We start from the raw sequence: 922746 nt of genomic DNA, 5'->3' as shown, positions 1-922746 counted from the left end.
AATGAAATCGTCATCCAAATCGCCATTGCACTGTTCTCTTACGTGGTATTGGTTCACGGCGGTACGCAACTGGCACTGAAAACTTTGGCAACTGGTCAGCTAACGCCAGCACTGGGCTTGGAAATGGGCTACATCTACTTCTGCCTTCCAATCAGCGGTGCACTGATGATTTTCTACTCAGCGGTATTTGCTTTTGACCGCATCAAACAATTGACGTCTGGTGAAGCCCTACTCACCGACACCCAGCTTGATCAATAGAGGGTTCCACAATGGAATGGCAATTAATTCTCACCCTATTCGGTAGCTTTGCAGTCTTATTGACTATTGGCGTACCGGTTTCTTTCGCTATCGGTTTGTCATCGCTAGCCACTATTTTAATGAGCTTACCGTTAGAACCAGCTATCGCCGTTGTGGCGCAGCGTATGGCGGCAGGCCTTGATAACTTTGCTCTGCTGGCAATCCCGTTCTTTATCTTGGCGGGTAACATCATGAACCAAGGCGGGATCGCACTACGTCTTATCAACTTCGCAAAAGTGTTAGGCGGTCGTCTGCCTGGTTCGCTAGCGCACGTAAACGTGATGGCGAACATGATGTTTGGTTCAATTTCTGGCTCAGCAGTTGCGTCTGCGGCTGCGGTTGGCGGCACCATGTCTCCTCTGCAAAAGAAAGACGGCTACGATGAGAACTTCTCTGCGGCAGTGAACATCACTTCTTGCCCATCTGGTTTGCTGATTCCACCAAGTAACACTTTGATCGTGTTCTCATTGGTGTCTGGCGGTACGTCTATCGCTGCATTGTTCCTAGCGGGTTACATTCCTGGCATTTTGATGGGTCTCAGCATCATGGTGGTGGCGGGCATCATTGCAAAACGCCGTGGCTACCCAGTGGCAGCACGTCCTTCTCTGGCAATAGTTTGGAATACCTTCTTAAAAGCGGCCCCTTCTCTAGCACTGATTGTGATTATCATGGGTGGCATCATTGGCGGTATCTTTACAGCAACAGAAGCATCAGCTATCGCCGTGGTTTATACCTTTGTGCTTGCGGTGCTGATTTACCGCGAAGTGAAATGGCGTGACATTCCAAAGATCATCCTAGAGTCTGCGGTCACCACTTCTATCGTATTGCTACTGGTTGGCGCATCAATGGGCATGTCTTGGGCGATGGCGAACGCCGACATCCCTTACATGATTGCAGATGCCCTACTTGCTATCTCTGACAACCCAATGATGATTCTCTTGATCATCAACGTCATTCTGTTGATTGTCGGTATCTTCATGGATATGACACCAGCGGTACTTATCTTTACGCCTATCTTCCTGCCAATCGCACTAGATATGGGTATCGACCCTGTACACTTCGGCATCATGATGACTTTCAACTTGGCTATCGGTATCTGTACCCCACCAGTAGGTAGCGCGTTGTTCATCGGTTGTTCTGTGGCAAACGTTGCCATCGATAAAGTAATTAAGCCTCTACTTCCATTCTACGTAGCACTGGTTGCAGCTCTGATGGCCGTAACCTTTATTCCTGACTTGAGCCTATTCCTACCTAGGCTTGTTCTTGGTTACTAAATAGGTGCTTATTTACTAAATAAGCTCTTAGCTACTCATTATTAAGATAAACCATCCCGCAGGACCGCCTGCGGGAAAAGGGATACAACAATGAAGACTATTTCTAATTCCACTCTGAATCATAACGTTCTGCTTCCGGACTACGACCGCTCAACACTTACAAGCCGTATTGTTCACCTCGGTTTCGGTGCTTTCCACCGTGCGCACCAAGCCTTATTCACCAATGAGATGCTGAGCAAAACGGGTTCTGATTGGGGCATTTGCGAAATCAACCTATTTGGTGGTGAAGATTTAATTCAATCGCTGCGCGCACAAGACCACCTCTACACAGTGGCAGAGAAAGGCGCAAAATCGACTGAGGTAAAAGTGATTGGTTCAGTCACCGAGTCACTCCACCCAAGCCTCGACAGCATTCAAGCTGTGTTAGAAAAAATGGCAGAGCCACAAGTGGCGATCGTTTCAATGACGATTACCGAGAAAGGTTACTGCGCTGACCCTGCAACGGGCACGCTTGATAAAAACAACCCACTTGTGATTGCTGATCTTGCTAACCCAACTGAGCCAAAATCGGCACTGGGTTACATTGTGCAAGCGCTTAAGGTGCGTCGTGAACGCGGTCTGAAACCATTTACCGTGATGTCTTGTGATAACGTGCAAGAAAACGGTCACGTAGCAAAAGCAGCCGTACTTGAGTTCGCTCAACTGCTCGACCCTGAATTACGTGACTGGATTGAAACCAACGTTACCTTCCCTTGCACTATGGTTGACCGCATTGTGCCAGCAGCCACAGAAGAGACACTGACCGAAATCGCAGATCTGCTTGGCTGTGAAGATCCATGTGGCATCGCTTGTGAACCATTCCGCCAATGGGTTATCGAGGACAACTTCGTGGCTGGTCGTCCAGATTGGAACGTGGCTGGCGCAGAATTTGTTGCCGACGTTGTGCCTTACGAAGAAATGAAGCTGCGCATGCTAAATGGTAGCCACTCGTTCCTAGCCTACCTAGGCTACCTTGGTGGTTACGCGCATATCTCTGACACCATGACAGATGAAGGCTACCGCAAAGCGGCATTTGACATGATGATGCAAGCACAAGCCCCTTCGCTGACCATGCCAGAAGGCACCGATTTAGAAAGCTACGCTAAACTGCTTATCGAGCGCTTCACCAACCCAAGTTTGAAACACAAAACATGGCAAATCGCGATGGATGGCAGCCAGAAGATCCCACAACGCATGGGTGGCAGCTTACGATTCCACCTTGCTCAAGGCTCTAACTTCTCATGGTTGGCAACAGCGATTGCAGGTTGGATGCGCTATGTATCCGGCGTGGATGAGCAAGGCGACGATATTGATGTTCGCGATCCAATGGCAGAGACACTACGTCAGATCTGCAACCAACACGGCTTGAACGTTTCTGTTGTTCCTGCGTTGCTCGCGGTTGAAGCCATCTTCCCTGCAGAGCTTGGTCAAAACCCACAAGTGATTGATGCGGTGAGCAGTGCTTACCAATCGCTAATCGATAACGGTGCTCGTGCCACCGTCGCTGCGCTGTAATAGGAGTTAACGATGAAGAATTTCTTGTGTGAAGACTTTTTACTCTCAAACGAAACTGCACGTCGCTTGTACCATGAGCATGCGTTCCACCAGCCAATTTATGATTACCACTGCCACTTAAACCCAGCAGAAGTGGCGCAAAATCGTCAGTTCGATAACTTAGGTCAAATCTGGCTTGAAGGCGATCACTACAAATGGCGTGGCATGCGCTCGGCAGGCATTGAAGAGCGTTTGATTACGGGTAGTGCGAGCGATTACGACAAATACATGGCGTGGGCGAAGACGGTTCCTCAAACCTTGGGCAATCCGCTTTACCACTGGACACACCTAGAACTGCGTCGCCCATTCGGCATTACCAATACGCTGTTTAGCCCAGATACTGCAGACCAAATTTGGCATCAATGTAATGAGCTACTGGCGACACCTGAATTTACAGCTCGCGGCATCATGCAGCAAATGAACGTTGTAATGGCGGGCACAACTGATGATCCTATCGATTCACTAGAACACCACAAAGCGATCGCAGAAGACGATACCTTTAACGTCAAAGTGCTACCAAGCTGGCGTCCGGATAAGGCGTTCAAGATTGAATTGGACGTGTTTGCGGATTACATGCACAAACTGGGCGAAGTAGCAGACATTGAAATCCGCCGCTTTGATGATTTATTGAGTGCGCTTGATAAACGTTTGGCGCACTTCAATGCACATGGTTGTCGTGCGGCAGACCACGGCATTGAGATCGTCCGTTACGCGCCAATTCCAAGCGAAGCTGATTTAGATGCGTTGCTGACCCGTCGTTTGAATGGCGAAGTGTTGTCTGAGCTTGAATGTGCGCAGTTCTCTACCGCAGTTCAAGTTTGGCTCGGCAAACGCTACGCGCAATTGGGCTGGGTCATGCAGCTTCATATTGGCGCGCAGCGCAACAACAGCACACGCATGTTCCAACTGTTAGGTGCCGACGCTGGCTTTGACTCGATTGGCGATCGACCATTTGCCTTTGAACTGGCACATCTATTGGATGAGATGGACCAAACCAACGAGCTGCCTCGCACCATTCTTTACTGTTTGAACCCTCGTGATAATGAAATGATGGCGACCATGATTGGTAACTTCCAAGGTGGTGGCATCGCGGGCAAAGTGCAGTTTGGGTCAGGTTGGTGGTTCAACGATCAGAAAGATGGCATGCAACGCCAAATGGAACAGCTTTCTCAACTTGGTTTGCTCAGCCAATTCGTCGGCATGTTAACGGACTCGCGCAGCTTCTTGTCTTACACCCGCCACGAATACTTCCGCCGCATCCTGTGTGACATGGTCGGTCGTTGGGCAGAGAACGGCGAAGTTCCAAATGACCTATCGTTGCTTGGTCCTATGGTCGAAGACATCTGTTTTGGTAACGCAAAACGCTACTTTGAAGAGAGGGCGTAACCAATGAAGCACATCGCCATTATTGGTGAATGCATGATTGAGCTGAATGGCAAACCATTCGGCTCAATGCATCAAACGTTTGGTGGGGATACGCTCAACGCTGCGGTTTATTTGAGCCGCGGCTGCGAAGCCAATACCAAATCCGATGACGTTAAAGTTTCTTATGTTACCGCACTTGGCAATGACCCGATCAGTACAGGCATGCTCACTCGCTGGCAAGAAGAAGGCATTTCGACAGACTTAGTGCTGCGCGATGAAACTCGTACACCGGGTTTGTATTTGATTCAGCTTGATGACCAAGGTGAGCGTACGTTCTTATATTGGCGCAACCAATCAGCTGCGCGTTACTTGCTTCAACATCCAAATTTTGGAATGGTTAAACAAGCGTTAACTCAGGTTGATGCGGTATTTCTCAGCGGTATTTCTTTAGCTATCTTACCGGAAGAAGACCGAATTTTGCTGCTCAACTTATTGGTCGAGCTTAAAGCTCAAGGTGTTGAGATTGCTTTTGATAGCAACTTCCGCCCAGCATTGTGGCCTAACGACGATAATCAAACCGTCAAAAACGTTTACCAAGCTATGTACCAACTGACTGACATTGCATTGGTAACTTTCGATGACGAGCAATTGATCTGGGGTGACGAAACACCAGAGCAAACCATTGAACGCCTAACTTCTCTTGGCGTGGGCAAATGCAACGTCAAGCTCGGCGCGGATGGCTGTTTGGTTCAAGACTCAACAAATCAGGGTTCGAGCGCGGCTCTGGCTCCACAAGCCGTGCCAACCCAACCTGTCGCTCAAGTGGTGGACACCACATCGGCGGGCGACTCATTCAATGGTGGCTTTTTATCGGCATACCTTGCTGGCGCCGATCTAGCGACCTCATGCCAAAGAGGCAACGCACTGGCAGGTGCTGTGATTCAACATCGCGGTGCCATCATTCCCAAAGCATTCACACAACCGGCGCTTGGCGTCGTTTAAGGAACACTCATGTCTAGCATTAAAGAACAATTGAAAGCTCTGAAAGTCATCCCTGTAATCGCCATTGATAAAGCAGAAGACATTATCCCACTGGGTAAAGTACTGGCAGAAAACGGACTACCAGCGGCTGAAATCACTTTCCGTTCAGCAGCGGCTGCAGAAGCGATTCGCCTACTGCGTGAAACCCAGCCAGACATGCTGATAGGCGCAGGTACGGTGCTGAACCGCGAGCAAGCAATTGCTGCGAAAGAAGCAGGCGCAACGTTCATCGTATCGCCTGGCTTTAACCCAAATACTGTTAAAGCGTGCCAAGAAATCGGGATTGATATCGTACCGGGTGTGAATAACCCAAGCACAGTTGAAGCCGCACTGGAAATGGGATTAACCACCTTGAAGTTCTTCCCTGCAGAAGCTTCTGGCGGCATCAACATGGTGAAATCACTGCTCGCGCCATACACCGACATCGAACTGATGCCTACTGGTGGCATTAACCCTGCGAACATCAAAGATTACTTAGCTATCCCGCGCGTATTGGCATGTGGTGGTACATGGATGGTAGACAAGAAACTGATTGAAGAAGGTAACTGGGAAGAGCTTGCACGCCTAACTCGCGAAGCAGTAGCGCTTGTGAATGAGTAATGATTCGTAAGTAGCCTCAAAGCTCTTGGGTAACCCCTTAGCAATTGAGATAAAGTGCTCAGCCCTCCCCTTGTGGAGGGCTGATTCGTTCAAAGCATAGCTCAATTGATTGGGTTATCCCTGTAAGTAGATTCCTGATCTCGCCTAGGCTCGTCGGAATGACGGTATGACATATCCTCCCTTATCCGTCATCCTGAAAAGCGAGGCACGAGCGTGATTCAGGATCTACTCACAAAGTGAATCAAACTCTATAAGGGCGGCAACTTTGAAGGATGCTCATTAGCTTACTCACTTAACGAGCTGGCTTTGCAACACTCTAGGAAAATAAATGGAAAACTGGTTAGCACAAGGCATTGGTGGCATCGCGTTTATGGTTGGCGTGATGGCATTCTGGCAAAAAGACGACATGCGCTTTCGCTATCAGATGATGGCGTTTTGTTTCATCATGGGTATTCACTTTTCCCTGATGGGCGCAACCGTCGCTGCCATTGGCGTGATCATTAATGGCATTCGCAGTTTCGCCTCAATCAAAACTCAATCACGTAAAGTGATGTGGTTCTTCATTGCTCTTATGTGGCTGATGACCCTGCCAAACATCACCCACTTTTTTGAGCTACTCACGGTAATCGGATCGTCCGTCGCCACTTGGGCGCTCTTTTCCAAACAAGGCATCACTCTACGCAGCTTAATTTTGTTTAATTCGTTCTGCTGGGTCAGCCACAATATTTGGCTTGGCTCTATCGGTGGTTCATTAGTCGAGAGTACATTTATCATCACCAATTTACTGACTATATATCGCTTGTATCAATCAAATAAAATTAATAATCAGATGAAAACTGTGAATGATAACTGATGTATTTGTCCCTTTTTATAATCAAGTAATCGTTCCGAAGTAAATAATAGCAGACATGATATTACATAGAATTTGGAAGCAACCTAACACTTACGTAACCACATGATTTAAATAAAATTAATCAAAAGAATCTCAATTCAAAATTACGATAACATTTAATGTGGTCAACCTGTTTTTAATAATAGATTGAGTTAAATCACCTAAATAAAAAATATGGTGATCCAAATCTGTAGTTTAATTAAATTTGGTTAACCAAAATGCGGGTAATTATTAATATTGGTCTAGAAAAAACAACTATACCAACATTAGGACAGCGACATGAAACGTCTTACCCAACTCACTCCTATCGCAGTGGCGCTTGTTCTCGCAGGGTGTAACTCATCCAACGATGACAACAGCTATGTTCAACCAGAAGTCTTCTCTCGAGTACATGACGTACTGAGTGTTGATGGTTATCAATTCAGAGACTCCAATGGCAACGGAACGTTAGAACCATTCGAAGATTGGCGCCTAACACCAGAAGAGCGTGCCGCCGATCTTGTTAGCCGAATGACGCTGGAAGAAAAAGCCGGCATGATGCTGATTGACACTCTCAATTCTGGTGAAGGTGGTGTCGTGACAAGCAAAGGTCAAGACATGATCGCCGACGCTCAGATGACCCGTTTTATTTTCCGTAATAGTGTGGTTGAAACGCCAGAAAACGCCCCGAACTGCGACAGCGGACGCTCTGGTTGCCAAATCTCGCCGAAAGAAGCTGCCACCTTCATGAACAGCGTTCAAGAGTTACGAGAGAAAACCCGCATGGGCATTCCTGCGTTATTCAAATCAAACGCGCGTAACCACATCGATCCATCAGCGAAAGCAGGCATTAACGTCTCTTCCGGTTCATTCTCTGCATGGCCAAAAGAAGCTGGACTTGCCGCCACTCGAGATATGGCACTGCTCGAAGAGTTCGCTGGCATCATGAATGAAGAATGGTCATCGATTGGCTTGCGCAGTATGTACGGTTACATGATGGATCTCGCGACAGAGCCTCGCTGGTATCGCGTGCATGAAACCTTTACAGAAGATGCGGATCTTGCTGCAGATATCATGCGTTCTTTGAGCAACGGCCTACAAGGTGGTGGCGCAATTGATCAAGATAGTATTGCCCTTACAATCAAACACTTCCCTGGTGGTGGCCCTCAAGAAAATGGTGGCGATCCGCACTACGACTTTGGCCAAAACCAAGTTTATCCAAAAGACAACTTTGACTACCATTTGATTCCGTTTATCGCAGCAATCGATGCTGGGGCTTCTTCCATCATGCCTTACTACGGTATCCCTGTAGATCAGAAGTGGATGCCAAACGATGTGGGCATGTCCTTCTCTAAAGGCATTGTCACCGACCTACTGCGCGGTGAGCTAGGCTACACCGGTAATGTCAACTCCGATACAGGTATCATCGGCGACAGAGCATGGGGTGTAGAAGACAAAACCATTGATGAGCAAGTTGCGATGGTGATTGAGGCTGGTGTTGATGTGTTATCAGGCTTTAATGACAAAGACGTCATCGTGAATTTGGTCAACAAAGGGCTGATTGACGAAGAACGTGTCGACCTCTCAGTAACCCGCCTAGTCAAAGAGCAATTCCAACTTGGCTTGTTTGAAAACACTTACGTGGACGTAAACAAAGCACAAGAAATCTTAGGCAATGCCGAACATCAAGAGCGCGCAGATTACGCTCAGAAGAAATCCGTGGTTCTGTTGCAAAATACAGACAAGACACTGCCGCTTGCTAAACCAAGTACGGACAAAGCAGTTTCACTCTACGTGATGGGTATGGATGAAACCATCGCAGGTGATGAACGTTATGGCTTTGACGTGACGTCTGGTGATTACGAAGAGGGAGAAGTTCGCCCAACAGTACCTGCAGGAACCGATTACGCCGTTATTCGCGTGCGTGTTTCCAATGAAGGTGCGGATCCTGAGCTTATCTTTGGCGGTGCAAACCCAGATGAACTCGACCTGTTGGCATTCAGCCAAATGGCAACTGCAGCATCTTGGAAAATTGAGCCAAGTCTGACCGATATACAAGCCGTCATGAATGAAATTGGCGCAGAGAATACCGTGCTTTCAATTAACTTCCGTCAACCGTTTGTACTGGATGATGCAAGTAACATGAAAAAATCGGGCGCAATCTTAGCCACCTTCGGTGTATCAGACCGCAACTTAATGGAAGTCCTTTCAGGTAATTTCGCTCCTCAAGGCAAGCTTCCATTTGCACTGGCAAACAGCGCGCAAGCGATTTTGAACCAGCACTCTGACTACCCAGGTTATGACGAAGCAGACACCTTGTACGAACTCGGTCACGGGCTAAGTTACGAATAACCTTTTACCCACCTAACAAGGCAGTGTTTCGGCGCTGCCTTTGTTGGATCTACCTGAGGAATAAACCATGGAACACATACTGCAGTTAGACTGGGTTGACCAAAGCATTCCCCATAAAGTTTGGGTTGAACAATACTACGATGGCTGCCGCATTTGCCTCAAAGTCGTCAAGGATGTTGAGCCAGAAATGCTCTCATTGATTGTGCCTAACATTGATGTGAAAAGCGTTCGTCAGGCATGGCAAGGTAAAGCTATCAACGTTACACCTGCTTATGATGACGGCGTACTTTTCACTCAAACCCGTTCACTGTTCAACCTCCCTCATGGTTGCGTGATTTGTGCCGTCACTCATATCAAGATGCAAAATGGTTTGAAGATGTCCGCGGACAAACTCTGTTTTGTACCCAAACATTCAAAGCAAGAACCTTGCTTTCAGCAAGCGCATCACTCAGAAGCATGTTAAACCGACAAGATCAGCCTCATCGCTGATCTTGTGTTTATATATCTCGCGTCTTTGTATTGAACCAAACTCGGCGTAACCAAAGTAATAGGGCTAATGCTTCGTTTACAGCAACGATTTACGACTAGGTAGGAACACTTCACCTAACATACAGCGTACCGAACCACCACCAATAGATTCGATGGTCGAAACATCAAATGGCAGTAATTTACCGTGTGTCGCTAGCTGATTTCTTTGTGCTGGAGAGAATGCATCGTAAGCCGATTGAGACATGGCAATCACCTTGTCGCCTCTGACCGTTTCCAGTTGTAAAATGTTGCCGCAAAACTGGTTCATCTGATCAATGGAAATCGAGATGACTTGCTTGTCTTTAGCTAACGACTTCAAAACAAAACGACGCTCAAACTCTGGGATCACCTCATCGCATATCACACAGAACTGCTCGCCGACTGCCATCATGACGTTGGTATGATACACCGGTGCCCCCGACGGCAAACGGGTTTGAAAAGAAATCACACGCTCATACCCTATACGTTTTGCGTAATCTTCTAGCACTAAACGATCACATCGCTGAGACAACGCGGCATAAACGGTTTGGTTTAAATGATCAAACACCATCACGCCGGTGCTTTCTAGATACGCTTGCTCGTCAAGATACTCGGTCAATGAATCTTGCTGGTACACTTCACGACCAGACTGCATCAAACTTGCCGCTAATGCTTTCGGACGTACTTCATGTTGGCGGTTTTCACACGCCATCGGAAAAGTATACAGCGTACCGTCAGGGGTGGTGCTAAACCAATTGTTGGGAAATACGGCATCAGGTGTCGCGACCTCAGTATATGGATAGTCAAATTCGACAACTTGCAAACCCTCTTTACGTAAAGACTGAACCATTGCGGCAAACTCAGCCATGGTGCGGTGAGTGATTTCATCCTGACTTAACGACACATGGTGTTGAAACTCATTGTCTTGCGCGGTTTCCTCATTAAATCGGAATTCTTTTGGCGGAACCATTACCACACAGTTAGCGGTATGGCGTAGAGTACTTTGCGTACTTTCTTCTTTTCCTTGTGCATTCTGAGGCACTGATTCGTTTAATAGCATCCGATACATTCCTTCTCACTAGAATGAAACGATTGTAAAATTAATGTTAAGAAAAGTTTTGCTGTTTTTATGAGTAAATTGCGCACCAAGAAGCAATAATTCCTGATTAGCATCCGGATGTCGCGACTTTTTATTGCAACTAAGAGAGGCCTCAGTAAATAAGGCATGCCTGAGGCTTTAACACCCCATACAACCACTCAATCATTTGAGTCATATTTGATAAACCATTAAAGATATGAATTACTTAGTGGTTACATTTAAAATGCAATCCGTTAGACTATTTTTTCGCCTCACGCATGAACTCGTCTGCTTTTCTGGCTAGCAGACCACTTTATTTCTTTTTTCCATGATCTGTATATAAACCGGCAAATCGGATGTCAGAATTGACGAATTCCTATACAGAAATGGACGTGTTTTAATTTTAGGATGAGTTATGTTTAAACGATTTGAAGGTTTTACTGAACCGTTCCCCAAATCACAACCCGATCAACCCCCTACTGGGATTTTTGCTTTCCTTCGCCACTATACAAAAGGCTTCGAAAAGCCGTTGATCATCATGTCAATCATGTCGACTATTGTTGCCATTGTAGAGGTTTCTCTATTTGGTGCGATGGGCCAACTCGTTGACTGGCTTTCCACCAGCAACCCTGAAACGTTTTTGCAAGACAACAAAACCGAATTGATTTTCTATGGATCATTGCTGCTTGTTGTCATGCCAATTCTTGTCGTGGTTTATTCTCTATTGATTCATCAAACCTTGCTTGGTAACTACCCAATGTCAATCCGTTGGTTAGCCCATCGCTACTTGCTCAATCAAAGCCTCAATTTCTACCAAGACGATTTCGCAGGCCGTGTCGCGACCAAGGTTATGCAAACCTCATTGGCTGTTCGTGAAACCGTCATGAAAACCATGGATGTGTTTGTTTACGTGTCGGTTTACTTTACCAGTATGATCGTCATGTTAGCCGCTGCCGATTGGCGTTTGATGATCCCAATGATTGTCTGGCTATTGGCTTACATCGCCATCCAAATTCACTTTGTCCCGAAACTCAAAGATGTCGCCTCCGAACAAGCCGATGCCCGCTCAACCATGACAGGTCGTATCGTAGACAGTTATACCAATATCCAAACCGTGAAACTCTTCTCTCACAGTAAACGGGAAACGGAATACGCAGAACAAGGCATGAAAGGGTTTCTTGATACTGTGTATCGCCAAATGCGCCTAGTGACTGGCTTTGACATCGCTGTTGAGATTTCAAACTACCTTTTGGTGTTCTCCGTCGCGGCACTGTCTATTTTCCTATGGCTAGACAGCGCTATCAGTGTCGGTGCGATTGCTATCGCGATCAGTTTGGCTTTGCGCGTGAATGGTATGTCGATGTGGATAATGTGGGAAGTCGGCGCATTGTTCGAAAACATGGGCACGGTAGTCGATGGAATGAAAACCCTTTCTAAACCGATCGATATTAAAGATGAGCCAAATGCAAAAGAGCTTGTCGTGACAGATGGTGGTATCCACTTCGACAATGTCAGCTTCCACTATGGTGAGAAAAAAGGCGTACTCAACAATCTAAACCTAAACATAAAACCAGGGGAAAAAGTGGGGTTGGTCGGACGCTCTGGCGCGGGTAAATCAACGCTGGTCAACTTGTTACTTAGATTTCATGATGTCGAAGAGGGTTGCATCAAAATTGATGGTCAGGAGATCTCTCGTGTTACCCAAGACTCTCTGCGCGCCCAAATAGGCATGGTCACTCAAGATACGTCATTACTCCACCGTTCGATTCGTGACAATATCTTGTACGGAAATCCAGATGCCTCGGAGGATGAGCTGATCAAAGCGACTCAGCAGGCACACGCGCATGAGTTTATTGAAAACCTTACCGACCCATTTGGAAACATCGGTTATGATGCACAAGTTGGCGAACGTGGCGTGAAGCTCTCCGGTGGTCAACGTCAACGCATCGCAATTTCAAGAGTATTGTTAAAAGATGCCCCTCTTTTGGTACTTGACGAAGCAACATCAGCTTTAGACTCGGAAGTCGAAGCGGCAATTCAAGAGAGTCTAAATGAGCTAATGCAAGGCAAAACAGTCATTGCCATCGCACACCGCTTATCGACGATTGCTCAGATGGATCGCCTAATTGTTCTCGATAAAGGCAGTATCGTTGAGCAAGGTACACACAAAGAACTCATCGCAAGTAATGGCATTTACGCTCAACTATGGGCACACCAAACCGGTGGTTTCATTGCTGAAGAGATCGATGACAAAAGCACGTAAGCAGCACTCCAACTCAAACAATAACGGCGCGTGATGCGCCGTTTTTTTATATCATTTGGCTATAACCACTTCCGCTATTCCACGTCTCACGGGCCGTCTTATTTGAACCACTCTCACAAAAAATCTCAACAATGAAACAAATAAAGTGATGAAAGTCACACTTATTTTGGTAATATAGCACCCCGTTGCGTATCTAAAAGCAGTGGACACAACGCCAAAAACTCTAGCTGAATTCATTTGTTACTTCACTTTTTGAGAAACAGCTATACTCAATAAATGGCTGAGTAATTAAACTAATAATAAGGTAATTAGCTTATGTGTAAATGTGGTTCAATGCAGATCGTACAAGTTAAACCGAGCTGGGCTGACAAACTATTCGGCTACTCAGAACGTTGGAAATGCCAACTTTGCTGTAAGATCTTTCGCTTCTAGCTGTCACGTCTAGAAAAGCAAAATCTAACCATAAAAATTACAGTACCTTAGAATTTCTAAGAAAAAGCAGTGACCCGGCAGTCTATGTCGGGTTTTCATTTTTATAGACTTTCAGCATTTCCCTTAATTACCCCTAACTTTTCTCCTCCTAGCATCAAGATGTCGGTTAGGTATAAAATCATGCCCACTTATTTCAATTCTTTCACATTACAAAATCGGTCACTATGAACAAAAGTTTGCTGACGAATATTCTTGCCATCGTATTAATGGCAGCGGGATATTATATCCACAATGATTATATGTGGTACGCGGGTCTGTTCGCCTTTTCAGGTGCAATCACTAACTGGCTAGCTATCCACATGTTGTTTGAGAAAGTACCAGGCTTATATGGCTCTGGCGTTATTCCTGCACGTTTTGAAGAATTTAAACTTGCGATCAAAAACTTGATGATGGAGCAATTCTTCACCGAGGCAAACATCGACCGTTTCCTAAATAAAGAAATGGCAGGCGGGGTGAACATCAACCTCCAACCTGTCATTGAGAACGTTGATTTAAATCCAGCATTTGATTCTTTGGTCGAAGTGATCGAAGCGTCGCAGTTTGGTGCAATGCTCGCAATGTTTGGCGGTGCTGAAGCACTACAACCAATGCGACAACCTTTTGTTGAAAAAATGCAAGAATCTATTGTTGAACTGAGCAAGAGTGACAGCATAAAAGAGGCGCTCAAAGAACAACTAGAATCTCCGGCAATGATGGATGAAATTAAACAAAATATTGAGAGCATCATTGATCAGCGTCTTAGCGAGCTAACGCCTGCGCTTGTAAAAGAAATCGTGCAGAAAATGATTAAAGAACACCTAGGCTGGCTCGTCGTTTGGGGCGGTGTGTTTGGCGGTTTAATCGGTATATTGACGACTTTCGTCAGCGCATAGTAAGCGCTCAAGTCATTTGCAAAGTCAATTTAGAGGAGCCTATATGGCTCCTTTTTTTTGTGGGCCAATCCAAATTCTAAGTCATTGTCATGACGGGACTCAGGTCCTAGAACGTCACCACCCTAACTTATTAATTCTGGGTTCACCCCGTATCCCGTTTTGTGCTCTTCAATAACGACTTCACTACGAGTTTGAATCACTCCTGGTAGTGTCCCCATCTTACTCGACATAAATTCTTGATACGCTTTCATGCTCTTAACACGAACTTTAATCATGGTGTCGAAATCACCGGATAGCGAGTAACATTCCTCAACTTCTGGCAATAGTTCGACCGCTTGAGCAAATTTTTCGAAAATAGAGAAACTGGTTTGATCAAGGCGAATATGGATAAACACTTGAACGTCTAAACCCAGTTTTTCTGCATTTATCTCAGCATGATAACCATTGATGTACCCCTCACGCTCCAACCTCTTTACACGTTCAGAGCAAGGGGATGTGGTCAAATTAACTTGCTTCGCCAATTCGACAATTGGGAGTCTTCCTTTAGAATGCAAAATCCGCAATATTTGTAAATCGATCCGATCCAATTGTTCACTCATTCACTACATCCCTGAAACAACGAAAAAATCATTACATTAATCTTTAATGAGTCGTTTGCAAATCCACAATTAGACAAGCTGTGAATTGCGCATGAATTTAGCCAATTCGCCAAACAAAACAGCGATGCCAAGTAAAACGACTAACCAAGAAACATGCTTTTATAAATCAAACACTGAAAACAAGTAATTTATAACTCGCTTTTTTAGACCATAAAAAAATGAAGCGATGACCTTTGCAGAGAAAAAACTGAGCTTTATAGGAAAGTACTGAGACAAACAGTAAGGCAATAATACGGAAAAATAATTATTAGGAGAAAGCAATGATAACGTTTCAACTGGCGTACAAACCATTTGGTGTTGGAGAATGGACCTATACGACTGTATCTCATGAGGTCGCAAAATCACTGGCATCAGAGTACGCCTCTTATGGATGGCCAGTTATGCTCAATGGCTCCCCTTTTTCAATTGAAGAAGAGCAATTAGCTTAATTTAAACTACAGTACTGCTGATGTTTGTCGCGCTGGATGTGGAATAACTTCACCGATGGCGCGATGATTACAACAACGACAAAAGTAATGTGGTTCCATTTCATAGTAATGTTCACCCGTTACAAATTTCGCCATTAGTTGGGTAAAACTCACTACCTTGCCAGTTAGTGTTTCCAGTTGCTCAGGTTCACTACGCTTCATAATAACTTTGTGCTGCGTTGGTTTTCTGCACGTTGAGCAATAAATATCCGGCATTACATCTCTCCCTAATTTCTTACAGTACTACTGACAATTGACATATTCTGTTCAAAATAATTCCGTAATTAAAAAGTGTGCTTGCTTTTTTGTGTCCTAGGTTCAAAAAACTAAATAAAACAACATAAAAATGAGAGGTTGGTCGGACCAGGGGTCAATGCGAGCATCACTCTTTCAATTCATGCAGGAAACACATTATTCTCAATCAGTATTTGAATGAATAGATCAGGGAAGTGACATGAATGTTCAACCAAAATTAACCACTGAGCGACTCTTACTTAGACCATTTCATTATGATGATTGCCAACAAATCACATTGCTCGCGGGCGATAAACAAAGAAGCCAGCAATCTATGCTGGCTTCTCTCAACGTTAGTCTTGTGCGGCAATTAGTCTTGCGCGACTTTCACTCGGATTTTGCTTTTTGCTACATTGGATAAATTTAACGCATCCAACGCACAAATGGCTTCCGCTTCATCCGGCATAATGACAAAGCCAAAGCCTTTTGACAGACCCGTTTCATGATCAAGAACCAAGGTACAAAGCTCTACTTTGCCGTAATTTGAGAATAGTGCGCGGAGATCTTGCTCAGTGGTTTCACGAGCCAAGTTTCTTACTAAAAGTTTCATAATAAACCTAGTTGGTTGGATAACGGCTCGATTCTCTCAGGTTATCTCTAGCAAACCAAGTGAATAATCTTTCGCAATCACTAACCGCTTCTGTTTAAATAAGTTTTTATTACCTCCAAGGAGCAACAGTATGGAAACAACACGTCTAAAACTGATACCTGCATGCTTGGAGCGGGCAGAAGAGGCCCACCACGCTGTGATGCATAGCCGGAAGACTCTCGAAGTCTTTCTTCCTTGGATCCCATATGCACTGACACTTGAAGCCATGATTGATGGAACACAAAAAGCCATCACTAACTTTAGAAATTTCGAGGAAGAACTTCGTTACTTCATTATTGAGAAGCAAAGTGATCGCATGATTGGTGCTATCGGCCTCATGATCCGAGATAAGAAAGTCCCCTCATTTGAGATTGGCTATTGGCTTGACGATACCTCTGTAGGAAAAGGCTATGCATCTGAAGCCCTGCTCGAACTAGAACGTCATGCGTTTGAGGATTTAGGTGCAAGGCGAATTGCCATCACGGCGGACTCTACCAACCACAAAAGTCGAGCAGTCGCCGAACGTTGTGGATATGAGTTTGAAGGTGAGTTGAGAAATGAACGTCTCAATACTTCAGGAAACTTAAGCAATACTGTGGTTTATGCCAAAATCAGAAACTAAAAAACCCGCGATGGTCGCGGGCTTTTGTTTAGCGTAAGTAGAATTAATCAAGTTCTACCAATTTCTTCTCATACGCTTTGTATTGATCAATAACATCTTGCGTCGCACCACCTGTCATTTTGCTCACCGAAACGATAGCGATGGTCGAGAAGATGATTCCCGGTACGATTTCGTAAACATCAAACCAACCGCCTGTGAGTTGTTTCCATACCACGATAGTGATACCGCCGACTAAAATACCCGCTAGTGCACCATTACGGTTCATTCCGTTCCAGTATAGGCTCAGTACAACTGCAGGACCAAACGCAGCACCGAAGCCTGCCCACGCGTAAGACACAAGTCCTAACACTGAACTATCCGGTGTCATTGCAAGGAATAGAGCAATCAGAGAAATCACGATAACGCCGACACGACCAATCATCACCACTTCTTCAGAAGAAGCATTAGGTTTAATTACTTGCTTGTAGAAATCTTCTGCAAGTGCAGATGACGAAACAAGAAGCTGAGAGTCCGCGGTACTCATTACCGCTGCTAGAATAGCCGCAAGTAAGATACCTGCAATCACTGGGTGGAATACGGTGTTCACCAATAGCATAAAGATTTTTTCACCGTCATCGAGCTGCGTACCTGGGTGGTTTGTTACCCATACCAAACCCACTAAGCCGATCAACAACGCACCAGTCATAGAAAGTGCAGTCCAACCCACAGCGATACGGCGTGCAGTCGTAAGGTCTTTATTTGAACGTGATGCTTTAAAACGGGCTAAAATATGTGGCTGACCAAAGTAACCTAGACCCCAAGCAACGAGTGAGATAATCGCGATTGCCGATAATGGCTCACCATTCACGTCGTTCCAAAGCGTTAGCAACTCTGGGTTAATCTCGCGCATGTCAGTTGCAAGTTGACCTAATCCACCGTCCATCACGGCTACAGGTACAATCATCAATGCCGCTGCCATGAGCAAGCCTTGCACTAAGTCCGTCCAAGATACCGCTAAGAAGCCACCAAATAGTGTGTACGACACCACACATACTGTGCCGATCACAACCGCGATGCTGTAATCCAAGCCGAATACGGTTTCAAACAATTTACCCCCTGCTACCAAGCCTGAGCTGGTGTAGAAAAGGAAAAACAAAAGAATGAAAAACGCAGAGATTGTCTGGATCAGTTTCGACTTATCGTTAAAACGACGCGATAAAAATTCTGGCAGTGTTAGCGAATCCGTTTGAATGCTGAACGTACGAAGACGCTTGGCGTTAATTAGCCAGTTTGCCCATGTACCCAGCAATAGACCACCCGCTAGCCAAAACGCTTCAATACCTGCCGCATACGCATACCCCGGCAGACCAAGTAGCAACCAACCACTCATATCTGATGCGCCTGCAGAAAGTGCCGCTGGCCAAGGGCCAAGGCTACGACCACCTAGAAAGTAGTCCGATGAATTGGAAGTCCTCTTATACGCATAAACGCCAATGGCAACCATAATTAACAAATACGCCACGAATGTGGTCGTGATAGCAAAACCATTTTCTATCATTAGATAGTCCTCGTTATAATTATTTCCTTCCTTGTTTCTTCTGGTATTTTGCCGTCTCAGCAATACACCAGAACAAGAGATACCAACCCAAGTTAGCTCTTCGGCTCTCTGTTGTTAGGTTGGCATCACAAGTCAGGTTAGTGGGCGTCGCTTCCCAACTCGAGTAGAGTCGCGTTACCACCCACCGCTGTAATATTTATCGTTCGAGTACGCTCGGTAATAAACCGTAACGACAAATGAGGATCGTGAGCCACCGTCGGTGACTCCAAATCCGTTTCAGACACTAAACCGACGATGGCACCGTCACGCTTAGCCAGTTGTAAGTTAAGCGCATGCTCAACCTGTGAATACCCAACATAACCAACACTGCGCACGTCACTGTCTAACAGCGGGGAAGACGCATCGTACGCAACCACTTGGACTAGGTTAGATGGGAAAGTTGCTGACGCCACAGCGTGATTAACCAATTGATTAAACTCTGTATTGTCACTGCAAATCACCACACTGTTACCCGCAATTAAGGCACAAGTGATCATTGCAAAAGTGCTGTACAACGCGTTCTCAGTGTTCGTTTGATCATTTTCACAAATGATCAAAGCCACACCGCGCCCCGCCGCGTACAACTCGTTAGTTTCGCCTGTCGGCCCCACTAACTGATGTGTCTCTGCTAATAAGCTTGACGCTTGTTGCAAGTGGTAAGCGATAACTTTACCCACCACAGCGTGTTGCTCTTCAGCAGCAGATTTAAATGCAAGTAAGTGCTCACATTTATGATCAAAATCGGTCAGATTCCACTGCTCCCATGCAGAGAATGCATCTTTAAAATAGGTGATCTGATGAACCATAATGCGACTCCTTATGCATTCTCAACATGAGCGAAAAGATGTTTCGTAAAGCGGTATAGGTAGTGAGGACCACCAGCCTTTGGACCAGTGCCAGATAAGCCTTGACCACCGAATGGTTGAACCCCAACCACGGCCCCCACTTGATCGCGGTTGATGTAGCAGTTACCCACTCGAGCGTGTTTTTCAATCCAACGATAAGTGGTCTCATTACGGCTATGGATACCCATTGTCAGACCAAACCCCGTTTGGTTGATTTGCTCAACTACGTTTGGTAGTTCTGACGCTTTAAAGCGAACAATGTGCAAGATAGGACCGAATTGTTCTTCTTTCAGTACATCAATACCTGAAATTTCGAATGCACTCGGTGACACAAAATCACCGTGCTCACACGTTTCATTCAGTTGCAGCTGCGCGACTTTGGTTTGCGTACTCGTCATGTGCTCAAGGTGAGCAAGGAGTTTGTTTTTTGCATTGCTGTCGATAACAGGACCAACATCGGTTTTGTGTAGATAAGGAATTCCAACATGCAGTTCATTCATCGCCCCTTGGATAAGGTTGATGATGCGATCGGCCACATCTTCTTGAACAAACAGAACGCGCAAGGCAGAACAGCGTTGACCAGCCGAAGCGAAAGCAGAACGAATAACGTCACGCACAACCTGCTCTGGCAGTGCGGTACTATCCACAATCATGGCGTTTTGACCGCCAGTTTCAGCGATAAACGGTACTGGCTTCGCGCTGCGCTCGGCAAGCGTCACGTTGATGCGCTGTGCCGTAGCGGTTGAACCGGTGAACGCCACACCTGCAATCGCATTATGCGATGTTAACGCATGGCCGATTTCAGCTCCGCGACCAGTCAAGAATTGAATCGCACCCGCTGGGAATCCGGCTTCTAACATCAATTCAACCGCACGTGCTGCAATCAAGCTGGTTTGCTCTGCTGGCTTGGCCACAACCGTATTACCCGCCACCAACGCCGCCGTTACCTGACCGAGGAAGATCGCCAACGGGAAGTTCCAAGGGCTGATACAAACGAATACGCCTAAACCCTCACGGCTAGAGATACGCTTCACGCCATCAAAACCTTCCAACTCAAACGGCTGAAGATTTTGCGCTTGTTTCGCGTAGTAACGACAGAAGTCGACCGCTTCACGCACTTCATCGATGCTGTCATGAATCGTCTTACCCGCCTCTTGGTGACAAATCGCCACCAGCTCCGCCAAGTTTTCTTCCATTAGATCCGCAAGCCTGTCTAAGCATGCGGCTTTTTTCTCAATGTCGGTGCCTTTCCACGCAGGGAATGCAGCATCAGCGGCTTCGATCGCAGCGGAAACATGATCAAGGCTAGCAAAAGCCACCTGACCGACTTCGATACGACGATCATAAGGTGCGGTAATGATCTCTGCAGCATTTACCTTGATCATGCTTTCGGCATGTTTCACACCATTGATGATCGGACCTGCTGTCCATTTCTGTGTTAGAAAGCTTTCAACCAGCGCTTCAAATGGTTTCACTTCACTGTCGATATCAACGTTGACACCGTATGAGTTTTTGCGCTCAGGGAAGATGTTCGTTGGCATTGGGATTTGGTGATTATTCAGCGTATCAAACGACGTCAGCACATCCACTGGGTGATGTGTCAATTCTGAAATAGGGCAACGGGCATCCACTAAACGGTGGACAAACGAGCTGTTCGCGCCGTTTTCTAGTAAGCGGCGAACCAAGTAAGGAAGCAGATCCGCATGGCTACCTACTGGTGCATAAATACGAACGGTTTGACCATAAGTCTCCATCACATGGTTATAAAGTGAATCGCCCATACCATGCAGACGTTGGAATTCGTAATCTCTATGCGCTGCCATCACCGCAATCGCTGTCACGGTGTGTGCATTGTGACTAGCAAATTGAGGGAAGATATTGCCACGGACACTTTCGCTCAATAGGAAACGCGCGCACGCGAGATAAGCAACATCGGTCGCTTCTTTGCGCGTATAAACTGGGTAGTTATCGTAACCTGCTTGTTGTGACCACTTAATTTCGCTGTCCCAGTACGCACCTTTCACTAGTCGAAGCGGGATAAGGTCGCCCTGCTCTTTCGCCAGACCGTTTAGCCATACCAATACTGGCAGTGCACGTTTCGAGTACGCCTGAACGACCAAACCAAACTTACCCCAGCCTTTGACTAGATCACTTCGGTACAGTTTTTCAAACAGTTTTAATGACAGCTCTAAGCGGTCCGCTTCTTCTGCGTCAATCGTGATGGCAACATCCACTTCGATAGCACGTTTAAGCAGTTGCGTTAACGTGTCGTAAAGCTCTGTCATCACGCGCTCTTCATTCGCCACTTCGTAACGTGGGTGAAGCGCAGAAAGCTTAATAGAAACAGATGGTGCAGGGCTTGTGTCACTACCCCCATCCTTGCTGAGAGTAATTTCACGACCAACAGCTTCAATCGCCATTAAGTAGTCTTTGAAATACTTGCTTGCGTCTGCCGTGGTCAGCGCCGCCTCACCCAACATATCAAATGAGTAAGTGAAACCTTTATCGCGCATTGGACGACCGTTCTTCTGTGCTTCTTCAATCGTACGGCCACGAACAAACTGATGACCCATGACTTTCATGGCCTGATACATGGCTTTACGGATCACAGGTTCTGAGAATTTATTTACCAGACGGTTTACAGCCTGACCTGGGCTCTGGGTTTCTTGCTCACCAAGACCAATCACTTTACCCGTTAACATTAATCCCCAAGTTGATGCGTTAACGAATACTGAATCGGAACTCTTAAGGTGAGATTTCCAGTCAGCCACACTTAACTTGTCTTTTATTAAGGCATCGGCCGTTGCTGAATCGGGAATACGCATCAAGGCTTCTGCTAGACACATAAGCAAAATACCCTCTTGGGTATCTAAGCTGTATTCCAACAGCAGTGCATCAATCATTTGAATTGATTTTTTATCAGCACGAATGGCTTCGATAAGCTGGGTTGTTTGGGTCGTGATTGCCGATTTTTCTTCCGTTGTCGGCGTTGCTAGCGGCAATAATTGCTCTAACCATTGAGACTCGTCCACCATGTACAATGGCGAGATCAGTGACCACAACTTATCAAGCGGCTGCTCGATAAATTCCGGTGTTAACACGTTTGTTGCAGTAAACATGCGTTTTCCTCAATCTCTCTCCTCGAAAACCGCTTCGAGGATCATCAATGGCTAGCAGTGTATTTTGAGGCCGAGAAGAATACTTGTCAAAAACTACGAGTTTTTTGTCAAAAAGTCGCTTTTATAACAATACAACTACATAGTCACACGCAAATGCTCAATATTTTGTATGTCAAATATTAATCTTCCACCTTTATTTACAACAAAACAAAGCAAATATGGGGCATATTTTGCTTAAATAAGAGTGATTTAGATTACTTTTTGAATAAGAGAAAGCCCAAATGCATTAAATATTAATCATTTCCATCAAAAAAATTACGTGAATCACGTTTGATTGCTCAAATTTCAAGCGCAAAAAAGCCGCGAGTGATTCGCGGCTTAACTCATGATCTCGAAAAGCTGAAAACGTTATTGAGCAAATAAAACCGGACTATCCAACCTGTTTCTTATATTGAGATGGCGATAAGCCCTGTAAGCGAGTAAACGTATGGGTGAACGTACTTTGACTGGAGAATCCCGTAAACTCGGCAATTTGGCCCAGTGTTAAATGACCTTTCTCTATCAAGTCACGTGCCATATCGATCCGTTTACCAAGTACATACTGATGTGGAGTGATGCCCATTTGATCTTTAAACAAGCTGTGAAATTGGCTCTCACCCAAGAATACGCTACCTGCCAACTGTGCCACGCTGATTTTATGGCTAAGATGCTGCTCAATATAACGATCAATCGCCTCAAGATCGAAGCGTGATTCTTTCTTACTGGTTTCAAATGCAGAAATATGGCGCTGCATAAGCGCGATCACGGTATCGTTGCACGCTCGACTGAGTAGCAAGTCATCAGGAGAACTACGCATTTCTTGAACCAACATTTGAATCAATTTTTGGATTTGACCATCGAGTTGAAAATACAGATGAGACTGCTCCAAACTGTTGATTTTTTGCAACATATTTGGGTCATCATTACTGGGCTTAGGTAAGTTTAACACCAAAATATCGGACTGATGAATCACACCACCGAAAGCATGATCAGAGCATGCTGTCACAACACAACCTTGTCCTGGCCCAACCAAATTACCCTGCCCACGAACTTCAAATTCGGCCTGTCCCTTTAGACCAATCACAATTTGTGTGTATGCATGATCATGACAAGCCATATAAGATGGAAGCGTGATCAACTCTGCTGGCTTTGGCAACATGATCTCTTTATATGGTGGGGCTTTCGGGTTCTCTGCAGTACTCATTTCGAACAGTTGTCTTTACACGGTAGGCTTACACCTTGGCATCATATACTTTCTCTATTGGCTTGCAAATCATCACCGTTCCAATTGCGCAAGATCCTATCAAGATGATCATGAACCTTTACATGATCATAGTTCCGGAACGATGATCATGCGCGTATAACCTACGGTCAATGTACACCCAATTTTATTAACAAAAACCGTAAGATAGAGAAAACCAACCCATTTCACCTTTCGTCTTAGAACGATCTTTGATATTGAAACACACCGCCATGTAAGGCACAGCGCTTGTCGGCCTTGAAATTTAGCCCAATCCAGACTTAGAAAGGTAAAAGCCGCTAACATTCGATAGGAAAAGGCCAAGAATCTAGCAAGATAGAGGGATTTCCCCCCTTACTTTTATACCTTAAATTCAATACATTAAGCCCAGAGCGCTAGGATGCATACGATCCTAGTACTCACGGTATCTACTTGATACCTCTAACTTACTTAGCAGACCCTCGCTATGTAATTTAGAACCTCTTCTACACGTCGACAAGATTATATCTTGTGTTGCCAGCCCGTCTTCAGGCTGGCCTTTTTTTTTATCTAATTCCAATGAAAACAATGGTATAAACTGGTATCATAGCGCTGTCTCAACGTATCCTAACGTTAATCATTACGCTGAGTTACCTTGATCATTCTTCCAATCTTCCAGTTCAACCTGACACGATTATCGAAAGCATGATCAAGGTGCCCTCTTATGATGACCAACCATGGATCCAGAGAGCGATATCAGTTTGAATCATTGTTGAATAATTGCGCGCTTTGCTCCGAAAAGGTCGCCTTAAACCAATCTCGGAACGTATTGATTAGGATGACATTGATCCGCAATCACGCAGACCATAAATAGCAGTAGTGAGCCCCCTTTTGAATATTCCAGTCAATACCATAGAACAGTCGCTCCTTCGACAGCTACCGGGTTGTTGGGGGTGCAAAGATAAAGAGTCTGTATTCCGCTATGTCAATCAGGAATACGCCGAACTCATGGGGCACTCTTCTCCTAAGGAGTGCATTGGGAAGACGGATTTTGAAATGATCAGTCCGACCATTGAGTGTGCTCAAGAATTTCAACGCCAAGACCAATATGTGATTGAAACCGGCGAGTCACTTAAGATCCTCGATATTCATCCATACCCAGACGGTCACTGGCGAGCACATATTTTTACCAAAACGCCTTGGCGTGATGACACTGGCAACGTTCTCGGCACCATATTCTATGGTAGAGAACTCACCGACACTGCCGTGATCGAAGTTGGGTACTGGGTCTGTCGCGCGATAGGCGTCAATTCGAATAAACAATCAATTTTTCGCTTCTCAAACGTCAAACCAGAACCAGACAAACTCACCTGCCGGGAGCAAGAAACGTTATTTTTATTACTTTATGGGAAAAAGCCGCAGTTCATTGCGCAGGCGATGGGAATTTCCACAAAAACCGTGGAAGGACATGTCGCTCGCTTGCGAGCAAAGTTTGAAGCAAACAGTAAAAACGAGTTAATAGATAAAGCGATGGAAGCCGGTTACGGTTCTATCGTGCCAAGAAGTTTGTTGAAACATCAACTTTCTGTCGTTCTTAATGGAGAACGTTAAAGGCATTACCCACAAAACAAAAACACCGCCAGACTCTAACTTAAAAGAGCTCGGCGGTGCTTTATCAGTTAAGCATGCAACGTTTTCTCTACGGCGCTAGACGATCAATATCCCATGTGCCGTCTTGATTCGAAAATAAGAAACGATCGTGAAGGCGGTGTTCGCCACCTTGCCAAAATTCAATACTCTGCACTTTAACTCGAAAGCCACCCCAAAACGTGGGTACAGGGATCTCACCTTTGGCAAACTTCTGCTTCAACTCCAGAAATTTACCCTCTAAGACGCCCCGTGCTGAAATACGACTGCTTTGTTTACTCGCAATCGCAGCAAGTTGGCTTTCTTTAGGACGAGAAGTGAAATATTTCATGTTTTCCATCGCGGTAAGCTTTTCGGCCACGCCCGTGATGTGAACCTGACGCTCAAGCGGGTGCCAAGGGAAATGTAGGCTGATATTGCTATTGTGTTCAAGTTGCTGTGCTTTTCGACTGCCCAAGTTGGTGTAAAACACAAAGCCATCTTTATCCACGTTTTTGAGCAAGACAATACGTTGAAACGGCATGCCGTTTTCATCCACCGTTGCGACTGTCATTGCCGTAGGATCGGTCAACCCCGCCGCCACCGCTTGCTCCAACCAAAGATTAAATTGATCAATCGGATCTGCTTTCAAATCTTTACGACGCAGGCCACCTTTTGTGTACTCACGACGAATATCAGCAAGTTCCATCTTCACTCCTTCACTCGTTTTTATTCGATTGTGCGCCCGATAAATAGTAAATACAAGGCCAGAACGCGACAGCACAACTGACAAAGCCGTGTTTTGTCACGTTATCGCTTCACCTCACAACAAGGTGAAATGCCTTTTGATAACATAGCGTTAAAAACAAGTGAGTGAATCGTGAACCTACTTAACATTAACGCTTTACGCCATTTTTTGTCGGTCTTATTCGCCATCGGTGTGTTTGGGCTTGTTTTAACTCATCACTACGCAACGCAATACCAACAAGATCAATGGCAAGATAAACTCAAAAGCCAAGCCATTCAAACAGGCCAAGAAATTGAGTATGAGCTTGCCAAGTTTGAACAAGTACCAAACCTACTGAGTCACGACCCAAGATTGCTTGCAGCCGTCAAAGTAGGCTCTCCTTCTCATTCGCTCAATCTTTTGTTGTCTGATTGGCTTGATCAAAGCCTTGCCGATACCATTTACGTTCATGATAAAACCGGGGTCGTCATTGCCTCAAGCAACTATCAACAAGATGACAGTTTCATTGGTGCTAACTTTGCTTTTCGCCCCTATTTTCAAAATGCACTCAAAGGACACACGGCGCAATACGTCGCACTTGGTGTTCGTTCTAACAAACGTGGCTACTTCTTTTCTTCGCCACTTTGGGTCGATGGTGAAGTGAAAGGTGTGGTTACGGTAAAAGTTAACTTGGAGCAGTTAGAACAACGCCTCGCGCAAAACGATGGGGATTTATTAGTAACTGGTGTTCACAATGTGGTTTTCATGAGTAACTTGCCCAATTGGCGTTATCGTGCTCTGTTCCCGCTTTCCAAACAAGCACAGCAAGAGCTTAATCAAACTCAACAATATGGTGAAACACTACCCTTATACTATGGCGAACTCACCAAGCAGAGTGGCGTTAGTCAATTTGAAAACCATCAGCTATTGGTATCACCCAAATACCTCGCCTACACAACAAATATGTTTGATAAAGGCTTTCGCGTCATTGCATTTATTCATCAACAAGAAGTCTCCACAGCCGTATTGCAAGCCGATATGGTGTATCTGCTGCTGTATGTGTTAGTGAGTTTGATTGCATTGGCATGGTTTCAAATGCTGGTCAACAAGGCACGCCTTGCAAATGTGAATGCCAACTTAGAACTAAAGGTACAGGAAAGAACCTTAATTCTCAGCCAAGCCAATGACAAGTTACAACAAACGGTACGCCAATATGAGCAAAGCCAGCAAGAGCTCAAGCAAACACAACAAGAACTCACTCAAGCAACGAAGCTTGCGCTATTAGGAGAGCTCTCTGCCAGTATCAATCACGAAATAAATCAACCCCTGGCTGCTCTCAAAACCTATACAGAAAATTCACAGCGTTTAATGGCAAAGGAACGCTATCCAATGGTTCAAGACAACCTCAACAAAATGCTTGCTCTCAATGACACGATTGCAGAAGTCATTGCACGTTTGAAAGTCTTTACCAGAAAGAACGGACAGCACCAGCACAATGAAGTCTCGCACCTTCACTATGCCGTGCACAATGCCACCAGCATTCTAAGCAATAAGCTGATCAAGCAAGGTGTGACATTAAAAGTGCCATCGATTGGACGTGACGTCATTCTTGCGATTCACAATGTTGAGCTCGAACAAGTGCTGATCAACCTACTCCATAATGCTGCGCAAGCCATGGAGGGGCATGGTATTGATCCACAGATATCCATCACCGTTCAATATCATGGTTCACAATGCGATATTCTGATTTCAGACAATGGTCCAGGGATGTCACATGACGCCCTTGCGAAAGTATTTGACCCATTTTTTACCACTAAACCCGAGGGATTAGGTTTAGGGTTGACCATTTCCAAACGCATCTTAGAAAGTTACCAAGGCACACTGGCGGCTTATCAAAACAAAGAGATAGATAGCATTGCTCAATCAAAGGGCATGACTTTCATTGTGACGGTGCCTTGTGCGATTAACATCAACAAAGAGGAAAACCGACATGCATAGCCCAATTTACTTTGTTGATGATGACCCCCACATCCGTGATGCGGTAAGCCAAGCATTGATCATTGAAGAAATAGATGTCATTTGTTTCCCAAATGCAATCGAAGCATTACGAATGATTGATCCGGGTACCCCCGCAATCATCATCACTGATATCCATATGCCAGTCATGAATGGCTTAGAATTCATGCAAACACTGCTCAATAGCAATCAACACTTTCAATTTATCGTGTTAACGGGACATGGTGATGTGAAGACGGCCGTAGAAGCGATGAAAAGTGGTGCTTACGACTTTCTAGAAAAGCCCTTTTCGACCGAGCGTTTACTAAAGTCTCTCAATAAAGCCAAAGAACGACTTTCCTTACTTCAAGAAAATGTCTGGCTGAAAAAAGAACTCGCCATGCAAACGCATGTTGGCCCCAAGATGATCGGGCATAGCCAAGCCATTGTTAAACTGCGCCGAATGCTGATCAGCACAGCACCCACTCAGCCACTTATTTTTGTTGGTCAGGATGGCACAGGAAGAAGAATCGCCGCGCAATTTGCTCATGATCTTCATGCGGCTCCAGACAGTGAATTACTCGCTGTATCTGGTGAGGATTTATGCCAACTTTCACAAGGCCCTTTAGACACCGCTATTCATCATCTAACCGAGGGGAAAACACAATGCAGCTTATATATTTTCAGCGCTGAAAATCTATCAGAAAAACAGTGGATGCAGCTGTTTTCACACCCCAGATTGCAGCGCGTATTTGGATCGTTAACTCAATCGCCGACAGAGTTTGATCTCAGTGCTAACGTGATTACATTGCCTAACTTAGATCAGCGGAAAGAAGATATTGCGCCACTTTACAAACACTTTGTTCGTCACGCGGCCAGTCGACATCAAATTCAGCCTCCTCATATTACTCAGGATGAAATCCAACATTTAACTCAAATGAGCTGGCCAGAAAACATCAAACAATTGCGCCAATTCGCTGAGTGGCGAGCACTAAAACCAGATGGATTCCATATTCAGGAGTGGGACAGCCAGAAAGGCTTAGAAATACAGAGCATGCAGCAACGCTTAGAATATTTTGAGTATTGTTTATTATTTGATGCACTCCAGCGTCATCAGGGTAGACTAAAAGAGATTCAGCTAGAATTACAAATATCGAGAAAAACTCTTTATGACAAACTAAAAAAGCATCAATTGGATAAATCACAGTTCAAAATGTTCTGACTCATCATGTTGCGATTGTTTACCTATTTTGTTCAAAAAGCATGCTGACAGACTAAGTTAATAATAATAAAATCAAGAAGATAATTAAAACCAACAGGCAAGGAACGTAATGAGCCGCAACAATTACAACAAGTTAAGTAGTGAGGAGTTGGATTTTGTCGATGATAAAACAGCGGCCTTACTCCTCAATACCCCGACAAATGCCCGTATTATGCTCTGGGTTATGGTTCTGTTCTTTATTGCCGCGATCGGTTGGGCATCGTGGGCACAAATTGACAAAGTCACCGTAGGGCAAGGTAAAGTGATTCCCTCTTCACAAATCCAAGTGGTCCAAAACCTTGAGGGGGGATTGGTGAAAGAAATCTTGGTAAAAGAAGGGCAACAAGTAAAAAAAGATCAACAACTTTTATTGATAGATGACACAAGATTTCGCTCTGATTATCGCGAACGCGAACAGCAAGTCGCCAACTTAACCGCCTCTGTTCTGCAACTTTCAGCTTCAATCAACAGCGTCGAAGTAAATCGAGATTTTGATGACAAAAACTGGGAAAAGAGCGTGGTTCTTGACTATGGGAAACTGACTTTCCCACCAAGCTTAGAAGAAAACCAACCTAGGCTGACACTGCGCCAAAAAGCCGAATACCGCGAAGATCTCGACAATCTAAGAAACCAACTTTCCGTACTGGATCAGCAAGTAAAACAGAAACAACAAGATTTAATCGAAATCCAAGCCCGTGTAAACAACTTGCGTCAAAGCTATCAATTTGCACAAAAAGAGCTCGATATAACAAAACCGTTAGCGGATGAGGGTGTGGTTCCACGAATCGAATTGCTCAAATTACAACGCCAAGTAAACGATACTCGACGAGAGCTCACCTCAAGCGAATTGAAAATCCCAATGATTCGCTCGTCTATCCGAGAATCAATGCTTAATCGTATCAATGCCGCATTGAATTTCCGCTCAGAGCAACAAGAAAAGCTTAATAATACCCAAGACCAACTATCTGCTTTAGTTGAATCTGCGGTTGGCTTAGAGGACCGCGTAAACCGGACTGTCGTGGTCTCGCCAGTAACTGGTACAATTAAGACATTGAATGTAAACACCGTTGGCGGCGTAATCCAACCTGGTATGGATATCGTCGAGATTGTCCCAACCGAAGACACGCTGTTAGTGGAAGCGAAAATCGCGCCTCAAGACATCGCGTTTTTACGCCCTCACTTGCATGCCATTGTGAAATTTACCGCTTATGACTTCACCAAATATGGTGGCCTCGAGGGTGAATTAGAGCACATCAGTGCCGATACTACTCAAGATGAAGAGGGTAACAGTTTTTACATTGTACGAGTACGAACCGATAAAACCAATTTCGGTCAAAATGCGGATTTACCCATCATTCCGGGTATGACTGCATCTGTCGATATTATTACCGGTAAACGAACCGTTCTAGAATATCTATTGAAGCCCATTTTGAGTGCAAAAACCAACGCTCTCAAAGAGTAATGAACATTGTCATAAGTTGATTGAGCCAATCATTCAACACACATTTCTCAAGGTGAATTCTTATGGAAGAGAACAGTTGTGATATGAGTCGAATATGCCCTCAGATTTGAAGCGTAAAGTAACGTTAATTGCATGTTTGAGTTGCTTTTCGTTTCAAATTGGCGCGTTAAACAGCGAGGAACAAAGATGGGTAGATGCCGTTACATCCGTGTACGGTGAGCGAGCCGGCAAGCGAGTCATGACTTGGCGCTCAAACCTTGACACCTATCAATCGTTTGGATCTCAAGAAAAACTGAAAGCCGTCAACGACTTTTTCAATCAGCTGTATTTCGTTGACGACATTAAATTGTGGGGAAAAAAGGACTATTGGGCGACACCATTGGAGTTTTTAGGCAGTAACGGAGGCGACTGCGAAGACTTCACCATTGCCAAGTATTTTTCATTATTAGAGCTTGGCGTGCCTGACTCAAAAATGCGCTTAGTTTACGTTAAAGCCATTGAGCTTAATCAGTTTCACATGGTTTTAGCCTACTACCCAACCCCTAGCTCAGAACCTCTGATCCTCGACAACTTAAATCCGAGGATTGTTTTAGCCTCCAAGCGTAGCGATTTGCTACCGATATACAGTTTTAATGGTTCAAACCTCTGGTTAATGAAATCCGCGGCTAGTAGCGGAGAATTAGCCGGAAAATCATCACGTTTGAGCCTTTGGAATGACTTACGCTCGCGTGAACGTAAGTTGCAGTTAAATAAACCTAAAATTAACTATGACGAGTGAAAAACATGACCCTATATAAAAAGCTTGTAGTGGGAATGGTTACGGTCTTTATACTCTTGATGACATCAGTATTCGTAATCGAATTCAATACTACTCGGAACAGCTTGGAACAACAGCAACGTTCAGAGGTCAACAACACCATTAATACCGTCGGTTTAGCGCTTGCGCCTTACTTGAAAGACAAAGATAAGGTAGCGGTTGAATCAGTGATTAATGCCTTATTTGACGGCAGTACCTACTCTGTCGTTCGATTGACCGCTCTCGATTCTGACTATCAAGTGGTACGCTCTTATCCAGTAAAGCCAAGCGATGTACCACAATGGTTTATTGACCTGAATCTTTTCAGGCCTATTCATGATACCCGCATCGTGACCAGTGGTTGGATGCAATTAGCAGAAGTAGAAATCATTAGCCATCCAGGTGCCGCCTATGAGCAACTTTGGAAAGGCTTCATCCGCTTACTAACCGCATTTGGGGTCATCTTTATTGCAGGTTTAGTATCAATCTCCTACATTCTGCGTCGTTCGCTCAAGCCATTGGCCGCCATCGTGAAGAAAATGCACGACATTGCGAACAACCAATTTGGTGATCCGCTAACTCGTCCAAAAACCAAAGATCTTATCGCCGTAGTCGATGGTATTAATATGATGTCGGCACAAATTGAGCTTTCTTTTAAAGAACAAGCGAAAGAAGCACAGCGTCTGCGAGCACAAGCTTACTTAGACCCGATTTCTGGGCTTGGTAACCGCTCTTTCTATATTACTCAAGTCGATCAATGGTTAGCAGAACAAACCCAAGGTGGTATTGCCCTACTCCATGCAGAATACATTGGTGATATCTACGAAACGAAAGACTACCAACGCGCAGATGCGCATGTAAAAGAGCTTTCTCAGCGCCTTAAAAATACCGTCGATGTTCCAGGAGTGACCATAGCGCGTTTATCTAGTGATGAGTTTGGTCTGCTATTCCCGCATATGGATGAAAGCGAATTACGCATCATTGCCGAAAGTATTGTGAGCTGTGTGAATGGTCTAAATACGGACCCAACAGGGTTGGCAAAACCAAAAGCGGCATTGGGTGTGGCACACAGTAAAGACGTAAAAATGCGTTCAGAAGTGCTGTCATTGGTAGACAACGCCTTGTCGAAAGCGAAAGCACAACCAGAAAAATCTTACGGATTTATTGGCAGTGACAGCCCATCGAGCTTAATGGGTAAACAGCAATGGAAAGCGCTCGTTGAAGAAGCCATTCATAGCGGTTGGGTAAAATTCCGTTTTCAGTCTGCGAAGAATACCTGGGGCAAAGTGTTCCACAACGAGGTGTTCTCAAGCATTGAAAAAGATGGTGAGACGTATCGCGCGAACCAATACCTCTTCGCTCTTGAACAGCTTGAAGCGACCAATATTTTCGACCAATTTGTCATTGAGTCGATGATCAAAATGCTAGAAAGTGGGGAGCTCAATGAGCCAGTTGCGATCAATATTGCCCAAAGCAGTTTAGCTCAACCCTCATTCATTCGCTGGACGACACACATGTTGGAAAAACACGTGAAAGTCGCACCAATGCTGCACTTTGAGATCCCAGAAGAATGCTTTATCGAGCACCCACACCATACCGCACTGCTATGTAATGCTCTGCGTCAGTCAGGTGCTGAGTTTGGTGTAGACAACTACGGACGTAACTTCCAATCCCTTGAGTATATTCAGGAATTCCGCCCGAATTACGTCAAACTGGACTACTTATTCACCCACAATTTACACGACGAAAAACAGAAGTTCACCTTAACCTCGATCTCTCGTACCGCCCATAACCTTGGTGTTACAACGATTGCATCGCGTGTTGAGACGCAAATTCAGTTGGACTTCCTCACAGAACACTTTGTTGAGGTTTTCCAAGGTTTCATCGTTGACAAGAATTAAAAGGTTTACCACGGATGAAAGACCCTTTACTGAATTCGCTTATTTACGTTAGCCGTTATTTCGGGTTAGCGAACTCACCGGAAGCCCTGATTAACGGGCTTCCTCTCTCGGAGGGTAGGCTTACGCCATTTCTGCTACCAAGAGCCGCAGAAAGAGCGGGCTTGGTAGCAAAAGAAAACCGTGCAGATCTAGAGAATATCTCGAGCTTAATTCTGCCGGCAATCTTACTCCTCAAAGGGGGAGATTCTTGTGTTCTCAATAGCATTGATACAGAGAATCAAGAAGCAGAAGTCACCACACTTGAGAGCGGGATGGTACCAATATCCATTCCTCTTGAAGATCTACTTGAGCAATACACCGGTCGTTACTTTTTAGTCAAAAAGCAATTTCGATATGACGAACGTTCTCCAGAAGTGCTCAAGACAAATGAAGGCCATTGGTTCTGGTCAACCTTGTGGCAGTCGAAACGCATTTATCGTGACGTTCTTATTGCCTCTATCTTAATCAATATCTTTGCCATCGCCGCCCCGATGTTCACTCGCTTGGTTTACGACAAGGTCGTACCGAATCTCGCGTTTGAAACCTTGTGGGTACTCGCCAGCGGTATTTTTGTCGTGTTTCTTTTTGATTTTTTATTAAAGTCTCTGCGCAACTACTTTATTGATGTGGCAGGTAAAAAGTCCGACATTTTAATCTCATCGAAGCTCTTCAGTAAGGTGATGGGGATTCGGATGGAGTCTAAACCACCCTCTGTCGGAGCCTTTGCTCGTCACTTGCAAGAATTCGAATCTATACGCGAATTTTTCACCTCTGCAACCGTCAGTGCACTGATCGATTTACCATTCGCTATTTTATTCTTAATCATCATCTGGCTGATGGCTGGCGATCTTGTTTTCGTTCCAATGGTTGGCGTGCTGATATTAGTGATTCACTCCTATTTGATACAAGGCCCCCTACGTCGCTCTATCGAAGAGGGTTCTCGCTTAGCCTCCCAAAAATACGCCAACTTAATCGAAAGCTTGGCTGGACTTGAAACCGTAAAAATGCTCAGTGCGCAAAGCCAATTCCAATACCGCTGGGAAGAGGCGGTGGCGCATATGGCAAACTGGAACATCAAGAGCCGACGCATCACGGACAGCATTCAAAACGCAGCAGGCTTCGTGCAACAAAGTAGCAACGTTGGCATGATCATTCTTGGTGTGTACTTAATTGCCAATGGGGATCTAACCATGGGTGGCTTGATCGCGGCAACCATGTTAAGTGGACGTGCTATCGGGCCATTAGTTCAACTCTCTTTGCTCTCAACCCGTTACAACCAAGCAAAATCTTCCATGACCATCATTAACCAAGTGATGGAGATGCCTGATGAACAAGAAGAAGGTAAGCGCTATATCCACCGACCAATCGTTCAAGGCAAAGTGGAAATTGATCGCGTAACGTTCCACTACCCAGACGCACCAGTCGCTTCTATTAGGAATCTAAGTTTAACCATCAACCCTGGTGAAAAAGTGGCGATTATTGGCCGTATTGGCTCAGGTAAAACAACGTTAGAACGTCTCATTATGGGTCTATACCAGCCGACAGAGGGACATGTTCGTATTGATGATACCGACATAGACCAGCTTCATCATGTCGACGTACGGCGCAATATAGGCTGTGTACCGCAAGACTCCAGCCTATTCTTTGGTTCTATCCGAGACAACATTACCTTAGGTCGTCCTCTGACGGACGATCGAGATGTTATGGATGCGGCCAACCGTGCTGGGGTGACCGCTTTTACACAATCGGATCCCGCAGGTCTAGAACGTCAAGTTGGTGAGGGGGGGGCAATGCTATCTGGCGGTCAACGCCAAGCGGTATCGATTGCGCGAGCGTTTCTAGGTCGTCCACCCGTTCTCCTGATGGATGAACCAACAAGTGCTATGGACAATCGCTCAGAAATGCAAATCAAGCATCAATTAGCGCAATTAAAACCAAGTGAGACGCTGATACTTATCACGCATAAAACATCCATGCTCGATGTGGTTGATCGTGTAATTGTAATGGAAAAAGGCAGCATCATCGCAGATGGCCCTAAAGTGGAAGTGCTAAAAGACTTGAAGCAAGGGAAAGTGAGAGCGGCAAGCTAAGTCGGTCAAAGCTAAGTTGGTCAAAACCAAGTCTTTGAAAACTAAGTCGGCCAAAACTGGCTCCATCTTGTAACACAAACTAACTAGTTAATACTACAGCAAATAAGCCCCGCTAAACGACCTGTTTACGGGGCTTATTTATTGAGTTCGAGCAATCCCAAATAGCTGAATTCCTCGAGTAATATCCATAACAATACAAAGCCCACGATCGCAACAAGCCCCATAATGGCTCTTTCATCTTCTTCCATTTCTTCTCTCTCATTTGGTGTCCATATCAATCATAGATTAGCAGGAGACAGTCACAAGGAGAGCTAACTTCGTCTGGCGCAAGTTCGTAGTTGAGAAGTGAGTCAAAGATCTTATTGCATTATATTCAAAATCCGCTATAAATCGCGCCCTGTTCGTTTTCTTGAGTAGAATACATGAATCACTGGATCCACTTAGATCAAATTAGTCCATATTTCACTGCAGGGTCATTCGGTTACAAGGTGCTGATGGGCGTCGTCATTTTTATCGCTTATCGTATACTGAAGAAGATCGCTGATCGCGCCATTCTCAATTTGGCGGAGTCAAAAGGTGTGAATAAAGCACGTTTAAGCTTTATCCAACGCTGCTTTAACGTTGCATTTTTATTTTTATTCATCTCTCTTTTCGCGATTACAACCGGTATTGGCTATGGCGATGTCTCACTATTCTTATCGTCAATCTTTGCCGTATTAGGCGTTGCCTTTATTGCTCAGTGGTCGATTTTAAGCAACATTACCGCCAGCTTCTTAATTTTCTTCGTTTTTCCATATCGTGTTGGTGACCGCATTAAAGTCGTAGATAAAGACGAAGACATCAGCGGTGAAATCCAAGAGATCCGAATGTTCCACGTAATGATCAAACACGGCAATGGCAACTTGATCACTTACCCAAACAACTTGATGCTGCAAAAAGCGGTGTTAAAACTAGCAAAACAAGAAGCCAAACCTGAACAACCCAAAACGACAGCGCGACTTTATACGCGCAGAAAAAAATAATACTTGCAGTAAAACTAGTCATTACCAAAGCCGATGCCTAACATCGGCTTTTTATTTGCCAGTTTTATTTCTTCATATAAAGATCTTTCGAATAAATTCGACCTTCCACATTATTTTTGGCAAAACCGCCAACATTCGGCCGAACTAAACGTGCTTGCATGAAGTAGTAGATTGGAGCAATGGGCATGTCTACCGCTAACAATTGTTCAGCTTCATTATACAGACGTTGACGATCTTCTTGGTTTATCGCAGCCAATGCACGATTCATTACGTCATCGTAAGCGTCACTTTGATAACGCGCAAAGTTACCGGACGATTCTGTACGAAGTAAACTCAAAAACGTTGATGCTTCATTGTAATCACCGCACCAAGATGCGCGCATCATGTCAAAGTCGCCTTGTTTACGTGCAACCAAATACGACTTCCACTCTTGATTTTCAAGCGCCACTTTTGCGCCCAGATTGTTTTTCAACATGGATGCAATCGCAACGGCAATCGATTTGTTTGCTTCACTCGTATTGTAAAGCAAGGTGAAACTCAACGGATTACTCTGATCGTAACCTGCTTGCTGTAAAAGCTGACGGGCTTTTTCATCACGCTGTTTCTGCGTCCATTCGCTATACTCGGGGCGCTCTGCATCAAATCCTGCAGTATATTGATGCGCAAACGTATAGGCAGGTATGTGTCCAACGTTAGTAACACCGTTAGTAATCACATCACGCATCATTGAATACGACACCGCTTGACGAACTCGAACATCATTAAAAGGCGCACGTGTCGTGTTAAAAGCATAGTAGTACGTACATAGTAAAGGCACCGATGTATAAGCCTGTGGATGGGCTGCCTTAAGTTTTTTCGCCTGGTGAGTGGGAACATCGGAGGTCATGTCCACTTCGCCCGCTTCATACCGATGAATGGCCGCATTTTGATTCTCAAACGGTATGTAAGTCACGTGATCAAGGTAAGTGTTGGTATTATTCCAGTAGTTCGAGTTTTTCACCAGTTCTATACGCTCGTTGACCACCCATCGTTCAAGTACAAAGGCACCGTTACCGACAAATTGTTTGGGATCACTCCACGGTTTAACTTGATTATCTATAGTTGCTTTGTGAACGGGCATCATCGACGTATGTCCCGTCATTGCAACAAAGTAAGGTACTTTGCTATCAAGCTCAAAACGAAGAGTATGCGCATCTATTGCCGTTACACCTAATTCTTCAACCGGCAACTTTCCTTTAGCAACGTCAGATAAGTTTTTAATCTTTGTCAGTTTTAAATACCAAACATTGGGTGATCCCAGTTTAGGATCAATAGCTCTGCGGAGCGAGTAAACAAAATCATCAGCGGTAACGGCATCGCCATTTGACCATTTGGCATCTTTACGTAGATGAAAAATAAACGTTTGATTGTCTTTTGTTTCCCACGAGTGAGCAACACCCGGTACGATATTGCCCTCTCGGTCTTGAATCACTAGCCCCTCATAAAGATCGCGGATCACATGCATTTCAGGAAGCCCCTCTGCTTTTGCAGGATCGAGCGTTGCAGCCTCAGCATCATTAGCCCGAACTAAATGCTGCTCTTTTGCAAGCTCAACACCAACAGGTAGAATATCTGCATTCACTACAGGAGAGAACAAAGAGGGTGTAATGGATGATGCCAAGACTATCACTGAGTATGTTTTCAAATTCATTGTACGTTTCGATCTCCTTCGTGAACAAAGGCATCAATGCCAAGTAATCTTATCTACAAATCGTTTTTTATCAGACGATTATAGCAGTTGGTTTTCATAATGAATGGCTCCCACGTCTGCTTATCATCGGTTTACACTGTAAATAGCTCAGCAAAATGCATGAAGTTAAGCTATATTTGACAGAAGCTGAGCGACCCATTCCAAACTCACCAACACAAAAAATAGAAACACGTTACAATTGCAAAAACAGTAAATGTAAGGCAAATACCAATGAATCCTTTTCATACTTGGCTTGAAGGACAAACCATTAAGGACAACGTGACTAACCCAAATATTGTTGTGGGTGAATACAGCTATTATTCTGGCTTTTACCACGGTAAGTCCTTTGAAGATCAAGCGGTTCGTTACTTACTCGGTGATAACGTGACGCAAGATGCTTGGCAAAGTGGCGTATTTGGTGAAGTCGATAAACTTATCATAGGAAAATTTTGTTCTATCGCATCTGGCGCCACTTTTATGATGGCAGGCAATCAGGGCCATCGAGTCGATTGGATCTCGACGTTTCCTTTCTCTCCAGAACAGTTTGGTGAAGGCGTACAAAGCGGCTTTGAACGCTCAGGTGATACCGTCATTGGTAACGATGTGTGGATTGGTACAGAAGCGATGATAATGCCAGGCGTGAACATCGCTGATGGGGCGGTAATTGGCGCACGAGCGGTCATAACCAAAGATGTTCCTCCGTACAGTATCGTTGTCGGACATAACCATATCGTCCGTCGCCGGTTTGATGAAGAATCTATCGACATACTATTAAGAATAAAATGGTGGGATTGGCCACTTGAAGACATCAAACAAGCGGTTTCCATCATGTGCAGTGGTGATGTTGCTTCACTTAGCAATTACTACCAGAACCACATTTTAAAAAACTAAAGCCGCCAAACACCTCGACCGCCAGCAACCACGTGCGTACTGGTGGTCAATCTGTCACATGCCTATGCTTTGCTTTGATTTACGAATTCTTCTAAACAGCAATGTCTTCCTCTTCCAGTCCAGCAGAAAACTTAATCTCATACTGATTAAAGCGAAATGTGCAGCTACCATGAGAGCGTTTTGTCGTAATAAAATCGTCAGCAAATTGGACGGTAACACGAGAATAGATACGATCTTTCACATCAACGATGTTTTCCTCTAGCGCTATCTGAAACTCATTCTCAGTCAGTTCGAGCTTGTGCTTACCATCTTCTAGCTGCTTGTTATTTTGAAGCTTGAGCGAATCAATTTGGGCTTGTTCTTCATTCGTTCGCTCTTCTTTTGGTCGCTTTTTAAATTCTAGCTCTTTACGGATGACACTCATCGTCTCTTCTTGCGCTAATTTATACGCATTTTTAAGCTCTGCAATGCGATGTCGGTAGGCAGCATAGCGACTAAACGCTTCAATTTTTGTCGCCGTGTCGCCCTCTACGCCAAGTTGCGAACAAATCACTTTGCCACCAACCTTTGCCTCACCACCACTGAGTGTCCCATTTCTTCCGCTGGCATCAAGTACTATTAAATTTCGACCACATTTAATATCGTTGTTCATACTATGTACCGAAAGCAAAACGTCTTGGCAAGATACTAACTCACTGTATTGAGCGTAACTCGCACGAATGACTCCTTTAGTACGAACATGGCAACTCTTTGGTTGACCATCACTCACCGTATGGCCGATGATGCCTTTACCAACCTGAATGTCACCCTCCGCCTGTACATCGGCTGATTCAATGAAACCGCCAACCGTAATTGAACCCGTAGCCTTAACAACCATACCCGACTCAATGTTCCCACCAATAATCACATTACCTTTAAATTTGATATGGCCGGTATTTACGCCCACGTTGTTCAGACACAGCGCATTGTCTACTTCAATGGTTTTATCTTTAATGAGCGGAGTGCCTGATTGTGCTGCAACAAGCAGGTTTGGATCTGATGGACTAATTTGCGTCCCTTTCCCAACCTTGAGCGCACTATCTTTACCTGCCTGAGGAGGGATAACTCGTCCCTGGACGGTATAACCCGAAATTCCTTTTGTAGCAGGAGTGCGACGCATGAGCTCGTCCCCCACATTGACCGCAATGGTTTCGCCTAAATTACGGAGATCAATTTTGTCGCTTGGTGACTGCCCACCTTGAGGTCTTAAGATACGTTTGGTGATGTCTTTAACTAAAGGCGTGAATATCGCATCACAACCTTTAATAGGCGCCTTGCCAATCGCAACGGGTTGAGAAAAAACTTCACCAGGTTTGAGTTGGCAACTGACAACGAGCACTTTTTTTAACGCCAATTTATTGATGCCTTTCGACACTCGAGCTTGTGTAAGGGCTTGAATAATTTCAGGACCACGAACGCCTCTTCCGCCATAGGCTCCCGTTACGTGCATAGTGGCAAGCATATCATTGTCTGAGAGTTCAACGTCAACGTACGCATTTTTTATTCGCGCTATTGCTATTCCCTCGTATGCTTCAGATTTTCGGTCTCGAGCACAATTGATGAATCTTAGGACTTCGCTTTGTTCAACAAATGCGTCCTCGGCATTCATTCGGCAAGTTGCTCAGAGAGCTCTTTTGCCTCAAGCTCAACACCCAGCTCAATATCTCCTGGAATTCGAGCATAGATCGTTTTTTTGTCTTCGGACCACTCAAGACACAACTTCCACATATATAGACCATCTCAATAATCGCCATTTGATTCAGTCTATCTAAAGATGTCGATTGAACAAACCTGACCAATCTAAGAATCCGGTCCTCATCACTAAACAACGCTTCACAACCGAACACATCTCACTCTTCACTTGCGTTCTCGATTATCGTTATCGTTCGTGTCCTATTGTCTCGTGCTACAACCATCGTGCACCGCCAGTGCCCCATTCTAACCAGACGCGTTCACCATTTATCATTCAATTGTTATTTGCCTTTACAGTGTAAATTGCGTCATTAAAAGCTTGTCTGGTTAGGGCAATTCATTTCTACACACTTGATAAACGTTGAACCAAAAAAAGGGAGAATTTACAGTGTAAACTCTCCCTTTCTAATACTGTCACTTTACAGTGTAAATCGTGTATTGATTCTTTGTTTACACTGTAAATTGGCCGATTAACGTTTGAAGTTCTTTTCTAAGTTGAGCTTCGATTTGTTTTCGGCCAGTGAAACCATATTGCATAGCACATTCGTTCCAACTCAAGTTAAGGAACACTTTACTGACCACGAAGTCAGATACACCAATCATGCCATTGTTTAGTAACCATTGTTGAATCCACAGACTAACGGACTCGTAACTAGAACCGCCTTGCGAATAACACTTTATTAATTCGAGCTTCGCAAGATTGAACGGTCGCGGAACACTGACTTGTTGTAATAATGTGCGTAAGAGTGATGGTTCAAGTTTAGGATAGACGTGACTGACGCTAAGGGAGAGCATCTCTTCAAATAAAGACTGCAGTTCACCAATCCAAGGTTGGGCGTTTATCCCACACGGCCGAACCATCAATAAGGAATAACTCCCACTCGCCGCATCACGCATAGTGCCTAAACGAATAGATTGGAATCCTGCCTCCCCCCAAAACTGAACCAGCTCAGTTGTCGCACCAAAGCTAGTAGACAAATAAGAAATATGTGAAGCAACAGACTGATGCAGTTGCTCCAAGATTTTCTGGCCAATCCCCTGCCCCTGTACTGATGGGTGAACCGCAATTCGCATAATTCGTAGCGATGACAATTTAGCGATGTGTGGAAAGCCCAATTGACTCGCGATCGTTACCGGCGTCAGGTGTCCCCGAGGACGACGCTTCCCAAGTTGTACGTCCTGGATTACACCATCGTCTAACGCGCCCTCTTCAACAGTCAGTAGGACGCCGACAATGTCATTGTTATGTTGTGCAATATAAACATCACTACTTGTGTCCTGAAGGAGATGTAATAAATCATTAGGCGAAGTTTGATAATGGGCATTGACCAGCAACGAGAAACACGATTTCAAAACAGACGGCTTAGAAATAAGCTCTGACTTATCAAGTTTAATCAAGGTAACGTTACCGAGTTCGATAGAATCAATGCCGACAAGGTCAGTGTTTAATACAAATGCGTCATACAACCACGCTTCTAAGTTATCCTGGTTTCCCCAGCGGATTGGTTGTTTCAGATGACATATTTTCATCCCTGGTCTTTGCTTGTTCAGCCATTCAACAAACTTCAACGTAAAGCCCCGACCACAGCCCTCATAACCGTGAACTGTGCTGGCAAATACCAAACGGTGATAATGCTCTGTGATCTGCTTGAGCATAGGAACCGGGATTGCCGCCGCTTCATCAACCAACAGCAAGTCGCAGGTTGGTAGAGAGGAAAGCAATTCGTCGGGCGCGATAAATTGAATATAGCCTAGGCCGAAATCTAACCTATCTTTTCTAAGCCGCTGCGCTTCGCTTAACAAACGCAACGCGTGTTGAAAAACAGGCTCTACTGCGTTTATAGATGGTGCAGTTAACAAAATACGCAACGGTTTATCTAACATCAACTGTGCGCTCGCGATACCCAAAGCGCTGCTCTTTCCCCGGCCACGATCTGCGGTGAGTACAAGCGGGCGCTTGCGATGGCCAGTTACGACTTTTTCAATGAGTTCAATCGCATCACTCTGCTCAGAAAATCGTGCGTTTTTGTCGGCAATTGATAATTCGGGAAGTTCAGGCAAAGGTTTATTTTGCTCAATAACGACCAACTTTTGCCACTGGGTCTGCATCCATTGTTCTGCTGCGTTATTGCGTTTGGCCTTGTCAGCAACTACGATAAGGATCCCGCCGCCAACTAATGCCCCAAGTGCGGCGGTGAAGCTATTGGCATCGAAGTCTTTCCTTGCATCAAACAGCAACACATCACACTCAAGACCTAATAAACGATGTCCTTGTTTAGCCAACACACAATGCGCATTATCGAGTGACCATTCGCCAACACAAAACCAAGTTTGTTTAGTTTGACTATGATAAAAGTCAGCAATCAATGTGTTTTGCCAAGACGTATCTCCGTACACAACGACCCCTGTTCGTTGAAACGCTAATTGAGATTGAGTTTGGATTTGAGAAAGAAACTGAGAATGTATGTGCATCGTGTCTATCCAATGTTGAACTGACACTATATTACCATATCTCAAAAGTAGGTTATCTGAAGTGGTTGATGATCGTTGAATAAGGCTAGCGCTCAATAGCCTGATATCACAAATAAAAAAACCGCCCGAAGGCGGTTTATAGAAAATGCGATAATTAGTGCATTTTACTTTCAACGAAAGCGAGGATTTCTTCCATCAATGCATCGTCGACTTTCTTAAGGTTCAACGCTAGATTACTCCCTTTACGGCTGTAACTTGCTCGGCCTTTTACCAAATCCACTTTTTCTACTTTATTCGCGGGTTTTGCCGGTGCCAGTTCTTCAATCCAACTTTCAAGGCTTTCCGTTACTTCTTTTGTTAAACGAGCGACCCCTTGCGCGTTACTGCGTTGCCACAAATAGCCCTCAGAAGTACGGCATTTATCCAGTAGATTTTGTTTGTGATCCGCGCTCAGAGATGAAAATTGTTTGTGCAGTTTTACGATGGTTGGACGTCCTAGATCGCCAACATTCGGGTATGCTTGTAACAATTCAAGAGGCAAAGCCGCCGCTTTTAGTGCGCCACTGACTAGCGCCTCACTGCACTGAAACATTTTTGCTAGTGCTTTTTGATCTTCCGCTTCACCACTTTCCAGCTTTGCTTGCATCTCTTTACCTTTCTCATATAGAGATAAAGGTTTATGCGCATTTGCTACGTCAGACAAGAACTTTGCATGGTTCGTGTTGATGCCATCACCAACATAAACCAAGAAATCCTGTCCCGCTAAGATACAAGACATGCGACGGCGACTGCCATCTAACACTTCAATCTTGCCATCTTCAGTGCGGCGACCCACTGCTGGATATTGCTGACCGCGTTCTTTCAACGTCACCAACACATCCGATAAGGCGTGCTCATTTAGGAAAGACTGTTCGCGAGCATTTTCTGCAAATACCGTGGTGTCCGTTACAACTTTAGCCGCTGGGATACGAACCAATTCAAATTGCACCGTGTTCTCGCCCGCGACGGCAAGTTCGATGGTTTGTGCTTTATCTTTTACTGCCGTTTGCGCTTCTTGAGGTGTCGCAACACGACGCTTATTAGTTTTACCAAATAATTTCGCGTTTAATTCAGACGTTTTCAATGCCATTTATTCATTACCCCTGATTCAATGACGGCCAGTTTGAGTGCAATACGCGCTCTAATTCTAGTGCGCTCTTGTGTACCGCATCTTGTGCAGTTGCGAGTGTTTTCTTACCACCTTCAAAGTCGCCAACCGTCAAGTCAAACACCGTGCTGTAGGTGTCAGCACAGGTTTCGAATGCGCGACTACGAGGAATGGTTGCCATCATAACTTGGTCACCTAGAAGATAGTTCATTTCAGTCAGAACAGAAACTTGCTTCTTGTTATCGTCTTCAAACATGGTTGGCATCAGACGAACAAATTCAAGACCATTCCAATCTTCAGGGAACATCTCGTAAACTGTAGGCAGATGCTGGAAGAAGTTGACTGTTGACGCCCAGTCTAGACGCTTCGCTGCACAAGGAATAAGTAACGCATTAGATGCATACATTGCATTCCATACTAGCGGGTCTACGTGTGGACCGGTATCTATCATGATAACGTCGAAGTCATTCGCAATCTTGTCAATCAACTGCTCTTTAAGCAGACGAACGATGTCAAGCGATGGGTCTTCAGACAATGTTTGCCACGCTTCCGCGTTGAACATTGCGTCTTCTGGGAATGCAGAAATCGACTTCAAGTTCGGATATTGTGTTGGGAGCAATACATTTTTATGTAGGAATTCGCGATCAATCTCTACACCATCAGGTACGTTGCCCAGCATGATATCAACCGCTGAATAGATGTTGTCATGTTCGGCTACACTGATTTGTGGGTTTAGGAATAAACGTAAAGAACCTTGAGGGTCAAGGTCAATCAAACAAATGCGGTAACGTTTATCCAAATTTAGCGCCAAGCAAGCAGCCAAATGTACTGCAGTCATCGATTTTCCCGTACCGCCTTTTTGGTTTTGTACGTTGATGATCCACGGTTTGTTTTCAGAGTTTTTCTTACGTTCATGGAACTTAGGCACTTCTGCTGCATCCATTAGCATGTGTGCTTCTTCAAGCGTAATCGAATAATGGTTGGCGTTATTCTTTGTAAATTGATGGCCTTGTGCTTCCATCTTGCCAATAGCGTCGTCGAGTTTACGGCGCGTTAATCCAGAGCGGGTTTCCATCATTGCTTTAGACATTGGTGGGAAGTAGTTATCACTGCGCTCTTCCAAAACAATCTCGATACGGTCAGCTTGAACCTGCTGTGTCAGTTCTGCTAACTCTTGGAGATTTTCAATCGTTTTTTCTCTTTTCATGCCACATTCCGTTGGAAGGATATCTACTTTCAATTGTACAGCACTGCAATTCTAAAACAACAAAAAGGTGAACATACATTTTGAATAGCTATCACATAAAAAACAGCGACAAACTCCAGTTTTGTGAATAATTGGTCAAAACATATCAAAATCAGTTCATTTTTCTTTGAACAACACTCCAAAAACTTGAACACATTTCAAGGGTTACAGTGTCACTCATTTACAATGTAAATTAGCAATATTTGCGGAACGATTATAAAACATCACTAAATTACGGAAAGTGTGAGTTCAACCTAGAATAAAATTTCTTGCGTAAATGACAAGAGAATGTAAGTTGCGAATCAGTAACCATGATCATGCATCCGGTAAGATATTCTCAAAAAAGACATAATACTCTCGGAAGAATGATCAAGAGCGTTCCCTGATCATTCTTCCGCTTAAAACTAAAATAGGAAAGCATGATCAAGGGAGAACAATGAAAAAGCACTCGACAAACCGTTGATTTCCACTCGATCCATTTCACGGAAAAATGATCAAGTGGAAATATCTCTCGGAAGCATGCTTTTTGATGGGAAAGTTACGGTAGAATGCAGATAGACTGGGCATTGAGCGAAAAAAACAGCGGTTGCCATCGGAACGATGAAACCATCAAAAATTAAAATGACATCTGTACATTGATGATCATGCTTCCGCCAATTTACATATCATCGCGTGACGTGAGTGAAAACAACATATTATGGATAAACTTTCACCACCCGATGGATTTCCGAACAGATTTAATGAATATGGCCCAAAATTCTTCTCACTTGATCATCGATCCGGGTGTAAAATAATTGGCAATCACGATCATGACGAAACGTTTTATCACTTAACTCATCCATATCTGTGGATAAGTTGTATAAATATGATGATCATCGTTTCAATACTGTTTTGATCATCTTTTCATGTGCTTAATGATCATGCTTACGGCATTTTATGATCATGCTTTCTCGAATCATTTGATCATTGTTTCAGTCTTTACATGATCATACTTCCGAGAGTAACTAAAAATATATCAATTAAAAACAAATAGTTACACTCAAAAAACTAACCAGATCATTAGATCATATAATCAATTAAGATCAGATTAATCAAAAAGATCAGTTATTAAAAAACAAAGATTTTTTCTTTATTTATGATCTGTTTTTCTTTATTCTTCGGAACTATAGCAAAACTACGGTTAGTGTGATCTGGATCTAAAATGACGGGCAATGAAAAAATTCTTATTAAAGCGCCAAGAAGCCATAAGGATGGGCACCTTTTTGAAGTAAGTGAATCTTCTGCCGATTGGGTAGAACAATACCAGCACTTCAAAGGGGTAACTAAAAGCATCTTGGAATTGCTGAATTTAATTTCACTCCGCGGATTCAGTAGCAAAGATGGTTTCGTTTCAACAACCGAAATTGTGGGAGCGACAGATGGCCAATTAACTCGAGCAGCATTGCAACAAAGGCTTCGAGCGGCAGTTAATATCGGATTATTTACGCAAACGCCTGTTCGTTTTGAAGAGGGCTTGGCGGGAAAAACCATGCTACACAAGTTTGTTAATCCAAACCAACTCATCTCCGTCCTTGGTGCCACAAGTCTAGTAACCGAAAAAGTGCGTCAAAGTGAAAAACAAAAACGCTCTAAAGCACTCGCTCAAACGCAAGTGAATAAACGCTTGCTCAATGAGCACGGTCTTAATACGCCGCCGATGATGAAAGATGAAGCGGATCAATTTATTGTCTCACCAACCAATTGGGCCGGGATCATTGATCAAGCACTTGCGCCCCCACGAACGCGTAAAAGTTATCAAAAGTCTATGGTCTCGATCTCCGGCACCAAAGCGGTGATAGAAACACGATCGTCAAAAAATATCATGACGGTTGATGATCTCATGACGTTATTTGCCTTGTTTACCTTGACGGTTCAATACCACGATCATCACAAAGATCAGTATCAAATGGATTCTGTTCACGTACCAAATAAAACGCCACTGTACATCACGGATATTTTGTCGTTACGTGGTAAGAAAGACAGTGGCCCAGCACGTGACTCCATTCGAGATAGCATTGATCGTATCGAATTTACGGATTTTCAATTGCACGAACTGACAGGTCGTTGGTTAAGTGAAAATATGCCTGAGGGTTTTAAGAGTGATCGGTTCCGATTTATTGCGCGCACCATCACGGCTTCAGAAGAAGCTCCAGTAGAGGGGGCGGATGGTGAAATTCGCATTAAGCCAAATCTGTATATTTTGGTTTGGGAGCCATCATTCTACGAAGAACTGCTTACTCGTGATTATTTCTTCTTGTTTCCTCCAGAAATTTTGAAACAACACACGCTTGTCTTCCAGCTATATTCGTATTTCCGAAGTCGCATGGTTCGTAGACATACAGATTGCATGTTATTAAGCGAGTTGAACCAAAAATTAGCCCGAAACATTGAATGGCGTCGTTTTTCTATGGATTTGATCCGTGAACTCAAACGGTTATCGGATGGTAAAGGGACAGAGGATCTCTTCGTCGTCAATTTGTGGGGTTATCACCTGACGATCGAAACGGTAATCGAAAATGGCAAAGTGATGGATTACCAAGTGGATATCAAATGTGATGTTGAAGAGGTTCTTCGTTATTCACGTGCGCGTACAACCAATGCGGGTAAGCGCAATATGGCGCCTACGCTGCCAAACCCTCTGCGTAATGAGTTGGTCACCAGACAACAGTTAGACGAGCTGTCAGGCATCATAGACGGCGAATTTGAGCCGATTCAACGCAAAGCACCGTCTCCGCGTGGCAATTTGGGTCGCAGAGTCAAACAGAAAAAACACCTAGTTGAGATCAACGCAGACGAGATAACCATAACCTTGTCTAAATATACCTCTCCAGAGGCTCTAGAACGCAGTATAACGGCTTTATCTGCGATGACAGGGCATTCCTATGCCTCAATCAAAGAGGAGTGTTCAGAGTTCATTGACAAGCTTGATTGGTTAAGAGTTGAAGATGATCCTATCCCGTATGAAACCCTAAGTAAGACAGTTGAGTTGTTTAATGGTCAAAATAATGTGAAACATTTGACGATCGAACGATTGATTGCGGGTTTGGCGGTTCGCCGAAAAGTGTGTCGACAAATTTTTGAAGGGCATATGGATGAAATGGTATTTCGTGCACTTGATGAAATGGCAATTTAATATTTATTGTTTCAATGATTTTTGAAAGAAAAATGTGGTGAATTAATTCAGAATGTAACAAGGGTTTGCACTGATGGAAATCAGACTTAACTCTTACAAATCACTGACATTTATTCGATGGGGGCTCGGTAGTATTTATCTCGAATAGACAACCTTTTTGTCCTTTCTGATGACTAAATAGATTGGCTCATATTGTTACATTCATTCTGAATAGATTTTGCGAGTTTCTCCTTAAGGAACTCGCTTTTTTTTGTCTAAAATTCCAGTCATTTAAATCAGTCTTCTCAGGATGATGGCACCTTACCTTGATCATTCTTTCGGATTAATGACATAAACCATGATCATGCTTCCCAGATTCATTCCAGTTTAACGATCGCATGAGCACGATATGGGATTGGATCACCTTTGTTGCCTGTTGCTTCCAAACGGTTTGATCATCTTGTTGACTGCAGAACTCCAAGGCTAAAACCGTTAAGTGTTGTAAACGCCTTAAACACCAATCTCGAATATGCAAATCGGCCGCAGCCTGAATGGCGGCTTGTTCGAGTTTGGCGCAGGTGTATTGCAGTGTTTGAAATGCCTTGTGATGGTGTTGGTACCTTGTGTGTTGAAAGAGGCGCAGACAGCCATCAAGCCAACACGCTAGGGCTTTACTTTGTGCATCAGTAAGATCCGGACCAAACGCCGATGACGGAACCTGATACAAGATCATTTCTAACTCTTCTACTTGATCATACTTCCGATTGTTATGCCAACCAGAAAGACGATCTTGCCATGTCATCAAATCCATGAGGCAGCCTTACTCCGTTTGTTATGACATCGTTTAAATAGTCTGGCTCACTTTTTATCAAGTTTCCAAATTACAGCTTGTTATTATCTAAACGCAATTAAGGTAGAGCTTTATCTTCAACAGCGAATTGGCTTAGCGAGTGGATGAATTATGGTCAAAGTGATGGGGACATCAGTCGCTGTAAAAGAATGGATTACAAAAATAAAAGGTTGAGACGAGTAAGTTTTTGTTTGAGAAAAGTAAATTGTGAAAGTAAAAATGAGAGCTGGATCAGCTTACTTTTCTTAGGGGGAATCCCTCAAATTTAATCGCTCATCACGGGGTTTGCAAAATTTAAATGATGAATCTATTAACGAGTTGATGAAAGGTCGGGAGTGGTCACATTTCGCTACAGTTTTGCTTACTTCCGCAATTAGGGTTTGCTATAGATTACTCATCGAAAACATGGTGTGTTCGGAGGAAATATGTCCATTAATTCTATCAACCATGAAGAGATGACTAACATTGCTCACAAGTGGGAACTTCCTGAAGAAGAAATCGTTGTGAAGCCTGAAAAGACAGTGAAATCAGCAGAAGCAAGAAGACGCATAGAAGCGCTACGTGAGATCCGTGAAAGCGGTTTGAGTATGGAAGAAGCAAGGGAGCTTGGCTTGATTCACTAATTTCACTAAAGAGAAAAACATTGGGTAGTCTGTTGGCTACCCTTTTTATTTTTTAGTTGGTTGTCATCACTATTTTTGAGATAGCGTGCACTTCCAAAGGAGGAAATTACAGCTTGCTCGCCTGAAACGGCTCGATTTTGATCAAGATCAGTGCGTTTCACTTCTGTTAACTCGACTCCATGTGTTATAGTGCGCGGCTAGTAATTTTAGGTACCTTGAGGCTGTGAATGTCGTTTAATCTTTCCCTGTTACCGCCTAACGAGAAAAACAAGATCGAGCTTGATAAACAAGCGTCGTTTTTGGTTTGGAAACTCAAAGAGGCTAAATGTGGCCCTGAGGCGATCCAAGAACAGTTGTCTATGATTAACGATGCTGACGAAAAAGTTGTTTTTCAACAGTCAGTCGAAAAGTACAAACGAGTAATGGGTGTCGCGTAAAGCGAACCATCGCAATAGCGAACACTATTGCGATGATTGAGGTTTCCTCCTCATTCCTTTGCGGAAGTGAAAATTGAAAAGGTTTCGCTTTTTGCTAAAATCCTTCGCATTAAAATTAAATTTAGAGAGACATCCCGATGGGAAGAAGTTTTGAAGTGCGCAAAGCCTCTATGGCGAAAACAGCAGGCGCGAAAATTAAAGTTTATTCCAAATACGGTAAAGAAATTTACGTGTGTGCGAAAAACGGTGGCGGCGATCCAGACATGAACTTGTCTCTGAAGCACCTGATCGCAAAAGCGAAAAAAGACCAAGTACCAGCACACGTTATCGAAAAAGCGATCGACAAAGCGAACGGCGGCGGTGGTGAAGACTACACTCCAGCACGTTACGAAGGCTTTGGCCCTGGCGGCACAAGCGTGATCGTAGACTGTCTAACAGACAACGGTAACCGCACATTCCAAGACGTTCGCCAATGCTTTGTTAAAGTGGGTGCGAAAATTGGTGTTGAAGGTTCTGTTTCTCACATGTTCGATCACCAAGCGGTATTCCAATTCAAAGGCGAAGATGATGAAATCATCCTAGAAACGCTAATGATGGAAGACGTGGACGTTACTGACGTTGAGCTAGAAGACGGTGTTATCACTGTATTCGCACCTCACACTGAGTTCTTCAAAACAAAAACGGCGCTTAACGCTGCATTCCCAGATCTAACGATCGACGTTGAAGAAATCACATTCGTACCGCAAACGAACACGCCAGTAACAGGCGAAGACGCAGAAAAATTCCAGAAGTTCCTAGACCTTCTAGATGACTGTGACGACGTTCAACAGGTATACCACAACGGCGAACTATAATTCGGTTCTCCAGTTGTAAAAAAGGCTTCCCGAGGGAAGCCTTTTTTGATCGTGTTGTTTGTCTTTTTTATTGTGACTAGCGTTTAGGTGTTTCGGTACTTGGAATAACACAGAGACATGATCACACCAAAACAGATGCCTTGGGTTAGCATCGCAGTACCACCGTAGCTAAAGAACGGTAGTGGACTGCCCATTACTGGCAACAAGCCGCTGACCATGCCTGTATTGATAAAGGCATACAAAAAGAAGCTCATTGCGAGTGCGCCGCTAACTAGACGGCCAAAGAAGTGCTCAGATTGGCATGCTAACAGCATCACACGCGCTGTAATGAACAAATACAGGGCCAATAGCACCACACAACCAATAAAGCCCCACTCTTCTGCATACGTCGAAAAAATGAAGTCAGTATGACTTTCTGGAATAAAGCCTAATGTGCCTTGGGTGGCGTTCATCCAGCCTTTGCCTTTCATACCGCCGGAGCCAATCGCAATCAGTGATTGAATGATTTGGTAACCTGAACCAAGTGGATCTGATTCTGGGTCTAAAAATTGAGTCACTCGTGTTTTTTTGATACGCTTCCATTACGAAGAACCACAAAATCGGCACAAGCGTTAAAATACTCACCACAAATCCACCGATGATTTTCCAGCTCATGCCTGCAAAGAACAACACAAATAAAGCATAAATGACGGTAAATATCGCGCCATCTAAATCGGGTTGCAGAGCGATTAAGCCGGCAGGAATACAGGTGATCGCTAAACACAATGCAATTTTTCGAATGTCAGGTCTGCCGCCTTCGATGTGCAGTATCCAAGCAATCATTATTGGAATCGATAGTTTAATCAGCTCCGATGGCTGAAAGCGGAAAAACCCGATATCTAACCAGCGTTGAGAACCATTGGTGCTGTCTCCAAACAATGCGACGGCAGCCAACAAAGCCACGGCAACGAAATAAAGATACGGGGCTGAGCGCTGGTAACTGCTTGCCGGTATTGAGGACATGACCAAAATACACACCAGAGTTAACGCACAACGCGCCAAATGTTTAAACAGCATAGCTTCACTAAATCCGCTGGCACTCCAAAGAGTCAGTGAACTGAGAAGCATGATTGGAATGATCGCCATAAGTAGTGGCAAATCAACCCTAGGATAGAAACGCTTATTCATCTTCTACAACCTAATAACGCCCTGATATTAGGGCGAAAACAACCAGAACTTGATAAGTTCAATCTATTCCAATGCTAAGGATCCAATTGGGAAATAACAGACGCGACGCAAAGGTGAGGTAGAAAAGAAAGAGCGATGCTATCTGTTATGAGCAAGCAAGTCGGAAAATAGTGGGATGGATATACACTAGGCTGAAGATTTGCGCCACACTTTTTATAGGATCGTCTCGGATTTTGTAATAAACCGCGCAGCCAAGATGGGAAAGGCATACAGGAAAAATGCCTCAAATAAGCGGGTATTTGAGGCGAGATATTAAGCGATTTTATGGTGTGTAATCCGATGCAAGGCATAGAGGATAAATAGGGTCATCGTTAACTCCCAAGCACGCAGAAAAGTGCTTTCTAGACCAAGTTCATTGCTCGTCATATAAAGCTGAATCGGCAGCATGGTTGCAAGCAGAGCATCAGCATGAATATCTTGGCTGGCCCCTTCGCTTTTGCCATTGATGCGGTAATCATAAAGGCAAGCAGACCTAATACGATGGTGTAGTAACCGAACGTGGACTGATGCCCAGCCATCAACAAGGTGAACACTACAGCTAATGCACAGCCGCCCACCTGAGTTTGAAAACGGCGGTCAACCACGTCGATAAAGCTTTTGTGTGTGGTTTGTGTTGCGGCGGCAATCACTGGTACCAAACAAAACGTTGCTGAGATGATGTCGATAATCATCAAGAACGCCACACCAAGACCAATCAACGCGAGTGAAATCGCTCGGTTCTCAAACGTAGCAGGCTCTTCTTCAAATGCTGGTGGCTTGCCGCCACGTTCAACAGGGAACAGAGTCACCATGGTTTTTGCGACGACCATGGTAATCAGCATCGATAGCAGTATTTCATGAATGCGCATTGGCATGTCCATGGTGGTATGCTGAGCAAACACCACAATCAGAATCCAGTTGAAGGTTGGCATTAGCATCTGACCTTTCTTCAGCGGCGTGGTGGCTCTGCGGCGCATGAAATCGAAGAAGAACAAGCTAATGGTCCACACCACAAACGGATGCTGCGAAAACACTTCAGTTACCACTAATGCTGCACTTGCTGCTAATAACGTAGGTAGCAAAGTGCGAAGCAGACCAAGCCAAGAGTAGTCTTTGTTCTTGGTCATGATGATGGTTGGATACAGCGCCAGATAAACTGGAGAATCAAGGTTCAACAGTTTGCCCAGCACCATACAAATCGTCACAGTAAGGGCTACACGCAGCGCTTCATTGCGCTCAGAACGGTTTTGAAACAGGCTTTCGAAGGTCCACATGGTTCACCCCTAGTAGATGTAGCGGAACATCGCCACCAAGTGGATCCAAGCCGAGCTAATCGCGTCCATGAGTGGGTTGCCGTTTTCCACGATTACACTGGCGCGAGATCCAGAAATCATTGATGGATCGAGATCGTTCACCGAAATGCGGGTACGCACTTTCTGTTGCTCACGGATCCAGCGAGTATCATTGGTCACGCTAGAAAGCTGGCCGTTGGCATTGTTGGTATCGTAAATCGCACGCTCTTGGCTGCTGACTTCACCAGTAAACACTTTGCCTGGTAGTGCATCGAAGGACACCAACACTTCGCGACCATTAGTTAGCTTATCAATGCCTTTTTCGTTGAAGTCTGCACTGATCCACGCATGAGCTTCGTCCACCAGCAGCAACGAAGCTGTGCCTTGTGTGATGTAGCTGCCTGATTGCAGTTGCAAGTTAGTTACCACGCCTTCGGTTTGCGCCACGATTTGGGTGTGGCTTAAGTCGAGCTCTGCACTGGCAAGTTTTGCTTCTGCCAATTCAATAGCTGCCGTACGGTCTTGAGTAGAAAGCTCTGCCTCAATACGTTTCACTTCCGCGTTCGCCGCTTCAACCGCGCTGCTGGCGACTTGTGTATTGGTGATCGCGTCATCCAGCTCCTGCTCAGTTGCTAACCCTTTGTTGCGCAGTTTTTGGTTACGCGCCAGTTTTTGCTTGGCGTTGTGGTATTCGAACTCGCGTTGGCTTTGGGTTTGTTTCGCTGCTGCCAATTGTTGCCATTTCGCGGAATCTGATTCACGTGCTTGGCGCAGTTCGGCTTTCGCTTGTGCCACTTTCAATTGGTAACTGCTGGCATCGATAGCAAACAGTGGCTGACCTTTTTCAACCAATTCACCGTTGTTCACCATCACATCGGTGATCACGCCAGATACCTCCGGCGCAATGGTTGCGACATTACGATGCAGTGTCGCTTGGGTGGTGAAAGGGGAAACATTGTCTGAGGTGACTAAAAAAGCGGAGAACAAAGCTGCCGCTGAAAAAACAGTGTATATCGCGTATTTATAAAAACTTTCTTTCACGTCTGTACCTAGTATTCATTCGTTATTAAGCGCCGCGTTCACGGCATATTCGGGTCTCTTTTCTAAGTGGGCTAAGTTATACTAATCTAAAATTGGAAAAAATAACCAATGGGAGAAGTATGAATTCCATATTTGGAAATATTGATGATTTTTACCTGTTTTGCTCAGTGGTTGAGCAAGGCTCTCTGCTCGCAGCGGCGAAAAAGCTCGAACTGCCAGTCTCTACTATGTCTCGTCGTTTATCGGCGCTGGAAGCGCGTCTAGGGCTGAGATTACTCGAGAAGAAAGGTCGTGAATTGGTGGCAACCGAGACAGGCTTACAGGCGTTTGATCAGCTCAGCAGTGCGATGTCTCAGATTGAATCCGGCATCTTGCAGCTCAACCAACAAAGCCAAGAAGTGGAGGGGCGAATCCGGTTGGTGATGCCAAGCCGCTTTTACAATGACTTAGTAGACAAGGTGGTTGAGGATTACATCAAAACCTATCCAAAAGTGACCATTGACCTTCTGCTTAGCCAAGTGAATTCGATTCCAGAAACCGATCGCGATCTGGTGGTGACATTCGAGTTGGACGGGTTAGATGACATGATCGCGCGTCCGTTGTTTAAAGCGGAGCACGCCTTTTTTGTTAGCCCAGAGTACTTAGCGCAAGCGGGCGGCAGCATTGAAAGCTTAGAGGACTTAGCCAAGCAAGATTGGGTTGCCAGCACGCACACCACACAAGTGCCTATTTACCAACAAGACAAGCTGGTGGACATGCTCAACTGCAAGCCGCGTTTGGTGGTCAATGACATAACCGCAGTGATCAAAGCGGTGGAAAACGGCTTGGGGATCGCTTCGATTCCCATTCGTCATGTGAAACCTGAGCTGAATCTGGTGCAAGTCGCGCAATCCTACAGCCGTGGAGATCGCCAAGCCTATTTGGTTTATCGTCAGCGTAACTATCAGCCTAAAGCGCTGACCTTAATGGTCGAAGCGATTTTGCTGGCTTCAGAGGAGCGAAACCATTCATCCTCTCTCAATACCATTCACTCCACATAACTGCCATTGGTCGCATGCAAAAGCAGCGTGCGATTTTCTCCCTTAATCTGAAACCATCAAATCACGTTCAACTAAGGACAGTACATGATGGTTTCTCAATCTCGCTCAATTAAAGCTCTTAAACTGGCAAGTACGTTTATCGCCGCATTTGCACTTAGCAGCAATCTGGCTCTGGCTAATCCAAGCGAGCGCACACTCAGTCAATTCAACCAAGCTGCGCAGGGTGACTCTGGCTTAGTTGATACCGTTTACGGCGAATTATCCAAACAACTCGAAGAGCAGGGCGCAACGCCGGTGACCTTGGTTTACTTGGGCAGTGCGGAGACGTTGCAAGGTCGTGAGGCGTTTATGCCTTGGAACAAGATGAAGTTCACCGAGCGTGGTCTTGCCACAATCCAAAAAGGTTTGGACCTAATGGCGAATCAGCCAGTACCACTGTAAGAGCAACAACGCTTACAAGGCTTACCTGAATACCAGCTAGCTACCGCCATGGCAGCCACTACGTTTACCTCTCTGCCAGACATGTTCAATCATTTTGAGCGTGGCTACGAGCTGTACCTTTCTCTGCTCGATGAACCGAGTTTTAGTCAGCAACCTTTTGCGGCTACTTCGTGGATTTATCGCTACGCCATTGAAGCAGCGCTGCGCGCTGAAGACGTTCAACAAGCCAAAATATGGTTAGCGCAAATGGAGCAGTTGGGTGACAGCAATTTAGAAACGCAAACCGCAAAAGCGCTGCTAGCGAAATATTAGGGAGGAGTCATGATCGTTTTTAATCAACTTAGCCGCGATTACGCCCTTGGCAACCAAACGGTGCGTGCATTGCGAGACGTGTCTGGTGAAGTGTTTGCTGGCGAAATGGTGGCTCTGTGTGGACCGTCTGGCTCAGGCAAAAGCACCCTACTTAACGTGCTTGGTATGCTGGATACTCAATACCAAGGTCAGGTGACGTTTGCAGGCAGCCCATACCCAACCGGGCAAATGAAGGCGGCGAAAATGCGTCGTGAAAAGCTTGGTTTTGTGTTCCAAAAATTCAATCTTGTCCCCGTGATGACGGCGTTAGAGAACGTGGCTTATCCGCTACACCTCAACGGTTTTTCAAAAGCAGAACAAACCGAGCTCGCCACACAAATGCTAGAACACGTTGGCTTGGGTGAGTTTATTCATCACATGCCCGATAACCTATCTGGCGGTCAGCAGCAACGCGTGGCAATTGCTCGTGCGTTAGTGCACAAACCAGCGTTGGTGATTGCTGATGAGCCAACCGCAAGTCTTGATAGCCAAACTGCCAACAAGGTCATCGACATTATGAAAGGACTTGGACACGAGCTTGGTACCACTTTTATTGTCGCTACACACGACCCTCGTATGGCATCCCGTTGTGATCGCACCATTGAATTGGTGGATGGAAAAATTACCCAAACGCACGCAAGTGGGGAGGAGGTTTCATGGGCAAGCTAATTCCAGTTTCCGTTCGCCTTGCTTGGTTGAACCTGCAACGCAATCGCCGCCGCAGTTTGTTGTCGATGCTGATCATCGCCATTGCCGTGTTTGCGTTAACCAGTGCGGGCGGTTTTGGTCTGTACACCTATGACAGTTTGAAAGAATCGACAGCGCGTGACACGGGGCATCTGACGTTAACCACGCCAGGTTACTTCGCTAAAGAAGAAGAGATGCCGCTGAGTAACGGGTTAACTCATGCAGACGACATCACCAAGCAATTGATTGGGTTGAATGAAGTGCGAGGCGTGCAGCCACGAGTTGAGTTCAGCGGTTTGATTTCCAACGGCAACAAGTCCTCGATCTTTATCGGTATTGGCGTGAACGAACGCGAATTCGATATGAAAGGACCGTTTTTGGATGTGGGCGAAGGGCAGACGCTGTCCAACATTCATGCATCGCGTTATGACCCAGCAGAGCCAGAAGTGATGCTCGGCGTTGATTTGGCGAACAACTTAAGCGTGCACGTTGGCGATTGGATTACCTTGCTGGCGACCACAACCGACGGCGCATTGAACGCGTATGATTTCAAAGTACGTGGCATCTATTCAACTGGCGTGCCTGAGCTTGATAAACGCCAGCTGTACGTGCACATCAACAGTGCGCAATCGCTGCTCGGTTCAGACAAAGTCAGTGCGTTATCTGTCTTCCTGTTTGATACCAGTTTAACTAGCCAAGTCGAGCAACAAGTGGCTTCGGTTCTGAGTAAGCAAAAGCAGAACTTTGGCGATCAAGATATTGAGATTACGCCTTGGCAGGAACGCGCGTTCTTCTATCTCAAAGTGAAAGATTTGTACGACCGCATCTTCGGCATCATGGGTGCAGTGATGGCGCTGGTGGTCTTTGTTGCGCTGTTCAACACCATGACCATGTCGGTGACCGAGCGTACACGTGAAATAGGCACTTTGTCGGCTCTTGGTAGCTACCCTCGCGAAATCATTGCTGGGTTCTTGCGCGAAGCAGGGTTACTTGCGGTGATTGGCAGCTTAATCGGCGCTTTGTTTACTGCGTTAGTGACCGTCTTACTGATGGTCGTGGATGTGCAAATGCCGCCACCGCCAGGACGCACGGAAGGGTATCCATTGACGATTTACTTCTCTTGGGAGCTGGTGGCAGTCGCAGGATTTGCAGTATTGATGATTTGTTTGGTTGCGGCGTTTTTCTCAGCGCGCAAAGGGGTGAACAAGCCAATTACGGAGGCACTGATTTATGTTTAATTTCAAATCACTATTACCAATTGCATTGCTGACGGTAAGCGGCGTTGTAAGCATCAATGCCAGTGCGAATGAATCAGCGTTAGATGCACAGCAAGTCGCGCAATTGATTGAAAAAGCGGACAGCTATCGCTTGCAAGATGATTCCTCCAAAGTGGTGTCTCTGGTGCGCTTATATCAAGACCAAGAGTTAGATAAAACCCGCCTTTACCACGTGTACACGCGTCCAAATCGTGAATCGCTGGTGGTGTTCAAATCGGCAGTCGAAGCTGGGCAAAAGATGTTGATGATGGGCGACAACTATTGGCTACAAATGCCGAAGAGCCGCCGTCCGATTCGCATTACGCCAATGCAGAAGCTGCTCGGTGAAGCGTCTATCGGCGACATCTCAACCCTGACGTGGAGCCAAGATTATCAAGGTGAATGGAAAGCGACAGAAGCTGTTTCGGTGAACGGAGAAAGTGTCGCGGCTTATCACCTTGCTTTAACCGCGAAAACTAGAGGGGCGAGCTATCAGAAGATCGATTTGTGGTTGTCTGAGCAAGATGCGTTTCCAATCAAAGCCGATCTTTACTTACGCTCTGGTAAACTCGCCAAGCAAGCGCTATACGGGCGTGCAACCGACAACGGTGAAGACTACGTCAGTGAGATGACCTTGCTTGATAGCATTCAGCCGAGCAAAACGACCGTTATCGAGTACCAAGAAATCGTGCCTTGGCAACTGGATAATAAGTTCTACAACCCAAGCTATTTGCCTAAAGCCAATACGACTCAGCTTTAGCCTCAACTCTGTAAGTAGATCCATGAAAACGAGCAAGGAAGTGACATGAAATCGCGTCAGCCTAACCTTAACAAAAACACCAGTCTGTTGATTGCTGCGTCATTGTGTGTGGGCAATGCAGCCCCAGCTTTTGCCAATGATGAATTGAGCTTTGAGTGGGATTGGGCTGTCAGTTACGAAACGGCTAAGCAGCGTGATAGCGCATTTATGCAGGCGCAGAGCAGTTCTCGTGATTCACTCAATGCGTTGTTGGATGTGCAGGTCAACTATCAAAACTTCAGTGGCTTGTTTGCTCTGTACAGCCAAGGTTTGTACCTCAATCAACAAGGAAAGAGTGATTGGTGGAGTGAAGCTGATAACCGACTGCTGATTCGAGAGCTTGCTTGGCTAGGGGAGTGGCAAGTCGGTGATACCACCCTTGATGTGAGTTTGGGTAAGTTGCGCGTGGATTGGGGCGTGGGTTATGGCTACCGACCTTTGGATCTGTTTAAGCCTTATCGACAAAACCCTGTTGGCTTAGTCGCAGAAGAGGGGGCGGGTGTGTTTTCACTTTCACACTACGATATGGCAGGCGAGTGGACGGTGATTGCAACGGATTCAAGCTGGGGGCAACAAGACCAAAGTGCACTGGATCAAGCCGTAGAGCAACAAGGTGTTGGTATTCGTCGTTATGCGCTAGTGGGTGACACAGAATATCAGCTGATTGGTTATTACGATGATGTGCGCCGAGGTTTACTCGGAGCCAGTGCCATTGCCGTGTGGGATGAATCCATCGCCATGCACGGTTCCATGCTGTGGCAAAAGCAAAGTGTTGGCTATCAGTTTCAGCAGGATGATCTTTACCGACCCGTTTCGGTTGAGGAGCAGGGCAGTGCATTCCAAGCCTTAATTGGATTGAACTGGGCAAACCAAGCCGGACACAACGTGATTGCTGAATATTGGTACGACAGCCGAGCATGGTCGAAAAGCGAATGGCAACAAGCAATAGAGCGTGGCGAACTACTCTCTCAAACCATTAACCCCCAAACATCTCTACTTGCAACAAGCTACGCTCAAGGGTTTCAGAACGCCAATATCGTTCAGCATAACGTAATGCTGCACTGGAGTTGGGATGTGGAAGCGTGGGCAGCATGGAACGGCAAAGCGGATATGGGCTGGTTAAGCGATATAACACCCACGTTAGATGTGATGCTGTCGCCGCAAGATGGCGGTGTGATTGTCACGCAGTGGCTTAACTACCAATGGATTGATACCGGCGATCAAAGTGTAGAAGTGGAAGTTGCCGCACGCTTTTTAGCTGGAGACGACCAATCTGCTTACGCACAAATCAATGATAAGCATATGATTGTATTTAATATCAAAGGGAAGTTTTAAATGTGTTCAGCAAAATCAGTAGTTGAGAATGTGTGGTTACGTAGTTTATTAGTGACCACGGCATTTTGTCTCTTTATCTCAGCAATGACGTTCTCGGTTTGGGGCGGTCCATTCTACATCCATGTGTTGGTTAGCTTTGGATTTGGCTATTCGGCTATCTTCTTCTCATGGTTTGTCGATCGTTTGTTTCCTACCATTCCTCGTTTGGCGGAAGTGGCTATCTCGCTGACGGCTTGCTTATTGTTCGGTGTGGTAAACGCCCAGTTCTGGCTCGGGGAATATTTCGGCATTTCAGGTATGCTGTCAGTTGGACTCATGGGGTTATTGTTCAGTGCCATGTGCTTTTTCTATTTCTACTCACGAGAGCAACATGCGATCGCTCAACGAGAGTTGGAAGCCATCAAGCGCGAGAAAGCAGAGCAAGACCGTGCGCTGTTACTGAGTCAGCTTAAGCAGATGCAAAGCCAGATTGAGCCCCATTTCCTATTTAATACCTTGGCAAATATCAGCGCGCTCATGTCGCAAGATGTCGATAAAGCCAAGCTGATGCTAGAACAGTTAACCGCGCTGCTGCGTGCAACGCTTAAAAGCTCACGCGAAGAGCACACCACCATAGACAATGAAACGGCGTTACTTGAGGCTTACTTAGGCATCCAACAAACCCGTTTAGGTGACCGACTCAGTTACAAGATTGAGGTGGAAGAGGGATTAGGCAGAACCGAGCTACCGCCGATGATGCTTCAACCCTTAATCGAAAACGCCATCATCCATGGTATTGAGCCAAAGCGAGAAGGTGGTGAAGTCAGCTTGCTCATTAAGCGCGAACAGCAGAACTTGAAGATTGAAGTCAGAGACACAGGTGTTGGCTTGAATCACGTGAGTGGTCACATGGGCTCTGGCGTGGGTCTAAGTAATCTCAAGCAGCGAGTTGAAGCTTTGTTCGCAGGGCAAGGAGAGGTTTCTATCAGTGAGTCTGCTCAGGGTGGCGTATGTGTTCGCATGAGCTGGCCAATGGAATCGTAATCAAGGAAGAAAGGAATGAATACAGGGTTTACTGCCATTATTGCTGATGATGAACCGCTATTGAGGCGCCATCTTGATAAAAGCCTAGCTGAAGTGTGGCCAGAGCTAGAGGTGATAGCCAAAGTCGCGGATGGTGAACAAGCGTTGCAAGCCATTGAGCAAAACCAACCTGACATTGCGTTTCTTGATATTCGTATGCCAGTTCTGGATGGCATGACACTAGCGCAAAAACTCAATCAACTCGCCAATCCACCTTTGATTGTGTTTGTCACTGCGTACGATGATTACGCCATCAAAGCCTTTGAACAAAATGCCGCCGATTATTTGCTCAAGCCTATCTCGGATGAGCGCCTGCTGACGACGTGTGAAAGAGTGAAAGCACGCCTTGCTAAGCGAGAGCAAGAAAGCAGTAATGTGCAGATGAGCAGCCTGTTAGAACAGTTACAACAATTATCCGCGCCACAAACGCCGCAATATCTTCAGTGGATCAAAGCGACGCAAGGGGAAGATATTCATCTGATTGCTACGTCTGATGTGTTGTATTTCAAAGCGGAAGAAAAATACGTTTCTGTATATGCCCAACAAGGACAAGGCAAAGTGCAGGAGTATTTGATTCGCACCTCGTTGAAAGAGTTGATAGGGCAGCTTAACCCAGAACAGTTCTGGCAAGTGCACCGTTCAAGCGTGGTGCAAGTGTGCAAAATTAGCAAAGTAAACAAAGACTTTGCAGGCAGAATGTTTGTTCACGTCGGAGAAAACAAGCTCGCTGTGAGCCGTGCATCTCAAAGTTTGTTCAAAGGGATGTAATCGCTAGAACTGCTCACTCTTTACACTGTAAACTCGCTGCTCTTTTTTTCAGCAACAAAAACAAAAAGCGCCTAATTCATAAGACATTAGGCGCTTTTTTCGTTTTATTGCGACGATTTCTACCAAGAGGCGAATGGGCTTATTCGCTGACTGTCACTTTCTCAATAATGATGGGATCGCATGGCACATCATCGTGACCAAGCTTAGAGGTCGTTTTCACTTTCGCGATGCGGTTTACGACATCCATACCCGCGGTCACTTTACCAAACACCGCGTAACCCCAGCCTAGGTTAGTGGTTGCGGTGTGGTCTAGAAAATCATTGTCTTCCAAGTTAATGAAGAACTGAGCCGTTGCAGAGTGCGGTGCATCGGTACGCGCCATTGCGATAGTGCCAACAAGGTTCTTTAAACCACGGTTTGCTTCGTTCGCGATAGGGGCGCGTGTTGGCTTTTCTGCCATGTCTTCGGTGTGACCGCCACCTTGGATCATAAAACCATCGATAACGCGGTGGAAAATGGTGCCGTTGTAGAAGCCATCTTCACAGTATTTTTTGAAGTTCTTTGAGCTAACTGGTGCTCGTTCTAGGTTCAGTTCAATCTCGATGTCACCGAAATTGGTGGTCATAATAATCATCTTGTTTGCCCTTGTGGGTGCTACGTTGGCGGCATTATACGCGGCCGCATCAGTCAAGAATAGCTATAACCAATGTTATGCATGTGAATTGTCGATGCTTAAATGTAAAAAGAGCCACCGATGGTGACTCTTTTTGTCTTGGGAGTAGGCTGCCTACGGTTCGTGGTTAAAACACCCGTTGTTTTGTTAGATACACTGCCATGGCGCGAATTTCTTCATCGCTGAATGGCTGCATCGCCACCTCCATAGGAATATACAAGCCGTTTTTGCGTCGCTTCTCTCGATAGTCGATCATTTGATTGTAGAGGTATTGTTCTGATTGACCGCCAATTTTTGGATACAGTGGCATGACTGGTTCATTACCCGATACGCCATGACACTGTCCACAACCTCCCCTCCCAGGATTGATATAGAGCGCTTCCCCTTGATCGTAGACTGGATCACTTTGAGCATGAGCCACAGACAGCGGAAGCAAGCTGACGGCGATGAACGCCATTATATGATTAACTTTCACCGATATTTTCCTCTAAGCACAGCAGCCATTGCTGATAATTCTCCATCGACTCAGCAAGGTATCCATTGCCAATGTATCGCACCTCACCTTGGAGCATGATTAAGGTGGCAGGTAATCCGTGAATCCCGATCTGGTTTAACTGGGAAAAGTCATCCATATGGCCTTGATTGAGTTTGGTTGCGCCAAGTGTCTCTATGGTGTTGGTCACTTGCTCGTTCATCGCTCCAACGTGGATAGCACTCAATGAGACATTATCTTCTAGAGCGCGATGCAGTTCCACCAGCATTGGCAGCTCTTTTCTGCATGGTGCGCACCATATTGCCCAGAGATTAACGACACTCACTGGCGAATGGATTGGCTTTTGTATTGCGTTAGGTAAGTTTTCCGATGCAATGGTCACTGGCGTAAAAGGTGCTGGTGTTGGGCACTGGCTGGCCAAGCTGTCAGTATTAACGCCAAAAACCGAAAGCATGATCAAGGTGAACATCGCATAAGATCGTTTGAGGTTTTTAGACATACAAGTTACTTCGCTGGCAGTTCTTTGAGCATGGCTTTGGCGATTTTCTCGGAGCCATCACCATAACCATAAACATCGATCAACTCACGATCTGGTCCATATAAGTACAGATAAGTTGAGTGAAAAACTTCGTATAGCTCCGGTAAAGGGGCATAGACGGGCTTTCCATCACGAGAGTAGCCGTAAGTTGCACGCAAAGATTTTGCGACGGCTTTGGTTTGTTCCTCGTTGCCCACTAAACCAACTAATTTAGGGTGAAAATACTGTACGTATTGTGCCAAGTTATCGGCCGTATCGCGGTTAGGATCGATGGAGATAAACAGAGGAGTGACCAACTCTGCTTTGTTACCGAGCCGATGCATCACGCCTGCCATATCGAGCGCGGTGGTGGGGCAGATTTCTGGACATGAGGTATAACCGATTGCCACAAAAAGGTATTGATCTTTATAGCTTTCTTCCGTTACTTGTGTCGTAGTGCCTTGTTTTGATTCACTAAGGGTGAATGTGAGTGGCGCGGCATAGGCGTTGATGGCACTGAATGCTAGCGATGTGGTGAGAATGAAAGACGAGATGAGTTTCATGGTCGCTCCTAGTGACAAATGGTGTTAGTTAACCCCATCGCGATGAGGTGTGGTTTTTTCAGACCAGTTTCTAGCGGTGCAAGCAGTGTTTCTTTGCGTAGATCAAGAACCAATAGCGCGCTGCTGTTACCTTGGGTGGCAAATAAGGTTTTGGAGTCCGCAACTACTACGACGTCTCCTAACGGTGCATTAAGCGCAAAGTGTTTGGTCGGTTTGTCATTGGTCAGGTTAAACACGTTAACGCCACTTTTTGTTGCAACTACGCCGATGGACTCAAGCCAGCCAGTACGGATCTCGGTGGTTTGATCTTTAAAGTCGATCTTTTTCACCGTTTGGCCACTCCAACTGTTCACTACTAAACCTTGACCGTTCTCAGCGGCTAAGATCATGTGCTCGCTGTCTGAACTCACATACGGACGCCAAGGCGTATCTTCGAGCGTGATCTTAGCGAATTCTTGCTCCATAAAGAGATCCCAAACCGTCACGGTGTTTTTGTTGAGATCTCCGACCATCACAAGGCGAGCGTCAGGAGAAAGGGTCACTTCGGATACTTTGCCACCACTGCCCAGTTGAATTTCTCGCGTTGCGGCATCGTGCACGCGCCAAATGAGTGTGCGTCCACTGTTTTGTTCAGTGATGTAAAGGTTATAGCCACCGGTGTCGAAGTTGACGCTGTAAGGCTGAGCAAGGTTGGGAATGGTCTCTAAGTAACGGCCAGTCAGTGGCTCGATCATGATGATTTTATCTTTTAACGCGACGGCTAAACGTGCGCCATCTGGAGCAACAATTATTGCCTCAGGTACGGACTCGACATCCATGCTCCAGTGTTTTTTTGCCACCAAATCATAGACGTAAACCTTAGCCGTTTTGCCGTCGATATACAGCAACATGTCTTGTACATCAGAGACTTCCATCATGGTTGGAATCACTTGCATGGATAGGGTGTCGACATGAGCGTGTTCGAATGTATCGACGACCGCCACTTGGTTTGATGTTTGGTCAGTAATGAACGCCCAACGAGCACCGTCATCGTAGCGACCTGGTTCGTCAGCCAAGCTGGTGGTACTCACAGTGCTAGCGAGTAGCAGGGTGCTAAATAGGGAAAGTTTGAGAGCCATATAGGTGCCTTAATTAGAAACTATCTTCATGAGAAACTATTGCGAAAAAGCAAATGCCCCCAGAGCGGGGGCATTGTGTGGTTATGGATTGCGAATACAGCGAGCGTAGAACTCAACATCTTTGCTCATGCCAAGACCTGAGCCGATTTGGTAGCCTTGCGCCCAGCCTTTGTTACCTTTATCGTTTCGATGATCAAGCATTTCTGGGGTTTGATCTTTCTTACGTGGCGGTAGAGGACGCACAAACAGCGTTGGCCCCGGTAAGTCGGTTGAGCTACTCCAGAAGAAGTACTTAATCGGCGTATTCGGGAAAAACTCTTCATCAATGGCTGGTGAGGTTTTGTTGTAGTTTACAATCGACACCAACTCCTTAATGTTTGGCAAGCGCCAGTCGTTATAGCCTGCGTAGTCTAAGTTTTCACAGTATTCGATCGAGTCTAACCAGTTACGGCGCTTGTAGTCGATCTTTTGTTGCCACATACGGTCGGTCACTTTTTCTGTTACCGTACCGTCACCATTATCGACATAACTCATGTTGTGGTATGCTGCCCCGTTGTCAGCACGTACACAACGAACCAGTTTTGTAGATGCCGTGTGTTGGCCCATGATGTGACCCTCAGGGAAGCCAATGTGCCAAGCGTGATCTGGATGGTCACTTACTGGGAAGCCCCATACACCCGAGCTTAAGCGTGGCATGTTTAGAAATGCCTCAGTGTTGATCGCAGGGCGGAATTCGCCTAAGTCTGCGATACTTTGCAGTTCTTTCATTAGTGGGTAGCGCCAATCGTCGTAGCCATCTAGCTCAAGATCCGCACAGTATTGTTCACCTTCTTTTGCCGTCATCCAAAGGCGAGAGGAATCGCGCTCCCAGACCAACTTGGTGTTGTTGTCGACCACGGTTTTGCCTGACTCACTGATGGTGTAGCTCATCGGGTTTTGTGGGTAGTCGTTGTCTTCACCGTGCATGTCGATGAAGTTTTGGATTTGGCCTGTGTCTGGCAGTACGAAGCCCTCAACGGGTGGCATGCCTTTACCTGTGATGAACTCTTGGCGTTCAATCGGGGTGTATTCCATTCCCGTTACGTACGCCACGATATCTGCGTAATCGTCTTCGCTGAGCATTTTGGCAAACGGTACCATGATAGCCGCTTGACGGTTGGTGCGCTTGCCATCGCGGTATGCGGTCATTTGCTCAAACACGTAAGCGGGCATCTGACCTTTTAGTGGTGGGTAAGCCGGATTAGTTGAAGCGCCTTGCTCACCGTGACACATTTTACAACTGGCATCGTATTTTTGCTTACCACGAGCATAGGCCTCACTTTTCACCACATCAGAACGAGGATTCCACTTCATTTTACGTTCGCTAAGTACCAGAGATAAGTCTGCGATCTCTTTTGGTGGGATCGTGTAAACGTACTCTTTCATCTGAGATGAGACCCCAGCTTGGCGCTCCATGTCCATATCGACAAATTGGTTGTAGAAGTACTGTGGGTCAAAACCTTCTAATTTCGGGCTTAAGGTTTCTGGCACTTCTTCAACGGCTGGGCGGTGACAGCCTAAGTAACAAGCATAGATGTTACGGTTAGCCACTTGGCGTTCTTGCGCGGTAAGGTCTGCAGGCGTTCGACGAATGGTGTAATCTTCATAGCCGTTGTCGATATCCGTTACTTTTGTGCTTTCTGCGACGGCACCGAATGCCACGGCCCCCAATGCCAGTAAGCTGATGGCAAGTTTGTTTGGTTTGAAGCACTTATCCATTGTTTTCTACTCCAAGAAGTGTCGCGATATCACGCATACGTTCTTCTTCTCGTAAGCGCATTTCGCGTTTTAGGCCAGGATGGGCAATGTCGTAGTGGCAGCTAGAGCATTGCCAGTTCGGATCACTGTCTTTACGTGCAAATGCCATTGGTGGGTTTGATCGGAAATTGGTGATTTGCTGGTGGCAATTTCTGCACGATCTTCCAGTGTCTTATGGCAGCTTTCACAACCGGAGTCGAAGACATATTCGGTGCGTTTTGGATGCAGTTCATCGTAGTCTAACGCTTCCATCTGCAGGACGTATTCGCCGAATAGGTGACGCATGCCAGACGTGCCTTTTACCCACAGTTCATCGACCACATTGGAATCTGGTAGGTGACACGAGACACAGTCAGCCACAAAACCTTGGCTGTTATTACCGCCATGGATACTACGCGCGAATGTTTCAGCCGCTGGTTCCATGGTATGACAAGTGCCACAGTACTCATTGGTGCTAAAAGCGTGCAGCACTTCGCTGGCAGGCAGAGAGGCCAATAAGCCGATGCCTGCGCCAGCGGTGACTAAGGTCGCAATGACTGCGCCACGTACCGTGCGGATTTGTTTCAAAAGTGATTTCATTTTTGCGCTCCTTGCGCTAACTGCGCGGACGTTTTGACCACCGCTTTACACGTCGCTTCCGGAGCGAATGCTAACCACAGCTCAACATCGTACTCTTCACCTGCAACTGGGCGCTGTTTTAGATCGAACAGCATGACATGATGGCCGCCTGGCTTGAGCGTGACCGTGCTGCCTGGTTTAACAGGAAGTTGAGGAATGCGCGTCATAGTCATGACACCATCAACATGCTTCATATCGTGCAATTCGGTATGGCTCGTCAGTTGTGGCACGACGGCACCATACAGGGCTTCAGGGGCTGGCAAGCGAAGAGATTGGGTTTCTTCATCTGGCTGGTAGGTCAGTGTGAAGTAAAGCCCAGTTTTGTCTGCTCCTGGAGCGGGCTCGCGGATCACACAGTCACTGACGGTGACCGATGCGCTTGCCATGGTGCTACTCAAACCCAGCATGAGGGCGAGAAGAGTACGTTTCATTGTTGAGGTCCTTACAAGGGATTAGAAAGAAACAATCAAACCTAAGTTGACGTTGTCGCCTTTAGCGCTCGTTTCAGGGGCCGTGTTCTCTTCCCCGTAGAAAGCCGTTTCCGCAAAAACAGAGAAGTGAGCGTTGAATTTATGATTCACGTTGGCGATCACCAAAGACTCATCATCGCGATTAGCGTCTTTCCAATCGGCGAATTGGTAGCCCAAACTCATTGAGGTATCACCATAGGTGTATTTACCGGAAATGCCGTATACGTTGCGTTTACCAAACGGTGCGTCATAGTCAAACTCTGCAACTGCTCCTAGGTAGAGCTGGTCCCAGTTGTAGCTCGTCGCCACGATCGTGCGTTGGCTGTCTTCTTCTGCACCACCAAGCATCTCTTTAGAAGTCAGCGATTGGTTTACAACAAGACTAAAGTTGCCTTGGTTGTATAACGCGCGAAGGCCAAGAATGTCAGCATCTTCATCGTTGTGTTCGTCAGGAGAAACGATCGCCGCTTTAAAATGGAAAGGACCAAAATGAGGAGTGATTAATGCAAACTGATTGGTCGAGTAGCGTTTACCGCCAAATAGGAGGTTATCGCTATGGCGTTCCATGTTGTTGCTTTCAAAAATGTCGATTTTGCTGTAAAGGTCAGCCCAAGTACCGGTTGTACCTGAACCAATAAACGTTCCACCCCATTTTTTGCTCATCATGATGATGTTTGCTTCACGAACAATCAGATCGTTGTCGTCAGCTTTTTCGCCTTTTGCATTAAGTTTTGGCATTGATTCTGAATATTCCGCTTCCAGTTGGTAGCGCAAATTAAAATCATAAACGGGTACAAAACCGACAAGACCCGCTTCCGCTTGGTAGATATCGGTGGTGTAGTCATTGCCTTCTTGAAATGCCGCTTGAGCACGTACAGAACCGTAAAATTCAGGTGTTGAAATTTCCACTGCTTGAGCTGTTGCGCTCAGTGATAGACAACCAATGATGGCTGCACTGCACATATTTATTTTCATATTTTTGTCATAAGTTGTAATAGTTTTTCACGGGCGAGTATATGAATGACAAATCGTAAGGAAATGACGCTTTGTGCATCGCTCTTATTTAGAATCTGCATAAGGTGATGTTGGTTGAAGTATTTTCTTAAATTTAGAAAGTGGATTAGCGTTAACTTATTGAATAAATTGGTTTTAACTTAAATTTAAATAAATGGTAGCAAGCTGTTATCTTTAATGTCTTTTTGTAGTTTGACGTTTATCTGATAGAGTTTTGCTTTCTTTTCTTACTCATTTCTCCCATGTCGTTACAGCTCGATACTTTACGAATGTTTTGCTTATTGGCAGACAAATTAAGCTTTACCGAAGCGGCCGATGCGCTCAACATCAGCCAGCCAACGCTAAGCCGGAAAATTAGTCAATTAGAACAGTCGGTTAAGCTACGATTGTTCCATCGAGGAGGGAGCCAGATTCACCTGACGCCTCAAGGCGGGGTCTTCCTGGAAACGTGTCAGCGTATTTTGCAGGATCTCGATAACACCGTAGACGGTCTTCACGATACGTCAGATTCGATTCGCGGGGACATTTCGATTGGTTTGCTTCATCCTATGGCTCGCTGGTTAAGCCAAGGCTTTTTTAGAGAATTTTCCCAGCGTCATCCTAATATTCGTTTGCATTTGACTACACTTCATCCGACGTTATTACGCGATATGAGCAAATGCGACATCATGATCTCACCACTGCTTCCTGATGATTTGTCATTGATCGCGAAGCCTTTGATCAAGTATCGCCGCATCTTTGTCGCTTCGCCGGAATACATTGAGCGATTTGGTCGTCCTCGTCATCCCCAAGAGCTGTCGAAACATCAATGCATTACTAATACTAATTCGCCAAAGCCTGAATCCAGCTGGTACTGGGAAGGAGAGGCGAAAGAGTGTGGGTTGGTTGAAGTCAATGGTGTTATTTCCACCGATTCTGTCGATGTTGCCAGTAATCTTGCGATGTCTGGGATGGGGATTGCGTTGGTGCCTGAAGATCAAGTAAGGGCTTATATCTCGGAGAATTACCTTGTAGATTTGTTTGATGGGCATTACGGACAGTGGGGACAAATGTATGCGGTATACCGTTCACGTCAGTACCTCCCGTCCAGGTTTAGCGTATTTATGGAAGAATTAAGACAGTTCTTAGAGCGTGCAGATGCCAGTTATTTGGTGATTTGGAAAAGCCAGTTTTCGCTCTTGAGTACAAAAGGGACCGAATAAGTCTGCCTATCTGAAACTCGTGTTCGGAATGGTTACTCTTGAATGTGCACTCTTGAGACGTCGTTTTTATCCCTATTTTCGCGAGAACTATCACTTCAACATCCTGCTAATAAGCGTTTGCTATGGTTACGATAAACCATTGAGTTTGTTTGCCTTTAAATGACCTGTGTACAGTTCGCCCTTTTGTTCTCTTTGAACGTTCAGAATGCGCATTGACCGTGGGGTAAATGACCCTGCCTTTATTCATGATTTCACTGATTCGTGATGTCAACGCTGCTTAAGTTCTGCTGTCTGTCCGGTGTTAATAAAGGTTATTCATGAAAATTAGATTCTCTCTTTTACCGCTTGCGATGGTTTCATTACCATCGATGGCTAATTTGGCAAGTGCTCCTGGCCTTAGTGGTGAAGTATCTGCAAGCATCGGTTTTAGTCAAATTAGCTCCAATTTATACACTGGTGGCGATAAATCGATTTCTAGTCCATATCAGCGTGCGGGTGATAAAAATAATGCGTTTCTATTTCCGCTAGGTAATGCGGCGTACACTTTTTCGGGGCTTGATAAGCAAGTTTACTTTGGTGTATCCCGTGATGACTTAGCCGTAGGTGATTTGGCGATTGAGCTGGGTTACCGTCAAGCATTGTCTGATGGTATGGTTCTGGATCTTTCTATCTTACCGACCCTTGTTAATAAAGACGTTTGGGCAGATCCTTACGCGACTAAAGTAAATCGTTCAAAAACGGAAGAGTCTGGCAACGCTTTCCGCTTAAAGTTAACCAATGTCAACGGTACAAATTTTAGTCTTGATACTGCTTTTGCAGTGAAAGATGTAGAAAATGAGAAATCGGGACAAGGGCTAGGTCTGAGTGAGTCACAACGAGATCTTCTCTCTCGTGACAGTTCTTCATTCTATCTAAAAGGCTCTTACCAGCTTCAGTTAGACAAAACGTCATCTTTACGTCCATCGGTAACGTTAACCAAAATTAATGCTGACGGTGATGCATTCTCTTCGAGTGGTCTAGGGGCGGAAATTTCTTATTTTAAAGTGCTTAACGAGCATCGATTTGCATTGACGGCAAAATACACCAATCGTGATTACGATGAAACCAACCCGCTCTATGGCGTTAAACGTGAAAATAGTGAAGCGGGCGTGTTCTTTGCGTATGAGAAAATTGATTTTATGGATTGGAATGATTGGTCACTTGTTGTGCTAGCGGGTTTTAACAACAATGATTCCAATATTGATTTCTATGACGTTCAAGAGTCTTTGATGTCTGTGGGTATGAACTACCGTTTTTAATTATGTAGGTAGGCGACATTAAGTCACTGACAATTTTGGGGAAAGTTAAAGTGAGCGGCTCAATTGAGGCGCTCTTTTTTTGGCTTGAATATGGCGTTGTTCTCACTAGAGAGAGCCATTAAATCAAAGTCTCTTGGGTAGCTAATAATATCGAGATTTATTTATATATGTGGTGAATGTCACTGAAATGAGGAAAATTATCAGAGATATGATATAATTCGGTTCCGTTGTAACGAGATGACTTGTTACAAGCTTGAGTATTTCCCGGGATTCGGCTCGTTTTAATCACCATGAGTCAGAGTATGTAAACTACGATGGGATACAAGCAAATCGAGCTGTTAGAGCGCCATTTTGGCGCTCTAGTCGTTATAACGGGAAAGGAACTTTGTCGATAGTAATGACGTTTTCTGTTTAAGTAAGGGAGCCCGATAGTGGCTCAGAAAGCGTCACGCGAACAATACTCACAACATTATGTCTATCCACAACAAGCCGTCATTTTGCTTTGGATGTGAAGACGACAAGAAGGAGCTGGACAGGCTCCTTTTACATTTTAGGGCTTGCGAATAGCGCTTAAATAAGAACACCGCTTAACGACCGTCCCTTAAACTAGCCTAAGGCGCATTTACACAACCTTTTGAGTATTTTCGTAGAAATATAGCGCTAAAATTTGCTATTGAACGAAGGTTAAACTAACACTCAATCATTACGGAGGATGAAGAGAACAATAATAAGAGGCGATATGAATCATTTAATATCTGTAGGTGCACTGGAGTCCTTTTTGGTTGCGATCAGTGTGCTTTTCCTGGGGCATTTCATTAATGCTAAGCTACCGATCTTAAAGAAATTCAACATACCTGAGCCGATTGTCGGGGGCTTGATTGTTGCCTGCATCATTACTGCTCTTCATTTTAACGGGGTCGATCTGGAGTTCGATTTACCGTTACAAAATACATTTATGCTGATGTTCTTTGCGACTGTTGGTTTGGCCGCAAACTACACTCAGTTGATGAAAGGGGGCGCGAAGGTCTTTATCTTCTTAGCGGTGGCGTCGTTTTACATCATTATTCAAAATGGCGTTGGTGTATCACTTGCGGCGGCATTAGGATTGGATCCACTGATGGGGCTTATCGCTGGGTCGATTACGCTATCTGGTGGGCACGGCACTGGCGCGGCATGGTCACAAACTTTCCAAGACGTTTATGGACTACATAACGTATTGGAAATTGCGATGGCGTCAGCGACATTTGGCCTGATCATCGGTGGTATCATCGGTAGTCCGGTTGCGCAGCGTCTGGTCGAAAAGAACAACATTGAATCTGAGTATGGTCGTGGTGGTCGAGATGCTAAAACTCACGAGAAATTCCCAGAATTGGTCACATACAACGAGTACGAAGAAGACAAAGTAACCGCGAAAAAAGTGGTTGAGAAATTGTTCTTCCTATTGATCTGTGTAACAGGTGCTAAGTACGTAGAGCAATGGGTGAGCACTTACGATATTCAATGGCTGATGATCCCTGACTTCGTGTACGCGTTGTTTATCGGCGTGATCATTACCAACTTCTTGGAAGTGACCAAGATTCGTAAGTTGGACGCGGAAACCGTCGACATGTTAGGTACGGTGTCGTTATCTCTGTTCTTAGCGATGGCTCTGATGAGTTTGAAATTGTGGAACATCTTCGACTTAGCAATCCCATTCTTGGTGATTCTAGGCGTGCAGTCAGTGATTCTGGCTATCTTCACCTACTACGTAACGTTCAAGGTGATGGGTAGCAACTACGACGCTGCAGTTATCGCAGGTGGTCACTGTGGTTTTGGTTTGGGTGCGACCCCAACGGCAGTAATGAACATGGGTTCTATTGTTAATCGCTTTGGTCCGTCGCCACAGGCATTCATGGTGGTGCCGATTGTGGGTGCATTTTTCATCGACATCGTTAATTTGATCATTTTGCAAGGCTACATTTCGTTCCTTGGTTAAAATGATATTGCTTTAAAAGTAAAACGGTCACAACTTGGTTGTGACCGTTTTTTTATATCTTGATTGTCAACTTAAGTGACATTGCCTCACGAAATAGTGCGACTGAACTTGATGCTGGCTGTCCACGCCATCACCCCAATGAACATGTAAATGCCTACATTTGTCCAACCTGCCTCAGGAATGGCACTAAACGGATTCGATGCTAGTATCGCATGCAGCGGTAGGGAGAAAATCGCCGAAAAGAATTGGTCTAACCCGTAGAAGTTGAACATCGCAATCGGCATCCAACGCAGTGCGTAGATTCCAATCAGGATAACCAATAATGGTGAGTTTACTTTTTGTGATATTGCCATTGCCGTTAACGCTAGTGGTAACAACAGCACCCCTGCTACCATCATTCTCAGCAAAAACTCTATCCAGTGTATCAGTACATAACTTAGTGAGGCTTGGCGAGACAGCACTTCAAATTGATGGTCTGTGACGGTATTGAGTACCCACAACATGGTATCGGTTGCCAATACAAGGGGCGAACATACGAGAGGAATTACCAGCAGACCAAATGTCAGCTTCACTAAGTGGGTTCTTACATCACTAATAGGCATACTACGCCAAAACATGATACTACCCTCTGAGCGCTCTTTACGGAGCGTTCTTGGGAAGTATTGTGTACCAAGCAAGATGGATAATAATCCTATCCCGCCAAACACCAATGTATTGATGCCATTTCCTAGATCAGTATGAATGTCACTCACATCACCACTGATGCTCATTTGGAACAACACATTATGCTGTAGGGATGCACTGCTGATTAAACTGACGAACAGCAGCACGCCACAGCCAAACATGAACAGAGGTATACGGATAACGAGCGGGTTTTCTATCCACTCTCTACGTAGCATCGTAATAATAGAACGCATCACACGGTCTCCTTTTGAAGTGCTAAAAAGAGATCCGCTAGCGTCGCGCGTTGCACGTTACCTAGCCCAGCGATGTACTCTGCGTATTGCGATGATAGCAACCACTTGGTGGTTCCTAACCCTTTTTGTGATGAAAGGGGAGATATAGCCTCTATTTGTTGAGCTTGCTGCTCATTGGCTGTCTCTAAGATGAAGTAATCGTTATTCACGTCTTTCATTGAGGTTTGCAGGACAGAACGCCCCTGTTTGAGTATCAACACATCTGTGAGCAATGGCTCAATTTCTGCCACTTCATGACTGGTGATGATCATCGCTCGCTTGCCATCTTGAAACCATTCCAAGAGTTGACGATAGAATGTGTCACGATAAATCAGATCTAAGCCCAATGTTGGTTCATCCAAAATGAGAATCTGAGTATCGGTGGCGATCACGATAGCTAAGTGCAACTGCACTTTCATTCCTTTGGAAAGGGACCGGATGCGAGCGCGAGGCTTGATGTCGGTTTGAAGCAACATCGTGTCCGCTTTTCGGCGGTTGAAACGTGGATGGACGCATTCGGTGTAGCTAAGCAGTTGAGCTACCGTCATCCAATCAGGTAGCACGTTAACATCGGAAATGTAAGATAAGCTCTGCATGATTTTGTCGCGCTGTGTCATTGGCTCAAAACCATTGATACGAATGGTGCCTTGGTAATTATGCGCACCAAGCAGGGCATTGATTAGGGTCGATTTACCTGCGCCATTGTGACCCAGCAAGCCAAGTACTTGACCTGAATGTAGTTCAAAACTGATGTCGTGCAGAGCTTCTCCCTGCTGACGATACCGCTTTGATACGTGTTGTACGCGGACTAATGCGCTCATTGCTCACCTTAATATGTAGCCAGAATAGTTAAAATATGAGCCAATCTCACTCTCTCTTTTTGGCAGAGTGTATTGGCTTAGCATCTTTGTCAAACTGGACGTGAGTTAGGAGGGGGAGCGCACCATGAGTTCTTATCAAACGAGCTATTACAAACAGGGCTATTACAAAATGGCGTCAACGGATTATTTGCCACTTTTGCTTACCTCGGTAGTTTGTCACGTGACCATCTACATCGATGGTCATCTAGCATGGTTTTTGCCAAGTCTTTGCAGCGCAATTTCACGTAAATTTAGAGCGCAATCGCATGCGCATTGACCAAACGATTTTGACTTAAAAATGTCCACTTCTCACGAGTTAAGAATGCTCTAAAAATCAGCAAAAACGTTTGTTAAAGAAGTGAATAAAAGTATTTTTATCACAGAGTGAGAATTCAATGAATGAAAATATCACTCATTTCCCGTTAATTGAGAATGAAAGGGTTTTGTAGCCTAGAAAAGTACACGCACAGTAGGCACTCTGACCTGCCTAAATACCGCTCAAATGTTGAGTTGCTACTCATCGGATGAGAAAAAGGAAGCAAAGAGGTTTTATGAATCAGGTTATTTCTGTTGGCCCACAAGAGTCGTTTCTTGTCGCAATCTGTGTGTTGTTCTTGGGGCAATTCATCAACGCTAAACTGCCAATTTTAAAGAAATTCAATATTCCAGAGCCGATCGTAGGTGGTTTGCTTGTGGCTTGTGCGATCACGGCAATGCACTTTAATGGTGTAGATTTGGTCTTCGACTTGCCATTGCAAAATACATTTATGCTGATGTTCTTTGCAACGGTTGGTTTAGCCGCAAATTACACGCAGTTGATTAAAGGAGGCGCTAAGGTCTTTATCTTCTTAGCCGTCGCTTCGGTTTACATTCTTATCCAAAATGCTGTGGGTGTTTCTTTGGCAACAGCATTAGGCTTAGATCCGTTAATGGGACTGATCGCTGGTTCGATTACCTTGTCGGGTGGTCATGGCACGGGAGCTGCGTGGTCACAAACGTTCCAAGACATGTACGGTCTGCACAACGTGCTTGAAGTTGCAATGGCTTCTGCAACCTTTGGTTTGGTTGTCGGTGGCATTATAGGCAGCCCTGTTGCACAACGTTTGATTGAAAAGCGTAATTTGGAGTCGGACTATGGGCGTACCAACCAAACACATGAACGATTCCCGGAATTAGTCACGTACAACGAGCACGAAGAAGATCGCGTAACGGCGAAGAAAGTTGTCGAAGGTCTTTCTATCATTTTGTTGTGTGTGACTGGTGCTGGCTACGTTGGTGATTGGGTTAGTTCGCTAGGCATTAAATGGTTAACCGTTCCGGATTTTGTGTATGCCCTGTTTATTGGTGTGGTGATCACCAACATCATGGAAGTGACCAAAGTTCGTAAAGTGGATGTTGAAACGGTCGACATCCTAGGCACAGTATCACTTTCGCTGTTCTTAGCGATGGCACTGATGAGTTTGAAACTATGGAACATCTTCGACTTAGCAGTGCCGTTCCTTATCATCCTCGCGGTGCAATCAGTGATTTTAGCGGTATTCGCTTACTACGTGACATTCCGTGTGATGGGCAGCAACTACGATGCAGCGGTGATTGCGAGCGGTCACTGTGGCTTTGGTCTGGGTGCGACACCAACCGCGGTAATGAACATGGGATCAATCGTGAACCGTTTTGGCCCGTCTCCACAGGCGTTCATGGTGGTGCCAATCGTAGGCGCGTTCTTTATCGACATCGTGAACTTAGTGATTTTGCAAGGTTGTATTTCGTTTATTAAATAACTTTAGCTCAAGTTTATTGATACCTCTCTGAGGGTTAACTCCATCACTCGTTTCTAGCTAAGCCAGTCCAATGTGACTGGCTTTTTTCTTTTGCAGGCGAGATTTCAACACTTTTCTACTTCCATTACTTGAGTTGTATCGAGTACTTCAAGCCCTGAAATCTATGCGATAATATCATTCCATCTTTGGTTGTAGCGGGAGACATGGAACGTGTCTGAAAAAATCTCAACATCAGCATTAGCAAAGCGGCGCCAAGTTGAAGCAAAGCAGCTGTTTGCTGATCTCAAACGAGCGGGTTACATCACTCGCCAAGAGGATAACTGGATTCTCACGGAAGAGGGCATCAAGTTTGGTGGTGAGTATGTTGAGCACTCTAAATTTGGCCCGTTCATCGTCTGGCCGACCACGTTACACATCGAATTGTCTCTTTCTTCTGGGCAAACATTCAGTGCTACGCAATTAGGCGACAAGCTTAATCTCAATGCGAAGCGGATGAATCAATTACTCAGTGAGCTAGGTTGGATCAGTAAATCTGAAGAGGGGTGGACACTAACAGAGGCCGGAATACGTGCAGGAGGCCAACAGAGAGCAGATAAAGCCTCTCAGAATACCTTTGTCGTTTGGCATGAGATTGTGCTGCGTAATAAGCGTCTGAAGCAGTCTGTGGTGGAATTCTTAGGGCAAGACGCTGAATCCCATTCAACTGATAAATCGTATTCCAGTTTTCGCCAGAAGTTTGAGGCTAAGCATCGAACGTTGGATGGACATTACGTTCGTTCTAAAGGGGAACTGTTGATCGACAATTGGCTCTATCTTGCGGGTGTCGTGCACGCGTATGAGCGTCAGTTGCCAATTGAACAAGATGTCATGAGCGATTTCTACCTGCCAGGTGGCAAAGTCTATTTACAATTTTGGGGTAGCGACACCGGCGAGATGTTAGAAGCGGAGCGAGAGAAGATTCGTGCGGTGTATGAGCAGCACAACTTTAATCTCATTGAGGTCAAACCCAGCGAGTTAGATAAGCTCGATGAGGTATTACCAAAACGTCTACGCCTGTTTGGTATACAAGCCTATTAAACGCTGAGTTAACGATTTTTAAATCCCTAAATCTTCAATAACGAAAAAACCCGTGATGACTCACGGGTTTTGTGTATTCAGCGTTTATCTTTGGTTGCCTCCCGAGGGATTAGAAACCTTTGATGTTTTCCGCTTCTAGCTCAGAGAAGTATTTAACAGTCTTCACTTTAAGTTCTTGTTGTGAAGGCTCGTCACAAACAATTACCGCTTTAGGGTGAAGTTGAAGAGCAGAAACCGTCCATAGGTGGTTTACGCTGCCTTCTACTGCTGCTTCTAGAGCAAGTGCCTTGTTGTGACCTGTTACTAGGATCATCACTTCTTCTGCGTCTAGCAGCGTGCCAACACCGATCGTTAGTGCGTATTTAGGAACTTGGTTGATGTCGCCATCGAAGAAACGAGAGTTCGCGATACGAGTGTCTTCAGTCAGTGTCTTGATGCGAGTGCGAGAAGACAGAGAAGATGCTGGTTCGTTGAATGCGATGTGACCGTCGTTGCCTACGCCGCCCATGAATAGGTTGATCTTGCCGTAAGACTTGATTTTGTCTTCGTAGCGTTGACATTCTGCTTCGTGATCTTCCGCGTTACCGTTAAGAAGGTTGATGTTCTCTTCTTTGATGTTCACGTGGTTGAAGAAGTTGCTGTACATGAATGAGCGGTATGATTCAGGGTGATCCGCAGGAATGCCGATGTACTCATCCATGTTGAATGTCACAACGTGTTCGAAACTCACTTCACCCGCTTGGTAAAGTTCGATTAATGCTTTGTAAGTTGCTAGAGGAGTGCCACCAGTTGGTAGACCCAGAACGAAAGGACGCTCAGCTGTTGGTTGGAAGTCGTTGATGCGCTTAGCGATATGTGCTGCTGCCCACTTGCCTACTTGTGCTGCCTGAGCTAACGGGATAAGTCTCATTTTGTGCCCCTAGTTATTGGAATTTAGAATGTGTTGAAACATTAATTCGCATTATAAAATAAGTATTGTTGAACCGCCATTGTTTTAGGTCAAAAAATTGTGTTTTCTTTAACCAATGTCGTTTTTGTGACCATTTGTGACGTTTGCTTCAAACTTTTGTCGTCTCGTTCATTCAAAGCGTCTTCTTATATTGACAATAAAATTTATCACTGAAATTAAGTTTCAAAATGAGATTTGATACCTCGGTTAAGAGGGGGCTGTACCTTCGAGATGTCGCACTTCGAGATGTCTCATTCCTGAACAAATCCGAGTGTGAATGTGGCATGGATGGGGTCTATTAACCATACTTACTGTATGTGTACTATGGAGGGACTTGCGATGAAAAATGAATTGGATCCAAGCAAAGTACTGCAAGCGTACGAATGCGTTATGAACAATGGCACACCAACCGAATTTGGCAAAATCTTTGAGGGGGTAGAAGCGTTTTCTGATTATGATGGATATAACGTATTTCTACGAGGAAATGGTGTCGAATTGAAAGTAGGTTTCCACAATACCTATCACTTGGAATACGATCAAGAGCACTTAAAAGAGAGCTTTTTGAAGAAAGTTGCGATGCTGGCTAAATAGAGCGTGTTAAACGTAGGGCATATTAAAACTTGCTTTTCTCACTCGTGCTCTGAGTGAAGAGAGAGCCTGAGTCCACAAGTGCTTTTGGCGAGTTTGAGTATCAACTAAAAAGCCCTTAGGGTAGGTCCTGAGGGCTTTTGGAAAAGAAAGGTTGTTCGCGTCACTCTTCAAGAGCGAATCTTTGTTTGTACAAGCGTAAACGCTCAGACATTATTTATTAATCGTCTTCAACCAAGGTCTCTTCTGCATAGTCATCCGACGCTTCAGGTTTGTTGCGGCCGTTTAGCGTATGGAAGCGTTTGCGACCTCGAGCCAGTTGAGTGTATTTCAACCATGTGCGCTCAATTTTTGTTTTTGCTTTGCCTGGGTTTTCTAGAACTTTTACGAAGTGTTTTTCTTCGCTGTTCTCAGGAGTCAGCTCGCCTGTTTCTAGGCCGAGCATAGTATCCCCATAAATTGTTAGGATTTCCTCTTCTGAAAGAGTAAAATCGCCAGACTTTGCAAAGCCGCGTGGGAATTTTACGTTGTCGTAAAAACGTTTTTTGCCATGACGAAATTCAGTGTCAGACATATCAACAGCCTCTGTAACCGTTATTGATGAATGTGGTGAATTACGGCAGAAATTAGGCTCAAAGTTATCAAAAGAAAAACAAAACTTTTTTGTCGTCAAGATTTTAATTAGTTGTTAATCTGGTTTTATATTAACCAGGAGATGGTTTATGGATGTAAAGGTCTTTCGAACATTTTTAGAGCTGGCAAAGGTTCGGCACTTCGGACGAGCTGCAGAGAACTTGTATATTACGCAAGCTGCGGTGAGTGCTCGTATCAAACAGTTAGAAAGTTATTTCGATACGCAATTGTTTATTCGTGATCGGAATAACATAAAATTGACTTCTGCTGGTGAGCGTCTCATCGGTTATGCAGAGGTAATGGTAACAACTTTGCAACAAGCAAAGCTCGAATTGTCACTTGAAGATGGTAAGGCTTTGCAGCTTACTATGGGGGGTACACCAAATATTTGGGATGCGTATTTGCAAAATTGCCTGAGCGTGGTCACGGATTCATTTGGTGGTTATGGCTTCATGGCGGAAGTCATGGGGCGTGAAATGCTCAGCCGCAGCCTTTTAGAGCGCACATTAGATATGGCGTTTGCTTTCGATCAGATTAAAGCGGATGAGCTAAATTGTAAGAAAGTTGCTGATGTGGTCTTGGTATTAGTATCTACCGAGCCTGATTCTCTAGATACGGTGTTTGATAAAAAATACGTATACGTGGATTGGGGGACGCGCTTTGCATCAGAGCACGCAGAACGTCATCCAAAAATTCCAGCGCCATACCTAAGAACATCGACTGCACGTATCGCGTTAGATTTCGTTTTGGAAAAGGTGGCAGTGCTTACTTACCAGCGTCTTTGGTTGAGCCATTTATCGCAAGTGGGCAGCTCTACAAGGTGTCAGGCATCGAAGATTGGTATCGTCCTATCTATTTGAGCTATCGCAAAGCTAGCACGTCTGTAGAAGCAATTAAGCAGGTAGAAGAAATTGTAAAAGATATCGACCCACTTACCGCTTACAGCTTGCAGCAAATTGCCGATATCCCTGCAGATGAGTAGAAACTGAATGCAAAGAGTAAAAAAGAACCCCTTGGTTTAGTGCCAAGGGGTTTTCTTTTATGGGGTACAGCTAAAGTATGAGAGAAACCAAGACCGTTTATAAATTCATTAGGCTTTCTAGTGATTCTTCTACGCAGTTGTAGTGGTAGGTTCGAATGTTTTTGCCATCGGTAGTGTTGATCTGAATTTCAGAAACTTCCTTATCAGAATCGCGCTCGAGAATTTCTATTGAGTGCTCCACCGATTTGCTGGTAATGACTTTCTGATTTTTTAGAACGATCACGCAAGTATGTAAGTCCATGCCAATTCCTTTTAGCCAACGTTGTTGTGTTTTTTCCAATATAAAATTGTTTTTTTCTAAATTTAAACTTAGCGTACTGAGTGATGAAAGCCAAAATTTCGCAATATTGATTTCCGAAAATGGCCAGCGCACGCAAAGCGGTCATTTTATACTCAAATGACATTCTCATCGTAAGCTGCCATGTCGAATACTTCAACCGTCAATTGTGATAGTTAAGTCAGTCTTTATAACTAGGAAGTTGCGATAGTTAGTTAAGTTGCAATGGTTGGTTAGGTTGCAATAGTTAGGTAAGTTACTACTGTTAGGAATATTCGATGCTCATTCATCCTCACACCATGCTGACCTTTGAACAGTGTCAAAAAGCACGAATAGCGCGTGATAGCCGTTTTGATGGCCGTTTTTATGTTGCGGTAAAAACAACCGGGATCTTTTGTAGACCGATATGCCCGGCGAATATACCCAAGGAAGAAAATGTCGAGTACTTCACTGATAAAACTCAAGCGCTGAAAGCTGGGTATCGTCCGTGTTTGCGTTGTCGTCCTGACAGTGCACCAGGCTCTTGGGCGTGGAAAGGGGTGGAGACGACATTTCTGCGGGCGATAAAGTTGATCGATCAAGGGGCGCTACATCAGCAGTCTTTGGTGGCATTATCAGAACGATTAGGGATAACCGACCGCTATCTACGTATGCTGTTTGAAAAATATTTGGGGATGGCGCCTAAACAATACGCACAGTACCAACAATTAATGTTTGCTAAGCAATTGTTGCATTCGAGCACAATGACAGTGACGGAAGTGGGTTTTGCTGCGGGATTCAATAGTACGCGTCGTTTTAATGATGCATTTCAGAAAATCCTTAAGTTGACGCCATCACAAGTGCGCAGAAAAGAGTTTGATGGCCTAGGAACGAATCGTATTGCGTTGCCATATCGAGGCGAATTGAACTGGCAGCATATGCTTAGCTTTTATCAACAGAGAGCCATCGAAGGAATGGAGAGGATTACCGAAAGTTCCTATCAACGTTATGTTTTGATTGACGATTGTAGAGCGTATTTCGAGGTCACTCAGAAAGATGGTTATTTGGAGATGGGATTTGAGATTGATGATGTAGCCAAGCTACAGACTTTGGTTTCGGGCGTACGCCGAATGTTTGATCTTGATGCGGACATTTCCAATATCGAACAGCACCTTGAGTATATTGCACCAGGCTTGGTAACAACGCGAGGAATACGCATTCCCGGAGTGTGGAACCCGTGGGAAGCCGGAGTTAGGGCGATACTCGGCCAGCAAGTTTCTGTTAAAGCTGCAATTGGGCAACTTAACTTATTGGCAGAAACGCTGAGTCACGATCAACCAGTGCGTCATTTCCCTACATCGGAGGCGATTGCTAATGCGGATGTTTGTTTTTTGCGTATGCCGCAAAGTCGCAAAGAGACCCTTGTTCGTTTTGCGCAATTTATGTTGCAAGAACCAGAAAGCGATCCGCAAAAATGGCTTGCTCTAAAAGGAATTGGCCCATGGACTGTGAGCTACGCACAGCTGCGAGGCGAATCTCAACCAGACTGTTTTTTAGATAAAGATCTCGTCGTTAAGAAAGCGATGCAAAACTACCCGTCATTGAATGCGCATACTGCGGCGCCTTGGGGCAGTTACGCGACTTTTCACCTATGGAATCAATCATGAAATCACGTTATACGTTAATGCAAAGTCCGTTAGGCGCAGTGACCATTCAAGCTAATGAGCAAGGGTTGCTAGGAATTTGGTTTGAAACTTGTACCACCAAACCAGAGGATTTGGGAGAGCGCGATGATCAGCATGTCGTGCTTCGCCAAACGGTGACCCAATTGAAAGAGTATTTTGCTGGGCTGCGTAACAAGTTTGATTTACCGCTAGCGGCGACGGGCACTGCTTTTCAAACCCAAGTTTGGCATGCGCTGACCACTATTCCTTATGGCGAAACATGGAGCTATCAAGAGCTTGCTAATGCCATCGGGAATCCTAAAGCAGTACGGGCCGTCGGCCTAGCGAATGGTAAGAATCCAATATCAATTGTGGTGCCTTGTCATCGTGTGATTGGCAAAAGTGGAAAATTGACCGGATATGCGGGTGGCGTGGAGCGCAAGCAGCGTCTGCTCGCTTTGGAGCAAGGCAAGCCCTTGTAAGTTGAGGCCACTCCCAGAATCCGGCAAGAGTGGCCTTATTTTCTTAGATTTTATGTAGGGTATAACAGCGATTCAGAGTAATGAAAAAGGATAATAAGGATATGTCTTTCAATACGGATTTTGATGCATTCATTAATCAGAGTTGGCAGCAGCACGAAGCGCAGCCACAACAAACATACAATCAGTTAGAACAAGCGCTTAGCGAGGTGAAAGATACTAGCCATGCTGAGCGCATCTTGCCTTTAATGCTTCACACCGCCATAAGTCATTTACACGATTCAAATCTATTTCTTTTGAGTTTAGATAAGCTCGAAAATGGTGTTGCAACGCAATGTCTTGCGCGTAAACGAGCTAAATCGGTAGCACAGTACTTTGTTGATCAAAATATGGAGCATATTGCTGATCTAGGCGATGTCGATCAGCGTAGGGTATTTGCCCAAATTGCTAACGAGCTGTCGGCGATGAACGAGCTAGAGCAAGCTAGTTCATGGTTAGCGAATGCAGCGGATAGTATCGACTCAAGCACGGTTGCTGAGCCGTTAGCGCGTTCAATTGCGATTACGGGTAACAACCTTGCTTGTCAATATGAAGAGCTTGAAACGCGCTCCGAGGCGCAAGTAGAACATATGCTAGAGGCCGCGACATTGGCACTTGAATATTGGAAAGTCGCTGGGGGGTGGATGCAAGAAGAGCGCGCAGAATATCGACTAGCCATGAGCCTACTTAAAGCGGGTAACCCACAGCAGGCCAAAGTGCATGCTGATTGCTGTGAGGCAATTTGTCGACAAAATGGTGAAGACGCCTTTGAACTCTTCTACGCTCATGATTTATTAATGCTGGTGCACTATCACTTAAGCCAAGTGAGTAAGCAAAGACTGACGGCGAATGACCAGAAATATTGTGAGAACTCGCCATTGGCGTAATCTTCTCGCTAGCGAACTAGAACGAACACAGAGCCCCGAGTTAATCGATCGGGGCTCTTTGTTTTTAGATTTAATTCAACGAGATTAAACAGCCTGTGGCTTCGGCTGATAGCGCCCAGGTTTGTGGTTCATCGCTAATATTAAGTTGGTCGCGATCGCACCAAGTACGGACAGTGCAATTAAGTAAACATCGACGATAAACAGCGACATGACCACGATAGTGCAATCAAGACCCATTTGTACTTTTCCTGCTCGAATGCCAAAGCGTTCTTGGAGGTAGAGTGCCAAGATATTGAATCCACCCAAGCTCATTTTATGGCGGAATATGACGAGCATCCCCATGCCAATCAGTCCGCCACCAAGTAGGGCGGCATACACTGGTTCAATACGAGAAATTTCAATCACATGGTGTAGGTGATCTACCGCAAAAGAAACGATTGAAACGGCGATAAAAGTATTGATGGTGAAGCGCCAACCCATGCGCATTACAGACAGAATATAGAAAGGTAGGTTCAGTGCGAAGAACACCTGACCAAAACTGAAGTCGCTGATTTTGGTGAGGAAGATTGCCAACCCCGCCGTACCGCCAGTAAGTAGTCCCACCTTGTTGAAGAAGATAACCCCAAGTGACACCAACGCGCTACCGAGCGTTAGCGCTAAGAGGTTCTCTCTAAGGCTATGATCTTTATCCATAAAGTATTTTCCTTGGTTTTAAAAACGTGTTAGCTGCGAGCACGCAACCAAAACGGATGCGGTTAGCAAAACGCCAACCAAAGAGGTGCCCAGTCGCCAGAGGCTAAATGGGTTTAATCGCTGAATAAAATGTCGTGAAAATTGACTAATGTCGAGTTTTCAATTGAGATTGCGCAGATGTTAACTGTTTAACACACTTTACACATTACGTTTTAAAAATAGATAAAAGGAGAAAAGGGGGGATATGGATGATGTCACCACCATCCATTCGGAGCTAAAAGGTTTCGACTTAGAAGTTATTACGCTATCTAAGTGAATAGGCTACCATTCATCCATAGATGCGCAGCAATGCTGGCGATATACCCAAGTGCAATCACAGGTGCCCACTTTAGATGGCCAAAGAACGTGTATTGTCCTCTTGCCGCCCCCATTAACGCAACACCTGCTGCCGAGCCAATAGACAGTAAGCTACCGCCAACCCCTGCGGTTAAAGTAACGAGTAACCAGTTGCCCATTGACATGCTCGGCTCCATGGTTAACACGGCAAACATGACGGGAATATTATCGACGATGGCTGAGAGAATACCGACCATCACGTTGGCCCAAATAGGGTTCCACTCGGTATACATCACGTTAGAAACCAATCCGAGGTAGCCAAGTAGACTAAGCCCACCGACACACATTACCACGCCATAGAAGAACAGCAGAGTGTCCCACTCGGCACGAGATATACGATTGAAGACGTCAAATGGCACTACCGAGCCTAGTCGTTTCAACGCGTAATCATCCCCATTAGCAATCGCCATGGCCGCTTTTTTCGCCAGTGAGTGTTTGAGGGTTTTCCGCAGGAAGTAACCAAAGAATTGTAAGTACGCCAACCCCATCATCATGCCAATCACAGGAGGGAAGTGAAGCACAGCATGAAAAGAAACCGCCGTTGCTATAGTGAGGATGAACAGACCGACGATGCGTCGTGCCCCTCGTTTTAGCTCGATGTGTTCGTGAACTGTGTTGGGTTTAGCATTGGGGACAAACATCGCCATAATGAATGCAGGAATGAGGTAGTTGATCAGTGATGGCACAAAAAGAGGGAGAAACTCAATAAAGTTGACGTGCCCGGCTTGCCAAACCATCAGAGTAGTAATATCACCAAATGGACTGAACGCACCGCCGGCGTTGGCTGCAATCACGATGTTGATGCAAGCAAGGTTGACGAAACGAGGGTTGTCGCCAGAGACTTTCATCACCACCGCACACATTAACAGTGCTGTTGTTAGGTTATCTGCGATTGGGGAGATAACAAACGCCAGTCCTCCTGTTATCCAAAATAGTTTTTTGAAATTGAAGCCTTTTCCCACCATCCAAGCCTGTAAGGCATCAAACAGTCGACGCTCTTCCATCGCATTGATGTACGTCATCGCGACGAGTAGGAACAACAGCAGCTCCGCATATTCGAGTAAGTTATGTTCTAGTGCCGCCTTGGCTATTTCAGCTTGGTTGTGTTGAGCGAACGTATAGCCAATCAGAATCCATATTAACCCCGCAGCAAGCAATACCGGTTTTGACTTACGCATTTGTAAGTACTCTTCAAGCATTACCAAGATATAGGCAATCGTAAAGAGTATGAGTGCGGCATAGCCGACGGTTGAATTGATAAGGTTGAGGTCACTTGAGGTCGCTGCAAAGCTCGAACTTGAAACGAACAAACAGCAAAAAGCGACAATAGGATAGATTGACATAGACATTTCTCCTTGTCTGGCTGGAGAAATAGTAGTCACAAATTAGAGGGTTAAGTGTGAGAGAGTTCGAATTAACGTGAGGTGTTAGCGATAGATTTGAGTGTTTGCGATAAAGGTAGCTTGCGCCACTACTTTCTGAGTGACGCAATGCTCGCTGCGCCAAATAAAATCGCTGCAGCGTATAAACCGTAAGTTAGCCAGTGGCTAATTTCTAAAAAAGGAACGAGTCCTTGACCTGCCCACATACTGCCTCCGTTTAATGAGCGGTTATTCATTAAGATTGAATCTAAAGGAAATGAACATTGTTTTTTGTGAGTGAAAGCAAATTACAAAGTATTAGAGATAGGAATATTTGTGACTGAGATAGATGTCTCATTTTTAGGAGGCTTGCTCTAACTCGAAAGAGTTAGAGCAAGTGGAAATAGAAACTGAATCGATTTAGCGAAGCCATCTTGCTTTGTAAAGTAACAGCTAGCAAAGCAAGAGTCAGTAAACTGATAGCTAGTAAACTAATAGCGATTAAATCAATAGTTAGAAAAGTAATAACTAGCGAAGTAGAAGCTTTTTCAACGGCGTTGCTTCAATACCTTTTACAAGCAGTAGGGTGACGATGATGGTGGCTGGGTAGATGAATGCATCTTTTGCGAGCTGGCTTAGTCCAAGTATTCCAGCGACGTTCATCATCATGATAATGACTAATAAGTGACTCACGTAAATCCCCAAGATGCTTGGTGACCATTTGAATACCCATGGCATATTGCCAAAATTTGGATGAGCCAATAGCCACATAAATACGCCAAGCGCCCAAATTACAGTACCAAACAAAAAGTCATGCGAGTTAAAGGCAATGTCGTAATTCATCAGGTAATACGCTTCACCAAAATGCAGTGCCATGCCAGCAAGAATGACGCGAATGGTATTATTACGTGACCACTGCCATTGATGTGCTCTCGCTAGATAGCCTAATACCACTAACAAGGTACTGAAGAATGGGCCATTACGGGTAAAGAATGGCGTTGGAAGTTCCGTTATCGTGATGTAACTGCCTGCGAACACACCGTAGAGGTAAAGTAGTACTGCGGTTGGTAGCAGCAGCTGCGCCATACCCATACGCACTAGAAATGCGATTATCGCGACCGCAATGATCAACGCAGGTATAAACCATAAATGCACCAACCCACCTTCTAAGAGTGAGTTAAATGGGCTTAACATCAAGTAGTCCCAGTACGCTTGTCGCTCGACAAGGTAACCAGACTCTGCCACGGCTTGCCAACGAAACGGCACGAGCAAACAAATTGCGCTCCAGACTAGCCAGATTTTAAGTAGAGGCTTAGCATAGTTTTTGAGTGTTTCTATTGGATTGGCACTAAGTTTTGGCTGGATTAAAAAACCAGAGATAAGAAAAAACAAAGGAACAGCAAAACGAGCCAACTGGTTTAGCATATACCCGACCCAAGGAACGCCATCCCATTGCCAATAGGTGAGTGCCATTTGGCAGTGAAGACCGACGATCGCGAACATTGCGATGATGCGGGAAAATTCTAAACTGGCAATTTTATTTGTCGTTGCCATAAGTGCTTACCTAAATAAAATGAAAAATCGCAACGAACCTAACAGTTAGCGGCTTGGTTCGCGCAGGAAAAAATCAATTCATGAGTGATTGAGAGTGTGCAATTTCTCAAATTCAGACATAGGTCAAATTTCGAAAACGTCAGTGTATTTTCGATTTCAATGTATTGAGGCCTAAAGGAGTCATTAAGAATTATTTTCGTTAGCGGATAGAGATAAAAATGGTCTAGTTACGGAATTAATTCTTGAATAAAAGCACGATCGTGCTAAAAATAATGTTATGAACAAAGGAAAAGTAACCAAAGAGCTAATACTGCAACGCGCATTTCAGCTTGCAAGTGAAAACGGCTTAGAAAGCCTTACCATTGGTGAGCTAGCCAAGCAGTGTGGTATGTCGAAAAGCGGTTTATTTGCACACTTCAATTCCAAACTGAATCTTCAGCTTTCGGTGCTGGAGTTTGCCAATCAAGTCTTCGCAGAGCGTGTTATTGCGCCTGCGCGTGAGCTCGGTGACAGCAACATTGAACGTAAACTACGTGGTTTGTTGGACACTTGGATGACGTGGAATCACTCATTTCAAGGCAGTTGTATGTTCCTCGATGCGTGGAATGATACGGCGGACGAAGATTGTGTGTTGCAAGCTGCATTACGTAAATCGATTGATACTTGGTTGAATTACCTAGAAATTCAGTTCAAGAAAGGCAAAGAAAACCAAGAGTTTGTCGCGGGTTTAGATACGAGACAAGCAACTTTTGATTTGTATGGGCAGTATTTAAGTGCGCACGTGTTCTATTCAATCAAAGGTAAAGAGGAAAGCCAGAGGTTGTTCTGGCAAGGCATTGATAACTTGTTTCGTCGATGCAAGCGCTAGCCCCACTGTAACGGGTATAGTAAAGAATTCATAACAAAGAGCGACAAAGAACGCTCTTTCTTATCCGCTAAAAAAGCACGACCGTTCTATTTTTGTATAAAGCGATTTTGTGTCAGCGGATAGATAAGGAAATGATCATGAGTGAGAAAATCTATTTTAATACTTCACAGCGATTCAGCGTCAAGCGCAGCTTGGTTAACATCAGTACCCGTTTGCACCACACGCTCGCACCATCACACGCGAAAAATACCGCACGTAAGTTGCTACTCACTCCTGTACGTACCCAGCCGAAAAACACAGAACCACAAGGGCTTATAAAAAGTGAAGTACAAGGCCATGCAGGAGCAATTAAAACTTACCAGCTTGGCAGCGGCCCTGTATGGGTTTTGACCCATGGTTGGTCAGGGACAGCGAGTCAATTCTATCCCTTAATGGAACACATTGCAGCCAGTGGCTACACGGCATTGGCTTATGATCATCCAGCGCATGGTGAAAGTGATGGGCAACATGGGCATATTCCAGCATTTGTGTGCGGTCTTGAAGATGTATTGGATTCTGTCGATGAGGTTGCAGGTTTGGTGGGGCACAGCATGGGCACCGCTTCAGCGCTAGAGTGCCGCCACAGTAAATTAGAGAACAAGCCGTTGCTGCTGATCGCGCCAGTGCTTAACTACGTTGAAAACTTATTTGGCAGCATTGCGCGTTCAGGCTATTCAATGAAGTTATTCAAAGCCGTGGTTTCAGAAGTAGAAGACCAATTTAATTACCCGCTTCAGTCGATTGACCCAGAGAAACGTCTAGCGGAACGAGATGCCAAAACCATTATTGTTCATGATGAACAAGATAAATTCACAAAATATAGCGTGTCTGCAAAAGCGGCGGATGAGATTGAACGAGTGGAACTGGTGACCACGCAAGGTCAAGGTCATGGCCGAGTGATGAAATGCGATGAAGTATTTCAAAGCTTTGATCGCTTAATTGAAGCAAGTTGATTGTTGCAGTGAAGCTTTTCAGTAGAAATCATTAGAACTAGAAAGGACAGCCGAGGTTGTCCTTTCTTTTTTTACTATCGAACAATAGGCTCGTAGTGCTTAGTTACAGTTTGCTGGGCCAACTTCTTTCCAAACGCCCCACTCACCAGATTTACTAGGATCTTGACCTTGAGTCCACCACTTAGCTTCCCAAGTTTTACCTGCGAACGTTACTTGGTCACCACCGGTGTAAACAGCCGTTGCATCCCATGCGTTAGTACAAGTGTCGCCGCCCGTGCTGTGCTTAGCTACAACAACCGTTGCACTTGCTGAAGACGTAGCCTGACCATCATTTACACTTACTGTGAAGCTTAGGCTTGTGTCTTGTGGGTATTCTGCTGCGGTGAAGGTCACTTTCGCGCCGCTAACCGTAGCGTTTAGACCTTGAGGTAGCGTCCAATCAAACGTGAGCGTGTCGTTGTCAGCATCGCTAGAGGCTGAAGCATCAATCACAACTACGTCGCTAGCTTTCGCTGTTGCAGGTGCAGAAACCTGTGCAATTGGCGCTGTGTTTGGTGGGTCAATCACGCCTGCTGGCTTAACTGTAACTACAACGAGATCAGAAGCGGTTGCGCCTACGTTATCGGTTACCGTTAGTTTGAACGTTAACTGCTCTTCTGCAGTCACTTCTGCTACATCAAAGCTTGCTGTCGCAGTGTTTGTGCTAGACAGAGCAACTGCAGCACCGGATACTTGCTCCCAAGCGTAGTTTGCGATTGTGCCATCAGAGTCAGTTGAGTTGCTGCCATCAAGAACAACACTTGCAGGCCCAGTTACTGCTTGATCTGCACCAGCTGCAGCCGTTGGCTTGCGGTTTGGTGGAACAACCACACCACCAGCCATGCCTTCGTGCATCGCGTTAAGGATGTCGCCGTTATCTGCATCAATTTCCCAAGAGAATAGACCCGCTAAACCCAGAGATTTCGCGTAGTTGCCTTTTGCCAATACAGAGCGGTGATCGTCAAATGTAATCAGTTCACCCGTTGAACGGTTCCACACCCAAGGTGCTTCTGCTAGTTCGTCGTAACCATATTCAAAGCCGTTGATGCCAGCGTTGTTCGCACCTAGCATGAATGACTTAATACCTTTGTAGTCAATCACGCCATCTTCCCAAACGCCTTGGGTCGTGCTGCCTTTCAGTTTACCTGTCGCAGTACCTGTCATTGGGTCGTTTGGATCCGTTAGCGTATCTGGTGTTACACCTTCCCAGCCACGACCGTACATCGCTGTACCGAGAACAAGTTTGTTCGCAGGAACGCCTTGCGCGAGTAGAAGTTGGATGCCGTTGTCAGCCGTGTAAGCTGGGCCTTTGTACGGTTCGCCGTTTTCATCAATGCCGCTACCATCACACTGACCAGGACGCATGAATGAGCCACAGTAAAGTGCTGTTTGGTGACCAGGAACGTTGTTCCAACCGCCGTAGAAGTCGTAAGTCATCGCGAAGATGTAGTCCATGTACTGCACAGCATCTGCGTAATCAACGTCTTCAATTTTGTCGTAACCAACGCCAATTGCTGAAGTTAGCTCGTAGGTGCGGCCTGTTTCAGCTTCTAGGTCATCCAGCATTGCACGCAGTTCACGCATCAACGCGATGTAAGCTGGGCCATCGTTCACTGGGTCGCCTTTATCTGCTGCAGCACCACCGCCACCAGGGAATTCCCAGTCAATATCCACACCGTCATAGAACTTCCAAGTTTTCAGGAATTTCTTCACTGACGCGACAAATGTGTCACGATTAGCCTTATCTACGAAATCAAAGAATGGATCAGATAGTGTCCAACCGCCGATAGATGGGATGATTTTTAGATCTGGGTTACGTTGCTTCAATGCCATTAGCATAGCGTAGTTACCCTTGATTGGTGTGCTGTATTCATGACCAGCTTGTGCGAAGCTCTTTTGGTACGCCGCCCATGGATCGTGGATAACCACTTCGTAGTCATTCACGCCACGACAAGCGGTTTGCAGTGCGTTGAAGCTGTTACCGCCAACCGATTTCACTGACTCATTTGGACCACAAATTGGGATAAAGCCATAAAGGATGTGAGTCAAGTTATCAACAGGCATGTTATCAACCGTGTAATTACGGCCGTAAATACCCCATTCAACAAAGTAAGTACCCATCACAACGCTTGGGTCTGTGTTGTAGGTTTTGTTGTTCGGGTCAACATTCATGGTTAGAGGCGGCAAGTGAGAACCGTCGGTATCCGCGATAGTGATCTCTGCTGGTGCGCTCTTAGCACAACCCGTTGCGTCACACGCTTCGATTTCCATTTGGTACAAACCACCCTGGCCGTATTCAAACGACGCCGTGGTTTGGCTACCAGTGATAGGGCCTGTTGCTACCTTTACACCATCAAAGTAGATGTTGTAAGTGTCGCCAGACGTGCCACTCCACTGATTAAATTTTACGTTGATCTTAGCTAGCTCATGGTACTTAACCATGTCGTTGTAGCCGGATGTGGTTTCCATTGCCAATTCAATTTTAGAAAACTGCAGGTTGTTGGAACCGTACATATCGATACTTGGTGCGGTAGGCGCTGCATTTGCCGCGCCAGTTAGTGCTAGGGCAACCCCAGCTGCACATAGGTTAAATCGAATCATAACTTATCTCTCAATCCTTGAATTCGTACTCCACGGTGAGCACAAACTGCTTTTGCAATAGAAAAAAAGGTTGCGCAAAAGCATCGCAATTAGCATTTCAGAGACTTATTTATTTTCAAAAAAAAATGAACCAAGTTTCGATCTTGTTGCGCAAATGTAACGCAAGGTAACATTTGGTTTCATTAGAAATGCAATACCGAGTCAATAATTTATAAATTTTCGGTGCTACCCTAATTGTTCGTCTATTTAATAGCGTATGAGAATAGTGTGAAGTCGGTTGCATTTATAACTCCAATCGTCAGTTATTGCTAAAGTGTTCACTTAGTGCCGCACGTCTTTTTGAAGCAGAACCGACGTCAGAACCTTGTACCGTGTGCTCGAATCCTTTTAGGACGAAGCGTTGATCTGGGAGGGCTGGTTTAATTCGTCGAATTTGTGGCGAGAGGTGTGAGCCAGAGATCTGATATTGTGTGAGACCTGCACCTGTCGCAATAGAGATATGCTTACCATCGAATTCAAACTGAGTTGAAATTAGTCGGTGATTACGAAATACGCCATCTGGCGTAAAAGAAAGTTGTTCAGTTTTATAAGGTGGTGCACCAATTTCGAACCAATCACCATAAACGTTGTTCGGATCGATATAGTTGAGGTAAGAGGCATGGAGTTGATAAGCAGTAACAGTGATGAGCGTGCAGCCAAATAACACAAAGCTGCTTTTGATTATTTTTAGTTGATGGCGACGCCAAAATGATGGTTCTTGTATTGGTTTGCGTGGTTTGCGCCTTTTTGTGGTCATAATCTTTGTTTCACTTCCTTTTTGCTTATGGTGAAAAGCTTCTGCTGTAAAAACAAACAATCTCGACATTGACGCTGTCAAACTATGATCTGATGTCCACTTTTTACAATCCGGAGCAAGGCGGTAAAAAAGATGAGTACACGATTGGAATGGTATAGATACTTGAGTCGTAGAAAGAAACAAGGTAAAAAAGACCGGAATTTTGATAAGGAAACCATGAATGAGTATTAAGGAAAACAGTTATTTTGCTGGTGGCGTAAAGTCATTGGGTTTTAACCAACAAGGACAGGAAGTGAGTGTTGGCGTCATGTTGCCTGGTGAGTATACCTTTGGCACTCAAGCTCCGGAGCGTATGACTGTGGTAAAAGGCGCACTCATCGTTAAAAAAGCAGGTGAGACCGATTGGGCGACATACAACAGCGGAACGAGTTTCGATGTTGATGGGAATTCATCGTTTGAATTGCAAGTGAAAGACGCCACGGCGTATCTTTGTGAATACTTGTAATTTGCGAAAGTGTGACCATTACCAAGACGTGTAAATCGCAGCGAATGTTCCACTTTCAAGCCATATTCTATTAAAGCCACTTTCGAGTGGTTTTTTTATTCATATCATTTAAAAACAAGGACTTTTCTCCATTTACATAAAATCGAGTCTATACTTATCGTAGGCATTACAATCGATTAAGGAGGAAAAGGTGGCCGTTCAACCTAAGCATACTGACCTCCCCCCACGTTATGAGGCACCGGACTTTACGACCGATCAACGACAACGTTTTACCACGGTTGCAAATGCCGCGGAAAAGCGTCGTGATGTTTATCGACGCGCACTCGAAAAAAAAGGGCTCGTTGAGAAGATGACACAGCGCGCATTGACGCCGGTTGTTCGTTCGAGAGCAGAAAAGCCTCGAAAAACACGTCAAGTGATTTGGCTAATCACGTTCCTTATTGCTGGCTTGTGGGCCATGTACATGTTTGCATAAGCAGTTATATTTTTTGACACACCCTAAGCTCACTCCACCTCTCTACTCCTTTTTTCGTTCTGAAGAAAGTTATTTCTATCGCTATGAAGTTGTAAATAACTTACAACTTATGAAATATTTCAGGATCGTGAAATATTTCATGGTGTGATGGTTAAAATGCCCAGATTGATTCATTTTTAACGTGACAAAAATTAAACAATTTCGTGAAATGAAAGCGATTTCAAAATCGTTAGTCAAATCTGATGGTATATATGTAGATGATTAATATCAATTTTGTTGAATTTCACTTTCATGCGTTGTTTCATGACATTGTTGTGTCCGGTGGTGTGTGAACTAGCGTCCGATTTTCAAGCCTTTCATTCCTTAATATCCCTACAGCAATAACAAAACATACAAAAATTTAGGGATATGAAATGAAAAACTTGAAAGTTTTACCTCTCTCTCTTGCAGTGGCCGCTTCGCTTGCTTCCATTCCATCTTTTGCTGCAGATACAGATGTTGCAGCGCTAGAAAAACGCATCCAAGAGTTAGAAACCAGAATTGAAACGGGTTATGTCTATGACCAACAGCCAGCGGTTCTAACTTCTGAAACAGAAGTACCACTTGGTATTGTTTTCTCTGGTTACGCTCGTTACGGCGCACACTTTCAAGGCAGTGATGCGCAAACCGTTGGCAGTGCAGGCGCACTAAACGCGAATGCAACCGGTCGTTTGGGTAACGAGGGCAACGGTGGTGAATTCCAGTTAGCGAAAGCATTCAAGAGCGATGGCGGCGCGATTTGGGATTTAGTCTTGATGCTTGACCACTGGTCAGATGCTTCTTGGGCAGATGACGGCGGCGTCAACGTGAAGAAAATGTACGCAGGTGCAGCAAACTTATTTGAATCTCAACCAGACCTCTACGTATGGGCAGGCCGTGACTTCCATCAACGTCCGCAAACCGATTTGAACGACTACTTCTGGATGATGCACGATGGTCAAGGTGCGGGTTTCTATAACCTAGACTTAGGCGGTGTGAAGTTTGACTTTGGTGCCGTTGCACAAGTTGAGGGTGACATGGTGGGGGACAACGGTCGCTATGCAATCACCAGTAAACTGCATGGTATTCAGCTGGGTGAATCCGCTAACCTAAGTCTTTACGCGAACTACGGTTTCACATCAGATAAAGTGAAAGATGAAGACATCAGCAGCGTAAATTCATACCAATTGGCGGGTGAAGCGTCGATGGCAGGTCAGCGCTTGATAGTTCGTTACTCTGATAACGCGAAAGACAGTGTGTTTGATTTAGCGAAAGACCAAACTGCGCTATTAGTGAGCTTTGACGGCAGCACAACGCTGACAGACAAAGCGGGCATTCAGTACCTAGCGGCTTACCAATCATTAGAAGTGGATGGTACGGACAGCCGTGCGAACTACAACGTGATTGTACGTCCGACTTACCAATGGAATGACATTCACTCAACTTGGATTGAGGGTGGTTACAGCGTGGTGGATTACGATGACTTCGATGCAACGAACAGCTCTTGGAAAATGACGTTGTCTCAAAACATGGCGATTGGTCCAGAGACGTGGTCACGTCCGATGCTGCGTTTCTACGCGACAGTGGGTAATGCAGACAACGAATACACAGGTTTTGACTCTGTGACGGGCGAGAAGATTTCATCAGACGTCGATACTGTAACGGTCGGTGCAATGTTCGAAGCTTGGTGGTAACGCCCCCTAGTTAATTACTGTCCATGTTATTGTGATAGGTACTTAAGGCAGAACCATCAAGTACTTATCACTGTTAAATCTTGACTCTATAGTAGTGTTTTGGCCTCCATCTTGGAGGCTTTTTTTATTTGTTTGGAACGTAACTCCGTGCTTCATGAAACTGTTTCATGAAAAAAGTCTTTTCTGCCACTAGCCTCATTGTTTACCTAATTACTCAATAGAGCCCGCAGTCTGTTGTGATGCTACTCACGCTAACACTCACATGAATAGGGAATAATCACTTTCATGAAAGCGGTTTCGTGAAAGTGCGAAACAGACGTTTGTAGTCAGTGAAGAGGTTTCTTGTGGCGACAATTAAAGATGTATCTGAATACGCAGGCGTTTCTCAGGCGACCGTTTCTAGGGTCATCAATGGCACTTGTCGAGTAAGCCATGATAAGAAACTTAAAGTTGAGAAAGCCATTAAAGAGCTCGGTTATCGCCCAAACTCGATCGCACAAGCACTGGCATCGAGCCGCACTGGTAGCATTGGAATCATTGTTCCTGAGTTAGGTGGTCCATTTTACTCTGGCATTTTACACAGCATTGAAGAGCGCTTACGCCGTATGGGGTATCACGTCGTAGTGACAGCTGGTTCAAATAGTGAGCAAAGCCAGCGTGAATCGGTCGAGTTTCTGTTAGGCCGCCGCGTTGATGCGATGATTCTTCACACACAAAGTCTTTCTGATGATTACTTAATCGATCTCAATGATAAGGGTGTTCCAGTGGTTCTAGTGAACCGTTATATCCCAGAAATGGCACACAGCTGCATAGAGATCGATAACGAATTTGGTGGCCGTATGGCGACTGAATATTTGTTGCGAATGGGGCATCGCAACATTGCATGTATTACCGGTCCTCTGGACAGATCTGATGCACGGGGGCGTCTACAAGGTTACCGCAAGGCTCTTGAAGAAGCGGAAATCGAGTATGACGAAGCATTAGTGTCCGAGGCCGGTTTTACTGAAGAGTCAGGCACCAGAGCCATGCGCAAGTTACTTAAACGTGAATGCGCTTTCACTGCGGTATTTGCTTGTAATGACCATATGGCCTTTGGTGCTTATGAAGTATTAAAAGTAGAGGGAATGCAAGTGCCTGAACAAGTGTCATTAATTGGCTTCGATGACATTTTGTTTGCGCGCTATCTCACGCCAGCCCTTACCACCGTTAACTTTCCTATAGAACAAATGAGCGCAGAAGCCGTTCAACTTGTTATTCAGGCGCTTAACAAAAATAAACGTGATGTGAACTTCAAGCTTACACCAACCTTGGTGCCAAGAAGTTCGGTCAAGGAACTCCATACTCTCTAGAACAATAATTAAGGATACAACATGAAACTGAAAACTTTGACGCTTGCCATGACCGCTGCACTCGGAGTTGCAGCAACGGTAAACGCTGCGGATGAGAATAAAATTCGCTTCGATGGCTTCCCTGATTTTGACAGTAGCTTGAAAGTCTTGCTACCAGATTTTGAGAAAGAAACGGGCATTAAGGTTGATTACTTAATGAATAACCACGGGGATCATCATACAAAGTTGACCACCAACTTGGCGACAGGCTCAGGTGCTGGTGATGTGATTGTTGTTGACGTAGAGAAGATTGGCCCATTTGTCGCATCAGGCGGCCTAGTTAACTTATCTGAAAAATACGGCGCCGATAAATACGCGGAGAGCTTTGCACCTTACGCTTGGGCGCAAGGTAAAGGTGCAGATGGTGATGTGTACGGTATGCCGGTCGATCTTGGCCCTGGTGTAATGTACTACCGCACTGACATTTTTGAAAAAGCGGGCATTGATATCAATGAAGCGATCAAGGATTGGGATTCTTACATCGCAGCTGGTGAAACACTGAAAAAACAAAACGTGCAGCTTATTGCTTCGGCAGCAGACGTTGCACAGGCAATCATCTTTACAACGGTTCCCGAGGGTGAGGGGTTGTACTTTGACAAAGATGGTAACCCAGTGGTGACGTCAGAGCGTTTTGTTCATGCGTTTGAAGTGGCAAAAGAGATCCGAGATAAAGGTTTGGATGGCCGCATCTTGGCATGGTCTAACGAATGGTATGAGGGTTTCCGTAACGGGACGTTCGCGACTCAGTTATCGGGTGCCTGGCTGCTTGGTCACTTAAATAACTGGATTGCACCGGAAACGGCGGGTAGCTGGGGCGTATCTCACCTGCCAGATGGTATTTATGGAAGCTGGGGTGGTTCATTCCTGTCTATCCCAACACAATCTCAGCACCAAGACGAAGCGTGGAAGTTGATCGAATACATGACAACGAAGCGTGATATTCAGCTTAAGCACTTTGAAACCATTGCGGCATTCCCTGCGAACACCACCACTTATGACGACGCAATGTTTGAAGAAAAAGTGGAATTCTTAGGTGGCCAGCAAGCGCGTTTGTTGTTTGCTGACGTAGCGAAAAATATCAAACCGGTAGCACCAGCGAAAGGTGACCATGTTGCACGCTCAATCATTCTTGAAAATGCACTGATGGAAGTACTGGATGAGGGTAAAGACATTGAGACTGCGCTGAAAGAAGCAGAGCGCATGATCAAACGTCGTACACGCAATTTGTAATTTTTGCCAATACTTAAGGCATGAGGGGAGCATCGTCTCCCCTTTAGGTAAGAGGTCGTGACTATGAATCATGCAGCGAGCAAGGTTATGGATACTCCAGAGCGTAAGAGCATTTTTTCTCGTCTAAATTTGAAAGCGCTTACACCATATGGGTTCCTACTGCCGTTTTTGATTATCTTTTCAGTATTCGGAATATTTCCGTTACTGTTTTCTATTTTTCTTTCTTTCCATGAGTGGAACCCGGTTGAGGGGTTAGGCGCAATGGATTATGTCGGTTTTGAGAATTACCATATTGCTCTGACCGACCCGTGGCTATGGCGTTCATTGAAAAATACGTTATGGCTAGCCATTACATCAGGTGTAGCACAACACTTAGTGGCATTGCCTGTTGCCTATATTTTGGTGTCTCTTGGTGATCGTTTCCGTCACTGGCTCACATCAGCTTACTTCCTGCCGTTCATCACATCTACGGTGGCAGCATCACTGATCTTCTTTAATATGTACTCGCCAAACTCGGGCATCATTAACCAAAGCTTGATGGCACTGGCAGACAGCACCTTGTTTGGTTGGGCATTCTCTTGGGTGAATGACTTCCAACCGATCCGTTGGTTGGACGATGCGACCATGGTGAAACCATCCATTGCGATCATGGTGTTCTGGAAATACACCGGTTTTAACATCGTGCTTTACACGACAGGTCTAATGACGATTCCAAAAGACATTCTAGAAGCGGCACGGATGGATGGCGCTAACGCATGGCGTCGATTCTGGAGCATTTCTTTGCCAATGATTCGTCCATTTATTTTCTTTGCGGTCACCATGACCATCATCGGTAACTTGCAGCTGTTCGAAGAACCATTCGTTCTAACCCGCGGTACAGGTGGCACAGGTCAGTCTGGTTTAACCATCTCGATGTACCTCTACAAAGTGGGTTGGGAATGGCTAGAAATGGGTACTGCGTCAGCGATTTCATGGCTGCTATTTACCTTGATTGCAGGCTGTACAGCGGTTCAATTCTTCTTCTTCGGTAAGAAAGGTCTAGGGGAGCAATAAGATGAGTACTAACACTTTACCTGCGGCGCAGCGTTGGCGTCCAAGTGATCGCAGCATTGAGATCTTTACCAAAATTTTAATGGTGATGCTCGGCTCCATCTTGGTTGTTTCCGCCATCATGACGGTATTCCCGTTCATTTGGTCGGCGTTACTTTCAACTCGTGACCGTACGGAAATTTTTGGTACAGGTATCAGCTTTGCGATTGGTGACAGCCTTGCTGTGAACTACGCCAAGCTACTAGAAATCATGCCTTTCTGGCAGGCGATGTTTAACTCAATCTACATCGCGTTTTTAGGTACCACGATTTCATTGCTGTTTTGTAGCATGGGCGGCTATGCGTTCGCGGTCTACAAGTTCAAAGGCAAAAATGTACTGTTTGGTATGCTGGTTGGTTCGATGATGATTCCACCCGTGCTGAGCTTGATCCCTTACTTTATGATCGTGAAGTTCTTAGGTTTGCTCGATAACCATTTAGCGGTTTGGCTACCGTTTACCACCACGCCATTTGGTATTTTCTTGATGCGTCAGCACGTGGTGGCTTCCATCCCTAAGGAGTTGTTAGAAGCGGCGAAACTCGATGGTGCGGGTGAGTTCCGTACTTACTGGAGCGTGGTGCTTCCGCTGATGAAACCGGCACTTGCGACACTGGCTATCGTGCAGTTCGTCTTCTTCTGGAACATGTTCATGCAGCCACTTGTGGTGCTAACCACACCAGAAAATTACGTGATTACCCAAGCTTTACGAAGTGTTCAAGGCATTCCAAATACGCCTTGGGGGGCAGTGATGCTCGGTACGACAATCTCCATCTTACCATTAGTAATTACTTACTTATTTGCTTCAAAACAGATGATTAGCGGTCTGACGTCAGGCGCTGTGAAAGGTTAAAAGAAATTTAAGGCATACAAATATAATGAATAAATTCCAATTACCCCAAGATTCTAAAATGCGCCGTCCAGAGTTTGTTTTCGGTGTGGCAACGTCGTCTTACCAAATCGAGGGAGGCGCACAACTTGGCGGACGTACACCATCGATCTGGGATACGTTCTGTAATAAACCGGGTGCAGTTGATAACGGCGATAATGGCGATGTTGCTTGTGATCACTTCCATCTTTGGCAGCAAGACATCGAGATGATCCAAGGCCTTGGTGTCGACGCGTACCGTTTATCGATGGCATGGCCGCGCATCTTGCCTGAAGATGGCAAAGTCAATGAAGAGGGGCTGAAATTCTACGAGCAAATTATTGATGAATGCCATGCTCGTGGGTTGAAAGTATTCGTGACGCTTTACCACTGGGACTTACCTCAATATCTAGAAGGCAGAGGCGGTTGGCTTAACCGTGAAACGGCTTACAAGTTTGCAGAATACGCGGATATAGTTAGTGCTTACTTCGGTGATAAGATCGACTCTTATGCAACGCTGAATGAACCGTTTTGTTCCGCTTACCTAGGCTACCGTTGGGGTGAACATGCGCCGGGCATCAAAGGTGAGCGTGAGGGCTTCTTGTCTGCACACCATCTCATGTTGGCTCATGGTTTAGCGATTCCACACATGCGTAGAAACGCACCTAACGCGATGCATGGCTGCGTGTTCAATGCGACACCTGCCTACCCTTACACAGAAGCAGACGCTGAAGCGGCAGAATACAGCGATGCAGAGGGTTACCACTGGTTTATGGATCCGGTCTTGAAAGGTACATATCCAGAAACCGTACTCCAGCGTCAAGCGCATAATATGCCGATGATTTTGGCAGGGGATCTCGACATCATTCGTACCGATCTCGATTTCATTGGCATTAACTTTTACACCCGTTGTGTCGTGCGATTTGATGCTAATGGCATGCTAGAAAGTATTCCACAGCCAGAAGAAGAACATACCTTTATTGGTTGGGAAATCTATCCACAAGCGTTGACAGACTTGCTACTGCGTTTGAAAGCGCGTTACTCAAATCTACCACCGCTTTACATTACTGAAAATGGTGCCGCGGGCGATGACCATCATGTTGCGGGACAAGTGAATGACGAGCAGCGTGTGCGTTACTTCCAATCCCATTTAGAAGCATTAAACAATGCCATCGAATCCGGCGTTGAAGTAAATGGTTACTTCGCCTGGAGCCTAATGGATAACTTTGAATGGGCATACGGTTACAAACAACGTTTCGGCATCGTACATGTTGACTACCAAACCCAAGAACGCACCTTGAAGCAGAGTGCGATTGCGTACCGAAATATGCTGCTAGAGCGAGCGGAGGAGAACAAATAATGGCTAAAGTAGAATTCAAAAACATCAAGAAATCTTACGATGATGTCGAAGTTGTGAAACATTTTGATTTTACGGTTGAAGATGGCGAATTTGTGGTTTTCCTTGGCCCATCAGGCTGTGGTAAATCGACGACGTTACGCATGTTGGCGGGTTTGGAAAGCATTACCGCCGGTGAGATTTTTGTTGGCGATAAATTGATGAACAAAATCGACGCGAAAGATCGTGACCTAGCTATGGTGTTCCAAAGCTACGCGCTTTACCCACATATGACGGTATATGAGAACATCGCTTTTGCGCTTAAATTGAAGGGTATGCCGAAAGATCAAATCGACGTTGAAGTACGTAAAGCGGCGAAAATGTTGGAGTTAGACGCACTATTGAATCGTAAACCTAAAGAACTGTCTGGTGGTCAACGTCAACGTGTGGCTATGGGCCGTGCGATGGTACGTACTCCTAAGGTGTTCTTGTTTGATGAGCCACTATCTAACCTTGATGCTAAGTTACGAGGCGTGATGCGTGAAGAGATCAAACAACTGCACCGCGAACTAAAAACCACGACGATTTATGTTACCCATGACCAGATTGAAGCGATGACCTTGGCAGACCGCATCGTGATTCTAAAAGACGGTTATGTCGCTCAGGTCGGAACACCAACAGAAGTGTTCCAGCGCCCTGCAAACAAGTTTGTTGCTCAGTTCATCGGCAACCCGTCTATGAATATGCTCGATGCAAAATTGGTTGGTGAAGAGGGCAACTGGGAAGTAGAACTAGGCGATGTCCGCATTCCTCTGCCAGAGCGTTTTAAAGCGCATGCGTCTAAGAACCTAGCTTTGCATTTTGGCGTGCGTCCGACCGACGTTCATCTCCGTGCTGAGCAAGTGGATCATGATCGCGTGTTGCCATTCCCGGTAAAAATTAAAGACAAAGAGCTGTTAGGGGCAAGTATTTTGCTTAAAACTGAAATTGCAGGTCAACCTTTGATGGTCGAAACACAAGCAGCAGAAGTGGATGTGAATTCATTGACACTGTACTTAGATTTAGATGCTATCCACCTATTTGACGCGTTAAGTGAAAAGTCACTCGCGACGTTTTAATAGTCTCAATGAGGGCCAGTACTGGATGAGTGCTGGCTCTTAGGCTTATTTAACCAGCCTAACTTCAAAAAGAGCCGCGTTGTGTTTGCTTATTCTGCTATCAAATCAGGGATGGTGCTCTGATTCCAACCATTTAACGTTATTTGAGAATATCAGGTATAAAGAAACGTTATTGTATGGCCCAATTTAGTCATTTATATTCTTGTCATTAGCTTGCCTGCTGGAACCGTGAACAACGATGAAAAAGAAAAAGCGCTCTTCTTCTATTTATGATGTGGCTAAACTAGCCGGTGTGTCACCTAGTACAGTGTCGCGCTTCCTTAATCGAACGACCTTTATTTCTCAAGATAAGACATTGGCGATTGAGAGTGCGATAAAAACGTTAGATTACAAGCCAAACTACCACATGAATCAGGGAACCAATAAACGCTCCATGACCATTGGTGTGTTGGTACAAAATCCTGATAGCCCTTTTACTAGCCGCATTTTTAACGATATGGAACGTTGCCTGGGGCCCAAAGGTTATTCACTGATTATTGCCGCAGGCTATTGGCAGCACAGCATGCAACTTCATGCCCTTGAGTATTTAGCAAAGAGTAATGTTGATGGTGTGATCGTTGTGGCGGGCAGCCTTACTGAAAAAGAATTGTCTGACTACTCGAACAAAATACCAGTGGTTGCGGTAGGGTATAACTACATTAGTGACAAACTTAAATCGGTGAATATTGACAATACACTTGGTGGCCATATGGCGACTTTGCACTTATTGCAACAAGGGCATGTCAATATTGCACATATTAAAGGTTCACCTAACCAGCCGGATTCTGTTTCTCGTTATGACGGTTATAAAAAAGCGCTGGCAGAGGCGGGAATCAAAGTACGTAGCAATCTAGTTAAGCAGGGGGATTTTAGCAGTGAACTTGGTTACCAAAGAACCATTGAATTAATTGAGTCTAAGGTACATTTTTCAGCGTTGTTTGCTGCCAATGATCAAACGGCGTATGGCGCAATCAAAGCGTTGCATGACAAGGGATTGAAAGTGCCAGAAGATGTTTCAGTGGTGGGCTTTGATGATTTACCAACCTCAAAGTTTTTTACCCCCGCTTTAACGACAATGCGCCAGCCTGTGGAAGAGATTGGTGCGGTATGCGCGCAGACAATTTTTAGTCTGCTGACCAATGAAGAATGCTCTCCTCGACTCCCGCCTATCGATTTAATTGTGCGAGAGTCGACTATTTCAAAGTTTCGCCCTAATTAACGTGATTCTGTCGAACACTCGCCTAGTTCTTGTTTGTTAGGTAAAAGAGGTGATTGATAGCCAGTCAACTCAATCGGCAAGATTGGATTGGTTAATTGAAAAACTCGGCGCTGATTGAGCTTCGCTGCTTGTACATCAGGGCCGTATACTTTTTCAAATAGCTGATTTAATTGACCGTTTTTAATACTTTCCTCTAAGCCTTGAGAAAGGCATTGTACGAGTTCGTGCTGCTTTGGATGGCAGTAAAAAACCAGCGGAAAAGGGTAGTAGAGCAAAATCGTGGGCTCCACAGCCAAGTCAGGAGTGAGGTGGGCATATTGTTTAACAACAGCAGATGCCTCATTTGCTCCCAATGCCATGTAATCACATTCCCCATTTTGTACGGCAAGCAAGCGTTCTTCTAAATTGCCTTGCTCTATCACTGTATACTGATTCGCACGAAACAGATCGGCATCAGCCCAAGTGGCAGGAATACCAATGCGTAATTGCTTAAGCTGTACTTCATCGAGTTGGTAAAATTCCTTTTGTCGTTCTTTATGCGTAATCAATATTCGGCAACCTAAGAGACCATGACACAGTGGCTGTGGGATCATTGTGTAGCTGCCAGCTGTAAACTTTTTATTTCCTGCCACTGTTACCAAAACATCGGCACCTTTTGAAAACACCAATCCCTCATCTTTTGCGCTTGGGTAATCAGTTAAATCATTGTTTAATTGGCCTTTTGTTGTGTGATCTTGTAGCGCGATTTGCAACGCTTGCCATTCAAATTTTTGTCGAATAGTGGATTTATTACCATTCCAGAATTGGATCATGTTGCCTCCTATCATTCGTTTCTCTGTGTCATAATTTCACTTGTAATTCTCAAAAGAAAGCGCTTTCTTTTGTTTGATTGCGATTTTGTGTCAGCGCGCACGAGATAGTTGATAAATAAAAAAGAACTGGCATTCTGTTTTAAGATGAATCATCAGACGGTCAAACTTGTTCCAGTTCACAAAATACACAGTGCTTCTAGATTGTATAAGTTATTGATTCATAGTGGTTTAAAAATATCTTGCGAAGTTGATCGTTTTTAAGCGTATGAATTTATTAGTATTGTTTTGTTGTGATCGGCGCTTTGTTTTAACGCCAATTAATTGAATCCCCTTTCTATTTCTATGATTATCTCACCATAAAGAAAGCGCTTTCTTGTTTGTGGTATTGAGCCCATTAGTAGTGAATATTCAGTTTGCTTTAATGAAACCACGCAATGTCATCGCTTTATTTTTTGACTTATCAAGAAAGCGCTTTCTTTAGGTATCCAACTTAAGTATCCAACTTAAGTATCCAACATTATATAAGGACAATGTGATGCATAAGAAAACTCTGCTCGCTACATTTGCTGCCACTCTGATGCTTGCTACTACTGCACAAGCTGACACCATTAAACAAGGTGGCACGCTTACGGTGCCAATCATCAACACCGGTTTTGTCGAAAACTTTAACCCGTACACGACCAAAGATACGTTGCATGGCATCATGTTTGAGCCATTGTTTGTACTCAACAATATGACGGGCGAAACGCATTACCGTTTGGCGGAGTCGGTGACTTACTCTGACGATCTAAAAACCATCACGTTAAAATTGCGCGATGGTTTGCAGTGGTCTGATGGTGCACCGCTAACGGCTGAAGACGTAGTATTCAGTTTTGAGCTAACAAAAAAAGCACCGGCATTCGACGTGAAAGCAATTTGGCCAACAGGCAATTTACAAAGCATTAAAGCGGCGAATAAGCAGACTGTTGTGTTCGATTTAGCTGAGGCTGATTCAACATTCTTATGGAGCATTGGCGCTTACCACATTGTCCCTAAACACACTTGGTCACAAGTAAAAGACTTCACGACATTCACCAACCCTAATCCAGTCGGCAGTGGCCCAATGACAACGGTAAAGTACGTCAAGCCACAGCAAATGGAATTGTGCCGTAACGACAATTACTACCTTGAAAACCGTCCTTACCTAGACTGTGTGAACTTCCGTTCTTACAACGATAACTCGCAAATCCAGCCGGCATTGATTAAAGGCGAGATCGATTGGGGTTCAAACTTTATTGCAGACGTTGAGTCCACATTCGTTGGTCAAGACAAAGAGAATAACCACTATTGGTACCCAGCGAATGACGCTATCCACCTTTATGTAAATACCAAGAAAGCACCGTTTGATGACCTTCGTGTACGTCAGGCACTTTCAATGGCACTAGACCGTGAAGCGATTGTTGATATAGCCGCGTACGGTTACCCAACAGTGAACTACAACGTGGGTGGTATCGCAGAACTGTACAAGAGCCATATCGATCAAGACGTGAACAAAAAATACGGTCATTTGACTCAATATGATGCAAGTAAAGCGAAAAACTTGCTCGATGAAGCTGGCATCGTTGACCGCAATGGCGATGGCTTCCGTGACAATGCGGATGGCTCAACAGTTGAGTTCGATATCGAAGTCGTAAACGGTTGGACTGACTGGATCCAAGTCGTGCAGATGGTGACAGAATACTTTGCTGATGTCGGCATTAAAGCGAACGTGAAGACGGTTGACTGGGCGGTTTACGATAAAAACTTGAAAGACAGTGCGTTCACGATGTCTATCAACTGGTCAATGGTATCAAGTAACCCAATTTTGGCTTTCCAAGAGTACTACCACACGTCTCGTATTGGTAAAGGCTTCCATGCTGGTCACGGTGTTCACTCACCAGAAATCGACAAGCTCATTGAAAGCTTTGGCAAAATTGGTGATGCAGATAAACAAGAAGCGATCATCTCTGAACTGCAAGAGTTTACTGCGCAAAATATGCCATTTATCCCACTGTTCTCAAATGCGACTTGGTTCCAATACAGCACGAAAAACATCGTCGGTTGGCCAAGTGAAAAAGACCCTTACATTCAACCGGTTTGGTATGACGGCGGTAAGCGCGTCATCATCCTAAACAATCTACACCTTAAATAACCGTTACCTTAAATCATAGGTACGTCTTTTCGTTAACATCGGAGCCACAACCGTAATCGCAAAAATAACCGCGTGTTGTGGCTCGTAAGTTAAAGGTTTGATATGTCGTTCTTAGCTCGCCGATTTGGTTTTTATTTTACTGCCTTTCTGATTGCGATCTCGTTCAACTTCATGTTGCCCCGTTTAATGCCGGGTGACCCAGTTGATGCTCTGTTTGCGGCTGCCCAAGGTCGAATGGACCCAGCACAAATGGATGCGGTACGTGAAATGTACGGTTTTGTAGATGGTAATATTTTTGTTCAATACATTGCATACATGAAAAGTGTCTTCACTCTGGATTTAGGACCATCGGTTTTGATGTTTCCAGTGAGTGTGTCTGAAGTGATTGCAATGGCACTACCATGGACTATGTTCCTCGCGCTTGGTTCATTGATTGTGGCACTGATCATTGGTGTCAGTATTGGTACTTATGCATCGTACCGTCGTGAGGGCCTATTTGGTCAAATAGTACCGCCTGTTCTCGCTTTCATCAGTAACTTCCCTTACATCGTTACCGCTTTGTTGCTGTTCTACTTCTTTGGTTTGAAGTTGGAATTGTTGCCATTGGCTTACACTTATGACCCATCTCTAGAGCCTGGTTTGAATTGGGAATTTATTAGCAGCGTAGCGAAACATGCCATCTTGCCGATGGGCTCAATGGTGGTTGTCGGTATTTCGACTTGGGTCTTTAACATGCGTAACGCCATGATCAACGTATTGGGTGAAGACTACGTGACAATGGCAGAGGCGAAAGGTTTAAGCAGTCTTAAAGTGATGAATCGTTACGCGGGTCGAAATGCAATCTTACCGGTTGCGACTGCGATTGCGATGGCGATTGGTTTCTCATTTGCAGGTTCAATCATGACAGAGGTGGTGTTCAACTACCAAGGTCTGGGCAACATCTTGTTGAAAGGCATTGTGGCGCGTGATTACCCATTGATTCAAGCGATCTTGCTTATTTTGGTGACGGCAGTGTTAACGGCGAACTTTATTGCCGACCTGCTCTACGTATGGCTTGACCCACGAATTTCGAACTAAGGTGCATCATGGAAAAACTAATCAACAACCCAACGCCTTCCCAACACGATGAACTGATGACTCGTGAGTCGAAATTCTCTTGGAAGCGCATTAAAAAGAGCTTTGGCAAAGTTTACGCTTTTTTTTACGGTAACCCACCAGCCATTATCGGTGGATTGCTACTTTCGATTGTTCTCGCGGGTGCTATTTTTGCCCTGTTCTATCAACGCACGATCCGGACCGTCGTGTTGCACGACCTCACGTGGCACCCAATTCGGAGCACGTATTAGGAACAACGCGCAGTGGTCGTGATGTGTATAGCCAAGTCTTACATGGCGCAAGAAAATCGCTAACCGTGGCGATCTCAGCGGGCATCATTGCGATGAGTTTAGCCGTGATTATTGGTGTGTCGTCAGGCTACTTTGGTGGAAAAATCGATGAGCGTCTTAACTTCTTAACTAACGTATTCTTAGTCTTTCCTCAGCTGCCTTTGTTGATTGTACTTGCAGCGTTTCTTGGGCAAGTGGGGTCCCTCGTCATCACCATATTGCTCGGGATAACCTCCTGGCCCTGGGGCGCGCGGGTTATCCGTTCTCAAACGATGGCAATAAGAAACAAAGAATTCATTATCTCGGCAGAAGTGATGGGAGAGTCAAAAATCCGCATCATATTGGTCGAAATCTTACCAAACCTAGTGTCGATTGTATTTGGTGGTTTCTTAGGTACGGTTATCTACGCAATGGGCTCTGAAGCGGGCCTCGGAATTCTTGGCTTAGGCGATGCAACAGAAGTGAGTTGGGGTTCGATGCTGTACTGGGCTCAAACGTCTTCTTCTCTTTACACCGGTGCTTGGTGGGAAATGTTAGTACCCGCAATGGCATTGGCGATTACTGGTGGTGCGTTGGCATTGATCAACATGTCTATTGACCAAGTGAGTAACCCGAAACTTCGTACTGGTCCCCATATTAAACTGTGGCACAAACTGAAAAAAGAAGCAGATAAGCGCCGAGGTCTAAGATGAGCAACTTATTAGAAATTAACAACCTTTGCGTAGACTACGTGTCACCAAATGGTGTGGCCCGAGCAGTGAATAACGTCAGCATTAGTATTGCTCCGGGTGAAACTCTGGGGATTGCCGGAGAATCCGGTTGCGGTAAGAGTACATTGGCTTTTGCTATCTCTCGTTTGCACAAAGCGCCAGCGTTGATCTCTGAGGGGGAAATCCTCTACAAAGGCCAAGATGTGCTGAAAATGAATGACCGACAGTTACGAAAATTCCGTTGGAATGATGTTTCTGTGGTGTTCCAAAGTGCAATGAACTCTCTCAACCCAGTGATCACCATTGGCGAACAGCTAACGGATGTGATTCTGGCTCACAGAAACATTCCTTACAAAGAAGCGTACGACAGAGGTGTCGAACTACTCGGTGTGGTCGGGATTCACGGTGATCGCATGGCCAGTTTTCCTCACCAACTCAGTGGTGGTATGCGTCAGCGCGTCGTGATTGCCATTGCACTCGCGTTAGAGCCAAAACTGATCATCATGGATGAGCCGACAACGGCGTTGGATGTAGTGGTTGAGCGTGAAATCCTTAACGAATTGTACGAGCTCAAGAGTAAGTTTGGTTTCTCAATTTTGTTCATCAGTCATGACTTGAGTCTGATGGGGGAAATTGCTGACCGAATCGGCGTGATGTATGCCGGTAATTTGATTGAGTTGGGTGACGCGAAAAATGTATTTGGCGATCCTCAGCATCCATACACCAAAGGGTTAATCTCATCATTCCCAACCATTCATGGTCCAAAAGAGCGCTTGTATGGTATCCCGGGTAACCCAGTTAACTTACTTAAGATCCCGCAAGGGTGTAATTTCCAAGCTCGCTGTAACGAGTGCATTGCTGCGTGTCAGAAGAGCGATCCAACCTTGGTGCCAGTGAGCAACGGCAACCTTGTGTCTTGCCATTTAATGTAATTGGGAGAGAAGAATGGACAATGTAACAACCCCTGAAGTGATTCTCTCTGTAAAGAATCTGGTGAAAGACTTTCCTCTTGGACAGTCATCTAAGAGCAACCTAATGCGTGCCGTGAATGACGTTTCATTCGACTTGCGAAAAGGTGAAGCACTCGCGATTGTGGGTGAGTCTGGATCCGGTAAAAGTACGGGTGCACGCATTTTGACCCGCATTTACGATAAAACCGATGGAAACGTGACTTTCAAAGGTCAAGATTTGGCGGAATACATCAAAGAGCATGGTGAGTTGGAATACGCTCGTCAGGTGCAGATGATTTTCCAGGACCCGTTTGGCTCATTGAATCCGGTTCACACCATCTATCATCATATTGCGCGTCCACTGATGATCCACAATCGCGCAGAAAAACACGCCATCCCTAAACTTGTTTATGAATTGCTTGAGCTCGTAGGGTTGTCTCCAGTGAAAGAGACGGCAGAAAAATACCCGCATGAGCTGAGTGGCGGACAACGTCAACGTGTGGCAATTGCCCGCGCAATTGCCGTTGATCCTGAAGTGATTTTGGCAGATGAACCGATCTCAATGCTTGATGTATCGGTTCGCTTAGGCATTTTGAACTTGATGTCGGATCTCAAAGACAAACACGGCATTTCTTTTATGTACATCACACACGACATCGCGACGGCCCGCTACTTTGCGGAAAAAACGGCGGTGATGTACGTGGGCCACATGGTTGAGTGGGGTAATAGCGATAATGTGACGCAAAACCCACAACATCCTTATTCTCAGTTGCTGCTTTCTGCGGTGCCAGAAGTTGGGAACTCTGGTAAGCGTGAGCTTATGGCGAAGAAAGGCGACATTCCGTTGTGGAAACCAAGTAGCGTTGGCTGCCCATTTGCAACCCGCTGCCTAAAAGCGACAGAGGTGTGCACTCGATCTGTTCCTGAAGCGACAAAAATTGCCGACGAACATTACGCACGTTGCCATCACCTAGGATAACGAACACAAATCAGTTTTAAAAAAGCGCTTCAAGAAAGCGCTTTCAAAAAGTATTGGAAGAACATTATGACTTTTGAACATTATTCTTGCCCTGAAGTAGAGGGAAGCTTCGTCGATTTGGATGGTGAGCGTTACTACAAAATTTCACATGTCGACCAAATGACCCCGTTTTTCATCAGCGTGGTATCTGCCAGCGATCATTGGTTATTTATCTCTTCAACAGGCAGTTTGTCGGCTGGACGCATCCGCCCAGAGAATGCGTTATTTCCGTATAAGTCCGTTGACCACATTCATGAAAGTGCAGAAAACACTGGCTCAAAGACGATTATCAAAGTCGCGGGTGAGCAAGGCATCGCAATGTGGGAACCGTTCAACCGCCACCACGATGGTCTGTACCAAGTTGAACGCCATTTATATAAAAACACCATTGGTGATAAAATTGTTTTCGAGGAGCTTAACCACACGTTAAGCCTTAAGTTTCAATACAGTTGGAACACCAGTGAAGCGTTTGGCTTTGTTCGTCGTTCACAAATTACAGACCTATCAGGTATGACTCGAGAGATTGAGTTGATTGATGGTCTGCAAAACCTATTGCCATCAGGTGCACCGTTGTCTGCACTGCAAACCCGCAGTGCATTGGTGGATGCGTATAAATGGAACGAGCTGCTTGATGGCAGTTCACTCGCCCTGTTTACCATGTATGCCAAACTGAGTGACCGTGCTGAACCTGCAGAATCTTTGCTCGCCACTACGGTGTTTAGTGTCGACAATGACTACGGCCAGCGTTTATTGAGCAGCGGACAAGTCAGTGCATTCCGTCAAGGTCGAGACATTACCAGCGAGACATTGACGAAAGGTGTTCGCGGTAGCTATTTAATTCATAAATCTATTAAGCTTGATGCAAACCAAAGTAAATCATGGTTGATCGTGGCGGATATTGATAAGGACCATCGTGAGATAACGGCATTGCGCAATCAATTGGCGTTGTCGGTTAATATGCAGCAGCAAGTTGAGCAAAGCATCGCGGCAAACCAACAAGAGTTGATTGGTTTGATGTCTGGTGCCGATGCATGGCAAGTGACTGCGGAAGAAGCGACGAGCGTTCACCATTACGCAAACGTGTTGTTCAATAATATGCGTGGTGGCGTGTTTGAGAATAACTACACCTTAGACAAAAAAGACGTACTCGCCACTATTCGTAAAGCAAACCGTCGTGTATTTGACCGACATACGGGGTTATTTGCTGATTTACCAGAGCAGTTTACCCATGCCGAACTTGTCAGCCTTGTCAAGCAGAGTGATGATGCGCAGTTGATCCGTTTGAGCTACGAGTATTTGCCGCTAACATTTGGTCGTCGTCATGGCGATCCAAGCCGTCCGTGGAACCATTACGAAATCAAATTGAAAGACGAAAATGGTGAGCGCTTACTTTCCTATCAAGGAAACTGGCGTGATATTTTCCAAAACTGGGAAGCCATTGCATTGAGCTACCCTGGCTTTATCCAATCTTTCTTAGCTAAATTTGTAAACGCATCAACAATGGATGGCTATAACCCATACCGCATTACAAAAGACGGCATTGATTGGGAAATGCTTGAGCCAGAAGACCCATGGAGCAATATCGGTTATTGGGGTGATCATCAGATCATCTATTTGCTCAAATTTCTTGAATTGGCGGACAAATATCAACGTGAAGACTTATTAGCATTGATGCAGTCAGACGTCTTCAGTTACGCCAATGTGCCTTACGAGTTGTGCAACGTAGAAACGTTGTTTGCGAATCCAAAAGATACGGTGACGTTCAATGAAGCGTTGCAACATCGAATTGAAAAACGAGTGGATGAGTTGGGTAGCGATGGTCGTTTAGTGCTTGGCAGCAACGATGATGTTTATATGGTAAACCTGACGGAAAAAGTGTTGGTTCCGTTATTGGCGAAATTGAGCAATTTAGTGCTCGATGGCGGGATTTGGTTGAATACTCAACGTCCAGAGTGGAATGATGCGAACAATGCTATTGTGGGCAATGGCTTGTCTATGGTTACGCTTTACTACATGCGTCGGTATGTTGCGTTTCTTCAGAAGTTACTGGCTGATACGCCACACTCAGTGAGCATGTCTAAAGAGGTGTTTGAATGGCTACTTTCGACAACCCGTATTCTTTCGGAAGCCGCTAAAGAGATCCGCCAAGACACGGTGACTCGACAAACTCGTAAAGCGATTTTGACTCAATTAGAGAAAAGCGCTGAAGATTTCCGTCAACGTGTATATCGTGTCAATGGCTTCTCGGGCAAAACCACAGTTGAAGCCTCGGCAATCCAACAGTTGCTTGAAGTTAGCCTAACGGTATTGGATGCCAGCATTGCGAGCAATTTACGGGAAGATGGCTTGTTCAATGCGTATAACATCTTGACGTATTCTGCAGAAAACCTACAAGTGGAAGAACTGTATCCAATGCTAGAGGGGCAAGTCGCGGTGTTAAGTGCTGGGGTATTGACGCCTGCGCAAGCGGTGACGTTATTGGATAATCTTTTTGCAAGCGAGATGTACAGAGCAGATCAGCACAGCTTCATGCTTTACCCAGACCGTGATTTGAACACGTTCATGAATAAGAACGGCATGAGTGAAGAACAAGTGGCTGAAGTCTCGGTATTAAGCCGAATGGTTCATAACGGCGATCAGCGCCTGATTAATGTTGATGAACAAGGCCTTTATCATTTCCATGCTAGCTTAGAAAACAACGGCTATTTAAAGGCTCAAATTCAGAAACTGCGCAGTGATTATACTGATGTGGCAGAAGAAGAGTGGCAAGCGGTTGCTGATCTTTATGAGCAAATCTTTAACCATAAAGCGTTTACTGGACGTTCAGGTACCATGTTCGGTTATGAAGGCTTAGGTTGTATCTACTGGCACATGGTGTCTAAGTTGTTGCTTGCTGTCCAAGAAAACTATTTGGCTTCCCGAGCGTTGGATGCAAATAGCGAAGAGACGCAAAAGTTAGCGGAATACTACTACCGAGTGCGCGCTGGTATCGGGTTTAATAAAACACCAGACAACTATGGCGCATTCCCAACAGATCCATATTCACACACACCAAAACATGCCGGCGCGCAGCAGCCAGGTATGACAGGACAGGTGAAAGAAGAGGTGATCACGCGCTTTGTCGAGCTTGGTGTCATGGTTGAAGAGGGCAGTATTCATATTGATCCTCGATTACTCAATCGCACAGAGTTTCTGACTGAATCCGCACCATTCACCTGTTTGAATGTGGCAGGTAATACGCAAAGTTATGTGATTGAAAAAGATCAACTCGCATTTACATTGTGCCAAGTCCCGTTTGTGTATCAACTCGTCGATTCTGATCTTCAAGCGGGAATGGTAGTGACACAAGCCAATGGTGAACAAACGGCGGTAGAAGGGCTGAATATCCCTAAAACACTGAGTTCTTTATTGTTCTCTCGTTCCGGTGAGATAGAAAAAGTGATGGTATCGATTCCTGAATCGTTACTAAGAGCTTGAGTTGGTCACGAGTTTAGACGATAACACAAACTAGCACAGCAATATTCAAAGGCCCCGAGTGATATCGGGGCCTTTGTGTATGGTTTGATTGTGAAAATATACTGAATAACGAACGTGTGTGCGTTAGGGGGCTAGTGTTTACCGACTGATTCGCGAACGAGCAACTCTGGAGTGAGCTTATGTTTTAACGGGTATTCATGTTTTTGCACCAAAGCCATGACTCCTCGCGCTGCTTCACAACCCATTTCACGTACCGGGAAGTTAACCGTGGTGAGTTTTGGCCTAATGTGCTGGCTATGGCTGTCGTTATCGAAACCTACGACGGCAATGTCTTTGCCAATTTCGAGGCCGCGCTCGTAAGCGATGTCATAAACGGCCAGTGCGATGTTGTCGTTATGACAGAAAATAGCCGTGATTTCTGGATCCCTATCTAACAAACGACGTGCACAGGTATGGTTGAGCCCTCTGTCTTCATGGTCAAAGCGTCCTTCAACAATCAGGTTAGTGTCATACTCGATACCAAATTCTGACAAGGCATTGCGATATCCTTGCAGACGGTCACGACTGTCAATTTTGCTTAACTGGCCAGTAATACAAGCCACTTTAGTGTGTCCGTGCTCAAGCATGTGCTTTGTTGCGAGGTAACCACCCAGTTCGTTATCAATGTAGATACATTTCTCGGCCACTTCCGGTATGTAGCGGTTAAGCACAATAGTCGCGGGGGTTTTCTCGATGACCTCAATCAGTTCGTCATCAGACAACATATCTGAATGGATGATCAGTCCGTCGACTTGTTTTGAACGTAAGAAGTTGATCGAATCAATTTCTCTAGCGTGTGACTCTAAACCGCTGGTAACAATAAGGTGATTGTTATTGTCACGTACCGTATTTTCGGCATTGTGCATTAGGGGGCCATAAAACGGACCATCTAAAGAACCAACTAGCATACCAATGCTGTTTGAACGACTTGATGCTAATGCTTGAGCAAATGCGTTAGGTTTGTAGCCAAGCTTCTCTATCGCATCAAATACTTTCTTTCGGTTGGCTTCTTTAACCGTAGGGTGGCCATTTAATGCGCGAGAGACGGTCGATTGAGACACGTTAGCCAACTCAGAGACTTCTTTAATCGTGATCAATGTGAAGTACCTTATCCATTCGAAATATTCAACTATGTTACTCGTGGTTCCGTGTTCCTCATAGGGGAAGCGTCACATTTGTCGACCCGGTCGTTGTATGTGCCGCTATCGCTTAATAAGGTTTTAGAAAAAGAGCTAAAACCAGCACAAAATATAGATGCCGATTTTCATTACAATTGATTATCCTCTTTTTTCTCTGACTCATCAAGAAAGCGCTTTCTTTAGGTGGTGGCTATGTTGTTTTTAGGAAGAAATATCCATTGAAATTGGTCTGCTTAGACGGGGTATGTGCCCAAAATGGTCACTTAATATGCAATGTATCTGACATTTTCGCACAAAATGAGCCATCATCGACGATGAGAGAGGTTATCTGCTTGTGTGATCCATTGCTCAACCTAATAATTTCTTGTCTCAATGATGTGATCTGTACACTAAGAAAGCGCTTTCTTGGTGAGAGTGATCACTTTTTAGCTCGGTTTTTATCCATATAATGCCGTCAAAAGCGCAAGAGAATAGTGGTTCGGTTCTTGTTTTGGTGATTTCTGTCTTTATTCCAATGCATTTCCGAAATTTTACTGTTTTAGCAAAAAAAAATTTGCCCTACAAAGAAAGCGCTTTCTTTTGAAGCAATATAATAATGATGGAGTTATCATGAACAACTTTAAAGTCTTACCTCTTACACTTGCAGTGGCCGCTTCGCTTGCTTCCATTCCATCTTTTGCTGCAGACACAGATGTTGCAGCGCTAGAAAAACGCATCCAAGAGTTAGAAACCAGAATTGAAACGGGTTATGTCTATGACCAACAGCCAGCGGTTCTAACTTCTGAAACAGAAGTACCACTTGGTATTGTTTTCTCTGGTTACGCTCGTTACGGCGCACACTTTCAAGGCAGCGATGCGCAAACCGTTGGCAGTGCAGGCGCACTAAACGCGAATGCAACCGGTCGTTTGGGTAACGAGGGCAACGGTGGTGAATTCCAGTTAGCGAAAGCATTCAAGAGCGATGGCGGCGCGATTTGGGATTTAGTCTTGATGCTTGACCATTGGTCAGATGCTTCTTGGGCAGATGACGGCGGCGTCAACGTGAAGAAGATGTACGCAGGTGCGGCAAACTTATTTGAATCTCAACCAGACCTCTACGTATGGGCAGGCCGTGACTTCCATCAACGTCCACAAACCGATTTGAACGACTACTTCTGGATGATGCACGATGGTCAAGGTGCGGGTTTCTATAACCTAGACCTAGGCGGTGTGAAGTTTGACTTTGGTGCCGTTGCACAAGTTGAGGGTGACATGGTGGGTGACAATGGTCGCTACGCAATCACCAGTAAACTGCATGGTATTCAGCTGGGTGAATCCGCTAACCTAAGTCTTTACGCGAACTACGGTTTCACATCAGATAAAGTGAAAGATGAAGACATCAGCAGCGTAAATTCATACCAATTGGCGGGTGAAGCGTCGATGGCAGGTCAGCGCTTGATAGTTCGTTACTCTGATAACGCGAAAGACAGTGTGTTTGATTTAGCGAAAGACCAAACTGCGCTATTAGTGAGCTTTGACGGCAGCACAACGCTGACAGACAAAGCGGGCATTCAGTACCTAGCGGCTTACCAATCATTAGAAGTGGATGGTACGGACAGCCGTGCGAACTACAACGTGATTGTACGTCCGACTTACCAATGGAATGACATTCACTCAACTTGGATTGAGGGTGGTTACAGCGTGGTGGATTACGATGACTTCGATGCAACGAACAGCTCTTGGAAAATGACGTTGTCTCAAAACATGGCGATTGGTCCAGAGACGTGGTCACGTCCGATGCTGCGTTTCTACGCAACAGTGGGTAATGCAGATAATGAATACACAGGTTTTGACTCTGTGACGGGCGAGAAGATTTCATCAGACGTCGATACTGTAACGGTAGGTGCAATGTTCGAAGCTTGGTGGTAAGCCAAATCCTTTATTCTTAACTCCGGTGCGGTTCTTGGGGGCTGCACCGAATTGAATTAGCAATAGGCGAGAAGATAGGGCCAATTAGCGGATGAATTATCTGAGTTTTTGCGCACTAACGGGGGAGCTCGATTATATTGCAGTGAATGTTTTCTCATTCATAACCGCTCATTGAGCGGTTTTTTTCGTTTTATTGAGACAAAACTTGGCATTCGAAGATAGCGCGAATGAAAGAAAAGGAGTTTGATAAATGAAAGCGAAAATTAAACCAATCACTTGGCTTGTCGCTAGCATCATTCTTATTGGCTGTCACACGACGACGACCTCAATCACTTATGCTGTCAATCAAGATACATTAGCACGTACTGGTAAAGTGAATACCACTGATGTGCCGCTTTATGGCGCTGAAGTATATAGCCACGATAAAGTCACTTTTGGCAAATTTGTAATGCGTATGAAGATGGTTTCAACCCCTGGGGTCGTCTCTTCGTTTTTCACTTACGATAATCGCTCGTGGCAAGGGGGAATTCCTTGGCGGGAAATTGATATTGAAGTGATTGGTAAGTCGCCTGATCAACTGCAAACAAATTTGATTACAGGGGAGCTAAATCGACGCATTCACTCTGAAAACATGCACACCGTAGCTAATATTGAACAATTTCATGAGTACACGTTAATCTGGACACCGGATCATATTACTTGGCAAGTGGATGGAGAGGTACTTCATTCAATATCCGCTTCAGAATCTCAGCAAGTGATTGATATGCGAGATTCACCACAGAGTTATCGAATGAATTTGTGGATTTCAGAGGCGGCTGAATGGGTAGGCAGATTCGACCAAAAGGATTTACCCCTGCATCAGTATGTTGATTGGATGGAATATCATCGCTATGAAGATGGTCAGTTTAAGTTGGAGTGGCGAGACGATTTTACGACGTTTGATAGCCAGCGTTGGGGTAAAGGTGATTGGGGATTCGACAGTAACTTGGTGACGTTTACTCCAAAAAATGTGGCCATAAAAAACGACATGTTGGTTTTGAGTTTAACGGCTAACTGATGGCGATGATTCTTTGCTTGTCGTTCCTTTGCCAAACAGTTGAGTTTTACGATAGCTTCGTGGACTTTGTTGGAACTTCTGCTTAAAGCATTTTGAAAAATAATTGCTATCGGCGAAGCCACATTGTTCAGCAATGTACTGGACTGAGCGTTCGTTTTCTTCACTTAATAATTTTGTTGCGTAATTGAGCTGAACATCTCGCAAATATTGATTAGGAGAAGTATTTAAAAACTGTCGAAATAACCTTTCTAACTGTCGCTTACTGATGAATGCGGCTTTGGCTATCGTATCGCTGCTCACTTCAACATCGCTAAAGTGCTGTTCAATAAAGACAAGTGCGCGGCTGAGTGCCAATGTGGTCTGGGGCAAATCTTCACTTTGATCTTGGTACATTCGTGCCAAGGCAATCACTAATTGCTGCATTAGGCTTGTCAGCATGACTTCAAAGCCCGGTTGCGCCTTTTGATATTCACTTTTCAGAGCTGCGAGCAGGTGCTCGATTTCCGGTTGTTGTTTTCGATCTAGCGTAAGTTTTGCTTTGTACTCAGTGGTCTGGCGTGCAATCGGCTCAACTTTAAACATGGCTTGATAGCCGGAAAGTTGGCGCATTGATGGGATTTCAAAAAAAGGCGTTTGGGAATCAAACATTAAGTTGATGATTTTGAGTTTATTCACATCCCGAAAACCATGTTCAATGTCTCCGTTTATGATGAATACATCGCCTTTCCTTAACGGGTATTCATAGCCAGAAACCGTGTGTTTACCGCTGCCACTGACGACTAAAAATAGCTCAGAAAAATCGTGTTTATGAGCGGCAAAGTCACAATGATGGTGGCCATCTACGTAAGCAAACTTGAGATGAGTATGCTTTTGATGTGCTTTGAGTTGGTAGGTGATACTCATGTCGCGATATTCCTTTTTATTGTCGCCATTTTGGTAGAATGGCGCACTGGGTCAGCATACTATTTCCACATAGAAAAACGAATAATCATCGGTGATTCTTAGCTGTTTTTGTCGCGCCTGTAGCATTTTCAACGTGCGCAATCTCGACAGAAATGGATGAGAAACGTCAATGCCAATTATGGTGACTTTCTGACAGTGTCGTCATGGAAGCTCACGTTCCAATCTGAAACAAAAGTGAATCGTTGTGTGGTTGTATATGAACAATAATCAAATTAGCCAAGCGCAAAAAAATCTTGCCCCTGTGAGCAGACAAGCGGCAGCAGAAGGGATTGTCCTACTTAAGAATTCCGACGCAGTGCTACCGTTTCGCCCTCAAGATACGGTTTCCCTGTTTGGTCGTTGCCAAATCAATACTTATCGAAGCGGCACAGGATCGGGTGGTGCGGTAAACGTACCTTACGCGATCAGTGCGTTAGAAGGATTACGTGCCAACGGAAAGATTCGTCTGAATGAAGACCTTGTTACAACCTATCAAGATTGGATTGCAGACCACCCGTTTGATGATGGCGGCGGTGGTTGGGCGGCTGAACCTTGGTTCCAAGAAGAAATGCCATTGAGTGATGAGCAAGTGGCGAAAGCGGCGGCTCAATCGAACAAAGCCGTGGTTTTTATCGGTCGTACTGCTGGAGAAGATCAAGACAACGCGGATGAAGCGGGCAGTTACCGTCTGACTGAGAAAGAGTTGGACATGATCGCGAAAGTGAACCGCCATTTCTCAGACGTGATCGTCGTTATGAACGTGACCAACATCATGGACATGGCTTGGTTAAATACGGTGGAAAACAATGGCTCAATTAAAGCCGTACTCTACAGCTGGGCTGCGGGTATGGAAGGTGGCCATGGTCTTGCGGATGTGCTTTCTGGCGATCAGTCACCAAGTGGTCGATTGACGGATTCAATTGCGTATCATCTTGCGGATTACCCATCGTCTGCAAACTTTGGTCGAACTGATCGCAACATCTACGCAGAAGACATTTATGTTGGCTATCGCTACTTTGAAACGTTCAACCCAGAAGTAGTGCAATTTGAGTTTGGTGCTGGCTTGTCTTACACCGAATTTCAACGCGAATTAGTGACGTATAAGATCGAAGGTGCGGGAGCTGATGCGGTTATTCATTTTGATATCAAGGTGACCAACCTTGGCAAAGAGTTTGCGGGTAAAGAGGTTGTTCAACTCTATGTTGAAGCACCGCAAGGGGAGCTCGGTAAGCCATCACGAGTACTTGCAGGCTTTACCAAAACACAAATTATTCGACCAGGTGCGAATGAGCAAGTCCGAGTTTCTGTGCCGGTTGCGTCCTTGGCCTCTTATGATGATAGCGGCGTGACGGGGCATCGCAGTTGCTACGTTTTAGAAGCGGGGACTTATCAGTTCTGCTTGGGTGACAGTGTGCGTCATGCTCAAACTATTGCAGCAACATTGGATCTAGAAGCGCTGTTGGTAATTGAAGCGCTAAGTGAAGCTTGTGCACCTATCCATGAGTTTGAACGCATCAAGCCAGCACAAAAAAAATGACAATGGTGTGTTCCAAGTGAGCTATGAAGCTGCACCACAACGTACGGTGAATTTGGCAGAACGTATTCAAGCTAATATGCCTCGCAGCCTAGAAATGACAGGCAATCAAGGCATTAAGCTGATGGATGTAAAAGAGGGCAAGGCCAACTTAGAAGCATTCATTGCTCAAATGACACCGGAGCAGCTTGCCACGATCGTACGTGGTGAGGGGATGTGCAGCCCGAAAGTAACTCCGGGAACGGCGGCTGCATTTGGTGGTGTGTCCGATAGCCTATTTGAAATGGGAATTCCGGTCGCGGCGGCGGCTGATGGCCCGTCAGGTATTCGTATGGACAGCGGTCACAAGGCTACGCAAGTACCGATTGGCACCTTGTTAGGCTGTACTTGGAATGAATCGTTAAACGAAGAGTTGTTCTACCTTATCGGCGAAGAATTACGCGCTAACCAAATTGATACGTTACTTGGCCCTGGGATCAATATTCATCGTCATCCGTTAAACGGTCGTAACTTTGAGTATTTCTCTGAAGACCCATTTATGACGGGGGTGATGGCCGCTGCGCAAACGCGTGGGTTAAGTAATGCCGGCGTGTCTGGGACGATTAAGCACTATGCGGCGAACGATCAGGAAACGGCTCGCGTAGATGTGGACAGTATCATGTCTGAACGTGCGCTGCGTGAAGTGCATATTAAACCGTTCGAAATGGCAGTGAAACAAGGTCAAGCCACAACCATCATGACGTCATATAACCCTGTTAACGGTCATTGGGCAGCGTCGAACTATGACTTAAATACCACGATTTTGCGTGGAGAGTGGGGGTACACTGGGATCGTGATGACGGACTGGTGGGCGAAAATGAACGATCCGGTGCAAGCTGGCGAAGAAAGCAAAACGTTCACCTCATTTATGGTGCGAGCGCAAAATGATCTTTATATGGTGGTGGGAAATGACGGCGCAGAAAGCAATGCGATGGGTGACGATACACTTGCTGCTCTGGAAAATGGCACGTTGACCATTGGTGAACTGCAACGCAGTGCGATGAATATCTGCCGCTTTATTATGGCTGCACCAGTGATAGATCGCCCTCTGAAAGCTTATGAGCCGATTAAGACGTTTGTTGCATTAGACGAAGCTCCGAAAGAGCATGTGCGACTTATCGATCAGCACATTGTCTTGAATACCAAAACTAATGCATCGGTCGTGGTTGAGGTGAGTGAGTCTGGTGTGTATCAATTTGATGGTGTAATGAAGTATGAGCGAGATTCGTTGGCTCAATCTTCGTGCAGTTTGTTCCTAAATAGTGAATTTAGTATGACGCTAGCACTGCACGGAACGGATGGTGAATTGATTACGGTAGAGGGCCTACAAGTGAAGCTCAATCCAGGGTTTTATACATTGGATATTGACTTTGTGAAGCCAGGCCTTGAGCTAGAAAAAATTATTATGACGAAGCAGTAAGCAGCAAAGAATAACTTAAGCTTATGGATTGTTTCTTGATGGGATAATACGAGCAAATTTTTATCGGAATACCCATAAAAGTAGCGTGACTTTGCGAACAAAAGTTATACAATCCGCGCAGAAAATCAGTCAATAATGCAAACTGCTTCACAGTTCTCTGTGGAGCAGTTTTTAGTTTTAATAAAGGTCAGAAAATGCCGAAGAGCCAACACATCAACCAACGCATGTCCATTGTGGCGTTGGCTTGGCCGATACTTGTAGAAATATTGCTAAGGACAGCGTTAGGAACCAGTGATGTTTTCATGCTGAGTGGTTATTCCGATAAGGCCGTATCGGCGGTCGGCGTTATCACTCAGCTTACGTTTTTCCTGATCATCGTTTCGACGTTCGTCAGTAGCGGAACGGGGATATTGATCGCTCAGTACAATGGTGCGGGGCGGGAGAAAGACTCGGTCGACGTTGGTGTTGCCAGTATTGCTTTGTCTGTGATCATTGGTGTCTTGCTTAGTGTGCTTGCGGTAATTGGTGCGTTATTCTTCTTGCCTTACTACGGTTTGGAAACGCAAGTTGAGCACTACGCTCGAGAATACTTGCTGATCAGCGGAGCGATGACGTTTAACGTCACCATGGGCATTGTGTTTACCACAATATTGCGTAGTCATGGTTATTCTCGTTCTCCGATGGTCGTGAACCTGATCAGTGGTGTGTTTAATATTATGGGTAACTACATTGCTCTGTATCAGCCATTTGGTTTACCTGTATATGGCGTGCAAGGTGTGGCGGTGGCAACGGTGGTGAGCCAAGTGATTGGTACGATTATGCTTGGTGTGATTTTGTCACGTAGTAGCATTGAAGTGCCGATGTCTAAGCTCAAGCAAGTTCCGGGCGATGTGTATAAGAAAATACTCAAAATCGGCGGTATGAATGCGGGTGAAGTGCTGTCATACAACATGGCGCAAATTTGTATTGTTTATTTTGTTGTGCAGATGGGCACCTCTTCATTGGCGGCGCTGACGTATGCGCAAAATATCGCACGCTTTTCGTTCGCATTTTCTTTAGCGATTGGTCAGGCAGCACAAATCCAGACCGGCTATTACATTGGTAAAGGGTGGGTGACAAGCATTCTCAAGCGCGTACAAATTTATTTTGTGGTGGGCTTTATTGCTTCAACCACGGCAACCACGTTGATTTATCTCTTTAGAGACGACATATTGCGTGTGTTTACCGACCAACCAGAAATTTTGGCTTTGACTGGTTCCTTGATCATGGGCTCGATTTTGCTGGAAGCGGGTCGAGTATTTAACCTGATATTTATCTCTGCGCTGAAAGGGGCAGGAGACATTAAATTTCCGGTACAGATGGGCATCTTAAGCATGTGGGGATTCGGCGTATTGTTCTCCTACATCTTTGGTATTCATATGGGGTATGGCGTGCTAGGTGCATGGATGGCAATGGCCTTGGATGAATGGGTACGTGGCATCATCATGGCAAGACGCTGGCGCTCGCAAGTCTGGACCAAGTTTAAGGTTAGCTAAGGCGGATCTGACATATAAAACGTTAAAGGCACTGAAGTTCAGTGCCTTTTTTGTCCCTGTATTTATGTCTCTATACACCGGTGTGACTATATGTCTGTGTATCTATGGATACAGAATTTATTGAACGGAGTTCACGTCTAAATAGGCTTTGGATGAAATGTCCGTCCAAGCACGAATTTTGGTTAAATACTGTTGTTGCGATTCAATGATTTCTTTGGCTAAAGGATCATTGCTCGCTTGTTCTTTCAGCAAGGCTTGAGTTGCATTTTGCATTGCGTTGAGCACTTCTGGCGGAAAGTCACGAACTTTAATATCTGGGTATTCTGCGTTCATGGTTGCCCAGCTGTTTGCATTTGCGTCCAACGCTTGGGTGTACATATCAAAAGCCGCAACACGAAACGCCGTTTCGAGGATAGTTTGAAGATCGGCAGGCAGCTTTTCCCATACTTTTTTTATTCACGAGAAACTGAGTTTCAGATCCTGGTTCATGCCATGCGGTGTAATAGTAAGGGGCAATTTTTTGAAAGCCCATTCTTAAATCGAACGCAGGGCCAACCCACTCCAACGCATCAATCGTTCCGCGCTCTAGAGAGGTATACAATTCACCTGGTGCGATGTTTACTGGCTTCGCGCCGACTTTTGCCATCACTTCTCCGGCAAAGCCAGGAATGCGGATCTTGAGACCTTGTAAGTTATCAAGTGAGTTGATTTCTTTCTTAAACCATCCACCCATTTGGATATCTGAGTTACCGCCCGGAAACGACAACAGATTGTGGGGAGCGTATACTTTTTCCATCAGCGCCATACCACCGCCACGATAAAACCATGCGTATTGTTCAGTTGAGATCATACCAAATGGCATCGATGAAAAGTAAAGCGTGTTAGGCACCTTACCTTTCCAGTAGTACGAACTCGAATGGCCTAGGTCATATTGACCTGATTTAACCATATCAAAAATACCAAGTGGGGCTTTATGCTTATTGGCCGAATCAATACGAATAATGAGTCGACCATTGGACATTTCATTTGCGAGCTTGGCCATATTTTTACTGGCATCACCTAAAATGGGCGTATTGGGACCCCATGTTTCGGCCAGTTTAAGGCGGTAGACTTTTTCTGAAGCGGCGGTAGAAAAAGTGCTTAAAAGAAATGCGAAACTGAGGGCGGCAGAAAAGAGTAAGCGTAAGGTGGGCATGGCGGGTTACGTCCTTATAATTAGTGTATTTTCCCGACCAGATTTCAATGTGTTGCTTTTTTAGTCAAATTTTGGGTTGGGTTTTCTGTACTAGAAAATAAGACAGAAAACCCAACCCAGAGGTGGATGTTAGCCAATTTGGCTAGTAAGCAATGATGTTTACATGGTAATGAAACGTTTTAATGCCTTTGTTTAGTCAATAGTCATCATGCTAAAAGTGCCATCTCGGTCACGATCCCCAACGTTTAAACAGACACATAATGCGTACTTTGCTGTTACGGTTTCGTTAGAACTCACACTCAGCTAAGAAGCGCATGCGCTCTTTGCTGTAAGGGTGGTCTAACTCTAACATCTCCGCGTGCAGGTGTAGGCGGTTTGCTTTTTCACCATACAACCCATCACCAACCATTGGCATGTTTAGGCCCATATGGTGCGCGCTGTGGACACGAAGTTGATGGGTGCGGCCTGTTTTTGGGTACATGTAGACTTTGCTACGCCCGTCTTTTACTTCAATAAGCTGCCAGTAAGTTTCCGCGTGCTTTCCGTGCTCGAAGCAGACCAGTTGACGGGGGCGGTCTTCTGGATCGCCACGCATTGGCAGTGTGATTTCACCCTCAGGTTCTGTTAACTCGCCCTCTAGCATTGCCATATAGCGTTTTTGCACACCACGCGAGATGAACTGTTTTTGTAAGCTTTTATTTGCACGTTTGGTTAAAGCGAACACTAAGATGCCAGACGTCGCCATATCAAGACGATGGATCACAAAGGGGCCCTCAACGTTAGGGAACATTGTTTGTAAACGCGTGTATGCGGAATCTTTGATGGTTTTCCCCGGCACAGAAAGTAGACCTGATGGCTTGTTTACTATCACCATTGCGTCATCTTGATAAAGAATGTCGAGTTCTTTATCTTCTGCCCAGTTTTCTTCTAGTGGATTTGGCTCCACATTCAAGCCTTGCATCATGTGGCCTAATATCGGTTGGCATTTACTATTGCAAGATGGGTAAAACTTTTTGTGTTGGCGGACTTCCGATTTTGGTGATGCTCCCCACCAAAACTCGGCCAGAGCCAAAGGGATGAAGCCATGTTTGTATGCGTAATGCAGCAATTTAGGTGCCGCGCACTCGCCAGAGCCTGCTGGTGGTACGGGATTGGTCGTATGAGCAAAAATATCCACTAAATCACGTTCTGCACCAAGTGCATCGAAAAATCGATATTGCTTGTGCAATTTGTGTTGTAGCGCGTTGGACAGATCTTTACGTTGCTCTTTCAGCGTAGCCAGCTTTTGTTCTAGTGTGGCTAGACGCACTTCTTTGATCGCGAGTTTCTCATCCCAAGCTTGTTTAAGGTACTTAAGGACGTTTTTTTCTGCCACACTCTGTTTGGCCAAATCATCTAATAGCGTTTTTAACTCTTCTGTACTAAGGTTTTGCTCGCCTTGCTTACGCTGTTGTTTGCGCTCGGCTCGGTTTTCAATCATCACTTGTCGGTGTACTTGCTCCGCCTGCAGATACGCCGCGCGGTCGGCTTTAATGTCTGCTTTAAGCTGTGCAATTTCTGGATTGGCGGCAAACGCTTTGTATTGTGCATTTACTGCATTGATCGCATCCGTTTCGCGACGGAAAAAACTCTCTTCTGTTAGCATATCGAAGACGGGCGGAACAAAGCCCGGCAGTAAGTTTTGATCGGCAATTTTGCCAGAGAATGCACTAAAAAATCCAAGCTGACCTAGCGGGCTTTGTACCAGTAATACACCGAACATTTTGCCGCGACCGTTCTGTTCATCACTCAAACCAAATTCGTGCTCGAAATCAGTTTGTGTCATCAGGTGCTGTTGTAATTGCTCAGCAGCTAAGACACAAAGAGGGTGAGGTGTATAGTAGAACGGAAACGTAAACTGCGTTGGCAAGTCGTAACCAGAAATGTCCGCAGTAAACTGAGTAAAGCAATGTTCAGGCGAGTGCATGAGTGTGTGTCCGCGCGAAATAAAATTGAGGGGCGATTGTACCTATTTTGCTTTGGATTGCTATCTTGAGGCTTGATGTTGAGTGGGATTTCGATTTGAGATTCATTCAAGATCTTGTACCTTAATGAAATTGCACGTATTTTTTATCGTTGTTATTTGTTTATAATTGTTATTTGCAGCCGATTTTCATTCAATGAGTGACTTGCGCTGCATCCTTTTGAGCAAGAGTCATGTCACAAGCTAGCATTAAATTCATCGCCGCCGATATGGATGGCACTTTACTCGATCAATATGGTCGTTTGGATCCTGAATTCTTTGATCTGTTTTTGCAGTTAGAAGAAAAGGGCATCATGTTCTCGGCAGCATCTGGCCGTCAGTATTACAGTTTGCGCGATACGTTTGCACCAATTCAGGACCGAATGATCTACGTTGCCGACAATGGCACAATGGTGATGTATCAAGACAAAGAGCTGTACAGTTGTACGATCCCAAACGTTGAGATTGACGCACTGGTCAAAGCGGTGCGTGAAATTGATGGTGCATACTTTGTTTTGTGTGGTAAGCGATCGGCATATATTGAAACTCAGGAGCCAAAAGCGCTCGAAGAGTTTCAAAAATACTACCATCGTTGTGAATACGTGCCTGATGTCCTTGCTGTGGAAGATGAGTTCATTAAAGTGGCGATTTGTCATTTTGGTGGAACGGAAGAATTGGTTTTTCCATCAATGCATGCGCAGTTTGGTTGCACTCATCAAGTGGTCGTGAGTGCTAAGATTTGGCTTGATATTATGAACGCTGAAGCATCAAAAGGCGCGGCGATAAAGCACTTACAAAAGACGATGAACTTTGGACCAGAAGAAACCATGGCTTTTGGCGATTACTTTAATGATATCGAGATGCTCAAAGTCAGTGCTCACTCTTATGCAATGGAAAATGCCCACGAAGCCGTGAAGAAAATCGCGCGTTTTTCTGCACCAAGCAATCGCGATTCTGGCGTGATGAAAGTGATACGAGAGAAAGTACTTAAGGCTGATTGATTTTCATCGCAAATATTTTTAAACGAGAATATGCTTTAAACATCAATATGCGCTAAACAAAGCCCCGCACTCATTGCGGGGCTTTGTTTTTTGGACGAGATAGGATGGAAGTATTAGCGCACGTAACTGGCGTTGGCACTGATTAACCAGTGTTGCAATGTACCGTCCGGTTTCTGCACCCATAAGTCGTTGTGGTAGCGGTAGATACGGCCATTAACGGTTAGTGCCAGTGTGTTTTCTCCCGTTTTCTCCATACGAATAAACTGATCAGAGGTGACTAAGAACGGTTCGAGATCTTCCGTATTTTGTCCTTTACTTACCACAAAGTAGCCAAACATATTACCAGCATCTGGATCTGTCGAATGTATGCGGTGACCGATTAATGTGTAGTTATCGTTGAGTGCTTCTTCTAGGGTTTTGCTTCCCATAGTTTCATGAGATGGGATGAACACCCAAGCCAATACGCCAATGGCAATGATAAGCAGTAATAGAATCGCACGAATGAAGTTTTTCATCATGGTTATCCGTTTAACGTTGGAATTTCATTTTGTACATGCGCTTATCCGCTATATTGATCAGGAAGTCAATATTGTCGGCATCATGTGGGTATCTTGCGACGCCGAAGCTGGTAGATAGGTGGCGAACGTATTGAGAATGCTGAATGGGTTTTTCAAACACCGCATTGATATGGTGAGCCACCTCATCAATTTCCTCTTGTTCACTTACATTGATGACAATTGCAAACTCATCACCGCCCATACGATAGACACGAAAATCGTCCAGCGCCATGTGTCTTAAACGATCTGAAACTTCAATTAATACTTGGTCCCCAATCTGATGCCCCATGGTGTCATTGATGTCTTTAAAGCCGTTTAAATCGAGTAACAGCAGTGAAAATGGTGTGCTGCTTTTCTCGCGCTGATGCAAATCGATAAACAGTGCGCTGCGATTGGCGAGGTTAGTAAGAGGATCACTTAGAGCCTGCTTGCGATGGAATTTGGATTCACGTTGATAAAAGTAGGTGAGCATCGCGACACTCAGCACGAAAATGCCTAACAATATGTATTGTGCTTGAAGTAACTGGTAGGCCTTTTGCTGCTGTTGCTCGTACAGTGGGCTGGCAACTCGAAAGTTTAGGGTGACGTAATCAATCATTTCAAGATAGAGATTTTGAGTAGCGCGATAGAACTGGTTTGCCGCGACACTACTGCCAGTTTTGGCTTCCACTAGAATGGGCTCCAATTGATTAAACTTATCAAACAGTGAAATGAAGTACTGACGCACCTCTTCGCGAGACAAGAAAGAATCTGCTTCTTTGTTGTTGATAAGCAAATCAAACCGACTCCAAGCCAGTTCATATTGCAGCACTGTATCATCAATGTTGATCACACTTTCGTTTAAGCGTCGAGCTTCTCCGACGAGTTCGGAAAGTTCTTTTGAAAGGTGGAATAAAAACCATGTGGCTTGGTTTTGTTGATCAGAATAAGTTTGTGTAAGCGCTCGAGTCTCTTTTAGTAAAGCGATGTTGGCGAGCAGTAATGCTAAAGCGAAAGCGACTAATAATGCTTTGCTTCGCGTTGAAATTGGTCCTGGGTTGAGCGTGTTGAGATTGGCCATCTATGGGTCTTCTTCTATTTTTATACGAGTTATTTTTATACGACTGAGTTGCCACACCATTTGAGAATGGTAGTGGCTGATATTTATTTCTGGGTATTCAGCTAACGGGTAGATCAGCCAGTAAGGCCCTTTGTGTCTTATTTTGATGTAATGATCGTTTTGCTTGTATGCCACTATCGGTTGATATTTAAGAATGTCTTGTTTGGATAGATAGGCGTGGTAATCGTTTAACGCTCTGAGTTCTACTGTATTTGGCACTTCACCATAGGCATTAACGAGTAATGTACTGAGCTTAACCCCCATAAATTTTTCAGGGCGTTCTAGCCAAGGAAGTGATGTGTGGTATGTCGTTGCAGGAAAAGCTTCTAAATCGCTTAAAGATAAGATGACATCGGAACTTTCAGGTTGACTAAACTGTAATGTGTTCGCATAAACCATAGGGGTGCACAAAGTCAAAGTGAGTATCGTTTTTTTCATTTATTGCGCTCTGGCTACTCCTCTTTGATTTGGTACAGGGATGAAAATGCATTTTAGAAAATGCTTGAGCTAATCTATAGATTTATAGAATTCAATTGGAGTGGAAAATAACTGCTGAAAGATTGTTCGTCAAGGCTAAAAATATATACAAGGAGAGACTTGTGTTTGATTGGTATTATAAGGTTATCCTCAATTACACCATGTTTAGTGGCCGAGCTAGACGCTTGGAATATTGGTATTTTACCTTAGTGAACGTATTGGTTAATTTAGTTATGGCGATCATTGACCGACTGATTGGCCTCGTTGTTCATATAGATAATTTTGGCTTTTTTGGCATGATCTACGCACTGTTTATCATGATTCCATCCATCGCAGTGACCGTTCGACGCCTTCATGATTCTGGTCGAACAGGGTGGTGGGCACTGATCGCGTTGGTGCCAATTATCGGCATTGTTGTGCTGTTGTACTTTCTTGTTCAAGATAGTGAGGAGGGCTCGAACCAGTACGGAGCGAACCCTAAAGCGTGATGACGAAGTGTTAACTGCTAAATAAACATCAATTTCTGTAACTATTCATGGCCTAAAGTAAACCATGGCTTAAAGTAAATTACGATTAAAAGCAGATCACGACTTCAAGCAAATGAGCCTTTACCTCAAACAAATAAGTGCTTTGCGTGGAAGCTGAGATGATCGGCAATGAAAGTCGAGATAAAGAAGTAGCTGTGGTCATAGCCTGATTGCATGCGAACTTCTACTGCTGAATCGTGTGTTTTAGCTGCGGCGATTAACGCCTCTGGCTTCAATTGCTCAGCAAGGAAGTTATCCGCATCACCTTGGTCTACCAAGATTGGCAACGGTGATTTCGCTTGCTTTAGCAACTCGCTTGCGTCGTATTGCTTCCAGCTTTCAATATCCGTGCCTAGGTAAGCGGTAAACGCTTTTTGGCCCCAAGGACATTGTATTGGGTTACTGATTGGGCTGAACGCTGAAATTGAACGGTACTGATCTGAATTTTTCAGACCAATGGTGATTGCACCGTGACCACCCATACTGTGACCCGAAATCGACTTCACATCTGAAACAGGGAAGTTGTTTTCAATGATCGCAGGCAATTCTTTGGTGATGTAATCGTACATATGGTAGTGACGTGACCATGGCTCTTGAGTGGCGTTTAGGTAGAAACCTGCACCTTTACCCAGATCGTAGCTTTCGTCGTCTGCAACGTCGTCACCACGTGGGCTGGTATCCGGTGCCACAATGGCGATACCTAACTCAGCCGCCATGCGAAACGCACCGGCTTTCTGCATGAAGTTCTCATCGGTACACGTCAAGCCAGACAACCAGTAAACCACAGGCACTGGGTTTGATTTGGTTGCATTTGGTGGCAAGAAGATCGCGAAGCGCATGTTGCAGTTCAAAGCGCGAGATTCGTGAGTGTACTGTTTATGCCAACCACCGAATACTTTGGCTTGGCTTAGGCTTTCAATGGTCATGGATAATCTCTCGATAAAACAATGTTTAGTTAAAGTAATCTTTAATTAAAACAGTGAATATTTAAAACAATGATTTTTAACGGCGGACAAGACCGTTAAAGACAGCGGATGGCTCTCTTCCCAAAAGAAAACGTGTTCAAGAAAGAAGAGAGCCTATTTCAAATTTTCAAATATCAGTCACATTACGTGAGCAGTTATCTTGGACTATTTATCCATGTGAAGAACAGTACGGATAGATTCACCTTTGTGCATCAATTCGAATGCTTCGTTCACGTCTTGCAGACCCATAGTGTGCGTGATGAATTCTTGTAGACCAAACTCACCAGCCATGTAGCGGTTTACGATTTCTGGAAGCTCCGAGCGGCCTTTAACGCCACCGAAAGCAGAACCACGCCATACGCGACCAGTGACTAGTTGGAATGGACGAGTTGAGATCTCTTGACCTGCACCAGCAACACCAATGATGACTGACTCACCCCAACCTTTGTGACAACACTCAAGTGCTTGACGCATCACGTTTACGTTACCGATACATTCGAATGAGTAGTCAACACCACCGTCTGTCATCTCAACGATAACGTCTTGGATTGGTTTGTCGAATTTCATTGGGTTGATGCAATCAGTCGCGCCAAGTTGTTTTGCTAGTTCGAACTTGCTCTCATTGATGTCTACACCGATGATCTTGCTTGCACCAGCCATACGCGCACCGATGATTGCAGAAAGACCGATACCGCCTAGACCGAATACAGCAACAGTGTCGCCTTTTTCAACTTTAGCTGTGTTTAGTACCGCACCCATACCAGTGGTTACGCCACAACCTAGAAGACAAACTTCTTCAAGTGGTGCTTCTTTGTTTACTTTTGCTAGTGAGATTTCTGGAAGAACCGTGTACTCAGAGAAAGTAGAACAACCCATATAGTGGAAGATTGTCTCACCATTTACAGAGAAGCGGCTTGTGCCGTCTGGCATTAGGCCTTTACCTTGAGTCTCACGAACTGCCTGACATAGGTTAGTTTTGCCAGATTTACAGAATTTACACTCACCACATTCAGCTGTGTAAAGAGGAATTACGTGGTCGCCAACTTCAACGCTTGTTACGCCTTCGCCAACCATTTCAACGATACCACCGCCTTCGTGACCAAGGATTGAAGGGAAGATACCTTCTGGATCGTCACCTGAAAGTGTGAATGCGTCTGTGTGACAAACACCCGTTGCTACGATGCGAACAAGAACTTCGCCCGCTTTAGGAAGTTGTACGTCAACTTCTTCCATTTTTAGTGGTTCGCCAGCTGCCCATGCAACCATGGCTTTAGATTTGATGTGAGTTTGACCTGGTTTGATTTCAAGTGCCATTGGATGTTTCCTTTATATTCTTAATATAGGGAGTGACGTCATAAGCGTAGTTGAGGTTTTCTTACTGCGCTGCGTCGTTTTGTTGGTGCCCATTTTAGGTATTTATAGAAAAATGATAATCCGGCTAAATTGAAAATGATTTTTACGCATATGTAATAATTAGTGTAATGCGCCATTAATTTGTGCGACTAAGATTAAGAAGTAAAAGAAAAGTCACTTTAGGATTTGACCTTAAGTATGGTTGAGGTTTTATTGTGTTGGCCACTGCGAAGAAACATCGACTTAGGAACAGCATGAACAACACGGACTTACAGACTTATTTAAAGAAACTTGGCGTTACACAGTCATTGGATGTCAGCGTTGATACGCTTTTTTGTTTGCACAATGCTCAGCATCGTCGTCTGCCATTTGAGAACTTTGATATCTCATTAGGTAGAGGCATTTCGATTGCTGAACAAGACATCATCGACAAGCTGGTTTACCACGAGCGCGGTGGTTACTGTTTCGAACTGAATGGTCTGCTGTTAAGAGTGCTACAAAACGTTGGCTTTGACGCAAGGCCCCTCTTAGGACGTGTGCATTTATCGGGCACACCATCGGGCAGAACTCATCAGTTTACTTTGGTGACGCTAGGGGAAGAAAAGTGGATCGTCGATGTGGGCTTTGGTTCAAATACACCACGTGCACCATTGCCATTTGTGCTTAACCAAGTCATTCATACCGATTTACAAACGTTCCGTATAATTGAAGATGAACGATTGGGTTACATGTTACAAGGTCAATCGCATGAAGACGCGAGTCAATGGTTAAACCTTTATAGTTTCGATTTTGATTATGTCTTTGATGGTGACATCGCGTGTGGCAACTATTTTGCGTCGACGTCACCGGATTCGCGATTTACCACTAATCGCGTTGCGGCGCTGGCGACGGATTCCGGACTTATCACCTTAGCAAATTTCATCTTGAAGCAACGCGTGAACGGAGACGTTGTGGAAACATTATTGGCTGACGATGCATCTTATTTACGTGTAATTAAACAGTACTTCGGTATTGAACTTGATTCCGCCTATCAAGATTTAAAACTCTGAGACTAACGAATAACTTCTGCTGTTCAGGCAGAGATATTCAACGAACAAGTGCTTCCTAATGAACAAGCGCGACCTAATCGTTCTTAAATGAGTTTTCTCGGCTTAAGTGTTTATGTGAGAATACACTCAGAATAACCGTCCAAAGGAATTTAAACATGGCGAATTGGGAAGGCGTTAGTGAATTTGTCGCCGTGGCAGAAACCAACAGTTTCACCGGTGCAGCAAATAAGTTGAAAACATCCGTTGCACAGATCAGTCGTCGCGTTTCAGCACTAGAAGAACGACTCGCTGTTAAATTGTTGCACCGTACCACTCGTCGAGTCTCGCTTTCAGAAGCCGGTCAGCTTTATTACCAACAGTGTAAGCACCTGGTGGAGGGGTTAGAGCTTGCAGAATTAGCGGTGACACAGATGCAGGCCGAACCAAAAGGTCTACTGAAAGTAACTGCGCCTGTGACCTATGGTGAGATGAACCTAGCGCCATTATTGCATCAGTTCATCGAGAAATACCCGCAGGTGAATCTTGATTTGATTTTGACCAACCAAAAACTGGATTTGATCGAACAAGGCGTGGATGTGGCGGTCCGTTTAGGGCGCTTGCAAGACTCTAGCTTGATCGCTAAGCGCCTGTCATCTCGTCAATTGTACGTGTGTGCGAGCCCGGCTTACTTAGAGCGATTTGGTGAGCCGCATACTCTGTCTGAACTTAGTCATCACCAATGTTTAGTGGGTACTGCCGATTATTGGCATTTTAAAGAGAAGATGCGCGAGAAGTCTTTGCGTGTCTCTGGCCGTATTAAGTGTAACAGCGGTTTTGCTTTGGTGGATGCAGCGAAACGGAGCTTAGGCTTGGTGCAATTGCCGGATTATTATGTACAAGAAGCGCTGGATAATGGTGAATTGGTCGAAGTGCTTACCGATTACCGAGACGATCGTGAAGGTATTTGGGCACTGTACCCTCAAAACCGTAACCTCTCTCCAAAAGTTCGATTACTGATTGATTTTTTGGCTGAGCACCTTAGCTGAGTTGCGGATTGTAAGTGTAGGATAAGCCAAGTTAGCTATGTGCGACTTGGCTTATTTATAGTAAGTTAGAATGACGAGCAAGTTGGAATTACTGCTCGTTTAACTCCGCATCTTTTTGCTTAATCGCTTTGTGCCCATCTTCTGCCACGCCTTGTTTCCAATAGCTGCTGATGTAGATGTTTTCGCGATTAACTTCTTTCTCGTTACGGAAGTACTGACGCAGCGCGCGCATTGAATCGAATTCACACGCACACCATACGCCCACTTCGCCCTCTTGCCACTCAAGTTCGCGAACTTTATCGACGAGAGATTGTTCTGTTACCCAGTGGATTTTCATTCCTGCTGGTGCATCTAAAGGTTGAATATCGGCTTCCGTAATAACACTGATCACAGCGTAGCCTTTCGAGTCTTCTGGTAGATTACGGATCTTTGCTGATAACGCTGGTAATGCGGTCATATCTGCTGCCATGAAGAACCAATCTGCCTCATGATTGAGGTTAGAGATACTACCAGGACCTGCGATGTTAATCGTGTCCCCCTCTTTTGCTGACATCGCCCAGCGCGCAGCGAACCCGCACTGCAGGTCTTCTGTTATGTGACGTACAAAGTCGACTTCGATGGTGCAGGCTTGTAAGTCGATACGGCGAATGGTGTAGGTACGCATGACAGGACGGTTGTCTTCAGAGAAACCTTGAATTTCAGTGCCGCCTTTCTCGTTGAATAATAGTTTGATGTAACTGCCCTCGCAATCCAGAGGGAATTGACCTAATGCCTCACCTTGCAAAGTGAGACGCTGCATATTTGGCGTGATAGCTTCTGAGCGAATTACGGTAAGTGCTTTTGGCTGTGGTTTTTTTTTCGTTTTATTTTGCATTTTCATATCAACCTGATAATTATTCTCTTTCTCATTTAATGGTATCAACATACTAGGTGAGAGGGTAGCGTCTTTATCTAAATTTACACTGTGAATTGAGATTGAGCGAAGAATCCAACGTATTTTTAAATATACTAAGTCGCTAAGGTCGTGCAGAAGTTCTGTGTGAACCAGAGAGGCAATTGGGCAAATAGATACAAATTAGGGCACATAAGTGCCCTAGATTGAAAAGAGATTCAAGTTAGGGCTACTGCTTTTGCTCAAGTAAATGCATTTTGAGGAAACGATCCATCGCTTGGTACCCTTCAAGGCGATTCTCTAGCGAACGGAATCCATGTCCTTCATTTTCTTTGACGATGTATTCCACTTCGACACCACGCTCACGTAGGGCATTCACAATTTGATCTGATTCGCTTTTAACGACGCGAGGATCTTTTGCCCCTTGCAAAACCAACAATGGTGCTTTGATTTGATCGACGTGGAACACTGGCGAATAAGCTTTCATCATCTTCGCGTCTTCGGGGTCATTTGGGTTGCCCACTTGCTCATGTAACATAGCTAGGAATGGTGCCCAGTAAGGGGGAATGGCATCCATAAAGGTGAACAAGTTCGATACGCCCACGTAGTCGATACCACACTTGTATAGGTCTGGTGTGAACGTCACTCCAGCTAGTGTCGCATAACCACCATAAGAGGCTCCGTAGATACACACTTCCCCCTCTTGTGCGTAGCCTTGGTCAATTGCCCATTTCACGCCGTCAGTGATGTCATCTTGCATCGACTGACCCCATTGCTTAAATGACTTCTCCCAGAACTCACGACCATAGCCAGTTGAACCGCGGAAGTTCATTTGCAGTACAGCAATACCGCGGTTTGCAAACAATTGAACCTCAGGTTGGAAGCCCCAATGATCTCGTGCCCAAGGCCCACCATGAGGAAGCACGAGCAGTGGCAAATCGTTCGCTTCGCGACCTTTTGGTAAGGTTAAGTAACCATGAATGGTCTCGCCATCACGCGCAGTGTACGTAATCGGCTTCATCTGCGCCATGTCTTCTGGCTTATGCATGGTGCGTTTTCCGCTAGTTTCTCCAGCTTGTCTGTATCACGATCGTAGTAATAGTAATTCGGACGGTCGATATCACTGTAGGTCACAACAATCATTTTGCTTTCGTCGCGAGTGGTATTGTTTACTGAGATTTCTACGCCCGGTAGTTTTTCTTTCAGGCGTTCGAATGTCGCTTGGTAGGCGTCATCAAGAAAATAGTATTGACGCTTAGCCGTTACATAAGAGATAGACGCTAACTTATTTTGTGCGTTTGAATAGTGCGCATTGGTCACGTCCACTTCTGGGTGCGAGAAGATCTCACGCACTTCTTTATTGGCTTTAACATCGTACTCAATAATGGCAGATTTATCACGAGTAATGCGTGAAGCAACGTACAGGTTTTTATTGTCTGGAGTGAAGGAGATCGGGGTAAAGCTTTCTTTAAAAGTCATGCTCTTTAATGGCTTAAAATCCTCATCAACCGTATCACGGTACAGCACCGCCGTATTCACACCATCAGACGTGGTGATCACTCGAATATTCCCATCGTGGTCGGTCCCCCAATCTCTGACATTCCCTGGGTTCTGCGCCACCAACGTGTTTTCACCCGTTTTTAAATTATGACGGTAGACATCAAAAACTTGCGGATTTCTCTCGTTCGTCGAGATGAGAATGTCATCAGGCTGGCTTTCTAATGTGTCAATCACGAAAGCAACGACATCCGATGTTGGCGTGATGGTTTTCTCTTCACCGGTTTTTACGTTAACAGTAACAAGGTAGAAGTTTTCGTCACCGCCTGTATCGCGCGAATAGATCAGCGTATCATCACCAACCCAATAGTAGTATGCGATGTCCCGTTCGGTAATCGACGTAATGCGTTTAACGTCCTGCGGTTTTCCAACGGGATGCACAAACACATTTTTACGATCTTGCCACGGTTTTAACATTGAAATGTAGTCGCCAACAGGGGATATCTGGTAGCTAGACACTTCCGCATTTCTGAAAAAGTAGTCGACGGGATACTCTGGTGGGATGGCTTCGATATTTGCTGTGTTCGTCTGACTACACCCTGTGAGTAGTAGACCAAAAGCAGTAGCCCAAATAAGCTTGCGAGTACGCATGTATAACGCTCCTTGTGTGACGGACCTGTTAGCATCGTGCTTGTCGGTCAGAGTGAATGGTCTTATCGCAACTGAGAAAGAAAAGCGACAAAGCAGTGAAAGAGCAACCAACATCGAATGTATCGACAAGGTTTATGTTTGAGTTTTTAATATTCTTGTCACTGCTATTTCTACTATGACCTAATCCTCCATTGAGATGGTGATTAATTGCACTTACCGAACGAAGGACTAACCAAAATTTGGTGTAAATCACAATTGGTCATGGCTGTTTTGCCATTTATATCATTGGGATAGTCGACAAAAGCAAGAGTGTAGCCATGCCATAGTTGAAGCTTTTTACTCGTTTTGTTGTGGTTAGCCAACGCTGAAGTTGCATGCCCGCTGCTGTCCAAAAAGTGACCGATGGTAGGTTTGCCACACAGAAGATGCCCGCGATGAAAGCCAGCTCCAACCCAGTCCCTCCATTGCTAAAAACCGTGATAGCCGTTAGTGCCATTGACCAACCTTTTGGGTTCACCCACTGAAAAGCCACCGCGCCAAAAAAGCTCATTGGGCGGTACTCACCTTTAACTTCTGTTTTGCTGCTGGTAGCAATTTTGTACGTGAGATACAACAAATACGTCAAACTTATGATTTTGAGAATGTTGTGTGTGATGGGATAAGCATGAAACAAGCCCATTAAGCCGACACCAACCAACATCAGCATTGCCGCAAAGCCAAGTATGATGCCTAACATGTGTGGGATAGTACGTTTAAAGCCGACATTCGCACCAGAAGTCATGAGCATAATGTTATTTGGGCCAGGGGTGAACGTCGAGACAACCGCAAACAGTGCCAAAGCACCAAGTTGGTGGTATTCCATAATGGGTTCCTAGATTTCGGTTTTGCCTGTTCATTGGTAGGCAAAGGGTTACGTTTCTGACCGGTCGAGAACAATGATAGGTAGAAGTGTCATCAATTTTGTGTTTTTATTTGATGAAAAATCACACACTAAACAACAAAAGGCTATTATGGATAGGTTTGATGAAAGGATATTGCAATCGCTTAAATCGGACGGAAGAATCTCCAATGTAGAGCTGTCTGAGCGAGTAGGATTATCTCCATCTGCGACTTTGCGTCGAGTGCAAGATTTAGAGCGTAAAGGGATTATCAAGGGCTATCGAGCGTTACTTGATAATCAAAAAATGGGGATTGGGTTCATTGCTTATGTATCGATTGGATTGGCTTCTCACTCTAAAAAAGCGCAATTGGGTTTTGAAGAGCATGTGCGTTTTGTCAATGAAGTGGTGGAGTGTCATAACATCACTGGAGCCAACGAGTATTTGCTTCGAGTAGAAACGCACGATCTTGCATCCTACAAAGCATTTCATGCGGATGTTTTAGGAGAATGCGAACACGTCAAAGCGATCACGACCATGGTGGTCATGGACACACCAAAAGATGGACGTTAATTGTCCAAGTCTACGATTTTGTAGCTCATCAATTTGAACTGACTCGAAAGACTCAGTTGAGTATGAGGTCAGTGTACACGAAATGCTGGAAAGCACTCATCACTCTGACAATGTCAGGATTAATTGTGACCATCTAAATTAATTCATCCTGCTAGCTTTTCTTCACTGCTATGCAGTTATTAAGCAGTAACTCAATGAATTTAAGGATGAATAATGAAATCTTCTATAACCTTTCCCCTAGTGGGCCTAGGCGCAATTGCAGTCCTGAGCTCGTTTAATGCCCATGCCCATGGATGGGTGGAGTTTCCAAGTGCGCGTCAAAATACTTGTTATCTAGATGGTGGTTTCTGGACGAATGAAATTCCTAATCAAGCTTGTCAGGCCGCTTATGACGAATCGGGCGCTTATCCATTTGTACAGCGTAGTGAAGTCGCAGCGAATGTACCTAATTATCGAGATATGGCGCATGTCCAAGCGATTGTACGTGACGGTGAACTCTGCTCCGCAGGAGATGCAGCAAAGCAAGGGTTAAATATCCCATCCCAGCATTGGCAACGTACTAATGTGACGCTAAATGAAAATAACCAACTTGAAATGGTATTTTTTGGTAAAGCACCACATAACCCCTCTTATTGGGAGTTCTATCTTTCCAAACCCACTTATGATGAGTTACAACCTCTAACTTGGAATGATTTAGAGCTGATTGATACGGCAGGTAATGTACTTGTGGATAGCGAAAAACGTTATCGAATTCAGGTTACGTTCCCAGCCGAGCGCTCAGGTAACGCCATATTATATACTCGCTGGCAACGTATCGATGTCGCTGGTGAAGGTTTTTATAACTGTAGTGATATTACGCTCGTTGGTGATGGTATTACCCCGCCAACAGAACCGGTTGATCCAACCGAGCCTGGTAACAATCTTACTGCATTGGGCTATTTTGTACCTCAAGGGTTTGGCCCAATAGAAGTGGGGGATACGGTTCGTTTTCGTACGTTCGATGTAACAGGCGCAGAGATTGTCGATGTTTCACTGCCTATTAGTACCAATAATACCACCACATGGGCAGCGGAGATTGCCGATCACTTTAACTCACAGCAAACTGGTGATTGGTATGTTGGCTTTTGGCACCAAGAAATGAGTCATTACATGTTTGATACTAATAATGTTTACTCGAATCAAGTGCTTGCGCCAAGTGGAGATTATAGCTACGCATTGTCGTTGATTAAGGCTGAGACACCGCCACTCATTGATCCCTCGAATCTATGGAGTAAAGGGGCCGTTTATACTAAAGGCGATGTTGTAATACACGATGGTCAAGAGTGGACAGCACAGTGGTGGACCAGTGGTGAAGAGCCCGGAACCACAGGGCAATGGGGAGTTTGGCGTTAAGCTTTGCTGTTTCTAAACTAAACTCTATTTTCTGAAAGAGACAAAGCCTTTCTTGGTACTAAGAAAGGCTTTGTCATTTTCAAAGTGTGGATTTTTAATGCAAATGTTTTCGGTGCAACGCTAGCCATTATTGATGTCGCACAAATTACTGTTGCTTGACCAAGGTTGCCAATTCATCATCGCAATATCAGCAAGTTTGAGCATAGGGATGTCTTCGTGGGTATCACCATACGCATAAACAGTGCAGTAATGGCTTAGATCAAATGTGGCGGTGACTCGCTCGGCTTTTCTTTCTGAGCTGCAATCGCCATATCGATAAAGGCCACTCATTCGTTTGCTGTCATTAAGCACTTCACTACACAGCAAGTGGTAACCCTGAGCATTACACCAAGGTTTTAAGTAAGCGTTAAGCGAGGCTGAGACAATCACAATGGTATCCCCTCGACGTTGATGCCAATCGAGCTTTTCTTTTGCTTTTGGGCGAAGATGGCGAATGATCACGTCACGAGCGAATCTCTCACCTAATACTTTGACTTGTTCGGTGTCTCGACCTGAGAACGCAATAACGCTCGCAATGGGGCGCATGCGACGTGCTGGAATAATGCCGGCTTTGTATAACATATAGAATGGCGTGATCACGATCTTACCAAGCCATTTTCGTAAGCCCGTCGCCGAATAGTTGAGGAATAGACTGAACATATCCTCATCAGTGATCGTGCCATCAAAATCAAAGAGTGCGAGAGCTGGTCTCGTTATTTCAGACAATCTATAGCCTTGGTATTAATGTACGTGTCCATGTGAGAAGTTTATCACCATCACACCTGCAGCGATAAGTGCCATTCCAACCCAAAGGCTAGTATCCATGTGTTGGCGATATACTAATTGAGATATTAAAGTTACCGATACAATCGCCAAACCAGCCCACAACGCATGAACAATCCCGACAGGCATTCCCCCTTTCATGGCTTGCGCTAAGCAGACAAATGCGGCTAGGTGACCGAGTAAGACAAGTGTTGCCGGGATAGGTTTACTAAAACCATCCGTTGCTTTAAGTGCTACATGTGAAAGGGCTTCCGCGCCCACGCCTAAAAGTAAGAAAAACCAGCTCATTTTATTGTTCGCCATCGTTTGTTGAGGGAGGCGTACATTATAATTTTGTTTTTATAATTGATAATCTAGGCAAAAAGAAAATAACCATTACATATATGTAATAGTGAGGGCGTCTCTTTATCTGAATTAGCTGAAATAGGATTTCGCTAATTCACTGCACCATGCAACCAGAGCTTTTGTCGTCGCTTGTTGTTCATCACCAATGGGGTGAAATAAACTAAAAGGCATTTTGACGTCATTGGCCAGAAGAGGCGTAGGTAATTTTTTAAGGAGCTGTTTCTTGGCGTAGTATTCCCCCAGTGGAACTGGGAGCAGCGCCCATCCTTCATTTTTGAGCATTTTTACCAATAAGGTATGGCTGCTTACTGCTCGGGTGTGAGAGGAAAATGCTTGTATCATGCCATCGCTGTTCATGTTGTTGAACGAAAGGTATTGCACTTCTAATTGTGCATCTTCGATTGTAAACGCAGCTCTTTGAGCTAACGGACTTTTCGCTCCGACATAAAGCCCGTAACTGATATAACCTAAGTGTTTAAATATAAGGGGATACCTAGGTGAGATCCCTCCGATTGCCGGTAAAATGGCAAGATCGAGTTCACGCTCGGACACTTGCTTTAATGCGTTGTCTCGATGCGTTTCAATCCATTGCACTCGTACTTGAGGAAAGAAAGATAAGCAACGACGTTCAAGTTCAGTGATAAAATCGACTGGGAAATCAATGTCATAACCAAGCTTTAATTGTGTTTTTGGCTCTTGAAACATGGCATTGCCAAATTCGAGTAATTTTCGGTTTTGTCTCAATACGAGTTTGGCTTGAGGGTACAGTTGTGTGGCTCGTTCTGTTGGAACGGCTTTGCGCCCGATGATAGTGAAGAGCTCAAATCCGAGAATATCTTCATAAGCTTTAACAAGCTCGCGTACAGTTGTTCTATCCTTATTTAATTCACGACCTGCAGCACTATACGAATGGCGTTCGTACACCGACACAAAAGCATAAAGTTGATCAAGAGAATGCAAAATACCTCCTTTAGTTTACGAACGTAAAACCCCTGCAAAAGTGGTTTTTAAGATAGTAAATTCCCATTCATAATGGGTGCAAATATCATCATCAATTTTGCGAGTGAGATGACACTAAGTTCGGTGCCCAACCTTAAAAAGCAATCCGCCATATTTAGTCCAGAGTTATTTAAAGTGATTTTGACAGTGGCTATTCCGGTCACACTGCAAACCATTTTATTTTCCAGTAAAGGCTTAATTGACCTCGTTATGATTGGTCAATTAACGGAGCAAAACATCGCTGCAATCGGCGTTGCGAGCCGAGCTTTGTTTGTCGCGACGATCTTTTTAGCGGGTGTGACAGCTGGTGGAGCAATGCTCACCGCTCAATATTTTGGTGCGAAAGACCAGGTAGGTGTGACGCGAAGCACGGCGCTGACGTGGGTGATGGCGACTGGCGCGGCGTTGATTCCGTTATGTGCATTTCATTTCTATGGTGATGGTATCATGGGACTGTCAACGAGCTCGCCTGAGATCATTGCCCTAGGTCATCAGTATCTACAGATTTCTGGCTGGAGCTTATTTGCGGTCGCCTATGTTGGCAGTATCGCTGCAGGTCTGCGTGCTATGCACCAAGCCGCCGTGAGCACTTGGTTCAGTGGGTTTGGTATTGCGCTGAATGTCATGTTTAACTGGGTGTTGATTTTTGGGCAGTTTGGGTTTCCTGAACTGGGTTTAAAAGGGGCTGCGATTGCGACCTTACTCAGCTCACTGCTGGAAGTGCTTGCGATATATTTGTACCTTAAAACGAAAATGCATCCTCTACGATTTGGGGTTCAAGCATTGAAACAAGGATTGCAATGGCAGCATGTCCGCCCGTTCTTTTCCCTTTCAATGCCAACAACACTGAACTTTCTTGCTTGGTCTGGAGGTTTATTTGCTTATACCGCGATCATGGGGCAAACCGGAGAGGCGGGCTTAGTTGTCCTTTCAGTTATCACGCCGATAGAGGCATTTTCACTCAGTTTTTTAACGGGTATTGCTAACGCTTCTGCCGTGATTGTCGGCAACCAATTAGGGGCGAATAAGCCTGAACTGGCCTATGCACAAGCGAAAGGGTTTACCGTAATTGCTGTTGGCGTGACGTTGCTAGTTTCTGTATCACTATGGTTGCTTCAATCGACAGTGTTGGATTTATTTACGGCCCTTTCTTTAGAAACCAGACACTTGGCAGAGCAGTTTTATTTGATTTTGTGTTTTGGCATTTTACTGCGCTCTTTACCGACCTTGATGGTGGTCGGTGTATTACGTGCAGGTGGTGATGTGAAATTTTGTCTGTACCAAGACCTGTGTACTCAGTGGTTGTTTGGTATTCCTTTAGCTGCGCTTGGTGCCTTTGTGTTCGGGTTTTCTGCGCCAGTGATATTTGCGATGTTCTTTTTAGAGACTCTATTTAAGTGGGGCGCATGCTTGTATCGGTTCCGCAGTCGAAAATGGATGAATTATTTGATTACAGAGGGGTAATAACAATGAACTTACTCAGTGTTTATGAAGCTTATGGAGTGACGATTGCGGTGATCGCTTTTGCTATGGTGTATTTGTTTATTCATGTGAAATACATTCGCCATCATGCCATGCATAAGCGATTTTTAGCTGCATTGTGGGAGTTAATGAAAAACACCATTCATGGAGAGCATATTCGTACCATGGGCTACAAACATGAAAAGGAAACAACAACGTCAAAAAATAAAAACAGCGTCAAAACATAATAATGGCTTAGGAACTCAATACCTAAATGCGTTCGACAAACTTGGTGCAATGGTAAAACAGAGAAGCCAGTTTATTGATGTCATTTGGGTGCTTGAGCTGCTTCGATACAAGTCTAGAGCGATTCCGCTTGTATCGCTTAGGGAAAGGGTCAAACACGCTTTCCCATTTTTTTTGGGGCTTTAGGTATTGGGGCAATCTCTCTATTTTGTTCTCGCATTTAAGTTATCACACAAGAGCCAAAGAGCAGGGGCATTACTGCTATTGATAAAATACGGCCAACCAAATGGTTTCTTGATCGGGGGCGGTCCAACTCACTCGATGTTTAGTGTGAGCAGGAATGTTAGTGTGATCGCCGACTTCCAAATGTATCACGCTACCATCTTCATAAGTCAGTTCACCAGCACCTTGTAATATCAATACCCATTCGTGATCTTCCTGATCATACCAATCCCCCTCTGGTGTTGTTTGCCCTTTAGATACAATACGTTCAATACGCAGCTGTTTGTGACTCAGAATATCGTCAAATACTTCTTTGCTTAAATCATCAGGTAAGTCTTTCAGTAGATTCATGTGTCTTCCTAGATAATGATCAACCCAAAAGGAGAGAGGAGTGCTACCAGTTGTAGATCTTAATGCGGTAGTGCTGAAACGATTGGTAAACAATAACCTCTCACACGCACATTTCGCATTACAGGATTGTATTCGATTTGCATGATTTGTTGATCGGTTTGGTGTTTATGTATACAAAAAATCGATAATTTTCACAAATTGATTTCCATCAAAATAGTAGGGTTTCTGTGTGATAGATTGCGCGCAGCTCAAGAAAATATCGATACTCACGTGCTACAACGTTCTTGATTTTACAGAGTAAGTTCTGTGGTTTAGTCAAATGCATAGCTGAGTACGCCTTAAAAACAAAGCCCTACAAAAGGAAATAACAATGAAAAATACAATCTGCAGTTTAGCAGTGGTTGCTGCGTTAGTGTCTCCAAGTGTTTTTGCTCATAGCGAAGGAGACTTCATTTTACGTGTTGGTGCAGCATCCGTGGTACCAAACGACAGCAGTGACAAAATTTTAGGCACACAAGAAGAATTAGAAGTGGATTCTAATACTCAACTTGGTTTGACGTTTGGCTACATGTTTACCGATAACATCAGTTTAGAGTTATTAGCCGCAACGCCATTTAGTCACAATATATCAACCCAACTCGGCGGCTTGGGTGATATTGCGGACACAAAACACTTGCCACCGACAGTGATGGTTCAATATTACTTTGGGGATTCACAAAGTAAGCTTCGCCCTTATGTCGGCGCGGGTTTGAACTACACCATCTTTTTCGATGAAAGTTTTAATAGCAAAGTGGATGGTGTGTTATCTGACTTAAAACTGGATGATTCATTTGGCTTGGCTGCCAATGTGGGTGTGGACTACATGATTAATGACAACTGGTTCCTAAATGCATCGGCATGGTATGCCAACATTGAAACAAAAGCGACGTATTACGCGGGCACCGACAAACAAAAAACGGACGTTAAGATCAATCCTTGGGTATTCATGATCAGCGGTGGTTACAAGTTCTAAATTCTAAAACGACAAATTTTATTGGCATGATATTTAGGGGCAATATTCGGGTATTGCCCCTCTTTTTTTGTGTCATTTTCGTCTGTCCTAAGTTAAAGAAAATGTCTTATTTTCTTGGTTCTATTTTTGGTCTGCTGGTGTTTTTTTAGACACCTACAAGCGTCATGATGAAAAGTTGGATTATCTATTAATTCTCGGTTGGTGAGAAAACTGGAAAATTATCATAGTTAGGTTTTGAAGTTGTTCTGATAGATTCAATTTTAATCATTCGGTTATTTATTGAACGGGTGATCAAATATAGATACAGAATCAAGCTAAGGATTGGCTGACGAAAAGAACAAAGTGAGAGAATTTTTGATTAACTCTTACTGAAACTTTCCTGTTTTGCAGTCTTTAGCTGAGAAAAATATCTTTATATTTCAATCGGTAGACAGGAAGAACTAAAAATGAAAGGAACCACACTCATTGCAGTATTTGCTTCGGCAATCTCGTTATTCTCATACAGTGAGAAAATAAGTGCGGCAGAGAAATTTATTACTATCGGTACGGGTGGCCAAACGGGTGTGTATTACGTTGCAGGCCAATCTATTTGTCGTTTTGTAAACCGAGGGGCCGTTGATCACAGTATCAAATGTAATGCCCCTGCCAGTGGTGGTGGTGTCGCTAACGTTAATGGTTTGCGTAGCGGCGAATATAACTTTGGTATCATGCAATCTGACCATCAATACAAAGCCCTTGACGGTGTGGCACCTTTCCAAAACAATCAACCAATGTCTGATATTCGTGCGGTATTTTCCTTACAAAGTGAGGTGTTTACGATTCTTGCGCGCAAAGATGCAGGCATCACACATTTTGAAGACCTGAAAGGGAAACGCGTAAATATCGGTAATCCAGGCTCAGGTCAGCGCGATACGTTTGAACAGGTAATGCAAGCGAAAGGTTGGTCTTCAGACGTATTTAGTTTGGTTTCGGATTTGAAACCAGCAGAACAAGCGTCAGCAATGAGTGATAACAACATTGATGCGATGAGCTATTTTGTAGGGCACCCAAACGGCGCAATTCAGGAAGCGTCAACAACAACCGATGCGGTACTTGTACCAGTGACAGGACCAGAAATCGATAAACTGCTTGCTGAACGTGCATACTTCACTAAAGCAACCATCCCAGGTGGCATGTATCGCGGCAACCCAAATGATACCGCGTCTATTGGTGGCAAAGCGGTACTATCAACCACAGCAGAGGCCGATCCTGAGTTAGTGTATCAACTGACTAAGTCTGTTTTCGACAATCTCGACCGCTTCAAGCGTTTGCACCCTGCGTTTAAAGACCTAAAAGAGTCAGAGATGATTGAAGTAGGACTGTCTGCTCCGCTGCATGACGGCGCGGTACGTTACTACAAAGAACGCGGTTGGTTATAACCAGTTAAATTCACCTGTCATTTGCGACAGGTGAAGTTCCCCCTCCTATTTTATTTGCAAGCTCTAGGCCGTTTAGAGCTTGCTTCTCTGCTGTTTGTGAGAAAATTATGGATAAGACGATCTCCCAGTCCAATGCAGGCTTACACTCTGATGAGTTGTCTGCAGAGGAGTTGATTGCCCAAGATGTGGGTGCTCGCCTACCGACAGGTATTATGGAAAAGCTGATTGCGGGCTTGGCACTGCTTTGGTCTTTGTTTCAACTTTGGATTGCTTCTCCGCTGCCGTTTATTGTCGGCTTCGGTGTAATGAATGACACTGAAACGCGTGCGATTCATTTAGGCTTTGCCTTGTTACTGGCTTTTTTAGTCTTCCCTGCTTTTAAGCGCTCTCCACGCGATCGTGTTCCGGCGTTCGATATCATGCTGGGGTTGGTTGCTTGTGCGTCTTCGCTTTACCTTTTTGTTATGTATGAAGCGCTAGCACAGCGTCCGGGAAGTTTAACGACAGAAGATTTCGTTACGGCGTTGATTGGTCTGCCTCTATTGCTGGAAGCCGCTCGCCGAGTACTTGGCCCTGCTTTACCTCTGATTGCATTGGTGTTTGTTGGATATAGTCTCGCTGGCCCATGGATGCCGGGGCTGCTGTCACACCGTGGTGTGCAATTAGATGCGCTCGCTAACCATCAATGGATTACCACTGAGGGGGTATTTGGTATTGCGTTAGGCGTTTCAACGAGCTTTGTTTTTTTGTTTGTGTTGTTCGGAGCGTTACTTGAGCGTGCAGGCGCGGGGCATTACTTTATCCAACTCGCGTTTAGCATGCTGGGGCATTTGCGTGGTGGTCCGGCAAAAGCGGCAGTGGTTGCCTCCGGTTTAACTGGTTTGATCTCGGGGTCCTCGATTGCCAACGTCGTGACAACAGGAACGTTTACCATCCCGATGATGCGTAAAGTCGGCTTTTCTCCTGAAAAAGCCGGCGCAGTGGAAGTGGCTTCTTCAGTCAATGGGCAAATTATGCCTCCGGTCATGGGGGCTGCGGCATTTTTGATGGTGGAGTACGTGGGTATTCCTTATGTTGAAATTATCAAGCATGCGTTTTTGCCTGCCGCGATCTCTTATATCGCCTTACTTTATATTGTTCACCTAGAAGCGCTTAAACTCGGTATGCAGCCGATTGATGCGGCACGTTCTAAACCATGGCTTGCTCGACTGACTGGGTTTGCTTTTGGTGCGGTGTTGATTTGTGGCTTATCCATTGCGGTATATTACGGCTTAGGTTGGCTCAAACCTGTATTAGGTGATTTCGTTCTGCCGGGAATGGCATTGATTCTCTCTGTGGTTTACTTGGGATTGTTGAAAGTGGCAGCAAGCAATGAACCGTTACCAGAAGAAGATCCTGATGCACCGTTAGAGCAATTGCCAAATACACGAGCAGTCTTGTTGTCTGGTCTCCACTACCTATTACCTGTTGTGGTGCTTGTGTGGTGTTTGATGGTTGAGCGTTTATCTCCGGGATTATCGGCTTTTTGGGGGAGTGTGATTCTTGTTGTCATCGTCTTGACTCAACGTCCGTTATTGAGTTGGATGCGAAAAGACGGTAAGCACGATTACGGTAACTTCAAAGATGGCTGTGTTGATCTAAGGGAGGGGTTAATCGCCGGTGCTCGTAACATGATAGGCATTGGCATAGCGACGGCAACCGCAGGGATCATCGTCGGTGCGGTTTCACAAACCGGAGTTGGCTTAGTGTTGGCAGACTTGGTAGAGATGCTCTCAATGGGTAACTTGTTACTCATGTTGATGCTAACCGCCGTTCTGAGTTTGATTTTAGGCATGGGATTACCAACAACGGCAAACTACATCGTTGTGTCGAGTCTCCTTGCGCCGGTGATTGTCACTCTTGGTCAGCAACATGGATTGATCGTACCGTTAATTGCCGTGCATTTGTTCGTGTTCTATTTTGGCATTATGGCGGATGTGTCACCTCCGGTCGGTTTGGCGTCGTTTGCTGCCGCTGCGGTATCGAAAGGCGACCCAATCAAGACGGGTTTAACGGCGTTTTACTACAGCTTGAGAACCGCCGCGTTGCCGTTCTTATTTATCTTCAATACTGATTTACTGTTGATTGACGTAGATTGGGCGCACGGCATCGCCATCTTTATTATCTCAACCATTGCTATGCTTATTTTCGCCGCAGCAACACAAGGTTGGTTCCTGACCCGTAACCGTTGGTATGAGGGCGCATTACTACTGCTCGTGGCATTTACACTTTTCCGCCCAGGCTTTTGGGTCGATATCGTGGTGGATCCTTATCAGTCGAGTAATCCTGCTGAACTTGCCCAAACGCTAGAACCATTAGAAGCGGGGAGTGTCCTCAGAATGCGAATTAGCGGGGAGGATGCGGTCGGAAAAATGCGAGAGTTCTCTGTGCTGCTTTCTGTGCCAGAGGGGGAAACTGGGCAAGATAAGTTAGATGCGCTAGGCATTGCCACTTATCAGCAAAGCGAACAGACATTGATAGATATTGTGTCGTTTGCGAGCCCTGCAGAAGCCGCAGGTTTGCAGTTTGATCAGCAAATTGTGGATGTTCGTGTTCCGGTTGAACGTTTTCCCAAAGAGTGGATGTGGTTGCCTGCTATGTTGCTGTTTGGCTTTGTGGTTTGGTTACAACGCCGAAGAGTGACTGTGCAGCCTGCTCTGGTTCATCAGTAACAATTTTTTTCAACAGCGATAAAAACGGTGATTAGCCCCGGGAGTACGTGTATTCGCGGGGCTTTTATCATCGACATCAATACGCTTTTTTATCTCATCTAACGTATCGAATGAAATCATTGTATTAATCCGGGCCATTACTTGAGGAGCGCTTGTATGTAAGTCACCTCGAAATGCTAGGTTCAGCGAGAATGATTTGGGCATATTCTCTGAATTTGGCGTTAACGTCTCCTATAATTTACGCAACATAAGAGAGTGAATGTTTTTGCGCATCCTTTGGGTGATTTATCAATGCTCAAAATTGGATCTTAACCTTTCAGATCAATTGATTGTTCGGCTGCGGAAAAATCCTACACTGATCACAAAATTGAACATTTGGACAATATAAATGAGTGATGAAACCGCGAAGACCTCTTCTTTGAAATCAAAACTGACCAAAATCCTTTTTCTTCTCGTTTGTGCTATCGCATTTGGTGCGATGTATTGGTCTTGGCAATATTCCGATGGACATCCCAGCACGGAAGATGCGTATGTAAGAGCAAAAATCCTTTCGGTTGCTCCTCAAGTTAAAGGCCAAGTCGTTTCTGTTGAAGCCAAAGATTTTCAAGTCGTGAATAAAGGCGATTTGTTACTAAAAATCGATTCTCGCCCTTACTTACTTGCGGTTAAGCAGGCGAAAGCGGCTTATCAACTAGCGGTTCAGCAGCATGATGTCGCTGATAAACAAGTCACTGAAGCGGTTGCAGGATTGGATGCTGCGCGTTCAAACCTTACAGAAGCTCAGTTGGAGTACAAACGCACCAACTCGTTAGTTAAGCGTAAGTTAGCTTCAGCGCAAGATTTAGACACAGCTAAGAATAAGCTAGCAAACGCTCAAGCAAGCCTCGAACAAGCGCGTGCAACGGTTGAAAAAGCCATCGCTAACCGTGGTGAAGAGGGGGCTGAAGCGGCGGTGGTTCAACAAGCTTCGGCACAACTTGCACAAGCAGAATTGAATTTGAGCTATACCGACATCACGTCACCAGTCGATGGTATTGCGGGTGAAATCAATACCCATGCAGGTTCTGTTGTTGGCATTGGTCAAACCTTGTTTCCGGTGATAATCAAAGACAGCTACTGGGTTCGCGCAAACTTTAAAGAGACGGACTTAACTCACATTAAAGCAGGTATGCATGCAGAAGTTGTGATTGATATGTACCCTGATGTGGTTTGGAAAGCGACAGTTGATGAGCTGTCACCTGCGAGTGGCACATCTTTCTCATTGATGCCTCCAGAAAATGCAACAGGTAACTGGGTTAAAATTAAGCAGCGTTTTCCAGTACGATTAACATTAGAAGTTCCAGAGAGTGCACCACAACTACGTGTGGGCGCGAGTTCCGAAGTGACGGTTGATTTGCAAAGTAGCGCGAAATGAGTAACGAAATTACGGCTGACAAACGGGGAATTGCCACCGTCGCCGTGATGCTTTCTGCCATCATGGTGTTGATAGACATGACCGTTGCTAACGTGTCGCTCTCACACATGATGGGAGCACTAGGTGCAACGGCAGACCAGATCACTTGGGTGTTGACTGGCTACAGCATGGCAGAAGCGATCTTCATCCCAATGACCAGTTTTTGGGTTTCACGTTTTGGCGAACGTAAAGTCATGCTGGTGGCAGTGATTGGCTTTGTGATTGCCAGTGCGCTGTGTGGTCAAGCTAACTCGCTAGAAGAGATGGTGGTATTTCGTATCATTCAAGGTGCGTTTGGGGCCTCGGTTATCCCACTTGCACAGTCGACTTTGGTGCAGATTTATCCATCGGAGCAAAAAGGTAAAGCGATGGCGATCTTCTCCATCGGCATCTTATTGGGCCCCATTCTTGGCCCTGTCGTCGGCGGTGTCATTACCGACAACATTAATTGGCGCTGGATTTTCTACGTTAATTTACCGTTTGGGCTAGTCTGCACGACATTGATCTATCGCTATATCCACATTAGCAACAAATCTAAGCCAGATTTTGATTGGTGGATCATTGGTTATATGGCACTTGGTGTTGGTGCTTTGCAGTTTGTTCTTGATAAAGGCAACGATGAAGACTGGTTTAACTCTCGTCTGATTCAAACCGCCATTTTGCTCGCCGTGATGGGGCTGATCATGTGGATCTATCGCAGCTGGAAGACCAAGAGCCCAATCGCGCCTCTATGGCTGTTGAAAGACAAAAACCTGATGGTGTCATCCTTGATGATGGCGGTGGTCTCGATGGCGATGTTTGGCCTGACTACTCAACAGCCGATGCTTTTAGAGGGGCTACTTAATTACCCAGTTTCCACAACGGGTATGTTAATGGCACCACGGGGCCTTGCCTCCGCCGCAATGCTGATATTAGTGATTGTGATAAACCCACAATTTGACCCTAGGTTGAAGATCGTATTCGGTTTATCGTGCATTGGTCTCGGTAGCTATTTGATGACCTTGTATTCCATGGAGATTGATACATTTTGGATTATCATGCCGAGTATGATTCAAGGTATGGGTTTAGGGTTAACGTTCTCAACGCTGTCAACATTGGCTTATATGACATTACCCAAAGAGCAGTCTGTTGCGGGGGCCAGTATTTTTAATTTGTTCCGCACAATCGGTAGTTCTTTTGGTATTTCGATTGCGACAACGTACCAATACCGAGATGGTCAGCAGCAGTGGCACGCACTCAGTGAGGGATTCAATATTTACAATCCTGCACTTCAAGACTGGGCGGCAAAACAAGGCTTATCGGTAACGGATCCGGCAGCGTTAGAGCAATATCAAACGATGCTTCATCAGCAGTCGCAAATGGTCGCGTTTGTTCATACGTTCCAGCTAGTGGGAATCATGTTTGTTATCATGATGCCGATGCTGATTTTTATTCGGTCGAGATAGTGCTCTAAAGCGCCTTAAGCTGTGTAGGTTAGCAGAACTGAACAGGTTAACGGCGCTTTTTATATGGGCGCTTTCAATGTTGGTATTTGCTATATAAGTACTTTTTTTAGATAGATACTTTCTGCCGTTAGGTATATTTTTATAACGTTAATTTAAGTTCTAAGCCGTGCGCTAGCCAAAAGTCACGTCGCTAAAATGCGGGTTTTCTTGAAGTGCTTTCATTGAAATAAGTTGTTCAGTAGGAAACGCAATGTGCTCCCCCTCAACGTCTAAGAACAAACATTCTTGTCTTTCCATATCATAGCCAGTATCAAGCGCCTTACCTTGATGCTGCTCGCCGTTTTTCAGCGTGATCTCGATGAGAATATTGAACATGCAAGCGAGCTCAATAAAGTCGTATTGGTTGCAAGTCACCATGATCCATCTCCTTTCATGATCTTAATTTAGCTAGATTTTTGTTGTTTTAGCTCTACTACATTTCCCTCAGGGTCGGTGAGGTATACGGAGCGGCCAAAACCTTGTGCACCATATCGCTCAGTAAACTCAGCTACAGGGACATGATGTTTTGCAAATAACGAAGTAGGTCAGCTTCGTTAAAAGGGGCGATTTGGAGACAGAAATGGTCAAGATTTCGTCCGTCTTGTTTTGGATTCCCACCGCCAAGTTGACCGAGTTCACTTTCAACGGTCACGATATCTATCAGAGCGTTACCGGCTCGCAACTGCGTTAATCCCAGTTCTGACAATTGTCTTTCAATTGGACAACCTAAAATTTGCTGGTAAAAGCGAAGCATGCGCGATAAATCGCGAGTCCTGAGTACTATATGATCGAGAGCTTTAATTTCTATCGGGTTATTGTGAATGGTCATTCCCAGAAATCCTTGCGAAGTTTCACTACAGTATATACCCAAGTGACAGATTCTGAGCATAGTTACAAATTCAAGTGTCAGGAAAGACACAGCGCGGAGTTGTACGTTATTTCGTTGATTAAACTACAAGACTGATGGCCAAAAATAACATAACCCAGCCAATAATGAATTCCAGTATTTGCCAGGAACGAGCATGACGAAATATTGGTGTGAGGTATTTTGCCCCATAACCTAAGCTGAAAAAAAATACGAATGAGGCAGTGAGAGCTCCGGCATAGAAATACCATTGGTGGGGATCATACTGTGTTGAAATAGAGCCAAGAAGAACGACAGTATCAAGATAAACATGTGGATTGAGCCAAGTGAACGCAAGGCAGAATAACGCCGTTTGCCATACTCCTTTACTTGTATTTCCCTCGGGATTCATAACATGACGTTGTGTTAGTGAAGAATGTAAGCTGCTTAGTCCATACCAAACTAAAAATAGCATGCCGGCATATCGCGCTATCGTTTCGATTAACGGGAACTGTTTTACTAAATAGCCAAAACCTAGGACACCAAAAGAAATCAAAATAGCATCGGAGAATGCGCAAATGGCACAAACTAGAAATACATGCTGTTGCTTAATGCCTTGCTTGAGAACAAAGGTGTTTTGGGCGCCGATAGCAAGTATGAGCGTGATACCTAGCGTAAAACCGGCGAAATAAGTCGGCATTGTTCGTCTTCCTTGAATGGCTGCGTCATTGAGTTTCAAACTCTAGACGTCGGAGTATTAGCTCGCAAGAAAATGGGGGACTAATCACATTTTGTGCAGATGAGTTCATGAATCAACGCTCTTTAACCAAAAAATTGCCTGTTACGGACAATTTATTGCTGTGTTGTATTTGTTGTGCTTATGTTTGTTGTTTTTATTATTGGTTGTGATGGTTCGTTGTTTTAATTCTCAACTCACTAAGTTGTTGTTTATAAAAAATTAAATTAAATATATTTGTTATCAGGAGCATATTTTATTTATAGATTAATCAATGGAATCAAATAAAATGTTTGCGGATTTATAACTATACAAATGTGGAAACGACTGTGTTTTGGCAAAAATTAAAACGTGAAAATGAAGAGCTAAAGAGTGAAATCGCCACCTTGAGGGCTAAGTATGATGCGGATATGCAATCTATGCGTCAGCAGCTTGACTCTGCCTTACAAGAAGTACAAATTTCGCGAGAAAATGAAGAACTGAACAAACAGGTTACGCTTTCAAGCCTTGAGGGGAGCTTGATGCTTGAAACCATTCGTACGCAAATGGCAACAAGTGCGGAATCTTTGCAAGCGGAGAATGAAGAGTTAAAACTCTTGGATGAAATGTTTGCTCAAACTCATCAAGCGCTTGCTCGTTTGGAAAGTCGAGCAGATAAAATTAGTCATCATGCCGGCAGCAGTATGGCGGCGGTACAAAGTTTGGATAGCACTGCGAACTCAATCACCCAGTTTGTATCAACCATTAAAGAGATCTCAGACCAAACAAATTTACTTGCTTTGAACGCAGCGATAGAGGCTGCAAGGGCTGGGGAAGCTGGTAGAGGCTTTGCTGTCGTGGCCGATGAAGTCCGAGGCCTCGCGGCGAAAGCACATGAAACAAGTGGAAAAATAGACCAGCTTGTTAACCAAATCGTATCTCAAGTTTCTGAAATAAAAGAGGCGATCTCAGAGAACCAAAGTTGTGCGGAAGAAGTGTCGGCTTCATCATCGCAAATTGGTTGTATCGTAAATGAGGTCGTAGTGAAATCTGGGCACATGCAACGAGTTATTTTCTTAGCATCAACTCGCTCATTCCTTGATACAGTGAAACTCGATCACGCGGTATGGAAGCAGAACTTATATAAACTTGTTGAAGCAGAAGCGTTTGATGAACATGTTTCGGAACATACCGAATGCCGACTTGGTGAATGGTATTATCGAGGTTCTGGCAAGCAATATGGGCAATTACGTAGCTTTGCGTTGCTTGAAGAACCGCATAAAGAAGTTCATGAATACGGTAAAAATGCTCTTAAATTTGGTAAGAACTCCGATATTCACTCGATGATTCAAGCGATTAAGGCGATGGAGAAAGCGAGTTGTGAGGTGGTGTATCAGATTGACTGCTTGATGGACGAGATCACGAAAGCGAAATTCGGATAACTTATTGTCGCTATGCAAATAAACATGCGAGTAAAAAATAAGTAAAAGGGTTGGCTTTCAGCCAACCCTTCTTGTTTCTATTGAGTCGGATTATTCATAATCAGACGCGTAAGTTTCTTCGTAAGTGTGCGAATAAAGCTCAAATAGCGTGCCAAACGGGTCTTCTAGGTAAACCATTTTTGCTGGTTTGCTGTCGTCTTCTGGGTGGTAGCGCATGATGTCCATACGTACTTTACCGCCTAATTCTTCAGTACGTTTTATCACGCCTTCAAAGTCGTCGGTTTGTAGAGAGAAGTGGAATAAACCAATGCGAGAGAAATCAACGATATGACGCTCTTCGTGATCAACCATCTCAAACAGCTCAAAGCCAATACCATCTGAGGTGACAAGGTGTGCGATGTTGAACCCTTTAAAGCCTTCACCGAATACGGCAATACACATTCTTCCGATTGCGGTTTCACGTTCTTCCACGACTTTGGTGTTGCCCATTACAACTTTTAGACCGAGTGCTTGAGTGTAAAATTCAACCGCTTTGTCCATGTCACTTACCATAATGCCGATATGACTCATTTTCATAATTCTACTCCAAATCTTGATGATTGATTGGTTGTTCGTTTCGATGAGGAGAGTATAGAAATAAAGGGTGATTACATGAAATTATCAATAATTTTCAAAATAATAATTTTTTGTTATTGAAAGTGTGGCGTTAGTGAATTAGTGAATTAGTGAATTAGTGAATTAGTGAGATAGCGCTTCTATGGCTTGCTGAACCGACGAAAAGTGAATTTTAATGAGGCAAGTTTGTGCCTGACTAAACTCGTGCTTTTGAATGAGCGTCGTCACTTCTTGTAAGTTTAATCTTTGAGGTAATGGTCTTAAACTCAAGGACAGGTCAGCACTTACTTGTAAGGCATAGCACTGACCTTTTGCATCAATCACCACGTCATCTTCGCTCCAAATCAATGCTTGGCATTCAATATTCAATGTTTCTGGTGAATCTAAATAAACCAGTTCATCGTCGCCATCGAGCTTGAGTACGCAAGGCCATGTGATCATTGTGAAACCTTATAAAATTTGAGAAACATACATTACATAACGCCTAAAAACTAGAATCGGGTAGCTGTAAAAACGCTTTCTCTTCTTCTGTGCTGTCACGGCCTAATATTGCATTTCGGTGTGGGTAGCGACCAAAACGATCAATGATCACTTTATGCTTCAGTTCGAACTCATAGTTAGACTCTCGACCCAGTGTTTTAAACAGTTTCTCGGCCTCTTTATGAATCAGTTGAGATTCACTGTGCATAAATGGCATGTATAAGAAGCTGCGCTCAACGTCATTCAAATCTTGGTCTAAACCCAAACGAATCGCTTCTTGGGCAAGTGCGAGCGCGAGTGCATCTTGAGCAAAGGCGTTTGGTGTATCGCGGTAGACATTGCGAGAAAACTGGTCGAGTACGATGATTTCTGCAAGGCGACCTTGTGCGGTATCGCGCCAACTAAATAGCTCTGATCGTGTAGCCCGCTCCAAAGTCGTCAGAAAGCGATTTTCGATTTGTTTGTCGACATCGGCATTGCTAATAAACCAATCTTTTGGCTCCAGTTCTTCAAACCAGAATGTGAGTATATCTTGGTACATGTGGCTTTCCTGAAAGAAAAAGTCTTGATAGAAAAAGATCCGGGATAGGCATGCCGGATCTTAGTTTCACTTATCGGCCGTATGTTTGTTCAATATAACGCTCAAATTGATGACACATTTGGTCGTCCGAAATTGTGTTGTTGGCGAGTTCATGTGTGCCATCCACGACTTTTATGCTGGCATTCAAAGAGGCGACTGGCGCACGTTTACGAGTAGTTAATGAGTCGATTTTTTTCTGTTGTACTTCCCAGGCTTGCTTTGGTGATAAGTTGCACACGTCAGCTAGGTACTTCGCGTTGAATCCCTCACCCGTTAGACTAACGATTGTTTCGTTGTGTGACACCTGATTACCGGCATGCCAGTAGTGTTTTGCGAGTAGCGGACCAATTTCGGGGTTGTCAGTAAGGTAGCCAAACTTATCAAGGAAGTAGGCTCGTGTTTGGTAAACCGCCATGTGCGCGAGTAAGTAGCCATGGTAGGCACAAGCTGCTTCATCCGAAATAAGATGCGGGATGGCCATGAGCGGACGCGGACTGCATTCCAAGCCGAGAATTTGCTTTTCACAATCACGCGCCAGTTTCGTGATACGCTCTGGTGTCAGTTCATCATCGCTCAGTTGGTACAATGCTTGCTCAAAGTACGGCACAACTAAAATGCTTCTTTCTTCATAGGCTTTAAACGGTTGACGGCTATTGATCATTGCTCGAATGATGTCATCTGGCACTGGATTACCCTCGGCATCCAGAGCGTACTGTTTGAGCCAATCAGCATCAGTCAGTAAGCTATCACAAAACATTGATTGTGTTTCAGCATACGCCATTGAAGTTGGTGCAAATTCTTGTGAAAAACATGGCGCATTCATTTTAACGTTGGCAAAGTGTGCGGCATGACCTCCCTCATGGAAAAGCGTATTGATGCCATCGTAGCCGCTACCGACTTGGTCTGGTTTGGCGTTACTCGTGAAGTTTACTTGCGCGGCAACCCAATCACCTTGGTTGTAGAATGATGGAACGGGTCCATGACAGAAACCATTCGGGTATTTGCCCTTGCGATCGAGAAGATCCAGCTTCAACTCTGCTTTAGAGTAGTCAATATTAAGACGTCCAAACGACTCTACCCAACGGCGCAGCGATTTTGAAAATGGGACATATGGGTCGAGGTCACGCATCACATCTCCCGCAAAGGAGTATATGAAGTTGTAACCCGTTAGTGAGTTTTGCCCTTTGTCCTGAGCGAGTGCTCGTAAGCTGTTTAAGTGGGCGTTACGTGTGCGTTGTTCAAAATCATTTAGGATGTTAAACAGTTCGTCGGAGGTCATTTTTTCTGTTTTTTTGACTGAGTAATCAAAAAACGTTTTGTAGCCCAAAGTGCGTGCAAATTGGTTGCGCATTTTGATGAGTTCAATGAAACCATTTTTTAATAACCACTGTTCTAGATCGAGCAGAGTTTGATGGGCTGACTGACGAACTGTCTCATGATTATTGGTTCGGATCGTAGAAGCTAATACGGGTAGGGACCCCTCGACTTGCTCACCATGCTCATTGATGAATGTGAGTACGTGTTTTTGTTTTTTCTCGAACAATTCAGCTTCGAAAGCGATAAGTGAATTTTTTAGTGCTTGTGCTTCTTGTCCTTCAATTGCGTGCGCTTCAAATGTGGCTAACCAACCTTGTAGGCCAGTTTGTGTTTGCTGTTTTTCTTGCGGATCTGTAATGGCTTCAGCAGAGACAAGTTGTTGCTTAATGGCTGTAATTTGCTCTGAATTGCTTAAAAAATTGGTCCAAGCGGTTTGTGCTTTGGTTGAGCCATCGTGGTCGTCGCTGTTACCCATATAGGTATCCCAAAAGAAATCTTCTTTAGTTCGATGGATATCGAGGTAACGTTGGTTAAGGGTATTGAGGTATTCCGTCGCCGTCATTTTGTTCCTTCAAATGGTTGCTTTATTGATAGTTTTAGTGATGTTTGATTATGGCATGTTTAAAGAGTGCTTAGGAAAGTGAAACCTAATTATTCGAAGTGATGCTCTTTTTAAAGGACTCAAAGCATAAATTGACGAGAAGCAGTAGCCGAGTAATGAGCTTACTCGGCTAGATTAAATAGTGGTTACTCTTCAGGGTATTCGCCTCGACCTTGATCTTTACCTTCCGCTTTCCAATGCTCGTTTGGATCAAAGGCTTCGTCACAAAGATCAACGGTATACCCCATTTCAGTGACTTCTTTTAGGGTGAGATTATCTGCAATTTTTGCCGTGTCACCGCTTTGTTACGCAGTTCCATATTCATTCCCTTTGGTCATAATTTCAGATTGTTACCCACACAACCTCAAGAAGATGTTCGGTACTGACTATGCGTTTCGCGTAACGATCACCGATAAACCAAGCTTCTAGAGATTACCTGTTGTAAGTATAGAGTCCTTTGCCTTAGACCGTAAAAATATGACCTTATTTTTTGTATGTGATTCCTGGGTGCGAATATGTGGAGAAATGCTGTCTGAAAATATAAAAAAAGAGGATTTTTGTGTGCTAGAGAGTACAATCGCGCCCCTCATCTTTTTTTGGAGCCGCATGATGACCATCAAACCAGACCGAATGACCGCAATGCGCGATATCATTGCGCAAGTGAAAGCTGAATTACCGATTTATGAGCCGGAGACGTTCGTTTGTGGGCCAGAGGGTAAGTGTATTGGTTGCCCTAAAAAATTGTTGGAAATGGTGGACTCAGAATTGACTTACTGGGAATCGGCTCTGGATCGTGGCATTACTCCTCAGTTTGATGAAATTCGTCGATTTGGAAAAATGTGTACGAATGTACGTCGCGGTTTGATCCGCAATAATGTCCCGTTATTGAACGCGTAACCGATAATTGTTGAGGCATTCGGTGTTTTTTAAACCGTAGGTCCACGGATAGTAATTCGCCTCAACGTTATACATCTTAACATATTGAGATAATTCCAGTTTTTGATACACGTTGTAGTTCATTTCATTGTAATTGCATTGTGACTCTCAATGTCTAATGTCGCCAGTACTTTTCCTATCTTTCCCTATTTATCTTCACAAAATCAAAGATATATTGGTTTCGCGCTCCAAAAAAAGTGAGCGTTTTTCATCCCTATTAATCTCAAGGTTCTCTGCATAGCAGAATCGCTTGGCTTATCGATGCCGCGATGATTTGAAGATCTTATCGCTGTGAATCTTGCACCTTGAAACCCATTGGGTATGTACATTTGATTGCCTGAGTTGAGATAAAAAAGTGAAGCAAAAAGGATTCACCTTATTGGAAATTTCCATTGTCATTGCAACGCTCGGTTCGATTGCATTGGCGGCTATGCCGGTTTTACTTGATATTCATCGTCAAGCTTACGCGGCAATGTTGCAAAGCTCCCATTCTTCCTTGAATACCGCACTCAAATTTTTTCAGGCCAGAGTGGTTATTGATGATGCCGAAAACGAACGTCAGATCATTTATATCGATAGAAATGTAAAAATGCGCAATGGGATGCCTGAGGCCAGTGCGGATAGTATCAGAGCCTTGTTAGAGATTGATCTTCCAGTCGTAGGAGGCTCTCAGATAGATAAGCCCTGTAAAGGCAGTGATTTTTGCATTGTTGGGCAACAATATCCAAATAGTGCCAATTTTGTTGATATTCCTGACTATCAGTTTTCCGACTATTCTGGTTTAGACCGCGTCGTTTATGTCTGGCCTCAGGGGTATACCCTCGCTAAGGAAGAGTGTTACTTTTATTATGTTAATCAATCATCTACAGAATCGGTGGTAAAAGGGAGTGTGACAAGCGGTTGTTAATGATTCGATTGGACTTGTTTCATTGTTTGTTATTTTAACCCGTATAAAACATGCCCAAATGTTGGTTCGGGGCATGTTTTGTCAGGTATTTAAAGTTACATCGAACATTTCCAGATTTATCGTATATTCGAATTTTTTCAGATACTCAAAGCGAAAGCTTTGGGCTAAATTAAATGTATGATCGGTGGACTTTTTTTTCAGAATTTTCTTGTCAGTAAGCAGCGCTTTAGTTCCATCTTTTGGCTCATGACACGCTTGCCATTTGCTAAAGTGACGACGCCTAATTCTCCACAATGTTCAAAGTTAAAACGTTCATATAGCGCGATAGCGGGAAGGTTGTGCTTGTAAACATTGAGCATAATAGTGTCAAAACCATAATCCCATCCATGTTGAATAGCGATGGCGAGAAGCTGTTTACCAAGCCCTTTATTTCGATACTGATGATCGATATGAATACCAAGAATACCTGTGTGGATAAATTCCTCACCCTCATAACCACACATGCTGGCCGGAAATATTTCGACGCTACCAACCAAATGTTGTTCATCAAACGCGACGAACTGGGGAATGGATTCCTTTTCTACACGCGTTAACACCTCGGTCACCTTGCTTTGTTCTGGTGCGGGTGAGCGTAGATATTCACCTTCCTCATACACGCGATTCCAAAGTACGATAAATTGGTCAATATCTTCTATTTTGATCGGCCTGATTTGCATCTGTCTTTCCTGCACTATAGATGAATTTTATACATAAACACCAACTCCTTTTCATTTTGAAAGGTTTGGAAATTCATGGTTTAAATAAGCTCGGATAAGCAGTGGATTTGGTGAGGTATAGACTGCTCAGGTGCAGTTAACTGTTTAGGGTTGAACCAAATCGTGTTTAACCCAGCCTTCATTGCTGGATAGATATCTTTCTGGGGAAGATCGCCAACCATCGTAAGTTGCGTTGGTTTGACTTTAAGTTGCGCTGCAATCGCTTGATAGAAAGCGGGGTGGTTTTTCTTAACGCCAAGGTTCGCATAACAAAAATAGCCAGAGATGAATGGATCGAGTTCGACACGCTGGAACGCTTTTTGTACATCTTCTAGTTGTGAATCGGATGCACTGGTTGCGATATAAATAGAGTGGTTCTGTGATAGCTCCGAGAGCATTTCTCTTGCTCTAGGGATGGTTTCTACGTGCTCCCAATTGCACATTTTTCCTTGTGCGTGGGGAAAATCGACCATTAAGGTGTTGCCCCAATCGAAAAGATAAATCATGTTCGAATCTCCTATATGAGAACATCCTATCGCTTTTTATCACTGAGAGCGCATGCTATTGGGATAAATGCGATTCACGTAGCTTTTCGTTATTTCCATTAAATTCTTAGTAGCTTGATGTGGAGTAAAGTTGCAGATTTTCATACTTAAGAAATCTCTAAAAATAGTCATAGCTATTGATCCAATGCGTTCCTTAACGTTTCTCGAGATCGATATAACTTTCAGGTTGAGATCAACGTCTCGTATTGAGAACAGCTCATTTCAGAATCCAACCCTAAACGCCAAAGAAGCCAGAAAATTGCTGGCTTCTTTTTATCTATTTTTAAATACTTTTACTTGGTTGCTAAGGCAACGAAAGGTGCTCTTTTAGTAATTTGAAATGTAGGCAGTAAGGTAAATACCACCGCGACAAACACCACTGAACCAATCAAATCCTCAATTCTGTGCATGCCGAGCCACAAACGACTGTACGCGACGCCTATTGCCCACCCCCATAAGGTAGCAGCAGAGAAATAGCACTTGTTCTGTAAAAACAATCCACCAAAGAAAGCTAAACAAATAGAAACGAAAATCGTATGACCAGATGGGAAAGAGTAGTCTTTTTCACCTTGCCAGTGGCGAGTGCGCCATTCGCTGACTTTCTCTGAAATCTGTCCAATCACATTCGCTTGCTCAGCGGTTTCTAGTTGATAAAACGTTTCTGGATGTTCAATCAATTGTTCTGCTGCGAGTAACTCCGTGTAGGGACGTGGACTTTCTGTCATGAGCTTTAAGCCGGTTTTACTTACAAAGCCTATCACCAATAACAACCCAAGCATGGAGAGTTTTTGTATCCATTCTGCCTTTGTTGGCTTGAAACGATACAGTGACAGAATTAATAGTGTCAGGGTAATCAAAAAGCCTTTACTACCCGCAGAGTCCGTCAACAATGTAATTAAGATGCCGGTGCCATCAGAAACGTGAGAAGTAAGATCGTGATAAGAGGCAAGTAGCGAGAGAGGAAATATGCCTGCGACGAAAAAGGTCAGCATCATCAATCCGTATTTTTTGGTTTTCATTACGTATTTTGGGGTTTTCATTAAGAGTTACGCAGCAGTAAAAATCAGGTCGCTATCTTACGATAGCCGATGTGAAAAACTCATCAACGCTTTGTCAATTCAACCGAGAAAATTGCCGGAGAGGAAAGAGGCTATATGATGTTGGAATATCAAGGCGTTAATCCATAAACGCCTTGAAATAAACATGATGGAATCTTAGCTCATCAGGCTTAGTAGATATTCCGACGCGGCTTTTGGATCTTCCGCGTGGCAAATTGCTGAAACCAAAGCCAAGCCATGAACACCAGTGGCGCTAAGCTGCGGAATGTTACTTTCGTTAATGCCGCCAATGGCAACAATCGGTAGTGAAGTCGTCTCTAACGCCATCTTTAAACCATCAATACCCCAGTGCTTTTTTGTGTTGGTTTTGGTTGGTGTTGCGAAGATGGCACTAAGACCAATGTAATCAATCGGCAAAGAATCTGCTTGTGCAAGCTGCTCTTTATTTTCGATGGATAGGCCGAGAATTTTGTTTGGTCCAATTAACTCACGAGCAACGGTTGCTGGCATATCTGATTGTCCGAGGTGGACACCATCAGCATCGACAGCCAGCGCGACATCAACGCGGTCATTGATGATCAAAGGTACATCGGTATCTTTGAGGATTGCTTTAACGGCTTGAGCGCGTTCGATAAATTCTCGTACATCACCGTGTTTTTCGCGGACTTGTACCATGGTCACGCCACCTTCCACGGCTTTTCTCACAACGCGCTTTAGCGTGGCTAAATCTTGTTGGTCATCGGTGACCAAATATAAACGATAGGCGTTCATTTTGTTTCCTTTGGGCCTCTCATCTAGATGGGATGAGAGGCCGGTATTTGTTAGAGAAAAGCTTAGCTAACTTGCAGTTTTAGGCGTTTGGCCAGCGTTTCTTCATCCAACTGGTAAAGCTCATCCAACAGGTTCATTTGCAGGCTACCTGGACCACGAGCTTGTTCCGCTGCAATCTCGCCAACAACGCCCAGTACCGCCGCTGCGGCAAGCCCGGTGTTATCACCAACAGCAGCAAAAGCGCCTGTTAGAGCCGTTAGTGTACAGCCCATTCCGGTTACGTATGGCATCATCTCGTGACCGTTGTTTAGCTGCACAGTTTGCTCTTTCGTGACGATGTAATCAGTCTCGCCAGAAATCACCACACTTGCACCATACTCTGCGACTAAGAAGCTCGCTGCGCCAAGTGCTGCGTCGCTGCTGTCTAACGCATCGACGCCTTTGCTTTGTGCTTGCTCGCCAGCGAGTGCAATGATTTCTGAAGCGTTACCTCGGATGATGAGTTTGTCTGCAAGGCGCGCGATTTCACGTGATGTCTCGGTACGTAGTGAGCTTGCTCCGCAACCGACAGGGTCGAGTACAACGATTTTGCCATTGGCATTGGCTTGCTCTACGGCATAGCTCATGCGCGGTGTCCAAACGCTGTCTAGGGTTCCAATGTTGATAACCAGTGCGCCAGCGAATGACATCATTTCTGCCATTTCCTGCTTGGAGTGTGCCATGATTGGAGAAGCACCGATAGCCAATAGGGCGTTTGCTGTGTTGTTCATCACCACGTAGTTAGTGATGTTGACGACTAACGGCTTTTGCTGGCGTACTGCGGTTAATGCTTGGGTGATTTGTTCAATTAACATGAGATTCTCCGATTAATCTTGCTGAGCGTTCAGACCTTGTTGCCAGAATGCCACTTCCATGCGCGTTGCAGTTTTGAATACCTGAATCAGGTTTTGACCGCGTTGGCTGTTGATATCGATTTCCGCCAATAACTGGTTAAAGTGTTCTGTACCTTTTGCGACACCAGATTGGAACTCTTCACCTCCGTAGAGGTTGAGCCAACTTGCGTATGGGTTACCCTCGATTACGGTCTTTTCATCTTCAATCAGCATCTTACCGATTACGGCATAACCGATAGAGCAAGGAGCAAGTGCGGCGTAAAGATCAACAAGATCGCCCGTCATGCCAGCATCTAATACGTAACGGGTGTAAGCCACAGTGCCGAAATCTTCTGGCTCGTTTTCTAAGTCGGATTCTGTCAGTCCCCATTGCTCGCAGTAAGTCACGTGGTGGGCGATTTCAGAATCGAGCAATGCATGTACGCTTGGGAGAGCGCGGCGCATGTCATCCAAAGTACGCGCTTTGTAGATCGCTAATGCGTAAGCTCGTGCGTACTGTTTTAGGAACAGAAAATCCTGTTTTAGATAGTGCAGAAAACAAGGTTGAGCCAAAGTGCCTTTCGCCAGTTGCTGCACAAACGCATGCTCGGTGTACTCTTGCCAATCTTGGTGGCAAGCGTCGATCAAATCTTGGTATTTCATTATGGGTATCTCGTAATCGTTAGACCTTAGGCTTTGAGCCTAAGGTCTTTAGCATTAGTCAAAGCTCGGCACGTAATCTTTCGCTTTTGGCAGTGTTTCGATGATTTTTTGTGAATACATGAATTCGGCATAATCATCGTAGCGTTTCAGATCTACAGCGGACGGGCGAAGAGCGAAACGAGTTAGTGTGTCGTTCCAAGCACGTTGGTTAAGCTCGTTGTTGAGGGTGTCTGGTGAATAAGCCACGAATTCTTTCCAAGACGCTTTTGGATGATTAACGATGTAAGTAGTCGCTTGCTCTAGCGCTTTGTTGAATGCCTTGATGGCTTCTTTGTCGTAGGTTTTTGCATTGGCTACGAAGACCAACTCGTCATACGCGGGCACACCGTGCTCCTCTGGGAAGAAAGCTTTGGCTTTGTAACCCTCTAGTGCAAGCTGGTTAGTTTCGAAGTTACGTAGACCGCCCCAAATCGCATCCACTTTGCCAGATGCGAGAGATGAAGACAGCGCCCAACCTACGTTGATGATTTGTACGTCAGAAAGCTTCACGTTCTCTTGAGCTAGCATGGTACCGATTGTCGCTTCTTCGTTACCGGCGATAGCAATACCGATCTTTTTGTCTTTCAAGTCACCAAGGTTTTCGTTCTTACCGTTATCCAGCACCATAAGTGTGTTGAGTGGTGTTGCAATCAGAGTTGCAGAGCGGATTAACGGTAAACCAGCTGCGACATCAATAGTCAGGCTTGGTTGGTAAGAAATCGCCATGTCAACTTTACCCGCCGCAACCAACTTAGGTGGTGTGCTTGGGTCTGCGGGCTCTTGAATGTTGACTTTCAAACCTTGCTCTTTGAAGTAACCACGCTCTTTGGCGATCACGATAGGACCATGGTTTGGGTTGACGAACCAATCCAGCATTAGCGTCATCTCTTTTTCGGCACCAAGAACGTTGGTTGATACCACTGAAGCGAGTAGAGCAGCAGCGCTCATAAGTTTGTTTTTATTCACGAGGCTTTTCCTTTATTTCCCAATTTCCTTTGGTTATTTTCTGCAATTACTTGCTTTCCCAAGGGATGGCTTTTTTCAATAATTTATCGGTGATGAAGTAGAGTGCGATCGATAAAACAGCGAGGATAAACAGCGCCGCAAACATTTCATCAATGATCATGCGAGCGTTGGCTTGTAACATCAGATAGCCCAAGCCCTCACTTGAACCAACCCATTCACCCACAACGGCACCAATTGGTGCAATAACCACGGCGACACGAATGCCGGATGCCAGTGTTGGTAGAGCAGCCGGCAACTGGATATGACGCAGCAATTGCCATTTCGATGCACCCATAGTTTTAGCAAGGTCGAGATAACCGGTTGGTGTATTTCGAAGACCGTCATAACAACATGTAGTGACTGGGAAAAAGATGATGATCGCCGCCATCACCACTTTTGAGGCAATGCCATAACCTAGCCAAAGCATGAGCACAGGCGCGATCGCAAATACCGGAATTGCTTGGCTGGCAATCAGAATGGGTAGGAGCCAACGTTTGAGTGGTTCGAACATCAGCATTTGTAATGCGAAAAACAAGCCCATTGATAGCCCAAGCACCAGACCAAACAAGATCTCTTGAGCGGTTACCCAAGTATGTTTGAGCAATACGTCATAACGAGTCACTAATTTGTCCAGAACTTCAATGGGCGAGGGTAAGATGAAACTTGGCATATCGAACACGACAATAGTCAGTTGCCATAAACCCAAGATGACCGCCGTGCTGATCACCAAACGAAGTGCTGGATGAGTCACTCGCTCCTTTTTACCTATTTTCGTTGAAATGGAGTTGTACTGAGTCATGTCACTCATAGTCTTTCTCCAATTGATCCAAGATGGCTTGTTGTAAAGCAGCACATTCACCGTCGAGCACGCGCGGTGGCTCAGTGTTTGGAACAACAAGATGCCGGGCTTGCGCAGGCGTACCTTGCAATACATAGAGTTGGTGAGCTAGTCGCACCGCTTCTTGGGGATCATGAGTGATCAATACGACGGTCTTATCTTTTAGTAATTCGGCAGATAAGGTTTGCAGTTTATGACGAGTCACTGCATCAAGTGCCGAGAAAGGTTCATCCATTAGAACCAAGGGCTTGTCTTGCATTAGAGTGCGGGCAAGAGCGACACGCTGTCTCATGCCGCCAGACAGTTGATCGGGTTTAGTGTTTGCGTATTCTGCCAATCCAACTTGTTTTAATAAGGTCAGCGCACGTTGCTTGTTTTGTTCGGCCCCATGAGGCCTTGTTGAATGAGAAAATCGTGAACTTAGGCAGACGTTGTCTAACACGTTCAACCATGGCAGTAATAGGTCTTGTTGCGCCATGTAGGCAATGCGATCACGCAAGGCGATACCATCCGTGGTGGTTAGGTCACCATACCAATCAACCTTGTCATCCAGCAGACCCGCGAGATAGCGCAGGATCGTCGTTTTACCACAACCACTGCGACCAAGTAAGACGGTCCATTTGTCCGCAGGGATGGTCATGCTCAACCTTGCTAACGTGGGGGTCTGGCTGTCTTTGTATTGTAGGCCGGCGTGCGAAAGTTGAAGACCTAGAGCTTTAACGTGCATTATTGTTGTTGCCAAAGTTTGGACCAGCAAAGAAATGATGCACAGGGCCGTGACCTTGACCGACATTTAACTCATCGGCATGAGCAATAGCTTGGGTGATGTATTCTTTACCCAAATGTACGGCTCTATTTAGACTATTCTCTTGGGCAAGGTAAGAGGCGATAGCGGATGAAAGCGTGCAGCCAGTACCGTGTGTGTTTTTGGTTGGGAATCGTTTCGCACTGATGAGTTCAGCACTGTCTTGCAGGATCAAGAGATCGTTACTGTTTTCATCTTTTTCTAAATGCCCGCCTTTTAACAGTACCGCTTTTGCACCGAGAGCGCGTAAGTCGGTAATCATGTCATTCATCGCAGACTCTGATTGAGGAACCGCCTTACCCGTAAGCGCTGCACCCTCTGGTAAATTTGGAGTAATGATGTCAGCGAGCGGAATCAATGCTTCTTTCAATGTGCTGATTGCCGACTGTTCCAATAATAGATCGCCGCTGGTGGCGACCATTACAGGGTCAATTACGAGATGCTTTGGCTGGTATTGTTTAATTTTGCTGGCAACGACTTTGATGATGTTGGAATCGGCTAACATACCTACTTTGACTGCAACGATGTTGAGGTCGGTAAAAACGGAATCGAGCTGGCTTTCAACATGATCTAAAGGTATCGGGAAAATAGCGGAAACACCCTGTGTATTTTGCGAGGTAATAGCAGTAATCACCGAACAGGCAAAGCTTCCGGTTGCGGATATGGCTTTGATGTCTGCTTGAATGCCTGCGCCGCCGCCACTGTCCGACCCTGCGATCGTCAATACAATCGGGGTGGTTGACGGTACTGTCGTTTGTGTTTTCGACTCTGCGGATGGTTGTTCTTGGTTTGATTGCTGCGCCATGGTCGCTCCTATTAAAAGACGTATAGGAACTGACTTTGGTTCTCGCAAGGGAAGATCGGTGATCGGATCCGTTGAGGCTAGCTAAACTGATGGATATTCAAGATCGGCTAGTGGCAAAGTAATGATAGTTCCCTACGTCAGTACTAACTGAATCAGGTTCAACGGGTCTCTATTTTGATCTCAGCCGATACAATTACTGCATTGGCTCCCCGACTATTTCGCTAGGATAATAGCAGTTCACGAATAGTAGATGTATGGATTTTTTCGTTTGAATCAAACAATCGATAAATTTTGAGAAGTCCAACTCTGTTTGATATCGGTATTGAGTATTTTTATCTCTGTTAATTGAAAATTGACTGGAAAGTTCTTGGAACAAATGATGTTTTGCATTGAAAGTGGTAGAGAAAGACTCCATTTATTATTGATTGTTCGACATATTACATAACGAATCGTTGTTTGATTTAGCAAGGATTAGCACAAAACAAGGTTAAAAAAGTGTTAAAGTTTAATGCGTTGCCAATATATCTTTGAGTTCGTTTGGTATCACCTACCAGGTTTGCTCAAAGGTCAGGACGGCGAGAACGATCAACGAGCAAGGAGATTTCATGCTTAATTCTGTAACAGCGAAAGCGGTGATCGATCATGCCCTCTTTTTAGGGGCTGATTTCGCAGAGCTATTCGTTGAACACCACCAAACCAACACTGTCCAGATTGCATCCGGTGAAGTGGATAAGGTTAATTCAGGTATCGATTTTGGTATCGGTATTCGCCTCTTTTTCGGTCATAAGGTGCTTTACGGTTACACCAACAGCACAGATGAAAAAGAGCTAAAACGCGTCACCTCATTGCTTGCAGCAAAAGACAAGCGTGAGCAAATTGCCTCAGTAGGTTCTCTCAATCTGAACCGCTACCCAATTCAACATGGTTGTCGTATGCCACTTGGCAAAGACGCCAACCTAGATTCTAAAATCGCTTTTTTATTGAAAGTCGATCAAGCAGCACGCGCAGAGAGTGAATACATTAGTCAGTTTATTGGCAGCGTACTTCAGCGTGAGCAGCGAGTGTCCATCTTTAATTCACAAGGGCTACACGTTGACGATACTCGTCATTACATTCGTGTTGCTGGTAATACAGTCGCTCAAAAAGGTACTGAGCAGTCTTCAGGTATGGAAGGTCCTGGCGCTCTTGCTGGTTGGGAGTTAGGTGAACAACTTGATGCGAAAGAGCTAGGTCAAACTATCGCTCAACAAGCGTTAGTAAAACTTGGCGCGGATGCGTGTCCATCGGGTGAAATGCCAGTGGTAATTGGTAACGGCTTTGGTGGCGTTATCTTCCATGAAGCTTGTGGCCACTTGCTCGAAACCACTTCAGTTGCGAAGAAAGCGTCCGTATTCCACGACAAGATGGGCGAAATGATTGCTCACACCGCAGTGAATGCTGTCGATGATGGCACCATGACCAACGAATGGGGCTCGATTCATGTTGATGATGAAGGCATGAAGACTCAGCGCACTCAATTGATCAAAGACGGTAAGCTAACCAGCTTTATGGTCGATAAAATGGGTGGCATGAAGACAGGTTATGAACCTACGGGTTCTGGTCGTCGTCAAAACTACAAGTTCGCACCAACCTCGCGTATGCGTAACACCTTTATCGAAGAAGGCGAGCATTCACTTGATGACATGTTGGCTGGCATCGAACGCGGTATCTATGCGAAGAAGCTGGGCGGCGGATCGGTTCAACCGGGTACGGGTGAGTTCAACTTTGCCGTTCGTGAAGCTTACCTCATTGAAAATGGCAAAATCACCAAGCCTCTGAAAACAGCAACGCTGATCAGCACGGGTCCAAAAGTGTTGAAAGAAATCAGTATGGTCGGCAAAGACATGGCGCTTGCCCCGGGCATGTGTGGTTCCGTGAGTGGTTCAGTGCCAACAACAGTCGGTCAGCCAACGCTGAAAGTAGATAACATTCTGGTAGGAGGCGGTAACTAATGAGCCAAGAACAACAACTTCTTAATGCGGTTGATTACGTCCTATCAGAAGCAAAACGCCAAGGTGCAGAAGCGGACGTCATTGTAAACCGCAACAGCAGCTTTTCTTTGAAAGCGAACCAAGGAAAGCTGGATGAGTACAAAGTAAGCTCAAGCCAAGTTCTGGGTGTTCGTGTTGTGAAAGATGCGCGTGTTGCAACAAGCTATTCTGAGTCGTTAGAGCAACCAAGCTTAGATTTGATGCTGACCAACGCACTGCAAAGCGCTCGCTTTTCCAAGCAAGATGAACATCAGACGATTAGTTGCGTGAACAGCCAAATTGCGACTGATGTTGCTGAGATTTCACAAGAAGATACGACTTCTGTTGATGAAAAAATTGAACTGTCTCTCGCACTTGAGCAAGGCGTAGTCGCTCTACCTCACGCTTCTAGCGCACCTTACAATGGTTACAGCGATGGCGAAACACAACTAATCATTGCCAATACTCAAGGCACATTGTGTCAACACTTCGAGCGCTCGTTCACTTGTTACGCGTATACCTTGTTTGAAAAAGACGGCAAACAGTCAATGGCGGGGAGAATGTCACTTGGTCGCCGTTTTGATGAGTTGAATCCAGCTTACTGTATAGAAGGCGGTTACAACCTTGCTCGAGATCTTCTTGAAGGTGCACCGGTTGCGACGGGTAACTACCCTGCTATCTTCCATATCAATGCGCTAGCAAGTTTATTCGGTGCTTTCGGCAGTGCTTTCTCTGGCGTAAGCGCGATGAAAGGCATTACGCCACTGGGTGATAAGCTTGGTCAACGTGTTGCGAGTGATTTGATTACCTTTACTGATACGGCTTACATGCCAAATGGTATGGCAATCGCAAGTTTTGATAGTGAAGGCTTTGCTACTCAAGACAATGTGATGATTGCTAATGGTGAGTTGAAAACCTTGCTACACAACAGCCAGACCGCAAGTTACTTGGGTGCAGTCTCGACAGCAAGTGCCGCTCGCGGTGCAAAATCGAGCCTAGAAGTATCAGCGAATCACAAAGTGATTGCGACAGGCAACAGTAGTGCGTCAGAAGTGAAAGCGGGTGAGTACCTAGAGTTAGTCGAACTGCAGGGTGTTCACTCTGGCGCGGATGCGGTGAGTGGTGATTTCTCGTTTGGTGCGAGTGGCTTCTTGTGCCGTGATGGTGAGCGCATTCAACCAGTGCGTGGTATCACTGTAGCGGGTAACTTCTACAAGATGCTGCAAGAAGTTGAGGCTGTGGGTGATGCTCAGTTAATTAACGATAGCCGCACTTTCTTCTCGCCAGACGTTCGCTTTGCTCGTTTGAGCATTGGTGGTAAGTAAACCTAGAACTCCTATAGAAACAAAAAGAGGACTCAATGGAGTCCTCTTTCTTATATCGAATGATTAACTCGCGAGAATTAAAATTCGCGAATGTCCAACTCATTGTGGATCAATACCACACACTGGGAAGCGAAAAGCATCTTAGGACCTAAGCTGATCTTCTCTGTGCCAAGGCGCTTTAAGCTATTGAAAGACTTTTTCGGCATCGGGATGTGGTCAGTTAGCAAGAAACATGGGTTTCCACCGATTTCTGCATCACGAACAAATTCGCCTTTTTTATCCAACATATATAGTTGGTGATCTTCTGCCAGTTCTTGCACTAGGCGTTCAAAGCTGACGGTACGAACGGTGATCCCAGGTTCGACTTCACGAAGCTGCTCTTTACCCATGCCCACTGATGCGTCCAAAGCACGAGCCACTGCTGCAATTAGTGTTGACTCATGGAAGCCGCCAATGTTGGTGATGTCGTTGGAGCGAATAGTAATGGTACGTGAGAAATCTTTTGTGCTTTCCAAAACCAAGTGTACAACCACATCTTCACGGTGCGATTGAGCAACGAACATAGTGTTCATCATGGTATGAGCAAGAATCTCTGTATGCGCTTCATTACCAACACCTTCTAACAGTGCCTTGCTGGTGGTGGGCGCAGCGCGAGCTCGTAAAACAAAAGAGCGCATAAATGTAGCCTCTATATAGAAAGAGTGAATGCGCGGAGTATATACCTAAGTAAGCGCAATATGCTAGGTCCAGAGGTAGCGTTGATTTTGTGGTTAGGTAATCATTGGAATCCAATACACCGAAGCCTATCGCAATAGAGAAAGGGCAGGCTGTGAGCTTAATAATAAATGTGAACTTATTTACAAAGCTTCGATTGTTGTGTTGAGTGTGCTCGTTAGAATAGAAGTAATTTATTTAGGAGCGGTATATGGAAATTAGAAAAATAAACAAACAAGTTTATAGAAAGAAAGTGAATCTCGTCATTGGCGGCTTTATAGCACTGCTTGCGATATCAACTCTTGCATTTAGTACAGTGTTGATCGTTTTATTTGGAAATACAGACATCGTTCCTAATCAATCAACGGGAAACTTTCACTGGAACTTGATTGGTGTGGTTCTCGCGTTCGCAACGTCACTCTCTTTACTGAATAAATTTAAAACTCGGCCATACATGGAGGAAGTGTTGTATGTATGGCAACTCAAGCAGCTGCACAACAAGATCTTCCGCAAACTGAAAAGCATTAAAGCCGCTTCTTCTGAGTATGATGTAAAAGCGCTGACGATCCTTAAGTTCTACTATACGACTCAAAGTCAGGTGTTTGAGTTAGACAACAACACATTGACGATGAGCAGTGTAAATAAAGAATTAGAGGCTATTGAGAAAATCGAAGCGGAGAAGTCACTGAATCTTGATATCACAAGCTTTGAAGAGTCTTGGGTAGATACATATTGATTGCCTATTTGCTACTTGAAGTTAACAACTGAGTGCTAAAAACAAGCATTTGAGTGAGATTTCATCACTCGACGCTTTTTTTTAAGTTTTTTCTAAAAAAGGGTTGCCAAGAAAAATCATCTCCCTATAATGCGCATCCGTTGTCAGGGCAAAGCGGAAACGCAAAAGCGGTTGGCAACGAGGCGAAAGAAAAGCTTCTAAAAATTAATTTTAAAAAGTGTTTGACACTAAGAATTAATTCCTTAGAATACGCCTCCGCTTCGATAGTAAAGCTTACGAAGCAATGCTCTTTAACAATATAGACCTATCAATCTGTGTGGGCACTCGTTGATGATAATCCAAATTAGAAGCTTCGGCTTCAAATTAGATTTCAATGAAACGAAGTGACCATTGAATCGAAAGATTCAGCACAGTCAATTCAAACATTACTTCTGCTATTTATTAGCGAAAGGAATGTTCAGTATTCATTGAGTCGAACAAAATCTTAAATTGAAGAGTTTGATCATGGCTCAGATTGAACGCTGGCGGCAGGCCTAACACATGCAAGTCGAGCGGCAGCGACAACATTGAATCTTCGGAGGATTTGTTGGGCGGCGAGCGGCGGACGGGTGAGTAATGCCTAGGAAATTGCCCTGATGTGGGGGATAACCATTGGAAACGATGGCTAATACCGCATGATGCCTACGGGCCAAAGAGGGGGACCTTCGGGCCTCTCGCGTCAGGATATGCCTAGGTGGGATTAGCTAGTTGGTGAGGTAAGGGCTCACCAAGGCGACGATCCCTAGCTGGTCTGAGAGGATGATCAGCCACACTGGAACTGAGACACGGTCCAGACTCCTACGGGAGGCAGCAGTGGGGAATATTGCACAATGGGCGCAAGCCTGATGCAGCCATGCCGCGTGTGTGAAGAAGGCCTTCGGGTTGTAAAGCACTTTCAGTAGGGAGGAAGGTTCATGCGTTAATAGCGTATGGATTTGACGTTACCTACAGAAGAAGCACCGGCTAACTCCGTGCCAGCAGCCGCGGTAATACGGAGGGTGCGAGCGTTAATCGGAATTACTGGGCGTAAAGCGCATGCAGGTGGTTTGTTAAGTCAGATGTGAAAGCCCGGGGCTCAACCTCGGAATTGCATTTGAAACTGGCAGACTAGAGTACTGTAGAGGGGGGTAGAATTTCAGGTGTAGCGGTGAAATGCGTAGAGATCTGAAGGAATACCGGTGGCGAAGGCGGCCCCCTGGACAGATACTGACACTCAGATGCGAAAGCGTGGGGAGCAAACAGGATTAGATACCCTGGTAGTCCACGCCGTAAACGATGTCTACTTGGAGGTTGTGGCCTTGAGCCGTGGCTTTCGGAGCTAACGCGTTAAGTAGACCGCCTGGGGAGTACGGTCGCAAGATTAAAACTCAAATGAATTGACGGGGGCCCGCACAAGCGGTGGAGCATGTGGTTTAATTCGATGCAACGCGAAGAACCTTACCTACTCTTGACATCCAGAGAAGCCAGTAGAGATACAGGTGTGCCTTCGGGAACTCTGAGACAGGTGCTGCATGGCTGTCGTCAGCTCGTGTTGTGAAATGTTGGGTTAAGTCCCGCAACGAGCGCAACCCTTATCCTTGTTTGCCAGCGAGTAATGTCGGGAACTCCAGGGAGACTGCCGGTGATAAACCGGAGGAAGGTGGGGACGACGTCAAGTCATCATGGCCCTTACGAGTAGGGCTACACACGTGCTACAATGGCGCATACAGAGGGCAGCCAACTTGCGAAAGTGAGCGAATCCCAAAAAGTGCGTCGTAGTCCGGATTGGAGTCTGCAACTCGACTCCATGAAGTCGGAATCGCTAGTAATCGTGGATCAGAATGCCACGGTGAATACGTTCCCGGGCCTTGTACACACCGCCCGTCACACCATGGGAGTGGGCTGCAAAAGAAGTAGGTAGTTTAACCTTTCGGGGAGGACGCTTACCACTTTGTGGTTCATGACTGGGGTGAAGTCGTAACAAGGTAGCGCTAGGGGAACCTGGCGCTGGATCACCTCCTTATACGATGATTACTCACGATGAGTGTCCACACAGATTGATACGGTTTATAAAGTAAAAGAGACGAAGATATCCCAATATCTTCAATCCAGTGTCCCGTTCGTCTAGAGGCCTAGGACACCGCCCTTTCACGGCGGTAACAGGGGTTCGACTCCCCTACGGGATACCATTGGGTCGTTAGCTCAGTTGGTAGAGCAGTTGACTTTTAATCAATTGGTCGCAGGTTCGAATCCTGCACGACCCACCATTTCTTTTTTAGAAATGACTCTCAAGATGGGGCTATAGCTCAGCTGGGAGAGCGCCTGCCTTGCACGCAGGAGGTCTGCGGTTCGATCCCGCATAGCTCCACCATTCTTGACGTCTACCACGAGACGTAAAACTCATGTGGGCGATTAGCTCAGTTGGGAGAGCACCTGCCTTACAAGCAGGGGGTCACTGGTTCGAGCCCGGTATCGCCCACCATCTTTAAGCACACTTTCTTTGAAATAGAAAGCAGAGTGTTTTTAAAAATGGTTACTTCATGAGAAGTGATTAGCTCTTTAACAATTTGGAAAGCTGACAAAACAAATCTTGTCTTAAATAGATAAGCATTTGTTTGTAAAGTTCTCAAAGTATTCATTTCGATGAATACACAAAAACACATTCAAGTGTTCTTGGGTTTTGCGAAAGCAAAACATATTTGAGTCCGGCAAAATCGATAGCTATCTCGCTCATTCAAATAATGAGATAGCAACTTTGGTTGTTTAAACAACAAACTCAAGATTTCTTCTGAAACTCTTTGGGGTTGTATGGTTAAGTGACTAAGCGTACACGGTGGATGCCTTGGCAGTCAGAGGCGATGAAAGACGTAGTAACTTGCGATAAGCCCAGATTAGGTAGTAACAACCATTTGAGTCTGGGATTTCTGAATGGGGAAACCCACTAGCATAAGCTAGTATCATTAACTGAATTCATAGGTTAATGAGGCGAACCGGGGGAACTGAAACATCTAAGTACCCCGAGGAAAAGAAATCAACCGAGATTCCGAAAGTAGCGGCGAGCGAAATTGGACTAGCCCTTAAGCTTTATATGCGTTAGACGAACGGTCTGGAAAGTCCGGCGATACAGGGTGATAGCCCCGTAGTCGACAACGCACATTCAGTGAAATCGAGTAGGGCGGGACACGTGATATCCTGTCTGAATATGGGGGGACCATCCTCCAAGGCTAAATACTACTGACTGACCGATAGTGAACCAGTACCGTGAGGGAAAGGCGAAAAGAACCCCTGTGAGGGGAGTGAAATAGAACCTGAAACCGTGTACGTACAAGCAGTAGGAGCAGGCATTGCGTCCTGTGACTGCGTACCTTTTGTATAATGGGTCAGCGACTTATATTCAGTGGCAAGGTTAACCATCTAGGGGAGCCGTAGGGAAACCGAGTCTTAACTGGGCGTTCAGTCTCTGGATATAGACCCGAAACCAGGTGATCTAGCCATGGGCAGGTTGAAGATTGAGTAACATCAATTGGAGGACCGAACCGACTAATGTTGAAAAATTAGCGGATGACTTGTGGCTAGGGGTGAAAGGCCAATCAAACCTGGAGATAGCTGGTTCTCCCCGAAAGCTATTTAGGTAGCGCCTCGGACGAATACTACTGGGGGTAGAGCACTGTTAAGGCTAGGGGGTCATCCCGACTTACCAACCCTTTGCAAACTCCGAATACCAGTAAGTACTATCCGGGAGACACACGGCGGGTGCTAACGTCCGTCGTGGAGAGGGAAACAACCCAGACCGCCAGCTAAGGTCCCAAATTATTACTAAGTGGGAAACGATGTGGGAAGGCTCAGACAGCCAGGATGTTGGCTTAGAAGCAGCCATCATTAAAGAAAGCGTAATAGCTCACTGGTCGAGTCGGCCTGCGCGGAAGATGTAACGGGGCTAAGTAATAAACCGAAGCTGCGGCAATGAAGTTTACTTCATTGGGTAGGGGAGCGTTCTGTAAGCCGTTGAAGGTGTGTTGTAAAGCATGCTGGAGGTATCAGAAGTGCGAATGCTGACATGAGTAACGATAAAGGGGGTGAAAAACCTCCTCGCCGGAAGACCAAGGGTTCCTGTCCAACGTTAATCGGGGCAGGGTAAGTCGACCCCTAAGGCGAGGCCGAAAGGCGTAGTCGATGGGAAACGGGTTAATATTCCCGTACTTCTTACAATTGCGATGGGGGGACGGAGAAGGCTAGGTGGGCCTGGCGACGGTTGTCCAGGTTCAAGTGCGTAGGCTTAAGAGTTAGGTAAATCCGGCTCTTTCTAAGGCTGAGACACGACGTCGAGCTACTACGGTAGTGAAGTCATTGATGCCATGCTTCCAGGAAAAGCCTCTAAGCTTCAGATTGTAAGGAATCGTACCCCAAACCGACACAGGTGGTCGGGTAGAGAATACCAAGGCGCTTGAGAGAACTCGGGTGAAGGAACTAGGCAAAATGGTACCGTAACTTCGGGAGAAGGTACGCTCTTGATGGTGAAGTCCCTTGCGGATGGAGCTGACGAGAGTCGCAGATACCAGGTGGCTGCAACTGTTTATTAAAAACACAGCACTGTGCAAAATCGTAAGATGACGTATACGGTGTGACGCCTGCCCGGTGCCGGAAGGTTAATTGATGGGGTTAGACTTCGGTCGAAGCTCTTGATCGAAGCCCCGGTAAACGGCGGCCGTAACTATAACGGTCCTAAGGTAGCGAAATTCCTTGTCGGGTAAGTTCCGACCTGCACGAATGGCGTAATGATGGCCACGCTGTCTCCACCCGAGACTCAGTGAAATTGAAATCGCTGTGAAGATGCAGTGTACCCGCGGCTAGACGGAAAGACCCCGTGAACCTTTACTACAGCTTGGCACTGAACATTGACCCTACATGTGTAGGATAGGTGGGAGGCTTTGAAGCAGGTACGCTAGTATCTGTGGAGCCGTCCTTGAAATACCACCCTTGTAGTGTTGATGTTCTAACGTTGACCCCTTATCGGGGTTGCGGACAGTGCCTGGTGGGTAGTTTGACTGGGGCGGTCTCCTCCCAAAGAGTAACGGAGGAGCACGAAGGTGGGCTAATCACGGTTGGACATCGTGAGGTTAGTGCAATGGCATAAGCCCGCTTGACTGCGAGAATGACAATTCGAGCAGGTGCGAAAGCAGGTCATAGTGATCCGGTGGTTCTGAATGGAAGGGCCATCGCTCAACGGATAAAAGGTACTCCGGGGATAACAGGCTGATACCGCCCAAGAGTTCATATCGACGGCGGTGTTTGGCACCTCGATGTCGGCTCATCACATCCTGGGGCTGAAGTCGGTCCCAAGGGTATGGCTGTTCGCCATTTAAAGTGGTACGCGAGCTGGGTTTAGAACGTCGTGAGACAGTTCGGTCCCTATCTGCCGTGGGCGTTGGAGAATTGAAAGGGGCTGCTCCTAGTACGAGAGGACCGGAGTGGACGAACCTCTGGTGTTCGGGTTGTGTCGCCAGACGCATTGCCCGGTAGCTAAGTTCGGAATCGATAACCGCTGAAAGCATCTAAGCGGGAAGCGAGCCTTGAGATGAGTTCTCCCTGATACTTTAAGTATCCTAAAGGGTTGTCGGAGACTACGACGTTGATAGGTCAGGTGTGTAAGTGCTGTGAGGCATTGAGCTAACTGATACTAATTGCCCGTGAGGCTTAACCATACAACACCCAAAGGGTTTTGATGGACTCAAAGCAAGAACAAGACTTGATTGTGTAGAGAACACAGAAACAGCTTTCCAAACTTTTTGTTTTCACTTTTTAAAAAAAGTGGAAGTAAAAAGACAGAATTTGCTTGGCGACCATAGCATTTTGGACCCACCTGATTTCCATTCCGAACTCAGAAGTGAAACGAAATAGCGCCGATGGTAGTGTGGGGTTTCCCCATGTGAGAGTAGGACATCGCCAGGCTTGCTTACTGTTTTTAGATTTTAAAAAATCTAAAGGCAAAACTGAGATTTAGCATCATTAGTATAAGACTAAATTTTAGTAAAAATTTGCGGAGAGATGGCTGAGTGGTTGAAAGCACCGGTCTTGAAAACCGGCGTACGTTAATAGCGTACCTAGGGTTCAAATCCCTATCTCTCCGCCACTATTAAGAAGCCTCGCTAGAAATAGCGAGGCTTTTTCGTTTTAGTCTTTTAGGTCAAGGCACATTACGTGACGTGCAAGAATTGACTAAATCCCTAGTTGTGTCTAACCCCATATAGGTCTCCTCGAACTCCAAAACTACGCAGAAATATGGCTTAAAATTTCTTCAGTTTTCGCATACCAGTTGATATTGATGTAACGCCACCTGACACACCACATATTTTAGCGAATAAGGTTGCGACTCTAGATGTAGATGGCGTGCATGCCGATGATTTTCTCATGAGCTCAAATCGTACTTTGTATAAGATTACTCTGAATGAAAGTGAGTTTTTACCTGGGTGTTCAGATCCGATTGCTCACAGTATTATCCGAACAAGTAATATTGATGGATTGGTACGAATCTGGAAGAAAACACACAATACTGTTGAATTTATCGTGGAAGGTGGTTATCACGCACCTATCGTTGGTCACTGGAACTTTGAACTTGACCCAAGTACCACAACGCTGAATAAAACACTGTATATCAGTACGCCTGTTCAACATTAAGCGCATTTCTTTGAAGTATAAGCACTCGTTCTCGAGTGCTTTTTTGTATCTATCATTTTGATTAAAAATAGGATGTTAGTTATTCAAGTATAGAAAATAATTCGATCTCTTTTGAACAGTATTGACGTCAATGGACTTGTTAAAGCCTGTGATGGTGTCATGATGATGCTTCTTGTGTATAAGGAAAAGTACATATTTATCAGGCTAAGGAGAAACTGATGAAGTGCGAGTTTGAATTCATTTGTGATAGAGCATGGTCAGATTTGGAGGATATAGGTAATGATAAGATGAAGTATTGTTCCTATTGTCACCAACACGTTTATCTTGCTGAAAATAGTGTAGAGTTGGAACGGCTAGCAAATAAGAAACGTTGTGCTTATTTTCGGCCGGATCATCAAGATGGTAATGATCAAACAGTCTTGAGATTTCTTGGTCGTGTAGTAAGTAAATAATCGACGTACTGGCTAAATACTGTTTGCAAGGAGGTTACTAGTGCTATGGATTGCGATTAAGTACCTGACAACTGCTGCGATTGTTGTGCTTATTTCTGAAGTCGCAAAGCGAAGCGATAAGTTAGGGGCGTTAGTTGCCGCTTTACCGACTGTCACAATACTGGCTTTGATTTGGATGCATATCGAGGGGCAAGGGACAGAAAAACTCTCCAACCATGCGTTTTACACATTTTGGTATGTGTTGCCTACTTTACCAATGTTCCTGATTTTTCCTTATTTGCTGACTAAGTACCCTTTTGGGATCACTTTGCTAATCATTTGCGTAGTGTCGATGGTTTGTTTTGCTGTCACCAATTTTGTGTTGAAACAGTTTGGTGTCAATCTATTGTAGACAAGGAATTTTCTTATCAAAGAAATTGAAGCGGTTTGTAGGGTTATAGTTTTGGGGGGTTATAAAAGTAAAAAAGCCCAAGCGATTTACTTGGGCGATTAAAATACGCAGTGTTACTGAGCAATTAGAATTCTTTTGGTGCAAAGCCCGTCATTGCGTCTAGGCGCAGTTCTTTACCCATTTTCGTTAGAGGGTGAACAATCACTAGGCCACGAACACGTTTTTTAAGCTTGCCGATATCTGCTTGTTCTTCTTTAGTGATTTCACGAGAGAATGGCATATCAAGTAGACTCTTACGTTCTTTGTTTACTTCGTAAGCTTGCTTGTGTTTTAGTTGGTTTAGCTTTTTAGATAGCTCATCAACCTCGTTCGTGAATTTAGTAATCATTTCTTGATCACCACGAGAACGTGCCGCGTCAAGTTTACGCTGGCATGTATCTAAACGGTTGTGCAGCTTTTGAATATCAGTTTTTATGCTCATGGTAATAGGACTCAATATTTTTAAAGGTCGGGAGTATAGCATAGCTGAAATTCTACGCTCTACTATACTGCGAGATTGCTTGATTTAGTTAATGAGTTCGTTCCCTGATGGAACTCCTGATAAGAATGCGTCGACATTATTTAGCGTAACGGATGCGATGTTGTTGAGAGCTTCATGAGTTAAGAATGCTTGATGCCCTGTGAATAGTACGTTGTGACATGCCGATAAGCGGCGGAATACGTCATCGACGATCACATCGTTTGATTTATCTTGAAAGAACAAGTCTTTTTCATTGTCGTATACATCCAAGCCTAGTGCCCCGATTTTACCTTGTTTAAGCGCTTCTATAGCAGCAACAGAATCGAGAAGTTCCCCACGGCTTGTGTTGATTATCATGACACCATCTTTCATTTGTGAGAAAGCGTGCTCATTAAGTAAATGGTAATTTTCTTCGCTCATTGGACAGTGAAGAGATATGACATCTGATTTCGCGTAGATCTCTTCAAGTGAACAGTAGCGAGCGCCCATTTCTAATGCTAAAGGATTTTCGTACGGGTCATAGCAAAGCAGATCCATTCCTAGTCCTTTGAAGATGCGCATAGTGGCGATTCCAATTTTTCCAGTGCCAATGACACCAACCGTTTTTCCAAAGAAGTTAAAGCCAACTAAACCCTCAAGAGAGAAGTTCGCATCGCGAGTTCGCTGATAAGCTTTATGAAGACGGCGGTTAAGGCACATCATCATCCCGACAGTATGCTCAGCGACGGCTTCAGGAGAATAAGCAGGGACGCGCACCACTTGTAATCCTAACACTTTGGCGGCATTTAAATCGACCTTATCAAAGCCTGCACAACGCATGGCAATTAGACGTGTGCCGCCGATAGAAAGCTGTTTTAAGACGGGTTCTGATAGATCATCGTTAACAAAAGCGCAGACTACCTCACAGTTTTGTGCCATTTTGGCTGTCTTAGCGGTTAACCTAAAGTCGTGGTAATGGAATGTGAAATCTCTATTATCTTTTACTTTGTTGAAAGACGCTTCGTCATAGGACTTGGCACTGAAAAAAGCAATGTTTAACATAATTTCCTCTCCACATTTATGCCCCGTTATTTCAAATAAGCATTGCGTCTGAAAGCCACGTTGTTTTCGTAGGGCTAGGCTTTTCAAAGTAACTTGTGTCTATAAAATCATCTGCTTATAAAACGATTTCTTTATGACACTTTCTATTGCTACAGTAATTCACTCAGGACGCAATGGGTAGTTCAATTTTGTCACATTAAGTTTGCTTTACTATTACCATCTGACTAGCATAGCTCCTTTTGAATATTTCTTGTTTCGGGTAAGTTGGGTACTGTGTTGATGTCAATAAAATGGTTATCTTTAGTCTTGTTTTGTACGTTGACATTTGGTGCGCATGCTGCGGTCGATTTAGTCAAAGTGGACAAATCCAAACGTAGAATGTATTTGATTGAGAATGGTGAAGTGGTTAAGGAGTACCGTATCGCGTTGGGGGCAAACCCAAAAGGTCACAAGCAAGAAGAGGGAGATAATAGAACGCCTGAGGGCGACTACACTTTAGATTACATCATTGAAGATTCTGCATTCTATCGCTCGGTTCATATTAGTTATCCAGATGCCATTGATCGGCTTGAAGCCCATCGACGTGGAGTCTCTCCGGGTGGTGATATCAAAATCCACGGATTGAAAAATGGCGAAACGCGATCCGCTCAGTTTATTCAAAGCTTTGATTGGACGAATGGTTGTATTGCAATCAGTAACGAAGAAATGGATGAATTTATTGAGCTAGTCAAGATGGGAACCCCAATTACGATTGAGTGGTGATGATTGCTCTCATTGATTCCCATCTTTGGTTATAGAGTAACTATTCCATGAATCGACTCGGGTAGTCGCTAAAAATACCATCGAGCACTGGCAAGTGCTTTAGCTTGTTTGGGTTGTTCACGGTATAGCACATCACTTTAAATCCCGCCTGTTGAAGCTTAAGGATCTGGCGCGAACGCACCCAGTTAATGTTTAGATTACAACTGTAAGCGTTGACCTCTTCCAATAGCGCACGATCTTTACGTGTAAAAAATTCACTTAATACACCAAGACGATACCCTTTGCAGTTTTGATGCAGCGCCCGTATGACGTCATGGCTAAAGCTAGACAGTAAGATACGATCGTGACTTAGAGAGCCTTGTGTTAGGGTTTGCGCAAGTATCTGAGCAACTTGTTCAGCGGAATGGTGGTCAACCTTGACTTCGATGTTCAGATTGAGCTGATGACTGTTAGCGAGTTCAAGTAGCTCAGCTAATGTCATGATTGGCTGGTGTGCGAACTCAGGACTAAACCAACTACCGAAATCGAGCTCTTTCAATTCACTTAATGTCATCTGATCGATTCGGCCTTTGCCATTGCTACAACGGTCAACAGTATGATCATGACAAACGACAAGAATGTTATCTTTTGTTGGCTGCACATCGACTTCCACCCAATTTAAGCCCATATCAATGGCAGCTTGAACACTGATTCTTGTGTTTTCTGGGTATTTTCCGGCCACGCCACGGTGACCAATCAACAGCGTTTTCATTTCGTTTTATTACTCCAGTAACAAGTTGATGAGATTGTACTCTAATTAAAACGCGATGACAGAAAGTCATTGGAATATGAGAATAAAAGCAGTGGAATCAAGGCAAATAACGGTCACCAAATGATATGAGTACAATTAAGCAGAAAAACCACAAAAACTATGGTTGTTTAATTTGTAAATGAGTAATAGAATGCGAATTATTTACATTTGAAATGGTAATTGGAAATGTCACGAGTATTGATCGTGGACGATGACGTTCCTTTATGCGAATTACTTGAAGCGGTGTTGCAAGATGAGGGTTATACCGTCTCATCGGTTCATTGCGGTGAAAGTGCCTTGCAATACATGGAAAAAACGTCGGTTGATCTCGTTCTGCTTGATGTGATGTTACCGAACCTAAATGGAATGCAGGTTGCACGTCGGATTTGTCAAAGATTCGCTACGCCGATCCTGATGCTTACCGCATTGAGTGATGAAAACTCTATGCTTGATGGCTATCAAGCAGGGGCAGATCAATACATCGCAAAACCTTTTAACGTCGCAGAACTACTCATGCGAATAAAAGCGGTTCTTCGTCGTGTTGGTTTAGAGCGTCATAGGCAAGCAATGTGTGCCACTGTGCAAAATATCAGCGACCGCCTGAATAGTTTGCCATTAACAGAGACCGAAGCGGATTTATTGGGGTATCTGGTAAAAAAAACCGGGGCTAGTGATCTCGAAAGCCGAATTGCAAATTGAAGTGCTGAAGAAAGAACTGAGTCCATTTGACCGAAATCTCGATATGCACATAAGTAACATTCGTCGTAAGTTGGTTGAGGGTGGACTATCGAAGCAACATATAAAGACGCTTAGAGGTAAAGGCTATAGTTATATCGAGGCCGCTGCGGGGGCATGAAGTTTCGTTGTCCGTCGTATATATCACAACGAAAAGACAGCCTCGCATTCCAGCTTTTTAGCTACATGACGGCGATAGTCTTTAGTATTTTAGCCGTGCAAGCGCTCGCTGAGCAGGCGTTGGTGAAAGCCGTATTAAAAGTTCCGAATCACGTAAAAACAGAAATGTTGGATTTAGCCCATCAAGCTAATGTGATGATTGAATATGGTGATATGGATGAACTGGCCGATTGGGCCAATAGCCAGAAATACTATCTATTTGTGTTAGACGAAAATCTTCACCCTTTAACTCATCGGTTGATGCATCCGCATTTTGAATTCAAATTGCAATTCAAAAGGAGCCTTGATGAGCAGTTAAAAGGGAGAGTGAGCCAACCAATTTTTAGTATTCCCTTGGTTGGTAACAACAGCTTAGTGATTCAGTTGCCTCATCGTTTGCATCCGGCACGTGAGTTTATTCTCTATTTCAATGTGTTAAAAGTTGCTATAGCGGTTGTCATCTTGGCTTTGTTTTCATTGCTGATGGCAAGGAGTTTACAACAGCCTTTAGACAGATTGAGAGAAGCGAGTAAAAAGCTATCAAACGGTGATTTTAATGTCAGCGTTGTGGATGAATTGAAGTCCAATACTCGAGAGTTTAATGAGTTGGCTCAAGATTTTGATGACATGACGAAAGAGATCCACACTCTAGCTGAAAAACAGCGCTATCTGATCCGAAACGTATCTCATGAGTTGCGCACACCGCTTGCTCGTCAAAATTTGGTACTGCATTTACTGCGTAAGCGAGTGAGCGAGAGTGAACAAGGTCTCGTGACTCGGATGGAAGAAGAGGCGAATGAACTGAACCACCTCGTTGGCGAGATTTTAGAATTCAGCCGACTGGAGAATGCTCGCTACGATACCGAATTGAAACGTATTGATTTAGAAGTACTGTTGGAACCACAAGTTGAGCGCTGCAAGATTGATCTTAAAGTGGATCAGGAACTGATTTTTGAATCAAAGGCGCTGTTGAGTAAAGTGCAGTGTGACGATACTTTGGTGATCCGTTGTTTGAATAATGTTATTGGGAATGCACTCAAATACGCGGGTCCATCTGCAAAAATTGAGGTCTCTTTGGTTAATGAGCGACATGAACAGCAGAATTATTTAGCGCTTATCATTGGAGATAATGGGCCAGGCATTCCTGACAGTAAGTTGTCTGATATCTTCAACCCGTTTACGCGACTAGACCCATCACGTGACAAAAAGCTAGGTGGTTATGGCCTAGGGCTTGCGATTGTTAAGGAGTCGATGCGAATGATGGGTGGCAAAGCAAAAGCGACGAATCGCTCTAGTGGTGGGTTGGCAGTCACATTATTGTTCAAGCAGTGATGGTGCAAGTCTAAATCCGCAGCAGTCATTTCGAAATTTACAAAACTTTACGAATGCAAAGAATGTAAATCTGATGCAAATAGTAATAATTATCACTTATATTCACAGCCGAAATAATTAAGAGGGAATTACACAACATGTTGTGTGCCCCGAGAAATAGTCGGAGTGAAAGGATATGTTTACTAAGAGCCAACTGGCATTAGTGATCGGTGCGGTGCTAGCAGCACCTGCAGTGGCAGACGTTCAAAAAACAGATGAACACCTGGTTGTCGAAGGCCGAGAGTTTGGCTACAAAGCGGATACAAACAGTACAGCAATGCGCATGGAAATGACGCAGTTGGAAACGCCGGGACAAGTCGCAGTTATTGATGAAGCGGTGATCGATGAACAACGTGCTAGCACTCTAGGTGAGGTTCTACAAAATGACGCAAGTGTGAGCGCTGGCGGTACAAGCCGTAACCGAGAGCGCTTTTCATTACGTGGTTTTGAGCTGAGTAGCTCTGACGGTTTCCTAAAAGATGGTCGTCAACACTGGTCACATTACCGTCAACCAATTGAGCTTTTAGAGCGAGTGGAAGTGCTTAAAGGCCCATCCGGTTTGCTTTACGGCAAATCAGAGCCAGGTGGTCTTGTGAATATGGTTTCTAAGAAACCAACACATGAAACGCAAGTAAACCTTAGCCAAGATATTGGTTCAAATGATCACTCGCGCACCGTTCTTGATGTTAGTGGTGCGTTGAATGCAGAAGAGACATTGCGAGCTCGAGCTATTTTTGCAAAAGAAAGCTACAGTTCATGGCGTCGTTATGGAGATGGCACCAAGCCCCAGACGGATCGAATGGTAGGTGGATTGGTTGTCGAATATGACATCACGGAAAACATCATGGTGACTGCGCACTATGATCGGACCAAAGATGAAGGCAGCGTTGATTCGGGTGCTTATGTTGTCGATGGACATGTTGTCCGTGGTGATAAGTACATTTGGGATGCACAGTGGTCGAACATTGATAACGACGTAGAAAACTATGGTATCGATATCAACGCGCAAGTCACCGACAATGTGAACGTAAAAGCGGGTTACAACCGCCAAGACTTCAACCGTTTTGACGTTGAGTCTTACCCTAAATTCGACCAGTACGAAACGGATGGTACTATCCGACACAAAGGTAATGAGCGAACAGATAACTGGGTATTTGATACGGCTTATGCCGATGTAACGTCAGAGTTTTCGTTGTTTGGTACAGAAAACATCCTGTTAGTTGGTGCGAACTATCTGGATTACAGCTACGACCGCTTTATGGCATTTCATAAGGGTGAGTACGTACCTGCGGGTGAAACGGTCGTTAAGCCTGCTCCTGTTAGTTCAAAGAAATGGCCGACCAGTGAATATGATACTTGGGGTATCTACGTACAGAACATGATGACGATTAACGATTACTGGCAGGTATTGGCCGGTGTTCGTTACGATGAAAAGCGCAGTGATCAACTCACAGAAAGTCAGGTATCACCGAAGTTGGGTGTCATTTTCCACCCGGCTAGCAACGGTTCTATCTACGTTCAGTACTCTGAGAGTTTCATGCCTCAAGGTATGGTCAGTGATGACAAGTACACCAATGATGGTGAAGAGTTGGATGCTGAACGCGGCATTTCTTACGAAATTGGTACTAAGTGGGAGTTGTTCGACGAACGTCTATACCTCACTGGCGCGTTGTTTGATATTACGTTAGAAAATGTGCCCCTTGATGTAGAAGACGGCAAGAATGCGGATGATGAGTTGATGTACAAGCGAACCCAAGATGGTGAACAAGTGCACCGCGGTGCAGAGATTCTTGCGCAAGGTTTTGTTACGGATGCACTATCGTTGACGGCTTCTGCTATGTACCTAGACGCAGAGATCACGGAAAGTTCGACGAAGTACAAAGGAAATCGTCCGGCTGATGTGCCTGAGTTTTCGGCAAGTGTTTGGTCTAGTTATCACGTTCAGGCTAATACAGACCTGAACTTAGGCCTAATTTATGAAGGTGAACGCTACGGTGACGCAGCGAACACGTTTAAGAAAGATGGGTATGCACGTATTGATATGGGCGTCGCGTACACACACAAGTATGATGAGAACTTGGATATTGTTGCTCGCTTTAATGTTGAAAACTTGTTTGATACTGATTACCTAGGTGGTGGCGGTAGCACAAACAGCCAACAAGCTGGTGCAAATGGTGTAGTGGTCGGTGAGGGCCGAAACTACATGGCGACTATTCAGTTCAAGTATTGATAACAATATGATTTTAAAAGGGGAAGAGTAGTCTTCCCCTTTAGTCGTTTCAAGAATAAAGATATTTAAACTCGTATGAATCTAATGAAATCAAGTATCGCTCTGTTGATCTCATCGGTTTTGATTCCCGCATATGCGGATAATCTAAGCGATGCCCAGGCAGTGCAGAGTAAAACGAACCAAGCGTCGGCAGTCAGTCAAAAGCGAATCGACGCCAGTGCAGAGACTGCATTGACTTTGGAAGCTGAAATTGAACAGTTGCAGGAAGAAGTAAGCAACTTGAAGATTTACCGCGATCACTTGTCCAACCTTGTTGAAAGTCAAAACCAAGAAGTGAGCAATTTAAATGAACAGATCGTTCAGATTGCGCAAACTCGTCAAGGGGTCGTGCCTTTGATGTATCACATGCTTGATGGTTTAAAAACGATTGTTGCAAATGATAAACCTATTCGTAAAGCGCAACGAGAAGAGCGTATTGCTAAGCTAGATACCATGATGACTCGTGCGGATGTCGCGGATGCTGAGAAGTTTCGTCGAATTTTAGAAGCGTATCAAATTGAAATGGATTACGGCACGAAACTGGGCGTTTACCAAGGTAAAATTGCTCTGAGTGAGAGCGAACAAATTGAAGCTGACGTCCTTTATCTCGGTCGCGTTTCATTGGTTGCTCGCAGCTTATCGGGTGAACATTTCTGGAGTTGGTCTCAAGCACAGAGCGCATGGCTACCTGTCGGCAAAGAACAAAAATCAGAATTGGATAAAGCTTTTGCAATGGCAAACAAACAAATTGCACCGAGTATGCTTACTTTGCCTGTGTCTCTAAATATTGCGGAGGGCAAATAAATGATGAAAAAATGGCTATCGGTTGCATTGCTCTCTTCTGCTGCGCTTCTACCACACACCACACTTGCAAGTGACAACCAAGTTGCTTTAGATAAATCCTTAGTACAAAAAGCGCAGCAAGAGAACCGTCAACAACAGTCTCATAATACCGTTCGTGAATCTGGTTTTAAGCAAACACAGCAAGAACTGCAAGTGATGAAAAATAAGCTTGTTGCAGAACGTGCCGCGCTACAAGCAGAAGCTGACACACTGAGTGTGACATTCAGTGAAAATGAAGCTGAGCTAGCACAGCTAGAAGAAAAATTACGTTTAGAAACGGGCAGCTTGGGTGAATTGTTTGGTGTTGTTCGCCAAAACGCCAAAGAGCTAGAAGCGGAGCTAAAACATTCTGTCACGGGTGTTGATGCGAATACTTACCTGCAAAACATAGATGATATCGTCGCGGCAAAATCACTACCAACACTCACACAGCTAGAAGCCATGTGGCGTAGTATGGCAGAGCAAGTAAAAGCAAGTGGCGAGATAGCGAATGTGTCATTCAATTTACTGGATGGTGAAGGTCGAGAACAAACCGTTAATGGTATTCGTCTTGGCTCAATGGCGCTGCTTGATGATGCGGGTTACGTCAAATGGAATGGTCAACGCGGTGATGCGGTGAACTATTTACGCCAACCGGAACATGGCCCAACGGCGAGCACGTTGACCAGTGCACTTAATAGTGGCGACATGACATCGCTGGTGATTGACCCATCTCGCGGCATTCTACTTGAACAATTAGCCAACTCACCAACATTGTCTGATCGTCTAAATGCTGGTGGTGTGGTGGGCAATATCATTCTTGGCCTGCTGGCGATTGGTCTCATTATCGCCTTGGTTCGTGGCGTGTCACTGCTGATTGCTCGTCAAAAAATCGCGAAACAGCTAAAAGCACCGACTCAGCCAGGTGATAACCCATTAGGTCGAATTTTGGCGGTTTATCAAAAAGATAAGCACCGCAGTGTAGAAGCATTAGAGTTGCGTCTGTTAGAAGCAGTTGTTGATGAGCAAACCCATCTAGAGAAAGGCTTATCGATGTTGAAACTGCTTGCTGCACTTGCGCCAATGCTTGGTCTGTTAGGTACGGTAACAGGCATGATCGAAACGTTCCAAGTGATCACTCAGTTTGGTAATGGCGATCCAAAAGTCATGGCTGGTGGTATCTCTATGGCGCTAGTTACAACTGTTCTTGGTCTTGTTGCGGCAATGCCATTACTTCTTGCGCATAACGTATTGAGTTCACAAGCAGAAAATATTCGCAATATCCTTGAAAAACAAGGCATTGGTCTTGTGGCAGAGCAAGCTGAACGTGATATGGCGAAAAGAAATCAAACCTCTAATAAGATAGCGGAGCACGCAGCGTAATGGAGCAGATCCTACTCAACACTTTGGGTTTGATCAGTGAGGATTGGGCAACAACCTTGATTAGCTTTATGCAGCAAGGTGGCCAGATCCTGTGGTGGTTGGCAGCCGTTGTTGCGGTATGTTGGTTACTGGTTATGGAGCGTGTTATTTACCTAACAGCGGTATTTCCAAAGGTGAAAAAGCAGCTTTGTGATCAGTGGTCCGCAAGACCCGATCACCATTCTTGGTATGCACATCAAATCCGTGATGGCTGGATTGCGAAAGCACAAATTGAACTCCGCCAGCATCTTTCAACCATTAAACTGCTTGTAGCGATTTGTCCGATGCTTGGCCTACTTGGCACCGTAACCGGCATGATCACGGTCTTTGATGTGATGGCGACTCAGGGCAGCAGCAATCCCAAATTGATGGCTTCAGGTATTTCACTTGCGACATTGCCGACGATGGCCGGCATGGTAGCAGCTTTAGCCGGTATGTTTGTGCATGCTCGCCTAAGTAAAGTGTGTGAGCGTAAAGCTATCCAGTTAGAACAATCTTTAAGGAGTCAGAAGTGAGACTCGGACGTAGATCTAATCAGCAAGATGAAGCGCAAATTGATTTAACCTCAATGCTGGACATTGTATTCATCATGTTGATTTTCTTTATTGTAACCAGTTCGTTTGTACGCGAGTCCGGTGTGGAAGTTAATCGCCCACAGGCGTCGAATGTGGTTAGCCAAAAAGATGCCGGTATTTTTATTGCCGTCACTGCAGCAAACGATGTGTATATCGACAAACGTTTGGTCGATATCGAGCGTGTTGAAGCCACTATTGAGCATTTACTTTTAGAACAACCGGAAGCATCTTTGGTTATTCAGGCTGATGAGCATGCGTACAACGGTACAGTAGTGAAAGTGATGGATGCCGCAAAAGGTGCAGGCGTTAAGAGCATTGCATTGGCGGCGGAGAAACCTTAATGGGGAGGCTATTACTCGCACTACCCGTATCGTTGATGATCGCGGTGAGCCTGTTTAGCTTTATGGCGTGGATGGTCGACAAAGGCAATCAACGTGCACCAGAGTCATCAGAATCGGTACGCTTTGATATAGTGATGGTAGAAAATGATGCTGATGTGCAACGTCGTCAACGTTCTGTGCCAGAGCAACCTGATCCGCCAAAAGCTCCGCAGCCGATGGATTTGTCTCAAGCTGAAATGCAAATGGAAGCAATCAGTCCAGTCACGCCAATCAGTGCGTTAGGTTTAAACACGGCACTTGATGGTATCACGATCAGCGCCCCGAATCTAAAAGGCACCATTGGCAATCAGCAAGCACTTCCGCTATATCGAGTGGATCCTCGTTACCCAAGTCAAGCGCTTAAACGTAAAGTAGAAGGTTATGTGATCATGCGCTTTACCATTGATGCGACAGGTCGTCCTAAAGATGTCGAAGTGATTGAAGCAAAGCCAAAACGCATGTTTGAAAAAGAAGCCGTACGAGCACTGAAAAAGTGGAAATATCAGCCAAAAGTTGAGAATGGTGTGTCGATTGAGCAGTTCGGACAAACCGCTAGAGTGGAGTTCAAGTTAGCCAAATGATGAAGAAATTCTTACTCGGTGCGCTCTTGAGTTTGAGTGCTTTCGCATCGGTTGCCAATGAGCTAAGCCAATATGCAGCGACTCGCGTGCAGCGGGCGCATAACCTAGTACAAGAAGAAAAGCTCAAAGAGGCTATTTCGACCTTAGAGGCTTTAGAGCTTTCTCGTGGTTATGATCAAGCGTTTGTCGCTCGCATGCTCGGTATTTTTTATTGGCAGAACGAGCAGGTGACTTTGGCAATTAAACAGCTTGAAGTTGCCGTGAATAGTGGCTTATTAGACGATGAGCAAGCTTGGCAAACCCGGAAGATGTTGGCTGATATGTTGATCAATGAGCAACAATTCTCTAAAGCGTTGCCACATTACTATGATCTAAGTAAGTCGGTTCCTGAAAAACAAACCGCGCATGACATTTGGTTGCGTATTGCCCAGTCTCATTATCAGTTGAGTCAGTGGAGTAAAGTCCTGTCTGCGATGGGGCGTTATGAGCAATTTGGACAACCTGATGAACTGGCACCACTGTCCATTAAATTATCAGCAGAGCTAGAACTTAAAAGGTGGCAGCCTGCCATTGGGACGATCAAACGTTTGATTGTGATAGAGTCTGAACGTGTTGAGTGGTGGCGTCAACTAACGGCATTGTATCTTCGTGTAAATGATGACAAACGTGCGCTAGATTCAATGGCATTAGCGAAGTTAAAAGGGGTGGCATTGAGCCAAGAGGACCTTAAGCTGCTTGCTCAAATGTATGGTCGACGTGGTATTCCTGAGCGTGCAGCTATGGTGCTGGGGGAGCTGAAAGATATTGACTCTGACAGCAAACTTAAAGCTCAACAAGCGACGTATTGGCAGATGGCGAAAGAGTGGGATGAGTCCATCGAAAGTTGGCGTCTTGCTGCAAAGCTGGATCGTCAATATTACTGGAACCTTTCTCAACTATTAGTACAAGAAAGTCATTATCAAGAGGCACTTGTTGCCTTAGATAAAGTTTCTGGACGCAAAGCGGACGTGGCATTGGTTAAGACACGTGCTTACTATAAGTTGAAGCGCATTGAAGACGCCCTAGCGAATGCAAAAAGAGCGAATGAGATTGAACCATCTACGCAAGCCCAAAGTTGGGTGAAGTATTTAACGCAATTGCGCAAGGCGAAAGCGACGCAAAGTAGCTGAGTAGCTGAAAGTTGCTCTCGTTGAGCATTACATGAATAACTTAAATAACGAATGGAAAGGCTCGAGTGAATACTCGGGCTTTTTTTACTTTCTGAAAAGTTGTCTAATGTTCGGTTTCTCATAGATAAATACGCTTTGAAAAGCTTGTTTGAGCAAAATAAAACACTTTAGTTTGTTACCGATAAGCGCGCGTCAAAAACGTTAGACACCATTATTTAACCAGATAATGGATGGCTGCGGAAAAAGGTATCAAAAATGAGAAGCCACTCGCACGCTGGTACCTGTAACACGCAAAATGCTACACAAAAAATGAATGAAAATGAAAAGTTCACTTTTTTTATGTGATCAACGTTAAAAAAAAGTCACTAAAAGCAGCCGTTTGTCAGAAAGTATTTGTTTCATTTGTATTTCATTATTACTTTGTTATCTGTTCGTTGCGATCTATATCTAAAACTTTTGCTGTCGGAGCGAACCGGTACAAACAACTATATGGATGTTAACAATGAAAATGAAAACTCTAGCCGTTGCAGTGGCGGCACTAGCATGTGGTACACAGACTTTCGCAGCAGAAATCTACAACAATGATGGCACTTCTATGGCTATCGGTGGTCACGTTTCTGTTAACTTGAATGGTTCTGATGAAGGTAACACTGAAGTTGGTACTAACTCACCACGTATTAACATCTCAGGTAAGAAAGACATTGGACACGGTGTAACCGTAGACGTGAAAGGTGAATGGCAATTGAACTACCTAAACGGTGGCGAGAACTCATTTGCTACACGTTTAGGCTACCTAGGTGCGACGCATGAACAGTTCGGTCGTGTTGTGGGTGGTACGCAATGGTCTCCATACTACGACGTAGCAGGTGTTGCCGATTTACCAATCGCTTACGCGAATGACTTCCTTTACGACGATCACTATAACCTTGGTTCTGGTCGTGCGGAAAAAATGCTAAGTTACCGTAAAGGTTTTGAGTTTGGCGAAGGTTTTGGTTTCAATCTAGGTGTAGGTTGGCAAGGTGAACACGACATGTATGATGCACGTGGTCAAATTGCACTAAGCACTAAGCTTGCTGGTTTTGGCCTAGGTTACGTGTACAGCGGTGGTGATGTTACTATCGGCACTATGAAAAAAGATGCGACATCGCACATTTTCGCTGCTAACTACGGCGAATACGGCTCTGGTCTTTATGCCGCTATCGTGTACGGTATGAATGAATACTTCTATGACGATTTAGAAGAGACAGTCCAGCTTGAAGGTCTATTGGCATACGGATTTAACAATTTAACGCTGAGCGTGAACTACGAATCGGTAGAAAATGACAAAACAAGTAAAACACTATACAGCCAGTCTGCACTACAAGCGGAGTATGCAGTAACGCCATCATTCTACACTTATGCAGGTTACCAGTTCGACCTTGGTAATGATATTGGTGTAGCAGAAGATGATTCTTGGACACTAGGTGCTCGTTACTACTTCTAATAAATAGGACAGTTTCTACTGCCTAAACACGAATATTGTGTTAACGCCTACTTGTTATGAGTAGGCGTTTTTCTTTTTGTTGAGATCCTAAATGAGGTGGAAAACGTCTCATTAAAAATGCCCGCAAATGGCAGGCATTATGTTTTCGACTGAGTAAGAGACGCTTACTTGGTTTCAAGCAAATCTAAGAAAAACGCGTACTCTAGTGCATCTTCTTTTAATCGTTTAAATCGACCTGAAGCGCCACCGTGACCGGCTTCCATATCAGTTTTGAACAGCAGTACGTTGGAATCGGTTTTCAATTCACGAAGTTTGGCTATCCACTTCATCGGTTCAAAGTATTGCACCTGTGAGTCATGCAAACCTGTTGTCACCAACATGTTCGGGTAGTTCTGAGCTTTCACATTATCGTATGGAGAGTAGCTCAGCATGTAATCGTAGTAGGTTTCATCGTTCGGGTTACCCCATTCGTCGTACTCGTTGGTAGTAAGAGGAATCGACTCATCTAGCATGGTGGTGACGACATCCACAAACGGTACGTGAGCACCAATACCACGATACAGTTCAGGTGCTTGGTTAATGATTGCACCCATTAACAATCCTCCAGCTGACCCCCCAACGGCAAACACTTTTTCTTTTGCTCCGTACCCCTCCTCAACAAGGCCCTTTGTTACATCAATAAAGTCATTGAATGTGTTTTGTTTTGTCAGCTTTTTGCCGTCTTCATACCAAGGACGGCCAAGCATTTCAGATCCACGGATATGAGCAATCGCGTAAACGAAACCGCGATCAAGTAGGCTTAATCGGGTTGAACGGAATGTTGGTTCGATAGTGGCACCGTAAGAGCCGTAACCGTATTGGTAAATTGGATTGGTACCATCTTTTTTAAACAGGTCTTTGCGGTAAACCAGTGATACTGGCACTTGTTTGCCATCACGAGCGGTCACCATGATGCGTTCGGATTGATAGTTATCTGCATCAAAATCACCGAGTACAGGTGTTTGTTTCATGATTTCGGATTTGCCCGTATTGAGATCGAAATCAAAGTAAGTTCCTGGTGTGGTTAGGCTGCTGTAGTAGATGCGGACTTTTGAGTTATCTAATTCGTAGTTACCTGTCAGATAAGCAGCAAAAGCGGTATCGTTAAACTCAAGTGGGAACTCTTTGCCTGTTGATAACTGGCGAACCTTAACGGTTGATAAGCCGTTAGTACGTTGCTCATAAACGAGGTGATCATCGAATAAATCGAAATCGACAAGTTGAGTGTTGTTGTCTGCCGGGATGACATCGACCCACTTTGAACGGTCGTGCATGTCTTTGGTTTTAACTTTCATCAAACGGAAGTTCACCGCTTGATAGTTGGTGTAGATGTAGTACCAATCGCCCAGTTTAGCGATGCTGTACTCAATGCCCGTTTCTCGCGGATAGAATAGTTCTGCTTTAGCATTAGGGTTGTTGGCATCAATGACTGAAACGCCGCTCGTTTCTGTGCTTGAGTGCCAGATATAGACTTGTTCGCCATCTTTGCTTTTACTTAAGAAAGTATAGTAAGCGCTGTCAGTTTCTTCGTAGATCAGTTCATCGTTTGCTTGAGGTGTACCCAAAACGTGGCGATAAACTTGGTAACCAAGTAGTGTTTGTGGATCTTTCTTAATGTAGTAGAAAGCTTGGTTGTCGTTCTGCCATGCTATTGCACTTGAGGCGCCTTCGATTTCATCTTTTAGATATTCACCTGTTGTGAGATCTTTTATTTTGATGGTGTAAATGCGACGGCTCAGGGTATCTTCGCCGTAAGCCAAAAGGTTTTCATTTGGGCTGATATTTAACCCGCCAATGCTGAAAAATTCATGTTCTTTCGCAAGTTCGTTTACATCTAAGATGACGTGTTTATCTGTGCCAGCAAAGTCTTTAGCACGTAGGTGTACTTCATATTCATTGTCGCCTGTGACTTCATTTGAGTAATAGTATTTTCCCTTGCGCACTGGCACTGAGCTATCATCTTTTGCTATGCGACCTTTGATCTCCTCAAATAACTGTTCTTGCAATCTTTCAGTGTGCTTTAAAACGGTTTCTGCATACTGATTTTCTTGTTCAAGGTGCTGCAAGATTTCTGGATCTTGTCTTTCATCATCACGCATCCAGTAGTAGTTATCGATTCGTGTATCACCATGAATCGTCATTGCATGAGGGACTTTCTTGGCAACAGGAGCTTGAGTTTGTTGAGCAACGAGTTGCGATTGGGAGTATTCATTCATGGTTGGTATTCCTTGGTTGCTGCATCCGGTGATGAGCGCAGCCGAAACGGCCAGAGTAGTCAAAGTGAAGCGCATCTGTATGTCCTTATTTTGTACCTTACTCGTTTTAATGCCAGTATCCTTTTAATTGAGAGTTCAGGTACATTGGTTTTCTTCCAGTGATGTGTTTTATATCGGATACTGGCTCGATATGTATTTAAGCAATGGTTCTTTTATCAAATATTGGTAGGGATGTTAAATGCAAATACTGGCAGATGGGAGCTATTCGTGTCACAAAAAAGGGACATACTGAAAAGCATGTCCCTTTTGGGTAAAGTCGATACTTGTTTTAGATAGCCAATGGCATTTCGTTTGAGTGATCGTGCTTGCGATTAACCCAACGTAAGCCAAGCATTGCGATGATCGACATTGCCATCATCAAACAACCCAATGGCATTTGATCTTGTGCCGGGAAGAATGACGCTAATAATGTCGCGATACCCGCCCCAAGGTTTTGCATACCGCCCAAAATCGCTCCACCAGTACCAGCATGGTATGGGAATGGAGATAGAGCGCCAGTTGTTGCTGCTGGGAACAAAATGCCTGCACCCAAAAAGTAGATGGTTGCGCCGCCAACAAGTGTCAAAGCTGTTGTCATACCAAATAAACCAGGAATTAGGACAACGGCAGAACCAATAAAAATTGCGACCAACCCTACGTTCAATGCACGACGCTCAGAACGACGCTGCGCAATGTAACTTGATAAGCCAGCACCAACCAAATAACCAGGGATTGGCAATACGAAAAGCAAGCTGACTGTGGTTGCCGGCAAACCTAATACGCCGCCCAGTAGTACGCCTGCTGCCGCTTCAAATACTGCTACGCCCGCGAATGTTGCGACCAGCACCAACAAGAAACCTTGGAAGCGTTTGTCAGACAGTACGAATTTGTAGCTTTTTACGACCGATTCATGTTTGCGACGTTCCTTTGGTAGTGTTTCCATCATACTTGTCATCATGGTGATTACAACAGCGATACCAAATAGCGCTAAGAATAAGTAACTTGAACGCCAGCCAAACGCTTCAGTGAGGTAACCGCCAAGCACAGGTGCAATCAGTGGTGAGAAAATCACACACATGCTGATCAAGCTGTTTGCGCGGTGTAGTTCAGGACCTTCAAAGCAGTCACGAGTTAGAGTACGAGACATCGCTCCCCCACAGCCAATACCCAAACCTTGAATGAAGCTACCAGCTAAGAACCATTCGTATTCATGGGCAAACAACGCGACTAAAGTACCGAGAATGTAGATGATCAGACCAGCGATAATGATCGGTTTACGACCAAGGCGATCAGAAAGCGTACCGTATACAAATTGCGATAGACCGTAAGGGATCAGGTAACAAGCCATCACCGCCTGTAGTGAAGACGCTGATACCAAGAACTCCCCCGCCATATGACCGATAGAAGGCACGTACATCGTTTGAGTCATTTGACCTACGGCAGTCAGAATTGCGATTAAAAAGGTAAGTTTCGCTAATGGAAACGTGGCGGACATTTGCGCATCTCTCCAGAAATTTAAGACGTAAAAAGCCTTAGCGCTCCATATAGGAGAGCTAAATAAAGAAAGTGATTAGGGAATCTAGGCGCGAGATATTAGAGCTTGGCTGCTGACTTAGCAACCAAAAAGTGTGAACTTGAGCAAGATAAAAATCTATGATTTGGATTAGAAAAACTAATCTATTTTTTTGAATGTTGAATGTTGAATGTTGAATGTTGAATGTTGAAAACTAAAAAGGGAGCCGAAGCTCCCTTTGAAATTCTGTGCTCATTGAGAACAACTTTCGTTATTCACGACCTGAAGCGTATGCGTAAAGCAGTTCAAGAGCGATAGTTGCACCAGCTAGCGCTGTGACATCACTGTGGTCGTATGGAGGAGAGACTTCCACAACGTCCATACCCACGATGTTCATGCCTGCGAAACCACGAATGATTTTCAGAATTTTATCTGAGTTCAGACCGCCACAAACAGGTGTACCTGTACCTGGAGCAAACGCAGGATCCAGACAGTCGATGTCAAAAGTGACATACACTGGCTTATCCGCAACCGTGCGACGAACTTCTGCCAGAATTTCTTCGACAGACATGTCGTTCGCTTGCATCGCGTTGATCACATTGAAGCCGTGATCTTGTTGGTCATATTCAGTACGAATACCAATCTGAACTGAGTTCTTCGCAGAGATCAGTCCTTCTTTTGGCGCATGGTAGAACATAGTACCGTGGTCGTAAGAACTGCCGTTTGCGTATGTGTCAGTATGGGCATCGAAGTGAATCAGTGCCATTTGACCATGGTGTTTTGCGTACGCACGTAGAATTGGTAGCGTGATGAAATGGTCACCACCCAAACCTAGCATTGTCTTACCGCTTTTTAGAATTTCGCTTGTTGCCGCTTCTAGGCGGTAAGTGAAATCTTCCGCATCACCACAATCGAACACAAGGTCACCTGCATCGATCACTTTCAATTTATCAAATACGTTGAAGTCCCAAGGGAACTTCTTGCCTTCCCAAGCAAGGTTTACTGACGCACGACGGATCGCATCTGGACCCATACGCGCACCAGGACGACCAGAAGTCGCCATGTCCAGAGGAACGCCAAGCACTACAACGTCTGCGTCTGCCGATACAGGGTTTTTGATGTACGGTCGACGAAGAAACGACATAGAGTTGGAGTAAAGCGAATAATCGGTTTTAGTAAACAAATCATTCATATCAGAAGTCCTCTAAATAGGTGTAGCCTGCTAAACCTTGTTCTAGTTCAGCCAGGATTTGTTCTTGTTCATTGGCTTCAACACGCGCGGAAACCAATTGCTTGTAATTGTCACGAATCGCATCTACGTCGATATGAACGTAGCGCATCATGTCTTCTACGCTATCACCTTCGTTGATGTAACTGATCTCGAATTGACCATGTTCATCAACATTGACTACTGCACTATGGGTATCGCCAAATAGATTGTGCATATCGCCAAGAATTTCTTGGTATGCGCCTACAAGGAAGAAGCCCATTAGATACGGCTTGTCGTTGCTCCATGCTGGTACGGGTAGCGTGCTCTCGATACCTTGGCCATCAACATAGTTGTCGATAGCACCGTCGGAGTCACAAGTGATGTCCAACATCACCGCACGACGCTCTTCTACATCACCTAGTCCTGAAAGTGGAAGAACAGGGAACACCTGATCAATACCCCATGCATCTGGTAGCGATTGGAAAAGAGAGAAGTTTACGAAGAACTTATCCGCAAGACGTTCGCTCAACTCATCCAAAATTGGACGATGGAAACGGTTCTTTGTACTCATCTGGCGGCTTAGCTCGAAGTAGATGCGTAGTGACAATTGCTCTGCCCACGCACGTTGTTCAAGGTTCAACACGCCAGTTGCGAACTGCGAGTGTACCTCTGCTAAATCACTTTGGGTATCATTATAAATTTCGATCAATGCGCGAGCATCGGTGCCATCTTGCAAGTTCTCCCAATTTCGCCACATATTCTGTAACAAGATAGGGGCATCTTCAGCAGGTTCGAAGACTTCTTCTGGTTGGTAAGTTTCTGTACCAATCACGTTTGAAATCAAAACAGCATGGTGGGCGGTCAAAGAACGGCCTGATTCAGATATGATCACTGGCATCGGTTGTTCATACTGTTGACACACGTCGCCAACGGTATTCACGATATTACGTGCGTATTCAGCAAGTCCGTAGTTCATTGAGTTTGAAGATTGGCTACGAGTACCGTCGTAGTCGACAGCCAAGCCACCCCCAACATCGAAGTAATCAATGTTGGCACCCATTGCACGAAGTTCACAGTAGAAACGAGCGGATTCATTTACACCATTGCGCACGTCGCGGATGTTTGCCATCTGTGAGCCTAGATGGAAATGAACCAATTGCATGGTATCCAGTTTGTCTTCGCGTTTTAGGCGTTCGATCACACTCAATACTTGTGACGCTGATAGGCCGAACTTCGACTTCTCGCCGCCGCTTGCTTGCCATTTACCCGCACCTTGAGATGCAAGGCGGATGCGCAAACCAAGTCGAGGCGTTACGCCTAGGCTTTTTGCTTCTTCGAGTACTAGATCAAGCTCGGTTAGCTTTTCTAGTACGATAAATACTTTGTGGCCCAATTTCTCGCCGATCAGCGCAAGACGCACGTACTCACGGTCTTTATAACCATTACATACAATAACGGAGCTACCTTGTTGAGCCAGTGCCAATACCGCTAACAATTCTGGTTTACTGCCCGCTTCAAGACCGAGTTGTTTGGTCTCCAATTGAGCTTGGCTCGCAAGGATCTCGTCAACGACTTCGCGCTGCTGGTTTACCTTGATTGGATAGACAAGTAGGTAATTGTTTGGGTACTGGTATTCTTCAATGGCTTGGTTGAATGCTTGGCAAATACCATGCACACGCTGATGCACGATTTGCGGGAAGCGAACTAACACTGGTAGGTTAAGTTCTCTTGCTTCTAGCTCATTGACAATGGCACTGAAAGGGATTTGGTGGGCGCGGTCACTACGAGGTGATACATATACCTCGCCTTGGTCATCAATTCCGTAGAAGCCTTGGCTCCAGTAGTGAACGTTGTAGTCCGCACGAATGCGATCTAATTTGGATGCTTTTTCCACATCGAATCTCACAAAAATGTACTTAAGTCTTTAATTTAATAGAAGACAAAGTACAAAAAAGCAAATCATGAGGCATTAGCCTCATACCCCGACACGAACTCCGTGTGCGCGCATTAACGGTCAAAAGCAAGCGGGAGTCTAGTGATTATAATCTATCCTATCGACAATGGTTTGTTATGGATGTGTTCTGTAAACATTAATTTAACACAGTGTCCATTCTACTGTTATAGTTGGTCTGACCAGTTTTTGGTGTCTGTGGTAAATTGACGTTCACTACTTGGGAATATTTTCGCCATTTAAACATCTCCTATGACTAAGAAAACAAGGATACGTTTTGCAGTTACATAGAATCCAAGGTTACATTCAAACCATGTATCTTGCTGAGTATTCAGATAAATTGATGCTGCTTGATGGTGCTAGTCGAGCAGATATCCCGAATCTGAAAGACTTTATTGAACACCAGCTTCATCGCCCTTTCAGCGAACTCAAGTTGGTGGTGGTGACACATATGCATCCTGATCATGCTGGTGCCGCGCACAAACTGCGTGATTTAACGGGATGTAAAGTGTTGGCAGCAAAGCGAGAGCATCATTGGTATGGTGGTTTAGACGGTTGGCTTATGCACTTGACCGATTTGGTTTTGGCTCGGTGGATGGCGAATAGAATGCGAAAGATCAAGCGCAACTTGTGGTATTCACGAAAGCTTCGTCCTGATATCGAGCTGGTGGATGGCGACGTGATCCCCGGGTTTGAAGATTGGCAAGTGCTGGAAACGCCAGGGCATACTGATCGAGACTTATCCGTATATCACGCTGAACAAAACGTATTGTATGTGGCAGACTTAATGGTGAAAGTAAAAAGCCATTTGATTGCGCCTTTTCCTATATTCCATCCAAATCAGTATCGTCAATCGTTGTTGCGAGTCTTTGAAATGAATCCAGCGTGTTTGTTGGTTGCGCACGGAGGGGAGGTCGATTTCGACTACAATGCTTACCAACACATTATGAATACTGCGCCGACAAGGCCGATCACACATTGGCGTGTGACAAAGATAAAGATAAAAGGGTTGGTTCGCTCTCTATTAAGACGTAAGAAAGCCATTTGAATAAAAAGAAAGGAAATAAGAAGAAAGTAAGAAGAAAGAAAGTAAGAAGAAAGTAATTTCAAGAAAGGCGTAAAGAGCCAGATGAGCGACCGTGAAGTTCACTCATCTGTAGCTACGGGGATTATGGCGCCAGTAGGTGCGATTGGCTAGGGTCTACCAGAACTTTGTCTGCCATACCCTGACGGCCTAGTAACATCATGTATGTCATTTTGCCACGGTTTGTTAGCGTAATATCGATTGGCCATTCTTGACCGCCCATACGCAACATTGTCGTGATAACATAACGGTGCTCAAATGTGCCGTTTGATGATTTAACTTTACGATTTGCTTTAACTAGCGCTTTACAGCGAACCACTTGCTCTAAGTGGTAAACGTCTGGGTGCAAATCGAATTCAACGTAAGATTCACCGTCTTTTTCAAAACATTCAAGGTTATCTACGTGGATAGAAGAAGTCTGTGCACCGGTGTCGATGCGCGCTTCTAGGTGAGTAATCCCTAACTCAGGTAAGCAAATTGCTTCGGCGTTCCCAATGATCATTTTCTGATTCATAGTCTCATCCTAGCGATGGTTTTCAGAAAGAACCTCAAATTAGGCTCTTTCTGAAAGAATTATCAACCTTTACCGCGAGTACGGTTAGCGTTTGGTTTAGCGTTTTTCTCAATGAAATCGAAGATCATACCAGCAACGTCTTTCTCTGTTGCGGTTTCGATTCCCTCAAGGCCTGGAGAAGAGTTGACTTCCATTACAACAGGGCCATTTTTCGATTGAAGAATATCAACGCCACATAGATTTAGACCCATCACTTTCGCGGCGTTCAGTGCAGTTGCACGCTCTTCTTTGCTTAACTTAACCAGTTGAGCAGAACCACCACGGTGTAGGTTAGAGCGGAACTCGCCTTCTTTTGCTTGGCGTTTCATCGCTGCAATCACTTTGTTGCCTACAACAAAGCAGCGAATATCCGCACCGTTAGCTTCTTCAATGAACTCTTGCACCATGATGTTTGCCTTTAGGCCCATGAATGCTTCGATCACGCTTTCCGCTGCTTTGGTTGTTTCAGCAAGTACAACGCCGATACCTTGAGTACCTTCAAGTAGCTTGATAACCAATGGTGCGCCACCAACGTTTTTGATCACGTCTTGAATATTGTCAGGGTGGTGGGCAAAACCAGTACGTGGTAGACCGATACCTTGGCGTGAAAGCAACTGCATTGAGCGCAGTTTGTCACGTGAGCGACTAATTGCTACTGATTCATTCACACAGAATGTACCCATCATTTCGAACTGACGTACAACAGCTGTACCGTAGAAAGTGATAGATGCACCAATGCGTGGAATGACCGCATCGTATTTTGGCAATTCTTCACCCTTGTAACGAATCTTAGGGTTGTTACTCGTAATATCCATATAACAGTGCAGAGTATCGATAACATCAACTTGATGTCCGCGCTCTTCACCCGCCTGCTTTAGGCGCATGGTTGAATATAGATTCTCATTACGAGAAAGAATAGCAATACGCATGGCAATTCCTTAGTAAGTCAGTACCAAATTAAAAAAGTAAGTATAGAGTATAGTGAGTAGGTGTGAATGATGTGACAGAACCCACTCTCTTCAACGATTTAGAATTGTGGTTGGACAACCACGTCGTCAGAGGGCGAACCTTAGGGTGTTTTCTTTGATGATAAAAACTAAAAAAAATGCTCGACACGACAAAAATAATTTATCGAGCTCTCAGCCCTTGCAGCGAGCGTCTGTCAAGGGCTTGGAAAAGAAAAATAATGTGTATGAGCAAATTTTTTTGGGATGCATGTAACAAAATTAAAGCGCAATTTGACCTCAATTATTAAGTGTTTAGATGGTGACTCAAACAAACTTAGCCGTTTGGATGGCTGCTTAGAGCTTAGAGCTTAGAGCTTAGAGCTTAGAGCTTAGAGCTTAGAGCTCAGATAAGAGGTATTCGTTTCCCATAACCCCCAATAATACTTCTTTGATGGTCTGGTATCGCAGTGGCAGTGTGCGACTGCGTTTTCTCACCAAAAACAAATCTTCGTATACGGGTTGTTTTAATTCCGCCACATACAACTCTTCTCGTAAAGAAAAGCTCTCAACCGCACTATATGGTAGAACAGTAAAACCAAGTCCTTTACTGACAGGCAATAGGATTTGGCTTAATTGATTTACGTAGCCAGAGAGTGGCATATCGCTAACCTTAATCTCTTTAAGTAAAGGTTCTGCACATTGGTCGAAAAATAGCGTCATGTAGTGTTCAGCATCAGGGTGACCAACCACACCACAACGTATTAGGGCCTCAGGCGTTAGTGTTTTTCCTTGATAAGATTTCGGCAAGATCAAACACAAGGTTTCTCGGCCAATTTGCTCGCTCTGGAACACGCTTTTATTCGGTGAATAAGTCACGATACCCATATCAATGCGGCCATCGGCAACACCATTTAGAATAGATTGGTTGGGCGCGGCTTCTAAATGAATGGACAGGCTACGGTGTTGTTTTTGTTTCTCAAGTAGAGGGTCAAATAGCATTAACGCAAGTGCCCCAGAACAAGCCAGTTTACAATGGCCAGCAAAGGGGTCATCGAAGCTCAAATCTTCCAGTAGGTTTTTCTCTTTCTCTTCCAGATCTAGCGCGTAGGCATACACCATGCGACCTTGCTCAGTCAGCTCGAAGCTTTTGTTTTCACGTTTTATAAGGGGGTGCTGACACGCTTGCTCTAGCTTTTTAATGTGCTGGCTGACGCCGGGTTGGGTCATGTAGAGCTTTTCTGCGGTCTGAGTAAAGTGGCCGACTTCGACAAGGGTTTTAAATGTGTGTAACCAAACTGGATTGAGCATAGGGAATGTTTTGCCGTAAGCGTGCTAAAGAAGTTGTGGAAATAATAGCATGATGGAGAGTGGAACAAAGAGAAATGGCAGGCAAAATAAAACCCCGCCTGGTTTCCCAGACGGGGCTTATTCTTCTTCGCAGCAATCCGGCTACTAATAGGTGCTCCCTGCATCTATCCTTGATTGTGGCTAAATCCTTTAACCGAGTTCCTTGTTCATCGCCTTCCTAGCGGTGTCCATTCTTGCCCGTCATCCTGACTGGCGAACTCTATCCTAGAGTTTAACTACATCCTTGCTGATAACTCATCCTAAGCTACCAAATCTTCTTCCTGAAGATACCCAATCCTTTAGGCTTTTTCCTGTTCCCGCCAACATCCTGTCGACACATTTAGTATTGACGTTTTACTGATGGCTCTCAATTAGCTAGGCAAAGAAAAATAGAGATATCAATATGTGGATTTGCAATTTTTTCAAAAATATCAGTTAGTTATTATTGACTGTAATTCAATCTTAGATATTTTTAGTCGTTTGGCTTACATGTTTTGTAAGAGATCTCTTACAAATGAACTGGCTAATATCTTGTTTAGAGAGATTTCTAAATTCGCTAAAAGGTGTTTGAGATCACAGATTAAATGGATTCACGCTAGCAGTAAGTAAATTAAAATTTTATTAAAGGTGTTGCAGGGAACTTGATTGAAATTTTTCTGTCATAAGCGGAGAGTAATTTTACCGTAGCAACAAGATAAAACAGCTCAACTGGTCAAAAAATGACTGCAACGACTCGATTTTTATCATTATGTTGTGAAATTTGTCACGGTTAATTGACTCAATCCCCGATAGATTGGAGGGGAATAAAGCCTTAGACAATAAGCTCATGATGAGCGTTACCTATATAGATGAGGGAGATTACTATGAAAAAGATGAGAAAAGCTCAGTTGCATCGTGTTCGCATTCAATACTGGAAAGACACGAAAACTGAAATGTCTAGAAAAGCATAGTTAACCACACTTGAAGAAAGCGAGCTGGCAATGGAATTCATACCTTTCCCATTAATTGCCAGCTCTAAGAACCTAACACGACCTATTTACCCCCATGAAGCATAACAACTGCTAACCACTTTCTTTTCCAATATTTTTTCGCCTGAAATGCAAAAAAGCCAGTCCGAAGACCAGCTTTTCAATCATTGTTCTGACTTGCTAATTACAAGTAATTTGCGTCAACTAATGCGCCTGCTTGTGCGTTGCGAACTTCTGGGCGAGCTTGTAGCCAAGCGAGAACTTGCGCTTTCTGTTCTTCTGTCGCACTTGCGTAGCGATCTGTTGAACATAGGAAACCTTCGAATAGCTCAAGGCCGCCACCGCCGAAGCATAGGTTTAAAGTATCAATGTAGTCGATAAACTCATCAACGAATGCATCGTAACGGTCAAAGTCGTTGATGTCTGTTTCACAGCTGATCTCGAAACCCAGGATCGCAAATTCACCTAGGAACAGCTTCTTGCGAAGACGACGATTTTTGTTATCGATTTTATCTAGTTTCATGATTATTTCTCGTAGATGATTGAATATATCCGAGTAACTTTATACACCCTATTTAAGGTGAAACCCAGCGAAAATCGGCACTATCGTTACCGAATTTTGTTTTATAACATTCTGTAAACATAACTTTCATACACATCGAGTATTTCTGTCATTTTTCTCACTCACACTTCATCACGTCCAATTAATGGAAATACCATCTTCTAATAACGAACATGAATACTGGGAAAGCGACACCATGAGTAAGGAAACTTTTGACGCAACACGTTTTAACCAAAGTAAGAACAAGCCTTTTGAAGAGGTACTGGAAGCCAATCTTTCTCGACGCAGCATAATAAAAGGTGGCGTTGGGATCAGTGCAATGACGGCTTTTGGAGCATTTGGTCTTGCAGGATGTAACTCTTCAAGCTCGGATAATTCTGTCAAAGCGGCTTCTGGTGCAGCGGGTGCCGTATTGAATTTTGAATCCATTCCAGGCTCATTAACCGATGCGGTTGCGATTCCGCCGGGTTACACGGCCCAAGTGCTTGTTCCTTGGGGAACGCCTTTGAATGCGCAAGGCAATGACTGGAAAGACGATGGTAGTAATACTGGGACAGATCAGCTCAATGCGCTTGGAATGCATCATGATGGATTGCATTTCTTTCCATTGAATGACAGCAGTACCGATGGTCTATTATGTATCAACCATGAGTACATTGATTTGTCTGCTTTACATCCAAATGGTCCGACGGTTGAAAATGGTGTGCGTACGATTGTAGACGAGGTACGTAAAGAAATAAACGCACACGGTGTGTCAGTCGTTCGTATTCAATTAAGCGATAATCAATGGCAGTTAGTGGATAATGACCCGCTAAATCGTCGCTATACTGGCGCGACGGTTATGGATCTTTCTGGTCCTATCGCGCACACGAGCCTTGCCGTAACACGTTTTTCCCCTGATGGGAGTCAAGCGCGCGGTACTTTGAACAATTGTGGTAATGGTTATACCCCTTGGGGAACCTACTTGACGTGTGAAGAGAACTGGCCTGGTTATTTTGTTAATACTGGCGTTCGTACACAAGAGCAAGACCGTATTGGTGTCGATGATGAAAATACGCGATATTTGTGGGAAACGTTAGCAGGGGATGCAGAAGAGCGATTGGATGAGTTTGCACGCTTTAACGTCAAGCCAACGGGCAGCAGTGCGATGGATGACTATCGCAATGAAGCAAACGGACATGGTTATATTGTTGAAATTGATCCTTATACGCAAAATTCACGAGCGAAAAAACGCACCGCATTAGGTCGCTTCCGTCACGAGGGGTGCACGTTCGGTAAGCTTGAAGCAGGCAAACCCGTCGTATTTTATTCTGGTCACGACTCTCGATTTGAGTACCTATACAAATTTGAGTCTGCTGTGGTTTGGGATCCTGCAGATGCAAATCCATCAAATCGTTTGGCAATGGGCGATAAATATATGGATGACGGCATATTGTATGTTGCTCGCTTTAACGAAGACAGTTCGGGTACATGGCTTCCATTGACATTGGACAGTACAACGGTTTCTGGCGGGACACTAGCAGACAGCTTTACTTCATTAGCTGATATTATTTTGAACACAGCAGGTGCGGCTGATTTAGTCGGCGCGACACCAATGGACCGTCCGGAATGGTGTACAGTCGATCCATATACTGGCTCGGTGTATCTGACGTTGACTAATAACACCAGACGTAAAGATGAAACTAACCCTGCTAATCCACGTTTGAATAATAAATTTGGTCACGTTATCCGTTGGGATGAGGGAGAGGCTGCAACTGAGTTTACATGGGATATCTTTGTATTTGGTTCGCCGGCAAATGGTGATGCAGATACCAACCGTTCAAGCCTAACGGAGCTTAATCAATTTGCTAGCCCTGATGGTTTGGCTTTTGACCCTCGTGGTATTTTATGGATTCAAACCGACAACGGTGCAGACGAAGTAGAGGAATACACGAACGATCAAATGTTGGCCGTCGTGCCATCTAAGCTCACTGATGAAAATGGTAACCAAGCCACGATAGGGGCAGACAACCAAGCGGAGTTAAAACGTTTCTTTGTCGGTCCAAATGGATGTGAAGTCACAGGCTTTACCATCAGCCCTGATTACAAATCGCTATTCGTCAACATTCAACACCCTGGTAACTGGCCTTATAGTCATAACGCTGCGGAAGAGACGCCAGCAGGTATGACAGTCCGTCCAAGAGCGGCAACGGTGGTTATTCGCAGAAAAGATGGTGGCGAAATTGGCGTATAGCCTAGCAAAACTCACTTTCTCATGAGGTTATATTTGGTGAAATTAAGCCCTGCACAGACAGGGCTTTGTTGTTTTCTATCTAAATAAACATGCACTTTATATCTAGGCTTGTATCTAGATAATCAGCTTAGCTTTTTAATGAACCACCGGCAGTACGAATCACATCTTGGTACCAGAAGAAGCTCTTTTTGCGTTTGCGCTCTAACGTACCTTGACCATCGTTATGGCGATCAACATAAATAAAGCCATAACGCTTGCTCATTTCTGCCGTTGAATTCGCAACGAGATCGATAGGCCCCCAACTTGTGAACCCCATGAGTTCCACGCCGTCTAGCATTGCTTCATGAGCTTGCACGAGGTGGTCATTCAAGTAAGCGATGCGGTAATCATCTTGAATTTCACCGTTTTCATCGATTTCATCACGCGCACCTAGTCCATTTTCTACCACAAATAGTGGCTTTTGGTAGCGATCGTGTAGGAAGTTCAATAGAACGCGCAAACCTTTCGGGTCAATCAACCAACCCCATTGGCTCTTTTCGAGATATGGGTTTGGCACGCTATCGACGATATTACCGACTTCTTTTTGTTTTGGATCTGCACTCGCACAGCCACTGGCGTAATAGCTAAATGAGATAAAATCGACACTTGCCGACGCAATTTCTTCCAAGTCGCCAGCTTCCATCTGGATTTCAATGCCATTTTCTCGGAAGTAGCGCTTCATGTAACCCGGGTATTGCCCGCGTGTTTGCACATCACCGAAGAACAGCCATTTATTGTTTTCGTGCATTGCGGCAAGAACGTCATCAGGGTTACAGGTGTATGGGTAGTTGATAGCGCCCAGTAACATGTTACCAATTTTGCCGTTTGGTACGATTTGCTGACACAGTTTTACTGCTTTCGCGTTTGCAACCAGTTGGTGGTGAATCGCTTGGTAGATCTCTTGTTCATTGGCATCTTCTTGCAAGCCAACACCAGTAAATGGTGCGTGCAAAGACATGTTGATTTCATTGAACGTGAGCCACAGTTTCACTTTGTCTTTGTAGCGTTCTAGAACCGTGCGTGCGTAACGCTCAAAGAAATCGATAACGCGACGATCGCCCCAACCGCCATAGTTTTCAACCAGTGCGTAAGGCATTTCGTAGTGAGATAGTGTCACGAAAGGTTGAATATTGTGCTTAGCAAGCTCTTCAAAAATCTTATCGTAGAATGCCAAACCCTCTTCGTTTGGTTCTGACTCATCACCATTTGGGAAAATGCGACTCCATGCTAAAGAGAGACGCAAACAGTTGAAGCCCATCTCTTTAAATAGAGCGATGTCTTCTGGGTAGCGGTTGTAGAAATCGATCGCTACGTCTTTGATACCTGGAGTGCGTTCTTCACGGGTTTGATGTGGGCTCAGAATACCGTTTGGCAGCATGTCTGATGTCGATAACCCTTTCCCCCCAAGGTTGTATGACCCTTCTACCTGGTTGGCTGCAATGGCACCGCCCCAAAGAAAATGTTCTGGAAACTTAATCATGTTTCTCGCTCTTTATGGTTTTGAAATTATGTGTTTGAGAATAGTGTAGGTGAGAGTGCGATTCTTGTATTGAGATCGTATTTTTCCCAAAGCGTGAGGAATAATGGTTTTATTGATGGGATTGTAATCAATAATCTGAACGTAATTTGAGGGGGAAATCAGGATGATGCGGTTTGAAACAGCAAGTGAAACGTGAGACCTTGTTGTGGATTCGTTTTTACTGAAACACTTCCACCCATATCTCGCATGTTGTTTGCAGTGATGGCTAATCCAAGGCCTAGCCCTTTCCCAATTTTTTTTGATGTTTGGAATGGTTCAAATATTGACCCTAACTGTTCCTCTGGCACGCCACAGCCATTATCACTGATGGTTAATTCGATCTGTTTTCCCATTGGGTTAACAATAAGATTTAGCTGTGGCTGGTTGGTTTCTATCATGGCATCTAGAGCGTTAGATATAAGGTTTCCGATAACTTGGAGTAACCTTTGCTCTTCTCCTTTAATTGGTGGTAATTCATAAGGGATTCGTACTCGCACATCGATAGGGGCAAGTTGAGACTGGTAGAGACGTAATGTTTCTTCCAATGCGGCTGTAAGCGATATTGCCTGAAGGTTTTCTGGTTTGCTGTAAGCAAAGGTTTTGAGTTGGCGAGTCATACTTGCCATGCGATCAATAAGTTTTTGGATTAAAACATTATTGGCTTTTACCATATCCACCTCACCACGCTCGATGAGCAGTTCATTTGTGGTGAGCAAGGTGCGCAAACCTGTTAGAGGTTGGTTTAACTCGTGAGTAATGGCGCTCGACATTCTGCCCAAGGCTGCCATTTTACTCGATTCAATTAATTGGCTTTGCGCTTCTTTCAGGGCTTGCGTGCGCTCTTCTACTCGTTGTGCCAGTTCTTGGTTGATTTGCTGGAGTGATTGTTCTGCTTTTTTACGTTTGCTGATGTCGATAAGGGTCGCTAAAAAGTATTGTTCGCCATGCAAAGGGAAGCGGGTTAAAGAGAACAAGATCGGGAACACACTGCCATCACTTCGTCTGGCGAGGGTTTCTGCATTACTAATTTCAGCTAACTCTCGGTGTTTAGGTAAGTCCTTGAGTAGCGTTAACGTCGTTGAATTTTGGTTGCCTGCATTAAAAAGCTCCCAAGCAGATGTCTCACGATTGACGCTTTCAGGTAGAGAGAATAATCGTTTTGCCATCGGGTTAAGATCGAATAACTTGCCTTGTTCATCAATCAACAACAACCCAACATGAGTCTTGTTGATCATTTGCTTTAAACGGCGCTGAGATTCTTCCAGTAGTGCTTGAATTCGTCGTTGGTTGAGATTTTTTTGATGACGCTGTACACCGATAATTGACAGTAAAAGGATTAACAATAATAGGGCGACGACACCCCAGCCAACCATGTTGATCGTTTGCTGAACGGGTTTAATCGGAGAAAGGTAACTGACGTACCAATTTAAATCATCGAGTTTGACGGTGTGCGCAAAATATCGCTGTTTTTTTAGCGTCCAAACTCGAATAATCGTGTCATCGTAAAGACGTTGGGTTTCAACGTTAACGGTATTGTTTTGTTCGTTAAACCAGTCCGCGTTGTATGCGGCACTGCTTGATAAGATGAAGCGTTGCTGACGATTTTGCAAAGTGATGATGTCTTGACTGGTAAGAGTCTGATCGGTGAGCAAGCTTAAGTTTATTTGTACTACAACAACCCCCGCAATGTCGAGGCCATCATAAATGGGGGCCGCTAAATAATAGAGTGGACTAGACCCCTTGGTTTTATTGACCAAAGAAACACCGCCGCCTTGGTTATGTATTTGCTCAACGATAGCTTGGCGGTCCGGCAGACTAAAGCGCTCATCAACTAAGCTAGATACCAAGACTTCTCCCCTAGCGGATAGAATTAGCCAACCCTCTGTATTTGCCGCTTTATCGAGTTGTATCAGTTGGGCCTCAATCGGCTCGTAGTAAGTGAGGTTGCCTTTCACAAAAGCGATGGTTTCTGGATTGTTGGTGACCAGATAAGGCAGGTGATAGAAACGTTTAAGGGCACGTCGAACTTCACCAATATAATCAAGCAGTTTTTGCTGAGCATCGGTTTGTGACTGTACATTTAGCCATTGACGGGCAACTTCTCGACTGGTGGTGTAGCAGAATAAAATCAATACACTAGCAATCGCGATGATTAGCCATGTTTTCCTATTCTTACTGCGCAACATAAGATGGCTCCTTAACGAAACTGATACAAGATTGCGCTTAACCTTTTGGATGTTAAAGACTTGTAAGTGAGAAGTGAGATCCAGCTCCTTTTCTCTGTATGGTTTTTTGTTAACGTAAGCCAAGAACGATTGGCTCGCTAGCTCAGCGACAAAGCTATCCCTTACTACTCACGGTAGGCACTTACTTATGGCGTTTGATGATATCCCCAAGATTGCACTTATCGAAGACGATGACATCGTGCGGCAGGCAACAAGCCAATGGCTGCAATTAGCAGGGTTCGACGTTGCTTCATTTTGCTCAGGTTTGGAGGGGCAAGCGGCCATTTTGTCTCAAGATTTTGATGCAATTGTGAGTGATGTGCGCTTACCTGATACCGATGGCTTGCTTATTTTAGATACGCTAAGTCGTAATAAAATAAAAACCCCCATCATATTGATCACTGGCCATGGTGATGTCGATATGGCGGTAAGTGCACTGCAAAAAGGGGCCTTTGATTTTATCGAAAAGCCATTTTTGCCTGAACGTTTATCCGAGCGAGTTAAAGAAGCTGTGGAAACGTATCGTGCGCAAGCCTCAACTCAAGTTCGGCATGAGTACTTAGCCAGTGTCAGCGGACTTGAGGAAGTGTTGATTGGGCGAAGTCGAGCCATGCAACAACTGCGAGAGCAAATTGCAAAGTTGGCAAGAATGGATACCAACGTGATCATTTATGGTGAAACGGGCACTGGTAAAGAGCTCGTTGCGACTAGTCTCCATAATGAAAGTCGGCGTCATACTCACCATTTTGTTCCGATTAACTGCGGGGCAATTCCTGAAAGTTTGTTTGAAAGTGAACTGTTTGGCCATGAAGCGGGAGCATTTACTGGAGCGAGCAAAAAGCGCATTGGTAAGTTGGAGTATGCGGATAAAGGCACATTGTTTTTGGATGAAATTGAGAGTATGCCATTACCGATGCAGGTCAAAGTGTTGCGCTCACTGCAAGAGCATATTGTCGAGCGAGTTGGTGGAAATAAACAGATCGGGATAGATTTACGGGTGATCGCCGCAGCAAAAGAAGATCTTAATGATCATGAAGAGTTTCGTCAGGATCTCTATTACCGACTCAATGTTGGCCAGATTTATTTGCCGCCATTGCGAGAACGAGAAGACGATGCCTTGATACTGTTTGAACACTTTGCCGTTCAAAGTAATCCAGATTATCGTCCTTTAAGTAGCGCGGATAGAAAAGCTATTCAGACTTATGCTTGGCCCGGTAATGTACGTGAACTGCGTAACGTGGCGATTCGTTTTGCTTTGGATGATGCGATTTCAGTGATGGAAATTGTATCAATGCGTCCATCCTCTACGACAGAAGAAACCCAAACTGGTGTACCATTGGTTATACAACTGCATAACTTTGAACGTAAAGTGCTGCATGATTCATTGGTAAGACACCAAGGGCATATTAGTGAGGTCATGCTAGAGCTGGATTTACCACGTCGAACGCTGAACCAAAAAATGCAAAAATTTGGATTGAATCGGGGCGACTATACTTATACTAATCGTAGTAAATAACGGGTCATTCTAGCTTGTTATAATACTCGATAACCTCGTTGAAAATTTAGGCGGTAGAATAACTACTTATCGAAAATTTTAGCCTGGTTTTCAAGCGTTTTTCCTGCGCTAACTCTGATCACCGCAATAAAGCTCAACTCTAAAATAGCGATAAGTCGTTATGCACGTTGTTCGTAGAACGGTTGTTTAAAACTTGCTGTTTTAGCTGATAGCATGGTTACTCTGTCTCTACCTTGTTCTTTTGAATGGTAAAGTGCATGGTCGGAGCGAGAAATAACGTCGTGTAACCGCTCTCCCGATTTTATCTCAGCAACACCAAAACTCATGGTTATCCTTTTCTCTTTGCTGCCTTGACAGGATGCATTCTTGATCGAGTGTCGTAGCGTTTCAGCATGTTCTGCCGCCTGATGAGCGGTGTACTTTGGTAGAACGACCATAAACTCATCCCCTCCAAAACGTATCACTTGAGCCTCTTTGGGCAGGTTTCGACTCATGATATTGGCGACACTGACAATCGTATTGTCACCAGCTAAGTGACCAAACTCGTCGTTAATATACTTAAAGTTGTCGATATCCGTCATGATGATGCTTAGTGGTTCTTGCTTGGCAACGGTTTTGGCAACGAGATTTGGAATCACATCTTCCATTGCTCTTCGATTGAGTAATCCTGTTAGGGCATCTTGAAACGATAAGCTTCTGATGGATTGCAGCAGCCTTGCATTGATTAACCACAACATACAAAAGCTCATGGAGACAACCAAACAAATGCTAAATAAAAAGGTTAATTGATGAACTAATCCTGCCGTCATAAAGTTATAGAGCTCTGAGTCGAAGTAAGTCCACATGGTTCTTCCAATCATAAAAGTACTGAAGCCAAACAAGGAGGCGGCCATTCCAATCGTTGGTAATTGGAGATCACGATTTTTCCCTTTGAGCATGGCGTAAGCACTGGCAAAAGTAACGGCAGATAAATAGAGGCTCACAATAATGATACGACTACGAATAGAGGGAGAATGAAAAGTAAAGTAATAAATCCCCACGCTTGTAAATGGGAGAACCGCAGTGAGATAGCGTGCGATGTTGAGGGGAAAAGCACGAAATATACTCAACCCATATAATGTCAGCAGAAAGCCAATCAGAATGATCGTATTTGAAGCTGTGACGGTGAGCCAGTCTGACGTACTGTCTCTAAAACTCAACAGAAAAGGTCCGCCACCAATAAACAATAGCGAAATTGCAAAGCACGATAGTCCTGGAATTTTACGTTGATTGAATTGGTAGAAGATAAGTCCGATTGAGTAGATACAAGAGAAAAGAATAATTATGAAGTTGAGCGTTCTTATATCTAAAGAAAAGTTATCCATGTTGCCATCCTAGCATCCGAACTACTGGTGTATCGAGCCTTTACCTATCAATAGTAAATATGATTCATGGTAGATTAATTAATCTTGAATGTCTTGAATAGCTGATACTTTTCACAGTTACTAGACGTAGCCCACATTTGTGGGCTAATGCAATGAAACAGTCTCAAGTCGTAGAATGTTCGAAAACAAAGTGTCGCTTAGCTCTATAAATGAGTATCCCTAATATGACTATTATGATCGTTGGAACTATCCAGCTAGCAAAGTACTCGTATAGTGGCATGCTATTGTTTAGCCATTGGTTTGCCACTTCTGGCATGTAGCCGAGAATATGCAAGGCATCGATGCATCCAAAGGTAAGTGCGGTAAATGTGGTAATAACCACCATCATCTGAGACATCTTGTTGCGTACGGGCGCCATTATCATCAGTGCAATTGCGACGGGATGAAGGGCGACAACGGCTGGTAAAGTGATAGCAAGTAGCTGCTCTAGACCTACGTTTGCGATCAAACCCGCCAGTACCATCGTTGTGATCACACAACCTTTGTAGTTCACTCTGCTAAAGGTGCTGTCGTAGAACTCGCTGCCCGCAGTGGTTACACCGATAGCAGTGGTCAAGCATGCTAAAACCATGACCGCGCCTAATAGTAAAGCTCCAAAGGCACCAAAGTGGTTGAAAGTAAACGCTGTTAAGATGTCTCCACCATTACTGAATTCTGAGCCTAGATAAGAACTCGTTGACCCAATGTAAGACAATGATACATAAACAAATGTCATTGCAATTGCGTACATTAAAGCCGCGATAAGTGTGTACTTCGCCGTGGCTTTAGGACAATCCACCCCCATGCTGCGAATTGCGCGAAAGATAATCCAACCAAAGCCAATCGAGCCCAACGCATCCATTGTCATATAGCCTTGCGTTAACCCCTCAGCAAATGCCCCTTTCACGTATGGCCCCGTTGCTGATGTCAGTTCACCAGTAGGGTAAACCAATGCTGTGACTGACATGACCACCAAGATAGCCATCAATGCAGGCGTTAAGATTTTGCCTAGGTTATCAATGAGCTTACCCGGGTATAGGGCAAATAGAATGGTGATAACACAGAAAGCAATAGTAAAAGGCATGAGTGCCATATCACCAAAGGTTGGCGCAAAGCTGAATTGGTAAGCGACAGTAATCGCACGCGGAATCACGAATGCTGGACCAATCACGATAAATACCATCACCCAAAAACTGGTTGCCAAAGGTTTAGGTAGAGCAGCAGTTAGCTTGTCAGAACCATTAACAATGGCAACGATCACAAGTGCCATTGCAGGTAGCCCAACTCCCGTTAAGAGAAAGCCGGACATTCCACTAAGGAAGTTTTCTCCTGCTTGGTAGCCCAAAAAAGGCGGGAAGATCAGGTTACCTGCACCTAAGTACATGGCAAAAGTCATAAAGCCCAAAGCGGCTATATTGCGTGCGCTTAACATTGTTATTCCTCTTACATTTCGCTTGAAAGAAACAGAAGGAATAGGGGGAGGGTGGCATCATTCCGTCAGCTTCTAATCAAGCTGACAGAAATTTTAGATATAGCCTGTCAGCTCTGAATCAGTTTCAGAGAGAGCAGGAGGATCGCAGCAGCAACGCCAGATGGGCGTTTAAAAGCAAGTAGTAATTGCATTGTTGCTGACATAATTGATCCTTAATGATGAAAATACACCAAGGAATACGTTTGCCTTGGTGTGTATCTACACTAACGAACATGAGGCGATGGGGACAACCCCGAAGTGGAAAATAAGATGATAAGGTTGATGTTTGTTTTTGCAGTAGTGGATTGAACTTCTTTGTAAATTATAAATCAGAATAAATGACTTTTCATTTTATTAACACTTCTTGTTTTGATGTGTTTTTGTTCAATTTGTAGAGGTTTCGACCTTAATGTGCTGTCGGAAAAGTGAACGTTTTAGGGGGAATATTATTTTAATCTTACTTTTAAGATCGTTATGACGGTATTTGCATTCTTTGGTGATATAGGCAAAAACTTGCTCATTAGGCAATCAAGCGATTATTTTGTATTGATCACACTTTATTAACTTTTTGTGAGTCCATCGCATAAAAACCGTCTTTCAGATAAGCAAAAACTTGCTCATTACTTTGCTATTCAATCAGCATAATTTTGCTCAGATTCATCTTTTAAAAAATTAATGGCAATAAATACAATGACTTAATGTTTGGCATTTAAATTGCTCTAGCGTGTTTGCTGTTAAGAATAATTTAACACAATGTAAATCTTCGTCCGTGAGACGACTACATGGAGAGTAATAATGAAAATGAATAAGCTAGTTAAAGCTTTGGCTGTCGCTGTGACTTCTTTTGGCATTGCAGCAAATGCGGTCGCTGAAGATCGTAGCTATATTTTGGCGACAGCATCCACCGGGGGAACTTATTACCCAGTAGGTGTCGCGCTTGCTACCTTGAGTAAAGTGAAACTGGCACCCAAACATCACTTTTCTCTTTCAGCGATCAGTTCGGCAGGATCGGGTGAAAACGTCAAATTGCTTAATGAAAACGAAGCTCAATTTGCTATTTTGCAAGGTCTCTATGGCGCGTGGGCATGGTCTGGTGAAGGGCCATATGCTAAGAGTGGTCGTCAAGAGCAACTACGCTCTGTTTCGATGCTTTGGCAAAACGTTGAGCACTTTATTGTTCGTACGGAGTTAGCGAAAACGGGCACTGTCAGTGATTTGAATAACTTAGATGGGAAAAAATTCTCCATCGGTAAAAAGAACTCAGGCACAGAAAATTCGGGTCGTCAGATCATGAAAGGCCTCAATGTGAACCCAGACAAATTTAATTTGGCATTCATGGGCTACGGAGGCAGTGCAAGTGCACTTCAAAACGGAACGATTGATGGGATGAACACTCCAGCAGGTGTGCCTGTTGGTGCGGTAACACAAGCGTTTGCCGCTCTAGGAAAAGACATTTCGATTCTTTCGTTTACTGATGAGCAAATCAAAGAAGCGAATGGCGACTATAACCTATGGACGAAATATGAGATCCCAGCAAATACCTACCCAGGCTTAGATAAGCCAGTGACAACAATCGCACAGCCAAACTTTCTCGCCGTGCGTGAAGACATCTCAGAAGATGATGTTTACCAATTAACTAAAGCAATCTACGAAAACTTACCGTTCTTACAAGGTATCCATAAAGCAACCAAAGCAATGGCAATAGAAAAAGCGATTGCAGGACTACCTGTGCCGCTGCACCCGGGAGCGGTTCGTTACTACAAAGAGATGGGCATAGAGATTCCTGCTGATCTGATCATTCAATAGTTTGATCGTTGCCCTGAGTCATGGCTTGGGGCTTTTATTTTCTGATGGAACGAACAACGGCCGCGAGAGCTTGGAGTATAAGATGAGCGAGTCAATGGAAAAGGAATTGCAGAAATTTGAACTGCCTACACGCAGTGACTTTCCGTGGGTAACGACGACAATCACAGTGTTTGGAGTTGTACTGTCGGCTTTGCATATTTGGTTTAACACCTTGTCGACATTACCAGAACTTTGGATCTCGGCGACCCACTTTGCTGGATTTGCTGTGATTTGTGCACTTTGGTATCCCGCACATATCTCCTTGAAACAGAGTAAGTTTGCTCTCGCCGTCGATGTGTTAATCGCTTGTGGTGCCATTGCTTGTTTAGTCTATATTCCGTATGCCGAAGATGCGCTATACGAACGCGGAGTGAAGTTCGTCACCAGTGATTGGGTATTCGCCATTATGGCGATATTGATAGTGATAGAGCTCATCAGACGCACAATGGGATGGTTTATTCCAGTGCTTATCGTGGTGTGTTTGAGTTATGTCGTCTTGTGGGGGAAATGGGCAACCGGTATTTTTCACTTTCCTGGTTTGAGCATGGAAACCTTACTTTACCGAAGCTTCTATTCTTCAGAGGGCATGTTCGGTTCTATTTCTCGCATCAGTTGGACCTTTGTCTTTATGTTCATCTTGTTTGGTGCGTTCCTTGTGCGCTCTGGGGTGGGAGATTACATCATTAATGTCGCTCGTGCTGCGGCCGGGAAAATCATTGGTGGCCCGGGATTTATAGCTGTTATTGGCTCTGGTTTGATGGGGTCGGTATCGGGGTCTAGTGTTGCAAATACAGTATCGACAGGTGTGATTAGTATTCCGTTGATGCAAAAAGCAGGTTTCCCATCGCGCTTTGCGGCCGGAGTAGAGGCGGCGGCATCAACGGGTGGACAATTGATGCCACCAGTTATGGGCGCAGGTGCGTTCATTATGGCGTCTTATACTCAGATTCCTTATGTGGACATCATTGCAGTATCGTTTATCCCCGCGTTGATTTACTTTTTGTCTGTGGCTTTCTTCGTTCGTATTGAAGCAAAACGCAGCGGGGTCCAAAAGATCACAACGAGCGACGAGTCACTGTTCAAAGTACTGATCAGTGGTTGGCACAACTTAATTCCGCTGGTGGTATTAGTCACCTTGTTGGTTCAAGGCTTTACACCAACGTATGCGGCGGGCTTGTCGATCATTTCTGTCGTGGTGGCATCTTGGTTTTCGAAAGAGCACAAAATGGGACCAAAAGCGATCATTGAAGCGCTCTCTCAAGGTGCGAAAAACATGGCGACCACCGCAGTATTGTTGGTGGGCATCGGCTTGGTGATCAACGTGATTAGCACGACAGGGGTCGGGAATACTTTTTCGCTCATGATCGATGGCTGGGCAAACGGTGACTTATTTATCATGATTGTCCTTATTGCCCTCGCATCTCTCGTTCTCGGCATGGGGTTGCCCGTCACGGCGGCCTACATCGTGTTGGGTACACTGTCTGCTCCTGCCCTTTATAAATTGATAGCTGAAAACCAATTGCTTGAGCTTATGATGTCAGGTCAACTGCCTGAACAAGCGAAAGCCATTTTCATGCTCGCGGCACCAGATAAGTTAGATTTACTCAATGCGCCAATGGCATTAGAAACGGCAAAAGAGATGGTCGCGCTCGTGCCCGCTGATTTTATGGAAACACTTTTGGAGCAAAGCCTCGGAATTGAAGCTGTTGGCTTAGCTTTACTGGCTGCGCACCTGATTATTTTCTGGTTGTCGCAAGACAGCAATGTCACACCACCAGTGTGTTTGACTGCTTTTGCGGCGGCAACGATAGCGAAAACACCACCAATGCGTACAGGTCTTATGGCTTGGAAAATTGCCAAGGGTTTGTATCTGGTTCCGTTGTTGATTGCTTATACAGGATTGGTTAGTTGGGATGCCACATCTGTTATTACTGTTGGCTTTTTTGCCATCATTGGCACCTATTCATTGATTGGTGCGATTGAGGGCTATCTTGAGGGGCCGTTGAACATTTTATTGCGTCTAGTACTAGTGATTACCGGTACGCTGTTAGTTTGGCACGATATTCCAGTGCTAGTTCGCGTGGCATGCTGTGGCATTTTTGTCGCTATCTTTATTTACAGCAGTCGCAAGTTCAAATTGCAACAGTCTCCGCTATCGGTTTTATAAGGGGTGGTATGAAATCAGTCTATGACTACATCATTGTTGGTGGCGGTATCGTCGGTGTCTCAACCGCTTGGCAATTGCAGCAACGTCACCCAGACCGTCGCATTTTATTGGTGGAGAAGGAATCTGGTTATGCTCAGCACCAAACGGGGCATAACAGTGGTGTTATTCATGCGGGAGTGTATTACGCGCCAGGAAGTCTTAAAGCAGACTTTTGTAAACGTGGTGTCGAGCGGACGCTGTCGTTTTGTGCTAAGCACGATATTCCAGTGGAGAATTGTGGCAAGTTACTGGTTGCAACGAACGAGCAAGAAGTTGAACGCATGAATGCCCTCTATGAGCGCTGCCATGTCAACGGTATCGATGTCCAGTTATTAGATGAAATTCAGTTGAAACTTGCGGAACCGAATATTACTGGACTTGGTGCAATCTATGTAAAAGCGACCAGTATTGTTGACTATCGTTTGGTTACCGAGCAGATGGCGAACGAGTTTAAAAAAATTGGTGGTCAAGTTAGTTTAAAAACCAAGGTGATCGCCATTGAAGAGAATGATGATGGAGTTCAACTCACCTGCGTTTCAGATGGCCAGATAATGCAATTGAATACAAGATTTTTGGTCACTTGCAGTGGTTTAATGGCTGATCGAATGACGAAAATGATGGGTATTCCTACCGATTTTCAAATAATTCCATATCGTGGAGAATACTACCGCTTAGATAGCAAACATGATCAAGTGGTCAATCATTTGATTTATCCAATTCCTGATCCTGACTTGCCTTTTTTAGGTGTTCACCTTACTCGTATGATTGATGGTTCAGTAACGGTTGGCCCAAACGCGGTGCAAGGTTGGAAGCGTGAGGGGTATGGCAAGTTCAATATTAATTTACAAGATACCCTGCAGATGATCAGCTTCTCGGGTTTTTGGAAAGTGACGCAAAAACATCTAAAAACAGGCCTAGATGAGTTCAAAAACTCATGGTGGAAGCCAGGTTATCTCAAGCTCGTCAATAAATACTGCCCAAGTATCCAAGTGGAAGACCTTAAACCCTATCCTGCGGGGATTCGTGCACAAGCTGTACTCTCTGACGGTACCCTTGTGCATGATTTTCTCTTCGCTGAAAGTGCGAGAAGTCTCCATGTGTGTAACGCACCGTCCCCAGCTGCAACGTCTGCGATGCCCATCGGTGAATATATTTGCGATAAGGTCATCGACAAGTTACAAGAGAAGAAAGATAAGAATGAAGTCAGCGAGAAATAAAGATGGAGTTGCGTGCTCTAGTCCAAATTAATACTTCGCCACACATTTCAGGACGAGACACACCAAATCAGCGTAAAGGCAACTAAGTCAGTCGCCTTTACGCTTCTTGTTCATTAAGCTTCCTGTTAATTAAGCTTTCTGCCAATTCTTGAGAATGCCGTTATATTGTGGCTAGCATTTTGTGACTTGTATTGAATAGTTAAGTCTCTTTTGGACAAAGTGGGCCTTTCTTGGCATGGCGTTCGATCATGTAATCGCCGCGAGCACTATGAAATATCATCGCGTTCCAGATTTCGCCATCTTTAAATTCGAATTCAATGGCATACCTTGTTCCTGCAACGACTTGTGTTCTCACCTCATTAATTTGCTTAAGCTTGTCTAAGGCGTTCATTTGATGCAAAACCATACTGAGTGAGCGTTCTGCATCTGGTGTGACTTTAGAAACTTGCCATCCTCCAGCTAGGCCTTTTTCTGGCGCGCAAATGGCTTGCATTTTCTTCTTCATCTCTTTTGACATTTGCTTGTCCACGGCTAAGGCATGGGTTGCCATAGGTAGGGCAGATACAGACAGTATTAATGTCCAGAACATCCTCACATTCATAAAAGCACTCCGTTGTTAGTTTGCTGTCTTGAGTATTAGTTTAGTGGCTTAAGTATTGGTTAACTCGCTTCGTTTCTTTTCGCTTACTAGCTGAGCGTCTTCTCGCTTACTAGCTTAGATTATGGTTTGAGTATAAGCGTGGCTTGATTGCTTTACCTAATCAGCATACACACCATGTATCAATTTGTTTACGTAACTCAACATTATAAATGTTAAAAATGACCGCAACGTTCCCAATGGTTACAACATTCACTTGCGGTAGTAAAGGTTATCAACGGTCATAAAAGTAAAAACGATCGCTTTAGTGAGTCATTCGTAACACTCTTAAAGGAGGAGACGTTATGAGTCTGAAGCACTACTTTGAAAAGGTCTCACCAAAGTTTGAGCCTGGAGGCCAGTATCACAAGTTCTATCCACTGTTCGAAGCCGTTGAAACCCTTTTCTATACGCCCGGTAAGGTGAATCAGGGCATTACCCATGTTCGAGATAGTATCGATTTGAAACGCATCATGATCATGGTGTGGCTAGCCGTGTTCCCTGCAATGTTTTGGGGAATGTACAACATTGGTCAGCAATCCAGTGACGCGTTGTTCTATGGTCTTGAAAAAGCAGCAGCACAGCAAGCCATTGATGCCTCTTGGGGTCTGAGTTGGGTTTGGGGCTCAGTCGAAGCTGCTAGTCAAGCGGGTTGGGGAAGTAAGATGCTCGTCGGCGCAACTTATTTTCTGCCTGTTTATGCAACGGTGTTTGTCGTCGGTGGTTTCTGGGAAGTACTTTTTGCTATCGTCCGCAAGCATGAGGTGAACGAAGGCTTCTTTGTCAGCTCCATTCTGTTTGCTTTGATTCTGCCGCCAACCATTCCGCTTTGGCAAGCGGCACTGGGTATCACGTTTGGTATCGTGGTCGCGAAAGAGGTCTTCGGCGGTACTGGGCGTAACTTCCTAAACCCTGCGTTGGCGGGACGCGCGTTCTTATACTTTGCTTATCCTGCCAATATGTCTGGTGGTGCCGTATGGATTGCAGCGGACGGCTACTCTGGTGCAACGCCGCTTAGCCAATGGTATGAGGGTGGTCAAAGCGCTTTGATGAATAACATGACCAGTCAGCCGATTTCTTGGCTGGATGCGTTTGTTGGGAACCTACCTGGATCGATGGGTGAGGTATCGACTTTACTGATCGTGTTAACAGGATTGGTGCTGATCTTTATGAAGATTGCCTCATGGCGAATTGTCGCAGGTGTGTTGGTCGGTTTAGCAGTAACATCACTCATGCTTAATGCCATTGGCTCTAACACCAACCCGATGTTCTCCATGCCTTTCTATTGGCACTTTGTGATTGGCGGTATCGCGTTTGGTACTTTCTTTATGGCGACAGATCCAGTTTCTGCTGCCTTTACCAACAATGGTAAGTGGGCTTATGGCATTTTGATTGGTGTGATGACCATCTTTATCCGAGTACTTAACCCTGCCTATCCCGAGGGCATTATGCTTGCGATATTGTTTGCAAATTTGTTTGCTCCTTTGTTCGATTACATGGTGAAAGAGAACAACATCAAACGAAGAATGAAAAGAACGAGATCTTCATAAAATGAGGGGAGTCTCACTGAAATGTGACTGAAAATTGCACTATATTGAAAAGGTCAGAGACATGGGGTTTCTGGCTTTTCTTTTTATCAGGAGGGCAAAGACGATGAGAATTAAGGATATTCTCGATAGCCGTTTAGTGCTGTCATTCTGGTACAACCTAGATTACGGCTTATCGCTTCTTAACAAAATCTCTCCTCGTTAATTTCCTCAATGCACTCGCATTGAAAGCAATCTATCTATTTGATTTTTAGCCTTGCGCTTACGTGCGTATGGCCATGCGTATAAGGAAATTAATAATGAAACGTATCCCTGAACCGTTCCGCATTAAAATGGTTGAGCCAATCAAAATGACAACCTTGGCTGACCGAGAAATTGCCCTTAAACAAGCAGGTTTTAACCCATTTCTTCTTCGTAGTGATGATGTGTACATCGACCTATTGACCGACTCTGGTACGGGGGCCATGAGTGACAATCAGTGGGCTGGCATCATGATGGGTGATGAGTCCTATGCGGGGAGTCGTAACTATTACCACTTATGTGATGCGGTCGAACATTTCTTTGGCTACAAATTGACTGTACCTGCTCACCAAGGGCGAGGCGCGGAGCAAATCTTGTTTCCTGCTTTGATTGAACGAATGCGTCAGGTTCGCGGTGGTGAAACGCCAGTATTTATCTCCAATTACCACTTTGATACCACGGCGGGTCATATTGAGTTGAATGGTGGTAAGGCGATCAACGTGGTAACGGAAGAGGCGTTCGATACCACCACGCCATATGACTGGAAAGGTAATTTTGATCTCAACAAGCTGGTGGCCACGATTGAAGAGCACGGTGCTCATAATATCTGTGCGATCATCACGACGGTGACGTGCAATAGCTCTGGTGGCCAGCCCGTGTCGATGCAAAACATGCGAAGTGTGTATGAAATTGCGACTAAGTATGACATTCCAGTGGTGATTGACTCGGCTCGTTACTGTGAAAATGCGTATTTCATTAAGCAGCGTGAATCAGGTTACGAAAATACGTCGATTCTGGAGATCATCCGCGAAATGTACCAATACGGAGACATGCTAACCATGTCCGCGAAAAAAGATCCCATGGTGAACATTGGTGGTATGTGCTGTATTCGCGATCATCAAGAGCTGTTCCAAGCGGTACAAACACGATGCGTACCGATGGAGGGCTTTGTGACTTATGGTGGTATGGCTGGACGTGACATGGAGGCGCTTGCTCGTGGTTTATACGAGGGGGCTGATGAAGACTACCTCCATTATCGCATTAGCCAAGTTCAATATTTGGGTGAACGTCTACGGGAAGCGGGTATACCGATTCAATACCCAACGGGCGGGCATGCCGTGTTTGTTGATGCAGCAAAAATTTTACCTCATATTCCAGCGGATCAATTTCCAGCGCAGGTGCTCTGTAATGCGTTGTATTTGGAGGCGGGAATTCGCGCGGTGGAAATTGGTTCATTGTTGCTAGGACGCGATCCAGAAACCGGTGAGCAGAAAGCCTCAGAGCTTGAATTGATGCGTTTAACCATTCCGCGCCGTGTTTACACCAATGATCATATGGATTATATCGCTGATGCGATTATCGAGTTAAGAGACAGTGCCAATAAGCTAAAAGGCCTGACTTTTGAATATGAGCCACCGGTGCTTCGTCACTTCACCGCTCGCTTTCGTGAGATAGAGTAGCGCAAAATCCAATAGATATTACTGACAGAGGCAAGAAGTAAAACTGACAAAAGCAAAAGGCCGCGAACATTGCGGCCTTTTTGAATCAGACAAATAATCTAAGCCAAATCCAGCGTGATCCGCACGAATTGGTCATCTTGATACTGCACGTCATAATGGAATGTGTTGCTCGCGTAAATACTACCGAGGAACAAAGAACGTTGACTGAGTGGACCACGGAATAACATCGAAATCGGAGCGATGAGGGCATTATTATCATCGAAGTGTTGATTTAGATTCTCAGATAGCACGCACAGTAGGCAGCCATGTTGATCGTGTGACAGATCAACTTTTTCCGGACGAGAGAGTAAGACCGTCGTACCTAGCTTCTTCTCAATTTCGTTAATAAGCAGCAGGTAACTGTCGAGGTGAGGTTGAGGGTTGCTCGGCTTATCGGCACCTACACAGCGTTCAAGAAGTTTTTCTAGATTGCCGTTTTCCCCTTTTGCCTGTTGAGTCAGAGACTTTAATGGCTTTTTAATCAGTTTATAGCGATTACTTTTCAGCTTAGGTTTAAGCCATTTTTGCAGTAAATCGTTACGTTCTTTAGTCGGGAGATTACGCGGTGATGCGTGAATTTTGAAGTGCAGGTGTAATAGGGCGTGCACCGCAAGCTCGCTAAGCAATTGGTTAGCATCTGCGGATAGTTTAGCCTGCTTAGAACTTTGCATTACACTCTAGATTTCTTTAAGAAAGATAATGGTGCCGAGAGAGGGACTCGAACCCTCACACCTAAGGCACTAGCACCTCATGCTAGCGTGTCTACCAATTTCACCATCTCGGCATCATGATGCTCTGAATACTCAGAGGCTTCCTAAGAAGCGTGTTGGATTGTATATCCAAAATCCATGCCTTGGCGAGAGCAAAATGACAAAATTCTCTGTTTTAAAGGTTGATTGCACATTTATTGCTCAACTTGATGCTATTCATAGCGATGCCCCCCTCATAAACGCCCTTAGTAACCTCAATAATTATATGCGAATTGGTGAAAAACGATGTATTGATTGTTTTTTGAACGCTTGAACGTTTGCGTTAAAAAATGTGATGAAACTCTCGCTTTCTTGACTATACTTGCGTCCCGTTTAAGCGGGAGATAGGGTTCAGTTGTTCAGGGCCCTTACCCATACAAGCCGTCACATGGAGTGAGCTGAGTTTATAACTTGCTTTTATAAACTTGCTTACAGTGAATGACCCCACGGACCGGACCAGCTAAGTTCAATTGCTTGTATAAGGTAAAAATATAATGTCGAACTATCGATTCTGTCACCAATTTGGATCTCTGAGTGTTTCATCACTCAATACGTTGTTCCTTTCCTTTGCCAATCCCACTGGCGTTTCTTTTCTTTTCAACGTTCAGTAGGTCCAATTCATGAGTGTTCTATTTAGTTTATTTGGTATTGTTGCTCTGTTGGGCTGTGCGTTTTTGCTTTCCGAGAGTCGTTCTTCAATCAATTGGAAAACGGTTTCTCGAGCGTTATTGTTACAGATGGGCTTTGCTGCACTGGTTCTTTATTTCCCTTGGGGGCAAGCGGCATTGGCCAGTTTAAGTAGCGGTGTTGCGGGACTATTGAGTTTCGCCGATGAGGGGATAAAGTTTCTCTTTGGTGATCTTGCTTCTACTGGTTTTATCTTCGCTGTTCGTGTTCTTCCTATCATCATCTTCTTCAGTGCGCTTATCTCTGCCCTTTATTACTTGGGTATAATGCAAAAAGTCATTCAATTGATTGGTGGCGCTATCCAAAAGTTCTTGGGTACCAGCAAAGCAGAATCTCTTGTCGCAACGGGCAATATCTTCTTATCTCAAGGTGAGTCTCCACTGCTTATTCGCCCATTTTTGAAAAACATGACACGCTCAGAACTGTTCGCTGTCATGGCAGGTGGTATGGCATCCGTCGCGGGCAGTGTACTCGGTGGCTATGCTGGACTTGGGGTTGAGCTTAAATACCTGATTGCTGCAAGCTTCATGGCTGCACCTGGTAGTTTATTGATGGCTAAAATCATCATTCCTGAGCGTCAAACGCCAAGTGATTACAACGATATTGAGTTGGATAAGTCTGAAGAGAGCAACGTGATTGATGCTCTGGCAAGTGGTGCCATGGGCGGTATGAAAGTTGCCGTCGCAGTCGGTACCATGCTGATTGCTTTTGTGAGTGTGATTGCGATGGTGAATACAGGCCTAGAAAATCTAGGTGAGATGTTCGGCTTTGCAGGAATTACGCTGCAAGCTATTTTTGGTTACTTATTTGCACCTCTAGCGTGGCTTATTGGTGTACCAAGCCATGAAGTACTTGCCGCCGGCTCTTACATTGGTCAGAAGATTGTCATGAACGAATTCGTTGCGTTTATCGACTTTGTTCAACACAAAGCGGCGTTAACAGAGCACACACAAGTAATTATTACTTTTGCACTGTGTGGCTTTGCAAACATTGGTTCGATTGCGATTCAGCTTGGCTCTATCGGTGTGATGGCGCCTGAACGTCGTAAAGATGTGGCAAATATGGGCCTTAAAGCGGTAGCAGCAGGCACACTAGCAAACTTAATGAGTGCATGTTTGGCGGGTATTTTTATCTCCCTGTAGGATTTGATATTCATCATGACATGTAAGCCCGCCTAATTGGCGGGTTTTTTTATAAGGAAAATTTGTCGATGTTTGCTTTTAAGAGGGCGCTGATAAGTCTTTAATGTATCGAAACGTCAGGTTGATTCTTTCATTTTTGATTTTGGTTGTTTTGGGAACGGAATGCTTCCAATGATGCTGCAATTCTCCAGCCATAATGAGCAGTGACCCGTGTGATAGTTCAAACTCGATCTTAGTTTTACAATGTAAATTTTCTAATAAAAAACGACGAGTTTCGCCTAAATTGAGCGAGGCGATGATTGGGTTTTTACCAAGCTCCGGTTCGTTATCTTGATGCCACCCCATAGAATCTCGACCATCACGATACAAATTTGCCAAAACCGAATTAAATGGTGATTTGGCCACGTGTTCACATCGTTCTTTGAGAGATTTTAGCTCTGGAGTCCAAGGGTTTGGGGGCATCGTTAGTCCAGAATACGTGTATGCGGCATCACCGTGCCATGCTTGGAGACGGGGTTGAAGTACGGAGCGACCAAACATCATAATTCGCTCCTGTCGCCATGGTAGAGTGGATTTTAGGCGAGAAAAATAATCGTCCGCTTCTGTTGGAGTTAAAAAATTTGGTTGGAAGTAGAGCTTTCCATGAACTACATTTTCCCAATATGAATGTTCAAATAATTCGCCTTGGTTGTTCATATAGTCGCCTTATAAAAATATGAATGATAAGAATAATAAATAGAACTCCCGACGTCATTGGTTAGTTGTTGAACTAACACAAGAGTGTGAACCGATGGGAGACTTATGTCTTATACGCCTAAAAAGCAGCAATACTTTGTGCTGTTCTTTTTTATTTTTCTTGTTGCCTGTGTGGCCATTACGGAACTTTTACATCAAAATTTAAACTTGCTTCGCCAACAACATGCTCAGGTTCAAGCAAAAAATCAGCTCGCGATTCTGGCCTCTAACCTAGAAGCGTCGGTCATGGCTGATATTTATAAAGTCAGCACCTTGGCCACTATCATTCCTTTATTGTCAGCCCGCGACCAAAGTAAGTTGGATATGGTCGTCAATCAAACTTTAGAAAAAGGCCGACACATTACAAGTATCGGGATCGCTCCAAACGATGTCATCACACACGTATATCCATTGCAGGGGAATGAACGAGCTATCGGTTTAAATTATCGCTCATCACCTCAACAATGGGCTCAGGTACAAAAAGCAAAAGAGATTGAAGGCATTTTCATTGCAGGTCCAGTGACGCTGACACAGGGTGGATTTGGATTGATCGTTCGCGTGCCAATATTTACTGATTCCCCCAAAAACGCGCATTATTGGGGAATGGTCAGTGCAACCATTGATTTTTATGCATTACTTGAAGATACCGGTATTCGTGAGTTCTCTCAGGCCTATCATGTGGTGTTACGGGGATATGATAGTAGTGGCCTGCTTGGAGAAGTGTTTTTTGGTCAACTGCAACCGAATGAAACCGTCAGAATCAAAGAGCGCGTTAACTTTCCGTATGGTGGGTGGAGTATGGAAGTTCATAGCAGCAGTGAATTTGAGCGAGGGGTTCCTTGGTATATTGTGAATGTCAGTCGCTTAGTTGGTTATTCAATTTTGCTTGTGATAAGCATCGCGATGTTGGTTATCTACCGATTGTATCGAATTGCGAATGATCGTGCGCTTCATGATGAACTCACTCATTTACCTAATCGCCGCTATTTTATGCAAACGCTTAATCAACAGTTTGAAATCGCTAAGCGTTACAAAAAGCGTTATAGCTTTGCGTTGATAAATGTTGATCTTAATAAGTTCAAAGCAGTAAATGACAATTTTGGACACAGTGCGGGAGATGGCGTTTTGATCGCATGTGCTCAACGAATAAAAAAGAGTCTTCGACGCTCAGATACGGTCGCGAGAGTAGGAGGCGATGAATTTTTGATCCTTATTCATAACCCGGTGACAGAGTCGAATGTAAAGTTATTAATGGACAAGTTAAAGGTGGAAGTATTCTCAGACCCTGTGATTTATGGAACTGAGCATATTCGTTTTAATGCCAGTCTCGGTTATGCGATGTTTCATCCGAGTATTGCATCTCCGGAAGCGATGTTAAAAGTGGCTGATGATTGGATGTATGCAGATAAGCGGCGCTCGTGATAACAGGGGGCGATAGACAAGGCCTGTCTACAAAATCCATTCATGTGCTATGCATTGGCTTTTGGTTAGCGGTTGTTGAGAAAACAATAAGTAGCATTGCACCAAATGGCATATTTAAAAGAATTTGCATTTTGCAATTTCAAAATGCGAATGTGGTGTTTATTAAAGCAGCAATATGCATAAAAAATCGATTGTTTTTGGTGTTTTAAAGTTGGCACGCATTGTGCTTTATTAGTAGTGACCCTTCTTAAGCCGAGGGTCACCTAGCCAACTGACGTTGTTAGTGAACGTATTTTGTTCACACATATATACCGCCAATCACCTTTATTGTGGTTGGCGTTTTTTCTTTTTGGCCCCTGAGGTCGATTAGAGATTGATCGTCTGCAGTTCATCGTTCGCTTCTCCTGAATCCCCACACTTGCTATAACAACTTGGTTGCCTTGGGCATACCGCTCCTCTAGAACAAATTAATCTGGCTTGGGTCTGAATACCTCGTTCAATCCAGTTGATGTTTAGGATCTTAGCGACGGTTGTTAGGTCTTTTTTGATGCTTTGCGGAATCATTGCACTGCCCCCCGATTCAACACACAACGATTTGAGCTCTTGCGCAATAGCGATAGCATCACCACCTTGAGCTGAAATAGCAGGGTTAAGATCGATGCCCGCACACAGCACGCGATTGTTGCCTGCAGGGTCGAATACGTTGACCGACTCACAGCAGTAAATACGAGGTTCATCACCGACATTTAGAATCGATATTTGTGCTGAACTCGTATCAAGTGGTTCTGATAATCGACGGAAAACGGCCCAATGCTGACAAGGATCGTTAACCGTTCGCATGTTGCCCCAAGGGAGTGGAATGCCATTTCCTCGATAAACGGCTTTCAGTTTCCCGGGACCGTAAGCATCAAAGTAATGCCAATGAGGGTAGGGAGAGACAACGGTCATCCGACGCATCGCGACAGAGGGTGAGACTCCAGCTTTCTTATGAACAGAGATTTCGTACCCGGATCTATCCAGTAATTGTCTAAATGGCACTTTCGGGCACAACAAAGCTCCGGCGAAAAAGCTCGACTCAAAATCTCGCCATGCTTGAAGAATGTCTTGAGAGTTTAGCCCTGAGCTTGATGTTGGGCCATCGGTTTGTTCCCAGTTATTTTGTTGACCAATAGACAGCACATTGTTCATACCATCATTGCTATGCAGCACACGATGGCCTATGTAGACCGCGAGATCGTATTTTAAACGCGTTGGATAGTCTCGCATGCGTTTATTGAGATAGATGGTTCCCGGCGCTTCCATAAAAGAGGTGATGAGCTGTTTCGCGCTCACCCCCAGTTCATCGATCACATCTTGTGGAGCACGGTCAACCCAACGAATACTTAGCCCCATGCTTTTGGCGATGTCGATCAAATCCTCGACGGACAGGTTTAAGCGTTTTAAGCCCACTTCTTCAGCGGCGCGCTCTAAATCTGGAAAATGGTTTTGATGATTTTCTTGGTGAGCACGGATAAGCAAATGTGCGAACTGACGGCCAGTAATGCCGGTTTGCGAGAGCATCTCTGGAATCGCGATTTGGAGAATGTCATTCGAAAACAGAAAGCTAGGTTCTAGTGCCATACCACTAATGCCACCACGATTCCCTTTGTTGGGCGTGATCGCTTCAAGCTCTGGTTCATCGTCCAAAAACCAAGTGGGATCTTTTTGAAAAACTTCGGCGATGACCTCTAACATATCGATGCTAGGGACCCGCTTTCCACGTTCGATCATTGATAAGTAGGAAACCGATGGAGCGTACTCCGGATTTATCCTTACACAACGCGCAGATAAATCCTCCATGGTTAAATGGTTGTTTTTTCTTAGATTGCGAATTTTCGTCCCTAAGAAATGAGATTGACGAATAAGACTTTTTGACACAGGCATTTTGTAAAATTCACATTGTAAAATTTTTGTTGTGAAATTGTAGTCAATTATTCGCTAGTCTACATAATAAGCAGGCAAGAAAATTAACCATCAACTTCACAGATTTGCCTGAAACTTAAACAGAGGTTTTAAGTTTTTACTCTAAGTAGTAGGAAGCTACGCCAAATAGACTGTTTAAGGGCACAAGTAGAGTGTTTAGGTGCAGTATTTAGTTTAAGTACAGTAGGTAGTTTGAGTGCAGTAGAGTATTTAAGTGCGAGGAAACGACGATGAATATGCTGAATTTCGATAAAAAAGACATCCAACAACAAGAACGCCCATTTATCGCTGAAGCTGTATTTGCCGTCGAGGCGGTAAGTGCAGAACAGCAGAGCGAGAAGCAAATTAAGGCAAAACAGCTTCTAGACCGCATGTTCCCACTAGAGAACGGGTCGCACCAAGATGTATCAAGTTACGTGATTGATTACCGACATGTAATGGTTTACTTCAAAGACGGGACGCATAGTGGCCTTAAATGCCCTAAACACTTTGTTGCCTACACTGGTGAAAAGGAAGACCCAAAGTCGATTCTTTTTAAAGATGCATCGGGTAGCCATGTGGAAGTGATGTTTGGTTGTCATAAAGGCACAGGTTGCGTAGAACTTATGGATATTGATGATATTCAACTAGAAACTCGTACGACATTTAGCCCAGAGTTAACGGGCTACGCACCAACGGCAATGCGCCATTGGATTAGCCTAATTAAAGGTGACAAAAAAGGGAAACCGATGGCTTGCAGTGAGGACAAAGAGTACACCGCTAAGAATGGTGAAGACTACTTCTTAAGCTATTGTTACAGCGTTGATTAGCTACAGTGTTTACTAGTGATAGTGTTGACTAGCTTTTCATGAATTTAGAAATAACAAACCCCAAGCAGACGCTTGGGGTTTGTTCTTAGTCAAGAATTTAAACAAAGTTGTCATCCGTTATAACAGCTTGGGATGAGCTGTTTTATTACGGGTGGTATCAGACAGGCATAACCCGATTTCGACCGAGTTGTTTTGCCTCATAGAGTTGCTTGTCTGCTTTGTTGATCAGCGTTTCTAACGTATCGCCGACCTCGTATTCAGCAACGCCAAAAGAGGCGGTCACACTTTGCACTTGGGTGCCCGAACGTTTGTCTGTAACGTGCAGTTTTTCAATCATACGACGTAATGTGTCCGCATATTGACGAGCGATCCGAAGAGACTTGTTTGGGACGATTAACGCAAACTCCTCGCCGCCGAAACGATAGGCACAAATGCCATCACGACAACTCTGCTGCAATCGGCGTGCTATCCCTTTGATGACAGTATCGCCAAATAAGTGACCATAGTTATCATTGAATGCTTTGAAATGATCAATATCGAGCATAACCAGTGACATGCTCTGATTACTTTCAATTAGGACGTTTAAATCACTGTCGAAAGCGCGGCGGTTATACAATTTAGACAGTCCATCAAACAAGGCGTCTTTTTGAACTTCGGCGAGTTGGCTTTTTAGGCGGGAGATTTCTTCACTCGCGTTGGTCAGTTGATGATTGAGAAATTTAGTTGAGTGGCGAATTTCTCGGGATTCAGCAATAAGTTGACGAATCACGCTCATCACTTCTTCAATGCTTAAACTATTGTCTTCCACTTTTTCCAATTTGGAAAAGCTCTTATCGACCATGTCAGAGAATGAGGATGTATCGCTGATCGTGTCGTTCATAGAGCTTGTCAGCTCACACAATAGTACTTCGACATTTGTTTTTAATTCTTCTAAATTCGTTTCTGCTTTGCTTGCAACGTAGTTGTTATAGAGCTGTTTGTGTACGGCTGGTGGGCAAGTCTCGTAGTTTTCGAGGACTCGATCTAGCTCCATATTCAGCTCAGGCATAGTTTTATCGACGTAGGTATACCAAAGCGCGTAGTTCGCTGGTGTTGCGGCTACGTGGTTTTTGATCATGAGTGGAACGGCTTTTCTGAGGTTAGCGGCTGATTTTTTAAACTCGTCGGTCATCTATGCGGTATAACGTGCAAATAAGAGTATCTTTAGGTTAACGGATATAACGAGACATCGCTTTAAAATTTTGCCATTTTGAGTCAATAAACTTGAAAAATGGGTAAATAATCAAACAAATACTTCAAAAGTCTTAGTTAACTATGTTGAATTTATAAATTTTAGGTAATCGTTTGTTTGCTCATTTGGCTTCCATAAAATCGTCAGTTTTGATCTCATTTATCGACTAAGCGTAAGAATGGTTTAGATGACAACGAGTGTCTAAGAGGCTAATTTGAGCAGAAGAGTCGGATTATATTGGTTTACCAACGATCTACGAGTGCATGACAATTTGCTTTTGAGTCATGCAACGCAAGAGGTAGATGAACTTCTATGTTTGTATTGTTATCCATACATCACCCCTTTTTTATCCCATTACGCTCAAGTCTCCCAACTTGGACAAGGTAGGCAGCGCTTTATCAAAGATGCGCTTTTGTGTCTCGATACCTCTCTTCATTCTCTTGGGCAACGACTCACCGTTGTCAACCTCAGCCCCTTACCAGCTTTGCAACATGCGATTGAGCAAATAGGAGTAACGCATTTATTTGTCAATGCGAATGCGGGGGTGGATGAGCAAAGAGCGGTAGAAATAATTAAGAGACAGAATCCACACCTTATTGTTACCAAAAGTGAAATTTGTACATTGTTTGCCGAGGACCAATTACCGTTCACTTTGCGAGAGTTGCCGAAAACAATTACTCAATTTCGAAAGAGAGCTGAATGTCTGACAGTCTGCTCTCCAGTTGATAAAGTCCAAGTGTTACCTAGGATGGTGACCTACGAGCCAGAGGCTTTGTTGTGCCTGTCCGCATCAAACAAACATCGTTCTTTTTTTGGTGGAGAGAGAGCAGGACTGGAACATTGTCGTCAATATTTTGCATCAACACTAGCCAGTGAATATAAACAAACGCGTAATGGTTTAGATGGCATGGATTACTCGACTAAGTTTTCTCCTTGGTTAGCTAATGGGTGCCTTTCTCCGAAAACCATTTATGCCATGTTGAAACATTATGAAGCCGCGAATGGCGCAAATGATTCAACCTATTGGATTTATTTCGAATTGCTTTGGCGTGAATACTTTTATTGGTATGCCCGTCGATACAAACGACAGCTCTTTCGATTCGGTGGTATCCAAAATAAAGCCCCACTCACTAGCTTTTATGCCCACCGTTTCCAGCAATGGAAGAAAGGAGAAACCCCTTTCCCTATTGTTAATGCTTGCATGCACCAGCTAAACGAAACGGGCTATATGTCGAACCGTGGCAGGCAATTGGTTGCAAGTTGTTTGGTGCACGAGCTTGGCCTTGATTGGCGCTATGGTGCGGCATATTTTGAAGCACAACTGATCGATTATGATGTAGCATCGAACTGGGGAAATTGGCAATACTTGGCTGGGGTCGGAGCCGATCCTCGAGGGACACGACAATTCAACCTCGAAAAACAGACGCAGATGTATGACCCATATATGGAATTTATTGACCGATGGAAAGGACGTTGCGCAGGCGCACATTTGGATAGTGTAGATATGGTTGACTGGCCAATCATGAATGAACACGACTGAAAAGTCGTCATCGCAGGAGAAGTCATAATGCAATTTGGAACCCTACGATTGGTCTTGGGTGATCAACTCAACAGTGAGCATTCTTGGTTTAAAGAACCAGACGACCGTGTTCTTTACCTGATTGCGGAGCTCAAACATGAGAGTACCTACGTAACGCACCATATCCAGAAAGTGTGTGCGTTTTTCTCTGCGATGGATCAGTTTGCAAAAGAGCGTCAGTGTGAAGGTCATCAGGTTTTGCATCTAACATTAGATGACACTCAGTCGTTCGATGACCTTGAGCAAGTTTTGCAACATTATGTGAGCGAAGTGGGTGCCAGTAAGTTTGAATATCAACGCCCCGATGAATATCGTCTGCTAGAGCAGTTAGCCAAGATAAAGCTTGATGGTGTGGTGATGCGCTGCGTCGACTCTGAGCACTTTTTGTTGCCGTTTGAGGAAATAGAATCGCAATTTCCCCAAGGCAAACACATCATGATGGAGCACTTTTATCGCCGCATGCGTAAGCGTTTCGACATCTTGATACAAGACGGCAAACCCGTCGGCGGGAAATGGAATTATGACGCTAACAACCGTAATAGGCTCAAGGCCCAAGACATTGAACAACTGCCACAGCCTCTGATGTTCAGCACCGATGTACGTGGTATCACTGAGCGGTTGGCACGACACAACATCAAAACCATCGGAAACCTTGGGGGGGATTTGTTGTGGCCGATCAATCGCGCACAGAGCCTGTCTTTACTCGCGCATTTCTGCCAAGTTTGTCTGCCGCTGTTCGGCCGTTTTCAAGATGCCATGACAGGGCAGCACGATGCTCAGTGGAGCTTATACCACAGCCGAATTTCATTCTCGCTTAACAGCAAGATGCTGCATCCGCAAGAGGTGATTGATGCTTCACTTAAGGCGTTTCACTCCAACGCGGACATCGACATTTCTCAAGTCGAAGGGTTTATTCGTCAAGTCTTAGGTTGGCGAGAGTACATCCGTGGCGTCTATTGGGCGAACATGCCTCATTACCCGAAAAAGAACGAGTTGGGCGCAGAAAGAAAGCTGCCAGACTTCTTTTGGAGTGGCGAAACCAAAATGGCCTGTATGCGCAATGCGATTGGTCAGTCTCTCGATTACGCCTACGCACACCACATCCAACGTTTGATGGTGACTGGTAATTTTTGCTTGTTAACCGAGATAGATCCTGATCAAGTAGATGAGTGGTATCTCGGTATCTATGTTGATGCTATTGAATGGGTAGAAATGCCGAACACTCGTGGCATGGCATTGTTTGCTGACGGCGGCATTGTTGGTACCAAACCTTACGCGGCGAGTGGTTCTTACATCAATAAAATGAGCGACTACTGCAAAGGCTGCCATTACGACAATAAAGCGCGCAGTGGAGAAGGCTCGTGTCCGTTCAACAGCTTGTATTGGCGTTTTATGAACAAGCACGACAGGCGTCTCGCAACCAATCCGCGTATAGGGATGATTTTCCGCTCTTGGGACAACATGGAAGAACAACAACGGCAAGCGATACTCGATACCGCAGAACATTACATAGAAAACGTGGAGAAGTTGTGATGGAAATACTCATCGTCGGTGGCAATGGTGGAATTGGTTTAGCGATGGTGCAAGAAGTCGCCGCTCGCTTCCCTCAAGCCCGAGTGCATGCTACCTATCGTAACCAGAGACCTGATTGGCAACACTCTCATGTGACTTGGTATCATGCAGATGTGTCTCGTGATGGGCAGGTGAAAGCGCTTAGCGAGCAAATTGAACATGTTGACTGGTTGGTGAACTGCGTTGGTATGTTGCACACTCAAGGTAAAGGCCCAGAGAAAAATCTGAGCTCGCTTGATGCCGACTTTTTTCAGCAAGCCATCATGGTTAATACTTTGCCAAGCTTGCTGTTGGCGAAATACTTTACGCCCAAGCTCAAGCGCAGTGCAGCACCTAAGTTTGCGACCATATCGGCCAAAGTTGGCAGCATCAGTGACAATCAGCTAGGTGGTTGGTACAGCTACCGCGCATCAAAAGCGGCGTTAAACATGTTCCTTAAAACCATGTCGATAGAATGGCATCGAATGGTTAAACATGGCACGGTGCTTTCACTTCATCCTGGTACGACGGATACTGCCTTATCGGCCCCATTTCAGGCGAATGTGCCTGAGGGTAAGTTGTTTACACCAGAACGTGTGGCAAAGGATTTATTGCGCTTGATAGCAAACGCAACCCCTCAAGATAGCGGGGCATTTTGGGCTTATGATGGCACGTTATTAGCTTGGTAAAAGCTCAAGTCCTTTAAACGTTATAATCAGAAAGAGACGATGGGCTATTGCCCTACATTTTCTTTGTTTTTACTTCTTTCTTTTTACTTCCTAGCTTTACTTCTTCGACAACGCTCAGAACAATAAATGACTTCCTCCCAATTTCGCGCCCACTTCTTTCGCCAAGAAAATGGGCGCTGACAAACTGGACAAACTTTTATGGGCAGATCGGATTTAAAACCTTTCATCACTCAGATTGCTCATTCCTCTTGGCTTCACCGTGCTTGATATTGTTTGAATATTCGTTGAGTGTCGCTATTTGTTAGGTGTGAATATTATGTCGCATGGTGCTATTTATCGAATAAGTACAGGTAATCACCATAACCGAGGCTCGCCATCTTGTTGACAGGGATAAACTCCATCGCGGCTGAGTTCATGCAGTAACGTAATCCGGTCGGCTTTGGACCGTCTTTGAATACGTGACCAATATGAGAATCGCCAAACTTACTGCGGATCTCGGTACGCGGGTAAAGCAGTTTGAAGTCGGTTTTCTCGACGATGTAAGCAGAGTTAATTGGTCGAGTAAAGCTTGGCCAGCCGGTGCCTGATTTGTACTTGTCAGTGGATGAGAACAGTGGCTCTCCAGACACAACATCAACGTATATTCCTGCTGCTTTGTTATCCCAATACTTGTTATCAAAAGGGCGCTCTGTTCCCTCTTCTTGGGTGACGTAGTACTGTAGCTCGGTCAGCTTTGCCTTAATCTCTTTGTCGGAGGGCTTAGCGTAAACCTTTACTTTGGCTTGTAATTCCTTTTCATCAATAAGTTGGCGCAGTGTTTTGGGATTCTCTTGGCGATCGTCACCAAACACTTCGTCTAGGTATTTATCGCGGCCAGATGCGTAGCGATAGTACTTGTATTTCAAGCTACTCTTCTTGTAGTAATCCTGATGGTACGACTCTGCAGGGTAGAACTTCTCAAACTCGATCAACTCTGTTTTTAGTGGTTTTGGGTAAATCATCGCCTTGTCGATTTCCATCATAAATTGCTTAGCAATCTGCTTTTGCTCTGCACTATGGTAGAAAATTGCAGGACGGTATTGAGGACCACGGTCGACGAATGAGCCTTTGTCGTCAGTCGGATCAATATGGCGGAAGAAATAGTCCAGTACTTGCTCGTAGCTCACCACAGAAGGATCGTATTTCACCTCAATGACTTCTATATGACCAGATTTTCCCGAAGAGACTTGGCGATAGGTCGGATTGGCCAAATCACCACCTGAATAGCCAGACACAACGTCCAATACCCCCGGTAATTGCTCTAAGTCCGATTCAGTACACCAGAAGCAACCGCCCGCTAATGTCGCAATATCGATTTTGTTCGATGCGTCCATCTTATCCATGGTATCAGCGGTGCCTGTTTTACTTAGCAATATAAATAGAACAGGGAGTGTGAAAGATAACCCCACCAACAACTTAGATACATTCTTCATAACTTCCTCAAACGTCATTGTTCCAATGATTGTTACGTAAGAAGAAAGAGCAAAGAGCGAAAAAATTACAATAATCGTTAATTTTCATTTTCTCTTTATCTTCAAGAGGGCTACATTAACGGCAAGATATATGCGCTCATCAATGTCTTTTACTCGATGAGTCACAAGTAATCATGAGGAATATCATGCAAGCAGAAGTAAAATGGGTTGAAGGGTTTAAGTTCCTTGGTCAATCTCAATCTGGTCACTCAGTGGTGATGGATGGCAACGGCGGTGCAACAGCACCAAGCCCAATGGAAATGGTATTAATGGCCGCTGGTGGTTGCAGTTCTGTAGACGTTGTCGATGGTTTGAAAACGGCGGGCCAGAAAGTTACTTCTGTTAACGCGAAGCTTACAACGGAACGTCGTGACACAGCACCGCGAATTTTCACACAAGTGAATATCCACTTTGAAGTATCAGGGGAAGATCTAGACTCCGAAATCGTGGCTAAAGTAGCGGCAGATTCACTAGAGAAATACTGCTCAGTGTGCTTGATGCTCGGTAAAGGTGTAGAGATGACTCATAGTTGGGAAATCGTATAACCCTCTTTGCAAAATCACAAAATAGGAAAGAGAAAAGCGCGAGTTTTTCTCTTTTTTTTTAATAAACAAAAAGAACCAATGATGTTTCTTCACGCTTGCTTCACTTGTGTTTTATTATAATTAGCATTAATTATTAAGCGCAAAGTAATAGACATGAAGAATTTTTCAACTAAATCACTATTGGGACCAATGCGACCAGTTGTGTTGTTCTCACTTTTTTCTCTAGTATTTTTATCCGCTTCTCGCTTTCTACTGATGGTTTGGCAGTGGGACCGAGTTGAGTCATGGAATGATTTTTTTTATATTCTTAGTCAAGGTGTTCGAATTGATATAGCTACCTTGTGTTGGCTCTATATTTTACCGGGTTTAGTTTCAGCTTTATTACCCCTGAGCGGTAAACTTGGGGAGTGTTGGAAATGGCTCCTTCGTGTATGGATGGTGGCGGGGTTATGGATTATTGTCTACATGGAGTTGGCAACTACCCCATTTATTCAAGAATATGATTTACGACCAAATCGATTATTTGTTGAGTATCTGATTTATCCCAAAGAGGTTTTAAGCATGCTTTGGACGGGCTATAAATTAGAACTGTTTATTGGCACACTTGGAACGTTATTGACTTTAGTTTTGGGATGGAAGTGGAGTAAAGCCCTAGTTGATTCTTCACAACAGATAAAATGGCAATGGCGCCCGTTGTTGGCCATTATCGTCGTTGTGATTGGTGTTGCTGGTGCACGTTCTTCATTTGGTCATCGCCCGCTTAATCCTGCAATGGTTGCATATTCTACAGATCCTTTAATGAATGATCTTGTTCTTAACTCTTCTTATTCTTTGTTCTTTGCAGTGAACAATATGAAATCAGAGAAAAATGCAGAGCAGTTTTACGGAAAAATGGATGACAACACCCTCTTAGATTTGGTTCGTTCGTCTTCAAAAAAATCAGAATTTGATTCTTCATCAATGCCTACAATGAACTTCAATGTCGCGACTTATAAAGGAAAGCCTAAGAACTTAGTTATTCTATTGCAAGAAAGTTTAGGGGCGCAATTTGTTGGTTCATTGGGTGGGTTACCATTGACTCCTAACCTTGATCAGCTAATGTCTGAGGGCTGGGCATTTACACAAATGTATGCAACAGGGACGCGTTCGGTTCGTGGTATTGAAGCTGTCACCACTGGGTTTCCTCCATCACCATCTCGAGCAGTGGTAAAGTTAAGTAAAAGTCAAACGGGTTTCTTTACAATTGCGGATCTGCTGAAGCAAAACGGATATTTCACGCAGTTTATTTATGGCGGTGAAGCGAACTTTGACAACATGAAGTCTTTTTTCTTCGGCAATGGTTTTGAGCAAATCGTAGAAGAAAAAGACTATATAAAACCTGAGTTTGTTGGGTCTTGGGGAGTTAGTGATGAAGATCTTTACAACAAAGCAAATGAAGAGTTTGAGCGCTTATCAAAACGTGAACAGCCATTTTTTAGCTTGGTATTTACGTCCAGTAATCATAGTCCTTATGAATATCCAAACGGAAAAATTGAGCAATTTGATGAAGAGCATATGACACGTAATAATGCTGTAAAATACTCAGATTATGCGTTAGGTCGTTTCTTTGAAAAAGCCAGAAAATCGTCATATTGGGATGAGACCATTTTTATTGTCATTGCCGATCACGATGCTCGAGTTTTTGGTGCTGAGCTTGTTCCTGTGAAGCATTTTCATATTCCGGCAGTGATTTTGGGTAAAGATGTTTTGCCGAGAGTCGATGATCGCATTGCCAATAATATTGATATGCCGCCGACATTACTTTCTCTAATTGGTATTGATGCAAAGACGCCAATGATTGGCCGAGACATGACGAAGCCGTTATCACGCCAAGATGAACGAGCGATGATGCAATATGACAAAAATTTTGGTTACTTAACTCGAGACAATTTGGTTGTCTTCTCCCCTGGAGAAAAAGTGTCTACGTTAAAATATGATTTTACTACTAAGGAAATGACACCAAAAGAAGTTGATGACCATGTTGTCCAAAGGGCAAAGGCGCATGCTTTATTTGCGTCCAAAGCTTATCAAAGCAATTGGTACTCCAGTAGCGTGAGTCATTAGGGGGCGGAGCATGCTTCGCTCCCATACTTGTTGACTTAATACAGGAAAGAGAAAAGCGCGAGCTTTTCTCTTTTTTTATCGCTATTTTGCATTACTCTATTGATGTCAAAAGTTGTAGGAATAATCCAGTGACCGAGTTAGAAAAAATGATGTCCGGCCAAATCTTTGATGGTGGAGACGAAGAGATTGATGCGATTCGTACGAATGCAACCAAAACGTTACTCAAGTTGAATAGCAGCACTGATGCCGAAGAGCGTATTACCTTACAAGTAGAGCTACTAGGCAAGGTGGGAAATAGCTATATTCAACCACCATTTCATTGTGAATTTGGTAAAACCATTGAGATCGGCGAGCAGACGTTTATCAACATGAACGTGGTGATGCTTGATGGAGCTAAAATCACCATTGGTAGCCACGTCCTTATCGGCCCTAGTGTTCAGTTTTATACCGCTTCGCACTCTCTGGATTACCGCAGTCGACTCAAGTGGGAAACGTTTTGTAAGCCGATCACAATTGAAGATAGTGTCTGGATTGGTGGCAACTCGGTGATCAACCAAGGGGTGACCATTGGTGCTCGCTCAGTAATTGCAGCTAACTCAGTGGTAAACAGTGATGTCCCACCAGACTGCCTTTACGGCGGCACGCCTGCCAAGTTGATTCGTCGTTTGGATGAAGAGGATTAACTAAATAAAGGTTTTCTTCTACTTGTTTTTGATTTACAGAGGCCGCTTTTAAAAGCGGTTTCAAAATTATGTAGAACATGCGTTTTAGAAATATAATGCTTTGTAAATTTCTAATGAGTGATGACAAAAATGAGAAAGTTCTACGTAGTTGAGGGTGATATCAACGCCAAGAAAGCAAAGTTAGCTTATCCAACATTGGCTTTGTGTGAGAAGTGTGTCAGTCACTATGTCGTCATTAGTGAAGGCGAGAGAACATATCAAGAATGTGCTAAATGTGGTGCAGATAAGTCTTAAAGTCCCCCTGAATGGTTAAATACAAAAGCCACGATTTTATTCTAGAAACTCGTGGCTTAGAGATAGTATTGTGCAATTAATATGGAAATCAGTTAACTTTTACTGTTGCCCATACAAAGCGGTGGTCAGAAGAAATTTCTTTATCGGTGCCGCGAACCCCAACTCGAGGGTCATTAAATAACAAACGACCCTCTTCGCCCTCTGCTTGCCAATATACACCTGTATCTACCACATCAAGATCAGCAGATGGCACCGCGTAATCCACTCGAGAGCCAAACGTTGCAGTGCGTGTCTCTGGGTAAGGGTGGCCTTTACTGTTGTTTTCTTGCGTAGCCCCTGTTGATTCTGGTGTTTTCGGTTGGCCGACATGAGCAACGTCTTGATTGACTAAAGAATCGTTCATTAGCTCAAATACACCGTCGAATCGAGCATCCTTAGCATTGCCAAATTCAGCATCTGCGTTTAAGTCGCCCATCACGACGAAACTTTCACCTGTAAAGCCGCCGAATTTACCCGCATCATCATAAATCGCATCGTTGTTTTTAATGTAGTGATGCCAGAATACATTTTCATCGCTATTACGATATTTGTTGTTGTCACTGACCGAATCGAAGCCTGATGGAGTCGGGTGTGACATCAAAGCATGAATGATTTTATGGCCATTTTCAGTTGGGATGAGTATAGGTGCATCAACATGGTTTTTAGAAGAGAGGCGAACTTCGGCCCATTCTTCACTGCTATACCATGTGTCACCACATGCCATATTTGAAGGCATCGGCTTTGAACCATCACAAACATTGATTTCTGGGTTGACGGCGTTTGGTAAATCTTTGCGCTTGAACGTTTGGAATGTACGTGTATTCGCAGTATCAATCTCATATTTTGACATGAGTGCAAAGGCATAATGACCATGGTAATAACCAAAACCAAAGGCATCGTCAGGATCTTTCGGATCGATGTCGCCCGTATTGTCTAAATCCATATTAGAATGCAAGCCAGTATTAGTCGCATAGTTTTGCACGAATGGGTATTGAATAGGTTCTAACAAATCACCACCATCCACACTGTTCATACTCTGTGCTATGGATAGGTAGTTCTTCTGAAAGCCGTTTAGCGCTTCGTAGTTTTGGCCTTCACCATCGTTGTTGAATTCTGTAAGTAGTAATACATCGGGACGATTTTTTTGGATGATTGCAGCGATATTACGAATCTGAATAACGCGCTCTGCTAGTTTTTCATTTGCTCCGTCAGTTATCCCTTGCTCAAGGTTATCTTTCCACTCTTGAATTAAAGCATTTTGCTCTGAGAGTGAAAGGTTCATGTAACCAATCCATTGCTCAAAGTTTTCCGTTGAATCATTGTCATGGGCAAATGAAACGTTGAATGATGCAAACTTTACGTTTTCCGGAATTAGAACGGTGTCGTCAGAGTTGGAACCACAGCCACTTAGTAGTGCAGAGGCAACAAGCATTGCTAAAAATTTCGTTTTCATAGATATCTCATACATTCCGCCCATCAATTAAGGGCGGCGCATTCTAGATTAACAATTCTATCAATGTAAACGTTTGCGGTAATCGTTTAACTCATTTTTGGACAGCAGTTAACGAACTAAGAATGTGATTGCTTTTGACTCTTCCAATTTTCTTATTTTTAGCGTGGGTGATGAAAAGAGTCATGAATAAGAGATTTTCATTGAGAATAAGACCATCTAAACTACTCGCCAGAAAAGACCTTGATATTGGAAAGAAGAAAATGAAATACGATTGGATCTTGTTTGATGCTGATGAAACCTTGTTTCACTTTGATGCCTTCAAAGGTTTACAGCTGATGTTTTCTCGCAAAGGTGTGGATTTCACGGAGCAAGACTTCGTGCATTACCAAACGGTCAACAAGCCACTTTGGGTCGATTATCAAGATGGTAAAGTGACGGCAGAAGAGTTGAAGCATAAGCGTTTCACCGAGTGGGCTGAAAAGCTGAGTACGACGACGGCAGAATTGAACAGTGCCTTCCTAGAGGCGATGGCAGACATCTGTACTTTACTCCCGGGAGCAAAAGAGTTGATGGAAGCGCTGTATGGTAAAGCGAAGATGGGGATCATCACTAATGGGTTTACCGAACTGCAAGCGATTCGACTAGAGCGTACAGGAATGGCGAACTATTTTGATCATGTGGTGATCTCTGAGCAGGTAGGGATTGCGAAACCGGATTTAGGTATCTTTGAATACGCGATGGGTCAAATGGGCTATCCGTGTAAAACTCGCGTACTGATGGTGGGGGACAACCTGCATTCCGATATTCTTGGTGGCAACAATTTTGGCATTGAAACGTGTTGGTTGAATACGACCGGAGCAAGTGTTGATGACCAGATAGCACCAAGCTATACGGTTGCTTCATTAGATGAGCTAAAAAGTATCCTTGCTGCGTAAGTTTCGTAGATTACGTAGGTGACCTTGGCTATTTAGCATGCAAAGATTGTAATAGCATCCCAAATAAGTCTGGGTGACTGATTGAAAACACCATCGAATGCACGATGGTGTTTTTGTATTGTTCATTAACGATCTACTTTATTCATTAACAACCAGTTTATCCATCACTAAGCACTTTACTCATCAACAATCACAGCTTCGAGGTTGCCCCACGGCTCAAGCGCGATATCTTGCCCACCGTTCCAAATAATAATCGGTAACGGCTTTGGTTTTACATATTCAGCGAAAGTGGAGTCTGAAATCAGGTCTGTCGATTTTACAGGGAACACCAGTAAGTCAGCAAACATAACCTGTTGATCGTATTTCAGGATATCTGCCACTTTCCCCCAATAAACAAAATCATTGGCTTCCATCCATTCTATCGTGGGATTGGTCTTGAGCATTTGAGAGGCTGGTGGATACTGTATATCAACATCTAGCACTATTCCCTCTGTGTTGTCTCTCAACATGACTTGAATCCCATCGTTCATGTTCTCTGTATAGGTGAACTGATCGGATGGTGGCTCGATTAATTGCGCTAAAGTGGCCGGGTTAGAAAAGTCCATACCGGGTAGGTAACGTTCCAGAGCGATAATTGGATCAAACCCTCCGATGCTAGTTTGTGCCTCTAAAACACTGAATCTAGGTTTAGGATCGGATTCTTCTGGGTTGATGACATAGGTTGACCATTCGGCTCGATAACCATTGAGGTTTTGCCCCACCGATCGATAAATATTCAACGATACGGCGTAAACGGCTTTACGTTGCTCTGGATAAAAACGCATTTTGGCGAGTTTAAACGAGGGAGGCAAAAAGGCTTTTTCAAATGCGCGGATACGATTAGCGGGGATTTCAAAGTTAATAAACACCGTCTTTGGTGCGGTCAGTAGTGAGAAGAACATCTTCGGTTTTTCTATGCCATAAAGAATCCCCAGACCTTGGTAAATATCTAGTAGCGCATAATATAAGGTCGGTAGGGTTTGGGCCGGAAGCACAGTCGGTTGAGATTGAGCAATGCCAAACAGCGTTGCAAACACATCTTGTGGACTTTGTCCCTCTAGTACACAACCGATGAGGTGGCTGAAAAGCTCTGAGCTATTGCTCGATTGAGTCGTTAGTGCACAGGCTCTAACACCACCAGCAAGCACCTGTACGGGGGAAGTGACGGGTTGAACTAAGAACTCGCTTGTTTCTGCCAGTACAAATGCTTCTGGTGACCCTATAACGAATTGCCCCCATGGAAAGTCATGATGGATGTCGGCAGACTTTGGCTTGGTTTCGATGAACTTTGCACTGACTGAACTGCCATCGTAATAGTAGCGAGAGAGGCTACCCATTGGCCCTAAGACTTTTTCACTAGCATCAAGATACCACTGTGAAAAGTGCATGCGTTTGTTGATTTTTGGAATGTCAGCTTTTTTTGTTTTGAGCGGAACCGTCCAATGCAGACTGCCTTCATTCGTGAGCAGTGTGCCGGACCATTGTTGCGGCAATGAGATGAGTTGTATTTGCGCTGGTGTTAGATTGGATAATTGCAACAAGTCAGTTCCAGTCGTCGCTTTATAGCTGGCAAATCGATATAGATATGTGGTGTCACTTCCAGGGAGTTGAACAAACGTTTTTAAGTCGACTTTATAACCTTGCTCTGCACGGGTAGTGAGCCCGATATCCGCGACAACATAGAACCTTTTCGGGAATAACATCTCTCTTAACCGTTGCCATCCCTTTTCTTCAAGAAACTCCTCAAAGCGCGTTGCATCCATTGGAGAGCGATGAATGACGATCGGGTTAACGCTCGTAATCTGGTAGGGTGGAAAGACACCAACATTGCTTGAAAATGCGTGTATTTTGGCTGGGTCGAGCTCCCATATTATCAGCCCGCGATCATCTATCTCATAAGGGAATATGGGCGGCTCCTGCCCTGAGATCGTTGCTTGTCGAAATGCCGCATCTAGCCTTGCACCACCAAAGACGTTATTTCTAATTTCCATCAGTATCTGCTTTTCGTCTAATGAGATACGAAGTGCGGGGTTAGTGTTGGCATATGTTGTTGAGCCTATCAAAGTGCAGAACATCAGGCTCATTGCCATTGTTAGTCGAACGATAGCTTGAGCAATCATGGGGCAATCTCCCTGCCTACATTGGATGTATCACCAACAAAGTATAGTTAATCCATGGGAAGTTCATTTTCAGTTAGGGATATTCGCTACAATCTATTCGTTTGAGCATTCTGAGGTAAGCAAGGCATACAAGAAAAAGCGCCGAACCATCAGCGCTTTTAGTGGGGAAATTCATGTGTTTATGATTGTGGATCTTTTTCACCAAGTTTGAAGTAGAGTTTACCTACAATCACTTCGGAAATAAGAATAGTGAATACCACAGCAAAGAACGCAACGACACCATTCCAAGGACCACTAAAGTCAACTTTGTCACCAAAAAGAATATTAATTGCTTCTAGCATGACAAACTTGGATCCGACTAAGATAACGTAAGTTGAAATACCGCGATAAATTTTAGGTGCGGTGCCGGGTTTCGATTTAAAGTATTCGGCAATTTTGTGTTCAGCTTTGATCGAGAGTTTGAGTAGTAACTGAAGCAGCAATGCCGCCGCAAAAGAGATGGTAAATGAGTCAATGGTGACGAAATCCCAATATTCGTCGTAAAAGTTCAGTACCGTAAGGTCTACCAATACCGCCAAGGTATAACCAACAAACAGACGTTGTGGTGTGTTGAAACCGTAGACTTTATCTGCTGCGCTCATAAGAACCCTCAATCAATCGTGAACAAGTTTGCAAAGTCATGCTTTGCGTCGATGGGGTTACTATATGAGTTCTTAGAGTTGAAAAATTGCCATTTTACGCCATGTAAATCATTTCAATGAATGATTGTTTTGATGCGATATATTGAATTCAAATAAACGCGTTGAATTTGAAAACCGTCTACAAACGCGAGTAAAAATCGCGTTATCCTACAAACAATTTCCAAAAATCAAGCAGTAAGGACACATATGACAGACATCAAGCAGCTCGATAGCAAAGTGGTGTATCAAAACAAATGGATGACAGTGCGTGAAGATAGAATTTTACGACCGAGTGGAACAGAGGGGATCTATGGGGTGGTGGATAAACCCGATTGCGCTGCGATTATTGCGATTGATAATGACGTGATTCATTTGGTGCAACAGTACCGTTATACGATTGGTCAACGGTGCTGGGAAATCCCGCAGGGGGCGTGGGAATCAATACAGATGCCGATCATCTTGAGCTCGCAAAAGGTGAATTAAAAGAAGAGACAGGTATGCACGCCAATAAGATGGTGTATGTGGGGGCACAATTCATTGCGTATGGTTTTTTGAATCAAACGTGTCATGTTTATTTGGCCACCGAGTTATCTCAGGTTGGCAATCAACTTGATCGTGAAGAAGAAGACTTAATTACGCGTTCATTCACGGTCGATGAATTTGAACGAATGATGATTGATGGTGACATTAAAGATTGCGTTACCATCGCAGCATACGGGTTAGCTAAACTAAAAGGGCTCATTTAACCGCAATTCAGGTTAATCTAAGTCCGTACTTAGAGTTTGTTTCTCTTTCGAGGTTAAATTTTAAATCAGCTCGACGATCCACAGTCCCTAGATTTGCTAACGCCTCATTATTCCGTTGCGTTATTTTGTTGCGGCCAATCACGAACATGTACATCCATCTGCGGGAATGCAATTTCAATGTCATTCTCTTTGAACAATTTGTCGATATTTTTATTGATCAGGTGAATGGTCGATAGGCGATGATCGATAGAGTTAATGTGTACTCTAAGCTCAAAATCCAGACTGCTCGCACCAAAGGCAAGAAAGAACACTGAGGGTGATGGATCGTTTAGCACCAATGGATGTTCTTCAGCAACTCTGTAAAGCAATGCTTCTACTTTACTGACATCAGAACCGTATGCGACACCAATCGGGATCACGATGCGAGTAATGGAATCGGTTAAGGACCAGTTGATCAATTTTTCCGTGATGAATGTTTTATTGGGGACGACAATTTCTTTGTTGTCCCAATCGATGATAGTGGTCGCTCGGGTTTGGATTTTGCTGACGGTTCCCGATAGCTCGTTAATGGTAACAATATCACCGATACGAATTGGACGCTCAAACAGTAAGATCAAGCCGGAAATGAAGTTGGCAAATATCTCTTGTAAACCAAAGCCTAACCCCACACCAAATGCGGCTACTAACCACTGTAAGCGAGACCACTGAAAGCCGAGAATGGCAAATGCAGACAGCACGCCCGTCATTAAAATCAGATAACGCAATAAGGTAGTAATCGCGTACCCTGTGCCAGGTGAAAGCTCAAGCCTCCTTAAAACCAACAACTCCAATATTCCGGGAAGGTTGCGCACCCCGACAAAAGTGACAAGAAGAATGGTTAATGCATAGATAAGTGATTGCAAAGTCACATCAACGAGTGTGGAACTGCCACTGACTGCTTCGCTGACTTGCCATATAACGACGTTATCTAACCATCGAGTCATTTCTAATGCGCTAGACCACAGTGTGAGCACGGCTGCAATCAATGCGATCAAAGACAATCCACGCAGTAAAGTCATGGACTGCTCGCTGATTTGTTCACTACCGAGGCTTTTTTCTTCGACCTCAGGAAAATTCTCTCTGAGCTCGGCGAGTTCTGGTGGTTCTTCAGCTTGTTCTTGTTGCTGTGCTATCAGTTCTTCGCGGCGGGCCAGTAACCTTTGATAATTTAACTGACGGTGTTCGAGTTTGAGCCAGCGTTCGCCAAGTTGATAAATAAATAAAACACCCAGAATCACAAATAACGTTAACTGTTGGTAGAGCAACAGTAGCCAAGAAGCAATAAAGAGGCCGAGTATCGCCATGACGACAATGGCAAAGAAAGAGCCAAAAAGCAGTACTTTTAAGCTAAGTAACCCTAACCCTTTATTTATAGGGGAGGGGAGTGCTGCAGGGATGCGTTCTGGTTTGAGTAATGCAGCATAGATAAGCGCCATGGCAAGGGTTAGGACAAGGAAGAACATTCGCGAAATTTCGGCTTCTTGTTCTCCTGCAACCAAATCCGCAAAAAATATACACAATAAGAAAATTGTCAATGGAAAACGAAGTTTTCGGCTCTCTTTGTGCAGGTAGAGACAAACATGATCAGGCCAATTTAGATGCAAATTGAGCAGACCTTTTGTGGGGCTCAACGCATAGATTAACTCGAGAAAAAACAGTGCACCAGCACTGGCAAGTATCAACATTTTTGATTCGGTTGCGTTGGGTATCGGCCACACCCAAAAAAGAGACGAGGCCATCAGAATGAGCCCTAAAGGCAACACTAATGCTTGAATGGCGGCAATACTGAGCAGAGACATGGTGTTTTGAAAACGATCACGTAACGGGTGACCGAATGCTTTTTGATAGTCATGACGTAATTGAGTCGCCCGTTTTCTTAGTCGACCATGACCGTAAATCAGAACTACAGAGTAGATAACAAAAGCAATACCGATCAGCTTTAGGCGTTCTATATCGGTGCGTTCAATCATGGATTGCAAAGGTGTTGCGTCCCCAAACCAAGTAATTTTACTAAAGTCAGTCATGTGCTGCCAAAATGGCACATTGCTACGAGTCCAAAATTGTTGTTCCTTTAAAAATGAACGTGCACTGTCGACCTCTAGTGAATATTGATTGATCGTCAGTTGTAACTTTCCCAGAGCAATGATCAGCTTTTCGTAGTCGGTCGTTAACTGTTTTAATAATTCTAGAGATAAGGTGTTTATTCTGGTTTGAGTTTGAGTTTGAGTTTGAGTTTGAGTTGACGCTGCCAATTGACCTTTATTGTGAGTCGATTGAACGGCATTATTTAAAGCATGATCCGCTAACGTTTGACTTATTTCGTATTTGCGAATGTGTGCGGCGGCAATTTCATCTGGGATTGATTTGTCTCCAACTTGATTAGGAAGTCGCTGCAGCTGTGCACGAATTGACGCACCAAAAGCAGTGCTGTTTTTTAACCAAGAGAGATTGTCTTTAATGAGACGTTGTTCTTCGGCAAGGCTTCTTCTTTCTACTTCCAATTGCTGCTTTTCAATACGTGATTGTTCAATGGTTGCCAATATTTGCTCTAACTCATCCGCATATTGAGTGACGGTACCAAAGCTCTGTACCGCTATAAGGTCTGATGGTTCAATGTCTTTCTCTAATGAGCGAACGTCAGCGATCAGGTTTTTGACCGATGCTTGCTCGACGCGAGTCAACTTGTCTTGAAGTGTAATCAGCAAAGGGGAAGCGAGTTGGATTTTTCTGTCGAGCAGCTTTTGCTCAAGTCTTAATAGTTCGGTTCGCTCATCGAGACTTTGAAGTTCGGCAGCGGTGGCTTCTTGCTGTAGTTTTAGATAGGTTAAATTGGATAACTGCAGCCATTGTTCAATGTCGGAGCCGTTGTCGTTTTTGATGATCGATGCTTGCTCCAACTGTTGGCTGAGTTGCGCTAAAGATACGGGTAAGGTTTTACGATCTGCCGTGAGTTGAATGCTTATCTCTGCATTTGCTTTTGAGGTGTTGCTCCATTCGTTTATGGCCGCTTGCAGGGACGCGATAGATTGAGATAAATCGCTATAGCTGTCGAGTTGTTTTGTTTGTAATAAATCCAATTGCTCAGCTTGTTCAATTTGCTTTAGCAAGCGTTCTTTCTGCAAAGGATATTGGCTAACGATAGAGCGATAATCTTTGATCAAAGATCGTTGTGCATCAAAACCATCGATTTGGTTGAGCAGGGTTTGATATTGAGTCAGGAGAAGCTCATTTTTTGGCTCCTCGCTATTGAGGCGGGTTATTTCACTTTGGATAAACTGAGCGTTGGGCAATTCTTGTGCAAGGGTTTTTTCTGCGAGTATCAAGCAGGAAAAAATGATTAAATAACTTACTATCTTGCTAAAACTGATTTTGCAAAAACTACCATTCACAAGCTTGCTCACATCGGTCTCCAAATCATGCTTATTCAATAAAATTAAGTGTATACGTTAGATTGAAAGGGTGCTTTTTTTCTTGATTTGGATGAAAAGTGTGACTAGAGGGGCGTATATATCCTGGTTGACTTTTAAGATTGGAAGAGAGGCTTAAGTTTTATCTACACTCTACGTGGTTTAGGTTTAGGTTTAGGTTTAGGTGAAATGACGATCACAAACTCGTAGGGGGCAGAACTGCCTTTGTGTTAGCCTCTTTCTCTTAAACTCAGATGCAAAAGGTGAGTCATACAATGAAAGTATTCAGCAATTTTGACAGTGGCAGTATTCACGTAGTGAAAGCCGAGGATAAAAATGATATTCAGCTTAAAATCCCAAAAGACAATATGTCGGAATTCTACCAGTGGTTCCACTTCCGTTTAGAAACCGAAACGGAGCAGTCTCATACGATTAAGTTATTGGATTTGGCGAAGTCTGCATATCCAGAGGGATGGCAAGGATACGATGTTGTCGCATCGTATGACCGTGAAGAATGGTTTCGAATCCCAACAGAATTTGATGGTGACACCCTGACTTTTACGGTGATTCCTGAGCGCAGTTCAGTCTACTTTGCGTATTTTGCACCTTATACATATGATCGCCATCTAGACTTGTTACACATGGCACAAAGCGCTCATCATTGCCAACTTGAAACATTGGGTCATACTCTCGATGGTAATGACATGACCTTACTGACCTTTGGTGAGCCGGAAGAAAGCAAAAAGAAAATTTGGATGATTGCTCGCCAGCACCCTGGTGAGACAATGGCGGAATGGTTCATGGAGGGCATGATTCAGCGCCTTTTAGATGAAAACGATACGGTAGCGCGCGCATTATTAGAAAAAGCCGTACTTTATATCGTACCAAACATGAACCCAGATGGTGGCATTCGTGGTCATTTGCGTACAAACGCAGTGGGTGTAAATTTAAACCGTGAATGGCAGACGCCATCAATGGAGAAGAGTCCAGAAGTTTTCCTCGTTCGTGAGCGTATGCTAGAAACAGGTGTTGATATGTTTTTAGACGTTCATGGTGACGAGGCGATTCCTTATAACTTTGTTGCGGGTTCAGAGGGCATTCCATCCTACGATGAGAGTCTCGCAGAACTTGAAAATATGTTTAAAAGCGCGTTGTTGACGATCACGCCAGAATTTCAAGATGACGTAGGTTACGATAAAGATGAGCCGGGTAAGGCAAATTTGACCGTCGGTTCAAACTGGGTAGCTGAACAATTTAAATGCTTGTCATATACAATAGAAATGCCGTTTAAGGATAACAACAACCATCCAGACCCGTTATATGGTTGGTCTCCGGAGCGGAGTGTATTATTTGGGCAAGATGTGTTGGCTGCAACTTTGGCAGTATCGCATAAAATCTAGTTTTCCAAACAGCCTGTGATTTACAGGCTGTTTTTTCATGTAATTATTCCTTTTTAAATATGATGTAAAGTTTGCAAACGTTAACTTTTCTAATCTGAAAAACTCGTCCAACTAAAATGTCAATAAATTATTTTTATCAACTCGATAAGTAATTCAATTTAACTTTAATTTGATGATTCTGTTAGAGTTGTTTTGAGATTTTTGTCACAGAAATCATTGTGTTCCAATTTATCACAGTTTATACGTTCTAACTCGTGCTTATATTTAGCAGATCGAAGCCTAGTTATCTATTCGATAACCAGGAAACTTCGTTTTTGCTTGTGCCTAGTAGAACCAAACTTGTTAGTGGAATACTCATGCTCGTTATATGACTGAGGCCAGACGGTCTTACCATATGCAAGCATATCGCTTTGAACCTTTTAACGCATTATTAAGCTTAATTTCTTAATTGAGTTCAAGACGACAGCATAAATGCTGTTTATGACTTGATATTGTTGATGTGGTTCTAATCAAATAATAAAAACAGCGTAGGTTCTGGCTTTGTATTTTCCGCTTAGAGAGGTGGGTTAGAAAGTTGGGTCACTTTCGCGAAAAGGATAAATAATGAAAAAAATCGCTCTAGCAGTGGCAGCAGTAGTGGCTGGTCTATCAAACGTAGCAGTTGCAGATACTTACATGGGTGGCAAACTAGGTTACAACGCTCTAAATGATGCATGTCACCTAAATGCTCCTTGTGATGATGATAGCTTTGCAGCATCTATGCATCTAGGTTACAACTTCAACGAATACGTTGCAGCTGAGTACGGCGTTGATTACCTAGGCTCATTCAAAGCTAACTTTGATAAAGCTGGCATGAACACAGTAGACGGTGACCTATGGGCAATCACTCTTGCACCTAAGTTCAACCTACCAGTTACTGATTCATTCAACCTATTCGCTAAAGCGGGTGCAGCATACATGATGGCTGGTGACGAGAAAGATCTTGTACCAACTGGCTCTCTAGGTGCAGAGTACAAAGTAAACTACAACCTAAGCCTACGTGCTGAATACCAACGTTTCGAAAACATGTCTGATAACGTAATTTCTGACATGGATGCAAACTACTTTGGTCTTGGTTTCAACTACAAGTTCGGTTCAGAGCCAGTTGTTGTTGAAGAAGTCGTAGAAGAAGTAGTAGAAGTTCGTCCTGCGGCACGTATCGTTGAGCACGTGTACCCAGCTCAAGTGGAAACTGTTCAATTTGGTCTAGAAAGCGCAGAAGTTCAAGATGCATCTCGTCTATCTACAACTATCGAACTAATGAACACTTACCCACAAGCTCAAGTTGAAATCACTGGTTACAGCGATACAACAGGTTCTGAAGCGTACAACCAAGCGCTAACTGAGAAGCGTGCAGAAGCCGTAGCTGAACAGTTCAAAGCGGAAGGTATTGCAGCAGAGCGTATGACTGTAAAAGGTATGGGTGAAGCAAACCCAGTAGCAAGCAACGAAACTCGCGAAGGTCGTGAAGAGAACCGTCGTGTAGAAGTGGTTGTTCCTGCATTCCAATACAAAGAAACGGTACAAGCTCAATAATCTATTGTTGAAACCGTAACGTTAAGAAGCCAGTACTTTTGTGCTGGCTTTTTTGATCCCCTATATTCTCGTTTTCAAAATATGAGGATGCGATTGGTATAACATTCTTGCTCTTCCTTTAAATCTTGTTTGTAAACTCAGTGATAAACTGAGGCCTTGTTGAGTTTTTCATGCTTATTGCCTGCTCTAACCACTGAGCACGATGCTTAAGGAGTCGTATGGAAACGTTACAAGGTGGCCGAGAATGGGCGATCTATCGTAAAGATGATGTTGTACTTCGTCCGGCAAACCATTGGACGATGACGGTTCATCTGTTTCTAAAACATTTGCATTCAAATGGCTTTCACGCTTGCCCAAAACCGATTTCTATAGAAAAAGGTAAAGAAATACTGACGTATGTGGATGGGCAGTCATATAACTATCCTTTGAATGGTCCCATTAGTTCAATAATAGCGTTGAAATCGGCCGCAAAAATGTTGAGAAATTTGCATGATGCATCTGCCAACTTTCTGAACGACCATCAAGATACTGTGCTTCACTGGATGTTGCCCGAACGGCTTCCAAAAGAAGTGATTTGCCATGGTGATTTTATGCCATACAACGTTGCCTTGGATGGGGAGTGTGTTGTTGGCGTGTTTGATTTTGATACCATTCATCCAGCCCCGAGAGTCTGGGATATAGCGATGTCAGTTTATGGTTGGGCACCGTTTAAAACCAACGAATATGACAAATTGGGGACGTTAGAAGAGCAAATACGCCGAGCAAAACTATTCTGCGACAGTTATGGTTGTTCTCGCTTAGATCGAGAAGAGTTGGTTGAAGTAATGACGCTTCGATTGACCGCTCTGGTTAATTATATGCGAACTATGGCGACAAAAGGTGATGCGAGTTTCCAGGCAAATATGCAAGACTGCCACCACGATGCTTATTTACAGGATATTGAGTATCTGCGTAAACATCGACGGGTCATAACGCAAGGTTTATTAGATTAGGCATACAAGGCATCTCTGCGAATGAACGTTGATAGCTTTTGTTTGCAGATAGGTTTTGTTGATAGTTTTTGTTATTGATGGGTAAGAATCTTGCTGATCATTTGCGAGACTATTTGCCCAATAAGTAGGCAGTGGGTTTTTATTGGGTTTAAGCAGAGGTGTTTGATATTGCGCTGGCGATTATTCCATTGCTTATCTTTACAAACAGTGAGCGCTTGATGGGAGAGTTCAAAAACAGCAAGTGGGTTTCTTACTCTGGTATGGTTATCGTAACGTTGGTTTTGGCATTAAATGCTTATTTAATGGTTACCTTGATGGGCTAAGGTATTCTGAGTTGAGGAGAATGAATCCTCTTGTCGATAAAAAAGCGGAAGCCAATTGGCTTCCGCTTTTGTCTCAGAATAAGAGAGGAAATAGAGACATTAACTTTCTGCGTTTGCTTCAACCAATTCCATTTCTGCTTCGCTACGTTTTGCTGCTTCAAGCATTTTACGGATGATGAAAGAGGCTGCCAGTGCAATGCCAACCATCACAACCGCAAGAATAGTAAGTAGTTGGAAGTAATCACCATAGACGTGCTGAACGATTTCTTGTGTGATTTCTTGGCCTTTTTCTAGCGCAATGGTGGTTGAGAATGCAGCACCAACAATACCACTTAGAGCAATAGCAACAGAGAATAAGCTCACAGAGAAGTTCTCAATGTGTTTAGGCGCGACGGATAAGATGAATGCGACAACCATTGAGCCCACAATCACTTCTGCAATTGCTTGGAAGAAATGAATCACTAAGAAGACTTCTGGCATGATCACAATGTCGTCACCAACGGTAGTCACAGCAAAAGTCAGGATGCCAAATGCAATTGCAGTGAGTACGAATGCCAAAGCAATCTTAGTTGCAGTCGATAGGTGAATATCACGTTTCTCTAGCATACCAAAGAAACCAGCCACAATAGGCCCACCAACCATACACCATAGAGGGTTCATTGCCATTGCTGCTTCTGGTTCGAGCGGAATAAAACCGAATAGCGATCCTTTTAATGTATTGATTGCTACCATGTTCATTGAAGTCATCATCTGACCATAGTAAACGAAGAAACATGTGGTCAGGAATGTCACGATTAAGATCGTTCCCATCTTTAGTGATTCAGCTTTGCTTGCTTTTAGCATGAGAGAGACAAAGTAAAGAATCGCTGCACCACCGATTGCGTAAACAATGTTTTGGCCAATATCCATGTTAGAGAACATGAAGAACACTAGGGCAATCATTGCGACAGATATTAATGCAAAGAAAATCCAGTTTTGGATACTAACGGATTTTTTGTCAAGCTCAGAAGCAACACCGACAAGTCCTTTACGGAATGCAATGAGCATAATCAAAGCGGCAGTGGCCATGACGGTTGAAATGACAAAGCCACCATTAAAGCCGATAACAAGCACAAGCATTGGGAACAAGTACTGACCTAGAAAAGCCCCTACGTTGTTGACGGAATAGTTGATAGGGTAGCCTTTCTCAAAGTCTTCTTGAGAACGGAATGTGCGCTTATATAGGCTAGGGTAAGATGGCGACATCAAGCCGCGACCGTAACTAGCAAGGGCGATACCACACATAGATAGAGGGACGTTGGTTGCAGATGCCCCCAAAACGAGCAATACATAACCTGATGCGAATGCTACGAAGCTGATCGTCAAAGAACGGTAAGCACCTAAAAATTTGTCGGCAATGAAGCCACCAGCAATCGCAAACAAAGGACCGATAGCAGAAAAGGCACCCACGATCATCATGGTATCGGCTTCGTTGTAATTTAGATCTTCTAAAAAGAAACGCGTTAGGCTGACTAACACGCCATAAAATGATAAGCCAAACATCATTTGGCAGAACATCATAGATTTATTTAGTTTATTCCACATATTCTCATGCTCACTATTGCGAGGTGGGGATATTCAAATATCTAAATCACGCCCAGCAGAGTAGGTTCTGTTGGCGTGATTTGGATATCTGTCGTCATTATTGCTGCTAAAGGTTACTTAAACGCGATGTTACAGATTGAAACAATTGTCGCATAAATAGAAGGGAATGCACTATATTTTCTAATGCAAAACGTTTGCTTGGGTAATGCGTTGAGCTAGATCAATCAGATAATGTGAGTCTAAATGACTTTAAAATATAAAAAAAGTAGCTAATTATACTAAGATGAGAACTAAGTTTTTGAAGCGCCGATAAAACAATAGCAAACGAGAAATAGCATTGAGGTCATGCCTACACTCTACACTTCGGCGTATTGTTATAAATCTAAGTATTGCCGTAAATCGTAATGTTGGCGGAATACCTTCCGCCAACAATGAAAAATATTAATAAGCATGAGAATGGAAAGCGTATGCTATTCGCAAGGAGGGGCCATATGAATGATCGCTAACCCACCCAGTGAAGTTTCACGATATTTTTTGTTCATATCTTTTCCTGTTTGATACATAGTTTCGATAACTTTATCTAATGAAATTAGGCATTTACTTGTACGTTTTAGCGCCATGCGAGAGGCGTTGATGGCTTTCATTGCACCCATCGCATTGCGCTCAATGCACGGCACTTGTACAAGCCCGCCAATTGGGTCGCATGTCATGCCTAATGAGTGTTCCATAGCAATTTCAGCGGCAATACAGATTTGTTCGTTGCTGCCCCCTCGGAGTGCGGTTAAGCCTGCCGCCGCCATGGAAGAAGATACGCCAACTTCTCCTTGGCAACCGACTTCCGCTCCTGAGATGGAAGCATTGGTTTTGTACAATATGCCAATCGCACCGGCAACGGCGAGGAAATCTTGCAACTGTTTATTGTCGAGATCTTTAATAAAACGGTGGTAGTACATTAGAACCGCAGGGATAACGCCAGCTGCGCCGTTGGTTGGAGAGGTAACCACTTGTCCTCCGGCGGCGTTCTCTTCACTAACGGCAAAGGCGAATAAGTTAATCCAATCCATGATTTCCATCGGATCGTTTTCAATGGCTGCGTTTGCTTCCAATTTTTTTAGTAGGTTAGGGGCTCTGCGAGTGACATTCAATCCACCCTCAAGAATGCCCTCCGTATCGAACCCTCGTTGCATGCAAAGTGTCATGACTTTCCAGATTTGGTCGGCTTTATCGACGATCTCATCCTGCTCACGCAAAGCGCATTCATTTTGTAAGATCATGCCGCCGATGCTTAACCCATATCGCTCTGCTTTTTCCAACATCTCATCAGCGGAAGAGAAAGGGAAAGGCACTGAGACTTCAGTTTGGCTGCTGCCATTTTCTAGCTCTGCAGCGGTAGCAATAAAGCCGCCACCAATCGAATAGTAAGTTTCAAACTCGATTTGTCCTCCTGCCGCATCGAAAGCAGTAATCATCATGCCATTTTCATGCAAAGGGAGATTGTCGCTATGAAACACGATATCGTGATCGTAACTGAATTCGATTTCATGAATGCCCCCAACAGATAACGTGCCATGTTCCATTGTGCGTTGTAGGGCGTGTTTTGCACTGGTCATTTTAATGGTGTCTGGCTTGTTGCCCATCAGCCCGAGAACCACTGCTCGGTTGGTGTGGTGTCCTTTTCCGGTCAATGACAAAGACCCATACAGGTCAACTTGCACCTTATGGACTTTCGCCATAGAGTCGTTCAATAATTGAGTAAAGTGATAACCAGCAAGCATAGGACCATTTGTGTGGGAACTGGATGGGCCAACGCCAACTTTAAAAATATCGAAAATCGACAGCATGATTGACTTCCTGTATCTGTAGACTGAAATGCCCAAGTCCCGGAGCCGAATCTGGCGTCAGTGGTCATGGGTATACGTCGAATGTTTAAATGATGTTGTTAATTTATTGTTAATCAATAAATGGTATGGGTAAAGACAGTTTTTGTATACCAAATGTTCAGTAAAGTATGAGTAAATGAGAGCTATATAATGAAGTTGAGCAAGGTCGTTATTGTTCTTGGTAAAAGGTTGGTGGGAAATCAACTGACGGCGGAAGGGCGATCAAGAGTCGAGGCGTTGGTCGATGCTTTAGACAGTTTGTGTTTTTCCTCCACTGCGATTGTATTTTGTGGTGGCGTAACACAAGGAAACGTACTTTCTGAAGCTGACGCGATGCACGCCTATTTTTTACAGCTGATTTCTGCTAGAGGTATGACTTTTCCCCCGCAGCAGATCATCGTTGAAAACCGTTCGTTGAATACGGTTGAAAATATGCAAAATGCTGCTTTTGAGTTACACAAAAGTGGTTGGTGTAAAATGGGGCAATCAATCAAAGTGGTTCTGCTTTCTAGCCAATATCATCTAGAACGGATCATCGAAATTCAAACGTTGATGGATGAACAAGGGTTGTTACGTGTGCTCAAAATACACTGCGCGCAGAAGAACATTGAATTGGATATACCTTTAGTGATGCATGAGCATATCAGTGTGCCATACCCTCATACAGGGAAGCTGGCGGAGGCGTTCTTACTGTGTGATGAACTCACGACTTATCGGGTGTTCTTAGAGGGCGTAAGGCGCGGCGTTTTTAAGCGTGAGCTTTCAGATGTCAAGTCCAAACCACTCGCCATCGCTCTGAGGGCCATAGAAAAGCTTGAAACCTTAAGGTTGGATGAAAGCATTCAAAGACAAATTTCAGAAATGAAAAAGGCCGTTGAAGTCACGGCCTTTGATGATTCAGTGTTACTCGCGGAAGAAGCGCTATCTGTCTTTCATCCGATATTGACCGCATTAAATCAACAGCTTGATCCAGAGACCACCACGGAATGTCAGACGGAGTAAATACGGGTTTATTTTAGCGCTTGTCTAATTGTCTAACGAGATATCAGATCACTTACCGGTAAGTTCACGGCGAGTACGTACAGCACTCAACGCAATTAGGCTGTAACAAAGAAGCTCCATGCCCTCTTCGGAGATGTTTTTCACGTCACGTACATAGTGCTCGTTCATTACGTGTTGCCAGAAGCTGCCCATGCCGTAAAGGCGTGAAAATACTAGTAGCAAAACAACCGAACCAATAAGCAGTTTCATGTATGGTGATTGAAGAATCGTTGCCATTTCATTTACGGTTGCTTTACCACCTTGGTATGCTTTTGCACAAGCTAGAGCGGTAACTGCTAAGGCTGGGAATACCCAAGAACCGTGATGGATCATATCCATCCAGTAGTCCATTTCACGGATCATCAGTGCGGCGAAGAAACCAGAAATTAGGATTGCCGCATGCGAGACTTGAGGCTCTTGTTTTGATATACGATAGAATGACCAAGAAGCAACGGCTAGCATAATCAGTTGTAGAGTCTCAGTAATGGATGTTTCGCCAAGGCTCGACCCTAACAAAACATAATCAACACGAATACTTAGATTGACTAATATGCTAATAGCCACAATCGTCAGAGCACTTAACATTGATTTGTAAATTGTGCGCTTTGTCTCTTCGGTAATGACATTTAATTGTACCGAATCAGTTTGTTGGACCGTGTCTGTTTTCATCCTGACCATCCGCTGCAGTAAAAATGTGGAAAAAAAGTGAAAATTCGTGATGTGCAAAGAATTTTATTAACCACTTGGAAAGTAATGTCAGAGGAATGTCAGAAATAAAACGCCGTTCAATATCGTGCTTGAGTACGGTTAATGAAAAAAAAGAGGGGCTAAGTACAAGAAAGTTATTGGTTAATTGAGAAATAAAAAGGAGCATAGCGCTCCTTTTTTTGGGATTGTGAAATCTAAGATTGCGTGTTTGTTACGAGTTATCATCTTGCTTGTGATTTCTACGGTAGTATTCCCATTGTTCTACACGTTCATTCTCAGATAGCAGACAGTATGTTACGCGTTCACCATTTTCAGTGACCGTTTCTAACTCTCCACCCTGTTGAACACAATAAACGGCGGCTGGGTTGGCGGCTGATGTGTATTCATTAGAGCGAGTCGCCCCCTCATAAGTAGAACAACCTGCCAGTATGATCGCCGCTGCCATTGCTGTTCCTAACGCTGTCTTATTCATTCTTAATCTCCACATGGGATTGACGAGTAGTGTGTTGATTATAGGAGACTTTCAGCAAAATAATGTCCTATGTTTGTTAAAAGCTCGACCCGACGATGAATTTGTTACCAAATTTAGAATCTGCTCACTATTCATGCGTTTATGTTTCATTGGGCCTGAATCAGTGACAAGGCTCTGAATCCCGCACCTTGAAGTCACTTGGGTATACTCATAAATTTCGGTAGTATGCGAGCAAAATAATTACGGCGGAATCTGTGATGAGACATTTAAAAACCACGACGCACCCAGACATCGAACATTTGGATGACAAAATTATCGCAAAGCGGAATGCAGCACGTGCCATCGTATTAGATGGTGAAGATGTACTGCTTCTTTATACTGAGCGTTATCACGATTACACGCTTCCTGGAGGCGGTATTGATGATGGTGAAGATGTTATTGCGGGTTTGGTTCGTGAACTAGAAGAAGAAACGGGTGCGCAGAATATTCACAGCATTAAGCCATTTGGTATTTTTGAAGAATTTAGACCGTGGTACAAAGACGATGCAGATGTGATGCACATGACCTCATATTGCTACACCTGTAAAATTGCTCGTGAATTAGGTGAGACGTCTTATGAAGATTATGAAATAAAAAATGGCATGCGCCCAGTTTGGATGAATGTACACGAGGCGATTGCTCATAATGAAAAAACGATGGCGGAAAGTCCTAAAAAAGGCATGAGCATTGAGCGAGAAACGTTTTTGCTGCAACTTATTGTGAAAGAGTTGCTGTAGTTTTAGTTCGCGAATTTTTACCATTAAAAAAGTCCGAGCTCCCCCCCGGAACCCGGACTTATTCCAGACGCGCAAGCGAAGCGTCATCTTTATCATTTGGTATTTGTATCAATATGTAAATACAATAGCTGTTTTATATTTGCTGTGTAAATGCTTAATAGCATTTCAATGACTATTTCATACTAAATTACATCGACTACGCGATCTGCCTCTAAGCTATTTGCAAGTAATGATGATCAAATAATAAGCAAGTAGCACTACGTTTCTTATATTTGAGATAGGTTAACGTAAACTAAATGTACATGTTTCGAGCGATATCACGGTGTTGATAATTTTGAGATCAATTTGTGTGAATTCTAGTTGCACTGCATTTTATAAGTTTACGTGCACTTTGTAAGTATGAGTGTATTTTATAACTATGAATGGCTTGTAAGTGTTTGTGCGTTATCAGAACAATTTGTTATCAAAGCAATACGTGTTACCAAAGCAATCCGTTTTATAGCTCAATTAGAGGCGGTAATCGATCCTGTGCGATCAGTGGTTGCACATTGAAGTTTGAAGTTGATGAAAATAGCAATAGTGGTTGAAATGAGGTTGTCTTGATTTGCTTGAGGTCTATCAACTGCTCTAATGCGTAGAAACGACTAACGTACTGACGCGTTTCTTTAGGTAATACCAACTGAGAAAACTGTGAACTATCTGCCTTGTTTATCGCTTTCATCACACGTCCTTCCCCCGCGTTGTAGGCGGCGAGAGTTAATGCCATATCTTGACCAAATTTATTATAAAGGAATGTCAGGTAATCGATGGCTGCCAACGTACTGGCTCTTTCATCAAAACGTTCATCATATTCGGAAGTGACTTCTAAACCGAAGCGTATTGCTGTCGCTGGAATGAGCTGCCAAAGCCCGGCTGCATTTGCATGAGATAAGGCTTGAGAATTGTAAGAGGACTCTAGCATTGGCACTAACACGAACTGTTCTGGCAGTGAACGCTGCTTGAGATTCTTCAGAATATAGTTCACAACCTGTCGGGATGATTCGATACGCTTGGTAATTTGTTCAGAGTAAGGAGCGAGTACTTGATACTCCCTCTGAATATCCTTGGAATAAGGCGCAGCATAGAGAAAAGATGGGAATATCAGGCAGAAAAGCAAAAGCCAATTTACCGTACCACTTTTCAGTGGTGTTGCAATTTTCGGATGGGTCAGGTGCTGTAGGTGGCACTGATACTGGTGGCGGTACTGATGATGTCTAGAGTGTTCTCTCTTCATAGGTGTGCTGAACAGGTTGCTTAATGTGACTTATTAGCTCATGGAACGCCGCGGAGCTTTGACCATTACTTTGATTGTATTGGTGGCATTGCTTAACTAAGGATTCTAACTGCGTCCACTGCACTTTTACCTGAGTGCGAATGTGACTTGGTAAAGCATTTATAATTTTCTCAGCACCTGCGCTATTGCAAGGCAAACCCAGTGCTCGCATGGATTGGGTTCTTTCACTCGAAGAGCGATTGAGTTGATCGAGTATTGGCGCTTGTTGCTTAATATTATTACTCAGTTCTGAACCGTCAAAGCTCAGATAGAGTGCTTTTTGTCGCTGTACTAGAATCAACAATTGTTGGTATCGCTTTATATCTGCTGCAATTAAGCGAACAAAGTGTTGGATGTGCTGAGATGCTGCTGATGTCATGCTGCGTCCTAAATTGCGTTGTTACTCATGCCCAGTATGGAATTGCATGAGAGCTTTAGACAGTGCTTTCGTATCAAGGTTTAATTCACCACGAGCGAGTGCATTTCGGACCTGTTCGACTTTCGCCATATCCACATCAGGCAGTGATTGCATTTCGGCTTGAGCACGTTCCACGGCTGCGGTGTTTGCTTGCAGTGCTGGTTCACGGATTTGGCTTTGTGGCGCTGTCTCTGCTGGTTTGCGGCTAGATTGCTGCAACGTTGTGTATGAGACATGGCCGCTCGTCACTTTATCGATTTTCATGCTGTGTTCCTCAATCATCATGTTCTAAATCGAATAGGCGACTAGGTTGTGATGAACATTAAATTTTAATTTTTAGTCGATTTTGGTTCTGTTTGACGAGAAGAATAGTCAAAAAGTGATACGCTGAGTCCAAAATTAGAACTGAGTGTGAACTTGGTTCACCCCCGTAACGACAGCGCGAACTATTTTTCCAGAGCTTTGATTTTCGATTTCAATTTGATCTCCTTTTTTCCCATCTTCTAATGCGATGCCTTTGGTGCTTGCACGAAACCCGTTTTTGCTTGCGATAATAATGACTTCGTTGCCTTTCACTATCATTGGGCGAGCATTAAGAATACTAGGATCTACGATTTGACCGGCCTTTAGTCGACGTGACGTTTCTAAGCCAATCGCTTGATGCGCTCGTGTATAAAAATCGTCTTGTCGAGTGATAGTGCGGGTTTCCAGTTTGATATGTGAAGCTGCAATCGTCTCATTGCGATCAAGTGTCGTGGTAGCGACGAGCACGGGTAAGGTGAGCGTTGCTCTTATCGTGACATTAATTCGCCAAGGTGAGTCGAGACTTTCGCAACTCACGGCCCGTTTTAGGTTCCCGACTGGAATCAGTCTATTGTCTCTACTGCTTACCACTAAAGGTGTGTGACATGTCGGCAGATAATTGGCTGCACTTGGAGCCCAGATATTATATTCAAGATGGTGATTCTCCCATCCTCTTGCTTGCGCCGTTTTAGCGACTTCCTGTTCAAAAACTTGAGCGACAAACGTTTTCAAGTCATCGACAGTTAGTGTGCTTTTACTCGCGTTTGCAGGGTGGCTTATCACAAGGCATGCGATGCCAACCAGTGCCTTTATCGAGGAATATCGACGTTTCCTCTTATTTTTTTTCTTTCCGGAGAGCGGAAGTGAGCTTTCCCTGCTTGATAGTAATTCATTGATTTATATTGCTATTTTTTATGGCATGCATCTTGTTTGATCTTGGCGTATTCGAGCCGACTGTAAGGAAGATACATGGCGATCTCATTTGAAAATGCGTTAGGAGTACATCCTGAGGCCCTTAATTTTCGCGTTCAGCGTACCAAAGTCCTAGCGAGTAACCTAGCAAATGTTGACACGCCGGGGTACCTAGCAAAAGACCTTAGTTTTAGCACTGTGATGAGTCAGATGTCATCCACTGGCGTAAGTAAATCGGTACCTAAGTTTCAAATTGAAACACTGTATTCGGTTCCTTATCAAAATAGTAAAGATGGCAATACGGTGGAGCTTGGTGTTGAACAAGCCAAATTTACACAGAACAACATGGACTTTCAGACCAGTCTGACATTTCTCAACATGAAATTCAGTGGATTAGCAAAAGTAATCGAGGGACGGTAATCATGTCTTTTACTGATATTTATTCAATCACTGGCTCGGCGATGACGGCACAAACTGTACGTTTAAACACGGTAGCCAGTAACCTTGCGAATGCGGATGCGGTTTCGGCTAATCCAGAAGATGCCTATCAAGCATTAAAACCCGTATTTGCAACGGTTTATCAAAAGAGCCAAATGTCCACGGAAAATGGCGTCTATCCAAACGCAGAAGTACGAATTGTGGATGTCGTACAAAATGCAGGTCAAGCAGAGAAGCGCTTTGAGCCAAATAACCCGTTGGCGAACGATGATGGCTATGTTTACTACCCAGATATTGATGTGGTGTCTGAAATGGCCGATATGATGTCGGCAACGCGAAGCTTTGAGACTAATGTGGAAGTGCTAGCTAATGTGAAAAGCATGCAACAAGGTCTACTACGTTTAGGGCAGGGTAGCTAATGAGCTTGGCACAATACACCGCTCTATCGGCTGATACCCCTGTATCATCTGCGACAAAAGACACGGCAAATGTGGCTTCAAACCCTCTAGATTCTAACAGCGCGTCGTCACTGCAAAATGAATTTATCACCTTGATGGTGGCACAAATTCAAAACCAAGATCCATTAAACCCTCTTGATGGTACGGAATATGTCAGCCAATTGGCTCAGTTCTCACAAGTACAAAGTATGGAGAACATGTCTGGGTTGATGCAAAACAGTATGGTGCTACTTGATAACATGCAAGTACTGTCGACGGCAGGCTTAGTTGGACAAACGGTTTATGTTTCTTCTGATGAGTTTGAACTAGGCGAAAGCGTTCAAAGCGGCAAGATTGAGCTTGAACACAACTCTAACCAAGTGACCCTCGTGGTGAAAGATGAGTTTGGTCAGTCTACAAAAGTGCCACTCGGTGCACACGGTGCTGGTGACGTCGAATTCTCGATTAACCCAGAAGAGCTTGGCTTGAAGCCTGGCAAATACACGGTATCAGTCGAAGTTCAAGAAGGGCAAGCTAGCCCGAATATTTTGTTAGCTGGCAAGGTCGAACAAGTTCGCATTCCAAGTTCAGGTGGTGCAGCGCTGGTTAAAGTTGAGGGCGTTGGCAGCATTCCTTTCTATCAAATTTCACAGTTTGGTGCCTAACCGAGCTAAAAATTAGAGGTTTTTCATGAGTTTTAATATTGCACTAAGTGGCCTTGATGCTACCAACCAAGAGCTAAACACTATTAGCCATAACATCGCTAACGCGTCGACGTACGGTTTTAAGGGCGGTCGAACGGAATTTGCTGCGGTATACAACGGCATGCAACCAGGTGGCGTTGAAGTGGCATCGATTTCTCAGAACTTCGATAAAAACGGCTCTATCACAGGTACAGGCCGTTCAATGGACTTGGCAATTAATGGTTCTGGATTTTTTGTGACTCGTGATAGTGCAGGTCAAATGCTGTACACACGTTCGGGTGTTTTCGGTACAGATAAAAACAACTTTGTTACGTCGAACAATGGCGCAAAACTGCAAGGTTACAGTGTCGATAGCAATAACAACCTACAGACAGGTTCTGTCGGTGATATTCAGATTTCAACGTCTTCGCTAAAAGCGCAAGCGACAGATAAATTGGACTTTGTGGCGAACTTTGATGCGAGTGCATCTGTGATCGATACAGCGGTCACGCCATTTGATCCTGACGATCCAAGTTCATTCAGTTCTTCTTACACCACGAAAGTGCACGATTCGTTGGGCAACGCACACACGGTAACACAGTACTTCACGAAAACTGCTGATAACCAGTGGGAAGTGAATGTCAATGTAGATGGTGCGGCGACAACTCCGGCAACTAAGCAGACAGTGACTTTCAACCCTGACGGTACGCTAGCATCACCAACTGGCTCGTTTAATGTTGCATTCCCCGCTGCAGGTGCAGAGGCGATGAGCATTGACATTAGCCTTGCAGGCAGTACGCAATTTGGTGCGGCGTTTGGTGTGAGCTCTAACAACCCGAATGGCTACACATCAGGTGAGCTTGCAGGCATACGCGTAGAAGACAACGGTATGGTTTATGCGACTTACACTAATGGTCAATCTCAATTGCAAGGTCAGGTTGTGATCGCTGATTTTGCTAACGAGCAAGGGCTTGCGAATGCTGGCGGTACCTCTTGGACACAAAGCTTTAGCTCTGGCGCACCGATTCTTGGCGTTCCGGGTTCAGGCACACTTGGCAGCCTAACGCCGGGTGCACTTGAAGGCTCGAACGTCGACCTGACGAGTGAATTGGTTGCATTAATGACGGCCCAACGAAATTACCAAGCGAATGCGAAAACCATTTCTACCAGCGATAAGCTGACCCAAGCTTTGTTCAACGCGGTGTAATGGGAGTTCGGCATGGATAGCTTGTTATTTACAGCTACGTCGGGTGCAAGCCGTGTTCTTAAGGCTCAGCACGTACGTTCGAACAACTTGTCGAATGCGGATACTGCAGGTTTCCGTGCAGATATGGAGCGCGTTAGCAGTATCGAATTGCAAGGGGCGGGGTTTGATGGACGAACCATGGTCGTGACGAACTCCGCAGCAACGCGCTTTGACTCTGGTGACATTATGAAAACTGGTCGTCCACTTGATGTCGCTATCATGGGCGATGGTTATTTTGCCGTGGAGACGCCTGCTGGTGGGGAAGCTTATACCCGAGCAGGTAACATCCAAGTGGATACATTCGGTGCGATGTCGATCAATGGTTTTCCTGTGTTAGGCGAAAATGGTCCTCTTGTTGCGCCTGATTTTCAAAAAATCGAAATCAGTGAACGTGGGCGTGTCTCTGTCATCCCTCCTGGTGGGGGGGCCGAAGTGGAAGTCGGAACGTTAAAGCTCGTTAAGCCGCCAATGGATCAATTACAGAAAGAGAGCGACAGCTTGTTGCACAGTGCAGATGGCGCGCCTTTTCCAATCGATGAAACCGTACAAATTTCGCCAGAACATCTAGAGGGCAGCAACGTGTCCGCGATTGATGAACTGTTAAGTGTGATGTCTCTAACTCGCAACTTTGAAATGCAAGTTCGCATGATGAAAACCGCAGAAACACTGGCTCAAGCTGGCAATAAATTGATGGCGGCGAAGTAACTCTTTTTAAAGAGAGTTTCCGCCCAAAGGAGATAAGCAATGCATTCAGCATTATGGGTAAGTAAAACAGGTATGGCAGCGCAGGATACAAAAATGACTGCCATTTCCAATAACCTTGCAAACGTTAATACGATTGGCTTTAAGCGTGATCGAGTTGTTTTTGAAGATCTTTTTTACAGCATTCAGCGTCAGCCAGGTGCGCAGGTTGACCAAGTAAACGAGCTGCCAAGTGGTGTTCAACTTGGTTCTGGTGTGCGTGTAGTAGGAACGCAAAAAGTCTTTACTCAAGGCAACACTCAAAATACCACCCAAGAGTTGGATTTAGCCGTGATGGGACAAGGTTTCTTTCAAATTGAAAACTCTGACGGCCAGATCATGTACACACGTAATGGTCAGTTCCACATTAACTCAGAGGGCTTAATGGTGAATAGCCAAGGTCTTCCATTGGAGCCACAAATCCAAATCCCAGATAACGCGATTTCATTTTCGGTTGGTGTGGATGGCACGGTAACAACAACCTCTGCTGACGATTCAACACCACAGCAACTGGGTCAAATCACGTTGGCGAAGTTTATCAACCCTGCGGGCTTAGAAGCCGTTGGCGGTAACTTATTCCGCGAGACGGAAGCAAGCGGCCCTGCGGATGAGTTGATCGCTGGTGAAGATGGCGCAGGCAGTATCAAGCAAGGAGCTTTGGAAGGTTCGAACGTACAAGTCGTTGAAGAGATGGTTGAAATGATCACGACTCAACGTGCGTATGAGATGAATGCCAAAGTGGTCTCAGCAGCGGATGACATGCTGAAATTTGTCTCGCAATCAATGTAATAAAGAAGTGGTGATGATGAAGGATTACACAAACAAATGGCTAGCGAAGAATTGGGTCATTGCTGTGGTTTTATTGGCAGGTTGTGCTGGGCGTCAGGAATTTATTCCGCCAGAGCCAAACGCAGAAGAGTATGCGCCACCAGTGCTTGACTACACGCTACCGGATACGAAATCGGGCAGCCTTTATCGTCACCAATACACCATGACTTTATTCCAAGACCGCCGCGCATATCGCGTTGGTGACGTGCTTACGGTGCAGCTTTCAGAAGAAACGTCTTCCAGTAAGAAAGCGGGCACTCAATTTGGTAAGAACTCGACCGTCGATTTTGCCGCTCCGACGATTGGTAATAAAACTTACAATGAATTTGGCGTCAGTCTTGATGGAAGTCGCAATTTTGATGGCAGCGCATCCAGTTCACAAGGTAATAAGTTACAAGGTGCGATAACGGTCACCGTGCATGAAGTGTTGCCTAATGGTGTCCTCCGAATCAGCGGTGAAAAGTGGCTGCGTCTGAATCAAGGGGATGAGTTTATTCGCCTTACTGGGATTGTTCGTGTCGATGACATCAGTCGCAGTAACCAAGTTTCTTCTCAGCGTATCGCAGACGCTCGAATTACTTATGCAGGCCGCGGGGCATTGGCAGATAGCAATGCGGCAGGTTGGTTAACGCAATTTTTTAATAGCCCATGGGTACCATTCTAATGAAGCCAATAAATGCTTTTCTTTCTTCTTTCTTATTGGCATTAACGTTGGGATTGCCAATGACCGCTCATGCCGAAGTGGAAATTCCTATTATGGACTTGGTTGATGTGCAGGGTATTCGTGAGAACCAACTTGTCGGCTACGGTTTAGTGGTTGGCTTGGCTGGGCAAGGTGACCGAAACCAAGTCAAATTTACCTCACAATCTATAACGAATATGCTGCGCCAATTTGGTGTGCAGATTGATGACAGTATGAATCCTAAGTTGCGTAATGTGGCTTCAGTGAGTGTCACCGCTTCGGTGGACCCAATGGCGGGGCCGGGGCAGGCGTTGGATGTTGTGGTCTCATCTATTGGTGATGCGAAGAGTTTACGTGGCGGTACGTTGCTACTGACGCCACTTCGAGGTATCGACGGTGAAGTGTATGCCATTGCCCAAGGAAGTGTTGTGGTTGGTGGCCTTTCAGCAGAGGGTAAAAGCGGCTCAAAAGTAGAAGTAAACACACCAACCGCGGGTCGTATCCCTAATGGTGCAATCCTCGAACGTGAAATTGAGACCGATTTTAATGAACGAGATGAAATTACTCTGAATTTACGCAAGCCAAGCTTTACGACTGCGAAGAATATAGTACGAGAAATCAACAGTACATTTGGACCAAATGTCGCGGTCGCGATTAACAAAGCGCGTGTGGACATGCGTGCGCCTATGGATACGCAACAGCGCGTGATTATGATGTCGATGTTAGAAGAAATGAGTGTGGTTGAGGGTCGTAAGCCTGCTCGCATCGTCTTCAATTCGCGCACTGGTACCGTCGTTATTGGGAAAAATGTGAAAGTTGGTGAGGCGGCGGTGAGTCATGGCAATTTGACAGTCCGTATCTCCGAATCAGAACAAGTGAGCCAGCCGAATGCATTCTCTGATGGTGAAACCAAAGTGGTCAATCAATCCAAAATTGATGTGAACGAAGAGCAAGCTCAAATGGTGATTTGGCCTCCGGGGACTGAGCTCAACACGATCGTCAGTGCGGTAAACAGTTTAGGTGCAACGCCAACAGACTTGATGTCCATTCTACAAGCATTGAACGAAGCTGGCGCATTAAACGCTGAACTGATTGTGATTTAAGGATTGAGAGATGAAGTTAGACAATAGTGGTGACCAAACTCCACTCAACGCCATGCTTTATCATGACAATAATGCCCTAGCGAGCATCAAGCAGAGTCGTGATAAAGAGGGAGCGCTCGAAGTGGTTGCCGGCCAGTTTGAAGCCATGTTTCTGCAAATGGTACTGCGTCAAATGCGCAGTAGCAGTGATGTGTTAGCTCACAAAGACAGTCCATTTTCGAGCCAACAGCAAGGTGTGTTTCGAGATATGTACGATGGGCAACTCGCGATCGAATTAGCAAAGAAACAAAACTCAGGTATTGCTGATATGTTGGTTCAGCAGTTGAGTCCATCGATGCGAGAAGTCGCGTTTGATTCTACTCGTAACATATCGCCGGCGAATGACCACGATGACGTAGACTTTGAACGCATATCACAAGTTGAAAGCGAAGCGGCAATCACGCATCCCAATACGATTAATTCTGTTCAGCAAGCGGTCGCCTCTGTGCAACAGGTGCTTGGTGAAGCCGGTATGACAACCGCGTTTTCTCAGCCGCTGAACAGAAAAATGGAGCTGTAAATGAATCTTGTTAATATCGCCCTATCAGGCTTAAACGCTAATCGTGTTGCTCTAAACGTTACCGCACAAAACGTGGCAAACGTCAACACGCCGGGATACAGTCGTCAGCAAGCGCTGATGGCGTCGGTTGGCGGTAGTGTATCTAACTCATTAAGTGCCGGAAATGGTGTCGAAGTGACGAGCATACGTCGAGTTACAGACCAATATTTGGTTAAGCAAACATGGTCAACGAACAGTGCTGCATCTTATGCTTCGAGTTATACCGTGGCGATGAGCCAACTAGAAAATACGCTAGGTGCTGATGGCTTTAGTATTTCTGCGGGCTTAGATTCATTTCATGCTGCTCTTAACGACGCAACCGTTAAACCAGATTCAGTTCCATTTCGTCAGCAGATCATCGCAGAGGCTGAAGCATTATCTCGTCGCTTCAACACGCTGAATGAGTCATTACATAACCAACACAAAGACATGAGTGACCAGCGCACAGCGGCATTGGCGAGTGCGAACAGCCTGATGGCGAACATTGCTCAGGTGAATAAGCAGATCGTTGAAATGCAAGGCAGTGGCGGAAACCCTGCTCAGCTGATGGACTCACGTGATGCGTTGGTCGGTGAACTATCAAAAATTGTTGAAATTAAAACCACAGATCAGCCAGATGGAAGCCTGCAAGTGACACTTGCTTCCGGTCAGCCGCTGGTTATGGGGGCTGATTACGGAAAGCTGACGGCCACTCCAGATGTCAATGATCCTTACTTGGCAGAACTGAATGTCGAGTTTGCTAATCAAGAATTTGCGGTTGAACAATCTGTTGGTGGTCAATTAGGTGCAATTAATGATTATCAAACGGACGTTTTGAAGAAAAACCAATTCGCATTGGATGACATGGCAAAAGCACTTGCTGATGAATATAACGACGTATTGTCTACAGGCAAGGATCTCAATGGTAACCCGGGAAAACCACTATTTAGTTATGATCCTGCGAACCCGGCGTCTAGCCTCACTATCACTGATATCGATGCTGAGGAGTTGGCATTTTCAAGTGATGGTACACCGGGTAATGCGGATGTACTTAATGATTTGATCGCATTGAGCAACAAGTCCGTTGTCATTACAGGCTATGGCTCCTTAAGCCTTAATGATGCCTTTACCGCCATGGTCGGTGATGCCGCCGTTAAGTCTCGCCAAGCCGCTTCTGATTACGAAGCCAAAGCGGCCATGAACCATCAAGCTCATGCTGCTCGCGACAATGTGAGTTCAGTGAATAGTGATGAAGAGGCGGCGAACTTAATGACGTTTGCGAACGCTCACAATGCGAACATGAAAGTGATTAGTACGGCTAATCAACTGTTTGACTCCGTTTTACAATTGTTCTAATAGGAACTACAGATGCGTATCAGTGATAACCAATTTAGCCATATGATGCTTCAAAGCCTGCAAAGCAACAACGCAGGTCTTGGTTTAGTCATGCACCAAATGTCCACAGGTGAGCGACTAACAAAACTGTCTGACGATCCAATGGCGTCAATTAAATTACTTAACCTAGAGCGCGAAACTAGTGCGTTAGGTCAATACCAAAACAATATTGCCAATTTAAAAACCACACTATCTCAGCAAGAAGTTCACTTAGATGCGGTCAATGAAAGTTTAAAAAGCATGCGAGACTTGGTGCTCTGGGGGGCAAATGAGACCCTAACGGATGAAGACCGTACAGGGATGATTACTGAGCTAAAAAGTTACCGCGATTCGATTGAGTCGTCTTTTAATACGCAAGATCAGGAAGGGCACTACATCTTCTCTGGAACGCTTACTACTACGCCAGCCATTAATAGCTCAACAGGGAATTACGTCATTGATGGTAACAGTGATAAGAGAGTGGTGACGGTAGCAAAAGGCGTGACGATGGAAGCGAACATGACCGCGCAAGATATCTTGGAGCTGGGCGGCGGTGATAATGTACTTAATCAAATTGATGCTCTAATTGCAGAATTTGAGAATCCGAGTCCAAATTTTCAAGCTGAAGTAGGGGCTAGCCTAGAAGCTATCGATGCTACAATGGCAAACGTGCTAGGGGCGATGACCGAAATCGGTGGACGCCACAATAACTTAGATTTGATGGATAGTTCGCACAGCGAAAACCAACTGTTTGTTGATAAAGTGACAGGCGATCTATCAGCGCTGGATTATGGTGAAGCTTCTGTACGTTTGAGCGACTACATGGCGGCATTACAAGCCACCCAAGCGAGTTACGTAAAGATCAACGATCTTAATTTATTTGATCGTATTTAAGGAACACCCCACATGGTAATGAGTGCAGTAGAGGTTAGACCCCATAGCATACGACTTGGGGGGCAAGAACAAGCCTCTATCATGCCCACCCGATCAGCAGATTCAAGTGCTGCGATCAAGCCACGTCCGGTTACTGTTTTGGCTGATGCAGCGACATCAGCCTATTCAGTTTCTGGCATTCAACTCATGCAAGGGCAGCAGCAAGCAACGGCAGTTCAAATTGCTTCTAAATCCTTACAAGTCATAGGAAAAGAGCTGACTCTCATAAAGCGCGGCTTGTCTCAGGCTCTTCACCAAGGTGTGCAAAACGTTCCTGGCTTACAAGATTCACTCGTACGCTCGAAGAGTGGTATTCAGCAAGTTGTTGAGCAAGCGAGTTTTGATGGTAACAAAGTCATCGATAATGAACTGCACCTTAAACTCGATAAAGCAAACATACGTCGATTTTCTATTCCGGGATTGAATGTCCATCGTTTGAGCGAGAGAGCTGAGCAGATTCGTTTGGACTTTCCTCAAGGACAGTCGGTGATGATTCAGTTTGATGGCTTAGCGGATGGTGAGCGCACCGTTAAAATGCTTGACCGAAGTGTGATCGGATTGGGAATGCGAGCGTCACTCGGTGAAGATGGGTCTATTTTGTTTGAAGCATCGGAGACGGCTTACCGTCAAATGCAACAAAAAGTACTGGTCACGGGGGAGGGACATCGATTCCCAGCAGGCCAGCCGAATGTGCTTAGTTTGAAAGCAGAACCCGATGGTATTGCCGAGTTAAGTTTTGATCTCGGTTCGCGTGACGGCATTAAGCAATCTATTGCGAAAGTGAATCAACACTTAGGGCAAGTTCAAACGAGTTTAGAGCAGGCGAAAGACTTTCACAGTGAGTTGGGTGTCCAGATGCAATCTGTTCATAACAGCTCTCGTCAGCTTTCTGTTAGTGCTGTTAACGCAAAATTAAACAGCTTTATAGAGAGCTCTTCTCAATTTACGTCAACGTTTCAAGCCTTAAATGCGCAGGCGAATGTTCGTCGACATACCGTGGTGGCTTTGCTTAAGTGAACGATTGTTTTCATGTGTCTGTTTGTGCCCAAGTTCATAAAAGCAACTTGGGTATCGTATGTCGCTGAGATTGACAAACCATTTTTTAAAGCCCGAACTAATTGTTCGGGTGAGCCACAGAACGATGCAACTTCTGGAATAGCCACCCAAGCGCGATCAATGAAGCACCTAAACCCAAGAAGCTCATCGCTCGCCAGAACCCATCTAGTGAGCGGACATCCCACAAGAATACTTTGAGAGCGACACAAGCTAGCACAATCAGCCCAGTTCGTTGTATGACAGGTATCTTGCCTGTGACCCCTTTCCATGTCAGTACGCCGCCTATTAGTAATCCGGTCACCGAGTAGGTAAACATTTCCGCCATGCTAGTGGATTGGGCAAGTGTCATTGATGTCGTTTGCCAGAACTGGCGGATAGACATGCCTAACCAAATGGCACCTAAGGTGAAGCCGATACTCGTAATGGCTTTGGGTGGAATACGCAGAGTGTTCCAACGCTTATAGGCGGTCACGATAAGTATCGCAGCAGGCAATAGCCACCCCACTGACAGCATGTTAAATACAGGCATAGTCTGTGCAGATACGTTGTTCACTAATAGTGGTGATTCAAGGCTGTTAAGTAGTGCAATAAGCACAAGAAAAATGCACCAAAGCAGATAGCTGTATGCCTGATACATTCGCTCTAGTTGCTGGGCTAATTGACTGCGATAACTGTAGATCAAGCCCATCACGAGCGCTTGATTGGCAAAAACAATCGCGGAAGTGAAATCGACATGGCCAATATAGCCATATTGTCCAGTTAACCAGTAATTAGTTTGGGTGAAAAGGGCCATCAAGAAAACATGCAAAAACGCACCTTCAAACCAATTCGCGAGTTCGTTTTCAGAACGCTGCAATACACTACGAGCGTACGCGAGAATGGCCAGTGATGGTAGGTAGCTGATGATAACCCAAGCCCAATGCTCCGTATTGACGGGTTGCCAATCAGGAATGAATGGCAAAAGGGTCAATCGTACAACAAGAATGCTCATTGCCAGCTTGACAGCCCAACTCGCAGGTCGGAATAGGCTTGATTTAACCTGTAGTGCCATTACCGCAACTTGCAACGAAATCGCTGTTGTTAGCCAAGTGTCACTTAACCAGATGAAAGCGGTACCTGCAATCATGGTATGCATGATCGCAGAACACTCAAAAGCGAGATCTTTGTATCGCAAGCCAATCAGCAGGTAGTAAGCGGTAACTAACGCTGTAAATACCGTCCAACTGAGAACATGGCTTTCTACAAACTCATTGGTATAAAGCAATACCAGTAGCGTCATTGATGGCGCAAGTACAAGAAAAAATCCAGTTGCCATTTGTGAACGGTCATTGGCTAAGGTTTGGCAAAGCGTTCTTAGGGCAATCAAAGTAATGCAGATGCCCAGTGCGATGAGAATGAGAGTTTCGCTATTGGTCATGTAGAGCAAGTGAAGAGCGATGGATAACATCAGGGATGCAGCAAACACCACCAAGATAGAGGGCATATATATTCTGAGTGACCAACCTGTTCGAATTGCAGGGAGCCAAAGCAATATCACTAAGATCGCATATAAGTAGCTCATTTGTATTGGATTGATGCTTGGCAGACGCGCCAATGCGGATAAAGCCAATAACACAGTAGCTAATGCGAGGACTGTTGGTATGTGCGTCCACTTTCCTTGATTATGGCGAAAACGCGGGTTTAACATCCAGCCAAGCCTAGGCACCGCGAACAGTAAATATGCAGTCAGTGAAAGGAAAATTGCCAACCATGAGAACAACGTTTCTGTCGGGATGTTTTCGATTAATAATAGCATCCAGATTAAATGAGGGCCGGCAATACAGAGAGAAATCCATGCGTGTCGGGTCCTTTGCATCAGCAGCGTTGCTGCGATAGAAATGGCACTTATGTAACTGGCAAGTAAATAGTAATCAGGTTCTGTTCCACCAATCCATAGTGGTGCGGAGTAGCCGCCAATTAAGCCTAATAATGCCATCAATGGTCCTTGGCGTAGTGACAATGCCAAGCTAAAGAAAGCGGCGCTCGCTAACATAAGTAAAGAAGCGCCTGGCGTTAACATTTGATAGAACACAAATGCGAAGATCACCGTGCAGTAAATGCCAGTTAAACCTGTTCCAGAAATAGCGGCAGGCACATAGGTGAAACCTTGCGCGCGTTTGGCTCGATCTAGACTTTTTTGCTCACGACGATGAAACCACTCACCTAGCAACACCGTCACAAGGGAAACGGACAATGCAATGGATACTCGCATGATGGGTGAAAATTCGATATGGCTGCCAATGACTTGAACCAAATAGCCGCCACCCATCAGCATAGCTAATGCCCCAACCCAAACGAGCCAGTTTTCTTGAATATTGCTTAGGAGCTTACTGGCTTGTTTTTCAAACAATGTTTCACTACTTTGTGCCAATCCGGCGATATGAACGTCGTCTGTCGATAGAATATTGGGTTCTTCAAGTGGCGTTGTGTCGTTGGGTACTAATGGTTCATGAGGCTCATATGGGCCCGTGTTATCTGGTTTTATACTATTTGGTTCTGTGCTTATCGGTGTTCTTGCTGAGATGGATCCGACGGGGGCACTTGTTTGCGCGTTTAGGTTTAGAGAGTGCAATTCGGATTTTTGGTTTTTAACGGACGTGTTCTCAAACGGACGCGCTCGCAATTCCGACAACTCTTTTTTAAGGCTAGATAGGTCGTCTTCTAGCTTTGATATTCGATTCACCGCTTTTAACGTGATGAGCATGGCGAAAGTCGCCAAAATAACCGCCAGTGAAATAAACAACCGTTGCACTCCTTGTTGCTGTTTTGAATCCTTGACTTTGAGCAGCTTAGTCAAGTTTAGTTCACAGTATCACAAGTTTATGGGAACTATCTCCAAGTCATTTTCATTGAACTCCGTCTCTTGAGCTTACTTGGGTATAAACTATATTCATAATACTTTTCAAAATCTTAATTGGCGTAGAGTGAGAGCTTGGCCAAATAATAACAAACTAGGTGACGATACATGCAAGTTGGCAATGAAGCGCTGGTGCTGTCAGCGGTTGGGGTGATTGGCTTAGGGTGCCAATGGTTAGCATGGCGAATGCGTTTGCCAGCCATTTTATTTTTGCTTTTAGCTGGCTTAATTGTAGGACCGTTTCTGCAATGGCTTCATCCGGACGATATTCTCGGTAATCTACTGTTCCCTTTGGTTTCCCTTGCCGTAGCCGTGATCTTGTTTGAGGGCAGTTTAACGCTGAACTTTAAAGAAATTCGTGGGGTCAGTGGTTCGGTTTGGAGCATTGTTTCTGTTGGTGCCATTATCTCTTGGATCGCAACAAGTGTGGCGACTCATTACTTCCTTAATTTTACTTGGGAGCTAGCGATTCTGTTCGGTAGCTTAACCGTCGTTACTGGCCCAACTGTGATTGTTCCACTGCTTAGAACGGTGAGACCGACCTCAAAGCTTGCGAATATTCTGCGCTGGGAAGGCATTTTGATTGATCCGTTAGGCGCGTTGTTTGTGGTGATGGTCTACGAGTTCATTGTCTCGCATAATGCGGTGAACAGTGTTGAAGTGTTCGGCACTATTATTGCGGTCGGTTTAATGTTAGGCGTTGCGTCTGGGATTGCTGTGGCAACCGTTTTACGACGAGCATGGCTGCCAGAGTACCTTCAGCCGTTTGCAGTGTTAATGGTGGTACTTGGCGTTTTTTCTGTGTCGAATCAATTAGAATCAGAGGCAGGATTACTTACCGTGACGGTCATGGGGATGTGGTTGGCTAATGCGAAAGGGATCAATATTCAACAGATCTTGCACTTTAAAGAACACCTCACAATATTGCTGATCACAGGGTTATTTATCTTCTTAGCAGCCCGAATCAGCTTGGATGATTTTGCCTCACTAGGGATCGGAGCACTCATTTTATTTGTCTTCATGCAACTTGTCTCTCGTCCACTCTCGATTTTCATTTCGACTTTTAGAAGCAACTTATCATTCAAAGACAAAGTCTTTCTTTCTTGGGTAGCGCCACGGGGTATTGTCGCAGCGTCTATCTCGTCACTATTTGCCATCAAGTTGATGGAGTTTGGAATCAGCGAGGCAACCTTACTTGTCCCGATGACTTTTATGGTGATCATCGGTACTGTCGTATTGCAAAGTGCGACTGCTCGTCCAATGGCGTTAGCTCTTGGTGTGGCAGAACCAGCGCTAAGAGGGTTTTTACTGATAGGAGCGAATCGTGTGGCAAGGGAAATTGGTCAAGCATTGGCAAGATATGATAGACGAGTGCTATTAACTGATTCCAATTGGGACTACATCAGCCAAGTTCGTATGTCGGGAATGGACCATTATTATGGTAATCCAATTTCAAGCCATGCGGATGATAACCTTAATCTAATAGGCATTGGAGAAGTCGTCGCGCTGACGCCAGATCAACATTTCAATATTATGGCTTGTATGCAGTTTGTTAGCGAGTTCGGTGAAGATAAGGTCCATTGTCTGCAAAAAAGTAAATCGAACGGCAGTGAAAAGCATTCGGTAGCCCAAGAATATCATGGAAAATTACTCATGGGAGGCAATGTCAGTTACACACAATTGGCGAGTTTGCTGAGTCAAGGCGCAGAAATTAAGCACACAAAATTGAGTGATAGCTTTACCTATCAGCATTATTGGGAACACCACAAAAGTAATTTAGTAATACCTCTTTTTCATGTTGAAGAAAAAGGCAAAATTGAATTTTGTGATGATCCTGAACAGTTCGCGCCATCAACAAACAGTACAGTTGTCGCGTTAATTCAAACAGATGCCTCGGATTAGTTACAAATAAATGTGATGGGTGCCAACTCCCCCATACCCAATCACCTCTTACGAAACGGTCATTCTGACACATCAGAGTGGCCGTTTTTCTGTTTATTCCCCAAGCTTATATAGAGCTTTCATCGTGGTGTTTAAAACGTACTTAGGTTTGATTCCTATCGGGACGATTGTGTTTTTCCATCAACGTAGAGTTCGGGAAAAAATTGATACATTTCTGAATTTTCGCATTGACGTTAATGGCAAGGATCGCAATACTGCGCCACTGTTTGACTTTAGGGTGACAATATGGCTTCGCAATTCAATCGAAAAGACCTGCATCTTGACGCTGTTTTACATCATGATATGAGCATGAAAAATAAAACGGCGGGCTTTGAGACCGTCGAATTTGAGCATTGTGCGTTGCCAGAATGTGACTTTAATAGCATTGACCTTTCTAGCAAGTTTCTCGGTCATCAATTGAAATTACCATTTTTGATCAGCTCGATGACAGGCGGAGCAAAAGATGCAGAAATCATCAATTGTCGTTTGGCAGAAGCGGCAAGTGAGATGGGCATTGCGATGGGGGTGGGCTCACAGCGCGTTAGCCTAGAAGATAGCCTGCATTCGGGTTTGGGTAAAACCATCCGTGATCTTGCGAAAGGTGTGCCGTTGTATTCCAATTTAGGTGCAGCACAACTTCGAGACAAACAGCGCCTTGATAATGCACAGCGCGCCGTTGATTTTATTCAAGCAGATGCGTTATTTGTGCATCTTAATCCAATGCAAGAAGCCTTTCAGCAGAACGGCGATCACGACTGGGTTGGTGTGCTTAAGTCGATTGAGCAACTCAAGCAGCGCGTGAATGTTCCTATGATCATCAAAGAAGTGGGCTTTGGCATTAGCGGTTCGGTTGCCAAACTGCTTGTCGAAGCAGGCGTAGATGCGATTGATGTTGCAGGAGCTGGTGGCACAAGTTGGTCTGCTGTAGAAGGTTATTGCCAGGCTGATAGCAAAATGCAGCGCGCAGCAGAACTGTTCCGTGATTGGGGCATTCCGACCTCTATGTGTTTAGAGCAAATTCGAGGGTGTTATCCAAATCTGCCTTTAATTGCTTCTGGTGGCGTTCATAATGGTTTGGAAGCGGCAAAAGCGATACACCTTGGAGCGAATCTCGTAGGGCAAGCTGGCGCGGTCCTAAAAGCAGCGACCATCAATACCGAATCAGTAATCGAACATTTTGATCAAATGGCGTTGGAATTACGTTTAGCTTGTTTTGGCACAGGTTCTGCGCATCTTCAAGCATTGACTCAAGCTCGTCGTCTCTAATCTAGTCTCTAGCGCTATTCGTCTTGGTAGCGGTAATGTTCCGTGCAGTTTTATTTGAAATATTAGCGTTCAGTTCATCTATTGTTGGACTGGTCCTGTTCACTGAACATGAACTCAGTGCAGTTAGGTTGATTTTAAGACAATTCGTCGCTTTTATAGAGTATGAGTCTATAAATTGTCGGAGAATTAACACTCGGACCAATATTTTGGGTATATTCTCTTCACTGTTTGTAACTAGGCTCTGGAACTTATGAAAAAAATCGCAATGCTACTATTGGCGGCAACTGCATTAACCGCTTGCTCTGATGAAGTAGGCACTGAAAGCTGGTGTACCAAAATGCGTGACAAGCCAAAGACTGAATGGACAACGGATAACGCTTTAGATTTTGCTCAGCACTGTGTACTGCAAGACGGTGTTGGCAGCGAGCAATGGTGTAACGGCCTGAAAGAAAAACCAAAAGGCGAATGGACGGCGAATGAAGCGACAAGCTATACCAAGCATTGTATCTTCTAAACACACAGTTTTTACTGATGGTTGTATATTCTACAAACCGAGCTTTTGCTCGGTTTTTTGTATTTGAATGATTCATTACTTGTATGCGTTTTCTAACTCAATATACTGGCAATGAATTTAACCAAATTGGCATAAGTGCTTTGAGAATGAAAATGAAAAAAACGATATTAACACTTGGTTTGGTGACAGCTTTGTTTGGCTGTGAAGATGCAACAAAGGCCATTGATGAGGCGCAAGCCGCCGCAAACAAAGCGATTGATTCGGTTCAAGAGCAGATTGAATCGGTTGAATCTGCTTTTAATATTGATCAATTTCAAGGTGCGGCTGACGCTGCGCAAGAGCTCGCTGAATCAGTAGAAGAAGCAATGAATGTGGACTTTAGTGATCCTGAAGCGCTGGTAGAAGCAAAAGAACACATTGCCAATGCTTATGCCTGTTTAGTTGATGCCTCAACGGAGTCAACGGTTGAAAAAGTCATGGATAAGGTGATGGCATCAATTGGTGACGAAGAGACGAAATCCTTAATTGAAGAAGGGATTGAGAAAGCACAAGCAGCAAAAGAATGCGTCATGTAAGTTCACGCTTTCTTGAAAGCAGGGGGATCTTCGGGTCCTCCTTTTTTATGTCCGTCATTTGTCGCTACAAGTGGATGGATAATGGCTTACTTTTACCAAATACTTCAAATTAAAACTTATCTCAGTCTTTGTTTTTAGCCCCTTTTGATTTGATGAACTAAAATTTCATAGTGTTCACGAATAGGGATATAGGTTCAAAATGAAAAAAACATTTTTTGCAGTGATAATGGCCTTGGCGTTGTTTGGTTGCGAAGACGCGAATAAAACCGTCGATGATGCTCAAGAGGCCGCAACAAAAGCGATGGAGAAAGTTCAGCAAACGGCCGACGATGCGACAGAAGTCGTGCAAGAGCAGATGGACAATATGCAAGAACAAGTTGATTCAGTCGCATTTGATTTTGACCAGTTTTCTACCACATCTGAGATGGCAAAATCGTTTTCTGATGCAGTAAAAGAAGCGATGAATGTAGATTTTAGTGATCCTCAAGCTGTTGAGGATGTAAAAATAAAATAGCGAACAGCTACCAATGTTATGTCGAGGCAACATCTGAATCAGAGGCCGACAGTACGGTAAATGGGATGATGGCGTCAGTAAGCAATGATGAAGTGAAATCGTTGATAGAAACAGCTATTGAGAAAGCAAAAGCAGTAAAAGCGTGCGTGATGTAAACGTTTATGGTCAATTGGGAGAGGGGCGTGTTTTTACACTCCCCTTTTTTGTTTCAAGCAAATGTTCTAAAGCAAAATGTTTCAAGCAAGATGTTAGACCAAAAAGAAGAAATACAGAAAACAGACAAATGCTAATAATGTCGCAGATAAAACAGGATAAATGATATAAGCATCCTGGTGGTTGGTGCGTTGGTAGCACAGAGAGACGAGCAAAATGTTGTACACCACAAGCAACAGGCTGATCATGGTTCCACTGTTTAGGTTTAGCGTCGATAACTGCGAGAGAAAAAACGCCAACAATAGGTAGTCGAAAATGATTAGCCAGAGAAAGGCTTTTTTTATTGGATCATTTTTGGCTTTATTGGATGCGGGTATGGGCATAGTGAACTCAACTGAACAGGCTCTGCAACATCAATAGCTTATGGATAGATTAGGGTCACCGAGGTAGGAATGGTGACCCCTCAAATTAGAGGTTTTGAATTTTGGCCTCTTGTGAATCTGAGTCCACAGAATAGCGGATCACTTCTTGCCTGATAACAGGTTGGTTGAACTGCGCTTTTTGTTTTGCTTTTTGCAGTTCGCTATCCGCTTGGTTACCAAAAAATGTTTGAAGCACTTGTGCTGCTGGTGTGGTCAGAACAAATAGCTCGATACGACGATTTTCGCTTGAGTCTGGATCCTCGAAGTTAAGTAATGCTCGGTCAGACATGCCCGTGACTTGCATTACTCGATCGTCGGGCATTCCTCCCTCTACAAGGGTATTTCGAGCCACGTCAGCACGGCTTGCCGAGAGTGCCCAGTTTGATTGCCGACCGTAGCCTTGTTTAAAGGGCGTAGAGTCAGTGTGACCGCTGATAATCAAAGGGTTACCTATTCGCTGAAATACAGGAGCGAGTGCTACTAATAAATCCTCGAAAAATGGTGTTAGCTTCACCCCGCCACGAGTGAACATATGCTGTTTATAGTCATCTTGAAGAACAATGCGCAGACCTTGAGGGGTAACAGTAACGTTGACATTCCCTTGTGCACTGATTTGCCCAACCACCTCGTCAATGACTTTTGCAAGTAAAGCCAATTGCTCTTGCGTATCGAAGTTGCCCGGAATTAGGGAGTCGATTTTTGGACCATCACCATCACCTTGGAAAAACGAGCTGACGATGTGATTGGAATTGTGCTTACTTGGCACAGAAGAGTCCTGTGCCAAGTCGATAGGAGAGATACTTTGCGACGAATCAAATGGGTTACCAAAACTTTTGTCGAACACGCTCGCACTATGCAAATGTGCCATGATGGCTTTGCGTTCTTCTTTGTCGACCACTTGCATGACCCAAAGGACGAGGAACAACGCCATTAGAGCGATCATAAAATCGGCAAATGCGACTTTCCACGCACCACCATGAAATTCGTCATGATCATGTGCTCTTGCACGTTTGAATACCACATGCTCTTGTTTTTGCATTATCCCTCCTGTTCAGTTAGCCACTTCTCCATTTGGTTAAAAGTAGGTTTGATGTCTAGCTGAATGTGTTTACGGCCAGCATCAATTGCAAGCAATGTCGGTTTTTTCGCCACGTAAGCGACCAAGGTCGCGCGTACGCATTCGAATGCCGTCATATTTCGTTTGACTCGCTGGGCCATGGCGTTACTCAGTGGATCTAAACAACAGTAACAGCCAAAAATACCAATAAATGTTCCTACTAGGGCTGCAGCAACGTGGTAGCCGATCAAAGCAATTGAACCGTCAATGGCTTGCATGGTGATAATAATGCCGCCGACGGCTGCCAAAATACCAAAGCCAGGAAGTGCTTCTGCCGTTCGTTGCATTGAGCGCGATGGCAATAGCATTTCAGTTTGGATCGCTTCGATTTCCTGTTCTAACAGTCCCTCTAATTCATGAGGCGACATTTGTCCCATTGCCATTAAACGTAAATTATCGGTAATGAAAGAAATTAATCGATGGTCTGTGCTGACTTTAGGGTACGCTTGGAAAATTGCGCTTTCTTCTGGGGATTCGATATGTGAATCTAAGAACTTGAAGCCTCGGCTTCGTGCTGTTTCGAGTAAATGATTGAGTAATGCCATAAGTTGCATGTAGTACTCATATTCTTGCTTTGGTCCAGAGATGGTAGCGCGCACCTGTTGGCGCATTTCTTTAAGGACTTGAGGCGGGTTGCCGATAATTAGCGACCCGACGGCTGCTCCTATGATGATCAGAAATTCCGCAGGTTGCCAAATGGCTCCGAGTTTGCCGCCCGCCCACATGTATCCACCAAAGACACATAACAGAACGGTAATGGCTCCAAAAAACTTTTGCATTGTGTGATTCCTAAGAGGACAGTAATTGATTGAGTTGCTTAAGCGCTTGTTTGTGCAGTTGACAGATCCGTGGAGGTGTCAGATCGAGCACAAGGGCGATTTCATGTAAATTGAGTTCGTGTTGATAAAACAGAGTCAGCAGCAGTTGATCTCGTTTGGACAACTTGTTTAATGCAGTTTCCAAGCTTCGACGGATATGTTCATGTTCCATACCGTCATATTGACCGCCAAACTGGTTGTCGTTACCACTTTCCATCAGTTGATCAAGACTTTGCATTTCGCCCGCTAATGCTGCATTTTGCCTATTGTAATAATCTTGTTCATCGGTCCCCAAAGCGTTGATGATTTCGGTATCGGTAGGTAACCGTCCCAAAGCACGTGTAAGATCGCGGGTCACATCATTGAGCTCGTGAGCTTGTTGACGAGTTTTACGAGAGCGCCAGTCGAGACGTCGTAGTTCATCCAAAATCGCCCCTCGCACTCGGCAAACGGCAAATGCAGGAAAATGAGGGTCGTCTACGTCACCATAGCGGCGTCCCGCTTCGATAAGCGCAATTAATCCGATTTGCTGCATGTCTTCAACGCTGCAATGAGAAGTCGCGTGTATTCGCAATTGATTTACCACTCGTTTAACCATCACTTGGTGGCGTCGTAGCAGCGCATTTTCATCGATAGCACGAGAGGCCGTGTGAGCTTCGTCTGCTGAGGTATAACTTTCCTGTAAATTCATCTCCAACATAGCTGTACTCCGCTACTGCACAACATATTTGGTGAGCAACACATCATCAATATCATCAACGATATCCGTCTCGGAAAATGCCACAAGCAGCGTGTCTTTCACTTCGTTTTGAAGCGCATCAATAGCTCCGGTTTGCTGTAACTCATCAAATGTTTTATTGCTGAATAGCTTGAGTAGTGAGTTCTGGACAACAGGCATATAGTTGTCTAATTGTTGAATGCGCTCAGGTCGGCGAGTTTCAATGGCAAGTTCTAGCATCACGAAGTGTGTTTGCCTTTTTCCTTTGACAGTCAAAACAATCTTATCTAGAGGATGAAAGCTAGGGTGCTCGTTCTTTTTGTCTTCTTTACTTAGAAAATTGAAAGAGAGGTTGTCGAGTAGAGAGGCTGAGTTACTCGGTGATGTTTGTGTACTTTTATTCAGATACCAAATACCGCCTGTGACGGTGGCGGCCGAAACGAGGGCACTGGTGATGATCATAGTGGTAAATAGCGCGATCATGTTTTTCTTGGTCATAACCTTTTTTTCCTCGATGTGCATTAGGCTTGAGTATTTAGCCAATGCTCTGAATAGCTTGGTGTATTAGATTGAAGTGAAAGGACTTCTTTGGCAGAAAAGATATTTGTATCTTCTTCGTATTGCTCTTGTTGTTGAGACCGTTGACCTTGTTCCGAGCCGACATTCACATCAACGTGAACAAAGTTCTGTTCTTGTAGTTCGGCGCGAAGACGTTCAGAGACTTGCATGAGTGCTTCACGAGTTGCTGCAGTGTTGGCATTGATTTGCACACTCAGACGATCGCCCTCAACACGGACTAAAACGTCTAACTTCCCGAGATCGGGTGGGTCTAGACGAATTTTGGCTTCCTGCACATTTTGTTGAGCTTGAAGTGTCACGCGGTCATGAAGCACTTGCATCATTTGCTCACCCCATTTAGCCGCTGAGGTGTCTACTCGAATAGGGGCCCACTCAGGCTTGGTGGCTGTCGAAGATTCAGTAGTGGAAGATAAGCTTTGAGCTACCTCACTCACCATCGCTTGCATGGTTGGAGTTTGCGTCACGATAGATTGAGTAATGGCAGGCGTCTGGTGTGGCTGAGTGTGAACCGATGTCGCTTCTATTCCGATCATAGCGCCTGAAGACATTGAACTCGAAGCTGAAGTGCTGCTAATTACTGCCGATTCGCGTGAGGTCGCCTCATGGATTTTCGCGGCCATAGAGGATGGCAAATCTCGACCAATACGATGTTCATTGTGCAGCGCTGTTGAACCGCCGAACGACGCTACGTGTTGGGAGGGTAACATGCCAAGCATTGTCTCTATGGACATATCCATGCTGACGTGCGTGAGCGTTGATGCCATTGGCGAAGATGGATCTGCCGCTTTTCCGTCTTGAGCGCTTTGCTGTTCAGTGCCGGCAGGCTCAGTGTGATCAAATGATGGCGTAAGGGGATCAAAGACATTCTGCAAATTAAACGATTCTGTCGTGTTCTGATGATTAAATCCATTGGCGACAACCACGGAACTCTTCTGTGCCAATGCTTCGCCACTCGCTAAGCCGGATGGCTGTTTCATTGCATTTACTAGCATCTGTTAGTACTCCATCGTCATGGCAAGTTGGTAAGCTTGAGCTCGTTCTTGTTCTGATTGCATGTTTTCTAACTTCTTTTCTAGCTCACAGGCCGCTTTTTTTAAGGCACAAAAAGCCTTACGGTGAACAAGTTTGAGCTGTTCAATATCGGGACGAAGTGCTCGTTCAGTGAGACAGTTAGGATGGCTCCTCAAGATATTTCCCATGGTCATATCAAGTTGTTTAAGCGCATCCCAATTTTGCTGCTCGGTCGCTTGTTCGATGCAAGTTGTCAATCGCTTAAGGAGAGCGGATGTGACTTTAGGCGAGCTTTCCAAAACCTACCCATCCTTCTCGAATGTTGCCCATAACGCGTTCAACGTTAGTGAGTTTGTCTAAATCGTTGTGTACGCTAGCGTTAAACAGCTCTAGTTGGCAAAAGTCATAGAGTTGATGCAAGTTTCGGCAATCTCACCGCCGTTTTCCATATCTAGCGCACTGTCTAAGCCCACTAAGATATTCATGCATTTATTGATGCTTGCCCCTTTTTGCGCCAGTCGTCCTGCACTCATGTGGCCGCGGGCACGTTCCACTTCATTAAGCAGTCCGTCTATCAGCATCACTACAAGTTGGTGTGGTGATGCAGCCGCAGCCTGAGCATTCAAATCGACTTGTTGGTACGAATCGTACCCAGAATCTAAAAACATATAAGTTTATCTCCTAGCCAAATAACGACATGTTTGAGTTCATTTGAGTAATAACGGCGTTCATTTGCGTAAACTGTGCAAGATATCGGTTGTAAGACATGCTGTATTTACGATCGAGTTGATCCATTTTGTCGTCAATTCGGCTGACATTGTTCTCTAATGTCTCTTTCTTAGTCGATAACATGCCGCTGCCCGTTTGGATGTAAGGTTCCATGACCTTTTCCATCGAGTCGAGTAAGCCTCCGTCACCGTTAAATAATTGCTCTAATGCGGCGCCACCATTTTTTTGTGCTTCAGCGAACTTTTTGTCATCCAATGCTAACTTTCCGTCGCTGTTCATACTCAGTCCAACAGTGTATAAACTGGTGCCACTAAACTCGGTTCGAATCATGTTCGAAAGTTGGCTTTTAATTGAACGCATGGTTGAATCACTTGCAAGAGCACCTCGTTTTTGGTCTTCCCCCCCAATAGCCATATGTTCGTTAATGGTCGACATGACATTGTTAAAGGCATCGACAAATTTCGTAATTTGTTCTTTGGTTGCTTCGCTGTCTGGACCTACAGCCATACTAATTGGTGCGTCGTCGACGGTTTGCGCTTTGGTTACTGTGATATCAACACCCTCAATCACACCTTCAAACGTGTTGCTTGCGTTAGTCAGTTTTAAGCCCGTATCTTTTGCACCTAGCCAGATAATCGCGTCTTTAGGTTCTGAGATGGTGTTTAGATTTGCGCCAAATGCGTTAGAGAACCAATCGTCTGTGCCTGCAGTGGTGCCAGTTACTTCAACCGCAACCTTGTTCGCTTCGCCGGTCTCTGCAGAGGCAAACATCAGGTGTGTTTCACCGTTAGAGCGAACCAGTGTTGCATTCACGCCGGGGTTGTTCTTGTCATTGTTAATGGTATTAACCAGTTCGGACATGGTTGCTTTACCATACCGTCGATATCGACGGTGGAAAGATCGACAATTAACTCTTCACCGTTCACGGTGAATTTCATTTCGCCAGTGGTTGGAATTTCCGTATCAGCAGCGATTGAAGTACCAGAAAAGTTAGCCGATGCTTGGTGGTTAGTTGCCACTTGTTCAACAAAAATTTGGTAGTTCCCACCAATAGCGTTAGCGTCAACACTGGCACTAAAGAACCCATCTTCTGAAGTACTTGCTGAGTTGCTGATAACACTGTTACCAAATCCACTCATGCTCGTGATAACACTTCTAAATTCACGCATTGCCGATTCAACTTTGCCGATCGCGCCAATTTGCGCTTGATATTTATCCGCCTGCAATTGGTAGCGATCTTGAAAAGGCTGCACTTCATAAGTGGCTAGCGATGTAGCCATAGTGATTGGATCGATCGAACTCATTTCTCGTTTCCTAAAATTGATGAACCCGTGCAATGATTACAAAAAGCAAAAAACGATCCATTATTTTTGTGTAATTAAAACAATGGTTTGACTGTTGTTTTGCTTTTTATAAGGAAGAAAATGTTCCATGTGGCGCTTCCTTCTTTCCTTAGGAAATCTTTGCTTATACACAGTGTTAAAGGCGACCAAATAGTGGAAATAATTAACTGGGAAAGTGATGAATATGAAATGCGCCCCATGCTTGGCATGAGGCATGAGTCGATGTGATTAATGTGCCGTATTAAGGATAGGCACAATTTCGTAGCGTAAAATGTCAGCAATGTGAGTGAAATCGTCATTTTTGCGTGCTTCACCGACACGACTGAGCACTTCGAGAACAAAGTGTTTCTGTTCATCGACCTCAAAGAGTTTAGCGATTAACAAAGAGCATTGACTCAGCAAAATATCGCCAGTGATGTGGTCACCATAGGAATAAACGAGCGATGCTTTTAAAAAAAGCGCCTCCAATGGACTAGTTTGCATGTTGATCTCCATCTAATTCATCAAGGTATGACGCGCCAATCACTTTGGCTCCCATTCGACTCATGTTGTAAAAACGAGTGTCTGGGGCGGCGCTGATGAGGTTTTCTACACCAGTGGCAAACATTCGATACGTTGGTGAAGTTTTGATCATTTGACCGTAACCATTTTCGGTGACGGCTGTCATGGTTGAATTATGGTCGTTTGCATCGTTATCCATTGAGGCGTGGATAATTTCACCAGGGAAGCCAAAGTCACAACCAATTAGACGAATGTTTTTTGCCCCTTGAATCAATGTAGTATGGATTAATGGGTGAATGACAGAGCCGTACACATAAGGACGGAATGCCGTTGGTAATACATTGTTGATTCGGTCATAAGTATGATCGGCAGTATGCAAGTAGTATTTTTCACCATGCCACTGGGTCAAATGTCCTAAAGGTAAACGACTTCCCGCGATGAGTATGGTGTTTTGCGCGATATGAAAGGGGATGTAACTTTCAGGGATATTAATATCGATGGCATACACTACATCTGGTTTAATTCCGTTTTCTAATAGGCACTTACATGCGGTAGCCGCAGCGATAAATCGAGGTCGTGATTTTTGATGGTAAATGGTTTTGAGCTCTTCAATGTGATGGGTAAGAGAAGGGCCCGCACCGATACATATCGCGTCGTTGATTTTGTATTGAATAAACGTATCAATCGATGGCATGCGCTTTAATTGCGACAGGTTTTCAGCTTCGCGTTGCAAAAATGCGTCATCATTGTCGAGTTGGTTGCGATGCACGTGTTGCATGGTCAGAGTATTTTCCATACGGAAAAATAGCCATTGGTGCGTGCGTTTAGATATAAACTTATCACCAGTTAAAATGATACAACCACAGTCAGTCAAGCCACGTAATTGTTGTGTAATATTGTCTGAATGCTCATTCACATAGTGAAGAGTTACGCGCGTATCACTAAGCCAAGGATGAGGTACTAGGGAAAGGACTAATTTGGCCAGTTCAAGATTGTACAGATAGACATGGATGGATTGGCACTCTTTATCCTGTATCAGTAATGATTGCACATTACCCATCCCAATACCCCAAACATGGTAATTATTTCCGGATGTGAGACTACGATACTGAAACGCTTCTTCTAGAGGAGCGTAAGCACTAGAAAGTTGCACACCGTTCACTTTGAGCGTTATGTTAGTTTTTTCAACGACTTCGAATTCGAGTTCGTCAAAGCTGGCTTGTTCTAATGCACTGGCAACGATAGGCCAACGTTTACTTATAATATCAAGGTGTTGTTGGTAGATAGGAGTCATCATGTACTGCTCATAAAATGAAAAACCCCACCGCAATGATGGGGTTGTTGAACTCTCTAGATTAACCTAGTAGAGACATTGCCATGCCAGACATCTGCTTGGTTTGGTTTAGCATTGATGTGCCTGCTTGCATCAGCATTTGGTTCTTAGTCATGGTCGCAGACTCTACCGCAAAGTCTGCATCCATGATGCGACCTTTCGCTGCAGAGGTGTTCTCAGACATGTTACCTAGGTTGGTAATAGTGTGCTCTAGACGGTTAATGTTCGCACCCAATTCAGAACGAGCAGTACCGATATTGCCTAAAAGGCCACCGTTACCATCTGTACCAGTTAGCTTATCAAGAGCTGCTTGAGCAGCAGTTGCGGTAGCAAGGCTGCCAATTGCTCCTGCGCTTGCACCAAGAGCTGTATTGATTGCGCCAACAGCCGTTGCTACCGACATGTTAAGTTGATCGCCTTTATTCGTACCGATCTGAATGTTTACGCCAGCAGTCGCCATGAATGCGCCACCCGTTGCTAGCAATGTTTTACCACCGAAGCTGGTTGAGTCCATGATGTTGTGTAGCTCAGCACCCAGTGCTTGGAACTCTTCGTTCATTGCTTTTTTATCTGTCGCAGACGCCGTGTCATTCGATGCTTGTAGTGCAAGGTCTTTCATGCGGTAAACGATGTTGGTCATTTCATCCATCGCGCCTTCAGCGGTTTGCGCCATTGAGATACCGTCTTGTGCGTTACGCATTGCGACAGACATGCCGCGTGTTTGCGCTTCTAGACGGCTTGCGATCTGTAGGCCAGCTGCGTCATCTGCTGCAGAGTTGATGCGGAAACCTGTACTAAGACGCTCCATCGCAGTGTTCATCAGGTTGCTTGTTTTGTTTAGCGTGTTTTGAGTAACAAGCTGTGTGTAGTTAGTGTGCATTGATAAAGCCATCTTAGGACTCCTTGGTAATTTAAGTAACTAGGCTATGGGTTTCCCCTTCACACTAACTAGAGGCGGTCATTCAAGTTTGATGATTAATCTAAAATTTAAAAAATTACCCCAAATAGTCAGAATTGCTTCAATTTAGTGAGATTCATTCCAAAAGTTTAGGTTTTAGCTCTTAACTCTTAATTCTTAACTCATAACTCTTCTCAGGGATAAATCGGCGTGAATTGACAACAAGGCAAGCCAAGATTCGCGTCAATTGGATGGGCTATTCTTCTTCGAATGACTTAAAAGAGAGTGACGTGGGGATATCACTGAAATATCCAAAGTAATGACTTGCACCTAATAATCGATAGCGATTTAACTCGGTTTGACTTGCAACCCGCCCTGCAACCCAAGCATAACGATGATTGCGTAAAAATCGAGCAAGAGGTAATAGGTTTTGCTGTTGCTGCTTATCTTCTAAGGTTGCAGAGAGCTTGAGCATATCTGGCTCAAATTTGGTGATGTGCTCAAAGTGTACCTGAATGGTGGAGAGCTCAAACCACAAAGCATACGCATTCTCTTTTAATTGTTCGGCTAAGGGAAGAACGCGCTCATGTAAGCACAGTATGTCATCCCCTTGGAGGGAAGGGATGACATGCTGGAAGCTTTCTGAATGAAATTGCATCATCTGTTTTAGAAGATGGGCACCTGCTGGCCAAAGGAGAGCGTCGATATGAATAGGAACCACAACATTACTGATCAAATCCGGATGAAATGTTTCCAGTTGAAATTGTGTTTGACGCAGAGCTAAATACAAACTGAATAGATCTAAGCAGTATTGCATGTGTGTCGATAGAGTAAATTGATACACGCTTTGCTCGCCACGAGCACCAAATCGCAAGGTGAGATGCTGAAATTCCACCTCTCCTGTTTTGACTTCGCGAATGGCTTGGCAAGCGTGTTTGATATCGTTGTACTTGAGTGCATTAAAGACAAGTTCATCATCATCTGTTTCGATGTGGGCTTGCGCTAGATCGCAAATATATTTGTACATTGCTTGCTTAGAGATCAAGTTAGCCAAGGTTGCCTACCACGTTGATTTGTTTGTTTTCTGGGATTTCGTTGTATGACAGCACGGCCAACCCTTGTGTAAAGGTGCGTGCGTATCGAGCCAATAGCGGGCGCAGTTGCGGCATCACCAACAAGATGGGAGGTAACCCTTGCTGCTTTAACTGTTGGCGAATGAGTGGCAAGTTTTGCTGGAATTGCCCAAGGATATTCGGTTCGATAGGAAAGCTGTCTAACATGACCGCGCCAGATGCTTGTGCTTGTTGGAGAGAGGTCATCAACATTTGTTCAAGCTCATCTGATAGCGCGTAAACGTTTAGTTCGCTCTTTTGCCCTGCAATCAGATTGACTAAGGTGCGCTTTAAAGCACAGCGAATGTCTGCAGCTAATAAGATCGGGTCCTTGGTGTTCTCCGAAGATTCCAGCATGGTATTCGCGATGGTACGAATGTCTTTTAATGGAACTTGGTCTAACAATAATTGACGGTATACCTTGAGCTGTTGTGCTGGCGTTAATGCCGATGTTAATGCCTCTGACAATTTGGGCGCTTGTTGCGTCAGACGTTGATTCATCGCTTCTACATCGTCATGAGTAAACAGTTCTGCGAGATTCGTTTTCATGATTTTACTGATGTGCGTAGCGATCACGGTACCGTCGTCTACCACTTGGTAGCCCATATTGAGTGCTTTGGCTTTTTCAGTGTGCTCGATCCATACTGCAGGAAGTTGGTAGGCAGGATCACTTCCTAGAATGCCATCAATTTCGCCATAAGTTTCACCGACCGCAATGGCCATGAGACGATCGGGCTCAATAAAGCCTTGCTCAATGATCTCTCCGTTTAGGGAGATAGTGTATTGATTGGGTTTGAGGCTTAGATTGTCACGAATGCGTACTTCAGGCAGTAAAAAACCGACTTGTTCAGATAGGTTGCGTCGAACCCCCCGAATACGTTGCGCTAATGGTGCGCCTTGGTCTTTATTGACAAGATGTACTAAGCGGTAACCGAGCGCGAGCGATAAGGTATGCACATGCGGAATGTCATCCCAAGTCAGTGGAGCTTCTTCTTCCTGCATAGCGTGAGACAAGGTTTCAACTTGCTCGATTTGCGTATCTTGTGTTGGTGTTTTATGTTGGCGCCAACCTGCAAACCCTAATGCTGCTGCGAATGTAAAAAAGGCGAGGTGTGGCATGCCTGGAACCATGCCAATCACCGCCATAATCACGGCGACAGTAAACAGAGTGGCAGGTGTAGCCAATAACTGTTTGCGCATCGTCTCTGACATGCCGTTATCGCTGTCATTAATACGAGTCACAATAATCGCGGCAGCGGTTGCCAATAGTAATGATGGGATTTGTGCGACAAGGCCATCACCAATGGTCAAAAGAGCATAAGTTTTGAAAGCTTCTGAAGCTGGCAATCCGTGCTCAAATACACCAATGCTGACACCACCGATGATGTTGATAAAAAGGATCAACAATCCGGCAATAGCATCGCCCCTTACAAACTTTGAAGCACCGTCCATTGAACCGTGAAAATCCGCTTCATTGGCGACTTCTTTACGGCGAATACGTGCTGTTTCTTGGTCGATGAGACCCGCGTTAAGATCGGCGTCTATCGCCATTTGCTTACCAGGGAGTGCATCTAAGGTGAAACGTGCAGAAACCTCGGAAATACGCTCGCCACCTTTTGTGATCACCACGAAGTTAATGATCATCAAGATGACAAAGACCACCATACCAACGACGTAGTTTCCCCCGATCACTACCTCACCGAATGCTTGAATCACTTTACCTGCGGCATCTCCGCCATTATGTCCCTCAAGTAAAACAATTCGGGTTGATGCAACGTTCAGTGTTAAACGAAGCAGCGTGGCAATCAGCAGAATCGTTGGGAAAATTGAAAAGTCTAATGGGCGTTTAGCCGTCGTGCTCACTAGCAGCACTAAAATGGCAAGTACAATGTTGAATGTAAACAAAGCATCCAGCAGTAATGGTGGCAATGGTAGGATGACCATGGCCAACACCATTAGCAATACGATCGGAATGCCAAGATAGCCTTTTGTGGAGGTTTGAAGTTGCTTTAACCGGGTAAACATACTCTCGAATCCTTGGATAAACGCGGGTTAATCAGTGCTGCAAATGCTTTGGAATAGAAAAATGAGCAAAGGCGTAGGCTTATTCCCACTGCCTTTGCGGAATGCTTTCAATTGCAAAACGTAAGTAAGAATGTGTGCGACCGCGATGTATAGCTGGCTAGGAATAGCTTGCTCTATCGCTGTGGTGTAATAAATGGAGCGAGTCAACGGTGGCAGGTTAATGATCTCGACCTTGTTCTCACGCGCAATACGCTGGATATGCATTGCTGTTTCATCAACGCCTTTTGCGACCACAAAGGGGGCATCAGAAAGCGATGGGTCATACTTAAGTGCAACTGCATAGTGAGTAGGGTTAGTGATCACAACGTCCGCAGATGGCACCATCTTGTCAATTTTTCGACGGGCGAATTGTTGCTGGATTTGGCGAATTCTTTGCTTCACCTCTGGACGACCTTCGTTGTTTTTGAACTCTTCTTTCAGTTCTTGCTTGGTCATTCTTAGCTCTTTTAAGTGCTCCCAATTTTGGTAAGGGATATCGATCGCACCAAACACCAGTAAGGCAACGCCCATGAGAAGAATGCCTTCGAAAAGAGTGGACATAACCATGACAAAGCCTTGGCTCAAAGAGAGTTGCTGCATGCCTAAAAGCGACTGTAAGTTATTGTCTAGATAAGCATACAAAATGGCGAAGATGACGGTCACTTTCACTGTTGATTTGACCAACTCCGCAACAGAGCGTGTCGAGAAAATACGTTTAATGCCGCTAAGCGGATTTAACTTGTTCAACTTTGGTAGAACATTGGCGGGACGGAACATCCACCCTCCGAGTATCATGCTGCTCGCCGATGCACCAATAATGATGACGGCAAACAGTGGCAAAAGCATTTCTATGATGATGCCCAGGCTGTTACCGACCTGTTCTATCGTTTGCAGTGGGTTTTCTAGGTCAGCTTTGGTGAGGGCCATGTTATAGCGAAAAATGCCGGAGATTTGCTCCCACATCGTGTCGAATTGGGCTTGAAAATAAAGCACTACGGCGAGAAAGATAACCGCTGCAGTAAACTCTTTCGCACGCGGTATTTGCCCCTCTTGACGTGCTTTTCTGACTTTCTGAGGAGAGGCTTTTTCGGTTTTGTCCTGTGACGATTGATCGCTCATGCGCCCCCCAGCATAAAGTTGTTCAGGTGGCGAATGGTGTCATGGACTAGGTTTGTATAGCCACTTGGGACACCAGAAATAGAGATAAGCACACTAAAGAGACCAAGCAACATGGTCATAGGAAAACCCAAAGCATATACGTTCAATGAAGGTGCTGCTCGGTTCATAACACCAAAGCTGATATTCGCCAGTAGCATTGAGACAATGGCTGGCAGTGCTAAAGCCAGCGATGAAGCAAACATCCAACCGAAGATATTGATCACCCCTTGCAAAGACATCGATGTGATTCCTGACCCAACAGGCCATACGACAAAGCTTTGAATGACAATATCGATAACAAGCAAATGCCCTTCTAGTGCGAGGAAAAGCAGCGTAGAAAAAATTAGGAACATACGCCCCAAAATGGCAACCGAAAGACCATTAACAGGATCATTCATCATGGCCATACCTAAGCCCATTTGCAGTGATACCGTTTGACCTAACATACTAAAAACATGGAATAGCATGTGAAGAATCAAACCAAACATGAGTCCCCAAATGGCTTGTTCAAAAGCAAGAAACAGTGACGTTAAAGAGAACAACTCGACCGCTGGCATCGTCGGCATGAGTGGGGCAGTAATCACGACAATAGCCAGTGCAAGTAGGCTACGAACCCAAACAGGAATCAGTGCATCGCCAAAAAATGGCATGGAAATAAAAACAGCGCCCACTCGAAAAAATGGCCACCATAGTTGGCCAAGAATAGCGGAGAGCTCTGCAAATGTGATGGCCATTAACCGATCATCCCTGGAATGGCGTGGAATAGGTAATCAAATAGTTCCATGATCTTGCGTAGCATCCAGTGCCCAGCAAAAATGACCATGAGTAGAGTCACCAGCAAGCGAGGAAGAAAACTCAGGGTCTGCTCGTTAATTTGTGTCGCGGCCTGAAAAACCGCAATTGCTAAACCAACAACCAGGCCGGGTAAGACCAACACGGCGACCATGAGGATGATCATCCATACCGCATCAGAAAAAAGCGTAACGGTGAGTTCGGGTGTCATGATGAACTCCTGTTAACCAAAGCTGGCAGAAAGAGTGCCAACTGTCATTGTCCAGCCGTCGACCAAAACAAATATAACGAGCTTAAACGGTAGGGAGATAATCAGAGGCGAGAGCATCATCATACCCATTGCCATCAAGACACTCGCGACGACTAAATCGATGATCAGAAAAGGAATAAATAACATGAACCCGATTTGAAACGCGGTTTTTAATTCACTGATGACAAATGCAGGAAGGACTATCGCAAAAGAAATATCTTCTACATTTTGGTCAAGTGGTTCATTAGCAATCCTAAGCATTTGTTCTAATGAACTTTGATGAGTTTGCGCCAACATGAAGTTTCGAACAGGCTTTTCTGCTACAGAAAATGCCTGCATCAATGTGATTTCACCGTTGTCATAGGGCTGGAAAGCGTTCTCATAGATATCGGTCCAAACCGGGCGCATGATGAGTAGCGTTAACGCCAGTGCAATACCGACTAAAACACGGTTTGGCGGGCTTTGCTGTAAACCAAGTGCCTGACGCAATATGGCTAATACTACGATGATACGAGTGAAGCTGGTGGCCATCAAAATGAACGCGGGAAGAAAGCCAAGCGCCGTCATAAGAAGTAAGATTTGCAGTTTGACACTGTATTCTTGCTGACTGCTGCCATCAGTCACAGACAAAATAGTTAAACCGTTTTCTGATGCTACGCTAGGAAACGCAAATAGAAATAACGCTAGGCTAAACAGCATTAATGGTCTGCTGATAAAGCGTGGCGTTACAGGTGCGAAAAATTTCATTGTGATGCCCATCAAGGTCTATCTACCTACACCACTTAATGCAGAATCAAGAACATCAATCAAACGAAGACCGTATTTGTCGTTGATGACGACCACTTCAGCATGACCCATTAGTGACCCGTTGACTTTCACATCGAGAGGCTCACCGTTGAGTTTATCAAGTTCAATCACCGAACCTTCGCCAGCTTTCATTAAGTCTCCGAGAGCGATCTCTTTACTTGCTACTTCCAACGTCACCGTGACCGGAATGCTTTTAAAAAAGCTTAGATCTCGTTCAACAGATGTCTGTGTCTGGAATGACGATTCGGTTGAGAAGTCTTCTAATTGAAAATCATCAAAGTTCAAATCATCGGCATCGAATGCCGTTGGTTGTTGGGCTTCACTCATCGTTGCGATTCCTTATCTGAATTAATAATCAAAACTAATTGGCCGTCTTGGTCTGCAACCCGACCGGTAAACAAAGATTGGTTTCCAATACTGATAGGAACGGTATTGAGAAGATCAATGGGTAAAATGTCGTTGGCTTTTAGGTTAATAACCTCACTTAGAGCCATTTGCTTTTTACTGAGAACAGCATTGACTCGAACAGGGGTTGATTCCAACGAACGACAAAAAGGTTGGTAAAGATCCACATCAGTTTGAAGCTCAAGCTGCTCAATCAGTGTTTGAATGAAGAAACTATCGAGTTTGATGTGAAAAGTACCTTGGAATTCATCAAATGAGATCGAAAGTTCTGCGTGCAGTCCAATACCTTGAGGAGCCTCATACTCACATGTACACCACATGTTCTTTGGAGCAAGCCAGTTGGTAATAATTTGCCCAACTCTTTCTTGTAAGCGAAGATCGCTCGCACTCAATTTGGTCGACGAGCGCTCCATACTGGCACCATAGAAGCGATCTGCAAGTTTGATAAGTACACGAGCATCACCATGGAGAAACACTTTGCCTTGTTCTAAATGTTGATATGTGGAAGTGAATTCTTTGTCCATCAAATTTGGTTCGAACCGATGCAGGTCAACAGAATGTAATTTTGCTTCAATCTTGTTGGTGCTTAACCAATTTTGCAGCTCGTTGCTAAGGTAAATACAAGATTCTGAAATCAAACTTTCGAGTCTTTCACGAATGATATGAATAGGTTTGCCTAATAATTCAACATCAAGTGTTTTGATGCCGTAAATAGGCTCTTTGACTCTGCTTTCCATTTATATTTTACCGTGCTCTAACAATCGAAGTTGTTTTAACTTAATGGCTCGTAGTCTACACAGAGTTCTTTAATAACCTTTAGTTTCAACTTTAAATAATGTGACTTTAGTTCATATGTTGATTTATCAAGAGGTCGATGCTCTTTTCATGAAAAATAAAAAGAGTTAGCTTTGCGGCATAAATTAGAAAATAAAAATTAGCTCAAAATTTAAACCGGACCATAAAAGTGATTGAATTGTGGTCAATTTTTAATGTGATGCGATGCAATCCTTATTTGGTCATGCATTTTATTCAGAAATTGTCGAAAGTAGACAGATAACAATTTTTGTATGTTTATTGGCCTGAATCGTTTTTTGAACAGGGAATCGATATGATTAACTATGCCTTTTACCGTATGACAATGGCATATTTGATTAAGCACTCTAAGTCAGAGCTGTGTAAAAAATACTTAATTGATTGTTGCGTTAGATTAACGAGTGTATTTATTTGTTTTATTTTTTTTACAAGTTCTAAATTATCTCTGGCAAATGAGTTTGTCACCATTCCTATGGATCTTTCTACTTGGGAATATAAGTCCAATCATCTCGAATGTAATTTATTTCACATGGAAACTTCCTATGGGAAGTTTTATTTCCGCGCTGAGCCAAATGAAAAAATTTCTTTTGTTGCGGATGTTCAATATGACGATAACAAATGGAATAGAGCTTCACTTCAAAGCCAAAGTGCACCATGGAACAACGTAGTCGCGACCAAGCACTACGATTCACAACAGCTTTCTGGTTTGGAACAGCGATTCGAATTCCAATCAGGCATAGATGCCCTTTTAGATGATGTGTCATCGGGCAGTTGGGTTACAGTGTCACTAGGTGGAAGCGTCCCTTCCTCTCTTGCCGGTATCACATTGCCCACCATAAAAACGCAATCAGCGCTATCTGAGTTCAACGCTTGTCGAGAGCGTTTACCTAAGCTGTCTTTTTCTCAAGCTCGTGACGTGGTCATTCCATTTCAGTTTGGGCAAAAAAGGCTAGATGCTTCTCATATGGCAACGTTAGGAGCGTTATACAGTTATGTTTCTGTGGATCCTCGGGTAACAAAAATTCTGATTGATGGCCATACAGATAATGTGGGCTCGGATGTCTCCAACTTGGTTGTTTCTCGTCAGCGAGCAGAACAAGTTAAACAGGTCCTTATTCGTAAAGGTGTCGATGAGCAAATGATCGAAGTGAGGGGGCATGGTGCCCGTTACCCGATTGCCAGTAATGATACCAACGAGGGACAGGCTCGAAATCGTCGCGTGACGATTAGGCTTGTGAGAGATGACGAACGCATCGTCGCTAAATTGAATAACGAAATGAAACAAGACATACAGCAAAACAAGGTTAAGGTTCAATGATGACAAAAACGGATATTTTGCTGGTAGAGCCAAATGAAAATCTTGCTCGACCAGTTCTGGATGTGTTGGAAAGTGCAGGCTATTGCGCTCGACACTCTCGCACTGGGAGAACGGCTTTGCTCGGAGAAAGTGCAAGCATTACGTTAGTCAGTTCGACCTTACCCGACATGGGTGTCCGTGAATTTGTTGCTTGCCATCAAAAGAGAACAAATTCGGGGATCGTCATTGCTATTGTGGATCAAGATCAGGGCATTCTTGCCGCTGAGACCATGAAATCAGGCGCGACGGATTATCTGTTACGCCCATTTGAGTCAAACCAATTATTGAATTTACTTAAGCGTGTTGAAGCATTAGGTAAGCCTCTCGCCAATATTGTGGCGGAATCCTGGCGTAGCAAACAAGTGCTTCAGCTTGCTCATCGTGCAGCATGCACGAGTGCGAGTGTGTTGATTACAGGGGAATCAGGAACAGGTAAAGAAGTATTAGCTCGCTATGTACACGAGCACTCCTCTCGCCTCAATGGTCCTTTTATTGCTGTGAACTGCGCGGCAATCCCTGAATCCATGCTCGAAGCGGTATTATTCGGTCATGTTAAAGGCGCGTTTACCGGTGCTACGGGCTCACAAAGCGGTAAATTTGAAGAGGCAAATGGTGGCACGATTTTACTTGATGAAATTGGTGAAATGTCTCCAGCGGTGCAAGCTAAGTTGCTGCGAGTATTGCAAGAGCGCGAAGTCGAGCGTGTTGGTAGCCACAAAGCCATTCAATTAGATATTCGAGTGATTGCAGCAACAAACAAAGACTTACGAGAAGAAGTCCAGAAAGGTCTGTTCCGTGAAGACCTTTATTACCGTCTTGATGTTCTGCCGCTGCATTGGCCTCCGTTACGTGAACGTAGAGAAGACATTCTACCTATCAGTCATTTCTTTATTGAAAAATATCAAGAAAGCAGTCGATGCCGACTGTCTCAAGATGCGATTTCCGCTCTTAGCCAATACCACTGGCCAGGGAATATTCGAGAGTTAGAGAATGTGATTCAACGTGCTCTCGTCATGCGACATGGTGATTACATCACTGCACAAGACTTGATGCTTCCTGTTGAGATGTCATCTCCGGTTACCGAACCTGAATTTTCCTCAAGCTTTAATCATGTAGAAGCGAAGAAACAAGCGGAATTTCAATTTGTGTTAGATAAGTTACGTCAGTTTGGTGGCAATCGGACTAAAACGGCAAACGCTTTAGGGGTCTCGACCCGAGCATTACGCTATAAACTTGCAGCCATGCGTGAGCACGGTATCGACTTACAGTTGGCACTAGGCTCAGCTGCCTAAAAGGAGAATATGAATGAACAATCAACCTATAAATGCAGCTTCAGCAGAGCAACTCATGCTATCGAAAATGGAGGCAATGCGAACGCAAACTCAGTTGCCAGACTTTGTCGTGAGTCCAAATCCTATTGACAACCAAGCTTTGAATGCACCGTTGTCTTTTTCTCAAGCGATGACCAGTGTTTTGGATACGGTTAACCAGCACCAATCTATTGCAAGCCAAAAAATGACGGCGGTAGAGACAGGAAAAAGTGATGATTTGGTTGGCGCAATGGTGGCTAGCCAAAAGGCCAGTCTCTCTTTTAATGCTTTGATGCAGGTGCGCAATAAAGTCGTTAGTTCTTTTGAAGATATTATGAAGATGCCGGTGTAACCCATGTCAGATCTTACTCCTCAAGTTGCCGGAGCAGCGACCATGTCTGCCGGAACGACACACAAAGTAGCTTCATCTAAAGGGATGGAGGAGCTCAATCACAAGATAAAACAGCTTTGGTCGAGCAGCCAGCGCAACTTAGTATTGTCAGCGGTATTAGCCGCCATTGTGGCAGCCATTATTGTGGTGGCACTCTGGAGTTCCTCTCAAAGCTATCGCCCTCTCTATAGCCAGCAAGAGCGCTTTGACATTGGTGAGATTATCTCCGTGCTTGAAAGTGAGGGTATTGGCTATCGAATGCAGGAACAAAATGGCCAAGTGCTGGTTCCTGAGGGTGAGGTTGCGCGTATTCGTATGCTTTTGGCAGCCAAAGGCGTGAAAGCCAAATTGCCAACGGGGTTAGATTCTCTTAAAGAAGACAGTTCATTGGGTACGAGTCAGTTTATGGAAACCGCTCGTTACCGGCATGGCTTAGAGGGAGAGTTAGTACGCACTATCATGTCATTGAACGCTGTGGCAAATGCGCGCGTCCACCTTGCCATTCCACGTCAAACACTATTTGTTCGTCAAAATAGTGAAAATCCATCGGCTTCAGTGATGTTAGAACTTAAACCCGGTGAAGATTTAAAGCCAGAACAAGTGGAAGCGATCATTAACTTGGTGGTAGGTAGTGTTACCGCAATGAAGCCGGAATTTGTATCTGTTATTGATCAATATGGTCGATTATTGAGTGCTGATGTGGCGTCATTAGAAGCGGGTAAGGTGAACGCAAAGTATCTCGAATATCAAAAGAACGTAGAGAAGCAGATCATTCAGCGCGCAGCAGACATGCTGACTCCAATTGTCGGTCCGAGTAACTTCAGAGTGCAAGTCGCTGCAGACATGAACTTTAGCCAGGTAGAAGAGACTCAAGAAATTCTAGATAGCACACCTGTCGTTCGAAATGAACATACCATCCAAAATAGTTCGATTGACCAAATAGCACTAGGTATTCCAGGTTCTCTCAGTAATCAGCCTCCTGTTACTGGTGAAGAGGCAGATAACGACTCGCAAAATACCAATGCTCGATCAGAGGTGAATCGTCAATATGCGGTGGGCAGTAGTGTCCGTCGGACTCAATACCAGCAAGGACAAATTGAAAAGTTAAGCGTATCTGTATTGCTTAACTCGCAAGCATCTCCTGATGGTGTTGCGTGGAGCGAAGCTGATAAAGCACAGATTTCGACCATGATCATGGATGCCGTGGGCCTCACAGCAGCAAGAGGTGATAGCTTGAGTTTGATGAGCTTTAACTTTACACCTATCGAAATTGATGCACCACCTGCTTTGCCTTGGTGGCAAGACCCGACGGTTCAGCAACCTTTGCGTTATGTTATCGGTGGCTTGTTGGGACTGGCAATGATCATGTTTGTGCTTCGTCCTCTTATTATGCACTTAACTGGGGCGGATAAGCGTCCATCTGAGCTTGAGTTGCTGAGCCATCAGATGAACCAATCTACGATAATTTACAAACACGAGAAGAGCGGGAACATGAAGAATCGCTCAACCGTCGCTTGTCCGAAAAAGGCATTGTCTGGTCATCAGGTTTGGATGTGAACAGCGACATGTTGCCACCTCCGGGCTCTCCTCTAGAAATTCAACTTAAACACCTACAGCTTATCGCCAATGAAGAGCCAGAGCGTGTAGCCGAGATATTGAAACAATGGGTAAACATCAATGAACACAGCACAGTCGACATCAAAACAGGCGCTTAGTCATGTAGAACAAACTGCGCTAGTGTTGCTCGGAATGGGTGAGGATGCTGCGGCAAAAGTGTTGCAGCATTTCAGCCGAGATGAAACACAGCGCGTTACGCGTGCAATGGCTAAATTGAATGGCATTAAGAGTGACTCTGCACGTAATGTCATTCAGCACTTCTTTGAAGATTTTAGTGAACACAGTGGCATTCGCGGTGCGTCGAAAGAATACCTTGCCAACACGTTGCGTAAAGCACTAGGTAATGATTTGGCGAAAGGTCTGCTCAACAACTTATACGGCGATGAAATTCGCAATAATATGCAGCGCTTACAGTGGGTGGATGCGGAAATACTTGCTCGTTTTATTGTGAATGAGCACCCGCAGATGCAAGCGATATTCTTAGCTTATCTTCCTGCGGATAGTTCTTCTTCGGTTCTAAAGCACCTTCCACAGGATTACCACGATGAGATTCTGTTTCGCATTGCGAGGCTGCAAGATATTGATCAACAAGTCGCGAACGATTTGCATGACTTGGTAGAACGCTGCATTGAGAAAGTGTCTGTGAGTCAAAGTGTTCCACTATCAGGAGTTAAGCAAGCGGCAGACATCATCAACCGTTTTGAGGGTGACCGCGCTTCGTTAATGGAAATGTTGAAACTTCATGATGCTGACGTAGTGAGCGAAATTGAACAAAATATGTTTGATTTCATGGTGCTCGGTCGCCAACGCGAAGAAACGATGGATATTCTGGTTCAGCAAATTCCTCTAGAGCTTTGGTCGGTGGCTTTAAAAGGCGCGGAAATCACGCTTCAGCAAGCCATTAAGCGTTCAATGCCTCAACGTATGTCTAAAGCATTAGAAGACGACATGGAGTTGCGCGGCGCAGTTCCGCTGAGTCGTGTTCATCGTGCACGCAATGAGGTCATGCAGATGGCGCGTGAACTCGATGAAGCAGGTGAGATCCAACTTGTTCTTTATGAAGAGAAAACGGTGGAATAACCTATGACTGAGAGAAATAATACCATCATGCGCTTACCACCTAGTGGTTATCGCTTGCATCGCTTTCCACCTTTAGCGAAACCAGTCAGCTATGAGAGTGATGTTTCCATAGAGCATTCAAGTTGGCAGGAGTCACAAGTTGACATTCAGCAACAACTTGAAGCTGGTTTTCAGCAAGGGCTTCAGCAAGGTCATGAAGAAGGTTTGCGTCAAGGCGTCGAGCAAGGTAAGCAGCAAGGTCTCTTAGATGGGCAAAAAGAGGGGTTCCAAAAAGGATTTATCTCTGGCGAACAATCAGGTAAACAAAGTTTTTTGGAGGCAGTGAAACCGGTCAATGAGCTGTTTCATGCGCTTTCTCAATGGCAGAGTGAGAAAGAACAACAACAACGCCATATGATTTGTGAGTTAGTTCAGAAAGTTGCTCAGCAAGTGATTCGTGCAGAACTGACACTGATGCCTCAACAGATACTGGCTCTCGTTGATGAAACATTATCGGCGATGCCAGGGAAATCAGAAACCGTCACAGTACATTTGAATCCACAAGACTTAGAACGAATCATGCAAATCAATGCCGATTTACCGTTGTCTTGGAAACTGGTTGCTAACAACGAACTGCCTGTGGGTGGGTGCCAACTCGTCACGGATGATGCAGAAGCTGACGCAAGCTGTGATTCTCGTCTTCAAGCCTGCATGGATAATGTGAAACAACATTTGCTTGATGAAGTGGCACAGCCACCAGTAGAGCTAGAAAATGAGTAGTGCCTTTAGCCACGATCTGCTCAATGAGCGTTTGAGTGATGCAATCGCGTCTCTGGATTCTATCCCTGTCGCACGAGTGACAGGGCGGCTAATTAAGGTCAATGGTTTGATGCTTCAAGCCGTTGGGTGTCGATTTAAATTGGAGCAGCGCTGTTTGGTTGAAACGGCGGAGGGCGACATGATTGAAGCCCAAGTTGTCGGTTTTGAGCACACTGTCGCTTACTTAATGCCAATTCGTCGTCTCGGGGGACTATTTGCAGGCGCAAAAGTGATTCCCTTAGAGGGAGACAGCACCGTTCAACTCAGCTCACAATGGCTAGGCCGTGTGGTTAATGGATTAGGTGAGCCTTTTGATGATGGCGCACCGTTGAAAGGGGGAGATCGCGTATCTCTTGAACCAAAGCCGATTAATCCACTCAAACGTAGACCCGTCGACACACCACTGAATGTGGGTGTTCGTGCGATAAATGGCCTACTTACAGTAGGTAAAGGTCAACGCATTGGTCTTATGGCTGGCAGTGGTGTAGGTAAGAGTGTGTTAATGGGGATGATCACTCAGAATACAGAAGCTGACGTTATTGTGGTTGGTCTCATAGGAGAGCGAGGACGAGAAGTTCGTGAGTTTATTGAGCGCAACCTCACACCAGAATCACGCCAGAAAGCGGTAATTATTGCAGCACCTGCGGATGAATCACCTTTAATGCGTTTGCGCGCCACTTTGTTGTGTCATCGAGTGGCGGAGTATTTTCGCGATCAAGGCAAAGATGTCTTGCTGTTAATGGACTCGCTGACTCGATATGCCATGGCGCAACGAGAAATCGCGCTGTCACTGGGTGAGCCCCCGGCATCTCGCGGCTATCCGCCATCGGTATTCAGCATTCTTCCTCAGTTACTAGAGCGGGCCGGAAATAGTGAAAATCCATTTGGTAGTTTAACGGCAATTTATACCGTGCTAGCTGAGGGGGATGATCAACAAGATCCGGTAGTGGATTCCGCTCGAGCGATTCTTGATGGTCACGTGGTGCTCTCGCGTCAATTGGCCGAGCAGGGACATTACCCTGCAATTGATATCAACGCGTCTATTAGTCGTTGTATGAGTGCCTGCACAAATGAGGCTCACAGCACAATCGCCAATCAATTCCGTCAACTGTATTCCAATTATCTTCAAGTAAAAGAACTACTGCCTTTAGGTGGGTATCAACCAGGGCAAGATCCAGAGTTGGATCGCGCGGTATCCATGTACCCTCAGTTACGCGGTTATCTACAGCAATCAGTTAATGAATCGGTAGATTACTCGGCGAGTTTAACGTCGCTCGCACAGATGTTTCAAAACGGATAGGCAAGACAAAACAGATAGGTAAGACAAAACAGATAGTAGTTAACGTTGATAAAACGTTGGGAAAGATTAAATAGAGGAGTGCGACAAATGGATGGAAAGCTAAAAGCGGTCGGCAAGTTGCAGCAATTGGAAGAAAAGCGCCGTGACCGAATCGGTCAGCAGCTTGATGTGATGCGACAGAGGCACGCCCATTTGTCTGACCAGTTGAGTCAGTTATCTGCTCTTAAAGCTCATACAGAACAATCTGTGCTATTAAGGCCTAGCCTCAATAGCGCAACGTTAATGAACCTCAACAGTGTCGATCAAATGTTACAAAAAATGCTGCACCATCAAGAGCAAGAGCAGGCAGTGATGCACGCTGAGTGTGTATCTATGCAAAAAGTACTCGCCAGCAAACATGCTCGAGTGCAGGGGTTAGAAAACGTATTGGAACGTTGGCGAAAAAAACAGAGTTATGAGAAAGCCAAAAAAGAACAAAGGCTCATTGAAGACATCATTAACTCACGTTTTAAGCGAAAAGCTATATAAGCGAACCCCGTTATAAACAAAACCCCATGTAAATTAAAAGGCTCATAAGCTTGATAAATCTTATAAGCTTTATCAGCGCCATTTTCTTCTTAAACCCACCAGGGCACCAAGAGCGAGCGTTAACCAACCGAGGCTGCCGCCACCGCTACTACCACTGTTGCTCGATCCGGAGTTTGGGGGATTACCACTTCCAGTATTTAATTCTGGTTCGTAAAGTGTTGTTTTTACGGGGCTAGCACCAGAATCACCTACGCTGTGATAATCTTCTGTAGCCGCAAGAGAGGCATCATAGCTGGTTTTTATGCCGTTGCTCGTGACTGCTTCAATCCACGATGTATAGTTTAAGATTTCAGTAAACACGCTTGGTATCGAGGGTGAATCACATACCGAAGAGCCATAGCTGGTTAGGCCAATTTGCTGGTACTCACCATTGTCATCTTGATAAGTGAGTGGGCCTCCAGAATCCCCTTGGCAAATCCCAGTATACGCACGGCCCTCAAATCCATTCGCACACAAGGTTTCTTGTGAGTGGTAGCCATTAACAAGAGATGAACATTGCGCATCAGACAGAGGCTGAATTTCAGCCCAACGTAGAAAGTCTGGCCCTGATTGGTTATTGCTTGAAGTCAACCCAAGGCCGAATATCTGATACGTAGTCTGATCACTGTAATCGCCAAAATCTTGCGGAAGAGTAATGGATTGAACGTTATCGGTGATTGGGTAGGAGAGCTCAATCAGTGCGATATCATTAATCCAAAGATCATTTTGGACATATTGAGGATGAATGGTAATAGTTCGAACATCTTTGAACTCATCAATAAAGACATCAGCGGTTGATGGATTTTTTACAAGGACGCGAAGATTATCAATTGTCCAACCGTCGGTGTATACCTCAGACTCGACACAATGGGCTGCGGTCATAATATAGCGGTCGTTGACGATGGAACCACCACAAAGATTCACATATTGACTTGTTCCTGGGCGGTACAAGATCACACGTGCATAGAACGGTATCTGATTGGTTGTCGTTGGTTGTCCTCCCACAATAAATGCTGAAATATCAGGCGCATTTGTGGAGGTTGGGCTTGCCCATCCTATCATTGGCGCAAGCAGGCAAGCGCTACTTAATAGAGTTCGATACGAATTCATATAAACGTCCTTGTTAATCCATTTGCAACTTTACACTCGTTACATTAATAACCCATACCAATCTTTTTAACAAAAACAATCTTCTAGCGTGTATGTTTATTGCGACGTGTTCACTCAAGTGCTTATTTAAGTTTACACAACTGGTACAATTTAGTGAGAAAATTTCGAGTTCGTGTCCGTCTTGTAAACTAAGGTTTAGGCCAGGGTTCGGCCTTTAACGTATGTAAAATCACAAAATACCGGGACTTGCGTATACAATAATCAAAGATGCGCACCAAGAGAGTTAACGATGAAATTTAAGGTAGACACCCACACTCATACGTATGCCAGTGGTCATGCATACAGTACGTTGATTGAAAATGCCAAGTTGGCCAAAGAAAACGGCTTAGATATGTTCTGTACCACCGACCACGCGGAATCTATGCCAGGTGCCCCTCATTACTGGTTTTTCTCAAATCAGAAAATTCTGCCTCGCTTTTTAGATGGGGTAGCGATTATTCGCGGCGTGGAATCAAACATTCTCAATACAGAGGGAGATATTGATATACCGCCTAGTGTTGATCTCAACCTTGATTGGGTAATTGCCAGTTTCCACGAACCTGTATTTCGTCCTGCTAATAGTCCTGCCCATACAGAAGCGCTAATCAATGTGATCAAAAGTGGCCGTGTTGATGCGCTTGGACATCTAGGAAACCCAAATTTTGACTTTGATTTTGAAGCCGTATTAATGTGCGCCAAGCAGCACAATGTCGCGATTGAAATCAATAACACGACATTAAAAGGGAACAGTCGTGTTGGTAGTGTGGATCGTTGCTATGAAATCGCGAGAATTGGTAAGCAACTTGGGGTTTACTTCACGACAGGCAGTGACGCGCACTTTTGTCATGATGTTGGTAATCTGAGTTTAGTCAGTGAGTTAATGGATAAAGTAGGCGTTGATAGCAATAAAGTAATCACTCACTCTACGAACCAATTTTTGTCATTTCTTGAACTAAGAGGTCGTGAACCCATTGTAGAATATGACGAGATTCGCAACGCATAAACTTAATTACATTTTTGGTTATGGACTTGTTAAAGGTTTGTTTTACACTGCGTGTCAATACTGATTGATTTGGATATTGGTATTTACCTAAGTATTTTAAGATAGCTTAGGTATAAGAAGCCGACTCAGAATTCGGCATAACATGGAGAAGTAAAGATGTTACGTCCTCTAGTGCTTGGGTGCATAATCGCGTTAGGCTCTACACACGCAATGGCAGAAGCCGTCGATTTAAAACAGAACATGAAGCAAATGAAGATGGATTTCAAACAGGCGGCGGAAGCGTCTGATGTGGAAACCATGAAATCCGCCATTGATAGTTTGCAAGCGATTGTCGAGCAATCGAAACGTGGAAATTACCCACCAGAAAAGTTCGACTTATATCTAGAGGGCTTTAATAAGTTAACGGCGACTCTCGATGAAATTGAAGCCGACCTTGACGCGGGGAACTTGCAAGAAGCACAGCAACAACTGCGTGAAATTGATAGTCTGCGCGAAGAGTATCACGATAAACGTAATCCAAGCATTTGGAGCAAGCTGTTTGGCTAAAGATGAATACTAAAACCCGCAAACCTGCGGGTTTATTTTTATTAGACTATATACCTTTTGACACTAAGTGCTCATTAACGAAGTCGATAAATACCCGCAAGCGAGCAGGCATGTATTTGGTTTGGGCGTATTGCATTGCAATCGCGCCATGGTAGTTACTTTTGATCATCCAGTCAGCCAGCACTTCGACCACTTCTCCACGTTTTAACGCATCTTTAATCACAAAGTTATGGAAGATGCCAATCCCCAACCCAGCTTTCACCCCATTCAGACGCATTTGCGAGTGGTTGACGGCATAGCGACCACGAACAGCGATAGAATAAAATGCTTCGTCTTTAAAAAAAGACCAAATGTTATCCCTGTCGTTTTCAGCAAGGTAAATGCAGTCGTGTTGCTCTAGCTGTGTTGGATGTTCGGGTATGCCATTTTTGACAAGATAGTCAGGCGATGCGCACAGTACAAGGTTCGTCTTACTGATTTCTTTAACGACCAGGTTTTCATCGGGTTTGTCGGTAAGTTTGAATGCGACATCGATACCCTCGCGAAACAGGTCAATCTCGCCATCAGCAGCGCGCAACTTGAGCTGAATGTTAGGATAGCGCTGTAGAAAAGGCAGCACAAAGGGTTGTAATACCGAGTTAAGAAAGGCCTCTGGAGCGGCAACCGTGAGAGCACCAGTAGGTTCTGTATGATCTTCAGCCGACAGCTCGACGGCTTGTTGAGCCGAATTCACCATCGCGACGCTTTGATCATAGACTTTTTGTCCTGCTTGAGTGATGAGCAGTTTGCGCGTAGTGCGTTCAAACAACTTAACAGAGAGCGCTTTTTCTAGCCGTGTGATCAGCTTACTTAAAGCCGATGGAGTCACGCCCAGCTTTTTAGCTGCCGCAGTAAAGCTGCCTTCATTCACCACTAAGATAAATGAAGCGAGATCAGGAAGTAGGGCGATGAGTTTTGGGCTAACCATAAAATGTTCAGTCTTTTTAGCGTAATCAATGTATTGTCTGGCACGAGGTAGATTGGCGCAAGTGTGCTTCTCTCGCTTTAGCGATATTTTGTAAGAAACGCCTCTAAAATGGGCAAACCAGACTTGCCAGAGTGGTATTGTTTTAAGCACTGATAGATGGCAGTTTCGTGTTCTGCAATGATCTGAAATGCAGTGTTTTCTGAATTTGAGTTCGGATCGAGATCGGCGAACTCTTGCGCATTCTTATTCCACTCACGATATTTGATTTCATATGGTTCAACCCAAGACTGCAGTGTGCTGATGAGATCATCCCACGGCAACTCAATCCACTTCTCTGCATCAAGACGTCCTTTTTCTTGCATCTCCTTATTCCGGCTTTCAACATCTATGTCATGCATGATTAAGACTGGTTTTAGCTTTTCTGCCGTCAGTATTTCTACATCTATTAGAGTTTGCCATAACTCGGTTTGCTGGGTGTGTGAGTGGCGTTTTAAGTACTGATTGAAGAAAGCGATGCCATAGATTTCGCCATAATAGGCAGACAATATGTGATGAATCATGGTGAGCGTCGTCATGGAAACAGGATGTGATGCATTTTAGGAAAGATGGAAACTCAGCGCAAATCGTAGAGGTGAAGTAAATTGCTTGGAAATTGTGAGAATTTTATGAGAATTCGATGAAGTCGCTGATAGATTTGCTCGCCATTCTTAGAGACACGAACACGAAATGAGTCCAAGTCATGAGGTAACGGCTTATGTGCTTTGGCTCAATTGACACTCTCATTAAAGGATGGAATCACAATGAAAAAACGCACTCAACTCGGATTTGTCATGTCGGCAGCGGCTTTGGCTTTTGGTTCTGCATCAGTGAATGCTGCGGAGCTAGAAATTACGGTTACTAACGCAACCAAAGGCATTTATTTTACCCCTCTCATTGTCGCCACTCATGACTCTGACTTACACATGTTCAGAACGGGAGAGTCCGCCACGCCAGAACTTGAAGCTATGGCTGAGGGCGGCGATATTTCAGGCCTTGCAAGTTTGATTGGTAATGCTGGAGGTGTCGTTGTTGAAAACCCAGCTGGTGGCATTTTAGCCCCTGGCTCAGCAACTACGTTTATGATGAACAGTGGTGATCATGGCTATCTGTCCCTTAGTGCGATGCTGCTTCCGACTAACGATGGCTTTGTTGGTCTTGATAGCTGGAAAATTCCAACTGAAGCGGGGACTTATAAAGCTACTTTAAGAAGTTATGATGCAGGGACTGAAGCGAATGATGAGTTGGCATCAAGCATGCCAAACCCTCCGTTTATAACCTTTGGCAGTGGTGGCTCCGGAGTTGAAACTTCCGTAACGAATGACAAAGTGCACGTGCATCCAGGCAATTTAGGCGATAGTGACTTGGCTGGTGGCATAAGCGATCTCGACAACAGAAGTCATCGTTGGCTAAACCCTGTGGCAACGATCACCATTGTTGTGAAATAAGGAGAGCGCTATGAAAGTCAGAATCTTACTTGTTGCCGCCTCTGTGGGTATTCTTGCTGGGTGTCCTAGCGATGACGATGATAGTACCGTGATGAAATCGTACCGATATACGGTGAATGTGTCTAACTTAACAGCGAATCAACCTTTGTCTCCGCTTGCAGTGCTGGCTCACAACGAGGACTACTATTTGTTTCGCGTTGGCCAGGCTGCATCGGTTGAGTTAGAACACTTAGCTGAGGGCGGAAGCAATACGGAATTAATTGCATTGATGGACAGTTATAACAGCGTTCACCAAGGGGTATCAGGGAATGGATTGGTGCTGCCCGGCGAATCTGACCAAGTGACGATTACGGTTGATTCAAGCCGCTACGGTTACCTCTCTGTTGCTTCTATGTTCGTTAACACCAATGACGCTTTTGTGGGCAAGACCGGTTTACCACTTAAATCTCTTGCCGTTGGCGAAAGTTATGAGATGAACATGAATGTGTGGGATTCCGGAACCGAACGCAATGATGAAATGGCGAGTACGATACCGGGGCCTGCTGGTGGTGGCGAGGGCTTCAATGCTACTCGAGATGATGACAGTAACAGGGTTGCATTTCATGCTGGTGTGATTAGCCAAGACGATGGATTAGCGAACTCAGCGTTATCTGCAAACCATCGTTTTTTGAACCCGGGTGCGAAAGTGGTTATTACGCGAGTCGAATAGCGATTTGAATTGAACATACTGAAAGAAATCATGGACTGTTCCGGTCATGTGCAGAGAGATGAGACTCCGACGCAGGGACAGTACCATGGAACAGCAAGTAATCCATTTAGTTGCGACAATTTTGCTCGTAGAAGACGATGACGATTTGGCCGAACTGGTTCAAATGCACCTTAAATTTCAAGGGCACGAAGTGTATCGGGTAAACAGCGTCTCGGATGCAAAAGTACAATATTCGCAACAACATTTTGATTTGTTGATTCTTGATCGAGGTTTGCCTGATGGGGACGGGCTCGATATTTGTCATGAATTACGTCGTCGGCAAGATTGGATACCAGTGCTGGTTTTGACAGCGAGGGATGGTGAACTGGATAAAGTGGATGGATTGGAAGCGGGGGTCGATGATTACATTACTAAGCCGTTCAGCGTATTAGAGTTTCAAGCAAGAGTAAGAAACGTACTTCGACGAGTGAGCCAAACACTCGACGTTAAACATGATGTTAGCCCTGTGCATGATTCTATGAACTTTGGCGTGTTGACCATCATTCCTGCACTGCATCAAGTGTCAATCAATGACAAGGATGTCAGTCTTACCGCTACGGAATTTTCTCTGTTGCAGTTTCTCGCGACATGCCCCGGTAGAGTCTACAGTAAAGACGAATTGCTCGATCATGTATGGGAGACCTCTCATTCTGGTTATCACCATACGGTATGTAGTACCATTAATCGCTTACGCAGCAAATTATCTTTGTCTGACTCAGGGCATCATTTTATACAAACGGTGTGGGGAGTAGGGTATAAGTTTCAACCGCAGCATTAGTTTTTGTTCTTCATTTTTTGCTGTTTAAGGAGGCGATAGGATGAGCTTCAAATCACGTTTGGTGGTGTTTACGTGCTTATGGTTTAGCTTAGCAACAGTGGTCATTGCCCTTACTTATAATTGGCAGAAAGAAACCATTGAGCAGCGTACAAAGCAAAGCTTGCACAAGGATTTGGCAAGTCATATGCGCGATGACAATCCCTTGATGATTGGTACGGATTACAACCCGAAAGCACTTAAATCCATCTTTCATACGTTGATGCTTATTGGCCCTGATTTTGAAATCTATTTTCTTGATAGCCAAGGAAACATTACAACCCACGCAGCCCCGGACGGAACGGAGATCATGGGAGCTGTCGATCTCAAGCCAATTCAGCAATTTTTAAGCAATGATCCATTCCCAATTTTGGGTGAAGATCCACGCAATCGAGGCGAGCACAAAGTGTTCTCCGTTGCAGCGATTAAGGAGTTCGGTTCGACGGTGGGTTATTTGTATGTCGTTATTGGTAGCGCGCGTCATACTGCGATTGCCAATGCTCAAGTGGATACCCCTTATCTTGCCCTTGCCGGCTTGGTATTAATCTCGATACTTGGCTTTGCCTTAGGGGCCTATATGTTAGTCAAACGCAGTTTACTCGATCCGATTGAACGGGTGACAAATCAACTCCAGCAACAGGCAGAGCAAGATTTTAGACTGCGTCCGGATTTTACTCGCCAAGTGCCAGAATTAGTGCCCATTGCGCATTCTTATCAGTTAATGGCAAAGTACATTCAGCAGCAGTTTTTACAGCTGGAGTATCACTCTTCTCATCGTCGACAAAGCTTATTGCAACTGAGCCATGATCTAAAAACACCGCTATCTAGTGTGCTTGGCTATTTAGAAACGTGGCGTTTACAGCACCCGAAATCAGATCCATTGATTGATGTAGCTTTCCGCAACTGTGAGAAGCTTTCAATTCAATTACACTCATTGCTAGATATGGCGCGCAAAGAAGCACCTACGCCAAATTATCAATATTGTCCGGTCGATCTTAGCCGCCTTATTTCTGAGTGCGCAGAGACAATGCACAGCCAGTTTGTACGCAAAGGGGTAGCACTGAGAATCGATGTCGATCCATATGTTCAAACGGTAGGGGATAAAAGTTTACTTGAGAGGTTGATACTGAATTTGTTGGAAAATGCACTGCGTCATAGCCCCACAAGATCTGAAGTGTATGGCCAAGTTCAATTGAATGAAGACAAATCTCGCATTCATTTTGTTTTCATCAATAACATAGAAAAAGATGCGCCGAGCGGAGCGTTAGGCATTGGAACGAAAATTGTTCAATCAATCTTAATGCTGCACCATAGTTATTTAGAAACTCATGCAACTGCAAGCCAGTATCAGCAGAAGTTTAGCTTGCGGGCTGTCTAGGTAGGCCAGTTACACTATTTGAAGAATGACTCTTGTATGTTATTTGACCGTGTTTATTGTCTAATCTAAAATCGAAGCTAGTGCCTGTATGTGCCAGAGCAATATTAGTATTTACAAAATAAATACTAATGTTGCTTAATTATATTATGAACGACATGGTGTCATTTTATTTTATGAATTTGGTTGTTTATGTGTGCACTTTTAAGTTGTCGTTTATATCACCAAGTATTATAAAAATTTGGAACTAAAGTCACTTTATTGCGGTAGAAAAATCTACCCTATTGTTCGAGTCGGTAATATTGCTTAAGTAACATCATGTTATTTATTTTACATAATGTTATGCGGGTGATTTTTATTCAGCTAAAATTCCGACAAGGATCGAAAATATGAGTGACAAGGAATTAATTCAAGCCAATCTAGGCCGCCGCAACTTCCTTAAAGGTGCAACGGGTGCCGTTGTTGCTGGTGTTAGTGCTTCCGTTTTTTCAGGAACCGTACAAGCATCAGAACAGAATATTGATTGGAGCTCTGTCTCTCGAAGTGGGAAACACGATAAGCACTTCTGGCGTAAAGTTAAAAAGCAGTTTGTTTTGGATAAACGAACGACCTATATGAACATTGGCACGACAGGTTCGATGCCAAAACAGGTTCTGGATGGTTATGAGCACAATAATAAGTTGGTTGCGAAGTATCCTTGGGACATGAAAGGCAAGTTTGGTAGCTTTCCATATGTATCTGATATGATTGCAGATATTGCTCCAGGTTTTGGTGCAAATGCGGATGAACTCGTTCTAAGCCGTAACACGACCGACGGATTGTGTTCTATCATCAATGGGCTTCATTTTGAACCAGGTGATGTCATCTTAACCACACACCATGAGCATGTGGCAGCCACCTCGCCATTGAACGTTGTTAAACATCGTTTTGGTGTCGAAGTGGTAGAGATTCAACTTCCAGTATTCACAGGCACAGAAAACGTCACTGAGCAAGATTATGTTCAAGCTTTCCGCGATGCGATTGAAACCCACCAAAATGTTCGTCTTATTGTCTTCTCCCATATCACCTATAAAACGGGCACTACACTTCCTGCAAAGGACATCTGCTCTCTAGCTAAACACTATCATATTCCGACACTAGTTGATGGTGCGCACACTGTTGGCATGTTTGCATTAGATTTGCATGATATGGATTGTGATTTCTATACAGGTTCTGGTCATAAGTGGCAGTGCGGACCGGGTGCTACAGGTATCTTGTATGTACGTGATAATGGTAAGCGCCTGAACGAGTATTGGAGCGATCGTCAGAACCCATTATGGATGATCAATTCGTCGTTATCTCATGCTGATTACTTAGGAAAGCAACTGCAAATGCAATATGTTGGTAACGATAACTATCCAGCAAAACAAGCATTGGCTGACAGTTGTAAAATGTGGGATGAAATTGGCCGTGAGCGTATTCAAGAACGTGTTTTAGCATTAAGTCACCAATGTAAGACGTTGCTTACGGATGCCTTACCACATTCAAAAATGTACTCACCAAACGTAGAGGGGTTAGCAAGTGGCTTAACGACGTTCAACCCATTTAATGATGTCACTGATGAAGAACGCTTAACATTGTTCCGTGATCGTCTTCGCGAAGAGTACGGTTACATTATTCGTACAACGAGCTTTAAATTGTACAAAGATGATGCTTATGAAACGCATGCGCTTCGTATTTCAACTCACTTGTTCCACGATGAGCAAGATGTTGAAGGGTTAGTAGAGGCAATTGAAGACCTTTACTACTCATTCTAACACTGATAGCGATCACCAAAGCGCCCACCTATTGGGCGCTCTTTGAAACAGAAGGAATTTGACTATGCTATGTATGTCCTTTAAGCAACGTCTTGCGACGATGGTGATGTGTGCAACGTCACTGTTCTCTTTGAGTACTTTCGCCAATGACCTTCAAGAAATCAAAGATGCTGGTGTGTTGCGTCATCTTGGCGTGCCTTACGCAAATTTTGTTTCGTATATTGAGCAAGGAGAAGTGGCGACGCTATCCGGTTTAGATGTTGAAATCATAAAGGGCTTTGCGCAATCTCTTGGCGTTCGATACGAATATGTGCCAGCACAGTGGAACAATGTGGTTGGTAAATTGACGGGGCAGCAGGTCGCCTACAAAGATAACCAAATGATACAAGGTGAGAAGATGCCCATCGAGGGTGATTTGATTGCCAATGGTGTCACGATTCTTGATTGGCGAAAGGAAGTAATCGATTTTTCAGAAGACTATTTTCCTTCAGCGGTATGGCTTGTGGCTCGTACAGACTCTTCTTTGATACCAATTGAGCCTACAGGATCAATAGAACAAGATATCGTGAAAGTAAAATCGCTTATTAAGGGGCGTGAAGTACTTGCTATGGAACACTCTTGTCTTGACCCTAACCTCTACGATCTTTACGACACAGGAGCAACGGTAATTTTGCCTGATGGTCAGCGTCGATTAAATGAAATGGTTCCCGCAATCATGAAAAATGATGCTGAGAGTACGTTGCTCGATGTTGCTGATACACTCATCGCGCTAGAAAAATGGCCGGGTGAAATTAAAGTGATTGGCCCAATATCTGAAAATCAAAAAATGGCCGTTGCATTTAGAAAAAACTCACCTGAACTAAAAAACGCATTCAACCAATACTTGCGTTCAATTAAACAAGATGGCACCTACCAATCCTTGGTAGAAAAATACTACCCATCGATTTATTATTTTTATAATGACTATTTCTTAGCAGATAGTAAGAAACATTTATGATTAAATCTGCAAAAAAAATCTCAAGTAAGAAAATTATTACCGTATGTGCCATATTGGTTTCGCTTTATTTGGCGATGATTATTACGGTAACAAGTTTAGGTCAACATAAGTTAAAAGACTCTCAATACAGGGAGCTTGATTTAAAAGTTAAGAGTTATGCCGGTACGTTAAATAATCTATTTACTATTGCCAGTGAAGATATAGACCATTTATCAACGGATAAAACCGTACAAACGTTTTATGCCAATCTTGCCTCGGGCATGTCGATGGAGTATGGGTTAGGGGCAAGTCTGATTAATCTAAAAAGGAAATTAAGCGAAAAAGCAGAGACAAGGTTTGCGAATGACCTCGATATTTACAAGAGATTGAGCCTAATCGGCTTGGATGGGAAGCTGATTGTGACAACCGGAGCCCCTACCCATGCACGTATTGATGTCGCAGGACTCATGAATGATCATAACCATGATGAAGAAGTCAGGGCGATACGTGAAAATGGCAATGTTATTATTCAAGTCATTAAACCGGTGCGATTTTCAGGAAAATCGGTTGGTTATTTAATTGCGGATATAAACAAAGATGTCGTGATATCACAGCTAACGAATCAAGAACACGAGGGCAGTTACAGCCGTATGGTACTTGAGATCAACGATATAGAAATGGTCGTTTGGGATTCCATCAGCGGTAAATTAGAGCAGGAAAACAATTTCACGCCAGAAGCACTTGAAAATGAGCTTCAGCAAAAAATCTATTTTGAAGTTCCGATTGATAATCATCATTTTAAATTGATGGCTTGGTTTGAGTCACTCAGTGAACGCGACCTTTATACATCAAGAATCTTTATCTCTGGGTTGAGTGTGCTCGCCATCATGATCGTTCTGGGGTTGCTATACGCGTTTAATCTTAATAACACTCGAGTTGGACTAAAAATAAAGTTAGAGGAAGAGCAGAAACGCAAAGAGTTTTTATCCCAGCAAAACCAGCGATTGACGAATGAAATAGAGCGACGTCGTTCGTCAGAAATGGAGCTAGAGTATCAAGCAAAACATGATGCGCTGACAGGGTTGCCAAATCGTTCTAACGGATCTGAGCGCTTGGAAGTCGAATTATCAAGAGCGAAGCGAGCAGGAACGAATGTGCTAGCCATGTTTATCGATTTGGATCATTTTAAGCAAATCAATGATTCCATGGGGCACATGGTTGGTGATGAGATTTTAAAACTCGCCGCTGATCGCTTGCATCAAACCGTGCGTAAATCGGATCTTCTAGCTCGAATTGGTGGTGATGAATTTTTGCTTGTGATCCCTGACTTACGTGATAAGGAAAGTGCTAAGCGTGTTGCATCAACCGTTTTATCCGTGTTTAACGAGCCGTTTAGTTGGCAAAATCAAGAATTCTTCCTATCGGTCAGTGTAGGTATGTCGATTTACCCTGATGATGGTCATAACGCTCAGCAATTGTTAGCGTCTGCTGATATGGCGATGTATCGCGTTAAGCAAGATGGTCGCAATGCTTTTTGTTTTTATGATCAGAATATGAACCAAGACTTACAGAGATTTTTAGATTTAGAAAGCCGCTTGCGTCATGCCATTTCACATGATTTGTTGGAACTCTACTATCAGCCAATCATTGCATTAGAAACTGGACGTATCGTGGGAGCAGAAGCCTTAATGCGTTGGAATGATGAAAAGTTTGGTTTTGTTAGTCCGGATGAGTTTATCGCGATTGCAGAGAAAAATGGTCTGATCCATCAACTCGGTGATTTTGCGATTCGTCAGGCTTGTTATCACGCTGCGCAGTGGCAAAGCATCGCACCACTCGTTGTATCAGTTAACTTCTCTAGTGTGCAGTTCCGTTATTGTGACCGATTGTTTGATCAAATTAAGCGCTATTTAGACGCATCAGGTTTACCGGCAGATAAGTTTGATATCGAAGTGACAGAAAGCTTGTTGTTTAATCATAGCGACGAACTGATGGACTTGTTAGAACGCTTGAGAGCTCTTGGTGCGAAGTTGACCATTGATGATTTTGGCACAGGGTATTCTGCATTGAGTTACCTACAGAAATTCCCTTTTGACCGCCTTAAGATTGACCGAAGCTTTATGCAAACCATGTTTGAGAATGATTCCGATCGAGAGTTGGTTAACGTTATCATTGCAATGGCGAAAGCGCTTAACTTGCAAATTGTCGCTGAAGGTATTGAAGAGCAGCGACATGTGGATTATTTAACAAACTTAAACTGTGAATTTGGGCAGGGCTTCCACTATAGCCGTCCTTTGCCAGCGATAGAATTTGAGTCACTTCTTAAACAATCATTATTGTTATAACTTTCTTTTTCAATCTCTTAGTAAAGCATTAGTGTATTTATTCCTCAGGTTCACTAATGCTTTTCCACCTTGAGGGATAATCGTTTTTCTTTCCTTGAATTACACTACACTTAAATGATGTGTAATAGTCTGTGACTCCCGTCACATAAAGGCTTACCCTAATTCAAAACGAGTAAAAACTCGACACTATAAACAGGAAGGAATTACGAATGTCTTCTGCATTTTACCAACAGATCCAAGAGCAAATCGAAGAAGTAAAGGCTGAAGGTCTTTACAAAGCAGAACGTATTATTACGTCGCAACAGCAAGCTGCGGTAAAAATCTCTACGGGTGAAGAAGTTCTTAACTTCTGTGCGAACAACTACCTTGGTCTTGCAAATCATCCTGCGCTGATTGACGCTGCAAAAGCGGGCATGGATGAACACGGTTTTGGTATGGCATCAGTACGTTTCATTTGTGGTACTCAAGATAGCCATAAAGAGCTTGAGCAGAAGCTTTCTAAATTCCTGGGTAAAGAAGATACCATTCTTTACACGTCTTGTTTCGATGCAAATACAGGCCTGTTTGAAACTATTTTAGGTGCAGAAGACGCGATTATTTCAGATGCGTTAAACCACGCATCAATCATTGATGGTGTTCGTCTGTGTAAAGCGATGCGTTTTCGCTACTCAAACAACAACATGGAAGAGCTAGAGCAACAACTGATCGCCGCAAAAGAAGCGGGCGCACGCCACATTCTTATCGTGACAGACGGTGTGTTCTCTATGGATGGTGTGGTTGCGAACCTTCCTGCTATCTGTGATCTTGCAGATAAGTACGGCGCACTAACCATGGTTGATGATTCTCACGCAGTGGGTTTCATGGGCAAAAATGGCGCGGGTACTCATGAATACCACAATGTGGTTGATCGCATCGACATCATCACAGGTACGTTAGGTAAAGCAATGGGTGGCGCGTCAGGTGGCTACACATCGGGCAAAAAAGAAGTGATCGACTGGTTGCGTCAGCGTTCTCGCCCGTACCTATTTTCTAACTCTGTTGCACCAGCAATCGTAAGCGCATCTATCCGCGTTCTTGACCTACTAGAGCAAAGCGGTGACCTACGTGATCACCTATGGGAAAACGCAGCACACTTCCGTGCACGTATGGAAGGCGCGGGTTTCACAATGGGTGGTGCGGATCACGCGATCATTCCTATCATGCTTGGTGATGCAAAAGTAGCGGCAGAATTTGCTGAACGCGCGCTAGAGAAAGGCATCTACGTAATTGGTTTCTCGTTCCCAGTGGTACCAAAAGGTCAAGCACGTATCCGTACTCAAATGTCTGCGGCGCACTCACGTGAGCAACTAGACCGTGCAATCGACGCGTTTATCCAAGTTGGTAAGGACATGGGCATCATCTAAGCCCTGTTGATACCAAGAACGAATTTCTTGCCTCGCCGTTGCGGGGCAATATTAGGTAACGATTATGAAAATTAAAGCACTATCAAAGCTAAAGCCTGAAGAAGGCATCTGGATGACTGAGGTTGATAAACCTGAAATGGGTCATAATGACATCCTGATCAAAATCAAGAAGACTGCGATCTGTGGTACAGACGTACACATCTACAACTGGGACGAATGGTCACAAAAAACCATTCCTACGCCAATGGTTGTTGGTCATGAATATGTGGGCGAAGTCGTTGCGATTGGTCAGGAAGTTCGTGGCTTTGAAATCGGTGACCGCGTATCTGGCGAAGGTCACATCACGTGTGGTCACTGTCGTAACTGTCGTGGTGGCCGTACTCACCTATGCCGCAACACAATTGGTGTGGGTGTAAACCGTGAAGGTGCGTTCGCAGAATACCTAGTAATCCCAGCATTTAACGCGTTCAAGATCCCTGAGGGCATCTCTGACGATCTAGCGTCTATCTTTGACCCGTTTGGTAACGCAGTACACACAGCGCTTTCTTTCGACCTCGTAGGTGAAGACGTGCTGATCACAGGTGCTGGCCCAATCGGTATCATGGCAGCAGCCGTAGCGAAACACGTTGGTGCTCGTCACGTTGTGATCACAGACGTAAACGAATACCGCCTAGACCTTGCTCGTAAGATGGGCGTAACACGCACAGTAAACGTAGCTGAAGAGAAACTAGAAGACGTCATGTCTGAGCTAGGCATGACAGAGGGCTTCGACGTAGGTTTAGAAATGTCTGGTAACCCATCAGCATTCAACTCAATGCTTAAAACCATGAACCACGGTGGTCGTATTGCGCTACTAGGCATTCCACCATCAGACATGGGTATCGACTGGAACCAAGTTATCTTCAAAGGCTTGGTGATCAAAGGTATCTACGGCCGCGAAATGTTTGAAACGTGGTACAAGATGGCAAGTCTTATCCAATCAGGCCTAGATCTAACGCCAATCATCACACACCACTACAAGATTGACGACTTCCAAGAAGGCTTCGACGTCATGCGTAGCGGGGCTTCTGGCAAAGTTATTCTTGATTGGGAGTAATAGATAGCTCACATCTATGTGACTTTTTAAATGCCTCAAGAGTTTCTTGAGGCATTTTCCTATTCAACATCGTCAAATGTAAGCAATGCTATTCACTGGTGATAGTTACGTGAGGAAACGCAACCATACAGTCTCTATTCTGAATGCAAGTTTTCGATTTTTGTTGTTCTTTCCTCGTCATTCAGGCTCTTTTTCTTTGCTACAGTTCCTGTTTCAATCCGCTAACTAAAGTTAACGATACCATCTAACTGTGAATAGGAATTTGATTTGCATTCAAGGAACTCAAGACCCCATGGTTCAAAATAACGATTCGATCTACTTGGTTTATCGTTTCAGGCCTGTGTGCAACAATAATTCTAGTCATCGTCAGTGACTTAATGTTTTTACCTATATTCAGCTCGTTTTGAACATCAAGATGACTTGTTGCTTCATCCAGGAATAAGATTTTTGGCTCTTTGTAAAACGCTCTAGCAAGCAGAAGTCGTTGTATCTGTCCTCCAGAAAATTGACTTCCCATATCGCCAACCAACGAGTTATATGCCATTGGCATAGATGTAATATCGACATCTATTGCAGCTTGATTGGCTGCCTTTTGGACCTTTAAGAGGTTTGGTTCAGGATCGAAGAATGTAATATTATCCAATACGGACCCGGTTAAAAGAGTGTCATCCTGCATCACGGCGGCGATTTGTTTTCTATACTCGACTAATCCAATGTGCCGTACATCTTTCCCATCGATTAAAATGCGCCCTTCATTAGGCTCTAGGAGTCCAAGCATCAGTTTCATTAAGGTGCTTTTTCCACAGCCAGAGTTGCCAATAATTGCTAATGACTCACCAGACTTAATCGTTAGATTACAATTTTTCACAATCCAAGGTTGGCTATTTCCGTATTTAAAACTCACATTCTCTAAGCGAAGTTCTCCTTTTATCTTACCAAGAGGAAGTTGGCCTTTACGGTTTTTTTCTATTTCAGATAGTGCGATATCGGAAATTCGCTCTAAATGAAGCTTCATCATACGAAAGGATATAATTTGCTCTACTAGTGTTACGATATGACTTGTAAATTGGCCTTTATATGCCATAAAAGCAAGTAACATTCCAACTGTTAAAAGGCCATCCATAACTAGGAATGCTGAAAAGTAAACAATAGCGATGTTTTCCAAGCCAAACAAAAAATTATTTGCTGCTTTAAAACTAATATCAAGTTTGCCTAACCTTATTTCGGCGTTTATCAATTCGGCATAGCGGTTTTGCCAAAGACTCTGTCGCATATGTTCATTGCCATGAAGTTTAATCGTTTGAATTCCGCGTATTGTCTCCAAAAAGTTACTTTGCTCTTTAGCGCCTGATTGGATCATTTCTTCTGTATTCCGTTTGAAACTTGGATACAATAAAATTCGAAGTAGTATGTAAATAATCACTGTGAAAATTACCACAAGGGTAAGTTTTGTTGAGTATACAAACATCATTGTCAAAACGGTTATAGACATAAAACCGTCCATAATAGTTTCCGTCACTCCGGTGGTTAACCGCTCTCTAATTTGATTTAGCGAACTAAATCTTGATACTAAATCTCCAATATGCCGCTTTTCAAAGTAGCTCATTGGTAATTTTAATAAGTGTCTCAAAAGATTAACACCCATTTGCATATTCAGCATGCTAGAAAGTCTCAATATTAGATAGCTTCTGACCGCCGTTGAAAATGTATTAATAATGGTAAGAAGGGCGAATCCTATTGCCAGCACCATTAGTAAAGGTTTATCTTGGCTTAATAGAACTTCATCTATCACCCATTGCATATAGTATGGATTCGTTAATGCTATAAACTGTAAAACTAAAGAAAGTGCGAGTAATGAAATTAGTCCAGACTTCAATCCTACGATTTTTGTCCATAACTGAGAGAGACGCATGCTCTCTCTACTATCACCTTTTTTGAAGTTGCTTGTTGGAATTAATTCTAATGCAACACCTGTATAATGGTCACTAAATTCTCTTAACGTAAGCTTACGTTTTCCTGCAGCGGGGTCGTTTATATAAATGCCTTGTCTTGATACACCAGTAAGTACAACAAAGTGGTTAAGATCCCAGTGCAGTATACATGGGACAGTTAACTTACCTATATCTTCTAGTTGGCATTTTAAAGCACGACAGGATAGATTTAAATTACTTGCTACCGAGATCATTTGACGGAAGTTCATACCTCCAAAGCTAGCTGTATAGGAGCTCCTCAACGAAGCAATATCAAGCTTGTGGCCATAATAACTTGATACCATAGCTAAGCATGCTAAACCACATTCTGCAATTTCTGTCTGCATGATAATGGGTAGCCGACGCTTCCCCGAATACTCAAGTAGATCCAATGGTTTTTGCATTAACCGACTCTCCCTCGTAAACTATAAATAGGATCAAGCAGCCATTGGAAAAGTGATCGTTTTTCAAGAATAATATCAGCTTCCAACAACATTCCAGTTTTCAATGGGAACTTTTCTCCATACGCTTTGATTGATTGCCTTTCTAATTTAACTTGCACACGATAAACAGGTTCATCTAGTATAACTGGAACATCAAGTTCGTTATTTACGACAGTTGATTTGTCAATCCTCGTTACCGTGCCAGTAATAAAACCAAATCGCTGGTAAGGAAATGCTTCAAATCTCAATCTAGCTTCGTCATTCTTTTGTACAAAGCCAGCAGATCGAGTTGGGAAAAATAATTCTGCCACTAACTCTTCGTCAATTGGAATTATACTTAATAATGGCCGGTTGATTGATAAATGCTCACCTTCTTTTGCTGAAATAGCGGTGACTACACCAGAATCTTTAGCGATAATACTAAAAGTATAATTATTTTTTGCCTCATTTATTTTCCTGTCCAAAACCGAGGTTTCTTTTAATATATTTGTAATTCGTAGTTTCAATTCATGAGGTATTTTATCAATATTATAATTAATGTCATTTATCTGAGTTAACATAGATAATTTGCTAGTGACGGCATTTAATAATGCCTCTTTTGAGTGTAATAATTCTTGTTCCTTTTTTTGAACATCAATTTTTGATATGAAGTTTTTTTTTGAAAGGTGTTGATAATGCTGATACTCGTTACGATGAATTTGATGCTTTCTTTCTAATAGTTGTATTTTTTTGTCCAAGTTTTCAACTGATGATTGAAGATATTTATGCTTTGTTTTTAGTGCCTTAACCTCTCTTTTCATTAGTGATTCGGTCTCTTTCAAATCACGATTTAATAGTTTTACTTGTTGTTCAAGTGTAGATATTACGTTCTTGCTCAAATCAATTCCGTTAACTTGAGGGCGACTTAAAACCACTTTTGCTAATATATCACCTTTTTTAACAATTTTACCATCACTAATAAATAGAGTGTCTAAAGTCCCTGAACGGTTTGGATATATCTTTATCAGCCCTGAGTTTGGGACTAAGTAGCCTTTAACAGTTTCTTTTCTTGAATAATTAGAGTTAAAAAGGAATATTAATAGTAATATAATGAAAGTAAGAATAACTAAAACAGGAGTGTAGATTGAAAATGGCTGAGTTAGTGATACTTCACCTAGCAACTTTTTTCCATGATAGTCGATTGCTTGTTTTCTAAACATTATTATTTTCTTGTTAAAAGCACATAAAAACTTATGTGCTTTTCAGTAAATTAAATTTTTAGCGGTTTTCTATGTGCAATATAAATGTAATTCCAATATTGCTTTACGGTTGTTTGGATTTTTTCTTTAGTGTGCGAAAGATAGAAAGTGTTGCAGTTGAACTAAATCCAGCTACAAACAAACTATGGTGAAGAAGTATTTCTGTTGGGAATATATATATATATATATATGTAGAAAAACTCCGACAATTGCTCCCAAAAAAAACTGAAAAAAGACTAATCCATTTATTCATAGAAAAATTATTTCTTGGCAGCATTTGGCATGACGTCATGGCATACTTTTGTTATAGCTCCGCCAGCAACAGCTCCACCATAGGCTCCACCATAAGCTCCAAATGTCGCACCAGTAATGGCTCCGCCGACTGCCGCTCCTGCAAAGCCACACCCACTCATTCCTCCAGGAGAAAATATATTACTTATACCATACACTGCCATTCCACCAATTGCCCCAACAATAGCGCCACCAACGTGATGTAAACCACCTCCATTGATTTGTTCCATTTCTTCTATAGTTAGCTCTTGTAATGTATAACTCATTAAAATATTCCTTATCTTGTTTAATTGGTATGTTTAAATAGATGGAATAAAGTTTTTAGCTATTGTTTTACGTTATGTAAAATGATTTTTTTACCTTGAAGTCGGTGTGCGACCGCCTTAACATATTGACTAAATGTAAATGTTGATTGGGTATGTGTTGCTAGGATTTACAACATCTCACAAAATAGTTATTTGATATTTATGTTATTTGGTAAGTAATGGGTAAGAATCCTTGAGTACTAAGAGGCTATATAAATAAGCACTTGATTTCAGTTATGCGAACTAATTTCAGGTGGTAAAACAGGCTTGGAATCCTACGGCATCAAGAGTGGAGTAGGCTTAGAAATGGTCGTATTTGATCTTTCACACCTTTAAATAGCGGTTTTGCGTGCATAACACGATATCAAACAGAGAAACAGGTATGATTGAATCTACTCAACTTGACTCTATTGCTTAATTTATGTAGGGAAAAACACCGGACAGTCTAAGGTGATATATATCAGAAATTCACAAATTCATCCAAGAGCTGTTTCTGATTTCGAGGAGCCGACCTGTGTGTCGTCTAATGAATTAATTAAGTGGCCCCAAGAAGTTCTCGGGGCCACTTTGACGGGTGGATAGGATTATCAAATCTGGCTTATATCGAGCTCTATGTTTAGCGGAGTACTTGGCAGCTATTCCTTATCCCACATTACATCGCACTTATCTCGTGAAGCAGCGCTGAGAAGTTCTATCAATGGAAGCGCTCGGTTTTTTAAGCTAACGGCATTTCCCATTACATCTTCATCATCTTCAAAGCTTTCAATTTCAGGCAGATCGCTTTCATGTTTCAAACTTTGCTGCAAATGTTCGAGTGCGCTCGGTACATCTTCGGCCTCTATAACGCCAGGAATGTTCGTACTTTGCCCCATCATCTTCAACATATGCGATGCAATATCGTGAAACATGATGATGTTTGAATATGATTTACAGCTGAATTTAACAAGCATGGCAGGCTACCTTATTGATTGACTGAACAAATTTATACTTAATCTTAGACCATAGGTTGCATTTAGAGTATGACGATAAAGCCAAACTCACATTTCATCTTCGTACATAACTGTAGGCACGGGCTGTTAAGCAAGGAATAAATCTAAACAGGTTATAATGCTCCCTCGTTATCTTGCATCACTTGTGTTGAGCCTTGCAGATCTTGCACTAACTGCACAGGATCCAATTTGAGTGTTTGAGTCGGGAACGCGATATCAGCGTCATGCTTTTTAATGATGGCCATGACTTGCAGTAGCACATCTTGTTTAACTTCATGATAGCGGATCCAGTTGACGGTCTTAGTAAAGGTGTAAATGAAGAAGTTTAATGATGATGCACCAAAGGAATCAAAATTCACGATTAAGGTTTGGCGGGCATCAATGTCTTTGTGGTTTTTGAGCATTTCTCGTACTTCATCAATAATAGCTGGTACTTTATCTGCATCATCGTAACGTAAGCCTATCGTCTCAAAAATACGGCGGTTGAGCATGCGTGACGGGTTTTCTACCACGATATTACTAAAAACAGAATTTGGAACATACAACGGGCGTTTATCAAATGTACGGATGCTGGTCATACGCCAACCAATGCGCTCTACCGTTCCTTCAATTTGACGATCTGGCGACCGAATCCAGTCTCCAACTTTGAAAGGTCGGTCGAAGTAAATCATCAATCCCCCAAAGAAGTTCGATAGCAGATCTTTCGCTGCTAAACCGACAATTAAGCCACCGACACCACCAAAGGTGAGCAAGCCAGATAGGCTGAGACCAAATGCTTGCATCACGGTGAGTACGCCAATCACAATGAAAAACAGGCGAGCAACTTTGGCTATGGCTTGAACAGTCGTCTCATCACGAGTTTTTTGCTCTAAAACGTAGTCTTCTACATTTGTGATGAGGCGCATGACTATCCAGACAAGTACGCTGATCACAAGGATCAGTTTTAGTGTGCTTAGCCAGTTAAACTTATTACCCAATTCACTTTGTAAGACGATTCCGAGTGATACGGTTGCTGGCCAACACCAAATTAACGTACTCACAGGGGTCTTGAGCGCTTCAAGTAACAGATCGTCCCAATGGAAAGGGGTCTTCTCTACCAGAATGGATAAGCGGGAGTGCAGCACTCGCCATGCAATCCAAGCAAAAAAGCTGGCAATGGTGATAAATAAAACGCTGCTGCTCCACTGTTGATGGTGAGCCAAGACGTAATTTTGAAGCTCAGTAAGCCACGGTGACATAAATAAGGTTTCTTACAAAAGGACAATAGGTAAAAGGTAACAAAAATTCGGCCTTTGCCCTAGTGGAATCATTGACATAGCAGAAACGAGAAGTTTGTTAACCATAGTGTTTATCTATCCGTTATTGATGTTTGGAGTGCTGAGAGCGTAAGAGATTCAATGAATGAATTGTTTGTACTCTGACTCATCCCTAACATTTATCAGACTCTAGTGTGAGAATGTATGTGCAGAAAAAATAACGGAGGAAAATATGGAACTGACAGAGCTGGATCGAAATGCGCTCTACGACATTTGGATGTCGCAAAAAGCAAAAATGCACATGACACAAATGGAGATGGCAAAGCGACTTGGCTTAGGGTTGCATGAGTTTACTGCGTTATTGCGTGGCAATGCGCCTTTGACTTTAACGTTCGTTAACCAATTATGCGAACAGCTACACGTTCGCCCAAGTCAGGTTATTCCCTCTTTTTTTGAACGCGAACTGGTGGCGCCGGGAGCGGTATATTTGCAAAATCGTGTGATGGTGGATGGTGAAATTCGAAATGTATTCATTGAAGGCAACCAAGTCATTATTGAGTATGAGCACCAAATCAGTTAACCCATGACTGGGTAGTAGACTGCGAGTGTTTTAATGCTCGCAATCTTAGGCTTCTCTGAGAGATTCGTTTATTAAGCATTGGTTTGCTTGATAGGCTGTTTACTAAAAGTGGCGAACTAAAGAGTCACTCGAGAGGTCGGAAATGGTTTTTGCTCCCGTCAGCGTCATGGCAACACGCATTTCCTTATCGTAAAGATCGAGCAAGTTTTCGACACCATCCCCACCTTGTGCTGCGAGAGCATAAACAAACGATCGGCCAAGTAATGTACAATCTGCGCCTAATGCGAGCATGCGTACGACATCCAAACCAGTGCGTATTCCGGAGTCGACGAGGATTTTGATGTCTCCTTTTACAGAATCGGCAATGTTAGGTAAGGCTCGCGCAGTAGACAGTACACCATCTAATTGACGACCGCCGTGATTAGATACCACAATACCATCGGCTCCGAAACGTACCGCATCTTTAGCGTCTGCTTCATCTAATATGCCTTTGATGACCATTGGTCCATCCCAAAAATCACGAATCCACTCGAGATCTTTCCAAGAGATGGATGGGTCAAAGTTTGCGCCTAACCAACCGATGTAATCTTCCAATTTAGTCGGCTCACCACGGTAGGCAGAGATATTGCCTAAATCATGGGGTTTACCTAACAAACCCACATCCAATGCCCAGGCTGGGTGACGCATGGCTTGAAATACACGACGCAACGCGGCATTTGGCCCACTCATTCCAGACCGCATATCACGATAACGAGCCCCTGGCACCGGCATATCAACTGTGAAAACGAGGGTAGACACCCCAGCAGCTTTTGCTCGTTCTAAAACGTTTTTCATGAATCCGCGATCTTTGAGCACATAAAGTTGAAACCACATTGGGCGTGTGATCGCTGGTGCCACTTCTTCTATCGGGCAAACGGATACGGTCGACATTGTAAAAGGTATGCCTTTTTTCTCCGCCGCTTTTGCGGTTTGAACTTCTCCGCGTCGAGCGTACATACCCGTTAAACCGACCGGCGCCAGCGCAATAGGCATCGCGAGTTTCTCTCCGAAGATTTCAGTTTCTAGGCTGAGATCGCTCATGTCTCGCAGAACGCGTTGACGCAATGCCACATGGCTCAAATCTTCGGTATTGCGTTGAAGCGTATGTTCGTTGTAAGAGCCGCCATCAATATAATGAAAAAGGAACGGAGGCAGCTTGGCTTTCGCGGCGGCTCGATAATCAGTAGAAGCAGAGATAATCATGATGGTGTCCTGATTCGTATTCAAAGGTTGCGTTTCAATTCATCCCCGACAGATAAGAGGGTTGTAATTAATTTGTTTTCATTTTGTTAACTTATCTCTTTATTTTTTATTAATATAGAGAAATAATGAAATTGATTTTTTCCAAAAGTGACCTAATCAATGCGTGCAGATGACCTAATACTCTTTTCTCAAGTCGTAGAAATGGGCAGCTTCAGTAAGGTGGCAGAAGAAAATAGCCTGACAAATTCAGTAGTTAGCAAAAGAATCGCGCGGCTCGAAGAAGAGATTGGCGTTCAACTATTATATCGAACAACGCGCAAATTAACGCTGACTGAAGCAGGGCAAGCACTATTGCACAGCGCTAAAAATGTGAAGCAAGCAACTCAAGAAGCGAGGGATGCGGTTTCGGGTTTTGGTGAGAACATCAGTGGTCATATCAAAATGTCGGTGCCCACCATCTCTGGGGATCTCATTTTAGCGGATGCTGTGGCTGAGTTTTGTAATATGCATCCAGGCTTAACGGTCGATATGTCACTGGATAATCGATTTGTGGATTTAGTTTCTGGTGGCTATGATTTGGTCATTCGCACTGGTTATTTGGAAGATTCTAGCCTTATTGCTCGACATATTTTGGACTCTCAATGGGTTGTTTGTGCTTCCCCCTCTTATATCGCCAAAAATGGCAAGCCGATACAGCCGCTCGATCTGATTGCTCATAATTGCCTGCAGTACGCGTACCAAACGACAGGGGCGACAGACTGGCAATTTAAAGGAAAAGAGGGGAACTATATCGTCAAAATTTCAGGCTCATTTTCTACTGACAATGCAACAGCACTGAGAAAGGCCGCACTAGGTGGTCATGGTATCGCTTATGTTCCTCGTTGCTTGGTGTATCATGACATTCGCAACGGTCAACTTGTGGACATTTTTCCTGAACTCGTCGGCAAAAAATTGGGTGTTTATGCGGTTTACCCATTTACTCGCCAGCCGCCAAATAAAGTCAAATTACTCATTGAGCACATTCGTGAACGGTATTTGACGATTTCACATTACTTTTGAGTCGTACTAGGTTTGAGTTGAATTGAATTGTTTTTTAGTTGAATGAGTTTTGACTTGTATCTATCTCGTCTAGATGAATCATATATTCACTAAATGTTTCAATCTTTAGGTTGAAATTCCGTACCTACGCCCTAAGGTAGGTATTGAGAATAAATCTCAACAAAATAATAAAAGAAAGTACTAGCAATTAATGACTTCAAATGGAGCAACACGGACGTTATGCATTATCCAAAAACTCGTAAAGATTCTGTCGTGGACACCTATTTTGGACACGACATCGCAGACCCATATCGCTGGCTAGAAGATGATCTTAGCCAAGATACCGCAGAGTGGGTTACTGGGCAAAATTCAGTAACTTTTGACTATCTCGGTCAAATCCCTTTTCGTCAACAAATTCGCGACTTGGTGGCAAACAGTCAAAACTATGAGAAGTACTCGCAACCTTTTGTTCACGGTGACTACACCTATTTCTATAAAAACGATGGGCTGCAAAATCAGAGCGTGCTTTATCGTAAAAAAGGGGATGAAGAAGCGGAAGTTTTCTTAGATCCCAATACCTTTTCTCAAGAGGGGACGACTTCGCTTGGAGAGGTGAAATTCTCTAAAGACAATCGCTTAGTGGCCTACTCAATCTCTGAGGGTGGCAGTGATTGGCGTAAGATTTTTGTTATTGATACTGAAACCAAGCAGCAAATAGAACCTGAAATTGTCGATGCAAAATTTACTGCGATTTCTTGGATTGGTAGCAAAGGCTTTTACTACTCTAGCTATGACAAGCCAAAAGGCAGTGAACTGTCTGCCCGTACAGATCAACATAAGCTTTATTATCATGAGCTTGGTACACCGCAATCTGAAGATAAAGTGGTGTTTGGCGCGTTGGAATCTCAAAAGCACCGTTACGTTTCAGGTATCACGACGCATGATGACCGATTTTTGGTGATTACTGGAGCAGAATCGACTTCAGGAAATCGACTTTTTTATGTTGATTTAGAATCCCAAAACCAAGCCGTTATCTGTTTGCACGATACGACCGATGGTGATACTTACCTGGTTGATAGCCAAGACAATACGATCCTGTTTTACACCAATCTAGATGCACCCAACGGCAAAGTAGTGAGTTATCATACTCAAGCGCAGCAATGGGATGTTGTTATTGCGGAGCAAGATCAGCCATTGGAAATCAGTAAAGGTGGTGGTTCTCTCTTTGCGACTTATATGGTCGATGTGCTCTCGAAGATACAGCAATACACATATCAAGGTGAGTTAGTGCGTGAAGTTGCGCTTCCAGGTCAGGGCACTGTTTATGGTTTGCAGGGCCGAATAGAGGACAAGACGCTTTATTACACCTTTACTAATTATGTTACCCCTCCAACCATTTTTTCTTTTGATGTTGATACTGGAGATTCTAAACTGTATCAAGAATCGAAAGCCCCATTTGAGCGTATGAACTACCAATCTAAGCAAGTGTTCTATACCTCGAAAGATGGTACCAAAGTGCCGATGATCATCTCGTACAAAAAAGGCACCAAGCTAGATGGCAGCGCACCGACAATGCTCTACGGATATGGTGGTTTTAACATCAGCCTGACGCCTATGTTTTCCGGTAACGTTGCGAACTGGTTGGAACTTGGCGGTATTTATGCGGTAGCGAACATGCGTGGAGGTGGCGAGTACGGTAAAGCATGGCACAACGCAGGCACTCAGCAACAAAAGCAGAATGTGTTTGATGACTTTATCGCAGCTGCAGAGTACTTAATTGAGCATGATTACACGAGTTCGGAACGTTTAGCGATTCGTGGAGGGTCAAACGGTGGTTTGCTTGTTGGGGCTTGTATGACTCAACGTCCAGAGTTGTTCAAAGTGGCGCTGCCTGCGGTGGGTGTTTTAGATATGCTTCGATACCACACGTTTACCTCCGGTGAGGGATGGAAGTATGATTTTGGCACATCAGAGCAAAGCGAAGCAATGTTCCAGTATATTCTGGGTTATTCACCAGTGCACAATGTCAAAGAAGGAGTGGCTTATCCTGCGACGCTAGTCACTACTGCCGATCATGATGATCGTGTAGTACCTGCCCACTCATACAAGTTTATTGCTGAGTTGCAAGACAAGCATCGCGGAGACAATCCGGTGTTGATTCGTATCGATGTCAATGCAGGCCACGGTGCTGGCATGCCGCTAAGTAAACAGATTGACCTGACAACAGACTTGTATGCTTTTACATTGTTTAATATGGGGATTGAATCTCTGTAGTTTGCATTGCTGAGTTTCAACCATAAAAAATGCCGCGACTAAAATCGCGGCATTTTTTTATGGCTGGTGGGAACTCAAGGCATACGTCAGGTTGACTAAGCCTGACTCTTGAACCAACCAGTTTCGGCGGCCAAACCGAATGGCAGCTATACCATTTTCTTGGATGTGGTAATGAATTAAACCACATCACTATTCTAGTTTACTCATATGAAATTGTGATGAATTAACGTGAATTTATATAAATGTAGGCTCACTATGTGAGATAGCGCATTTAGCGCTGCTTAACATTCATTATCCATCTTCCTAAAACTTGATTGCGACAAATATTAAATGATATTGATTATCAATTGCAAGTTTATTTTTCCTATTTATTCGCCAAATGGCTGCTCGTAAAATGTTCGAACGGACTGGTGTGGAAGATAAATCACTTAAATTTAAACAAATAATCTCTACACTGAGATAAAGACAATAAGAAAAAGGAAATGAATATGGCAGTACAAAGATTGGAAGCAACACAGCTGTATTCTGTCGCTGGGCTAGAAAATATGCCATGTAAGTCGACCAAGGAATTAGCCCCAATTGATGAAATCGTTGGTCAAGAACGCGCACAAAAAGCGGTAGAGTTTGCGATGTCGATCAAGGAGAAGGGCTACAATATCTATGCCATTGGTCAAAATGGTTTAGGTAAGCGTACGATGATTTTACGCTACTTAAATCGTCATCAACACGATGATGCTGCCCAGTTTGATTGGTGTTACGTTGCAAATTTTGAAGATACGCGAACACCAAAAGTGCTCAAATTGCCTTGTGGTATCGGCAGTAAATTAAAAGTCGATATTGAGAAGTTGATGGGCAAGTTGCTCAATGCGCTGCCACTCGCCTTTGACAATGAGATGTACTATAGCCGAGCTGACCGTCTTAAAAATCAGTTGGCAAATAAACAGCAACTTGAGCTGGATAGCATCAGCAAAGAGGCGAAAGAAAAAGGCATCAGTTTAACTATTACAACTCAAGGCGATTACCAATTCGTCGCGATGAATGGGGAAGAACTTCATACTGAAGAGTCATTTGATGAGTTAAGTAAGAAAGAACAAGAGTATTTCAGTAGCAGCATTGATGAATTAGAAGTGAGCCTAAGGAATATGATTCGTGAGCTTACTGAATGGGAAGATTCATTCAGTGAGAAAATCAAAAAGCTCAATGATGATGTTACCCTCGATGTGATCACTCACTTCATTAAACAGTTGAAAGTGGATTACGCTGAGTATCCAGAAATCAAAACCTACTTGACTGAATTGCAGAGAGATATCGTTGAGAATGCGGATATTTTTCTTGAGCAAAGTGGTGAGCAAGGCGAGATTGCGACAGCGTCACTAGATAAAAAATTACCACGCCGATACAAAGTGAATGTCTTAGTGAATCGCAGTCATTGTGACTTTCCAATTGTGGTGGAAGAAAACCCCAACTACCACTCGTTATTCGGTTCGATTGAGACAGCAACGTTTAAAGGAACGGTGTTTACTGATTTCTCTTTAATTCGTGCGGGCAGTTTACACAAAGCTAATGGTGGCGTGTTACTAATGGATGCTCAGAAAGTTCTTGAGCAGCCTTATGTATGGGATGGTTTAAAGCGTGCTTTGCGTTCTCGTCAGCTGAGCTTCACCTCGCTTGAGAAAGAAGTGACTCTGACTGGTGCGGTATCATTAGATCCTGAACCGATCCCATTGGACATCAAGATTATCTTGTTTGGTGATTACCGAACTTATCAATTGCTGCAACATTACGATCCAGAATTTGGAGAACTATTCCGAGTAACGGCTGATTTTGAAGATGAAATGAAACGTACGCCGGATTCAGAGCTGCAATATGCACGCTTTATTTCAAGCGTTGTACACGATAACAATTTACTCCATTGCGATAGAAAAGCCATTGCTCGCATTATTGAGTACAGTTCTCGTTTGTCAGGCGATCAAACAAAATTGTCTTTGCATTCTGCCAATATTGCTAATTTACTTCGTGAATCCAACTACGTTGCACGTCAGGCAAATTCCAACATGATTCGTATTGGGCATGTAGAGGAAGCATTAAAGAACCAAGAGATGCGCGTCAGTCGCTTACAAGACAGTGTGATGGAAACATTCGTGAATGGCACAACGTTAATTCATACAGAGGGTTCTGCAGTTGGTCAAGTCAATGCCTTATCGGTACTGAGCACCAGCGATCATATGTTTGGTGCACCAAACCGAATCACGGCCACAACCTGCTATGGTGATGGGGAAGTGATTGATATTGAACGTAGTGTCGATCTTGGTGGCAGTATTCACTCAAAAGGTGTGATGATCCTGTCGGCCTATTTGTCTTCGGTATTTGGTAAAACGGCACGTGTCCCACTGACCACTACGATTACGTTTGAGCAATCTTATGGAGGTGTAGATGGTGATAGTGCAAGTATGGCGGAGTTTTGTGCCGTGGTTTCTGCATTTTCTCGTCAACCAAACCGTCAGGATATTGCGATTACCGGTTCAATGAACCAATTTGGTGAAGCGCAACCTATTGGTGGTGTTAACGAAAAAATTGAGGGTTTCTACGACGTTTGTGTGATCAAAGGTCGTCATATTGGACAGGGGGTCATCATTCCTCGTTCAAATGTCCATAATCTTATGCTTCGTCAAGATGTGGTTAAAGCGGTAGAAAGAGGTGACTTCCATATTTGGGCGATCGATCATGTCAGCGAGGCCATTGAACTCTTTACTGGTAAACCAGCGGGAGAAGCAACGGATGAGGGCACGTATCCGATTGATACTATCTTTGGGTTGGCTCAAGCAAAACTGAATGCTCTTCGGAAATAGCGCGTTTATACCCTCCTGATTCGTCATAAATTAGTATGGCGGCAATATTCTGTCCAATGACAAAATATTGTCGCCTAAATACATGAATTTATGGCTGTTCTATACTAGACAAAAGTGTGATCAACCTCTAATATTTGCGCCCCTTGTTGCCTGCATCATTGTGTGAGCTAGCAACTAGGCCGATACGCAAAAATTAGAGGTTTACCATGCAGCTTTCACTTAAAAACTTGTCTGTTCGTACACAGGTTTTGATTCCCGTTTTATTTACAGCACTGACGGTGTTTATTGGTTTGTGGTTCGCGAAGAGCAATCTTGATACCGAACAAGCATTGGTGACTGATAATTCCAATTCATTGGTGTTCTACCAAGACACGATTTCTCGAATTGACGACAACATTTACCCATTACGAATCAGTGCGGTTTACGCAATCTATGATGCATCACGTCGTGAGAGCTTTTTAAATGAATTGAAAGCGGGTATGCGAGTGATTGATCTTGATCTAAATAAGATCGAAGCGCGTGGTACATTCCGTACCGAGGCGACGGAAATTCGTAAAAGCATTGAAGCGTACGTGGACTACTCAATGCGTTCAGTGCAAGTTTTTGACCGTCATGACAAAGGATTAGTATCGGATCAAGAATACCATTCTTTCGTTTCCCAATACCGTATTGTTGGTAACGAAATGATTGAACAAATTAACGGACTTTCTCAACGTTTAAACCAAGTTGCAGCGCAAGCAAATGAGACAAGTACCCGTCAAATGAATCGTGTTGAAACGAATGCTATGTTGATTATTGCCGCTGTATTCGTGGTTTCTCTTGTGGTGGCTTGGATCCTATCTGGCATGATCGTCAGCCCAATTAAAACGTTACAATCGACTATGCGCCAGCTAGCGGCGGGTGATCTATCTGTGCGTGCGACGGTGGATGGCGAGAATGAAATTGCTCAACTGAGTAAAGACGTTAACCAAACGGCGGTTCAACTACACGGTACGGTTGAGCAGCTAATGCGAATCAGTGAAGAAGTTGCTTCTGCGTCGACAGAGCTAGCAGCGGTAATGACTCAAGCAGAGGCTAACGCACAACAAGAGTTGGCGGAAATTGAGCAAGTTGCGTCAGCGGTGAACGAGCTAGCATGTACGGCGGATAATGTCAGCGATAATGCGCTTGCAGCGGACTCAACGGCTCGCGAAGCTGATGGTCTAGCGCAATCTGGCCTAACGATTTTCCAAGAAAGTGCTCAAGCGAGTGAACAGATGTCGGGCGCTCTTAATGATGCAGCACAAGTGGTACTTCGACTAAAAGAGCAATCTGAGCAAATCAGCAACGTGATTGAAGTGATTCGTGGCGTTTCTGAGCAGACTAACTTGTTAGCGCTTAACGCAGCGATTGAAGCGGCTCGTGCCGGAGAATCTGGCCGTGGTTTTGCAGTCGTTGCAGATGAAGTACGTATGCTTGCGGCAAGAACGCAAGATTCGACTCAAGAAATTCAAACCATTATTGAAGAGCTTCAAGCTCAATCTGGGTTAGCAAACGACAGCATGCAAGTGAGTATTGAAATGCTGGGCCGAAACAATGAGTTGACTCAGCAAGCAAATGACGCGCTTGTCGGTATTACTGAATCAGTTGTTAATATCAATAATTCAAATACCCAAGTTGCGACTGCCGCAGAACAGCAATCTCAGGTAACACAAGACATCAACCGCAATGTGGTGAATATGTCTGAACTTGTAAACCAAAATGTTGCAGGCATTAGCCAGAGTGCAAGCGCGAGTGCCGAGCTCTCTCTGCTTGCAGAAAAACAGAAAGAGCAGTTGAGCTTCTTTAAACTGTAGTTTTTACGCTAACCGCATAGTCGGCTACGGCTTACTTTCATGCGTTGAAATAAAATTAGCAGAGACAAAAAACAGAAAGGCACCATCGGGTGCCTTTTTGCTTTTTCATATTTATCACCCTATTTATCGCGTCCATTGTACTGTCAGCGACTTTTGGGCTAGTTCTTAAGTTTGAGTTTTACACCATCAAACTTAAGCTGGCTCAGTAGATTTTTTGCGTTGGCTTTTCCTACATCGTCAAACTCAACACCGTAACGAGCATAGTGAATAGACTTTTGTAAGTTACAAATACGTCCTTTTAGTGGTGCTAATATTTGGCCATGAGCCGGCAAAAGTAAGTCTAAAGTGATCTGATCACCAACCTGAAGCGGGCGACTCATTGGGGAAATAACAAAACGACAGCCACTGCGGGACAAATCTCGAATTTCGCACTGTGCTCGGTAATCATTTATTTGAAGTCGTGAGTTAAGGTTCACATCGTAACGCACTTCTTTTCGCAGCTGATAAACTTGCATTGTGTTCGGTAAGCTCAATACCAACAAAGGGTATGGCTCAGATAAGCGATATTTCAATTGTGCTCGAAACGGAATAACAGCACCTTCTCCCCGATGTGAAAATGCCTTTACGTTTATCCAAAACCCTTCCTGAAAATAGAACTTTAAGTCTTCATCAGAAATATTCGGCACTTCGACCAATGCTGTCTTGTTAGAATGACAGCCGACAAAGGTGCTTGTTGTAATACACTTAGTACCGACAGGCGTTGTAACATGCATCGTTACTTCACTGCCGTGCTCTATCATCGACATCGCATCTGTACTGTTTAACGTTGTAGCCTGACGTTCCTGTGCATTGTTTTTTGATTGAGGCGTGTTTTCGTTCCGCGCACTCGGTATTGAATTTCTCATTATAATTTTTATGCCTTTTGAGAATGTTGGATGCACATCAATATCTAGCACTAAAGTTCTAAGTATTAGATATGAGAATAATTCTAAGCAGACAAGGGACGTGTTTCAATAAATTCGCGGTTTTTTCAACATTATACTGATAAAAATGGGATATTGCTCAGAGTGACTTATATCTTAAAGTAGAGCAAATAGGTGCATTTATTTGCGAGTGAGACTTAAAAAAGAGTCGCGGTTTTGTGGCCGGTCGGAACCGTGAGCACAGGAAGATAAATGCTTACACTAAAGCGCTAACAACACGTGCTCTGGATTAATTTGATTCTAAAGCGAGGCGCGTGAAGCATTTAGAAAGGGTTCTTGCTCTAATTCTTTGGTTTTCGAATACGAGCCATATAGTAAGTATTGATAAATTCACCATCTCTGAACGATCCATCGACAGCTTCGCCTTCAATTGTAAATCCATGCTTTTTGTATAGGCCTATCGCGGCTTCATTGTCTGCATTTACTTCTATTTGAATACGTCTGATATTTAACCATTTATCAGCTAACTCTGTCACCGTACGAATCAGGGCACTTCCCACACCGAGCCCATGAAATTGATCGTGAACACCAATCCCAAATGACGCCGTGTGTGCGGTTCTTGGGTTCTGTGAATGATGAAAGCCAATATTTCCAACAACCTTGCCATCAATCTCAGCGACATAACGATAAACCCCAGTAGGTGTGCTCGACAATCGTTCAACCCATTTTGCGAGAGGTGGGTTAGGGAGTTGCAGGGTTTCTCTTTGTGCTTTGCTTTGTGAATAAACTTCGACAAGGGCTGCTGCGTCTTCAACCGTGGCTGGTCGGACGATGATCTCCATGCTTCTCTCCTTTGGTTTATTGGAATTTACTTTAATTTAACGAGAGAAAGGACGCTTGAATAGTTTTTTTACTTTTTTTGCATTTAAACTACTTAAAAATTAGTCTCTTACAGGAGTGCTAATGATGATTTCTTTAGTTGATTATCGGTAAAATCGGGCAGAAGAACGGTGGGTTGGCGAAATAATGCACTAAAGACAATTCATGTTCGAGATGAAAATGGTGAACTTTATTTTCGATAAGTGAACGATAAAGAAAAAGTGTGAACTGTGTATCTGCAACGAGTTGATTTTAGTCAAGGTAGACTCTACTTACCCCTTATTGGGTATGTGGCTGACATTTTTTTCGCGCTATCTATGCTTAACTTGATATAGGTGCAGTTGAGGGAATACCTATGAAATTCTCGTCGTCAAAAATCTCACAAAGTCGTCGTCGATTCTTGCGCGATACCGCCCGCACCGCCGCAGGTGTTGGAGCGGCTGCGTGTGTACTGGGACTACAGTCTTTGCAAAGCCAAGCAAGAGAGACCAAAGGCGTTCCAATTCGTCCACCAGGTGCATTGCCAGAGGGGGATTTTGAGTCGGCTTGTATTCGATGCGGCTTATGTGTTCAGGCTTGCCCTTACGATACGCTAAAACTCGCCACGTTACTTTCTCCCGTTGCGACAGGCTCTCCTTATTTTACTGCACGTGATATTCCTTGTGAGATGTGTGAGGATATTCCTTGCGTGGTCGTCTGTCCAAGTGGCGCATTAGATCATGATTTAACAGACATTGATGATGCCAGGATGGGAACGGCGGTTCTGATTGACCACGAAACTTGTTTGAATTGGCAAGGGTTGCGCTGTGATGTTTGCTATCGCGTCTGTCCTTTGATTGATGAAGCCATCACCTTAGAGAACATTCGTAATGACCGCACTGGGTATCACGCAAAGTTGATCCCAACGGTTCATTCTGATGTATGTACCGGCTGTGGTAAGTGTGAACAAGCTTGTGTGCTCGATGTTGCTGCTATCAAAGTCATCCCGACGGATCTAGCAAAAGGTAAGGTGGGCAGCCACTATAACTTTGGATGGCAGGAAATCGACAAGCCGCTAGAAAACGTTCTACCAGAAGAAAATCCAGTGCCTAGTGGTGCACTTGAATCGCTGAAAGGAGGTCGCTAATGGCCAAAAACTTAGCGCAAGATGCGGGCAAAGAAGCGACAGAAAAGTTGGGCTGGTGGCAAGCACATCGTTTTTTGATTTTGCGTCGATTGTGTCAATTGACCATTGTTGCACTGTTCATGGCAGGGCCTACCTGGGGGATTTTACAGGGGAATTTATCTTCCAGCATGTTATTTAATACCATTCCTTTGAGCGATCCTTTGATTGTGTTGCAATCGCTCGCGACAGGACACATTCCAGAATTCAACGCTCTGCTCGGTGTCACTCTGGTTGCGTTGTTTTATGCCATTTTGGCCCCAAGAGCATTTTGTGCTTGGGTGTGTCCGCTCAATATCGTAACGGATGTTGCTGCGTGGTTGCGTAGAAAACTGAACCTTAAAGCGAGTTATAGATGGTCTCCGAATATTCGCTACTGGCTAATTCCCGCGTTAATGCTGGGTAGTGCAATTTCTGGCTCGGTATTGTGGACGTGGCTTGATCCGGTTGCGGCTTTGCATAGAGGGTTAGTGTTTGGCATGGGGGCAGGTTGGGTGCTTATCTTGCTCGTGTTTATACTTGATCTGCTTTTAGTGGAACATGGATGGTGTGGCCATTTGTGTCCTCTTGGTGCAACTTACGGTGTGATTGGTAGTAAGAGTTTACTGCGTATTACGGCGGTACAGCGAGAAAATTGCACCAAGTGCATGGATTGTTTTTATGTTTGTCCCGAACCGGAGATTTTGCGTCAGCCTTTAAAAGAGGGAGACCGACGCGTAATGGATCAAACGTGTATCAGTTGTGGGCGCTGCATTGATGTGTGCCCTGAACATGTCTTCAAATTTGAAAATCGACTCAAGGTGAAAAATATCGACTGATATCATTTGAGCGACGTAGCGCACGTACTCTCATAGAGAGTGATTCTAGCGGAGAGTTATCCTTGCTGATAACTCTCCTTTCAAATAGCTACTCAATTAGGAAGTGATTTACGTAGAAAGCTAAAAGCTATTCGTGCCAATGGCTATTCATGCAAATAGCTATTCATTTAAATAGCTATGGCTTAGTGTTCAAATGCGATGCTTTTAAGCGGGATTTTTCAGCGTTAATAATTCCTGGATTACCTAATCTTACCGTCTGTAATAAATGCAGTATCCAAGTTGGTAACGATGGAGACAAGCGGTAGTGGATCCATAAGCCGTCTCGTGAGTCTTTTAAGAAAGTGGTATCACGCAACAACGCAAGATGACGAGAAACCTTAGGCTGGCTCTCGTTGAGAGCATTCTTTAGATCGGTCACCGTTAGGTCATGCTCGTCACCCAATAGCATCAAAATCTTTAAGCGAAGCGGGTCACTGAGCAGTTTAAAGAAACTACTTGGGTCAACGTTTGTTGTGTTTTCGTCTTCATTCAACAGCAAGAACAAGTTAATGCGATCGATGAGATCTTTTGCCGTCTTTTCAAATGGTTCTATGCCATCCAGAGGTTTAGGATCAAACAAGTTCCAGTGGATTTGATTAACTTCATCGGCAAATATCACGCACTCATCTTTGGCGTTATCACATAAGGTAATAACAAAATCGTAGTGCTTGTCTTGGACGTCGGAGTAATCTTTGGAGTAAAGATCATTACTGTTGATTGAACGTGCGTTGAGAACATCAAATACGCGTAGATCAATGTCACTTGGATTAACACCAGCACTGTCGGCATGAAAGCGTTCATTCGCCAAATGATTGAACAGCGCTTGAGCAAGCTGGGAGCGAGCAGAATTGCCAGTGCATAGGAAGAGGACTTGTTTTTTCATCATGTCTGATATGTAGGATTATGGCAGCACTAAACAAACAGTATAACCTCGCAAAAGAAGATTAAGAAGCCAGTGCCGGGTTGATCTCCTACAATTCGTTATATTCCCTTTAGTATGAACAGGATAAAGCAGAGTTATTCGTTGGGATGGTAATGTGAATTTATCGTATTTAGGTTATTATTGCGCTCTAATACCTTAAGGAAACGTTATGAATACGGCATCTAAAAGTTGGAAGACGCCACAAAACTTCCTCTTACTTATCTCCATTATTGTTCCAATTGCATTCTCTACATGGATGGCATTGCTTAATAACTTTGTTATTGAAAAAGCCAACTTTGATGGGGCAGACATCGGCTTATTACAGAGTGTCCGTGAAATCCCTGGCTTTCTAGCGTTCACGGTGGTATTCGTTCTGCTGTTTATTCGAGAGCAACGTTTTATGTTGGTTTCTCTTGCGATGCTTACTCTAGGCACGGCATTAACCGGTTATTTCCCCACTTTGTTTGGTTTACTTCTGACCACGTTGTTAATGTCGACAGGCTTTCATTATTTTGAAACGCTCAAGCAATCGCTCTCTTTACAGTGGCTTTCTAAAGAAGAAGCACCAGAGATGTTAGGGAAGTTTATTTCTGTTGGCGCGCTCGCATCGTTAATCACTTATGGCGCCATTTGGGTATTGCTAGAGCAGTTTAAGTTAGAATTTAAAACGGTGTACTTACTCGCAGGTGGTATAGGTTTTGTTTTAATTATGGTGATGGCCTTTACGTTCCCGGAGTTTGAAACCAAAGTTCCTCAAAACAAGAAGCTTGTGCTGCGTAAGCGATACTGGTTGTACTATGCATTAACTTTTATGAGTGGTGCGCGCCGTCAAATATTCACAGTATTTGCGGGCTTTCTAATGGTAGAGAAGTTTGGTTATTCTGCTGCCGATATCACCTTGTTGTTTTTAGTGAATTACCTGTTTAACTTCTTATTTGCAAAACGAATTGGTCGTTTTATTGGTGCGGTCGGGGAGCGAAAAGCACTGGTATTTGAGTATGTTGGCTTAATCTTTGTTTTTGTGGGCTATGGCCTTGTGCAAACGGCGGAGTGGGCGGCGGCGCTGTACATCATTGACCACCTGTTCTTTGCGTTGGCTTTAGCCATTAAAACGTACTTCCAGAAAATTGCCGATCCTGCCGATATGGCATCGACTGCTGGTGTGGCATTTACCATTAATCACATTGCAGCGGTGGTCATTCCGGTGACCTTTGGTGTGATTTGGTTAGTGTCGCCGTCGAGTGTGTTTTACATCGGTGCTGGCATGGCTGCGATAAGTTTACTGCTTTCATTGAATATTCCGGCGAAGCCAGATGAGGGCAACGAAACACGTATATTGCGTTGGAGCTAAGTCATTTTATCAATCACATAACTGAATGCTAGATATAAAAAATGGGACGCAGAGGCATCCCATTTTTGTTTTTGATAATGTATTTTTTGACACTTAGCTTGCTGATATCTAGCTCGTTGATATTTATCTAATTGGGGCTTAGAACGGATACCAGAACAGCTGAGAATCCAACACGCGCTTGCTGATCGCCGCGACAACGATCACAGCAATGCCTATCATGCACATCATATCTGCTTTAGTTAGTGGCTTTAAACTGTACCAAGTGCGTGATGAATGACGGCCAAAACCGCGTAACGTCATCGCATTTGAGATTTGATCCGCGCGGTCTAGGCTTGAGAAGATCAAAGGCCCAAGAATTTTCGCGACGTTCTTAATGCGAGTGAACAATGGTGCTTTCTTGCTGAGTTCAACGCCACGCGCTTGTTGAGCATGCATAATGTTAACAAAGTCCTTTTTCACTTCTGGCAAATAGCGCAGTGTCAAACTGACCGCATAAGCGATTTTGTAAGGCACGCCTAAACGGTTTAAGCTTGCTGCAAACTCCGTCGGATGCGTCGTAAAGACGAATACAAGTGCAATCGGGAACATGCTGAAGTATTTCAAGGTGACCGTAACAAGATAAAACAAGGTTTCTTGAGTGAGTGAGTAGTTACCCGGCAACGACAGCAGTACCGTAGTGGAGCCCATGTATTCAGAGCCTTGCTGTGGTGCCAATGCAAACATAAATAAGGCATTCATCATCAAGACGCTAGCTGTACCAATTAATAGCGGCTTGTATACGTGAAATGGCACCTTGGTCATTTTTAATAACCAAAGGCCAGTAACGATCAACACCGCAATGATGCGTAAATCAAAAGTGGTGAGTACAACCGTCACCCAAGCAATGAACATCAAAAACTTAGTAATGCCATTCAGTTGATGCAGTGGCGATTGGGTATCAATGTAGTTGATACCAAACTTCATCTTGTTGTCTTTCATGCCACTACGTTCTCAATGTTCTCATTCTCAACGCTTTTGCTAGGGAGCGTTGTTTTTGCTCGGTTGGCTTTCTCGGCATCAATAAAATGCTGCATAAAGCCGTTTGTGTCTTCGATACCTAATTCAATGGCTAGGTCGTACAAGCTGGTTGTAGTTAGGTTCGCTTGGTCTAATAATGTTGGGTTACTGAATACCTGAGTCATGGGCGCATCGGCAATCAGTTTGCTGTCAGCTATCACAATAGAGCGTTTGGTGTATTCCAACACCAAATGCATATCGTGAGAGATGATCATCACAGTAATACCCAATTCTCGATTCAGTCGTTCGATAAAGCTCAGCATCGAGGTATAGTTACGATAGTCTTGACCGGCTGTTGGTTCATCAAGAATGAGTAGCTCCGGCTCTAAAGCAAGAATCGAGGCAATTGTAACCCGCTTTTTCTGACCATAACTTAATGCTTCAATCGGCCAGTGGCGATATTTGCTCAAACCACACAGCTCTAGTACTTCGAGAACTTTGCGTTGTACTTGTTGCTCATCAACGTCACGATTGCGTAGGCCAAATGCGATCTCATCAAAAATCATGTGATGGGAAATCATATGATTGGGGTTTTGCATGACCACGCCAACCTTTTGGCTGCGTTCGAAAATGGTGAGTTCACTGAGATCTTGCCCGTTCAGCATCATGGTGCCGTTGTCAGGCTCTACAACGCCCATAACCAATTTTGTGATGGTCGATTTCCCAGAACCATTTTTGCCAAGGATAGAAACAAACTCACCGCGTTTTACGTCAAAACTCACATCTTCTAACGCGTTTTTTTCACCGTCGTATGAGTAGGTGAGATTGCGTACTGCAAGCAATATATCTGCTTGAGCATTTGATGGGACAGTTTGTGACGCTTCAAACCAAGCATTAACGGCAGGCTTGTATTGGTTCAATGGTAGTGTCGTCAGTTTAGATGGCTTTGCATCACATGCTATTGAGCAACCGGCTGTTTTTAGGGCCGATAGATAAAGCGGTTCACGAATACCATACTCTGCAAGTAACGGTGACGCTAAAAGTTCATCTGGCGTTGTATCTGCAATGATTTCGCCACTTTCCATCAAGATGACACGGTCTACTGAGCGATGCAGCACATCCTCAAGACGATGCTCGATGATGACGATGGTTTTGCCCGTTTCACGATGCAGGTCATCAATGATCTCGATGGTTTTTTTGCCGGTTTTCGGGTCAAGCGCGGCAAGTGGCTCATCGAACAGCAAAATATCGACGTCATCGACGAGAATACCCGCCAAAGAAACGCGCTGTTTTTGCCCACCAGAAAGATCGTGTGGGGAACGTTTTAGCATCTGGTCTAAGTCGACCATTTTCGCCGTGGCTTTGACCAACGGGTACATGTCGATGTTAGACATCAGCTGGTTTTCCAATGCGAATGCGATGTCTTCACCAATGCTTAACCCAACAAATTGGCTGTCAGTATCTTGAAGTACAGTGCCAACTTGCTCGGTATATTGGTGCATATCAAAAGGCGCAGTATCAAGACCGTTGATGGTCAACGAGCCTGTGACTTCCCCTTTGATTGCATGTGGAATCAGTCCGTTAAGACATTGGCCAAGGGTAGATTTCCCACTACCACTTGGACCGATGATGACGATTTTCTCTCCTTTCTCTATCCTTAGATTGATATTTTTTAGCGTCGGTTTGTCCAGCGACTCATATCTAAAAGAGAAGTTAGAAAATTCGATTGTCATTCGACATTAAGCCTCTGTTAAGTTGCGGCTTTGCTTGTTACGTTTGGCGACAGACTTAAGAATGAAGAAGCCAACAATTGCAATAAGAATGCTGTTACCCACGGCAATGATAGACAGTTGGGTAAATACTTTAGTAAACGGTTCTGCGTACAAAATGGTATCTAGGAAAGCAGAGCAGCCATAACCAAACACATTGCCTAATAGAGCAAGTATTACGAATAGCGCGAAATCTTTCATATTGAAATCACCTTTCTCTAGACGGTTGCGTGTGAGAGAAGGGAAAAGACCAATGATCAAACCGACAATGCCTGAGCCAAGTACCCATGTGAGCCAAACACCCCAACCTGCGAATAAGTCCGTTACCCAGTGGCCGATGAAGCCGACTAAGAAACCCACTAGTGGGCCAAAGAGTACTGAGAACAGTGCCAAGACCGCCATTGCTGGTTTTAGCGTTGTGTTTGCAAACACTGGAATACCAAACATTGGTAGACCACCGATACCATAAAGGGCAGCACCGATTGCAATAACCACCACGGTTTTAGCAGAAAGATTCATAGATAACCTCAGTTCATTGTCGATTTTAAAGAACGTTAACTTGCGTTTTTATTGCGCTGATTGAGTGACATGGTGCTTAAACAATCAAGTCGCTTGTCGTTTGCTCTGTTTTTTCTTAAGGGAATGCGAGAAATGATCTGCGCATTCTATTTACTGGCTTAATTTGTTAGCAAGCATCAAAAATAAGGCGCGCATTATACAGAATATAAATGAAAGTGGGAATGCTATCTGTCTGGATGGCTAAAATGAAATCAGGGGCTGACTGTCAGCCCCTAGTTACACCTTTAAGTGCGGTTTTTTCCATCAAATTAATGGTCTAGGTAAAGGTAGTTTTGCCAACTTTTCATGCGAATGAGGACTTTCCGCATGACTGAAACATGAGAGAAACTGTCTGAGTAGACGGCGACTTCAACGGCGGTCCCCATAGGTAGATGGTATTTGGTTAGGTCATCGGTAATTTTCAATGTCACAAAGACGCGACCACTTGTGCGCAGAGCTTCTGTGCCTAGTAGAGAACCACGAGCTTGGAATTGACTTTCACCAATCGCAGGTAGCACTTCAACCACTTCTCCTTTAAACACGTTACCAGGTAGAGCTCGGAACATAAACTCGGCTTCGAATCCAGGTTCAAGACGTTGTAATGAGTTCTGACGGAAAGCCGCGGTGTAGAGTTTCTCTTCGGTATGAACGAACGTCATTACTGGCGCGAGAGGCAAAGGCACTGCCATAACACCTGGGCGTAATGCCAATTGAGTCACATAACCGTCAGTTGGCGCTGTCACGACGGTTTGCTCAAGGTTGAACTCGGCTTTTCTTAGTTCTGCTAGTAATGATGCAACTTGGGTATTCTCACCACCGACCTCAGAATCTAAGGCGATTTTCGCTTGATCTTGTTTTGACTCAGCCACTTCCAGTGCTGCTTGAGCCGCTTTAAAGGCTTGTCGACGCGTGTCGAGTTGTTGTTCAGTAAACGCGCCTCCGTCAAAACCACGCTTGTAGCGATCGAACTCACGTTGTGCTTTGTCTCTTTCCGCCAGTGCTTTTAGTACCGCAGCATCTGCTTCTTGTAAGCTTGACTCAAGCCCAAGTGCACCTTGACTTGCTTCTTTCACTTTTGCTCGAAGTTTATCCACTTCCGCTTGAAATGGGATAGGATCGATTCGGAATAATATATCCCCTTTAGCTAGGGGCTGGTTTGGTTGAACAGGCACGTCGATAACACGACCTCGCACGCCCGACACGACAGGTGTTGTTGAGAACACTTGGTTACCAATTTGAGTGAACGGATGGTTATAGTTCATTAACAGGATAAGTGTACCAACTAACACGACACCACCAAGAACAGCAGTAGGCACCGTCCATTTATTGAGTGGGATGTTGAAAACTTTAAAAATAGCGATACAAATCGCAGCGTAAGTAAGAACCAGTAGTAAATCCATTATTGATCCTCCTTACCTTGTTCTTGTTGTGTTGTTTTTTGGCTTTTTAGTGTCGAGACTTCTTTTTTTAGCTCATTAACTTCATCAATAAGCTCTTCAAGGCGATGGTGAATATCATGAGTTTCTTGTTCAAGTTGTTTGAAACCCCAACCACGTTCTTTACGCCATAAGGTTGCCCATATCCATAGAAATGGCCATAGTGCGTGTAAAGTGAAAAGGCTGACCCAGCCAGCATAGTGAATTGCGTCTTGGTGAGGATGCTCGCGCTCTTTTGCTATTTCGTAAGGAATGTCGTGGATCACGATAATTCCGTAGAAGATAACCAAAGCAACGAATATAAGTAACCCAAGTGCAAAATAGTCTAGAAACATCTTACTTCCCTGTGTTTGTTGCCAAATCGAAAAACTTACGTAAATTAACTGTTTAAGTATTTAGTAGAACCATAGTCTAATCAAGTTATTTGTATCTTAAGCCATGGTAATTGAGATATACGGCATGGAATACGAGGGAGTAGAGAGTGCTATATTCTGGTGAAATCGCTGCAATTTGTGCAGCGTTTGTTTGGGCTATTGCGACGTGGATATACAGCCAATTTAGTCATCGCTTTTCGGCAATGCAATTGAATATAGTGAAAGGCATTGTAGCTTGCGCCATGATGCTTGTTGTGATGCCTTTTTTACCCCAAGAGTTTCCGTCGAAAATAGCGCCGCTTCACCTCGCGGTGTTAGCGGTTTCTGGTGTGATAGGCATTGCGATTGGTGATTCTGCCTATTTCGCAGCGTTAAAACGTATTGGGCCGAATAAAACGCTTTTACTGGAATCCCTTGCGCCCCCGTTATCTGGCGTTCTCGCTCTCATTTTTTTAGGTTCAGAATTAACACTACAAAGCTGGCTTGGTGTCATCGTCACGACAGCAGCGGTGACTTTTGTTGTGTTTCAACCCTCTTCCTCGGGTGAGGCTACTTGTTGGAGTGGTATTGGATTCGGCCTTTTAGCCAGCGTATGTCAAGCGTCTGGTGTGGTCATTTCCCACTATGCATTAGTGGCCGGTGATTTACCGCCTTTGCTCGGCGCATTAATTCGGTTGAGTATTGGTGTATTGGCTGTCGCTCTGGTGATTAAATTTGTCGAACCCGAGCCATTTAATGGAATAAAACGACATGTTTCAGAGATGGGGGAAAAGGCGTTAAGGTGGCTATTGATGGCGATTTTTGTTGGAACATTTCTTGCGCTGTGGTTACAACAAGTCGCGCTTAAATACGCTAACCCTGCGATTGCACAAACGTTGATCGCCACCAGTCCGCTTTTTATTTTGGTCATTTACATGCTCAAAGGTGAAAAGGTAGGGGGGAAGAGTATCGTTGGTACTTTAGTTGCTTTAGGCGGGATTTCGTTATTTTTCCTTTGAGGTGTTCGCTCACAGGATAAATGCCCCATAGACCATAGACCATAGACCATAGACCATAGACCATAGACCATAGACCTTGGGGCATTTTTAATCAGATGCTATTTATAGTTCACTGCATACTTGGTTACGGCCATTTGCTTTGGCTCGATATAAGGCCTTGTCAGCACGATAAAAAGTACGCTGAGTATTCTCTCCGTCGCGATGTAATGTAACACCAACAGAAACCGTCAATCCGCGCTCTCCGAGAATATCATGCCACGAAAATTGATGGATTTGTTTTCGATAGTTTTCCGCATGGACTTGTGCTTGAGCAAGCTCTGTGTTTTCGAGGATCACCAAAAACTCTTCCCCTCCAAAACGAATGCACGATGCGCCATGAAACTTGAAGTACTTCGAAAGTTCTTGCGATACCGTTTGTATCGCTTTATCTCCGACTAAATGGCTGAGTTCATCATTAATGGACTTAAAATGGTCGATATCAATGACCAACAGGGCAAAAGGTTTATCATTCAGTAGTAGTTCTTTGAGTTTTACCTCTAGCCATCGACGGTTGTGGAGTGAGGTAAGCGGATCAGTCAACACATCTTGTTGTAATTGTGCTACTGCGTTTTTATGCAGTTTTGTTGTTTCTTTGAGCTCTTTGTTTTCAATTTCGGAAATAATGAGTTTTAGCTGAAGTTCAAAGCGCGAAAGGCGGCGTAATTGAGCAGAACCTAGATCACTGATAGGGATATGTTTGATAAGATCTGACTCAATTTGAAATGCCCTTTTTTCATAATCGAGTGCAAGTTGAAACTTGTTCTGTGATGCCGCTATTTGGCTCATTGCATTGTAAAAGCGTATTGCGATCAACGGTGATGTTGCTGGGTTGATTCGTTTACCAATTGAGTCAAGTAGCAAGTTTGCTAGCGGATGGTGCCCAAATTCGTGTAAGCAATAGGCCGTTTCAATTTTTACCATCACAGATAACCATTGTGCATGCGCTTTGCCTGTGGCATATTGAATCCGAGAAAGCGCGACGATAGCCTGCTGGTGTTCTTTTTGTAGACGATGTAACTTTGATCGATAGAGGTGGATCTGACTTGTGAGATTTTTATCACTCACCAAGATACTCAGCTCTTCACATTCATTGAGTTGTTCGGTGGCGGCGCCAATACGTTGTAGGCTAATGTAACAAGACAGCATGTAGAGCTTATAGCGTAATCTGAGAGAGCGACTAGTGATCGCATGATCGATACTATCAATCTTCTGATAAAAGCGAAGCGCGCGGTTGTGATCGCCGTATGCATCACACAAGTTACCCATTCCGATGATGGCTATCACGTAATGATCGATTCGCCCATATTCCACCGCGATGTTGGCCGTTAAGACATATTCATTCAGCGCTTCACCATAAGCCCCTTTTTCTAATAAGCGCTCACTCAAACTGGCTTTCACTAACAATATGTCATCGATGTCTTGTGGTAACGATAGTAATTTAAGCGCAGCTCTGAGCTCTTCAATGCTTTCTGTGTGTTGAAGTAGCTTGGAGCGGTATTCTGCGCTAATGATATGGCAATGGGCTTTGTCAACGTTCGTTGAGGCAATGTATTGACGTATGTGCTCCCAGAGAGCGAGTGCTTCTTCGCCAGTAACCGCAGAGGGGTCCATACCTGCATTTGTTACTTTATTAAGCAATTGTTCCATGCTGCGCTGCCTTTGTATAATTTTCTTCCAATTGCTCAAGAGTGAACGGAAATGTGAGAACGTCTTCTAAATAAAGTGATGGTAATGTGTCATCTAGCCCGCGACGCTTCCAAGGGTAAAGTTCAATTATTGAACAAATGGTTTTATAGAGTACTTCTGCTGCTTGTCCTTTTTCGGCAATCAATATAGCAAGATAGTCACGGCTAAGTCGGGAGAGAAGATCATTAGATGTCGTGAGTGAGTGCAATAGTTCTGTGCATATATCAAGAATCGCGGCGTTGTCGTGCTGAATGATGATTACCGCATGATTTGATGTTTTTAGCTCTGTTTTGAACAACACGAGTTGTTCCCACCAGTAGGTTTCAGATACGACTTTAGAAAGCTGCTTCTCTGGCCGGTACTCATGCTGAGCTCGAATACGATTAATGAGTTTTCGAGATCGTAAGTCTAAGTTTTGCTTTGAGCTTTGAGCTTTGTCTAAGTGCTCTCTCTGGGTTTGCTCCTTTAAGATTTTAAGGGCGTACTTGCGATATTTTTGGAAAGCGTGCAATGCTGCTTGGTAATCTCCTTGCTCTTCTGAGACTCGAGATTGTTGAAAGCAAATTTGGCTTAGTAGTTCGCCGTTATCGAAGCTTTTTGCAGACTTCTCTGCGGCGAGAAGTAATGTTGTGGCTTCTTGGGTATTTTTGCGTAGTAATTCCAATCTTGCTCGACTGATGAATGAGTGCGCTTTCATCCATGTTAGGTCGTGTTCAACAGCAATGTTATAGGCTTTTTGAGCCGCGTTTTCAGCTGCGTCAAGTCGTCCTAAACCGAGGAAAGCCAAACCTCTAAAATCCCAAACTTCCGCACGCCACGTATTGTCATCGTGGGATTCCAGTATTTCCGTTACACCATCTAATACGGTTAACATCTCTGCATAATTTTGTAGCAGATAGAAATCCCACGCGAGCAATATTCTTGCTTTTCCCTCTAAATAGCTAATGCGCGCATTGTTTGCGACTTTGACGGCTAACTCATGGGTAGATGCTGCGAGCTTATATTCATTGGTGATACGCCAAACATTTCCTATGCCAACGAGTGCTTCAATTTGCATTTCGATGTTGTCGACGAGAGCAGACTGTTCTAACGCATTAATCCAGTACTGTTGAGCGGAGTAATACTTAGCCTGCCCCCAATATTGCAGAGCAAACAAGTGTAGGATATCAGGGAGGTGTTCATCGGTATCAAGTTGAGCTTGCTTGCTATACGCGTCTTTTACAAACTTTAGCCCTTGTCGATAGTCCATTTTGCACCAGCAGCTATGGGCCATAACGAGAAGCGCTTTAATTTCACCGTCAACAAATAGTATTTGTTCGGCGCGTATTAAGCACTGTTCCGCGATACGAAAAGTACGCTCTGGGTTAACTTTAATTAAGCCTTTAATGGCATCGAGTTCAGATTCAAGCTGAAATTGTTTTTTTTCCAACGTTTCCATCCATGACTAACGAACTGGAATTTACATGTAAAATAAGTGGTTAGATGTATTAATCTTCTAGGGGGGATGATATTACACCTAAACCAATATGTTTACCGTAAACATATTGGTTACTGTCAACATGTAAGCTACTGTAAACATATAACTTACAGTAAAAAAATAGGTTACTGAATGTATACCGCGCCCGGCCTCGATTTACCACTATTTATTGATTAGATTGTTAGCTAGTCATAGTTATTCATGACAACACAGTTATTCATGACAATACATAGCGACTTATGACAATAATTGCTTGATAGTGAGCGGAACATCGGTGACTTTCAATCGCTGCGCAGCAGTAAGCCCCTCTTTATCTTGGTAACATAAATTATGCCAAGCTCTGAATATATCTAAAAGCGGTAAAATCCCTGCAGGACGTAATTTGCGACGAGGCTCGTTAATGAATGCCTCAAATAATAACTGGAAACGGTTTTGATAGAACTGTATGTGACGAGTTGTTGCCACGTTGAGCCACGACTCAGGTTCATTCTTATCGCCAGCTAAGTAGCAAATGCCTTTTGTACTTGCCCCTTGATTGGAAATACCCCAGCGATCTCGCCACCAGCTCATATAGGCAATATCCACTTTGCCAAACGGCGCAGCCATATCCCAATTGGTATCTTCTTCGACATACATCAGGTCAACGCTTTTTTCTTGAATACGAGATAAGCAAACGCTCAATGCAGCAGATCGAAGCAGGGGGTCTTGAGGCATGTAGATAGATACTCGCTTTTCAGAGTTACACATATCCAACACATGCAAATAATGCGCGTAAGAGGTGTAAGGAGGGCGAATTAATGCGCCTTTTGATGGATAGTGGAAAACAGAAAAATTCCCTAACGGATCCTCTACGTTGCCACGAGCCAAAATCGTTTGGTATTTTTGGTCAATGCGTTCTCGTAACTTGTTGGATGGTTCTGGAGGCGCTTCACTGGCTTCTGCTGTGTATTCTTGGGATACGAAGCGTGATACTTCATCGTAAGGATTGTGATCGATATTTGCGACAGGCTCATCAACAACAGAATAATTAACATGTTGGCATAGGATATAGCCGGAATGCGCTTCTCCAGACACTATCCAATAAACACCATTATTACTTTTGGGTTGGAGAGCAACATAGTTCGATGCCAACTCGTAATGATTTGCATGGTTGACCCAGCGTGCATCAATCGTCGCGAGTTTACGGCGGCATCGGCTTGCAATATGGTCAACATGGTCATAAAACGTTTTTGGATTGATATTGAGCTTACGGCAGATCTCGCGAACAGAATAACCAGTAAACAGCAGCCCCATTAAATTTTCTTGGAACTGGAGCTTTTTATTGATTCCGGACCATTTGTCGACAAAAGTGCTTTGACACGCTTTACACCGGTAACGTTGGCGATCGCCACTGTAACCAAAAGCATGGTAGAGGTGTTTATGGGTATGAACAGAAAGCCCAAAGTTGTCACATTCATCATTGCGACAAGCCGGTAACCCGTCACTGTGGACGTGCCTCAAACGATGAAGTTCATTAACCACATCGCGGTTATTAAGTAAGGGGGGGAAAGCTCCACACTCACGGCATACCATCGCCGGACGTTTAGGGTTAGCATGTTGCAAAACGTATCGCTTTGCATCACTCAATCCAAAGTTGTCACACGCCAATGTTTTACAAAAGTTGAGTTGTAACCCATCTGCGTCCTTTGGCAGTTCGCCGTTAGACACAATCGCCCCCTCGGGATAATTCGAGCAGCCGGTCAGGCTCCGGCTGCAATTTACTACTTTACCCAAGAATCTCGGGGTTGCTTGGGTATATTTGTTTCTTAGATGTTGATTGCGGTTTCTAGAGCCACTTTCATCATGTCGTTGAACGACTTTTGGCGCTCTTCAGAGCTTAGTTTTTCACCACGGATGATGTGGTCAGAAACCGTTAGGATAGTTAACGCTTTCGCGCCTAGGTCTGCAGCTACGCCGTAGATACCTGCCGCTTCCATATCTACACCTAGGATGCCTAGTTTTTCCATCTTCTCGAAGATGTCTGCTTCTGGTGTGTAGAAAAGATCAGCAGAGAACACGTTACCCACTTTTACAGGTACGTTTTGAGAGCGAGCTTGGTTAACTGCTTCTTCTAGAAGACCGTAGTCAGCGATTGCCGCGAAGTCGTGGTTGTTGAAACGGATACGGTTAACTTTTGAGTCTGTAGAGGCCCCCATACCGATAACAACGTCCATCAGTTTAACGTCGTCACGTACCGCACCACAGCTACCTACACGGATTACGTTTTTCACGCCGTATTCAGCGATCAGCTCGTGTACGTAGATACAGCAAGATGGGATACCCATACCGTGGCCCATTACAGACACTTTCTTACCTTTGTATGTACCAGTAAAACCGAACATGTTGCGAACATCACAAACTTGTTTCACATCTTCTAGGAACGTTTCTGCAATGTATTTTGCGCGCAACGGGTCGCCTGGCATTAGAACGGTTTCAGCGAAATCACCTGGTTGTGCGTTAATGTGTGGGGTTGCCATAAGTGCTCTCCAAAGTTTTGTTCAGATAAAACGCCTCTAGTATAGGACGCTATTACCAATTCTGTTGAACTTGTTCGTTTTCGTTGAGGCAATAATATCGGGACTGCTAAAGGGTACTTGAGAGTTAAGTCACAAAATGGTTCGTTTTCTCGGTGGAATTCCTTGTTGATAACTAAATCTGTTGAAAGCGATGGGGCAATCGATTTGCTCGTGAGTCATTCAGTGGCTTTGTCGGCTTTTCTAGGCATGCCCATATTTTTAAAAATTTTCTGATCGAATCTAAGATGTGCTAGTAAAAGCTAGTGTTGTACAAATTAATATCTTGTACAAACTTATATCACTTGCTATAAGTTATACAACAAAACATTTTGTATAGGGATGCGTCATCATGGAATCATCAATCAAAGTAGGTATTAGTTCTTGTGTAATGGGTCAACGTGTACGTTTCGACTCAGGACACAAAATCAGCAACTTCGTTACTAAAGAATTAGATGGCTATTTTAGTTTTGTGCCAGTGTGTCCAGAAGTCGGCGTGGGTATGTCTGTCCCCCGACCAACCATTCGTTTAGTGAGTAACGAAGAGCGTATTGCATTGGTGGAAACCAAAAACCCTGAAAAAGACCATACCGATAAAATGCTGACGTATTCAGAAAACAAAGTGAACGAGCTTCAAGGTGAGCAGCTGTGTGGCTATATCGTATGCGCGAAGTCTCCGACTTGCGGTATGGAGCGTGTGAAAGTTTACAGTAAGAACAGTGCCGCCAAAGAAGGCATCGGCCTGTACACCAAGACTCTAATGGAAAAAATGCCGTGGTTACCCGTTGAAGAAGATGGACGCTTAAATGATCCAGTACTGAAAGAAAACTTCATTACCCGTGTTTACTGCTTAAATGACTTTTATGAGTCGATGGGTGGAGAGCCAACTCGAGGCAAGATCATCGAATTCCACTCTCGCTACAAGTTAACACTAATGGCACATCACCCAGAGTCATATAAATCGCTCGGTCGCTTGGTAGCAGATATCGCAAATTATGATATGGATACCTTTCACGGTCTGTATCGCCTAGGTTTAATGAAAGCGTTACAGAATCGAGCAAGCCGTAAAAATAACACAAACGTTTTGATGCACTTGCAAGGGTATTTTAAGCGCTCGCTGAATGCAGAAGAAAAAGCCGAATTGGCTACTGTGATCAGTGATTACCGTACAGGATTATTGCCGTTGCTTGCGCCTCTTACGTTGATTAAGCACTACCTTAATGCTTACCCAGATGAGTATCTACAAAAGCAAAAGTACATAGACCCACATCCACAGGAGATGAGATTACGCTATGGTTTGTAGCAAAGAAGAGAAATTATATGCTATTCGAGATGTTTCAGAGTTAACCGGTGTAAAGCCGGTTACGCTTAGAGCTTGGCAAAGACGTTACAACTTAATACAGCCACAGAGAACAGACAAAGGGCATCGCGTATTTCGACAGCAAGATGTCGATGTTATTCGTGAAGTACAAAGTTGGCTAGCGAAAGGGGTTGCGATAGGTAAGGTAAAAGACCTACTTGGGCAACCGATTAACACATCGTTACCTCTCCACAAGCAACGTTTAGAAGAAGCGGAATCGGTGCTAGAGGCATTGTCAGAGCTCAACAAAGGCAAAATGGAAACGTTGTTGTCACGAGTGCTCAAAGAATACCCCCTAGATATCGTTGTCGAACAGTTTATCAATCCAATATTGGACGCTCTTGAGCTCGTTAAAATTTCCTTACGATCGTTGCAAATGGGCTTGTTTCAGACTTGCTTGATTACACGGCTCGCGTATGTAGTGGAATCAGAGAACAAAGCGTCAACAAAAGGGAAGTGTTTACTTGTTAGTTTCGATCAAGTTCGCTCCACAGATAGCTGGATACAAGCAGCGAAGCTTTGCGAACAGGGTTATCACATCACTCTGATTGATAGAGTAGAAGATATATCAGGTTTGATTGATCACAAGGTAGTGTCTCGTTATCAGGTTGTGCATTTCTTCTCTAACAAAGCATTGCCTAGTAAGCAGGTGGAAGCGTTAACCACGCTACAAACACAGCTACCGGAAAAAGTTCAGTTCTCTGAAGTGATAGAAAAGCTGCATTTTACCGCCTAATCCTATTTTCGTAAGTAACCACTTTCTCGAAAATAACAGTATTGTCGTGAGTAACAGTATTTTTATGAACGAGCACTTTCTCTTAAGGAGTCGATATGATTCTGGTTTGGTTTCGACGTGATTTAAGAACCGTCGATCACACCGCATTGAGCGCAGCCCTTCGTTCAGGCGAGCCTGTTGTCGCTTGTTTTGTTGCTACGCCAGATCAGTGGAACCAACATCACATGGCACCAATGCAAGCTGACCTGATTGCTCGTCGCTTGCATTGCCTTAATGAGGAGCTGACTGAACTTAACATTCCATTTCTATATCAAGAAGTGTCGAGCTTTTGTGATGTGACTGAGACTATTGTGGGGTGGGGAACGTCGTTAGGGGTTAGCAAAGTGATGGTGAATATACACTATGAAGTGAATGAGCAATCGCTAGATAGAGAAGTTTCAAGCGCGTTGAATGCACAAGGTGTGGTGTTCGAAGCCTTTCACGATAAATGTGTGCATGCACCAACAACGGTCCTCAATAAGCAAGGGGAGTACTTTAAAGTATTTACGCCGTTCAAACGAGCTTGGTTGCAGAAGTTTAAAATGCCGATTGTGTTGAAGCCGCAACCTCAAGCGGCACTTAAAGAGCGTATATTTGGTCCTCTCTCAACAGACCGTTATCATGACAATGTTTCATTCAGTTATCCGCGCGAATCAAGTCAACAATGGTATGCATCAACCCGCGAGATTCTTCACCAGCTGCGAGCGTTTGTGCAAGAAAGAAGTGATGCGTATCGAGAGGAGCGGGACTTCCCAGCGATAGATGGAACGAGTCAGCTATCACCTTACTTGGCTATCGGTGCGCTTTCACCAAGGCAATGCATTGCAAGACTTTATGCTGAGAGGTCGATTCCAGACTTGTCCGATGGTAAAGCAACGTGGCTAAGTGAAATTATTTGGCGTGAGTTCTATCAGCACTTGCTTGTGTTTGAACCGAAGCTTGTCAAAGGTAAGGGATTCATTCCATGGGAAGAAAAGATCCAATGGTCTTACGACGAACAAGCATTCGAACGCTGGAAAACAGGATCAACCGGGTACCCCATCATCGATGCGGCAATGCGTCAGCTTAACTCGACTGGCTGGATGCACAATCGACTGCGCATGGTTGTGGCAAGCTTCTTAACCAAAGATCTTCACATTGATTGGCGTTGGGGGGAAGCGTATTTTATGAGCAAACTGGTTGATGGCGATTTTGCGGCAAATAATGGTGGTTGGCAGTGGTCGGCATCAACTGGGTGTGATGGTCAGCCTTACTTTCGTATTTTTAATCCCATTAGTCAGGGGCAAAGGTTTGATGCGGGTGGAGCATTTATAAGACATTGGATCCCCGAGCTTAGGGCTGTACCAAACAAGTTCATTCACAATCCTTGGCTTTGGCAGGATTTTTCTTTACTGGATTATCACAAGCCGATGGTTGATCATAAGGTAGAAAGAGAGATAACCTTACAACTGTTCAAAAATGCCAAGGAATAGAGAGAGATGCCTAGCAAAAAGCGATCAATGCATATCGCTAAACGTACCCTGTTATCCATTTCATTGTCTTTAGTGAGTGGTTTGTCATTTGCAAAAATGTATGAATTACCCGATGACGGTGCTCGTGTCATTGGTCGTATGGAAAACCATGTGGTGCAACATGGTGAGACGATGGCGAATATTGCGAAACAGTATGATGTGGGTATGTTAGCTTTGATGGCGGCAAACAAAGGCGTGGATCCTTTTCTTCCTAGAGAGGGGCATGTTCTTACTATTCCTACCCAATTAATCATGCCGGATGTACCTCATAAAGGTATCGTGATTAACCTAGCAGAGCTCAGACTTTATTACTTCCCTCCCAAAGAAAACATTGTGCATGTCTTCCCGGTTGGAATCGGACGTATTGGTAGAGATACACCGGTGATGACGACGAGCATCAGTCAGAAGCGACCAAATCCAACGTGGACTCCGCCTGCATCTATCCGTGCGGAGTACAAGGCGAAAGGCGTCGATTTACCTGCGGTAGTTCCTGCAGGCCCGGATAACCCCCTCGGTTTGTTTGCTTTACGCTTAGCATATGGTAACGGTGAATATTTGATCCATGGTACGAATAAAGACTTTGGCATTGGTATGCGCGTGAGTGCGGGCTGTATACGTATGGACCCAAATGATATCGAATGGTTGTTTGAGAAAGTACGTCGCGGAGAAAAAGTACGTATTATCAATGAGCCAGTAAAAGTGACGCTAGAACCTGACCGTAGTGTGTTTGTCGAGGCGCATGAACCGCTAACGCGTAGCAATGGTGAAAAAGATGATTTGTCTTTGCCAAAAGAGTTGGGCTGGTGGCTAGATGAATTTGGCTTGACGGATGTAAAAGCGAAAGCAACGATTGCTGCTCAAAATGGTGTACCAGTAGAAATTACCGCGCCTTAACAGCGGTTAAAGCGCGGTAGTAAGGCTATAACTTACTTAGTGTAAGATTGAGCGATGTTGTCGATACGCTCATTTGCACGTGCTGCTTCTTCTTGTGCTGACATTGCCGCGTTACCAGCAGCTTGAACGTTAGACTGTAGAGACTGAACGTCTTGGCTTAGTTGGCTAACTTGGTTGCTTAGCTCGTCTAGTTTTGCTGCGTTTGCCATTGCTGCATCATCAGATGAAGCACAACCAGCTAGTAGAAGTACTGAAGTTGCTGCAGCTGCGATCAACGTTTTGTTCATGTAAGAACTCCTTGCTTATAGTGAAAGTTCTACGCTATTAACAACATGTCATATAGCCGTAGAGTTAAGTGTGGATAAATTCTATCAGTACATGATGTAGCAAAAGTCAAAAAAATCCAAGAATTTCATAGGCTACTCGCATTTAATGTTTACTTGGACTTTACAAAAGTAAGCTCCGCGTCAAAAAAAACATTAAAAGCTAGCCTTACAACAGGTCAATTTGCCACTTGCCTGATATCAATAATTTAGACGATATTCCAATAAAATAAAGTTTCTGATGGAAAGTTCGTTGCGCGTGAACAATAAGTTTGTGTGATCTCTATCTATACTCATAGGATTTGCGGTACTATACCGAGCTTTTATTTTTTGCTGCATTTAAAGCGGAAATGACACTGAGAAAGCGCTGAGACGCTTATTGATTTATTGGAGAATACTTTGCAATTTAAAGATCTGGGCCTAGACAACCGATTGTTGAAGAACCTAAAACACTACGATTTTAAAAAACCGACTGACATTCAGAAGCAGGCAATACCTGTAGCGATTGCCGGTAAGGATCTACTGGCATCTTCGAAAACGGGTTCGGGCAAGACTTTGGCGTTTGTATTGCCAATGCTTCACAAGTCTCTTAAGACGAAATCTTTTTCTACGAAAGATCCTCGTGCGGTGATTCTTGCTCCGACGCGTGAACTTGCAAAACAGGTGTATGGTGAACTTCGTTCAATGCTTGCGGGCCTAACCTATGATGCGACTTTGATTCTTGGTGGTGAGAACTTTAACGATCAGGTGAAAGCGCTTCGTCGTTACCCTAAGTTTATCGTGGCAACGCCAGGACGTTTAGCGGACCATTTGGAACACCGTTCTCTTTACCTTGATGGATTAGAAACACTGATCTTAGATGAAGCAGACCGCATGTTAGATCTTGGTTTTGCTCCAGAGTTGCGCCGTATTCATAAAGCGGCTAAACACCGTCGTCGTCAAACGTTGATGTTTTCAGCAACACTAGACCACGCTGAAGTGAACGATATTGCAGCAGAGATGTTGAATGCACCAAAGCGCATCGCTATTGGCGTATCTAATGAACAGCACAAAGACATTGAGCAAAAATTCTACTTATGTGATCACCTAGATCATAAAGAAGCGATTCTTGAGCGCGTCTTAGAAGAAGCGGAATACCGTCAGGTTATTATCTTTACTGCAACGCGTGACGATACTGAGCGTTTAACCAATAAGCTGAATGAGAAAAAGCTTAAAGCGGTGGCATTAAGTGGCAACTTAAACCAAACGCAACGTAATACCATCATGAGCCAGTTTGAACGTGCAGTGTTCAAGATTTTGGTTACCACGGACGTAGCATCTCGTGGCTTGGATATTTCAACCGTTACTCACGTAATCAACTTTGATATGCCAAAGCATACAGAAGAGTACGTACACCGTGTTGGTCGTACTGGTCGTGCAGGTAACAAGGGCGATGCAGTTTCGCTTGTTGGTCCAAAAGACTGGGATAGCTTTAAGCGCGTGGAAGCGTACCTACAGCAAGATCTAAATTTCTCTGTACTTGAGGGCTTGAAAGGTAAGTTTACTGGCCTGAAACCTAAGAAACAGGATTTTCGTAACAAGAAAGCAGCAACGCCAAAAGCTCGTCCTCAAGCGAAGAAAGTTGCAAAAGCACCTGCTAAACGTGATAAGAGTTACTACCAAAACGTGGCTGTGGGTGACAACGTGTTTATTCCTAAGAAAAAGCCTGCAGAGCCAAGCGCTGAAGATTAAATTTCAGAACATTGCTCATCTATCTCAGAGGTCCGAACATATTGTTCGGACTTTTTTTTTTGCCATCAAATCTTAAACTTCTTTCTCGATTATCCTATCGACAAGCCCTAATCATGGCAGTTTTCTTGAGAGCGGCTACGCCTCTAAATCTCGACTTTGCACACATAAGCCGCAATGAGTTGAAAAAATAGGCGTTAAATAATAGCGCTCTTTAATATGTCACATAGGCTTCAACGAAGTGAAACACAACTGTCACAATAGGATTCTAAAGTGAGCACCGTTCAAGTGAAAAACAACGGCAATGAAGCCACTTAAAGGAAATTGTGATGAAAAAGACAGTAATCGGTGCAATCGCACTTCTAGGCGCAATGGCAGTGACTCCTGTTTCTGCTAAAGAAACTATCTCTGCAGTGGGTTCTAGCAGCGTAACGCCACTGATGGAAGTTTTCTCTGAAACATACATGAAGACAAACCCAAACGTATTTATTGAAGTTCAAGGCCCGGGTTCATCTGCTGGCGTTAAAGCAGCAAAAAACGGTTCAGCGGACCTAGGTATGTCTTCTCGTAACCTAAAAGACGATGAGAAAGAATCTGCTCTTAAAGAAGAGACAGTTGCTCTTGACGGTATTGCAGTAGTTGTAAACCCACAAAATAAACTAGCAGGCCTAACAGCAGACCAAGTTACGGCAATCTACAAAGGTGAAGTAACAAACTGGAAAGATGTTGGCGGTTCAGATAAACCAATCGTCGCAATCACTCGTGATACCGCTTCTGGTACTCGCGGCGCATTCGAAGACATCATGTCTCTAAAAATGAAAGTTTCTGGTATGAAAGTTTCTGCAATCTCTCAACGCGCTCAAGTTGCAAATGGTAACGGTGCATTGAAAACAATGGTTGCTTCTAACCCATACGCAATTGGCTACATCTCGCTGGGTACAGTAGATAGCTCTGTAAATGCGTTGCCAATCGACGGTGTGGAAGCATCAGTAGACAACGTGAAGAACGGTTCATACAAAGTGGCTCGTCCATTCCTAGTGCTTTACAAAGATGGTAAGCCATCAGCGGAAGCTCAGAAATTCCTAGACTGGATGCTAACTGATGAAGCGCAAGCTCTAGTAGACCAAAAAGGCTACATCTCAGTTAACTAATTCAATCGGACTCTATGTTTGCTCAGCCCACCATTTGGGGCTGAGCCTTTTCAATTCATCGAGCTCTATGGCAATGCCAAGAGCCGAGAGATTTATAAATGACCATCGCAACCAATAGTGAAAAGCTTATGACTACTGACGCAAAAGCGATCAGCAAGCCAGGCCTACGTGAAAAACGCCGCGTTGATTGGAAAGAACGTATCTTCCATGGCTTGTTCCTGACCAGTGCCGTTATCGGTATCGTATCACTAGCAGTTATCGCATATTTCATCGTTCGAGAAAGTATCCCTGCCTTTCAAGCAGCTGGTGTCTCGGGTATCGTTTTAGGCCAAAACTGGTTACCGCCAGCACTTTATGGTGTTGCAACCATGATTGTGGCATCCATCGTTTCTACGGCGGGCGCGGTGATTGTGGGTGTACCAATTGGTGTTTTGACCGCAATTTTTATCGCAGAAATTGCACCAAAACGTTTGGCTGATGTTATTCGTCCAGCAGTGGAACTACTTGCCGGGATTCCATCGGTTGTATACGGCTTCTTTGGCCTCGTTATCATCGTTCCCTTGATTCAAAATGTATTCAATGTGCCAGCAGGTAACACCATCTTGGCGGGTATTATTGTTTTAGGTGTGATGATTCTTCCTACCGTTATTACCGTATCTGAAACGTCTATCCGTGCAGTTCCTCGTACTTACAAAGAAGGTTCTTTGGCACTGGGTGCATCTAAAATCTACACCATCTTTAAGCTACTCGTTCCTGCTGCTCGTTCTGGCATTATGACGGGTGTGATCTTGGGTATTGGTCGTGCATTAGGTGAAACCATGGCGATCATCATGGTGATGGGTAACGCACCAGCAATGCCAGAGGGCATACTAGATTCAGCGCGTACGCTTACGGCTAATATCGCGATTGAAATGTCTTACGCAAGTGGTATTCATGCGAATGCGCTCTACGCGACAGGTGTTGTACTTCTGGTCTTCATCATGTCATTGAATGCAGTACTGCTGTACCTAAACCGAGAAAAAGCGAAATAATCGCTCGTTAAAGGTGACTAATATGGATCGCGTAAAACTTAAACAAGCACGTCAGTTCAAAGACAATATTTTTAATGCATTAGTTTGGACTTCGGCAGCACTTACGGTAGGTTTTTTGTTCTGGATTATCTGGTACATCCTATCGAATGGTCTACAGCACGTAGATTGGAATTTTATTACTGATGACTATACGCGCACAGGTGAAGAGCACGGCATCTTCCCAATGATTGTGTCGACGATTTACATGGTTATCGCGTCAATCGCAGTGGCAGCGCCACTCGGCATCATGACGGCAATCTACTTGACCGAATATGCGAAAGTGGGCAGTCGTTTGGTGAAAATCATCCGTTTCTGTACAGAATCATTGGCGGGTATCCCGTCGATCATCTTCGGTCTGTTCGGTATGACTTTCTTCGTGGCGATTCTTGGCCTTGGATTCTCGATTCTATCGGGCGCCTTGACGCTAAGTATTCTAATCCTGCCAGTTATCATCCGTACCACGGAAGAAGCGTTGATGGCAGTACCACAGACGTACCGTGAAGGCTCTTACGGCCTAGGTGCATCTAAGATTTACACTATCTGGCGTTTGATTCTTCCGAGCGCAATGCCAGGTATCTTAACTTCGGTCATTCTAAGTATTGGTCGTGTCATTGGTGAGTCTGCACCAGTATTCCTGACAGCAGGTATGGTTGCTCGTATTCCGGATTCTTTATTGGATTCAGGTCGTACGCTGACTGTTCACCTATACAAACTGACTACCGAACTGTTTACCATTGAGGAATGGAATCAGGCTTACGGTACCGCAACAGTGCTGATTGTCGTTGTCCTTTTGATCAACATGTTCACAAAACTGATTGCACGACGTTTTAACACAGCAACTTACTAACAAAATCAATTTAGAACGTAAGTAAAAAGACACGAATTCAAGATTTAAGAGATTAAGATAATGAACAAGTTTGATATTGAAAACCTAGACCTGTTTTACGGCGACAACCAAGCACTGAAATCAATCAACCTACCAATTCCTGTTCGCCAAGTAACTGCGCTAATTGGCCCATCTGGTTGTGGTAAATCAACGCTTTTACGCTGTTTGAACCGCATGAATGATCTCATCGAGGGGGTGAAGATCACTGGTAAACTGGCCATGGACGGTGAAGATATCTATGGCAACATCGACGTTGCGGATCTTCGTATCAAAGTGGGTATGGTGTTCCAAAAGCCAAATCCATTCCCGATGAGTATTTACGAGAACGTAGCGTACGGTCTTCGCGCACAAGGCATCAAAGATAAGAAGCACATTGATGAAGTCGTTGAACGCTCTTTACGCAGTGCTGCGCTTTGGGATGAGGTGAAAGATCGTCTTAAGTCTCATGCATTTGGTCTGTCTGGCGGTCAGCAGCAGCGTTTGTGTATTGCGCGCACGATTGCCATGGAACCGGATGTGATTCTAATGGATGAGCCGACATCGGCGCTTGACCCAATTGCGACGCACAAAATTGAAGAATTGATGGAAGAGTTGAAGAAGAACTACACCATCGTCATCGTGACGCACTCAATGCAGCAAGCGCGTCGTATCTCAGATCGTACAGCGTTCTTTTTGATGGGTGAGTTGGTTGAGCACGATGACACACAAGTTATCTTTAGCGAACCGAAAGATGACCGTACTCAAGGCTATGTCAATGGTGACTTCGGTTGATTTCAGTATTTACTGGTACAAAAAATAACTATAAGCGATGGAAATCTTGCCCCTCTTAATGAGGGGCCTTTTTTATTTGCAGTATGTAATTCTAATGAAACATCGGTCTAAAAATGTTGAAAGGCTCTCGATTGTGACATTAAGAGGACATTTTTTGCGAAAGACTTAACAGCTCAATTCAATTGCCATTGATTGCATATGTGTGCGTGAGTAGCTTTCATTCAAAGATAATGCGCTGATGGGGTTGGTTGGGTGAGTTTAAAACGTTTTACAAGAACCGTCTCTTCTACAAGAGATCATCGGTTGTTAGCTGAAGCGATATTCCAGTATTTAGAACAGCACTTTGGCCCTAGCGCAATCGCGATATTTGATGACCCATTAACCAGCCCATTAGATTCACTTCGATTTGTCCAAGGGGAATTTTATTCTATCCGTAAGTATCCAGAGTCCTTTTGGGAGTGGGCCAGTCAGTTTGATACTTCAGAGAGCATTATCCCTTTAGCTATTAATACTTGTAGTTGGAACCACACCGATGATCTGGGTGGGGAAAGCTACATTATGATGCTCGACAATACGCCGATTAAACGCACCTATTTACTCATTCAAAACGTTCATGAGCATACTGCCCATAATATTTATGAGCAAAGTTATGATGCGATGCAACTTGCGGCTTCTCGTTGGCAATGTATTCGTGCAGAAAAAAACGCATCACAAGAAATAAAACAGCGGGATGCTCGAGAAGCAAAATACGTTGATGAGATCAGTCAACGCGAGCGTTTTATTGATAATATGAAACTTGTTCAGCAAGTGGCATTAGACATTTCTAACCCAGACTCTCTCAAAGAACTTTATCTTAAAGCGGTTGATGCGCTACGTGAACGTTTGGGCTTCGACCGCTCAACGTTGATGTTGCTTGATATGAAAAAACGTAGCTTCAGCGGAACCTATGGTACAAATGAAGCCGGAGACACCATTGATGAATTTCATACACAGTATGATCTTCACCAGTTGAGTGAAGAATATATCGAAGCGTTATCAAACGTGGAATGCAACTTAGTCGTTATTGAACATACCCCGATTTATACGGCTGGAAAAGTGGTTGGCCTTGGCTGGAATGCCATGCTTATTTTGAGGGACAATGAGAAACCATTTGGTTGGTTTGCTCTGGATAATTTCATTCACCGTAAACCCATCACTGATTATCAAAAGCAAATGTTGGAATCGTTCGGTTCACTTTTTTCTCAAATATTCATTCGCAAGAGACAAGAGCAGAATGTACGAATGCTGCATTCTAGCATGGTAGAGCTTTCTCGCTGTACAACGGTTAGCGACGTATGTAAGTCAGCGGTCACTTTCGCGATCAACAATTTGGGCATTGACCGTATGGCGGTGTTTTTGACCGATGAAGACTGCTCATACATGAAAGGAACATGGGGAACCAATATTCAGGGTAAGGTTGTTGATGAATCGTATTTTTATGAGCAGACTCAAGATTTTTCGTTAATTAATTTAGCACGCTCGATGCCCAATGATGTCGCGTTCGAAGAGTCGGTGCCGATTTATCACAATTGCAATATTGTTGGCTTTGGCTGGGCAGCGATGACGGTGTTAACGTCTAATCGAGGTGTTCCGATTGCGTTTATTGCGGTTGATAACCTTTTGACACGAGCCCCATTGACGTCTCAATTACGTGAGGTAATTCGTATGTTTGCTTCGAGTTTGGTTGAGGTTCTTCAACGCACTCAAGCACAAGAAGCCATTCGAGCGTTGAACGAAAACCTAGAGCAAGAAGTCAATAAACGTACGAAAGAGCTGGAAGAGGCCAACCAGCAACTCGAGGTATTGTCGAAATTAGATCCCCTAACTCGCTTGGGAAATCGCCGTATGTTGGAACATGTCATGCAAAAGTATTGCACGTTCGACCACAATGAGGTGATTTCATTTGGGTTAATTTTGATTGATATTGACCATTTTGGTTTATTCAATAACCACTATGGCCATTTGGAAGGGGATATTGCCCTGATGCGGATTGGCAATATTCTTGAGCATCACACCAAAGATGAAGATGAGGTCTTTTGTCGAATTGGTGGTGAGGAGTTTGCGCTGCTGATGATTGGTGCAAGCTGTAGTGACGTAAAACAGCGAGCTGAGTGTATTCGCGGCAGTATTGCAAATGAAGCAATCAAACACTGCCAAAATCCAGAGGGAAAACTACTGACGGTCTCGGTTGGGTGTGCTTGTTATCAAACGTTAGGAAATGAGTTTAACTTTGACTACTTGTATCAACTCTCTGATAAAGCATTGTATTTGGCTAAACATAATGGCCGAAATTGTGTTTTCATGTGTAATTACGATGATCGAGAGCTTACCGAATAGCCGAATATTGGATTACCTTGATCTGTACTAATTTAGACTTGATAGCCATTGTACGCCCCTAATAATGAACAAGTGGTCGAGCAATTGGCGTTGAAGATATAAACTAAAATGGCAGCTCAGGGTGAGCTGCCATTTGTATTTTTCGCTTTTTCTTTTGTTTTTTCTTTGTGTTCGCCTTGTTATCGCGACTGTTTTGTCGCTACTTTAAAGTTTCTCTAACGGGTGGCTAGGTCGACTTTTCTTCCCCTTGGCCAGTTGCTTAATTTTACTCAGCAGATTGTCCGGTTTCCAGGGGTGTTGATTTGTACCAAAACGGGCCTGATTCATTATGCTTAATTCTTCTTTAACCGCTAGCACTGTTTTTGAAGATTGGTCAAAATCGTGTGTTTGAAGGTAATCATTAACCGCACGTTCAATTTTGGCACAATCACCTTGCCTAATGGTCTCTTCTAATTGTTGGAAAGAAAGTTGAGAAGTTGGGTTCTCGGCTCTTGTGTCACGTTTAGTGCCACGCTTTTTCCATAGAATGACCGCAATGGTGGAAGAGATAATCCATAACGAGCCAAATACAAAGGTGAGTGTCTGCCATAGAGAATCGACACCCGTGTGTGCGACCGTTGAAGATGGTTGTGTTGTTGGCTTAGCAGGTTGTACGTTATCTGCCAATGAGATCAACCCACTGTCACTTTTCTCTACGACAAGCTTAAGCTCGCCAATACTTGCCTGTTTCGCTTGGTCGAGATTACTGTCCCACCAATTTACGCTATAGCTTGGCAATGAGACTTCGCCAACTTCTGTAGGAATAATGACTTGTTTGACCGTCATGGTCACAATGCCATCTGTGCCAGTATTAAATTGCGGCTGTTCAGGATATACGCGCAACGAGTTAGGGTAGGCAATGTTAACGCGTGGCAAATATTCCTCTTGTGTACCTCGTGCTTTAATGCGTATGGTGCGAGTGATGGATGAGCCCTGTTTTACGGTGTTTACGGTATTCGCAGACAGAGAGTTACCTTGATCATCTTGCCAGCTTTGAGTGATTTCTAACGCCGAGGCTGGTAACCAGTTTCCTTTGATATCACTAGGAATTGGTTTTACGGTAATTGGCATCTGTTGCGCCGTCGTGTTAATTGGCATGACCTTAGTTGAGCCGGTTAAACTATCACCGTAGACGTATGAGCCAGTCAGTTTTGGACCATGAAGTATGTAAGTTCCTGGTTGCTCAGCGGTTATGCGGAATGCTTGTTCAACAATGGTAACTTCAAGGCCATCAATGACACGTTGACCTTGCTTCATTTCGCCGGTTGCTTCTAGCTTCATTCCGTCAATGCTAGGCGGTATGATTTGAGGGTTATCCAAACGACGAGGATCAACTTTGATCATCAATTGCATTCGGAGGGTTGCCGATTGCTGTGGATATAAAGTGTGGTTGTCGACACTCATATCGAAGTGGAATAAATCATCCAAATTTGGTTCGGCTTGATCTTTCGTCACTCGCAGTTGAATCGGCTCGGTTTTCATTCCATCAGCGGTAAAGCTCGGAATCGTCACGATGCCATTTTTCATTGGTGCAATTGAGATGCTCCATTCAGTTCGAACGGATTTGTGACCATTAATGTTGTTGCTTGAACGGCCATAACGAGGCTGCCCGAGAAAAAAGTCTTTTTTCAATACATTGAAATTAATCGCATCGGATCCTAGCTCAGTATCCGCTACTACCCTTAAGTTGATCACTTCGTTTTGAGCTACTTGTGTTTTATTCACACTAGCTTGAAGGCTTTGAGCAAAAGCCGAAATGCTAGTTAGTAGGCCGGCCATCAGAACAAAGACCAGTTTTGCGCCTTTTTTCATCATGACTTACCACTCCTTATTTGATTGTTGTGGACGTTGTTTTTGCTGAGCTTGTAACTGCATTTGTGCACGAAGTAAAAAACTTGGATCTCGTGCACTTTCTACGGCTTCAAGTCGGCGAAACTCAGGATCATCCTGATGGGTTTTGTCTGGTTGAGCCTGTGCTTGTATTGATTCACCTTTTTGCTCGCCTTGTGTCTCTTCTTGTTTCACTTTTTGTTGCTCAGTTTTTTGCTTTTCTTTTTTATTTTCAGATTTTTGTGGGTTTTGTGACTGCTGTCCTTGCTCTTGTTCAGTGTCATTTTGAGACTTTTGTTGCTGCTGTTGCTGCTGTTGCTGCTGTTGCTGCTGTTGCTGCTGTTGCTGCAGTATTTGATTTTCTTTAAGGAAGTTTTCTTCCTTTTCTGCTGTTGCTGCTTCAGTTTCTCCTCCACAACCGACAGATTCTTTTTAGCCGCCTCAAAATCAGGTTTTTCATCTATCAACTGCTTGTACAAATCGGCGGCGTCTTCGAGCTGGCCATTTTGAGCCAGTGCGTTTGCCAAGTTGTAACGTCCATCAAGCGTCTTATTGTTTGAAAAGGCTTGAATTGCACTTTCATAATCTCCCGCTTGATAGCTTGCGGCACCTTTCCAATTTAGATCGGTAAAGGCACTTTGCGCTTTTTCGTATTCACCTTGTTGGTAGAGTTGCTCGCCTTGTTGGTTTTGGTTTAAGAACGCATTTGCTTCCGCTTTTGGCGTCCAAGTCATTGGCAACACGGAGGCCAGCAGTACCCAAATCATGCCTCGACGAAAGAGCAGGGCTGCCGGAATAAGCAGTAAAGGCAGTAGCCAAAAACCGCCATTTAAGCGGGAATCCATTTTTACGTCTTCACTTTGCTTCGCTGCAAGATGACTACCGGCGTTATCTGTAAATGTCGCAATACTATCAACATCTCGGTTATTGTGTTGGACTGGCACAAATAGGCCACCCGTTTTTTTCGCGAGGGTTTGTAAATTCTTCAGATTGGTTTTAGCGACAATCGTATTGCCTCGCTGGTTTTTCATTTGCGCCCCATCAGGAAGGGCAATTGGCGCGCCGTCTGCTGTACCGATCGCGATAACAGACACACGTATGTCTTTGCCATTTAACAGGCTCAGTGAACGCGTAAGCTCACTGTCATCCAAATCATCCGCTAAAACCACGATGTCGCCTTGATTTACACCTGCCTGGGAGAACTGATCAAGAGCCGTTTCAATTGCTGCGGGCAAATTTGAACCTTGGTAAGGCATGAGCTCCGGAGAGAGATGCTCTATGATGCCTGCAAGCGTACTGGAATCCGTTGTAAGAGGGCTTAAAGTATACGCATCACCAGCATAGGCAACTAAACCTGTTGAGCCTTCTTTCCACTTAGGCAGTAGGTCTAGTGCTTTGTAACGAGTTTGCGTAAGTCGATTTGGTTTTACATCGGTAGCGTACATAGAACGTGACATATCCAACACCAACACTCGGTTCTGACTCAACTCAAAACTTGGACGGGTATTAGATTGCCAACTTGGGCCTGCTAAAGCGATGCAAGCCATTGCCCAAGCAAGTCCCCAGACGAAATAGAAATGCTTCACTTTTACTGAGTGTCCGAGCATTTTTGCTAAGTGTGGGGCAATTAATGATGATTTTTTACCTTTGTACTGGCTGTTGAGAGCAAGCACGACAGGGATAACGAGCAAGCCTAGCAACCAATATGGGGTTAGGAAAGTAAACTCAGCCATGTCTTCTCCTTAATACAAACAGAAACGCGGAAAGAACTAATGCTGCGCTCAGTGGGTAAGGGAACCACTCCGACTGAGGTCGCCAAGTTTGAGTGTCACTAGATACGGGTTCTAATTGATTGATGGTGTCATAGATCTTTTCTAATTCTTGGGCATTACGAGCTCGGAAGTATTGGCCTCCGGTTAGCTGTGCAATCTGGGTGAGTGTTTTCTCATCAAGATCAGATGCGGTGTTTACCTTGCGAGTCATAAAGAAGTCTTTCACCATCATCTCACCAGCGCCTACACCAACGGTATAAATTGTCGCGTTATACTTTTTCGCGATTTTTGCCGCTTCGATAGGATCTAACACACCCGCAGTATTGCTACCGTCACTGAGGAGAATCATTACGCGTTGAGGGGCGTCGCTATCGACAAAGGTTTTTGTACCTAAGCCAATACCATCACCTATCGCAGTGCGTTGGCCGACTAAACCTATAACCGTTTGGTTGATTTGTTGCATGACGGTCTTACGATCGGCAGTGAGTGGTGTTTGTAAGTAAGCATGATCGCCAAACAGCACAACGCCAAGACGATCACCATCGCGCTTCTTAACAAAGTCAGATAGAACTCTTTTTACCGCGGTGAGACGGTCGATATATTCGCCATTATCGTTCATGTCTTCTTTTTGCATTGAGCCAGATAGGTCAACGACTAACATCATGTCACGATATTTAGGTTGAAATTCAACCGGGTCGCCATACCAAACGGGGCGAGCGCAGGCGATAACTAACAATATCCATACACCAATAGATAGGGCTTTTTGTACCCACTGTTTTGGTTTATTGCTGTGTTTGTTATCTGGAAGATATGCCAGTTTGATTTCAGCTTGCTGAGTCTCTTCAGGGAAGAACTTATAAACCAGCCAAGGTAGAGGCAGTAAAAGTAGTGCCCACCACCAGACAAATTCAATGTTCGACCACTGAGAAAGGCTCGAAACGAGAGTTGTCTCAGTCACGAGTTTTTGCCTTTTTCTTTGGTGGCAATGCGGTTGCTATCCAGAAAGCACAATCATCGATGAGGTCTTGGTGGTGCTCTTGGCTAGACTTTTGATAAAGCGCGGCTTGCCATTGTTGTTGTTTGTCTACGAATCGAGTTTCTTTGGTATAACTGTCCAGAAACTCGTACCAAGCAGAGCCCGTCAATGGGGCAATCTCTGCACGAGGAAAATAACTCAAAGCCGCTTGGCGTAATACTTCTAATGCGGACGATGGTGTATGTGGTGTGATTGGATTGATCAATAGTTTCAAAGCGGTCTTTTTAGCTAAAAGGCGCTTGGAACGCCATCTCGCATAGATACAAAGTATGCTTATGATGAGTACGAGAGCACCAAGCACTGCCCACCATCCCCACGCTAGTGGGAACCAATCGGGTGCATTAGGTAGAATTAACGGTTCAAGGTTTAGGCTTTGGTTAGTTGTTGTCATTATTGTTACTACTGCTTGAATTATATGATTTATTTTATCTAGCTTAACTGCGGGATCAGCGGTGAGCCACTCGACAGACTGTTAAATGGAATGGCCATCGAATGACATTGCTGTTTGACGCTCTGTTGGCGTTTCAAAAAATAGGATTCCAGTTCTTTACGTTGCCCTTTCGAACCAAAGTTGAACCATTGGCTACGTTGACCGTCTGAGGCTTTAGCTTGACCTCGGTAATCCGTTTCACCTCGCTCAAGTGGATCGTAAAATTGTACTGCACGAACACTGTTGTGTTGCTTTAATCGACGCAGTTGCAAGAACTCTTTTTCTTCCATCTGTACAAAATCACTCAATAGAATCAACTCGCTACCTTTAGGTGCTAGATTGTGCAGAGCTTCAATTGCGCTCTCGTATGGAAGGTGACGTACACTTTCAACTTGTTGATTGGTAATCAATTGATTGTGAGTATTCACTATTGCATCAAGGATTCTTAGCGCTTGCTTTTGTAGTGATGATGGACGGAACTCAATGCATTTTTGACCATCATCAATCACTGCCCCAATACGATCCTTCTTGGCTAACGTCAGCCAAATCAGCACGCTTGCAAAGTGTGCCAGTTGAACCGACTTCAACACGTATTGCGATCCAAAATGCATGCTAGGGCTCAAATCGATGTACAAGATCACCGCTTGTTCTTTGTCTTCAGCAAACAATTTGGTATGCGCTTTACCCGTTCGTGCGGTGACTCGCCAGTCTATGCTGCGAATATCATCACCAGCTTGATACTGTCTTACTTCCATGAAGTCCATCCCGCGCCCTTTTTGTCTGCTCGTATGGTTGCCACTCATTTGTGACCAAATACTTTGGGCAGGAGGCAACCAACGAACAGATTGAGTACGGTATTGAAGCAATTCTTCGAGGTTTAATGTCACCCCATTTGCATGGGGTGGCAATAGTTTGAGTGCAGACATATTGCCACCTTTTACTTATGCGCTACCGACTAAGCTAAGTAGCTTATCGATCACTTGATTTGTTGTGATGCCCTCTGCTCGGGCGTGGTAACTCAACAATAAGCGGTGACGCAATACCGGGTAAGCCATCGCCTGTACGTCTTCGGGAGACACGAAGTCACGGCCTGCTAACCAAGCGTGAGCACGAGCACAGCGGTCTAATGCAATAGTGGCACGTGGACTCACACCCATCGATAGCCATTTTGCAAGCTCTTGATCGTATTCACTTGGCTGGCGAGTCGCCATAACAAGACGCACAATGTACTGCTCAATGGCATCTGCCATATGAATATTAAGGACTTCTTTACGTGCAGTAAAAATATCTTGCTGACTTAAACTTGGTCGCTCAGTCACCGCTTCGCCTTTTGCTTCTCCGCGGTTAATTCGTAGAATCGCAAGTTCGTGCTCCGCATCTGGGTAATCGACATCCAGATGTAATAGGAAGCGGTCTAATTGCGCTTCTGGCAGTGGGTAAGTTCCCTCTTGTTCAATCGGGTTTTGAGTGGCCATAACCAAGAATAATTCTGGTAAGGCGTAAGTGTGACGACCAGCAGTTACTTGTTTTTCTGCCATAGCTTCTAGCATTGCAGCTTGAACTTTTGCAGGGGCACGGTTGATCTCATCGGCAAGAATTAATGAGTTAAAAATCGGACCAGATTGGAAAGTGAACTCGCCGGTTTCTGGTCGGAAGATATCAGTACCCGTTAAATCAGCAGGCAGAAGATCTGGCGTAAACTGAACGCGATGGAAATCACCCTCAATGCAATCGGCAAGCGATTTTACGGCACGAGTTTTTGCGAGTCCTGGAGGACCCTCAACCAAAATATGCCCATCGGCAAGTAGAGCGATAAGCAGTTGTTTGACGAGATCATGTTGACCAATGATCTGAGACTCTAAATAGCTTTGCAGCGCTTCGAAGTTCGTTTTGTGCATTGTTGAACTCTCTGGGTATCCATTTGATTTTGGTTTTGAGTATTGGTCACTTTCTAGGAGTGAAAAGTTCCACTACGTCTGCGTAATTTATCTTTGCAATATTGGGGCTAAGAAATTGATTGCAAGGCGTGGAAAAGTTTGAATTTACTTGCCAAACAGCTTGTTACATCACGATTGCAAAATTATGTGAGAAATTTCTCTAGTTTTACCTGTTCTAGTCGATATAGATTCCATGCCGCGCATAAGAAAAATGTATGCGCAAATTTTCACGCCTTTGCGCAGAAGTTATCGTCATACAGAAAATAACGAGTGATTCTTTTAAGGTCCAGATATGTTCAAACCTAATTCTCTGAGTATTAAACAGAAAGTGGTACTCGGTATTACTTTTGCTGTTCTTGCATCCACCATCATTGTTGGCGTTATGGCGCAGCATCATGCCCGTCAGGTGCTTAGTCACCGTCTTATTGATATTGAATTGCCCGCCATGTTGCAACAAATCAATACAGAAATTGACCGTGAAGTTGTTCAGATGCAGCAAGCGGCTAAGCAACTGGCAACCAATGAATTTGTGGTTGAAGCGTTATCGAAAACCGATCGCAACCCAGTAGAAGAAGCACTGCTTGTAAATCAACTGAATAATGTAAAATCACAGTACCAGTTGAATGATGCTTCTGTTGCAAACCGTCAGACGGCGTATTACTGGAACCAAAACGGGTTCTTACGTCAGTTAAATCGCTCTCAAGACGGTTGGTTTTTTGGTTTTACGTCATCAGGACAAGGCATGTCTGTTAGTGTATTCCAAGAGACCACTGGTGAAGTTAAGATGTTTGCGAACTACCAAGACCTTGCAGGTATTTCGATGGCGGGCCTGTCTAAGTCAATGGATGACATGGTGAAGCTGCTGAATGGATTCAAAATTCAAGATACGGGTTATGTATTCTTAACCAATAGTAAAGGTGATATTCAAATTCACCGTCAGCCCGGCAAAAATAAAGCCTCTATTCATCAGCTATTTGGTAATCAAGCGTCTAAGTTGTTGAACAAAGACCGCTTTAATTTGGTAACGATGGAGTTTGAGGGACAAGAGATGTTTGTCTCTAGCCAATACGTACCATCAATGGATTGGTTTGTGATTGGCGTAGTGCCAGTCAATGAAGTTTTTGCTGATCTCAACGCTACCGGTGAAAAAATGCTAATGACAACCGTAATTGTTGCGTTGGTGTTCATTGCAATGGGCGTCTTGCTTGCGAATAGCATCACAAACCCGATTAAACAGATTGCGAACCGCTTCACGGATCTTGGCGAGGGTGAAGGCGATCTGTCTCAGCGTATCGAAATTAAAGGCAATGATGAAATCGCACAGCTTTCGAAAGGCTTTAATGGTTTTATTGAAAAAATCCATGCCACGATGAAAGAAGTGTCGCTAACCAGTGGTGCGTTAAGCCAAGCTGCGGAGAGTGTTTCGAGTAAAGCGACATCGACACACGATAATAGTCAAGAGCAACGCGATCAAACGATTCAGGTTGTGACAGCGATTAACCAAATGGGTGCAACGATAAGCGAGATCGCGTCCAATGCAGCAACCGCTGCGGATACGGCGAGTCAAGCTTCAAATAATACGGAAACAGGTCGCCAAGTGGTTACCCAAGCAAAAGAGGTGATCAGTCGTCTTGCGAATGATGTTGAATCGACAAGTATGGTAGTGGTTCAGCTTGCCACAACGACCAAAGACATCGGCTCGATCTTGGACGTTATCCGTGACATTTCTGATCAGACGAACTTGCTTGCACTTAATGCAGCTATCGAAGCTGCTCGCGCAGGGGAGCAAGGACGAGGCTTTGCTGTGGTTGCTGATGAAGTCAGAAACCTTGCCTCTCGTACCGCATCTTCTACAGAAGAAATTCAGAAGATGATTAATCAGCTGCAAAGCGATGCTCAAGATGCGGTTACCGCGATGGAAGCGGGTAAAGCGATTACCTTTGAGGGTGTGACATCAACAGATGAAGCGGTTGAAGTGCTAAAAAGTATTTCGGAACGAATCATGGATATTTCTGATCGCAATACTCAAGTCGCGACGGCCACAGAAGAACAGTCGACGGTGGTTTATACGATAAACCAAAATATTGAAGAGATTAATGCTATCAACGAGATGACCACGGCAACCGCAGAGGAGTTAGCAGATGCCAGTCGCGACCTTCAGGCATTATCCTCCCGCTTAGATAAGATGGTTGGTAGCTTCAAGTTGTAGAGTTGGATAGAATAGTGCTAATTGACAAGTTTCATGACTATAGATTAGGTAAATACTATGAATGACTTCGAAAAAGAACTTGAGCAAATTTCTCAAGAAGCCGCTCAAGAGCCAGAAGTAAAACTGCCATCACTAGAAGAGCAGAAAGAGATTGTAGAACAACTGAAGAAGCTTGAAGCGGAAGGAAATTTGACTCCGGAAGTTCTTGAACAGTACTTTGGTAAGTTCAATCAAAAAAATTCAGTGCCAGTGCACTAATTCACTTCCAGTGCATCAATATGTACTGATGTAAGTAATGAAAAGGGAGTATTCATACTCCCTTTTTTATTGTCGTTTTTATACTACTATCAATACTTGATGGCGGAGCCAGTTATACATAAGTACTACTATTTTCATACTTGACTTTAATGCCTATGTCATCGACCCTAATTATTCATGTCAGATATAGCTAGGGATGGGAGAAATATGGAAAATGATAATAAAAGGAATGTTGTTTTAATCACGGAAGACAGTTTGCAGTCATCCCTATTAAAGGACGTTTTGGAAAGTAAACTCACGATTAACGTTACTTTGATTGCTCCAGATAAACTCTCACCCTCTTCACACTCTTCACACTCTTCACACTCCCTCCCAGATTCAACCTCCGCGATATTGCTTGATAAAAGCGCGCTCAATGAAGAAGCATTCGATAACTACATGCTTGTAAAAGAGGAAAATAATAAAGATACGATCGAAGTCTTATTTAATTGCGATAAGTCTATTTCAACCCAAGAAACATTAGTATGGCCAACATTAGCCGGGATTTTTTACACGTCGGATGACATTGATACCCTGCATACCGGTATTGGGAAAATTCTACAGGGTGATATGTGGTTCAGCCGTAAGTTTTCTCAAGAATATATTATGCATCTACGTAGGCACGGCCGCCCAGTTAACAAGTCGACATCGGCAGTGCTAACGAAAAGAGAACAGCAAATTATGACTTTTCTTTCTATGGGGGCGTCCAATCAGCAAATTGCAAAGCAACTTTTTGTGAGTGAAAACACGGTAAAAACGCATTTGCATAATATTTTTAAGAAAATAGAGGTTAAGAATCGAGTGCAAGCTTTGATTTGGGTGAAAGATAACCTTTCTGACTTACCCGCAGCGGTATAAGATTTTGAACGATAAGAATGTTTTCATTTGCATGTAATATTGCGTTTTCTCACATTTTGCGAGCGTAGATTGTGTTTTCATTCGGGTTTCTTTTAGAAGTAATCATTGTGAATCATGAAAACAGAAAAGCAAAAAATGCTATCGGGTGAACCATACAACGCTTGGGATGATGAACTCTACCAAGCTCGAATTGTATGCCGAAAAACGCTACAAGCCCTAAACAACAGTATTCCAGACACGCAAGAGTGGCGACATGCTATCGACACCTTGATTCCTGATGCTCAAGGGGCCTATTTAGAACCACCGTTTCGTTGCGACTATGGATCGAACATTAAACTAGGTAAAAATTTTTACGCCAATTTTAACTGTGTCATATTAGATGTGGCAGAAGTTCATATCGGAGACAATGTTCTATTTGCGCCAAACGTTCAAATTTACACCGCAGGTCACCCATTGGATGTAAAAGGACGAGTAACGGAAGGCGTGGAATTTGGAACGCCAATTTATATTGGTGACAATGTGTGGTTAGGCGGCGGTGTGATTGTTTGTCCAGGGGTAACGATTGGAGAGAATTCAGTGATTGGTGCAGGTAGTGTCGTGACTAAAGATATACCACCTAATGTGGTTGCAGCCGGAAACCCATGTCGAGTGATTCGAGAAATTGAACAGTGATATATCTGATATGACTGATATGCCCATCACCCACTAGAGCCGATATCAATTCGGCTTTATTTTTATTTGTAGATTAATAAGTTTTGGTATTTACCTGAGTGATTCGCTCTAGATTGAGGATATCTTTCTTCTCATTACCGCCCTAAAATAGACGCCAGTTCAGTAAAATTGAGGCGTGGTTATGTACGACAATAAAGTGGTGTTAGTGACTGGTGGAAGCCAAGGGATCGGTAAGCATCTTGTACAGGCGTACCTCGATCTTGGTGCGACAGTCGTTGTATTTGATGTTGTTTCATCGACGAATTCAGACGTTGATTTTTACCAAGTGGATCTCGGGTGTATAGAACAAATTGATGCCGCTTTTGATCAACTTGAAAGCCGATATGGTCAGGTCGATGTTCTTATCAACAATGGTGCGATCGCTAACTTTACTAAGCCGCTAAGTACTCTAACATTTGATGAATTTTCGAGAGTGATAGATGTTAACCTTAAGGGCGCATTTGCATGTACTCGTCGTTTTATCGCGCTGAACAAGGGATGCTCTTATGGACGAGTCATCAATATAGGTTCGACACGTTGGCATCAAAACGAAGCGGGTTGGGATGCTTATGGCGCATCTAAAGGTGGGGTAGTCTCAATGACACACTCAATGGCTATTTCTCTTTCGGATACACCTATTACGGTGAATGCAGTGAGTCCAGGTTGGATCCAAGTCGAGAATTATGATGATCTAGAGATGTTGGATCATCAACAACATCCCTCTGGCCGAGTCGGAAAAGCAAGGGACATTGTTAATGCTTGCTTGTTTCTTACTCATCCCGACAACGATTTTGTGAATGGCCACAATTTGGTTGTTGATGGAGGGATGAGCAAAAAAATGATTTATCAGGATAGCTAAAGCTCTTGTTCGACCAAACGAAAGTGATTGCGCCCCTGCTCTTTGACTTTGTATAGTTCCTCATCTGCTATATTGAATAGGCTTTCAAAACTCGTTCTTACTGATGGTAATTGAGTAAAGCTAGTTGCACCTATTGAGAGCGTTAAGAGATCTGAGCAAAGAGACGAGGGGTTTTCCATCTTAAGTGATGCGATTCGCTCTTCAAGGTGTGTGAGTCGAGCCCTAATTTGATCACATGACTGGTTGATCGTAATGAGGAGGAATTCATCGCCACCATAGCGAAATAGATATTCCCCTTTATTGTTGAAGACGTCTGTGAGCACTTTTGCTACCGCTTTAAGCGCGAGATCGCCTTGCTGATGACCAAAGCAATCATTAAAGCCTTTGTAATAATCGATGTCGATGATCGCAATGGCGAAGTTCTGCTGCTTTGACTTGGCTCGTTTGATGAGTATTGGTGCGATTTTATCTAACTGATATCGGTTATATAACCCCGTCAGTGGATCCGTTTTTGATAACTTATCAAGTTGCGCATTTGCATGCTGTAAGTGCTGTCGTTGAACAAGGTTCTCTAATGAGATCGCAATGAATCCCGCCAGTTGTTCAAATAAGTAAACATGATGGCGTTGATACTGCTCCGGCAAATGATGTTGGAGTGACAATACACCTAGTGTTCGTTGACCAAGTCGAATCGGCGTTAATATTACAGAGCGTGCAACTTTACTGTTGTCGAAAATAACAAGATCGTGATCCCTACGTTCAGATAAAGGAACATAAGCGCTAATGGACTCTTCGGTGACATTGTTTATGTGGACAGTTTTGCCCGTAGTCACCACATAACTGCCTATATTACGGTCGGTTTTGCAATTGATGGTCAACGGAGACACATGTCCATCGCAATCGTAAAAGTAACGGTAATCTAGTAACTGACTCTCTTCTTCAAAAAGGGCGATACCGAATTCATCGGTTGGAAAAATCGAAGACACTTTTTCATAGATAAAGGGTAAGCTTTGTTCAAGGCTTTGTACGGTCGCAATGCTTTGTCCTACGTGTGTGATCGCCCCAACTTGTTCTTGGACTTGTTTTAGTAACTGGTGTTCTTGTTGCTCAGTAAGCTGGGCGATCTCCTGTTGAAGGTGCTCTGCTTCTTCATTTTGTGCTCTTTGTAAGCGGTGTTGAGTTTGTGCTAAGTAGCCTTTTTGAAAGCGTGTTAGGGTTTCCCACTGCTTTTGTTGTTCGTAAATGACGATTTGTGCTTCACAGTAGCGAGCATAAAATCCGAAATTGTTCTCTGCGTCTACCAATTTAGCCAAGCGATCACATATGTGTTGAGCATCATTGAATTGATGTTCTCTTGTTAAAAATTCGGCAAAGAACGTGAGATTTTCTTGGCTGTTATGCTGATCTTTGACTTGTTTGTATAGTTGGTCGGCCGCTTCAAAATGAAATCGAACTTGTTGAGTATTTGTTTCCCTTTGCTGCATCAAAATTTGAGCGATATAGCCATGAGCGATCGCTTCAATACGTTGATCGGGTATGGCTTTTGCGATGGAGAGTGATTGGTGGAAGTGCTCAAGCGCAGAAAGTGGATCACCAAGTTGACCTAAGCCCATCCCGACATTGAGAAGACAAATTGCTTCATTCACGGGGTTGCACACTTCTAGAGACGCTTTTGCTCCGAGTTGTGCTAGTTCAACAGCTTGAGAATACTTCTCTAATGAAAGGTACAAGTCACTGATGTTTGTATATGCCAAGGAAACGAAGTTGGTATCGAGTAGATGAGAATGGCTCAATACTTCTTGGTATAAATCGTACGCTTGTTGGTAATGCTCTCTATCGGCATAAATCGATGCTAGCAAAACATGGGTTTGAAAACGTAGGGCGATATCGATGGATGAGCAGGCCGCTAAACAAGCTTGATACTGCATGATCGCGGGATCAAGTTCATCATTGCGGTCATGCCTTAATCCGTTAACAAAGCATGTAAATGCTTCTGGCATGGTAAAATCAGTGTGCTGACAAATCTGTTGTATTCGACGTTCAATAAAACTTAACCCATCTAACCCTGGGTAATTTTGCACTCGGGTCAACAAAGCGATGATCTGCATATATGCAGGCGAGTCCATTCCTAGCTCCTTAATTGTCGAGCGCATTCATGCACCAATCTAAATTATTCTCTGAACACCCTGCATCGATTCATTGTTGGCAGCGCATATCGGGTTGTGAAAGAGCACTTCGAGTTGCTCTAGGTAGAGCTTTGCTAACAAGATGTACTTTGCTCAGAATAAACGCTTTGCAAACAATAAACTGAGCGTAAGACGCAGTTGATTTGCTGATTGGGTCTGGTATGAAGCGCGACTTATAATCTTTTCCTCAATATTAATACAGCGTTCGGTTAATGGCGACTGTTATCTTGTCATTTTTGCTAAACAAGTGCTGAGTTGCTAGATCGCTCACGGTGCAGCACTTAGAGTGAGTTTTGTTTTTGTTTCTAATTAATATAAATATTGTGATATTAGTTGTGCATTTTGCCTTTTGTGTATATTTTTCATTAAAACTCCTTTCATTTCAGCTACATTGAAATGTAAGGCACTCAAAGTATACCGTCTGGTTGAATATTCCTATTTCTCTGGCATCGAACGTGGAGAATTAGACGATGATGCTTACGATTTTGCTGCTCTTAGTGAAAAATTCAGAATGTTTGTGAGGATGTAGCATTCAATGCTTTGTGTGAATCTGAATGGAAACTGACAGAAACGTGACATATCGGTTACTTATATTGTCAAAAATATGGCGCTTGATTTTTGACGTCATTATTAGCTTCGAATTAAATCAATGAATAATAGTATTCCCAAGTCATTCTCGGTATGTATGTCGGTCGAGATTAGTTGGGTATGATCATAAAAAGTGGGAAAGTTCTGTGACCATCGTTCAACGTTATTTAGCCATATTCATGCTGACTTTTTTCGCCTCAGCCCATGCGATAGCAGCTAATGAAATAGACATTTCTTTTAGCCCTACGTCAGGAACCTATTATGAAAATGGGCAAGTCATTTCGTATTCCATTGAAGTAAGCAATACAACCGCGAGTATCCTTAGAGGCGTTTCGGTCACGAACGCTATTTGGGATGTTATGTCGGGCTCTAGCGCCGCATTTAGCAACATTTCGATAAGTGATTCACATACTCTTGGCTCTAATGCGGGGACTTATAAAGACAAGGATACGAACTTAGATGTCGTTGGAGCAAGCCTTCTCCCATTTGGTCGAATTACCTACCAGATCGAAGCAACGGTGGCCGATGATGCCGCTGGTGATATCATCTTAGGTGGAACGGTTGTAAAAGCACAGATTGCAGGTGTTGAACAAATCTATGAAAATAAAAAAGAAATCACATTTACACCTGCCGAGTATAAATACACACTCGATGCCATTGTAACGCCGTCCGAGTACGAGGTAGGGAAGGCATTGCGCTATACCTTAACGGCGACCAATACGGGGATATTTGCCGTTCGAGGATTAGATATCGAACAAGCGTTTATGGCTTTGACGGGCGAAACACAATCAGGCAGTTCCGCCTCGCCATTTAGTGATGTTTCTATTACTGCGGTTGCGTCTTCTGGTAGTGATCCGGGGTCTTATTCGGCGTCTGATAACTTATCTGTTAAAGATGCGACGATTTCAGTCGGTGGATACATTACTTATACCATTACCGCAACGGTCGCTAATGATCTCGTGTCGAATATTGTTACCAGTGCCACCTCGAAAACTCGCTCTGGAACGTTAGATAGTAACGAACTCAATACGCCCCCTGCGAGACCAGATATTGAACTGTCACATCGTTTACTATCAACTACGCCATACTTGATCAATGGTGTGGTCAATATCGAAGTAAAAGCAACAAACATCAGTGGCGGTATCGCGCATGAATACCACATAAAACAGAATATTCAGGACATTGTGTCAAGTAATGGCTTAGCGAATGATCTGTCTAACAATTTTGATCATACTGATGTTGATGGTAACCCATTTTCAACATGGAACGTGAGCGTCACCAATATCGGTGGGAAATCCCAATCTTCTTATCAAAGCGGTCCTCAAACAGATGTAGATTTTGATGATACGGTCTCCATTTATCCTGGAGAAGCGATTACTTACAATATTAAAGCGACCTTAACCCCAATTACCATCGGGACGCTGCAAGGTTTTACGGCGTCTGTTGTTGATGACGCAGGTACGATTGTTCAAACCACGACTGTCTCCGACACAGTGGAGGCAGAAAAAGTGCTCAGTGTCTCTGATTCTGATATCTCGATATCTAAAACGACGAGCGCAAGTGAATACGTGCCTGGTGGCGAGATTGAATATGAAATTACTGTGACCAACGGCTCATCAAAGTATTTTGCTAACAACCTTTTGGTACAAGACAACTTGACTTGTGTGATTACCGAGCAAGCGGGCGGTTCGGGTGATGGACAGGCCTTTGAAAAGTGGAAAGTTGATGTTATCTCCGGCCAAGATTCAAATGGCTCTGATCCAGGTAGTTTCAATTACGGAGCGTGGAGCTCTAGCCCTATCTCTCTTACTCCGGATATTGCGCCGGGGCAAACCATAAAGTACAAACTGACCGCAAAAACAAATGACAGCAGCATGGGCCTGATTTTGGACAATGACCCAAGCTGTTCAAGTGACAATGTCACGGAGGAGGGGTCTGGTGTTCAAACTCCAGATGATAACTTGCGTGCGGGTAAAGATGTCGATAGTCGTTTCTATTCCTCTGGGCAAGCGCTGACTTACACTATTACGATAACGAACGATGGCGATGGTTTTGCCGATCAAGTTCAAGTATTGGATGATTTATCTGCGGTTGAAACTCAAGATATTAGAGGCAATACGATTCCTGCATATTCTGATTGGACGATCACAGCCCATGCATATAAAGAGGATGGCAGTGATGCGACTGCCTCAGATACGGGGATCACGGGTGAAATCAAATACCCAAATAATCTCAATGTTATCGCAACACTTCAGCCTCACTCTTATATTGAGTACACCATCGTCGCTCAGACCGATCCTGTGGCGAATGGGCATATTCAAAACCAAGTGACCGTCGATGGGTCTGTTTATGCAGACCGAGGGTCAGATCCTAGAGATTTCGCGATCGAATTAGACAAGCGAGTAAAAACGAACACAGATACGGGTTTTCATGCAGAACAAACGGCGTATTCAAAATTAGATACGGAAGTGACGTATGAAATTCGGTTAAAAAACGCGAAAGAAAATGGTTACGCAACTAATGTCAAAGTGAAAGACACGCTATCTACGATTACGGCAGGTATATTGGAACCGGATGGTGTGACTAAACCTGTGTTTAAATCATGGCAAATTAGTGCAGAGATTAAGTCCGACGATCCAAGATTGGATGGTAATGGGACATACACCGATGTTGGTTCATTTTCAGACAACAATGATCTGGATACCACCGCGCAGATCCCACCTAATGTCGAGGTGGTCTATACGATTGTAGCGCAGATCGATCGTACTAATGAAGATGAAATCATATTCACACGGTTTAACAATACAGCAGAGATCAAAACTCCAGACTCGATCGTTCAATCCTCTGCGACCGATACTGCGGTTGTTTACCCGCATGATCCAAAAGTAATTGTGGCAAAAACCACATCGAATGATGAGTTTATTCCTGGGCAGTGGGTTAACTTTAAGGTGACCATTGTAAACACGGGACCTGGGTATGCGAATGAAGTGCGTGTTACCGATGATATTATTGGGCTTGGGGCTTTCTCTGAATGGACCATCACCTCTTATACAGACTCAAACAATTCACCATTTAAAACGGGCAGTAACGCGGGCTCGAAGCGCGATTATCCAGACAATGGCAACATCAATACACGCATCGACATTGACCCTAGAATAAATGGCACCGAGGGGTATGTCGTCTATGACATCAGAGGCAAAGTCAAAGCAGATTATTCACAAGATGAAATCTCGAATACCGCTGAAATTTATGACCCTGCTACAAACCTAAACCAATCCTCTTCTGCAGAAATTGGGGGGACATCAGGCGAAAAGCTGAATGTGTCCATTCTTAAAACGGCAGACAAAGTGCGTTTCTCCCCTGGTGATGACGTGACCTATGAAATTCGCGTTCTGAATAATGGCTCTAACCCAGAGACAGGCTTGAAAGTGGTCGATCTTTTAAATGAGATCCGTGCGGTGCTTGCTAATGACAAAGATGATCATTATGCCGATCTCTATGATCAAAAACCATTTGAGTATTGGCAGTTTGATTTTGGGTCAGGCTTCCAAGCTAAGACTAACGAAGATTTTGTTTATCCGCCGGGCAACGCCTCAAATACGATGACTCTCGATGCAGGGGAGTTGCGTACGTTTAGAATTAAAGCGCGTGTTAAGGATAACGTGATTGGCTCTCAAGATGCTGGAGGTAGCTTAAATAATAAGATTGAAAACGATGCGTACATCTATCGTGATATTGGTCAGGTAACAGAAGAGTCGCACGTTTCTCATCATGAAATGGAGCGTGCTGATAATGGCGGAGATGTGGTCCGTAAACTGCTTGTTAACGGCGTCGAAACTCAATTTTATTCTCCGGGCGATACGTTAACGTATCAAGTGACCGTATCTTCCCAAACCGGTTACGTAAACAATTATGGCGTCTCAGAGGATATTGAAAGTGTTAAGACGCAGCTTCTTGATGGAACACTAGCAACCCCATTCGAGACGGGCTTTACCGTTGATGTTTCTAAAAAAGATTCGAATGGTGGTCAAGGAACAACCGATGGCACATTAGATGGCACAGTTGCAGATAATCAGAATATTGATACAACAATCGATGTGGCTGGTGGCGATTCCGTAACATTCGAAGTTGAGGGCGTAGTACGAGAAGACGCGGTTGGAACCATAACGATTGGCGGTATTACCGTCGTTCCTAATAGCTATCATCTGTCATTTACCAAAACAGTTGACCAAGTAAGCTACGAGCCGAATCAGCCACTGGTATACCGCCTGACGATAGAAAATGACGGTAAAGGCAATGCCTACAATATCCCTGTGGTTGATAGTTTGTCGTCTATTGAAACCGATTTGATCGACGGTACACCGGGTAAGGCATTCGATTCAGGTTGGACGATTGATCAACGCATAGTCAGTGGCAGTAGTAAAGCAATCATGGATTTAGATGGTTCGATTGCAAATAACAAAGACATTCGTACGCACGCGTCGATCCCCATGGGGACCAAAGTTGAATACAAAGTCACTGCAAAGGTCAATGAGAAAGCGATTGGCGAGATATTGAACTTGTTAACCGTTGATGGTGATACCGTCAGTGCAAAAACAAAAGCTTCGGCAGAAAAGTTTAATTTTGCGAAACACGTAACGCGTATTTTTGATAGTAATGGTACGACCGAGTTGAATGGTGGGTATACACCTGGTGGCTACATTGAGTATGAAATTACGTTAAAGAATCTTAATAACGTCCACATCAATGATATGCCGATTAAAGATGAGATCAGTAAAATTCAAACACAGTATCTTGATGGTACGGTTGGAAGAGCATTTGATTCTTGGACGATTACAACTGCAGTCGATGCAAGTGGCATCAGTGATGCTGGGAGTGTAACAAACAGTAGTGATATTGATACCCAGTTTAACTTGGCGGCGAACAGTTTTGCTTCGGGTGACACTTTTGTTGTGTATACCATCAAGGCAAAAATCAGTGAAAAAGCAGTAGGCCAAATACTGAATATTGCGGTGGTAGATAACAAGCAAAATTTAGTTTCAGAACCCGTCAATATGCTTCCAGCTAAAATTACGAAGTTGCATAAAGCATTTACTGACAACTCGCTGTCTACTCATAAAACAACGTATAACCACACCAGTGATGGTAAAAAAGTGGTTTATCACTTGAGAATAGAAAATAACGGTAAAGGCTTGGAATACAACAAGTCTTTGCAAGAACTGTTTTCTAAAGTCAAAGTTCGTGTCGCCCAAAATGCAGCAGGTGAGGCAGATAACCAAACCCTACCAGCTTTTGAACAATATGGTTGGGATGTCACCGTTACAACGTCAGGTGAAGCAACGACAGACATTGGTGGTTATACCGGTGGAACAAACTCTGACATTGATATCCCGATATTGTCTATTGCCCCAGGGGGATGGATTGATTTTGTGATGGAGTCACAGGTCCGTTTTGACGCCCTTGATCAGATAGTCGCGAAACCGAAGTACAACGGTTCGAACTTTAGTGCGGCGAAAATTATTCCAGATAGTGCCAATTTGACGGTAGAGAAAGCGATCGTCTCGATAGCGGGTAAGCCATATGCTACGAATGATACTTACAAACCAGAAGATGAGGTGATCTACAAGTTTACTGTTGCCAATACGGAACCTGTTTGGCGCGATCAAACGGTGATTCAGGACATCATATCGAATGTGCGAGTTGAGGTAATTGGTGGCATGACGAAGTCGGCATTTTCCGATACCGATATCACTCATACGTTTACTTCATCAGGCACAAGTGGCAACCAAGATACTTACATTGGAGCTTATGACCGTTCTGATGATTTAGATCTGCTGGTGGATATTGCCCCTGAAGAAGTGATGGAATTCACCGTTAAAGGGAAAATTCGCCCGGATGCGCTTGGTGACATTGATGGCAATACCGGTAAAGCAGGGAATCATACGGATACCACGGAAATCATTCCACCAGTCGCTCCTGTTCTGGTTGTGACTAAAACCGTTATTGGTACTACCGCGGATGAAATTGGTCCAAGCTGTACGTTCCCGTCTGATACAGGTACAGACTGTCACTATAACCCTGGTGGGCAGGTTCAATATCAGGTTACCGTTCAAAATACAGGTGAAGGTATTGCTAACGATGTGAGCATCGTAGATAAGTTGAACGAAATAGATACATCCCTCGGAGGATCTGCGTTTACAGACTACAGTGTTGCGGTTGTTAGCGCTCCTGACCCAGATCGTTTCTCTATAAGTGGCCAATATCAAGGTAACGTGCCTCTTGATGCTACGTTTGACTTGATGCCAACTGATATTGTCGTATTTGAGATCGATGGTGTTGTAGCAACCGACGCGACAGGAACCATCACAAACGTTGCGACTGTCGATGGAGTGGATAGTAATGATGTTACTTTGAATCAAGGCACATCAAGCTTAACAGCTGAGAAGTCGACTACGACACCGACCTATACCCCCGGTTCTGAAATTGTCTATCAAATCCGAGTTCGAAATGAGACGACGAATAACGAGTTGATTGATATTCAAGATACGATTACGGCTTACAAGGTTCAAACAGCAAGTGGTAAAGAAGAGGTTGCGCTGAAAGATTGGACAGTTTCTGCGCAAATTGTAGATCCTGGTCTTGACGCTACTTTTACTAAAGTTGATTTAATTAATGCAGCACCCGCGGATAAGGACATCAATGTAGAGGATGTTCCCATGAGTGGTAAGGCAGAGATACTTATCGAAGTTGTCGGCCACGTCCGCGATGATGCTGTTGGTGAGTTCACTAACCAAATTAAAGGAAGACTAGCCTCTAGTACCGATTTCTATACATACAACTTACGTGAAAAGTTCATCTATCCAGAACCGGGAACACTTACAGTTTCGAAAGTCACCTCAACGACTTCTGCGATTTACCATCCGGGAGATACGATTGGTTACGACATTGAGGTGAAAAACACCGGTACAGGTTATGCGACCGATGTTCTGATCTCAGACCTTTGGAAGACGATTCGTGCTGAAAAAGCAGGTGTGACATTGCCTGTGCGCGCTTTTGATTCTTGGTCAGCTACGTCAGTGAGTGTTGATGGTAAAGATCCAACCCTGACTCAACCAATTTCGGGCTCTGAGGTGACTGGTGACAATGGTTATCAGATTCGTTACAACATTCACCCAAATCACACCGTCAAGCTTCATATTGAGGGGGTTGTTAAGGACGATCTTGTTGGCGACATCACTAACGTCGTTGAGGTCACGGATTCCAGTGGAACTCAAACTGCGGATGCCACCTATGTTGCGGCAACTGCGGAGTTAACCGTCTCAAAAGAGGTGGACAAAGCTCAATATGAATCAGGAGATTCACTCAATTACACCATTAAGATTGAAAATACCACGAACAACTGGGCAAATGATGTTGAAGTGAAAGACCTCGTTAATGACATTACTTCGACCAATGTGACAGGGGCGACGGTCATCGCGTTTGAATCGGGTTCAATTTTCTTTAATGCGTCATCAAAAACAGGCGAAACTAAATTCCCAGCAGCCACAGGTGAATTCTTAGATGGTAGCTTGGACATAGGCCCTGCAGATGTAGTCACGATTACCGTTGAAGGGCAACTTGATCCTGAAGTTGTCGGTGATGTGACGAACATTGTTGATGTGACTTATAACGGTATAAAGAAAACTGCGGAAGCGACCAGTACCGCAAAGATCCCAGATCTGACGTTTACTAAAGAACCGATGGTAGAGTTTTATAGCCCGAATCAATCTGCTGGGTACATTTTAAAAATTGTTAATGAGGGGAACAGCTACGCAAATGACATCAACCTCAAAGACGAGATTGGTGCATTATCGGTTGTGACGATTGACGGTTCAACGAATCAAGCATTCTTACAATGGGCGGTTCAGTATGTCACAGGCAGTTCATTAACCACGGTTGATAAGAACGAGTTAGTGGTGAATCAAAATATTGATTACAACATCGACCTTGCGCCTAGAGACACCATAACTTTGTATATTATTGGACTTGTTAATGGTGAAGCGACTGGCGATATCGTTAACCAAGCAACGCTTAATCATAATGGTAAAGACACAACGGCAACGGCGACGTTACAACCTTATCCTGGCGATATTGTCATCGAAAAAACAACGGATGAACGTTACTACCAACCAGGAGAGCTCTCAACATTCCGAGTTAAAGTGACGAACAATGGTTCGGGTTTTGCCGCAAATGTGCAGTTAGAAGATCTTATTTCCGAACTAAAAGTGGAGACCTCCGGCGGGGCAATAGAATCCGCGTTACGTGATTGGACAATTGTCACGAGAAAAGGCGATCCTCGTACAAATATCGAAAAAGTACCGGGTCCGAATGACAATATTGATACCCGTTTAGATATTGCGCCTAGCGATACTGTTGAATTTGCTATCACAGGTACGGTGAATAATAGTGCGGTGGCAAATATCGTGAATACGGCAAGTGCTGAATTCGGCGGTGCAATATTGGATGCGACAGCAACGCTAGAAACTCTCCCTGAAGAGGTGTGGATAGAGAAAACTGTCGAATCACCGACATATATTCCGGGTGAGAATGCTGTATTCCACGTTCGTGTTTATAACGGAACGGACGGCTTCGATAATGACATTAAGCTTGAAGATATTTTGTCCGGCATAAAAGCCATCAATATTCACGGTGTCAATGAGCGTGCATTTGAGAGTTGGACGATTGAAACCACTACGAATGACAATCGTACAACGGTTACACCGATGCCAATGGACGATCAAGATATTCGTTCAGTGATTGATATTGCGCCGCATGACATTGTTGAATTTACGATTACTGCAAAAACCAACCCATTAGCCGCGAGTGAAATTACCAATATCGCGACGGCAGATCTGAATGGTACAACACAACAATCTAGCGCAACCATTCAGCCTCAGTCACAAGGAATCTCAATCGAGAAAACGGCAGATACGGAATACTACGTGCCGGGAACTGAAGCGACATTCCGCGTTAAGGTCAAGAATGAGGGGACGGTGCCAGCAACCGATGTCGATGTTCAAGATGCGATCAGCAGCCTAGAGGTCTTTCGACTTGATGGTACTAGAGTCAAAGCGTTTGATTCTTGGCGAATTGACGTAAATAAAAACGATCCTGAAACAGAAATTACAAACATACCAAGTGTGAATTCGGATATTGAGTCTACGTTGATCATCGCAGCAAACGATGAAGTTGAGTTCGTTATCACCGGTCTTGTTAATCAATACGCGACAGGTGAGATTGAGAATACAGCGAGCGCGACATTCAGAGGCGAAACTCAGGACGCAACTGCAACGCTGTTCGCCATGCCGGAGTCTATCAAGCTTGAGAAGACCGTTGACGATGAGTATTACCGTCCAGGTGAAAGCGTGACTTATCACGTGGTGTTAAGTAATGAATCCGGCTCGTTTACCGAGGAGATAGTGCTCAAGGATCTTCTCTCTGAGTTGAAAGTGAATACGATTCATGACACCGAAGCCGAAGCATTTACCAGTTGGCGTATAACAAGCTCATACACTGACGATCGCACCATCGTGCTACCACAGATTCAAGGTGACAATCTGGATGTGAATAGTCGTGTAATCCTCGCGCCAAACGACAAGTTAGACATCGAAATTACAGGTGTTGTCAATGTGGATGCAATGGGGGAAATCACCAACCATGCCTATGCTTATGACAAGTCAGAAAGCGATGTATTGGCAGACGATTTCGTAACTATCAAACCACAACCTATCATCCTGTCGGTAACGAAAGTCGCGGATAAAGCAGAATACACCAACGACGATGATGAAATTACCTTCACAATGACTGCGACCAACCGAGGTTCTTCGGATGCAGAAAGCGTCAACCTGTTGGATGAAATCGACAAGCTGATTGGTAAAAATGGCAATCCATTGTTCACCACATGGAAAGCGATCATCACCGAGCTTAAGTCTGGTGTTGTGGTTTCTGTCGATTCAGATAGTAACGTCGATTCAAACCACACCATGAAAGCGTATCAAGGTAATGAATATGAAATTGTAGTGACGGGTGAAATCAACCAAGGCATTGATGACAACTTTACTAACGTCTTTACCGCAACAGCGTCGACAGGTGAAGTCGCATCCGCCTACGTCACGATCAAGGTTAAGAAGCAAGCCTACAACGAAGGCATGCTGAAAGTGACCAAGGTAGCGAGCAAATCAGAAGCAAGTGTTGGTGAAGTCGTTGAGTACGAAGTCGTTATCACCAACGAAAACGACAATCCATTCACGGGTGTGCGTTTGGTTGACCGCTACCCAGGTGGTTTCGTTTACCTCCCGGACTCGACGGAGATGGTCAATAGCGGCCCTGATGGTGTATTTGATACCTCGGATGACATCCAAATAACAGTTGAGCCAACGAAGACCAATCAACTGTTCTTCGAAGTGGGCGACATGAATATCTACGGTAAGGGCGATTCGAAAACCGCTGATGCTGTGCGTATTCGTTATCTGATGCGTGTGAGTGTCGGGGCAACGTTCGGTGTTTATACCAATACAGCTTGGGCTGAAGCGCCACCTGCAGAGATCTTTTCAGCACAACGTGCTACGACCAGTTATGTGGTGAAATCGAACCTTGCTAGTGCGACGGTAGAAGTGATGCCAGACAAGGTATTCGATACCGCTTCAATCATCGGCAAGGTGTTTGAAGATCACAATGGGGATGGTTTCCAAGCCGATGCGACCGCGGATGATATCTACATCGATATTGATCTTGCCGCAGGTGACTACATTCCGGGCTCAACTTTCATCACTCAAGATGGTGTTGAAACACAACTTAAAGACGTGAAAGCGAAACTGAAAGGCCAAGACGTCGTGATGTCGAGTGTGGACAAAGGTTATGAAGTCGATGAGCTGTACGGCCTGTCTCGTAACCGTACCCTCGAACACAGCAACAAAGTGGTGTTCCAGTTTAATACACGAACTCGCCAAGGTTTCTCGTTCAAGGTGACGACGGATAATGGCACGCATATTGAGTTTGATAAGCAAGGTCAGGCGATTACCAAGCATAAAGGAGATAAGAAAAAAGGCTTGTCGGCAGAGAACATCGACGTGGTGAGAAACCTCTACCGAGATGGTGACCATTACCTTTGGGAGATCATAGTGGAGAACAAGGGGATTTACGAGGATGGTATTCCGGGGGTTCGCTTGCTTACCGTCGAAGGCATCATCATCGAGACAGACCAATATGGTCGATACCATGTACCAGATCAGTGGGTGTTGAATAAAAAAGGCAAGCAGTTCCTCGTTAAGGTGGACACAGACTCCTTACCAACAGGCATGAAAGTGATCAGTGAGAACCCGAAAGTACGCCGAATCACACCAAATAAACTGACGAAATTCAACTTCAGCATCAAAAGTAGTGGGGATGATTAACCGTTCGTAGTACAGACGTAGGCTGTGTATCACGCAGCTAAGCACTCAAGCGGTTAAGCAGGATTATTATGATTAGATTTAAACAATCAAAACTGACAATGTGTATCGTGGCTGCGTTGCCAATACTTTCGTACGCGAAAGACACCAGCCAATTGGAGAAAATTGACAGTGACTCACTGGGTATTGAAGTAAAAGCACACGAACAAACGGATAACACGCGGATCTACCTCGATCAAGGGGCGATTTGGGTAAGCCGTGACATTATGCGATTTGATCCGGTGCTTGATTTGAGCATCAGTAGCGATGTTGAAGTCAAAGACGGCAAGCCGCTGCAAGAAATGAGCTTCGCGATTACCACCAACTTCAGTTACTACGTGGATCACTATCAGTTAGAAGTCTTTCACGGTGGTGACCGCGGTTTGGTTAATCCTCTAGCAGTGGTAGAAGGTCAGCAATTTGCTAACGATTTCAACATTGTTTGGGATGGCACGACCGACCAAGAGTATCAATTTGAATCCAACACGCAGCTGTTGTTCCGTTTAAAAGCCTTTGATAAAGACGGCAACATGGACGTGACCACGGTGGGTGTGATTGACCTTGTCGAGCCAGATTCTGAAGTTGATATCGACAAGAACGACGGTGAAGAAGAGCAAAGCCGCAAGTTAGGTAAAGCCCAGTTGATGCGTCACAACATTCCTACTTCTGCGGGTCTAGCAAGATTCATGGGAACGGGCTTAAAAGGCGTCGATAAAGTCGTGATTGGTGAAGATGAATTCGATGTCGAAGAGGGCGAATTGTACGCAGAGCAGTATTTGCCAGCCGATTCGTATTTGTTCCCAACTCGCGTGGTATTTGATAACGGTGAAGAGCGTCGTTATCAACTCTATGTCCGTATTCCAGACGAATACTGGGTGCAAGCCGGTCTTGCTGATTTCTACATTGGTAAGAACAAAGTCACCGGCAATTCAGCCGCCTTAGCAGTTGATGAACAATACCAAGATGATATCTACAATCAGGGCCGCTTAGCGTATTTTGGCCAAGGTAAGTTTGGTGATAAGTTAAGAGTCACTACTCATTTTGATACCAAAGAAAGCGATGTGCGAGATATGTTTAAGCACCCGTTTGCCTCAGATTCCTCCAGCGTATTCGATATTCTAGAAGATGACGACGAGATGTACTACGGCAACTATGGTGACAGCTCGAACATCTACAAAGTGGTGAACACCAAAGGTAAGGTTTACCTCAATGTCGAATATGATAAATCCAATATATTGTGGGGTAATTACAACACAGGTATTACCGGTACGGACAACAATGACTACAACCGAAGCTTGTACGGTTTCAAAGGGGATTTCCGTACACGTTCAACTACAAAGTTCGGCGAAGATCGTCTAAATATCGTTGGGTTTGTGGCTGAATCAGACTCTCTGTTTGCTCATGATGAGTTCTTAGGCACAGGTGGTTCGCTCTACTTCTTGCGTCATGGTGAAGTGGTGCCGGGCAGTGACAAAGTAATGGTGAGAGTTGTCGACCCAGACAGTAGCATCACTATTCAAGAAATGCCGCTTCAATCGGGGCGAGACTATGAAATCGATCCATACCAAGGCCGCATTATTCTGACTAGGCCACTGAATAATATCATCTCGGATAACTTTGGCTCGGTAATCAACGATCAACCCGCTTCGGGTTATGATAACTACCTCGCCGTGGACTATGAATATGTTCCTCAAGGTAGTGATGCGCTGGATGCAATGACCGCTGGTGGCCGTGTGAAAGGTTGGGTGAACGACTACATCGGTGTGGGCGCAAACTACCAAACTGAAGAAAAAGATAACCAAGACTACGAAGCCTACGGCACGGACTTAACGTTGCGTGCATCCGAGGGTACGTATTTGAAAGCCGAATTCGGACACAGTAAAGGTCGTCAAACCGATTCCAACTACGTTTCGTTCGATGGCGGTTTAACCTTCACTCCAATTGGCAGCAACGCGGAAGATCGTGAAGGTGATATCTACCAAGTCAAAGGGGTAATGAACCTTTATGATTTAGCACCAAACGTCTTCTCTGCGGTGGGTAACGATGTAAAAGCTTGGTACAAATCTAAAGACGCAGGTTACAGCTTTGCTAGCCAAGATGACGACCTAGAACAGGAATCATACGGTACCGAAATTCGTTTTCAAGCCACTGACCGAGTTGCTGTGAAGACGCGTTTCACCTCTATTGAAGAGCGCGAGTTAGATGGCGACTTGAGAACCGATACCCAGCAAGCGGAATTGGAAACCCAAGTTAAAGTCACCAAACACATTAAGATCTCGGCAGCAGGTAAACAAGTTGAAGAGCTAAACAACCAAGATGAAAAAGGCAAAGGTACATTAGCGGGTTTGCGTGCTGACTATATCTGGGACAGCGACAACAATGTGTACATCAAAGGTCAGAAAACCGTAGGCCAAACCGACGAATACGATGAAAACGATAGTGTCACTCTAGGTGGTGAAACGCGTATTCTCGAAGACTTTGTCGTTGGTGCGGAATACACCACAGGCGACCGTGGTGACGCCGCAGAAGCGAGTGTGACGTATGACGTAACCGAAGATTATAGCACTTACTTAACCTACGTAGACGACACATACGAAGGCAAAAATAATGTGATTGTTGGCCAACGTGCAGACCTGACTTCAACGGTCGATTTCTACCAAGAAAACCAATTTGTAGATGAGAACAACGGCAAAGGTCGTATTGACTCGTTTGGCTTCGGCTATGACATGAATGACGATATCGACATGGGGATTGGTTATCAAAAAGGTGAAATCGAAGATGACCAGAAAATCACCACTGAACGCCAATCGGTAAGTGTCAGTACGTCGATAGATGTGGATGATGTACTCTTTAAAAATAAAGTGGAATACCGAGTCGACAAAACGGATGATTCTACTGATCCCGATAGAAAACGAGTGGAACAATGGGTCACTACCAACCGTTATACGCACCATTTAACAGAAGAATATACCTTATTCGGCAAGTTCAACTACTCACGCTCTGAGAGTAAATCGAGTGATAAAGTATTGGCACGCTTTATTGAGTCGACCGCAGGTTTAGCATATCGACCAATCTATAACGACCGATTGAATTTACTATCGCGTTATACCTACTTGGTGGATTTCGACCAACTAAATCGAGATGTGGACTATAAAGATGAAGAAAGCCACATCATCGAGGTAGAAGGTATTTACTCGCTTGATGCGAACTGGGATCTAGGTGCGAAATACGCGTTTAAGAACAAGCATGAAATATTTACTCGTCAGTCAGGCGAAGATATTCCTGTCGATAGCAAAATTTCACTGTACGGCTTGAGTGCCTCTTATCGAGTAATGAAAGATTGGGATGTTACCGGCGAGTATCATTGGAAGACGGACAGCACCTACGATGAGCTAGAGCAGGGCGCTTTAGTCTCGGTCAACAAACATTTAAGCGACAACTTCAAAGTCGGTGTGGGTTATAATTTCTCAGGCTTTGATGGCAACCTAGCGAATGATGACGATTACGACGCATCAGGCGTGTTCATTAACCTAGTTGGTAAGTTATAAGAGGGCGATATGAAAACGACGATTCGTTTGTTAAGCAGCATGATTGCAGGGGTAATATTGGCAGGTTGTTCGGCGGATGCGTATGTAAGCCAAGAGAACCGAGAAAAGTTTGCCGATGTAAATGTCTCCAAGTTTTTGATCAGTGAATGTTTAGCACCGCAACGCGAAATCCATATTGCGGTTGCCGAGCATTTCGATTTCGATAAATCCATCATTCGTGAAGCTGATGCGGCAAGCCTAGATGCGTTTATCCGTGATATTCAAGGCTTGAGCGGACGCATCACGATTGTTGGTCACACCGATTTTAAAGGCTCTGACGAATATAACGAGAAGCTGTCTATGCGCCGTGCTGAATCGGTAGAAGCATATCTACAGCAACAACTCGACCCAGAGCAATACGATTGGGAAGTGAAACATTTTGGTGAGTCGCAACCATTGGCGCTGGGGACATCGGATCAAGCTCGCGCAGAAAACCGTCGTGCTTACGTGATGTTTGAAGAAGCGAAGAAGTACGAAGAAATGCCTTTCTGTGAGCCGCCAAAATCAGAGCGTAAGATCTACATGGCGATGACACCACACTTTGACTTTGATAAGTCGGAACTAAAACCGGAAGACCTTTCACAATTAGATGATTTCATCGCAAAACTGCAAGGTTTAGAGGGTAGCATTATGGTGGCTGGTCATACCGACCAAGTGGGCTCGCTCTCTTATAATGAACAATTAGCGGAGCGAAGAGCGCAAACCGTGGTGGCGTATCTCAAGACGAAACTCGATCCATCGCAGTTTGTGTGGGAAGTAAAAGCCTTTGGTGAGCTTCAACCTGTGATCAACGAAGAATCTCCAGAAGCGAATGCTTTAAACCGCCGTGCGTTTATCGTATTTAAAGAAAGCGAATTGGGACAACCCACGGAATAATTTGGTAAGGTTGTCGTCTCATGAGCGAGTCTCAAGTGTTAAGCCGCTAAATATCCAAACTAAACAGGGAGTCGGGTAATGGAGAAAGTGCAGTTAGTCGTCGATTTTCTTCTCACTCACAAAGTCGTTTTTTCCGCACTGATTTTAGTGTTTGTTATGCTTCTTCGCCGCTTTATTCTGTCAAGAATCCGTGGCGACGATGCCTTTATCACCGAAGAACAGCGCAACTGGATGTCGAGAACCAAAAATGGCACGTTTGCGATCACATTGATTGTTCTCTTTATATTATGGCAGTCTGAAATCAGTGAGTTTGCCCTGAGCCTTACTGCGATTGCAGTAGCCGTGGTGGTGGCTTCAAAAGAAATTATTCTTTGCTTTACCGGGTCCATTCAGCGGGCGAGCTCACGCTCATTCCGCATAGGTGACTGGATTGAAGTTGGAAAGTTATGTGGGGAAGTGATTGAGCACAATATGATGGCGACGGTGATTCAAGAAATCGACTTGCACCATGGGCAATACCACTTCACCGGTAAAACCGCGACGTTGCCTAACAGTATGTTTTTCACTTACCCAGTGAAGAACCTCAACTTTATGAAGCGTTACGTTTACCATGACTTTTCTGTTGTGGTGAAAGACTTCGTCAACCTATACCCACTTTTGCCGTTACTGACCGATAAGATTGACGAACATTGCAGTTATTTTGCCGATGTTGCGCACCGTTACAACGCGATGATCGAGAAGCATGCTGGTGTCGATCTTCCGGGGGCTGAGCCGCATATCCATATATCGAGCAATATCAATGGTGAGCAGATCGTGCATGTCATGATTTTTTGCCCAACAGATAAAGCCAATCATCTTGAACATTTGATTCGTAAAGATTTCATGGAGTTATATGAGCAAAGATTTCCCATCAATATAGAGCACTGATTTATATAGACAAATGCCCCCTCAATCCAGCGCAACATCCTTAATTTTAAATTGACGTGTGTTGTTATTGATATTTATTGTAACGACAACGAATTCAAATGGAACGGGGCGCATATAAGCGTTAAATTACTCTTACAACCCTCCAGTAAAAAATGAGCAATACCGTTTGCTTGTTATCCAAAGCTTTCAACTATAAATTCACACAAAGTGTTGGCTAATGAAGTGAAACACTGGGACTTTTTTTGAACTGATATAGTGAGGAAACTGGCTTCCATAGATGTGAACATATCGTTATTGCAGTGGTTGTATAAACAGCGGTTTTAACCGCAGACGAATTTAACACTTAGCAATAAGATGGCTCATGCAAACGCAATCAGGCTCAACATTTAACCGTTTACCTTTAAAACATTTTTCTGAGATTGCAAGTTCTTGGCGTGAGAGATCTAAATCTTACCTAACAGACCTAGCTTCGATTGCTCTGTTGCTACTTCCGCTCACTTTATCTAATGCATTGGCAATTTTTCTCGGCCACGTTTGTCGAGTTTCGGGGTTAACAGAGCTATCTCAATTGCTGTTCCATGTTTCGGATATTTTAATAAATCTTTATCCGAGTGCATTTTGTGTCGTTGCAGGCTACTACCTGTCGCATAAAACCAATGTATCTAGTGCCGTATTTATCATCTATTCGTTGGTATTGTTCTATTTAGTGTCGATCGAAAACGGTAGCTTATCAGCAACGTATATGCTACCGAACAATCCATTGATTGCGTTGTTAAGTGCCATGCTGACGTACGTCTATTGCACGACCCTTGAGATTCGCTTGTTAGAGCCTCAAGCGTTGGATTTTTCTTCGCGATTATTAAAACACGTTGCACACTTTTTCTTATTTGTGTTAGCGGCCCTTGCTCTATCTCAATTTATCTCTGTGGCTATGACAGGATTCGGTGGACTCATTGATGGATTAACTGTCGATCCTCTAACACTGCAAGGTGGGCTTATCTATCAAACCGTGTTGGGGTTACTTGGCTCTATTGGTATTAATGGCCACAACTTGCTGTTTAGCATTAAGCAACAAATCTATGCCGCGACTCAAGCGAATATGACCGCTTGGCAAGCAGGGGACGCTTCACTTAATGTTATTAGCCAAGGTTTTTATGATGCCTTTATGTCGATGGGAGGTTCGGGCAATAGCATTAGCCTATTACTGTGTGTTTTGCTGTTCGCAAGAGAACGTAATCATTTGATGTTAGCACTTGCCGCTACGCCTTTGGTTATTTTTAATATTAATGAAGTACTGTTATTTGGTTTGCCAATTATCTTCAATCCTCTATTGATAGTGCCATTCGTGTTGGTGCCTCTTGTCAGTTTTATTGTTACTTATGGCTGTATCTCGTCGGGTTTAGTCCCTCCGGTGGAAAACATTGTGAATTGGATGACGCCCCCTTTATTCAGTGGCTATGTTGCGATGGGAAACCAGCTTGAGGGTTCTTTGCTTCAATTGGTTATCATCATCTTGGGTGTGATGATTTATCGACCATTTTACTTAGCGTATGCAGGAAAGTTTTCAGCGCAGTTCCGAGCCAATAGTGCCTACACAGGTATAGAAACATCGCTTTTTAAAACGTTACTGAATAACGTTCGAGACTCGAACAATACAAGTATCAGCAAAGCATCGGCACAGAAACGCTTAACCAGCATTCTACGTGAGGGGGAGCTGGTTATGTTCTATCAAAAGCTGCAATCGACAAAAGATGTGAATATATTCTCTTACGAGGCTTTACTTCGCTATATCGATAAGGATGGGAAGTTATGCCCCCCAACTTTTATTGCAGACTTTCAGATGCTTAATTCAATGCCTTTGCTCGATAAATTGGTTATTGAAAAAGTGTTTGCTGACATGCAACAAATGACGTTGTCAAAAGATAGACGAGTAGCCATCAATATTTCAGTAGCGACGATAGAGCAAGAAGAATTTGTACCTCACTTATTTGCGAGGTTGGCACACTACGGTATTTCTCCTGAATGGCTCGAAATTGAGATAACAGAAGAAGCCATTTTGAGCAATAAGGTTTTTCTCATCAATACTATGGAAGCACTGCAAGCCAAGGGCATCCGTATCGCGATGGATGATTTTGGTGCGGGGTACGCCTCGTTTCCACATTTACTTAAATACCCATTTGATAAGGTCAAACTTGATCGCTCTTTGTTATTAGACGCGACAGATCAAAAAGGTAAAGATTTGTATGGTCTAGTTGCACAACTTGGCCATGTAACGCACTGTGAAGTTGTGGCAGAGGGGGTTGAAACCCTAGACGAATATCAGTTTGTAGAAGCATGCGGTGTGGATAAGGTTCAAGGGTACTATCTTGCGAAACCATGTCCGCTAATACAAGTCTTGTTAGAACAGTAACAGATCGTACCTCCTATATTTCCACAAAAAATGATTGGAAATAAAAACTTAGTCGCTATAATGTGCGCCCTTTTGCTTAGCACGTCATAATACTCTTTGGCATGAAGCATCAGTATTTCCAAAGTCTAAAAGAGGTGTACAGGTAACTGACACCCTTTGAATTAGGGAACAAACAACAAACTGAGCTCACTTAGTTTGTTGAGTGACTATTCGCAACGTTGAACGAACAACGCTTTGTTACTTGAATGATACCGTCTTTGACGTTAACGCCAATTTCTTTATATATTTGAGATTGTATAGGTGCTCACTGCCGATTGTGTCGCAATATTCCATCGTAAAACAACGAACGGAAACGACGCAAGCTTGTTCTCAGTGATATTACTCTGCAATAACCGACTCATTTATCAATATAGGCTTATGTCAGACACTCCCTCATTGTGTAACAAAATAAACGGATCTTAATTGCGGCGAACTTCCTGTGCGACTCTAATGATCGTACATCGACGGATAAAATGTGCCCAATGAACAATCGATATTTTAATCGACTTTTTACTGCAATTTCTTCCAATTTATATGTCAACGGACTGTGCAATGTCCTTGTAATGTTGCTGCCAGTTTCTTTGATCTCTGCTTTTAGTGCATTAATCGGTAACCTTTTGATGATGGCCGGTTACGCAAAGATGGGGGGAACGATTGCTACAGGCAGTGTGATTGTTTGGAAGCTATTTCCTATATTGCTGCTGGTCTATTTCTCTCAGTTTTTATCTTCTTTACACAAGGTATCACGCGTAAATGTTATTACACCGTCCTTGATGATCTATTTCATTGTGTGCAATGAGTGGGGATTACTGCAAGAGGGGACGGTGGTACCCAGTAATTATCCGCTAGGAATCCTTATTCCTATCGCAGTAGCGTGGTCTGTACGCTTTATGCAAGATCGTAAATGCTTCTTCGTATCTGACCTCCCTAATGTTGTTGATCAATCGTACAATTTGCTGATGGCAACAACGGTACTGGTGGTGTTTTATGCCGCTCTTGGTTATTTATTAGGGTGGGTATTTGATATTGCAGATGTCAGTGAACTTTTGTTGCCAGACCTAGAGCTTAATTCTTTGCTTGATGGCATCATCTATGAATTAGTGCGCAACTTGTTTTGGTCTATTGGTATTAATGGGCATATCATTTTTGCTTCATATAAAGCTGAACTATTTGAGATGACCCAAATAGCGCTGGAGAATCACGAACTGTTTAGTACGCCAATTCCAGTTTTAACCACTAATTTTTACGACTTTTACGCAGGGTTAGGGGGAGCGGGTAATACCATTTCTTTGGTTCTTTGTATGTTGTTTTTAACCAAGAACCGTAGCTATAAAATGTTGGGGGCCGCGGTGTTGGTATTGAGTATGTTTAACATCAATGAGCCGGTTCTCTACGGTTTACCCGTTATTTTTAACCCGGTGTTAATCGTGCCGTTTCTGCTTGCACCGGTTATCGGACTTATTATCGCCTATATTGCGACGTCAACAGGTATGGTTGCCCCGATATCAGAGATTACTGAGCTGGATGACCCCTCCTTTGGTTAGCGGGTATATTGCAACAGGCAATATGTGGACAGGCGCAGCGCTGCAATTGGTTATTATTTTAGTTGGTGTGCTTATCTACTACCCATTTTTTAAACAGATGGACAAAATTAACAATACCAATGTGTTGTTTGCTAAATCAATATCAGATGATTTTTTCAATTATGAAAACGTTGAGAGTGGCAGAGAAATTGGGGATTTTTTCCCTGAGATCACCTGTAAGTTTGCCGCTCAGAAACGCATCAGTGATTTGAGAAAAACAGGGGAGTTCGTACTCTATTATCAACCTCAGGTTGATACGCGAAGTGGTGTCATTCGTTCAGTAGAAGTGCTGATCCGCCACCGCTCAGTATCGGGAGAAATCACACCACCGACGTTTTTGACCGATTTTGCCAAACTTGGTTTGATGAGCGAGTTGGATTTATGGGTGGTTGAAACAGCATTGAAAGAGGTGGCTCCAATGGCTCAACATTCTCAATTTAAAGTTTCCATAAATCTCTCTCCAGAAACGTGTCTGGTGCCCAATTTTACTAAGAGTGTACTGAGTATGATTAACAAAAGTGCGTTGTCATATTCTCAAGTTGAGTTTGAAATAACAGAAGACATGTTGATTCAAGATGAGCACCGTACTTACCAAGTGTTGTGTTCCTTGAGAGAAGCTGGTATCAAAATTGCGTTGGATGACTTTGGATCTGGTTACTCATCCATTGGCTATTTATCCAAGTTTGACTTTGATAAAGTGAAAATTGATCGTTCGTTGGTGCTCAACCTCAACAATAAAAATGGTCGAGAGTTGTTTCGGTTGACTACTGAACTCATAAAAATCACCGGAGCAGAAACAGTGGCAGAGGGCATTGAAACTGACATTGAGCTTGCATTTATGGTAGATCAAGACATTAACTTGATCCAAGGTTACTATTTCTATAAACCAATGCCATTTTATGATGTCGTAAAATTGTATTCGAATAACGCGCAAAAAAAGTTATTAATGGATGACCATTATCTTAAGTGATAAGTGATAAGTGATAAGTGATAAGTGTCTGTTGTCATTGGTATAAATACCGAACGAAAGACATACAATAAAGGGAAGCCAATAGGCTTCCCTTTTTAGTTTAAACGGTTATGCGTTTATGACGTTGATTTTATATTACTTAAATTCGAACTTGCCTTGCATGATTGCCCAGTGGCCCGGAAACGAACAGAAGAATGAGTAATCGCCGCCGGGTGCCATATTTTCAGTACTGAAAGTAATTGAGGTACTTTCTCCACCACCAATGACTTTGGTAAATGCATATACGCGATCATCGTTTGGTTTTACGTAGTTGTTCTCAAGCCCTGCCGACATCCCCTCAGTTCCTACCGCTTGTAAGTTTGCCGTGTCTGCGATAACGACATTATGGCCCATAGATTGAGCTGGCATTTTCCCCGTATGGTTAAGAGTTAATTTCACTTCTTTACATGTCGCAGGGACACTCAGTGTTTTGGTCGAAAATTGCATCATGTCGTTAGCATCGACAGAAACCTCACATTCGGCACTTGCCTGAGCGCCAAAGCTCAACCCTACCATGGCGAACGTAGCGGCTAATAAACGTAATGACATATAAAACTCTCCTTGATTTCTTTAAGCTGACTTGGATTTAAAGGATCCATTACCCTCATTATCTTCAAAACAGTGTAAATAAAATGTGCTTCAATGCGTAAAATGACGTTTTGTTTCAAATTTGTAGTAAAGCATTCTTTAGAACTGTTATTCCGTCAGCTGTCTAATAGAGTTCAGTTTGATAAGTGATAACTGTGATCTTCTTCAAAATTTATTGGATAATCTGTTTGTTATATAAACGTGCTAAATTTCTTGTAAGGTTATTCCTACGTCAATATGTAAGTAAATATTTCTACTATTTTCATGTTGTAACTTTTTTGGTTTTATATGCACTTAAGATGTTGATTTGCAAATCTAATGTTTATTTATAATGATAATATGTTTTTGTTTAACCTAGAGCACATTTCCATAAATTTGAATTAGAGTCCCGTTTTTCAGTTTACTTATTGTTCATGTTCAATTTGTCATCATTTTGGCGCGAAAATGCGTTCTAATTTTGGCGTTTTTACACATGTAAGTTCGGTTACATTTTGTTACATCCAGTCGCTGCGATGCGAAAAAAGTTCCTGCCTATAATGCGTATTCATTCTATTGTTGTTTATATAAGTTCCTAATTATGAGAAAGAATACGCTCGCATTCATACCAAGTGTTTTGGCACTTGCGATCGGCATGGCATTGCCAGCAGCTCAGGCCGCAGTTAATACAGACGCATCCATCGTTGGTTCTGAGAGCCAATGGTGGAACACGTACAAAGTTACGCTAACTAACGACGGTTCTAAGCCAGTTGAACTGCGTGATGCAAAGATTGTGTTTGATACAAACATGTCAATGTCAACGCCGTCTTGGTCTGCACAAGGTATCAGTTACCCTGGTATGAAGTTCAGCAGCAATGCGCAAGGGAATGTGTTTAGCAATACGCTTGCTTTGTCTTTTGACAACGGCAGCTGGGTTAAGTCTCAACTTCAAGCTGGTGACAAAATTGAGCTAACACTTGGTGTGAGCGGTGTATTAGATCTTGCTCTTCTTCAAGATACCATTCGTCTGATTGCAGATGATGAAGGTGAGGTTGGTGAGCCAGAAATATCAATTCAACTGGCATCACCAGTGAATGGGGCTGAGTTTGTAGAAGGCCAGAGCGTTTCAATGCTAGCGAACGTAAAAGCAAGCAATACAAGCGTGAAAGCGGTGACGTTCTTTGTTGACGGTACACAAGTTTCTAGTGTGTCTAAAGCCCCTTATCAAGCAAGTTGGACAGCGGTAGGTGAGGGTACTCACACTATCAAAGCGCTTGTTGAAGACGCTTCAGGTCTGATGCAAGAACAATCAGTAAGTATTACCGTTAAAGCGAAAGAGATTGATCCACCAGTAGAACCTGAAGTTCATGAGTTAACGTTTGTTGCTCCAACTCAAGGTCAAGTTTTCACTGTTGGTGAAGAGACGGTTATTAAAGCTCGCGTCGATGGTGAGTTGATCACAAAACTTGAGTTTTGGGCTAATGATCGCAAGCTAGGTCAGCGTGTTATCAATGCTGACCAAACACTTTACTCGCAAAAGTGGACACCAAGCGAAATCGGTAATGCAAACCTTAAAATTGTGGTTCTTGACCAAGCGAACCAGATTGTTAAGCAAAACATTCTAACGGTTGCTGTAGAGTCAGAAGAGATATTCGTTGCGCCAGAAGTGAAATTCGTAACGCCAACTAACGGTTCAACAATCGATAAAGATGCAACGGTATCAATCTCTGTTCGTGCAACCGATGCTGACCAAGATCTATCTCAAGTTGTGGTTAAAGCGAATAACCAAGAAATCTGTTCATTTGATGCTAAAACAACAAATGCATTTGAATGTAACTGGAAAGCTAAGCAAGCGGGCAATGTAACGCTTAAAGCGATTGCGACAGACGCACAAAACCTATCTTCAACGGCGCAAGTGCGTATTACAGTTGAAGAAGAAACGGTTACACCACCACCAGTAACACCGCCAGGCGGTCTATGTGCGGATTTCAATGTTTATCCAGATTGGACTCGTGGTGATCACGCAACTGGCGGTGACGTCATGGTTCACAAAAACATCGCTTACTCTGCGATTTACTGGACTCAATCGGTACCAGGCAGCGATGCTTCGTGGTCATTGCACCTAAACTGTGACGGTACTGAGCCAGGCACAGCACCATTGCTATCGCTACAAAACCCAATGGACCCAGTTCGTCTAGAGGTTGCTGGTTGGCCAAATACATTTGTTGTTGCTAGCCCATCCACAGACGCGCCAGCAACAGTAACGATTGAAGCTGCGAACAGCGACGTATTAGCAAATGTGGATCAACTTACTCGTGCATTTGTTTCTATCATCGAACAAGCAGAGCTAGCTGGTACTTCATCGATCATCATCAGTAGTGATGTACTTGATCTAGCGACTCAAGATAAAGGTGCATCGATTGGTACGGTTGCGGTTAAACAAGCTTTGACGAACGCGATGGATATCACAGGTAGCCAAATTGACATCGAGGCGATTAATGCGCTGACGGATGATGTGAAAGGCTGGGCGCAAGCGCATAACCTAATCATCACGACGCTTGCTCCTGAAGCAACATTTGGTTGGTCACTAAGCATTGGTGATTTCGCATACGATACTCACTCTGGTCGTCAGTCTGTATGGGATGAAGCATCTGTATTTAGTGCTGATCTACTTGCAACGCTAGAGCTATACAAAGTGGATGCGGTAAACAAAGCAGACTTCGTTGTATTTACTAAATCAAGTGCAACAGATGCACTAACAAGCGAACAATGGCACAACGCGCTAGAGTACGTGAAGCAAGTATCTGACTATGTGAAGACACCAGCGATGCTGGCTAATATGCCAACAAATCAAACTGCAGGTTACTTCATGGGTGACACTGCGGGTAAACCACAATTACGTAAAGCGGCATTTAGCAACGTATTTGCGCTAACATTTGATCAAGATAGCCAAGAGCTAACAGCTAAGATTGAGCGTTACCAAGATGCGAAAGTACCACTGTACTACGTAGGTGAAGAGCTAGAAAAAGGTTCACTAACTAGCATTGAAGCGTTGAACCAACAGCTAGCGGCTGCTGAAAATGCGATGGATAACGAAGCGTTCCTATACGAAACACCAAGTAATGGCTGGGTGCCATCAACGGTGTACAAATGGAACGACTTCCTAGATGGTTTGAATGCGATGCACAACATCGGTGTTGCAGGTAACAAGTTCTGGTTGATGGATGAGAACGTTGACGATGCGACCAACATCAAATACGCAAAAGTCGCGATTGCAGCATTCCTAGCGCAAAGTATGCAGGAAACGATTCGTTACAACGCGTGTGATGAGAACAACTGGTCTGAAACCAAATACGGTGCGCCGGCAGATTACCCAATGACAGCAAGCTGTGGGCAGTTAGGTCAGAAGTACGCTGATTACGGTGTAAATCCAGTGTCTGGTCTGGATCACGCTTACTCTTGTCCACGTGATAACAAGATGGAAGTGAGCGCACTGACGCACGCGAAATGGTACGGTGCGCCAGCGCCAGTATTTGCAGCGCCTGATGCAGTGCTTGAAGAGCGTGGTCTGCTTGTAAATGGTGCGGCTGGTCGTTGGACAAACAACGGTCACTGTAACGACGTGCCAGAAAGCGTAGATACATCTAAGCAAGTTTGGGAACGTGATGAGTGTAAGACTTACGTTGGTCAAAAAGCGGGTAAGTTCATTTGGGACGGCAGCAGCCAAGAAAGCGTTGAAGGCTGTGGTTGGTGGGGCCGTGGTGTAATTCAAACCACTGGTCGTCAAAACTTTGGTACGCTTAACCACTACCTAGGTCGTTCACACGTTGATCCAGAGACAATTGGCAAAACAATTGATGGTGTAACGGTTGAAGCGCCACCGGCGAACCCGCTATACGCTGAGCTTGATTTCTGTTCAAACCCTGGTTTGATCTGTAGTTCTGAAGAGAACAAAGAGATTAAGTGGATTGCAGGTCTATTCTACTGGGTAACATCGGTACAGGCTTACAACGATGAAGGTGGTCAATACGCAGACTGGAACTACTACAACGAGATCAAGAAGTACGTTGATAACGGTATGAGTGGTTCTCAATTCATTGATGACGTTTCTGGTATCGTTAACCGTGGCTGTCCAGATCTAACTTGTTCGACAGGTGATGTTCACAACGTGAAAGAACGTCGTGAGAACTTTAAACTTGTTCTACAAAAACTGGGCCTTGATCCAAAATAAGTCGGTAAAGACTAAATAACCTATAAACAAAGCCATCACCGAAAGGTGATGGCTTTTCTATTTCGAGCGTTGAACTCGGTGTGGTGCTAAGAGGGGTAAATTGAAAGAAGTAAAAAGCAGAACTTGGTTGATGTGAGTATGGGTCTCTTTCACATTTTTCCGCTGTTCAATGAAATCATGTGAGTTTTTCATGTATTTTGTTTTTGATCTGATCGTTCCTACCAGGAAAGTCACATTTATAATTAAAGCCATCTACTTTTCAAAGGTCGAATTCGAACCTGTCCTTACTTAACGACATTTATTGGTTGAGAATGTTTGTCATGTGCACTTAACGTTCTATCCTTAACATTAATTGAACTTGTAGTTATTTAACTGCATTCAGGCTTTGTTATAGAGAATTAGGTGAATTTACTGTGAAAGAAGGCCAGCCGAAAGTTCTTCGAAATATCTTGTTGGTTTGTACGCTTGTCGCTGTGCTTGCTGCGAGCGGTTACTGGTATATTCTGCATCAAGATCAATACCCATCAACCAATGATGCCTATGTTCATGCCAATATCGTTTATATCTCGCCGCAAATATCAGGGAAAGTGCTCAGAACGAACGTAGAGGATTACCAGTTTATCACCAAAGGTATGCTGCTTGTGCAAGTCGATCCAACGCTCTTTCAAGCGAGGTTGGATGAAGCTCAGGCCACGTATCAAATGGCGATTCAAAGTAATGAAGCAAAAAACGATGCCATATTGGCAGCGAGTGCAAATGTACGTAGTGCTGTGGCTCAGCTCGCTGATGCTCAGTCAAGCTACCATCGGGTGAAAGATTTGGTCGGAAAACAACTGCTGCCAGCACAGCAGCTAGATGATGAAAGAGCGAAACTATCCTCGGCAGAGCAAAACGTGGCAGCGGCTCGAGCTAATATGGCTGAGCTAGTAAAATCTCAAGGAGCAAAAGGAACTGCCGCTCCTGAGGTGAAAAAAGCGGCGGCGGCGTTAAGTCAGGCAACACTCTCTCTTTCTTATACCAATATCTTTGCCCCTTTCGATGGTCACGTCGGAAAGGTCAGTGTCCATCCTGGAAGTATTATTGCAGCAGGGCAAGCCTTGATGCCACTGGTCGTGAATAATACATTTTGGGTAGAAGCAAACTATAAGGAAACGCACTTAAATCGAATACAGGTTGGTATGCCAGCACAGATTGTTTTGGATCTCTACCCTGATGTTGAATTCTCTGGGACAGTAAAAGCGATATCTCCAGCGAGTGGTTCTTCTTTCTCTCTTCTTCCTCCGGAAAACGCAACGGGTAATTGGGTAAAAGTGCCACAGAGGTTTCCCCTTTTAATTCACTTAGAAAAGCAAGATCCACATCCTCATAAGCCTTTGCGAGTTGGGGCTAGTGCCGAAGTGACGATTAATACCGTATCCAAGCCCCCTAAACCGTAGTGCTAAGGATGCGTAATGGAAGCGACGAAAAACACCACGCCTTCGATTGAGCTCTCTGATCAACAGCGGACCATTGTTACGATAGCCGTCATGTTATCCGCGATCATGGTTCTGCTTGATATGACGATTGCGAATGTTGCATTACCCAATATGATGGGGGCATTGAGTGCGACATCAGATGAAGTCACCTGGGTACTCACCTCCTACTCAATGGCTGAAGCCATCTTTATTCCGCTAGCGAGTTTTCTGTCATTAAAGTTTGGCGTTCGCAAGCTCCTTCTTATTTCTGTGATCGGTTTTATCGTGACATCTGCGCTCTGTGGTCAATCGGATTCTATGGCGGAAATGGTGACATTCAGAATTATGCAAGGCGCATTTGGCGCTTCTGTTATTCCACTTTCCCAATCGACAATGATTCAAATTTATCCAGAAAACCAACGCGGTAAAGCCATGGCGTTATTTAGCGTGGGCATTTTACTTGGACCAATTTTAGGTCCTGCACTGGGCGGTGTGATCACTCAGCACATGGATTGGCGTTGGATATTTTATGTCAATGTGCCCATCGGAATGATTTGTGTCACTTTGCTATTCTTTTTTGTAAAATTGGATGGGCGTGGGCAGACCAGTATCGATTGGCCAATGGTGTTTTCAATGGCACTTGGCATTGGGCTGCTTCAAATGGTGTTAGACCGGGGCAATCAAGAGAATTGGTTTGCCTCAAATATGATTCTTTTTGCTTCGATAATCAGCGCTATCGCCATCATTTATTTCGTTACGCGATCTTTTATTACCAAGGGGGAAATTGCCCCAATGTGGTTGCTAAAAGACCGTAACTTAGCGCTGTCTTGCCTCATCATGGCAGCGTTCTCTATGGGGATGTTTGGTATTACGCAGTTAAAGCCGATGATGTTGCAAGAGTTACTCAACTATCCAACAGAGATGACTGGATTTGTGATGGCTCCGAGTGGCATCACATCAGCGATAGTTTTGATCTCCATAGCTCGATTTATGGATAAATTGGACGCACGTATACTGATATTCATAGGGCTCGTTTTAAACATTATTAGTGTCTATTTGCTTACTCAGTATTCTATGGGGATTGACCTTTACTGGATATTATTACCAAGTATCATTCAAGGTGCAGGGATGGGTTTAGTGTTCGCTCCATTAAGTCAGCTTGCTTATGCTACCTTGTTGCCTAAGGACAGTGTGGGCGGGGCAGTGGTGTTCAACCTCTGCCGAACGATAGGGAGCTCGTTTGGTATCTCCATCGTTAATACTTACTTTAGCCAAACACAGCAACGAGAGTGGCACGCTCTTGGTGAAGGGATTACAAGGACAAATCCTGTCGTTCAGCAATTGGCAGAAGCACAAGGGGAGGCGGTAACTGATCCCAACTTCTTAATCAATATACAATCACTATTGCACCAACAATCAACATTACTGGCGTTTATTTATACCTTTGGTTTTATTTTGGTCGTGTATATTGTGATCATTCCACTTTTAACCTTGTTCAAGATAAGAAAAATGGCGTCTTGACCAGTTAAGTTAACAATGATGTACCGAGCGTGAAGATGTTTTTTGGTATTAGTTATTTTCGTTATAGTGCATCGCTTGTTCGGTCTTCCTTTGCTCTTTGTCACCCTGGTGTGTGGTTAAGTGGTCATTAGAATGCGGCTTTCGCTAGAACGATCAGCTTCATAAACTTTTGTATCATTAGAGGGTAATATCGTCACTAAAAATGGCTGCAAATATATATGGGGCAGGAAGACTAGTTTACCTAGCAGAAGTACTCACCTAACCAGTCGATATTTCCTTCTCTCAAAATTCTTGATTCAGTTTACTTATTGTCCCTCCAAATCATGGTAGCGACGACCATAAGGCCTACCTCCATAACTGGTTTAATTTGATTGATGTACGAACCGTAATCTTTCACTTTATTGCGCTTTTCAATGAAATGCATGTGAGTTTTCGTGTTTCAAGACTGCCAGAAAAAGTGGTAGTTAAAACTCAAGTCATTTTTTCAAGAACTAGAGTTCGATACCGCCTTTCCCGCTGAACTGTCTTAGAAGCGAATAAAAGATGACAGACGACAAAATTGGTTAAAGTTTAATTAATTGCGGAATATTTTATCAAAGTGTTAATTCACTGTCTAAAATTGTTAGGGAAAACCAATGACAGGGATATGAAATGGCAAACATAGACAAGACAACCAATAAAGGCATCAGCATCTTTGCTTTAGCGATGCTCAATATCGTGGCAGTGGTGAGCTTAAGGGGACTACCTGCAGAAGCAGAATACGGGCTGAGCTCAATTTTTTACTACATTTTTGCAGCCATCGTATTCTTAGTACCTGTTTCACTCGTCGCAGCAGAACTAGCGACAGGTTGGTCAGAAAAGGGGGGCGTTTTCCGTTGGGTTGGTGAGGCCTTTGGTCCTAAGTTAGCCTTCTTAGCGGTTTTTTTGCTTTGGATAGAAGTGACCGTATGGTTCCCTACTGTTCTGACCTTTGGGGCGGTGTCACTTGCTTATATAGGGCCTGATCAAAGTTGGGATCAGTCTCTCTCGGAGAATAAGTTTTTCGTACTTGCTATCGTGTTGGCGATCTATTGGTTTGCAACGTTTGTTGGCTTGAAAGGAACGGAAGCTTTCGCGAAAGTCGCTAAATGGGGTGGCTTGATAGGGACAATTATTCCAGGGGTAGTATTGATCGTATTGGGTTTTGCTTATTTAGGTGCAGGTAATGCGTCACAAGTCGAACTTGGTTGGAGTGAGTTAGTACCTGATTTCTCCAACTTTAATAATGTCGTACTCGCGGCAAGCATTTTCTTGTTTTATGCCGGTATGGAAATGAATGCCATCCATGTAAAAGAAGTAAAAGACCCTGGGCGAAATTACCCAATAGCAATAGGCATTTCTTCTATTGGTACCGTGGCTATTTTTGTGCTGGGAACATTGGCTATCGCATTTGTAGTGCCGCAAAAAGACATTAGTCTTACTCAGGGCTTGTTGGTCGCTTATAAACAGATGTTTGTCTGGGCAGGTATCGGTTGGGCATCACCCATTGTTGCGCTTTGCTTAGCATTTGGCGTGTTAGCTGGGGTTGTCAGTTGGGTTGCCGGTCCATCCAGCGCTTTGCTGGTAGTAGCAAAAGGAGGGTATTTACCGCGTTTTTGGCAACACACCAACGATAAAGGCATGGCCACTAATATCATGATAGCGCAGGCTGTGATTGTCACTTTCCTTTCCGTTACATTCGTTGTGTTGCCTTCGGTACAGGCCGCCTATCAAATTCTTAGTCAGTTAACCGTTATTTTATACTTAATCATGTACTTGCTGATGTTTTCTGCTGCTATTTATCTTCGTTATAGCCAGCCAAACCGCCCAAGAACTTACAAAATTCCGGGTGGGAATATCGGTATGTGGATCATCGGTGGGTTAGGTTTCATCGGCTCTCTAATTGCTTTTTTATTCTCTTTTATCCCACCCGCACAAGTTGCGGTAGGTAGTCCGACCATGTTTGTGTCAATTCTTGTGGTATTAGCGGCAATCTTTGTTGCTATTCCGTTCTTAATTTTTCGAGCTCGTAAGCCTCACTGGAAAGATCCAGAAACAACCGATTTTGCTCCGTTTACGTGGGAGCTGGAAGATATACACCCAGGCGTTGTGAATCACTCAGATGTCCATGTTCATAAACTGACCAAAAAAGAAGATTGATGGGAGCATTATCGTGGATAAGAAATTGAGTAAAGCCATTGAAGATGCGTATGAACGCTACAGAGAGGTTGATGATGGTGCAAATGCATCTTATATCCCTTTTCTAGCGAAAGTCCCATCAGAATTGACAGGGCTGTGCTTTGTGTCGGTATCCGGGCATATGCATGCCATTGGCGATACAGAATATAAATTTGCCATAGAGTCGATTTCCAAAGTGATGACGTTGGCATTAGCGCTTAATCAACATGGTAGTAAAGTGTTGCATGAAAAAATTGGCGCTGATGCAACGGGTTTACCATTCAATTCAGTGATGGCTTTAGAGCTTCATAACGGAAAACCGTTAAGCCCTTTGGTTAACGCAGGGGCAATGGCCACAGTAAGTTTGGTGAAAGCAACGGATGCAGAAGATCGCTGGAGCAAGATACTCGAGATGCAATCGGCAATGGCGGCGAGCAAGATCAAATTATCTCCACAAGTTAATAAATCAGAGCAGAATACGAATACGCACAACAAAGCGATTGCTCTGCTGCTTGAATCCTCAAAGTGCATGTACTCAGATCCTTTTGAGGCGTGTGATGTGTATACCAGACAATGTTCTACGCTTTTTAATTGTGTTGATCTTGCGACAATGGGAGCGTGTCTTGCCAACGGCGGCGTTAATCCTATTACGTCTGAAATCGTTTTAAAAAACTCATTGGTTCCTCCCTTATTGGCAGAAATGACAACAGAGGGGTTGTACGAACGCAGTGGGGACTGGGCATTTGAGGTGGGATTACCCAGTAAAAGTGGTGTAGGGGGCGGCTTGGTTGCCGTCATTCCTAATGTTGGGGCGCTCGCAGCGTTTTCTCCGCCTCTGGATGAAGCGGGAAACAGTGTACGAGGTCAGTTGATGATCAAGTTTGTTGCAAACAAAATGGGATGGAATATTTTTAATGCAGCTATAAATGAATAACGTCAAATATTATGTGTGAGTAACATTATCGATGGATAAATAATATGTGGAAAAAGTATGGATATATTATAGCTTCATTGATGGTGTTACTTAATAGTATATTAATCTTTGAAGTGGCTTTTGGTGCACGCCAATCTTTTGATATAGTTATTTTAATGGATGATATTTCAAAGTTTAACCTTGATAAGGTAAAGAACTTGCCTTGGTTATTGCTTGGCATCTTTCAATTGCTAAATTGCATTGGACTGTTTTTTAAAGCCAGAGTTGCATGGGCGATGAGCTGTATTTTACTGATCGTTTATATCATATTTACTGCCCAATACTTTCCTAATCTGACTATTAATTTTTCATTAGGTGTATTGACGTTGTTTGTGATGGTGTTTTTAAGAAAGCAATTTCATCATAGCAGTACAGCAGCAGGTAGTATCGTTGCTTTTATCAGTATTGTCATTCTTATTATCTATTCCACGTATGGCAGCTTGTACTTTGGCGACGGGTTTAAGCCCAAAATAGACTCGTTGACAACGGCGTTTTATTTCTCTCTGGTTACGATGACAACAGTGGGGTATGGTGACATTTTACCAGTAAGTGATTCAGCGAGGCTTTTTTCTGTCTCCATGATTACTGCTGGGATTGCCGTTTTTGCAACTTCATTGACCACCGTATTTGGCCCATTACTCAATAAAAGTTTTGGTAAGTTAATTCAGGGAGATAAAAAATTGATGGAAAGGAAAGATCATTTTATTATTTGTGGTACTTCAACAATGGCCATGAATACAGTGCTTCGATTAAGAGAGCGCGGTTTGGCAATTACAATTATTACGATTCGACCAACCGATGAATTTCAGCAAATTGAACAAAGCTTGGAAGGAAAGTACGACATTATTTCCGGAGACAGCTGCGATACGTCAGTGTTAAAGAGTGCGGGGTTAGAAAACTGCAAAGCGATTCTTGCACTTACTGATACCGATGCAGACAATGCATTTATTGTGTTGTCTGCAAAAGACCTTAATCCAAAGGCAAAAACGGTAGTAATTGTCAATGATAGCAAAAACATGAATAAAATAAAAAGAGTTCAGCCTGATGTTTTATTATCGCCACAATTACTTGGTAGTGAAGTACTCGCTCGGTTATTAAATGGAGAGAGTATGGATAGCAGCGATTTAATTTCTATGTTTCTTGACTCTGGAAAATAATAAACAGTGTTCATTGAAAGTTTTTGATTTTTGATGAAATCAGGATCATGCTAGTTCATATGAAAGTTACACTGTCCCTCGAAAAATTAGTAACTTGAGAACATTACAGCTCAACTCGTGATGGAAGAGTACTTGACCGTATTTAAGAGGTCCTACTTGCTTGTGAACGTTGGAGTCAGACCATGATTTTTCAAGCTCTTAGCATTTATTAATCTACAGTTGCTCGCTATCTAATAGATTATCACATTGATTTAGTCGAATATTCAGCATTTATCCTTAATATCGAGTTGTACTACCTCCTACTTTGCAGCCTAAATCTCAATCCGGTAGAGCGATTTTGGAACGTAATGAACGGGAAGTCGAGAAACAACGTTTACTTCAAGAATAAACGAGAGTTCCGGGAATCAATTGCTCCGTTTGTTACTGTAACTATTTCCAGAGATTTCAGGTTCACTGAAAATGAGAATTAATGATAACTTTGAGGTGTTCGAACTAGTATCCTCAAGTTGAGCGGGGTTTAGCGATGTCAGATAAGTTATGGGGACTTAACATTAACACCGCAAGTGAATTATGCCATACCGACTAATGGTTTGATGCGTTTGGGTTTAACACATTGTGAAGTGGATACGAGTTACTGAAGGTGTATTCAAAACGCGGTTTGCAATTCACACTTATGAGTTGGTGTGGGGTTAGTGTCTTATGCCTAGATTTTATTATTGTTACTCAGCCGTAATAGTTATTTTCGTTTTTAGCTGATTATCATTTATTTTATACCCAATATAATGCCTGCCATTCCAACGCATCGAATGCGTTTCGATTTCATATATAGATTGATGGTGACTGGAGAGCAGTATGTCGAATTTTGTTGTTGTAGGTGGTGGTGCTGCAGGCCTAGAGATGGTGACTCGTTTAGCGAGCAAATTCGCTGGCAAAGCAAACCATAATGTCACCTTAGTTGAACCCTCGTCTCATCATCTTTGGAAACCTCGCTTACACGAAATTGCAGCAGGAACTTTTGACACTGAACTTGATGCGGTTGCTTTTCGTCTTCACTCAGCGTGTCACGGCTATCAATATGTGCAAGGCAAAATGTCAGGCTTAAATCGAGCACAAAAATCGATAACAGTGACTTCGGAATCTGCGGCAGAACAAACGCTGCATTACGACTATCTCGTGATGGCAGTTGGCGCGATCAGCAACGATTTTAAGATCCCAGGCGTTAGTGAACATTGCTTGTTTCTAGATTCAGCTTCTCAGGCAGAGAAAGCGTGGGAACAAATGAAGCAACTTCTTGCGAATGGTGGTTCACATCGTGTGTCTATCGTTGGCGCAGGTGCTACAGGCGTTGAATTGGCGGCAGAATGGGCGAAAGTCAGTCAGCAATTAAACCGTTACCAAAATGGTACTGCGCTTTCTATTACATTGATAGAAGCTGCTGATCGAGTGCTACCTGCAAGTGCACAGTGCATGTCTGAAAAGGTAATGAAAAAACTCCAAAAACAAGGTGTTAACGTTCGTTTAAACACGCGAGTTCAGCGTGCAGATGCGGATCGAATTGTCACCGAAAATGAAGTAATCCCGGCTGATTTACAAATTTGGGCGGCGGGAATCCGGTGTCCAGATTGGCTGGCGAATCTTGATGGTTTAGAAACCAATCGAATTAACCAACTTAAAGTGCTGCCCACATTGCAAACCACGTTGGATGAAAATGTGTTTGTCATTGGTGATAGCGCCGAGTGTCCGCAAGATGATGGAACATTTGTACCGCCTCGAGCTCAAGCTGCGAATCAAGCGGCTGGTCACTTAGCGAAGCAGTTCGGTCGCTTGGTTAAAGGCAAAGCGCTAAAACCGTTTGTATTCAAAGATGGTGGTATGGTTGTCGCACTAGGGCATGATTACGCGGTCGGTGCACTAATGAATGACAAAGTCGTATTGAGAGGACGATATGTTCGTCGACTGTATGACACTATTTTTAGATTACACCAGCAGGTAATATTTGGTTGGTTTCGTGTATCGGCATTAGTGGTTCTAAAACGTGTAAAAAGTCTGTTGAACCCATACTACAAAGGATCTTGGTCCTAATTCGTTTCATCACTTGCTTTGGCATTTGACCTAACCCTCCATATTCTAATAAGCGCCCAAGCCCTTTTGGTTTGAGGCGCTAGGCTCTTTTTATGCGCAAATTGCAATTATCTCTTCCTGTTCAATTACTTATTTCAGCGCTTCTTGCGTGGAGTGGTGCTCAGTTAACTCTGTTCCTTATTGGTGACAATGTCGCGAATAAGGTGGATCTACTCTCGAGTGGTTATTACCAAACCCTTATGCTAGGTAAAACGATCTACTTAGGATTACTTAAGATGGTCGTAGGCTTAATGGTTCTGTTTTCCCTCGTTGAGGGTATCACCAATATTGGTTCAACGTTACGCTTGAAAGCACTGGGTGGCCGTACGTTGCTTTTTTATAGCTTTACGACGTTGATTGCAATCAGCTTAGGGTTGGGCGTGTCATTAGCACTGCCGGCATGGGAGCCATTGAGTCAGAATATTCCAATTGGTCATGATGTAAAGTTGATTGATGAACAGGCGTCAGGTGGGCCTGCTATCCTAGCAAACCTTGTCAAAATGGCTTTGGTGAATCCATTTGCTGCTATCGCGGATGGAAATTTGCTCGCGATTGTTGTTTTCTCATTTATGGTTGGAATAGCCTTACTGCTTTCTGTGCCATCGGATCATCCTTTGTTAGCGGTAATTTCAGGATTGAATAAAAGCATCAATACCATGATTCGAGGTATTGTTAAGCTATCGCCGATTGCGATTTTTGCTATCGTGTTTGATATCTCGTTTACTTCAAATGGGAGCTTGATCCAGCAACTCGCCTTGTTCGCGCTGTTAGTCTTCGCTTTGGCGATGGTACATGGTCTGATTGTGTTACCCGCTATTGCAAAAGTGATGACGGGCATTTCGCCTAAGACACTGTTTAAAGCCATATCAGCACCGCTAGCGATGGCTTTTGCGACATCTTCAAGTGCCGCAGCGCTTCCGATCGCCAAACAGAGTGCGGAAGAAAATCTCGATGTTTCACCAGAAGTCAGTAGCATGGTTTTGCCTCTTGGTTCGGTGATGAATATGGACGGAACCGCGCTTTTCGAGGGCGTCGCTGCCATCTTTCTCGCCCAGTTGTTTGGGGTGGATTTGACAACGACAGGACTTGTGATGATTTTCATCATGGCGATGGTTTCATCTGTTGGTGCACCAGGCATGCCATCTGGGTCGATGTCTGGAATGCAATTGGTGCTGCTCGCCGCAGGCATACCGCTCGAAGCGATTGCGATTTTGTTAGTGATCGAGCGACCGCTAGATACATTCCGCACTGCGGTTAACGTTGAGGGAGACTTAATTGCTACTTTAGTGATTGATCGTTGGCAGAAAAAGCAATTGGCATTACCTGGAACTGAACAAAGCGCAGAACTGTTAGTGAGCTAAAAGGGTCTTGATAGCTTGAATAGAAGTAGGCATCAATTGTAACGATAAAACGCGCTAAATTTTGGCGCGTTTATTTGGGTGGAGAGTGCAAAGTCAAATTTTCTTTAGATGAAGCAATACGTCGTGTAGTGACGGTAGGATGGTATGTCCAAATTGACGTACTTCATCGCAAGGCTCAACAAGGTCGGGCACTTGGTAAGTGATCATGTTTGCTGCGACGGAAGAACGAACGCCATTGTTTGAATCTTCAAATGCTAGACACTTGATAGGATTTACATTAAGTCGATTGGCGGCCAGCAAATAGATTTCTGGATCGGGTTTGCCGTGTGTAACCTCACACCCCGTGGTTAGGTTGTCGATATATTGGCTTAAATTGGCTAGTTCGAGTTTTTTATGGCCACTTCTTTTGCTGTAGAGGTAGCAACAGCGATAGGTACGCCTTTCTCTTTTAGCCATTCAAGCAGTTCAATTACCCCCTTTTTTACTGGAATCGCTTGATTTTTAACGACGGCATTGTAACGAGTTCGCCATTCATTATGCAGACGATCTAAGTCATTGCCATAAGCTTTTCGAAAAATAGCTTCAATGCCTGCCGCGTTGCGACCAATGATGGTTAGATAAACATCTTCGTAAAATGGTAGGTTTTGTACGGTACACGCTTCTTTAAAAATGCGCATGCATACTCGTTCAGTATCGAGTAGCAATCCATCCATATCAAAAATTGCAGCTTGAAAATTCATAGGTTTAATACTTATCGATTGAGATGCTGCATTTTGGCACAACGCCAGTTGCATTTCTCGATAAATCGAATGTGATCTGTGTATGGCTTTATTTTCTCTCTCAACCAAACCATTTCTTTTGTGTCAATTAACTGTCTTGAGGTGATCTGGTGAAACCCTATGAAACATTGGTGGCGTAAAGTAATACGAAAAGTGATATCAATATCAAAGGTTCGATATTGGTTTTAAAAAAGGTTGCTGTTTATACGCCTAGACTGCAAGGTAAACCAACACTTGAGATGCAGTAAGGATATACGCTAGTGACGGATTTTGTTCAGTTTATTGTGGGTACTTATACGGACTCGCCGAGTATAAGTGAGGGAGTTGAGTGTATAATGCTGGATCCCGTAACAGGGGAGCTTCATCGAGATCAGCGCTTCGTTCCTCAAAGTGTATTAGCACATTGTAACCCCTCATATATCACATCAACAAAGCACGGTTTGTATACAATCAACGAAGTCGAAAGAAGCAATAAGCCTGAACTTACATTTGTTAATACCAACGGCAGTAATGCGTTACCTATTAACGGTGATTATCCTTGTCATCTTGATGTGCACAATCGATTACTCGCCGTCGCCAATTATGGTTCCGGAAACGTGAGTATTTACCAATTGGATGAAATGGGAACCCCACTCGACTTGATGACGGAATTGTATGTTGAGGGGCAGGGGCCAAATCTGGGTCGTCAAACATCACCGCATGCTCATCAAGTGACCTTTCTTAAACATACCAATCAACTTGCTGTTGTAGATTTAGGTAGCGATCGGGTTTATCTGTATGATTACAATAAAGATCTCTCTACGTTTAGTTTAACGCAGAATATTGAGATGCCAGCAGGTTCGGGCCCTCGACATTTGATGTTTAATCACGATGAAACGCTTGCTTACGTCGTTTGTGAACTGTCTGAAACGCTAGTGGTTTTGACCAAGAGTGGTAGAGAGTGGAGACCAAGTCAAGAGCTCAAACTACTGGAGAATGAAACCACTCAGGAGGCGGCGGCAGCGATCAGACTCAGCCTTGATCAACGGTTTGTGTATGTTTCTTGTCGAGCTCAGAACAAAATTAGTGTCTTTAAAAGGCAAGGGGAGGAGTTAGTCAGGGCTGGCACATATTACAGTGGCGGTGCATTCCCCCGCGATTTTGTTCTTTCACAAGATGGTCAATGGCTTTTGGCTGCAAACCAACATTCTAATTCTATTGTGAGTTTTCGATGTGATAGAGAGACAGGAGCGTTATCTCCAAGTGGATACAGTTGTGAGGTCGGCTCCCCTGTTTGCTTGATAGAAAAACGAACATCATAAGATTAAGAAATCATGCCCTAGACTAGGCGAATGTTGATTAAGATAACTTTCAATCAACATAAAGTATCATAAGGGTGGCTATATTAATAAATGTTGATACTTAGTGGTGTTATTGTATTTTCTTGGGGGCGTATACTTACTCCAAATTCAAGAACACGAATAGGAACAGCATTATGAAAGCAATTTCTAAAACAGTATTGGCATTAAGTTTGTTGGCGGTAGGCTCTGCACAAGCATTCGAATTGACAAGCACCGATATTCAAGAAGGTCATCCAATGGCAAAAACATTTGAATACAATGCTTGGGGATGTGATGGAGGAAACCAATCACCACAATTGATGTGGAAAGATGCCCCAGCAGGTACTAAGAGCTTTGCAATCACGGCATATGATCCAGATGCGCCTACGGGAAGCGGATTTTGGCACTGGACTGCGTTCAACATTCCAGCGTCAGTAAATGAGTTACCACGTAATGTGGACATTCAAAAGTTAGGTGGTAAAGAGTCTCGTATTGATTATGGTACGGTTGGTTTTGGTGGTGTTTGTCCACCAAAAGGTGATGGTATGCATCGCTATCAATTTACAGTTTGGGCATTGCCGACGGATAAGTTGAACCTTGATGAGAATACAACAGCAGCTGTGGTTGGTTTTACGTTAAACAGTATGGCGCTAGGCAAAGCAAAACTAACCGCAACTTATACACGCTAACTGATTGACACCATAAAGGGGGAATGATGAGTTACCCATATCAAGTCACGATATTTCGTGCAGAGCAGTTACAAAAACTGCGTAATGTGAAGATTCATTCCCCAAGTATTATTCAGATTATTACGGGAAGTAAGCGACTGTATTGGAAAGAATCGACATTGGATCTTTCTCATTCCAAGTGGTTACTTTGTGAAGCTTCTGAATCACTGAGTTTCGAGAACTTACCGCAAAAAGGTAAGTTTCTCTCCAGAATGTTCAGTTTTCATTGTTTGCCAACAGAAGCAATGTTTGAGCTCAGTGAAAGCGTTGATGGCGGTGAAGAGAGGCCAATATTAGATGCCGATAAAGCCTTACAAGACACGCTCAACGCTCTGTTCTCGTTTGACCAACAAACCATGAGCCAAGAAACCCAAACATTTTGGCTCATGGGGCTGTATCAACAACTTGCTGAACGTGGCGTATTGCATCTTTTGTTTGCGAGTGCGAACACCTCATTCAGTCAGAAGTTGAGCCGTTATTTGTCGCATTCACCAGGAGATGATCACACATTAGAGCTAGTGGCAGAGCATTTTGCTATGAGTCGAGCGACGATGATTCGTAAGCTTAAACAGGAAAGAACACAATATAGAGAAGTGTTAGCGGAAGTACGGTTAAACCATGCCCTGTACTTAATGCAAAACGGTCATTACAACGTCACTATGCTAGCGCAGTTGTGCGGTTACCAGTCGGAGGGGCGTTTTAGTCAGCGTTTTAAAGGTAAGTTTGGTCTTACGCCGAGTGACTATATGAAAACCGTGTCTATAAATTAGGAATGCAAATGGCACGCCCATCGCATCAACGAAAGGCGTGTTTGAGTCGGTTTCTCTTGGTTACTTGTAGTATTTCTGCCTCATTTTGAGTGCGACGTTCACCAAAGCGATCAATACAGGCACTTCGATCAGTGGGCCAATGACACCAGCAAAAGCTTGGTCTGAATTTAAGCCAAACACCGCGATAGAAACCGCAATTGCCAATTCAAAGTTGTTGCCTGTTGCAGTGAAAGCAATCGACGCATTTTTGTCGTAGTCGATGCCCATTCTCTTACCCATGAAGAAGCTAACAAAGAACATCAACACAAAGTAAATTGCCAGTGGAATGGCTACACGGAATACATCCATTGGCAGTTCAAGAATCATTTCACCTTTCAAGCTAAACATCAGCACGATGGTCGCAAGTAGGGCGATTAGCGTAATTGGTGAAATGCGTGGGATGAACACTTCGTTGTACCATTGTTCACCTTTCGTAGCGACTAGCCATTTACGGCTTAGGAAGCCCGCTAGGAATGGGATGCCAAGGTAAATCAGAACGCTTTCTGCGATGTCTATCATCGAGATATCCACCACGAAACCTTCGTAACCAAAGACAGGTGGTAACACAGTGATGAACAACCATGCCATCACGCTGTAAGTCACGATTTGGAAAGCACTATTTAGTGCAACTAGGGCTGCGCCGTATTCTTTGTTACCGCCACCGATATCATTCCATACCAACACCATTGCGATACAACGAGCAAGGCCTATCATGATAATACCAACCATGTAGCCCGGGTGATCACCTAGGAAAGTCAATGCAAGGATGAACATCAAAATGGGGCCGACAATCCAGTTCATGACCAAAGACAGCGTGATTGCTTTTTTATCTTTAGTTACCGTGCCTAGTAGGTTGTAGTTCACTTTTGCTAGCGGTGGGTACATCATCAAAATTAAACCAATCGCTAGCGGTACGTTTGTGCTGCCAACTGACATTGACTCGTTCCACTCAGCAACTTGAGGGAATGCTGCGCCAATACCTACACCGATTGCCATTGCCACAAAAATCCAAACCGTTAGGTAACGATCCAAAAAGCGCATTTTGTCGCTGGCACTATTTAAAACTTGAGTAGTCATAGTGTTCTCTTATTCGTTTATCGTCGAAAGGCGATGCTTGAAAATATAGTTTATCTCTGCACGCCTGACCAGCGTGCAAAGGGAATTAATCAAATAACTTGGAAAAGCCTAGATTGAACTGATCAAACGCGTCGCGTTGAATGCGGTAACACACTTTGGGTGGGTTTGGCTCGGCGCTGATAAAGCCAGCTTGCTTAAGAATACGTAAGTGCTCGGAAACAGTAGATTGCGCAAGACCCAGTTCAGAAACCAAATCACTGTTCAAACAACCGCCCATAGTATCGAGAGTGTGCAGGATATGCAGAATGCGCAAACGTGCTGGATGGGATAAAGCTTTTGCTTGCGCTGCTAGAGTTTGTTCTTTCTCTAGTTGTTGTTGCGTTGTCTGAAAAGCAACTTCGCACTTGTCGTTGCATTTATCACTCATTCGCTGGTCTTAATAGTTAATCGTCGAATTGCGATTGATATTACTCCAACAATTTGGGTTAAGCAAGAAATAAAGCAGAACTTAAAACTTGATGGATATGAATTTAACCGAGCTTACAAAGCAATGAGTGAAACAGAAAAACAAATTGCAGATATGGGCATGGCTGAATTGACGTACATTATCGACCAGTTAGATAGAGAGATCTCAGGTGTTAATTGCGTTAGATAGATAATGAAATATCAGATTCAATATGACAAAGATAGAGCTTGAGGAATTACACGTAGAATGCAAATGCTGGGGAACCAATCCCAGCATCTGGAACACTCATTTACCTATGTTTTCGAACCGTAAATCAGTGTGTAGAGGTATTGAACCGAAACTTGTCGATTACGGATGGAATAATAACGATATTGAGTCAGCTAGGCCATGATGAGGGTTTTTAATGCTTTACGATAGACTGTAAATTATATTGTACACCTTCGGTGTTTCCTTGCCTTGCATCGATATACCATAGGAAATACAACGACCATTCTAGAATGAAATGAGCTTCACGCTGTTTGGTTAACTTTCAAAACTGTGCGGTCCCATCTAACTTTTGCAGTCATTAGTAGGCATGTCCGAATATTGATAACGCTTTTGCTTTTCAATTGTCCTGCTTATGCCTTACAATCATCCACGAACCAAATCCATACGGCAGATTGCAGGTAGACCACTTGCGAATACACTGATTTTGCTTCGAACCCAAAATAAAGAATTCAGTTTACCGACACTCTACTCGGAAATGATTCCCTATAATGTTTTTTCGCCGAAATTGATTAACCATCAATATTAGGCTTGACTTTTTGCACCCTAAATTTTGGTGTGCATGAGGGGGTGATTGCTATGGAACGTACTGAGAACCAAAGTGCGTGGTTCGTCTTAACCAAACGGATTAAATTTAGAGGTATTAACCGTGAATACAAAACTTATTGGCAGTTCTCTCATTGTTGCGGGGACGGCACTTGGCGCAGGTATGCTTGCAATACCGATGGTGCTTGCACAATTTGGCCTCCTTTGGGGCACGCTTCTTATGCTTTTCATTTGGGCTGGTACCACCTATGCCGCGCTCATTTTATTGGAAGCAAGTTGTAAAGTTGGTGGTGGAGTGAGCATGAATGCTATTGCTCGTGAAACACTGGGTAAAGGTGGTCAACTTATCACCAACGGCTTGCTTTATGCGCTACTCGTCTGCCTACTTATGGCGTATATCATTGGTGCGGGTGATCTTGTTCAAAAAGTCACGGCTTCGATGGGCATCCCTCTATCAACGATTTCTAGCCAAGTTGGCTTTACTGTGCTTGTTGGTCTGATTGTTTCCGCCGGTACGGGTGTTGTAGATAAACTTAATCGCGTTTTGTTTATTGGTATGATCCTAGCGCTTGTATTGACGTTGATCTCGCTTGCCCCTAATGTTTCATTTTCAGGGTTAAGTGAAGTGGTGAACTCCGATAAAATGGCGTTGATCAGCACGAGTTCAGTATTGTTTACTAGTTTCGGTTTTATGGTTGTTATCCCATCTTTGGTAACGTACAACAAAGACGCGAGCAAAACGCAACTACGTAATATGATCATTGTAGGCTCAACTATTCCACTGATCTGCTACTTGCTATGGTTGTTTGCGGTTGTGGGTAACTTGCCTCCTCATGAGCTTGTTCAATACTCAAACGTATCTGAGCTTATTTCTGTTCTTGGTCAGCAGTACAGAGGCTTAGAATTTATTCTTTCTATGTTTACTGGTTTAGCCCTGCTAACTTCTTTCTTAGGGGTGGCAATGGCACTTTACGACCAAAATGCCGATTTGCTAAGAGCCGGTAAACCGGTTGTGTTCGTGACGACTTTTATTCTGCCATTGCTTGGTGCTGTTGTTGCACCGGAGCATTTCCTTGCGATTTTAAGTTATGCAGGCATTATTTTGGTTTTCCTCGCGGTGTTCGTTCCGCTATCGATGACAATGAAAGTACGTCGCGCTCCTGCTGAAAATGATGAAGTATATGAAGCAGGTGGCGGTATGATAGGAATGAGTGTGATTTTCCTTTTTGGATGTTTCTTATTGTTTGCTCAAGCCGTGTAACTATCTAATGAAACAAATACAGCGAGCCTATGCTCGCTGTATTTTTATCTAGTTGATTTGAAAGGTTACACTTTAAATCGGTTCAGAATCTCTTCTTGTTCACTCACATTGTTGTATTGAGATTGCATCGCTTCGTTAGTGAGATTTGCAGAGTCTGCAACGCGAGTTGATAGGTCTTTGATGTTAACTGTATTGTTGTTGATCTCTTCTGCAACCAAGCTCTGCTCTTCCGCCGCAGAAGCAATCTGCAAGTTCATATCTGAAATGTGCTGAATAGCATCACGAATACGTAATAGAGCGTTATTTGCAAGTTCAGCTTTCTCCACAGCGTGCACAGCATTCCCTTTGCTTTGTACCATTGCATTTGCCACAGACGACGCGCCAGATTGAAGTTGCTCAATCATACTGCGGATCTCTGTGGTCGATTGTTGAGTTCTCTGAGCAAGCGTGCGTACTTCATCTGCTACCACGGCAAAGCCACGGCCGGATTCACCTGCACGAGCCGCTTCGATAGCCGCATTCAGGGCAAGTAAGTTGGTCTGGTCTGCAATATCATTAATGACTTTTAATATGCTTTCAATGTTCGCTGTTGCGGATTCTAATCCTTGTACTTCTTCTACCGCTTGGTCGATGCTGTTAGCCAGTAAGTTAATCGTGTCAGTCGATTCGCCCACGATAGAAGAGCCTTGAATCGTTGCATCATCGGCTTCTTTTGCTGCACTTGCTGCTCCTTGAGCATTGTTTGCTACATCCGTCGCGGTTACGGACATCTCATGCATCGCGGTCGCAAGTTGTTCAAGCTCTTGAAGCTGGTTTTGAATAGCAATCGCCGAGTCTTTTGCGCCCTCTGCGGTGACTTGTGTACCAGCCAGAATTTGATGTGAGATTCGTTTCGATTCAATCATCTGGTTTTGTAGGTTTTCCATAAAGGTATTAAAACCTTTCGCCAGATCTGAAAACTCTTGATCGGTATTGGTGTTCAAACGCTGTGTAAGATCGCCACTCCCTGTAGCAACGCCTTGAATAGCACTATTGAGTTCATCGAGTGGGCGAAGCAGGCGGCGAATAAGGAGAGTTAAAGCAACCAGTGACGCAAATACAGCGATGAGCGAATAGATAATTGCGTTATTGCGAAGTGTCGTTACCGCAGAGTATGCAGTAGTTTCATCAACAACAGCACCCAAATACCAATTCTCGCTTGGAATATGGGTTAGGCTAACCATGTAGCTGTCACCGCTCATTTCGATGTTCTGCATACCTTCTTTAAGATTCACGTTAGGTAGGTAACGAGAGAACTTTTCACCATTAAATTTACTATTCGGGTGAGCGATGGTCGTGCCGTCTGCTGTGACTAAGAATAGATAGCCAGCATCAAAAAGGTTGACTTGGTTAACTGATTTTGAAAGCTCGGTGAGATCCATGTCGTAGGACATCGCACCAATGAACTCTCCGTTCTCTTTTATCGGTACGCCAATGGAAATAATGACTTTCTTTGTAGAAATATCAACGTAGGGTTTGGTGATCACTAAGTCATTTTGTTTTTTCGCGTTAATGTACCAAGGGCGTTGGCGAGGGTCGAAGCTAGAATCCGCGACCCAAGCGTCGTCATTTTCTATGATCTCACCGCTGCTTTCGTAACCAAGCGCAATCGTGATAAAGCTTGATTTTAATGTTGGCTTTTCAATGATGTCTTGTACGAAATTTCTATTGTTCGAATCAATCTCAATGACTTCTGTTATAGATTGAGCTAAGTCTCTTTTTGCGTCCATCTCAGAATCAACTGTATTGCCAACGCTGAACAACATTTCGTTCACACTTGTGTCAATGTGATCTTGAATCTGAGTTCGGATTGTCATGACTTGCTGCGCAGAGAGCAGTGATACTGTAGCAAGCAGCAATGTTGAGGAAGCCCCAACAACCTTATGTCTAAATTTCATATGTATCTCTTATCTTCCTGATTTTTATCACTACGATTACATTTTTTGATCAGTGTTGGAGTAGCAATATCTTGTATGTATATATCGGCTTTTTTTCGTAAAACTTTAAGCGCTGTTTTTTGATTTTTATATAATAATCATACAAATTGACAGTGAATTGCTTAAATTGTGATTATTGTCTTACTCATTGAATTGGCTTGATAAGTAACAAAAAGAGGAGGGGGGATGTGTTGGAAGCTTATTTAGTTAGGGTTTATGAGTTGAATTTACAAAATTATTTTATGAAATTATAAGTTTTTTTATAAACTTAACATTCAGTTTTGGTGATTAGAGTGGAAATAAAATGGAAAATGTATAAAAAAGGCTCCGATGATTCGGAGCCAATTTAATATGATGTCACTTAGAAGATGAGATGGGCAACACCGGCAATGACAGGAAGCGTAATCAGCGTTCGCAAAATGAAAATCACAAACAGCTCTACGATGTTGACTGGGATCTTGCTGCCTAGTAACAGAGCGCCAACTTCAGACATGTAAATTAGCTGAGTTACAGACATCGCTGCAATCACAAAGCGCGTCATTTCATTATCGATAGACGCTGCCAAAATCGCAGGAATGAACATATCTGCAAAACCGACAACGATCGTTTGAGAAGCCGCTGCAGCTTCTGGAATATTAAGAAGCTCTAGGTAAGGGATAAATGGTTTACCTAGGATTTCAAATACTGACGTGTACTCCGCAATCATTAATGCCATCGTACCGAGGCCCATCACAACCGGTAATACACCGAATACCATATCAATCGCGTTGTGAACGCCTTCTTTAAATACAGACTGAACAGACTTAACTTGACCAGCACGCTTTAACGCAAGATCCATACCCCATGAGAATGTGGTGTGGCCCACAGGAACCGCATCCGCATCTTTCTTAGGCTTGCTGCCATCCATGTATTGATCTTTCTTAAGACTCAATGGTGGTAGGCGAGGAATAATGATTGCAGCAACAAGACCTGCTAAACAAATCGCGCCGTAGAAAGGCAAAAATAAGTGTTCGAGTTGAACTTGAGCAATAATAACAAGGCTAAACGTAATAGATACCGCAGAGAATGTCGTACCGACAACGGCTGCTTCACGCTGGGTGTAAAAATTGTTTTCGTATTGCTTGCTGGTTAGCAAGATACCAACACTGCCATCACCTAACCAAGATGCCATACAATCAATAGCACTACGGCCAGGTAGATTAAACACAGGGCGCATTATTTTACTTAGTAGAGCACCAAATAGCTCTAGCAAACCGAAGTTAAGTAGCAGCGGCAGTAACAAACCTGCAAAAATGAATACTGCAAATAGAGTTGGCAGTAGGCCTGTTAAAACAAGACCTCCGGTGTTCTCTTCCCAAATCGCCTGTGGGCCTACTTGGAAGAACGTCATCAAAACGGCCGCGCCACCAAAAAGACGCACAACCAACCACAGAGGTGATGGGTTAAAAAGACTGTTTAAGAATCCATTACGTAAAATCGCTGCTGGCTTGAAAATTTTACAAAGAAGAGAGCGCCGGCCATGAAAGCGACAATAGCGGTAACGACAGTTATCAACGTGTCGCCAAGAAGCGCAGGAATAACTTTTGCCATTACAGCAACTGGAATCGTTAAGTCACCATCATAAGAGATAGGTGCCATGAATAGTAGAAGACCAATAAGGGATGGGATGAAGAACATCCAAAAATTGCCCTTAGGTGCTTCAGCAGTATTGGTGTTGTTTTGCATAATTGTCTCGTGTTACTACTAGTCAATATTTGCCGTATCCCACGACATAAATATTCACTAAACATCCGTATTTAATCACAGTGAGCGGAGGTTACTCGCAAACTGCATCTATTGCAATACTATTCATTAAATACATTTAGTTATTCAGCCGAATTTTTGGATAAATAAATCAAATGCAGAGTCTTGTATATGAACATGTTGCTTGTGTTAGGAAATTGTAGCACTTTAAGGGCGTTATGCAGACTGCGGTAAGGAACCTTGTGATTAGGGTAATAAAAAGCCAAATAAATGTGATATTAGTCTCAATAAGTCGATGATGTGATTCATATAATCTGAACTAAAAAATGGCTTAGGCAAGCGGACCTAAGCCATAAATTGTGGTCAAGCAGAATGGATTCGGCTCAGTAAGAAGAGGTAGCCCCAGTAGGCAAAGGCAATAATGAATGCCAAAATCGCTGGAAAAGCTAAAGCATAGAGTTCGTAAACGTTAAAGAGTGCCGCTCCAGCGGTGCCGCCAAGTAAGAATCCTAGGAAAATAAATACAAAGAGTTTGGCTTTACGACGGTCGAACTGTCGGCCACGTAAACTTTCACCAATCATGATTCCTAAGTCAGTGATAATACCAGTCATATGAGTGGTACGAACAACTGCACCACTAAATGTAGTGATCATGGCATTTTGCAGTCCACAAGCCGCGGACGCGAGGTATTGTCCGTAAACATTACCTTGCACTAAAAAGCCAAGGCTTAATAGTAATAAGCTGCCCTCAATACAGAGCGCAACACCGTATCGACGTCCAAGTTTTAAAGCACTACTTTCAATAAAGAAACCACTGAATGCGGAGCCTATCAAAAAGCTGAATACAATAAAGAGCAGGTGGATGGTTGAATCCACACCGCTTAGTAAGCTGTTCCCTAGCTGAGTCACGGTTCCGGAAAGATGCGTTATCGCTTGATGTTGAAAGCCGAGGAGCCCCACGGCATTGACGCAACCCGCCAAGAGAGCAAGCAGAAATGCGCCATATTCCACCCAACGAGGAAGTCTGGAAATCACAATAAAACCTCACCAAATGTTAGGAGCAGATTATAGCGCTTACTACGCATAACGAAAGGGTTTCGCATGATACTCGGTTGATCATTCTCAATAAAAACTCAACTATTGTTGAGTGTACTCAAATAAATTAAGTTAGGCACAATCTTATCAAAACACGTTAGTCATTGTTGTGGTGATTTGTTGCTGTTTTATCTGATGTGTTTCTTTGTGCAGTCGAAACGCATCCAACCATGTTTTTTGAATTCATAGATTGAGATAGTAGGTTCAGGGAATTCCTGACCATGAAACAAACCCATTGGAATCACAACGTCTTCAGGGAAATCAGAAAGCACTAGTCGCATGGTCGTGCCGCATGCAGGACAAAACTCGTATTGAACTTGATTACCAGTATTACTGATACGGGAATAGCGAATGACGTCGCCATCTAAGATAACCCGGTCTTTGTGAAACCGTGCTTGAACACCAAATACGCTTCCGGTACGTTTTTGGCAATCAAAACAATGGCAGATCGAAGTGTTAATGGGTTCTGCTGTACAACGTATTTGAACCAAGCCACAGACACAATCGCATGTGTGGGTGATTTTTGTCATTGCTATTACCTATTTTGGTTACTCACGTTCTGGCATATCGCATATAAATACAGTTTAGTTTAATTTTGAAACACTTGAATTAACGTGCCGCTCATCGGGTTGCGGTCTTTGTGCGTAAGTTAGTATATACTCGGCCCTAATTAAGAGAACAGGAACGCAAGGAAGTCTTCATGGCTCGTAAGAAAATTCTACCCATTCCACTTATTCTTCTTATTCCAATCGTATTGTTAGCGGTGGTGATTATCGCGGGAATCTACCGCTTTAGCCTATCTGATGATGAAATCATGGCTAAGTTTCCGCAACCTCAAGCTCAATCCAATGCAATCGTATCCCAAGTCTTGGGGATTCAGTCGCGAAATCCATGGACAGTTCAAGTTCCTGAACAAAGCGCGGTGACTTTTCTTGATGAGTGGGATAAGGAACATGGTTTCCTTAAAGGGCAATACGATTCAGGGGCGACAAGAGGAGAGGTTCTCGTTCCTACAGCATTTATTGCGCAGCGAAAAATAGGTGATACGCCTTGGGTTGTTGCACCTTTGATTGTTACCACGCAAGGGTCGGGTGCCTTTTATTACTTAGGTTTGTTTAAATTTGACTCAGTGCCAAGTCGCGTTGTTCTTCTTAATAGTGTTTTCCTTGGAGATCGAATTAAGATGGCTTCATTAGAGTGGGAGACTGATACGCAAATTTCACTTTCATATCTTCAACATGGTGAAAATCAAGCGATGGCAGAACAACCAAATCAATTGATGACAGTAGAGATAAAGCGCATAGATAACGATCTTCTTATGCAACAGTAATTGAGTTTTTTCGGCTTATGTAAAAAATCGGTATTTTCTGCGCTAGATCGCACAATTTTCTAGTGATTTCTTATTTTGGAATGAATAAGCTATCAACCTTACAAAAAAGGAGATAGTAATTCCCGTGTCTACAAATGAAATTACAGCAAAACGGTTGCCGAACCTGACGAGTCGTAAAGCGCTGCTGTTGTACTCCTTGCCCGTTTTAGTAGCGATTGGTATTTCTCACTCTCTTCAAGAGTCTTCACTAACGAAAACGATCGCTCTTAACCTGCCTGAGTCGCAGGTTGTTGAAAAAATTCTTGATGCGAAAATGACCGACGTCGTTTCGCCCCCAAATTTCGAATATCAAATCCAAGCTGGTGATAACTTGAGCACCATTTTCAGTCAATTGGGCTTTGGTTACAGTTCACTGATGAAAGTGATGGAAACGGATTTGAACTTCCTCGCTTTAGATACATTAAAACCTGGCAACACCTTGCGTTTTTGGCGTGATGAATCAACTGGTGAGCTGGATAAAATGGAACTGCAGTTTTCCATTGCGGATAAAGCAGTCTACCAGCGTAATAGTGATGGTAGTTATGATTACTCTGATATATCAATCCCTGGTGTTTGGCATCAAGAGCCTTTGGTCGGCGTTGTGCATGGCAGCTTTTCATCGTCAGCCTATCGGTTAGGCCTGACGAATGCAGAAATCAGCCAAGTGGTCAATTTATTGAAAGAACAGGTTAACTTCGCCAAAGACCTACGTGCGGGTGACCGTTTTGAAGTTGTTCGCCGCGCTCAATCCATTGATGGGGTAGATACAGGTAAGAACGAAATTGAAGCGATTAAGATTTATAATCGAGGTCGTGAAATTACCGCTTATCTTCATAGCAATGGGCAGTTTTACAACGCTAAAGGGGAAAGTCTTCAACGGGCGTTCCAGCGTTACCCTGTTAGTAAAGGTTGGCGCTTGAGTTCTGGTTTCAATCCAAAACGCCTTCATCCTGTTACCGGCCGAGTAGCACCGCATAACGGCACTGACTGGGCTGTTCCGGTTGGTACACCAGTTGAGGCAACAGGGGACGGTACGGTGATCATGACTCGTAAACACCCATATGCGGGGAACTACGTTGTTATCGAGCACGGCAATAAATACAAAACACGTTACCTCCACCTGAGCAAGATTTTAGTCAAGAAAGGCCAGAAAGTGTCCCGTGGGCAGCGCATCGGTTTGTCAGGGAAAACCGGTCGAGTGACGGGCCCTCACCTTCATTATGAGTTGATCGAATATGGTCGTCCGGTGAATGCTATGCGTGCGAATATTCCAATGGCTAGCTCAGTTCCTAAGAAAGAAATGTCCAGCTTTATTGCTAAGCGTGATGAAATGGATCGTTTACTTAAAGAACAAGAAAAAGCAGTGCTATAAAAACGAGGTTAAATACCTCCAGCAATAAAAGTATTAAGACCAAACTATGTTTGGTCTTTTTTTTTATTCTTAACGTGCCGTGAGCTACCATTCTGTTATGAGGGCAGCGCAAGCAGAATAAATATATGGTAGAGGTTGAATCTGCTTGCAAAGGAGGGGCTCTCCTTTCTAAAATGCGCACCCAATTACGCTATCTCTTATACTGACATGCACACTTATTTACGTACATGTGAAGTATGAAATAGGTAACATCCGTTAATCGTTAGGTGAAATCATGCAACAAAACGAATTTGAAGCACTACTTAAAGAAATTGGCCAGCAAGAAAATCTACCAAAGGCTCTTGAGCTTTTAAAAGCATCAGAAGAGGAAGAGATAGCACAAGCTGCGGAATCGCTTACAGGTCAATTTGGTCTTGCTGAAGTTGATGGTGAAAAGCGTATTTACCACATCACAGTGCATCAAGATGAATCAGGTGAAGAGCAAGAGTTCGTTGAGCATGTGATGAACGAAGGCGATCATTTGATCAAATTTGCGGCTTGGTTCTTCGAGACATTCTTTGAAATCAAACAGAAAGACACCTACCAAGCTGCTGGTAAGACATACCAACAGCCTAAACGTTAATCATCAACATTATTCGCCAAGATAAAATATTTTTGTAACTAAATTACATTAAATTTGTGACCTATGTCTTGTTATTGGCGTTTTGTGGTGTAAGATTACTACATTGCCAGTTAACGACTTCTTAGGAGAAGATCATGGGTTACGAACTAGGTGGTATTTACATCGGTCAAATGATCGGTAAAGAAGCCATGCACAAAGCGCTTTACGGTAAAACTAAGAAAAAGAAACCTTCTTTGTTTGCGCGAATTGTGAAAAAATTAGCGAATTAATACGAAAAGCCCTGACATTAAAAATCAGGGCTTTTTGCTATTTAATCTCAATTCGGGTACTTAAATCAGTTGTCTATCAACTACGCCGATTGGTTTGGGATCGTTAGGACATTATCAGGAACTTTGTCGAGCCCTTGTTCTTCTAACCACTTTTCTAAGTTGTCAGCTCCGCCAATGTATTTACCATTCAACCAAATCTGAGGCACGGTTACTGGCGTCTTTTCTCCAATCATCGCTTTTACTTCTGGTATCATTCGATAAAGCGCGGCACTCTCTTTAACGACATCATGATATTGGTACTCTATTCCGGTTTTATCCAACAAGCTTTTCGCTTTCACACAATAGGGGCAGGTGGCTTTGCCATACACGATATTGCCCTTGAGTTGATCTCTATTCGCCCATTGAGCAATTACAGATTGTACCAATAAACCTCGGTTTAGCGCTTCCCCTTGGCTGATGACTTTCCCCTCGACCACAAGAATAGGAGCGTGCCAAGCACCAAGCTTAAGAGGTTCCCACCAATGTGAGAGCCAATCTTTTACTTCCAATTCGACAGGCACATCGGCCAATTCATTCTTAAAGGTATCCGTTAAAATATCTTTCGTGAGCGTACATTCGCCACACGGGATGTTGACTTTGAATGGTCCCCAACTGCCTGCCCAGCGATATAATGTAATTTTGATTGGCTGCGCCATAAGGTTATCCTCATCTTCTTCCTTGAAAATATAGAACTTAAAACGAATAGATTTCTTTCAAGTTATTTTTTCTTTTTTGCTTCCCAGTGCGTAATAAATGCAATCGAAGCAATAATGATTGCCGCACCCAACCAGAGTCGGCCTGGTGGAACCCACCCAAAGACTAACCAACCAGCAAAGACATTTAATGGTAATTTGGCATGATCAAATGGTTGGACAAATGACGCATCAGCCACCGCATAGGCTTTTACGATCGCCCATTGTGCGAGCGCTGTGAGTGCGCCTGCGACAAGGAGAATCGCCCACACGTTCCAATCGCTTGGCATAGAGAAGGTTGGCAGTGCCAGTACAATGTTAAACGGGGTGATAAGCAGCAGCAGATAAACGACCATCGTTGAGGGAGGATCGTTCACCGACATTTTTTTTACCATCAGCGAATATGCGGCCCAGAAAAAAGCAGCACCAACCGGTAATAATGTCGCCCAAGTAAAAGTGTCTGACCATGGCTCTAAGATGATCATGGCACCAATAAAGCCAGTTAGAGTCGCAACCCAGCGCGCTTTGCCCACGTTTTCTTTTAATAGTAAGCCTGATCCGATGGTTGCAAAAAGTGGGGAGGTCATGAGCAAAGCAATGCCTTGCCAAATTGGCACTGGGTACGCCAAAGCCCATAGCCAAAGTTGAATACCGATAACCGACAGGAAAATCCGGAATAGATGCCAACCAAAGTGCTGTGTTTTTAATGACTTTCGAATCCCCAACGTTCTGAGATACGGTAAGATGGCAAATAACGCGATCGCATATTGGAATAGTGCAAAAGTTGTTGATGGGACGCCAAAGTGGATGCTTGCGATTTGGGCAAAGTTATTCACTATGGCGAATGCAACACCTGCAGCGAGCATCCAAGATGCGCCTTGAATAGGATGATGATTCAATTGGACATGTCCGTAATTTTACATTGGCCGGAATCATACGTTCTTCTGTATAGGTAGCCAATAAAAAAATGCCTCCCAGAAAGGAGGCGACAATACCAATTAAAAAGGATGTGTCTACCAGGAGGGACACTGAACGAGAAGCACAAACGCTGCCATGCATTTGCTACTAACATATAGCAGTTTACATGCCAAATTATAACTTGTTGATTTTTAGATGATTGCTAAGTAATAAGTTAAGCGGTGACTACTAAATTGCACTATTGTTGGGAGCGATGGGTTAATTTTGTGCGTGACGAATCCCCTTGGTGAAATCGGGATGTTACGCTAAACAAAAAGGCCAATACGCTATGTATTGGCGTATTGGCCATGGATTGATTGTCGATGGATTTAGAAATCGTAGCGGACACCAAGACGAAGAGTATCTTCCCCTTCTATAATCATGCCCTCGTCGTTTTTCTCTTCGTCAAGTTGGTTCATGTAGTAAGACAAATAGGTTCGGAAGTTACTGTTTAGTTTGTAGTAAGCCACGAGTTCAAAACCACCTACAGCGTCAAATTTGGCAGCGCCATTAGGATCGTTTTCCTGATAAGTGTAGAGGCCTGCGATAGTAAATTTATTTACTTTGTAGCTGGCAACGAGTTCGTATGCAGTGAAATCGACGGAATCATTGATTGCACCTTGCGAATACGTACCAGCTAAGTAAAGGTTATCAAATGAGTACGCAACGCCACCTAGGATTTGATCTTCAGAATTGTTCTTATCAACATCGCCACCAGAATAAGCTAGGCCCAGATCCAATCCCATCGGCAGGGAATAAAGACCAGAGATGCCATATTTGTCTTGGCTATCGCCTGAATTTGCTTGGTAAGTGGCTTGAACTTGCAATGCATCGAATTCGCCGCGGTAAGCAAAAACACTGTCTTGTTTGTCTGATGATGCATCAATGACTTGTTGAACTCCAGAAAACTCAGTGATATCGGTCATGTCTGAAATGATCACAGCAGCCATATCTTGACGACCAACAGAGAAGTCACCAACCTCAGAGCCAACACCCGCATACATATAACGGTTTTTAAATTCGCTCTTACCCGTGCTTTGTTCTGCTTCGTAAACACCGAATGCAGATAGGCCGTTGCCGATGTCTGTTTTACCTTTAAGGTTTAAACGTGCACGTGACTTATCTTTCATCGAGCCGTCAATTTCTGCGCCACCTGAGCCAATGAAGTCACCACGAAACTCTACGCGACCACCTAGTTTTAATTCTGTTTCGCCATCTTTGTAAACGGTTGCTGCATAAGATGACGTTGATACCAATGCTGTAAATATTGCAGTAGAAAGTGCTGCTTTTTTCATTTTTTATATACCCTATTTGTTATCGATGGGCTTTCTTGCCCGCTGTATTGACGAGCCCTAAGGTAAACGGGAAAAATGAAGGATAAATTTCTATTAAGTTATGATTCTATTGCACTTTTATTTCGTATTTTTGTTGGTCTGGTGGCGGGAGGATAGTTGGTTGGGGGTAACTGTGTTGGTTTTAGGTTTTTTTATATCTAAATTTTTTCGATTTATATGAAAAAGTTTGTGAACATATTTTTATGTACGAATTGTAATTAGTGAACAATGTTGATGTGATTAACATTTGATTTTTAAATGAAATTTGAGCAATTTTAGAGCATGTTGTAAGGAGGTGTTTCTATTTTTATGTTTTTGTTGGAGTTTGTGGCACGTAATTGAGGTGAAAACGTTTGCGTGGTCGGTCTCATTTAGATTTTTTCACTCTGCTATAGGGAACTATTGAAATAAAGTATCACGCAGTTGTTAAGCAGAAGTGACTCGAAATTGGTGCGAAATATGTGCCACGGCGCTTTTGTATAAGACTGACTTATACACGAATAAATACATGGACTTTATAATGAATAAGAAATTCCTAGCAGCGGCTATCGCAGCGGCTACTTTTGGTACTCAAGCAGTAGCAGTAGAACTATATAATAACGAAGGCACAACATTCTCAGTTGGTGGCCACGTATCTATCAACCTTAACGGCTCTGAGCAAGGCGATACAGATGTGGGCACAAACTCACCACGTATCAACATCAACGCAACTCAAGACCTAGGCAATGGCTTCACTGCTGACGCTCGTGGTGAATGGCAATTAAATTACCTAGACGGTGGTGACAACACATTTAAAACTCGTCTTGGTTACCTAGGCCTAACTCACGATGTATACGGCCGCGCAGTCGGTGGTACTCAGTGGGCACCTTACTACGATGTAGCTGGTGTTGCAGATATGCCAATCGCGTTTGCGAACGATTTTATCTACGATGACCACGGTAACCTTGGTACTGGCCGTGCAGACAAAATGCTTTCTTACCGTAACGCGATCGAACTTGGTGAAGCTGGTAAGCTTGGGTTTGGTTTAGGTTGGCAAGGTTCTAAAGACAAGTTTTCTCGCAACGACAGCGACGCAATTGTTGGCGGTGCAGAGTACGATGACCGTATGCAACTTGCGCTATCATACTCAATTATGGGCGCGAAGCTTGGTTACACGTACAATACGGGTGACTTCACTGCATTTGGTTCTAAGAAAGAAACGGCTGAGTCTCACCTAGTATCTGCAGCTTACGGTTCTTACGGTAAAGGCCTGTACCTAGCGGCAGTTTACGGTTCAAACGAAAACATGAACTTTGATGGCAAAACTCGTCTAGCTGATAGTGATGTGTACGAAGCGTTAGTAGCTTACGCTCTTCCAAGCAGCCTTAACCTAAGTGTTAACTACGAAAAAGTAGAAGGCAAAGCGACTAAAGCAAGCTCGACTGGAACTGCACGTGACCAGATGGCGCTTCAAGCAGAGTACAACTTCACATCTAAATTTGTTGGTTTTGCAGGCTACCAGTTCGACCTAAACGATGCTAACAATCGTAAAACAGACGACAAATGGGCGTTCGGTGCTCGTTACTACCTATAATAGTAATTTGTCCTAGTTACTATGAAAGCCAGCCTCGTGCTGGCTTTTTTCATATTTACACTCAGAGATTTTTCAATTATTAACACTCATTCAAAACGGGGTGGATATCTAATTTTTGCTTGCTGATAGGATGATCTAGTGTCGTGTCGTCAATGGTTTAGATTAAAATGACGTCTTTTGTTTGCAGGGAAGAGCAATGAGTGTCATTCAGGTTGAAGATAAGAAAGTCAAAGTTGGCAAAATTCTTTGTGTCGGGCGTAACTACGTTGAGCACATCCAAGAGCTTAATAATGCAATACCAGAGCAGATGGTGGTGTTCAACAAACCGGCGACCTCTGTTTCAACCAAGCTAACCTCATTTCATCAAGAGCCTTTGCATTACGAAGCGGAAATTTGTTTCCTTATCAAAAATGGTCAGTACAGTGCGGTTGGACTCGGTCTCGATCTGACCAAGCGTGGTTTGCAATTCTCTCTCAAAGATAAAGGGTTACCATGGGAACGTGCCAAAGCGTTTGATGGCTCTGCGGTTTTCAGTCGTTTTTATTCCCTGCAAGGCATCGATATTGATGATCTCAATTTAGAGCTTTTGATTAACTGTGTTCATGTTCAAAAGGGGCATGTGAAACAGATGCTTTACCCGCCAATGAAAATTCTCGATGAGCTGAAGAGTTACACAACACTAGAAGATGGTGATGTGGTGATGACAGGAACACCAAAAGGCGTAGGCGAAGTGCACCAAGGTGATGTCTTTCTGGGGCGTTTGAAGTGTGGAGACATCACTTTATTAGAGATTGAATGGCTGGCCGCTTAGGGCATTGCTTCACCAATATCTTAGTTACGGTGTTGCAATCAAACTTGAATCGTTGGGCATATGAGCATACTCATAGTCGTGACTAGAAATATTCTTGATGAGTGGACATTATTCGTTCTCCAAACCATCAAAAATTCCTTGCCAAATGTGAAGCATCTCTTCATCGAACAGATAGAAGCTCATCTCTAGTTCACTATATTCAGGTTGAGAACACACCGATAATGCAACTGTTGCTGCTTCTCTTGCTGGATAACCATAAACGCCGCAGGAAATGGCAGGCAGGGCGATGGTTTTGCATTGATACTCAATAGCGAGATCTAAAGTGCGCTTATACGCAGACGCTAACACTTTTTCGGGTTCTGAAAATTTCGAATAGATTGGTCCTACAGCATGAATCACGAATCGAGCTTCGAGATTTCCTGCACAGGTGATTTTTGCGTCACCATATCCACAGCGCCTGCCATTTATTGGTTCAATTGTAAAACAGGCTGTAAGTAATTCAGAGCCAGCAGCACGATGGATTGCGCCGTCAACGCCGCCCCCACCGAGTAGCTTAGGGTTTGCTGCATTGACGATAGCGTCGACTTTGGCTTTGGTAATGTCACCTTTAATGAGGTGAATGTTGTTCATGGATGACGTTCCTATTGTGTTTATTATTGAAATTGAATGGACTAAGTCTCGTTAACAGTCTATCAGCTTTTGGTGTAAGCGATTGATTCTTTGTTTTTATCAAAGCAGTATTGCATGGGAAATAACGCGCTTAGAATGTAGCGCTTGCTATTTCTGATATAAAGTGGGGTGAATTAAGACGATTGGTCTGGTTGCTATGTCCTTATTGGTATAAAATCCGCCGCCTGTTTTAGAAACTACATACCATTTTATGATCGATTTTGCTGTACTTCCTGTTTATTTGACCGCTGTTATAGCCCTTCTTTTATTACCTGGACCAGACATGTTACTGATTGCCAGTTCGAGTATGAGCTATGGTAAAAAAGTCGGTTTGTTTGCGAGTTTGGGCAACGCGACATCTGGCGTGATCTTAACGTTATTGGCAGCAATGGGTGTATCAACCTTGATTGCGATGAGTCCAATCGCGTTAAAAGTGCTTCATCTACTGGGGGGCGCGTACTTGCTAAAAATGGGCTGGGACTGTCTACGAGCGGATGTTTCTGATGCACCAGAGCTTGATCAGAAAAACAAAATGGCATCGACTTACTATCAACGCGCTTTGATGAGTAACCTGCTGAACCCGAAAGCCTTGGTGTTCTTTGTGATGTTTTTGCCGCAGTTTGTCTCTAGCAACATCACAGCATCGTCAGGAGAGCAAATGCTTGCGCTTGGTTTGTTGTTAAATGTACTCGGTTTGCTATTCAATATTTTGTTAGTTGCACTGGCGGGCACATTGGGTAAAGGGTTGTTGGAAAACGATAAATTCCGTATGTACCAAGGCAAACTTATGGGCTTGGTATTCGTTATCCTTGCAGTATGGATGCTCAGTAGTTTTGTGATGTAACAACCTTAGACTCTTTAACTAAAGCCAGCACTTGCTGGCTTTAGTTGTTTTAAAGTCGCGAATTTTAATCCAATCCGGATTACAAGCTTTGCTGATGGGCTTCAATTAGGGCATTCATCTTCGCTTCCGCTGCTTGGTTTGCTTGCGCGTAATCCATATCATCAGGGAAATCGCTGATCACTTCGTAATAACATTTAAGCTTAGGCTCTGTACCTGATGGACGAACAATTACGCGAGATCGGTCTTCGAGGTGATAGATTAACACGTCACTTGCAGGCAAGTTAATGACTTCCGTTGAGCCATCGGACATCAAACGCTGTGAGCTCTTTAGATCCTCAATTACTTCAATATGTTTACCGGCGATCGTTTTCGGTGGATTTGCGCGAAGCTTATCACCAATAGGTGGCGATTTAGGATCAAGCGCAATGCTACATTGTGCATTGAAGTAAAAACCATGCTGACGGTATAACTCTTCTAGTTTATCCCAGATTGTTTTACCTTGGGCTTTCAGCTTACCTGTCAATTGGGAAAAAGCGACCAGTGCTGACAAGCCATCTTTATCCCACACCTTGTTGCCCACGGTGTAGCCTAATGCTTCTTCGTAAGCGAATAGGAATGGATGAGATTCGGTCTCTAAGTCCATCGCTACGTTAGTAAGCCACTTAAAGCCAGTCAGCGTTTGGTAGTATTCTGCGCCATGTGCTTTAGCAATGCTGCTCAATAGGCGAGAAGACACAATGGTGTTTCCAACGAGCGCGTTAGGTTGACTTTGTAGTAAGTAATCACCAAACAATGAACCCACTTGGTCGCCCGTCAGCATTTGGTATTCGCCATCAGGGCGTTTGACTGCTACAGCAAAGCGATCGGCATCTGGATCGTTCGCGCATGCAATGTCGGCATCTGCTGATTTACCTAGCGCCATCACCATGTCCATTGCACCTGCTTCTTCAGGGTTCGGGAAGTTTACGGTAGGGAACGTGCCGTCCGGTTCGCGCTGCTCTGGAACGCTTGCGACTTTTTTAAAGCCAGCGTCTGCGAGCAACGTCTCTGCCATGTCCGCACCGACACCGTGCATTGCCGTGTAAACAATGGAGATGTCTGTGTTGCTGTCCGGTGTTAGTAGGGCATTTTCATTCATTGTCTTGCGGTACGTTTGGTAGTACTCGTCTTCGAGCCAAACCAGCAAGCCTTTTTGCTTCGCATCGTCCAGAGAGATCAGAGGGAGCGGTTTTGTTGTTGCTTCATCGATTTTTGCTGCAATACCAGAATCGTGCGGTGGAATAATCTGTGCGCCATTCTCCCAGTACACTTTAAAGCCGTTGTACTCAGGCGGGTTATGGCTTGCAGTAACAACCACAGCCGCTGCTGCATTTAACTCACGAACACCAAAAGCAACAATGGGTGTTGCCGCTACTTTATAGGTTAGGTAAACCTTGATACCTAAAGCAGTCAGTACAGAAGCTGTATCGTGTGCGAACTGTTTAGAATCTGGGCGACCATCGTAACCAATAACAACACCGCGAGACGATGCGTCTTTCACTTGTTCAATGAGGTAGTGACCGAGACCCGTTGCCGTTTCTTGAATCACCAAACGGTTCATACGATTTGGACCTGTGCCGACTTTGCCACGTAGACCTGCTGTACCAAAAGCTAGGCGGGCACTAAATCGATCAGAAAGTTCTTGTTTGTTATTTGTATCGATTAGGTGCTGAAGCTCTTCACGGGTTTTAGGATCAGGGTCTCGTGCTAGCCATTGAGTAATTTGTACTGTCATATCCATTTTCCTTAGTAGGTTTAACCCATTTGTTTAGACACTTCTTCGCCAAAAGTATCTCAATATTTTATGCCAACAATCTAAATGGTTCTCAATTACATTTCAAAGAGGGCAATCGATAAACCGAATTTATTTTTACCGTTGTACAAAATTTAATCGCATTTTATTTCTTGAAGAACGATTGAACTATAACTAGCCTTTTAACATAAATATAACAAAGTGTATTGAAATAGTAGTTTTTGTGATTTTTCGTAAATTTGTTCGATATTTGCAATTTAAAGCAAGGAAGCTGGCATAGGTCCAGCGGCTGAGCAGAGGAGAGATCTTTTGAAAAGATTAGCAACTACTCTGGCTACTATCGCGAATGTGATATTTATCACGTTTTCATCGCGAGCTTGGGCTGAGCAGAATGACTATAACATGACCAAAGGTGTGACTGGGATCAGTGAGCAAGTGTATGAACTTCATATGTTGATCTTCTATATTTGCTGTGCGATTGCCTTTATCGTGTTTGGTGTCATGTTTTACTCCATCTTTCGTCATCGTAAATCAAAAGGCGCAGTTGCCGCCAATTTTCATGAAAGTACCAAAGTAGAGATTATCTGGACCATCATTCCCGTCATCATTCTTATCGCAATGGCGATTCCAGCAACCAAAACTTTGGTGGCGATGGAAGACTCCAGCCAATCTGACCTCACTGTGAAGATCACGGGTTCTCAATGGAAGTGGCATTACAGCTATTTTGGTGAGGACGTTGAGTTCTTTAGCCTACTTGCGACCAGCCAGAATGAAATTGATGGTATTGAGACAAAAGGGGCGCATTACTTACTTGAAGTGGATAACCCGCTCGTTTTGCCAATTAATCGTAAAGTTCGTTTTCTCATGACCTCTGATGATGTGATTCATTCTTGGTGGGTACCTGATTTCGCTGTTAAGAAAGATACGATTCCGGGCTTTATTAACGAAGCTTGGACAAAGATTGATGAACCAGGTGTTTATCGTGGCCAGTGTGCCGAGCTTTGTGGTCGAGCGCATGGGTTTATGCCAGTTGTCGTTCATGCGATGGCGGAAGACGATTTCGGCCAGTGGATGGCAGACAAGAAACAAGAAATCGCATTACAAAAAGCGGCTGCGAAAGAAGCATTGACGCTAGACCTGTCGATGGAAGATTTGATGGGACAAGGCGAGTCGATTTACACCGCGCGTTGTGCCGTATGTCATCAAGCGAATGGTGAAGGCATTCCGGGCGCATTCCCGGCGATCAAAGGCAGCGAGATCGCCAAAGGTCCAGTTGTTGCACACATTGACGTATTGGTGAATGGTCGCGCAGGTACCGCAATGCAAGCTTTTGCTAACCAACTTAGCGACCAAGAGATTGCTGCTGTCATTACCTATCAACGTAATGCTTGGGGAAATGACACTGGCGATACCGTTCAAGCATCCGATGTTAACGCCTTTAAGGCACAAGAAAGTGCCAAGGAGGAAATATGAGTAAGCCAATTGAAAAAGCGGTGAAGTCTGCTCCTGCAGAAGCGCAAACGACCGCAAATACTACTATTGCGATTGAAGATGATCACGATCATCACCACGCACCGAAAGGGCTAGCACGTTGGCTTTATTCCACTAACCATAAAGACATTGGTACGCTTTATTTGTGGTTTAGCTTTGCCATGTTCCTTACTGGAGGAGCAATGGCGATGATCATCCGTGCTGAATTATTCCAACCGGGTTTGCAATTGGTTGATCCTCAGTTCTTTAACCAAATGACGACAGTGCATGGGCTAGTGATGGTGTTTGGTGCGGTCATGCCTGCTTTTACTGGCTTAGCCAACTGGATGATCCCAATGATGATTGGGGCACCGGACATGGCGTTGCCACGAATGAACAACTTGAGCTTCTGGATCTTACCTTTTGCTTTCCTCATTTTGATCGGCTCGTTGTTTTTACCGGGTGGTGGTCCTGATTTTGGTTGGACTTTTTACGCGCCGCTTTCTACAACCTACGGCCCTGACAGTACGGCGTTGTTTGTTTTCTCAGTTCATATCATGGGTATCAGTTCCATCATGGGTGCCATCAACGTGATCGTGACTATTGTAAACATGCGTGCACCGGGCATGACGTGGTTCAAGCTACCTATGTTTGTTTGGACTTGGCTGATTACTGCGTTCTTATTGATTGCGGTGATGCCGGTATTAGCCGGTGCGGTGACCATGGTTTTAACCGACAAGTACTTTGGCACTAGCTTCTTTGATGCTGCTGGTGGCGGTGACCCAGTGATGTTCCAGCATATTTTCTGGTTTTTTGGTCACCCAGAGGTGTACATCATGATCTTACCGTCGTTTGGTATTGTCTCGGCAATCATTCCAGCATTTAGCGGTAAAAAACTGTTTGGCTATCATTCAATGGTTTATGCGACATGCAGTATCGCATTGTTGTCGTTCCTTGTATGGGCGCACCATATGTTCACCACAGGAATGCCGGTATTCGCTGAACTCTTCTTTATGTATTGCACCATGTTGATTGCGGTTCCAACAGGGGTGAAAGTCTTTAACTGGGTGGCGACCATGTGGCGTGGAGCCATGACGTTTGAGACGCCAATGTTGTTTGCGATTGCTTTTATTGTCTTGTTTACGATAGGCGGTTTCTCAGGTTTGATGTTGGCGATTGTGCCAGCGGATTTCCAATACCACGATACGTACTTTGTCGTCGCGCACTTCCACTATGTATTGGTGTCTGGTGCAGTATTCTCAATTATGGCGGCAGCTTATTATTGGTTACCAAAATGGACTGGGCATATGTACGACCATAAGCTGAGTTTGTGGCATTTTTGGTGTTCGATCATCTCGGTTAATGTACTGTTTTTTCCGATGCATTTCTTAGGGTTAGCAGGGATGCCAAGGCGTATCCCTGACTATGCGATTCAGTTTGCTGATATCAACCAAATCGTATCGATCGGTGGTTTTGCTTTTGGTTTGTCTCAACTGATCTTCTTGTGGCTTGTTATTAAGTGTATCCGTGGCGGCGACAAAGCAGAGGCAAAGCCGTGGGAGCGAGCTGAGGGGCTAGAGTGGACGGTGCCAAGCCCTGCGCCATATCATACCTTTACCACTCCACCAAAAATCGATTAAGTGAAGAGAGGTGAGTGAAATGCCAAGTAATCCATCTAATAAGAAACTCACGATTAAATTGCTTTTAGCAACGGCGCTAATGTTTGGTTTTGGTTTTGCGCTTGTACCTCTTTACGACATCATGTGCGACGCGCTAGGTATTAATGGAAAAACGAGCGATGTGGCTGCGATTCAACCTGCTGGAATGCAGGCCGATATTTCACGAACGATTCGCGTTGAATTTATGGCTCATGTGACCCCTGACATGCCTTGGGAGTTTAAACCAAAAGTGGTATCCATGGATGTTCACCCGGGAGAAGTGATTCAAACTGATTATCTTGCGCTTAACCAAAGTGATAAAGCGTTGGTTGGTCAAGCAGTGCCTTCCGTATCGCCGGGTACTGGAGCTGCTTACTTTAATAAAATTGAGTGTTTTTGCTTTAACCAACAACCTTTGGAAGGTAATCAGCAAGCGAGTATGCCGTTGATCTTCTATATAGAGCCAGATGTACCTGATGCCATTCATACGTTGACCTTGTCTTACACACTCTACAAATTTCCTCCTCAATCAGGCGAGTCTTCGGGCGTTAGCCTCTCAAGGAGAGAGACACAGAACACAGAGTCGCAGGCCAAAGCACGTCTGGAAAAAGCGCGTCTATAAGGAGAGAACTCATGAGTAACAAACCTGACACTTATTATGTTCCTGCCCAAAGTAGTTGGCCAATTGTAGGCGCATTTGCGTTATTTCTCGTGGCTGTTGGTGCTGGAATGACGGTACAAGGAACCCAAAGTGAAAGTGAGGTTGGGACTGTTGGGGGCATTATTTTAGCTGTTGGTATGTTGTTTCTGCTCTATATGTTGGCTGGCTGGTTTAGCAATGTGATTACCGAGTCGCTAACGGGAAAATACAGCGCCCAAATTACTCGTTCGTTTAAACAAGGGATGAGTTGGTTCATCTTTTCTGAAGTGATGTTTTTTGGCGCGTTTTTTGGTGCGCTGTTCTACGCAAGAATGTTCTCAGTGCCGTGGTTAGGTGGTGCGGATAACAACCTAATGACACATGAGGTGTTATGGCCAAGTTTTGAAGCGATATGGCCGCTGACTACGACGCCAGGTGGGGAAACTACCCAAGCGATGCCATGGCAGGGTATTCCGCTAACAAACACCATCTTGCTGTTATTGTCTTCGATAACGTTACACATGGCGCATGTTAGCTTAGAGCAAGATAAACGAACGGCACTAATTGTCTGGTTAGAAATTACCATCGTTTTGGCTGGCTTCTTTCTTTACTACCAAGCGGTAGAGTACTCCCATGCATATCAAGATATGGGGCTTACATTGCAGTCCGGTATCTATGGAAACACGTTCTTTATGCTCACCGGATTCCACGGTTTGCATGTGTGCTTAGGAACGATTTTTTTAATTGTGTTGCTGCTTAGAATTGCCAAAGACCATTTCTCTCCGAAGAATCATTTCGCATTTCAAGCGGGCAGTTGGTATTGGCATTTTGTCGATGTCGTTTGGTTGTGCTTGTTCGTGTTTGTTTATGTGCTGTAACTTCTGTAAACACTAATAAGGTCGGGGGTTGGGGGCAATCCAACCAGTGGAGAGTGCTATCAGTAGGAGTAAAATCACCAAAGCAGAAAACATAACTCGGCGACCCAAATAGTAGCTCATTGGCTTTCCTTTTCTTTTCGAGTGTTCTGGATCTTCTTTGACCATTTCGATAAGTGCTTTTGCGAGGTTGAATATGATGAAAAGCAGCAAAAGAACAAGTGTCAACTTGAATAGAAATACGGTGGACATGGTACCTCCGATGTCATCGTTATTATTTTCGAAATGGCTTTGGTTAGCCGTCGGTTTAACTGTGGCTGTGTTTTCTCTTTTGGTCAAACTGGGCCTGTGGCAATTAGAGCGGAGCAATGAAAAACAGAAATTGGAACAGGCTATGTTGGCAAGAGAGGATGCGCCTTATCAGGCAATATCAGCCGTGTTAGAGCAAAATGACTGGCGAGAAGAAAGTGTGAATGGCGTCAAGGTAAAAACGGAAGTCGTACCTGAACCCATTGCTGTTCTTTTGCTAGACAATCAAACATATAAGGGAAAGGTTGGTTACTTGGCTTTTCAAGTGGTCTCTTTGCTTCAAGAGCCGACGACACTGACCTTACTTGAACTAGGGTTTGTTGAGGGGAAAAGCAATCGTTCTGACCTTCCAACTATTGAAACGCTAAAAATACCACAAACCATCACCGGGCGCTTGTATCGTAAATCGACCAACCCTCTAAGTACCGATCTCATGGCGGAGATGGGCAATCCGATTCGTATTCAAAACCTTAATGTGAACCAATTGAGTCAGCTATTAAATATAGAGCTGATGCCAACCGTTTTACAGCCCGATAATTTGAAAGCTTGGCCATATTCATTTCCTTGGAATCCACTGCCTTTGACCAGTGAAAAGCACTTTGGCTATGCGGTGCAATGGTTTGCTATGGCGAGTGTTTTTCTACTGATTACACTCTTAATTTTTGTTCGATGGATACGAAGTGAACGATCACATGGAGGTGATGTATGACGTCTTCAGTAACGAAAGGCCGGTTAGTTTTGATTGCATTGATCGGTTTATTTGCCTTTCCTGCGATCGTCGCAAAACTTGTTCTTAGCCAAGGTTGGTATGAGACCGGGGTAACAAATCGAGGAGAATTAATAGAGCCTTACATCACGTTAGAGCAACTTGGTCAGGTATCTCCGCTGAATCAGCGAGGTTGGCAACTAGTGTATGTGTTGCCATCCGCTTGTGATACACAGTGTCAACAGCAACTTCACCTTATACAACAAAGTCACATCGCATTGGGTAAATACCAAGAGCGTGTTGTTCCGGTCATATGGACATCACAAGAAACAGGCACTTTTGAGCCACCGATGATGGTGATGCAAATGAATCGTTCGCTCTCCACAAAAGTGAAAGCCGGACAGTTGTTGATTGTTGATCCGTTAGGGCAGTTGGTTATGTCTTACACCCCCGACGCTAACGAGGATCTGGTGAAGCTGAGTAAAGATGTTTTAGCCGATTTACGTAAGTTACTTAAGTTATCACGCGTGGGCTAGGGGGGAATATGTCGTTAACTCGTTTAGTTCAATTTAGTCTGTGCCTTACGCTCGTCGTAATAATGTTGGGTGCTTACACTCGGCTGGCAGATGCGGGATTAGGATGTCCAGATTGGCCGGGCTGTTATGGTCAGTTGCTCGTACCTCAAACAGAAGCGGAGATATCTAAAGCGAATACTTTGTTCCCAGAACGGGCCGTTGAGCAAGACAAAGCGTGGCTAGAGATGATACACCGCTATTTTGCTGGTTCACTGGGCATTGTTATCTTAATAATGGCGATTTCGGCTACCAAATCTGAGCGAGTAGACGCGACGATACCTATTCTGCTTTGCTTACTCGTTATTGGGCAAGCCGCTCTTGGGATGTGGACAGTGACATTAAAGCTAATGCCGGTCATCGTTATGTTGCATTTACTGGGCGGTTTTACTCTGTTGGTTCTGCAGGCCGTCTTTTACTGTCAATTGAAGTCGCAAAATAGCCTTTATTTCTCACCCTCTACTAAGTCAGTTCGGCTGTTTTCTCTAATCACATTCTGTGTGGTGCTAGCCCAAGTATTACTTGGCGGTTGGACATCTTCAAATTATGCGGCGTTGATGTGTACTGCTTTACCCATTTGCGAGGGGGACTGGACAAGCTACTTGTCTTGGAAAGCTGCCTTTTCATTCTGGCAATCTGGTTTTGATAATTATGAATTTGGCGTGTTGGATTACCCTGCTCGAATGACAATTCATGTCACTCACCGTATTGGTGCCATCATTACTGCATGTGTTGTGCTGATATACAGCGTATTACTATTAAAACAAGATTCACATCATTCTCAACGACTAGGTGTATGGATTGGCTTAGCTCTGGTTTGCCAGATCTTGTTGGGCGTAAGTAATGTTGTGTTCCAACTACCGATCTATGTCGCAGTAGCGCACAACCTAGGTGCAGCCGTCATGCTTTCACTTATTTGTGTTAGCCAGTTCTACCTGTGGCAGGGTAAACCCCGTTGGCGTCATCAAGCGAAAGGAGTTCGCTATGAGTAAAGAAATTGCACTACCGTTAGAAAGAAGAAAGAAAATTGGCACCATTTATCTAAAACTTACTAAGCCTAAAGTGGTGGCGCTAATGCTGATTACCGCGATTGTCGGGATGAGCTTAGCACCTGTCGATGCGTTTCCTTGGGGGGAAGCCATCATTGGTTTAGTTGGGATTGGTTTGATGGCTGGATCTGCTGCCGCGTTTAACCACCTGATTGATAGAAGAATTGACGCACGAATGGCTCGTACTCATAAACGTCCATTGCCTTCAGGTGACACAAATCCAAAGTCTGTTGCTTGGTTTGCTTCCGCTTTAGGAGTAATAGGCTTTGCTCTTCTTTATTGGTGGGTCAATGCGATAACGGCTTGGTTAACGTTTTTTAGTCTGCTTGGCTACGCAGTGGTTTACACAATGTACCTTAAGCGTGCTACACCACAAAATATCGTTATCGCTGGTATTGCAGGAGCGATGCCTCCTCTATTAGGGTGGACCGCTGTAACAGGAGAATTGCATGCCAACGCATGGCTGCTGGTAATGATAGTCTTCATCTGGACTCCGCCCCATTTTTGGGCATTGGCTATCCACCGAGTGGATGACTATAGAAAAGTGGATATACCCATGTTGCCGGTCACTCATGGTATTGAGTACACAAAGACTTCGATTCTTCTTTATACGATTTTGTTGACGATTGTCTGCATGTTACCCGTGTTAGTGGGTATGGTTGGTTCCATTTACTTATTTTCTTCTCTGTTGTTGAATGCTGGTTTCATGTATCACGCCTGGAAATTGAAGTTTTCTCCAGACTCCAGTAGTGCGATAGATACGTTTAAGTTTTCTATTTACCACCTCTTTGCTCTATTTTTGGCGTTGCTTGTCGATCACCATCTTTTCTTGTTTTTCTTTTATAATTAAAGACTTAAATCATTATTGTTACCGTGCCTTTAACTAAAGTACGGTTTGTGTTAACGATGTATACCCAAGTGATACGCTCTCAAATATTGAGTTGTCTTGGCCTAGATATTTGTTAACGCTATTCGTACCAATCGTAGTAAATAACGGGTCATTCTAGCTTGTTCTATTGCTTGATAATTTCGTTAATTTTTCGTTCCAAGGTGAGTTGATTCTAGAATAACTACTTATCAAAAATCTTAACCTTGTTCTCAGGCCTTTTCCCTACGCTAACTCTGATTAGTTACTTACTGTGATTGGTATCACTCAGTTTTTAAATCGTTGCCTTGTTTGACAACTAAATCATTCTCATAGAGCCAACCACGTTGAGGTTAGTGGATGCCTCTTAATGTAGAGTTTCATTGGATTGCATTATGAAAGAATCCAAGTACAACAGTGATTTGAATGATAGGAGGGAGAAAAAGGCGGTAAGAACGTTGAAAGTTAGTAGGGAAACATAATTTGAAGTAAATAAAAGGGATGGCGAACCATCCCTTATAGTTTAGAACGCAGTTTTAAATAACTATTGTACAGTTGTTTTAATTGCTTCTTGGTATTCAACTTCTTCGTATTGGAACTCAGGAACAACAACTTCTACACGACGGTTCTTCTCACGACCTTCATGTGTGCTGTTGTCAGCAATTGGATTCTCTTCACCCATACCTTTAACTGTAAAGCGATTCGCATCGATACCAGCTGCGATTAGGTAATCAGCAACTGATTGAGCACGACGCTCAGACAGTTTTTGGTTGTACGCTGCAGGGCCAGAGCTGTCTGTGTAACCAGTGATTTCTACTTGAGCCTGTGGATACTCGTTCAAGAAGTTTGCAAAGTTGTCTAGACGCTCAGATACAGAATCGGTTAGTTTCGCGCTGTCGAATTCGAAAGTACCTGTTCCGTATTCTTCTTTATGTGTCTTCGTTAGAATCACTTCTTCTTGAACCACTTCCTCCACTACTGCCGCGACAACAGGTGCTGCAGCAAACTTATAGTTGAAGCCAATACCGAAGAAGTTCGCATCCATATCTTTCCATACGTTATCTGACATATCTTGGTAGCGTTGATACTCTGCACGTACGCTCCAGTTACGGTCGATTTCATACTCTGCACCGATAGAACCCGTTGGTACCAAATCTTTCTCGTCACCAGAAATCATGTATGCACCACCGATTTTCGCGAATAGATTCCACGTGTCATTTAGGTGCCAGTTGAATTTCGGTGCAAGAGTAATAGCCGTTAGGTCTCCGTCAATTGTGTTAGCAGAGTTATTACCTGACTTAAAATTAGCTTTGTAACTACCTAGCCAATCAACACCATATTCTAATCCAATAATATCGGTGAAGTCGTAACCGACGTGTAGGCCAGCACCAAACGCATCATCATCACAAGGACTATTCAGATAACAAGCGTCATCTAGCGTAGTCATGCCTACTTTGCCCCCGATGTACCATTCTGCCGAAGCAGTGTTCATAAATGCGCTACCACCAGCTACCACCGCTGCTATTGCAATTGCCACTTTTTTCATAATGTTTCCTTGTACTGATTGCATATTAACTTCTACCTTTATTTTACAAATTGAGTAAAACTAAGTAGTTATAAGAAATTAGTTTAATAGTCATTTAATTTAACATCAAGCAACAATATCGTAGATTTTGCTACACTTCTAGTCACGCTCTCCCTTACAAACTTCTGATATTTCTTACATTGTAGACAACATTTTAAGAATTATAAGAAAATACATGATTATTTTGAACTTTTTATTGTAAATTTTGCTTTACGGCGTGTTTTATTGTAAACGTTGTGCTTGAGTTTGCATTTTTTTATGAAAAGTGATTGCAACTGTTGATGTAACTCGATAAGTTGTTTAAATCGACTCAAAAATATAAGTCCAGAGACCTTTTTAAAGCATGTTGATGTGATATTTATTGCACAAAACTAGATTGGGTAAAAATACTGGACCAAGGATAATAACCAGGAAGTAGAAGTAATGTTTCAAACTGATGATGTAAGAATTAATAAAGTAAAAGAGTTATTGCCGCCCGTTGCCGTTTTAGAAAAGTTTCCTGCCACAGAGACTGCTTCTTCTACCACTTTTGAATGCAGAAATGCGATACACAACATTTTAGAAGACAGAGATGACCGTTTGCTTGTGATCGTTGGACCATGTTCGATTCATGATCCTGAAGCTGCGGTTGAGTATGGTAAGAAGCTGAAAGTGCTGCGTGACGAATTATCTGACCAACTAGAAATAGTGATGCGCGTCTACTTTGAAAAGCCACGTACAACGGTAGGGTGGAAAGGGCTGATTAATGACCCATATCTTAATGACACGTTTAAATTAAATGATGGTCTTAGGATTGGCAGAAAGCTCTTGCTTGATCTAACGGATTTGGGTTTACCAACGGCAAGTGAATTCCTTGATATGATCACGCCTCAATACGTCGCAGATTTGATTAGCTGGGGTGCAATTGGCGCGCGCACGACCGAGTCTCAAGTTCACCGTGAACTCGCTTCAGGTCTCTCTTGTCCGGTAGGATTTAAAAACGGAACAGATGGCAATATTAAAATAGCGAGTGATGCAATTCGTTCGGCAAGTGCTTCTCACCACTTCTTGTCAGTAACGAAATATGGCCATTCAGCAATTGTAGAAACGGCGGGCAACCCAGATTGTCATATCATTCTCCGTGGCGGAAAGGAGCCAAACTACAGTGCTGCTCACGTTGCTCAAATCAAAGATGAGTTGGATGCAGCAGGTCTACCGAAGAAGGTGATGATTGACTTTAGTCATGCGAACAGTTCAAAACAGTTTAAGCGTCAAATGCTAGTTTCTGATGATGTATCTGAACAGATTGCTGCAGGCGAAAGTGCGATTTTTGGTGTAATGATTGAATCTCACCTTGTGGAGGGGCGCCAAGACCTAGTGGACGGTAAGGTTGCAAACTACGGTCAATCAATTACCGATGCTTGTATCGGTTGGGATGACACTGAAACGGTTCTTCGTCAACTATCCGAAGCAATTAAAGCTCGTCGCGCAAGATAGCTACCCACTTTCAAAAACGACAGATAAAACAAAGCCCCGCCGATGAGAGCGGGGCTTTTCAGTTTTCTAATTCGCAATAGAGAAAACTGATAATATTAAGCTATTAAGCTATTAAGCTATTAGGCTATTAAGCTATTAAGCTATTAAGCTATTAAGCTATTAAGCTATTAAGCTATTAAGCTATTAAGCTATTAAGCTATTAAGCTATTAAGCTATTAAGCTATTAAGCTATTAAGCCAGTAGCTCTTTTGCTGTGTTCACTACGTTTTCTACAGTGAAACCAAACATCTCGAACAATTGCTCAGCTGGTGCAGATTCACCGAATGTTGTCATACCGATGATACGACCGTCGAAACCAACGTACTTGTACCAGAAGTCTGCAATGCCAGCTTCTACCGCGATACGCGCTGTTACGTCTGATGGCAGCACAGATTCACGGTAAGCCGCGTCTTGCTTGTCGAATGCATCTGTTGATGGCATTGAAACAACGCGTACTTTCTTACCTTCAGCCGTTAGTTGCTCTGCTGCTTTCACTGCTAGCTCAACTTCAGAGCCTGTCGCGATTAGAATTAGCTCTGGCTTGCCGTCGCTGTCTTTCAGGATGTAGCCACCTTTTGCGATGTTCGCTACTTGCTCAGCAGTACGCTCTTGTTGCGCTAAGTTTTGACGAGAGAAGATAAGTGCCGATGGGCCATCTTTACGTTCAATCGCAAGCTTCCATGAAACTGCAGACTCAACTTGGTCACATGGACGCCATGTACTCATGTTTGGCGTCAAACGTAGAGACGCGATTTGTTCAACTGGTTGGTGAGTTGGACCATCTTCGCCAAGACCGATAGAGTCGTGCGTGTAAACTTGAATGTTCTGAATTTTCATCAGAGCAGCCATACGCATCGCGTTACGTGCGTATTCCATGAACATTAGGAATGTTGCGCCGTAAGGAACAAAACCGCCATGTAGTGCGATACCATTCATGATCGCTGTCATACCGAATTCACGTACACCGTAGTGGATGTAGTTACCAGAGAAATCGCTTGCTTCTAGAGACTTAGAACCAGACCACATAGTTAGGTTAGAAGGCGCTAGGTCAGCAGAGCCGCCCATGAATTCTGGTAGCATTTGACCAAACGCTTCTAGTGCGTTTTGAGATGCTTTACGTGATGCGATGTTCGCTGGGTTTGCTTGAAGATCTGCAATGATTTGGTTTGCTTTCGCTTCCCATTCCGCTGGTAGGTCACCGTTTACGCGGCGTTTGAATTCAGCTGCCAGCTCAGGGTACGCTGCTTCATAAGCTGCAAATTTCTCGTCCCACGTAGCTTCCTTAGCTGCGCCTGTCTCGATCGCTGACCACTCTGCGTAGACTTCCTGCGGAATTTCAAAAGGACCGTGCTCCCAACCTAGTTGTTTACGTGTTGCTGCAATTTCTTCAGCACCTAGTGGCGCACCGTGACAGTCGTGTGAGCCTGATTTATTTGGAGAACCAAAACCGATGATCGTTTTAGTACAGATAAGCGTAGGACGAGGGTCTGCTTTTGCAGCGATGATTGCTGCGTTGATCGCTTCTGCATCGTGGCCGTCTACCGCCGGAATTACATGCCAGCCGTATGCTTCAAAACGCTTAGGCGTGTCGTCAGAGAACCAACCTTCAACGTGACCGTCGATAGAGATGCCGTTGTCATCCCAGAATGCGATCAGTTTGCCTAGGCCTAGCGTACCCGCAAGAGAACATGCCTCATGCGAGATGCCTTCCATCAGACAGCCGTCACCCATGAACACGTAAGTGAAGTGGTCAACGATGTCGTGGCCTTCTTTGTTGAACTGAGCCGCTAGTGCTTTTTCAGCCATCGCCATACCAACTGCGTTAGTGATGCCTTGGCCTAGAGGACCGGTCGTTGTCTCGATACCAGGTGCGTAGCCGTACTCTGGGTGACCTGGAGTCTTAGAGTGAAGCTGACGGAAGTTCTTAAGATCGTCAATCGACAGCTCGTAACCGCTCAGGTGTAGTAAAGAGTAGATCAGCATAGAGCCGTGGCCGTTAGACAGTACGAAACGGTCGCGGTCAGCCCACTCTGGGTTTGCTGGGTTGTGGTTTAGGTGAGAGCGCCAAAGTACTTCAGCGATGTCAGCCATACCCATAGGTGCGCCTGGGTGGCCAGAGTTTGCTTGTTGTACGCCGTCCATGCTGAGTGCACGAATAGCATTAGCTAGATTTTTGCGGTCCATAATAACTACCAGTCTTTAAATATTGGAATTGGAAATTGAAAGGGGAACGCAAACGTTCCCCTTTTTTAATTCTGAGCGATTAAAGCTTAGCTTCGATCATTGCTTCTAGTTTGCCTTGGTCAATAGCGAAGTTACGAATACCTTCAGCAACTTTCTCAACAGCCATTGCGTCTAGGTTGTGTTCCCATAGGAACTCAGCGTGAGTCATTGCAGCAGGACGCTCTTTAGAGCCTTTAGAATCAACCAACTTCTCTACAACTTCGCCTTCTGCAGCTTCTAGCTCAGCAAGAAGAGCTGGAGCGATAGTTAGACGGTCACAGCCAGCAAGTTCTAGGATTTCGCCGATGTTACGGAAGCTCGCGCCCATAACCACTGTGCTGTAGCCATGATCTTTGTAGTAGTTGTAGATGTCAGTTACAGAGATTACACCTGGATCTTCTTGAGCTTCGAAGTCACGACCTTCTTTCGCTTTGTACCAGTCCATGATGCGACCAACGAATGGAGAGATTAGGAATACGCCAGCTTCAGCACATGCACGAGCTTGTGCGAATGAGAATAGAAGCGTTAGGTTACAGTTGATACCTTCTTTCTCAAGGATTTCAGCAGCGCGAATACCTTCCCAAGTTGAAGCCAGTTTGATTAGGATGCGATCGTTAGTGATGCCTGCGTCGTTGTACATTTTTACAAGCTGACGCGCTTTAGCAACACTGCTTTCTGTATCGTAAGATAGACGAGCATCTACTTCAGTAGAGATACGGCCTGGGATAGTTTTTAGGATTTCTTTACCGATGTTTACTGCAAGCATGTCACAAGTGTCTTGTACTTGTTGTGCTTTGTCGTTGCTTTGTGCTTTTGCGTATTCGATAGAAGCATCGATTAGAGGTGCGTACTCTTCGATTTGAGCGGCCTTTAGGATAAGAGATGGGTTTGTTGTAGCATCTTCTGGTTGGTATTTTTTGATTGCATCAATTTCACCAGTGTCCGCTACTACCGTTGTTAGTTTACGAAGTTGCTCTAACTTGTTGCTCATAATCGGTCATCCTATATAAATGGGCTTAAGTGTGGCTTTCAATACCACAACTTGTGCATTTGCAAGCGCGTCGGCCATTCGTCTCATTTCGATAAATAAGACATCTGCTCAGCCAACTACGGAAAATTTTGGCTCCGAACAATTGTTATGAACATTTGATCGGTAGCTGAGTAAATGATGAATTCATATTTATCCTATCCATCTCGAAAGTCAATCGCTGAAAGTCACTTATAGTGAACTTCATCAACGTTTTTTTATTGTACGTTTAATGGCTGACCGAAATAAACGTTTGCCCTTATTGGTCAAGGCTTAATCATGGCGCCAACTGAGTAAAATACTGTGTGAGAAAATGTCATTGCATTGAACAAATGTAATGGTTAAATTGATGCGTAACATATGCTAAGTCAATGAGCGGATGTGCATCGAAGCTTATAATGCCGATCCTCTGAAAGGGCGAGAAAAAACATGAGCAGTTCTAATCAAGATATTTCCATTGAAAGCACAGATCTATTGACCGAGATCTCGGTCGCTTACTATCAAGACGGTGCGACACAGGAAGAGATATCAAAAAAATTCTCTATTTCACGGGCCAAAGTTGGCCGAATGCTTAAGCAAGCTCGGGATGAGGGCATCGTTGAAATCACCGTAAAATACCATCCCGTTTTTAGCGCAAAAATTGAACAGCGCCTTATTGAGCGGTTTGGTGTCAAACGTGCGCTGGTGGCGCTAGATCAACCCAATGAAGAAGCTCAACGCCTTCAAGTTTCAGGGTTGGTTTCTAATTATCTAACCAGTACGCTAAAAAACGGCATGGTCGTAACCGTTGGGCAAGGGCGTAATGTCTCCTCTGTTGCTCACCATATTGGCGTTATTACGCCTCGTGATTGTAAGTTTGTATGTGGTATAGGGGGGATCCACCCTCGTGGTGGTATGTTCAATGCGGACCACATTTGCCGACAGTTTGCTAAGAAATATGGCGGTACGTCCGAAACCTTGTATGCGCCGGCCTACGCAGAAAACCGTGAACAAAAAGTTGCTTTTATGCAAAACGCCACGGTCAAACAAACGCTCGATTTAGCTCGTAAAGCGGACATTGCGCTCGTAGGTATTGGCGACATGAGCGAAAACAGCTACATGGTGGATTTGGGGTGGTTTACGCCTGATGAAGTCGTGCAGTCTCGATTGATGCAGGGCGTCGTTGGGGACTTTGCTGGTTATGATTTCTTTGATATCCATGGAAACGTGGCAAACACGGTAATGAGTGACCGAGTGATTGGTTTAGGCATTGAGGAATTTCGCCCAATTGCTGAAGTGATTGCCATTGCAGCAGAAAACAGCAAGCCATTGGCATTGCTAGGCGCATTAAGAACGGGGGCAATTGATGTGATCGCGACTAGTGTCAGCAATGCGTTGACTGTCCTCAACCTAGATGAACAAATGCATGGTAATAGTACATCAGAGGCTTAGCACAAATAATATGCAATCAATGTAACATGACGATGATATTTTATAAATGACTCGCAGCTTGATTTCGTTTTCAAGTTAAAAATATTCCCGAGGAGTAGGTTTAATTCATAACCTACTCTGGAGGGAATCATGAAAAAGGCACTTCTGGCAACTGCATTATTTACGGGATTAACTGGTTTTGCTCAAGCCGAGCAAAAAGTGGTAGCAGGCTATTTTGCTGATTGGCAATACGCAAATGCTGATAATCCATACACCGTGAAAGATATCCCTGCGGATAATCTAACGCATATCATTTACGCATTTTTAAGTATGTGCGGGCCTCATACTGGCGCATCTGAAACCATACAAAAGTTGGTTGCAGAACAATGTAAAGACAAAGAACCGTACTCAGCGATTTTGGTTGATACGGAAGCGGCACTTGAAAAAGACTTTGGCGCTGTTTCTGTTGATGTTCCATTTAAAGGGCACTTTGCTCAACTTGCTGAACTTAAAAAGCAGCACCCTGATTTGAAAATCCTACCCTCTTTTGGCGGTTGGACCATGTCTGAACCTTTCCACGCAATGGCTAAAAACCAGCAAGCGATGGATCAGTTCTCTAAAACGGCAGTGGCGTTAATTGCGAAGTATGACTTCTTTGATGGTATCGATCTCGATTGGGAGTATCCAGGTGGTGGGGGTTTAACCACTTCGCCTTGGAATCCTGATACTAAGCTAACAGACGAACAAAAAGCCTTAGAGCGTGATGCGTTTACCTATCTGGTAAAAACCATGCGTGGTGATTTGGATGCATTGGCAAAAGAAACGAAACGCGAATATGAACTTTCTACCGCTGTAGGCGTTGGTCCAAAGGCGGCGGGTATTGATTGGAAAGCCGCGCAGCCATACTTAACTAATATGTTTGCCATGACGTATGATTTTCTTGGTGGGTGGGGGCAACAAACGGGACATACGACTAACTTGCACGCGACGGAACGTAGTTGGTGGGGAATGGGAGCAGACGTTTTCATTAATCAAATGATTGAACTTGGTATCCCAAGTGAGAAGTTAGTGATCGGTGCTGCGTTTTATGGTCGAGGGTGGCAAGGTACTAAAGACTTTGCTGGCGGCTTACCCACACAAGATTTGGTTTCTGAGCAAGGCGCACAATTCGGTACCGGTGAAAACGGCTACTTTATGTTCTGGGATCTGATGAAGAACTACAGCGCGAAGCAAGGCTATGAATACAATTATGATGAGCAATCACAAGCTCCGTATTTGTGGAACCCTGAAAAGAAAGTGTTTATCTCGTTTGAAGATCAACGCTCTATCAAAGCGAAAGCGGATTGGGCAAAACAAGCAAACCTAGGTGGGATTTTTACTTGGGAGTTGTCTGGTGATCCGAAAGGGGAGCTAGTGGAAGTGATGTATAAAGAGATGCAGAAGTAGCATACGACTCGGATACCCAAGCATTTTGAGGTGGCTTGGGTATCAAGTAAAGCCGTCGTCAAGTGCGGCGGCTATATTTTTTTATCACTAACACTCAATTGGCAAAGACGCATCAGCCCCCCATTCGGTCCAAGAACCATCATACACGCTTAGGTTTTGATAACCACTTTCATAAGCCGCAAGTAATACAATGCAAGCAGTGACACCGGAACCACAACTGAAAATGGTGGTCTTTTCAGCATTAAGAGTAAGTGACGCGACAATAGACGTTAACGCTTCTGGTGATTTGATTTGGTTGTTTTCAATCAGATCTTGAAAAGGCAAACAACGTGACGTTGGAATATGCCCACTCCGTAACCCCTCTCTAGGCTCTGGAACTTGGCCAAGAAAACGAGCTTTGGAACGAGCATCAATAATGTTCGCACTTTGGTTGTTTGCGTGGTCCAGTACAGATGCGGCGCTCAGAAATGCTGTTTTAGACAATACTCCGGAGAAGTCACCTAACGTACGCGGAGTACTGATTTGTTCACACACATCAAAACCTGCGTCTATCCATGCAGGTAATCCACCGTTAAGTATCCTTACATTTTCATGGCCCATGGCTTTAAACATCCACCAAGCACGCGGTGCGGCCAATGTTCCTGAGTTGTCGTACACCACAATGAGATCGTCGTTATTGAGCCCGAGTTGTTTAGCGCTGTGATTGAAACAGGCCTCTTTTGGCATCATGTGTGGGAGAGGTGAGTCGTGTAGACAAAAATCGTTGTCATAATCAAATCGCAGTGCGCCGGGGATCCATTTATCTTTTATTTTTTCACTTTCAGATGGGATCTGAAAAGTAATACTCGCGTCGAGAATCTTGATATTGGGTTGTTCCATGAGTTCTTTGAGTTCTTTGACATCGATTAATGCAGACATTCTGACGTTTCCTTATTAGAGCGTGAATCACTTAGATATACACCAAAGACCACTGAGATATAGACAGTTATTTGAGAGTACATGGTTATTTTGGAAGATAGCTATTTAGAAAGATAGCATTTGTAAACATATAGAGTTTTTGGAAACATCTGGTTGTTTGGAAACATATAGCTATTTAAAAAATACCTACTTAGGTTCATGACAACTCACGAATGTAAGAGGGTGTTCCACAAATGTTTGGGAGGGTTGGGTAAAAATAGCGTTAGCGCCTTCAGGACAGTTTATCGAAGTGGGGACTAATACACGAATGATCCCTACTTCTTGTATATCGACCGTCAAGTAGCGTCTTTGACCATCGAGAGACTGGGTTAGGGTGTTATTGATGACGCGTGCCGATATCTGACGAACATTATGACTCTTTGGTATGAGTAACAGGCAGAGAAACAGTACCAATATGGCGGCTATAAAGACAGAAAGAAAGATCTTTGGTTTATCCATCTCAACGTACCTATCAATCACAAATATGTTTGTTGTACCTTAAAAAAATCGCATGTTCAAAAAAACGATGCGATTTTTTGGTTGCTTCTCTTATGAAGTGACTTATCTCTATAATATCCAGTCTTTTTCTTCAGGAGAAATGATGGCTTGCAATGGCTCTGTCCCGTCATAAAACCACACTTCAACAAGCAGGTCGCCTTGACTGTCTGAGAGTGTGTAATTGATGTTAGTTTTGCCATCTTTGAGTGCGGCAGAAGCGATTCTACTGGTGTAATTTGCGTTAAAACCACCAGCGCTGTTTTGCTTATATTCCTTATACACATTCAAATGAGCTCGTTGTGAAGAGAAACTGCTGATATTCACGTTTAAGGTCCCTTGTACGATAGGGTCGTAGCTAAAGCCATCAGGCACAATTAAGTCTTGCATTCTTTCTGGTTCCGGACTTTGAACGGTTGGTGTTGGCGCAGAGCTAGTACCTCCACCACTGTCCCCACCTCCGCAAGCGGTTAGCGCTAATCCTATGATGATTGTGAATAGTCTTTTCATAATGATAGCTCCTTAAGGAATGTAGCATTGATTTGGGGTTGGATTTGTGTGCCAATCCGTGCCTTGCTGACCTGCTGATTCTGCCCAAGTTCGAAAATCGGGATAGGCATCAATGAGATCGACTCGCTCTAGAGGCCAATCCCACTCTTCGACGATGAGAAGCGCCCAAGGGAGGTTGGTTGCTGTTTTAAAATAGATGCCCTGAGCAGGATTACTCGCATCGACACCTATGCCAGATAAATTCTGGCCATCAAATTGCTCAGTAGGCGCTTGATCTGCGAGATGAACCTCCCATTTTCGGCCCGGCTGAAAAGTGATGCCATCGCCATGGTAGGTACCGGGTGTTGCGAAGATGAAAGGGTCGTAGGGCATTGCCTGAATAGCGGAGCGATCAGAGTCTTCTGTGAAGTAGACATTCAATGTAAAAGACAACGCGACATTATCATCACAGCCTGACTCGGTTCTAAAGTAACTACAGCTGCTAGACGCATGAGCACTTAAGTCTTCACTGATAATAAAAATGGCTTCGTCTGATATGCTTTCTAATCCGTTGGAATCTTGTTCAATGCCATTGAAAGACAAGGTGGTCAGGCCGTTCTCTATGGCGCTTCTGGCTACTCCTGGTAAGCGAATGGCAAAACCATTTTTGTAGCTCGCGCCATAGGCTGCTAGATCTCCGGTGATTCGAATATTCTCGGTATGACCTGAGAGCTGGGTTTCTGTGATCTGGAATTTTACTACTACGTCATTCATGTCGTAGTCTGCGGTGTATGGCCAATTATCTTCGTAAGCCACGGTGGCGTAATCTTCAGCGCTCGGAAAGTATTGGACCGAATAACCGTTACCTGTGATCGTTATTGGATGATCCTCTACCTCACCAGATGTTGACCCTCCGTCATAATTCAAGCCAGTTTGTTGGCTAAAACGAAAACGACTCCAGCTCGGCCCTTGTGTTGCGGCGCTAGAAACAATAAACGGGAGTGGGTTGCTTCCAGAATTAAGAGGCTCATCGGTAAACACTTGCTCACCGTCATCATCAAAGTCGCCATCTCGGTTCCAGTCGAACCATGCTGACAAATAGCCAGCGGTTGAAGCAGTGACATTAATTATTGAGCTTAAGCCAGGGTCCAGTGCGGAGACAAAACCGACACCATCTTCATCAGCGGTTCCGACAGCGTTGTCATTTGCTTGCCCGTCAGAATCACCATCGGGAGCAACCGTTCCTAGCCACGTGATACCATCGACCTCATGACGCGGGCCATTTGAACTCAGTGTTGTGCTGTAGCTGTCAGGTGCATCGCCAAAGTCGATGGGGTCATCTTCGTCGATGACAGGCGCATTTGCACAACGCGCACCATCATTTTGGCTCGAACTTGGACCGTTAGAAACAAACTCCACCGCAGGAACAATACCCTCGGCAATATTCACCGCGTTGCTCTCCGATAGATCTATTCGATAGATCTTACCGTCTTGGTTACGAGATACGTAGTAGTTACCATTTACATCAAAGTACCCTGCGCCAAAAGTGCCTGTTTCCCCTGTATCTCCAATCGGGGTGGCATTCCCGGTTGTTGGGGCAAATCTATATAGAACACCGGAATTGTTGTCGATGCCATAGAGCGACCCGTCTCCGGGATGAAAAGCAAAATCGGTCAGATTAACATTGGCGCTGCTGCTGATTTTTGTCATCGACAGTGCGGCACTTGGGTTGGAGTCTAGCGGAGAAAGATCAATAGAAAACAGTCCTTTGCCTTTGCGATAAAGGTAATACACGTGATTGTATACGTTACCGACATAGAACGTGTGATCACTTGGCAAGCCAGACACATTCAATGTTTCTGCCTGAAAATCTTTTCCTAATCGCACGATTTTCTTATTTGATGTGTCATAGCCGTAGATATAGCGGTCTTCAAAATCAAAACCTACGCCATTGATGCCCGAAGCCAAACCAGTATCGTCTTCTAATAGGGTCGTTGAACCCGTTACCAAGTTAACGCCATAAATTTGCACTGGGGTTGATTGAAATAGGTATGCCTTGCTTGGGCATGTATCGAATGGCGCTGCATTTACATTCATGCTCGCGATCATAAGCCCAAAGGTGAGTGATGTCCTTTTCATTGTTCGCCCTCTTATTGGTTTGAATAATATGCAATGAAAGGAATGTGCCAGTTATTTATTTGTTGATTTTTAAGCGGTTAATTTATTGTCAAAGTGGTTTTTTGAATTTGAAAGTCAAATTGAGGAAAGGATCAGAGATTGAAAAATTCGGTGGATAAAAAGAGGGGGAAATACAGATAAATAGACGTCATAACGAATGAGTGACACTGGTAAAACATATTTACCGCATACCTTACTGGAAACAATGTCTCATTTCTAAGCCATTTATCTGGTCTGTTTTTGTGAACGAGGTAACACTATTCATCCTATTTATGGGATAAAAGCAAAAATAAAGAGTTTGTATGAGATTTAAGTTACTGTCTATGCTGATTGGAGCGGTCTTTGCTGGCCAGACCGTGTCGGTTATTGCCTCCCCAATCGTTAATAATGCATCAACCCAAGTAGAGCGCACTCACGGCGCGCCGACAATCACTCATTTCCAATTAGCTTCTATTTCTGACGTGGCGGCCCAGTTTAAGTGGCAAGATAGTGGAGAGGATAACCGCTACGAAGTTACGTTGATTGAACGTCCAGAGAATGCATCTCCAATTGCTTACTTAAATGATGCTGAGGAGTCTGGTTTTTATCGTGGTCACCTCACTCCTGAAACTGAGTACGAAGCGGTATTAAAAGTGTGTAATGAACAGGGTTGTACCTCGGAGTCATTGACGTTTAACACGTTACCTAGTCGCCTTGCATATAACGATGCACGTAAAGCAGTAAATCATCTGACTGGTAACTTATCTGCTCACATCAACTTTGCTCAAACACACACAAGCGTGATGCCAAATGGTAATGATGAAAATGCGCGCCCAAATTTGATCATGAAGCGAAACGCATTGCTACTGGTGACACCTAAAGCGTATTGGACAAACCATCTTTGGTTAGAGGTTTTGGAAGATGGTGTTGTCGTTGATCGTGTTGCAATGACCCCACCAAGTGCACAACCAAAAACTGACCAACGTGACAGTGGGCGCAGTGAGGTGGTGTTCTCTCACCATGCTTGGAGTGCACCAATTAACTGGCAATGGATGAAGCCGGGTTTGTCATTGCGTTTATCGGATAACTTTGGCCGTACAGGTGAACTTCCAGAAACTGAGATCGTTTTTGGCGGCGCACCGGAACTGGTTATTCAAAATATTGATATTGGTATGCTTACAACGCCGCGTAACCAGTACCAAATGATTGATGAAATGAACACGCTTGCTGCGGACTACTTTCAAAAAATCCCTGCATCTAAACTCATTGTTGCCGATTACACACCTTTTCATTTAACCAAAGTAACACTGCCGAACGGTAAAGTTTATACCGAACATAGTGATGATGAGGGTGGTGTATACGGCGGCGATATGCGTGAAGCGATTGGTAAAGCGTTAGTTTCAACGGGTATTAACAACGCCAACTTTGGCATTACAGATACCGCAGGCTACTCGCAGGGCTATAACCGTCGTACTAACCACATTACTGCACATAATAACCGTGGCGTTTACACTAATGGTATTGTCAATCATGGTCTGAGTGGTGGCGGCGGTATCGTTACCTTAAGCAGTAGTGTGGGTAACGAATGGTCTCATGAATTAGGCCATAACTATGGGCGCGGTCACTGGCCAACCAATGCATCGTCGCATGATTTAACAACAGGTTGGGGTTGGGATGCATTCTACAATCGCTTTATAGGTAACCTACATTGGAGTGGTGAAGCGACAACGAATGAAGTTGGAGGTCAAATCGTGCCTCCGTTTGCCGGTGAGTATCGTTATACGCGTGATGCAATGGCAGGTGGCGAGAGCGCGAAACTGGGTTTAGTTAGCCGTTACACTTTAGAGCACCCTACGGGTACAAAGGTGACACAAAATTGGTTTAATGCAGTTAAACAAGTGAACCTTGATAGCAGCACTGGCTACACCGAGTGGGATCAAGAAACGCAGCGTTATGTTGAATCAGACGTCGATTACTCGGCTCCTATTGCACATGGTGTCCCTGTCATTACGGTATTGGGTATCTATGATCCGTTGAATATCAACCCTAGCCAAATTTTCCCACTGACATATTCAAACTACGGTAACGTTTTTGAACTACCAAAGCCAACCAATGTCGAGCTTCAGCTTGAGGGATGGCAAAACGTTGCGAACCTAACAGAATTTGAACGCTCGAATACTGAATGGCAAACCATGATCGTCGATGGTGAGTGGCTACCACTGTGTCAGTTTAGCTACACCAACGCAAATGGCGAGCAAGCGAACTTTATCGGCCATGAAGACCATGAAAACAACACCTGCCGTACGACCAATGAAATGTACTGGTCTGTAAACGGCCAGCGTGAGCTGCCAGTTTCTGCGGTAGGCGATTACTTGCTACTTGCAAGCAAAGGCGACCTTGTAGGTTCAGTGACATACACGCCAACAGTAGCACTGGGCGAGCAAACTTTGTGTTCATTGAATAAAGGTGGCACAGCTCATGATGGTGCAGGTTTCCTTGCCGATGGTCGCTGTAAGCAAATTGATAACGTTAAGCATACCAATGGTGCAAATTGGGCTTATGCGACTCACCAAGGTGGCATTATGCAATATGCGTTAGCGTCACAGAAGCAGTGCCAGTTGAATGTCACCTACGCGGGTGGAGAGGTGGAAGAAATTGCGTTGGCGGGTGCTCGTCATGGCGCTGACCAAAGTAACAAGTTCCACCTGAACTTAGATGCAAGCCAGCACCCAACCAATATTGCCATTGAGTGTCGTGATGGCTCTGGAGAAATCTCCGTATTGGATTCATTGGACGTTGCACCATCAGAAGCGGCAGAGCAGTTGAGCGGCCCTGTGATCATTGGTCAAGAACATGGCTACGAAGCGGCGAAGTCTGATTTGCCTACTGGTTGGTTCGAACATACAGAAAACTTTGATCCAGCGGCATTGAAAAAAGCCGATCGTTCTAAACTGGCTACGTTGTTGAAAGGTGATGAGAGACCGTATTTGTGCCGTTTCCCAATGCAAGTTTCAAACACAACGAAAGTGCTGCATGGATACGTCGAAGAGGTAAGTTCGGGTCAGTTCCAATGTACGGGCGGCAGTGAAATTACGGTTCGTGACGACCAAGGTGAGCGCCCTGTGTTATCTCAAATTAACCAGTTTGAATGGTTGTCACTACTTAACTTTGAATCGGTTGGTCAACGCGTAAAAGCAACAGACAACAATGACAAAAACTTGTGTTCATTAACGGCAGGTAATGAGTTCTATGGTGCAGGTTTTGTGAATGACAGCGGTCAATGTGTGCAAGAGCCAGAAGTTTATTGGTCAAACGGCAGACAGTGGGTGTTTTCAAGCCGTCATGGTCAATATTCTTACTACTAATGAATCTGAATTCAGATTAAAAAGTGAATAATAAAAATCCCAATCAGTCGCCGCTGGTTGGGATTTTTTTTAAACCAATCGTAGTAACGTCGATGTTACGTGACGATGTAATGTACGGTGCTAAAAATTACTGACTGCACACCGGACAATTTGGCAATCTCATCAGATTCATTTCTCGCCAAGACATACTCAAGGCATCCAAAATCAGAATTTTTCCTTTCTTTGGCTGACCGTAATTTGCAATCACCTTGATGGTTTCCATCGCTTGTACTGCGCCGACAATACCGACGACGGGGGCCATGACGCCTGCTTCCACACAACTTAGTGCACCGTCGCCAAATAGGGCACTCAAGCATTGGTAACACGGTTGGGTTGGATCATCATACGTGAATACACTCACTTGGCCCTCCATGCGAATGGCCGCGCCGGAGATTAACGGCGTTTTCGTCGCAAAACACAAACGGTTAAGCTGATTGCGAGTGTCGACATTATCAGAGGCATCTACCACAATCGTATGCTGCTCAATCAAGTCTTGCAGCTCGGTGTCATCCAGACGTTTTGCAACGGTTTCTACCGTGATGTGCGGGTTAAGCTCGCGCAACGCCTCGGCAGCAGACTCGACTTTCTTACGGCCAATATCCGCATCGTGATGCAGTACTTGGCGCTGTAAGTTAGATAGCTCCACCACATCATCGTCAATCAGCGTAATTTTGCCAATACCAGCGGTTGCCAAATATTGACTAGAGGCGCAACCCAAACCGCCGGCTCCTAACATGAGCACTGAAGCCTGCTTAAGGGCTTCTTGTCCCTCAAAATCGAATTGACGCAGGATAATTTGGCGGTTGTAACGCAGCATTTCCTGATCGGAAAGAATATCCACGATGAATTCCTAATAAAGGGTAGAGTTGAACAGCTGAATTTGAACGGTTTCGCCAACTTCAACTCGGCCACGTTCACGTTCTAATACAACAAAGCAGTTTGCCAAGCTCATTGAACGGAATGCGCCGGAGCTCTGATTGCCCGTTGTCTCAACGACAAACTTACCGTCTTCAAGTGTGTAGATACCGCGTTGATAGTCGGTACGACCAGGTGCTTTTTTAAACGCAGTTTTCGTCGTAGCGGGAATGGATTCAGGCGCTTTCCACTCGGTATGACCGGCAAGTTTCGCCAGCATCGGCTGAACCAGTACGTACATGGTGAGTACGGCTGAAACAGGGTTACCTGGTAGACCACAGAACCAAGCGGTCCTCAGTTTACCGAAAGCAAAAGGTTTACCTGGTTTGATCGCCAATTTCCAGAAGCCGATTTCACCAAGTTCTTCAAGAATGTCTTTGGTATAGTCTGCTTCACCCACGCTAACGCCACCAGACGTCACGACAACATCTGCCAGTGTTTGTGCTTTTTCAAATGTTGCTTTTAGTGTTTCAGGGCAATCAGGGATGATGCCAAGATCGACGGCTTCACAACCGAAGTTTTCAATCAGTGGCTTAATGCCGTAACGGTTGCTGTCGTAGATTTGGCCATCTTCTAATGTTTCACCTAACGGTTTCAGTTCATCGCCAGTCGAGAAGAACGCCACTTTTGGTTTGCGAACCACAACAACGTGACTCACTCCCAGTGATGCAATCATCGGAATATCACGAGGGGTTAAACGCGCGCCTTGTGCGAGAACAATGTCACCCTGTTTGATGTCATCACCGGTTGGGCGAATGTTGTTCTGTGGTTTTACGTTAGTTTCATTGAACTGAATGCCTGCATCGGTCACTTCCGTGTTTTCTTGCATGATGACGGCATCACAACCCTCAGGGATTTTTGCGCCAGTCATGATGCGAACACATGTGCCTTGTGGCCAGTCACCATCAAACGGTTGGCCTGCAAAAGATTTACCCGCTAAAGGTAGGACAGAAGACGACTCAAGATCTTGAATGCGAACGGCGTAGCCATCCATTGCCGAATTGTCGAATGGCGGTACATGAATTGGAGACAGAACGTCTTCCGCCAGTACAAAACCGAGTGCGTCAGCAAGTGGAAGAGAAAGCGTAGTCTGGATAGGTTTGATTCGCGATAGCATTTTATCCATCGCATCTTCAATTGGCATTAAGCCAGGTGCGTCGCAGCAGCCCATTGAGAAAATCCTGTGTTCTTTTGTTTTGTGGCAACTTTACCATAAAAAGGTGGGTGAGTAAGAATTCCCACCAATAAAATATGGGTGTAATTATTCAAAAATCCGAGTATCCTTGTCAGCCATCCGAAAGGGGTAAATCACCTGCGGAACTCAACAAAATCAGCTCAGTAGCCTCCTGTTATGCACCTTATTGTTAGACACGAAACTGAGCAACGTAAAGCTAATCGCGTGAATAAAATTTGAAGTGAATTTAAGAGCGTTTAGCAGCAGTAACAAAAGAGGAAGTGGAATGTCGGGTCTTAGCGAGTCAGCAAAGTTAGTAAAAGAAGCGCTAGAGCAACGTGGTTTGGAAACGCCAATGTGCCCAAATAACGTCAGCAGAGAAGAGAAGAAAGAAAAGATCGAATACCACATGCGTGAGATTTTGGGACTTCTTCAACTGGACCTGACCGACGATAGCCTAGAAGAAACGCCCCATCGCATTGCAAAAATGTACGTCGATGAAATCTTCTCTGGTCTTGATTACGCGAACTTCCCTAAAATCACCGTTATCGAGAACAAGATGAATGTGAGCGAAATGGTGCGCGTGAAAGACATCACGGTGACCAGCACGTGTGAGCATCACCTTGTTACCATCGATGGTAAAGCGGCGGTCGCTTATATTCCACGCGGTAAAATTATTGGCCTTTCGAAGATTAATCGTATTGTTCGTTTCTTTGCACAGCGTCCACAAGTGCAAGAGCGCATGACGCAGCAAATCCTAGTTGCTCTGCAAACCTTGCTTGAGTCAGATGATGTGGCAGTAACCATAGATGCCACTCACTACTGTGTTAAATCTCGCGGTGTGATGGACGCGACGAGCGAAACTACCACTACAGCACTTGGTGGCATTTTTAAGACCAACCCGGCAACACGCGCCGAGTTTCTTCACGGTTTACGCTAAGTAATTGAACTAGTTTCTAAGAGGATGGTAAATACCATCCTTTTTTGTATATACCTGAAACATAAAGATAAGTTTGAGTTGAAACGACAAAAATAATTTATCGAAATCCGTGTTGACAGTCACAGTATATCTCTTTAATATCCGCGCCCAGCAAACGGTTGCGAGGTGTTAAGCCTTTCTGTTTGCACAATGTAACTCCTCAAGTTCAGCTGATCTCGGTCAGTTGTCTTTCTTTTTTCTATTAATAGAGAGACAACAAAATTGAGACTTGGCATGACCACACAAACTACCATCAACACGTCTATTCCCGCTTCTAACCAAGCAGCAGAAACCAGCTGGCAAAAGAAAGCTATCCTTAGCGTTGCATTCTTGATGGCGACCACCTCTGTCGGTCCGGGCTTTTTAACCCAAACTGCGGTTTTTACCAACATCTACAAAATTGACATGGCATTCCCAGTATTTGCTTCCATGTTTATCACTTTCGGTATTGTGATGAACCTATGGCGCATTGTTGGTGTATCAGGAATGCGTATTCAAGATATCGCAAACAAAGTCGCACCCGGTCTTGGTTATGTGGTGGGTACGTTGCTTGCGCTTGGCGCGGTGGCGTTTAACTTTGGTAACGTCAGTGGTTCAGCGTTAGGTCTTAACGTTCTAACCGGCGTGGATACTACGTGGGGTGCATTGTTCACAGGTGTTATCGGTTGTTTGCTGTTTGTGGTGCATAACGCATCTAAACGCATGGACCAAATGGCGCGTTACCTTGGTTTGTTCATGATCATCTTGATTGCTTACGTTGCAATGACGAGTTTGCCTCCTATGGGGGAAACCATGACTGCGGCAGTGATGCCAACAAACATTGACAGCTTGTTGCTACCAACATTAACAATCGTTGGTGGTGCGGTAGGGGGTTACTACACGGGTGCACAGCGCTTAGTTGATATTGGTCTGCAAGGTAAAGAAAACGTACCAGCAATCAAAACTGCTGCGTGGGCTGGTATCTCAATCGCGGTCGTGATTCGAATCTTACTTTTCTTGGCGGTATTTGGTGTTATTGCAACAGGCGCAACGCTTGATTCTTCTAACCCTGCGGCAGATGCATTCCGTCAAGGTGCCGGTGATGCAGGTTACTTTATCTTTGGCTTAGTGCTATTCGTTGCGTCGATTACTTCTGTGGTCGGTAACTCGTACATGGCCATTTCACTGATTAAAACACTGTTCCCTGTTGTCGCACGCAACGAAAAAGCATGGTGTGTTGGTTTTATCATCATTACATCACTTGGTACCGTAACCATGAATATGCCGATTCTGCTTCTGATGCTTGCTGGCCTTGTTAACAGCATTATCTTGCCAATCGTATTAGGCATGGTGCTGGTGGCTACTCGAAGAAAAGACATCGTGGGTGATTACAAACACCCAATGTATCTCACGCTAACGGGTGCAGCAATCGTGATTGTAATGGCAGCATCAAGCATGACGAACATCAGTAACTTTATGGCGAAGTTTATTGGTTAATATTTTGAGGCTTGAGGCTTGAGGCTTGAGGCTGAGACTTAGAACGAATAACGGACACTCTCGCTATATCAAGGTGCTTGGTTTATCTAGCAACCACCTAGATATAGCGAAAATAGAAACAACGGCCTTGAATTGTGAACAGTTCAAGGCCGTTTTCTTTTGTTTTGTGTTAATCGTTTTGCTTATTTGACTAACTCTGTTTTGAAGGGGCTCTTATTACTTCGGGCCAGTACATTCTGAAGTAACCAATTGATACCCAAATCACCAAAACGGTTGCGATGCTCAATTCGAGAAAACCAAAATCATGTAACCAATGCCAATTTTGGTGTGACTCGGCGAAGAATGCAGTCAGCCGATGCATGGCAATAGCACTGATGACGGATGGAAACGTCACCGCTGCAATGGATGGTTGAAACTTCAATCGCATTAAGCGGAAATAGCACAGGTAGATGAGCAAGGTCATCGTAATAGCGATCCCCGCAAGCGCGCCGGTTAGAATAGGATCTGGTTCGCTAAAGTTAACTAAGTAAGCGGCAAGAGAAAGATTCACTGGTGCGGCCATAATGGCTAACGTCGGTCTTGCTCGGCGTGGTAATGAGCCAAAGAACACTAATCGATACAGCACCAACGGCAGCATGAAAAAGTAAATCCCGATACACATCATCGCTAAGGTTTCAGAAAATACATTGTGACCAAACTGTGAGCCTGCCAGAGAGGAGCTGATAAGACCAACGGGATATAAGAACCAACTCGGTACTATGTTTGACATCTTGAAGCTCATTAGCTGGAAGCCAAAAAACAGTACCATCATGGTGAAGTGAAGCAGTACCGCCATAAACCACAGTGGGTACGCAATAAGTGGTGTCACGGCTGCGAGGTAATCACACAGTACGAGTAACGCCATGCTCATAGGCGCCATCAAACTCCCGCTTAGAGGATGCTTAATATCGGCCATGAATAGGCGTGGGTTGGTGACGTATTTGATCAGTACAGGAGCAAGTAGCAGTGCGCCAAATGCGGCAAGGAATGGTCTTACTGGCTCGCCAATCGCTGGCACATATAAAGCCCATGCTTGACCAAGCCCTATAATGCCAAGTGCCAATGCAGCTTGCGAGGGGGGGATACTGTGAAACTGAACTAATCTTCTCCAGTTCAAAACAACTCCATATTGGAAGAAATACTCTAATTTAGGGCGCGAATACTAGCAAGTTTAGCTATTTGAGGCCTTTTATTATTACAACTAAATATCGGAGGATGGGAATTTTGTGATTTTGGTAGAGTGTTTTTGTCGATAGCTGCAACAAGGCAGCAGTACGAACTCAAAATTGCCCCCTTAGCGACGGACAATTTGGAATCCATACTGCAATAAATCGGTTAAGAAGCCTGATTCTCTGGCAGGTCTTGCTGGCGTAGTTTGTCGTTTTTAAGCGTACGATGCAGCAACTGGCTGTAAATCGGCTGTCCACCGAGCATTTGGGCTACGATCACTGCGCCTAGGCTAGTCACAATTAGCGGTAGGATTAAGTAGTAATTGTTAGTCATCTCAATGACAAGCAAGATACCCGTAATTGGAGCACGAACCGTTGCCGCGAACAGCGCTCCCATACCAGCAATAGCAAAGACGCCCGGTTCAATAGACAGTGATGGCAATAATGTATCCGCGCTGACGCCAAAGGCATAACCGAAGAGTGTACCCAAAGCGAGCATTGGGGCAAAAATACCACCAGGCGCGCCAGAACCAAAACAGAGTAGGGTAGTAATGACGCGGCCTACAAACAGTAGCACTAAAATAGAAACAGAGTAATTGCCGTTTGTGATATCAGGGATGAGAGTGATACCCCCGCCAGTGAGTTGTGGAACGTAAAGCAATAGCAAACCAAACACACCACCGAGAGTTGCCCCTGTCATTAGGTAGCGTTTTCGGTCATTTTTGTGCAGGGCAACAAAGCTATCTTGTGCCACCGTAATAAGCTTATTGAATACCACGCCAAATACACCAAAAAGCGCGCCCAACAATAAAAACAGCCATAGAGATTGAAGTTCAGGCGATTGGTATTGCGGCATGCTGATTACAGCTGCTTGACCATTGATGGCCCGAAAGACAATGTTTGCCATGATCGCAGAGATGATAACGGCACGGATAGAGATCAATGAATAGCGAAATTGAGGGCGCATTTCCTCAACCACAAACATGATTCCTGCTAATGGAGCATTAAATGCCGCAGCCAAACCACCGGCCGCCCCTGACGCTAAAAGTGAGTGACGAGTGTCATCATCTTTGATGCGGAAGATATCTGTCACCATACGGCCGACGGCACCGCCCATCTGTACGGTGGGACCTTCACGACCTAGCACCATACCTGAGCCTAGGGCCCCCATGCCGCCGAAGAATTTAACTGGAATGACGCGCCACCAACGAACAGGACGAATGTTGTCCATCGCACCTTCAATCTCTGGAATACCAGAACCAGAGGCTTCAGGAGCAAAGCGGTGTACTAAGTAGTAGCCAATAAAGGCTAAAAGAGCACTGATGATAATGGCAGCAAGCCAGAGCGGAAGTACGTTACCGATTTCACTTTTAAGCCACTCAGTACGAGTTTCGGATACAAAGTGTACAGCAATCTCAAAATAGGTGCCCACGAGACCTGCTAATGTACCAACAATCGCTGCCATAAAAAGGACTGAAAAGGATGTTGGCGTCGACCCTCGAGAGACAAACTGGTTAATCGCATCTTTTGGGACGTGCGCTAACACAGATTTCACAATTCTCTCGCGTTTGGTCATTAACAGATTCTCCTGTAAATAAAAAATGAAAGGGACGAAAGAAAGTATACGCTTGGAAGAGTCTAGACCTAATCAATAAAGATGCAATTTAGCTTTCCACTATTGAAGAGTTTGACCTTCGGTTTAAAATTTATTGATAAATATTGTGCTATTGATCCCATATATAGCGAATTTTTTTATTAGTTGAACTTGTTTTCTGAGCAAAATGAACCATGCTTTAAGTGTAAAGCAACATGACTGCTCAAAGGAGGGATGTGAGGTTTTACACACAATTTGGATGGATTCAAACCCTACAGAAATTCCTCGTTATTTGTTTGGGATGCATCTATAGACATCCCGATTCGCATACTCACGATTGAGTTACGAGGCAGAGGCGCACGTCAATGTGCGCCTTTTTAATGTTTGGCAAAAATGATCCGTTATCACAAATTGGATTGGCAAACTTGATTCTCTCTTGACCAACCATAAAGATAATAGGGCCCATTAACCAGCTAATAACCCCCTTTGTATTTGCCTGAGTTCCTCTTCTGTTTGAGTGATGCTTTTGGTAAATGGAGGATGTTATCTCATTCAATAAGAACAACTGCATCATGCGTTTTTGTCACCTTTCTTTTATTCTTTGCTTTCTGCTGTCGTTTTTCCCCCATAAGATTTTTGCCCAAGATTCGATCGTTTCCCAAGGTGCAATGGTTTCCGAAAGTTCAGTGGTTTTCCAAAGTACAGTGGCTTCCCAAGGTAATTGGTGGCTTTCGGTTCTATCTGATTCGCCGATTGAACAGGTTAAACAAACGCTCAAGCAGGATGGTGCGTGGTATGAATGCGATGCGGAGCTAGATGTTGATACCTATTGTTTAGATGCGTTTAGTTATTATCACCAAAGATGGTATGGAGAGATGAGTATTCGCGAACATGAGGTACAACTCTCTTTTATGATGGCGTATCAAGCTCAAAACTTAAGTGATGCCATTCTTAATTTAAGAAAAGATGGATTTGTGATCAGCCATGTAAAGATCGCAGATGAACGATTTGATGTCATATCATCGCTGAAAGAAAAAGAGCCAGAAATGGTTGATAAAGCACTGATCATGTTCATCAATCGGTATTCTCAAAACGAGCCTCGAACCATTAACTGGGTGCTCGCGAGCGAATTCGATTCAGTCAAACCTAGGCTTAACGTCGTACTTCGGAGCGATGGCGAGCTGATACATTTGGACGTTATTCGTTTTTAGTTGCGTTGTGAAACGAAAGAAACGTAGCCATAGCGGACTCATCTAAGAATCCATCTGGTTTCTTGTGAGTTCTTAGGTATTGGTAACCAGCAATAAGCTTACGGTGTTCGACCTCTTCTTCTCGTGAAATCGAGCTATTCATTACATGTTGAAAAGCGAGTTTATACGCTTCCATATCCACGACTTCTGCTTGACGATACAGATACCCGCAACCTGTGGCTAACCATTCTAATGAGCAATTCGCACGCATCGCGATTTGGTTGGCCTTGGTTAAGCTTGGCTCACTGCCTTTTAAGTATTTTCGGATCAACGCTTCAGAGACGTCAACACGACGTGCAAATCCGCTGATGCTTTCTTGTCCAATTAATGTGGCTAAACGTTCCGCAAACGACATATTTCGTACTCCAGTTCGAATTGCGAAAGTTTACCCGTTGAGAGCGCCTCAAAACAAGACTAGGATGAAAGCAGATTAAGAAAAGGAGAAGACCCATGGTTGCAAAAATCGTAACTGCACCGAATGGCCCAGAATTTTCTGAGCTGGTTCAAGGATATTGGCGTGCAGTTGACTGGGGCATGACCGCGCAAGAGCGTTTGTCGTTCCTCAAGCAACATATTGAGTTAGGCATAACGACGGTTGATCACGCGGACATCTACGGAAACTATGAATGCGAAACGTTGTTTGGCGAAGCTTTAGCATTAGACAAGAGCGTTCGTGAACAAATTCAGATTGTCACCAAGTGTGACATTAACTTATGTGGTGACAAGACCCCAGAACGTAAGATCAACCACTACGATACGAGTGCTGCTCATATTTACCAATCAGTGAACAACTCTCTTGAACGTTTAAATGTCAGCGAAATTGATGTACTTCTGATCCACCGTCCAGACGTGTTGATGGAGGCTGATGAAGTTGCTGAAGCATTTGCTGAGTTGCATAAAGTCGGTAAAGTGAAGCACTTTGGTGTATCTAACTTTACACCGCGTCAATTTGAGCTTTTGCAATCGCGATTGGGCAAACCATTGGTGACCAACCAAGTGGAAATCAATCCACTGAACTTCGACGTAGCTCATGACGGTACGCTTGATCAAATGCAGATGCTACGAACTCGTCCAATGGCATGGTCTTGTTTAGGTGGGGGTTCCATATTCTCAGGTGCAACAGAACAGGCGGTTCGAGTTCGCAATGAATTGGAAGCGATTCGTGAAGAAATTGGTGCCGATAGTATTGACCAAGTTATTTACGCGTGGGTACGTCGCTTGCCATCGAAGCCAATCCCAATTATTGGTTCGGGTAAAATAGAGCGCGTCCATGCCGCCGTTAAAGCACTAGATTTTGAACTGACACGTGAACAATGGTATCGAGTTTGGGTTGCGTCAAAAGGCCATGGTGTGCCATAGATAGTAGGGAACACGCATAACCGAGACCACAGAGGCGCCCTTTTAGTTACTATATAATAACGTGGGCGCTTCGTTTTTTGATGCCTTTTTAATCACAATGGTTCTGAGTCACTAAATCGGACCAAATAGAGGCCTCCATCTTCTGAACTCGTTCACTCACCCATACAAATCTCATATGCTGCACCTAACAAAAATAAATACTGCAGTTTATTGGTGCTATATACGGTAACACTCTGTTAAACTGCCACTAATTCTTATGGTTAGACAAAGGTGGTTGGATGTCTTTTCCTGTTCTTATTTGTGATGATTCAGCCCTAGCTCGTAAGCAGATGGCGAGATCACTGCCCGCAACACTGAATGCCGACGTTACATTTGCCGTTCATGGTAAAAATGCGCTTGAACAGTTAGTGGAAAAAGAGTTTAAGCTGATGTTCCTTGATCTCACTATGCCAGAAATGGATGGTTTTGAGACATTAGAAAACATGCAACGCATGGGGTTGAAAACGCCAGTTGTGGTTGTTTCAGGGGATATTCAGCCAAAAGCCAAAGAACGAGTATTTGCGCTTGGAGCAAAAGCATTTATTCAAAAACCTATCGCACAAGATGAGCTTAAGGCAGCGTTAAGAGAGCTCATTGAGCCAGGGCAACGGCCGCAAATGGTCACTCCAACCACCATTGAATTGCCGATATTACGTCGACGCGATATTTATATGGAAGTGGCAAACATTGCCATTGGCCGAGCGGCTGACGCACTCGCTAGACACTTCGATGTATTTGTCCATTTGCCACTACCAAACGTCAATATTTTTGAAGTGAGTGAACTTCATATGGCATTACGTGACTTAGCATCGAATGACAACGTATCGGGTGTTTGCCAAGGTTTCTGTGGTGAGGGTATAGCAGGTGAAGCGTTAGTGATCTTGAGTGACTCTAGCGTGTCTGACTTGAAAAAACTGATGAAAGTGCCCGCTGATAGTGAGCAGTTAGAAGAATTAGAGCTATTGATGGACATCTCGAATATCTTGGTGGGTTCATTCTTAAATGGGTTAGGGGAACAGGCTGAAGTACGTTTCTTCCAGAGTCCCCCCGTCTTACTTGGGCAACATATCTCGATAGATTCCATTATTGACTCTACCACTGGTGCATTTAGCCGAACTATGACATTTGAAGTGAGTTACAACATTGACGGTACGTCCATTCGCTGTGATCTGCTGTTTATGTTTGTGGATGAGTCTTTACCGTTACTCGATAATAAATTGTCATACCTTATGGAGGATTTCTAATGTTGAATCTGCCAGCAGAATTTGAACAATTTCACTGGATGGTCGACATGGTGCAAAATGTTGACATGGGGCTGGTGGTGATTGATAAAGATTACAACGTCCAAGTGTGGAATGGTTTTATGACGCACCACAGTGGTCTGCAATCTCATGAAGCGATTGGCCGGTCGCTCTTTGATATATTCCCAGAGATCCCGCAAGAGTGGTTTAAGTTAAAAACAAAGCCTGTTTACGATCTCGGTTGCCGTAGCTTCATCACTTGGCGCCAGCGCCCTTATTTGTTCCGTTGCCGAAATGTTCGTCCGGTAACCCAACAAGCTGAATTTATGTACCAAAACGTTACGCTAAACCCAATGCGAACACCGACAGGAAAAATCAATTCACTGTTTTTGTCTATTCAAGATGCCACGTCGGAAGCGTTGATGTCGCAAGCCAATATGCTGTAGCTTGGGTTAATACCATAGCTTATGGTTAAAGCCATAGCTTAGGTTTATGCTACAGCGTAGATTTATACCGTAGTCTAGGTGATGGTGTTTTAAGCGCTAATTTTGACAAAACCAATCGCATCAATCCCCCCAAGTGACTTGGAATGCTTGGGAGAATCACCCCTTTCTTAAACAATAGTCAAGCATTGTCTTGGCTATTTTCTATACTTGTTCTATGTCTTTCAAATGTAGAACACCTCAATGGATTTTAATCTCGCTCTCAAACTTTACACTGCAGAACAAGTCAAAAACGGGGAATCTGCAGCTGCAAAAATGGCGGGCGTTTCGATGTACAGCCTTATGCAGCGTGCGGGCATGGCCGTTTATGAGCGTTTTCTCAACTTGTATCCTCGCGCTCGTAGCATTCTGGTTGTATGTGGCATGGGGAACAATGGTGGTGATGGTTACGTATTTGCCACATTAGCAAAGCAAGCTCAGCTGAACGTAAAACTGTTCCAATTGGGAGATGCAGGAAAGCTCACTGGTGATGCATTAACCGCTTATAAAGATTGGCAAACGGTAGATGGGCAAATCAGCAGTTGGGATGACTGGCATACCGCGCTTCTCGAAGCAGATGTCATTATCGATGCCATATTTGGTACAGGTTTAAATGGCGAGGTACGCTCTGACATTTGCCGTTACATCGAACAGATCAATCAGATACATTGTCCGGTTATCGCCATTGATATCCCATCTGGCCTCCATGCCAATACGGGGTCAGTACTAGGTGATGCAATTCAAGCGGATCACACAGTCACATTCATTGGTGTCAAACAAGGGCTATGTACTGGTCAGGCAAGAGACTATGTCGGGGAGCTTCACTTTTGTGGTTTGGGCGTACATGTTGAATTCGGAACGATTGAACAAGAGAGTGCGCTAGGCATCGATCACCAGACCATAAAGCGATTGTTACCCAAGCAAAAAGCGACGGCGCATAAAGGGGACAATGGCAAGCTACTTTGTGTCGGTGGGAACCGGGGGATGTCGGGCTCGATTCGCCTGTGTGCCTCCGCCGCGATTCGATGTGGTGCAGGGCTGACGGCTGCCATCACTCACAAGAGTTCTCTCTTATCTTTGCAAACCGCTTGCCCTGAAGTCATGAGTGATCGTCTCGATCTCGAAGAACTGTACCAGTCAGATAATGTCTTTACTCGGCGAATTCGATGGTCAGATGCGTTAATTTTTGGTCCGGGTTTTGGGGAGGATGATTGGGCATTTAAAAGCTATAAAGTACTTTCTCAGCAGTATAAACCAAAGGTTGTGGATGCCGATGGGCTCAATATTCTCGCAACGTTGAGCTATCAAGGGAAAACCGACTTTGTGCAAGATGAGCAACGCATAATCACGCCACACCCTGGAGAGGCTGCTCGTCTTTTGGGAGTGACAACCAAAGAGATTGAAAGAGATCGATACGCTGCAACAAGACAACTTCACGAACGCTACGGCGGCGTTGTTGTGCTTAAAGGTGCGGGTACGCTGATTTATGATGGATCGCGTATGTATGTTTGCTTGGCAGGGAACCCAGGAATGGCAAGTGGAGGCATGGGGGATGTTTTGTGTGGGGTGATAGGGGCATTACTTGCAAAAGGTATCCCGATTGCGTTGGCCGCTCGTTTAGGAGTCGTGATCCACAGTCATGCTGCCGATCTTAATACCCAAGAATTTGGCCAGCAAGGGTTATTAGCGAGTGATGTCGTCGCCACTTTGCGAAAGGCCATGCACTAAACATGTCGAGATAGTGACTTGTTTCTTTCGTTTGGCGTGTGCTTCATTAGTTTTGTTAGTGAGAGTGTGATGCTCATCACTAAATTATATTGGTGATTTATCATGAAAATATCGCTATTTTTAATGCGTTTGTTGATTTTTTGCTCATTAATGAGGTGTAAGACGCTATTCGACTACAATATTGACGCAAAGGTTTGCGCAATGGATTAACTGGGTAGGTTTGATAACTTGTTGAATTATAGAGTGAAGATTAAATCGAAGAGGAAATGCGCTGATTTTTGATATGCACTTTACAAGATGGTATCACAAAAAAAATTCAAATATCAGACTTGTAGGAAAGAAATCGGAGCCTATAATGCTGAAAACCGGAGCGTCTGCCAACGCTCCGGTTTTTTTGTGTCCGAAGAACAGTGAACTCGTCTGCCAACGATGCCACTACGCACTCTGAAATGACACATACTTTATGAATCAAGGAATTACACAATGCGTATCGAACAAGAACTTAAGTTAGGCTTCAAAGATGTACTGTTTCGCCCGAAACGTTCTACCCTTAAAAGTCGTTCTCAAGTAAATTTAACCCGCGATTTTACATTCAAGCACAGTGGTCGTCAATGGTCTGGCGTTCCAGTAATTGCGGCTAACATGGATTCGGTTGGTAGCTTTGCAATGGCGAAAGCATTAGCAGAGCATGGTGTAATGACAGCGGTTCACAAACACTACACAGTTGAAGACTGGGCGGAGTTTGCGAAATCTGCGGATAAAACAACACTAAACAACGTAATGGTGTCTACAGGTACGTCTGATGCAGACTTCCAAAAAACTGAAGACATCATGGCGATTTCTGATGAGTTTATCTTTATCTGTATCGATATCGCGAACGGTTACTCAGAGCACCTAGTAGAATACGTACAGCGCGTACGTGCAGCATTCCCAGACAAAGTGATTTCTGCGGGTAACGTTGTTACAGGCGACATGTGTGAAGAGTTAATTCTAGCAGGTGCAGACATTGTTAAAGTGGGTATCGGCCCTGGTTCGGTTTGTACAACGCGCGTTAAAACAGGTGTGGGTTACCCTCAACTTTCTGCAATCATCGAATGTGGTGATGCAGCACATGGTCTAGGTGGCATGATCATCGGTGATGGTGGCTGTTCATGTGCTGGTGATGTTGCTAAAGCATTCGGCGGCGGCGCTGATTTCGTGATGCTTGGTGGTATGCTAGCTGGCCACGAAGAATCAGGCGGCGAAATCATCGAAAAAGATGGCGAACAGTTCATGAAATTCTACGGCATGTCTTCTAAGAGCGCGATGGACAAGCACTCTGGTGGTGTTGCTGGCTACCGTGCAGCTGAAGGTAAAACCGTACTATTGCCATACCGTGGCAGCGTTCACGGTACTATCCAAGACATCCTTGGTGGCGTACGTTCAACGTGTACATATGTAGGCGCAGCAAAGCTTAAAGAGCTAACGAAGCGCACAACGTTCATCCGCGTACAAGAGCAAGAGAACAACGTATTCGGTAAAGAGTAAGTCGATTACTTTTCGGAAAATTCGAACAATTGAGAGCCGCTATTAGCGGCTCTTTTTTTGCCTAAATTTCGCTAAGTGGCGGCAAAGTGGCGGCAGAGCCCTGAAAAATTTCGTGGCGACAGGCTATAAATTGTTGAGTGGGTTGCGAGTGATGGCTTCTGATAAGTGGTCGGGAGCAAAGTGTGCGTAACGCATTGTCATCGAGATATCAGCATGTCCTAATACATCACGTAGAACTAAAATGTTCCCACCATTCATCATAAAGTGGCTAGCAAACGTGTGACGCAGAACATGAGATGCTTGTCCAGAGGGTAGGGAGATGCCGAGCTTATTCTTTAGGATGTAGCAAAACGGCGTGTAGCATTCTTCAAACAAAGCTCCTGAGGTTGGCTTAATGATCTCTTCGTAGAGTTCCTTAGCGATTGGTACAGTGCGATTCTTTTTAGTTTTTGTGTTGGTGAATGTCACCTTGTATTCGGATAGCTGCGTTCCCTTTAATTGAGCTGCCTCATTCCAACGTGCGCCAGTGGACAAACACAACTTCACAATCTTGAGCATGTCTGTTCGTTCATGCTGCCCAACAAGCGCCAGTAAATCATGGATTTGTTCTTTGGTAAGGAAAGCCATTTCCCGTTCGGATTCTTTAAAGGGTTTCACATCTTCCAAAGGATTAGGCAGTTTCCACTCACCGAGTTCTTTGAGCTTGTTAAACACCGCCTTAAAGCGTGCTAATTCGGAGTTGAGTGTTGAGATACTTGGTTTACCACGATTCCAACGGTCTTCATCAACAAACACGAACTCCCCAGACATCCTTTTACTGCGGAAATCGGAATATATTTTAGAAGAAAACGTCGATGCAACAGGATTGCCCATCGCTTTTACCATGTGGTGAAACTTTTTGATGATGACTTCGCCGTTGACCAATGTTCGGCCATAGTGAGCAAACCAGATCTCAACTAAATCAGATAAACGTCGATTGTCTTGCTTATTGCCTTTCCAGGGGTTGTCGTCCACTTCTTTCATGAGAAAGAGTTCATAAGCACTTGCTTCGCCTTTAGTAGCAAAGCGCTTTCGAACACGTTTGTTATCACGGCCATTGGGATAGCACTCGCATAGCCATGGTTTCTTGCTGCCGTCTTTTAGGTTTCTGATGGTCATAAGTCTCAAACTCAATACTGTTTTTACATACAGTATTTCTTTTTTCTGAATTATCAATGTTTATTTGTTTTCAGGTCTAACAAGAACTATGTAGGAAGTGGAATGTGAGGAGTTTACAAAGGTAAGTTCTGGACTTTGAATCTAACCACAAAGCCATATTTTTTATAAATAGGGAGTACAGGTTGTGATTTATTACTTAGTGAAAACAATTTCTAGTTGGTTAAGTTTATCAAATATCTTTGGATGCGAAAAAGTAGGACGGTCATAAAACCGCCCTAAAAAATTTGTACTTGATAAGAGGTAGTTGGATGCTAAAAGAGAAGAATTTCAGGGACAACAGGCAGTCCAAAATGAGACGCGACAGTATTATATTTTTTTGCCATATCGCGAATTTTGGTTATATTTCCACCCAGAGAATCTACAGCTTCTCCTACAGGACCGACTTTGTCTAATGCGTTATTAAGAAAGTCTCGAACTCTCATGAAGTGGCCAGTTTTATCACTAGCATCTTTCTCATTTTCACCTATCTGCTCAATTTCAGAGATTGCATTTTGCACACGATTGCACTCTTTAATGAATCTATCTCTATCGAGTTCATTAACAATCTCATCTTCGGCGTCTGATTTTAAATCTTCGAGTACGTAGTCTGCTGTACCTTTCAGGCTTTTTAAGTCTATCTTGATGTCAACTTGCTGAGACTGCGTTGCTACCTGTGATTGCTCAGAACTAGTAGAGGAACTTATGTTGTTTATGACATCGCCTGTTGTAACGCGAATATCGCCTTGTTTTACTTCAACACTCACATTGATACCCTCACTCTGTTTCTGTTTCGCAACTGAATTCTCGGTTTCTTCTCGTGATTCAATTCCGCTAAGTAGTTGAACAACCGAAAACTCTTCTTTTAGCTTGCCACTAGTATAGGTGGATTTCCCCATTACTTCTAGACCGATAAGTTCGTCGTAGTCTACAAATTCGGTCCTATTGTCATTTAATGGAACTAACTCTCTAACGCCCAAAGCTTTAGTGTTTGGTTCGTTGAGTTTTCGAATTTCATGACGAATAACTGAGAAGTAATCGCGAGCTTGTTGACCTGATACTGTTATTCTTAGTTCGCGTTCAACAGTATACTCTTCAACCAGAGCCTGTACTCCTAGTCCTGTGTCTGTCATGATCGCGCCAGTGCGCCACCTTTTATCATCTGAGATTTGATGGCTCATCCTAACCAGAAAGTTTGGTATAATTGATGGCGGAAGCAAATTATCATATTTAAAGATAAAATTTATCGTGTTTCCTTTTTGTTGAATTTTCTTGGACTTGATTTCTTTAGGCAGTAAATTCGGCACTAAATAAGTTCCATTTTTAGCGCTTCCAACTCTGTGACATAACTCAAATTGGATCATTGATTCGATAATAAATCGTGCTTTATTTACATATTTACCAGGGAATGCTTTATCTAACTCCTGTTGGACATCTGCCAGTTTTATATATCCTTTCTTTCCCTCAAGGAATTTAGAGTTTATAAGCGTATATATACCATCAGTGATCCAATGAGGGCTTAAAATGCCCATATCGAATCCATCTAATTCTTCGAATGCAATAACAACACTCAAATCATGTAGTAGATTTCTTAAGGTCATTTGGGCATCAAAATCAGTTACACCATTGGCGTTACAGATATCAGAAAACTGCGATAATGGAAGATGATCTCTTTCATGAGAAAGAGCTTTGATTTGGTCTTTCACCGTAATCCAGTTTTGTGCAAGCCTTACTTTACGCATTGGAAGATGACGAACTTGTTGATTTATAAGATCTCGTACTCGTTTTATGTTTTCTCTTGTTTTGCACGAAACTGATTCTATAGCTACTAAGTTGGGGTATTTTTCCTTTAATTTACCCTCTGGTATGTTATTAAAAGTAAACATGTCAGATTTGTTTCTTACAATGATGACTTTTGAATTGCCACCAAAAGTTTGAACTTGTTGTAACCAATAGTCTATTTTTTGCTCTTGATGGAGGTCTTCCTTACGATCGTTTATAACTAAAACATATACACATCGCCTTGAAAGAAACAATTGGTGTGTAGCATGCATAATCTGCTGTCCACCGAAGTCCCAGATTGAAGCGTCTACAGAATGCCTATCATTTATAGGCACAGTATATTTGTTTATATTTATACCATGAGTTGTATTTTCCTCTGCATCAAACAACTGGCCATTCAAAGCTTTCATTAGTGATGTTTTGCCCACTTCACCATTACCGAGAAAAACGATTTTGGCTTCATTTAACTCTTCGGTTTCCCCAATCATAGATTGGAAATATGGTTTAATAGCGTCCTCTCCACGTTCAATTATTTCAATTGGTGGTGAAATTAGAGGGTTTCCTCGGAGTTGTATTACATTTTCTATTCGTTCAGAAAAATGGCGATTTTCTACTACGAGTTTAAATTTTTCAGCAAGTGCTCTCGGGATGTCAATTATATTATTATACTGGATATTTAGGTATTTTAGATGTGCTAAATAAAGTACTGGTTCTATACTGTTAATTTTGTTAGCAGGTACGATTAGGCTTTCCAAGTTCGGAAAGCTATTAATAAATGATAAGTTGTCTAGATTACTTCCAGAAATGCTCAAATTACGGAGTGAATTATGAGTCCAATTACTTTCTATATCTAATATTATATTGGTTTTATTTAAAGTAAGGCTATTAATGTTTGGCAAATAAGTTAACGAGGATAGTTTGAAGTCGTCAGTTCTGCTCCTGTCATGCAGTTGTTTTAATGATGGAATTAGAGAATTTATTTCCAGTTCGACTCCATTTGAAACATAAATACTTCTTAGTTGACTAGTATTTATATTTTTTAAATTAATAGGCGATGAGGAGTGTTTTCCTGTGGATAATTCAGTGATCGCAGGGCCTTTTATTTGAGGATTTGAAGTGTCAAGAGATGCGGCTAAGAATTGTAAGTTTCTGCAACCATCCAAGTCATTAAGATTGAGTATTTGTTGAGTGTATATTACCTCAAGTGCTGGTAATGTTAAATTATGGATATCATCAATTATAATGGATGATATCTGTAGTTGTTTAATATCACTAAATAGGTTTATATTTTTTGCTGAAATAGATTTAACATCATCACTTTCTATCTGTAAAGCTTCAACGTTTTTTATAGAATCACCGAGTATTGTTAAGTGGGTATCAGTGATAGTGTCTAAATTTACCTCTTTTAATAGAGGGAAAGGGTTTTGTTGCGAGGTGAATGTCGTTTTTATGCTTGGGATTTTACATAAATTTAAACTAACTAAGTTACAAAAGTTTCTTATTATGTTGATTTCTGTAAATTGACCGGATATATATGCCAATTGTCTTGAAAGGTCACGATCTTCAATCCATATAAGGAGCTCATTCGGGATTGGTTCTTCCTTTAGTTGATGTCCCTCGATAGACAGAAAACATTCATTTATGACTTTGATACAATATTCGTGTTCAAAATTAGTTTCAACTATAGTGGATAGATTATGAAAATCATTTAAATCGACATCAATTGGATTGATGCTGAACTCACTGCCATACAAATATGATAAAAAAACTCGTAGTTCTTCGATTGTCTTCTTATCTATTTCAGGGAGCTCGATTGGCACAGAATTATGTTTACTCATTATGGTTTTCTCAATATGCTGGCCACACGACCAACTACCTCTATATCTTCATCAGAAAAGTCAACAGCCATACTATTAAAAGCGACATCATGTTTGTCGGGTGGCCGTTGAATACATTTAATATTTGACTGTTCAGTCATGTTAAAAAAATTCTTCGCCAGTTTCGACGCAGCACAAACCGGTAATGCGATCAGCTCTGAAAGTTCTAAGAGCATTACGCATTAAACAATATGCGTTTATGTAAGTGTCACCATAATCATTGGAGTCGACTCTTTTAAGAATGATGTTTCGGTTTGATATATTCCCGCTGGCATCACGGTAACTCATGAAGTATATATTGCCCAAAGTAAGGTCGTTTAAGAACGAGAAACCAGAGCCTTTGGCAATGTTGATTTGCTTTGCTGAAGATGGGATTGTGATTTTGTTTTTTTGTAGTTCTTTTTCTTGTTGTTCAAAGTCATCACAGAAATCTGTAAGCATACTGAACAAGTGTAATGCTTCATCGTGATCGAGAGCTTTGTCTGATAAGTACTCCTTTACAACAATAGCTAGCTTTTGCGTTCGAGGGTCTTCTTTCGATTCTGGGTAGCGGTTGAACCATGCCATAAGTTTTTTAGATTCAGCTAAATCAACCACTTCGTCTTCAAGAATCTGATTTGCCAGTTTGTATAGCGCTTTCATGCGGCGTTGGGTAAGAGGTTCGTCGTCAGCAACGTGTGGTCTAACTTTCTCTGTGTTGTTAGTTGGTTTTTGCTGTGTTGCAGCTTGCTCTTTAATGCTTTTTTTAACGGACAACATGCCTTTTTTGATCAGAGAAAGAATACCGCTGAGAATAAAGAAGTTGATTAAGCCCGAGATGGAGAAAAAGATGGCCATCGAAATGGCATTCCCAAGGAGCTCATTTGAAATATACATTCCTAAATAAAGGCAACCAGTGATTACCGCCCAGAGGACAGAAATAACTTTCACCCATAGAGCGTGTGGCCCTTTACAAACTGCAAACGCAAAAGGGATCGGTGCCATAACGGCGCCAATCTTAAGCCCAAGTTTCATTTTTATTTTTCCTAAGCCAATTAAAAATCAGTTTTTCTTCAAAGTCACAGCTACTCGGCCTAGTACCTTGATGTCATGCTCTGATACTTCCAATGTGCTTTCACCAAAAGCAATCGCTAGCTTTTTACCAGGTAAGCGTTGGATTTGATTTATTGAAAGATGACCGTCAACATCGATGAGGTATTTTCCTGATACGGCATCTGTCTCGCCTTTCTCTACCAGAAAAATAGCTTCATTCGTTTCCACTTCAATCGTCGTCACAGGGTTTAGTCCAAAGCTATTGATACGTCGAATTGCGTAAGGTACTTCACCAGTATCTATTAGTTGGCCGTTAGCTAAGCAAAAACTCTCCAATATAACCGTATCTCTTTGAGGTGCAGTGTACTGCACAGGAATATGGCTGCTATAGAAAGGAGCTTGAGGCGATGTTGGCTCTTCTTCATTGATGCCTAGCGCCAGCTTTTTAATAGGAATCCCCATCGCCAAATGAATCCTCACCATGATTTCATGTGACGTTCTATTGTGTAGGTTCCAAGTGCTGAATGTTGATTTTGGAACGTTAAGAATCTGGGATACTTCCGCAAAGTCCTTGCATCCAAGCACTTCTTTAAGCATTTGAGTAAATTCATGCCCTTTTATGTACTCAGGGGCAGGAATTGTTCGTTGTTCACTCATAACATCACCGTGTAACGCAATAACATCGCCAAACGAAGTTTTGATTTCAAAAAGAGCTTGATTAAATCCCGTTTGGCGATCTATTATCTGTTTGTGTTTCGGAGTTACGCCGACCAAAGCAAGTAACAACCGAAGAAGATAGATATAAATGCAAGGATATCACCATGTTAACTTACAAGATACCACCTCTGAGCCCTTATGTGACTTACGAAGAGTACTCTCGAATTACTGGTTTGCCGATGGGCACCATCAAACAGTATGTGACTGAGGGGCGTGTCATCATTAAGCCAAAAGACAAACCTCGCGATAAACCATTGATTAACATGGTTGCAATGCATGAAATGGCGGCTCGTGAAGCCATTGCTGTATTGGGTTAAACCATGCGTTTCTCCTCTCTCATTCCAACCAAATCATACTGCCCCATATGGCTACATGTGTTTGCTTGGATCGTCATTTTCGTACCACCTTTCATGTAAGAGTGTGGATCATGGATGAAAAAATCGCCATGTGCGGATTACGCGAACGCAAACAGCAATCTTTTAATGCTGCATGTAGCGACTTCGCGGTTAATCACAATATGGAAAAGCTAGCACCACGCATCGGGCTGACAGGAAGAATGCTCCGTAACAAGCTGAACCCAGAGCAGCCGCACAAGTTAGACCCGGTAGATTTGGCATTACTGAGTAAAGAGTCTGGCGACTACACCATAGTAAACACGCTGTTTGCTGATCTTGGTGTGGTGACCGTTCAACTGCCACAAGACGGTGAAGAGAAGAACCTATTAGAGCGTACGCTACTAAATAGCCAATATTCGGGTGAGCTGTCTAGCGATGCAATACACATGTGCAGTGCAGACCGTTTACCTCGCAGTCAAAAACGTAAAACCATCGCCAAAGTACAAGCGGCTATCGGCAACTTGGTTTTGTTCGTCAACGATTTAGAAAATCGCACCACAAGCTTTCAGCCTCTAATGCAAATGGGGACAGAGTTTTTAACCAATGGTGCGCCTATTCCAGGCTTAGCCTAAGGAGCCTCTGTGAATAATTTAGCATTTAAACAACAGCAGCAAACGCCAGATGCAGCAGAAAGCATCGCGGCATGTAAAGCGCTTTTCAATGGTGAAACGACGCGTTGCAAATTGAAAAAAATGTTTAATCAACTGCCAGATAAAAGCCGTGGTTTGGTGCTTATTGCAGGTGGATTACCTGCAAAAGACTACCAACGTGAATTTGAGTCGTTTGACGATTTAGAACTGCAAAAAATCCGTCTTGGAATGAAGTACCTCAAAGAGATGGTAGTCGTTTTTGACAATAGCTTGGGTGACGTTCGTCGCCTCAAACATTACCAGTTTAGTCGTACCCATTAACTCTCCATGTGTTTGCCCCCTCCAGGTTCCTGAGGGAAGGGGGCTTTTTTTTCGTCTTAGCGTAGGAGCTTCGAAGATGAATCAAGACCTAAACCAAGTTGCCAACAAGTTAGCCGTACAAGCCACGATCAACAGCCTTTTCGCATTGGCTCTCGACAGTGCAGACATTATCAGTGTGCGCATTGAGTTTTCGTCATCAATGAACTTACTGAATGTGATTGTGTTTGATGCCAATTCACCCACACATGCTCATAACGTTGTGTTGATTGATAAGGAGCAAGCATTGGCGGAGTTGCTAGCGATTGAAGACAACCTGATTGAACACATTGCTCTTCGTCGTGATGAACAAGAAGCGGAGGATGCAGCATGAGCACTTGCACAATTGACGATAAGCAATTGATTGAGTTTCTAAAAGATCGCTTAGAGGAATGTTGTGACTGTATAGAAGCTGGTTATGAGATTGCTCGTTCGGCTGGCTTCATGACTTCCGATGCGGAATTAACTGTAGAGGGTGGACGTTACTTTATTGAAATGGCGAATCGATATTTGGAAGAGTTAGAGCGCAGATCATGAAATACGCAGCAATCATGCTTTGTCCTGATGGCGGTGTTATCCGCCATGAGGAAACACAAGAAGTCGCCAACGTATTAGTTGGTGATTTTGATTCACTAGAGCAAGCGATCGAACAGGCCTGTTATTCCCTGAACTGTATTCACTTATTGAAAGGCGTTTTGAGTAAGGGAAACGGAAAAGGCGGTTTTATGTTGGTGACAACGCAGGAATTGTCTTCGGTATGAATCAGTCAGAATTATTATATATCGGTGGGGCAGTGATGCCCCTTGATCGAATCCGAAAAAACGATGCCAGCTATAATGCTGGTTTTTTAGGTTCCAAAATTTACTCAGACCAAGAACAAGCACTGCTTGATAGTGGTTTGGTCAAAAAAATGCCGATTTATGATCGCGTACTAGACCAAAAACCTAAACGCGAAAGCGAGCTTCAAACCAGAACAGATTTATTCAAAGCCATCAATCATCGCTCAAAACACGACCGCGAAGCGGCGGCGAGAATCGCCGAAGAGTATAGGCTAGTCAAAGGGCGCAAAAGTCCGACAGAAAAATTCCGAGCTAGAAAAGACAAGCAAATTCAGACGTTAATGCGTTTGGGTAAGTCTCTACGCCCTAAAAATGTTGTAAGCGGCACGGACGCTAACTTTAACCATGATGCGCTGTATGAGTCTAACGAGCGCTCACGGCCATGTATTTTGAACCAAAACGGTAAGCGTGCGCGTGGTGAGCCAAAAGGTAAAATCCCAATTTCTATGCAGCTAATGCATCGAGAGTGGAACGAAACCTATAAGTTCCAGGCAATAACGGAAACGCCATCCAGTGCAGCGCCTGCACAAAACTGCGGTGAGCGATTCACTGAGAAATTGACCTCTCGTGCGGTAAGCCGAATCTTTGAAGCCGGTGCATATACGGCAGCTTGTCATGGCGGTTTTTCTACGTTTTTAACTCTGACCTTTACCAAAGCACAGCGACTTGCTTTGTTTGGTGGCATGGTCGATGAAAGTGATTGTATTTCGGCAGGCTCTCACCATCCGGTGATCTACAAGCGTAACATGGTGACAGTACGTGCGAAGCGTGGAGAAAAGAAAGTTGCTCATCCTATTAGTGATATCGGCGGAGAGTATTGGTTATTTCCAACGCGAGACAGTAAGCGTATCAAAGTGATGAACCAGAATGGGGTCATTGCTGGGCCTTACTGCGATATCAAGCAAAAGCCAAAACAAGCTTTCACGATGGAAAAGACGGCAGAGAGCACCATCGGTAAGGAAATGTCGCGCTTCATTGATGCTGCTAAGAAGATGTATCAACGAGGATGGATTGCTGATCATACTGTGAAAATTGACCAAGACTCAGGCCAGAAATATTGTGACTTAGCCCATGAGAAAGTAGTGAAATACGTACAGCCAAGTGATGTTGGTCCAAGCAATAAAGCGGCAGATTTTCATTATATTTGGGTAGCTGAGTGCCCGGCTAATGAAGACGGCGAACCAAACCCTCATGTTCATGTGTTATTGCGTTGGACTGTACCAGAACATTTATTCAGTCCTTGGGCCAGAAGACTAGAGAAAATTTGGGGGCATGGCTTTGCTAACTTGGAGCGAATCAAGAAACCAAAAGCCGCCGGTTCTTACATCATTAAAGCGGTTGGGTACGCCGCAAAAGGTGAAAATGCAGATCAAGGTTTGATTAAAGGTAACCGCTACAATATTGCAAAGTGTTCACGCGCACCTGCCTGGGAAACTTTAGCTTCTTTTGAAGCTGGTAACATGACTGCCATCATCAAAGAACTTGGCCATAAATTGGGTCAATGGAAAAAACCGCTACAGCGTCAAATTCGAAAGTTGCGAAGTGATAAAGCCCAGACCATCAAGGCTAAAGCAATCGCCAAAAAACAACAAAAGCCAGAGGAATATCAAAATAAGCTATATCAACGAATTATCAGACTAGAGAAACAAGCAGAGAAGTTGAGCCAACAAGTTCGTGCGCGGGGAGTACATGTAAGCAGCGCAAACCGTTTTTGTATCACTTTTGAGGGTGAGCTAGCGAAAGAGAATGTCGACAATTTTATGTTGTGGGCTGCCGGCGCACGCGGGTGGGGGCTAAAGTGTCGAGATATTGATATGAGCGACATCAAAGCCGTCGCTGATGAGCGTTATCAATATGCATTTACTCAGTTCAAAGAAAAGCAGTGCTATTGGAAAGCCGTATTGAATGATGAAGTACCTTACTTCGACCAAGATGAAAGGGAAGAGTACTATTGGCGAACCGTCACTATGGATTATCTCGAAGGGCGGTTTCAGCCAATGTTGAATTAGGATGAGTTATGTCGAAATCTAAAAGCTAGATGATTACTACCAAAAAAAGACATCATGTTGTTAGATCTGAAACGTGGCTAACAGATGAAGTGCTTGCAGCTAAAAGACGTATTGAAGCGTTCCAAGACCCGAATCATTCACATATCAGGGAAGCTAACAAAGAAGCACGTAAGCGTAAACTTGATGAGCTTGAGGGTAAAGCTGTGCGTAGTTATGGAAATGTTTGAGGGTGAGTAATCTACAACTGACTTGTCGTTTTTCCTTGAATTAGAGGAAGACTGAGCGTTGATTTTAAGTGTTTGTCGGTGGTTTTTAAGTAAAAAAGTTAAATATTTTTCTACACATATTGGTGTTAGTATTTTCGTGCTTTTCCTTATCTACGTCTGAGGCTTGGTCTATTGCTGAGTTAATCAGCTTTTGTCGAATGTTATTGTCTGAAATGTAACGATATACAAGGGGGCTAGTCCCCCTCTTGTTATCAACCTTTCGTTCGGAATGTGGACTATCGTTATTAGCCTTGGTGTCATGTATGTAATAGCGCTTACGGTGCGCTTCTTGCTTAGCGTGAATCACCTTTTCACATGCCTTGAATATAAAGTTTATTAATGCAGCCTTTCTATATGCAAGTATTTTTTCATCAATATAGCCATATTCGGAAGATTCTATTAACCATTCGAGGCGGCGAATGACGTTGTGGTAGTCTATATTTAGCAACTGTGTTTCAGTTAGACTTTGATGATTTTCATCCTTTTTGAGACGTCTAATTAATTCTACTCGACGAATCAGTTTTGACGTAGCATCCCAATATTCATGGTCTAGGTCTAAAGCATTTAGTTGGTTTATTGTCGTTCGCCTTACAAATTCCTGTCGATTTGAACTTATGGCACTTAAGGCTGCTAAAGCCCCCAATAATGCTGACATGGCAATTGCAAATGGAGCTAGCAATAGTTCGATACTCTTAATAAATCCTCGGAAGCTGTTAGAAGCGTAAGGAATAGTAGTTCCAATCTCTACTGCGAGAACAACAAATATGAGAAGTGTTATTACTACAAGGCGGTAAATGAATACTTTCTTTTTTTTAGTATTTTCCCCAGGACGAGTGTTCATTGGAAACTCCATTACAAGCTAGTGGATCTTGGTGCGTATTTTTTGAACAGCACACTCTATTATAGTTGCAGATATGGCAGGACCTAACTCATTCACAGAGTTTTTAAGTGCTACTACGCCTCTACCTGACCTTTTTTGCTTACGGGCTTTGGGCATTAAAGGGATGTTCATGTGATTTGCATCGTGAAAAAGTAGTTCAGGAAAGTAACTGATGAGTGAATTATGTCTGCAAAATGCTGTAGAAAGCTGTATAGATATACAGTATATTTCTCTTGTGATTGGTAAGGATGTTGATATGTCTGGCAAAATTCAAAAAGACATTGTTTTGTCTGCTTTAGAGATCGTCATTGATGGGGTTGCCAATAGTGAGGCAACGGAGAGAACGCGTGAAGCGGGAGCCTATATTGCAGGCTTAATCCTTGCTGATATGAAAGGGCAGTTGGACCCAGATAAACAAAAAGCCATCTTGAGTATCATCGAGATGGCTTCTGAAATCGATAGCCCGGCATTTATAGTGCAATAGGTTAGAACATTGAGAGTTGTTGGCGAAGTTGTTGCCGCGTCTCTGGCGGCAGCGCTTTACATAATTCAGCGGCCATGTGACTTGTTGTTTTCGCTGATGGGCTTAGCGTGTGACTAAAATACAGGGACATAACAAACTCATGCCCACAGGTTGGGTTCTTACATTTGCAGTACAAATCTGCACAATCAAATGATAGGCGGTTGGTTTTACTAATGATCGCTCGCTCCCCACAACCGCACTGAATGCGCGTTCCTTGTAGTGTTGGCCTGCTAATGGCACCAATACCCAAATGTAATTTCGATGGTTTAAGAGAATGCCGATAGCCAATTGAGCTAACAAAAGTGTGCCCACATTCTGGGTTGGAGCAAGAGCAGAATAAGTCTGCGCTGTTAGCTTCTTGCGGAATACTTCTACCTACAATTGCACGTTCACTGCACTTACAAAGAACTTTCATAAACAAACACCTAACTGACTGACAGCGATAGTTTACTAAAAGGTCATGTATATTTATACAGTTTAATCTTTCGCCACCGCATGCGGTGGTTTTTGTTTGCGTGCTGAAAATCGACAGACGTAAAGGAGCGTGGAAGTGACGTAAAACGCACTCCTCCTCCCCACCTGCGACGTTTGCGATCTAAAAAATTTTGAAATTCTATTGAACGCAAAAATGTAGGGGGCCAAGAGGCATCCAGAGAAGCAATAAACCCTTTGCCAGTCAAGGCTCTACGTGGATTCAAACGGGGCTCAGAATGGTGCGTATTGGACCTGATAAAATTTCAATGATTGAAATTTTTTGCAAGAAATTGAAAAAATGGTTGGGGCTTAGTGGCACAGTGATGTTCGTAACTGCCTGATATAAAGTGAATTTTGTATTTTACGTCACGGTTTTGAATGATCTGATTGATCTAGAAATGATCTGCAAAGTATCAATAAACCTAGATGTAACAAGGGCTGAACACGAATGTCAGCCCAAATAGAAATTTCAATTTATTTCAAAGCGCTAAGCAGTCTCTTGCCCGGTTCCCAAGTCAAATGTGACGTGCAAATGCTTAGGAACTTCTGGGTCTGAGTTAATCTCATCCATCATTAATTTGCACACTGGAATGATCTCATCCTTGGCGTATTCAATGCCGACTTTAATTGGGTCAGGACTGGCCGCGCCAGGAACAGGCAACATGCCGCCTTTACCTGGTGGGAATCGGTGGCCGACCAAAATGTCTTGCGCGGTAATGTTCTTGATCCGCTCAAACTCATCTTTAGTGGCGATGTCACCGACTGGGATAAGTTGAATGCCTTTCTCTGCACCATTGGGGATGTTCACAAACATGCTTTGGAAGTTGCCCACACCTTTGGAACTTCGAATGGCGGCTTTGAGGTCTTTCTCATCTTCTTTGCTTAAGTTCGGGTCCGTCGCATAGAAGATAAACCCCATGTGTGCACCGTTTAGATAATAACGGCGACGAAATAGGGTAGCTTCTTTGTTAAGCAGTGAGCTTTGAATACTGCCCACGTAATCCGCAATGCCATAGATTTGCTGCTCAGGGTCATATTGGGCTAAGAAAATCACGTTCTTCTGCAGCAGAGTTTTTTGCTCAATTTGTCCATTGGTCCCGCGATACAAAAACGCAAAGTCTCCATTTCTGCGACGGCGTAAAAACATGGTTGGGATTGGGTCGAGACGAATCACTTTGCCAAAGTAGTCACGCACTTTAAGCCAGGCGCAATCACCAAAGGTAAAGTAATCGTGGCAGTTGCCTTGCAATTGGCGTCGACGCATTCCGCCGCCTTGAACAAATCGAGCGGTCACATAGTTAGCACGCGCACGCAGCAGAGAACCATGATAGGCATTGGCTCGTGAAATTTTCGCCAAGCCACGGCGTGAAAGCGGCGGCTCCCAATAATCATTAAACTCATTGTAAAAAAGCGGGTTGTAGTCAGTCAGCCAGCGGTTTGGGTCTATGGGTTCGGCAACGGGGTCAAGGCTATACGTCGATTCGGCCTTTGGTGTGCTGATATCAATAAGTGCTTCGGTCATGCTGCTAAGTCCCAGGTCGATTTGGTTGGATTACTGTGATCTAAAGGTTCATTAATAATGGCGTGGCTGATGGCCCAAAATGCGTCTGCGTGTCCGGTCAGTTCACTGCGTTCGGCTTTAAATGTCATGTTGCCACCGCTTTGTGTTGGTGCGCGTTTGATTGCCATAAATGCCATGGCGATGTCTTTTTCATTGGCGTCGAACTGAATACGTTTGGCTTCAACGACATCAATCATTTTCATTACCAGGCGGGTTTTGTTTTCATTGCTGTAATGAATCGCCACGGCTTCACGTGGGAACATTTTATGGATTAAGTCCCAAACACCGGCACCGATACCCGTGGTATCGATTCCGATGTAAGTCATGTTGTAGCGCTTAGAGATTTTCTCTATCTGCGCCACTTGATATTGGAAGTTCAGACCTTTCCAGTAGTGCTTTTCTAAAATTCGAAACTTCTCTACGGCCACAATGGGTGGTGCCACCACGACAAAACAGCCATTGTCTCGGGTTCGGGATGGGTCATAACCGCCCCAAACCTCACGGCGCCCAAATGGATGGTCACTGTTCTTCGCAAAGTCTTGCCACAGCTCGGTATCCACCATGGCTTTTTCAAGGTCAGAGAACTTGAATACCGCATTGGCGCCATCGACAAATACACACATGAATAGGTTGTCGAAGTCATCTTTGCTGTATTCATCACGCAGTTCGTCAATATCAAACAGGTCACAACCACCTGCAGCAGCATCTTCAATGGTGACCACATAACGCCACTGTTTATCTGGACATAAGCGGCCACCATCGCGGTACTCATCGAAACTAGGAAAAGCAATATTGGCGCGGTTGTTGTCATTGCCTCGCCACAAGTCACCGGTCCAAAATGGATAAGCCTGGTGTGTTTTACTGGATGGGGTAGAGAAGTAGGTTTTGCGCCACTTCTTATGGGTTGCCATCGCAGAAGCGAGTTTGTTCAGTTTGGCAAAGTCGCGGATCCAGAAATACTCATCGATATAAACGTGGCCGTGATAACTCTGAGCGGTGTTGGAGTTGGTTGATAAAAAATGCAGCTCCGCCCCGTTAGGCAACATCATTGGGTTGCCTTTAAGTTCGATGTCTAAGAACTCTTTGGCAATGGCGATGATGTAGCGGCGGAATACTTCGGACTGAGCGCGAGAGGCCGACAGGAATATTTGGTTATCACCAGTGAGCACCGCATTCTCTAATGCTTCACCACTAAAGTAATACGTTGCCCCAATTTGGCGTGATTTTAAAATATTGCGAGTACGCTGAAATAGGTTGTCACGCATCACATGCTGATAACCAAACAGTGATTCATGCCAAAGCGCAAAACTCTTTTCTGAAATGCCCTCAAATGCCGCCGCTTTCTTGCTGTCCGATTTGTTTTTCTTCTTGCTCGATTTCTGCGGTTTCGTTGCCGTGCTATCGCCTGAGCTCACCGCTTTTGAGTCGGTATGATTGGCCGAATTTTCTGGTTTGCTTTCGGCTCGCAGCTTTTTGAGTTTGGTGTGATGGTTGATGAGCATGTCCAGCATCTTGAGCTGCGCTGGCGTGGGATCATCTTTCTCAATTAATACGTCAATTCTGCGCGCTATCGATTCATCAATAGTTTGCTCGCGCAGCATATCCCGCCAACCGTGTTTGTCGGCCCAGTAATAGATGATGCGATTACTGTTAATGCCAAGTTCGGTAGCGATCTCTTGTGGTGTCCAAGCCTTTAAATAGAGGGCTCGGGCAGCGTGTCGGGTTTCAGTTGAATAAGCCATAGACGCATCATACGCCCCAATAAAACCCGTATTCGCCTAGTAAAATTCGGTTGGTTTCGGATAGCGGCCATATCCGAATTGCTCCGAATTGAAGTGACTGAAAGTGGATATTCAAAGGCGTATTGTTAGCGGCAACCGAGACATTGACTGACATTTTTGACTAGGCAGACACGTAAATGGCGAAAACCAGCGATTGGAAAATTGTAGCGACAGAGGGGGCGACCGTAGATGGCCGAACCATTACCGCTACTTGGGTTAAAGACATGGCCGAAACATACAGCCATGATTCTACCGTTGCGCTGATTTGGCCGGAACACTACAAGGGCGATACGCCTTGGGGACCATACGAGGGTAAAAACTGGGGCATCGTCGAAGAGTTGAAAGCAGAAAAGCGTGCTGGAAAACTGCGCTTGCTTGCTCGCATCACACCTAATCATTACCTATTGGCTGCCAATAAAGATGGACAAAAACTCTTTACGTCCATTGAGCCCGATCCTGATTACTGCGGCACTGGTCGCTGTTACTTACGTGGCCTTGCGGTTACCGATAAGCCAGCAAGTACAGGCTGCACGTTGCTTAAATTTTCTGACCAAACAGGAAATGAGATTGAGCGAGAAGTATCGCAACTTGAAGCGTTGGATTTTTCGGAGTGCCAGCCTAACCCCAATCACCTGAGCAATTTCTTTTCTGCGTTGGCAAACCTTGCCTTACACGGAGAATTGCCAGTCTCTTTTCGCTCTCAACCACCAGAACTCACTCCGCCTGAGGAAGATGAACCCATGAATCAAGAGCAGTTCAGCCAGATGATGGCAAAGCTTGGTGATATTGAAACTAAGCAAACCGAACTCCAAGAACAGCAAAACAGCTTTAGCCAAACGTTAGAGCAAAAGCCTGAAGTAGAACCAACACCGACACCAGAAGTAAAACCTGAAGTGGGTATTAGCGCAGAGCAGTTCTCACAACTTACCGAGAAGTTGGATGGCATCGCTAATAAACAAATGGAACTGGATACTCAGTTCAAAGCGTTGAAACAGCAAGCGCCAGGTCAAGACCTTGGTCAAGGCGATGATCAAGACAACAATCCAATGATGGGAGCGCTATAAATGCTGAATGCCATTTCTACCCAATACCTAGCTGAATACAGTGCCGCGATTGCGCAGAGCGCGGGTGTTGATGATGCTTCTAAGCAATTTAGCATCACGCCAGTCATGGAAACCCGATTGCAGCAAGCCATTATGGAATCGGATGCTTTCCTTGGCATGATTTCCAACATTCTTGTTGACCAAATTAAAGGCCAGGTGATCGATGTTGGTGACAGTGGTTTAACAACAGGTCGTGTCAAAGATGGTCGTTTTAGCGCTTCTCTTAGCCAAAGTGGTAACACTTACGAATTGGTGGAAACTGATTCAGGTGCGCACATTAACTGGATCACGTTAACCATTTGGGCGAACTCTGGCTCAAAAGGTGAGTGGGTCGCGAAGATGAACAACGCGATCATGCGCAGCTTTGCATTAGATAAGCTTCGTATTGGTTTCCATGGAACCTCGATTGCGGCGGAATCGACGAACCCAACAACCAACCCAATGGGGCAGGATGTCAACAAAGGCTGGTTGCAAATCGTTAAAGACAAAGCATCAGACCAAGTAAACCCATCGGCACAGTTGGATTCAACAGGTGCGACGGCAGGCTCTTACAAAAACCTTGATGCACTGGTGAATGATTTGGTGAACACCACGATTCACGAAGTGCACGTGGATGACCCTGATCTTGTGGTGTTAGTGGGTCGTAACCTTGTCGCCGCTGAGCAGCATCGTCTGTTATCTGCCGCGAATGTACCCACTGAGCACAAAGCCGCTCAGCAACTGGCGAAGACCATTGCAGGTAAAAAAGCGTATACGCCGCCATTCTTCCCACCAAACATGGTGTGGGTAACGAGCTTAGCGAACCTGCAAATTCTGACGCAGAAAGGTACGCAATGGCGTAAGTCTCGCAATGAAGAAGACCGTAAACGCTTCGAAACTTCTTATTTGCGTATGGAGGGTTACGCCGTTGGTAACTTCCATAAGTTTGCGGCAATTGAGTCCGTCACCATCGTCGATAGCAGTGCACTTGCTGCAGAGTTACTTGAAGATGGCGTCGATACAAACCCTGTTGTCGAATAATCATGTTAAGCCCACTTGCCCGACAACGTCAGCAAGCTAAGCAGCAGCGAGCAACGGCCACCCAATCGGTGGTGGCTGTTGCCAGCCAGAGCTTACATATTCTCCTTGCTGAGTTAGATAACGATGAGCGAGTGCTGAAAGGCTTCTCGCGCATTGATGAAAAAGTGGAACATAAACGTGCAGTACTTATTCCCAAATACAAACCCTATGTGGAAGCGTATTTAGCCAAAGGGGATACCTACCACAATCCACTGCTGAGCAAAGTGACGATTTGGTTATTTGATGTTGAAGACTTTGAAACCGCCATTGCCTGGTGTGACAAGGCGATTGAGCTTGGATTAACGACGGGTTTTAAGCGTGACTTTCCACACCTGTGTGCTGACACCGTTCGTGAATGGGCGGAAAAGATGTCCACACAAGGTCACAGCGTGGAGCCCTATTTCAGCCAAGTGTTTAAAAAGGTGGTTCACACGTGGCGCCTAAATGAAAAAGCGACGGCGAAGTGGTTTAAGTTCGCGGGCCTGCATTTACTTCGTGATAGCAATGGCGTTCCTCGGCCTGCGGCAGTGGGTGATGTGGAAACCTTAGAAAAAGCGTTAGCGCTACTGATAGAGGCCAACAACCAATACGACAAAGTGGGTGTTGGCGACAAAATTAATCGAGTTCGAGCGAGACTCAGCGCCCTGCAAACGGGCAAGAACTTGTAACAGCTCCACCCCCACGGACTTCGGCTGGCGAGGTTGAAATAACATTTGATGTTCATTTCTAACCGTCGACCCAGTGGGCAGAAGTCCCCTAATTAGCGAGTGAACGGATGTTTGATGGCAAACCAACCTCTAGCTACCAAGACACCATCGTTGAGAACGACGGCTTTTGGCCTGATCTGAATGTCGGCGATTTTGAACGTCGCCGTGGTATTCCGTCAAAGCTAGACAGTGAAGCCGTGGCGTTTGCTCTTGCGGCCGCGGTGAGCCAGGTCAACATCGAGTTGCTAACGGTGAAAGCGGGTTTTGAGGCCGAGGGCATTGCACAGGCTGAAGCAATACCAGGCTTACCTAACGTGCTCGGCAAAAACAGCATCGTTGTTCTGTATGAGAAAGCGGTATTTGCGAGAGCGAAAGCGGACATGGTGTCTGAATTTGCCAGCGTAACCACCAAAGATGCCGGTGATCGTGTGGCAGAGAGTGAACAAGATATCACGAGACGTTTGTTGGCGGAGAGTCAGCAACACCTAAGAGCATTGAGCGGTTCAAGCCGCTGCGGAGTTGAGCTGTTATGAATGAACCACTTAATCAGTATCAAGCCGGTTTTATGCTGCAGGGCTTAAATCTGCACCTCAGCAGCAGCGTAGATGAACGCTTACATCCATACATCGACTGTTGGATGGAAGATATTGAGCTTAAGTTCGCACCAAAGAACCAAGGCTTAGGGCGTGATATTGGTTGGATGCAATACACCGCCGTATTTAGCTTTGAGCAGTTTCCATTTCGTAAGCAAAACCCTGCGGTCGTGATGGCAAACACCATGGCCTGGCTCGATGACCATGATGAGTTCAGAGATAAGTTTAATCTGACGGATCCCACCTTTGATATTGAACCTGAGGGGGATGACACGGTGATCATGACGTTAGAGGTCAGCATGATTGAACCCTTGATGGTCGTTGAAGACCCACAAGGCGACATTGTTTGGGATGGCAAGCGTTGGCGCAATGCGCCTTATGAGATTTGGTCAGCAGAGCATATTGATGTGCTTAGTGGCAATAACCCGCCAAGTTCGGTTGACGATGATGATCAAGATTAGTGTTGATAGGCAATCTGAACGCGGTGTCATTGATTCACTCAAAGCGATGGCCTTAACGAAAAAACGCAGAAAGCGATTATTAGATAAAGCAGCCAAAGGCTCTGTTCAAACCTCAAGACAGAATCAGCGAGCGCAGCGCACACCAGAGGGAAATCGTTGGAAAAAACGGGCAGGGACAAGCCGGAAAAAGATGCAAGTGCGTTTGGCTAAGCTGCTGACCGTGACGAGCAATGATGGCAACGTCGCAAGCATTGGTTGGCGTAAGCGGGAGACGGCTCGAATTGCCTCAAAGCAGCACCATGGTTATCGCCAACGGCACACCCGATCGGCGGCAATAAAGGCACTTCGCAATGAAAAAGAATAAGGCGCGCCTCAATCAAGCACTAAAAGAGATTGAGGGCGGCGAGGGTGGCGCAACAAAAGCACAAGCTAAAGCGTTGAGGGAAGAGGGATTCAAGGTTTTTGCACGACGACTTAATCCTAAAGCACCGGTCGGTAAGTTGCGAAAGCCAACTCAAAAATGGATCCGAGACAACCTGACTCAAGAGCAAGCAGGGTTGATTCTTCGGGTAATGAGAGGTGCGCCTAAAGAGTCTTGGGAAACTGAGCTGCCAGCTCGCCCATTTACCCAAGTTGATAAGCGCAAAGCAAACGACGCATTAGTGAAAGAACTCACAAGAGGAAGATAACCAATGGCATGGCCAATTATCAATATTAACGCCTTAAACCAGATGCAGGGGCCAGTGACTGAGGTTGAACGTCACTTTCTCTTCCTTGGTTTAGGCAACCAGAACGCGGGCAAATTGCTGTCCGTCAACACGCAAACGGATTTTGATGAGTTGTTTAGCGATGGTCCACTGAAAGACAACTTGATTGCAGCCAAGCTGAATGCGGGCCAAAACTGGTCGGCGGCCGCTTATGTGTTGTCGGCACCAGAGAGTTGGACGCAAGCGGTAAAAGACGCTCAAAAAACACAAAGCTTTGAAGCGGTAGTGCTCACCGTTCCAACGACAGATCAAGCCACGGTGACAGCAGCGCAAGCGCTTTACCATGATCTCATTGCTACGTTTGGCCGTTGGACATTCGTCATGTTGAGTTTGCCAGCGATTGATAAAGAAACTCAAACCTGGTCGGACTATGAAGCCGCTATGGTCGCGGTGCAAAACACCGTTGCTGCCGATGGCGTGATGCTTGTTCCTGAAGTATTACCTGCGGCAATTGGCAAGCTTGCTGGTCGCTTATGTAACCGTGCAGTGTCGATTGCTGATACGCCAATGCGAGTGAAAACAGGGGCACTTGTTGGTGATGTGACATTGCCGGTTGATATGGATGGTGCAGAACTCACGAGTGCAACGCTGCAAACCTTAGAGCAAAACCGCTTATCGGTGCCTGCTTGGTTCCCTGATTACGATGGGATTTACTGGGCCGATGGTCGCATGCTCGATGTTGAAGGTGGCGATTTTCAAGTCGTTGAAAACCGCCGCATCATCGACAAGATTGCGCGTCGTGTTCGTCTGATTGCGATTGCTGACATTGGCGACCGTTCATTCAACAGCACGCCAGGCAGTACCGCTCGCGCCAAGATGCGTTATACCCGTCCAATGCGCGAAATGGCGAAGAGTACAACCGTAGGCCAAACCGTTATTCCTGGTGAGATTGAAAGTCCAGCCGATGACGCGATTTCAATTACATGGAAGACCAAGAACTCAGTTGAAATTTTCATGAAAGCGAAACCGCTGGATTGTCCGAAATCCATTTCTGCAGGTCTGATGCTAGACCTGAGTAATCCGGAGTAAATATGGGAAAACGCATCTCAGGAATGAGCTTTGATGTCGATATTCATGACATCCTGGTTCACGTAGAAAAAGCAACAGTATCCATCTCTGATGATAGCCAAGCGGCCAAAACACGCGGCGTACCCGACGGTCATACCGATGGGGCGGTGAGTGCGGATGTGGAATACGAGCTAGACACGAAAAACTTCAAGTTACTGATTGAATCCGCCAAAGCGGCAGGCAGTTTCCGAGGCATTGAGCCACATGATTGCTTGTTCTACGCCAATACAGGCGGTGAAGAGCTCGAAATCAAAGTGCATGGCGTCAAGTTGATGATTGATAGCTTGCTCGACATTGACCCAAGCTCTGCAGATAAATCGGTGCACAAAGTCAAAGGCGTGGTGACCAGTCCGGACTTTATCCATGTTGATGGTGTGCCTTACCTCAGTTCGGATGATACCCGTGGATTGATTGGTTAATAGGAGGCGCGATGGATGTCTTTGATCGCGCCAGTGCGCTTGAAGCCAAACAAAATGAAATGGCACTTACCAACCATTTCGCGAAACAAGCGAAAGCGGTGGAACAAGAGAGTGCCCAAGAGTGCATTGAATGTGACTCGCCTATTCCAGAGGGGCGACGACACGCAGTAAAGGGCTGCCAGTATTGCGCAGCCTGTCAAACCCTAGTTGAACAAGGAAAACTATGAAGCACTTCACTTTAAGTCGTCGATATTTCCCCTTTGGCACCTTATCGACATTACATCGACAAGATGGCTCGCACGTGTGTTTTGTGGTGGAACGCGCTGATCTCAATAACACACCCAATCAGTCATGTGTGCCTGAGGGGACGTATCACTTAGTCCCGCATCAGTCGCCTAAGTTTGGTGCTTGTTACGCGCTAGAGGCGCCAACGCTCGGTGTGACGCGTTATGGCCCAAGCTTGCGAACCCATATTTTGATCCACAGTGCGAACACGCCATCACAGCTTCAAGGCTGTTTGGCGCCAGGTGTGGATGTGGGCGTGATTAATGGCGAAGTCGGTGTGATTCAGTCTAAAGCGGCATTTAACGCATTAATGAATGAACTGGGCGGAGAGCCTGCGGTGTTAACCATTACTAAGGACTAACAATGAGTTTTTTTAAAGGCATCGTCTTAAAAGGTTTATGGGAGCTCATCACCAGCCTTATCGCAAAAATTACGTGGGAAGTGGTGCTTGAGCGCTTTGCCACTCGATGTGTGGTGTGGGGCTTAGAAAAGTTAAAGACTCTGACGACCAACGATGTGCTTCAAGACACGGTCGACGACATTTTGTTTTTGCTACAGGGTAAGCGGCTTAAAGAACTGCCTGGGTTAAGTGCACCCACTCCGGTGCAAAAGGAGTAGCGATGGTGAATATCGAGCCTGCTTGGATTAATGCGCTGGTAGCGGTTGCCACATTCTTGGTGGCCGTCAGCAGCATTTTGATTGGCTACTTGTTTCGACTCAGCAAAGAGTTGGCCGAATTTAAACTCTATGTGGCGACGTATCACGCAACGAAAGACGAAGTGGAAAAGCTCGGTGAGAAAATTGATAGCCGCTTAGAAAGTCACTTCAATCGTATTTACAACATCTTAAACAAAAGGAACGTCGCATGACGAAACAAATGATCACCGTGGCCGTGAATGGCACCGACATCCGCTTTGAACCAACACTCGAAGCGTTCAACAAACTGACCAATGAAAGTCTGCCATTTGACAAAGTGGCGCCTGCGACCAACTACTTGCGCCGCATCGTGGTGAAAGACGATAAGCCGCTGCTTGATGAAGCGTTAAAGCGTCCAGGTGCCGTGATGATCATTACCACGCATGTGAACACTGAGTTCCAAGGCGATTTGGAAATTGAAGTAAAAAAATAATCGCTCACGCCAAAGCGATTGAAGATAACGAGTTGGAGCAAGTCTTTGCCTTGAAAGCGCATTACTTGCCCCACGAACCTAACACCACCGAGAACTATGGCCGAGCGTTGTGGCTAGCTAAACACCACGCTAGTGTCGTTGCGAACGGGATCTATAAAGCCTTTTCACCTGGAGACTGACATCAATGAACGTTGCCGATCAATTGATGATGCAAATTGGGTTGCAAGACTACGTCACGCAGCCATTAAAAGGTATCCAGAGAACCGTGACTCAAACGGCGGATACAAGCCGCCAAGCTTGGGAACAAATCGGTGGTGGTGCAGCGGGTTTATTTGCTGGCGGTTTTGCTATCAAAGAAGCGTTAATGCCAGCGCTTGAAATGGACCGTGCTTTAGGTGGGGTGAAATCGCTTGGCGTGATGGATGCCGAGCTTGCGGTACTAAAACAAAGTGCCTTGAGTTTTTCATCAGAGTACGGCACATCGGCCACGGACTTTGTGAATCACAGCGCTCTGATGGTCAATGCGTTCGGCAAGATGAGCGGCGATACCTTGGCAGAAGTGACAGCAAGTTCATCCACACTTGCTAGTGCGATGAAATCGGATGCCGAAACGGTCAGCAAATACATGAAAACCGTGTATGGCAATTACAAAACCGAAGCGGATGCGATGGGTAAAGGCCAGTTCTCAGCCTTAATCGCAGGTATGACGGCAGAGGCGAATAACCTCTACGGCATTGGCATGGATGAAGTGGAAGCCATGATGGATGGCATGCACTCGCTCACGTCAACGCTTGGTGTCGATTTATCAGAGCAACTTGCTGTCTTTGGTATGTTACGCGGGCAAATGTCAGATGGTGATGCTGTCACGCAATACACCAACTTCCTAGAGGGAGCAGCAGCAGCGCAGGACAAACTGGGGGTAAGCTTTACCGATAGTGCGGGTAACTTGTTGCCAATGATCGACATCCTAAACAATGTTGAATCGCTTATTGGCGGCATGACGGGTTTGGAAGCGCGCACCTTACTTGATGGCGCAGGCCTTGGTGATGGCAGTTTGATGCTTATCAATTTGCTTAAAGAGCGTGATCGATTTGCTCAAGGTTTAGGGCAGCTTAACTCAGTGAGTGGGTTAGATCCCGCGATGGCAAAAGCTGAAGCCATGATAGACCAACAGGAGCGATTAAGTGCCAGTTGGTATGCGATCCGAGCCGGTGCATTTGGCTTGGTGTTGCCTGCCATTAATACGGTTGCAGGTGCCATGGCAGATGGACTCACCACGTTACTGGGTTACACCCAGCTTACCCAACCTTGACCAGTTATGCCGGTTACTTGGCGCTGGCCGTTGCAGGGGGCGCTGGCGTGATGGGGGCCTACAACTTGGTCGTAGGCAGTAGCCGCTTGGTACACAATGCCCTCAAAGCTCCTTTGCTGTTTACTCGCTTGAGTATGCTTAGCTTAAACGGCGCATACACCAAAGCGAAATGGTCATTATGGTCGTTGAACTACGCCATGTTAAAGCAAGGTGTATATGCAAATGGTGCTTCCATTGCATCAAAAGCGTATGCCATTTCCACTTTGTTGATGAATAAAGCGTTGGTCGCGGCCAGCATGGGAATGAAAGCCTTTGGCCTTACTGCTCTAAAAAGTGCGGCCATGATGATGGTGAACCCGATTTTCTGGATACCAGCAGCCATTGCAGCGGTTGGCGTTGCGGCGTATGGGGTGATCTCCAATTGGGATGCCATGGTTAACGCCTTGAGTCAGTGGTATGTCTTCCAACAAATCGGCGAGTTCGCAGATTGGTTGGGTATGAAGTTCGATGTGGCATTTCGCTATGTTTCGGGTGCATGGCAGGGCTTTGTCGATTCACTGGCAAGTGTCCCTTTGTTTGCTTATCTGGCCGATGAGTTTAGTTGGATTATTGGTCGCGCAACGGGTGTATTCCAAGGTATTGCGATGGCAGGGCAAGGGGCTTGGCAGATAATTGGGGCATCGGTGCAGTGGATGATTTCACCAATCACGATGGCTTGGACGTTAGCCAAAAGCTTTTTCACCTTATTGAAAGAGGGGCCAACAGCTGCGTTGCAGGTGCTTGGCGTGATTCCTGATCAGTTCTCTGCAATGTGGCAAAGTTTAACGTCGGGTTTTGGGCTTGTTTATAACGGCATTGCCATGTTTATCACCTCTGCACTGGATGTCATCAAGAGCCCGTTTGCCATTGTAGGAGATGGTATTGATTGGCTGATCGACAAGATAAACCTTATCCCTGGAATAGATATTACCAGTGAAGTTCATCAGCCAACGATGCCGGAGTTTAGTCAGTTTGATTATCAAAAGGGCATGGCGATACCGGCGCAACCATTCGAGTACTCCCCATTGGTCTATCAACCACAGATGGATGCGCCGAGCCCAGTGCTACCAATAGAGCGTGGGCAAGGACAATACGAACGTTCAAATGGTATAGCACAGGCGGTTCACCCTTATTCGTATGACTCGCAGGTTAAGCAACCATACCTAAATAATATTGAGGTGACACCGCCTAATGTGGTGATGCAAGAGGCGGCGACTTATCCCGTTATTGAGCCCATGAAGCCGCAGGGGTATGCCTATCATTCGGCGGCTTATCAACCGACGGTCAACACCCAAGACGTTGAACAGAAAAAGCGTCTAAAGGAAACGACACGGCCAATATCTCACTATTTATCGGGCGCTAACGAGCAGCAATCGGTCACCAATTACATTACTCAGGCCAGTGGCAAAGGTTACACGGACAACAGTAAAAATATGCACACCGGTGACATTGTGATCAAACAAGAAGCGCCATTTACGCCGTCACAATTGGCGGAATGGCAGGAGCTCGCTACGCCATGATAGAGCAGTTTATCGACCTTTTAGTGGCTGATGGTGGTATCGACTTTGATGCCGGCCAGCAGCCGATATACATCAGTGATCGCAATAGCATTGCACAGGACATCAAACACGCGATTTTGGAAAGTGGCTTGCTGCGTGAAATGCAGGCGGAAAGGAACGCCGCACTAAGAGCCGATGTATTAACACGCATTGAACTGTTAGTAGAACAAGACGAGCGGATTGTTCCTGGCAGCGCAGAAATTCGCGAACAGACCAGTAGCGAAATTTGGATTTTTGCTGAGACAGAAGACTATGGCCCAATCGAGTACGGAGTTCACGTATGAACGTACGCCCAAGCGTCGACTTTAAACAAATCATTTCAGATGAGGGGATCCCAACCACGGAAGCGGCCATCGCTATTGAGCTAGAAAAAGAGGTGGTGACGGCAGGCAGCAAGGTATCTAACGACAGCCGGATGTCTCCGTTCTGGCGAGTCATGAAAGCCATCGTGATTGCCCCGACGTTGTGGTTGATTGATGTGCTGCTAGCTAGTCACATTCTGCCGAACTCGTTTGCTGCGACGGCGAAAGGCCGTTATCTCGACCTCAAAGCTTGGGATGTGGATTTAGAGCGTAAAGCTGCCACTAAAACTCGTGGGGTGATTGAGTTTTTTAAAGAGCAAGCTGAGAACCCTGTCGTGGTACCTGCGGGTACAGTCATCGAGGCCGCTCAAATTGAGGGCAAGGTGTACCGGCTAATCGTGGTGGATGATGTGGTCATCATTGAAAACCAACTCAGTGGTTTTGTGGTGTGTGAAGCTGAAGAAGCGGGTGAGGGGTTCAATCTCCCTGCCGGTTACTACTCCATTTTACCTGTCGGTGTGTCGGGCATTACCCATGCAGTGAACCAAGCAGATTGGATTACAACGTATGGCGCCGATGAAGAGCCCGATGATGAGCTCGCGCTTCGCATTCGCAATCAGTTTAGCGTGGTTGGTCGTTATCACATTGATGCGATTTACCGTTCAATGCTGTCGAGTGTTGCCGGGATCCGTAGCGACCAAATCTATTTTGAGCACAATGCCCCAAGAGGTCCAGGTACGGCGAATGCTTATATCTTGATGGATGTTGGGCTAACGCCCTCGCACCTATTAGAACAACTGAACAACTATGTCATGGGGCAGGGAAATCATGGGCATGGCGATGATCTTTTGTGTTTGGCATTGCCTGATACGCAAGTGTCGGTGAGAGCGACTATCGAGGCTCGTCCCCATGTGAGTGAAGAACGGCAGATGCTGCTCTTAGCGAATGTGGAGAAAATGATACGGGCAGCTTTTCGTGAGTCAGATTCTTATAAAAGTGTTGTTCGAACTTATCCAGCGTCGACATTCGTTTTCTCGCAACTGGCGACAGAAATTCACAACCATCTCAATGAAGATTTATTGAGTATTCGATTTGATAACCAAGACATCGTCAGTGCGCTGAACGTGCCGCGTTTAAGTGCCGTGGAGGTGCAATATGGATGAGCACAACAAACAAGCGCCGAGTCTGCCTCAACACAAAGTGCCTTGGTGGATGGATGGCAAAACCATCGCGAGTCAGCTTAAAGAACCTCATTTTCTGGCTAAAGGCGTAATGAGTTACTGGTCTAGAGTGCGTAGCTGGCTGCTTTACCCACTAAAGCAGCTCGACCCGATGAGCTGTAGTGAGCGACTGCTGAAGTTGCTTGCTTGGGACCGAGACATCAATCGCTTTAAAGATGAGCCAACCGCCTTGTTTCGCCGTCGTGTGAAATATGCATTTGCCAATGCAAGAGATGCAGGCGAAGTGGGTGGGTTTATCAAGATTTTTCATCGCCTTGGGATTGGTTTGGTTGAGATTGAAGAGCGCACACCTGATCGTGATTGGGACGTTATCTTAATTCATCTTAATGACTCGCAGTTGTCTGAGAACCAAGCCTTATTGGAGCAATTGCTGCAGCAATACGGGCGAACGTGTCGCCGATACGAATATCAGATCATTACTAAAACACCGATGGCCTTGATTGCAAGTGCGATGGACTGGGAACACCAGTGCAGCGTTGCTGTTGCCGGAGAATAAGATGTCACAGAGTATTATCACTACCGCCTTTGAAGCTTACAAAGCCGAACAAGAATACTTACAACAACCTGTTGCGTTGGATGAGTTCGTTTTAGCCTTTGTTCCAGGGCAAGATCCAACGGCTCCAATTGACCCAAATGAGGGGCTGCCACCTGCAGAGCAAATCGTCTATGTTGCCCCAGTGACACAAGATGGTTACGTCAACCCTAACGCAGTGGCGTATTCACTTATTATGGATACGCGTGTCGGTGACTTTGAATTCAACTGGGTCGGCCTACGTAACAAGGCCAATGGCATTATTGCGGCGATCACCCATGTACCGGCTATTCATAAATATAAGTCTATTCCTGGCGTACAAAATGGTAACTCGGTAACACGCTCTATTTTGATGAGCTATCAAAATGCCAAGTCATCAACCGGTATCAACGTTGATGCGTCCACGTGGCAGATTGATTTCACCGCACGATTGTACGGTATTGAAGAGAACGAGCGTTTGGTGAACCTCGATGTGTTCGGTCATGGGGCGTTCTTAGGTGATGGATTTAAAATTGCCAAGAACGGCGAGACTTACACCGCCACCAATGGTCGAGCGTATGTAGGTGGATTGCGTTGTCATCTCGACACCGACACTTCAATTTCAGGTGTGTTGCCTAACCGATTTATTTATCTGGATGCGAGTTGGCAAGGTCAACTCATTAGTCAAAACCAAACGGTGTTTGAGATTGTTGTGTCGGACACTGAGCTTTCCGACTATGTCAGTGAAGATGGTTATCAGCATTATCTGACTAAAATTGCGGAAACCGATGATTGGGGTAATCCAGTTGATCATCGTTATCTTGAGGGGTTTGCTCAGTACTACCAAAAGCATGAACTAGACCAGCTTCTCAATTTGAAAGTTGATAAGCGTGCCATCACACACGACATCAATTCGACCTCGAGCAGCAGCGTTGCCTCAGGTAAAGCGGTGGGGGATGTAAAGCGCCTGCTTGATAGCCATAAGAGCGAGGGAAATCCTCATCCTCAATATTGGCATAACGATGAAGTGGCAAGTAACGCAGAAGCCATTGCGGGAACGAGCAATAGTCGACTCCTTACGGCCTTACGTGGCATGGAGCAACTTAAATCGCGTATTTCGAGCAGCCTATCTGGAACGCGAACGGATTACGCTGCGAGTGAGAGCGCCTTAAAAGCGGCATATGACTTAGCCGCAAGCAAAATCACGCAAGCTTTTGCCGATGGTCGTTATCTGAAAAAAGCAGAAAAAGCCGCTGATACCAATTTATTTGATGGCTTGGATTCTTCTGCGTTTTCGCGAACCACGCATACTCATACGGCGCAAGAGGTTGGCGCCTGTACGTATGCGCAAGCACAAGCCTATACCAATCAAGAGATATCAAAATTATTGGGTGGAGCGCCATCTTCTGCGCTAGACACAATTTATGAGCTAGGTGAAGCGCTGCTTGATCAAGAAGACGCAGCGGCGGCCATGAACACGCTTATCTCAAACCACAAAGCGGATAAGAACAACCCTCATGGCGTGAACAAAAACCATATTGGCCTAAGTTATGTGAATAACTGGCCTGCAACCTCGGCTACGAACTCAACCTCTGCGACAACTTACGCAACCGCTGCAGGTGTGAAAGCCGCGTATGACAGAGGCTCACTAGGTGTGACGAATGCTGCCAATGCACATGCAAGGGCGAATGATGCTTATATCTTAGCGAGTGCGAAGTGGTCTGCGGTGAATGCCTCGACAACCGTTAAAGGTATTGTGCAGCTCAGTACTTCGGTTTCATCAACCAGTACAACGTTAGCCGCCACCGCGTCTGCCGCTAAGATTGCTTATGACAGAGGGACACTTGGCATCAATAACGCAGCAACGGCAAAGTCCCGAGCGGATGCGGCTTATAGCCTGGCAAGTGGTAAGTGGAGCGTCGTTAATGGTTCAACGTCGGCAAAGGGTATTGTGCAGTTAAGTACTTCGGTGTCGTCAACCAGTACCACACTAGCTGCCACACCATCGGCAGTAAAATCTGCCTACGATAGAGCCACATTAGCGCTCAATACGGCAAACAGTAAGTGGGGGGCGCCGAAAGAAACCATTTTGTTTGATAGTAGCAATGGTCATGATCCAATAAATCCAATCAAGTTGTCCCGTCCCTACACGGAATTTGATGAAATTATCTGTCTCGCAGTTGATGCTCAAAAACGCATTATTTTGAGCACCAATGTATGGAAAACCACGATTGATTTCGCCAAAAGCAAAGGCTACGCCGTCGCTTTGGTTGCGAACGATACATACTATTACAACGCTTATGTCGGTTCAGATAATCGCACCTTAACTAAAGGTTGGGAAAACGTGTGGGTTCATCGAATTATCGGTCGAAAATATGGTGCTTAGAATATGACGTGGCAATTCGCATCTTTTACCTGGCCGAACTCAGCAGAGCAAATGCAACGCTCTGCAGAATCTGTGCTCTCTCAGGTATCAAATCAAATCAGTCAATCAATTGGGCGAATGCAGGCGCTTAAAGGTCGGGTGGCGTTCTCGCGCCATGGCCTAAGCAATGATGCTGAAGCATTGCTTGATTTGCGCAGACAACTTGATGATTTATTGATGTTTGGGCAAGTGCTTTGCGTGCATCCGTATCAGCATGGTGTCGGTAGTCAAAGTGAGCATGGTCATTATCTAAGTCCAGATGAAGCGACAATCGTGCTTCAGACAAAGCTCAAAGACGCCGCTGATAAATATCACCCAAAAGGCGACTTGCATGTTTTATGTTGGATGATTGCAGAAAACACCTTAGGCAGTTTTGCTCAAGCGACGAATAACCTGTATCAAGTGGTCAACGTACCAGAACTTGGCTTGGTCAGTCGGCGCGTGAATAAAGAACAAAGCTTACAGGCTGACAAGATGACCAAACCGGACACGATTGTGCAGCCTCGCTTTAAACCATCAGCACACATCAATCCTGAGCCAGTCCGTTTGGTTGAGCGATGGCAGGGCGCCCAGATAGCGCAGCTTGAATCCTTAGCCGGAGACAGACAAACCCCCGTTGATAAATTGGCATCATTGGCCGTTAAGCGCAGCGCCATGCTTGATACATGGTCGCAAAACATTAATGCGTTAAAGCAAAGTGGCATTAATCTGCACAAGTTTGAAGCGAGTGGTCGCGCAGACGTCATCGCTGCCAAACTGCAGAAATCTCAACCTCCAAAGCAAGGTCATGGATACACCTTTGCTTGTCTGTTTATCAGCAATAAGCCGTTAACGTTCCTATCGGAGTTATTCGTATGACCCAACTTGCTTTAGATGGGGCGATCATTGAAATGAACGCGACCCGCATTAGTCCCTCGGTGGAAATCCGAGAGGAAGACATGACAGGGCAAGCCAGTGGGACCGATGGCAGTGAACAAGGTGATAAAGGCATCGTACTGGCGGTATCGGGTTTGATCCCATTTAAAAAAGCGTCGGTATTGAAGCAGTTGATGGCACTAAGCCGTGCAACGGAAAGCGGCAAGCGAAAGATTTATCGCATTGGTAATGAAACCGCGAAAACCCTCACGGTTCGACAGGTTCGCTTTGTCGGACAGCTTGCGGCAGATGAGCAAGAAAACTTGATGGCTTGGAAAGTCTCCTTTCGCTTACGTGAACATTTGTCGGTGACCGAAGCCAAACAGCAAAAAGAGCAAACGGCCGCACCCAAAGGGAAAATTCAGAGCACGGAAAATACATTAGCAGCAATACCGAAACCGCATGCCGCCGTGACTAACAGTGAGCAGCCCAAGGGCACGACTTGGCAAGAGCAGTTAAACGCAAAAGAGTCACAACTAGCATGAAGTTAAATAAGCGTATTCGAGTTAACGGTAAAGAAAGAAAACTCGCCAAAGAACAGGTGATATTAGAGCTGAGTGCCGGTGGTCGTGCGACCTTCGTGATTGAGGGGAGCGTATCAAAGCACTCGCTCATTACGTTCGATATCGGTTATCAATCGGATTACAAGGTTTACTTTGATGGCTTTGTTACCCGAGCGCAGCCTGCTCAAAATGGTTATACCAAGGTCATCGCACGAGAGCGGTCGGGATTACTCGCGGCGCGTTACCCCGTCAGTATTCAGCATCCAACCGCATCAGAAGTGCTCGAGCAACTGAGTTTTGATACCGGCTTAAACTTTGTTTTCCCAGACAGTGCCGAATACATGACGACACGGATTGCAAACTTTACGAGTCAGGGTACAGGGTATCAACTACTCAATAACTTGGGGCGAGCTTTTAACATCAATGACTTTTGTTGGTATCAACAAACTGACGGCAGCATTTTTGTTGGGAGCTACGCGGACAGTCGATGGGCAACAAGAGCCGTTGACTTGCCGGATAACCTTACCGTCGGGCACATGGGCGGTCAGAGTATGACGGTTAGCGTCATGCCATCAGTACGTCCTGGTGCGATCATTAACGGTAATCGCATTACGGAAGTTCATTTTGAAAACACGGACAGTACTTTGTATTGGAAAGGTGAAACCAATGCAGAAAAACGCAAAATGCAGTTTCTATTCCCCGAGTTGGCTGCCGGTCACCATTTACCAAGACTTGCGAGAGTAGAGGCGGTTACCGATTTGAGCCAATCTGGTCATGAGCACAACCCATTTCGCCCACGCTATGCCGTCGATGTGCAGTTGCTTGATGAGAACGGGCGAGCAGACAGGGAAGTGCCACTCTACAAAGCTGTGCCGCTGCCAACCGTCATCGGGGGAGCAGAGCAGGGACAGTTTGCACTTCCAATAGAGGGAACCATTGTCGAAATTGCCTTTGCTTATGGCAGGAGTGATCGGCCATTTATCCGAACGATTTTAGGGGATGGATGGTCATTGCCAACGGTTGAGCCTGGCGAACAGCTTACTCAGCAGCGTCATGAAGTCTTCGTACGAACAGATGCAGCAGGAAATCATACGCAGGCGACAGATCAAGTGAGAAAAGTTGAGGCATACCAAGAACTACACCAGGTAGAAAAGTACTTAGCAGAATTTGGCACTCATGAACTCAATATCAATCAACACAGTATTGAAAAGATTGGTGGTCAAAAGCTCATCGAAGCATTAGGTAATATCGAATTGCTCTCAGGTGACAGTATCACGCTTGGCGCTTTAGAGAACATGCACTTAAGCAGTGGTGGCGAATGGGTCCAAATTGTTGGCAAGTTAAGAGATGTGGTGATCGGTCTAGACGACAAGTTGAAAGTACTTGGTAACAAAGTCACTATGGTAGAAAAAGACATTGAGGCAACGGCCAAGAACATGCGCTACACCGCTGACACAATCAGTATGAATGGCGGCGGTGGCGACAAGAAAGTACTGAGAGCTTGTGATTTTTGTCTGATTACAGGGACGCCACACAATCAAGGCTCTCCAACCGTATTTGCAGGAGATTAACGATGGCCTTAAAAGGTTGTGAAAGCGAAATGGCAAACAACATCATGGATGCGATGGAAAAAGCGGGACTAAACCCTCGTAACAACGCCGCATTGGGTGAGGTTTTATGGGCAGCTATCAGTGAGGGAATAATCAAAACCATTAATGATAAAGCTGAGGTTGAAGTTACGTCGGGGAGTTCTGCAGGGAAGTACAAAGTGTCTTAATCAGATAGTCTTACAATGGACAATATATAACATTGATATAGAAATGGCTTAGCACGTAAATACTAAGCCATTTAAGTGAGTAAGATGAATTTGATTTGTTATAGTCACCAAGTTATTTAAGGAGAGTAAAAAATCCCCTATTGATATTCGCTAACACTTCTTTGCGCCATGCTATATGCGTAGTAAAACCCCGATAAAGGTAGGATGGCTGTGCCTGCAGGCGTTCTGATTTTAATGTTTTTCATTCCTTGAACACTGCCTGCTTTTATCGCGGCCAATGTCACATCGTCGAAATGGTATACTGGGCTGTAGTGAATTTGGCTACAGGAAACTGTCGCTGGTAATGAAAGATTACCGTCAATAAGTACCTCTGTGAATTCTGGTGTTAGGCCGATACCTAGCTTTTGACAGTTTGCACTGACAGTTAGACTCATATGAGGCTCATTTGCGAATTGGGCTAAATGCTCTGGTACTTGCATCGGTGGTGTTAACGTTGCTATGAAGTTTTCAGCTTCGTGTGAAAAGTTACCCGGCGATTTTTCAATCCATATTTTAGGTTCAGGTTTGCTTGCTTTAAGTACATTTAATGCGCTTGTGTCGAGCGTTGGTATCCACCAACTTCCGATAAGTCCTGTCTGTTCAGGAATGTGCTCAATGAGCGTTAGTTCATTACCAGTGACCTCATAGAGGTAGTTGCTACTTGCAACAATAAGATCTGAGTCTTGACGAGCCATTTTCATGGCGATCTTTACTCGTCCATCTCCCTCATCGGTAGCAATCGTGTATACGTTCATTGGTACGGTTTTATCTTCCACTGAATAGACGTAGAAGAGTTCACCGAAAGCAAGGCTATCTTTTTGTAGATTGAGTTTTTGTACGTTTTTGTAGTAGTCGGGATTGTCAGCCATTTGTCTAGCGCAACCTGATACCATCAATGCTGCTGATATTGCAGCGATTAGAGCTATTTTTTTCAATGTTATACCCTATATATTGTATGGACTTTAGGCGCATTATATTGAGCATTCTGGTTTGCGGATATCGTGAAGATTCGTAAAAACTCTCTTTATTTTCAATTTGTTGCCGATGTCACTTTTGTAGACTAATGAAAAAAGAATGCTCACTGCAAGCTAGGTATACCAACTATAAAAATTATGGTTGTGATCGTGAAGAGATACTATTGCTCTGAATTAACTTTTGATTGGGATAAAAAAGTGGCGGCAAAAATGGCGGCATCCGTCGGTTAAGACCGTTTACTATCACTCTAATAGCATGTTTTGTGCTGTTTTTATGTACAGTGTCTCTTTATTAAGTCATTGATATTAATCGTCTTTTGTGTTTTTGCTTTTAGTTCTACGGCATGTCTTCTAAGAGCGCGATGGACAAGCACTCTGGTGGTGTTGCTGGCTACCGTGCAGCTGAAGGTAAAACCGTACTATTGCCATACCGTGGCAGCGTTCACGGTACTATCCAAGACATCCTTGGTGGCGTACGTTCAACGTGTACCTACGTAGGTGCGGCAAAGCTTAAAGAGCTAACAAAGCGCACAACGTTTATCCGCGTACAAGAGCAAGAGAACAACGTATTCGGTAAAGAGTAAGTCGATTACTTTTCGGAAAATGTCGATACAACCATAAAATGGTTGTTTCAACAAAATCCGAACAATTGTGAGCCGCTATTAGCGGCTCTTTTTTTGCTTAAATTTTGCTAAATGTTTAAACAAATTATATTTAGATAAGTATGTGTCGTGGTCTCCATATTTACCAATTCTATGGGTAAATAGAGGGGATTATCTGGTTTATGAGCGCTGCGTTACGTTGATATTCTTGTTTATTTTCTTTTTGTAGAAAGATAACTTACGGGCTTCTCAATATTTCGAATAACACATTGATTTAAGTTAGAAATAGCAGTCCAATCCGCGCTAGGTTTATTGTTTTAAGTAGGAGATAAACTTGGACGTTCGTTTAATGACGCAAGATGACCTAGAACAGGCAGCGTTAGTGCATAAATTCGCTTTTGTCCGTCAAGGGCATTCTCGTGAGTGGCTAGAGTGCATATTTAAGGCTTTTCCTCGCAATATCATTTATATTGCGCAGCGCGATAATCAAGTGGTTGGATACATTATTTGGACGCAAAGAAGCGGTTTTCGCCCTGAAGTTGTATTGGAGCTAGAGCAACTTGCGGTGCATCCAGACCACCAAGGGCAGGGTATTGCACGCAAATTGATTACAGAAACGTTGCCTATGGTGAAAGATGAACTTGCCAAGAAAAATGCTGCGTTAAAGCATGTCGTTGTCACCACGAGAGCAGATAACTTTGCCCAAGATTTGTATAAAAAGACGTTAGGAGCGGAGATTGAAGCGACGATTTCAAATCTCTATTCCGCGGATGAAGTGTATATGGTGGCAAGAAACGTCGGCTGAGACTCCGGAGCCAGAAGTGGCGTAATAAAGTGACTTTTGTCTAATGGAATTAATAGCCCCCAATCGTTTATCTCGAGAGGGGGCTTTTTATCGATCAACTTACGTTGAGTTAAATAAAAGTAACGGTCTATAAGTCAAAACGATCTGCATTCATCACTTTTACCCAAGCGGCTACAAAGTCTTTTACAAACTTTTCTTTGTTGTCATCTTGAGCGTAAACTTCAGCGTATGAGCGCAGTATGGAGTTGGAACCTAATACCAAATCTACCCGTGTAGCGGTCCATTTTGTTTGTCCAGATTGTCGGTCACGGATGTCGTATTCATTGTCGCCCGTTGGGTGCCATGAGTAATTCATGTCAGTGAGGTTAACGAAAAAATCGTTCGTTAACGCACCCACATTGTCCGTTAACACGCCGTGTGAAGTGTTACCATAGTTTGTTCCCATCACACGCATACCACCAATCAGTACCGTCATTTCGACGGCAGTCAGTTGCATTAATTGGCTTCGCTCTAGCAAGAGTTCTTCAGCGCTGACGACGTAATCTGATTTTAGCCAATTACGGAAACCATCATGAATAGGTTCGAGTACATCAAATGAATCTGCATCTGTCATTTCGTCACTGGCATCACCGCGTCCTTGGCTAATGGTACGGTAATGTTTAAGCCAGCGTTAGACGCAGCTTTCTCGATACCAACGCTACCCGCTAATACGATTAAATCTGCCATGCTAATCGGAGAGTGATGAGCAGAACGGATAGTCTCGAGTGTTGCTAAAACGCTACTTAGCCTTTCTGGCTCGTTACCTATCCAGTCTTTTTGAGGTGCCAGACGGATACGAGCGCCATTTGCACCGCCGCGACGATCAGACCCTCGATACGTGCGAGCACTGTCCCATGCTGTTGATACAAGATCGCTTATCGAGAGGTTACTATTAAGAATATCGAGTTTAAGTGCGTCGATGTTCTCTTCGGTCAGATGATAAGAAGCGGGCGGAACCGGGTCTTGCCATATGAGATCTTCTGTTGGGACATCATGGCCTAAATAACGAGATTTCGGACCTAAATCGCGATGAGTGAGCTTAAACCATGCGCGAGCGAAAGTGTCTTCGAAGTACTTAGGGTCGTCGCGAAAACGTTCTGCAATTTTTCGATACTCAGGATCGAACTTAAGGGCCATATCCGGATCAGTCATCATAGGGTTGCGGCGAATAGTTGGGTCTTCTACATCAACAGGCATGTCTTCTTCTTTGATGTTTACCGGCTCCCATTGTGCAGCGCCAGCTGGGCTTTTTGTCACCCACCAATCGTAAGTAAAGAGCAAATGAAAGTAACCGTTGTCCCATTTTGTTGGGTTGGTTGTCCATGCTCCCTCTACGCCACTCGTAACCGTATCGCGGCCGATACCACGTGACGTTTTGTTTAGCCAGCCAAAACCTTGGTCTTCGATTTCTGCTCCCTCGGGTTCAGGGCCAAGTACAGATGCATCCCCGTTACCATGCGCTTTGCCGACGGTGTGCCCGCCAGCGGTTAGGGCGACGGTCTCTTCGTCATTCATTGCCATGCGTGCAAAGGTGATTCGCATATCATGCGCTGTTTTAATGGGATCGGGTTTGCCGTCTACCCCCTCAGGATTCACGTAAATCAAGCCCATCATTACGGCTGCAAGCGGGTTTTCTAGATCGCGCTCGCCAGAATAGCGATTATTCTCTCCGCCGCTTGGTTGAAGCCACTCTTTTTCGGCTCCCCAATAAATGTCTTTTTCTGGATGCCAAATGTCTTCTCGTCCGCCTGCGAAACCAAAGGTTTTAAAGCCCATCGATTCATAGGCCATATTGCCAGCAAGGATGATCAAATCTGCCCATGAGATTTTGTTACCGTATTTCTTTTTGATTGGCCAGAGTAGGCGACGTGCTTTATCAAGGTTGCCATTGTCGGGCCAACTATTGATTGGTGCAAAGCGTTGATTCGCGCGACTGGCCCCACCTCGGCCATCGGCAATGCGATAGGTCCCTGCGGAATGCCATGCCATGCGAATCATTAAGCCGCCATAGTGTCCCCAATCTGCTGGCCACCAATCTTGGCTATCGGTCATTAGAGCGATCAGATCTTTTTTTACCTCGTTAAGGTCGAGAGAGCTAAAAGCTTCTGCATAATTGAAGTCAGGATCCATTGGATCGGTCTTTTTGTCATGCTGATGAAGGATGTCAAGGTTGAGAGTTTTAGGCCACCAATTGAACTCCGCAGATTGATGGTTGGTATTCGCGCCATGCATTACCGGACACTTGGAGTGAGTGCTCTTATCGCTCATGTTTTGCTTCCTAGCTGAGTGAGTGTCCTCAAAGTGTAGTAACGGGTAGCAATTTTTTCTCTCAAGTTTATTTTTGATTGTCGCTAAATGGCAATTATGCAGTGTAACCGCGAGGTATTTTCCATCCTAAACAACGCTATCTGATGTGCGGAAGCATAGGTAAAGCAAGGTAGCCGACAATGAAATGGGGTGGACGATGGCGCAACAAAATAGTGAAACCAACAATGTTTCGATAAGCAAAAGTTCGACAAATAATGAATCGGATAAAAAGAAATCGACGAATAGTGAACAACCTCAACCCAGAGTGAACAAAGTCAGGCTATTTACTAATACGATATTTCTTTTAGTTTTGGCTTCTATTGTCATTTACATTGCCGCAGATCGCGTAGTTCCCTCAACGGATAATGTACGTGTTGAGGGTAATATTGTTTCTTTAATTCCTCAAGTCTCAGGCCAAGTCGCGAGCATCCATGTACAACCAAATAGCCAAGTTCAGAAAGGCGACGTGTTAGTTAAGATTGCTTCCGAAGATTATGAAATTGCCGTCAAACAAGCAGAAATGCAGCTCGAGCTCGCTGGTCAGCAGGTTGGGGGACAGATGGCAAATGTTTTGTCTGCTCAAGCGCAGTTAACGACGGCACTTGTATCGCAGGAAAATGCTAAGCGCCAAGGGCAGCGCGTTTTGGTTATGGCCGAAAAAGGTGTGGTGTCAAAATCAGATGCCGATCAAACTCGCGCTGCAATAGAGAAAGCGGACGCTGATGTGCTTAACGCAAGAGCAAACCTTGAGAAAGCAAAAACTCAAGTAGGCGCAACAGGGGAAGAAAACGCGCAGATTCAAGCCGCGCTATTAACGTTACAGAAAGCACAGTTGGATTTGGAGAGAACCGTGATTCGTGCGCCATCCGATGGTGCGATAACCAACTTCAATTTATCAGCCGGTGCGTATGCGGCAGCGGGAAGACCGTTAATGACATTTGTTGAAAAAGACAGTTTGTGGATAGAAGCGTTCTTCCGAGAAAACAGTATGGGGCGTATTAAAGCGGGTGACAAAGTAGACGTTGCATTGGATTTTGCACCAGGCGAAACCTTTGACGGGGTTGTGAGTTCGGTTGATCTTGGTGTTGCATGGGGTGTTAATCACCAACCAGGAGCGTTAGCCAGTGTTCAAAATCAAAATGGTTGGCTGCGAGACACTCAACGTATGCCGGTGATTGTCCAAATAACGGATCCTAACGCCTTGAACATGATGAGAATTGGTGGTCAAGCGGATGTGATTGTTTATACAGGAGGGAATAAGGTTTTCAATTGGCTAGGTAACGTTTGGATTCACTTGGTAAGTTGGTTCTCTTATGTTCGATAAAATGACGCCCACTCAAGAAAAGCGAGTTTTGCGGTATATTATAGCGGTGGGATTCGCGACGTTTTTGGCGGTTTGGTTTAATTGGCCTCTCGCATTTTGTGCCCCCTTGTTTACTGCAAAGTTTATTGTTGATAAACCAAGTTTTCACATGATGCATGTGAAGCAGCTTTTGTTTGCTTTGTTATCGACCGCGGTGATTGGTCTGTTAGTGTCTACTGGATTACCAAATTACAAAGTACCGTTTTTGTTGGTGCTGTCTGCTGGCTTGATGTGGGGTTACTACCTATTTACAGACCCTAAGTGGACCATGTTTGCAACGTTTTTAATCATTGAGTTGGTGTTGATTCCTGCATTGACCATCATTGATAAGCAAGCGGCATTGGATGTGGCTGGTGGATTTGCTTTCTCGGGCACATTAGCGGTCGCCTTGTATGCATTGTCTCATGTGTACTTCCCTGAAGAGCGTTCAGATTTTCAGGGTTTTCCACCCTCACCGCTACCTGATGACGTTAGGTGGCAAGCTTCACTGAGAGCGTTAGTGATTTCTTTTCCGCTCCTTTGTTTATTTTTCTTCTTCCAACTGTCTCATGTTTTATTGACGGTTGCATTTGTTGCCTTACTTGCCTTTATGACAACGGGTGAAAAAGCCAAGAAAACCACGATGTTTTTTGTTATCAGCAACCTAATCGGCGGCTTAGTGGCGTTTATCGTTTTCTTTATTATGTCACTGGTTCCTAATATGTATTTCTACATGCTAGTGATGTTACTGGTCATCTCACTCTTCGGAACGTTCATTTATGTATATCCAGAAAAAGCGCCAATTTTTGCCACGGCATTCACGGGTTTTACTGTGTTGATGGGGACTTCGATGACAACGGGAGGGTTAGACGACAAATTCTTTGCACGAATCTTTCAGCTTATTTTGGTTGTTGCTTATATGGTGTTCATGGCGTATTTCCTGGAAAGTCGTCAACAAAAGCATGCCAGATAAAACAAAAGTGAGTTTTTAGCCCAGATGGTCACAGTGTCGCAAAATGGCAATTAAATTAGCAAGGCTCTGGCTAAACTGGCTCCATCAGTTAAGCGAAACAACCTTACCGAGGAAAGCGAAATGAAAAAACTCATCATCAACGCAAATGTTTTTAATGGCACTGACGACAAATTGATTGAGAACGTATCGGTTCTCATTGAAGACAATCTGATTACTCAAATTGGTGACATTGACCAAGCCATCGCGGACGAAATCATTGATGCTAACGGCGGTACGGTTATGCCAGGATTGATTGATGCGCACGTACACATCACGTTATCTGCGCCATTTAATGTGGTTGATACCATGACTCGTGAAGAGGTCGCGATTCGCTCAGCAAAAATTTCTGAAGAGATGCTGATGCGTGGTTTTACGACCGTTCGTGACGTTGCGGGTAATACGCTTGGTTTGAAGAAAAGTATCGATAATGGCTATGCAAAAGGGCCTCGTATTCTTCCATCAATGGCGGCAATTTCGCAAACCAGCGGCCACTCAGATTACCGTCAAAACCAAGCTCAAGAACGTTTAGCAAACGGACATGAAGACTCACCGATGATGAAATTGGGTGCGATGAAAGTGGCCGATGGTCGTGCTGAAGTATTGAAAGCGGTTCGTGAGCAACTCTTTATGGGGGCTTCTCAGATCAAGATCATGGCAGGTGGCGGTGCATCTTCAACCTTTGACCCACTTGATACATTGCAATACACATTGGATGAGATGAAAGCGGCAGTTGAAGCGGCTAGTGATTACGGTACTTATGTGGCTGCGCATATTCATACGGCAGATGCGATGCGAAGAGCCGCAGAGGCTGGGGTGATGTCATTCGAGCATGCGACCATCATGGATGACGATATTGCTAAAACGATCAAAGAAAAAGGAATTTGGGTTATCCCATCTTACTTTACTTCGTCTTTGATTGCAGAACGCAAGATCCCACTACCAAATGAAGAAACTTACCGTAAAACGGAACGCGTAGGTAAGGCGATGTTCAAGTCTGCAGAGTTAATCAAAAAGTATGATATTCAAAATTTGGCATTTGGTACCGATTGTGTCGGTGAAACGAACGTTCATGCAACACAATTGAATGAACTGGGTGCCATTGAAACTACGTTCGACACGATTACCGCTCTGCGCATGGTGACATCGAATTGTGGTCGTCTATTTGAAATGTCAACGTATCAACACCCTTACCAAGAAGGTAAATTAGGACAAATCGTTGAGGGGGCTTATGCTGACCTGTTGATTGTTGATGGTAACCCACTAGCAGGCGTTGAGTGTGTCGCGAACACGGAAACACAGAAACTCATCATGAAAGATGGTGTGGTGTATAAAAACACACTATAAACCGCTACTTTGATTAATAACGGCGCTCATTGAGTGCCGTTTTTTTATGCTTAAAAAAGTCCGAAAAACACTAAGCTCATCTGTCGTGAAATGGCAATTAATTTTGCTCGTAGACGGTATATTGAAGATAACTTCCGACAACAGAGAGAAACATTATGTCTCATCATTTCAAAGACTACCGACCTTTACTAGAACGCTCACTAGAGCACGCGACGGCTTATCTAGAATCATTAGGTGAGCGCCCAGTCGATAAAGAAACGACCTCTCAGCAGCTAAGAGAGCTAATTGGCGGGGCGCTACCAAGTGGGGCGAGTGAACCAGAAAAAGTCATTGATGATATGGTGAATGCATTGGATGCAGGCTTGATTGCATCCGGTGGCCCTCGCTTTTTTGGCTATGCAATTGGCGGCACGTTCCCAGCATCGCTAGCGGCAGATTGGTTAGTAAGCGCATGGGACCAGAATGTTCCATATTATGTGTCTAGCCCGGCAATGGCGGTTGCAGAAGAAACGGCGGCAGAATGGATGGTTGAGCTACTTGGTCTCACGGAAGGATCCGCGGTTGGCTTTACCTCAGGAGCACAAGAAGCGATTTATACCTCTCTCATCACAGCGAGAAATTCACTGCTTGAAAAAGCGGATTGGGATGTAGCGACAAAAGGTCTGTATGGCGCCCCGCGTATTAATGTGGTGGTGAGTGATCAAATTCACTCAACCATTAAGCGCGCCCTTTCTATGATTGGACTTGGCGTGGATTGTATCTACAAAGTGCCGACTGATAAAAATTTGCGTTTGATCCCGTCAGAGCTTAATCGAGTGCTGTCTGATTGTAATGGCCCTACGTTAGTGTGTGCACAAGCAGGCTGTATTGATTCAGGTGCCTTTGATCCGTTTGATGAAATTGCAGATGCGGTTGCTGCACATGAAAATGCGTGGCTACACGTTGATGGTGCAATTGGTCTTTGGGCGGCGGCGAGTGACAGTCAGAAACATCTATTGAAAGGTATTGAACGAGCAGATTCAATCGATACCGATGGTCATAAGTGGTTTAACATGCCTTACGATTGCGGCATGGTGATTGTTAAAGATCCTGCAAAAATTACCACTGCGATGGGCGGTAGTAATATGGGTGACTACTTGAATGATGCGATGGAGAAACCCGATCGAAATGCGATCAATTTTGGTATTGCTGCATCACGTCGAGCTCGAGGTCTACCTGTGTATGCTGCGTTTAAGTCATTAGGTAAAGAGGGCATTGTTGCGCATTTAGATAATTGCGTCGCGTTAGCAAAACGCATGGCGGATAAGTTAGCACAAGTAGAAGGGGTTACGATTCTTAATGATGTGGTGTCCAATCGCTTTTCTGCTCAATTCGGTATTGGCGACGATGAATACCGTAACGAACTCACGGCGCGTGTTGTGCATCGTTTACAACAAGAAGGCTTCTTATATCCATCAACATCAGGTTACAAAGGTCTAAAAACCATGTTGTTCTCGGTGCTTAACTACCACACCTCAGAACAAGATATTGACCGATCTGCGGAGAAAATCATTAATGCTTACTACATTGAGCGTTCATTGATGTGATTATTCTAAACAAGTAATAGAGTATAAAGAGCCCCAGCACGTTGTTGGGGTTTTTTGTTGTATTTTTTAGTGTAATGGAAGAGTGAGTTTCTTGAATGTTAAGTCAGATAATTATCAAATTTAAAATATATTAAATGTCGAATGCTATCTTTAATATATTTATCTGATTTATTCTATAATGATACCTGTCATGGTTATTGTTTAATTAAATTTAATCTGAATTGTTGCTATAAAATAGAGATGGAATTTAAATCTATGCGCTAGGGAGGAGTTAGGTGGTGAATTTCTAGGGTATATACTAATTATCTATATTTCTAAGTGTTTTATTTTTAATTTCAAATAATCTATTTGGTAAATGCCTCTCATAAGTGGCATTAATCACGCTGATTAATGTTGTTTGTGTTGGGTCGTTTGTTAAGTTGTTGTATTTTGTTTATTTTACTGGTCTTTTATGGTTTTGTTTTTATGTTTTTTTATCTATTTTAAACCCTTGCAATTTATCCATATTTTATTTCATTTTTTAATGTTCGAACATTTTTGTGGATAGAGGCAATGTGGGTGGTGAAAACAAGAGATAATTCATACCCTACGTTAATCGGAGCCTCTTTATGAACAATAAACCATTTCATAACCCAGGACTAGAAAATAACAATGGCGCTGTACTATATACAGGAACGTTTATCACAATGGATAATAAGTTTCCTAAAGCGAGTGCCGTTGTGGTCAAAGATGGGAAGTTCATTTTTACAGGAACTAAAGACCAAGCAGAAACATTTCTTACTCAACATGGAATGGAGTACCAACTAAATACTCAATTCGCTAATAATACAATTGTTCCCGGTTTTATTGAAGCACATATGCACCCACTTGGTGCCGCGTTATTTACCGCTCGCTTTGGCTATGCTGGGCAAATTGAACGAACTGGGGAAAGAGGAAAAATACTGGCAGCATGCCTAACCAAAGAGGAGTTGTCAGCTAAGATTACACATTTTGTCGAAGAGCATAATAAAGCAGGAAAAAAAGGCGAGTGGCTTAACTTATGGGGTCTTGACCCTTTATTGATGGTCGACGATACGGTGGTTGATAGGGACTTTCTAGATAGCCTTTGCAGCGATTCCCCAATCTTATTTATGCATGCCTCCTGCCATGTCTGTGTCCAAAACACTCTTGCGCTTGAAAAAGCGGGATACAGCCTAGATGACAATCCTGCGTTTGTCGTTCGCAAGAATGGGCGTTTGACTGGTGAGATTAATGAAATGCCGGATATTTTGCGTGCTGTAGCGGTTGGTGCATTTGATCTTGGGACACCTCAAGATGCGATTTCAGCAATGATTAATTATGCCGATAGTGCAAGTCGTTTAGGCGTAACCACGATGTCAGATTGTGGTATGGGCTTACCACAAAACCCATACCCACTATACAAAATGCTTGCAGAAATGCCGGAGTTTAAAGCGAGAATGGCAGGTTATGCGCTTCTTCCTATGTTCGATACTGAGGCTCTCAAGGCATTTAAAGAGCAAGATAATGATCGCTTATGGGTGACTAAGACGAAGTACTTGAATACGGATGGCTCAATTCAAGGCTTTACAGCACTCTTGAAAAAGGGTGAAACCTACTACAACGGGATGGAAAGTGGTCACCTTCACTTTGATGAAGAGAAAATGTACCAAGATGTTATTCATGCGCACAAACTCGGTATGAGTATCTCGTTCCACTGTAATGGAGAAGGTTGTACTGATGTGTTACTCGACTTGATCGAGCGTTTACAAAATGAGTGTCCTCAGCCGAATGTTCGTCACTGTTTAGAACACAACCAAATGGTCACGCCAGAGCAAATGGATCGTATGGCTAAACTTGGTGTCGTTCATAATTTGTTTGGTACGCATATTCCATTCTGGGGTGATGTCCATGCAACAACAACCGTTGGACCGGTTCGCGTAAAGACGCTCAACCCATTCCAAACATCCGTAAAGAAGGGTATTCCCTTTTCTATTCATTGTGACGATGTCGTCACCCAAGTAAACCCACTATTTATGATGTGGGGAGCGATGAATAGAAAATGTGTATTCTCCGGCAAAGTCTATGGCGAAGAAGAGTGTTTGACCGCCGAACAAGCATTACATGCAGTCACGCTAGGTGCCGCTTATCTCATGGAAAAAGAGCACATGATTGGTTCAATTGAGGCTGGAAAGCTGGCGGATTTTACTGTGCTAGATGCGAACCCACTCGAGGTGCCGAAAGAAGAAGTAAAGGACATTAAAGTTTGCGCCACAGTTCTTGGTGGGGATGTATCACTTTATCGTCAAGAACAATCTATTCGTACCGTTGTAGCGGTGTAACGATCTTGTTCAATTTATAATAGAGCACTCACCGTGCTCTATTCGTAACTTTTCTAATGATAGCGCCACATATGCCATTTAAGAGTGTGATGTGGGAAGAATTTCAAGTTGGGAGTCGAAATGAAAGTCTTATTAGAATTGGCGGTGTGCAGTGTAATCGGTACCGTGGCATTGATTGCTTATGGTCACGTATGGGATTGGGTTAGCGTAGACAATATTTTGTTTGCGCTTATATCTGCAATGATTATGGCAATAGTATTAAAAGCTTCAGTCGCTTTTGAAAAGTATGCAGCTAATATCTGCTTAAGTCAGTCTACTGCACCTAAGATAAAGCGATTTTTTTCTTCATGGTTTATTCTCATTGGATCCAAAGTTATTGCGATGGGAGCAATAGTGTTGATTTTTGGTGAGCAGGTTAAATTTTCTGGCCCGGTCGATGGCGTGCTTTCGTTCTATGCCACTATTATATCCGTAGTCATTTTAGAGTCGATTCTTTACAAATCTATAAGTAAAAAAGAGCAAGCTGAAACAGTAGGCGCTTGAGCGTTATATATTGCTCAATGCTTTGTGAATGTTGGACGAGTGTTGTATCAATTTAAACACTCGTCCAATCTTATCGAAGAATTGTTGATTATGCTTATTGTTGTCAGTAAGTATCAAACTATCACGGTAATCGTTACTTGTGACAAGGTTTGCATCAACGGCAAAAATACGAAATTTGATGGTTCGTTTGAAAATTCAGTGAGAGAGTTAGTACTTCACAAACAACATTTTTCTTAGGCTGTTACAACGAGATTTATCCAACTTATCACCTAAATATTCACCGTCTTCTGCTGCTTTCTTCATGATGAGTGCTTTCGCTCGATCACCGCTATCTAAATTGTCATATTCTTCGTAGGTTTTTAATTTTAGTAAGCGATATTTTGACTTATCTTTGCCCGACGCAACGTGGTCGTAACAATAACTCATCGCCCCTGCATTTGCGCCAATCTTGCTAGCGTCTGTAATCGCGTAAGCGTTAAAGCCAATCGTGCTTGTCAATAAAATCAAAAGGGCGTTACGTGCTTTCATTTTCGTTCCTAATTCAACAAATCTTAGGAATAAGATACAAGGGATTGATGAGGGAAAATTGCCATTAAGCGACATTTGCATAACAACCTTAGTACAAAAACCTGCATGCTTGCTTCGATTGATTAAGAGATGGAAACCGCTAGTAGCACCCATGGACTCACACACTATTAAGTCACGTTGCGCAGTAATACACTTTTAGTGTTAATTATTCTCTTTCCGTATGTATGGCACGCATAACGATGCTGCTAAATAGTGTTTTGAAATGAGGATATTTAACTATTTGTCTGTTTTTGTTTAGTTTTTATTTATAACCTAGCTTGTTTTTGTCATGAGTTCATGGAGTTTGAGAGGTCAAAAATAACATCCGTTAAACATAATTTCTGACTGTTTTGAATCTAGAATACAGAAAATTAATTTGAGTTCGAACTAAATTTAAGGCATTTTATATTTAACTAACCGTTCAATTAAAAATAACAAGGATGCAAAATGCCCAAGGTTGGGATGCCTGAAATCAGAAAGCCACAGCTAGTTAAAGCGACGATGTCGGTCATCGACAGAGTAGGTTTGCACGCCGCGAGTATCTCGTTGATCAGCAAAGAAGCAGGAGTATCAACGGGGATCATTAATCACTATTTCGGTGGAAAGCACGGCCTGTTAGAAGAGACCATGCGTGAAATCCTGCGCCAGCTTTCTGCCACCATCAAAGAGAACCTAAGCCAGCTGCCGGCTGATGCGCATCATCAACGTATAAACGCCATCATCGACGGCAACTTTGTGGGTTTCCAAGCCGAGAACCAAGTGGCAAAAACTTGGTTGGCGTTCTGGTCGTACTCTATGCATGACGCGCAGCTCAAACGTCTGCAACGAGTGAATGAACGACGCCTCCTCTCTCACCTAAAAAAAGAATTAAAAGCTTTGCTGGATCAAGACCAAGCAGAGCTAGTAGCGCATGGTATTGCGTCACTGATTGATGGCATTTGGCTGCGCGGAACGCTCAACCCGCAAGGTATCGATGCCGAGAAAGCACGCGTCATCATCAACGACTATCTCGATAAACAACTCACGTTCTACTCAAAACAAAAATAAAGAGTCAAACCTTCAAATGGATATGAAAGCACACTACATCGATGGTGCCATGCACCTAGGATGCTCAGAAGAACACTTCACCACATACAATCCTGCCAATGGTGAGCCACTTGCGAATGTGAAGCAGGCTAACCAGCAAGATATGCAAGCGGCAATTGAATCTGCCAAGCGCGGTTTTGCGATTTGGTCTGCCATGACGGCGACAGAACGCAGTCGTATTTTGCTTAAAGCGGTGGCGCTACTTCGTGAAAGAAATGACGAATTGGCAGCATTAGAAGTTGCGGATACGGGCAAGCCAATCCAAGAAGCGAATTGCGTAGACATTGCAACGGGCGCAGATGTAATCGAATACTACGCAGGTCTTGCGCCTAGCATGCATGGCGAACAACAACCGCTGAATGAATCACAGTTTTTCTACACTCGCCGCGAGCCTCTGGGCATTTGTGCAGGCATAGGTGCGTGGAACTACCCAATTCAAATCGCGATGTGGAAATCTGCCCCTGCACTTGCTGCAGGTAATGCGATGATCTTTAAACCATCAGAAGAAACTCCGTTAACTGCACTCAAACTGGCAGAAATCTACAGCGAAGCGGGGTTGCCAGATGGTGTGTTCAACGTCATTCAAGGTGATTACCGAGTAGGACAAATGCTCACCGCACATCCGGACATCGCTAAAGTCTCTTTCACGGGCGAATCGGGTACGGGCAAAGTCGTTATGGGTGACAGCGCTACAACGCTGAAGCAAGTCACAATGGAGCTTGGCGGCAAATCACCAATGATCATTTTTGATGATGCCAAGCTAGACGATGCGGTTTCTGCTGCAATGGTCGCAAACTTCTACACCCAAGGTGAGGTTTGTACACACGGTACTCGCGTGTTCGTTCATGAAGGTATTTATGACGATTTCGTCGCTCAACTTAAGAAGCGTACTGAACTGCTGGTGGTTGGCGATCCGCTTGATGAGCAAACCCAAATTGGCGCGCTAATTTCCAAAGAGCACGAATCAAAAGTTCTTTCCGCAATTGAACAAGCGAAAGCAAGCAAAGCAACGTTGCTGACTGGTGGCTACAAAGTCACAGACAATGGTTTGGCGAGCGGTAACTTTGTTGTGCCAACGGTTTTCATTGATTGCGAAGACGACATGCCGCATGTGAAGCAAGAGATCTTCGGTCCCGTAATGTCAGTGCTTAAGTTCAGTGACGAAGACGAAGTGATTGCACGCGCTAACAACACCGATTACGGACTTGCAGCTGGCGTGTTCACGCAAAACTTATCTCGTGCCCACCGCGTCATTCATCAAATCCAAGCAGGTATTTGTTGGATTAACACCTGGGGTGATTCTCCAGCTGAAATGCCCGTTGGCGGTTACAAACTGTCTGGCATTGGACGTGAAAACGGTGTTGAAACCCTCAAGCATTACACCCAAACCAAGAGCGTGTTAGTGCATTTGGGTGATTTCGATAGCCCTTACGCCTAATCAGTCAGGAGGATTTGTAATGCAACAACACTACGATTACATCGTCGTCGGTGCTGGTTCCGCAGGCTGTGTCTTGGCGGATCGCCTGAGTGAAAGCGGTCAACACCAAGTCTTACTGTTGGAAGCGGGTGGCTCAGACAAGAGCATCTTCATTCAAATGCCAACGGCGCTGTCTTACCCAATGAACACTGAAAAGTACGCATGGCAGTTCGAAACTGTTGCAGAAGAGGGGTTAGACGGACGCCAACTGCATTGTCCACGTGGCAAAGTGTTAGGCGGCAGCTCTTCGATCAACGGCATGGTTTATGTACGTGGTCATGCTTGTGACTTTGACGAGTGGGAAGAAGAAGGCGCAAAAGGCTGGAACTACCAAGCTTGTCTGCCGTACTTCCGTAAAGCGGAAACATGGACAGGCGGTGCTGACGAATACCGTGGCGACAGTGGTCCAGTAGGGACGTGCAACGGCAACGACATGAAGCTGAATCCACTTTACCAAGCGTTTATTGAAGCAGGTAAAGATGCGGGCTACCCAGAAACGCAAGACTACAACGGTTACCAGCAAGAGGGCTTCGGTTCAATGCATATGACGGTAGACAAAGGCGTGCGCGCTTCTACCTCTAACGCTTACTTAAGCCGTGCAAAAAAGCGCAGTAATTTCACCTTGATGAAAGGCGTGACCGCTCACCGTATTTTGCTGGAAGGCAAGAAAGCGGTCGGCATTGAGTTTGAACAATCTGGCAAAATCAAACAGTGCTTTGCTAACAAAGAAGTGGTGTCGAGCGCAGGTTCTATCGGCTCGGTACAACTGCTGCAACTTTCGGGTATTGGTCCTAAGACAGTGCTTGAAAAAGTGGGCATCGAAGTGAAACACGCACTAGAAGGTGTGGGTAAGAACCTGCAAGACCACCTTGAAGTGTATTTCCAATATCACTGCAAACAGCCGATCACGCTTAACAGCAAGTTAGGTTTGATCAGCAAAGGTTTGATTGGTACGGAGTGGATTCTGACGCGCAAAGGTCTGGGTGCAACCAACCACTTTGAATCGTGCGCTTTTATCCGTTCTCGCGAAGGATTGAAATCGCCAAACATTCAATATCACTTTCTACCAGCGGCAATGCGCTATGACGGACGCGCGGCATTTGATGGTCACGGCTTCCAAGTGCATGTTGGTCCAAACAAGCCAGAGAGTCGCGGCAGTGTCGAAGTGGTTTCTGCCAACCCAAATGACAAACCAAAAATCGAGTTCAACTACATCTCGACGGAACAAGATAAGCAGGATTGGCGAGACTGTATTCGCCTAACGCGTGAAATCCTCAATCAACCTGCAATGGATGCGTTCCGCGGTGAAGAGATTCAACCGGGTCAGAACATCACCAGCGATGAAGCGATTGATGAATGGGTGAAGCAAAACGTGGAAAGTGCTTACCACCCATCGTGTAGCTGCAAAATGGGCGCAGACGATGACCCAATGGCAGTTCTGAATGAAGCGTGCCAAGTGCGCGGGATTGAAGGCTTGCGTGTGGTGGATTCATCCATCTTCCCAACCATTCCGAATGGCAACTTAAACGCACCAACCATCATGGTCGCAGAGCGTGCTGCGGACATGATCTTGGGGAACGTACTCGAAGAATCGAATAACACACCGGTTTGGATTGCTCCGAACTGGCAAGAGGCGCAACGAATGCGTCCGCCAAAAAGAGACTTAAGCTCAATCTCTTCTATCTCTTAATAACTCAAAGAAAAGTCAGGAATCATTACAAGGAATTTAAACATGTCTACGATGACAAAAATCTTTTCATCTATCGTACTGAGTGCAGTAGCGACAGGTGCTTATGCTAACCAATGTGAAACTGTTCGATTTGCCGATGTAGGCTGGACAGACATTACCGCAACCACTGCTGTTACCTCTGAACTGTTAAAAGGCTTGGGCTACAAAACCAAGACCGATCTTCTGTCTGTACCTGTAACGTACTCTTCAATGGCAAACGGCGACATTGACGTATTTTTGGGTAACTGGATGCCAACTATGGAAGGCGATATCGCCAAGTACCGTGAAGCTGGCACAGTGGAAACCGTTCGCGCAAACCTAGAAGGCGCGAAATACACACTAGCGGTGCCAAAGTACGTATATGACGCAGGCGTGAAAAGCTTTGCTGACTTGGCAAAACATGCCGACAAATTTAAAGACCGCATCTACGGCATTGAGCCGGGCAACGATGGAAACCGTTTGATCCAAGATATGATCGACAGCGATGCATTCGGCTTGAAAGACTTCAGCCTAGTGGAATCAAGCGAAGCGGGTATGGTGTCTCAAGTGTCTCGTGCAGTGCGCCGTACCCAATGGATCGTATACCTAGGTTGGGCACCACACCCAATGAACAGCAATGTTGAGATGGAATACCTATCTGGCGGTGACGACTTCTTTGGTCCTAACTACGGCGGTGCAAATGTTTACACCAACGTGCGCCAAGATTACCTATCTGAGTGTCAAAACGTGGGTCAACTGCTTAAGAATCTAGAGTTCAGCCTAGAGATGGAAAACCAGTTGATGGAAGCGATTCTAAACCAAAAACAGAAGCCAGCGAAAGCGGCGCAAGAATGGTTGAATGCTAACCCACAACAATTTGAAGCGTGGCTAGAAGGCGTGAAGACGTTAGACGGCAAAGACGCAAAACAAGCGATTACTTCTTACCTAAAAACAAACGCTTAATCATTCCTCTCTTTAGGAAAAGGTGGGCAGCGATGCCCGCCTTTTAACACAAAGGTTTTATTGTGAATTTTATTACGGACAACAAACTTCCGTTGGGCGAATGGATGGAAACAGGCGTAGATTGGTTAACCATGAACGCGTCGGGTTTCTTTGATGCTATCTCTATTTTTCTCGAAACCATCATTCTATTCGTGGTGGATATTTTCAAATGGATGCCACCGGCAGCACCTATTATCATGACCGCAGCGATTGCGTGGTTCCTGCATCGCAGCATTCCTTTAGTTGTGTTTATCGTGCTAGCTCTGCTGACGATCCTTAACCTCGGCTACTGGCAAGAAATGCTAGAAACCTTTGTTCTCGTCTTCGCTGCGACAACGATTTCCGTATTAATTGGCGTGCCGCTAGGCATCATGGCGGCGCATCGCCCATGGCTGTATACCTTATTGCGCCCGATACTCGATTTAATGCAGACCGTACCAACGTTTGTGTATCTGATCCCAACATTGGTTCTATTTGGTTTAGGTATCGTACCGGGGCTGATTTCCACCATTATCTTTGCTATCGCAGCGCCAATTCGTCTGACTTACCTTGGTATCACCAAAGTGCCAGAGGAGTTGATTGAAGCGGGCAAAGCCTTTGGTGCCAGCCGCATGAAATTGCTATTCAAAGTCGAACTCCCGGCGGCTCTGCCAAGCATTATGGCGGGTGTGACCCAGTGCATTATGTTGTCGCTTTCTATGGTGGTGATCGCTGCGCTAGTCGGTGCCGATGGTCTGGGTAAACCAGTCGTACGAGCATTGAACACAGTGAACATTTCTCAAGGCTTTGAAGCCGGTTTAGCGATTGTTTTGGTCGCGATTATTCTCGACCGCCTATGCAAAGCACCAAACCAGAAGGAGGCATAACATGGATGCAATTACGATTGAAAACCTCGACGTTGTGTTTGGTCAGCAGCACGAGCAAGCATTGGCGCTATTAGACCAAGGTAAGTCTCGCCAAGAGATCATTGATGAGACCGGACAAGTGGTTGGTGTTGATAAGGTCTCAATGAGCGTCAAACAAGGTGAGATCTGTGTATTGATGGGGCTTTCCGGCTCGGGTAAATCAAGTTTGCTTCGTGCCGTTAATGGTTTGAATGAGATCTCTCGTGGCTCACTCAAAATCAAAGATGGTGAAGACATGGTAGAGCTTGCCAATTGTGACGAGCAGACTCTACGTAACTTGCGTACTCACCGCGTATCAATGGTGTTCCAAAAGTTTGCGCTGATGCCGTGGTTAACGGTATTGGATAACGTGGCGTTTGGTCTTGAGATGCAGGGTATTGGCAAAGCGGAACGTCGTAAAAAAGCACGCGAGCAACTAGAAATGGTTGGGCTAAGCGAGTGGGAGAGTAAGTTCCCACATGAGCTTTCTGGCGGTATGCAGCAGCGTGTTGGCTTGGCTCGCGCCTTTGCTATGGATACTGACATCTTGCTAATGGATGAACCGTTTTCTGCGCTCGACCCACTGATTCGCGCTCAGCTTCAAGATGAATTGATTCAACTGCAAGAGAAGCTAAACAAGACGATTTTGTTTGTGAGCCATGATTTAGATGAAGCGCTGAAAATTGGTAACAACATCGCCATTATGGAATCGGGCAAACTGATTCAACACGGCAAGCCTGAACAAATCATCCTTGCTCCAGAAAACGACTATGTGGCGGACTTTGTGGCTCACACGAATCCGCTCAATGTTTTGAAAGGTCGTTCACTGATGCAGGCCAGCACCGAGCTTAAGCAGCAGAATGACCGCGTATTGGTGTGTGCAGATAAGCAGATTTGGGTCGAGCAAGAGCCGAAAGGTGTCACGCTGGTGGATTCCGATAAGTCATTGGTGAATTGGGAAAGCGATTCAACCACACTCGACGACATCGGCGAAAGCACGGTCGTTCAAGCTAACCCAGACATCAGCATGCGTGAAGCGATTGAACTGAAGCAACGCAGCAATCAACCTATCTTGTTAGTAGAAGAGAACAAGTTAGTGGGTGTACTGAGTGATAACGAGTTGTACGATGCGCTGCTTGGCAACTTTAAGTCCAAGCAAGTGGCGTAGCTATCTCTTATCTCAAAACGTTTGCTGTTTAACGTTTGTTGAGTCCCCCTCAGCAAAACAAAAAAGAGCCGTACTCTTAGACTAAGACACTAAGAAGTACGGCTCTTTCAATTTGAACAATGATTTAGATAGCTAAGCTCTAGGCTAGAAACCATGAAGCTACGAGACGATACTCATTAAAGAGTAGTAATTACGTCATCCATGTTTAGACGTGCTTTTGGTAAACCGTGGTTGTAGTCTTCGCCGTCTTTGTGGTAGCCGATTGCTAGTGCAACTTCACATACGTGACCGTCTAGTTCTGCTTTGAACTCTTCGCCGATCAGTGTTGGGTCAACACCTTCCATTGGAGTAGAGTCGATACCTAGACGCGCTAGTGTGTGCAGTAGGTTACCAAGCGCGATGTAAACTTGCGCTTTCGTCCAACCGCCGTTGTAGCCGTTCTCATCTGTGTTTGCTTCAGCAAATGCGTAAGCACCCATGAACATGTCGTACATGTCTGCTGGTAGGTGGCCAGAAGTTACCTCAGCATCAACACGCTTCGCAAATTTCTCTTTTGTGAATTTTGGATCGTACGCTAGCAGAATAGTGTGAGACGCAGCTTTAGCGTGCGGTTGGTTAAACTGGTGCATGTTTGCAAACGTGTCGTGGAAACGTTGTTTCGCTTCGTCACTCTCAATTACGATGAATTTCCAAGGCTGAGAGTTGATAGAAGACGCAGATAGGCGGATTGCTTCTTTGATGATTGCCATGTCTTCTTGAGAGATACGTTTCTCTTCGTCGTATTTTTTAGCTGTGTAACGGTTGTTTAGGTCTGTAATGATTTGATGAGACACGTTCATATCCTCTTAATATTATTAGACAAATGAGGATGCGCTTAGCATCGGCAACCATGCGTACCTCGAAAGTGAGTCCATAATATCGACTTTTATCGAGTTGATAATACGTGTTTCGTTTAAATCACTTTCAACTTTTTATTGAAAATACGTTGCTTCAGCAAAGTTGATCAGAATAGTTAAGAATGTTCACACAAGAAAATATAAACGGAGCAGCAATAAGCGGAGCTGTATTGAGAGGATTTTGGTCAACTGATGTGAGCGGAAGATGACCTCTAAGTAATCTCGAAATTAAAGTCGTTCGAAATTAAAGGATCTCGAGATTACTTAGGAGTATCTTCAGGTTTCTCTTTGACTGCTTTTGCAATGTCAGTGACTGCTTCGACCAGATTAATTGGTAAAGGAAACACGATCGTTGAGGTTTTGTCTGTGGTGATCTCCGTTAATGTTTGCATATAACGAAGTTGCAAGGCATTTGGTGCTTCATTAAGCATGTCTGCGGCTTCTTTTAATTTGCTAGATGCTTCGAGCTCACCAGTTGCATGGATAACTTTCGCTCGGCGATTTCGCTCTGCTTCCGCTTGGCGGGCAAGTGCACGGACCATACTGTCATTAAGGTCGACGTGTTTGACTTCAACGGTGGCAATTTTAATGCCCCAGTCATCGGTTTGTTGATCCAGTATGGCTTGTAGGTCTTTATTGAGGCGCTCACGCTCAGACAGAAGCTCATCAAGTTCGTGTTGACCCAATACGGAACGTAGGGTCGTTTGAGCTAATTGGCTGGTGGCGTCGCTATAGCTTTCGATGTTATTTATCGCCATTTCTGGATTGACCACTCTAAAATACACCACCGCGTTTACACGAACGGAGACGTTATCACGAGTAATCAAGTCCTGAGTTGGTACATCTAATACAATAGTACGTAAATCGACTCTCACCATTTGTTGAATAAATGGAATTAAGATGATCAAACCGGGCCCTTTGACTTCTTGAAACCGACCGAGAAAGAACACTACACCACGCTCATACTCACGCAGTACTTTGAACATTTGGGTTGCGAGTGCGAAGAGTAAAACCAGAACAACAGCAATCGTATAGAGCATCATATCCGCCTCCTATCCTTTAGGGCGATCATTTGGCTTCACCTTTAAAGTTAGGCCTTTTACGTTGAGAATGGTAACTTGGTCACCTTGTTTTAGGTGGGTGATTTCATCCGTTGTGGCATGCCATAACGCACCGTCTAATTGAACTCGTCCCGTTCCGTCTACAAAATCGTCACTTACAATAGCAAGGCGGCCAGGATAGGCCTCAATACCCGTCGTTGCTTTGCGTTTTCGGATGTGCACCAATAAGCCAACGGTGATGACGATAAGCGTGACTGAAAATAGAGCAATACCAACGATAAGCGGTATCGCGATTTGGAAACCCGGTAAATCACTATCCATAAGAAATACGGAGCCAAGTACAAATGCAACGACGCCTCCAAGCCCTAGTATGCCAAAACTTGGGTTGAATGCTTCCGCGATCATCAGCGCAATACCGAGCAATAAAAGCCCTAGGCCAACGTAGTTAACGGGCATCATCTGCAAGGCGTACATCGCTAACAGTAAACAGATCCCGCCTAGAACGCCTGGTAGGCCGACACCGGGGTTATAAAACTCAAGTAATAGTCCATAAATCCCGATAAGCATGAGAATGTAGGCGACATTAGGATTTGTGATAACTGCCAGTAACTCTGCGCGCCAATCCGGAGTACGCTCAACCCAAATTGGATTCTCGAGTGACAATGTCAGATCTTGATTGTTAACCTTAACGGTCTTGTTGTGTATGGTAGAGATAAGCTCTTCTGGTGAATTGACGATGTAATCAATGACATTCAGTTCGAGAGCTTCAGTAGCATCTAGACTCGCCGCTTCACTTACTGCTTTTTCTGCCCATTCTGCATTTCTGCCGTGAAGGCGAGCAAGCCCCTTGATGTAGGCTCTTGCGTCATTGATGACTTTTTTCTCCATTGCCGTTTTTGCGGGCACTTTGTCAGAGTAATTATTTTCTTCCTTGTCATCATTTGGTTTGGTTGGTTCTTCCCCGTCATCGCTTGACGGCGGAGAGGGCGTACCGCCAAGCGCTACAGGTGTCGCAGCTCCAAGGTTAGTGGCTTCGGCCATAGCTGCGATGTGACTCGCAAGCAAAATGTAGGTTCCGGCGCTTGCTGCTCTCGAGCCAGATGGACCAACCCAAGTGGCAATAGGAACGGAGGAGGTCGTGATTGAATGTATGATGTCACGCATCGCGCTGTCGAGGCCACCCGGTGTATCCATTTTTAAATGATCACACTGACGCCGTTGCGTTGTGCTTCCTCTATCTCACGAACTAAATAGTCGCTCGTTGCAGGGCCAATAGCTCCTTTAATTGGGACAATCCAGATACTGTTGGCGAAAGTTTGGCTCGCGAATAGGACAAGTGGTAGAAACCAAAACAGGGCGCGTTTCATTCCGTCCTCCTTGTGTGATCACCGGGACTCGTTGAACGGACTCTTAAAGTATATACCCAAGTAGCTTCAAGTTGCAGGATTGCAGCATTTACCTCTTTGACAAGGCCTATTGCTTCGAGGTTTATTGTTTGAGGCTTCGAATGTTTTGAGAGCAGATCTTAGAACGAGCAAGTATAGGTTTAATTGAGGTTCCTGATAAAAACAGTAAACTACGACAAATAACGTAATCAGGGGTGAAAGCCCTGTTAGAAATGAGAATGAGACAATGACATTAATTGCTATCAGATTGGTCAAACTGGCCATTATCAGTGCGGTGTTTTTTACTATTTATGATCTGATTGCTTTTGGAGAAGTGACTTGGATTCACCGCCTTTTCGGCTGATGCTCCGTATCTTCACTTAGATATTATTTACAAGCAATGCCACAAGTGGTTCGTTCTAGTGCGACTGGTGGTATTGCCTAAACGCAGAGTCAACGAGGCGGATAGTCCTTACTTTCTGTTTGAAGCGTTATGTTTGACCCTGCGTGTTAAGCTTTTTAAGAGCTCGTCTGCAATTCAGGCTCAGATGTGGCAGTATTAACATCAGCCGAGTTTACAATGGCCATTTGAGAACATCGGTCTTGCGCTCGAAATAGGAATTTATCGTAACCTGACTTTTTTAAGTCATCACTTGATACCAGCTGTCTGATGATGCTATCGCATTTTTTAATCAGGACTTCTACTTCAACTGCATTCATATTGCTTGGCCAAGCCCGTGTTAATACTTTAATGATATTAATACAAACCGTACGAAGTAGAGGACATCTTGAGCGAAGTTCGATCAGCGCATCAAGTAAGGATTGATAATCGTCCTCGCTGGCTCTAATTTTTTTGTATTGCTCTTCCATCCACTTCTGGCGTTCGGTATTTTCTTTTTCTAATGCTCGACCTAACGTTATTTTGCTCGATAAAATGATGTCACTTGAATCAGTTCCTAGCCCCTCGAAACACCATGTCACGGCTTGCGAAAACTCGGTTTCAAAATTCATTTCATGCAGTAGCCATGCAAGATGGAATTGCGCATAAAAGTGATTAAATGGTTTTCTTTTATACAAATCGCTCAATACTTTAAAAGCGGCAACGTATTGGTTTTCTTCAATCGCAATGTGTGCGGCAATGAGATCGAGTTCATCTTTAACTGAGTGATCAGTCGGGCCATTCAGTATCGCTTTATACAGGCTTTTTGCTTGGGCGAGTAGATCTTGTCTACCCTCTAACTTGCGGGTGCAGTACAACAGAATACGAATTAGATTCAGTTTTGCGTACATGTTGTTTCGATAAGTGTCCTTATTGATTTCCATGTAAGCGTGGTAGTGTTGTAATGCTGAAAAATAATCGTTTTCCGCTAAGCACAAGTTTACGATGACCAGCTCGCGTTCTGAGTTACCCTCAACCAACTTGTTTGCCAAAGCTAAGTGTTTAATGGCTCCCGGTATTTCGCGATTGAGCATGTTGACATTCGCTGCGCAATCACGAACTTCGACGTTATTCGGTGAATTTTCAAGTAATTCTCTAACCAGTTCATGCGCCTGTTCGGTGTCACCGAGTGAAACGAGAGTATTCGCAAGGCCGATTTTCGCCCAGTTCACTTCTTTGCGCTCCAGAATATTTTCGTAGACCAATTTTGCTTGTTTATGCAGTTGCAAACGAGTCAGAAAATCTGCGCGAAATTTTTCGATAATAAAGAAATATTCTGGATGGAATGGAGTGAGATCGTCACAAGCCATCAATCCCGCTTGCGAATCGTTTTGAAGTTCTGCTTCGTAGATCGCCAAAAGCGCGTTTTTACGACGAATGGCGGTCGAGATACGTTCTTTTAGTTTGATTGAGTTAAAAGGCTTGAGTAAATATTCATCAGGCTTTAGCTCTATAATTGCACGCACAATAGACGCAGAGCTTTCTCCCGTCACGAGGATAAAGATAGTATCGGGTCTGATGAGTTTTAAGTACTTTAGCTCTTCGAATAGCTGTTTACCATTCATCCCTCGACCAAAATTGTAGTCACAAATGATCAGGTCAATACGTTCATTGTGTGCGATTGGTATGGCTAACTTTGCTAGACGCGCTGTGTAAATGCGTTTGTCTGAAAAACCTAATTTAGTCAGCATGTTACGCAATGTTAGAACGACTATTGGAGCGTCATCAACAATCAAAACATTGTATTCAGATAATGATTTTGTGGTCATAATTTGCTGTAGTAAATTCCGTAATGTTTCGTCTAGGGATGAGCGAGCATTACTGTAGTAATGCTTTTAGTTCTTCGATTGGAACAGGTTTAGAAGCAACATAGCCTTGGTACAAATCAACGCCAATCTGACGTAAGTAGGCTAACGTATCTTCATCTTCCACACCCTCAGCCACAGAACGAAGACCGAGTGACTTGGCCAATTGTAAACTTGAAATGGTGAGTTGTTGGCTCTTGAAGTTTAACAAGGCGTTACCAATAAATTGCTGATCGATCTTTAGCTCTGTAAAAGGCAATACGGCAAGTTGACTCAAAGATGAATAACCAGTACCAAAATCATCGATCGCCAAACCAACGCCTTTTAAACGTAGATTTGCAAGGTTTGCTAACGAAGTGACGCCTGAGTCATAGACCTCGTCTTCAGTGAGCTCTAATGTAATATATTCTGGTGCTAATTGGTACGCCTGACACAGTTCGAAGAAGCGTTCGCTCATTGGCACTTTCAGTGATTTTTGATTCATATTAACTGAAAGCTGTAAACCCCCGTTCAGTGATGTCATATCTTTGAGTGCGTTTTCTAAAACAACCCAGAACAATCTATCCTGTTGATTTTCTTGGTTTAGTATGCTCAAGAATGATGCTGGGCTGAGTAAGCCTCTATCAGGGTGCTGACAGCGAACCAGAGCCTCAACGCCAATGAGTTCATTGGTACATACTTTGTATTGAGGTTGATAATGGTTAACGAACCACCCGTTAGTAAATGCGCGTTCTATATCGTCTGTACTTAACGGTTCAGTGATGTAGCTGGTTTTGGTTTGTTTCGTTTGTTTGTCAAAATCGGTCAAGACTTGCTGAAGTTGCTCACTAGAGATGGGTTTTGCTAACCCCCTAGCAAAATAGTAGCCCGCCGATAGACACATACTGTAAGTGATGTCGACAACATCTTGATTCATGGCGCTTAGAATAACCACTCCTTTAGGGCGGTTTGCTTCTGGCAGTGTCGAGAGTAAATCTACGCCATTGATTCCAGGTAGATTAATATCGCAAAACATGAGATCAATCTCATTCTCTTTGCATGCCTGTGCGACTTGTGAACCACTGTGTATAGTGGAAATCGTGCCTTTAATATGACGACTCAGTAAAATTTTTAGATTTGCGGCTTGTAAACGATCATCTTCAACAATCAGGATATTCATTTAACCGTTCTCACTCACTTGTAGCCATACAGATGTATTGGCGACGATTGTTCTTAATTCTATCAGTAGAGCATCTTTCGCTTGTTGCTCTTGCGGTGTGTCGAATAATTTTTCACATTGTAGTGCTTTCTTTTTTAATGACACTAAATTTAGTGCGGCAGCAGAGCCTTTGATTCGATGTGCTATTGATTTCAAGCTTTCTTCATTCGATTCGATCAACGCTATGTCTGCACTCAATGATTCACAAACGACGACAGCCATTTCTCGCTTTTCGTCATCGGTATATGTATTGAGCCAATCCTCATCGTTAACTGTCTGTAGTTCTACTGACAGGTACTGTTCACATAATTCTCGTAATCCTTCGAGTGTATAGGGTTTAAATAAAATTTGCGCCATGCCAGATGTCTTCGCTTTTTCGATGACGTTCTTGGAATTTTCGGCGGTGCAACCCACAATCGGAATTGTAGAGAAACGAGTATCTTTACTTAATTGTTGAGCAAATTGGTAACCACTCAGTTCAGGCATATGACAATCTGAAATGATAAGACTAACGGGTGGAACTTGATCACTTTTGTATGTTTGTTCTAGCCAGTTTATGGCTTGTTGAGCACTATTGAAAACAGTGCAACGCACGCCAATTTTTTCAAATTGTCTCATGAAGAGTAGGCGGTTAATTGCATCATCATCAACCACCACCACTAGACTGCTTTTGTTAAGCTCAATATTATCCTCGATCAAATCATGCATTGCAGCGTTCATTTCTAACTGCTGATAAATGTAATCTGGATACGTGTTCGAGTAATGGAGTTCTGAAGTAATGATATGATGTTTCAGTTCATATTCGTCAGCGGTCACTTGCCATGCATTTAACCAACGCTGTATCTGCTTGTCTTGTGTATAGATAGGCCCAAGCCCTGTTAGATCTAGTAACTGACTAACAAGAGGAATACGGACGCCAACAATTGATCCTTTTCCTAACTGACTTTGAACTTCGATCGTACCCGACATGATTTCTACCAGGCTTTTTACAATCGACATTCCTAACCCAGTGCCACCAAATCTGCGACTAACACTTTTGTCACCTTGTACAAAAGGTAAAAATAGGGATTTGAGCTGCTGTTCAGTCATACCGCAGCCGCTATCTGTGACCGCTAGCTGCAACTCATCTTGGCGAACGTGAATGTCGACAGTGATTTGGCCGTTTTCAGTAAACTTCACGGCATTACTGATTAAGTTGTTCATCACTTGGTTAATACGCAACCAATCTAATTCAACAAATGCATAAGGCGTGGGTTGCCAATTAGCGATAAACTGAAGCCCTCGTTGCTCAGCAATCTTCTCAAAACTGCGTAAAATAGGTGACAATTCTTGATATATGTTGCCTGATTGTATATCGAGTTGAATCTGGTTTGCTTCGATTTTAGAGAAATCGAGAATGTCGTTCACATGCAGTTTTAAGCGTTCAGCCGACAACATTGCGTTACGCAGTAACTCTCTGTTTTGATCTCTTTCAAGTTCAGGCTCCAGTAATTCCATTAACCCCAAAATCGCAGCAATTGGTGTTCTCAACTCATGACTGACCACCGCTAAGAAGTGATTTCGCGCTTCAATGGCTTGAATAGCTTTTTTATTTGACTCGTTTAATGCGAGTTGTTTGAGTTTTATTTCGGTAATATCGTCGAAAACCGTTAAATTATATTGCTCGCCCTCAATCGGATTGAGTAAGGTTTGTTTTCGAACTTGGAAATGTTGGTCGCCCAATTGGCAAACAGCCGATGTTTCCATCACATCACTGTGTTTGTCATTTCGAATCAAGCTTAGAATGTGAGCCCGCTCTGCTTCAGAGATGCTTGTATCTTTGTTACAGCGCGATAAAAGGTTGAGAAAAGGCTTGTTTGCAAGCACTTGTTTATTTTCAGCGTCAGAGATCAAGATCATGTTTGGAATTTGATCAAGCACTGAGTTTAACCAGCGGTTTTGTTGTTGGCGAAGTTGCGTTTCGTACTCTTTACGTTTAATCGTTCGCGTTAGATGGGATGTTCTCAAAATGTAGATGATAAATGCGACCAAAAGAATACACGTACCGACAAGTGCCCAGATGATCACTCTTCCTTTTTCGATCCCATAATTTACAGTAACTTTGTCATGTTTTGCTTTTAATTGCTCAAGTTCTGCCTCTGTAGTGATGCTGAGTACAGTGTTGATTAACTTAAGCAATAGATCGGAGTCTTTTCTAACTTCCATACCGAGAGGGATTCTCAAGTCGATATCTTGAGGAGCACTAGTTGGTTTAAATTCACTCCCTTGTCCTTGGTAAAATAAATTGTCGATCAAGGCTTCATTGACAAAGGCATGCGATATTTCACCGCGTTTAAATGCATCCATTAAAGCATCAAATTCACGGTAAACGGGTGCTGAGTTGTACTTTTCGTTCGCTAAAAAATGTCCGTAAAAGTTACCTGATCGATCCAGTATCGCAACACCGTTTTTAGCGTTATCGTTCAGTGATTCTATGTACCCAAATTTTAAATGGCTGAGAGGGAGGGAGACTCTGAAATGGCTATAGTCTGTTGCTGCAATATTTCTAGCAGGCAAGAGATCGACAAAGCCTTCTTTAAGCATTACGTCCACGTCTTTACCTTGCGCATCAATGTATTCAACGTAAGCATACTTTTTTGTTCAAGAAGCTTCATTAAATCATGCACATAGCCTTTTAGCTCTCCCGTTTGAGGGTCGAGGTAAGACATAGGATATGAATTGTCACTGATGGTGTAGCGAATGTTTTTTCGCCCACGATGCTCTTCAAGAATTTGTATCATCAATTCATTGTGTAGGATATTGATGTTAACTTCGATGTCTTCTCGGCTTCGTTTTGAGACTTTTGAATGTTCAATGTACTTATTGATGATTGTCATCAACTGTGGGGCTTGTTTAGGGGTGAAAATGGTGACTTCACCTGGCTGCAATCTTTTGTCGTACAGAACTTTTCCGATGAGTTCACCGTTCGCGGTTTTAAACCCATACGAGTTTAGAGATGAAAGGCCAACGATAGCCGCATCAGTTGCTCCGGATTTAAGCGAAGCAGTTAGCATAGGGGTGCTGTGGGCAGTATGGATGTGTTTAAATCCGAGAGACTTTATTTGATCGCAGGCACTAGAGTTTTTTACACATACCCATTTGAGGTCTTCCAAAGGTTTGGAAGCGAGTTCAGAGTCTCTTAGCCAGTAAAGGCGTAGCGTTTGAAAAATAGGTTTTGAATGTAGGAAACGTTGTGCCCGATTTTGGGTGACAACAAACCCTACCGATAGGTCGATTTCACCTATTTCTAATGCTGAAAATAGCGTATCGAGATCTTTAAAAGGAACGTATTCCGCTTCTACACCAAGCTCGTTGAGCATGGTTTCTGCGTATTCAATGTTGATGCCTTTTTTTGATTCAATATCCCCCCAATAAGGTAACCAGTTACCATCGAGCACCCCAACTTTTAATGTTCCATTTGTTTCTAGATACTGTTTTTCATGTTCAGTTAGGAATTCACTGCTCAATACATTGAAAGATAAGAAAAAAAGTAAAATAAATAGATGAGGAATGCGTAACACTTTTTCTTAAAGTCTCAGGGGCGAATGATTAAAAAAGGAGCGAAATAGTATAGTTTTTCATTAGGTTAGCCAATTGACTTTGTTTGTCCTTTCGACAAGTATTAGTGATGAATGACATTGCGTTTTATTCATCGCAACATGCTGATTTAACGTTCTTTTTGTCTGGCTTCTTGCATTACACAAAAAATGGATAGGATATGAGTAAACACACAGCGTCAATACGTTGGCAAAGAAAGGAATTCGAATTATTTACTGACAATCAATATAGCTGTGCACACACATGGGAGTTTGATGGCGGATTAATCATTCCAGCGTCACCGTCGCCTTCAGTTGTGCCGATTCCTCTTTCTGTATCGGAGAACGTTGACCCAGAGGAAGCCTACGTTGCTGCGTTATCTAGTTGTCATATGTTGACGTTTCTTTCTATTGCTGCCAAACAGCGTTTTGTCGTTGAGTCATACACAGATAGAGCGGAAGGATTGTTAAGTGAGAGGCAAGATAAGAAAAGTTGGATTTCTAAAGTTATTCTCCATCCAAAAGTACGTTTTTCTGACGACAAGCAGCCCAGTAAGAAACAGTTAGAGAAAATGCATCATCTCGCTCATGAACATTGTTTTATCGCAAATTCTGTTAAGACGGAAATCGAGACCAAAATTTTGATTGATTAACTTAGAACACGGTTTTCTAGCTCAAAGGATTTGAAACATCACTCTAAAGACTGTGAATTGATGAATGAATTTAACGATCTAGTTCACAAAACTCTTCTATGACTAATTCTATGAAGTGACTTGGTGTGCTTTAGCGCAAACTTATATTGTTAATGCAATGTTAAAATTAAAATGAGTTAGATTTGGTTAAAGAGCACTTTAACATGGAAGTAAAAAAATCAAATTGTATTTACACGTCATTTATTCAAGACGATGGCCTACCTGAGTTTGGGCATTTGAACGCGATCCCGAAAGGGCTTCAACTAGACGCATTTCATTACACTAATGAAATGGATAAGCCTGCTTCAAAATGGCGTAAACACTTCGCCTACAAGCAGTTCCAATTTGTTTCTGTTACTACGCCTGAATATGTCATTGGTGTTGCGATTGCTGACATTCGCTATCTGGCTTCTGGTTTTTGTTACGTATTTGATATTAAACGCAATGAGCTGATGCAGCAACAATGGTTGAGGCCGCTAAATATCGGGTACTCAACACAACCATCAAGTTGGTCAAGCTTGGCACAACTTGCCAATCATACTGTTCAGTTTTCAGTTCATGAAAGCCATTGGCGTATACAAGTTTCAACAGAATTACTTAAGGCCGACATTCAGTTAATGCCCTCTAAAAATAGTCTGCCTTTAATGTTGTGTACTCCGACTGGATATTCAGGATGGACATATACCCAAAAACACAATGCACTTGGGATAAAAGGGGAGTTGTTCGTTAATGGGGTTGCGCAAAACATCACTCTAGCGACTGGAGGATACGATTTTTCAGCCGGTTATATGAGGCGAGAAACAAGCTGGCGTTGGGCAAGTATCAATCATATAAGTAATGAACGAAAGATAGGCTTGAACCTTGCGGCAGGAGTCAACGAGACAGGGTTCTGTGAGAATGTATTTTGGGTGGATGGGGAAAGGCACTTATTACCCCCCGTCGCGTTTCAGTTTTCCCGGCAAGCCCCCAATGCTAGTTGGCAGATTAAATCTCAAGATCTACGAGTGAAGTTGACTTTCAGTCCTTTAAATCAGAGGTCGGAGAAAAAGAATCTATGGTTCTTAAAGAGCAACTTTAGACAATACATTGGTCACTTTTCTGGCTATATCATAGATGACCATGGCAAGAAACATCATTTGGATCGCGTGGTTGGTCTAACAGAAGATCACTATGCGAAATGGTAATTGAAGTTATGGAATGGGAGCGAGTTTTTCAAACACCGGAGTTACTCCTGATGTTGTTAGCTCCAGTGTTTATCTTCTGTATGTTAGCAGAGTACTTTATGGGGCAAAGGCGAGGACGATTGCCCCCAAACGCGCAATACGATTGGCCAGAGGTTGCATGTAATTTTGTTCTTGCTGCATTTCATCAGGCATCGGATATTATCGCAGGGCTATTTATTTCACAGTTATACCTTTGGTGGTTTAACTGGCGGCTGTTCGATATTGATATGACGATATCAACATTTTTAATTTTAATGATACTGCAAGATTTCTTTTATTATTGGTTTCACCGAGCAAGTCATCGCATACGCTGGATGTGGGCGGCACATGTCGTTCATCATAGTTCTGAACGGATGAATTTTAGTACTGCGTTCAGGCAGAGCTTAATGTACCCACTGGCTGGAATGTGGCTATTTTGGTTACCGTTAGTAATTATTGGTTTTGAACCCAAGTGGGTGGTGTTTGTTGTACTTTTAAACCTCGGATTGCAGTTTTTTGTGCATACTCAGTCGATACGAACATTGGGTCCATTTGAATGGGTCTTCAATACTCCGTCGCATCACCGTGTTCATCATGGCCTCAATAAGCAATATATAGACAAGAATTATGCGGGAATATTGATTATTTGGGATAAGTTGTTTGGTACGTTTGAGCTAGAAGTTGAAACTGTTCGTTACGGGATATCAAAGCCTGTAAATAGTTTTAATCCTATCACTGTTACATTCTCAGAATGGAGAGATATGCTCAAGGAAGCGACTCGTCCAAACTTAACATTACAACAGCGTTGGAAGTGTTTGTTTGCAGCACCCTCGGATGATTATTCTTTGAAAAATAAAAGTCAAAGTTAAGAATGGTTTTACAAAGGAGATATTTGTCTCTTTTTTGATTCTCATATTCTTAAAGGAAAATACAGCTTGATTAATGATAACAAAAGAATATTCTTCTATTTTATAAAGTAAAATTAAAAGTAACATTCAAAAAATAAATATTTATCTGAGTATTAATATCATTCAACTTAGCTAACTGATGGACTTATAAATTAATTTAGTTGAGAAAGTTATCCTAAAAATGAGAATATCAAATTTGAAAGTAAATTTTTTTATGCAGTATATATGGATTACGGTAACATCATATATTAAGTGCACTATAGCGTTTGTCATTAATTAATTGATGTTGAGTTGTATTTAATGTGTTAATCGTCAAATAGTGCCTTTTATTGAAATTATATTGGATGAATTTAGGAGCCATTATGGACGTTTGCTATAAGCCTTTACTTGCTGCAGTTATACTTTCCACATCATCTTTTACTGCAAATGCAGCGGATAATGTAGATGTAGCTCAGTTCTTTGCGTTAGATATATCTTTAAACTTGAATAAAGAAGAAGTCCCATCTGAAGGTGATTACCTCGTAGCTGAAGTCGGTATGAAAAATGTTGGCGAGACTGATGCGAATATTAAATACTGGGTTTCTGTGGATGGGCCGCAAGGGTTATCATTTCCTGCGAAAGCGGTAGTAAGCACCAATAGTTCTGACTTTGAGGTTGATACTGACAATGTAGAAGAAGGGGCGAGTTTAAACTTTAAACGTGGTATTTGGGTGCGTGACTACATGAGCGATGGTGTATATGTTGTCAGCGTTGAAGGGGTGAATACTGACACAAGTCAAAAATTCCAACAGTCTGTACAGTTTACTAAAGGTATCGACTCTGATGGAGGTAAGAAGACAAGTGGATTGTCAATACAGTCAAAATTGTTAAGTGCTGATCATTTTGGTCCTGGCGGTGGTTACGCGTTGATCTCGATGGATATTGAAAATACCACTTCTCAGCCTGTTGAAGTTGAGTTTTGGGTAAACGCAGTTGCTTCTAATGGTTTTGATATTCCAGTGTATTCACGTGTAACTAAAACAATTGAGCCGAATGAAACAGAAATGATTGTTCGTGGTTTTTGGCTTGATGCCGCTTACCCAGATGGCGAATATGTTATTACACCTCAATTTATTGAAACAGGCTCAGGTGAGCGAGTTGATTTTGAGTTGAATGTATTTAAAGGCGCCTTGTAGCGTTGTTTTTATATAGACCGTTTTTTATATAAAAGGCCCTGATTAGGGCCTTTTTGTTTGTTCAATTTTAGTCAATCACAACGTTTTTGTCTCTGTGATCAATTTTTAAATAATCACACCCTTGATCTGGGGTCATGGTATTGTTGCTTATGCGTACATTTTCAAATGATAATGACGGATGTTTGCTGTAGGTTCTTATGAGTTTTTTGTAGTGGGCATTGTTCGTTCCTTCACAGGTTACTTTATCGAACCGGTTGTTACTGACCGTGACATTTTGAATTGCCTCACTAGGTGTTTCAGAATCAGAAAAGCTTTGTAACCTAATACCCAATGTAGCGCTGTTAAAATTATTATTATCAATTAATATGTTGCTCCATTTCACTTGTTCTTGTGCTCGTGAATTTGGGTAAATGTTGATCAAAAAACCCTGGATATTATCGAACTTATTGTTTGAAATAGAAATATTGCTGTAGTAACTGGCTTCTAATGCTGTTCCACTGATGTCTTTAAACGAATTTCCCGAGACGACCGCTCCGGTGGTTTTCTTGCGAGCTGATAGCTTCAACGTGCAATTATCAAATTCATTTGATTTAAAAGTGATGTTGTGTGCACCTGCTACATTTGAGTTTTTCGTTGCCTGAGTCGTCGTGACTTGAGCACAGTTTGAGAATGTGTTGCCTACTACAGTGATATTGCTAGATTCAATAGCATCACTATTCGCACGTGTCGTTACCCTGAGTGCAGCATCGCCGAAATTCACAAAGGTATTATTAATGATAATACTATTGGTGATGCTTGCGAGATATAAGCCTTGCTTTCCCCAATTTGGCGTATCTCCGCCATTCACGAGCCCTTGAAAGTTTATCCCGGAAATGCTCAATCCAGAGGAGTTTTTTATATACATCAAGTATTCCCCATCAAACCCTGGGCATTTACTTAACTTTGCTGTTTTAGAACCTAATAGAGAGATACCTTTTTTTTCTATGATATAGACGGTATCGCAAAGCGTGTAGTTACCCGGAGGTATATAGAGAGTTTCATTTTCTGAAAGCGTTTGGAGCGCATGATTGAATGCTGCACTATCATCTATATCATCATTAGGGATCGCACCAAAGTCTATAATCGAAAAATTTGCAAAAGTAATTTGTGGGTAAAGTAACGTGAGACATGCGAGTAATGCTGTCTTTTTAATAGTCATAAATAATCCATGTTTTAATATGTCAGAATTAACCGTAGATTAGCTTTTTATATTTTACCAAAGAATATTAAATAAAATTATTGTGACAAAAGCCTTCGTTTCCAAGAATTTGTTGCACTTTGAAGTGTTAGAAAAAGCGCGTCAAATGTTGATTTTGAACGATTCAACGGATCTTGAATCTCTCCTTGACCAATCCAGTGCCCAAATAACATCGTTTTACCCCGTGATCGGGGAGATATGCTTGCAACCTCTTCAATTTGTTCATGTGACATTACTAAGATCAAATCAAATTGATCACATAAATTGGAGTTGAGCTGTCTGGCGGAGTGGTGTGATAGGTTAAAACCATGCTCAATACACACCTCTTGAGAATATTGATGAGCACTCGCGCCACTCAATTTATTGTTTAGAACATGGATGCCGGCAGATTCGATGATATGGTTAGGTAATGCTGACTTTAGTAACGTCTCAGCTATAGGAGATCGACAGATATTGCCTGTACAAACGACAAGAATACGATTGAACACTAGTTTTATCCTAAGTTTTCGTTAATAGCCTATAATATATCTGCTGTATTTAGGAATTAACTTTTTGGTGAGGCAGGCGATCGCTATGCAGATGCCAGTAATACTTACCAGTAAAGTTAAATACGTAATCCAACTTCCATTATCAACCCCAAGATTAACTTTGTTGTTTAAAATACCAATTGACCACGCAAAATATATATGCAGAAAGTAAATAGAAAAGCTTGTTGATGCGATGAGTTCAATAACCTTATTAGTTTTATGGTCATAGCGTTTCAAGTAGATCATAAAGAATAAGCATAACGCTATTTTTTGTACATACACAAGATCAATCCCTGCGAAATTGAACGCTTCCTTGTGATAGTTACCGATATGCCCGTACACAGTTTGAGTTATGGCTAGAGATATCACTACTAAAAGTAGAGGCACTTCATACCCCTTTAGTAAATGAATACAACGCTCGTAATGAACTGAGCAAAAAATGCCGAGAAGATAGACAGGTGTGTAGTAAAACAAGCTCTGTATCATGGACAGGTTATCTACCGGGCGGTGAATGAAAATAGCGATGACACTTAAGGATAAAATAATCAACATTTGATGGCTTGCTTTAATATAAGCAAATCTTCGATGAAGAGGTGACATCATAAACAAAGTGATGGCAAATGGAATGTACCAATATGCAGCCATAAACCGACCAGTAGCATAGTACTTTAGTGCAGGGATGAGATACATCTGTATGATGCCATCACCTTGAGGGTAAAAAAAACCATTCCAATCCTCTTTAAAACTAAGAACATGATAGAGAAGTGGTAAGAAACCAAGAATAAGGTAAGGGATGAGTACGTATTTGAGTTTTTTCTTGTAAAACTCCTTAAAATTGAAATGTTGACAAAAAACATGAAAAAATAAGAAGCCTGAAATAAACACAAAAAGTGAAGTGCCACCTGCAATGAGATTTTGTACAAGTATGTTAGCGAAATGGTCGAATTGAATGCCTGCTGCTTTATATAAATGCCCCGCAACAATGAATATGATGGCAATGGCTCGAAAATAACTGAAAGAGGTCAAATACATTTTATATCCAAAAAAAGGCGGACTAAGCCGCCTATGAAAACAAGATTGTTATCGATTTACTTTAGAGTACTGTTTCGGTAGGAATTATTAAGCTCCCAGCTATTTTTCAATGCTTTCGGTAATGTTCCATTTTGCTCGATATTCGTTTGATGATAAGAATGTTGGTTCCAAATACGAGTGGCCCCTTGCCAAGGCTGAGAGTTTTGACCTGCCCCAAATACTCTTACTCCTTTATGTGTATTCCACTTAGAAGAGTAGTCATTGGAAACAACGATCAGCTCTGCATTGTTATCACCCTCTAAGTCTGCGACCACTGGGTACTCCCAGAGTGTTCCAGTGGAGTTGGCAGTTTTAAAGAGAACATTGCCTGAGAGTGAATCTAAAATCGCGACTTCGTTGTGATCTTGGTAAATTACCTCATCACGGCCATTTCTGTTGAAATCAAAAGCTGTCACGCCAATCTTGCCACTGCCAAAATCATCGACAGTGACTTCCCAGACTTGTTCGCCTAGTGGGTTTAGCATGACTAATTTTTCATATCCCGCATATGCAATGCCAAGCTTGTTAGGACCTAAGAACTCGCCAATCGCCTGTGCGCCACCACCATTGTTTGGGATGTTACGTTTTTCCCATTTAATGCTTCCATCGTGTTCTAGCATTGCAATTGTATGAGAGGTTGAGAATAGCCCCGGAATTGAGACAACGATTTCAGGATATTCATCTTGGTCAAAATTGGCCACCGATGAGAACCAAGCCATATCATGCCCTTGGTATGACCAAAGAATGTTGCCGTGGGCATCGTAAAGGCTGCCGTTTGCAACAAAGTTTTGCATACCGTCGCCATCAGCATCAAACACGGTATAGTCAGGCTTCCAACCATCGAGTGTGTAAAGCAATCCTGATGAATAATTGTATACAGAGGTACCTGCAAGGATTTCTGCTACACCGTCACCATCGAGATCGGCAATGCTAATATTTCCGACTTTGTTATCAATCTTCGGTAGCGTTTTTTGAATGTTTCCCTCATGACTTACGATTCGAATTTCATCGATAGATTTGTCTGAAACGACGATTTCAACGATGCCATCCTCGTCAAGATCAGCCAACGCAGGAGTAAAGCGAGGGTCGGAGAATACCGGTCCATTTTTGTAGTCCCAAAGTTCTGTCCCATCAACTCCGCTAAGTGCTCTTACCACTCCTGGTTTGGTGTATTGACTTCCTTTGAAGGTGACAACGATAACATCGGCAGTATCAAGACTATCGATATTTCCATCTTTATTATCGTCATTGAGTTGTGCAACTAGAGGGGCTCCCATGACTTGGTTATAGTCTGGCATGAACTCACCACCTTGCCAGTGCCACTTGAGTTGAGCATCGATCGGTTCAGGTGTTTTGTCGATAGGGAGTTCGCCTTCGAATGGTTGATAGCCTAAGTACATGGATCCTGACCAGCTGTTGGCTATGATACCTACATTAGAAGAACCGGATGGAGCAAGGATATCAGCTTTAGGGGCGAGAATGAGCCCCTCGAGAGCGACTCCTGAAATACTTAAAGAGGTTGCTTCAAATAAATTGAATACAGTTCGTTGTCTGTGGGGAGTGAAGTCAGCTAAGCCAATGTTGCTTAGGGGTTTAAAGTTAGGTTTATCGCCACTTATGTTTACAACAATGGTTGCATCTTCTGGTACACAGTTAAGTGCAAGAGTGTGTGCTTTCTCCAAAACGTAACCATCAAGGTTGAAAACTTGAACATTACTTTGACAATCTCCGTCCAAATATAATCCACCCCATTGAAAACTGACGGTTCCGATGTTTTCTAATTGGCTAAGCTTCGACGAAGACTCCAAACTACTATTTTGCAACTTATCAAAATTAATGGGTAAGTTAGCCATATTTTCGATGTTGCTTCCACTGGCTAAGCCCAAATAAATTGAGTCTGATACTTTCGACATGTCACCTTTGACAGCAACACTTCCTTGGTAGATTCTGCCATCTTTGAAAGAAAGATCGCCACCAACAATAAGCGAATAACTATTCGATGGAAATTCCACATTGTCATACATAATGCTGTAGCCATTAAAATTGGCATGATTGCCTACAGCTAACGCGCCCATACTAGCAGAATGAGGAGAGTTAAAATTGTCGAATACCAAAGCACTGTATTGAGTTGGTATTGCTGATGCGTGTGCACTAAAAAGCACAAGGCTTGTACTAATTAATTTGTTCATTTCAATCCTTAAAATAATCGCGTAAGTAGTTTGCCAACGACCATTGGAATAAATATTTTTATATATTGGGAGGTAATGTTTGTGATTTAAATATTAGTTGTTTGAGAGTTTGTTTTTAATTAATAACCAAGCAAATTTGGAGTTTGTGACTAAGTAACGCTTCCACATTCTTCTAGGCTCTTGAATGACACGATAAAGCCACTCTAAACCAGAATTTTGCATCCATAAAGGAGCACGATTTACTTTTCCTGCAACAACGTCAAAAGTGCCACCGACACCCATGACAAAATCGACACCCAGTTGATCTTTCCACTTATTAATGAAGTTTTCTTTCTTAGGGGAGGTGATGGCTACGAAGAGTAATTTTGCGCCTGATTCTCTGATTTTGGCGACAACGGCTTCTTCATCATCCCAGAAATAGCCGTTGTTGTATCCTGCGACTGTTAAGTTAGGGTAGAGCGCTTTCACTTTATTATTTGTTTGAGTAACCACTTCTTCTGTTGCACCGAGTAGAAAGATTGGAAACTCGCGCTTTTGACTCATTTTTAGGAGTTCATGAAAGAGATCGACACCTGCAACTCTTTCTGGGATATCGTGACCTAAAAAGCGTGCGCCAAAAACAACGCCCATACCATCAATGTTTATCACATCGCAGGCTTTGACAGATTCAGCCAAGGTTGCGTCTTTTTGCATGTTGACGATTTTTGCTACATTGACGACAACATGTTGTAAGAAATTACCTTGCGCTACGTTGTTTTCAATGTGGGATACTGTATCTGACATTGTGGCCACATCCATTGGTGAGCCGAGAAAATCAATCCTTTTCATGTGAGGAACCATAGTTATTTAGAAATGAAAATGAATAGTAAACCCACGCTTGGGTCCATCTTATATAGTTAATGTTATTGCTAAAGTGATGATGCTTTTGGTATGCGAAGTGTTTTTTTTCAGGAATATATAAGTTCTCGATAGATTTTTTTACTACTTTCTTAGTAAACGAGAGATCTTCGTCAGATTGTCCTACTTTTATTAAGGTAAAAATCGCTTGAGATACGCAGTGCATATCAAGTGGGTACTTATTGGTATTGTAATATTTAGCAGTGCCGTCGGCTTCAAACAAATGTTCTTTGTAGTACTTTAATCCTTTATTAATAGCCTCAGAAAAATCTCTTATTTGTAGTGACTCACTTAATAGATGTAAAGCTTCTAAGTTGTAGCCTGTGTGAAATCCATCAATAAATTGATGATGATGGCGAGCGCCATAAACCCATGACCCGTTAGGTAGCTGCTCTTTTACTGATTGATGAGCAACTTCAACAGCCAAATTGCGATATGTATCATTATTTGTAAGGCTAGCTACATGAGCTACCCAAGCTGCTCCCCATAAACTTGCATTATGAACAAAAGCATCTTCACCAGGAATATAAGCGAAGTATCGTCGGCCTTCCAATTCGGTATATAAATTTTTCACGATAAAGTTGGCGCTATCAAGAGCGGGTTCACGATACTTGTTTTCGCCAGTGATCTTACTCAGTGCATATAATGCCTGCGCTACATAAATAGTGGTGATAACATTTGGCTTGCCTTTTGGTACAAAAAACGCGCGAGCTTTCCAGTCAAAATGATAGCCCCAACAAGCGTGTTTCCATACATCCCTATCACTTTGCTGTGTGAGCAGCCAGTCACCTAACTCTAGGGCTTGATTTAGATAGTTGTCATCATTTTTGTGTTGGTAATCCTCAAGTAAACCCATTAAAAAAAGAGCCACACCTTTCGGGTTGCGTTTTTTGGGTACACCAAGTAAGGGCCTAATATTAATGATTGAGCGCTTGTTAAATTGAATCCATGCTAAGCCAAAGATACCTTTTTTTAGGCTAGGGAATAGTTTGAATAAATTACTATTCAAACTATCAAAAGGGTCATAACCAGTAAAATTATTTTGCTTAGCGGATTCGAGCGTACTTTTTGAAATCGCCTGGACCTGATCATAAAATTCCATTACTTACTCATTAACTCCGTATAAATCTTATCTAACTCAGGAAACACTGCTTGCTTGCTAAAATTATTAATAAATTTCTTTTTTGCGCTGGCAGAATAGGCAGCATTTAAGTCACGATTGCTGATCATAGTTTTTAAGTGAGTCGCTAACATTTCAACATCACCTGCCTCGATTAATAGGCCATCAACACTGTCTTCAATTGCATCTGGAATACCGCCGGCGGTTGAAGCGACGACAGGGATATTTGCGGACATAGCCTCAAGTACGCCCATTGGGAACCCTTCGTTATAGCTCGGCAAACAGTAGACATCCGCTTTACTTAGCCAAATCTTTTTTTGCTCGCCAGCAACCCAGCCTAGGAAGTCAACACTATTAGAAATACCTAAATTTTTTACTTGTTGTTTGAAAGTCGCTACATCGCCGTCACCACCTAGGGTAAGACGAGAATCAGGGTATTCTGTTAAGACGATTGCAAATGCATCAATAAGATCTTTTACCCCCTTGCGTTCCCCCAGTCGTCCGAGAAATAGAATACGTCCTTGGTCAATATTACTTCGGTTGAGATCTAGGGTATCAACTGCGTTATAGATAACATGGACTTTAGTTGGGTCACCAACGATCGTTTTCATCCACGAATGCCATTGCGTAGACAATACAATGACAGCATCGGCGAGATCGAAAGTCTTGCGAATATGCGCCTGTTTTTTAAAAGAACATTCGTTATTGTAAAACTCTTGGAATTCAGCACCATGGAGATGAAGAATGGTTTTGGCCCGAAATAATTTAGCTATGCGTATAATTACAGACTTACGCTTATAACTTCCTCGTGAAGCCATGTGAATGTGGACAATGCCAACGTTAAAAAAGGTTAGATAGTAAGAAAGTTTAATAATGGAAAATAAAAATAGGAAAATCTTATTTAACCCGAACCAATATGTATGGTTTGTATGTGTAGTTATATGACGCATATTCCAGTTGTCATTAAAACCGCGGCTGAGAACATTAAGAACAGTCGCTACACCTCCCATCTCTTGCATGCCTGTCGCGACTGTTATATTGATCTTTTTCCTCATTACATGTCCTTGATTGTACAAATAGCCTGGCGAGTTTTACCATTTTTTGTTTTTTGAATTTTGTCGACAATAGTGATAAATACATCCATAGATCTACCTAGACGAGCTTTTGTATTGTCTATAAGTATACTTTCTTGCTGTTTATCAAAAACTTGAGCGTTAACGACAGCTTGAACTTCAATTTGGTTTGGATGATCTTGCTTAAATTGCGTTGCAATCAAGCCTTTAACGCCTTTTGGAATATGATTTAAGATATGAACTTTTTGTCCATCTTCACCGATTAAGTAGTCTCCGATGCGGCCATCAATGCGATCTATAATTGGAAAAACTCGTCCGCAAGGGCAAGAGGTTTCATCTGATAAATACACATGGTCGCCGGTTCTATAGCGTATGAGAGGTTGGAGATCATTATTAAAATTGGTGCCTATGATTTCATGTCGCCCATCACCGACGTCCTCAAGCTCGACGTGAGAATAATCAGTTAAAATATGGTAGCGTCCGTGTTCACAACTCCCTATGGCTGCTACGCGTTCAAATAGCCCATACCAATCATACACTGTACATCCAAAGCGTCTTTCGATGAGCTGTTTGTCTTCTAAACTGAGCGACTCAGAAGAGGTCACAATTGATTTTAAGTCACTAGGGTAGTAAAGGTCGTTGGTTTCGAGATGTTTTGCGAGAGTCAAAATCGATGAAGGGTATGCTTGTATCACTTGCACGCCATACTCCACCATCGCATCAATGTAACTTTGCAAGTTGTTAGGCGACATATGGAAAGATGAAAGCATAATCATGTTCTCAAACCATGAATAGCGCCAGAACGCTCCGTTCTTTTGCTCTAACGGGACGATCATATCTCCTCTAATCCAAGCACGTTTATCACCTTGAACGAATCCTGCCCACTTTAGGTGACGTGCGACAAAAGCCTGTTCACGTATTACTGATTCCATGTTTTGCTTAATGACGAGAGGTGCACCGGTTGTGCCGCTCGTAGCACCAGAAACGATAAACTTAGGAGGACATTCATTCATAAACTGCTCGCCGTGCTGCCTAAAATCTGACTTACTTATAAAAGGGAAGTCGTTTAACCAGTCGTTTTTACTTTTGGCAATATGCTTATAGAAAGGTACGTTATTTGATGCTTGATTAAGAATGTAACTCAGTCTTTTAGATGAATAGGCCGTAAGTTGATTGTGATTAAAGTCATTTTTTTCTATTTCATTTAGTACATTAATTTGTTCTTTCCCCTCCCTCAGTGTTTTTCGAATTAGTGCTCGAAATGAAATAATACAACTTTGAAGTAATGTAGGTGACAAAAAGTAGAGTTTATTGTTAAACATATGAACCCTCGAATTATAATTCTTGTACTAACTTCAAAAATGAAATTTTAATGTCTTTTTTCCATTTTTCATGGGCAAAGTTCTTTATTGTAGAATGATAAGCATTTTTACCAAGATTTTTGCATAAAGATTCAGAATTCAAGATTTGTAACATCTTGTCTGAATATTGTTCAGTGTTAGCTAATTCTATAAGGACACCATCATGACCATCTATAATAATTTCCTGAGCAGAACCTGACGCAAACGACATCGTCGGTAACATCATATTCATTGACTCAATCAAGGATACTCCAAATGGTTCTGCTAGCGAAGTTAACATACTGATATCTGCCGCTGCTAGATAACTTGTGACATTGTCAACATGTCCGGGCATGAGAACGCAATGTTCTAATCCACGTTCTATAGTTTCATGTTTATATTTATCGTAAAGAGACCCACTGCCTAACAATACAAACTTAATATTGCCTGTATATTTTGATACCACGTTAGAAATAACTTCTAATGCTAGGTCATGTCTCTTCATGTCTCGAAAAGCAGCGACCATTACTACAATTTTACCACTATTACCATTTAATATATTGTTACGTAGTTCCTTAGATTGCTCTTTATATGAAATTATTTGACTCTCATCCAGAGTATCAATTGAGTTATGGACTACTTCGATTGGTTTGTAAGAAGGAAGTTCTTTGGCTACGAAATTTGAAATTGTTAAGAAACTATCAACAAAATTATTGTAAAAGTGATGTCTCAATAACGGATACTTTAAATTTGGTGGATATCCATGTTCGTGGTAAATAACCTTGCATCCCAAAACTTTTGAAATAATTGGAATCATATATCGTTCATATCCAAATTGGACGTAAACAGTATCAATGTTTTTTGATTGTATTATTTTTTTTAGAATTAAATAGTTATGAAAGATGTTAAATTTATGTAGATCAACCTCCAGTATATCAAAGTTTTCTTTTTTCAGTTTAGTTACATAGAGTGGTTGTTGTAAAGTATCTTTAATATTTGGTCTCTTATAAATATTAAATCTATTATTTATAGTTGGAACAAGCCACGTTACATTTACGTTACTATTAACTAATTTACATAATTCAAGAGTATAATTTTCTATTGGTGACCAAGTGTCACAAACAAAACCAGGGACAAATAGTACATTAGTCATTCTTACTTTCCTCATATTTATTTTTATATTCCACGGCGAGTAGTGTGAAAACATATATTAGTATCGGTGTTTTTGTCCCTAGAGAGTTGTTAGTTATTGAAGCAACCCAAAGCACTAATATCATAATGTAATGCGTATAGTTTGACGATGCTCTTAACATAAAGAAATAAATTGCTAAGGAAAAAAATACTGCAAAAATCAGACCGTATTTCACAATCCAATCGATAAAATAATTTTCTATTACTAATACTCCTGAAATGTAAAATATATTATCAAGAAAATCATGAGATGCACCTAATATAAGTTCTAATAAACTCATTTCTTCTAAAAGAATAAAGACATCAAACCGTGCTGTAGCGCTGTTATCTATATATAGTTTCTCAATAATCCTACTAGTTATTCCTGATTCAATTAAAATGTACGCAAGTAAATAAACGAGAATGTAAGAAAAAAACAGTAAAATTGAAAACTTATATCTGTGTACTTTCACTTTTCCGGTTAATATTCTGAAAAGAAAGGGCAAATAGAGTAATAGACACCCAATTAAAAATGCAGCCATTGAACCTCTGCCACCAAACGCAAAAAGAGATAATGTGCTAATACAAAGTAAAACTGGTAAGTAAGACCTATAACTTATAAATAAAGATATTGAGATTACTGCAGTAAAGAGTGCATTACTTAAAGGATGAGAAATTAAAGCTGTTGAGCGGAAGTGAGAGAAGCTAGAAAATTGCGCTCCAACCAAACTAATTTTTGCTAGGTATTCCACAATTGCTATTATACAATTTATAATGAATAAATATAATATTAAATCTACTAGTTTATCTCTTTCGTTTCTAGACAGGAACATGACTAAAGAAAAAAATAGAAATGGTACCAAAAACGTATCTACCATATAGGCCATTCCTGAACTTCCAAATCTATACATGCCATAGAAAATAATGGTAGATATAGAGGTCATAGCTAAAAGCCAGCAACGCCACATATCACCAAGTTGTAACAAGATATTATTCACTCCTTGAGAATATAATATGAATATAAAGCATGTAATTATTATGTAACTATAAATGTGGATTTTAAAAACAGGTGAACCGCCATTAGAAACATATGGGACACCAATATTCTCAAGAACATAATTCCCAAGAAAGAAAGATGATACTATAGAAATAAATAGTAATCGATAAATAATTCTTTGCATCATGATTTTTTCGATCGTGAAAGTGTGTCTTTAATGTTATTTACGTTTAGTAATAAGGATAGAAGTGAATATGAAATAACACCAGAAATTACAAGGATGGCTAGTTGTAACTCGTAATTAAATCCAATTAGATAATGGCTTATAAAAATAATAACTAATGACATTGAAATAGATGAAGTTAAGACTTTACCCAAGACAACGGTTTTTTTATATTTAAAACCTTTGATAATAGCTAGTGTCATTGAAAGGAGTATTGATATGACCGATGCAAATAAATTAACTAGTGCAATCTCTAGAAAATTTAAGGAACTGGAAACAATATAAAACATTGTAAAACTAAATCCTAACTTTACTAAAGATACTAAAGGTAAGTACTTTGTTTGGTTTGTAAATTGTAGCCCGTGGTCAATATAATGAATTTGAATATTTGAAATAAAAACAGATAAGGATATTAATGAAAATGCAACTATACCAATTGTAGAAAACTCTTCACCAACAAATGTTTGTATAAGTGGATTCTGCACGAGTATCAAACCGACGAGCGCTGGAACAGCAACTATAAGTAATAAATTCAGATATTCTTTATGCGCTTTAAAAAGAGATGTTTTGTCACCTGAATGTTTGGAAACTTCTGGATACAGTGGTAAAGCGATCACCATGAATATTAGGGATATTATTCCTGTCACTAAATTGGATACTGCCGAGTATAAGCCAGCCGCTTCAAGTCCTATGATAGAGGCAAGTGCGAGCCTGTCTATTCTACTTGCGAGAATGGAAATTATACCAGTGTAAATTATAGGTATCCCGTAGTTTATAATGTCAATAAGCTCCTCTCGTGTAGATAACTTAGTATTTGCTAATTTGAAAAACGCAATTGAAGCACCAATAAAATAACTCAAGCTAACAGCTATGATGGCTAATGTTACACTAGCATTCTCTTTTAATAATAAAATAGATATTCCGACTGAACTCAATGATTGAACAATGAAAGCAATTTGATATCTTTTTTTATCCTCATTCAATCTTCTTAGTTCTACAAAATAGAAAAATATCGATTTAGATATTGAAAGTAGTAGAATCGAGCTAAGTTCACCTGAGGTTAAATATTCTTTGGATATAAATAAATGAATGGGAACAGATAAGCTTGCTACTAGGCTTGTTGATAAGAGAAGTAAAATAAATAGTGTTGATGCGAGTTGATTTCTTTTGATTGTGTTTGCAGATGGGTAAAATCTTAGTAAAGTTGAAATTATCCATTGTGATGTCACATGTCTTAATAACTCACTAATCACTATGAAGACAGATAGAAGACCATATTCTTCTAAACCGAGAATTCTAGTTTGAATTGCGATTAATGAAAAAATTGCTATAGATGAAAATAATTGGACTGGTGAGTAGGTTAATAGCTTTCCTAGCATTATTTAGGTCCTGTTTTTAGCATATATAACCGTAAGGTTAATTAACGTTTAAGAGTTTTTTATAACAATTTTCATAATTTCGAACAATTGATTCCGATGAGAATTTGGCCTTTATATTGGCATTGTCTGGTAATCGAGTTGAGTTAAACGCATCTATTATTTTTTCACTTATATTATTTTGATCTTTACCATCACATACATAGAACATACTATCCAGCTTATCACTTTGATTCATTTCGCTAATTACTCCCACATTTGTAGTGACAACCGGAAGTCCAGAAGCTGACATTTCAATTGGTACCAAACCGAAAGTTTCCTCTGAAGAAAGAAATAGTCCTACATTACTGTTTTTATAAATGGAAATTATTTCTTCTGTAGATTTATTTCCTGCGAAGTAGATGTTGTCTTCAATTTCTAAATTTCGGATTAATTTTTTTAGCTTTAGTAAATATTGGCTATCTACTTGAGGTCCAATGATAGTAAGGTTTGCAAGATTTCCAGACTTTAATAATTTTTTCACACTAAATATAGCATCGTGAATTCCTTTTTTTTCTATTATAAGCCCACAAGTTACTAGTCTTATAATGGATTTTTCTCTATATCTTGGTTCTATAAAATATCGTTTGTCAATCGGGTTGTATATAGTGTTGATATCTGATGGTATATATTGGGATATATTGTTTGCAAACATCTGGCTAACGCATGTATACTTATCAACCGTAAATTTAAGTAAATAAGGAACAATATACTCATGGAGAATATTATTCATAAACGAACGACTTCTTCTTCCAATTTTTTTGAATGAATGTAGGGTAAGTATTATGGGCGTATTTTTTTTCCTTAATAACGCCCAAGAAGAAACGTGTGCATGTATCAAGTCTGGTTCGTAGATTTTAGCTTCTCGTCTAATTACACTTGTCTGCCAAATAATGTTTGGTAATTTTTTGCGATTATTTTTTACTACGTTATATCTAACAATATCAATGTCGGCATTTGACCAAACTAATTCTCCATTGTTGTTAATCGTATTATTGGGGTCGAAAGCCAGTACCCTATAATGAAACTCAGATGATGTAGAGCACTGTAACTCTTGTACTAAGGATTGACAAACGGAGTCGACACCTCCACCGTTTAGTTTTCCCCAATCTAATGTAGTCAATGGTACAACGAGTAATACCTTTTTTTTCATTTTGCAATAACCTATCTACAATCAAATAATTCCACGCGTATCAATAACAACCTTAGTCGCGAACTGTGTCTTATCTGTCGCTTTGAATTGTTTGTGGTCAACCAATACGACTACAATATTGGCTCGTTCCAGAGCGGTTTCTAATGTCATTTGCTCTACGCCTGCATGGACTAACTTCTCTGGTAAAGAGTGAACGTTAGGCTCTACCGCAAAAACCTGGCCTATGTTTTTAGCGGCTAGTTCTTCCACAATTTGTAGGGCAGGGCTTTCTCGTAAATCATCGATATCCGCTTTAAATGCTAAACCGAGACAAGCAATGATAGGACGTTTGAATTCGTCAGCGGCTTTTTCGATTTGATCAATCACATAGTGCGGTTTTGCGTCATTCGTTAATCGTGCTTGGCGTATAATTTTTGCTTCGTCTGGGCAACTGTCGACGATAAACCAAGGGTCAACGGCAATACAGTGGCCGCCTACGCCTGGGCCCGGGTTAAGAATATTTACCCTTGGGTGGCGGTTTGCCAGTTTAATTAGTTCCCATACGTTGATTTTTAGTTTGTCACTGATAACGGATAGCTCATTGGCAAACGCGATGTTCACATCACGAAATGAGTTCTCTGTTAGTTTTGCCATTTCTGCTGTACGGGCGTTTGTGATAATGCATTCTCCGCGGACAAATGTGCTGTACAACTCAACCGCTTTTTCACTACAGGCTTTTGACATTCCGCCAATTACTCGGTCATTTGCGACAAGCTCTTGCAATACATAGCCAGGTAGTACTCGTTCTGGGCAGTGTGCTACTTTTATGTCTGCGTTATCCCCAACGTCTTGTGGAAAGGTGAGGTCTGGTCGAGCTTGTTTAAGCCATGCTGATAGTTTTTCTGTTGCGCCAACAGGCGATGTGGATTCCAGAATGATCAGGTTGCCTTTCTCAAGAACGGGAGCAATAGCATTGGCGGCCGCTTCGATATAAGTAAGGTCGGGTGCATTGCCCTCTTTGAATGGTGTTGGAACGGCAATCATAAACGCTTCTGCGGGTTCTGGGATCGTTGTCGCTCGTAAGTTGCCTGTGCTGACCACACCACGAACGACAATATCTAGATCTGGTTCTACAATATGGATGTTGCCTTGGTTGATGGTATCGACGGCTTGTTGGTTTACATCGACACCCACAACCTCGATACCACGAGACGCAACGACGGCGGCGGTAGGTAATCCGATGTAACCTAAACCAATAACGGAAACTTTCTTAAATGACATGGTTGTTCCTTAACTATGATGGTGCTGAAGACACCTATATTTTTTGAATTTGATTCTGCGTTTGGAGTTTAGAAACTCCAGTCGTTAATAGGGTAATATTCGATAGCTTGGGTGTGCTTATTTTTTAGAACGGTAATAATTTTGAAAAAAGAGTCAGATCAAGCAAAGTGCTGTTTGATTTTCTCAATGATTCGTTCACAGGCATTTCCGTCTCCATAAGGGTTATGGGCATGACTCATTTTTTCGTATTCATCTTGATCGTTTAGTAAACGTTCTACAGCATTAAAAATGTTGTTTTTGTCGGTGCCGACGAGTTTTACTGTCCCAGCTTCTACGGCTTCTGGGCGTTCAGTGGTATCGCGCATAACAAGTACAGGTTTTCCTAGTGAAGGTGCTTCTTCTTGAATGCCCCCTGAGTCAGTTAAAATGATGTGAGCTTGATTCATTAAGTAAACAAATGGCAAGTAATCCTGCGGTTCGATCAGTTGCACATTGTTTACGCTCTTTAGGATTCGGTTGACAGGTTCACGAACATTTGGGTTTAGGTGTACAGGGTAGAGTACTTGTGCCTGAGGGTATTTATTTGCGATGTCGACTAACGCTTCACAGATCCTTTCAAAACCTCCGCCAAAGCTCTCTCGGCGATGGCCTGTTACGAGAATCAGTTTTTTTTCTACATCAATTTCAGGAAAAATAGCGGCTAGGGTATCTTTGAGATCTCGATTCTGTTCAAGCTTATTCTTAACCAAAAACAACGCATCGATAACCGTGTTACCAGTGATTGAAATCTGACTTTCAGCGACTCCCTCACTTATTAAGTTATTTGCAGAAGTGTCGGTTGGCGCAAAGTGAAGGGTTGCAATTGAACCTGTTAGTTTTCGGTTGCCTTCTTCTGGCCATGGAGAATAGATATTTCCAGTGCGCAGCCCCGCTTCTACATGACCCACGGCGATTTGTTGGTAGTAAGCGGCTAAACTAGCAGATAGGGTTGTTGCAGTATCTCCATGGACAAGAACGATATCCGGTTGGAATGCTTCCAATACTTCTTTCAATCCGTTGATAATGTGAGTCGTAACATCATGTAGAGATTGGCCTGGTTTCATTATGTTTAGGTCGAAATCAGGATTAATTTCAAACAAGTTTAAAACTTGATCAAGCATTTCTCTATGTTGAGCAGTGACACAGACTTTAGCCTCAATACCGTCCGCTTTTGTCAATTTGTGAACCAAAGGCGCCATTTTGATCGCTTCTGGACGAGTGCCAAAAACGGAAAGTACTTTGATAGGAGTGTTCATTGATTGTCCTTAACCTTTTTGATTTCCATATGCGTATTGCGAATATTCTGAGTAAGTGTGCGCACCTTTCTTAGGCGGAGATACTTGATTGAGCACAACACCATCAATCGTGATTTCATGCTTCGTAAACAGAGTCATGGTGTGCTTATAGACAGATTTGGTCGTACTATTTGCTTTAACAACCAATAAGATTCCTTTGGTCAATTTTCCGACAATGAATGCATCTTTTACTGGTAGGATAGGGGGAGTATCCAAGATTATTCGGTCGTATTTAGTTTCTAAGTAAGTAATGAGTTTTTCAAATGCCTTACTGCTTAAAAGTTCTTGTGGATTAGGCGCAAGCATTCCCGAACTTAAGACATCTAGGTTTGAGTCTCCCATGTTAGTAATGCAATCTTGGAGTGGCGTGTTCATAAGTAATGCATTGGTTAAGCCAGGTTGGCTATTCGAGAGACCGAAACGCTCACCTATCGATGGACGTCTTAAATCACAATCGATAATCAATACTTTTTCTAGGCGCGCGAAAGACTGGGCAAGGCTAATTACGGTTGTTGTTTTACCTTCTCCCGGCACTGCTGAAGAGATCGCAAGTAACTTACGCTGAGCTCTTGGTAAACTTAAGTATAACGAGGTACGGATAGAGTCGACGCACTCCTGAAAACCAGAAAATTTGCTATCACGAAAAACATTTGAATCAATAGGGGTCTTTTTATAACGTTTATCAGTAATGATAGGGATCGTGCCCGTTGGTAATAATCCAAGTTTATTTTCAAAGTCACGAGCAGTTGAAAGGGTGTTGTTAAATGCGTCTAAGCAAATAACGGCCACAATAGCAAAACTAAGGCTAGCTAAGAATGCGAGCACTACAATGAGTTTTCGATTTGGCTTATTTGGATTCTCTGGAATTAATGCATAGTCACTAAAACGCGCGTTAGCTGAGCTAAAATCACCTGTTGCAGAGGTTTCTTTTTGTCGTGTTAAAAATAGGTCATAAAGTTTGGCATTACTATCGACTTCACGCTTGAGTGAGTCATATTCACTTTTTACAACACTAAGCGCTTGGAATTCTTCTTTTTTATTAACAAGTTCTGCTTGGAGTAACTGTTCTTGTTCTCTAGCACTAACCAGTTCTTTTTCTACACCATTAATAAGCTTGTGTATCAAGCGATTTGCTCGGTTTTGAATAGATTCCAATTGCGCATGAGCTTGGATCATTTTGTCGTGCTTAGGACCATAACGCTTGGATAGCTCACTGACTTCTTTTTCCGCCCTTGATTCGGCTAAGCGAATATCTCGAATTTGAGGATGATTGGATATCAATGAATTAGAGCCAAGAGACGTCAAGTTTTTATTGTTCTGTAATGCGTTGAAAAGTGCTTGCGCTTCGATACGTTTTTCAGTTGCCTCTGCGATGCGGTTCGTCAAGTTTGATAGTTCTGAGCTTGTCAAAGCTACGATCCCACTATCATCGATAAGTTCTTGCTGTTGTAAGAAACTGAGTAGCGCTTGTTCCGATGCATCGAGTTTTTGTTTTAGTTCGGTAAGTCTTTGGTTTATCCAGCCAGTCGCTTGCTCTGTAGCAATCAATTTAGATTCCAAATTGTTTTCGATAAACGCTAAGCCAACTGCATTTGCTATCTCTGCCGCGAGTTTTGGATCTTCGGACACAAAAGAGATGTGTACCAATTGTGTTTTTCTTATCGGAGAGATCGTTAAACGAGACTTAAATGCTTTTAGCACCCCTAGGTTTATTTTCTTTTGTTCAGACGCAAGGTCGCGTTCGGGTTCTTGATCATTATTGAAGTAAGGTGCGACTAGCGGATGAGCAAGCAGTTCACTTTTTAGCTTCTCAATTGGGTTAGGCTGTTTGACGATTAGTCTTGGATTAAACTCTGCTATTTCACTGAGTTGTAATTTATCAATGACTCGTTGAGCTACTTGGTTGGATTTTAGTATTTCAAATTGTGTGAGGTAGTATTCTTTTGCTCGAGTATCGATTCCCACAACTTCTTCAATAGAAATTGCATTTTGCTGGGAGGATTCAATCAGCAGTGTGGCAGTCGCTTTATAAGTGGGCGTAATGGATAGTGCAACTAAAACGGCAATAGTTGAACATAGCAGCGTGAATAGGGAAATAGATAACCAACGCTTTTTAATTAGGTGTACATAGTATCCAAAATCAATAAGCTGATCTTGTTGTATAGTGTTTTTCTTTGGGGTTTCCAACATCATTCAATCCGTTGTTATTGCGAGGTCTACGGGGTTAGAAAAAGCTTTGCTCGATAACGATGATGTCTCCAGGGGAAACAGTCGATGAGAGTTTTACTTTGTTTTTCAATTCGTCTTTGCCTGCTTGCGCGATGTAGACTTTGCTTCTCGATGCTCGGTCAGTAAAACCTCCGGCAAGAGCGATGGCTTTATCAACCGTTAGTCCCGGTTGATACTCATATCCGCCCGGTTTTTTTACTTCACCATTGACATAAATGCTTCTAAAACCAACGATGCTGACGCGCACTTTTGGCGAGATGAGATAATCTCCGATAAGTCCACGAGTAATTTCAGTTTTGAGTTGTTCTGTTGTTTTGTTAATCGCGGACAATTGCCCTAAATATGGATAATCGAATTTACCGCCGTTATCGATATAGAGCTCATCGATTGAGAGGTCTTCTTCACCGTAAACAACAATTTGAATTTTATCTCCTGCGCCGATGGTGTAATTATTTTCCAAAGCCAAGGCGTTAAAAGGGACGGTTAAGAGCAAGAGTAAAAATGTACCGAAAGTGAAAATTTGAGCCATTGAGAAATCCAGTTCTTACTAGGTTAAAAAATAAAATTGGTCGACAAGTACCAAACGTTTTGTGTGTAAGTATTTGACTCAAATGAGGAGCTATTGTCTTCGTACTGCCAGCCAGCTTGGATTTCTGCGTAGTCTCTTAGCTGATATCCAAAGACAAGTGTGCTCTCCAGTAAGTCGTCGGTGCGTTTGCTTTCGGAATAGTCTTCTTTGATAAAGTTTAAGCCAATCCTGCTATAGAAATGAGTCATCCAATAATGCTGCCACGCAATATCAAAGCGAGTTTTATCAATGTAGTTTGTTCCTTGCTGTGGGTCTTCGGCACGCTGAGAGGCTGACACATAAACGGCTGAATAGCTCAGAGGTTTCCAGTTGAAGTTGAGATCCCAGCTAAAACCGGTGAAGTCTTTTTTTCCCGAATAATCATAGTCTTTGTTTTGCAAGCCTAAACGTAACATTCCGGTTGTTTTGCCTGTGACATTCCATTTAGAACCGATCAAATAGTAGGCGTCTACGTTATCTTGTGATTGTCCGGTTTTTGGGTCACCAAGTTTGTATCTACGATCAGTAAGGTTAATGTCGAAAAGCAATTCTGTAGCTGGTCTTAAATCATAATAAAAGGCGATAGCGCCGCCGAAGTCTCGGTAATCTTTGTACTTTGTGCTTAAAGTTGAAAATTCAGGTGATGCGATATTTCGATAGTTATTGTAAGTCTTGCTTTGGTACTTTAGTGTGGTTTCAAGGCGTCCCTTTGCTTCTTCTGCACCATAAATGTAAGTTGTGTTAACGTTGTGGAGATCGTATTCAACGGGCTCTTTAGCAATGGTAGAGAGAGTGTCGCCAGCTAAAATGCCCGTTCCTCGTTCCTCGTGTAAGTTTAAGTACGAATAGTTAAATCTAATACCAGAGCGTCTGTTGATTTTCACGAAGTTGTTTGTTGTGAATCTATGATCTAAATAATCATCATCGTCACTGTCACTGTAGGTTCCTGAAATAAGCTGATAGGCGACTTTGTATTGATTGCCATTGCGATCTGAATCTAAAACTATTCCAGGCTTAATAACGAGCACATTTGATGTGATAGGTTGCTCGGCTTTTGAATAGCGACCAACGTTGTCGTTACGTTCAAGTTTTATATCAAAGAGTGGGGTGATCTTTATCCCGGACTCAGTGATGTATCCGTGACTTTCACTCGCAATCACGGCACTGCTTGTACCAATTATCGCTAATGTAATTAGCGTCTTGTTGAGAGGGGACACTACTACTCCTTCAGTACGCCGTTTTTCCGGTAAAGCCTTTGAAAACCGTCATGAAAATGATCTTTATGTCTAGCCAGGTTGACCATGACTGTATGTACTTCAAATCAAACTCAACACGTTTTTGCATTTTATCTAAAGTGTCGGTTTCACCTCGGTAGCCATTAACTTGAGCGAGTCCTGTGATACCTGGTTTCACTTTATGGCGCAGCATGTAGCGCTCTACGAGACTGCGATACTCTTCATTGTGTGCAACCGCGTGAGGACGAGGACCAACGATAGACATTCGACCTTGAAGAACGTTAAAGAACTGCGGTAGCTCATCAAGAGACGTTCGACGTATAAATGCACCAAAAGGCGTTATTCTTGGATCATTTTTCGTTGCCTGCTTGACTACTTTTCCGTTATCCATCGCACTCATAGAACGGAATTTCCAAACTTTGATTCGGCGTCCATCTAGTCCGTAACGGTATTGCTTGAATATAACCGGACCAGGTGAAGATAGTTTAACTCCGATCGCTACACCAATAAGGATTGGGCTAATCAAAAGAATAATTAAGCTAGAAAGCAAAATGTCTTGTATTCTTTTTATCCAACTGTTTGTGCCATAAAAAGGGGTGTCATGAATACTGACAGTCGGAATGTTACCTATTGTGCTCAGCCTTGACTGCATAAGGTTGTAAATAAAAAAATCTGGGATTAGATAGGTATTCGCTGTGGTGTCAGAAAAGGAATCTAGATATTGTTTTATCCGTTCGCTCGCTTTCATAGGCATGGAGATATAAATGTGTTGGATTGTGCCTCTTTTAGCAAGTTTTAGTGCTGATGGTACTTTACCTCTAAAGGGAACCGGCAAATTTTCAAGATTTAAGCGGTCTTTTTCACGGTCATCGTAAAAACCAACCACTTTAACTCCTAACTCTGGGTGGTTATTAAGTTCATTTGCGAGTTTAATACCATTTTCTGTGACTCCAACAATAACGGCATCTTTGCGGTTATATCCGTAGTCACGCAGCGTTTTTAGGGTTTGCTTCGCAAAATAGCGCCAAGTAATTAACATGATTGGCGTTAAAAGTAACCATGATGTTGATACCACTCTAGAGTAATTTTCGCTTGTCTTGGTAAAAAAGGCGAGTAATACAAGAGCCATAAAAGTAAATAACCAAGCTTTGCCAATGGTAATGGCCTCGTCTTTGAATCTGAAAACACGCCAAGAACGATAAAGCTCATTGCTTTCAGCGATTAATAAGTAAAACAGAATCGCATAGCTGGCAGATAAAAGGCTTTTTTGGTCAAACGTGTGTGTGTATAAGGTAGATACTAAATAAAGAGTCAATAGTATTACGAGAGAGTCTATTGTCCTGTAGAGAACATGTAAAGCACCATAGTTACTATGTAATTTAAGAGAGGTGTCCATATTTTAAGCCCGAGATAGTATGCCAGTGACTGTTGGTTAGATCATTTTTTTTACGCTACCGCCCTTGAGTTTCGGCCCCCAAACTGCCATCGAGTTTATCCAGTCATCCTTGTTGCTGAGTTTTTTAATATTTAAGTGCTATAAACTTATGGTTAGGTATTGAGATATTACTCTTTTCCTAAAACCAAAGTCTGATTGCAAAATTGGATTTTTAGTCTACTTTCAAAATGCCCATATTCAATAGCTAATTTCGTTGAGTTGTTTTATTTCATAATAAATACTCGACGCAAATCACTCATTCTTATATTTGAGATATTTTGCACTCAATTACATTAATCGGGATAAATTATGTTTTTATTCAACAAGTGTTAATTATTTATGTAAGTATATTTCTTGGTCGCTTTGTCTTATTTTTGATAACCTCTATATTATTCTTCTTGATGTGTTGATTTAATTTAATTGTTGTTTTATGTGAATTGTTAAATATTTACGGTATGGTAAATGTGATTTTTGGTTGAAGTAAAAATAATTATACCTCTAGTTTCTCCCCAAAATAATTAATATTAGGTTGGTATTTATATGTCAATAGCGAGATATATGTCCAATTATTCGCCTATATGTGTCAAATTTATGAGAATATTATAGTTATATTTTGTTGTCACAAATAAAGGTTAGCAACTATCCCGTCAATAGCAGAGTGATTTTAGAAAGTTAATTTGTATGTTTTTTGAACACTCTGTGCGCGGGAGAAGTCATAGAGCTCGATGACAGAACTGTCATGTCAGAGGTTGAGAAGTATTAAAGATTCGAGATAATTGCGTGATCCTTAGCTTATACCTCAGATTGTTCAAGTCGATATGTACTCAGACACTAGCGAACAAGAGAGGTCGGATGCGTTATGACATAGTTTTAGCTGTGTATGTTTACGCTGATTTTGGTTAAGCAAGATAAGAAGAAAGGTATTTAGGTTTTTGTTTATAAAACAAATTATCGGAAAATGTGTTAGAGAGTTAGAGAGTTAGAGAGTTAGAGAGTTAGAGAGTTAGAGAGTTAGAGAGTTAGAGAGTTAGAGAGTTAGAGAGTTGGAGCGGGCAGCGGGAATCGAACCCGCATCATCAGCTTGGAAGGATCCGCTGAACGGGGATAGAGTGAGCGAACTTCAGTTTATTCATTATTTATCAACTATTTAAGATATATCATTGCTTCGGGTTGATAGCCAAATAAGACCATGCAATCTACATTTGGGCTCCAAAATACGAATTTGAAAATAGTGAAAAATTCACCATTTTCAAATTCGTATGCAGAGTATGGCGCACGCAATTCATTAGACAAACTGATTAATAGCTATTCCGAAACTCACCTTCATTTTTATCATCAAGGTAACCCCCTCTGCATGTGATCGCTAGGCTATTATAGCTGATTCATTTGCCTTCTCATTGGTATTGGTTTTGTGAATTAATTAAATTTATTTATGGCCAAGATCAATGAATCATGACTCATATGCCAGGTCAGACCAGTTCTATCTATAATTAGTATGTGCTTCATATGACTAGGAGGTTTATATGAGACTTTTAACTCTGACCGCGATAGCAATATCTATAGCACTTATCGGTGGCTGCAATAGCAATGATGATGAAAATAGTACGACCACACCAGAGGTGAAGTATGGGGTGTTTGTCGATAGCCCAGTTGAAGGGCTCGATTTTGAAACAGAGACACGCTCGGGGACCACTGATGCAAATGGGACATTCGAATATTTAGAAGGAGAGACCATCGTTTTTTCTCTTGGAGGAACGGTATTTCCGGCAGTGGCGGGTAGCAATGAAATTACGCCAATGACACTTTACGGAACTAACGATGCAAGTACACCATCAGTATTGAATACTCTGATGCTTCTACAATCTCTGGACAGTGATGGTGATCCTGAAAATGGTATTGCAATATCTGAAGAAATGAAGAACTCGTTAGCCTCTATTAATCTTGATCCCATGGCCGATAGCTTTAATGAGGATGCATCTTCTGCATTAGCAGAATTTGGAGTAGAGCTTATTTCATCAGATCAAGCCTTAAATCATTTCATCGATGGCAAACCATATCAAGATGCGGACTTAATCGGAAAATGGTTTTCGATTACCGCGACCCTGCCAGTACGAACAAGCCAAAGTCCTATTGATGTCATGGATAACGACTATTCATTGAGTATTACGGATAGAGAAGGGTACACAGTCGACATAAGTCACGAGAGTGAGAATGTTATCGATTCTAGCCCCGTGTGGTTAAGTATCAACACTGAAGGCGGAATTTTAGTAAAAGAGACTGAAAACGAGGTTGCGGCTCTTACAGCAGCAATGCTGAGTGCAGGAAAAAATGCAATTACGTATGTGTCACTGGATGGCAATGAAGGTGACGATCCTGAAAGTGAATTTGGCTTGAGGATTAAACTCGCAGATGAATATCAGCAAAGCGATTTGACCGGGGCTTGGTATAGCTTTGGCATGGAGCTTCCTAAAAAAGGGCAAGCAGGCCAACCGGATTTACCAATGGTATACGTAGACAAACTTGTCGTTAATTCTGAGGGACTGGCTACCCTCACAGAATTTTCTGTAGCGAATCCTGAAAGTGATGAGCTAAAAGTGTCCGTAAATGCAGATGGAAATATCACCATTGTAGATAGAGTCGTTGTTGGTAGTGCACAAGACCAAAACAATGATGGATGGCCTGATGAAGTGTCGAAACAATGGGCCTATCTTGGTAATACGAAAGACGTTTTGTTGTTAGCTGATGATGATATTACTGAATGGGGCTTTGTCATCGTACTCAAACAATCTCCTCAACCTCAACTAAGTGACTATGCTGGTACTTGGCTTCTTAATTCGGTCGAGTTGCCTCAAGAAGGAAATTTGGATGCCAACAAATTTGCATTTCACATAGATAAACTTGTTTTCGATACAGAAGGTAATGTTAAAGGTGATCATATCAGTGATACAGGTGAAATGGGGGATGGTGCGTGGACAACTAAAGTCGGACTAAATGACGATGGGTTGCTCATCGAAGTGGATGAAATAGCGGCAGTTGACGAGTTTGATTACTGCGCCATTAACCTCAGCCATGATTTGTTCGTATGTGCAAATAATAATATGCAAGATGGTGTGGAAGTAGGGCAGGGTTTCGCTATTGGTGTAAAAGTATTAAGCGCTGAATAGAGTTGTCGCTGAAAGTTCTTGTGGTGCAACATATTGCGATGCACGGAGGATATTGCGCTTCAAGAAATAAAATAGCCCCGACCAATTGTGTTGGGGTTATCACTTATTTTAGTATTTCTAAAATACGCAAACATGAGCATGCTTGTTTATTCGGTTTCTTGCCGAAACAATCCCTGAAATGTAAGACTAGAACGCAGATACGGATCAAATCATCCATAGTTCTGAGCGCAGTTTGTTAGTCCACACGGTTGCTATTATTAAAGCAGTAAACAAAATTATTACACGGCTTTTTAGGTTAAACAGTGTCTATCAAGTCGGTGGCTATTCAGTGAGAAAATTATTTTTGAGATTAATAATGATTAAGTGTCACTTATCGACCCTGATGGGAGCGAGGCGTTTAAAAATTTCAGATGTTGTTCGGGAATCTGGAATTAACAGAAATACGATTACCCGCTTGTATCATGAAACAAATAACCGAATTGACTTTGATACGCTAGAAAGGTTGTGTCGCTATTTGGGCTGTGAGATTTCAGATTTGTTAGAGATTGTTGATGATGGGAGCAAGGAAAGCGATGTTAGTTGATTAGTTTTAGTTGTGTTGAGCTAGTGATTTTGAATAGTTAGTTGCGGCGAGAAAAAATTCTGAGTGAGGACGCATGGTCTCTATTTGGTCCCTCTATGGTCCCCAAATGAGTCATGAAACCAAAAAGATACGAGAAATTGATGTTCAAAATTAAAATGAAATTCGCTAACAATTTGAAAATTATAGGTTCTTTAAGAAAAAATAGCGAGAAGATTTGGAGCGGGCAGCGGGAATCGAACCCGCATCATCAGCTTGGAAGGCTGAGGTAATAGCCATTATACGATGCCCGCGCATCGATAGGACAACGTCACTATGCCACATATATTGAAAAAGAAAAGTCTTTTTTGATCAATCGGTTATTTAGTGTTCGTTTCTGGCGAATTGTTGAGGATTGCTTGTCTTTGATCACATTTTTCTATTATTCAATGGCCGATTTTTTAGTTTGCGTTGGTCGTTTTGTTGAACACGAAGCGTTCATAGGCGAAACTAAATCTTGAAATGATTTAATTTTTTTCGCTTTAACATCGCTCGTCGCACGTAGAATCAAACGATGAAACTAATAAGGATAATAGTATGTGGAAAAATTTTTTGGCAGCAAGCTTAGTAATGATTGTAGCTGCTTGTACGACAGTCACAACGGATGTTGATCAACAAGCAGACTTCTCAGCCTATAAAACGTTTGATTTTGGTCCCCAAAGTGACGTGCCTACAAGTCTAGATGCAAGACGTATAGAACAGGGTATCGCTGATCAACTCGAAGCAAATGGCTTATCAAGGGTTAAGAGTGGCGGTGATCTCTATGTTCATCATGACATCATTAAAGAAACCGAACTTGTTTCAACAGGTTCGACGTTTAGTGTTGGTTATGGTTGGAATAGCTTTGCGGTCGCAAAATCTAGCCCAGAGCGATACCGTGAGCGTAAATACGGAAAGTTGGTTATTGAGTTAGTTGACACCAAAGTAAATCAAGTTGTGTGGAAAGGGATATCTAAGAAAAAGCTGACTGAATCCATGAGTACGCAAAAACGTGAAGAACTTATCTCGGAAGAAGTGACTAAAATGTTCGCTAATTATCCATACGGCAATAAATAGTGATATACCCAGACAGTTTCGCTTAACCAAGTTAGTCTCACTCAACAAAGCATCTTGAGGTCACTTGGGTATAGACAGAAATACCAATCAACTAGATATACCCTTAAATCTGGATAAATATCCGGCGTTTGAGGGTATACCAGCTTTCAATAAAGACTTTTTTATTCTCGATTGAGAATTTAAATTGCAAAATACTGCACTTGGAGTTACAACAGCACATCGTTGTGTTTTAGGTGAATGTTGTGCGTTCTTATCTCGCTGGTGTGCTAGTACTATTGGTTGCACTAATGGCTTTTGAGTTAAGTCAGGCGCGTCTATCTTCAAATTCTCTGCACACTGCCAGTATCGCCCCATCCCTTGTAAATGCGCCCTCAATCGAGGAGCAACCTGTATTGCCAAAACGTAAGATGAAAGCAAGTCTGCTTAGTCGCAATGCATTACGAGTGAATCATAAAAACAACGGCCATTATTTTGATAAAGCGACAGCGTTTGAGGCGTATGGCGTTGTTAAATCGATTGAGATGGTGAAATGGTTTGGAACGCAAGCCAGTGTGCCATTTCGATATGACTCTTTCCCTCAATCTCGCTATAGAGTGGTTGGCGGAAAAGAATCGAACCTTATCTACCGCTTTATACATGCCAAGTAACTTATAGCACTCTTGTTTCGGTACTTTGCAATGATGTTTAGGAGTTCTTCATGTTTGATTCAATTATTCAAGTCTTACTTGCGTTGTGGCATCAAGACTTTACAGCCTTGATGGCGCCAGGTAGTGCTGGTCTTATTTATTTTGTAGTTGCAGCACTTATCTTTTTAGAAAGTGGTTTTATACCAGCTGCACCATTCCCATGTGACAGCGTTGTTGTGTTATCTGGCACGTTGGCGGCGGTAGGGGTACTTGATCCCGTTATTATTATGTTAGTGATTGTCATCAGTGCTGCAATGGGGAGCTGGGCAGCGTACTTACAGGGTAAGTGGCTTAACCGTCTACCGAAAGTTCAAAGTTGGGTGAATGCTGTACCTAAAAAACGGTTGGATCAAGTCGATGTGCTATTAGGTAAACATGGATTGATTGCGCTATTTTGTGCGCGTTTCATTCCGGTCGTGCGTTCTCTTCTTCCGTTGATGATGGGACTTCGTGTTAACCGCGTAGGAAAATTCCACTACTTCGCTTGGCTAAGTGCCATCCTTTGGACGTTACTATTATGTGGATTCGGATTGTTACTGCCGTTACTGCCGGAAAAAATTAATAAAATCGTAACTATGGGTTTGATGGCTGCGCCAGTGATAACATTGACGATTGCGGTAGCGAGCTTCATCTTAGTTAAAGTACGTAAGGCTTGGAACAAGTCGAAAACGACTCCGGAACTGCCTCAGTAATGAGGATTATGTAGGTTTCACATTCTACAACAAAAGAGGCGCATTTTTTGCGCCTCTTTTGTTTGTATTGGGGTGATGTTAGGCACTTGCGTAAATGACACTACCACCTTTTATCGTATCAATGATCTGACGAGACAATTTCTGCGGTAGTGCAGGGCATCCCCAACTGCGACCTAAGTAACCATTTTTCTTGATAAAAGATGGGTTAGCGTAATTTGCGCCGTGGACGACAATATATCGTTCTCTTGCTTTATCGTTAACGCCGGAGGTCAAGCCGTCAAGACGCAGTGAATAGCCATTCGAACCATAATAGGTAGTATCCGTTAGAAACGTACCCAATGAGGTTTTGCGAGAGTTTATGATGTTTGAAAACTTCGTCGCTGTCTTTTTACCGCTGTTTACACCGTGGGATACATAAGTATTAAAGATCAGCTTTTTCTTATCGAGATCGACGACATAAAAGCGTTTTTCTGTCGAAGGTTTGCTGTAATCGATGATCGTCAATACGGGCTTTTTCCGATTTTCAGTTTGATTGTATGCTTGGTATGCATCACTAAACAGTTGGTAATCCAGAACGCCCTCTAAATTGGCTTCTTTATATGTTTTTTCAATAAGTTGTTGGTTGACTTTGTTACCCGAATTTTTCCCTGAATGGTGCGCAAAAGCGAGAGGAGAAAATGATAGGGATGTCCATATCAACAATAAAAATAGCTTTTTCATTTTTACTAATATAACTCTAAATATTGCAAGCTGGTTGATTGCTTCATGCACTCAGTAATACAGCATGCACATCAAACTCATTCTATTCTCTATGTTTCTTAATATGAGTCTTATCGCCTACTTTTTAAATGATAAAAGTAAGAAGCAAAACTTAATCACCTAAATGATTGAAATATAAATACATTGAGATACTAATTGATGACTTTAAATCATTCAGTATGAATATTAGCCTATTTGAGTTATTAATAAAACTATGTTTACGTGTATTTACTTTACTAGTTAGTCATAAAAACACTGTTCTATTAAGTGTGTCTCTAAAATGTCTTTTTAATTCAATGTTTTCTATATGTAATAAAAGAACATGTAAAAAATGGATACTGTGAAGTAGGTCGTAACAAAATATTACCAAGGAAGCACGCTGCTTGTTATGTCTTCTGTTGCATTGTTTAACGTTCAACAAGGTTTGCCGCGTAATTAGGAAAAGCGCTCGGGTATATACGGTTTGTAACGATGTGAGTCTGTCATCATCAGTGGTGATCTTTGCTGAGTTCCATAAGCAGTTTGCTAGTGAGGGGGGGATGGGCGTTTTCTGGCTATTTCTGTTCTTAAATCGGCATTGAACGCTATGTATTTAAACAAACCATTAGGATCGTTTATTGTGAACCTTTATAGAGTGTGTTAATCCGTTGAATAAAGATATCTATCATCACTATTCTAGTGATAATTAAATTTTTGAATGATAAATTGTATTTTTATTAATAATTAAATTTGTTCTTATCTTGTAATTTGTCTTTAATATGTATTAACCATAATAACTTTTATTATATTTGATAAGTAACGAATGATGGGTAATTATACTACAAGGCTCAAAAATTAAACTTCAGGGAAGTTTGATCTTAAATAACATTGTCATTAGCGGTGTTGTGGTACTTTTAGGATGTTCTTACTAATTAAGTAGTTGTGTAAGAAAATGTATGCGAAAGCGCCGGTAGATGAAGCACGGAAAGGTATTTGATGTTTTCGGTGGAACTTAAGGAAGAGATATGAGCCATTGTTGTGGACAATGCCGTCAATTTACTCGTCAACGAGGAAGCGCGGACATGTGCTCTGCTTGGAGCCAGCCAACCGAACCAAATAAAGAAGCCTGCGGTTATTTTATGCCCGTAGTTTCTAAAATTGAACGTCTTAAATCTCATCAGAAACATAGCATTGACTAAATAACTATCGGAATGTGATGTTTCTTTAAGCAAACAGTTCCACATACGCAAGGCAAACGTTTGCCTTGGTTTGGTATGTAGTATAATCTGCGTGGCGTCACAAATTGGTGTCGCGTATTACATATCAGGATCCTCATGTTAAAGAAATCTCTTGCTCTCTTGCTTACCGCTTACTCGCTTCCGTCTGTTGCAGGTTCTACTATCGGTATTGTTGGTGCGATGGATGTAGAAGTTGAAGCGTTATTACCAAAAATTCAAAATCAACAAGTTAAAACAATTGGTAGTCATCGTTTCTATACTGGCGAGTTAGAGGGAAAATCGGTCGTTGTGACGAAGTCTGGCGTTGGTAAGGTTAATGCAGCGATGACGACGACCTTGTTAATTGAGTCGTTTGGTGTAGAGCAGCTTATTTTTACGGGTATTGCAGGTGCCAGTGATCCTAAATTGGACCCATTGGATGTCGTGGTTTCAACTCGTCTTGTCCAGCATGATGTCGATCTAACCGCATTTAATATGCCAAAAGGTCTTTTGCCTGACTATCAGGAACGTTACTTCTACGCAGATAAAGCACTGCAAAAATACGCTTTCGATGCGGCCGTTGACACGCTTGGTAAAGAGAGTGTTTATCGAGGCATTATCGCATCTGGTGATCAGTTCATTGCGAGCAAAGTAAAGGTGACGGGTATTTACCAAGAATACAACGCGATGGCGGTAGAAATGGAAGGGGCGGCGCTAGGTCAAGTTGCTGATGCTTTTAAGGTGCCTTACGTTGTAATTCGTACTATTTCTGATAAAGCTGATGGTTCGGCTGAGATGGTTTATTCAGATTTGAAGAAAGCAACCGCAGACAATTCAGCCAATATTACACTTAACATGTTAAAGCGAATGCAATAGATAGTGTCATTGTTCGATACATCCATGTGTTGTTCGCATCTGCTTAATGATGCTCTCCGACTCAGGTTCTGACGTTAGAATCGTTCAGGAGTGAGTCGGGGATTCAATTGGCTGATGCATTTTCCCATTTCTCCACCAAGTGATTAACTGATCTTTTGTCATCGGTTTGCCAAACAGATAACCTTGCATAAAGTCACAATGGTAGGTAGACAACCAATCGTACATCACATGATGTTCAATTCCCTCCGCAGTCACCGTTTTGTTTTGGGCATGACAAAGCTCAATGATGGGCTTTATCACGTGACCATTGTTAGTTTGCATAAGAGTTAATAAAAACTGACGGTCAAATTTAATTTTCTGCACTGGGTATTGAACCAGTTGAGTCAGCGATGTGTATCCAGAGCCAAAATCGTCGATCGCGAGCCGATAACCAAGCTCTGAAAGTTTGTCGAGCAAGGCGGTTCCTTGGTGGTCAGAGGCATATGTCTCGGTGATTTCCAGCTCTATACTATTTGTTGGAATACCATTTTTAAGCGTATGCTTGTGAATGAAATCTGCCATATCTAACGAATTTAATTCGGCGGAAGATAAGTTAATGGATAAGATGATCTCTTTGTTGAATATCTCCTTGAGTTGATGATATTCAGCAGTGGCATTAGCGAAAACCCAGCGGTCAATTTTTTCGAACATCCCTGTCTGTTCTGCGATAGGGATAAATTCTTGGGGAGAAACAAGACCAATACCATTAGCTTCCCATCTAAGTAGTACTTCCAACCCTTCAATATGTTCTTGATCTCTGTCCATATAAGGTTGATAGACAAGGTAGAACTCATCCTCAACGTTCGATTTTCTTAATGCCTGCTCTATTTGGCTTCTTCGTTTCGCTTCAATATTTAATGACGCCGAGTAGTAAGCGAATTGATTTTTCCCTGCGCGTTTGGCTTGATACATCGCGGCATCGGCGTTGGAAAGCAGACGAGTGATTTCCTGACCATCTTGTGGATATTGCGCAATGCCAATACTTGCGGTGATGGGGTAGGAGAGTGAAAACTCATTCTCTGAGCTTTGCATTGGTTTTAATAACTCAGTTGCAAATAGGCTCGAGATGTTTCCTTTTTTTTCATTTGTTGAAAGCAATATTGCGAACTCATCGCCAGAAAGACGAGAACCAAAACAAGTGCCCTTCCCAAGCTTAGAATGCTTGTTACATAGCCTAGACAAATGTGATGAAAACTCTTTTAATAACTTGTCGCCCACTTCATGGCCATACTTATCGTTGACGTATTTGAAGTTATCTAGGTCGACATAAATTACCCAAAGTTGTTTCCCCGGTGACGCTAGTGTCTTCATCGCTAATTGGTGAAAATAATGTCGATTGGCTAGCTGAGTTAAATGGTCGGTTTCGGCAAGGTGTTTTGTCTCACGATAGACGACGTTTAGCTCTTCATACATATCGAAGAATCGGGCGGAAAGGCGACCAATTTCGTCATTAGTATTTAAAACATCAATTTTCTCTCTTTGATTAGACTCCATTTCCTTAAGTTGCTTATCCAGTCGAGAAACCGGACGTAGTACATAACGGTAAATGATAGAAACAATGATTGTGATAGTAATGAAAGCTGCAATACCAAACGAGAATGCAAGTTCTAGCCATACGCGATCGACTTTGTTCCACATCAGATATTCTGCCGGTGATAATACGGCATAAAAATGAGGTAATAGTTCGATGGTTTGGGCAAGTGGGACATCAAGCACAATAGCTTTGCTTGAGAACGTAATGACACTGTGTGTATCAAACTCGATTTGATGTTTAATCTGATTAAAGGCTTCTAGTGAAACAGAAACCACCACAAAAAAGACATTTTGAGGGTCAAAACTTAGTGGTGCGTTACCTGTTCGTTTATCAAAAAGTTCATATTGGAGAAGAATGCTTTGGCCGCTAGAGTTATAGATGAATCCAGTGTGGTTTGTCTCCCCATATTTCTCATAACTGGCTGAGACATAGTCGAGTATGTTCGGGTCAACACGGTTGTTCGCTTCATAGTATTGGTTTTCTGTGTAGTAGATGACACTTTGCGATCCATCGAGAATGGCCATGTTCGCGTCGCCGCCATATCCATAACTAAGTACATTTACCGTTTCATCGAGGCGTTGAAATAGTTGCCTCTCACGATATCGATTGTCATGATTTACGAAGTAATCCTGCAAGACATCACTCTTGCTTAATGTGTACGCATAGCTATTCAGGAAAATGTTGGCTTGACGAAATTGCCCCGCGAGTTTTTCCATTTGCAGTTGGATATAGCTATCTTCACGTTTAACGAGGGTGACTTTTTGGATGCTGTAAATGATGTAACTTGATACGACAGCACTCAATAGAATGATCGGCGCAACGAGCAACACCACTCTGTGACTTAATTTCATCGCGGTATTTTATTCCGTTTGTGTCTTTACAAACTACAAACGTTGCTTACCTTGCGGTACTGAACGAGTGAGAATGATAATCATGGTTTGTTGCCAATTGTAAGCGTGCTATATCCGAATTTCAGAACCCCTTATAGTATTTGTGATGGTGTAAATAGTTTTAGTGTGAATTGTTGCAAACATTCGTCGATAAATTGATGAGTTTTATATTATAAGTCGGTTGTGTCATTTTGGTTCGTCTCTTCAACGTGTTACGAATGCCGCTATTTTGATTGTCTACATTAATCTTGTCGAAACGTTTCGATGAATGCAGTGTGATGAGCGTAGACTTTTGTTAGAACAACATCTTTAATTTCCCGATCATTCTCACACCTTGTGAATACGCGACTAGTCAAATTTTATGGCCGCTCTATCATTGCCATCGAAACGTTTCGATGAGTTTTATGTCAATAAATAAAGTATTAAAAACTGACGCTCACAGTTGTTTAAACGTGTAACCGAAAGGTCGATGAAATGAAAAAAAGTACCCTATTAAATTCCGAAATTTCTTACTTGGTTTCGACGCTAGGCCATACCGATGAGATCACGATTTGTGATGCAGGTTTGCCGATCCCTGAACATGTGCAGCGCATTGACTTAGCACTGACGCATGGGGTTCCTAGCTTCATCGAAACTGTTCGCGTGATTTTGTCTGAATCGCAAGTAGAGCGCGCAATCATTGCAGAAGAGTTTGTTCAGGTTAGCCCTGCTCATCATGATGCCCTTATTGCTGAGTTGCAAAGAGACAGCGAACAAAGTGGCAAGACAATTGATGTTGTTTATATGTCACACGAAGCATTTAAATCTCGCACAGAGCAAAGCCGTGCGGTTGTAAGGACAGGGGAGTGCACACCATACGCCAATGTTATTTTTCAAGCGGGTGTCACGTTCTAAGTAACGTTGTCGATTCCAAGTTTTCCTGAAATGGAAGGTAATTATGTTTATAAAAAATACAACAGTTCAGCATGCGGATGGATACTTAAACAAAACTCCGTTGTTCCAGTTTTTACTGCTTTCTTCAGTGTTTGCGCTTTGGTCAGCAGCCGCGGCATTAAATGACGTTCTGATCACTCAATTTAAATCGATCTTTGATCTTTCAAACTTCGCTTCGGCATTAGTTCAATCAGCATTCTACGGAGCGTACTTTCTAGTCGCGATTCCTGCATCTATGGTTGTGAAGAAAACTTCTTACAAGCTGGCGATTTTACTTGGTCTTGCTTTGTACATCTTCGGTTGTTTGATGTTCTTCCCTGCATCACATGCGGGCACCTACACCATGTTCTTAGCCGCGATTTTCTGTATTGCGATTGGTTTATCATTCCTTGAGACCTCTTGTAATACTTACTCTGCGATGATTGGTGAGCCTGAACGTGCGACATTGCGCCTCAACGTCTCTCATACAATCAACGCGATGGGTTACATTATTGGTTTGCTGCTTGGTAAGCATTTGATCTTCCAAGAGGGTGTAGACGTGGAACATATGATGTCTACGCTGACAGGTGCGGAACTTGCCATGTTTAAAGAACAAGTACTGCAACAAACACTAGAACCATACAAATGGCTAGTGGGTATTATTGCGACGGTTGCAACGCTTATCGCGATTACAGAGTATCCAAATTGTAAAGCGGTTGCCGACAAGAAAGAAGAACAGCCTTCTTTTGGTGAAACGCTATCTTACCTAGCTGGCAATGCCCGTTTCTTCAAAGGTATAGTGACCCAATTTGCTTACGTAGGTATGCAAGTAGCCGTGTGGTCATTTACGATTCGCCTAGCGTTAGAAATGGATTCAACTATGGTTGAGCATGACGCTGCGAACTACTTGTTGTATGCATTTATTATGTACTTCCTAGGTAAATTGTTGGCGAACTACCTGTTTACTAAAACGTCTCAAGAAAATGTATTGATGGGTTACTCAGCGATAGGTTTCTTATGTTTGATTTATGTGACATTTGTTCCTAACTTCAGTGCGGTATGGGTCGCTGTAGGTACGTCTGCATTGTTCGCGCCTTGTTGGGCAACAATCTTCGCATCAACGCTTCAATCTGTTGATACTCGTTACACAGAAACTGCGGGTGGTTTTGTCGTGATGTCTATCATTGGTGGCGCTGCGATTCCAGTTATCCAAGGTTTACTAGCGGATTCAGTAGGCATGCAAGCTTCTTTCTTAGTAAGTGCACTTTGTTTCGCGATTGTATTCTTCTACTTCATGAGTGAGAAAAAATACAAGCAAGCATTTAGCTACAAGGTTGCTGAAGCTTAATTTTAATAGATGGCTGCTCGATACAGGGCAGCCATTTCTAGTGAGAGATTGATGATGTTTACGATTCCTCTATACAAAGAACAATTTGCAAAAGAAAGAATGCTTATCCTGAAGTCTGAAAGCTTTGAGGTGAATACATTCAAATATAACTCAGGCGTAGAAGCGGTTGAGATTAAAAATACCAAAGGGCACTTGGTGGTGTTGCCTTTTATGGGACAAATGATTTGGGATGCTAAGTTTCTTGATACTGACCTATGTATGAAGAATATGTTTTCTGAGCCAAAACCAGCAAAAACTATTGTAGAAACCTACGGCTGTTTTGCTTTCCATGCTGGCATGATTCGCATGGGCTGCCCAACACCTCAAGATGATCATTCTCTTCATGGGGAAATGCCTTGTGCATCGATGGACAGTGCTTGGTTAGAGGTCTGTGAAGATAAAATTGTGATTAAAGGTATGTATGAATATGTGATGGGCTTTGGTGATCATTACCTAGCTACGCCATCTGTACATTTAGCGAAAGACGCAAGTGTGTTTGACATCAACATGGCAATTAAGAACCTTGCGTCTGTTGACATGCCTTTACAGTATATGTGCCATATCAATGCGGCGTATTTTGAGAATGCGATCATGACTCAAAACTTGCCGAATGAAGCATTTACATTGCGTGAAAGTATTCCGGCGCATGTCCAGCCGACGGAGCAATGGCTTGCATACAATGAGAGTTTAAAAAATTCGCCGCCTTTTTCGGGATTAGATAAGCCGGAAATGCATGATCCTGAAATTGTTTATTTTCTAGATGATATTTCGACTTTCACTGATCGTGCAGAGTTCAGAATGGAAATTGGAGATAAACGTCTCATCACCGAATTTAGCACCCGTGAATTTAACAGTACGACTCGATGGATTTTGTGTAACGGTGATCAGCAGGTAGCGGCTTATGCGATTCCCGCAACATGCCGACCTGAAGGATTCCTAGCCGCTAAGCGTAATGAAACTCTGATCTATTTAGAGTCAGGGGAAGAGCGTTGTTTCTCTGTTCGAACTGGCATTGAGACCTTAGGTTAAAGCTAAGTGCTTAAGTGATTAAGTGCTTATTTGCTCTCTTGTTGTAGATAAATTAGTGATGAGAGAGCAAAAAATAGATGCCTTTGGCTTTTTACATGAACAAAGCTGATAAACAGAAAAGTAAAAGCCATCTATTTTTCTTCTGTTCTAATTAAATAGGTTCACTTTGAACCGAGGATAACCGTATGAATAAGTTAGTTGTATTGGGTAGTGTGAATGCCGACCATGTTCTTCAAGTGCCTTATTTTCCTCGCCCGGGCGAGACTTTGCATGGACGTAACTACCAAGTTATCCCTGGCGGTAAGGGGGCAAACCAAGCGGTAGCAGCAGCGCGTTTAAACGCGGATATCGGTTTTATCGCCTGTGTTGGTGACGACTCTTTTGGTATTAATATTCGTGAAAATTTCAAAATGGATGGTATTGATATCACTGGTGTAAAAATGCAGCCAAACTGTCCAACGGGTATCGCGATGATCCAAGTTTCTGACAGTGGTGAGAACAGTATTTGTTTATCAGCGGAGGCAAATGCGAAATTAACGGCTGAAGCCATTGAATCAGATTTAGATCGAATCCGTCAGGCAGATTATTTACTGATGCAACTTGAAACACCAATGTGTGGCATTGAAAAAGCAGCGATTGTTGCTAAATCAGCGGGTACAACGGTAATTCTAAACCCAGCGCCAGCGCGTGAATTGCCGGATAGCTTGTTGTCTTGTGTTGATGTGATTACGCCAAATGAAACCGAAGCAGAAGTGTTAACAGGCGTCACGGTGACGGACGATGAAAGCGCACACAAAGCTGCTAAGATTTTGCATGAGAAAGGCATCGAAACGGTGATGATTACCCTAGGTGCTCGTGGTGTTTGGTTGAGCCAGAAAGATCAAGGTAAAATTATTCCTGGATTCAGAGTGGAAGCGACAGATACCACTGCTGCTGGCGACACCTTTAATGGCGCATTCGTGACTGGTTTATTGGAGTCATTCCCTTTAGAATCAGCGATTAAATTTGCACATGCAGCCGCGGCAATTTCTGTTACGCGCTTTGGTGCGCAAACTTCTATTCCAAGCCGTGATGAGGTTGAAGCATTTCTTGCTAAAAACTAGTACTTGCTAAAAACCGTTAGTTAAAAGGAGTAATGACATGGCAACGATGAAAGACATCGCGAAACTTGCAGGCGTTTCTACCTCAACCGTAAGCCATGTTATTAACAAAACTCGTTTTGTCAGTGAAGAAATATCAGAACGAGTAAATAACGCAGCAAAAGAGCTGAACTATTACGCGCCATCAGCTTTGGCGCGTAGTCTTAAGGTCAATCGAACCAAAACATTTGGTATGCTCGTAACCACATCAACTAACCCATTTTTCGGTGAAGTGGTGAAAGGGGTAGAACGCTGTTGTTACCAGAAAGGTTATAGCCTGATCCTCTGCAATACCGAGGGCGATAATGAGCGCATGCGTGATTCTATTAATACGCTATTGCAAAAGCGTGTTGATGGCTTAATTTTAATGTGTTCGTCATTAGAGGGGGAGCGGATAGAAGTATTCGAACGCTACCCTGATATCCCGGTGGTTGTGATGGATTGGGGCCCAATGCTATTTGCGAGTGATAAGATCCAAGATAACTCGCTACGCGGTGGCTATTTAGCTGCGAAGTATTTGATCGATTGTGGTCACAAAGAAGTAGGGTGTATTACCGGCCCGCTAATTAAGCACCAAGCACAAATGCGTTATGAAGGTTACAAACGAGCGGTGATTGAAGCAGGCTTAAGTTTTAATGCGAATTGGATCGTTGAATCTGACTTCGAATGTGAGGGAGGATATCAGGCATTTAAGAAAATGATTGAACGAGGACCATTACCAAGTTCAATTTTTGTCTCGAATGATATGATGGCGATGGGTGTGCTTAACGCTGCCAATGAATTGGGCATTGAAGTACCTGAACAACTCTCAATCATCGGATATGATGATATTCACATCGCGAAATACATGTCACCGTCTTTAACGACTATCCACCAACCAAAATACAGCCTAGGCCAAGCGGCTGTAGAAACACTCTTACGCAAATTGAATGAGAAAACGCAAGAAACTCAAGTCGTGCAACTAGAGCCAACACTGGTCGAGCGTAAGAGCGTCAAATCGTTATAGAGCGTGATCATTACGAATCCCTAACGTGTATCGTTAGGGGAATGTTTGTAACAGAAACTGGCTTTGTTTGGTAAGCCAGTCTCATTCTTATTCGGTATCTTTGTTGTTGTAAGGTGCGAGTTTATCTCGGGCTTAGATTCCCCCGAGTTCAAGTCGTCTAGAATACACAGTGTTTTGCGAAGTCAGAAGCTTCGTTTGCTGTCCATTCGCCTTTTGGTTTTTCTTTCATATCATTACACCACGCTTCACTGCCGACTTCCGTACAAGCCATTAGTTGTGCTGCGACAAAAACAATAAGAGCTAGCTTTTTCATTACTTAATCCTTTTTATGAATGCTTAATGTGAGAGTATAAGTATTAAGTTTATGAATGTTATTGTAAATGTCACTTTTGAGGCGTAAGTCATGTTCAGAGATGATCTTCTTATACGCGGTACCGCTTACTTGGTTAAATCATCAATAATAGGGCAGTGACTTTTTGCATTTCCCGGGCACGCGGAAACCCAGCTTTCAAGCTGTTTTTTGATTTCCAAAAGGTGGGCAATCTTATGCTCTACCTCTTTCAGTTTATCCATTGCACGCGCTTTAACTTCACTACTTTTCCTGTTTGGATTGCCAGCTAAATGAACGAACTCTTTGCATTCTTGAAGAGAAAAACCAGCATTTTTGGCTCGTGATACCAGGTTAAGTTCTTGAATATGTTTGTCAGAGTATTCCCGATAGCCGGATTCACTTCGGTTGGGCGGAGAAATGATGCCTTTTTCTTCATACATGCGAATAGATTTAGAAGATAGCCCGGTCAGTTTAGCAATTGCACCAATGTTCATGGTAAGCCTTTATGTTCGATGTTGTGTTTATCACGAGTATATACTCACAGCACATAAAAGCTGATCGAATTATTATATTACTGACAGCTGAACGCCAAAAGGCGATGTCAATTATACTGAGATGATAAAGTTGGAGTTGCTATGGTGAGGTGTTGCAGTTTCTTATCTATTTGATTTTGTGTGGCATTTAGAATTCAGACAAAGATATGGCAACGTGAAAAAATGATAGTGAAAGGATGTTATTTGGACAATGGAAAAACAAAACACCCGTAGGTATATGAACTTACGGGCGCATTATATTTTTTAGTTAGGCATTTTCAGGCGCTAGGCTTTTTTTTTCACGTTGCATTTTCGCGAGGAAATACACGTTTACACAGGCGATGAAGCCATTGGTTAACACTACTGGCCATGAGTCAATCATCAAACCGTATGCTGTAAAAAGCGCACAACCGATAAAGTTCAGAATGCGAAGTTTAACGATGTCTTTCATAGTTAATGAAATCGCGACCATGATAGATGCAGCATAGCCCAGAATTTCAACCATATTCATTTCCATTATTTGACCCTCTTAAATCTGCCGAATTTTTTCGGTACCTATTCTTCTCATCTTGAGATTAACGAGGAAGCTCCATGCCTCGAATGGTCTTTTTTGTTTTGATGGGTGAACTATAGCAATGCGAAAATCGTGGTTAAAGCCTCAAATCTAGGTTAAGTGAAGGTTAGCGATTACGCAAACGTTTTGTAAAAGAATTCATTTAAAATCATTGATAGATTTGATGGATGGTAACGATTAAAGGGATAGGTAAAACAAGTTGTTCAGACGTTCATAAAGACACAATATCTCAAATGACGACTAATACCACTTAAGATGTTGCGTCTGTTGTTTGTAACGGCTCCATGTTCCATGAGGATTAAGGGGGTTGTACTAACCCACTGAGTCAACAGATACTGACTTTTTCCAATTATAAAGACTAAGCTTTAAGTAATAGGGTGTTGAGTGTTTGGAGGTTATCTCCAATCATAAGGCCATAATAACGGTGAACATTCTTATTTAATGTACACCTGTCGTTGCAAAAATTAGTAACGGAATGTTGTGACGACAAACAATTTTTATTACTGTGGCTGATATTTATAGTTTTCAGCCATGATTGCTGAATTATTGTCTTCGCTAGCTAAGGATTGCATAGGTCCGGGTTTGAAGAATAGAAAACTAGAGTCATTGATAAAGTCGAGAGCATAGACTGTTTTAGCTGGGGGTCAGATGAGTATACAAACTTTGCCGCAAGAAGTGGTTGTAGATGCTGTCAAAGGGGATGTTTACGCAATAGGCCGGGATGGGAATATAAGAATCGTTGATCGCGGCGAAACATTGCTGCCGGGAGAAGTAATAATAACGATTAATGGCTCATCATTAGATGTTGTTGCTAACGGCTCACTATTTTTGGTGGACGAGAATTGCTTTGCCTGTATTCCTGAGCCCAAATTAGGCCAAGAGAACCAAGACGTCGTCACTGCCCAAATTGACGGCAAGGTGTCAGTAGACCCTACAGTAACCACGGACTTTGATGCTGACGATGTTGCCGCTATTCAACAAGCCATTTTAGAAGGCGCTGACCCAACAGCCATACTTGAAGCAACGGCGGCTGGCCCAGCAGCAGGTGGTGGCGCTTCAGGGTCGGCTAACGCAGGCTTTGTCACGATTGAATATAACAACCCAGAGGTTTTAGCTTCGACCTTTTTTGAGACCACAGCTTCCTTTGATAATACTGATCTTAATGATGATCTAAATGGGTTTGATATCACTATTTTGGCTGATGGTGGCCAGTCTCTTTCTTCAGAGCTGACAGAAGGCTCGATCTCGCTTTCTAGCTATCCACAGTCCGTCACTTCTAAAGTCATCATTGATGCTGCCGATTTACCACTTGATCCTAACAGTTTTGTGCCTGAACCCGCATCATTAGCGTCGTTACTTGAAGAGCTTAACGCGGACATTACTTCCGGTGGAGAACCCGTCTCATTTGTCTTTGATACAGAACAAAATGCCATTATCGGTACTCAAGACGGTCAGGATGTTATTAGAATCGACATTGAGGCAATATCAGTTGGTCGTGATGTTCAGCTAGAAGTGGTGACGACGATCAATCAAGGCATTGATCATGTACCGTCTGTTGCTGATGGCTTAGTGTCTTTTGATAACGATCAAATACAAATTGCTTTTGATATTACTGGTTCAGATATTGGCGGCAATAGTATTTTGTCTCCTATTGATATAGTGACAACGATTGCCGATGGAGATAATCCCTCTGTTCAAAACATCACGATAGAGAATGTTGAATCATCGAGCGCTATTATTGACGGTCGATTCGTTGATATTGGTAGCGATAAGATTGCCACTGCCACGTTTGACCAAGAGAGCCTAGCGCAATTCGATGGGTTACTCAGTGACAGCTTAACGACGATTGCATCGTTATCAGATGATGGAAGCCGGATTACTCTTTCAATCGCGGATACGAATGACGTTGTGTTGACCATCAGTTTGAACACCGATGGAGCGTACCAATTCGAGCAATTTAAGCCGTTGCAGCATGATGGGCAAACGGAAGAAATCTTACTGACTTTACCAACCACGACGGTCGATTTTGACCAGGATGCCGAAAACAGCACGTTTACGATTAAGATTATTGATGATCAGTTAGACATCGTGGATGTCGATGCTCTCCGTGTTGATGAAAATGACATCGCAAACGTTGGTTCAGAACAAGATGCACCAGCTTTCGCTATGGGGCAAATTACGACATCACAAGATAGCGATGGCGCTGCTCAGTATCGATTAGATGGCTCTAGTAATCCTGTCGATGGCCTTACTTCTCATGGGGCGGTTATTACTCTACTTGAAAGTGACAATCCTGATGGTGGCTTTACGTATAGCGCAACGGCGAACGGTGAAACTGTCTTCACGTTCGTCGTAAACCGAGATGGCACTTACAATTTCACTTTGCAAGGTCCCATTGATCATGCCATTGATAGTGATGAGCTGACGATCAATTTTCCCGTTGTTGTAACTGATTTTGATGGTGATACGGCGGTTGCGACGATACCCGTTACTGTTGATGACGATGCCCCAACCATTAGCGGCGTAGAAGCACTACTAGTCGATGAAGATGATATTTCACTTATTGGCTCTGAACAGAATGACAGTGCGACGGTTCAAGGTAAGTTTACCACTGTTTCGGGATCAGATGGCGTCGCTAGTTATGAGTTAGAGGACACAGTGAGTGTAGTCCGTGGGCTTACCTCTCATGGTGACAGTGTCACTTTGGTGAGCGCGCTCAACGCAGACGGAAGCTATACCTATTCGGCAACAGCAAATGGAGCCGCCGTTTTTGAATTAACACTACAGTTGAACGGCGAATACGCATTCACTTTGCAAGGGCCAATTGACCACGCCGAAGGTAGTGATAGTTTGCAGCTCAATTTCCCAATTGTAGCGACGGATTTCGATGGGGATACCACGACTTCAACGATTCCTGTCACCATAGTGGATGATAAACCCTCAATTACGAATGTAGTTGCATTAGAAGTGGATGAAGATGGGTTAAATACAGCCTCTTCTAATACGCTAATCGCAGAGGGACAATTTACCACCACTCAAGGTTCCGATAAGGTGATCAGTTACCAACTCGAAGTCGGTTCTGATCCGGTAAGTGGGCTAACATCACAAGGCCAACCGATTACGCTGACTGAAGTTTCAAACAGTGACGGTAGCTTCACTTATATCGCAACGGCCAATGGCAATCAGGTGTTTACGCTAAATGTCAGTCCTGAAGGTTCTTATAACTTCAAACTGGAAAGCCAAATTGATCATGAGCCGAACAGCGGGCGTTTGACGATAGAGTTCCCTATTGTAGCAACGGACTTTGATGGTGATACAACAACAGCAATAATTCCTGTTCAAATTATTGATGATGCCCCAATCATAGATGACGTGATTCCACTCAATGTTAGTGAGGATGACCTCCCTAATATTGGCTCAGATGAAAATGAGAGTGTTTATGTTGAGGGACGCTTTACGACTGACCAAGGGGCCGATCAGGTGGTCAGTTATCAGCTTGATTCATCAACGAATCCTGTTGATGGTCTTACCTCTCAAGGAAATGCGGTAACACTGCAAGAAAGTGAAAACCAAGATGGTAGCTTCACCTATATTGCAACTGCAGATGGAAATCCAATCTTCATTATGAACGTCAATGTAGACGGCTCGTATGATTTTAAGCTTGAAGGTCCGATTGATCATCCATCAGGCATTGATGCTCTTACGTTAGACTTCTCTATCATTGCAACCGATTTTGATGGTGATACAACAACGGCGACCATTCCGGTCACAATCTCTGACGATAAACCTGTCCTTGATGGCTTGATTGACGGCAGCGTGACCAAGATTGATGAAGACAACATTCAAACCATTGGCTCCGAGGGCAGTAGCCAACTCAATAGCGTAAAAGGCAACTTCAATGCGATAGATGGCTCTGATGGCGTTGTTGAGTATCAAGTCACCGATTTAAACTCCCCAGTGAAAGATCTCACATCAGGTGGGCAAGATTTGGTGCTCGTTGAAGTATCAAATTCAAACGGTGTTGCTGTTTATGAAGCGAGAATTGATGGCACCGCTACGCCCGTTTTCCGCATTACGTTGGATGCTTCTGACGACAGCTATCAATTTGATTTATTCGCGCCACTAGACCATGCAATGGCTGATGGTGAAAATGAACTCGTCATTAATTTGCCAATCCAAGCGACCGACTATGATGGTGATGTGTCAAACGTGCAAACACTGCCGATCACCGTGGTGGATGATGTTCCAACCATAGGCGGCGTGACACCAAGCAGTGAACTGACGGTGGATGAAGATGATTTGCCAAAAGGGTCGGATGAGGCCAGCCCTCAAGATACGCTCATTGGTGGCACCTTAGACATCACCGAAGGGGCAGACCAAGTTGTCTCTATCCAACTGAATAACCTTGAATCGCCGGTGAACGGTCTGACTTCTGGCGGTGACGCGATAATGCTCATTTTAGCTTCGAGTTCAGGTGGCGTGAACGTTTATCAAGGTGTCGCAGGAACCCCACAAGCAGTCGTTTTTGAACTTACGCTCGATGCTCGAGATAACTCTTATCAATTTGATCTTAAAAAGCCGCTCGATCATCCCGATGGTGATACTGAGAATCAAATCACTCTCGAATTGCCAGTAACAGCAACGGATAAAGACGGGGATGAGTCACCAGAATATTCATTAGCCATTAAGGTGGTGGATGACGTTCCTGCTGTAACGGCCGTTGATACACTAGGAGTCAACGAAGATGACCTATCCCAAGGCTCTGATCCGTCGAAAGAGCCGCGTGTAGACTCGGGACAATTTGACGTCACCAGTGCCGATGGCATTGATTCGTTCGAATTGGATTTAACGCCAGGTAAAATTCCAATGCTTACGTCCGGTGGGGACGAGGTGTCCATTGCGCTTGATACCAGTGCCTCTAGTGCCATATCCTTGGTGTACGTTGGTGAAACGGCAGGTGGAGAAACCATATTTACGCTCACTTTACACCAAGATGGCCGTTATGATTTTGAATTGTCAGGTCCTCTTGACCATGCGGTTGGCTCAGATGAAATTCTCCTAAACTTGCCCATCATCATCACAGACGGCGATAAAGATGCCACCATCACTGCAACCTTACCAGTGAAGATCGCCGATGATAAACCTGCCCTTGATGGCTTGATTGACGGCAGCATGACCAAGATTGATGAAGACGATATTCAAACTATTGGCTCCGAGGGCAGTAGCCAGCTCAACACTATTAATTGCAAATCATGCAGCGCTATTAACATAAAATACCTTATGCAGAACGAACTTGTTCGCATTCAATACCGTCCCATCTGGACAACTGTCCGAAGATTTGGTGCTCGTTGAAGTATCAAATTCAAACGGTGTTGCTGTTTATGAAGCGATAATTGATGGCACCACCACGCCCGTTTTCCGCATTACATTGGATGCTTCTGACGACAGCTATCAATTTGATTTATTAGCGCCACTAGACCATGCCACGGCCGATGGTGAAAACGAACTCGTCATTAATTTGCCAATCCAAGCAACCGACTTTGATGGCGATGTGTCAAACGTTCAAACGCTGCCTATCACCGTAGTGGATGACGTTCCAACCATAGGCGGCGTGACACCAAGCAGTGAGCTGACGGTGGATGAAGATGATTTACCAAAAGGGTCGGACGAGGCCAGCCCTCAAGATACTCTCATTGGTGGCACCTTAGACATCACCGAAGGGGCAGACCAAGTAGTCTCTATCCAACTTAATAACCTTGAATCCCCAGTGAAAGGACTGACTTCTGGTGGGGATGCGATAGCGCTTATCTTAACTTCGAGTTCAGGTGGCGTGAACGTTTATCAAGGTGTCGCAGGAACCCCACAACAAGTCGTTTTTGAACTTACGTTCGATGCCAGAGATAACTCTTATCAATTTGACCTTAAAGAGCCGCTCGATCATCCCGATGGTGATACTGAGAATCAAATCACTCTCGAATTGCCAGTGACAGCAACGGATAAAGACGGGGATGAGTCGCCAGAATATTCACTCGCCATTAAGGTGGTAGACGACATTCCGGTCGTTACGTCAATTGATACTTTAGAAGTGAACGAAGATGACCTATCCCAAGGTTCTGATCCGTCTAAAGAGCCGCGTGTAGACTCGGGACAATTTGACATCACCAGTGCTGATGGTATTGATTCGTTCGAGTTGGACTTAACGCCAGGTAAAATTCCAACGCTTACGTCCGGTGGGGACGAGGTGTCGATTACGCTTGATACCAGTGCCTCGAGTGTAACCTCTTTGGTGTACATTGGTGAAACCGCGGGCGGAGAAACCATCTTTACGCTCACCTTACACCAAGATGGCCGTTATGATTTTGAACTGTCAGGTCCTCTTGACCATGCGGTTGGCTCAGATGAAATACTTCTAAACTTGCCAATCATCATCACAGACGGCGATAAAGATGCGATCACCGCAACCTTACCGGTGAAGATCGCCGATGATAAACCTGCTCTTGATGGTTTGATTGACGGCAGCGTGACCAAGATTGATGAAGACGATATTCAAACCATTGGCTCCGAGGGCAGTAGTCAGCTCAACAGCGTCAAAGGCAATTTCAACGCGATAGATGGCTCTGATGGCATTGTTGAGTATCAAGTCACCGATTTAGATTCGCCAGTGAAAGATCTCACATCAGGTGGGCAAGATTTGGTGCTCGTTGAAGTGTCAAATTCTAATGGCGTATCAGTTTATGAAGCGAGAATTGATGGCACCACCATGCCCGTTTTTCGCATTACGTTGGATGCTTCTGACGACAGCTATCAATTTGATTTATTAGCGCCACTAGACCATGCTATAGCCGATGGTGAAAACGAACTCGTTATTAATTTGCCAATCCAAGCGACTGACTTTGATGGTGATGTGTCAAACGTTCAAACACTGCCGATCACGGTGGTGGATGATTTGCCTGCCTTAGTAAAAGTGGATGACAGCAGTACAACCATTATTGATGAAGATGATCTCAAAGTAGGTTCAGATACGACTGGTCCTCGTTTTATTTCTGGCTCATTTGACGTCATTGATGGTGCAGATCAAATTACCCATTATCAAGTTGCAGATCTTGATGCAGCAGTTTCTGGCTTGCAATCAAACAAACAAGATATTGAATTAAAAGAAGTTTCGTCGAATGGCGGAGTGACCATTTACGAGGCGGTGATTGTCGGTACTTCAACGCAAGTATTTACTCTAACGCTCGATGCCAATAACGACACCTATCGATTTGATTTGATACGCCCGGTTGATCACGCATCTGGCGGTGAACAAAATCGTTTGACGATCGATATCCCAATTTCAGCCACCGATTATGACGGTGATACAACCACATCCGTTGATTTGCCGATAACCATTGTGGATGATGTTCCTGAGATTAAAAGCGCAGATACGTTATTTCTGGATGAAGATGATCTTCCCAATGGTTCTGAAGTGCTCAAAGACAGTCTTGAAGCGACAGGAAACTTCGATACAGAACAAGGGGCGGATACTGTCGCATCTTATCAGCTGACTTTATCTTCTCAGCCAATGCCAGGTATTACCTCTGAGGGCCAGTCGGTCACTTTGGTTCAAACGGATGTTACCAACAACAATTATACCTATCAGGGCAAAACCCCTGATGGTAAAGCCGTGTTTACCGTGTTGCTCAACTCGGACGGTTCCTACAAATTTACGCTTAACGGCGCAATTGATCACGGTACCCAAGGAGAAGATGAGTTAACGGTTAATTTACCAGTATTTGCGACGGACGTTGATGGCGATGTTTCAACTATTACGCTTCCAGTGGTCATCACCGATGATGTTCCAACGATTCATAACCACGCCATCAACGTTGTTGAGGGTAAGGGGAGTTCCACCATTCAACTCTTCCTTGATCCGACAGACAACGATCTGGACTATGGAGCAGATGGTGCAGAAATTACCTCGTTCACTGCCGAACCTTCGGATGTGTACTTCGTTGTCAATGGCGTTAACGTTGCTGAAGTCGAGCTTAATGGTTCAGATAAAGTGGTGTCGGTTCATAAAACTCTCGATGGTGTCGATACTGAGATTGGCCGTTTAACCGTAAACACAGATGGTAGTGTTCGTTTTCGTGCGAACGATGATCTTGACCATAGCGAAGCTGATCCGATCAACTTTACGCTTAAAGTGACCGCGACAGATGGGGATCAAGACACAAGTTCTTCAGATGTCGATATTTCGATTACTGACCGCGATGGGAAAATTCAAACGGCGAATGTCTTGACGTTTGAAGACCGAGGTCGAGATGGTGTTATTGCTGGTATAGATGCTGCGAATCCAGAAGATAATCTGTCAACGCTGGATGTGAGGCCTGCAAACGTCAATTTAGTTGTGGACTTAAACGACGTTGATCGTAATGAAACGCTGGGCGACATCACTATTCTAAAAGCCAATACCCATAATGGTACGTTCTATTATCGTGATGGCGATGGGAAATTTGTCGAACTCGTACCGACAAATAATAAGATCGTATTGGATGCGAGCAATGTGGACCAAACTGTAAATGGTGAGCTCGTCACATTAAACAATTTGTTTTTCATTCCAGATCGACACTTCTCTACTGACGAAGACGGGTTTAGCCCAAGAATACAAGTTGAAATCCTGAACAATGGCACGGTGGATCACGTTATTGGCGGTCGACTGAACATTCAAGTAGACAGCATTGCTGATATTGCAACATGGAAAACAACGAGCACATTTGATTACGTTGTGGACGAAGATGATCAGAATGTTTCTTTGAGCATTGAAGCTGAAACTCAAGACACAAGTGATCCAGAAACTATAGTTTATGAGTTGGTGTTTACCGGAGGCGAATCGAATGCCTCGTTAGTTTATTCTGATGGGACACCACTGCAGCAAGAAAATGGAAAGTACTTCGTTGATGCAAACCGTATTGGTGATGTAGAAGTGGATCCGATAGATAACTTTTCAGGTTCAATTACTCTCAATATTACGGCTATCACAACTGAGCGAGAAAATGCGCTTTCTGGTAAGCAAACGGCTCGTTCTGAGACCCAAGAGATAGTCATTGATGTCCAACCTGTCGCGGATGAGGGCGCATTTAGCGTCAATCGTATTAACATCTTTGAAGATAACGCACGAACCCAAAACACGATAGATCCAGTAAGTGATCATGACCCGTTGTTGCTCAATGAAGTGATTAACATGAAGCCATCATCCGATGTGGATGGTTCAGAAACTTTGTTTGTTCGAATCTCTAATTTTTCAGATGATGGCGTGACTTTAGTTTGGTTAGATACCGCGAATCCAAGTCAAATTAACACCGTAACTGATAGCAGCGGTAATGTTCTATACTATGAAATTCCAGAATCCCATCTAGCCGATGTAGAGGTACTCCCTCCGTTACATAGTAATGAGGACTTTACGTTCGACGTAGAGGGAATCATAAAAGACAATGCTACGCTCTCATCTGGGCCTGACCAAGATGTGCTTTCTTTAGGCACTAAAACTGTGAATGTTGCGGTGAAAGGGGTTGCGGATATTCCGGATATCATCCTCATTGATCAAAATAATGATTGGCAAATTTTTTCTGATGCAACAGGTGCAGGCATCGAAACTACCATTCCTGAAAATGGTGCGGCCACATTAAGCTTCTCTGTTGTTTCTGGCGAGTTTAAAGATGCTCCACTTGATGGTTCGGAATCATTAACGGTTATCTTATCGAACATTCCTAATGGTGTGAATGTAGTAGATGCAGATGGAGATAGCGTTGATTTAACTTTCGTTGGTTACGATAGCAAAGGTGAACCCATCTATGAGGCAAACATCACAGGGCGCAACTTTAATTCAGGGATTCAGATCATTCCGACGGAATCATCCACTGAGAATATTCATATCACGGGTACGCTGATTGTCACTGAAAATGATGGCCATACGCGAATTGTGGATAGAGAAATTCGCATTAAAGTAGAACCAGTGATAGATGCACAAGACAACTATGTGGTTACTTCAGAGGGTAATGAAGACACTCGAATCAACATTGATTGGGAACCTTCTGCGACGCAAAGTCCGGATGCGGATGAGTTTTATGCTGCGTTAACGATTTCTGGCTTTCCTCCAGGCAGCACGGTTTATGTTGACGGTAGTGCCCAACTTCTTACCGGAAATAGCCTTACTTTGACACCTTTGCCAAATGAATCGGAGCAAGATTTCTCTGCACGTGTTACTCAAACTGGTTACATTCAAGTCCAACTAGAAGAAAACTCTAGTACTGATTTTGATTTATTAACGCAGGTAACGGTAAAAGAAGTCGATGCAGAGTACGTTGACGCAGTGAATCCTGGAGAGGGGATAGTTTCAAGCGTCATTAATGGAACGGTTAAAGTCCAAGTTAATCCAGTTGTAGAAAATGAGAATCTTAGTGGTGATGTTTCTACCCAAACTCGACTTCTGGTTGAAGAGGCCGACGGTACTGTAACGAATGTCATTCGATCGACGGACTTAGGTAACATTGATTTTACCATTAATACGCCTGACGGTGGGCAAACTGGCGCTAATATCATTAAATATCAAGAGTTTGATTTGTCCTCAAAAGAGGTTGTCACCCAATTGGTGGTTCAATTTAACAATGTAGATCCTGATATTTTAGATCAGTTGATCATAATTGGAGCATCAAATGAGGGGAATGGGCGTTGGACGATAACTGATGAGAATAATTTTACGATTCTCGCCCCTGCGGGTCTTGATCTCACTCCTGACGTTGACACTGATGATACTGGCTATTCTCAGATTGGTTTAACAATTTACGCGCAAGTAAATGATCTCGGTGAAGATGCTGTTGAGAAAGACGCCACACAAAGGCGAGAAACCGAAATTACGCTCGAATTCCCAACAAAAATCGAACCCAAAGACAGCGTTGCGGCCGAAATTAAAATTGATCCTGATGTCCAAATTGATGGACATGAAGACAATACGATCAGTTTTGGTTCTCAACTTGCTTCTAAGGCATCAACATTCAATTCGGATGGCGTAGAAGATGTACTGACGGTTGTCATTAAACCAAGTGACGCGGGATTGCCTCCAGGGCTGACTATTAGTGGTGCAAACGTTGATTTTGTCGATGGTGTTTACGTTTTTCAGGCGAAAATAGACGCAAGCGGAAACATTACCGGGCTGGATGGATTGACACTAAAAGTCGCGCAAGATTGGGCGGGCGATTTCGAACTTCCCGTTTTATTTGTAACGACCGATACGTTGTCGGGCGATGAAAATCTGTCACTAGAAAGTATTCCCGTTCAAATTCTACCGGTAGCGGACGTTCCTGATTCCTCACCGGATCAGCCTCTTGATAAGAATGTTACGCCAAATGTCACGCTTGATATTAAAGGGACTCTTGGTCTCGATTCAGATAAGCAGCCTGTGAATGATCTCAACAATGATGTTCCTACTGACGATGGTGTTGGTTACGAAGATGGACTCATTCAATTAGATTTAAATGTCGATTTTGCTGATGTGCGAAACAGTTCAGGAGCAGGGCGTGAGACGTTAACCAGCATTAAACTGACGCTTGCAGATACCGCATTAGGAGAATTTGTTCATCCAGATGGCACGACAATTGGCACAAGTATCGAGTTTACGGCAGCCGAAATTGCCGCGGGTGCGCTTGATAATGTGCTGTTTAAGCCAAAAGAAAACTATCCGGTAGGGGGCGGGCAAAACACGGTCACGATTAATGTAGAGGGTGAAATTACCGATACTGCGGTTATTAATCAAACGACATTGGCTCCGGGTGTTGATAATAAAGATGTACGTACATTTACCGATGACGTCACGTTTGAAATAACGCCAGTAGTGGATTCTATTACTATAAGTGGCGCAGATATTACCAAACCTATTGTCGTAACAGGTGATGAGGATAGCCTGATTTCCTTGGTTGAGTCGGGTAAAGGTGTGACCATTAGCTTAAATGACAATGACGGCTCTGAAGAATTTGTCTCTCTTAAACTGACTGATATTCCACCGGATTTTATCGTGCAATCGAACTCATCCGATTATACGGTTAAAAATAATGGCGGTGGGGAGTGGAGTATACAGCTAAAAGATCCTAGCCAAACTTCGATTGACCTCAGTGCGATTGAAATTCAACCACCGAAAAACTTTAGTGGCGAAGCCAAAATTGGTATTACGGTCTTTACACAAGAAGAATTATTGAAAGCCCCTACCATGCATACAAGCGATCTAACGATCGTTGTCAATCCTATTGGCGATATCGTGGATGTGAATCCTGATACACAGGTTTCTGGTAACGAGGGTGACAATATCGACATTAACATTAATGGCGTAGTGGTGGATAACCGTGAGTCCATTGGTGATGGTGCAGATTATCAAGAAAACGAACCTGAAACGCTGAGAATAGAAGTCTCTAATGTGCCAGATGGTGCGGGGTTATCTCTGACGGATGGAACCGCATTTGTTGATCAAGGTAATGGTATTTTTGTTTTAGAAATTGCGGCTCAAGATATTGATAAAGTGGTGTTTAACTCTGGTGACCGAAATGACAACTCTTGGAGCGGCAACTTAGAGTTTAAAGTTCATACCATTGACACGGGCCTGGATGGATCGCAAAGCGTAGGGCCGGAACAGCAGTTTACGGTCAATGTTGATGTAGCGGCGGTGAATGACCGACCTGAGTTCACTGATGTTATTGATATTAAAACGAAAGAAGATGAATCAATCGTTCTTAATAATTTCAAAATCGCGGACGTTGATGCAGAGTTAGACGACCCAACGGCAGAATACACAATTGATGTGAGTGTGACTCATGGCATTTTGAATGTCGACGCTACGATACTCTCCACTTTTGGTTTGACTGTTCAAGGTAATGGCACGGACTCTGTGCAATTGGAAGGTACATTGACTAATCTGAATGACGCGATTGCCAATGGTGTCATTGAGTTTAAGCCGGAAGCTAATTTCTTTGGTGATGTGCCTGTCGATATATCCGTCGACGACCAAGGAAACAAAGGACTCGTGATTACAGGCGTTGATGATACGTTAAATACGAACAATGGACGCTTTATCGTTGAAGTCACTTCAGAAAATGATGCACCAGAAACAACACCAGTTACACTGCCTAGTATTGAAGAAGATCGTGGTGTTTTAGAAATATCTCAATCCGATTTGTTGAAGAATGCAACGGATGTGGAAAGCGACAATCTTGTGGTGAGTGACGTTAAGTTAGCGGATCCAACAATCGGTAGTTTAGACTTCAATAGTGCAACCGGCTTGTGGGAGTTTACACCGGCAGAAAACTATTTTGGTCCGGTTGAACTAACGTACGTCATTACTGATGACGGTGAGACGGACGGGTCATCTGATCCTAAAAATGTTAGTGGAAGTGCGTCTTTTGTTGTTGAAGCAACGAATGATGCACCAGAGATTTCCGCAAATTCGGTGACGGATGTCATTGATGAAAGTGACGGACAAAAGGTTACTGGTATTAGTGTCAGTGACGTTGATTTTTCAGGGACACAAGCGAATGACAGCATGACGGTTAGCTTAAGTGTGAGTGATGGTGATATTCGAGTTGAAATACCAACAGGTATTGGCGTAACGGTTGGACCAGGAGTACCGGGACAAGTTATTTTAATGGGTACACCTGATGCGATTAATAGCGTGTTAAATGCTACAGATAGCGCTCAAGGGCTGTTTATAGACGCAGGAGATGTCGGTAGTGACTCGATTACGCTATCTGTCAGAGCAGAAGACAATGGTGTGTATTATGAGAACGCTTCTGGAACAAAACTAGAGGCTGCTCAAGACTTTGTTATCAATGTTACGCCAGTTGCGGATGCACCTACGTTGATGATTGATCCTAAGTTTAATTTTATTCGCCAAATCACGGCAAGCCAAACTGCAAGCAACCAAGGTTTAGCGATCGTTGGCATCATGGCGGCACTAACCGATAGTAGTGAAGTATTGTCTTTAGAGTTAACAGGGGTTCCGGATGGCGCTACGGTGACGAGCAGTGAACCAACATCCAATATTAGTTTTGATGGGACTAAATGGATCGTGCCTGCGGATGAAATTGATTCACTGCGTATCGAGGGTGCAGATGTCGGAACGCACGATATCACTCTTACTGCAGTATCCACAGAATCAAACGGAGATGAAGCCGAATCCACGCCACTGAATATTAGCCTAGAGGTGACGCTAGATGGGGATAACATCGATCAATCTAGTGAGTCAGAAGACAGTTACTTACTTGGTGATGATTCTGGTATCAGTTTACTGGGAGGAGCAGGGGATGATGTCATCATTGGTGGTGATGGTGATGATATTCTTATTGGCGGTTTGGGTTCAGATATTCTCACTGGCGGTGATGGGAATGACACCTTTAAATGGACTCAGGACTCCGTAGATTCGGGCGCGGTAGATACCATCACAGACTTTACCGTCAATGAAGATACCGTCGATCTGCGTGATGTGATTTCGGAGTTAAATAACACAGACATCCAAATGGAAGATCTGCTTGACCATATTCATGCTGATTATGACTCATCGACACAAGCTGTATCACTAAATATCACCACGGATGCTAACGTTCAGCAGACCATAGTGATTGAGCACCTTGGTGATTCTTTAGATTTCAGCGGGATGAGCTCAAGTGATATTGTTGAATCACTATTGAACAATAACGTGATTAATAATGGCTAAGTAATAGTAATAGTAATAGTAATAGAAATAGCACTAGTGATGGTGAAATCCATCACTAGCAATTTCTCCATCAACAGTCACTTAACTCACATTCATCCTTGGGCAACAATAATACATAGCCAACAATAAAATTTAGCCCCAAGCAACGAAAGATGCTTGGGGCTATTAATGCTTTTGTTTTTAAAACGGTTGGCATAATGACTTACATTTGTTAAACGCTATGTATCTTAGCCGGATGCTAGGCAATAAGTGATAAACATTCCTGCACAATGAATGTCTAAAGGTTTGATCATGCAAACAGTTTGGACAACATCTCTCGTTCTTCATTTGATAACACAGGTACTGTTTTTTTGTTCAACGTGTTGTTAATCTCGCCTTGTAGAGAACGAAGTTGACTAGCAGTCATGTCGTTAATTTTTTTCTTTAACTCGTTAAATTGCTGAGCAGTCATGTCTACCTCCGCATGTTGATTGGGTTTATCCTTTATCAACCCACCAAAACAGCCGTCATGGCTGAAACGCTATAATGCTAGAATAGATTTTGATTGGTGCTTTTTTGTCCGAGTAATGTCAGTTCCTATCAAAGACAATGTGTGTTTATGGCTCTAATCATCGTCGTCATTATATCGCTAAGCAGTCATCATTTTAGTTTCTCAATTGCTGCGATGATTAGAATTGCCGTGATAGCTGGAATTGTTGAGATGATTAGTTGACCCTTACAGCAAATTTTGAAGCCAAAGAGTGCAGTTCAGGCAGCATTCGATAGATAAGATGAAGCTGCTGAAGTACTAAACGAGCAGAGCTGTCATCCTCTTCACGCCATTCATTTAATCTCTGTTCTAAGTTGGCATCTTGGATTGAAGAAAGGTCACAATCTTCACTATGATGATGCAACTGTTGGTGAAGAACATCCAAATGCTGATGAATGCAGCGATGGGCATCTAACACCAATTGGTGAATGGTTTCATCTTCAATTCGAGTTCGATGTGCACCTAATGCAGAGATGTAGCTCAGCATCGCATGGTTTAAGGTGAGAAAACGAAAACTTTCATCGACGGCCGTTCGATACTTACCGGGTTCTGCAAGCATCGTACTGATTGCGGAAGAAAGGTTAGCATCATTGTTGTGCGCTTGGCGGCGAGCAACACGATAGCTCAAATTGTCTTTCTTACCAATTCGGTATTGACCAATGATCTGCCCGAGATACTGTTTGTTTGCATCAATGGCGTCAGACATGACTTTATGAAGTCGTTTTGATTGCCAATCCGGTAGTATCACCATGACTGCACCAACGGCAAGAGCACAGCCTATCAAGGTATCTGCTAAGCGAGGCAGTACGACAGCATAACCCTCTCCAAGTTGGTTGAATAAAAACAACACTAGTAGCGTTATAAAGCCTGTCGCATAGCCATAGTTGTTAATACGGAATGCAAAGAACATGACTCCGGACAACACAATAAATACCAACTGACTTTCCTGAGATGGGAAGAAAGTCAGTAATGGCACGCCAATCAATAGGCCAGCTAATGTGCCAATAACGCGAGCCGTCAGTTTTTGTCGGGTTGCACTGTAGTTTGGTTGACATACAAAGAGTGTGGTGAGAAGAATCCAATAACCGCGATCAATATCAAACGCTTGAATGATGCCATATCCGGCGGTTAAGGCGATAGACATTCGAAATGCATGGCGAAATAGCATTGAGTCTTGATTGAAGTTCGCTGAGATTCGTTGCCACATCGCTTTGAGCGTATGAGGGTTAGTATCGTCAAGGATGTCTTCTTCCAATCGTTCTGCATCTGGATTATTAATATTACTTAGCTGTTTTTCTACGGTCGCTAAGTTATTAAATAGGTAATTAAGTTGGGCGAGCAGACGTTTCCAATGGCCTTGTTGTTGTTCTTCCAAATAGCCTAATGAGTTTTGCAGCTCTGCTAACGCCAAAATGGACTGGTCGGTATGCGTATATTCATTACCCAAACGGATGGCATGCCCAATATCACGGCAAGCTTGTGCTTGGGATTCTAACAAATATTTAAAGCGAAATAGGACATCAGAACGTTCAAACTCAGTGGCCAGATCTTGATATCGGTAATGGCTTGAGCTGACACGTTCGTGGATATCTTGCGCAATAAAATAGATATTCAGAAAGCGGTCGCTAGGCCCATCAATATGGCCTCGTTTAGAGCGGCTTAGCAGTGTAGCTTTACATGCGTTTAGGGCATTAACGGTAGCGGCATTTAACTTCGCTGCTTCAATTCTCATCGGTTGTGGTGTCAAGTTGGTCACGGGATGAAACAGTCTTGCTTTGGCATCGAGGTAGTTTGCGATTTGCAGAAAGACATTGGAGAGGCTTTGTTGTACGGGCTGCATTGGCCAAAAAATCTGCCAGAGCATAGACATAAAGTAAAACCAAGCCGCGCCAGTGAGCAGTAATAATGGCTGGAACCAAAGATTGATACTTTCATGGGCACCGAGCATCGCATATATAGCAATAAGCAGTGACCCGAACGCGATACTTGCGTACTTCGGGCCAATGGCTCCGAGCATGATAAATCCAAAGGTAGAAACGAACAAACCAATGGCGAATGCCCATGGCGTATCAAATAGAATTTCTATAGAAAATGCCGCAACGGCAAAACAGATAAATGTGAGAATGAGTGCTTTTATTCGGCCTGTGAAACTGTCATCACTCTCGGCCAAAGCTGCTGCAATGACGCCCAAGATAAGTGGGGTGATCAATGTATTTTGATTGAAATACCAAGCAGGAATCACGACGCCTAATAAAGTGATCAAAATCAGAATACTATAGTTAATCGTTTTGTTTGCCCAATAGAGGCGAAGTTTTGAAGCAGCTTGCACGTTGCGCCTTTCGTTGCTGATGAAAAACGGGATTTCCAATTAGCCTCAAGGTAGAAATCTGCAGCTTGAGGTTAATTGGGTATATAGTAACAAACACACTATAGCGCGTTTATGACTTAATTTAATAAAAACTGTCATTTGCACACTAAATCAACAGACATGTCATTGACTTACGATTTAATGATGAGGTGGAGTGCGTTAAACCTTGTACACTAATTCTACAGTTATGTGAGGTTTTATAAAGAATAGGGAAAGAAGAGGATTTCAAACCTATCCTCCGCTACAACTTGAGCTTTTAAAATGATATAAATTCGGAGTATTGAGTGCGGTTGCACTGATAATCAAAGCATCTATAACTAAAAGGCAATCTTTACATGCAGCTTACTGCCTCCAATAAAGCTCAGTTTTTTATCCAAAATGAATATTACCAAGTCGAAATTAAAGAAAACAGTGTTTTATTAAGTTCCGTGGGAAGTGAAGAGCACATCCCATTTACATTTTGGAATGGCAAAATAGGTGTAAAAAGAGGCCTTTTATGGAGCTCACTACAGTTTTTTGCGCATGAGCAAGACGGAAAGCAGCAGAGTTGGCTAGTACAAGGTTTGCCTTGGCCTCAGTGTCGAAAGTTTGCGCAAGAAGCCGTTAGACAATATCAAGATTGGCACAACAATCAGTGTCGTAAACTCGCGGATTATTTACCGAAATGGGAAGATGAGTTATATCGGCTTAAGCATTTACCCGCTTATCTTTCACACTCTCAGACTCAACGTTGGGTTGATCAATTAAATGACGATTTGGCAGAAATCAAAACCAGTTTGTCTGAAGCAAAGATGCGTATGCCAAATCGCATCGCAGAAATTGAACCGTGGCTAATCGGCACATCACAAACATTAAGTGACCGTAATCATGAGTGGCTGGAAAATGAGCGCCAAAATTGGGAGGTGCTATTTAATAGCATTGAGTCTTCACCATTAAACCTGTCTCAGCAACATGCTGTGTTGATCAATGATGACCACAACCTTGTGTTGGCGGGTGCAGGCTCAGGAAAAACCAGTGTTCTTACTGCTCGAGTTGCCTACCTGATGCAAAGTCATCAGGCGCAAGCAGAAGAAATACTCATGCTGGCTTTTGGCCGAGACGCTGCGAAAGAAATGAAAGAGCGTTTGGTTGATAAAGTAGGCTTGGCGGCAGAAAATGTGCGAGTTAATACATTTCATCAACTGGGTTTGTATATTCTTAACCAAGTGGAACCTCAATCGGTAGAAATATCCCCACTTGCGATTGATGAAAAGCAAAGAGCGGCGTGGTGCATTGATTGGTTGAAGAAACACTGGATGACACCCACCAATTTCAAGCGTTGGCAGAAACATCTTGATAAATGGCCAATTGCCTACCTAAAAGGGGACGATGAACTTGGCAGTCATTCAGAAAACCCGAAACTGATTGCTTGGCTAGATTCACAACTTGCCCAGTTGGCGGCCGTTGGATTATCGAAAAAACAAGTTCAAGAAAAATTGGTCAATCACCAAGATTACACGCGTTTAAACAGTGAGCTTTCTCTATGTTGGCCATGTTTTAGTGCTTGGCAAAAAATGCTGAAAGAATCGAATCAAGTTGATTTTCCGACGATGATCAGCCGTGCAACAGACCATGTCGCTAAAGGAAAATTTACCTCTCCTTGGCGTTTTATTATGGTCGATGAGTATCAAGACATTTCTCCGGATCGATTAGCGTTAATTGAGGCGCTTTGCGAACAGAATGATAAGCAAACTGGCGCAACCTTGTTTGCTGTAGGGGATGATTGGCAAGCGATCTATCAATTTGCCGGAGCAAACGTTGATTTAACGACGGGTTTTAAAGAGCGTTTTAAGTATTCGACTGTACACCAACTTGATACGACGTACCGTTTCAACAATCAGATAGGTGATGTTGCAAATACCTTTATCCAACAGAATCCGACGCAACTACCTAAGACCCTAAACAGCCACAAACAACGCAAACAGAAATGTGTTCATGCGGTGCCGAGTAACCAAGTTGAGAAGATCCTAGATCAATTGAACCAACAGGCGAAGAAAACTAAGTCCGTACTGTTGTTAGGTCGCAACCATTATCACAAGCCGGATCTGTATGATGATTGGCTGAAACGTTTTCCAAATCTGGACATTCGTTTTATGACTTGTCATGCAAGTAAGGGGAGGGAAGCGGACTTCGTTATTGTTTTATCTGTTGACGAGGGGCAATTTCCGAGCAAGAAAAAACAAGCGCACTTAGACGGTGCGTTAACAGATTCTTCTGACAAATTCCCTTATGCGGAAGAACGTCGCTTATTTTATGTTGCTTTGACGCGTGCAAAAGAAAAAGTGTGGGTCACACATACCGGTGCGGGATCAGCTTTTGTGCAAGAATTGGTAAACGGTGACTATCCTATCTCTAACTCAAGATAAAGTTAAAGGCGATATTCAGTATCGCCTTTATCGTTTTTGCTTATTCAGCAATCAAATCGTTAAACGACGTGATTAAGTGCGTTCTGCAAGGTAGGCATCGTAATCAGGTATTTCGATGTCGACTTCTTGACTCAATAATGGTGAGTTAAACAAGAAGTTAGCGGTTGCTCGGTTTGTCGCAACAGGAATATTCCACACGCTTGCAATGCGAAGTAATGCTTTTACATCTGGATCATGTGGTACGGCGTTAAGAGGATCCCAAAAGAAGACTAATACGTCGATTTTACCCTCTGAAATCAATGCACCTAGTTGTTGGTCGCCACCCATTGGGCCGCTGATCATACTCTTAATTGCCAATCCTGTTTCTTTACTTAACATGTGGCCTGTGGTGCCTGTTGCGTACAAGAAATGGCTTTGCAACTTTTCTTTGTTCTCTGTTACCCAACGGAGCAGTTCTGGCTTGTAATGGTCGTGGGCAACCAACGCGATGTGTTTATGTGCTGGCATGGTACGAGTGGTTTTTTGCATCAAGTTATTTCCGTTTTTATGATTCTAAGTTTATTGCTGTTTAGTTATACCCAAGTCACCTTAAGAGACTTGATTCAGCGAGCGTGATTTGGGCATAGAATACGTTTTTTATGTTTCAATCAATAGGTTTTACACGGAATGTTGGTCGATACTCTGACGGAGATAACGATTCTTCAATCGTGTCGTTATGAAGCGTCTCCGGTGTCAGAGGTTTGATAACGGGCGTTGCTTGCTTTTCGTACGGTTGATTGCGTAAGTAGCGCGTTGCTTGCTCGATAGATAGGCGGCCTTGCTCGACCATTTTGTCCGTCGGTGCAAACAGAACTTTATTGCGCAAAAGGCCTCGGTAAACCCCATGACTTAGGTAGATAGAAACTAGGCCAATATCATCGGTTTTGTGTGCGCTGCGTAATTCACTGATGGCGGCCTCTATCGCTACGGCACTCCCTACAATGTAATCTACATTCCCTTTATCAATAACGCGCTGAACAAGGTTACGCTGTAACTCCTTGTCGTTGTCTGCCCAATAAGCATCAACGATCTTTATATCACTGTTTTTGATAGCATCGTAAAAGCCGGTTGTGACGGGTTTTGTTCCACCACGAGTTCTAGGGCCTAATAACAGTGCGATATTGGTTTGTCCTGAGCCTTTTGGGTGTTTTTCTGCAAGGTATTTACCTGCTTCGTAACCCATCCAGTACCAGTCAACACCCACCGTACCTTTGAGTATACTTGATTGACTTTTATCAAGTACAAGCTCGTTCACAGTGGCAAAAACCGGTGTGCGGCCAACCCAGTTGTTCAGGTTGTGCTCGTAGGCTTGTGGGTCAACAGTACCGAGTACGATGGCATCGGCCCCCCATTGTGTACACAGAGCGAGTTGCTGTTCTTGGCGGGCTTTGTTTGGGTATCCACCTGCTTCTAATACTCGCAGTTCGACGCCCAATTTTTCCGCTTCGGAAACCATTCCATAGTTTACTGACAGCCAGTATGAATCTTTTAAGTGAGGGTAGATAGCACAGATTTTTTCCGCTGCGTTTGACGGCATTGATGCGAAAAAAGCCAAAGCTAGCGCTGAGTGTGTAAAAACTGTACGAAGTGAGTGCTGATTTTTAACCATGAAATGAAGTTCGTTGGCATAGATTAAGTAAACACTGCAAAATATAACGTAATATGTCGCGGAACACGAACATTAAGGTTAGGAAAATATGTTGCTAGCTACCGCAAGCATCGGACGTAAACTTCTGTTGTCTTTCATCGCCATGGCAATGTTGGTCATGTTATCGACGTTGATTGGTGTATCAGGTTTCTCTCTGGTAGCAAAAACGGAGCGAAATGTTGTTAATGCTGCTATTCCAGCAATGATTGAAGCTCGCCAAGTTTCAGAGTTAAGCACGCGTATTATTTCATCCGTGCAAATGCTGACAAACGCGCAAAATGAGGGCGAGCGCAAAGACGCTGGTAAGGTGTTATTTGATCAACTGGAATCGCTACTCACGCACATTAAGGATTTAGGTGGGGATTCATTTGATTCAGAACTTCTGGATACGCTAGAAAACAACGTTCAGAATGTGATCGACAATCTAGCAGAGCTTGGTGTGACTGTGGAGCGGAAACTATGGCTTGCTAAAGAGATCACCACGCGTGCTGAAGAGATGCGATTGTTGAGTGAAGAGTTGGAGCAGTTGACTCGTACTCAAGTACAGAATACCAGTACGATTGCAGTAGCGAACGTGACGCATATTTATGATCTTCTTGAATCAAATAAAAAGGAACAGGCATTTCAAGCTTTGGATGCGTTGGTAGAAGTAGATCTTGACCTAAATGAGCGCCTTCATGAGCTGCATTTATTAGCGTTTAAAATGCTTAATCAAATTGAGGAAGCAAGAACATTAACTAACCTTGAGAGGATTCATCAAGTCCATGATGCATTTGACGAAAACCTTAAAATAATGAAACGTCGCGTCTTGGCGGTAGAAGACCCGACACGTTCCGCGCAGATGAGCCAGTTGTTGCAAGATCTTGGAAAACGGCAAGTTGTGTTCTCCATATTGATTCAACAATATGAGAACAATCAACAATCGCAGCAGTTGATGCACAAAACATTGGAAATGTTCTCAGAGCTTAACAATACCGTGAATCGGCTGGTGGATGACTCAAATCAAACCACACGAGTCGCAGTGGATGAACTTACAAGCACGCTGAAGTTTGCTCAGTGGTCGCTTGCGCTTATTTCAATCGTGGGTTTAGCGGTGGTCGTGATCATTCTATGGCGAGTGGTCTATGTGTCCGTTGTCAAACGCTTAGGCGAGTATTCCGCCGCGCTATTGTCTGTCGCTCAGGGTAATTTAGCGGTAGAGCTTGAGGTGAAAGGAAAAGATGAACTTGCTCATATGGGGCAAGCGATTATCACCGCAAGAAATACGGCCCAAGCGTTAAAAGTGGTTGCCGAGGGGGAAGCCAAAGCCAAACAAGATCTCGAAGAGCATAAAGAGCACTTAGAGGAGCTGATCGAAGAGAGAACGTCTCAGTTGAAACAGGCAAACCGCCGCTTAAATGAAGAAGTGCTCAATCATACCGAGGCGAGAAAACAAGCGGAGCAGGCGAGTCGTGCTAAATCGGCATTTCTTGCGACGATGAGTCACGAAATTCGTACGCCTATGAACGGTGTATTAGGAACGGCTCGTTTATTGATTGATTCTGGCTTAAACCCAATGCAAAAGCGTTATGCAGAGATCATCAATCGCAGTGGTAAAACACTGCTCGCGATTTTGAACGATGTATTGGACTATTCGAAAATTGAAGCAGGGCATTTAGAGATTCGAAGTCTAGGTTTTGATATTCACCAAATGATTGAAGATACATTCCAGTTGATGAATGGCAAAGCGCAAGAGAAAAATCTGATGTTCTCTTACCATATTGAAAGTGATGTTGGCCGTTACTGGAAAGGCGATGTTATTCGTATCAGCCAAGTGCTAAATAACTTAGTTGGTAACGCGATTAAGTTTACGGATCAAGGTGAAGTTGACATATACGTGAGTTTGAACCCCGAAGATGAGTCTCAAGTGCTGTTTGAAGTTACAGACAGTGGTATCGGGATCGCGAAAAAAGATCTAAAGACCTTATTTGATGCTTTTACTCAAGCGGAGGGCGGATTGAACCAAATGGGTGGCACGGGCCTAGGGTTAGCGATCAGCCGTCGAATCATTCATGCAATGGGTGGCCAATTGGACGTTGATTCTGAAGAGGGACTTGGCAGCCGCTTTTGGTTCTCCATTCCTCTTGAAGTGAGCGATCCGGTTGAAACGGTTTCGATCGCGAGTTCAAGATGTAAAATTCGAGTGCGTGCGCTTTTGGTTGAGGATAATCCAGTAAACCGTGTTGTTGCAGAGGGCTTCTTGCAAAGCATGGGGCATGAAGTTGTTATGGCTGAAGATGGCCAACAAGCTGAGGCGATGTTTAGGGCGCAAGATTTTGATATCGCTTTGGTCGACATCAACTTACCGGATTGCAATGGCACCGACTTGATCCATCGACTTAAACAGATCGAGCAAAATAAATCGACTCATAAAGCACCGATTGCAACACCAATGGTGGCCGTCTCTGCGCATGTATTTGCAGAGGAAGTGGAAAGCTATCTTGCCGCTGGTTTTGACGGATATTTGCCAAAACCAATGGAAAAAGAGGCATTAGCAGCGATCATTCGAGAAATGTTGGATGGTAAACAGTTGTTGTTACCACAAGTTGATAAGTCGTGTACCCAGGACGGGAATGTGACAAAGGAAACTGATGTTACGACAAATACTGATGTTACAACAAATACTATAAAAACTCCGGTCAATAGCGACCAATTAGCAGAGGAGCCAGCAATGGTTATCATCAATCCAAATGTGATTCAGTCAGACATGAAAATATTGGGCAGAGAAAAAATGCTGCACATTATTGATTTGTTTAGACAAACCAGTGCTGATGTGCTTCAACAGATGGAAACTTCTGCCGAACAGGGCGAGAATCGAGATATCAAAAACCTAGCACATAAGCTGAAAGGTAGCGCAGGTAGCTTAGGTTTAAATGCATTGATGGACACATGCCAACAAATTGAAATCGCATCAGACTCGTTAAACGTTTATAAACAGCAACAAAGCGTAATTCGAAAGCAGGTTCACGACTCGGTGAATGCACTAGACCAACTGATGTCGCAATAAATCCACATCGCCCTATAGTGGTGGTATAGGGCGAGGATCTACCTTGTTATTTAAATAGAAACTGTTTAAATAAAAGTTGTTCAAATCAAAAACGGCTCAAACAAAAACCTCCGGTGAAAGCCGGAGGTTTTTTCTAACGGGTCATATCATCATCCCACTCAAACCGAGTGTCTAGAGCATAAGGGTCATCGTCTAATGGATGTTCCACTCTGCCACGTAAGTATTCGAGTTGGTGCTCAAGCATATTAACCGTATCGTAGTCTCCCTCTGAGCAAGCAACATAGATTTGCTGTTCAAGAGCGGCAATGTTGTCTCGGATACCCATGAGAACCCCCTTTAAATCTTCATCGATTCTCAAAACGATTATAGTCAAGTAATCCAAATTCGATCGGTTGTTTTGTACGATACCAATCGTGGATACGATCGCTAAATGGCCAGAACTTTTCAGAGCTTCGGCGAATCGCAAAATTATCCAGTAACTTAACGTAATCTGACTCGGATTTTAGTGAGCTAAATTGATCGACAAATTCTTTTACTTGATCTTCTTCGATGGCAAAAAAAGCGGCAGGATAGCTACCCACAACGCCACGAACAATCGTCATGTCGTCGTTTTCGAAATCACGATTGCTTTCTTCATCAAACAAGCTAGAAATGTTGATGTGGGCGTTATTGTGAAGAAGAGTAAAGAGTTCATCTTCACCGGATTTGCTGCGTATCATCAACATAGTAATTTGCGGAACACTTTTTAGCCCCTCACCTCGAACCTGATTGATGCTAGCGAGTTGTTGCTCGCTTTCAACAGTCAAAGCTGTGTCTACAATATCGTAGCGGGGTAAGAGAATAGGCGAGACTTGTTTGCGCAAAATATCCAACAGTTCGGATTTAGGATCGTCAGTATGATAAACAACACTGGTTGGTTGGCTAAATGGCGCTACGTTGCGTTGTAGAAAATCACTCAGCTGACGAGGTTGATTTTTATACCAACTAGAATGCTCTTGATGGCGCATTTCAGCGGGCAGTAAAGCAATAAAGTTACTTTCGCCCTCAAGACGGAGAAAATCCATGAACATACGCGTGATGAGCTGGTGGCCAAAGTTGCCATATACATCAAATCCTGCAACTAGGAGGTAGTGTATGCGCTCCAATAAAGCGTAGTCCAGTATCCAAGCCGTTTTAGGCTGTTCACCGACTAAGCCTTGGACCACAGATGCACTGTCAAAATGACGAAATACCGTGAGCGCTGCATTTGGGTTTGTACCGCCCCCATTCCAAATGACATCTGTAGAAAGATGCTCTCCGTTCTTGAACCATTGGTTTAAAAAGTCGGATTTGGCTTGAAGATAGCGCGCTTGCTGACGCGAGTATTTAACCCAGTTTGTGACCGGTAGAGTATTGCTTTCCAGTTCACTTGGTAGCTTAAGGTTCTCAGCTTGAGAACGATAAAATTCATTGACCTCAGGAATATCCGCCTTATCCGGGTCAAGGAAGAAGACCCAAAAACGATCGTTAATGACATTGAGCGCAAGTTGCCCCCGACACACCGGGCCTTTTATGTAGGCCATGATGGTATTTTGCGCATTGTCTAGCATGAACTTAAAGCGTGATTTTACCGGAAGATCAATAAACGCAGTCATTGGATTTGCCGCAATGTCAGGAGCGTAGCTAGGAAGTTTTGCGACGTCGTAATCAGCATCTATGAACCACGCTTTCCAGTTTTCGATGCGTTGCGTGTTTAACGCAAATGGCATGTGGGTTTTATCCACAATCGTCCCTTGTTCTGCAATGATGCGGTAGTAAACGCGCTCAACGCCTGGGTTGTCGTAGGGACGACGCGTCGTAATACGTTTTACTGGCTCTCCCGATGGCGTAGCAGAGCGCACGAGTACGAAAAATCGAGGCTCGTCGTTAAGGTCCGAAAAATACAGGTGGGATAGGAATAAGTGTTCGTAAATATAACGAGCGGCAAGTTGGTTTTTGCGTGAACTCTTATTCAATAATGTTTCGTACTTTTCAATTTCGGCTTTCTGTTGATCAGTAAGCGGAACATGTGCGTTCATTACTGCACCGTTCTCTAACCAATTCATTAATGTTTGATGTTCTTTGCCAGTGAGGTTAGGCATCCCAAAAGGCATACCCCAAGTTGGGTTGTCGTGTTCGTATTGATCGTACTCTTCAATGGTCGGACAGGTTTGTCCACGGTCAATAGAAAAATCAAACCCTTCGAGTTGTACTTGGTCTGGTAAGGGATGGCGCTCTTTCTGTAGCAGCATACGCGCGATTAAACCAGCATCCATATTGGCAGCCATACTTTGCTCTCGTTCATTAAGCACCGGGTGAAAGCCAGCATCTCGCCATTCTTGTGTGGTTTGCGCATCTTCAAATAAACGTGTTGGTGCCGCCGCAGTCAGACGAGTTCCTTCGTAAACCAGCGCTTTACTCGCTCCACGATCAATGCCTTCTACTGATGAAAGTTTGAGTTGGCATGGCGCATCATAACAGGCGTGACACACGACGCAGCGATTGTCGATGATGGGTTTTACGTCATGTTGAAAGAAGTCGGCAGGGGGTGTATTAAGAGCAACAGTACGCTCACGAACTTGCTCGGGACCAAACAAGTGATCGTAGTTTAATCCTGCATAGGTGGCACAACCGGCGAATAGAGTGGCGAACAATAATGTAAAAATTAAGCGCAAATTCATTGATTTATTTTGAGTTAATTGAATTTCCGTTAATTAAAGCAAATTAAGCCGCTAAATACCAAAAAACAACCAGAATAAGCACGAAAACTAAAAGAAAACCCACCAAGGCTGGTGGGTTTTTTCGGTAGTAGCAAAAGAAACTATTTCATTTTCTGAACTTCTTGTTGAAGTTGGTCAAGTTGCTTCATCTTCCCTTGCAGACCAAGAGACTGATAGTCGATAGCGGCTGGATTCATCAACTGCCCCTGCTGCATTGGGTAGTCAGGTAGAGTCTGGAAGAATTCACCAAGTACGTCTTGAATTGGTACGAATAACCACATGTTGTCCGCCATCCAGCGTAGATACATGCCAGACTCATGTGGCGCTTTTTCAAATGGGTCTGCACGTAGATGAATGATCTGTGGCCAGTTTGGTGAGAAGCGAATCGCGTTAGAGATATCACCTTCAAGAACCGCAAAGTTCAGTTTCCAATCATGCCAACGTACGGCGTTTAGCTCCCCATTAGCAGTGAAGTAAAGGAGTGACTCGCGTGGCGCTTTTTCCTCTTTACCTTGGAAGTAAGGCATAAAGTTGTAACCATCAATGTGTACGCGCCAATCTTTACCATTCGCTTTATAGCCCTCAGCCAGTTTCTCTTTCACATCTGGAACGCCAGCCGCCGCCATCAGTGTTGGTAGCCAATCTTGGTGTGCCATCATCTCATTGATTTTGGTTCCTGGTTCGATCACAGCAGGCCAACGAACTAATTGAGGAACACGCATACCACCTTCCCAAGTGGTGCCTTTCTCTCCGTGGAATGGCGTTGCGCCGCCATCAGGCCATGTTGCTGTCTCCGCGCCGTTATCGGTTGAGTAGATAACAATGGTGTTATCAGCAACACCCAGTTCGTCAAGCTTATCTAACAAAACGCCAACGTGGTCGTCATGCTCTAGCATGCCATCAGCGTAGATACTAATACCAGATGCGCCTTGGTATTTCTCTTGTAAGCGTGTCCAAACGTGCATTCGAGTGGTGTTGTGCCAAATAAAGAATGGCTTATCTGCTTTCACCGCTTTTTCCATAAAGGCCAGTGACGTTTCTAGGAACTCTTCGTCTGCATGCTCCATACGCTTACGCGTCATAGGTCCGGTATCTTCAATTTTACCGTCAGCAAACGACTTAATAACTCCGCGAGGACCGTAGTTTTTGCGGAATTCTGGATCTTTCGGGTAGTAGTAGGTTTCTGGTTCTTCTTCTGCATTGAGGTGGTAAAGGTTACCAAAGAATTCATCGAAACCGTGGTTGGTTGGTAAATGTTGGTCTTGGTCACCTAAGTGATTCTTACCAAACTGGGCGGTCATGTAACCTTGTTCTTTTAGCAAGTCAGCAATTGTTGGCGCCCAATCAGGGATACCATGTGTTGATCCCGGCATACCAATGGTAAGCAAACCAGTGCGGAATGGCTCTTGGCCAGTAATAAATGCAGCACGTCCGGCAGTACAAGATTGCTGACCATAGTGATCAGTAAATAGGGCACCTTCATTAGCAATACGGTCGATGTTTGGGGTTTCGTATCCCATCATACCTTGGTTATATGCACTGATATTCCAGTAACCCACATCATCACCAAATATCGCAAGGATGTTCGGTTTGTCTGCTGCAATTGCTGCGCTAGAGGTTGCCAGTACGCCGATACCGACAGCTAGCTTGCTCATTTGGTTAGCCATAAAAACTCCAAATCGGTTGAAAGTTGGAAAAGAAGAAAGAATAAGCTCTTAATTCGTTGGCTATTAAGTTAATGATGTTGTTGAAGAATGTCGCTTTATAGTGGTTATAACCATAGGTTATGCATTTGTGTAAAACATTGAATATTATGTGGATTTTTGATTTGTCGGCTGTCGAGACGAAAATTGAAGCGAGACATTGGTCACGTTGAACGCCTCTGATAACATGACAACGACCTTAGTCTTAAATGAACGATTTCTATGCTACATGATTCGCACTCGTTTGTTTTGTGAGCTATATGTTTGTGTGCAGGAAGCACATTTTTAAAACAGACAGAGGTTTATATGACAGCGAAATATGGCGTTAAACGCCGATTAGCGATTCTTGCCGCTGCTTTAATTGGCGCGACAAGTAGCAGTATCGCAGCAGAGAAACCGAATATTCTGGTCATTTGGGGGGATGATATTGGTCAATCGAATATCAGTGCCTACACATTTGGACTAATGGGATATAAAACGCCAAATATTGATAGCATTGCAAAAGAAGGCATGATGTTTACTGATTATTATGGTGAACAGTCATGTACTGCGGGACGCTCTACTTTCATTACAGGGCAATCAGTATTAAGAACAGGGTTAAGTAAAGTTGGACTTCCCGGGGCGGATTTGGGTTTGCAGGCGGAAGATGCGACTATCGCTGAAATGCTGAAACCGCTTGGTTATATGACAGGTCAGTTTGGTAAGAACCACCTTGGTGATAAAGATGAACATCTGCCGACTAACCACGGTTTCGACGAATTTTTTGGCAACCTTTATCATTTGAACGCCGAGGAAGAGCCTGAGAATGTAGATTACCCGAAAGACCCAGAGTTTCGTAAGAAATTTGGTCCTCGTGGCGTCATTAAATCTTATGCCGATGGAAAAATCGAAGATACGGGTCCACTTACTCGTAAGCGTATGGAGACCGTCGATGAAGAAACGTTAGATGCGGCGCTTGATTTTATGGATCGAGCAGTTAAAGCTGATAAGCCTTTCTTTGTTTGGTGGAACGCAACGCGTATGCACTTTCGTACTCACGTGAAAGAAGAAAACTTGGGTAAAACGGGCATTAGCTTCTATGCGGATGGCATGGTAGAGCATGATAATCAAGTTGGTGAGTTGCTAAAAAAAGTGGATGATCTCGGTATTAAAGACAATACAATTGTCTTTTATTCAACCGATAATGGCCCCCACATGAACTCGTGGCCAGACGCGGGTACAACGCCTTTCCGTGGAGAGAAGAACACAAACTGGGAAGGTGCATTCCGTGTACCAGCATGGTACGTTGGCCGGGTAAAATTGAACCGGGCAGTGTCTCGAATGAAATCATGCACCATATGGATTGGATGCCAACGTTAATTGCCGCCGCTGGTGATAATCAAATTAAAGAAAAACTGTTAAAAGGCTATAAAGCGGGCGATAAGACGTTCAAAAATCATCTTGATGGTTATAACTTCTTACCTTACCTAACGGGTAAAGAAGAGAAAGGTCCACGTGAAGAAATTTTCTATTTCACGGATGACGGTGATTTGAGTTCTCTTCGTTTCCGCAATTGGAAAATCGTGTTCTTAGAGCAGCGCGCTCAAGGAACACTGCGTATATGGGCAGAACCATTCACCCCGCTGCGTGTTCCTAAGATTTTTAACCTACGTATGGATCCTTATGAAGTCGCAGATATTACATCGAACACATACTATGATTGGCTGATTGATCATGCGTACATGCTAGTACCGGCACAGGCTTATGTTGGTAAGTTCCTAGCGACGTTTGAAGAATTCCCGCCAAGACAGAAAGCGGCGAGTTTCTCCTTGGATCAAGTGATGGAGAAACTTCAGGAAAGCCATAATAAATAGATTGATTGCAACTAAACGTGGGGCTCTTCGGAGCCTCTTTTTTTGCGCTCTGTTTTAGTTTTCCTTAAAAGTCATGTAATTGCTTGTCTAATAAGAAGAAATACTTCTATCTTTTATTAGAGATAACACGATCACGAAACAAGGACAGTTATGACTCAGTGGGCAAGTTGGAAGCAGGCGGTAATCGGCCTTGCTGCGCTCGTCAGTTTTTCTCTGTTTGCACAGGAAACGCCGCAATCAACCGAATCATCAACGCTAACTTATGTAGGCAGTAAAGCTTGCGTAGATTGTCACCAAAAAGAAACCAAAGCGTGGCAAGGCTCTCATCATGATATGGCGATGAGATATGCTGATGCACAGTCCGTATTGGGTGACTTTAACGAGCACACGTTTACATTCGAAGGAAAGCCAAACCGTTTTTATCGAAAAGGGGACGAGTATTGGGTCAATATCCAAGGTCCAGACGGAGAGTGGCACGACTACAAAATTAGCTACACCTTTGGGTGGGAACCGCTTCAACAATACATGGTGGAGTTTGAAGATGGACGAGTCCAGCTCATTCCTTTTGCATGGGACTCGAGAACCAAGCAACAAGGTGGTCAGCGTTGGTTCCATCTATACCCTGACACAACCCCTCAAGATGAATTCTATTGGACGAATACGGGGCAAAACTGGAACTTCATGTGTGCCGATTGTCACTCTACCAACTTAGAAAAGAACTACGATGCGCAAACTAATACCTATTCGACGACTTGGTCAGAGATTAATGTCGGCTGCGAAGCGTGCCATGGGCCTGCCAGTGAACACGTAGCGTTAGCAAAACTTGCAGAACAGTTTGGCAAATCGATCGCTTCTGCCAATCACTATGGTTTTGACCGAGATTTAGGTATGGCAGTAAAAGAATGGATCTACGAAGAAGGGCACAGTACGCTCCAGCCAAAAGAAATAGCGATGACGCACCAAGTTCAAACATGCGCGCAGTGCCATAGTCGTCGTACGCAGCTCAACGAAACTGAAGATCACGTAAAAGGTTCGTTCCTAGATAAATATCGTCTTAGCTTAATCACACCAGAGCTCTATTATCACGATGGTCAGATCTATGACGAAGATTATGTCTATGGTTCATTTTTGCAATCTGCCATGGCGGAAAAAGGCGTTACTTGTACTAACTGCCATGATCCGCATACCGCAGAATTGAAGATCCCAGAAGAAGCGGTTTGTGCTCAGTGCCATATTGCGTTTGACTACATGCCGGAAAATCACACTTTCCATGATGCGAATACCGAAGCATCTAAATGCACAACGTGCCACATGCCAGAAACAACGTACATGCAGGTGGATCCCCGTCGAGACCACAGTTGGCATGTTCCGCGCCCAGATTTGAGTCAGCATATTAATACTCCTAATGTGTGTACGTCATGCCACGAAGATGAAACCAATCAGTGGGCGAGCCAAAAACTCAACGAGTGGTTCCCAAATTCCAACTACCGCAATCAGCAGCACTTTTCTGTTGCCTTTTATGCCGATTCGATAGGGCACCGCGGTGCGCCGGATGCATTAGCTTATTCAGCACAAGATGCCTCATTGAGTGACATTATTCGCGCCTCTGCATTGGAACGTATGGGGGGGAACATTGGTAAAAATACCTTGGTCGCGTTGGCAAGAGCGGTAAAGCATGAAAACGATATGATTCGTTTGGGTGCAATAGAGGGATCGTCTGGTTACGAGTTTAGCGATCGTTGGCAAATCCTTGAATCGCTTTTGTATGACCCAGTGCTATCTGTACGGGCAGAAACTGCAGGCGCATTAGTCCGTCATTATTCAGAAATGAATCCACTTCAACGCGATAAGCTGAGAGAACCGTTAGAAGATTATATAGACATCCAACGTTTTAATGCCGATCGCGGTTTTGGACGAACGAATATTGCCAATGTATATCGAGATCTTGGTGAGATAGATAAAGCCATCATGTCTTACCGCAAAGCCATTGAAATAGAGCCTTATTTTGAAAACAGCTACGCTAACTTAGCGGATTTGTACCGTGCACAAGGTAACGAAAAAAAAGCGTTGGAAACCCTGATGGCCGGGATGGAAGCGCAGCCTAAATCGAGCGCGTTACCTTATAGTGCTGGCTTGGCTTGGCTTCGTGTTGGAGATGGCGCTCAAGCAAACCAATACTTGAAACAAGCCGCTGAAACTGCCCAAGAAAATCCACAATACTGGTATGTCTATGGACTCGCGTTAGAAAAGAGTGATGCACTGGCGGCAAGTAAAGCTTTGAATACGGCGTATCGAGTCGGAGGCAATCCACAACATCTTTATGCTGAGTGTGAAGTGCTAGCGAGGAATTATAAGCAGGGCTCAATTGCTTTTGCGTTTGAGCAATGTGTTAAGCAGCTTAGTGAGTTTGCACCGCCAGAAGTTATTGAGCAGTTAAGGGCAGTAATAACGAACGCAAGATAAAGAACTTGGCAAGGAAAAGAACTGGCTAGTTACAAAATAAGTAGGTATGAAGTTTATAACCAATAGTTATGACGCTTGTGAGTAGGATGTATACAGCAAAAGATTGAATATTCGAGGAAAAGTTATGAACCACGCACAACAAGCTATTAATGAATTAATCGAACAAACAGAAAAAAGCGTTATCGGACAAAGTCATGTGGTTCAGGCTTTGGTGATTGGACTATTAACCAACGGCCATGTGTTACTGGAGGGTCTGCCGGGAACAGCAAAAACACGATCAGTGAAATCTTTAGCGAATCTGCTTGATACCAGTTTTGGTCGAATTCAGTTTACGCCAGATTTGTTGCCATCGGATGTGACTGGCACGGAGGTGTATCAAGAACTGGATGGAAAGCCGCAACTGCATTTTCAACCAGGCCCTATTTTTAACAGCATTGTTTTGGCTGATGAGGTCAACCGTGCGCCAGCGAAAGTTCAAGCAGCACTGTTAGAAGCGATGGCAGAGGGAACGATTACAGTTGGTGATAAAACGCACGTGCTACCAGATCTTTTTATGGTGCTAGCAACGCAAAATCCAGTCGAGCAAGAGGGGACCTACCCATTACCTGAAGCGCAGATGGACCGTTTCATCATGAAAGTGACCGTCGATTATCCTGAGGATGATGCAGAGCGAGACATTATTCGTCTTGTACGTAGCGAGGAGTTGGGGTCGGAAATCAGCAGTGAATTGGTGACACCGAAACACATTTCTTCCGATCTGGTTCTTGAAGCCCGCCGTCAGTTGCCATCAATCGCGGTTTCTGATCTTGTTGAACGCTATATTGTGGCTTTAGTCATGGCGACTCGCAAACCGGAGCGTTACCCAGATTCACAATTGCAGCAATGGGTTGAAATTGGTTCAAGCCCTCGTGCCTCAATCTCTTTAGACAAATGTGCTCGTGCTTATGCTTGGTTACAAGGTCGTGACCACGTCATACCGGATGACGTCCGCGCGATGGTGCCATCTGTACTCGGTCACCGCTTTTCACTCTCATATGATGCACTTGCAGATGGTGTTGATCATCAACGTGTGGTGCAAGAGTTGCTTGATTGTGTAGAAATCGGATAAGCGGGAGGGACTATGGCAAAGCCAACGCTTGCTCCTCAATCCCAAGGGCTCGATCCTCGCTTGTATTGCGATTACTCACGCTTGGTGCGTTTACAAGCGCAAGCCGAATCCTTCAGCCTACTGCCTCACTTAAAAGCGGGCAGTGTACTTTCTGGTCGTCATAACTCATTGTTCCGCGGACGTGGTTTGAACTTTGAAGAACTGCGCCATTACCAACTAGGGGACGACATCCGAAATCTAGATTGGAAAGTCACCATGCGCACAGGCAAGCCTCATGTGCGTAGTTACACCGAAGAAAAAGATCGTAATGTGATTGTTTGTGTTGATCAGCGAAGTGCGATGTTTTTCGCCTCGACCGAGGTCATGAAATCTGTGGTCGCTGCTGAAGTCGCTGCTATATGTGGTTGGCGAGTATTGAAAGACGGTGACCGAGTCGGATTTGTTATCGCCTCTGATTCTGCTCTATACCACAGCAAAGCCCAGCGCTCACAAAACGATTTGCTCGCTCAACTGAAGCGACTCTCTCAAGCCAACCAGCGCTTAAATGTGGACTCGTTAGATTCAGATAAAGTGACGTTCAGCAAATGGATTGATCTCATCAAACGGATGAAGCTAAAACAATCTACGCTGATTTTCATCAGTGATTGGCGCGATTGCGAAGAGCACCACCTTGATCACCTTAAGCAGCTTCAACAGCACAACGATGTCCTTGCGGTGATGGTAAGCGATCCTTTAGAGCAGTCGCTACCTCAAGATTTGGAGAAAGTGAAATGGGTGATTGGTGATGGTCGTTACCAACTCAATTTAGATAGCAAAGCAAAAGTTGACGCGGCGAGCGCAAGCCTTAATGAGAAAGCGCAATTACAACGTCAGTCACTTGCACAGCTAATGGCAATCAAAAATCTCCCGCATATTGAACTCGATACAACAGGTGAGCACATTACTCAATTTCAGAAGCGAATTGGAGGTCGATAAATGACGGAACTGCATACGCCTCCAAGTACTTATATTTTACGTGAACTTCATGACGTTACCGTGCCGGAAACTGTCAGTTGGGTGCCACAAACCATAGGTTGGAAGATCCTTGCCGTCGTTGGTGCGATTGTACTTATGTATCTGGGCTACCGACTTGCGCACTATTGGTGGGATAACCGTTATCGTAAAGAAGCTATTGAAGCCATTTCTCGCGTGAATCCAGATGACGCGAGTATGCCCAAAGCGCTGTTCTCGATTTTGAAAATTGTATTGATTCATCTCGATAGTCGTCATGCTCGCTTGTTTGATACCGCGTTCCTGCGCAAGTTAGATGAGCTTAACCCCAAGCATAAAATGTTTGATGACGAACTCTCCAAACGATGGCTGAAAAGTATCGTTGACCCAAGTATTGAACTGGGAAAAACAGAGCGTTTACAACTTCTTGAACGCGCAACTGAGTGGGTGAAAGAGCACGATGAGAACGCTCACAACATTGAAAAGCGCACGCTTGCCTACAAAGCGCGGGCGTTAAAAGGAGGTCGCCATGGGTGATCTTCTTGCTTCATGGCTTGGCATGAGTAGTTTTGAATTTGAGCATCCGTTTTGGTTCATCATCTTGCCGCTGCCTTTGGTGGTGTATTTCCTCGTCCCAGCTTACCGCACCAAACAAATGGCGATTAAAGTACCGTTTTTTCGCCAGCTTGTGGATGCCATTGGTGAAACACCCTCAGAAGGGGCAAGCCAACTCACCCCGAGCTGGTGGCAACGCGCGACGCTGATCATTTCTTGGCTCTTAGTTGTGACCGCAATGGCAAAGCCGACGGTACTTGGCGACCCACAGGTGCGTGAAAGTTTGGGGCGTGATGTCATGGTTGTGGTCGATTTGTCAGGTTCAATGGCAGAGCAAGATTTTACATCAAAAACCGGAGAAAAAATCACTCGTCTTGATGCAGCCAAAGAGGTGTTGAGCGACTTTGCCAAAACGCGTAAAGGCGACCGTCTAGGTCTGATTTTGTTCGGCGACGCAGCATTTGTGCAAACTCCGTTCACACCCGATCAAAAAGTGTGGTTAGAGCTCCTTAACCAAACGGATGTGGCAATGGCAGGGCAGAGCACTCATTTAGGCGATGCCATTGGTTTGGCTATTAAGGTGTTTGAGCAAAGCGAAGAGTCTCGTTCTGATGTTGAAAAGAGCAAAGAGAAAGTCGCGATTGTTCTGACTGATGGAAATGATACTGGTAGTTTCGTCGAGCCGATTGATGCAGCAAAAGTAGCGAAAGCCAAAGACGTACGTATCCACGTGATTGCCATGGGTGATCCACAAACCGTGGGTGAAACCGCGTTAGATATGGAGACCATCAAACGAATAGCAAAAGAATCCGGAGGTGAAGCGTTTCAAGCCCTCAATCGTGATGAATTGGCTAAAGCCTATGACGAAATTGGTCAGTTAGAGCCGCAGTTATATGAAAGCACAACATATCGACCAAAACAGAGTTTGCATCATTACCTCATGGCTTTGGTGGTTGCGATGTATTTAACTGCGTTCACCTTGGCGACATTTAAGCGTCGTCGCCTTTCGGTAAACAGTGGTAATTCTGCTCAAACGGAAAGTGAAAAAGGAGGGCGCCATGTTTGATTCTCCTTTATTTGGGGTTGGAGCAGAGCAGTTTTTTACTCAGTTCCACTTTATTCGCCCGCTGTGGCTCATCGCTTTTATTCCTATGCTCCTTTTATTGTGGTTAAGATGGCGAGAAGAAAGCAAACCAAGTTGGAAAGACATTCTTCCAGAGCATTTACGCCAAGCACTGACGATCGGTGAGTACGGCTGGCGTAAGCAATTGCCACTGAAACTGCTGATGGTGATTGTGTCGATTGCCATCATTATCTGTGCGGGGCCAACCTGGCAACGTCAAGCATCACCATTTGGTGAAGACAAAGCATCAATGTTAGTTATCCTGGATAATAATGACTCGATGCTGCAAAAAGATTTACCACCTAGCCGACTTGAACGATCTAAGCAGAAAATTCGTGATTTGTTAGACGCAAGAAAAGGCGGCAGCACAGGGTTAGTGGTTTATGCAGGGTCAGCGCACGTTGCGATGCCAATCACGCAAGATAGTAAAGTATTCGAACCTTTCCTTGCGGCAATAACGCCGGAAATTATGCCCGTCGAAGGTAAGTTGGCTGAAAAAGCATTACCACTGATTGATCAGCAATTGCAAGGTCTGCCAGGTTCAACCGTACTTTTAGTCACAGATGGCGTTAACCCTGCAACCATCACGGCGTATAAAGGTTACTTTGAAAATAAGCCGTATCAGCTTTTGATACTTGCCGCGGGTAACTCGGACATGGTTTCTAATAACCCTGTGGATTTGGATTCGTTGAACAACCTAGCCAGTGTGACTGGCGGGCGTCTTGTTGAGGTGACCGTCGATAATCGTGATATTGAAACACTGAATCGTTTAGTTGAACGCAATATGCAATTAAACGGAGAATCGTCCATGCCTTGGAAAGACATGGGATATCTGCTGTTGTTGCCTATTGCCATTATCATGCTGCTTTGGTTCCGTAAAGGTTGGTTAGTGCAATGGTGTGTGGTCGTAATGGTATCTACATCGATGTTTATGACGCCAAAAGCGATGGCTGAGAACATTTCTCTTAAAGCAGAAAAGCCGGAAGTAATTCAAGAAGTCAGAGCATGGGATAAAGCCGCACAATGGTGGTGGGATCTTTGGTTAACACCCAACCAGCAGGGGCAACGTCTATTTAATAAAAATGAATACTTAGAGGCAGCCAAGCACTATACCGATCCGCTAAGAAAAGGGGTGGCTTACTATTATGCGGGTGAGTACAAATCAGCGCATAGCGCATTTTTGGCGTTGCAAAACGACGCTTCGCCAGAGGCAAAAGATTTTGGTTTGTATAATGCAGCGAGTGCACTTGCTCGCCAACGCGAATATCTGGCTGCTCGTGACTTATTGCAATCTCTAGCGGACAAAGACACATTGAGTGATAAGTTGCGACCAGATGTAGAACATAACCTTAAAGTGATTGACGGAATCGTTGAAGAGATTAATCGCACTAGTGAGAGCCAAGCAGGATCGACGGATGGTCCAGAAGAGTCGTTTGAATTGGATCAGGATAAGCCCCGTACCGCAGATGGTGCAGATGAAAAAACCGTTGCAGAGCTAATGCTTAAAGAGACGTTAAACGCAAATGAAATATTAGGTAGTCAGGAATTGGCGGATAAATGGCTAAAACGTGTCGAAGCCGATCCTAAGTATTTCTTACGTGCGAAGTTTCAAATACAGCTGCGAGAGCCTGTTCAAACCGAATTGGATCAAAAACAAGAGGGCCAAGCACAATGATGCATGCAATAAAACTTGGCAAGCACGCTTTGGCTAAGTCTATTAGTCCAATTCTAATGGTTTGTGCGCTGGTATTTTGGGGTGTGGCTAATGCTCAAGATCCCCAAGCGTTTTTGAAGCAAGAAAACGATGTTGAATTGTTGGCTTGGGTTGGGAAAGCAGGCGTAACATCTGATAATAAAGAAGCGGCTAAGTTCAGCGTGAATGAGCAGGTGATCTTGTACATTGATGTGGCCACTCCACGCTGGTTTACACGCGGCACACGTATTGGTAGCGTAGAAATTCCTAACGTGATTGCGAAACAGCGCAATCAATTAGCGACCAATTATACCGAGCGAAAGGACGGTCAAACCTGGTCACGTCAACGCTGGGAAATTACGTTGTATCCTCAAGCTTCTGGTGAGTATGTCGTTCCTCCAATTGCTGTTAGTGTTGAAGTGTCGGCATCCGATGGGCCAAAGATGTCAGGAGTGCTTTATACACAACCGATCAAGTTTGAAGCGTCAATGCCGTCGGGTTTACTTAATCAGGAATCTCAGTGGTTTGCTGCAACTAACGTGGAAGTGGACCAGAAATGGCAAACGTCAAATGATGATTTAAAAGTAGGAGATGCCATCACACGTACTATCACGATTGATGCACAAGACAGTCTTTCGGTATTATTGCCAGATCTTCTGTCAAATGAATCGACAGCCAGTTATCAAGCGTACCCGAAGCCTAATCGTTTGGATGACACACAAACGCGTGGCGACTATCAATCACGTCGTATTGAGGAAAGTGTGTATGTTATCCAACAAGGTGGTGAGTTTGCGTTACCTGAGTATCAGTTTCAGTGGTGGAATAGCAAGAATCAGCAACTTGAAACGGTGATTGTGGAAGGCAAAACGTTCAAAGCTAAGCACACGTTGAATTCATTTATCCGAATGTATTCTGGATGGCTTGTGGGTTTGTTTGTTACTTTGTTTGTCATAGTCGGCGCTGTATTGATCGCTCATCGATATTATCAAACTCGACCAACACCACCGTGGTTGATGTTCCATCGAATGATAAAAGCGCAGCAATGGGGAGCAGTCAGAGCCATTTTGTATCAACAACTCAGAGCGAATACGGGGCTATTAGAAATGAATAAAGCCAATGATTCAAAAGATTGGCAGCAACGCTCGAGACAGTTACAGAGTGGTGAAGAAAATCGAGGATTAATGCACTCGGTTTGGAGAACCATTAAAAATATGAAGTCGAAACGTTTTCAGTTTAGGCTCCCTAAAGCGTTACCTAAACTGGATGACGTTGACCAAACGAAAGAGTAGAGCAAATAACGTCAATATGTTCAGGTCCACCATATTTATGTGGGTTCATTTGCTAATGCAAAGGCGTCAGCGTTAATATGGACGCTCAGTTTATTGATGTAGTGGATTTTTAATGAGCCAACAATTTATGCAGCGCGCCTTAGAAGTGTCGCGCAGTGCGCTTCCTGATTGCCAACCAAATCCGCCAGTGGGTTGTGTTTTAGTGAAAGATGGCCAAATTGTATCAGAGGGATTTACCCAAGCGATTGGTGGCAATCATGCAGAAGTAGAAGCACTCAATGCTTATCAAGGTGACGTATCTGATGTGACGGCTTACGTTACGTTAGAACCATGTTCTTTTGTGGGACGCACGCCGGCTTGTGCCAAAACTCTAGTGACGAGCGGCATCAAAAAAGTCGTGGTTGCTATGCTTGATCCAGACCCACGTAATGCGGGTACCGGTATCGATATCCTTAAAGCGGGTGGCGTTGAAGTGGAGGTGGGCTTGTGTGGTCAAGAAGTCAGCACCTTTTTGACACCTTATTTAGGTAAATCCTGAGATATCAGTCCAATACGCCGTCAGCGCGAGGTCAAAAATACTTAAAACATGCATCGGCGCTCAAATCTGGTGTTCCGAGTCGTTAAAGATCAAACTGTTAGCTAAAATGAAACTAATGTCCTGTTTGATGTGTACAAGATGAAGAGCACCGATTTAAATCTTATTCCTATTTTTGTGGCAATCTATGAAGAGCAAAATTTATCAAAAGCCGCTGCTCGATTAGATATAAGCCAACCAGCTGTCAGCAAAGCTTTGGCACGTCTACGTGATATCTACGATGAGCCACTATTTCATCGCAGCACTTCAGGGGTTGAACCAACCAGTTTCGCGATGGACATTTATCCAGCCATGGGAGCCGCGCTGAAAAACTTTACGTCGACGCTCTCTGCCTCAAGCAGTTTCGATCCTAAAGTTTCTAACCGTATTTTTTCGATTGCTTGCGTCTCGGTTGCTAGCTACGAGTTGATGCCTCAACTGATGCGTCAAATCCGCAAAAATGCGCCGAATGTAGGTCTGGAAGTGCACCCATTGTTTACGGAAGATTATGAAAGTGACCTGCGCTTACAACGATATGATTTGATTATCGATATGCCACCGCGTGGTCGAACAGTCTTAAAATTAGAACCTGTGTTTTCTGAGCGTTTGATGGTGGTGTGCAGTATGAATCATCCGCGTATTCATGATTCTTGTTCGGTAGAGCAGTTCTTGGAAGAAGAGCATGTCGTGGTGTCACGCTGGCATGCACGTAAAAGCTTGATGAATGAAGAAGATATTGCAGATTTAGCGCAGCGGAAAATTGTGTATCGTGCCTCTGGTGCAATGGAAATGCTGCCGGTTATTGATGGTAGTGAATACATTGGTATGTTGCCGTTATCGACCATTCAGCATTTTTCTAACACGTATAACATCAAAGCGGTTCCACTGCCTTTTAATGACAAAGTTCATGACCTTTGCGCTATTTGGCACTCCAGCCGCCATAATGAAAGTGCACACCAATGGTTGAGAACTCAACTCAAGCAAGCTGGGAAAGCGCTCTAGTAATGCAGAGTAGAAACTGGCCCACTACGGAAGCTGTGAGTTAGCTCTCTGTGAGTTTTAGATAGAGTACACAGACAGAGCGCTCAAGTTTTGGGCGCTCTATTTGTATCAGAGATGCTTAATGCATTCTTAAATCGTACATTACAGTTTTTGAATGGTGTCCACATCAATCTGGGTTGTCGTCCACTCAGAATCGACTTCACCACGTATTGCGACTTTGTCTTGTGGGGAAACATCTTGGCCACGCCAGTCTTCATTATCGATCTCGACTTCAATTTGGCCTGTTTCGTCTTTGAATAGGTATGTTTCATCACCTAAGGCTTGCACAATGTTACCCGTTAGCAATACGTAACTGTCATCTGCGGCATTTTGTGCATCTTTAACTGTGCTAATTGCAGCAGTGTCAGGGCCAGTAAAGGCTGCCAACGCTGAACCTGAAACAAGTGCTAGCATTGACATAACGATCAGTTTTTTCATTTCAATGGCTTCCTAATTTAGAAGTAGTACGTAGAACCTAGATTGATAGAAGCAGTATTTGCGTAACTATCCAATTGGTATTTTGCATTTGCACCAATAGTGAGTTGTGGGAAAATTCGGTACTCTGCACCCACAGAAACCATCGCGCCTAGTTCGTTAGAGTCATGTTTGATTGCAGGGCCTTGTGCAACTGAGCTTTCGTGGTCGGTTAGCTCATTTTCTGTTTCTAAGTATTTACCTGCGTGAGCTTCGTATTGTGTGTAAGTCAAACCTGCTTTTACTTTTGCAGACCATTTTTGGTTTAGTGCGTAGTTAAACACTGGTGCTAGAGTAATTTGTTTTGCCTTGATTGATGAATCCCACTCCATTTCTTTTTTGATTCCGGTTGCAGGATCAAAGCTTTCAAATCGTGAATGACTGTCATCTAGATCAAATTGCTTGTATCCCAATTCAATGCCCCAAACATCATTCAGTTGATAGCCAATGAAACCGCCAAAAATACCGTCTTCCAATTCTGGATTAAGATTTACACCATCCGATTTAAAGGTTGTTTCAAAATCGTGGTCAGTGGTGCCGAATCCGTATTCCAAGCCAACATATGGCGCAGCCGCAGCAGAAAATGAAGTAGCAGTAATAATCGTTAGGAGTGTTTTTTTCATTTTTGTTTTTACCTCTTCGTTTTGATGTGGGCATTGTGTGTGAAGAGGTGTGAAGTGATCGTGAAGAAATTGGTGAGTATAGGAAAAACTCCCCCAAAAGAAGGGAGTTTATTAGATGAAGCGTAAATTCATGAAGATAAAGATCGAATGAAGACCGACTAGTAAATGGTGCACCACTCGTTTTTCATGTCAATCAGGTGCCAATTATCGCGTTGTTTGGCTTCATCCATCGCTTTGTTTAAGCGGCCAACGCTGGATTCTCGGTCATATTTCCATTCACGCTCTGCGTCAGTATGATGAACAATCATCGCCATCGAGTTTGGTTGGCTTGTGGCCCATTGCATCATTGCGTGGTCCCCATCGGAGTTACCCACTGCTAACACTGGCTTCTTGCCAATGATGTGTTGAATGTTCTCAACTTTACCTGCTTTATCATCAATGGTTAGGATTTCACCAAGTTTGGTGACTGTTGGCTTGCCGTCGTTATAGTCGTATTTATACTTTAGTGCGCTACCTATAATTTGCTCTTCAGGAATGTTGTAGATATCAGGAGCCCATACACGCATAAAGTCCACTCCACCACCAGAGACAATGTAAGTTTTGAACCCGTGAGCTTGTAGATAGCTAAGCACTTCACGCATTGGTTTGTAGGTCAGCTCTGTATAAGCTTCTCCAAAGCGTGGGTCTTTTGCGGCTTTTAGCCATTCTGCAACCATGTTTTGGTATTCTTCAACGGTCATGCCGCTATGCGTTGCTGTTACAATTTTTAGCAGCGCTTCGTCACCGCCTTTAAATACATTCTCTAGATCATCGTTTAGAACAGACTTAAACGGTTCGGTGGTTTTCCATTCTGGATGATCTTTTGCTAAGACTTTGACTTCATCTAGCGCGTAGGCAAGCTGGTAGTAATAAGGCTTTTCAGACCACAAGGTGCCGTCATTATCAAACACGGCGATACGGTCGGGTTCAGGTATAAACGTATTTTTTGAGATGTCCGTTGACTGATCGACATAATTCACTATTGCGGTTTTACTCGTGCCGTCTTTCCAAGATGGCAGCAAATTTGGGTCGCAATCTAAAGCCATCGCTGAAAACGATAGGCCTGATAAGACTGCAATGGCACAGATGTGTTTTTTCATGTTGTTATTTACCTTAGCATGGATGCATTACTTGAATGCATGTGAGGTTAAATATTAATGAGAACAACGAAGTTTAGGCCTCTTTCCCTAACCATTCTCCGAGCCTGAGACGTGTTATTTGCTAAGAATACGCAAAGGGGCAATCACATTAATGTCGCTTCTCTGGCGTAAATGTCGTTTAATCCGCATCTTTTGCAAGGCGAAGACCCATGTCCGACATAATTATAGACTGGCTTGCAAAGTCTCGACGGAAATTCTCTGATTCATCAGAATCATAGGCAAAACTGCCACCGCGAACGGCCTTATGTGCTAAGCCAGATTGTTCATTTTTTGCGTTGTTTGGGTTATCAGTTGGCCCATAGCGATAGAAAGTATCATCGAAAGAATCAATCACAAACTCGCCAACGTTGCCTGTCATGTCATAAAGGCCAAGCTCGTTAGGTTGCTTTTGGCCCACTGGATGTGCGCGATTTTTTGAGTTATCGGCGAACCAAGCAACGTCTGCAATATCGTTTGAGCCTGCGTAAGTAAAGCCTTGGCTCTTGTTACCGCCTTTGGCTGCAAACTCCCATTCAGCTTCAGTTGGCAGGCGATATTGTTCACCTGTCAGCTCGTTTAGCTTCTCGATGAAGTAATTCGCCTGTTGCCAACTCAAGTTATTAACCGGAATCTCTGCGCCTTGGAAGTAGCTCATTGATGATCCCATAACCGATTCAAACAACGCTTGAGTGACTTCGAATTTAGAAATGTAAAAGCCATCGACAGTCACTTTTCGTGCTGGAGTTTCTGCTTTCTTGGCGGAGGGGCTGTCTGATCCCATGACAAATGAACCGCCTTCAACTAACACCATATCTTGGTCAATATTCAGCGCGATTGGATGAGGAGCTTGAGTCGCACAACCACTCATTAATACGCTGAATGATAGAATGGAAAGTACGGATAACGATTTGCTTTTAAATGATTTCATCGATGGTTTCTCGCCAAAAAATTCACGATAAATAGTAGCAATAAACGCTATGAAAAAAGGTTATAAACGGTATAACAAGCCTCTAGTATTAATGGGATTTATGATTAGGTCATCAAGGTGAGAATGGCACGCTTATGAGCGTTCTCAGCTGCATTTCATAACGAAAAAGGTGACGTATGCACATTACTCAAGGTCCTCAGTTCAACGGTAAAGCCTCTAAGCGTTTACATGTCATGGCAAAGCCTATTGGGGCGGCTTGTAACATTGATTGCACTTACTGCTATTACCTCAGCAAACAGGACTTACTTGAGTACAAGAAAGGCTGTACGCCAGTGATGGATGAAGAGACGTTAGAGACCTACATTCGTCAATACATTGAAGGGCAGAACACGCCGGAAATCATCTTCTCTTGGCAGGGGGGGGAACCAACGATGTTGGGCTTGGATTACTTTAAACAGATCGTCGAGTTCCAATCTAAGTACAAGCCCGAAGGCGTAGTCATTTCTAACGATTTACAAACCAATGGCACGTTACTCAACGACGATTGGTGTGCGTTTCTAAAAGCACATAACTTCTTGGTCGGTTTGAGTATCGACGGGCCAGAAATGATACACAATGCTTACCGAACCAACCGTGCAGGTCGTGGTACGTTTAATCAGGTGATGAAAGCTGTTGAACTGCTGCACAAACACGAAGTGAAGTTCGCAACGCTGACTTGTGTAAACAACTTAACCAGCCGCAATCCGCTTGAGGTCTACCGATTCCTACGCGATGAAGTACGTTCTCCGCAAATGCAGTTCATTCCAATTGTGGAACAGAAAACTTTCCGCACTACCGCTCCACAAACGTGGGAGCCGCAAGAACAGCTAAAACAAGGTGACAAGCGCCTTATTCCTGGTCACAAGGACTCAGTAGTTGAGCCATGGTGTGTGGCAGACGAGGCGTGGGGTAACTTCCTTATTGCGATTTTTGATGAGTGGATTCAGCACGACATTGGCAAGGTGTTTGTTCAGTACTTCGAAGCGAGTGTTGAAACTTGGATGGGGCGTAAAAACCCACTTTGCACGCTAGGCGAGATTTGTGGCAAAGGCTTGGCAATGGAACCAAACGGTGATGTCTTCACATGTGACCACTACGTTTACCCAGAATACAAAATTGGCAATATTCACCACGAAAAATTAGACACGTTGGCCTATGGTCCTGAGCAGCAAAAGTTTGGCTTTGCCAAGACCCGATCGTTAACCAAGCAGTGCCAACAGTGTGATTACCAATTTGCTTGTTACGGCGAGTGCCCAAAAAACCGATTCATTCGCACCAAAGACGGCGAACCCGGGTTGAACTACCTTTGCGCAGGTTGGAAAAAGTTCTTCTCTCATGCTGATAAGGCAATGGCATACATTCTTCGTGCAACGGGCAACCCTGTCGCACATGGCAAATACAGTGATGCAGTGTTGCGCCAACAAGCGACGAAGCGTTCTGTATTTGAAACCAAATTTTAAGGGGATTGCTATGATATTCTCAAAAACACTGTTAGCCATCGCATTAAGCGTAACCGCAAGCCAATCTGTTGTTGCGCAGGATGAAACTTTACTTGCACCAGACCAAGTCTCTTTAGCGAGCGTAACTAGTGGTCAAGAAGTTAACACTGCACAAATGACGCCACAGCAACTGGTGGCAAAATGGTCTTATCAAGCCCAAGATGTGAAACAGCCAGTAGAAAAGCGCATTGAAGCGCTGCGTGAACTGGCGAATTATCCAAGTCAAAACGCATTGGTGGCGGTTGCGCGCAGTCTACAAGATCAAGAGCCCGCGATTCGTGAAGCGGCCATTATTGGTGCAGCACCTTACACGATTGAGCATCGCTGGCGCATGATTGAACCATTATTGAGTGACCCAGAAGCCATGGTTCGTTTTACCGCTGCGACCAACTTAGTGCGTGATTTTTCTAATATCAGCAGCGAGCAACAGCAAACGCTTGAAGTCCCGGTTGCTGAACTGATCAGCTATCTAGATAGCAAGAAAGATGACGGCTCGAAACTGCTATTGGCAGATGTGTATCGTTGGCATCATGAATGGGACAAAGCGGAAAAAAAATATCAAGCTTTGGTGACAAATCAACCTGAAAATCCACAAATCTGGTTAAGCTTGGCAGACAACTACCGCGCGCAGCAACGCGATGCAGATGCAGTGAATACATTGGATTCTGCGATAAAACTTCATCCTGATAACGCGTCTTTGCATTACTCGAAAGCACTGACACTGGTGCGTTTGGATGACAAGAAAAATGCAGCGACAGAAATCGAAAAAGCGGCCAACATGGCAAAAAATAACAGCTACTACTGGTATCTCAATGGTGTACTGCAAGAGGACCACAACCTAGACAAATCGGTGAAGTCTTTTGAGCAAGCGTATCTAATCTCTGGTGCTCCGGAGCAGCTTTATGCGGTTTGCGACATCTATGTTCGTTACAACAATCCGAAAACAGATGAGTGCTTGGGCGAACTAGAGAAAGTCGCACCAAGCTACGTGATTGAGCAATTGAAAGAGAAGAAAGGGCAGAAGAACGCCAAAGTAAATCGCTAACCTTATTCTGAATCTTTTGCTTTAACGTAACACACCGAAAATGGAATATTGAGGCGATTAAACTCTTTGATCCAACGCCATTGTTATCTTGGAGTTTATCGCCCGGGCCTTTCACTTCAATCCATTCAAACTTCCCATCTTTAAATGCAATCAAATCCGGCATGCCGTTGCGATAGAGTTTCAGATCACTTAACTGCACATTAAACAGTTCAACCAACAGGTCATTAGGGATATGTTCGAGTGCTAGCGACAACAACTCTTCGTTTATATACGCCCAACTGACGAAGGGATTACTGATCCCTACTTTATCTCTGTATGTATCAAGCAGTGCTTGCGTATTTCCTTGTCGAATCTGCTCAAACGCATTGTCGATAAGCTGCTTTCTTTTATCGGCAAAATCGGCGTGATACAAATCCAACGGTCTATGTTGATAAGCGTTAATGAATGCGCCTTCTATTGGTGCAAATATCGCATCCCACAAGGCTAAACCTAATAAGCTATTGAGCAGGGTATTTTCGGAATAGAAAACGGTCCAACCTAAACTTTCGAAATGTGCTTTGGTTGCGAATTCTACACGTTGCTGTGAGAGATCCAATTCGATGTGGTACTCACTGCATTTAGGCTTGGTGGATCTCGGGACTTTCAAACCTTGTTTACGCTTAATGCGTTGTTCGAGCTTTTGTGCGACTTCAAGCTCGGAGACATCAATAGGGTGAGCGAGCATATCTGTGACAATGTCACAAAATGAATCGTTTTGTTCTAGCTTGTCGTAGATGCGAGCACGACGCTCCCGGCTTGGGGTGAGTGTCGTTGTTTTAAACAATGAAATCGCAGTCTCAAGCTCGTTTATGCGTTCGTAATCACGAGCAATGTCGTTAATCATGTGCTCACGTTTACGGTCGACGTAATCATGCTCGACGCGATCGGGCATCGCTTTGATTAGAATATCGAGATTGGCCTTTTGCTTTCTGTCGCACTGCCAATAGAGGTTGGAGAGTTGGCTGAGTTCAATAAGGCGATCGATTTGTTCTCTGCTCTCAAAGAATCGACGCGCTTTACTTAACTGGTATTGTTCGAATTGGTGTAAGCCTAAATCGTCGAGCACGAACTGGCTGAGATCTTGATGGGTATTGGCAAAAAACAGCGTCAGCAAGATATCTATCATGTGTGCCGAGTTAAGCTTAATCACCGTGAAATCCAGAGCCGAAAACTGATCGAAACTCTCTTCACTTAGGCATGCGACTAATGCTTCTTTCTTAAGGGATTTAGGATGCTCAGGATAGAGCGCGATGATTTCAGGCTTGGTCAGTAGATTCGCTGCTAATTCTTGTACTGTTAGGTCAGAGGAGAGTGATACAAAATCATGGACCGCCAATTCATCTAAAGCAGATTGGATATTTTGGATTTCTTGATAGTTGAGTTTGTCGCTACGAAACCAACACCCTTTGCGGCTGTATAGGCGAACAAGAAGGCACTGTGCAGGCTTGTTTAGGTTTTCAAACGCGGATAGCCATTGGTGCTCATCTGCACTAAGTAAATCGCTGTACAACAGGGTAGCGTGCTGTGTGAGCTTAACGAAGTTATCGAGGTAGTAATCAGGCGCGAGTTCGACGGTGTTTTCCATAACCAACTAACAATAAAAAAGGCTTAACCCATAGGTTAAGCCTTTTTCGAATCAATTTCTGCAAATCTATTAGAGAAATAGAACTGGACTGGCGATTAAGCGTTTTTTAGTTGCGCTACTTTCGCTTCAGTTAGCGGCTTAGTGATGAACGCTAGCACGATACACACTGCCATCATTGCTGCAGAGATAGTGTAAGCTAGTGTGTAGCCGTCACCGTTAGTCATTGAGAAACCAACAACAGCTGCACCGATTGCACCACCGATACCCCATGCTGTGTAAAGCACGCCGTAGTTAGTACCGTAGTTCTTCAGACCGTAGAATTCAGCCGTTAGAGTAGGGAATACTGCTAGAAGAGTACCGTAACCTACTGCTGCGATTGCTGTACCGATGATTAGCGTGAACTCAGTTTTGAACGTTGCGAACAGAACCATGTTGATGCCCTGTAGAACGAACGCTAGAAGAAGAGTACGTACGCCACCGATCTTGTCTGCAAGCATACCTGCCGCTACACGACCGCCCGAGTTAAATACCGCAAGGATAGACGCTAGGTAAACCGCGTTTGGTAGGTTCGCTTGAACGCTTGCGATAGTTGTGATGTTACCGATGATCATAAGACCAACAGAAGCTGCGAACGCGTACATGATCCATAGAGAGTAGAACTGTGGCGTTTTAAGCATTGCTTTCCAAGTTAGGTCGTCAGACTTCTTCACAACCTTAGGCGCTTGACCTTCTTTTACTTTAGGTTCAGCTGGCGTGTAATCCGCTGGTGGGTTGTTGATTGTTGCTGCTAGAGGAACAGCGATAGCAAGGATACCAACACCAAGGATCATGAAGCTAGTTTGGATGCCCATGCTGTTGATAAGAGCAGAAGTTACCGGTGCTAGGTAGATAGCCGCTAGACCAAAACCTGCTGCAATGATGCCGTTAACCATACCTTTCTTAGATGCGTGGAACCACTTCATTGCTGAAGGAGAAAGACACGCGTAACCAAAACCGATACCTGCACCAGTGATCACACCGAAAGTAATGTTCAGCATTAGTGGTGAGTTAACAAAACCAGACGCGATCATGCCTAGACCTGTTAGAACAGTACCTAGGATAAGGATCAAACGTGGACCCATACGGTCTTGAAGAATACCCGCAACAAGAAGACAGATAGAGAAAGTAATCGTTGCAGTCGCGTAAGGTGCAGATGCTTCCGCCGCGCTCCAGCCTGATTCAGTCACTAGTGCTTTGTTGAATACACTCCAAGCATACAGGATGCCAAGACAAAGGTTGATACAGAATCCTGCTAGCAGGATGCGCATAGCTTTATCAATCTTGCTCATTTTTGTTCTCAGTAATACCTCTTGGCGATTAGCAAAGAGGGTTCGGTTTAAAGATAGGGTTTGCTCAAAATAAGTTTGCGTTTTTCAACACATAACGTAATGAGCGCGGATTATAACCAATAAATGTGTGATTGGAATCTCTTTTTACCCCTAAATCCAAAATTAATTTGAAATATTAAAAATAATTGTAATCGACTTGTGCTTGGTGTGCGCAAAATGTTGATCTGACGTAAAGAAGCGTTGGTTTGGTAATGAGAATCTAAACGAAACAAGGTGGATAGATTGACGTGAATGTCTGGTTCACAGTTTGAATAAAAAGTTTCAAAATGTTTGAGTGTTAATTTTTTGTAACGAAATTAACGGAAATAGAGTTCGCTTTTTGTAAGTGCAGGATATAAAGGGTTTATGAATTTGATAATGTTAAACGCTTGTAATAACTCAAATCAGAAATGAAAAACATACAGGGAACGAGTAAAAATTGTGCTTGTATTTGCTAAATAGATAAGCAAAATAGGGCGCAAAATGAGTTTTCATTAATGAAAGGATGCTTTTCTTTAGTTCTAGTGAGGTGATTTATGAAATTGTTCCTATTACTTATGGCTTCTGTTTCTGCAGGTGTTGCGTCAGCAGATCACATCCATTCATTCATGCTAGGCCTTTCTATTGCCTCACTTGCAGTAGGTAGTTGCTACTTCTTCGCATTCCGTAGTTCGCGTTTCCCACAGCTTGCTTTGTTCTTACTGATCTGTGGCATGTTGTCTAAATTGACGATTACTGTGGTTGGTGTGATGTGGGGTATGTCTGCGGAGTTGATTACATCTCCAATTGTGTTTGCTTTGTCTTACATGTTCTTCTCACTAGCCGTAACCTACTTGTGGTTCACATACCGTCAAAGTATTACCAAAGTTCCAGAGCGTTTTAAAACTGCGGCTGCGTAGTTATTAATAAATATCGTTTTTTGAGCGGATACAGAAACGCCAGCGATGATCGCTGGCGTTTTTTTGAGTTTCATCTGTGTACTAAGCTGACATAGGCACTAAGCAGACATTGGCACAAGAATCATCGTCCCGACGATCACGGTAATTAGACCTGCTAGTACTGGTACTGACGTACGTTTCACTACTTCAAACGGGCTGATATTTGCCATACCAGAAGTCGCGACGATTACGCCAGATACTGGTGAGATAGTACGACCTAGGTTAGATGCTTGTAGCATTGGGATGATAAGGAATGCAGGGTTGAGGCCCATCTTAGCTGCTAATGATGGTGCAAGCTCTACGAACGCGTAGAATGGTGCGTTACCAGAACCCGTCGCGATAGCCGCCGCAACAGTTAGGCCAGTGAGAATAAGCATAAGAGCTACACCACCCGCCCCCGCGTTATCCGCGAGATGAAGTAGGTTGTCGATAGCACCAATAGACATTAAGCCTTGTGCAAACACACCAGCCGCAACCAGTAGCATTACTACGCCTTTAAAAGCATCTGCCATACCTGCATAACAAGAATCGAGATCCTCAAGCGCTTTCTTACCGTCGAATTTGTGTACGACATAGTTAATTAACGCGCCTAAGAAGATAGAGCCAACTACAATCGTGTAGATATCTAGAGTTAGGCCCGGAATGGTGCGACCGTTGAATAGGAATACACCGATGATTGGTAGAAAAGGAAGAACCGCGTAAAACGCAGGCGCATCGGCTTTGATTTCAGAGACATCAATTTTTTCCATTGGCGTGTTGTCTTTCTTATCTAGGTATTTGTTCCAAAAGAAAGCCGCTGCTGCCATCACGATGATTGCACTGATGGAAACTGGCAGTACGGTTTGAACTGCGAATACATCTAATGCAAGGCCTGATTTTTCTGCGGCGATAACCACGTCGCCAGAAGTTGGTGAAAGAATGATTGCTGCTGGTGATGCACATACTGCTACCGCAGCAGGGCGAGAGATACCCATCGCGGTCATCATAGGGAATAGGGTTGCCATCAATAACACACCTAGACCCGTTGCTGAACTCACTGCAAGAGACATCAAACATGCCACAATGTAAGCCGCTACCAAAAGGACATAAGGAGACTTGATAACAGAAAGCGGTTTAGAGAACTGTTTTACTACCACATTGTTTGCGCCAATGTGTGTCATATATGACGCAAAGCCACAAAGCAGCATGATTTGCATACCTAGACCACCGCCGCGGTATTGAAGCATGTATTTTACGTACTCTAGTGCGTCCGTCACCATATTACCCGTTGAGGTTATTTTTGATGGCAGAACGTCATGGCCAAGAATACCAGTCATAAGAAGTAAGCCAATACCTGCGGTTAATAACACGCCAGCAGCTTTGTAGCCTTTGACGATGAAATAACCCACAGCAATGGTTACGACCAAGCCAATTAAGAGCTCTAACATAGGGTTGTCTCCGAAATTATGAAAAAATGAAATAAACTGTGTCAGTTTGTTTCATGGAATTTACATAATTATTGCCTGTGGCACGAGACTAAATTAGGACTAGCATGATCTAAAACAAATAATAGATTAATAAATAAATGTGCTGAATTATATTGTGTAAATTACGTTTTTTAGCTGTTAAGCATTGGTTTTATTGAGTTTGAAAAAACGAAAATACGAACAATTGATTGGATTAAAATCACGCAAAATGATTAAAAAGTGAGAAAAATAATAGTTCGAGCTGGATCACGCTAAAGAGGTGTTATTGTACAAAAAAGCTCCGAATTACGGAGCCTTTGTTTTGACCAACTTGTATTGAAGCGCAAGTTATACGTTACGCATAGCGGCGTACTAAAAGATTCCAACTACGTTGTTGTCGCTCAAACTCTTCTTTGATTTGTTGATACCTAATCGTAGAGATGGACTTTTCGTATTTTTTCACGACGGTCGCCGTTGTCACCCCTAGGATCTCTTTTCGAGCTTCGTAATACTCTTGCATATGGTGCACGAGCGCATCAAACTCACTCTGTAACTGGTCAAGGATAGATTGACTATTTGGCTTGGTTTCCAGCTTTTCTTTGGCTTTTTTCAGTAGTTGTGTCGCTCGGGCTTTTTCTATACGAAACGTTGAGGTGGTGCGTAATTTTGAGGTCAAACCAAACCATGAACAACCTTTGATCAACCATTTGGTTGGATCGTAATGCCACCAATAGACACCGTTGCGGTAGTCATTCTCAAAAATGTGATGGAAGTTATGATAGCCCTCACCAAACGTAAAAAAAGCCAGAATGCCATTATCACGTGCTGTATTTTTGTCTGTAAAGGTTTGCTTACCCCAAACATGTGCCAGTGAGTTAATGAAGAAAGTTGTGTGGTGGCTTAAGAATAGGCGTGCAGCGCCAACAATAAGGAACATACCCAACATATCCCCGTAAATCAGGCCAAGCCCAAGAGGAAAACCAATATTGGTTACGATTGCCAAAGGTACATAATATTTGTGCTGCCACATGGCAATGTTGTCACGCTTTAAGTCTCGGCAGTTGGTGTATTCATTCTCGCTTGATTTGTTGTAATCACGGAGCATCCAACCAATATGAGAATACCAGAAACCACGTTTGGCTGAATAAGGGTCTTTGTCATTATCATCAACATGCTTATGGTGAACGCGGTGATCAGACGACCAGTGTATTGCGCTGTTTTGTAGAGAGAAAGCCCCGCCGATAGCAAAAATAAAACGTAAAGCAGGATGAGCGTCGTAGGTTTTATGGCTCCAAAGACGATGATAACCCGCGGTGATACAGAGATTGGTAAAGCTAAAAGCGATGACACCCCAAATTAGGTGTTCCAAGCCCAACCCATAGTGATAGGCATACCAAGGTAAGACAACAAAAGTAAGGATAAAACTGGATGAAAAGATAAAGATATTCAACCAGATGAGAGGTGGTTTCGTTTGATTCACAATATGCATCCAAATTTGAGCTAACAACTGTTCGCTAGAATATCAGCGCACACGTGTAAGTCAAACTCGAGTTGGCAAACTGTTACAATTTAGGCATTTTCAGATAAGGAATGTGAGACGGATATTTTGCTTTTAATTGATAAGTGAGTAGTATTAAACGGTGAAGTGCAGTTTGATGTGTAATATATCTACTATTAATTTGATGAAATATAGAGATTAATGTTGCTGTTGCTTACGAAAAGGATAAATAGAAGAATATAGGAATACGTAATGGAATTACGACAAGCGGAATATAAGGATTATGAACGCATTGCATACCTACATGCAGAAAGTTGGAAGCGTCATTACCGTGAAATTTTGAGCGACGCTTATCTCGAAAGTGAGGCGTTCGATGACAAACTACTTATTTGGCAGACGCGTTTGACCAATCCGCCATTTAATCAAAATATCGTGTTAGCGGAAGAGGGCGGGCTTCTTCTCGGTTTTGTTTGTGTATTTGGCAATCATGATTTTGAGCGAGGGAGCTTTATCGAAGCGCTGCATGTCGATGACAGTTATCGTGGCCGAGGCATAGGTAAACAGCTATTACTCGCGGTCGCTGAGTGGCAACAACAGTATTTTAAAGATTTGGGACTTTATCTGGAAGTCGTGGCAAAGAACGATCAAGCGATTGAGTTCTATAAACACATTGGCGGACAGGAATGCATTGAACGACATTGGAAAACCCCTGAAGGTCGAGAAGCGATAGAAAAGGTTTTTCGTTGGTCAAATGCGCAGTCACTGGTTAGTGGCATTGAAGAAAGCACTATCTATTCTTAAACTGTACTAGTACACATAAACAAAGTCTCAAATAGTCCCTTTCAAAAAGAGCAGCTTGTTTGTTGCTCTTTATTTGTGATCTCCTTAGGCCAGTTACAAGCTAAAGAATCTGCTCATACCTCCTACCAGTTTTCCGTTACCTCTCAAACACGACATTATCATGTGCTATTGTTTGCATATGTGCTATCGTCTGATAAGTTGTAAAAAGAAACCGCAGTCGCAGTACGAAAAGTTGAGGTGTGTGATGTCAGTATATGAACGTGCCGCGATGGTGAACGGTATCGTAAAGGCATTTGTTGGTTTTATGTTGATGATAACGAAGTTGTTTTCATTTTTTTCTCACTCTTAAACGCTTTTAGTAATATATAATTAGAAAACCCCATCTAAGTTAAGGTTACTTAGATGGCAAAATTATTTAAATAGCAAACATTATTTAAATAGAATAAGTACAGAAAGCCCCCGTTCAGTTAAAGCTAGGCTTAGTAGATCAAATATATGGAAGCGATTCGTAAGGTTTATCAGTATGCAGAACCGAACCTCTCTCTCGTGGGGTGGATGGGCTTTGTAGGTTTTCCGATTTACTATGTGGTTTGGGCATTCATGTTCCCTCAACCCTACGAAAATCTACCACTTCGCTTGCTCTGCTCGATGTTGTTTTTTGGTATTATTTATCGTAGCCGTGTGCCGTTTGAATGGCGTAGATTTTTGCCTGCTTATTATCAAGTTGCCATCACGCTCTGCTTGCCGTGCTTCTTCTTCTATATGTTGTTGATGAACAACTGGTCGAATGTATGGGTGATGTCGTTTATGTCTGCGATTTTCCTTCACATTCTGCTCGTTCATATTACTTGGGTTATGTTCGCTCAGACGTTTGCAGGTATTGGACTTGCAACGTTCTTCGCTTGGATAGCACAAGGATTCCATCTTGAACTCACGATGGATTGGACGCACGTACCTATTTTTTTGTTCATCTATCTTTTTGGCAATTTGTTCTATTTCCGCAATCAGGTAGAGCACGAAGCGAAAGTGTCACTCGCGAAGTCATTTGGTGCCGGAATCGCACATGAAATGCGAAATCCGCTAAGTGGTTTATTAACGTCAATTGATGTAATTCGTTCGATTTTACCAAGTCTAAAAGAAGAGAGAAAAGAACAATATACACTGAGTGAAGAGGATGTCAGGTTATTGCGAGAAGTGAGTGATGACGCAATGGCCATTATTCATTCTGGAAATGAAACCATTGATTTGCTTCTTACATCGATTGATGAAAACAGAGTTTCTCGTTCCACTTTTCAAAAGCATTCTGCACAAGCTGTGGTAGAAAGTGCCGTAGAGAGCTTCAGTTACAAACGGAGTAACGATCGCTTAGCTATTTCATTAGATGTACGCTGTGATTTCGACTTTTTTGGTAGTGATACTTTATTGAAATACGTGATTTACAACTTATTCAAAAATGCGTTTTATCACCGTAATTCGGAAGATTTTCATATTCATGTTTCGATGTTTAGTGATGATGAAACTAACCAAATTGTGGTCACAGATAACGGCGCGGGAATCGCTCGTGATGTATTGCAAAGCATATTCCAAGACTTTTACACGACCGGAAAATCGGGCAACTACGGATTAGGGTTACCTTTTTGTAAAAAAGTGATGCGCTCATTTGGCGGTGACATCAAATGTGCTTCCGAGCTTGGAGAATGGTCACAATTTACCATGACGTTTCCAGCGATCGCTTCGATAGAAGTGAAAGAAATTAAACGTGAGTTGATGAAGTTAAAATCCGTGTTGTTTGTCAGTGACCAAGACATACTCATAAACAAAGTGTCTGACACTGCTCGTTTAATGGGCTTTGGGTTGGAGGTTCTTGACGTAAACTCAGTTCTCAAGAAAAAAGAGTATGAGTTTGAATTTGATTTAGTCCTTGTTGATATGGAAAGTCTCAACTTTAGAGCAAATCAACTCGATAAGATTGAATCGTTGTTGTCGTTTACAGAAGCAAGAATAATGTTTTTATATGAGAGATCTCCTATACGACGCTCTCAAAACACGGAATTTCAGCCAATTTGGATGGAAACACAGGCATGGTTATTAAACACACGAACAACGCTGGAACGCCTTCTATTTGACGCGCATTATATTGTACCCTTTATCTCAGCAAAGCCTTTGGATGGTCTAAATAAACGAACAATTTTGGTGGTTGATGATAATGAATCTCTGCGTAAATTTACTTCAATTTTGCTAGAAAAACAGGGTTTTGAGGTCATTCAAAAAGAAGATGGTCAACAGGCACTAAATGCTCTTGACAATAATAAAATAGACCTAATTTTAATGGATATAGAGATGCCCGTTATGGATGGAGTCGAAACTTCAAGGCGAATTAGAAGTGCCAATAAGGCTTACTCTACCATCCCGATTATTGCTCATACTGGAGACAGTTCATCTATTACATTAGACAAAATTGGTTCATCTGGCATGTCAGACTTTATCGTTAAACCCGCCGATAAGAATAGGCTTTTCGACAAGATAGCAAACTGGATCTAACCGTCAGATCAGGTACTGAATAAGTACATCATTAAAGAGCTCTGCATTTTGCGGAGCTCTTTTGTTCAAGGTAAAATGGTTTAATCGGAACTTTAAGCAAACCACTAATAATCAAGGTTTTTTATAAAATTTTTGAGGTGAGATTTATGAGGATTAAGCATATAAAAAAGGCGCATAGTCTGCGCCTTCAGGGAAGATAGAAAACAAAATTTATCGTTTATTACGCAGGTAACGCTTACGACGTTCTTCTTTACGCTTTGCTTTTTCTTCTTCTTTACGAGCGGTTTCGATCTCTACTTCAATGAGTTCTTGAGAAACCATATCAGGCAATTCTAGTGTGATTTGACCAAGCGTACCTTGACGCAGTTCGTGTAGAAGAATTTCTGATACTTTGTGCAAGTCCACGCGGCCACCAGCACGCAATGCGCCACGACGACGACCGATCTCTTCCATAATTTCGATGTCTGATTCAGGAAGTTCTTCCATTTGGTAGCGTGCTTTTAGCTTCTCTGGGTAATGAGCCGCTAAGTATTCAATCGTATAAAACGCAACTTCGTCGTATTCCATTGCCGTATCTTTTACGGCACCTGTTGCTGCCAAGCGGAAGCCACTGTGTGGGTTTTCAACTTTTGGCCACAAAATCCCTGGCGTGTCAGACAAAACAATGCCATTTTGTAGATTGATACGTTGCTGACGACGTGTCACCGCAGGTTGGTTACCCGTAACGGCGATAGTACGCCCCGCAAGTGTATTGATGATGGTGGATTTACCTACGTTTGGAATACCCATGATCATGGTGCGAATGTTTTTACCAACTTCTTCACGGTGGGGTGCGAGTTTACGGCAAAGCTCCATAATTTTGTGAACTTCACTCGTTTCTGACGTTGTGATCGCCATTGCTTTTACATTCTGCTCTTTTTCGAGGTGCTCAATCCATACTTGGGTGAGCTCAGGATCAGCTAGGTCTCGTTTATTCAGTACTTTTACGACTGGTTTATCTCCACGCAGTTTCGAAATCATAGGGTTTTCGCTACTGAATGGAATACGTGCATCAAGTACCTCGATGATCACATCGATTTGCGGGATCGCTTCGGCAATCTCCTTTTGTGCTTTATGCATGTGACCAGGGAACCACTGGATTGAGTTGTTAATCATTTTTACGTGTTTACCTTAATTCATTGATTGAAGTTCTTATACTTGCCTGTGCTGTTGCACATTGACTCGCTTCAACCTGTGATCTTTGGGTTGTTCTAGATGGTGTGCCCAAAGAGTGAAACTGTGTATTGTCATTAGTTTATCACTTTTCTATAAGTGACGGTGTTCAAATTAAATGATTCTGGGTAGAAATAGCAGTTGATAATGGCTCTAAGTGGCTGGAACCGCTTGCACCACGCTTTTCAATAAGTAAAGATCGTGCCTATTTGAATAGTTTAGGTAAGTTATGGTGTCTTCTTTTGAGTCTATCGTTCAGTCTCGTCGCTCCGTTCGAAAATATGATGAGAATTCGGATTTTAATCATGATGATGTCGCTCACGCCCTTGAGTTAACGACGCTCAGCCCAAACAGCAGTAACATGCAAATGTGGGAATTTCATCGTGTGATTTCACCTGAGAAGCGAAGCAAGCTTGCAGAATATTGCATGGGTCAGAATGCGGCCAAAACAGCCAATGAGCTGGTCGTATTTGTGGCAACAACGCACAACTGGAAAGAGCGCGCTAAGCGCAACGCAGAGACTGTGCGTCAGGCTTTTGAGGGCCGTGACGACGCTGCGGCGAAACGCGCTCTAAAGTATTACGAGAAACTTATCCCGTTGGTTTACAACAACGATAAGTTTGGTTTGCGTGGGTTGTTTCGAAAAGCCTATAGTGAGTGGCTCGGGCGCAATAAACCGATGGTGCGTGAGGTAAGCAAATCGGATGTTCGAGTGTGCCTACATAAAAGCGTTTCACTTGCGGCGATGACATTTATGTACGCGATGCGAGATAAAGGGTACGACACATGCCCTATGGAGGGCTTTGACTCTAAACGCGTAAAAGCACTATTAGGTCTGCGAGACAGCGACCAAATAACGATGATTGTCAGTTGTGGTGTGAGAACAGAAGAGGGCGTGTATGGTGAGCGTCATCGTGTGCAGCAAGAGACGGTGATTAAAAGCCATTAAATTCTCCTAAACTTTTTGTTCCTGTGGTCGCTAACCTAGGCACGACGAATAGTATTAGTGGATTGGTGAATATTATTTGTTCATAAATCAGAAGAATTTAGCGTTTGTTATAAAAATGCGAGATACGTATCGATTGGTTTATTTACAAATTTCATTATAGCCATTACAACAAGACACTTAGATTTTTTGCCTTTGGATTGCTTACCGCGGGCGTGCATCAGTCGTTATTGATGCGTATTTTGGATAATTGGGTTTATGAACAACGTAACCAGTAGTATTTTGACTGAAAGTGGCACAAATGAATTAGAAATCATTGAGTTCCATTTAGAAAAACAACTACCAGATGGTAGTACCAAAACATGTTATTACGGCATTAACGTGGCTAAAGTCCGTGAGGTGATCCGTGTACCAGAAACTACTGATTACCCCAATGCTCAACCGCACATGATTGGTGTATTTTCTTCTCGTGAAGTCTTAACGCCTTTGGTGGATCTTGCGGGTTGGTTAGGTGTACCGACGCGACGCGATCTAGAGAGAAAGTTTGTTATCGTCACAGACTTTAACAAGATGACAAATGGTTTCTTGATCGATAGCATTTCTCGTATTCACCGTATTTCTTGGAATGATGTGGAATCGCCAAGCCAGTTTCTAGAAGCGGGAGAACAAGACTGTGTGGTGGCGGTGGTTCGTAAGGATGGCAACTTAATCATGATCCTCGACTTTGAAAAGATCATTGCAGACATCAATCCTGAGTTGAGCATGGAAAAGTACGATGTGAAAGGGGACAAGTCGGTTGACCTGAATCAACGCATGGTAAGTAAGCGCAATGCGAAAACAATCATGGTTGTGGATGACTCGGCATTTATCCGCTCATTAATTCAAGATACGTTAGCATCAGCAGGTTACAACGTGATCACATGTAAAGATGGTGGTGAAGCGTACGAGAAGTTAATGAACTTGATTGACGTTGCCAAGGAAGAGAATCTCCCGATCAAGGAGCTGCTTGATGCTGTGGTTACGGACGTAGAAATGCCTCGTATGGATGGCATGCACCTTGTTAAGCGATTGCGAGATACAGAAGCCTACAGTCAGATGCCGATTTTGATGTTCTCATCACTGATGAGTGAAGATAACCGAGCGAAAGCGTTGGCATTAGGGGCGAATGACACCATTACTAAGCCAGAGATTGGTCGAATGGTGAACATGATGGATAAGTACGTGTTTAACTTTGCTTAGCACTTTATCCAAAATTAGATACAAAAATGGCTGCCAATTGGCAGCCATTTTTTAATTAGTCGCATGGATTGATTTTTAAGGTGTAGCTTGAGTTTTCGTCTTTTGGGGCGGCATAAAAAATGCTGCATTTGTTCTCATCTTGATTATTGTCTTCGCGGGCGGTTATTGCCATGTACTTTTTATCTGTTGTTAGTTTGATTTGCCAAGTACTGTCAGAGTATTGATGTTCTAGGTCAGGGATAAGAATTCCCAGTCCTTGCTCATAGGTATCCGGGTAACCCCAACGGAAAACACACTCTTGCTTAGGACTGTCTTTTTCACAGTCATCAAATGGTAACGATTGTTTTGGAACAATGATACTGCCATCGGAATCAGGGTAGCTATTTTTGTTTGATACGTAAGGAAGATCTTCCAAACCTGCTATCGTCATTTTACTGTAACCCAAAGCAAGGCCTGATTGAATGGCGGCTTTCATGCCCTCTAGGCGGGCTTCGCGGGCATCATCTTGAATGTTCAAAAAACGAGGTGCTGCGGTCACCGCTAAAATACCGAGTATGACAATAACAACAACAAGCTCAATTAAAGTAAAACCAGATTCTTTTTTCATACAATCTCTTAGTTTTCTAGGGTTTTAGTCTGACATGTTTGTTATTTTTAGTTTGTCAAACTGATAGTGTGGTTTTTAATGAGTTATTCATCGCGAATTTCTACATTTAACTAGAATTATAATACGGAGATCTAGGTTGGGGTAGTGGTCGTGCGTTAAATTTTCCAATCTAATGTTAACTAAAATTGAAAGTTTCATAATATGAACTCGATGAGTTCATTTATTAGTACATTTTGATTGTGTTTTTTGTGAGCTTGGTTGATCCTATGCGCCGATTAAAGACCTGATATCCTCTTGTCTTATCGACTAAATTCCCAATTGTCGTGAGTGGTTCTATTTTACGAGTATTTCGCACGTAGGGCCTACCTCTCAATGCTTGCTGATTGGGGCACTTCTTTTTTACATTAACAATAAGAATCACATCGATGGAATTCGATTCTACTAGTTTGCTAGCGATGGGGCTGATCTTTCTCGGCTCTTATGTTCAAACAGCTATCGGTTTTGGCCTAGCAATTGTGGCGGCGCCGCTTCTTATCATTCTAGCGCCGGAATACGTGCCTGCACCGATCTGTTTAGTTGCATTGTTTATCTCATTGATGAATGCTATGAAACACAGAAGCAGTGTTGAAATTGGTGGATTAAAAATGGCCTTAATCGGCCGAGTGCCGGGTTCGATAGTTGGTGGGGCCTTGTTGTTTTTTGTCTCCACAGAAGCACTGACGCTTTGGATCGGACTATTGGTGTTGTTTGCTGTCGTGGTGAGCGCACTACCGTTTCGTATAGAGCCGACACCAGGTCGAATGTCTGTTGCTGGCTTTTTCTCTGGGCTATTTGGTACCAGTTCAGCCATCGGAGGTCCTCCAATGGCACTATTGCTTCAGCATCAAGATGCAAACCAGTTACGCGGTAACCTTTCGGCGTTTTTTGTGTTTAGTTCGATTATCTCGTTGGTGATTCAAATTCCGGCCGGCTTTTTTACTCTGCATCATTTAGTTATTACTATCCCTTTGTTGCCAAGTGCAGCATTCGGCTATTGGTTGGCGATCAAAACAACGCAGTCTTTGCCTAAAGAAAAAATTCGTATTGGTGCATTAACATTATGTTTGGTGAGCGGTTTAACCGCAGTAATTCAAGGTCTTGCGTTATAGGGTATGTTGCTCTAAGCGGAGCGTGTTTACTTTGATTAAAAGCACTTTACAAAAACAAATCGCTCTATAAAATCGCGTCACTTTTTGTATGTTGAGTTAGATATGAACAACAGTCGTTACGGAAACGTTATGGCCGCACTCTCTTTTGTTATTTGGGGGTTGTTGCCAATTTACTATCGTTATTTACCTAATGCGGCAATGGATGAGCTGTTAGCCTTAAGAATTATCGGTTCAGTACCGGTAGGGATTCTATTGGTCTTTGCAATGACGCGTCGTTGGCCAAACTGGGCAGAAATTTGGCAAGATCAAAAGTCCCTAGGTTATGCATTTTTAGCCAGCAGCTTAATGTGTATCTCATGGGTTGCTTTTATTTGGGCTCTAACTAACAACCGTGTAATTGATGCAAGCCTAGGTTTTTTTATTGGCCCGCTGATTTCTGTTGCGCTTGGTGTATTTGTGTTGGGTGATAAATTATCCAAGGGCAAGTTCGCTGCCATTCTTTTAGCGGCGGTAGGCGTGATATACCAAGTCGTTCAATATGGGAAACTGCCAATGGTAGCGCTTACGATGGGCTTGTTTTTTTCTCTTTATGGCCTGTTCAAGAAAAAGATTAATTACAATTGGAGCACCACACTTTTTGTTGAGGCATTATTGCTGACCCCAATTGCGTGTGGGTATTTATTGTTTAAGCAAGTCACCGTCGGAAACTTATCGTCAACTGTCGATCTGGGTACCTTTTTGTTGTACCTCGGCAGTGCACCAGTGACTATTCTGCCTTTGATTTTCTACTCAATAGCAATTCGCATCACGAGCTTATCATCAGTCGGTCTCATGCAATACATTGAGCCTAGCCTTCAATTCATCCTTGCCGTTCTGTTTTTCGGGGAATTGTTTGATAGCGTAAAGGCAGTGACATTTGCATTTATCTGGGTAGGCCTACTGCTTACGGTTATTGAGGGAGTTTTTTCACGTGCCAGGCGTGGAAAAATGCCAGCACACCCAGTATAAAACAAACGACTTTCAGGGACGTGCCCAAGCATCTTAAGGGTGTTTGGGTATACTGAATAACAGTAGATCCCAAAGAAGGAACGTTTATGATCACCGCTCTCTATGCTTGTGTTTTAGCACTTCTCTTCATTTGGCTTGCCTTTCAAGTCATCAAACAACGACGAATTAACAAAGTAGCCTATGCAGATGGCGGGGTAGAGCCCTTACAGATTGCAAGAAGTGCCCAAAGTAATGCCGCAGAATACATTCCTATCACGCTTATTTTGATGTGTCTTTTAGAGTATAACGGCGCGTCAGTTTGGTGGGTACATATGACGGGATTGTTATTCGTAGTTGGGCGGGTGCTTCATGCGCGTGCAATATTATCTAATCAATTGAAAGGGCGCGTGACGGGCATGAAGCTGACGTTTGCTAGCATGCTTACGCTTGTTATTTTGAACCTGGTTTATTTGCCATATGGAAACTTATGGTGAAAACGCGCAGTTATTTACCCCCGTCTTGGCTCCTTGTACTCATTGGACTCGTACTCAATATTGCCGCTATTTTGTTAACCAGCGTTGTGTTGGATAAACTGAGTCAAGCAAACGCGAGTATTGCAGAACAAAAAGCCGACAATTTATATTCAATTCAACGCGCTTGGGATAGCGTCGAAGTGTTAGAGCGAAAGCGAGAAATGTTGCTCTTACATGTTCACTTAAATCAATCCAGTTCCTTACCTCTCTTAATTGAAGACGCAATGCGAGGTCACTTGTCATCCTGGACTGGGCAAGAGATTGGCCTAATAAAACCAGAGCAGTTGCCAGAGCTAATGGGGCAAATCAACCAAGCTCAGTCGACGCTGCGAGAGCAAATTGACAACCATTATCTGAACAATCTTGATCTTACGGAAGAAATGCTTCGTTTGGCAGATAAGATGTCATGGTATAAAAGCATCGCATTGTTCTTTCAAGTCTTTGGATTGGCGCTCATTCTGGCGCGTGATTTAGCAAGAAAACCTTAACCTTTCAATCTACGACTGAGCATCGCAATGTGCTTGAGAATAGAATCTATTCACGCTCATTTCACATTCAAATTGTTACAGTTCCCATTCGAATAATGCTGGAGGCTGTGGTAGCTTTCGCTTGTATTTATTTTCTAATTGGTTGTATTGATGAAGAAAACACTAAGTTTGTTAGGGATAGCTTCTGTCACCTGTTCACAATCTGTCTATGCGATGAGTGAAAAAGATTGGGATGTTTTAACCGATATTGGCGCTTATGGATTGGTTGCAACGGCCGCTGCAGTTCCTGTATATAAAGGGGATTGGGAGGGCTTTTGGCAAGCGGGTTTTAGTATTGGTACCGCATCGGGAATCGGTTTACTCGGAAAAGTCACCATTGATGCAGAGAGACCAGACAAAAGCGGTAACGACAGTTTCCCATCGAACCATACAGCAAACGCTTTTGCGTCTGCGACAAACTTGTATTTGCGTTATGGCTGGGAAGCGGGATTACCTGCTTATGGTGTCGCAGTGTTAGTTGGTGTTGGGCGAGTAGAAGCCAAGAAGCATTATTGGCGTGATGTGTTAGCGGGAGCCGCACTAGGGACGTTAAGTGCTTATGTATTTACGGATGCGTATGATGAAAATGTCCAGCTTGTACCATGGGTGACGAGTGAAGACGTTGGTGTATCGATCACCTATCGTTGGTAAAATTAGGTCTAAGAACTTTAGATCCGCTTGCGTATAATTGGTACCCGTTACAGAAGTAAGGACGACCTTACCGCTCTGAGTATTTTTGGGGACGACCCCATTTTCAGGAAATATGTATGGCATGGGTCGTTTTATTTTCTCATGGCTACCAAATTTTCATTAACTCACATTTTTCTTGGTATTAGATGGACCAAGTTTCATATTAATAACCTCAACTCGAGATAACCTAAGCTATTTAGCACGGCACGTTTAGCGCTTAACGTCGTTAAAATAACCGCACTAAACTTTCATATTGGCTTCAGTGGCGCATCAATTAAACAATGTAGACTTTCTTATCCCGAGTTGAGATTAAGAAAAATGTAAAAATAAAGCGCACCATTCGTTAGTCATATTTTATATGCAATTATTTTTAAGCTGATCGTATTTTATAAGATGATTTTCCACTTAGCGTAAGTGTGTAAATAGAATGTCAATCAATTAAATGCAAAAGGATCAGCAGGTTATGTATAGAATGACATGGGCGGCAGCGGTTGCTTTAACGCTTGTAGGTTGTGGTGGTGGGGGAGGAGGTGGTTCCGACTCTGGAGGTGGCAGTACATTACGCGTTTATTCGACGACGTCATCGCTAAACGTTACCGAAACAGCATGGATTATACCTACGCAACAGTAGATATTGATTCGACAGGTGGTGTTGCGGACGATGCTAGTGTTTATATCGGTGTGCTCGAGGATACAGGAAAGCTGTTGAACGGAGCTGAAATGCGATTCATAACAGAGCAATCTGGTGATTATATCTTAGAGTTTAAGCCAGGGTATTTATTGCAAGATGGCAAAAATAATAGCTTGGTGAGTTTAGCTTTCTGCTATGACGAATACTGCAAACAGCACGTAGACGGGCTCCCCAATCAATGTAAATGTTGATTATTCAAATGATTTGCGAGAAGAAATTGCACTGGGCTCTACCTCTCCTCAAAACATAAATAAAACGGCAGCGCTTAATGAAGCAGGATTAGATAATGACCCCGTTGTCTTTACGGCTTATGTGGCGGGAAATAATGCTGACAGAATTACAGTGCGCCACCAGCATGATTATAAAGTCGCAAGCCATGTCGCTTTTGAAGATCGGGGCAATAGCATTTATCAATTAACGGCTGATGTTCGTTTACCAACGTCATTGAAAGTCGGAGAACATTCAAGCAGTTTGAAAATTGACGCTTGCTACGATACTGAATGTCGCTATCCAATTAAAGGCAGCCCGCTTGTTATCCCGATGAACTATCAGGTGACGGCCGCGATGTTTGAGGCAGATACGCCCGCTGCGGTGAATGAGTCCCAAGAACTGCCGTTTCATGTGAATGATGCGAAACACCTGCCAGGGTTGGATATTATAGTGATGTCGTCGGATTCTCCAATCAACGCTGTTTATGTCTACGATATCGCGTCGAATAAGACATATACTTATCCGCTTTCAGATAGGCCTGAAAGCTTGAGCGTTGATCTCTCATCAACCCAAGGGCGAATTGTGGTGGGTCATGAATATAAAGTGACGCAAATTGACTATAATCCCGACTATCCAGAAACTCCGCTGCAAATAACCCACGAAACCAGTGTTGAAAACCCGATGACGATTGTAAAAAATGATTGGGTTTATTTGGTTGAGCGATTTGATGGGTTTAGTGAATATACACGTTTAAACTTACCTCGTTCGCAAGAAATCTTTATGCAAGGCCCATCTTTGCGTCAGATGTCAGTGTTTGAAGTCCACCCAAGCGGACATGGTATTTATTTCACATCTAATGCTTTTTCTCCACAGGATATAGGGCGAACAAACATCAATGAGGCACTTGAGTTAGATTATGACGTGGGTTCTCCATATCACGGAGACTATGCGATAGGAGAGGATTTTTGGTTCTCTTACGATGGAACTCAACTCTATACATCAAGCGGTAACATTTTTACCACGTCTAATAATCCAGAAGTAGATATGGTTTATGCCGGTGCATTACCGTTGGCGCCTGTTGAAAGCAATATCAGCTCGGTCGCTCAAAATGAAAGCATCACGTTACTGGCCGATTCGTACCCAAGCTATACGATTCGAAAACTCAACAACGATACCATGTCGGTTGATAAAACCTACCCTAAAACGACGCGTAATATGAATGGTGACGCAGGGGGCAGTGAGCATGAATTTGATGAAGAGCCAATTTTTGTGTTCCTTTCAGATCGTGGTTATGTTTACACCATCAAGGAAACCAACTTTTTCCCTGAACTTTTCTATCGATTAGAGCGTTTAGACTAAGAGCCTCACGTTAACTCAATTAACTGGGATAAGTTTGTTAAGTTTAAATATCTCGTTTGAAGCCAACGGTCACCACCGTTGGCTTTTATTTTGTTTTTTAATAAACCTTTAACGTTTCAATATTGGCAGTTTTAAATGCTGTCCAAAGACATTGATTAACGCCCCTGTGACGATCAATGCCCCGCCTAAGTAAGTCCAGATGGATGGCAGCTCACCGAAGAAAATAATCCCAAGAATAACCGAGAAGATGATCTGCACATAAGAGTAAGCGGAGGCTTTTCCTGCTTCTTGAGTTTGCATGGCTTTGGTTAAACCGAGTTGCCCAATCTGAGTGAACACGCCAACCAAGACGAGCATCATAGTAAGGTACGCATTAGGCATAACGAATTGATCGCCAATCAGCAAGATTGAGGCAGGAAGCGCGACTAAAGGGAAGTAAAAAATGATCACTGAACTGTCTTCTGTTTGACTCAGCTTTCTGACAATAACATATGCGATGGAGCTTCCAAATGCGCCTAATATCGCGATCATTACGCTGAACATGGGTAATGTTTGCTGAGCATTTGGACCCGTATCACCGCTTACCATCACGTAGACGCCAAGTAAGCAGAGTACGATACAAAGGAGCGTAGAAAAATGAATGCGTTCTTTAAGAAAAAATACAGCGAGCAGTGCAGTAAAAACAGGGTGGATGTACTGAAAAATGGTTGCTTCAGCTAAAGGTAAGGTTGTGACAGAGTAGTACACGCACATTAATGCCATGGTTCCAACCGCCCCGCGCGCAAACAGCAATGGTTTGTTGTTCCCCCATACGGAAATGCCTTTACGCTTTACATCGGCATAGCTGATGATTAAAGAAACGAGAGCCCTTGCAGCCACAATTTCAAACACTGGAATACCATACAAACTAACGTGTTTCACCGTCGCAGACATGAGTGCGAAGCCGAAAGCAGACAGCACCATGAAGCGTACGCCGATAGGAATCATAGAATTGAGAGTATTAGGCATCTTGTGGCTCTTTATTTGTTGGAGATCGCACTTTAGCATACTAAATGGCGCAATGAATCAAAGCTTTGTGCTTCAGTATGTCAGCGCAGGGGCTTATGGTTGTAGGTAAAGGTTTATTATGCAGAATGGTTAAAAACAGAGTGAAAAATAGAGAAAAGGAGGGAATATGATTCCGATTCAAGCGACGCATGTATCTGCTGTGGTGTTATCTAAAGTTGATGGCGAGTATAAAATGTTATTGCTCGAAAGGGTGAAAGGTGGATATTGGTGCCATGTAGCTGGTGGCGTTGAGCCCGGTGAAGAGGGATGGCAAACCATTTTGAGAGAACTGAAAGAGGAAACTCAAATTGACGCGTTAGCGCTTCATTCTGCGGATTTCTTAGAGCAGTTTTATGAAGCCAAGAAAAATCGAATAATGGTGCTCCCTTGCTTTGTTATTTTTTGTAAGCCGGATCAAAGTGTCATCCTTAACCACGAGCATACCGATTTCCGGTGGTGTTCGTTAGAGGAAGCCAAACACTTAGCCCCTTTTGCTAATCAACATCGACTGTACGAGCATGTATGGGCTCATTATATAGAACAGGCTCCGAGTCAGTTTACGCGTATCAATATTGCAGATGTGTAAAAGCCATAAAATCTGAGTTCAAACTCTAAGTTCTCTTGCCTTACATTCGTCACAATGTTGCTCATATGTTAATCTGGAAGGGCTGTTAATTTGGAAACGAGAATAACCTGAGATCAGGCCGCATTAGGAATATATCCGAGTGCTTAAGGAGAAAACCCATGAATGCCATTGTAGATATTGAAGTTGGTCACGCATTACCACAAACATTAGATCGACTGAAAGCGTCTTATCTTTTGGAACCTTACCCAAGTCTAGAAATCAGAAAGCAGAAACTGAACCTCCTTAAGACCACGATTTTGGATCATCAACAGGCGCTCGTCACCGCGTTAAGTGCTGATTTTGGTTATCGTTCTGAATTTGATAGTGCGATGACGGATGTGTTACCGACGGTTGCACAGATCAACTATACCGTTAAGCGCCTTAATAATTGGTGTAAACCGAGTCGACGTCATGCCGGTTTACTGCTGACCCCATCATCAGTATCTGTTGAATATCAACCAGTCGGTGTCGTTGGTATCATTTCTCCTTGGAACTTTCCTGTCATTTTGAGTTTGTCACCGCTAGTGACAGCGCTGGCTGCTGGCAACCGAGTCATGATCAAGTTGAGTGAGTTTACGCCTCAGACCAATAAAGTGATTACTGATATCTGCCGTGCATTGCCAGAGGATGTGGTGGTTGTAGAGGGAGAGGCGGATGTGGCGCAGGCGTTCAGTAAATTGCCATTTGATCATTTGCTTTTTACAGGATCAACCAATGTAGGGCGTGCGGTGGCGAAAGCCGCGGCCGAAAATTTAACCCCCGTTACGTTGGAGCTTGGTGGCAAATCTCCGGTTATTGTGGCTGATGATGCGGATTTGAATAAAGCGGTGGATACCATTCTGTTTGGTAAGTGCATTAATGCCGGACAAATATGTGTTGCGCCTGACTACGCCTTTGTCCCAGAGCGTAAAGTCGACGAATTTATCGCTCTCTTTCTCAAACGTTTTGAAAGCTTGTATGTTAATGGCAAACAAGAGCAGGGGCTTACTCATATTATTAACCAGCGTCAGTTTGAACGCTTAAAAGCGGTGCTTGAAGACGCAAAAGCAAAAGGCGCAGAGGTCCACACCGTAGCTAATGCTCAAACAGACGGGCGATGCTTGTACCCACACTTGGTCACTCATGTTTCAGAAGACATGACCATCATGAAAGAAGAAATTTTTGGCCCTCTTATGCCAATCAAACCTTATTCGAACATTGAAGAGGTGCTTTCGTACATTAATCAGAATCAGCGACCACTAGCGCTGTACATTATGTCTAACGACAAAAGCATGATCGAACACATAACAAGAAGTACGCACAGTGGCGGCGTAGGTATCAACGATACGATTTTGCATGTAGGCGCAGAAGATGCACCATTTGGTGGTATCGGTGAGTCTGGTATTGGGCATTATCATGGCGAAGAGGGCTTTAGAACTTTCAGTCATGCTAAAACCGTCCTACACACACCTACATGGCTGCCTCGTGTCAGTTTATTGCTAGAGCGACGTGGTACCGCTATTAAGGCATTGAAAAAACTGTTTCTGCGCTAGCGAGCTACGCCGACAATCAGCGTACTGCGATAGCTAACAAGTTTAGCAATAGGCACAGAAGTACAGCGATAGCTCCAACAAGTTAAACAGCCAAATAAAAAGAGCGATGGGTTTCTATCCATCGCTCTTTTTATTTTTTGGTTTTAAGAATAATAATTGCTTGTTAATGGCCACTTAAACGGTCTGTGGCCATTGACACTTTTGCGTTAAGTAGAGTTACTCTACGCAGCTCCAGCCCGTTGTATCAATCGAATTTATCCAATCGGCAATGAGTTGTACGCCCTCATCGTGCACAACGTGACGACCTAATTCAGGCATCATATTGCCATTGTCTACATTGATGCGATAGTGAAGAACAGAATTAGCAGGATCACCCGGTACAATCACATAAGGAGATGGCCCTTTGTGGAACGTAATGCCTCGTGCACAAATGCCCATTTCACCAATACCCTCACGCCAGTATTCAAATTTAAACGGATTACTTGCTGCTTTACCTTCAGTTCGGTGACAGTGTGCACAGTTAACATCAAGATAGGCTTTTGCATAATCTAATAGGTCGGCATCAGTGAGGTTAGCTGCGCCCAGTTCTGAATCGAAGATTGGTGTCTTCGGTAAGTTTTCTGGCGTATCAGGCAACGGTTGAGAGAATAGGCCAAGCGTCTCCCAATGCACAAGTTGGTTCACAGGTGAGCCGTTAGTGACATCTTGCACGCTATTCAAATTGCGAGCCTTAGGGCCAATTGGAGAGAAGCCTTTTGGTTGTGTGTTGCCCGTTGGATCTGCAACATCATCCTCGACCTTATGACAAAGCGTACATTCGTTTCGACTTGGGACTTCATAGGTGAAATCTAATGTTTTGCCGTTGTGCATTAGGCTGCGTTCGAATGGCACCGATACGGCAGTTAGGTATGCATCGGTTTTGTCTTCATTCCATACGTATGGAAGCGCAATCCAACCACTGTCACGACGAATAAGTAGGCGAGTTTCAATCAGTTCTTCGTTTTCTCCACGCGCATTTTCTGTGCTCGAAGGAAGTGCGAACGTTTTAATCAATACGGTACCTACTGGGAAATCGAATACCTCCTGCTCACGATAGCTTGCTGCGAAGTCATTCGGCATGACAACAAAGCGGTATTTGCGTGCGTAATCGGTAAAGAGTTCTACGTTCATTTCATACAATGTACCTTTTGCAGAAGTCGCCAAGTTGAGGTTTTGGGTTGGATCTTTGGCATCTTCAAAGAGATTGTATTGAGACAAACTCATGCAGTTTTCACCATAGGTGTCACTTTCTCGAGTGATGGCATCCCAGTTGATGCCCGCTAAACCCTCAATCGAACAAGTGGCATTGCCTACGATACCGTTTGGTGTATCAGGATTATCTGGGTCAGTCGCGCCGTCTTCTGTTTGGTTGTAACCATATACCACACCATCGATGGTCACGGTGTTGATATCTAATGGTTGTTTGGAATCACAGCCGGCAGTGAGCAATGTCGCTTGCTCATTTTCGAAGAGAAAGTCTGCATTGGCAGGGTCTTCGGCATAACGTGCAATCGCGGTTGGATCCGTATTATCGACTAATACACCGACACTCGCGCCGTTATTTATCAGACAGTTGTTTGCTGACTCTGGAAATTCAGTAAGATAGTTCCAGTTTGTTGTTCCCGTCATGCCGTTCAACGCGTCGCGGATCGGCGTGAACATTTGAGAGCGGATCAACGATTCTCCCGCGCCATCATAGAAGAGAGCAGGGAAAGCTTGATGATTGAGGTTATAGGCTAACACCATTTCTTCAATCAGCGAGCCATTTGGGTTAGCGCCCGTATTGGTAATGGCGTTGTCATGAAAATACATGCCCGTAGGAACTGGATTCCAACCTTGCATGATAGCATTGCCCTCAGAGGTTCCATTCAGTGGGCTGTAAGCGTTAGGATCGCCATTGACTAATAAGTAACTGGTCATCGCTAAGGCCATTGAATCGTGGTTGGTAATAGTGTTATTGAAGAACTCACTATTTCGGCCAGATAGAATGACCACACCTGTACCAGGAGGGACAATCCCAACAACGCCACAGCCGCCTGGTCCATTTTGACAGGTGGTATCAACGTAATTCACAAGATTGTTGTCACGAATGACATTGTCAAAGATACGCACATCGTCGATCAAACGACCAATGCTTGTTGCACCAGGTAGATCAAACAGCAGAACGCCACCAGTATTGCCTAGTGCGAGGTTGTTGTAGACATCGACGTTTGAACTGTTCTCGATTTCAATACCGGCAATGTTCTTCTCCGCTACATTATCACGAATGACTGCACCGATGGTTTGGCCGACATAAATCCCCGCATCTGCACTGCCGTAACTCCATGTATCTTCGATGAGTACGTTTTGTGATTTAACAGGGTAGATCCCGTAAGTACCACGTAAGTTACCGTCTTCATCGCGGGCACGGGGTACTTCTAACCATACCGCCGCAACGTCGCGAATAATAATTCCCTCGACACCGTCGGCTTTTAGACCATTTTTGGAGGCTTCGGCAATTTGTAAGTCAGAGACAGTAATATTAGAGCCGCCACTGATTGCGATGCCGTCTTTACCATCAACGTCGCTAAAATCGAGATAGGTTTGGTCAATACCAGCGCCACGCAATATTAAGTTATTTTTTGAATCGACCGTCAATTGGTTGTTCATCTTGAAACAACCGGCGGGCAGAGTAACAATGCTGTTATCCTCGGCTAATTCAACCAAGTTCTCTATTGCTGTGACTTGTTCTGCACTGGCCCATTCTTGTCCATTTCCACACAGCTCAGGTGTGCCATATTCAGACAGTGTATATCCACTGGTGGTTTGTGGTTCGTCATAATCTTCACTGTTACAACCAATCAAAAGAGTGGTACTTATCAGCGTAGCGACAACCGTTTTGTTAATTCCGTACATGGTTTGCTTCCCTGTAATTAATTGTTGTGATTTAGTCACTAGAAAGAGTGGTTGTATTGAATGCCATAAACGTAGGCATCCCCCTCAGAACGATATGCGAGATCGACACCTGGTAAAGCATCCGGTTCTAGCGGCTCTTTAAACGTGACTTCTTCTGCATCGATAAAGGTGAAGCCAACGTCGATGCGGCTGTGCTGGTTGAAAGCGTACGTGGCACCAAAGCTGTAGTTGATTCGGTCTGAATCAGGCAAACTAATGCTTCTGTCGTTAACGTTTGGTGTTTCGTCATAAGCAATACCTGCACGAAAGGTGAAAGCAGGGCTAAATTGATAGGTGGCCCCCAGTGCGTACTTGAACGAATTTTCAAAATTCTCGTCTTTCTGCAGTACTTCTTGACCATCTACTGTGGCTCGAATTTCTTCAAATACATCCCAACCTGTCATCATTATGCTGTAGTGAACGGCAAAAGGCGCCGAGATTTGATGATACCCTGAGAACTCAGTAATACTCGGAAGATTAAGAGTGAGGTCTCCCGTTACTTGTTGTCTGGGCATCGTGATGTTGCTTGGAATATCGGAATAATAGTCGCCCTCGAATTCCACATCGACTTTTGAACGGTAACTTAAACCCAAGCGGTGGTTCGGATTGATTTCCCATAAGCCGCCAATATTGAAGCCATAGCCCCAACCATCACCATCCAGTGACTTTGCGATATCGCTTCGCGCAAAGTCTGTACCGTTACCTGCGTTTATTGCATCGGCAAGAATGCCAAGGGTTCTTGTTAGGGTCGCTTTACCATAAACAATACTTGCACCAGCCCCCACGCTGAACGCTTCGTTGATTCGGTAGGCAATCGTTGGGTTAAAGTTGACGGTTTCTAAGCTGGTTTCGCCGCCTATCGGCCCCGCGAGATAGTCATCTGGGTATTCAGTGGCAAGCCCGAAATCAGTGAATATACCTAGGCCCCATGACCATTGGTCATTGATAGGGGCGGCAAGATAAAAAGAGGGGACAATCACATTATCGACAACATCATTGTTGGTGAGCCGGTTATTAAATGAGTCTGATACACCATTACCCGTTACACGGACTTCTGGCATGATGTATGCCGCACCAATGGAAAGTTCATAAGAACCAAACATGGTAATGGCGGCAGGGTTATGAGCGACCACAGAGGCGCCATCAGCAATGGCAGCTTCTCCGGCATTGGCTCGACCCAACCCAGCGGCAGAATGTTCAGAAAGCTGAAATCCAGCGGCAAATAAATTTGACGAACCTAGTGCTATTGATATCGCAAGAGCGATGTTTACATTCCTTGTCTTCATATCACTCTAAAACTCCATGTGTTTTACTGAGATACCCAAGCGATTCTCGCTGAACTTAGTATTTTTGGTTACTTAGTCGAGATTGCTTGGGCATGCTACCTAGATTTAAAATCAACGAATCTAGGTGGTTGAAACTAAATAATGAGTAAATCATCAATCAAAACATAATTTAATTTAACAAATCTGTAACACTGGTTTTTGTAAAATGTTACGCCCATCTCATATGTAAAAATGTTTATTTTTGGCTTGCAACTATATGTAAATGTTATGTTTATCGCTTTTTTAGTTTGAAGTTCAAATTCAGAAAAATAGTGATGTTGTTTGAGAACTTGGAAAATCAATTACCGTAGTTCTAACAGTAAAAGTGATTCGTAAAGCTTTACATTTGGTACGACAGTTTTAAACGATTGTTTGAATGTTGAACGGGCGTGATACTGGCGTTAGGCCGGAATGGCGTGTTTGATGGGAGAACGAATATTGAAATTATTTTGATATTAGAGCTTTTACGTAAGGAGCTAGGCACGCATTTGTTCGTTTTTTCGGTTGGACTAAACACATCGATCGGACAAAGCACATCAGTCGGAACAAACACCAGGCTGAATAAACTCAGTTCAACTCAGTGTACGTTGCGTGCCGATGCGCAAAATAGAATTCATTTGTGTGGTGGTTTGCGACGCATCAAAGATCAGGTTTGTGGGAAAACGTATATTTACCGCTCCGTTGATGAATCCAGAAAAGAAGGCTATGAGCCAAAACGATATCCAAGCCAAAATTGCCAGTTTCACATGCATTGAAGAAGCGTTGGATTACTTTGAGATAAGCTTTGACCGACGCTTTATAGACACGAACAGAGTGGAACTCGTAAAACGCTTTAATGGCTATTTGATACTCACTAAACCTGATGATTGGTTTTCTGGTCGACGCGCATTGAAGAACGCTTATTGCAAAGTTCAGCGTAGTTTGTTGGATAAAACCACACGCTCAGCATGCCGCGGCTGCACTTCTTGCCAGCGTCGCTAGGTTCTGTATTTAATTTTCTAGTTTCTAGTTTCTAGTTTCTAGTTTCTAGTTTGTATTTGTTAATTTCAAAAAACAAAACCCCGCTGCGTTACTCTGTAAATGAACGTAGCAGGGTTTCTTGTTAATCGCTTAAATCTTGCCGATATGGTGATCAGCTTGGACGCTTAATTTGCTTGGTAAGCAGGGTAGTCCAACAGACCTTTCTCGTTACCACCAAACAGCGTCGCAGGATCGTGAGCCGCTAACGGGTAATCGTTTTTGATGCGGTTCGGTAGATCAGGGTTCGCGATGAATGGACGACCAAAGCCAACCATATCTGCTAAGCCGCTTTCTAGCGCTTGAGCCGCTTTTTCTGTGTTGTAACGACCCGCATAAATGATCGTGCCTTTGTATGCTTCGCGAACGGCTGTTTTGAATTCAGCTGGTGTGTCTGGCGCATCATCCCAGTCTACTTCTGCAATGTGCATATAAACGACGTTCAGTTTATCAAGAAGTGCCGCAGCAGCAGTGTAAGTTTCAACCGGTGTCTTATCAACGGTGCCGTTTAATGAAGTAAACGGAGCAAGACGAACACCAACGCGCTCAGCACCAATCGCTTGAGTCATTGCTTCAACCACTTCGCCAAGGAAGCGTAAGCGGTTTTCAATCGAGCCGCCGTATTCATCTGTACGATGGTTTGCTTCAGAATCAATGAATTGGTTGACAAGGTAACCGTTCGCTGCGTGAAGTTCGATGCCGTCAAAGCCTGCTTCAATCGCATTTAGCGCAGCTTGTCGGTATTGTTCGATAACGATTTTGATGTCTTCTTTGGTCATTTCACGTGGCTCAACCACCTCAACAAAACCTGGTTCATCAGTGCCATTATCGATAAATACTTTCACGTTCTCTGCTTTTAGCGCAGAAGATGAAATTGGTTGCTTGCCACCAATGTTGTCTGGGTGAGTGACACGACCTACGTGCCAAAGCTGAGCGAAGATTGCACCGCCGTTTGCGTGTACAGCGTCAGTGACTTTTTTCCAGCCTGCAGTTTGTTCTTGGCTGTAAATACCCGGTGTCCAAGCGTAACCTTGGCCCATAGGTGAAATCTGTGTGCCTTCTGCAACAATCAAACCCGCAGAGGCACGCTGTGCGTAGTACTCAGCCATCATGTCGTTTGCGACGTTACCAGGTTGGCTTGCACGAGAGCGAGTCATTGGTGGCATAACGATACGGTTTTCAAGCGTGAGAGAACCTAATTGAATAGGTTGGAACAATGCATTTGTCATGATAAACCTCGTTATTTGCTTGTTTGGATTAATTCGATTTGGTAGCCGTCAGGGTCTTTGATGAAAGCGATGTGCGTCTCACCACCTTTCATTGGGCCAGGTTCGCGAGTCACGTTGCCACCAAGTGCTTTGATCTTGTCGCACGCGGCATAAATGTCTTCACAACCTAGTGCAAAATGGCCAAATGCGTTACCTAGGTCATAGCTGTCCGTATCCCAGTTGTAAGTAAGCTCGATAGTGGCACTATCAGGTTGATCGGCATTACCAACAAACACCAGAGTATAACGGTATTCTGTGTTTTCAAAGCGATCAAGCACACTCATGCCTAGGACGTTGGTGTAGAACTCAATGGACTTATCAAGTCAGTGACACGGACCATAGTGTGAAGAAATTTCATATTTATCCTTATTTCACGAACTGTGGGCTTACCTAAAACTAAAGCTAAGTCCAATATTCTGCGGGTTGAACGTAAGATAAATAAAAATCAGGGAAACATGAAATTATCAATAGTTATGCTTATTATAATTTTACGTTATGTAGAGGCGGGTAATTTCTTATTGCTAACTTTATGGTAACTGTTCTTTATGGCATCTGTCCTGGGTGATGAAAGCGAAGCAATAACAGAGAGGCTAATAGTCTGCGCGACTAATGTTAATGTGAGCATTTTCCTGATAAACAAGACCAAGAAATCAGAGCAATAGATTGGGGTTTATGATCATTTTTCGTTGAGCACTGGCATTGGTTGTAAAAGTGCGTCGAGCTCTTCCTTGGTTAGAATATCATTGATAGTGGTTGAATGAGAGTTTTGAGCAAGGGACAGTTGAGCCTGATCGATCAACTGCCTCTTTTGTTCGGGAGTTAACTCTTTGAGCGCGCTCAACAAGTGTTTAAAGCGATGGTTTGTCACACTCTTGTACCTCTACAAATAACTATTTAAGACAGCAGCAATCTAACGATTAACAATAAAAGAACCTATAACAGAATAAAGATAGTAGTCTGATTGCATAAAAGCAAGCGAGAAACATGAAGATTTAGTGAACTTTCGTGAGTTTGCTTATTAGGAAATGTCGATGAGTTTGTGGCTTAGAATAGTCTTTTTAGTTCAAGCTTAACAAACCACATGAAAAGCTTATGAAGTCAGGATATCCTAGCGAAATAATAAGATAACGCCATGTTTATGGTAGAAAGTGAATTCGAATGAAGTTTATCCATACCTCTGATTGGCACCTTGGCCGCCAATTTCATAACGTCTCATTGCTGGAAGATCAGCAAGCGGTTTTAGAACAGTTAATTCAATATATTCAAAATAACCCCGTTGATGCAGTCATTGTGGCGGGTGACATCTACGATCGCTCCGTGCCGCCGACAGTGGCTATCGAACTGCTTAACTGTGTAGTAAGGCGCATTTGCGGTGAATTAAATACCCCAATGATTTTGATTTCTGGTAACCACGACGGTGCAGAGCGTTTGGGGTTTGGCTCTGAACAGATGAAAAATGCGGGTCTACACATCATTAGCAACTTCGAAGACATGCTGAATCCTGTCGTTATCCAAACCAAAACAGCAGGGCTTGTTGCTTTTTATGGCATGCCTTATAACGATCCTGAACAAGTTCGCTTTGCTTACAAAGAGGCTGTTTCAACGCACGATGAAGCGCACAAACTATTGGCCGGGAAAATTACCGAACAGTTCCAAGCAGGGCAGCGAAATGTATTGGTCAGTCACTGCTTTGTTGATGGTGCGATTGAGTCCGAATCTGAGCGTCCGCTATCGATCGGTGGTTCTGATCGTGTCAGCCACGAACACTTCCTTAACTTCGATTATGTGGCACTAGGGCATTTGCATCAGCCGCAGAAAAAAGGTGAAGAGTACATTCGTTATTCTGGTTCATTGATGAAATATAGCTTTGGTGAGCAAAACCAGAAGAAAGGTTTCACGCTGGTGGAGCTCGATCAGAATGGGTTTGTTTCTGCTGAACATATTGATCTCATTGCGCCTCATGAAATGCGAATCATCGAGGGCGAGCTTGAGCAAGTCATCGAGCAAGGCAAGACGGATCCTAAGCACGAGGATTACTTGTTGGTGCGTTTAATGGATAAGCACGCGATTTTAAATCCAATGGAAAAGCTACGTGCGGTGTACCCCAATGTTTTACATCTTGAAAAGCCAGGAATGCTGATTGGCGTAGAGCAAGAGATGGCTCAAGCAAAACTGGCGAGAAGTGAAATTGATATGTTCCGAGATTTCTTTATTGAAGCGCAAGACAGTCATTTGTCGCAAGAGCAAGATCAGGCGATCAGCGACATCATCAAGCAACTTTCCCAGCAATCTCAGTAAGGACCAAAGATGAAACCAATTAAACTGACGATGCAGGCTTTTGGTCCGTTTGCTCAAACGGAGACCATCGAGTTCGATAAGCTTGGCACTAACCCGTTGTTTTTGATTAATGGGCCTACTGGATCGGGAAAAACTTCGATTCTTGATGCAATCTGCTTTGCGCTTTACGGCGAAACGACAGGCAACGAACGCCAAGGCATTCAAATGCGTTGTGATATGGCATCCCCAACGTTGCCGACAGAAGTGATGCTTGAATTTTCCCTGAATGGTAAAGGTTATCGTGTCATTCGTTCTCCAGAACAGGAAGCACCAAAAGCCCGCGGGGAGGGCATGACAACGCGCAAACATACGGCTGCATTGTATGAAATAACGGGTGAAGAAAAGCTCATCACCAGCAAAACAACCCAAGTAAAAACAGAGATTACCAACATTATCGGTTTGAACGAAACTCAGTTCCGCCAAGTGATGGTGCTCCCTCAGGGTAAGTTTCGAGAGTTGCTATTAGCGACATCGAAAGAGCGAGAAGAGATCTTTGGTCAACTGTTCCAAACGGATATCTACAAAAAGATTGAATTCGCGCTTAAGGATAAGGCAAGCTCAATTAGTAAGGCAAAAGGCGAGTTTGATAACCAAATTCGTGGTGCGTTACAAGTGGCGGAAGTCACCACAGAGCAAGAGTTGTTCGAACGACAAGAAGAAACGTTTTCAGAGTTAGAGAAAGCTCAACGTCAAGAGCAAGAATCATTAGCTCAGCTTAATACGGTCAAGTCTGTCATTCAGAAAGCAGAAACGCTTAATAGTGAGTTCAAAAAACGAGAGCAAGCTGAACTTGCTTTGAAACAACACGCTCAACAAAGTGAAGCGATTTCAACTCGTCAGTTACAGTTAGACCATGCGAAGAAAGCGAGCAAGATCGAGTTGCCTTACGTCACGCTGCAAAACTCGAACAAACAAGTGCATGAGTTGCAGCAAAAGGTGGCGAAGCTTTCTCAAGACGTGACTTTGGCAGATGACGCTGCCAAAGCAAAAGATGCAGCACTTAAAACCGCTAAAGAACAAGCGAATCAATTGCCCAAGCTGACAGAGTATCAATACCAACTCGAAAGTCTAAAAGGAAAGTTGGTTGAAAAAGAGGCGCTGGACAAAGCGATTGCAACTGGCCTTGTGCAAAAGTCAGAGTTTGAAGAAACACTGAAGAAATATGTCGCGTTAAAAGAAAAGCTCTCGCAAGAGGCGCTTCAAGGTCAGCAAGCGCTGGATCAAGCTCGAGTCGATGTGGCGAGTACCGGCAGTGTTGAAGCTGAGATAAAGCAGCAGCAACGTTTGATGCAAGATCTCCAGAAGCTGAGTGGTTTGAACCAAGAGCTCACAAAGTTGGAGGCCTTTACTCCAAATAAGCAGGCATCCGTTAGTGAAGCTAAATCTCGATACGAGGCGCTTCAGCGTTCGGCAGATTCGCTTGAATTGAACTGGCACAATGCTCAAGCAGCCGTATTGGCTCAGCGCCTACAAACAGGTGAAATGTGCCCAGTGTGCGGTAGTCTCGATCACCCTCAGCCCGCGCAGTTTGTTGGTGAGGAAGTGACAAAAGAGCAGGTGCAACAGGCGCGAAATCGAGAACGAGAAGGGCAAGTTGCTCTTAACCAACTGAGTAATCAATTGGAGCAGCACAATATTGCGCTCGCGCAATACAAGCAGCAAATAGAACAAATAACAGAAGAACTTGGACCACATGCAACAATGGATTTGGGCGGTTTACAAGCCTCAATGCAACAGCTCAATGCGCGTTTACAGCAGTTGTCGTCGATCAACTTGGTTCAGCTTGAGCAGAACGTTAATGAGCTAAATCAGCGTTGTGTAGTCGGTGAAAGTAAGATCAATGATCTTCAAAACCAAATGGCTGCGAATGAGTCGACGGTTAAAGCGAATCAAGAACAACTTACGAAGCTTGTCTCGACATTCGATGAGAAATACGCGTCTCTTGAAGTTCTAGAACAAGACATTGCGACGGTTAAGGCACAAATAATCGAGTTGAACCGTGGTTTAGAAGACGCACAAAATCAATTGCAGCAGGCGATATTGGCTAAGGCGAACATCGAAAGTCAATTGACCACGCATCAACAATGGCTCAAAGAAGCCACAGAGCGATTGGATGCAGCGAAAACTGATTGGGAAACCGCGTTAAAGACGAGTCCTTTTGCCGATGAAGCGCAGTTCCTCCAGAATAAAGCAGATGAACAGGTGTTGCTGACTTGGCAACAAGAAATCGATGCATTCACACAATCAAAAATCAAGCTGGAACAAACGCTTTCCGATCTCGAACAAGCCTTAAAAGATGCTGAAGAGCCTGATATGGAGGTGCTTAACGCTAACCTAACCACTGCTTCTGAGGCGTACCTTGTAGCAAGAAATCAGCTCGACAGTCATCGCTCGCTCTTTGAGCGTTTAGAGAAAGTAAGAAAGGACATTACCAGCTTGCATGAAAAAAATGCCAAGCTTGAAGATGAGTATAAAGTGTTTGGCACCCTGTATGATGTCGCCAGTGGTAAGACGGGAAGCCGCGTCAGCCTACACCGATTTGTTCTTGGTGTTTTATTAGACGATGTTTTGATACAAGCATCGCAGCGATTAAGCCTGATGAGCAAAGGTCGTTATATCTTAGCTCGTAAAACCGATGGTTTTAAGGGGGCAGCAGGTCGAGGTTTGGATCTGGTGGTTGAAGACGGGTATACCGGGAAAACACGTGATGTTGCTACATTGTCTGGCGGTGAATCATTCATGGCCGCGCTAGCCTTGGCGCTTGGTCTATCCGATGTGGTTCAGTCATACAGCGGTGGTATTCGTTTAGATACCCTGTTTATTGATGAGGGCTTCGGCAGCCTAGATCCGGAATCGTTGGATCTTGCGATTCAAACGTTGGTTGATTTGCAGCAAAGTGGTCGAATGATAGGCGTCATATCCCATGTGTCAGAACTTAAAGAACAGATGGCGCAGCGCATTGATGTAGCACCATCACGTTTAGGTTCTACCGTTTCAGTGAAGTCTCAGATGGTATTGGATTCTTAATTGGTACTGGTAAAGTAGGTAAACAAAAAACCGCTAGATTACGGCATGTAAATTAGCGGTTTTTTGTTATCCAGCTTCAAAATGCTTGGTTGCAGCGATGAGTATATGGGAATACGAGTCTATGAGTATTATTGCTCGCAAAAGCGTCCTTGTTTTGGCGATTGCGTAATGGCATAGTCACCATCAAGGTTTCTATAAACAACCGTATTCCAAGCGGAACCATCAGTTAATTCAAACTCGATTGCGTAATTCACACCACTTACGATCTGAGCATGAACCGTGAGGATCTGCTTGAATGAAGAGGGATTTTCCATTTTATTAAGGACGAAGGCCATTGCCTTTTGAACGTCAGGGGTAGCATCAAATTTGTTCCACCCACCTGGCATATTTCCTTGTGTATTACATACATCTGCCGAGGTTGTTTGTTGTGTCGCTGCATCCTGTTGTTGGTGGCATCCAACCAGTAGAACTAGGAGCGTACAAGCTGACACTGTTTTCAATTTCATAAAAGAACCTCTATTTTGCATGCGCGCATTATAAAACCTGCCTATCTCCACCAATGTCTGATTTATGCAAACTTTTGATATGAAGTGAGTTAAAACCCATGATTTGGGTGAGAGATTATCCCAAGATAATTTGAAACCACTTGAGTAATTGATTCGCTCCGTGAATTAAGATCACAGTTATATACAGCATTACAAAACCATGACATTTAAACGCGTGCTTATTCGCTAAAGCGAGCAATATAATCCGGAAAAATTCATCGCTCCCATGTAGGGCGGTTGGATTGATTCATACGGTGAAGCAAATAGGAATAATAATGAAAAAAAATACGCTATATCTTGCGGTTGCATTAGGGTTAAGTGGTCTAACAAATGTGGTTTCTGCGAATGAAATGGTCAACCCAGACGCGGGCGTTGTTGTTGGGTATTGGCATAACTGGTGCGACGGCAGCGGCTACAAAGGTGGTAATGCACCCTGTGTAACATTGGAAGAGGTTGACCCAATGTATAACGTGGTCAATGTTTCATTCATGAAAGTGTTTAACACCAATGAGGGCCGCATTCCAACTTTTAAGCTCGACCCTACTATTGGCCTTTCGGAACAGCAATTCATTGAACAAATCGAGACATTGAACCAGCAAGGCCGTTCGGTTCTCATTGCGCTTGGTGGTGCAGATGCACACGTAGAACTGAAAGCTGGCGACGAACACGCATTCGCACAAGAAATCATTCGCGTGACAGATAAGTATGGCTTTGATGGTCTAGATATAGACTTAGAGCAGGCGGCGGTTACGGCATCAGATAACCAAACGGTCATTCCTGCGGCACTTCGTATAGTAAAAGATCATTATCAGCAGCAGGGTAAAAACTTCCTGATCACAATGGCCCCTGAGTTTCCATACTTAACTGAGGGGGGCAAATACGTACCATACATTACGGCTTTAGAGGGATATTACGATTGGATTAACCCGCAATTCTACAACCAAGGTGGTGATGGTATTTGGGTTGAGGGTGAGGGTTGGATTGCACAAAACAATGACGAACTTAAACAAGAATTTATCTATTACATCTCTGACTCGTTAGTGAATGGTGCGCGCGGTTTTCATAAGATCCCGCATGACAAATTAGTGTTCGGCATTCCAACCAACATTGATGCAGCTGCAACGGGTTTTGTTAAAGATCCACAAAAGCTCTACGGAGCATTCAATCAACTTAAAGCGCAAGGTCAGCCGTTACGTGGCGTGATGACTTGGTCAGTGAACTGGGATATGGGTACGAACGCATCTGGCCAGTCGTATGGTGAACAGTTCATCAAAGACTACGGCCCATTCATCCATGGTCAAACGCCACCGCCACCAAGCGAGGGGGAACCGGTGTTCAGTGGCTTGAACGATGTGCGAGTGCGCCATGGCAATGCGTTTGATCCTTACGCGGGAGTGAAAGCATCTGACAAAGAAGACGGTGATGTAACAAGCAGCATTGTGGTTGATGGTTCTGTTGATACGAACGCCATCGGAAAATATGTTTTGGTTTACAGTGTAAAAGACAGCGACAACAATGAAACCAAGCAAAGCCGTAACGTTGAAGTGTACAGTCTCGCTCCAGAGTTCGAGGGTGTCATGGACGTTACCATCAAACTTGGTAGTGCATTTGACCCAATGATGGGTGTAAAAGCGATTGATGCAGAAGACGGTGATCTTACTTCACAAGTGCGTGTGGACGGCCGTATTGATGTTAATGCTGTTGGCCAATATACCCTGACATATCAAGTGACTGACAGTGCAAACCAAACGACCACAAAAGTGCGCAAAGTTACGGTAAGTGATGGTACTTCATGTGCAAATGCATGGGATAAAGGTGCCGTTTACAATGGTGGTGATCAGGTTTCTCATCAAGGTGCGACTTGGCGTGCAGAGTGGTGGACTCGCGGTGAAGAACCAGGCACAACGGGAGAGTGGGGTGTTTGGCGTAAAGTTAATGATGAGGGATGTGGTACGCCGTCTCCTGACTTTGATTTTTCGGTTTCGGGCATTAATAACGAATATACATTGAATAATTCGAGTGTTGAGCTCGTTGTGACGCTGACTTCTTCTGACGCTTCTTCAGTTGCAGTAACCGTAGAAAATAGTGTCAATGCTGTCGTATTTGATCAAGTAGTACAAGTGAATGGTGATTCGCCACTTCGTATTGCTCTTAACCACATCGAAGCCGGTCTCTTTACATTTGAAGCGATTGCGACTCCAGATGATGGTGAAGCGGAAACTGTTACTCGTCAATTTAGTGTTGTTGAAAGTGCGGTTACACCACCACCGGGTGACTACCCACAATACGAAGCCGGCAAAAACTACGCAGAGGGTGACATTGTAACAGGCGTGGATGGTCATATTTATCAGTGTAAACCTTGGCCATACACAGGGTGGTGTTCAAACCCGTCTTATGCACCAGGTGAAACGGTTTATTGGTCAGATGCATGGGACAAGCTGTAAAGCCTATTGCGGATGTCCTAATGACGTTAGGCGCTAAAAGTGCCGTGTTGAATGGCTTAGGTTATCCTGAGTTGAGGTTGACGTAGTCATCCTGCGTGATTTGTTTAGAAAAGATGATCATAGCCTTCAGTTATCTGGAGGCTTTTTTATGTGTACGGTTTCGCATATTACCGCTCCTCCACTCGACGTTAAATGTTCTTTTGTTAGCATCTTGTGGTTTTAGTTAACCATTTTATTGTTTTGGTTAACTATTTGATTATTTTAAAGACTATCGGATTGCTTTAAATACTATCTGATTACTCTAGAACAATAGCATCCAGTTCATTCCATCGAAAAGGATTTTGCATGAGACGCATTAATGTTGTAGGCAGTAGTGGCAGTGGTAAATCGACATTTTCTCAAAAACTCGCAGACACGTTAGATGTGACTTACATTGAAATGGATGAGCTATTTTGGCTACCTAACTGGGAACAACGTGATGATGAATCGTTTTTTGAGCGAATAAAAAACGAAACGCAACGAGACAGTTGGGTGCTGGATGGCAATTATACGCGAACGCAGGCGTACAAATGGGAGCGAGTTGATACAATCATTTGGCTTGATTACTCCAGATCATTGACCATGTATCGTTCTATTACTCGTTCGATAAAGCGAGCTTGGACTAAGCAAGAACTTTGGAGTGGTACAGGGAATCGAGAAAGTTTTCGTAAGGCGTTTTTAAATAAAGACTCGGTGATTCTCTGGTCAATACAGAACTATAAAAGTCGACGAGAAAGGTATCTGCGGTTAAAAGATCAGTTAAAGGATTCACCGATCAAATTCATACACATCACATCGCCTAAAATGGCGGATGATTTTCTGTCATTGGCTAAGCTCTATCAGTGACAGTTTCTGCCTTTTCGCACGACATTTGCGAGGTGCTCCAACAAAAGCAATCAAGTTATTCAGTATTATGATTAGCACATCAATGACCAAAGGATGCACATGCAAATAGTAAGTTGGCTTCAGCTCTATCTTCGTGAATCAGATGGAGCACCGATTCAAGAACTCAGCGATCTTAATCCTGCCTTGGAACAAAGCACGCTGTTTAATGATTGGAAAGCGTCTAAGCGAGAGATTAGATTGGATGAAGTCGTTGATCGCTGTTGGATAAAATCGTGTACCGCTGGCTACATCACTGAAGTTTATATGCACGCCGATGGAACGTTAGACGAGTACACTCTGTTTGATCGCTTGCATACCAATGGCGTTTGGGAACTCGTAGAGGGTGTACTCCACCTTACAATACGCAAAGGCGAAAATACTTACCAAATGTCGATTGTTGGCAATAGAAATTCTGCGATTCATTCAGCAATAGAATACAAAAATGGCCAAGTTCATTCTTACCTAAAACTTGCGGCCATTTCCCAATAAATACTGACCGTAGGAAGAACACTCGATATGGAAATCGTTTTTGTTCGTCATGGTGTGCCCGATTTTTCGTTAGCGGATGCGCGTGAAATGACGCAGCTTGAAAAAGATTATGCACCACTAAGTCGAGAGCACGCCTCGACACTCAAAGAGCAGCTCATGCATCCTATTTTTGACGATGCGGATATCATTGTCAGTTCCCCTTATACACGAGCACTGCAAACGGCGGAATTGATTAATCGTCATCGCGGGTTAGAGCTTTTCGTTGAACATGACTTAAGGGAGTGGCGGGCGGATCGGCATGGCGGTTATATTCCATTAAAAGAACGCGACCAACGTTGGCATGAATATCGAGCGTTATTGAAAGCGGAGTTGCCGATGACGGATGAACGCTATGAGCATGTCGATGAACTAAAAGCGCGCGTAGAGGCAGTACTGACTCAATTTAAACAGTATAAGAAAGTGATTGTGGTGAGTCATTTTAATGTGTTTGAAGCCCTGCAAGGCTTTCAACACGAGGCTCTGTCTTGCGGGGAGTTCAGGGTAATTTATTGGTGATCGATTTTTTGCTTTCTATAGTAAAATCAAATGCTAATTAAATGTTGGGTTGTTGTATGAAATCTCTTAAATTACTTTTCCTTGTATCTCTTACTACGCTATTTGGTTGTACTTCTAAACCGGATGGCGTTGAGCCTGTCAATAATTTCGAGCTGAAACCGTATTTAGGTAAATGGTATGAAGTGGCACGGCTAGACCATTCTTTTGAGCGTGGTCTCTCAAACGTAACCGCAGAGTACGAGTTGCGAAAAGACGGTGGTGTTACGGTGATAAACCGTGGATATTCGGACGAAGAACAAGCGTGGAATCAAGCCGATGGCAAAGCGTATTTCGTTGGAGATGAGAACACCGGACACTTAAAAGTCTCGTTCTTTGGTCCATTTTACTCATCTTATATTGTGTTCGAACTAGGGCAAAACTATGACTACGCATTTGTTTCTGGCTTTAATCATGATTACCTGTGGCTACTTTCAAGAACGCCAACGATAGACGCAACCACCATCGAACGCTTTAAACAAGTGGCGAAGTCAAAAGGCTTTAAACTAGACGAGTTAATTCTTGTTGATCAAACTCAATCAACACTTGGTAATTAGGTACGACAGAGTCGCTTGGAATGGAATCGACTAACTGGAACAAGCCAACTTAGGCTTCATCATTCATCTGGGTAAATATCGTCAATGCGTTAGTAATTCTTGTTTAAATGAAGAAGTAATGGCGTTCATGGTAGAGCAGCACACGGCGCCAAAAGTGAATTAATATTGATGAACGCAACAAGGCTTTGGTCAAAACTGAATCATCAAATTTACATTAAACAAGGCAAGCTAATTGGTTCGCCTTGTTTGTTTTTCTTGGTCATCGTGAGTCAACGCGAGGCTAGGAATCTCAAAAAGCGTGCTTTCTAAGCGAATGGCTAAATTGGCCGATGGAGCATGCGGTTGGAAGATTCTGAATCATGCTCGTCCCTCGCGGTTCAGAATGACGAGGTTAAAACGCCGGACGAACTATGCTTTTGTCGGCCTTTGTAACTCGGAAGTGCCCCAAAGTTTGTTAGATAGTTGAACCACTACACCTAACTCTTCATTGGATGTGCCAATTAGCAATTCATTTGATAATTCGTTCATAAGGGCTGTTAATGTCACCTTTGATAGGAGCAATTCAAACTCTCAGGTGGCTATGGTCTAACGATTGGGTGCGTATAGATGCATAGGTCACAGAATATAGAAAACCTAAAATGTAAACTTCGCAATAATTACAATTTTGTTAGGGTTTTATAGTGTCATTAAAAGAATCGCCTGAAAAAGCTGCCTTTCTGAAGCTAGAAGAGTTATGTAGTCGAGATGGTTTCATCCATGTGCTGTCTTACTTATCCAGAAGAGACTGTACATTTGGGTATCAAGGCGGTGTTAGTGGTGAAAACCTTGGGCACTTCTATAGCCCAGATAGGCTTATCAGAACCGAGTTATCAGTGTTACATGGATTGATTCTAAAAGCTGGGGGTACAGCGGTAAACATATCTGATGATAAAATTCGTGACTGGTGTCTAGAAGCAGAGGGGCTTTTGGCGGAAATACATGAAGCCTTAAAGGATTCGGGATACCAACGATTTACTAGAGAGAACATGAAGTTAGGTATGGAAGACTTCTTTTCTCATGAAGACATTATTAGGGAGTATGTCTTCTATAGTGCAGAGCAAGCATTTGATTTTCAGTTTGCTGAGCTTGCTCGTGAACGATATCGGAATGACTCAGTTTGGATGACTGAAAATGTTGGTTTCGACATAAATGAAGCTTACTCAATATACAAGTCGATTATGGGGCAGCTAAACGAAAATATGACCGCATTAGCTCAAGGTGGTGAAACTGATGCAGTCTTCAAATCATACCTATCTTGCAATGAGTTAAATTTAGGAAGCTTATGTGAATCTACAGGTCTTCAACAAAGTAAAGTTACAGCCTTCCTTGACGCATTTTCACCAACATCTGAAGATGATAACAGTGCATATAATTCTATCGACGATGTAAACGTCGTTAATTTCAAGCCGATTACAAAGGCTGGAAGCAACTACTATTTGTTTCAAACCACATCCCTTGCACAGTCGATATATGAAAGTCCTATATTCTGGATGCGCTCAGACAAGGAGTACATAAATACGGCTGTAAAACATCGTGGGGAATTTACCGAGAGCTTTGCCTTTAAGCGACTGAAGAATATATTTGGGGAAGGAAACGTATATTGTAATTTAGATATCTACAAGAATGCTTCGGAAAAAATAGGTGAAGTGGATATCCTTGCCAAGTTTGGGACAAAGTTTCTGATTGTGCAGGCTAAGTCGAAAGGAATGACTATTCCAGCTCGACAAGGAAAGGTTGGCCTAGTCAAAGATGATTTTGTTAAGGGAGTTCAGAATGCTTATGACCAAGCTGTAGAGTGTTCTAATGCGTTACTTTTAGACGAAATTACTATCAAAGATATTGATGGGAACATTATTGATTTAGGGGTAAAACCAAACTCTTGTTATCCGATATGCTTGACCTCTGAAAGTTATCCGGGATTATTATTTCAATGTCGTCAGTATCTCAAGCATCAAGAAGAGGAGTTATTAAAGCCTCCGTTCGTTATGGATGTATTTTTCTTAGACATACTGACTGAGTTTTTGAACCAGCCACTATTTCTATTGAGTTACATTGATAGACGAAGCAGTTATCTTAATGAAATAGTTGCTAGTACGGAAATTGTACTTTTAGGCTTACATCTCAAAAGAAATCTTTGGCTTGAAAAGGATTTCACCATGATGAGTCTACATGACGATATTGCCGCTGATTTAGATGCAGCGTTCATGGTTCGTCGAATGGAGTTGTCTGGTTCGAGGATGCCGGATGGTATTCTAAAGAGATACTCAGAAGGTTTTATCAGCAAGCTTCTTTTTAAGCTTCAGTATGTAAAAAGAGATGAGCTGACTGATTTTGCTTTCACTTTGATGAAGTCGAGTGGTGACTTTTTAGATACACTTGATGCTGCAGTGACAAAGATTTGCTTTGAAACAATTCAAGATAGTAGAAGTCATGATTTCACAGTGTTGTTTGATAGTGAAAATGGCGGGTTGACAATACATACCTCTACTGGAAACAGAGAAAAAGGTAGAGAAGCTTTGCGTTCACATATGTATGCAAGGAAGTACAAGGAAAAGCAAGACGTTTGGCTAGGTGTAATAGTAGACCCTCGCTCAGAAATGGTTCTGGAGATATGCCATATCGAGGAAGAATGGTGTTTTAACGCTGAAATGGAAGAAGGTATAAAAAGCTTAAACCTAAAACCAAATATCTCTCCATGCTTAAAAACTATGAAGAAACAGTTAAAGTTTAAAGTAGGTAGAAATGATAAATGCCCCTGCGGTAGTAGTAAAAAGTACAAACGCTGTTGTGGCGTTTAGGTTGGCAACAGGAATGCTACTCTGATAGCTACTAGTGGAGCGACAATCTAGGTGATATTAGTTGATATGACTTTTCTACGATAAAACTAAGTGCTTGATTTTCAGAGTGACTGAAGGAGCACGCCTGGAAAGTGTGTATACGGCAACGTATCGAGAGTACGAATCCATTAAAGAGGTCTATATGACCTCTTTTTCTATATCTAGCGGTGGTTTCTCTAACTCAGAAATGTCCAAAGATGAGTTTCAATTCCGACGCATAATAGTGTGACGCATAAGAGTTAGCTCTTTTTCATCGATGTCTTTCATTTTCAATTCTAGCTAAAAGAAAAAGCGAGCCATCCGGTTCGCTTTTCTTTTGTAAAGTTTAAGTCACAAACTTAATTTAGTCACAAACTTTATTGTGATGTGACAACCACAAAATCAGTCTTCGTAGACATCAATCGTAGGGCACGAGCAAATCAGGTTACGGTCACCATAGACGTTATCTACGCGGTTAACAGTTGGCCAGTACTTCCAAGATTTGGTTGCTTTTGATGGGAAGCAGCCAAGCTCACGAGAGTAAGGGCGATCCCAATTATCCGATGCTAAGTCCACTTGAGTGTGTGGTGCATTTACAAGTGGGTTATTATCGAGCGGCCATTCACCGTTTTTCACCATTGCCATTTCTTCACGGATTGCGATCATCGCATCACAGAAGCGGTCCAGCTCTTCTAGATCTTCCGACTCTGTTGGCTCAACCATTAGCGTGCCTGCAACAGGGAACGACATCGTTGGTGCGTGGAAACCGTAGTCCATTAGACGCTTGGCGATGTCTTCTTCGCTGATGCCGGTTTCTTCTTTCAATGGACGAATATCGATAATACATTCGTGCGCAACGCGGCCATTCGTACCACGGTAAAGAACAGGGTAGTGCGGGCGTAGTGTCTCCATCACGTAGTTCGCGTTAAGAATCGCTACTTTTGTTGCATCAGTAAGGCCAGTTTCACCCATCATCGCAATGTAAGCCCAAGAGATTGGTAGGATAGAAGCACTGCCCATATCCGCTGCAGATACGGCAAAGTTTTCACCGTCTGCACCGTTTTCAATGTGACCCGGTAGGAAAGGCGCTAGGTGCGATTTCACACCGATAGGGCCCATACCCGGACCGCCACCACCGTGTGGGATACAGAACGTTTTGTGTAGGTTTAGGTGAGAAACGTCTGAGCCGATGAAGCCCGGCGTGGTTAACCCAACCTGTGCGTTCATGTTTGCGCCGTCTAGGTAAACCTGACCGCCCGCGGCATGAACCATTTCACACACTTCTTTCACTTGCTCTTCATACACGCCGTGTGTCGATGGGTAAGTGATCATGATGCTTGATAGGTTGTCTTTGTGCTTCTCGATCTTCGCTGTGAGATCGTCGATGTCGATGTTGCCTTCTTCATCACACTTAACCACCACCACTTTCATTGACACCATAGACGCTGTCGCAGGGTTAGTACCGTGCGCAGAGCTTGGGATCAAACATACGTTGCGGTGACCTTCGCCACGGCTTTCGTGGTAACGTTGAATCGCGATAAGACCTGCATACTCACCTGATGCACCAGAGTTTGGTTGCAGTGAGAATGCGTCGTAGCCTGTGATTTCACATAGCTTCTCTTTCAGATCTTTCGCTAGTGCTGCATAACCGGCGGCTTGTTCTGCTGGTGCGAACGGGTGGATCGAACCAAACTCAGGCCAAGTGACTGGAATCATCTCTGCGGCTGCGTTCAGCTTCATCGTACAGCTACCCAGTGGGATCATGCCGTGCGTTAGCGAGAAGTCTTTGTTCTCTAGCTGTTTTAGGTAACGCATCATCTGTGTTTCACTGTGGTGCGTGTTAAACACGGGGTGCGTTAGGTATTCTGTTGTGCGACGCAGTGCTTCTGGAATCGCTGCAAATTCGTTGCCTGCGATTTCCGTTGATAGTGCTGCGACTTCTTCTTTCACACCGAATACTGCGAACAAGGCTTCTACGTCTGCCACGGTTGTGGTTTCGTCGAAGCTCACGCCTAGCTGAGTACCCAACTTACGTAGGTTGATGTCTGCGGCTAGTGCTTTCGTGTATAGGTCTTCAGTATGTGCACCAGTGTTGATGGTGATGGTGTCGAAGAAGCTGTTGTGGGCAAGCTCGAAGCCGCCTTTGGTTAGGCCAGCAGCGAGGATGGCTGTCATGTGGTGTGTACGACGTGCAATGGTGCGTAGACCTTCTGCGCCGTGGTAAACCGCGTAGAAAGACGCCATGTTCGCTAGTAGAGCTTGAGCGGTACAGATGTTTGATGTCGCTTTTTCACGACGGATGTGCTGCTCACGCGTTTGCATTGCCATGCGTAGTGCTTGGTTGCCGTTGGTATCGATAGAAACACCGATAACACGACCAGGCATAGTGCGCTTGTGCTTGTCACGTGTTGCCATGAAGGCTGCGTGTGGACCGCCATAACCCATAGGAACGCCGAAACGTTGTGCAGAGCCGATTGCGACGTCTGCGCCCATTTCACCCGCAGGTTTCAGTAGGGCAGAAGCCAATAGGTCAGTCGCGACGGTAACGAGCGTTTTATTCGCTTGCGCTTTGGCAATGATGTCCGTTAGGTCGCGAACTTCACCCGTTGTACCAGGGTATTGAACGAGTGCGCCGAATACGTCTTGCTCTGGCAGTGATTCTAGAGAACCAACTAGCACTTCAAAGCCGATGAATTTCGCACGAGTTTTTACTACTTCGATGGTTTGTGGGTGAACGTCGTCAGCAACGAAGAACACGTTACTCTTGCTCTTACCCGCACGCTTACACAGTGTCATCGCTTCTGCGGCTGCCGTTGCTTCATCCAGCAAAGACGCGTTCGCGATTTCCATACCAGTAAGATCCATCACCATTTGTTGGTAGTTTAGAAGCGCTTCTAGACGACCTTGTGAGATCTCTGGTTGGTAAGGAGTGTAAGCGGTGTACCAGCCCGGGTTTTCCATAACGTTACGTAGAATGACGTTTGGCGTGAAGGTGTTGTAGTAACCCTGACCGATGAATGTACGTTTAACTTGGTTCTGATCGGCGAACTTGCGCATCGCTGCCAGCATATCCGCTTCACTTTTCGCTTCTGCCAAGTTTAATGGCTGCTCTAAGCGAATTTGTGCTGGAACGGTTTCGTTGATAAGTGCGTCAAGGCTTACTGCGTTGATCGCTTCTAACATTTTTTGTTGGTCAGATTTGTTTGGTCCATTGTGGCGAGCAACGAACTCATTTTGTGTGCTGAGGCTTTGAAGTAATTCAGTCATTGTCCTTTACCTACTCCTTGGTTCGGGTAACGGAAATGGTCATATGACACATTTAATTATACGTCCGAACCTAGAAAAAAAGCTGCCCACTTGTTGATAGGGGACAGCTTTCGTATTGTCCTAATTACTCTTCTTCGATAGAGCTTAGGTATTCTTCCGCATCTTTTAAGTCATCCAACTCAGATGGGTCTGAAAGTTTCACTTTCACAATCCAACCACCTTCGTATGGTTCTTCGTTGATTAGCTCTGGGCTGTCTTCTAGTTCTTCGTTGATTTCAACTACTTCACCAGTGATTGGCGAGTAGATGTCTGAAGCGGCTTTTACAGATTCCACCAAAGAAAAGCTTTCACCTGCTTCGACTTCATCTTCCACGTCTGGTAGGTCAACGAATACCACATCACCAAGCATCTCTTGAGCGTGCTCTGAAATACCGATAGTTACTGTGCCGTCACCGTTGTCACGTACCCACTCGTGGCTATCTGTAAACTTCAGTGTTTTGTCCATTGCTTAATCTCCAAATAACTTGTCAGGAATTAATCTGATCTAATAAATCGTTTTATTGGTAAAGAGGGTAACGGTTGCAAAGTTCTTTGACTTGTTTGCGAACGCGTTTTTCAACGATTGCGTCACCATCAGGGTTGTTAACCAAACCATCCAGTACATCGCCAATCCAGTTACCAATGAGTTTGAATTCTTCAGCGCCAAAGCCGCGGCTTGTCCCCGCAGGCGTTCCTAAACGGATGCCCGATGTAATCATAGGCTTCTCTGTATCAAAAGGGATGCCATTTTTGTTACATGTGATGCCGGCACGCTCTAGCGCCTCTTCTGCTTTGTTGCCTTTCAAGCCTTTAGGGCGAAGATCAACCAGCATCAGGTGCGTGTCAGTACCACCAGTTACGATGTCGCATCCGCGAGTTTGCAATACTTCAGCTAGAACTTTTGCGTTATTGATCACTGAATCAATATAAGTTTTAAATTCAGGACCAAGCGCCTCGCCGAACGCCACTGCTTTAGAAGCAATCACGTGCATCAGAGGGCCACCTTGAAGGCCAGGGAATACTGCTGAGTTGATTTTCTTAATGATGTCTTCGTGATTGGTCAAAATCATACCGCCGCGAGGGCCACGCAGTGTTTTATGCGTTGTAGTCGTGACAACGTGTGCGTGTGGAAGTGGGCTAGGGTGCGCGCCTGTAGCGATAAGGCCAGCGATGTGCGCCATGTCGACCATAAGAATGGCGTTAACTTCATCTGCGATGGCACGGAATTTTGCGAAATCGATAGTACGTGGAATCGCACTACCCCCAGCGATGATCATTTTTGGTTGATGCTCAATAGCGATTTGACGAACCGCGTCGTAGTCGATTTCTAGTGTTTCACGGTCAACGCCGTATTGAACCGCATTAAACCACTTACCAGAAAGCGCAGGACGTGCTCCGTGGGTGAGGTGGCCACCAGCGTCAAGAGACATACCCATAATGGTATCGCCTGGCTGAAGTAGCGCCAGTTTTACCGCGCCGTTCGCTTGCGCCCCAGAGTGAGGTTGAACGTTTGCGTATTCGCAATTAAAAAGTTTCTTCGCACGTTCGATAGCAATGGCTTCCACAGTATCAACGTGTTCACAACCACCATAGTAACGGCGACCCGGGTAACCCTCAGCGTATTTATTGGTTAGGCATGTGCCTTGTGCTTGCATGACCGCTTTAGAAACGATGTTTTCAGAAGCGATAAGCTCGATTTGTTCATTTTGGCGAGCGAATTCTGCCTGAATACCGGCAAAGACAGCGTCATCTGTCGCAGAAAGGTTGGTAGAGAAAAAGTTTTCTAGGCTGTGGTTAGGGTAACTCTTGTTCATGGTAGTTGACCTTCCAAATCTGAAAATGAACCCGCAGTAGAAATAGTTGTTGGAGTGCGATGGTGGTTCATTTGTCTTCAAAACAGCTGAACTGCATAGCAGAACAGAGCGAACTCTTAGCCCTAAACAAGTGGGCAAAACGCCGTCGGATTGTGTTTTCTCTTCTCAATCGCTCACGGAAATGTGCATCTCTATATCTAACAAGTTGGTAACATAGCGCTTGAGAGATGAACAATCAACCAAAAATTTCCTATAGGAAACTAGATTTCTGGTTTTGTTAACAAGAGCACGCTTTAATTAACCTGGTGGACTTTTATCCACTATAGGCTTCATGCACAATGGAAATAGGGAAGAATATACGGGTTTTGTAGAGGGATTTATGGCAGAAAGCATTTACGACGAATACCCATCAATGACGTTGGCAAAAGACAAAAATGAGCAGAATATTGAGCCACTTAAGCTTGGTCAGCGCATAAAAGATGTTCGTTCAAAACTCGGTATTACGTTAGAAGAGGCAAGCCAACGTACTGGCCTTGCGCGTTCTACGTTGAGCAAAATAGAGAATGAACAGATTTCACCAACGTTCCAAGCCATGCAAAAACTGGCGCTTGGGTTACAAATAGATATTCCGCAACTCTTTGAACCACCAAGAAAAAAAAGTGGCAACAGGTCGTAGGGATGTGACAAAAAATAACGAGGGTAAACCGCACCCGACGCAAACCTACGAGCATGAACTTCTGGCGACTCAACTTTCCAATAAGAAAATGATGCCGTTTAAAAGTCAGATTCGAGCACGCAGTTTTGATGAATATAAAGATTGGGTTCGTCACGATGGTGAAGAGTTTCTGCTTATCTTATCGGGTGAGGTCATGTTCTATTCTGAGTTTTATGAACCAGTCGCACTCAGCGAAGGCGACAGTGTTTACTATGATGCAAACATGGGCCATATGCTCACCAGTTTGAGTGAAGAAGATGCTCAAATTTTATGGGTGACGGCTAAGTAGTGATAACGATATGTAAATTTCCTATAGTGAAAGCAAACGTTTGCACATTGATTTTAACTTGATTTATGGTGCTATGTGGATTTCATGTCTTAATACGTAGCGTCTTTTTTATGCGTTTTAATGTGATTAAAATGTTAAAAGTCACACTTTTGAAAGTCGAGTGATGCCTTGTTCGTGCAAAATGGAATCAGCCGTGTTTATTATTGGAAACACAACGAATGCAGACAGCATCATCGGGTCTATCTAAATGGAGACGAAAATGACTCAAGAACTTCTGAAAACACCACTGCATGCCCTTCACGTTGAAGTAGGCGCAAAGATGGTCCCGTTCGCGGGTTACGACATGCCGGTTCAATACCCTCTGGGCGTAAAGAAAGAGCACTTACACACGCGTGACGCGGCAGGTCTGTTCGATGTTTCTCACATGGGTCAACTTCGTTTGATTGGTGATGGTGCAGCGGCATTCCTAGAAACCTTGGTTCCTGTGGATATCGTTGACCTAGGTGCGGGTAAACAACGTTACGCGTTCTTTACCAATGAAAAGGGCGGCATTATGGACGACTTGATGGTGGCTAATCTTGGTGATCATCTGTTTGTTGTTGTAAATGCGGCATGTAAAGAACAAGACATCGCGCACCTAAAAGCACACCTCCCGTCAGATATTGAGCTGGAAATCATTGATGACCGCGCTCTACTCGCAATTCAAGGCCCTAAAGCGGCAAAAGTGCTGGCGCGTTTTGCACCAGAAGTAGCAGAGATGCTGTTCATGGATGTGCGTAAAGTTGAACTGCTTGGCGCAGAGTGCATTGTCTCTCGTAGCGGTTACACAGGTGAAGATGGTTACGAAATCTCTGTACCAGCAGATAAAGCAGAAGAACTTGCACGTAAACTGACGGGCGAAGAAGAAGTCGAGTGGATCGGTCTTGGCGCACGTGATTCACTCCGCCTAGAGTGTGGGCTGTGTTTATATGGTCATGACTTAGACACGACAACAACCCCTGTTGAAGCAAGTTTGCTATGGGGCATTCAAAAAGTGCGCCGCACAGATGGTGAGCGTGCGGGGGGCTTCCCTGGCGCAGATATCATTCTTAAGCAGATTGAAACGAAAGACGTGGCTCGTAAGCGTATTGGATTGGTTGGTCAAACGAAAGCGCCAGTTCGTGAGGGCGCAGAGTTGTTCGATGCTGATGGTAACAAGATTGGTATTGTAACCAGTGGTACAGCGGGACCAAACGCAGGTAAGCCAGTTTCTATGGGTTATGTTCGTGCCGATCTCGCGGCTATTGGCACAGAACTATTTGCAGAAGTGCGTGGCAAAATGCTTCCAATGACGGTAGAGAAAATGCCATTTGTACCGCAACGCTACTACCGTGGTTAATTAGCTTAGTTTATTGATTTAGACAGTTAAGTTTATTGATTTGATAGTTAATCTTATTGATATAGATGGTTAAAGTTATTTATTTAGATGGTTAATTTGTTGATTTGAATGGTTAAATGAGGCTCGTCATTTCAGCTAGCCCAAGTGAGACTAGCAATCTAACCATCAGAACCTAAGTTCCAATTAGTTTTCTCTCTGAAACAACAATTACAAACAAAATGCCGAGCTCAGTGCTCGGCATTTTTTATGTTCTTTTGAAAGGCGGTGATTAAGCGGTCAGATCTTCAATCGGACAGCAAATATCAATGACGATCTCGCTTATGCTATCTGGTTGGAGCATATCTTTTGTATCAATATTGAACTGCGTCGCCATCACGTTATTAAAAATGCGCCAGTGGTTGATCAAAAGCTTGTCGCGGTTCTCAGCATCTTCAGGCCATGTCTCTTGCATCATTGGCGCGAGGCTAATCGCACCGTGTGCAAATACCAACATTTGCCATTTCGATTCCCAAGGGTCAATTTTTGCATCAGGGTGGGCATCGTTATAATCACCAAATAAATTGATGAATATCGCTTCAAACTCATCTTTTGAACGCAAGAAGTATTGCAATAAAGCATCGTCATTTTGACGAATCGCGTCTGCGATCATTTGGACTGGGTGAGGATTACGGAGTGCAAACGCGAGCATGCGTACCATAAATCGGTAGATTTTGTGATTGTAGGGCATATCGCTTGGCATTTCTTCAATGAGTTCTGCCATGTAATTTTTCATGAACTCATCCAAGGCATCACTGACAGCCTGCCATATCTTTTCTTTGCTACCGAAATGATGACGAATCAAACTATGTGATACACCCGCTTTTTCACTGATGTTACGCAGCGAGACTCGTTCATAGCCCAGTTCACAGAACATATCGGCTGCCACTTTAAGGATCAGACATTTCGTTTGCTCTGCGGCTTCGGCGCTTCTTCGGCCTTGCTTTCTCACTGTCATCACTCGATTTTTCCCGAATATCAATCAACGCGCTTATTTTTACCAGAAACCGGACGCTTTGACTAATTATTTTATTGTACAGTAGTATAATAAGTTAAAGATCTATGAAGAAACCTATTGCGAAACAATACCTAAAGCGCACATTTGTCGGAGTTGCAGTGGCGTTGAGCCTTTCAACCATGCTGATTGGGTATTCGATGCGTTCTTCGGCTCAATGGCAATAACAATTATGGCAGGCCTTGGATTTGCTATCGTACTGGCGCTGATCGTACTGCCGGTGAGGTTTGTAATTTTGTTTAAAATTAAACCGATCACAGCATAGGGGACAATTGTTCCATTCTTGCCAAGCCCTGGGTTTTTCCTCGGGGCTTTTTTACTTGTACATTAATAGATTTGGTACGTTAATAGATTCGGTACGCCACCAGATTTAGTACATCAACCGATTGGGTACGCTAACCGAATTGATTGCACTTGTCTGATTTTAATCATCTTCTAAGAAACCAAAGTGAATTCGTGCGTATACTATGAATAGTAATGAATAACAACGAGTCGAGTGAGCGAACATGAACAATCGGGTATTACAAGGGCTTTTTCTTCTTGGGTCTATTTCTCTTATTGGTTGTAGTAGCACCGATGATGTTTCATCAATAGGGGACGAACCAAGTTTTACCAAACAATCCAGCGTTAAGTCAGAAGCAGAGCAGCCAGTACCAAGTAAAACGGTTGATGCCCAAACGATAGCGCAATGGGTGGACACCAGTATCCTCGCGCCGGAAGGATTATCGCTTCAGAATGATAATATCCAATACCTCACGGGCTCGGCGGATCTCAACAGCGATGGTAAGTCAGAATATATTGTTCTCGTACAAGACCGCTATTTTTGTGGCAGCGGCGGTTGTACGGCATATATGTTTAATGACGGAGGAAAGGTCATTAATCGGATGACGGTAACGCGAACGCCCATCGTACTGGCAGACAGTTACAGCAATGGCTGGCAAGATTTCATCGTATGGAGTAATGGTGCCTATCGTTTGATGAGCTATAACGGGCAAACATACCCAAGTAACCCATCATTAGAGCCTAAGATTGATCGTGATGCTGGGATGCAAACCGCGATTGCGAATGTGATGGCGTCAGAACTTTATCAACAAGACGGGTATGACATTATGCCAGGAGAATCGCAACATTTGTGGACGCCTGAGAATGTTTATCACCTAACATTCAAACATTACGGTGATCCGCATCGCCTTTACAAAGCAACAGTGGATATCAACAGTGGGGAAGTCGACATTGAATCTGTGCCGATGACGCAGTAATTCGTCTAGCTAGACTGTTTTGAAAGAATAGAAAGAATAGAAAGAATAGAAAGAATAGAAAGAATAGAAAGAATAGAAAGAATAGAAAGAATAGAAAGCAAAACACCTCCCCTAACTTGCGTTATAGGGAGGTGTTTTTGTATTAGCGATTACGCTCGATTATGCAGCAGCTTGTTGTTTCGCATCCGCTTTATTCTTTAAGAATGCGTAAGTGAAACCCGTTACTGCGGTACCAGCTGCGATTGCTACCAAGTACATTAGTACAGGAGAGATTGCGTTAGGGATAAGCAGAACAAACAGACCACCGTGTGGAGCCATAAGCTTTGCACCAAACAGCATTGATAGCGCACCCGTTAGAGCACCACCAGCCATACATGATGGGATAACTCGCATTGGGTCTTTCGCCGCGAATGGGATAGCACCCTCAGAGATAAAGCACAGACCAAGAACGAATGATGCTTTACCAGCTTCACGCTCGCTTTGCTCAAATTTGTTTTTAGCAATGAATGTTGCCAGACCCATACCAAGTGCTGGAACCATACCTGCGGCCATGATTGCTGCCATCGGTGCGTAAGTGTGTGATGCTAATAGACCAACACCGAATGCGTAAGCCGCCTTGTTTACCGGACCACCCAAGTCGAAACACATCATTGCGCCTAGGATAATGCCAAGCAGAACCGCACTGTCTGAACCCATGTTGTTTAGGAAGTCAGTCAGACCATTCATGATGCCAGAAACTGGACCACCGACGATGTAGATCATCACGAGGCCAGTAAATAGCGTGGCAACAAATGGGATGATCAGAATTGGTTTAAGTGCTTCCATTGATTGTGGAAGTTTCACTTTGTCTGCAAGGAACTTAGCCGCATAACCCGCAATGAAACCTGCCGCGATACCACCAAGGAAGCCTGCACCCGTTGAGCTTGCTAGCATACCACCCACAAGACCCGGAGCCAGACCCGGACGGTCAGCAATCGAGAATGCGATGTAACCTGCAAGGACAGGAATCATAAGCGCAAATGCCGAACCACCACCGATGTTCATCAGAGCAGCAGCAAGTGTGCCTTCTTCTTTAAACGCTTCGATACCAAATACAAATGACAGGGCGATGATCAAACCACCAGCAACCACGACAGGAAGCATGTGAGACACACCAGTCATTAGGTGTTTGTATGCGCCTTTTTTCTCGTCTGCAGCAGATGATGAACTTGCAGAACCAGAGTGCTGGTAAACCGTCGCTTGTTCAAACGCTTTATCCATTTCTTCTGCGGTTTTCTTTAGCGCAGGCCCCGTCTTGGTACGGTACATCTTTTTGCCGTTGAAGCGATCAAGTGGTACTTCGATATCCGCGGCGATGATGACTAAATCTGCGTCTGCAATTTCTTGGTCTGTTAGTTGGTTTTTCGCACCAACCGAGCCACGAGTTTCTACTTTGATTTGGTGACCACGACGTTTACCTTCGTCTTCTAGCGCTTCTGCCGCCATAAAGGTGTGCGCCACACCAGTAGGGCAAGCTGTAATTGCAACTATCTTTTTGATCGTAGCAGCACTTTCAACCGAAGCAGGTGTTGCTTGCTCTAGCGTGGTTACTTGCTCAAGCATCGTTGCATTTTCAATAGCGGTTTGAAGAAACGCGGTTGCATCTTTTGCTACATTGCTGATTTCTGCTTGATAAACTTTTTTACCTAAGAAACGAGAAGTATCAACGGTGGTATTCGCTACGATGATAATAGCGTCTGCTTGTTCGATGTCAGCACTCGAAAGTGGTGTTGCTTCTACCACACTTGATTGACATTCAATTTTTGCATTCCAGTTTAGCTTTGCCGCTGCTTGTTCTAGTAGCCCAGCAGCAATGATGCTGTTTGCAACACCGCTTGGACAAGCTGTAATAATGGCAATATTCATAATGATAACCTTCTCTTCCTTAGTTATTTTCTAAGTCGTTATTTTCTAGGTTTGTATTCGCGTTAAGCTCAGCAACTTGAGTTTGTCGCTTAATGTTTTCCAGTTCTTCATGACTGGTTAGGCCCACGCCAACTTGGCTCACAGCAAGTGCAGAGAGCGCGGTTGCGAAGCGTAATAGATCTTGTTTTGGCATGACTTGCATGTGACCCCAACATAGGCCAGCAACCAGCGTATCACCCGCACCAACGGTGCTTACCACGTTCATGCGCGGTGGTTGTGCTCGTAGCCATTCGCCCTGGTTTAACCACATTACGCCATCAGCGCCCATGGAAACGACGATGTTCTCAATGCCTTTGTCGCTCAGTGTTTGTGCGGCTTGTTGGCACTGTTCCGGCGTGGTTAGGTGCTCACCGACAAAATCACTGAGCTCTTCATCATTGGGTTTAATGAGCCAAGGATGCGCGTCGATACCAGCACGTAGAGCAGCCTTACTGCTATCGAAAAGTACTTTTTTACCTTGCTGGTGCAGCTTTTCAATCCACGCGGCACACTGTTCTGCTGTTACGCCGCCAGGTAGACTGCCTGCAAGCACAAAGTAATCGTGTGTTTCTGCCAAGCGGAATAGTGTTTCTTCAAATCGAGCAACATCTTCAGCGGAAACTTGTACACCTGGGAAATTGATGTCGCTTACTTGGCCGTCTGCTTCTACCAATTTAACGTTGATGCGTGTTGCGCCGTCGACTTCAACGAATTCGTTGTGAACGCCAATCTCTGCGAATAGTTGCTGAAACAGTTCAGGGTTATCTTTACCTAAGAAGCCCGTTACCGTGACATCAGCGCCCAGATCGCTCAGAACTTTTGCTACGTTGACGCCTTTACCCGCTGCGTGAAGATCGCTATTTTGGACTAAGCTAACCGAACCCACTTTAAGTGCTTCTAGCGAACCCGTCAGATCAAGAGCAGGATTAAGCGTGATGGTTACGACTTTGTTTGTTGCCATTAAAGATGAAATTGATGCCGTCATGACTTCACTCCTTAACCTTCACCTAGACCAGATGCGATCGCTTTACCGATAGCCTCAAGTGCTTGTGTTGCATCCGGACCTTCCGCAGAGAATTGCAGTTGGTGGCCGTGTTTTACACCAAGGGCAATCACTTTCATTAAGCTTTTTGCGTTGACTGCTTTACCATCACCATCAAGGTTGGCTACGCGGATATTGGATTCGAATTTCTTCGCTTCTGCTACCAACATTGCGCCTGGACGAGCATGCAAGCCGTGTGCGTTTTTGATCTTGAATGTTGCTGTGTTGCCGTCTTCAGCCGGAGCTGCAATCTCTTCACCTTTGAATAGCGACAAAACTTGTTCTGCAGTCGCATCCAATAGTTTGTTGTGTTCGTTGTTGAACACAAGGTTAGAGATGGTTTTAAGAATAGATAGATGAGCATTGTTACAAGCGGCGAATGCAATCAGCGCACGTACTTTTTCGCCTTCAAATTCACAATCGTTCGCGGTAGAAACGAACGATACTGCTGTGCGGGTTACTTGCTTGTCGCTGCCCACTAACCATAAACCTTGGCCTAAGTGAGTCGGTGTTTTTGTAACCAGATCTGCAACGAACGCTTTGTCTGCACAACCGGTGTTTTTCAATAGGCCGCCAGCGACTGCGCTCATTTGAACCATATCGCTTGCAGGAAATTGCAGTTGGATCAACGATGCATCAAAATCGGCTTCTAGCTGCACGTCACCATGAAGTAGGGCGATGATTTCGTCTTCGTTTTTTGCGTTACGTAGGCGTTCTTCAACACCATCAGCACCTAACACTTTGGTCAGTTGCTTTAGAATGCCCAAGTGCTCGTCTGATTTCGCGGCAATACCGATCGCAACGAAGACTTTGTTTCCGTCACCCCATTCAACACCCTCTGGAAAGTGGTGAACGGCTACGCCGGTGGTTTTCACCATCTCACGAGTATCCGTGGTGCCATGAGGGATGGCGATACCGTTACCCAGAAACGTCGAGTTTTGATTTTCGCGATTGATCATACCCTCAACGTAACCTTGTTCTACGAGGCCCTTGTCTGTCAGGCTTTGGGCGATGCTTTTGATCGCTGCAAACTTGTCTGTTGCAGATTGTGAAAGAGTAATGTCGTTCTTACTTAGCTTAAGCATGGTGCTTCTCCAGCCTTAAGGTGTCTATTCTTTTAGTTCATACTCGTCACGCCGTTGAGTGATTGTGGGGCGTAACGTTCGTGTTTTTGTCTAATCGGCGTTGTATCAGTTTTGCAGTATGGTTACTTGCTAATAACTGAATCGATTCAGCAAGAGTTTAAATATAAAAACACTCAGCAAAACTTTCGATATCCCGTAACCGGATAACACAGTGACGGCCAATTGCTTGATGTGTGCTTTCCAGCTTAGCAAATGGGTTACTGCCTTAAGCGAGTGACACTTCGAATTTAGTGACTTTCGTCAATTTTTAAGTTTTGCTGAATCCTTTCAGCTTTAATACTGAATCGGTTCAGCATATAATTCAACTTATCGTAGGATCATTGTTGTATTAATATGATCCGGCGCACAGAATAAGGTTTAGGATATGACACTGGATGAAATAGCAAAGCTGGCAGGGGTTTCTAAGACTACCGCAAGCTATGTGATTAATGGAAAAGCGCAGAAATACCGCATCAGCGAAAAGACGCAAAAGAAAGTGATGGCGGTCGTTGAGCAATATAATTTTAAACCCGATCATGCGGCTTCTTCTTTACGCGCCGGTAACTCGCGTTCGTTTGGATTGATTATTCCGGACTTAGAAAACACCAGTTATGCACGCTTAGCGAAACTGATTGAGCAAAACTCCCGTAAAGCAGGTTATCAAATCTTGATTGGTTGCTCTGATGACGATCCTCAAACCGAAGAAAAAGTGGCGGAAGCGTTAGTGAGTCGACGTATTGATGCGCTGTTTGTGGCGAGCAGTATGCCATCAGCAAGCGAATACTATTTGAAGCTGCAAAATTCGGGTACGCCAGTCATCGCGCTTGACCGTCCTATGGATGATGAGCATTTTTGCTGTGTCATTAGTGAAGATTTTGATGCAGCATTTGAGTTGACTGAATCTGTTTTATCATCAGAAATTGACACCATCGGTTTGATAGGCGCACTAGAAGAACTGCAAGTTTCTAAAGAACGAGAGCTAGGTTTTCAATCGGCTTGCCAACAGCAAGGCAAGCACGCTCAGGTTGGTTATGGCCAACACTTCTCTCGTGAAGAGGGCAAGGTCATCCTCGATGGTTGGATCGCTGAGGATAAATTGCCGGATGCGGTCGTCACTATGTCTTATACCCTGTTAGAGGGGGTGCTAGATGTCATGCTAGAAAAACCTGAGTTAATGGGGAAAGTGCGTTTGGCGACGTTTGGTGATAACCGTTTGTTGGATTTCTTACCCATCAAAATCAATTCATTACCCCAGCAGTTTGAACTGATTGCGGATAGTGCGATGGAATTGGCCCTTAACGCATCAGCAAAACGTTATAAAGCGGGAATAGAGTTGATCCCTCGTAAAATCAACAAACGCTACTAGGGTAAAGCGCGACCTCTTTTGTTTATACAACGATAATGTTTATACAACGATAATGTTTATACAACGCAAATGTTAAACGACACAAATGTTAAACAACACAAATGTATAAACGGCACAAAGCGAACGGTTTAAAGCTTAATCTCTACCGTTAGCGCCACAAATGCGTGGTCGCTGGCGTTTTTGTCCCTCTCAAAGGACGGATTAATTAAGTGCTGATCAAGAACTTGATAATCCGTCACTTCTGCAATCGACACATCTTCGTGTGCGTCAAATTCTTGCGACATTAAAATGTAATCCAGCACGTTCCCCTTGGCGAAATGATAATGGGTTGCTGGCCTGGAGGTCAGAGGGGGGACGATTTGTAAATCCCACCCATCTGTTAGTCTTAAACCAGATACATCATCTCGATATTTCTCAACCAGCGCACTGTTTACGCTCGTATCCGTTATAGGTTGATTCATATCGCCCATAAGGACCATTGGCATGGGCTTACTAGCATACCGCTTATTCATCGCATCGCGCAGCATGGCCGCTTCCCAACCGCGTTGCTGAGTCGATAACCAGTGAGCAATGGGGCGACTGGTTTCATCGGTACTTTCACTGTCAGCCGGTCGTTGCGATTTCAAGTGGGTCACAAAAATGGCAATGTGCCCAATAATCGGGTGGATGACATGGGCGCAAATTGGTTTACGGCTGAAGTCTGGTGCTTGAATATCGCCAAATGCTTGTAGTGATTGACGGTCAAAACTCACCGCTTCAATGTGATCAATTGGAAAGCGTGAAGCAACCGCAACGACGGGGCGCGAATATATGTAGTCACCTTCAACGTGGGGAGTGTCTACGGTGGCAAAGTATTCATAACCGATTTGATTGAAAAACGTCTTGGTCTCTTCGATGCTAAAGACTTCTTGTAGCCCGACGATGTCCGGATTGAGTAGCGCGATTTGTGATTTTGTCCATGCAAGTTTGTCTTGCCACTGATCCTGAGAGTAGATGTTCTCAAAGTCATAGAATGCGTCAGGAGGCGCAATGAAATTGAAAAGATTTGCGGTAACAAAAGTAATACGATGGCTTTTGGACAAAATTTACGCTCTTTCAAACAGTTATTGGGTCAGTATATACCCAACTAACGAAGAGGTGTGAGTTTCAGTCAATATCACGTTTCTATTTGATCGTATTCCGTTTAAACTCCGTGAATTGCTAAAAATGAGTAACGAACATGACCCAAGATTACGAACAAGAAGAGTATTTAGACGGCGAAGAGATTGAGATCGAAGCGATTGGTATCGATGTCGACGCACACCCAATTGAGCTGTACAAGCTTTTCAAAATCGCAAACTTGGTCAGTGGTGGTGGTGAAGCAAAACACATCATCGAAGAAGGCTATGTTGCGGTGAATGGTGAGTTAGAAACACGTAAGCGCCGCAAGATGTACGATGGCGACTTCTTTGAATTCAACCAAGAATATTACGTGGTGGTGTGTGATGCACCAGTAACTGAGCCAGAAACAGCGGAACAAAAAGCGGAAAAGAAAGCGAAGAAAGAAGCGCAAACCGCTCGTAAAGAAAAATCACGCAAAGAGAAGCCACGTAAAGAAAAGCAATCTAATGTAAAAGGTACTGGCCCGAAATCGACAGGTCGTAAAGCGGCGCATAAAGAGCGTAAAGCTCAGAAAGCAGCACTGTCTCAATCTGCAAACAAAGGCAAAAAAGCCGACAAGCCACAAGCAACGCGTGATCCAAACAGCGGGCGTAACTCCATCGATTTCTTTTAAATCGAGAGCGATAAGCGAATTCAAATTTATTTATGAATAAGAAGCGCCGACAGAGTTCGGCGCTTTTTTTGAATGGAATTCTGATCTAGAAAGTAATGATTAACAGGTGAGTAATCGTTATTTATATATGCATAGATGTTTTGTCTGGGTGGCTTTAGTGCTTGAAAATGTTATTGTCTAAATACAAGGTAATATATGTCTTTTATTTAATATATATGCGCTAACTACTTAGCCTCATCACAAGCAAAAAGAAAAACACTAAGTAGGCAGAAAATATGGTAATAACGGGTAGATATTTTTTCATAGGGCCTCCTCATTAGTGATGTGTTAGTTATCTCACAAGGTTTTCCTAAATTTAATGAATTAGACAAATTCATTATTGCAGGATTAGACAGGGCAAATTTGAATTTCTCTAATTCATAGGTATTATGGTTTGCTCAATAAATAATGGCTTCAGTTAAACAAAACGACAACTGGAGCGAACATGAAATCTAAACTAGCAACTCTCATTCCTACACTATTAATCGGCCTTTCAAGCTCTGCGGTATTTGCAAATGCTGTGTTAGAGAAGCGTACTATTCCAACACCAGCAGGTGTTTCTAATGAGTTTTCGACTCTGTTGGAGCAAAGAGGAACTCAATCACCACTTAATGTACCTGTACCAACCACAAAAGAAGAATGGGTTAAATTTCAAACGATGTATGATCAAGCTGGCATTGAGCTTGCGCATTACGCGCTAGAACAGACAGGCACGACGTTTGAAACGAAACAGATTGGCGGTGTGGATACCTTCCTTGTGACCCCGCAAAACATTGCACCGGAATACAAAGATAAGTGGCTTGTCCATATCCATGGAGGTGCTTTTGTTCTTGGTGGTGGAGAATCTGCAATGCGTGAAGCGATATGGGTTGCAAACGGTTTAGGTGCTCAAGTGATTTCGATTGATTACCGCCAACCACCACATCACGCGTTCCCAGCAGCTATTGATGATGTGGTGACGGTGTGGAAAGAACTCATTAAAACTCAGGCACCAGAATCAACGGCAATTTTTGGAACGTCAGCTGGTGGTAATTTGACCTTGGCATCAACGCTTAAGCTACAAGAGCTTGGGCTGCCAACTCCAGGTGCTTTGTTCGCAGGGACGCCAGCAGTCGACCTAAAAGAGACGTCAGACACATGGCACACGTTGAAAGGGCTTGATCCTTTAGGCCAACGCGATGGCGTGATTCAAGGCACATTTGACCTGTACGCTAATGGGGAGCCTTTGGATAATCCACTACTATCACCAATTTATGCAGAGATCGAATCTTTTCCGCCAACGATTTTTATCTCAGGTACTCGTGATCTGCTACTTAGCGACACCGTTCGTATGCACCGATTATTACGTAGCGCAGATGTCGAGAGTCACTTGCATGTTTACGATGGTCAAGCACATGGCGATTATATGAATGGACTAATTGTAGAGATGCCGGAATCAGACGATGCACTTAAAGAGCTTGGTATATTCTTCGATAAGCACATTAACTAGCGAGAGTTCCAATTTTCAATTCGGACTAACTGACTTTTCATATCACAAGGACGTGACTCGTTTGATGGAGGCAGCCATGAAACAAGTACGTAAAATCTATTTCTTTTGTTCATCTACATTATTTAAAGTAATCAACCATTATTCGACACACCAATCTTTGAATGACCATGGCTATTCAATTACACCGATAGAACAGTTAGACTCTTACTTGCAGGTTACCCAATTACCAATAAAAAATGACGCCGCTCCAAGTGACGAGCAACGGTATTCAGTATGTGAGGAGAAATAATTCGTGCTACATCGTTTTATCAACACTGTGTTAATTTCCTTGCTATTTTTAGTCGCACCGACTCTGAGCGCGAATGATTCGCTCAAATTAGCGGACACATCAAGCCCTTTTGATACTTTAACGAGTTTTATGGTGGCATCTGACCTTGTCATTAAACATTGGCAAGATGAAACGCTGCAAGAACCTGAAGCACAATATGCTTATGCCCAAGCTCTGAGAACGATGGATCTTTCTTTGTTACCTAACCGCAGTCGTACCGTCGTGACAATGGAAAGAATTATTTTATTACGGGAACTTATCGATCGATTTAGTTTAGAGGCTCTTGAATCTGCCCCAGGCATTACTCAAGTCAGAGAGCATGATTTGTCTTACTGGCGTCTTGGTAATTCAGATATCGTTATTTCAAAGCAGTTGACAGGGGATAGTGTCGATCAGTTTTTGTTTTCAGCTGCGACAGTTCAGAGCTTACCACGTTGGTATCGTACTTTATCTTCGAATGATTACACTGTGGAACCGAGAAGTGATTACTATCTAGAGTTTTTGGTGAGTCCAGGTCCGTTAATATCTAAGCAGTACATACAGGCATTACCATCTTCATTTAATCAGATGTATGGATCGTTACCTCTGTGGCAATGGCTAGCACTTGCGGCTGTCCTTTTTCTATGTAAAGTAATGATAAGAATTAGCTTTTTGTTTGGCGATCGTTGGAATGAAAAGTGGGAAAGTAAAGGGTTAAAGTGGCGCGTTGGCAGGCTACTGTCTTTAGTATCCGTTGTCATTTTGTTATTAGTTACCCGAAAAATTATTGATGATGGTGTTTGGTTAACCGGGGGGATTTATCAGTTTTTCGCTACCTCATTCTTAGTTGCGCAGTTTGTTTCTGTATCCTGGTTAATCATGGCAATTTTTAATTATTTTGCCGAGATATACGTATTTAAAAAGCACAATGGGAAACACGTTGATTCTTCCCTCATTACTGTTCTTGCACGGATAGTTGGTGGATTGACGATTGCGGTTTTAGGCATATACGTTATTGAATACATGGGATTCTCAATTTCGCCGATACTTGCAGGTTTAGGTGTGGGTGGCTTGGCTGTAGCGCTTGCCATTCGTCCTGTGTTGGAGAATGTAATTAACGGATTGACGTTGTACGCTGATGGAGGGATCAAAATTGGTGAGCTTTGTCGTTATGGTGAGAAACTTGGAACAATTGAAAGTATCGGGTTGAGGTCAACTCGTATTCGTACCTTAGAGCGGTCTTTAATTACGATACCGAACTCTGAATTTGCCAACATGGAAATTGATAACTTAGAGCGTCGGGACAAACGCCGTATGGACCACGTACTTAGATTACGTTCTGAAATCAGCTTGGAACAGTTAAGAGTACTAATCGTGAACATCCGCCGATTGCTACTTCAGCATCCAATGACAGAAGCAGAGCCTGTTCGTGTGCGGTTAATTGGCGTCGGGGATTATTCGATTAACATCAATATGATGGCGTACATTCGATGTCGAGATAACGAAGAGTTTATGGCCGTTCAGGAAGACATTCTGTTTGCCGCATTAGCGCAGGTAGAAAGCGTTGGGGCGAAAATCGCACACTCCACCCAATACCAACTGGTGAAGAAGCAAGATTCTGATGATGAGGAGCAAAAGACAAAAGCCGCTCAAGTGGTAGCAAAATGGCATGAAGAAAGCGAATTTCCTTTCCCTGATTTTAGTTACGAATACAAACATGAAATCAAGGACACTATTTTATACCCCTCAAAAACATCAGTGGTTCGATAATCTAATATTTGTGTGGTTTGTTCAAAGGGTAGCGAATGTGTTCGCTACCCTTTTTAATACCTCGATAAAGTGTGCCTACAACGAAGATGTTAAGAATAGAGGCAATCAGGCTGCTCAATTGAATCGAAATAGCTCTGCAGCGTTTGGTGTAGATGCTGGTTAAGCGGAAAGCCGCGCTTAGACTGTAAATAACCGCCGTTTAACTGAATTTGGTGCATTTCTTTTGGCACTTTGGGAAGGGGGTAGCATTGTAGTTCGGGTTCTTTTACGGTCATAAAGCTGCTACCAAAACACAACGCATCTGAGTTCTTGATTTTGTTCGTTAAGACAGAGACGCTGTGTGTCGCGAGCGTAACTCGTGGTGTATATCCTTTTGATAGGTACAACTCTTCTATCGGTGAGCGTTTAGTGTTGACCCCATCAACCAAAATGCGTGCGACGGGAATATCATGAATATCTTCCCAATCGTGACGGTAACTCAAAATAGGGTGCTCTTTGCGTGCAACCACACTGACCTTGATGTCTTGGAGTTTATGCAAATAGATATCTTGTGGGAAAGGCATACCGGCAAAATGTAGAAGGTAATCAATATTACCACTGAGAACGTCTAATAGGCTGTGCTCTTGCCAATATAGCATTTTAAAGTTCGCGTTAGGGAGTGCCTCTCTTAGCGCGCTAAATATCCCATCTCCGAATTGTTCAAGAATAAAAACATTCATTGCTATATTCACTTCACCAGTAAATTCTAATGGATCGAAGTGATGGTAAGACTCGACGACTTTCATAAGAGGATTGAGCATTTCATCAGATGCTTCGGCAAGTTTCTCTGCCAGTTCGGATGGTTCGACACCATGTGCTTTACGGATAAAAAGTTGGTCACCGAATGTTTCTCTTAATTTTGCAAGCCCTCGACTGACACTGGTTTGGGAAATGCCAAGCGCATCTGCCGCTGCATGAGTGTTTTGAGTTTCGACGACAGCTTTCAGTATTTTGAGAAGATTGAGATCCAAGTCTTTCAAATCAATCATAAACCCTCATTGCAATGAATAGGAATTGTGCTTATTAGCATATGCGAATTGCCAATAAACTCAATGATTCATTTTGTAAGCAATGAATAATCAATGGTAATGGTAATTCGACAGACTCGTCGTTGAAACGAAGTCTGTGACTTCAATCAAATTAGAAAACGGCTATTTATTTGAAGTGACCAATGACAAAAGTAGGAAGGGGAAAGGGTAAAATAAATCGAGCTGCCTAATTAGACAGCTCGAAATGGTTAGAAAGTATGTTTAAAGGAGAATAATGAAAGATTGTCGCCATCGTCATAGTGGAAGCTATAAATGAAAGCGCTTGAATTATCAAATTGATATCCAATTTCGGCACTATAATCCCAGTTTCTCCATTTAGAACGGTCGCCGTTTTTTTCATTGATGTGACCAAAGCTATAAGTGTATTCAGGGGTAACACCAAGCCAGATATTGCTGTTAACCTTATAACTCATATCGAGCTCAGCAGTAGTATAATAAACACTGCTGCTCATTTGCTGATGGTCAACATTACCAACAGACAGTTGCGGTGTAAACGTGACGTGTTTATTCATCTTATTTACTTTGTACAGGCTGAAAGCATAGTCGTTGGCGCGTAATTCGTCAGAACCATACGCAGTGTCGTAAAGATATTCAAAGCTGAATCCAAGTTGGCTCTTGTGTTTCAGGTCAATGCCGAGTAAATGAGTGTCGAAGTCGTTACTGCCATTATAGCTTCCCATAACACTCCAATCTGTATTAATCGGCTTAGCGAATTGGACACCAACGTCGAAATCATTGCTACCATACCCTAGGTTAAAGCCCGAGTAATGTTGTGTGGAATCAGAAAAATCAATATTATTTTTTGCAAATGCAATAGGTGCAGAAATAAGCGAAATTAGTAGTAACGTCGATTTATTTAATGTCATAAATAAAACCTCATCTTTCGTTTTATGATGAGGTTATTTTATTTGTATGTAACTTAATAAACCATGAATTACAGCGATTCAAATTTGCATTTGTTATGAAGTTATATGGTAAGTTTTATTGTATTAAAAACACCTCACCGATGGTTCGGTGAGGCATTAAAATACTAACTACATGAAAAGTAGGATTGGATTAACCTTGTTATCAGGGTTTATTTAAATATCTAATTTGCAGGTTTATAGTAGCTGATTTATTTCTAGGACAATTTCTTCAATGCCCAAAGTGAAAAACTGGACGCCCATACAAATCAGAAGAAAGCCCATGATACGTGTAAATGCGTCAATTCCGTTTTGGCCGAGTGCTTTGAGCAAAGGGTAAGCCATGGTTAATGTAAAGGTCGCTATTAGTGTAACCACAGCAAGCCCAGCGACGACGCCACCATAAACGCTCATGATACTATCATGACTTTCGTAGGTTGCGATTTGAGCGGCCAAACTGATGATCATTGCCATGGAACCTGGACCACAAAGCGAGGGAATCGTAAGAGGGACTAAGGCGATCGAATCTTGCCCCGGGCTGTTTGACTCACTTTGAGTTTTCGGGAATAGCATGTTAAATCCAATCACCAAAATAATAATGCCGCCGCCCAATCGTAAGCTCGGTATCGAGATACTGAATAACTCTAAGACAGATGCGCCAATGAAAAAGGTGATACAAAGAGCGATAAATAGATAGACTCCTGCCGATTTGGCTTGAGAAATCATATAACTTCTGTCTCGTCCTTTACTTAGCCCTAATAAGATCGTTGCAGCAGAAGGTGGGTTCATAATGGGTAACAAACCTAACACAGTCAGCGTCATGTAAGTCACGAAAGTTTCTATATGCATAGTGTCACCTGTTGTTAAGGTTATAAGAGAAATGTTTGAGCAAGATAAAGAACGCTAAAGAACGAAATAGCGTCGGTTAATGTGGTCAGTACGGGACTAGAGAGCATGGCAGGATCAAGCTTATATCGCTTTAAAAGCAACGGTAAAGCGCCACCAATCATCACGGCAAGTGTCGATGACAACGCGTAAGCTAACCCGATGTATATCGGCAGTTGCGTATATTCATTGCCATGCGTAAGAAAAGTGAGAAGCGCAAGCACTGCACCGATTAATAGACCGTTGATGGCTCCGATCGGTAACTCTTTCAGCACGACATAAACGAGATTCTTCGCTGATATCTGCCCAGTAGATAGCTCTCGAATAGAAACCGCGACCGCCTGATTGCCTGCTGCTCCGGATAGGTTTGCGACCAAGGGTAATATGGCGGCTAGGACAGCAATCTGCTCGATGATCGGCTCATAGGCGGCAATAATCGATACAGCGGCGTAACTTAATGCGACGGATGGCAGAAGGAGTGCGAGCCTACGCAAGTTACGTTTAAGCGTGGGCATGGAGCGAAATTCGTCCCCACCGAATACACCAGCCTGTTCTAAAAGTTGTTGTTTGGTGCGTTGATATAATGCTTCATTCAGATGCTTAAACCCAACGACGCCAATCTGAAAACCGAACTCGTCGACTACCGGAATGACGGGATGTAGCGTTGTATCTAGTGCACTTTTCACCGTGTTTAGATCGGAATCGGCCAAGATGGTTGGAATGCTCTTATCCATGTGGTTAATTAATTGAGCCCCAGTTGGCAGCATCAATACATCACGAATGGTTAATCCACCAATCAAATGACCTTTTTCATCCTGAATATAGACATAACGCCATTCTAATCTATCCAGATTGTGTTCTTGTGTACTTAGCATGTTACTTAAGGTATCGACTGTCGCATTTGAGTCGATTTTGAGTACTTCGCTTTTACAAATACCACCTGCCGAGTAAAGCGAATAGCTTAACGCAGCACGTTCCTCATACTTCCATGCTTCTGGCAATGAGGCTCTTAATTGCACTTGTAAATCGTGAGGTAACTCTTTGATAAGCAATCGACGGTCTGCCGAATGTATGTATTGAAACAAGCAGACGGTTGTATTCGTCGCGAGTTGGCTCATCAAGCTGACCAGCTCTGAGTTGGAAAAATGGTCGAGTAAGTTCGCCGCCAAACTTGAGTCTACATCCGTCAGCATTTCCCACAGTGTAATACGTTCTTCATTTGTGAGTTTGTGGAAAATGGAGGCAAGTTGTTGGGACTCTGCGTTACTAATGAGTTTGTGCAGTTTTTTCGAATTGTTGCTTGAAAGACATTCTCCTAGTTTGAAGTACAGGTTTTGTGTATTTTCATCTACAAAAGGTAAGCTTATAAAGGTCATAATTTTGGCCTTAGAAGTAAGTTTCAACTTGGTAGCTGAACGCTATCCTTGAATATTTACGTCGTTCTTGTTTATGGCTAAACGAACAAAGAGCGTGATGGTTGCTGTCACCATTAATAGGGCGCTACCTATCAAAAACCATTTGGTGAGTAATGCTTGATATTGCTCGATAAATGGATGCTTCATTACCCATTTGCCAACGAACAGAAGCGTGATTACCCACGTTAGCGAACTCGTGAAGCTGATAACAATCGTTCGCCAAAAGCTAAGTTGAGCTACGCCCATTAACATTGGAGTAAGTACGCGCACAAACGGAATGAATCTCGAGATAAACAGCGACAAGAAACCGTATTTATTCAGTAGTAAACGTGTTTTTGGAAGTGCATCCTTTGGCAGCGTTTGTTCGGCTTTGTGCATCAATTTTGAATTGTGTAGCCAACGCCCTTGGAGATACGCAATCACGCTACCTACAAACGCGCATAGGGAGAGGACCGCTAGTGCACTTGAAAACTCGAGTGCACCTAACCCTACAAGACCACCAACAAACAGTACTAAGCCGTCACCCGGCAACGGCAAAAAGACAAAGCTTGACTCCAAGAACAGAACTACGCTGAGTAGCAGCAGTAAGATGTGTAGGGAGTTGATTTCCAGAAGTGCATCGAAATCCTGTGACCAAATTGCGCTAAGAATATCTTGCATAGCGTTCTCCAATTTATCTGGGCCTTGGCGTGCGAGCGCCAAAGCCCTTTTTCATGATTAATCAAACATTAAAATGATGTAAGCGAAGAATAGAATTAGGTGCGTTGCGCCATTCAGTGAGTTGGTTCGGCCGTTACTGAAACTCACACTGGTCATGAGAAGTGTCGCGCCAAGCAAAACCATTTCGGCAGGAGCAAGGCCTAAACGAATTGGCTCGTTCATTACACCAGATATCAAGAGAACCGCTGGAACAGTCAGTGCGATCGTCGCAAGTACCGAACCAAAAAAGAGGTTCATTGCTCGCTGAAGTTGATTGGTTACGGCTGCTTTGACTGCACCAACGGCCTCTGGAGCAAGAATGATTAACGCTACGACAAGTCCACCTAATGCCGCTGGCGCGCCCATGACAGTGATGCCATCATTGATTGGAATCGCAAGGCTCTTTGCAAGCAGGATAACGACGATAAGGTAGCTCACTAGCATGATGGTATGGAATGCATTGCTGTGAAGTGGGCCGTGGTGATCGTGAGTGTCCTCGTTATCCGCATCGATAAAGTAACTGGTATGGCTTCTTGTCTGAACAAAGAGGAACACGGCATAGAGCGCAATCGAAGCGAGTACTAATGTCCACGTTAGGCTTGTCGACATGTTTCCGAAAGCATCTGTACTGGTGAAGTTAGGCAACACTAAACAAAGTAGAGCCAGTGGAATAATTGCCACCAAGTAGGCCTTGATGCCATCTAAATTGTAGGTTTGAGTGTGATACTTCAACCCACCAATTAATAATGTGATACCTACAAAGCCATTCAGTACTGCCATGACGACTGCAAACATCGTGTCTCTAGCAAGGTAAGGATTTGAATCTCCAGTTAGCATGACCGACGACACCATAATGACTTCGAGTAAAACAACGGAAAGGGTAAGGATGAGTGTGCCGTATGGGTCACCAAGTTTGATGGCCAGAGCATCAGAGTGGCGTACAACAGAGAAGATTGCGACCATCACCACATAGAACAAAACACCGGTTGTCAGGACGTAGGAAATTGGCGCTAAACCACCAGTGAGTAGGTTGTCGCCGATGAGCTTAAAAAACAATACGGCGAGGATACCCAAAGGCAATTTGTATTCTTGTTTGAGTAAGTTGAGCATATAGAGCCTTTATTACGTTGCCGAAGGCTCGTTATATTCCTTTAACGAGGAGGTATCGGATGAATACTGCAATTCCTCTGCGGTAACACAATGTGGTAACGATAAAGGCTATGAAATTATATTGAAATGGTTTAGAGAAATTCATATTTGCATCACCAATTTTGAATTTCTCAAATTCGTATCATTGAAAAACAAAAACTCAATAATAAAGGGGTAAAGCAACACTTACTGAGGAAATAACCATGGAACGTGCCATCTACTTAAATGATAGAAAATACCGAATTTGTGATATCGGGGAAGGGGAATGTACCTTGATCGTTACCTATTCTGATGATGTCGAATCATTGTTTTATAGCTATAGCCATTTGTACTTAGATTTGGAGCGAGTTCTGGTGGTGGATATTTCATACTGTTGGGGAAAGAGGCTAGAAGAACTGACTACGGCAGAATGTGAATTATTGGCCAAAGATATTCAATTACTCGCCGATGTTTATTGGCTTGATGAGGTCAAAGTAATTACTGAAAACTACAATGAAGACCTAAATAACAGCCTGTTCAATAAGTTTTATTTTCGAAAACTAAGCCGTTTAAATGCGTAATCATGGCTAATTAGAATAGGATGCGGACTTGTTCTCTATTAACCTGAAAAACATGGATAAACTAAAGCAAATCAAGAAGTAAACAAAGCCGACAATCAACCAGATCTCGAAAATGTAACCTGATGAGTTCGCCATTTCTGTGCCGACAAAAGTCATCTCTTGAATAGATATCAGCGACACGATAGAGGTATCTTTAACTAACGAGATGGTTTGACCTGCGAGTGCCGGAGTGATCGCTTTTAGGACTTGTGGCGCAATGACAAAGCGGTATTTTACCCAACGCGATAAACCTAACGAGTCTGCCGCTTCCCACTGACCTTTGTCGATACTCTGCAAGCCCGCACGCACAACTTCTGCAATGTAAGCGGAAGAGAGTAAACCGACACATAACACGCCGGATGCGAGGTTTTCCCAAAGGTTAGCAGGACCAAATAAGAACAGTTGAACGGTGTTAGGCTCGCCACGATAGTTACGTAACAGATCTTCTAATCCAAGCAGGGGAATTAACTGGTTGGAAATAAAGAAATAGAAAATGAACACAAACACCAACGGTGGGATGTTTCTCACCAATTGGATAAATGCGTTGGCTGGTGTGCGTAACCAGGCCGAATCAGAAAAACGCGCTAACCCAAGCAACGTACCCAATACCAAAGCAAAGGTGATGCCCCAAAGGCTTAAGCGTAATGTCGATATCAAGCCTTGGAAAAAGTAAGGTAACCCTCCGTCCGCTCTTGGTGTAAACAGTAAATCGATGGCGTCTTTCCAGTGCCAGATGTAGTTTACGCCAACGGTAGAACGATGATAGAGCCAAACCCCAACGGACGCACAGATGGCGAGCAATACCCAATCGAGTAGGTTAAAACGACTTAAGAAAAAGCCAGACTTTGCTTTGGTTGGTGCAACGCGAGTGGTGGTTTGTCCGCTCAAGGTTTGACTCCGGAATTTTAATTATGGCGACTTATAAAAAGATAGCCGACCCGCAATACGAGTCGGTAGTTTTGATTATTGCGACTGTGTTAGCTAGTGCGACCGTAAAGGTTATTGACCTTGTGCAACTTGGTCTTGCCAATCGAGTGTTGAGAACCAGTACTCGTAACGCTCATTTAGCCAACCGTCTTGGGTACGAGCTTCAATCCACTTATTAAAGAAGGCTTTTTTGTCATCCTCCCCTAAGCGAACCGCAAATGCTTCGTTGCCTTTTGATAAGCGCTCAGTGAACGGTATAAACAGTTTGTCTGCGTGCTTGATCGCCTCATGTTCTGGTTTAGGGCTGGATGCAATGACCGCGTGAGCATTGCCGTTCAGAACTTCTTGGAATGCTTGAGCGTCGTCATCAAATTGAAGGATTTTCGCTTTAGGGAATGTCTCACGTGCGACTTGCACTGTGAACGCACCGCGACGAGCGGCAATTTTAACACGACGAGAATCAAAGTCTGAAAATTCGCTAAAGCCTGCTGCCAGTTCTTTGTTTGCTGCTACTTGGACTCCAGAGTGTGAATACGGCTCTGTAAACAGCACGCTCTTGGAACGCTCGGGTGTGATTGACATGCCACCGATGATGACATCAAACTTCTTAGCAAGTAGCGCAGGGATGATCCCGTCCCATGCAGTTGGTACGAACTCGACCTTTAAGCCCGTATCCGCCGCGAGGCGTTTTGCTACATCGATTTCAAACCCAATCAATTCACCTTGTTTGTTACGCATAGCCCAAGGTACGAATGTCGACATACCGACGCGAAGCGTGCCGCGCTCTTTAATTTGGTCCACATTAGGGGTCATTGCTTCTTCTTGTGCAAGCGAGGGTAACGCAATCGCTAACCCTAATAATGCGGTGATGGTCGCTTTGAATAACTTCATGTTATCTCCTTATAATTTGCGCCAACTGGCTCCTAATTTGTGTTCCAGCCAAGCGGATAAGCCAGATAGTGATAATGTGAGAGCAAGATAGATTGCTGCCACGCTAAACCAAATTTCAAACGGCATCGCCGTTTCAGATACAATGTTTCTCGCTTCTGTCGTTAGGTCGAAAATCGCCATCACGCTGACGATAGAAGAGTTTTTAATTAGAGATACGACTTCGTTTGTCAGTGGTGGCAAAGTACGTTGCAACACTTGAGGAAGAATCACATCTTTGTAGGCATATAAAGGAGACAGTCCCAAAGTCTTTGCTGCTTCGAACTGACCTTTAGGGATGCTATTTAAACCTGCGCGTAAGATTTCGGCCGTATATGCGCCTTGAAATAATGATAGCGCCAACACGGCGGTGCTGAAGCGGTCTAAACCGATCACAGGGCCAAATACAAAATAAAGCAAATAGATTTGTACGAGTAGTGGAGTGTTACGAATGAGTTCTACATAGGCGGTGCCAATTGCGTTACCTACTTTTGAGTCGCTTAGTCGTAAAAGTGCCGTCACGAACCCAATGACTAAGGTAAACAAGAGGCTTATCGCAGAGATTTTTAAGGTGACGATTAATCCGTCAATCAATTCAGCGGGCCACCATTCGCCATCTTCATAAAAAGCAATGTAGTCTGGTACGCGCTCCCATTGCCATTGATACCCCATAGCTTGAGCACCAGAATCGAGCACCCATACAATAGCAACCAAGAGGATGACAATTTGTAATATTGCTTGTAGGACGGGTTTGATGATTCGAATTACCATAGGTTAGTAACTCAAAATTTGGTTAAGAAATGCTTGTGTCCGCGGATGTTGTGGTGTCTCAAACAGCGCGATTGGCGAGTTCATTTCAATGATTTCCCCCTCATCCATAAACACGACTCGGTTGGCGACTTTTTTTGCAAATCCCATCTCGTGTGTGACACAAATCATCGTCATACCACTTTGTGCAAGCTCAACCATTACATCGAGCACTTCGTTGATCATTTCTGGGTCAAGTGCTGAAGTTGGCTCATCGAACAGCAGGAGGTCGGGTTCCATACAAAGTGAACGAGCAATCGCGACACGTTGCTGCTGACCACCTGAAAGTTGAATAGGGTACTTGTTAGCTTGCTCCTCAATATTGACGCGCTTGAGATAATGCATTGCTCTTTGTTCGGCTTCTGCTTTAGAAAGTTTTAATGTGCGTATGGGAGCGAGAGTGAGGTTCTCTAATACAGTGAGGTGTGGAAATAAATGAAAGTGTTGAAACACCATGCCAATCTTACCTGGCTTTTGAGCTTTAGCATTGGCCGGTTGTTCAAAGACGCAGAGTTCACCCTCTTGGATAGATTCAAGGTGGTTGATACAACGAATTAGAGTGGACTTCCCAGAACCCGATGGGCCACAAACCACCACGATTTCGCCAGCGTGTACGGAAAAATTGATGTCTTTTAGAGCGTGGTATTCACCGTACCACTTGTTCACGTTGCTAAATTCTACAATCGTATTTTTTTCTTTCAAAACTGACAACTTTTTCTTTAAGTTTCTTCTAACAATAACAACTTAATTACCGTATTGCACCTCTAATATAGAAAGTCATATAAAAAAAGTGTTTATTGATAACAAGTTAACCAAAAGACTAATTTTGGGTGCTACAGGTAAAAAAAACGGCATCGTGCTAAATACACAATGCCGTTGTTGTTATTTATGTCAGTATTAAGCGACCGCTAAGTCCAAAATCTTACGGCTGTTATCCAGATCGATCGCTTGATTTTCACCGAGGACCGTCATGCCATGTTTATTTAATTGGTCAATCACTGCATTGATCGCAGTTTCACGATCATCGCCGTAGTTCTCAAGTTGTGTTGCAACCCCAAGTTGATGGTAGAACGCTTCAATCGCTTCAATTGTGCGTTCCGCCAAATCTTCTCCCTCGGCTAAGCCAAATACGTTGCGGCCCATTTGTTCAAGTTTTGGTCGCTTGAACTGCATTTGATTACGAAGTAGTGATGGTTGAATGATGGCTAGTGAACGTGCGTGGTCTACGTGCCATAGTGCAGTCAGTTCGTGGCCAATCATGTGCGTCGCCCAGTCTTGAGGAACGCCGCTACCGATTAGACCGTTCAATGCTTGGTTTGCTGTCCACATTAGGTTCGCACGCCATTGGTCATTATCGCGCTCCGCGAACTGATCACCCAATACTTTTAGGTTTTTAAGTAGCGCTTCTGCGTAACCGTCTTGAACCATTGCGCCAGTTGGCAGCGTTAGGTATTGCTCACATACGTGTACCCACGCATCAACCAGACCGTTGATAAGTTGACGCTCAGGTAGCGTTTTCATTACGTCTGGATCAAGTACGGCAAATTTCGGCTGAACAGCAGGCGCTAGAAATGCCAATTTGTCTTGAGTTTCTTTTTTGGTAATTACCGCACCCATGTTGGATTCTGAGCCCGTTGCAGGAAGCGTCAAGATTGCGCCTAGTGGCGTTGCTTCCGTGACTTGGTGTTTGCCAACCATGATGTCCCAACCGTCCCCATCATATTTTGCTGATGCCGCAACATATTTAGAGCCATCGATGACGGACCCACCACCAACTGCGAGGATAAAATCAACATTTTGTTCTTTAACGATAGCCACCGCTTTATCCAAGGTTTCTTTCGTAGGGTTTGGCTCAACGCCAGAAAACTCAAGCCAGTCATGACCTTTGAGTGCTTGAGTCACTTGATCATAAACACCGTTGCTCTTGATAGAACCACCGCCATAGATGACTAGGACTTTTTGACCGGCTGGGATAGCGTCTTTAATTGCCGCGATTTGGCCTTGGCCGAAAAAAATTTGAGTTGGGTTGACGTATGAAAAGTTCATTATTAGACCTCTTGCTTCCGTTGTGAGGATTGTGAATACATGCATATTAGTATGCATTTATGGCCTTTAGTAGGTCGATTCCTGTAATTTTATTGCCTATTTCTACAAAATTGGGGTGGTGGTGCTAGAACAGTAACCGAATATAGAAGTATAGTGCTCGAGGACGCATTGATACATCGTATTGATAAAAAGAGAGCGAGACCGATGACACTTGCAGAATTGATGCAGCAATACGCGATAAAAGCGAAGATGAACGATTTAGAGGGAATAAGGGAAACGGCCATTGAAGGGGTTTGGTTTTACCGCAGCAGCCAAGGGAATCGTAGACAGCCATTTGTTTATCAATCCGGCATCATTGTGTTAGGCCAGGGCAACAAGAATATTCATATAGGGCAAACGCCCGTTCGTTATGGGCCAGATGACTATTTAGTGGTTGGTGTCCCAATGCCTCTAGAGTGCGAAGCCATCGCGACGAATAATGAGCCATTGCTTGGTATTTCGATTGATATTTCCTCAGGGTTGTTACACAAACTCGTAAAAAAATTAGAAGCAAGCCGATTTAAAAACGTGTGTGAGGAGGCCTCTCAATGTGGTTTGAAGTCGGTGAAAATGAATGATGCCATGCTTGATGCCTGTAAACGCCTAATGAGCGCATTGTGTAATGATCTTGATGTTGTAATGCTTGGTGAACTATTACTCGAAGAGATTGTTTATCGAGCGCTGGTCAGTGACTCAGGTCATGTATTGTTTGAGCTGGCATCTCAAGAGGGCGCTTATGCTAGAGTTGCGAAAGCATTGAACCGAGTTCATCAGGAATATCATGAGCAGCTAAACGTGCAAGTGCTTGCCGAAGAAGCCAATATGAGTATTTCCGCTTTCCATCAAGCTTTTCGCAATGTCACGCTTGAATCTCCTTTGCAGTACATCAAAAAAGTTCGGTTAAACAAAGCACGAGAACTCATTCAGCTTGAGGGTAGAAGAGTGAACGATGCCGCACGTCTGGTCGGTTATAGCAGCCCTTCACAATTTAGCAGAGAATATAAGCGACATTTTAACGAGACGCCGAGTGCAACTAAAATGTGATTAGCAGGACGTTATGCGATTCGACTTGGCAAGACCTTGGTAGCTTAAATTGCTAAATAAAGGGAGTATTTTGTCTTATTTGCGACCGATATATTTATTCGAACTATGAAATTAGTTATTGGTACAAAATAAGTCCTGTTATGTTGCAAGAATTTAGAGGAATGTTGAGAGGTGTCGTTAAAAATTTATAAATTCCCCATGTAAAATGGAAAATATGTACTTAAGTTATTTTACGCCGAAATAAAAGTTCGGGCGCAATTGTGCAATGTATTTAACAACGCAAAAACAGTAACTTAAGGAAAAGGAATATGTACCTTACAAACGGGAAAGCATCAAAGCGTGTTTTTACACTTAGCACCTTGACTGCATCTTGTCTCATGGCATTCAACAGCTACGCCTCGGTTGATTGTAGCGCTTTGAATACTTGGGATGCGTCAAAAGTGTATACTGGCGGCGATCAAGTTCAGCATGAGAATAATGCATATAAAGCACGCTATTGGACGCAAAATAATAACCCGGCTCAATCAGGTGAATGGGGAGAGTGGGAAGCGCTCGGCGCATGTGATGGTGGAGCGATTGAACTGCCTTTAAATGAAGTACCGACAGTCACTTTAACTTCACCCTCTTCGTCGGCTTCAATCAAAACAGGCGATGTTGTTACTCTTGCAGCGGATGCGGCAGATACGGATGGCACCATCAGTAAAGTTGAATTCTTTGTTGATGGCGCTCTAGTGGGTACGTCAACTGCGTCACCTTTCACAGCATCATGGACGGCGATTGAAGGCGCGCATGAATTCTCAACGAAAGCTTACGATGATAAAAACGCGGTGAGTGCGGCAAGTGCTGTAACCCTTATTGTTAATGCCGGCCAGCCTGGTAATGAAGCACCAACTGTTGACGTAGCACTCTCTGCAACGTCTGTTGACCTTGGTGGTACGGTAACGGTGACTGCAAATGCAGCTGATGCTGACGGTGCGGTTGCGAAAGTGGAATTCTTCGCAGCAGGTACACTGTTTGGTACAGCAACTACTGCTCCTTATTCGGTTGACTTCACTGCAGCAACGGCAGGCAACGTCTCAATTTACGCGAAAGCGACAGACGACGCTGGCGCGACAACAGACTCTTCTCTTGTATCGTTAATGGTTAATGGTGGTGCGGTAACTTCAAACTGTCGTCCGGATGGCCTGTATCAAACGGCAGGTGTCGATGTGCCTTACTGTACTATTTACGATGAAGAGGGTCGTGAATTAATGGGTGCTGATCACCCTCGTCGTGTGATCGGTTACTTCACTAGCTGGCGCAGTGGTGATGACCCACAAGCCGCTTACTTAGTGAAAGATATTCCTTGGGATCAGCTAACACACATTAATTACGCGTTCGTGAGCATTGGCTCAGACGGTAAAGTGAATGTGGGCGATGTGACCGATCCAACTAACCCTGCAACAGGTAAAACATGGCCAGGTGTTGAGGTTGACCCAGAACTAGGCTTTAAAGGTCACTTTGGTGCACTTGCGACTTATAAGCAAAAACACGATGTTAAGACGCTAATTTCAATTGGTGGTTGGGCTGAAACTGGCGGTCACTTCGGTGCTGATGGTAATCGTGTTGCGGATGGTGGTTTTTACACCATGACGACCAATGCCGATGGTTCTATTAACCATGCTGGTATCGAGAAGTTTGCAACGTCTGCCGTTGAAATGATGCGTACCTACAAGTTTGATGGTCTAGATATCGACTACGAATACCCAACGTCAATGGCGGGTGCTGGTAACCCTTACGATAAAGACTTTATGGAACCACGTCGTCCCTATCTATGGGCTTCTTACCAAGAGCTGATGAAAGTTCTACGTGAGAAACTAGACGTGGCCTCTTCTCAAGATGGCATCCACTATATGCTAACAATTGCCGCACCTTCTTCTGGTTACTTACTGCGCGGTATGGAAACTTTCGATGTTACGAAGTACCTCGATTACGTCAATATCATGACTTACGACTTACACGGTGCTTGGAATGATCACGTTGGTCACAACGCTGCCTTGTACGACACTGGTAAAGATTCTGAGTTGGCACAGTGGAATGTATACGGCACAGCGGCATACGGTGGTATCGGCTACTTGAATACTGACTGGGCGTATCACTACTTCCGTGGTTCTATGCCAGCAGGTCGAATTAACATCGGTGTTCCTTACTACACTCGTGGTTGGCAAGGTGTAACAGGTGGTGATAATGGTCTTTGGGGCCGAGCAGCACTTCCTAACCAATCTGAATGTGCTCCTGGCACGGGTGAGGGTGAGAAGAACAATTGTGGTCACGGTGCTATCGGTATCGATAACATGTGGCATGACACTGACCCTAAAGGCAACGAAATGGGTGCAGGTTCAAACCCAATGTGGCATGCGAAGAACCTAGAGAAAGGTATTTGGGGTTCTTACGCTCAAGCTTACGGCCTAGACCCTGTGAACGATCCAACGGACAAGTTTGTTGGTTCTTACACTCGTCACTATGATGATGTGGCGGTTGCACCATGGCTATGGAATGCTGAGAAGAGTGTTTTCCTATCGACCGAAGATAAAGCGTCTGTACAAGTGAAAGCGGACTACGTTATCGACAAAGAAATCGGTGGCATTATGTTCTGGGAACTGGCAGGTGACTACAACTGTTATGTACTAGACGCAAATGGCAACCGTACTGCAATCGACGCTACAGAACAGGCTTGTGCGTCGGGCAATGGTGAGTACCACATGGGTAACACCATGACTAAAGCGATTTACGACAAGTTTAAGTCTGCAACGCCTTACGGTAACAAGATCGCGACAGGTACTATCCCAACGGAAGCTGTCGATATTGCAGTGAGTGTCGGTGGGTTCAAAGTGGGTGACCAGAACTACCCAATTAACCCTACGATTACGTTCACTAACAATACTGGTCAAGCCATCCCAGGTGGTACGGAATTCCAATTCGACATTCCTGTATCTGCGCCAGATAATGCGAAAGATCAATCGGGTGGTGGTTTGACGGTAATTGCTTCTGGTCATACTCGTTCAGATAACATCGGCGGTTTGGATGGTGTTATGCACCGCGTGTCGTTCTCTTTACCTGCTTGGAAAGAACTCCCTGCGGGCGGCATTTACGAGCTTGATATGGTTTACTACCTACCAATCTCTGGCCCTGCTAATTATACGGTGATTTCTGGCGGTAAAGAGTTCGCGTTTAAGTTCGAGCAACCAGACCTACCAATTGGTGACCTAAACTCTGGCACTGACGGTGGTGGTACTGAGCCGGGTACTTGTGACACTGCGGGTTTAGTTACTTACCCAGATCTTCCACAAACCGATTGGCAAGGTAACCCAAGCCACGCAAACCAAGGCGATAAAGTGATTCACAACGGTGTGGTATATCAGGCAAATTGGTGGACAGCATCAGAGCCGGGTAGTGATGGCAGTTGGGCAACGGTGTGTAATATCTAATCCGTACTAAACGGCATTGAAAAAGCGCGTGATTGATATCGCGCGCTTTTTTTTATAATGAATCTATCTTGGTTACGAATCTATGTCTGTGATGAACTTTTGTTTGAAAAGGCCTTTTTGTGGTGGGCAGCCACTATCCGAGAAAGGTTTGGTTTGAGAATGCCTGTATTTACGGATAGAAGTTAGGATTAAAACTCGTACCCTTCAGGAATAACAACGATTCCTTTTTCTGACACATGAAATCGTTTCGCATCGTCAACTTTATTGAGGCCTATTTTAGTATGTGGTGGAATACGAACGTGCTTGTCGATGATACAATCGACCAGTTGACAGTTTTCACCAACCTCAACATTGTCAAACAAGATACTGTTGACTATTGTCGCACTGTCTTGAATACGCACGTTTGCTGCGATGATAGAGTGTTGTACGGAACCTCCGGAATTGATGACGCCATTCGCGATGATAGAGTTAATGAATATACCCTCATTTCCAGTTGCGGATGATACGGTTCTCGCTGGTGGAAATTGCGCTTCATATGTTCTGATGCCCCAATTTGGTTGATAAAGATTCATAGGGGGAACTGGTTCTAATAAATCCATATTTGCTTCATAAAAAGAATCAATGGTTCCAACATCTCGCCAATAACAGTCTTTATCCACTCGTCCTTTGCTGCCGCAAAACTTGTATGCGTAAACGGATTCCGTGTCGATGAGTTTAGGAATAATGTCTTTACCAAAGTCGTGGCTAGAATCTTCTAATTTCGAATCTGCTTCAAGTACTTGTTTCAGTGCTTCCATATCAAAAATGTAGATACCCATTGAAGCCAAACTCTTTGATGGATCATCAGCAAGCGTTGGTGGTTGGCTAGGCTTTTCGATGAATGAATAAACTAATCCATTTTCGTGAGCACCCATAACACCAAATGCAGAAGCGTCTTCAACAGGCACATCCATGCAGGCGACGGTGAGCTTGGCACCATTTTCTTTATGTTCTTCAAGCATCGCTGCATAATCCATTCGATAGATATGATCGCCAGAAAGAACAACAACGTACTTTGCTTCATTGCGGGAGAGTAGCCACATGTTGTGATAAATGGCATCTGCCGTGCCTTCATACCATGCACCACCTTTGCGCATTTGGGGGGGGACAGCGGTAATGTATTCACCAAGTTCGGGATTGAAAATTGACCAACCGTCTCTTAGGTGTTTTTGCAACGAATGTGACTTGTATTGAGTAAGAACTAAGATTTTCCTTAAACCTGAATGAAGGCAATTAGTTAGTGTGAAATCAATAATACGATACTTCCCGCCAAATGGTACTGCAGGTTTTGCGCGGTCATCAGTCAGAGGGCTAAGTCTTGAGCCCATCCCTCCTGCTAAAATTACAGCGAGTGCATCTTGCATAATCTTCCCTTTTATTTTTCGTGCGCCTTTCTAATAAGCTAAATAGCTGAGGAGTAGCCAACTGCCGGCCTATGACTGACGCTGTGAAATCCATTACGTTTTATAAACATTAGTACAAGAATCGAGCCAGCGAATTTAGTCAATAAATTCAATAGCTTTAAAGTTTATGGGTTGTTCTTTTGCACTATGTTAGAGCGAGAGTACATTTTTGATGCACCATGTTGGGGAAACTAGAGGCGTGCAATATAAATGCTCTCAAATTTACAATGTAAAGTATTTTATAAACAATGAATTATAAAGTTTTGGTTGTGATTTTTAGGGAGAAATAGGAGCTAAAAGCTCCTATTTTTTTGAATGGAGGTGTTGGAAAAAGGGGGGTATTGAATGGTGAACTCGTCTCCAATGACCCCTATCGGAGCAATCTATGATAAGCCAATGATATTTCCGAAATCATCAAGGTCTAAATTCATGAATGCAGGTTTGTCCGGTAAGCCTGGCATGGTCATTACACTGCCAGATAGTGCATAAACGAAACCTGCTCCTGCACACAACCGTAATTCACGAATTGGAACACTAAAATCTGTCGGAGCGCCTTTTACAGCGGAATCGGTGGTAATCGAGAGTGGTGTTTTAGCGATGCAAACCGCGAGATCATCAAATCCAAGTTTTTCAAAATGAGCCAGTTGAGTTTTGGCTAATTTACTCATTTCAATATTTGATGCACCATAGCCGACTTCACACACCGCCATGAGCTTTTCTATTAAAGATTGATCTTTTTGATAAAGCGGACGGAAATTTGATGATGTCTCACATGTCTCTACCACGTATTGCGCAAGCTCAACAGCACCTTCTCCGCCATTACCAAAAGCAGTACTTACAGCAACTTTAACATCGGGGTTGAAAGTGTGAATAAGCGATTTCAATTCGAGTAATTCATCGACAGAATCTTGTGGGAATTGGTTAATCGCAACGACAGCAGGAAGACCATACTTATGCACGTTATTTATGTGCCATTTTAGGTTTTCAAATCCCGCTTTTAAGGCTTCATGATCAGGCGAGAAGATTGAATCTGGAATTGTCATTCCTGGGCGGAGGTCATAGTGGCCTGAGTTTGCTTTTAGCCCTCGTAGAGTCGCAACAATAACTACGCAATCTGGTGCTCTCTTTGCAGCTGCAGCTTTAATGTTGCATGCCTTTTCAAAACCCATATCTGAACCAAAACCACCCTCAGTGACAACGTAACTAGAGAGTTTTAACGCAATTTCGTCAGCAATGATGGATGAGTTCCCATGTGCAATGTTCGCAAATGGTCCAGCATGGATCAGGGTTGGAACGCCCTCAAGTGTTTGCATGAGTGTAGGGGCGATGGTTTCTTTCAACGTTACCGCCATTGCACCTGCAACTTGTAGATCTTCTGTGGTTACTGGAAAACCATCAAGGTTGTAAGCGACAACAATGCGTCCAATTCGTTGACGAAGATCTTTTAAATCTTTTGCTAAGGCAAGAATTGCCATTAACTCGGATGCCGCCGATATATCAAACCCTTCTTCGCGCTCAAAGCCGTTAATGGTTTTACCATCTTCATTCAAACCGATTTTAACCATACGAAGTGCGCGATCATTGTGGTCCATTACACGTTTCCATGTAATACGCTCGACATCTATTTTTAGCGCTTTCAGCCCTGTTCTTGCTTCAAACGCGTCAAATCCCTCACGCTGCTCATGATAGATGCGAGCATCTATTGCTGCAGAAGCAAGGTTATGGGCTGCAGTGACAGCATGAATGTCGCCAGTTAGATGCAGATTCAATTCATCCATTGGCGAGACTTGAGAGTAACCACCGCCAGCGGCGCCGCCTTTGACACCAAAAACTGGCCCCATTGAAGGTTGGCGTATGCATGCCATGACCGATTGATTGATTTTAGCGAGGCCTTGAGAAAGACCAATGGTTGTTACCGTTTTTCCCTCACCTAGTGGGGTAGGGGTAATGGCTGTGACCAGTACTAATTTCCCATCTTGATTGTCATTAAGGCGCTCAAGGCATTGGGGATGAACTTTAGCTTTGTGTTTTCCGTGTGTATCGAACTCGTGTGGCAACAGACCAGCATTCGCGGCAACAGTTTCAATCGAAGACAACGGTGTGTTTCGGCAAATTTCAATATCAGACAGCATGGATACTCCAAAAAAATGGCTAACACGTAGCAATCAACAATCGCCACCGGAAGAGATAAAAATTGATGGCAAGCTGTTGCGCAAACGTTTGCGCGAGAATAATACTGGTAAAATGTGAGCTGTAAAGCAGTTCATGCGCCTTAGCGTGCTACATGATAACAAAAATCACCAAACACTGCGCTAGATCAAAACAAAAAGGCCACCAAATGGTGACCTTCAAACAGATATAGCTGGAAATGCTTAAATATCAGCGATCCCAATAAGTCTCTTCAAGACTGTCTTCTCTTTCTGGTAATGCACGTGATAGGCGAGGAGAGTGCTGAGTGAGTACTTCATAGCTTACACGGTTTGCGTATTTACAAATTTGAGAAAGAGATGAATACGTCAAACAACGAACTTCGTGTTTTTCTGAGTTTGGTACTTCTTTCTGGTGGAAAGAATTGGCAGCCATATCATGCAAAAGCGCAGAGAGTGCGGCATCACCAGCACCGTTCGTGTTTTTGATTTCTAGTGGACCACCAAGGTAAGGACCAATGTGTGAATATACTTTCATTGGATCTTGGCAATCGTCTTTACGCATTGCACGGCTAAATTCGAATTTGTTAAATTCGTCGATTGAGCCCTCAAGAATGTCATGCATGGTTTCACGTTTCACTTTTTCATCAGTGTAACCTGCCATGTAAAGACCATTTGGTCCGGCGGTACACAATACAAGATCAACCCATTCAAGTGCTTTGTCTGCCGCCGCGAGTGGATCCGTTTCACCAGTAAGCGCAGCGCCTTCTTCTTCATTCATTGCAACAACGGATACATTGTCTCGAATGTACTCTTGCCACCACTTAGCGTTACCTTCGATAACGTATTTGGTGCCTAGAGTAAGGACAACTGGTACGTCATGCTTTTTAGCAAACTCAATCGCACGCTGCACTGCTTGAGGCATCTGATCTTCTTCTTTGCCACGCATTAAGTAAGACGATACAACAAGCGCAGACGCTTTCTGGAAGACTTCTTCAGGAATACTCTCAGGAGATAGTTTGTTCATGTGGCCTTCGTTAATCGCGAAAGTACGTTCACCGTCTTGAGTGATGAGCGTGTAACAGCGACCAATAGGGCCGTCTACTGTTTGTAGGTGGTTTAGGTTCATGCGAGAAGAAGTGCGGCATAGGTAGCGGTATGCAAACGAGCCGACTTGAATGTTTTTCGACATGACACCCAGCAACACAGATTTGCTGTCTGCTAGTACTGAATAGTTGTGTAACGTGTTTCCGATAGTATCACCAGGGTATTGATGTGTAATCAGGCCTTTTTCAACTAACTCTTCGTACAATGCATCTGCTTTGCTCTCTTCAAGAACAAGAGAATGACCTTTACTTAGGTTGTATTTCGCTAGAAAGTCGTCGTCTACGCGCGCTTCAATATCGACGATGGTTTGGCCAACACCGACAATCGTTGGACGATACAGTTTAGGCGTTTGTCGAATTTGGTTAACTAATGGATCTCGAGCGTGAGTTGGGAAGTAGTGTTTTGATTTACGCTGTCCAGGAAACTTCATGCTTGTTCTTGATTGAGAAAAAAAAGAGGCGGGATTGTATCACATAAAAATGAAATTCGTTGTCCTATTTGCAAAGAAATTTGCTCGCTGAAATTTTCAGCGAGCTGATGTTTTTATGAACAAGTGAGGGCTAGTTTGATGTTAATTCAGCCGGTTGGGTGTAAGCTTTGGTTCCCCAAAGTGGCACCGTAGACAAACTGTGTTTAAAGCTACCTTCTGTTTCTTTGGTTGTGTAAGACAAATACAGCAGAGTTTGACTCTCTGGATCATAGATGCGTCTTACTTTCATTGTTTTGAAGAAGATACTTTTGGATTTTTTGAAGACCACTTCACCAGACTTACTTTTGTCGATCTTAGCAATCATTTCAGGCGTAATATCACCAGTTTGGCGGCAGGAGATAGAACTGTCGCTCGGATCGGAAAAGCTCAAGTTTGCCTCAATAGACGCAATGTGACACGTGACACCAGTGACTACTTCATCTTGTAGGTGTCCGATTTTGATGTCTTTCATCGTAAACATACCAAGCGATACATCACCGACTTCATTGTTGCCACACCCGGCAAGTACAGTAAGCAGACTTAAAGCAAGCAAGCGTTTTTTCATGTTTTCATCCCTTAAATAGGCAAATATATTGGAACAATTTATCAGACAGATGCAGTTAAAACAAAATTTGGCGTTCACTCAAGAGTTTAGCTAGGTTTGTAAGAGTCTTCATGATAATGTACCGTCGCATATCGGGGAGCGCTCATTATCGTAGCAAACATCCCGTCTATACTCGCTGCAGACCTCCAATCATGTGGCAGTTAAGGTAATAAAATGAACGAACAGCAATTAGAAATCATTAAACGCAAAAACGCATGGCTTCATGAACTTGTCGAAGTGGAGTTCCCTACCAAAGAGAGTCTTGAGGGGCGTCAAACATACTTCCGTTCATTGGAAGAAGCGGAATATGATGTGCTTTCTTACGAGCCATTCATTGAAAGTGCTCGTGCACTACAAAACGACGACATTTTCTTGGTTGATTTCCATCGTTTGACGGTGATGTTCTCAGTGCTTCAGTCCCAACGTTGGTCAACTCAGCACGATCAAGATATGATTGTGGAATACTTGAGCCAGATTATCTTAGACCCAGACTTTGAATTGTATGTTGGTTTTAACGATGGAGAACCAGTTGGTGCTGCTATTGTGAGCCACTACGAGGGAAACTCACTTATTTCAGATATTGCATCGTCTCAAAGTTTAGACAAGCACCAGTTTGCCGTGGATTTGGTAAAAAAACTTCATGATGAGAAAAAATTGTGTGAGACAATCGTCCTCGAAATGTGATCGAGTTCATAATATTCTCTCTTGGTTTTAATAAATCAGATACTTGGTGATTGTTACGGGTAACGGAGAGTCCTTATGGACTCGACTTTAACTCTAGAATTTAATCTTTCGGCTAGGTAAAACATGCACAAGCGTTTGACGCGTTTATTGGCTCTATCTTTGTGCCTAGGGACGGCCGCAGTCAATGCACATGATTCTGATTGGGAACTCAAAAATATTTTGGTGCTGCATTCGTATGAACCATCCTATCAATGGACGAGTGACATTCAAAGTGGTGTTGAGGATGGATTTCGAAATACAGACAGTCGTGTAAAATTATCCATTGAATATCTGGATGCAAAACGAGTGCATTCGGATGGCTATTTCCAAAAGATGGCCAATTATCTAGAAGCAAAATACCAAGATTATCAGTTTGACGGCGTTATCATTTCTGACGATGCTGCGCTATTGTTTGCGGAACATTATCTACCAAACTCACAACGTAAAACCCCTTTGGTGGCGGTGGGCATAAATAACACCCAAGCTTCTCTCGATAGTTTAAGCACCAATGGCGACATTCTTTACGAGTATGATCGTGTTGAAGAAAATGTTAAGTTAATTAATCGTTTGCGACCGAAGATAAAGAATCTTTATTACCTTTCTGACCGAAGTTTAACGTCTGAATTAATATATCAAAGGGTAAAGGCCGAAATGGCAAAATACCCAAGAATCAATTTGATCGCGTTAAGAGATGAAACATTAGCACAAGCATCGTCTAAGTTATCGCAAATAGACGCCAATGATGCCGTTCTATTGACACACTTCAATACCGAATTAGACAAAGGGGTTTATCACTCTTATCAAGATATTGCCCACAATATCGGCTTAAATAGCGCTGCGCCTGTATTTGTACTTTGGGAAATGTACTTAAATGAAGAAGGTATTTTAGGCGGCTTTGTGAATCGGTCTAAAGAAATTGGCCAGAAAGCAGCCGAGTTAATGTCGCTTAAGCTTGGGATTGCAATACAATCCACAAGTGAAGAGAAAATGTCTGAGGCCGTACTCGATTATGCGGCGTTACAGCGCTATGACATCAGCCGACATGATATTCCTGAGTCGGCTCATATTATCAATACGCCACCTCCTACGATGAAAGTTAACTTAAAGTTGCTACTGGCGGCTTGTGCCATGATTGTTATTTTGTCATTGATTATTGTTGCTCAGTTTGCCGTTATTCGTCATCGAAAAGAAATTGATAGAAAAAATCGCAAAATTGTTTCGCTACAAAAACGAACATTAACGGTACAAAAAGAAATGATTACTGTGTTAGGTGAGGCGATAGAGTCACGCTCAGGAGAGACCGGTCAACATGTGAAACGTGTTGCGAGGCTGTCTTCTTTACTTGCCAAACTCTATGGATTGAGCCATCGCGAAGTGGAGCTCATCGAGATTATCAGTCCAATGCATGATGTTGGTAAGATATCTATACCAGAGTCAATTCTCGAGAAACCGGGTAAATTAACGGCTGAAGAGTGGGAAATTATGAAGCAACATACTGTAAAGGGGTATGAGCTTTTGAACCTGCGATCATGTGATGTCACTCAGCTGGCAGCCATTGTTGCTCACCAGCACCATGAGCGCTGGGATGGTATGGGCTACCCCAATGGTTTAGTGGGCAATGACATCCATATTTTTGCACGAATTGTGTCTATTGTTGATGTATTTGATGCCCTGCTAAATGAACGCTGTTACAAGCCTGCTTGGTCTATCGCTAAAGTATCTGAATATCTTGATTCAGAAAAAGGCCATCACTTTGACCCTGAATTGTGTCAATTAGTACTTGATAACCTTGATGATTTTATGGAAGTTCGTGTTGCATTTCCGGATAACAGCTAAGGACGCGAATTGTGCGATGTTTTATGTCACAGATTTTTCTTACTTTGCGCTCAATTAGGTGATCTTGTGTGAAAAATCACGAATTCAATGACGTTACTTTTGTGAAATGCCAACTCTCACGTTTAAAGCGCTTTAAAGTTTAATATGATGGAACAATTATAAGAAGCAAGTATTGTTAGACGTCAGAGGGGCATGCTATGGACAATATAAAATGTGTCATATTTGATTGTGACGGTACGTTGGTTGATAGCGAGCGTTTGTGTTGCCAAGCCTTGGTTGATGTATTTAGTCAGTATGGGGCAGATATTCCTTTAGATGAGTGCGTGGCTCATTTTAAGGGAGGTAAACTCGCGGATATTTTGTCCGATGCTAAAGAATTGATGAATATTGATGTTTCAATTGATGTTTTAGAACCTCAATATCGAGACGTGCTACAAGCCCTTTTCGTCCGTCATCTAATGCCAATGGATGGCGCACATGAATTGATTAAGTTTTTAGATTCTCATCAAATTGAGTATTGCGTCGCGTCAAACGGGCCTAAAGATAAAATTGAATATTCTCTTGAGTTGACTGGGCTCTTGAGTTTTTTCAAAGGCAAGATCTTCTCAGCATTTGACACAAATAGCTGGAAACCAGAACCCGATCTAATTATGTATAGCGCAATGAGCATGGGTTTTTTGCCGAGTGACTGCTTATATGTCGACGACACCCCAAAGGGGGTAGAGGCGGGGTTAAATGCTGGAGTCAAAACCGTTCAGCTTTACAATGGCGTGCCGATCACCCTAGTACAAGATAATCGTGTGTCTCAAATAGGGCATTTAGGCGAACTAAAAGAGCAGCTAGTAGGCTGCTCTATTTAGCGTGGGGCTAGCTCATTTCAAAGACGCTCTGTGCATTTAGTAGATTCACTTTATTCACTTACTATTTTGTTTAGTGGCACACCTTACTTAATACATGGATATGTTTAAATTTAGTCTGTAAGTAAGGTGTGTAGTGTAAGCACCTTATCGATGAGAAGTTTTTCGTGTGGAACCCGCAAGAAGCACAAGTAAACTTTTCACCATCGGACGAAATCATATATTCATCACATTGGCAAAGTGGGCACTGAATGTCTTCAGTATTATTTGTAGGGTCTTTGTAGTTATTCATATTTTTTATCACCAGCAGCAAAAATGTTTGGCGAGAATAAGAATAGCCGAATGTTTGGGTGGTAAAACACGCTTTCATGAAATTCGAGGTGATAATTCGATACACTTCAAATTTAATGCCTTTTTACTCTATGTTATCTCCAATTTTTATAAATAAAATGCTTCTAACGCGTTATTTCTATCATCACCCAAACTCGTTGTTCGACCAATTGCAATCGTTTACTTATGATTTCTGTCATAGCTTTCTAAATCTTTACTTCTCGCTGTCATGAATGTGTCATATAAAGGCTATAAAAGGAGTGACTGTCATCGAATAAAATTCGAGAGCAGTGATATTAAAGCAAATTTGCTTCAGGAGTTGTAAATAAGGAGGTCACATGAGCGACCAATACCATAACGACGAATGCCTAGAGATGCTTGATGCACTTGAAATTGGTATTAACCTGTCGGATTACCTTGGCTCAGATGATGAAGCCGAATAAGTACAATTAGTACTCTCAACGCGTCACAACAGACGTTATACTAAGTTCATGTAAGACGAGCCTAAAGGCCATTCACCGCGTCTAATGAATTTTTTAGCCCACCTGCATATCGCAGAACAATGTCATAGCCATTTGATGGGAAACTTGCTTGGAGACTTCGTAAAAGGAGATCCAAGCAAGCAATATCGAGCAGATATTTCCAATGGCATCAAATTACATCGCTTTGTTGATCGCATCACCGATCATCATTCTATCGTTAACGAATGCAAGCCACTCTTTACCGGAGTGGCTCGAAGATTCGCTCCCATTGCTCTAGATATGTTTTGGGATCACTGCTTGGCCAAGCATTGGCAATCGTTTAGCGATCAACCTTTAGATTCTTTCGTTCGTTATGCTTATTCGCAAGTGAACGAACAAATATCTGAAGACCTACCATCGCGATTTTTATTGCTTCATAGCCGAATGTGGCAGGGGGGGTGGCTTCAATCTTACCGCGAGTTGCAAAACATTGAATTTGCGCTTCACAGAATGTCTCAACGAAGCCCAAGAATGGCAGACCTGACCACAACCTTTGAAGTGTTAGATAACGAATATACGGAATTAGAGTCCAAGTTTTCACCACTTTATCAAGACGTATTAGCGCAAGCTTATCAATATCATCAACAACTGATGAATTCTTAGCTTGGATAACGCTAAAGGTAGTATGAACAATATCGCTCTGGTAAACTCTGCGCTCCAAAAATTATGAGGTTTATCATGTCCGTTAATTTCGCTGATCTTGGCATTGAACAACAGCTTGTTGATACCCTAAGCGGTTTGAATATCGTGTCACCAACACCAGTACAGGAAATGTCAATTCCTCATGTATTGGCAGGGAAAGATCTGCTAGCTGCAGCGCAAACCGGTACGGGTAAGACGGCAGCCTTTGGTTTACCAATTATTCAGTCGGTTCAGCAAAAACAACGAAATGGCGCACCTCAAGCTTTGATTTTGGTTCCGACTCGTGAGCTTGCTCAACAGGTGTTTGATAATCTAACCCAATACGCAGCCAACACCGATCTTAAAATTGTGTGTGTGTATGGTGGCACTAGCATTGGGGTTCAGAAGAATAAGTTAAATGACGGCGCAGATATATTAATTGCGACACCTGGCCGTTTACTTGATCATCTATTTAACGGCAATGTAAACATCTCAAAAACAACAACGCTTGTATTGGATGAAGCAGATCGAATGCTTGATATGGGTTTTTGGCCAGATTTACAAAGAATCTTGCGTCGTCTACCACAAACTCGCCAAATTATGTTGTTCTCTGCGACATTTGAAAAACGCATTAAAACCATCGCTTACAAGCTCATGGACTCGCCGGTTGAAGTCGAAGTTTCTCCAGCGAATACCACGGCAGAAACCGTGAAGCAAATGGTCTATCCCGTTGATAAAAAGCGCAAGCGTGAGTTACTTGCTTACTTAATTGGCTCTCGTAACTGGCAACAGGTGTTGGTGTTTACCAAAACCAAGCAGGGCAGTGACGAGTTGGCTAAAGAGCTTAAATTGGATGGTATTAAAGCGGTTTCGATTAACGGAGATAAATCTCAAGGAGCTCGTCAACGTGCGTTAGATGAGTTTAAGAGCGGTAAAGTTCGCGCTTTGATTGCGACTGATGTTGCTGCTCGCGGTCTTGATATTCAAGAGCTTGAGCAAGTGGTTAATTTTGATATGCCATTCAAAGCGGAAGATTATGTGCATCGAATTGGCCGTACTGGCCGTGCGGGCAAATCGGGCTTAGCGGTCTCTTTAATGAGTCGTGATGAAGAATACTTGCTTCATGCTATTGAGAATCTATTGGATAAGCGTCTTCCTCAAGAATGGTTGGCAGGCTTTGAGCCAAGTCTGATTGAAGAAGTTGAACCTGAGCGTAATCATGGTGGACGCAGCAAGAGCCGTTCTGCAGAAAAGCGGAAGATGAAAGCAAAATTGGCAATTCACAAAAATCGCGGAAAAAGTCGAAAATAAAAGGTGATGTACGCTATCAAATGCTTTGATTGATGCAATTACCTGTACTAATTCAGACCTTATCTAGAGATACCCAAGTTACGTCATGTCACTTGGGTATTTTTTTATTCTTTTCTAATCGGTGATGCCTTTAAAAGCCAAGTTACTCTCGCTGAGACAAGTGCTTTGAGATACTTGGCGAATGATAAGCAGCGTTAATGCCAGTCGTTTTATAAATACCGGAACCGCGCAAGTTGACATAATGTCTATGGTTACATTCAAGGTGATTGCATTCAACGACCTTAATGAAAGAGGGTTTCGGCTCATTCAATGTTGCTGATATTGGGTTTCAGTTTGTCAAATACTGTGTCTTTGAATGTTCGCTTCTGTACAAGGGGGCAAGCTCAGTAATGACGGTGTTAGCTCGTTAAGCGTATTACCATTGTAAGACCGCGTACAGTTGCAAATATTTTCTTACCAACTGTTGCTTATTCGAACGACGTAACGGGTGACCAAATTTGATGTAGCAAGGGCTAATATTAAATCGTTTTTCTAACGATTGCGTCAGCTGCGATTCACTGGTGTACAAGGTAATACCTTGCTCTGTGTATTCATTGATTGGGTCGGGCAATGCACCCATCCACCAGTGCAACAATTCGCGACTCGTTTTACTTCGGCTCATCCAATGGTCACTCACTAAAAACAACAGGTCATTGGGTTGTAGTGCGTAACCATACTCACATTGCCATTCGGTGATCGTTTCCAACAAATTTTCACGACAAGAGTGTCCAGCACTAACCAAATGGTGGCTTAATACCCATACCGTGCCAATTTCTGAAGAAATACGATAGTGATGAGGGAGGTCTGGTGATTCGAGTACTTCAATGGGTTTGATAATACTGTTGTATCCAAAGTGACGGAAAGTGTGTTCCATTCGTCTTGCAAATGCGAGTCCGAGGTGGTGCTCACTCATGCCTTGGTTGTGCACCGCAGGGTAATGCTTTTCACAGAGCTTGAGACAGTCGTCCTGAAAATCATTGACACTTTGAATGACTAAGTCGAGTAGCAAAGAATATCCCTTAACGGTTAACAAATTAGGCGGAGAAAGGTTAGCATAGTCTTTTAAAGATAGACTAACGAAGATAAGCAACTTCTTGATCTAAACATCAAATTTATGAATGGCAAAGCGAGAGGAATGAAATGATTAAATTAGAGCGGTCTCAAAAAGAGGCATTAGCAAACGCGATTCAAGATTACATGCAAGATGAACTGAGTATAGAGATTGGTCAGTTTGATAGTGAGTTCTTAATTGACTTTGTCACTGAAAAGCTTGGACCTCTCTATTACAACAAAGGTATTGAAGATGCCAAGTCTGTGATTGAAAAGCGGATGTTAGAAATGACGGATGAGTTGTATGAAATAGAGCAAGAAGTCCAATTATAGGTACACATTTTGTGGCTCATTCTAAAATTTCGAATATGTTGTTTGAATGAGTGTTGTTGGTTAGATGTAAATGATGGTAAATAATCTGTTTCACACAAAGTAAATCAGTTAATGTTGTGTTTCTTGCTCAACATATACTTAGGAATAGATCTAGGATCGTGAGATGGATACACAAGTAAAGAACTACAACCTATTCGCTAGAGTCATGCACTGGCTTTCCGCGTTATGCATCATTGGTTTGTTTGCTGTTGGGTTGTGGATGGTTGATCTTGGTTACTACAGCGAATGGTATCGTATAGCACCGCATTACCATCGTTCAGTTGGTCTGTTATTAGCAGCTCTCACTTTGCTTCGTATCATATGGAAGCAGGTTACGACTTCCCCAAGCGTAGAAGGTAAGCCTTTTGAAGTGCTTGTGGCAAAAGCGGCACACAGCATGATGTATTTGTTACTTATCACTATCTTTATTTCTGGATACTTAATCTCTACTTCGGATGGTCGAGGAATCGAAGTGTTCAACTGGTTTACGGTACCTGGTGCAGGGGAGTTGTTCCCGAACCAATCCGATATTGCCGGTGAAGTCCACTTTTATGCAGCCTGGGGTGTGATCCTAATGGCAGGCTTGCATGCTGCAGCCGCACTCAAACATCACTTTATCGATAAAGACAACACATTAAGAAAAATGTTAGGAGCTTCAAAATGAAAAAGTCACTTTTCGCTACAGGATTAGCAATCGCAATGGCACTGCCTTTCGGCGCAAACGCTGCAGATTACGTTATCGACACCAAAGGTGCACACGCATCGATCAACTTTAAAGTAAGTCACCTTGGTTACAGCTTCATCAAAGGCCGTTTCAATACATTTTCTGGTGACTTTTCTTTTGATGAAAATAATATGGCAGACGCGAAAGTCAATGTGGTGGTTGATACAACAAGCTTAGACTCAAACCACGCAGAGCGTGATAAGCACATCCGCAGCGGCGATTTTATTGATGCAAGCAAATACAGTGAAGCAATATTCAAAAGTACGAAAGTGGTAGATAAAGGTAATGGTCAGTTAGAGGTGATCGGAGACCTGACGCTTCACGGTGTGACTAAACCAATCACGATTGAAGCGGAGTTTGTTGGTGCAGGTAATGATCCTTGGGGCGGTGAGCGTGCTGGTTTCATTGGTCAAACACGTCTAGAACTTGCTGATTTTGAAATTCCTGTGATGGGCTCTTCTAGCTACGTTGATATGGAACTGCACATTGAAGGCGTCAAGAAGTAAATTCTTCACATTAGTGCCTAGATGAGAAAATTTAAATGAAGAAAGCGCTCTGAAATTAGAGCGCTTTTTTATAGGTGCCAACTTGTCTTGCTAGTAGCTAGTAGCTAGTAGCTACTTGTTAGCTGTAATCGTTTTATGCCGTTTCTAGAACTTTATCTTCAACAAGATTTAGACGCTCACCGTAAACAGGGCGTAATGCTTTTAGGACTTCGTTACGCGTTACCACACCAACCATGACGCCATTCTCGAGGACTGGTAATACTTGAGGCTTGCTTACTTTCATGCTTTTTGCACGCTCTTCTAATGAAAGAGAAGTAAAGCGAGTTGCCATGCCCATACTTGTTGTTGGGTATAGTTGCTCTTTATCGATACATAGAAACTCAACCACGTCCACTAAACGGTCACTAGCGTCAATAGCCACAACGTCACGGCTCATCAAGTCGACCACTTTTTGTTCTTGTGCTGGGATGTAATCTTGGCACCACAATTCAACCATTACGTCATGAGCAGATAAGAAACCAACCAAACGGTTTTCGATGTCAACAACAGGAGCACTGATTAGATTGTTGTCCAATAGGGTATCTAGTGCAGTTGAAACTGGCATTTCTACGCTCAGAGTAACTGGGCTCGGGTTCATGATCTCTTTTACAATTGATGCGTTTTTCATAATGCTTTCCTTAACTGACGTGAGTTTTGTAGTGTTTGTGATTGATGAAACGTTTGCTGCTTTAAGTTCTGGTCGGCGATAGATACACCAGTTGGCCAAGCCAACCAATACTGCGCCGCCGACAATGTTGCCAAGTGTCACGGGAATCAAGTTTGCTGTGATAAAGTGGCCAACACTTAGATCTGCGTATTGAGAAGCCGATACGCCGACTGAAGTCCAGAATGACTCTGGTGCGAAATTCGCGATTACGATGCCGAGCGGTACCATAAACATGTTTGCTACACAGTGCTCAAAGCCACTGCTCACGAACATTGCAACGGGTAGGATGGTCATCGCTGCTTTTGTCATTGCGTTTGCCGAACTAAACGTTAACCAGATTGCAAGACAAACCAACAAGTTACATAGAATGCCCAGTGCAAACGCTTGTAATAACGTGTGGTGAAGCTTGTGTTGCGCAATGTTCAGTGCGTTTAAACCCCATTGACCGGCATCCATTTGGTACAAGCCTGCAGCGCTTACCAATGCAAGTAAGAACATCGCACCGATAAAGTTACCGACATAAACCTTGCCCCAAATCGACAGCATCTTGCCAAAAGAGATTTGTTTGTTTGCCCATGAGATGCTTGAAAGCACTGAGCTGGTAAACAACTCACCACCGCAAATAACGATGAGTATCAAACCCATACTGAATGCCAAACCACCCGCAAGTCGGCTAAGGCCCCAACCTGCGTCAGCGCTGCCTGTTGTCACTGTGATGTAAAACAAGAATGCCAAACCGATAAATGCGCCTGCCATGATTGCTAAACCTAGCGTCATACCACTGGTTTTGTTTGCTTTGCTAAGGGCAAACTTCTCAGCTTCAGCCATCATTTCTTTTGGTGAGAAATACTGGTGATTTTGAGAGTTGGTCACCGCCATATTGACTCCTTAGTTTGTGCTTCCATAGAAACTCCTTAGTGAATAAATCGAAACAGTTAGTGCCCGAAAATGAATGTGTTACTTGTTTTTGTATTGCGGTGTTCCCGAACCGCATATCCAGATTAAGCGTCTGGGACGTACAGGTAAAATTGATAATATTTAGAATCCTCATCAAATTATTTGATAAGTTTTTCAGGGTAGGTAAAATGAACTTTATTGCGTATCGACGCATAAATTTCTGGGCTCCAGAGTATTTGGAATACTCACCGATTTGGGAGGACACTTTGCGCTACTCACTTAAGCAATTAGCGGTATTTGACGCAGTTGCAGACACCGGCAGTGTAAGCCAGGCCGCAGATAAACTGGCTCTGACACAATCAGCGACGAGTATGTCGCTTGCGCAATTGGAAAAAATGCTTGGAAGGCCTTTGTTTGAAAGGCAGGGTAAGCAAATGGCATTAACGCATTGGGGGATGTGGTTAAGGCCAAAAGCGAAACGTCTATTACAAGATGCCTTGCAAATTGAAATGGGGTTTTACGAGCAGCATTTGTTGAGTGGACATATTCGATTGGGAGCGAGCCAAACCCCAGCAGAACACTTAGTTCCAGACCTTATCAGTATCATTGATAATGATTTTCCAGAAATGCGAATTTCACTTGGCGTGCAAAGTACGCAAGCCGTTATTGATGGTGTTTTAGATTACAAATACGATTTGGGCGTGATTGAAGGACGTTGTGACGATAACCGTTTACACCAAGAAATTTGGTGTCGTGACCACCTTACTGTAGTTGCAGCGTCTCACCACCCATTTGCTAAAAATGATTCCGTAAGTTTGGCGCAACTTGAACACGCTAAATGGGTTCTACGTGAGCATGGTTCTGGCACTCGCAAAATTTTTGATAGCTCTATTCATCATCTTATTGAAGATTTGGACGTTTGGCGTGAATACGAACACGTGCCAGTTTTGCGTAGCCTTGTTGCCAACGGTCAGTACTTGACGTGTTTACCATATTTAGACGTAGAGCGGTATATCGAGGCAGGTGAGCTTGTCGCTTTGAACGTGCCAGATTTAAAAATGGATCGTACGTTGTCCTTTATTTGGCGAGCAGACATGGCAGAGAACCCGCTTGTCGACTGTATTAAACGAGAGGGTTTGCGAATGATGAAAGGTAAACGCTCGGTTTTGTAGTCAATAATGATTTGATAGGCTCTGCATTGCAGAGCCTTTGATTGTTAAGCTACCACGTCAAGAACTCAATTTTTGTCCGTCCCGCCTTGGTTCTCTAGTTATTTTCTAAATCTGTTGATTTATCGTTTGCGTCAAGTTTTGAGTGAAATTGTTTTAAATTTGCAGTTTTTTATGTGATTCTGATCGCCGAATTGCGCAGGGGATACCTCTAGTATTGGAAGCCTGATTTCAATGTATGAAGGCAGCTTTCAAACCAAAATGGTGCGAAACAGGCAAAGCAGGTAAGAATTCCATGACGACACTTTTAGCGATTTCTATTACAACTGGTATTCTCTCTGGCGTTTGGGGCTGGATTGCGATTTCCCTTGGCCTATTATCTTGGGCTGGCTTTCTTGGCTGCACGAGTTACTTCGCGTCCCCAACAGGTGGTTTGAAAGGCCTTGCAGAAAGTCTGCTCACCAATATGACAGGCGTATTTTGGGCAATGGTAATTATATATGGCTCTACTTATGTCGGTTTAGAGATTATCGGCTATGTAATTACGGCTGTAGTGGCATTTTTTATGTGTATTCAAGCTAAGCAAGCTTGGTTAGCCTATATCCCAGGTACTTTTATTGGTTCATGCGCAACATTTGCCGCTGATGGAAATTGGCAGTTGGTGGTACCGTCCCTTATTTTAGGTGGTGTATTCGGCTATCTAATGAAAGCAACTGGACTTTGGTTACATGCGAAATCAGCGACCGCTACTTCGCTTGCAGAGCAAGTACAGTAGTATTCCCCCGATCTTATTGGTATCTTTTTGGTATTAAGAACTATCCCGCTTAATACGAATAATCAAAAATATTGATTCTTGATACGAGCACACCCATTTGGTGTGCTTTTTTTATCTGCCCACTCATTATTACTATAGACCTCTAGTTAGTACTAAAGACCATCAAGTATTCCCATTCGCCATCGTAACGACGCGTTTCAGAGTCCAGCGTAAGAGAACAGGGATGCAATCTATGCCTTTCTCTTCACAATGCGAGACGATTGCGAGTGCTAGATCCGGTTTTGCTTGCTTTTTCAGAACACGATTAACAACTTTCTTTGCCGGTATTGGATGATCATGGGGAATCTTAACGATGTCCTTAAAGAACATCTCAAAACCATGGTTATACAAAAAGTGCTCAATGTCCCTATCCGGGAGTTCGGTTAATCGATGACGTTCTTGGTCATTACCTAAATGTGCTCTGACAGTATGTGCGTATTTTTTTCCTGCTGGATCGCCGTCCGTCACTACATGCCAATCGATGCCAAATTCTTTAGCGACTTTAATTAATGACTTTAATCCTGATTGGGCAAACTCAACGATTTGTACCCCCTCAGCGGCGAGATCGTAACCACATTGACGCGCAAGTTCATTAAATAGCCAAACCTCGGTTTCACCCTCAACCAATAACCAACAGCGAGCAAATAGGGCACCTGCGCGATGGAATCGGATGTGGAATCCAATACGGCGAAGTTGGTCAACACTGAACTTTGATGGATTTAGTGAAGTGGCAATGGTTTTTTCTGATAAACGGACGAGTCTTCGAATTGAGGATAAAGGAACGGAACCAAGCAGACGTGCACTGTTTGTTGTGAGTATCTTTTGCATTGGTAATAGCTGTAGTAATCCCCACGCACGAGATAAATGGGTAGGATGAAGTCGGCCCTCAGGATCTTCGACGATCAGTATTGGGCGAGCGCATCTTCGTAAATCTGTCGGTCCTTTGGCCTGCAAATAGGCATTGAGCAACCCCATTAGCAATAGTCGAGTTTGCTTATTATTAGTGGCTTTAAGAAACTGCTGCAAGCCGATCTCTGATGATGGGCTAGCGTAGAACATGCCGTCACGAGGTTTCCTTGGGTCGCCACGATACGTAGAACGAAAAGAGAAATAGTGGTCGACAAGCGTCTGCATTGAATCAAGACTGCTTCTGATTTCTCCTTTATTTACATGACCAGGCATCGCAAGCAGGCGTCGGCATGTGTTACTAATGCGTTTTTCAATTCGTGAATTTTTACCCTCGCCATTAACATGGTTTGGGTGAGTAAATTGGCGGGCATCTCGTAAACGAATAACGGGATGTAATGTCATCAATTCTATCGCCAATTTTTCTGTATGATGAAGGCGTTTTGGTTCACCCTCGCAATCAAGAAAATCATAGCTTGTTTTGATATTTACGCCATCACGGGACGCACTGATGCGATAGTAGATGACATGGTCGCTATTGTCGTTGATGCACCAAGTTGGCTTTAGGCGTCGATAACGTCCTGCATTTGCTTCTTGTTTGTCTTGTGCCTTAAAACACAAAATGATTTGTAAATGTTGTGTTTGAGGGTGTGATACAGAGTAATCTACATGAAAGTCTGTCATTTGAAATTGATATAGAGAGCCGTCTGCTGGCAAAACAAGAGACAGTGCATCAAGTAATGATGATTTGCCCCAAGTGTTCTCACCAATGAGTGTTGTGAGCTCATCAAAAGAGAGGGCAAGACGCTTGATTCCACGGAAACCTGAGATTTCGATACGTTCCAATCTCATCACTGTTCTCCTATGTAATGGCTTGAGTTATCGTTATTTCCATTGTTTTTTAAGCATATACGAATTTGGCATGGTTGAGTTTACTACGGCTCACAAATTCATATCCAAACGCTCTACGTACTAACAGCATTAGCAATAAAGACCGTTTTGCAGCAGCGTGCATTTCAGCCAGATCATTAGCTACCGTGATCACGTTAATATGAAATTAAGATTTCTCTGTTTCATAACATTCATGATTCTGTCATGATTCAACTCTAATAATTAAAGGGAATGAAACGAGAGAAGATGACGATGAATAAAAATCATAAGCCAGTACGCATTAAACTGGCACACATCAATGACACTCATTCCTATTTTGAGCCTACGTCATTACAGCTAAAACTAAACGTCGACAGCACACAGCCTCTAGAGCCTTATGTAAGTGCTGGCGGCTTTTCACGTATTGCAACACGTGTAGAACAACTGAGAGACGATGCGTTGCGTCAAGGCCAAGGTATGTTGTTCCTTCACGCTGGCGATTGCTTTCAAGGTACACTTTATTTTTCATTATTTAAGGGCAAAGCAAATGCCGATCTGCTTAACGCATTACACATTGATGCGATGGCGCTCGGTAATCACGAATTAGATATGGGTAACGAGCCCGTTGCTATGTTTTGTCAACGAACACATTTCCCGTTGTTAGCAGGCAACTGGGATTTATCCAATGAACTGAGTCAAAAAGCGCATCGTGTCAGTGATTGCGATAATGTATTGAGCTTTGATGTAAACACAAAAAGCGCTCAGTACTTAGTCAAAGAGTTCCATGGCGAGAAGTTTGCTATCTTTGGTTTGTCTATCGATAAGATGAGTGACATTGCAAACCCCGACATCGACACCCCGTTTGTGTCTGCTGTGGATACTGCTAAGGCGACAGTAGAACAAATTCATCGAGCAGGTATCAATAACATCATCCTTTTGAGTCATTTAGGTTATGACAATGATTTAGAATTGGCTGCGAAAGTGGATGGTATCGGTATCATTGTTGGGGGGCACAGCCATAGGTTACAGGGTGACTTTACTCAAGTTGGACTTGGCAATGATGATCCATATGGAAGAAAGGTGAATGACACCTACATCGTACAAGCGGGTTTCCACGCTTTGACCATGGGGCACTGCGTTCTTGAGTTTGACGAACACGGTAAAGTAACGATGTTAAGTGGTCAAAATGAACTGTTACTTGGTCGACGAATATTCTGGGACTCATCCTTGAATGAACAGCTGGACCAAGGTGTATTCGAAACCGCATGTGATTTCATTTATGGGCAGCCTAATGTTGTGGTATGTAAAAAACACCCAGACACGCAAGCAATATTAAACGATAAGTACATTCCTCGTGTTCGTAAGCTTCAGTCTCAGGTTATCGCTAATGTGGCAACTAAAAAGCGCCATGTAAGAATTCCAGATGAATTTGGAGGGAGCGAACTTGCTCCAGCCGTTGCTCGTTCATTCTTACACTGTCTTAATAAACGAGGACATGAGGTTCAATTTGCGATCCATAATGCGGGTGGGGTAAGAGCATCCCTAAATCCTGGAAAGATTACCGTGGCAGACGTTGCCGGAAAATTATTGCCCTTTGCCGTGCCAATCGGGTGTTACAATGTCCAAGGAGAGGCCATTAGGCTTACTCTGGAGGGGGCAATAAACAACGCATTTAACAACGGTGTTGAGGGCACGGGGTCGGGCAGCTACCCATATACGCATAATTTAAATTTTGGTTATGATGCAAATGCGCCAAAAGGAAAGCGAATTACGAACTTAGAAATGTTCGATGGTAAATGCTGGCATAGTGTACAAGACAAACAATGGTACAGAGGCGCTTCATCGGCTTATACCATGAAAGGTAAAGAGGGTTATGAGGCGATTTTATCGATGAAAGGTGAGGGATTCGTGAGTAATTTGTCGATGGCGGATTGTTTCGTTGAACTTCTTACAGATGCCCCCGAGTGCCTGAATCAAGCCAACACTGTATATAGCCAAATCCACAATTAGTCTAGAACCAAAATTAGTCCAGAACCACAATTAATCATAGCTGGTATCTTTTTTGCTTCCATCGACATAGCGAGCCCTTAGCATACTCAGATGCTTCGGTATCGTGAATAGGGTGATGAGCGAATATAAGGGATTGGATATGTGGAAATCAGATTGGGCAGATGCGGTCGTTGTACTTGCCTGGATCGCGGTTTGGTCTACGTTAGTTTATTTGGTGCCTATCAACGGTTTTTAAAGTGATGCGCTATATAAATGAAAGAGCACAAACGTGCTCTTTTTTCGTATTAGGTTGGTGAATAAATGACAATCAAACTAGCAGCTTTTCATAATAAATCCCACATAACAAATAAGTGAGCTAAATAATTATTGCTATTAAGAATAACGTTAGACGACGATAAATAATTTTTGTTGGAGTTCGAGGCACTCAGGGGTATGATTGCCGCGTTTGGGGAGTAGTTAGCGCAAGTTTATTTATCGTCATCTCGTTAAGCAACAGCTTATCCGGTAAATAAAGGTGTCACCTGATTCATCAAGTGATCACTTCAACGAGACCAACGCATTCATTGATCAGTGGACACATGGGTAATGTGACCACTGGTTTGTATTGTATGCGGAAGGTCTGTCCATACCATGACCTTCCGCGCGGGAGGAAGCATGTCTCTTATCGAAAATACCACCCAATTAAGCCAATCCGTTCCACTACAAGAATCACTGACAATGTACGGTGTATTCGGCCTATTGACATTGGTTTTAGTTGCCCTTGATATTTATCAAACTCGTGGCGGCGTTATTACCATGAAAAAGGCGATCACTTGGAGCGTGTTTTGGTTCCTTTTAGCGTTTGTTTTTGCAGGCTCTATCTATTTCTTTTGGGATTATTACGCACCACACAGTTCATACACGCACGACAAAGCAACCGTGTCATTTTTAACTGGTTACTTGCTAGAGAAGTCGTTAAGTGTTGATAACTTGTTTGTATTTGCGATTATCTTTACTCAGTACAAGGTTCCAGAACATTTACGCCCACGTGCTCTGCTGTGGGGGGTTATTGGTGCTCTAGTGCTTCGTGCAGTGATGATCGCAGTTGGTGCTCAATTGTTAGCTCAATACCATTGGGTACTGTATGTGTTTGCAGCGTTCCTAATTTGGACAGGTATTAAACTCGCTCGTGACAAAGGTGAAGAGGAAGAAGTTAACCCATACCCAGAACAGTTCATCCGTAAATTTTTACCAGTGACAGATGAATATCAAGGTAACCACCTGATCTTAAAACAAGCAGGCAAATGGGTAGCAACACCTATGCTGATTGTTGTTGGTGTTATCGCGGTAATGGACGTGATGTTCGCATTAGATTCCATCCCAGCGATTTTTGCGGTTACACGCGAGCCATTCTTAGTCTTAGCCGCTAACGTATTTGCTTTGTTAGGCCTTCGTTCGTTGTATTTTGTACTTCAAGCGATGTTAGACAAGTTTGTTTATCTAAAACCTGCGTTGTCAGTCATTATGATGTTTATCGGTGTGAAGATGCTGCTTGTTGGTACTGAATATGCTATCCCAACAGTATGGTCTTTGACTTTCTTGATCACAGTGATGACGTTAGCTGTTATTGCGTCGATTTATAAAAACAGAGCGAACGATAAAGTTAGCGTTAAAATTACTAATTAAAACGCTTTGCTTTTGTTTAGAAATGACAAAATCAAAAAGAATTATTAGTTAATAAATTGTTGTGAATTAACTTGAGGTTACATTAGTAACCTCAAGTTATTCAAAATAAAACCCGCTTAAGTGAATAGTTATTCCTCTATTGTGATTTGATATTCTGGTTGATTGTAAATAACATGTTTCATTAGAAAAAGTAATTCGAATGGAAAAATTTAGTCATTTTTTACACCCTAAAAATATGACTAATATACAACCAACAACATAATTTAGCGCTTACAAGAGAGGCAATCATGGAACAAGCAATGCAAATGACAAATGTAGCTTTACCAACCTCTATGGATAAGAAAACCTATACGGTTAACTTCAAAGGATTGATTGCTCACCTACTAGACATTTTGTTCGTAGATAACACGCCACGCAGTTACTACGCAGAAGATTTGTCAACTCACATGCAAAAAGATATCGGTATGTACCGCTAAGCTTGAAGCAAAGAATTAAAAATGCCGACGTTATGTCGGCATTTTTGTATCTGATAAGATCACTATAAATTTTTTGTGACTCGGTGTTTATACTAAGACGCGGTGTTTAGACTCGATGTTTATACAAATAATAACGAGCATCAACAAAAACGGGGCTCCAAAACTGGAGCCCCGCTTAGTATCGAAAGTAACTGATAATTACTTCTTACGGCAGTATTCAGCGATCACGTACATTGACTGACCACCGTTTGCCTTGCCTGAAACAAGCTTAGGATCATCACCAAGGCTGATACCGCGAATCACAGTGCCTTGCTTGATTACTTGGTTTGTACCTTTAACTGGTAGGTCTTTGATTACTGTTACGTCGTCACCTTTCTTAAGTTCAGTGCCGTTGCAGTCAACAGTTTTATCGTCAGCAGACATACCTTTCATTGCCCAGTTCATTTGCTCTTCTTCCATGTACATCATGTCAAGAGCATCTTGAGCCCAGCTTTCTGTGTTTAGGCGAGTAAGTTGGCGCCATGCAGTTACTTGTACTGCAGGAACCTGACTCCACATGCTGTCGCTTAAACAGCGCCAGTGGTTAATGTCTTTAGGATCTTCGATCTCACCATGACACTTATCACAAACCATGATAGCCGTATCAACCGTTACGTGGCTGTGTGGTGGTACAGCGTAAGCAGACAATTGAGATTCAGAAGCACACAGTTCACATTTTGACTCGCAGCGTGCAAGTAGAGTAGATTCGATAGACATAAGGACTCACCTTAGTAATGTTATTTCGTGGCGGTATTATCCACTTTATCTTGATAAATAAAAGGGTGTTAGAGAATTTAAGGCCAGATTTTACAATATTCCAACCTGAAAAGGGGCAAGATGTAAAATATTGGCTAAACAAATAATATCTAGAATATAAATAGAGGGGTTGATTGTTTTGAGTGATGAATCAGTTGCGCAGCTTGATCATTTTCGAAAACTGAGAAATTATCAATGCCGTTTAACACCACCGCTAACAATACCGTTAATACTACCAATCTGAATTTACTCGTTTTCTACTCTTCCTGTTGTATGAGTGAACAAACATCCAGATTGGTATTACTTGTTAACGTTCGATGATTTGGACGATTTCATCCTTAGATATGCTCATATCTTTGCCATCGACATCTTCATACTCATACATACCTGTATCTTCATTTAAATCTGGCTTTCCGTAAGAGGTGATGATTTTACCCTCGTTAGTCGACATCAAATATTGGCTACTTCCACATGCGGTGAGTAGTAATACCGTCCCTAGAACAATCAATAGTCTCATAAGTATTTCCTTTTAAAAAAATAAGTTAAGTGAGAGCAACGATATAAATATAGCAGACGATAAGAATAGGTGGAGGAATGTATGCAAAGACAAAAAGCCCATACGGCAATGATATTACTATCTCCGTATGGGCTTTAAATGGACACTGGTTATTCGCTTTTGTTTACTCAGTGACTTCCATTAAATTGGTATTTACAGGCGCATTTAGTGCGTTCGTTGTTAGGAACTCAATGTTACGAGCCTGCATATCGACGTGATATGGCAAATCTGTACTCGCTTCAAGCTGTGGCGCGACAAAAGTTGAGTGAGTAGCCACGGTATTAATCACCATGCCACTTTCGTCAACGGTATTGCCTTGGTACTTGAAGAGATTACCACCTGTAGCGGGTGCAGAGGTTGAGCCATTAATTGATGTGAGCCCAAGTTTCGCCGCTAATGGTTGGGTTCCGGCAAACGTATTTGGTGCGCTATTTGGAACGGTTTGGTCATTTTGAACCTGAGACATAAATACTGGCAAATCGGCACTAATGTCTGCTGCATTCGTAAACGGGTCAATCGTATCTAACACCGTTTGAGTCGCATAACCGAACTGAGATACAGCACCATCAACACTTGCTTGCTGAGACTCGGACATACCAGCATATATTGCTGCAAAACAAGCACCGACCATTGAAATATCGGCTGAGCATTGTCCTTGAGCGACCAAAGATTCGAACGTTTGCTGATATTCACTTGATCCAGAGTAGGCGATACTGTGCTTAATCATGTTCCCGTAAGACGGAGAGTTCAGCAATAGGTGTGCAATCTGTCCACCGGAGTTGTGAATCGACATCCCACCAATACCATAAAGGCCAGTCAATGCTGCCTGTTCTTGTTCGGTTAGGCCAGGGATTGGCTTGTTCGCGGCGGCAACCGCTGTGGTTGCTACGATACCACCAAGTGAGTGACCGAGAGCTTTCACTGATGCCATACTCGCTAACGGTTTCTCGTTAAATAACCCTGCGCTTAAAGAGGCCGATAATCCAGCTCTTAACCCCATCATATCAAGTTCACTTTGACGGACGTTGTCTCGTGCAACTGGCAAATATTCAAGATTTAGGTAGGCCAAAATGTTTGCGTTAGCTGAACGTTGTTCATCAAGGCTTCGTTCACCATGTAGAGGTAAATCAATGGCGATAACGGCGACCCCGGCTTGTGCAAGGTTATAAGCAAACGCATAAGCATTTTCTTTTGCAGACGTAATACCGTGTTGATAAATCACGGCATTGGTTGGCTGGATGTCCTTAGGTGTGAACACCAACATGTTAACAGATTCCAGTGATTTAACTTGTGGTACAGGCGCGTAACGAGTGATGACTCGCTCAGCATCAAGTTGCGAACCATTGGTTAGGGACAGCGTTGTGCCAACAAGCTTCATTTGTTCTCGAATATCGGTCGCTAATTTTGATGGTTCAATACCATACCCAACAAGTTGAGCGATAATTCCTTCCGCTTCTGCTGGATCGTTGAGAGCCGCGACCACTTTAGCAAGGCTAGGCATTGCTGATTGCATTGGAGTCTCGTTCCAGCTTTCGCCTTTTTCTAGGTAATGCGGGAGATCCATTTTGCCTTTCGTCACCTCGACATGCGGTGCTCCTTGGGCAATACGTTGACTGTATCCTCCAATAATGGCATTTTTCACGTTTTGGTCATCGCTAATGTATTTCGAAAACGCGTCATTCTCATTTAAGGAAAGGACAAAATCTTGAGGATCACCAAGCATTGCAAGATAAGCTGTGGTCAAATCAAGAGTAGAATCTTCTGGGATCTTGTAATAATCGTTCAGGGTTTTATCAGGATCCGCCATTGATAAGCCCGTGATGCCTTTCACGGCTGTCAATGTATCACCGACGGATTGGGTGCTAAACCAAGATGAATACACGATATTGGTTGGATCGACACCGGTAAGTGGCGAAGCTGCCGTAAATAATTGCTCTATGGCGTGGGTTGCGCCTTGAACTGATGCTAAATCACCTTCAGTGTAAATAGTGTCAGACTGCTTAACGGTTGCATAGCTGCTAGAAGTACCAATTTTCTCATCATTTTTGTCTAGAATTTCGCCCGAAACAGCAAAAATATATTCACTTGACTCATCCAGTGCATCAGCAAATTGAATGTACAAGCTGTTGCCACTCGAGACGACTTGGAAATCGGCGTTGGCTGTCATCCCATCTTGCATCGTTAACACTTTTTCAATCGGATCAAATGTCCCATCGATACTCGTCAGAGGTTGGGTCAGTTTGATGACACTTACGCCAGAAGTGACCAAACCATCTTTGAAGCCATTACCCTTAAAATTAAGTACGATTGGCATAGAGGTGGACCAACCATCCATGGTGTTCATCGCGGCCAATGGGTTCATTAATGAGTTATCTCCACCTGTCGGCAAGCCGAGGGTTCCATCGGATGAATCCATTAAAAGAAACGAGGGCAGTGGTACATTAGCGTTCGTACCTTGTAGCGTGAAATCGATATTTGTATTTCGCTCTAGTAATGTTTGGATACTATCTTCAAATTGCGGAGAATCGGAAGTGCCAGAGCTCGATGTATTATCTCCACAACCAGCAAGTAGGATTGCAGAACAAAGCAGCGATAATTTGAACGTATGTTTCATTGGTTTACTCCGTTAATCCCATTACTTGAATGTGTAGTTCATTTGTACAGCACTGATGTATGCTGAACCCTCTGAGTCAAAAGTAATCTCTTGATCTAGAGCGTTAGTCTCGGTAAACGAGCCTGATTTACTTTTAACGAATGCAAAGCCTGCATCAAAGGTTAGGTTTTCACGCATGGCATAAGTCACGCCTGCGCTGTACCAGAAACGATCGCTGTCTGGAATACTAAGGGTTGCTTTACCAGCTTGTTCATCGAACGCGATACCAGCACGAAGCGTCCATTCGCTGTTTAATGTATAGGTGCCACCAAATGAGTAACGATTGTTATCTTCGTACTTCTCCGGTTTATAGAAACAAACGCCACCCGCACAATCTGGGCTTGTCGCTTTTAGCTCTTTGAATGTGCTCCAATCGGTCTGTTGCCAACCGTAGTGAATTGCCCATTGATCATTCAGTTGATGGAACGCTGAAAGTTCGATAATCGACGGAAGAGATATTTGCAGTCGACCATCAACTTTTGGTGCGGAAGCGATCCCAGAGTCGTAGCTACTGAACTCACCATTATCGAAATCAAGGTCTACTTTTGAACGATAACCAAAGCCAAATCGGTTGTTCTCATTGAGTTCGAATAGGCCACCAATATTCCAACCCCAAGCGAATGTATCGCCTTCCATACCAATAAGTTTGTCTGATTTATTTCCGCCCAAGACACCCGCAAGCGCACCTTTGTGTCGTGTCAGCTCAGCTTGTGCGTAGACCAAGTTAATACCACCACCAACACTGAATTGTTCATTGACTCGGTATGCAATGTTAGGGTTGATGTTTACAGAAAGTAGAGAGGTATCACCGGCCATGTCACCTGCGGAGATATCATCTGGGTAGTCTGTCGCAACACCATACGTCGTAAACATGCCAATGCCCCATGCCCATTGGTCATTAATTGGACTGATGTAATAACCTGCTGGAACAACCTGAAGAGGGGCAACATCATCGGCGTGCTCTTTATGGAGCGTGTCATAGACGTTGACTTCCGGGTCAATAATAGACAGTGCGCCTGAGAATTGAGCTTCTTTGAAAAGTGTCATTGCGGCAGGGTTACGAGCTAATACGCTGGCATTGTCGGCAACCGCACCTTCACCTGAGAATGCTCTACCAAGACCAGATGCTGAGTGCTCAGCAACCTGAAAGCCCGCAGATTGGGCATTACACGCAAACAATATCGAAATCGTAAGCAGAGAGCAGTGCTTCTTGTTCATCCTTGACCCTCCTAGGGTGTCATTGTGCTAGACCGAAGTCTTTGTAATTGTTATGTAGCGTTTACATCCGTTGTTATGAGATAGACTTATAACTCTAATGTAACAATTATGTTAATTGCATGTTGGTCATCTTGTCAAAGTTTGAGGTCAAATTACGTTTTAAATTTGATGCATAGGTCAAACACGGTGCGGTAATGCCTTGTATTAGCGTTGTATTTTTAACAAGAATGGTAAGACCAGAAATATTTTGCTTATTTCACGTTAAATATGAACCTAATCCCATTGGATAGACACTTTCCGTTAAACCTAATAGCAGGCATAATCGCGGTTTCGTGTTTTGTCAGTAGAGTTTGCGTTGGAATTACTACACATTGAATTTTTAGGGAAACCACTTAGAGTTGAAGGCTCGATGGCCGGATGGCAACAACTATTTTGGGACAACACATTGGTATCGCAAATTGATGCCAGCGATGATGATTCAGGAACATCTAGCCATCATTTTAGATTAACATCTGGTGAAGATATTCTGCATTGTCAGGTTAAATGTGAGCTTAATTGGCAACCATTCCATTTTACCTATCAAGCGTTGGTGAATGATGATCTCGTGACCGAAGGTGTCAGAACCGAAAAAGATATTGAACGACAAGTACCTGTTGAAGCACCACCAGCAGAAAAGCGTTTTAGTATTATTGGCTTGGTTTCTCTAGGAATGAAAGCCCTAAAAAGTGCCAAAGTAATTAAGGTCGCGTTGGCTTCTGCTAGTTTAGCTGCGTATTCGTGGTTATTTTCTATTGAATTTGCGCTAGCGCTGGTTGCTTGTTTGGTTTTTCACGAATACGGCCATATTCGAGCCATGAAATACTTTGGAATGAAAACCAAAGGTATTTATCTCATTCCTTTTCTTGGTGGTTTAGCGCTTAGTGATGAGAAAATTAACACTCGTTGGCAAGATGTGGTGATTTCAATCATGGGGCCATTCTTTGGTCTGGTGTTGAGCATCGTATTAACAATAGTTTATTGGGTGACTGGTGAAGTAGTGTTCGCTGGCTTGGCTGTGTTTAATGCCTTGTTAAACCTTTTCAATCTTCTACCGATCTTGCCTTTGGATGGTGGACATGTATTGAAGAGTATCACTTTTTCAATGAACAGTTGGATTGGTCTAGTCGGGAGTATTCTAGCGGCGTTTCTGGGTATTTATATCAGTTATACCTTTGGTTTAACCTTGTTGGGATTCTTGCTGATGATGGGTATGTTGGAAGTGGTCATGGAATGGCGAACAAGGCATCACAGTCACTTATTGCCATTAACACGTTATGGTCAAGCATTCTCTTTTGCTTGGTATCTTGTCTCAGTCGGTGGCTTTATCGCCATTATTTGGTATTTTGCTGGCCTTGGGGACAGTCTGCTTGGTTTACCGTTACAAATACTCGGCACGTGATAGGCTGTAGCAAATCGGATGAAATCTTACTCATACTCATTCAATTTAGCTTGATCTCAGAAGTAACAGGCAAAGATAAAGCTCCGATTTTGGAGCTTTATCTATTTTGATGGTTTGGGTGTGTCGCGGGGATTACTCACACTTTCTGCATCTATATTTTTTTATCCACACTTTGGTGCTTTCACATTGTAAACTGGGAGTGTATTGATCGTAGTTTGAAGGTCTTTAATTCGAGTGCTGTGCGATGGGTGAGTCGAGAAAAACTCCGGAGGTTGAGAACCACCCGATGCTTTACCCATGTTTTTCCACAGATCGACACTTTGATTGGGGTTAAAGCCCGCTTTCGCCATGTATTTAAGACCGACAATATCTGCCTCTGATTCTTGGGTACGACCATAAGGTAAGATCACGCCATACTGAACGCCAAGGCCAAGCGCAGACATGGTGACTTGCTGATATTCTTTATATTCCGAAGCCCCAAGCGCAACGTTTGCGAGCGACAACCCCGCATTGGCTAATTGGCTTTGGGATAATCGCTCATTGCTGTGATCGGCCAATACGTGGGCAACTTCATGACCGATAACCGTCGCGAGTTGATCTTGGTTTTTGGCCACTTTCAATAAACCAGTGTAAACGCCGATTTTACCGCCAGGTAGAGCAAACGCATTGACTTGGTCACTGTCAAATACGACAACTTCCCATTCTTTAAAACCAGGTTGCGGTGGAATCGTGTCTGTAATGTGCTTCGCGACACACTGAACATACGCATTGGTCTTTTTATTTTTACTGATGGGGATTTCTTTCTTCATCTGCTCAAATGATTTTGCTCCAAGCGATGACATCTCAGAATCAGAAAACATCAGAATTTGATTTCGACCGGTAGGAGAAGAGCTACAAGCAGTTAAACCAGCGATTGTGAAAAGCATCGAGGCTTTAATCCATGTCCTCATTATAAACTCCATCTGTTTTTTGTTATGTGCCAATAGTATAGCGCCATCAATGAAGAAGTTAAGGGCTTTTCATTGTTGTGATAAATGTATTCTTGCGGCTTGAAGTTAACATGGATAAAAGACTATCCTAGGCGACACTTTTCGCCGTTTCACGGCCAGAATTCATTGAAAAAGAGCCCTCAAATGAGCATCTGGAAAAAGCCAATCAATTTAGACATTCTTAATGAGACCTCCAAAAATACCATGATGGAGCACTTACAAATTGTCTATACCGATTTTACTGACAATTCTCTTAGCGCCACTATGCCTGTGTGCAATTTTACTCATCAACCATTGGGGATGCTTCATGGTGGTGCATCCGTCGTACTTGCTGAGACGTTAGGTTCGCTAGCGGCAAACTTTTGTGTAGGCGAGGGAAGCTATTGTGTCGGGCTTGATATTAACGCGAATCATGTGCGAGCAATGCGCAGTGGCCATGTAATTGGAACCGCAGAACCTGTCCACCTAGGTGTGTCAACTCAGGTGTGGCAAATCAATATTACCGATGAACGCGAGCGTTTGGTTTGTACGAGTCGTTTAACTATTGCGGTAAAACATCACAGAGAAAAGTCGGCCCGCGACTAACAGGTTGAAAGGGAAGAAATTTAATAGGGAAGAGCGTTAATAGAAAAGAAAGTGAATAGGAAAAAGATTTGATGGTTATTGAATTTTCATTAGGCAAGATCATTGCAACCCAAAGAGAAGTGGTTATCAAACTAACGGGGGCTAGCATGGTCACTTTACAAGCACAGACGGACGCGATTCAGTTATTGGGTCGAGGAGCAAATGTGGTATTGGCCCATGGCGCGGAGACAAAGTGGTCGATAAAACTTGATAATGAAGAGCAAATTCGTCAATTGGCACAAGAAATTGGTATCGACGTTCAATAATGGTACGTCGGTATTTGCACTTTTTGCAAAAAATGAGGAAACTAAGTTTATCGTTATGAAAACTAAAATTTCCTCTTTATGAGCAGCCCTCGTTTACGTGTTCAATTTGAAACACTGTTTGAAAAATTCTCTGGTAATGACTCAGAAGTTCAACTTGAAGACATTACCGATGCACTCTTTTGTACTCGCCGTAATGCTCGGATTGTTTTAAACAAACTTGAAGAGGAGGGGTGGATTGAATGGCATCCTGCTGCAGGACGAGGCAAATTATCAACGCTTGTTTTTAAACGTAACCGCAACGATGTCAGTGAAAACCTTGCTCGTCGCTATCTTGATGAAGGTAAGATTGGTCAAGCATTAGACGCGCTTGATAACGACGCCGCAAAACTTACTCAGGTTATTCAAGGGTATTTAGGCTTACAACACCGTCAAGGTGAGCAAGTTGTTCGTTTGCCTTACTATCGTCCATTGTCGATGTTGAACCCTCAAAAGCCAATGCGCCGCTCGGAACAACATATTGCTCGTCAGGTTTTTAGCGGTTTGACTAAGCTTGATGAAAACGAACAGCTTCAACCGGATCTTGCTCACTATTGGGAAGCGTTGTCTGATAAACATTGGCGATTCTATTTACGTCGTGGGGTGCGTTTTCATAACGGGGAGCTTCTGACTACGAATTGCGTTATTGAAAGCATCGTCGCTTTAAGTGGCTTGAACCTGTTCTCTCATATCGAAAAAGTCGTCTCTTTAGAACCATGGACTGTCGATATCCACCTCGTGCGCCCAGATAAATATTTACCACTCGCACTTAGTGAATCTCAAGCGAAAGTTCTTTTGCCTAAAGCACTTCGTTCTGAGGAGTTTGATAGAAAACCAATCGGCACGGGGCCTTTCCAAGTTAAAGTCAATGATGAGAAACGCCTAATTCTGACCGCATTTGATGGTTATTTTGGTTATCGATCTTTACTTGATCAAGTAGAAGTGTGGGTTATCGATGAAGCCTACTCTTCAATGGTTTATCCCAGTTTATCTAAGCCTCAAATGGACAAGCAAGCCTCTACAGATGAAGTCGAACTTGATCCGGGCTGTACCTTTTTGCTGCTCAACAAAAACAACGGGATCGCTAAAGATCCTCGTTGGGCGGAGTTTTTAAGTCAAACATTGAACAGCTATCAAGTTTATTCTCATGTCCCACAAGATACCGTCATTGAGTTAGGTGTACTCCAAGCTTTTGGTTTGAAACCAGGATGGATTGATCTCAGACCATCAATGACAAGCGAGGTACCCCAATCGGATAAAAGCATCAGGGTTGCTTATCAAAAGAAACACCCAATGTTTCCGGTAATAGCCAAAGCAATCAAAACACTACTTAAACCCCACGGAATTGACGTGGCGTTTATTCGTTATGACACGCAACCACCAGAGCCAGAAGAAGTGGACGTTTGGATCAAAGCGATGGGCATTGCGACTAACCGTAATGACGCATTGGCTGGTTGGCTACTCGACTACAGTGACATTGATAAGTTTAGCGCGGGCTACGATTTTTCAGGTTGGTCAACGCTAGTGGACCAATGGAGAGCAGGACAACATAGTGATTTCCCTGCTCGAGAACTGGGCAGGCAGTTAGTAAAAAGTTGCCAAGTGATCCCTATGTTCCATTGTTGGCTTGGTGTGAACAAAGACCATAGTGGTGCCCTTCAAAACGCGAAGTGTAATGCACTTGGTTGGTTTGACTTTAGCCACGTATGGGTAAAACCAGAAATAGAGAAAAATGGCAAAACCGAATAAAAAACAGCCGGAAAAAACGGTCGAAATATACTGCGCTAAGTGCAAAGCTCAGTTATTCAAGTATCGAAAAGGAGGCAAGGGGGCGCTGGTCAAATGCTTCAAAGAACGTATTGTAGAAGATTTTACCCAGTTACCTTGTCTTTGCCCTAATTGCGGACAAGAGTTTGCTAGAGACACACTAGTTCGTGGAACGCCTGCATATAAAATGATTGGCGGCAAAGTGACGATGAAATAAGAGGTCATGATGAGTGAACAACATGAATACTGCATTGTACTGAGCACGGTAGGTACACAACAGAACCGTGATGAGATTGTTAAAGGTCTGCTCGAGTCAAAGTTGGCCGCTTGTATCCAAACCATGCCAATAGAGAGTCACTATGTGTGGAAAGGGGAAGTTTGCAGTGATAACGAATGGTTAATGGTGATAAAGACTCGGCGTGATCTATACGCATTAGTGGAAGATAAAATCAAAAACCTGCACGAATACGAAGTAGCTCAAATCGTACAGGTTCCAATTGTAGAGGGATTTAACCCTTATTTAGAATGGCTTCGCCAATCGACGTTGAGTTGTCAATAGAAGCAACGACACTATAGCTCCCATGGTGTCGCATAGCATGTCTTTCTGGGCGTCCCAAATATCACCTTGTGAGCCTAGAAAGGCAATTCCCTCATCGCCACCCGCGAGTGCAGCATACCACCACTCGATGATCTCATAACCGGCGGCCAAAGACATAATCGCAAACAATGCAAACCACGAGGCGAAGCTCGCACTGACTTTCTTTTTGTTGATTAAGAATTCAGCAATCGGATAGGCATATAATCCGATGGAGAAATGAGCGACTCGGTCAAAATTATTACGTTCAGAAGCAATTAAATTGTTAAACCAATCAAATGGCACATCTGCAAACGTGTACTTCGCTCCGATGGTGTGCAAGCAAAGCCAAATAAACATCAAAACGTATGCGGTATTGCTGAACTGATAACGTAAGGATATTGCCCAAATAGCGATAAGAATACCAATGGCTGGAACTATTTCTGCAAACCATACTGCACGTGAGCTTGGATCGAGTGCTGAAAATAGAAATATGACAGCGTAGAAAATGGTTAAACCCAATAAAGTAGAAACACTTCTCATAGAGTTTTTGATCCTTCAATTAAATCCTGACGATATATTACACTTAATTGAACGCTGTGCAATTGTTTGTTTCGCAAAAGTGATGATTACTGTTTATGTTGATATGTCGTCGAATAGCTCAACAATAAAATGTTAATTCACGCATCTCTCTCCCTCTCTTCCTACATCCAAAACCCAAAACCCGATACAGTGCTTTCTGAACGTTATACTGCTCACAGTTATCTGATGGAACGTTTGAGAGAGCTCGGCGTTATTTGACGGAACGAGTTTAAACTGGAAAGGCTGATGGTTTATGACTGTCAGCCTTTCTGGTTATGGTATAAATTTGGTTTAAAGTACATATTGAAGCCACGATCAATGCACCAAGTAGACCGAGTCAAACGAAAAGAGGGAGTATGGACGAAAGACAAGAGGTTAGCCAAAGTGGTCCGCAAAATATGGAAAACTCGTTATTGTGGCCGATTCTAGAAATCCTCAGCAAGCAACCGACAGGGTGGAAAGTCCATACGTTAGCACATGAATTAATGGAGCGCGGCTATATTGGCTTGCTTGATGCGTCTCCGGACTGCGATCTATTCAAGCGTAATTTCTTGATCATGAATGCACTCTACCATTTACAAGCTAACCTTTATCCAGAACGTTGGCTACAGGTCGTTGCAATGGACATTGCGTTGATGAATGTTAATGAGTCATCATGTGAGCCTATTGAGACCAATAATCCATTAAGGGAATATTACCTTGATTGGGATAACTACGAGGCCAATGAGGGAGAAGTCCACCGTTTATTGAATCAGTTTTGGCAGCAATATCAACGTTATATAGGTGGCGCTTCAAATAACGCTCTTAGCCGATCTAAAGCACTTTCACTTTTTGAACTTAACGCTAATGCGTCTAGTGGTGATATACGTAAGCAGTGGCGCAAGTTAGCTTTTCGTTGGCATCCAGATAAAGAAAATGGCGATGCCGAGCGATTTAAGGCCCTATGTGATGCGTGGAGTATTCTGAGAATAGAATAAAGGTCCAGATAATGTAGCCATAAATGGCAAATGAGTTTTGAGAGGTTAAAAGAAAAAGCAGCACCAGATGCTGCTTTTTCATTATTGGAATTAATCAGTTTAACAAGATGGTTTGAACTGAGATTTACGCATACGGTTTAGTGCCGCCATGACGTCCAAAGTACGAGGTTTCGCAAGATCACCTTGTTTAGGTAGGTTTGCGTACCATTCGCCCGTCAGCATTTCCTCAATCTCTTTCGCTGGGTTGTCACACCATCCTGGTAGCTGCGCTAATTGGAACCATAACCAGCCAATGGTATTCACTTCACTCGCAGATTCTAATTGCTCAAGTGCACTTAAATCAGCGAATTCCTTACCAAAACGTAGAGAATCTTTGCCTTTGGCGCTAACTCGGAATTTTCCATCAAGCAGAATATTCATCAGAGCAACTCGGTTTAGAGCGCGTGGACGGAACGTTTTTAGGCTTTCTTCCGATTCGTTGTGACGTTGAGTAGGGTGCTGTGCAATGACCTGTTTTGCTTTTTCTGTTACATCAACCGCTTGGTAATCATGCATTTGGATAACGGTATTTGCAACGTCCAGGTAATCACCTGATCCGCCCATAACGATAATGGTTGAAATCTCCAGTTCGTCACGTAATTGGCCGATGCGATCAACCAACGGGGTGATTGGCTCATCTCCTTTTGCAACCAATGCTTGCATACGTTCATCGCGAATCATAAAGTTGGTTGCCGATGTATCTTCATCAATAAGCAGAGAGCTTGCTCCTGCCTCGATAGACTCTTGTAGCCATGCAGCCTGAGAGGTAGAACCCGACGCGTCTTGAGTCGAGAAATCTGCTGTATCTTTACCCATTGGTAAGTGGTTGATGTAATTAGACAGATTCAAATGGTGTACGCAGCGACCATCTTCCGCACGGATCTTCATCGCGTTATGGTCTGTAACGATGTACTCACGGCCATCACCAGGAATGTGGTCATAAATTGAACGTTCAATGGCATTTAAAAGCGTCGATTTACCATGGAAACCGCCGCCAACAATCAACGTGATACCTTTAGGAATGCCTAAACCCGTAATGTGGCCTTTGTTTGGTGCGTGCAGTGTTACTTGTAGTGCCGCTGGTGCCTTGAATTCAACGGCATCTTTCATTGGTAGGTCACAGTTACCTGCGATACGTGGTAAAACACTACCATTTGCTACAAACGCAACTAAACCATTCACTTCTAACTGTTCTCGAAGTGCCGCTTGGTCTTCGATTACCTGACAGTGTTCAATCATTGCTTGTTTATCCAACTCACGCTCAAGTGTCGCGCGGCGAATGAACTTTGGTAAGTGGAAAGTCAGGATATTGATGGTCTTTTTACCAAGAACAGATCGACCATCTGCTGGCAAATTCACACGAAAACGCAGTTCGATACCTTCTTCAGTAAATACGACCGCAGTATTATCCAATACCGTTTGACCACTCAGTGCGATAGATACTGAGTTTTCTTGTTTCGCAAACTGTTCAAAACTACGTGCAATAAAGTCACGTGCAGCACGTTGATATGCTGGAGATTCATCTTTTAACCATTCAAGGCCGGTTAATGACCATGCTCGAGTGGCACGCAAACGAGAAGGTGAAGCGTACGGGTCACCTTGAACGTGATCGATATGCAGGTTGAAATCACCGAAGTCGAACTGACCTTTGATTTGTTGGTAAGCACGATAGTTCTGCTTTTCGATTTTTTTTAGCGTGGCAGTCAACTGATCCATGAAGATATTGGCCTTTTTATTAGAAGCGGGTCGCGATTATAGAAACCACCGCAAGCAGAGTAAAGAAATTGCTTATGAAGAATAGGTGTATTGACCACCTAAGAGGTTTTGACTATACAAACTTTGTTCAAATTCATTGCTAGACATCGGTTTTCCATATAAGAAGCCTTGTCCAATGTCACATCCCTCACCAATTAAAAATTGCTCTTGTTGGGTTGATTCAATGCCCTCTATAACAACTTGCAAGTCCAACTTCTTAGCGATGTGAATAATTGAACAGATGATAGCTCGGTCATCGTCAGACTTTTCCATTTGATGCACAAAACTCTTATCAATTTTGATTGCGTCAAAAGGGTACTTTTTCAAATAGCTAAATGACGCGTAGCCAGTTCCAAAATCATCAAGTGACAACGTCACTCCAAGGTCGTGTAATTTATTCAAAGTATTTCGAGCAACAACTTCGTCTGCTATCAGAGCGCTCTCCGTGACTTCCAACTCAAGAAACTTAGCGGGTAAATGGAAGCTATCGAGTAGATGTTCAATTTGTTCTGCAAAATTTACGTTTTGTAATTGAATTGGAGATACGTTGACGGCAATTCTAAAGTTATCAATGATCTCAGACCATTGTTTTGCTTTATCTATTGCAGTACGTAAAACAAATGAACCGACTTCGAAAATCAATCCATTTTGTTCCGCCATATGAATGAGTGCTTCATTAGAAATATCACCGAGCACTGGGTGACGCCAACGTAATAGTGCTTCAGCGCCAATCCATTTGTGCGTGTGAGGTAACACCTTGGGTTGGAAATAAAGCATTAAGTCATCATTGCGAACCGCTTGAAGAAGGTAGCTCTCTAACTGATTGTGGTGATGTAGATCATGAATATGATTATCGCTAAAAACACAGCTCGTTTCGCCTGATTCTTTGCAAAGAAGCATGGCATGACAGGCATTTTGCAGCAATTGTTTAGCATTATTGCCTTGTTTGGCTTGTGCGATCCCAATATACGAATGTAGGTGTACCTCAGTGTTGTCTATAGGGAAATTGCCAAGGCTCACATGTGATATGTCGTCAACTAAGTGTTGCACTTTCAATTCTAATTCTTCTCCCCACATAAGAATAACAAGATCATTAGAGCTTGGCCTTCCTGTTACGAAATAACTCGATTCGTTGTGGCCCAAGCGAAATCGAAACTCTTTTAATACTTGGTCAAATGCCTCAAAACCATACTTGGTTTGAATGCTGCGTGCATTAGTAAAGCCCACATCAATGACGACTAATGTTTCGGCATTATGATCAAATGATTCAAGCGTTTCATCTAAGACTTCCTCTAACGCCGCACGATTCAAAAATCCAGTACCTTGATCATGCGTTTTCTGATAACTGACTTGGCGCTCTGCGGCTTTTCGTCGGTCAATTTCTTTATCTAAGGAATAACTTAACTGTGCGAGATCTGTCGTACGAGTTTCGACTCGGTTTTTCAGTTCACTATTGAGTCGAAGCAATTTATGTTGTTGATATACAACGGCAAGTTGGGCCTCAATCGCATCTTTAAATGTGTTGAGCAGTTGTCGATAGGTGTCCGTATAACGATTTTCTTTAGAGTCAAGCATGCAGATTGTGCCAAATGTTTCCCCATTAGGCCAAAAAAGGGGCAATCCACAGTAAGAAATCATACCAAATTTGATATCGGGGTTATTGCACCAAACTTTATCAGGTAGTGCATTCACTACGATGAGTTCGCGTTTGTTTTCAATGACGTGTTCACAATACAACCCGTGACCCAACGCTTCTTTATCACCAACGTGGTAGGGGTTGTTATTTGTTTCACTGGATGTGCTAACTTCAATATGATTTTGATGTACACGCATAATCAAACTGGTAGGGACTTCGGCGATTTGTGCAATCAAATTGACGATGTTCTGCCAATTTTTCTGCATAGATGCAGGTATCTCATAGTCTAATGTTTGAAACGCTGCCATTTAAGTTTTCCTTTCCTTTCATTTCACATCCTGTGATTCACCCTTGTGAATACATAAAAGTGTGGCTAAAAACGCTCACCGTTACTTTTACGTAACTAGCTCAATTATAGTTTTACGTAACTCGCTTAATTATAGAGTTGCGGGATTGTGAGATAAAAAAAAAGCCCGGAAAACTGCTCTGGGCTTACATTTATTTAACATGTTCTCTAAGATGAGACGCTACGCTTCACACTTTATAACTAAAAACTATGTTGAGTGCAGTTTGGTTTTATTACGGTTTTAGTTTTTTTAGTGTTTTTAACGAAATGTCTTGTGAGTAATCGATATCTGAAAAATTGAAACCATTTAGCTTCATAAATTCATCTTTAAAGCCAGCGTAATCACCAAGTTCTTTAAAGTTACTCGCATTCATTTGCTCTAGTAATTCAGAAACTTGTTTTTGCACTTCAGGGTCCAATTCTAGGTCGTCAATTCGAATCAAACGTTCACCATCAACGGGTACTTTGCTTTGGCCGTCGTATAGTTTAGTAGTAAACAAACGCTGCATTTGTTCGATGCATCGCTCATGAGTGCCTTTCTCTTTCATAACGCGATAAAGCGCGAGTAAGTATGGAGTTAAAGTAGGGATAAACACACTTGCTTTGGTGACCAGAGCCTTACATACGGTTGCGTATGCTCCGCCATTAAAATTCGCTAATTTGAGGTTAAGCGCGTGGCTAGTTTGGTGTAAATCTACCTTAGCACGCCCAAGAGTACCATCTAGGTAGATAGGGTGGGTAACTTCTGGCCCCATATAAGAAAAAGCAATCGTCTTACATCCCTCTGCTAGGGATTCAGCATTAATTAAGGTGTCGATCCAACTTTCCCAATCAGCACCGCCCATTACTTTGATCGTCGCTTCTGCTTCGTCTTCAGTGGCAGGCTTAAGCGTGGATTCAACCCATTGGTCGTTTTCAAGCATGATGGATGCACCGGTAACGGATTCACCAATCGGTTTGATAACACTACGCCAAAGCTCTTCAGAATCAGGATTAGGACGAACGCCCGTCGCTAAGCTATAAATCACTAAATCTACTTCACCCTCAAAGTAGGTTTCAATGGCTTCGATAACTTGGGTACGCACAGAATTCGAAAAAGCATCGCCGATGATATTAATCGCGGTTCGTCCGTGGTGAGTCGCTTCATCCTTAAAATAAATATTGTTGTACCAACCAGCACTGCCAACGCCTTTATCTGATGGCCCTCTTTCAAATGAAACGCCAATTGTGTCAGCTTCTGCCCCACCAAATGTAAGGGCAATACGAGCGGCTAAGCCAAAACCGGAGGAAGCCCCAATAATCAACACTCGTTTTGGGCCTTGTTTGATCTGTGGCGCCTGTTTAACGTAGTCGATTTGCTCTTTAATGGAAGCTCGGCACCCATACGGATGTGCTGAACGAGCGACAACACCTTGAATTAACGGTTCTATTTGCATTTTTATTATCTAACCTTGGTGAATAAGATTCAGATAAGGTTAACGTAAAGTTTGGTAAAACTTATTGAGCTAGACCAGTAAAATTAGAGATGTTTAAGCAATTCTTGAGCAATAAAGTCAGCGATGAATGGTTGGGCTTCTGGCTTTGGATGCAGGCCGTCATCCATCATCCATTCCGGTTTTATGATGATATGTTCAAGAAAGAATGGCATCAGAGCGACTTGTTGATGCTCAGCCAGTTTAGGATAAATATCATAGAACATGTCGCTATAGCGTTTGCCGTAATTGGGTGGAACACGAATTTGCATCATGACGACTTCGGCACCAGAATCTTTGATCAGAGTAATCATTTTTGAAAGATTCGACGTAATAAGTGTTGGAGGAAAGCCTCGCAAGCCGTCATTTGCACCGAGTTCGATTAAAACCATATCAGGCGTATGTTGCTCTAGTAGCTGTGGAAGACGAGCTAGCCCATTTCCTGTTGTGTCGCCAGAGATGCTTCCGTTTACAACTTTTACATCTTGGCCATGTTCTAACAACACACCAGGGAGTAAGCTAGGCCAACTCTCCTCAATTGGCATTTGATAACCAGCGCTTAAGCTGTCGCCTAAAACAAGTAACTTTTCGTTCGCATACGCGGTAACGGAAAGGCAAAGAAAAAGAACTAAGGAAAGTAAACGAATCATGCAAACACCTGTACTTAATGCACCTATTGTTCAAGCTAATGTGGTTTCAAAACAAGTCTCTACTAATCAAGAGCAATTAACAATCCTAAAAAATGTAAATGTTGACATAAGAAAGGGTGAAAAGATTGCCATTGTTGGCACGTCAGGAGCCGGTAAATCAACATTAATGACCTTGCTCGCAGGTTTGGACGTACCGACCTCTGGCGAAATTACGTTGCTAGGCCATGAGCTTTCTAAATTAGACGACGAAGCGAGAGCAAAGATTCGAGCTAAATCCCTGGGTTTTGTTTTTCAAAGCTTCCTACTTATCCCGAGTTTAAGCGCTTTACGCAATGTCACTCTTCCTTGCCTATTACGGGGTGAAGCAGAAAATGATGCAAGAGCGACACAATTGTTGACGGCCGTAGGATTAGAAAACCGGTTGGATCACTTACCCAGTCAACTCTCTGGGGGAGAGCAGCAGCGAGTAGCACTTGCCCGCGCATTTATGACGCAACCAGAATTGCTTTTTGCTGATGAGCCAACAGGCAACTTAGATCACCAAACGGCTGACAAGGTCATAGAATTGTTGTTCGAGTTAAATGAAGAACACGGAACAACGTTGATCTTAGTAACACATGACCGCCACTTAGCCAGTCGCTGTGATCGGGTATATCGAATGGAAGCAGGGGAGATCTATGAGGAGGTAACATGTCCGTGATCTCTTCAAGTGAAACGAATTCGCGCGTAGCCAACCCTACACAGAATCACTCTCCAAATAAGAGCTTGGTCCGTTGGAGCTTTGGTGAAATACGTCAAGGAAACCTTTGGCCTATCAGTGTTGCTTTGATTTTGGTGATTGCCAGTATCTTTGCGTTATCAGCACTCGCAGAGCGCATGGAGCAAGTCATCGTTAAACAAGGTAAAGATGCACTGACCGCCGACGCGGTGTTTGTTTCCGCGAATCCAATTCCAGAGTCATTGTTGTCAGCAACAGACAAATTAGAGCGTGCGACCATGACGCGCTTTGCTACGATGGCATTTAGCGATACGGGGATGCAACTGATTTCCGTTCGAGCAGTGGATGAGCAATATCCATTGATGGGGGAATTGGTATTAGAAAACAGTGAATCCGGACCAATTCAAGCGTCTCAACTTTGGTTGGATGATCGCATCATGGCTCAACTTGATGTGGATAATGGTGACGTTGTCACTATTGGTGATGCTGATTTTACTGTGTCGGGTGCGGTTCTGATGGAACCAGGCCTAAGCTTTAATCCTTTCCAACAAATGCCATCGGCATACATTCACCAAAGCGACGTAGCAAAAACCGGCGCGATTCAAGTTGGTAGCCGAGTACAATATCGCCTTTTTCTTAAAGGGGACGATGGGGTGATAAGCCAACTTCAAGAGAGTACAGAGCTATCACCAAGTGATCGTTGGAGAACTCAAGATACAGCAAGCCGCAGCAATGAGGTATTTGAGCGTACGACTCAATATCTGTCTTTAACGGTCGCGATTGTGATTATTATGGCTGCAACGACACTGGTTTTAACTTGCCAGAATTATGTGAACAGCCGTACACAAACCATTGCTATGTTAAAAAGTCTCGGAGCCAGTCGTCGTTGGATAGAGAAATGGCTTTTAATTCAGGTGTCTATTCTTCTAGTGAGTGCTAGTGCAGTTGGGCTTCTGTTAGGCAGCGGGCTTGAGTATTTGTTGAGGATTCCTTTATCGGAATTATTACCTAATCCACTACCTAGTTACGGTGTCACTCCATTTTTAACGTCGGTGGTTTCAGCATTGTTAATTACTGTGCCAGCGTTAGGGATTCCATTACTCGGTCTTATCAAGACGCCAGCATTGGAAGTGCTGCAACAAGGTAGTCGTCATCGATCTTGGAAGCACATGGTATTGGTGTTGGTTCCGTTGATACCACTTCTCGTGTTATACGCGAACAACACCTTGGTCTGGATTGTCCTTGCTGCGATTGCTGCATTATTTGTTTTGCTTGCTGTTGTCAGTGTGTTGATAACCAAATTTCTCGCAAATATCTCAACTCGCCCAGCTATGAAATTGGCGCTCAGTCGAATAAATAGAACACCGGTAACCAGTGGATTGCAGTTTGGTGCTCTGTCACTTTCACTTATGTTACTGTCAATCATCTGGTTGGTGCGTAGCGATATTTTGGCGGACTGGTCAAGAACACTTCCTGCCGATGCGCCTAATGTTTTTGCGTTAAACATTGCTGACTATGAATTGGCAAGCTATTTAGAAACACTTGATGCCAATGGCGTGACAAGGTCACAAGCATTTCCAATCATTAGAGGTCGACTCGCGGAAATTAACGGTCAAAACGTCAAAGAGATGGAGTTTGCTGGTGGTGGATCAGATGCCATTCGAAGAGAGCTGAACCTTACTTGGGGCGATACGTTACCCGAGTACAATGACATACTCGAGGGGGATTGGAGCAATAAGGCGAGTGTTTCCGTGGAAGCGCAAGTTGCCTCTGATTTAGAGATCCAACTCGGCGACACGCTGCGATTTGTTATTAATAGCCAAAACTTTGATGCTACCGTAGACAGTATTCGCCACGTGGAATGGCGTGATATGAAACCGAACTTCTATTTCATCTTTTCATCAGATGTTATGGCAAGTCTACCGGGATCTTATTTGATCAGTTACCGAATCAATGACGATAATGAAGCACTACTTACCTCAATGTCGCGCGCGCATCCAACCGTTTCCGTACTCGATATCCGCACCATGGGTGACAAAATCCAAGCGCTTATCCAACAGATCGTGTCTGCCATTACCATTCTTGCTCTGTTGGGTGTGGTAGCAGGACTCTTACTGATATTCACACTGCTACGTTTAAGCCTTTCTCAACGTCAGCAAGAGATTCGCCTATATCGAACATTAGGTTCGAGCAAAAAACGAATCAATACCACATTGTGGGCGGAATACGGCATTATGGCGTTTGTTGCCAGTGGCGTTGCTGCATTGGCCGCTGAGTTGTGTGTGGCTGCGGTGATGACGTATGGCTTCGACCTTAAACCGCAAATTCATCCGGAATTGTGGATAGCTTTACCGACGGCAACGTTTGCGGTACTTGCACTCGTTGTAATGAGTCTTCTGAAAAGATTGTTAACGCCAGTAAGCACTTAAACGAAAGCTAGTCAACACGTAGCGCGCCCCCTCATGACAGTTTTATTCCAGTTATCCACAAAAACGGTGGATAACTTTATGGATAACTGGATGGGTTCAAATGGGGAGGATTTCCGCAGGCTTTGTGCCGTGGGTGATAGCGGAAAGATGTTATTCACACAAGTTAAAAAACGCGTCTCACCAATAGCCTCGTCAAGCATTTTTTTCGAAAATTTGAGTTCCAAATTGAGAATATTAGGGTTGGAGTGTACCTCGTGTAATCCCATGAACTTTTTGTGATTTTAATCATGATAAAACCCGAGTAGAATTCGGAAATATAAAGATTTTCCCTTATAAAACTTTCAGTGAAGCCATGAAGTCTGAGTTTCAAAATCGTAAAGATAAACACATTGCCATCATAGGTGGGGGTGTTGCAGGTTCAACCGCCGCTATTCACTTTGCAGAGCTAGGCTTTAGCGTGTCTGTTATTGAGAAAGGCGTTTCGTTGGTTAATGGGCCGCCAATTTGTCATTTGCATGCGGGTGGCAACCTATATCGTGAAATTTCTGAGCAACAATGCTTAGATTTACTTACTCAATCGATTGATACAATTCGTTTGTATCCCAATTCATTGAACATTCGTCCGACTATTATTGCCGTTCCTCATTCGGATGGAGGAGACCCAATGGCGTTATTACCACGCCTTGAGGTGATCAAATCTGCATATCAGTCACTGGTAAAGAGTGACGAGCGAAACAAAGTTCTTGGCGAACCAGAACATTACTTTAAGTTGTATTCGCAAGAGGAGCTTGAAGAGTTAGCGACAAAAAACCAACCTGAGTTTCCGCAGAGCATCGATGAGTGGTGCATTCCTTTCGCCCAGCATGCGGATCTAAACACACTGAAGTACCCGGTGGTAGCCGTTCAAGAATATGGATGGAGTGTTTTTCGTTTAGCCGCCATCGCAAACATGACCTTAGCATCACTCCCGAATGTCGAAGTCATCACACAAGCTGAGCTTAAAAAAGCATTTTGGGATGGTTCTTCTTGGCAGCTGAGTTATCAACATGATGATCAGGAGTGCAAGTTAGCTTGTGATTACCTAGTGAACGCATGTGGATTTGAAACGGGCTTTATGGATGACTCCGTAGGGGTTTCGCGTGATCGTCTTGTCGAATTTAAAGCAGCTTACGTTACTCGCTGGCAAGAGTGTCATCAAAAATGGCCTGAAGTGATTTTCCATGGCCCTCGTGGTACGGATAAAGGAATGGCACAGTTAACGCCTTATGGAGATGGCTATTTCCAGCTACACGGGATGACTAAGGGTATTACACTGTTTGATGATGGTTTAGTCGGTAGCACTAAGGTCTCTGCTCAGCCACAGTTGCCAACAAGATTACTCGCTAAAATTCGTCAAGGCTGGCGAGAAGAAATCTTAGAAGAACGCACCTACAACGCCATTCATCATATGTCACAGTTTGTTCCTAATTACCACACTGCCGTGAAAGGCGGCAAAGCACTGTTTGGGGCGCAGCAAATACCAGGGATCGATCCCGTGTTACGTGCGGCTGATGTTACGTTTGAAGATAATCACTACGCTCGTATTGAAGTCGTCAAAGCCTCATCGACCTTGTTAGCGGCTCAGAAGATGGCAAAGTGTTGGTTTGATATTGAACCAAACCACAACGTTGAAGACCAGCATCCTATCACTGTTCATTGGAGTGATGCAGAAGTTGAGGAGTACGCTAAGTCATTAGCGCACGAGCGTGGCTATCCTAGCGCCCTTGCGATACGTTACGGTATGTAATGACTTCACCATAAGCGAACCGAACCAATAGCCGTGTAAACCACGATGATGTGGTTTACTTAAATGGGCTCAATAGCCAAAAAACTGAGCCCACTGGCACCACACATCTTGTAAGCCTTTTCGATCACCTTTCACGAAACGCACCTTTTGACCGGGTTTTGCTTGTGCTAGCCTTGGTAAATCGATACGCGCAACGCAGCCCAATTTAGGGTAGCCTCCAATGGTTTGATGATCATTGAGTAAAATGATCGGATTACCATCGCTTGGAAGTTGAATAGCACCTAATGCGACACCCTCAGATAACATGCGAGTGTAGGGGACATCAATAGGCGTTCCCTCTAGTCGATATCCCATTCGATCAGAATTTACTGAAACATCAAAACAAGAGGAGTAAAAGGCGTGTTTGGCGGCGTCGTCAAAGTCATCACATTGGTAACTTTCAATAACACGTAACGTGATCGGTAAATTATAGTCAGGCTTAAAACGAAATGTCATTTGTCGCGGTTTCGTCCGCGGCAAAGAATGGGCCGGAAAAGAAAGCTTATCTCCAGCTTGTAGGGGGAGACCATTTTGATTTAAACCACCTAATGATTCACGTACCACGGTAGAAACGCTACCTAAATGGGAATGAACAATAAAGCCACCTCTGACCGCGAGGTAAGCTCGCAATCCGTTCTTTGGTGAACCAAATTGCAATGTTTGACCTCGTAACAAGGTAAAGTCAGACCAATTCGGTATCAGCTTACCATTCACTGATGCGTTTAAGTCACCACCACAAACTGCCAAATGGCAATCTTCTAACGCCTGAAAGCTCGTATTACCGAATGTTACTTCAATCACGGCACTGCCTACAGGATTTGAAAGTAAATGATTCGACCAACTGTAAGCGTAATCGTCAACGGGACCACCTTGTGTAACGCCAATATGAGACAAACCAAAACGCCCAAAGTCCTGAACTAAAGACAGAGGGCCGGGCTTTTTCACCAACAACGTACCGAGCTTCATAGTTCTCCCCCCAGATTGATAAATTCTTGTTTGGATATTGCACCAAACGTGACCTTGTCACCGACCTCAAAGGGGATAAATGGTGGGCTATCAGAAAAAAAATGAATTGGGCTTCGGCCAATGATATTCCATCCCCCAGGGCTTTCTGATGGGTAGACAGCGGTTTTGGCATCAGCAATGCCAACGCTGCCTGCGGGGACATGTGTTCTGGGCGTTTTACGTCGAGGCATTTGTAGCTCGGCTTCGACGTTAGAAAGAAAAGCAAAACCAGGTGAGAACCCAATCGCGGAAACGGTGTAAACAGGCTTGGTATGAGCTTCAATAAGGAAATCGAGCGTTATCCCTTTATCAATATAGCGCTTGATATCTAGAGCCGTTTCTTCCGCATAGTAAACAGGAATAGAGACATAATTAGGCTGTTTATTGTCTAAAGACTGAACATCAAACGCTTGGAGTAATTGTTGCAGTTGGGTAAGAAGTTGATGTTCAGAAACTCTGAAAGGCAGGTAATCAATTAAAACGGTCCGATAAGCAGGGGTTACATTCATGATGCACGTACTGAACGTGTCGTTTATCTGATGCGCAAGCTCACCAACATGCTCAATCGATACACTTTCATCAAACCGAACGAAAATACTGCATTCAGAGATAAGTGAGATAGAAAACTGCCCTTGTTTCATTAACTTCCCCCGGTATATAAGTTCCTACGAATACTTTGGATTAGCGCAATTGCGTCATCGTTATCTCCGTGCACACAAATAGTATCAGCTTCTAGAAGAATGTACTTACCAGAGGCTGTTTTGACTCGCCCTGATTCAGCAAGCATTTTTACTTGCTCCAAAATAGCATGTTCACTGCTTAGTACAGCATTAGGCTGGCTTCTAGGCGTTAATAAGCCATCATCCTGATACAGTCGATCTGCGAATGCTTCAAATAACAAAGGGACATCAAAGTCATCTGCGATTTCTAAATATCTATCGTTTTCTTGAGAGGCAAGAATCATTAACGGAACTTTAAATAGAGCAACCGCTTTAACCACCGCACGAAAAACCGAGTCATTCATCATCATGTCGTTGTATAACGCACCATGAGGTTTTACATAGCCAATATCTGTGTATTGAGCGCGACAAAGTGCCTGTAAAGCCCCAACTTGATAGATAATCATATTGGTTATGTCATCGTTACTCATTTTAATGCTTCGACGCCCGAATCCTTGCAAATCGGGGTAACTAGGGTGAGCACCAATTTCTACGTCATTTTGATTTGCTAACGCAATCGTATCGTGCATAACATGAGGATCGGATGCATGGAATCCACATGCAATGTTGGCCATGTCAATATATGGCATGACCTTGTCATCTGCGCCCATTTTCCAAGCGCCAAAACTTTCGCCCATATCGCAATTCAATGTTAGTTGTTGTTTATTCAGTGGCATAAATTAGTTCTGCTGTTGATCCCATAATTAACATGCAAGAAAAGGGGATGCATTTCAGTGATAAAGCTCATTATTTGTACTGGCAAACTGGTGTATGTCGCTTTCTTCAAGATGAATACGTATTTGCTAGTTTGATATGTGACGAAAATTATACAAAATCATGCAATTACATTCCCATTAATGAGAATTTAAGCTTCATTTCACTCTGTCTCATGTTAATCTAACCCCTTACCAATGAGATAGCTTGCATAGCCATACTTTTTTGTATGATCACTGTGCAACAAGGAAACATATGTCTTTAAGAACAAAGCTAATATGGCCAATTTTCGTTTCAATGGCGTTCGTCTTTGTTGCTAATCAAGTGTACACATTTCACGCTACCAATGAATCAATAAAAAACTCATTGTCTGTGCACGTTCAATCACACATAAACGAACACGCGCAATCTATCACATCGGCACTCGTATCTAACGACAAGCAAGAAGTTCATCGTCTGTTTAAACCTTTCCTTACACAGCCTAATGTATCGAGCGTTAAACTGTATAACAAGGGAAATCATCCCATTGTCTCTTTGACTCATGAGAGCGCGGATCCGTCTGATACACTCAGCAAAACCACGATAAGAATTCACCAATACATCGGCGAAGTGACAGAGCAGTACTGGTCCATATTTGAACCGATTATTTATCAAGAAGAACGACTAGGCACGGTTCATCTTACTTTATCTAAAGATTTAGTAATGAATGCGATAATTGATAGCGGGTCTAAAATACCGCTCTTTACGATCTTGTTAATTGCAGTTAGTGGGGCGCTATATTTTTGTATTGAACGAAAAATCATGCGACCAATTGCTCGGTTGAATCGGTCATTACAAGATTTTTCTGATGGTTTCGACATTAAAAGTAAGCCGGAACCTAAGGACTGCGATGAACTCAGTCGTACTTTATCGCTGTTTAATTTGACGGCTGGTAAACAGCAAAACAAAGAAAAGCAATTACAAGCACGGTTAGAAACACTAGAGCAGCAAAGCCTATTTGCTCTCGATTTATTTGACACCATTCCTAACGCACTGGTCATCACTGATAATAGTGGCCGCATCATTCGTTGTAATTGGTTGGCACAGAAATTGTTTGATATTGATAGAAATAATCTAGGCGATCAGAATATCTGTCATTTCATCAAATTAAAGCCGCCGATTCAGATGAGCCTTCTTTTATCTAGAGGGTTGGAATACGATGACATTCATATCGAAAGTGAGAATACAGAACAGCAACTTAGCCTCTCGAGTCGTCGTTTAACAAAACAGGGATATTTGCTGTTTACTATTCAAGATATCACAGAGGTCGAAGAAGCCATTAATCGCCAACGTGTTGCAGGGCGTGTTTTTGAGCACAGCCAAGATGGACTCATTGTCCTCAATAATAAAGGCATTATTACAATGGCAAATCCGGCCGTCACTAAGTTTATTGGAGAGGCGGACCAGCTGGTTGGTCGATCTTTCATGAAAATGATCCCATGGAAACGACTCGAATTCATCATGCCGACCATTGTAGAATCCATCGATAATTACGGTATGTGGCAAGGCGAAATGATTGAAAAAAATCACAATGGCGTGCTCATCCCAATGTTTGTCAAAGTAAACCGTATCGCAAGAAGCGAAGATAAGAATGCATACGATCTTGTGATTATTCTTACCGACTTATCGAATGCGAAAGAAATGGAACGATTAGAATATCTCACTCATCACGATGAGTTAACTGGACTTGCTAATCGAACCAAGTTTCACTTGGAACTTGATAAGTTGGTAACGATGTCGTCTTACTTGCGAGATGAGTTTGCAGTTCTTTATTTAGATCTTGATGGTTTTAAAGGAATCAATGACAGTTACGGTCATGATGCTGGCGATGAAGTGTTAAAGCAGGTCGCAAGTCGTATGAATGACGTGTCACGCTACGGTGATTTAAGCGCAAGGTTAGCAGGTGATGAATTTGTGATGATCGTGAAATCTATCAATTCGGAAGAAGTCACTCGCATTGCTAAACGATTGCTTGATGTCATTTGCCAACCTATCTCATATCGAGGAGCATCAATGGCTGTTGGTGTGAGTATTGGAGCAAAACTTGTCAGCATTGATGAAAGAGACCCAACGACAATATTAAAAAGCGCCGATACCGCGATGTATCAAGCAAAGAAAGCTGGAAAAGGCCAAATTATCGTGATCGGATGTGAATCCGATCAGACAGTTTAAAAATCGACGTTAAACCGATACACTATTTTGATTCGATCAAAAGGAATAAATAAATGAAAGTACTTGTTACAGGTGGTATGGGCTATATCGGCAGCCATACATGCATTCAAATGATTGAAGCTGGAATGACGCCAGTGATTTTAGATAACCTGTATAACAGTAAACCAACCGTCCTAGAACGTATAGAAAAAGTGTGCGGCACCAAGCCAACGTTTATTCAGGCAGACATTCGTGATAAAGCGGCACTCGTTGAAGCGATGAAAACGCACGGCATTGACGCTGTTATCCACTTTGCTGGTCTAAAAGCGGTAGGAGAGTCAGTCGCTAAGCCTCTTGAATACTATGATAATAACGTAAACGGTACGCTTGTATTAGTCGATGCTATGCGTGAAGCTGGGGTTAAATCAATGGTATTTAGTTCTTCAGCAACCGTTTATGGCGATCCAGCCTCAGTGCCAATCACTGAGGATTTTCCGACGAGTGCAACCAATCCTTATGGTCGCAGTAAACTTATGGTGGAAGAGTGTCTAACGGATTTCCAAAAAGCAAATCCTGACTGGAGTATTACATTACTTCGCTATTTTAACCCGGTAGGTTCGCATCCAACGGGTGAATTAGGTGAGGACCCGCAAGGTATTCCAAATAACTTGATGCCATTTATCTCTCAAGTTGCGGTGGGACGTCGTGAGTTTTTATCGGTGTTCGGCAGTGATTATGCAACCAAAGATGGTACTGGTGTACGTGACTACATTCATGTCATGGACTTATCTGATGGTCACGTTGCTGCACTAGACAAAGTTGGGACGAAAGCAGGTCTACACATTTTCAATCTAGGGACTGGTAACGGCTACAGCGTATTAGAAATGGTTAAAGCGTTTGAGCAAGCATGCGGCCAACCTGTACCTTATCAGCTGGTGGAACGTCGCCCTGGTGATATCGCTGAATGTTGGGCGGATCCATCGAAAGCGATGAATGAGCTGGAGTGGAAAGCGACACGTACGCTGGAAGAAATGACAAGTGATACTTGGCGCTGGCAGTCAAATAACCCTCAAGGCTATCCAAACGTTTAAAACTTTAGGTTTTACAAAATCATTACAAAAGGCGCGTATTAGCGCCTTTTTTGATCTAAATCGGAAAAATAAGTAAAGTTCTGGTTAAAAGGTAGCGTCTATCAATAGAACTGCTAGACTACAGGCGACTTATAATTCGAGTCGTAAATTTACTTTCAGCTATTGGGGTCGTTCATGGAGCTTGGTTTAATCATCGCTTTCATCGTTGCAGCAGCAGTTATGGTGAAAAAAGAGATGGCAAAACAATAAACTTTCATTTTCCATACTTTTCTTAACATTTTTGAAATGAAAGCGCACAAAAAAAGCCAGCATTAAGCTGGCTTTTTAGTATTTGTAACACTTAAAATTCGTATTTGACACTAATGTTGTAGTTGCGCTCTGCCTGCGTTTTATCTCGGCTTAGCTCAGTCTCACCACGAACATCGTTCCACAAATGGTATTCTTCGTTGGTCAAGTTCATCACACCTGCACGAACAGTCAAATCTTTCATTGGTTTATAATACGCCGTTAAATCAACAACGGTTGCCGATGGCAATGCTACTTGATCCTTTATTCCGCCGTTATCACTATCCGAATTAATGTCGCTGCTCGACTTTTTCGCCGTGTAGTTCACTTTTAGGCTCGTTCCCCACAGGTCATTCGGTGAATCGTAGTTGACAGCGGCAACGGCATTCCAAGGATTAACACTGTTTAGCGGATTACCTTCGCCATCTTCACCTTCAGTATATGCTGCCGCTAGGCGTGTAGTCATACCTTTAGGCAAGCTAGCAATAGCATGCCAATCTAGGCTGTTGGAAAGCTCAACACCTTTAATCGTTGCTTCGCTAATGTTGATAAATGTGTATTCGGTTAAACCACTATTATCCGAAGACGTTTGCTCAATAAAATCCGTGTAATCACTGTAGTAGAACGCCACTTCCGTTGCAGATACTGCCGTATTATGACGATAACCTAACTCATACGATAAACTCTTCTCAGACTCCAGATTTGGGTTAGGGCGGTTAGTATAACCGTGTCCCGGGTTATCATAGGTATAGTAAAGTTCGTCAAAGGATGGCGCACGGAAACCTTGACTAACTTGAGCAAATATCGTTCCAGGTTGAGACAACTTGTACGTCGCCCCTAATCGACCAGTAAAAGCAGAATCACTGAACTTTTCAAAGGCTTCGTCTGATGTGTCTGATGGGTCAGTAGAGAAGTAATCGTAACGAACCCCCGGAGTCAAAATGAGCTTATCGTCAAGCAAGGCTATCTCGTCTTGCAAGAATAGCCCAAAGCTTTCTTCTTTTGCGTCTGGTGTGTATACGTAAACTTTATCTGGCGTATTAGGATCTGAGTTAAACTCGCGATTCGAATTGCTGATGTCACTGTGTTTGTAAGACAGACCATAGACTAAGTAATGATTTTGAATCTCTTTATCTAGCTGAGTTTCAAATTCGATTTTATCTTCAGTATATTCGTAGTCTTTCTTCTGTTGGTTATCACCACTAGGCGGAACATAAGGGGGGAAACCTGGGCTTGCTTCTTTGAATCGATGAGTTACCCCATTTTCTTCTTTACTCGTCCACGTTAAATTAGACGAAATGCTGTCAGCAAAAGCCTGATCCGCAAACCAAATGTGTTTAAGACCAAGACGATTTTGCTTGGTTGAATCTTCCGCATTAAAGTTTTTGTATGATGTACTCGCAATATCAGAATCAGTCTGGTTATAAATGACTTCCCCCAAAAACTCTAGACGGTGATCCTCATTTAACTGGGATTGCAGTTTAATCAAAAGATCGTTCTTGTAATAATCTTGTGACTTAACCGAATAATTGTCGTACGGTGCTTTGGAAAAGTTTTGTAGCTCAGAGCCATCACGGCGGGTATACGCCACAAGCGCCTCTAAACTGTCAAAGCGCTTTGCGACTGCAATATGTTCGCTAAAAGAATTGTCTTCAGAAGAGTAGGAAAGTTTAGCTTGGCCACCAAAGTCTTTACCGTCTTTCAAGAAGTCGCTAGGGTCTTTGGTTTCAAATGCTACGACACCGCCGATAGCATCGCTTCCGTGAAGACTGGATGCAGCACCTTTTACGATCTCAACACTTTTTAGCATGTCAGGATCGACCGTGACGGCACTTGAATTGATGAAAGAGTATGGACCACCGTCAAAAACACCAGGTTGGGAAGCTCCATCCACGAGAATCTTGACGCGTTTTCCTTCCATGCCTCGAATATTGATACTCTGAACACCTTGTCGTTGAGTTCCATTCACTGTCACGCCGGGTGTGTATTCGAATACATCATTAAGATCTTTAACCATGTTATCTTCAAGGTCTAGCTCTGAGATAACAGCAACAGATGCAGCAACAGTATCCATTGTTTGATTAGTACGAGTGGCAGATACAACCACTTCGTTAAACGTGGAATGTTCCTCTGCATATGCACCTTGTGAGATGGCTAACAAAATAGAAGTGGTTAATACGGATTTATTATACATTGATTTCAATACCTTAGGTCCATGGTAGGTAAACACAAACGCGGCGAGTTTAATTTATTTGAATGATAATTGCTATCATTATCACTTAAATTATCATTGGTAATGTAACCTAAATGATGTAGTAGTCTTTACTTATCAATCTGTTATATTGTTTTTAATGATTTTTCATATGTTCACAGAAATTTAGTATCGCGACATACATCACAGCATGGAGGGGTTACATGCAGAGCCCGATTACTTTAGAAGCACTTCATATCTTAGATGCGATTGACCGACGGGGCAGCTTTGCCTCCGCCGCCAATGAGTTAGATAGAGCCCCATCTTCACTTAGCTATCAAATTCAAAAGCTCGAGCAAGATCTGGATATCATGATTTTCGATCGTTCTGGGCACAAAGCACATTTTACAAAAGCAGGAAAACTCATTCTGGAGCGCGGTAGAGCCATATTGCAAGCAAGTGAGAAACTGGTCGCCGATGCGACTTTGCTTGCGAATGGCTGGGAGCTAGACCTTACCGTTGCGTTTGATGGCATCATTCCAATTAAGAACTTCTTTCCTATGGTAGAAGCATTATCAGACGTCAGTACAACGCGTGTTCGGCTACAAGAAGAAATCCTAGCGGGCAGTTGGGAGTCGTTAAATAGTGGACGTGCCGATTTACTTATTTGTCCCGCTTTAGATGCGTTGCCACAGGATGTAAAAGCAGAACGAATTGGAAAAATGTCCATGATCTGGGTTGCGGGTAGCGATCATTACGTTCACAAACGAAACGGTGAATTCGATGAAGCGGCTCGAGAGAAGTACCGCGTGATTGCGATTGCTGATACTGCGAGGGAACAACATGCGCTAACCATGAATATCACTCAAAAACAGCCAAGACTTACCGTAACGAACTTCCATGCAAAAGTGGAAGCGCTTGTATCCGGCCTTGGTATTGGCACTTTACCAAGTCAAGTTGCACAGGAATTCATTGATCGTGGAGAGTTAAAGCGTATTGATGGAACAGAAGACCATTCATTGGACATTATTATGGCTTGGCGAAGAAACACCATGGGCGAGGCGAAGTCTTGGTGTGTACAGTATTTAAAGAAAAACTGGGCACTAAAGTGATGATGTCACTTTATCAACTCGCATTAACACCAAAAGCTAAAAGCACGCGCCAAGCTAAACCAATGGACGCTTCTAAGGCGTCCATTGCTGAGCACTCAAAGACTTAAAAGATAGGAAACTATCAACTTATCAACTTCAGCTCGCTTGCCAATATTCGTTCATAAGAGGCAGGACGAAGATGTTTAATTTAGCGGTAACACCATATCTGCGGTCCCGTCACTAAATTGTACATCCAGTTCAAACCCCAAACTTTGTGCTAATGACAGCATCCCACGATTCGTTGGCATCGTCATCCCGGACATCTGCGCAGTACCTTTAATTTTGCAGTAACTGATGATTTTTTGCATCAGAACTTTACCAAGTCCTTTGCCTTTTAGATCCGAACGAACCAATATCGCAAATTCCGCGTCGCTGTTATCCGGCGTAATTAATGCACGCGAAACACCAATAATGGATGGGCCATTATCATCAAATGCCACCGCAACAAATGCCATTTCGCGGTCATAATCAATCTGTGTTAAGTTTGCCAAGGCTTCATGATTGAACTCACCAACATCTGAAAAAAATCGGTTATACAGATCTTCTTTTGATACGCTATTAATAAATTGAGCGTGAATAGGTTCATCTTCTGGGAGAATCGGCCTCAGTAGAATAGGCTGGCCATCACGTAAGGTAACCGTTTCTACAAACTCTGCCGGAAATGGACGTATCGCAAGGCGCTGTTGTGCATCACCATCATACTCAGACAAGGTAATATCTGCATCGACAATACTTAAATCACTGCCTGACACAAGTACTGGATGGATATCCAGCTTCTGTATTTCTGGTAACTCTACCGCCATTTGTGAAATACGTACAAGAAACTTAGAAAACTCATCAATATTAAACGTCTCTTTGTTTCTTTGTAGACGGATCTTTCCAGACTTAAGTGCAATCACAATCAAATAACGTGCAAGTGCCATATTTAAAGGTGGTAATGCCGCAACGGCATCTTCCATGATATTCCAATCTGAACCGCCTTGTCCTATTAGTATAACCGGGCCAAACACCTTGTCGACTTTAATACTAACTCGCAGCTCTTCGGCACTGCCAAGCTTAGCCATACCTTGAACGAGTAAGCCTTGCAAATTGGCCTGGGGGTAGCTTAACTTCGCCGTATCAAGAATGGCTTGAGCGGCACTCGAGACTTCTTGGCTATTGCGTAGGTTAAGCGCAACACCATGAACATCCGATTTATGTGGAATGTCTGGTGAACGCAATTTAACAGCGACAGGATAACCAATGTTTTCAGCCATATGAACAACTTCGGATACTTCTGAAGCAATCCAAGTAGGGAGAATATTAAAGCCAAACTGTTCAAATAACGGACTATTTTGATGGGTATCTAACGATACTGTTTTTTTGTCCAGTAATTGTTCTTTAATCCAATTTTTAGCGCTATCAACACTTGCGGTATGAAGCGGTTCTGCCGTGGTTGGAGTCTGCATTAATTGCTTTTGGTTTCTCCTGTACTCAACTAAGTGCATGTAGGCAACCGCAGCGCTTTCAGGGGTTCGATAGGTTGGTATACCAGACAGAGTAAACGCGAGTCGAGCATCCCGCGATGTTTGTTCACCAGACCAATTACTCAGAATGTTAAAATGCTTGTGCCTCGGATGAGCTTTGATGGCTTCAATCACGGCGTTTGCAGTGTCCGTTGAATCGGATACTGCGGATGGACTATGCATAATCAAAATGGCATCCGCACAGTCATTATTCATCAAGGTGGTAATGGCTCGAACATAGCGTTCTTTTGTTGCATCGCCGCCTAAGTCAATCGGATTTACACCTTGCCAATTAGCTGGTAGGGCTGATTTCAATTGTTCAATCGCTTCGTCATCCAAAACAGCCAATTTTCCGCCTCGTTCTAGTAGAGCGTCTATCGCCATGACAGCAGGTCCACCACCATTTGTCACTATGGCGAGACGCTCACCACGAAGTGGGACAGAGTGAGTGAGTGTTTCAACGGCGGCAAACAGTTCATGAGTATTTTTTACTCTTAACATACCAGTACGACGAATGGCGGAATCATAGATGATATCAAGCGTATCTATCTCTGGGCTCCCAAGAGCCTGAGCTTCAGGCGAGCAACCCGCTTTTAGTACTAAAATGCGGCGATTGCGAGATGCCGCTCGAGCTGCAGACATAAATCGACGAGCGTCTTTGATCGATTCAACATACAATAAGATTGATTCTGTTTTTGCATCCATACTCAAATAATCAAGCAGTTCGGCGAAATCAATATCTTGCCCTTGTCCGATAGAGATAAAAGCGGAAAAGCCGATGTTTTTATCGTTTGCCCAATCGAGTACGGTTGTACATACAGAAGAGGATTGAGAAACAAAAGCAATTTTCCCTGGTTTAGCCGCCACAGGAGAAAAAGAGCAATTGAATTGTTGCCACGGTAAAATGATACCTAAACTATTTGGCCCTAATACACGAATTGATAGGGCGGATAGCTCAAGATCTTCTGCATCATCGGATATAACAATCGCAAATTCAGTGCCTCTTTCGTCTAACTCTTTCAGTAATTGTTGATTACGAGAAACATTTGTACAGAGAATCGCAATATCAGGCGTGTAGGGCAGAGCTGCAATGCTCGGATAGGCGATAACGCCAGATACGGTTTTATATTTTGGCGTCACCGGCATAATCGCACCACCAAACCCAGATTGAAGTAAATTCCGCATGACGATATGACCGGCACGGAGCGCTTTAGGTGAGGCGCCAATAACGGCAACAGAGTTAGGTTTGAACAGTTTTTGCAGTTTATTCATAGTGACTCCTTGCCGACGAAATGCTCATTTTTTGGACTGTCGTTTACGCCATGATAACGGAATATGTTGCTCTTTAAATATGGTTGGCTCAGACAATTGCGCAAATCTAAACCAACCATGTGGAGTTTGTGCCACTCATCACATCAAAATTGAAGATTATTGTCTTTGGTGCTTGATAAAATAGCCGGCTATCGGCATGATTTATTGTAATATTTACTCAGAGCTTTTGTTACTTCATGAAAAAAATCTCAATCATTGGTTTAACGGTACTGCTTTCGGCTTGTGCATCGGAAACTTACATCACAGACGTTAGCACAGAAAGCTACCGAGAAGATTACCAATCTCAAGCCATATCAAAACCAGTCATGTCGACCGACAATGTAGTAGAAGAAGACGTCAAGCCGACTTATGTTGAGACGACGCCAAAGCCTGAACAAAGTAATGCAGCGGTACAGCCTCCAAAAGAGCAAGCAAAACCAGTACAGATTGTGCCCCCAAGCGAACAGCAAGCAGCGATCCAACGTTTTGGTTATACAATCCAAGTTGTTGCCGTGGGTAGCCAAGCAAAAGTCGACCAATTTGCACGTCAGTTGCCACAAAATGACCAACCAATTTGGGAAAACTACAAAATTGTTAATGGGACTAAATGGTTCTCTGTTCTTTATGGAGACTACGCTACAAGCGCAGAAGCAAAACAGGCCATCATGCGTTTACCTGAGCAATTCCAACAGCTCAAGCCATTTGTAAAGAGCATCGATGCCATTAAAAATTCAGCGTATCCAACACTTAACAAGCTGAATTAGAATTCGAAAAAGGGAGCTTAAATAGCTCCCTTATTTTTTGTTCACTTCCTACCCGAACAGTGTTTCTAACAGTAAAATTACTGTACGTTATCACGCAAAAGTTTATCATACTGAACAGTATCTTTTGGAAATCACGGAAAGATTGATTCATGATTAAAAATATTCTTCTACTTTGTGGCGGCGGCTCATCAGAGCACGAGATCTCTCTGCTATCAGCAAACTTTGTAGAGCAGCAATTAAACCTCATTGAAAATTTCAATGTTACACGCGTCGAAATCAAAAATGAAGGTTGGGTGACTAACCAAGGTGAATTGGTTTACCTAGATTTAAACTCCAAGCAATTGTGCTCTGACAACTTAAATCTGACGATTGATTTCATCGTACCGTGCATTCACGGTTTTCCTGGTGAGACTGGTGATATCCAATCCATGTTTGAGATTGCAGGCATTCCTTACCTAGGCTGTGGACCTGAAGCAAGCAGTAATAGCTTCAACAAAATAACCTCTAAGCTTTGGTATGATGCAATCGGTATTCCCAATACACCATATCTCTTCTTAACTCGTAATGATGAGCAATCCCATCAACAAGCATTAGCAGCGTTTGATAAATGGGGTAAAGTGTTCATCAAAGCGGCAAGACAAGGCTCATCCGTTGGATGTTACAGTGTAACTGAAAAGAGTGATATTTCTCGTGCGGTGAACGATGCATTTGGCTATTCAGAGCAAGTGCTTGTAGAAAAAGCAGTAAAACCTCGTGAACTGGAAGTTGCAGCTTATGAAATGGATGGCCAACTTTACATTACTAAGCCTGGTGAAGTTATCGCACCAGACGGAGCGTTTTACTCATACGATGAAAAATACAGCAGTTCAAGCCATTCATTAACCGAAGTTGAAGCAAAAGGCCTCACTGACACTCAATCTCAAGCAATTTTGGACGCATCAAAAACTGTATTTACTCAGATGAATCTGCGTCATCTTTCACGAATTGATTTCTTCCTGACTGAAGATGGTGAAATCTATTTAAATGAGGTGAACACATTCCCAGGGATGACGCCGATTTCGATGTTTCCTAAGATGCTTCAAAACAATGGCCACAAATTCCATGAGTTCTTGGAAAGTTGTATTAAGAGTGCAATCTAGCTAACGTTAGCTTCATACATTTTGTGGTAAATATAAACTCAACTGAGCATTATTCTGTCGCTTACATCGAATGCGCGATTTGAATAATGCTTAGCTACGATTATTATTTAAACAACGTATTGAAAGAAAGTTCAGTGGTATGGCAATTTCTAATTATAGAGGCTATAACCTCCAATCTAGCGGTTCCGACGGCAGCGTTTGGAGAGTTAAAATCAAAAACCACGTTTTACAAGGTAGTTTAGCGGCGGTAAAAAAGAGTATAGATTGGTGGTGTGACACGGCATCGATTATTGATCCAAAAGAGTTTTCATCTTTAGGACAACGAAAGCAAAGTGCCGCAAATCCACTGTCTGAAGTTTTTAATGGCTACACGATAAAGAACGATACTGGCGAACCGAACGCTTGGTACTGTATGTTCAATGGCAAGTTGATAAAAGGTGGGAAAACTGCTATTCAACGCCATATCGAAGCTTATTTGATTGCAAAGCAAAAAGCGATGCAAGCTCAAGCACAGCAACAAAAGAAGTAAATCTATGACACTCGTATATTCAACAGAAACTGGTCGAATCAAACCAGAAGAAGAGAAAGTCGAACGTCCTAAAGGCGACGGCATTGTCCGAATCCAACGCCAAACGAAAGGCCGTAAAGGTAAAGGCGTTTGTATTGTCACTGGATTAGATCTTGATGATGCGCCTTTAAAATTACTGGCTGCCGAGCTTAAGAAAGTTTGTGGTTGTGGTGGTTCAGTTAAAGATGGCACTATCGAAATTCAAGGTGATGCTCGTGACAAAATCAAAGCACACTTAGAGAAAAAAGGAATGACGGTAAAACTTGCTGGCGGTTAAACTGAGCAAGATGACCAACGTTTATAAGAGCGCCATAATTTGGCGCTTTTTTACGTCTTAATCTTTTCGTCACTCGAGCTGATGAACTGAGTGCAACATAGAAAAAAGTGCATTTATCGCTACAAAGCAAAAAAACGAATCGAGATGACTTAAAGAGCTTTAATTTACAAATGAGAAAGCCAATCTCTGAATAGACATTGGCTAATGGAAGATCAAGCAATCGCAGATTGATAGATCGATATTAGCTATTTTATGGTAAATAACGATTATGTTTAATGATGCTAATAAAATCCGTCTGATTTTAAAATCTGAGAGGGATAGGAGCCCAAAGTATTGTAGATTACGAATACAATCACACTTTATTCAACATAAGCCAACATAATGCGAACTCGGATACCTTGTTAAAATGCGCGTCCATGCTGACCATAAAAGCTGTGCAAGTCATTGAAATGCTTGTTAAACCTAGCCCGTTAAACTTTTTTGCAATGTCTGACCAAATTGCGTGAGCTTCATAAGTTTTCGCCTTATCTAGCGCTAAACCTACTAAAGCCTTTTCTTTGTCTTCGCCTACGGCCTCGGCTAACATAAGTATTTGATTTTCTTTAAGGAAGTTTCTTCCTTTTCTTATGTCTGTGAGCATTTGAGGGCTTACACCCAAGTCATGGGCGATTTGCTTATATTGAACATAGTTCATTTGCTCTTTATAGGCATCTAACAGCTTGCTTGAGTACATTTGTTACACCTCTTTTTGTCCTGTCTTTTCCTTATCATAGCGCATTAACACGTAAATCTGCGTATTGACGATGTGTGAATTAACATATTTACTATATGTAAATTAACGTATTCGACCGCCTTGGTTGGGCCGTATGGCCTTGACTCCTACGGTGTGGCTTTGGCGGTCACTCTCTCAACTGGTCAAGGTGGTTGTTATGTCTGAAGTGCAAATTGAACCTATCGCGATGCGTGAATTTGCGTGTACTGATTGCGGTCAGGTTTACACTTCGCCATTCGTCTGCGTTTGTCCTTTCTGTCGCTCTGGTGTTGTTAACCAGAAAGCCCTTGGTCTTGAAGATAAGCATGAGCGTGTTGCTTACTCTAACTTTCGCACGCACAAGCCAACGGCTTACCTTAAAAAAGCGGCTCGCATCAATCCAGAATTGATTTACAAAGAAAAAACCAATATTGATTCTGAATCTGAATACCTAAACTCTGCTGTTATCATTGACCATCTTGCCTTTACGGTTAAATTGGCGGATTTCCGTTACTGCACCAAATCCGGCCTGTTCTCTGGTATCCCTTTCCCAAAAGAGCCAGTGTTTGAACCAATGAAAGCCAAAACACCTAAAGAAGCCGATGCGATTCGCGCTTATCGCCGTAAAGTGTATGTTGATTACTTAGAGCGTTGCGTGTTGGTGTTTATCACTAAAGTGCTTGGTTTTACAGCTGGCTCAATGACTGGAAACAAATTTCAGTTTTACGATGATTCATTTGCGCTTCATCCGGTGGATTCATCCGATTATTTAGGTCGTGTTGGTGTTGGCGGTAACAATGACACGATTCACTTTCAAATTTCTGGTGATGGTTGCAAGCATTTGTTTATGCGCCGTTCTCGCCGTTACGTTCACCACTGGCTCGCCAATGTTCTCAACGTAACCTTGTTAACTCGTTGTGATTTGGCGTTCGATGATTTCGACGGGATTCACACTTGTGAGCATGTTGACCTCGCCTTTTTAGATGATGCCTTTAAGCGTTCTCGCGGCATTTCTCCTAAATACCACAATGCTGACCGTTGGCATTTGGACGCCAAAGGAAACAAGGTTTTCTATTCTGAGGCGCGTGAAATTGGTTCACGTCAGTCTTTGGTGTATTGGCGTATATACAATAAGAAGATACAGCAAAAAATTGAAAAGGATGATTTCGTTTGGTATCGCAGCGAGGTGGAATTAAAAAAAGTCTCGGTTGATATTCTTCTTGATATTGAGGGCTATTACGCCGGAATTAATGACTATGCGGCCTCTTTGTTTTCAAAGAAAGTCGATAAGAAGTCAATTATTCATAAAGCTAAAAAGCGCATCAAATGTGACGTATTAAAAGCCACTTATTGGGCTCGTCGTCAATATGGTCGTACAGTAAACAGTTTATTCCAACTGCATAAGGGTGATTGTGAAAAGGTGGTCGGCGCGTTAATACGGTCGGAATCAAAACTTTCGTTCACGCCTATGCACTCACAATTAGTTAATAGTTTATAAGGAAAAACGCATGAGCTTTTTTATTCATGGTATTAAGAAGTCCGTTTTTAAAAACTCGGGTTCAATGAATTTTGAATTGTATATTGGTCGTCCGGTAACGGATTTTGAAAATGATTCAATCAAAGTGTCTGGTGTTGGTTTTTATGATTCAGTCTCTGACTTTGAAAAAAGCCGCGGTGTTAAGTTGCGCCAATTAGAGGCCGGATACGCTGAGCGTCTAATTTCTTCTGGGGCGTTTGTTCCTTACAAGCACTATGAGCTTAAATTGATTCCTGACCCTGCCGACCCGTTAAAAGATATTGTTGGCGAGTTAATTCCAGTGGATGCCGATATTAAAAAGCATTTTGCTGATTCAATGAAATAAATTTTTTGTGTGTGATTGATTATGCCTACTTGTGTAATGCCCAACGCTCAAGGTTTTTTAGCGGTTGTTGCTGATATGTCTCAAACGGCTTGTGAGGGTGGCTTTGTTGCCATTACCGCGGCGGAATATGACTACATGATTAGTTACACACAGATAACCAGTATCGAGGCAACATCGTACTTTATTGGCGGCTTTGCTGCTGTCTTTGCTGTGGGTTTTGCTTCTACGTATGCGATAAAAATCGCGCTTAAATTAGTAAACATTCTATAAGGTACATTTTATGAAACTAACTACTAAGTTCCGCAACGCTTGTATCGTTGCATCGGCTCCACTTCTAGCTTCACCTGCTTTTGCAACTGAGGGCAGTGATATTTGGGCTTCTATCGACTTCGCAGGTATTGCGGCAAAAGTAACGGCTGCGGGTATCGCAATCATCGGTATCGCTATGGCATTTAAAGGCATCCAATTGGCTAAACGTGCGGTTCGTTCTGCATAAGGTATTTTATGTTAATAGCGCTGCATGATTTGCAATTAATAGTGTTTGCCCTACTTGGCGGCCTTGCGGGTTTTGTGGCTGCTAAAAACTTAAATGAGTAGGGGCTGCGGCCCCTTTTTTAATAGGAGTTAACTTAACATCAGAAAGGGCTCGCCCCTTTTTTAATAGGAGTTAACTTAACATGGGAAAGAGCTCCACCCTTTTTTAATAGGAGTTAACTGAACATGAGAAAAGGGCGAGCCCTTTTAAATAGGAGTTAACTGAACATGAGAAAGAGCTTGCCCCTTTTTTAATAGGAGTTTCTTATGAGCTTTAAACAAAGCATTGCAGCATTAATCGTTTTATTCAGTGTTTCGTTTAGTGCTTATGCGGATAAAATCGTTTACGTTCATACTAAAGCGTATGGTGTTAATGTTTCCGGTTGTCCTGTTAATGAGTATCAACGCTATTCGTTGGACTGGTTAAAAACGTGTCCTATTGGCAAGTACACGGGTAAGTATCAAATACGCTCTACCTCTGATAATGGCTCTGTTGTTCGCATTCAATACAGCGCTAGTAATGCTCAGTGGGTTTTCTACAATCAAGTGACGGACAGTTGTCCAGATGGGACGGTAGTGAATCCAGAAACTGGTCAATGTGGTGCGCCTCCTCCTCCTTATTGTGAGCGTGAATCAACGCTCGAAGAAATATTAAATGCTCGTAATGAATGTGAAGCGCAAGGCAATGAGTTCTCTTTTTCTTGTAGTGATGAAACTGAATCATGGGAGCCGTTCTGTGAAAAGCCACAATGTGACTTTGGGGAAAATGGAGACGGTACATGTAAAACAGCTTGTCAGTATTACAAGGATATTGGTGAAACTCGTACTTTGAATTGGCATCCATACATTTATGGGAGCTCTCCTACTGGTGCTTGTTATGGTGGTTCTGGTGGTACTCGTTGTGAATTGGGCCGTTCTGGTGTATCGGTTTGCGTGGGCTTAGATAATGGCTCAATCGGTCCTGACTCATCTTGTTCCGGTACATTTGCCTTTAATGGTAATGAGTGTTCAAGTAACGAGGCTTTCTGGGGCGATTCTCCTACATCTCCGCCACCTGTTAACCCAGAAGACCCCAATCATGACCCTGATGACCCAACGGGCGGCGATATTGAGGACCCTAGCCCTTTGCCAGATAGTGACAGTACGCCTCTGCCTAATCCAAATCCTGACGATGTTGAAAAGCCTGATGTGGAAGACCCAGAAACGACGCCAGAAACAGATACTGCGGTTTTATCGGCTATTAAGGGAATGAATGCGGATATTAATGATTCACTCCATACGTTAAACGGTGATGTAAATCAGGCAAGTGTGGATATTCGCAATGAATTAAAAGTGCTTAATGCTTCTATTGTGAAAAACGCACAAACCACGCAGGAGCAACAGAAAAACGATAATGTGATTTATGAAAAAACAAAGGCATTAATTCAGCAAGCTAACGCAGATATTACTACCGCGGTAAATCGGACAAATAACTCTATTAATGCGCTTGGTGAGGATGTGGGTTCTATTGCTGGTTCAATGGATGGCATTGCGGAGGATGTATCCGGTATTTCTGATTTCTTGGATGGGGTTGCTAATACGGATACTTCGGGCGCTGGTGTTGGTGGTACGTGTATTGAATCTGATTCGTGTACGGGCTTTTATGAATCTGGTTATCCTGATGGTTTGGGTGGTATGGCCTCTGAGCATTTGGCAGGTATGAAAGATACGGTGCTTGATGGCATTGTTGGTATGTTTAACTTAGATTTATCCAATGCTAGCCGCCCTAGTTTCTCTTTGCCTTTGCCCTATTACGATAATCAAGATTTTGATGATTATGTGAATTTTGATTGGATATTCGGCTTTATTAAAGTGTGTATTTTGGTGACTGCGGTTTTCTCTGGTCGTCGCATTATATTTGGTGGCTAATATGGATTGGATAATTGATTTATTTAATAAGCTGATTGAGTTTCTTTATCGGCTTTTAATTACCTTGATTGATATGGTTAAGGATGTTTTCTTTTGGGCCTTTGAACAAATATTTGAAGCAATCAATATTATGCTTTCTTGGGTGATGGGCTTTTTAAGCCCAATTGATATATCCCAATATTTGACCGGATTGCCTCCGGAGGTTGCTTGGGTGATGACCGCTATTGGTGTTCCTCAAGCGTTAACGATCATACTTACCTGTTTGTCGGTGCGTTTACTTCTTCAATTAATTCCGTTTACAAGGTTGGGCTCATGATTTATGCCATTGTAGGCCGTCCACGTAGCGGCAAGTCTTATGAGTCTGTGGTTTATCACATCATTCCTGCTGTTAAATCGGGTCGCAAGGTTATCACTAATATTCCTTTGAATATTGATAAGTTTCGTGAGGTGTTTGGGGATGATGCTGCGGCTTTAGTTACGGTTGTGGATGGTAAGCTCAATGATTATGGTAGCTTAGATAGACCGTTTGCTAAGTTTACCGATTATCAAGACGATTGGCGTGATGAGAATAATCGCGGTCCGCTATTTGTGGTCGATGAGGCTCATATGGTATTGCCCAATCGCAACTTGGATGCGCATATATTAGAGTTCTACTCGTTACATGGTCACTACGGTATTGATATCATTTTGCTTACGCAGGATTTGCGCAAAATTCACCGTGACGTAAAGGCCATGATTGAAATCACGTATTACTGTGCAAAGAATACGGCTTTTGGGAGCGATAAGACTTATACCAAAAAAGTAAGAATTGGCTCCACTAGTGAAGTGGTTAATGAGGAACAGCGAAAATATAAAGCGCATTACTTCCCTTTTTATCAAAGTCATACTCAATCATCAGGTTCTGTTAAGGAAGCAACTGCGGCAGATATTAAGCCGATTTGGACTCGTTGGCCGTTTTGGTTAGGTGGTACGTTTTGTGTTATTGCCGTAATTTTTAATGTTTATGTTTGGATGCCAGATGATGAGCTTCCAGTTCCTGAGCAACAACCCATCCAAGAAACTCAATCTACTTCATCCAGTGCGATAACTTCGGTTCCTGATGGTGTTCCATCATCGACTGCGGTCCCAAACGAAAAAAGTATTTCTGTGTTTGGCCCGTTGTCTGCTTATCAATTTGTCGTGACCGGGTATTCTAAGCAGCATGTTTACGGTGCTTCGTTTAATGGTGATAGCTTCCTAAATCAAGACCTCTCTTTTTTCCGAATATACATCGACGTTTACAAGGATGATAAAAAGGTTTTTTCTTTAAATCAGATAGATTTGCAATCTATGGGCTATGGCTTCAATGCCTTAGCTGAATGCGTTTATGAGATGAGTTGGGGTTCTGAGCTTAGGGTGTTAACTTGCCTCGATGGTGAGGATGTTCAAAGCAAGCCGGATAACGTTTTTGATTCCCTTCCAACTGTCAGCATATAGCGGACTGCCTCGCAGAGATAAGGGCGCATAGAAAGTCATTGGATGTGATCATTTTAAATGCGCCCGATAATCCAGCATATTCCCTGCAATTGAAAAACTTCCCTCTTTCTTGCTAAGCCCGCTTTTGGGTTCAGGGCACTGCCAGTTCATGGTTCTTTCACTATTCTTCTATGGTTCTCTGAATCAGTTGAGAGTCGAGACTGATTCTTAACGATTTACCGAGCGCAGCTCGGGAGGGGCCCGTTTCGTCGGGAGGGCCCCGAGCGAAGCGAGGCTAACCCCCGTTCTGTATTACGGGGGTACTTTCCTCCTAACTATCGGATTTCACCGCGGCAGCATGTATATGTAAGCGTAGCGCGCCAGTGTTTGAGCGCTAGCGAGTCTTAATCTTGCAAAGTGCTCTAACATATTTCATTAGCCTGGTGACTATCAACATATCGGCCTCTGCTCCAATTTCTAATAATGCGATTGCGGTTAAAAGCTCTTGTGATGAGATTTTCTGTCCAGTTGGTAATTCAAGTTTGTCGTAGTGCATTTTGAATAGTTCCCAATCGTCACTTGGTGATAGTTCTCGACCAGTTGCCATTCTCATAAGCCGTTTGCACTCGGGTGGAATAGGTTTACCATCATCCCAACTTTTGACAGTCCTCACACTTTTAAAACAAAGTTTTGCTGTGTTTTCGATGCTTAAACCGCATTCAAATTCACGAAAAATGTAGTTCTTGCTCATCTTTCGGAAGTTCGTCATATAGACCCTTATTTTTAAAGGGTTCTATATACTTTCTATATGAAACGGCATTCAACATAAGCCAACATAATGCGAACTAGAATTGTAAGCCCAAAGCGATAATGTCCTAATATTTCCAAGTGAATCTGTCCTATGTTTGCTTGGAGGTATTTAGGATGTTAGTAACGATGAACGACCATGAATTGCAACGTTTCTCCATTATCCAAGATGTTTTAAACAATAAGTTAAAGCGCCGAGATGCCACATCCATTCTTGGAATAAGCTACCGACACTTGTCTCGCATACTTAAAACTTTTAAGGAACTTGGCGTTGAATCCCTAGATCATGACAACCGCGGTCAACCCTCGAGAAACCGAATTAACCATTCATTTGGGTGTCACAGAACGAATTACATTGCGCTTAATCACGATGACTTTGTTTCTATGGATTGGATCATATTCGTGTTTAGCTGGAAAGATGATGTATGCTAAGTGCTGAATGACCTATCATGAAGACCCAATCCATGAACAGCACATCTCGAGAGCTATAATTAATATTCAGGCGAGACGATAAATTCATAGGTGCGACGTTCTTTCGTACAAACAATTGAACAAGATCACGTTTTTAAATTTCAAAATGTTGATAATTCGCGTTGAAATATCTGCGTCAAAAAGCTAGTAAAATGAACAACACATTTCGAATATTATTACCGATTCTTTCTTTAATGCTACCCGCTATTTCTTATGCAAAAAACTGCCAAGATACAGCGTCTGGGAACGCGCACTATGAGTACTGTCAAAGTGAAAATGGTGATGCTATTTGGAAAAAGAAAACAATCGTTGTCGATGGGAAGTCGTTTCTTGATGGCGTCGATAAAAACGGCAATGATTGGACAGGCGTTCGTGAGATTCAAGGTCAAAAACACATTACGCGATACTACAATAAAAAGAATCAACTTATCGCCATTAACACATGTGAAGGGACCAAGTGTAGTCAAGAAGTCATATCCCATTACTCAGAGCATGGCGAACTAAAACTCGACCTCGCGGACAAGTAATATCATCAAAAAAATACAAGCCGAGTGCACCACGTACACTCGGCTTTTTACTATGTATCATTCCACAAAACCCTACCTACTTACCAATTACTTTAATAATACTCCCTAGTGAGACTAGGGTGACATCGTCACTTAATAAAGACTTAGCACAGCAACTACCAAGCGGTAACGTGTAAGTCACAGAGAGAGCATTCCTTCACTTTCAACGCTACAGTGTCACGTAATAAGAAATAGTTACCTTAGTTATCATAAAAACTTACGTTTGAAACTGATCAAAATGTGGAGTTATAAATCGCCCCTTACCTATCCCAATCATCGGCTTTGTTGCTGATTTCAACATTCCTTAATCTCAATTCATATTTAACATGGTAAGCGTCTGCTAGTACTCACTGTTTGCGCAGCGACCATTATCATTGAATATATTTTAATGAAATAAACGTGACAATGTCCCTTTCTGACTTGTACAGAATAATTCACTGGCTACAAACTCGTGAGATTTATATCTTGTAATTTAATTACACCAAGTGGTATGTCTCGACTGATAATAAGTTTAAAACACTGCCATAAGTTGCTGTTTTATCTGCATTATTGTCATTCGACGTGAAGCAATCACGCCTGATTGCGTTGTTAGTCTTTAGTGGATAAAGCATCGTTAGTAAAATTTTACCAACTTTACCTGCTAAGATCTTCATAGGTCTTAAAGGAATAAAAGATACACTGTAACGTAATCCGTTGTTTATCGCGGACGATCGTTAAGTTTAGAGAATGAGCTTGGGTAAGTAAGGTATAAAGCAGACGTAAAAAAGCAGGGTCTGTGCCCTGCTCTTTGTGATTATTCAGTCTTGCTGCTTGGCGGCGTATTCCGCTCGGATTTGCTGAGCAACTATTTTAATGGCTTCTGCGGTGCTGGTGCCCTTTGCCATCAATTCTTGAATTTGCTCTACAGCTCGTTGTTGTTCTTGATGAGACAGAGGTGGTAAATCGTCAAACATAAAAAAGCTCCTCAATATAAGGAGCTGACTATAACGATTCGCTTAGTACGTCGCAAGGAAATTAATCGATGCCCCCATTGCATTTTCATTTGTATATTGCGCTGCAATGTCTAACTCAATGAGATTTAGTGGTGTGAGCCCTACACCCGCCGTAATGGTCCCTTCGTTATCAGAGTAAGCAAGATTTTTCTTATAGCCCGCACGGAGGGCAAGTTGACGAAGCAAGTCTACTTCCACACCTACTCTTAACATCTGAGTGTTATCATCAAACGACGAGAATTTTTTCTCTTCATTCAAATCATAATCAACACTTGCTGAAAAGTAATCTGCAACGTAACCCGCCCCCACGGTATAGACTGGGCGCATACTGTAATCTTCAGATGCGATTGTTGTGGTTCCATTATAGATAAATGCTTTAGTGCTAATGTCTCGACCCATTAGGTTTTTGGCTGAAATACCTAAGCGATATGGACCGAAAAACCATAGAGCACCAGCATCGAAATTAAACATTGTCTCTGCAGTTTCGTTTTCACGCAGGTTTTTGGTATCAAAAGCCGCAAAGCTTGTTGCGTATGAATAAGTATAAATTCGCTGAAGCTTAGGAGTAATACCGAATGACATGTGCTGGTTCATGAAGTTGGTGTACTTCGCCAGCGAGATCCCCGCTTCTGCTACACCGATTGATACCCCACGCACGTAGTTTTTATTTATATCGGTAAGGTCCGTGATTTCTGGCTGGACAAAAGATTCGGTGTAAAGCTTTCCGTAAGCCGTGGCAGATAAAAACCGGTTTGGAATTCCGACTGCTACCACGCCCCCAACATCGAAATTCATCGTACTAGTGCCCAGATTTTTTAATTCTGTACCCAAGTTAGGATCAGTCGGGTTCATTTTCCCAATTCTATCAATGGTATCGATGATGTTATCTTGGTCATTATAGTTAATACCAAAGCTTGGTACGATCATACCTGCATCATCATTACGTCGATAAATGGCAGTGAGAGCTGGATTGAAAAATGGCGCGGTAAGATAAGAGGCAGCCACAGTGCCGACACCACCCATCGCATCACTCCTTGCTTCGACGGCATAAGTTCCAGCAAAAGCAACGCCGCTAAATGCAGCGGTAGATATTATGGCAGCTAAAATTTTTAATTGGGTTTTCATACTACACTTGTACTTTAGTTCGTCCTGAACTTATATCGGCACAAGTGCAGTTTCTTTAACTATTCTTCTTGAGAAACATCATAGGTTCGACTAATAGTTTGAGCTTGCTCAACAATTATCTCTCCCTGCCACCTTCTACTGTTGATGCTAACCGCTAAAACATAACGATCATTTGGGATCCCATCTAACTCCAACGAGTTCGGGTAGTTAGATTCATAGGTTTTATTCCAGACTTGATCATACTGACCATCAACATAGTCAAAGAGTCCAACTTCTAATTGAGGTAATGGGCAGTGTGGATTTCTTAACGCACTTTTCTCTACTTTCCAGTTTTCTTTTGATGTCCAACGTACATATTGTGAAGAGCTGGAATCGCCAAGAATTACCCATGTTCGGTAGGAACGTCCATCTTTAGCAACAATAGATAAATGATATAAACCTGCTTCAACTTTGCCCGTTAAATTATATCGCTTTAAATAATTGCGCTCATTAAGTAACTCCGTACCTGGTATTGGCTGCTCGTGACTAAAAGAGCTGTCTGCGGAAATGGTCGTGTCGACCCAGCGTCGAAATGAAATTTCATCGATATCCGTTGTTGAGCGAAGCTTTACAACCAATCGATAGGTATCACGACCCGGACTTTGAATGGTTTGTCGAATGACGTTAACGCCGCTTATCCACTCAGGCAAAGCAATACTACTTAAAGATTTACCACAGTCTTTGGACAACGATTGCCCTAATAGGTCATTGAGATAAGGCGTAACGCGCTTGTTGGGTTCACTTTGCCAAAGCTCAACCAGTGAGTTGAACATTGCCCCGAGGTCATCTTCAAGAAGGTGTTGGTGCGCTTGGGTTAAAGGAGTATTAGATTGAAACCAGTCCATTGCTTGGACTGGTTTTATGATCATTAATGATAGGACTACAGGAAGTAGTGTTTTCATTATCGATGTTACGCTTTCATTTTGTAACCAACGCCGCGAAGCGTTTCGATCTCAAGACCTGGGAGCTTTTGACGTAGCTGAAGGACATGCGTATCCACAGTACGAGTCGTTGGGAAATGGTTATAACCCCAAACGTGGTCAAGTAACTCATCTCGTGTAAATACACGGCCAAGATTTGATGCTAAAAATAACAGAAGATCAAATTCTGTACGAGTTAGAGTGATCATGTCACCTTTGAATACTACTTCGCGAGTCGCACGATCAATTTCAAGATCTTTTGCTGTTACTTTATCTGCATTGTCTTGATCGGCAGAGTCCGGAGCACGAAGTTGAGCACGGATGCGCGCAAATAATTCTGCTTCAGCAAATGGTTTCGTCAGGTAGTCGTTTGCACCCGAGTCTAAGCCTGCTACTTTGTCTTTAACCGTTACAAGCGCAGTAAGCAAAATAACTGGAATATCCTTGGTTTTTTTCCATTCAGGAAGATGATTTACAGAGTCACCATCTGGTAACTGGCGGTCTAAAATGACTAAATCAGCCTTTTTCCACTGTGGTTCTACGTCTGAAATACGCTCCACATGCAAACACTCGTATCCTGCTTGTTCCAGGCTTACTAACAGGCCGTCAGCCAAGTTTTTATCGTCTTCAACGAGTAGCAGTGTCTGTTTCACAAGGTATCTCCAATATAAAGGTTGTAGGTGGTCCCATTAAGGACATTTTTCCGCCCATGCGGCCTACCATAGATTCAACAATTGTTAATCCAAGTCCTAATCCACTCTTACTTACGAATGGCTTTCTTAAGTTTGACCAATCTTTAGCCGTCAAATCGCCAGCATCTTGGACTTGGATAACTATTTTTTCGTCACTGGTCATAACATTTAATTCGACCGGTGCTACGCCATACTTAAGTGCATTGCGTAATAAATTATCGATACAGGTGCCTAGCCAGTATACGTTAAGTTTGGCTGCGATATCTTCATTAATACTGAACTGTACCGCGTTTTCAAACTCTTCTTCAATCTTATATTCAAGCCACTCTGCTACAGATGGAACCCAATCTGTGGCAAGCATTTGATTATCCGACTGAAGATAATCTTTACTTGCTTCAGCAAGTTGTCTTAAACGACGAGTGTCTTCACATAAGCGACGAAACTCATCGTATACACTCTCAGGTAAGTGTTCAAACTCTCGCCGGAATCCCTCAACCGTTAGAGACAAAGACGCAATTGGTGTTCTTAGCTCATGGGTCAGAATCTGAAGAACCAGCATCCGGCTGCGCATTTCTTCTCGCTTACTGTTCCAACGGTAGACCGCCCAGCCAATCACGAGCAATATGTTCGCAATAACAAGGACGATCATACTGATCCTCAACACTTGGGAGTGATCTTCCACATCCCAGCAAACGTTGCCGCGTTTTACGAAACAACTCCTGCTCTCCGAGGCTAATCCAAACGACAAGCCTGCGATATCTACGTTTTCTTTCCAAACATCTTTACTGAATACAAAGTAGTGATCGCCTCTTCTCAGCCATAACTCTTGGTCTTCAATAAACATACTTGCACCACCAATAAGCGCATTTATGGCATCATCATCCATATGCTGAAGGCTAGTAAGCAGTTCATCCCCCTCTTCGTTATTACGCTCTTTGATATGCATATACTGAGCGAGCACACTGCGTAGCTCCGGGTATTTCTCTGCATATCTGGCTGCGTAACTCCCGCCTCCTGGGTGAATCAACCCACTACGTGAGAACCATCTAGGTGTTAATTTCGTTCCTTTGCATAAGGCACGCGTAAAAACGAGAGGTTCGGTAATTAAAGGGCTGAGTGGCAATTTTCCGCGACAAGTATTTGCCAGCCGATATAACTGCTGTATGTCTTTCAACGGATAATCAGCTGTTTGAGGGAGCATTGAATCCGGAGAAAGAAGTTTGGTTGGGTAGTTAGATTGAAGTATGCGTATATCGTACGATTTAAGGGCTTGTTCGTAATTAAAAAGCTCTGTAAACGTATCTATTCGTTCTGGTAATGAATCTGCAAATGCGCTTACCGAAATAAGAGGTAGCATTAAGGCAGAACGGAGCAAAAACTTTTTAATCAAACTGTTACCGTTACTATTCACATTAACCAGAACTATACATCAATCATAAAACAAAAGACATCTGGAGGATCAAGGATTTGCAGTACTATAACAATTGAATAAAAAAGAAACGACAAGGTAAAAATAGAAACGAACAGACGAAAAAGGGCCAGCGCAATGCTGACCCAATGATTAAAATTATGTTTTTATTCGTTTATTGTTATAGCGCTTTAAAGATAGCCTCAACGCTCTCTTTCGCATCACCGAACAACATTGACGTATTTTCTTTGAAGAACAACGGGTTCTGAACGCCAGCATAGCCCGTGTTCATCGAGCGCTTAAACACAACCACATTTTGCGCGTTCCAAACTTCTAATACAGGCATGCCTGCGATTGGGCTGTTTGGATCTTCAAGTGCAGCTGGGTTTACTGTGTCGTTCGCGCCGATAACCAAAACGGTATCTGTTTGTGGGAAGTCATCGTTGATCTCATCCATCTCTAGTACGATATCGTAAGGGACTTTTGCTTCTGCCAGTAGAACGTTCATGTGGCCTGGTAGACGGCCCGCTACAGGGTGAATACCAAAGCGAACTTCAATGCCTTGAGCTCGAAGCTTCTCTGTGATCTCATGCACTGGGTATTGTGCTTGCGCTACTGCCATACCGTATCCCGGAGTGATGATCACTGATTTTGAGTTCTTCAGCATTTCTGCCACTTCTTCAGCTGAAGTTTCGCGGTGTTCGCCCTGCTCTTCATCACTTGAGATCACAACTTCTTGACCGAAGCCGCCAGCGATAACGCTGATGAACGAGCGGTTCATGGCTTTACACATGATGTAAGAAAGGATCGCACCCGAAGAACCAACTAGTGCACCCGTTACGATCAGTAGGTCGTTTGCAAGCATAAAACCTGCTGCCGCTGCTGCCCAACCTGAGTATGAGTTCAACATTGAAACCACAACTGGCATATCTGCACCACCGATAGACGCAACTAAGTGGTAACCGAATGCGAATGCAATCAGCGTCATTACGATCAGTGCGAACATGCTGCCGTCCGCTTTTACGAAGTAAATCATAAGAAGCGTAGAAACGACGATCGCCGCAAGGTTCATTTTGTGCTTGTGAGGCAAGTTAAGTGGCGAGGATGAGATCGTGCCGCGTAGCTTACCGAAAGCAACGACCGAACCCGTAAAGGTTACCGCACCGATGAACACACCAAGGAAGACTTCAACAAGGTGGATTACGTGCTCAGCGTGCATACCTGCGAGGTCCGTTGATACTGGCGCAGGCGGCTCTAAGTAACTGTTGTAACCTACCAATACCGCTGCCATACCTACAAAGCTGTGTAGAATAGCAACCAGTTCTGGCATTTGAGTCATTTCTACTTTTTTCGCGTAGTGGATACCGATGCTACCACCAATAACCATAGCGATGATGACCCAAACAAACCCTTCCGCACTCGGGCTAAAGATTGTCGCAATAAGCGCAATCGCCATACCCGCAATACCGTAGTAGTTCCCCTTTCTTGCCGATTCTTGTTTAGACAGTCCCGCGAGACTTAAAATGAAAAATAACGCAGCAATTATATATGCCGCTTGTACTAATCCTGCAGACATTGGTTACTCCTATTATTTATCTTTGCGGAACATTTCGAGCATACGTTTGGTCACAGTAAATCCACCAAAGATGTTTATGCTTGCAATGAGTACAGCAATGAATGATAGGAAGGTAACGACACCATTACCCTGACCAATTTGTAGCAGCGCGCCCACTACAATGATGCCTGAAATCGCGTTGGTTACAGACATAAGCGGAGTATGCAGTGCGTGTGTTACGTTCCAAACTACGTAGTAACCAACCACACAGGCCAGAACGAATACGGTGAAGTGAGATAGGAACGCAGCCGGAGCGACAGAAGCAACCCATGCAAATGCACCTAAACCGACAGCGAGCGCACCGAATTTCTTCACTGGTGACGTTGGCTCTTCGACTTTAGGTTGAGGTTTAACTGGTTCCTGCGGTTTAGCTTGTGGTTGCGCTGACACCTGAATTGGTGGCGCAGGCCAAGTAACCTCGCCTTCTTTCACCACAGTTACACCGCGAAGAACAACATCTTCAAAATCAATATTGATGTTGCCGTTTTTCTCTTTGCACAGCAATTTTAGAAGGTTTACAAGGTTGGTTGCGTAAAGCTGAGAAGATTGCGTAGGCAGTCGACCTACCATATCGGTGTAACCAACGATTTTCACGCCGTTCGCCGTGGTGATCACTTGATCTTTTACTGTGTATTCACAGTTACCACCGTTTGCGGCAGCAAGGTCAACGATCACGCTGCCCGCTTTCATGCTATCCACCATTTCTTTGGTGATAAGCGTTGGCGCTGGTTTGCCAGGAATCAGTGCTGTTGTGATGATGATATCAACGTCTTTCGCTTGCTCAGCGTACAGCTCAGCCGCTTTTTTGTTGAATTCATCTGACATTTCTTTCGCGTAGCCGTCACCTGAACCGGAATCTTCTTTGAAGTCTACGGTTAGGAACTCTGCACCCATCGATTCAACTTGCTCTTTTACTTCAGGACGAACGTCAAAAGAGCGAACGATAGCACCAAGGCTACCTGCAGCACCGATTGCAGCAAGACCTGCAACACCAGCGCCCGCAACCAATACTTTAGCCGGCGGAACTTTACCTGCGGCAGTGATTTGACCAGTGAAAAAACGACCAAACTCATGAGCAGCTTCAACGACGGCACGATAACCAGCGATATTAGCCATAGAAGAGAGTGCATCGAGCGCTTGAGCACGTGAAATACGAGGAACAGCATCCATAGCGAGAACATTAATGTTCTTGCTAGAGAGTTGTTCCATTAACTTCGCATTTTGAGCCGGCCAAATGAAGCTCACAAGTGTTGCCCCATCTTGAAGTAAAGCGATTTCATCAAGGCCTTTTTCGGCATCAACAATAGGCGCATTCACTTTTAGAATGAGACCAGAATTCCAAACTTCTTCACTAGATACAATTGTCGCTCCTGCCGCTTCATAAGCCGCATCGTCGAAACTGGCTAGCACCCCCGCTTGTGATTCGATTACAACATCGAATCCCAATTTAATTAACTGCGCAACCGAATTAGGTGATGCAGCTACTCGCGATTCTCCTGCGAGTATTTCTCTAGGTACACCGATTTGCAAAACGCATACTCCTTGTATACATATCTATTAGTAATTTCTATATCCCCATACCAAACAAACTTTGACAAAACTGCCAATCAGTCGTTTGAGAAAAGCAAAGCGTCACTCATTCTTTTGTATCTAACGTACACAGTGACTTCAAGCATTTTGTAACAAAAATACAAAAATTCATTACATATAACGCCTAGTCATGGTGAATCTTCCCCTCAGGATTGAAAAATAACCACGACCATTCGGACTACAGCGTGGTCCAACCAGAAGCCAACTAAGTGCTTAATTTACAAATAATTTGAGCTTAAAAACAAAAAGAGCCATCAGCATATACACTAATGGCTCTTTCATAGATGATTGGAATCAAGTTACTGTCAGATCTCAATCGAAGATTGTTTCACCCATTTGATCAATGAACATTTGCGATTTTTTTAACATCAGTTCATTCGCATCTTGTTCTGAACCAAGCAGGTCAGATCGAATGAAGCGGTGACTTTTTACTTCTCCATCAAATTCTTTCTCAATCCGACCAGCAATACGATATTGCCCATTTTCAGGAATGCTATCTTGGTAGATCAAAAAGCCTTTATACTCGATAGGCTCGATGTTTTTTACTTCGGCAGTACTTTTACCGCCACCAAACAAGCGCGAAAAGAATCCCACGGTTCCTCCTAGAGGTGTGCAATTTAGCGAAAAGAATGCACAAACTACTTTGAATTGATGTTTAAGATTGGTTGTTCAAACCACTCCAGTTCTTTGTCCTCATCATAACTTGTATGAGAGAAAATTACAGGCACATCATTGTTACGATTCGTTCTTCTATCTTGCTGAATCATATTAGTTGCGTTTTCGAGAGCAATATCAACGCTATTTTTAAACCTTGTTAACTTATCTTCCGGAAGGGCAGAAAGAAAATCGATATCATGGCGGATGTAAATCGGTTTGAGTTGGGTTAAGGCCAAACAAGCAATATCTGCAAGTTGCTCATTAGTGAACTGTTGAATGTAAGTATCTGTACTCAGTACTTGGCCGACTAAGGTTTCCATATAATTGTGAACATCTGAACTAATTTGCATCGTTCTCTCTCCTTTGTCTTACCCTAGCTTTAGATTACAACGAAAGTATAGCAGTCAATAACATAGTGCAACTTGTTGATTGATTTAAATTTAATCAACCTCTCTCTTTTTATCCTCACTTACTGCAAAACACTTGGCAATTTCGTAAATACACGTATTCTAGTTGGTTTCGGAAGTGTTAATAGTGTGCATTTGACTAACCACATTCATTCACTTCATACAGGAACTGTCGATTAGTTAAGTAGGTAATTTGTTGTAGATGGCATCATCTTTAATGACCTCACCCGGCTTTAGGTTTGCATTCCCCATTATATTAATGGGAGCAATCGGCCTAGGAATGGACCACATTGTTCAAATGACCCAGTCAAACTGGGGCATCGCTGCTAACATGCCGTATATTCTACTCGGTTGTGCTTTGGTACTATGTTATTCCTTTAAGCAAGGCCGAGAATCGATGGTGTGCATCGCCATGTTGTTTGCATACTTCGTCATCCAAAATCGCCTTCAGACACCCTTGCAAACGGGCACAACACTCCTCGAACTCACTATTTTGGCAACGCTTTTACCCGTCTCCTTTCTCGCGGTGTTCTTATTCAACAAAGAAGGCTTCGATTCACAAGCCACACTGACCTACGTTGCTTTACTGCTTATGTTTATTTTTTGGTCTTACGTGACCTTAACGTATTATGTGGTTGGTGGATTTGATGAATGGACTGACAGCATTCTTTTTATTGTGCCAAGCGTGTCCAAGTTGCCCTTGATATTAGTGCTCTACTGCATTGGTATTGTTTGTTTTCTTGGCATACTTGTTCTTAAGAAAAACAAGATTATCCATGCGATGACTTACTCTGCGATGGTCTTAGCAAGCGCGACTTTCATCTTCTTCGACGTTCAATATATCTCAAGTACAATGTTTACCTTAACGGGTCTATTGATCATCGTTTATTCAACGTCAGCGAGTCACCAACTTGCTTTCACCGATAGCCTCACTTTAATCCCCAGTCGACGCGCTTTGGACCTCGATCTTAAACATATGGGCAGAAAGTTCACGATCGCCATGCTCGACGTCGATCACTTTAAAAAATTTAATGACACTTATGGACATGATACCGGTGACGATGTCCTGAGAATGGTAGCCGCACGTATTATGAAAACTCAAGGAGGAGCCAAAGTTTATCGATTTGGTGGAGAAGAGTTTACTATCGTCTTTAAAGGAAAATATTCCGAAGAGTGCGAAGAATATTTAGAAGAAACACGTGAAGCCATTGCTCAGTATAAAATGACGCTCAGAGATCAAGATTCTCGCCCAGATGACAATAAGCAAGGTAAAAAACAACGTGGCATTGCCAGTTCTAAGAACAAAACGGTATCTGTCACCGCTAGCTTTGGTGTAGCAGACAGTCGCAGTGCACGAAACCCGCTTGAGACAATTAAATTGGCAGATGATGCTTTGTACAAAGCCAAAAAAGCTGGCCGAAACTGCGTGAAGTTCAGCCGTGCTTGATTTTTATTCGAAACCTAACAATGCCTTTCCCTGCGAAAATAACGTGTTACTTTCAACGATTGGTATAATTACATTTGGTTAAAGAAGAATACTAGGCTGCCACCTTTAAATGCACTCCCGTAGTTTAAACTTAATCCAACCCCAACGTTTGTCACCAATGGAATATTGAATGGCGGAGTCATTAACCACCCCATACTTACCTCGTAGTAATGGTCCGTTTTGAGCGGTTTTTCTATATCGCCACCAACGTCAACGCGGTTAAAACTGGTGTAAAACGACTGCACCATGTTTTGCCAAATTGCAAGGCGATAAAAGACTTTTACGCCGTTTACCCAATACCAACCCTCAGGATTAACCGTGTTATTTCCGTTGCCAAAATTGACGCCCACGCCATTAAAGTAGTGTGGTGAGGACCAGAAATACCAATTTCCGAAATGGCCGTTTTGTGAATACTTAAGTGTCGCATTAATTTCCCCAACCATCGCAAGCGAATTGGTATTTACATAGACACCATCGATCTGATCTTTGTAATCAAAAAGTGCATCACTTCGATAAGCGTAATCATTCTGATAATACATCAGATGTGTACCTGCCGCACCGCTTAGCGACACACTAGGCGACAAATAGGCCTCATGTTCCATCTCTAGATATCCGCCCAAAATCAATTCATCTAAGTCATCTGCCATCGCTGAATCTAAAGCATGCACTTTCTGTTCACTAGACAACAAATAACCTCGCCCATTGACCTTTGTTTGGTAAGGCGAATAACGATAATTTCTTACCGGCACACTAAAAGGAAGTGACATGACAGTGATCTTTTTCCTTAGATCTACCGATTCCTCATCGCCAAGTGACTCATCATCAAAATTCAAATATTCATTCGGATCAAAGTCGGAGAAGCCGACAGTAAACACATCGCTATCGGACAGGACAATGCTGGAAGCAAAATTATAATCGAATTCTTTTTCTAATTGCTTTCCGACCGTACCGGCAGACGATGCTGAAGAGGCGAAGCACATCGCCAAGCAAACCAACTTACGCATATCTCATTTAAACGAGTAAATGTCGTTCCATGACTGAGGTTATGTGTTCATCTTCCTATGAACCAAGGGCGCGCGATTTTGGCGCCAATATAGAAGAATTGCAAACGCTTTATTGGTCATTTAACCGATATAAAACTAGAGAAAGGATGCCTATCACAAGTGAAACGTTTGCGACAGAACAAGCACGTTGTCACCATCATGCACCACTCGTGAAAAGTGCTTAAAATTTGCACAAACAACGACCTGTATGTGACAATGTAACTGACAGTGCTAGGAATAAACAGAAATACTAGGCATAAACAGAAATACCAATCAATATGCTGTAATATTGTTCAACGTTAAATCGCGTTAACTTTCAGAATTTATTGAACTTCTTAACGTGTATGTATTCCTACCATCTGATTTTGATTGGTACATGGCAATATCCGCTTCCGAATAAATATCTTCTAGCTTTTCCCTACCAAAAGGAACAAACGAAAATACACCTTGTGACACCGTCACTCTTGTTGCCGTATACGAATACTCATGTGGGTAGTTAAGATTATCAACCGCTTGTTTTACACGCTTCGCTTCTTGTTCTGCTTGAATTTCATTAGTGTTACTCAATAAAACAACGAATTCTTCACCGCCATAACGGCCTACGTATTCTTCTGCTCGATTAAAGGTCGTTCTTAGCTGATCTGCTAGAGCTTGTAGGCATCGGTCTCCCTCTAAGTGTCCATAGTTGTCATTGAACGGTTTGAAGTAATCAACATCTAATAATATCACCGTCATTGGCGTATTCTGACGACCATGCCAGGCAAGCATAGATTGGAGTTTTTTATCCATGTAGCGCCGGTTGTACAATCCGGTAAGGCCATCTTCATTGGCTTGATTTTTTAGCCATTGGTTCACTTTTTCTAGTTGAGCGGTTGCTTGTTTTAGCTCTCGCCTCATTTGTGCAATGCGCTGCATCGCCATCAACTTTGACGTTAAAACCAACTTATCGACCGGCTTTATCAGATAGTCGTCCCCACCGACATCAATGGCCTTAGCAATCATCTCAGGCTCTTCGTGTCCGCTAAGAAAGATGATAGGTATCCATTCTGGGAATGACTCACGAATATGAAATGCTAACTCAAAGCCATCCATATCGGGCATTGATATATCCAACAAGACTAACTCTGGGTCAAAGTCTTTATAGACACCAAGCGCTTCAATACCGCTGCCAACAGCTTTAACTTCATGTCCCTGCTGTTTCAGACGTATCGCTAACTGCATGCGTTCAATCTGAATGTCATCCACCAATAGAATGCGCATTGATGTTCCGGTCAGTTGCATAAAGAATCCTTTCTTCTTATCGGTATCTTTCAAAGATATATCACTTCTCTAATATCCAGCAAGGAACAATGACTTGTACTCGTGAACTCTAAAACCGATAAAGAACAATTGCTCAGTTGTTATTGCTCTATTCTTACCGTTAACAACTGCCTTTCATGTCTAATAAATAACCTTAAATCGTAGATATCAATTTTCGTGCTATATTTTTTGTTTAATGGTCACGTATTCAAATGGTTCTTATGGTAGCTATTTGATGCATTTGGTATTAATATTCCCGCCTTTTGTAACGAGAGACACACCATGTCAGAAGCAACTAACAACGAAATCAAAAAATCGATCTAGAAACCATTTCTCCTGAACTACGTAAAGTTATCGAATTTGACGGAGTTCCAGAAGAAATGTTCGAGATGGTTACCTCTATCCATGAAGTGTCTGAAGAAGCAGTTCGTGCGTCTTGGGACGAAATGCCAGCAAGTGCACAAAACATTCTGGACAACTTTGAGCAATTCCACGCTTTAGTATCAGTAGGCCAAGCATTCGCAGGTCTAAATGTAATGGAAGAGTTCCCTACGCTAAATCTGCCAGAAAGCATGACAGATCAAGATAAGGAAGAATACCGTTCTCAACTTCTTGACAATGTTCTTCACAACTGTGTGAAAGACATGGTTAAGCAAATGAAGAAAGCACGTCGCGATCCTATTCTTAAGCGTGAATTCAAAGAAGTATTTGTGAAGTAATTCGTTCGCGGAATACTTTTACACTACTCAAAAACGAAAAGGCTGCAGTTGCAGCCTTTTTATTATCATTAAGATTGAGTTAATGATGCGCTAGTGCCATATCTCGTTGCGTAACACTAACGCCCTTAACTTGCGCGTAAACAGAATCACCAACATTCAAACTAAGATCATCGAGAGCCCATGGCGTAATCGTTGCCCACAAATGGCACTCGTCAGCAAGTTTAAGTGAAACCGTAATACTTTGCTTGTCATCACCGGCGTTAAACTCTTCAATGGATGCGACCGTTGCAGGTAGAACATTTCGAATTGAGGTCGATACAGGTTTTTCTAATGCAATAGATACATCATTTGCACGAACTTGAAGACGTATCGGTTGTTCATCTTCACCATCGATTTTCTGCACCCATAAGCAAACATTGGCCGCGAGTTTCACACACGTCAATGCATATTTATCGTGATGATGAGCGATCTTACCCTCAAACAAACTACTGTGGTCAGAAAACGACTGCCATGGGCGCATAGCGTGTGATGCCCACACCTCTTCCAATTTGCCAGACGTCATGATTCTACCGCTATCAAGAATCGCTAGATGCTGCGCAAGCCGCAAGATCTCTTGTAAGCTGTGGGTAACATAAATAATGGGAATGTTCACTTGTTCAGAGAGTTCTTCCAAAAAAGGCATGACCTCTCGCTTACGTGGCATATCCAGTGAAGCGAGCGGTTCATCCATCAACAGCAGATTGGGTTTTGATAGAAGTGCTCTTGCAATAGCAACGCGTTGTTTCTCACCGCCAGATAGCGAGATAGGGAAACGCTTTAACAACGGTTTAATAGCCAGTAATTCTGTGACTTTATCGAAATACGAATCGTCTTTTTCTGTCACACCGTACAGTAAATTCCCCTGCACGGAATAATGTGGGAACAACCGAGACTCTTGAAACACATACCCAATTTTACGTTGATGGGTTGGTAAATTGATGCCTCTCTCGCTATCGAAAAGTACATGGTCTCCAACGATAACTTTGCCATAGTGTGGGGTAACTAAACCACTGATAACGTTGATCAGCGTCGTCTTTCCTGCTCCTGAACGGCCAAATAGCGCACTAATTTCGTTACCCGGTAACGACAAGTCAACATCAAAATGGGTGTCGCCAAGTATTTGTTTAAATTCAATTTTTATACTCATTACTTGGTTCCCAATCTTACCGTCGCTTTACGATGTAACCATTCCGAAATCATCAAAGTCGATAATGCCAGTGCAATTGAAATAATACACAAGCGCGCCGCTTCCATTTCTGCTCCTGGCGTTTCAATAAAGTTGTACATCGCTAACGGAATGGTTTGAGTCTCGCCCGGGATATTAGAGACAAAGCTGATCGTCGCGCCGAACTCACCAAGGCTGCGTGCAAACGAAAGCATCGTCCCCGTGATAATACCCGGTATTGTTAACGGTAATGTGATGGTAAAAAAAAACTTTGATTGGTGATGCCCCTAACGTAGAGGCCGCATGCTCTAGCTTAGGATCCACATTATCTAAACTTAATCGTACTGAGCGAACCATCAATGGCAATGCGACGACAATACAGGCGACAACTGCCCCTTTCCAATTAAAGCTAAACACCAGCCCAAAGTGCTCATAAAGCCAACTACCCATAAATCCTTGTCGACCGAGCGAAATCAAGAGCAGATAGCCAATCACCACTGGCGGTAAGACTAATGGTAAATGAATCAAGCTGTCTAAAACTGATTTTCCTACAAACGATTTACGTGAAAGGATCCAAGCTAGTGCTACGCCAAGCGGTATCAACCAGATAACCGCATACCCACCGACTTTAAGGCTCAACATCAAAGCTTGGTATTCAAGATCTGTCACTCTATCCCCTTATTACTGATAACCATACAAGGCTACTTAGAACCGACTTAGATTACTTATCATTGACTTTGATTACTGGAAACCATACTGAGAAAATACTTGTTGCGCATCGGATGACTGCAAATATTCAAAAAGCAGTTTGGACTCAGTTGAATCTTTAACAATAACTGCTGGATAAATAATAGCGGTATGAGAGTCATCGGCTAATTCTCCAACAATTTTCACCTTATTAGACAGTTGAGCATCCGTTTGATAAACAATCCCTAAGGGTGCTTCCCCCCTTTCAACCAGTGCGAGTGCCATACGTACATTCTTGGCGGGTGCAATCTGTCTTTCTAAGGCTTTCCATATTCCAAGATGGGATAATGACTCTTTTGCATACATACCTGCAGGGACAGACATTGGGTTCCCTAACGCAAGACGCTGTCCCTCTAATACTTGATGCCAAGCATTCGAATCCGAAAAGTTAAAACTTACAGTGTTGGAAGACTTGGGAGCAATCACAACAAGGCGATTGTGAACCAAATTAGTGACGCCGTCACGTGGGATCACCCCTGAATCCACCAAGTAATCCATCCATTGAGTGTTTGCCGATATGAAAATATCCGCAGGTGCACCATTTGTAATTTGTCGGGCAATCGACGACGAACCACCGTACACAGAGGTGACGGATACATCGTATTTATGTTCAAATTTTTGCACAATCTCATCAATGGCATTGGTCATAGAAGACGCTGCGTATATTTTGAGATCAGTCGCCGCATACGCTGATGATGAAATACTCAATATTGCCGTTAAGCAAGCATGAATTGTCCATGCTTTCATAAAATGACTCCGCTGCTAAACAAGTGGTGAACAGAAAATTGGGATAAATTCCCTTTTGTTTAGGCTTCAAATGGTAATAAATGGTTTATTTAAACAAAAAATCAAGCGTTATATGCTGTTCTATCGCATCCGCAATACGATTGATGCCTTGTTCTTTAAGTTGTTCGACGTTTTGCTGTTTTATTTGACTACCGTTTACCCAATCAGTTATCAAGCTCAAAGCTTCGGCCTCATCAAAAAGACCATGTAAATAGGTGCCCATGACCTGCCCACACTCACTTATCGCGCCTTCGAACTCTCCTGATGAAAGAATGATAGGTTGTTTCTCTTGTACTATCGTCTTCCCAACATGAATTTCATACCCTTTCACCAGCGCATCTTGACCATTGAGGTTTAATTGAGCTTGGGTATGAGTGAGCTTCTTACTATCAGTGAGTACTGTACGCACATTCAGTAAACCAAGACCTTGGCTTTGTCCTGGATCCCCCTCTACACCGAGCGGATCATCGATGATCTTGCCTAGCATTTGATAGCCGCCGCATATCCCAATCACTTTACCACCTAAGCGAATATGTCGCTGGATATCTTTGTCCCACCCTTGGCTACGCAGATACTCTAAATCATCTCTTACCGATTTAGAGCCAGGGAGTATGACAAGATCGGCCTTATCAATTTTTTCGCCTTGACCGACATAACGCAGATTAAGATCTGGATTTAAGCGCAACGCATCAAAATCCGTATGATTACTGATTCGAGTAACCACAGGAACAACAACGTTAAGTTTTACTTCATTCGCCAATTCTTGTTGTGAAGTTATGGCGTCTTCTGCTTCTAGATTCAATCCATGCAAATATGGCAACACGCCGAGCACTGGCTTACCTGTTTTTTCTTCAAGCCAATCTAGACCAGATTGAAGTAAGCTAATGTCACCGCGGAATCGATTAATAACAAAACCTTTTACCCGTGCTTGTTCAGACTCCGATAACAACGCCAACGTGCCATATAGGTGCGCAAAAACGCCCCCTCGGTCAATATCGGCAATGATAATCACGGGCACATCCGCTTCTTCAGCAAACCCCATGTTAGCGATATCGTTTTCTCTTAAATTAATTTCAGCTGGACTGCCTGCCCCTTCAATCATCACCGAGTCAAATTCTTCAGTCAGACGTTCAAATGAATCAAGAACCGTCCCCATGGCGACTTTCTTGTAATCATGAAAACCGACTGCATCCATATTTGATAACGCTTTACCTTGAAGGATGATTTGAGCCCCGGTATCACTATTGGGTTTAATCAACACCGGGTTCATATGCACCGTTGGCTCTATATTACTCGCTTGTGCCTGTACCGCCTGTGCTCTACCTATCTCGCCACCATCTTTGGTCACCGCGCTATTCAATGCCATATTTTGTGGCTTAAATGGGGCAACCTTTATCCCTCTTCGGACAAGAACCCGGCATAAACCTGCCACAAGGACACTTTTTCCGGCATCTGAAGTGGTGCCTTGAACCATTAACGAAGGGATTGCTGATTTCATGAGCGCTTTTAATGAGAAAAAGAAGTTGTGCAATCATAACGTTATCTTTGCATGAGACTCAAGAAAATGAATCGAATATGAATGCACATATCAGCAAAGGTTCAAATAAGGTTTGTTTTAATAACACCATCAAAAACGAACACCTATTTAGAGAATCAAATCATGAACAAAACGGTTATCGCTACAATTGCTGCACTGGCTATCGCTCCTACTTTCGTTATGGCTAAAGACCACCATGAGGCTCAATCAAATGTTCAATTTAACGGACCAGTAACTGTAGAGAAAGTAGATGCCCTGATCAAAGACTCCAACATGTTTACTGAAAAGAACGTTGTGGTTGAGGGGAATTTACTCCGACAAACTCGCGCGGATAAATTTATCTTTAGTGACGGTTCTGGCGAGATTGTTGTAGAGCTGGACGATGATATTCACTTAGTATCACCTATCGATCACACGACAAAAGTTCGTCTATTTGGAGAGTTTGAGGGCGGGAGTAAACCAGAAATCGAAGTTGAACAAATTGTTGTTCTGTAACGATTACTGCCTAGCAGCTTTGGCTGTCATCTAACTGCCATTTTGCCTCTTCTTTAGGCAATATAACTACACGCATCAGCACTTTGTCCTAGTGTGCTGGGTATAATGGAACACCTTAAATACTGTGCGTTTTAAATTTTGGTCTGCTTCTTGCAGACCTTTTTTTAATTCGTTTTTTATTCTTGCCCGGAGAGACCCATGCTAGGTAAAGCTCTAAAGGTTGCAGCCTTTGGTTTATGCGCTGTTTTGCCACTTTCTGCACACGCTAACAATTTCAACTACAACGTGATGGAATTTCGTATGGGTACAAGCCCAGGTACATTCGGTGGCGAAGTAACGACATATTTTACAGAAAACACGCACTTTATTGCCCGTGCAGACAGTGAATTCAGTGGTGACTGGGACATCGCTGGTGGTATCGGTTTTAACGGTCCTGCAGGCCAGTTTGCAGATATTTTTGGCCAAATGCTCGTCCACAACATTAAAGAAAGCGGCGGCGACAAAATTGGCGACGTATGGAAAACCGAAGTCAACATCGGCACTCGTATTTGGTTAATGCAAAATATGGAGATTCACGGACGCATTGGGCAATTGATTGATAATGAGGGGAACAACTCCGTTTACAACGTCGGTGCACGCTTCCACTCAACTCAACAATTATCTCTTGGTGCGGACTTTAAAAATAACGGCGTATATGGAACACAATTGGTTATGTCTGCTCGTTTTGCATTTTAATGCATCTAGCAGCGTTTCATGTCCATAGAAGTAATTAATAATGCTAGAAACTGAGTGTTCTGATAGACATAATAAAAGCCTCTCGATGGAGAGGCTTTTGGTTTGTGGTTCAATGAACGTCTAAAGTGCACGTTAACTACGTAACTATTTTCCCACTTTAGGTTTGTTCTGAACGTATTTTTTAGAGACATCAATAACGGCAATATCACGGAAGAAGCTACGTCCAAGCAGGATCGGGAACTTCATATGGCCACGTTCGGCTAACGTAAACTCCGTTTGCTCTTTTAAGTCACCCACTTGGATATAAGCGACAACCACCGCGCGTTTGTCCACCTCTTCCGAAGAAGATTGGCGCACTTTTGCCCAACGCTCTACTGGTAACTTGAACTCTTTACTCGCTTTACCATTAATATCAATTTTAAATTGAACCCAATCTTTACCATCACGCTCAAAAGGAACCACTTCTGTCGCACTGATAGAAGACGTTGTCGCACCAGTATCAATCCGAGCTTTAAACGTTTGTTTAATCGCAGGAACATAAACCCATTCCTCCGAACCCAGAATTAACATACCGTCTGGTGTTTTCTGCACTTTCGGTGGTTGTTCTGGCTTTGGCTTAGGTTTTTTCTCAGGTTTAGTTTCCGGTTTTTCTGCTGGTTTGACATCCGGTTTTGGTTCTACCTCTGGTTTAACTTCCGGAACTTCAATTGGTTGCTCTATCACCGGAGTTTCTGGTTCCGCAGGTTGTGTGGTCGTTGGTGTCGACGTACATGCAATAAGACCACCGCTCATCATTAGCGGCAGAATCAGTTTCCAATTCTTCATCAACTCTCCCAATTAACGTTGAGATACTTTTTGAATGGCGTCCGCTACATAAGGAATATGCGTTTCCGTTAGGCCTGCGATGTTGATTCGCCCATCACCTACGCCATAAATACCATAATCTTCACGCAGTTGCGCCATCTGATTTTCACTAAAGCCTAGCACAGTAAACATGCCTTTGTGGCTTTGTATGAAATCAAATTGATCTGTATTATGGTTAGTTCTCAACTCGTTACACAAACTCTGACGCAAGCTGACCAAGCGCTGTTGCATTTCACTCAGCTCTTGCTTCCAGATCGCCGTCAGATTGGCATCTTGCAAAATTGTTTTCACAAGTGCAGCACCATGATCAGGTGGCATAGTATAAGTTGCACGAGCAAGTGTCAGCAGTTTACCTTTTGCATTGGAAACATCTTGCAGGTTCTTGCCCACGACAATCGCAGCACCTGTACGCTCACGGTATAAACCAAAGTTCTTTGAGCATGAGGTGGTGATCAGCATTTCGTCGACATTATCGGCCATAAAACGAAGACCTTTCGCGTCTTGTTCTAGTCCGTCACCAAAGCCTTGGTAAGCCACGTCAACAAATGGTGTAAAACCATTCTTCTGAGACAGTTCAGTGATGGCCTGCCAAGCCGAAAAATCAATATCTGCGCCAGTTGGATTGTGACAACAGCCATGAAGAAGAACCACGTCAGATGGGCCTGCTTTTGACAAGTCCTCTAACATTTTTTCGGTATCAACTTGCTTAGTTTGAGGTGAGAAGTAATGATAAAAACGAACCTTAAGGCCTGCGGCTTCCATTACTGGTTTGTGGTTCACGTAGCTTGGATTAGAAATCCAAACAGTTGTGTCAGGTTGGGCAACTTTCATTAAGTCACCCAGCATACGCAGCGCACCACTCGCCCCTGGCGTTTGAATAGCCGAGACGCGATCCATGGCTGACGTTCCGGTCAAAAGTAGATCAATCATACTTTGATTGAATTCTTCGCAACCCGCTAAGCCAACGTAAGATTTGGTTTTTTGGTTTTCCACGACCACGTCTTGGGCCATTTGAATGGCTTTCATGATCGGAGTTTCACCTAAGCTGTTTTTATAAACGCCAATACCAAGGTCAACCTTGTTTGGGCGTGCATCGCCGCGATATGCGACGGAAAGAGATAAAATAGGATCTAATACAGGCGTTGGTAGATTAGAAAACATGAAAGTCATAACCCTTTGAAATTCAAGTATCGAACCTCACGGTAACACTTTCATTAACAATGGCGAAAGTGTTTTTTGTCGATTTCACCAATTTGAGGACAAAATTCTAGTAAGTGCTGCGTTTCATGAACGCCATTGTTCACAAAAAGAACGATTTACTCACTACTATGGCGATCTAAACGGCCATTTCGTCTAAATTCTCGTGGCGTCATTGTCGACCACGCTTTAAAGCGAGTACTGAAATTCGCCCCCGTCGGATAACCCACAATTTCGCCAATGTGCTGAATTGACCACTCCGTTGAACGTAACAGCCTTGCCGCATATTCCATTCTCATCCGCGTCAAATGAGCCATAGGACTGCGCCCAAAGTATTGTTGCGAGAGTCTATGTAGATGAGGCTCTGAACAAGGATAGAGTGCAGCAAGTTGTTCTACTGTCCATTCTTTATGTAATTGCCTTTGAACAAGATCGAACACTCGATGTAACCTAAGTTGATTCCGAGAAAGGGAATCGGAATGCGGCATATTAAGCATCAGTTCGAGTTGTGCAACACTGTGCGCCCCCACTTCACCGCCATAGTCAATCGGGAGGTTAATGCTTCTAAGTAGTGTTTGAATACAGGAATACATCACTTCTGGTGCAGTCGTCAGTTGATATTCAATCTCATCTCCCACCATAGGCCACTCTTTTCCTTGCGCAAGAAAGACCCACGCAATTTGCCAGGTTTGATCTTCCATACCAAAGCCGTTTTCAATACCTGCAGGGACAATCACTAATGACCCTTGTTCTAACGAATAACGACAAGCACCACTCTCAAGCCAACCCTTACCCCTTACGGTATAAAGTAACATATGCTTTTTCTGGTTTTTTCGATATACAGAAAAGAAATCGCGACACGTTGCAATACCACATTGCACAATCCCACGCTCTTCTAAAGCGATAACTTTGGTATGGTCAATAAACTCTTGATAGGTTTTGTCTGAAATGGCGTAGCGTTCTTGTTTTTCTTCCACGATTTTGTAGCTCACAACAATGTCATTGGACAATTTAATCGAACGACGTCTAAGAATGGATAGTTTGGCAAAACTTTTAGATGTAACTGAAAAATACACTGGGCAATCATGAGGATAAACTACTCGCATAAATCTTAGCGGAGAAATGCGATGCTCTTAACACGTCAATACATAGACAAGACATTCTGGCAACGATTGATCGCGATCGGCGTTCCCGTATCTCTTCAATCAATGTTATTTTCGTTACTTGGCGCCATCGATATTTTCATGGTAAGCCAGTTGGGAGAATCAGCGACTGCTGCTGTTGGTGTCGGTAACCGTATCTTTTTCTTTAACCTTGCTGTTGTATTCGGTTTATGTGGGGCTGTCACAGTTCTGGCTTCGCAATATTTCGGTTCTGGTAATGTTGCAGGCATTCGGCGAACACTTGCTCAATCTTGGTTTATTTCAATAATTGTCACGCTGCCGTTTATTGTGCTTTATACGATATTCGACAAAGAGATCGTCTCATTTATGGCAGACGACCCACAATACGTCAGCTATGCTCGCGAGTATTTGGTGGTAACAGGATTTAGTCTCATTGGCACTGCCATTGTCGTGCCTATTGAATCGGTACTCAGATCCGTCGGTGAAGCAAAGATGCCAACTTACGTCAGTATTGCCGCCATAGTTGTAAACATTTTCCTCAATGCAGTGTTGATCTTTGGTTTATTTGGCTTCCCACAGTGGGGCGTATTTGGCGCAGCTGTGGGTACGTTTATCTCACGTTTTTTCCAAACTGCAGTGCTGGTATATTTCTTTTGTCGTCGCTATTCGTATCTGCTCCCTACTCGTTCAGACTGGCATGAGGGCGCAGTAAAGCAACATAGAAACAAGTATTTTAAAGTTTCGATGCCGATGCTTATTCATGACTCATTATGGACTGGAGGCTTAATCGTTTACAGCATCATCTACGGACAACTCGGTGTTACGGAGCTTGCGATCATCTCTTTCCTTTCGCCAATAGAAGGCGTATTGATATCGACGTTTATGGGCTTTGCCGTCGCGGCTTCTGTATTACTTGGTAACGACATTGGTGCGAAACAATATGACCGTGTTGAAAAAACGGCATGGTGGTATGTATTAACAAGTGCCGTACTTGCTACAGTGCTGTTCACCATGGTTTGGTTGTGTTCACCTATTATCCTACAACTTCTCGAATTTAGCCCACTGACAGATGCACATATGGCATTAAATGTATGTCTCGTACTTGCGTTAGGAATGATTCTACGCGTGTTTAATATGGTAGGAATTGGTGGTGTACTAAAAAGCGGTGCGGATATTCGCTATAGCATTTTCATTGATACATTTGGGCAATGGGCTATTGGTATCCCATTAACCTACTACACCGGGATGGTACTAGGCTTACCTTTACATTGGGTATTGATGTCACTGTTAGCCGAAGAGTTAGTAAAAGGTATTTTGACGACACATCGCATTCAATCCAAACGATGGATCAATAACATGGTCGATGATGAACATAGAGTGACAGCGTAACATGCAGTCCCAAAGTTACATAGTAAAGTAACGTTCATTGTAAATTGACAGGCACTCAATAGACTCTCGTTAAAGAGCGCCCTCATTAAAGAACTCACACCAAAAGGGCACATCCGAAATTTACGAATGTGCCCTTTTCATATTCTTGTCTTATTAGAGACAAAGACGATTAGATGTCTGTGAAACGATGAATGATTTGGTTCGAACTTCCCCGCCATTCTAGATTCAGATCTTTCTTGTCTTGCTCAAATTTCCCATCGATCAATGTATCGATGTATTGCATCACTTCTCGTTGGGCATCATCGAGTTCTTCCAGTGTGTACCCCGTCCAAACCCAAATATCTTTACCTGGGCACTCTTCTCTTACGCGCTTTACTAGCTTGAGAATGTGTGGCACGTTCGCCGGATGCAGAGGGTCACCGCCAGACAGAGATAAACCACGGCGTTTGATGCGCGTGTCGTTCAAATCTGCGATGATTTTATCTTCAGCTTCTTGAGTGAAAAACACACCAGAATCCAAACGTTGCGTCGACTGGTTATAACAGCCACGACACTGGTGTACACAGCCCGACACAAATAACGTGCAGCGTGTACCTGGTCCGTTTACAACATCGATTGGATAATATTGGTGGTAATTCATAGTCATGCCTTTTGTTCTGGCTAGAAAAGAAAATCAACCCATTACAGGTTGATTTTCATTATTGAGTTTGAGCTTAATTCAACCTTAAAGGTGCTTCACTCGACGCTTAACTTCTTCTTGCTTACCGAAGTTAAACGGGCGAGCATCTGGACTGCCTAGGTAGCCACAAACGCGGCGTGTTACTGATACTTTCGTTGAGTCGTGGTTGCCACAACTTGGGCACGTAAAGCCTTTACTTGTACAGTCAAACTCACCGTTGTAACCACACTCGTAACACTCATCGATTGGTGTATTCGTACCGTAGTAAGGTACGCGCGTATAACTGTAGTCCCACACGTTTTCTAGCGCTTCGATGTTACGTTGCATGTTCGGGAACTCGCCATAACAGATAAAGCCACCGCTTGAGATTTCTGGATAAGGCATCTCAAAATCGATCTTATCGTAAGGGTTTACCGTTTTCTCAACATCTAAGTGGAAGCTGTTGGTGTAGTAACCTTTATCAGTCACGCCTTCGATAACACCAAATTCTTTCGCATCGATGCGGCAGAAACGGCTACATAGGTTTTCGCTTGGTGTGCCATATAGGCTGAAACCATAGCCAGTTTCGTCTGTCCATTGGTTTACCGCATCTTTCATATGTTTGATGATAGCAACTGCTTTTTCGCGCAATACGGCATCATCATACAAGTGAGCTTCGGTTCCAAATAGCGCGTTGATCGTCTCATGAACACCAATATAGCCAAGAGAAATCGAAGCACGACCATTTTTGAAGATTTCAGCAACAGAGTCATCCGCTTTTAGTCGAACACCACAAGCCCCTTCCATGTATAGAATCGGTGCAACGCGTGCTTTAACGTTCTCTAAACGTGAAATTCGAGTTTCCAGTGCTTTACGAGCAAGACGTAGACGATCATCAAGCAATTCGTAGAACTTTGCTTCGCTGCCGTTTGCACGAATAGCGATACGTGGCAAGTTTAAGCTCACTACACCAAGGTTGTTACGACCCTCGTGAATAAGCTCACCGTTCTCTTCATAAGTGCCTAAGAAGCTGCGACAGCCCATCGGTGTTTTAAATGAACCCGTAATTTCCACAACTTTGTCGTAGTTAAGAATATCTGGGTACATGCGTTTAGAAGCACATTCTAGCGCCAGTTTCTTAATGTCGTAGTTTGGATCTTCTGCCTTGTGGTTCAAACCATCTTTAATACCGAAAACCAGTTTAGGGAACACGGCTGTTTTACGGTTTTTACCAAGCCCTGCGATACGGTTTTTCAGAATCGACTTCTGAATCAGGCGTGATGCCCAGCTTGTACCAAGGCCAAAACCAAACGTCACGAATGGTGTTTGACCGTTTGCAGTATGCAGCGTGTTTACTTCATATTCGAGAGATTGGAATGCGTCATAACACTCTTTTTCAGTGCGTGATTTAGCAAACGCTTCAGGCTCTGCAATATCCCACTCTTTAGCGATAGCTAGATGCTTCTCGTAACTCGTAGTGACATAAGGCTCTAGCACTTCATCAATACGGTTGATCGTTGTACCACCGTAAATGTGGCTAGCAACTTGTGCGATGATCTGCGCCGTAACCGCGGTAGCCGTTGAAATTGATTTCGGTGTATCAATTTCTGCATTACCCATTTTAAAACCGTGTGTCAGCATGCCTTTTAAATCAATCAGCATACAGTTAAACATCGGGAAGAACGGTGCGTAATCTAAATCGTGGTAGTGAATGTCACCGACATCGTGCGCTTGAACTACATCACGAGGAAGAATGTGAGTTTTTGCGTAGTGCTTAGCAACAATACCCGCCAATAAATCACGCTGAGTCGGAATCACTTTACCGTCTTTGTTCGCGTTTTCGTTGATCAGATCAAGGTTGCTTTCTTCAATCAAACCCTCAATTTCACGCGTTAATGTGCTTTGCTTTTCACGTGCAATGTCACGATCATGGCGGTATTCGATGTAAGAACGCGCAAGTGATTTGTAAGGACCTTGCATGAGTTCATTTTCAACTAAGTCTTGAATCTCATGGATGTGAACTTCATCGTGATCTTGTAGTTGCAACTCAACAGAAAGCGCCACATTTAGTGCATAAATGGCGACTTCTTTTTCATGGTTATCCGCTGCTGCTTCCACTGCTGCTTGAATTCGATCCCTATTAAACGGAGCCCTTGAGCCGTCACGTTTGATTACGATTGGTTTCACTTTTTCTCCTTACCCAAGAATACTCACAGAGTTATCCACAAATACACTATATAGGGCGATTTATTATTCTGCTGACACAATATATTGTGGCGTATTTAACGAGAAGCACCATTTGAAAACATTGATCTTGATCAACAAAACATAGCTAGAGGATAAGAACAAATCGATCTTATTGCAGCTGATCTCAGATGAAAATAAAACTGTGAAAATTGCAAAAATGGAGGTGATTTCACTTGCTTTTTAGAGAGGTCTTGTAGGATAAAGGTTGCAAAGGAATTCACCTAAATTTAGGAGTGCAATGGACCAGTATGCGATCACTTTTTGTTACGGCAATATTATTATTTAGTTCTTTTTCGTTTGCTCAGGATTCAATCAAACTCACCAGTTGGAATATTGAGTGGCTATCCATAAATGGTGAAAAGGTATCTCGTACTCCACAAGACTTTATAAAATTGAACCACTATGTGGATAAAACTGACATTGACGTTCTAGCATTTCAAGAAGTAGAAAGCCATGCGGCGATAAGCAAAGTCGTAGGAAGTGAATACACCATTTACTTATCAGACCGCGCTCAGCCCTCTCATCGTCATCTACAATTCAACGACACAAATCAATATACTGGTTTCGCGGTTCGTAAAGGAATAGATGTGGATGACAGACCCGATTTCTCAATCACCCAAGGTAATAGCAAATTACGCTTCGCTAGCTACATCGTATTAAATCCTAATAAAGATAACGAAACTCACCTGCTCTCTGTACACCTAAAAGCAGGATGCAGCGGTGCGTATCGCAATAATCGTGACTGTAAGATAGTGAAACAACAAGGTCAGGCGCTAGCGAAGTGGATAAAAGCGCGCGAGGATAACAAACAACACTATGTGGTTCTCGGTGACTTTAACCATAACTTAGGTTATCGAGGGGATTGGCTATGGGAAGTGCTTTCGAACAATACTGACGCAAGACTGGTGACCAAAAACACCAAAGCAGAATGTAAAGTGCGCTCTAACCGGAATCCAAATAAAACTCACCAATTCCGCTCGGTGATTGATCATATCATCGCAAGCGGCGATCTAAAAACGTCGCCTGGTATCCAGACTGTCTTCCGATCACAGGATGTGCTCGACTATAAACTGAGTGACCATTGCCCAGTCTCAACGATACTTTCTTTTTAGCGAGCACGACTTTCTAACGCTGCAACACTTTCTTCGCAGTAAACGAACCAACTAACATCGCTGCGATAAATATCAAGACTTGTACGTTGCCAGTTAAAATGCTGGCAACTGCAGGACCAGGACACACGCCTAACAAGCCCCAACCAATACCAAACAACGCCGCACCACCAACTAATCTTTTATCGATGACTTTTGACGTTGGGCAAATAATCTCGTCACCAAATACTGATTTGCTTCTTGGCTTTATTAGTAAAAGGTAAGCAGGAATGAAAACGGCGAGCGCTCCCCCCATGACAAACGCCAAACTTGGGTCCCATGCACCAGTGATATCAAGAAAGCCAATAACTTTTTCAGGATCCGCCATGCCAGAGATCACCATTCCCATGCCAAACAGCACACCAGAGAACATGACGATTGCGATTTGTTTTGCATTTTTCATTACGACACCACCAAAACTGTTAGCATGGCTGTCGCCATAAAAGTACATGTTGCGACCAAAGAGCGGACAGAGAAACGCCCCATCCCACAAATACCATGACCACTCGTACAACCATTACCGATGCGCGTACCTACACCAACAAATAGACCCGCCAGTACGACCAGAAGCAACGAGTCACTGTATTGTTCTGGAGCATGGCCATGCATAACATAGAAAGCGAAAAGTCCACCCAATGCCATGGCAATCAAAAATACGATTCGCCAAACACGATCGGTATTTTCTACCGCCCCATTTAAGATCCCGCTTATCCCTGCAGTCTTACCTGTGAATAGCATCAATATCACAGCTGATGCGCCAACCATTACGCCGCCAATCAGCGACATCCAAGGAACTTCAAACATAAGTACCCCCAAAATATAAGTTTGAATTACTGTTTACAAAAAACGTGATTAAACGCTTCGATGAGCGGCCCCACTCTTTTATCAGAAATGGAATAAAACACTTGCTGAGAAACCTTCCGTGCTTTGATGATGTCATGTTTTCTCAATACGGTGAGGTGTTGCGAAAAAGCCGACTGACTTAATGATGACCCTTCAAACAGTTCACCCACCCCTTTTTCGCCCTCTATCAACTTGCACATCACAATTAATCGTTCTGGATGAGCCATAATTTTAAGTAGCTCACTCGCTTCAGTCGCGCTTTGTAGCATACTGTCGCCCATTCTTATGCCTCTTCTTCAATACATTAACTTTTATTAGATATTACTAATTAACATTATTAAGTCAACCCTAATATAGATAAAATAAAATTAGACAATGCTAATATTATTGAGTAAGGTGTAAGCGTTTTCGATCATTCAGTAGGAGAAATCCATGAGCAAAATCGTGATTATTGGTGGTGTTGCTGGCGGTGCATCTGCAGCAGCTCGCGCTCGTCGTCTCAGTGAAGACGCACAAATTATTATGTTTGAACGCGGTCCTTTTGTGTCTTTTGCCAACTGTGGCTTGCCTTATCACATTGGTGGCGATATTCAAGAACGCAGCAAACTGCTACTTCAAACCCCAGAAAGCTTTTTAGCGCGTTTTAATGTCGACGTTCGTGTCATGAACGAAGTCGTTTCTATTAACCGTCAGGACAAAACCGTCACGGTAACAAACTTAATTGACGGCTCTGAATACCAAGAAAGCTACGATTTTCTTCTATTGAGTCCTGGAGCTGGGCCTGTAGTACCACCTATTCCTGGTATTGATAACCCGCTTACCCATTCTCTGCGTAACATTCCAGATATGGATCGCATCATCAACACGATAGAGACAAACAAGGTTGAACACGCAACGGTTGTTGGTGGCGGTTTTATTGGCTTAGAAATGATGGAAGCATTCCATCAGCTAGGAGTGAAAACCACATTAATAGAAATGGCCGATCAAGTAATGACACCTGTCGATCGTGAAATGGCAGGCTTTGCACATGCAGAGATCCGCGAGAAAGGCATCGATTTACGTTTAGGTGTCGCCCTCTCTTCTGTTGAATACGTTGCCAATCAATCTATCGCCAACATAGAAGCAGGTGAAAATGATGCGCATCAACACCTTCAAGGTAAGCTAACTCTGTCACTCAATAATGGCGATGTGTTGGACACCGATATTCTGATCATGGCGATTGGTGTTCGTCCTGAGACAAAACTTGCGCAAGAAGCAGGGCTTCAAATTGGTGCTCTGGGCGGTATTTATACCAACGAATACATGCAAACCAGCGATCCTTCAATTTATGCCGTTGGAGATGCCGTTGAGGAAAAAGACTTTGTTACGGGTGAACAAGCACTTGTTCCATTAGCTGGCCCTGCTAACCGTCAAGGTCGAATGGCAGCAGACAACATGCTAGGCCGTCAAGAAACTTACCAAGGTACGCAAGGTACTGCTATCTGTAAGATCTTTGATTTGGCAGTCGCTTCTACAGGCAAGAACGAGAAGCAACTTAAACGTGACAACATCACTTATGAAAAAGTCTATGTTCATGCAGCTAGCCATGCAAGTTACTACCCTGGCTCTGAAACCGTGTCGTTCAAAATGTTGTTTGATCCAAAAACCGGTAAGATATTAGGTGCGCAAGCGGTAGGTAAAGATGGTGTCGACAAACGCATTGACGTAATGGCGGTAGCCCAGCGTGCAGGTATGACAGTTGAGCAACTTCAACACCTCGAACTGACTTACGCACCACCTTATGGCAGTGCTAAAGACGTCATTAACCAAGCAGCTTTCGTTGCCAACAACATCATCAAAGGTGATGCTACAGCGATCCATTTTGATGAAATTGACGAACTGTCGGAAGATCAGGTGTTGCTTGATGTACGTAATCCTAGTGAATTGGAATCTGTTGGGTTCATTGAAGGCGCGATTAACATTCCTGTTGACCAACTCCGTCAACGTATGGATGAACTACCTAAAGACAAAGAGATCGTGATTTACTGTCAGGTGGGTCTAAGAGGCAATGTCGCTTATCGTCAACTCGTCAACTCAGGATTTAAAGCTCGCAATCTGCTTGGCGGTTACCGTACTTACAAGTTCGCAAAAGCCTAATCTCTGATTTCTAATTGAAGCAAAGGGGCACATAATTTGCCCCTTATACATATTGGATTCAGTCGCCGATTATCTTAATAGACCAGAGCTGTCTTTTTTGTCGCAAAATCGCCCAAAATAGCAGCACTGTCTATTTATACAGCTGTTAATGGAGCAGCGAGAAACATAATCAACTAGATGAATATTCTTGCGCGTAAGCCCATCACCCAAGTACTGCTTTTATTGGAGAATGCCGGGTCTTTGATATACTGAATATCCGGAGTGATCTGAATATATTCATTCAACTGCATGTTGTAATAAAGCTCAGCAGTAAACTGTTCAGAATCACCAACGCCATAAGCTTGCTCTAGGTTGTCATTTACATGACTCCAGTTCACCGCAAAACCTAGGTTATTGGTCGGTTTCCCTAATCCAAAATAACCAACGCCAACCGTTAAAGAACGATCATAAAGTGCGACATCCCCCTCAGAGAAACCACCACGAACGAATGGCATCAATTGCTCTGTCGCAAAATAGCTTGCTGAAAAATTAATCCCTTGCCCGCTTTCTCGGTTGGTTAAGTTGTGTTGAGTTCCACCGTCAAGGTGCCATGCAGTGAAATGCACATTGTCGGTATAGATCTGGTCCTGTGATGCCGCCCAACCAAGTTCAAACGAAGTAAATAACTTATGATCATTAAACAAAGTATCAAAACCATCAAATGGTTTATCAGAGCGTCCCTTACCATCGGCGACACCCGCAATCATGTAAATGTTGTCCGTTAGCATATGACCAACAGCCAATCCTAAAATACCGTCATCTGGTAAACCAATGGCCCCACCACCAGTACTGAATGCCAAATTTGTAAAACCCGTCCAAGGGCTTGCAAGTGCGTACGCATCCACATAATCCGAGGTATCTAAAAAACCAGCAATAAACGTTGTCTTACCACCGTTGAGGCTCTGCTTCCAATACAAGTTAGTTAAACGCATCCCTTGATCACTGTACGCTGAACCAATCATTCCCGCATAGCCTAAGCCATCACCAATAAAAGCGAACTCTTTTGGGGCTAACGCGCTGTACGAATGACGATGTTCAACTTTCCAAACTAATCCCCCTACATTGCCCGACTCTAAACCAACCAAGTTCCACGTACCGTAAAATCGAGCAACGCCAGAACTTGCCGTGTCGTCTCCCCCTGTCACAGGATCTGTAGCAGACAGACCTAATGCTTGATAATCTAGGCCAAAAGTAAGGTTATGCTCTTGTTCCAATGACTCGCGCCAGCTTTCTTTTTCATGTTTTGTCTCTGCCAAAGTATTACCAACCGTATTGGGACTACCAAAATTGGCAGCATACAGATTCGATGAACTGACAATAGAAAGTGCAAGTAAACTGAGCGTAGAGATTGATACTTTCATTAAATGGCCTCATTAAGTTGATAGATAACAATCTTAACGATTCACAAAACTGATAATTGCCATTAAGCGACAATTGTACATTTCGATCATTTTAACTGTCATGAATTGATTAAGCGGATTATTGATAAGCTCGAATAGAATCGGCATCCATTTGGTATACCGTCTCAACATCCATAGCCCCGTCTACGTAGGTAACGTCGGCTTTTACTTTTTCAATTTCTAATTCACCTTTTACCCAAACAGGCTCATAAAGAGACGTGAGCTTCAAACCTTTCGGGTAACTGACTAACACGATTTGATTTGCAGGTGGTGGCGGTGTATGGACACAAGCCCCGGAGGTAGGTACAAGAAAGAATTTTGTGACAACGTCATCATTAAATTCTACAGGCGTAATAAAGCCCGGAATTTCATAACTGTCGGCAGTGAGATCAGTATTAGGTTGTGTCGCAATCTTCCGCCGATAATCGGTGATCTCTTGCCTCTTCGAAAACAACCAATCAACATCAACCCCTTCTTCATGAAGTTTTGCTTCAATCTCTTTTTTCGTTTGAAGTTGAGATTCGTTCAACACGTTGGACTGACGATACTTAGCAAGTGTACCTAACTCAAATAATTGCTCATCACTCAACGCAAGAAATGGGTCTTCAATTGGTGGGATCGCTGGACGCAATTGTTCCCAGCTAATTTGCTCTGCAACGACGGTCGATGAGGCCGTGAATAACAGACTTGCTAATAGATACTTCTTCATACTTTACCCAAATACTAAACAATGGAAATTTAAAGTTGGGGGGATTTTGGCCCCCCAATTATTTATTACAGGGTATTTTTATGAATCTTGCCGTCTTTCATGATGACTTTAAACTTGTCTTGGTAATCCTTAAGAATAGAGATGTCTTCCAGAGGGTTACCATCCACCAGCACAACATCGGCATAAGCGCCTGGTTCTACAACGCCGAGTTTACCGTATTTGTATGGATTCATACCGCCAGACCAACTTAATACCTCAGCCGCATTTGACGTACCCATTTTCATAATTTGATAAGGGGTAAAGCCTACTTTTTCCATCCAAACCATGTTATCTGCTTGGCGTGTATTGTACGCCGGACCAAACATATCTCCGCCCGTCACAATAAGTACATCATGCTTGCGAGCCCATTCAAACATCTGTTTAGCACCCGCATTCACTTTGGCCGCTTTGGATTTTTGATCAGGGCTAAAGAACGTAATTTTTTCTGGTTCAGCAAATGCTTCTAAAGACATCACCGCTTGAGCAGAAAGCGCAACCCCTTCTTCTTTCATTCGTTTGATCGTATCTTCAGATACCAAGAAATTGTGCTCAATCACTTTAACGCCTGCATCAATTGCTCGATTTACGGAGCGATCATGATAGGCATGGGCCATAACGTAAGTGCCATAATCTTCTGCGACACCCACGATAGCTTCCATCTCTTCTTTCGAGAACTGAGTCATGTGGATCGGATCAAATTCACTCGCGACACCACCACCAGCCATGATTTTAATTTGTGTGGCACCAGAGCGAAGATTTTGACGAGCCGCACGACGAGCCTCCGTAACACCATCAACGATGTAGCCAAACCCATGACGCTCTAGATCATCAACACGTCCTGGGACATCATTAAAACTGCCGGTATCAGCATGACCACCTGTTTGGCTTAAAAAACCACCAGCAGGGAATAATCGCGGCCCATCAATCAAACCATTGTTGATCGCTTTTGCCATACCCAGAATGTTACACCCTGCATCACGAGCAGTAGTAAAACCCTGATCGAGATACTGCATCATCGATACATGTGCTCGCGCGCCCATTGCCATTTGATCATAACCATCACGGCCAACTAACATCCCCTCTTGAATACACATGTGGGAGTGCATATCGATCAAGCCGGGAATCATTGTCATTCCCTCTCCATTGATCGTTGTGGTTTGTTTGTCAGCTTTAATCGGTTTTGCTGATATTTCCTTGATAAGGTTGTCAACGACAAGCACATTCTGATTTTTATGTATTTTGTCCTCAGTGCCATTGAACACATCGACATTTGTGAACAAGGTTGAAGCCGCATTCACATTAAAAGCAAGCGAACATGACAGCGCAACGAGAGAGAGTTTCGCCTTTGAGATTTCCATTATCACACCTATCTTAATTTAGAGTCCTTTCCCCATAACGACACTTGTTATGATGTAAGTACTATGGAGCAAACGTCTCAATGAAAATTTTAAAAATTACATATGAAACAAATTGTTCACATCAAAGATAGGTAAAGGTATAAGGTAGGTCAAACCTGTTTTATATGAAACGTGATGTAATGTTAAGCATTTGAATTAATTGTTAAATAAATCCAACTTCTACGGATTGTTGATTAACATTGCTTATATCAAAGATTGGCGATACGCTTTTGGCGTGGTGTTCATCATACGTTTAAATGCACGAGTAAAATGAGCAGAATCGGAATAGCCCGTTTTTAGAGCAATATGTGTAATGCTTAGATCCTTGTCTGCGAGCAGCTCTAAAGTTTGATTCAACACTAAACGCTCGATCACTTCACGATATGTTGTCTTATCGTTCGCCAAACGACGTTGTATTGTCCGTGCATTCATATCTAGAAGCTCTGCTGCAAACTGAATCGAGATCTTACCCATCGATAAATACGGCGTTAATGCTTTTTCCAATGCGACACTAAATTTATTGCAGTTTGTTTGATTGGGGGTAAAAATCTCTTTATGTGATAAAAATTGCTCTCGATTCGGTATAAAATTGATTGGCTTATCAAGCTTTTCACTAGGCAATGAGATAGCAGTAACGGATCTACCAGTATAGAATTGTGCATGCTTAAATCCAGGTAACTGACGAAATGGCTCAGATTCAAGATCTTGAACCCCCACTTCTCTCAATTGGCATTGGTGCCCAACCAGTTTTTTAATCAGCTCATTCATAAACATTGCGGAAAACATTTCTGCATAACGAAACCAATCTTTATCAACGTACTCTTTTTCTCTAACGAGCCAAATTTTTCCGCCGTGTGATTCGATGGTTAACTTTACATTATCCGAAACACTATGAAGTAATTCAGCAACTTCTGTCAGTGCAGCTCGTAGGGATTGTGTTTGAGTAATTTGATTAGCAAAACGTGGAACATAGATATCGTGACACAGCGTCCATGTCAGCAGAGAGAATTTATCTTGCGAGGCTTGTTCACCTAGGATCTGAAACACCGACTTTAACGCACTCTCTGGTACAAATGCATCCAAAGAATGGTTAGACAAAATATCCTGCGGCATTCTGGCAGACTCAAGAAGTGTGTGAAGGTCGCCATCCAGCTGTTTGAGCAAGGTCGCGAATAGTTTCACTTCTTCTGAATGCACTAGTGGAATGTCAGGATTTGCCATACGATCTATCATTTCAAATTACCAAGTATTTTTCAAGTTTAAACATTAGCTTATGGAATGTCATCAGTAGCAGTCTAAATGCCATTTTCTATTGATAATGACATTGGTGGTATGTGTATCGCTGCAGCTCAATACCAAGTCGAACGCTACACCCGCTAACCCTGATTCTGAGTTAACCGAATGCTCACCAAACTCGCCACCATAATTGCCAAGTAAAAACTGCCAACTATTGCCTCAAAGAACACGAAAAACTGTGCCACTGGAACCGTCGGTGATATGTCCCCGTACCCGACAGTTGTTAACGTTATAAAGCTGAAGTACAACGCATTAAACAGATTTGATAACCACGGTTTTGCTTCTAACCCTGTAAATGAGCTTGGGAAGAGCTCCAACACTAAGAGATAAATCACCGCCCATGCCAACCCCAACAGTAAGTAAATACAAATAGAACCAATAATGTGGTTCGTTGTTACCGATTTAGTCAGCACAACTTGCTTTAATGCGGAGTATATGTGAGAGAACAGAAATACGAGTAATGCACCCAATGTCAAAATGGACAAATCCAAATGCTCTAAAAAGGACACCCCATACGAAATCACGGCAACAATGAGCAATACGCCATACCACGTGCGATTGCCCTTGTGATCGCGATTAACACCAGCGATTGATGCGCCCAATGTTACGATCAGTAACGCCAATACTGTTTCTTGTCCATCTGGATAAAATTGGTGCATCAGCGCACAGCCAAAGAAGAGTGCTATCAACGCAAAAAACAAAAAATAGAAGTTATCTTGTCCAGTCATTGTTTTCATTGCGATACCTCAGCGTTTTCTTTCTCCGTCCCCGTTTGAGGTTCCTCATTACTTTCTTCATCCAACCAATTCACCATTAATTGATAAGTCAGGCTCAACACAACCGCCCCGACGAACAAACCGACGATACCAGACATCGCCATACCACCAAGTGCCCCCAACAGTGTTACAAGCATCGGCGTATCTGAACCACGGCTTAGAAGTACAGGCTTAAGTACAGCGTCGCTCGCACTGACTAAAATACACCACACTAAAAATAGCCCTGCAACTAACGCTGATTCGACGCTGAATACATAGATAATGGCAGGAATTAGAGCCAAGATTGGCGGCAATTGAACAATGGCAACTAAAATCACGGCAACCATCCATAATGCCGCAGCGGGTACACCCACAACGACCATGCCCACACCTGCCATGACTGATTGAATCAACGCAACGCCGATAACACCTTGTACAACACTGCGAACCGTCGATTTTGAGAGATTGACTAGCCCTTCACCTTTCTTGTTGGTAAGGCGGTCTGCCAATTTGGTAAAACCTTTTTGGCAAACGTCAGCATTACTCATGAATGCACCCGCAATCATGGTTGAAATGATAAATTGGACAAAACCACCACTGACAGACCCAACGATTGAGGCCGTTTGGGACAAGAAACCTTTTAATTGTTCTCCGTACTTAACAAGAAATCCTTCCATATTGGTCGATGCATAGTTAATCGCGGCATATACCTGATCGCCTACTAATGGGATTTCTTTCAAATTATCTTGTGGTTTAGGGACGACAAGCGTGCCGTCTTGAAGACCAGTCACTACTTCTGTCGCGCTCGTGTAAATACCTGATGAGAGTGCAATAAGTGGAATTAAAAGTAGTAACACCCCTACCGTACTAATTAATGCGCTCGCCTTGCCTTTTGAAATGCCTAAACGTTTATGTAATGACATTGCAACAGGATAGAGAGCAATCGCAATAATGCCCCCCCACACCACCAGCATAATGAACGGGCTTAAGATCGAAAAACACCACCAGATCAGTAACGCTACGGCTCCGATCTTGATAGCGGCGTCTATCGCCTGTTTAGAAAAATCATTTGAAGCTTTCATAGCGTTACCTTTTAAGTGTTTAAATGGTTATGTTTGCAAGAACTTCCATTGTCGGGTTTCCAAAAATAGTGATGCGACAATCATGTATGTCCCGACCATCACCAATTGGAAGATTCTGATAAATGTGTTGCTATCAATGTCACCAGAACTCATTAACGTACTACCAATAAGAACAAGTAATGTACTGAATGCCGTCGCAAATACTGGGGCTTTTTCCGGTATCGTGTATATTTTTTTGCCAATAATTATCGCTAACAACGCAATAAACGCGGTGTAAAACCAGATATTGGGTACAATCGCCAGTATCGAGAACGCGGCAATTGCTAGTAATCCACCAATACCATTACTGATGATCAAAAACGCACTCAACTTGACCGATTTTTCCGCTGTAATCATTAAAGAGAGCAACGCGACGAACATCATCGTGAGTAAAGCTTCCGATATCTGAAAGATAAAAAAGAAGCAAACCAGTGGAAATGAAATCAACATCGCTCGAAAAGAAGCATGCCAACGCTGCTGCGTACCAATTGGTGGCTCAGCATATCCCTCAAACTGACTTTTTGGTTCCGGTAAGTAGATGTGCATTAGGGTGAAAATTAAAACCGCAACAGCACCTGAAGTAGCAAGTCCACCCGCGAGAATCACCGACATCGCTGGGTTTCCGATTGCCATAAACGGCAGCATCAATACCGCTATCAATAAGATAGTCGCAAACAAGTTCCACTTAGGATCCGTAAATAGGTAGTAGCCCCAAATCATCATCAAGCCTACAGCCAGCAACAATATGATGGGGTATTGCGTAATGCCTCCTGAAAGAAGCAACCCTAACCCCATTGTTGCAATCATAGCCAATAACAATTCATAGACGGTTTCTTTATGCGCCTTAGGTTTATCGACCAAAAACTTTGCGGTGAACACTGGCGCAACAAACGCCAGTGACCAATTAATCCAAGCCGCAAGAAACACGGCCAAACTCACCCCTATCGTAAAGCGCAATATACGACGTTGAGTGGCATTATCTATGCGATCGTTATCGGACATAAGACAACACACTCTTTATACGAATCCATAGTTTACCTATCGCGTTAAACACAAAGTTGTCTCCGCTATAGACAATCACGTCCGCTTGGCCACCAACGCGTAGCATTCCACTGACTTCATCACGATCAAACTCGATCGCAATAGGCAGCATTTGTGTTTGACGCAGCCAACCCGTTTGTTGATTCGCTTGTGCCAATTTACCTGCTTGTTGATTTTGCCCCCAGTCAACCCCCCAATCGATGCTGCTCACTTTGCCTTTGATGACTTTTCCTGGAACAAAATCGAGTGCGATTTCTACCTCATCACCTATCGTGATGTTCCCTAGGCTATTCTCACGGAAGTAGGCTTCTATCCAAATGTCTTCGGTAGAAACAAACGTCATAATCGGCTGACCAACAGAAGCGTAAAATCCCTCTGTCAAACTAAAGTTAGAAACACCACCTTGCGTCGGAGCTCGAATAACCGTGCGCTCTAAGTTCAGCTGCGCTTGCTCTAAAGCCAGTAATGCCGCTTTCACTTGACTGTTTTCTTCACCCTCTTCACCTAGCTGCTGTTTTGCTTTTTCTAAATCAGCTTGCGCATTCACTACGTTCGCTCTTGCTGTTGCTAAAGCGGCTCTTGCTTCATCAGCATCAGACTTTGATACCACGCCCTTTTCAGCCATGGCTAAGATTCGATTCGCTTGGGCTTCCGTGTTTTGACGTTCTACGATGGCAGAAGTCAATCGAGCTTGCGCAGAGGCAATATTCGCAGTCTGTGCTCCGACATTCTGTCCGGCGATTTCTAAGTTTTCTTCCGCTTGCTGAACCGCTATCTCATAGTCAGATTTGTCGATAATGGCTAACTCATCGCCCTCTTCAACAAGTTGGTTAGGCTGAACTCTAATATCCTGCACATTGCCGGAAACCTGGGGTTTGATGGGGACGATATAGCCTTTTACTCGTGCATTGTCCGTAATTGGGATAATGCGATCTGATATAATGCTAAACCCCAGCATAAAGACAATGAATAGAATCAGATAATTGGTGATCGTTTTAACTTTATCTTTCTTATTCGTGTTTGCATCTTCTACCACTTCCGTTGGCTTGTTATCTTTTTCGTTCTCGGACATACTTTCCTCTGCCATTGAATAGATCGAACAATTTTAAGAATATACCGTCCTGATGAGTGTTCAATATTTGCAAATGAAATTAGAGAGCTATATCTAAAATGATTCATTTTTAACTAACATAAATACTTGATATACCGGAGTTCTTCATAGTTATTTGGATGGAAAAGGAGTTCCCATTAATGCCGAATCAAACGTTTCATTTACCCGTCGTTCAGACTAACTACGCACGAATTCTCGTCGAGGTATTTGCAGATTACGGCTTAGACAAACATAAACTACTTCACGATTCGGGTTTGCCTGCTGACTTGTTTCAAACTGACAGTGACTTCATCCCATCTAAATCCATAAAACGATTAATACATCTCACGTCAACGCAATTCGGTGTCACCAAATTCACAGATTTGCTAAGGTTTGTTTTTCGCCGAAGAATCATACCCAATGTCTTGCATCAGTTTACGCAATTCCCGACCATTAACGATGCCATGCAGCATATCAATGACATCTTTAGTTTGGATTCTCCAGGTAGTCTCGTTACCTTTGAAACCGTTCATGGGCATTCCTGGTTTTGCCGATTCTCCGAAGAAAGAGACACTCAAGTCTCAGATTGGTCAGAAACTTTTGCCATTATTTACATCATTGAGTTAATTCGCATACTCACCAACTCTTCTTGGGAACCCACAAAAATACGCTTGCAGACTCATTGTGGCGATATAGTAAAAAGCGCATTACCAAATTCATGCCAGATCTTCGTCGGGCAAGAAAAAACAGGCGTGCTAATACCCAAGGATGTACTAAATACCCGAATTCAAATAACCGAATCACAACTGAGTGAGCAACCAAAGAAAATCCAATGGCATACAAGTTTCACCGACAGCGTATTCGAACTTTTACGACCATACGTACGTGAGCGAAATTTATCTATCGAAGAAGCAGCCCAAATACTTAACTATTCTGTCCGAACTTTTCAGAGAAAATTAAAGAATGAAAGTACGTCTTTTCGTCACGTCAAAGAATCTTTGATGTTTTCTGTTTCTTGTGAATTAATGGAAGAAGGACACTCCCTCACATATATTTCCAATCAACTTGGCTATACAAGTATTTCGCACTTCTCACGTGCATTTAAAAGAGTGTCCGGGCTATCTCCTAAAGTGTATAAACAATCCATCGCACTGAATGCATCTGGTGCATAATATTGTTTATCTATGCTCAGTGCTTATCTATGCTCAGTCCGCTTGAGGCTTCATTTTTGGTAATTGTTTGAGTTTTGCTTGCATTAGCGTTGCTAGGTCGATTTCATCACAAAGCACTTCTACATCTTTTACTCGAAAATAAACAATCATGTCTTGCCCTCAATTGAAAACGTATGGCTATTATGCCGCCGTCAGCATGAAATTATTTACCATTTTACGCCACTGTTGACGTTCAACTCATGAAATCCTAACCCGAGTAAAAGTAGCTTAAACACTTTACACAAATTTGACATGGGTACATTTTCTCAATTTTTAACACGCGCAAAAATAGCCCTTGCGACAAAGACATTTGACTTATAATTGTTTTTCAAAGAGTTAATCACCAAAGTAACACGCTACTTATCGACAGATACTTCACATCTGCCATTCCAGTATCTACTCCAAACGCACGTAAACCCATGTCACCGGATGGTTTTGTTGCAAAACGTATACAGAGCATTGTAATCAAGCTTTGTATCACTACAATTTTAAGCCTAATTCATAAAGAAACGTTTGTATGCCGAAACTAAACTTAGACAGCGCAAGGAACCGCTCTGCTCTCTCTGATATGGAAAGCAGTCAAAAACTACAATCGGCATTAGAACCGAAATACCACCCAGCGAAGAATAGGTTATGCCTAAGTGCTGGCCTTACAGATAAACATCTTAAACGTCGTTGGCATATTCTTGAATCATTAACGAACAAAGATCTTTTACTGGATCCTTTCACTCAGTCCCACAGCCAAGCATACGCCAATAATATTGAGCACTTTATTGGAACCGTCAACGTGCCAGTCGGGATAGCTGGGCCATTACGCATCAATGGGTTGTTTGCTAGCGATGATTACCTCGTTCCACTTGCGACAACGGAAGCGGCTTTAGTGGCGTCCTACAATCGTGGAGCAAACCTAATCACCGCCGCTGGTGGAGCGAGTGCATTGTTAATCAGTGAGGGCGTCAGTCGTACTCCGGTATTTGGTTTTCAAACGCTTGCTGAAGCGGCTCAGTTCGTCAGCTGGGTCGTGACACAATATGATGCATTTCGTAAAGAAGCAGAATCTACGACCACGCACGGGAAATTGAAAGATATCAATGTGAGCATTGAAGGAAACCACGTTTACTTGGTATTCGAATACGTTACTGGTGATGCATCGGGACAAAATATGGTCACGATTGCCACTCATAAAGTGTTCCACTACATACTGCAGAACAGCCCTATCACGCCAGCTGACGCATTCTTAGATGGCAATCTATCTGGCGACAAAAAAGCAAACTCGCACACTTTGCGCTCCGTACGAGGGAAAAAAGTCTCCGCCGAAGTAACCATTCCAGCCAATTTGGTGGAAAAGTACTTACATACCACGCCAGAAAGCATGGTCAAATTCGGGAAAATGAACACGGTTGGTGGATTGTTGAGTGGCTCAATCGGCATTAATGCTCATTATGCCAATGCCCTTACCGCGTTATACATAGCTTGTGGTCAAGATGCGGCTTGTGTCGCGGAGTCTGCCGTTGGCATTACTCGTATGGATCTAGATACCCATGGGAATCTCTACGCTTCAGTGACACTCCCTAATATTATGGTTGGAACGGTCGGCGGTGGTACCGGACTTCCGACTCAAAAAGCCTGTCTTGATATCCTTGGATTGCACGGTAACGGAAAAGCCAAAGCATTAGCGGAAGTGGCCGCAGGGTTATGCTTAGCAGGCGAACTTTCTATTGTCGGCGCATTCTGTGCTGACCACTTCTCAAGTGCTCACCATAAGCTTGCACGAAAAAAATAATTCCGTTCTTGTACCAAATAGAAAGGGAGCTTCATCGCTCCCTTTCAATATTTAATCTCAACTTGGTATCCGCTTTAGGCCATCATGAATTGAGGCTAATGACGTACTTGCATTTAACGCTGACGTTCATTACACAGTTTGATCGCTCGCTCAAGTAACTCAAGCGCAGACTTATCCGATTCTGCTAGAGCTGCGTCACTCTCTGAAATTGGCGTTACGCGGTCACCCCATTTCAAAACAGCCGCACCCCAAGTAAGACCTGCACCAAATGCAGCAAGAAGCATGTTATCGCCAGGTTTTACTCGACCTTGCTCTAATGCTTCACATAATGCGATTGGCACAGTGGCAGCCGATGTATTGCCATAGTTTTGGATATTCACAAACGCTTTGTCTTGTGGGATACCCGATAAATCACATAAGGTTTGAATAATACGAATGTTTGCTTGGTGCGGTATCAAGACATCAATTTGGTCCGTAGAGAGTTGAGATGCTTTCAATACCGTTTTTGCCGCAAGTCCCATGCCTTTTACTGCACGCTTAAAGATCTCTTGACCGACAAAATTGAAGTCCCAATAACCGTTATCTTCAGCAAAACGGTCCATGCAAGTACCAAACTTTGGTACAGAAAGAATATCGCGCCCTTTCGCATCACAACCAATTTGTGATTGTAGCAAGCCAGTTTCTTGTTCTGTGCGCGTCAATACAACGGCACCAGCCCCATCACCAAACAGCACAGCGGTATCACGCATTGCCCAGTCAATGTAAAAAGAGAGGCGTTCAGCACCAATGATGATTGCGTTGCGGTAGTTGCCGGACTGAATCAAACGCGTTCCGGTTTCAAGGCCATACACAAAACCTGTACATGCGGCGTTTAAATCAAACGCGGCTGCCGAACGAATACCGAGGTTTTGTTGCACCTTAGAAGCAATATTAGGAATAAGTGAATCTGGCGAGCATGTCGCCACAATGATCAGATCTATATCACTCGCTTCTACCCCTGCCCTTGCCATTGCATGCTGTGCGGCAACAGTGGCCATATCCGAGGTATTTACATGGCTAATGCGACGGTTTTCAATGCCTGTTCGAGTCCGAATCCATTCGTCAGAGGTCTCAAGGAAAGTACTAAGGTCATCGTTTGAGAGCGTTGCTGGTGGGAGGCATTTTCCCCAACCAGTAATTTCAGCATAGTAATTTGTCATCGCAGACCTATTTATTGTTGTATTTTAATGAAATTTCTTAGAACCTGTTTAGGTCCAATTAAAGACTTGCTACTTTTATTTTGTAGCAGGCTAAAAATTAAGTATACAAATAATGAAGCAGGCTGATAAGTCATGTTTTCATCAAGTTGTCATAAAGGAAGAAGTCATGTCATCGTTTAAAACTCGTTGCCCGTCTTGCGGCGGTTTAAATCGTGTTCCCAATGAACGTGTTGCTGAGTCAGCAAACTGCGGCAAATGCAAGAGCGCACTGTTTGACGGTACGCCGATTGAGGGTACTGTCGATAACTTTTCAGCACTGTTGCAAAGTAACACACCAGTTGTGGTCGATTTTTGGGCGCCATGGTGTAATCCCTGCGTCGGCTTTGCCCCTGTTTTCGCTGATGTGGCACAAGATCAGGCCGGAAACGTTCGTTTTGTCAAGATTGATACAGAAACAGAACAACAACTCGCCACACAGTTTGGTATTCGTAGTATCCCGACTATTATGGTTTTCAAGAATGGACAACGTGTCGACATGATCAACGGAGCTCTGCCAAAAAACCAATTTGAACAGTGGTTAAATCAAGCACTTAATAAGTAATTTTACACGCCAGCTTGGCCCTCAAGCTGGCGTTTTTATGCATCAATTTCTCATAGAATATCGATAAATTTATTTTATCGACACGGATGAAAATAATCGTTTTACTTGCCTATTAATTAGCCTCATATTCGCGCCGAATAACCCCTGATTTTTACTTAATTTATAGGCGCAAAACATTGGAAAACACAGCCATTCCTTCAGCATCACCACGAGTCACAGTTCCTGTCGTAGCACTGTCTCTTTATGCAGTGGCATCAGGCTATTTGATGAGCTTGATCCCTCTTATGCTTGGTGAATACAACATCTCTGCTGATTACGCGAGTTGGTTGGCGAGTGTGTTCTATGGTGGCCTACTGTTCGGTGCGATTTTCTTTGAACGCATCGTGCATAGTGTTGGCCATCGCAAAGCGTTCATCGGCTGTCTAGCGGCATTCTCGCTAACTATCGTAATTTTACCACTTGTCCCGAATGGTATGGTTTGGCTACTTGCACGTTTCATTGCAGGTATTGCGGTTGCTGGTGTATTTGTCATTGTTGAATCTTGGTTAATGTCTGGTGACGAGTCCTCTCGCGCAAAACGTTTAAGCCTTTACATGCTGTCACTTTACGGCGGTTCAGCACTAGGCCAATTTGGTATTGGCATTCTTGGTGTGAGTGGTGGCGTACCTTTCATTGCGATCACGACATTAATCTTAATCGCAATGCTTGTGCTGATGTTCATCGATTGTGAACAACCAAACAGCCAAGAATCAATGGCGCTATCGTTTAAGCAAATTTCTAAGCTCAACCATGCTGCTATTATTGGTTGTGTGGTTTCGGGTCTAACGCTTGGTGCTATCTATGGTCTAATGCCGGTAGAACTTGCGAACCGCAAGATCAGTCACCAAGACATTGGTACGCTGATGGCACTTGTCATTCTTGGTGGTATGTTAGTTCAACCTATGGTTACCGCATTAAACAAGTACATGAGCCGTACCGTACTAATGGCGTTTTTCTGTATTCTCGGTATTTTCTCTATCGGTCTGACGTTCATCTCTTCGTCAGCGGTAGTGCTTGCGGCGTCACTGTTCGTATTAGGCATGGCAACTTTTGCACTCTACCCAATCGCGATTAACTTAGGTTGTGAGGGTTTAGACGAGCGCTTTATCGTATCAGCTGCTCAAGTGATGTTGTTCAGCTACAGCATTGGTTCTGTTGCTGGCCCTGTCGTTGCGGATAAATTCATGGGTCAAATGCACGGCTTGTTGGGTTACTTGTTCGCTGCTCTACTTGCGACATGCATCTACATGCTACTTGCTGCGACCAAATCAAAGCACCAAATGGCTGCAGGCTTATAATCCTAACCAAATCATGATAATAAAAACGAGGACCTAGTGTCCTCGTTTTTATTTGTTCATTCTTCGATGTCGGTTAGATGCATTTGCAATAGGTTTTTCCGGAACGCTCCGCTTCTCATGCACTAAGTGACGAATAGCCAAGATAGGATGTTTGAGCAACATTCTTGGCCCCGAATAACGCATAACCAACCGCATTTGCTCTTTTGGCTTTGGTTTATAGCAGTGAATTGGACATTTATTGCACGTCGGTTTGTCTTCCCCATACGGGCAACGATCTAGTCGCACTTCTGCGTATTCCAACAATTCACGGCACTCTGTACAAAGCCCACCACCGTCATGATGACGAGTACCATGGTGATCGTTGCAATAAACCTCGACCATCGCCTTGACGGTTTTAAATTCAGTGGCAAGTTTACCGATTAAAATGTCGCTCATACATCAGCCTTAAACTAAATGAACCTTAAACTAAATCAACCTCGACCGAAATCTAAATCAACATCAAACTACAACGTCGAACTACAATGCCATAGTGTAAAGCTGTAACGTTCTACCGTTGTCGTAAGTCTGCTCGATACGTTCATACTGGAAGCCGAGCTTACCTAACAACGAAATACTGCGATGATTGTCATTATTGGTGATGGCAACCAAGTTTTCTATTTGCATTCCATCTCGCGCATGACGAATTACCGCTCGCGCGGCCTCAATAGCATAGCCTTTTCCATAAGCATCAGGTAAATAGCCGTAACCAATATCAAACGCGGTTAAAGTATCACGCTTCACTAAACCACAAATCCCAATTGGCTGGTTATCTACTTTGGTTTCAACGACCAACAAACTTACGCCTTTCCGTTCTTGCATGCGTAGCATGTTATCTTGAATATAACGTTCCGCTTCTTCAAGGGAGCGAATTTGCTTGTCTCCAACAAAGCGGTAGAAGTCTGGCTGGTTGTAGAGCTCTAAAATAAACGGCGCATCTTCTACACTAACAAGACGTAGTATTAGGCGCTCTGTATTAAGTGTTCTCATAGGGTATCCATTAGGCTTGTAACTTAGCGGAAAAATCACTATTCTGCCCCGCTAAATTAAAGGACCAACACCATGAACCGCAAGAAGAAAATCAACCAAATTTTAAAATCAAAGCTAAAGAAGCAGAATTCAAAACTGCACAAAAGCAACAAGCCTCGTTACATCTCTAAAGCTGAACGTGCAAAAATGGAAGCAGAAGAGCAAAACCCAGCGACTGAACAAGGTGCTGATAGCGCGGTGGAAAGTGAGGTTGGTGAGCAAAGTTAATGACTTTCGCGAATCCGTAGAGCTGAACGAGTGCCAACTTTCATCAGTTCTACGGCATCACAACGGTGAATTGATCATTCGATCAATTCACCTCTGTTCTTGACATTCATCACCACAAATAAGCGATTACAGCAAAAAATCGTCTTCTATTGCAATAAAGCTGTCCGCCGCATCAATGAGAGTCTGAGACGTAAGCTTCGGTACGCCATAAACAGTGACTTTCTTATTAAAACGTTGCTGGATACGCTCAACTAACATCGTAAAATCACCATCACCAGAAACCAGAATCACTTCGTCTACCTCTGGAGCAATCTCTATCGCATCGAGCGTGATGCCAACATCCCAATCCCCTTTAGCGCTACCATCTCTGCGCTGGATAAAAGGTTTTAACATCACTTCAAAGCCCACACCGCGTAAAATATGATGGAATTGACGCTGTTTAGGATCGTTACTAGCAATAGCATATGCGCGAGCACTGACCACATGTTTGTCCTGTGCCGCCACATACCAGAATTGGTTGTAGTCAAAATTAGCTCGATACGCTTCTCGGCAGGTATAATACACATTCTGCACATCAGCAAGAATCGCGACTGTTTTTTTATTTTCCGAACTCATCTATTTCATACACCTTATCTTTTGCTGCATACCCTAAGCGACTTTGTCCAAAAGCACAATGAGCGATTTCCACTAAACTTACGTATATAGACAAGTAATCTCAAGGTGCCCTTGTCAAAGACTTAGTTCAGCGAGAGTGACTTGGTTTACAGGCGTGACCAGACTTGTTGTTCGCGTTTAAAGGAGTAATGTCATGATACACAAAGTACTCGCTCTATTGGTTTCGTGCCTCGTGTCCACTGCTGCTTTTGGCTATCCGTCACATGGGCAATACTGGCCACATCGAAGTGTGCTGTATTTTGCACCGACCAATGATGACCACGTGAAACAGTTTTTGCTCGAAGCCTTAATGAACGAATGCGAACTCGAAGACCGTGACATTGTCACACTGGTGATTGCTGAAGATGGATTTACCCAGCCGGCGTGGTTAAAAGAAGAGTTCGATCTAAAGATGCTTGCCAAGCTCTATCAAGTAAAGCAAGGCCAGCACACCGCCATTCTGTTAGGCAAAGACGGTGAAGAAAAACACCGCTGGGGCGCAAAAACCGATTGGCAATTCATCAATAACCTCATTGATCAAATGCCTATGCGAAAAAGAGAAATGCAACAGAAACGCAGCCCTTGTGCTATCTAATGTTTAGTCATGTGCAGCCAAGTTATGATGAAACTTAGCTACTATGACGCTTAGTTATTATGAGGATTAGTTATTATAAAACTTGGCCATCATGAAACCTAGCTGTTAGGAAATTTGCTTTTAGAAAGTTAGCATTTGCCAAACCAATCCAATTTGTTGTGCAACTGAGTAACACTGCCAACTACAATCAATGCCGGGCTCACAGCTTGCTCTGCCATATTCGACAATTCACTCAACTTCCCCTGAAACACACGCTGCTCTGGTCGTGTACCATTTTCGATGATCGCACATGACATTTCTGGATCTAACCCATGCGTGATCAGCTTATCCATGATGTGACCACTTTGTTTTAGTCCCATGTAGAACACAAGTGTGTTGTTTGACTGAGCCAATGAGTGCCATTCAATCTCACGGCCATCTTTTTGTACGTGTCCGGTAATAAATTGAACGCTCTGTGCATGATCACGATGCGTCAAAGGAATACCCGCATAAGCTGTCGCACCAGCAGCGGCCGTAATACCCGGAACCACTTCGTATTTGATGCCAAACTCGGCTAACTCTTCTAGCTCTTCACCACCACGGCCAAAAATAAACGAATCGCCACCTTTTAGGCGCACCACCCGCTTACCCTCTTGTGCTTTTTGTACCAATATTTGATTGATTTGATCTTGTGGTACGCAATGAAAGTCGAGTTTCTTACCGACATAAATCATCTCTGCTGATGCATGAGCCAATTCAAGAATGTCTTTCGACACTAAACGGTCATACACAACCACTTCAGCCGCTTGAATTGCTTTTAAGCCTTTTACTGTGAGCAGATCAGGATCGCCAGGTCCTGCGCCCACTAGTGAAACAAAGCCGCTGTTTAAAGATGAATGAACTGCAGTCATATCGATGCCTATCGGTAAATTTAGATATAAAAAGTAACACTCACGTGATCCAATTGAGGTTCAAACTACTCTAAAGAGTGATTACTTTTTATCGCTAAATCAATAAAATAACAGATGAAAGTTAAAATTGAAGCATGGTCCCATCTATCTAAAAATGGGACCAGCACAAGCAAATTATTTCACCATTGCAGGTTCAACTTTTACTTCGTCTTGCGCATTGATAGCAGGCGCAGTTTTAGCATGAGTTAGGTACAGTGGAATACATGTCATGACTAAACCACCAACAATGTTACCTAGGATGGTTGGAATTAGGTTGAAGTTCAACCATGTCGCAATGCCAAAATCCGCACCTAGAATCATACCTAGTGGGAATAGGAACATGTTTACTACTGTGTGCTCAAATACGAGCGCGAAGAAGATGAAAATTGGGAACCACATCATCGCTACGCGACCAGACACTGAACGTGCTGTCATGTTGCCGATAACACCTAGACACACCATCAGGTTACAGAAGATACCGCGCACGAAACACGTGATCCATCCGTCCATACCCATATTCTCAAAACCAAGGCTACGTGCGGTAGAAACCGCGACAAATTTCTTCGCTACCGCATTCAGTTCTAAAGAGAAGTTACCTGTCAAAGAGATAGCCACTAGGTAAGCAACGATCAGAGAACCGATTAGGTTACCCAAACCAACAAGTCCCCAACAACGGAAGATGCGATTCCACGTGATGCCAGGACGATTGGCGAACTTCGCTAATGGTGCAAGGCCGAAAACACCTGTGACGAGGTCGTAACCCATAACACTGAGAATCACAAAACCGACAGGGAAGACAAGTGCCCCTACAAGGCCAATTCCTGTTTGCACCATCGCTGTAATTGCGACCACAACCGCCAGAGAAAGAATTATTCCAGCCATCGTTCCACGAAGAAGAAGATCGCGAGTACTGGTGTTGGTTTTCGCTTCACCCACGTTGATCATGGTTTGCACGAATTCTGCAGGCTTAAAGTCAGTAGACATGAATGTGTCCTTATTCAAAAATGTGAAAGTTAAAAATTAAAGATTGAATAGAGAAAGGCTTCCCGTTAACTCAGTAACATCTCGCTTCCTTGTCCCCCGCAGATGACCAAGGGAAAACCTTTGTCTATTGAATCTAGTGTTCTTTGCATTCCCTCCCCCTAAGAGAAGGGAATGCAAATCGAGCTTATGCAGAAATTTCCACTTCGCCGTTTTTCACGCGAGCTTTGTACGCTTTCACATTGAAACGCTCGTCTTCCATACAAACACCGGTTGCTAAATTAAAGCGTTGCTTTTTAAGTGGACTAGCCACCCAAAGTTCGCCTTGGTGCTCACAGATCAAACCACGAGAAAGCACGTTTGATTGGAAGAACGGGTCTGTATTGCTGATCGCCATGACTTCTTCTGCTTCCGTCGGACGAAATACGGCAACTTGCTTTCCATCAATCAGCGCACAAACACCTGTGCCTGGTACGATATCGCTGATTTGGCAAATCTTTTCAAATGACATATCAACTCTTCCTTATGCTTCTGTAATCGCTACGTGTAGGATGTCGCCTTTCGCTTCAGGGTGTTTTTCCGTGAAGGTTGCTGGGCGGTGCTGTTCACGCTCTTGTACAAACACAACGTTATCATCGCGCTTGTCTGAGTTGATGAAGTGCGCGAAACGAGTCAGTTGTGATTCGTCGTTGATGGTCGCAGTCCACTCACACTCGTACTCGTCGACAAGCTTCGCTACGTCAGCTTCTAGTTGCGCGTTGATGCCAAGTTTGTCGTTAACAATCACTTCGCGTAGGTAGTCAACGCCACCTTCCATGTTTTCCATCCAAACTGATGTACGTTGTAGTGGCGCAGCAGTACGGATGTAGAACATCATGAAGCGGTCGATGTACTTGATTAGCGTTTCTTTATCTAGGTCACTTGCAAGTAGGTCTGCGTGACGAGGCTTCATACCGCCGTTACCACATACGTACATGTTCCAACCTGCATCAGTCGCGATGATTCCAAGGTCTTTACCTTGTGCTTCCGCACACTCACGAGTACAGCCAGAAACACCGAACTTCATCTTATGAGGTGTACGAATGCCTTTGTAACGGTTCTCGATGTACGAACCTAGACCAACAGAATCTTGAACGCCGTAACGACACCACGTTGAGCCAACACATGTCTTCGCCATACGAAGTGCTTTTGCGTACGCTTGACCTGTTTCGAAACCAGCGTCGATAAGCTTGCGCCAGATCTCCGGAAGATCGTCTTTTTGAGCACCAAACAAACCAATACGTTGAGCACCGGTGACTTTGGTATATAGGTTGTATTCTGCAGCAACGTTCGCTAGCGCACCCAGTGCTTGAGGTGTTACTTCACCACCCGCCATACGTGGGATTACAGAGTAAGTGCCGTCTTTTTGGATGTTACCTAGGAAATTATCGTTCGTGTCGTGCAGCTTAACCAGTTGCGGCTTAAGAATGTGCTCACCCCAGCAAGATGCCAAGATAGAACCAGTCAGTGGTTTACACACTTCGCAGCCGTAACCCTTGCCGTATTTCACTAGAAGTTCATCAAACGTTTTGATCTCTTCGATACGAATAAGGTGGAACAACTCTTGGCGCGAGTAAGCAAAGTGCTCACATACGTCGCTCTTCACTTCAATACCCGACTTCGCAAGTTCTGCGTTCAGTACTGACGTCACTAGAGGAATACAGCCACCACAGCCCGTACCTGCGCCTGTCACTGCTTTGATATCACCCAATGTGTGATGACCATCAGCCACCGCTTGCGCGATCTTGCCTTTGGTTACGTCGAAACATGAACAAATAACCGCGCTTTCTGGAAGTGCATCTGCACCCAGTGATGGTTTTTCTGCGCCGGCGTGTGCAGGAAGAATTAGTGCATCAGGGTGTTCAGGTAGGTCGATTTCATTCAGCATAAGCTGTAGAAGATCACCGTAGTCAGACGTATCACCAACCATCACTGCACCAAGCAGTTTCTTGTTGTCTGCTGAAACGATAAGACGCTTGTAAACCTCTTGTTCTTCGTTTTGGTAAACGTAGCTCTTACAGCCCTCTGTTCGGCCATTTGCGTCGCCGATAGAACCGACTTTCACGCCCAACAGTTTCAGCTTCGCAGACATGTCTGCGCCTTCAAATTTGCTTTCTGTATTACCTAGCAAGTGATCAACCGCAACGGTCGCCATCTTGTAACCAGGAGCAACAAGGCCGTAGAACATTTCGTTCCAAGACGCACACTCACCGATTGCGTAGATGTTCTCATCAGAAGTCTGACAATGGTCGTTAATAGCAACACCGCCACGAGGTGCTACTTCTAGTTCCATTTGGCGTGCTAGTTTGTCTTGTGGACGAATACCTGCTGAGAATACGATGAAGTCTGTTTCTAGCTCAGTGCCGTCTGCGAAGCGCATAACGTTGCGAGCGTTTGTTCCTTCTGCAGCAATCTCAAGCGTGTTTTTGCTGGTGTGGACGTTCACGCCCATACGCTCGATCTTTTGACGCAGTTGGTTACCACCAGCAAGGTCAAGTTGCTCAGCCATTAGCTTAGGTGCAAATTCAACAACGTGAGTCTCTACACCTAGTGCTTTCAGTGCGCCTGCTGCTTCAAGACCAAGCAGACCACCACCGATAACAACGCCTGATTTGCTCTTCTTCGCACACGCTTCGATCGCTTTAAGATCTTCGATCGTACGGTAAACAAAACAGTCTTTGCTTTCGTGACCTTTGATAGGTGGAACAAATGGGAATGAGCCAGTAGCAAGAATCAGCTTATCGTATTGAACTTCTCGTCCAGTGCTTGAATACACAATGCGATTTTCACGGTTAATGTTGATCGCGCGTTCGCCAATCAGCATCTTAATTCCGTGCTTGTCGTAGAAACCTTCTTTTACTAAGGAAAGCTCGTCTGCAGTGTGGTGAGAAAAGTAAGAGGAAAGGTGTACACGATCATATGCGACACGAGGTTCTTCACAGAAAACCGTAATGTCCATATTAGAAACATCGGTTTTGTCGACTAAGTCTTCGATGTAACGGTGGCCTACCATGCCGTTACCGATGACAACTAGCTTCAACTTGCTCATTCTAATTCCTAAGGGTTAGGTTCTTATCACTGAGCGCATTGTTAATTGTGAAAGAAAATTAATACATGATGTAAATCAATTACGGAATAAAACTACCCTAAAGGGGTAGATGTGACTAACTTCGTATAATTTTATCTATTCTTTCGTAATTTAAACGAAATTAAAGAAAGTCAAACTATCCTAGCGACACTTTTGCCACATTTTTACACATAAAAACATCGTTAATTGATATTGAGCGTATCCGCCATAATTACAATATTCCGGCCTTTGTCTTTTGCAACGTATAAGTTTTTGTCTGCATCTTCGAAAGCTTGTTCTAAGCCTGTTTGGCACGCTTCTAGCGTTATAAAATTATCCAATGTGGTCATAGGTACCGCCCCCACAGAAATGGTCACGACTCCAGACGGTTCATTCTTAACATGCGGAATGGCCATCTGTTCTACAGCACATCTGACGTCTTGTACTTTGTTATGTATTTCATCTATGGTATTGCCATAAATCAGTAAGGCAAATTCTTCACCACCTAAGCGAAATGCTGGTTGAGACTCCCCTAAATGCTTATTAAACACATTGGCAACCTCACATAGCGCATTGTCTCCCTCGGTATGCCCGTAGGTATCATTAAACTTCTTGAAATTGTCGATATCACACAACACAAAACACACGTATTTATGCTTCTGAAGCCCGTTAAGTACAAGCGTCGGCCCCATACGATTGTACCGAAAGCGAGAGCCTATCCCGGTTAAAGTGTCCGTATCCGTCTGCATACGCAGTACTCGTAACTGATTTTTAATTTTGGTAATAAGGCTTGAATACGCTCGTGCCAAATCACCAATTTCATCTGAGCGTGTAATTTCAGGAATATGTGTTTGGTCGATCTTTTCAATGTCTTTTTTCATCGAAAGCGACAAGCGAGTTAATGGGCTGACAATCCATATCGTCACCATATAGATAAGCACCATCGATATAAGTGCGGCAATAATCGCCTCATAAACAAGCTCTCTAATAAGCTGCAACTTGAATGCATCCAAATCACTTGCATCCAAAACTACCCAAATGTATCCCCCATTGATATTCCGCAACGGAACACACACATGTAATACCGAATGGAGTGAGTCGTAGAAATAATCCAACTGTCCTAAAGATGCTTTGTTCCAAGGTAGCTCTGTAGTAGCACTAAGTTTCTGACTTGAAATCAAAGCATCAAGGTCAATGCTGGTTTTATTAATGAGGTAGCCCAATTTTTTCTGCTTAAGGGCATCTTCTGCGCCTGTTTTCGATAACATTTGCTCTAACAGTGCCTTGCGCTGCTTGAGTTCATTGACTTCTTGGTCAGACACATCCGTTCGCCAGACTTGATGATCTTGAGACAAATAACGTACGGAAACAGTTTTCTTGGTGTAATCCGAAACACCTGAAATTTCGAGAAATAGCAATTTATCAATCGCACGGAGATCTTCTTTGGTGGACGGCATCATCAAATTGGCGTAATTACGGCCGGCGATAGATGAAGAAAAGAACGTCATCTGAGCCGCAAGGTGAGATTTCGTAATGGCAGCAGCGTGCTCGATTCGCATTTCCCACTCACTTTGATAGCGAGCGAATGACATGCCCAGAATAATAGACAGGACTAAAAACAGATGCGAAACAAAAAGCATCTGATTTATCGTCAATAAGCCAAATAAACGCTTACCCAATGTACTAATTACTTATCTTTGTAGACACCAAGTACCGGCTCAGCACATGTGCCATTGATACAGATATCTTGATAAGTGGTATGGCAGCTTTGACAAAAATTTGGCTCTAAACTTGGGTGCGTATGACTGACGTCTTTACCCTCGCGATCGTAACTACCGTAAATCGCTAACCCACCAATATGTTCCGTTACCCAAACAATGCCATCCACTTCTGAGATTGCAACGGCTGTTGGTCCATCCGTATAAGGACCATGCGTTTTATATTGTTCCAATTTAGATGGATTAACGCGAATAGTCAGTGGCGAACCTTGCCCATTGTTTATCCAGCTGTAAGCTCGGACAGATTCTTGTATAAACAAGGAGGTATCTGGCGGGAGAACCGTATCAGCAGGTAGGTTTTGTGATTCTTTCACGACCGGCCAATCTTGCCACCCATCAGGATAGCTCGCCATAGATGCCGCGAATGCCCCCATCGATACAACACTTAGCAATACAGCAGTGACTCCAGCTCGCCTACGATCTAGCATCTGTTACCCTCCTTGGACGTGATCGGCAATATTAGGCACGAATACTCATATATCCATAATATGAACAAGCGCCTGAATAGATGATGGTATCAATTAGACGCATCAAATGCATCTAGTTTCCCTGCAACGAAATCTAATACGTGTAAACATTTTCTACCAGCTCAAACAAAAAACATTAAGAAGAGTGTGCGAACACAAACTTACTTAGATTCAATCCTATGGATCAGAAGCTCGTGTTTATTATTGAACGAATGATGGGTACAAAAAATCAAGAAATTGAAAATACGAAAGTAGTAAATTAGCAGGCGAACGATAATTAGATGTAACGAATGGATGACAAAAGGATTAGGATGACAGTCTAGAAAAGCTAAAGGGGTAGTATTGAGACATATTTATGAGATGGAGGCGCCTCCCGGAGTCGAACCGAGGTCCACGGATTTGCAATCCGCTGCATAGCCACTCTGCCAAGGCGCCATCTTGTTGCTTCTGAATGAAGCTGATTGAAGCTGATTGAAGTATCAGCACGACAACTGTCGTTCCGATGGGGCGTACTTTAATGATTTATTCTAAAGAGTCAAAGAAAAAAACATTCTTTTGGTTTGTTTGACAAAAAAAGCAACACATTGCCTACTTAGCATCCTAATACTGCCCTATCGCCTTTTATTCTTAGCTTTTATTGGCACCGAATATTCTAAGTTTACGCATATTCAGTTCAAAACCAAATAGAGTTATCGGCTGACTCACTAAGCACTAAGCACTAAGCACTAGAATATAAACCGAAAATAAACAACGCCCCACTTCCATTCTTTAAAACTCCATTCTTTAAAACTCTGAAACGAAAAAGCCCCGTCACATGGACGGGGCTTTCAAAATTCTTTCGCGATAATCGTTATCGAATGGAGGCGCCTCCCGGAGTCGAACCGAGGTCCACGGATTTGCAATCCGCTGCATAGCCACTCTGCCAAGGCGCCTTACCGATAGTGTTCTCTAATACACTTGCATTTGAACTAGATGGTGCCCCGGGCCGGACTTGAACCGGCACGACTCGAAAGTCGAGGGATTTTAAATCCCTTGTGTCTACCAATTTCACCACCAGGGCAACGCAATCATGCGATGGTACCACCATCTGTTTCAACGACTTTCGCCGTGAGAACGAGGCGTACTTTAACCTAATTAAATTTTCGGTCAACAAAAAAATTAGTTTTGAGCATTCAATCGCTTAACATACAGACAAATCAATTATAAAACATGCAATCTGGTTAAGTTTTAACAACGGAAATTAGGTATTCAAGGCACGTTAAGATTCAGCTAGGTAAAACCCAATCAGAACAAGTAGGCAAAGTCGGTGATCCAAGTAAGAGCTCAAAGTTGACATAAGACCTCGCCCGATAAGGAACGAAAATTATTGATAAGCCGTTATCATGAGAAACATGCCGAGTTATATACTACGATTGGCCTCAGTTACTACTGGTTGATATAGAAACCAAACTACTGATTGGTATAAGCGGCTATGATCGCTAGAAACGACTTTGATTGCTATAAGCAACTATGATCGCTATAAGCGGACTAAGAGGGGTATAAACGGACTGATTTAGAAACGAAAAAACCCCGTCACACGGACGAGGTTTTCAATGTTCTTTCTCGATAATCGTTATCGAATGGAGGCGCCTCCCGGAGTCGAACCGAGGTCCACGGATTTGCAATCCGCTGCATAGCCACTCTGCCAAGGCGCCTTAATGATACCAATACCCTAAGATGAATATTGGAGCGACACACGAGGTTCGAACTCGTGACCTCAACCTTGGCAAGGTTGCGCTCTACCAACTGAGCTAGTGTCGCATTCATGTCTACTGACATAATGATTGATGGTGCCCCGGGCCGGACTTGAACCGGCACGACTCGAAAGTCGAGGGATTTTAAATCCCTTGTGTCTACCAATTTCACCACCAGGGCAACGCAATCATGCGATGGTAACACCATCTGTTCCAACGACTTTCGCCGTGAGAACGAGGCGTACTTTAACGCATTTAGATTCTGGGTCAATAAAATTTTTAGCTTTTTTATTCAAGTGGTTAAAACAGAAACACCAAAGATTACAACTCAATCACTTTGCTCAAACTCACACCATTTTATTCTGAAAAATACGCGTTACCAGAAAACGTTTTTCTTCCGCATCTGTATTTTTACACCAATTAAATGACGACATATTAAAGGTCTGCAATTCATTTTTCCTTAATAATCCCATCTTAAGGTTAAAACTTGGGCAACTCACTTTACCGTTATGTGAAACCATTAAAACGATACCAATACGAACGTTACGCAGTTCTCTGTAGCTTAGCCTACCCTAGAATCTTTAAGCAGACTCGATATGGGTTTGATCCAGATGGACAGCGGGTCATCAAAAACCAGTTCGGCAAAACCATGACCCGTGTACTTTGGAGCAAGAAGCGCACAGAAGTGGTGGTCGTGATAAAAGGCTCACACAATCTCTCGGATTGGTTACTGAATTTTTTCATCTGGCCACGTCGTTGTCACCACTTAGGCCTGCGCTACCGAATCCATAGTGGCTTCTATCATCTATTATTCCAAGAAAGTACACCGAGCAGAAATCAAGACCGTTTGGGCCTGAGCGTTCTAGAAAGGCTCGAAGCCACTGTTGTTCCACTGATTTTGCAAGGGAAACGCATTACGGTGACTGGGCATTCGTCAGGTGGGGCAATTGGTTGCGTGTTTGCTGATTACCTTGAAAAGAAATACCCCAAATGTATCAAGCGTGTTGTCACTTTTGGTCAACCTGCAATTGGAGACTGGGCGTTCAAAAAGCACTATCGACTGAGTCATAAAACCTATCGCATCTGTTGCGATATCGACATCGTGACCTTTATGCCTCCGGTACCCTTTCTCTACTGGCATGTTGGAAAAATGCTGTGGTTATATAACGGCAGGATTTACGAAAACACCCCTACTTTGATCCGCTTAGCTCGCTCTATTGTGAGTTGGCTTATTCGCCCTTTTTCTTATCACTTAATGAGCAAATACATCCGCAATAAAGATTTTTTCGATGAGCGATAATCCAGAGATGTAAACACCTGATAGCTCAAAATACGAGTTAAACCTGAATTAATGAAACGAAAAAAGCCGAAAAACAGCAAGCGTTTCGGCTTTATGAAAGTCACCCAATGGAATCAATTATCTCACTGTAATTTACGGGGACGTTATAAAGACGCTATTTCTCGATCCAGTTGATACTTACGATCAGTAACAATGCGCTCCAGTACTTCGACTCTTTCAGTTAAAGCAGCTACCTGTTTTTTAAGCGCATCACGCTCTTGCGTTGAAAGCTGATTACGTTCAGACACCTCTAACGCTTTCACATCTTTACGATGCTTTAAGACCATATTGACGATACCACCACCAAATATTGCCCCAAACACTATAAATACTATCAATACGTCTTCCATAACATCTCATCCTTTTTATGTTATCTGCATCCAAGACATTACAAGTTAAGCATTTATGCTATAAATATCAAACTCAAACTTCATCACATAGGTGTATAACTTGAGTGTCACCACACAGGAAAAACATCACAATATTAGGCGCAACAATTACAATTGCGCTTGTAGCGGTCCATCATCCCTATTCCTGGGTTGAACGTGTTCGTTGGGTCCAACTCATGGTAAAACTTCTGCAGACTACTTTCTGCTTCATACAGATGACCAACATTGTGTTCGGCTGGGTACTTCGCACCGCGGCGGTTCAAGTGCTCCAACATAAGCTTCTTCATTAACTTGGTGTCGGTGCCTTTCTTAAATATGTAGTCTTGATGGAAGACGTAACACATAAAGTGTCCGTAATAGAGCGACTTAACCAGATTCTTACTCACTTCTTCTGGTAACGTCTCTAGCCATTCATCATCGTTACGACGTAACGCAATATCTAGCGCGACAATGTCCTCAACCTCTTTACGATGGATAGTTTCATAACGAATAGCGGCCCCCGCTGCGGCAAAACGATGTAAGTAAGCTTTTTTACCCTCTTCCGGCGTACATTCAAAATAGTCACAGTCATCATGAGCATTCCACACGGTTCTTAAATACTTCTGCGCTTCTTCAATGCCCCCATCACTCATTTTAAGTACAAGGTGGTGTTCATAGTTGTCACGAAACGCCAACATACGTGGTGGCAAATGTTGGGGGAACAACTTACTCACGTAGTACAGCATGGTATCTGGAAGATATTTGTTCACGAGGGGTAAACGGTCTAAAATATTCTCAACTTTTGCTTTGAGTGAAAACAGTTTTGGTAATTTGTCCGTACCTAAACGATCAATCGACAAAAAAACATCTTTGCCATAATTTTCCGCCATATTGAAGATATCCCGGTGAAGATACTCCCCCATTTCTGGTAAATGTTTAAATTGAGTCAGAAAATCTTTTCTTAACTGAGCTAGTTTCTTTGGATCATTCGTCCCGAGATAAAAAACTTGTTCTTTTTCCGGAATTGGATAGCTGTCGACACGAACCGCAAACACCCCAAGCTTGCCAGCACATCCACTCGCCTCAAATAATCGGCGTTCATCGGCATTGAATCGGGATGGAATATCAGAGGTAACGTCACGGACGCGCTCATCATATTCTTTGTCTGATGCCATACGCGAATCATGAAGTACCTTATCTGGGTCAAAATTACCGTCTTGGATGTTTTGCAAAATTTCTTCTGGTGAAGAGCCTAGTCCCTCAATACCTAAATGATTAACCAGATTCAATTTGCCTTGTTTATCCACCTGAGCAAATATGGCAAGTTCTGTATAAGCGGGGCCACGTTTCACGAGCGCCCCACCAGAATTATTGGCGATCCCCCCCACCACAGTCGCGCCTAATGAAGATGAACCAATCACAGAATGGGGCGCACGGTTAACCGCTTTGAGTGCTTTCTCTAGTGAATGCAAGCTAGCGCCGGGTAAACATACCGCTTGCTTACCTCCATCGAGCAAATAGATTTGCTTCATCTTGGTAATATTAATCACCACTACATCACGATCATAATCACTACCACTGGGCGCAGAACCCTCGGTTAAGCCCGTCTTGGCAGCTTGCATGATCACGATGCAATTATTCTCTACACATTGCTTTATTACATTCCATTGCTCTAATAGTGTATTGGGGAAGACCACAGCAAGCGCTTTACCGCCACCGGAGCGAAAGCCAGTACGGTAGTACTTTGTTTTAATCTGATCAGTCAGAACGTTTTCTTCCCCGACAACGGCTTTAAGTGCCTCAATTAACAGCTCTTGTTTCATATCCTTAGCTCTATTCCCCAAATCTTGTATCACTAGTAGGTTAACGTTGTTTGTTAAAGACTCAATCCATTTCATTAACAAAACAATAGCAAAGCTTTTTGTTAACAAATGTGCGCCAAATCGAGGAAACCAAAAGGTTGGATATCGTTATTCTATTTCAATACAAAAGTGAGAAAGACGGATTAAATGTAATCACTGGAATAAGATAGAAAGGTAACGGGATGAGAAAAAGGTGTATCGCTAAACTGTAAAATCACTATCAAAAAACGACAGATACAAAAAAACCAGCTTTCGCTGGCTGCTCGTCGATGTTTATACATCGTAATGTCACGACTGAACTCATGTCGTAAAATGGAGGCGCCTCCCGGAGTCGAACCGAGGTCCACGGATTTGCAATCCGCTGCATAGCCACTCTGCCAAGGCGCCTTTATTTTCAACACTTTGAAGACTGTGTCCCGCTGCGTTGGTTGCTACTTTACGGATTCCGAAAATAGAGTCAAACAAAAATCTATCTTTTTAAGTTTGTTTGCTTTGTTTTAAATCAAATGGATCATTATTCGATCTAATTGCGCATTTCTTGTTTAGCCATTTGAGACGCGTTGAAACAAACGCCCCACCACATTGGGATGATAAGACCAAGTATGATCAAACATCGACATCAACGCAGGATTTCCATATTTAGACAAGCTGATCGCATGGAAACGGTTTTTCTTGGCTTTTAATGCGTCAACTTTGGCAATCAACTCATCCTGCTGCTTCGGCGCAATAAAGTCAGAAATGACCACTAAATCTGCATTTTTATATTTATCACTGCTCATGAGGTCTATTGATTTGATCAGTGTGGGCTCTAAATCTGTACCACCATGAAAGCTGTACGTCAGAAAATCCGCCGCTTCACGTAATCCATCTTGGCGAGTAAGCTCATAAGTGATGTGTTCTGTTGAAAAGATGATAACGTAACAATCACGTTGCTCTGCTAACGCAATTTGCATCAATGCATAAGCCATCCCTTTCGCACATTGTTCCGGGAAACCACTCATAGATCCCGACGCGTCCACACAGACAATAAACGGCCCTTTCTCTACATCAACGGCTTTGTGGTCGGGTTTATGTGCTTTTACTTTACGCAAAGTGCGAGACTTACCTTGCGTACGATAGTTCATCAAGCGTTTATCAACGAGATGTTTGTAAAACACGACTTCTAGCTCTGGATAAGCCAGAAACATGGTCTCATTAGGCAGCAGCTTGTTAAGATCGTCACTCTCATGGATACCGACGATATCATCCGTTGCTTCGTCGCTCTTTTCCTCAACCATTTGCAACTCTTCAGCGGGTGCACGGTTAAGATCAGGATCATTCACTTGGCCCGCCATACGTCCAAGCTGTTCAGCGATATCTTGTAAGCCTTTGTGCTTTTTCAAAAACTCTGCATGACGCTTCATAACCGTCAAATCTGTTTTACTTAGCTTGGCCGATGCCATGTCCCAAAGGCGCCCAACGCTTTGCTCATCACCTGATTCTGTCACTTTGTCCATACTGCGCATCGTTTCCATTCGCTGGTACAAATCCTCAAGGACTTTCTCTTTGTTGGCTTCGAGCTCAGTCAACTGCGCTTGTTTTATCGCATCGGCAAGGCTTTGATACCACTGGTCACAAAAATAATGTGGGAACATAGGATTATCAACACCCTTGTTCTTCTCCAACATTCGACGAGCCTGCATGTAAAACGCAGAGTGCCACTCCAGCTTTTTGATCACATCATCAATGCGTTCAAAGAATTCTTCTTCGTCCCAGTAGATGACTTCTTGATACAGTGCAAGTTCTTGCTGAAAACGCTCGGTTTCACAGACTTTCGTCATGCGCTTTTTAACGCTGCCACGCCACTTGAGAAGATGGTTTTTGACCGAAGATTTCATTCCTCGGTTCTCGGACATCATTATAACTTGAGAGCGCGCCATGAGATCGTTCACAGCCCCATCGATAATGCCAGAATCCGCTACCATGAGCGCTAAATTGAGTCCGTCTGCACCTAACATGTTGTCTCCTTAAGAGAAAAACTGATGTAAGTTCTTAAAGCGTTGAATGATCTTCTCGCTTTCACCTTGAATAGACTCAAGTCGTTGAGTGACCTGCTGCAGACTCGACTCCATAAGTCGTGGTAATTCTGGATCCACGAAACTATGTGGTAATGCACCATGGAAGTTGGCTTTAACTTTACGCATATGATGCTCTGCATCCGCGAGTTGGCTGACCGCTTTTTCACTCTGCGACAACCATTTTTGATAAAGCTCAACATCTAACCCTTGCTGGGTCACTAAGCTCACTAAAACGCCGCGATTAGCGATATCTCGGATCACCAAGTTGTTCGCAGCATCGATATCAAATCGAATACGACACATTTTGGTATTTTGGTTAACGTAACCATAAACATCACCGTGCCCCTCTTTAATGACACGATCTAATTCATCTTTTGGCACGTAAACCCAACGACTATCGCCTTTTTCAGCTTCAGAAACCGACATGTTGCTTTGCAAAATCACAAGCTTCACAAGATTAACCGCCGCACCCACTTTGTACGATTTTGCTTTTGACGTATCAAAACTCATGGTCTCTTTGCGCAGCAACCCAGTCGCCGTTTCGGTATTCAATGTCATGCGGTAGGCGTCTTCTAGTTCATGCTGAACATCCACTAAAGATTCTCGACAGTATTCAATCTCTTGCTCTGCCTCTTGCTGATCAAAGGCAAATTTCAATGCAAAGTCCTGAATAACAGCGCGCACAACGTCACGCGATTCTGGGCTATTCCAAAGACAGTCTTGAAGAAGCAGGAGGTCGAGCGGGTTGATTTCATCACGGCCATTAAAGAATGCGCTTGCCTTGAGCAGTTTTACGGCTTTCTTCCAACGGCGATCTGACACATACATCTCGGTAAGAGAAGCATCGCCAAACTCAGCTTCAACTTTACTCTCTAGCATGGATTTTAACTGGTACAGTTTTTCGAAAGCATTATCAGTGAGCGTCAGTTTATCCAGCTGCTGCTGCCAACGATGATACTCTTCATCAGTGATCGCCAACCCCTCTGGTATTTGCGCTTCCTGAGCCGTCCCCACTGTTAGCATCGATTTAAAATTCTGTTTATCTTGAATGCGATTTACAAACACGCGCACAAGCATCCGGTCATAGAGCGCGTCTAAGCCGCTATCTTCATCTGGCAGTTCATTCGATGCAGATACCAATAAGCGCATAGGAACGCGTTCAATATCACTGCCATTTTTAAACGTCTTTTCGTTCACTACCGTTAAGAGTGTATTAAGAATCGCAGGCCCGGCTTTCCATATTTCATCTAAGAAGACCACTTGTGCGGTTGGCAGGTAACCTTTTGTAAGACGAACGTAGCGCCCGTTGTCTTTTAATTCTTGAATGCTTAATGGGCCAAAAACTTCTTCAGGGGTTGAAAATCGCGTCATCAAGTACTCAAAATAACTGCTGTTATCGAATGCTTGGATCAGACGTTTAGCGATTAAGCTTTTGGCAATACCAGGAGGCCCCAAAAGAAACACACTTTCACCCGATAAAGCGGCAAGTAAACAAAGTTTGATCGTGTGTTCACGCTCATAAACGCCATCAGTTAAGGCTTTAGCCAGCTTATTGATACGCTCTGAGAGAAGCGCTTTTTCGGCATTTGATGCGAAAGATGGTTGTATCATAACGGCTCCGGCTGTTGAACTGATGCTGTATATATAATTTTATACATTTGTTGTAACTTTGTTACAAGTGTATTTTTTAGCGAGTCTCGTTTATACCAGATGCGCTTCGCGCGAGTGCACGAGCAACCAAAGTTTTCATTTATGAGAGACAAATCACTGAAAGCCGAGGACTTATTAGGGTATGAGGACACTTTTCTCTTTTGTTTCTGTGTGTTTATGGTTAATGTTCAAAACACATCGATACGCAGTGACAGTCAAGGTTTGAACTGCAATGAGCAATACTATTCATACATGGAAGCAAATTTCTTTAGTTGAAGAAAAAATCAAACTTCCAACGGGCCGGACAATTACCCACACCACTATCCAACACCCCGGTGCTGCCGTTATCTTACCAATTACTTCTGACGGGGAAATTGTGCTGGTGAATCAGTTTCGTCCCTCTCTAAACAAATGGCTGCTCGAATTACCGGCAGGCACTCGTGAGGGGAATGAAGACCCATTGTGCTGTGCACAACGAGAACTGGAAGAAGAAACTGGGTACAGCGCAGAAAAGTTTACCTCGCTTGGTCAAGTCACGCCATTAGCTGGATTTTGTGATGAGATTCAGTATTTATTTGTTGCTGAACAGCTTAACAAAACCAATCGATATGAATGTGACGATGACGAAGTGATTGAAGTAGTGACGCTGTCACTAGAAGCGCTCGAACAACAAATTATTCAAGGCATTATTACGGATGCCAAAACTATTGCTTGCCTAAGCAAAGCTCGTCTTTGTGGTTATATTTAGGTCATTTCGACCGAGGAGAGAATTATGGACTTTCGATCAGATACCGTTACCCAACCAACACAAGCCATGCGCGAAGCCATGTTTACCGCTCCGGTTGGCGATGATGTTTACGGTGATGACCCAACGGTAAACGACTTAGAGCAATTTGCCGCAGAACTTGCCGGATTTGAAGCTGCGATGTTCACAACATCGGGCACGCAAGCAAACCTACTTGGCTTAATGGCGCACTGTGAACGTGGTGATGAATACCTATGCGGTCAACAAGCACACAACTACAAATACGAGGCTGGTGGCGCGGCGGTACTGGGCTCTATTCAACCTCAACCGATTGAAAACAACCCAGACGGTACACTGCCGTTTGATAAATTAGAGGCGGCAATCAAACCAGATGATGCGCACTTTGCTCGCACTCGCCTACTGAGCCTTGAAAACACCATCAACGGTAAAGTGCTTCCTCTTTCTTACCTTGCACAAGCTCGCGAGTTCGTAAACAAACACAACTTACAAATGCACCTCGATGGTGCTCGTGTGTTTAACGCAGCCGTTGCATTAGATGTACCTGTAAAAGAAATTGGTCAGTACTTTGATTCTATGACGATCTGTTTATCAAAAGGTCTAGCAGCACCGGTTGGTTCACTATTGCTTGGTAGCCAAGAGTACATTGCAAAAGCACGTCGTCTAAGAAAAATGGTCGGTGGTGGGATGCGCCAAGCCGGCATTCTTGCGGCAGCAGGTAAACTGGCACTGACAGAGCAAGTCGAACCATTAAAACAAGACCACATCAACGCGAAAACATTAGCCGTGGGCTTAGCGCAACTTCCTGGATTTTCGGTAAATCCTGATTTAGTGCAAACCAACATTGTCTTTGCCAAACTGGATTCGCAAGTCGATATTGCTGGCATTGCTGAAAAACTGCAACAGCAAGGCATTACCATCACACCAGGAAATCCGGTTCGCTTTGTGACGCATAAAGACATTTCTGCGCAAGACATCGACACGCTTCTCTTAAGCCTAAAAGCCTTAGTTTAAATTTTATGCTATAAGCGGTTTGATGTTTTAGCATTTTGATATTTTTACCTTGGCTCGCTTGGTTTTGCCAACATAGTTTGAGTATCTAGCTTCTCACATTGGGTAGCTAGATACTCATATAGGAAGCTAGATAGCACTTCCAAAAACTAAACAGTACTTGGCCAAATCGTTATTATTTATTTCGGGAACTTCCATGCATTCCATGCTTAAACACGCGCTATTTGCGTTTGTTCTTCTTTCTTCTTCGGCTGTCATCGCAAAACCTTTTGGTGATGCAGATAAAGGCAAACATAAATCACCTAGTTGCATTTATTGTCACGGTGCAACCGGGATTTCAAATAATGATTCATACCCGCACCTTGCCGGTCAAAATGCGAAATACCTGTATGATTCAATGAAAGCGTATAAAGACGGTTTACGTCGTGGTCCATTAGCGGACATGATGGCGGCACAACTAAGAATGTTAAACGATGATGATCTACGCGATGTCGCTGCTTTTTATGCACAGCAGTCACCACAAGCAAAAGACTGAATATTCAAAAATAGTGGCCCAACTAGGCTCGCAAACGTGAGCTTAGTTATCTGCACTAAAAAACAACATTTCACCAATATTTTTAACCAATAAAACATTGGTATATAACTCAGCCCACCTCAGATCAAATTATTGATGAATTTATAGTTCGCCAATTCACTTAATATTGACTTTTTATTCCGTTTTATCGATATTTCATGCTTTCTAAATTTCGACGTGAAATAGGTTATGTCCCACACACACGCTCAGCCATCGGAATCGGCGGCAACCCCAAAATCATGGCAGATGCCTGATACCCTCATTTTGATTTTCATTGTTGGTATTCTTGCTGCGATTCTTACCTACTTAATCCCTGCTGGCCATTTCGATAGCCAACAAGTGACTTACATGGTCGACGGTGCAGAAAAAACACGTACTGTTATCGACCCAACGTCTTTCGCTTATGCAACCGATGAAAACGGCGAATTGGTATACAACACGGTTAGCCTTTTCGCTTCTGGCGGTGGCATCGGTTTGATGAACTTCCCATTCGAGGGTCTTGTCTCTGGCTCTAAATGGGGTAGCGCAGTTGGCGTTATTATGTTCATGCTGGTTATCGGTGGTGCATTCGGCGTGGTTATGCGCACTGGTACTATCGACAACGGTATCCTACGTCTTATCGACAAAACTAAAGGCAACGAAGCACTATTCATTCCTGTATTGTTCCTCCTATTTTCTCTAGGTGGTGCTGTATTTGGTATGGGTGAGGAAGCGGTGGCATTCGCAATCATCATTGCCCCGCTCATGGTTCGCCTTGGTTACGATGGTATCACCACTGTGATGGTGACGTACGTTGCAACGCAAATTGGTTTTGCGACCTCTTGGATGAACCCATTCTCTGTCGCAATTGCACAAGGTATTGCGGGTATCCCTGTTTTGTCCGGTATGACAGTTCGTATGGCACTGTGGGCAGGTTTTACTCTGATCGGTATCGCTTTCACTATGCTTTACGCTGCACGCATTAAGGCAAACCCAGAGCTTTCTTACAGCCGCCGTACAGACAAATACTTCCGTCAACAAGAGCTAAGTAACCACGATTCTCGTTGGAACCTAGGTGATACACTGGTGATCCTAACGGTAACCGCAACCACGATTTGGGTTGTATGGGGCGTAGTCGCAAACGCATGGTACATTCCTGAAATCGCCTCTCAGTTCTTTACGATGGGCTTTGTGGTTGCAATCATTGGTACTATCTTCCGCCTAAACGGTATGACGCTAAACGGCGCTGCTGATGCATTTAAAGAAGGTGCTGCGATCATGCTTGCCCCTGCTCTACTTGTGGGCTGTGCAAAGGGCGTACTGTTGATCCTTGGTGGTGGTACAACAGACGAAGCAAGTGTACTTAACTCCATCCTAAACAGCGCAGGTAGTGCAATCAGTGGGCTTCCAGACGTTGCGGCGGCGTGGTTAATGTATGTTTTCCAGTCAGTATTCAACTTCTTCGTGACTTCAGGTTCTGGTCAAGCAGCTCTTACAATGCCTCTACTGTCTCCTCTTGCAGACATTGCAGGTATCACTCGTCAAGTTGCGGTACTTGCATTCCAGCTTGGCGATGGTTTAACAAACATCATCGTACCGACTTCAGCATCTCTAATGGCAACGCTAGGTGTGTGTCGTATTGACTGGGGTGACTGGGCGAAATTCTGCTGGCGCTTTATGCTATTACTCTTTACCCTATCGAGCATCGTCGTTATCGTAGCTCACATGATGGGTTTTGCGTAAACTGAATACTATTTAGTCAAAGGCGAGACGGGTTCTCGCCTTTTTTATTTCAAGCCAATTGGTATATACCCAAGTAGCCACAAAATGTGCCGTTCTACGAAAATGCACCGTATTTTGTCGTTTGACGTTACTTGGGTATAGACATCAACATCGATGTTTTTTGGAGTATCCGCTTTAATGGCAACACAATTTTTGGATGACGTAATTCAAGGTCATCAAGTCATTCAATCTCTTGATGTAACAGACTTACCTGCGGGTGAGCATAAGTTTTGGTTCCGCATCGCGACCAATGCAATTTCTCAGTGGCAGCATTTGCCTGTGTCGGTTTTCAAAGGCAACAAGCCTGGCAAGAAAATCATGATCACAGCCGGTGTTCATGGTGACGAATACAATGGCGTTCTCGCTGCACAACAAACGGCACGTGAACTGATCGGTGCGGATTTAGCAGGTACAGTGACCATCGTACCGATGATCAACTTAACGGGTATGTTGAATCATAGTCGTGATTTCTTCTCTGCCGATCCTGATGCCTCTCCAGCGAACTTAAACCGTTTCTTCCCTGGTGATGCGAACGGCAACGAAGCAAACCGTTTTCTGCATGCGCTTTGGAACCATTTACTCAAGCCGAACGCAGAGCTTGCGATCGACTTACACACTCAAACGAGCGGCACCGTTTACCCACTCTACGTGTTTGCTGATTTCCGTATTGAGCAATCATTAGAAATGGCTCGCCTGATCAACCCTGACGCTATCTTGAATGATCCAGGTGATGCTGGTGTACTTGAAACCGTATGGAACAACAGCGGCATTCCAAGCATCACCATTGAAGTAGGCATGGGTCGTTACACTGAACAAGAACTGATTGATCGCACCGTTGTTGGTATCTTTAACGTACTAAAACGCCATGATGTCATTTCTGGGCAACCGAACGAACTTATTCCGTGCATTGAGGGTCAAGACGTTGTTAGCATCCGAGCAGAACTGGGTGGCTTTGTTCTTCCTCAAGTCAAAATGATGGATGTGGTTGAACAAGACCAATTGCTTGCTATTCAATACGACAGCTTTGGCGATGAGATCCAACGCTACACCGCACCAACAAGTGGTACTGTATTAAGTCACAACATCGAATCGATTCGTGCGCCAGGCTCTTTAGTGGTTCGACTAATTAAATAGTTATATTTGTGGTGAATATTTTAGCCCTACCAATTTGGTAGGGCTTTTTATCTCTGGTTTATTTCACTTTGTGTGACATTGTCACTAAACACACAAGCAATGCACACACCAACAAAACCGACCCCAAGATTTTGTAGCATTCCTGCCAAACCTAACCCTGTGCCAATCATGACGAATGTTGTCGCGTATCGTTCGATCTATTTCAATTGTTCTGAGTATCCGTGCCCTACTGAGTTTGTAACGATTGAAGTGAACGATCTGCTTAAAGCGCTTATAGATAAAATGGCATTGTGGGATTGGGATATTGAAGCAACAAAAACGCAGGCAACAACCACACTTTTTTGGGAGGAGTTCCAGCAAGCTAAGCAACTTGAGTTTAACTTACCATTGCCCTCAGACAGACGCTTATCTTCATTTCGCAAATCGGTCATGAAAGATGAGTTTCTCGCACCAGAATTAGTCCAGCTGTCACTCACAATTGGGGCAAGCAGCAAAACTATTACCCGATTATTTAAAGCAGAAACCGGCATGTCCTATCAGGATTGGCGTCAGCAATGGCGTTTATTCAAAGCGATTGAACTGTTGTGTGAAGAACGACAAGTCAGTGATGTGGCCCATTGTTTGATGTTTTCATCCGACAGCGCATTCATTGCCTTTTTTAAAAAACAAACTGGACAAACACCACTGAGTTTTATGAAACATCGAACCTTATTATAAAATTCGGTCTTAACGTTAGTGACTAAGATTTCAATGCAAAACACTTACTGCCTAACTCGTTTCTGCCCAAAAGTGTTCTACACATTTTATTCATATACAGTCATCTTATCAGATCTGACTCCAAATTAGTCACAGCCGATGCTCATTTTTCTTGCTAAAAAGGTAGAAAAATATGTAGTATTATTGAGGTAGAGTTGAGGATCGATATGCCATTACAGAGAAAACAATCCAAAGTATCACTAAACATTAAAATTTCTTCAGACTTAGATTTTCGTCTTAAACGAGCTCGAAAAGCAGCACGTGAACAGGGGTTGATGTTCAACGTATCTCAAGAAGTTGAAAAATTCCTTGAGAAAGAAGTAAAGAAAGTTGAGCGCCATCTATCCATAGATGAAGAAATTAAAAGTAACCTAGAGGAACTTGGTGGATTGAATATAGGTAAGCTTATGAAATCAATCGATTAGTTTCTTTTCATAGACTTTTGTTAATTTAATTGAAATGCGAATTGTAGATATAGGTTGGGGAAAACGATGGGAACAGTAATTGGATTATTGATTTTAGCTGGTGTCGATGTATATCTAAAGCGAAAAACGGGACTTCACGTGCATCAGTGGATAGCAAAAAAATACAGTGATTATCAAAAGAATAAAGGCGAATGAACTTTTTCTATACAACTCGCTTGTGTGACTAGCTCAGATCTGTCCGTTTTCAAGCCAAGTGTCAAAGACAAAAACCTGCGCGCATATTTCTTCTAGAAAGTACCGCCGGTGTGAAGAATGATGCCTATCACCATGGCTACATACATCAGAAACCCTAAACAGTTTCCTACCCAAATTGTCGGATTCTTGTGGTAAATACCATAGATAGTCCACAGAAGTGCGATAAACGAATAAAGCAACCAAGTAGTGAGTGACAAGCCTAAAGCATGTTCACTGTGAGAGAAGTACAGTTTATATAACTGCGGCATTGTGGCAATTGGGCTGATTAACCCCATGACAAGCATAAGGGGTTCGAGTGCTTTTCCAATTCGTTCTATGAATGACATTAATTCCCTTATCCTTAGTCGTTAGATTAAAAATAGTGACACGGTAAATTTTTTCACTTTGCTTTATGAAATGCAACACCATTAGCAATCATACAAACACAAACATAACCTTTACTAGTATATACGTTGTTGCATATTTCAGTTTGAAATTTAAGATTCCTAATCTTGCTTAGACCCGCCGGAATGACCCAAAAAAACAAGGCGAACCAATTGGCTCGCCTTGTTGAATGAAATTTGATGACTCAGTTTTGGCCTAAGTCTTGTTGCGTTCAGCACTATTAATTCGCTTTTGATGCCGCGTGCTGCTTTACCATGAACGCGATGACTTCTTCATTTAAGCAAGATTTACTGACGTATTGACGTTGTTTACCAAGATGAATGATGAACCCTAAATCGGTTTGCTCAAGTTGGTCGATTTCATTCCAAGCGATGCTACGACCGATTTTACCGCTTTTGTATCTCACACCGTTCGCGTTAACTTCAAATACCACTTTACTTCCACGGCTTGAACTGATGTTTTGTCGCCATAGCCACCAGGTACGCTTGCAATAAACACTGAACGCTTCAATCACACTCAATACGATAAAGAACCAACCGACATAACCGTTAGGTAACAGCTCAAACTCTAATAAAACCACACCAAAGATTAGAAAGAGTATGCCTTTCCAATAAGCTTGTGGGAACTTAACCGGCAGGCTCGTTTGATCATAACACTCTGCAAAGAAAGGCTTGTCGAGCGTGTATTCTGTGGTGAAATCGAAATCTTTAGACATGTATGGTTACTTTAAGGTTTCTGTGAATGAGTATTCTTAGTTGCACGCTTGCAACGCGAGTATTGTATCGCTTCTCAGGGCTGATCTTTAGTATTTTTGATTCTGTTTTGTAAATCAATAATACCGAAAACGCTAGGACAAGAGCTTTCTGAGATTCTTTGTGTCACTAATGCTACAGAACAACGGCATCGTATTACGCCAAGATCAAACAAGGCGAACCGTTCGATTCGCCTTGCTATTACTCACGATGATTTTTACTTTAGCGGGTCATTGTCTGGCAACGCACTATGAATCCATAGTGCCAGTCTGTGTTTGATGTTTGCGCCGTCGAGTTTGTTATCAGGTAATGGTGTGATCTGTTTAGCATCAACCAAGAATAGATAAATCGCTTTTACTCTTAAAGGCTGCGGTGATTGAGGGAGGTCAAAGCCTTGCATCTTTGCCATCTTCCCGGCAATCTCAAGTGCCTTTTTTACCAGTTTATCTTCATTATGAAGCTTGGAACTTTTTGACATTGATAAAATCCTCTTCTTCACTTTGGCTAAGCATACAATAAGTGTCACAAATGGCGTGTTAGTCAGCTCTCATATTGATGATATTACGCCCCACAATCCGTTAACTGATTGAAAAGTGAACTTATTGGGTAATCGGTTTCATTTGGAGAAAGAGAAAACCCTCGTAACACTCTCTCTCAATCATCCCCCGTTACTGGCCTCCCTCTCCAAACTCGCTTACTATGCTAAGTATCTGAAAAGCTGGGTGAGTAACTCATGAGCAGTAAAAATAACAAAAACCTTGGTATTCTCCTTAAACTCAGCACCTTTGTTGCGCCTTATAAATGGCGAGTAACGGCCGCCTTAGTGGCTTTGGTTGCGACAGCGAGCTTAACGTTGTCGGTAGGTTATGGCGTTCGTATTCTGATTGACCAAGGGTTTGCTCAGCAATCGTTGCAAGAACTCACAAGTGCGATTCAGTTTATTGTGGGTGTGACACTGTGTATTGCCGTCGGGACTTTCTTTCGGTTTTATCTTGTTTCATCGGTTGGCGAACGTGTCAGCGCGGATATTCGACTTGCGGTGTTTAACCATGTGATTGCCCTGCATCCTAGCTACTTTGAGACCAACAGCAGCGGCGATATTATGTCTCGCCTCACCACCGACACGACCTTGCTGCAGAGCATCATTGGTTCATCGTTTTCTATGGCGATGCGCAGCGCGTTGATGTGTATTGGTGCCATCATTATGTTATTCGCCACCAATTTTAAGCTCACCTTGATCGTGCTTGCCTCTGTGCCTTTTGTTTTGGTGCCTATTTTGGTTTACGGTCGACGCGTGCGTGCTCTATCCCGCCAAAGCCAAGACACCATGGCCGATGTCGGTAGCTACGCAGGCGAAGCCATTGAACACATTAAAACCGTACAAAGTTTTAGCTCAGAACAACATGAAAGAGCTGCGTTTGCTATCGAGGTAGAAAAGGCCTACGAGATCGGTAGGCAACGAGTGAAGCAGCGTGCGATTCTGATTTCCGGTGTGATTGTTATTGTATTCAGCGCCATTGCAGGCATGCTTTGGGTAGGTGGCAGTGACGTCATTCAAGGTAAGATGTCGGCGGGCGATCTGGCTGCGTTTGTGTTTTACGCCATTATAGTCGCCTCTTCTACTGCGACCATTTCAGAAGTGCTGGGTGAATTACAAAGAGCCGCAGGCGCAACCGAAAGATTGATTGAAATTCTACAAGTAGAAAGCGATATCAGCGCACCAGACAACGTCTTGCCAATCAGCGAAGATATGCCTGCTGAAGTGAAATTTGACTCGGTAAACTTCAACTACCCCTCTCGCCCTGACCAACCTGCCATCAAAGAGTTAAACCTTACAGCAGAGCAAGGAAAAGTGTTGGCATTGGTTGGCCCATCAGGTGCGGGGAAAACGACACTATTCGAATTGCTGCAACGTTTTTACGACCCGCAACAAGGACAAGTACTATTTGGAGGAGAAGATATTCGTCAGTTTGATCCTAACGATCTTCGTCGCCAAATGGCATTAGTGCCACAGCAACCTGCTCTATTCAGCCACGATGTATTCCACAATATCCGTTACGGCAATCCAGATGCCACCGACAAGCAAGTGATTGAAGCAGCGAAAAAAGCCCATGCCCATGAGTTTATCGAGAAGCTTCCTGATGGTTATCACAGCTTTTTAGGTGAGCGCGGTGTGAGGCTTTCCGGCGGTCAAAAACAACGAATTGCGATTGCTCGTGCGATCCTTAAAGATCCGAAAATCCTATTACTGGATGAGGCCACCAGCGCACTCGATAGTGAAAGTGAATACCATGTTCAACAAGCACTTGAAGCCTTAATGAAAGGACGCACGACTCTGATCATTGCGCATCGCTTATCCACCATTCAACATGCGGATAAAATCGCGGTATTAGACGGCGGTGAACTGGTCGATATGGGTAACCATCAATCTTTGATGCAAAGCTGTGAGCTATATCAGCGACTGGTCGCGTTACAATTTAAACACCTTGGCTAATGCGCTATGAATAACCGATCTTTCTAGATTGTTATAACCAAAAAACAAAATTGTTATAACCCAAAAAAACAAAGGCGAACCCAATGGGCTCGCCTCTATTTTTCCTCACGTTTTGACAAGCAGTTAAGCGTTCAAAACTAAATCACCTATCAAAACGATGAGTCTTATGCGTTTTGTTTTGCGTTGATTTCTGCGTAAGTGTGCAGAAGTTCTGTCAACGTTTTCACCCAAGAAAATACGTCTGTTGGTGTGTTTTCTAATAGCTTTTCTACTTGCGCACAGTGGGTTTCAAGCGTGATTGCTTCTTCTAAATTGAATGAAATCGCATAGAAATGCCAAAGTACTAGACGGGTCATTCTCTCGCTGTTTTGTTTTGCATTTTCTGAATCATCAAACGCTTGCTGAATTTCACTCAGTGCGATTGCCGTCATGCGCAGCATCGCATCAAGTCGAGCTGTCAACATACGTTCTTCGCTATCGACTTCTTCTTGTTCAAAAGTAAACAGCTCATTCATGACATCTTCTGGAACCATTTTACTGATCATACGAGCGCTAAACTCTTCCAGCTCATGGCGAGGCATGGTTACGAGGCAATCGAAAGTGTAATCACGAAGCATAAAATCACTCTACATCTGTTATAAGTTTCTGTGTGCGCATTCTAAGCATTGGGGCTTCAATTACCACTGTTTATTTACGTAGGTATCAAAACTATTTGTTGACGTCGCTTTAATCAGAGGATTTGTTATTCTGAAAATACTGGCACACTTTCCAGATAACAACCCCTGCAACACCAACGATCAGAATAGAACGAATGAGAATTGGTGCATCGTGCTCAAGTTGACTAGCATGTGGGACAATGCTGGCAAACAATCGGCTAGTAAATAGTAGCCCCATCAGCAACATAACAATTTTATTCATACGACCTACCATTCAACTTTACGCGCTGACAAAACTTACCGTTATCAATCGCGGCCTTTAATACAAGCAAATAATGCCTTGAGTGAGTGTTAAAGGATGCGCTTGATAAGCGTGAGGGTCAATACGACCAGACGCCAGACGACCGTAAGCTAATGTTGCACATTTGGGATAAGCGGGTGCTAAGCCTTACGAACACGAAAATAACTCACACCCCAAAGTACTGATCTTTTCTTTCATCTAACCACAAGTTGTAGTTTTTCATTACTTTAGAAAAATGAGGGCTTTGTATATATCGGTTCAACCACGCTTTTAACTTAGGATAAGGGCTATTGCGGAACCACTGTTTGTCAATTCGAGCGTACTTGCGCAAAAATGGCAACAGCGCGATGTCAACCAAACTCTCCTCTGCCGAAAACAAGAATGCGTGCTCATTTAGCTTTACTTCGAGCTTGGCAAGTTCAATTTCGCACGCATTGCGAAGTTCACAAGCGTTTTTTTCATGATAGCGTTTGGCACACCCAAAGGCATTGAGTGCCGGAACAAAGTGATTCTCAAACTCTTCTATTATCGCAAGCATGGTTGGCAGCGCTTGTGGGGTATCCGCTCTCAATAGGTTTTCAGGGTCATTTATCGACAATGCCCAAATCATGATCTCGAGACTTTCTTCCAGTACGTGCGTTTCCTTTTCGTCTTGGCTGTTTTGCTGCTCCTGTGAAGTGAAAACTAAAACCGGGACACTGCCCTTTGGCGAGGCGTCTAACATCTCTTTTGGTTTGTTATCGAGCTTAACTGAGCGGATGAGTACTTTTTGCTGAGCCTTAAGCACAGCAAATCTCGCTCGGATGGCATAAGGGCAATTGTGCAGTGAATATAAAATGGGCAACAAATGACTCTCCATTTAGAACTCATCAAACATTGATATTCTATTTAACTTCCGTTGCATATTAAATTCTAGGATTAGTCAACGTCACTGAGCATCTTCAAAAAGGCTTTTCTGGTTCGAGCGCTATTATCTCGATGCGTGGCGTACTTCACGTGGGTGTCGTCCGTCACGTTCCGCGAAAGTTGGATGCTCCATAACGCGTCAATCCGATTTGGGACCATCGAGTAACGGACGTCAATAATGCGAAGTTTTTGGTTAGGATCTTGGGCTAGATAACCATTTGAGAAGTGACGAAAACGTTCGATATCTCTCGCTTGTTGAGATTTGGGACCAAGCCACGGAAAATCTCTTCCTACCTCTAACTTTGGAATGGAATCACCGGAATAAGTCTTAATGGATGTCCCGACCCTTACCGCATCCACAAAGTAGTTATCTTGCGTTTCATAGATCACTTTCCAAACTAAGATATTACCAAACGTGGGCTTTGCCTCTAACCGAACTGGCGAGTGCTGACGTGCTTTCGCTAACTGCCAACCTGCGGATTCAGCCTTGTCTCTCTGGCTTGCCCCCAGCACCAGATAGGTCAATGCCCACATTAGTGCAACCCGAGGTAGCCAAGGACTTCGCATCAAGATTCCTCCGAAGAGAAGCACCAATATTGGCAGTGAGAATGCGGGATCAACCACCGAGACTGTATTCCATGCATAACGTACGTCGTTTAATGGCCAAAACAGTTGAGTCCCATAACTGGTACACGCATCCAACAAGCCATGTGTGCTATAACCAAGCGCGCAGTAAAACCAGGTTTGTTTGAAAGACAGCCCCTGTTTTTTGGCAAACAAGGGATGCAAAACCAACGCACAAATGAGACTACCGATAGGAATAAAAAAGAGTGAATGGCTAAATTGCCGATGGAACTCTAAAAAAAGCAATGGATCCGTCGATGAGCGAATAAGTACATCCAAGTCAGGCGCCATGCCCGCAAGCAGGCCTAAAACGCCAGCAACCATCAAATGCTGTTTTTTCCCTACTGCTTGTGGCAGCGCTGCACCGACTAGACCTTGCGTGATTGGATCCATAATTTACGCTCTTAGAACAATAAGTGACACTATACAGACGCCAAAAGTAAAAACTGGAACACTCTCTACCTCAAATCCTCCGCATTTGGGTTAAGAAAGGCCATTTGGTAACTCGATTAAAAACAAGCGCCTATGTATTAGTGTAAAAGATAATGTTTTATTTCGCTTTGCAAGCCTATTTGAATCACGAGAATCATTCTCAGATGTATTGCTGTCTTATCACTTTTATGATGAAAAGCTTTACCCACAGACGGGTTGAGCACTATCCTATTTGTAACAATCAGAACACTTGACGCCTCGTGCTTTCTTGTCTCGCGTCGTTCTTTTAATAAGCTCGCCTAACGTTACGCGCGCTTGAAGATTCACAAAATAAACGAATAACCAACATGAACCAATACGTTAATGATCCATCAAACTATCAGCTATTAATAAAGAATCTGCTTTTCTCACCTGTTGCTTTTAACCCTGAACAAGAAATTGTCTACGCCAATCATCGACGCCACACCTACAAAACGTTTCATGACCGTGTGAAGCAGTTTGCGAATGCTCTGACAAAAATGGGCGTTAAGAAAGGTGACACTGTCGCGGTGATGGATTATGACTCTCACCGTTATTTGGAATGTTACTTTGCGATCCCGATGATTGGCGCAAAGCTGCATATGATTAACGTGCGTCTTTCTCCTGAACAGATCCTCTATACCATTGATCATGCAGAAGACGACATTGTATTGATCCACGAGGAATTTTTGCCGATTCTGGACCAAATTAAAGGCCGTATTGACACGGTGACTCGTTATGTGGTGCTACGTGACAACGAAGAATGTGAATATGAACGTCTTCTGGAACAAGAAGAAGCGCAGTTCAACTTTCCAGACTTTGATGAAAATACCGTTGCAACGACCTTTTACACCACAGGTACAACGGGCCTGCCGAAAGGTGTTTACTTCACTCACCGTCAATTGGTTCTTCACACGCTGGGTATTCTAAGCACCATCGGGACAAACTCAGTTCAAGGACGTTTACACCAAGGCGATATCTACATGCCAATCACCCCGATGTTCCATGTTCATGCTTGGGGACTTCCGTATATGGCAACCATGCTTGGTGTAAAACAAGTTTACCCAGGTAAGTACATACCAGATGTTCTGCTTAATTTGATTGAGCAAGAAAAGGTGACGTTCTCTCACTGCGTGCCAACTATTTTACATTTGCTACTAAGCTCACCAAAATCTCAAAGCATCGACTTTTCGGGGTGGAAAGTGGTGATCGGTGGCGCAGCCCTACCAAAAGCACTATGCAAATCTGCACTTGAGCGCAATATTGATGTGTTTGCTGGTTACGGTATGAGTGAAAGTGGGCCAATTCTTTCTATCGTTCAACTCTCTCCAGAACAGATAGAGCTCGATATCGACCAACAAGCGGAATACCGCTCTAAAACAGGTAAAAAAGTGGCATTGGTCGAAGCTCATATTGTCGACGAAGACATGCAAAAACTCGCACACGATGGCGAGACTAGCGGAGAGATCGTGGTTCGTGCTCCATGGTTAACGCCGAGCTACTACAAAGACAATAAGAACTCAAAAGCGCTTTGGCGCGGCGGTTATTTACACACTGGTGACGTAGCGACGATCGATAGTGACGGTTTTATTAAAATCACTGACCGCGTGAAAGATATGATTAAGATCTCAGGCGAATGGGTAAGCTCACTGGAACTTGAAGATATTCTTCACCAACATCAAGCCGTATCGGAAGTCGCAGTGATTGGCATGCCTCATAACAAATGGGGTGAAGTTCCACTTGCATTAGTGACGCTAAAACCCGATACGCAAGTGACCGAAAAAGAACTGGTCAGCTTCGCTAAAGAGTTTATTAACAAAGGCATTCTTGCCAGAGAAGCCCTACTACTGAAAGTAATGTTAGTTGACGAAATTGCGAAAACCAGTGTTGGTAAAGTGGATAAAAAAGAGCTTCGCAGAATACACCTGTAAGCTGATCATCTAATTGTCTTATCTTATATAGACTTACCGCTAATATGCCGCCTTATTTTTAAGGCGGCGTTTTTAAATAGCATCACTACAACTCTTTTAGCTCTTGCACTTCTGATGCCGTGAAATTGGTTTTAAAGGTGAATGCGTAAGGTGTGTCACCATGTTGCTTCAAGTGACTAAGGCGCGCTAAGGCTTCTTTCGATGTAGGAATATGATCATCTTCAATCCACCAAAGCACGTAAGTATCTTCTGCAAGACGATGGAACCACTCGCCTTTTCTTCGCATAAAATCGCGATGGTGAGTTCGAAACATGAAATTTTTAAGTGAATCAACAGACTCCCAAACCGACATATTAACGATCATGTTTGGGTCATCGAACAACTGAATACTGGTTGCATCGCCCGATTCATCCTGTAACCGCCAGATAAAACCCTCACTGTTTTCAGCAATGCCATTTACAAGCTCCAGATTATCAACAAACTCTTTAATTTCTGGTGCATCTAAAGGGTATTTTGCAAGGGCGATATTTAACTGAGCCAATTTCATTCTATGCCATCCTTGGTTTGTGAATGTAAAAACCAACTATAACAAGCGTTTGAGGTTCTCGCAGCACCATTGCCATTGGGCGTAATTTCTTTTTTAATCCTTTTGTTTTCAACATCAGTAAATAAATCATGCAAACAATACAAATTGACAGTTTTATATCCTTCACGCTTGCTATCGACTTATTATTTATTTGTAACGCATTAACCTGATGATTAGCCTTGATCTAAATTTTATGACCTAAATAAAAAAGACGGCCATTTACGGCCGTCTTTTAAGAATTAAATCTACTTAATTATACTTGCTAGGTTTTGTCCGTTTTTGATTCACTATTTTCAATAACTTGAGCGACTTCTTGCGTCTCTGCGTCTACCCATTTCATGAATACTTGGTATCCCGCCGCTAAGAATGCAGCACCAATAAACATACCCAAAATACCGCCCGACATCATACCGCCAATAGCACCGATAAGAACAATTGGCATCGGCACTTCCAATCCTCGGCCTAAGATCATTGGTTTTAAAAAGTTGTCCACTAAACTCGCAACAATCAATAATATGGAAAAAATAGCATTGTGCACTGTACCACCATCACCAGACCATAATAAGCCAACTGCAACTAGCGCAATGATAGTGACGGGTAATTGAACAATCGCGAATACCAATGCTACAACGGTAAATAACGCAGCGGCTGGCACACCAGACAAGGCAACAACAGCACCAAATATCATCGCGGTTAAAAACGCGATACCAATAATGCCCACTGCGACTTGTCTGATGGTAGCGGTGGTCAGCTCGTGTAGCTCAGGGCCCTTGACTTCATCCGAGAAGCTGATAAAGATTTTGCGAATGGATTTGGCCGCTGGTTCTGCCCACGCCAACATGATACCGGCGATAATTATTGCTCCAATCAGCAAGAATACATTCTTTGCAGCGCCACTTGCCGCATCCACAAACCAGCTCAACGCGCCTTTCATCTGTGGTTGACGTTTTTCAATAAACTGCGGCAAATCATTCGATGCTTCAAACCATACCGCATGCAGTTTCTCTCCTACGACGGGCCACTCTTTAACGCCCTGAGTTGGAGACTTGATAACCAATGTTCCCTCTTTATACGCATCGAATGCACCAAGTGTTTTAGAAGCTAAAGAGTTACCGACCATTGCGGTTGGTGTACCTAATATTAATACCCCTACAAGCGCAATCACGGTTGCTGAACGCGCCGATGTCCATCCCAATTTAGCTTGAATAAATTCACTAAGAGGATAAAGCGCAATGGCTAGCACCAAGGCCCAAAGTAAGATTGGAAGAAATGGTAAAAACGCCCAACAACAGACAATCACAATAAACGTAATAACCGAGAATCGGATCAGAGAAGCCGTAAACGCTTTTGACAGTATTTTCTCTAAATGTTCATTTGAATTATTCAACTGCTTATCCTTTTGGTTTATATCCAACACAGTATTAGACGATGTACCACGACACGCGGTAACTAAACATAACCTTTATCAAATCACGATATTAAAAATAGTACATATCGGCATATATTCAATAAGTTACTTAACTTTTCTATCACTTTATTTGAATACTTGGTCGCGTGCTGACAAACTTCACAATGATGCTTGCAATCACACCCATTTTGTATCTATGTTCCATTCTAGCTCACAAACCTAGTTTTAAATTTCACGTGACGTTGCTTACCCTCTCAACAAAAAGCCAACCGAATCCACAGTATGTACATATAACAACGCGATATAGTAACCCTTAAATTTTTATGGATTATTATATGCACCTGTCCGCTCGTTCATTACTGCTGGCTTGTTCTTTGTCTGTGTGTTTTGCCTCTCCATCATTCGCTGAGCAAGAGGCTCGCTTTCCTATCACTGAGGATTGGCTAACTCATGCTTCAAGCGGATTGGCACCCTACTGGATGCAAACACAAGCCCTTGGTGTACCTATTGGGAACTTTCCGACTTTTCGATGTGATGATGGCAGTTTGCTTAACGTAAATAATGTTTGTCCTGAACTTAATCACAGTTGGATTACGCCACACTTCGACCGTGAATATACACGCATGAAGTCTCGCCAAACCTACGCCTATGGTGTGCTGTTTCATTTAACCGGCGATACCAAAGCATTAGCACTGGCTAAGCAAGGCGCGTATTACCTTATCGAACACCTGCGTGATACTGAACACGGGGGATTTGTCTCATTCACAAAACAGGGCAATCCCGGACTTAAATGGACACAACGTACATCACAGGACCAAGCTTACGCACTAGTAGGCTTAGCGATGTACTACTACCTCACTCGCGATCCAGTTGCTGAAAATGCGCTGATTGAACAACAGCGCTTTATTTTTGAACATTACAAAATTGATGACAAAGTAGGACTTGCATGGGTGCTTCAGGATGGTGATGAACAAAGTGCCAAGCAACACGAACTCGTCGCCCAGTTAGACCAAATCAACGGGTACTTATTGTTAGTCGCCCCTTTATTACCGGAACCACACAAAACGCAATGGTTAGCGGATTTAAATTGGTTAACAAAGGTATTAGTTGAGCATTATCATTCGGAGTCGGAGCAACGATTCTACGGCGCCATTCACCATAAAGCGGTGATGCAGCCCGATGCGAAGCATAATGATTTCGGACACACGATCAAAGCTTATTGGATGACCTACCTGACAGCAAAATTACTTAACAATCAAGACTGGCAGTCGTTTGCAGAACAAGGCATGAAAATCACCTTGGAACGTGCGAAATATGAAGTCCCATTTGCACAAGTAAGCCCATTTTTCAGTTCAACATTGCAGACTCAATGGCAAGGGGGCACGATCCCAGGATGGCAGAGCAAACCTAATAAGAACAGAAGCTCCTCTTGGGAATGGGCAGAGTTAGACCAAGCAGCGATGACCTTAGCAATGAAGAGTGGCCAAGTTGGGGACATATTGCCCTATACGACTCGTACTTTTATGGATGTTTGGGTCGACCATCAATATGGTGGAGTTGGGCTTAACCCGAAGACAACCAAAGCATTTCACTGGGGAAATGGTTACCACCAATTTGAGCATGCTCTGGTCGGAACGATCGCATCTGGCTCACTCAATAAAACACCGGTCACTCTGTATTACGCGATCAAGGACGCTAAGCAACCAACGCTGACTCCGTATTACTTCCAAGGGCAGATCAATGACGTAAATAAAACTGATGCAGGAGTGATTAAGTCTGTCACCTATAGTCATATCACGCCTTAATATTCTCGCTCTAAGCCATTTTCACTCTATACCCAAGTAACCTTAAGATGCTTGGGTAGATGATTCACAAGACAATGGCCAACGTATTGTAACGTTGGCCGCTTTCATTTTTATTTCACCATTTGACGATTCCAAGCGTCACTTTTACCCCACCAACAAGGGTTGACCCACCGTAATCTTTCGCGAGCCGCAATAAGGTGTCATGAAAACCTAAATTTGGAAATGCCGCCTCTACTTGCTTAATCATTTCCTTACTTAGCCCCTTACGTACTTTTCCTTTAGATGCATCAATCCAGTCGGCTTTTCGACAAGCTTCAATCACTTTTTGGTGAGGTCCTTTATAAGGCGTAATTTTATGATGCCAATGTATCGCTCCACGAAGTGCGTCTTGATCAAGCCCCCATTGGAAATGGTCGTTATCAGCAAGCGCGGTTGCTTCTGATGGTTCAAGGTACGCCAGTTGATGGTCAGTCCATAGGCCAATGTCATGATAGACAAACGCGGTCTCGACAAGCTGTTCAAATTGCTCATCGTTATCAAGAAAATGCATCGCATAGGTAATGGCGCGATAAACATGATTACGATAGCCAGGGAAATCATCCCCTATCTGCTCTTTATATTTGGCGAACAGAAATTCAACGCGAGGGCGTTCAAGTTTGATATCTATCGTATTCATCTTTGATTCGTGTTCCTTTCACCTATCCAGACAATGATTACGAAGCGCATTGTTAACGACACCAAAGCTATCGAATCATGCTGTTTGATGACTGTTGACTTCTAAATCGATCATAATCTTCAACTAATAACTGATGCTGATAACGTCGGTAAGAGAGTGCCTCATTCGATACAACAATCTGGCTTTCTTTTTCTATTAACTGCCCACGAAGCGTTTCAATTTGTTGATGCTGCTGGCTGTAGCTCTGATACATGGCGATCAAACCGCACACGGCGGCAAATAGCAACACAGATAGTACGCCGTTAATGGTATGACTTTTCACTCGCATAACCTCTCCTTGTCATTGGGTGGCTTTCATTTCTATCAAAGCCAACGATGATTTGGACGTTTACTGACTAAGAGTGTTGCACTCTAAAACGTCTTTAAAGTCGCCTGAGGTTGATTAACTTGTAAACCTAATTATAGGTTAATAACAAAAAAAGGAGAAAGCGCCATGCGTTATTGATTAGTAAAGCCTAGGTTAACCCGAGCAAAAGAAAGCACGCAACCAACGATTTATCATTGGCTACTTGCGTATTCTCAAAGGTTAAATGATTCTCTCGCCGATACCAAATTGAACCAACGAGCGATATTTGGGTAGTTCTCTAGCACATCCAATTTCAGGCCGTTGATTGCAAAAGCGACAAAGATGTGCCCAGTGATATCAACAATTGTAAAGCGGTCTGCTGCAATATAGTCACTCTCACCTAAACGCTTATCCAGAGTGGGTAAAAACATCTCAACTCTCGCCTTAGATTCTTCACCCCACGTAGGGATGCAATTTTCACGATCTTGGTATATGGCAGTGATATTTCTCAGCGCTTGAAACGCAGTGTACAGCCCTTGAAACTCTACAACGCGATGCCACATTTCCACTTGAGCTTTTTCAAGCGATCCATTCCCAAACAGAGCGAGATCATTTTCAAATACATCATCTAAATAACGACAAATGGCGACACTTTCACACAATGTTGTTCCATCTTCGAGCTCCAATACCGGTACTTTTCCATTCACACTTTTTGCTTTAAACGCTTCCGATAGATTATCGCCCTCTCGCACGTTTAACGAAATTCGATCGACGTCGCCACCTATTTCCTTAAGAAAAATGCCAACTCGCTTACAACTTGGCGTTATTGCTGTTTCATAGAGCTTCATTACACATCCTTTTGTCTTTTTCTAACTGAATGGTTAGGTTATACTGTAGTAAGTTTATAAACGATCAGTCAAGAACTTCACTGCTAAATTTTTATCGGCTTTGGATCTGTTTGCCGTACCAATATTTAGATGTCGTCTGTGGGTTCATATGAACTTGGGATTGTTTTAGCGCATATTGACCACTTGGGGATTGACGCTGCTAGCACTTCCATAATTTCAATCAATACAAAACAGATCCAGGCAGGTAATTTATGGCGAGAAAAGCCAACTTCGACCGTGATGAAAAACTTCTTGTAGCTATGGATCTATTCTGGCGCAAAGGGTTTTCTAATACTTCCATCTCGGATCTCACTGATGCAATGAACATCAACCGTTTCAGTCTTTACAATACTTACGGTGATAAGCAGCAACTTTATTACGAAGCGCTCAACGCCTATTTAAAAACAGTGTCGCTTCCAGCAATTGATGCGCTTGATAAAGACGGAGCTTCGCTGCCAGAACTTGAGCGTTTTTTACGATCGTTCGCGACACTTCAACGCAAACGCAGTTACGGTTGTTTCATTCAAAATGCGTTGGTTGAACATGCTGGCGAAGATGATGATGTGTTACGTAAAGGACACTTCTTGTTTGATCACCTGATCGACATCATCACTGAAGCCGTCAAAACCGCTCAAAAAGAAACACTGATTCCAAAAACGCTCAAGCCTGAGCAACTCGCGAGATTTATCCTTACAAACATGCAAGGCATGCGCGTACTTGGCAAAGCAAAGCGCTTTGAAGATTTGGATATCGCATTATCTTGCTTGCTGGTTTTGATTAGGAAGTGACATGTCGATTGAAGTGATAGCAGTACGTCTTACCAAAGGCATGGACTTAAAGCTCAGCCTAGCGAAATTGGTCGAGCAGCACGGTATCAAAGCGGGTTCAATTGCCTCATGCGTTGGCTGTGTCTCTGACATCAACCTTCGTTTGGCAGGTGCAGAGAGTACGTTAACTAAACGAGAGCCATTTGAAATCGTCTCTGTGATGGGAACCCTAACGCCTGAGCATCAGCACGTTCATATCTCGGTGTCTGATCGTGAAGGACGAGTCTTGGGCGGACACTTGCTGGAAGGCACAGTGATTGATACTACCGCAGAGTTGATCATCCATTCTTACTCAGAGCTTGAGTTCACTAGAGCGATGGACGACTCGACTGGCTATACCGAACTCCAAGTGCATCCTTCCAAATAGTAAAAAGCTCCAGAGCCACACTGTATGGTCTCTGGAGCTTTATTCGCTTATCTCTTACGCTAAGAATTTACTCATATCGAGCAAGCTAATTTCGAGGATCATTCTTCGACTAAATAACAAACCTGATTATCGTCGACCGTTACTTGCCACGTTTTTAGACAGTGCGCATCGTCTTCCAAACACTGCCCGCTCTTTAAACTGAAATGCTGTTTGTACAGTGGTGATGCAACACACATCTCACCATCGATGTCACCGACAATCCCTCGACTCATCACATAAGCCTTACCAATTGGGTCCCAATCCTGCACAGCGTAAACACCGTTGTCAGGAATGTAGAATAACGAGACATGCTCGCCTTCAATCAATACAGTGGCTCCGATGAACGGCATTAGGTCATCAAGCTGACACAATTTCACTTTGGTTAAAGCTGCCATTTACACCTCCTGTTTCACGGGTATACGCAGACCGCGCACACGTTGGTACGGCAAGACTTTGCTGCCCGACGTGCTGTTCAAGAAAGGGCGGAAGCGTTGCAGTTTCTGAGGATTATCCAACGTACTCTTCCACTCACATTGATAGGTATCTACGACTCGTGCCATTTGTTCATCCAAAGAGTCACATAGGTTGAGAGAGTCATCCAAAATCACTTGTTTAAGGTAATCTAAGCCCCCTTCCATGTTCTCCATCCACACCGACGTGCGCTGCAAGCGATCAGCGGTGCTGACGTAGAACATCAAGACTCGGTCGATCATGGTGATCAACTCTGATTTGGATAGGTCGGATGCAAACAAATCCGCGTGTCTTGGTCTCATGCCGCCATTACCGCACACATATAAGTTCCAGCCGTTTTCAGTGGCGATCACCCCAATGTCTTTACTTTGCGCTTCTGCACACTCGCGAGTACAGCCCGATACGGCAAACTTAAGCTTATGGGGCGCTCGCAATCCTTTGTAGCGGTTCTCTAACTCAACGGCTAATCCAACTGAATCATCAACACCATAACGACACCAAGTAGAACCCACGCAAGATTTCACGGTGCGCACCGATTTGCCGTAGGCGTGCCCTGTTTCAAAACCCGCATCAATCAAGGTTTGCCAGATTTCAGGAAGCTGTTCTAACTGTGCGCCAAATAAATCCACGCGCTGACCGCCAGTGATCTTGGTGTACAGATCGTATTGCTGAGCAACTTCGCCTAGCACGATGAGTTTGTCTGGTGTGATTTCACCGCCCGGAACACGAGGTACTATCGAGTAAGAGCCATCTTTTTGTAGGTTCGCCATAAAGGCATCATTAGAATCTTGCAGAGATTGATGCTGCGGCTCCATGATGTGTTCATTCCACAGAGATGCAAACACAGATGCCGCTGTCGGCTTACAGATATCACACCCATGCCCTTTGCCATGCAGTGCAATTAAGGTGTCGAAGTCTTTGATTTGTTCCACTTGGCAAATATGGAACATCTCTTGGCGACTGAGCTCAAAGTGCTCACAAAGGTGGTTGTTAACCTCTACCCCCATTGCTGCCAGTTGAGTATCCAATACCGACTTGACCATATTGCTACACCCACCACAGCCAGTACCGGCTTTGGTGTTGGCTTTAAGGTCCGTCAGGTTGGTGGTGCCAGCTTGTATCTCGGCAACTAAGTCGCCTTTTGTGACGTTGTGACAAGAACAGATGATGGCGCTGTCTGGCATCTCTCCGTCCAGCATTCCGGTATCAAACAGCAGGTTCGCTGCGTGGTCTGGCAGAACCGTTTTATTCAAATAACACTGTAAGAGCGCATCGTAGTCGCTGTTGTCACCGACGAGAATCGCACCTAGTAATTGGGTGCCGCTCGCATCAACCACCAGCTTTTTGTAGATGCCTGCGACCGCATCTTGCAAGACCATTTCTTGTACGCCTTCGGTTTGCATTTGTGCATCGCCGATAGACGCCACATCCACCCCAAGCAGCTTAAGTTTGGTGCTCATGTCAGCACCTTTAAAACCTTCGCTCGGCATTCCAGTCAAGACATCAGCTGTAGTTCTCGCCATGGTGTAACCGGGAGCGACCAAACCAAAAATCTTCTGCTCCCAAAGGGCACATTCGCCAATCGCGTATATGTTCTCATCGCTGGTTTGGCATTGGTTATTGATCACAATGCCGCCTCGCTCGCCTACTTCTAGCTCTGCCAGTCTTGCCAACTCATCTTGAGGGCGAATCCCTGCGGAAAAAACAATCACATCCACTTCGAGAGGATCTTTGTCTTTAAACACCATACGATGCTTAGCCGTTTCACCATCGCAGATTCGCTCCGTCCCCGTTGAGGTATGCACGGTTAGCCCTAGCGCTTCAATCTTCTCTTTTAGCACTAAGCCAGCACCATCGTCCAACTGCACGGGCATCAGGCGGGGTGCAAATTCAATAACGTGAGTTTCTAACCCCAATAGTTTGAGTGCGTTTGCCGCTTCTAAACCCAACAAGCCACCACCAATCACTGCGCCTGTTCTTGCGCCTTCACATGCCTTCTTGATTTGTGAAAGGTCATCAAGCGTGCGGTAGACAAACACGTTGTCGCGGTCTTTACCTTCAATTGGCGGCACAAATGGGTACGAACCGGTAGCGAGCACGAGTTGGTCGTAACCCAACACATCTTCACCATCAAGTAGGATGCGCTTTTGCTCTCTGTCGATGCCAGTTACTTGGCTACCAAGTACGAGTTGGATGCCATGCATGTCGTACCATTCTTGATTACTCAGCATCAAATCATCATGAGACTTACCCGCAAACAAAGAGGACAACTGCACACGGTCATACGCGATAAAACGCTCTGCACCAATCACGGTAATTCGGTGTTCCAAATGCGCGTTTTTCTGCACTAATTGCTCGACAAGGTGTTGCCCGACCATACCGTTGCCTACCACAACGATGTGGCTCAATGCGTTCTTCACTGGGATCGTTAAAGGACTGTTCATCGCTGCCTCCTTATGCCGTTTGCGCTGCGGTTTTGGGTTGGTCTTCTTTAGAAGCCGGAATCTCGACTTTGGATTGCTTCTCGTAAAGGAACTTCAACACCGCTTGTCGACATCTCTGATACTGCGCATCATCTGCCAGTGCGACACGCTCACGAGGACGCGGTAGATTCACTTCTAACACTTCACCAATAGTTGCAGCCGGTCCGTTGGTCATCATCACGATTTTGTCAGATAGCAGCACCGCTTCATCCACGTCGTGGGTAATCATGATGACGGTGTTGTTTAGCTCGGCTTGAATCTTCATCAGTGCATCCTGTAAGTGCGCACGAGTCAACGCATCCAGCGCACCAAATGGTTCATCCATCAGTAGAACCTTTGGTTGAAGTGCCAGTGCTCTTGCGATGCCGACTCGCTGCTTCATACCACCCGAGATTTCATCCGGTTTTTTGTGCGCGGCATGCTGCATTTGAATCAACTCCAAGTAGTGATTCACTTGTTCCTGAATCCATGCCTTGCCCTTTTTGCCGGCAATTTGTTTTACTGCAAGCTCAACGTTTTGATACACGGTGAGCCAAGGCAATAATGAATGGTTTTGGAACACAACCGCGCGGTCAGGCCCCGGACCAGCTACTTCTCGTCCATCGACGATCACGCCACCGTCTGTTGGCATGTGTAGCCCTGCAACTAAGTTCAATACCGTTGATTTACCGCAGCCAGAGTGGCCAATCAGGGATACAAACTCACCTTTATTGATTTGTAAATCGACGTTCTTAAGCGCGATGAACTCACCATCTGGCGTTGGGAATCGCATCCCTAAACGCGTTAGATCTAATAATGCTTTTTCCATGATCGTTTCCCTTATCTCAACGCTTGTTGTTTATTCCAAGACAACCACTTTTGAAGTTGCAATATGCCTCTATCGAGCATCAATCCAATAAAGCCGATTGTTATGACTGCGACCATAATACGACCCAATGATGCCGAGCTGCCGTTTTGGAACTCGTCCCAAACAAACTTGCCTAATCCAGGGTTTTGCGCGAGCATCTCTGCCGCAATCAATACCATCCAAGCGATACCTAAAGAGAGACGTAAGCCAGTGAAAATCATTGGAATGGCAGAAGGTAATACGATGGTGCGGATGTGCTGCCACCACGAAAGTTGAAGCACTTTACTCACGTTAACTAAGTCTTTATCAACGCTCGTCACACCCACAGCGGTGTTAATCAGCGTCGGCCATAAGCTACACAGCGCCACAGTGATCAGTGAGTTGATGAACGACTTAGCAAACATCGGGTCATCACTCACGTAAGTGGCACTCACCACCATGGTAACGATAGGCAGCCAAGCCAAAGGTGATACAGGCTTGAGCAATTGAATGATTGGGTTGAACGCTTGATACAGCCCTTGATTAAGACCAAGCACGATGCCAAGTGGAATCGCGATAACCGTCGCCAGCAGAAAGCCGCAGTCACAGTCACTAGGCTTGTTATGATTTGGTCGAAGAATGTCGGTTTACCTGTGTAAGGACGAATCTTCACTTCCGCATCTGGATTCTTGGCTAACTTCGCGGCATTACGCTTTTCCTGACGCTCGATAAACGCTTGTTCCTTTTCTCGCTCTTGCCAATGGTCATCGACAAGGTTGCTGAACTGCTGAAAAGTTTGCACAGGTCCCGGTAGCGTACCTAATGAGGTTTGCACTTCTCTCGCCGCTAAGTGCCACGTTGCCAAAAAGATCAGCAAACCAATGACGGGCAAAAGTACCAACCGACTTCGGTTCACTACCTGCTTAGCAGGAAACAGGGAAATGACATTACTAGACATACTCACTCCTAAGAAATTTACATCCTTGTTGCCACAAGCGAATCCCCTCGCCTGTGGCGTTTATCTTTATCGTTATGGTTAAACCTTGTCTTTTCCTTTAAGCCCGATAGAGAACTTCTCTAGATATTTATTTGGCTCGCGACCGTCATAAACGATGTTGTCGATAAAGTGTGTTTGTGGCGCGCGGAAACCATCTTCAGCACTGAAATCTGGGAAGTCTTTTTTGCTCAACACACCATCTTCAATTAGCGCTTGAGCTGCTTGTTGGTAGATATCAGGACGGTAAACCTCTTTTGCCACATCCATGTACCAATCATCGGATTTCTCGCTTGAGATTTGTCCCCAGCGGCGCATTTGGGTCAGATACCAAATCGCATCGCTGTAGTACGGATACGTGGCGTTATGACGGAAGAACACGTTGAAGTCTGGTACATCTCGTTTATCGCCTTTCTCGTATTCAAACGTCCCGGTCATTGAGTTGGCGATAACTTCGGCATCGGCTCCCACATACTCGCTTTTTGATAGCATTTTCACTGCTTCTTGGCGGTTGGCATTGTCGTTTTCATCCAACCAATGTGCCGCTCGAATCAAGGCTTTCACTACGCGAATGTGCGTGTTTGGATACTTCTCAGCCCAAGCTTTAGAAACACCAAATACTTTCTCTGGGTTGTTCTTCCAGATCTCGTAATCGGTCACGACTGGTGTACCAATGCCTTTGAACACGGCTTGCTGGTTCCATGGTTCACCTACGCAGTACCCTTTGATCGTGCCCGCTTCCATTGTGGCTGGCATTTGAGGTGGCGGTGTAACACTCAACAGAACATCTGCATCCAATTGGCCACTGTTGTCGCCTGAGTCTGGTGCGTAAAAACCTGGATGAATCCCTCCTGCCGCTAGCCAGTATCGCAACTCATAGTTGTGCGTCGATACAGGGAACACCATGCCCATGTTGAACGGTTTGCCTTTATCCAGATAGCTATCGACCACAGGCTTCAGTGCATCCGCTTTGATTGGGTGAACAGGTTTGCCATCTGGCTGTTTTGGAATGTACTGCTTCATCTGTTCCCAAGTATCATTGGAAACCGTGATTGCGTTGCCGTTCAAATCCATGCTGAACGCGGTAATCACTTCTGCTTTTGTGCCGACACCAATCGTCGCGCCCAATGGCTGACCAGCAAGCATGTGCGCGCCAGCAAGCTCACCGTCGATGACTCGGTCTAATAGCACTTTCCAGTTTGCTTGCGCTTCTAATGTGACGTACAAACCCTCATCTTCAAAAAAGCCTTTCTCATAAGCAACCGCCAGCGGTGCCATATCGGTTAACTTAATAAAACCAAACTTCAGGTCTTCAATTTCTGGCTCACCCAATTCTGCCTTTACGCTGACCGTGGTGAATACCGATAACGAAATTGCTGACACTTTCAGCATCGAACTCCATTTCATTGGTTTGCTCCCATAAAAAAAGCGCCACTACTCCGAAGAGCAGTAGCGCCGTTGCTAAGTCTACAATTACCGCCGTTGATAATTGAGATAAGCGATTCAACAATAAACCCAAACTATCTATTACATTTATGGCAATCCAATTACTATGCCAACTTATTTTTTATATTAAATACAATGCATTAGGATATACCACTATTAACTGCTCCCCGTTATTGCTTGCTGATAGTGCAACACGCACCACGTTAGAAAACGCCACCTAGCCCCAAAGTAGTAGAGTAACTAATCAAGCACCTCCAAAGTTGTTATCAAATTCTTGGCAACTTGTGCGAGCGTTTGGCTTGATTGCATGGCTGAATTTCTTAGCGCTTTATAAGCCTGCTCTTCATCAACGCTGTGCATCTTCATCAGCAGACCTTTGGCTTTTTCCACCAGCTTGCGCTCTTCAAGCTTATGGATCAGCGATTCAATTTCCGATTGCATACTTTTGAATTTCGCTCTCACCAATGTTGCATGTTCTATCCAAGGTTGGAGTGCAAACTCACTATCGTGCGGCATGAGTACATAGTCCATTTTTTCTGATAACCGATTGATATCATTTGATGATAGCTGTTTTAAGACGATAAGAAGTGGTACCGATTTTCTGCGGCAGAAATCGACGATCAAACGCAGTTCCGCCGTAGGTTGCTGCCATCCAACCACAACGCTTGCTGGCGGTTCTCGTTGCATTAACGTTTCTAGTTGTGCCAATTGGCAACCGATGATGTTGTCGTAATCTTTGCTCAATAAGCCGGACAATCGAGCCTGCTCTTGGAGGCTATCACAGCATACTATGATGGGTGTTTTTGACGTTGATTGAGTCATGCACATTCCTTGTTTATATCTCACTCACTAAGAGAGACATAACAAGGAATGTGCCAACTAAAGTAGACGCGTTTTAACTAGAGGCAAGATGTTCTTTGAAGAAGCCCAGTGTGCGCTCCCAAGCGAGTGCTGCTTCTTCCGGTGCGTAGCGTGCCGTTGAGTCGTTATGGAAACCGTGGTTGACGTTTTCATACATTAACGCTTGATACTGTGCGTTGGTCGCGATTAACTGCTGTTCATAAGCAGGCCATGTGTCGTTAACACGCTTATCGAGTCCTGCAAAGTGAATCATCAACGGCCCTTTGACTTGCTTTTGGATCTCTTGTGCCGCTGGTGTTCCATAGAAAGGCACACCTGCATCGAGCTCATCGGGCATCACTGCTGCAAGCATATTGACAATATAACCACCGAAGCAGAACCCGACCGCCCCCAACTTACCGTTCCCATCCTCGTGCTGTTTGATGAAATTAGCCGCCGCAATAAAGTCTTGCTCAATCTTGGCTCTGTCCATGTCTTTCTGCATAGAGCGACCTTCGTCGTCGTTCCCCGGATAGCCGCCGAGTGGATAAAGTGCGTCTGGAGCGAAAGCAATAAAGCCGTCTTTCGCAAGTCGTCTTGCGACATCTTTAATGTAAGGATTTAAGCCTCGGTTTTCATGAATCACCAACACGGTCGGCGATTTTAAGGTCTTCTTCTGTGGCGTCACCAAATAACCACGTCCTTCTCCGTGTCCATTTGGGGATGAAAAGGTTTCGTAAGTTGCTTTGATGTCGGGATCATTAAAGGAAACTTGTTCTGCCAGTGCGTAATTCGGAGTTAAAGCATCGACAAGCGCTGTCATGCTAAACCCAAGCACCGCAAGGCCACCAAGCCTATTAATAAACTCACGGCGAGAGATCTTTCCGTGTGCATATTCATCGTACCAATCGAAAGCTTCTTGCGGAATGGGATGAGAAGCCTTTTTACTCGGAGTGGTATGCTTTAGAGCCATTATCCATGTCCTCTGTGTCTTACCATAAGCGGATTTCAAATTCTCAATCGAACATAAAAACCAAGGCGATTGAGGCTAGAACTGCAATTTCACCACTCTCATACGAAACAGAGTGGTGAAATATATCATTGGTGAGCTAGGATCTTTTCCTTTCTTCAAACAATAGATAATGGATTCAGATTCAACAACTTTGCGTCGTTGCTTTTACATTAATTGACAATAGTACGTTATTGCTGCGCACAATAGGCTTGCCAGTAAGGGAAGGCACGTTCGAATGCTTTTTCTCTGTCGTGCATTTGTGCAAATAGCACTACTGTCATGGTGGCAAGAACCGTATTTGCCATTTGGTTCATGTCATCTTGTGACGTGCCAAATGGGCAGTTCGCAGGCATTGGCACCTCAGACAACATTTGCTCCGTCCAGTAGTGCGATGTCACGCCGCTTGTTTGGCTTAGCCATACCGTTTGGCTTACTTTCGGATTGTATTCGGACTCACCCGATTGCCCTTTGAATGACACAACAGCGTGAGCGGTTTGACCAATTTCATATTCGACTTCAGCATGAAGTTGTTGGAATCCAGGATGGAAACTACCACGAATACCAACCGTTGCCTGCCCCGGATTCAATGCTCGAACCACGGTATTAATTGGCGTTCTAAGCCCATAACGATTCTTCCAACCGATCATGGTTTCTGCTTGAGGAGCAAACGCGCTCAGCGGCAGATACACAATGTTTTGTGTTTCTAATACACGCTTTGCTTCTTCTGCTGATTCCGCTTTCTTGATAGCAAACTTGTCGAGGTAATCTTCTGCGTGTAAACGTCCAGATTGACGATCGTGATAGCCGTGCATCAGCACTTTATGGCCATTATCGGCAAGGATCTTGGCTGCCAGCAGATGCCAAGGCTGACCAGCCGCTTCACGTTTTCCTGCATAACATGGCCAATCAATATCTGCACCAATAGCAGGCATGCGGGATTGGAATGCTTTCACAAAGCCAGCGATTTCTTGTTGAGTCTCGTTCTGTACGCGGATCAGCATCAACAGCATTGCCATCTGATCGTCGTCGCACTCACCGTTTAGGTATTCATCCATAACTCGAAACGCTTGGTCAAAGTTCAGTGGTTTTCTACCACGTTCGCCACGACCGACTGTTCTAATACATTCCAAAATGCTGCTCATATTCCCTCGTATTCCGTCACTGACTGTACGGTTTCTATTAGTTGTTCGCGCAGTTTGACAACTTCTCCCATCACAATCAATGCTGGGCTCACGCCTTTAAGTGTAATCGATAAATCATTGAGCTGATTGAGTTGGGTAACGTGCACTTGTTGTTGAGGGCTGCAACCATGAGTGATGATCGCGACTGGGAAATCTTCTCTCAAACCAGAGCCTATTAAACCCGTTTGTATTTGCGATGACTTTTCTAACCCCATATAAAATACTAACGTTTGTCCGCTTTGCATCAGTTGGCTCCACGCTTCAAATGCGCCTGTTACCACTTGCCCCGTCACAAAGGTAACGCTGCGAGCAACGCCACGATGAGTCAGCGGAATCAAGCTATTTGCTGAACATCCAATCGCAGCGGTAATGCCGGGAATGACTTCGTACGCGATTGAGTGTTTGACGAGCGCTAATGCTTCTTCGCCTCCACGGCCAAATACGAAAGGATCTCCCCCTTTTAAGCGCACAACTCGCTTTCCTTGTTGAGCGAGCGATACCATCAAGTCACAAATTTCTTCCTGACCAATACTAGGTTGTCCGCATCGTTTGCCCACGTAAATCCAATCAGCTTGTGGCGAGGCCAACTCCAAAATATCTTTGTTAACCAAACGGTCGTACAGCAGAATCTCTGCCGACATAATCGCTTTCACTGCCTTTACGGTTAACAAGTCTGGATCGTGCGGCCCTGCTCCGACAATCGAGACAAAACCTTTGTGGTTCGCGTCTAGGTCTAGTGAATTGTCTTCTAAAAGTTGGTTCCGTTTGCTTGCTTGATCATGCTTAGAAAAGCGAGACGAGCGTTCTTGTTTCTGACTCGCTTGTCCTTTCTTAAACCAAGACTTTTGATAAGGCGCTTCCATGTGCTTATCCTCTTTGTGACTTATTTTATTTGAATCGCCAGACTTTGCTGGTTCGCTTGCTGTTTGCCCTTTTGATGCTGATGGCTGTCGACCATTTGTTTGATTTGAGAAACGCACGAACCACAGTTAGTGCCGCATTTGAGTTTGTTTTGAAGTTGAGTCAGTGAAGTGCAGTCTTCCATCGCGTCATGTATTTGTTTATCAGTGACACGGAAACAACTACAAACCAGTTTGGCACTGCTTTGCGATTGAGTGATGGTAAGCAGTTTCGATAGCTCCATCGGTTTGCCAATCAAGCCGATAAAGTTGGTGTAGTCGGTTTGAATCGGTTCACTAGACACCACTAAAACAGAGCGAATGATACGAACTTCTCCAACAAGGTCGTAATCCACTGCTAGCCAACCTTGGGCAATATCTATCGTCATTCTGCGGCTCTTTTCCGTTCGACAAAAACTCTGCTTCTTTGGTCGTTTATCGTGTGCAAAGCGCCAGATACCCAGATTGCTCTCAGCTTGAAATGCGCTGTAGAGAAACTTGCCGGAATCAAACTGTGTACCGATAAACATACCGTAGGTTTTTACCGCCGTATCTTGCACTTCAACATAAGACGACTTAAAGGCAGGCTGCCCAGAAATAGGGTCTTTTGCGCTGTTTACTATCGCGTTAACACTGCTTTCACCGCCATATCGACCCGCCCAGTGCATTGACATAAACAGCTCCTGAAAACCTAACCCCTCATCAATGGCAACTTTGGCATAAATACTGGTGTTTGAAGTGGGCTGAAACAGCTTGGTGAGTTGTCCTGCTTTTAAGCGATTTTGAGTAGCAGAGAGTGTGTTCATGTACACGGTTGGTTCTAGCTCAGAGGCGGCAAGGTGGGCGATATGCCCTGTGCGCGTCATGGTATGCCATTGGTCGCGTTGCCTGCCCGTATTGAGCCACCAGCCTTTTGTTCTCTCTAAACGCGTTGGAGATTCGCTGGTCACGACAAAACGCGCTTTACCATCTGGGTACGAATAGACGCCATCAGCAAACGGACGCTCTCCTCCCCATTGTGTTGGCACCCACTCTTCGTATTCTTGCTCGGTTAAGTTGGCGAATTGAGAAAGATCTAGCTTCAATGGCGAATCCGCATTCATGCCTGTCATTGCCGCATATTCCCTGAAGATTGCCCGCTCAGAAGTAAACGCAAAACCATTTTGTGTCTTTTCCAGTGCACACAGAGCTTGTCCGACTTGGCTTATCGCCCACCAATCTGATTTTGCTTCACCCGGAGGCGTTTGAAACTGGCGCTGCCTAGAAAGTCGACGCTCAGAGTTCGTTACCATGCCTTGCTTCTCCCCCCAGCCAGCGGCGGGTAGCAACAGGTCCGCATAATGCGCGACATCCGAATCCGCTGTGATATCGGAAACAATCACAAACGGACAAATCTCTAGTGCACGTTTTACCAATTGGTTATCTGGCAAAGAGACAACGGGATTGGTTGCCATGATCCACAGAACTTTAATCTCACCACGTTCTACCGCCTCAAACAGTTCAACAGCTTTTAAACCGGGCTGAGTGGCAATTTCTGGTGAATCCCAGAACGCTTGCACTTGCTTGATCGAATCTGCATCAAAAGCGCGATGAACCGCTAACTGGTTTGCCAATCCACCGACTTCTCGCCCACCCATCGCATTTGGCTGACCTGTAATAGAAAACGGCCCGCAACCAGCTTTCCCAATCTTACCTGTCGCCAAATGTACATTAATAATGGCATTGCCTTTATCGACACCATTTTCGGCTTGGTTTACCCCTTGGCAAAACAGCGTGATTGCGGTTGGGCTTTGTGCGAACCATTGGAAGAATGTCGTGAGTTTTTTTTCTGAAATACCAATGGAAGACGATAGATTAGTGACACTGTAATGTACATCAGAAACTTCTTCTGCAAGCGCATCAAACCCGTCGGTATAGGATTTTATGTATTGAGGATCAATGCATTGATGCTCAATAAGAAATTTAAGCAGCCCATTAAAAAGTGATACATCCCCGTCGTTTTTAATCGGTAGATGCAAATCGGCTTGCTGTGCGGTGACCGTTTCACGCGGGTCAATCACCACCAACTTTAAATTTGGATTGTTCTCTCTCGCTTGTTGGATTCGGCGGAATAACACAGGATGTGTCCATGCGGTATTGGCACCGCAAATGATCAATAGTTCGGTATTATCAATGTCATCGTAATTGACGGGAACGACATCTTCACCAAATGCTCGTACATGAGCCGCAACCGCCGAAGACATACACAAACGCGAGTTCGTATCAATATTTGCGCTGCCAACATAGCCTTTCATGAGTTTGTTGGCGACGTAATAGTCTTCCGTCAACAACTGGCCTGACACATACATCGCGACAGAATCCGGTCCAAACTCTGCTTTCGCTCGATGAATTTTTTCCGCAATCAGATCTGTCGACTGTTGCCATTGCACTTCTTTACCTTTCGGACGCTCCTCGCTGACTAGTTTTGGATACAGCAACCGCGATGGCATATTGAGACTCTCTGCAAGCGCCACACCTTTTACGCACAGTGACCCTTGATTTGCCGGATGATGTGCATCCCCAACAATTCCTTTAGTATTAACCTCGACACCACATCCAACTCCACAATAGGGACAAGTGGTTTTCTTGCATCCTTGCGACATTACGCCCCCTGACTCTTTTCTTAGAATGACGGGCTTTAAGCGACAAAAAAAAACCTCTCTCGAAACGAGAGAGGCTGCATTGCCAATAAAGCTTAACAAGTAATACCCTATCCGCTTAACCGCCTGCTAAGGAAAAGCGGCGCATCGAGTTAACGATGAACACAATCTAAACTGCAAACCCGATGCCAACTTTATATTGAACTATATTTCAGCAACTTAACGAAAAGAGCTTTCACTTTATCATTGGCAATGCACTCATTAGGTGCGAGGTTGAATCACAGAAGTGCAGCGTTAACGGGTCAGTTGCATCACAAGCCTAGGTTCTCCATCGCCGAAGTAATTGTCTTCTTCTTCAATCACCCTAAAACCGATAGAACAATAGAGTTGATAAGCAGGAGCATTGTTCGGATCAACCGTGAGTTTCACTGAAGACCCAACTTCGATTTGACTGATCGCATCCTCAACCAGTAAACGAGCGATTCCTTGCCCGCGATATTTCGTCGCCACCGCTAACGACAAAATCCAGTAAACACGTTGTTCCAAACTTGGCGTTAAAAGAACGTAACCCGCTACATCTTGCGCCTGTTTTGCCACCATCAAGCCACGACTCCAACAGTCATAAGCTTGTCGAATGAAAAACTGAGGGTATGAATGATCACCAAAAAGCTGGTGTTCCAATTGGTATACAGCATCGAGATCCGTTTTCTCTGCATATGATATTTTCACGTTAAACTTCCTGAATCATAATTTTCGACAATATACCCAAAGCGCGTTCGAGTATAAAGAGCATGCACAGTGCACCAAGTTTGATATCACTAACCTCACCTTACGACACTAACAAACCCTATAATGAACAAACATTAACCACAACATCAACGACTGAAAAATAGTAAAAATTCATAATATAACTTCAAAATCACACGCAAACACCGATATTAAATATCGCATTTTTTAAAAATTCATGGCTCGATAGTTTACATCGATAGCAATTCACTAGCACGATTCACCACATACCACATGTGATATCAATCACTAAAGCAGATAACATCCGCGCGATTATTATTTCTATACAAGCGACTCTTAAGTGAAAGAATCTCAAGAAACACTATCTTTTAGTGACGTAAACACAACAAACTCATGGACTAAGCACGATACACACTGGTTATTGAGCTTATTTGGCACTGCCGTTGGTGCGGGCATTTTATTCTTACCGATTAACTTAGGAATTGGTGGGTTTTGGCCTTTAGTCGTTATGGCGATTCTTGCCTACCCAATGACCTACTGGGCACACCGAGGACTAGCACGTTTTGTATTGTCTTCAAAAATTAAAAATGCCGATTTTACTGATGTGGTAGAAGAACACTTTGGTGCGAAAGCAGGTCGTATGATTTCGCTGCTGTACTTCCTATCGATCTTTCCAATTCTTCTTATCTATGGCGTTGGCATCACCAACACTGTCGATAGCTTTATGGTCAATCAGGCAGGAATCGAGCCTTTACCACGCGCACTACTATCTGGTGTGTTGGTTTTTAGCTTAATCTCAATCATGATGGCTGGCGAAAAAGTCATGCTGCGTGCTTTTGCCATGATGGTTTATCCACTGGTAGCGATCTTAGCGTTTCTTTCTCTCTACCTTGTTCCAAACTGGCAAGCACCGGTTCTTGATGCGCCAGAGTGGTCTTCATTTGCGAGCACGATGTGGCTTGCCATTCCAGTTGTAATTTTTTCTTTCAGCCATGCAGCGGCGATTTCAAGCTTTTCGAATGTTCAACGTCGTCATTATGGTGCAGATGCCGATGCGAAATCCGAGCTAATCCTACGTCGTACAAGCATCATGCTTATCGCGTTCGTTTTGCTGTTCGTCTTCTCATGCGTACTTGCACTGTCACCAGAGCAACTAGCAGAAGCAAAAGCGCAAAATGTTTCAGTATTGTCGTACTTAGCCAACGCAACCGATAATCCGTTTATTGCAACACTTGGTCCTTTGGTTGCATTTGTCGCGATCACTTCATCATTCCTCGGTCACTTTCTAGGTGCACGAGAAAGCTTAAACGGCCTGATCAGCAAACATTCGTCTATGCCGCCAGTGCGCATTGATAAAATCAGTGTGGTGATACTTTTTGTATCGATTTGGGTGGCAGCAATTATGAACCCAAGCATTTTAGGTATGATGGAAGCATTATCTGGCCCCGTGATTGCCATGATTCTATTCATTATGCCAATGCTGGCTGTATACAAAGTGAAAGCGTTGCATCAATACCGTGGAAAAGTATCCACCTACTTTGTAATGCTAACGGGCATTGTTGCGGTAAGTGCGCTAATTTTTAGCTTATTGAGCTAGCTGGGATAACGTAAGATGGATTTTCAGGGGAATACCTTAACATTTATTGGTAATTCCCTGAATTTTTCTTGTTATTTTTAGACTCATCTAATTCAGTGGGTAACTCGGTTAGAATAAGATGAAAGTACCCGCCATCATTATGATTGAAGCAATACAAGTGCGGCCAATAATACCGAAGTGGGATGGTTGAATCATTTCATTGTGCATAGGCAAACTCCATTTTTATGAACAAAGCCAATTTACTTTGGCTTACTATCACTATGTATAAAAACGCATTTTTTCACAACCACAATAAAATGAAACTTTTATGACAGTAAGATGATCTTTTGCATAATGCTGAAGATTTCCCAATGCATCCCCCCTTTCTAAACACCCTTAAGAGTAAGATTCTCTGCAGATAACCACTCTCTTTGCGACACGTCACATTAGCTAACAACTAAAGTCGCACCATCTTCCTAATTGCATTTTGTTAGTTGCACCGCCCATCTCTCAAAATGTATCCTTGAAAACACATACATTCACTCCTAACAAAGCCTCGGAAAAACCATGAATAAATCTCTCATTGTTGTGGCCATTGCATCACTGCTTTCAACCGCCTGTAGTAACCAACAGGCCGCTCAACTCGGCATGAGAGGCAGCAGTGTTAATGTCTATGCGCAGCAAATGAGTAACATGCAATTATGTGAAACTCTGTATTACAAGCGTCCATCCAACCAAACTCATGTTGCCATTGGTGCGGAGTTCAATCGCCGTGGGCTTAACAAGCGTTGGTGTGATTCAGAATACAAACAACTCTATGTAGAAAAAGTGGTAAACAGTGTTCTCAGAAAATAAGAACAAGTCCCTACAAACTCTAAGGCAACTATACAACCTGCCATATAAGAGCGCTCTTATAATAAGAAACAGCAAATCTCGCTAAATTTGCTGTGTTTTTTCAGATTAACACTTTTCTCAGTTATCTAGATTTCAACGTAATTTCAAGTCGTTATCATTAGTTTAAAGCCATGCGTCGAAAATTTGACGTAAACAGAATGTAAGCGGTTTTCATCTTTATAGTTACCCACTAGCTTTGTTTAGACCTGTTTAAAGGAGTATCAAACAGGAATAAAAATTCCAAACAAAGACATGAGGTCACAAATGGAAACACGTATAAATCGCCTATTTGCAGCAATGCTAGCGATAGGCCTTTCTCCTGCCGTTTCGGCATACGATCCGCTCTATTCTGAGCAATGGCATCTAAACAACATCGGACAAACCGCCTATGCAGCTAACCCAGGCTTAGCTGGTAACGATTTAAACACTCAGCTAACTCAAGCGATGGGTATCGCCGGTGTAGGGATCAAAGTCGCTGTCATCGACTCTGGTGTTCAAATTGATCACCCAGATCTTGCCGGTAACGTCGTTCCTGGGAGTCGAAACTTTATTGAAGACTCCCCATTCCCTGACCACTACCCTGTCGATACTAATGGGCATGGTACTGCTGTTGCGGGTTTAATTAGCGCCGTTGGGAATAACGGTGAAGGTGGACGTGGTGTTGCTTCACGTTCTTCACTGATGGGCTTCAACTGGTTGTCTAGTCAAACACTTGAAGGGTGGTTGATTTCCCATGGCGCTGATTCATCAACTAACGATGTTCGCGTCTTCAACCAGAGTTATGGCTTTAGCCCAATAAATCCCATTTCATTCGACGAGAATGATCCTCAGTTCAAACTTGAAATGGATGTGATGAAAAACGTCAGCGAAGGCAATGCTTGGGGCCGTGGTGCACTCTTTGTTAAGTCTGCAGGCAACGGCTATCGTTATTTCAACACAGGTCGATATTTTGTATTGCCTGGGGACTTCTTTGTTGGTGGTGCTAACCAAGGGCTACCAATGCACAACTCTGCTCAGTCTTATGACAACTCGAGTTACTACAACCTCGTGACGAGCGCACTGCGTGCAGATGGTACGCGTGCAAGCTACTCATCGGTTGGATCTAATGTTTGGGTGGCCGCTCCTGCGGGAGAATATGGCCAAGATTTCCCCGCAATGGTTACGACTGACCTAATGGGTTGTGACGAGGGGCAAAATACGAGCGCAGGCCTTGGTATAAATGGGCTTCATGGTGGTACCGAACAAGATCCAAACTGTAATTACACCAGTACCATGAACGGAACCTCATCCGCTGCACCGAATACCTCTGGTGCGATTGCAGCCATTATGTCAACAAACCACGCGCTAACTGCACGTGATGTCCGTGCCTTGCTGGCTGAAACCGCAAGCGTAACGGATGCAGAGCACCCTGGTGTCCAACTAGAGTTCGTGAATAACCAAGGCGAATTAGTTAGCTATGAAGCCATCTCTCCATGGCATAAGAACGCGGCTGGTGTCGACTTCCACGCATTCTATGGCTTTGGTGCGGTGAATCTAGACGAGGCAATGAAACGTGCTCGAATGACAAATAACGTTCTACCTGCACAAATTATCACTCCTTGGGCAAGCAATACTGCTCAAGTCAGTGTTCCTGATGCGAGTCTAGAGGGAGGTTCTTCTTCTATTTCGCTGACAGATGACCTTACGGTTGAATCTGTGCAAGTTAAGCTCACTCTTGAGCATTCACGCTTACCTGATCTTGCGATCGAGTTGATTTCTCCATCAGGGACTCGCTCGGTCTTACAAACGCCACGCAACGGCTTAGTCGGTCAATCACTCGATCCGAGCATCGTAGGCTATGAAGATCAACTGATGCTCTCCAACCAGTTTTATGGTGAGAATGCAAAAGGTGAATGGACACTGCGTGCTATCGACACCAACGGTGATGAAGTATTCTCATTCATTGCCTACTTTAACTCTTCTGCTATCTACGATGTACCGATGGCAAACAACGCAAAACCGGGTGTTATCAAAAACTGGTCAATGCGTATCTTTGGTCACTAAGGAGTCATTCACATGAAATTTATGACATTTTCTATTCTGGCTCTGTCTACGGTTGCGGCAGCAGCAAGCGCCGAGCAGCAATTAGCACAGCAGCCGTCACCAGATCTGTTTGTTGCCTCTGATGCCGTTGAGATCAATGGACATGACTATCGAAAACTATCAGTAAACAATTTGTCTAAAGCGGCAGAACTGCACGCAGGTGATGAGGTGTTTAAGAATGCGTTTAGTAACGTATCTAAAGCCACTGGCCTTATCTTTGTGACCGTTAATAACCCTACAGACGCTAAATCAGTCGCCAAAGCACTTAAACTCGAAGTAGTTTTCGCACAAGGTGAATCCGCAGTGTTTCGCGCCTCTGACGGCCAAGATCTTCTTGCTATCAGCGATTACTTAAACGCAGACAGCCGAGTAAAAGCATCGAAAATTGAACTTAATAGCGGGAAATTCCGTGCACAATAAATCTCTAACAAAAGACGTTGGCTAAAAAGATTGGTATTTCACCAATAAGTAACAGTGCCTCAGCAATTACTGAGGCACTTTTATCTAAAACAGACACGACGTTAGACGTAAGTATCAACGTGATTCATTTTACTCACGATTTTTTCGCCATCAATTCGACGAACCACGATCCCGTCATCATTTTTAATCACCATCATTGGCTTACCTGTTTGAGCACTTAACTCTGCACTTACGCCAAGTTGATTCGCTTTGAAAGCAAGGTTCATATATCGATTTGCATTTTTTAAGTCGACCTGACCACGAGTCGCATAAATGTTAGTTTTCTTATCTACTTGCATAACATCCCCTTTTCTTTCAAGCTTTACTGGATAAATCCAATTAACTTCTTCGCGATATCGGTATTATTTTGCGAACCAACAAAAACGTCAGCACCTTTACCATAGCTAAACACTTGCACATCTACCGCCGTATGCCCTTTCGTTGTCCAACCTGTATAGCTCTGTTGGTTGATGATCGCTTTAACTTGGCGGTAAAGCGCGACAGCTGGCTCTTCACTTTTTTTAGCGGTCACCAACTGCTGAATTTGTTCCTCGGTCAACGCCCAATCTACTGACTCACGCCATGTTTTTTGCATATCATTCGCTTTAGCAAGAGACATTGCTAGGGGCCATGCGGTTTGGCGAACGCCTTTAATGACGTCCGTATTCCATTTATATTTTCCGTTTGCACCAATCGTTAAGCCCCCCGTCGAATGATCAGCGGTAACGACGAGCAGTGTATCCGGATGGGCATCTACGTAAGCTTTCGCCAGTGCAATTGACTTAGCAAAATCATCCATTTCAGCCATCGCACATGCAATGTCATTTGCATGCCCGCACCAATCGATTTGGCTGCCCTCAATCATTACGAAAAATCCTACATCTTGGCGCTGCAACAGAGAAAGTGCTTTATTAGTCATGACCTCTAGGCGATTGGGGTTTTCATCCAACGCAAAAGGAAAGGCTTTATCTGCAAACAGCCCTATAGCCGGAAGCGTTTGCAAAGATGGCAATGCATCAAAATCAGAAACATACTGATACCCTTGCAGTTGAAATTCTTCCACTAGATTCCGGTCTTCACGTTCAAAATAACGCACGCCGCCACCAAGTAGAAGATCAACCGGAAGTTGGTCGCTCACTTTATTATCAATATAGTCATCCGCAATTTCATCGTAGTTCCTTCTCGACTCATTATGTGCGGCAAAACTTGCTGGCGTTGCATGGTTAATTTGTGACGTTGCTACTAAGCCGGTCACCATTCCTTGCTCTTTTGCCATTTCTAGCATGGTTTTGACAGGTTTTTTCTCCACATCGACGGCGACCGCTCCATTATAGCTTTTGATGCCGCTGCTTAGTGCCGTTGCACTTGCTGCACTATCTGTGACTACGGTATCGTCATCTGGATAGTTTTTGCCATACCTACCAAAATAGAATCAAAAATCGTCGTCTCAATTTCTTTGGTATCTGGATTATCATGATAGTAACGATAGGCAGTAGTAAAGGCAGGCCCCATTCCATCGCCAATCATATAGATGATATTTTTGGGCCCATCACTAGAAAACGCAGAGCTTGAAAACAAGCATGCTGTAATTAAAGTGTATTTCAGTTTCATTTCTCGTCCATGATATTGCTTTTTATACATTCGTCGCGGTGCGCTTGCGAAAAATTAATCCATGTAGCGCATTAACAAATACTATCATGCAGTTAAGATGAAACTTGGTGTTCGCTCATAATTTTACAACGCACATCATTCCTAGAGTAACTTTCCGTAAATCCTCAATATGAAAGCATACCTCAAGGCGAACAAGCTACGAAAAAGCCAGAGACGATACTCTGGCTTAGTTTAAAACGGATAGTTAGTCGAGATAGCGTTATGACTGTTTAGTAAAATCCACAATCGCGGTAAATTTGATACCATCGTCTTCCAGTGAAAATGACCAATTCATTCTTTCACATATGCGTTGCACAATCACCAACCCACAACCATAACCTGCATTGTAAGTTTCATTGCCATCGTGTCGGTTTGCGATGGTTAGTCGTGTACCATTCAAGTCAATTTCTATGTCCCCGATACTATAGCTAAATGCATTCTTTATCAGGTTATTAATGACTATCGTCACGAAGCTCTCTGGTGCATACACAACGCCACTCTGTACTTCCGACAATACATAGGAGGAATCTTGCCTTGCAAACAATGGCGCCAATTCATTCAATTGGTGACTTAAACAATGGATCAAGGCATGCTCACCATAATGTTGTGACTCGACTTTCTCTTTACCAAGTAATAAGAACGCTTCTGTCAGTATACGCATTTCTTCACATGCACTTTGCATACGAGCAATCGCTTTTTTCGCGACTCTCGGTTGATCTGGCACCTTGGCTAAGATGTCAGTAGAGCCTTGAATGATCATAATTGGCGTGCGCAGTTCATGAGAGGCAAATCGACTAAATTCTTGTTCACGACGAAAGAAAGCAGCGATATCCACTTTGCTACTTAATAGCGTTTGTTCGATATGGCGTGTTTCACTGAATTTGGTATCAATTTGGAACACTGGCTGATCTGGCGGCATTTTGCCAATCTTGTCTTCAATTTGGGATAATGGACGAGACAAACTGCGCACCATATAAATACTGTACGCCATAATAATGAGCAAAAACATGCCACCCAACACCAACGTCACTTGGTGCAACGAGCTCTCATATTCATCCAAATAGTCATCGGAGTCATCTTGGAAAACGATGTACATCACCCCCTCACCAGAAGGGTGATCGAATACAACGAAATGCTTATCCTCGGATCCTAAGAGGTATTCATAAAACCCCGGTTTCTTAAATGATAACATCCAACTTGGTGTAGGGGCTTCACTCCAATAGGAGTCAAACTCCAACACATTTGGCAACGGTGCATCCCAGCCAAGCTTTTTATAGTTTTCTTGATAAAGCGCGGCTTCGGTATCTAACCAGTGATGCAAGCTCAGAACTTCTAGTTTGTTTTCAGCCACGTAAATCAATGACCAAAATAACGTGAACATGACAAGTGTCATTAGTCCAAAACCCCAACGTATTTTGCGATAAATACTTGGGTATTCGTTATGCTTTGAGTCGGTAACCTTGTCCATGAATAGTCTCTAATCGGGATTCATCAAAGCCTTTGTCTAAGGCGGTTCTCAAGCCATAAATGTGACTACGCAGAGCATCGCTACCAGGAGGTTCATCACCCCAAACATTATCAATCACTTCATTACGAGAAACGGTTGCAGGGGCTCTCTTAATGAGTAACTTGAGAATTTTAGTTTGAATGCGGCTCAATTTGATCATCTGCCCCATTCTGGTCACTTGATCTGTGCGAGCATCTAACTGAATATCCGCAAACTTCAGTGTTCCGATATCCTGTCTTGGACCACGATTCGCCAGTGCATGAACTCGTAAACTGAGCTCTTGCATAGCAAATGGCTTCATTAGGTAATCATCACCACCCGCATGAAAAGCAGCAATTTTGTCATCCAACGTATCTTTAGCGGTTAAGAATAGAATCGGCGTACCGCACAACTGCTCTTGGCGTAATTTTTGTACAGTACTTATGCCATCGAGTTTTGGCATCATGATATCCATTATGATGACATCGTAATGGTTTTCTTTAACTAAATTTAGCGCAGCCTCTCCATGATAAGCGCAATCAATTGTCATTCCTTCGAGCTCTAGATAATCCGCAATGGTTTCGGAAACATTGTGGTTATCATCAACAATTAAAATTTTCATAGGGCTCACGTTTCTTCACGAACACTTCACGATATGAAACATAAGATACAACCAAATTAATAAATAAGCTTTCAAATTTAGGTCGATATCATGAAAAAACTGTTACTTGTCTCTGCTGTAGGTCTTGCGTTGTCTGGTTGTGGCGGCGGTTCTGGTGGTGGCAATAATGACAACAATGGTGGTTCAGTGACGCCACCAGCCAAGGTAAATACAGTAACCGGCTCTATCGATGCTGTTAATACAGCCAAGAATTCGATCACGGTTAATGGTCGTGAGTTTGTCGTTGGTAAAGCTATGTTTAACAATGAGCAAGTATCAAATTTCGTTGTTTCATCAAGCTTGAAAGATATGACAGTTCAAGTAGATACGTCAGCAGTAAAACAGACGGCTACTGTGACTCTAGAGCCAACAATGACGGGTGAAATCACCGCAATAGATCATGTAAAAAATACATTCACGATCAACGGACTCGAACTTCATTTTGCTGGTTTAAGTTCAGAAATTGGTTTGAATGACTGGGTTATGGTCTCCAGTCTTCCTGTTGCTCCAACTGCAGAAAATGGCAACCAAAGTTACAAAGTGCTTTCTGTGATCAAGTTTGATATGGACGGTGTACGTGTTGATGAAATCGAAGGCCAAGTATCTAGCATCAATGCGAATGACAATACATTCAAAATCGGTGCAATTACAATTTCTTACTCGAACATAGATAACCTAACTAATGGCCTTTGGGTTGAAGTTGAAGGTACGTTCGATGAAAGCAGTAAAAAATTTATTGCTACCGAAGTAGAAATTGATGGATATGATAATCAAATCGGTGAAAACGAAGTAGAAGGCATCGTTACTTGGGTAAGCAAAGACAAGAGTGCATTTGAGTTAAATAGCCGCGGTACGTTCACGGTTAGTCCTATCACGCAATTTGAAGACGGCTCAAAGCAAAATCTAAAACTAGGCGGTGAAGTGGAAGTCGTATATTCCAACAAATCAGGACAACTTGTTGCTCTAGAAGTTGAATTTGAAAACACCGGTGATGACAATGATGACCTATGGGAACAGAACGAATTTGAATGTTCAGGCTTAGTCGTCAATTACTCTGAGCACCCTGTTGGCGTTAGTGCATCATTTGATATTGAAGATCTAAGCCCGAATGAAAATCACGGCGTTGATTGTCGCAACATTACTATCAACAAGAGTAATGCTGTATTTGAGGATAACCTATCATTCAACAATCTAAACAATGAAAAAGTTGAAGTTGAAGGTATTACTATCAATGGCCAAAAAGTCGCCCTTGAAGTAGAAGCTTGGGAAGCTGACGATTAATACCCCTATCAAAGCACCACACGCGTGGTGCTTTTTTCATTTGTGCGGATTGATACTTTCTCAACTACCCTATTTTAAATACGTACAACCAAATGAAGGATTAAATGATGCGTAAAATCACACTGCCACTATTCTTACTTTTCGGCGCTTGTGTTTCTTCAGCTAGCTTTGCGGCAACTCAAACAGACAATACTCCAGAACGACTTGAATCTTTTGAGTGCTCTGGCTTAGTCAATAGTTATGATGCCGATACTCGCAGCTTTGTGCTTTCATGCCAAGCAGAACATGTACCAGACTTTCAAACAAAAACCGTAATGATCGATGACGATACACAAATCACCGGCATTCAAGAATCAAACTTGGACGGAGCAACGGTAGAAGTCGAAGGCGTAGTGACTGGTGGTAAAAATCTTGCCAAAGAAATAGAACTATCTGACGACTAAGCGACTTAAAATCGAACATATTTAAGATAAAAAAAGAGCACCACTTTATGAAGTGATGCTCTTTTTAATATCTTACCGTTAAGCTGCTTCTGCTTGACCAATCCAATGATAGTGGTGATTCGCTTTCTTACCAACTAAACCCAGTTCTGTTAACTCTTCAAATATCTTATCGACCTCTTCTGAAGAAAGTCGGAACTGTTTGGCCACCGCTTTTTTGGTGCAAGTAACTTGATGGTTTTTTAGTGCATCACTCACTTGTTCGAACAAGGTTTTGGGCGCCTCTGGCTCAACGCTTTCGTGTTGCAACTCAGAGGTTTCTTCCTCTTTTATATGGGGTAGATAACCTGCAGGCTCCATTTCAATGTCACGGACTGTTGCTAACGTAATGCCACCATGACGACGGTAATAATGACGGAAACGCTGCTCTTCACCAATCAAACCAACAAAGAAAGCGGCAAAGAAGTCCAGCAATATTGAAAGGAACACAACCAGCCCCAGTTGAGCTTGAGATGACGTTGTACCGAATGCTTTTGCTAAGCTATCAATCAAGCCAATGACCGAACCTTGAGCCACAGGTGGCAAACTATCACGTTCCATGGCAAGGCGTTGCTGCTCTTCACGTAGCGTTTTGTTTTGCTCTTGAATACGCGTTACACCCGTCGCAATACGCTCCATTTCAATGTACTTTTGCGCCGCCATGTTGTTTAGCTCTATTTGATTGTCGATCGCTGCAATTTGACGGTTATACGATTCTACTTTCGCCTGCTCTACCGAAATGTGGCTTTGCGCGGTATTCGTGGCACTATTGATACCACCGATACTGCCACCAATAGAGATAGCCGCAAGAACCAAATAGAACACGAGTGCAGTGATGGCTCCAGTATAATTTCGATGAGCACGACGCTCTCCGTATTCATACCACGCGTAAAACTTACCCGCTTCGAAAATGATAGCCAAACCACCAAATAGCGTTTGCATCATTGGGTTGTCATCAATCGACAAAAACAGTAAAAGAGAAAAAATCGTCGATGCTAAAATTGCAGCGCCTGTGAATGCATAGACACTCACCATAGCGAATCGACCTTTGGGGTATCGATATCCGACTTGTTGTTCGTATTTCATTCTTGGAATTTCTTGATTTTCCTTGAAGCCCCGTCAATTCGGCACTTCAGGCAATGATAAAGGTGCGAGAGAATACCGTATCCTTACTAAGATTACTGTCATAATTCCGTTAACCCAAAGCGAACGCGGAATAGATAATCACTTTGTGGCAATAATCCACAAAAGTAGCACGTAAAATCACCGACAAAAAAGCCCTGCTCGTTTAAGAACAGGGCTTTGCAAATCGCACGCTTGAATTATTTAAAACACACTTCAGCCCAACGAGCCAATCCTGCCGTTACTGAGCCAAAGTAATTGCCACTGACAACGGGAATATTTGGCAATACCGTTTGTACTGCATCACGCAAAATAGGAGAACGCGCAGAACCGCCGGTCATAAAGATGGCATCAGGTTTTATTCCTGCTTGCTCAACGGCTTCTGTCACCAATGCAGTCATCTTGTTTTTTGGTGATTCAATCGCTTCAATCATTTCATCACGTTGAACATCGACTTCAATCAACTCTGATAACAAATTGATACCAGCTCGGTATGACGCTTGATCAGACAAGGCAACCTTCGCCTCTTCAGCACGACGAACGATGTTGTAACCCAAAGATTCGTGATAGACCTCAAGCAAACGAGTGAGCTTTTCAGGCTCCTGCGCTTGTTTTTGTAAAAGCTTCAAGGCAGCTAAGTTTTCACGAGAATAGAAATCACTCTGCGCTTCAACGTTATTGATGGCTATTGGATTCCAAAATTGAGTCGTTGGCATCATAATGCCCGACTCCATTTTGCTCTCCATACCAAATGGAAACATGAGCTGTTTAAATGCCAGTGCGATATCCAGATCGTTACCACCAACACGTTGACCGCTATGCGCTAGCAAACTTGCCGTACGATCCGCTTTCCCACGCCAAGAGGGTCCCATTTGAATCAACGAACAGTCTGTTGTACCACCGCCGATATCCACGACCAGAATGGTTTTATCTTCTAAAAGCGTAGCTTCGTACTCAAGACCCGCAGCAACGGGCTCGAATTGGAATTCGATATTCTTAAAACCAGCACGCTTTGCCGCTCTTAGCAGAATATTTTCCGCTTGAATATTGGCAGTATCACCACCACGACCATGAAAGTTAATTGGACGCCCAATCACCGCATCAGAAATTACTTGTTGCGCATGATTTTCAGCTTGCGATTTGATGTTGTCCATCATCGCACAGACCAGATCTTCAAAGAAACTCAGCTGAACATCACGTAAACCTGAGGCCCCTAAGAATGATTTTGGCGACTTCACGTAATAAATATCACGCGGGTCAGCCAAGTATTGATTCAAAGCCGCTTGCCCAAAGGCGATGTCTTCAGGTTCGAGTTCTATGCTCTCTTCTTGGTTAAAGTTAATTGCACGGCGCAACACTTGCTCACCCACCTGATCAAAAGGCTTGATGCTGCGGTGACGAAATAAGTGCTCGGAAACAGATTCGCGCGTTGGTGCCGCTAAGGTGGAAGGTATGTAAGGGCTATTACCCTCTAAGTTGAGCAGTTGTGGTTCACCTTGTTCCATTTTCGCCACCGAACAGTTTGCGGTGCCATAGTCAAAGCCAATATACATAAGTCCTCCCACTGACAAAAAAGGTCGGCAATGCTACCTCAACCTCAGCGGAATTACTACAATGGCAGTGCACCTTTATCGTGTTAGGTGCGCCTTATTTATAAGCAAGACTCTTAATAAGCAAGTCTCTTCATAAGAAAGCCTCTCGTAAATAAGCCTTGACCGCGTATTTACTTTAGCCTTTATCGGTAGACTCTTTCTTCATAGATGGGAGCACAAACGCGAGCAGCAAAGCCAATAGCAAGAATACTGGCGTGAACTTTAAGCCCTGCCAAATGGAATAGCCATCATGGAAAAGCCAAAAAATCCCGACCGTCAACAAATAGGCAAAATAGCTACAAAACACCAAACTGATCGCGACGAATCGAGTCCGGCTGATGATAAGAACTCGTACCAAATATTGGCTTAAAATACCGGCACAGTGTACCGCCAGTTGCCAATTAATAATAAAGCAAGCCAAGGCAACAAAACCGGCAATCAACAAGGCATCATGGGTATTTAAAATAAAATAACTCCCAAAACGACTCATAATAATGGGGTAATCACCCTCATAAACAATCGACCAAGAAATCGCATTAGCGGCAGCAACAAAGTTGGCAAAATACGCGATAGCATAGAAAGTGGTTTGAGAACTGAATGGCTGAAAGACCTCAGAACAATAGCCTTGCCACTCTTCTTGATTGGCCGTAGGGCCCACCCAGTTACGTTTTTTATTCGGCGCACGCTCAGCAAAAGCGGGGCCATTACGAAACAGCAACCAAAATATGTACAAAGACAGTGCGACTAAGAGTAGTGTTAACATACTCTCCCCCCTCAAAATTTACGTTTCCACTGCCAACGGCGTTAGGGATCGTAAACTGCACTTCCCTGATAGACTTATTCGTTTTTACTGCTCGTTGTTATTTTATACCCGATATCATTAAGCCCTTTCCACCTAGGCTGAATCACGGTAATGGATAGTTAAACACTCATTTTTACAACGAATATTCAACTCGTTTATCTCGAATAAGTACCATTAAGTTTTAGCACAGGATGGGAAAAGTTGCGTATCTAAACAGCTTTAAAGAAAAGAGCGCACACCCAAGTGACCTATACGCTCACAATATAGATTTCTTTCTGCTGTGGCCTCTATATATGTAAAACATGATATGTAAAAGTGCGTTTTATACGCAGTTACGTCACTTGGGCTGAAGCTATTTGACCGAAGTTCAATCGATATTATTGTCGTTCAAACGATATGACTTTAGCTAAAGCGATATGGCAGGATTTAGAACCGTTTGGATGATGTTACACATCAAGCTTTTCTTCGAACACGCCCAATTCACGACCTAGCCAAATCGCGCTCTCAGTATGATCACGAAGTTCTTGCTCTGTGACAGGATGGATAAGTACGGAAAATTCGCCGCGAACGGAATCAAGCCATGCGATCAATTCATCACTGACAGATTGCGCATGCAGTTCAAACATTGGCATCTTGTGTGGGCCTACCAACTTGCACACCAATGGGAATACTTGAGTCACATCTTGACGTTGTTGGTGAATCAGATCATTTAAAGATTGTGCTTTTTCTTTCTGCTGAAGAGGAAAATAAACGTGAACGTGGTACATAATTTCTCCATGAGTATCACTATGCCGCCACACTACCTACATACCTTGCCAACTTCAAGGTATCTGACTCCGTAATATGAATAGAATGCACATTGATACGATGGATTTCTCACCTAATTTTGTTGCAAATTTCTTGTCAAACCCAGTGAAACCGTTCAACTTAAAAAACTAAGAACGGCTATAAGTAGACGTTTATCCTGCAAAATTAGGGTGTAAGCAAAACTTTACTACATATTAAAACACTACTTGCAGCATAATTTAACATTTTGTTTACACTTAATGTATCTGGTTATACCAAGATTCATCACTGGATTGGGCGGTGTAGACAGTCATTACGAACAACGCCTGGCGTTTTACCAGAACACAGTTTTGCTAGAAAGACGAATGAGAGGTGACTTTCAATATAACGGCAATCCTAGGTATGACCTTTTGCGCTGATATCAAAGCCTGATTACCACGCAGACTTTGTATTAACAATGATCAGCTGCGGTCCATAAGATCTGCAGTGTCAAAAGGAGCTTGAGATGAACGTTCAGGCATTATCCATGCATCGGTTTATCGACCATGATGGAAACCTTGTCAGCCAACTGCCCTATTGGGCTGACTTAGAAACGTTAGTTGGGTTTTACCGCGATATGGTACTCACTCGAACTTACGATAATAAAGCCGTTGCTCTGCAACGCACTGGTAAATTGGGCACCTACCCCTCACACCTAGGCGCTGAAGCCATCGGCATTGCGGTTGGTCGGGCGTTGACAACCCGTGATGTATTCATCCCCTATTATAGAGACATGCCCGCAATGTGGTGTCGGGGGATTGGAATGGAAAAAAACCTGCAATATTGGGGCGGAGATGAACGCGGCAGTGATTTTTCACCCGAAAATAGCCCGATTCCTAGTCGTGATTTACCATTCTGCGTCCCCATTGCCACTCAATGTACGCACGCTGTGGGCGTTGCATCTGCTTTAAAAATCCAAGGGAATCATGAAGCAGCACTCGTGATGTGTGGTGATGGTGCAACCTCTAAAGGCGATTTTCTTGAGTCCATCAACTGTGCTGGCGCTTGGAACATCCCGTTAGTGTTTGTTGTTAACAATAACCAATGGGCGATCTCGGTTCCTCGTCGCCTCCAATGCGCAGCGGAATTTTTATCCGAGAAAGCAAACGGTGCCGGTATTCCCGGAATAACCGTGGATGGAAATGATATCGTCGCGGTGTATGACGCAACCCAAAGCGCATTAGAAAGAGCCAGAAAAGGCAAAGGTGCCACGCTCATAGAAGCAATCAGTTACCGCTTGAGTGACCACACTACCGCTGACGACGCAAGTCGTTACCGAAATGAAGATGAAGTCCAAACCGCATGGCGATATGAGCCAATTCATCGCTTGAAAAAGTTCCTAACTCTGCAAGGCCTTTGGAGTCATGAAAAAGAGCAAGCATGGCAAGAACATTGTAAACAACGAGTTGAAGAGGCCGTCCAAAACTACCTCAACATGCAAAATCAATCGCCAGAAACTGGCTTTGATTTCCTTTACGAGTCTTTACCTCAGGAGCTTCATGCTCAAAGAGACGCACTGATCAATAAAGCAATGCGAATGCAGGGAGGAAAACATGGCTGAACTCACGTTAGTTGAAGCAGTAAACCTCGCACTGCACCACGAAATGGAACGTGACCCAAGTGTAGTTTTGTTGGGTGAAGATGTCGGTGATAACGGCGGGGTATTTCGTGCAACCGTTGGCCTAAAACAGAAGTTTGGCTTAAGACGAGTGATCGATACGCCACTCGCGGAAGCGTTAATTGGCGGCGTTACGGTCGGAATGGCAACTCAAGGCTTGCGCCCTATTGCTGAATTCCAGTTTCAAGGTTTCGTCTTCCCTGCGTTAGAGCATCTCATGTGTCATGCAGCTCGAATGCGCAACCGTACTCGTGGTCGCCTCACCTGCCCTGCTGTCTTTCGTGCGCCTTTTGGTGGCGGAATCCACGCACCTGAACACCACTCCGAGAGTGTTGAAGCACTGTTCGCTCATACCGCAGGTTTTAAAGTGGTGATTCCCTCTTCGCCACAGCGCGCTTATGGGTTGTTGCTTGCCGCAATCCGAAGCAACGATCCGGTCATGTTTTTTGAACCCAAACGAATCTACCGCACCGTGAAGTCGGACGTGATCGATAACGGCGAAGCGCTGCCTTTAGATACGTGTTTTACGCTACGCAAAGGCCGTGACGTGACGTTGGTTGCCTGGGGCGCGTGCGTTGTGGAATCTCTTCAAGCAGCCCAATCCTTGTCCCGCCAAGGTATTGAAGTTGAGGTCATTGACTTAGCGAGCATCAAACCTATTGATACCGCGACCATCTTCCGTTCATTGGAAAAAACCGGACGTTTACTTGTGGTTCATGAAGCAAGCAAAACCTGTGGTGTCGGCGCCGAATTACTGGCTCGTACTGCGGAACATGCGATGTGTCTACTCAAGGCTCCGCCCAAACGCGTTACCGGCATGGACACCATCATGCCGTATTACCGCAATGAGGACTATTACATGATCCAGGAAGAAGACATCGTCATCGCAGCCCGAGAACTCATGGAGGATTGGAAATGAAAACCTTTAACTTACCCGATCTTGGAGAGGGCCTCGCTGAGTCCGAAATAGTAAAATGGCATATTAATGTTGGCGATAGCGTTAAGTTAGACCAAATTGTACTCACGGTCGAAACCGCAAAAGCCACCGTCGACGTGCCTGCGCCGTATAGCGGTCGGATTGTTAGTCGCCACGGTGAGGAAGGTGATGTCATTAACATCGGTGCGCTGTTGCTTGAAATTGATGAAACAGGTGAGCAGATAGCATCTGAAAGCAAAAAAAATGCAGATGCGGCGACCGTTGTCGGCAATGTCTCTCAACGTGCACATAGCGTGAATGTCGATGATTTTTGGGTTGGAGGTGAACATAACCTTTCATCGAACAAGCTGATCACCGCTCTA

747 protein-coding genes, 14 tRNA genes, 3 rRNA genes, 39 pseudogenes and 1 riboswitch (2 of these 804 only partly in view) are annotated in these 922746 nt (G+C 43.7%); of the genes and pseudogenes, 428 read left to right on the top strand and 375 right to left on the bottom strand.

Features of this window, described 5'->3' with window-relative positions; genetic code table 11:
- The 9 genes from KHN78_RS19735 to KHN78_RS19695 form a co-directional block, all read left to right on the top strand.
- Positions 1-258 carry the end of a TRAP transporter small permease gene (locus tag KHN78_RS19735; RefSeq protein ID WP_173399869.1) on the top strand. It extends 258 nt beyond the left edge of the window, so only the last 258 of its 516 coding nucleotides appear in the window; its start codon lies beyond the left edge, outside the window; its stop codon occupies positions 256-258.
- 11 nt (positions 259-269) lie between these two features.
- The gene (locus KHN78_RS19730) at positions 270-1571 is read left to right on the top strand and encodes a TRAP transporter large permease (RefSeq protein ID WP_211918346.1); all 1302 of its coding nucleotides are present in this window, start codon (positions 270-272) and stop codon (positions 1569-1571) included.
- A 90-nt stretch (positions 1572-1661) separates the two neighbouring features.
- Complete coding sequence (locus tag KHN78_RS19725; protein ID WP_211918344.1) at positions 1662-3125, top strand: mannitol dehydrogenase family protein; 1464 nt, start codon at positions 1662-1664, stop codon at positions 3123-3125.
- A gap of 12 nt (positions 3126-3137) precedes the next feature.
- On the top strand, positions 3138-4550 hold the full coding sequence (gene uxaC, locus KHN78_RS19720; RefSeq protein ID WP_211918342.1) for a glucuronate isomerase: 1413 nt from the start codon (positions 3138-3140) through the stop codon (positions 4548-4550).
- A gap of 3 nt (positions 4551-4553) precedes the next feature.
- Positions 4554-5531: a sugar kinase gene (locus KHN78_RS19715; RefSeq protein WP_211918340.1), complete on the top strand. Its 978-nt coding sequence runs from the start codon at positions 4554-4556 to the stop codon at positions 5529-5531.
- Positions 5532-5540: 9 nt separating this feature from the next.
- Positions 5541-6170 carry a bifunctional 4-hydroxy-2-oxoglutarate aldolase/2-dehydro-3-deoxy-phosphogluconate aldolase gene (locus tag KHN78_RS19710; protein WP_005477517.1) on the top strand — a complete coding sequence of 210 codons (630 nt, stop codon included), beginning with the start codon at positions 5541-5543 and terminating at the stop codon, positions 6168-6170.
- Positions 6171-6498: 328 nt separating this feature from the next.
- Positions 6499-7023 (top strand): YgjV family protein, encoded by a 525-nt coding sequence (locus tag KHN78_RS19705; protein ID WP_211918338.1) that lies wholly within the window; start codon positions 6499-6501, stop codon positions 7021-7023.
- 318 nt (positions 7024-7341) lie between these two features.
- On the top strand, positions 7342-9393 hold the full coding sequence (locus tag KHN78_RS19700) for a glycoside hydrolase family 3 protein (RefSeq protein WP_211918336.1): 2052 nt from the start codon (positions 7342-7344) through the stop codon (positions 9391-9393).
- Between the two features lie 67 nt (positions 9394-9460).
- Entirely contained in the window at positions 9461-9856 is a 396-nt protein-coding gene (locus tag KHN78_RS19695; RefSeq protein ID WP_211918333.1) for a hypothetical protein, read from the top strand.
- 102 nt (positions 9857-9958) lie between these two features.
- On the opposite strand, the gene KHN78_RS19690 is transcribed toward KHN78_RS19695, so the two are convergent.
- Positions 9959-10960, bottom strand: a complete 1002-nt coding sequence (locus KHN78_RS19690; protein WP_211918331.1) for an arginine deiminase-related protein — start codon at positions 10958-10960, stop codon at positions 9959-9961.
- Positions 10961-11393: 433 nt separating this feature from the next.
- Here KHN78_RS19690 and KHN78_RS19685 point away from each other — a divergent pair, with 433 nt between their 5' ends.
- Together KHN78_RS19685 and KHN78_RS19680 are read left to right on the top strand one after the other, a co-directional pair.
- On the top strand, positions 11394-13241 hold the full coding sequence (locus tag KHN78_RS19685; protein ID WP_211918329.1) for an ABC transporter ATP-binding protein: 1848 nt from the start codon (positions 11394-11396) through the stop codon (positions 13239-13241).
- Between the two features lie 656 nt (positions 13242-13897).
- Entirely contained in the window at positions 13898-14605 is a 708-nt protein-coding gene (locus KHN78_RS19680) for a DUF445 domain-containing protein (RefSeq protein WP_211918327.1), read from the top strand.
- A gap of 122 nt (positions 14606-14727) precedes the next feature.
- On the opposite strand, the gene KHN78_RS19675 is transcribed toward KHN78_RS19680, so the two are convergent.
- Positions 14728-15204, bottom strand: coding sequence for an Lrp/AsnC family transcriptional regulator (locus KHN78_RS19675; RefSeq protein WP_211918324.1), 477 nt, complete (start codon positions 15202-15204; stop codon positions 14728-14730).
- 320 nt (positions 15205-15524) lie between these two features.
- Between KHN78_RS19675 and KHN78_RS19670 the strand changes: the two genes are divergently transcribed.
- Positions 15525-15692 (top strand): hypothetical protein, encoded by a 168-nt coding sequence (locus KHN78_RS19670; RefSeq protein WP_211918322.1) that lies wholly within the window; start codon positions 15525-15527, stop codon positions 15690-15692.
- A 6-nt stretch (positions 15693-15698) separates the two neighbouring features.
- Here the strand turns inward: KHN78_RS19670 and KHN78_RS19665 are convergent, their stop codons facing one another.
- Positions 15699-15947, bottom strand: coding sequence for a hypothetical protein (locus KHN78_RS19665; protein ID WP_211918320.1), 249 nt, complete (start codon positions 15945-15947; stop codon positions 15699-15701).
- A gap of 388 nt (positions 15948-16335) precedes the next feature.
- Positions 16336-16575 carry an RNA recognition motif domain-containing protein gene (locus KHN78_RS19660; RefSeq protein WP_211918318.1) on the bottom strand — a complete coding sequence of 80 codons (240 nt, stop codon included), beginning with the start codon at positions 16573-16575 and terminating at the stop codon, positions 16336-16338.
- A gap of 130 nt (positions 16576-16705) precedes the next feature.
- On the opposite strand from KHN78_RS19660, the gene KHN78_RS19655 reads away from it, so the two are divergent.
- The gene (locus KHN78_RS19655; RefSeq protein WP_211918316.1) at positions 16706-17236 is read left to right on the top strand and encodes a GNAT family N-acetyltransferase; all 531 of its coding nucleotides are present in this window, start codon (positions 16706-16708) and stop codon (positions 17234-17236) included.
- 43 nt (positions 17237-17279) lie between these two features.
- Here KHN78_RS19655 and putP read toward each other — a convergent pair whose 3' ends face one another.
- The 4 genes from putP to KHN78_RS19635 all read right to left on the bottom strand — a co-directional run bounded on the left by putP (position 17280) and on the right by KHN78_RS19635 (position 24019).
- Complete coding sequence (gene putP / locus KHN78_RS19650; protein WP_211918314.1) at positions 17280-18773, bottom strand: sodium/proline symporter PutP; 1494 nt, start codon at positions 18771-18773, stop codon at positions 17280-17282.
- A gap of 137 nt (positions 18774-18910) precedes the next feature.
- Entirely contained in the window at positions 18911-19618 is a 708-nt protein-coding gene (locus KHN78_RS19645) for a 1-pyrroline-5-carboxylate dehydrogenase (protein WP_211918312.1), read from the bottom strand.
- Positions 19619-19629: 11 nt separating this feature from the next.
- Entirely contained in the window at positions 19630-22776 is a 3147-nt protein-coding gene (putA, locus tag KHN78_RS19640; protein WP_211918310.1) for a bifunctional proline dehydrogenase/L-glutamate gamma-semialdehyde dehydrogenase PutA, read from the bottom strand.
- A gap of 430 nt (positions 22777-23206) precedes the next feature.
- Entirely contained in the window at positions 23207-24019 is an 813-nt protein-coding gene (locus tag KHN78_RS19635) for an AraC family transcriptional regulator (protein WP_211918307.1), read from the bottom strand.
- Between the two features lie 906 nt (positions 24020-24925).
- Between KHN78_RS19635 and KHN78_RS19630 the strand changes: the two genes are divergently transcribed.
- A complete protein-coding gene (locus KHN78_RS19630; RefSeq protein ID WP_211918305.1) occupies positions 24926-25645 on the top strand; it encodes a PAS domain-containing protein in 720 nt (239 codons plus the stop codon).
- Between the two features lie 88 nt (positions 25646-25733).
- Here the strand turns inward: KHN78_RS19630 and pdxH are convergent, their stop codons facing one another.
- A complete protein-coding gene (gene pdxH / locus KHN78_RS19625) occupies positions 25734-26369 on the bottom strand; it encodes a pyridoxamine 5'-phosphate oxidase (RefSeq protein WP_211918303.1) in 636 nt (211 codons plus the stop codon).
- A 168-nt stretch (positions 26370-26537) separates the two neighbouring features.
- On the opposite strand from pdxH, the gene KHN78_RS19620 reads away from it, so the two are divergent.
- The 7 genes from KHN78_RS19620 to KHN78_RS19590 all read left to right on the top strand — a co-directional run bounded on the left by KHN78_RS19620 (position 26538) and on the right by KHN78_RS19590 (position 36953).
- Entirely contained in the window at positions 26538-28385 is a 1848-nt protein-coding gene (locus KHN78_RS19620) for an ATP-binding protein (protein ID WP_223917832.1), read from the top strand.
- Entirely contained in the window at positions 28378-29604 is a 1227-nt protein-coding gene (locus tag KHN78_RS19615) for a sigma-54-dependent transcriptional regulator (protein ID WP_211918299.1), read from the top strand. The genes KHN78_RS19620 and KHN78_RS19615 overlap by 8 nt, the downstream gene beginning before the upstream one ends.
- A gap of 109 nt (positions 29605-29713) precedes the next feature.
- On the top strand, positions 29714-31105 hold the full coding sequence (locus KHN78_RS19610) for an HlyD family type I secretion periplasmic adaptor subunit (protein WP_128813475.1): 1392 nt from the start codon (positions 29714-29716) through the stop codon (positions 31103-31105).
- Between the two features lie 94 nt (positions 31106-31199).
- Positions 31200-31883: a transglutaminase-like cysteine peptidase gene (locus KHN78_RS19605; protein WP_128813476.1), complete on the top strand. Its 684-nt coding sequence runs from the start codon at positions 31200-31202 to the stop codon at positions 31881-31883.
- A gap of 5 nt (positions 31884-31888) precedes the next feature.
- Positions 31889-33802, top strand: a complete 1914-nt coding sequence (locus KHN78_RS19600; protein WP_211918297.1) for an EAL domain-containing protein — start codon at positions 31889-31891, stop codon at positions 33800-33802.
- 14 nt (positions 33803-33816) lie between these two features.
- Positions 33817-35931: a type I secretion system permease/ATPase gene (locus tag KHN78_RS19595; protein WP_211918295.1), complete on the top strand. Its 2115-nt coding sequence runs from the start codon at positions 33817-33819 to the stop codon at positions 35929-35931.
- A 422-nt stretch (positions 35932-36353) separates the two neighbouring features.
- Positions 36354-36953: a mechanosensitive ion channel family protein gene (locus tag KHN78_RS19590; protein WP_211918293.1), complete on the top strand. Its 600-nt coding sequence runs from the start codon at positions 36354-36356 to the stop codon at positions 36951-36953.
- Between the two features lie 64 nt (positions 36954-37017).
- On the opposite strand, the gene KHN78_RS19585 is transcribed toward KHN78_RS19590, so the two are convergent.
- The gene (locus tag KHN78_RS19585; protein ID WP_211918291.1) at positions 37018-38643 is read right to left on the bottom strand and encodes an ABC transporter substrate-binding protein; all 1626 of its coding nucleotides are present in this window, start codon (positions 38641-38643) and stop codon (positions 37018-37020) included.
- 270 nt (positions 38644-38913) lie between these two features.
- Here KHN78_RS19585 and KHN78_RS19580 point away from each other — a divergent pair, with 270 nt between their 5' ends.
- On the top strand, positions 38914-39573 hold the full coding sequence (locus tag KHN78_RS19580) for a CatB-related O-acetyltransferase (protein WP_211918289.1): 660 nt from the start codon (positions 38914-38916) through the stop codon (positions 39571-39573).
- 91 nt (positions 39574-39664) lie between these two features.
- On the opposite strand, the pseudogene KHN78_RS19575 reads toward KHN78_RS19580, so the two are convergent.
- The 4 genes and pseudogenes from KHN78_RS19575 to KHN78_RS19560 form a co-directional block, all read right to left on the bottom strand.
- Positions 39665-41340, bottom strand: a pseudogene (locus KHN78_RS19575) (DUF342 domain-containing protein).
- A 414-nt stretch (positions 41341-41754) separates the two neighbouring features.
- Positions 41755-43776 (bottom strand): tRNA(Met) cytidine acetyltransferase TmcA, encoded by a 2022-nt coding sequence (locus KHN78_RS19570; protein ID WP_211918286.1) that lies wholly within the window; start codon positions 43774-43776, stop codon positions 41755-41757.
- A gap of 154 nt (positions 43777-43930) precedes the next feature.
- The gene (locus tag KHN78_RS19565) at positions 43931-44905 is read right to left on the bottom strand and encodes a ParB/RepB/Spo0J family partition protein (RefSeq protein ID WP_128813481.1); all 975 of its coding nucleotides are present in this window, start codon (positions 44903-44905) and stop codon (positions 43931-43933) included.
- 7 nt (positions 44906-44912) lie between these two features.
- Positions 44913-46130 (bottom strand): AAA family ATPase, encoded by a 1218-nt coding sequence (locus KHN78_RS19560; protein WP_128813482.1) that lies wholly within the window; start codon positions 46128-46130, stop codon positions 44913-44915.
- 1240 nt (positions 46131-47370) lie between these two features.
- Here KHN78_RS19560 and KHN78_RS19555 point away from each other — a divergent pair.
- Complete coding sequence (locus KHN78_RS19555; protein WP_211918284.1) at positions 47371-49341, top strand: replication initiator protein RctB domain-containing protein; 1971 nt, start codon at positions 47371-47373, stop codon at positions 49339-49341.
- Between the two features lie 322 nt (positions 49342-49663).
- Here the strand turns inward: KHN78_RS19555 and KHN78_RS19550 are convergent, their stop codons facing one another.
- Complete coding sequence (locus tag KHN78_RS19550) at positions 49664-50131, bottom strand: transcriptional regulator (protein WP_211918282.1); 468 nt, start codon at positions 50129-50131, stop codon at positions 49664-49666.
- Positions 50132-50595: 464 nt separating this feature from the next.
- Here KHN78_RS19550 and KHN78_RS19545 point away from each other — a divergent pair, with 464 nt between their 5' ends.
- The 3 genes from KHN78_RS19545 to KHN78_RS19535 all read left to right on the top strand — a co-directional run bounded on the left by KHN78_RS19545 (position 50596) and on the right by KHN78_RS19535 (position 52084).
- Complete coding sequence (locus tag KHN78_RS19545) at positions 50596-50793, top strand: PA3496 family putative envelope integrity protein (RefSeq protein WP_128812352.1); 198 nt, start codon at positions 50596-50598, stop codon at positions 50791-50793.
- A 227-nt stretch (positions 50794-51020) separates the two neighbouring features.
- Complete coding sequence (locus tag KHN78_RS19540; protein ID WP_128812353.1) at positions 51021-51230, top strand: DUF3283 family protein; 210 nt, start codon at positions 51021-51023, stop codon at positions 51228-51230.
- Between the two features lie 137 nt (positions 51231-51367).
- The gene (locus KHN78_RS19535; RefSeq protein WP_211918280.1) at positions 51368-52084 is read left to right on the top strand and encodes a YebC/PmpR family DNA-binding transcriptional regulator; all 717 of its coding nucleotides are present in this window, start codon (positions 51368-51370) and stop codon (positions 52082-52084) included.
- Positions 52085-52167: 83 nt separating this feature from the next.
- Here KHN78_RS19535 and rodA read toward each other — a convergent pair.
- The 3 genes and pseudogenes from rodA to KHN78_RS19520 form a co-directional block, all read right to left on the bottom strand.
- Positions 52168-53251 (bottom strand): annotated as a pseudogene (gene rodA, locus KHN78_RS19530) (rod shape-determining protein RodA).
- Positions 53252-53563: 312 nt separating this feature from the next.
- Positions 53564-54564 (bottom strand): annotated as a pseudogene (locus tag KHN78_RS19525) (DUF2955 domain-containing protein).
- A 9-nt stretch (positions 54565-54573) separates the two neighbouring features.
- The gene (locus KHN78_RS19520; RefSeq protein WP_211918277.1) at positions 54574-55623 is read right to left on the bottom strand and encodes an HlyD family secretion protein; all 1050 of its coding nucleotides are present in this window, start codon (positions 55621-55623) and stop codon (positions 54574-54576) included.
- Positions 55624-55742: 119 nt separating this feature from the next.
- Between KHN78_RS19520 and KHN78_RS19515 the strand changes: the two genes are divergently transcribed.
- The 8 genes and pseudogenes from KHN78_RS19515 to KHN78_RS19480 all read left to right on the top strand — a co-directional run bounded on the left by KHN78_RS19515 (position 55743) and on the right by KHN78_RS19480 (position 63362).
- The gene (locus KHN78_RS19515) at positions 55743-56663 is read left to right on the top strand and encodes a LysR family transcriptional regulator (RefSeq protein ID WP_211918275.1); all 921 of its coding nucleotides are present in this window, start codon (positions 55743-55745) and stop codon (positions 56661-56663) included.
- 84 nt (positions 56664-56747) lie between these two features.
- A pseudogene (locus KHN78_RS19510) lies at positions 56748-57416 on the top strand (hypothetical protein).
- Positions 57417-57425: 9 nt separating this feature from the next.
- Positions 57426-58124 (top strand): ABC transporter ATP-binding protein, encoded by a 699-nt coding sequence (locus KHN78_RS19505; RefSeq protein ID WP_211918273.1) that lies wholly within the window; start codon positions 57426-57428, stop codon positions 58122-58124.
- The gene (locus tag KHN78_RS19500) at positions 58112-59380 is read left to right on the top strand and encodes an ABC transporter permease (RefSeq protein WP_211918272.1); all 1269 of its coding nucleotides are present in this window, start codon (positions 58112-58114) and stop codon (positions 59378-59380) included. The genes KHN78_RS19505 and KHN78_RS19500 overlap by 13 nt, the downstream gene beginning before the upstream one ends.
- Complete coding sequence (locus KHN78_RS19495; protein WP_211918270.1) at positions 59373-60158, top strand: outer membrane lipoprotein-sorting protein; 786 nt, start codon at positions 59373-59375, stop codon at positions 60156-60158. Before KHN78_RS19500 ends, KHN78_RS19495 begins: the two co-directional genes overlap by 8 nt.
- Before the next feature lie 45 nt (positions 60159-60203).
- On the top strand, positions 60204-61532 hold the full coding sequence (locus tag KHN78_RS19490; protein WP_211918268.1) for a hypothetical protein: 1329 nt from the start codon (positions 60204-60206) through the stop codon (positions 61530-61532).
- Positions 61533-62555, top strand: coding sequence for a sensor histidine kinase (locus KHN78_RS19485; RefSeq protein WP_211918266.1), 1023 nt, complete (start codon positions 61533-61535; stop codon positions 62553-62555).
- A gap of 15 nt (positions 62556-62570) precedes the next feature.
- A complete protein-coding gene (locus KHN78_RS19480; protein WP_006740916.1) occupies positions 62571-63362 on the top strand; it encodes a LytR/AlgR family response regulator transcription factor in 792 nt (263 codons plus the stop codon).
- A gap of 139 nt (positions 63363-63501) precedes the next feature.
- Here the strand turns inward: KHN78_RS19480 and KHN78_RS19475 are convergent, their stop codons facing one another.
- From KHN78_RS19475 to KHN78_RS19435, 9 genes are all read right to left on the bottom strand, one after another.
- On the bottom strand, positions 63502-63996 hold the full coding sequence (locus KHN78_RS19475) for a peptidylprolyl isomerase (protein ID WP_005448882.1): 495 nt from the start codon (positions 63994-63996) through the stop codon (positions 63502-63504).
- Positions 63997-64162: 166 nt separating this feature from the next.
- Complete coding sequence (locus tag KHN78_RS19470) at positions 64163-64510, bottom strand: c-type cytochrome (protein WP_223917801.1); 348 nt, start codon at positions 64508-64510, stop codon at positions 64163-64165.
- The gene (locus tag KHN78_RS19465) at positions 64500-65027 is read right to left on the bottom strand and encodes a TlpA family protein disulfide reductase (RefSeq protein ID WP_211918263.1); all 528 of its coding nucleotides are present in this window, start codon (positions 65025-65027) and stop codon (positions 64500-64502) included. Before KHN78_RS19465 ends, KHN78_RS19470 begins: the two co-directional genes overlap by 11 nt.
- A 5-nt stretch (positions 65028-65032) precedes the next feature.
- On the bottom strand, positions 65033-65608 hold the full coding sequence (locus tag KHN78_RS19460; RefSeq protein ID WP_211918261.1) for an SCO family protein: 576 nt from the start codon (positions 65606-65608) through the stop codon (positions 65033-65035).
- 8 nt (positions 65609-65616) lie between these two features.
- Positions 65617-66726 (bottom strand): YncE family protein, encoded by a 1110-nt coding sequence (locus tag KHN78_RS19455; RefSeq protein ID WP_211918259.1) that lies wholly within the window; start codon positions 66724-66726, stop codon positions 65617-65619.
- Between the two features lie 81 nt (positions 66727-66807).
- Positions 66808-68484 carry a DUF1566 domain-containing protein gene (locus KHN78_RS19450; protein ID WP_211918257.1) on the bottom strand — a complete coding sequence of 559 codons (1677 nt, stop codon included), beginning with the start codon at positions 68482-68484 and terminating at the stop codon, positions 66808-66810.
- 69 nt (positions 68485-68553) lie between these two features.
- The gene (locus KHN78_RS22175) at positions 68554-69102 is read right to left on the bottom strand and encodes a cytochrome c3 family protein (RefSeq protein WP_411912352.1); all 549 of its coding nucleotides are present in this window, start codon (positions 69100-69102) and stop codon (positions 68554-68556) included.
- On the bottom strand, positions 69099-69572 hold the full coding sequence (locus KHN78_RS19440) for a copper chaperone PCu(A)C (protein ID WP_211918255.1): 474 nt from the start codon (positions 69570-69572) through the stop codon (positions 69099-69101). The genes KHN78_RS22175 and KHN78_RS19440 overlap by 4 nt, the downstream gene beginning before the upstream one ends.
- Positions 69573-69593: 21 nt before the next feature.
- Positions 69594-70586 carry a porin gene (locus KHN78_RS19435; RefSeq protein ID WP_211918253.1) on the bottom strand — a complete coding sequence of 331 codons (993 nt, stop codon included), beginning with the start codon at positions 70584-70586 and terminating at the stop codon, positions 69594-69596.
- A gap of 281 nt (positions 70587-70867) precedes the next feature.
- On the opposite strand from KHN78_RS19435, the gene KHN78_RS19430 reads away from it, so the two are divergent.
- The 3 genes from KHN78_RS19430 (at position 70868) to gltS (KHN78_RS19420) (ending at position 75100) form a co-directional block, all read left to right on the top strand.
- The gene (locus KHN78_RS19430) at positions 70868-71827 is read left to right on the top strand and encodes a LysR family transcriptional regulator (RefSeq protein WP_211918251.1); all 960 of its coding nucleotides are present in this window, start codon (positions 70868-70870) and stop codon (positions 71825-71827) included.
- A 317-nt stretch (positions 71828-72144) separates the two neighbouring features.
- Positions 72145-73125, top strand: coding sequence for a DUF2860 domain-containing protein (locus KHN78_RS19425; RefSeq protein WP_211918249.1), 981 nt, complete (start codon positions 72145-72147; stop codon positions 73123-73125).
- A gap of 739 nt (positions 73126-73864) precedes the next feature.
- Complete coding sequence (gltS, locus tag KHN78_RS19420) at positions 73865-75100, top strand: sodium/glutamate symporter (RefSeq protein WP_128812373.1); 1236 nt, start codon at positions 73865-73867, stop codon at positions 75098-75100.
- Between the two features lie 86 nt (positions 75101-75186).
- Here the strand turns inward: gltS (KHN78_RS19420) and KHN78_RS19415 are convergent, their stop codons facing one another.
- Together KHN78_RS19415 and KHN78_RS19410 are read right to left on the bottom strand one after the other, a co-directional pair.
- Positions 75187-76017 (bottom strand): hypothetical protein, encoded by an 831-nt coding sequence (locus tag KHN78_RS19415; protein ID WP_211918247.1) that lies wholly within the window; start codon positions 76015-76017, stop codon positions 75187-75189.
- Positions 76017-76877 (bottom strand): ABC transporter ATP-binding protein, encoded by an 861-nt coding sequence (locus KHN78_RS19410; RefSeq protein WP_211918244.1) that lies wholly within the window; start codon positions 76875-76877, stop codon positions 76017-76019. The genes KHN78_RS19415 and KHN78_RS19410 overlap by 1 nt, the downstream gene beginning before the upstream one ends.
- Before the next feature lie 590 nt (positions 76878-77467).
- Between KHN78_RS19410 and gltS (KHN78_RS19405) the strand changes: the two genes are divergently transcribed.
- Positions 77468-78694 carry a sodium/glutamate symporter gene (gene gltS / locus KHN78_RS19405; RefSeq protein WP_211918242.1) on the top strand — a complete coding sequence of 409 codons (1227 nt, stop codon included), beginning with the start codon at positions 77468-77470 and terminating at the stop codon, positions 78692-78694.
- 210 nt (positions 78695-78904) lie between these two features.
- Complete coding sequence (locus tag KHN78_RS19400; protein WP_211918240.1) at positions 78905-79771, top strand: glycerol kinase; 867 nt, start codon at positions 78905-78907, stop codon at positions 79769-79771.
- 109 nt (positions 79772-79880) lie between these two features.
- Here KHN78_RS19400 and nagB read toward each other — a convergent pair whose 3' ends face one another.
- On the bottom strand, positions 79881-80681 hold the full coding sequence (gene nagB / locus KHN78_RS19395) for a glucosamine-6-phosphate deaminase (RefSeq protein WP_211918238.1): 801 nt from the start codon (positions 80679-80681) through the stop codon (positions 79881-79883).
- A gap of 378 nt (positions 80682-81059) precedes the next feature.
- Between nagB and KHN78_RS19390 the strand changes: the two genes are divergently transcribed.
- Complete coding sequence (locus tag KHN78_RS19390) at positions 81060-81311, top strand: DUF3081 domain-containing protein (RefSeq protein WP_128813485.1); 252 nt, start codon at positions 81060-81062, stop codon at positions 81309-81311.
- A 217-nt stretch (positions 81312-81528) separates the two neighbouring features.
- Here KHN78_RS19390 and KHN78_RS19385 read toward each other — a convergent pair whose 3' ends face one another.
- Complete coding sequence (locus tag KHN78_RS19385) at positions 81529-81882, bottom strand: DUF413 domain-containing protein (protein WP_128812414.1); 354 nt, start codon at positions 81880-81882, stop codon at positions 81529-81531.
- Positions 81883-82030: 148 nt separating this feature from the next.
- Here KHN78_RS19385 and KHN78_RS19380 point away from each other — a divergent pair.
- Positions 82031-82923 (top strand): annotated as a pseudogene (locus KHN78_RS19380) (LysR family transcriptional regulator).
- A 97-nt stretch (positions 82924-83020) separates the two neighbouring features.
- Here the strand turns inward: KHN78_RS19380 and KHN78_RS19375 are convergent.
- Positions 83021-83224: a hypothetical protein gene (locus KHN78_RS19375; protein WP_128812416.1), complete on the bottom strand. Its 204-nt coding sequence runs from the start codon at positions 83222-83224 to the stop codon at positions 83021-83023.
- A 314-nt stretch (positions 83225-83538) separates the two neighbouring features.
- Here KHN78_RS19375 and KHN78_RS19370 point away from each other — a divergent pair, with 314 nt between their 5' ends.
- From KHN78_RS19370 to KHN78_RS19360, 3 genes are all read left to right on the top strand, one after another.
- Positions 83539-84906, top strand: a complete 1368-nt coding sequence (locus KHN78_RS19370; RefSeq protein ID WP_211918236.1) for a DNA-3-methyladenine glycosylase 2 family protein — start codon at positions 83539-83541, stop codon at positions 84904-84906.
- Complete coding sequence (locus tag KHN78_RS19365) at positions 84903-85385, top strand: methylated-DNA--[protein]-cysteine S-methyltransferase (protein WP_211918234.1); 483 nt, start codon at positions 84903-84905, stop codon at positions 85383-85385. Before KHN78_RS19370 ends, KHN78_RS19365 begins: the two co-directional genes overlap by 4 nt.
- A 101-nt stretch (positions 85386-85486) precedes the next feature.
- Positions 85487-86308, top strand: a complete 822-nt coding sequence (locus KHN78_RS19360) for a hypothetical protein (RefSeq protein WP_211918232.1) — start codon at positions 85487-85489, stop codon at positions 86306-86308.
- Positions 86309-86392: 84 nt separating this feature from the next.
- On the opposite strand, the gene KHN78_RS19355 is transcribed toward KHN78_RS19360, so the two are convergent.
- The 3 genes from KHN78_RS19355 to KHN78_RS19345 form a co-directional block, all read right to left on the bottom strand.
- Positions 86393-87001, bottom strand: a complete 609-nt coding sequence (locus tag KHN78_RS19355) for a YitT family protein (RefSeq protein ID WP_211918230.1) — start codon at positions 86999-87001, stop codon at positions 86393-86395.
- Positions 87002-87309: 308 nt separating this feature from the next.
- A complete protein-coding gene (gene nhaD, locus KHN78_RS19350) occupies positions 87310-88740 on the bottom strand; it encodes a sodium:proton antiporter NhaD (protein WP_211918228.1) in 1431 nt (476 codons plus the stop codon).
- A 546-nt stretch (positions 88741-89286) separates the two neighbouring features.
- Positions 89287-90312: an acyltransferase gene (locus KHN78_RS19345; RefSeq protein ID WP_211918226.1), complete on the bottom strand. Its 1026-nt coding sequence runs from the start codon at positions 90310-90312 to the stop codon at positions 89287-89289.
- A gap of 277 nt (positions 90313-90589) precedes the next feature.
- Here KHN78_RS19345 and KHN78_RS19340 point away from each other — a divergent pair, with 277 nt between their 5' ends.
- A complete protein-coding gene (locus KHN78_RS19340; RefSeq protein WP_211918224.1) occupies positions 90590-91180 on the top strand; it encodes a TetR/AcrR family transcriptional regulator in 591 nt (196 codons plus the stop codon).
- A gap of 137 nt (positions 91181-91317) precedes the next feature.
- Positions 91318-92172: an alpha/beta fold hydrolase gene (locus KHN78_RS19335; protein ID WP_211918222.1), complete on the top strand. Its 855-nt coding sequence runs from the start codon at positions 91318-91320 to the stop codon at positions 92170-92172.
- 99 nt (positions 92173-92271) lie between these two features.
- Here KHN78_RS19335 and KHN78_RS19330 read toward each other — a convergent pair whose 3' ends face one another.
- Entirely contained in the window at positions 92272-94812 is a 2541-nt protein-coding gene (locus KHN78_RS19330) for a glycosyl hydrolase family 18 protein (RefSeq protein ID WP_211918220.1), read from the bottom strand.
- A gap of 298 nt (positions 94813-95110) precedes the next feature.
- Positions 95111-95608, bottom strand: a complete 498-nt coding sequence (locus KHN78_RS19325) for a DUF2850 domain-containing protein (RefSeq protein ID WP_211918218.1) — start codon at positions 95606-95608, stop codon at positions 95111-95113.
- A 220-nt stretch (positions 95609-95828) separates the two neighbouring features.
- Here KHN78_RS19325 and KHN78_RS19320 point away from each other — a divergent pair, with 220 nt between their 5' ends.
- From KHN78_RS19320 to KHN78_RS19275, 10 genes are all read left to right on the top strand, one after another.
- Complete coding sequence (locus KHN78_RS19320) at positions 95829-96113, top strand: pyrimidine/purine nucleoside phosphorylase (protein ID WP_128812426.1); 285 nt, start codon at positions 95829-95831, stop codon at positions 96111-96113.
- Positions 96114-96303: 190 nt separating this feature from the next.
- Positions 96304-96588 (top strand): hypothetical protein, encoded by a 285-nt coding sequence (locus KHN78_RS19315; RefSeq protein WP_128812427.1) that lies wholly within the window; start codon positions 96304-96306, stop codon positions 96586-96588.
- 413 nt (positions 96589-97001) lie between these two features.
- Positions 97002-98300 carry a carbohydrate porin gene (locus KHN78_RS19310; protein WP_211918215.1) on the top strand — a complete coding sequence of 433 codons (1299 nt, stop codon included), beginning with the start codon at positions 97002-97004 and terminating at the stop codon, positions 98298-98300.
- Positions 98301-98644: 344 nt separating this feature from the next.
- Positions 98645-99649: a LacI family DNA-binding transcriptional regulator gene (locus KHN78_RS19305; protein ID WP_211918213.1), complete on the top strand. Its 1005-nt coding sequence runs from the start codon at positions 98645-98647 to the stop codon at positions 99647-99649.
- Positions 99650-99670: 21 nt separating this feature from the next.
- Positions 99671-100918 (top strand): ABC transporter substrate-binding protein, encoded by a 1248-nt coding sequence (locus KHN78_RS19300; protein WP_211918211.1) that lies wholly within the window; start codon positions 99671-99673, stop codon positions 100916-100918.
- Between the two features lie 63 nt (positions 100919-100981).
- Positions 100982-101971: a carbohydrate ABC transporter permease gene (locus tag KHN78_RS19295; RefSeq protein WP_211918961.1), complete on the top strand. Its 990-nt coding sequence runs from the start codon at positions 100982-100984 to the stop codon at positions 101969-101971.
- A 1-nt stretch (position 101972) separates the two neighbouring features.
- On the top strand, positions 101973-102857 hold the full coding sequence (locus tag KHN78_RS19290) for a carbohydrate ABC transporter permease (protein ID WP_211918209.1): 885 nt from the start codon (positions 101973-101975) through the stop codon (positions 102855-102857).
- Positions 102858-102882: 25 nt separating this feature from the next.
- On the top strand, positions 102883-104232 hold the full coding sequence (locus tag KHN78_RS19285; protein WP_211918207.1) for a GH1 family beta-glucosidase: 1350 nt from the start codon (positions 102883-102885) through the stop codon (positions 104230-104232).
- Complete coding sequence (locus KHN78_RS19280; RefSeq protein ID WP_211918205.1) at positions 104232-105326, top strand: ABC transporter ATP-binding protein; 1095 nt, start codon at positions 104232-104234, stop codon at positions 105324-105326. The genes KHN78_RS19285 and KHN78_RS19280 overlap by 1 nt, the downstream gene beginning before the upstream one ends.
- 238 nt (positions 105327-105564) lie before the next feature.
- Positions 105565-106584: a LacI family DNA-binding transcriptional regulator gene (locus tag KHN78_RS19275; protein ID WP_211918203.1), complete on the top strand. Its 1020-nt coding sequence runs from the start codon at positions 105565-105567 to the stop codon at positions 106582-106584.
- Here the strand turns inward: KHN78_RS19275 and KHN78_RS19270 are convergent.
- Complete coding sequence (locus tag KHN78_RS19270; RefSeq protein WP_211918201.1) at positions 106581-107396, bottom strand: transporter substrate-binding domain-containing protein; 816 nt, start codon at positions 107394-107396, stop codon at positions 106581-106583. The genes KHN78_RS19275 and KHN78_RS19270 overlap by 4 nt on opposite strands.
- Positions 107397-107931: 535 nt before the next feature.
- Between KHN78_RS19270 and KHN78_RS19265 the strand changes: the two genes are divergently transcribed.
- The 6 genes and pseudogenes from KHN78_RS19265 (at position 107932) to KHN78_RS19240 (ending at position 117106) form a co-directional block, all read left to right on the top strand.
- Positions 107932-109566 carry an ABC transporter substrate-binding protein gene (locus tag KHN78_RS19265; RefSeq protein ID WP_211918199.1) on the top strand — a complete coding sequence of 545 codons (1635 nt, stop codon included), beginning with the start codon at positions 107932-107934 and terminating at the stop codon, positions 109564-109566.
- A gap of 102 nt (positions 109567-109668) precedes the next feature.
- Positions 109669-110643, top strand: coding sequence for an ABC transporter permease (locus KHN78_RS19260; RefSeq protein ID WP_211918197.1), 975 nt, complete (start codon positions 109669-109671; stop codon positions 110641-110643).
- 8 nt (positions 110644-110651) lie between these two features.
- Positions 110652-111643 (top strand): annotated as a pseudogene (locus KHN78_RS19255) (ABC transporter permease).
- Positions 111640-112593 carry an ABC transporter ATP-binding protein gene (locus KHN78_RS19250; RefSeq protein WP_211918195.1) on the top strand — a complete coding sequence of 318 codons (954 nt, stop codon included), beginning with the start codon at positions 111640-111642 and terminating at the stop codon, positions 112591-112593. Before KHN78_RS19255 ends, KHN78_RS19250 begins: the two are co-directional and overlap by 4 nt.
- Before the next feature lie 13 nt (positions 112594-112606).
- Positions 112607-113590, top strand: a complete 984-nt coding sequence (locus KHN78_RS19245) for an ABC transporter ATP-binding protein (protein ID WP_211918192.1) — start codon at positions 112607-112609, stop codon at positions 113588-113590.
- Positions 113591-113656: 66 nt separating this feature from the next.
- Positions 113657-117106: a hypothetical protein gene (locus KHN78_RS19240; protein WP_211918190.1), complete on the top strand. Its 3450-nt coding sequence runs from the start codon at positions 113657-113659 to the stop codon at positions 117104-117106.
- A gap of 131 nt (positions 117107-117237) precedes the next feature.
- Here KHN78_RS19240 and KHN78_RS19235 read toward each other — a convergent pair whose 3' ends face one another.
- Positions 117238-118242, bottom strand: coding sequence for a LacI family DNA-binding transcriptional regulator (locus KHN78_RS19235; RefSeq protein WP_211918188.1), 1005 nt, complete (start codon positions 118240-118242; stop codon positions 117238-117240).
- A gap of 651 nt (positions 118243-118893) precedes the next feature.
- On the opposite strand from KHN78_RS19235, the gene KHN78_RS19230 reads away from it, so the two are divergent.
- A complete protein-coding gene (locus KHN78_RS19230) occupies positions 118894-120192 on the top strand; it encodes a carbohydrate porin (RefSeq protein ID WP_211918186.1) in 1299 nt (432 codons plus the stop codon).
- Between the two features lie 250 nt (positions 120193-120442).
- Positions 120443-121249 carry a family 16 glycosylhydrolase gene (locus KHN78_RS19225; protein WP_211918184.1) on the top strand — a complete coding sequence of 269 codons (807 nt, stop codon included), beginning with the start codon at positions 120443-120445 and terminating at the stop codon, positions 121247-121249.
- Here KHN78_RS19225 and KHN78_RS19220 read toward each other — a convergent pair.
- Entirely contained in the window at positions 121235-122152 is a 918-nt protein-coding gene (locus KHN78_RS19220) for a helix-turn-helix domain-containing protein (RefSeq protein ID WP_211918182.1), read from the bottom strand. The genes KHN78_RS19225 and KHN78_RS19220 overlap by 15 nt on opposite strands.
- A gap of 256 nt (positions 122153-122408) precedes the next feature.
- On the opposite strand from KHN78_RS19220, the pseudogene KHN78_RS19215 reads away from it, so the two are divergent.
- Positions 122409-125184: pseudogene (locus KHN78_RS19215) on the top strand (glycoside hydrolase family 3 protein).
- A 194-nt stretch (positions 125185-125378) separates the two neighbouring features.
- Positions 125379-126719: an MATE family efflux transporter gene (locus tag KHN78_RS19210; protein ID WP_211918180.1), complete on the top strand. Its 1341-nt coding sequence runs from the start codon at positions 125379-125381 to the stop codon at positions 126717-126719.
- A gap of 117 nt (positions 126720-126836) precedes the next feature.
- On the opposite strand, the pseudogene KHN78_RS19205 reads toward KHN78_RS19210, so the two are convergent.
- Together KHN78_RS19205 and KHN78_RS19200 are read right to left on the bottom strand one after the other, a co-directional pair.
- Positions 126837-127914 (bottom strand): annotated as a pseudogene (locus KHN78_RS19205) (TRAP transporter substrate-binding protein).
- 286 nt (positions 127915-128200) lie between these two features.
- Positions 128201-129880 carry an RluA family pseudouridine synthase gene (locus KHN78_RS19200; protein WP_211918178.1) on the bottom strand — a complete coding sequence of 560 codons (1680 nt, stop codon included), beginning with the start codon at positions 129878-129880 and terminating at the stop codon, positions 128201-128203.
- A 230-nt stretch (positions 129881-130110) separates the two neighbouring features.
- Here KHN78_RS19200 and KHN78_RS19195 point away from each other — a divergent pair, with 230 nt between their 5' ends.
- Positions 130111-130917, top strand: a complete 807-nt coding sequence (locus KHN78_RS19195; RefSeq protein ID WP_211918176.1) for a Cof-type HAD-IIB family hydrolase — start codon at positions 130111-130113, stop codon at positions 130915-130917.
- A 113-nt stretch (positions 130918-131030) separates the two neighbouring features.
- Here the strand turns inward: KHN78_RS19195 and KHN78_RS19190 are convergent, their stop codons facing one another.
- The 3 genes from KHN78_RS19190 to KHN78_RS19180 are packed head-to-tail and all read right to left on the bottom strand — an operon-like array spanning position 131031 to position 133011.
- On the bottom strand, positions 131031-131435 hold the full coding sequence (locus KHN78_RS19190; RefSeq protein WP_211918174.1) for a hypothetical protein: 405 nt from the start codon (positions 131433-131435) through the stop codon (positions 131031-131033).
- 10 nt (positions 131436-131445) lie between these two features.
- The gene (locus KHN78_RS19185; RefSeq protein ID WP_211918172.1) at positions 131446-132534 is read right to left on the bottom strand and encodes a GGDEF domain-containing protein; all 1089 of its coding nucleotides are present in this window, start codon (positions 132532-132534) and stop codon (positions 131446-131448) included.
- Positions 132535-133011 (bottom strand): oxidoreductase, encoded by a 477-nt coding sequence (locus tag KHN78_RS19180; protein WP_211918170.1) that lies wholly within the window; start codon positions 133009-133011, stop codon positions 132535-132537. It abuts the gene before it with no gap.
- Positions 133012-133172: 161 nt separating this feature from the next.
- Between KHN78_RS19180 and KHN78_RS19175 the strand changes: the two genes are divergently transcribed.
- Positions 133173-133538: a DUF805 domain-containing protein gene (locus tag KHN78_RS19175; protein WP_211918168.1), complete on the top strand. Its 366-nt coding sequence runs from the start codon at positions 133173-133175 to the stop codon at positions 133536-133538.
- 125 nt (positions 133539-133663) lie between these two features.
- Here the strand turns inward: KHN78_RS19175 and fghA are convergent, their stop codons facing one another.
- Positions 133664-134503 (bottom strand): S-formylglutathione hydrolase, encoded by an 840-nt coding sequence (fghA, locus tag KHN78_RS19170; protein ID WP_211918166.1) that lies wholly within the window; start codon positions 134501-134503, stop codon positions 133664-133666.
- 204 nt (positions 134504-134707) lie between these two features.
- Positions 134708-135856 carry an S-(hydroxymethyl)glutathione dehydrogenase/class III alcohol dehydrogenase gene (locus KHN78_RS19165; RefSeq protein ID WP_005428461.1) on the bottom strand — a complete coding sequence of 383 codons (1149 nt, stop codon included), beginning with the start codon at positions 135854-135856 and terminating at the stop codon, positions 134708-134710.
- A 293-nt stretch (positions 135857-136149) separates the two neighbouring features.
- Between KHN78_RS19165 and KHN78_RS19160 the strand changes: the two genes are divergently transcribed.
- Both KHN78_RS19160 and KHN78_RS19155 read left to right on the top strand, forming a co-directional pair.
- Positions 136150-136944, top strand: a complete 795-nt coding sequence (locus KHN78_RS19160) for an arylamine N-acetyltransferase family protein (RefSeq protein ID WP_211918164.1) — start codon at positions 136150-136152, stop codon at positions 136942-136944.
- A 155-nt stretch (positions 136945-137099) separates the two neighbouring features.
- Complete coding sequence (locus tag KHN78_RS19155) at positions 137100-137969, top strand: LysR family transcriptional regulator (RefSeq protein WP_128812459.1); 870 nt, start codon at positions 137100-137102, stop codon at positions 137967-137969.
- Between the two features lie 88 nt (positions 137970-138057).
- Here the strand turns inward: KHN78_RS19155 and KHN78_RS19150 are convergent, their stop codons facing one another.
- The 3 genes from KHN78_RS19150 to KHN78_RS19140 form a co-directional block, all read right to left on the bottom strand.
- A complete protein-coding gene (locus tag KHN78_RS19150; protein WP_211918162.1) occupies positions 138058-138843 on the bottom strand; it encodes a siderophore-interacting protein in 786 nt (261 codons plus the stop codon).
- Between the two features lie 247 nt (positions 138844-139090).
- Positions 139091-139909, bottom strand: coding sequence for an alpha/beta hydrolase family protein (locus KHN78_RS19145; protein WP_223917800.1), 819 nt, complete (start codon positions 139907-139909; stop codon positions 139091-139093).
- Complete coding sequence (locus tag KHN78_RS19140; protein WP_223917799.1) at positions 139879-141009, bottom strand: hypothetical protein; 1131 nt, start codon at positions 141007-141009, stop codon at positions 139879-139881. The genes KHN78_RS19145 and KHN78_RS19140 overlap by 31 nt, the downstream gene beginning before the upstream one ends.
- On the opposite strand from KHN78_RS19140, the gene KHN78_RS19135 reads away from it, so the two are divergent.
- The gene (locus KHN78_RS19135) at positions 141008-141151 is read left to right on the top strand and encodes a hypothetical protein (protein ID WP_223917798.1); all 144 of its coding nucleotides are present in this window, start codon (positions 141008-141010) and stop codon (positions 141149-141151) included. The genes KHN78_RS19140 and KHN78_RS19135 overlap by 2 nt on opposite strands.
- Positions 141152-141286: 135 nt before the next feature.
- Here KHN78_RS19135 and KHN78_RS19130 read toward each other — a convergent pair whose 3' ends face one another.
- Positions 141287-141871: a LysE family translocator gene (locus KHN78_RS19130; RefSeq protein ID WP_211918160.1), complete on the bottom strand. Its 585-nt coding sequence runs from the start codon at positions 141869-141871 to the stop codon at positions 141287-141289.
- 148 nt (positions 141872-142019) lie between these two features.
- Here KHN78_RS19130 and KHN78_RS19125 point away from each other — a divergent pair, with 148 nt between their 5' ends.
- Both KHN78_RS19125 and KHN78_RS19120 read left to right on the top strand, forming a co-directional pair.
- Entirely contained in the window at positions 142020-142460 is a 441-nt protein-coding gene (locus KHN78_RS19125; RefSeq protein WP_211918959.1) for an Lrp/AsnC family transcriptional regulator, read from the top strand.
- Positions 142461-142673: 213 nt separating this feature from the next.
- Entirely contained in the window at positions 142674-143852 is a 1179-nt protein-coding gene (locus KHN78_RS19120) for a lytic polysaccharide monooxygenase (RefSeq protein ID WP_211918158.1), read from the top strand.
- A gap of 120 nt (positions 143853-143972) precedes the next feature.
- Here KHN78_RS19120 and KHN78_RS19115 read toward each other — a convergent pair whose 3' ends face one another.
- From KHN78_RS19115 to KHN78_RS19105, 3 genes are all read right to left on the bottom strand, one after another.
- Positions 143973-144617, bottom strand: a complete 645-nt coding sequence (locus KHN78_RS19115; protein WP_211918156.1) for an HAD-IB family hydrolase — start codon at positions 144615-144617, stop codon at positions 143973-143975.
- A gap of 15 nt (positions 144618-144632) precedes the next feature.
- Positions 144633-144962 (bottom strand): DMT family transporter, encoded by a 330-nt coding sequence (locus KHN78_RS19110; RefSeq protein ID WP_211918154.1) that lies wholly within the window; start codon positions 144960-144962, stop codon positions 144633-144635.
- A gap of 126 nt (positions 144963-145088) precedes the next feature.
- A complete protein-coding gene (locus KHN78_RS19105) occupies positions 145089-145979 on the bottom strand; it encodes a LysR family transcriptional regulator (RefSeq protein WP_211918152.1) in 891 nt (296 codons plus the stop codon).
- A 108-nt stretch (positions 145980-146087) separates the two neighbouring features.
- Here KHN78_RS19105 and KHN78_RS19100 point away from each other — a divergent pair, with 108 nt between their 5' ends.
- Entirely contained in the window at positions 146088-147482 is a 1395-nt protein-coding gene (locus tag KHN78_RS19100; protein WP_211918150.1) for an MATE family efflux transporter, read from the top strand.
- Between the two features lie 5 nt (positions 147483-147487).
- A complete protein-coding gene (locus KHN78_RS19095; RefSeq protein WP_211918148.1) occupies positions 147488-147727 on the top strand; it encodes a hypothetical protein in 240 nt (79 codons plus the stop codon).
- Positions 147728-147986: 259 nt separating this feature from the next.
- Here KHN78_RS19095 and KHN78_RS19090 read toward each other — a convergent pair whose 3' ends face one another.
- Positions 147987-148298 carry a cupin domain-containing protein gene (locus KHN78_RS19090; protein ID WP_211918146.1) on the bottom strand — a complete coding sequence of 104 codons (312 nt, stop codon included), beginning with the start codon at positions 148296-148298 and terminating at the stop codon, positions 147987-147989.
- Between the two features lie 370 nt (positions 148299-148668).
- On the opposite strand from KHN78_RS19090, the gene ompW reads away from it, so the two are divergent.
- The 5 genes from ompW to KHN78_RS19065 all read left to right on the top strand — a co-directional run bounded on the left by ompW (position 148669) and on the right by KHN78_RS19065 (position 156337).
- Positions 148669-149310, top strand: coding sequence for an outer membrane protein OmpW (gene ompW, locus KHN78_RS19085; protein WP_211918144.1), 642 nt, complete (start codon positions 148669-148671; stop codon positions 149308-149310).
- Between the two features lie 446 nt (positions 149311-149756).
- Positions 149757-150728, top strand: coding sequence for a TAXI family TRAP transporter solute-binding subunit (locus tag KHN78_RS19080; protein ID WP_211918142.1), 972 nt, complete (start codon positions 149757-149759; stop codon positions 150726-150728).
- Positions 150729-150835: 107 nt separating this feature from the next.
- Positions 150836-153439 carry a TRAP transporter permease gene (locus KHN78_RS19075; RefSeq protein ID WP_211918140.1) on the top strand — a complete coding sequence of 868 codons (2604 nt, stop codon included), beginning with the start codon at positions 150836-150838 and terminating at the stop codon, positions 153437-153439.
- A gap of 388 nt (positions 153440-153827) precedes the next feature.
- Complete coding sequence (locus tag KHN78_RS19070) at positions 153828-154853, top strand: HlyD family secretion protein (protein ID WP_211918138.1); 1026 nt, start codon at positions 153828-153830, stop codon at positions 154851-154853.
- Positions 154850-156337 carry an MDR family MFS transporter gene (locus KHN78_RS19065; protein ID WP_211918136.1) on the top strand — a complete coding sequence of 496 codons (1488 nt, stop codon included), beginning with the start codon at positions 154850-154852 and terminating at the stop codon, positions 156335-156337. The genes KHN78_RS19070 and KHN78_RS19065 overlap by 4 nt, the downstream gene beginning before the upstream one ends.
- Before the next feature lie 171 nt (positions 156338-156508).
- Here KHN78_RS19065 and KHN78_RS19060 read toward each other — a convergent pair whose 3' ends face one another.
- The 3 genes and pseudogenes from KHN78_RS19060 to KHN78_RS19050 form a co-directional block, all read right to left on the bottom strand.
- The gene (locus KHN78_RS19060) at positions 156509-156754 is read right to left on the bottom strand and encodes a Rho-binding antiterminator (RefSeq protein WP_211918134.1); all 246 of its coding nucleotides are present in this window, start codon (positions 156752-156754) and stop codon (positions 156509-156511) included.
- A gap of 26 nt (positions 156755-156780) precedes the next feature.
- Positions 156781-157205 (bottom strand): annotated as a pseudogene (locus tag KHN78_RS19055) (VOC family protein).
- Positions 157206-157323: 118 nt separating this feature from the next.
- The gene (locus tag KHN78_RS19050) at positions 157324-157920 is read right to left on the bottom strand and encodes a LysE/ArgO family amino acid transporter (RefSeq protein WP_211918132.1); all 597 of its coding nucleotides are present in this window, start codon (positions 157918-157920) and stop codon (positions 157324-157326) included.
- 365 nt (positions 157921-158285) lie between these two features.
- Here KHN78_RS19050 and KHN78_RS19045 point away from each other — a divergent pair, with 365 nt between their 5' ends.
- Positions 158286-159377, top strand: coding sequence for a methyl-accepting chemotaxis protein (locus tag KHN78_RS19045; protein WP_211918130.1), 1092 nt, complete (start codon positions 158286-158288; stop codon positions 159375-159377).
- A 90-nt stretch (positions 159378-159467) separates the two neighbouring features.
- Here KHN78_RS19045 and KHN78_RS19040 read toward each other — a convergent pair whose 3' ends face one another.
- The 4 genes from KHN78_RS19040 to KHN78_RS19025 all read right to left on the bottom strand — a co-directional run bounded on the left by KHN78_RS19040 (position 159468) and on the right by KHN78_RS19025 (position 162931).
- Positions 159468-159953, bottom strand: coding sequence for a VOC family protein (locus tag KHN78_RS19040; RefSeq protein ID WP_128812472.1), 486 nt, complete (start codon positions 159951-159953; stop codon positions 159468-159470).
- A 162-nt stretch (positions 159954-160115) separates the two neighbouring features.
- On the bottom strand, positions 160116-160433 hold the full coding sequence (locus KHN78_RS19035; RefSeq protein WP_211918129.1) for a DUF4144 domain-containing protein: 318 nt from the start codon (positions 160431-160433) through the stop codon (positions 160116-160118).
- Between the two features lie 43 nt (positions 160434-160476).
- Positions 160477-161013 carry a DUF924 family protein gene (locus KHN78_RS19030; RefSeq protein ID WP_211918127.1) on the bottom strand — a complete coding sequence of 179 codons (537 nt, stop codon included), beginning with the start codon at positions 161011-161013 and terminating at the stop codon, positions 160477-160479.
- A 70-nt stretch (positions 161014-161083) separates the two neighbouring features.
- Positions 161084-162931 carry a M3 family metallopeptidase gene (locus KHN78_RS19025; RefSeq protein WP_211918125.1) on the bottom strand — a complete coding sequence of 616 codons (1848 nt, stop codon included), beginning with the start codon at positions 162929-162931 and terminating at the stop codon, positions 161084-161086.
- A gap of 648 nt (positions 162932-163579) precedes the next feature.
- Here KHN78_RS19025 and KHN78_RS19020 point away from each other — a divergent pair.
- Together KHN78_RS19020 and KHN78_RS19015 are read left to right on the top strand one after the other, a co-directional pair.
- Positions 163580-163867: a hypothetical protein gene (locus tag KHN78_RS19020; RefSeq protein WP_128813489.1), complete on the top strand. Its 288-nt coding sequence runs from the start codon at positions 163580-163582 to the stop codon at positions 163865-163867.
- Between the two features lie 394 nt (positions 163868-164261).
- Positions 164262-164813 carry a type II secretion system protein gene (locus KHN78_RS19015; RefSeq protein ID WP_211918123.1) on the top strand — a complete coding sequence of 184 codons (552 nt, stop codon included), beginning with the start codon at positions 164262-164264 and terminating at the stop codon, positions 164811-164813.
- 197 nt (positions 164814-165010) lie between these two features.
- Here KHN78_RS19015 and KHN78_RS19010 read toward each other — a convergent pair whose 3' ends face one another.
- The 10 genes and pseudogenes from KHN78_RS19010 to thiD all read right to left on the bottom strand — a co-directional run bounded on the left by KHN78_RS19010 (position 165011) and on the right by thiD (position 172969).
- On the bottom strand, positions 165011-165529 hold the full coding sequence (locus tag KHN78_RS19010; RefSeq protein ID WP_128812477.1) for a GNAT family N-acetyltransferase: 519 nt from the start codon (positions 165527-165529) through the stop codon (positions 165011-165013).
- 80 nt (positions 165530-165609) lie between these two features.
- Positions 165610-166074 (bottom strand): HAD family hydrolase, encoded by a 465-nt coding sequence (locus KHN78_RS19005; protein ID WP_211918121.1) that lies wholly within the window; start codon positions 166072-166074, stop codon positions 165610-165612.
- A gap of 332 nt (positions 166075-166406) precedes the next feature.
- Positions 166407-167132: a phosphatase PAP2 family protein gene (locus tag KHN78_RS19000; protein WP_211918957.1), complete on the bottom strand. Its 726-nt coding sequence runs from the start codon at positions 167130-167132 to the stop codon at positions 166407-166409.
- A 195-nt stretch (positions 167133-167327) separates the two neighbouring features.
- Positions 167328-167942 carry a thiamine phosphate synthase gene (thiE, locus tag KHN78_RS18995; RefSeq protein ID WP_211918119.1) on the bottom strand — a complete coding sequence of 205 codons (615 nt, stop codon included), beginning with the start codon at positions 167940-167942 and terminating at the stop codon, positions 167328-167330.
- A gap of 62 nt (positions 167943-168004) precedes the next feature.
- Complete coding sequence (thiM, locus tag KHN78_RS18990) at positions 168005-168796, bottom strand: hydroxyethylthiazole kinase (RefSeq protein WP_211918117.1); 792 nt, start codon at positions 168794-168796, stop codon at positions 168005-168007.
- Positions 168797-168808: 12 nt separating this feature from the next.
- Positions 168809-169477 (bottom strand): thiaminase II, encoded by a 669-nt coding sequence (gene tenA, locus KHN78_RS18985; RefSeq protein WP_211918115.1) that lies wholly within the window; start codon positions 169475-169477, stop codon positions 168809-168811.
- Positions 169478-169531: 54 nt separating this feature from the next.
- Positions 169532-170482 (bottom strand): ABC transporter substrate-binding protein, encoded by a 951-nt coding sequence (locus KHN78_RS18980; RefSeq protein WP_211918113.1) that lies wholly within the window; start codon positions 170480-170482, stop codon positions 169532-169534.
- 46 nt (positions 170483-170528) lie between these two features.
- A pseudogene (locus KHN78_RS18975) lies at positions 170529-171263 on the bottom strand (ABC transporter permease); the annotation flags it as partial.
- A 58-nt stretch (positions 171264-171321) separates the two neighbouring features.
- Positions 171322-172086: an ABC transporter ATP-binding protein gene (locus KHN78_RS18970; RefSeq protein ID WP_211918109.1), complete on the bottom strand. Its 765-nt coding sequence runs from the start codon at positions 172084-172086 to the stop codon at positions 171322-171324.
- Positions 172076-172969, bottom strand: a complete 894-nt coding sequence (thiD, locus tag KHN78_RS18965; RefSeq protein ID WP_211918106.1) for a bifunctional hydroxymethylpyrimidine kinase/phosphomethylpyrimidine kinase — start codon at positions 172967-172969, stop codon at positions 172076-172078. Before thiD ends, KHN78_RS18970 begins: the two co-directional genes overlap by 11 nt.
- A gap of 112 nt (positions 172970-173081) precedes the next feature.
- A riboswitch (TPP riboswitch) is annotated at positions 173082-173191 on the bottom strand.
- 383 nt (positions 173192-173574) lie between these two features.
- Here thiD and KHN78_RS18960 point away from each other — a divergent pair.
- The gene (locus tag KHN78_RS18960) at positions 173575-174960 is read left to right on the top strand and encodes a TldD/PmbA family protein (protein ID WP_211918104.1); all 1386 of its coding nucleotides are present in this window, start codon (positions 173575-173577) and stop codon (positions 174958-174960) included.
- Complete coding sequence (locus tag KHN78_RS18955; RefSeq protein ID WP_017189903.1) at positions 174960-176303, top strand: TldD/PmbA family protein; 1344 nt, start codon at positions 174960-174962, stop codon at positions 176301-176303. Before KHN78_RS18960 ends, KHN78_RS18955 begins: the two co-directional genes overlap by 1 nt.
- Positions 176304-176380: 77 nt before the next feature.
- Here the strand turns inward: KHN78_RS18955 and trmY are convergent, their stop codons facing one another.
- Positions 176381-176980, bottom strand: a complete 600-nt coding sequence (trmY, locus tag KHN78_RS18950; RefSeq protein WP_005374282.1) for a tRNA (pseudouridine(54)-N(1))-methyltransferase TrmY — start codon at positions 176978-176980, stop codon at positions 176381-176383.
- A gap of 248 nt (positions 176981-177228) precedes the next feature.
- Between trmY and KHN78_RS18945 the strand changes: the two genes are divergently transcribed.
- The 11 genes from KHN78_RS18945 (at position 177229) to KHN78_RS18895 (ending at position 185289) form a co-directional block, all read left to right on the top strand.
- Complete coding sequence (locus KHN78_RS18945) at positions 177229-177753, top strand: DUF3087 domain-containing protein (RefSeq protein WP_211918102.1); 525 nt, start codon at positions 177229-177231, stop codon at positions 177751-177753.
- A gap of 486 nt (positions 177754-178239) precedes the next feature.
- Positions 178240-179794: ribosomal RNA gene (locus KHN78_RS18940) — 16S ribosomal RNA — on the top strand.
- A gap of 90 nt (positions 179795-179884) precedes the next feature.
- A tRNA-Glu gene (locus KHN78_RS18935) sits at positions 179885-179960 on the top strand.
- 2 nt (positions 179961-179962) lie between these two features.
- Positions 179963-180038, top strand: a tRNA-Lys gene (locus KHN78_RS18930).
- A gap of 28 nt (positions 180039-180066) precedes the next feature.
- A tRNA-Ala gene (locus tag KHN78_RS18925) sits at positions 180067-180142 on the top strand.
- Positions 180143-180177: 35 nt separating this feature from the next.
- A tRNA-Val gene (locus KHN78_RS18920) sits at positions 180178-180253 on the top strand.
- 328 nt (positions 180254-180581) lie between these two features.
- A 23S ribosomal RNA gene (locus KHN78_RS18915) occupies positions 180582-183473 on the top strand.
- Positions 183474-183603: 130 nt separating this feature from the next.
- A 5S ribosomal RNA gene (gene rrf, locus KHN78_RS18910) occupies positions 183604-183720 on the top strand.
- Together the 16S, 23S and 5S rRNA genes with 5 tRNA genes alongside form the textbook arrangement of a ribosomal RNA operon.
- A gap of 90 nt (positions 183721-183810) precedes the next feature.
- Positions 183811-183901: transfer RNA gene (locus tag KHN78_RS18905), tRNA-Ser, on the top strand.
- Positions 183902-184179: 278 nt separating this feature from the next.
- On the top strand, positions 184180-184446 hold the full coding sequence (locus tag KHN78_RS18900) for a hypothetical protein (protein WP_223917797.1): 267 nt from the start codon (positions 184180-184182) through the stop codon (positions 184444-184446).
- Between the two features lie 492 nt (positions 184447-184938).
- A complete protein-coding gene (locus KHN78_RS18895) occupies positions 184939-185289 on the top strand; it encodes a DUF3147 family protein (RefSeq protein ID WP_211918100.1) in 351 nt (116 codons plus the stop codon).
- A gap of 124 nt (positions 185290-185413) precedes the next feature.
- Here KHN78_RS18895 and KHN78_RS18890 read toward each other — a convergent pair whose 3' ends face one another.
- Positions 185414-185770, bottom strand: a complete 357-nt coding sequence (locus KHN78_RS18890; protein ID WP_211918098.1) for a YibL family ribosome-associated protein — start codon at positions 185768-185770, stop codon at positions 185414-185416.
- Between the two features lie 84 nt (positions 185771-185854).
- Complete coding sequence (locus tag KHN78_RS18885; protein ID WP_211918097.1) at positions 185855-186850, bottom strand: 2-hydroxyacid dehydrogenase; 996 nt, start codon at positions 186848-186850, stop codon at positions 185855-185857.
- Positions 186851-187129: 279 nt separating this feature from the next.
- Between KHN78_RS18885 and KHN78_RS18880 the strand changes: the two genes are divergently transcribed.
- Entirely contained in the window at positions 187130-187612 is a 483-nt protein-coding gene (locus tag KHN78_RS18880) for a murein L,D-transpeptidase family protein (RefSeq protein ID WP_211918095.1), read from the top strand.
- 40 nt (positions 187613-187652) lie between these two features.
- On the opposite strand, the gene KHN78_RS18875 is transcribed toward KHN78_RS18880, so the two are convergent.
- Positions 187653-188363, bottom strand: coding sequence for a glycerophosphodiester phosphodiesterase family protein (locus KHN78_RS18875; RefSeq protein ID WP_211918093.1), 711 nt, complete (start codon positions 188361-188363; stop codon positions 187653-187655).
- Positions 188364-188588: 225 nt separating this feature from the next.
- On the opposite strand from KHN78_RS18875, the pseudogene KHN78_RS18870 reads away from it, so the two are divergent.
- From KHN78_RS18870 to KHN78_RS18825, 10 genes and pseudogenes are all read left to right on the top strand, one after another.
- Positions 188589-189258 (top strand): annotated as a pseudogene (locus KHN78_RS18870) (response regulator transcription factor).
- Positions 189255-190628, top strand: a complete 1374-nt coding sequence (locus KHN78_RS18865) for a sensor histidine kinase (protein WP_211918091.1) — start codon at positions 189255-189257, stop codon at positions 190626-190628. The pseudogene KHN78_RS18870 and the gene KHN78_RS18865 overlap by 4 nt, the downstream one beginning before the upstream one ends.
- 175 nt (positions 190629-190803) lie before the next feature.
- Entirely contained in the window at positions 190804-192897 is a 2094-nt protein-coding gene (locus KHN78_RS18860) for a TonB-dependent siderophore receptor (RefSeq protein WP_211918089.1), read from the top strand.
- Positions 192898-192972: 75 nt separating this feature from the next.
- Entirely contained in the window at positions 192973-193740 is a 768-nt protein-coding gene (locus KHN78_RS18855; protein WP_211918087.1) for a DUF3450 domain-containing protein, read from the top strand.
- Positions 193741-195141: a MotA/TolQ/ExbB proton channel family protein gene (locus KHN78_RS18850; protein ID WP_211918085.1), complete on the top strand. Its 1401-nt coding sequence runs from the start codon at positions 193741-193743 to the stop codon at positions 195139-195141. It abuts the gene before it with no gap.
- Positions 195141-195695, top strand: a complete 555-nt coding sequence (locus KHN78_RS18845) for a MotA/TolQ/ExbB proton channel family protein (protein WP_128812507.1) — start codon at positions 195141-195143, stop codon at positions 195693-195695. Before KHN78_RS18850 ends, KHN78_RS18845 begins: the two co-directional genes overlap by 1 nt.
- The gene (locus KHN78_RS18840; RefSeq protein WP_128812508.1) at positions 195692-196096 is read left to right on the top strand and encodes an ExbD/TolR family protein; all 405 of its coding nucleotides are present in this window, start codon (positions 195692-195694) and stop codon (positions 196094-196096) included. The genes KHN78_RS18845 and KHN78_RS18840 overlap by 4 nt, the downstream gene beginning before the upstream one ends.
- Entirely contained in the window at positions 196096-196716 is a 621-nt protein-coding gene (locus tag KHN78_RS18835; protein ID WP_211918083.1) for an energy transducer TonB, read from the top strand. Before KHN78_RS18840 ends, KHN78_RS18835 begins: the two co-directional genes overlap by 1 nt.
- A complete protein-coding gene (locus KHN78_RS18830) occupies positions 196713-197885 on the top strand; it encodes a tetratricopeptide repeat protein (RefSeq protein WP_211918081.1) in 1173 nt (390 codons plus the stop codon). Before KHN78_RS18835 ends, KHN78_RS18830 begins: the two co-directional genes overlap by 4 nt.
- A 502-nt stretch (positions 197886-198387) precedes the next feature.
- Positions 198388-199368: a porin gene (locus KHN78_RS18825; RefSeq protein ID WP_211918079.1), complete on the top strand. Its 981-nt coding sequence runs from the start codon at positions 198388-198390 to the stop codon at positions 199366-199368.
- 164 nt (positions 199369-199532) lie between these two features.
- On the opposite strand, the gene KHN78_RS18820 is transcribed toward KHN78_RS18825, so the two are convergent.
- From KHN78_RS18820 to speA, 4 genes are all read right to left on the bottom strand, one after another.
- Positions 199533-201698: a S9 family peptidase gene (locus tag KHN78_RS18820; RefSeq protein ID WP_211918076.1), complete on the bottom strand. Its 2166-nt coding sequence runs from the start codon at positions 201696-201698 to the stop codon at positions 199533-199535.
- Between the two features lie 253 nt (positions 201699-201951).
- Positions 201952-203157: a multidrug efflux MFS transporter EmrD gene (gene emrD, locus KHN78_RS18815; RefSeq protein WP_211918074.1), complete on the bottom strand. Its 1206-nt coding sequence runs from the start codon at positions 203155-203157 to the stop codon at positions 201952-201954.
- Positions 203158-203446: 289 nt separating this feature from the next.
- Positions 203447-204367: an agmatinase gene (gene speB, locus KHN78_RS18810; protein WP_045409451.1), complete on the bottom strand. Its 921-nt coding sequence runs from the start codon at positions 204365-204367 to the stop codon at positions 203447-203449.
- Position 204368: 1 nt separating this feature from the next.
- Complete coding sequence (gene speA / locus KHN78_RS18805) at positions 204369-206279, bottom strand: arginine decarboxylase (protein WP_211918072.1); 1911 nt, start codon at positions 206277-206279, stop codon at positions 204369-204371.
- 370 nt (positions 206280-206649) lie between these two features.
- Between speA and KHN78_RS18800 the strand changes: the two genes are divergently transcribed.
- Positions 206650-207384, top strand: coding sequence for an MBL fold metallo-hydrolase (locus tag KHN78_RS18800; protein WP_211918941.1), 735 nt, complete (start codon positions 206650-206652; stop codon positions 207382-207384).
- Between the two features lie 121 nt (positions 207385-207505).
- Here the strand turns inward: KHN78_RS18800 and KHN78_RS18795 are convergent, their stop codons facing one another.
- The 4 genes from KHN78_RS18795 to KHN78_RS18780 all read right to left on the bottom strand — a co-directional run bounded on the left by KHN78_RS18795 (position 207506) and on the right by KHN78_RS18780 (position 211758).
- Positions 207506-207934 (bottom strand): ATP-dependent zinc protease, encoded by a 429-nt coding sequence (locus KHN78_RS18795; protein ID WP_211918070.1) that lies wholly within the window; start codon positions 207932-207934, stop codon positions 207506-207508.
- Positions 207935-207996: 62 nt separating this feature from the next.
- Positions 207997-208902 (bottom strand): 30S ribosomal protein S6--L-glutamate ligase, encoded by a 906-nt coding sequence (gene rimK, locus KHN78_RS18790; RefSeq protein WP_128812517.1) that lies wholly within the window; start codon positions 208900-208902, stop codon positions 207997-207999.
- Positions 208903-209316: 414 nt separating this feature from the next.
- Positions 209317-210228, bottom strand: a complete 912-nt coding sequence (locus KHN78_RS18785) for a LysR family transcriptional regulator (protein ID WP_211918068.1) — start codon at positions 210226-210228, stop codon at positions 209317-209319.
- Positions 210229-211419: 1191 nt separating this feature from the next.
- Positions 211420-211758, bottom strand: coding sequence for a YggL family protein (locus tag KHN78_RS18780; RefSeq protein WP_211918066.1), 339 nt, complete (start codon positions 211756-211758; stop codon positions 211420-211422).
- A 235-nt stretch (positions 211759-211993) separates the two neighbouring features.
- Here KHN78_RS18780 and KHN78_RS18775 point away from each other — a divergent pair, with 235 nt between their 5' ends.
- On the top strand, positions 211994-214030 hold the full coding sequence (locus KHN78_RS18775; RefSeq protein ID WP_211918064.1) for a PhoX family protein: 2037 nt from the start codon (positions 211994-211996) through the stop codon (positions 214028-214030).
- Positions 214031-214157: 127 nt separating this feature from the next.
- Here KHN78_RS18775 and KHN78_RS18770 read toward each other — a convergent pair whose 3' ends face one another.
- Both KHN78_RS18770 and KHN78_RS18765 read right to left on the bottom strand, forming a co-directional pair.
- On the bottom strand, positions 214158-215549 hold the full coding sequence (locus KHN78_RS18770; protein ID WP_211918062.1) for a glycoside hydrolase family 1 protein: 1392 nt from the start codon (positions 215547-215549) through the stop codon (positions 214158-214160).
- Positions 215550-215707: 158 nt separating this feature from the next.
- Positions 215708-217774: an ATP-binding protein gene (locus tag KHN78_RS18765; RefSeq protein WP_211918060.1), complete on the bottom strand. Its 2067-nt coding sequence runs from the start codon at positions 217772-217774 to the stop codon at positions 215708-215710.
- A 187-nt stretch (positions 217775-217961) separates the two neighbouring features.
- Between KHN78_RS18765 and KHN78_RS18760 the strand changes: the two genes are divergently transcribed.
- Complete coding sequence (locus KHN78_RS18760) at positions 217962-219329, top strand: sigma-54-dependent transcriptional regulator (protein ID WP_211918058.1); 1368 nt, start codon at positions 217962-217964, stop codon at positions 219327-219329.
- 158 nt (positions 219330-219487) lie between these two features.
- Here the strand turns inward: KHN78_RS18760 and KHN78_RS18755 are convergent, their stop codons facing one another.
- Both KHN78_RS18755 and brnQ read right to left on the bottom strand, forming a co-directional pair.
- Complete coding sequence (locus tag KHN78_RS18755; protein ID WP_211918056.1) at positions 219488-220693, bottom strand: GGDEF domain-containing protein; 1206 nt, start codon at positions 220691-220693, stop codon at positions 219488-219490.
- A gap of 163 nt (positions 220694-220856) precedes the next feature.
- The gene (gene brnQ / locus KHN78_RS18750; RefSeq protein ID WP_211918054.1) at positions 220857-222164 is read right to left on the bottom strand and encodes a branched-chain amino acid transport system II carrier protein; all 1308 of its coding nucleotides are present in this window, start codon (positions 222162-222164) and stop codon (positions 220857-220859) included.
- 834 nt (positions 222165-222998) lie between these two features.
- On the opposite strand from brnQ, the gene KHN78_RS18745 reads away from it, so the two are divergent.
- From KHN78_RS18745 to lhgO, 3 genes are all read left to right on the top strand, one after another.
- Positions 222999-224009, top strand: coding sequence for a TAXI family TRAP transporter solute-binding subunit (locus KHN78_RS18745; protein ID WP_211918051.1), 1011 nt, complete (start codon positions 222999-223001; stop codon positions 224007-224009).
- An 82-nt stretch (positions 224010-224091) separates the two neighbouring features.
- Entirely contained in the window at positions 224092-226215 is a 2124-nt protein-coding gene (locus KHN78_RS18740; RefSeq protein WP_211918049.1) for a TRAP transporter permease, read from the top strand.
- A gap of 8 nt (positions 226216-226223) precedes the next feature.
- Positions 226224-227471 (top strand): L-2-hydroxyglutarate oxidase, encoded by a 1248-nt coding sequence (gene lhgO / locus KHN78_RS18735; RefSeq protein ID WP_211918047.1) that lies wholly within the window; start codon positions 226224-226226, stop codon positions 227469-227471.
- Between the two features lie 199 nt (positions 227472-227670).
- Here lhgO and KHN78_RS18730 read toward each other — a convergent pair whose 3' ends face one another.
- Positions 227671-228072, bottom strand: a complete 402-nt coding sequence (locus tag KHN78_RS18730) for a cystatin domain-containing protein (RefSeq protein WP_211918045.1) — start codon at positions 228070-228072, stop codon at positions 227671-227673.
- Positions 228073-228413: 341 nt separating this feature from the next.
- On the opposite strand from KHN78_RS18730, the gene KHN78_RS18725 reads away from it, so the two are divergent.
- Both KHN78_RS18725 and KHN78_RS18720 read left to right on the top strand, forming a co-directional pair.
- Positions 228414-229658, top strand: coding sequence for an NADH:ubiquinone reductase (Na(+)-transporting) subunit B (locus tag KHN78_RS18725; protein WP_211918043.1), 1245 nt, complete (start codon positions 228414-228416; stop codon positions 229656-229658).
- Between the two features lie 296 nt (positions 229659-229954).
- The gene (locus tag KHN78_RS18720; RefSeq protein WP_211918040.1) at positions 229955-231355 is read left to right on the top strand and encodes a tryptophanase; all 1401 of its coding nucleotides are present in this window, start codon (positions 229955-229957) and stop codon (positions 231353-231355) included.
- Positions 231356-231453: 98 nt separating this feature from the next.
- Here the strand turns inward: KHN78_RS18720 and KHN78_RS18715 are convergent, their stop codons facing one another.
- The gene (locus KHN78_RS18715; protein WP_211918038.1) at positions 231454-232065 is read right to left on the bottom strand and encodes a DUF2913 family protein; all 612 of its coding nucleotides are present in this window, start codon (positions 232063-232065) and stop codon (positions 231454-231456) included.
- A gap of 29 nt (positions 232066-232094) precedes the next feature.
- Positions 232095-232178, bottom strand: a tRNA-Leu gene (locus KHN78_RS18710).
- Positions 232179-232763: 585 nt separating this feature from the next.
- Here KHN78_RS18710 and KHN78_RS18705 point away from each other — a divergent pair.
- Positions 232764-233972 (top strand): NupC/NupG family nucleoside CNT transporter, encoded by a 1209-nt coding sequence (locus tag KHN78_RS18705; RefSeq protein WP_128812532.1) that lies wholly within the window; start codon positions 232764-232766, stop codon positions 233970-233972.
- A gap of 78 nt (positions 233973-234050) precedes the next feature.
- Here KHN78_RS18705 and KHN78_RS18700 read toward each other — a convergent pair whose 3' ends face one another.
- The gene (locus tag KHN78_RS18700; protein ID WP_211918036.1) at positions 234051-234668 is read right to left on the bottom strand and encodes an alpha-ketoglutarate-dependent dioxygenase AlkB family protein; all 618 of its coding nucleotides are present in this window, start codon (positions 234666-234668) and stop codon (positions 234051-234053) included.
- Positions 234669-234773: 105 nt separating this feature from the next.
- Between KHN78_RS18700 and KHN78_RS18695 the strand changes: the two genes are divergently transcribed.
- Positions 234774-236129, top strand: coding sequence for a diguanylate cyclase (locus tag KHN78_RS18695; protein WP_211918034.1), 1356 nt, complete (start codon positions 234774-234776; stop codon positions 236127-236129).
- 366 nt (positions 236130-236495) lie between these two features.
- Here KHN78_RS18695 and KHN78_RS18690 read toward each other — a convergent pair whose 3' ends face one another.
- The gene (locus KHN78_RS18690) at positions 236496-238052 is read right to left on the bottom strand and encodes a DUF3612 domain-containing protein (RefSeq protein ID WP_211918032.1); all 1557 of its coding nucleotides are present in this window, start codon (positions 238050-238052) and stop codon (positions 236496-236498) included.
- A 269-nt stretch (positions 238053-238321) separates the two neighbouring features.
- Between KHN78_RS18690 and KHN78_RS18685 the strand changes: the two genes are divergently transcribed.
- Positions 238322-238900: a hypothetical protein gene (locus KHN78_RS18685; protein WP_211918030.1), complete on the top strand. Its 579-nt coding sequence runs from the start codon at positions 238322-238324 to the stop codon at positions 238898-238900.
- Between the two features lie 157 nt (positions 238901-239057).
- Here KHN78_RS18685 and KHN78_RS18680 read toward each other — a convergent pair whose 3' ends face one another.
- Positions 239058-240071, bottom strand: coding sequence for a GGDEF domain-containing protein (locus tag KHN78_RS18680; protein ID WP_211918027.1), 1014 nt, complete (start codon positions 240069-240071; stop codon positions 239058-239060).
- 274 nt (positions 240072-240345) lie between these two features.
- Between KHN78_RS18680 and KHN78_RS18675 the strand changes: the two are divergent.
- From KHN78_RS18675 to KHN78_RS18665, 3 genes and pseudogenes are all read left to right on the top strand, one after another.
- A pseudogene (locus KHN78_RS18675) lies at positions 240346-241699 on the top strand (DASH family cryptochrome).
- A complete protein-coding gene (locus KHN78_RS18670) occupies positions 241699-243243 on the top strand; it encodes a cryptochrome/photolyase family protein (protein ID WP_211918023.1) in 1545 nt (514 codons plus the stop codon). Before KHN78_RS18675 ends, KHN78_RS18670 begins: the two are co-directional and overlap by 1 nt.
- Entirely contained in the window at positions 243243-243950 is a 708-nt protein-coding gene (locus tag KHN78_RS18665; protein WP_211918939.1) for an SDR family oxidoreductase, read from the top strand. Before KHN78_RS18670 ends, KHN78_RS18665 begins: the two co-directional genes overlap by 1 nt.
- A gap of 83 nt (positions 243951-244033) precedes the next feature.
- Here KHN78_RS18665 and KHN78_RS18660 read toward each other — a convergent pair whose 3' ends face one another.
- Positions 244034-244177 (bottom strand): DUF2256 domain-containing protein, encoded by a 144-nt coding sequence (locus KHN78_RS18660; RefSeq protein WP_211918937.1) that lies wholly within the window; start codon positions 244175-244177, stop codon positions 244034-244036.
- Positions 244178-244279: 102 nt separating this feature from the next.
- Positions 244280-245422, bottom strand: a complete 1143-nt coding sequence (gene msrB / locus KHN78_RS18655; RefSeq protein ID WP_211918021.1) for a peptide-methionine (R)-S-oxide reductase MsrB — start codon at positions 245420-245422, stop codon at positions 244280-244282.
- A gap of 185 nt (positions 245423-245607) precedes the next feature.
- Between msrB and KHN78_RS18650 the strand changes: the two genes are divergently transcribed.
- The 4 genes from KHN78_RS18650 (at position 245608) to KHN78_RS18635 (ending at position 249086) form a co-directional block, all read left to right on the top strand.
- Positions 245608-246006 carry an OsmC family protein gene (locus tag KHN78_RS18650; RefSeq protein ID WP_211918019.1) on the top strand — a complete coding sequence of 133 codons (399 nt, stop codon included), beginning with the start codon at positions 245608-245610 and terminating at the stop codon, positions 246004-246006.
- Positions 246007-246159: 153 nt separating this feature from the next.
- The gene (locus KHN78_RS18645) at positions 246160-248109 is read left to right on the top strand and encodes an LTA synthase family protein (protein WP_211918017.1); all 1950 of its coding nucleotides are present in this window, start codon (positions 246160-246162) and stop codon (positions 248107-248109) included.
- Positions 248110-248237: 128 nt separating this feature from the next.
- Positions 248238-248792: a sugar O-acetyltransferase gene (locus KHN78_RS18640; protein ID WP_211918015.1), complete on the top strand. Its 555-nt coding sequence runs from the start codon at positions 248238-248240 to the stop codon at positions 248790-248792.
- 129 nt (positions 248793-248921) lie between these two features.
- Complete coding sequence (locus KHN78_RS18635) at positions 248922-249086, top strand: hypothetical protein (RefSeq protein ID WP_211918013.1); 165 nt, start codon at positions 248922-248924, stop codon at positions 249084-249086.
- An 88-nt stretch (positions 249087-249174) separates the two neighbouring features.
- Here KHN78_RS18635 and KHN78_RS18630 read toward each other — a convergent pair whose 3' ends face one another.
- The gene (locus KHN78_RS18630) at positions 249175-250578 is read right to left on the bottom strand and encodes an endonuclease/exonuclease/phosphatase family protein (protein ID WP_211918011.1); all 1404 of its coding nucleotides are present in this window, start codon (positions 250576-250578) and stop codon (positions 249175-249177) included.
- Between the two features lie 260 nt (positions 250579-250838).
- On the opposite strand from KHN78_RS18630, the gene yjjG reads away from it, so the two are divergent.
- Positions 250839-251513 carry a pyrimidine 5'-nucleotidase gene (gene yjjG / locus KHN78_RS18625; RefSeq protein WP_211918009.1) on the top strand — a complete coding sequence of 225 codons (675 nt, stop codon included), beginning with the start codon at positions 250839-250841 and terminating at the stop codon, positions 251511-251513.
- Between the two features lie 176 nt (positions 251514-251689).
- Here yjjG and KHN78_RS18620 read toward each other — a convergent pair whose 3' ends face one another.
- Complete coding sequence (locus KHN78_RS18620) at positions 251690-253672, bottom strand: hypothetical protein (RefSeq protein WP_211918006.1); 1983 nt, start codon at positions 253670-253672, stop codon at positions 251690-251692.
- 179 nt (positions 253673-253851) lie between these two features.
- A complete protein-coding gene (locus KHN78_RS18615) occupies positions 253852-254313 on the bottom strand; it encodes a hypothetical protein (RefSeq protein WP_128812547.1) in 462 nt (153 codons plus the stop codon).
- A gap of 246 nt (positions 254314-254559) precedes the next feature.
- Between KHN78_RS18615 and KHN78_RS18610 the strand changes: the two are divergent.
- A pseudogene (locus KHN78_RS18610) lies at positions 254560-255098 on the top strand (NUDIX domain-containing protein).
- Between the two features lie 107 nt (positions 255099-255205).
- Here the strand turns inward: KHN78_RS18610 and KHN78_RS18605 are convergent.
- Positions 255206-258538: a mechanosensitive ion channel domain-containing protein gene (locus KHN78_RS18605; RefSeq protein WP_223917796.1), complete on the bottom strand. Its 3333-nt coding sequence runs from the start codon at positions 258536-258538 to the stop codon at positions 255206-255208.
- Between the two features lie 281 nt (positions 258539-258819).
- On the opposite strand from KHN78_RS18605, the gene KHN78_RS18600 reads away from it, so the two are divergent.
- The 4 genes and pseudogenes from KHN78_RS18600 to KHN78_RS18585 all read left to right on the top strand — a co-directional run.
- On the top strand, positions 258820-259944 hold the full coding sequence (locus KHN78_RS18600; RefSeq protein ID WP_211918004.1) for a M14-type cytosolic carboxypeptidase: 1125 nt from the start codon (positions 258820-258822) through the stop codon (positions 259942-259944).
- A 603-nt stretch (positions 259945-260547) separates the two neighbouring features.
- Entirely contained in the window at positions 260548-261519 is a 972-nt protein-coding gene (locus KHN78_RS18595) for an OmpA family protein (protein ID WP_211918002.1), read from the top strand.
- A 218-nt stretch (positions 261520-261737) separates the two neighbouring features.
- The gene (locus KHN78_RS18590) at positions 261738-262511 is read left to right on the top strand and encodes a phosphotransferase enzyme family protein (protein ID WP_211918000.1); all 774 of its coding nucleotides are present in this window, start codon (positions 261738-261740) and stop codon (positions 262509-262511) included.
- 161 nt (positions 262512-262672) lie between these two features.
- A pseudogene (locus KHN78_RS18585) lies at positions 262673-262834 on the top strand (divalent metal cation transporter); the annotation flags it as partial.
- 99 nt (positions 262835-262933) lie between these two features.
- Here KHN78_RS18585 and KHN78_RS18580 read toward each other — a convergent pair.
- Positions 262934-264418, bottom strand: coding sequence for a peptide MFS transporter (locus KHN78_RS18580; RefSeq protein WP_211917998.1), 1485 nt, complete (start codon positions 264416-264418; stop codon positions 262934-262936).
- Between the two features lie 470 nt (positions 264419-264888).
- Positions 264889-266259: an L-serine ammonia-lyase gene (locus KHN78_RS18575; RefSeq protein ID WP_211917995.1), complete on the bottom strand. Its 1371-nt coding sequence runs from the start codon at positions 266257-266259 to the stop codon at positions 264889-264891.
- Positions 266260-266448: 189 nt separating this feature from the next.
- Between KHN78_RS18575 and KHN78_RS18570 the strand changes: the two genes are divergently transcribed.
- Positions 266449-267300: a YdcF family protein gene (locus KHN78_RS18570; protein ID WP_211917993.1), complete on the top strand. Its 852-nt coding sequence runs from the start codon at positions 266449-266451 to the stop codon at positions 267298-267300.
- Between the two features lie 48 nt (positions 267301-267348).
- Here KHN78_RS18570 and KHN78_RS18565 read toward each other — a convergent pair whose 3' ends face one another.
- Entirely contained in the window at positions 267349-268008 is a 660-nt protein-coding gene (locus KHN78_RS18565) for a hypothetical protein (RefSeq protein ID WP_211917991.1), read from the bottom strand.
- Positions 268009-268258: 250 nt separating this feature from the next.
- Entirely contained in the window at positions 268259-268519 is a 261-nt protein-coding gene (locus KHN78_RS18560; protein WP_128812556.1) for a DUF333 domain-containing protein, read from the bottom strand.
- 257 nt (positions 268520-268776) lie between these two features.
- On the opposite strand from KHN78_RS18560, the gene KHN78_RS18555 reads away from it, so the two are divergent.
- Positions 268777-269295: an NUDIX hydrolase gene (locus KHN78_RS18555; protein ID WP_211917989.1), complete on the top strand. Its 519-nt coding sequence runs from the start codon at positions 268777-268779 to the stop codon at positions 269293-269295.
- Between the two features lie 496 nt (positions 269296-269791).
- On the opposite strand, the gene KHN78_RS18550 is transcribed toward KHN78_RS18555, so the two are convergent.
- Positions 269792-270451, bottom strand: a complete 660-nt coding sequence (locus KHN78_RS18550) for a lytic transglycosylase domain-containing protein (RefSeq protein ID WP_223917831.1) — start codon at positions 270449-270451, stop codon at positions 269792-269794.
- On the opposite strand from KHN78_RS18550, the gene KHN78_RS21875 reads away from it, so the two are divergent.
- Positions 270427-270552: a hypothetical protein gene (locus tag KHN78_RS21875; protein WP_263422531.1), complete on the top strand. Its 126-nt coding sequence runs from the start codon at positions 270427-270429 to the stop codon at positions 270550-270552. The two genes, KHN78_RS18550 and KHN78_RS21875, sit on opposite strands and share 25 nt — an antisense overlap.
- On the opposite strand, the gene KHN78_RS18545 is transcribed toward KHN78_RS21875, so the two are convergent.
- From KHN78_RS18545 to flgA, 3 genes are all read right to left on the bottom strand, one after another.
- Positions 270549-270986 (bottom strand): flagellar protein FlgN, encoded by a 438-nt coding sequence (locus tag KHN78_RS18545; RefSeq protein ID WP_211917985.1) that lies wholly within the window; start codon positions 270984-270986, stop codon positions 270549-270551. The two genes, KHN78_RS21875 and KHN78_RS18545, sit on opposite strands and share 4 nt — an antisense overlap.
- A 21-nt stretch (positions 270987-271007) precedes the next feature.
- On the bottom strand, positions 271008-271289 hold the full coding sequence (flgM, locus tag KHN78_RS18540; protein ID WP_211917983.1) for a flagellar biosynthesis anti-sigma factor FlgM: 282 nt from the start codon (positions 271287-271289) through the stop codon (positions 271008-271010).
- 135 nt (positions 271290-271424) lie between these two features.
- Positions 271425-272111, bottom strand: coding sequence for a flagellar basal body P-ring formation chaperone FlgA (gene flgA, locus KHN78_RS18535; RefSeq protein WP_223917794.1), 687 nt, complete (start codon positions 272109-272111; stop codon positions 271425-271427).
- 186 nt (positions 272112-272297) lie between these two features.
- Here flgA and flgB point away from each other — a divergent pair, with 186 nt between their 5' ends.
- The 12 genes from flgB to KHN78_RS18475 are packed head-to-tail and all read left to right on the top strand — an operon-like array spanning position 272298 to position 282299.
- Entirely contained in the window at positions 272298-272660 is a 363-nt protein-coding gene (gene flgB, locus KHN78_RS18530) for a flagellar basal body rod protein FlgB (protein WP_128812561.1), read from the top strand.
- A 2-nt stretch (positions 272661-272662) separates the two neighbouring features.
- Positions 272663-273097 carry a flagellar basal body rod protein FlgC gene (gene flgC, locus KHN78_RS18525; protein ID WP_128812562.1) on the top strand — a complete coding sequence of 145 codons (435 nt, stop codon included), beginning with the start codon at positions 272663-272665 and terminating at the stop codon, positions 273095-273097.
- The gene (gene flgD, locus KHN78_RS18520) at positions 273097-273780 is read left to right on the top strand and encodes a flagellar hook assembly protein FlgD (protein WP_211917981.1); all 684 of its coding nucleotides are present in this window, start codon (positions 273097-273099) and stop codon (positions 273778-273780) included. The genes flgC and flgD overlap by 1 nt, the downstream gene beginning before the upstream one ends.
- A gap of 25 nt (positions 273781-273805) precedes the next feature.
- Positions 273806-275005 carry a flagellar hook protein FlgE gene (gene flgE / locus KHN78_RS18515; RefSeq protein WP_211917979.1) on the top strand — a complete coding sequence of 400 codons (1200 nt, stop codon included), beginning with the start codon at positions 273806-273808 and terminating at the stop codon, positions 275003-275005.
- A 12-nt stretch (positions 275006-275017) separates the two neighbouring features.
- Positions 275018-275749 (top strand): flagellar basal body rod protein FlgF, encoded by a 732-nt coding sequence (locus KHN78_RS18510; protein ID WP_211917977.1) that lies wholly within the window; start codon positions 275018-275020, stop codon positions 275747-275749.
- 39 nt (positions 275750-275788) lie between these two features.
- The gene (gene flgG, locus KHN78_RS18505) at positions 275789-276574 is read left to right on the top strand and encodes a flagellar basal-body rod protein FlgG (RefSeq protein WP_211917975.1); all 786 of its coding nucleotides are present in this window, start codon (positions 275789-275791) and stop codon (positions 276572-276574) included.
- Positions 276575-276587: 13 nt separating this feature from the next.
- Positions 276588-277277: a flagellar basal body L-ring protein FlgH gene (flgH, locus tag KHN78_RS18500; protein ID WP_211917973.1), complete on the top strand. Its 690-nt coding sequence runs from the start codon at positions 276588-276590 to the stop codon at positions 277275-277277.
- Positions 277277-278398, top strand: coding sequence for a flagellar basal body P-ring protein FlgI (locus KHN78_RS18495; protein WP_211917971.1), 1122 nt, complete (start codon positions 277277-277279; stop codon positions 278396-278398). Before flgH ends, KHN78_RS18495 begins: the two co-directional genes overlap by 1 nt.
- Before the next feature lie 10 nt (positions 278399-278408).
- A complete protein-coding gene (locus KHN78_RS18490) occupies positions 278409-278957 on the top strand; it encodes a rod-binding protein (protein ID WP_211917969.1) in 549 nt (182 codons plus the stop codon).
- Positions 278958-280331 carry a flagellar hook-associated protein FlgK gene (gene flgK, locus KHN78_RS18485; RefSeq protein WP_211917967.1) on the top strand — a complete coding sequence of 458 codons (1374 nt, stop codon included), beginning with the start codon at positions 278958-278960 and terminating at the stop codon, positions 280329-280331.
- A gap of 12 nt (positions 280332-280343) precedes the next feature.
- Entirely contained in the window at positions 280344-281243 is a 900-nt protein-coding gene (flgL, locus tag KHN78_RS18480) for a flagellar hook-associated protein FlgL (protein WP_128812570.1), read from the top strand.
- A gap of 12 nt (positions 281244-281255) precedes the next feature.
- Positions 281256-282299, top strand: coding sequence for a flagellin (locus KHN78_RS18475; protein ID WP_211917965.1), 1044 nt, complete (start codon positions 281256-281258; stop codon positions 282297-282299).
- Positions 282300-282396: 97 nt separating this feature from the next.
- On the opposite strand, the gene KHN78_RS18470 is transcribed toward KHN78_RS18475, so the two are convergent.
- Complete coding sequence (locus KHN78_RS18470) at positions 282397-285129, bottom strand: DUF2339 domain-containing protein (RefSeq protein ID WP_211918925.1); 2733 nt, start codon at positions 285127-285129, stop codon at positions 282397-282399.
- A 213-nt stretch (positions 285130-285342) separates the two neighbouring features.
- Here KHN78_RS18470 and KHN78_RS18465 point away from each other — a divergent pair, with 213 nt between their 5' ends.
- From KHN78_RS18465 to KHN78_RS18445, 5 genes are all read left to right on the top strand, one after another.
- Positions 285343-287136, top strand: a complete 1794-nt coding sequence (locus KHN78_RS18465; protein WP_211917963.1) for a cation:proton antiporter — start codon at positions 285343-285345, stop codon at positions 287134-287136.
- A 285-nt stretch (positions 287137-287421) separates the two neighbouring features.
- Positions 287422-288441, top strand: a complete 1020-nt coding sequence (gene fni, locus KHN78_RS18460; protein WP_211917961.1) for a type 2 isopentenyl-diphosphate Delta-isomerase — start codon at positions 287422-287424, stop codon at positions 288439-288441.
- A gap of 250 nt (positions 288442-288691) precedes the next feature.
- Entirely contained in the window at positions 288692-288955 is a 264-nt protein-coding gene (locus tag KHN78_RS18455; RefSeq protein ID WP_211917959.1) for a DUF3012 domain-containing protein, read from the top strand.
- Between the two features lie 152 nt (positions 288956-289107).
- Entirely contained in the window at positions 289108-289530 is a 423-nt protein-coding gene (locus KHN78_RS18450; protein WP_128812575.1) for a hypothetical protein, read from the top strand.
- A gap of 199 nt (positions 289531-289729) precedes the next feature.
- Positions 289730-290044 carry a hypothetical protein gene (locus KHN78_RS18445; protein WP_223917793.1) on the top strand — a complete coding sequence of 105 codons (315 nt, stop codon included), beginning with the start codon at positions 289730-289732 and terminating at the stop codon, positions 290042-290044.
- Between the two features lie 248 nt (positions 290045-290292).
- Here KHN78_RS18445 and KHN78_RS18440 read toward each other — a convergent pair whose 3' ends face one another.
- From KHN78_RS18440 to KHN78_RS18345, 20 genes and pseudogenes are all read right to left on the bottom strand, one after another.
- Entirely contained in the window at positions 290293-290580 is a 288-nt protein-coding gene (locus tag KHN78_RS18440; RefSeq protein ID WP_128812576.1) for a hypothetical protein, read from the bottom strand.
- A gap of 85 nt (positions 290581-290665) precedes the next feature.
- The gene (locus KHN78_RS18435) at positions 290666-291658 is read right to left on the bottom strand and encodes a flagellar motor protein MotB (protein ID WP_211917957.1); all 993 of its coding nucleotides are present in this window, start codon (positions 291656-291658) and stop codon (positions 290666-290668) included.
- Entirely contained in the window at positions 291658-292515 is an 858-nt protein-coding gene (motA, locus tag KHN78_RS18430; RefSeq protein WP_128812578.1) for a flagellar motor stator protein MotA, read from the bottom strand. Before motA ends, KHN78_RS18435 begins: the two co-directional genes overlap by 1 nt.
- Before the next feature lie 10 nt (positions 292516-292525).
- Complete coding sequence (locus KHN78_RS18425) at positions 292526-293254, bottom strand: FliA/WhiG family RNA polymerase sigma factor (protein WP_211917955.1); 729 nt, start codon at positions 293252-293254, stop codon at positions 292526-292528.
- Positions 293255-293266: 12 nt separating this feature from the next.
- Positions 293267-293770 carry a flagellar basal body-associated protein FliL gene (gene fliL / locus KHN78_RS18420; RefSeq protein ID WP_211917953.1) on the bottom strand — a complete coding sequence of 168 codons (504 nt, stop codon included), beginning with the start codon at positions 293768-293770 and terminating at the stop codon, positions 293267-293269.
- 23 nt (positions 293771-293793) lie between these two features.
- A complete protein-coding gene (locus tag KHN78_RS18415) occupies positions 293794-294843 on the bottom strand; it encodes a flagellar hook-length control protein FliK (RefSeq protein WP_211917951.1) in 1050 nt (349 codons plus the stop codon).
- 3 nt (positions 294844-294846) lie between these two features.
- Positions 294847-295161, bottom strand: coding sequence for a hypothetical protein (locus KHN78_RS18410; protein WP_211917949.1), 315 nt, complete (start codon positions 295159-295161; stop codon positions 294847-294849).
- Positions 295145-295530: pseudogene (fliS, locus tag KHN78_RS18405) on the bottom strand (flagellar export chaperone FliS). Before fliS ends, KHN78_RS18410 begins: the two are co-directional and overlap by 17 nt.
- Before the next feature lie 13 nt (positions 295531-295543).
- Positions 295544-296895 (bottom strand): annotated as a pseudogene (fliD, locus tag KHN78_RS18400) (flagellar filament capping protein FliD).
- A gap of 267 nt (positions 296896-297162) precedes the next feature.
- Positions 297163-297417 carry a hypothetical protein gene (locus KHN78_RS18395; RefSeq protein ID WP_211917947.1) on the bottom strand — a complete coding sequence of 85 codons (255 nt, stop codon included), beginning with the start codon at positions 297415-297417 and terminating at the stop codon, positions 297163-297165.
- Complete coding sequence (locus tag KHN78_RS18390; protein ID WP_223917792.1) at positions 297407-298732, bottom strand: 6-hydroxymethylpterin diphosphokinase MptE-like protein; 1326 nt, start codon at positions 298730-298732, stop codon at positions 297407-297409. Before KHN78_RS18390 ends, KHN78_RS18395 begins: the two co-directional genes overlap by 11 nt.
- Positions 298733-298790: 58 nt before the next feature.
- Positions 298791-299660 (bottom strand): lateral flagellin LafA, encoded by an 870-nt coding sequence (lafA, locus tag KHN78_RS18385; protein WP_211917945.1) that lies wholly within the window; start codon positions 299658-299660, stop codon positions 298791-298793.
- Between the two features lie 262 nt (positions 299661-299922).
- Entirely contained in the window at positions 299923-300720 is a 798-nt protein-coding gene (locus tag KHN78_RS18380; RefSeq protein WP_223917791.1) for a diguanylate phosphodiesterase, read from the bottom strand.
- Positions 300713-302803, bottom strand: a complete 2091-nt coding sequence (gene flhA / locus KHN78_RS18375) for a flagellar biosynthesis protein FlhA (protein WP_211917943.1) — start codon at positions 302801-302803, stop codon at positions 300713-300715. Before flhA ends, KHN78_RS18380 begins: the two co-directional genes overlap by 8 nt.
- Positions 302804-302834: 31 nt before the next feature.
- Positions 302835-303961, bottom strand: a pseudogene (flhB, locus tag KHN78_RS18370) (flagellar biosynthesis protein FlhB).
- Positions 303958-304734 (bottom strand): flagellar biosynthetic protein FliR, encoded by a 777-nt coding sequence (fliR, locus tag KHN78_RS18365; RefSeq protein WP_211917941.1) that lies wholly within the window; start codon positions 304732-304734, stop codon positions 303958-303960. The pseudogene flhB and the gene fliR overlap by 4 nt, the downstream one beginning before the upstream one ends.
- Positions 304734-305003: a flagellar biosynthesis protein FliQ gene (gene fliQ, locus KHN78_RS18360; RefSeq protein WP_128812590.1), complete on the bottom strand. Its 270-nt coding sequence runs from the start codon at positions 305001-305003 to the stop codon at positions 304734-304736. The genes fliR and fliQ overlap by 1 nt, the downstream gene beginning before the upstream one ends.
- A gap of 12 nt (positions 305004-305015) precedes the next feature.
- Positions 305016-305741: a flagellar type III secretion system pore protein FliP gene (gene fliP, locus KHN78_RS18355; protein WP_211918919.1), complete on the bottom strand. Its 726-nt coding sequence runs from the start codon at positions 305739-305741 to the stop codon at positions 305016-305018.
- Positions 305742-305807: 66 nt separating this feature from the next.
- On the bottom strand, positions 305808-306176 hold the full coding sequence (gene fliN / locus KHN78_RS18350) for a flagellar motor switch protein FliN (RefSeq protein ID WP_211917939.1): 369 nt from the start codon (positions 306174-306176) through the stop codon (positions 305808-305810).
- Positions 306173-306991 carry a FliM/FliN family flagellar motor switch protein gene (locus KHN78_RS18345; RefSeq protein ID WP_211917937.1) on the bottom strand — a complete coding sequence of 273 codons (819 nt, stop codon included), beginning with the start codon at positions 306989-306991 and terminating at the stop codon, positions 306173-306175. Before KHN78_RS18345 ends, fliN begins: the two co-directional genes overlap by 4 nt.
- A gap of 605 nt (positions 306992-307596) precedes the next feature.
- Here KHN78_RS18345 and KHN78_RS18340 point away from each other — a divergent pair.
- The 8 genes and pseudogenes from KHN78_RS18340 to fliJ all read left to right on the top strand — a co-directional run bounded on the left by KHN78_RS18340 (position 307597) and on the right by fliJ (position 315448).
- The gene (locus KHN78_RS18340; protein ID WP_317984250.1) at positions 307597-308385 is read left to right on the top strand and encodes an OmpA family protein; all 789 of its coding nucleotides are present in this window, start codon (positions 307597-307599) and stop codon (positions 308383-308385) included.
- Positions 308385-309716: a sigma-54-dependent transcriptional regulator gene (locus KHN78_RS18335; RefSeq protein WP_211918916.1), complete on the top strand. Its 1332-nt coding sequence runs from the start codon at positions 308385-308387 to the stop codon at positions 309714-309716. Before KHN78_RS18340 ends, KHN78_RS18335 begins: the two co-directional genes overlap by 1 nt.
- A 13-nt stretch (positions 309717-309729) precedes the next feature.
- Complete coding sequence (gene fliE / locus KHN78_RS18330) at positions 309730-310086, top strand: flagellar hook-basal body complex protein FliE (protein ID WP_211917933.1); 357 nt, start codon at positions 309730-309732, stop codon at positions 310084-310086.
- A 3-nt stretch (positions 310087-310089) separates the two neighbouring features.
- A pseudogene (fliF, locus tag KHN78_RS18325) lies at positions 310090-311840 on the top strand (flagellar basal-body MS-ring/collar protein FliF).
- On the top strand, positions 311803-312822 hold the full coding sequence (locus KHN78_RS18320; protein ID WP_211917931.1) for a flagellar motor switch protein FliG: 1020 nt from the start codon (positions 311803-311805) through the stop codon (positions 312820-312822). The pseudogene fliF and the gene KHN78_RS18320 overlap by 38 nt, the downstream one beginning before the upstream one ends.
- Before the next feature lie 27 nt (positions 312823-312849).
- On the top strand, positions 312850-313581 hold the full coding sequence (gene fliH, locus KHN78_RS18315; RefSeq protein ID WP_411912360.1) for a flagellar assembly protein FliH: 732 nt from the start codon (positions 312850-312852) through the stop codon (positions 313579-313581).
- Positions 313574-314920: a flagellar protein export ATPase FliI gene (gene fliI / locus KHN78_RS18310; protein WP_128812599.1), complete on the top strand. Its 1347-nt coding sequence runs from the start codon at positions 313574-313576 to the stop codon at positions 314918-314920. Before fliH ends, fliI begins: the two co-directional genes overlap by 8 nt.
- Positions 314921-315007: 87 nt before the next feature.
- The gene (gene fliJ / locus KHN78_RS18305) at positions 315008-315448 is read left to right on the top strand and encodes a flagellar export protein FliJ (RefSeq protein ID WP_211917927.1); all 441 of its coding nucleotides are present in this window, start codon (positions 315008-315010) and stop codon (positions 315446-315448) included.
- Positions 315449-315520: 72 nt separating this feature from the next.
- Here the strand turns inward: fliJ and KHN78_RS18300 are convergent, their stop codons facing one another.
- Positions 315521-316597, bottom strand: coding sequence for a S1 family peptidase (locus KHN78_RS18300; protein ID WP_211917925.1), 1077 nt, complete (start codon positions 316595-316597; stop codon positions 315521-315523).
- Between the two features lie 289 nt (positions 316598-316886).
- On the opposite strand from KHN78_RS18300, the gene KHN78_RS18295 reads away from it, so the two are divergent.
- Both KHN78_RS18295 and KHN78_RS18290 read left to right on the top strand, forming a co-directional pair.
- Positions 316887-317639: a phosphatase gene (locus KHN78_RS18295; RefSeq protein ID WP_211917923.1), complete on the top strand. Its 753-nt coding sequence runs from the start codon at positions 316887-316889 to the stop codon at positions 317637-317639.
- Between the two features lie 156 nt (positions 317640-317795).
- Complete coding sequence (locus KHN78_RS18290) at positions 317796-318185, top strand: cytochrome b562 (protein ID WP_211917921.1); 390 nt, start codon at positions 317796-317798, stop codon at positions 318183-318185.
- 46 nt (positions 318186-318231) lie between these two features.
- On the opposite strand, the gene KHN78_RS18285 is transcribed toward KHN78_RS18290, so the two are convergent.
- Both KHN78_RS18285 and KHN78_RS18280 read right to left on the bottom strand, forming a co-directional pair.
- On the bottom strand, positions 318232-319152 hold the full coding sequence (locus KHN78_RS18285) for a LysR family transcriptional regulator (RefSeq protein ID WP_211917919.1): 921 nt from the start codon (positions 319150-319152) through the stop codon (positions 318232-318234).
- A gap of 77 nt (positions 319153-319229) precedes the next feature.
- The gene (locus tag KHN78_RS18280; RefSeq protein ID WP_211917917.1) at positions 319230-319712 is read right to left on the bottom strand and encodes a hypothetical protein; all 483 of its coding nucleotides are present in this window, start codon (positions 319710-319712) and stop codon (positions 319230-319232) included.
- 240 nt (positions 319713-319952) lie between these two features.
- Here KHN78_RS18280 and KHN78_RS18275 point away from each other — a divergent pair, with 240 nt between their 5' ends.
- The 9 genes from KHN78_RS18275 (at position 319953) to tdh (ending at position 331189) form a co-directional block, all read left to right on the top strand.
- A complete protein-coding gene (locus KHN78_RS18275; RefSeq protein WP_211917915.1) occupies positions 319953-320636 on the top strand; it encodes a spondin domain-containing protein in 684 nt (227 codons plus the stop codon).
- Positions 320637-320646: 10 nt separating this feature from the next.
- Positions 320647-321345 (top strand): spondin domain-containing protein, encoded by a 699-nt coding sequence (locus KHN78_RS18270; protein WP_211917913.1) that lies wholly within the window; start codon positions 320647-320649, stop codon positions 321343-321345.
- An 85-nt stretch (positions 321346-321430) separates the two neighbouring features.
- Positions 321431-322162, top strand: a complete 732-nt coding sequence (locus KHN78_RS18265; RefSeq protein ID WP_211917911.1) for a response regulator transcription factor — start codon at positions 321431-321433, stop codon at positions 322160-322162.
- 40 nt (positions 322163-322202) lie between these two features.
- Positions 322203-323576: a sensor histidine kinase gene (locus tag KHN78_RS18260; protein WP_211917909.1), complete on the top strand. Its 1374-nt coding sequence runs from the start codon at positions 322203-322205 to the stop codon at positions 323574-323576.
- Positions 323577-323962: 386 nt separating this feature from the next.
- Positions 323963-325369 carry an aminotransferase class V-fold PLP-dependent enzyme gene (locus KHN78_RS18255; protein ID WP_211917907.1) on the top strand — a complete coding sequence of 469 codons (1407 nt, stop codon included), beginning with the start codon at positions 323963-323965 and terminating at the stop codon, positions 325367-325369.
- A gap of 73 nt (positions 325370-325442) precedes the next feature.
- The gene (locus KHN78_RS18250) at positions 325443-326366 is read left to right on the top strand and encodes a transporter substrate-binding domain-containing protein (protein WP_411912359.1); all 924 of its coding nucleotides are present in this window, start codon (positions 325443-325445) and stop codon (positions 326364-326366) included.
- Positions 326363-328690 (top strand): putative bifunctional diguanylate cyclase/phosphodiesterase, encoded by a 2328-nt coding sequence (locus KHN78_RS18245; protein ID WP_211917903.1) that lies wholly within the window; start codon positions 326363-326365, stop codon positions 328688-328690. The genes KHN78_RS18250 and KHN78_RS18245 overlap by 4 nt, the downstream gene beginning before the upstream one ends.
- A gap of 209 nt (positions 328691-328899) precedes the next feature.
- On the top strand, positions 328900-330093 hold the full coding sequence (locus KHN78_RS18240) for a glycine C-acetyltransferase (RefSeq protein WP_128812611.1): 1194 nt from the start codon (positions 328900-328902) through the stop codon (positions 330091-330093).
- A gap of 64 nt (positions 330094-330157) precedes the next feature.
- Positions 330158-331189 (top strand): L-threonine 3-dehydrogenase, encoded by a 1032-nt coding sequence (tdh, locus tag KHN78_RS18235; protein WP_211917901.1) that lies wholly within the window; start codon positions 330158-330160, stop codon positions 331187-331189.
- 244 nt (positions 331190-331433) lie between these two features.
- On the opposite strand, the gene KHN78_RS18230 is transcribed toward tdh, so the two are convergent.
- The 5 genes from KHN78_RS18230 to KHN78_RS18210 form a co-directional block, all read right to left on the bottom strand.
- Positions 331434-333563, bottom strand: coding sequence for a peptidase domain-containing ABC transporter (locus tag KHN78_RS18230; protein WP_211917899.1), 2130 nt, complete (start codon positions 333561-333563; stop codon positions 331434-331436).
- A complete protein-coding gene (locus KHN78_RS18225) occupies positions 333563-334801 on the bottom strand; it encodes an HlyD family secretion protein (protein WP_211917897.1) in 1239 nt (412 codons plus the stop codon). The genes KHN78_RS18230 and KHN78_RS18225 overlap by 1 nt, the downstream gene beginning before the upstream one ends.
- A gap of 299 nt (positions 334802-335100) precedes the next feature.
- Positions 335101-335397 (bottom strand): class IIb bacteriocin, lactobin A/cerein 7B family, encoded by a 297-nt coding sequence (locus KHN78_RS18220; RefSeq protein ID WP_211917895.1) that lies wholly within the window; start codon positions 335395-335397, stop codon positions 335101-335103.
- A gap of 674 nt (positions 335398-336071) precedes the next feature.
- Positions 336072-336386, bottom strand: a complete 315-nt coding sequence (locus tag KHN78_RS18215) for a DUF1840 domain-containing protein (RefSeq protein WP_211917893.1) — start codon at positions 336384-336386, stop codon at positions 336072-336074.
- Positions 336387-336538: 152 nt separating this feature from the next.
- Positions 336539-337663, bottom strand: a complete 1125-nt coding sequence (locus tag KHN78_RS18210) for a mechanosensitive ion channel family protein (protein ID WP_211917891.1) — start codon at positions 337661-337663, stop codon at positions 336539-336541.
- Positions 337664-337913: 250 nt separating this feature from the next.
- On the opposite strand from KHN78_RS18210, the gene KHN78_RS18205 reads away from it, so the two are divergent.
- Positions 337914-338261, top strand: coding sequence for an XRE family transcriptional regulator (locus KHN78_RS18205; protein ID WP_128812647.1), 348 nt, complete (start codon positions 337914-337916; stop codon positions 338259-338261).
- A 102-nt stretch (positions 338262-338363) separates the two neighbouring features.
- Here the strand turns inward: KHN78_RS18205 and lldD are convergent, their stop codons facing one another.
- A complete protein-coding gene (gene lldD, locus KHN78_RS18200; RefSeq protein WP_211917889.1) occupies positions 338364-339503 on the bottom strand; it encodes an FMN-dependent L-lactate dehydrogenase LldD in 1140 nt (379 codons plus the stop codon).
- Positions 339504-339662: 159 nt separating this feature from the next.
- On the opposite strand from lldD, the gene KHN78_RS18195 reads away from it, so the two are divergent.
- From KHN78_RS18195 to KHN78_RS18180, 4 genes are all read left to right on the top strand, one after another.
- The gene (locus KHN78_RS18195; protein ID WP_211917887.1) at positions 339663-340562 is read left to right on the top strand and encodes a LysR family transcriptional regulator; all 900 of its coding nucleotides are present in this window, start codon (positions 339663-339665) and stop codon (positions 340560-340562) included.
- Positions 340563-340781: 219 nt separating this feature from the next.
- Positions 340782-342815: a prolyl oligopeptidase family serine peptidase gene (locus KHN78_RS18190; RefSeq protein ID WP_211917885.1), complete on the top strand. Its 2034-nt coding sequence runs from the start codon at positions 340782-340784 to the stop codon at positions 342813-342815.
- Between the two features lie 488 nt (positions 342816-343303).
- Positions 343304-345664, top strand: coding sequence for a Lon protease family protein (locus KHN78_RS18185; protein WP_211917883.1), 2361 nt, complete (start codon positions 343304-343306; stop codon positions 345662-345664).
- A 206-nt stretch (positions 345665-345870) separates the two neighbouring features.
- On the top strand, positions 345871-347499 hold the full coding sequence (locus tag KHN78_RS18180; protein ID WP_211917881.1) for a methyl-accepting chemotaxis protein: 1629 nt from the start codon (positions 345871-345873) through the stop codon (positions 347497-347499).
- Between the two features lie 158 nt (positions 347500-347657).
- Here the strand turns inward: KHN78_RS18180 and KHN78_RS18175 are convergent, their stop codons facing one another.
- Positions 347658-348404: a flagellar brake protein gene (locus KHN78_RS18175; RefSeq protein WP_211917878.1), complete on the bottom strand. Its 747-nt coding sequence runs from the start codon at positions 348402-348404 to the stop codon at positions 347658-347660.
- Between the two features lie 359 nt (positions 348405-348763).
- Positions 348764-349264 carry a GNAT family N-acetyltransferase gene (locus KHN78_RS18170; RefSeq protein ID WP_211917876.1) on the bottom strand — a complete coding sequence of 167 codons (501 nt, stop codon included), beginning with the start codon at positions 349262-349264 and terminating at the stop codon, positions 348764-348766.
- A 392-nt stretch (positions 349265-349656) separates the two neighbouring features.
- Between KHN78_RS18170 and napG the strand changes: the two genes are divergently transcribed.
- Positions 349657-350427, top strand: coding sequence for a ferredoxin-type protein NapG (gene napG / locus KHN78_RS18165; RefSeq protein ID WP_211917874.1), 771 nt, complete (start codon positions 349657-349659; stop codon positions 350425-350427).
- Positions 350427-351281: a quinol dehydrogenase ferredoxin subunit NapH gene (napH, locus tag KHN78_RS18160; RefSeq protein ID WP_211917872.1), complete on the top strand. Its 855-nt coding sequence runs from the start codon at positions 350427-350429 to the stop codon at positions 351279-351281. The genes napG and napH overlap by 1 nt, the downstream gene beginning before the upstream one ends.
- A 175-nt stretch (positions 351282-351456) precedes the next feature.
- On the opposite strand, the gene KHN78_RS18155 is transcribed toward napH, so the two are convergent.
- Entirely contained in the window at positions 351457-352206 is a 750-nt protein-coding gene (locus KHN78_RS18155; protein WP_211917870.1) for a metalloregulator ArsR/SmtB family transcription factor, read from the bottom strand.
- A gap of 205 nt (positions 352207-352411) precedes the next feature.
- Here KHN78_RS18155 and KHN78_RS18150 point away from each other — a divergent pair, with 205 nt between their 5' ends.
- Complete coding sequence (locus tag KHN78_RS18150; protein WP_128812657.1) at positions 352412-353593, top strand: MFS transporter; 1182 nt, start codon at positions 352412-352414, stop codon at positions 353591-353593.
- A gap of 138 nt (positions 353594-353731) precedes the next feature.
- Here the strand turns inward: KHN78_RS18150 and KHN78_RS18145 are convergent, their stop codons facing one another.
- From KHN78_RS18145 to KHN78_RS18125, 5 genes are all read right to left on the bottom strand, one after another.
- Positions 353732-354571 carry an energy-coupling factor transporter transmembrane component T family protein gene (locus KHN78_RS18145; protein WP_211917868.1) on the bottom strand — a complete coding sequence of 280 codons (840 nt, stop codon included), beginning with the start codon at positions 354569-354571 and terminating at the stop codon, positions 353732-353734.
- Complete coding sequence (locus KHN78_RS18140) at positions 354568-356322, bottom strand: ABC transporter ATP-binding protein (RefSeq protein ID WP_211917866.1); 1755 nt, start codon at positions 356320-356322, stop codon at positions 354568-354570. The genes KHN78_RS18145 and KHN78_RS18140 overlap by 4 nt, the downstream gene beginning before the upstream one ends.
- Before the next feature lie 6 nt (positions 356323-356328).
- A complete protein-coding gene (locus KHN78_RS18135) occupies positions 356329-356877 on the bottom strand; it encodes an ECF-type riboflavin transporter substrate-binding protein (RefSeq protein WP_128812659.1) in 549 nt (182 codons plus the stop codon).
- Positions 356878-357185: 308 nt separating this feature from the next.
- Positions 357186-358316: an HlyD family secretion protein gene (locus KHN78_RS18130; RefSeq protein ID WP_211917864.1), complete on the bottom strand. Its 1131-nt coding sequence runs from the start codon at positions 358314-358316 to the stop codon at positions 357186-357188.
- The gene (locus KHN78_RS18125; RefSeq protein ID WP_211917862.1) at positions 358316-358687 is read right to left on the bottom strand and encodes a DUF3302 domain-containing protein; all 372 of its coding nucleotides are present in this window, start codon (positions 358685-358687) and stop codon (positions 358316-358318) included. The genes KHN78_RS18130 and KHN78_RS18125 overlap by 1 nt, the downstream gene beginning before the upstream one ends.
- Positions 358688-358833: 146 nt before the next feature.
- Here KHN78_RS18125 and KHN78_RS18120 point away from each other — a divergent pair, with 146 nt between their 5' ends.
- Positions 358834-359724 carry a DMT family transporter gene (locus KHN78_RS18120; protein WP_211917859.1) on the top strand — a complete coding sequence of 297 codons (891 nt, stop codon included), beginning with the start codon at positions 358834-358836 and terminating at the stop codon, positions 359722-359724.
- Between the two features lie 102 nt (positions 359725-359826).
- Here KHN78_RS18120 and KHN78_RS18115 read toward each other — a convergent pair whose 3' ends face one another.
- The 4 genes from KHN78_RS18115 to deoD all read right to left on the bottom strand — a co-directional run bounded on the left by KHN78_RS18115 (position 359827) and on the right by deoD (position 365442).
- The gene (locus KHN78_RS18115; RefSeq protein WP_211917857.1) at positions 359827-361410 is read right to left on the bottom strand and encodes a sensor domain-containing diguanylate cyclase; all 1584 of its coding nucleotides are present in this window, start codon (positions 361408-361410) and stop codon (positions 359827-359829) included.
- Entirely contained in the window at positions 361394-362878 is a 1485-nt protein-coding gene (locus KHN78_RS18110) for a hypothetical protein (protein ID WP_211917855.1), read from the bottom strand. The genes KHN78_RS18115 and KHN78_RS18110 overlap by 17 nt, the downstream gene beginning before the upstream one ends.
- A 285-nt stretch (positions 362879-363163) precedes the next feature.
- The gene (locus KHN78_RS18105; RefSeq protein ID WP_211917853.1) at positions 363164-364633 is read right to left on the bottom strand and encodes an IS1 family transposase; all 1470 of its coding nucleotides are present in this window, start codon (positions 364631-364633) and stop codon (positions 363164-363166) included.
- Positions 364634-364731: 98 nt separating this feature from the next.
- A complete protein-coding gene (deoD, locus tag KHN78_RS18100) occupies positions 364732-365442 on the bottom strand; it encodes a purine-nucleoside phosphorylase (RefSeq protein WP_128812665.1) in 711 nt (236 codons plus the stop codon).
- 388 nt (positions 365443-365830) lie between these two features.
- Here deoD and KHN78_RS18095 point away from each other — a divergent pair, with 388 nt between their 5' ends.
- The 4 genes from KHN78_RS18095 (at position 365831) to KHN78_RS18080 (ending at position 370018) form a co-directional block, all read left to right on the top strand.
- Positions 365831-366781, top strand: a complete 951-nt coding sequence (locus KHN78_RS18095; protein WP_211917851.1) for a YbgA family protein — start codon at positions 365831-365833, stop codon at positions 366779-366781.
- Positions 366771-367574: a MerR family transcriptional regulator gene (locus KHN78_RS18090; RefSeq protein ID WP_211917849.1), complete on the top strand. Its 804-nt coding sequence runs from the start codon at positions 366771-366773 to the stop codon at positions 367572-367574. Before KHN78_RS18095 ends, KHN78_RS18090 begins: the two co-directional genes overlap by 11 nt.
- 95 nt (positions 367575-367669) lie before the next feature.
- The gene (gene phrB, locus KHN78_RS18085) at positions 367670-369085 is read left to right on the top strand and encodes a deoxyribodipyrimidine photo-lyase (protein WP_211917847.1); all 1416 of its coding nucleotides are present in this window, start codon (positions 367670-367672) and stop codon (positions 369083-369085) included.
- Between the two features lie 6 nt (positions 369086-369091).
- Complete coding sequence (locus tag KHN78_RS18080; RefSeq protein ID WP_211917845.1) at positions 369092-370018, top strand: L,D-transpeptidase family protein; 927 nt, start codon at positions 369092-369094, stop codon at positions 370016-370018.
- 32 nt (positions 370019-370050) lie between these two features.
- On the opposite strand, the gene KHN78_RS18075 is transcribed toward KHN78_RS18080, so the two are convergent.
- Complete coding sequence (locus KHN78_RS18075) at positions 370051-370305, bottom strand: Lpp/OprI family alanine-zipper lipoprotein (RefSeq protein WP_211917843.1); 255 nt, start codon at positions 370303-370305, stop codon at positions 370051-370053.
- Positions 370306-370728: 423 nt separating this feature from the next.
- Between KHN78_RS18075 and KHN78_RS18070 the strand changes: the two genes are divergently transcribed.
- The 6 genes from KHN78_RS18070 (at position 370729) to KHN78_RS18045 (ending at position 378323) form a co-directional block, all read left to right on the top strand.
- Positions 370729-372072, top strand: a complete 1344-nt coding sequence (locus KHN78_RS18070) for a DEAD/DEAH box helicase (protein WP_211917840.1) — start codon at positions 370729-370731, stop codon at positions 372070-372072.
- Positions 372073-372398: 326 nt separating this feature from the next.
- Positions 372399-373220, top strand: coding sequence for a phosphate ABC transporter substrate-binding protein (locus KHN78_RS18065; RefSeq protein ID WP_211917838.1), 822 nt, complete (start codon positions 372399-372401; stop codon positions 373218-373220).
- A 98-nt stretch (positions 373221-373318) separates the two neighbouring features.
- Positions 373319-374251, top strand: a complete 933-nt coding sequence (gene pstC / locus KHN78_RS18060; protein ID WP_211917836.1) for a phosphate ABC transporter permease subunit PstC — start codon at positions 373319-373321, stop codon at positions 374249-374251.
- A 22-nt stretch (positions 374252-374273) separates the two neighbouring features.
- The gene (gene pstA, locus KHN78_RS18055; protein ID WP_128812672.1) at positions 374274-375137 is read left to right on the top strand and encodes a phosphate ABC transporter permease PstA; all 864 of its coding nucleotides are present in this window, start codon (positions 374274-374276) and stop codon (positions 375135-375137) included.
- Between the two features lie 60 nt (positions 375138-375197).
- On the top strand, positions 375198-375947 hold the full coding sequence (gene pstB / locus KHN78_RS18050; protein ID WP_211917834.1) for a phosphate ABC transporter ATP-binding protein PstB: 750 nt from the start codon (positions 375198-375200) through the stop codon (positions 375945-375947).
- Positions 375948-376199: 252 nt separating this feature from the next.
- Entirely contained in the window at positions 376200-378323 is a 2124-nt protein-coding gene (locus tag KHN78_RS18045; protein ID WP_211917832.1) for a GGDEF domain-containing protein, read from the top strand.
- 204 nt (positions 378324-378527) lie between these two features.
- Here KHN78_RS18045 and KHN78_RS18040 read toward each other — a convergent pair whose 3' ends face one another.
- The 6 genes and pseudogenes from KHN78_RS18040 to KHN78_RS18015 form a co-directional block, all read right to left on the bottom strand.
- Positions 378528-380177, bottom strand: coding sequence for a BatD family protein (locus KHN78_RS18040; RefSeq protein ID WP_211917831.1), 1650 nt, complete (start codon positions 380175-380177; stop codon positions 378528-378530).
- A 3-nt stretch (positions 380178-380180) separates the two neighbouring features.
- Positions 380181-381925: pseudogene (locus KHN78_RS18035) on the bottom strand (vWA domain-containing protein).
- Complete coding sequence (locus KHN78_RS18030; RefSeq protein ID WP_211917829.1) at positions 381918-382922, bottom strand: vWA domain-containing protein; 1005 nt, start codon at positions 382920-382922, stop codon at positions 381918-381920. Before KHN78_RS18030 ends, KHN78_RS18035 begins: the two are co-directional and overlap by 8 nt.
- Positions 382915-383391, bottom strand: a complete 477-nt coding sequence (locus tag KHN78_RS18025) for a DUF4381 domain-containing protein (RefSeq protein WP_211917827.1) — start codon at positions 383389-383391, stop codon at positions 382915-382917. The genes KHN78_RS18030 and KHN78_RS18025 overlap by 8 nt, the downstream gene beginning before the upstream one ends.
- Before the next feature lie 38 nt (positions 383392-383429).
- Positions 383430-384356: a DUF58 domain-containing protein gene (locus tag KHN78_RS18020; RefSeq protein WP_128812678.1), complete on the bottom strand. Its 927-nt coding sequence runs from the start codon at positions 384354-384356 to the stop codon at positions 383430-383432.
- A 15-nt stretch (positions 384357-384371) separates the two neighbouring features.
- Positions 384372-385328 carry an AAA family ATPase gene (locus KHN78_RS18015; RefSeq protein WP_211917825.1) on the bottom strand — a complete coding sequence of 319 codons (957 nt, stop codon included), beginning with the start codon at positions 385326-385328 and terminating at the stop codon, positions 384372-384374.
- A gap of 331 nt (positions 385329-385659) precedes the next feature.
- On the opposite strand from KHN78_RS18015, the gene KHN78_RS18010 reads away from it, so the two are divergent.
- The 5 genes from KHN78_RS18010 (at position 385660) to KHN78_RS17990 (ending at position 390301) form a co-directional block, all read left to right on the top strand.
- Positions 385660-387576, top strand: coding sequence for a methyl-accepting chemotaxis protein (locus tag KHN78_RS18010; RefSeq protein WP_211917823.1), 1917 nt, complete (start codon positions 385660-385662; stop codon positions 387574-387576).
- Between the two features lie 57 nt (positions 387577-387633).
- On the top strand, positions 387634-387834 hold the full coding sequence (locus KHN78_RS18005; protein WP_211917821.1) for a restriction endonuclease subunit S: 201 nt from the start codon (positions 387634-387636) through the stop codon (positions 387832-387834).
- Between the two features lie 207 nt (positions 387835-388041).
- Positions 388042-388731 (top strand): LuxR C-terminal-related transcriptional regulator, encoded by a 690-nt coding sequence (locus tag KHN78_RS18000; protein ID WP_211917819.1) that lies wholly within the window; start codon positions 388042-388044, stop codon positions 388729-388731.
- A 114-nt stretch (positions 388732-388845) separates the two neighbouring features.
- A complete protein-coding gene (locus tag KHN78_RS17995; protein ID WP_211917817.1) occupies positions 388846-389403 on the top strand; it encodes a sugar O-acetyltransferase in 558 nt (185 codons plus the stop codon).
- 181 nt (positions 389404-389584) lie between these two features.
- Positions 389585-390301 carry an SDR family NAD(P)-dependent oxidoreductase gene (locus KHN78_RS17990; RefSeq protein WP_211917815.1) on the top strand — a complete coding sequence of 239 codons (717 nt, stop codon included), beginning with the start codon at positions 389585-389587 and terminating at the stop codon, positions 390299-390301.
- On the opposite strand, the gene KHN78_RS17985 is transcribed toward KHN78_RS17990, so the two are convergent.
- Positions 390298-392427: a diguanylate cyclase gene (locus KHN78_RS17985; RefSeq protein ID WP_211917813.1), complete on the bottom strand. Its 2130-nt coding sequence runs from the start codon at positions 392425-392427 to the stop codon at positions 390298-390300. The two genes, KHN78_RS17990 and KHN78_RS17985, sit on opposite strands and share 4 nt — an antisense overlap.
- Positions 392428-393434: 1007 nt before the next feature.
- Here KHN78_RS17985 and KHN78_RS17980 point away from each other — a divergent pair.
- The 6 genes and pseudogenes from KHN78_RS17980 (at position 393435) to KHN78_RS17955 (ending at position 414935) form a co-directional block, all read left to right on the top strand.
- A complete protein-coding gene (locus KHN78_RS17980; RefSeq protein ID WP_411912358.1) occupies positions 393435-404507 on the top strand; it encodes a hypothetical protein in 11073 nt (3690 codons plus the stop codon).
- Positions 404508-404575: 68 nt separating this feature from the next.
- Positions 404576-408091, top strand: coding sequence for a hypothetical protein (locus KHN78_RS17975; protein WP_211917811.1), 3516 nt, complete (start codon positions 404576-404578; stop codon positions 408089-408091).
- Between the two features lie 9 nt (positions 408092-408100).
- Entirely contained in the window at positions 408101-409006 is a 906-nt protein-coding gene (locus tag KHN78_RS17970) for an OmpA family protein (RefSeq protein WP_211917809.1), read from the top strand.
- A gap of 78 nt (positions 409007-409084) precedes the next feature.
- A complete protein-coding gene (locus KHN78_RS17965) occupies positions 409085-409933 on the top strand; it encodes a mechanosensitive ion channel family protein (protein ID WP_211917807.1) in 849 nt (282 codons plus the stop codon).
- 361 nt (positions 409934-410294) lie between these two features.
- A complete protein-coding gene (locus KHN78_RS17960; RefSeq protein ID WP_211917805.1) occupies positions 410295-412343 on the top strand; it encodes an EAL domain-containing protein in 2049 nt (682 codons plus the stop codon).
- Positions 412344-412864: 521 nt separating this feature from the next.
- Positions 412865-414935, top strand: a pseudogene (locus tag KHN78_RS17955) (EAL domain-containing protein).
- A 135-nt stretch (positions 414936-415070) separates the two neighbouring features.
- Here the strand turns inward: KHN78_RS17955 and azu are convergent.
- Positions 415071-415523 carry an azurin gene (azu, locus tag KHN78_RS17950; protein WP_211917803.1) on the bottom strand — a complete coding sequence of 151 codons (453 nt, stop codon included), beginning with the start codon at positions 415521-415523 and terminating at the stop codon, positions 415071-415073.
- 616 nt (positions 415524-416139) lie between these two features.
- Between azu and KHN78_RS17945 the strand changes: the two genes are divergently transcribed.
- The 9 genes and pseudogenes from KHN78_RS17945 to KHN78_RS17905 all read left to right on the top strand — a co-directional run bounded on the left by KHN78_RS17945 (position 416140) and on the right by KHN78_RS17905 (position 430552).
- Positions 416140-419769: an Ig-like domain-containing protein gene (locus KHN78_RS17945; RefSeq protein WP_211917801.1), complete on the top strand. Its 3630-nt coding sequence runs from the start codon at positions 416140-416142 to the stop codon at positions 419767-419769.
- A 413-nt stretch (positions 419770-420182) separates the two neighbouring features.
- The gene (locus tag KHN78_RS17940) at positions 420183-421205 is read left to right on the top strand and encodes an HlyD family secretion protein (protein ID WP_211917798.1); all 1023 of its coding nucleotides are present in this window, start codon (positions 420183-420185) and stop codon (positions 421203-421205) included.
- 15 nt (positions 421206-421220) lie between these two features.
- Positions 421221-422744, top strand: coding sequence for a DHA2 family efflux MFS transporter permease subunit (locus KHN78_RS17935; protein WP_211917796.1), 1524 nt, complete (start codon positions 421221-421223; stop codon positions 422742-422744).
- A gap of 651 nt (positions 422745-423395) precedes the next feature.
- Complete coding sequence (gene gadC, locus KHN78_RS17930; protein WP_211917794.1) at positions 423396-424922, top strand: putative glutamine/gamma-aminobutyrate antiporter GadC; 1527 nt, start codon at positions 423396-423398, stop codon at positions 424920-424922.
- A gap of 13 nt (positions 424923-424935) precedes the next feature.
- On the top strand, positions 424936-425874 hold the full coding sequence (gene glsA / locus KHN78_RS17925; RefSeq protein ID WP_223917790.1) for a glutaminase A: 939 nt from the start codon (positions 424936-424938) through the stop codon (positions 425872-425874).
- Between the two features lie 44 nt (positions 425875-425918).
- Positions 425919-427070: a voltage-gated potassium channel protein gene (kch, locus tag KHN78_RS17920; protein ID WP_211917792.1), complete on the top strand. Its 1152-nt coding sequence runs from the start codon at positions 425919-425921 to the stop codon at positions 427068-427070.
- A 239-nt stretch (positions 427071-427309) separates the two neighbouring features.
- Positions 427310-427580: pseudogene (locus tag KHN78_RS17915) on the top strand (IS630 family transposase); the annotation flags it as partial.
- A gap of 342 nt (positions 427581-427922) precedes the next feature.
- Complete coding sequence (locus KHN78_RS17910) at positions 427923-429152, top strand: NAD(P)/FAD-dependent oxidoreductase (RefSeq protein ID WP_211917790.1); 1230 nt, start codon at positions 427923-427925, stop codon at positions 429150-429152.
- Between the two features lie 92 nt (positions 429153-429244).
- Positions 429245-430552, top strand: a complete 1308-nt coding sequence (locus tag KHN78_RS17905; RefSeq protein WP_211917787.1) for a dicarboxylate/amino acid:cation symporter — start codon at positions 429245-429247, stop codon at positions 430550-430552.
- Between the two features lie 93 nt (positions 430553-430645).
- Here KHN78_RS17905 and KHN78_RS17900 read toward each other — a convergent pair.
- Positions 430646-431292, bottom strand: a pseudogene (locus KHN78_RS17900) (HAD family hydrolase).
- A 374-nt stretch (positions 431293-431666) separates the two neighbouring features.
- Here KHN78_RS17900 and KHN78_RS17895 point away from each other — a divergent pair.
- The 3 genes from KHN78_RS17895 to KHN78_RS17885 all read left to right on the top strand — a co-directional run bounded on the left by KHN78_RS17895 (position 431667) and on the right by KHN78_RS17885 (position 434148).
- On the top strand, positions 431667-432632 hold the full coding sequence (locus KHN78_RS17895; RefSeq protein WP_263422523.1) for a lactonase family protein: 966 nt from the start codon (positions 431667-431669) through the stop codon (positions 432630-432632).
- Between the two features lie 173 nt (positions 432633-432805).
- Positions 432806-433339, top strand: coding sequence for a YbhB/YbcL family Raf kinase inhibitor-like protein (locus KHN78_RS17890; RefSeq protein ID WP_211917783.1), 534 nt, complete (start codon positions 432806-432808; stop codon positions 433337-433339).
- A 26-nt stretch (positions 433340-433365) separates the two neighbouring features.
- A complete protein-coding gene (locus KHN78_RS17885; RefSeq protein WP_211917780.1) occupies positions 433366-434148 on the top strand; it encodes an AraC family transcriptional regulator in 783 nt (260 codons plus the stop codon).
- A gap of 60 nt (positions 434149-434208) precedes the next feature.
- Here the strand turns inward: KHN78_RS17885 and arsB are convergent, their stop codons facing one another.
- On the bottom strand, positions 434209-435264 hold the full coding sequence (gene arsB, locus KHN78_RS17880; RefSeq protein ID WP_211917778.1) for an ACR3 family arsenite efflux transporter: 1056 nt from the start codon (positions 435262-435264) through the stop codon (positions 434209-434211).
- A gap of 85 nt (positions 435265-435349) precedes the next feature.
- Complete coding sequence (locus KHN78_RS17875) at positions 435350-435691, bottom strand: ArsR/SmtB family transcription factor (RefSeq protein ID WP_005425131.1); 342 nt, start codon at positions 435689-435691, stop codon at positions 435350-435352.
- A 952-nt stretch (positions 435692-436643) separates the two neighbouring features.
- Between KHN78_RS17875 and KHN78_RS17870 the strand changes: the two genes are divergently transcribed.
- Entirely contained in the window at positions 436644-437801 is a 1158-nt protein-coding gene (locus KHN78_RS17870) for an amino acid permease (RefSeq protein ID WP_211917776.1), read from the top strand.
- A 65-nt stretch (positions 437802-437866) separates the two neighbouring features.
- Here the strand turns inward: KHN78_RS17870 and KHN78_RS17865 are convergent, their stop codons facing one another.
- The 4 genes and pseudogenes from KHN78_RS17865 to KHN78_RS17850 form a co-directional block, all read right to left on the bottom strand.
- Entirely contained in the window at positions 437867-439738 is a 1872-nt protein-coding gene (locus KHN78_RS17865) for a methyl-accepting chemotaxis protein (protein ID WP_211917774.1), read from the bottom strand.
- A gap of 400 nt (positions 439739-440138) precedes the next feature.
- Positions 440139-441502, bottom strand: a pseudogene (locus KHN78_RS17860) (YjiH family protein).
- 381 nt (positions 441503-441883) lie between these two features.
- Complete coding sequence (locus KHN78_RS17855; RefSeq protein WP_128812700.1) at positions 441884-442555, bottom strand: YoaK family protein; 672 nt, start codon at positions 442553-442555, stop codon at positions 441884-441886.
- 188 nt (positions 442556-442743) lie between these two features.
- Positions 442744-443145: a GFA family protein gene (locus tag KHN78_RS17850; RefSeq protein WP_211917772.1), complete on the bottom strand. Its 402-nt coding sequence runs from the start codon at positions 443143-443145 to the stop codon at positions 442744-442746.
- Positions 443146-443315: 170 nt separating this feature from the next.
- On the opposite strand from KHN78_RS17850, the gene KHN78_RS17845 reads away from it, so the two are divergent.
- The 4 genes from KHN78_RS17845 (at position 443316) to KHN78_RS21870 (ending at position 446247) form a co-directional block, all read left to right on the top strand.
- The gene (locus tag KHN78_RS17845) at positions 443316-443945 is read left to right on the top strand and encodes a hypothetical protein (protein ID WP_211917770.1); all 630 of its coding nucleotides are present in this window, start codon (positions 443316-443318) and stop codon (positions 443943-443945) included.
- A 124-nt stretch (positions 443946-444069) separates the two neighbouring features.
- Positions 444070-445356, top strand: coding sequence for a peptidoglycan DD-metalloendopeptidase family protein (locus KHN78_RS17840; RefSeq protein WP_128812703.1), 1287 nt, complete (start codon positions 444070-444072; stop codon positions 445354-445356).
- A gap of 274 nt (positions 445357-445630) precedes the next feature.
- Positions 445631-445978, top strand: a complete 348-nt coding sequence (locus KHN78_RS17835; RefSeq protein ID WP_211917768.1) for a hypothetical protein — start codon at positions 445631-445633, stop codon at positions 445976-445978.
- Positions 445979-446112: 134 nt separating this feature from the next.
- Entirely contained in the window at positions 446113-446247 is a 135-nt protein-coding gene (locus KHN78_RS21870; protein ID WP_256997338.1) for a hypothetical protein, read from the top strand.
- An 80-nt stretch (positions 446248-446327) separates the two neighbouring features.
- Here KHN78_RS21870 and KHN78_RS17830 read toward each other — a convergent pair whose 3' ends face one another.
- From KHN78_RS17830 to KHN78_RS17820, 3 genes are all read right to left on the bottom strand, one after another.
- Complete coding sequence (locus tag KHN78_RS17830) at positions 446328-446942, bottom strand: glutaredoxin domain-containing protein (RefSeq protein ID WP_211917766.1); 615 nt, start codon at positions 446940-446942, stop codon at positions 446328-446330.
- A 62-nt stretch (positions 446943-447004) separates the two neighbouring features.
- Complete coding sequence (locus KHN78_RS17825; RefSeq protein WP_211918910.1) at positions 447005-447844, bottom strand: DMT family transporter; 840 nt, start codon at positions 447842-447844, stop codon at positions 447005-447007.
- A 420-nt stretch (positions 447845-448264) separates the two neighbouring features.
- Positions 448265-449230: a porin gene (locus KHN78_RS17820; protein WP_211917764.1), complete on the bottom strand. Its 966-nt coding sequence runs from the start codon at positions 449228-449230 to the stop codon at positions 448265-448267.
- Between the two features lie 559 nt (positions 449231-449789).
- Between KHN78_RS17820 and KHN78_RS17815 the strand changes: the two genes are divergently transcribed.
- Together KHN78_RS17815 and KHN78_RS17810 are read left to right on the top strand one after the other, a co-directional pair.
- Positions 449790-450842, top strand: a complete 1053-nt coding sequence (locus tag KHN78_RS17815; protein WP_211917762.1) for a porin — start codon at positions 449790-449792, stop codon at positions 450840-450842.
- A gap of 196 nt (positions 450843-451038) precedes the next feature.
- Entirely contained in the window at positions 451039-451653 is a 615-nt protein-coding gene (locus KHN78_RS17810; RefSeq protein ID WP_211917760.1) for a fumarylacetoacetate hydrolase family protein, read from the top strand.
- Between the two features lie 108 nt (positions 451654-451761).
- Here the strand turns inward: KHN78_RS17810 and KHN78_RS17805 are convergent, their stop codons facing one another.
- A complete protein-coding gene (locus KHN78_RS17805) occupies positions 451762-452283 on the bottom strand; it encodes a macro domain-containing protein (protein ID WP_211917758.1) in 522 nt (173 codons plus the stop codon).
- A gap of 250 nt (positions 452284-452533) precedes the next feature.
- Here KHN78_RS17805 and KHN78_RS17800 point away from each other — a divergent pair, with 250 nt between their 5' ends.
- On the top strand, positions 452534-453166 hold the full coding sequence (locus KHN78_RS17800; RefSeq protein ID WP_211917756.1) for a LysE family translocator: 633 nt from the start codon (positions 452534-452536) through the stop codon (positions 453164-453166).
- 79 nt (positions 453167-453245) lie between these two features.
- Here the strand turns inward: KHN78_RS17800 and KHN78_RS17795 are convergent, their stop codons facing one another.
- Positions 453246-454940: a phospho-sugar mutase gene (locus KHN78_RS17795; protein WP_211917754.1), complete on the bottom strand. Its 1695-nt coding sequence runs from the start codon at positions 454938-454940 to the stop codon at positions 453246-453248.
- 327 nt (positions 454941-455267) lie between these two features.
- Here KHN78_RS17795 and coxB point away from each other — a divergent pair, with 327 nt between their 5' ends.
- Genes coxB through KHN78_RS17775 form a run of 4 tightly spaced genes read left to right on the top strand, consistent with a single transcriptional unit; the run spans position 455268 to position 459604 of the window.
- On the top strand, positions 455268-456431 hold the full coding sequence (coxB, locus tag KHN78_RS17790; RefSeq protein WP_211917752.1) for a cytochrome c oxidase subunit II: 1164 nt from the start codon (positions 455268-455270) through the stop codon (positions 456429-456431).
- Positions 456428-458068: a cytochrome c oxidase subunit I gene (gene ctaD, locus KHN78_RS17785; RefSeq protein WP_211917750.1), complete on the top strand. Its 1641-nt coding sequence runs from the start codon at positions 456428-456430 to the stop codon at positions 458066-458068. The genes coxB and ctaD overlap by 4 nt, the downstream gene beginning before the upstream one ends.
- A gap of 19 nt (positions 458069-458087) precedes the next feature.
- Positions 458088-458708: a cytochrome c oxidase assembly protein gene (locus KHN78_RS17780; protein ID WP_211917748.1), complete on the top strand. Its 621-nt coding sequence runs from the start codon at positions 458088-458090 to the stop codon at positions 458706-458708.
- Positions 458709-458719: 11 nt separating this feature from the next.
- Positions 458720-459604, top strand: coding sequence for a cytochrome c oxidase subunit 3 (locus KHN78_RS17775; protein ID WP_211917746.1), 885 nt, complete (start codon positions 458720-458722; stop codon positions 459602-459604).
- Positions 459605-459616: 12 nt separating this feature from the next.
- Here the strand turns inward: KHN78_RS17775 and KHN78_RS17770 are convergent, their stop codons facing one another.
- Positions 459617-459853 carry a DUF2909 family protein gene (locus KHN78_RS17770; protein WP_211917744.1) on the bottom strand — a complete coding sequence of 79 codons (237 nt, stop codon included), beginning with the start codon at positions 459851-459853 and terminating at the stop codon, positions 459617-459619.
- Between KHN78_RS17770 and KHN78_RS17765 the strand changes: the two genes are divergently transcribed.
- From KHN78_RS17765 to cyoE, 4 genes are read left to right on the top strand one after another with little or no spacing between them, the layout of a single operon-like run.
- Positions 459852-460619 carry an SURF1 family protein gene (locus KHN78_RS17765; protein ID WP_211918902.1) on the top strand — a complete coding sequence of 256 codons (768 nt, stop codon included), beginning with the start codon at positions 459852-459854 and terminating at the stop codon, positions 460617-460619. The genes KHN78_RS17770 and KHN78_RS17765 overlap by 2 nt on opposite strands.
- Positions 460616-461152 carry a cytochrome oxidase biogenesis cluster protein gene (locus tag KHN78_RS17760; RefSeq protein WP_211917742.1) on the top strand — a complete coding sequence of 179 codons (537 nt, stop codon included), beginning with the start codon at positions 460616-460618 and terminating at the stop codon, positions 461150-461152. Before KHN78_RS17765 ends, KHN78_RS17760 begins: the two co-directional genes overlap by 4 nt.
- Before the next feature lie 8 nt (positions 461153-461160).
- Positions 461161-462180: a COX15/CtaA family protein gene (locus KHN78_RS17755; protein ID WP_211917740.1), complete on the top strand. Its 1020-nt coding sequence runs from the start codon at positions 461161-461163 to the stop codon at positions 462178-462180.
- Positions 462173-463087 (top strand): heme o synthase, encoded by a 915-nt coding sequence (gene cyoE / locus KHN78_RS17750; RefSeq protein ID WP_211917737.1) that lies wholly within the window; start codon positions 462173-462175, stop codon positions 463085-463087. Before KHN78_RS17755 ends, cyoE begins: the two co-directional genes overlap by 8 nt.
- Before the next feature lie 559 nt (positions 463088-463646).
- Here cyoE and KHN78_RS17745 read toward each other — a convergent pair.
- On the bottom strand, positions 463647-464648 hold the full coding sequence (locus KHN78_RS17745; RefSeq protein ID WP_211917735.1) for an OmpA family protein: 1002 nt from the start codon (positions 464646-464648) through the stop codon (positions 463647-463649).
- 462 nt (positions 464649-465110) lie between these two features.
- Between KHN78_RS17745 and aroG the strand changes: the two genes are divergently transcribed.
- On the top strand, positions 465111-466163 hold the full coding sequence (gene aroG, locus KHN78_RS17740; protein ID WP_211917733.1) for a 3-deoxy-7-phosphoheptulonate synthase AroG: 1053 nt from the start codon (positions 465111-465113) through the stop codon (positions 466161-466163).
- A 231-nt stretch (positions 466164-466394) separates the two neighbouring features.
- On the opposite strand, the gene tkt is transcribed toward aroG, so the two are convergent.
- A complete protein-coding gene (gene tkt, locus KHN78_RS17735; RefSeq protein ID WP_211917731.1) occupies positions 466395-468386 on the bottom strand; it encodes a transketolase in 1992 nt (663 codons plus the stop codon).
- A gap of 79 nt (positions 468387-468465) precedes the next feature.
- On the bottom strand, positions 468466-469416 hold the full coding sequence (gene tal, locus KHN78_RS17730; RefSeq protein ID WP_211917729.1) for a transaldolase: 951 nt from the start codon (positions 469414-469416) through the stop codon (positions 468466-468468).
- 465 nt (positions 469417-469881) lie between these two features.
- Here tal and KHN78_RS17725 point away from each other — a divergent pair, with 465 nt between their 5' ends.
- Complete coding sequence (locus tag KHN78_RS17725; protein WP_211917727.1) at positions 469882-470883, top strand: sugar-binding transcriptional regulator; 1002 nt, start codon at positions 469882-469884, stop codon at positions 470881-470883.
- A gap of 129 nt (positions 470884-471012) precedes the next feature.
- On the top strand, positions 471013-472308 hold the full coding sequence (locus KHN78_RS17720) for a glycoside hydrolase family 18 protein (protein WP_211917725.1): 1296 nt from the start codon (positions 471013-471015) through the stop codon (positions 472306-472308).
- Positions 472309-472395: 87 nt separating this feature from the next.
- On the opposite strand, the gene KHN78_RS17715 is transcribed toward KHN78_RS17720, so the two are convergent.
- The 3 genes from KHN78_RS17715 to KHN78_RS17705 all read right to left on the bottom strand — a co-directional run bounded on the left by KHN78_RS17715 (position 472396) and on the right by KHN78_RS17705 (position 476388).
- On the bottom strand, positions 472396-473226 hold the full coding sequence (locus KHN78_RS17715) for a sulfurtransferase (RefSeq protein WP_211917723.1): 831 nt from the start codon (positions 473224-473226) through the stop codon (positions 472396-472398).
- A 606-nt stretch (positions 473227-473832) separates the two neighbouring features.
- Positions 473833-474270: a hypothetical protein gene (locus tag KHN78_RS17710; RefSeq protein ID WP_211917721.1), complete on the bottom strand. Its 438-nt coding sequence runs from the start codon at positions 474268-474270 to the stop codon at positions 473833-473835.
- Between the two features lie 12 nt (positions 474271-474282).
- Positions 474283-476388, bottom strand: coding sequence for an LruC domain-containing protein (locus KHN78_RS17705; protein WP_211917719.1), 2106 nt, complete (start codon positions 476386-476388; stop codon positions 474283-474285).
- A gap of 341 nt (positions 476389-476729) precedes the next feature.
- On the opposite strand from KHN78_RS17705, the gene KHN78_RS17700 reads away from it, so the two are divergent.
- Complete coding sequence (locus tag KHN78_RS17700) at positions 476730-479771, top strand: M66 family metalloprotease (protein WP_211917717.1); 3042 nt, start codon at positions 476730-476732, stop codon at positions 479769-479771.
- A gap of 127 nt (positions 479772-479898) precedes the next feature.
- On the opposite strand, the gene moeB is transcribed toward KHN78_RS17700, so the two are convergent.
- On the bottom strand, positions 479899-480651 hold the full coding sequence (gene moeB / locus KHN78_RS17695; RefSeq protein WP_211917715.1) for a molybdopterin-synthase adenylyltransferase MoeB: 753 nt from the start codon (positions 480649-480651) through the stop codon (positions 479899-479901).
- A gap of 9 nt (positions 480652-480660) precedes the next feature.
- Positions 480661-481896: a molybdopterin molybdotransferase MoeA gene (gene moeA / locus KHN78_RS17690; protein ID WP_211917713.1), complete on the bottom strand. Its 1236-nt coding sequence runs from the start codon at positions 481894-481896 to the stop codon at positions 480661-480663.
- A gap of 289 nt (positions 481897-482185) precedes the next feature.
- On the opposite strand from moeA, the gene folE reads away from it, so the two are divergent.
- Entirely contained in the window at positions 482186-482839 is a 654-nt protein-coding gene (gene folE / locus KHN78_RS17685; RefSeq protein ID WP_211917711.1) for a GTP cyclohydrolase I FolE, read from the top strand.
- A 273-nt stretch (positions 482840-483112) separates the two neighbouring features.
- Positions 483113-484354, top strand: coding sequence for an NRAMP family divalent metal transporter (locus KHN78_RS17680; RefSeq protein WP_128812733.1), 1242 nt, complete (start codon positions 483113-483115; stop codon positions 484352-484354).
- A gap of 190 nt (positions 484355-484544) precedes the next feature.
- Here KHN78_RS17680 and KHN78_RS17675 read toward each other — a convergent pair whose 3' ends face one another.
- Positions 484545-485510, bottom strand: coding sequence for a TDT family transporter (locus tag KHN78_RS17675; protein ID WP_211917709.1), 966 nt, complete (start codon positions 485508-485510; stop codon positions 484545-484547).
- Positions 485511-485728: 218 nt separating this feature from the next.
- Complete coding sequence (gene clcA, locus KHN78_RS17670; RefSeq protein ID WP_211917707.1) at positions 485729-487138, bottom strand: H(+)/Cl(-) exchange transporter ClcA; 1410 nt, start codon at positions 487136-487138, stop codon at positions 485729-485731.
- 590 nt (positions 487139-487728) lie between these two features.
- Between clcA and KHN78_RS17665 the strand changes: the two genes are divergently transcribed.
- Positions 487729-488367: a hypothetical protein gene (locus KHN78_RS17665; RefSeq protein WP_223917789.1), complete on the top strand. Its 639-nt coding sequence runs from the start codon at positions 487729-487731 to the stop codon at positions 488365-488367.
- Here KHN78_RS17665 and KHN78_RS17660 read toward each other — a convergent pair.
- On the bottom strand, positions 488354-488761 hold the full coding sequence (locus KHN78_RS17660) for a helix-turn-helix domain-containing protein (protein WP_211917703.1): 408 nt from the start codon (positions 488759-488761) through the stop codon (positions 488354-488356). The genes KHN78_RS17665 and KHN78_RS17660 overlap by 14 nt on opposite strands.
- A 95-nt stretch (positions 488762-488856) precedes the next feature.
- Here KHN78_RS17660 and KHN78_RS17655 point away from each other — a divergent pair, with 95 nt between their 5' ends.
- From KHN78_RS17655 to KHN78_RS17635, 5 genes are all read left to right on the top strand, one after another.
- The gene (locus KHN78_RS17655) at positions 488857-489765 is read left to right on the top strand and encodes an aldo/keto reductase family oxidoreductase (protein ID WP_211917701.1); all 909 of its coding nucleotides are present in this window, start codon (positions 488857-488859) and stop codon (positions 489763-489765) included.
- Positions 489766-490043: 278 nt separating this feature from the next.
- Positions 490044-491048: a response regulator gene (locus tag KHN78_RS17650; protein WP_211917699.1), complete on the top strand. Its 1005-nt coding sequence runs from the start codon at positions 490044-490046 to the stop codon at positions 491046-491048.
- Positions 491048-491491 (top strand): PAS domain-containing protein, encoded by a 444-nt coding sequence (locus KHN78_RS17645; RefSeq protein WP_211917697.1) that lies wholly within the window; start codon positions 491048-491050, stop codon positions 491489-491491. Before KHN78_RS17650 ends, KHN78_RS17645 begins: the two co-directional genes overlap by 1 nt.
- 240 nt (positions 491492-491731) lie before the next feature.
- Positions 491732-493255, top strand: coding sequence for an NAD(P)H-hydrate dehydratase (locus tag KHN78_RS17640; RefSeq protein WP_211917694.1), 1524 nt, complete (start codon positions 491732-491734; stop codon positions 493253-493255).
- Positions 493256-493738: 483 nt separating this feature from the next.
- Positions 493739-494782, top strand: a complete 1044-nt coding sequence (locus KHN78_RS17635; RefSeq protein WP_211917692.1) for a GMP reductase — start codon at positions 493739-493741, stop codon at positions 494780-494782.
- Positions 494783-494905: 123 nt separating this feature from the next.
- On the opposite strand, the gene KHN78_RS17630 is transcribed toward KHN78_RS17635, so the two are convergent.
- The 4 genes from KHN78_RS17630 to KHN78_RS17615 all read right to left on the bottom strand — a co-directional run bounded on the left by KHN78_RS17630 (position 494906) and on the right by KHN78_RS17615 (position 501324).
- Positions 494906-495940 (bottom strand): tyrosine-type recombinase/integrase, encoded by a 1035-nt coding sequence (locus tag KHN78_RS17630; RefSeq protein ID WP_211917690.1) that lies wholly within the window; start codon positions 495938-495940, stop codon positions 494906-494908.
- A 311-nt stretch (positions 495941-496251) separates the two neighbouring features.
- Positions 496252-499596: a COR domain-containing protein gene (locus tag KHN78_RS17625; RefSeq protein WP_211917688.1), complete on the bottom strand. Its 3345-nt coding sequence runs from the start codon at positions 499594-499596 to the stop codon at positions 496252-496254.
- 141 nt (positions 499597-499737) lie between these two features.
- On the bottom strand, positions 499738-500649 hold the full coding sequence (locus KHN78_RS17620; protein ID WP_211917686.1) for a hypothetical protein: 912 nt from the start codon (positions 500647-500649) through the stop codon (positions 499738-499740).
- Between the two features lie 27 nt (positions 500650-500676).
- A complete protein-coding gene (locus KHN78_RS17615; protein WP_211917684.1) occupies positions 500677-501324 on the bottom strand; it encodes a phage repressor protein CI in 648 nt (215 codons plus the stop codon).
- Between the two features lie 164 nt (positions 501325-501488).
- Between KHN78_RS17615 and KHN78_RS17610 the strand changes: the two genes are divergently transcribed.
- From KHN78_RS17610 to KHN78_RS17580, 7 genes are all read left to right on the top strand, one after another.
- Complete coding sequence (locus tag KHN78_RS17610) at positions 501489-501701, top strand: hypothetical protein (protein ID WP_211917682.1); 213 nt, start codon at positions 501489-501491, stop codon at positions 501699-501701.
- A 110-nt stretch (positions 501702-501811) separates the two neighbouring features.
- Complete coding sequence (locus tag KHN78_RS17605; RefSeq protein WP_211917680.1) at positions 501812-502351, top strand: phage regulatory CII family protein; 540 nt, start codon at positions 501812-501814, stop codon at positions 502349-502351.
- Positions 502352-502360: 9 nt separating this feature from the next.
- On the top strand, positions 502361-502690 hold the full coding sequence (locus tag KHN78_RS17600) for a hypothetical protein (protein ID WP_211917678.1): 330 nt from the start codon (positions 502361-502363) through the stop codon (positions 502688-502690).
- Positions 502691-502766: 76 nt separating this feature from the next.
- Positions 502767-503060, top strand: coding sequence for a hypothetical protein (locus KHN78_RS17595; RefSeq protein ID WP_211917676.1), 294 nt, complete (start codon positions 502767-502769; stop codon positions 503058-503060).
- Positions 503057-503263 (top strand): hypothetical protein, encoded by a 207-nt coding sequence (locus KHN78_RS17590; protein ID WP_211917674.1) that lies wholly within the window; start codon positions 503057-503059, stop codon positions 503261-503263. The genes KHN78_RS17595 and KHN78_RS17590 overlap by 4 nt, the downstream gene beginning before the upstream one ends.
- Positions 503260-503487 carry a hypothetical protein gene (locus tag KHN78_RS17585; RefSeq protein WP_211917672.1) on the top strand — a complete coding sequence of 76 codons (228 nt, stop codon included), beginning with the start codon at positions 503260-503262 and terminating at the stop codon, positions 503485-503487. Before KHN78_RS17590 ends, KHN78_RS17585 begins: the two co-directional genes overlap by 4 nt.
- A complete protein-coding gene (locus KHN78_RS17580; protein WP_211917670.1) occupies positions 503484-505574 on the top strand; it encodes a hypothetical protein in 2091 nt (696 codons plus the stop codon). Before KHN78_RS17585 ends, KHN78_RS17580 begins: the two co-directional genes overlap by 4 nt.
- 312 nt (positions 505575-505886) lie before the next feature.
- Here the strand turns inward: KHN78_RS17580 and KHN78_RS17575 are convergent, their stop codons facing one another.
- Positions 505887-506681 (bottom strand): hypothetical protein, encoded by a 795-nt coding sequence (locus tag KHN78_RS17575; protein WP_211917668.1) that lies wholly within the window; start codon positions 506679-506681, stop codon positions 505887-505889.
- A 211-nt stretch (positions 506682-506892) separates the two neighbouring features.
- On the opposite strand from KHN78_RS17575, the gene KHN78_RS17570 reads away from it, so the two are divergent.
- Positions 506893-507204 carry a hypothetical protein gene (locus KHN78_RS17570; protein ID WP_411912351.1) on the top strand — a complete coding sequence of 104 codons (312 nt, stop codon included), beginning with the start codon at positions 506893-506895 and terminating at the stop codon, positions 507202-507204.
- A 1-nt stretch (position 507205) separates the two neighbouring features.
- On the opposite strand, the gene KHN78_RS17565 is transcribed toward KHN78_RS17570, so the two are convergent.
- The 4 genes and pseudogenes from KHN78_RS17565 to KHN78_RS17550 form a co-directional block, all read right to left on the bottom strand.
- Positions 507206-507448: an ogr/Delta-like zinc finger family protein gene (locus tag KHN78_RS17565; RefSeq protein WP_411912357.1), complete on the bottom strand. Its 243-nt coding sequence runs from the start codon at positions 507446-507448 to the stop codon at positions 507206-507208.
- A 138-nt stretch (positions 507449-507586) separates the two neighbouring features.
- Positions 507587-507658 (bottom strand): annotated as a pseudogene (locus tag KHN78_RS21865) (hypothetical protein); the annotation flags it as partial.
- A 546-nt stretch (positions 507659-508204) separates the two neighbouring features.
- Positions 508205-509239: a phage portal protein gene (locus KHN78_RS17555; protein ID WP_211917664.1), complete on the bottom strand. Its 1035-nt coding sequence runs from the start codon at positions 509237-509239 to the stop codon at positions 508205-508207.
- On the bottom strand, positions 509236-511020 hold the full coding sequence (locus tag KHN78_RS17550) for a terminase large subunit domain-containing protein (RefSeq protein ID WP_211917662.1): 1785 nt from the start codon (positions 511018-511020) through the stop codon (positions 509236-509238). The genes KHN78_RS17555 and KHN78_RS17550 overlap by 4 nt, the downstream gene beginning before the upstream one ends.
- Before the next feature lie 176 nt (positions 511021-511196).
- On the opposite strand from KHN78_RS17550, the gene KHN78_RS17545 reads away from it, so the two are divergent.
- The 25 genes from KHN78_RS17545 (at position 511197) to KHN78_RS17430 (ending at position 529234) form a co-directional block, all read left to right on the top strand.
- Positions 511197-512123, top strand: a complete 927-nt coding sequence (locus KHN78_RS17545; RefSeq protein ID WP_211917660.1) for a GPO family capsid scaffolding protein — start codon at positions 511197-511199, stop codon at positions 512121-512123.
- On the top strand, positions 512124-513182 hold the full coding sequence (locus KHN78_RS17540) for a phage major capsid protein, P2 family (RefSeq protein ID WP_211917658.1): 1059 nt from the start codon (positions 512124-512126) through the stop codon (positions 513180-513182).
- Positions 513183-513184: 2 nt separating this feature from the next.
- Positions 513185-513889 carry a phage terminase small subunit gene (gene gpM, locus KHN78_RS17535; RefSeq protein ID WP_211917656.1) on the top strand — a complete coding sequence of 235 codons (705 nt, stop codon included), beginning with the start codon at positions 513185-513187 and terminating at the stop codon, positions 513887-513889.
- A gap of 107 nt (positions 513890-513996) precedes the next feature.
- Positions 513997-514461: a head completion/stabilization protein gene (locus KHN78_RS17530; RefSeq protein WP_211917655.1), complete on the top strand. Its 465-nt coding sequence runs from the start codon at positions 513997-513999 to the stop codon at positions 514459-514461.
- Complete coding sequence (locus tag KHN78_RS17525) at positions 514458-514982, top strand: phage tail protein (protein WP_211917652.1); 525 nt, start codon at positions 514458-514460, stop codon at positions 514980-514982. The genes KHN78_RS17530 and KHN78_RS17525 overlap by 4 nt, the downstream gene beginning before the upstream one ends.
- Entirely contained in the window at positions 514966-515346 is a 381-nt protein-coding gene (locus KHN78_RS17520; protein WP_211917650.1) for a hypothetical protein, read from the top strand. The genes KHN78_RS17525 and KHN78_RS17520 overlap by 17 nt, the downstream gene beginning before the upstream one ends.
- The gene (locus KHN78_RS17515; protein ID WP_211917648.1) at positions 515333-515671 is read left to right on the top strand and encodes a hypothetical protein; all 339 of its coding nucleotides are present in this window, start codon (positions 515333-515335) and stop codon (positions 515669-515671) included. Before KHN78_RS17520 ends, KHN78_RS17515 begins: the two co-directional genes overlap by 14 nt.
- 3 nt (positions 515672-515674) lie before the next feature.
- Positions 515675-516778 (top strand): DUF2586 domain-containing protein, encoded by a 1104-nt coding sequence (locus KHN78_RS17510; protein ID WP_211917646.1) that lies wholly within the window; start codon positions 515675-515677, stop codon positions 516776-516778.
- Between the two features lie 2 nt (positions 516779-516780).
- Positions 516781-517236, top strand: a complete 456-nt coding sequence (locus KHN78_RS17505; RefSeq protein WP_211917644.1) for a phage protein — start codon at positions 516781-516783, stop codon at positions 517234-517236.
- An 11-nt stretch (positions 517237-517247) separates the two neighbouring features.
- The gene (locus KHN78_RS17500; RefSeq protein ID WP_211917642.1) at positions 517248-517463 is read left to right on the top strand and encodes a TraR/DksA C4-type zinc finger protein; all 216 of its coding nucleotides are present in this window, start codon (positions 517248-517250) and stop codon (positions 517461-517463) included.
- Positions 517460-517882 (top strand): DUF5675 family protein, encoded by a 423-nt coding sequence (locus tag KHN78_RS17495; RefSeq protein ID WP_211917640.1) that lies wholly within the window; start codon positions 517460-517462, stop codon positions 517880-517882. Before KHN78_RS17500 ends, KHN78_RS17495 begins: the two co-directional genes overlap by 4 nt.
- A 2-nt stretch (positions 517883-517884) precedes the next feature.
- Positions 517885-518139, top strand: a complete 255-nt coding sequence (locus tag KHN78_RS17490; protein WP_211917638.1) for a hypothetical protein — start codon at positions 517885-517887, stop codon at positions 518137-518139.
- A 2-nt stretch (positions 518140-518141) separates the two neighbouring features.
- Entirely contained in the window at positions 518142-518390 is a 249-nt protein-coding gene (locus KHN78_RS17485; RefSeq protein WP_211917636.1) for a hypothetical protein, read from the top strand.
- A complete protein-coding gene (locus tag KHN78_RS17480; RefSeq protein WP_211917634.1) occupies positions 518387-518650 on the top strand; it encodes a putative phage tail assembly chaperone in 264 nt (87 codons plus the stop codon). The genes KHN78_RS17485 and KHN78_RS17480 overlap by 4 nt, the downstream gene beginning before the upstream one ends.
- A 32-nt stretch (positions 518651-518682) precedes the next feature.
- Complete coding sequence (locus KHN78_RS22170) at positions 518683-518829, top strand: DUF6890 family protein (protein WP_411912356.1); 147 nt, start codon at positions 518683-518685, stop codon at positions 518827-518829.
- A gap of 5 nt (positions 518830-518834) precedes the next feature.
- On the top strand, positions 518835-519962 hold the full coding sequence (locus KHN78_RS17475; RefSeq protein ID WP_211917632.1) for a phage tail tape measure protein: 1128 nt from the start codon (positions 518835-518837) through the stop codon (positions 519960-519962).
- Entirely contained in the window at positions 519959-521521 is a 1563-nt protein-coding gene (locus tag KHN78_RS17470; RefSeq protein WP_211917630.1) for a hypothetical protein, read from the top strand. Before KHN78_RS17475 ends, KHN78_RS17470 begins: the two co-directional genes overlap by 4 nt.
- Entirely contained in the window at positions 521518-521844 is a 327-nt protein-coding gene (locus tag KHN78_RS17465; RefSeq protein ID WP_211917628.1) for a DUF2590 family protein, read from the top strand. Before KHN78_RS17470 ends, KHN78_RS17465 begins: the two co-directional genes overlap by 4 nt.
- Positions 521841-523025, top strand: coding sequence for a baseplate J/gp47 family protein (locus KHN78_RS17460; RefSeq protein WP_211917626.1), 1185 nt, complete (start codon positions 521841-521843; stop codon positions 523023-523025). Before KHN78_RS17465 ends, KHN78_RS17460 begins: the two co-directional genes overlap by 4 nt.
- Positions 523018-523599, top strand: coding sequence for a phage tail protein (locus KHN78_RS17455; protein ID WP_211917624.1), 582 nt, complete (start codon positions 523018-523020; stop codon positions 523597-523599). The genes KHN78_RS17460 and KHN78_RS17455 overlap by 8 nt, the downstream gene beginning before the upstream one ends.
- Position 523600: 1 nt before the next feature.
- Positions 523601-526000, top strand: coding sequence for a phage tail protein (locus KHN78_RS17450; protein ID WP_211917622.1), 2400 nt, complete (start codon positions 523601-523603; stop codon positions 525998-526000).
- 3 nt (positions 526001-526003) lie between these two features.
- Positions 526004-526897 carry a hypothetical protein gene (locus tag KHN78_RS17445; protein ID WP_211917620.1) on the top strand — a complete coding sequence of 298 codons (894 nt, stop codon included), beginning with the start codon at positions 526004-526006 and terminating at the stop codon, positions 526895-526897.
- Entirely contained in the window at positions 526894-527439 is a 546-nt protein-coding gene (locus KHN78_RS17440; protein ID WP_211917618.1) for a hypothetical protein, read from the top strand. The genes KHN78_RS17445 and KHN78_RS17440 overlap by 4 nt, the downstream gene beginning before the upstream one ends.
- Complete coding sequence (locus KHN78_RS17435) at positions 527436-529028, top strand: hypothetical protein (protein WP_211917616.1); 1593 nt, start codon at positions 527436-527438, stop codon at positions 529026-529028. Before KHN78_RS17440 ends, KHN78_RS17435 begins: the two co-directional genes overlap by 4 nt.
- Before the next feature lie 2 nt (positions 529029-529030).
- Complete coding sequence (locus KHN78_RS17430) at positions 529031-529234, top strand: hypothetical protein (protein WP_211917614.1); 204 nt, start codon at positions 529031-529033, stop codon at positions 529232-529234.
- 137 nt (positions 529235-529371) lie between these two features.
- Here the strand turns inward: KHN78_RS17430 and KHN78_RS17425 are convergent, their stop codons facing one another.
- Entirely contained in the window at positions 529372-530208 is an 837-nt protein-coding gene (locus KHN78_RS17425) for a hypothetical protein (protein WP_211917612.1), read from the bottom strand.
- Between the two features lie 374 nt (positions 530209-530582).
- Between KHN78_RS17425 and KHN78_RS17420 the strand changes: the two are divergent.
- Together KHN78_RS17420 and KHN78_RS17415 are read left to right on the top strand one after the other, a co-directional pair.
- Positions 530583-530831 (top strand): annotated as a pseudogene (locus KHN78_RS17420) (IMP dehydrogenase); the annotation flags it as partial.
- A gap of 367 nt (positions 530832-531198) precedes the next feature.
- Positions 531199-531654 (top strand): GNAT family N-acetyltransferase, encoded by a 456-nt coding sequence (locus KHN78_RS17415; protein ID WP_211918892.1) that lies wholly within the window; start codon positions 531199-531201, stop codon positions 531652-531654.
- A gap of 127 nt (positions 531655-531781) precedes the next feature.
- Here KHN78_RS17415 and katG read toward each other — a convergent pair.
- Positions 531782-533961: pseudogene (gene katG / locus KHN78_RS17410) on the bottom strand (catalase/peroxidase HPI).
- 196 nt (positions 533962-534157) lie between these two features.
- Here katG and KHN78_RS17405 point away from each other — a divergent pair.
- The 6 genes from KHN78_RS17405 to KHN78_RS17380 all read left to right on the top strand — a co-directional run bounded on the left by KHN78_RS17405 (position 534158) and on the right by KHN78_RS17380 (position 542166).
- Entirely contained in the window at positions 534158-535324 is a 1167-nt protein-coding gene (locus KHN78_RS17405) for an HlyD family secretion protein (RefSeq protein WP_211917610.1), read from the top strand.
- On the top strand, positions 535314-536315 hold the full coding sequence (locus KHN78_RS17400) for a DUF2955 domain-containing protein (RefSeq protein ID WP_211917608.1): 1002 nt from the start codon (positions 535314-535316) through the stop codon (positions 536313-536315). Before KHN78_RS17405 ends, KHN78_RS17400 begins: the two co-directional genes overlap by 11 nt.
- Positions 536316-536435: 120 nt before the next feature.
- On the top strand, positions 536436-537698 hold the full coding sequence (locus tag KHN78_RS17395) for a metal-dependent hydrolase family protein (protein ID WP_211917606.1): 1263 nt from the start codon (positions 536436-536438) through the stop codon (positions 537696-537698).
- Positions 537699-537853: 155 nt separating this feature from the next.
- Complete coding sequence (locus tag KHN78_RS17390) at positions 537854-539284, top strand: pyridoxal phosphate-dependent decarboxylase family protein (protein WP_211917604.1); 1431 nt, start codon at positions 537854-537856, stop codon at positions 539282-539284.
- A gap of 608 nt (positions 539285-539892) precedes the next feature.
- Positions 539893-541623, top strand: a complete 1731-nt coding sequence (locus tag KHN78_RS17385; protein ID WP_211917602.1) for an amidohydrolase — start codon at positions 539893-539895, stop codon at positions 541621-541623.
- A gap of 120 nt (positions 541624-541743) precedes the next feature.
- Positions 541744-542166, top strand: coding sequence for a hypothetical protein (locus KHN78_RS17380; RefSeq protein ID WP_211917600.1), 423 nt, complete (start codon positions 541744-541746; stop codon positions 542164-542166).
- A gap of 207 nt (positions 542167-542373) precedes the next feature.
- Here KHN78_RS17380 and KHN78_RS17375 read toward each other — a convergent pair whose 3' ends face one another.
- A complete protein-coding gene (locus KHN78_RS17375) occupies positions 542374-542694 on the bottom strand; it encodes a hypothetical protein (RefSeq protein WP_211917598.1) in 321 nt (106 codons plus the stop codon).
- Positions 542695-543180: 486 nt separating this feature from the next.
- Here KHN78_RS17375 and betI point away from each other — a divergent pair, with 486 nt between their 5' ends.
- The 6 genes from betI (at position 543181) to choV (ending at position 550058) form a co-directional block, all read left to right on the top strand.
- Positions 543181-543780, top strand: coding sequence for a transcriptional regulator BetI (gene betI, locus KHN78_RS17370; RefSeq protein WP_041060594.1), 600 nt, complete (start codon positions 543181-543183; stop codon positions 543778-543780).
- Between the two features lie 16 nt (positions 543781-543796).
- Complete coding sequence (gene betB, locus KHN78_RS17365) at positions 543797-545257, top strand: betaine-aldehyde dehydrogenase (protein WP_211917596.1); 1461 nt, start codon at positions 543797-543799, stop codon at positions 545255-545257.
- 19 nt (positions 545258-545276) lie between these two features.
- Complete coding sequence (gene betA / locus KHN78_RS17360) at positions 545277-546986, top strand: choline dehydrogenase (RefSeq protein WP_211917594.1); 1710 nt, start codon at positions 545277-545279, stop codon at positions 546984-546986.
- A 42-nt stretch (positions 546987-547028) separates the two neighbouring features.
- The gene (locus KHN78_RS17355; protein ID WP_211917592.1) at positions 547029-547967 is read left to right on the top strand and encodes a choline ABC transporter substrate-binding protein; all 939 of its coding nucleotides are present in this window, start codon (positions 547029-547031) and stop codon (positions 547965-547967) included.
- Between the two features lie 62 nt (positions 547968-548029).
- A complete protein-coding gene (gene choW, locus KHN78_RS17350; protein ID WP_005425967.1) occupies positions 548030-548872 on the top strand; it encodes a choline ABC transporter permease subunit in 843 nt (280 codons plus the stop codon).
- 1 nt (position 548873) lies between these two features.
- Positions 548874-550058, top strand: coding sequence for a choline ABC transporter ATP-binding protein (gene choV / locus KHN78_RS17345; protein WP_211917590.1), 1185 nt, complete (start codon positions 548874-548876; stop codon positions 550056-550058).
- A 176-nt stretch (positions 550059-550234) separates the two neighbouring features.
- Here the strand turns inward: choV and KHN78_RS17340 are convergent, their stop codons facing one another.
- From KHN78_RS17340 to KHN78_RS17310, 7 genes and pseudogenes are all read right to left on the bottom strand, one after another.
- Positions 550235-550891 carry an NAD(P)H-dependent oxidoreductase gene (locus tag KHN78_RS17340; protein ID WP_005435698.1) on the bottom strand — a complete coding sequence of 219 codons (657 nt, stop codon included), beginning with the start codon at positions 550889-550891 and terminating at the stop codon, positions 550235-550237.
- 323 nt (positions 550892-551214) lie between these two features.
- Positions 551215-551997 (bottom strand): slipin family protein, encoded by a 783-nt coding sequence (locus tag KHN78_RS17335; protein ID WP_128812755.1) that lies wholly within the window; start codon positions 551995-551997, stop codon positions 551215-551217.
- A gap of 9 nt (positions 551998-552006) precedes the next feature.
- Positions 552007-553382, bottom strand: a pseudogene (locus tag KHN78_RS17330) (NfeD family protein).
- A gap of 537 nt (positions 553383-553919) precedes the next feature.
- Entirely contained in the window at positions 553920-555608 is a 1689-nt protein-coding gene (locus KHN78_RS17325) for a response regulator (protein WP_211917588.1), read from the bottom strand.
- A gap of 49 nt (positions 555609-555657) precedes the next feature.
- Positions 555658-556803 carry an EAL domain-containing protein gene (locus tag KHN78_RS17320; RefSeq protein WP_211917586.1) on the bottom strand — a complete coding sequence of 382 codons (1146 nt, stop codon included), beginning with the start codon at positions 556801-556803 and terminating at the stop codon, positions 555658-555660.
- Complete coding sequence (locus KHN78_RS17315) at positions 556804-559425, bottom strand: ATP-binding protein (protein WP_223917825.1); 2622 nt, start codon at positions 559423-559425, stop codon at positions 556804-556806.
- Positions 559425-560402, bottom strand: a complete 978-nt coding sequence (locus KHN78_RS17310) for a transporter substrate-binding domain-containing protein (protein ID WP_223917821.1) — start codon at positions 560400-560402, stop codon at positions 559425-559427. Before KHN78_RS17310 ends, KHN78_RS17315 begins: the two co-directional genes overlap by 1 nt.
- 197 nt (positions 560403-560599) lie before the next feature.
- On the opposite strand from KHN78_RS17310, the gene KHN78_RS17305 reads away from it, so the two are divergent.
- The 4 genes from KHN78_RS17305 to KHN78_RS17290 all read left to right on the top strand — a co-directional run bounded on the left by KHN78_RS17305 (position 560600) and on the right by KHN78_RS17290 (position 564394).
- Positions 560600-561070, top strand: a complete 471-nt coding sequence (locus KHN78_RS17305) for an OsmC family protein (protein WP_211917584.1) — start codon at positions 560600-560602, stop codon at positions 561068-561070.
- A gap of 203 nt (positions 561071-561273) precedes the next feature.
- Complete coding sequence (locus tag KHN78_RS17300) at positions 561274-562293, top strand: DUF2804 domain-containing protein (RefSeq protein ID WP_211917583.1); 1020 nt, start codon at positions 561274-561276, stop codon at positions 562291-562293.
- Positions 562294-562301: 8 nt separating this feature from the next.
- Positions 562302-563180 (top strand): sterol desaturase family protein, encoded by an 879-nt coding sequence (locus KHN78_RS17295; RefSeq protein WP_211918890.1) that lies wholly within the window; start codon positions 562302-562304, stop codon positions 563178-563180.
- Between the two features lie 383 nt (positions 563181-563563).
- A complete protein-coding gene (locus KHN78_RS17290) occupies positions 563564-564394 on the top strand; it encodes an RbmA family biofilm matrix protein (RefSeq protein ID WP_211917581.1) in 831 nt (276 codons plus the stop codon).
- A gap of 67 nt (positions 564395-564461) precedes the next feature.
- On the opposite strand, the gene KHN78_RS17285 is transcribed toward KHN78_RS17290, so the two are convergent.
- The 18 genes from KHN78_RS17285 to KHN78_RS17200 all read right to left on the bottom strand — a co-directional run bounded on the left by KHN78_RS17285 (position 564462) and on the right by KHN78_RS17200 (position 586828).
- Positions 564462-565592, bottom strand: coding sequence for a glycosyl hydrolase family 28-related protein (locus KHN78_RS17285; protein WP_211917578.1), 1131 nt, complete (start codon positions 565590-565592; stop codon positions 564462-564464).
- Between the two features lie 77 nt (positions 565593-565669).
- On the bottom strand, positions 565670-566119 hold the full coding sequence (locus KHN78_RS17280) for a low molecular weight protein-tyrosine-phosphatase (protein WP_211917576.1): 450 nt from the start codon (positions 566117-566119) through the stop codon (positions 565670-565672).
- A 21-nt stretch (positions 566120-566140) separates the two neighbouring features.
- On the bottom strand, positions 566141-567190 hold the full coding sequence (locus KHN78_RS17275; RefSeq protein ID WP_211917574.1) for an acyltransferase family protein: 1050 nt from the start codon (positions 567188-567190) through the stop codon (positions 566141-566143).
- Positions 567191-567246: 56 nt separating this feature from the next.
- Positions 567247-569418 carry a choice-of-anchor A family protein gene (locus tag KHN78_RS17270; protein ID WP_211917572.1) on the bottom strand — a complete coding sequence of 724 codons (2172 nt, stop codon included), beginning with the start codon at positions 569416-569418 and terminating at the stop codon, positions 567247-567249.
- A 93-nt stretch (positions 569419-569511) separates the two neighbouring features.
- On the bottom strand, positions 569512-570246 hold the full coding sequence (locus tag KHN78_RS17265) for a WecB/TagA/CpsF family glycosyltransferase (protein ID WP_211917570.1): 735 nt from the start codon (positions 570244-570246) through the stop codon (positions 569512-569514).
- Positions 570233-571417 carry an aspartate-semialdehyde dehydrogenase gene (locus tag KHN78_RS17260; RefSeq protein ID WP_211917568.1) on the bottom strand — a complete coding sequence of 395 codons (1185 nt, stop codon included), beginning with the start codon at positions 571415-571417 and terminating at the stop codon, positions 570233-570235. Before KHN78_RS17260 ends, KHN78_RS17265 begins: the two co-directional genes overlap by 14 nt.
- On the bottom strand, positions 571417-572490 hold the full coding sequence (locus KHN78_RS17255; protein WP_211917566.1) for a glycosyltransferase family 4 protein: 1074 nt from the start codon (positions 572488-572490) through the stop codon (positions 571417-571419). Before KHN78_RS17255 ends, KHN78_RS17260 begins: the two co-directional genes overlap by 1 nt.
- Positions 572490-573830: a phenylacetate--CoA ligase family protein gene (locus KHN78_RS17250; RefSeq protein WP_211917564.1), complete on the bottom strand. Its 1341-nt coding sequence runs from the start codon at positions 573828-573830 to the stop codon at positions 572490-572492. The genes KHN78_RS17255 and KHN78_RS17250 overlap by 1 nt, the downstream gene beginning before the upstream one ends.
- Before the next feature lie 13 nt (positions 573831-573843).
- Positions 573844-575001, bottom strand: a complete 1158-nt coding sequence (locus KHN78_RS17245; protein ID WP_211917562.1) for a glycosyltransferase family 4 protein — start codon at positions 574999-575001, stop codon at positions 573844-573846.
- Complete coding sequence (locus tag KHN78_RS17240; RefSeq protein ID WP_211917560.1) at positions 574994-576202, bottom strand: VpsF family polysaccharide biosynthesis protein; 1209 nt, start codon at positions 576200-576202, stop codon at positions 574994-574996. Before KHN78_RS17240 ends, KHN78_RS17245 begins: the two co-directional genes overlap by 8 nt.
- The gene (locus KHN78_RS17235; RefSeq protein WP_211917558.1) at positions 576199-577617 is read right to left on the bottom strand and encodes a lipopolysaccharide biosynthesis protein; all 1419 of its coding nucleotides are present in this window, start codon (positions 577615-577617) and stop codon (positions 576199-576201) included. Before KHN78_RS17235 ends, KHN78_RS17240 begins: the two co-directional genes overlap by 4 nt.
- Before the next feature lie 37 nt (positions 577618-577654).
- Entirely contained in the window at positions 577655-578806 is a 1152-nt protein-coding gene (locus KHN78_RS17230; protein WP_211917556.1) for a VpsD family glycosyltransferase, read from the bottom strand.
- A gap of 21 nt (positions 578807-578827) precedes the next feature.
- Positions 578828-580066, bottom strand: coding sequence for a UDP-N-acetyl-D-mannosamine dehydrogenase (gene wecC / locus KHN78_RS17225; protein ID WP_211917554.1), 1239 nt, complete (start codon positions 580064-580066; stop codon positions 578828-578830).
- A 158-nt stretch (positions 580067-580224) separates the two neighbouring features.
- Positions 580225-581361 carry a non-hydrolyzing UDP-N-acetylglucosamine 2-epimerase gene (wecB, locus tag KHN78_RS17220; protein WP_211917552.1) on the bottom strand — a complete coding sequence of 379 codons (1137 nt, stop codon included), beginning with the start codon at positions 581359-581361 and terminating at the stop codon, positions 580225-580227.
- 9 nt (positions 581362-581370) lie between these two features.
- On the bottom strand, positions 581371-583593 hold the full coding sequence (locus KHN78_RS17215; RefSeq protein WP_223917820.1) for a GumC family protein: 2223 nt from the start codon (positions 583591-583593) through the stop codon (positions 581371-581373).
- A 31-nt stretch (positions 583594-583624) separates the two neighbouring features.
- Complete coding sequence (locus tag KHN78_RS17210) at positions 583625-584158, bottom strand: polysaccharide biosynthesis/export family protein (protein ID WP_211917550.1); 534 nt, start codon at positions 584156-584158, stop codon at positions 583625-583627.
- A 23-nt stretch (positions 584159-584181) separates the two neighbouring features.
- Positions 584182-585414, bottom strand: a complete 1233-nt coding sequence (locus KHN78_RS17205; protein WP_211917548.1) for an outer membrane beta-barrel protein — start codon at positions 585412-585414, stop codon at positions 584182-584184.
- Between the two features lie 10 nt (positions 585415-585424).
- The gene (locus tag KHN78_RS17200; protein WP_211917545.1) at positions 585425-586828 is read right to left on the bottom strand and encodes an undecaprenyl-phosphate glucose phosphotransferase; all 1404 of its coding nucleotides are present in this window, start codon (positions 586826-586828) and stop codon (positions 585425-585427) included.
- Positions 586829-588390: 1562 nt separating this feature from the next.
- On the opposite strand from KHN78_RS17200, the gene KHN78_RS17195 reads away from it, so the two are divergent.
- Together KHN78_RS17195 and KHN78_RS17190 are read left to right on the top strand one after the other, a co-directional pair.
- Positions 588391-590031: a hypothetical protein gene (locus KHN78_RS17195; RefSeq protein ID WP_211917543.1), complete on the top strand. Its 1641-nt coding sequence runs from the start codon at positions 588391-588393 to the stop codon at positions 590029-590031.
- Positions 590032-590386: 355 nt separating this feature from the next.
- Positions 590387-590614: a helix-turn-helix domain-containing protein gene (locus KHN78_RS17190; protein ID WP_211918880.1), complete on the top strand. Its 228-nt coding sequence runs from the start codon at positions 590387-590389 to the stop codon at positions 590612-590614.
- 215 nt (positions 590615-590829) lie between these two features.
- Here KHN78_RS17190 and KHN78_RS17185 read toward each other — a convergent pair.
- Positions 590830-590904 (bottom strand) — tRNA-Gly (locus KHN78_RS17185).
- A 283-nt stretch (positions 590905-591187) separates the two neighbouring features.
- Here KHN78_RS17185 and KHN78_RS17180 point away from each other — a divergent pair.
- The 3 genes from KHN78_RS17180 to KHN78_RS17170 all read left to right on the top strand — a co-directional run bounded on the left by KHN78_RS17180 (position 591188) and on the right by KHN78_RS17170 (position 593084).
- Positions 591188-591706 carry a DUF4136 domain-containing protein gene (locus KHN78_RS17180; RefSeq protein ID WP_211917542.1) on the top strand — a complete coding sequence of 173 codons (519 nt, stop codon included), beginning with the start codon at positions 591188-591190 and terminating at the stop codon, positions 591704-591706.
- Positions 591707-591948: 242 nt separating this feature from the next.
- Positions 591949-592353, top strand: coding sequence for a hypothetical protein (locus KHN78_RS17175; protein WP_211917541.1), 405 nt, complete (start codon positions 591949-591951; stop codon positions 592351-592353).
- Positions 592354-592403: 50 nt separating this feature from the next.
- On the top strand, positions 592404-593084 hold the full coding sequence (locus tag KHN78_RS17170) for a DedA family protein (RefSeq protein ID WP_211917539.1): 681 nt from the start codon (positions 592404-592406) through the stop codon (positions 593082-593084).
- A 78-nt stretch (positions 593085-593162) separates the two neighbouring features.
- Here the strand turns inward: KHN78_RS17170 and KHN78_RS17165 are convergent, their stop codons facing one another.
- A complete protein-coding gene (locus KHN78_RS17165; RefSeq protein ID WP_211917537.1) occupies positions 593163-593804 on the bottom strand; it encodes a murein L,D-transpeptidase catalytic domain family protein in 642 nt (213 codons plus the stop codon).
- Positions 593805-595156: 1352 nt separating this feature from the next.
- On the opposite strand from KHN78_RS17165, the gene KHN78_RS17160 reads away from it, so the two are divergent.
- Positions 595157-595915: a 5'-methylthioadenosine/adenosylhomocysteine nucleosidase gene (locus KHN78_RS17160; protein ID WP_211917535.1), complete on the top strand. Its 759-nt coding sequence runs from the start codon at positions 595157-595159 to the stop codon at positions 595913-595915.
- Between the two features lie 84 nt (positions 595916-595999).
- Here the strand turns inward: KHN78_RS17160 and KHN78_RS17155 are convergent, their stop codons facing one another.
- Positions 596000-598339 carry an EAL domain-containing protein gene (locus tag KHN78_RS17155; protein WP_211917533.1) on the bottom strand — a complete coding sequence of 780 codons (2340 nt, stop codon included), beginning with the start codon at positions 598337-598339 and terminating at the stop codon, positions 596000-596002.
- Between the two features lie 513 nt (positions 598340-598852).
- Between KHN78_RS17155 and rbsD the strand changes: the two genes are divergently transcribed.
- The 5 genes from rbsD (at position 598853) to KHN78_RS17130 (ending at position 603851) form a co-directional block, all read left to right on the top strand.
- Positions 598853-599272 carry a D-ribose pyranase gene (gene rbsD, locus KHN78_RS17150; protein ID WP_211917531.1) on the top strand — a complete coding sequence of 140 codons (420 nt, stop codon included), beginning with the start codon at positions 598853-598855 and terminating at the stop codon, positions 599270-599272.
- Between the two features lie 43 nt (positions 599273-599315).
- Positions 599316-600638: an L-fucose:H+ symporter permease gene (fucP, locus tag KHN78_RS17145; protein ID WP_211917529.1), complete on the top strand. Its 1323-nt coding sequence runs from the start codon at positions 599316-599318 to the stop codon at positions 600636-600638.
- A gap of 51 nt (positions 600639-600689) precedes the next feature.
- Positions 600690-601706 carry an aldose 1-epimerase family protein gene (locus KHN78_RS17140; RefSeq protein ID WP_223917819.1) on the top strand — a complete coding sequence of 339 codons (1017 nt, stop codon included), beginning with the start codon at positions 600690-600692 and terminating at the stop codon, positions 601704-601706.
- Positions 601707-601891: 185 nt separating this feature from the next.
- Complete coding sequence (gene rbsK / locus KHN78_RS17135; protein WP_211917527.1) at positions 601892-602809, top strand: ribokinase; 918 nt, start codon at positions 601892-601894, stop codon at positions 602807-602809.
- A gap of 37 nt (positions 602810-602846) precedes the next feature.
- A complete protein-coding gene (locus tag KHN78_RS17130) occupies positions 602847-603851 on the top strand; it encodes a substrate-binding domain-containing protein (protein ID WP_211917525.1) in 1005 nt (334 codons plus the stop codon).
- A gap of 157 nt (positions 603852-604008) precedes the next feature.
- On the opposite strand, the gene KHN78_RS17125 is transcribed toward KHN78_RS17130, so the two are convergent.
- The 3 genes from KHN78_RS17125 to KHN78_RS17115 all read right to left on the bottom strand — a co-directional run bounded on the left by KHN78_RS17125 (position 604009) and on the right by KHN78_RS17115 (position 605232).
- The gene (locus tag KHN78_RS17125) at positions 604009-604164 is read right to left on the bottom strand and encodes a DUF3012 domain-containing protein (protein ID WP_211917523.1); all 156 of its coding nucleotides are present in this window, start codon (positions 604162-604164) and stop codon (positions 604009-604011) included.
- A gap of 125 nt (positions 604165-604289) precedes the next feature.
- Positions 604290-604676: a Cu(I)-responsive transcriptional regulator gene (gene cueR, locus KHN78_RS17120; protein WP_211917521.1), complete on the bottom strand. Its 387-nt coding sequence runs from the start codon at positions 604674-604676 to the stop codon at positions 604290-604292.
- Between the two features lie 307 nt (positions 604677-604983).
- Entirely contained in the window at positions 604984-605232 is a 249-nt protein-coding gene (locus KHN78_RS17115; RefSeq protein ID WP_128812783.1) for a YgjV family protein, read from the bottom strand.
- A gap of 705 nt (positions 605233-605937) precedes the next feature.
- Between KHN78_RS17115 and KHN78_RS17110 the strand changes: the two are divergent.
- Positions 605938-620020: pseudogene (locus tag KHN78_RS17110) on the top strand (retention module-containing protein).
- Positions 620021-620309: 289 nt separating this feature from the next.
- On the opposite strand, the gene KHN78_RS17105 reads toward KHN78_RS17110, so the two are convergent.
- Positions 620310-620471, bottom strand: coding sequence for a hypothetical protein (locus KHN78_RS17105; protein ID WP_211917519.1), 162 nt, complete (start codon positions 620469-620471; stop codon positions 620310-620312).
- Positions 620472-620724: 253 nt separating this feature from the next.
- Positions 620725-622878 (bottom strand): YccS family putative transporter, encoded by a 2154-nt coding sequence (gene yccS / locus KHN78_RS17100; protein ID WP_211917517.1) that lies wholly within the window; start codon positions 622876-622878, stop codon positions 620725-620727.
- A gap of 374 nt (positions 622879-623252) precedes the next feature.
- On the opposite strand from yccS, the gene helD reads away from it, so the two are divergent.
- The gene (helD, locus tag KHN78_RS17095; protein ID WP_211917515.1) at positions 623253-625322 is read left to right on the top strand and encodes a DNA helicase IV; all 2070 of its coding nucleotides are present in this window, start codon (positions 623253-623255) and stop codon (positions 625320-625322) included.
- A gap of 72 nt (positions 625323-625394) precedes the next feature.
- On the opposite strand, the gene KHN78_RS17090 is transcribed toward helD, so the two are convergent.
- Positions 625395-625850, bottom strand: coding sequence for a methylglyoxal synthase (locus KHN78_RS17090; protein WP_128812785.1), 456 nt, complete (start codon positions 625848-625850; stop codon positions 625395-625397).
- A 115-nt stretch (positions 625851-625965) separates the two neighbouring features.
- Entirely contained in the window at positions 625966-626970 is a 1005-nt protein-coding gene (gene torT / locus KHN78_RS17085) for a TMAO reductase system periplasmic protein TorT (protein ID WP_211917513.1), read from the bottom strand.
- 88 nt (positions 626971-627058) lie between these two features.
- Between torT and torS the strand changes: the two genes are divergently transcribed.
- Positions 627059-630055 carry a TMAO reductase system sensor histidine kinase/response regulator TorS gene (gene torS / locus KHN78_RS17080; protein WP_211917511.1) on the top strand — a complete coding sequence of 999 codons (2997 nt, stop codon included), beginning with the start codon at positions 627059-627061 and terminating at the stop codon, positions 630053-630055.
- Positions 630056-630188: 133 nt separating this feature from the next.
- Here the strand turns inward: torS and KHN78_RS17075 are convergent, their stop codons facing one another.
- The 3 genes from KHN78_RS17075 to KHN78_RS17065 all read right to left on the bottom strand — a co-directional run bounded on the left by KHN78_RS17075 (position 630189) and on the right by KHN78_RS17065 (position 634460).
- Complete coding sequence (locus KHN78_RS17075) at positions 630189-630380, bottom strand: hypothetical protein (protein WP_128812788.1); 192 nt, start codon at positions 630378-630380, stop codon at positions 630189-630191.
- 19 nt (positions 630381-630399) lie between these two features.
- Positions 630400-632754: a fatty acid cis/trans isomerase gene (locus KHN78_RS17070; RefSeq protein ID WP_211917509.1), complete on the bottom strand. Its 2355-nt coding sequence runs from the start codon at positions 632752-632754 to the stop codon at positions 630400-630402.
- Between the two features lie 140 nt (positions 632755-632894).
- A complete protein-coding gene (locus tag KHN78_RS17065; protein WP_211917507.1) occupies positions 632895-634460 on the bottom strand; it encodes an arylsulfatase in 1566 nt (521 codons plus the stop codon).
- Positions 634461-634802: 342 nt separating this feature from the next.
- On the opposite strand from KHN78_RS17065, the pseudogene KHN78_RS17060 reads away from it, so the two are divergent.
- The 10 genes and pseudogenes from KHN78_RS17060 (at position 634803) to KHN78_RS17015 (ending at position 647146) form a co-directional block, all read left to right on the top strand.
- Positions 634803-636349, top strand: a pseudogene (locus KHN78_RS17060) (arylsulfatase).
- A gap of 150 nt (positions 636350-636499) precedes the next feature.
- On the top strand, positions 636500-638812 hold the full coding sequence (locus KHN78_RS17055; RefSeq protein ID WP_211917505.1) for a cytochrome c3 family protein: 2313 nt from the start codon (positions 636500-636502) through the stop codon (positions 638810-638812).
- A 124-nt stretch (positions 638813-638936) separates the two neighbouring features.
- On the top strand, positions 638937-639920 hold the full coding sequence (locus KHN78_RS17050; protein WP_211917503.1) for an AAA family ATPase: 984 nt from the start codon (positions 638937-638939) through the stop codon (positions 639918-639920).
- 12 nt (positions 639921-639932) lie between these two features.
- The gene (locus KHN78_RS17045) at positions 639933-640895 is read left to right on the top strand and encodes a DUF58 domain-containing protein (RefSeq protein ID WP_211917501.1); all 963 of its coding nucleotides are present in this window, start codon (positions 639933-639935) and stop codon (positions 640893-640895) included.
- Positions 640896-641447, top strand: a complete 552-nt coding sequence (locus KHN78_RS17040) for a DUF4381 domain-containing protein (protein ID WP_211917499.1) — start codon at positions 640896-640898, stop codon at positions 641445-641447. It begins immediately after the preceding gene.
- Entirely contained in the window at positions 641440-642531 is a 1092-nt protein-coding gene (locus tag KHN78_RS17035) for a vWA domain-containing protein (protein WP_211917497.1), read from the top strand. Before KHN78_RS17040 ends, KHN78_RS17035 begins: the two co-directional genes overlap by 8 nt.
- Positions 642524-644263 (top strand): vWA domain-containing protein, encoded by a 1740-nt coding sequence (locus KHN78_RS17030; RefSeq protein WP_211917495.1) that lies wholly within the window; start codon positions 642524-642526, stop codon positions 644261-644263. The genes KHN78_RS17035 and KHN78_RS17030 overlap by 8 nt, the downstream gene beginning before the upstream one ends.
- Complete coding sequence (locus KHN78_RS17025) at positions 644260-645570, top strand: BatD family protein (RefSeq protein WP_211917493.1); 1311 nt, start codon at positions 644260-644262, stop codon at positions 645568-645570. The genes KHN78_RS17030 and KHN78_RS17025 overlap by 4 nt, the downstream gene beginning before the upstream one ends.
- Before the next feature lie 112 nt (positions 645571-645682).
- Complete coding sequence (locus KHN78_RS17020; RefSeq protein WP_211917490.1) at positions 645683-646108, top strand: bifunctional diaminohydroxyphosphoribosylaminopyrimidine deaminase/5-amino-6-(5-phosphoribosylamino)uracil reductase RibD; 426 nt, start codon at positions 645683-645685, stop codon at positions 646106-646108.
- 138 nt (positions 646109-646246) lie between these two features.
- Positions 646247-647146, top strand: a complete 900-nt coding sequence (locus tag KHN78_RS17015; protein WP_128812798.1) for a LysR family transcriptional regulator — start codon at positions 646247-646249, stop codon at positions 647144-647146.
- A 141-nt stretch (positions 647147-647287) separates the two neighbouring features.
- On the opposite strand, the gene KHN78_RS17010 is transcribed toward KHN78_RS17015, so the two are convergent.
- The 4 genes from KHN78_RS17010 to KHN78_RS16995 form a co-directional block, all read right to left on the bottom strand.
- Entirely contained in the window at positions 647288-647623 is a 336-nt protein-coding gene (locus KHN78_RS17010) for a YgiW/YdeI family stress tolerance OB fold protein (protein ID WP_128812799.1), read from the bottom strand.
- Positions 647624-647640: 17 nt separating this feature from the next.
- On the bottom strand, positions 647641-648282 hold the full coding sequence (locus KHN78_RS17005; protein ID WP_211917488.1) for an AcfA family outer membrane beta-barrel protein: 642 nt from the start codon (positions 648280-648282) through the stop codon (positions 647641-647643).
- Positions 648283-648440: 158 nt separating this feature from the next.
- Entirely contained in the window at positions 648441-649421 is a 981-nt protein-coding gene (locus tag KHN78_RS17000; protein ID WP_211917486.1) for an HAD family hydrolase, read from the bottom strand.
- Between the two features lie 178 nt (positions 649422-649599).
- Positions 649600-650388: a formylglycine-generating enzyme family protein gene (locus KHN78_RS16995; RefSeq protein ID WP_211917484.1), complete on the bottom strand. Its 789-nt coding sequence runs from the start codon at positions 650386-650388 to the stop codon at positions 649600-649602.
- A 176-nt stretch (positions 650389-650564) separates the two neighbouring features.
- Here KHN78_RS16995 and KHN78_RS16990 point away from each other — a divergent pair, with 176 nt between their 5' ends.
- Positions 650565-651887 carry an anaerobic sulfatase maturase gene (locus KHN78_RS16990; RefSeq protein WP_211917482.1) on the top strand — a complete coding sequence of 441 codons (1323 nt, stop codon included), beginning with the start codon at positions 650565-650567 and terminating at the stop codon, positions 651885-651887.
- Positions 651888-651897: 10 nt separating this feature from the next.
- Positions 651898-652971, top strand: coding sequence for a HEAT repeat domain-containing protein (locus tag KHN78_RS16985; RefSeq protein WP_211917480.1), 1074 nt, complete (start codon positions 651898-651900; stop codon positions 652969-652971).
- 2 nt (positions 652972-652973) lie between these two features.
- On the opposite strand, the pseudogene KHN78_RS16980 reads toward KHN78_RS16985, so the two are convergent.
- Together KHN78_RS16980 and KHN78_RS16975 are read right to left on the bottom strand one after the other, a co-directional pair.
- Positions 652974-654595, bottom strand: a pseudogene (locus KHN78_RS16980) (VRR-NUC domain-containing protein).
- 95 nt (positions 654596-654690) lie between these two features.
- On the bottom strand, positions 654691-655923 hold the full coding sequence (locus KHN78_RS16975) for an OFA family MFS transporter (RefSeq protein WP_211917478.1): 1233 nt from the start codon (positions 655921-655923) through the stop codon (positions 654691-654693).
- 575 nt (positions 655924-656498) lie between these two features.
- Between KHN78_RS16975 and KHN78_RS16970 the strand changes: the two genes are divergently transcribed.
- On the top strand, positions 656499-656861 hold the full coding sequence (locus KHN78_RS16970) for an NADH:ubiquinone oxidoreductase (RefSeq protein WP_211917476.1): 363 nt from the start codon (positions 656499-656501) through the stop codon (positions 656859-656861).
- Between the two features lie 98 nt (positions 656862-656959).
- On the opposite strand, the gene dcuC is transcribed toward KHN78_RS16970, so the two are convergent.
- The gene (gene dcuC / locus KHN78_RS16965) at positions 656960-658327 is read right to left on the bottom strand and encodes an anaerobic C4-dicarboxylate transporter DcuC (protein ID WP_128812808.1); all 1368 of its coding nucleotides are present in this window, start codon (positions 658325-658327) and stop codon (positions 656960-656962) included.
- A gap of 373 nt (positions 658328-658700) precedes the next feature.
- The gene (locus KHN78_RS16960) at positions 658701-659825 is read right to left on the bottom strand and encodes an acyl-CoA desaturase (protein WP_211917474.1); all 1125 of its coding nucleotides are present in this window, start codon (positions 659823-659825) and stop codon (positions 658701-658703) included.
- A gap of 270 nt (positions 659826-660095) precedes the next feature.
- Here KHN78_RS16960 and KHN78_RS16955 point away from each other — a divergent pair, with 270 nt between their 5' ends.
- Positions 660096-660644 carry a GNAT family N-acetyltransferase gene (locus KHN78_RS16955; RefSeq protein WP_211917472.1) on the top strand — a complete coding sequence of 183 codons (549 nt, stop codon included), beginning with the start codon at positions 660096-660098 and terminating at the stop codon, positions 660642-660644.
- A 495-nt stretch (positions 660645-661139) separates the two neighbouring features.
- A complete protein-coding gene (locus tag KHN78_RS16950) occupies positions 661140-663185 on the top strand; it encodes a hybrid sensor histidine kinase/response regulator (RefSeq protein ID WP_211917470.1) in 2046 nt (681 codons plus the stop codon).
- A gap of 210 nt (positions 663186-663395) precedes the next feature.
- Here KHN78_RS16950 and ylqF read toward each other — a convergent pair whose 3' ends face one another.
- Positions 663396-664340 (bottom strand): ribosome biogenesis GTPase YlqF, encoded by a 945-nt coding sequence (ylqF, locus tag KHN78_RS16945; RefSeq protein WP_211917468.1) that lies wholly within the window; start codon positions 664338-664340, stop codon positions 663396-663398.
- 286 nt (positions 664341-664626) lie between these two features.
- Here ylqF and KHN78_RS16940 point away from each other — a divergent pair, with 286 nt between their 5' ends.
- Both KHN78_RS16940 and KHN78_RS16935 read left to right on the top strand, forming a co-directional pair.
- On the top strand, positions 664627-665346 hold the full coding sequence (locus tag KHN78_RS16940) for a nitroreductase family protein (RefSeq protein ID WP_128812819.1): 720 nt from the start codon (positions 664627-664629) through the stop codon (positions 665344-665346).
- A 255-nt stretch (positions 665347-665601) separates the two neighbouring features.
- On the top strand, positions 665602-666582 hold the full coding sequence (locus tag KHN78_RS16935; RefSeq protein ID WP_211917466.1) for a chemotaxis protein: 981 nt from the start codon (positions 665602-665604) through the stop codon (positions 666580-666582).
- 55 nt (positions 666583-666637) lie between these two features.
- On the opposite strand, the gene KHN78_RS16930 is transcribed toward KHN78_RS16935, so the two are convergent.
- On the bottom strand, positions 666638-667189 hold the full coding sequence (locus tag KHN78_RS16930; protein WP_211917464.1) for a type II secretion system protein: 552 nt from the start codon (positions 667187-667189) through the stop codon (positions 666638-666640).
- 425 nt (positions 667190-667614) lie between these two features.
- Between KHN78_RS16930 and KHN78_RS16925 the strand changes: the two genes are divergently transcribed.
- From KHN78_RS16925 to KHN78_RS16890, 8 genes are all read left to right on the top strand, one after another.
- A complete protein-coding gene (locus tag KHN78_RS16925) occupies positions 667615-668337 on the top strand; it encodes a sulfite exporter TauE/SafE family protein (protein ID WP_211917462.1) in 723 nt (240 codons plus the stop codon).
- Between the two features lie 102 nt (positions 668338-668439).
- The gene (rarD, locus tag KHN78_RS16920; protein WP_211917460.1) at positions 668440-669345 is read left to right on the top strand and encodes an EamA family transporter RarD; all 906 of its coding nucleotides are present in this window, start codon (positions 668440-668442) and stop codon (positions 669343-669345) included.
- Between the two features lie 86 nt (positions 669346-669431).
- Positions 669432-669818, top strand: a complete 387-nt coding sequence (locus KHN78_RS16915) for an MAPEG family protein (protein WP_211917458.1) — start codon at positions 669432-669434, stop codon at positions 669816-669818.
- The gene (locus KHN78_RS16910) at positions 669812-670345 is read left to right on the top strand and encodes a DNA mismatch repair protein (protein ID WP_211917456.1); all 534 of its coding nucleotides are present in this window, start codon (positions 669812-669814) and stop codon (positions 670343-670345) included. Before KHN78_RS16915 ends, KHN78_RS16910 begins: the two co-directional genes overlap by 7 nt.
- A gap of 150 nt (positions 670346-670495) precedes the next feature.
- Positions 670496-671035, top strand: coding sequence for a phosphatase PAP2 family protein (locus KHN78_RS16905; protein ID WP_211917454.1), 540 nt, complete (start codon positions 670496-670498; stop codon positions 671033-671035).
- 502 nt (positions 671036-671537) lie between these two features.
- Entirely contained in the window at positions 671538-671705 is a 168-nt protein-coding gene (locus KHN78_RS16900) for a hypothetical protein (protein WP_223917818.1), read from the top strand.
- Entirely contained in the window at positions 671681-671956 is a 276-nt protein-coding gene (locus tag KHN78_RS16895) for a hypothetical protein (protein WP_223917817.1), read from the top strand. Before KHN78_RS16900 ends, KHN78_RS16895 begins: the two co-directional genes overlap by 25 nt.
- Before the next feature lie 13 nt (positions 671957-671969).
- Positions 671970-673334 carry a PKD domain-containing protein gene (locus KHN78_RS16890; RefSeq protein WP_223917816.1) on the top strand — a complete coding sequence of 455 codons (1365 nt, stop codon included), beginning with the start codon at positions 671970-671972 and terminating at the stop codon, positions 673332-673334.
- A 108-nt stretch (positions 673335-673442) separates the two neighbouring features.
- Here KHN78_RS16890 and KHN78_RS16885 read toward each other — a convergent pair whose 3' ends face one another.
- A complete protein-coding gene (locus tag KHN78_RS16885; protein ID WP_211917452.1) occupies positions 673443-674342 on the bottom strand; it encodes a DMT family transporter in 900 nt (299 codons plus the stop codon).
- Positions 674343-674508: 166 nt separating this feature from the next.
- Here KHN78_RS16885 and KHN78_RS16880 point away from each other — a divergent pair, with 166 nt between their 5' ends.
- Both KHN78_RS16880 and KHN78_RS16875 read left to right on the top strand, forming a co-directional pair.
- On the top strand, positions 674509-674967 hold the full coding sequence (locus KHN78_RS16880) for an NUDIX hydrolase (RefSeq protein WP_211917450.1): 459 nt from the start codon (positions 674509-674511) through the stop codon (positions 674965-674967).
- A gap of 158 nt (positions 674968-675125) precedes the next feature.
- Positions 675126-676538: a coniferyl aldehyde dehydrogenase gene (locus KHN78_RS16875; RefSeq protein ID WP_211917448.1), complete on the top strand. Its 1413-nt coding sequence runs from the start codon at positions 675126-675128 to the stop codon at positions 676536-676538.
- Positions 676539-676754: 216 nt separating this feature from the next.
- On the opposite strand, the gene KHN78_RS16870 is transcribed toward KHN78_RS16875, so the two are convergent.
- Together KHN78_RS16870 and KHN78_RS16865 are read right to left on the bottom strand one after the other, a co-directional pair.
- On the bottom strand, positions 676755-679472 hold the full coding sequence (locus tag KHN78_RS16870) for an SO2930 family diheme c-type cytochrome (protein WP_211917446.1): 2718 nt from the start codon (positions 679470-679472) through the stop codon (positions 676755-676757).
- A 38-nt stretch (positions 679473-679510) separates the two neighbouring features.
- On the bottom strand, positions 679511-680797 hold the full coding sequence (locus tag KHN78_RS16865; RefSeq protein ID WP_211917444.1) for an outer membrane protein transport protein: 1287 nt from the start codon (positions 680795-680797) through the stop codon (positions 679511-679513).
- Between the two features lie 744 nt (positions 680798-681541).
- On the opposite strand from KHN78_RS16865, the gene KHN78_RS16860 reads away from it, so the two are divergent.
- Positions 681542-681817: a nitrogenase-stabilizing/protective protein NifW gene (locus KHN78_RS16860; protein WP_211917442.1), complete on the top strand. Its 276-nt coding sequence runs from the start codon at positions 681542-681544 to the stop codon at positions 681815-681817.
- Between the two features lie 164 nt (positions 681818-681981).
- Here the strand turns inward: KHN78_RS16860 and KHN78_RS16855 are convergent, their stop codons facing one another.
- Positions 681982-683082, bottom strand: a complete 1101-nt coding sequence (locus tag KHN78_RS16855; RefSeq protein ID WP_211917440.1) for an alkene reductase — start codon at positions 683080-683082, stop codon at positions 681982-681984.
- A gap of 11 nt (positions 683083-683093) precedes the next feature.
- Positions 683094-683479: pseudogene (gloA, locus tag KHN78_RS16850) on the bottom strand (lactoylglutathione lyase).
- 800 nt (positions 683480-684279) lie between these two features.
- Here gloA and KHN78_RS16845 point away from each other — a divergent pair.
- Both KHN78_RS16845 and KHN78_RS16840 read left to right on the top strand, forming a co-directional pair.
- Positions 684280-685419: an exonuclease SbcCD subunit D gene (locus KHN78_RS16845; protein ID WP_211917438.1), complete on the top strand. Its 1140-nt coding sequence runs from the start codon at positions 684280-684282 to the stop codon at positions 685417-685419.
- A gap of 9 nt (positions 685420-685428) precedes the next feature.
- The gene (locus KHN78_RS16840) at positions 685429-688485 is read left to right on the top strand and encodes an AAA family ATPase (protein ID WP_211917436.1); all 3057 of its coding nucleotides are present in this window, start codon (positions 685429-685431) and stop codon (positions 688483-688485) included.
- Positions 688486-688613: 128 nt separating this feature from the next.
- Here KHN78_RS16840 and KHN78_RS16835 read toward each other — a convergent pair whose 3' ends face one another.
- A complete protein-coding gene (locus tag KHN78_RS16835) occupies positions 688614-688991 on the bottom strand; it encodes a cystatin domain-containing protein (RefSeq protein WP_211917432.1) in 378 nt (125 codons plus the stop codon).
- Positions 688992-689302: 311 nt separating this feature from the next.
- Here KHN78_RS16835 and KHN78_RS16830 point away from each other — a divergent pair, with 311 nt between their 5' ends.
- The 7 genes and pseudogenes from KHN78_RS16830 to KHN78_RS16800 all read left to right on the top strand — a co-directional run bounded on the left by KHN78_RS16830 (position 689303) and on the right by KHN78_RS16800 (position 696872).
- Entirely contained in the window at positions 689303-691474 is a 2172-nt protein-coding gene (locus KHN78_RS16830; RefSeq protein WP_223917823.1) for an immunoglobulin-like domain-containing protein, read from the top strand.
- Between the two features lie 345 nt (positions 691475-691819).
- A complete protein-coding gene (locus KHN78_RS16825; protein ID WP_211917426.1) occupies positions 691820-692359 on the top strand; it encodes an adenylate kinase in 540 nt (179 codons plus the stop codon).
- A 99-nt stretch (positions 692360-692458) separates the two neighbouring features.
- Positions 692459-692887 carry a hypothetical protein gene (locus KHN78_RS16820; protein ID WP_211917423.1) on the top strand — a complete coding sequence of 143 codons (429 nt, stop codon included), beginning with the start codon at positions 692459-692461 and terminating at the stop codon, positions 692885-692887.
- Between the two features lie 27 nt (positions 692888-692914).
- Entirely contained in the window at positions 692915-693442 is a 528-nt protein-coding gene (locus KHN78_RS16815) for a histidine phosphatase family protein (protein WP_211917420.1), read from the top strand.
- A 56-nt stretch (positions 693443-693498) separates the two neighbouring features.
- Positions 693499-694035 (top strand): lipocalin family protein, encoded by a 537-nt coding sequence (locus KHN78_RS16810; RefSeq protein WP_211917416.1) that lies wholly within the window; start codon positions 693499-693501, stop codon positions 694033-694035.
- A gap of 10 nt (positions 694036-694045) precedes the next feature.
- A pseudogene (locus tag KHN78_RS16805) lies at positions 694046-694198 on the top strand (YcxB family protein); the annotation flags it as partial.
- A gap of 517 nt (positions 694199-694715) precedes the next feature.
- Positions 694716-696872 carry an SEC-C metal-binding domain-containing protein gene (locus KHN78_RS16800; RefSeq protein ID WP_211917412.1) on the top strand — a complete coding sequence of 719 codons (2157 nt, stop codon included), beginning with the start codon at positions 694716-694718 and terminating at the stop codon, positions 696870-696872.
- 420 nt (positions 696873-697292) lie between these two features.
- Here KHN78_RS16800 and gcvP read toward each other — a convergent pair whose 3' ends face one another.
- The 3 genes from gcvP to KHN78_RS16785 all read right to left on the bottom strand — a co-directional run bounded on the left by gcvP (position 697293) and on the right by KHN78_RS16785 (position 702010).
- Positions 697293-700157, bottom strand: a complete 2865-nt coding sequence (gcvP, locus tag KHN78_RS16795) for an aminomethyl-transferring glycine dehydrogenase (RefSeq protein ID WP_211917409.1) — start codon at positions 700155-700157, stop codon at positions 697293-697295.
- A 124-nt stretch (positions 700158-700281) separates the two neighbouring features.
- Positions 700282-700662, bottom strand: a complete 381-nt coding sequence (gene gcvH / locus KHN78_RS16790) for a glycine cleavage system protein GcvH (RefSeq protein ID WP_009704500.1) — start codon at positions 700660-700662, stop codon at positions 700282-700284.
- 52 nt (positions 700663-700714) lie between these two features.
- Positions 700715-702010 carry a serine hydroxymethyltransferase gene (locus tag KHN78_RS16785; protein WP_211917406.1) on the bottom strand — a complete coding sequence of 432 codons (1296 nt, stop codon included), beginning with the start codon at positions 702008-702010 and terminating at the stop codon, positions 700715-700717.
- A 379-nt stretch (positions 702011-702389) separates the two neighbouring features.
- Here KHN78_RS16785 and KHN78_RS16780 point away from each other — a divergent pair.
- Positions 702390-703014 (top strand): annotated as a pseudogene (locus tag KHN78_RS16780) (helix-turn-helix domain-containing protein).
- Positions 703015-703273: 259 nt separating this feature from the next.
- A complete protein-coding gene (gene gcvT, locus KHN78_RS16775) occupies positions 703274-704392 on the top strand; it encodes a glycine cleavage system aminomethyltransferase GcvT (protein WP_211917404.1) in 1119 nt (372 codons plus the stop codon).
- A gap of 268 nt (positions 704393-704660) precedes the next feature.
- On the opposite strand, the gene KHN78_RS16770 is transcribed toward gcvT, so the two are convergent.
- Complete coding sequence (locus KHN78_RS16770; RefSeq protein WP_211918876.1) at positions 704661-705386, bottom strand: TetR/AcrR family transcriptional regulator; 726 nt, start codon at positions 705384-705386, stop codon at positions 704661-704663.
- 190 nt (positions 705387-705576) lie between these two features.
- Between KHN78_RS16770 and KHN78_RS22165 the strand changes: the two are divergent.
- Positions 705577-705708 (top strand): annotated as a pseudogene (locus KHN78_RS22165) (AcrB/AcrD/AcrF family protein); the annotation flags it as partial.
- A gap of 241 nt (positions 705709-705949) precedes the next feature.
- Positions 705950-706702 (top strand): hypothetical protein, encoded by a 753-nt coding sequence (locus KHN78_RS16765; protein ID WP_211917402.1) that lies wholly within the window; start codon positions 705950-705952, stop codon positions 706700-706702.
- 159 nt (positions 706703-706861) lie between these two features.
- Here KHN78_RS16765 and fruA read toward each other — a convergent pair whose 3' ends face one another.
- From fruA to fruB, 3 genes are read right to left on the bottom strand one after another with little or no spacing between them, the layout of a single operon-like run.
- Positions 706862-708607: a PTS fructose transporter subunit IIBC gene (gene fruA / locus KHN78_RS16760; protein ID WP_211917400.1), complete on the bottom strand. Its 1746-nt coding sequence runs from the start codon at positions 708605-708607 to the stop codon at positions 706862-706864.
- A 19-nt stretch (positions 708608-708626) separates the two neighbouring features.
- A complete protein-coding gene (gene pfkB, locus KHN78_RS16755; RefSeq protein WP_211917398.1) occupies positions 708627-709631 on the bottom strand; it encodes a 1-phosphofructokinase in 1005 nt (334 codons plus the stop codon).
- 11 nt (positions 709632-709642) lie between these two features.
- A complete protein-coding gene (gene fruB, locus KHN78_RS16750; RefSeq protein WP_211917396.1) occupies positions 709643-710773 on the bottom strand; it encodes a fused PTS fructose transporter subunit IIA/HPr protein in 1131 nt (376 codons plus the stop codon).
- Positions 710774-711197: 424 nt separating this feature from the next.
- Here fruB and cra point away from each other — a divergent pair, with 424 nt between their 5' ends.
- The gene (gene cra / locus KHN78_RS16745; RefSeq protein ID WP_211917394.1) at positions 711198-712178 is read left to right on the top strand and encodes a catabolite repressor/activator; all 981 of its coding nucleotides are present in this window, start codon (positions 711198-711200) and stop codon (positions 712176-712178) included.
- A 128-nt stretch (positions 712179-712306) separates the two neighbouring features.
- Here the strand turns inward: cra and KHN78_RS16740 are convergent, their stop codons facing one another.
- Positions 712307-713260, bottom strand: a complete 954-nt coding sequence (locus KHN78_RS16740; RefSeq protein WP_211917392.1) for an endonuclease/exonuclease/phosphatase family protein — start codon at positions 713258-713260, stop codon at positions 712307-712309.
- 137 nt (positions 713261-713397) lie between these two features.
- Here KHN78_RS16740 and KHN78_RS16735 point away from each other — a divergent pair, with 137 nt between their 5' ends.
- The 3 genes from KHN78_RS16735 (at position 713398) to KHN78_RS16725 (ending at position 717557) form a co-directional block, all read left to right on the top strand.
- A complete protein-coding gene (locus KHN78_RS16735) occupies positions 713398-713952 on the top strand; it encodes an RNA-binding S4 domain-containing protein (RefSeq protein WP_211917390.1) in 555 nt (184 codons plus the stop codon).
- Positions 713953-714436: 484 nt separating this feature from the next.
- Positions 714437-715480 (top strand): alpha/beta hydrolase, encoded by a 1044-nt coding sequence (locus KHN78_RS16730; RefSeq protein WP_211917388.1) that lies wholly within the window; start codon positions 714437-714439, stop codon positions 715478-715480.
- Positions 715481-715772: 292 nt separating this feature from the next.
- Positions 715773-717557 (top strand): mechanosensitive ion channel family protein, encoded by a 1785-nt coding sequence (locus KHN78_RS16725; protein ID WP_223917815.1) that lies wholly within the window; start codon positions 715773-715775, stop codon positions 717555-717557.
- A gap of 89 nt (positions 717558-717646) precedes the next feature.
- Here the strand turns inward: KHN78_RS16725 and KHN78_RS16720 are convergent, their stop codons facing one another.
- The 6 genes from KHN78_RS16720 to KHN78_RS16695 all read right to left on the bottom strand — a co-directional run bounded on the left by KHN78_RS16720 (position 717647) and on the right by KHN78_RS16695 (position 723656).
- Positions 717647-718585, bottom strand: coding sequence for a LysR family transcriptional regulator (locus KHN78_RS16720; protein WP_211917386.1), 939 nt, complete (start codon positions 718583-718585; stop codon positions 717647-717649).
- A gap of 248 nt (positions 718586-718833) precedes the next feature.
- Positions 718834-719511 (bottom strand): hypothetical protein, encoded by a 678-nt coding sequence (locus KHN78_RS16715; RefSeq protein WP_211917384.1) that lies wholly within the window; start codon positions 719509-719511, stop codon positions 718834-718836.
- Between the two features lie 234 nt (positions 719512-719745).
- Positions 719746-720396, bottom strand: a complete 651-nt coding sequence (locus KHN78_RS16710) for a MarC family NAAT transporter (RefSeq protein WP_211917382.1) — start codon at positions 720394-720396, stop codon at positions 719746-719748.
- Positions 720397-720416: 20 nt separating this feature from the next.
- Positions 720417-721808: a magnesium transporter gene (locus KHN78_RS16705; protein ID WP_211917380.1), complete on the bottom strand. Its 1392-nt coding sequence runs from the start codon at positions 721806-721808 to the stop codon at positions 720417-720419.
- A 42-nt stretch (positions 721809-721850) separates the two neighbouring features.
- Entirely contained in the window at positions 721851-722507 is a 657-nt protein-coding gene (locus KHN78_RS16700; protein ID WP_211917378.1) for a DedA family protein, read from the bottom strand.
- Positions 722508-722564: 57 nt separating this feature from the next.
- The gene (locus tag KHN78_RS16695) at positions 722565-723656 is read right to left on the bottom strand and encodes a calcium:proton antiporter (protein WP_211917376.1); all 1092 of its coding nucleotides are present in this window, start codon (positions 723654-723656) and stop codon (positions 722565-722567) included.
- A 242-nt stretch (positions 723657-723898) separates the two neighbouring features.
- Between KHN78_RS16695 and KHN78_RS16690 the strand changes: the two genes are divergently transcribed.
- Positions 723899-724255 (top strand): hypothetical protein, encoded by a 357-nt coding sequence (locus tag KHN78_RS16690; RefSeq protein ID WP_211917374.1) that lies wholly within the window; start codon positions 723899-723901, stop codon positions 724253-724255.
- 6 nt (positions 724256-724261) lie between these two features.
- Here the strand turns inward: KHN78_RS16690 and KHN78_RS16685 are convergent, their stop codons facing one another.
- The 5 genes from KHN78_RS16685 to KHN78_RS16665 form a co-directional block, all read right to left on the bottom strand.
- A complete protein-coding gene (locus tag KHN78_RS16685) occupies positions 724262-725182 on the bottom strand; it encodes an amino acid ABC transporter permease (protein WP_211917372.1) in 921 nt (306 codons plus the stop codon).
- A gap of 111 nt (positions 725183-725293) precedes the next feature.
- Entirely contained in the window at positions 725294-726112 is an 819-nt protein-coding gene (locus tag KHN78_RS16680) for a transporter substrate-binding domain-containing protein (RefSeq protein ID WP_211917370.1), read from the bottom strand.
- Positions 726113-726121: 9 nt separating this feature from the next.
- Positions 726122-726919: an amino acid ABC transporter permease gene (locus KHN78_RS16675; RefSeq protein WP_211917368.1), complete on the bottom strand. Its 798-nt coding sequence runs from the start codon at positions 726917-726919 to the stop codon at positions 726122-726124.
- 3 nt (positions 726920-726922) lie between these two features.
- The gene (locus KHN78_RS16670; protein ID WP_411912355.1) at positions 726923-727666 is read right to left on the bottom strand and encodes an amino acid ABC transporter ATP-binding protein; all 744 of its coding nucleotides are present in this window, start codon (positions 727664-727666) and stop codon (positions 726923-726925) included.
- Between the two features lie 186 nt (positions 727667-727852).
- Positions 727853-729001 (bottom strand): iron-containing alcohol dehydrogenase, encoded by a 1149-nt coding sequence (locus tag KHN78_RS16665; RefSeq protein WP_211917366.1) that lies wholly within the window; start codon positions 728999-729001, stop codon positions 727853-727855.
- Between the two features lie 204 nt (positions 729002-729205).
- Here KHN78_RS16665 and KHN78_RS16660 point away from each other — a divergent pair, with 204 nt between their 5' ends.
- Both KHN78_RS16660 and KHN78_RS16655 read left to right on the top strand, forming a co-directional pair.
- Complete coding sequence (locus KHN78_RS16660) at positions 729206-730084, top strand: AraC family transcriptional regulator (RefSeq protein WP_211917364.1); 879 nt, start codon at positions 729206-729208, stop codon at positions 730082-730084.
- 308 nt (positions 730085-730392) lie between these two features.
- On the top strand, positions 730393-733551 hold the full coding sequence (locus KHN78_RS16655) for a chitinase C-terminal domain-containing protein (RefSeq protein WP_211917361.1): 3159 nt from the start codon (positions 730393-730395) through the stop codon (positions 733549-733551).
- Positions 733552-733739: 188 nt separating this feature from the next.
- Here KHN78_RS16655 and glgC read toward each other — a convergent pair whose 3' ends face one another.
- The 4 genes from glgC to KHN78_RS16635 all read right to left on the bottom strand — a co-directional run bounded on the left by glgC (position 733740) and on the right by KHN78_RS16635 (position 739281).
- Positions 733740-734954: a glucose-1-phosphate adenylyltransferase gene (gene glgC / locus KHN78_RS16650; protein WP_211917359.1), complete on the bottom strand. Its 1215-nt coding sequence runs from the start codon at positions 734952-734954 to the stop codon at positions 733740-733742.
- A 422-nt stretch (positions 734955-735376) separates the two neighbouring features.
- Complete coding sequence (locus KHN78_RS16645; RefSeq protein WP_211917357.1) at positions 735377-737125, bottom strand: formate--tetrahydrofolate ligase; 1749 nt, start codon at positions 737123-737125, stop codon at positions 735377-735379.
- Positions 737126-737372: 247 nt separating this feature from the next.
- On the bottom strand, positions 737373-738677 hold the full coding sequence (locus tag KHN78_RS16640) for an inosine/guanosine kinase (protein WP_211917355.1): 1305 nt from the start codon (positions 738675-738677) through the stop codon (positions 737373-737375).
- A 130-nt stretch (positions 738678-738807) separates the two neighbouring features.
- Positions 738808-739281 carry a CreA family protein gene (locus KHN78_RS16635; protein WP_211917353.1) on the bottom strand — a complete coding sequence of 158 codons (474 nt, stop codon included), beginning with the start codon at positions 739279-739281 and terminating at the stop codon, positions 738808-738810.
- Between the two features lie 213 nt (positions 739282-739494).
- On the opposite strand from KHN78_RS16635, the gene KHN78_RS16630 reads away from it, so the two are divergent.
- The 5 genes from KHN78_RS16630 to KHN78_RS16610 all read left to right on the top strand — a co-directional run bounded on the left by KHN78_RS16630 (position 739495) and on the right by KHN78_RS16610 (position 745519).
- Positions 739495-740004, top strand: a complete 510-nt coding sequence (locus KHN78_RS16630) for a flavodoxin (RefSeq protein ID WP_211917351.1) — start codon at positions 739495-739497, stop codon at positions 740002-740004.
- Positions 740005-740127: 123 nt separating this feature from the next.
- Complete coding sequence (locus KHN78_RS16625) at positions 740128-741879, top strand: HD domain-containing phosphohydrolase (protein ID WP_211917349.1); 1752 nt, start codon at positions 740128-740130, stop codon at positions 741877-741879.
- Positions 741880-742076: 197 nt separating this feature from the next.
- Positions 742077-742739, top strand: a complete 663-nt coding sequence (locus KHN78_RS16620) for an HAD-IA family hydrolase (protein WP_211917347.1) — start codon at positions 742077-742079, stop codon at positions 742737-742739.
- Between the two features lie 854 nt (positions 742740-743593).
- Positions 743594-744190, top strand: coding sequence for an ACP phosphodiesterase (locus tag KHN78_RS16615; RefSeq protein ID WP_211917345.1), 597 nt, complete (start codon positions 743594-743596; stop codon positions 744188-744190).
- Between the two features lie 75 nt (positions 744191-744265).
- Positions 744266-745519 (top strand): DEAD/DEAH box helicase, encoded by a 1254-nt coding sequence (locus KHN78_RS16610; protein ID WP_211917342.1) that lies wholly within the window; start codon positions 744266-744268, stop codon positions 745517-745519.
- Positions 745520-745934: 415 nt separating this feature from the next.
- Here the strand turns inward: KHN78_RS16610 and KHN78_RS16605 are convergent, their stop codons facing one another.
- Entirely contained in the window at positions 745935-746567 is a 633-nt protein-coding gene (locus KHN78_RS16605; RefSeq protein WP_211917340.1) for a hypothetical protein, read from the bottom strand.
- Positions 746568-746698: 131 nt separating this feature from the next.
- On the opposite strand from KHN78_RS16605, the gene KHN78_RS16600 reads away from it, so the two are divergent.
- The 3 genes from KHN78_RS16600 to KHN78_RS16590 all read left to right on the top strand — a co-directional run bounded on the left by KHN78_RS16600 (position 746699) and on the right by KHN78_RS16590 (position 748210).
- Positions 746699-746941, top strand: coding sequence for a DUF2164 domain-containing protein (locus KHN78_RS16600; protein ID WP_128812875.1), 243 nt, complete (start codon positions 746699-746701; stop codon positions 746939-746941).
- Between the two features lie 163 nt (positions 746942-747104).
- Positions 747105-747644: a cytochrome b gene (locus tag KHN78_RS16595; RefSeq protein ID WP_211917338.1), complete on the top strand. Its 540-nt coding sequence runs from the start codon at positions 747105-747107 to the stop codon at positions 747642-747644.
- A complete protein-coding gene (locus tag KHN78_RS16590; protein WP_211917335.1) occupies positions 747641-748210 on the top strand; it encodes a YceI family protein in 570 nt (189 codons plus the stop codon). The genes KHN78_RS16595 and KHN78_RS16590 overlap by 4 nt, the downstream gene beginning before the upstream one ends.
- A gap of 133 nt (positions 748211-748343) precedes the next feature.
- Here the strand turns inward: KHN78_RS16590 and focA are convergent, their stop codons facing one another.
- Entirely contained in the window at positions 748344-749795 is a 1452-nt protein-coding gene (gene focA / locus KHN78_RS16585; protein ID WP_211917333.1) for a formate transporter FocA, read from the bottom strand.
- A gap of 284 nt (positions 749796-750079) precedes the next feature.
- Between focA and KHN78_RS16580 the strand changes: the two genes are divergently transcribed.
- Complete coding sequence (locus KHN78_RS16580; RefSeq protein WP_128813509.1) at positions 750080-750985, top strand: LysR substrate-binding domain-containing protein; 906 nt, start codon at positions 750080-750082, stop codon at positions 750983-750985.
- Between the two features lie 292 nt (positions 750986-751277).
- Positions 751278-751757: a DUF1097 domain-containing protein gene (locus KHN78_RS16575; protein ID WP_211917331.1), complete on the top strand. Its 480-nt coding sequence runs from the start codon at positions 751278-751280 to the stop codon at positions 751755-751757.
- Between the two features lie 162 nt (positions 751758-751919).
- Here KHN78_RS16575 and KHN78_RS16570 read toward each other — a convergent pair whose 3' ends face one another.
- On the bottom strand, positions 751920-753554 hold the full coding sequence (locus tag KHN78_RS16570) for an ATP-dependent endonuclease (protein ID WP_211917329.1): 1635 nt from the start codon (positions 753552-753554) through the stop codon (positions 751920-751922).
- Positions 753555-753839: 285 nt separating this feature from the next.
- On the opposite strand from KHN78_RS16570, the gene KHN78_RS16565 reads away from it, so the two are divergent.
- The 3 genes from KHN78_RS16565 to KHN78_RS16555 all read left to right on the top strand — a co-directional run bounded on the left by KHN78_RS16565 (position 753840) and on the right by KHN78_RS16555 (position 757723).
- Positions 753840-755582, top strand: a complete 1743-nt coding sequence (locus tag KHN78_RS16565; RefSeq protein ID WP_211917327.1) for a bifunctional metallophosphatase/5'-nucleotidase — start codon at positions 753840-753842, stop codon at positions 755580-755582.
- Positions 755583-756236: 654 nt separating this feature from the next.
- Positions 756237-757247 carry a TerC/Alx family metal homeostasis membrane protein gene (locus KHN78_RS16560; protein WP_128812881.1) on the top strand — a complete coding sequence of 337 codons (1011 nt, stop codon included), beginning with the start codon at positions 756237-756239 and terminating at the stop codon, positions 757245-757247.
- Between the two features lie 287 nt (positions 757248-757534).
- Complete coding sequence (locus KHN78_RS16555; RefSeq protein ID WP_128812882.1) at positions 757535-757723, top strand: hypothetical protein; 189 nt, start codon at positions 757535-757537, stop codon at positions 757721-757723.
- Positions 757724-757921: 198 nt separating this feature from the next.
- Here the strand turns inward: KHN78_RS16555 and KHN78_RS16550 are convergent, their stop codons facing one another.
- The 4 genes from KHN78_RS16550 to KHN78_RS16535 form a co-directional block, all read right to left on the bottom strand.
- The gene (locus tag KHN78_RS16550; RefSeq protein ID WP_128812883.1) at positions 757922-758479 is read right to left on the bottom strand and encodes a PhnA domain-containing protein; all 558 of its coding nucleotides are present in this window, start codon (positions 758477-758479) and stop codon (positions 757922-757924) included.
- Positions 758480-758825: 346 nt separating this feature from the next.
- Positions 758826-759035, bottom strand: a complete 210-nt coding sequence (locus KHN78_RS16545) for a YgdI/YgdR family lipoprotein (RefSeq protein ID WP_211917325.1) — start codon at positions 759033-759035, stop codon at positions 758826-758828.
- Between the two features lie 163 nt (positions 759036-759198).
- Entirely contained in the window at positions 759199-761688 is a 2490-nt protein-coding gene (locus tag KHN78_RS16540; RefSeq protein WP_211917323.1) for a VolA/Pla-1 family phospholipase, read from the bottom strand.
- A 21-nt stretch (positions 761689-761709) separates the two neighbouring features.
- Entirely contained in the window at positions 761710-762945 is a 1236-nt protein-coding gene (locus tag KHN78_RS16535; protein ID WP_211917321.1) for an outer membrane protein transport protein, read from the bottom strand.
- A gap of 409 nt (positions 762946-763354) precedes the next feature.
- Between KHN78_RS16535 and KHN78_RS16530 the strand changes: the two genes are divergently transcribed.
- Entirely contained in the window at positions 763355-764383 is a 1029-nt protein-coding gene (locus tag KHN78_RS16530; RefSeq protein WP_223917814.1) for a site-2 protease family protein, read from the top strand.
- 161 nt (positions 764384-764544) lie between these two features.
- On the opposite strand, the gene KHN78_RS16525 is transcribed toward KHN78_RS16530, so the two are convergent.
- Entirely contained in the window at positions 764545-765333 is a 789-nt protein-coding gene (locus KHN78_RS16525; protein ID WP_211917317.1) for a M48 family metallopeptidase, read from the bottom strand.
- Positions 765334-765516: 183 nt separating this feature from the next.
- On the opposite strand from KHN78_RS16525, the gene KHN78_RS16520 reads away from it, so the two are divergent.
- From KHN78_RS16520 to cutA, 5 genes are all read left to right on the top strand, one after another.
- A complete protein-coding gene (locus KHN78_RS16520; RefSeq protein ID WP_211917315.1) occupies positions 765517-765957 on the top strand; it encodes a hotdog fold thioesterase in 441 nt (146 codons plus the stop codon).
- A gap of 71 nt (positions 765958-766028) precedes the next feature.
- The gene (locus tag KHN78_RS16515) at positions 766029-766262 is read left to right on the top strand and encodes a DUF3389 domain-containing protein (RefSeq protein WP_211917313.1); all 234 of its coding nucleotides are present in this window, start codon (positions 766029-766031) and stop codon (positions 766260-766262) included.
- Positions 766263-766340: 78 nt separating this feature from the next.
- Positions 766341-768047, top strand: a complete 1707-nt coding sequence (locus KHN78_RS16510; RefSeq protein WP_211917311.1) for an SgrR family transcriptional regulator — start codon at positions 766341-766343, stop codon at positions 768045-768047.
- Positions 768031-768282 (top strand): hypothetical protein, encoded by a 252-nt coding sequence (locus KHN78_RS16505; protein ID WP_211917309.1) that lies wholly within the window; start codon positions 768031-768033, stop codon positions 768280-768282. Before KHN78_RS16510 ends, KHN78_RS16505 begins: the two co-directional genes overlap by 17 nt.
- Before the next feature lie 9 nt (positions 768283-768291).
- On the top strand, positions 768292-768624 hold the full coding sequence (gene cutA, locus KHN78_RS16500) for a divalent-cation tolerance protein CutA (RefSeq protein WP_211917307.1): 333 nt from the start codon (positions 768292-768294) through the stop codon (positions 768622-768624).
- Here cutA and KHN78_RS16495 read toward each other — a convergent pair.
- Complete coding sequence (locus KHN78_RS16495) at positions 768586-769182, bottom strand: DUF2238 domain-containing protein (protein ID WP_211917305.1); 597 nt, start codon at positions 769180-769182, stop codon at positions 768586-768588. The genes cutA and KHN78_RS16495 overlap by 39 nt on opposite strands.
- Positions 769183-769319: 137 nt before the next feature.
- On the opposite strand from KHN78_RS16495, the pseudogene KHN78_RS16490 reads away from it, so the two are divergent.
- Both KHN78_RS16490 and KHN78_RS16485 read left to right on the top strand, forming a co-directional pair.
- Positions 769320-769440 (top strand): annotated as a pseudogene (locus KHN78_RS16490) (isopenicillin N synthase family oxygenase); the annotation flags it as partial.
- 137 nt (positions 769441-769577) lie between these two features.
- Entirely contained in the window at positions 769578-770198 is a 621-nt protein-coding gene (locus tag KHN78_RS16485; protein ID WP_211917303.1) for a DNA-J related domain-containing protein, read from the top strand.
- A gap of 99 nt (positions 770199-770297) precedes the next feature.
- On the opposite strand, the gene KHN78_RS16480 is transcribed toward KHN78_RS16485, so the two are convergent.
- The 4 genes from KHN78_RS16480 to tesA form a co-directional block, all read right to left on the bottom strand.
- The gene (locus KHN78_RS16480; protein WP_211917301.1) at positions 770298-771953 is read right to left on the bottom strand and encodes an ABC-ATPase domain-containing protein; all 1656 of its coding nucleotides are present in this window, start codon (positions 771951-771953) and stop codon (positions 770298-770300) included.
- Between the two features lie 72 nt (positions 771954-772025).
- Entirely contained in the window at positions 772026-773936 is a 1911-nt protein-coding gene (locus KHN78_RS16475; RefSeq protein ID WP_211917299.1) for an EAL domain-containing protein, read from the bottom strand.
- Between the two features lie 271 nt (positions 773937-774207).
- The gene (fabV, locus tag KHN78_RS16470) at positions 774208-775410 is read right to left on the bottom strand and encodes an enoyl-ACP reductase FabV (protein WP_211917297.1); all 1203 of its coding nucleotides are present in this window, start codon (positions 775408-775410) and stop codon (positions 774208-774210) included.
- Between the two features lie 83 nt (positions 775411-775493).
- Positions 775494-776096 (bottom strand): multifunctional acyl-CoA thioesterase I/protease I/lysophospholipase L1, encoded by a 603-nt coding sequence (gene tesA / locus KHN78_RS16465; protein WP_211917295.1) that lies wholly within the window; start codon positions 776094-776096, stop codon positions 775494-775496.
- Between tesA and KHN78_RS16460 the strand changes: the two genes are divergently transcribed.
- The 3 genes from KHN78_RS16460 to KHN78_RS16450 all read left to right on the top strand — a co-directional run bounded on the left by KHN78_RS16460 (position 776095) and on the right by KHN78_RS16450 (position 781029).
- Complete coding sequence (locus KHN78_RS16460) at positions 776095-776796, top strand: ABC transporter ATP-binding protein (RefSeq protein WP_211917293.1); 702 nt, start codon at positions 776095-776097, stop codon at positions 776794-776796. The genes tesA and KHN78_RS16460 overlap by 2 nt on opposite strands.
- A complete protein-coding gene (locus KHN78_RS16455; protein WP_211917291.1) occupies positions 776787-779243 on the top strand; it encodes an ABC transporter permease in 2457 nt (818 codons plus the stop codon). The genes KHN78_RS16460 and KHN78_RS16455 overlap by 10 nt, the downstream gene beginning before the upstream one ends.
- A 352-nt stretch (positions 779244-779595) precedes the next feature.
- On the top strand, positions 779596-781029 hold the full coding sequence (locus KHN78_RS16450) for an FAD-dependent oxidoreductase (protein ID WP_211917289.1): 1434 nt from the start codon (positions 779596-779598) through the stop codon (positions 781027-781029).
- 69 nt (positions 781030-781098) lie between these two features.
- On the opposite strand, the gene KHN78_RS16445 is transcribed toward KHN78_RS16450, so the two are convergent.
- From KHN78_RS16445 to KHN78_RS16435, 3 genes are read right to left on the bottom strand one after another with little or no spacing between them, the layout of a single operon-like run.
- Positions 781099-782034 carry a biotin-dependent carboxyltransferase family protein gene (locus tag KHN78_RS16445; protein ID WP_211917287.1) on the bottom strand — a complete coding sequence of 312 codons (936 nt, stop codon included), beginning with the start codon at positions 782032-782034 and terminating at the stop codon, positions 781099-781101.
- Complete coding sequence (locus KHN78_RS16440) at positions 782031-782714, bottom strand: 5-oxoprolinase subunit B family protein (RefSeq protein ID WP_211917285.1); 684 nt, start codon at positions 782712-782714, stop codon at positions 782031-782033. The genes KHN78_RS16445 and KHN78_RS16440 overlap by 4 nt, the downstream gene beginning before the upstream one ends.
- A complete protein-coding gene (locus tag KHN78_RS16435) occupies positions 782714-783469 on the bottom strand; it encodes a 5-oxoprolinase subunit PxpA (RefSeq protein ID WP_211917283.1) in 756 nt (251 codons plus the stop codon). The genes KHN78_RS16440 and KHN78_RS16435 overlap by 1 nt, the downstream gene beginning before the upstream one ends.
- 292 nt (positions 783470-783761) lie before the next feature.
- On the opposite strand from KHN78_RS16435, the gene KHN78_RS16430 reads away from it, so the two are divergent.
- A complete protein-coding gene (locus KHN78_RS16430) occupies positions 783762-785717 on the top strand; it encodes a diguanylate cyclase domain-containing protein (RefSeq protein WP_211917281.1) in 1956 nt (651 codons plus the stop codon).
- 53 nt (positions 785718-785770) lie between these two features.
- Complete coding sequence (gene galE, locus KHN78_RS16425) at positions 785771-786787, top strand: UDP-glucose 4-epimerase GalE (protein ID WP_211917278.1); 1017 nt, start codon at positions 785771-785773, stop codon at positions 786785-786787.
- A 340-nt stretch (positions 786788-787127) separates the two neighbouring features.
- Here the strand turns inward: galE and KHN78_RS16420 are convergent, their stop codons facing one another.
- The gene (locus KHN78_RS16420) at positions 787128-789266 is read right to left on the bottom strand and encodes a TonB-dependent hemoglobin/transferrin/lactoferrin family receptor (RefSeq protein ID WP_211917276.1); all 2139 of its coding nucleotides are present in this window, start codon (positions 789264-789266) and stop codon (positions 787128-787130) included.
- A 221-nt stretch (positions 789267-789487) separates the two neighbouring features.
- On the opposite strand from KHN78_RS16420, the gene KHN78_RS16415 reads away from it, so the two are divergent.
- Positions 789488-790375 (top strand): LysR substrate-binding domain-containing protein, encoded by an 888-nt coding sequence (locus tag KHN78_RS16415; protein ID WP_211917274.1) that lies wholly within the window; start codon positions 789488-789490, stop codon positions 790373-790375.
- 182 nt (positions 790376-790557) lie between these two features.
- On the opposite strand, the gene KHN78_RS16410 is transcribed toward KHN78_RS16415, so the two are convergent.
- On the bottom strand, positions 790558-793191 hold the full coding sequence (locus tag KHN78_RS16410) for a bifunctional acetate--CoA ligase family protein/GNAT family N-acetyltransferase (RefSeq protein WP_211917272.1): 2634 nt from the start codon (positions 793189-793191) through the stop codon (positions 790558-790560).
- 236 nt (positions 793192-793427) lie between these two features.
- On the opposite strand from KHN78_RS16410, the gene KHN78_RS16405 reads away from it, so the two are divergent.
- The 4 genes from KHN78_RS16405 to yciH all read left to right on the top strand — a co-directional run bounded on the left by KHN78_RS16405 (position 793428) and on the right by yciH (position 795978).
- Positions 793428-793994, top strand: a complete 567-nt coding sequence (locus tag KHN78_RS16405; RefSeq protein ID WP_128812904.1) for an SPOR domain-containing protein — start codon at positions 793428-793430, stop codon at positions 793992-793994.
- A gap of 149 nt (positions 793995-794143) precedes the next feature.
- Positions 794144-795133, top strand: coding sequence for a D-alanine--D-alanine ligase (locus KHN78_RS16400; RefSeq protein WP_211917270.1), 990 nt, complete (start codon positions 794144-794146; stop codon positions 795131-795133).
- Positions 795134-795272: 139 nt separating this feature from the next.
- Positions 795273-795662 carry a DUF3319 domain-containing protein gene (locus KHN78_RS16395; protein WP_211917268.1) on the top strand — a complete coding sequence of 130 codons (390 nt, stop codon included), beginning with the start codon at positions 795273-795275 and terminating at the stop codon, positions 795660-795662.
- A 4-nt stretch (positions 795663-795666) separates the two neighbouring features.
- Complete coding sequence (gene yciH, locus KHN78_RS16390; RefSeq protein WP_211917266.1) at positions 795667-795978, top strand: stress response translation initiation inhibitor YciH; 312 nt, start codon at positions 795667-795669, stop codon at positions 795976-795978.
- Between the two features lie 352 nt (positions 795979-796330).
- Here yciH and KHN78_RS16385 read toward each other — a convergent pair whose 3' ends face one another.
- The gene (locus KHN78_RS16385) at positions 796331-796711 is read right to left on the bottom strand and encodes a DUF3693 domain-containing protein (protein ID WP_211917264.1); all 381 of its coding nucleotides are present in this window, start codon (positions 796709-796711) and stop codon (positions 796331-796333) included.
- Positions 796712-796907: 196 nt separating this feature from the next.
- Here KHN78_RS16385 and KHN78_RS16380 point away from each other — a divergent pair, with 196 nt between their 5' ends.
- The 7 genes from KHN78_RS16380 (at position 796908) to KHN78_RS16350 (ending at position 802509) form a co-directional block, all read left to right on the top strand.
- A complete protein-coding gene (locus KHN78_RS16380) occupies positions 796908-798227 on the top strand; it encodes a replication initiation factor domain-containing protein (RefSeq protein ID WP_211917262.1) in 1320 nt (439 codons plus the stop codon).
- Between the two features lie 10 nt (positions 798228-798237).
- Positions 798238-798591, top strand: coding sequence for a DUF1293 family protein (locus KHN78_RS16375; RefSeq protein WP_211917260.1), 354 nt, complete (start codon positions 798238-798240; stop codon positions 798589-798591).
- A 21-nt stretch (positions 798592-798612) separates the two neighbouring features.
- On the top strand, positions 798613-798861 hold the full coding sequence (locus KHN78_RS16370) for a single-stranded DNA-binding protein (protein WP_211917258.1): 249 nt from the start codon (positions 798613-798615) through the stop codon (positions 798859-798861).
- A gap of 10 nt (positions 798862-798871) precedes the next feature.
- On the top strand, positions 798872-799087 hold the full coding sequence (locus KHN78_RS16365; RefSeq protein ID WP_211918976.1) for a phage coat protein: 216 nt from the start codon (positions 798872-798874) through the stop codon (positions 799085-799087).
- Between the two features lie 305 nt (positions 799088-799392).
- The gene (locus KHN78_RS16360) at positions 799393-801033 is read left to right on the top strand and encodes a methyl-accepting chemotaxis protein (RefSeq protein WP_211917256.1); all 1641 of its coding nucleotides are present in this window, start codon (positions 799393-799395) and stop codon (positions 801031-801033) included.
- 1 nt (position 801034) lies between these two features.
- Positions 801035-801349 carry a DUF2523 family protein gene (locus KHN78_RS16355; RefSeq protein WP_211917254.1) on the top strand — a complete coding sequence of 105 codons (315 nt, stop codon included), beginning with the start codon at positions 801035-801037 and terminating at the stop codon, positions 801347-801349.
- A complete protein-coding gene (locus tag KHN78_RS16350; protein ID WP_211917253.1) occupies positions 801346-802509 on the top strand; it encodes a zonular occludens toxin domain-containing protein in 1164 nt (387 codons plus the stop codon). The genes KHN78_RS16355 and KHN78_RS16350 overlap by 4 nt, the downstream gene beginning before the upstream one ends.
- A 373-nt stretch (positions 802510-802882) precedes the next feature.
- Here the strand turns inward: KHN78_RS16350 and KHN78_RS16345 are convergent, their stop codons facing one another.
- Positions 802883-803239 carry a regulator gene (locus KHN78_RS16345; protein ID WP_223917813.1) on the bottom strand — a complete coding sequence of 119 codons (357 nt, stop codon included), beginning with the start codon at positions 803237-803239 and terminating at the stop codon, positions 802883-802885.
- 173 nt (positions 803240-803412) lie between these two features.
- Between KHN78_RS16345 and KHN78_RS16340 the strand changes: the two genes are divergently transcribed.
- The gene (locus tag KHN78_RS16340; RefSeq protein WP_211917249.1) at positions 803413-803727 is read left to right on the top strand and encodes a helix-turn-helix domain-containing protein; all 315 of its coding nucleotides are present in this window, start codon (positions 803413-803415) and stop codon (positions 803725-803727) included.
- A 191-nt stretch (positions 803728-803918) separates the two neighbouring features.
- A complete protein-coding gene (locus KHN78_RS16335) occupies positions 803919-804293 on the top strand; it encodes a hypothetical protein (RefSeq protein ID WP_211917247.1) in 375 nt (124 codons plus the stop codon).
- 836 nt (positions 804294-805129) lie between these two features.
- Here the strand turns inward: KHN78_RS16335 and KHN78_RS16330 are convergent.
- The 9 genes from KHN78_RS16330 to KHN78_RS16290 all read right to left on the bottom strand — a co-directional run bounded on the left by KHN78_RS16330 (position 805130) and on the right by KHN78_RS16290 (position 813720).
- On the bottom strand, positions 805130-805285 hold the full coding sequence (locus KHN78_RS16330) for a YoaH family protein (RefSeq protein WP_128812907.1): 156 nt from the start codon (positions 805283-805285) through the stop codon (positions 805130-805132).
- A 42-nt stretch (positions 805286-805327) separates the two neighbouring features.
- Positions 805328-806449, bottom strand: coding sequence for a conjugal transfer protein TraF (locus KHN78_RS16325; RefSeq protein WP_211917245.1), 1122 nt, complete (start codon positions 806447-806449; stop codon positions 805328-805330).
- 59 nt (positions 806450-806508) lie between these two features.
- Positions 806509-807390, bottom strand: coding sequence for a DUF2861 family protein (locus KHN78_RS16320; RefSeq protein WP_211917243.1), 882 nt, complete (start codon positions 807388-807390; stop codon positions 806509-806511).
- A gap of 8 nt (positions 807391-807398) precedes the next feature.
- On the bottom strand, positions 807399-808061 hold the full coding sequence (gene vxrB / locus KHN78_RS16315) for a response regulator transcription factor VxrB (RefSeq protein ID WP_128812910.1): 663 nt from the start codon (positions 808059-808061) through the stop codon (positions 807399-807401).
- On the bottom strand, positions 808036-809457 hold the full coding sequence (gene vxrA, locus KHN78_RS16310; protein WP_317984257.1) for a sensor histidine kinase VxrA: 1422 nt from the start codon (positions 809455-809457) through the stop codon (positions 808036-808038). The genes vxrB and vxrA overlap by 26 nt, the downstream gene beginning before the upstream one ends.
- 232 nt (positions 809458-809689) lie before the next feature.
- On the bottom strand, positions 809690-811084 hold the full coding sequence (gene pntB / locus KHN78_RS16305) for a Re/Si-specific NAD(P)(+) transhydrogenase subunit beta (RefSeq protein WP_211917239.1): 1395 nt from the start codon (positions 811082-811084) through the stop codon (positions 809690-809692).
- A 12-nt stretch (positions 811085-811096) separates the two neighbouring features.
- Positions 811097-812653: a Re/Si-specific NAD(P)(+) transhydrogenase subunit alpha gene (locus KHN78_RS16300; protein WP_211917237.1), complete on the bottom strand. Its 1557-nt coding sequence runs from the start codon at positions 812651-812653 to the stop codon at positions 811097-811099.
- Between the two features lie 372 nt (positions 812654-813025).
- Positions 813026-813307, bottom strand: coding sequence for an HlyU family transcriptional regulator (locus KHN78_RS16295; protein ID WP_211917235.1), 282 nt, complete (start codon positions 813305-813307; stop codon positions 813026-813028).
- 44 nt (positions 813308-813351) lie between these two features.
- Positions 813352-813720 (bottom strand): late competence development ComFB family protein, encoded by a 369-nt coding sequence (locus tag KHN78_RS16290; RefSeq protein ID WP_211917233.1) that lies wholly within the window; start codon positions 813718-813720, stop codon positions 813352-813354.
- Between the two features lie 259 nt (positions 813721-813979).
- Here KHN78_RS16290 and KHN78_RS16285 point away from each other — a divergent pair, with 259 nt between their 5' ends.
- The gene (locus tag KHN78_RS16285; RefSeq protein WP_211917231.1) at positions 813980-815224 is read left to right on the top strand and encodes a GGDEF domain-containing protein; all 1245 of its coding nucleotides are present in this window, start codon (positions 813980-813982) and stop codon (positions 815222-815224) included.
- Between the two features lie 68 nt (positions 815225-815292).
- Here the strand turns inward: KHN78_RS16285 and KHN78_RS16280 are convergent, their stop codons facing one another.
- Positions 815293-816267, bottom strand: a complete 975-nt coding sequence (locus KHN78_RS16280) for a Solitary outer membrane autotransporter beta-barrel domain (protein ID WP_211917229.1) — start codon at positions 816265-816267, stop codon at positions 815293-815295.
- 348 nt (positions 816268-816615) lie between these two features.
- Entirely contained in the window at positions 816616-817587 is a 972-nt protein-coding gene (locus KHN78_RS16275) for a diguanylate cyclase (protein WP_211917227.1), read from the bottom strand.
- Positions 817588-817919: 332 nt separating this feature from the next.
- Here KHN78_RS16275 and KHN78_RS16270 point away from each other — a divergent pair, with 332 nt between their 5' ends.
- Positions 817920-818324 carry a DUF3069 domain-containing protein gene (locus tag KHN78_RS16270; protein ID WP_211918870.1) on the top strand — a complete coding sequence of 135 codons (405 nt, stop codon included), beginning with the start codon at positions 817920-817922 and terminating at the stop codon, positions 818322-818324.
- A gap of 79 nt (positions 818325-818403) precedes the next feature.
- Here KHN78_RS16270 and modC read toward each other — a convergent pair whose 3' ends face one another.
- From modC to KHN78_RS16250, 4 genes and pseudogenes are all read right to left on the bottom strand, one after another.
- The gene (gene modC, locus KHN78_RS16265; protein ID WP_211917225.1) at positions 818404-819510 is read right to left on the bottom strand and encodes a molybdenum ABC transporter ATP-binding protein ModC; all 1107 of its coding nucleotides are present in this window, start codon (positions 819508-819510) and stop codon (positions 818404-818406) included.
- Positions 819510-820197: pseudogene (modB, locus tag KHN78_RS16260) on the bottom strand (molybdate ABC transporter permease subunit). Before modB ends, modC begins: the two are co-directional and overlap by 1 nt.
- A 72-nt stretch (positions 820198-820269) precedes the next feature.
- Complete coding sequence (modA, locus tag KHN78_RS16255; protein ID WP_211917223.1) at positions 820270-821022, bottom strand: molybdate ABC transporter substrate-binding protein; 753 nt, start codon at positions 821020-821022, stop codon at positions 820270-820272.
- Between the two features lie 85 nt (positions 821023-821107).
- Positions 821108-822559 carry a cobyric acid synthase gene (locus KHN78_RS16250; RefSeq protein ID WP_211917221.1) on the bottom strand — a complete coding sequence of 484 codons (1452 nt, stop codon included), beginning with the start codon at positions 822557-822559 and terminating at the stop codon, positions 821108-821110.
- A gap of 162 nt (positions 822560-822721) precedes the next feature.
- Here KHN78_RS16250 and KHN78_RS16245 point away from each other — a divergent pair, with 162 nt between their 5' ends.
- On the top strand, positions 822722-823093 hold the full coding sequence (locus KHN78_RS16245) for a YgiW/YdeI family stress tolerance OB fold protein (RefSeq protein WP_211917219.1): 372 nt from the start codon (positions 822722-822724) through the stop codon (positions 823091-823093).
- Positions 823094-823291: 198 nt separating this feature from the next.
- Complete coding sequence (locus tag KHN78_RS16240) at positions 823292-823828, top strand: hypothetical protein (protein WP_211917217.1); 537 nt, start codon at positions 823292-823294, stop codon at positions 823826-823828.
- Positions 823829-823972: 144 nt separating this feature from the next.
- Here the strand turns inward: KHN78_RS16240 and KHN78_RS16235 are convergent, their stop codons facing one another.
- The 3 genes from KHN78_RS16235 to KHN78_RS16225 form a co-directional block, all read right to left on the bottom strand.
- Positions 823973-824653: an ATP-dependent zinc protease gene (locus KHN78_RS16235; RefSeq protein ID WP_211917215.1), complete on the bottom strand. Its 681-nt coding sequence runs from the start codon at positions 824651-824653 to the stop codon at positions 823973-823975.
- 12 nt (positions 824654-824665) lie between these two features.
- Positions 824666-825853: an amino acid aminotransferase gene (locus KHN78_RS16230; RefSeq protein ID WP_211917214.1), complete on the bottom strand. Its 1188-nt coding sequence runs from the start codon at positions 825851-825853 to the stop codon at positions 824666-824668.
- Between the two features lie 155 nt (positions 825854-826008).
- A complete protein-coding gene (locus KHN78_RS16225; RefSeq protein ID WP_211918868.1) occupies positions 826009-826866 on the bottom strand; it encodes an AraC family transcriptional regulator in 858 nt (285 codons plus the stop codon).
- Positions 826867-827016: 150 nt separating this feature from the next.
- On the opposite strand from KHN78_RS16225, the gene KHN78_RS16220 reads away from it, so the two are divergent.
- A complete protein-coding gene (locus KHN78_RS16220; protein ID WP_211917211.1) occupies positions 827017-828402 on the top strand; it encodes an MATE family efflux transporter in 1386 nt (461 codons plus the stop codon).
- A gap of 169 nt (positions 828403-828571) precedes the next feature.
- Here the strand turns inward: KHN78_RS16220 and nrdG are convergent, their stop codons facing one another.
- Positions 828572-829042, bottom strand: coding sequence for an anaerobic ribonucleoside-triphosphate reductase-activating protein (gene nrdG, locus KHN78_RS16215; protein WP_211917210.1), 471 nt, complete (start codon positions 829040-829042; stop codon positions 828572-828574).
- Positions 829043-829126: 84 nt separating this feature from the next.
- A complete protein-coding gene (gene nrdD / locus KHN78_RS16210) occupies positions 829127-831247 on the bottom strand; it encodes an anaerobic ribonucleoside-triphosphate reductase (protein WP_211917209.1) in 2121 nt (706 codons plus the stop codon).
- A gap of 308 nt (positions 831248-831555) precedes the next feature.
- On the opposite strand from nrdD, the gene KHN78_RS16205 reads away from it, so the two are divergent.
- Complete coding sequence (locus tag KHN78_RS16205) at positions 831556-832419, top strand: endonuclease/exonuclease/phosphatase family protein (RefSeq protein ID WP_211917207.1); 864 nt, start codon at positions 831556-831558, stop codon at positions 832417-832419.
- Between the two features lie 13 nt (positions 832420-832432).
- Here KHN78_RS16205 and KHN78_RS16200 read toward each other — a convergent pair whose 3' ends face one another.
- From KHN78_RS16200 to KHN78_RS16190, 3 genes are read right to left on the bottom strand one after another with little or no spacing between them, the layout of a single operon-like run.
- On the bottom strand, positions 832433-832858 hold the full coding sequence (locus KHN78_RS16200; RefSeq protein WP_211917206.1) for a YeeE/YedE family protein: 426 nt from the start codon (positions 832856-832858) through the stop codon (positions 832433-832435).
- Positions 832858-833259: a YeeE/YedE family protein gene (locus tag KHN78_RS16195; protein WP_211917204.1), complete on the bottom strand. Its 402-nt coding sequence runs from the start codon at positions 833257-833259 to the stop codon at positions 832858-832860. The genes KHN78_RS16200 and KHN78_RS16195 overlap by 1 nt, the downstream gene beginning before the upstream one ends.
- Positions 833260-833285: 26 nt before the next feature.
- Positions 833286-833579, bottom strand: a complete 294-nt coding sequence (locus tag KHN78_RS16190) for an ArsR/SmtB family transcription factor (RefSeq protein WP_211917202.1) — start codon at positions 833577-833579, stop codon at positions 833286-833288.
- Between the two features lie 151 nt (positions 833580-833730).
- Here KHN78_RS16190 and KHN78_RS16185 point away from each other — a divergent pair, with 151 nt between their 5' ends.
- A complete protein-coding gene (locus KHN78_RS16185; protein WP_211917199.1) occupies positions 833731-835434 on the top strand; it encodes an FAD-dependent oxidoreductase in 1704 nt (567 codons plus the stop codon).
- 173 nt (positions 835435-835607) lie between these two features.
- Here the strand turns inward: KHN78_RS16185 and KHN78_RS16180 are convergent, their stop codons facing one another.
- The 8 genes from KHN78_RS16180 to KHN78_RS16145 form a co-directional block, all read right to left on the bottom strand.
- Entirely contained in the window at positions 835608-836834 is a 1227-nt protein-coding gene (locus KHN78_RS16180; protein WP_211917197.1) for a carbohydrate porin, read from the bottom strand.
- Positions 836835-836952: 118 nt separating this feature from the next.
- On the bottom strand, positions 836953-837582 hold the full coding sequence (locus tag KHN78_RS16175; protein ID WP_211917195.1) for a DUF3299 domain-containing protein: 630 nt from the start codon (positions 837580-837582) through the stop codon (positions 836953-836955).
- Between the two features lie 65 nt (positions 837583-837647).
- A complete protein-coding gene (locus KHN78_RS16170) occupies positions 837648-838979 on the bottom strand; it encodes a metal-dependent hydrolase family protein (protein ID WP_211917193.1) in 1332 nt (443 codons plus the stop codon).
- Between the two features lie 243 nt (positions 838980-839222).
- On the bottom strand, positions 839223-840239 hold the full coding sequence (locus KHN78_RS16165) for a helix-turn-helix transcriptional regulator (RefSeq protein WP_211918866.1): 1017 nt from the start codon (positions 840237-840239) through the stop codon (positions 839223-839225).
- Between the two features lie 155 nt (positions 840240-840394).
- Positions 840395-841051, bottom strand: a complete 657-nt coding sequence (locus tag KHN78_RS16160; RefSeq protein WP_211917191.1) for a potassium channel family protein — start codon at positions 841049-841051, stop codon at positions 840395-840397.
- Complete coding sequence (locus tag KHN78_RS16155; RefSeq protein WP_211917189.1) at positions 841048-842151, bottom strand: AI-2E family transporter; 1104 nt, start codon at positions 842149-842151, stop codon at positions 841048-841050. The genes KHN78_RS16160 and KHN78_RS16155 overlap by 4 nt, the downstream gene beginning before the upstream one ends.
- A gap of 27 nt (positions 842152-842178) precedes the next feature.
- Entirely contained in the window at positions 842179-843192 is a 1014-nt protein-coding gene (locus KHN78_RS16150) for a DUF2955 domain-containing protein (protein WP_211917186.1), read from the bottom strand.
- Entirely contained in the window at positions 843182-844303 is a 1122-nt protein-coding gene (locus KHN78_RS16145) for an HlyD family secretion protein (protein WP_211917185.1), read from the bottom strand. The genes KHN78_RS16150 and KHN78_RS16145 overlap by 11 nt, the downstream gene beginning before the upstream one ends.
- Before the next feature lie 179 nt (positions 844304-844482).
- On the opposite strand from KHN78_RS16145, the gene KHN78_RS16140 reads away from it, so the two are divergent.
- Both KHN78_RS16140 and KHN78_RS16135 read left to right on the top strand, forming a co-directional pair.
- Entirely contained in the window at positions 844483-845493 is a 1011-nt protein-coding gene (locus tag KHN78_RS16140; RefSeq protein WP_211917183.1) for a helix-turn-helix domain-containing protein, read from the top strand.
- A 556-nt stretch (positions 845494-846049) separates the two neighbouring features.
- Positions 846050-847315: a hydroxymethylglutaryl-CoA reductase gene (locus KHN78_RS16135; RefSeq protein WP_211917181.1), complete on the top strand. Its 1266-nt coding sequence runs from the start codon at positions 846050-846052 to the stop codon at positions 847313-847315.
- Positions 847316-847428: 113 nt separating this feature from the next.
- Here KHN78_RS16135 and KHN78_RS16130 read toward each other — a convergent pair whose 3' ends face one another.
- A complete protein-coding gene (locus KHN78_RS16130) occupies positions 847429-848514 on the bottom strand; it encodes a ketoacyl-ACP synthase III (RefSeq protein ID WP_211917179.1) in 1086 nt (361 codons plus the stop codon).
- A gap of 166 nt (positions 848515-848680) precedes the next feature.
- On the opposite strand from KHN78_RS16130, the gene trxC reads away from it, so the two are divergent.
- Both trxC and KHN78_RS16120 read left to right on the top strand, forming a co-directional pair.
- Positions 848681-849115, top strand: coding sequence for a thioredoxin TrxC (trxC, locus tag KHN78_RS16125; protein WP_211917177.1), 435 nt, complete (start codon positions 848681-848683; stop codon positions 849113-849115).
- Positions 849116-849291: 176 nt separating this feature from the next.
- A complete protein-coding gene (locus KHN78_RS16120; protein WP_211917175.1) occupies positions 849292-850452 on the top strand; it encodes an MFS transporter in 1161 nt (386 codons plus the stop codon).
- Between the two features lie 48 nt (positions 850453-850500).
- Here KHN78_RS16120 and KHN78_RS16115 read toward each other — a convergent pair whose 3' ends face one another.
- Both KHN78_RS16115 and KHN78_RS16110 read right to left on the bottom strand, forming a co-directional pair.
- A complete protein-coding gene (locus tag KHN78_RS16115) occupies positions 850501-850887 on the bottom strand; it encodes a nitrous oxide-stimulated promoter family protein (protein WP_211917173.1) in 387 nt (128 codons plus the stop codon).
- A gap of 81 nt (positions 850888-850968) precedes the next feature.
- Positions 850969-851478: a GNAT family N-acetyltransferase gene (locus KHN78_RS16110; protein ID WP_211917171.1), complete on the bottom strand. Its 510-nt coding sequence runs from the start codon at positions 851476-851478 to the stop codon at positions 850969-850971.
- 72 nt (positions 851479-851550) lie between these two features.
- Here KHN78_RS16110 and KHN78_RS16105 point away from each other — a divergent pair, with 72 nt between their 5' ends.
- Entirely contained in the window at positions 851551-851745 is a 195-nt protein-coding gene (locus KHN78_RS16105) for a DUF2986 domain-containing protein (protein WP_211917169.1), read from the top strand.
- Between the two features lie 126 nt (positions 851746-851871).
- On the opposite strand, the gene KHN78_RS16100 is transcribed toward KHN78_RS16105, so the two are convergent.
- Positions 851872-852360 (bottom strand): NYN domain-containing protein, encoded by a 489-nt coding sequence (locus KHN78_RS16100; protein ID WP_211917167.1) that lies wholly within the window; start codon positions 852358-852360, stop codon positions 851872-851874.
- 193 nt (positions 852361-852553) lie between these two features.
- Between KHN78_RS16100 and KHN78_RS16095 the strand changes: the two genes are divergently transcribed.
- Complete coding sequence (locus KHN78_RS16095; protein WP_211917165.1) at positions 852554-852994, top strand: DUF4174 domain-containing protein; 441 nt, start codon at positions 852554-852556, stop codon at positions 852992-852994.
- 128 nt (positions 852995-853122) lie between these two features.
- Here the strand turns inward: KHN78_RS16095 and cobA (KHN78_RS16090) are convergent, their stop codons facing one another.
- From cobA (KHN78_RS16090) to KHN78_RS16035, 12 genes are all read right to left on the bottom strand, one after another.
- Positions 853123-853884, bottom strand: coding sequence for a uroporphyrinogen-III C-methyltransferase (gene cobA, locus KHN78_RS16090; protein ID WP_211917163.1), 762 nt, complete (start codon positions 853882-853884; stop codon positions 853123-853125).
- 174 nt (positions 853885-854058) lie between these two features.
- Positions 854059-854907: a formate/nitrite transporter family protein gene (locus tag KHN78_RS16085; protein ID WP_211917161.1), complete on the bottom strand. Its 849-nt coding sequence runs from the start codon at positions 854905-854907 to the stop codon at positions 854059-854061.
- Between the two features lie 184 nt (positions 854908-855091).
- On the bottom strand, positions 855092-855415 hold the full coding sequence (gene nirD / locus KHN78_RS16080) for a nitrite reductase small subunit NirD (RefSeq protein WP_211917159.1): 324 nt from the start codon (positions 855413-855415) through the stop codon (positions 855092-855094).
- Between the two features lie 12 nt (positions 855416-855427).
- A complete protein-coding gene (gene nirB / locus KHN78_RS16075) occupies positions 855428-857992 on the bottom strand; it encodes a nitrite reductase large subunit NirB (protein ID WP_211917156.1) in 2565 nt (854 codons plus the stop codon).
- 221 nt (positions 857993-858213) lie between these two features.
- Complete coding sequence (locus KHN78_RS16070) at positions 858214-859650, bottom strand: GGDEF domain-containing protein (RefSeq protein WP_211917154.1); 1437 nt, start codon at positions 859648-859650, stop codon at positions 858214-858216.
- A 47-nt stretch (positions 859651-859697) separates the two neighbouring features.
- On the bottom strand, positions 859698-860216 hold the full coding sequence (locus KHN78_RS16065) for a hypothetical protein (protein WP_411912354.1): 519 nt from the start codon (positions 860214-860216) through the stop codon (positions 859698-859700).
- Positions 860217-860616: 400 nt separating this feature from the next.
- A tRNA-Cys gene (locus KHN78_RS16060) sits at positions 860617-860690 on the bottom strand.
- A 423-nt stretch (positions 860691-861113) separates the two neighbouring features.
- Positions 861114-861187, bottom strand: a tRNA-Cys gene (locus KHN78_RS16055).
- Between the two features lie 41 nt (positions 861188-861228).
- Positions 861229-861315 (bottom strand) — tRNA-Leu (locus KHN78_RS16050).
- A gap of 560 nt (positions 861316-861875) precedes the next feature.
- A tRNA-Cys gene (locus tag KHN78_RS16045) sits at positions 861876-861949 on the bottom strand.
- A gap of 30 nt (positions 861950-861979) precedes the next feature.
- Positions 861980-862055: transfer RNA gene (locus tag KHN78_RS16040), tRNA-Gly, on the bottom strand.
- A 27-nt stretch (positions 862056-862082) separates the two neighbouring features.
- Positions 862083-862169, bottom strand: a tRNA-Leu gene (locus KHN78_RS16035).
- 330 nt (positions 862170-862499) lie between these two features.
- Between KHN78_RS16035 and KHN78_RS16030 the strand changes: the two genes are divergently transcribed.
- Entirely contained in the window at positions 862500-863288 is a 789-nt protein-coding gene (locus tag KHN78_RS16030; protein ID WP_211918856.1) for a lipase family protein, read from the top strand.
- 143 nt (positions 863289-863431) lie between these two features.
- Here the strand turns inward: KHN78_RS16030 and KHN78_RS16025 are convergent, their stop codons facing one another.
- The 5 genes from KHN78_RS16025 to KHN78_RS16005 form a co-directional block, all read right to left on the bottom strand.
- Positions 863432-863677, bottom strand: a complete 246-nt coding sequence (locus KHN78_RS16025) for a nitrite reductase (RefSeq protein WP_128812957.1) — start codon at positions 863675-863677, stop codon at positions 863432-863434.
- A gap of 134 nt (positions 863678-863811) precedes the next feature.
- Positions 863812-865518, bottom strand: coding sequence for a D-lactate dehydrogenase (gene dld / locus KHN78_RS16020; RefSeq protein ID WP_211917152.1), 1707 nt, complete (start codon positions 865516-865518; stop codon positions 863812-863814).
- Positions 865519-865870: 352 nt separating this feature from the next.
- A tRNA-Cys gene (locus KHN78_RS16015) sits at positions 865871-865944 on the bottom strand.
- A 155-nt stretch (positions 865945-866099) separates the two neighbouring features.
- Positions 866100-867554, bottom strand: coding sequence for an ATPase RavA stimulator ViaA (viaA, locus tag KHN78_RS16010; protein ID WP_211917150.1), 1455 nt, complete (start codon positions 867552-867554; stop codon positions 866100-866102).
- A 9-nt stretch (positions 867555-867563) separates the two neighbouring features.
- Positions 867564-869225, bottom strand: a complete 1662-nt coding sequence (locus KHN78_RS16005) for an ATPase RavA domain-containing protein (protein WP_211917139.1) — start codon at positions 869223-869225, stop codon at positions 867564-867566.
- Between the two features lie 271 nt (positions 869226-869496).
- Here KHN78_RS16005 and KHN78_RS16000 point away from each other — a divergent pair, with 271 nt between their 5' ends.
- From KHN78_RS16000 to KHN78_RS15970, 7 genes and pseudogenes are all read left to right on the top strand, one after another.
- Positions 869497-870012, top strand: coding sequence for an NUDIX hydrolase (locus KHN78_RS16000; RefSeq protein ID WP_128812961.1), 516 nt, complete (start codon positions 869497-869499; stop codon positions 870010-870012).
- Between the two features lie 24 nt (positions 870013-870036).
- Positions 870037-871041 (top strand): low-specificity L-threonine aldolase, encoded by a 1005-nt coding sequence (ltaE, locus tag KHN78_RS15995; protein ID WP_211917136.1) that lies wholly within the window; start codon positions 870037-870039, stop codon positions 871039-871041.
- A gap of 202 nt (positions 871042-871243) precedes the next feature.
- Positions 871244-871573, top strand: coding sequence for a c-type cytochrome (locus tag KHN78_RS15990; protein WP_211918854.1), 330 nt, complete (start codon positions 871244-871246; stop codon positions 871571-871573).
- A 228-nt stretch (positions 871574-871801) separates the two neighbouring features.
- Positions 871802-873334: a putative basic amino acid antiporter YfcC gene (yfcC, locus tag KHN78_RS15985; protein WP_211917134.1), complete on the top strand. Its 1533-nt coding sequence runs from the start codon at positions 871802-871804 to the stop codon at positions 873332-873334.
- 177 nt (positions 873335-873511) lie between these two features.
- Complete coding sequence (locus KHN78_RS15980) at positions 873512-874507, top strand: succinylglutamate desuccinylase/aspartoacylase family protein (RefSeq protein WP_211917132.1); 996 nt, start codon at positions 873512-873514, stop codon at positions 874505-874507.
- Positions 874508-874672: 165 nt separating this feature from the next.
- Positions 874673-875224 (top strand): annotated as a pseudogene (locus KHN78_RS15975) (helix-turn-helix domain-containing protein); the annotation flags it as partial.
- 206 nt (positions 875225-875430) lie between these two features.
- On the top strand, positions 875431-875688 hold the full coding sequence (locus KHN78_RS15970) for a hypothetical protein (RefSeq protein ID WP_211917130.1): 258 nt from the start codon (positions 875431-875433) through the stop codon (positions 875686-875688).
- A gap of 287 nt (positions 875689-875975) precedes the next feature.
- Here KHN78_RS15970 and KHN78_RS15965 read toward each other — a convergent pair whose 3' ends face one another.
- The 3 genes from KHN78_RS15965 to KHN78_RS15955 all read right to left on the bottom strand — a co-directional run bounded on the left by KHN78_RS15965 (position 875976) and on the right by KHN78_RS15955 (position 877557).
- On the bottom strand, positions 875976-876269 hold the full coding sequence (locus KHN78_RS15965) for a SemiSWEET transporter (protein WP_211917128.1): 294 nt from the start codon (positions 876267-876269) through the stop codon (positions 875976-875978).
- A 278-nt stretch (positions 876270-876547) separates the two neighbouring features.
- Complete coding sequence (locus KHN78_RS15960) at positions 876548-877042, bottom strand: YcxB family protein (RefSeq protein WP_211917126.1); 495 nt, start codon at positions 877040-877042, stop codon at positions 876548-876550.
- A gap of 254 nt (positions 877043-877296) precedes the next feature.
- On the bottom strand, positions 877297-877557 hold the full coding sequence (locus tag KHN78_RS15955; protein WP_211917124.1) for a DUF5062 family protein: 261 nt from the start codon (positions 877555-877557) through the stop codon (positions 877297-877299).
- A 255-nt stretch (positions 877558-877812) separates the two neighbouring features.
- On the opposite strand from KHN78_RS15955, the gene KHN78_RS15950 reads away from it, so the two are divergent.
- Positions 877813-879573, top strand: a complete 1761-nt coding sequence (locus KHN78_RS15950; RefSeq protein ID WP_211917122.1) for an ABC transporter ATP-binding protein/permease — start codon at positions 877813-877815, stop codon at positions 879571-879573.
- Between the two features lie 164 nt (positions 879574-879737).
- On the opposite strand, the gene KHN78_RS15945 is transcribed toward KHN78_RS15950, so the two are convergent.
- From KHN78_RS15945 to KHN78_RS15930, 4 genes are all read right to left on the bottom strand, one after another.
- Positions 879738-880190, bottom strand: coding sequence for an exoribonuclease R (locus tag KHN78_RS15945; protein WP_211917120.1), 453 nt, complete (start codon positions 880188-880190; stop codon positions 879738-879740).
- 109 nt (positions 880191-880299) lie between these two features.
- Positions 880300-880491: a hypothetical protein gene (locus KHN78_RS15940; protein ID WP_211917118.1), complete on the bottom strand. Its 192-nt coding sequence runs from the start codon at positions 880489-880491 to the stop codon at positions 880300-880302.
- 205 nt (positions 880492-880696) lie between these two features.
- Positions 880697-881389 (bottom strand): glutathione S-transferase, encoded by a 693-nt coding sequence (locus KHN78_RS15935; RefSeq protein WP_211917116.1) that lies wholly within the window; start codon positions 881387-881389, stop codon positions 880697-880699.
- Between the two features lie 59 nt (positions 881390-881448).
- Positions 881449-882453 carry a metal-dependent hydrolase gene (locus KHN78_RS15930; RefSeq protein ID WP_211917114.1) on the bottom strand — a complete coding sequence of 335 codons (1005 nt, stop codon included), beginning with the start codon at positions 882451-882453 and terminating at the stop codon, positions 881449-881451.
- Positions 882454-882839: 386 nt separating this feature from the next.
- Here KHN78_RS15930 and KHN78_RS15925 point away from each other — a divergent pair, with 386 nt between their 5' ends.
- Positions 882840-884441 (top strand): long-chain fatty acid--CoA ligase, encoded by a 1602-nt coding sequence (locus KHN78_RS15925; protein WP_211917112.1) that lies wholly within the window; start codon positions 882840-882842, stop codon positions 884439-884441.
- Positions 884442-884526: 85 nt separating this feature from the next.
- Here KHN78_RS15925 and KHN78_RS15920 read toward each other — a convergent pair whose 3' ends face one another.
- Both KHN78_RS15920 and KHN78_RS15915 read right to left on the bottom strand, forming a co-directional pair.
- On the bottom strand, positions 884527-884988 hold the full coding sequence (locus KHN78_RS15920; protein WP_211917110.1) for a DUF3291 domain-containing protein: 462 nt from the start codon (positions 884986-884988) through the stop codon (positions 884527-884529).
- A 301-nt stretch (positions 884989-885289) separates the two neighbouring features.
- Entirely contained in the window at positions 885290-886414 is a 1125-nt protein-coding gene (locus tag KHN78_RS15915) for an AI-2E family transporter (RefSeq protein ID WP_211917108.1), read from the bottom strand.
- Positions 886415-886770: 356 nt separating this feature from the next.
- Between KHN78_RS15915 and KHN78_RS15910 the strand changes: the two genes are divergently transcribed.
- On the top strand, positions 886771-888240 hold the full coding sequence (locus tag KHN78_RS15910) for an AGE family epimerase/isomerase (protein ID WP_211917106.1): 1470 nt from the start codon (positions 886771-886773) through the stop codon (positions 888238-888240).
- A gap of 115 nt (positions 888241-888355) precedes the next feature.
- Here KHN78_RS15910 and KHN78_RS15905 read toward each other — a convergent pair whose 3' ends face one another.
- The 3 genes from KHN78_RS15905 to KHN78_RS15895 all read right to left on the bottom strand — a co-directional run bounded on the left by KHN78_RS15905 (position 888356) and on the right by KHN78_RS15895 (position 890110).
- Entirely contained in the window at positions 888356-888916 is a 561-nt protein-coding gene (locus KHN78_RS15905) for a phosphohydrolase (protein ID WP_211917103.1), read from the bottom strand.
- A gap of 67 nt (positions 888917-888983) precedes the next feature.
- Positions 888984-889244: a hypothetical protein gene (locus KHN78_RS15900; protein ID WP_211917101.1), complete on the bottom strand. Its 261-nt coding sequence runs from the start codon at positions 889242-889244 to the stop codon at positions 888984-888986.
- Positions 889245-889495: 251 nt separating this feature from the next.
- Entirely contained in the window at positions 889496-890110 is a 615-nt protein-coding gene (locus KHN78_RS15895) for a glutathione S-transferase (RefSeq protein ID WP_211917099.1), read from the bottom strand.
- Positions 890111-890361: 251 nt separating this feature from the next.
- On the opposite strand from KHN78_RS15895, the gene KHN78_RS15890 reads away from it, so the two are divergent.
- Complete coding sequence (locus KHN78_RS15890) at positions 890362-890937, top strand: TetR/AcrR family transcriptional regulator (RefSeq protein WP_211917097.1); 576 nt, start codon at positions 890362-890364, stop codon at positions 890935-890937.
- A gap of 1 nt (position 890938) precedes the next feature.
- On the top strand, positions 890939-891343 hold the full coding sequence (locus tag KHN78_RS15885) for a PPC domain-containing DNA-binding protein (RefSeq protein WP_211917095.1): 405 nt from the start codon (positions 890939-890941) through the stop codon (positions 891341-891343).
- 98 nt (positions 891344-891441) lie between these two features.
- Here KHN78_RS15885 and nirD (KHN78_RS15880) read toward each other — a convergent pair whose 3' ends face one another.
- The 11 genes and pseudogenes from nirD (KHN78_RS15880) to KHN78_RS15830 form a co-directional block, all read right to left on the bottom strand.
- The gene (gene nirD / locus KHN78_RS15880) at positions 891442-891777 is read right to left on the bottom strand and encodes a nitrite reductase small subunit NirD (protein ID WP_211917093.1); all 336 of its coding nucleotides are present in this window, start codon (positions 891775-891777) and stop codon (positions 891442-891444) included.
- Positions 891778-894297, bottom strand: a complete 2520-nt coding sequence (gene nirB / locus KHN78_RS15875) for a nitrite reductase large subunit NirB (RefSeq protein WP_211917091.1) — start codon at positions 894295-894297, stop codon at positions 891778-891780.
- 10 nt (positions 894298-894307) lie between these two features.
- Positions 894308-895144, bottom strand: coding sequence for an ABC transporter ATP-binding protein (locus KHN78_RS15870; RefSeq protein ID WP_211917089.1), 837 nt, complete (start codon positions 895142-895144; stop codon positions 894308-894310).
- A gap of 11 nt (positions 895145-895155) precedes the next feature.
- A pseudogene (locus KHN78_RS15865) lies at positions 895156-896120 on the bottom strand (ABC transporter permease).
- A gap of 78 nt (positions 896121-896198) precedes the next feature.
- Positions 896199-897563 carry a CmpA/NrtA family ABC transporter substrate-binding protein gene (locus KHN78_RS15860; protein ID WP_005375887.1) on the bottom strand — a complete coding sequence of 455 codons (1365 nt, stop codon included), beginning with the start codon at positions 897561-897563 and terminating at the stop codon, positions 896199-896201.
- Between the two features lie 279 nt (positions 897564-897842).
- The gene (locus KHN78_RS15855) at positions 897843-898424 is read right to left on the bottom strand and encodes an ANTAR domain-containing response regulator (RefSeq protein WP_211917087.1); all 582 of its coding nucleotides are present in this window, start codon (positions 898422-898424) and stop codon (positions 897843-897845) included.
- A 73-nt stretch (positions 898425-898497) separates the two neighbouring features.
- The gene (locus tag KHN78_RS15850) at positions 898498-899415 is read right to left on the bottom strand and encodes a dienelactone hydrolase family protein (protein ID WP_211917085.1); all 918 of its coding nucleotides are present in this window, start codon (positions 899413-899415) and stop codon (positions 898498-898500) included.
- Between the two features lie 227 nt (positions 899416-899642).
- On the bottom strand, positions 899643-900596 hold the full coding sequence (locus tag KHN78_RS15845) for a glycosyl transferase family protein (protein ID WP_211917082.1): 954 nt from the start codon (positions 900594-900596) through the stop codon (positions 899643-899645).
- On the bottom strand, positions 900593-901498 hold the full coding sequence (gene cobA, locus KHN78_RS15840) for a uroporphyrinogen-III C-methyltransferase (protein ID WP_211917080.1): 906 nt from the start codon (positions 901496-901498) through the stop codon (positions 900593-900595). The genes KHN78_RS15845 and cobA (KHN78_RS15840) overlap by 4 nt, the downstream gene beginning before the upstream one ends.
- Before the next feature lie 20 nt (positions 901499-901518).
- Positions 901519-904176 (bottom strand): nitrate reductase, encoded by a 2658-nt coding sequence (locus KHN78_RS15835; RefSeq protein WP_211917078.1) that lies wholly within the window; start codon positions 904174-904176, stop codon positions 901519-901521.
- 291 nt (positions 904177-904467) lie between these two features.
- Positions 904468-904902, bottom strand: coding sequence for a GNAT family N-acetyltransferase (locus tag KHN78_RS15830; protein WP_211917076.1), 435 nt, complete (start codon positions 904900-904902; stop codon positions 904468-904470).
- A 358-nt stretch (positions 904903-905260) separates the two neighbouring features.
- On the opposite strand from KHN78_RS15830, the gene KHN78_RS15825 reads away from it, so the two are divergent.
- The 4 genes from KHN78_RS15825 (at position 905261) to KHN78_RS15810 (ending at position 909892) form a co-directional block, all read left to right on the top strand.
- Positions 905261-906517 (top strand): aromatic amino acid transport family protein, encoded by a 1257-nt coding sequence (locus tag KHN78_RS15825; RefSeq protein WP_211917073.1) that lies wholly within the window; start codon positions 905261-905263, stop codon positions 906515-906517.
- 546 nt (positions 906518-907063) lie between these two features.
- The gene (locus KHN78_RS15820; RefSeq protein WP_211917071.1) at positions 907064-907351 is read left to right on the top strand and encodes a hypothetical protein; all 288 of its coding nucleotides are present in this window, start codon (positions 907064-907066) and stop codon (positions 907349-907351) included.
- Positions 907352-907654: 303 nt separating this feature from the next.
- The gene (locus KHN78_RS15815; protein WP_211917069.1) at positions 907655-909433 is read left to right on the top strand and encodes a S8 family peptidase; all 1779 of its coding nucleotides are present in this window, start codon (positions 907655-907657) and stop codon (positions 909431-909433) included.
- Positions 909434-909445: 12 nt separating this feature from the next.
- Positions 909446-909892, top strand: a complete 447-nt coding sequence (locus tag KHN78_RS15810) for a hypothetical protein (RefSeq protein ID WP_211917067.1) — start codon at positions 909446-909448, stop codon at positions 909890-909892.
- A 101-nt stretch (positions 909893-909993) separates the two neighbouring features.
- Here KHN78_RS15810 and KHN78_RS15805 read toward each other — a convergent pair whose 3' ends face one another.
- The 4 genes and pseudogenes from KHN78_RS15805 to KHN78_RS15790 form a co-directional block, all read right to left on the bottom strand.
- The gene (locus KHN78_RS15805; protein WP_211917065.1) at positions 909994-910230 is read right to left on the bottom strand and encodes a hypothetical protein; all 237 of its coding nucleotides are present in this window, start codon (positions 910228-910230) and stop codon (positions 909994-909996) included.
- Between the two features lie 23 nt (positions 910231-910253).
- Positions 910254-911542 (bottom strand): annotated as a pseudogene (locus tag KHN78_RS15800) (alkaline phosphatase).
- A gap of 259 nt (positions 911543-911801) precedes the next feature.
- On the bottom strand, positions 911802-913049 hold the full coding sequence (locus KHN78_RS15795; RefSeq protein WP_211917063.1) for a sensor histidine kinase: 1248 nt from the start codon (positions 913047-913049) through the stop codon (positions 911802-911804).
- On the bottom strand, positions 913021-913689 hold the full coding sequence (locus KHN78_RS15790; protein WP_128813012.1) for a response regulator transcription factor: 669 nt from the start codon (positions 913687-913689) through the stop codon (positions 913021-913023). The genes KHN78_RS15795 and KHN78_RS15790 overlap by 29 nt, the downstream gene beginning before the upstream one ends.
- Positions 913690-913779: 90 nt before the next feature.
- Between KHN78_RS15790 and KHN78_RS15785 the strand changes: the two genes are divergently transcribed.
- Positions 913780-915009, top strand: a complete 1230-nt coding sequence (locus KHN78_RS15785; protein ID WP_211917061.1) for a DUF5666 domain-containing protein — start codon at positions 913780-913782, stop codon at positions 915007-915009.
- Between the two features lie 104 nt (positions 915010-915113).
- A complete protein-coding gene (locus KHN78_RS15780; RefSeq protein WP_223917812.1) occupies positions 915114-915452 on the top strand; it encodes a DUF5666 domain-containing protein in 339 nt (112 codons plus the stop codon).
- Positions 915453-915530: 78 nt separating this feature from the next.
- Here KHN78_RS15780 and KHN78_RS15775 read toward each other — a convergent pair whose 3' ends face one another.
- The 4 genes from KHN78_RS15775 to KHN78_RS15760 all read right to left on the bottom strand — a co-directional run bounded on the left by KHN78_RS15775 (position 915531) and on the right by KHN78_RS15760 (position 919771).
- Positions 915531-916574: a Preprotein translocase subunit SecY gene (locus KHN78_RS15775; protein WP_211917059.1), complete on the bottom strand. Its 1044-nt coding sequence runs from the start codon at positions 916572-916574 to the stop codon at positions 915531-915533.
- A 236-nt stretch (positions 916575-916810) separates the two neighbouring features.
- The gene (gene yegD / locus KHN78_RS15770; protein WP_211917057.1) at positions 916811-918163 is read right to left on the bottom strand and encodes a molecular chaperone; all 1353 of its coding nucleotides are present in this window, start codon (positions 918161-918163) and stop codon (positions 916811-916813) included.
- A 175-nt stretch (positions 918164-918338) separates the two neighbouring features.
- A complete protein-coding gene (locus KHN78_RS15765; protein WP_211917055.1) occupies positions 918339-918965 on the bottom strand; it encodes a hypothetical protein in 627 nt (208 codons plus the stop codon).
- Between the two features lie 485 nt (positions 918966-919450).
- The gene (locus KHN78_RS15760; RefSeq protein WP_211917053.1) at positions 919451-919771 is read right to left on the bottom strand and encodes a DOPA 4,5-dioxygenase family protein; all 321 of its coding nucleotides are present in this window, start codon (positions 919769-919771) and stop codon (positions 919451-919453) included.
- 524 nt (positions 919772-920295) lie between these two features.
- Here KHN78_RS15760 and pdhA point away from each other — a divergent pair.
- The 3 genes in view from pdhA to KHN78_RS15745 are tightly spaced (each overlapping or abutting the next) and all read left to right on the top strand, a layout consistent with a single transcriptional unit that may run on beyond the window.
- A complete protein-coding gene (gene pdhA, locus KHN78_RS15755) occupies positions 920296-921390 on the top strand; it encodes a pyruvate dehydrogenase (acetyl-transferring) E1 component subunit alpha (RefSeq protein WP_211917050.1) in 1095 nt (364 codons plus the stop codon).
- The gene (locus KHN78_RS15750; protein WP_211917048.1) at positions 921383-922366 is read left to right on the top strand and encodes an alpha-ketoacid dehydrogenase subunit beta; all 984 of its coding nucleotides are present in this window, start codon (positions 921383-921385) and stop codon (positions 922364-922366) included. Before pdhA ends, KHN78_RS15750 begins: the two co-directional genes overlap by 8 nt.
- Positions 922363-922746: the beginning of a dihydrolipoamide acetyltransferase family protein gene (locus KHN78_RS15745; protein ID WP_211917046.1), read on the top strand. It continues 759 nt past the right edge of the window; the window shows 384 of its 1143 coding nt (coding positions 1-384); its start codon is at positions 922363-922365; its stop codon lies off the right edge, out of view. The genes KHN78_RS15750 and KHN78_RS15745 overlap by 4 nt, the downstream gene beginning before the upstream one ends.

The organism is Vibrio sp. B1REV9 (genome assembly GCF_905175395.2).
In the GTDB taxonomy this organism is placed as follows: Bacteria; Pseudomonadota; Gammaproteobacteria; order Enterobacterales; family Vibrionaceae; genus Vibrio; species Vibrio alfacsensis.
This window is presented reverse-complemented; position numbering and strand designations above follow the sequence as displayed.

Bases quoted from the DNA above. Each gene is read 5' to 3' on its own strand.
- KHN78_RS17055 (WP_211917505.1), top strand. From the start codon at position 636,500: ATGACTCAGTGGGCAAGTTGGAAGCAGGCGGTAATCGGCCTTGCTGCG.
- KHN78_RS17260 (WP_211917568.1), bottom strand. From the start codon at position 571,417: ATGGAATTTTATGATCAGGTCCAGGCGATTTCAAAAAGTACGCTCGAA.
- KHN78_RS19025 (WP_211918125.1), bottom strand. From the start codon at position 162,931: ATGACGGCGACGGAATACCTCAATACCCTTAACCAACGTTACCTCGAT.
- KHN78_RS18635 (WP_211918013.1), top strand. From the start codon at position 248,922: ATGAGAAAGTTCTACGTAGTTGAGGGTGATATCAACGCCAAGAAAGCA.
- putP (WP_211918314.1), bottom strand. From the start codon at position 18,773: ATGATAGAAAATGGTTTTGCTATCACGACCACATTCGTGGCGTATTTG.
- KHN78_RS19160 (WP_211918164.1), top strand. From the start codon at position 136,150: ATGAACAACACGGACTTACAGACTTATTTAAAGAAACTTGGCGTTACA.
- KHN78_RS17480 (WP_211917634.1), top strand. From the start codon at position 518,387: ATGACGAAACAAATGATCACCGTGGCCGTGAATGGCACCGACATCCGC.
- KHN78_RS15765 (WP_211917055.1), bottom strand. From the start codon at position 918,965: ATGTTAACACTACTCTTAGTCGCACTGTCTTTGTACATATTTTGGTTG.
- fliR (WP_211917941.1), bottom strand. From the start codon at position 304,734: ATGGCCATCACATTTGCAGAGCTCTCCGCTATTCTTGGCCAACTATGG.
- KHN78_RS15810 (WP_211917067.1), top strand. From the start codon at position 909,446: ATGAAATTTATGACATTTTCTATTCTGGCTCTGTCTACGGTTGCGGCA.
- KHN78_RS19490 (WP_211918268.1), top strand. From the start codon at position 60,204: ATGAAATCGCGTCAGCCTAACCTTAACAAAAACACCAGTCTGTTGATT.
- KHN78_RS19590 (WP_211918293.1), top strand. From the start codon at position 36,354: ATGAATCACTGGATCCACTTAGATCAAATTAGTCCATATTTCACTGCA.
- KHN78_RS19570 (WP_211918286.1), bottom strand. From the start codon at position 43,776: ATGCACATACATTCTCAGTTTCTTTCTCAAATCCAAACTCAATCTCAA.
- KHN78_RS19135 (WP_223917798.1), top strand. From the start codon at position 141,008: ATGTATAACGCTCCTTGTGTGACGGACCTGTTAGCATCGTGCTTGTCG.
- KHN78_RS16025 (WP_128812957.1), bottom strand. From the start codon at position 863,677: ATGGAAGACGTATTGATAGTATTTATAGTGTTTGGGGCAATATTTGGT.
- nirB (WP_211917156.1), bottom strand. From the start codon at position 857,992: ATGAGCAAGTTGAAGCTAGTTGTCATCGGTAACGGCATGGTAGGCCAC.
- KHN78_RS17250 (WP_211917564.1), bottom strand. From the start codon at position 573,830: ATGTTTAACAATAAACTCTACTTTTTGTCACCTACATTACTTCAAAGT.
- KHN78_RS15780 (WP_223917812.1), top strand. From the start codon at position 915,114: ATGATGCGTAAAATCACACTGCCACTATTCTTACTTTTCGGCGCTTGT.
- KHN78_RS17115 (WP_128812783.1), bottom strand. From the start codon at position 605,232: ATGGAAATGAATATGGTTGAAATTCTGGGCTATGCTGCATCTATCATG.
- KHN78_RS19665 (WP_211918320.1), bottom strand. From the start codon at position 15,947: ATGCCGGATATTTATTGCTCAACGTGCAGAAAACCAACGCAGCACAAA.
- KHN78_RS18820 (WP_211918076.1), bottom strand. From the start codon at position 201,698: ATGCGCTTCACTTTGACTACTCTGGCCGTTTCGGCTGCGCTCATCACC.
- KHN78_RS16000 (WP_128812961.1), top strand. From the start codon at position 869,497: ATGAGCAATACTATTCATACATGGAAGCAAATTTCTTTAGTTGAAGAA.
- KHN78_RS16115 (WP_211917173.1), bottom strand. From the start codon at position 850,887: ATGAGCGACATTTTAATCGGTAAACTTGCCACTGAATTTAAAACCGTC.
- KHN78_RS21870 (WP_256997338.1), top strand. From the start codon at position 446,113: ATGGGTTACGAACTAGGTGGTATTTACATCGGTCAAATGATCGGTAAA.
- speB (WP_045409451.1), bottom strand. From the start codon at position 204,367: ATGAATGATTTGTTTACTAAAACCGATTATTCGCTTTACTCCAACTCT.
- KHN78_RS19075 (WP_211918140.1), top strand. From the start codon at position 150,836: ATGGATAAGACGATCTCCCAGTCCAATGCAGGCTTACACTCTGATGAG.
- KHN78_RS18845 (WP_128812507.1), top strand. From the start codon at position 195,141: ATGGAGCAGATCCTACTCAACACTTTGGGTTTGATCAGTGAGGATTGG.
- KHN78_RS16245 (WP_211917219.1), top strand. From the start codon at position 822,722: ATGAACAAAACGGTTATCGCTACAATTGCTGCACTGGCTATCGCTCCT.
- KHN78_RS17830 (WP_211917766.1), bottom strand. From the start codon at position 446,942: ATGGCGCAGCCAATCAAAATTACATTATATCGCTGGGCAGGCAGTTGG.
- yjjG (WP_211918009.1), top strand. From the start codon at position 250,839: ATGAAATACGATTGGATCTTGTTTGATGCTGATGAAACCTTGTTTCAC.
- KHN78_RS19080 (WP_211918142.1), top strand. From the start codon at position 149,757: ATGAAAGGAACCACACTCATTGCAGTATTTGCTTCGGCAATCTCGTTA.
- KHN78_RS17895 (WP_263422523.1), top strand. From the start codon at position 431,667: ATGCTGGATCCCGTAACAGGGGAGCTTCATCGAGATCAGCGCTTCGTT.
- KHN78_RS18755 (WP_211918056.1), bottom strand. From the start codon at position 220,693: ATGGATAACTTTTCTTTAGATATAAGAACGCTCAACTTCATAATTATT.
- KHN78_RS16875 (WP_211917448.1), top strand. From the start codon at position 675,126: ATGAATGCCATTGTAGATATTGAAGTTGGTCACGCATTACCACAAACA.
- KHN78_RS19180 (WP_211918170.1), bottom strand. From the start codon at position 133,011: ATGAAAAAAACGATACTCACTTTGACTTTGTGCACCCCTATGGTTTAT.
- KHN78_RS17795 (WP_211917754.1), bottom strand. From the start codon at position 454,940: ATGACAGTACAAATTACTCAATGGCTAGCACGAGACCCTGATCCTAAA.
- KHN78_RS19210 (WP_211918180.1), top strand. From the start codon at position 125,379: ATGCCGAAGAGCCAACACATCAACCAACGCATGTCCATTGTGGCGTTG.
- KHN78_RS19125 (WP_211918959.1), top strand. From the start codon at position 142,020: ATGGATAGGTTTGATGAAAGGATATTGCAATCGCTTAAATCGGACGGA.
- KHN78_RS17710 (WP_211917721.1), bottom strand. From the start codon at position 474,270: ATGAAAAGACTATTCACAATCATCATAGGATTAGCGCTAACCGCTTGC.
- KHN78_RS15920 (WP_211917110.1), bottom strand. From the start codon at position 884,988: ATGAAATTGGCTCAGTTAAATATCGCCCTTGCAAAATACCCTTTAGAT.
- KHN78_RS19300 (WP_211918211.1), top strand. From the start codon at position 99,671: ATGAAACTGAAAACTTTGACGCTTGCCATGACCGCTGCACTCGGAGTT.
- KHN78_RS15845 (WP_211917082.1), bottom strand. From the start codon at position 900,596: ATGAGCAGCATTTTGGAATGTATTAGAACAGTCGGTCGTGGCGAACGT.
- KHN78_RS18025 (WP_211917827.1), bottom strand. From the start codon at position 383,391: ATGACAACAACTAACCAAAGCCTAAACCTTGAACCGTTAATTCTACCT.
- tenA (WP_211918115.1), bottom strand. From the start codon at position 169,477: ATGAAATACCAAGATTTGATCGACGCTTGCCACCAAGATTGGCAAGAG.
- KHN78_RS16395 (WP_211917268.1), top strand. From the start codon at position 795,273: ATGGCAATTTCTAATTATAGAGGCTATAACCTCCAATCTAGCGGTTCC.
- KHN78_RS19710 (WP_005477517.1), top strand. From the start codon at position 5,541: ATGTCTAGCATTAAAGAACAATTGAAAGCTCTGAAAGTCATCCCTGTA.
- KHN78_RS17465 (WP_211917628.1), top strand. From the start codon at position 521,518: ATGATAGAGCAGTTTATCGACCTTTTAGTGGCTGATGGTGGTATCGAC.
- KHN78_RS16715 (WP_211917384.1), bottom strand. From the start codon at position 719,511: ATGACATTAAATAAATCGACGTTACTACTAATTTCGCTTATTTCTGCA.
- KHN78_RS18140 (WP_211917866.1), bottom strand. From the start codon at position 356,322: ATGACAATCGAATTTTCTAACTTCTCTTTTAGATATGAGTCGCTGGAC.
- KHN78_RS19425 (WP_211918249.1), top strand. From the start codon at position 72,145: ATGAAAATTAGATTCTCTCTTTTACCGCTTGCGATGGTTTCATTACCA.
- ltaE (WP_211917136.1), top strand. From the start codon at position 870,037: ATGGACTTTCGATCAGATACCGTTACCCAACCAACACAAGCCATGCGC.
- KHN78_RS19345 (WP_211918226.1), bottom strand. From the start codon at position 90,312: ATGGCAACGACAAATAAAATTGCCAGTTTAGAATTTTCCCGCATCATC.
- KHN78_RS17510 (WP_211917646.1), top strand. From the start codon at position 515,675: ATGGCATGGCCAATTATCAATATTAACGCCTTAAACCAGATGCAGGGG.
- KHN78_RS16690 (WP_211917374.1), top strand. From the start codon at position 723,899: ATGGAACGTGCCATCTACTTAAATGATAGAAAATACCGAATTTGTGAT.
- KHN78_RS18780 (WP_211918066.1), bottom strand. From the start codon at position 211,758: ATGAAACTAGATAAAATCGATAACAAAAATCGTCGTCTTCGCAAGAAG.
- KHN78_RS18425 (WP_211917955.1), bottom strand. From the start codon at position 293,254: ATGTTGGAGATGAATTTACAGGAAAGTTATACCTCAGCAGACGAAGCT.
- KHN78_RS19070 (WP_211918138.1), top strand. From the start codon at position 153,828: ATGAGTGATGAAACCGCGAAGACCTCTTCTTTGAAATCAAAACTGACC.
- KHN78_RS19200 (WP_211918178.1), bottom strand. From the start codon at position 129,880: ATGCACTCGCCTGAACATTGCTTTACTCAGTTTACTGCGGACATTTCT.
- flgK (WP_211917967.1), top strand. From the start codon at position 278,958: ATGAATCTTGTTAATATCGCCCTATCAGGCTTAAACGCTAATCGTGTT.
- KHN78_RS17475 (WP_211917632.1), top strand. From the start codon at position 518,835: ATGAACGTTGCCGATCAATTGATGATGCAAATTGGGTTGCAAGACTAC.
- KHN78_RS19500 (WP_211918272.1), top strand. From the start codon at position 58,112: ATGGGCAAGCTAATTCCAGTTTCCGTTCGCCTTGCTTGGTTGAACCTG.
- KHN78_RS17965 (WP_211917807.1), top strand. From the start codon at position 409,085: ATGGAGAAAGTGCAGTTAGTCGTCGATTTTCTTCTCACTCACAAAGTC.
- KHN78_RS19340 (WP_211918224.1), top strand. From the start codon at position 90,590: ATGAACAAAGGAAAAGTAACCAAAGAGCTAATACTGCAACGCGCATTT.
- KHN78_RS18295 (WP_211917923.1), top strand. From the start codon at position 316,887: ATGAAATTTAAGGTAGACACCCACACTCATACGTATGCCAGTGGTCAT.
- KHN78_RS19140 (WP_223917799.1), bottom strand. From the start codon at position 141,009: ATGCGTACTCGCAAGCTTATTTGGGCTACTGCTTTTGGTCTACTACTC.
- KHN78_RS17020 (WP_211917490.1), top strand. From the start codon at position 645,683: ATGAGCCAACAATTTATGCAGCGCGCCTTAGAAGTGTCGCGCAGTGCG.
- KHN78_RS17760 (WP_211917742.1), top strand. From the start codon at position 460,616: ATGACGTCTTCAGTAACGAAAGGCCGGTTAGTTTTGATTGCATTGATC.
- KHN78_RS18875 (WP_211918093.1), bottom strand. From the start codon at position 188,363: ATGAAAACGCTGTTGATTGGTCACCGTGGCGTGGCCGGAAAATACCCA.
- KHN78_RS16400 (WP_211917270.1), top strand. From the start codon at position 794,144: ATGATTAAAAATATTCTTCTACTTTGTGGCGGCGGCTCATCAGAGCAC.
- KHN78_RS15850 (WP_211917085.1), bottom strand. From the start codon at position 899,415: ATGGCTCTAAAGCATACCACTCCGAGTAAAAAGGCTTCTCATCCCATT.
- KHN78_RS18135 (WP_128812659.1), bottom strand. From the start codon at position 356,877: ATGAATCTTTCTGCTAAAACCGTGGTGGTTATTGCAATCGGTGCTGCC.
- KHN78_RS19455 (WP_211918259.1), bottom strand. From the start codon at position 66,726: ATGGCTCTCAAACTTTCCCTATTTAGCACCCTGCTACTCGCTAGCACT.
- helD (WP_211917515.1), top strand. From the start codon at position 623,253: ATGCAGCTTACTGCCTCCAATAAAGCTCAGTTTTTTATCCAAAATGAA.
- KHN78_RS18185 (WP_211917883.1), top strand. From the start codon at position 343,304: ATGGCAGTACAAAGATTGGAAGCAACACAGCTGTATTCTGTCGCTGGG.
- fruA (WP_211917400.1), bottom strand. From the start codon at position 708,607: ATGAATATTGCCATTATTACAGCTTGTCCAAGCGGTGTTGCAAACAGC.
- KHN78_RS17435 (WP_211917616.1), top strand. From the start codon at position 527,436: ATGAAGTTAAATAAGCGTATTCGAGTTAACGGTAAAGAAAGAAAACTC.
- KHN78_RS18415 (WP_211917951.1), bottom strand. From the start codon at position 294,843: ATGCTAGTAAATGCAATGAAACAGCCATCCGGCTTAGCGAGTGGCGAA.
- KHN78_RS17240 (WP_211917560.1), bottom strand. From the start codon at position 576,202: ATGATGCAAAGAATTATTTATCGATTACTATTTATTTCTATAGTATCA.
- gadC (WP_211917794.1), top strand. From the start codon at position 423,396: ATGGCAAACATAGACAAGACAACCAATAAAGGCATCAGCATCTTTGCT.
- KHN78_RS19515 (WP_211918275.1), top strand. From the start codon at position 55,743: ATGAATTCCATATTTGGAAATATTGATGATTTTTACCTGTTTTGCTCA.
- KHN78_RS17190 (WP_211918880.1), top strand. From the start codon at position 590,387: ATGATTAAGTGTCACTTATCGACCCTGATGGGAGCGAGGCGTTTAAAA.
- KHN78_RS17035 (WP_211917497.1), top strand. From the start codon at position 641,440: ATGGGTGATCTTCTTGCTTCATGGCTTGGCATGAGTAGTTTTGAATTT.
- KHN78_RS17400 (WP_211917608.1), top strand. From the start codon at position 535,314: ATGTTCGATAAAATGACGCCCACTCAAGAAAAGCGAGTTTTGCGGTAT.
- KHN78_RS19550 (WP_211918282.1), bottom strand. From the start codon at position 50,131: ATGGATTTGATGACATGGCAAGATCGTCTTTCTGGTTGGCATAACAAT.
- KHN78_RS18900 (WP_223917797.1), top strand. From the start codon at position 184,180: ATGAGCTCAAATCGTACTTTGTATAAGATTACTCTGAATGAAAGTGAG.
- KHN78_RS16285 (WP_211917231.1), top strand. From the start codon at position 813,980: ATGGCATCATCTTTAATGACCTCACCCGGCTTTAGGTTTGCATTCCCC.
- KHN78_RS16840 (WP_211917436.1), top strand. From the start codon at position 685,429: ATGAAACCAATTAAACTGACGATGCAGGCTTTTGGTCCGTTTGCTCAA.
- KHN78_RS18300 (WP_211917925.1), bottom strand. From the start codon at position 316,597: ATGAATTCGTATCGAACTCTATTAAGTAGCGCTTGCCTGCTTGCGCCA.
- cyoE (WP_211917737.1), top strand. From the start codon at position 462,173: ATGAGTAAAGAAATTGCACTACCGTTAGAAAGAAGAAAGAAAATTGGC.
- KHN78_RS15815 (WP_211917069.1), top strand. From the start codon at position 907,655: ATGGAAACACGTATAAATCGCCTATTTGCAGCAATGCTAGCGATAGGC.
- KHN78_RS17745 (WP_211917735.1), bottom strand. From the start codon at position 464,648: ATGAAAAAAGTGGCAATTGCAATAGCAGCGGTGGTAGCTGGTGGTAGC.
- pstB (WP_211917834.1), top strand. From the start codon at position 375,198: ATGAACAAGTTTGATATTGAAAACCTAGACCTGTTTTACGGCGACAAC.
- KHN78_RS19095 (WP_211918148.1), top strand. From the start codon at position 147,488: ATGAACTTACTCAGTGTTTATGAAGCTTATGGAGTGACGATTGCGGTG.
- glgC (WP_211917359.1), bottom strand. From the start codon at position 734,954: ATGCAAGATGCACTCGCTGTAATTTTAGCAGGAGGGATGGGCTCAAGA.
- KHN78_RS18730 (WP_211918045.1), bottom strand. From the start codon at position 228,072: ATGAATGTGAGGATGTTCTGGACATTAATACTGTCTGTATCTGCCCTA.
- thiD (WP_211918106.1), bottom strand. From the start codon at position 172,969: ATGGCGCAGCAATCAAACCAAGAACAACCATCCGCAGAGTCGAAAACA.
- KHN78_RS16625 (WP_211917349.1), top strand. From the start codon at position 740,128: ATGCACAAGCGTTTGACGCGTTTATTGGCTCTATCTTTGTGCCTAGGG.
- KHN78_RS19330 (WP_211918220.1), bottom strand. From the start codon at position 94,812: ATGATTCGATTTAACCTATGTGCAGCTGGGGTTGCCCTAGCACTAACT.
- putA (WP_211918310.1), bottom strand. From the start codon at position 22,776: ATGTTTACTGCAACAAACGTGTTAACACCGGAATTTATCGAGCAGCCG.
- KHN78_RS17515 (WP_211917648.1), top strand. From the start codon at position 515,333: ATGAAAAAGAATAAGGCGCGCCTCAATCAAGCACTAAAAGAGATTGAG.
- gltS (WP_211918242.1), top strand. From the start codon at position 77,468: ATGAATCAGGTTATTTCTGTTGGCCCACAAGAGTCGTTTCTTGTCGCA.
- KHN78_RS17590 (WP_211917674.1), top strand. From the start codon at position 503,057: ATGAGCACTTGCACAATTGACGATAAGCAATTGATTGAGTTTCTAAAA.
- KHN78_RS18155 (WP_211917870.1), bottom strand. From the start codon at position 352,206: ATGATGAAAAAACAAGTCCTCTTCCTATGCACTGGCAATTCTGCTCGC.
- KHN78_RS17385 (WP_211917602.1), top strand. From the start codon at position 539,893: ATGAACAATAAACCATTTCATAACCCAGGACTAGAAAATAACAATGGC.
- KHN78_RS19415 (WP_211918247.1), bottom strand. From the start codon at position 76,017: ATGCGTTCTATTATTACGATGCTACGTAGAGAGTGGATAGAAAACCCG.
- KHN78_RS18495 (WP_211917971.1), top strand. From the start codon at position 277,277: ATGAAGCCAATAAATGCTTTTCTTTCTTCTTTCTTATTGGCATTAACG.
- KHN78_RS18255 (WP_211917907.1), top strand. From the start codon at position 323,963: ATGAGTGACAAGGAATTAATTCAAGCCAATCTAGGCCGCCGCAACTTC.
- KHN78_RS17680 (WP_128812733.1), top strand. From the start codon at position 483,113: ATGACCACACAAACTACCATCAACACGTCTATTCCCGCTTCTAACCAA.
- lhgO (WP_211918047.1), top strand. From the start codon at position 226,224: ATGAAATCAGTCTATGACTACATCATTGTTGGTGGCGGTATCGTCGGT.
- KHN78_RS19355 (WP_211918230.1), bottom strand. From the start codon at position 87,001: ATGGATAAAGATCATAGCCTTAGAGAGAACCTCTTAGCGCTAACGCTC.
- lldD (WP_211917889.1), bottom strand. From the start codon at position 339,503: ATGATTATCTCTGCTTCTACTGATTATCGAGCCGCCGCGAAAGCCAAG.
- fliL (WP_211917953.1), bottom strand. From the start codon at position 293,770: ATGACCAAGAAAAACATGATCGCGCTATTTACCACTATGATCATCACC.
- KHN78_RS15970 (WP_211917130.1), top strand. From the start codon at position 875,431: ATGCCATTACAGAGAAAACAATCCAAAGTATCACTAAACATTAAAATT.
- KHN78_RS15955 (WP_211917124.1), bottom strand. From the start codon at position 877,557: ATGTCAAAAAGTTCCAAGCTTCATAATGAAGATAAACTGGTAAAAAAG.
- KHN78_RS17700 (WP_211917717.1), top strand. From the start codon at position 476,730: ATGAGATTTAAGTTACTGTCTATGCTGATTGGAGCGGTCTTTGCTGGC.
- KHN78_RS17210 (WP_211917550.1), bottom strand. From the start codon at position 584,158: ATGGCTCAAATTTTCACTTTCGGTACATTTTTACTCTTGCTCTTAACC.
- KHN78_RS16635 (WP_211917353.1), bottom strand. From the start codon at position 739,281: ATGAAAAAACGCTTGCTTGCTTTAAGTCTGCTTACTGTACTTGCCGGG.
- KHN78_RS22175 (WP_411912352.1), bottom strand. From the start codon at position 69,102: ATGAAATCACTTTTGAAACAAATCCGCACGGTACGTGGCGCAGTCATT.
- KHN78_RS16855 (WP_211917440.1), bottom strand. From the start codon at position 683,082: ATGACAAATGCATTGTTCCAACCTATTCAATTAGGTTCTCTCACGCTT.
- flgL (WP_128812570.1), top strand. From the start codon at position 280,344: ATGCGTATCAGTGATAACCAATTTAGCCATATGATGCTTCAAAGCCTG.
- KHN78_RS18440 (WP_128812576.1), bottom strand. From the start codon at position 290,580: ATGCCCATACCCGCATCCAATAAAGCCAAAAATGATCCAATAAAAAAA.
- KHN78_RS16070 (WP_211917154.1), bottom strand. From the start codon at position 859,650: ATGCTTTTTGTTTCGCATCTGTTTTTAGTCCTGTCTATTATTCTGGGC.
- KHN78_RS17305 (WP_211917584.1), top strand. From the start codon at position 560,600: ATGAGTAAACACACAGCGTCAATACGTTGGCAAAGAAAGGAATTCGAA.
- KHN78_RS17755 (WP_211917740.1), top strand. From the start codon at position 461,161: ATGTCGTTAACTCGTTTAGTTCAATTTAGTCTGTGCCTTACGCTCGTC.
- KHN78_RS15940 (WP_211917118.1), bottom strand. From the start codon at position 880,491: ATGAATAAAATTGTTATGTTGCTGATGGGGCTACTATTTACTAGCCGA.
- fruB (WP_211917396.1), bottom strand. From the start codon at position 710,773: ATGCTTAAGCTAAGTAAGAACGACATTACTCTTTCACAATCTGCAACA.
- KHN78_RS15965 (WP_211917128.1), bottom strand. From the start codon at position 876,269: ATGTCATTCATAGAACGAATTGGAAAAGCACTCGAACCCCTTATGCTT.
- KHN78_RS17615 (WP_211917684.1), bottom strand. From the start codon at position 501,324: ATGAGTGAACAACGAACAATTCCTGCCCCTGAGTACATAAAAGGGCAT.
- KHN78_RS17105 (WP_211917519.1), bottom strand. From the start codon at position 620,471: ATGACTGCTCAGCAATTTAACGAGTTAAAGAAAAAAATTAACGACATG.
- KHN78_RS16525 (WP_211917317.1), bottom strand. From the start codon at position 765,333: ATGAGGACATGGATTAAAGCCTCGATGCTTTTCACAATCGCTGGTTTA.
- KHN78_RS18690 (WP_211918032.1), bottom strand. From the start codon at position 238,052: ATGCCTGTGTCAAAAAGTCTTATTCGTCAATCTCATTTCTTAGGGACG.
- KHN78_RS17505 (WP_211917644.1), top strand. From the start codon at position 516,781: ATGGGAAAACGCATCTCAGGAATGAGCTTTGATGTCGATATTCATGAC.
- KHN78_RS17545 (WP_211917660.1), top strand. From the start codon at position 511,197: ATGGCGAAAACCAGCGATTGGAAAATTGTAGCGACAGAGGGGGCGACC.
- brnQ (WP_211918054.1), bottom strand. From the start codon at position 222,164: ATGTTAAGCGCACGCAATATAGCCGCTTTGGGCTTTATGACTTTTGCC.
- KHN78_RS17765 (WP_211918902.1), top strand. From the start codon at position 459,852: ATGGTACCTCCGATGTCATCGTTATTATTTTCGAAATGGCTTTGGTTA.
- KHN78_RS15935 (WP_211917116.1), bottom strand. From the start codon at position 881,389: ATGGAGAGTCATTTGTTGCCCATTTTATATTCACTGCACAATTGCCCT.
- KHN78_RS16230 (WP_211917214.1), bottom strand. From the start codon at position 825,853: ATGTTTTCTAATCTACCAACGCCTGTATTAGATCCTATTTTATCTCTT.
- KHN78_RS18590 (WP_211918000.1), top strand. From the start codon at position 261,738: ATGGAAACGTTACAAGGTGGCCGAGAATGGGCGATCTATCGTAAAGAT.
- KHN78_RS19285 (WP_211918207.1), top strand. From the start codon at position 102,883: ATGAATAAATTCCAATTACCCCAAGATTCTAAAATGCGCCGTCCAGAG.
- azu (WP_211917803.1), bottom strand. From the start codon at position 415,523: ATGTCATTACGTTTATTAGCCGCTACGTTCGCCATGGTAGGGTTGAGC.
- KHN78_RS17010 (WP_128812799.1), bottom strand. From the start codon at position 647,623: ATGAAAAAACTGATCGTTATGTCAATGCTAGCACTTGTTTCAGGTTCA.
- KHN78_RS16155 (WP_211917189.1), bottom strand. From the start codon at position 842,151: ATGAAAGCTTCAAATGATTTTTCTAAACAGGCGATAGACGCCGCTATC.
- pntB (WP_211917239.1), bottom strand. From the start codon at position 811,084: ATGTCTGCAGGATTAGTACAAGCGGCATATATAATTGCTGCGTTATTT.
- KHN78_RS17620 (WP_211917686.1), bottom strand. From the start codon at position 500,649: ATGAAACTTGGGCTTAAGATTGGCGCCGTTATGGCACCGATCCCTTTT.
- KHN78_RS16275 (WP_211917227.1), bottom strand. From the start codon at position 817,587: ATGCAACTGACCGGAACATCAATGCGCATTCTATTGGTGGATGACATT.
- KHN78_RS17645 (WP_211917697.1), top strand. From the start codon at position 491,048: ATGTTGAATCTGCCAGCAGAATTTGAACAATTTCACTGGATGGTCGAC.
- KHN78_RS18205 (WP_128812647.1), top strand. From the start codon at position 337,914: ATGGAACTGACAGAGCTGGATCGAAATGCGCTCTACGACATTTGGATG.
- KHN78_RS18115 (WP_211917857.1), bottom strand. From the start codon at position 361,410: ATGGAACAATTGCTTAATAAAGTAACAAATGCAGGTATGGACCCCTCT.
- KHN78_RS17525 (WP_211917652.1), top strand. From the start codon at position 514,458: ATGAATGAACCACTTAATCAGTATCAAGCCGGTTTTATGCTGCAGGGC.
- KHN78_RS18220 (WP_211917895.1), bottom strand. From the start codon at position 335,397: ATGAGTTATACATTACAAGAGCTAACTATAGAAGAAATGGAACAAATC.
- KHN78_RS16160 (WP_211917191.1), bottom strand. From the start codon at position 841,051: ATGAAAACAATGACTGGACAAGATAACTTCTATTTTTTGTTTTTTGCG.
- fliE (WP_211917933.1), top strand. From the start codon at position 309,730: ATGAACAATCAACCTATAAATGCAGCTTCAGCAGAGCAACTCATGCTA.
- KHN78_RS19065 (WP_211918136.1), top strand. From the start codon at position 154,850: ATGAGTAACGAAATTACGGCTGACAAACGGGGAATTGCCACCGTCGCC.
- gltS (WP_128812373.1), top strand. From the start codon at position 73,865: ATGAATCATTTAATATCTGTAGGTGCACTGGAGTCCTTTTTGGTTGCG.
- KHN78_RS17990 (WP_211917815.1), top strand. From the start codon at position 389,585: ATGTACGACAATAAAGTGGTGTTAGTGACTGGTGGAAGCCAAGGGATC.
- KHN78_RS19190 (WP_211918174.1), bottom strand. From the start codon at position 131,435: ATGATGAAAAACTTCATTCGTGCGATTCTATTACTGCTTATCATTGCC.
- KHN78_RS17910 (WP_211917790.1), top strand. From the start codon at position 427,923: ATGTCGAATTTTGTTGTTGTAGGTGGTGGTGCTGCAGGCCTAGAGATG.
- KHN78_RS19035 (WP_211918129.1), bottom strand. From the start codon at position 160,433: ATGATCACATGGCCTTGCGTACTCAAGCTCGATGGCGACGATGAACTG.
- KHN78_RS19660 (WP_211918318.1), bottom strand. From the start codon at position 16,575: ATGAAACTTTTAGTAAGAAACTTGGCTCGTGAAACCACTGAGCAAGAT.
- KHN78_RS17255 (WP_211917566.1), bottom strand. From the start codon at position 572,490: ATGAGGAAAAAGATCAATATAACAGTCGCGACAGGCATGCAAGAGATG.
- KHN78_RS18090 (WP_211917849.1), top strand. From the start codon at position 366,771: ATGGTTTGTAGCAAAGAAGAGAAATTATATGCTATTCGAGATGTTTCA.
- KHN78_RS15760 (WP_211917053.1), bottom strand. From the start codon at position 919,771: ATGTACCACGTTCACGTTTATTTTCCTCTTCAGCAGAAAGAAAAAGCA.
- KHN78_RS19195 (WP_211918176.1), top strand. From the start codon at position 130,111: ATGTCACAAGCTAGCATTAAATTCATCGCCGCCGATATGGATGGCACT.
- KHN78_RS19435 (WP_211918253.1), bottom strand. From the start codon at position 70,586: ATGAAAATAAATATGTGCAGTGCAGCCATCATTGGTTGTCTATCACTG.
- KHN78_RS16195 (WP_211917204.1), bottom strand. From the start codon at position 833,259: ATGTTTGAAGTTCCTTGGATGTCGCTGATTGGCGGCGTAATGGTTGGC.
- KHN78_RS16165 (WP_211918866.1), bottom strand. From the start codon at position 840,239: ATGGCAAATCCTGACATTCCACTAGTGCATTCAGAAGAAGTGAAACTA.
- KHN78_RS16460 (WP_211917293.1), top strand. From the start codon at position 776,095: ATGCAAACACCTGTACTTAATGCACCTATTGTTCAAGCTAATGTGGTT.
- fliH (WP_411912360.1), top strand. From the start codon at position 312,850: ATGCGCTTACCACCTAGTGGTTATCGCTTGCATCGCTTTCCACCTTTA.
- KHN78_RS17390 (WP_211917604.1), top strand. From the start codon at position 537,854: ATGTCTCATCATTTCAAAGACTACCGACCTTTACTAGAACGCTCACTA.
- KHN78_RS16535 (WP_211917321.1), bottom strand. From the start codon at position 762,945: ATGAACAAGAAGCACTGCTCTCTGCTTACGATTTCGATATTGTTTGCG.
- KHN78_RS16765 (WP_211917402.1), top strand. From the start codon at position 705,950: ATGAACAATCGGGTATTACAAGGGCTTTTTCTTCTTGGGTCTATTTCT.
- KHN78_RS18835 (WP_211918083.1), top strand. From the start codon at position 196,096: ATGGGGAGGCTATTACTCGCACTACCCGTATCGTTGATGATCGCGGTG.
- KHN78_RS17655 (WP_211917701.1), top strand. From the start codon at position 488,857: ATGGTTGCAAAAATCGTAACTGCACCGAATGGCCCAGAATTTTCTGAG.
- KHN78_RS15930 (WP_211917114.1), bottom strand. From the start codon at position 882,453: ATGGATCCAATCACGCAAGGTCTAGTCGGTGCAGCGCTGCCACAAGCA.
- KHN78_RS19335 (WP_211918222.1), top strand. From the start codon at position 91,318: ATGAGTGAGAAAATCTATTTTAATACTTCACAGCGATTCAGCGTCAAG.
- KHN78_RS16435 (WP_211917283.1), bottom strand. From the start codon at position 783,469: ATGCCACTGAATAAACAACAACTAACATTGAATTGCGATATGGGCGAA.
- KHN78_RS17005 (WP_211917488.1), bottom strand. From the start codon at position 648,282: ATGAAAAAAACACTCCTAACGATTATTACTGCTACTTCATTTTCTGCT.
- KHN78_RS15795 (WP_211917063.1), bottom strand. From the start codon at position 913,049: ATGGACAAGGTTACCGACTCAAAGCATAACGAATACCCAAGTATTTAT.
- KHN78_RS17140 (WP_223917819.1), top strand. From the start codon at position 600,690: ATGATGTTTACGATTCCTCTATACAAAGAACAATTTGCAAAAGAAAGA.
- fliI (WP_128812599.1), top strand. From the start codon at position 313,574: ATGAGTAGTGCCTTTAGCCACGATCTGCTCAATGAGCGTTTGAGTGAT.
- KHN78_RS19690 (WP_211918331.1), bottom strand. From the start codon at position 10,960: ATGCTATTAAACGAATCAGTGCCTCAGAATGCACAAGGAAAAGAAGAA.
- KHN78_RS17170 (WP_211917539.1), top strand. From the start codon at position 592,404: ATGTTTGATTCAATTATTCAAGTCTTACTTGCGTTGTGGCATCAAGAC.
- KHN78_RS18040 (WP_211917831.1), bottom strand. From the start codon at position 380,177: ATGATGAAAAAAGGCGCAAAACTGGTCTTTGTTCTGATGGCCGGCCTA.
- KHN78_RS19110 (WP_211918154.1), bottom strand. From the start codon at position 144,962: ATGAGCTGGTTTTTCTTACTTTTAGGCGTGGGCGCGGAAGCCCTTTCA.
- KHN78_RS19675 (WP_211918324.1), bottom strand. From the start codon at position 15,204: ATGAGTGAACAATTGGATCGGATCGATTTACAAATATTGCGGATTTTG.
- KHN78_RS17090 (WP_128812785.1), bottom strand. From the start codon at position 625,850: ATGCAAAAAACCACTCGTACCATGCCAGCACATAAACACATCGCGTTG.
- KHN78_RS18510 (WP_211917977.1), top strand. From the start codon at position 275,018: ATGGATAGCTTGTTATTTACAGCTACGTCGGGTGCAAGCCGTGTTCTT.
- KHN78_RS17040 (WP_211917499.1), top strand. From the start codon at position 640,896: ATGACGGAACTGCATACGCCTCCAAGTACTTATATTTTACGTGAACTT.
- KHN78_RS18270 (WP_211917913.1), top strand. From the start codon at position 320,647: ATGAAAGTCAGAATCTTACTTGTTGCCGCCTCTGTGGGTATTCTTGCT.
- flgB (WP_128812561.1), top strand. From the start codon at position 272,298: ATGGCGATCTCATTTGAAAATGCGTTAGGAGTACATCCTGAGGCCCTT.
- KHN78_RS19560 (WP_128813482.1), bottom strand. From the start codon at position 46,130: ATGAAAAGAGAAAAAACGATTGAAAATCTCCAAGAGTTAGCAGAACTG.
- KHN78_RS18800 (WP_211918941.1), top strand. From the start codon at position 206,650: ATGTATCTTGCTGAGTATTCAGATAAATTGATGCTGCTTGATGGTGCT.
- KHN78_RS16510 (WP_211917311.1), top strand. From the start codon at position 766,341: ATGAGCAGCCCTCGTTTACGTGTTCAATTTGAAACACTGTTTGAAAAA.
- KHN78_RS19325 (WP_211918218.1), bottom strand. From the start codon at position 95,608: ATGACCACAAAAAGGCGCAAACCACGCAAACCAATACAAGAACCATCA.
- KHN78_RS19120 (WP_211918158.1), top strand. From the start codon at position 142,674: ATGAAATCTTCTATAACCTTTCCCCTAGTGGGCCTAGGCGCAATTGCA.
- KHN78_RS16335 (WP_211917247.1), top strand. From the start codon at position 803,919: ATGAACAACACATTTCGAATATTATTACCGATTCTTTCTTTAATGCTA.
- KHN78_RS19245 (WP_211918192.1), top strand. From the start codon at position 112,607: ATGGACAATGTAACAACCCCTGAAGTGATTCTCTCTGTAAAGAATCTG.
- KHN78_RS16420 (WP_211917276.1), bottom strand. From the start codon at position 789,266: ATGTATAATAAATCCGTATTAACCACTTCTATTTTGTTAGCCATCTCA.
- KHN78_RS16845 (WP_211917438.1), top strand. From the start codon at position 684,280: ATGAAGTTTATCCATACCTCTGATTGGCACCTTGGCCGCCAATTTCAT.
- KHN78_RS18770 (WP_211918062.1), bottom strand. From the start codon at position 215,549: ATGATTAAGTTTCCAGAACATTTTCTTTGGGGCGGTGCCATTGCAGCC.
- KHN78_RS16935 (WP_211917466.1), top strand. From the start codon at position 665,602: ATGAACAACGTAACCAGTAGTATTTTGACTGAAAGTGGCACAAATGAA.
- KHN78_RS19605 (WP_128813476.1), top strand. From the start codon at position 31,200: ATGCCCTCAGATTTGAAGCGTAAAGTAACGTTAATTGCATGTTTGAGT.
- fliN (WP_211917939.1), bottom strand. From the start codon at position 306,176: ATGAGTGAAGCCCAACAACCAACGGCATTCGATGCCGATGATTTGAAC.
- KHN78_RS17580 (WP_211917670.1), top strand. From the start codon at position 503,484: ATGAATCAGTCAGAATTATTATATATCGGTGGGGCAGTGATGCCCCTT.
- KHN78_RS19585 (WP_211918291.1), bottom strand. From the start codon at position 38,643: ATGAATTTGAAAACATACTCAGTGATAGTCTTGGCATCATCCATTACA.
- KHN78_RS18880 (WP_211918095.1), top strand. From the start codon at position 187,130: ATGTCAATAAAATGGTTATCTTTAGTCTTGTTTTGTACGTTGACATTT.
- KHN78_RS17050 (WP_211917503.1), top strand. From the start codon at position 638,937: ATGAACCACGCACAACAAGCTATTAATGAATTAATCGAACAAACAGAA.
- KHN78_RS16330 (WP_128812907.1), bottom strand. From the start codon at position 805,285: ATGTTTGACGATTTACCACCTCTGTCTCATCAAGAACAACAACGAGCT.
- KHN78_RS18865 (WP_211918091.1), top strand. From the start codon at position 189,255: ATGAAGTTTCGTTGTCCGTCGTATATATCACAACGAAAAGACAGCCTC.
- KHN78_RS16905 (WP_211917454.1), top strand. From the start codon at position 670,496: ATGAAGAAAACACTAAGTTTGTTAGGGATAGCTTCTGTCACCTGTTCA.
- KHN78_RS18670 (WP_211918023.1), top strand. From the start codon at position 241,699: ATGCAATTTGGAACCCTACGATTGGTCTTGGGTGATCAACTCAACAGT.
- KHN78_RS17810 (WP_211917760.1), top strand. From the start codon at position 451,039: ATGAGTGTCATTCAGGTTGAAGATAAGAAAGTCAAAGTTGGCAAAATT.
- KHN78_RS16145 (WP_211917185.1), bottom strand. From the start codon at position 844,303: ATGTCCGAGAACGAAAAAGATAACAAGCCAACGGAAGTGGTAGAAGAT.
- aroG (WP_211917733.1), top strand. From the start codon at position 465,111: ATGTTTCAAACTGATGATGTAAGAATTAATAAAGTAAAAGAGTTATTG.
- KHN78_RS17975 (WP_211917811.1), top strand. From the start codon at position 404,576: ATGATTAGATTTAAACAATCAAAACTGACAATGTGTATCGTGGCTGCG.
- KHN78_RS19465 (WP_211918263.1), bottom strand. From the start codon at position 65,027: ATGTCTAAAAACCTCAAACGATCTTATGCGATGTTCACCTTGATCATG.
- KHN78_RS18545 (WP_211917985.1), bottom strand. From the start codon at position 270,986: ATGACATCAGCAGCATCTCAGCACATCCAACACTTTGTTCGCTTAATT.
- flgG (WP_211917975.1), top strand. From the start codon at position 275,789: ATGCATTCAGCATTATGGGTAAGTAAAACAGGTATGGCAGCGCAGGAT.
- KHN78_RS16180 (WP_211917197.1), bottom strand. From the start codon at position 836,834: ATGAAAGTATCAATCTCTACGCTCAGTTTACTTGCACTTTCTATTGTC.
- KHN78_RS18565 (WP_211917991.1), bottom strand. From the start codon at position 268,008: ATGAAAACAGACACGGTCCAACAAACTGATTCGGTACAATTAAATGTC.
- KHN78_RS18705 (WP_128812532.1), top strand. From the start codon at position 232,764: ATGAGTGTTCTATTTAGTTTATTTGGTATTGTTGCTCTGTTGGGCTGT.
- KHN78_RS18725 (WP_211918043.1), top strand. From the start codon at position 228,414: ATGAGTCTGAAGCACTACTTTGAAAAGGTCTCACCAAAGTTTGAGCCT.
- napG (WP_211917874.1), top strand. From the start codon at position 349,657: ATGAAATTCTCGTCGTCAAAAATCTCACAAAGTCGTCGTCGATTCTTG.
- KHN78_RS19680 (WP_211918327.1), top strand. From the start codon at position 13,898: ATGAACAAAAGTTTGCTGACGAATATTCTTGCCATCGTATTAATGGCA.
- KHN78_RS19580 (WP_211918289.1), top strand. From the start codon at position 38,914: ATGAATCCTTTTCATACTTGGCTTGAAGGACAAACCATTAAGGACAAC.
- KHN78_RS16375 (WP_211917260.1), top strand. From the start codon at position 798,238: ATGAGCTTTTTTATTCATGGTATTAAGAAGTCCGTTTTTAAAAACTCG.
- KHN78_RS16600 (WP_128812875.1), top strand. From the start codon at position 746,699: ATGATTAAATTAGAGCGGTCTCAAAAAGAGGCATTAGCAAACGCGATT.
- KHN78_RS17835 (WP_211917768.1), top strand. From the start codon at position 445,631: ATGCAACAAAACGAATTTGAAGCACTACTTAAAGAAATTGGCCAGCAA.
- KHN78_RS19260 (WP_211918197.1), top strand. From the start codon at position 109,669: ATGTCGTTCTTAGCTCGCCGATTTGGTTTTTATTTTACTGCCTTTCTG.
- dcuC (WP_128812808.1), bottom strand. From the start codon at position 658,327: ATGTTAGAGCTCTTAATTGGCTTGGTCGTAACCATTGCTGTGGGTTAT.
- KHN78_RS16415 (WP_211917274.1), top strand. From the start codon at position 789,488: ATGCAGAGCCCGATTACTTTAGAAGCACTTCATATCTTAGATGCGATT.
- KHN78_RS16345 (WP_223917813.1), bottom strand. From the start codon at position 803,239: ATGAGCAAGAACTACATTTTTCGTGAATTTGAATGCGGTTTAAGCATC.
- KHN78_RS16430 (WP_211917281.1), top strand. From the start codon at position 783,762: ATGTCTTTAAGAACAAAGCTAATATGGCCAATTTTCGTTTCAATGGCG.
- KHN78_RS19545 (WP_128812352.1), top strand. From the start codon at position 50,596: ATGTCCATTAATTCTATCAACCATGAAGAGATGACTAACATTGCTCAC.
- KHN78_RS18395 (WP_211917947.1), bottom strand. From the start codon at position 297,417: ATGCAAACTAGTCCATTGGAGGCGCTTTTTTTAAAAGCATCGCTCGTT.
- fabV (WP_211917297.1), bottom strand. From the start codon at position 775,410: ATGCAAATAGAACCGTTAATTCAAGGTGTTGTCGCTCGTTCAGCACAT.
- KHN78_RS16185 (WP_211917199.1), top strand. From the start codon at position 833,731: ATGAGCAAAATCGTGATTATTGGTGGTGTTGCTGGCGGTGCATCTGCA.
- KHN78_RS19730 (WP_211918346.1), top strand. From the start codon at position 270: ATGGAATGGCAATTAATTCTCACCCTATTCGGTAGCTTTGCAGTCTTA.
- flgD (WP_211917981.1), top strand. From the start codon at position 273,097: ATGAGCTTGGCACAATACACCGCTCTATCGGCTGATACCCCTGTATCA.
- KHN78_RS16615 (WP_211917345.1), top strand. From the start codon at position 743,594: ATGAATTTTTTAGCCCACCTGCATATCGCAGAACAATGTCATAGCCAT.
- KHN78_RS17875 (WP_005425131.1), bottom strand. From the start codon at position 435,691: ATGAGTGATAAATGCAACGACAAGTGCGAAGTTGCTTTTCAGACAACG.
- KHN78_RS17230 (WP_211917556.1), bottom strand. From the start codon at position 578,806: ATGAAAAAAAAGGTATTACTCGTTGTACCATTGACTACATTAGATTGG.
- KHN78_RS17970 (WP_211917809.1), top strand. From the start codon at position 408,101: ATGAAAACGACGATTCGTTTGTTAAGCAGCATGATTGCAGGGGTAATA.
- KHN78_RS16820 (WP_211917423.1), top strand. From the start codon at position 692,459: ATGCAAATAGTAAGTTGGCTTCAGCTCTATCTTCGTGAATCAGATGGA.
- KHN78_RS16320 (WP_211917243.1), bottom strand. From the start codon at position 807,390: ATGAAAACACTACTTCCTGTAGTCCTATCATTAATGATCATAAAACCA.
- KHN78_RS15900 (WP_211917101.1), bottom strand. From the start codon at position 889,244: ATGCGAGTGAAAAGTCATACCATTAACGGCGTACTATCTGTGTTGCTA.
- KHN78_RS18175 (WP_211917878.1), bottom strand. From the start codon at position 348,404: ATGAGAAATTCAATACCGAGTGCGCGGAACGAAAACACGCCTCAATCA.
- KHN78_RS18075 (WP_211917843.1), bottom strand. From the start codon at position 370,305: ATGAACAAAACGTTGATCGCAGCTGCAGCAACTTCAGTACTTCTACTA.
- KHN78_RS19040 (WP_128812472.1), bottom strand. From the start codon at position 159,953: ATGAAAATGAGTCATATCGGCATTATGGTAAGTGACATGGACAAAGCG.
- KHN78_RS21875 (WP_263422531.1), top strand. From the start codon at position 270,427: ATGGGAATATCAGGCAGAAAAGCAAAAGCCAATTTACCGTACCACTTT.
- KHN78_RS17495 (WP_211917640.1), top strand. From the start codon at position 517,460: ATGAAGCACTTCACTTTAAGTCGTCGATATTTCCCCTTTGGCACCTTA.
- emrD (WP_211918074.1), bottom strand. From the start codon at position 203,157: ATGTCCGCCACGTTTCCATTAGCGAAACTTACCTTTTTAATCGCAATT.
- deoD (WP_128812665.1), bottom strand. From the start codon at position 365,442: ATGGCAACCCCACACATTAACGCACAACCAGGTGATTTCGCTGAAACC.
- KHN78_RS19280 (WP_211918205.1), top strand. From the start codon at position 104,232: ATGGCTAAAGTAGAATTCAAAAACATCAAGAAATCTTACGATGATGTC.
- KHN78_RS18760 (WP_211918058.1), top strand. From the start codon at position 217,962: ATGGCGTTTGATGATATCCCCAAGATTGCACTTATCGAAGACGATGAC.
- KHN78_RS18225 (WP_211917897.1), bottom strand. From the start codon at position 334,801: ATGTTTAGAAAACAAGCAATCGACTATCATGGAAAAAAGTTGCTAGGT.
- nirD (WP_211917159.1), bottom strand. From the start codon at position 855,415: ATGTCATTTGAAAAGATTTGCCAAATCAGCGATATCGTACCAGGCACA.
- KHN78_RS19165 (WP_005428461.1), bottom strand. From the start codon at position 135,856: ATGGCACTTGAAATCAAACCAGGTCAAACTCACATCAAATCTAAAGCC.
- KHN78_RS17885 (WP_211917780.1), top strand. From the start codon at position 433,366: ATGAGTTACCCATATCAAGTCACGATATTTCGTGCAGAGCAGTTACAA.
- KHN78_RS16095 (WP_211917165.1), top strand. From the start codon at position 852,554: ATGATACACAAAGTACTCGCTCTATTGGTTTCGTGCCTCGTGTCCACT.
- KHN78_RS16730 (WP_211917388.1), top strand. From the start codon at position 714,437: ATGAAATCTAAACTAGCAACTCTCATTCCTACACTATTAATCGGCCTT.
- rbsK (WP_211917527.1), top strand. From the start codon at position 601,892: ATGAATAAGTTAGTTGTATTGGGTAGTGTGAATGCCGACCATGTTCTT.
- KHN78_RS16810 (WP_211917416.1), top strand. From the start codon at position 693,499: ATGAAATCTCTTAAATTACTTTTCCTTGTATCTCTTACTACGCTATTT.
- KHN78_RS16480 (WP_211917301.1), bottom strand. From the start codon at position 771,953: ATGGATCAGTTGACTGCCACGCTAAAAAAAATCGAAAAGCAGAACTAT.
- KHN78_RS16235 (WP_211917215.1), bottom strand. From the start codon at position 824,653: ATGAAGAATTGGAAACTGATTCTGCCGCTAATGATGAGCGGTGGTCTT.
- KHN78_RS18490 (WP_211917969.1), top strand. From the start codon at position 278,409: ATGAAGTTAGACAATAGTGGTGACCAAACTCCACTCAACGCCATGCTT.
- KHN78_RS16105 (WP_211917169.1), top strand. From the start codon at position 851,551: ATGAACCGCAAGAAGAAAATCAACCAAATTTTAAAATCAAAGCTAAAG.
- KHN78_RS17550 (WP_211917662.1), bottom strand. From the start codon at position 511,020: ATGGCTTATTCAACTGAAACCCGACACGCTGCCCGAGCCCTCTATTTA.
- KHN78_RS15895 (WP_211917099.1), bottom strand. From the start codon at position 890,110: ATGAAGCTCTATGAAACAGCAATAACGCCAAGTTGTAAGCGAGTTGGC.
- KHN78_RS17865 (WP_211917774.1), bottom strand. From the start codon at position 439,738: ATGAAATTTAGACATAAGGTTGTTGGGGCTTCCTCAACATTGCTGCTT.
- KHN78_RS17245 (WP_211917562.1), bottom strand. From the start codon at position 575,001: ATGACTAATGTACTATTTGTCCCTGGTTTTGTTTGTGACACTTGGTCA.
- KHN78_RS18685 (WP_211918030.1), top strand. From the start codon at position 238,322: ATGAATATGCTGAATTTCGATAAAAAAGACATCCAACAACAAGAACGC.
- KHN78_RS17445 (WP_211917620.1), top strand. From the start codon at position 526,004: ATGACGTGGCAATTCGCATCTTTTACCTGGCCGAACTCAGCAGAGCAA.
- KHN78_RS19295 (WP_211918961.1), top strand. From the start codon at position 100,982: ATGAATCATGCAGCGAGCAAGGTTATGGATACTCCAGAGCGTAAGAGC.
- KHN78_RS16365 (WP_211918976.1), top strand. From the start codon at position 798,872: ATGAAACTAACTACTAAGTTCCGCAACGCTTGTATCGTTGCATCGGCT.
- KHN78_RS17980 (WP_411912358.1), top strand. From the start codon at position 393,435: ATGTCGGGCTCTAGCGCCGCATTTAGCAACATTTCGATAAGTGATTCA.
- KHN78_RS18620 (WP_211918006.1), bottom strand. From the start codon at position 253,672: ATGATTGCTCAAGCTATCGTTCGACTAACAATGGCAATGAGCCTGATG.
- tal (WP_211917729.1), bottom strand. From the start codon at position 469,416: ATGAGCAACAAGTTAGAGCAACTTCGTAAACTAACAACGGTAGTAGCG.
- KHN78_RS16860 (WP_211917442.1), top strand. From the start codon at position 681,542: ATGAGCCAAAACGATATCCAAGCCAAAATTGCCAGTTTCACATGCATT.
- msrB (WP_211918021.1), bottom strand. From the start codon at position 245,422: ATGAAGAATGTATCTAAGTTGTTGGTGGGGTTATCTTTCACACTCCCT.
- KHN78_RS19645 (WP_211918312.1), bottom strand. From the start codon at position 19,618: ATGGTTCATCAGATCACCTATTTTAAAGATGCATTCTCTGCATGGGAG.
- KHN78_RS16885 (WP_211917452.1), bottom strand. From the start codon at position 674,342: ATGCCTAATACTCTCAATTCTATGATTCCTATCGGCGTACGCTTCATG.
- KHN78_RS18570 (WP_211917993.1), top strand. From the start codon at position 266,449: ATGAAGTTGAGCAAGGTCGTTATTGTTCTTGGTAAAAGGTTGGTGGGA.
- KHN78_RS17520 (WP_211917650.1), top strand. From the start codon at position 514,966: ATGATGATCAAGATTAGTGTTGATAGGCAATCTGAACGCGGTGTCATT.
- KHN78_RS17665 (WP_223917789.1), top strand. From the start codon at position 487,729: ATGCGTTTTTGTCACCTTTCTTTTATTCTTTGCTTTCTGCTGTCGTTT.
- KHN78_RS17945 (WP_211917801.1), top strand. From the start codon at position 416,140: ATGAGAAAGAATACGCTCGCATTCATACCAAGTGTTTTGGCACTTGCG.
- KHN78_RS18145 (WP_211917868.1), bottom strand. From the start codon at position 354,571: ATGAAAGACAACAAGATGAAGTTTGGTATCAACTACATTGATACCCAA.
- modA (WP_211917223.1), bottom strand. From the start codon at position 821,022: ATGAAAGCATGGACAATTCATGCTTGCTTAACGGCAATATTGAGTATT.
- rarD (WP_211917460.1), top strand. From the start codon at position 668,440: ATGAACAACAGTCGTTACGGAAACGTTATGGCCGCACTCTCTTTTGTT.
- gcvH (WP_009704500.1), bottom strand. From the start codon at position 700,662: ATGGACAAAACACTGAAGTTTACAGATAGCCACGAGTGGGTACGTGAC.
- gcvP (WP_211917409.1), bottom strand. From the start codon at position 700,157: ATGACTGAATTACTTCAAAGCCTCAGCACACAAAATGAGTTCGTTGCT.
- KHN78_RS17000 (WP_211917486.1), bottom strand. From the start codon at position 649,421: ATGAAAAAACACATCTGTGCCATTGCAGTCTTATCAGGCCTATCGTTT.
- KHN78_RS17485 (WP_211917636.1), top strand. From the start codon at position 518,142: ATGGTGAATATCGAGCCTGCTTGGATTAATGCGCTGGTAGCGGTTGCC.
- KHN78_RS16110 (WP_211917171.1), bottom strand. From the start codon at position 851,478: ATGAGAACACTTAATACAGAGCGCCTAATACTACGTCTTGTTAGTGTA.
- KHN78_RS18630 (WP_211918011.1), bottom strand. From the start codon at position 250,578: ATGAAAACGAAATTTTTAGCAATGCTTGTTGCCTCTGCACTACTAAGT.
- KHN78_RS19595 (WP_211918295.1), top strand. From the start codon at position 33,817: ATGAAAGACCCTTTACTGAATTCGCTTATTTACGTTAGCCGTTATTTC.
- KHN78_RS17460 (WP_211917626.1), top strand. From the start codon at position 521,841: ATGAACGTACGCCCAAGCGTCGACTTTAAACAAATCATTTCAGATGAG.
- KHN78_RS16665 (WP_211917366.1), bottom strand. From the start codon at position 729,001: ATGAACTTTTCATACGTCAACCCAACTCAAATTTTTTTCGGCCAAGGC.
- KHN78_RS18005 (WP_211917821.1), top strand. From the start codon at position 387,634: ATGAATGACTTCGAAAAAGAACTTGAGCAAATTTCTCAAGAAGCCGCT.
- arsB (WP_211917778.1), bottom strand. From the start codon at position 435,264: ATGACTACTCAAGTTTTAAATAGTGCCAGCGACAAAATGCGCTTTTTG.
- KHN78_RS16825 (WP_211917426.1), top strand. From the start codon at position 691,820: ATGAGACGCATTAATGTTGTAGGCAGTAGTGGCAGTGGTAAATCGACA.
- KHN78_RS16560 (WP_128812881.1), top strand. From the start codon at position 756,237: ATGTCTCTTATCGAAAATACCACCCAATTAAGCCAATCCGTTCCACTA.
- KHN78_RS18645 (WP_211918017.1), top strand. From the start codon at position 246,160: ATGAAGAATTTTTCAACTAAATCACTATTGGGACCAATGCGACCAGTT.
- KHN78_RS16175 (WP_211917195.1), bottom strand. From the start codon at position 837,582: ATGAAGAAGTATCTATTAGCAAGTCTGTTATTCACGGCCTCATCGACC.
- KHN78_RS18680 (WP_211918027.1), bottom strand. From the start codon at position 240,071: ATGACCGACGAGTTTAAAAAATCAGCCGCTAACCTCAGAAAAGCCGTT.
- KHN78_RS17405 (WP_211917610.1), top strand. From the start codon at position 534,158: ATGGCGCAACAAAATAGTGAAACCAACAATGTTTCGATAAGCAAAAGT.
- KHN78_RS16900 (WP_223917818.1), top strand. From the start codon at position 671,538: ATGTATAGAATGACATGGGCGGCAGCGGTTGCTTTAACGCTTGTAGGT.
- KHN78_RS17585 (WP_211917672.1), top strand. From the start codon at position 503,260: ATGAAATACGCAGCAATCATGCTTTGTCCTGATGGCGGTGTTATCCGC.
- KHN78_RS18260 (WP_211917909.1), top strand. From the start codon at position 322,203: ATGAGCTTCAAATCACGTTTGGTGGTGTTTACGTGCTTATGGTTTAGC.
- fni (WP_211917961.1), top strand. From the start codon at position 287,422: ATGGCTTCGCAATTCAATCGAAAAGACCTGCATCTTGACGCTGTTTTA.
- KHN78_RS19480 (WP_006740916.1), top strand. From the start codon at position 62,571: ATGAATACAGGGTTTACTGCCATTATTGCTGATGATGAACCGCTATTG.
- KHN78_RS19475 (WP_005448882.1), bottom strand. From the start codon at position 63,996: ATGATTATTATGACCACCAATTTCGGTGACATCGAGATTGAACTGAAC.
- KHN78_RS16130 (WP_211917179.1), bottom strand. From the start codon at position 848,514: ATGACAAATTACTATGCTGAAATTACTGGTTGGGGAAAATGCCTCCCA.
- KHN78_RS17315 (WP_223917825.1), bottom strand. From the start codon at position 559,425: ATGCTTAAAGAAGGCTTTGTCGATCTCTTGCCTGCTAGAAATATTGCA.
- KHN78_RS18210 (WP_211917891.1), bottom strand. From the start codon at position 337,663: ATGTCACCGTGGCTTACTGAGCTTCAAAATTACGTCTTGGCTCACCAT.
- KHN78_RS18775 (WP_211918064.1), top strand. From the start codon at position 211,994: ATGAGTAAGGAAACTTTTGACGCAACACGTTTTAACCAAAGTAAGAAC.
- KHN78_RS16990 (WP_211917482.1), top strand. From the start codon at position 650,565: ATGCACATTACTCAAGGTCCTCAGTTCAACGGTAAAGCCTCTAAGCGT.
- flgH (WP_211917973.1), top strand. From the start codon at position 276,588: ATGATGAAGGATTACACAAACAAATGGCTAGCGAAGAATTGGGTCATT.
- KHN78_RS17030 (WP_211917495.1), top strand. From the start codon at position 642,524: ATGTTTGATTCTCCTTTATTTGGGGTTGGAGCAGAGCAGTTTTTTACT.
- KHN78_RS16705 (WP_211917380.1), bottom strand. From the start codon at position 721,808: ATGACCTTTATAAGCTTACCTTTTGTAGATGAAAATACACAAAACCTG.
- flgM (WP_211917983.1), bottom strand. From the start codon at position 271,289: ATGAAAATCGATAAAGTGACGAGCGGCCATGTCTCATACACAACGTTG.
- KHN78_RS17075 (WP_128812788.1), bottom strand. From the start codon at position 630,380: ATGGGTATCCGAGACAACATTGCCGCTCTTGAACAGCAAATCTATGTT.
- KHN78_RS16240 (WP_211917217.1), top strand. From the start codon at position 823,292: ATGCTAGGTAAAGCTCTAAAGGTTGCAGCCTTTGGTTTATGCGCTGTT.
- KHN78_RS17995 (WP_211917817.1), top strand. From the start codon at position 388,846: ATGAAAACAGAAAAGCAAAAAATGCTATCGGGTGAACCATACAACGCT.
- KHN78_RS16975 (WP_211917478.1), bottom strand. From the start codon at position 655,923: ATGAGCAAGATTGATAAAGCTATGCGCATCCTGCTAGCAGGATTCTGT.
- flhA (WP_211917943.1), bottom strand. From the start codon at position 302,803: ATGTTTACCCGGTTAAAGCAACTTCAAACCTCCACAAAAGGCTATCTT.
- KHN78_RS18340 (WP_317984250.1), top strand. From the start codon at position 307,597: ATGGAAACTTCCTATGGGAAGTTTTATTTCCGCGCTGAGCCAAATGAA.
- KHN78_RS16655 (WP_211917361.1), top strand. From the start codon at position 730,393: ATGTACCTTACAAACGGGAAAGCATCAAAGCGTGTTTTTACACTTAGC.
- KHN78_RS15860 (WP_005375887.1), bottom strand. From the start codon at position 897,563: ATGAAATGGAGTTCGATGCTGAAAGTGTCAGCAATTTCGTTATCGGTA.
- KHN78_RS17180 (WP_211917542.1), top strand. From the start codon at position 591,188: ATGTGGAAAAATTTTTTGGCAGCAAGCTTAGTAATGATTGTAGCTGCT.
- KHN78_RS16880 (WP_211917450.1), top strand. From the start codon at position 674,509: ATGATTCCGATTCAAGCGACGCATGTATCTGCTGTGGTGTTATCTAAA.
- KHN78_RS19130 (WP_211918160.1), bottom strand. From the start codon at position 141,871: ATGGAATACCACCAACTTGGTGCTTTGGCACTGTTTGCGGTTGTCTCG.
- KHN78_RS16190 (WP_211917202.1), bottom strand. From the start codon at position 833,579: ATGGGCGACAGTATGCTACAAAGCGCGACTGAAGCGAGTGAGCTACTT.
- KHN78_RS16640 (WP_211917355.1), bottom strand. From the start codon at position 738,677: ATGAAGTTTCCTGGACAGCGTAAATCAAAACACTACTTCCCAACTCAC.
- KHN78_RS18660 (WP_211918937.1), bottom strand. From the start codon at position 244,177: ATGAAAGGTTTTAAATCCGATCTGCCCATAAAAGTTTGTCCAGTTTGT.
- KHN78_RS17630 (WP_211917690.1), bottom strand. From the start codon at position 495,940: ATGACCATCAGAAACCTAAAAGACGGCAGCAAGAAACCATGGCTATGC.
- KHN78_RS16700 (WP_211917378.1), bottom strand. From the start codon at position 722,507: ATGCAAGATATTCTTAGCGCAATTTGGTCACAGGATTTCGATGCACTT.
- KHN78_RS15785 (WP_211917061.1), top strand. From the start codon at position 913,780: ATGAAAAAACTGTTACTTGTCTCTGCTGTAGGTCTTGCGTTGTCTGGT.
- KHN78_RS16085 (WP_211917161.1), bottom strand. From the start codon at position 854,907: ATGTCTACTGACTTTAAGCCTGCAGAATTCGTGCAAACCATGATCAAC.
- nirB (WP_211917091.1), bottom strand. From the start codon at position 894,297: ATGAACAGTCCTTTAACGATCCCAGTGAAGAACGCATTGAGCCACATC.
- pdhA (WP_211917050.1), top strand. From the start codon at position 920,296: ATGAACGTTCAGGCATTATCCATGCATCGGTTTATCGACCATGATGGA.
- KHN78_RS17985 (WP_211917813.1), bottom strand. From the start codon at position 392,427: ATGGACTCGCCTGCATATATGCAGATCATCGCTTTGTTGACCCGAGTG.
- KHN78_RS17200 (WP_211917545.1), bottom strand. From the start codon at position 586,828: ATGGACACCTCTCTTAAATTACATAGTAACTATGGTGCTTTACATGTT.
- KHN78_RS18830 (WP_211918081.1), top strand. From the start codon at position 196,713: ATGATGAAGAAATTCTTACTCGGTGCGCTCTTGAGTTTGAGTGCTTTC.
- KHN78_RS19670 (WP_211918322.1), top strand. From the start codon at position 15,525: ATGATAACGTTTCAACTGGCGTACAAACCATTTGGTGTTGGAGAATGG.
- KHN78_RS15870 (WP_211917089.1), bottom strand. From the start codon at position 895,144: ATGGAAAAAGCATTATTAGATCTAACGCGTTTAGGGATGCGATTCCCA.
- KHN78_RS17395 (WP_211917606.1), top strand. From the start codon at position 536,436: ATGAAAAAACTCATCATCAACGCAAATGTTTTTAATGGCACTGACGAC.
- KHN78_RS16385 (WP_211917264.1), bottom strand. From the start codon at position 796,711: ATGTACTCAAGCAAGCTGTTAGATGCCTATAAAGAGCAAATGAACTAT.
- KHN78_RS18595 (WP_211918002.1), top strand. From the start codon at position 260,548: ATGAAAAAAATCGCTCTAGCAGTGGCAGCAGTAGTGGCTGGTCTATCA.
- KHN78_RS15885 (WP_211917095.1), top strand. From the start codon at position 890,939: ATGTCGATTGAAGTGATAGCAGTACGTCTTACCAAAGGCATGGACTTA.
- KHN78_RS18230 (WP_211917899.1), bottom strand. From the start codon at position 333,563: ATGCAAAAACCATTGGATCTACTTGAGTATTCGGGGAAGCGTCGGCTA.
- KHN78_RS18245 (WP_211917903.1), top strand. From the start codon at position 326,363: ATGATTAAATCTGCAAAAAAAATCTCAAGTAAGAAAATTATTACCGTA.
- KHN78_RS19385 (WP_128812414.1), bottom strand. From the start codon at position 81,882: ATGTCTGACACTGAATTTCGTCATGGCAAAAAACGTTTTTACGACAAC.
- yfcC (WP_211917134.1), top strand. From the start codon at position 871,802: ATGTCCCACACACACGCTCAGCCATCGGAATCGGCGGCAACCCCAAAA.
- KHN78_RS15750 (WP_211917048.1), top strand. From the start codon at position 921,383: ATGGCTGAACTCACGTTAGTTGAAGCAGTAAACCTCGCACTGCACCAC.
- KHN78_RS17415 (WP_211918892.1), top strand. From the start codon at position 531,199: ATGACGCAAGATGACCTAGAACAGGCAGCGTTAGTGCATAAATTCGCT.
- motA (WP_128812578.1), bottom strand. From the start codon at position 292,515: ATGCAAAAGTTTTTTGGAGCCATTACCGTTCTGTTATGTGTCTTTGGT.
- wecC (WP_211917554.1), bottom strand. From the start codon at position 580,066: ATGTCATTTAAGAAAGTTTCCGTTATTGGTTTAGGTTACATCGGATTA.
- KHN78_RS18700 (WP_211918036.1), bottom strand. From the start codon at position 234,668: ATGAACAACCAAGGCGAATTATTTGAACATTCATATTGGGAAAATGTA.
- KHN78_RS18765 (WP_211918060.1), bottom strand. From the start codon at position 217,774: ATGTTGCGCAGTAAGAATAGGAAAACATGGCTAATCATCGCGATTGCT.
- KHN78_RS18970 (WP_211918109.1), bottom strand. From the start codon at position 172,086: ATGCACGTTAAAGCTCTAGGTCTTCAACTTTCGCACGCCGGCCTACAA.
- tesA (WP_211917295.1), bottom strand. From the start codon at position 776,096: ATGATTCGTTTACTTTCCTTAGTTCTTTTTCTTTGCCTTTCCGTTACC.
- KHN78_RS18695 (WP_211918034.1), top strand. From the start codon at position 234,774: ATGTCTTATACGCCTAAAAAGCAGCAATACTTTGTGCTGTTCTTTTTT.
- KHN78_RS15980 (WP_211917132.1), top strand. From the start codon at position 873,512: ATGGCAACACAATTTTTGGATGACGTAATTCAAGGTCATCAAGTCATT.
- KHN78_RS19505 (WP_211918273.1), top strand. From the start codon at position 57,426: ATGATCGTTTTTAATCAACTTAGCCGCGATTACGCCCTTGGCAACCAA.
- KHN78_RS16540 (WP_211917323.1), bottom strand. From the start codon at position 761,688: ATGAAACATACGTTCAAATTATCGCTGCTTTGTTCTGCAATCCTACTT.
- KHN78_RS16440 (WP_211917285.1), bottom strand. From the start codon at position 782,714: ATGAAACAAGGGCAGTTTTCTATCTCACTTATCTCTGAATGCAGTATT.
- torT (WP_211917513.1), bottom strand. From the start codon at position 626,970: ATGGTTAAAAATCAGCACTCACTTCGTACAGTTTTTACACACTCAGCG.
- KHN78_RS17155 (WP_211917533.1), bottom strand. From the start codon at position 598,339: ATGAAATTAAGTCACAGAGTGGTGTTGCTCGTTGCGCCGATCATTCTA.
- KHN78_RS16695 (WP_211917376.1), bottom strand. From the start codon at position 723,656: ATGCTCAACTTACTCAAACAAGAATACAAATTGCCTTTGGGTATCCTC.
- galE (WP_211917278.1), top strand. From the start codon at position 785,771: ATGAAAGTACTTGTTACAGGTGGTATGGGCTATATCGGCAGCCATACA.
- KHN78_RS17805 (WP_211917758.1), bottom strand. From the start codon at position 452,283: ATGAACAACATTCACCTCATTAAAGGTGACATTACCAAAGCCAAAGTC.
- KHN78_RS17575 (WP_211917668.1), bottom strand. From the start codon at position 506,681: ATGAACACTCGTCCTGGGGAAAATACTAAAAAAAAGAAAGTATTCATT.
- KHN78_RS17380 (WP_211917600.1), top strand. From the start codon at position 541,744: ATGAAAGTCTTATTAGAATTGGCGGTGTGCAGTGTAATCGGTACCGTG.
- KHN78_RS18320 (WP_211917931.1), top strand. From the start codon at position 311,803: ATGAACACAGCACAGTCGACATCAAAACAGGCGCTTAGTCATGTAGAA.
- KHN78_RS18890 (WP_211918098.1), bottom strand. From the start codon at position 185,770: ATGAGCATAAAAACTGATATTCAAAAGCTGCACAACCGTTTAGATACA.
- KHN78_RS17705 (WP_211917719.1), bottom strand. From the start codon at position 476,388: ATGAAAAGGACATCACTCACCTTTGGGCTTATGATCGCGAGCATGAAT.
- KHN78_RS16405 (WP_128812904.1), top strand. From the start codon at position 793,428: ATGAAAAAAATCTCAATCATTGGTTTAACGGTACTGCTTTCGGCTTGT.
- KHN78_RS16785 (WP_211917406.1), bottom strand. From the start codon at position 702,010: ATGAACAAGAGTTACCCTAACCACAGCCTAGAAAACTTTTTCTCTACC.
- KHN78_RS16205 (WP_211917207.1), top strand. From the start codon at position 831,556: ATGCGATCACTTTTTGTTACGGCAATATTATTATTTAGTTCTTTTTCG.
- KHN78_RS18015 (WP_211917825.1), bottom strand. From the start codon at position 385,328: ATGCACAAAACGAACTTCGAAGCGCTGCAAAGCTATTTAGAGTCTCAG.
- KHN78_RS18850 (WP_211918085.1), top strand. From the start codon at position 193,741: ATGATGAAAAAATGGCTATCGGTTGCATTGCTCTCTTCTGCTGCGCTT.
- KHN78_RS19270 (WP_211918201.1), bottom strand. From the start codon at position 107,396: ATGATCCAATTCTGGAATGGTAATAAATCCACTATTCGACAAAAATTT.
- KHN78_RS19010 (WP_128812477.1), bottom strand. From the start codon at position 165,529: ATGCAAATCAGGCCGATCAAAATAGAAGATATTGACCAATTTATCGTA.
- KHN78_RS19615 (WP_211918299.1), top strand. From the start codon at position 28,378: ATGCATAGCCCAATTTACTTTGTTGATGATGACCCCCACATCCGTGAT.
- KHN78_RS18855 (WP_211918087.1), top strand. From the start codon at position 192,973: ATGAATCTAATGAAATCAAGTATCGCTCTGTTGATCTCATCGGTTTTG.
- KHN78_RS19430 (WP_211918251.1), top strand. From the start codon at position 70,868: ATGTCGTTACAGCTCGATACTTTACGAATGTTTTGCTTATTGGCAGAC.
- KHN78_RS19715 (WP_211918340.1), top strand. From the start codon at position 4,554: ATGAAGCACATCGCCATTATTGGTGAATGCATGATTGAGCTGAATGGC.
- KHN78_RS17025 (WP_211917493.1), top strand. From the start codon at position 644,260: ATGATGCATGCAATAAAACTTGGCAAGCACGCTTTGGCTAAGTCTATT.
- KHN78_RS17610 (WP_211917682.1), top strand. From the start codon at position 501,489: ATGTTAACTTACAAGATACCACCTCTGAGCCCTTATGTGACTTACGAA.
- KHN78_RS19535 (WP_211918280.1), top strand. From the start codon at position 51,368: ATGGGAAGAAGTTTTGAAGTGCGCAAAGCCTCTATGGCGAAAACAGCA.
- fliP (WP_211918919.1), bottom strand. From the start codon at position 305,741: ATGCTGTTTAGCCTAGCGTTATTTCTATTTGCGTTTCCTAGCGTAGCA.
- KHN78_RS19370 (WP_211918236.1), top strand. From the start codon at position 83,539: ATGCTCATTCATCCTCACACCATGCTGACCTTTGAACAGTGTCAAAAA.
- KHN78_RS16220 (WP_211917211.1), top strand. From the start codon at position 827,017: ATGCTCTTAACACGTCAATACATAGACAAGACATTCTGGCAACGATTG.
- yciH (WP_211917266.1), top strand. From the start codon at position 795,667: ATGACACTCGTATATTCAACAGAAACTGGTCGAATCAAACCAGAAGAA.
- KHN78_RS16280 (WP_211917229.1), bottom strand. From the start codon at position 816,267: ATGCGTAAGTTGGTTTGCTTGGCGATGTGCTTCGCCTCTTCAGCATCG.
- focA (WP_211917333.1), bottom strand. From the start codon at position 749,795: ATGGCGGTGACCAACTCTCAAAATCACCAGTATTTCTCACCAAAAGAA.
- KHN78_RS16930 (WP_211917464.1), bottom strand. From the start codon at position 667,189: ATGAAAAAAGAATCTGGTTTTACTTTAATTGAGCTTGTTGTTGTTATT.
- cobA (WP_211917080.1), bottom strand. From the start codon at position 901,498: ATGGAAGCGCCTTATCAAAAGTCTTGGTTTAAGAAAGGACAAGCGAGT.
- KHN78_RS19240 (WP_211918190.1), top strand. From the start codon at position 113,657: ATGACTTTTGAACATTATTCTTGCCCTGAAGTAGAGGGAAGCTTCGTC.
- KHN78_RS16135 (WP_211917181.1), top strand. From the start codon at position 846,050: ATGCCGAAACTAAACTTAGACAGCGCAAGGAACCGCTCTGCTCTCTCT.
- KHN78_RS18465 (WP_211917963.1), top strand. From the start codon at position 285,343: ATGCAAGTTGGCAATGAAGCGCTGGTGCTGTCAGCGGTTGGGGTGATT.
- KHN78_RS18335 (WP_211918916.1), top strand. From the start codon at position 308,385: ATGACAAAAACGGATATTTTGCTGGTAGAGCCAAATGAAAATCTTGCT.
- lafA (WP_211917945.1), bottom strand. From the start codon at position 299,660: ATGGCTTTATCAATGCACACTAACTACACACAGCTTGTTACTCAAAAC.
- KHN78_RS16520 (WP_211917315.1), top strand. From the start codon at position 765,517: ATGAGCATCTGGAAAAAGCCAATCAATTTAGACATTCTTAATGAGACC.
- KHN78_RS19265 (WP_211918199.1), top strand. From the start codon at position 107,932: ATGCATAAGAAAACTCTGCTCGCTACATTTGCTGCCACTCTGATGCTT.
- flgE (WP_211917979.1), top strand. From the start codon at position 273,806: ATGAGTTTTAATATTGCACTAAGTGGCCTTGATGCTACCAACCAAGAG.
- KHN78_RS18825 (WP_211918079.1), top strand. From the start codon at position 198,388: ATGAAAATGAAAACTCTAGCCGTTGCAGTGGCGGCACTAGCATGTGGT.
- KHN78_RS16835 (WP_211917432.1), bottom strand. From the start codon at position 688,991: ATGAAATTGAAAACAGTGTCAGCTTGTACGCTCCTAGTTCTACTGGTT.
- KHN78_RS17065 (WP_211917507.1), bottom strand. From the start codon at position 634,460: ATGGCTAACCAAATGAGCAAGCTAGCTGTCGGTATCGGCGTACTGGCA.
- KHN78_RS18280 (WP_211917917.1), bottom strand. From the start codon at position 319,712: ATGATTCATCACATATTGTCTGCCTATTATGGCGAAATCTATGGCATC.
- tkt (WP_211917731.1), bottom strand. From the start codon at position 468,386: ATGGACCGCAAAAATCTAGCTAATGCTATTCGTGCACTCAGCATGGAC.
- KHN78_RS19685 (WP_211918329.1), top strand. From the start codon at position 11,394: ATGTTTAAACGATTTGAAGGTTTTACTGAACCGTTCCCCAAATCACAA.
- yegD (WP_211917057.1), bottom strand. From the start codon at position 918,163: ATGTATATTGGCTTTGACTATGGCACCGCAAACTGTTCGGTGGCGAAA.
- KHN78_RS15925 (WP_211917112.1), top strand. From the start codon at position 882,840: ATGAACCAATACGTTAATGATCCATCAAACTATCAGCTATTAATAAAG.
- KHN78_RS16985 (WP_211917480.1), top strand. From the start codon at position 651,898: ATGATATTCTCAAAAACACTGTTAGCCATCGCATTAAGCGTAACCGCA.
- KHN78_RS18095 (WP_211917851.1), top strand. From the start codon at position 365,831: ATGGAATCATCAATCAAAGTAGGTATTAGTTCTTGTGTAATGGGTCAA.
- KHN78_RS18345 (WP_211917937.1), bottom strand. From the start codon at position 306,991: ATGGAAAGCAGAGTCAAAGAGCCTATTTACGGCATCAAAACACTTGAT.
- KHN78_RS18455 (WP_211917959.1), top strand. From the start codon at position 288,692: ATGAAAAAAATCGCAATGCTACTATTGGCGGCAACTGCATTAACCGCT.
- KHN78_RS19050 (WP_211918132.1), bottom strand. From the start codon at position 157,920: ATGCCGACTTATTTCGCCGGTTTTACGCTAGGTATCACGCTCATACTT.
- KHN78_RS16445 (WP_211917287.1), bottom strand. From the start codon at position 782,034: ATGAAGCTCGGTACGTTGTTGGTGAAAAAGCCCGGCCCTCTGTCTTTA.
- uxaC (WP_211918342.1), top strand. From the start codon at position 3,138: ATGAAGAATTTCTTGTGTGAAGACTTTTTACTCTCAAACGAAACTGCA.
- KHN78_RS18130 (WP_211917864.1), bottom strand. From the start codon at position 358,316: ATGGATTTACTACTGGTTCTTACTTACGCTGCGATTTGTATCGCTATT.
- KHN78_RS16720 (WP_211917386.1), bottom strand. From the start codon at position 718,585: ATGATTGATTTGAAAGACTTGGATCTCAATCTTCTCAAAATACTGAAA.
- fliQ (WP_128812590.1), bottom strand. From the start codon at position 305,003: ATGACACCCGAACTCACCGTTACGCTTTTTTCTGATGCGGTATGGATG.
- KHN78_RS17715 (WP_211917723.1), bottom strand. From the start codon at position 473,226: ATGTCTGCATTAATCGATGTCAAAGAACTCAAAGAACTCATGGAACAA.
- phrB (WP_211917847.1), top strand. From the start codon at position 367,670: ATGATTCTGGTTTGGTTTCGACGTGATTTAAGAACCGTCGATCACACC.
- KHN78_RS19360 (WP_211918232.1), top strand. From the start codon at position 85,487: ATGTCTTTCAATACGGATTTTGATGCATTCATTAATCAGAGTTGGCAG.
- KHN78_RS18650 (WP_211918019.1), top strand. From the start codon at position 245,608: ATGCAAGCAGAAGTAAAATGGGTTGAAGGGTTTAAGTTCCTTGGTCAA.
- KHN78_RS17850 (WP_211917772.1), bottom strand. From the start codon at position 443,145: ATGACAAAAATCACCCACACATGCGATTGTGTCTGTGGCTTGGTTCAA.
- KHN78_RS16290 (WP_211917233.1), bottom strand. From the start codon at position 813,720: ATGCAAATTAGTTCAGATGTTCACAATTATATGGAAACCTTAGTCGGC.
- dld (WP_211917152.1), bottom strand. From the start codon at position 865,518: ATGAAACAAGAGCTGTTAATTGAGGCACTTAAAGCCGTTGTCGGGGAA.
- KHN78_RS16895 (WP_223917817.1), top strand. From the start codon at position 671,681: ATGGATTATACCTACGCAACAGTAGATATTGATTCGACAGGTGGTGTT.
- KHN78_RS17295 (WP_211918890.1), top strand. From the start codon at position 562,302: ATGGAATGGGAGCGAGTTTTTCAAACACCGGAGTTACTCCTGATGTTG.
- KHN78_RS17605 (WP_211917680.1), top strand. From the start codon at position 501,812: ATGGATGAAAAAATCGCCATGTGCGGATTACGCGAACGCAAACAGCAA.
- KHN78_RS19225 (WP_211918184.1), top strand. From the start codon at position 120,443: ATGAAAGCGAAAATTAAACCAATCACTTGGCTTGTCGCTAGCATCATT.
- KHN78_RS19145 (WP_223917800.1), bottom strand. From the start codon at position 139,909: ATGCATAAGCCAGAAGACATGGCGCAGATGAAGCCGATTACGTACACT.
- KHN78_RS18795 (WP_211918070.1), bottom strand. From the start codon at position 207,934: ATGAATCAGAAAATGATCATTGGGAACGCCGAAGCAATTTGCTTACCT.
- KHN78_RS19635 (WP_211918307.1), bottom strand. From the start codon at position 24,019: ATGAGTACTGCAGAGAACCCGAAAGCCCCACCATATAAAGAGATCATG.
- KHN78_RS18740 (WP_211918049.1), top strand. From the start codon at position 224,092: ATGAGCGAGTCAATGGAAAAGGAATTGCAGAAATTTGAACTGCCTACA.
- vxrA (WP_317984257.1), bottom strand. From the start codon at position 809,457: ATGCTACCTCTTATTTCGGTAAGCGCATTTGCAGATTCATTACCAGAA.
- KHN78_RS17285 (WP_211917578.1), bottom strand. From the start codon at position 565,592: ATGACTATTAAAAAGACAGCATTACTCGCATGTCTCACGTTACTTTAC.
- KHN78_RS18720 (WP_211918040.1), top strand. From the start codon at position 229,955: ATGAAACGTATCCCTGAACCGTTCCGCATTAAAATGGTTGAGCCAATC.
- KHN78_RS16950 (WP_211917470.1), top strand. From the start codon at position 661,140: ATGGAAGCGATTCGTAAGGTTTATCAGTATGCAGAACCGAACCTCTCT.
- pfkB (WP_211917398.1), bottom strand. From the start codon at position 709,631: ATGACGGCATCAATTTCATCTTTAATGGCAACAAACAAAGTCGTAACC.
- KHN78_RS19655 (WP_211918316.1), top strand. From the start codon at position 16,706: ATGGAAACAACACGTCTAAAACTGATACCTGCATGCTTGGAGCGGGCA.
- KHN78_RS16570 (WP_211917329.1), bottom strand. From the start codon at position 753,554: ATGAGATTGGAACGTATCGAAATCTCAGGTTTCCGTGGAATCAAGCGT.
- KHN78_RS18575 (WP_211917995.1), bottom strand. From the start codon at position 266,259: ATGCTGTCGATTTTCGATATTTTTAAAGTTGGCGTTGGCCCATCCAGT.
- KHN78_RS16455 (WP_211917291.1), top strand. From the start codon at position 776,787: ATGTCCGTGATCTCTTCAAGTGAAACGAATTCGCGCGTAGCCAACCCT.
- flgC (WP_128812562.1), top strand. From the start codon at position 272,663: ATGTCTTTTACTGATATTTATTCAATCACTGGCTCGGCGATGACGGCA.
- KHN78_RS15820 (WP_211917071.1), top strand. From the start codon at position 907,064: ATGAATAAATCTCTCATTGTTGTGGCCATTGCATCACTGCTTTCAACC.
- KHN78_RS18745 (WP_211918051.1), top strand. From the start codon at position 222,999: ATGAAAATGAATAAGCTAGTTAAAGCTTTGGCTGTCGCTGTGACTTCT.
- KHN78_RS18150 (WP_128812657.1), top strand. From the start codon at position 352,412: ATGAATACGGCATCTAAAAGTTGGAAGACGCCACAAAACTTCCTCTTA.
- KHN78_RS18195 (WP_211917887.1), top strand. From the start codon at position 339,663: ATGCGTGCAGATGACCTAATACTCTTTTCTCAAGTCGTAGAAATGGGC.
- KHN78_RS16140 (WP_211917183.1), top strand. From the start codon at position 844,483: ATGCCGAATCAAACGTTTCATTTACCCGTCGTTCAGACTAACTACGCA.
- KHN78_RS17070 (WP_211917509.1), bottom strand. From the start codon at position 632,754: ATGAATTTGCGCTTAATTTTTACATTATTGTTCGCCACTCTATTCGCC.
- KHN78_RS19250 (WP_211918195.1), top strand. From the start codon at position 111,640: ATGAGCAACTTATTAGAAATTAACAACCTTTGCGTAGACTACGTGTCA.
- KHN78_RS16360 (WP_211917256.1), top strand. From the start codon at position 799,393: ATGAGCTTTAAACAAAGCATTGCAGCATTAATCGTTTTATTCAGTGTT.
- moeA (WP_211917713.1), bottom strand. From the start codon at position 481,896: ATGGGCTGCTGCGACGCACCTGGCTTAATGCCAATTGAAGATGCGATG.
- KHN78_RS19220 (WP_211918182.1), bottom strand. From the start codon at position 122,152: ATGAGTATCACCTACCAACTCAAAGCACATCAAAAGCATACTCATCTC.
- KHN78_RS19230 (WP_211918186.1), top strand. From the start codon at position 118,894: ATGAACAACTTTAAAGTCTTACCTCTTACACTTGCAGTGGCCGCTTCG.
- KHN78_RS17960 (WP_211917805.1), top strand. From the start codon at position 410,295: ATGCAAACGCAATCAGGCTCAACATTTAACCGTTTACCTTTAAAACAT.
- gpM (WP_211917656.1), top strand. From the start codon at position 513,185: ATGTTAAGCCCACTTGCCCGACAACGTCAGCAAGCTAAGCAGCAGCGA.
- KHN78_RS18445 (WP_223917793.1), top strand. From the start codon at position 289,730: ATGAAAAAAACATTTTTTGCAGTGATAATGGCCTTGGCGTTGTTTGGT.
- betI (WP_041060594.1), top strand. From the start codon at position 543,181: ATGCCCAAGGTTGGGATGCCTGAAATCAGAAAGCCACAGCTAGTTAAA.
- KHN78_RS16870 (WP_211917446.1), bottom strand. From the start codon at position 679,472: ATGTACGGAATTAACAAAACGGTTGTCGCTACGCTGATAAGTACCACT.
- ctaD (WP_211917750.1), top strand. From the start codon at position 456,428: ATGAGTAAGCCAATTGAAAAAGCGGTGAAGTCTGCTCCTGCAGAAGCG.
- KHN78_RS16450 (WP_211917289.1), top strand. From the start codon at position 779,596: ATGAAGTCTGAGTTTCAAAATCGTAAAGATAAACACATTGCCATCATA.
- KHN78_RS17290 (WP_211917581.1), top strand. From the start codon at position 563,564: ATGAATTTAGGAGCCATTATGGACGTTTGCTATAAGCCTTTACTTGCT.
- KHN78_RS16680 (WP_211917370.1), bottom strand. From the start codon at position 726,112: ATGAAGTTATTCAAAGCGACCATCACCGCATTATTAGGGTTAGCGATT.
- KHN78_RS17540 (WP_211917658.1), top strand. From the start codon at position 512,124: ATGCTGAATGCCATTTCTACCCAATACCTAGCTGAATACAGTGCCGCG.
- nrdG (WP_211917210.1), bottom strand. From the start codon at position 829,042: ATGAATTACCACCAATATTATCCAATCGATGTTGTAAACGGACCAGGT.
- KHN78_RS19100 (WP_211918150.1), top strand. From the start codon at position 146,088: ATGACACTAAGTTCGGTGCCCAACCTTAAAAAGCAATCCGCCATATTT.
- KHN78_RS19185 (WP_211918172.1), bottom strand. From the start codon at position 132,534: ATGGCCAATCTCAACACGCTCAACCCAGGACCAATTTCAACGCGAAGC.
- KHN78_RS18250 (WP_411912359.1), top strand. From the start codon at position 325,443: ATGTCCTTTAAGCAACGTCTTGCGACGATGGTGATGTGTGCAACGTCA.
- KHN78_RS18885 (WP_211918097.1), bottom strand. From the start codon at position 186,850: ATGTTAAACATTGCTTTTTTCAGTGCCAAGTCCTATGACGAAGCGTCT.
- KHN78_RS16170 (WP_211917193.1), bottom strand. From the start codon at position 838,979: ATGGAAATCTCAAAGGCGAAACTCTCTCTCGTTGCGCTGTCATGTTCG.
- KHN78_RS17815 (WP_211917762.1), top strand. From the start codon at position 449,790: ATGAATAAGAAATTCCTAGCAGCGGCTATCGCAGCGGCTACTTTTGGT.
- KHN78_RS15790 (WP_128813012.1), bottom strand. From the start codon at position 913,689: ATGAAAATTTTAATTGTTGATGATAACCACAATGTTTCCGAAACCATT.
- KHN78_RS18010 (WP_211917823.1), top strand. From the start codon at position 385,660: ATGTTCAAACCTAATTCTCTGAGTATTAAACAGAAAGTGGTACTCGGT.
- nagB (WP_211918238.1), bottom strand. From the start codon at position 80,681: ATGAGACTTATCCCGTTAGCTCAGGCAGCACAAGTAGGCAAGTGGGCA.
- KHN78_RS18390 (WP_223917792.1), bottom strand. From the start codon at position 298,732: ATGATGACTCCTATCTACCAACAACACCTTGATATTATAAGTAAACGT.
- KHN78_RS17265 (WP_211917570.1), bottom strand. From the start codon at position 570,246: ATGAAAAGGATTGATTTTCTCGGCTCACCAATGGATGTGGCCACAATG.
- KHN78_RS19365 (WP_211918234.1), top strand. From the start codon at position 84,903: ATGAAATCACGTTATACGTTAATGCAAAGTCCGTTAGGCGCAGTGACC.
- KHN78_RS18785 (WP_211918068.1), bottom strand. From the start codon at position 210,228: ATGCTCAATCCAGTTTGGTTACACACATTTAAAACCCTTGTCGAAGTC.
- KHN78_RS19275 (WP_211918203.1), top strand. From the start codon at position 105,565: ATGAAAAAGAAAAAGCGCTCTTCTTCTATTTATGATGTGGCTAAACTA.
- KHN78_RS19705 (WP_211918338.1), top strand. From the start codon at position 6,499: ATGGAAAACTGGTTAGCACAAGGCATTGGTGGCATCGCGTTTATGGTT.
- KHN78_RS17780 (WP_211917748.1), top strand. From the start codon at position 458,088: ATGCCAAGTAATCCATCTAATAAGAAACTCACGATTAAATTGCTTTTA.
- KHN78_RS19000 (WP_211918957.1), bottom strand. From the start codon at position 167,132: ATGAAAACCAAAAAATACGGATTGATGATGCTGACCTTTTTCGTCGCA.
- cutA (WP_211917307.1), top strand. From the start codon at position 768,292: ATGAGTGAACAACATGAATACTGCATTGTACTGAGCACGGTAGGTACA.
- KHN78_RS16340 (WP_211917249.1), top strand. From the start codon at position 803,413: ATGTTAGTAACGATGAACGACCATGAATTGCAACGTTTCTCCATTATC.
- pstC (WP_211917836.1), top strand. From the start codon at position 373,319: ATGACCATCGCAACCAATAGTGAAAAGCTTATGACTACTGACGCAAAA.
- KHN78_RS17555 (WP_211917664.1), bottom strand. From the start codon at position 509,239: ATGACCGAAGCACTTATTGATATCAGCACACCAAAGGCCGAATCGACG.
- KHN78_RS16940 (WP_128812819.1), top strand. From the start codon at position 664,627: ATGGTGTCTTCTTTTGAGTCTATCGTTCAGTCTCGTCGCTCCGTTCGA.
- KHN78_RS18285 (WP_211917919.1), bottom strand. From the start codon at position 319,152: ATGGTTAGCCCAAAACTCATCGCCCTACTTCCTGATCTCGCTTCATTT.
- KHN78_RS16970 (WP_211917476.1), top strand. From the start codon at position 656,499: ATGAAATTGTTCCTATTACTTATGGCTTCTGTTTCTGCAGGTGTTGCG.
- KHN78_RS17530 (WP_211917655.1), top strand. From the start codon at position 513,997: ATGTTTGATGGCAAACCAACCTCTAGCTACCAAGACACCATCGTTGAG.
- KHN78_RS17235 (WP_211917558.1), bottom strand. From the start codon at position 577,617: ATGCTAGGAAAGCTATTAACCTACTCACCAGTCCAATTATTTTCATCT.
- KHN78_RS16150 (WP_211917186.1), bottom strand. From the start codon at position 843,192: ATGTCCGATAACGATCGCATAGATAATGCCACTCAACGTCGTATATTG.
- clcA (WP_211917707.1), bottom strand. From the start codon at position 487,138: ATGACCAAACGCGAGAGAATTGTGAAATCTGTGTTAGCGCACGTCCCA.
- KHN78_RS16925 (WP_211917462.1), top strand. From the start codon at position 667,615: ATGGAATTCGATTCTACTAGTTTGCTAGCGATGGGGCTGATCTTTCTC.
- KHN78_RS16545 (WP_211917325.1), bottom strand. From the start codon at position 759,035: ATGAGACTATTGATTGTTCTAGGGACGGTATTACTACTCACCGCATGT.
- torS (WP_211917511.1), top strand. From the start codon at position 627,059: ATGTTGCTAGCTACCGCAAGCATCGGACGTAAACTTCTGTTGTCTTTC.
- KHN78_RS17770 (WP_211917744.1), bottom strand. From the start codon at position 459,853: ATGTCCACCGTATTTCTATTCAAGTTGACACTTGTTCTTTTGCTGCTT.
- KHN78_RS18555 (WP_211917989.1), top strand. From the start codon at position 268,777: ATGAGACATTTAAAAACCACGACGCACCCAGACATCGAACATTTGGAT.
- KHN78_RS17570 (WP_411912351.1), top strand. From the start codon at position 506,893: ATGAGTGAATTATGTCTGCAAAATGCTGTAGAAAGCTGTATAGATATA.
- trmY (WP_005374282.1), bottom strand. From the start codon at position 176,980: ATGCGCTCTTTTGTTTTACGAGCTCGCGCTGCGCCCACCACCAGCAAG.
- KHN78_RS18715 (WP_211918038.1), bottom strand. From the start codon at position 232,065: ATGCAAAGTTCTAAGCAGGCTAAACTATCCGCAGATGCTAACCAATTG.
- KHN78_RS17825 (WP_211918910.1), bottom strand. From the start codon at position 447,844: ATGCTCGCTGCAGGTGTTGCATTCGCCATAGTGAATAACTTTGCCCAA.
- KHN78_RS19460 (WP_211918261.1), bottom strand. From the start codon at position 65,608: ATGAAACTCATCTCGTCTTTCATTCTCACCACATCGCTAGCATTCAGT.
- KHN78_RS19020 (WP_128813489.1), top strand. From the start codon at position 163,580: ATGACCATCAAACCAGACCGAATGACCGCAATGCGCGATATCATTGCG.
- KHN78_RS16565 (WP_211917327.1), top strand. From the start codon at position 753,840: ATGACGATGAATAAAAATCATAAGCCAGTACGCATTAAACTGGCACAC.
- KHN78_RS17450 (WP_211917622.1), top strand. From the start codon at position 523,601: ATGTCACAGAGTATTATCACTACCGCCTTTGAAGCTTACAAAGCCGAA.
- KHN78_RS15835 (WP_211917078.1), bottom strand. From the start codon at position 904,176: ATGTCGCAAGGATGCAAGAAAACCACTTGTCCCTATTGTGGAGTTGGA.
- KHN78_RS17430 (WP_211917614.1), top strand. From the start codon at position 529,031: ATGGCCTTAAAAGGTTGTGAAAGCGAAATGGCAAACAACATCATGGAT.
- KHN78_RS17725 (WP_211917727.1), top strand. From the start codon at position 469,882: ATGAGCAGTTCTAATCAAGATATTTCCATTGAAAGCACAGATCTATTG.
- KHN78_RS19375 (WP_128812416.1), bottom strand. From the start codon at position 83,224: ATGGACTTACATACTTGCGTGATCGTTCTAAAAAATCAGAAAGTCATT.
- KHN78_RS15945 (WP_211917120.1), bottom strand. From the start codon at position 880,190: ATGCTTCGTGATTACACTTTCGATTGCCTCGTAACCATGCCTCGCCAT.
- KHN78_RS17845 (WP_211917770.1), top strand. From the start codon at position 443,316: ATGGCTCGTAAGAAAATTCTACCCATTCCACTTATTCTTCTTATTCCA.
- KHN78_RS17625 (WP_211917688.1), bottom strand. From the start codon at position 499,596: ATGAGTAAACATAATTCTGTGCCAATCGAGCTCCCTGAAATAGATAAG.
- KHN78_RS16630 (WP_211917351.1), top strand. From the start codon at position 739,495: ATGAACGAACAGCAATTAGAAATCATTAAACGCAAAAACGCATGGCTT.
- KHN78_RS19610 (WP_128813475.1), top strand. From the start codon at position 29,714: ATGAGCCGCAACAATTACAACAAGTTAAGTAGTGAGGAGTTGGATTTT.
- KHN78_RS15910 (WP_211917106.1), top strand. From the start codon at position 886,771: ATGCACCTGTCCGCTCGTTCATTACTGCTGGCTTGTTCTTTGTCTGTG.
- KHN78_RS19005 (WP_211918121.1), bottom strand. From the start codon at position 166,074: ATGATTTATCTTTTCGATTGGGGCAACACCTTAATGGTCGATTTTCCC.
- KHN78_RS17905 (WP_211917787.1), top strand. From the start codon at position 429,245: ATGCGCAAATTGCAATTATCTCTTCCTGTTCAATTACTTATTTCAGCG.
- KHN78_RS19290 (WP_211918209.1), top strand. From the start codon at position 101,973: ATGAGTACTAACACTTTACCTGCGGCGCAGCGTTGGCGTCCAAGTGAT.
- KHN78_RS19600 (WP_211918297.1), top strand. From the start codon at position 31,889: ATGACCCTATATAAAAAGCTTGTAGTGGGAATGGTTACGGTCTTTATA.
- cobA (WP_211917163.1), bottom strand. From the start codon at position 853,884: ATGACTGCAGTTCATTCATCTTTAAACAGCGGCTTTGTTTCACTAGTG.
- KHN78_RS16005 (WP_211917139.1), bottom strand. From the start codon at position 869,225: ATGATACAACCATCTTTCGCATCAAATGCCGAAAAAGCGCTTCTCTCA.
- KHN78_RS16735 (WP_211917390.1), top strand. From the start codon at position 713,398: ATGACCCAAGATTACGAACAAGAAGAGTATTTAGACGGCGAAGAGATT.
- KHN78_RS16410 (WP_211917272.1), bottom strand. From the start codon at position 793,191: ATGAATAAACTGCAAAAACTGTTCAAACCTAACTCTGTTGCCGTTATT.
- KHN78_RS16660 (WP_211917364.1), top strand. From the start codon at position 729,206: ATGACACTTGCAGAATTGATGCAGCAATACGCGATAAAAGCGAAGATG.
- KHN78_RS18450 (WP_128812575.1), top strand. From the start codon at position 289,108: ATGAAAAAAACGATATTAACACTTGGTTTGGTGACAGCTTTGTTTGGC.
- KHN78_RS18180 (WP_211917881.1), top strand. From the start codon at position 345,871: ATGCAGCTTTCACTTAAAAACTTGTCTGTTCGTACACAGGTTTTGATT.
- KHN78_RS16620 (WP_211917347.1), top strand. From the start codon at position 742,077: ATGGACAATATAAAATGTGTCATATTTGATTGTGACGGTACGTTGGTT.
- KHN78_RS18240 (WP_128812611.1), top strand. From the start codon at position 328,900: ATGTCTTCTGCATTTTACCAACAGATCCAAGAGCAAATCGAAGAAGTA.
- KHN78_RS17130 (WP_211917525.1), top strand. From the start codon at position 602,847: ATGGCAACGATGAAAGACATCGCGAAACTTGCAGGCGTTTCTACCTCA.
- betB (WP_211917596.1), top strand. From the start codon at position 543,797: ATGGATATGAAAGCACACTACATCGATGGTGCCATGCACCTAGGATGC.
- KHN78_RS16865 (WP_211917444.1), bottom strand. From the start codon at position 680,797: ATGAAGACAAGGAATGTAAACATCGCTCTTGCGATATCAATAGCACTA.
- KHN78_RS16675 (WP_211917368.1), bottom strand. From the start codon at position 726,919: ATGGTAATTCGAATCATCAAACCCGTCCTACAAGCAATATTACAAATT.
- KHN78_RS19310 (WP_211918215.1), top strand. From the start codon at position 97,002: ATGAAAAACTTGAAAGTTTTACCTCTCTCTCTTGCAGTGGCCGCTTCG.
- KHN78_RS18475 (WP_211917965.1), top strand. From the start codon at position 281,256: ATGGTAATGAGTGCAGTAGAGGTTAGACCCCATAGCATACGACTTGGG.
- KHN78_RS17270 (WP_211917572.1), bottom strand. From the start codon at position 569,418: ATGAACAAATTAATTAGTACAAGCCTTGTGCTTTTTAGTGCACACGCA.
- KHN78_RS19390 (WP_128813485.1), top strand. From the start codon at position 81,060: ATGAAAAATGAATTGGATCCAAGCAAAGTACTGCAAGCGTACGAATGC.
- fliJ (WP_211917927.1), top strand. From the start codon at position 315,008: ATGGATGGAAAGCTAAAAGCGGTCGGCAAGTTGCAGCAATTGGAAGAA.
- wecB (WP_211917552.1), bottom strand. From the start codon at position 581,361: ATGAACACTCCTATCAAAGTACTTTCCGTTTTTGGCACTCGTCCAGAA.
- KHN78_RS17215 (WP_223917820.1), bottom strand. From the start codon at position 583,593: ATGATGTTGGAAACCCCAAAGAAAAACACTATACAACAAGATCAGCTT.
- KHN78_RS19150 (WP_211918162.1), bottom strand. From the start codon at position 138,843: ATGCAAAATAAAACGAAAAAAAAACCACAGCCAAAAGCACTTACCGTA.
- KHN78_RS19320 (WP_128812426.1), top strand. From the start codon at position 95,829: ATGAGTATTAAGGAAAACAGTTATTTTGCTGGTGGCGTAAAGTCATTG.
- trxC (WP_211917177.1), top strand. From the start codon at position 848,681: ATGTCATCGTTTAAAACTCGTTGCCCGTCTTGCGGCGGTTTAAATCGT.
- KHN78_RS17500 (WP_211917642.1), top strand. From the start codon at position 517,248: ATGGATGTCTTTGATCGCGCCAGTGCGCTTGAAGCCAAACAAAATGAA.
- KHN78_RS18290 (WP_211917921.1), top strand. From the start codon at position 317,796: ATGTTACGTCCTCTAGTGCTTGGGTGCATAATCGCGTTAGGCTCTACA.
- kch (WP_211917792.1), top strand. From the start codon at position 425,919: ATGTGGAAAAAGTATGGATATATTATAGCTTCATTGATGGTGTTACTT.
- fucP (WP_211917529.1), top strand. From the start codon at position 599,316: ATGTTTATAAAAAATACAACAGTTCAGCATGCGGATGGATACTTAAAC.
- KHN78_RS19410 (WP_211918244.1), bottom strand. From the start codon at position 76,877: ATGAGCGCATTAGTCCGCGTACAACACGTATCAAAGCGGTATCGTCAG.
- KHN78_RS17440 (WP_211917618.1), top strand. From the start codon at position 526,894: ATGACCCAACTTGCTTTAGATGGGGCGATCATTGAAATGAACGCGACC.
- KHN78_RS16350 (WP_211917253.1), top strand. From the start codon at position 801,346: ATGATTTATGCCATTGTAGGCCGTCCACGTAGCGGCAAGTCTTATGAG.
- KHN78_RS19485 (WP_211918266.1), top strand. From the start codon at position 61,533: ATGTGTTCAGCAAAATCAGTAGTTGAGAATGTGTGGTTACGTAGTTTA.
- KHN78_RS17640 (WP_211917694.1), top strand. From the start codon at position 491,732: ATGGATTTTAATCTCGCTCTCAAACTTTACACTGCAGAACAAGTCAAA.
- KHN78_RS18600 (WP_211918004.1), top strand. From the start codon at position 258,820: ATGAAAGTATTCAGCAATTTTGACAGTGGCAGTATTCACGTAGTGAAA.
- KHN78_RS17015 (WP_128812798.1), top strand. From the start codon at position 646,247: ATGAAGAGCACCGATTTAAATCTTATTCCTATTTTTGTGGCAATCTAT.
- KHN78_RS17355 (WP_211917592.1), top strand. From the start codon at position 547,029: ATGTCTACGATGACAAAAATCTTTTCATCTATCGTACTGAGTGCAGTA.
- KHN78_RS16485 (WP_211917303.1), top strand. From the start codon at position 769,578: ATGGACGAAAGACAAGAGGTTAGCCAAAGTGGTCCGCAAAATATGGAA.
- KHN78_RS17890 (WP_211917783.1), top strand. From the start codon at position 432,806: ATGAAAGCAATTTCTAAAACAGTATTGGCATTAAGTTTGTTGGCGGTA.
- KHN78_RS15855 (WP_211917087.1), bottom strand. From the start codon at position 898,424: ATGACTCAATCAACGTCAAAAACACCCATCATAGTATGCTGTGATAGC.
- KHN78_RS16250 (WP_211917221.1), bottom strand. From the start codon at position 822,559: ATGAAATCAGCAATCCCTTCGTTAATGGTTCAAGGCACCACTTCAGAT.
- KHN78_RS17490 (WP_211917638.1), top strand. From the start codon at position 517,885: ATGAGTTTTTTTAAAGGCATCGTCTTAAAAGGTTTATGGGAGCTCATC.
- KHN78_RS18000 (WP_211917819.1), top strand. From the start codon at position 388,042: ATGGAAAATGATAATAAAAGGAATGTTGTTTTAATCACGGAAGACAGT.
- KHN78_RS16380 (WP_211917262.1), top strand. From the start codon at position 796,908: ATGTCTGAAGTGCAAATTGAACCTATCGCGATGCGTGAATTTGCGTGT.
- KHN78_RS18125 (WP_211917862.1), bottom strand. From the start codon at position 358,687: ATGTTTCTAGACTATTTTGCACTTGGGTTACTTATATTCGTTGCTTTG.
- KHN78_RS19695 (WP_211918333.1), top strand. From the start codon at position 9,461: ATGGAACACATACTGCAGTTAGACTGGGTTGACCAAAGCATTCCCCAT.
- KHN78_RS18860 (WP_211918089.1), top strand. From the start codon at position 190,804: ATGTTTACTAAGAGCCAACTGGCATTAGTGATCGGTGCGGTGCTAGCA.
- KHN78_RS16815 (WP_211917420.1), top strand. From the start codon at position 692,915: ATGGAAATCGTTTTTGTTCGTCATGGTGTGCCCGATTTTTCGTTAGCG.
- KHN78_RS16065 (WP_411912354.1), bottom strand. From the start codon at position 860,216: ATGCTAGATCGTAGGCGAGCTGGAGTCACTGCTGTATTGCTAAGTGTT.
- KHN78_RS16530 (WP_223917814.1), top strand. From the start codon at position 763,355: ATGGCCGGATGGCAACAACTATTTTGGGACAACACATTGGTATCGCAA.
- rimK (WP_128812517.1), bottom strand. From the start codon at position 208,902: ATGCGTATTGCTATTCTTTCTCGTAATGAGAATCTATATTCAACCATG.
- KHN78_RS15805 (WP_211917065.1), bottom strand. From the start codon at position 910,230: ATGCAAGTAGATAAGAAAACTAACATTTATGCGACTCGTGGTCAGGTC.
- ompW (WP_211918144.1), top strand. From the start codon at position 148,669: ATGAAAAATACAATCTGCAGTTTAGCAGTGGTTGCTGCGTTAGTGTCT.
- KHN78_RS16495 (WP_211917305.1), bottom strand. From the start codon at position 769,182: ATGAGAAGTGTTTCTACTTTATTGGGTTTAACCATTTTCTACGCTGTC.
- choV (WP_211917590.1), top strand. From the start codon at position 548,874: ATGGATGCAATTACGATTGAAAACCTCGACGTTGTGTTTGGTCAGCAG.
- thiM (WP_211918117.1), bottom strand. From the start codon at position 168,796: ATGTTAATTGAACAAATCACCCAAGCATTAACCGCAGTACGCCAGCAA.
- KHN78_RS15990 (WP_211918854.1), top strand. From the start codon at position 871,244: ATGCTTAAACACGCGCTATTTGCGTTTGTTCTTCTTTCTTCTTCGGCT.
- KHN78_RS16995 (WP_211917484.1), bottom strand. From the start codon at position 650,388: ATGAAATCATTTAAAAGCAAATCGTTATCCGTACTTTCCATTCTATCA.
- KHN78_RS19725 (WP_211918344.1), top strand. From the start codon at position 1,662: ATGAAGACTATTTCTAATTCCACTCTGAATCATAACGTTCTGCTTCCG.
- KHN78_RS16325 (WP_211917245.1), bottom strand. From the start codon at position 806,449: ATGAAAACCCAATTAAAAATTTTAGCTGCCATAATATCTACCGCTGCA.
- KHN78_RS18275 (WP_211917915.1), top strand. From the start codon at position 319,953: ATGAAAAAACGCACTCAACTCGGATTTGTCATGTCGGCAGCGGCTTTG.
- KHN78_RS16515 (WP_211917313.1), top strand. From the start codon at position 766,029: ATGGTTATTGAATTTTCATTAGGCAAGATCATTGCAACCCAAAGAGAA.
- KHN78_RS17375 (WP_211917598.1), bottom strand. From the start codon at position 542,694: ATGAAAGCACGTAACGCCCTTTTGATTTTATTGACAAGCACGATTGGC.
- KHN78_RS16770 (WP_211918876.1), bottom strand. From the start codon at position 705,386: ATGACAGTGAGAAAGCAAGGCCGAAGAAGCGCCGAAGCCGCAGAGCAA.
- KHN78_RS19555 (WP_211918284.1), top strand. From the start codon at position 47,371: ATGACGGGCAATGAAAAAATTCTTATTAAAGCGCCAAGAAGCCATAAG.
- KHN78_RS16475 (WP_211917299.1), bottom strand. From the start codon at position 773,936: ATGGCAGCGTTTCAAACATTAGACTATGAGATACCTGCATCTATGCAG.
- pstA (WP_128812672.1), top strand. From the start codon at position 374,274: ATGGATCGCGTAAAACTTAAACAAGCACGTCAGTTCAAAGACAATATT.
- KHN78_RS16645 (WP_211917357.1), bottom strand. From the start codon at position 737,125: ATGCTGTCTGATATTGAAATTTGCCGAAACACACCGTTGTCTTCGATT.
- KHN78_RS16550 (WP_128812883.1), bottom strand. From the start codon at position 758,479: ATGTCTATCGAATCTACTCTACTTGCACGCTGCGAGTCAAAATGTGAA.
- pdxH (WP_211918303.1), bottom strand. From the start codon at position 26,369: ATGGAACTTGCTGATATTCGTCGTGAGTACACAAAAGGTGGCCTGCGT.
- KHN78_RS17325 (WP_211917588.1), bottom strand. From the start codon at position 555,608: ATGACCACAAAATCATTATCTGAATACAATGTTTTGATTGTTGATGAC.
- cra (WP_211917394.1), top strand. From the start codon at position 711,198: ATGACACTGGATGAAATAGCAAAGCTGGCAGGGGTTTCTAAGACTACC.
- KHN78_RS19090 (WP_211918146.1), bottom strand. From the start codon at position 148,298: ATGAATCTACTGAAAGACTTACCTGATGATTTAAGCAAAGAAGTATTT.
- KHN78_RS17635 (WP_211917692.1), top strand. From the start codon at position 493,739: ATGCGTATCGAACAAGAACTTAAGTTAGGCTTCAAAGATGTACTGTTT.
- KHN78_RS16100 (WP_211917167.1), bottom strand. From the start codon at position 852,360: ATGAGTTCGGAAAATAAAAAAACAGTCGCGATTCTTGCTGATGTGCAG.
- KHN78_RS17160 (WP_211917535.1), top strand. From the start codon at position 595,157: ATGTTAAAGAAATCTCTTGCTCTCTTGCTTACCGCTTACTCGCTTCCG.
- KHN78_RS16955 (WP_211917472.1), top strand. From the start codon at position 660,096: ATGGAATTACGACAAGCGGAATATAAGGATTATGAACGCATTGCATAC.
- KHN78_RS18580 (WP_211917998.1), bottom strand. From the start codon at position 264,418: ATGTGGAATAAACTAAATAAATCTATGATGTTCTGCCAAATGATGTTT.
- KHN78_RS17775 (WP_211917746.1), top strand. From the start codon at position 458,720: ATGAGTAACAAACCTGACACTTATTATGTTCCTGCCCAAAGTAGTTGG.
- KHN78_RS16355 (WP_211917254.1), top strand. From the start codon at position 801,035: ATGGATTGGATAATTGATTTATTTAATAAGCTGATTGAGTTTCTTTAT.
- KHN78_RS17650 (WP_211917699.1), top strand. From the start codon at position 490,044: ATGTCTTTTCCTGTTCTTATTTGTGATGATTCAGCCCTAGCTCGTAAG.
- KHN78_RS19540 (WP_128812353.1), top strand. From the start codon at position 51,021: ATGTCGTTTAATCTTTCCCTGTTACCGCCTAACGAGAAAAACAAGATC.
- viaA (WP_211917150.1), bottom strand. From the start codon at position 867,554: ATGTTAGGTGCAGACGGACTCAATTTAGCGCTCATGGTAGCGGATTCT.
- KHN78_RS17660 (WP_211917703.1), bottom strand. From the start codon at position 488,761: ATGTCGTTTGCGGAACGTTTAGCCACATTAATTGGACAAGAAAGCATC.
- KHN78_RS17195 (WP_211917543.1), top strand. From the start codon at position 588,391: ATGAGACTTTTAACTCTGACCGCGATAGCAATATCTATAGCACTTATC.
- KHN78_RS18080 (WP_211917845.1), top strand. From the start codon at position 369,092: ATGCCTAGCAAAAAGCGATCAATGCATATCGCTAAACGTACCCTGTTA.
- KHN78_RS17300 (WP_211917583.1), top strand. From the start codon at position 561,274: ATGGAAGTAAAAAAATCAAATTGTATTTACACGTCATTTATTCAAGAC.
- KHN78_RS19030 (WP_211918127.1), bottom strand. From the start codon at position 161,013: ATGTACCAAGATATACTCACATTCTGGTTTGAAGAACTGGAGCCAAAA.
- KHN78_RS17320 (WP_211917586.1), bottom strand. From the start codon at position 556,803: ATGAATATCCTGATTGTTGAAGATGATCGTTTACAAGCCGCAAATCTA.
- KHN78_RS16590 (WP_211917335.1), top strand. From the start codon at position 747,641: ATGAAAAAGTCACTTTTCGCTACAGGATTAGCAATCGCAATGGCACTG.
- KHN78_RS15950 (WP_211917122.1), top strand. From the start codon at position 877,813: ATGAGCAGTAAAAATAACAAAAACCTTGGTATTCTCCTTAAACTCAGC.
- KHN78_RS18190 (WP_211917885.1), top strand. From the start codon at position 340,782: ATGCATTATCCAAAAACTCGTAAAGATTCTGTCGTGGACACCTATTTT.
- nirD (WP_211917093.1), bottom strand. From the start codon at position 891,777: ATGGCAGCTTTAACCAAAGTGAAATTGTGTCAGCTTGATGACCTAATG.
- KHN78_RS19450 (WP_211918257.1), bottom strand. From the start codon at position 68,484: ATGGATAAGTGCTTCAAACCAAACAAACTTGCCATCAGCTTACTGGCA.
- KHN78_RS16555 (WP_128812882.1), top strand. From the start codon at position 757,535: ATGGAACAAGCAATGCAAATGACAAATGTAGCTTTACCAACCTCTATG.
- thiE (WP_211918119.1), bottom strand. From the start codon at position 167,942: ATGAACGCCTATCGTTTATATTTGGTCACCGATGACCAACAAGATTTA.
- cueR (WP_211917521.1), bottom strand. From the start codon at position 604,676: ATGAACATTGGTGCAATTGCTAAACTGACCGGGCTATCTTCTAAATCT.
- betA (WP_211917594.1), top strand. From the start codon at position 545,277: ATGCAACAACACTACGATTACATCGTCGTCGGTGCTGGTTCCGCAGGC.
- KHN78_RS16200 (WP_211917206.1), bottom strand. From the start codon at position 832,858: ATGAAAAATGCAAAACAAATCGCAATCGTCATGTTCTCTGGTGTGCTG.
- KHN78_RS17720 (WP_211917725.1), top strand. From the start codon at position 471,013: ATGAAAAAGGCACTTCTGGCAACTGCATTATTTACGGGATTAACTGGT.
- KHN78_RS19155 (WP_128812459.1), top strand. From the start codon at position 137,100: ATGGCGAATTGGGAAGGCGTTAGTGAATTTGTCGCCGTGGCAGAAACC.
- KHN78_RS15775 (WP_211917059.1), bottom strand. From the start codon at position 916,574: ATGAAATACGAACAACAAGTCGGATATCGATACCCCAAAGGTCGATTC.
- tdh (WP_211917901.1), top strand. From the start codon at position 330,158: ATGAAAATTAAAGCACTATCAAAGCTAAAGCCTGAAGAAGGCATCTGG.
- KHN78_RS15905 (WP_211917103.1), bottom strand. From the start codon at position 888,916: ATGAATACGATAGATATCAAACTTGAACGCCCTCGCGTTGAATTTCTG.
- KHN78_RS18615 (WP_128812547.1), bottom strand. From the start codon at position 254,313: ATGAGCGCAGCAGATAAAGTCTACGGTTTCAACACACCACAACGTCTG.
- KHN78_RS17125 (WP_211917523.1), bottom strand. From the start codon at position 604,164: ATGAAAAAGCTAGCTCTTATTGTTTTTGTCGCAGCACAACTAATGGCT.
- KHN78_RS17045 (WP_211917501.1), top strand. From the start codon at position 639,933: ATGGCAAAGCCAACGCTTGCTCCTCAATCCCAAGGGCTCGATCCTCGC.
- KHN78_RS19495 (WP_211918270.1), top strand. From the start codon at position 59,373: ATGTTTAATTTCAAATCACTATTACCAATTGCATTGCTGACGGTAAGC.
- KHN78_RS17455 (WP_211917624.1), top strand. From the start codon at position 523,018: ATGGATGAGCACAACAAACAAGCGCCGAGTCTGCCTCAACACAAAGTG.
- KHN78_RS17820 (WP_211917764.1), bottom strand. From the start codon at position 449,230: ATGAAAAAAGCAGCACTTTCTACTGCAATATTTACAGCATTGGTATCA.
- KHN78_RS18215 (WP_211917893.1), bottom strand. From the start codon at position 336,386: ATGCTTGTTAAATTCAGCTGTAAATCATATTCAAACATCATCATGTTT.
- KHN78_RS18665 (WP_211918939.1), top strand. From the start codon at position 243,243: ATGGAAATACTCATCGTCGGTGGCAATGGTGGAATTGGTTTAGCGATG.
- KHN78_RS19440 (WP_211918255.1), bottom strand. From the start codon at position 69,572: ATGAAACGTACTCTTCTCGCCCTCATGCTGGGTTTGAGTAGCACCATG.
- fghA (WP_211918166.1), bottom strand. From the start codon at position 134,503: ATGACCATTGAAAGCCTAAGCCAAGCCAAAGTATTCGGTGGTTGGCAT.
- rbsD (WP_211917531.1), top strand. From the start codon at position 598,853: ATGAAAAAAAGTACCCTATTAAATTCCGAAATTTCTTACTTGGTTTCG.
- KHN78_RS19060 (WP_211918134.1), bottom strand. From the start codon at position 156,754: ATGGTGACTTGCAACCAATACGACTTTATTGAGCTCGCTTGCATGTTC.
- KHN78_RS18020 (WP_128812678.1), bottom strand. From the start codon at position 384,356: ATGTCTGCACTCAAACTATTGCCACCCCATGCAAATGGGGTGACATTA.
- ylqF (WP_211917468.1), bottom strand. From the start codon at position 664,340: ATGATTAACAACTCAATCCAGTGGTTCCCTGGTCACATGCATAAAGCA.
- KHN78_RS18170 (WP_211917876.1), bottom strand. From the start codon at position 349,264: ATGGAGATCATCGTCCGACCAGCCACGGTTGAAGACGCAGCAGCCCTT.
- KHN78_RS17275 (WP_211917574.1), bottom strand. From the start codon at position 567,190: ATGTATTTGACCTCTTTCAGTTATTTTCGAGCCATTGCCATCATATTC.
- KHN78_RS18435 (WP_211917957.1), bottom strand. From the start codon at position 291,658: ATGCAAAAACAAGAGCATGTGGTATTCAAACGTGCAAGAGCACATGAT.
- KHN78_RS16915 (WP_211917458.1), top strand. From the start codon at position 669,432: ATGATCACCGCTCTCTATGCTTGTGTTTTAGCACTTCTCTTCATTTGG.
- KHN78_RS16710 (WP_211917382.1), bottom strand. From the start codon at position 720,396: ATGCATATAGAAACTTTCGTGACTTACATGACGCTGACTGTGTTAGGT.
- KHN78_RS18960 (WP_211918104.1), top strand. From the start codon at position 173,575: ATGCTTAATTCTGTAACAGCGAAAGCGGTGATCGATCATGCCCTCTTT.
- modC (WP_211917225.1), bottom strand. From the start codon at position 819,510: ATGAGTATAAAAATTGAATTTAAACAAATACTTGGCGACACCCATTTT.
- KHN78_RS17800 (WP_211917756.1), top strand. From the start codon at position 452,534: ATGATCGATTTTGCTGTACTTCCTGTTTATTTGACCGCTGTTATAGCC.
- KHN78_RS17335 (WP_128812755.1), bottom strand. From the start codon at position 551,997: ATGATGCTCTATACGATTGCTGTTGTTCTGGTTTTACTCTTCGCACTC.
- KHN78_RS15960 (WP_211917126.1), bottom strand. From the start codon at position 877,042: ATGTCTAAAGATTTCGATTTCACCACAGAATACACGCTCGACAAGCCT.
- KHN78_RS17935 (WP_211917796.1), top strand. From the start codon at position 421,221: ATGGAAGCGACGAAAAACACCACGCCTTCGATTGAGCTCTCTGATCAA.
- KHN78_RS18560 (WP_128812556.1), bottom strand. From the start codon at position 268,519: ATGAATAAGACAGCGTTAGGAACAGCAATGGCAGCGGCGATCATACTG.
- KHN78_RS19700 (WP_211918336.1), top strand. From the start codon at position 7,342: ATGAAACGTCTTACCCAACTCACTCCTATCGCAGTGGCGCTTGTTCTC.
- KHN78_RS16910 (WP_211917456.1), top strand. From the start codon at position 669,812: ATGGTGAAAACGCGCAGTTATTTACCCCCGTCTTGGCTCCTTGTACTC.
- KHN78_RS18065 (WP_211917838.1), top strand. From the start codon at position 372,399: ATGAAAAAGACAGTAATCGGTGCAATCGCACTTCTAGGCGCAATGGCA.
- KHN78_RS16610 (WP_211917342.1), top strand. From the start codon at position 744,266: ATGTCCGTTAATTTCGCTGATCTTGGCATTGAACAACAGCTTGTTGAT.
- gcvT (WP_211917404.1), top strand. From the start codon at position 703,274: ATGACTCAAGAACTTCTGAAAACACCACTGCATGCCCTTCACGTTGAA.
- KHN78_RS18955 (WP_017189903.1), top strand. From the start codon at position 174,960: ATGAGCCAAGAACAACAACTTCTTAATGCGGTTGATTACGTCCTATCA.
- folE (WP_211917711.1), top strand. From the start codon at position 482,186: ATGTCGGGTCTTAGCGAGTCAGCAAAGTTAGTAAAAGAAGCGCTAGAG.
- nhaD (WP_211918228.1), bottom strand. From the start codon at position 88,740: ATGTCAATCTATCCTATTGTCGCTTTTTGCTGTTTGTTCGTTTCAAGT.
- KHN78_RS19565 (WP_128813481.1), bottom strand. From the start codon at position 44,905: ATGGCATTGAAAACGTCTGAATTAAACGCGAAATTATTTGGTAAAACT.
- KHN78_RS17595 (WP_211917676.1), top strand. From the start codon at position 502,767: ATGAATCAAGACCTAAACCAAGTTGCCAACAAGTTAGCCGTACAAGCC.
- KHN78_RS16575 (WP_211917331.1), top strand. From the start codon at position 751,278: ATGACGACACTTTTAGCGATTTCTATTACAACTGGTATTCTCTCTGGC.
- napH (WP_211917872.1), top strand. From the start codon at position 350,427: ATGGCCAAAAACTTAGCGCAAGATGCGGGCAAAGAAGCGACAGAAAAG.
- KHN78_RS16595 (WP_211917338.1), top strand. From the start codon at position 747,105: ATGGATACACAAGTAAAGAACTACAACCTATTCGCTAGAGTCATGCAC.
- KHN78_RS18265 (WP_211917911.1), top strand. From the start codon at position 321,431: ATGGAACAGCAAGTAATCCATTTAGTTGCGACAATTTTGCTCGTAGAA.
- KHN78_RS15890 (WP_211917097.1), top strand. From the start codon at position 890,362: ATGGCGAGAAAAGCCAACTTCGACCGTGATGAAAAACTTCTTGTAGCT.
- KHN78_RS17165 (WP_211917537.1), bottom strand. From the start codon at position 593,804: ATGAAAAAGCTATTTTTATTGTTGATATGGACATCCCTATCATTTTCT.
- KHN78_RS16505 (WP_211917309.1), top strand. From the start codon at position 768,031: ATGGCAAAACCGAATAAAAAACAGCCGGAAAAAACGGTCGAAATATAC.
- KHN78_RS18945 (WP_211918102.1), top strand. From the start codon at position 177,229: ATGGAAATTAGAAAAATAAACAAACAAGTTTATAGAAAGAAAGTGAAT.
- KHN78_RS16370 (WP_211917258.1), top strand. From the start codon at position 798,613: ATGCCTACTTGTGTAATGCCCAACGCTCAAGGTTTTTTAGCGGTTGTT.